At 74.8% G+C, this 919,544-nt stretch carries 829 protein-coding genes, 15 tRNA genes, 3 rRNA genes, 1 other RNA gene, 3 pseudogenes and 6 riboswitches (2 of these 857 running past the window's edge); of the genes and pseudogenes, 293 read left to right on the top strand and 558 right to left on the bottom strand.

Going from position 1 to position 919,544, the window contains the following annotated elements:
• The 7 genes from hisG to rpe all read right to left on the bottom strand — a co-directional run.
• Positions 1-152, bottom strand: the 5' end (the start) of a protein-coding gene (gene hisG, locus RSE42_RS09420) for an ATP phosphoribosyltransferase (RefSeq protein ID WP_009865157.1). 703 nt of this gene lie to the left of the window's left edge; the window shows 152 of its 855 coding nt (coding positions 1-152); its start codon is at positions 150-152; its stop codon lies off the left edge, out of view.
• 109 nt (positions 153-261) lie between these two features.
• Entirely contained in the window at positions 262-525 is a 264-nt protein-coding gene (locus RSE42_RS09415; protein ID WP_043651626.1) for a phosphoribosyl-ATP diphosphatase, read from the bottom strand.
• Between the two features lie 73 nt (positions 526-598).
• Positions 599-1,066 (bottom strand): 6,7-dimethyl-8-ribityllumazine synthase, encoded by a 468-nt coding sequence (gene ribH, locus RSE42_RS09410; protein WP_043651624.1) that lies wholly within the window; start codon positions 1,064-1,066, stop codon positions 599-601.
• Complete coding sequence (ribB, locus tag RSE42_RS09405; RefSeq protein ID WP_415298742.1) at positions 1,063-2,493, bottom strand: 3,4-dihydroxy-2-butanone-4-phosphate synthase; 1,431 nt, start codon at positions 2,491-2,493, stop codon at positions 1,063-1,065. Before ribB ends, ribH begins: the two co-directional genes overlap by 4 nt.
• Positions 2,490-3,113 carry a riboflavin synthase gene (locus RSE42_RS09400; RefSeq protein ID WP_415298740.1) on the bottom strand — a complete coding sequence of 208 codons (624 nt, stop codon included), beginning with the start codon at positions 3,111-3,113 and terminating at the stop codon, positions 2,490-2,492. The genes ribB and RSE42_RS09400 overlap by 4 nt, the downstream gene beginning before the upstream one ends.
• Positions 3,113-4,234 carry a bifunctional diaminohydroxyphosphoribosylaminopyrimidine deaminase/5-amino-6-(5-phosphoribosylamino)uracil reductase RibD gene (gene ribD / locus RSE42_RS09395; RefSeq protein ID WP_415298739.1) on the bottom strand — a complete coding sequence of 374 codons (1,122 nt, stop codon included), beginning with the start codon at positions 4,232-4,234 and terminating at the stop codon, positions 3,113-3,115. Before ribD ends, RSE42_RS09400 begins: the two co-directional genes overlap by 1 nt.
• A gap of 158 nt (positions 4,235-4,392) precedes the next feature.
• A riboswitch (FMN riboswitch) is annotated at positions 4,393-4,518 on the bottom strand.
• A 357-nt stretch (positions 4,519-4,875) separates the two neighbouring features.
• Entirely contained in the window at positions 4,876-5,544 is a 669-nt protein-coding gene (rpe, locus tag RSE42_RS09390; RefSeq protein ID WP_009863278.1) for a ribulose-phosphate 3-epimerase, read from the bottom strand.
• 51 nt (positions 5,545-5,595) lie between these two features.
• Between rpe and RSE42_RS09385 the strand changes: the two genes are divergently transcribed.
• Entirely contained in the window at positions 5,596-6,216 is a 621-nt protein-coding gene (locus RSE42_RS09385; protein WP_415298736.1) for a GNAT family N-acetyltransferase, read from the top strand.
• Positions 6,217-6,318: 102 nt separating this feature from the next.
• Here RSE42_RS09385 and RSE42_RS09380 read toward each other — a convergent pair whose 3' ends face one another.
• The 25 genes from RSE42_RS09380 to RSE42_RS09260 form a co-directional block, all read right to left on the bottom strand.
• A complete protein-coding gene (locus tag RSE42_RS09380) occupies positions 6,319-7,605 on the bottom strand; it encodes a type II toxin-antitoxin system HipA family toxin (RefSeq protein WP_043651614.1) in 1,287 nt (428 codons plus the stop codon).
• Positions 7,602-7,829, bottom strand: a complete 228-nt coding sequence (locus tag RSE42_RS09375; protein ID WP_031316417.1) for a helix-turn-helix domain-containing protein — start codon at positions 7,827-7,829, stop codon at positions 7,602-7,604. The genes RSE42_RS09380 and RSE42_RS09375 overlap by 4 nt, the downstream gene beginning before the upstream one ends.
• Before the next feature lie 131 nt (positions 7,830-7,960).
• Positions 7,961-9,643, bottom strand: coding sequence for an RsmB/NOP family class I SAM-dependent RNA methyltransferase (locus tag RSE42_RS09370; RefSeq protein ID WP_415298734.1), 1,683 nt, complete (start codon positions 9,641-9,643; stop codon positions 7,961-7,963).
• A complete protein-coding gene (gene fmt / locus RSE42_RS09365) occupies positions 9,640-10,593 on the bottom strand; it encodes a methionyl-tRNA formyltransferase (RefSeq protein WP_415298732.1) in 954 nt (317 codons plus the stop codon). Before fmt ends, RSE42_RS09370 begins: the two co-directional genes overlap by 4 nt.
• A 102-nt stretch (positions 10,594-10,695) precedes the next feature.
• Positions 10,696-11,070 carry a hypothetical protein gene (locus RSE42_RS09360; RefSeq protein ID WP_391515735.1) on the bottom strand — a complete coding sequence of 125 codons (375 nt, stop codon included), beginning with the start codon at positions 11,068-11,070 and terminating at the stop codon, positions 10,696-10,698.
• Between the two features lie 30 nt (positions 11,071-11,100).
• Positions 11,101-11,835 (bottom strand): HAD family hydrolase, encoded by a 735-nt coding sequence (locus RSE42_RS09355; RefSeq protein WP_415298730.1) that lies wholly within the window; start codon positions 11,833-11,835, stop codon positions 11,101-11,103.
• On the bottom strand, positions 11,832-14,195 hold the full coding sequence (locus RSE42_RS09350) for a primosomal protein N' (RefSeq protein ID WP_415298728.1): 2,364 nt from the start codon (positions 14,193-14,195) through the stop codon (positions 11,832-11,834). The genes RSE42_RS09355 and RSE42_RS09350 overlap by 4 nt, the downstream gene beginning before the upstream one ends.
• Before the next feature lie 145 nt (positions 14,196-14,340).
• Positions 14,341-15,537 carry a methionine adenosyltransferase gene (metK, locus tag RSE42_RS09345; RefSeq protein ID WP_034653075.1) on the bottom strand — a complete coding sequence of 399 codons (1,197 nt, stop codon included), beginning with the start codon at positions 15,535-15,537 and terminating at the stop codon, positions 14,341-14,343.
• A gap of 63 nt (positions 15,538-15,600) precedes the next feature.
• Positions 15,601-16,914, bottom strand: coding sequence for a bifunctional phosphopantothenoylcysteine decarboxylase/phosphopantothenate synthase (locus RSE42_RS09340; RefSeq protein ID WP_415298726.1), 1,314 nt, complete (start codon positions 16,912-16,914; stop codon positions 15,601-15,603).
• A gap of 121 nt (positions 16,915-17,035) precedes the next feature.
• Positions 17,036-17,314 (bottom strand): DNA-directed RNA polymerase subunit omega, encoded by a 279-nt coding sequence (rpoZ, locus tag RSE42_RS09335; RefSeq protein ID WP_031316460.1) that lies wholly within the window; start codon positions 17,312-17,314, stop codon positions 17,036-17,038.
• Between the two features lie 175 nt (positions 17,315-17,489).
• Positions 17,490-18,101 carry a guanylate kinase gene (gmk, locus tag RSE42_RS09330; RefSeq protein ID WP_198163233.1) on the bottom strand — a complete coding sequence of 204 codons (612 nt, stop codon included), beginning with the start codon at positions 18,099-18,101 and terminating at the stop codon, positions 17,490-17,492.
• 103 nt (positions 18,102-18,204) lie between these two features.
• Positions 18,205-18,516 (bottom strand): integration host factor, actinobacterial type, encoded by a 312-nt coding sequence (gene mihF / locus RSE42_RS09325; protein WP_021482878.1) that lies wholly within the window; start codon positions 18,514-18,516, stop codon positions 18,205-18,207.
• Between the two features lie 266 nt (positions 18,517-18,782).
• Complete coding sequence (locus RSE42_RS09320; protein WP_137280467.1) at positions 18,783-19,658, bottom strand: tyrosine-protein phosphatase; 876 nt, start codon at positions 19,656-19,658, stop codon at positions 18,783-18,785.
• An 89-nt stretch (positions 19,659-19,747) separates the two neighbouring features.
• The gene (gene pyrF / locus RSE42_RS09315) at positions 19,748-20,617 is read right to left on the bottom strand and encodes an orotidine-5'-phosphate decarboxylase (RefSeq protein WP_085387981.1); all 870 of its coding nucleotides are present in this window, start codon (positions 20,615-20,617) and stop codon (positions 19,748-19,750) included.
• The gene (carB, locus tag RSE42_RS09310) at positions 20,614-23,985 is read right to left on the bottom strand and encodes a carbamoyl-phosphate synthase large subunit (protein ID WP_034656344.1); all 3,372 of its coding nucleotides are present in this window, start codon (positions 23,983-23,985) and stop codon (positions 20,614-20,616) included. The genes pyrF and carB overlap by 4 nt, the downstream gene beginning before the upstream one ends.
• 2 nt (positions 23,986-23,987) lie before the next feature.
• Complete coding sequence (gene carA, locus RSE42_RS09305) at positions 23,988-25,226, bottom strand: glutamine-hydrolyzing carbamoyl-phosphate synthase small subunit (protein WP_076404893.1); 1,239 nt, start codon at positions 25,224-25,226, stop codon at positions 23,988-23,990.
• A gap of 44 nt (positions 25,227-25,270) precedes the next feature.
• Positions 25,271-25,969: a hypothetical protein gene (locus tag RSE42_RS09300; protein WP_051028380.1), complete on the bottom strand. Its 699-nt coding sequence runs from the start codon at positions 25,967-25,969 to the stop codon at positions 25,271-25,273.
• Entirely contained in the window at positions 25,966-27,327 is a 1,362-nt protein-coding gene (locus tag RSE42_RS09295) for a dihydroorotase (RefSeq protein WP_051028381.1), read from the bottom strand. Before RSE42_RS09295 ends, RSE42_RS09300 begins: the two co-directional genes overlap by 4 nt.
• A complete protein-coding gene (locus RSE42_RS09290) occupies positions 27,324-28,415 on the bottom strand; it encodes an aspartate carbamoyltransferase catalytic subunit (RefSeq protein WP_061267283.1) in 1,092 nt (363 codons plus the stop codon). Before RSE42_RS09290 ends, RSE42_RS09295 begins: the two co-directional genes overlap by 4 nt.
• Positions 28,412-29,095 carry a bifunctional pyr operon transcriptional regulator/uracil phosphoribosyltransferase PyrR gene (gene pyrR / locus RSE42_RS09285; protein WP_085387982.1) on the bottom strand — a complete coding sequence of 228 codons (684 nt, stop codon included), beginning with the start codon at positions 29,093-29,095 and terminating at the stop codon, positions 28,412-28,414. The genes RSE42_RS09290 and pyrR overlap by 4 nt, the downstream gene beginning before the upstream one ends.
• Positions 29,096-29,274: 179 nt before the next feature.
• Positions 29,275-29,694 (bottom strand): transcription antitermination factor NusB, encoded by a 420-nt coding sequence (gene nusB, locus RSE42_RS09280; protein WP_021482611.1) that lies wholly within the window; start codon positions 29,692-29,694, stop codon positions 29,275-29,277.
• 33 nt (positions 29,695-29,727) lie between these two features.
• The gene (gene efp / locus RSE42_RS09275; RefSeq protein ID WP_021482610.1) at positions 29,728-30,291 is read right to left on the bottom strand and encodes an elongation factor P; all 564 of its coding nucleotides are present in this window, start codon (positions 30,289-30,291) and stop codon (positions 29,728-29,730) included.
• Positions 30,292-30,398: 107 nt separating this feature from the next.
• On the bottom strand, positions 30,399-30,881 hold the full coding sequence (locus RSE42_RS09270) for a hypothetical protein (protein WP_206153989.1): 483 nt from the start codon (positions 30,879-30,881) through the stop codon (positions 30,399-30,401).
• Positions 30,878-31,516, bottom strand: coding sequence for a hypothetical protein (locus tag RSE42_RS09265; RefSeq protein ID WP_415298720.1), 639 nt, complete (start codon positions 31,514-31,516; stop codon positions 30,878-30,880). The genes RSE42_RS09270 and RSE42_RS09265 overlap by 4 nt, the downstream gene beginning before the upstream one ends.
• Before the next feature lie 60 nt (positions 31,517-31,576).
• Entirely contained in the window at positions 31,577-32,032 is a 456-nt protein-coding gene (locus RSE42_RS09260) for a type II 3-dehydroquinate dehydratase (protein WP_144682696.1), read from the bottom strand.
• Between the two features lie 197 nt (positions 32,033-32,229).
• Here RSE42_RS09260 and RSE42_RS09255 point away from each other — a divergent pair, with 197 nt between their 5' ends.
• Positions 32,230-32,997, top strand: a complete 768-nt coding sequence (locus RSE42_RS09255; RefSeq protein WP_061267279.1) for a glycerophosphodiester phosphodiesterase family protein — start codon at positions 32,230-32,232, stop codon at positions 32,995-32,997.
• A 16-nt stretch (positions 32,998-33,013) separates the two neighbouring features.
• Here RSE42_RS09255 and aroB read toward each other — a convergent pair whose 3' ends face one another.
• From aroB to aroC, 3 genes are read right to left on the bottom strand one after another with little or no spacing between them, the layout of a single operon-like run.
• Positions 33,014-34,189 (bottom strand): 3-dehydroquinate synthase, encoded by a 1,176-nt coding sequence (aroB, locus tag RSE42_RS09250; protein ID WP_415298717.1) that lies wholly within the window; start codon positions 34,187-34,189, stop codon positions 33,014-33,016.
• Positions 34,186-34,812 carry a shikimate kinase gene (locus tag RSE42_RS09245; protein ID WP_415298715.1) on the bottom strand — a complete coding sequence of 209 codons (627 nt, stop codon included), beginning with the start codon at positions 34,810-34,812 and terminating at the stop codon, positions 34,186-34,188. The genes aroB and RSE42_RS09245 overlap by 4 nt, the downstream gene beginning before the upstream one ends.
• Positions 34,812-36,029, bottom strand: coding sequence for a chorismate synthase (gene aroC / locus RSE42_RS09240; RefSeq protein ID WP_043658430.1), 1,218 nt, complete (start codon positions 36,027-36,029; stop codon positions 34,812-34,814). The genes RSE42_RS09245 and aroC overlap by 1 nt, the downstream gene beginning before the upstream one ends.
• Before the next feature lie 168 nt (positions 36,030-36,197).
• On the opposite strand from aroC, the gene RSE42_RS09235 reads away from it, so the two are divergent.
• A complete protein-coding gene (locus RSE42_RS09235) occupies positions 36,198-36,908 on the top strand; it encodes a prepilin peptidase (protein ID WP_415298713.1) in 711 nt (236 codons plus the stop codon).
• Positions 36,909-36,922: 14 nt separating this feature from the next.
• Here RSE42_RS09235 and RSE42_RS09230 read toward each other — a convergent pair whose 3' ends face one another.
• From RSE42_RS09230 to RSE42_RS09195, 8 genes are all read right to left on the bottom strand, one after another.
• Positions 36,923-37,801: a shikimate dehydrogenase gene (locus RSE42_RS09230; RefSeq protein ID WP_034654987.1), complete on the bottom strand. Its 879-nt coding sequence runs from the start codon at positions 37,799-37,801 to the stop codon at positions 36,923-36,925.
• Complete coding sequence (gene mltG / locus RSE42_RS09225) at positions 37,798-38,952, bottom strand: endolytic transglycosylase MltG (RefSeq protein WP_034654989.1); 1,155 nt, start codon at positions 38,950-38,952, stop codon at positions 37,798-37,800. Before mltG ends, RSE42_RS09230 begins: the two co-directional genes overlap by 4 nt.
• Positions 38,949-39,485, bottom strand: a complete 537-nt coding sequence (gene ruvX, locus RSE42_RS09220; RefSeq protein ID WP_232322572.1) for a Holliday junction resolvase RuvX — start codon at positions 39,483-39,485, stop codon at positions 38,949-38,951. The genes mltG and ruvX overlap by 4 nt, the downstream gene beginning before the upstream one ends.
• Complete coding sequence (gene alaS, locus RSE42_RS09215) at positions 39,482-42,169, bottom strand: alanine--tRNA ligase (protein WP_415298711.1); 2,688 nt, start codon at positions 42,167-42,169, stop codon at positions 39,482-39,484. The genes ruvX and alaS overlap by 4 nt, the downstream gene beginning before the upstream one ends.
• 66 nt (positions 42,170-42,235) lie before the next feature.
• Positions 42,236-42,595 (bottom strand): hypothetical protein, encoded by a 360-nt coding sequence (locus tag RSE42_RS09210; protein WP_061267271.1) that lies wholly within the window; start codon positions 42,593-42,595, stop codon positions 42,236-42,238.
• Positions 42,595-42,993 carry a DUF948 domain-containing protein gene (locus RSE42_RS09205; protein ID WP_034650677.1) on the bottom strand — a complete coding sequence of 133 codons (399 nt, stop codon included), beginning with the start codon at positions 42,991-42,993 and terminating at the stop codon, positions 42,595-42,597. Before RSE42_RS09205 ends, RSE42_RS09210 begins: the two co-directional genes overlap by 1 nt.
• A 247-nt stretch (positions 42,994-43,240) precedes the next feature.
• Positions 43,241-43,867, bottom strand: a complete 627-nt coding sequence (gene rpsD / locus RSE42_RS09200) for a 30S ribosomal protein S4 (RefSeq protein ID WP_021483439.1) — start codon at positions 43,865-43,867, stop codon at positions 43,241-43,243.
• Positions 43,868-44,065: 198 nt separating this feature from the next.
• A complete protein-coding gene (locus RSE42_RS09195; RefSeq protein ID WP_415298708.1) occupies positions 44,066-45,559 on the bottom strand; it encodes a replication-associated recombination protein A in 1,494 nt (497 codons plus the stop codon).
• Between the two features lie 121 nt (positions 45,560-45,680).
• Here RSE42_RS09195 and RSE42_RS09190 point away from each other — a divergent pair, with 121 nt between their 5' ends.
• Complete coding sequence (locus tag RSE42_RS09190; RefSeq protein ID WP_415298706.1) at positions 45,681-47,927, top strand: MMPL family transporter; 2,247 nt, start codon at positions 45,681-45,683, stop codon at positions 47,925-47,927.
• Positions 47,928-48,017: 90 nt separating this feature from the next.
• Complete coding sequence (locus RSE42_RS09185; RefSeq protein ID WP_085387987.1) at positions 48,018-48,776, top strand: response regulator transcription factor; 759 nt, start codon at positions 48,018-48,020, stop codon at positions 48,774-48,776.
• Here the strand turns inward: RSE42_RS09185 and RSE42_RS09180 are convergent.
• The 3 genes from RSE42_RS09180 to aspS all read right to left on the bottom strand — a co-directional run bounded on the left by RSE42_RS09180 (position 48,752) and on the right by aspS (position 51,311).
• The gene (locus tag RSE42_RS09180; RefSeq protein ID WP_415298703.1) at positions 48,752-49,144 is read right to left on the bottom strand and encodes a hypothetical protein; all 393 of its coding nucleotides are present in this window, start codon (positions 49,142-49,144) and stop codon (positions 48,752-48,754) included. The two genes, RSE42_RS09185 and RSE42_RS09180, sit on opposite strands and share 25 nt — an antisense overlap.
• Positions 49,141-49,278 (bottom strand): hypothetical protein, encoded by a 138-nt coding sequence (locus RSE42_RS09175; RefSeq protein WP_157837886.1) that lies wholly within the window; start codon positions 49,276-49,278, stop codon positions 49,141-49,143. The genes RSE42_RS09180 and RSE42_RS09175 overlap by 4 nt, the downstream gene beginning before the upstream one ends.
• A 197-nt stretch (positions 49,279-49,475) precedes the next feature.
• The gene (aspS, locus tag RSE42_RS09170; protein ID WP_415298701.1) at positions 49,476-51,311 is read right to left on the bottom strand and encodes an aspartate--tRNA ligase; all 1,836 of its coding nucleotides are present in this window, start codon (positions 51,309-51,311) and stop codon (positions 49,476-49,478) included.
• A gap of 284 nt (positions 51,312-51,595) precedes the next feature.
• On the opposite strand from aspS, the gene RSE42_RS09165 reads away from it, so the two are divergent.
• The gene (locus tag RSE42_RS09165; RefSeq protein ID WP_034650692.1) at positions 51,596-52,063 is read left to right on the top strand and encodes a PPOX class F420-dependent oxidoreductase; all 468 of its coding nucleotides are present in this window, start codon (positions 51,596-51,598) and stop codon (positions 52,061-52,063) included.
• A gap of 6 nt (positions 52,064-52,069) precedes the next feature.
• Here the strand turns inward: RSE42_RS09165 and RSE42_RS09160 are convergent, their stop codons facing one another.
• Positions 52,070-53,725, bottom strand: coding sequence for an Rv2578c family radical SAM protein (locus RSE42_RS09160; protein WP_415298699.1), 1,656 nt, complete (start codon positions 53,723-53,725; stop codon positions 52,070-52,072).
• 43 nt (positions 53,726-53,768) lie between these two features.
• Entirely contained in the window at positions 53,769-54,206 is a 438-nt protein-coding gene (locus RSE42_RS09155) for a hypothetical protein (protein ID WP_034650696.1), read from the bottom strand.
• A 144-nt stretch (positions 54,207-54,350) separates the two neighbouring features.
• Positions 54,351-54,470: riboswitch (TPP riboswitch) on the top strand.
• A 103-nt stretch (positions 54,471-54,573) separates the two neighbouring features.
• On the opposite strand from RSE42_RS09155, the gene RSE42_RS09150 reads away from it, so the two are divergent.
• Genes RSE42_RS09150 through RSE42_RS09140 form a run of 3 tightly spaced genes read left to right on the top strand, consistent with a single transcriptional unit; the run spans position 54,574 to position 57,903 of the window.
• Positions 54,574-55,278, top strand: coding sequence for an ECF transporter S component (locus RSE42_RS09150; RefSeq protein WP_081600204.1), 705 nt, complete (start codon positions 54,574-54,576; stop codon positions 55,276-55,278).
• Positions 55,271-57,118 (top strand): ABC transporter ATP-binding protein, encoded by a 1,848-nt coding sequence (locus tag RSE42_RS09145; protein ID WP_415298697.1) that lies wholly within the window; start codon positions 55,271-55,273, stop codon positions 57,116-57,118. Before RSE42_RS09150 ends, RSE42_RS09145 begins: the two co-directional genes overlap by 8 nt.
• Positions 57,115-57,903 (top strand): energy-coupling factor transporter transmembrane component T family protein, encoded by a 789-nt coding sequence (locus RSE42_RS09140; RefSeq protein ID WP_415298695.1) that lies wholly within the window; start codon positions 57,115-57,117, stop codon positions 57,901-57,903. Before RSE42_RS09145 ends, RSE42_RS09140 begins: the two co-directional genes overlap by 4 nt.
• 17 nt (positions 57,904-57,920) lie before the next feature.
• On the opposite strand, the gene RSE42_RS09135 is transcribed toward RSE42_RS09140, so the two are convergent.
• From RSE42_RS09135 to RSE42_RS09125, 3 genes are all read right to left on the bottom strand, one after another.
• The gene (locus tag RSE42_RS09135; protein WP_415298693.1) at positions 57,921-58,589 is read right to left on the bottom strand and encodes a M23 family metallopeptidase; all 669 of its coding nucleotides are present in this window, start codon (positions 58,587-58,589) and stop codon (positions 57,921-57,923) included.
• Positions 58,590-58,617: 28 nt separating this feature from the next.
• A complete protein-coding gene (hisS, locus tag RSE42_RS09130; RefSeq protein WP_415298692.1) occupies positions 58,618-60,015 on the bottom strand; it encodes a histidine--tRNA ligase in 1,398 nt (465 codons plus the stop codon).
• A 61-nt stretch (positions 60,016-60,076) separates the two neighbouring features.
• Entirely contained in the window at positions 60,077-60,859 is a 783-nt protein-coding gene (locus RSE42_RS09125; RefSeq protein WP_415298691.1) for an MBL fold metallo-hydrolase, read from the bottom strand.
• A 212-nt stretch (positions 60,860-61,071) separates the two neighbouring features.
• Between RSE42_RS09125 and RSE42_RS09120 the strand changes: the two genes are divergently transcribed.
• From RSE42_RS09120 to ligD, 4 genes are all read left to right on the top strand, one after another.
• Positions 61,072-61,821 (top strand): peptidylprolyl isomerase, encoded by a 750-nt coding sequence (locus RSE42_RS09120; protein ID WP_144682666.1) that lies wholly within the window; start codon positions 61,072-61,074, stop codon positions 61,819-61,821.
• Positions 61,818-63,668 (top strand): DUF349 domain-containing protein, encoded by a 1,851-nt coding sequence (locus RSE42_RS09115; protein ID WP_415298690.1) that lies wholly within the window; start codon positions 61,818-61,820, stop codon positions 63,666-63,668. Before RSE42_RS09120 ends, RSE42_RS09115 begins: the two co-directional genes overlap by 4 nt.
• 90 nt (positions 63,669-63,758) lie before the next feature.
• Positions 63,759-64,412, top strand: a complete 654-nt coding sequence (locus RSE42_RS09110; RefSeq protein WP_415298688.1) for a hypothetical protein — start codon at positions 63,759-63,761, stop codon at positions 64,410-64,412.
• A gap of 10 nt (positions 64,413-64,422) precedes the next feature.
• The gene (gene ligD / locus RSE42_RS09105; RefSeq protein ID WP_415298687.1) at positions 64,423-65,499 is read left to right on the top strand and encodes a non-homologous end-joining DNA ligase; all 1,077 of its coding nucleotides are present in this window, start codon (positions 64,423-64,425) and stop codon (positions 65,497-65,499) included.
• A 30-nt stretch (positions 65,500-65,529) separates the two neighbouring features.
• Here the strand turns inward: ligD and RSE42_RS09100 are convergent, their stop codons facing one another.
• The 11 genes from RSE42_RS09100 to pdxT all read right to left on the bottom strand — a co-directional run bounded on the left by RSE42_RS09100 (position 65,530) and on the right by pdxT (position 77,684).
• Complete coding sequence (locus RSE42_RS09100; RefSeq protein WP_415298685.1) at positions 65,530-66,636, bottom strand: ATP-dependent DNA ligase; 1,107 nt, start codon at positions 66,634-66,636, stop codon at positions 65,530-65,532.
• Positions 66,637-66,706: 70 nt separating this feature from the next.
• Positions 66,707-69,049: a RelA/SpoT family protein gene (locus RSE42_RS09095; RefSeq protein WP_415298683.1), complete on the bottom strand. Its 2,343-nt coding sequence runs from the start codon at positions 69,047-69,049 to the stop codon at positions 66,707-66,709.
• Positions 69,050-69,123: 74 nt separating this feature from the next.
• Positions 69,124-69,729: an adenine phosphoribosyltransferase gene (locus RSE42_RS09090; protein ID WP_081895974.1), complete on the bottom strand. Its 606-nt coding sequence runs from the start codon at positions 69,727-69,729 to the stop codon at positions 69,124-69,126.
• The gene (gene secF / locus RSE42_RS09085; RefSeq protein WP_043651870.1) at positions 69,726-70,844 is read right to left on the bottom strand and encodes a protein translocase subunit SecF; all 1,119 of its coding nucleotides are present in this window, start codon (positions 70,842-70,844) and stop codon (positions 69,726-69,728) included. Before secF ends, RSE42_RS09090 begins: the two co-directional genes overlap by 4 nt.
• Positions 70,844-72,841: a protein translocase subunit SecD gene (gene secD / locus RSE42_RS09080; RefSeq protein WP_415298682.1), complete on the bottom strand. Its 1,998-nt coding sequence runs from the start codon at positions 72,839-72,841 to the stop codon at positions 70,844-70,846. The genes secF and secD overlap by 1 nt, the downstream gene beginning before the upstream one ends.
• An 81-nt stretch (positions 72,842-72,922) precedes the next feature.
• Entirely contained in the window at positions 72,923-73,381 is a 459-nt protein-coding gene (gene yajC, locus RSE42_RS09075) for a preprotein translocase subunit YajC (protein WP_021483634.1), read from the bottom strand.
• Between the two features lie 188 nt (positions 73,382-73,569).
• Positions 73,570-74,646, bottom strand: a complete 1,077-nt coding sequence (gene ruvB / locus RSE42_RS09070) for a Holliday junction branch migration DNA helicase RuvB (protein WP_061267253.1) — start codon at positions 74,644-74,646, stop codon at positions 73,570-73,572.
• Between the two features lie 2 nt (positions 74,647-74,648).
• Positions 74,649-75,278, bottom strand: coding sequence for a Holliday junction branch migration protein RuvA (gene ruvA / locus RSE42_RS09065; protein ID WP_415298680.1), 630 nt, complete (start codon positions 75,276-75,278; stop codon positions 74,649-74,651).
• Between the two features lie 198 nt (positions 75,279-75,476).
• Positions 75,477-76,046 carry a crossover junction endodeoxyribonuclease RuvC gene (ruvC, locus tag RSE42_RS09060; protein ID WP_034654762.1) on the bottom strand — a complete coding sequence of 190 codons (570 nt, stop codon included), beginning with the start codon at positions 76,044-76,046 and terminating at the stop codon, positions 75,477-75,479.
• Positions 76,047-76,253: 207 nt separating this feature from the next.
• Positions 76,254-77,015 (bottom strand): YebC/PmpR family DNA-binding transcriptional regulator, encoded by a 762-nt coding sequence (locus RSE42_RS09055; RefSeq protein WP_171467843.1) that lies wholly within the window; start codon positions 77,013-77,015, stop codon positions 76,254-76,256.
• A gap of 6 nt (positions 77,016-77,021) precedes the next feature.
• Positions 77,022-77,684: a pyridoxal 5'-phosphate synthase glutaminase subunit PdxT gene (gene pdxT / locus RSE42_RS09050; RefSeq protein WP_415298679.1), complete on the bottom strand. Its 663-nt coding sequence runs from the start codon at positions 77,682-77,684 to the stop codon at positions 77,022-77,024.
• A gap of 84 nt (positions 77,685-77,768) precedes the next feature.
• On the opposite strand from pdxT, the gene RSE42_RS09045 reads away from it, so the two are divergent.
• On the top strand, positions 77,769-78,440 hold the full coding sequence (locus RSE42_RS09045; protein ID WP_076404918.1) for a hypothetical protein: 672 nt from the start codon (positions 77,769-77,771) through the stop codon (positions 78,438-78,440).
• Positions 78,441-78,446: 6 nt separating this feature from the next.
• On the opposite strand, the gene RSE42_RS09040 is transcribed toward RSE42_RS09045, so the two are convergent.
• The 9 genes from RSE42_RS09040 to RSE42_RS09000 form a co-directional block, all read right to left on the bottom strand.
• Positions 78,447-79,010, bottom strand: coding sequence for an NUDIX hydrolase (locus RSE42_RS09040; RefSeq protein ID WP_085388003.1), 564 nt, complete (start codon positions 79,008-79,010; stop codon positions 78,447-78,449).
• Positions 79,011-79,069: 59 nt separating this feature from the next.
• Complete coding sequence (pdxS, locus tag RSE42_RS09035; RefSeq protein WP_034652135.1) at positions 79,070-80,011, bottom strand: pyridoxal 5'-phosphate synthase lyase subunit PdxS; 942 nt, start codon at positions 80,009-80,011, stop codon at positions 79,070-79,072.
• Between the two features lie 190 nt (positions 80,012-80,201).
• Entirely contained in the window at positions 80,202-80,852 is a 651-nt protein-coding gene (locus tag RSE42_RS09030) for a hypothetical protein (RefSeq protein ID WP_415298678.1), read from the bottom strand.
• The gene (locus tag RSE42_RS09025) at positions 80,849-82,054 is read right to left on the bottom strand and encodes a glycosyltransferase family 4 protein (protein WP_415298871.1); all 1,206 of its coding nucleotides are present in this window, start codon (positions 82,052-82,054) and stop codon (positions 80,849-80,851) included. The genes RSE42_RS09030 and RSE42_RS09025 overlap by 4 nt, the downstream gene beginning before the upstream one ends.
• Before the next feature lie 2 nt (positions 82,055-82,056).
• Positions 82,057-83,037 carry a phosphatidylinositol mannoside acyltransferase gene (locus RSE42_RS09020; RefSeq protein ID WP_144723147.1) on the bottom strand — a complete coding sequence of 327 codons (981 nt, stop codon included), beginning with the start codon at positions 83,035-83,037 and terminating at the stop codon, positions 82,057-82,059.
• Entirely contained in the window at positions 83,037-83,705 is a 669-nt protein-coding gene (pgsA, locus tag RSE42_RS09015; RefSeq protein ID WP_034652127.1) for a phosphatidylinositol phosphate synthase, read from the bottom strand. Before pgsA (RSE42_RS09015) ends, RSE42_RS09020 begins: the two co-directional genes overlap by 1 nt.
• Positions 83,705-84,343, bottom strand: a complete 639-nt coding sequence (locus RSE42_RS09010; RefSeq protein WP_409141742.1) for an HIT family protein — start codon at positions 84,341-84,343, stop codon at positions 83,705-83,707. The genes pgsA (RSE42_RS09015) and RSE42_RS09010 overlap by 1 nt, the downstream gene beginning before the upstream one ends.
• 6 nt (positions 84,344-84,349) lie before the next feature.
• On the bottom strand, positions 84,350-86,380 hold the full coding sequence (gene thrS / locus RSE42_RS09005) for a threonine--tRNA ligase (RefSeq protein ID WP_081599789.1): 2,031 nt from the start codon (positions 86,378-86,380) through the stop codon (positions 84,350-84,352).
• Positions 86,381-86,507: 127 nt separating this feature from the next.
• Positions 86,508-86,723 carry a hypothetical protein gene (locus tag RSE42_RS09000; protein ID WP_415298677.1) on the bottom strand — a complete coding sequence of 72 codons (216 nt, stop codon included), beginning with the start codon at positions 86,721-86,723 and terminating at the stop codon, positions 86,508-86,510.
• A gap of 182 nt (positions 86,724-86,905) precedes the next feature.
• Here RSE42_RS09000 and RSE42_RS08995 point away from each other — a divergent pair, with 182 nt between their 5' ends.
• From RSE42_RS08995 to RSE42_RS08965, 7 genes are all read left to right on the top strand, one after another.
• Positions 86,906-87,373: an XRE family transcriptional regulator gene (locus RSE42_RS08995; protein WP_171467838.1), complete on the top strand. Its 468-nt coding sequence runs from the start codon at positions 86,906-86,908 to the stop codon at positions 87,371-87,373.
• A complete protein-coding gene (locus RSE42_RS08990) occupies positions 87,366-87,776 on the top strand; it encodes a hypothetical protein (protein WP_085388009.1) in 411 nt (136 codons plus the stop codon). The genes RSE42_RS08995 and RSE42_RS08990 overlap by 8 nt, the downstream gene beginning before the upstream one ends.
• A complete protein-coding gene (locus RSE42_RS08985) occupies positions 87,773-88,861 on the top strand; it encodes a hypothetical protein (protein ID WP_415298676.1) in 1,089 nt (362 codons plus the stop codon). Before RSE42_RS08990 ends, RSE42_RS08985 begins: the two co-directional genes overlap by 4 nt.
• A 599-nt stretch (positions 88,862-89,460) precedes the next feature.
• Positions 89,461-89,712 carry a hypothetical protein gene (locus tag RSE42_RS08980; RefSeq protein ID WP_043651836.1) on the top strand — a complete coding sequence of 84 codons (252 nt, stop codon included), beginning with the start codon at positions 89,461-89,463 and terminating at the stop codon, positions 89,710-89,712.
• Positions 89,709-89,930: a hypothetical protein gene (locus RSE42_RS08975; RefSeq protein ID WP_051027583.1), complete on the top strand. Its 222-nt coding sequence runs from the start codon at positions 89,709-89,711 to the stop codon at positions 89,928-89,930. Before RSE42_RS08980 ends, RSE42_RS08975 begins: the two co-directional genes overlap by 4 nt.
• Positions 89,931-89,945: 15 nt before the next feature.
• The gene (locus tag RSE42_RS08970; protein ID WP_415298870.1) at positions 89,946-90,683 is read left to right on the top strand and encodes a glycosyltransferase; all 738 of its coding nucleotides are present in this window, start codon (positions 89,946-89,948) and stop codon (positions 90,681-90,683) included.
• 27 nt (positions 90,684-90,710) lie between these two features.
• The gene (locus RSE42_RS08965) at positions 90,711-91,199 is read left to right on the top strand and encodes a hypothetical protein (RefSeq protein WP_415298673.1); all 489 of its coding nucleotides are present in this window, start codon (positions 90,711-90,713) and stop codon (positions 91,197-91,199) included.
• A gap of 99 nt (positions 91,200-91,298) precedes the next feature.
• On the opposite strand, the gene RSE42_RS08960 is transcribed toward RSE42_RS08965, so the two are convergent.
• The 3 genes from RSE42_RS08960 to RSE42_RS08950 all read right to left on the bottom strand — a co-directional run bounded on the left by RSE42_RS08960 (position 91,299) and on the right by RSE42_RS08950 (position 93,385).
• Positions 91,299-91,370, bottom strand: a tRNA-Val gene (locus RSE42_RS08960).
• Positions 91,371-91,424: 54 nt separating this feature from the next.
• Entirely contained in the window at positions 91,425-92,345 is a 921-nt protein-coding gene (locus tag RSE42_RS08955; protein ID WP_051027579.1) for an aminotransferase class IV, read from the bottom strand.
• On the bottom strand, positions 92,342-93,385 hold the full coding sequence (locus RSE42_RS08950) for a chorismate-binding protein (RefSeq protein ID WP_415298671.1): 1,044 nt from the start codon (positions 93,383-93,385) through the stop codon (positions 92,342-92,344). Before RSE42_RS08950 ends, RSE42_RS08955 begins: the two co-directional genes overlap by 4 nt.
• A 239-nt stretch (positions 93,386-93,624) precedes the next feature.
• On the opposite strand from RSE42_RS08950, the gene RSE42_RS08945 reads away from it, so the two are divergent.
• The 9 genes from RSE42_RS08945 (at position 93,625) to RSE42_RS08905 (ending at position 96,034) form a co-directional block, all read left to right on the top strand.
• A tRNA-Gly gene (locus RSE42_RS08945) sits at positions 93,625-93,697 on the top strand.
• Positions 93,698-93,745: 48 nt separating this feature from the next.
• Positions 93,746-93,816: transfer RNA gene (locus tag RSE42_RS08940), tRNA-Cys, on the top strand.
• A 21-nt stretch (positions 93,817-93,837) separates the two neighbouring features.
• Positions 93,838-93,909 (top strand) — tRNA-Val (locus RSE42_RS08935).
• A 159-nt stretch (positions 93,910-94,068) separates the two neighbouring features.
• Positions 94,069-94,141, top strand: a tRNA-Gly gene (locus RSE42_RS08930).
• 55 nt (positions 94,142-94,196) lie between these two features.
• Positions 94,197-94,267 (top strand) — tRNA-Cys (locus tag RSE42_RS08925).
• Positions 94,268-94,281: 14 nt separating this feature from the next.
• Positions 94,282-94,356, top strand: a tRNA-Val gene (locus tag RSE42_RS08920).
• 51 nt (positions 94,357-94,407) lie between these two features.
• Positions 94,408-95,292, top strand: coding sequence for a hypothetical protein (locus tag RSE42_RS08915; RefSeq protein ID WP_415298669.1), 885 nt, complete (start codon positions 94,408-94,410; stop codon positions 95,290-95,292).
• Between the two features lie 47 nt (positions 95,293-95,339).
• Entirely contained in the window at positions 95,340-95,663 is a 324-nt protein-coding gene (locus RSE42_RS08910) for a DUF2277 domain-containing protein (protein WP_085388015.1), read from the top strand.
• Positions 95,664-95,719: 56 nt separating this feature from the next.
• Positions 95,720-96,034 carry a hypothetical protein gene (locus tag RSE42_RS08905; protein WP_306303318.1) on the top strand — a complete coding sequence of 105 codons (315 nt, stop codon included), beginning with the start codon at positions 95,720-95,722 and terminating at the stop codon, positions 96,032-96,034.
• A gap of 19 nt (positions 96,035-96,053) precedes the next feature.
• Here RSE42_RS08905 and RSE42_RS08900 read toward each other — a convergent pair whose 3' ends face one another.
• Positions 96,054-96,269 (bottom strand): hypothetical protein, encoded by a 216-nt coding sequence (locus tag RSE42_RS08900; protein ID WP_021482368.1) that lies wholly within the window; start codon positions 96,267-96,269, stop codon positions 96,054-96,056.
• Positions 96,270-96,483: 214 nt separating this feature from the next.
• On the opposite strand from RSE42_RS08900, the gene glgX reads away from it, so the two are divergent.
• Genes glgX through RSE42_RS08880 form a run of 4 tightly spaced genes read left to right on the top strand, consistent with a single transcriptional unit; the run spans position 96,484 to position 104,157 of the window.
• Positions 96,484-98,691: a glycogen debranching protein GlgX gene (gene glgX, locus RSE42_RS08895; protein ID WP_415298666.1), complete on the top strand. Its 2,208-nt coding sequence runs from the start codon at positions 96,484-96,486 to the stop codon at positions 98,689-98,691.
• Positions 98,688-101,360: a malto-oligosyltrehalose synthase gene (gene treY / locus RSE42_RS08890; RefSeq protein WP_415298664.1), complete on the top strand. Its 2,673-nt coding sequence runs from the start codon at positions 98,688-98,690 to the stop codon at positions 101,358-101,360. Before glgX ends, treY begins: the two co-directional genes overlap by 4 nt.
• On the top strand, positions 101,357-103,252 hold the full coding sequence (gene treZ, locus RSE42_RS08885) for a malto-oligosyltrehalose trehalohydrolase (RefSeq protein WP_415298662.1): 1,896 nt from the start codon (positions 101,357-101,359) through the stop codon (positions 103,250-103,252). Before treY ends, treZ begins: the two co-directional genes overlap by 4 nt.
• Positions 103,253-103,266: 14 nt before the next feature.
• Entirely contained in the window at positions 103,267-104,157 is an 891-nt protein-coding gene (locus RSE42_RS08880) for a polyphosphate kinase 2 family protein (RefSeq protein WP_415298661.1), read from the top strand.
• 3 nt (positions 104,158-104,160) lie between these two features.
• Here RSE42_RS08880 and zapE read toward each other — a convergent pair whose 3' ends face one another.
• The gene (zapE, locus tag RSE42_RS08875) at positions 104,161-105,282 is read right to left on the bottom strand and encodes a cell division protein ZapE (protein ID WP_415298659.1); all 1,122 of its coding nucleotides are present in this window, start codon (positions 105,280-105,282) and stop codon (positions 104,161-104,163) included.
• A gap of 37 nt (positions 105,283-105,319) precedes the next feature.
• Here zapE and RSE42_RS08870 point away from each other — a divergent pair, with 37 nt between their 5' ends.
• Together RSE42_RS08870 and RSE42_RS08865 are read left to right on the top strand one after the other, a co-directional pair.
• Positions 105,320-106,171 carry a dihydrofolate reductase family protein gene (locus RSE42_RS08870; protein ID WP_415298657.1) on the top strand — a complete coding sequence of 284 codons (852 nt, stop codon included), beginning with the start codon at positions 105,320-105,322 and terminating at the stop codon, positions 106,169-106,171.
• Positions 106,172-106,176: 5 nt separating this feature from the next.
• Positions 106,177-106,662 (top strand): hypothetical protein, encoded by a 486-nt coding sequence (locus RSE42_RS08865; RefSeq protein WP_061268189.1) that lies wholly within the window; start codon positions 106,177-106,179, stop codon positions 106,660-106,662.
• Between the two features lie 61 nt (positions 106,663-106,723).
• Here the strand turns inward: RSE42_RS08865 and RSE42_RS08860 are convergent, their stop codons facing one another.
• Positions 106,724-107,464, bottom strand: coding sequence for an aspartate/glutamate racemase family protein (locus RSE42_RS08860; RefSeq protein WP_051876965.1), 741 nt, complete (start codon positions 107,462-107,464; stop codon positions 106,724-106,726).
• 100 nt (positions 107,465-107,564) lie between these two features.
• On the opposite strand from RSE42_RS08860, the gene RSE42_RS08855 reads away from it, so the two are divergent.
• Complete coding sequence (locus RSE42_RS08855) at positions 107,565-108,797, top strand: ATP-grasp domain-containing protein (protein ID WP_137280438.1); 1,233 nt, start codon at positions 107,565-107,567, stop codon at positions 108,795-108,797.
• Between the two features lie 102 nt (positions 108,798-108,899).
• Here the strand turns inward: RSE42_RS08855 and RSE42_RS08850 are convergent, their stop codons facing one another.
• On the bottom strand, positions 108,900-110,069 hold the full coding sequence (locus RSE42_RS08850) for a DegT/DnrJ/EryC1/StrS family aminotransferase (protein ID WP_415298655.1): 1,170 nt from the start codon (positions 110,067-110,069) through the stop codon (positions 108,900-108,902).
• Between the two features lie 220 nt (positions 110,070-110,289).
• On the bottom strand, positions 110,290-111,726 hold the full coding sequence (gene gndA, locus RSE42_RS08845; RefSeq protein ID WP_340697279.1) for an NADP-dependent phosphogluconate dehydrogenase: 1,437 nt from the start codon (positions 111,724-111,726) through the stop codon (positions 110,290-110,292).
• 258 nt (positions 111,727-111,984) lie between these two features.
• Here gndA and RSE42_RS08840 point away from each other — a divergent pair, with 258 nt between their 5' ends.
• From RSE42_RS08840 to RSE42_RS08820, 5 genes are all read left to right on the top strand, one after another.
• Positions 111,985-112,605, top strand: coding sequence for a DUF3000 domain-containing protein (locus RSE42_RS08840; protein WP_034655857.1), 621 nt, complete (start codon positions 111,985-111,987; stop codon positions 112,603-112,605).
• Positions 112,602-113,876, top strand: coding sequence for a ribonuclease D (locus RSE42_RS08835; RefSeq protein WP_194522572.1), 1,275 nt, complete (start codon positions 112,602-112,604; stop codon positions 113,874-113,876). The genes RSE42_RS08840 and RSE42_RS08835 overlap by 4 nt, the downstream gene beginning before the upstream one ends.
• A gap of 21 nt (positions 113,877-113,897) precedes the next feature.
• On the top strand, positions 113,898-114,941 hold the full coding sequence (locus tag RSE42_RS08830) for a lipid II:glycine glycyltransferase FemX (RefSeq protein ID WP_228485323.1): 1,044 nt from the start codon (positions 113,898-113,900) through the stop codon (positions 114,939-114,941).
• Between the two features lie 190 nt (positions 114,942-115,131).
• On the top strand, positions 115,132-116,427 hold the full coding sequence (locus RSE42_RS08825; RefSeq protein WP_415298651.1) for a thiolase family protein: 1,296 nt from the start codon (positions 115,132-115,134) through the stop codon (positions 116,425-116,427).
• Between the two features lie 2 nt (positions 116,428-116,429).
• Positions 116,430-118,592 (top strand): 3-hydroxyacyl-CoA dehydrogenase NAD-binding domain-containing protein, encoded by a 2,163-nt coding sequence (locus tag RSE42_RS08820; protein ID WP_391515818.1) that lies wholly within the window; start codon positions 116,430-116,432, stop codon positions 118,590-118,592.
• 97 nt (positions 118,593-118,689) lie between these two features.
• On the opposite strand, the gene RSE42_RS08815 is transcribed toward RSE42_RS08820, so the two are convergent.
• From RSE42_RS08815 to pflB, 7 genes are all read right to left on the bottom strand, one after another.
• The gene (locus RSE42_RS08815; protein ID WP_137280433.1) at positions 118,690-119,445 is read right to left on the bottom strand and encodes a PIG-L deacetylase family protein; all 756 of its coding nucleotides are present in this window, start codon (positions 119,443-119,445) and stop codon (positions 118,690-118,692) included.
• A gap of 60 nt (positions 119,446-119,505) precedes the next feature.
• A complete protein-coding gene (locus tag RSE42_RS08810; protein WP_415298649.1) occupies positions 119,506-121,788 on the bottom strand; it encodes a DEAD/DEAH box helicase in 2,283 nt (760 codons plus the stop codon).
• The gene (locus RSE42_RS08805) at positions 121,785-122,171 is read right to left on the bottom strand and encodes a type II toxin-antitoxin system death-on-curing family toxin (RefSeq protein WP_034652365.1); all 387 of its coding nucleotides are present in this window, start codon (positions 122,169-122,171) and stop codon (positions 121,785-121,787) included. The genes RSE42_RS08810 and RSE42_RS08805 overlap by 4 nt, the downstream gene beginning before the upstream one ends.
• 2 nt (positions 122,172-122,173) lie before the next feature.
• Positions 122,174-122,371, bottom strand: a complete 198-nt coding sequence (locus RSE42_RS08800; RefSeq protein ID WP_108047630.1) for a CopG family transcriptional regulator — start codon at positions 122,369-122,371, stop codon at positions 122,174-122,176.
• Between the two features lie 60 nt (positions 122,372-122,431).
• Positions 122,432-123,055 carry a GrpB family protein gene (locus RSE42_RS08795; protein WP_415298646.1) on the bottom strand — a complete coding sequence of 208 codons (624 nt, stop codon included), beginning with the start codon at positions 123,053-123,055 and terminating at the stop codon, positions 122,432-122,434.
• A gap of 132 nt (positions 123,056-123,187) precedes the next feature.
• Positions 123,188-124,180, bottom strand: coding sequence for a pyruvate formate-lyase-activating protein (gene pflA, locus RSE42_RS08790; protein ID WP_081895823.1), 993 nt, complete (start codon positions 124,178-124,180; stop codon positions 123,188-123,190).
• A 20-nt stretch (positions 124,181-124,200) separates the two neighbouring features.
• Positions 124,201-126,516: a formate C-acetyltransferase gene (pflB, locus tag RSE42_RS08785; protein ID WP_391515827.1), complete on the bottom strand. Its 2,316-nt coding sequence runs from the start codon at positions 126,514-126,516 to the stop codon at positions 124,201-124,203.
• A gap of 378 nt (positions 126,517-126,894) precedes the next feature.
• On the opposite strand from pflB, the gene RSE42_RS08780 reads away from it, so the two are divergent.
• Positions 126,895-127,992, top strand: a complete 1,098-nt coding sequence (locus RSE42_RS08780) for a glutamate--cysteine ligase (RefSeq protein WP_228485322.1) — start codon at positions 126,895-126,897, stop codon at positions 127,990-127,992.
• Positions 127,993-128,082: 90 nt separating this feature from the next.
• Here RSE42_RS08780 and dxs read toward each other — a convergent pair whose 3' ends face one another.
• The gene (gene dxs, locus RSE42_RS08775) at positions 128,083-130,005 is read right to left on the bottom strand and encodes a 1-deoxy-D-xylulose-5-phosphate synthase (protein ID WP_085388033.1); all 1,923 of its coding nucleotides are present in this window, start codon (positions 130,003-130,005) and stop codon (positions 128,083-128,085) included.
• 203 nt (positions 130,006-130,208) lie between these two features.
• On the opposite strand from dxs, the gene RSE42_RS08770 reads away from it, so the two are divergent.
• Both RSE42_RS08770 and RSE42_RS08765 read left to right on the top strand, forming a co-directional pair.
• The gene (locus RSE42_RS08770; RefSeq protein ID WP_043654636.1) at positions 130,209-131,660 is read left to right on the top strand and encodes a GuaB1 family IMP dehydrogenase-related protein; all 1,452 of its coding nucleotides are present in this window, start codon (positions 130,209-130,211) and stop codon (positions 131,658-131,660) included.
• Complete coding sequence (locus tag RSE42_RS08765; protein ID WP_396051452.1) at positions 131,657-132,364, top strand: NUDIX hydrolase; 708 nt, start codon at positions 131,657-131,659, stop codon at positions 132,362-132,364. The genes RSE42_RS08770 and RSE42_RS08765 overlap by 4 nt, the downstream gene beginning before the upstream one ends.
• A gap of 34 nt (positions 132,365-132,398) precedes the next feature.
• Here the strand turns inward: RSE42_RS08765 and RSE42_RS08760 are convergent, their stop codons facing one another.
• The 5 genes from RSE42_RS08760 to RSE42_RS08740 form a co-directional block, all read right to left on the bottom strand.
• On the bottom strand, positions 132,399-133,283 hold the full coding sequence (locus tag RSE42_RS08760; protein ID WP_043654633.1) for an arginase family protein: 885 nt from the start codon (positions 133,281-133,283) through the stop codon (positions 132,399-132,401).
• A gap of 110 nt (positions 133,284-133,393) precedes the next feature.
• Positions 133,394-136,213 (bottom strand): aconitate hydratase, encoded by a 2,820-nt coding sequence (locus RSE42_RS08755; protein WP_378226228.1) that lies wholly within the window; start codon positions 136,211-136,213, stop codon positions 133,394-133,396.
• A gap of 209 nt (positions 136,214-136,422) precedes the next feature.
• Entirely contained in the window at positions 136,423-136,656 is a 234-nt protein-coding gene (locus RSE42_RS08750) for a hypothetical protein (RefSeq protein ID WP_034652372.1), read from the bottom strand.
• A gap of 78 nt (positions 136,657-136,734) precedes the next feature.
• Complete coding sequence (locus RSE42_RS08745; RefSeq protein WP_415298642.1) at positions 136,735-137,988, bottom strand: class I SAM-dependent RNA methyltransferase; 1,254 nt, start codon at positions 137,986-137,988, stop codon at positions 136,735-136,737.
• 265 nt (positions 137,989-138,253) lie between these two features.
• Complete coding sequence (locus RSE42_RS08740) at positions 138,254-140,257, bottom strand: APC family permease (protein ID WP_034652378.1); 2,004 nt, start codon at positions 140,255-140,257, stop codon at positions 138,254-138,256.
• 94 nt (positions 140,258-140,351) lie between these two features.
• Between RSE42_RS08740 and RSE42_RS08735 the strand changes: the two genes are divergently transcribed.
• Together RSE42_RS08735 and RSE42_RS08730 are read left to right on the top strand one after the other, a co-directional pair.
• On the top strand, positions 140,352-141,005 hold the full coding sequence (locus RSE42_RS08735; RefSeq protein ID WP_031316042.1) for a potassium channel family protein: 654 nt from the start codon (positions 140,352-140,354) through the stop codon (positions 141,003-141,005).
• Positions 141,005-141,733 carry a potassium channel family protein gene (locus RSE42_RS08730; RefSeq protein WP_085388779.1) on the top strand — a complete coding sequence of 243 codons (729 nt, stop codon included), beginning with the start codon at positions 141,005-141,007 and terminating at the stop codon, positions 141,731-141,733. The genes RSE42_RS08735 and RSE42_RS08730 overlap by 1 nt, the downstream gene beginning before the upstream one ends.
• Positions 141,734-141,775: 42 nt before the next feature.
• Here RSE42_RS08730 and RSE42_RS08725 read toward each other — a convergent pair whose 3' ends face one another.
• From RSE42_RS08725 to dut, 4 genes are all read right to left on the bottom strand, one after another.
• Positions 141,776-142,687 carry a DUF3159 domain-containing protein gene (locus RSE42_RS08725; protein ID WP_144682607.1) on the bottom strand — a complete coding sequence of 304 codons (912 nt, stop codon included), beginning with the start codon at positions 142,685-142,687 and terminating at the stop codon, positions 141,776-141,778.
• A gap of 108 nt (positions 142,688-142,795) precedes the next feature.
• The gene (locus RSE42_RS08720) at positions 142,796-143,170 is read right to left on the bottom strand and encodes an OB-fold nucleic acid binding domain-containing protein (RefSeq protein WP_034652381.1); all 375 of its coding nucleotides are present in this window, start codon (positions 143,168-143,170) and stop codon (positions 142,796-142,798) included.
• A gap of 1 nt (position 143,171) precedes the next feature.
• On the bottom strand, positions 143,172-143,915 hold the full coding sequence (locus RSE42_RS08715) for a DUF3710 domain-containing protein (protein WP_061268206.1): 744 nt from the start codon (positions 143,913-143,915) through the stop codon (positions 143,172-143,174).
• A gap of 106 nt (positions 143,916-144,021) precedes the next feature.
• Positions 144,022-144,498, bottom strand: a complete 477-nt coding sequence (dut, locus tag RSE42_RS08710; RefSeq protein ID WP_415298639.1) for a dUTP diphosphatase — start codon at positions 144,496-144,498, stop codon at positions 144,022-144,024.
• A gap of 72 nt (positions 144,499-144,570) precedes the next feature.
• Here dut and RSE42_RS08705 point away from each other — a divergent pair, with 72 nt between their 5' ends.
• Positions 144,571-145,086 (top strand): DUF3093 domain-containing protein, encoded by a 516-nt coding sequence (locus RSE42_RS08705; RefSeq protein ID WP_074806057.1) that lies wholly within the window; start codon positions 144,571-144,573, stop codon positions 145,084-145,086.
• Between the two features lie 74 nt (positions 145,087-145,160).
• Here the strand turns inward: RSE42_RS08705 and RSE42_RS08700 are convergent, their stop codons facing one another.
• From RSE42_RS08700 to RSE42_RS08690, 3 genes are all read right to left on the bottom strand, one after another.
• Positions 145,161-145,460, bottom strand: coding sequence for a DUF4193 domain-containing protein (locus tag RSE42_RS08700; protein ID WP_021483601.1), 300 nt, complete (start codon positions 145,458-145,460; stop codon positions 145,161-145,163).
• A gap of 277 nt (positions 145,461-145,737) precedes the next feature.
• On the bottom strand, positions 145,738-146,589 hold the full coding sequence (locus RSE42_RS08695; protein WP_255434779.1) for an inositol monophosphatase family protein: 852 nt from the start codon (positions 146,587-146,589) through the stop codon (positions 145,738-145,740).
• A 3-nt stretch (positions 146,590-146,592) separates the two neighbouring features.
• A complete protein-coding gene (locus tag RSE42_RS08690; RefSeq protein ID WP_074806054.1) occupies positions 146,593-147,246 on the bottom strand; it encodes a trimeric intracellular cation channel family protein in 654 nt (217 codons plus the stop codon).
• 271 nt (positions 147,247-147,517) lie between these two features.
• Here RSE42_RS08690 and sepH point away from each other — a divergent pair, with 271 nt between their 5' ends.
• Complete coding sequence (gene sepH / locus RSE42_RS08685) at positions 147,518-148,636, top strand: septation protein SepH (RefSeq protein WP_354050587.1); 1,119 nt, start codon at positions 147,518-147,520, stop codon at positions 148,634-148,636.
• 13 nt (positions 148,637-148,649) lie between these two features.
• Here the strand turns inward: sepH and RSE42_RS08680 are convergent, their stop codons facing one another.
• The 4 genes from RSE42_RS08680 to RSE42_RS08665 form a co-directional block, all read right to left on the bottom strand.
• A complete protein-coding gene (locus tag RSE42_RS08680; RefSeq protein ID WP_175008649.1) occupies positions 148,650-149,291 on the bottom strand; it encodes a thymidine kinase in 642 nt (213 codons plus the stop codon).
• A gap of 69 nt (positions 149,292-149,360) precedes the next feature.
• Positions 149,361-150,563: an alkaline phosphatase family protein gene (locus tag RSE42_RS08675; protein ID WP_415298636.1), complete on the bottom strand. Its 1,203-nt coding sequence runs from the start codon at positions 150,561-150,563 to the stop codon at positions 149,361-149,363.
• On the bottom strand, positions 150,560-151,153 hold the full coding sequence (locus tag RSE42_RS08670; protein ID WP_074806042.1) for a DUF5998 family protein: 594 nt from the start codon (positions 151,151-151,153) through the stop codon (positions 150,560-150,562). The genes RSE42_RS08675 and RSE42_RS08670 overlap by 4 nt, the downstream gene beginning before the upstream one ends.
• Before the next feature lie 73 nt (positions 151,154-151,226).
• Positions 151,227-153,980 (bottom strand): GNAT family N-acetyltransferase, encoded by a 2,754-nt coding sequence (locus RSE42_RS08665; protein WP_415298633.1) that lies wholly within the window; start codon positions 153,978-153,980, stop codon positions 151,227-151,229.
• A gap of 246 nt (positions 153,981-154,226) precedes the next feature.
• On the opposite strand from RSE42_RS08665, the gene RSE42_RS08660 reads away from it, so the two are divergent.
• From RSE42_RS08660 to RSE42_RS08640, 5 genes are all read left to right on the top strand, one after another.
• A complete protein-coding gene (locus tag RSE42_RS08660) occupies positions 154,227-156,677 on the top strand; it encodes a DNA gyrase/topoisomerase IV subunit A (protein WP_415298631.1) in 2,451 nt (816 codons plus the stop codon).
• A 92-nt stretch (positions 156,678-156,769) separates the two neighbouring features.
• Positions 156,770-158,086: a PP2C family protein-serine/threonine phosphatase gene (locus tag RSE42_RS08655; protein ID WP_415298630.1), complete on the top strand. Its 1,317-nt coding sequence runs from the start codon at positions 156,770-156,772 to the stop codon at positions 158,084-158,086.
• A 94-nt stretch (positions 158,087-158,180) separates the two neighbouring features.
• Positions 158,181-159,224: a zinc-binding dehydrogenase gene (locus tag RSE42_RS08650; protein ID WP_415298628.1), complete on the top strand. Its 1,044-nt coding sequence runs from the start codon at positions 158,181-158,183 to the stop codon at positions 159,222-159,224.
• Positions 159,225-159,322: 98 nt separating this feature from the next.
• Positions 159,323-160,198: a helix-turn-helix transcriptional regulator gene (locus tag RSE42_RS08645; RefSeq protein WP_085388044.1), complete on the top strand. Its 876-nt coding sequence runs from the start codon at positions 159,323-159,325 to the stop codon at positions 160,196-160,198.
• Positions 160,199-160,207: 9 nt separating this feature from the next.
• Positions 160,208-160,777, top strand: coding sequence for a DapH/DapD/GlmU-related protein (locus RSE42_RS08640; protein ID WP_085388045.1), 570 nt, complete (start codon positions 160,208-160,210; stop codon positions 160,775-160,777).
• A 4-nt stretch (positions 160,778-160,781) separates the two neighbouring features.
• On the opposite strand, the gene RSE42_RS08635 is transcribed toward RSE42_RS08640, so the two are convergent.
• Positions 160,782-161,030: a hypothetical protein gene (locus RSE42_RS08635; RefSeq protein ID WP_415298625.1), complete on the bottom strand. Its 249-nt coding sequence runs from the start codon at positions 161,028-161,030 to the stop codon at positions 160,782-160,784.
• Between the two features lie 62 nt (positions 161,031-161,092).
• Entirely contained in the window at positions 161,093-161,800 is a 708-nt protein-coding gene (locus RSE42_RS08630) for a lysoplasmalogenase (RefSeq protein WP_415298623.1), read from the bottom strand.
• A 118-nt stretch (positions 161,801-161,918) separates the two neighbouring features.
• Here RSE42_RS08630 and RSE42_RS08625 point away from each other — a divergent pair, with 118 nt between their 5' ends.
• Positions 161,919-162,476, top strand: coding sequence for a DinB family protein (locus RSE42_RS08625; RefSeq protein WP_415298621.1), 558 nt, complete (start codon positions 161,919-161,921; stop codon positions 162,474-162,476).
• Positions 162,477-162,503: 27 nt separating this feature from the next.
• On the opposite strand, the gene RSE42_RS08620 is transcribed toward RSE42_RS08625, so the two are convergent.
• The 11 genes from RSE42_RS08620 to RSE42_RS08570 form a co-directional block, all read right to left on the bottom strand.
• On the bottom strand, positions 162,504-162,905 hold the full coding sequence (locus RSE42_RS08620) for a nitrite reductase (NAD(P)H) small subunit (RefSeq protein ID WP_415298619.1): 402 nt from the start codon (positions 162,903-162,905) through the stop codon (positions 162,504-162,506).
• Entirely contained in the window at positions 162,902-165,457 is a 2,556-nt protein-coding gene (nirB, locus tag RSE42_RS08615; RefSeq protein WP_415298868.1) for a nitrite reductase large subunit NirB, read from the bottom strand. The genes RSE42_RS08620 and nirB overlap by 4 nt, the downstream gene beginning before the upstream one ends.
• Before the next feature lie 302 nt (positions 165,458-165,759).
• Positions 165,760-167,229, bottom strand: a complete 1,470-nt coding sequence (locus RSE42_RS08610; protein ID WP_415298617.1) for a helix-turn-helix domain-containing protein — start codon at positions 167,227-167,229, stop codon at positions 165,760-165,762.
• Between the two features lie 174 nt (positions 167,230-167,403).
• Positions 167,404-167,757, bottom strand: a complete 354-nt coding sequence (locus tag RSE42_RS08605; protein WP_021480871.1) for a metal-sulfur cluster assembly factor — start codon at positions 167,755-167,757, stop codon at positions 167,404-167,406.
• Positions 167,754-168,290 carry a Fe-S cluster assembly sulfur transfer protein SufU gene (gene sufU, locus RSE42_RS08600; RefSeq protein WP_415298616.1) on the bottom strand — a complete coding sequence of 179 codons (537 nt, stop codon included), beginning with the start codon at positions 168,288-168,290 and terminating at the stop codon, positions 167,754-167,756. Before sufU ends, RSE42_RS08605 begins: the two co-directional genes overlap by 4 nt.
• Before the next feature lie 11 nt (positions 168,291-168,301).
• A complete protein-coding gene (locus RSE42_RS08595; RefSeq protein ID WP_415298614.1) occupies positions 168,302-169,618 on the bottom strand; it encodes a cysteine desulfurase in 1,317 nt (438 codons plus the stop codon).
• A gap of 27 nt (positions 169,619-169,645) precedes the next feature.
• Entirely contained in the window at positions 169,646-170,428 is a 783-nt protein-coding gene (gene sufC, locus RSE42_RS08590; RefSeq protein WP_137280410.1) for a Fe-S cluster assembly ATPase SufC, read from the bottom strand.
• A gap of 66 nt (positions 170,429-170,494) precedes the next feature.
• Positions 170,495-170,839 (bottom strand): non-heme iron oxygenase ferredoxin subunit, encoded by a 345-nt coding sequence (locus RSE42_RS08585; RefSeq protein ID WP_021480875.1) that lies wholly within the window; start codon positions 170,837-170,839, stop codon positions 170,495-170,497.
• Positions 170,836-172,092 (bottom strand): Fe-S cluster assembly protein SufD, encoded by a 1,257-nt coding sequence (sufD, locus tag RSE42_RS08580; RefSeq protein ID WP_114552665.1) that lies wholly within the window; start codon positions 172,090-172,092, stop codon positions 170,836-170,838. Before sufD ends, RSE42_RS08585 begins: the two co-directional genes overlap by 4 nt.
• Before the next feature lies 1 nt (position 172,093).
• Entirely contained in the window at positions 172,094-173,554 is a 1,461-nt protein-coding gene (gene sufB / locus RSE42_RS08575) for a Fe-S cluster assembly protein SufB (RefSeq protein ID WP_021480877.1), read from the bottom strand.
• Between the two features lie 94 nt (positions 173,555-173,648).
• Positions 173,649-174,437 (bottom strand): helix-turn-helix transcriptional regulator, encoded by a 789-nt coding sequence (locus RSE42_RS08570; RefSeq protein WP_076404969.1) that lies wholly within the window; start codon positions 174,435-174,437, stop codon positions 173,649-173,651.
• A gap of 204 nt (positions 174,438-174,641) precedes the next feature.
• On the opposite strand from RSE42_RS08570, the gene RSE42_RS08565 reads away from it, so the two are divergent.
• The 3 genes from RSE42_RS08565 (at position 174,642) to RSE42_RS08555 (ending at position 177,420) form a co-directional block, all read left to right on the top strand.
• Complete coding sequence (locus RSE42_RS08565) at positions 174,642-175,598, top strand: ABC transporter ATP-binding protein (RefSeq protein WP_085388053.1); 957 nt, start codon at positions 174,642-174,644, stop codon at positions 175,596-175,598.
• Complete coding sequence (locus RSE42_RS08560; protein WP_415298611.1) at positions 175,595-176,398, top strand: ABC transporter permease; 804 nt, start codon at positions 175,595-175,597, stop codon at positions 176,396-176,398. Before RSE42_RS08565 ends, RSE42_RS08560 begins: the two co-directional genes overlap by 4 nt.
• A gap of 68 nt (positions 176,399-176,466) precedes the next feature.
• Positions 176,467-177,420 (top strand): COX15/CtaA family protein, encoded by a 954-nt coding sequence (locus RSE42_RS08555; protein WP_415298609.1) that lies wholly within the window; start codon positions 176,467-176,469, stop codon positions 177,418-177,420.
• 49 nt (positions 177,421-177,469) lie between these two features.
• On the opposite strand, the gene RSE42_RS08550 is transcribed toward RSE42_RS08555, so the two are convergent.
• The 28 genes from RSE42_RS08550 to RSE42_RS08415 all read right to left on the bottom strand — a co-directional run bounded on the left by RSE42_RS08550 (position 177,470) and on the right by RSE42_RS08415 (position 213,208).
• Positions 177,470-178,471, bottom strand: a complete 1,002-nt coding sequence (locus RSE42_RS08550) for a patatin-like phospholipase family protein (RefSeq protein WP_415298607.1) — start codon at positions 178,469-178,471, stop codon at positions 177,470-177,472.
• Positions 178,472-178,777: 306 nt separating this feature from the next.
• Positions 178,778-179,413, bottom strand: coding sequence for an NUDIX domain-containing protein (locus tag RSE42_RS08545; protein ID WP_085388056.1), 636 nt, complete (start codon positions 179,411-179,413; stop codon positions 178,778-178,780).
• Positions 179,414-181,099, bottom strand: a complete 1,686-nt coding sequence (locus tag RSE42_RS08540) for a CTP synthase (protein WP_085388057.1) — start codon at positions 181,097-181,099, stop codon at positions 179,414-179,416.
• A gap of 137 nt (positions 181,100-181,236) precedes the next feature.
• On the bottom strand, positions 181,237-182,982 hold the full coding sequence (gene murJ / locus RSE42_RS08535; RefSeq protein WP_285678891.1) for a murein biosynthesis integral membrane protein MurJ: 1,746 nt from the start codon (positions 182,980-182,982) through the stop codon (positions 181,237-181,239).
• The gene (locus RSE42_RS08530) at positions 182,961-183,800 is read right to left on the bottom strand and encodes a hypothetical protein (protein WP_085388058.1); all 840 of its coding nucleotides are present in this window, start codon (positions 183,798-183,800) and stop codon (positions 182,961-182,963) included. Before RSE42_RS08530 ends, murJ begins: the two co-directional genes overlap by 22 nt.
• Before the next feature lies 1 nt (position 183,801).
• The gene (locus RSE42_RS08525; protein ID WP_085388059.1) at positions 183,802-184,896 is read right to left on the bottom strand and encodes a copper transporter; all 1,095 of its coding nucleotides are present in this window, start codon (positions 184,894-184,896) and stop codon (positions 183,802-183,804) included.
• A 124-nt stretch (positions 184,897-185,020) separates the two neighbouring features.
• Positions 185,021-186,208 carry a putative cytokinetic ring protein SteA gene (steA, locus tag RSE42_RS08520; protein WP_021482582.1) on the bottom strand — a complete coding sequence of 396 codons (1,188 nt, stop codon included), beginning with the start codon at positions 186,206-186,208 and terminating at the stop codon, positions 185,021-185,023.
• A gap of 6 nt (positions 186,209-186,214) precedes the next feature.
• Positions 186,215-187,945 (bottom strand): DNA repair protein RecN, encoded by a 1,731-nt coding sequence (gene recN / locus RSE42_RS08515; RefSeq protein WP_043658037.1) that lies wholly within the window; start codon positions 187,943-187,945, stop codon positions 186,215-186,217.
• 2 nt (positions 187,946-187,947) lie between these two features.
• Complete coding sequence (locus RSE42_RS08510) at positions 187,948-188,949, bottom strand: NAD kinase (RefSeq protein ID WP_034650767.1); 1,002 nt, start codon at positions 188,947-188,949, stop codon at positions 187,948-187,950.
• Complete coding sequence (locus RSE42_RS08505) at positions 188,946-190,025, bottom strand: TlyA family RNA methyltransferase (RefSeq protein ID WP_415298603.1); 1,080 nt, start codon at positions 190,023-190,025, stop codon at positions 188,946-188,948. Before RSE42_RS08505 ends, RSE42_RS08510 begins: the two co-directional genes overlap by 4 nt.
• 2 nt (positions 190,026-190,027) lie before the next feature.
• Entirely contained in the window at positions 190,028-190,231 is a 204-nt protein-coding gene (locus RSE42_RS08500; protein ID WP_085388060.1) for a hypothetical protein, read from the bottom strand.
• A 149-nt stretch (positions 190,232-190,380) separates the two neighbouring features.
• The gene (locus RSE42_RS08495) at positions 190,381-191,403 is read right to left on the bottom strand and encodes an HAD-IIA family hydrolase (RefSeq protein ID WP_415298602.1); all 1,023 of its coding nucleotides are present in this window, start codon (positions 191,401-191,403) and stop codon (positions 190,381-190,383) included.
• Entirely contained in the window at positions 191,400-192,188 is a 789-nt protein-coding gene (locus tag RSE42_RS08490) for a hypothetical protein (RefSeq protein ID WP_415298600.1), read from the bottom strand. Before RSE42_RS08490 ends, RSE42_RS08495 begins: the two co-directional genes overlap by 4 nt.
• 960 nt (positions 192,189-193,148) lie before the next feature.
• Positions 193,149-193,265, bottom strand: a 5S ribosomal RNA gene (gene rrf / locus RSE42_RS08485).
• Positions 193,266-193,360: 95 nt separating this feature from the next.
• Positions 193,361-196,468: ribosomal RNA gene (locus tag RSE42_RS08480) — 23S ribosomal RNA — on the bottom strand.
• Positions 196,469-196,936: 468 nt separating this feature from the next.
• Positions 196,937-198,458: ribosomal RNA gene (locus tag RSE42_RS08475) — 16S ribosomal RNA — on the bottom strand.
• The 16S, 23S and 5S rRNA genes sit together here, the layout of an rRNA operon.
• 613 nt (positions 198,459-199,071) lie before the next feature.
• Positions 199,072-200,331 carry a tyrosine--tRNA ligase gene (tyrS, locus tag RSE42_RS08470; RefSeq protein WP_415298598.1) on the bottom strand — a complete coding sequence of 420 codons (1,260 nt, stop codon included), beginning with the start codon at positions 200,329-200,331 and terminating at the stop codon, positions 199,072-199,074.
• Between the two features lie 155 nt (positions 200,332-200,486).
• Positions 200,487-201,242 (bottom strand): DNA-3-methyladenine glycosylase, encoded by a 756-nt coding sequence (locus RSE42_RS08465; protein WP_415298597.1) that lies wholly within the window; start codon positions 201,240-201,242, stop codon positions 200,487-200,489.
• A 25-nt stretch (positions 201,243-201,267) separates the two neighbouring features.
• The gene (locus RSE42_RS08460; RefSeq protein ID WP_415298595.1) at positions 201,268-201,942 is read right to left on the bottom strand and encodes a uridine kinase family protein; all 675 of its coding nucleotides are present in this window, start codon (positions 201,940-201,942) and stop codon (positions 201,268-201,270) included.
• 46 nt (positions 201,943-201,988) lie between these two features.
• Positions 201,989-203,443 carry an argininosuccinate lyase gene (gene argH / locus RSE42_RS08455; protein ID WP_415298594.1) on the bottom strand — a complete coding sequence of 485 codons (1,455 nt, stop codon included), beginning with the start codon at positions 203,441-203,443 and terminating at the stop codon, positions 201,989-201,991.
• A complete protein-coding gene (locus RSE42_RS08450; RefSeq protein ID WP_043655541.1) occupies positions 203,440-204,669 on the bottom strand; it encodes an argininosuccinate synthase in 1,230 nt (409 codons plus the stop codon). The genes argH and RSE42_RS08450 overlap by 4 nt, the downstream gene beginning before the upstream one ends.
• 86 nt (positions 204,670-204,755) lie before the next feature.
• Positions 204,756-205,292 carry an arginine repressor gene (locus RSE42_RS08445; protein WP_171467809.1) on the bottom strand — a complete coding sequence of 179 codons (537 nt, stop codon included), beginning with the start codon at positions 205,290-205,292 and terminating at the stop codon, positions 204,756-204,758.
• Positions 205,289-206,224: an ornithine carbamoyltransferase gene (gene argF, locus RSE42_RS08440; protein ID WP_043655535.1), complete on the bottom strand. Its 936-nt coding sequence runs from the start codon at positions 206,222-206,224 to the stop codon at positions 205,289-205,291. Before argF ends, RSE42_RS08445 begins: the two co-directional genes overlap by 4 nt.
• Positions 206,224-207,516 carry an acetylornithine transaminase gene (locus RSE42_RS08435; protein ID WP_415298867.1) on the bottom strand — a complete coding sequence of 431 codons (1,293 nt, stop codon included), beginning with the start codon at positions 207,514-207,516 and terminating at the stop codon, positions 206,224-206,226. Before RSE42_RS08435 ends, argF begins: the two co-directional genes overlap by 1 nt.
• A 110-nt stretch (positions 207,517-207,626) precedes the next feature.
• Entirely contained in the window at positions 207,627-208,613 is a 987-nt protein-coding gene (argB, locus tag RSE42_RS08430) for an acetylglutamate kinase (RefSeq protein ID WP_415298591.1), read from the bottom strand.
• Positions 208,610-209,821, bottom strand: a complete 1,212-nt coding sequence (gene argJ, locus RSE42_RS08425; protein WP_194216585.1) for a bifunctional glutamate N-acetyltransferase/amino-acid acetyltransferase ArgJ — start codon at positions 209,819-209,821, stop codon at positions 208,610-208,612. Before argJ ends, argB begins: the two co-directional genes overlap by 4 nt.
• On the bottom strand, positions 209,818-210,912 hold the full coding sequence (argC, locus tag RSE42_RS08420; RefSeq protein WP_114553400.1) for an N-acetyl-gamma-glutamyl-phosphate reductase: 1,095 nt from the start codon (positions 210,910-210,912) through the stop codon (positions 209,818-209,820). The genes argJ and argC overlap by 4 nt, the downstream gene beginning before the upstream one ends.
• 541 nt (positions 210,913-211,453) lie before the next feature.
• Positions 211,454-213,208, bottom strand: coding sequence for a 2-isopropylmalate synthase (locus RSE42_RS08415; RefSeq protein ID WP_415298589.1), 1,755 nt, complete (start codon positions 213,206-213,208; stop codon positions 211,454-211,456).
• Between the two features lie 179 nt (positions 213,209-213,387).
• Here RSE42_RS08415 and RSE42_RS08410 point away from each other — a divergent pair, with 179 nt between their 5' ends.
• The 4 genes from RSE42_RS08410 to RSE42_RS08395 are packed head-to-tail and all read left to right on the top strand — an operon-like array spanning position 213,388 to position 216,493.
• Complete coding sequence (locus RSE42_RS08410; RefSeq protein ID WP_415298587.1) at positions 213,388-214,080, top strand: FadR/GntR family transcriptional regulator; 693 nt, start codon at positions 213,388-213,390, stop codon at positions 214,078-214,080.
• A 26-nt stretch (positions 214,081-214,106) separates the two neighbouring features.
• Entirely contained in the window at positions 214,107-215,168 is a 1,062-nt protein-coding gene (locus RSE42_RS08405) for a quinone oxidoreductase family protein (RefSeq protein ID WP_415298585.1), read from the top strand.
• Positions 215,165-215,446 carry a hypothetical protein gene (locus RSE42_RS08400; RefSeq protein WP_076406572.1) on the top strand — a complete coding sequence of 94 codons (282 nt, stop codon included), beginning with the start codon at positions 215,165-215,167 and terminating at the stop codon, positions 215,444-215,446. Before RSE42_RS08405 ends, RSE42_RS08400 begins: the two co-directional genes overlap by 4 nt.
• 36 nt (positions 215,447-215,482) lie before the next feature.
• Complete coding sequence (locus tag RSE42_RS08395) at positions 215,483-216,493, top strand: DUF4862 family protein (RefSeq protein ID WP_415298582.1); 1,011 nt, start codon at positions 215,483-215,485, stop codon at positions 216,491-216,493.
• A 63-nt stretch (positions 216,494-216,556) separates the two neighbouring features.
• Here RSE42_RS08395 and thiD read toward each other — a convergent pair whose 3' ends face one another.
• Positions 216,557-217,528, bottom strand: coding sequence for a bifunctional hydroxymethylpyrimidine kinase/phosphomethylpyrimidine kinase (gene thiD, locus RSE42_RS08390; protein WP_415298581.1), 972 nt, complete (start codon positions 217,526-217,528; stop codon positions 216,557-216,559).
• Positions 217,522-217,616: riboswitch (TPP riboswitch) on the bottom strand. Its footprint overlaps the gene before it by 7 nt.
• 77 nt (positions 217,617-217,693) lie before the next feature.
• On the opposite strand from thiD, the gene RSE42_RS08385 reads away from it, so the two are divergent.
• A complete protein-coding gene (locus tag RSE42_RS08385) occupies positions 217,694-217,918 on the top strand; it encodes a hypothetical protein (RefSeq protein ID WP_415298579.1) in 225 nt (74 codons plus the stop codon).
• 74 nt (positions 217,919-217,992) lie between these two features.
• Here the strand turns inward: RSE42_RS08385 and RSE42_RS08380 are convergent, their stop codons facing one another.
• From RSE42_RS08380 to infC, 8 genes are all read right to left on the bottom strand, one after another.
• Positions 217,993-218,877 (bottom strand): SDR family oxidoreductase, encoded by an 885-nt coding sequence (locus RSE42_RS08380; protein WP_415298577.1) that lies wholly within the window; start codon positions 218,875-218,877, stop codon positions 217,993-217,995.
• Positions 218,874-221,495 (bottom strand): phenylalanine--tRNA ligase subunit beta, encoded by a 2,622-nt coding sequence (gene pheT, locus RSE42_RS08375; protein ID WP_415298575.1) that lies wholly within the window; start codon positions 221,493-221,495, stop codon positions 218,874-218,876. Before pheT ends, RSE42_RS08380 begins: the two co-directional genes overlap by 4 nt.
• Complete coding sequence (gene pheS, locus RSE42_RS08370) at positions 221,495-222,616, bottom strand: phenylalanine--tRNA ligase subunit alpha (protein WP_043659018.1); 1,122 nt, start codon at positions 222,614-222,616, stop codon at positions 221,495-221,497. Before pheS ends, pheT begins: the two co-directional genes overlap by 1 nt.
• Before the next feature lie 285 nt (positions 222,617-222,901).
• On the bottom strand, positions 222,902-223,546 hold the full coding sequence (gene thpR / locus RSE42_RS08365; protein WP_186381350.1) for an RNA 2',3'-cyclic phosphodiesterase: 645 nt from the start codon (positions 223,544-223,546) through the stop codon (positions 222,902-222,904).
• Positions 223,543-224,421, bottom strand: coding sequence for a TrmH family RNA methyltransferase (locus RSE42_RS08360; protein ID WP_415298865.1), 879 nt, complete (start codon positions 224,419-224,421; stop codon positions 223,543-223,545). Before RSE42_RS08360 ends, thpR begins: the two co-directional genes overlap by 4 nt.
• A 68-nt stretch (positions 224,422-224,489) precedes the next feature.
• Positions 224,490-224,876, bottom strand: coding sequence for a 50S ribosomal protein L20 (rplT, locus tag RSE42_RS08355; protein ID WP_024840664.1), 387 nt, complete (start codon positions 224,874-224,876; stop codon positions 224,490-224,492).
• Positions 224,877-224,943: 67 nt separating this feature from the next.
• A complete protein-coding gene (gene rpmI, locus RSE42_RS08350; RefSeq protein WP_034653792.1) occupies positions 224,944-225,138 on the bottom strand; it encodes a 50S ribosomal protein L35 in 195 nt (64 codons plus the stop codon).
• A gap of 108 nt (positions 225,139-225,246) precedes the next feature.
• A complete protein-coding gene (infC, locus tag RSE42_RS08345) occupies positions 225,247-226,236 on the bottom strand; it encodes a translation initiation factor IF-3 (RefSeq protein WP_415298863.1) in 990 nt (329 codons plus the stop codon).
• A 432-nt stretch (positions 226,237-226,668) separates the two neighbouring features.
• Between infC and RSE42_RS08340 the strand changes: the two genes are divergently transcribed.
• The 6 genes from RSE42_RS08340 (at position 226,669) to RSE42_RS08315 (ending at position 231,411) form a co-directional block, all read left to right on the top strand.
• On the top strand, positions 226,669-227,133 hold the full coding sequence (locus RSE42_RS08340) for a Fur family transcriptional regulator (protein WP_081600341.1): 465 nt from the start codon (positions 226,669-226,671) through the stop codon (positions 227,131-227,133).
• A 113-nt stretch (positions 227,134-227,246) separates the two neighbouring features.
• The gene (locus RSE42_RS08335; protein ID WP_415298571.1) at positions 227,247-228,761 is read left to right on the top strand and encodes a catalase; all 1,515 of its coding nucleotides are present in this window, start codon (positions 227,247-227,249) and stop codon (positions 228,759-228,761) included.
• A gap of 152 nt (positions 228,762-228,913) precedes the next feature.
• Complete coding sequence (locus tag RSE42_RS08330; RefSeq protein ID WP_415298569.1) at positions 228,914-229,276, top strand: DUF1844 domain-containing protein; 363 nt, start codon at positions 228,914-228,916, stop codon at positions 229,274-229,276.
• Complete coding sequence (locus RSE42_RS08325) at positions 229,273-230,031, top strand: hypothetical protein (protein WP_415298567.1); 759 nt, start codon at positions 229,273-229,275, stop codon at positions 230,029-230,031. Before RSE42_RS08330 ends, RSE42_RS08325 begins: the two co-directional genes overlap by 4 nt.
• Positions 230,028-230,789, top strand: a complete 762-nt coding sequence (locus tag RSE42_RS08320; RefSeq protein ID WP_114554266.1) for a S1 family peptidase — start codon at positions 230,028-230,030, stop codon at positions 230,787-230,789. Before RSE42_RS08325 ends, RSE42_RS08320 begins: the two co-directional genes overlap by 4 nt.
• A gap of 94 nt (positions 230,790-230,883) precedes the next feature.
• Complete coding sequence (locus RSE42_RS08315; protein ID WP_415298565.1) at positions 230,884-231,411, top strand: hypothetical protein; 528 nt, start codon at positions 230,884-230,886, stop codon at positions 231,409-231,411.
• A 73-nt stretch (positions 231,412-231,484) separates the two neighbouring features.
• Here the strand turns inward: RSE42_RS08315 and RSE42_RS08310 are convergent, their stop codons facing one another.
• The 6 genes from RSE42_RS08310 to RSE42_RS08285 form a co-directional block, all read right to left on the bottom strand.
• Complete coding sequence (locus tag RSE42_RS08310) at positions 231,485-232,231, bottom strand: SseB family protein (protein WP_415298563.1); 747 nt, start codon at positions 232,229-232,231, stop codon at positions 231,485-231,487.
• Positions 232,228-232,959 (bottom strand): bifunctional 1-(5-phosphoribosyl)-5-((5-phosphoribosylamino)methylideneamino)imidazole-4-carboxamide isomerase/phosphoribosylanthranilate isomerase PriA, encoded by a 732-nt coding sequence (gene priA, locus RSE42_RS08305; RefSeq protein ID WP_024840654.1) that lies wholly within the window; start codon positions 232,957-232,959, stop codon positions 232,228-232,230. The genes RSE42_RS08310 and priA overlap by 4 nt, the downstream gene beginning before the upstream one ends.
• Before the next feature lie 83 nt (positions 232,960-233,042).
• Positions 233,043-233,717 (bottom strand): imidazole glycerol phosphate synthase subunit HisH, encoded by a 675-nt coding sequence (gene hisH, locus RSE42_RS08300; protein ID WP_086151276.1) that lies wholly within the window; start codon positions 233,715-233,717, stop codon positions 233,043-233,045.
• Positions 233,714-234,226 carry a hypothetical protein gene (locus RSE42_RS08295; RefSeq protein ID WP_415298560.1) on the bottom strand — a complete coding sequence of 171 codons (513 nt, stop codon included), beginning with the start codon at positions 234,224-234,226 and terminating at the stop codon, positions 233,714-233,716. Before RSE42_RS08295 ends, hisH begins: the two co-directional genes overlap by 4 nt.
• On the bottom strand, positions 234,223-234,822 hold the full coding sequence (gene hisB / locus RSE42_RS08290) for an imidazoleglycerol-phosphate dehydratase HisB (RefSeq protein ID WP_021482124.1): 600 nt from the start codon (positions 234,820-234,822) through the stop codon (positions 234,223-234,225). The genes RSE42_RS08295 and hisB overlap by 4 nt, the downstream gene beginning before the upstream one ends.
• A complete protein-coding gene (locus tag RSE42_RS08285) occupies positions 234,819-235,982 on the bottom strand; it encodes a histidinol-phosphate transaminase (RefSeq protein ID WP_085388080.1) in 1,164 nt (387 codons plus the stop codon). Before RSE42_RS08285 ends, hisB begins: the two co-directional genes overlap by 4 nt.
• Positions 235,983-236,284: 302 nt before the next feature.
• Between RSE42_RS08285 and adhP the strand changes: the two genes are divergently transcribed.
• Entirely contained in the window at positions 236,285-237,307 is a 1,023-nt protein-coding gene (gene adhP / locus RSE42_RS08280) for an alcohol dehydrogenase AdhP (protein ID WP_415298861.1), read from the top strand.
• A gap of 360 nt (positions 237,308-237,667) precedes the next feature.
• A complete protein-coding gene (locus RSE42_RS08275; RefSeq protein WP_415298859.1) occupies positions 237,668-239,935 on the top strand; it encodes a RecQ family ATP-dependent DNA helicase in 2,268 nt (755 codons plus the stop codon).
• A gap of 27 nt (positions 239,936-239,962) precedes the next feature.
• Here the strand turns inward: RSE42_RS08275 and RSE42_RS08270 are convergent, their stop codons facing one another.
• Together RSE42_RS08270 and hisD are read right to left on the bottom strand one after the other, a co-directional pair.
• Positions 239,963-240,472, bottom strand: a complete 510-nt coding sequence (locus RSE42_RS08270) for a GNAT family N-acetyltransferase (protein ID WP_415298559.1) — start codon at positions 240,470-240,472, stop codon at positions 239,963-239,965.
• Positions 240,469-241,794 (bottom strand): histidinol dehydrogenase, encoded by a 1,326-nt coding sequence (hisD, locus tag RSE42_RS08265; RefSeq protein WP_034652906.1) that lies wholly within the window; start codon positions 241,792-241,794, stop codon positions 240,469-240,471. Before hisD ends, RSE42_RS08270 begins: the two co-directional genes overlap by 4 nt.
• A gap of 136 nt (positions 241,795-241,930) precedes the next feature.
• Here hisD and RSE42_RS08260 point away from each other — a divergent pair, with 136 nt between their 5' ends.
• Complete coding sequence (locus tag RSE42_RS08260) at positions 241,931-242,167, top strand: RNA-binding S4 domain-containing protein (protein WP_034652908.1); 237 nt, start codon at positions 241,931-241,933, stop codon at positions 242,165-242,167.
• Positions 242,168-242,195: 28 nt separating this feature from the next.
• Here the strand turns inward: RSE42_RS08260 and RSE42_RS08255 are convergent, their stop codons facing one another.
• From RSE42_RS08255 to mraZ, 23 genes are all read right to left on the bottom strand, one after another.
• A complete protein-coding gene (locus RSE42_RS08255) occupies positions 242,196-242,600 on the bottom strand; it encodes a pyridoxamine 5'-phosphate oxidase family protein (protein ID WP_074810060.1) in 405 nt (134 codons plus the stop codon).
• Between the two features lie 197 nt (positions 242,601-242,797).
• The gene (gene dnaE / locus RSE42_RS08250; protein ID WP_144722847.1) at positions 242,798-246,334 is read right to left on the bottom strand and encodes a DNA polymerase III subunit alpha; all 3,537 of its coding nucleotides are present in this window, start codon (positions 246,332-246,334) and stop codon (positions 242,798-242,800) included.
• Between the two features lie 98 nt (positions 246,335-246,432).
• Positions 246,433-246,954, bottom strand: a complete 522-nt coding sequence (locus tag RSE42_RS08245; RefSeq protein ID WP_144722846.1) for a GNAT family N-acetyltransferase — start codon at positions 246,952-246,954, stop codon at positions 246,433-246,435.
• A complete protein-coding gene (locus tag RSE42_RS08240) occupies positions 246,951-247,880 on the bottom strand; it encodes an RluA family pseudouridine synthase (RefSeq protein WP_043655591.1) in 930 nt (309 codons plus the stop codon). Before RSE42_RS08240 ends, RSE42_RS08245 begins: the two co-directional genes overlap by 4 nt.
• Positions 247,877-248,563 (bottom strand): signal peptidase II, encoded by a 687-nt coding sequence (locus RSE42_RS08235; protein WP_415298555.1) that lies wholly within the window; start codon positions 248,561-248,563, stop codon positions 247,877-247,879. The genes RSE42_RS08240 and RSE42_RS08235 overlap by 4 nt, the downstream gene beginning before the upstream one ends.
• Before the next feature lie 59 nt (positions 248,564-248,622).
• The gene (locus tag RSE42_RS08230) at positions 248,623-249,084 is read right to left on the bottom strand and encodes a TraR/DksA family transcriptional regulator (protein ID WP_021482712.1); all 462 of its coding nucleotides are present in this window, start codon (positions 249,082-249,084) and stop codon (positions 248,623-248,625) included.
• A 138-nt stretch (positions 249,085-249,222) separates the two neighbouring features.
• Positions 249,223-249,897 (bottom strand): DivIVA domain-containing protein, encoded by a 675-nt coding sequence (locus RSE42_RS08225; protein ID WP_034652912.1) that lies wholly within the window; start codon positions 249,895-249,897, stop codon positions 249,223-249,225.
• Between the two features lie 226 nt (positions 249,898-250,123).
• Positions 250,124-250,414 carry a YggT family protein gene (locus RSE42_RS08220; RefSeq protein ID WP_021482710.1) on the bottom strand — a complete coding sequence of 97 codons (291 nt, stop codon included), beginning with the start codon at positions 250,412-250,414 and terminating at the stop codon, positions 250,124-250,126.
• 151 nt (positions 250,415-250,565) lie between these two features.
• Entirely contained in the window at positions 250,566-251,051 is a 486-nt protein-coding gene (locus RSE42_RS08215; RefSeq protein WP_034652914.1) for a cell division protein SepF, read from the bottom strand.
• A 139-nt stretch (positions 251,052-251,190) separates the two neighbouring features.
• Complete coding sequence (locus RSE42_RS08210; RefSeq protein WP_415298551.1) at positions 251,191-251,997, bottom strand: polyphenol oxidase family protein; 807 nt, start codon at positions 251,995-251,997, stop codon at positions 251,191-251,193.
• A gap of 34 nt (positions 251,998-252,031) precedes the next feature.
• Entirely contained in the window at positions 252,032-253,369 is a 1,338-nt protein-coding gene (gene ftsZ, locus RSE42_RS08205; protein ID WP_076406550.1) for a cell division protein FtsZ, read from the bottom strand.
• A 149-nt stretch (positions 253,370-253,518) separates the two neighbouring features.
• The gene (locus tag RSE42_RS08200) at positions 253,519-254,589 is read right to left on the bottom strand and encodes a cell division protein FtsQ/DivIB (protein ID WP_415298549.1); all 1,071 of its coding nucleotides are present in this window, start codon (positions 254,587-254,589) and stop codon (positions 253,519-253,521) included.
• Positions 254,589-256,067, bottom strand: coding sequence for a UDP-N-acetylmuramate--L-alanine ligase (gene murC / locus RSE42_RS08195; RefSeq protein WP_371810605.1), 1,479 nt, complete (start codon positions 256,065-256,067; stop codon positions 254,589-254,591). The genes RSE42_RS08200 and murC overlap by 1 nt, the downstream gene beginning before the upstream one ends.
• Entirely contained in the window at positions 256,064-257,212 is a 1,149-nt protein-coding gene (murG, locus tag RSE42_RS08190) for an undecaprenyldiphospho-muramoylpentapeptide beta-N-acetylglucosaminyltransferase (RefSeq protein ID WP_144682984.1), read from the bottom strand. Before murG ends, murC begins: the two co-directional genes overlap by 4 nt.
• Positions 257,213-257,339: 127 nt before the next feature.
• Positions 257,340-258,686 (bottom strand): putative lipid II flippase FtsW, encoded by a 1,347-nt coding sequence (ftsW, locus tag RSE42_RS08185; protein WP_415298547.1) that lies wholly within the window; start codon positions 258,684-258,686, stop codon positions 257,340-257,342.
• A gap of 12 nt (positions 258,687-258,698) precedes the next feature.
• Positions 258,699-260,147 (bottom strand): UDP-N-acetylmuramoyl-L-alanine--D-glutamate ligase, encoded by a 1,449-nt coding sequence (gene murD, locus RSE42_RS08180; RefSeq protein WP_415298545.1) that lies wholly within the window; start codon positions 260,145-260,147, stop codon positions 258,699-258,701.
• On the bottom strand, positions 260,147-261,229 hold the full coding sequence (mraY, locus tag RSE42_RS08175; protein ID WP_021483305.1) for a phospho-N-acetylmuramoyl-pentapeptide-transferase: 1,083 nt from the start codon (positions 261,227-261,229) through the stop codon (positions 260,147-260,149). Before mraY ends, murD begins: the two co-directional genes overlap by 1 nt.
• The gene (locus RSE42_RS08170; protein ID WP_415298542.1) at positions 261,226-262,674 is read right to left on the bottom strand and encodes a UDP-N-acetylmuramoyl-tripeptide--D-alanyl-D-alanine ligase; all 1,449 of its coding nucleotides are present in this window, start codon (positions 262,672-262,674) and stop codon (positions 261,226-261,228) included. The genes mraY and RSE42_RS08170 overlap by 4 nt, the downstream gene beginning before the upstream one ends.
• Positions 262,671-264,323 (bottom strand): UDP-N-acetylmuramoyl-L-alanyl-D-glutamate--2,6-diaminopimelate ligase, encoded by a 1,653-nt coding sequence (locus RSE42_RS08165; RefSeq protein ID WP_415298541.1) that lies wholly within the window; start codon positions 264,321-264,323, stop codon positions 262,671-262,673. Before RSE42_RS08165 ends, RSE42_RS08170 begins: the two co-directional genes overlap by 4 nt.
• Positions 264,324-264,438: 115 nt before the next feature.
• The gene (locus RSE42_RS08160) at positions 264,439-266,148 is read right to left on the bottom strand and encodes a peptidoglycan D,D-transpeptidase FtsI family protein (RefSeq protein ID WP_415298539.1); all 1,710 of its coding nucleotides are present in this window, start codon (positions 266,146-266,148) and stop codon (positions 264,439-264,441) included.
• A gap of 380 nt (positions 266,149-266,528) precedes the next feature.
• Positions 266,529-266,978 (bottom strand): hypothetical protein, encoded by a 450-nt coding sequence (locus RSE42_RS08155; protein WP_061267582.1) that lies wholly within the window; start codon positions 266,976-266,978, stop codon positions 266,529-266,531.
• Positions 266,975-268,036, bottom strand: coding sequence for a 16S rRNA (cytosine(1402)-N(4))-methyltransferase RsmH (gene rsmH, locus RSE42_RS08150; protein WP_076406540.1), 1,062 nt, complete (start codon positions 268,034-268,036; stop codon positions 266,975-266,977). Before rsmH ends, RSE42_RS08155 begins: the two co-directional genes overlap by 4 nt.
• 171 nt (positions 268,037-268,207) lie before the next feature.
• A complete protein-coding gene (gene mraZ / locus RSE42_RS08145; RefSeq protein WP_031316739.1) occupies positions 268,208-268,642 on the bottom strand; it encodes a division/cell wall cluster transcriptional repressor MraZ in 435 nt (144 codons plus the stop codon).
• A 443-nt stretch (positions 268,643-269,085) separates the two neighbouring features.
• Between mraZ and RSE42_RS08140 the strand changes: the two genes are divergently transcribed.
• From RSE42_RS08140 to RSE42_RS08130, 3 genes are read left to right on the top strand one after another with little or no spacing between them, the layout of a single operon-like run.
• Positions 269,086-270,093 (top strand): AAA family ATPase, encoded by a 1,008-nt coding sequence (locus RSE42_RS08140; protein ID WP_415298856.1) that lies wholly within the window; start codon positions 269,086-269,088, stop codon positions 270,091-270,093.
• A gap of 1 nt (position 270,094) precedes the next feature.
• Positions 270,095-271,435 (top strand): DUF58 domain-containing protein, encoded by a 1,341-nt coding sequence (locus RSE42_RS08135; protein ID WP_043655568.1) that lies wholly within the window; start codon positions 270,095-270,097, stop codon positions 271,433-271,435.
• The gene (locus RSE42_RS08130) at positions 271,432-273,732 is read left to right on the top strand and encodes a transglutaminaseTgpA domain-containing protein (protein ID WP_415298536.1); all 2,301 of its coding nucleotides are present in this window, start codon (positions 271,432-271,434) and stop codon (positions 273,730-273,732) included. Before RSE42_RS08135 ends, RSE42_RS08130 begins: the two co-directional genes overlap by 4 nt.
• On the opposite strand, the gene RSE42_RS08125 is transcribed toward RSE42_RS08130, so the two are convergent.
• Genes RSE42_RS08125 through RSE42_RS08115 form a run of 3 tightly spaced genes read right to left on the bottom strand, consistent with a single transcriptional unit; the run spans position 273,680 to position 275,852 of the window.
• Positions 273,680-274,075 carry a DUF3040 domain-containing protein gene (locus RSE42_RS08125; RefSeq protein WP_031316425.1) on the bottom strand — a complete coding sequence of 132 codons (396 nt, stop codon included), beginning with the start codon at positions 274,073-274,075 and terminating at the stop codon, positions 273,680-273,682. The genes RSE42_RS08130 and RSE42_RS08125 overlap by 53 nt on opposite strands.
• Before the next feature lie 37 nt (positions 274,076-274,112).
• The gene (locus tag RSE42_RS08120) at positions 274,113-275,369 is read right to left on the bottom strand and encodes a DNA polymerase IV (protein ID WP_415298534.1); all 1,257 of its coding nucleotides are present in this window, start codon (positions 275,367-275,369) and stop codon (positions 274,113-274,115) included.
• Positions 275,370-275,408: 39 nt separating this feature from the next.
• The gene (locus RSE42_RS08115) at positions 275,409-275,852 is read right to left on the bottom strand and encodes an SAV_6107 family HEPN domain-containing protein (protein ID WP_034655077.1); all 444 of its coding nucleotides are present in this window, start codon (positions 275,850-275,852) and stop codon (positions 275,409-275,411) included.
• Positions 275,853-275,933: 81 nt separating this feature from the next.
• Between RSE42_RS08115 and RSE42_RS08110 the strand changes: the two genes are divergently transcribed.
• Positions 275,934-276,974, top strand: coding sequence for a spermidine synthase (locus RSE42_RS08110; RefSeq protein WP_415298532.1), 1,041 nt, complete (start codon positions 275,934-275,936; stop codon positions 276,972-276,974).
• An 87-nt stretch (positions 276,975-277,061) separates the two neighbouring features.
• Here the strand turns inward: RSE42_RS08110 and RSE42_RS08105 are convergent, their stop codons facing one another.
• The 5 genes from RSE42_RS08105 to RSE42_RS08085 form a co-directional block, all read right to left on the bottom strand.
• Positions 277,062-277,265, bottom strand: coding sequence for a cold-shock protein (locus RSE42_RS08105; RefSeq protein WP_034655075.1), 204 nt, complete (start codon positions 277,263-277,265; stop codon positions 277,062-277,064).
• A gap of 303 nt (positions 277,266-277,568) precedes the next feature.
• Positions 277,569-278,495, bottom strand: a complete 927-nt coding sequence (locus RSE42_RS08100; protein WP_034655073.1) for a proteasome assembly chaperone family protein — start codon at positions 278,493-278,495, stop codon at positions 277,569-277,571.
• A gap of 111 nt (positions 278,496-278,606) precedes the next feature.
• On the bottom strand, positions 278,607-279,047 hold the full coding sequence (locus tag RSE42_RS08095) for a response regulator (protein ID WP_021482350.1): 441 nt from the start codon (positions 279,045-279,047) through the stop codon (positions 278,607-278,609).
• On the bottom strand, positions 279,044-280,714 hold the full coding sequence (locus tag RSE42_RS08090) for a sensor histidine kinase (RefSeq protein ID WP_415298529.1): 1,671 nt from the start codon (positions 280,712-280,714) through the stop codon (positions 279,044-279,046). The genes RSE42_RS08095 and RSE42_RS08090 overlap by 4 nt, the downstream gene beginning before the upstream one ends.
• Positions 280,711-282,039, bottom strand: a complete 1,329-nt coding sequence (locus RSE42_RS08085) for a PP2C family protein-serine/threonine phosphatase (protein WP_371810604.1) — start codon at positions 282,037-282,039, stop codon at positions 280,711-280,713. The genes RSE42_RS08090 and RSE42_RS08085 overlap by 4 nt, the downstream gene beginning before the upstream one ends.
• Before the next feature lie 167 nt (positions 282,040-282,206).
• On the opposite strand from RSE42_RS08085, the gene RSE42_RS08080 reads away from it, so the two are divergent.
• From RSE42_RS08080 to RSE42_RS08070, 3 genes are all read left to right on the top strand, one after another.
• Positions 282,207-284,447: a HelD family protein gene (locus RSE42_RS08080; protein ID WP_415298527.1), complete on the top strand. Its 2,241-nt coding sequence runs from the start codon at positions 282,207-282,209 to the stop codon at positions 284,445-284,447.
• An 88-nt stretch (positions 284,448-284,535) separates the two neighbouring features.
• Positions 284,536-285,735, top strand: coding sequence for a phosphoglycerate dehydrogenase (serA, locus tag RSE42_RS08075; RefSeq protein ID WP_021482809.1), 1,200 nt, complete (start codon positions 284,536-284,538; stop codon positions 285,733-285,735).
• 111 nt (positions 285,736-285,846) lie between these two features.
• On the top strand, positions 285,847-286,266 hold the full coding sequence (locus RSE42_RS08070) for a pyridoxamine 5'-phosphate oxidase family protein (protein ID WP_034655066.1): 420 nt from the start codon (positions 285,847-285,849) through the stop codon (positions 286,264-286,266).
• 61 nt (positions 286,267-286,327) lie between these two features.
• Here the strand turns inward: RSE42_RS08070 and RSE42_RS08065 are convergent, their stop codons facing one another.
• Positions 286,328-286,522, bottom strand: a complete 195-nt coding sequence (locus RSE42_RS08065; protein ID WP_031316400.1) for a DUF5302 domain-containing protein — start codon at positions 286,520-286,522, stop codon at positions 286,328-286,330.
• Positions 286,523-286,732: 210 nt separating this feature from the next.
• Here RSE42_RS08065 and RSE42_RS08060 point away from each other — a divergent pair, with 210 nt between their 5' ends.
• A complete protein-coding gene (locus tag RSE42_RS08060; protein WP_415298525.1) occupies positions 286,733-287,830 on the top strand; it encodes an aldo/keto reductase in 1,098 nt (365 codons plus the stop codon).
• A gap of 84 nt (positions 287,831-287,914) precedes the next feature.
• Here the strand turns inward: RSE42_RS08060 and nrdR are convergent, their stop codons facing one another.
• Together nrdR and RSE42_RS08050 are read right to left on the bottom strand one after the other, a co-directional pair.
• Positions 287,915-288,445 carry a transcriptional regulator NrdR gene (gene nrdR, locus RSE42_RS08055; protein WP_415298523.1) on the bottom strand — a complete coding sequence of 177 codons (531 nt, stop codon included), beginning with the start codon at positions 288,443-288,445 and terminating at the stop codon, positions 287,915-287,917.
• 363 nt (positions 288,446-288,808) lie between these two features.
• On the bottom strand, positions 288,809-289,183 hold the full coding sequence (locus RSE42_RS08050; protein ID WP_415298521.1) for a LysM peptidoglycan-binding domain-containing protein: 375 nt from the start codon (positions 289,181-289,183) through the stop codon (positions 288,809-288,811).
• A gap of 336 nt (positions 289,184-289,519) precedes the next feature.
• Here RSE42_RS08050 and lexA point away from each other — a divergent pair, with 336 nt between their 5' ends.
• Positions 289,520-290,254 carry a transcriptional repressor LexA gene (gene lexA / locus RSE42_RS08045; RefSeq protein ID WP_031315073.1) on the top strand — a complete coding sequence of 245 codons (735 nt, stop codon included), beginning with the start codon at positions 289,520-289,522 and terminating at the stop codon, positions 290,252-290,254.
• Between the two features lie 114 nt (positions 290,255-290,368).
• Here lexA and RSE42_RS08040 read toward each other — a convergent pair whose 3' ends face one another.
• From RSE42_RS08040 to hflX, 3 genes are all read right to left on the bottom strand, one after another.
• Complete coding sequence (locus RSE42_RS08040; RefSeq protein WP_021479748.1) at positions 290,369-291,376, bottom strand: L-lactate dehydrogenase; 1,008 nt, start codon at positions 291,374-291,376, stop codon at positions 290,369-290,371.
• 29 nt (positions 291,377-291,405) lie between these two features.
• Complete coding sequence (locus tag RSE42_RS08035; RefSeq protein ID WP_415298854.1) at positions 291,406-293,499, bottom strand: ATP-dependent DNA helicase; 2,094 nt, start codon at positions 293,497-293,499, stop codon at positions 291,406-291,408.
• Positions 293,500-293,690: 191 nt separating this feature from the next.
• Positions 293,691-295,247, bottom strand: a complete 1,557-nt coding sequence (hflX, locus tag RSE42_RS08030) for a GTPase HflX (RefSeq protein ID WP_085388090.1) — start codon at positions 295,245-295,247, stop codon at positions 293,691-293,693.
• 160 nt (positions 295,248-295,407) lie between these two features.
• Here hflX and RSE42_RS08025 point away from each other — a divergent pair, with 160 nt between their 5' ends.
• Positions 295,408-296,097 (top strand): class I SAM-dependent methyltransferase, encoded by a 690-nt coding sequence (locus RSE42_RS08025; protein WP_171467784.1) that lies wholly within the window; start codon positions 295,408-295,410, stop codon positions 296,095-296,097.
• Positions 296,098-296,105: 8 nt separating this feature from the next.
• Here the strand turns inward: RSE42_RS08025 and dapF are convergent, their stop codons facing one another.
• A complete protein-coding gene (dapF, locus tag RSE42_RS08020) occupies positions 296,106-297,134 on the bottom strand; it encodes a diaminopimelate epimerase (RefSeq protein ID WP_081599983.1) in 1,029 nt (342 codons plus the stop codon).
• Positions 297,131-298,186: a tRNA (adenosine(37)-N6)-dimethylallyltransferase MiaA gene (gene miaA, locus RSE42_RS08015; RefSeq protein ID WP_415298518.1), complete on the bottom strand. Its 1,056-nt coding sequence runs from the start codon at positions 298,184-298,186 to the stop codon at positions 297,131-297,133. Before miaA ends, dapF begins: the two co-directional genes overlap by 4 nt.
• A gap of 154 nt (positions 298,187-298,340) precedes the next feature.
• Between miaA and RSE42_RS08010 the strand changes: the two genes are divergently transcribed.
• The 3 genes from RSE42_RS08010 to RSE42_RS08000 are packed head-to-tail and all read left to right on the top strand — an operon-like array spanning position 298,341 to position 302,814.
• Positions 298,341-298,838, top strand: coding sequence for a YbjN domain-containing protein (locus tag RSE42_RS08010; RefSeq protein WP_021483506.1), 498 nt, complete (start codon positions 298,341-298,343; stop codon positions 298,836-298,838).
• Positions 298,835-300,820, top strand: a complete 1,986-nt coding sequence (locus tag RSE42_RS08005) for an HSP90 family protein (RefSeq protein ID WP_415298516.1) — start codon at positions 298,835-298,837, stop codon at positions 300,818-300,820. The genes RSE42_RS08010 and RSE42_RS08005 overlap by 4 nt, the downstream gene beginning before the upstream one ends.
• Positions 300,817-302,814, top strand: coding sequence for a hypothetical protein (locus RSE42_RS08000; protein WP_415298514.1), 1,998 nt, complete (start codon positions 300,817-300,819; stop codon positions 302,812-302,814). Before RSE42_RS08005 ends, RSE42_RS08000 begins: the two co-directional genes overlap by 4 nt.
• Here RSE42_RS08000 and RSE42_RS07995 read toward each other — a convergent pair.
• Positions 302,804-303,523 carry a hypothetical protein gene (locus RSE42_RS07995; protein ID WP_415298512.1) on the bottom strand — a complete coding sequence of 240 codons (720 nt, stop codon included), beginning with the start codon at positions 303,521-303,523 and terminating at the stop codon, positions 302,804-302,806. The genes RSE42_RS08000 and RSE42_RS07995 overlap by 11 nt on opposite strands.
• A 98-nt stretch (positions 303,524-303,621) precedes the next feature.
• On the opposite strand from RSE42_RS07995, the gene RSE42_RS07990 reads away from it, so the two are divergent.
• Positions 303,622-304,221: a YbjN domain-containing protein gene (locus RSE42_RS07990; protein ID WP_081599986.1), complete on the top strand. Its 600-nt coding sequence runs from the start codon at positions 303,622-303,624 to the stop codon at positions 304,219-304,221.
• Positions 304,218-304,730 carry a YbjN domain-containing protein gene (locus tag RSE42_RS07985; RefSeq protein ID WP_021483660.1) on the top strand — a complete coding sequence of 171 codons (513 nt, stop codon included), beginning with the start codon at positions 304,218-304,220 and terminating at the stop codon, positions 304,728-304,730. Before RSE42_RS07990 ends, RSE42_RS07985 begins: the two co-directional genes overlap by 4 nt.
• Positions 304,731-304,780: 50 nt before the next feature.
• Here RSE42_RS07985 and miaB read toward each other — a convergent pair whose 3' ends face one another.
• A complete protein-coding gene (gene miaB / locus RSE42_RS07980; RefSeq protein ID WP_415298510.1) occupies positions 304,781-306,448 on the bottom strand; it encodes a tRNA (N6-isopentenyl adenosine(37)-C2)-methylthiotransferase MiaB in 1,668 nt (555 codons plus the stop codon).
• A 102-nt stretch (positions 306,449-306,550) separates the two neighbouring features.
• Here miaB and RSE42_RS07975 point away from each other — a divergent pair, with 102 nt between their 5' ends.
• From RSE42_RS07975 to RSE42_RS07960, 4 genes are all read left to right on the top strand, one after another.
• On the top strand, positions 306,551-307,369 hold the full coding sequence (locus RSE42_RS07975) for an amino acid ABC transporter ATP-binding protein (protein WP_034655661.1): 819 nt from the start codon (positions 306,551-306,553) through the stop codon (positions 307,367-307,369).
• 119 nt (positions 307,370-307,488) lie between these two features.
• Positions 307,489-308,364 (top strand): glutamate ABC transporter substrate-binding protein, encoded by an 876-nt coding sequence (locus tag RSE42_RS07970; RefSeq protein WP_021482423.1) that lies wholly within the window; start codon positions 307,489-307,491, stop codon positions 308,362-308,364.
• A gap of 96 nt (positions 308,365-308,460) precedes the next feature.
• Positions 308,461-309,150 carry an amino acid ABC transporter permease gene (locus RSE42_RS07965; RefSeq protein WP_021482422.1) on the top strand — a complete coding sequence of 230 codons (690 nt, stop codon included), beginning with the start codon at positions 308,461-308,463 and terminating at the stop codon, positions 309,148-309,150.
• Entirely contained in the window at positions 309,147-310,052 is a 906-nt protein-coding gene (locus tag RSE42_RS07960) for an amino acid ABC transporter permease (protein WP_021482421.1), read from the top strand. Before RSE42_RS07965 ends, RSE42_RS07960 begins: the two co-directional genes overlap by 4 nt.
• 88 nt (positions 310,053-310,140) lie before the next feature.
• Here RSE42_RS07960 and RSE42_RS07955 read toward each other — a convergent pair whose 3' ends face one another.
• The 5 genes from RSE42_RS07955 to RSE42_RS07935 form a co-directional block, all read right to left on the bottom strand.
• Positions 310,141-310,632, bottom strand: a complete 492-nt coding sequence (locus RSE42_RS07955; protein WP_228485303.1) for a regulatory protein RecX — start codon at positions 310,630-310,632, stop codon at positions 310,141-310,143.
• Positions 310,633-310,748: 116 nt separating this feature from the next.
• Positions 310,749-311,861: a recombinase RecA gene (gene recA, locus RSE42_RS07950; protein WP_034655657.1), complete on the bottom strand. Its 1,113-nt coding sequence runs from the start codon at positions 311,859-311,861 to the stop codon at positions 310,749-310,751.
• Between the two features lie 209 nt (positions 311,862-312,070).
• A complete protein-coding gene (locus RSE42_RS07945) occupies positions 312,071-312,871 on the bottom strand; it encodes an MBL fold metallo-hydrolase (protein ID WP_415298507.1) in 801 nt (266 codons plus the stop codon).
• Positions 312,868-315,054, bottom strand: coding sequence for an alkaline phosphatase family protein (locus RSE42_RS07940; RefSeq protein WP_415298505.1), 2,187 nt, complete (start codon positions 315,052-315,054; stop codon positions 312,868-312,870). Before RSE42_RS07940 ends, RSE42_RS07945 begins: the two co-directional genes overlap by 4 nt.
• A gap of 117 nt (positions 315,055-315,171) precedes the next feature.
• Positions 315,172-315,405, bottom strand: a complete 234-nt coding sequence (locus tag RSE42_RS07935) for a DUF3046 domain-containing protein (RefSeq protein ID WP_085388098.1) — start codon at positions 315,403-315,405, stop codon at positions 315,172-315,174.
• Positions 315,406-315,597: 192 nt separating this feature from the next.
• Between RSE42_RS07935 and RSE42_RS07930 the strand changes: the two genes are divergently transcribed.
• Together RSE42_RS07930 and RSE42_RS07925 are read left to right on the top strand one after the other, a co-directional pair.
• Positions 315,598-320,571, top strand: a complete 4,974-nt coding sequence (locus RSE42_RS07930) for a DEAD/DEAH box helicase (RefSeq protein WP_415298503.1) — start codon at positions 315,598-315,600, stop codon at positions 320,569-320,571.
• Positions 320,572-320,615: 44 nt separating this feature from the next.
• On the top strand, positions 320,616-321,455 hold the full coding sequence (locus tag RSE42_RS07925; RefSeq protein WP_061267560.1) for a DNA-formamidopyrimidine glycosylase family protein: 840 nt from the start codon (positions 320,616-320,618) through the stop codon (positions 321,453-321,455).
• A 51-nt stretch (positions 321,456-321,506) separates the two neighbouring features.
• Here RSE42_RS07925 and RSE42_RS07920 read toward each other — a convergent pair whose 3' ends face one another.
• From RSE42_RS07920 to RSE42_RS07905, 4 genes are all read right to left on the bottom strand, one after another.
• On the bottom strand, positions 321,507-321,848 hold the full coding sequence (locus RSE42_RS07920) for a helix-turn-helix domain-containing protein (RefSeq protein ID WP_021483863.1): 342 nt from the start codon (positions 321,846-321,848) through the stop codon (positions 321,507-321,509).
• Between the two features lie 390 nt (positions 321,849-322,238).
• Positions 322,239-322,775: a CinA family protein gene (locus RSE42_RS07915; protein ID WP_369824900.1), complete on the bottom strand. Its 537-nt coding sequence runs from the start codon at positions 322,773-322,775 to the stop codon at positions 322,239-322,241.
• Positions 322,772-323,401 (bottom strand): CDP-diacylglycerol--glycerol-3-phosphate 3-phosphatidyltransferase, encoded by a 630-nt coding sequence (pgsA, locus tag RSE42_RS07910; protein WP_021483781.1) that lies wholly within the window; start codon positions 323,399-323,401, stop codon positions 322,772-322,774. The genes RSE42_RS07915 and pgsA (RSE42_RS07910) overlap by 4 nt, the downstream gene beginning before the upstream one ends.
• Positions 323,402-323,464: 63 nt before the next feature.
• Positions 323,465-326,299 (bottom strand): DNA translocase FtsK 4TM domain-containing protein, encoded by a 2,835-nt coding sequence (locus RSE42_RS07905; protein WP_415298500.1) that lies wholly within the window; start codon positions 326,297-326,299, stop codon positions 323,465-323,467.
• Positions 326,300-326,420: 121 nt separating this feature from the next.
• Between RSE42_RS07905 and RSE42_RS07900 the strand changes: the two genes are divergently transcribed.
• Complete coding sequence (locus RSE42_RS07900; RefSeq protein ID WP_085388101.1) at positions 326,421-327,326, top strand: MBL fold metallo-hydrolase; 906 nt, start codon at positions 326,421-326,423, stop codon at positions 327,324-327,326.
• A gap of 80 nt (positions 327,327-327,406) precedes the next feature.
• On the opposite strand, the gene RSE42_RS07895 is transcribed toward RSE42_RS07900, so the two are convergent.
• Both RSE42_RS07895 and RSE42_RS07890 read right to left on the bottom strand, forming a co-directional pair.
• Positions 327,407-327,772 (bottom strand): Imm51 family immunity protein, encoded by a 366-nt coding sequence (locus tag RSE42_RS07895; RefSeq protein WP_061267556.1) that lies wholly within the window; start codon positions 327,770-327,772, stop codon positions 327,407-327,409.
• A 42-nt stretch (positions 327,773-327,814) separates the two neighbouring features.
• Positions 327,815-328,225: a hypothetical protein gene (locus tag RSE42_RS07890; protein ID WP_061267555.1), complete on the bottom strand. Its 411-nt coding sequence runs from the start codon at positions 328,223-328,225 to the stop codon at positions 327,815-327,817.
• Between the two features lie 102 nt (positions 328,226-328,327).
• Here RSE42_RS07890 and RSE42_RS07885 point away from each other — a divergent pair, with 102 nt between their 5' ends.
• Entirely contained in the window at positions 328,328-328,918 is a 591-nt protein-coding gene (locus tag RSE42_RS07885; RefSeq protein ID WP_415298497.1) for a TetR/AcrR family transcriptional regulator, read from the top strand.
• Between the two features lie 49 nt (positions 328,919-328,967).
• Here RSE42_RS07885 and RSE42_RS07880 read toward each other — a convergent pair whose 3' ends face one another.
• The 3 genes from RSE42_RS07880 to dapA form a co-directional block, all read right to left on the bottom strand.
• Complete coding sequence (locus tag RSE42_RS07880) at positions 328,968-329,828, bottom strand: DUF4328 domain-containing protein (protein WP_415298495.1); 861 nt, start codon at positions 329,826-329,828, stop codon at positions 328,968-328,970.
• Between the two features lie 83 nt (positions 329,829-329,911).
• Complete coding sequence (locus tag RSE42_RS07875) at positions 329,912-331,597, bottom strand: ribonuclease J (RefSeq protein ID WP_034655491.1); 1,686 nt, start codon at positions 331,595-331,597, stop codon at positions 329,912-329,914.
• A gap of 50 nt (positions 331,598-331,647) precedes the next feature.
• Positions 331,648-332,592, bottom strand: a complete 945-nt coding sequence (dapA, locus tag RSE42_RS07870; protein ID WP_415298493.1) for a 4-hydroxy-tetrahydrodipicolinate synthase — start codon at positions 332,590-332,592, stop codon at positions 331,648-331,650.
• A gap of 137 nt (positions 332,593-332,729) precedes the next feature.
• Here dapA and RSE42_RS07865 point away from each other — a divergent pair, with 137 nt between their 5' ends.
• From RSE42_RS07865 to RSE42_RS07840, 6 genes are all read left to right on the top strand, one after another.
• Positions 332,730-334,214: an NAD-dependent succinate-semialdehyde dehydrogenase gene (locus RSE42_RS07865; protein WP_363372654.1), complete on the top strand. Its 1,485-nt coding sequence runs from the start codon at positions 332,730-332,732 to the stop codon at positions 334,212-334,214.
• A gap of 265 nt (positions 334,215-334,479) precedes the next feature.
• A complete protein-coding gene (locus tag RSE42_RS07860) occupies positions 334,480-335,121 on the top strand; it encodes a TIGR00645 family protein (protein WP_021483162.1) in 642 nt (213 codons plus the stop codon).
• Positions 335,118-335,987 (top strand): AzlC family ABC transporter permease, encoded by an 870-nt coding sequence (locus RSE42_RS07855; protein ID WP_415298490.1) that lies wholly within the window; start codon positions 335,118-335,120, stop codon positions 335,985-335,987. The genes RSE42_RS07860 and RSE42_RS07855 overlap by 4 nt, the downstream gene beginning before the upstream one ends.
• A complete protein-coding gene (locus tag RSE42_RS07850) occupies positions 335,984-336,304 on the top strand; it encodes an AzlD domain-containing protein (RefSeq protein WP_043658086.1) in 321 nt (106 codons plus the stop codon). The genes RSE42_RS07855 and RSE42_RS07850 overlap by 4 nt, the downstream gene beginning before the upstream one ends.
• A gap of 40 nt (positions 336,305-336,344) precedes the next feature.
• Complete coding sequence (locus RSE42_RS07845; RefSeq protein WP_043658083.1) at positions 336,345-336,854, top strand: GNAT family N-acetyltransferase; 510 nt, start codon at positions 336,345-336,347, stop codon at positions 336,852-336,854.
• A gap of 79 nt (positions 336,855-336,933) precedes the next feature.
• On the top strand, positions 336,934-337,392 hold the full coding sequence (locus tag RSE42_RS07840) for a hypothetical protein (RefSeq protein ID WP_415298488.1): 459 nt from the start codon (positions 336,934-336,936) through the stop codon (positions 337,390-337,392).
• A 19-nt stretch (positions 337,393-337,411) separates the two neighbouring features.
• On the opposite strand, the gene RSE42_RS07835 is transcribed toward RSE42_RS07840, so the two are convergent.
• The 8 genes from RSE42_RS07835 to RSE42_RS07800 form a co-directional block, all read right to left on the bottom strand.
• Positions 337,412-337,942 (bottom strand): hypothetical protein, encoded by a 531-nt coding sequence (locus tag RSE42_RS07835; protein ID WP_415298853.1) that lies wholly within the window; start codon positions 337,940-337,942, stop codon positions 337,412-337,414.
• 2 nt (positions 337,943-337,944) lie between these two features.
• Entirely contained in the window at positions 337,945-338,700 is a 756-nt protein-coding gene (dapB, locus tag RSE42_RS07830; protein ID WP_415298851.1) for a 4-hydroxy-tetrahydrodipicolinate reductase, read from the bottom strand.
• A 204-nt stretch (positions 338,701-338,904) separates the two neighbouring features.
• The gene (locus tag RSE42_RS07825) at positions 338,905-340,236 is read right to left on the bottom strand and encodes a M16 family metallopeptidase (RefSeq protein ID WP_076406481.1); all 1,332 of its coding nucleotides are present in this window, start codon (positions 340,234-340,236) and stop codon (positions 338,905-338,907) included.
• Position 340,237: 1 nt separating this feature from the next.
• Positions 340,238-342,463, bottom strand: a complete 2,226-nt coding sequence (locus tag RSE42_RS07820; RefSeq protein ID WP_114553551.1) for a polyribonucleotide nucleotidyltransferase — start codon at positions 342,461-342,463, stop codon at positions 340,238-340,240.
• A gap of 311 nt (positions 342,464-342,774) precedes the next feature.
• Positions 342,775-343,044, bottom strand: coding sequence for a 30S ribosomal protein S15 (rpsO, locus tag RSE42_RS07815; RefSeq protein ID WP_021479897.1), 270 nt, complete (start codon positions 343,042-343,044; stop codon positions 342,775-342,777).
• Positions 343,045-343,196: 152 nt separating this feature from the next.
• The gene (locus RSE42_RS07810) at positions 343,197-345,143 is read right to left on the bottom strand and encodes a peroxidase family protein (RefSeq protein WP_415298485.1); all 1,947 of its coding nucleotides are present in this window, start codon (positions 345,141-345,143) and stop codon (positions 343,197-343,199) included.
• Positions 345,144-345,450: 307 nt separating this feature from the next.
• Positions 345,451-346,089, bottom strand: coding sequence for a response regulator (locus RSE42_RS07805; protein WP_415298483.1), 639 nt, complete (start codon positions 346,087-346,089; stop codon positions 345,451-345,453).
• The gene (locus RSE42_RS07800; protein WP_415298481.1) at positions 346,086-347,573 is read right to left on the bottom strand and encodes a sensor histidine kinase; all 1,488 of its coding nucleotides are present in this window, start codon (positions 347,571-347,573) and stop codon (positions 346,086-346,088) included. The genes RSE42_RS07805 and RSE42_RS07800 overlap by 4 nt, the downstream gene beginning before the upstream one ends.
• 237 nt (positions 347,574-347,810) lie before the next feature.
• Here RSE42_RS07800 and RSE42_RS07795 point away from each other — a divergent pair, with 237 nt between their 5' ends.
• Positions 347,811-348,977: an FtsX-like permease family protein gene (locus RSE42_RS07795; RefSeq protein ID WP_171467761.1), complete on the top strand. Its 1,167-nt coding sequence runs from the start codon at positions 347,811-347,813 to the stop codon at positions 348,975-348,977.
• 40 nt (positions 348,978-349,017) lie between these two features.
• Positions 349,018-349,764 (top strand): ABC transporter ATP-binding protein, encoded by a 747-nt coding sequence (locus RSE42_RS07790; protein ID WP_415298480.1) that lies wholly within the window; start codon positions 349,018-349,020, stop codon positions 349,762-349,764.
• Between the two features lie 31 nt (positions 349,765-349,795).
• Here RSE42_RS07790 and RSE42_RS07785 read toward each other — a convergent pair whose 3' ends face one another.
• The 9 genes from RSE42_RS07785 to rimP all read right to left on the bottom strand — a co-directional run bounded on the left by RSE42_RS07785 (position 349,796) and on the right by rimP (position 359,934).
• Positions 349,796-351,337 carry a DUF6297 family protein gene (locus RSE42_RS07785; RefSeq protein WP_415298478.1) on the bottom strand — a complete coding sequence of 514 codons (1,542 nt, stop codon included), beginning with the start codon at positions 351,335-351,337 and terminating at the stop codon, positions 349,796-349,798.
• Between the two features lie 2 nt (positions 351,338-351,339).
• Complete coding sequence (locus RSE42_RS07780; RefSeq protein ID WP_137280308.1) at positions 351,340-352,032, bottom strand: ABC transporter ATP-binding protein; 693 nt, start codon at positions 352,030-352,032, stop codon at positions 351,340-351,342.
• A 2-nt stretch (positions 352,033-352,034) separates the two neighbouring features.
• Positions 352,035-353,069 carry a bifunctional riboflavin kinase/FAD synthetase gene (locus RSE42_RS07775; RefSeq protein WP_137280307.1) on the bottom strand — a complete coding sequence of 345 codons (1,035 nt, stop codon included), beginning with the start codon at positions 353,067-353,069 and terminating at the stop codon, positions 352,035-352,037.
• Positions 353,070-353,218: 149 nt separating this feature from the next.
• Entirely contained in the window at positions 353,219-354,199 is a 981-nt protein-coding gene (gene truB / locus RSE42_RS07770) for a tRNA pseudouridine(55) synthase TruB (protein ID WP_415298475.1), read from the bottom strand.
• Between the two features lie 4 nt (positions 354,200-354,203).
• Positions 354,204-354,656, bottom strand: a complete 453-nt coding sequence (gene rbfA / locus RSE42_RS07765) for a 30S ribosome-binding factor RbfA (protein ID WP_043659091.1) — start codon at positions 354,654-354,656, stop codon at positions 354,204-354,206.
• Positions 354,657-354,843: 187 nt separating this feature from the next.
• Positions 354,844-357,702: a translation initiation factor IF-2 gene (gene infB, locus RSE42_RS07760; protein ID WP_415298473.1), complete on the bottom strand. Its 2,859-nt coding sequence runs from the start codon at positions 357,700-357,702 to the stop codon at positions 354,844-354,846.
• 157 nt (positions 357,703-357,859) lie between these two features.
• Positions 357,860-358,183 (bottom strand): YlxR family protein, encoded by a 324-nt coding sequence (locus RSE42_RS07755; protein ID WP_232322583.1) that lies wholly within the window; start codon positions 358,181-358,183, stop codon positions 357,860-357,862.
• An 81-nt stretch (positions 358,184-358,264) separates the two neighbouring features.
• Positions 358,265-359,326, bottom strand: a complete 1,062-nt coding sequence (gene nusA, locus RSE42_RS07750; RefSeq protein ID WP_021482697.1) for a transcription termination factor NusA — start codon at positions 359,324-359,326, stop codon at positions 358,265-358,267.
• Positions 359,327-359,328: 2 nt separating this feature from the next.
• Positions 359,329-359,934 (bottom strand): ribosome maturation factor RimP, encoded by a 606-nt coding sequence (rimP, locus tag RSE42_RS07745; RefSeq protein ID WP_043660152.1) that lies wholly within the window; start codon positions 359,932-359,934, stop codon positions 359,329-359,331.
• Between the two features lie 147 nt (positions 359,935-360,081).
• Here rimP and RSE42_RS07740 point away from each other — a divergent pair, with 147 nt between their 5' ends.
• On the top strand, positions 360,082-361,203 hold the full coding sequence (locus tag RSE42_RS07740) for a DUF4439 domain-containing protein (RefSeq protein WP_170982094.1): 1,122 nt from the start codon (positions 360,082-360,084) through the stop codon (positions 361,201-361,203).
• Between the two features lie 168 nt (positions 361,204-361,371).
• On the opposite strand, the gene RSE42_RS07735 is transcribed toward RSE42_RS07740, so the two are convergent.
• Positions 361,372-363,255 (bottom strand): proline--tRNA ligase, encoded by a 1,884-nt coding sequence (locus RSE42_RS07735; RefSeq protein WP_051876593.1) that lies wholly within the window; start codon positions 363,253-363,255, stop codon positions 361,372-361,374.
• Between the two features lie 33 nt (positions 363,256-363,288).
• Between RSE42_RS07735 and RSE42_RS07730 the strand changes: the two genes are divergently transcribed.
• Positions 363,289-364,212, top strand: a complete 924-nt coding sequence (locus RSE42_RS07730) for an Fpg/Nei family DNA glycosylase (RefSeq protein ID WP_034652473.1) — start codon at positions 363,289-363,291, stop codon at positions 364,210-364,212.
• Between the two features lie 39 nt (positions 364,213-364,251).
• On the opposite strand, the gene RSE42_RS07725 is transcribed toward RSE42_RS07730, so the two are convergent.
• The 12 genes from RSE42_RS07725 to rpsB all read right to left on the bottom strand — a co-directional run bounded on the left by RSE42_RS07725 (position 364,252) and on the right by rpsB (position 376,126).
• Complete coding sequence (locus tag RSE42_RS07725) at positions 364,252-365,217, bottom strand: DUF4081 domain-containing GNAT family N-acetyltransferase (RefSeq protein ID WP_083712006.1); 966 nt, start codon at positions 365,215-365,217, stop codon at positions 364,252-364,254.
• Between the two features lie 7 nt (positions 365,218-365,224).
• Complete coding sequence (gene ispG / locus RSE42_RS07720) at positions 365,225-366,364, bottom strand: flavodoxin-dependent (E)-4-hydroxy-3-methylbut-2-enyl-diphosphate synthase (RefSeq protein WP_021482273.1); 1,140 nt, start codon at positions 366,362-366,364, stop codon at positions 365,225-365,227.
• A 165-nt stretch (positions 366,365-366,529) separates the two neighbouring features.
• A complete protein-coding gene (locus tag RSE42_RS07715; RefSeq protein ID WP_415298469.1) occupies positions 366,530-367,840 on the bottom strand; it encodes a M50 family metallopeptidase in 1,311 nt (436 codons plus the stop codon).
• Between the two features lie 58 nt (positions 367,841-367,898).
• On the bottom strand, positions 367,899-369,098 hold the full coding sequence (gene dxr / locus RSE42_RS07710; protein ID WP_086151338.1) for a 1-deoxy-D-xylulose-5-phosphate reductoisomerase: 1,200 nt from the start codon (positions 369,096-369,098) through the stop codon (positions 367,899-367,901).
• 58 nt (positions 369,099-369,156) lie between these two features.
• A complete protein-coding gene (locus RSE42_RS07705; protein ID WP_415298467.1) occupies positions 369,157-369,960 on the bottom strand; it encodes a class I SAM-dependent methyltransferase in 804 nt (267 codons plus the stop codon).
• A gap of 14 nt (positions 369,961-369,974) precedes the next feature.
• The gene (locus RSE42_RS07700) at positions 369,975-370,526 is read right to left on the bottom strand and encodes a DivIVA domain-containing protein (protein WP_021482018.1); all 552 of its coding nucleotides are present in this window, start codon (positions 370,524-370,526) and stop codon (positions 369,975-369,977) included.
• Positions 370,523-371,614: a 23S rRNA (adenine(2503)-C(2))-methyltransferase RlmN gene (gene rlmN, locus RSE42_RS07695; protein ID WP_043653265.1), complete on the bottom strand. Its 1,092-nt coding sequence runs from the start codon at positions 371,612-371,614 to the stop codon at positions 370,523-370,525. The genes RSE42_RS07700 and rlmN overlap by 4 nt, the downstream gene beginning before the upstream one ends.
• Positions 371,615-371,727: 113 nt before the next feature.
• Positions 371,728-372,585 (bottom strand): phosphatidate cytidylyltransferase, encoded by an 858-nt coding sequence (locus RSE42_RS07690; RefSeq protein WP_415298465.1) that lies wholly within the window; start codon positions 372,583-372,585, stop codon positions 371,728-371,730.
• A gap of 32 nt (positions 372,586-372,617) precedes the next feature.
• Positions 372,618-373,175, bottom strand: a complete 558-nt coding sequence (frr, locus tag RSE42_RS07685; protein ID WP_021482015.1) for a ribosome recycling factor — start codon at positions 373,173-373,175, stop codon at positions 372,618-372,620.
• 75 nt (positions 373,176-373,250) lie between these two features.
• Positions 373,251-374,006, bottom strand: a complete 756-nt coding sequence (gene pyrH, locus RSE42_RS07680) for a UMP kinase (protein ID WP_031315725.1) — start codon at positions 374,004-374,006, stop codon at positions 373,251-373,253.
• A 163-nt stretch (positions 374,007-374,169) separates the two neighbouring features.
• Positions 374,170-375,009, bottom strand: coding sequence for a translation elongation factor Ts (tsf, locus tag RSE42_RS07675; protein ID WP_034652463.1), 840 nt, complete (start codon positions 375,007-375,009; stop codon positions 374,170-374,172).
• A gap of 133 nt (positions 375,010-375,142) precedes the next feature.
• Positions 375,143-376,126, bottom strand: coding sequence for a 30S ribosomal protein S2 (rpsB, locus tag RSE42_RS07670; protein ID WP_034652460.1), 984 nt, complete (start codon positions 376,124-376,126; stop codon positions 375,143-375,145).
• Positions 376,127-376,557: 431 nt separating this feature from the next.
• On the opposite strand from rpsB, the gene RSE42_RS07665 reads away from it, so the two are divergent.
• Positions 376,558-377,247 (top strand): murein hydrolase activator EnvC family protein, encoded by a 690-nt coding sequence (locus tag RSE42_RS07665; RefSeq protein ID WP_255438105.1) that lies wholly within the window; start codon positions 376,558-376,560, stop codon positions 377,245-377,247.
• Positions 377,248-377,308: 61 nt separating this feature from the next.
• Here the strand turns inward: RSE42_RS07665 and RSE42_RS07660 are convergent, their stop codons facing one another.
• From RSE42_RS07660 to RSE42_RS07510, 31 genes are all read right to left on the bottom strand, one after another.
• Positions 377,309-378,205 (bottom strand): tyrosine recombinase XerC, encoded by an 897-nt coding sequence (locus RSE42_RS07660; RefSeq protein WP_415298848.1) that lies wholly within the window; start codon positions 378,203-378,205, stop codon positions 377,309-377,311.
• 181 nt (positions 378,206-378,386) lie between these two features.
• On the bottom strand, positions 378,387-379,766 hold the full coding sequence (dprA, locus tag RSE42_RS07655) for a DNA-processing protein DprA (RefSeq protein WP_144722808.1): 1,380 nt from the start codon (positions 379,764-379,766) through the stop codon (positions 378,387-378,389).
• 25 nt (positions 379,767-379,791) lie between these two features.
• A complete protein-coding gene (locus RSE42_RS07650) occupies positions 379,792-381,330 on the bottom strand; it encodes a YifB family Mg chelatase-like AAA ATPase (protein ID WP_137280300.1) in 1,539 nt (512 codons plus the stop codon).
• Complete coding sequence (locus tag RSE42_RS07645) at positions 381,330-381,689, bottom strand: YraN family protein (RefSeq protein ID WP_021483325.1); 360 nt, start codon at positions 381,687-381,689, stop codon at positions 381,330-381,332. Before RSE42_RS07645 ends, RSE42_RS07650 begins: the two co-directional genes overlap by 1 nt.
• Before the next feature lie 113 nt (positions 381,690-381,802).
• Complete coding sequence (locus tag RSE42_RS07640; RefSeq protein WP_024840525.1) at positions 381,803-382,102, bottom strand: DUF2469 domain-containing protein; 300 nt, start codon at positions 382,100-382,102, stop codon at positions 381,803-381,805.
• A 50-nt stretch (positions 382,103-382,152) separates the two neighbouring features.
• Complete coding sequence (locus RSE42_RS07635; protein WP_369824901.1) at positions 382,153-382,983, bottom strand: ribonuclease HII; 831 nt, start codon at positions 382,981-382,983, stop codon at positions 382,153-382,155.
• Complete coding sequence (gene lepB / locus RSE42_RS07630) at positions 382,980-383,795, bottom strand: signal peptidase I (RefSeq protein ID WP_170982093.1); 816 nt, start codon at positions 383,793-383,795, stop codon at positions 382,980-382,982. The genes RSE42_RS07635 and lepB overlap by 4 nt, the downstream gene beginning before the upstream one ends.
• Positions 383,796-383,938: 143 nt before the next feature.
• A complete protein-coding gene (gene rplS, locus RSE42_RS07625) occupies positions 383,939-384,298 on the bottom strand; it encodes a 50S ribosomal protein L19 (RefSeq protein ID WP_021483307.1) in 360 nt (119 codons plus the stop codon).
• Positions 384,299-384,571: 273 nt separating this feature from the next.
• Positions 384,572-385,390, bottom strand: coding sequence for a tRNA (guanosine(37)-N1)-methyltransferase TrmD (gene trmD / locus RSE42_RS07620; RefSeq protein WP_415298460.1), 819 nt, complete (start codon positions 385,388-385,390; stop codon positions 384,572-384,574).
• Between the two features lies 1 nt (position 385,391).
• Complete coding sequence (gene rimM / locus RSE42_RS07615; protein WP_043653251.1) at positions 385,392-385,982, bottom strand: ribosome maturation factor RimM; 591 nt, start codon at positions 385,980-385,982, stop codon at positions 385,392-385,394.
• Positions 385,983-386,118: 136 nt separating this feature from the next.
• On the bottom strand, positions 386,119-386,358 hold the full coding sequence (locus RSE42_RS07610; protein ID WP_021482889.1) for an RNA-binding protein: 240 nt from the start codon (positions 386,356-386,358) through the stop codon (positions 386,119-386,121).
• Positions 386,358-386,795 carry a 30S ribosomal protein S16 gene (gene rpsP / locus RSE42_RS07605; RefSeq protein ID WP_021482888.1) on the bottom strand — a complete coding sequence of 146 codons (438 nt, stop codon included), beginning with the start codon at positions 386,793-386,795 and terminating at the stop codon, positions 386,358-386,360. The genes RSE42_RS07610 and rpsP overlap by 1 nt, the downstream gene beginning before the upstream one ends.
• A 179-nt stretch (positions 386,796-386,974) precedes the next feature.
• Positions 386,975-388,096 (bottom strand): amidohydrolase family protein, encoded by a 1,122-nt coding sequence (locus RSE42_RS07600; protein WP_043653254.1) that lies wholly within the window; start codon positions 388,094-388,096, stop codon positions 386,975-386,977.
• 149 nt (positions 388,097-388,245) lie between these two features.
• Positions 388,246-389,859, bottom strand: coding sequence for a signal recognition particle protein (gene ffh / locus RSE42_RS07595; protein WP_034652454.1), 1,614 nt, complete (start codon positions 389,857-389,859; stop codon positions 388,246-388,248).
• A gap of 111 nt (positions 389,860-389,970) precedes the next feature.
• Complete coding sequence (locus tag RSE42_RS07590; RefSeq protein WP_415298457.1) at positions 389,971-391,818, bottom strand: [protein-PII] uridylyltransferase; 1,848 nt, start codon at positions 391,816-391,818, stop codon at positions 389,971-389,973.
• Between the two features lie 16 nt (positions 391,819-391,834).
• Positions 391,835-392,173, bottom strand: a complete 339-nt coding sequence (locus RSE42_RS07585) for a P-II family nitrogen regulator (RefSeq protein ID WP_021483028.1) — start codon at positions 392,171-392,173, stop codon at positions 391,835-391,837.
• Positions 392,170-393,483: an ammonium transporter gene (locus RSE42_RS07580; RefSeq protein ID WP_043653257.1), complete on the bottom strand. Its 1,314-nt coding sequence runs from the start codon at positions 393,481-393,483 to the stop codon at positions 392,170-392,172. The genes RSE42_RS07585 and RSE42_RS07580 overlap by 4 nt, the downstream gene beginning before the upstream one ends.
• A gap of 270 nt (positions 393,484-393,753) precedes the next feature.
• Positions 393,754-394,935: a signal recognition particle-docking protein FtsY gene (gene ftsY / locus RSE42_RS07575; protein ID WP_144722805.1), complete on the bottom strand. Its 1,182-nt coding sequence runs from the start codon at positions 394,933-394,935 to the stop codon at positions 393,754-393,756.
• Positions 394,936-394,964: 29 nt separating this feature from the next.
• On the bottom strand, positions 394,965-395,348 hold the full coding sequence (locus RSE42_RS07570; protein ID WP_043660617.1) for a hypothetical protein: 384 nt from the start codon (positions 395,346-395,348) through the stop codon (positions 394,965-394,967).
• 151 nt (positions 395,349-395,499) lie between these two features.
• Positions 395,500-399,054: a chromosome segregation protein SMC gene (gene smc / locus RSE42_RS07565; RefSeq protein ID WP_415298454.1), complete on the bottom strand. Its 3,555-nt coding sequence runs from the start codon at positions 399,052-399,054 to the stop codon at positions 395,500-395,502.
• Positions 399,055-399,189: 135 nt separating this feature from the next.
• Positions 399,190-399,642 (bottom strand): nucleoside-diphosphate kinase, encoded by a 453-nt coding sequence (gene ndk / locus RSE42_RS07560; RefSeq protein ID WP_031317103.1) that lies wholly within the window; start codon positions 399,640-399,642, stop codon positions 399,190-399,192.
• 77 nt (positions 399,643-399,719) lie between these two features.
• Positions 399,720-400,214 (bottom strand): DUF4233 domain-containing protein, encoded by a 495-nt coding sequence (locus RSE42_RS07555; protein ID WP_415298452.1) that lies wholly within the window; start codon positions 400,212-400,214, stop codon positions 399,720-399,722.
• A 4-nt stretch (positions 400,215-400,218) separates the two neighbouring features.
• Positions 400,219-401,940 carry an MDR family MFS transporter gene (locus tag RSE42_RS07550; RefSeq protein ID WP_085388130.1) on the bottom strand — a complete coding sequence of 574 codons (1,722 nt, stop codon included), beginning with the start codon at positions 401,938-401,940 and terminating at the stop codon, positions 400,219-400,221.
• 134 nt (positions 401,941-402,074) lie between these two features.
• The gene (locus tag RSE42_RS07545) at positions 402,075-402,764 is read right to left on the bottom strand and encodes a TetR/AcrR family transcriptional regulator (RefSeq protein WP_415298450.1); all 690 of its coding nucleotides are present in this window, start codon (positions 402,762-402,764) and stop codon (positions 402,075-402,077) included.
• Between the two features lie 75 nt (positions 402,765-402,839).
• Positions 402,840-403,577 carry a dihydroxyacetone kinase phosphoryl donor subunit DhaM gene (gene dhaM, locus RSE42_RS07540; RefSeq protein ID WP_194522464.1) on the bottom strand — a complete coding sequence of 246 codons (738 nt, stop codon included), beginning with the start codon at positions 403,575-403,577 and terminating at the stop codon, positions 402,840-402,842.
• Entirely contained in the window at positions 403,574-404,218 is a 645-nt protein-coding gene (gene dhaL / locus RSE42_RS07535) for a dihydroxyacetone kinase subunit DhaL (protein WP_061269007.1), read from the bottom strand. The genes dhaM and dhaL overlap by 4 nt, the downstream gene beginning before the upstream one ends.
• A gap of 69 nt (positions 404,219-404,287) precedes the next feature.
• Positions 404,288-405,283 carry a dihydroxyacetone kinase subunit DhaK gene (dhaK, locus tag RSE42_RS07530; RefSeq protein WP_043658407.1) on the bottom strand — a complete coding sequence of 332 codons (996 nt, stop codon included), beginning with the start codon at positions 405,281-405,283 and terminating at the stop codon, positions 404,288-404,290.
• Between the two features lie 144 nt (positions 405,284-405,427).
• On the bottom strand, positions 405,428-406,849 hold the full coding sequence (locus RSE42_RS07525) for a bifunctional folylpolyglutamate synthase/dihydrofolate synthase (RefSeq protein WP_144722803.1): 1,422 nt from the start codon (positions 406,847-406,849) through the stop codon (positions 405,428-405,430).
• The gene (ileS, locus tag RSE42_RS07520) at positions 406,846-410,295 is read right to left on the bottom strand and encodes an isoleucine--tRNA ligase (protein WP_085388803.1); all 3,450 of its coding nucleotides are present in this window, start codon (positions 410,293-410,295) and stop codon (positions 406,846-406,848) included. Before ileS ends, RSE42_RS07525 begins: the two co-directional genes overlap by 4 nt.
• Positions 410,296-411,151: 856 nt before the next feature.
• Entirely contained in the window at positions 411,152-412,720 is a 1,569-nt protein-coding gene (locus RSE42_RS07515) for a molybdopterin-dependent oxidoreductase (RefSeq protein WP_415298447.1), read from the bottom strand.
• An 88-nt stretch (positions 412,721-412,808) separates the two neighbouring features.
• Positions 412,809-413,648, bottom strand: coding sequence for an SDR family oxidoreductase (locus tag RSE42_RS07510; protein ID WP_051876495.1), 840 nt, complete (start codon positions 413,646-413,648; stop codon positions 412,809-412,811).
• A gap of 196 nt (positions 413,649-413,844) precedes the next feature.
• On the opposite strand from RSE42_RS07510, the gene RSE42_RS07505 reads away from it, so the two are divergent.
• Genes RSE42_RS07505 through RSE42_RS07495 form a run of 3 tightly spaced genes read left to right on the top strand, consistent with a single transcriptional unit; the run spans position 413,845 to position 416,809 of the window.
• Positions 413,845-414,900 (top strand): putative F420-0 ABC transporter substrate-binding protein, encoded by a 1,056-nt coding sequence (locus tag RSE42_RS07505; RefSeq protein WP_144722800.1) that lies wholly within the window; start codon positions 413,845-413,847, stop codon positions 414,898-414,900.
• Positions 414,897-415,991 (top strand): putative F420-0 ABC transporter permease subunit, encoded by a 1,095-nt coding sequence (locus RSE42_RS07500; protein WP_415298444.1) that lies wholly within the window; start codon positions 414,897-414,899, stop codon positions 415,989-415,991. The genes RSE42_RS07505 and RSE42_RS07500 overlap by 4 nt, the downstream gene beginning before the upstream one ends.
• Positions 415,988-416,809 (top strand): putative F420-0 ABC transporter ATP-binding protein, encoded by an 822-nt coding sequence (locus RSE42_RS07495; protein WP_061269014.1) that lies wholly within the window; start codon positions 415,988-415,990, stop codon positions 416,807-416,809. The genes RSE42_RS07500 and RSE42_RS07495 overlap by 4 nt, the downstream gene beginning before the upstream one ends.
• A 7-nt stretch (positions 416,810-416,816) precedes the next feature.
• Here RSE42_RS07495 and RSE42_RS07490 read toward each other — a convergent pair whose 3' ends face one another.
• The 4 genes from RSE42_RS07490 to RSE42_RS07475 form a co-directional block, all read right to left on the bottom strand.
• Entirely contained in the window at positions 416,817-417,242 is a 426-nt protein-coding gene (locus RSE42_RS07490; protein ID WP_085388137.1) for a TIGR03667 family PPOX class F420-dependent oxidoreductase, read from the bottom strand.
• Positions 417,242-417,685, bottom strand: coding sequence for a CoA-binding protein (locus RSE42_RS07485; protein ID WP_021483339.1), 444 nt, complete (start codon positions 417,683-417,685; stop codon positions 417,242-417,244). The genes RSE42_RS07490 and RSE42_RS07485 overlap by 1 nt, the downstream gene beginning before the upstream one ends.
• 67 nt (positions 417,686-417,752) lie before the next feature.
• Entirely contained in the window at positions 417,753-418,220 is a 468-nt protein-coding gene (locus RSE42_RS07480; protein WP_034655933.1) for a DUF1772 domain-containing protein, read from the bottom strand.
• Positions 418,217-419,155, bottom strand: a complete 939-nt coding sequence (locus tag RSE42_RS07475) for an NmrA family transcriptional regulator (RefSeq protein ID WP_415298441.1) — start codon at positions 419,153-419,155, stop codon at positions 418,217-418,219. Before RSE42_RS07475 ends, RSE42_RS07480 begins: the two co-directional genes overlap by 4 nt.
• A 130-nt stretch (positions 419,156-419,285) precedes the next feature.
• Between RSE42_RS07475 and RSE42_RS07470 the strand changes: the two genes are divergently transcribed.
• Positions 419,286-420,236 carry an AraC family transcriptional regulator gene (locus tag RSE42_RS07470; RefSeq protein ID WP_043654777.1) on the top strand — a complete coding sequence of 317 codons (951 nt, stop codon included), beginning with the start codon at positions 419,286-419,288 and terminating at the stop codon, positions 420,234-420,236.
• A 4-nt stretch (positions 420,237-420,240) separates the two neighbouring features.
• Here the strand turns inward: RSE42_RS07470 and RSE42_RS07465 are convergent, their stop codons facing one another.
• A complete protein-coding gene (locus RSE42_RS07465) occupies positions 420,241-420,744 on the bottom strand; it encodes a metallophosphoesterase family protein (RefSeq protein WP_043654774.1) in 504 nt (167 codons plus the stop codon).
• Positions 420,745-420,794: 50 nt separating this feature from the next.
• Between RSE42_RS07465 and RSE42_RS07460 the strand changes: the two genes are divergently transcribed.
• The 4 genes from RSE42_RS07460 (at position 420,795) to RSE42_RS07445 (ending at position 423,559) form a co-directional block, all read left to right on the top strand.
• Positions 420,795-421,229 carry a hypothetical protein gene (locus tag RSE42_RS07460; RefSeq protein ID WP_043654772.1) on the top strand — a complete coding sequence of 145 codons (435 nt, stop codon included), beginning with the start codon at positions 420,795-420,797 and terminating at the stop codon, positions 421,227-421,229.
• Positions 421,226-421,819, top strand: a complete 594-nt coding sequence (locus tag RSE42_RS07455; protein ID WP_137280287.1) for an HhH-GPD-type base excision DNA repair protein — start codon at positions 421,226-421,228, stop codon at positions 421,817-421,819. The genes RSE42_RS07460 and RSE42_RS07455 overlap by 4 nt, the downstream gene beginning before the upstream one ends.
• A 60-nt stretch (positions 421,820-421,879) precedes the next feature.
• On the top strand, positions 421,880-423,091 hold the full coding sequence (locus RSE42_RS07450; protein ID WP_415298438.1) for an AI-2E family transporter: 1,212 nt from the start codon (positions 421,880-421,882) through the stop codon (positions 423,089-423,091).
• Between the two features lie 102 nt (positions 423,092-423,193).
• A complete protein-coding gene (locus tag RSE42_RS07445) occupies positions 423,194-423,559 on the top strand; it encodes a VOC family protein (RefSeq protein WP_085388142.1) in 366 nt (121 codons plus the stop codon).
• Positions 423,560-423,587: 28 nt separating this feature from the next.
• On the opposite strand, the gene RSE42_RS07440 is transcribed toward RSE42_RS07445, so the two are convergent.
• From RSE42_RS07440 to RSE42_RS07425, 4 genes are all read right to left on the bottom strand, one after another.
• Positions 423,588-423,977 carry a hypothetical protein gene (locus RSE42_RS07440; RefSeq protein WP_085388143.1) on the bottom strand — a complete coding sequence of 130 codons (390 nt, stop codon included), beginning with the start codon at positions 423,975-423,977 and terminating at the stop codon, positions 423,588-423,590.
• A 66-nt stretch (positions 423,978-424,043) separates the two neighbouring features.
• Entirely contained in the window at positions 424,044-424,967 is a 924-nt protein-coding gene (cofE, locus tag RSE42_RS07435; RefSeq protein ID WP_211933770.1) for a coenzyme F420-0:L-glutamate ligase, read from the bottom strand.
• Positions 424,964-425,962, bottom strand: coding sequence for a TIGR03557 family F420-dependent LLM class oxidoreductase (locus RSE42_RS07430; RefSeq protein WP_085388145.1), 999 nt, complete (start codon positions 425,960-425,962; stop codon positions 424,964-424,966). The genes cofE and RSE42_RS07430 overlap by 4 nt, the downstream gene beginning before the upstream one ends.
• A 101-nt stretch (positions 425,963-426,063) precedes the next feature.
• Positions 426,064-427,992 carry a DUF4914 family protein gene (locus RSE42_RS07425; RefSeq protein ID WP_415298436.1) on the bottom strand — a complete coding sequence of 643 codons (1,929 nt, stop codon included), beginning with the start codon at positions 427,990-427,992 and terminating at the stop codon, positions 426,064-426,066.
• Between the two features lie 206 nt (positions 427,993-428,198).
• Here RSE42_RS07425 and valS point away from each other — a divergent pair, with 206 nt between their 5' ends.
• A complete protein-coding gene (gene valS, locus RSE42_RS07420; RefSeq protein WP_415298434.1) occupies positions 428,199-431,006 on the top strand; it encodes a valine--tRNA ligase in 2,808 nt (935 codons plus the stop codon).
• 74 nt (positions 431,007-431,080) lie between these two features.
• Here valS and RSE42_RS07415 read toward each other — a convergent pair whose 3' ends face one another.
• Both RSE42_RS07415 and RSE42_RS07410 read right to left on the bottom strand, forming a co-directional pair.
• A complete protein-coding gene (locus RSE42_RS07415) occupies positions 431,081-432,280 on the bottom strand; it encodes a Vms1/Ankzf1 family peptidyl-tRNA hydrolase (RefSeq protein ID WP_415298432.1) in 1,200 nt (399 codons plus the stop codon).
• A 185-nt stretch (positions 432,281-432,465) separates the two neighbouring features.
• Complete coding sequence (locus tag RSE42_RS07410) at positions 432,466-432,813, bottom strand: chorismate mutase (protein ID WP_114553102.1); 348 nt, start codon at positions 432,811-432,813, stop codon at positions 432,466-432,468.
• A gap of 107 nt (positions 432,814-432,920) precedes the next feature.
• On the opposite strand from RSE42_RS07410, the gene RSE42_RS07405 reads away from it, so the two are divergent.
• Complete coding sequence (locus tag RSE42_RS07405; protein WP_415298431.1) at positions 432,921-434,738, top strand: AMP-dependent synthetase/ligase; 1,818 nt, start codon at positions 432,921-432,923, stop codon at positions 434,736-434,738.
• A 173-nt stretch (positions 434,739-434,911) separates the two neighbouring features.
• Here RSE42_RS07405 and clpX read toward each other — a convergent pair whose 3' ends face one another.
• From clpX to RSE42_RS07375, 6 genes are all read right to left on the bottom strand, one after another.
• A complete protein-coding gene (gene clpX, locus RSE42_RS07400; RefSeq protein ID WP_085388150.1) occupies positions 434,912-436,198 on the bottom strand; it encodes an ATP-dependent Clp protease ATP-binding subunit ClpX in 1,287 nt (428 codons plus the stop codon).
• A 202-nt stretch (positions 436,199-436,400) separates the two neighbouring features.
• Positions 436,401-437,117, bottom strand: coding sequence for an ATP-dependent Clp protease proteolytic subunit (locus RSE42_RS07395; RefSeq protein WP_021482022.1), 717 nt, complete (start codon positions 437,115-437,117; stop codon positions 436,401-436,403).
• Between the two features lie 37 nt (positions 437,118-437,154).
• Complete coding sequence (locus RSE42_RS07390; RefSeq protein ID WP_044144211.1) at positions 437,155-437,802, bottom strand: ATP-dependent Clp protease proteolytic subunit; 648 nt, start codon at positions 437,800-437,802, stop codon at positions 437,155-437,157.
• A 242-nt stretch (positions 437,803-438,044) separates the two neighbouring features.
• Positions 438,045-439,454: a trigger factor gene (gene tig / locus RSE42_RS07385; RefSeq protein WP_085388151.1), complete on the bottom strand. Its 1,410-nt coding sequence runs from the start codon at positions 439,452-439,454 to the stop codon at positions 438,045-438,047.
• Positions 439,455-439,549: 95 nt separating this feature from the next.
• A complete protein-coding gene (locus RSE42_RS07380) occupies positions 439,550-440,518 on the bottom strand; it encodes a DMT family transporter (RefSeq protein ID WP_415298429.1) in 969 nt (322 codons plus the stop codon).
• 85 nt (positions 440,519-440,603) lie between these two features.
• A tRNA-Pro gene (locus RSE42_RS07375) sits at positions 440,604-440,677 on the bottom strand.
• Positions 440,678-440,865: 188 nt separating this feature from the next.
• Between RSE42_RS07375 and RSE42_RS07370 the strand changes: the two genes are divergently transcribed.
• From RSE42_RS07370 to RSE42_RS07355, 4 genes are all read left to right on the top strand, one after another.
• Positions 440,866-440,936, top strand: a tRNA-Gly gene (locus RSE42_RS07370).
• A gap of 454 nt (positions 440,937-441,390) precedes the next feature.
• On the top strand, positions 441,391-442,326 hold the full coding sequence (gene cysK, locus RSE42_RS07365; RefSeq protein ID WP_021482934.1) for a cysteine synthase A: 936 nt from the start codon (positions 441,391-441,393) through the stop codon (positions 442,324-442,326).
• A gap of 1 nt (position 442,327) precedes the next feature.
• Positions 442,328-442,957, top strand: coding sequence for a serine O-acetyltransferase EpsC (gene epsC / locus RSE42_RS07360; protein WP_051028395.1), 630 nt, complete (start codon positions 442,328-442,330; stop codon positions 442,955-442,957).
• A 180-nt stretch (positions 442,958-443,137) separates the two neighbouring features.
• Positions 443,138-444,187, top strand: a complete 1,050-nt coding sequence (locus RSE42_RS07355) for an LLM class F420-dependent oxidoreductase (protein WP_085388153.1) — start codon at positions 443,138-443,140, stop codon at positions 444,185-444,187.
• Positions 444,188-444,206: 19 nt separating this feature from the next.
• Here the strand turns inward: RSE42_RS07355 and RSE42_RS07350 are convergent, their stop codons facing one another.
• A complete protein-coding gene (locus RSE42_RS07350) occupies positions 444,207-444,599 on the bottom strand; it encodes an MGMT family protein (RefSeq protein ID WP_415298426.1) in 393 nt (130 codons plus the stop codon).
• Between the two features lie 67 nt (positions 444,600-444,666).
• Here RSE42_RS07350 and eis point away from each other — a divergent pair, with 67 nt between their 5' ends.
• Positions 444,667-446,007: an enhanced intracellular survival protein Eis gene (eis, locus tag RSE42_RS07345; protein ID WP_415298424.1), complete on the top strand. Its 1,341-nt coding sequence runs from the start codon at positions 444,667-444,669 to the stop codon at positions 446,005-446,007.
• Between the two features lie 37 nt (positions 446,008-446,044).
• Here the strand turns inward: eis and RSE42_RS07340 are convergent, their stop codons facing one another.
• Entirely contained in the window at positions 446,045-447,052 is a 1,008-nt protein-coding gene (locus RSE42_RS07340; protein WP_415298422.1) for an Fpg/Nei family DNA glycosylase, read from the bottom strand.
• A gap of 1 nt (position 447,053) precedes the next feature.
• Positions 447,054-447,515 carry a ribose-5-phosphate isomerase gene (locus RSE42_RS07335; protein ID WP_021482425.1) on the bottom strand — a complete coding sequence of 154 codons (462 nt, stop codon included), beginning with the start codon at positions 447,513-447,515 and terminating at the stop codon, positions 447,054-447,056.
• A gap of 60 nt (positions 447,516-447,575) precedes the next feature.
• Between RSE42_RS07335 and RSE42_RS07330 the strand changes: the two genes are divergently transcribed.
• Complete coding sequence (locus tag RSE42_RS07330; protein ID WP_415298421.1) at positions 447,576-449,630, top strand: M13 family metallopeptidase; 2,055 nt, start codon at positions 447,576-447,578, stop codon at positions 449,628-449,630.
• A 69-nt stretch (positions 449,631-449,699) separates the two neighbouring features.
• Here the strand turns inward: RSE42_RS07330 and RSE42_RS07325 are convergent, their stop codons facing one another.
• Positions 449,700-450,641: a hypothetical protein gene (locus RSE42_RS07325; protein WP_415298420.1), complete on the bottom strand. Its 942-nt coding sequence runs from the start codon at positions 450,639-450,641 to the stop codon at positions 449,700-449,702.
• On the opposite strand from RSE42_RS07325, the gene RSE42_RS07320 reads away from it, so the two are divergent.
• Positions 450,628-450,972: a hypothetical protein gene (locus RSE42_RS07320; protein ID WP_415298419.1), complete on the top strand. Its 345-nt coding sequence runs from the start codon at positions 450,628-450,630 to the stop codon at positions 450,970-450,972. The two genes, RSE42_RS07325 and RSE42_RS07320, sit on opposite strands and share 14 nt — an antisense overlap.
• A 119-nt stretch (positions 450,973-451,091) precedes the next feature.
• On the opposite strand, the gene RSE42_RS07315 is transcribed toward RSE42_RS07320, so the two are convergent.
• Positions 451,092-451,736 (bottom strand): DsbA family protein, encoded by a 645-nt coding sequence (locus RSE42_RS07315; protein WP_396051144.1) that lies wholly within the window; start codon positions 451,734-451,736, stop codon positions 451,092-451,094.
• A gap of 207 nt (positions 451,737-451,943) precedes the next feature.
• Between RSE42_RS07315 and pepN the strand changes: the two genes are divergently transcribed.
• A complete protein-coding gene (gene pepN / locus RSE42_RS07310; protein ID WP_415298418.1) occupies positions 451,944-454,523 on the top strand; it encodes an aminopeptidase N in 2,580 nt (859 codons plus the stop codon).
• A 177-nt stretch (positions 454,524-454,700) separates the two neighbouring features.
• On the opposite strand, the gene malQ is transcribed toward pepN, so the two are convergent.
• On the bottom strand, positions 454,701-456,878 hold the full coding sequence (gene malQ / locus RSE42_RS07305; RefSeq protein WP_043658677.1) for a 4-alpha-glucanotransferase: 2,178 nt from the start codon (positions 456,876-456,878) through the stop codon (positions 454,701-454,703).
• 90 nt (positions 456,879-456,968) lie between these two features.
• On the opposite strand from malQ, the gene RSE42_RS07300 reads away from it, so the two are divergent.
• Entirely contained in the window at positions 456,969-458,087 is a 1,119-nt protein-coding gene (locus RSE42_RS07300) for a mechanosensitive ion channel family protein (RefSeq protein WP_415298417.1), read from the top strand.
• A 68-nt stretch (positions 458,088-458,155) separates the two neighbouring features.
• Here the strand turns inward: RSE42_RS07300 and RSE42_RS07295 are convergent, their stop codons facing one another.
• Positions 458,156-458,437 (bottom strand): glucose PTS transporter subunit EIIB, encoded by a 282-nt coding sequence (locus RSE42_RS07295; RefSeq protein ID WP_255181276.1) that lies wholly within the window; start codon positions 458,435-458,437, stop codon positions 458,156-458,158.
• Between the two features lie 208 nt (positions 458,438-458,645).
• On the opposite strand from RSE42_RS07295, the gene ptsP reads away from it, so the two are divergent.
• The 5 genes from ptsP to RSE42_RS07270 all read left to right on the top strand — a co-directional run bounded on the left by ptsP (position 458,646) and on the right by RSE42_RS07270 (position 464,489).
• Positions 458,646-460,349: a phosphoenolpyruvate--protein phosphotransferase gene (gene ptsP / locus RSE42_RS07290; RefSeq protein ID WP_415298416.1), complete on the top strand. Its 1,704-nt coding sequence runs from the start codon at positions 458,646-458,648 to the stop codon at positions 460,347-460,349.
• A gap of 117 nt (positions 460,350-460,466) precedes the next feature.
• On the top strand, positions 460,467-460,898 hold the full coding sequence (locus tag RSE42_RS07285) for a globin (RefSeq protein ID WP_086151515.1): 432 nt from the start codon (positions 460,467-460,469) through the stop codon (positions 460,896-460,898).
• A 142-nt stretch (positions 460,899-461,040) separates the two neighbouring features.
• Positions 461,041-461,889 carry an acyl-CoA thioesterase gene (locus tag RSE42_RS07280; protein WP_415298846.1) on the top strand — a complete coding sequence of 283 codons (849 nt, stop codon included), beginning with the start codon at positions 461,041-461,043 and terminating at the stop codon, positions 461,887-461,889.
• 33 nt (positions 461,890-461,922) lie between these two features.
• Positions 461,923-462,912, top strand: a complete 990-nt coding sequence (locus RSE42_RS07275; RefSeq protein ID WP_043658689.1) for a DNA topoisomerase IB — start codon at positions 461,923-461,925, stop codon at positions 462,910-462,912.
• Positions 462,909-464,489 (top strand): SDR family oxidoreductase, encoded by a 1,581-nt coding sequence (locus tag RSE42_RS07270; RefSeq protein WP_415298415.1) that lies wholly within the window; start codon positions 462,909-462,911, stop codon positions 464,487-464,489. The genes RSE42_RS07275 and RSE42_RS07270 overlap by 4 nt, the downstream gene beginning before the upstream one ends.
• Before the next feature lie 34 nt (positions 464,490-464,523).
• Here RSE42_RS07270 and RSE42_RS07265 read toward each other — a convergent pair whose 3' ends face one another.
• From RSE42_RS07265 to RSE42_RS07230, 8 genes are all read right to left on the bottom strand, one after another.
• Positions 464,524-465,021 (bottom strand): acyl-CoA thioesterase, encoded by a 498-nt coding sequence (locus RSE42_RS07265; protein WP_043658693.1) that lies wholly within the window; start codon positions 465,019-465,021, stop codon positions 464,524-464,526.
• Between the two features lie 187 nt (positions 465,022-465,208).
• Complete coding sequence (locus tag RSE42_RS07260; RefSeq protein ID WP_415298413.1) at positions 465,209-466,963, bottom strand: GTPase; 1,755 nt, start codon at positions 466,961-466,963, stop codon at positions 465,209-465,211.
• The gene (locus RSE42_RS07255) at positions 466,960-469,038 is read right to left on the bottom strand and encodes a dynamin family protein (protein WP_415298411.1); all 2,079 of its coding nucleotides are present in this window, start codon (positions 469,036-469,038) and stop codon (positions 466,960-466,962) included. The genes RSE42_RS07260 and RSE42_RS07255 overlap by 4 nt, the downstream gene beginning before the upstream one ends.
• Before the next feature lie 144 nt (positions 469,039-469,182).
• Positions 469,183-469,329 (bottom strand): hypothetical protein, encoded by a 147-nt coding sequence (locus tag RSE42_RS07250; RefSeq protein WP_157446645.1) that lies wholly within the window; start codon positions 469,327-469,329, stop codon positions 469,183-469,185.
• Positions 469,330-469,471: 142 nt separating this feature from the next.
• Positions 469,472-471,154 carry an energy-dependent translational throttle protein EttA gene (gene ettA, locus RSE42_RS07245; protein ID WP_021483138.1) on the bottom strand — a complete coding sequence of 561 codons (1,683 nt, stop codon included), beginning with the start codon at positions 471,152-471,154 and terminating at the stop codon, positions 469,472-469,474.
• A 135-nt stretch (positions 471,155-471,289) separates the two neighbouring features.
• Positions 471,290-471,970 carry a single-stranded DNA-binding protein gene (locus RSE42_RS07240; RefSeq protein WP_415298409.1) on the bottom strand — a complete coding sequence of 227 codons (681 nt, stop codon included), beginning with the start codon at positions 471,968-471,970 and terminating at the stop codon, positions 471,290-471,292.
• Between the two features lie 44 nt (positions 471,971-472,014).
• On the bottom strand, positions 472,015-473,601 hold the full coding sequence (locus RSE42_RS07235) for an ABC transporter (RefSeq protein ID WP_076406691.1): 1,587 nt from the start codon (positions 473,599-473,601) through the stop codon (positions 472,015-472,017).
• Positions 473,598-475,280 (bottom strand): GTPase, encoded by a 1,683-nt coding sequence (locus tag RSE42_RS07230; RefSeq protein WP_415298407.1) that lies wholly within the window; start codon positions 475,278-475,280, stop codon positions 473,598-473,600. The genes RSE42_RS07235 and RSE42_RS07230 overlap by 4 nt, the downstream gene beginning before the upstream one ends.
• A 132-nt stretch (positions 475,281-475,412) precedes the next feature.
• Between RSE42_RS07230 and RSE42_RS07225 the strand changes: the two genes are divergently transcribed.
• The 12 genes from RSE42_RS07225 to RSE42_RS07170 all read left to right on the top strand — a co-directional run bounded on the left by RSE42_RS07225 (position 475,413) and on the right by RSE42_RS07170 (position 489,676).
• Positions 475,413-475,488, top strand: a tRNA-Arg gene (locus tag RSE42_RS07225).
• Between the two features lie 307 nt (positions 475,489-475,795).
• Positions 475,796-476,365, top strand: a complete 570-nt coding sequence (locus RSE42_RS07220; RefSeq protein ID WP_415298405.1) for a hypothetical protein — start codon at positions 475,796-475,798, stop codon at positions 476,363-476,365.
• Between the two features lie 328 nt (positions 476,366-476,693).
• On the top strand, positions 476,694-477,911 hold the full coding sequence (locus RSE42_RS07215) for a toxic anion resistance protein (RefSeq protein WP_021482025.1): 1,218 nt from the start codon (positions 476,694-476,696) through the stop codon (positions 477,909-477,911).
• Between the two features lie 53 nt (positions 477,912-477,964).
• Entirely contained in the window at positions 477,965-478,531 is a 567-nt protein-coding gene (locus tag RSE42_RS07210) for a hypothetical protein (RefSeq protein WP_061268560.1), read from the top strand.
• On the top strand, positions 478,528-480,207 hold the full coding sequence (locus RSE42_RS07205; RefSeq protein ID WP_415298402.1) for an AAA family ATPase: 1,680 nt from the start codon (positions 478,528-478,530) through the stop codon (positions 480,205-480,207). Before RSE42_RS07210 ends, RSE42_RS07205 begins: the two co-directional genes overlap by 4 nt.
• Positions 480,204-481,562: a hypothetical protein gene (locus RSE42_RS07200; RefSeq protein WP_415298401.1), complete on the top strand. Its 1,359-nt coding sequence runs from the start codon at positions 480,204-480,206 to the stop codon at positions 481,560-481,562. Before RSE42_RS07205 ends, RSE42_RS07200 begins: the two co-directional genes overlap by 4 nt.
• A complete protein-coding gene (locus RSE42_RS07195) occupies positions 481,559-482,599 on the top strand; it encodes a glutamate ABC transporter substrate-binding protein (RefSeq protein WP_255438103.1) in 1,041 nt (346 codons plus the stop codon). The genes RSE42_RS07200 and RSE42_RS07195 overlap by 4 nt, the downstream gene beginning before the upstream one ends.
• Positions 482,596-483,702 carry a hypothetical protein gene (locus RSE42_RS07190; protein ID WP_255438102.1) on the top strand — a complete coding sequence of 369 codons (1,107 nt, stop codon included), beginning with the start codon at positions 482,596-482,598 and terminating at the stop codon, positions 483,700-483,702. Before RSE42_RS07195 ends, RSE42_RS07190 begins: the two co-directional genes overlap by 4 nt.
• Complete coding sequence (locus RSE42_RS07185) at positions 483,699-486,050, top strand: serine/threonine-protein kinase (protein WP_085388173.1); 2,352 nt, start codon at positions 483,699-483,701, stop codon at positions 486,048-486,050. The genes RSE42_RS07190 and RSE42_RS07185 overlap by 4 nt, the downstream gene beginning before the upstream one ends.
• Entirely contained in the window at positions 486,047-487,342 is a 1,296-nt protein-coding gene (locus tag RSE42_RS07180) for a PP2C family serine/threonine-protein phosphatase (RefSeq protein WP_415298398.1), read from the top strand. The genes RSE42_RS07185 and RSE42_RS07180 overlap by 4 nt, the downstream gene beginning before the upstream one ends.
• A gap of 70 nt (positions 487,343-487,412) precedes the next feature.
• Positions 487,413-488,696, top strand: a complete 1,284-nt coding sequence (locus RSE42_RS07175; RefSeq protein WP_021483252.1) for a VWA domain-containing protein — start codon at positions 487,413-487,415, stop codon at positions 488,694-488,696.
• Positions 488,693-489,676, top strand: a complete 984-nt coding sequence (locus tag RSE42_RS07170) for an FHA domain-containing protein (RefSeq protein ID WP_415298396.1) — start codon at positions 488,693-488,695, stop codon at positions 489,674-489,676. Before RSE42_RS07175 ends, RSE42_RS07170 begins: the two co-directional genes overlap by 4 nt.
• Before the next feature lie 7 nt (positions 489,677-489,683).
• On the opposite strand, the gene RSE42_RS07165 is transcribed toward RSE42_RS07170, so the two are convergent.
• Positions 489,684-490,169 (bottom strand): Hsp20/alpha crystallin family protein, encoded by a 486-nt coding sequence (locus RSE42_RS07165; protein ID WP_369824872.1) that lies wholly within the window; start codon positions 490,167-490,169, stop codon positions 489,684-489,686.
• A 338-nt stretch (positions 490,170-490,507) separates the two neighbouring features.
• On the opposite strand from RSE42_RS07165, the gene RSE42_RS07160 reads away from it, so the two are divergent.
• The 5 genes from RSE42_RS07160 to RSE42_RS07140 all read left to right on the top strand — a co-directional run bounded on the left by RSE42_RS07160 (position 490,508) and on the right by RSE42_RS07140 (position 495,228).
• Positions 490,508-491,221, top strand: coding sequence for a biotin transporter BioY (locus RSE42_RS07160; protein WP_415298394.1), 714 nt, complete (start codon positions 490,508-490,510; stop codon positions 491,219-491,221).
• 20 nt (positions 491,222-491,241) lie between these two features.
• Positions 491,242-492,639 carry a class I adenylate-forming enzyme family protein gene (locus tag RSE42_RS07155; protein WP_415298392.1) on the top strand — a complete coding sequence of 466 codons (1,398 nt, stop codon included), beginning with the start codon at positions 491,242-491,244 and terminating at the stop codon, positions 492,637-492,639.
• Positions 492,636-493,847 (top strand): thiolase family protein, encoded by a 1,212-nt coding sequence (locus tag RSE42_RS07150; protein WP_415298390.1) that lies wholly within the window; start codon positions 492,636-492,638, stop codon positions 493,845-493,847. The genes RSE42_RS07155 and RSE42_RS07150 overlap by 4 nt, the downstream gene beginning before the upstream one ends.
• Before the next feature lie 104 nt (positions 493,848-493,951).
• A complete protein-coding gene (locus RSE42_RS07145; RefSeq protein ID WP_144722865.1) occupies positions 493,952-494,632 on the top strand; it encodes an energy-coupling factor ABC transporter ATP-binding protein in 681 nt (226 codons plus the stop codon).
• The gene (locus tag RSE42_RS07140; protein ID WP_415298388.1) at positions 494,629-495,228 is read left to right on the top strand and encodes a CbiQ family ECF transporter T component; all 600 of its coding nucleotides are present in this window, start codon (positions 494,629-494,631) and stop codon (positions 495,226-495,228) included. Before RSE42_RS07145 ends, RSE42_RS07140 begins: the two co-directional genes overlap by 4 nt.
• A 98-nt stretch (positions 495,229-495,326) precedes the next feature.
• On the opposite strand, the gene RSE42_RS07135 is transcribed toward RSE42_RS07140, so the two are convergent.
• The 3 genes from RSE42_RS07135 to RSE42_RS07125 are packed head-to-tail and all read right to left on the bottom strand — an operon-like array spanning position 495,327 to position 498,054.
• Positions 495,327-496,649 (bottom strand): MFS transporter, encoded by a 1,323-nt coding sequence (locus RSE42_RS07135; protein WP_415298386.1) that lies wholly within the window; start codon positions 496,647-496,649, stop codon positions 495,327-495,329.
• A complete protein-coding gene (locus RSE42_RS07130; RefSeq protein WP_211933861.1) occupies positions 496,646-497,269 on the bottom strand; it encodes an ArsR/SmtB family transcription factor in 624 nt (207 codons plus the stop codon). The genes RSE42_RS07135 and RSE42_RS07130 overlap by 4 nt, the downstream gene beginning before the upstream one ends.
• Positions 497,270-497,316: 47 nt before the next feature.
• Entirely contained in the window at positions 497,317-498,054 is a 738-nt protein-coding gene (locus tag RSE42_RS07125) for a phosphatase PAP2 family protein (RefSeq protein ID WP_415298384.1), read from the bottom strand.
• 234 nt (positions 498,055-498,288) lie between these two features.
• Between RSE42_RS07125 and RSE42_RS07120 the strand changes: the two genes are divergently transcribed.
• The 3 genes from RSE42_RS07120 (at position 498,289) to RSE42_RS07110 (ending at position 499,433) form a co-directional block, all read left to right on the top strand.
• Complete coding sequence (locus RSE42_RS07120) at positions 498,289-498,429, top strand: hypothetical protein (protein WP_157446647.1); 141 nt, start codon at positions 498,289-498,291, stop codon at positions 498,427-498,429.
• 182 nt (positions 498,430-498,611) lie between these two features.
• Positions 498,612-499,265 (top strand): oligoribonuclease, encoded by a 654-nt coding sequence (orn, locus tag RSE42_RS07115; protein WP_415298843.1) that lies wholly within the window; start codon positions 498,612-498,614, stop codon positions 499,263-499,265.
• 92 nt (positions 499,266-499,357) lie between these two features.
• Positions 499,358-499,433: transfer RNA gene (locus tag RSE42_RS07110), tRNA-His, on the top strand.
• A gap of 86 nt (positions 499,434-499,519) precedes the next feature.
• Here RSE42_RS07110 and RSE42_RS07105 read toward each other — a convergent pair.
• A complete protein-coding gene (locus RSE42_RS07105) occupies positions 499,520-500,161 on the bottom strand; it encodes a LysE family translocator (protein WP_076406664.1) in 642 nt (213 codons plus the stop codon).
• A gap of 228 nt (positions 500,162-500,389) precedes the next feature.
• Between RSE42_RS07105 and RSE42_RS07100 the strand changes: the two genes are divergently transcribed.
• The 4 genes from RSE42_RS07100 (at position 500,390) to RSE42_RS07085 (ending at position 503,591) form a co-directional block, all read left to right on the top strand.
• Positions 500,390-501,223 carry an ABC transporter ATP-binding protein gene (locus tag RSE42_RS07100; RefSeq protein ID WP_034654058.1) on the top strand — a complete coding sequence of 278 codons (834 nt, stop codon included), beginning with the start codon at positions 500,390-500,392 and terminating at the stop codon, positions 501,221-501,223.
• Positions 501,220-501,861 carry an ABC transporter permease gene (locus RSE42_RS07095; protein ID WP_021482821.1) on the top strand — a complete coding sequence of 214 codons (642 nt, stop codon included), beginning with the start codon at positions 501,220-501,222 and terminating at the stop codon, positions 501,859-501,861. Before RSE42_RS07100 ends, RSE42_RS07095 begins: the two co-directional genes overlap by 4 nt.
• A complete protein-coding gene (locus RSE42_RS07090; RefSeq protein ID WP_415298381.1) occupies positions 501,858-502,589 on the top strand; it encodes an ABC transporter permease in 732 nt (243 codons plus the stop codon). The genes RSE42_RS07095 and RSE42_RS07090 overlap by 4 nt, the downstream gene beginning before the upstream one ends.
• A gap of 78 nt (positions 502,590-502,667) precedes the next feature.
• The gene (locus tag RSE42_RS07085; protein WP_061268544.1) at positions 502,668-503,591 is read left to right on the top strand and encodes an ABC transporter substrate-binding protein; all 924 of its coding nucleotides are present in this window, start codon (positions 502,668-502,670) and stop codon (positions 503,589-503,591) included.
• Positions 503,592-503,660: 69 nt separating this feature from the next.
• Here the strand turns inward: RSE42_RS07085 and RSE42_RS07080 are convergent, their stop codons facing one another.
• The 7 genes from RSE42_RS07080 to RSE42_RS07050 form a co-directional block, all read right to left on the bottom strand.
• Positions 503,661-504,587, bottom strand: a complete 927-nt coding sequence (locus RSE42_RS07080) for an ATP-grasp domain-containing protein (protein WP_415298378.1) — start codon at positions 504,585-504,587, stop codon at positions 503,661-503,663.
• Positions 504,588-504,646: 59 nt separating this feature from the next.
• The gene (locus RSE42_RS07075) at positions 504,647-506,206 is read right to left on the bottom strand and encodes a dihydrolipoyl dehydrogenase family protein (protein WP_415298376.1); all 1,560 of its coding nucleotides are present in this window, start codon (positions 506,204-506,206) and stop codon (positions 504,647-504,649) included.
• A gap of 52 nt (positions 506,207-506,258) precedes the next feature.
• A complete protein-coding gene (locus RSE42_RS07070) occupies positions 506,259-506,819 on the bottom strand; it encodes an AAA family ATPase (RefSeq protein ID WP_253705834.1) in 561 nt (186 codons plus the stop codon).
• A 112-nt stretch (positions 506,820-506,931) separates the two neighbouring features.
• On the bottom strand, positions 506,932-508,578 hold the full coding sequence (locus tag RSE42_RS07065; RefSeq protein ID WP_021482756.1) for a cation acetate symporter: 1,647 nt from the start codon (positions 508,576-508,578) through the stop codon (positions 506,932-506,934).
• Positions 508,575-508,925 carry a DUF485 domain-containing protein gene (locus RSE42_RS07060; RefSeq protein WP_170982087.1) on the bottom strand — a complete coding sequence of 117 codons (351 nt, stop codon included), beginning with the start codon at positions 508,923-508,925 and terminating at the stop codon, positions 508,575-508,577. Before RSE42_RS07060 ends, RSE42_RS07065 begins: the two co-directional genes overlap by 4 nt.
• A gap of 184 nt (positions 508,926-509,109) precedes the next feature.
• Positions 509,110-509,925 (bottom strand): tRNA (guanosine(46)-N7)-methyltransferase TrmB, encoded by an 816-nt coding sequence (trmB, locus tag RSE42_RS07055; RefSeq protein WP_415298373.1) that lies wholly within the window; start codon positions 509,923-509,925, stop codon positions 509,110-509,112.
• Between the two features lie 57 nt (positions 509,926-509,982).
• A complete protein-coding gene (locus tag RSE42_RS07050) occupies positions 509,983-511,302 on the bottom strand; it encodes a TrpB-like pyridoxal phosphate-dependent enzyme (protein ID WP_085388190.1) in 1,320 nt (439 codons plus the stop codon).
• Positions 511,303-511,596: 294 nt separating this feature from the next.
• Here RSE42_RS07050 and RSE42_RS07045 point away from each other — a divergent pair, with 294 nt between their 5' ends.
• Positions 511,597-512,358, top strand: a complete 762-nt coding sequence (locus RSE42_RS07045; RefSeq protein WP_024842147.1) for an SDR family NAD(P)-dependent oxidoreductase — start codon at positions 511,597-511,599, stop codon at positions 512,356-512,358.
• A gap of 117 nt (positions 512,359-512,475) precedes the next feature.
• Here RSE42_RS07045 and RSE42_RS07040 read toward each other — a convergent pair whose 3' ends face one another.
• The 4 genes from RSE42_RS07040 to RSE42_RS07025 form a co-directional block, all read right to left on the bottom strand.
• Complete coding sequence (locus RSE42_RS07040; RefSeq protein ID WP_415298371.1) at positions 512,476-516,216, bottom strand: hypothetical protein; 3,741 nt, start codon at positions 516,214-516,216, stop codon at positions 512,476-512,478.
• Between the two features lie 363 nt (positions 516,217-516,579).
• A tRNA-Lys gene (locus tag RSE42_RS07035) sits at positions 516,580-516,652 on the bottom strand.
• Positions 516,653-516,776: 124 nt separating this feature from the next.
• Positions 516,777-516,852 (bottom strand) — tRNA-Lys (locus RSE42_RS07030).
• Between the two features lie 105 nt (positions 516,853-516,957).
• Positions 516,958-517,338 (bottom strand): GroES family chaperonin, encoded by a 381-nt coding sequence (locus tag RSE42_RS07025; protein ID WP_031316090.1) that lies wholly within the window; start codon positions 517,336-517,338, stop codon positions 516,958-516,960.
• A gap of 73 nt (positions 517,339-517,411) precedes the next feature.
• Here RSE42_RS07025 and bcp point away from each other — a divergent pair, with 73 nt between their 5' ends.
• Positions 517,412-517,888, top strand: coding sequence for a thioredoxin-dependent thiol peroxidase (bcp, locus tag RSE42_RS07020; protein WP_021482400.1), 477 nt, complete (start codon positions 517,412-517,414; stop codon positions 517,886-517,888).
• 92 nt (positions 517,889-517,980) lie between these two features.
• Positions 517,981-518,062 (top strand) — tRNA-Leu (locus RSE42_RS07015).
• 254 nt (positions 518,063-518,316) lie between these two features.
• Here the strand turns inward: RSE42_RS07015 and trxA are convergent.
• Complete coding sequence (trxA, locus tag RSE42_RS07010) at positions 518,317-518,700, bottom strand: thioredoxin (protein ID WP_021482401.1); 384 nt, start codon at positions 518,698-518,700, stop codon at positions 518,317-518,319.
• A gap of 113 nt (positions 518,701-518,813) precedes the next feature.
• Between trxA and RSE42_RS07005 the strand changes: the two genes are divergently transcribed.
• From RSE42_RS07005 to RSE42_RS06985, 5 genes are all read left to right on the top strand, one after another.
• On the top strand, positions 518,814-520,298 hold the full coding sequence (locus tag RSE42_RS07005; RefSeq protein ID WP_415298368.1) for an MFS transporter: 1,485 nt from the start codon (positions 518,814-518,816) through the stop codon (positions 520,296-520,298).
• Positions 520,291-521,892, top strand: coding sequence for a pyridoxal phosphate-dependent decarboxylase family protein (locus tag RSE42_RS07000; protein WP_415298366.1), 1,602 nt, complete (start codon positions 520,291-520,293; stop codon positions 521,890-521,892). The genes RSE42_RS07005 and RSE42_RS07000 overlap by 8 nt, the downstream gene beginning before the upstream one ends.
• 71 nt (positions 521,893-521,963) lie before the next feature.
• The gene (locus RSE42_RS06995; RefSeq protein ID WP_009863909.1) at positions 521,964-522,533 is read left to right on the top strand and encodes an NUDIX hydrolase family protein; all 570 of its coding nucleotides are present in this window, start codon (positions 521,964-521,966) and stop codon (positions 522,531-522,533) included.
• Positions 522,530-523,192 (top strand): Pr6Pr family membrane protein, encoded by a 663-nt coding sequence (locus RSE42_RS06990; RefSeq protein WP_415298363.1) that lies wholly within the window; start codon positions 522,530-522,532, stop codon positions 523,190-523,192. Before RSE42_RS06995 ends, RSE42_RS06990 begins: the two co-directional genes overlap by 4 nt.
• A gap of 142 nt (positions 523,193-523,334) precedes the next feature.
• Positions 523,335-523,877, top strand: a complete 543-nt coding sequence (locus RSE42_RS06985) for a flavodoxin domain-containing protein (RefSeq protein ID WP_086151454.1) — start codon at positions 523,335-523,337, stop codon at positions 523,875-523,877.
• A gap of 56 nt (positions 523,878-523,933) precedes the next feature.
• Here the strand turns inward: RSE42_RS06985 and RSE42_RS06980 are convergent, their stop codons facing one another.
• The gene (locus tag RSE42_RS06980) at positions 523,934-525,565 is read right to left on the bottom strand and encodes an ABC-F family ATP-binding cassette domain-containing protein (RefSeq protein WP_415298361.1); all 1,632 of its coding nucleotides are present in this window, start codon (positions 525,563-525,565) and stop codon (positions 523,934-523,936) included.
• A gap of 111 nt (positions 525,566-525,676) precedes the next feature.
• On the opposite strand from RSE42_RS06980, the gene RSE42_RS06975 reads away from it, so the two are divergent.
• Positions 525,677-526,126, top strand: coding sequence for a DUF3054 domain-containing protein (locus RSE42_RS06975; RefSeq protein WP_081896078.1), 450 nt, complete (start codon positions 525,677-525,679; stop codon positions 526,124-526,126).
• Here the strand turns inward: RSE42_RS06975 and rdgB are convergent.
• From rdgB to clpS, 6 genes are all read right to left on the bottom strand, one after another.
• A complete protein-coding gene (gene rdgB / locus RSE42_RS06970) occupies positions 526,115-526,801 on the bottom strand; it encodes an RdgB/HAM1 family non-canonical purine NTP pyrophosphatase (protein ID WP_415298358.1) in 687 nt (228 codons plus the stop codon). The two genes, RSE42_RS06975 and rdgB, sit on opposite strands and share 12 nt — an antisense overlap.
• Entirely contained in the window at positions 526,798-527,568 is a 771-nt protein-coding gene (gene rph / locus RSE42_RS06965) for a ribonuclease PH (RefSeq protein ID WP_043652567.1), read from the bottom strand. Before rph ends, rdgB begins: the two co-directional genes overlap by 4 nt.
• Before the next feature lie 92 nt (positions 527,569-527,660).
• Positions 527,661-528,491 (bottom strand): MBL fold metallo-hydrolase, encoded by an 831-nt coding sequence (locus tag RSE42_RS06960; RefSeq protein WP_034655785.1) that lies wholly within the window; start codon positions 528,489-528,491, stop codon positions 527,661-527,663.
• Positions 528,491-529,294 carry a glutamate racemase gene (murI, locus tag RSE42_RS06955; RefSeq protein WP_031316087.1) on the bottom strand — a complete coding sequence of 268 codons (804 nt, stop codon included), beginning with the start codon at positions 529,292-529,294 and terminating at the stop codon, positions 528,491-528,493. Before murI ends, RSE42_RS06960 begins: the two co-directional genes overlap by 1 nt.
• A gap of 88 nt (positions 529,295-529,382) precedes the next feature.
• A complete protein-coding gene (locus tag RSE42_RS06950; protein WP_144723539.1) occupies positions 529,383-530,066 on the bottom strand; it encodes a DUF2017 family protein in 684 nt (227 codons plus the stop codon).
• Positions 530,063-530,350 carry an ATP-dependent Clp protease adapter ClpS gene (clpS, locus tag RSE42_RS06945; RefSeq protein ID WP_051027713.1) on the bottom strand — a complete coding sequence of 96 codons (288 nt, stop codon included), beginning with the start codon at positions 530,348-530,350 and terminating at the stop codon, positions 530,063-530,065. Before clpS ends, RSE42_RS06950 begins: the two co-directional genes overlap by 4 nt.
• A 113-nt stretch (positions 530,351-530,463) precedes the next feature.
• Between clpS and RSE42_RS06940 the strand changes: the two genes are divergently transcribed.
• Positions 530,464-531,894, top strand: a complete 1,431-nt coding sequence (locus RSE42_RS06940) for a nicotinate phosphoribosyltransferase (RefSeq protein WP_415298356.1) — start codon at positions 530,464-530,466, stop codon at positions 531,892-531,894.
• 55 nt (positions 531,895-531,949) lie between these two features.
• Here the strand turns inward: RSE42_RS06940 and RSE42_RS06935 are convergent, their stop codons facing one another.
• The 9 genes from RSE42_RS06935 to RSE42_RS06895 form a co-directional block, all read right to left on the bottom strand.
• Positions 531,950-533,803 carry a DEAD/DEAH box helicase gene (locus tag RSE42_RS06935; RefSeq protein ID WP_137280244.1) on the bottom strand — a complete coding sequence of 618 codons (1,854 nt, stop codon included), beginning with the start codon at positions 533,801-533,803 and terminating at the stop codon, positions 531,950-531,952.
• Positions 533,800-534,135: a DUF3039 domain-containing protein gene (locus tag RSE42_RS06930; RefSeq protein WP_021482851.1), complete on the bottom strand. Its 336-nt coding sequence runs from the start codon at positions 534,133-534,135 to the stop codon at positions 533,800-533,802. The genes RSE42_RS06935 and RSE42_RS06930 overlap by 4 nt, the downstream gene beginning before the upstream one ends.
• Before the next feature lie 178 nt (positions 534,136-534,313).
• The gene (gene nagB / locus RSE42_RS06925; RefSeq protein WP_415298353.1) at positions 534,314-535,096 is read right to left on the bottom strand and encodes a glucosamine-6-phosphate deaminase; all 783 of its coding nucleotides are present in this window, start codon (positions 535,094-535,096) and stop codon (positions 534,314-534,316) included.
• Positions 535,096-536,124 carry an ROK family protein gene (locus RSE42_RS06920; protein ID WP_415298351.1) on the bottom strand — a complete coding sequence of 343 codons (1,029 nt, stop codon included), beginning with the start codon at positions 536,122-536,124 and terminating at the stop codon, positions 535,096-535,098. The genes nagB and RSE42_RS06920 overlap by 1 nt, the downstream gene beginning before the upstream one ends.
• 1 nt (position 536,125) lies before the next feature.
• Entirely contained in the window at positions 536,126-537,058 is a 933-nt protein-coding gene (locus tag RSE42_RS06915) for a carbohydrate ABC transporter permease (RefSeq protein WP_034652152.1), read from the bottom strand.
• The gene (locus RSE42_RS06910) at positions 537,055-538,011 is read right to left on the bottom strand and encodes a carbohydrate ABC transporter permease (protein WP_034652155.1); all 957 of its coding nucleotides are present in this window, start codon (positions 538,009-538,011) and stop codon (positions 537,055-537,057) included. Before RSE42_RS06910 ends, RSE42_RS06915 begins: the two co-directional genes overlap by 4 nt.
• Positions 538,012-538,158: 147 nt before the next feature.
• The gene (locus tag RSE42_RS06905; protein ID WP_085388198.1) at positions 538,159-539,451 is read right to left on the bottom strand and encodes an extracellular solute-binding protein; all 1,293 of its coding nucleotides are present in this window, start codon (positions 539,449-539,451) and stop codon (positions 538,159-538,161) included.
• A 210-nt stretch (positions 539,452-539,661) separates the two neighbouring features.
• Positions 539,662-540,822 carry an ROK family transcriptional regulator gene (locus tag RSE42_RS06900; protein ID WP_051027709.1) on the bottom strand — a complete coding sequence of 387 codons (1,161 nt, stop codon included), beginning with the start codon at positions 540,820-540,822 and terminating at the stop codon, positions 539,662-539,664.
• A gap of 112 nt (positions 540,823-540,934) precedes the next feature.
• The gene (locus RSE42_RS06895) at positions 540,935-541,885 is read right to left on the bottom strand and encodes a PfkB family carbohydrate kinase (protein WP_415298349.1); all 951 of its coding nucleotides are present in this window, start codon (positions 541,883-541,885) and stop codon (positions 540,935-540,937) included.
• Positions 541,886-541,958: 73 nt separating this feature from the next.
• Here RSE42_RS06895 and RSE42_RS06890 point away from each other — a divergent pair, with 73 nt between their 5' ends.
• Positions 541,959-542,936 carry a DUF4349 domain-containing protein gene (locus tag RSE42_RS06890; RefSeq protein ID WP_415298348.1) on the top strand — a complete coding sequence of 326 codons (978 nt, stop codon included), beginning with the start codon at positions 541,959-541,961 and terminating at the stop codon, positions 542,934-542,936.
• The gene (locus tag RSE42_RS06885; protein ID WP_085388201.1) at positions 542,929-543,276 is read left to right on the top strand and encodes a hypothetical protein; all 348 of its coding nucleotides are present in this window, start codon (positions 542,929-542,931) and stop codon (positions 543,274-543,276) included. The genes RSE42_RS06890 and RSE42_RS06885 overlap by 8 nt, the downstream gene beginning before the upstream one ends.
• Before the next feature lie 63 nt (positions 543,277-543,339).
• Here the strand turns inward: RSE42_RS06885 and ssrA are convergent.
• The 16 genes and pseudogenes from ssrA to RSE42_RS06805 form a co-directional block, all read right to left on the bottom strand.
• Positions 543,340-543,706: a transfer-messenger RNA gene (gene ssrA / locus RSE42_RS06880) on the bottom strand.
• 147 nt (positions 543,707-543,853) lie between these two features.
• Positions 543,854-544,267, bottom strand: coding sequence for a hypothetical protein (locus RSE42_RS06875; RefSeq protein ID WP_021482408.1), 414 nt, complete (start codon positions 544,265-544,267; stop codon positions 543,854-543,856).
• A 119-nt stretch (positions 544,268-544,386) separates the two neighbouring features.
• Positions 544,387-544,857, bottom strand: coding sequence for an SsrA-binding protein SmpB (gene smpB, locus RSE42_RS06870; protein WP_021482407.1), 471 nt, complete (start codon positions 544,855-544,857; stop codon positions 544,387-544,389).
• A gap of 202 nt (positions 544,858-545,059) precedes the next feature.
• Positions 545,060-546,466, bottom strand: a complete 1,407-nt coding sequence (locus tag RSE42_RS06865) for a peptidoglycan DD-metalloendopeptidase family protein (RefSeq protein ID WP_415298345.1) — start codon at positions 546,464-546,466, stop codon at positions 545,060-545,062.
• A gap of 1 nt (position 546,467) precedes the next feature.
• Complete coding sequence (gene ftsX, locus RSE42_RS06860) at positions 546,468-547,379, bottom strand: permease-like cell division protein FtsX (RefSeq protein WP_021483124.1); 912 nt, start codon at positions 547,377-547,379, stop codon at positions 546,468-546,470.
• Positions 547,380-547,633: 254 nt separating this feature from the next.
• Positions 547,634-548,314 (bottom strand): annotated as a pseudogene (gene ftsE / locus RSE42_RS06855) (cell division ATP-binding protein FtsE); the annotation flags it as partial.
• A 162-nt stretch (positions 548,315-548,476) separates the two neighbouring features.
• On the bottom strand, positions 548,477-549,589 hold the full coding sequence (gene prfB, locus RSE42_RS06850; RefSeq protein ID WP_031316541.1) for a peptide chain release factor 2: 1,113 nt from the start codon (positions 549,587-549,589) through the stop codon (positions 548,477-548,479).
• Positions 549,590-549,766: 177 nt separating this feature from the next.
• Positions 549,767-550,990, bottom strand: coding sequence for a hypothetical protein (locus tag RSE42_RS06845; protein WP_415298343.1), 1,224 nt, complete (start codon positions 550,988-550,990; stop codon positions 549,767-549,769).
• A 132-nt stretch (positions 550,991-551,122) separates the two neighbouring features.
• Positions 551,123-551,758, bottom strand: coding sequence for a hypothetical protein (locus tag RSE42_RS06840; RefSeq protein ID WP_415298341.1), 636 nt, complete (start codon positions 551,756-551,758; stop codon positions 551,123-551,125).
• Between the two features lie 189 nt (positions 551,759-551,947).
• On the bottom strand, positions 551,948-552,523 hold the full coding sequence (locus tag RSE42_RS06835) for a hypothetical protein (RefSeq protein ID WP_415298339.1): 576 nt from the start codon (positions 552,521-552,523) through the stop codon (positions 551,948-551,950).
• Complete coding sequence (locus RSE42_RS06830; RefSeq protein WP_415298337.1) at positions 552,520-552,993, bottom strand: TadE/TadG family type IV pilus assembly protein; 474 nt, start codon at positions 552,991-552,993, stop codon at positions 552,520-552,522. The genes RSE42_RS06835 and RSE42_RS06830 overlap by 4 nt, the downstream gene beginning before the upstream one ends.
• On the bottom strand, positions 552,990-553,394 hold the full coding sequence (locus RSE42_RS06825; protein WP_034653964.1) for a TadE/TadG family type IV pilus assembly protein: 405 nt from the start codon (positions 553,392-553,394) through the stop codon (positions 552,990-552,992). The genes RSE42_RS06830 and RSE42_RS06825 overlap by 4 nt, the downstream gene beginning before the upstream one ends.
• A 4-nt stretch (positions 553,395-553,398) precedes the next feature.
• Complete coding sequence (locus tag RSE42_RS06820) at positions 553,399-553,614, bottom strand: hypothetical protein (protein WP_021483743.1); 216 nt, start codon at positions 553,612-553,614, stop codon at positions 553,399-553,401.
• Between the two features lie 68 nt (positions 553,615-553,682).
• A complete protein-coding gene (locus RSE42_RS06815) occupies positions 553,683-554,624 on the bottom strand; it encodes a type II secretion system F family protein (protein ID WP_415298335.1) in 942 nt (313 codons plus the stop codon).
• Positions 554,621-555,481 carry a type II secretion system F family protein gene (locus tag RSE42_RS06810; protein WP_043651331.1) on the bottom strand — a complete coding sequence of 287 codons (861 nt, stop codon included), beginning with the start codon at positions 555,479-555,481 and terminating at the stop codon, positions 554,621-554,623. The genes RSE42_RS06815 and RSE42_RS06810 overlap by 4 nt, the downstream gene beginning before the upstream one ends.
• Before the next feature lie 2 nt (positions 555,482-555,483).
• Entirely contained in the window at positions 555,484-556,767 is a 1,284-nt protein-coding gene (locus RSE42_RS06805) for a CpaF family protein (RefSeq protein ID WP_085951276.1), read from the bottom strand.
• Positions 556,768-556,966: 199 nt separating this feature from the next.
• Between RSE42_RS06805 and RSE42_RS06800 the strand changes: the two genes are divergently transcribed.
• Positions 556,967-558,190: a pyridoxal phosphate-dependent aminotransferase gene (locus RSE42_RS06800; RefSeq protein WP_415298333.1), complete on the top strand. Its 1,224-nt coding sequence runs from the start codon at positions 556,967-556,969 to the stop codon at positions 558,188-558,190.
• 6 nt (positions 558,191-558,196) lie between these two features.
• Here the strand turns inward: RSE42_RS06800 and RSE42_RS06795 are convergent, their stop codons facing one another.
• Together RSE42_RS06795 and RSE42_RS06790 are read right to left on the bottom strand one after the other, a co-directional pair.
• Complete coding sequence (locus tag RSE42_RS06795; protein ID WP_415298331.1) at positions 558,197-559,564, bottom strand: LCP family protein; 1,368 nt, start codon at positions 559,562-559,564, stop codon at positions 558,197-558,199.
• Between the two features lie 79 nt (positions 559,565-559,643).
• Positions 559,644-560,879: a multidrug effflux MFS transporter gene (locus RSE42_RS06790; protein ID WP_085388240.1), complete on the bottom strand. Its 1,236-nt coding sequence runs from the start codon at positions 560,877-560,879 to the stop codon at positions 559,644-559,646.
• Positions 560,880-561,043: 164 nt separating this feature from the next.
• Here RSE42_RS06790 and RSE42_RS06785 point away from each other — a divergent pair, with 164 nt between their 5' ends.
• Positions 561,044-561,811, top strand: coding sequence for an SOS response-associated peptidase (locus RSE42_RS06785; RefSeq protein WP_043651325.1), 768 nt, complete (start codon positions 561,044-561,046; stop codon positions 561,809-561,811).
• A 54-nt stretch (positions 561,812-561,865) separates the two neighbouring features.
• On the opposite strand, the gene RSE42_RS06780 is transcribed toward RSE42_RS06785, so the two are convergent.
• Both RSE42_RS06780 and RSE42_RS06775 read right to left on the bottom strand, forming a co-directional pair.
• Positions 561,866-562,948, bottom strand: coding sequence for an adenylate/guanylate cyclase domain-containing protein (locus RSE42_RS06780; protein WP_369824877.1), 1,083 nt, complete (start codon positions 562,946-562,948; stop codon positions 561,866-561,868).
• 133 nt (positions 562,949-563,081) lie between these two features.
• Positions 563,082-563,957: a biotin--[acetyl-CoA-carboxylase] ligase gene (locus RSE42_RS06775; protein WP_051027487.1), complete on the bottom strand. Its 876-nt coding sequence runs from the start codon at positions 563,955-563,957 to the stop codon at positions 563,082-563,084.
• 154 nt (positions 563,958-564,111) lie between these two features.
• On the opposite strand from RSE42_RS06775, the gene RSE42_RS06770 reads away from it, so the two are divergent.
• From RSE42_RS06770 to RSE42_RS06735, 8 genes are all read left to right on the top strand, one after another.
• Positions 564,112-565,743, top strand: a complete 1,632-nt coding sequence (locus RSE42_RS06770; RefSeq protein ID WP_043651320.1) for an acyl-CoA carboxylase subunit beta — start codon at positions 564,112-564,114, stop codon at positions 565,741-565,743.
• 61 nt (positions 565,744-565,804) lie between these two features.
• Complete coding sequence (locus RSE42_RS06765) at positions 565,805-566,314, top strand: hypothetical protein (protein ID WP_409141075.1); 510 nt, start codon at positions 565,805-565,807, stop codon at positions 566,312-566,314.
• Positions 566,311-566,577 carry an acyl-CoA carboxylase epsilon subunit gene (locus RSE42_RS06760; protein WP_409141074.1) on the top strand — a complete coding sequence of 89 codons (267 nt, stop codon included), beginning with the start codon at positions 566,311-566,313 and terminating at the stop codon, positions 566,575-566,577. The genes RSE42_RS06765 and RSE42_RS06760 overlap by 4 nt, the downstream gene beginning before the upstream one ends.
• On the top strand, positions 566,574-567,287 hold the full coding sequence (locus tag RSE42_RS06755) for a hypothetical protein (protein WP_415298328.1): 714 nt from the start codon (positions 566,574-566,576) through the stop codon (positions 567,285-567,287). Before RSE42_RS06760 ends, RSE42_RS06755 begins: the two co-directional genes overlap by 4 nt.
• Positions 567,288-567,297: 10 nt before the next feature.
• A complete protein-coding gene (locus RSE42_RS06750; RefSeq protein ID WP_354806093.1) occupies positions 567,298-569,040 on the top strand; it encodes a DUF885 domain-containing protein in 1,743 nt (580 codons plus the stop codon).
• Between the two features lie 71 nt (positions 569,041-569,111).
• Positions 569,112-570,032, top strand: a complete 921-nt coding sequence (locus tag RSE42_RS06745) for an AEC family transporter (RefSeq protein ID WP_043651312.1) — start codon at positions 569,112-569,114, stop codon at positions 570,030-570,032.
• A 35-nt stretch (positions 570,033-570,067) separates the two neighbouring features.
• Positions 570,068-570,727, top strand: a complete 660-nt coding sequence (locus RSE42_RS06740) for a Maf family protein (RefSeq protein ID WP_415298326.1) — start codon at positions 570,068-570,070, stop codon at positions 570,725-570,727.
• Between the two features lie 205 nt (positions 570,728-570,932).
• Positions 570,933-572,708, top strand: coding sequence for an acetyl/propionyl/methylcrotonyl-CoA carboxylase subunit alpha (locus tag RSE42_RS06735; protein ID WP_043651366.1), 1,776 nt, complete (start codon positions 570,933-570,935; stop codon positions 572,706-572,708).
• A gap of 148 nt (positions 572,709-572,856) precedes the next feature.
• On the opposite strand, the gene RSE42_RS06730 is transcribed toward RSE42_RS06735, so the two are convergent.
• Positions 572,857-574,155 (bottom strand): MFS transporter, encoded by a 1,299-nt coding sequence (locus RSE42_RS06730; protein ID WP_415298325.1) that lies wholly within the window; start codon positions 574,153-574,155, stop codon positions 572,857-572,859.
• A gap of 108 nt (positions 574,156-574,263) precedes the next feature.
• Between RSE42_RS06730 and RSE42_RS06725 the strand changes: the two genes are divergently transcribed.
• From RSE42_RS06725 to RSE42_RS06710, 4 genes are all read left to right on the top strand, one after another.
• On the top strand, positions 574,264-574,800 hold the full coding sequence (locus RSE42_RS06725; protein WP_043651364.1) for an NUDIX hydrolase: 537 nt from the start codon (positions 574,264-574,266) through the stop codon (positions 574,798-574,800).
• Positions 574,801-574,891: 91 nt separating this feature from the next.
• Positions 574,892-576,907, top strand: coding sequence for an endonuclease/exonuclease/phosphatase family protein (locus RSE42_RS06720; RefSeq protein ID WP_415298323.1), 2,016 nt, complete (start codon positions 574,892-574,894; stop codon positions 576,905-576,907).
• A gap of 81 nt (positions 576,908-576,988) precedes the next feature.
• Positions 576,989-577,462, top strand: coding sequence for a hypothetical protein (locus RSE42_RS06715; RefSeq protein ID WP_034653947.1), 474 nt, complete (start codon positions 576,989-576,991; stop codon positions 577,460-577,462).
• 1 nt (position 577,463) lies between these two features.
• On the top strand, positions 577,464-578,045 hold the full coding sequence (locus RSE42_RS06710; RefSeq protein ID WP_409141072.1) for a shikimate kinase: 582 nt from the start codon (positions 577,464-577,466) through the stop codon (positions 578,043-578,045).
• A 33-nt stretch (positions 578,046-578,078) separates the two neighbouring features.
• On the opposite strand, the gene RSE42_RS06705 is transcribed toward RSE42_RS06710, so the two are convergent.
• The gene (locus tag RSE42_RS06705; RefSeq protein WP_061267658.1) at positions 578,079-579,542 is read right to left on the bottom strand and encodes an NAD(P)H-quinone dehydrogenase; all 1,464 of its coding nucleotides are present in this window, start codon (positions 579,540-579,542) and stop codon (positions 578,079-578,081) included.
• A gap of 121 nt (positions 579,543-579,663) precedes the next feature.
• On the opposite strand from RSE42_RS06705, the gene RSE42_RS06700 reads away from it, so the two are divergent.
• Together RSE42_RS06700 and RSE42_RS06695 are read left to right on the top strand one after the other, a co-directional pair.
• Positions 579,664-580,515, top strand: a complete 852-nt coding sequence (locus tag RSE42_RS06700; protein WP_031316850.1) for a purine-nucleoside phosphorylase — start codon at positions 579,664-579,666, stop codon at positions 580,513-580,515.
• Between the two features lies 1 nt (position 580,516).
• Positions 580,517-582,361: a phospho-sugar mutase gene (locus RSE42_RS06695; RefSeq protein WP_415298320.1), complete on the top strand. Its 1,845-nt coding sequence runs from the start codon at positions 580,517-580,519 to the stop codon at positions 582,359-582,361.
• A gap of 102 nt (positions 582,362-582,463) precedes the next feature.
• Here the strand turns inward: RSE42_RS06695 and deoC are convergent, their stop codons facing one another.
• The 14 genes from deoC to RSE42_RS06625 all read right to left on the bottom strand — a co-directional run bounded on the left by deoC (position 582,464) and on the right by RSE42_RS06625 (position 596,342).
• Positions 582,464-583,189 carry a deoxyribose-phosphate aldolase gene (gene deoC, locus RSE42_RS06690; protein WP_409141070.1) on the bottom strand — a complete coding sequence of 242 codons (726 nt, stop codon included), beginning with the start codon at positions 583,187-583,189 and terminating at the stop codon, positions 582,464-582,466.
• Positions 583,186-584,316 (bottom strand): adenosine deaminase, encoded by a 1,131-nt coding sequence (locus RSE42_RS06685; protein WP_415298318.1) that lies wholly within the window; start codon positions 584,314-584,316, stop codon positions 583,186-583,188. The genes deoC and RSE42_RS06685 overlap by 4 nt, the downstream gene beginning before the upstream one ends.
• A gap of 63 nt (positions 584,317-584,379) precedes the next feature.
• Entirely contained in the window at positions 584,380-584,619 is a 240-nt protein-coding gene (locus RSE42_RS06680; RefSeq protein WP_009863298.1) for a hypothetical protein, read from the bottom strand.
• A gap of 28 nt (positions 584,620-584,647) precedes the next feature.
• On the bottom strand, positions 584,648-585,607 hold the full coding sequence (locus RSE42_RS06675) for a hypothetical protein (protein ID WP_415298316.1): 960 nt from the start codon (positions 585,605-585,607) through the stop codon (positions 584,648-584,650).
• Positions 585,604-585,948: a DUF202 domain-containing protein gene (locus RSE42_RS06670; RefSeq protein ID WP_396050938.1), complete on the bottom strand. Its 345-nt coding sequence runs from the start codon at positions 585,946-585,948 to the stop codon at positions 585,604-585,606. The genes RSE42_RS06675 and RSE42_RS06670 overlap by 4 nt, the downstream gene beginning before the upstream one ends.
• 2 nt (positions 585,949-585,950) lie before the next feature.
• Positions 585,951-586,358, bottom strand: a complete 408-nt coding sequence (locus RSE42_RS06665) for a YidH family protein (protein WP_043651290.1) — start codon at positions 586,356-586,358, stop codon at positions 585,951-585,953.
• A 2-nt stretch (positions 586,359-586,360) separates the two neighbouring features.
• A complete protein-coding gene (locus tag RSE42_RS06660; RefSeq protein ID WP_085388819.1) occupies positions 586,361-587,695 on the bottom strand; it encodes a thymidine phosphorylase in 1,335 nt (444 codons plus the stop codon).
• A 29-nt stretch (positions 587,696-587,724) separates the two neighbouring features.
• Entirely contained in the window at positions 587,725-588,189 is a 465-nt protein-coding gene (locus RSE42_RS06655) for a cytidine deaminase (protein ID WP_415298314.1), read from the bottom strand.
• Between the two features lie 7 nt (positions 588,190-588,196).
• On the bottom strand, positions 588,197-589,492 hold the full coding sequence (locus tag RSE42_RS06650; RefSeq protein ID WP_034651148.1) for an ABC transporter permease: 1,296 nt from the start codon (positions 589,490-589,492) through the stop codon (positions 588,197-588,199).
• Positions 589,489-590,805: an ABC transporter permease gene (locus RSE42_RS06645; RefSeq protein WP_076405246.1), complete on the bottom strand. Its 1,317-nt coding sequence runs from the start codon at positions 590,803-590,805 to the stop codon at positions 589,489-589,491. The genes RSE42_RS06650 and RSE42_RS06645 overlap by 4 nt, the downstream gene beginning before the upstream one ends.
• The gene (locus tag RSE42_RS06640; protein WP_354806079.1) at positions 590,802-592,424 is read right to left on the bottom strand and encodes an ABC transporter ATP-binding protein; all 1,623 of its coding nucleotides are present in this window, start codon (positions 592,422-592,424) and stop codon (positions 590,802-590,804) included. The genes RSE42_RS06645 and RSE42_RS06640 overlap by 4 nt, the downstream gene beginning before the upstream one ends.
• Before the next feature lie 204 nt (positions 592,425-592,628).
• Positions 592,629-593,741, bottom strand: a complete 1,113-nt coding sequence (locus tag RSE42_RS06635; RefSeq protein WP_396050935.1) for a BMP family protein — start codon at positions 593,739-593,741, stop codon at positions 592,629-592,631.
• Positions 593,742-593,967: 226 nt separating this feature from the next.
• Complete coding sequence (locus RSE42_RS06630; protein ID WP_076405241.1) at positions 593,968-595,197, bottom strand: amidohydrolase; 1,230 nt, start codon at positions 595,195-595,197, stop codon at positions 593,968-593,970.
• Positions 595,194-596,342 carry a mannose-1-phosphate guanylyltransferase gene (locus tag RSE42_RS06625; RefSeq protein ID WP_114552702.1) on the bottom strand — a complete coding sequence of 383 codons (1,149 nt, stop codon included), beginning with the start codon at positions 596,340-596,342 and terminating at the stop codon, positions 595,194-595,196. The genes RSE42_RS06630 and RSE42_RS06625 overlap by 4 nt, the downstream gene beginning before the upstream one ends.
• 234 nt (positions 596,343-596,576) lie before the next feature.
• On the opposite strand from RSE42_RS06625, the gene sdhC reads away from it, so the two are divergent.
• The 4 genes from sdhC (at position 596,577) to RSE42_RS06605 (ending at position 600,089) form a co-directional block, all read left to right on the top strand.
• Positions 596,577-596,960: a succinate dehydrogenase, cytochrome b556 subunit gene (gene sdhC, locus RSE42_RS06620; protein WP_021481379.1), complete on the top strand. Its 384-nt coding sequence runs from the start codon at positions 596,577-596,579 to the stop codon at positions 596,958-596,960.
• On the top strand, positions 596,960-597,418 hold the full coding sequence (locus RSE42_RS06615; protein WP_021481378.1) for a succinate dehydrogenase hydrophobic membrane anchor subunit: 459 nt from the start codon (positions 596,960-596,962) through the stop codon (positions 597,416-597,418). The genes sdhC and RSE42_RS06615 overlap by 1 nt, the downstream gene beginning before the upstream one ends.
• Positions 597,419-597,489: 71 nt before the next feature.
• Complete coding sequence (sdhA, locus tag RSE42_RS06610; protein ID WP_415298310.1) at positions 597,490-599,322, top strand: succinate dehydrogenase flavoprotein subunit; 1,833 nt, start codon at positions 597,490-597,492, stop codon at positions 599,320-599,322.
• Positions 599,322-600,089 carry a succinate dehydrogenase iron-sulfur subunit gene (locus RSE42_RS06605; protein WP_034651163.1) on the top strand — a complete coding sequence of 256 codons (768 nt, stop codon included), beginning with the start codon at positions 599,322-599,324 and terminating at the stop codon, positions 600,087-600,089. Before sdhA ends, RSE42_RS06605 begins: the two co-directional genes overlap by 1 nt.
• Before the next feature lie 214 nt (positions 600,090-600,303).
• Here RSE42_RS06605 and RSE42_RS06600 read toward each other — a convergent pair whose 3' ends face one another.
• The 7 genes from RSE42_RS06600 to sigE all read right to left on the bottom strand — a co-directional run bounded on the left by RSE42_RS06600 (position 600,304) and on the right by sigE (position 606,608).
• The gene (locus RSE42_RS06600; RefSeq protein ID WP_415298308.1) at positions 600,304-601,491 is read right to left on the bottom strand and encodes a YihY/virulence factor BrkB family protein; all 1,188 of its coding nucleotides are present in this window, start codon (positions 601,489-601,491) and stop codon (positions 600,304-600,306) included.
• Positions 601,492-601,501: 10 nt separating this feature from the next.
• The gene (locus RSE42_RS06595; RefSeq protein ID WP_085388256.1) at positions 601,502-602,065 is read right to left on the bottom strand and encodes a 2'-5' RNA ligase family protein; all 564 of its coding nucleotides are present in this window, start codon (positions 602,063-602,065) and stop codon (positions 601,502-601,504) included.
• Positions 602,062-603,153: a tryptophan--tRNA ligase gene (gene trpS / locus RSE42_RS06590; protein ID WP_081599752.1), complete on the bottom strand. Its 1,092-nt coding sequence runs from the start codon at positions 603,151-603,153 to the stop codon at positions 602,062-602,064. Before trpS ends, RSE42_RS06595 begins: the two co-directional genes overlap by 4 nt.
• Positions 603,154-603,220: 67 nt before the next feature.
• Positions 603,221-603,562: a twin-arginine translocase TatA/TatE family subunit gene (locus tag RSE42_RS06585; protein WP_034651176.1), complete on the bottom strand. Its 342-nt coding sequence runs from the start codon at positions 603,560-603,562 to the stop codon at positions 603,221-603,223.
• Positions 603,563-603,571: 9 nt separating this feature from the next.
• Positions 603,572-605,029 carry a S1C family serine protease gene (locus tag RSE42_RS06580; protein ID WP_137280224.1) on the bottom strand — a complete coding sequence of 486 codons (1,458 nt, stop codon included), beginning with the start codon at positions 605,027-605,029 and terminating at the stop codon, positions 603,572-603,574.
• Positions 605,026-605,994 (bottom strand): zf-HC2 domain-containing protein, encoded by a 969-nt coding sequence (locus RSE42_RS06575; protein ID WP_043659881.1) that lies wholly within the window; start codon positions 605,992-605,994, stop codon positions 605,026-605,028. Before RSE42_RS06575 ends, RSE42_RS06580 begins: the two co-directional genes overlap by 4 nt.
• Entirely contained in the window at positions 605,991-606,608 is a 618-nt protein-coding gene (sigE, locus tag RSE42_RS06570; RefSeq protein WP_051028660.1) for an RNA polymerase sigma factor SigE, read from the bottom strand. Before sigE ends, RSE42_RS06575 begins: the two co-directional genes overlap by 4 nt.
• 243 nt (positions 606,609-606,851) lie before the next feature.
• On the opposite strand from sigE, the gene RSE42_RS06565 reads away from it, so the two are divergent.
• Entirely contained in the window at positions 606,852-607,457 is a 606-nt protein-coding gene (locus RSE42_RS06565) for an O-methyltransferase (protein WP_043659884.1), read from the top strand.
• A 9-nt stretch (positions 607,458-607,466) separates the two neighbouring features.
• Here RSE42_RS06565 and RSE42_RS06560 read toward each other — a convergent pair whose 3' ends face one another.
• The 6 genes from RSE42_RS06560 to dapE form a co-directional block, all read right to left on the bottom strand.
• Positions 607,467-609,032, bottom strand: a complete 1,566-nt coding sequence (locus tag RSE42_RS06560) for a leucyl aminopeptidase family protein (RefSeq protein WP_233140237.1) — start codon at positions 609,030-609,032, stop codon at positions 607,467-607,469.
• A 60-nt stretch (positions 609,033-609,092) separates the two neighbouring features.
• Positions 609,093-609,260, bottom strand: coding sequence for a DUF3117 domain-containing protein (locus tag RSE42_RS06555; RefSeq protein WP_064506638.1), 168 nt, complete (start codon positions 609,258-609,260; stop codon positions 609,093-609,095).
• A gap of 122 nt (positions 609,261-609,382) precedes the next feature.
• Positions 609,383-610,600: a hypothetical protein gene (locus tag RSE42_RS06550; protein WP_415298303.1), complete on the bottom strand. Its 1,218-nt coding sequence runs from the start codon at positions 610,598-610,600 to the stop codon at positions 609,383-609,385.
• Complete coding sequence (folP, locus tag RSE42_RS06545; RefSeq protein WP_396050924.1) at positions 610,597-611,592, bottom strand: dihydropteroate synthase; 996 nt, start codon at positions 611,590-611,592, stop codon at positions 610,597-610,599. Before folP ends, RSE42_RS06550 begins: the two co-directional genes overlap by 4 nt.
• Before the next feature lie 13 nt (positions 611,593-611,605).
• On the bottom strand, positions 611,606-612,445 hold the full coding sequence (locus tag RSE42_RS06540) for a TIGR00730 family Rossman fold protein (RefSeq protein WP_137280218.1): 840 nt from the start codon (positions 612,443-612,445) through the stop codon (positions 611,606-611,608).
• Positions 612,446-612,455: 10 nt separating this feature from the next.
• Positions 612,456-613,583 (bottom strand): succinyl-diaminopimelate desuccinylase, encoded by a 1,128-nt coding sequence (dapE, locus tag RSE42_RS06535; RefSeq protein ID WP_249355854.1) that lies wholly within the window; start codon positions 613,581-613,583, stop codon positions 612,456-612,458.
• 35 nt (positions 613,584-613,618) lie between these two features.
• Between dapE and dapD the strand changes: the two genes are divergently transcribed.
• Entirely contained in the window at positions 613,619-614,611 is a 993-nt protein-coding gene (dapD, locus tag RSE42_RS06530; protein WP_415298300.1) for a 2,3,4,5-tetrahydropyridine-2,6-dicarboxylate N-succinyltransferase, read from the top strand.
• 32 nt (positions 614,612-614,643) lie between these two features.
• Complete coding sequence (locus tag RSE42_RS06525; protein WP_415298298.1) at positions 614,644-615,621, top strand: hypothetical protein; 978 nt, start codon at positions 614,644-614,646, stop codon at positions 615,619-615,621.
• A gap of 191 nt (positions 615,622-615,812) precedes the next feature.
• Here RSE42_RS06525 and RSE42_RS06520 read toward each other — a convergent pair whose 3' ends face one another.
• From RSE42_RS06520 to fdxA, 3 genes are all read right to left on the bottom strand, one after another.
• Complete coding sequence (locus RSE42_RS06520) at positions 615,813-617,111, bottom strand: citrate synthase (RefSeq protein WP_021482791.1); 1,299 nt, start codon at positions 617,109-617,111, stop codon at positions 615,813-615,815.
• A 115-nt stretch (positions 617,112-617,226) separates the two neighbouring features.
• Positions 617,227-618,369, bottom strand: a complete 1,143-nt coding sequence (dapC, locus tag RSE42_RS06515; RefSeq protein ID WP_415298296.1) for a succinyldiaminopimelate transaminase — start codon at positions 618,367-618,369, stop codon at positions 617,227-617,229.
• A gap of 19 nt (positions 618,370-618,388) precedes the next feature.
• A complete protein-coding gene (gene fdxA, locus RSE42_RS06510) occupies positions 618,389-618,706 on the bottom strand; it encodes a ferredoxin (protein WP_024841122.1) in 318 nt (105 codons plus the stop codon).
• Positions 618,707-618,860: 154 nt separating this feature from the next.
• On the opposite strand from fdxA, the gene RSE42_RS06505 reads away from it, so the two are divergent.
• Positions 618,861-619,163 carry a hypothetical protein gene (locus RSE42_RS06505; protein ID WP_034651460.1) on the top strand — a complete coding sequence of 101 codons (303 nt, stop codon included), beginning with the start codon at positions 618,861-618,863 and terminating at the stop codon, positions 619,161-619,163.
• Positions 619,164-619,260: 97 nt separating this feature from the next.
• Here the strand turns inward: RSE42_RS06505 and RSE42_RS06500 are convergent, their stop codons facing one another.
• The 9 genes from RSE42_RS06500 to RSE42_RS06460 form a co-directional block, all read right to left on the bottom strand.
• A complete protein-coding gene (locus RSE42_RS06500; RefSeq protein ID WP_415298294.1) occupies positions 619,261-620,262 on the bottom strand; it encodes a prephenate dehydrogenase in 1,002 nt (333 codons plus the stop codon).
• Positions 620,259-621,206: a prephenate dehydratase gene (locus RSE42_RS06495; RefSeq protein ID WP_415298293.1), complete on the bottom strand. Its 948-nt coding sequence runs from the start codon at positions 621,204-621,206 to the stop codon at positions 620,259-620,261. Before RSE42_RS06495 ends, RSE42_RS06500 begins: the two co-directional genes overlap by 4 nt.
• The gene (locus tag RSE42_RS06490; RefSeq protein ID WP_086151501.1) at positions 621,203-622,102 is read right to left on the bottom strand and encodes a hypothetical protein; all 900 of its coding nucleotides are present in this window, start codon (positions 622,100-622,102) and stop codon (positions 621,203-621,205) included. Before RSE42_RS06490 ends, RSE42_RS06495 begins: the two co-directional genes overlap by 4 nt.
• Before the next feature lie 31 nt (positions 622,103-622,133).
• Positions 622,134-625,010, bottom strand: a complete 2,877-nt coding sequence (locus tag RSE42_RS06485) for a VanW family protein (protein ID WP_415298291.1) — start codon at positions 625,008-625,010, stop codon at positions 622,134-622,136.
• Between the two features lie 565 nt (positions 625,011-625,575).
• Positions 625,576-626,025, bottom strand: a complete 450-nt coding sequence (locus RSE42_RS06480; RefSeq protein ID WP_185981318.1) for a hypothetical protein — start codon at positions 626,023-626,025, stop codon at positions 625,576-625,578.
• Between the two features lie 10 nt (positions 626,026-626,035).
• Complete coding sequence (locus RSE42_RS06475) at positions 626,036-627,046, bottom strand: PIG-L family deacetylase (RefSeq protein ID WP_415298289.1); 1,011 nt, start codon at positions 627,044-627,046, stop codon at positions 626,036-626,038.
• Positions 627,047-627,059: 13 nt separating this feature from the next.
• Positions 627,060-628,970, bottom strand: coding sequence for a translational GTPase TypA (gene typA / locus RSE42_RS06470; protein WP_021479795.1), 1,911 nt, complete (start codon positions 628,968-628,970; stop codon positions 627,060-627,062).
• A 182-nt stretch (positions 628,971-629,152) separates the two neighbouring features.
• Positions 629,153-631,030 carry a BCCT family transporter gene (locus RSE42_RS06465; RefSeq protein WP_415298287.1) on the bottom strand — a complete coding sequence of 626 codons (1,878 nt, stop codon included), beginning with the start codon at positions 631,028-631,030 and terminating at the stop codon, positions 629,153-629,155.
• A 157-nt stretch (positions 631,031-631,187) separates the two neighbouring features.
• A complete protein-coding gene (locus RSE42_RS06460; protein WP_228485270.1) occupies positions 631,188-633,020 on the bottom strand; it encodes an ABC transporter ATP-binding protein in 1,833 nt (610 codons plus the stop codon).
• Positions 633,021-633,085: 65 nt separating this feature from the next.
• On the opposite strand from RSE42_RS06460, the gene RSE42_RS06455 reads away from it, so the two are divergent.
• Positions 633,086-633,664, top strand: coding sequence for a PH domain-containing protein (locus RSE42_RS06455; RefSeq protein ID WP_081599989.1), 579 nt, complete (start codon positions 633,086-633,088; stop codon positions 633,662-633,664).
• A 65-nt stretch (positions 633,665-633,729) separates the two neighbouring features.
• Here RSE42_RS06455 and RSE42_RS06450 read toward each other — a convergent pair whose 3' ends face one another.
• The 6 genes from RSE42_RS06450 to RSE42_RS06425 form a co-directional block, all read right to left on the bottom strand.
• Positions 633,730-634,767 carry an ABC transporter permease gene (locus RSE42_RS06450; RefSeq protein WP_085388268.1) on the bottom strand — a complete coding sequence of 346 codons (1,038 nt, stop codon included), beginning with the start codon at positions 634,765-634,767 and terminating at the stop codon, positions 633,730-633,732.
• On the bottom strand, positions 634,764-636,293 hold the full coding sequence (locus RSE42_RS06445; protein ID WP_021482266.1) for an ABC transporter permease: 1,530 nt from the start codon (positions 636,291-636,293) through the stop codon (positions 634,764-634,766). Before RSE42_RS06445 ends, RSE42_RS06450 begins: the two co-directional genes overlap by 4 nt.
• Before the next feature lie 238 nt (positions 636,294-636,531).
• The gene (locus tag RSE42_RS06440) at positions 636,532-638,388 is read right to left on the bottom strand and encodes an ABC transporter family substrate-binding protein (protein ID WP_415298283.1); all 1,857 of its coding nucleotides are present in this window, start codon (positions 638,386-638,388) and stop codon (positions 636,532-636,534) included.
• Positions 638,389-638,714: 326 nt separating this feature from the next.
• Positions 638,715-639,800, bottom strand: coding sequence for a redox-regulated ATPase YchF (gene ychF, locus RSE42_RS06435; RefSeq protein ID WP_034651448.1), 1,086 nt, complete (start codon positions 639,798-639,800; stop codon positions 638,715-638,717).
• Positions 639,801-639,851: 51 nt separating this feature from the next.
• Complete coding sequence (locus RSE42_RS06430; protein WP_085388270.1) at positions 639,852-641,438, bottom strand: hypothetical protein; 1,587 nt, start codon at positions 641,436-641,438, stop codon at positions 639,852-639,854.
• Entirely contained in the window at positions 641,420-642,286 is an 867-nt protein-coding gene (locus tag RSE42_RS06425) for an ABC transporter ATP-binding protein (RefSeq protein ID WP_085388271.1), read from the bottom strand. Before RSE42_RS06425 ends, RSE42_RS06430 begins: the two co-directional genes overlap by 19 nt.
• Positions 642,287-642,405: 119 nt before the next feature.
• Between RSE42_RS06425 and rmuC the strand changes: the two genes are divergently transcribed.
• The gene (gene rmuC, locus RSE42_RS06420; RefSeq protein ID WP_081600197.1) at positions 642,406-643,914 is read left to right on the top strand and encodes a DNA recombination protein RmuC; all 1,509 of its coding nucleotides are present in this window, start codon (positions 642,406-642,408) and stop codon (positions 643,912-643,914) included.
• A gap of 45 nt (positions 643,915-643,959) precedes the next feature.
• On the opposite strand, the gene RSE42_RS06415 is transcribed toward rmuC, so the two are convergent.
• A complete protein-coding gene (locus RSE42_RS06415; RefSeq protein ID WP_051028399.1) occupies positions 643,960-645,039 on the bottom strand; it encodes a 4-hydroxy-3-methylbut-2-enyl diphosphate reductase in 1,080 nt (359 codons plus the stop codon).
• Between the two features lie 197 nt (positions 645,040-645,236).
• On the opposite strand from RSE42_RS06415, the gene RSE42_RS06410 reads away from it, so the two are divergent.
• The 4 genes from RSE42_RS06410 to RSE42_RS06395 all read left to right on the top strand — a co-directional run bounded on the left by RSE42_RS06410 (position 645,237) and on the right by RSE42_RS06395 (position 649,374).
• Positions 645,237-646,643, top strand: coding sequence for a polysaccharide deacetylase family protein (locus RSE42_RS06410; protein ID WP_415298280.1), 1,407 nt, complete (start codon positions 645,237-645,239; stop codon positions 646,641-646,643).
• A 94-nt stretch (positions 646,644-646,737) separates the two neighbouring features.
• On the top strand, positions 646,738-648,066 hold the full coding sequence (gene xseA / locus RSE42_RS06405; RefSeq protein WP_415298278.1) for an exodeoxyribonuclease VII large subunit: 1,329 nt from the start codon (positions 646,738-646,740) through the stop codon (positions 648,064-648,066).
• A 58-nt stretch (positions 648,067-648,124) separates the two neighbouring features.
• Positions 648,125-648,418, top strand: coding sequence for an exodeoxyribonuclease VII small subunit (locus RSE42_RS06400; protein WP_415298276.1), 294 nt, complete (start codon positions 648,125-648,127; stop codon positions 648,416-648,418).
• Positions 648,415-649,374 (top strand): carbohydrate kinase family protein, encoded by a 960-nt coding sequence (locus RSE42_RS06395; RefSeq protein ID WP_415298274.1) that lies wholly within the window; start codon positions 648,415-648,417, stop codon positions 649,372-649,374. Before RSE42_RS06400 ends, RSE42_RS06395 begins: the two co-directional genes overlap by 4 nt.
• 120 nt (positions 649,375-649,494) lie before the next feature.
• On the opposite strand, the gene RSE42_RS06390 is transcribed toward RSE42_RS06395, so the two are convergent.
• The 4 genes from RSE42_RS06390 to RSE42_RS06375 form a co-directional block, all read right to left on the bottom strand.
• Positions 649,495-650,748 (bottom strand): ABC transporter ATP-binding protein, encoded by a 1,254-nt coding sequence (locus RSE42_RS06390; protein WP_021482413.1) that lies wholly within the window; start codon positions 650,746-650,748, stop codon positions 649,495-649,497.
• A 91-nt stretch (positions 650,749-650,839) separates the two neighbouring features.
• Positions 650,840-651,691 carry a carbohydrate ABC transporter permease gene (locus tag RSE42_RS06385; RefSeq protein ID WP_034651432.1) on the bottom strand — a complete coding sequence of 284 codons (852 nt, stop codon included), beginning with the start codon at positions 651,689-651,691 and terminating at the stop codon, positions 650,840-650,842.
• Positions 651,691-652,737, bottom strand: a complete 1,047-nt coding sequence (locus RSE42_RS06380) for a carbohydrate ABC transporter permease (protein WP_144680393.1) — start codon at positions 652,735-652,737, stop codon at positions 651,691-651,693. The genes RSE42_RS06385 and RSE42_RS06380 overlap by 1 nt, the downstream gene beginning before the upstream one ends.
• Positions 652,734-654,026, bottom strand: a complete 1,293-nt coding sequence (locus RSE42_RS06375; RefSeq protein WP_043659768.1) for an extracellular solute-binding protein — start codon at positions 654,024-654,026, stop codon at positions 652,734-652,736. Before RSE42_RS06375 ends, RSE42_RS06380 begins: the two co-directional genes overlap by 4 nt.
• A 129-nt stretch (positions 654,027-654,155) precedes the next feature.
• On the opposite strand from RSE42_RS06375, the gene RSE42_RS06370 reads away from it, so the two are divergent.
• Together RSE42_RS06370 and RSE42_RS06365 are read left to right on the top strand one after the other, a co-directional pair.
• A complete protein-coding gene (locus RSE42_RS06370) occupies positions 654,156-654,833 on the top strand; it encodes a carbonic anhydrase (RefSeq protein ID WP_043659766.1) in 678 nt (225 codons plus the stop codon).
• Between the two features lie 145 nt (positions 654,834-654,978).
• On the top strand, positions 654,979-656,424 hold the full coding sequence (locus RSE42_RS06365) for a class II fumarate hydratase (protein WP_061267619.1): 1,446 nt from the start codon (positions 654,979-654,981) through the stop codon (positions 656,422-656,424).
• Positions 656,425-656,514: 90 nt separating this feature from the next.
• Here RSE42_RS06365 and RSE42_RS06360 read toward each other — a convergent pair whose 3' ends face one another.
• Positions 656,515-657,003, bottom strand: a complete 489-nt coding sequence (locus tag RSE42_RS06360; protein WP_085388279.1) for a MarR family winged helix-turn-helix transcriptional regulator — start codon at positions 657,001-657,003, stop codon at positions 656,515-656,517.
• A gap of 75 nt (positions 657,004-657,078) precedes the next feature.
• Between RSE42_RS06360 and RSE42_RS06355 the strand changes: the two genes are divergently transcribed.
• The gene (locus tag RSE42_RS06355) at positions 657,079-658,422 is read left to right on the top strand and encodes an FUSC family protein (protein WP_415298270.1); all 1,344 of its coding nucleotides are present in this window, start codon (positions 657,079-657,081) and stop codon (positions 658,420-658,422) included.
• Positions 658,423-658,481: 59 nt separating this feature from the next.
• Here RSE42_RS06355 and RSE42_RS06350 read toward each other — a convergent pair whose 3' ends face one another.
• The 3 genes from RSE42_RS06350 to RSE42_RS06340 all read right to left on the bottom strand — a co-directional run bounded on the left by RSE42_RS06350 (position 658,482) and on the right by RSE42_RS06340 (position 662,458).
• Positions 658,482-659,858: a PhoH family protein gene (locus RSE42_RS06350; RefSeq protein ID WP_061266974.1), complete on the bottom strand. Its 1,377-nt coding sequence runs from the start codon at positions 659,856-659,858 to the stop codon at positions 658,482-658,484.
• A gap of 342 nt (positions 659,859-660,200) precedes the next feature.
• Entirely contained in the window at positions 660,201-661,841 is a 1,641-nt protein-coding gene (locus RSE42_RS06345; protein WP_415298268.1) for a DHA2 family efflux MFS transporter permease subunit, read from the bottom strand.
• On the bottom strand, positions 661,838-662,458 hold the full coding sequence (locus RSE42_RS06340; RefSeq protein ID WP_051028208.1) for a PadR family transcriptional regulator: 621 nt from the start codon (positions 662,456-662,458) through the stop codon (positions 661,838-661,840). The genes RSE42_RS06345 and RSE42_RS06340 overlap by 4 nt, the downstream gene beginning before the upstream one ends.
• Positions 662,459-662,670: 212 nt before the next feature.
• Between RSE42_RS06340 and RSE42_RS06335 the strand changes: the two genes are divergently transcribed.
• The 3 genes from RSE42_RS06335 (at position 662,671) to nhaA (RSE42_RS06325) (ending at position 666,154) form a co-directional block, all read left to right on the top strand.
• Positions 662,671-664,125: an amidase gene (locus RSE42_RS06335; RefSeq protein ID WP_415298266.1), complete on the top strand. Its 1,455-nt coding sequence runs from the start codon at positions 662,671-662,673 to the stop codon at positions 664,123-664,125.
• Positions 664,122-664,676, top strand: a complete 555-nt coding sequence (locus RSE42_RS06330) for a DUF1697 domain-containing protein (RefSeq protein ID WP_415298264.1) — start codon at positions 664,122-664,124, stop codon at positions 664,674-664,676. Before RSE42_RS06335 ends, RSE42_RS06330 begins: the two co-directional genes overlap by 4 nt.
• Positions 664,677-664,837: 161 nt before the next feature.
• A complete protein-coding gene (gene nhaA / locus RSE42_RS06325) occupies positions 664,838-666,154 on the top strand; it encodes a Na+/H+ antiporter NhaA (protein WP_415298262.1) in 1,317 nt (438 codons plus the stop codon).
• A gap of 20 nt (positions 666,155-666,174) precedes the next feature.
• Here the strand turns inward: nhaA (RSE42_RS06325) and RSE42_RS06320 are convergent, their stop codons facing one another.
• The gene (locus RSE42_RS06320; protein WP_415298260.1) at positions 666,175-667,662 is read right to left on the bottom strand and encodes a PHB depolymerase family esterase; all 1,488 of its coding nucleotides are present in this window, start codon (positions 667,660-667,662) and stop codon (positions 666,175-666,177) included.
• Between the two features lie 281 nt (positions 667,663-667,943).
• Between RSE42_RS06320 and RSE42_RS06315 the strand changes: the two genes are divergently transcribed.
• The 14 genes from RSE42_RS06315 (at position 667,944) to RSE42_RS06250 (ending at position 682,654) form a co-directional block, all read left to right on the top strand.
• Positions 667,944-669,158: a substrate-binding domain-containing protein gene (locus RSE42_RS06315; protein ID WP_415298258.1), complete on the top strand. Its 1,215-nt coding sequence runs from the start codon at positions 667,944-667,946 to the stop codon at positions 669,156-669,158.
• A 1-nt stretch (position 669,159) separates the two neighbouring features.
• A complete protein-coding gene (locus RSE42_RS06310) occupies positions 669,160-669,936 on the top strand; it encodes an ABC transporter ATP-binding protein (protein ID WP_085388287.1) in 777 nt (258 codons plus the stop codon).
• The gene (locus tag RSE42_RS06305; RefSeq protein WP_076405208.1) at positions 669,933-670,712 is read left to right on the top strand and encodes an ABC transporter ATP-binding protein; all 780 of its coding nucleotides are present in this window, start codon (positions 669,933-669,935) and stop codon (positions 670,710-670,712) included. Before RSE42_RS06310 ends, RSE42_RS06305 begins: the two co-directional genes overlap by 4 nt.
• On the top strand, positions 670,709-671,584 hold the full coding sequence (locus tag RSE42_RS06300; RefSeq protein WP_076405207.1) for a branched-chain amino acid ABC transporter permease: 876 nt from the start codon (positions 670,709-670,711) through the stop codon (positions 671,582-671,584). The genes RSE42_RS06305 and RSE42_RS06300 overlap by 4 nt, the downstream gene beginning before the upstream one ends.
• Positions 671,581-672,738, top strand: a complete 1,158-nt coding sequence (locus tag RSE42_RS06295) for a branched-chain amino acid ABC transporter permease (RefSeq protein WP_363371609.1) — start codon at positions 671,581-671,583, stop codon at positions 672,736-672,738. The genes RSE42_RS06300 and RSE42_RS06295 overlap by 4 nt, the downstream gene beginning before the upstream one ends.
• Entirely contained in the window at positions 672,735-674,324 is a 1,590-nt protein-coding gene (locus tag RSE42_RS06290; protein ID WP_415298254.1) for a class I adenylate-forming enzyme family protein, read from the top strand. Before RSE42_RS06295 ends, RSE42_RS06290 begins: the two co-directional genes overlap by 4 nt.
• Positions 674,321-675,019, top strand: a complete 699-nt coding sequence (locus RSE42_RS06285; protein WP_415298252.1) for a TetR/AcrR family transcriptional regulator — start codon at positions 674,321-674,323, stop codon at positions 675,017-675,019. The genes RSE42_RS06290 and RSE42_RS06285 overlap by 4 nt, the downstream gene beginning before the upstream one ends.
• Positions 675,016-675,810 (top strand): 3-hydroxybutyrate dehydrogenase, encoded by a 795-nt coding sequence (locus RSE42_RS06280; protein WP_137280200.1) that lies wholly within the window; start codon positions 675,016-675,018, stop codon positions 675,808-675,810. Before RSE42_RS06285 ends, RSE42_RS06280 begins: the two co-directional genes overlap by 4 nt.
• Positions 675,777-676,868 (top strand): alpha/beta hydrolase, encoded by a 1,092-nt coding sequence (locus RSE42_RS06275; protein ID WP_415298250.1) that lies wholly within the window; start codon positions 675,777-675,779, stop codon positions 676,866-676,868. The genes RSE42_RS06280 and RSE42_RS06275 overlap by 34 nt, the downstream gene beginning before the upstream one ends.
• Complete coding sequence (locus RSE42_RS06270; RefSeq protein ID WP_409141052.1) at positions 676,865-677,749, top strand: CoA transferase subunit A; 885 nt, start codon at positions 676,865-676,867, stop codon at positions 677,747-677,749. The genes RSE42_RS06275 and RSE42_RS06270 overlap by 4 nt, the downstream gene beginning before the upstream one ends.
• 3 nt (positions 677,750-677,752) lie before the next feature.
• On the top strand, positions 677,753-678,457 hold the full coding sequence (locus tag RSE42_RS06265) for a CoA transferase subunit B (RefSeq protein ID WP_051028158.1): 705 nt from the start codon (positions 677,753-677,755) through the stop codon (positions 678,455-678,457).
• Positions 678,454-679,611, top strand: coding sequence for an alpha/beta fold hydrolase (locus tag RSE42_RS06260; RefSeq protein WP_415298247.1), 1,158 nt, complete (start codon positions 678,454-678,456; stop codon positions 679,609-679,611). Before RSE42_RS06265 ends, RSE42_RS06260 begins: the two co-directional genes overlap by 4 nt.
• Positions 679,608-680,813, top strand: coding sequence for an acetyl-CoA C-acetyltransferase (locus tag RSE42_RS06255; RefSeq protein WP_415298246.1), 1,206 nt, complete (start codon positions 679,608-679,610; stop codon positions 680,811-680,813). Before RSE42_RS06260 ends, RSE42_RS06255 begins: the two co-directional genes overlap by 4 nt.
• 80 nt (positions 680,814-680,893) lie before the next feature.
• Positions 680,894-682,654, top strand: a complete 1,761-nt coding sequence (locus tag RSE42_RS06250; RefSeq protein ID WP_415298244.1) for an alpha/beta hydrolase — start codon at positions 680,894-680,896, stop codon at positions 682,652-682,654.
• A gap of 75 nt (positions 682,655-682,729) precedes the next feature.
• Here the strand turns inward: RSE42_RS06250 and RSE42_RS06245 are convergent, their stop codons facing one another.
• Positions 682,730-684,223 (bottom strand): helix-turn-helix transcriptional regulator, encoded by a 1,494-nt coding sequence (locus tag RSE42_RS06245; protein ID WP_061266961.1) that lies wholly within the window; start codon positions 684,221-684,223, stop codon positions 682,730-682,732.
• A gap of 180 nt (positions 684,224-684,403) precedes the next feature.
• Between RSE42_RS06245 and aceA the strand changes: the two genes are divergently transcribed.
• The 3 genes from aceA to RSE42_RS06230 all read left to right on the top strand — a co-directional run bounded on the left by aceA (position 684,404) and on the right by RSE42_RS06230 (position 688,736).
• Positions 684,404-685,846 (top strand): isocitrate lyase, encoded by a 1,443-nt coding sequence (aceA, locus tag RSE42_RS06240; RefSeq protein WP_232322602.1) that lies wholly within the window; start codon positions 684,404-684,406, stop codon positions 685,844-685,846.
• 133 nt (positions 685,847-685,979) lie between these two features.
• Entirely contained in the window at positions 685,980-687,695 is a 1,716-nt protein-coding gene (aceB, locus tag RSE42_RS06235) for a malate synthase A (RefSeq protein ID WP_415298242.1), read from the top strand.
• Positions 687,696-687,872: 177 nt separating this feature from the next.
• Positions 687,873-688,736: a hypothetical protein gene (locus RSE42_RS06230; RefSeq protein ID WP_396050870.1), complete on the top strand. Its 864-nt coding sequence runs from the start codon at positions 687,873-687,875 to the stop codon at positions 688,734-688,736.
• Between the two features lie 45 nt (positions 688,737-688,781).
• Here the strand turns inward: RSE42_RS06230 and RSE42_RS06225 are convergent, their stop codons facing one another.
• Positions 688,782-689,219, bottom strand: coding sequence for a winged helix-turn-helix transcriptional regulator (locus RSE42_RS06225; RefSeq protein ID WP_354050884.1), 438 nt, complete (start codon positions 689,217-689,219; stop codon positions 688,782-688,784).
• Between the two features lie 154 nt (positions 689,220-689,373).
• On the opposite strand from RSE42_RS06225, the gene RSE42_RS06220 reads away from it, so the two are divergent.
• Entirely contained in the window at positions 689,374-689,739 is a 366-nt protein-coding gene (locus RSE42_RS06220) for a DoxX family protein (RefSeq protein WP_415298239.1), read from the top strand.
• Positions 689,740-689,882: 143 nt separating this feature from the next.
• Here the strand turns inward: RSE42_RS06220 and RSE42_RS06215 are convergent, their stop codons facing one another.
• The 6 genes from RSE42_RS06215 to RSE42_RS06190 form a co-directional block, all read right to left on the bottom strand.
• Positions 689,883-690,674: a YidC/Oxa1 family membrane protein insertase gene (locus tag RSE42_RS06215; RefSeq protein WP_415298237.1), complete on the bottom strand. Its 792-nt coding sequence runs from the start codon at positions 690,672-690,674 to the stop codon at positions 689,883-689,885.
• Between the two features lie 114 nt (positions 690,675-690,788).
• Positions 690,789-691,073, bottom strand: a complete 285-nt coding sequence (locus RSE42_RS06210) for a DUF6412 domain-containing protein (RefSeq protein WP_034653680.1) — start codon at positions 691,071-691,073, stop codon at positions 690,789-690,791.
• An 81-nt stretch (positions 691,074-691,154) separates the two neighbouring features.
• Positions 691,155-691,589, bottom strand: coding sequence for a DUF779 domain-containing protein (locus RSE42_RS06205; protein WP_415298840.1), 435 nt, complete (start codon positions 691,587-691,589; stop codon positions 691,155-691,157).
• A 195-nt stretch (positions 691,590-691,784) separates the two neighbouring features.
• Entirely contained in the window at positions 691,785-693,308 is a 1,524-nt protein-coding gene (locus tag RSE42_RS06200) for an aldehyde dehydrogenase family protein (protein ID WP_034653685.1), read from the bottom strand.
• A gap of 181 nt (positions 693,309-693,489) precedes the next feature.
• Complete coding sequence (locus RSE42_RS06195) at positions 693,490-694,803, bottom strand: GAF domain-containing protein (protein WP_082774259.1); 1,314 nt, start codon at positions 694,801-694,803, stop codon at positions 693,490-693,492.
• A gap of 68 nt (positions 694,804-694,871) precedes the next feature.
• Positions 694,872-695,792, bottom strand: coding sequence for a LysR family transcriptional regulator (locus tag RSE42_RS06190; RefSeq protein WP_415298234.1), 921 nt, complete (start codon positions 695,790-695,792; stop codon positions 694,872-694,874).
• A gap of 89 nt (positions 695,793-695,881) precedes the next feature.
• Here RSE42_RS06190 and RSE42_RS06185 point away from each other — a divergent pair, with 89 nt between their 5' ends.
• Positions 695,882-697,276: an aspartate aminotransferase family protein gene (locus RSE42_RS06185; protein ID WP_415298232.1), complete on the top strand. Its 1,395-nt coding sequence runs from the start codon at positions 695,882-695,884 to the stop codon at positions 697,274-697,276.
• A 7-nt stretch (positions 697,277-697,283) separates the two neighbouring features.
• Here RSE42_RS06185 and RSE42_RS06180 read toward each other — a convergent pair whose 3' ends face one another.
• Positions 697,284-697,814: an SAM-dependent methyltransferase gene (locus tag RSE42_RS06180; protein ID WP_251177101.1), complete on the bottom strand. Its 531-nt coding sequence runs from the start codon at positions 697,812-697,814 to the stop codon at positions 697,284-697,286.
• A gap of 136 nt (positions 697,815-697,950) precedes the next feature.
• On the opposite strand from RSE42_RS06180, the gene RSE42_RS06175 reads away from it, so the two are divergent.
• On the top strand, positions 697,951-698,862 hold the full coding sequence (locus tag RSE42_RS06175) for a sulfurtransferase (RefSeq protein WP_021483735.1): 912 nt from the start codon (positions 697,951-697,953) through the stop codon (positions 698,860-698,862).
• A 159-nt stretch (positions 698,863-699,021) separates the two neighbouring features.
• On the top strand, positions 699,022-699,483 hold the full coding sequence (locus RSE42_RS06170) for a SufE family protein (protein ID WP_415298230.1): 462 nt from the start codon (positions 699,022-699,024) through the stop codon (positions 699,481-699,483).
• 98 nt (positions 699,484-699,581) lie between these two features.
• Here RSE42_RS06170 and RSE42_RS06165 read toward each other — a convergent pair whose 3' ends face one another.
• The 6 genes from RSE42_RS06165 to eda form a co-directional block, all read right to left on the bottom strand.
• The gene (locus RSE42_RS06165; RefSeq protein WP_389299055.1) at positions 699,582-700,559 is read right to left on the bottom strand and encodes a bile acid:sodium symporter family protein; all 978 of its coding nucleotides are present in this window, start codon (positions 700,557-700,559) and stop codon (positions 699,582-699,584) included.
• A gap of 48 nt (positions 700,560-700,607) precedes the next feature.
• Positions 700,608-701,378, bottom strand: a complete 771-nt coding sequence (locus RSE42_RS06160; RefSeq protein ID WP_085388304.1) for an SDR family NAD(P)-dependent oxidoreductase — start codon at positions 701,376-701,378, stop codon at positions 700,608-700,610.
• 25 nt (positions 701,379-701,403) lie between these two features.
• Positions 701,404-701,868: a zf-TFIIB domain-containing protein gene (locus RSE42_RS06155; protein WP_137280189.1), complete on the bottom strand. Its 465-nt coding sequence runs from the start codon at positions 701,866-701,868 to the stop codon at positions 701,404-701,406.
• 112 nt (positions 701,869-701,980) lie between these two features.
• Entirely contained in the window at positions 701,981-702,376 is a 396-nt protein-coding gene (locus RSE42_RS06150) for a hypothetical protein (RefSeq protein WP_143031191.1), read from the bottom strand.
• An 88-nt stretch (positions 702,377-702,464) separates the two neighbouring features.
• Entirely contained in the window at positions 702,465-703,586 is a 1,122-nt protein-coding gene (locus RSE42_RS06145; RefSeq protein WP_137280187.1) for a sugar kinase, read from the bottom strand.
• Positions 703,587-703,589: 3 nt separating this feature from the next.
• Positions 703,590-704,249 (bottom strand): bifunctional 4-hydroxy-2-oxoglutarate aldolase/2-dehydro-3-deoxy-phosphogluconate aldolase, encoded by a 660-nt coding sequence (gene eda / locus RSE42_RS06140; protein WP_043658443.1) that lies wholly within the window; start codon positions 704,247-704,249, stop codon positions 703,590-703,592.
• Between the two features lie 70 nt (positions 704,250-704,319).
• Here eda and RSE42_RS06135 point away from each other — a divergent pair, with 70 nt between their 5' ends.
• Positions 704,320-705,177: an IclR family transcriptional regulator gene (locus RSE42_RS06135; protein WP_415298228.1), complete on the top strand. Its 858-nt coding sequence runs from the start codon at positions 704,320-704,322 to the stop codon at positions 705,175-705,177.
• A 45-nt stretch (positions 705,178-705,222) separates the two neighbouring features.
• The gene (locus RSE42_RS06130) at positions 705,223-705,606 is read left to right on the top strand and encodes a universal stress protein (protein WP_034653722.1); all 384 of its coding nucleotides are present in this window, start codon (positions 705,223-705,225) and stop codon (positions 705,604-705,606) included.
• A 51-nt stretch (positions 705,607-705,657) separates the two neighbouring features.
• Here the strand turns inward: RSE42_RS06130 and RSE42_RS06125 are convergent, their stop codons facing one another.
• Positions 705,658-706,536, bottom strand: a complete 879-nt coding sequence (locus tag RSE42_RS06125; protein WP_171467641.1) for an NAD(P)H-binding protein — start codon at positions 706,534-706,536, stop codon at positions 705,658-705,660.
• Between the two features lie 143 nt (positions 706,537-706,679).
• On the opposite strand from RSE42_RS06125, the gene RSE42_RS06120 reads away from it, so the two are divergent.
• Positions 706,680-707,087, top strand: coding sequence for a winged helix-turn-helix transcriptional regulator (locus RSE42_RS06120; RefSeq protein WP_415298225.1), 408 nt, complete (start codon positions 706,680-706,682; stop codon positions 707,085-707,087).
• 5 nt (positions 707,088-707,092) lie between these two features.
• Here the strand turns inward: RSE42_RS06120 and RSE42_RS06115 are convergent, their stop codons facing one another.
• Together RSE42_RS06115 and RSE42_RS06110 are read right to left on the bottom strand one after the other, a co-directional pair.
• Positions 707,093-708,169, bottom strand: coding sequence for a hypothetical protein (locus RSE42_RS06115; protein WP_415298224.1), 1,077 nt, complete (start codon positions 708,167-708,169; stop codon positions 707,093-707,095).
• Between the two features lie 2 nt (positions 708,170-708,171).
• On the bottom strand, positions 708,172-709,323 hold the full coding sequence (locus RSE42_RS06110) for an SPFH domain-containing protein (protein ID WP_171467639.1): 1,152 nt from the start codon (positions 709,321-709,323) through the stop codon (positions 708,172-708,174).
• A gap of 246 nt (positions 709,324-709,569) precedes the next feature.
• On the opposite strand from RSE42_RS06110, the gene RSE42_RS06105 reads away from it, so the two are divergent.
• Positions 709,570-710,235: a nucleotidyltransferase family protein gene (locus RSE42_RS06105; protein WP_415298222.1), complete on the top strand. Its 666-nt coding sequence runs from the start codon at positions 709,570-709,572 to the stop codon at positions 710,233-710,235.
• 51 nt (positions 710,236-710,286) lie between these two features.
• On the opposite strand, the gene RSE42_RS06100 is transcribed toward RSE42_RS06105, so the two are convergent.
• Genes RSE42_RS06100 through RSE42_RS06090 form a run of 3 tightly spaced genes read right to left on the bottom strand, consistent with a single transcriptional unit; the run spans position 710,287 to position 715,438 of the window.
• Positions 710,287-713,307, bottom strand: a complete 3,021-nt coding sequence (locus RSE42_RS06100; RefSeq protein ID WP_415298220.1) for a molybdopterin-dependent oxidoreductase — start codon at positions 713,305-713,307, stop codon at positions 710,287-710,289.
• Positions 713,304-714,173, bottom strand: a complete 870-nt coding sequence (locus RSE42_RS06095) for an FAD binding domain-containing protein (RefSeq protein WP_114553787.1) — start codon at positions 714,171-714,173, stop codon at positions 713,304-713,306. Before RSE42_RS06095 ends, RSE42_RS06100 begins: the two co-directional genes overlap by 4 nt.
• Positions 714,173-715,438 carry an XdhC family protein gene (locus RSE42_RS06090; RefSeq protein WP_415298218.1) on the bottom strand — a complete coding sequence of 422 codons (1,266 nt, stop codon included), beginning with the start codon at positions 715,436-715,438 and terminating at the stop codon, positions 714,173-714,175. The genes RSE42_RS06095 and RSE42_RS06090 overlap by 1 nt, the downstream gene beginning before the upstream one ends.
• 257 nt (positions 715,439-715,695) lie before the next feature.
• On the opposite strand from RSE42_RS06090, the gene moaA reads away from it, so the two are divergent.
• Positions 715,696-716,802 carry a GTP 3',8-cyclase MoaA gene (gene moaA / locus RSE42_RS06085; RefSeq protein WP_415298216.1) on the top strand — a complete coding sequence of 369 codons (1,107 nt, stop codon included), beginning with the start codon at positions 715,696-715,698 and terminating at the stop codon, positions 716,800-716,802.
• Between the two features lie 5 nt (positions 716,803-716,807).
• Here the strand turns inward: moaA and RSE42_RS06080 are convergent, their stop codons facing one another.
• Complete coding sequence (locus RSE42_RS06080) at positions 716,808-717,314, bottom strand: hypothetical protein (protein WP_255180758.1); 507 nt, start codon at positions 717,312-717,314, stop codon at positions 716,808-716,810.
• Between the two features lie 145 nt (positions 717,315-717,459).
• Between RSE42_RS06080 and RSE42_RS06075 the strand changes: the two genes are divergently transcribed.
• A complete protein-coding gene (locus RSE42_RS06075; RefSeq protein ID WP_415298214.1) occupies positions 717,460-717,732 on the top strand; it encodes a hypothetical protein in 273 nt (90 codons plus the stop codon).
• 167 nt (positions 717,733-717,899) lie between these two features.
• Here the strand turns inward: RSE42_RS06075 and RSE42_RS06070 are convergent, their stop codons facing one another.
• From RSE42_RS06070 to RSE42_RS06055, 4 genes are all read right to left on the bottom strand, one after another.
• Positions 717,900-718,349: a molybdenum cofactor biosynthesis protein MoaE gene (locus RSE42_RS06070; RefSeq protein ID WP_415298212.1), complete on the bottom strand. Its 450-nt coding sequence runs from the start codon at positions 718,347-718,349 to the stop codon at positions 717,900-717,902.
• The gene (glp, locus tag RSE42_RS06065; RefSeq protein WP_415298210.1) at positions 718,346-719,647 is read right to left on the bottom strand and encodes a gephyrin-like molybdotransferase Glp; all 1,302 of its coding nucleotides are present in this window, start codon (positions 719,645-719,647) and stop codon (positions 718,346-718,348) included. The genes RSE42_RS06070 and glp overlap by 4 nt, the downstream gene beginning before the upstream one ends.
• A 102-nt stretch (positions 719,648-719,749) precedes the next feature.
• Positions 719,750-721,225 (bottom strand): NCS2 family permease, encoded by a 1,476-nt coding sequence (locus tag RSE42_RS06060; RefSeq protein WP_415298208.1) that lies wholly within the window; start codon positions 721,223-721,225, stop codon positions 719,750-719,752.
• A gap of 59 nt (positions 721,226-721,284) precedes the next feature.
• On the bottom strand, positions 721,285-721,764 hold the full coding sequence (locus RSE42_RS06055; RefSeq protein WP_043658278.1) for a nucleoside deaminase: 480 nt from the start codon (positions 721,762-721,764) through the stop codon (positions 721,285-721,287).
• Positions 721,765-722,157: 393 nt separating this feature from the next.
• Between RSE42_RS06055 and nhaA (RSE42_RS06050) the strand changes: the two genes are divergently transcribed.
• On the top strand, positions 722,158-723,573 hold the full coding sequence (gene nhaA, locus RSE42_RS06050; RefSeq protein WP_076405167.1) for a Na+/H+ antiporter NhaA: 1,416 nt from the start codon (positions 722,158-722,160) through the stop codon (positions 723,571-723,573).
• A 103-nt stretch (positions 723,574-723,676) separates the two neighbouring features.
• On the opposite strand, the gene RSE42_RS06045 is transcribed toward nhaA (RSE42_RS06050), so the two are convergent.
• Together RSE42_RS06045 and RSE42_RS06040 are read right to left on the bottom strand one after the other, a co-directional pair.
• A complete protein-coding gene (locus RSE42_RS06045) occupies positions 723,677-724,219 on the bottom strand; it encodes a DsbA family protein (protein WP_415298206.1) in 543 nt (180 codons plus the stop codon).
• A gap of 33 nt (positions 724,220-724,252) precedes the next feature.
• Complete coding sequence (locus RSE42_RS06040) at positions 724,253-725,383, bottom strand: DUF2235 domain-containing protein (RefSeq protein ID WP_415298204.1); 1,131 nt, start codon at positions 725,381-725,383, stop codon at positions 724,253-724,255.
• A 193-nt stretch (positions 725,384-725,576) separates the two neighbouring features.
• On the opposite strand from RSE42_RS06040, the gene RSE42_RS06035 reads away from it, so the two are divergent.
• Positions 725,577-726,698 (top strand): M15 family metallopeptidase, encoded by a 1,122-nt coding sequence (locus tag RSE42_RS06035; protein WP_415298202.1) that lies wholly within the window; start codon positions 725,577-725,579, stop codon positions 726,696-726,698.
• 47 nt (positions 726,699-726,745) lie between these two features.
• Here RSE42_RS06035 and RSE42_RS06030 read toward each other — a convergent pair whose 3' ends face one another.
• The 3 genes from RSE42_RS06030 to RSE42_RS06020 all read right to left on the bottom strand — a co-directional run bounded on the left by RSE42_RS06030 (position 726,746) and on the right by RSE42_RS06020 (position 729,570).
• Positions 726,746-727,027 (bottom strand): acylphosphatase, encoded by a 282-nt coding sequence (locus tag RSE42_RS06030; protein WP_354806002.1) that lies wholly within the window; start codon positions 727,025-727,027, stop codon positions 726,746-726,748.
• On the bottom strand, positions 727,024-727,500 hold the full coding sequence (locus tag RSE42_RS06025) for a dsRBD fold-containing protein (RefSeq protein WP_194228702.1): 477 nt from the start codon (positions 727,498-727,500) through the stop codon (positions 727,024-727,026). Before RSE42_RS06025 ends, RSE42_RS06030 begins: the two co-directional genes overlap by 4 nt.
• A 66-nt stretch (positions 727,501-727,566) precedes the next feature.
• On the bottom strand, positions 727,567-729,570 hold the full coding sequence (locus RSE42_RS06020; protein ID WP_415298200.1) for a thioredoxin domain-containing protein: 2,004 nt from the start codon (positions 729,568-729,570) through the stop codon (positions 727,567-727,569).
• A gap of 95 nt (positions 729,571-729,665) precedes the next feature.
• Here RSE42_RS06020 and RSE42_RS06015 point away from each other — a divergent pair, with 95 nt between their 5' ends.
• Entirely contained in the window at positions 729,666-731,867 is a 2,202-nt protein-coding gene (locus RSE42_RS06015) for a protein kinase domain-containing protein (protein WP_415298198.1), read from the top strand.
• A gap of 51 nt (positions 731,868-731,918) precedes the next feature.
• Here the strand turns inward: RSE42_RS06015 and RSE42_RS06010 are convergent, their stop codons facing one another.
• The 6 genes from RSE42_RS06010 to RSE42_RS05985 form a co-directional block, all read right to left on the bottom strand.
• Positions 731,919-732,713: an amino acid ABC transporter ATP-binding protein gene (locus RSE42_RS06010; RefSeq protein ID WP_415298196.1), complete on the bottom strand. Its 795-nt coding sequence runs from the start codon at positions 732,711-732,713 to the stop codon at positions 731,919-731,921.
• Positions 732,710-733,639, bottom strand: coding sequence for an amino acid ABC transporter permease (locus tag RSE42_RS06005; RefSeq protein ID WP_085388326.1), 930 nt, complete (start codon positions 733,637-733,639; stop codon positions 732,710-732,712). The genes RSE42_RS06010 and RSE42_RS06005 overlap by 4 nt, the downstream gene beginning before the upstream one ends.
• Before the next feature lie 7 nt (positions 733,640-733,646).
• Positions 733,647-734,525, bottom strand: coding sequence for an ABC transporter substrate-binding protein (locus tag RSE42_RS06000; protein WP_076405159.1), 879 nt, complete (start codon positions 734,523-734,525; stop codon positions 733,647-733,649).
• A gap of 199 nt (positions 734,526-734,724) precedes the next feature.
• Positions 734,725-734,798 (bottom strand) — tRNA-Met (locus RSE42_RS05995).
• Between the two features lie 62 nt (positions 734,799-734,860).
• Positions 734,861-735,913: an aldose 1-epimerase gene (locus tag RSE42_RS05990; RefSeq protein WP_415298193.1), complete on the bottom strand. Its 1,053-nt coding sequence runs from the start codon at positions 735,911-735,913 to the stop codon at positions 734,861-734,863.
• 132 nt (positions 735,914-736,045) lie between these two features.
• Positions 736,046-739,105, bottom strand: coding sequence for a UPF0182 family protein (locus tag RSE42_RS05985; protein WP_415298191.1), 3,060 nt, complete (start codon positions 739,103-739,105; stop codon positions 736,046-736,048).
• Positions 739,106-739,257: 152 nt separating this feature from the next.
• Between RSE42_RS05985 and RSE42_RS05980 the strand changes: the two genes are divergently transcribed.
• The gene (locus RSE42_RS05980) at positions 739,258-739,887 is read left to right on the top strand and encodes a PPA1309 family protein (protein WP_255438048.1); all 630 of its coding nucleotides are present in this window, start codon (positions 739,258-739,260) and stop codon (positions 739,885-739,887) included.
• A gap of 15 nt (positions 739,888-739,902) precedes the next feature.
• Here the strand turns inward: RSE42_RS05980 and RSE42_RS05975 are convergent, their stop codons facing one another.
• Both RSE42_RS05975 and RSE42_RS05970 read right to left on the bottom strand, forming a co-directional pair.
• On the bottom strand, positions 739,903-741,012 hold the full coding sequence (locus RSE42_RS05975) for a PDZ domain-containing protein (RefSeq protein ID WP_114553670.1): 1,110 nt from the start codon (positions 741,010-741,012) through the stop codon (positions 739,903-739,905).
• Positions 741,013-741,080: 68 nt separating this feature from the next.
• Entirely contained in the window at positions 741,081-742,097 is a 1,017-nt protein-coding gene (locus tag RSE42_RS05970) for an NAD-dependent epimerase/dehydratase family protein (RefSeq protein ID WP_415298188.1), read from the bottom strand.
• Positions 742,098-742,262: 165 nt separating this feature from the next.
• Here RSE42_RS05970 and RSE42_RS05965 point away from each other — a divergent pair, with 165 nt between their 5' ends.
• On the top strand, positions 742,263-743,852 hold the full coding sequence (locus RSE42_RS05965; protein ID WP_396050818.1) for a zinc-dependent metalloprotease: 1,590 nt from the start codon (positions 742,263-742,265) through the stop codon (positions 743,850-743,852).
• Between the two features lie 10 nt (positions 743,853-743,862).
• Here RSE42_RS05965 and RSE42_RS05960 read toward each other — a convergent pair whose 3' ends face one another.
• Positions 743,863-744,462, bottom strand: a complete 600-nt coding sequence (locus tag RSE42_RS05960) for a YgjP-like metallopeptidase domain-containing protein (RefSeq protein ID WP_319946832.1) — start codon at positions 744,460-744,462, stop codon at positions 743,863-743,865.
• A 235-nt stretch (positions 744,463-744,697) separates the two neighbouring features.
• Here RSE42_RS05960 and RSE42_RS05955 point away from each other — a divergent pair, with 235 nt between their 5' ends.
• Entirely contained in the window at positions 744,698-745,798 is a 1,101-nt protein-coding gene (locus RSE42_RS05955) for a ThiF family adenylyltransferase (protein ID WP_396050816.1), read from the top strand.
• 45 nt (positions 745,799-745,843) lie between these two features.
• Here RSE42_RS05955 and RSE42_RS05950 read toward each other — a convergent pair.
• The 3 genes and pseudogenes from RSE42_RS05950 to RSE42_RS05940 all read right to left on the bottom strand — a co-directional run.
• Positions 745,844-746,131 (bottom strand): annotated as a pseudogene (locus RSE42_RS05950) (WhiB family transcriptional regulator); the annotation flags it as partial.
• A gap of 250 nt (positions 746,132-746,381) precedes the next feature.
• Positions 746,382-746,537 (bottom strand): hypothetical protein, encoded by a 156-nt coding sequence (locus RSE42_RS05945; RefSeq protein ID WP_157464294.1) that lies wholly within the window; start codon positions 746,535-746,537, stop codon positions 746,382-746,384.
• Positions 746,538-746,703: 166 nt separating this feature from the next.
• A complete protein-coding gene (locus RSE42_RS05940) occupies positions 746,704-748,758 on the bottom strand; it encodes an ATP-dependent helicase (protein ID WP_415298185.1) in 2,055 nt (684 codons plus the stop codon).
• Between the two features lie 126 nt (positions 748,759-748,884).
• Between RSE42_RS05940 and RSE42_RS05935 the strand changes: the two genes are divergently transcribed.
• The gene (locus tag RSE42_RS05935) at positions 748,885-749,151 is read left to right on the top strand and encodes a mycoredoxin (protein ID WP_354805991.1); all 267 of its coding nucleotides are present in this window, start codon (positions 748,885-748,887) and stop codon (positions 749,149-749,151) included.
• A 127-nt stretch (positions 749,152-749,278) separates the two neighbouring features.
• Here RSE42_RS05935 and nudC read toward each other — a convergent pair whose 3' ends face one another.
• Complete coding sequence (gene nudC / locus RSE42_RS05930; protein ID WP_415298183.1) at positions 749,279-750,394, bottom strand: NAD(+) diphosphatase; 1,116 nt, start codon at positions 750,392-750,394, stop codon at positions 749,279-749,281.
• A 121-nt stretch (positions 750,395-750,515) separates the two neighbouring features.
• On the opposite strand from nudC, the gene RSE42_RS05925 reads away from it, so the two are divergent.
• Positions 750,516-751,436: a phosphotransferase gene (locus RSE42_RS05925; protein ID WP_415298181.1), complete on the top strand. Its 921-nt coding sequence runs from the start codon at positions 750,516-750,518 to the stop codon at positions 751,434-751,436.
• A gap of 12 nt (positions 751,437-751,448) precedes the next feature.
• Here the strand turns inward: RSE42_RS05925 and RSE42_RS05920 are convergent, their stop codons facing one another.
• From RSE42_RS05920 to RSE42_RS05910, 3 genes are all read right to left on the bottom strand, one after another.
• A complete protein-coding gene (locus tag RSE42_RS05920) occupies positions 751,449-755,036 on the bottom strand; it encodes a UvrD-helicase domain-containing protein (RefSeq protein WP_415298179.1) in 3,588 nt (1,195 codons plus the stop codon).
• The gene (locus RSE42_RS05915) at positions 755,033-758,401 is read right to left on the bottom strand and encodes a PD-(D/E)XK nuclease family protein (protein ID WP_415298177.1); all 3,369 of its coding nucleotides are present in this window, start codon (positions 758,399-758,401) and stop codon (positions 755,033-755,035) included. The genes RSE42_RS05920 and RSE42_RS05915 overlap by 4 nt, the downstream gene beginning before the upstream one ends.
• Positions 758,402-758,463: 62 nt before the next feature.
• A complete protein-coding gene (locus RSE42_RS05910) occupies positions 758,464-759,435 on the bottom strand; it encodes a DUF3152 domain-containing protein (protein WP_415298175.1) in 972 nt (323 codons plus the stop codon).
• Between the two features lie 66 nt (positions 759,436-759,501).
• Between RSE42_RS05910 and RSE42_RS05905 the strand changes: the two genes are divergently transcribed.
• Both RSE42_RS05905 and RSE42_RS05900 read left to right on the top strand, forming a co-directional pair.
• The gene (locus tag RSE42_RS05905; protein ID WP_086148870.1) at positions 759,502-760,239 is read left to right on the top strand and encodes a TetR/AcrR family transcriptional regulator; all 738 of its coding nucleotides are present in this window, start codon (positions 759,502-759,504) and stop codon (positions 760,237-760,239) included.
• 94 nt (positions 760,240-760,333) lie between these two features.
• Positions 760,334-760,558: a DUF3107 domain-containing protein gene (locus tag RSE42_RS05900; RefSeq protein ID WP_034654117.1), complete on the top strand. Its 225-nt coding sequence runs from the start codon at positions 760,334-760,336 to the stop codon at positions 760,556-760,558.
• An 87-nt stretch (positions 760,559-760,645) separates the two neighbouring features.
• On the opposite strand, the gene RSE42_RS05895 is transcribed toward RSE42_RS05900, so the two are convergent.
• Complete coding sequence (locus RSE42_RS05895; RefSeq protein ID WP_051028611.1) at positions 760,646-761,359, bottom strand: ferritin-like fold-containing protein; 714 nt, start codon at positions 761,357-761,359, stop codon at positions 760,646-760,648.
• A gap of 242 nt (positions 761,360-761,601) precedes the next feature.
• On the opposite strand from RSE42_RS05895, the gene RSE42_RS05890 reads away from it, so the two are divergent.
• Positions 761,602-763,269 carry a DEAD/DEAH box helicase gene (locus RSE42_RS05890; RefSeq protein ID WP_085388338.1) on the top strand — a complete coding sequence of 556 codons (1,668 nt, stop codon included), beginning with the start codon at positions 761,602-761,604 and terminating at the stop codon, positions 763,267-763,269.
• Between the two features lie 97 nt (positions 763,270-763,366).
• Here RSE42_RS05890 and RSE42_RS05885 read toward each other — a convergent pair whose 3' ends face one another.
• Both RSE42_RS05885 and RSE42_RS05880 read right to left on the bottom strand, forming a co-directional pair.
• Complete coding sequence (locus tag RSE42_RS05885; protein WP_137280158.1) at positions 763,367-764,557, bottom strand: CynX/NimT family MFS transporter; 1,191 nt, start codon at positions 764,555-764,557, stop codon at positions 763,367-763,369.
• Positions 764,554-765,279, bottom strand: coding sequence for a FadR/GntR family transcriptional regulator (locus RSE42_RS05880; protein WP_085388340.1), 726 nt, complete (start codon positions 765,277-765,279; stop codon positions 764,554-764,556). Before RSE42_RS05880 ends, RSE42_RS05885 begins: the two co-directional genes overlap by 4 nt.
• 138 nt (positions 765,280-765,417) lie before the next feature.
• Here RSE42_RS05880 and RSE42_RS05875 point away from each other — a divergent pair, with 138 nt between their 5' ends.
• Positions 765,418-767,247, top strand: coding sequence for a chitinase (locus tag RSE42_RS05875; protein ID WP_415298171.1), 1,830 nt, complete (start codon positions 765,418-765,420; stop codon positions 767,245-767,247).
• 81 nt (positions 767,248-767,328) lie between these two features.
• On the opposite strand, the gene RSE42_RS05870 is transcribed toward RSE42_RS05875, so the two are convergent.
• Positions 767,329-767,961, bottom strand: coding sequence for a MarC family protein (locus RSE42_RS05870; protein WP_021482981.1), 633 nt, complete (start codon positions 767,959-767,961; stop codon positions 767,329-767,331).
• 7 nt (positions 767,962-767,968) lie between these two features.
• Complete coding sequence (locus tag RSE42_RS05865; protein ID WP_085388342.1) at positions 767,969-768,808, bottom strand: PHP domain-containing protein; 840 nt, start codon at positions 768,806-768,808, stop codon at positions 767,969-767,971.
• 118 nt (positions 768,809-768,926) lie between these two features.
• Here RSE42_RS05865 and RSE42_RS05860 point away from each other — a divergent pair, with 118 nt between their 5' ends.
• Together RSE42_RS05860 and RSE42_RS05855 are read left to right on the top strand one after the other, a co-directional pair.
• On the top strand, positions 768,927-769,823 hold the full coding sequence (locus RSE42_RS05860) for an alpha/beta fold hydrolase (protein ID WP_415298169.1): 897 nt from the start codon (positions 768,927-768,929) through the stop codon (positions 769,821-769,823).
• A complete protein-coding gene (locus tag RSE42_RS05855; protein WP_415298167.1) occupies positions 769,820-771,457 on the top strand; it encodes an aminopeptidase P family protein in 1,638 nt (545 codons plus the stop codon). The genes RSE42_RS05860 and RSE42_RS05855 overlap by 4 nt, the downstream gene beginning before the upstream one ends.
• A gap of 267 nt (positions 771,458-771,724) precedes the next feature.
• On the opposite strand, the gene RSE42_RS05850 is transcribed toward RSE42_RS05855, so the two are convergent.
• Complete coding sequence (locus tag RSE42_RS05850) at positions 771,725-772,495, bottom strand: general stress protein (protein WP_415298165.1); 771 nt, start codon at positions 772,493-772,495, stop codon at positions 771,725-771,727.
• Positions 772,496-772,650: 155 nt separating this feature from the next.
• On the opposite strand from RSE42_RS05850, the gene RSE42_RS05845 reads away from it, so the two are divergent.
• On the top strand, positions 772,651-773,991 hold the full coding sequence (locus tag RSE42_RS05845) for a magnesium transporter MgtE N-terminal domain-containing protein (protein ID WP_085388346.1): 1,341 nt from the start codon (positions 772,651-772,653) through the stop codon (positions 773,989-773,991).
• Positions 773,984-774,493: a DUF1003 domain-containing protein gene (locus RSE42_RS05840; protein ID WP_085388831.1), complete on the top strand. Its 510-nt coding sequence runs from the start codon at positions 773,984-773,986 to the stop codon at positions 774,491-774,493. The genes RSE42_RS05845 and RSE42_RS05840 overlap by 8 nt, the downstream gene beginning before the upstream one ends.
• A 10-nt stretch (positions 774,494-774,503) precedes the next feature.
• Here the strand turns inward: RSE42_RS05840 and RSE42_RS05835 are convergent, their stop codons facing one another.
• Entirely contained in the window at positions 774,504-775,301 is a 798-nt protein-coding gene (locus RSE42_RS05835) for a maleylpyruvate isomerase N-terminal domain-containing protein (RefSeq protein WP_085388347.1), read from the bottom strand.
• Positions 775,302-775,410: 109 nt separating this feature from the next.
• Here RSE42_RS05835 and RSE42_RS05830 point away from each other — a divergent pair, with 109 nt between their 5' ends.
• The 7 genes and pseudogenes from RSE42_RS05830 to galK all read left to right on the top strand — a co-directional run bounded on the left by RSE42_RS05830 (position 775,411) and on the right by galK (position 783,530).
• Positions 775,411-776,559 carry an Mrp/NBP35 family ATP-binding protein gene (locus tag RSE42_RS05830; protein WP_085388348.1) on the top strand — a complete coding sequence of 383 codons (1,149 nt, stop codon included), beginning with the start codon at positions 775,411-775,413 and terminating at the stop codon, positions 776,557-776,559.
• Between the two features lie 423 nt (positions 776,560-776,982).
• Positions 776,983-778,011 carry an efflux RND transporter periplasmic adaptor subunit gene (locus RSE42_RS05825; protein WP_415298163.1) on the top strand — a complete coding sequence of 343 codons (1,029 nt, stop codon included), beginning with the start codon at positions 776,983-776,985 and terminating at the stop codon, positions 778,009-778,011.
• Complete coding sequence (locus RSE42_RS05820) at positions 778,011-778,904, top strand: ABC transporter ATP-binding protein (protein ID WP_081599852.1); 894 nt, start codon at positions 778,011-778,013, stop codon at positions 778,902-778,904. Before RSE42_RS05825 ends, RSE42_RS05820 begins: the two co-directional genes overlap by 1 nt.
• Positions 778,901-780,112, top strand: a complete 1,212-nt coding sequence (locus RSE42_RS05815; RefSeq protein WP_415298160.1) for an ABC transporter permease — start codon at positions 778,901-778,903, stop codon at positions 780,110-780,112. The genes RSE42_RS05820 and RSE42_RS05815 overlap by 4 nt, the downstream gene beginning before the upstream one ends.
• Positions 780,113-780,204: 92 nt before the next feature.
• A complete protein-coding gene (locus tag RSE42_RS05810; RefSeq protein ID WP_031315539.1) occupies positions 780,205-780,978 on the top strand; it encodes a DeoR/GlpR family DNA-binding transcription regulator in 774 nt (257 codons plus the stop codon).
• Positions 780,979-781,040: 62 nt separating this feature from the next.
• Positions 781,041-782,243, top strand: a pseudogene (gene galT / locus RSE42_RS05805) (galactose-1-phosphate uridylyltransferase); the annotation flags it as partial.
• A gap of 24 nt (positions 782,244-782,267) precedes the next feature.
• Positions 782,268-783,530 (top strand): galactokinase, encoded by a 1,263-nt coding sequence (gene galK / locus RSE42_RS05800; RefSeq protein ID WP_415298838.1) that lies wholly within the window; start codon positions 782,268-782,270, stop codon positions 783,528-783,530.
• A gap of 10 nt (positions 783,531-783,540) precedes the next feature.
• Here galK and RSE42_RS05795 read toward each other — a convergent pair whose 3' ends face one another.
• The 5 genes from RSE42_RS05795 to RSE42_RS05775 form a co-directional block, all read right to left on the bottom strand.
• Positions 783,541-784,344, bottom strand: a complete 804-nt coding sequence (locus RSE42_RS05795) for an exodeoxyribonuclease III (RefSeq protein WP_083385320.1) — start codon at positions 784,342-784,344, stop codon at positions 783,541-783,543.
• A 45-nt stretch (positions 784,345-784,389) separates the two neighbouring features.
• A complete protein-coding gene (locus RSE42_RS05790) occupies positions 784,390-785,715 on the bottom strand; it encodes an MFS transporter (RefSeq protein WP_415298158.1) in 1,326 nt (441 codons plus the stop codon).
• An 85-nt stretch (positions 785,716-785,800) separates the two neighbouring features.
• Positions 785,801-786,682 carry a bifunctional methylenetetrahydrofolate dehydrogenase/methenyltetrahydrofolate cyclohydrolase gene (locus RSE42_RS05785; RefSeq protein ID WP_076405135.1) on the bottom strand — a complete coding sequence of 294 codons (882 nt, stop codon included), beginning with the start codon at positions 786,680-786,682 and terminating at the stop codon, positions 785,801-785,803.
• Complete coding sequence (gene glyA, locus RSE42_RS05780; RefSeq protein ID WP_085388352.1) at positions 786,679-787,968, bottom strand: serine hydroxymethyltransferase; 1,290 nt, start codon at positions 787,966-787,968, stop codon at positions 786,679-786,681. The genes RSE42_RS05785 and glyA overlap by 4 nt, the downstream gene beginning before the upstream one ends.
• A gap of 81 nt (positions 787,969-788,049) precedes the next feature.
• Positions 788,050-788,160, bottom strand: a riboswitch (ZMP/ZTP riboswitch).
• Between the two features lie 31 nt (positions 788,161-788,191).
• Positions 788,192-788,710 carry a GNAT family N-acetyltransferase gene (locus RSE42_RS05775; RefSeq protein WP_043652776.1) on the bottom strand — a complete coding sequence of 173 codons (519 nt, stop codon included), beginning with the start codon at positions 788,708-788,710 and terminating at the stop codon, positions 788,192-788,194.
• A 231-nt stretch (positions 788,711-788,941) separates the two neighbouring features.
• Between RSE42_RS05775 and purU the strand changes: the two genes are divergently transcribed.
• A complete protein-coding gene (gene purU / locus RSE42_RS05770) occupies positions 788,942-789,739 on the top strand; it encodes a formyltetrahydrofolate deformylase (protein WP_241770101.1) in 798 nt (265 codons plus the stop codon).
• A gap of 153 nt (positions 789,740-789,892) precedes the next feature.
• On the opposite strand, the gene RSE42_RS05765 is transcribed toward purU, so the two are convergent.
• From RSE42_RS05765 to RSE42_RS05730, 8 genes are all read right to left on the bottom strand, one after another.
• Entirely contained in the window at positions 789,893-791,005 is a 1,113-nt protein-coding gene (locus tag RSE42_RS05765) for a sugar-binding protein (RefSeq protein WP_034655403.1), read from the bottom strand.
• A gap of 71 nt (positions 791,006-791,076) precedes the next feature.
• Complete coding sequence (gene mmsB, locus RSE42_RS05760) at positions 791,077-792,366, bottom strand: multiple monosaccharide ABC transporter permease (protein ID WP_051027756.1); 1,290 nt, start codon at positions 792,364-792,366, stop codon at positions 791,077-791,079.
• A gap of 57 nt (positions 792,367-792,423) precedes the next feature.
• Positions 792,424-793,980: a multiple monosaccharide ABC transporter ATP-binding protein gene (mmsA, locus tag RSE42_RS05755; RefSeq protein ID WP_194216105.1), complete on the bottom strand. Its 1,557-nt coding sequence runs from the start codon at positions 793,978-793,980 to the stop codon at positions 792,424-792,426.
• 328 nt (positions 793,981-794,308) lie between these two features.
• Entirely contained in the window at positions 794,309-794,800 is a 492-nt protein-coding gene (locus tag RSE42_RS05750; protein ID WP_137280146.1) for a GNAT family N-acetyltransferase, read from the bottom strand.
• A gap of 160 nt (positions 794,801-794,960) precedes the next feature.
• Positions 794,961-801,152, bottom strand: a complete 6,192-nt coding sequence (gene pulA, locus RSE42_RS05745; RefSeq protein WP_415298153.1) for a pullulanase-type alpha-1,6-glucosidase — start codon at positions 801,150-801,152, stop codon at positions 794,961-794,963.
• Positions 801,153-801,430: 278 nt separating this feature from the next.
• A complete protein-coding gene (locus RSE42_RS05740) occupies positions 801,431-805,087 on the bottom strand; it encodes an ATP-binding cassette domain-containing protein (RefSeq protein ID WP_415298151.1) in 3,657 nt (1,218 codons plus the stop codon).
• A gap of 174 nt (positions 805,088-805,261) precedes the next feature.
• Entirely contained in the window at positions 805,262-806,248 is a 987-nt protein-coding gene (locus RSE42_RS05735) for a malate dehydrogenase (RefSeq protein WP_415298149.1), read from the bottom strand.
• A gap of 149 nt (positions 806,249-806,397) precedes the next feature.
• Complete coding sequence (locus tag RSE42_RS05730; protein ID WP_021482263.1) at positions 806,398-807,615, bottom strand: NADP-dependent isocitrate dehydrogenase; 1,218 nt, start codon at positions 807,613-807,615, stop codon at positions 806,398-806,400.
• A 373-nt stretch (positions 807,616-807,988) separates the two neighbouring features.
• Here RSE42_RS05730 and RSE42_RS05725 point away from each other — a divergent pair, with 373 nt between their 5' ends.
• Positions 807,989-809,047 (top strand): aquaporin, encoded by a 1,059-nt coding sequence (locus RSE42_RS05725; RefSeq protein WP_415298147.1) that lies wholly within the window; start codon positions 807,989-807,991, stop codon positions 809,045-809,047.
• Between the two features lie 142 nt (positions 809,048-809,189).
• Here RSE42_RS05725 and RSE42_RS05720 read toward each other — a convergent pair whose 3' ends face one another.
• On the bottom strand, positions 809,190-809,621 hold the full coding sequence (locus tag RSE42_RS05720; protein WP_061266885.1) for a DUF3017 domain-containing protein: 432 nt from the start codon (positions 809,619-809,621) through the stop codon (positions 809,190-809,192).
• A gap of 54 nt (positions 809,622-809,675) precedes the next feature.
• Between RSE42_RS05720 and RSE42_RS05715 the strand changes: the two genes are divergently transcribed.
• Positions 809,676-811,064 (top strand): FAD-dependent oxidoreductase, encoded by a 1,389-nt coding sequence (locus tag RSE42_RS05715; protein ID WP_415298145.1) that lies wholly within the window; start codon positions 809,676-809,678, stop codon positions 811,062-811,064.
• 84 nt (positions 811,065-811,148) lie between these two features.
• Here the strand turns inward: RSE42_RS05715 and purH are convergent, their stop codons facing one another.
• Together purH and RSE42_RS05705 are read right to left on the bottom strand one after the other, a co-directional pair.
• Complete coding sequence (gene purH, locus RSE42_RS05710; RefSeq protein ID WP_415298143.1) at positions 811,149-812,843, bottom strand: bifunctional phosphoribosylaminoimidazolecarboxamide formyltransferase/IMP cyclohydrolase; 1,695 nt, start codon at positions 812,841-812,843, stop codon at positions 811,149-811,151.
• 60 nt (positions 812,844-812,903) lie between these two features.
• Positions 812,904-812,992: riboswitch (ZMP/ZTP riboswitch) on the bottom strand.
• Positions 812,993-812,996: 4 nt separating this feature from the next.
• Positions 812,997-814,391 carry an MFS transporter gene (locus RSE42_RS05705; protein WP_415298141.1) on the bottom strand — a complete coding sequence of 465 codons (1,395 nt, stop codon included), beginning with the start codon at positions 814,389-814,391 and terminating at the stop codon, positions 812,997-812,999.
• A gap of 104 nt (positions 814,392-814,495) precedes the next feature.
• On the opposite strand from RSE42_RS05705, the gene RSE42_RS05700 reads away from it, so the two are divergent.
• Complete coding sequence (locus tag RSE42_RS05700) at positions 814,496-815,116, top strand: ArsR/SmtB family transcription factor (protein WP_415298139.1); 621 nt, start codon at positions 814,496-814,498, stop codon at positions 815,114-815,116.
• On the opposite strand, the gene purN is transcribed toward RSE42_RS05700, so the two are convergent.
• The gene (gene purN / locus RSE42_RS05695) at positions 815,113-815,754 is read right to left on the bottom strand and encodes a phosphoribosylglycinamide formyltransferase (protein WP_415298137.1); all 642 of its coding nucleotides are present in this window, start codon (positions 815,752-815,754) and stop codon (positions 815,113-815,115) included. The two genes, RSE42_RS05700 and purN, sit on opposite strands and share 4 nt — an antisense overlap.
• Before the next feature lie 138 nt (positions 815,755-815,892).
• Between purN and RSE42_RS05690 the strand changes: the two genes are divergently transcribed.
• Positions 815,893-816,504: a hypothetical protein gene (locus RSE42_RS05690; protein WP_137280138.1), complete on the top strand. Its 612-nt coding sequence runs from the start codon at positions 815,893-815,895 to the stop codon at positions 816,502-816,504.
• 52 nt (positions 816,505-816,556) lie between these two features.
• Positions 816,557-817,147, top strand: a complete 591-nt coding sequence (locus RSE42_RS05685; RefSeq protein WP_415298135.1) for a hypothetical protein — start codon at positions 816,557-816,559, stop codon at positions 817,145-817,147.
• A gap of 65 nt (positions 817,148-817,212) precedes the next feature.
• Here RSE42_RS05685 and RSE42_RS05680 read toward each other — a convergent pair whose 3' ends face one another.
• From RSE42_RS05680 to sucC, 3 genes are all read right to left on the bottom strand, one after another.
• Entirely contained in the window at positions 817,213-818,463 is a 1,251-nt protein-coding gene (locus tag RSE42_RS05680) for a DUF6350 family protein (RefSeq protein ID WP_415298133.1), read from the bottom strand.
• A 166-nt stretch (positions 818,464-818,629) separates the two neighbouring features.
• Positions 818,630-819,520, bottom strand: coding sequence for a succinate--CoA ligase subunit alpha (sucD, locus tag RSE42_RS05675; protein ID WP_021482340.1), 891 nt, complete (start codon positions 819,518-819,520; stop codon positions 818,630-818,632).
• Positions 819,521-819,557: 37 nt separating this feature from the next.
• A complete protein-coding gene (sucC, locus tag RSE42_RS05670) occupies positions 819,558-820,727 on the bottom strand; it encodes an ADP-forming succinate--CoA ligase subunit beta (protein ID WP_021482339.1) in 1,170 nt (389 codons plus the stop codon).
• Positions 820,728-820,936: 209 nt separating this feature from the next.
• Between sucC and RSE42_RS05665 the strand changes: the two genes are divergently transcribed.
• The 3 genes from RSE42_RS05665 (at position 820,937) to RSE42_RS05655 (ending at position 822,621) form a co-directional block, all read left to right on the top strand.
• On the top strand, positions 820,937-821,158 hold the full coding sequence (locus tag RSE42_RS05665) for a helix-turn-helix domain-containing protein (protein WP_031316040.1): 222 nt from the start codon (positions 820,937-820,939) through the stop codon (positions 821,156-821,158).
• Position 821,159: 1 nt separating this feature from the next.
• Positions 821,160-821,735 carry a Clp protease N-terminal domain-containing protein gene (locus tag RSE42_RS05660; protein ID WP_396050768.1) on the top strand — a complete coding sequence of 192 codons (576 nt, stop codon included), beginning with the start codon at positions 821,160-821,162 and terminating at the stop codon, positions 821,733-821,735.
• 172 nt (positions 821,736-821,907) lie between these two features.
• Positions 821,908-822,621 (top strand): DUF6518 family protein, encoded by a 714-nt coding sequence (locus tag RSE42_RS05655; protein ID WP_415298130.1) that lies wholly within the window; start codon positions 821,908-821,910, stop codon positions 822,619-822,621.
• A gap of 90 nt (positions 822,622-822,711) precedes the next feature.
• Here RSE42_RS05655 and pcrA read toward each other — a convergent pair whose 3' ends face one another.
• The 5 genes from pcrA to RSE42_RS05630 form a co-directional block, all read right to left on the bottom strand.
• A complete protein-coding gene (gene pcrA / locus RSE42_RS05650) occupies positions 822,712-825,465 on the bottom strand; it encodes a DNA helicase PcrA (protein WP_415298128.1) in 2,754 nt (917 codons plus the stop codon).
• A 68-nt stretch (positions 825,466-825,533) separates the two neighbouring features.
• Positions 825,534-826,016, bottom strand: a complete 483-nt coding sequence (locus tag RSE42_RS05645; protein WP_114554412.1) for a DUF456 domain-containing protein — start codon at positions 826,014-826,016, stop codon at positions 825,534-825,536.
• 27 nt (positions 826,017-826,043) lie between these two features.
• A complete protein-coding gene (locus RSE42_RS05640) occupies positions 826,044-826,802 on the bottom strand; it encodes an alpha/beta fold hydrolase (protein WP_415298126.1) in 759 nt (252 codons plus the stop codon).
• Positions 826,799-827,359 carry a PadR family transcriptional regulator gene (locus RSE42_RS05635; protein ID WP_034653349.1) on the bottom strand — a complete coding sequence of 187 codons (561 nt, stop codon included), beginning with the start codon at positions 827,357-827,359 and terminating at the stop codon, positions 826,799-826,801. The genes RSE42_RS05640 and RSE42_RS05635 overlap by 4 nt, the downstream gene beginning before the upstream one ends.
• Positions 827,360-827,459: 100 nt before the next feature.
• Complete coding sequence (locus RSE42_RS05630) at positions 827,460-827,825, bottom strand: hypothetical protein (RefSeq protein WP_137280135.1); 366 nt, start codon at positions 827,823-827,825, stop codon at positions 827,460-827,462.
• Positions 827,826-828,236: 411 nt separating this feature from the next.
• Here RSE42_RS05630 and RSE42_RS05625 point away from each other — a divergent pair, with 411 nt between their 5' ends.
• The 5 genes from RSE42_RS05625 to cobA are packed head-to-tail and all read left to right on the top strand — an operon-like array spanning position 828,237 to position 834,700.
• Entirely contained in the window at positions 828,237-830,006 is a 1,770-nt protein-coding gene (locus RSE42_RS05625; protein WP_043655373.1) for a nitrite/sulfite reductase, read from the top strand.
• Positions 830,003-830,890: a phosphoadenylyl-sulfate reductase gene (locus RSE42_RS05620; RefSeq protein WP_415298123.1), complete on the top strand. Its 888-nt coding sequence runs from the start codon at positions 830,003-830,005 to the stop codon at positions 830,888-830,890. The genes RSE42_RS05625 and RSE42_RS05620 overlap by 4 nt, the downstream gene beginning before the upstream one ends.
• Positions 830,891-830,898: 8 nt before the next feature.
• Positions 830,899-831,894 (top strand): sulfate adenylyltransferase subunit CysD, encoded by a 996-nt coding sequence (gene cysD / locus RSE42_RS05615; protein WP_137280133.1) that lies wholly within the window; start codon positions 830,899-830,901, stop codon positions 831,892-831,894.
• On the top strand, positions 831,894-833,282 hold the full coding sequence (locus tag RSE42_RS05610) for a sulfate adenylyltransferase subunit 1 (protein ID WP_137280132.1): 1,389 nt from the start codon (positions 831,894-831,896) through the stop codon (positions 833,280-833,282). Before cysD ends, RSE42_RS05610 begins: the two co-directional genes overlap by 1 nt.
• Before the next feature lie 20 nt (positions 833,283-833,302).
• Positions 833,303-834,700 (top strand): uroporphyrinogen-III C-methyltransferase, encoded by a 1,398-nt coding sequence (cobA, locus tag RSE42_RS05605; protein WP_409141032.1) that lies wholly within the window; start codon positions 833,303-833,305, stop codon positions 834,698-834,700.
• Positions 834,701-834,717: 17 nt separating this feature from the next.
• On the opposite strand, the gene RSE42_RS05600 is transcribed toward cobA, so the two are convergent.
• Positions 834,718-835,416: a LuxR C-terminal-related transcriptional regulator gene (locus tag RSE42_RS05600; RefSeq protein WP_021483838.1), complete on the bottom strand. Its 699-nt coding sequence runs from the start codon at positions 835,414-835,416 to the stop codon at positions 834,718-834,720.
• Positions 835,413-836,774, bottom strand: coding sequence for an ATP-binding protein (locus RSE42_RS05595; protein ID WP_085388371.1), 1,362 nt, complete (start codon positions 836,772-836,774; stop codon positions 835,413-835,415). The genes RSE42_RS05600 and RSE42_RS05595 overlap by 4 nt, the downstream gene beginning before the upstream one ends.
• 136 nt (positions 836,775-836,910) lie before the next feature.
• Between RSE42_RS05595 and RSE42_RS05590 the strand changes: the two genes are divergently transcribed.
• Both RSE42_RS05590 and RSE42_RS05585 read left to right on the top strand, forming a co-directional pair.
• Complete coding sequence (locus RSE42_RS05590; RefSeq protein ID WP_415298120.1) at positions 836,911-838,674, top strand: PspC domain-containing protein; 1,764 nt, start codon at positions 836,911-836,913, stop codon at positions 838,672-838,674.
• Positions 838,674-839,282 (top strand): hypothetical protein, encoded by a 609-nt coding sequence (locus RSE42_RS05585; RefSeq protein ID WP_137280130.1) that lies wholly within the window; start codon positions 838,674-838,676, stop codon positions 839,280-839,282. Before RSE42_RS05590 ends, RSE42_RS05585 begins: the two co-directional genes overlap by 1 nt.
• A 147-nt stretch (positions 839,283-839,429) precedes the next feature.
• Here the strand turns inward: RSE42_RS05585 and RSE42_RS05580 are convergent, their stop codons facing one another.
• Complete coding sequence (locus RSE42_RS05580) at positions 839,430-840,236, bottom strand: hypothetical protein (protein ID WP_370512490.1); 807 nt, start codon at positions 840,234-840,236, stop codon at positions 839,430-839,432.
• A 207-nt stretch (positions 840,237-840,443) separates the two neighbouring features.
• Between RSE42_RS05580 and RSE42_RS05575 the strand changes: the two genes are divergently transcribed.
• Positions 840,444-841,604, top strand: a complete 1,161-nt coding sequence (locus RSE42_RS05575) for a glycosyltransferase family 4 protein (RefSeq protein WP_409141029.1) — start codon at positions 840,444-840,446, stop codon at positions 841,602-841,604.
• 4 nt (positions 841,605-841,608) lie between these two features.
• Here RSE42_RS05575 and guaA read toward each other — a convergent pair whose 3' ends face one another.
• Positions 841,609-843,222: a glutamine-hydrolyzing GMP synthase gene (gene guaA, locus RSE42_RS05570; protein ID WP_415298117.1), complete on the bottom strand. Its 1,614-nt coding sequence runs from the start codon at positions 843,220-843,222 to the stop codon at positions 841,609-841,611.
• A 42-nt stretch (positions 843,223-843,264) separates the two neighbouring features.
• Complete coding sequence (thiE, locus tag RSE42_RS05565; RefSeq protein ID WP_415298115.1) at positions 843,265-843,975, bottom strand: thiamine phosphate synthase; 711 nt, start codon at positions 843,973-843,975, stop codon at positions 843,265-843,267.
• A gap of 44 nt (positions 843,976-844,019) precedes the next feature.
• Positions 844,020-844,122, top strand: a riboswitch (TPP riboswitch).
• Between thiE and thiO the strand changes: the two genes are divergently transcribed.
• The 3 genes from thiO (at position 844,112) to RSE42_RS05550 (ending at position 846,477) form a co-directional block, all read left to right on the top strand.
• On the top strand, positions 844,112-845,386 hold the full coding sequence (gene thiO / locus RSE42_RS05560; protein WP_415298113.1) for a glycine oxidase ThiO: 1,275 nt from the start codon (positions 844,112-844,114) through the stop codon (positions 845,384-845,386). Its footprint overlaps the riboswitch before it by 11 nt.
• Before the next feature lie 5 nt (positions 845,387-845,391).
• Positions 845,392-845,625, top strand: a complete 234-nt coding sequence (thiS, locus tag RSE42_RS05555; protein ID WP_076405108.1) for a sulfur carrier protein ThiS — start codon at positions 845,392-845,394, stop codon at positions 845,623-845,625.
• A 9-nt stretch (positions 845,626-845,634) separates the two neighbouring features.
• A complete protein-coding gene (locus tag RSE42_RS05550; RefSeq protein WP_144722370.1) occupies positions 845,635-846,477 on the top strand; it encodes a thiazole synthase in 843 nt (280 codons plus the stop codon).
• Between the two features lie 96 nt (positions 846,478-846,573).
• Here the strand turns inward: RSE42_RS05550 and RSE42_RS05545 are convergent, their stop codons facing one another.
• Positions 846,574-847,887, bottom strand: coding sequence for a ThiF family adenylyltransferase (locus tag RSE42_RS05545; RefSeq protein WP_415298110.1), 1,314 nt, complete (start codon positions 847,885-847,887; stop codon positions 846,574-846,576).
• Positions 847,884-848,330: a DUF3817 domain-containing protein gene (locus RSE42_RS05540; protein WP_081600117.1), complete on the bottom strand. Its 447-nt coding sequence runs from the start codon at positions 848,328-848,330 to the stop codon at positions 847,884-847,886. The genes RSE42_RS05545 and RSE42_RS05540 overlap by 4 nt, the downstream gene beginning before the upstream one ends.
• Before the next feature lie 121 nt (positions 848,331-848,451).
• Here RSE42_RS05540 and RSE42_RS05535 point away from each other — a divergent pair, with 121 nt between their 5' ends.
• Genes RSE42_RS05535 through RSE42_RS05525 form a run of 3 tightly spaced genes read left to right on the top strand, consistent with a single transcriptional unit; the run spans position 848,452 to position 853,042 of the window.
• Entirely contained in the window at positions 848,452-850,248 is a 1,797-nt protein-coding gene (locus RSE42_RS05535; protein WP_415298108.1) for an ABC transporter ATP-binding protein, read from the top strand.
• The gene (locus RSE42_RS05530; RefSeq protein ID WP_144722367.1) at positions 850,245-851,978 is read left to right on the top strand and encodes an ABC transporter ATP-binding protein; all 1,734 of its coding nucleotides are present in this window, start codon (positions 850,245-850,247) and stop codon (positions 851,976-851,978) included. Before RSE42_RS05535 ends, RSE42_RS05530 begins: the two co-directional genes overlap by 4 nt.
• A 26-nt stretch (positions 851,979-852,004) precedes the next feature.
• Positions 852,005-853,042, top strand: coding sequence for a GNAT family N-acetyltransferase (locus RSE42_RS05525; RefSeq protein ID WP_198285639.1), 1,038 nt, complete (start codon positions 852,005-852,007; stop codon positions 853,040-853,042).
• Positions 853,043-853,179: 137 nt separating this feature from the next.
• Here RSE42_RS05525 and RSE42_RS05520 read toward each other — a convergent pair whose 3' ends face one another.
• Both RSE42_RS05520 and RSE42_RS05515 read right to left on the bottom strand, forming a co-directional pair.
• On the bottom strand, positions 853,180-853,473 hold the full coding sequence (locus RSE42_RS05520; RefSeq protein ID WP_034654148.1) for a hypothetical protein: 294 nt from the start codon (positions 853,471-853,473) through the stop codon (positions 853,180-853,182).
• Between the two features lie 207 nt (positions 853,474-853,680).
• On the bottom strand, positions 853,681-854,574 hold the full coding sequence (locus RSE42_RS05515; protein ID WP_051028280.1) for an SURF1 family protein: 894 nt from the start codon (positions 854,572-854,574) through the stop codon (positions 853,681-853,683).
• A gap of 260 nt (positions 854,575-854,834) precedes the next feature.
• Here RSE42_RS05515 and RSE42_RS05510 point away from each other — a divergent pair, with 260 nt between their 5' ends.
• The 5 genes from RSE42_RS05510 to RSE42_RS05490 all read left to right on the top strand — a co-directional run bounded on the left by RSE42_RS05510 (position 854,835) and on the right by RSE42_RS05490 (position 862,765).
• Entirely contained in the window at positions 854,835-857,336 is a 2,502-nt protein-coding gene (locus RSE42_RS05510; protein ID WP_415298104.1) for a phosphoketolase, read from the top strand.
• Positions 857,333-859,522, top strand: coding sequence for a phosphate acetyltransferase (gene pta, locus RSE42_RS05505; RefSeq protein WP_415298102.1), 2,190 nt, complete (start codon positions 857,333-857,335; stop codon positions 859,520-859,522). Before RSE42_RS05510 ends, pta begins: the two co-directional genes overlap by 4 nt.
• Positions 859,519-860,778 carry an acetate/propionate family kinase gene (locus tag RSE42_RS05500; RefSeq protein ID WP_043656335.1) on the top strand — a complete coding sequence of 420 codons (1,260 nt, stop codon included), beginning with the start codon at positions 859,519-859,521 and terminating at the stop codon, positions 860,776-860,778. The genes pta and RSE42_RS05500 overlap by 4 nt, the downstream gene beginning before the upstream one ends.
• 110 nt (positions 860,779-860,888) lie before the next feature.
• Complete coding sequence (locus RSE42_RS05495) at positions 860,889-861,944, top strand: DUF4031 domain-containing protein (protein ID WP_415298101.1); 1,056 nt, start codon at positions 860,889-860,891, stop codon at positions 861,942-861,944.
• Positions 861,945-862,078: 134 nt separating this feature from the next.
• Positions 862,079-862,765 carry a SanA/YdcF family protein gene (locus RSE42_RS05490; RefSeq protein WP_415298099.1) on the top strand — a complete coding sequence of 229 codons (687 nt, stop codon included), beginning with the start codon at positions 862,079-862,081 and terminating at the stop codon, positions 862,763-862,765.
• Positions 862,766-862,775: 10 nt separating this feature from the next.
• Here the strand turns inward: RSE42_RS05490 and RSE42_RS05485 are convergent, their stop codons facing one another.
• Genes RSE42_RS05485 through RSE42_RS05470 form a run of 4 tightly spaced genes read right to left on the bottom strand, consistent with a single transcriptional unit; the run spans position 862,776 to position 867,238 of the window.
• Positions 862,776-864,419: a succinic semialdehyde dehydrogenase gene (locus RSE42_RS05485; RefSeq protein WP_415298097.1), complete on the bottom strand. Its 1,644-nt coding sequence runs from the start codon at positions 864,417-864,419 to the stop codon at positions 862,776-862,778.
• A complete protein-coding gene (locus tag RSE42_RS05480) occupies positions 864,416-865,471 on the bottom strand; it encodes a GNAT family N-acetyltransferase (protein WP_415298095.1) in 1,056 nt (351 codons plus the stop codon). The genes RSE42_RS05485 and RSE42_RS05480 overlap by 4 nt, the downstream gene beginning before the upstream one ends.
• Entirely contained in the window at positions 865,468-866,106 is a 639-nt protein-coding gene (locus RSE42_RS05475) for a GNAT family N-acetyltransferase (RefSeq protein ID WP_415298094.1), read from the bottom strand. The genes RSE42_RS05480 and RSE42_RS05475 overlap by 4 nt, the downstream gene beginning before the upstream one ends.
• Positions 866,107-866,113: 7 nt before the next feature.
• Complete coding sequence (locus RSE42_RS05470; protein ID WP_043655795.1) at positions 866,114-867,238, bottom strand: GuaB3 family IMP dehydrogenase-related protein; 1,125 nt, start codon at positions 867,236-867,238, stop codon at positions 866,114-866,116.
• A gap of 148 nt (positions 867,239-867,386) precedes the next feature.
• On the opposite strand from RSE42_RS05470, the gene RSE42_RS05465 reads away from it, so the two are divergent.
• The gene (locus RSE42_RS05465; RefSeq protein WP_415298092.1) at positions 867,387-868,088 is read left to right on the top strand and encodes an exonuclease domain-containing protein; all 702 of its coding nucleotides are present in this window, start codon (positions 867,387-867,389) and stop codon (positions 868,086-868,088) included.
• 137 nt (positions 868,089-868,225) lie between these two features.
• A complete protein-coding gene (locus RSE42_RS05460) occupies positions 868,226-869,761 on the top strand; it encodes a helix-turn-helix domain-containing protein (RefSeq protein ID WP_198163091.1) in 1,536 nt (511 codons plus the stop codon).
• Positions 869,762-869,853: 92 nt separating this feature from the next.
• Here RSE42_RS05460 and RSE42_RS05455 read toward each other — a convergent pair whose 3' ends face one another.
• The gene (locus RSE42_RS05455; RefSeq protein ID WP_034653981.1) at positions 869,854-870,492 is read right to left on the bottom strand and encodes a Rid family hydrolase; all 639 of its coding nucleotides are present in this window, start codon (positions 870,490-870,492) and stop codon (positions 869,854-869,856) included.
• A 359-nt stretch (positions 870,493-870,851) separates the two neighbouring features.
• Here RSE42_RS05455 and RSE42_RS05450 point away from each other — a divergent pair, with 359 nt between their 5' ends.
• Positions 870,852-872,465: a flavin monoamine oxidase family protein gene (locus RSE42_RS05450; protein WP_085388386.1), complete on the top strand. Its 1,614-nt coding sequence runs from the start codon at positions 870,852-870,854 to the stop codon at positions 872,463-872,465.
• 90 nt (positions 872,466-872,555) lie between these two features.
• Here RSE42_RS05450 and guaB read toward each other — a convergent pair whose 3' ends face one another.
• Both guaB and RSE42_RS05440 read right to left on the bottom strand, forming a co-directional pair.
• Positions 872,556-874,085 (bottom strand): IMP dehydrogenase, encoded by a 1,530-nt coding sequence (gene guaB / locus RSE42_RS05445; protein ID WP_021479849.1) that lies wholly within the window; start codon positions 874,083-874,085, stop codon positions 872,556-872,558.
• A gap of 127 nt (positions 874,086-874,212) precedes the next feature.
• Positions 874,213-875,298, bottom strand: coding sequence for a MerR family transcriptional regulator (locus RSE42_RS05440; protein ID WP_228485251.1), 1,086 nt, complete (start codon positions 875,296-875,298; stop codon positions 874,213-874,215).
• Between the two features lie 305 nt (positions 875,299-875,603).
• Between RSE42_RS05440 and RSE42_RS05435 the strand changes: the two genes are divergently transcribed.
• Entirely contained in the window at positions 875,604-875,894 is a 291-nt protein-coding gene (locus RSE42_RS05435) for a WhiB family transcriptional regulator (protein WP_031316449.1), read from the top strand.
• 189 nt (positions 875,895-876,083) lie between these two features.
• Here RSE42_RS05435 and groES read toward each other — a convergent pair whose 3' ends face one another.
• Positions 876,084-876,380, bottom strand: a complete 297-nt coding sequence (gene groES, locus RSE42_RS05430) for a co-chaperone GroES (RefSeq protein WP_021482870.1) — start codon at positions 876,378-876,380, stop codon at positions 876,084-876,086.
• A gap of 238 nt (positions 876,381-876,618) precedes the next feature.
• On the opposite strand from groES, the gene RSE42_RS05425 reads away from it, so the two are divergent.
• Both RSE42_RS05425 and RSE42_RS05420 read left to right on the top strand, forming a co-directional pair.
• The gene (locus RSE42_RS05425) at positions 876,619-877,896 is read left to right on the top strand and encodes a THUMP-like domain-containing protein (protein WP_137280114.1); all 1,278 of its coding nucleotides are present in this window, start codon (positions 876,619-876,621) and stop codon (positions 877,894-877,896) included.
• Positions 877,893-879,050, top strand: coding sequence for a glutamate--cysteine ligase (locus RSE42_RS05420; protein ID WP_021482303.1), 1,158 nt, complete (start codon positions 877,893-877,895; stop codon positions 879,048-879,050). The genes RSE42_RS05425 and RSE42_RS05420 overlap by 4 nt, the downstream gene beginning before the upstream one ends.
• A gap of 13 nt (positions 879,051-879,063) precedes the next feature.
• Here RSE42_RS05420 and tsaD read toward each other — a convergent pair whose 3' ends face one another.
• Positions 879,064-880,131: a tRNA (adenosine(37)-N6)-threonylcarbamoyltransferase complex transferase subunit TsaD gene (gene tsaD / locus RSE42_RS05415; RefSeq protein ID WP_415298087.1), complete on the bottom strand. Its 1,068-nt coding sequence runs from the start codon at positions 880,129-880,131 to the stop codon at positions 879,064-879,066.
• 101 nt (positions 880,132-880,232) lie between these two features.
• Here tsaD and RSE42_RS05410 point away from each other — a divergent pair, with 101 nt between their 5' ends.
• Positions 880,233-880,880, top strand: a complete 648-nt coding sequence (locus RSE42_RS05410) for a malonic semialdehyde reductase (RefSeq protein WP_021482305.1) — start codon at positions 880,233-880,235, stop codon at positions 880,878-880,880.
• 102 nt (positions 880,881-880,982) lie between these two features.
• On the opposite strand, the gene RSE42_RS05405 is transcribed toward RSE42_RS05410, so the two are convergent.
• From RSE42_RS05405 to RSE42_RS05375, 7 genes are all read right to left on the bottom strand, one after another.
• Positions 880,983-881,876, bottom strand: coding sequence for a sulfurtransferase (locus RSE42_RS05405; RefSeq protein WP_415298086.1), 894 nt, complete (start codon positions 881,874-881,876; stop codon positions 880,983-880,985).
• Entirely contained in the window at positions 881,873-882,412 is a 540-nt protein-coding gene (gene rimI / locus RSE42_RS05400; protein ID WP_051028740.1) for a ribosomal protein S18-alanine N-acetyltransferase, read from the bottom strand. Before rimI ends, RSE42_RS05405 begins: the two co-directional genes overlap by 4 nt.
• Complete coding sequence (tsaB, locus tag RSE42_RS05395; RefSeq protein ID WP_043660420.1) at positions 882,409-883,128, bottom strand: tRNA (adenosine(37)-N6)-threonylcarbamoyltransferase complex dimerization subunit type 1 TsaB; 720 nt, start codon at positions 883,126-883,128, stop codon at positions 882,409-882,411. The genes rimI and tsaB overlap by 4 nt, the downstream gene beginning before the upstream one ends.
• Before the next feature lie 46 nt (positions 883,129-883,174).
• Positions 883,175-883,672, bottom strand: coding sequence for a tRNA (adenosine(37)-N6)-threonylcarbamoyltransferase complex ATPase subunit type 1 TsaE (tsaE, locus tag RSE42_RS05390; RefSeq protein ID WP_061268667.1), 498 nt, complete (start codon positions 883,670-883,672; stop codon positions 883,175-883,177).
• A gap of 77 nt (positions 883,673-883,749) precedes the next feature.
• On the bottom strand, positions 883,750-884,994 hold the full coding sequence (alr, locus tag RSE42_RS05385) for an alanine racemase (protein ID WP_415298835.1): 1,245 nt from the start codon (positions 884,992-884,994) through the stop codon (positions 883,750-883,752).
• 205 nt (positions 884,995-885,199) lie between these two features.
• Entirely contained in the window at positions 885,200-886,108 is a 909-nt protein-coding gene (locus RSE42_RS05380; protein ID WP_415298083.1) for a pseudouridine synthase, read from the bottom strand.
• 136 nt (positions 886,109-886,244) lie between these two features.
• The gene (locus RSE42_RS05375) at positions 886,245-888,083 is read right to left on the bottom strand and encodes a bifunctional ADP-dependent NAD(P)H-hydrate dehydratase/NAD(P)H-hydrate epimerase (protein ID WP_415298081.1); all 1,839 of its coding nucleotides are present in this window, start codon (positions 888,081-888,083) and stop codon (positions 886,245-886,247) included.
• 147 nt (positions 888,084-888,230) lie between these two features.
• On the opposite strand from RSE42_RS05375, the gene RSE42_RS05370 reads away from it, so the two are divergent.
• Positions 888,231-889,280, top strand: coding sequence for a TIGR03560 family F420-dependent LLM class oxidoreductase (locus RSE42_RS05370; RefSeq protein ID WP_415298079.1), 1,050 nt, complete (start codon positions 888,231-888,233; stop codon positions 889,278-889,280).
• A 196-nt stretch (positions 889,281-889,476) separates the two neighbouring features.
• On the top strand, positions 889,477-890,403 hold the full coding sequence (locus RSE42_RS05365; protein WP_415298077.1) for a hypothetical protein: 927 nt from the start codon (positions 889,477-889,479) through the stop codon (positions 890,401-890,403).
• A 186-nt stretch (positions 890,404-890,589) separates the two neighbouring features.
• On the opposite strand, the gene RSE42_RS05360 is transcribed toward RSE42_RS05365, so the two are convergent.
• Together RSE42_RS05360 and glmS are read right to left on the bottom strand one after the other, a co-directional pair.
• Entirely contained in the window at positions 890,590-890,940 is a 351-nt protein-coding gene (locus RSE42_RS05360; RefSeq protein ID WP_021482029.1) for a holo-ACP synthase, read from the bottom strand.
• 125 nt (positions 890,941-891,065) lie between these two features.
• Positions 891,066-892,943, bottom strand: coding sequence for a glutamine--fructose-6-phosphate transaminase (isomerizing) (glmS, locus tag RSE42_RS05355; protein ID WP_061268657.1), 1,878 nt, complete (start codon positions 892,941-892,943; stop codon positions 891,066-891,068).
• A 189-nt stretch (positions 892,944-893,132) separates the two neighbouring features.
• Here glmS and RSE42_RS05350 point away from each other — a divergent pair, with 189 nt between their 5' ends.
• Positions 893,133-894,029: a DUF72 domain-containing protein gene (locus tag RSE42_RS05350; RefSeq protein ID WP_415298074.1), complete on the top strand. Its 897-nt coding sequence runs from the start codon at positions 893,133-893,135 to the stop codon at positions 894,027-894,029.
• A gap of 94 nt (positions 894,030-894,123) precedes the next feature.
• A complete protein-coding gene (gene coaA / locus RSE42_RS05345) occupies positions 894,124-895,113 on the top strand; it encodes a type I pantothenate kinase (protein WP_044144243.1) in 990 nt (329 codons plus the stop codon).
• A gap of 29 nt (positions 895,114-895,142) precedes the next feature.
• Here coaA and RSE42_RS05340 read toward each other — a convergent pair whose 3' ends face one another.
• From RSE42_RS05340 to RSE42_RS05305, 8 genes are all read right to left on the bottom strand, one after another.
• Complete coding sequence (locus tag RSE42_RS05340) at positions 895,143-896,012, bottom strand: VTT domain-containing protein (protein ID WP_415298072.1); 870 nt, start codon at positions 896,010-896,012, stop codon at positions 895,143-895,145.
• Between the two features lie 265 nt (positions 896,013-896,277).
• Positions 896,278-896,922: a peptide deformylase gene (locus RSE42_RS05335; RefSeq protein WP_415298070.1), complete on the bottom strand. Its 645-nt coding sequence runs from the start codon at positions 896,920-896,922 to the stop codon at positions 896,278-896,280.
• Positions 896,919-898,280 (bottom strand): phosphoglucosamine mutase, encoded by a 1,362-nt coding sequence (glmM, locus tag RSE42_RS05330; protein ID WP_043658749.1) that lies wholly within the window; start codon positions 898,278-898,280, stop codon positions 896,919-896,921. The genes RSE42_RS05335 and glmM overlap by 4 nt, the downstream gene beginning before the upstream one ends.
• A 149-nt stretch (positions 898,281-898,429) precedes the next feature.
• Positions 898,430-898,918, bottom strand: a complete 489-nt coding sequence (gene rpsI, locus RSE42_RS05325; protein WP_021479846.1) for a 30S ribosomal protein S9 — start codon at positions 898,916-898,918, stop codon at positions 898,430-898,432.
• 45 nt (positions 898,919-898,963) lie between these two features.
• The gene (gene rplM / locus RSE42_RS05320; protein WP_021479847.1) at positions 898,964-899,407 is read right to left on the bottom strand and encodes a 50S ribosomal protein L13; all 444 of its coding nucleotides are present in this window, start codon (positions 899,405-899,407) and stop codon (positions 898,964-898,966) included.
• A 170-nt stretch (positions 899,408-899,577) separates the two neighbouring features.
• On the bottom strand, positions 899,578-900,498 hold the full coding sequence (locus tag RSE42_RS05315; RefSeq protein ID WP_082774673.1) for a rhodanese-related sulfurtransferase: 921 nt from the start codon (positions 900,496-900,498) through the stop codon (positions 899,578-899,580).
• A gap of 20 nt (positions 900,499-900,518) precedes the next feature.
• Positions 900,519-902,213: an ABC-F family ATP-binding cassette domain-containing protein gene (locus RSE42_RS05310; RefSeq protein WP_043658747.1), complete on the bottom strand. Its 1,695-nt coding sequence runs from the start codon at positions 902,211-902,213 to the stop codon at positions 900,519-900,521.
• Positions 902,214-902,362: 149 nt separating this feature from the next.
• The gene (locus RSE42_RS05305; protein WP_415298068.1) at positions 902,363-902,992 is read right to left on the bottom strand and encodes a DUF937 domain-containing protein; all 630 of its coding nucleotides are present in this window, start codon (positions 902,990-902,992) and stop codon (positions 902,363-902,365) included.
• Positions 902,993-903,134: 142 nt separating this feature from the next.
• On the opposite strand from RSE42_RS05305, the gene RSE42_RS05300 reads away from it, so the two are divergent.
• Positions 903,135-903,536 carry a DUF5709 domain-containing protein gene (locus RSE42_RS05300; protein WP_034654904.1) on the top strand — a complete coding sequence of 134 codons (402 nt, stop codon included), beginning with the start codon at positions 903,135-903,137 and terminating at the stop codon, positions 903,534-903,536.
• A 46-nt stretch (positions 903,537-903,582) separates the two neighbouring features.
• Here the strand turns inward: RSE42_RS05300 and truA are convergent, their stop codons facing one another.
• Positions 903,583-904,476: a tRNA pseudouridine(38-40) synthase TruA gene (gene truA / locus RSE42_RS05295; RefSeq protein ID WP_415298833.1), complete on the bottom strand. Its 894-nt coding sequence runs from the start codon at positions 904,474-904,476 to the stop codon at positions 903,583-903,585.
• A gap of 116 nt (positions 904,477-904,592) precedes the next feature.
• Here truA and RSE42_RS05290 point away from each other — a divergent pair, with 116 nt between their 5' ends.
• The gene (locus RSE42_RS05290) at positions 904,593-905,363 is read left to right on the top strand and encodes an ROK family protein (protein WP_415298067.1); all 771 of its coding nucleotides are present in this window, start codon (positions 904,593-904,595) and stop codon (positions 905,361-905,363) included.
• 4 nt (positions 905,364-905,367) lie between these two features.
• Here RSE42_RS05290 and RSE42_RS05285 read toward each other — a convergent pair whose 3' ends face one another.
• The 24 genes from RSE42_RS05285 to rpsC all read right to left on the bottom strand — a co-directional run.
• On the bottom strand, positions 905,368-906,255 hold the full coding sequence (locus RSE42_RS05285) for an alpha/beta fold hydrolase (protein ID WP_415298066.1): 888 nt from the start codon (positions 906,253-906,255) through the stop codon (positions 905,368-905,370).
• A gap of 154 nt (positions 906,256-906,409) precedes the next feature.
• The gene (rplQ, locus tag RSE42_RS05280) at positions 906,410-906,967 is read right to left on the bottom strand and encodes a 50S ribosomal protein L17 (protein WP_021479761.1); all 558 of its coding nucleotides are present in this window, start codon (positions 906,965-906,967) and stop codon (positions 906,410-906,412) included.
• Positions 906,968-907,041: 74 nt separating this feature from the next.
• Entirely contained in the window at positions 907,042-908,061 is a 1,020-nt protein-coding gene (locus RSE42_RS05275) for a DNA-directed RNA polymerase subunit alpha (protein ID WP_021479760.1), read from the bottom strand.
• A gap of 217 nt (positions 908,062-908,278) precedes the next feature.
• Positions 908,279-908,683, bottom strand: coding sequence for a 30S ribosomal protein S11 (rpsK, locus tag RSE42_RS05270; RefSeq protein ID WP_021479759.1), 405 nt, complete (start codon positions 908,681-908,683; stop codon positions 908,279-908,281).
• Between the two features lie 113 nt (positions 908,684-908,796).
• Positions 908,797-909,171 (bottom strand): 30S ribosomal protein S13, encoded by a 375-nt coding sequence (gene rpsM, locus RSE42_RS05265; protein ID WP_021479758.1) that lies wholly within the window; start codon positions 909,169-909,171, stop codon positions 908,797-908,799.
• A 237-nt stretch (positions 909,172-909,408) separates the two neighbouring features.
• Entirely contained in the window at positions 909,409-909,522 is a 114-nt protein-coding gene (rpmJ, locus tag RSE42_RS05260; RefSeq protein WP_009740505.1) for a 50S ribosomal protein L36, read from the bottom strand.
• Between the two features lie 96 nt (positions 909,523-909,618).
• Positions 909,619-909,840 carry a translation initiation factor IF-1 gene (gene infA, locus RSE42_RS05255; protein WP_012867920.1) on the bottom strand — a complete coding sequence of 74 codons (222 nt, stop codon included), beginning with the start codon at positions 909,838-909,840 and terminating at the stop codon, positions 909,619-909,621.
• 303 nt (positions 909,841-910,143) lie between these two features.
• On the bottom strand, positions 910,144-910,980 hold the full coding sequence (gene map / locus RSE42_RS05250) for a type I methionyl aminopeptidase (protein WP_396050700.1): 837 nt from the start codon (positions 910,978-910,980) through the stop codon (positions 910,144-910,146).
• A 40-nt stretch (positions 910,981-911,020) separates the two neighbouring features.
• Positions 911,021-911,578 carry an adenylate kinase gene (locus RSE42_RS05245; protein WP_114552598.1) on the bottom strand — a complete coding sequence of 186 codons (558 nt, stop codon included), beginning with the start codon at positions 911,576-911,578 and terminating at the stop codon, positions 911,021-911,023.
• Between the two features lie 50 nt (positions 911,579-911,628).
• On the bottom strand, positions 911,629-912,927 hold the full coding sequence (gene secY, locus RSE42_RS05240; protein ID WP_021480441.1) for a preprotein translocase subunit SecY: 1,299 nt from the start codon (positions 912,925-912,927) through the stop codon (positions 911,629-911,631).
• Between the two features lie 310 nt (positions 912,928-913,237).
• A complete protein-coding gene (gene rplO / locus RSE42_RS05235) occupies positions 913,238-913,792 on the bottom strand; it encodes a 50S ribosomal protein L15 (RefSeq protein ID WP_074808895.1) in 555 nt (184 codons plus the stop codon).
• A gap of 2 nt (positions 913,793-913,794) precedes the next feature.
• On the bottom strand, positions 913,795-913,977 hold the full coding sequence (gene rpmD / locus RSE42_RS05230; RefSeq protein ID WP_021480439.1) for a 50S ribosomal protein L30: 183 nt from the start codon (positions 913,975-913,977) through the stop codon (positions 913,795-913,797).
• Positions 913,977-914,633, bottom strand: coding sequence for a 30S ribosomal protein S5 (rpsE, locus tag RSE42_RS05225; RefSeq protein WP_021480438.1), 657 nt, complete (start codon positions 914,631-914,633; stop codon positions 913,977-913,979). Before rpsE ends, rpmD begins: the two co-directional genes overlap by 1 nt.
• A 40-nt stretch (positions 914,634-914,673) precedes the next feature.
• The gene (gene rplR, locus RSE42_RS05220; RefSeq protein WP_021480437.1) at positions 914,674-915,045 is read right to left on the bottom strand and encodes a 50S ribosomal protein L18; all 372 of its coding nucleotides are present in this window, start codon (positions 915,043-915,045) and stop codon (positions 914,674-914,676) included.
• 2 nt (positions 915,046-915,047) lie between these two features.
• Positions 915,048-915,584, bottom strand: a complete 537-nt coding sequence (gene rplF, locus RSE42_RS05215; protein ID WP_021480436.1) for a 50S ribosomal protein L6 — start codon at positions 915,582-915,584, stop codon at positions 915,048-915,050.
• Positions 915,585-915,603: 19 nt separating this feature from the next.
• Positions 915,604-916,002, bottom strand: coding sequence for a 30S ribosomal protein S8 (rpsH, locus tag RSE42_RS05210; protein ID WP_021480435.1), 399 nt, complete (start codon positions 916,000-916,002; stop codon positions 915,604-915,606).
• 81 nt (positions 916,003-916,083) lie between these two features.
• The gene (locus RSE42_RS05205; protein WP_021480434.1) at positions 916,084-916,269 is read right to left on the bottom strand and encodes a type Z 30S ribosomal protein S14; all 186 of its coding nucleotides are present in this window, start codon (positions 916,267-916,269) and stop codon (positions 916,084-916,086) included.
• Position 916,270: 1 nt separating this feature from the next.
• Positions 916,271-916,840 carry a 50S ribosomal protein L5 gene (gene rplE / locus RSE42_RS05200; protein ID WP_021480433.1) on the bottom strand — a complete coding sequence of 190 codons (570 nt, stop codon included), beginning with the start codon at positions 916,838-916,840 and terminating at the stop codon, positions 916,271-916,273.
• Positions 916,840-917,181 (bottom strand): 50S ribosomal protein L24, encoded by a 342-nt coding sequence (rplX, locus tag RSE42_RS05195; RefSeq protein ID WP_021480432.1) that lies wholly within the window; start codon positions 917,179-917,181, stop codon positions 916,840-916,842. Before rplX ends, rplE begins: the two co-directional genes overlap by 1 nt.
• Positions 917,182-917,183: 2 nt before the next feature.
• Positions 917,184-917,552: a 50S ribosomal protein L14 gene (gene rplN, locus RSE42_RS05190; protein WP_021480431.1), complete on the bottom strand. Its 369-nt coding sequence runs from the start codon at positions 917,550-917,552 to the stop codon at positions 917,184-917,186.
• Positions 917,553-917,758: 206 nt separating this feature from the next.
• A complete protein-coding gene (gene rpsQ, locus RSE42_RS05185) occupies positions 917,759-918,049 on the bottom strand; it encodes a 30S ribosomal protein S17 (protein WP_021480430.1) in 291 nt (96 codons plus the stop codon).
• An 11-nt stretch (positions 918,050-918,060) separates the two neighbouring features.
• Entirely contained in the window at positions 918,061-918,297 is a 237-nt protein-coding gene (rpmC, locus tag RSE42_RS05180) for a 50S ribosomal protein L29 (protein WP_021480429.1), read from the bottom strand.
• The gene (rplP, locus tag RSE42_RS05175; RefSeq protein ID WP_021480428.1) at positions 918,297-918,716 is read right to left on the bottom strand and encodes a 50S ribosomal protein L16; all 420 of its coding nucleotides are present in this window, start codon (positions 918,714-918,716) and stop codon (positions 918,297-918,299) included. Before rplP ends, rpmC begins: the two co-directional genes overlap by 1 nt.
• Before the next feature lie 3 nt (positions 918,717-918,719).
• Positions 918,720-919,544: the 3' portion of a 30S ribosomal protein S3 gene (rpsC, locus tag RSE42_RS05170; protein WP_034654910.1), read on the bottom strand. Its footprint extends 21 nt past the window's final position; only the last 825 of its 846 coding nucleotides appear in the window; its start codon lies beyond the right edge, outside the window — the gene reads right to left on this strand; its stop codon occupies positions 918,720-918,722.

The raw sequence follows: 919,544 nt of genomic DNA, 5'->3' as shown, positions 1-919,544 counted from the left end.
CGCGGGCGCAGGAAGAAGAACTCGGCGTCGTTGTCCGGGTCCGCCAGCACCAGCTCGCGCGGGTCACGACGCTGGCGGTACCCCGCCTCGCGCAGCATCTCGACGGCGGGCTCGGACAGGGACCCCTTGTTGGGGACGGCGATACGCAGCATGACAGGACCTTCGTTCAGGGGATCGGGCAGGGAGTGGGGAACAGCAGGGACGAGCGAGGGGCGAGCGGCGCTCGCGGCCGGGAGCGGGGACGCTCACCGGCGCGGCCGCTCACAGATGCTCGTACACGTCCTGCAGGCTCAGACCCTTCGCCAGCATGAGGACCTGCAGGTGGTAGAGGAGCTGGGAGATCTCCTCCGCCGTCTTCACGTCGCCCTCGTACTCGGCAGCCATCCACACCTCGGCGGCCTCCTCGACCACCTTCTTCCCGATCGCGTGCACGCCGGCGTCCAGCTCCGCGACCGTGCCGGAACCGGCAGGTCGCGTCATGGCCTTCTCGGACAGCTCCGCGAACAGGGACTCGAACGTCTTCACGGGCTCCAGGGTATCCGCCGCCCGGACTCGGCCGGGGCGTGTCCGCCCAGCGGGCACGCCCCGACCGCCCCCGTCACAGGTCGCGCAGCGCCACGACCGTCGCGACCGCCGCCTCCGCGGCCTCCGCACCCTTGTCCTCGCGCGACCCCTCCAGGCCCGCCCGGTCCAGGGCCTGCTGCTCGTCGTCGCACGTCAGCACACCGAACCCCACCGGCACCCCCGTGCGCACGCTCACGTCCGTCAGACCCGACGTCGCCGCCTGGCACACGTACTCGAAGTGCGGCGTCCCCCCACGGATCACCACCCCCAGCGCCACCACCGCGTCCGCGCCGTGCTCCACCGCACGCGCCGCCGCCACCGGCAGCTCGAACGACCCCGGCACCCGCACCACGCTCACGTGCGACACGTTCGCCGCCGCCAACGCCCGCCGCGCGCCCGCCAGCAACCCGTCCATCACCTCCGTGTGCCAGCTCGCCGCGACCACCGTCACCCGCAGCCCCGACCCGTCCACGCGCACCGTCGGCGCACCCGCCCCGCTCATCCCTCGTCCTCCTTCGTCTCCTCGGCACCGGGCCCGTCGCCCGGCCCTCCCAGCACGACCCCGTCCGGGACCGCCACCGTGTCCAGCAGATGACCCATCGCCACCTTCTTCGTCACCAGGTACGCCCGGTTGTGCTCCCCGTGACCCACCTCGATCCGCTCCGCACCCACCACGTCGATGCCCGACGCCACCAGACCCGTCACCTTCGCCGGGTTGTTCGTCAGCAACCGCACCCGCGACAACCCCAGGTCCGCCAGGATCGCCGCCGCCGCCCCGTACTCCCGACGGTCCACCGGCCACCCCAGCTCCAGGTTCGCCTGCACCGTGTCCAGACCCGCGTCCTGCAGCTCGTACGCCCCGATCTTCGCCAGCAGCCCGATCCCCCGACCCTCGTGCCCCCGCAGGTACACCACCGCACCCCCCTCCGCCGCGACCCGCCCCAACGCCGCCTCCAGCTGCGGACCGCAGTCGCACCGCAACGACCCGAACGCGTCCCCCGTCAAGCACTCCGAGTGCACCCGCACCACCGGCACCACCTCCGTCCCGACGGCGCTCGCGGCCTCCGCACGAGCCTCGCCCCGACCCGAGGCACCAGCAGGGGCGACCGCAGGGACCAGGGCCACGTGCTCCGCCCCCGTACGCAGGTCCCGGTACCCCACCACCCGGAACCGGCCGTGCACCGTGGGGAGCTCCGCCGACGACGTGCGGTGCACCCGCCGCGCCAAAGCCTCCCGACCCGGCACCTCCGTGGCCACCGCAGGCGCAGGGTCGTGCACCCGCCGCCACGCCACCAGGTCCGCGATCGTGATCAGCACCAGCCCGTCACGCTCCGCCAACGCCGCCGCGTCCCCCAGACGCATCATCGACCCGTCGTCGTGCACCAGCTCCGCGATACCCCCGACCTCACCCCTCCCCGCCAGACGCACCAGGTCCACCGCGGCCTCCGTGTGCCCCGCACGATGCAGCACACCCCCCGGCACCGCCCGCAACGGCAGCACGTGACCCGGCCGGATCAGGTCCCCCGCACCCGACCCCGGGTCCGCCAGCACCCGCAACGTCCGCGCCCGGTCCTCCGCCGAGATCCCCGTCGACACCCCCGTCGCCGCGTCCACCGTCACCGTGTACGCCGTCCGCCGCGGATCCTGGCTGTGCGGCACCATCAACGGCAGCTCCAACGCGTCCGCCCGCGCCGCCGGCATCGGCGCGCACAGGTACCCCGACGAGTGCCGGATCGTCCACGCCACCCACTCCGCCGACACCCCCTGCGCCGCGAACACCACGTCCGCCTCGTTCTCCCGGTCCGGCGAGTCCGCCACCAGCACCGGACGCCCCGCCCGGATCGCCGCCAACGCCTCCTCGACCGACCCCAGCCGCACGCCCCCCGACCCCTCCGGCACCGCGGCGCTCGCGCACCCCGCGCCCGTCACGACGCGCTCCCGGGGACCACGCCGGACACCAGCAGGCGTTCGACGTACTTCGCGAGCACGTCCACCTCGAGGTTCACCCGGTCGCCCGGCACCAGTCGCCCGAGGATCGTCGCCTCGAGCGTCGTCGGGATCAGCGAGACGCCGAACGTCTCGTCGTCCACGTGCGTCACCGTCAACGACACCCCGCTCACCGCGATCGAGCCCTTCTCCGCCACGTAGCGCGTCAGACCCCCAGGCGCGGAGAGCACCAGGTCGTCCCACCGCTCCCCCGGCGCGCGGCTCACGAGCGTGCCGACGCCGTCCACGTGGCCCTGCACGACATGACCGCCCAGCCGCGCGTCCGCCCGGACGGCCCGCTCCAGGTTCACCGGCGACCCCGCCACGAGGTCACCCAGCGCAGTCCGACGCAACGACTCCGGCATCACGTCCGCCGTGAACGACCCGTCGCCCCCGAGGCTCGTGACCGTCAGGCACACCCCGTTCACCGCGATCGAGTCACCGAGCGCCGCGTCCGACGCCGCGAGCGGCCCCTCGACCGTGAGCACCGCGTCCTCCCCCACGCCACCCGGGAACGCGATCCCCCGGACCCTGCCGATCTCCTCCACGATCCCCGTGAACATCAACCCACCCGTCCTTCCGTGCTCTTCCTGGACACCACCAGCGCGTCGTCCCCGACACGCCTCACCTCCACCGTGCGGAACCGGTGCGCGTCGGCGATCGTCGCCACACCCAACCCGTCCACCGCGCGTCGCCCGCTCCCCAGCAGCACCGGGGCCACGTACGCGTGCAGCTCGTCCACCGCACCCGCGGCCAAGAACGCCGTCGCCAGCGTCGGACCGCCCTCCACCAGCACGTGCCGCACCTCGCGCTCCGCGAGCCGCTCCAGCACCTCACCGACGTCCCGCGTCAGCACGTGCACCAGCTCGCCACCCTCCCCGCGGACCCGCGCCGTCGGCGGGACACCCCGCAACCCCACGACCACCCGCAACGGCTGGTGCTCCGCCCGACGCACGGCGCTCGCGGAGCCGTGGGTGCGCACCCGTGCGGTGAGCTCGGGGTCGTCGGCCAGGAGCGTGCCCGTGCCGACGACGATCGCGTCCACCTCCGCCCGCACGCGGTGCGCGTGCTCGCGCGCCGCGGGCCCGGTGATCCACCGGCTCGTCCCGTCCGCGGCGGCGACGTAGCCGTCGAGCGTCGTGGCCGTCTTGAGCGTCACGTACGGCGTGCCGCGCCGGACGGCCGTGAGCCACACCCGCAGGAGCTCCTCGCCCTCGGCGGCGCGCAGGCCGCGCACGACGCGGACCCCCGCGGCCCGCAGCCGGTGCGTGCCGCCCGTGGCGACGGGGTTCGGGTCGTCGACGGCGAGCACGACCTCTGCCACGCCCGCGGCGACGAGGGCGTCGGCGCACGGGCCGGTGCGACCGGTGTGGGCGCACGGCTCGAGCGTCACGACCGCCGTCGCGCCGGCCACGTCGACGCCGCGCGCCCGAGCGTCCGCGAGGGCCGCCGCCTCGGCGTGCGGCGTCCCCGCGCCACGGTGCCACCCCTCGGCGAGCACGGGCCGCGGGTGCGGGTCGAGCGAGTCCGGCGCCGCGCCGTCGGGCACGGGTGCGTCGGGCGGAGGGCCCAGCAGGACGCACCCGACGCGCGGGTTCGGCCCGTGTGCCGGCCCTCGGGCCGCCAGCTCGAGCGCGCGCGTCATCGCGGCGTCGACCGTCAGGGTGCGGGGGTGCTCGCCCATCGTCCTCCTCCCGGGCACGGGTGCTCCGGGGTGAGGGCGGGCGTCGGGTCGAGCCACGAGGGCCCGACGGCGTCGCTCACCACGGCGAGGCCGTCACCGTCCCGGACGGGTGCGCCGGCGGGTCGCCGGAGCACCACGCGCCGAGGCGTGGCCACGCCGCACGTGCTTCCTCCCATCCGGACTTTCACCGTCGGTCCTGGAGTTCCACCAGGTCAACCGCGCGTGGGCGCGGGTCGCGGACTGTCACCGCCGGCTCGGAATTGCACCGACCCCGGAGCACGTTCGTGCGTACTGCGTTCTGCAACCGCCGATGTTACTCCGGGTGCGCCCCGCGCGGGTGCGACCGGCGCGGGTGCGACCGGCGCGGGTGCGACCGGCGCGGGTGCGACCGGCGCGGGTGCGACCGGCGCGGGTGCGACCGCCGGTCAGGCGCGGCCTCGCCCGCCCCGTCGAGGTCGCCGCTCGCGAGCACCGCCTCCCCCTGAGCCGTCGAGCTTCGCCGCCCGACGGCTGGCTCCACCCTCTCCCCCCTGCTGGGTGGTGAGGTTTTCGCGGTCTCGTGGACGGAAGATGCGTGCTTGGCACACTATTTTATGTGGAACGAAGAATGGGCCCGAAGAGGGCCCCTTCTCGTCCTGGCGTCAGTGAGCGTGCGCCGACGCCTCCGCCAGCTCGCGCAGCGCCTGGATCTCCTCGGGCACGTTCTCCGCCCCGTAGACCGCCGACCCGGCGACGAAGACGTTCGCCCCCGCGTCCGCGGCCCGCTCGATCGTCGACCGCGACACTCCCCCGTCGACCTGGATCCACACGTCGAGACCCGACTCGCTCACGGCCTCGCGCGCCCGCCGGATCTTCGGCAGCGTCCCCTCGATGAAGGACTGTCCGCCGAAGCCCGGCTCGACTGTCATGACGAGGATCATGTCCACCTCGGTCAGCAGGTCCAGGAAGGGCTCCACAGGCGTCGCAGGGCGCAGCGCGACGCCTGCGCGGGCTCCCAGGCGGCGGAGCTCGCGAGCGAGCCGCACAGGGGCAGCAGCGGCCTCGGCGTGGAACGTGACCGACGCCGCGCCCGCCTCCGCGTAGGCCGGCGCCCAGCGGTCAGGGTCCTCGATCATGAGGTGGGCGTCGATCGGGACGGGCGACACCTGCGCCAGGCGCTCGAACACCGGCAGCCCGAGCGTGAGGTTCGGCACGAAGTGGTTGTCCATGACGTCGACGTGCGCGTAGTCCGCCGTGGCGATCGCGTTCAGGTCGCGCTCGAGGTTCGCGAAGTCGGCGGACAGGATGCTCGGTGCGATGAGGGCTGCCATGGGCCCAGCCTAGGGGCGCGTGCCGGAGCCCGGTGCTCGTACCCTCGTCGCGTGAGCGACCTCTCCTCCCCCTCCCTCGGCCCGGCCCCTGCCTCCGTCCGCGGCACGCCGCACCGCCCCGGGGACCCGCGCGCCTCCGCGCCCGCCGTGACGGTGCGCCCGGCCACGGTGCACGACCTGCCGCGGGTCGCGGAGATCGCCGCCCCGTTCGTGCGCGACACGTGCGTGACGTTCGAGGAGGAGGTCTGGGACGTCCCGGCGTGGCACCGCAAGCTCGACGACGTCGCCGCGCGCGGCCTGCCGTTCCTCGTCGCCGAGGTCGACGCCCCGGGCGGGCCGGGCTCCCCGACCGGCGTTGTCGTCGCGGGCTACGCGTACGCGTCGGCCTGGCGCCCCAAGCCCGCCTACCGGCACACCGCCGAGGACACGATCTACCTCGACCCGGAGCACGCCGGGCGCGGGGTGGGCACCGCGCTGCTCGCCGCGCTCCTGGAGGCGCTCGCCGCCGCGGGGGTCCGCCAGGTCGTCTCCGTCGTCGCCGACGTCCCCGAGGCCGCCGGGTCGCTCCCGCTGCACCGCCGCTTCGGCTTCGTCGAGGCCGGCCGCCTCACCGCCGTCGGGTTCAAGCACGGCCGCTGGGTCGACACGATCCTGCTCCAGCGCACCCTCTGACCACCCTGGGGCGCCCCGACCCACTCGGTCGAGCAGGCGGTCCTGGTGGGTGGGGCCGCCCGGACCCGCCACGACCACCTGCTCGGCGGGAGAAGGGGACCGTTAGACGACCAGGGGTCGGCGGAGGTCGGTGGTGCGGCGCTCGACCGTGCGCCAGGCGTGACGGCTCACGCCGGGGTGGGCGTCGCGGTCGATGTCCGCGAGCGCCGCGAGGAGTCCGTCGAGGGTCTGGGCGACGGCGCGCTGGGCGCGTCGGCGGGGCAGTCCCCAGGTGGTGCCCTCGGTCACGAGGTGGTCGGCGGTGAGGCGGTCCATGTCGCGTTCGCCGGCGACGTCCATGGCGAAGACGCGGGAGGCGTGGTCGTGGTGGAGGTGCATGGCGATGTCGTAGGCGGGGGCGAGGCGGACGGTGCCGTCGGCGTGGCGCAGGACGGAGATGTTCTTGGCGTGGGCGTCGGTGTTGCCGAGGGCGAGGTTGAGGGTGGTGAGGGCGAGGAGGGGGTCGGGGCGGGTGCCGTCGTCGCGCAGGGTGCGGGCGATGGCGGCGAGGGAGGGGAAGCGGCGGCCGTGCTGGAACTTGCGTTCGGGGTCGCGGGTGTTGATGCCGAGGGCCTGGGCGGCGTCCTCCTGGTGGAGGCGTGCGGTGCCGGTGGGGTCGGTGGGGTCGGGGACACGGTCGTAACGAGTGACGACGATGGCGCGTTCGCCGTCGAGCTCGGTGACGTGGGCGTCGACGGTGGTCAGGCCGATGCGGCGGGCGAGGTCGAGGGCCGCGGCCTCGGTGTTGACGAGGTCGGCGGTGGGTGAGTCGGAGGGGCGGGCGACCTTGAGGATGTGGGTGGTCGGTGCGGAACCGTGGGGCCGGGCCCAGCCGTGCTCGTCGTGAAGGAGGGTGATCTTGGGTTCCATGCCGGGCAGGGAGCTGGTGAGGTGGTCGGTGCGGCCTTCTCCCCCGCTGCGTGCGACGGCGGCGCGCAGGAGTCGTGCGACGGCGGCGTCGTCGAGGCGTTCGGGGGTGCCGGGGGTGGGGAGGGGTCGTCCTTCGGGTGCGAGGAGGACGGCGCCGGCGGTGTCGTGGCCGTAGTGGACGAGGAAGGCGAGGGCGTCGTCGGGATCGATGCCGGCGTCGATGGCCATGGCGTCGCGGGTGCGGCCCTCGGGGAGGAGTCCGTCGAGCCAGGCGGCGACGCGCGCGGGGTGGGGCGGGGGTTCGTCGGGTGGGGTGATGGGGAGCAGGTGAGACAGGACGCGGGCGTCGTGCCCCCAGCGGTCGAGGGCGTCGGTGGTCCAGGTGAGGGTGACGCGGGGTGTGCCGTCGGTGGTGCGCAGGCCGGTGGGTGCGAGGGTGGCGACGGGGGTGCCGTAGAGCCAGGCGGTGAGGGTGGTCATCGGCGTTCCTGGAGTCGGAGGTCGACGTCGAGGGTGTCGAGGAGCTCGAAGAGGCGTTGGACCCAGAGGTTCTCGACGCCGTTCTCGAGCTCGGAGAGGTACTGGCGGGTGATGCCGAGCTCGTCGGCGACCTGGGCCTGGGTGAGTCCGCGGGTCCGGCGGACGCGGCTGAGGTAGGCGCCGAGGTCGCGGGGGCTGCGGGGGGTGGTCCAGGTGTCGGCCATGCTGGCTCTCCTGCCGTGGGGTGCGCTGACGTGCTGCCGTGTCGGGATTCCCTGACACGAGACGTTGTCAGGTTACTCTGACACTCCAGCGTTGTCGAGATATGACGACATCGCGACGCGTGGCGCGGCGCTCACACCGTGCGGCGCAGGAGCGTGAGGTGCATGGCGTCGGTGCCGTGGACGTGCGGCCAGAGCTGGACGTCCTGACGGTCGCCGAGCTCGACGGTGTCGCGCACCTCGGGGCGCACGACGTCGCGCACGACGGCCGGGGCGTCGAGGACCTCGACGTCGTCGCGGCGGCGCAGCACGTCGGCGACGACGACCTGGGTCTCGGCGAGGTGGGGCGAGCACGTGACGTACCCGACCACTCCCCCGGGCCGGACGGCGTCGAGCGCGGAGTCGAGGAGCTCGCGCTGGAGCCCGGTGAGGGTCGCGAGGTCCGCCGGGGTGCGGCGCCACCGGGACTCGGGCCGGCGGCGCAGGGCCCCGAGGCCCGTGCAGGGGGCGTCGAGGAGCACGCGGTCGTACGCGCCCGGCTCGTCCTGCCCGGCGGCGCGCCCGTCACCCGTGCGCACGGCCTCCACGGCGTCCGCGGGCACGGCGGCGAGCGCCTTCTCCACGAGGCGTGCGCGGTGCGGCTGGACCTCGTTGGCGACGAGGCGCGCCCCTCGCTCGGCCGCGAGCGCCGCGAGGAGCGCGGCCTTGCCGCCGGGGCCGGCGCACAGGTCGAGCCAGCGCGCGTCGTCGCCGGTGGAGCCGGGCTGCGGTCCGGTGAGCGGTGCGGCGGCGAGCGCGAGGGCCACGAGCTGGCTGCCCTCGTCCTGGACGCCGGCGCGGCCGTCGCGCACGGCGCCGAACGCGGCGGGGTCGCCGCCGTCGAGGGTGAGCGCGGTGGGCGCCCAGTGGGCGGGGGTGACGCGGCCGTCGCCGTCGGCGAGCTCGTGGGGGTCGGCGAGGCCGGGACGCGCGACGAGCGTGACGCGGGGGGCGTCGTTGTCGGCGGCGAGGAGGGCGTCGAGCTCGTCGACGGGGCGTCCGTTGCCGGCGAGGGCGTCGCGCAGGGCGCGGGCGATCCACACGGGGTGGCTCTGGGTGGCCGCGAGCGCCGCGAGGGGGTCGGGGGCGTCGTCGGCGAGGGTCGTGAGCCAGTCGTCGAGGGGGGTGCGCGCGACGCGGCGCAGGACGGCGTTGGCGAGCTGGGCGCTGCCGGCGCCGGTGCGTTCGCGGGCGAGGCCGACGGTCTCGGAGACGGCGGCGTGCTGCGGGACGCGCATGGCGAGGAGCTGGTGGGTGCCGAGGCGCAGGACGTCGAGCACGGGCGGATCGAGGCGGTCGAGGGGGCGGTCGAGGCAGTGCGCGAGGATCGCGTCGTAGCGGCCGCGCAGGCGCAGCGTGCCGTAGGCGAGCTCGGTCGCGAAGCCGGCGTCCCGTCCGCGGATGCCGCGCTCACGCAGCAGGGGCGGCAGGACGAGGTTGGCATAGGCGTCGGAGCCGTCGACCTGGCGCAGGACGTCGTACGCGACGGCCCGTGCGGGGTCGGTGCCCTTGCGGCGCTGGGAGGGTGCCGCGGAGCCGCGGTGCACCTCTCCGCGGGAGCGGGCGGCGCCGCGCTGGCGCCCCCGGGCGTCGCGGCGCCCGTCTCCCCCGCCAGCTGGCCCCGCACCAGGATTCGAACGTGCGCTCGAGTCACCGCCCCCACCCGGGCCGCCACCGCTCGAACGCTTGTTCGACGCGGGGTCCTCCCGACGATGCGATCGCCCGCCACCGTTCGAACGCGCGTTCGAATCATCGCGGTCGCGGCGCTCGGCGCTCATCGGGCGGCCTCCGCACCGAGGACCGCGGCGTCGTCGAGCCGGGCACCGCGCGCCCAGTCCGCGGCGGCCATGTGCTTCTTGCCCACGGGCGCCACCTCCCCCAGCTGGACGGCGTGGGTCGCGGTCCCGACGAGCACCTCCTTCTTCCCGGCGCGCACGCGCCCGGGGGCGAGGTCGACGACGTCGGGCCGCAGGGTGACCGGGCCGAGCCCCAGGCGCGCGGGCGTGCCGTCGGCGCCGGGCAGGGTCGTCCACGCCCCGGGTGCCGGGGTGCAGCCGCGCACGAGACGGTCGACCGCGAGCGCCGGGTGGTCCCAGCGGACCTCCGCGTCGGCGGTCGTGAGCTTGGCGGCGTGCGAGACGCCGTCGGCGGGCTGGGGCTGCGGGCGCAGGGTGCCGTCTTCGAGGGCGTCGAGGGTGGCGACGAGGAGGCCGGCACCGGAGACAGCGAGGCGGCCCAGGAGGTCGCCCGCGGTGTCCCGGGGGCGGATGGTCTCGGTCGTGGTGCCGAGCGTGGGGCCGGAGTCCAGCCCTTCCTCGATGAGGAACGTCGTCGCCCCGGTCACCTCGTCGCCCGCGATGATCGCGCGCTGCACGGGCGCCGCGCCGCGCCAGGCGGGCAGGACGGAGAAGTGCAGGTTGACCCACCCGTGCCGGGGCACGGCGAGCACGTCGGGGCGCAGGATCTCCCCGTACGCGACGACGGGTGCCGCGTCGACGTCGAGCGCGGCGAGGCGCGCGACGAACTCCTCGCCGCGGGGCCGATCCGTGAGGACCGGGATCCCGGCCTCCTCGGCACGCACGCGGACGGGGCTGGGGGTCAGGCGCCGTCCGCGGCCCGACGGCGCGTCGGCGCGCGTGAGCACGGCGACCACCTCGTGGCGGGAGTCGAGGAGGGCGTCGAGGGACGGGACCGCGGTATCCGGGGTCCCCGCGAACAGCAGGCGCATGGGCCCGATTCTAGGTGGCCGGGCAGGGCGGCAGACCCGGGAGCGGCCCCGTGCACGGGTCGGGCGCCCGGAATGCGCAGGCGCCCGGTACGGGCCCGGAGGTCAGGTCGCCAGCGTGGCGACCGGCGGGAAGGCGGGGAACGCCTCGTCGTCCACGGGAGCGAGCTCGAGGCAGCTCAGCCGGTCGTCGTCGACGAACAGCAGCAGGAGGAAGCGGTCCGTGCCCGCCTCCAGCACGACGCGCGGGCCCTGCGCGGAGACGGGACCGTCGTCGTCCCCCAGGTCGATCGTCGGGCAGGCCCCGCACGCGCACGTGCCGTGCACGCGCACCGCGTCGACCTGGGCGAGCCAGCGCCCACGGTCGGCCGCGTCCCGATCCGGCGCGACCGCCTCGCCGCGGCACCCGTGGCGGAGCATCCAGACGAGCACGTCGCGCTCACGGGCCGTGAGCGCGCGCGGCACCCCGGCACCCGTCACGACGCGGCGCCCATCACGACCCAGCGCCCATCACGACCCAGCGCCCTCGGGGCCGACCGGCACGCCCAGGTCGCGCAGCGCCGCGCGCAGGCCCGCCGTGCCGACGAACAGGTGGGTGCGCAGCCCGAGGCGCGCCGCGGCCTCGACGTTGGCGGCGCTGTCGTCGGTGAACAGCGTCCGGGCCGGGTCGAGACCGAACCGCTCGACCGCGAGCGCGAAGATCGCCGGGTCGGGCTTGGCCAGGCCCTCGCGCCCGGAGACCAGCACGTCCTCCATGAGGGCCGTGGCGGGAGCGGCCGGCGCGGCGTGCGCAAAGAGCTCCGCGGACCAGTTCGTCAGCCCGTACAGCCGCAGACCCAGGTCGCGCAGCTCGCGCACGAGCTCCTCGGAGCCCTCGACCGGGCCGGTGAGCGTCGCGGGGAACCGCTCGACGTACCGGTCGAGGAGGGCGACGTGCTGCGGGTGGGTCGCCGCCACGCGGTCGCGCGCGTCCTGCCACGTCGCACCCGCGTCCCGCTCGTGGTTGAGCACGCGGAAGTCCACGTCGGCGAAGAACGCGTCCACGTCCCGCCGGTCGACGCCGTCGTACGCGCCGTACGGGTCCCAGCCCACCAGGACGTTGCCGAAGTCGTACAGCACGGCGTCGATCTCGCGGGCGGCGGGTGCCGGATCCCGGTCGGGGGTCGCGTCGGCTGACGCCTCGGTGACGGGGGCGACGGTCGGGGCGGCGGGCACGGGGTGGTGCGTCACAGGGCGGTGCGTCACAGGATCTCCTTCGGGTCGAGCTCCACCCGCACGCTACCCGGCTCGCGGCGCGCGGACCGGACCGCGACGGACGCGCCGAGCTCGCGCGCCAGCCGGCGGCCGTCGCGCACCGGGACGCGCACCACCGCCCGCACGGGCGGGGCGTCCACCAGCCCGGGCGCCGCGCCGTCCACCCCGTCGGCACCCCGCCCGCGGGGCGACGCCGCCACCTCCACCGGGCCCAGCACCGTCTCCGGGCCCGCGAGCGCCACCCGGCCCAGCACCGCCGCGACCGCGGGACGGTCGCCCGTCACCGCCGCCACCCGGACCGCCGGCGGCAGCGACAGCTCGACCCGCTCGTCCAGCTCGCGGTCCGCGAGGAGCGCCGGGTCCCAGCGCACGAGCGCGTTCGTCGGCGCGGGCGCGGCGTCGCCCACGAGCAGCACCTGCCCGCCCGCCGTCGCGGGCCGCACGAGCGCCGCCGCGGCGAGCCAGCGCGCGAGCGCGTCCTGCGCGACGTCGAGCCCGACGTGCGCCGTGCTCACCGCCGCGTCCAGCAGCAGCGCCGCCGCGTACCCGCCCTCGGCGACCGGCTCGGCACCCGGCGTCGCGACCACGAGCGCAGGCCGCGCGGACACCGCTCCCAGCACCCCGCCCGCCGCCGCGGCACCGGACACCTGCACCGGGACCCCCGCGAACGCGCGCCCGAGCTCCTCCGCGGTGCGCTGGGACCCCACGCGCACCGACCGCAGCCCCGTCCAGTGGCACTCCGCGCACGACCACCCGCCCGCGAGCGCCCCGCACCACGCGCACTGGGGCGTCGCCTGCGGGCCGGACAGCGCGAGCGGCCCGTGGCACACCGTGCAGCGCGCGGGCGTGCGGCACCGGCCGCACGCCACGACCGGCACGTACCCCGACCGCGGCACCTGCACCAGCACCGGCCCCTGCTCCAGCGCCGCACGCGCCGTACGCCACGCGGCCGTCGGGATGCGCGCCGCGGCGCCCGGTCCCTCCGCCGCCAGCTCGACCGAGGTCAGCGCCCGCACGCGCGGCGCCCGGGCCCGCACGACGTCGCGCGGCGCCGCGAGCTCGTGCGCCCAGCCCCGTACGACGAGCGCGTGCGCCGCAACCGTACGCCCGTGCGACCCCAGCAGGAACGCCGCGCCCTCCTGGTCGCTGCGCAGCGCGAGCACCTCGCGCGCGTGCGGGTACGGGGCGCGCGGCTCCGCGAGCGTGTCCTCGCCGTCGTTCCAGCACACCACCAGCCCGAGGTCGACCACGGGCGCGAACGCCGCTGCGCGGGTCCCCACGACGACGCGCGCGTCACCGTGCAGGACGGCGAGGAACGCGCGGTAGCGCGGCGCGGGCCCCTCGTCGGCCGTCAGCCGCACCACCTCGCCCCCGGTCGCCGCGTCCCACGCAGGCAGCCCGGCGGCCGCGAGCGCCGCGCAGACCTGGTCGACGTCGCGCGCGTCCGGCACGACGACGAGCGCGCCCCGCCCGCCCGAGCGGGCCGCGCGCACCGCCTCGGCGACCGCAGCCGCCCAGTGCGTGACGGGCAGCGCGTCGGGCTCCTTGCGCGAGCGGCCCGCGCCGCGCCGACCCTCGGACGCCGCCTCGGGCGCCGCGGGCGCGAGCCCGGGGAGCGCGGTCCACACGGCCCGGGGCGCCCCGCCGCCCGCGACGTGCGCGAGGAACGCGGCACCAGCCCGGTACGGGGCCCACACGGACTCCTGGTGCGGCGCCCGCGCCGCAGCAGGCACCGACCCGGGAACGGGCTCGGCAGGCGCGGGACCTGGTTCGTCGACGGGAGGACCCGCAGGAGCCGCCTCGACGGCGACGGCGTCCTCGCTCGTGGTGACCGGGGCGTCCCCGGCCGGGGCAGTTCGCGGCGCGGGCACCGGGCCGGGGGCCGTCCGTGCCGCGAAGGACTGCTCGGCGCGCGCGTGCCGCGGGGGCACGGCGAGGCGCAGCACGTCCGAGAGCGTGCCGGCGTAGTGGTCGGCGACCGCGCGCGCGAGCCGGGCGACGGCCGGTGCCAGCACGGGCTCGGCCGACACGACGCGCCGCAGCGGCAGCAGGCGCCCGTCGTGGTCCGAGCGGTCGAGGCGCTCCAGGACGTACCCGTCGACGTCCCGGCCCGCGAACCGTACCTTGACCCGCACCCCCGGGCGCGCGTCGTCGGACATCGTGGCGGGCACGAGGTAGTCGAAGGGGCGGTCCAGGTGCGGGGGCGCGAGGTCGAGCGCGAGGCGCGCCACCGGCAGGTGCGCGGCGATCTGGTGCGACGCCGGCGGCGCGGGCCCCCGACGGGGCGCGGCGGGCGCGACGGTGAGCAGGGTGTCCTGCACCGCCCGCGACGTGTCCTCCGGCTCGCTCACGACGCCATCGAACCACGCGCCGCCGTCACGACCGGCGCGCTCACGACCTCGCTCACGACGATGCACCGGGCAGTGCGCCCGGCACCCGCGGTGCCGTGCCGCCCGGGTACGAGGCCGTCGCCCGCGACCGGCGCGACGACGCTCCTCACACCTGGGACTGCAGGTCCGCGACGCGGTCCGTGCGCTCCCACGTGAACTGCTCGAGCTCGCGCCCGAAGTGCCCGTAGGCCGCCGTCGGGGCGTAGATGGGACGCAGCAGGTCCAGGTCGCGGATGATCGCCGCCGGGCGCAGGTCGAACACCTCGCGGATCGCGGCCGTGATGCGCTCGACCGGGACCTTCTCCGTGCCGAACGTCTCCACGTACAGCCCGACGGGGTGCGCCTTGCCGATCGCGTACGCGACCTGCACCTCGCAGCGCCGCGCCAGACCAGCCGCGACGACGTTCTTCGCGACCCAGCGCGTCGCGTACGCGGCCGAGCGGTCCACCTTCGAAGGGTCCTTGCCGGAGAACGCGCCCCCGCCGTGGCGGGCCATGCCGCCGTACGTGTCGACGATGATCTTGCGGCCCGTCAGGCCCGCGTCACCCTGCGGGCCGCCCACGACGAACGTGCCGGTGGGGTTGACGAACAGGCGCGTCGCGCGCACGTCGAGGTCGAGGCCCGCGGCGTCGAGCACGGGGGCCACGACCTGCGCCGCGACCTGCCGGTGCAGCTCGTCCTGACGAACGTCCGGGTCGTGCTGCGTCGAGAGGACCACCGTGTCGAGGCTGACCGCGCGGTCGCCGTCGTACCCGACGGTGACCTGCGTCTTGCCGTCCGGGCGCAGTCCCGGCACCGTGCCGTCCCGGCGCACCGCCGCCAGGCGCTCCGCGAGACGGTGCGCGAGCCACACCGGCAGGGGCATGAGGCTCGGCGTGTCGTCGCTCGCGTACCCGAACATCAGGCCCTGGTCGCCCGCGCCCTGCGCGTCGAGGGGGTCGTGGTCGCCCTGGTCGTCGCGCTCCTCGAGGCTCTTGTCGACGCCCTGCGCGATGTCCGGCGACTGCTGGCCGATCGACACCGAGATGCCGCACGAGTCCGCGTCGAAGCCGATCACCGACGACGTGTACCCGATCCGGCGCACGACGTCGCGCACGATCTGCGGGATCTCGACGTACGCGTCGGTCGTCACCTCGCCGGCGACGTGCACCAGGCCCGTGGTGACCATCGTCTCCACCGCCACGCGGGACGTCGGGTCCTGCGCGAGGAGCGCGTCGAGGATCGCGTCGGAGATCTGGTCGCAGACCTTGTCCGGGTGCCCCTCGGTGACGGACTCGGACGTGAAGAGACGCAGCTCAGCCATGGCGCACAGCCTACTGTCCCGAAAGGTGAGCGAGCGTATCCGGCAGGCGAGACGAGACGCGGGTCACTCGCCCGCCCCGGCCCGCTCGACCGGCGGCGCCACGCGCGGCACGACGACGTCCCACACCGCGTCCGCGACCTCGCCCTTCGACCCGCTCGCCGTCGCGACGACGTCCCCCGCGCCGTCGACCACGGTCACGTCGTTCGCGTCGACCGCGAACCCGCGCCCCTCGCCCACGGCGTTGACCACGAGCAGGTCCGCGCCCTTGCGCCGCGCCTTGGCCCGGCCGTGGTCGAGCACGGACCCGTGCGCGTCACCGGTCTCCGCCGCGAAGCCGACCACCACCTGGCCGGGGCGCAGCCGGTCGCGGGCGAGCTCGGCGAGCACGTCCGGGTTCTCCACGAGCGCGATCGGCTCGGGCCCCTGGCCCGGCACCTTCTTGATCTTCGCGTCGGGCGCGTGGGCCGGGCGGAAGTCCGCGACGGCCGCCGCCATGACGACGACGTCCGCCCCGGCCGCCGCCGACCGCACCGCGTCGCGCAGCTGCGCCGTCGTCTCGACCTCCACCACGGCGTCGGGCACGCCCCCGGGCGCGCGCACGAGCGCGGCCACGTCCGGGGACAGGTTCGCGGCCACGAGCGTGACGTGCGCGCCGCGCGCCGCCGCGGCCCGCGCGAGCTCGACGCCCTGGCGCCCGCTCGACCGGTTGCCGATGAACCGCACCGGGTCGATCGGCTCGCGCGTCCCGCCCGCCGACACCACGACGCGCCGGCCCGCGAGATCCTGCGCGAGCCCGTGGTCCGGCCCGTGGCCCGGCTCCGCGCCCGCGTCGGCGGCGGTCGCGCGGGACGCGTCCTCCACGACGGCGAGCGCGACGCGCGCGATCTCGTCCGGCTCGGGCAGGCGCCCCGGCCCGGTGTCCGCCCCCGTGAGGCGGCCGGACGCCGGCTCGATCACGTGCACGCCCCGCGCCCGCAGCGTCGCCACGTTCGCGGCCGTCGCCGGGTGCTCCCACATCTCCGTGTGCATCGCGGGCGCCATGACCACCGGGCAGCGCGCGGTGAGCAGCGTCGAGGTCAGCAGGTCGTCCGCGCGCCCGGCCGCCGCGCGCGCCAGCAGGTCCGCCGTGGCAGGCGCCACGACCACGAGGTCGGCACCCTGGCCCAGCGCGACGTGCGGCACGTGCTCGACGTCCTCGAACACCTGGTCCGTGGCCGGCTCGCCCGACAGCGCCTCCCACGTGGGCGCGCCCACGAAGCGCAGGGCCGACGCCGTCGGCACCACCCGCACCCGATGGCCCTGCTCCCGCAGCAGCCGCAGCAGCAGCACGGCCTTGTACGCCGCGACCCCGCCGCTCACACCGAGCACGATCCGCATGTCGTTCCTCCTGGAGGTCCGGCTCAGACCCGCCGCCGACCGCGGCGGGGAAGGGGCCCGCGCACCCGGGCGCGGACGCACGAACGCCGCGCCCTCCGGTGGAGGTGCGCGGCGTGCGGGCTCAGGCCTCGGGGGCCTCGTCGGGCTCGGCCTCGATCGTCAGCAGGCCCGCGTTGATCTCGCGCATCGCGATCGAGAGCGGCTTCTCCTGGTTGCGCGTCTCGAGCAGCGGCCCGACGTTCTCCAGGAGGCCCTCGCTGAGCTGCGAGTAGTACGCGTTGATCTGGCGCGCGCGCTTGGCCGAGTAGATGACCAGCGCGTACTTCGAGTCGACGTGCTCGAGCAGGTCGTCGATGGGCGGGTCGGTGATGCCCTCGGGGGCGGCGACGGTTCCGGACACAGTTCGCTCCGTGGGTTCAAGGGTCTGCAGCGGGCGCTGCAGCTGGTCGATGGCGGCGGCGCGCACGGCGCCCCCGTCCGGGACCGGGCGGCCGCGGCACCACGTCGCAGGACGGGCCGCCGACCGGGCCTCGGGCCCACGGGGGAACGCCCGCGCACGGGCACCGCAGGACAGTCTACTCGCTGTGCCCCTCGCCGTGCCCGGACGGCACGGGGGACGACGCCGGGGACGAGCCCTCCGCCGGGACGGGACGGGGCTCGAGCCCCATGACGCGCACCAGCTCGTCCGTCGCGCGGTGCACCTCGTCGTTGACGATGACGTGGTCGAACTCCGACTCCGCCGCGAGCTCGACCCGGGCCGTCGTCAGACGGCGCTCCCGCTCCTCCGCGTCCTCCGTGCCGCGGCCGACCAGGCGACGCACGAGCTCGTCCCAGCTCGGCGGCGCCAGGAACACGAACCGGGCCTCGGGCATCGACGCGCGGACCTGGCGCGCACCCTGGAGGTCGATCTCCAGGAGCGCCGGCACGCCCGCGGCGAGCTTCTCCTCGACCGCGCGCCGGGGCGTGCCGTAGCTGTTGCGCCCGTGCACGACGGCCCACTCCAGCAGCTCACGGTCCGCGACCATGCGCGCGAACTCGTCCGGGCCGACGAACAGGTAGTGCACGCCGTCCACCTCGCCCGGCCGCGGGTCGCGCGTCGTCGCCGACACGGACAACCACACCTCCGGGTAGCGGGCCCGGATGTCGGCCGACACCGTGCCCTTCCCGACGGCGGTCGGGCCGGCCAGGACGGTCAGGCGGGCGGGGCCGGGGACGACGGGCGGCGACGCCGGCCCCGTGGTCTCCCCGCCGGGGACGGACGGCGTCGGCTCGGACGGGTGCGCGGAAATGTCAGCCAAACCTCTCGATGAGGGCCGCGGACTGGTGGGGGCCGAGGCCGCGGACACGACGTGTCTCGGCGATCCCGATCTCCTCCATGATCGCCCGAGCCTTCACCTTACCCACGCCGGGCAGGGACTCCAGCAACGAGACGACCTTGAGCTTGCCGATCATGTCGTCCGTCTGGCCGCGCTCGATGACCTCCTTCAGGGAGCCCTGGGAGTACTTGAGCCGGTTCTTCACCTCGGCGCGCACGCGTCGTGCCTCCGCGGCCTTCTCGAGCGCCGCCGCGCGCTGTTCTGGGGTCAGGGGTGGAAGTGCCACGCAAGTCACCTACTCGTCGTCAGGCGGATGGGCCCACTCAGTCGTCCCGGCGTGCCCGCAGGTGGAGCCCCGACCGGGTGGATCACCCGGGCGACCTGCGCCGACGCACGGAGCCGACCCCTCGAAAGTAGCGAGCCTCGGGCGATCGGGCAACGACTGGGCATGGCGCGTCGTCCGCGGCCGTACGCGGGACGGTCTCCGCAACGGCCCCGGCGGCGGGCCCGGAACGACGGCGGAACGAGGGCGGGACGCGGATCGAGGGCGGCTCAGGACGCCACGAGGCGCGCCACGAGCGCGTCGCGCACCGCCGTCGTCACGCCGCACGCCACGAGGTAGTCGTCGATGCTCCCGTGCTCGCGCACCGCGAGCTCCCACGCGCCCTCCAGGTACGCGGGCTCGACGGTGAGGACCGGCGCCAGCGCCTCGGGCGACAGCCCGGGCAGCGGGGGCACGAGCGCGGCGAGCCCCTCGGCCGCCGCTGCGCTCGCGAGGTACTCGACCATGCGCTCCTCCTCCGGGACCCCCGCGACGTACTGCACGAGGGCCACGACCCAGCCCGTGCGGTCCTTGCCCGCCGAGCAGTGCACGACGCTCGCGCCGTCGGCCGCGGCGACGTCCGCCAAGACTCGGCCGACCGTCTCCCGGATGCCCGGGTCCGTGACGAACGTCGCGTACACGCCGTGCATGAGGCGCCGCGCGACCGCGGCCGGGTCGTCGGCCGCGAGCAGGCCCGCGACGAGCGCCGCCGGGTCCGCCGAGGCGCCCGCGCCCGCTCCCCCGTCGACCAGGCCCGGCGTCGGGTCCATGCCCCGGCGCAGCACGCGTACGCCGCCCGGGACGGCGTCCGCGCCGTCGCGCGCGAGCTCGTCCCCGCCGCGCAGGTCCACGACCGTCCGCACGTCCAGGTCGACGATCGCGGCCTGGCCCGCGGGGGTGAGCCGGGACAGGCTCGCCGTGCGCAGCAGCACGCCCGTCCGCAGCGGCTCGTCGTGACCGGCCGGCACCGCCCGACCGCCCACGTCGCGCGCGTTCCACGTGCCCGGCACGTCCAGGGCGCCCGGCACGGCTCCCGGCGGGGGCAGCTCCGGAGGCGTACCGGCAGCGGTCGGGGCGGGGTCGGTCGTCTCGTCGCGGGAGGTCATGGGCGCAGTCTGGCACGCGACCGCGGGGCACGACGGCGACCGGGCCGGCACCCGCGAGGGTGCCGGCCCGGTCCCGGGAGGTGCGGGGCTCAGCCGCGCAGGGCCTGCGCCGCCTCGTCCGTGGCGGCGCGGGCCGCCGCGCGCAGCGCGTCCGCGTCCGGCCCGGCGCGCAGCACCCCGCGCGACGACGACGCGAGCACCTGGCGCCGCGCGTCGCCGAACACGGCGGCGAGCTCGGCCGCGCCCGCGCCCTGCGCGCCCACGCCGGGCGCCAGGAGCGGCCCGCGCACGGCCGCGAGGTCCGTGCCGGTGCGCGCCGCGGCGTCCGCGATCGTCGCGCCGACCACGAGCCCGACCGGCCCGAGCGCGTCGCCCGCGGCGACGACCGGGGCGTTCACCTGGGCCGCCTCGCGCGCGACGTGCGCCGCGACGGACTCCACGCCCGCCCCGGCGCCCCGGCGCGCGTGCTGCACCTCGGCGCCCTCGGGGTTCGACGTCAGGCACAGCACGAACAGGCCGCGCCCCGTCTCCAGCGCCGCGTCGACCGCGGGCTGCAGCGACCCGAACCCCAGGTACGGCGACACGGTCAGCGCGTCCGCCGCGAGCGGCGAGCCGTCGCGCAGGTACGCGTCGGCGTACGCGGCCATGGTCGAGCCGATGTCGCCGCGCTTGGCGTCCATGATCGTCAGCGTCCCGGCGGCGCGGGCCGCCGCGAGGACCTCCTCCAGCGCTGCGACGCCGCGCGACCCGTGGCGCTCGAAGAACGCCGACTGCGGCTTGACCGCGGCCACGCGGCCCCCGACCGCCTCGACGACCCGCAGGCCGAACTCGCGCAGCCCGGAGGCGTCGTCGGGCAGGCCCCAGTCCGCGAGCAGGCCCGGGTGCGGGTCGATGCCCACGCACAGCGGCCCGTGGTCCGCCGTCGCCGCCGCGAGGCGCGCGCCGAAGCCCGCGCTCACGCGCCCACCCGCTCCGCGGCGGGCGCGGGCAGCTCGACGCCGTCGGTCAGCCCCTCGCCCGCCATGTGCTCCTGGAGGCTCGCGACCGCGAACGGCCCGGCGAGGACGGCCTCGATGCCCTGCACCGCGGCGGCGAGCTGGTCGACCGTCGTGGCGATCGGCTTGTCGGCCGCCGTCGTGGCCGCGCGGATCTCGTAGCCGTCGGCGCGCGCGCCCTGCCCGGACGGCGTGTTGATGACCATGTCCACCTCGCCGGCCGTGATGAGGTCGACGATCGTCGGCTCGCCGTCCGCCCCGCGACCCGCGGAGAACTTGCGCACCACGCGCGACGCGATGCCGTTGCGGCGCAGCACGCTCGACGTGCCGTCCGTCGCGAGGATCTCGAACCCGAGCTCCGCGAGCCGCTTGACCGGGAAGACGATCGAGCGCTTGTCGCGGTCGGCGACGGAGACGAACACGCGGCCCGACGTCGGCAGCCCGCCGAACGCGGCGGCCTGCGACTTGGCGAACGCGTGCGGGAAGTCGCGGTCGAAGCCCATGACCTCGCCCGTCGAGCGCATCTCCGGACCGAGCACCGTGTCGACCACGACGCCGTCCGCGGTGCGGAAGCGCTTGAACGGCAGGACCGCCTCCTTGACCGCGATCGGCGCGTCGAGCGGGAGCGTGCCGCCGTCGCCCTCGGCGGGCAGCACGCCCGCGGCGCGCAGCTCGGCGATCGACTCGCCCGCCATGACGCGCGCCGCAGCCTTCGCGAGCGACGTGCCCGTCGCCTTCGAGACGAACGGCACCGTGCGCGACGCACGGGGGTTGGCCTCCAGGACGTAGAGCACGTCGGAGACGAGCGCGTACTGGACGTTGAGCAGGCCGCGCACGCCGACGCCCTTCGCGATGGCCTCGGTCGAGCGGCGGATGCGCTCGATCTCCTGCTCCGAGAGCGACACGGGCGGCAGGACGCACGCCGAGTCGCCCGAGTGGATGCCCGCCTCCTCGATGTGCTCCATCACGCCGCCGAGGAAGAGCTCGGTGCCGTCGTAGAGCGCGTCGACGTCGATCTCCATGGCGTCGTCGAGGAACCGGTCGATGAGCAGCGGCGCGGGCAACGTCCCGGCCGTGCGGTCCTCCGCCGCGGCCGCCACGAGGGCGCGCTCGACGTAGCCCGTGAGTTGCTCGGCCGAGTACACGATCTCCATGCCGCGACCGCCGAGCACGTAGGACGGGCGCACGAGCACCGGGTAGCCGATGCCGGCCGCGACGTCCTTCGCCTCGTCCAGCGAGCGCGCCGTGCCGAACGCCGGGGCGGGCAGGCCCGCCTCGACGAGCACGCGGCCGAACTCGCCGCGGTCCTCCGCGGCGTCGATCGCCTCGGGGCTCGTGCCGAGGATCGGCAGGCCGGCGTCCGCGAGGCGCTGCGCGAGCGCGAGCGGCGTCTGACCGCCGAGCTGGACGATGATGCCCTTGACCGGTCCCGCGGCGAGCTCCGCCTGGTAGACCTCGAGCACGTCCTCGAACGTCAGCGGCTCGAAGTAGAGGCGGTCGGACGTGTCGTAGTCGGTCGAGACCGTCTCCGGGTTGCAGTTGACCATGACCGTCTCGTAGCGCTCGCGCAGCGTGAGGGCCGCGTGCACGCACGAGTAGTCGAACTCGATGCCCTGGCCGATGCGGTTCGGGCCCGAGCCGAGAATGATCACGGCCTCGCGCTCGCGCGGGGCGACCTCGGTCTCCAGGTCGTACGACGAGTAGTGGTACGGCGTGCGGGCGGCGAACTCGGCCGCGCACGTGTCGACCGTCTTGTAGACGGGCCGGACGCCGAGCGCGTAGCGGACCTCGCGCACGGTCGCCTCGCCCGCCGGGCCCATGCCGCGCAGGCGCGCGACCTGCGCGTCGGACAGGCCGTGCTTCTTCGCCTCGCGCAGCACGTCCTCCGTGAGCGCGGGCGCGTCGGCGACGGCCGCCGCGACCTCGTTGACCAGCTGGATCTGGTCGAGGTACCACGGGTCGATCTTCGTGGCCTCGAACACCTGCTCCACGCTCGCCCCGGCGCGCAGCGCCTGCTGGACGCCGATGATCCGGTTCTCCGTGGGGCGCGCGATGCGCACGAGCAGCTCGTCGAGCTCCGCGCCGGAGACGGGCTCGCCGTCCCAGTGGAAGACCGAGCCGCCCTTGTCGATCGAGCGCAGCGCCTTGCCGAGCGCCTCGGTGAAGTTGCGCCCGAGCGCCATCGCCTCGCCGACCGACTTCATGGTCGTCGTGAGCGTCGGGTCCGCGGCCGGGAACTTCTCGAACGCGAACCGCGGCACCTTGACGACCACGTAGTCGAGCGTCGGCTCGAACGAGGCCGGCGTGACCTGCGTGATGTCGTTGGGGATCTCGTCGAGCGTGTAGCCGACGGCGAGCTTCGCCGCGATCTTCGCGATGGGGAACCCGGTCGCCTTGGACGCGAGCGCGGACGACCGCGAGACGCGCGGGTTCATCTCGATGACGATGACGCGGCCCGTGTCCGGGTCGACGGCGAACTGGATGTTGCAGCCGCCCGTGTCGACGCCGACCTCGCGGATGACGGCGATGCCGATGTCGCGCAGCTTCTGGTACTCGCGGTCGGTGAGCGTGAGCGCGGGCGCGACCGTGATCGAGTCGCCCGTGTGCACGCCGACGGGGTCGACGTTCTCGATCGAGCACACGACCACGACGTTGTCGTTCTTGTCGCGCATGAGCTCGAGCTCGTACTCCTTCCAGCCGAGGATCGACTCCTCGAGGAGCACCTCCGTCACCGGGGAGTAGTGCAGGCCCTGGCCGACGATGCGGCGCAGCTCGTCCTCGTCGTACGCGAAGCCCGAGCCGAGGCCGCCCATCGTGAACGACGGGCGCACGACCATCGGGTAGCCGAGGTCGCCCGCGGCCGCGATCGCCTCGTCGACCGTGTGGACGATGACCGAGCGCGCGGACTCGCCGCCGCACGTCTCGACGACGTCCTTGAACTGCTGACGGTCCTCGCCCTTCTGGATCGCCGCGATGTTCGCGCCGATGAGCTCGACACCGTACTCGGCGAGGACGCCCGCCTCGTCGAGCGCGATCGCCGCGTTGAGCGCCGTCTGACCGCCGAGCGTCGGCAGCAGCGCGTCGGGGCGTTCCTTGGCGATGATCGACGTGAGGACCTCGGTCGTGATCGGCTCGACGTAGGTCGCGTCGGCGAACTCGGGGTCGGTCATGATCGTCGCCGGGTTCGAGTTCACGAGGACGACCCGCAGGCCCTCCTCCTGGAGCACGCGACACGCCTGGGTGCCGGAGTAGTCGAACTCGCACGCCTGGCCGATGACGATCGGGCCGGACCCGATGACCAGGACGCTGGAGATGTCGGTTCTGCGAGGCACGGTCAGCTCTCCTTGGTGGTCTGCTCGACGGCGTCGGAGCCCGCGCCCGCCGCGCCGGCGGCGCGACGCGACGTCATGAGCTCGACGAAGCGGTCGAAGAGGTACGCGGCGTCGTGGGGGCCGGCCGCGGCCTCGGGGTGGTACTGGACGGAGAAGGCGGGCAGGTCGAGGCACTCGAGCCCCTCGACCACCTGGTCGTTGAGCCCGACGTGGGACACGACGACGCGCCCGTAGCGGCCGCCGTCGTGCGGGGCAACGGACTCGCCGTCGAGCGGCGCGTCGACCGCGAACCCGTGGTTGTGCGCCGTGACCTCCACCTTGCCGGTGCGGCGGTCCATGACGGGCTGGTTGATGCCGCGGTGGCCGTAGGCGAGCTTGTACGTGCCGTAGCCGAGCGCGCGCCCGAGGATCTGGTTGCCGAAGCAGATGCCGAAGAACGGCGTGCCGCGGTCCAGGACGTCGCGCAGCAGCTCGACCTCGTGGGTCGCGGCGCTCGGGTCGCCCGGGCCGTTGGAGAAGAAGACGCCGTCGGGCGCGTACGCCTCGATGTCCGCGATCGTCGAGGCCGCGGGCACCACGTGCACGCGCACGCCGCGCTGGGCGAGACGCTGGGGCGTCATCGACTTGATGCCGAGGTCCACGGCGACGACGGTAGCGACGGGCTCGCCGTCCGGCGTCGTGCCCTCGAAGGGCTCGACGACGTACGCCGTGTCGGTGCTCACCTCGCGGGCGAGGTCGGCGCCGGCCATCGCGGGCGCCGCCTTCACCTCGGCCACGAGGTCCTCCACGGTGCGCGGGTAGCCGTCGCGCACGAGCGCGTCGCCGGAAAAGATGCCCGCGCGCATCACGCCGAGCTCGCGCAGGTGGCGCGTGAGGGCGCGCGTGTCGACGTCGCTGATGCCGACGACGCCCTGGGCCGCGAGCTCCTCGTCGAGGGTGCGCTGCGCGCGCCAGCTCGACGCGCGACGGGCCGCGTCGCGCACGACGTACCCGGCGACCCAGATCTTGCCGGACTCCGGGTCCTCGTCGTTGACGCCCGTGTTCCCGATGTGGGGGGCCGTCATGACGACGATCTGCCGGTGGTAGGAGGGGTCGGTGAGGGTCTCCTGGTAGCCGGTCATGCCGGTGTTGAAGACGATCTCGCCGACGGTCGTGCCGCGCGCGCCGTACGCGCGGCCGGGCTGCACGGTGCCGTCCTCGAGGACGATCAGGGCCCGGTCGGGGGCGGGTGCGCCGGTCACCGAGGTGACTGCGGTCGGTGAGCTCACTGCGTTCGCTGAGGCGGTCAAGGTGCTTCCTCGTCGTTCTCGTCGGTGCCGGGTGCCGCGCTCTCGCGCGTCGGCGCCGGGCCGTCCTGGTCGGTGGGTGCGTCGGTGGCGCTGCTCGGCGCCCCGGTTCGTCGTTCGCGGGTGCCGTCGCCGCCCGCGTCCCGGGGGCGGCCGGCGAGGTCGCGCACGGCCTCCAGGAGACGCGGGACGTCGTGGTCGTGGCGCGGCATGAGGCCGGTGTCGAGCCGCACCTCGGGGTGCGGCGGGGCCTCGGGGGCGTCGGCCGGGACCGGCTCGGCGGGGACGGACCACGTCACCACGACGATGGCTTCCTTCCCGACGAACTTCCCCGCCATGCCCGGGGTGAGCGCCACGTCCTCGACGGCCGCGGCGGGGACCCACACGTCGTCGGCGCCGCGGCGCGCGACGTGCAGGCCGGCGTCGTGCACGGTGACCTGGGCCTGCGCCCGGTCGCCGAGGCCGTGGGCGCCGACGCGCGCGAGCCAGTCGCCCGCGAGCGTGCTCGACACGTACAGCGCGTCGAGCGGGCCGAGCACGACGCCGCCGCGCGCGGCCTCCGCCGGCACGGCGGGCGGCGTCGGGACGAAGCCCGCGGAGCGGCGCACGAGCCGGCGACGGCCGACGAGCACGAGCGTCAGCAGGACGACGCCGAGCACGATCCAGATCCCGGCCGCGACGGGCTGCGGCAGGTTCACGCCCCCACCCCCCGACCGGCCGCGACCGCCTCGACGGGCGCGCCGTCGAGCACGGTGGCCCGGCCCCGCAGGAACGTCGCGACGACCGCACCGGGCAGCTCGCGGCCCTGGAAGGGCGTGTTGGTGCTCGCGGTGGCCTGCCCGGCCCCGTCGACCACGCGCCGCGCGGCCGGGTCGACGAGCGTGACGTTGGCAGGCTCGCCGACCTCGAGCGGGCGGCCCTGGGCGCGCTCCCCCGTGTCGATGCGGCCGATGCGCGCGGGCGCGCTCGACAGCACGCGAGCGACGTCGGCCCACGTCATGCGGCCCGTGTCGACCATGGTCTGCTGCACGACGCTCAGCGCCGTCTCGAGGCCCGTCATGCCGAACGCGGCCGCGGCCCACTCGCAGTCCTTGTCCTCGCGCGCGTGCGGCGCGTGGTCGGTCGCGACGATGTCGATCGTGCCGTCGGCGAGGCCCTCGCGCACCGCCTCGACGTCCGCGGCCGTGCGCAGCGGCGGGTTGACCTTGAACGTCGGGTCGTAGCCGCGCGCCAGGTCGTCCGTGAGCACGAGGTGGTGCGGCGTGACCTCGGCCGTGACGTCGATCCCGCGGCCCTTGGCCCAGCGGACGATCTCGACCGAGCCGGCGGTCGAGAGGTGGCACACGTGCAGGCGCGAGCCCACGTGCTCCGCGAGGAGCACGTCGCGCGCGATGATCGCCTCCTCGGCGACCGCGGGCCAGCCCGCCAGGCCGAGCTCCGCCGACACGACGCCCTCGTTCATCTGGGCGCCCTCGGTGAGGCGAGGCTCCTGCGCGTGCTGGGCGACGACGCCGTCGAACGCCTTGACGTACTCGAGGGCGCGGCGCATGAGGATCGGGTCGTCGACGCACTTCCCGTCGTCCGAGAACACCCGCACGCGGGCCGCGGAGTCGGCCATCGCGCCGAGCTCGGCGAGCTGCTCGCCCGCGAGCCCGACGGAGACGGCGCCCACGGGGTGCACGTCGACCCAGCCCGCGTCGCGCCCGAGACGCCACACCTGCTCGACGACGCCCGCGGTGTCCGCGACCGGGGTCGTGTTCGCCATCGCGTGCACGGCCGTGAAGCCGCCCGCCGCCGCGGCGCGGGTGCCGGACGCGATCGTCTCGGCGTCCTCGCGCCCCGGCTCGCGCAGGTGGGTGTGCAGGTCGACCAGCCCGGGCAAGGCGACGAGGCCCGTCGCGTCGACGACGACGGTGCCGTCGTCGTCCGCGGCGCGCGCGGCGCCGACCGGGGCGAGCTCGGCGACCACGCCGTCCGCGAGGACGAGGTCGACGGGGTCGCCGCCCAGCGGGCGCGCGCCGCGCAGGACGTACGTGGTGGTTGCGGCGCTGCTCACGAGGCGGAGACCCTTTCGACGGCGGGGACGGGCTGGGCGGAGGGCAGGGGCGCGGCCGACGCCGCGGCGTCGGCCTCGTCGCTGCCCGCGAGGAGGAGGTAGAGCACGGCCATGCGCACGGCGACGCCGTTCGCGACCTGCTCGACGATCACCGCGCGCGGCGAGTCCGCCGCCTGCGCGGAGATCTCGAGGCCGCGGTTCATGGGGCCGGGGTGCAGGACGACGGCGTGCTCGGCGAGGAGCCCGAGGCGCCGAGCGTCGAGCCCGTACTTGCGGCTGTACTCGAGCGGGTTCGGGAAGAAGGCCCCGCCCCCCGCGCCGGCGCCGCTCATGCGCTCGCGCTGCACGCGCAGCATCATCACGGCGTCGGGGCCGCCGTGCGCCGTGTCTCCCGCGAGGGCCGCGTCCAGGTCGTAGGAGACCTCGCACGGCCACGTCTGGACGCCGACCGGCAGGAGCGTGGGCGGCGCGACGAGCGTCACGCGGGCCCCGAGCGTGTGCAGCAGGTGGACGTTCGAGCGCGCGACCCGCGAGTGCAGCACGTCGCCGACGATCGCGACGTGGCGCCCGTCGAGGCCCGCGCCGCGCGCCGCGGCGTCGTCGGGACCGCTCGCGCCCGGCGACGTCAGGCCCGTCCCGGTGAGGTGGCGGCGCAGCGTGTACGCGTCGAGGAGCGCCTGCGTCGGGTGCTGGTGCATGCCGTCGCCCGCGTTGACCACGGCCGCGTCGAGCCAGCCCGCGTGCGCGAGCAGGTGCGGGGCGCCCGACGCCTGGTGCCGCACGACGACCGCGTCCGCACCCATCGCCTGGAGCGTCAGCGCGGTGTCCTTGAGCGACTCGCCCTTGGACACGCTCGACCCCTTGGCCGAGAAGTTGATGACGTCCGCGGACAGCCGCTTCGCGGCGGTCTCGAAGGAGATGCGCGTGCGCGTGGAGTCCTCGTAGAAGAGATTGACGACCGTGCGACCGCGCAGCGTCGGGAGCTTCTTGATCTCGCGGGACTGCGTCGCGGCCATCTGGGCGGACGTGTCGAGGATGCGGATCGCGTCGGCACGCCCGAGGTCCTGGGTCGAGAGCAGGTGCCTCATGCGCGGGCCTCCCCGTCCTCGGAGGAGCCCGGCTGCGCAGCAGCGGGCCGGATGACCACCGCGTCGGCGGACGCGTCGCCCGCCGCGGGAGCGCCGTCGATCTCGGCGAGGCGCACGCTCACGCGCTCGGACGTCGACGTGGGCAGGTTCTTGCCCACGAAGTCGGGGCGGATCGGCAGCTCCCGGTGGCCGCGGTCGACGAGCGCCGCGAGCTGCACCGCGCGCGGGCGGCCGAGGTCGCTGATCGCGTCGAGCGCGGCCCGGATCGTGCGGCCGGAGTACAGGACGTCGTCGACGAGGACCACGACCTTGCCGTCGATCCCCGACGCGGGCAGGCGCGTCGCGCCGATCGTGCGCGTCGGGTGACGGTGCAGGTCGTCGCGGTACATCGTCACGTCGAGCTCGCCGACGATCGCGTGCGGGTCGGGCGCGCCGTCTGCCTCGATCGCGGCGAGACGCTCGGCGAGCCGGGCCGCGAGCGGGACGCCGCGCGTCGGGATGCCGAGGAGGACGAGGTCGTGGGCTCCCTTGTTGCGCTCCACGATCTCGTGGGCGATGCGCGTCAGCGCGCGGGAGATGTCCGCCGCCGTGAGGACGACGGTCCCGGCGGTCGGACCCGTCTCGGGGTCGGACCCCGGCCGGGGTGCGGATGGTGTGGGCACAGCAGCGCCAGAGCTCATGTCCGGCGACCTCCTTCCCCGCCTCACAGGACGGGCCTTAAAGGATGTCTGACGGTCACCCACCCTACCGCCGGTGGTCCGGCGGCCGGGTGCGCGTCCCGCCCGGTGGGACGCGGCGTCGGTCACACCCGTGACCGACGCCGCGCGAGGCGGCGCCCGGCCGCGGCCGGGCGCCGCGGTCAGGCCGTGATCGTCGGCTTCATCTCGACGATGCGCGCGAGCAGCCCGTTGACGAACGACGGCGAGTCGTCGGTCGACAGGGAGCGCGCGAGGTCGACGGCCTCGTCGATCGCGACGACGTCCGGGACGTCGTCGTTGAAGAGGATCTCCCAGCCGCCGATGCGCAGCAGCGCCCGGTCGACGGCGGGCATGCGCTCGAGCGTCCACCCGTGGGAGTACGTCTCGAGCAGCTCGTCGATGCGCTCGCGGTGGGCGAGCACGCCCTCGACGATGTCGACCGCGTACTGCGGCAGCGCGGTCTGCGCCGTCCCGGGGTCGGCGACGCGCTCCGCGAGGAGGGTCGTCGGGTCCACGTGACGCTGCTCCGCCTCGAAGAGGACGTCGAGCGCGCGCTTGCGCGCCTTGGTGCGTGCGGCCATGTCAGTCCGTCGTCTGTCCGTCGGTGCCGGCGGTCAGTCGTTCACGCGGCCGAGGTACGACCCGTCACGCGTGTCGACCTTGACCTTGGTGCCCTGCTCGAGGAAGAGCGGGACCTGGATCTGCGCGCCCGTCTCGAGCGTCGCGGGCTTGGTGCCGCCCGTCGAGCGGTCGCCCTGCAGGCCCGGCTCGGTGTACGTGATCTCGAGGACGACCGAGGCGGGCAGCTCGATGTAGAGCGGCTGGCCGTCGTTCGACGCGATGAGCACGTTCTGGTTCTCGAGCATGTAGTCCTTGGCGTCGCCGACGATCTCGGCGCCGACCGTGATCTGGTCGTACGTCGAGGTGTCCATGAACACGTAGTCCGCGCCGTCCTGGTACAGGTACTGGAAGTCACGGCGGTCGACGTTGGCGGTCTCGATCTTGAGGCCGGCGTTGAACGTCTTGTCGATCGTCTTGCCCGTCATGACGTTCTTGATCTTGGTGCGGACGAACGCGCCACCCTTGCCGGGCTTGACGTGCTGGAACTCGATCACGGTCCACAGCTGGCCGTCGAGTCGCAGCACGGTGCCGTTCTTGATGTCGTTGGTGGTCGCCACGTTCGTCTTCCTGTCGGAGGGTCAGCGGTCCCGTCGACGCGCTGCCGCGTGCCGGGACGGCACGACGGGGCCACGAGAGCGGGATGCGGAAATGGGCCTTGACGATCTTACCGGAGCGCGGCGAGGACCGCGTTCGCCACGACGCCCAGGGTCGCCGCCCAGCACATCGAGGCGAGCGTCCCGATGACGAAGCGCTCCGACGCGACGGGGTGCTCGCGCAGCTCGGGGTAGCGGCCCAGGCCCTTGATCGCGACGACGAAGGCGATGCCGCCCGGCTCGCCCGCGAGGAGGCAGCCCGTGATCGCGAACCGCTCGAGGATCCCGATCCACGTCCCACCGCGCAGGGCCTTGACGGCCTCCGTGCCGATCGGTCCCGTCGTCGGAGGGGGCGGCGGGGGCACCGGGACGGCCGCCGGGTCTGCCGGGGCACCGCGCCGCGGCCGGCCGGCGCGGCCCGGGGCGGCAGAGCCGCCCGCGCGCGCCGCCGCGCGCAGGACCCCCTGGGTCACGGGGCCGCCGCCGAGGACGCTCGCGGCGAGCGCGACCACCCAGACGAGCACCACGAGCACGACCGTCACCGGGTCCGTCACGCCTTCTCCTCCTGCCGATCCGCCGGCGGCCCCTCGTGGAGCTCGCCCAGCAGCCTCGCGACCACGGGCCGCGCCGCCGCCTCCTCGGGCCACAGCGCGGTGCGCAGCCGCTGGCTGACCGCTTGCTCGGACACGCCGAGCGCGCGAGCCACATCCTTCTGGGTCCCACCCACACGCGCCAGCGCGTCGACAGCCTCCCACCCGGGCGCGGTGCGCCGGTCCACGACCGCCGCGAGGAGGCGCAGGAGCGCCTCGACCTCCGCGGCGCGCGTCGCGGGCTCCCCGCGGACGGCGACGGGCGCCGTGGCCGCGCGCGACTTCGCCTGCTCGACCGCCTCGCGGGCCCGCACGAACGCCGTGCCCGACGCCTCGCGCGAGACCGCGGGCAGCGGCTCGTCGACCGGCCCGACGCCGAGGCCGACGCTCCAGCCGCCGTCGCGCAGGAGGTCGAGCACGACCTCGACGACGACCTCCGGGTCGTCGAGGACGCCCTGGACCTCGTCGCCGACCGTCCGCGCGAACGGGACGACGACGCCGCCGCGGCCTGCCAGCATCTCGTCGAGGCGCGCGAGCACCTGGGGGACGCGGTCGGGGCGACCGGTGCTCCCCCGCTGGTCGACGGTCAGCACGTACATGACATCAAGGCTAGACCCTTGTTCGTCGACCATCAAGCCCGGAGGCTTGATCGGAGCAGATCAAGCCTGGGTGGACCGAAGGCGAGCCGCGACGGCCTCCAGCGCGAGCCGGTAGGAGTCGAACCCGAAGCCCGCGACCGTGCCGGTCGCGACCGCCCCCACGACGGAGTGGCTGCGGAACGCCTCGCGCGCCGCCGGGTTGCTGAGGTGGACCTCGACCAGCAGCAGGCCGGACGTCGTGACCTGCGCGGCGGCGTCGCGCACCGCGTAGGAGTAGTGCGTGAACGCGGCCGGGTTGAGCACGACGTGGGCCCGCGCGTCGACGGCCTCGTGCAGCCAGCCGACGAGCTCGGACTCGTCGTCGGTCTGCCGCACGTCGACGGCGAGGTCCAGCGCGCTCCCCCACGTCGTCGCCGACTCGCGGAGGTCCGCCATCGAGGCCGAGCCGTAGATCTCCGGCTCGCGCACGCCGAGCCGGCCGAGGTTGGGTCCGTTGAGGACGAGCACGCGTTCCATGGCGCCCGAGCCTAGCCGTGCCGGAGCGAGCGACGGCGACACGTCCGGGGCCGCTCCCGACGGGCGACGGACCACGGCCTCGGGCAGGCTGGCGGGGTGACCTTCAGCGCTGCCCGTCCCCGACCTCCGGCACGGCACCCGCACCTGCGCTCCGCGCCCGTCCCCGCATCGTCCGGCGGGCGTCCGCGGACAGCAGCATGAGCGCGACGCGCTACCTCGACGCCCCGTTCGCGGCGCTCGCGCACCGCGGCTTCTCGCGCGACGGCCTGGAGAACTCGATGGCGGCGTTCGCGGCGGCCCGCGAGCTGGGGCTCCGGTACGTCGAGACGGACGCGCACGCGACGTCGGACGGCGTCGCGGTGGCGCTCCACGACGCCTCGCTGGACCGGACGACCGACGCGCGCGGCCTGGTCGCCGACCTGCCGTGGCGCACGGTGCGCACCGCCCGGATCGGCGGCCGGGAGCCGGTGCCGTCGCTGGAGGACGTCCTCGGGACGTGGCCGGACCTGCGGGTGAACGTCGACGTCAAGTCGGCCGCGGCGGCCGAGCCCGTCGCGCGCGCGATCGAGCGCACGCGCGCGCACGACCGCGTGTGCGTCGCGTCGTTCGCCGCGTCGCGGCGGGAGGCGACCGTGGCGCGGCTCTCGCGCCCCGTGACCGTGTCCGGCGCGCGAGGCGCGGTGGTGGGCATGCTGCTCGCAGGGCGGGCGCGCGCGGACGCGCTCGCCCGCCTCGCGGCCCGCTCGGTCGACTGCCTCCAGGTCCCGGTGCGCGAGGGCTGGGTCCGGGTCGTGGACTCGGCGTTCGTGCGGGCCGCGCACCGGGCCGGCGTCGCGGTGCACGCCTGGACGGTCAACGACGCGCCGACGATGCACCGGCTGCTCGACCTCGGGGTCGACGGCATCGTCACCGACCGCTCGGACGTGCTGCGCGACGTGCTCCGCGGACGAGGGCTCTGGGCCTGACCCTGCCGGGGATCCGTCAGAGGGCGATCGGCCCGCGGCCCACCGGGGCGTCCGCCGCGATCTCGGCGTAGGCCGCGGCGAGGAGCGTCGGGTCCGGGCCCTCGAGGCGCGTCGGGCGGGCGACGTCGTCGAGCACCACGAAGCGCAGGAGGTCGCCGCGCGACTTCTTGTCGCGGCGCATGGCGGACAGCAGCTGCTCCCACCGGTCGCCCCGGTAGGTGAGGGGCAGCCCGAGCGAGCCGAGGATCGCGCGGTGGCGGTCGACGACGGCGTCGTCCAGCTTCCCGGCGAGGCGCGAGAGCTCGGCGGCGAACACCATGCCGACGGAGACGGCCGCTCCGTGGCGCCACTGGTAGCGCTCGGTGAGCTCGACGGCGTGGCCCAGCGTGTGGCCGTAGTTGAGGATCTCGCGCAGCCCGGCCTCCTTGAGGTCCTCCCCCACGACGCGCGCCTTGACCGCGACCGAGCGCTCGACGAGCTCGGCGACGACGGCCCAGGTCTCGTCCGTCGTCGGCCGGGTGCCCCACGCGGCGAGCGCGTCGGCGTGCGCCTCGACGAGCTCGAGGATGCGCTCGTCCGCGATGAACCCCGTCTTGACGACCTCCGCGAGCCCCGCGACGAAGTCCCAGCGCCCGAGCGACTCCAGGGCCGCGAGGTCGCACAGGACGCCCGCCGGCGGGTGGAACGCGCCGACGAGGTTCTTGCCCTCGGCGGTGTTGATGCCGGTCTTGCCCCCGACCGCGGCGTCGACCATCGCGAGGAGCGTCGTCGGCACGTGCACCACGCGGATGCCGCGCAGCCACGTCGCGGCGACGAAGCCGCCGAGGTCCGTGGTCGCACCGCCGCCGACCGTGACGACCGCGTCCGTGCGCGTGAAGTCCAGCTGCCCGAGCACGCCCCAGAGGAACGCGGCGACCTGAGCGGTCTTGGCCTCCTCGGCGTCCGGCACCTCCGCGACGTATGCCTCGTAGCCCGACGCCTTGAGGTCCTCGTGGACGACCTCGGCGGTCGCGGCGAGGGCCGCGGGGTGCACGACGAGCACCCGGCGCACCGAGTCGCCGAGCATCGCGGGCAGCTCGCCGAGCAGGTGGCGCCCCACGACGACGTCGTACGGCTGCTCGCCCGCGACCCGCACGCGCGTCGGCGCGGCGGCGGCCGGGTCCTGGGCGGGGGTGGTGGCGTCGGGGGTCACGCGTTCTCCTGTTCGACCGGGGTGCCGGCGGGGTCGGCCGGCGCGGGTGCGGGCGTCGTGCGCCCCGGGGTGCCGGGCGCGACGTCGCCCGCGAGGTGCCCGCGGATCTCGCGCGCGACCTGGGCGGGCGTGCGCGCGTCGGTGACGACGTGCAGCGTCGAGACCCGCTCGTAGACGGGCCGACGCGCCTCCATGAGGGCGGCCCAGCGCGCCCGCGGGTTGCCGAGCAGGAGCGGGCGCGCCTGGTTGAGGCCGACGCGCGGCGCGGCGTGCGCGAGGCTCACGTCGAGGAACACGACCGTCCCGCCCGCGGCGACGTACGCCGCGAGCGCGGTCTGCGTGTGCTCGTCGAGCACCGCGCCGCCGCCCAGGGCGAGGACGCCGTCGTGCGTCGCGAGCGCGGTCGTCACCGCCTCGCGCTCGAGCTCGCGGAAGTGGGGCTCGCCGTGGTCGACGAAGATGTCCGCGACCGGCTTCCCGGCCGTGGTCTCGACGTCGACGTCCGTGTCGCGCTGCGCGAGGCGGAGCAGCTCGGCCAGGTGGCGTGCGACGGTCGACTTCCCGCTGCCGGGCGGGCCGACCAGCACGACGACCGGGCGGGTCCCCGGGGCGACGGGCGTCATCAGCGCTGCAGCTCGGGGATCGCGGCGAGGTACGCCTCGGCGTTCCGGCGGACCTCCGCGACGGAGTCGCCGCCGAACTTCTCGAGCGCCTGCTCGGCGAGCACGAGCGCGACCATCGCCTCGGCGACGACCGCCGCGGGCGGGACCGCGCACACGTCGGAGCGCTGGTGCTGGGCCTTGGCGACGTCGCCGGTGACGACGTCGACCGTCGCGAGCGCGCGCGGCACCGTCGAGATCGGCTTCATGGCGGCGCGCACGCGCACCACCTCGCCGTTCGACATGCCACCCTCGACGCCGCCGGCGCGGTTGCTGCGACGGTGGATGCGGCCGTCGGCGCCGCGCTCGATCTCGTCGTGCGCGGCGGACCCGCGGCGGCGCGCGGTGCGGAAGCCGTCGCCGACCTCGACGCCCTTGATCGCCTGGATCCCCATGAGGACGGCGGCGAGGCGCGCGTCGAGGCGACGGTCGCTCTGCGCGTAGGTGCCCAGGCCCGAGGGGACCCCGTACGCGAGCACCTCGACGACGCCGCCGAGGGTGTCGCCCGCCTTCTGGCACTCGTCGATCTCCGCGACCATGGCCGCGGCGGCGTCGGGGTCGAAGCAGCGGACCGGGTCCGCGTCGAGCGCCGTGACGTCGTCGGGGCCGGGCACCGGCGCGTCCTCGGGGACCTCGACCGGCCCGATGGCGACGACGTGCGACACGAGCCGGACGCCGAGCGCCTGCTCGAGGAACTTCGCCGCGGCCGTGCCGAGCGCGACGCGCGTCGCCGTCTCGCGCGCCGAGGCGCGCTCGAGCACGGGGCGCGCGTCCTCGAAGCCGTACTTGCGCATGCCGACAAGGTCGGCGTGCCCCGGGCGGGGCCGGGTGAGCGGGCGGTTGCGCGCGATCTCCCGGACGTCGCCCGTCCCGGCGTCGACGAGCAGGGCCTCGGGCGGCACCGGGTCGGACGACATGACGTCGACCCACTTGGGCCACTCGGAGTTCGCGATCTCGATGGCCAGCGGCCCGCCCTGGGTCACGCCGTGGCGCAGGCCGCCGAGGACGCGCAGCTCGTCCTGCTCGAACTTCTGCCGCGAACCGCGGCCGTACCCGAGGCGGCGGCGCGCGAGCGCGGCGCGCACGTCGTCCGTCGTGAGCTCGACGCCCGCGGGCAGCCCGTCGAGGATCCCGACCAGGGCCTCACCGTGCGACTCACCCGATGTCAACCAACGCAGCATGATCGCCATCCTCCCACGTCGGCGCGCCCGTCCCGGCGGGCGCCCGCAGTACGGACCGACGGCGGTCGAGGGCTGCTGAGCTGACGCCGCGGCCCGCGCCGTGCCCGCCGACGCGGCGGTCTGTGGACGACGACGTCCCACGTCGCCGCGCGCGCTACGGTGCCGCGCATGGTCCAGCAGGGGGACGGGACGAGGCACGCCGCGGCATCGCTCCGCGGGTCGGGTGACGACGAACCGGACGAGGCGCGGGCGGCCGTCGTGACCGCGGACGCGCCGAGGTCGTGGGGACGACGCCGTCGCGCCGACCTCGCCCGCGAGCTCCGGGTCGCGGGCCGGGCGGGTGGAGCGCTCGCGCTGCTCGCGGCGCTGGCCGCGGCGTGGTGGTCGGGCCCGTCGTGGGCGACGCCCGCCCTCGTGGTCGTCGCCGCGGCCGGTGCGCTGCTCGCCGTGGTCGACGCACGCACCTATCGCCTGCCGGACGTGATCGTGCTCCCGACGGGGGTCGCGGTCGTCGTGCTGCTCGCGGTCGCGTCGCTCGCGGCGGGCGACGGGGAGCCGCTCGTCCGCGCGCTCGCCGGGGGCGTCGTGGGCTTCTGCGCCTACGCCGCGCTGCGGCTCGCGCACCCGCCCGGGCTGGGGTTCGGCGACGTGAAGCTCGCCGGCACGCTCGGCACCCCGCTCGCGTGGCTGGGGTGGGCCGAGCTCGTCGCCGGGCTCCTCCTGCCGTTCCTGCTCGGCGGGGCGTGGGCGCTCGGGCTGGTGATCTCGCGGCGCGCTCGCCGCGACACCGCGGTGGCCTTCGGCCCCTTCATGGTGCTCGGCGCGGGCGTCGCTGCCGGCTGGGGGCAGACGACGACCGGCGCGGTCCTCGGCGGCTGAGCGCCCCGGCGGGCTCAGACCGGGGCGCCGAGCGCGGAGCCGAGCGCGCGGTCCATCGTCGCCAGCGGCGCCGTCCTGCCCGTCATGAGCCGCACCTGCTCGGCCGCCTGGTGCAGGAGCATGCGCTCGCCGCCGACGACGGTGCCGCCGCCCGCGGTCCAGGCGACGGACAGCGCGGTGGGCCGGGGGTCGTAGACGACGTCGAGGAGGACCCCGCCGGGCGTCGCCCCGGCCCGGGACAGCGCGTCCGCCACCGGGTCGGCGGCACGCGACGGCAGGGTCGCAACGACGGCGTCCGTGCCGGCGAGGCGGTCGAGGAGCGCGGGCGACGCCGGGTCCAGCACCTCGAACCGCGGCTCGACGCCCATCCGGTGCGCGGCGCGCTGGAGACTGCCCGTGCGCCCGAGCGAGCGCACGAGGACGGTCGGCGCCGCGCAGCCCAGCTGCGCGAGCGCGGCGAGCGTCGAGGCGGCGGTCGCCCCGGCGCCCAGCACGACGGCGGAGCGCACCTCCCGCTCACCCAGTCCTTCGCGCAGCGCCGCCACGAGGCCGTGCACGTCGGTGTTCGTCCCGACGAACGTCGGTCGCGTCCCGCCCGTGGGCTGCACCACGAGCGTGTTGACCGCCCCGACGACGTTCGCGAGCGGGTCGACGTGGTCCAGCAGCGGGATCACGGCGTGCTTGAGCGGCATGGTGAGGCTCAGACCCGCCCACGAGGCGTCGAGGCCGTTGACGAAGGCCGGGAGCTGCTCCTCGGTCGTGTCGATCGCCTCGTACGACCACCCGTCCAGCCCGAGCGCGTCGTACGCGGCACGGTGCAGCACCGGGGACAGCGAGTGCGCGACGGGGTGACCGAGGACGGCCGCCCGTCGCGGCGGGCGCGTCGCGCTCACCCCTCGTTCTCCTCCAACCACTGCCGGTACTCCTGCTTGAACTGCTCGAACTCCGCGTACTTGTCGGTGAACTTCGTCTCTCCGGTGTCCAGGTTCACGGTGACGTACCAGAGCCACGGACCCTCCGGCGCGTTGAGGACGGCCTCGACGCTCTCCCGGCTCGGGCTCCCGATCGGGGTCGGGGGCAGCCCCTTGTGGACGCGCGACGCGTACGGGAGGTCGGGATTCTGGAACTCCTCGGTCGTGATCTGGCCGGCCGGCTTGCCCAGCCCGTAGACGTCGATCGCGTCCATGCCGAGCGGCATGCCGTCCTCGATGCGGTTGTAGATCACTCGAGCGACCTTCTGCCGCTGCTCCGCGTTCTTGCCCTCCCACTCGACGATCGACGCCATCGTGAGCACTTCTTGGAAGCGCTCGGGCGCGACGCCGAGCTCGGCGAGCTCGCTCGTGGTCTGGCTCACCATGCCCTGGATGATCCCCGTGGCGGTGACGTCGCCCGGCTCGAGGACGTACGTCGTCGGGTAGAGCCAGCCCTCGTAGTTGCCGTTCGCCTCGGCGGGCAGCCCCGTGGCGGCGGTGTCGGCCATGGCCGCCTCGAACTCCGCGACGGAGATTCCCGTGACGGAGGACGACCGCTCGAGGATCTGCTTGACGGTGTAGCCCTCGGGGATCGTGATCTTCGTCTCGACGCGCGAGTCGTTCGCCACGAGACGCGCGACGGCGTCCTTCGCGGACATCCCGAGGAGCAGCGTGTGCGTGCCCGGCTGGATCTTGCCGGCGTTCGGGTTCTCCTCGAACGCGCTGGCGAACGCCGCGGAGCTCGCGACGACGCCCGCCTCGGTGAGCACGGCCCCCATGTCGCGGCCCGTGGACCCGGGCTCGATCACGACGTCGACGGGCTCGGTCCCCGGGCCGTCGAAGTCCTTCGCCTCGAGCGGGTTCGCGAACCCGAAGAGGTCGGAGGCGTTGTTGAGCAGGAGGTAGCCCGCTCCGCCCACCACGAGGAGCGAGACGAGCAGGACCACGAGGGCCCGGCGGCGCCGGCGCTGGCGTCGCTTCTTCGCGGCCCGGCGCGCGCGCTGCTCGGCGCGCGAGGAGCGCGCGGGCTGCTGCTCGCCCTGGACTGCGGGCCGTTCGAACAGGTCGGTCACGGTCGGTGGTCTCCTGTCGGGTCTACAGGTTCTCCGGCGCGCACCCCCGCGCCCCGCTCGGCCTCGAGAGCGGATTGCAGAATGATAACGGCGGCGGCCTGGTCGACGACGCTCCGGTGCTTGCGCCCGGCGCGTCCCGACGCGTGCAGCGCCTGGTGGGCGCTGACGGTCGTCATCCGCTCGTCGACGAGGTGCACCGGCACCGGTGCGACGACGCGAGCCACCGCACCAGCGTACGCCCGCGCGCCCTGGGCGGCGGCGCCCTCCCCGCCCGAGAGGTGCCGCGGCAGGCCCACGTACACGACCTGGGCGTTGCGCTCGTCGACCTCGGCCGCGATGCGGGCGACGTCGGCGGGGACCGCCGCGCCGCCGCGGGTGTCGCGCGCGAGGGTCTCGACGGGGGTCGCGACGAGCCCGTCGGGGTCGCTCGCAGCCAGGCCGACGCGGACGCTGCCCACGTCGACGCCGAGGCGCGCCCCCCGCGGGAGGGGGGCGCGCCCGTCGTCGGCGGGCTGCACGGGCAGGCCGGTCACGCGCCGGCCGCGGCGCCGTCGCGCACGCCCCGGAGGGCGGCGGGCAGCGCGGACACGTCCGTGCCGCCGCCCTGGGCCATGTCGTCCTTGCCGCCGCCCCCGCCGCCGAGCGTCTGGGCCGCGGCCTTGGCGAGCACGCCGGCGCGCAGCCCGGCCGCGCGCGCGGAGGCGTTCGTCACGACGACGACCTGCGGGCGGCCCTTGGCGACGCCGCCGACGGCGACGACCGCAGGCTCCGCCTCGCCGAGCCGGCCGCGCACGTCGAGCGCGAGCGCGCGCAGGTCGTCCGCGGACGCGACCTCGCCGGCGTCGTGCACGACGACGCGCGTGCTGCCCACGAGCTCCGCCCCGGCGGCGAGCGCGCCGGCCGCCGCGAGGAGCTGGGCCTGCCGGAGCTGGGCGAGCTCCTTCTCTGCGTCGCGCAGGCGCGACACGAGCGTGCTCACGCGGTCGGGCAGCTCCTCGGTCCGCACGTTGAGCAGGCCCGTGAGCTGGCCCACGAGCGCGTGCTCCTTCGCCTGGAAGCCGTACGCGCCGTCCCCGACGAGCGCGTCGACGCGCCGCACGCCCGAGCCGATCGACGACTCGCCGAGCAGCGTGACGAGACCGAGCTGGCCCGTGCGCTGCACGTGCGTGCCCGCGCAGAGCTCGCGCGACCAGTCGCCGCCGATGGAGACGACACGCACCGTGTCGCCGTACTTCTCGCCGAACAGCGCCATCGCCCCCAGGGCGCGCGCCTCGGTGATCGGCATGAGCTGGTCGGTGACCTCGAGGTTCTCCTGGAGCTGGGTGTTGACCCGCTCCTCGATCTCCGAGAGCGCGCCCGAGGGCACGGCGGACGAGCGGCGGAAGTCGAAGCGGATGCGGCTGGGCGCGTTCTCCGACCCGGCCTGCGTCGCGTCCTTGCCGAGCGACTCCTGGAGCGCCTTGTGGATCATGTGCGTCGCCGAGTGGGCGCGGCTGATCGCCTTGCGGCGGTCGCGGTCGATCGTCGCGGTTCCGGGGTCGCCGAGCGCCGCGGTGCCCTCGACCAGGCGGCCGCGGTGCACCGACAGGCCCTTGATGGGGCGCTGCACGTCGTCGACCTCGATGGTCGCGCCGCCGTCGAGCACGATCGTGCCGTGGTCGGCGAGCTGGCCACCGGCCTCCGCGTAGAACGGGGTGCGGTCGAGCACGACCTCGACGTCCGCCGGGGCCGTCGCGGCCGGGGCGGGGACGCCGTCGACCAGCAGGCCGGCGACGCGCACCGCCGCGGACGACTCGGTGTACCCGAGGAACTCCACGGGCGCCGCGAGCTCGGACGCGAGCGACTCGTACGCGGCCGTGTCGACGCCGCCGGAGCGCTTCGCGAGCGCGTCGGCGCGCGCCCGCTGGCGCTGCTCGGTCATGAGCGCGCGGAACGCCTTCTCGTCGACCTGGACGCCCTGCTCGGCGGCCATCTCGAGCGTGAGGTCGATCGGGAAGCCGTAGGTGTCGTGCAGCGCGAACGCCTGGTCGCCGCCGAGCAGCGGCGTCCCGCCCGAGCCGGCCGCGGCCTTCGCCCGCGACACGGCGGTGTCGAGGATCGTCGTCCCGGCCGTGAGCGTGCGACGGAACGCGTCCTCCTCGGTGTAGGCGACGTCGGAGATGCGCGCGAAGTCCGTCGCGACCTCCGGGTACGACGGCGCCATCGCGTCGCGGCTCACCGGGAGCAGCGCGGGCATGGCGCGGTCCTCGACGCCGAGCAGGCGCATCGCGCGCACCGAGCGGCGCAGCAGACGGCGCAGCACGTAGCCGCGGCCCTCGTTGGACGGGCGCACGCCGTCGCTCATGATCATGAGCGCCGAGCGGACGTGGTCGGCCACGACGCGCATGCGGACGTCGTCCTCGTGGTTCGCGCCGTAGCGCTTGCCCGAGAGCGCCTCGGCCGCGGTGATGACGGGGAACACCTCGTCGATCTCGTAGAGGTTGTCCTTGCCCTGGAGCAGGTAGGCGACGCGCTCCAGGCCCATGCCCGTGTCGATGTTCTTGCGCGCGAGCTCCGAGACGATCCGGAACTCCTCCTTGGACTTCACGTCGTCGATCGCGTACTGCATGAAGACGAGGTTCCAGATCTCCAGGTAGCGGTCCTCGTCGACGACGGGGCCACCCTCCTGGCCGAACTCGGGACCGCGGTCGATGTAGATCTCCGAGCACGGGCCCGCGGGGCCGTGCTGGCCCGTGGACCAGTAGTTGTCCTTCTTGCCGCGGGCCTGGATGCGCTCGTCCGGCAGGCCGGCGATGCGCTTCCAGAGCTGCCGCGCCTCGTCGTCGTCGTGGTAGACGGTGACCCACACGCTCTCGGGGTCGAAGCCGTACTTCCCCTCCTCGCGCGCGCCCGTGACGAGGTCCCAGGCGTAGGTGATCGCGCCTTCCTTGAAGTAGTCCCCGAACGAGAAGTTGCCGTTCATCTGGAAGAACGTGCCGTGACGCGTCGTCTTGCCGACCTCGTCGATGTCGAGGGTGCGCACGCACTTCTGGACGCTCGTCGCGCGGTCCCACGGCGGGGTCTGCTCCCCCGTCATGTACGGGATGAACGGGACCATGCCCGCGATGGTGAACAGCGTGGACGGGTCCGGGGAGACGAGCGACGCCGACGGCACGACGGTGTGGTCGCGGTCGGCGAAGTAGTCGAGCCAGCGCTTGCGGATCTCGGCGGTGCGCATGATGTCCTTCGGAAAGAGGTCGGTGGTCGTGCGGGGTGGTGCGGTGGGCGCCGCGGGCTCGGCGTCCTAGAAGGAGTAACCGAGCAGGTCCTCGACGTCGTCCGTGTCGTCGAAGGCGTCCCGGTCGGCGCCGGCGGGGCGCGCGTGGCGTCCGGCCGCGCGACGCGCGCGGACGGCGTCCGGGTCCTCCTGGCCCTCGGCGAGCAGCGCCGCCATGAGCTCCTGCTCGCGGGCGTCGCGCGCGAGCGCAAACTCCGTGCGGAAGTCGCGGGCGATCTCGACGACCTTCTCGCCGAGGCCGTTCACCTGCTCCGTCGCCTGGTCCACGAGCGACGCCGGCGCGTAGCGCGCGAGGACCTTCTTGCCACGCACGACGACCACGACCGTGATCGCGACCCCGACGCCGATCCAGAAGACCCGGCGCATCAGCGCGACCCCTCGGCGCGGCTCGCGGAGCTGCCCGACGACCGCCGGCCGCCGAACGAGCGCGCGGCAGCCTGGCGCACGCCGTACGTGAACGCCGCGACCTTGACCAGCGGCGCACCGAACGTGGCGGCGTACAGGCCCGTGAGCGCGGAGACGTTCTCGCTCACCTGGGCGGCCGACGTGGTGATGGTGTCGACCTTGACGAGCTGGCTGTTCGTCGTGGCGACGGTCGTCGCGGCCTCGTCGAGGATCGGCACCGAGTGGTCGGTGACCTCCTTGATGCTCGCGCGCGCCTCGTCGAGCACGCGGCCGAGCTTGAGGAGCGGCACCGCGAGCAGGCCGACGAGCAGCACGAACGCGACGGCTGCGATGAGGCCGGCCACATCTCCCAGGGACATTCTTCCTCCAGTGCCAGTCACGGTGCCGCGGGCGCGGCACCCGCGCGCCGTGCGCGCGGGACGGTCGTCGCCGCGGGCTCCTCGCGGACGTACCCACGGCTCCGCGAAACACTACCCGCACCAGGGCGGGGACCGTCGTCGGGCACGGCGCGACGGCGCCCTCGCGGGGACGGGCCGGCGCACCGGCCCGGACGCACGAACGCCCCGCTCGCCGACGAAGCGGTGAGCGAGGCGTCCGGAGCGGGACTCAGCGAGCGTAGTACTCGACGACGAGCTGGACCTCGCACTGCACGGGGACCTCGGCGCGCTTCGGGCGACGCGTGAGCACCGCGCTGAGCTTCTCGAGCTGGACGTCCAGGTAGCCCGGGACGGCCGGCAGCACGTCGCGGTGCGCGCCCGCGGCCGCGACCTGGAACGGCGTCGTCGCCTGGCTCTTCGGCTTGACCTGGAGGGTCTGGCCGGGCTTCACGCGGAACGACGGGCGGTCCACGATCTTGCCGTCGACGAGGATGTGGCGGTGCGTGACCGCCTGGCGCGCCTGCAGGATGGTGCGGGCGAAGCCGGCGCGGAGCACGAGGGCGTCGAGACGCATCTCGAGGTTCTCGACGAGCGCCTCACCGGTCAGGCCCTTGTCCTTGCGGGCGTCCTCGTACGCACGCGCGAGCTGCTTCTCGCGGAGCATGTACTGGGCGCGCAGACGCTGCTTCTCGCGGAGACGGACCGCGTAGTCCGACTCGGTGCGGCGGCGGGCGCGGCCGTGCTCACCCGGGGGGTACGGGCGCTTCTCGAAGTGCTTGACGGCCTTCGGGGTGAGGGCGATGCCCAGGGCGCGGCTCAGGCGGACCTGGCGGCGCGAGCGCTTGACAGACGTCACAGCGGTATCTCATTCCTGTCGTTCGGGTTCTGACGTCACACCTGGTCCCGAGAACCGGGTCCGGGTGCGGGACCAGCCGATGGACCGCGCGCTCCACCGTGAGGAGGGGCGAGGGGTCGGGGCCGAGGTCCCAGGTGGTCGCCGCGAAGGCAACCTGAGAAGTCTACCGCACGTGGGGCGCCGTGGTCCCCGCCCTCGTCAGCGCGCGGGGCCGTCCTGGTCGAGGATGTCGCGGATGCGCCCGAGGCGCTCCGTGACCTGCCGCTCGTACCCGCGGTCCGTGGGCGTGTAGTACCGCGATCCGACGAGGGAGTCCGGCAGGTACTGCTGCGCCGCGACGCCGTGCGGCGCGTCGTGCGCGTACCGGTAGCCCGCGCCGTGCCCCAGCTGCTTGGCGCCCGGGTAGTGCGCGTCGCGCAGGTGCGGCGGGACGGACCCCGCCCTCCCGGCCCGCACGTCCGCGAGCGCTGCGTCGATCCCGAGGTAGGCGGCGTTCGACTTGGGCGCGGTCGCGAGGTGCACGACCGCCTCGGCGAGGACGATGCGTCCCTCGGGCATGCCGATGAGCTGGACGGCCTGGGCGGCGGCGACGGCGGTCTGCAGCGCCGAGGGGTCGGCCATGCCGACGTCCTCCGCGGCGGCGATGACGATGCGGCGGGCGATGAAGCGCGGGTCCTCCCCGGCCGCGATCATGCGGGCGAGGTAGTGCAGCGAGGCGTCGACGTCGGAGCCGCGCATCGACTTGATGAACGCGGACACGACGTCGTAGTGCTGGTCGCCGTCGCGGTCGTACCGCACGGCGGCGACGTCGACGGCGCGCTCGACCGCGTCGAGGTCGACGGGCACCGGCGGGGGGCCGGCGTGGGACGTGCCGACCGCCGCGCCCTCGGGGAGCGCGGCGTCGTCGTCGGCCGGGACGGCCGTCGCGGGCACGGGCGCCGGGGCGTCGGACAGCGCGGCGCCCGCGGCGGCCTCGAGCACGGTGAGCGCCTTGCGCGCGTCGCCGCCCGCGAGGCGCACGAGGTGGTCCTCGGCCTCGTCGGTGAGCGCGACGAGGCCGCCCAACCCTCGCTCGTCGGCGACGGCGCGCCGCACGAGGGCGCGGACGTCGTCGTCCCCGAGGGGCTGGAGCGTGAGCAGGAGCGAGCGGGAGAGCAGGGGCGAGTTCACGGAGAAGCTCGGGTTCTCCGTGGTGGCCGCGACGAGCGTGACCCAGCGGTTCTCGACGCTGGGCAGGAGCGCGTCCTGCTGGGACTTGGAGAAGCGGTGCACCTCGTCGATGAACAGGACGGTCTCCTCGCCGCCGGTGGCGAGGCGGCGCCGGGCGTCCTCGACGACGGTGCGCACGTCCTTGACGCCCGCGGTGACGGCGGAGAGCTCGACGAAGCGGCGGCCGGAGGCGGTCGCGATGAGGTAGGCGAGCGTCGTCTTCCCGGTGCCGGGCGGGCCCCAGAGGATGACGGAGCCGGGTGCGGCGCGGCCGCCGGACGCGTCGCTCTCGCTGCCGGACCGGATGAGCCGCCGCAGGGGCGAGCCGGGCACGAGGAGGTGGGACTGGCCCGCGACCTCGTCGAGGGTGGCGGGGCGCATGCGCACGGCGAGCGGGGCCCCCGGTCCGGGTCGCGGCGTGCCCTGCGCGCCGGACGTGGCGGCACCGAAGAGGTCGCCGCCGAAGAGATCACCGGTGGACATGGCTCGAGCCTACGCACCGCCGCCCACGCGGCGGTGCCGGGTCGAGGAGGTCGGGTGAACGTCCGGCCCCGGGGCGTGGGGGATCTGACACGCGGCGCGGGCGGGTGGGATGCTGGCGCTCGTGTTCTCGAGCCTCGGTCGTCGTGTCGCCCGCCACCCGCGTCTCACCGTCGTCGTGTGGGTCCTGCTGACAGCGCTCGGCTTCGCGCTGGCGCTGTTCGGCGTCCACGGGGAGAGCGTGTTCGACCGTGTGACGACGGGCGCGCCGACGATCCCGGGCTCGGACAGCGAGCGGGCGTCGCAGGTCCTCGCGGAGAACGACGAGGGCGGGACGGAGATCACGCTCCTGGTGTCCGGCGTCGACCCGGCGGACCCGCAGGTCGTGGAGGCGATGACGGGGGTCGACGCCGACCTCGTCGCCATCGAGGGCGTGGACACGGTCATCGACCCGTACGTGATCCCGGGCGGCGTGGAGGACCCTGCGGCGCAGTCGCTCGTCGCGCAGGACGGTCGCGGCTTCCTCTCGGTCGTGACGCTGCGCACCGACCTCGACGCCGAGCGCACCGACGCGGTCGCGGACCGCGTCGTGGAGCAGCTCGAGGCCGTGCCGGACGTGCTCGCGGACGCCGCCCCGGAGGCGGCGGGGGACGCGACGGGCCTCGTGGGGTCGAACGGGCTCATCGTCGAGGCGATCACGAGCCAGGTGAAGGAGGACCTCACGACGGGTGAGGCCGTCGCCCTCCCGGTGGCGCTGCTCATCATGGTGCTCGTCTTCGGCGGGTTCCTCGCCGCGGCGATGCCGATGGCCGGGGCCGTCGCGTCGATCGGTGCCGGTCTCGGGGTGCTGCTGGGCCTGACGTACGTGCTCGACGTCGACGCCTCCATCGTCAACGTCGTCACCCTGCTCGGCCTGGGCCTGTCCATCGACTACGGGCTGCTCGTGGTGTCGCGGTTCCGGGAGGAGCTGCACCGGCTGATCGAGGCGGGCGACGACCCGTCGCTGCGCCGGCGGCGCGGCGACGGCGTGGTGCACGCGGCGCTCGTGCGCACCATGGAGACCGCGGGCCGCACGGTCGCGTTCTCGGCGCTGACGGTCGCGATCTCCATCGCGGGGCTCATGGTGTTCCGCCCCGACATCCTGCGCGCGGTCGGCGCGGCCGGGCTCGGCGTCGTCCTCGTGGCCGTCGCGACGGCGCTCACCCTCGTCCCGGCGCTGCTCGCGTACTCGGGCCGTCGCCTCGCCCGCCCCGGGCTGCTCGGCCGGGTCCCGGGCCTGCGCCGCGTGCTCGCCCGGACCGCGGACGTGCAGTCGGACGAGGGCGCGTTCTCCCGCCTCGCGGGGCGCGTCCAGCGGCACCCGCTGTGGGTGCTGCTCACCACGGCGGCGCTCCTCGTGGTCCTCGCGCTGCCGGTGCTCGGGCTGCAGCTGCGGAACTCCGGGATCGAGCTGCTCCCCCAGGGCTCTCCCCAGCGCGAGTTCGTGGACGAGCTCGCCGCGCAGTACCCGTCCAGTGCGGGCGCCCAGGTCGTCGCCGTCGTGGACGCGAGCGTCAAGGACGCCCAGGCGTGGGCCGACGACGTGGCGGCGCTCGACGGGGTCGAGAGCGTCGACCCGGCGGCGCCGCTGGGGTCGTACGCCGTCGTGGGCGTGCACGTCGACGCGGACGACGCCGGCGGGCCGGAGGCCGTGTCGGTCGTGCGGGAGGTCCGTGCGACGGACCCGGGCTTCGACGTGTGGGTCACCGGTCAGGCGGCGGGGCAGGTCGACTTCCTCGAGGCGCTCGGCGAGCGCGTGTGGTGGGCCGTGGGGATCGTCGTCGGCGCGACGCTCGTGCTGCTGTTCCTCATGACCGGCTCGGTCGTGGTGCCGGTGAAGGCGCTCCTGACGAACGCGCTGTCGCTCGCCGCCTCGCTCGGGGTCCTCGTGTGGGTCTTCCAGGACGGCCACCTCGAAGGGCTGCTGAACTTCTCGTCCGTGGGCGGGATCGAGACGTACGTCGTCGCGCTGGTCGTCGCGTTCGCGTTCGGCCTCGCCATGGACTACGAGGTGTTCCTGCTCGCGCGCATCAAGGAGCTGTACGACGCCGGGCTCTCCAACGACGAGGCGGTCCGCCTCGGCCTGCAGCGCTCCGGGCGGATCATCACGTCGGCGGCGGCGATCATCGTCGTCGTGTTCGCGGGCTTCGTCTTCGGCGACCTGCTCGTCATCAAGGAGGTCGGGTTCGCGCTCGCCGTCGCCGTCCTCATCGACGCGACGATCGTGCGCCTCCTGCTGGTCCCCGCGACGATGACGCTGCTCGGGCGGTACAACTGGTGGGCACCCGGGCCGCTGCGCCGGGTGCACCGCCGGCTCGCGATCACCCACTGAGACGCCCCGACCGGCGGGGACGGTTCGTGCGCGGGCACTCCCGCGGGCGGCTACGGTAGGCGGCAGACTCAGTCGCACGGGGGGAGACGGATGGCGGACAACACGCGCACCGCAGTCATCGTCGAGGACGACGCGGAGATCCGTGATCTCCTGCGGACGGTGCTCGGTCAGGCAGGCTTCATCACGGAGGCGGCCGCGACCGGCGTCGAGGGCGTGGAGCTCGTCCGGCGGACCGACCCGGTCGTGACGACCCTCGACGTGAGCCTGCCCGACATCGACGGGTTCGAGGTGTGCCGGCGCATCCGTCAGATCTCCGACACCTACATCGTGATGCTCACCGCGCGCACCGACGAGATCGACACCCTCATGGGCCTGGACGCCGGTGCCGACGACTACCAGACGAAGCCGTTCCGCCCGCGCGAGCTGCGCGCACGGATCGAGGCCCTCCTGCGGCGCCCGCGACGCGGCCTGCCGTCGGACGGCGCCGACGCCGCACGGCCCGCCCCGACGGACCACGAGCCGACCCTCGTGGGGTCGGACGGGCTCCTGCTGGACGTCCCGCGACGCACCGCCACGGTCGACGGCGAGGCCGTCCACCTCACGCGCAGCGAGTACGACCTCCTGGGAGCGCTCGTCGAGGCGGCGGGTCGCGTCGTCAGCCGCAACGAGCTCGTCCGCGTCCTGTGGGGCGAGGAGTACGACGCCGGCACGTACGTCACGGACGCGGACCGGCGCAGCGTGGAGGTGCACATCGCGAACCTGCGCCGCAAGCTCGGCGACGGTCCGTCGTCGCCCCGGTGGATCCGCACCGTGCGCGGCGTCGGCTACCGGTTCGACCCCACGGGCTGACCGACGGCGGGCGGCGGTTCGCCGAGCAGCAGCGCCACCTCGTCGCACGCGCTGCGCGCGGCGGCCCGCAGCGTCGCGAGCGCGCGCGCCTCGTCCGCGGTCGTGCGGTGCCCGGCGCGGTGCCGGTCGAGCACCGCGGAGGCGGCGTCCCCGACCTCCGCGGCCCCGACCATGAGCGACGTCGACCGCACCGTGAGCAGCGTGCTGCGCGCCTCCTCGTCGTCGCCCCGGGCGAGCGCGACCGCCGCCGCGTCGACCCGTGGGACGACGAGGTCCCGGTACGCGACGAAGAAGCGCCGGACCGCCTGCACGTCGCCGTCCAGGTCGTCCGTGAGCGCCGTCCACGCCTGGCGCAGGTCCTCCCTCACGTGCGGGGGCCGTGGTGGCGGCCCGGGACGTCCCGGGTCTCGTCGGGCGTGCACCGATCACGGTCGAGCCGGGCGCCGTGGGGCGCAGGCTCGACGACGTCGACCGCGTCGCGGTCGGTGAGCAGGGCGGTCATGAGTGCCTCGTTCTCGTGGTGTCCGACGGGATCGATCCTGCGCGCCCTGGCGCGAGGGACCCGCCGCGTCGGCGCAGCGAAACCTCAGGATCTGCTCAAGATCCTGAGGTCGCGGCAGCGGGATCAACAGCTTCCGGACGCGCGGAGGGCGCGCCACCCGGCGGGGTGGCGCGCCCTCGGCGTCAAGCGTGCTGGGGTCAGGCGTCCGTGCGCCCGCTCTCGCCGGCTGCGCCGCCCTCAGCACCGCCCTCGCTGCCGCCGTCGTGCGACGGGGCGGCGGGCTTCGCGTCGACGCCCGCCTCCTTGCGCTGCTCGGGCGTGATCGGGGCGGGTGCCTGCGTCAGCGGGTCGTACCCGCCGCCCGACTTGGGGAACGCGATGACGTCGCGGATGGAGTCCGACTTCGTCAGCAGCGCGACGATGCGGTCCCAGCCGAACGCGATCCCGCCGTGCGGGGGCGCACCGAACTTGAAGGCGTCGAGCAGGAAGCCGAACTTCTCCTGCGCCTCCTCGGGCCCGATCCCCATGACGTCGAAGACGCGCTCCTGCACGTCCCGACGGTGGATACGGATGGACCCGCCGCCGATCTCGTTGCCGTTGCACACGATGTCGTAGGCGTAGGCGAGCGCCTCGCCCGGGTTCTGCTCGAACGTGTCGACCCAGTCCGGCGTGGGCGACGTGAACGCGTGGTGCACGGCGGTCCAGGCGGAGTGGCCCAGATCGACGTCGTCGTCCTCGCCGGTCGGCTTGAACAGCGGCGCGTCGACGATCCAGACGAACGCCCACGCGTCGTCGTCGATCTGACCCGTCCGCTTCGCGATCTCCTGGCGCGCGGCGCCGAGCAGGGCGCGCGAGTCCGACGTCTTGCCCGCGGCGAAGAACACGGCGTCCCCCGGCTGCGCGCCGGTCGCGTCGCGCAGGCCCTCGCGCTCGGCGTCGGACAGGTTCTTCGCGACGGGGCCGCCGAGCGTGCCGTCCTCGCCGAACGTCACGTACGCGAGGCCGCGAGCGCCGCGCTGCTTGGCCCACTCCTGCCACGCGTCGAACTGGCGGCGCGGCTGCGAGGCCCCGCCCGCCATGACGACGGCGCCGACGTACTCGGCCTGGAACACGCGGAACGGGGTGTCCTGGAAGTAGTCCGTGAGCTCGACGAGGGGGTTGCCGAACCGGAGGTCGGGCTTGTCGGACCCGTACAGCCGCATGGCGTCGTGGAAGGTCATGCGCGGGATGGGCGTCGGGATCGTGTACCCGATGAGCTCCCACAGCGCGACGAGGATCTTCTCGGCGAGCGCGATGACGTCGTCCTGCTCGACGAAGCTCATCTCGACGTCGAGCTGCGTGAACTCCGGCTGGCGGTCCGCACGGAAGTCCTCGTCGCGGTAGCAGCGCGCGATCTGGTAGTAGCGCTCCATGCCCGCGACCATGAGGAGCTGCTTGAACAGCTGGGGCGACTGCGGCAGCGCGTACCAGGAGCCGGGCGCGAGGCGCGCGGGCACGAGGAAGTCGCGCGCGCCCTCGGGCGTCGAGCGGGTGAGCGTCGGCGTCTCGATCTCGACGAACTCCTCGGCGTCGAGCACGCGGCGTGCGGCCTGGTTCGCCTTGGCGCGCAGGCGCAGGGCGTGCGCGGGGGCGGGCCGGCGCAGGTCGAGGTAGCGGTGCTTGAGGCGCGCCTCCTCGCCGATCGTCTCGGTGTCCGCGAGCGCCGTCGAGACCTGGAACGGCAGGGCCTCGGAGGTGTTGAGCACGACGACGTCGGTCGCGACGACCTCGATCTCGCCCGTGGGCAGGGACGGGTTCTCGTTCCCGTCGGGGCGGCGCGAGACCTCGCCCGTGACCTGGAGGACGAACTCGTTGCGCAGCGGGTGCGCGACGGCCTCGTCGCGGATGACGACCTGGGCGATGCCGGAGGCGTCGCGCAGGTCGATGAAGGCGACGCCGCCGTGATCGCGCCGACGGTCGACCCAGCCCGTGAGGGTGACGGTCTGACCGGTGTGCTCGGCCCGCAGTGAGCCGGCCGTTCGGGTGCGCAGCACGGAGGGTTCCTTCCAGGTGGGCGGTGGGGGGGTCGCGCTCCCGGAGCGGGGGCGCGTCCGCTGAAGTCTAGTGCGGGCGGGCGGGCGGCTCGACCGGATACCTCCGACCGGAGGCGGCCGACGGTCGGCTCTCGACCGGCGGGGGCGACCGGATACCGTGGCGGTGCCGCCGCGACGTCCCGTGGCGGCACCGCCGGGACCGGCGCGGCGCCTGCGGGCGCGCACGGGCCGACCGGCCGCGGCAGGGCCGTCCGGCCCGCCGCCCGCACGAAGGAGGGTGACCCGTGGCACGCACCATCGCGACGAACCGGCGCGTCGAGCGCGACGAGCTCGAGGGGTTCCTGCGCTCCCGGCACGACGGCGTCCTCGTCACCACCCGCGCCGACGGCCGCCCCCAGCTCAGCCCGGTCACGTACGGCGTCGACGACGCGGGTCGGGTCGTCGTGTCGACGTACCCGGAGCGCGCCAAGGCGGTCAACGTGCGCCGCGACCCGCGCGCGTCGCTGCTGTCCCTGGGCGAGCGGTTCTCCGACCCGTGGGTGCAGGTCGACGGCGAGGCGGAGGTGATCGACCTGCCCGAGTCGGTCGAGCCGCTCGTCGACTACTACCGCGCCGTCGGCGGCGAGCACCCGGACTGGGACGAGTACCGCGCCGCCATGGTCACCCAGGGCAAGTCGCTCGTGCGGCTGACGATCACGCGCTGGGGACCGGTGGCGACGGGCGGCTTCCCGGCGCGCCTCGCCGACGCCTGACACAGGTCAGAACAGGACCTGCTCCACTCCCCCGCCGACGACGTCGAGCCCGCCGCCGTCCACGGGCATGCCCGCGAGCGCCCCGCCGTGGCCGTCGCGCGCGTCCTGCGGCGCCGGGTCGACGGCGAGGCTGCCGGCCGGGTAGGCACCGTCCGTCGGCGGTCCTGACCGGCGGTGCCGGTCGCCGGGCTCGCCGCGGCGGAACCGGCCCTCGACGCCCGCGGGGCCGCGGTGCCCCGCGACCCCGAACCCGCGCGCCTCGAGCATCGGCCGCACCCGGTCCCACAGCCAGGACCGGTACGCCGTCGAGGCGTACGTGCCGCGGGCGTACACGCGCTCGTACCCGGGGACGAGGCGCGGGTGCTCGCGCGCGAGCCAGCCCATGTACCACTCGCGTGTGCCGGGCTTGAGGTGCAGCGGCAGCACCGTGACGCCCGTCGCGCCCGCATCCTTGACGGCGTCGAGCAGCTCGGTGAGCGCGCGGGTCGAGTCGGTGAGCCACGGCAGCACGGGAGCGACCATGACGCCGCACGGCAGACCGGCCTCCCGGACCGTGCGGACGAGGTCGAGCCGCGCGCGCGGCGAGGGCGTGCCCGGCTCGACGCTCGCCTGGAGCTCGGGGTCCAGGAGCGCGAGGGACACGCCGATCCCGACCTCGACGCGCGAGGCGGCGTCGACGAGCAGGGGCAGGTCCCGGCGCAGGAGCGTGCCCTTGGTCAGCACGGACAGCGGCGTGCCCGACCCGGCGAGCGCGTCGATGATGCCGGGCATGAGGCGGTAGCGCCCCTCGGCGCGCTGGTACGGGTCGGTGTTGGTGCCGAGCGCGACGGCCTCGCGCGCCCAGGACGGGCGGGCGAGCTCGGCCCGCAGCACGTCGTCGACGTTGACCTTGACCACGACCTCCCGGTCGAAGTCCTCCCCCGCGTCGAGGTCGAGGTACTGGTGCGTGGGGCGGGCGAAGCAGTTGTGGCTCACGACCCCCGCGGCGACGAAGTCGCGCGTGCCGGTCGTGATGTCGACCAGCTCCGTCGTCTCCCCCGGCCCGTCGAGCGCTTCCAGGGAGTCGACGCGCAGCGCCTCGCCGCCGGTGACGTCCTGGCCGTCGAGGACGGGCCGCCCCTCCGCGAGCGCCGCGGCGCCCGGCCCGACGAGTACGTCGCCGAGCGCCAGGCGGGCACGGTGCCCGGCACCGCCGACGACGTGGCGCCACCCGCGCTCGGTGAGGAACCGGTGGTCGCCGCTCGCGACGAGGCGCGTGCCGTCGGCGAGGGTCACGCGGTAGGCGCGCTTGCGGGTGGCCCAGCGGTCGAGCACGCGGGTACGCACGTAGCGCCGGTACGCGCCGTGCGGGACGGTGCCGACGATCTCGTCGCCGACACGCAGCTCGCCGATCGGCCGTTGCGCGCCGTCGGCCAGCAGCACCGGGGTGGCGGGCGCGAGGCAGTAGGAGCACGCGTGGCTGCACCCGCGGTACGGGTTGACGGTCCACCGGAACGGCATGCGCGACATCGCCGGCACCTTGGACAGCGCGCTCTTGGCGGTGACCTCGTGGAACGTGATGCCCGCGAACTCGGGCGTGCGCACGCTGCGGACGAGGCCGACCCGCTCCAGCCCGGGGAGCGCGCCGTCGTCCGCGCCGAGCACCTGTCCGTCCCACCGCATCGCGCCATTCGAACAAACGTTCGAACGCGCTGTCAAGAGCGGGTCAGCCGTCGGCGGACCACGCCTTGAGCAGCGCCAGGTTCCCGAGGGGGATGTGGTGGCCGATGCGCGGGTGGTCCAGCGCGACACCGACGACCCCGGCCGCGCCGAAGGACGCGACGTAGTCGATCGCCGCCGGCACAGGTACCCCGAGCAGCGGCACGGAGCCTGTCTCGTCGTCCGCCAGACCGAGCGCCCGGGCCGCCTCGTCCGCGCGCGCGGCGCTGCTGTAGAGGCAGATCATGGGCCCCTGGTCCGCAGCGACGGCGTACGGACGGGGCTGGTCCTCGGACCCCCGCGCGATGAAGAACCACGTGCCGAGGCGCACCGTCTGCCGCCACAGCGCGATCTGCGCCGACGTGTCGCCCGCGGGCGCGCTCCGCACGGCCTCGTCGAGGCGGTCCAGCTCTGCGACCGCGGCGGAATCGTTGTCTCGGGTCATGCGCGCTGCCTCGTCCCTCGTGGTCGGAGCCCGTCCCCGGTCCGCGCGGGCTCCTCGTCGCCGTCACCTTCTCACGGCGGCCGGGCGTCCCGGTGGGTGAGACGCCGGGATTGTCCGGCGGGCGTCCAGGCCCTAGGGTCGGGCCGAACGCCCCCGGGGAGCGCATGAGCGCTGAGAGTGCAGGCCGGACACCCGTCCCCCCTGCAGACCCGTGGAACCTGATCTGGTTCGTACCAGCGAAGGGAGCAGGGCGGACGTCACCGTCCCCTGCGCGCTCGTGCCCGCGCCCCGCGCGTGCCGTCCGCGCGGGGCGCGGTGGCGCGCCGTCGTGCACCCCTCGCCCCGGGGGCCCGACGGAGGGAACCGCATGACCGAGCCCCGCACCACGCCGCCCCGGGCGACCCCGCCCACCGCCACGCCCGACGACCGACCCGACGGCGTGGGTCCCACGCCCGCCCCCCGGGACCGCGCCGTCGCCGCTCCCCCGAGCCGTGCCCGACGCCGCGGCCTCACCCTCCACGAGACGGTCCTCGTCGCCGTGCTGGGGGTCGTGTTCGGGTTCGTCTACTGGGCGTTCGTGCAGCTCTGGGCCCCGCTCCAGCTCGCGATGGGACCGCTCGCGGACCTCGCCGCCAACGTGCTCGCCGGCGCGTGGATCGTCGTCGGCCCGCTCGCGACGTACATCGTGCGCAAGCCGGGCGTCGGCATCCTCACCGAGACGCTCGCGGCGCTCGTCGAGGTGGTCTTCCTCGCGTCGCCCGCCGGCCCGCTGCTCGTCCTCGTGGGGCTCGTCCAGGGCGTGGGTGCCGAGATCCCCTTCGCCCTCACCCGGTACCGCCGCTACGGCTGGTGGGTCTTCGTCGCGTCGGGCGTCAGCGCGGCGCTCGTCACGTACGCGTTCAACGCGGTCCGCTTCGGCTGGCTCGGGCAGGACTACGCGATGCTCCGGCTCGGCGTGCAGGTCGTCTCGTGCGTCGTGCTGTGCGGGATCGCGGCGCGCCTCCTCGGCGACGCCCTCGCCCGCACCGGCGCGCTCGACGCCTTCGCGATCGGGGCTGACCGCCGTGGCTGAGGCACCGACCGCCGCACCGGACGTCACGCCGGACGCCGTGCCCGGCGACCTGCCCGACGCCGTCGCCGCCGCCGGCCTGACCGTCACCGTGGGCCACGACGGCACGCGCGTGCTCGACGACCTCACCCTCACCGTCCCCGCGGGCACCGGGCTGCTCGTGCTCGGCCCCTCGGGCTGCGGGAAGTCCACGCTGCTGCGTGCGCTCGTCGGCGTCGTGCCCCACACGCTGCCGGGCTCCGTCGCGGGGGACCTGCGCGTGACGGGCGTCGACCCGCGCGACACGACCCCGGCGGCGCTCGCCGCGCGCGTCGGCCTCGTCCAGCAGCGGCCGGGCGACCAGCTCTGCCTCGCCCGCGTCGACGACGAGCTGCGGTTCGCGCTCGAGAACCGGGCCGCGGACCCGCGCACGATGGACGCCCGCGCCGCCACCGCGCTCGCCGCCGTCGGTGCGGACCACCTGCACGACCGGCCGACCCACGCGCTGTCGGGGGGCGAGGCGCAGCGCGTCGCCCTCGCGGCGGCGCTCGTCGCCGACCCCGAGCTCGTGGTCCTCGACGAGGCGACGGCGTTCCTCGACCCGGCGGCGGCGCACGAGGTCGGGACGCTCGTGGGCGGGCTCGTCCGGGCGCCCGGACGGGACGCGCCCGACACCCCCGGCCGGTCGGTCGTGCTCGTCGAGCACCGCCTCGACGACGTCGGGACACTCCCGGCCGCGACGCTCGTGCTCGGCGACACCGGTCGCGTCGTCGCGCACGGCCCCACGACCGCCGTCCTGCGCGCGCACGCCGCCACGCTCGCCGCGCTCGGGTGCTGGCTGCCGCTCGACATCCGGCTGGAGCACGCCGGAGCCCCGGGCCCGCTCGGCGCACCCGCGACCGACGCCTGGCTCGTCAACCTCGCGCGCTCCGCCGACCCCCGCACCGCCGACCCCCGCGCCGCGGACCCCCGTGACGCAGACACCGGCCCGGCGGCGCTCGCCCCTGACCGCCCGGTCGCCCTGCGTGCCCGTCGCCTCGCGGTGCACCGCGCCGCGACAGGCCGCCGACGGCGCGGGCGGGACGAGACGCCGGTGGTGCGCGACGTCGACCTCGACGTGCACGCGGGCGAGGTGCTCGCAGTGGTGGGGCCGAACGGCGGCGGCAAGTCGACCCTCCTGCGCGGGCTGGCGGGACTCGAACGGACCACGGGCGAGGTCACGACGGCGCCCGGCGCGCCCGTCGCGATGGTGTTCCAGGACCCGGAGCACCAGCTCCTCGCGCGCACGGTCCGCGACGAGGTCGCCTGGTCGGCCCGGCTCGCGCGGCTCGACGACGTCGACGGACGCGTCGCGCGCACCCTCGACGCGTTCGCCCTCACGCACCTCGCCGACGCGAACCCGTACCGGCTCTCCGGCGGCGAGCAGCGGCGACTGTCCCTCGCGACGGCGACGGTGCTCGACCCGCCCGTCCTCCTCGCCGACGAGCCCACGTCGGGGCTCGACCGCGCCCAGGCGGACGCCGTCGCCAACGCGCTGCGCGAGCGCGCCGACGCGGACGGCGCGGTGGTCGTCGTCACGCACGACCTCGCGCTCGTCGCGGCCCTCGCCGACCGTGTCGCCGTCGTCGTCGGCGGCCGGCTCGTGGCGCTCGGGCCGCCCGCCACCGTGCTGGCCGACGACGCGCTGTGCCGGCGCGCCCGCCTGCGCCGTCCTCCCCTGCTCGCGTGGTGGGCCCGCACGGGCCACCGCCACGGCGTGGACCCGGGCGCGCTCGTCCGGGCGCTCGACGCCGCCGTCGGCACCGCCGTCGCGGCCGAACCCGCAGAGACCGCGCCCGCAGCCCTCGCGGAGGTCGCCCGGTGAGCGCGCCGCACAGCACGCCCCTCGGGCGCTGGAACCCGACGGTCAAGCTGGCGACCGTCCTCGTCGTGTCGACGGGTGCGCTGCTCGTCACCGACCCGTACACCCCCGCGATCGGGTGGGTGCTCACGGTCGTGGCGCTGCTGATCGCAGGACGCGTCCCCGTGCGCACGCTCGCCCTGGCGCACGTGCCCTTCCTCGTGTTCGCGACGAGCCTGCTGGTCGTCAACGTCGCCACCCGGCCCGGCGGCGACCCGGTCGACCTGGGCCCGGTCACCGTCGGCTCCGACGGCCTGACGATCGGCGCCGGGCTCGCGGTGCGCACGCTGCTCGTCGGCGCCCTCTCGCTCACGGTCGCGGTGACGACCGACCCGGTGCGCCTCATGACGAGCCTCCACCAGCACGGGCGGCTGCCCCTGACGTGGACGTACGCGGTGCTCGCGGCCCACCGGCTGCTCGTCGAGCTGCCCGACGCCTGGCACACCATCCGCTGTGCCCAGGCCGTGCGCGACCCGCGGCGGCGCCCCGGCACGCTCCCCCGGTCCCCCCGCGCGCTCGGCACCGCCGCGTTCGCCCTCCTCGTCGGCGCCGTGCGCCGGTCCGAGCGCCTGACCGTGGCGCTCGAGTCGCGGGGCCTGGGGTCCGGTCCGCGCACCACGGCGCGGCCCGTCCCGCTCGGTGTGCCCGACGTCGTCGCCGCGGTCGCCGTGCTGGCCGTCGCCGCGGCGGTGGTCGTCGTCGGGGTCCGCGGGGGGTGGGTCACGGGGCTGGGCGCGCTCACGGCGTGAGGCCTGCCGGACCGCGGTCACGCGGGCTCGACGACCGCACCCTCCGCCGGGACGCCGAGGTCCACGACGCGCGACGAGCCGTCGCGGGACCGCTCGCGGAAGCCCCGGAAGACGAGCGGCAGCCCGCGGGCGGCGAGCGCGTCCGGCGCGTCCATGGCCTGCACGTGCACGTGCGGCTGCGTCGAGTTCCCCGAGCTCCCGCACCGGCCCAGCTCCTCGCCCGCCTCGACCCGTCGGCCGGGCACGACGGCCACGGACCCGGCGCGCAGGTGCGCGAGGACGACGTACGTGCCGGGCGGGTCGAGGGCGAGCACCACGTGGTTGCCCGCGAGCGCCGCGGCGCCACCGCGCGCCCGCGCCGCCTGCGTGAGCGCGTAGCCGAGCAGCGCGGTGGGCGACCGGCGGGCCTCGTGGTCGGGCTCGCCGTCGTGCACCGCGACGACGGTGCCCGCCGCCGGGGCGAGCACGGGCAGCCCGAACGCGACGAACCGCTCGGGCGGCTCGGTGCCCAGCACGGTGCGCCAGTCGCGTACGGCGGCGGTGCGCCGCCCTCGGACGGCGACGAAGTCGATCGCGTACGTCGTCGCGAAGAGGTCGGTGCCGTGGCTCGGCACGCGGCGCGCCGGGCTGTTGCGGACGAGCCACGTCCCCTGGAAGGGCAGGGCGAGCTCGACGGGTCGCGTCACGTCGCCCTCCCCTCCCCGGTGCGGCGGGTCAGCCGTCCGCGGGCACGACGCGCGGGAAGCGGTCCTCGGCGGGCGGCTCCCACGTCGCCGCGTCGGCGTCGACCTGCTCCCCCGAGCGGATGTCCTTCACCTGGTCGGACGAGCGCGTGCCGTCGTCCTCGACGCGCGCGGGGAACCAGACGAACGGGATGCCGCGCCGGTCGGCGTAGCGGATCTGCTTGCCGAACTTCGCGGCGGCGGGCGCGACCTCGACCGGGACCCCGCGGGCGCGCAGCGCGTGCGCGACCGCGTCGGAGGCGTCGCGCGTCTCCTCGCTCGTGACGGCCACGACGACGGCGCTCGGCACGGACCGCGTCGCGCGCACCAGGCCCGCGGACAGCAAGCGCGACACGAGCCGGGACACGCCGATCGACAGACCGACGCCGGGGTAGGTGTTCGCACCGTCGGACGCGAGCGTGTCGTAGCGCCCGCCCGAGCAGATCGAGCCGAGCTGCTCGTGGCCCACGAGCACGGTCTCGTAGACGGACCCGGTGTAGTAGTCGAGGCCGCGCGCGATCTTGAGGTCGGCGACGACGACGCCCGGGGCGCGCACGCTCGCGGCCTCGATCAGCGCGCCGAGCTCGCCCAGCCCGGTCTCCAGCAGCTCGCTCTCCACGCCGTGCTCGGCGGCGAGCGCTCGCACGCGGTCGACCACGCCGGAGTCGCTCCCGCTGATGCCCGCGAGCGCGAGGCACGCCTGCGCCTGCTCGGGCGTCGTGCCGGCCTCGGACTCGAGCAGCGCGGCGACCGTCCCGGGGCCGACCTTGTCGAGCTTGTCGATCTGGCGCAGGACGTCGTCGACCGCGTCGATGCCGAGCCCGCGGTAGAACCCCTCGGCGACCCGGCGGTTGTTCACGAGGACGCGGACCTCGGGCACGCCGATGTCGCGCAGCGCGCCGAGGGCCTCGGCCATGACGAGCGGCAGCTCGACCTCGTAGTGGTAGGGCAGCTCGCCCGCGCCGACGACGTCGACGTCGGCCTGGGTGAACTCGCGGAAGCGCCCGTCCTGGGGGCGCTCGCCGCGCCACACCTTCTGGATCTGGTAGCGCTTGAAGGGGAACGCGAGGTGCCCGGCGTTCTCGAGCACGTAGCGCGCGAACGGGACGGTGAGGTCGAAGTGCAGGCCGAGCTGCTTGTCACCCTTCGCGGCCGACCCGGCCGCGGCGTCGTCCTGCGGCTCCTCCTGGAGCCTGCGCAGGACGTAGACCTCCTTCGACGTCTCCCCCTTGCGCAGGAGCTGGTCGAGCGGCTCGACCGCGCGCGTCTCGATGCCGGCGAACCCGTGCAGCTCGAACACCCGGCGCAGGGTGTCGAGGACGTGCTGCTCGACGATCCGACCGTCGGGGAGCCATTCGGGGAAACCGGAGAGGGGTGTGGGCCTGGCCATGGGTCAGATCTTCCCAGACGCCGGGACGGGCGACCGCATCGTCCGGCCCCCGGTCCTTCGCTCAGCGGGCAAGAAAGGGGTTCGTCGCCAGCTCGCGTGCGACCGTCGTCGCCGGGCCGTGCCCCGGGAGCACGTCCCAGGCCGGGTCCAGGTGCGCGACGACGTCGCGCAGGGTCCGGGCCATCGTCGCGCCGTCCCCGCCCGGCAGGTCGGTGCGGCCGACGGAGCCCGCGAAGAGGACGTCGCCGCTGAGCACGAGACCCGCTCCCGGCTCGCCCACGAGGTAGAGCGTGGAGCCCTCGGTGTGCCCGGGCGCGCCCACCGCGCGCAGCGCGACGCCGCCCCAGCGCAGCTCCTGCTCGCCGCCCGCAGGCACGTCGAACGTCTCGACGCGGCTCGGCTCGCGGTAGTCCTGCGGCCCGGCGCCGGCCGCCGCGAGCGCCGCGCCGAGCGGGCCGGACACGACGGCGCCCGGCCGGCTCGCGGCGGGCCCGCCGTGCTCCAGGCTCCCGAACGGGTCCGCGAGCCGGTACGCGTCGGCCGCGTGCAGCACGACGGGAACCCCGAAGCGGTCGGCGAGCGCCGCGGCGTCCCACGTGTGGTCGACGTGGCCGTGCGTCGCGAGGACGGCGCGGGGCACGAGGCCGGCGGAGCGGACGTGCGCGACGACGGCGTCCGCGACCCCGGCCCCCGCGTCGACCACCACGCAGTCGCCGCCCGGGGCGCTCACCACCGTGCAGTTCGTGCCAAAGACGGGCGCCACCACCACGTGCACGGCCGGTCCGGGCGGGGTCGCGCCGTGCTCGGCAGAGGGAGTCGGCGTCGTGCCACGAGGTCGGTCCACGAGGGCGAGGGTAGCCCGCGGCACGGGCGGCGGGGCGGCTCCGGGCGGGCGCAGCGCGGGTTGCGGGCGGCGCCGTCGATACCGGACCGTGACCTGCGCGCAGCAAATCCACCCGCCACCAGGGTTCTCGGTGCCTAGACTGTCCCGTACCGACCACGGCCGCACCGGGGTCGACCGTGCGCGCCGTCGCGGCGCCGGACGAAGGAGCTGGGGTGTCGACGAAGAGTCGCGAGCGCGAGCAGGCGCGTCGTCGTGAGGAGAAGTGGGACCGTCACGTGGCCCAGCTCCGGGCGAAGCGCCAGCGCACGTGGTCGATCGTGGGCGTCGTCGTCGCGCTCGTCGTGATCGGCGTCGCCGTCTGGTGGGCGCTCGCCGCCACCCAGGATCCCGGCACCGACCCGGGCGGCGACACGGGCGCGGCGCCCTCGGGCGAGCACACCCTGCCGCCCGCGTCCGCCGCCGAGGGCCGTGACTGGACCACGACGCTCACCACGAGCGCGGGCGACCTCACGCTCACGCTCGACGGCGCGGCCGCCCCGCAGGCGGTCGCGAGCTTCGTGTCCCTCGCCGAGTCCGGGTACTTCGACGGCACGTCGTGCCACCGCCTCACGACGTCGGGCATCTACGTGCTCCAGTGCGGCGACCCGACGGGCACCGGCACGGGCGACCCGGGCTACAAGTTCGGCCCCGTCGAGAACGCCCCCACCGACGACGTCTACCCCGCGGGGACCGTCGCCATGGCCCGCCAGGGCGGGGACGCCGACTCGATGGGCTCGCAGTTCTTCCTCGTCTACGAGGACTCGACCATCCCGTCCGACGCAGCGGGTGGTTACACGGTGTTCGGCACCATCACGTCCGGCCTGGACGTCGTCCAGGCAGTCGCTGACGCGGGGACGCAGGACGGATCCGGCGACGGGTCCCCCGCCACCCCGGTCACCATCGAAGGAGTTGAGACCCAGTGAGCGATCCCGCCCAGAACCAGGCGAGCGCACCGGCACCGGAGCCCGCGGAGGCGAGCGAGACCGGACGGGTCGACGCGACAGACGTGGAGCCGACGCCCGAGGCCACCGAGGCCACCGAGGCCACCGAGGCCACCGAGGCCACCGAGGCCACCGACGAGGGTCCCGCCTCCGCCGCGGCCGAGGAGGCCGCCCCGGCCGAGCAGGCGGAGGCCACGCCCGCCGCCGAGGCCGAGGGGGCCGCCGCACCGGCGGCGGAGGCCGAGACCGCCCCCGCGGCCGAGCAGACCGAGGCCCCCGCGGCCGACGACGCTCCCGTCGCCGAGGCCGAGACCGACGCGCCCGCTGACGCGGCACCGGAGGCGCCTGCCGCCGACGCAGCTGACGCAGCCGACAACGCTCCCGCCGACGCAGCTCCCACCGCCGAGGCGGCACCCCGGCCCGCCGCCCCGCGTCCCGGGCCGCGACCCAAGCCGTCGGCGCTCCCGCACCCGCCGCGCAAGCCGGCCGCCCCGGCCGCGGGCGCTCCCGCCGCAGCGGCCGTCGTGCCGGAGGTGCCCGCCGTCCCGGCGCTTGCCGACGACTCGGCCGCCGCCAAGGCCGCGGCCGCGTTCGGTCGGGTCGACGAGGACGGCACGGTGTACGTCCGCGAGAGCGCGGGCGAGCGCTCCGTCGGGCAGTTCCCGGGCGTCGGCGCCGACGAGGCGCTCACGCTGTACGTGCGCCGCTACCTCGACCTCCAGGCGAAGGTCGCGCTGTTCGAGGCGCGGCTGACGAGCACGGACCTGTCGGTCAAGGAGATCGACCAGACGATCGCCCGGCTCACCGAGGAGACCGCGGAGCCCTCCGCGGTCGGCGACCTGGACGGGCTCCGGGCGCAGGTCGAGTCGCTGCGCGGCGCCGCTGCCGAGCGTCGCGCGCAGCTCGAGGCGGAGCGCGCCGCGGCGAAGGCCGCGGCTCTCGAGGCCCGCACGGAGATCATCGAGGCCGCCGAGAAGATCGCCGCGACCGATCCGAGCCGCATGCAGTGGCGGCCCGCGGGCGAGGAGCTGCGCGGGCTGCTGGAGCGCTGGAAGGAGGCCCAGCGCTCGGGCCCGCGCATCGACCGCGCGAGCGAGGAGGCGCTGTGGAAGCGGTTCAGCCACGCGCGCACCGCGTTCGACCGCGAGCGCCGGCACTACTTCGCCGAGCTCGAGCAGCGCAACGCCTCCGCGAAGGCCGCGAAGGAGAAGCTGGTCGAGGAGGCCGAGGCGCTGTCGTCGAGCACCGACTGGGGCCCGACGGCGGGCGCGTACCGCGACCTCATGGCGCGCTGGAAGGCCGCGGGCCGGGCGAGCCGCAAGGACGACGACGCGCTGTGGGCCCGCTTCCGCGCCGCCCAGGACACGTTCTTCCAGGCGCGCGACGCGGTGAACTCCGCGACGGACGCCGAGTACGCGGCGAACCTCGAGGTCAAGGAGGCGCTGCTCACCGAGGCTGAGGCGCTCGTGCCCGTCAAGGACCTCGCCGCGGCCAAGGCGGCGCTGCGCGACCTCCAGGAGCGCTGGGAGGAGGCCGGCCGCGTGCCGCGCGGCGACCTGCAGCGCGTCGAGGGCCGTCTGCGCGCCGTCGAGAACGCGGTCCGCGACGCCGAGCAGGCGCAGTGGACGCGGAGCAACCCCGAGACGCGCGCCCGCGCGGAGGGTGCGGCGGCGCAGCTCGAGGCCGCGATCGAGGCGCTCGAGGCCGACCTCGCCGCCGCGCAGAGCCGCGGGGACGCGCGCGCGGTCAAGGAGGCCGAGACGGCGCTCGCCGCGAGGCGCTCCTGGCTCGAGCAGGTCGTCCGCGCGGCGGAGGACTCGCGCGGCTGACGCACTCCCGCTCGGTCGCAGGGCCGGCGCTCGTCCATAGACGCGCGCCGGCCCTTCCGTGTCCCCACCGCCGTGCGGCACGGTAGGGGCGTGCCCGCAGCCACGACCGCGCCCGACCACGCCGCACCCGCCCGCGCCACGGGGCACGTCCGCGCCGCCGCGCTCGCGCACCTGCTCGCGCCGCCGGGACCGGAGTTCGGCCTGCTCGTCGTCCCGGAGGACGTCGGCGGGCCGGCGGCCTTCCAGGAGCTCGTCCGCGCGGGCGCCCTGCGTCGGCTGTGGGGCGACGTCGCCGCTCCGGCGAGCGTCCCCGTCACCCCCACGCTGCGCGCGCTCGCCGTCCGCGACCAGGTCCCGCGCGGCACGGTGCTCGCGGGCGCGGCCGCCGCGTGGGTGCTGTGCGGCTCCGCGCCGCCCCGCGTGCTCGACGTCGTCCACCCGCCCGGGCGTCACCGTCCGCCGCCGCGGCAGGGCCGGGCCGCGCGGCAGGCGCACGTGCTGCGCGACGAGACGAGCCTCGTCGCAGGCGTGCTCGTCACGTCGGTGCTGCGGACCGCGCTCGACGTCGCCACCCGGTGCGAGCCGGTGCAGGCGCTGAGCACCCTGCGCCGGCTGGAGGTGGTGTGCGGGCTCGACGCCCGTGCGGCGGCGCGATCGCTCGAGCTGCGCCACCGATGGGTCGGCCGGGCGCAGGCGCGGCGCGCCCTCGCGCTCCTGCTCGCCGGGACCGACGACCCGGTCTAGGTTGGTCGGCATGGCCGCAGCCACGACTCCCCCCGTGGAGCTCGACGTCCGAGGACGGACCGTGCGCGTCACGAGCCCGGACCGCGTCGTCTTCCCCGCGCGCGGGCTCACCAAGCTCGACGTCGTGCAGTACTTCCTCGACGTGGGCGACGGCATCCTCGGCGCCCTGGTCGACCGCCCGACGACGCTCGAGCGCTGGCCCAAGGGCGTGTTCGAGGGCGCCCGCATGAGCACGCGCACGGACAACACCGGCGACGCGTTCTACCAGAAGCGCATCCCGAAGGGCGCGCCCGAGTGGGTGCAGACCGCGCGCATCGCGTTCCCGAGCGGGCGCACGGCCGACGAGGTGTGCCCCACGAAGCTCGCCGTCGTCGCCTGGGCGGCCAACCTCGGCACGCTGACGTTCCACCCGTGGCCCGTGCGCGGCGGGGACGTCGAGGCGGTGGACCAGCTCCGCATCGACCTCGACCCCCAGCCGGGCACCGACTTCGACGACGCCGTGCGCGTCGCACCGCACCTGCGCGAGATCCTCGACGAGCTCGGCCTCCCCGGCTACCCCAAGACGTCGGGCGGTCGCGGGATCCACGTGTTCGTCCCGGTCGCGCCCGAGTGGGACTTCGTGGCCGCGCGCCGCGCGACGATCGCGATCGGTCGTGAGCTCGAACGGCGCCTGCCGGACCAGGTCACCACGAAGTGGTGGAAGGAGGAGCGCGGCGCCAAGATCTTCGTCGACTACAACCAGATGGCGCGCGACCGCACGATCGCGTCGGCCTACTCGATCCGCTCCAACCAGCGCGCGACGGTGTCCGCTCCCCTGCGCTGGGAGGAGCTCGGCGACGTCCACCCGGACGACTTCGACGTGCTGTCGATGCCCGCGCGCTTCGCCGCGGTGGGCGACCTCTTCGCACCCCTGCGCGCCGACCGGGAGGACCCGGGCGCGTCGCTCGAGCCCGCCCTGGAGCTGTCCCGCCGCGACGAGGCCGAGCACGGGCTCGGGGACCTCCCCTACCCGCCCGAGTACCCGAAGATGCCCGGCGAGCCCAAGCGCGTCCAGCCGAGCAAGGACCGGGACCGCGCCCGGGACTGACGTGCCGCGACCACGCGGGTGCGGGCGGCGTCAGTCGACGCCGGGCGCCCCGGGGAGGATGCCCGTGAGGTCGTAGCGCACCGGCTCCTCGAGCTGCTCGTAGGTGCACGACTCCGGGTCCCGGTCGTCGCGCCAGCGCCGGAACTGCGCGGTGTGCCGGAACCGGGAGCCTTCCATGTGGTCGTAGGCGACCTCGACCACGCGCTCCGGACGCAGCGGCGTGAACGACAGGTCCTTGCCCGAGCTCCAGCGCGACACCGCACCCGGCATCCGCTCGCCGGCGGGGTTCTCCCATCCGGACCACGGGTGCGCGTCCGCGTCCGGCGTGCCCGGCTCGACGACGAGCGGCGCGAGCTCCTCGACCAGCGCGGCGCGCCGCGCCGTCGGGAACGACGCGGCCACGCCCACGAACTGGAGCTGGCCCGCGTCGTCGTACAGGCCGAGCAGGAGCGAGCCGAGCAGCGGCTTCGCGAAGGTCGACGTCTTGTGCAGGCGGTACCCCGCGAGCACGACGTCCGCCTCGCGACCGTGCTTGATCTTGAGCATCGCGCGCTTGTTCGGCTGGTACGTGCCGTCGAGCTGCTTGGCGACGACGCCGTCCAGGCCCGCGCCCTCGAACGTGTCGAACCACTCCCGCGCCACGGCGACGTCGCGCGTGCGGGGCGTGGCGTGCACCGCCGGGCCGTCGAGGCCCAGGGAGTCGAGCACCTCCTGCCGCCGCGCGAGCGGCGCGCGCGTGAGGTCCTCGTCCCCCAGCGCGAGCACGTCGAACACGACGAGGGCCGCGGGGGTCTGCTCCGCGAGCAGGCGCACGCGCGAGGCCGCCGGGTGGATACGCTGCTGGAGCACCTCGAACTCGAGGCGACCGTCCCGCGCGACGACGATCTCGCCGTCGACCACGCACCGGGGCGGGAGCGCGGCCCGGACCGCTTCGACGACCTCGGGGAAGTAGCGGTCCATGGGCCGCGCGTTCCTGCTGTCGAGCCGCACCTCGTCGCCGTCGCGGTACACGATCGCGCGGAAGCCGTCCCACTTCGGCTCGTACACGTACCCCCCGTCGACGGCGTCGGGCTCGGGCACGGCGGGCACGGACTTCGCGAGCATGGGCAGCACGGGGGGCATGACGGGCAGGTCCATGTGCCGATGCTGCCACCGGGCCTGCCGCCCTGCGCGGCGTGGTGCCGCCGAGCCGCCTCCCGGCCCCGGCTCAGGCGGGGAGCTGCGCCGTCTCGGCGGCCTTCGTCCCCGTGATGCGGTAGACGTCGAACACGCCGTCGACCTTGCGGACCGCGCTGAGGACCTGCGCGAGGTGCGCGGGCTCCGCCATCTCGAAGACGAAGCGGGACATCGCCACGCGGTCGTTCGAGGTCGAGACGGTCGCCGAGAGGATGTTCACGTGGTTGTCCGACAGGACGCGCGTCACGTCGGAGAGCAGGCGCGCGCGGTCGAGCGCCTCGACCTGGATCTGCACGAGGAACATGGCGTTGCTGCCCGTGGTCCACGAGACGTCGACGATCCGCTCGGGCTGGTTTCGCAGCCCGACGACGTTCGCGCAGTCCGCGCGGTGCACGCTCACGCCCTGCCCGCGCGTGACGAACCCGATGATCTCGTCGCCCGGGACCGGGGTGCAGCACTTCGCGAGCTTGACCCAGATGTCGTCGACGCCCTTGACCATGACGCCCGGGTCGCCCGTGCGCACGCGGCGCGCGGTGTTCCCGGGGCGCGCGGTCTCGGCGACGTCCTCGACCGTGCCCTCCTCGCCGCCCATCGCCTGGACGAGCTTGGAGACGACGTTCGCCGCCGACACCTGGCCCTCGCCGATCGCCGCGTACAGCGCGGTGACGTCCGCGAAGCGGAGCTCGTTGGCGAGCGCGACGAGCGACTCGTGCGACAGCAGGCGCTGGATCGGCAGGTTCTGCTTGCGCATCGCCTTGGCGATCGCGTCCTTGCCGTGCTCGACGGCCTCCTCGCGGCGCTCCTTGGAGAACCACTGCCGGATCTTGTTGCGCGCCCGCGGGCTCTTGACGAAGGCGAGCCAGTCGCGGCTCGGACCCGCGTTCTCCGACTTCGAGGTGAGGACGTCGACCGAGTCGCCGTTCTCGAGCGTCGAGTCGAGCGGGACGAGCCGCCCGTTGACGCGCGCGCCCATGGTCCGGTGCCCGACCTCGGTGTGCACCGCGTAGGCGAAGTCGACCGGCGTCGCGCCCGCCGGCAGCGCCATGACGTCGCCCTTGGGGGTGAAGACGTAGACCTCCGCGCCGCCGATCTCGAAGCGCAGCGAGTCGAGGAACTCGGCCGGGTCGGCCGTCTCCCGCTGCCAGTCCACGAGCTGGCGCAGCCACCGCATGTCGTTGGCCGCGGCGTCGTCCTTCGCCGTCTTGCCGCCCGACTTCGCGGTCTCCTTGTACTTCCAGTGCGCCGCGACGCCGTACTCCGCGCGCCGGTGCATCTCGTGCGTGCGGATCTGGATCTCGACCGGCTTCCCGCCCGGCCCGATGACCGTCGTGTGCAGCGACTGGTACATGTTGAACTTCGGCATCGCGATGTAGTCCTTGAACCGCCCCGGCACGGGGTTCCACCGCGCGTGCAGCGCACCGAGCGCCGCGTAGCAGTCCCGGACGCTGTCCACCAGGACGCGCGCGCCGACGAGGTCGTAGATCTCCGCGAAGTCGTGGCCGCGCACGATCATCTTCTGGTAGATCGAGTAGTAGTGCTTCGGCCGGCCGGTGACGGTCGCCTTGATCTTCGCGCTGCGCAGGTCGGCCGTGACCTGCTCGCGCACGACGGCCAGGTACTCCTCGCGCGCCGGCGCGCGCTCGGCGACGAGGTGGACGATCTCGTCGTACACCTTGGGGTACAGGGCCTGGAACGACAGGTCCTCGAGCTCCCACTTGATCGTGTTCATGCCGAGGCGGTGGGCGAGCGGCGCGTAGATCTCGAGCGTCTCGCGCGCCTTGCGCCCCGCCGACGACGACGACACGTACTTCCAGGTGCGCGCGTTGTGCAGGCGGTCGGCGAGCTTGATGACGAGCACACGGATGTCCCGTGCCATGGCGACGACCATCTTGCGCACCGTCTCGGCCTGCGCCGCGTCGCCGTACGTGACCTTGTCGAGCTTGGTCACGCCGTCGACGAGCATGGCGATCTCCTCGCCGTACTCCTCGGTGAGCTGCGCGAGCGAGTAGTCGGTGTCCTCGACCGTGTCGTGCAGCAGCGCGGCGGCGAGCGTCGACCCGTCGAACCCGAGCTCGGCGAGGATCGTCGCGACCGCGACGGGGTGCGTGATGTACGGGTCGCCGCTCTTGCGCAGCTGGCCGCGGTGGGCGCGCTCTGCGGTCTCGTACGCGCGCTCGATGACGCTCAGGTCCGTGCGCGGGTGGTTGGTGCGGACGGCCTGGAGCACCGGCTCGAGCGCCGGGCTGCCCGCGTTGGGGCGCGCGCCGAAGCGGACGAGGCGCGAGCGCACACCGCGCCCGCCCGACCCGCCGGTGCCGGAGGTCGGGGCGCCCGCGCGCTCAGGAGCGCGCGACGTCCGGGTGTTCTCGCTCATGCGCGCCTCCTTCCGCAGGGCGGCCGCCACCGGCACGATGCCGGCGACCAGCCGAGACGACCGGAGTGGCAATCCTACGACTCGACGTGGACCAGCGTGGCCACCTCGCGGCCCGCGAGCCGCTCGCGGCCGCCCAGACCCTCGAGCTCGAGGAGGAACGCCAGGCCCACCACGACGCCTCCCCCGCGCTCGACGAGCTCGGCGCCCGCGGCCGCCGTGCCCCCGGTCGCGAGCACGTCGTCCACCACGAGAACACGCGCACCCGGGGGCAGTGTTCCCGACCGGAGCTCGATGGTCGCGGTGCCGTACTCGAGGTCGTACGTGACGGTGTCCGTGGGCGGCGGGAGCTTGCCCGCCTTGCGCAGCGGCACGAACCCGACGCCGAGGTGCGTCGCGAGCGGCGCCCCGATGAGGAAGCCCCGCGCCTCCATGCCCGCGACGAGGTCGACCCCGCCCGCGGCGCGCGCGACGTCGCCGAGCGCCTCGACCACGTGGCCGAAGGCGTCGCCGTCTGCCAGCAGGCCGGTGATGTCCCGGAAGACGATCCCTGGTCCCGGGTAGTCCGGGACGGCACGGACGAGCTCGAGCACGCGCGAGGCGCGCTCCGGGCCGAGCCCGGCGAGGTGGACGGCGCGCAGGCCGCCCGCCTCGCCGGCCGGCACGTGACCGGGTGCCGTCATCGGGGACGACGGCGGCGCGGCTGCGCCTTGTTGCCCTGGTGCGCGCCCGGCTGGAGCTGGCGGTGCCCCGCCCCGACGCCGGCCGCCGCGAGCGCGGCGTCCTCCTCGTCGCCCGCGACCTCGGCCCGCTCCGCGCGCAGCGCGAGGACCTTGGCCGTGTGCTCCTGGATCGGCTTCTCGCGCTCGCGCAGCGCGACCTCGAGCGGCGTCGCGAGGTACACCGACGAGTACGCGCCGACGGCCATGCCGACGAAGAGCGCGAGCGCGATGTCGCGCAGCGTGCCCGCGCCCAGCAGGAACGCCCCGATGAAGAGGATGCCCGCGACGGGGAGCAGCGCGACGACGGACGTGTTGATCGAGCGCACGAGCGTCTGGTTGATCGCGAGGTTGGCCCGCTCGGCGTAGGTGCTGCGCGTCTGGTCGAGGACGCCCGCGGTGTTCTCGCGGACCTTGTCGAAGACCACGACCGTGTCGTAGATCGAGTACGCGAGGATCGTCAGGAGGCCGATCACCGTCGCCGGCGTGATCTCCCAGCCGATCGCCGCGTAGATGCCCACCGTGACGATGAGGTCGTGGAACAGCGCGATGACCGCGGCGAGCGCCATGCGCCAGTTCCGGAAGTAGATCGTCATGACCAGGCTCACGAGGAGCAGGAAGACGACGAGGCCGACGATCGCCTTCTGGGAGACGTCCTTGCCCCAGGTGGGGCCGATGTACGAGCTCGTCACCTCCCCCTCGGACACGTCGTACGCGCTCGCGAGCTCGACGGCGACCTGCTCGACCTGCGCGTTGCTGAGCTCCGCCGTCTGCACCCGCACGGTGCTGGAGCCCACCGAGGTGACGCGCGGCACCTCCTCGGGGGCGACCGCCGCGACGGCGTCGAGCGCCGGCTGCTGCGAGGTGTCCGAGACGCCCGAGACGGTGAACTCCGACCCGCCGCGGAACTCGATGCCGAGGTTGAGCCCGTCACCGGCGATCCGGACCCCGATGATGCCGAGGGACAGGACGACCAGGACGAGCGCCACCACGAAGTAGGCGCGCCGCTTGGCGACGATGGCGTAGGACCGGCGGCCCGTGTACAGGTCGTTGCCCCACTGGGCGAAACCGCTGGCCATCAGTGCTTCTCCTCGTTCTCGTCGCCCGCCGCGTCAGCGGCCGGGGACCCCTCGTCGCCGTCCGCGGAGGCGGCGGCCCGCCGCTCGGCGGCACGGCGCTCGGCGATGGTCATGCGCGGGCCGTCGGACCGGCCGACGCCGGCACCGACCGTCTCCCGGACGGGCGCCGTGCGCTCGCGCGCCGGGGCGTCCTGCACCGGCGCGTCCTCGACGACGTCGCCGCCGTCCGCGGGTGCCGTCGAGGTCGCCCCGACGACGCGGCCGCGACCTGCGTACCGCGTGCCGCGCACCCCGAGGCGCCGCGGGTCGAGGCCCGACGCCGGGTGGCCGTTCGCGAAGAACTTGGTCCGGGCGAGGAGCTGCATGAGCGGGTGCGTGAAGAGGAACACCACGATCAGGTCGACCAGGGTGGTCAGGCCCAGCGTGAACGCGAAGCCGCGCACGCCGCCGACCGCCAGGTAGTACAGGACCACCGCGGCGACGAAGTTCACCGCGTCCGAGGCGAGGATCGTGCGGCGGGCGCGCTGCCAGCCCTTCTCCACCGCGGAGTCCAGCGTCCGGCCGTCGCGCAGCTCGTCGCGGATGCGCTCGAAGTACACGATGAACGAGTCCGCGGTGATACCGATCGCGACGATGAGCCCCGCGACGCCGGCGAGCGACAGGCGGTACCCGATCGTCCACGAGAGCACCGAGATCACGCCGAACGTCACGACGGCCGCGATGCCGAGCGACGCGACGGTGACCAGGCCGAGCACGCGGTACTGGAAGAGCGAGTAGATGACGACCAGCAGCAGGCCGATCGCGCCCGCGAGCAGACCCTTCTCGAGCTGCTCGGAGCCGAGCGTCGCGGAGATCTGCTCCTGGCTCTGCACCTCGAACGTCAGGGGCAGCGAGCCGAAGTTGAGCTGGTTCGCGAGCGTCGCCGCGCTGTCGCGCGTGAAGCTGCCCGAGATCTCGGCCTTGCCGTCGGGGATCGCGACCTGCGAGACGGGTGCCGAGATGACGAGGCCGTCGAGGACCATCGCGAACTGGTTCTGCGGCGACGGGAGCGTCGTGAGACGCGTCGTGACGTCACGGAAGGCCTTGGTGCCCTCGGAGTCGAACTCGATGTTGACGACCCACTCGTTGGTGACGACGCCGTTCTGCCCGACGCGCAGGCCGGAGCTCGCGTTCGAGATGTCGGTGCCCTCGATCTCGACCGGGCCGAGGATGTACTTGGCCGTGCCGTCGTCGGCGCACGAGACGAACGCGCTGTCGGTCGGGCCGCTGTCGCCGCCCACGAGGTTCTCGGGGAGCGTGCAGTCGAGCGCGTCGAACTGCGCCTGCAGTTCCGGCGTGATCTGCGCGAGGTCGCTCGGGTTCTCCGGGCGGGTCGTCTCCGGCGCCGGGTCCGTCGTGGCGTCGTCCGCCGGGGCGTCCGTCGCTGCGTCGGCCGCCGGGTCCGTGCCGTCCTCGGCCGCGGGGTCCGTCGCGCCGTCGGTGGCCGCGTCCGCGGACTCCGTCGCGTCCGGGGCGTCCTCGGCCGCGGCGTCGTCGCCCGCAGCCGGGTCGGTGGACTCGTCGGCGGGCGTCGCCGTCGGCATGCCCACGGAGAGCACGGGGCGGAAGCGCATCTGGGCCGAGGTGCTGACGAGGTCGATGGTCTCCTGGGACGGCTGCCCCGGGATGCCGACGACGATGTTGTTGCGGCCCTGGCTTGTGATCTCGGCCTCGGAGACACCCTGCGCGTCGATGCGCTGGCGGATGACGTTGATCGCCTGGTTGATGTCCTCGGCCGTCGGCTGCGAGCCGTCGGTGGTGACGGGCTCCAGGATGATCTGCGTGCCACCCTCGAGATCGAGCGCGAGGCCCGGGGTGAGGCTCGCCCCGCCCGGGTTGTCCTCGGTCTTCGGGTCGAGCTTCGTGCCCGCGAAGAGGGACCCGAAGAGGACGACGATGAGGATTCCCAGGGTGACGAGGGTCCGTACGGGCCTCGCTCGTGTGCTGCTGGTGGCCAACTGTCCGTCTCTTCTCGTGCGTGTGCGGTGGGCCTCGCGGCCCACCGCGTCAGGCCGGTCGCGGCAGCGACCGGCATAGGGTCACTTGATGTCGGTGCCGTCGTCCCGGCGTCCGCGGTCCTTCTCCGACCGGTCGTCGGTCAGACCGGAGAGGTCGTCGGGCACGACGAGGTCGTCGACGTCGCCCTTCGTGGTGGTCCCGGCGTCGGCACCGGCGGTGCCGTACTCGGCCGCGTCCTCGGACGCGTCGTCCGCCGTCGTCTCCTCGGTCTCCTCGACCGGGGGCTCGACGAGCTTGGCGATCGCGGCGCGCAGCCACCGGGACTGGTTGCCCGGCGTCGACTCGATGGTGATGACGTCGGCCTCGTCGTCGACGTCGACGACCGTGCCGAACATGCCCGAGCCCGTCATCACCTCCTGCCCGGGGGCGAGGGTCGCCCGGAAGTTCTGGGCCTCGCGCTGCTGCTTGCGGGTGCGGCTGGTCATGAGGAACATCGCACCCGCCGCGAGGGCGAGGATGAGGATGAAGCTGATATCCATGACGGAGTCTCGTGTCCTGTTCTGTGCGGGATCTGCGCGCAGTCTAGGCGTGCGCGCACGGTTCACCAACGAGCCGTCTCGCCGCGGAGTTCCGCCCGCCCGGGTCCGACCATTCTAGGACCACCCGCGGAGCGCCTGTGACCGCCGTCACGGAGCGTCCTCGCGAGCCCGTGACCGCCGGCGTCGCCTCAGGCGTCGAAGAGCGTGCCGCCCTCGCGCGGCGGGGTGAGCCCGAGGTGTGCCCAGGCGGCCGGGGTCGCGACGCGGCCCCGCGGCGTCCGCCCGATCAGCCCCTCGCGCACGAGGTACGGCTCGGCCACGGTCTCGACCGTCTCCGCCTCCTCGCCCACCGTCACCGCGAGCGTCGTCAAGCCCACGGGACCGCCGTTGAAGCGGGTGCACAGCGCGGTGAGCACCGCGCGGTCGAGCCGGTCGAGGCCGATCGGGTCCACCTCGTAGACCTCGAGGGCCGCGCGCGCGGCCGCGAGGTCCATGGTCCCGTCGCCGCGCACCTGCGCCCAGTCGCGCACGCGCCGCAGCAGGCGGTTCGCGATGCGGGGCGTCCCGCGCGAGCGCCCCGCGATCTCGCGGGCGGCCTGGGGGTCGAGCGCGACGCCCAGCAGGCCGGCCGAGCGCGTCAGCACGCGCTCGAGCTCGTCGCCCGAGTAGAAGTCCAGGTGCCCGGTGAAGCCGAACCGGTCGCGCAGCGGCGCGGGCAGGAGCCCGGCGCGCGTCGTCGCGCCGACCGCCGTGAACGGCGGCAGCGAGAGCGGGATGGCGCTCGCCCCGGCCCCCTTGCCCACGACGACGTCGACGCGGAAGTCCTCCATCGCCATGTAGAGGAGCTCCTCGGCCGGTCGCGCGAGCCGGTGGATCTCATCGATGAACAGGACCTCGCCCTCCTCGAGCGAGGACAGCACCGCCGCGAGGTCGCCGGCGTGCTGGATCGCGGGCCCCGACGTCACGCGCAGCGACGTGCCGAGCTCCGCGGCGATGATCATGGCGAGCGTCGTCTTGCCGAGCCCGGGTGGCCCCGACAGGAGGACGTGGTCGGGTGCGCTCCCCCGCGCGAGCGCGGCCTGGAGCACGAGCGACAGCTGGTCGCGCACGACGGCCTGGCCGACGAACTCCTCCAGCCGTCGTGGCCGGAGCGCGGCCTCGGCCGCACGCTCGAGGTCGTCCGCGCCCGCCGCGACGATGCGCTCGGACGAGAACGTGCCGTCCCCGCCGAGGTCGTCGAGTCCCACCTGGTCGAAGGTCGCCATCGTCAGCTCCTCGGCCCGCCGAGCACCCGCAGCGCGGCACGCAGCGCGCCCGCCACGTCGGGTGCCTCGACGACGTCGACGCCCGCCTCGGCGAGCACGGTGGACACCGCGTCGTCCGCGGCCTTGAGGTTCCAGCCGAGCCCGACGAGCGCCTCGACCACCTGGTCGCGTCGGTCCTCCGGACGCGGCGCCGACGCAGTCGATCCCGCCTCGGGAGCGTCGGCACCCGTGGGCGGGCCGAGCTTGTCGCCGAGCTCGAGCGCGATCCGCTGCGCGCCCTTGTTGCCGATGCCCGGGACGCGCACGAGCGCGGCGATGTCGGCGCCCGCGACCGCACGGCGCAGGCCGTCGGGCGTGTGCACGGCGAGCATCGCGAGCGCGAGGCGCGGTCCGACGCCGCTCACGGTCTGGACGGTCTCGAAGACGGCGCGCTCGTCGTCGTCGGCGAAGCCGTAGAGCGTGAACGAGTCCTCGCGCACGACGAGGCTCGTCGCGAGGCGCGCCGTCTCCCCGACGCGCAGGCCGGCGAGCGTGGCGGGCGTGGCGTGGACGAGGTAGCCCACTCCTCCGACCTCGAGCACGGCGCGGTCGAGCTGGACGCTCGCCACGACACCGCTCAGGGACGCGATCACGCAGGCTCCTCTCCCGGCCGGCACCGCCGACCTGGTCCGATGGTCCGCCGGCCCCGAGGACCGCCGTCGGGCCGCGCGCCGAGGGGCGCGTCGAACACCCGTACGACCGCGGTCACTCTAGCAAGGGCCGCCCACCCGCCGACCGACCGACACGGACCGCCGGCACCCCCACCGGCACGACCGGCGGCAGCGTCGCCGCTAGCGCGGCGCGCGCCGTCCCTTCGCCGCGTGCTCGGCGGCCGCCCAGGCGCGCTGCGCGGCGGTGAGCTCGTGCCGCTCGCCGCCCTGAAGGGCGCCCGCGGGGCGCCAGAGGTGGCAGATCGCGAGCGCGAGCGCGTCGGCCGCGTCCGCGGGCTTCGGCGGCTCCGCGAGGCCGAGGATCCCCGCGACCATGCGCTGGACCTGCTCCTTGCCGGCGCGCCCGCTCCCGGTGACCGCGGCCTTGACCTCCGACGGCGTGTGCAGCGCGACGGGGACGCCCCGCTTCGCGGCCCCGACCATCGCGATGCCCGCGGCCTGCGCGGTGCCCATGACCGTCCCGACGTTGTGCTGCGCGAACACGCGCTCGACCGCCACGACGTCGGGCACGTGCTCGTCGAACCACGCGTCCAGCCGCTCCGCGATCCGCAGCAGCCGCAGGTCCACGCTCAGCTCCGGGTCCGTCCGGATCACCCCGACCGCGACGAGCTCGGCCCGCCGCCCCCGCGCGGAGTCCACCACCCCGACACCGCACCGGGTCAGCCCAGGATCCACTCCGAGAACGCGCACCCCTCGACCCTTTCACGTGAACGGCACGGACCGGCCGTGCCACGCGGTCCGGCGACGGACCAGCCAGCGGTGGGGCCGGGAGGTCGGTGCGCGGTCGTGGCGGGCCTGGCGGGAGCGGCGCGAGGCACGAGCGCCGCGGATGGTAGACCGCGCACCGACCTCCCGGCCGCGCCGCGACCCGACCATCAGGACGCGAGCTCCGCCGGATCAGTCGTCGTTATCGAGCTCCGCCATGACCTCGTCCGACGCGTCGAAGTTGGCGTAGACGTTCTGCACGTCGTCGCTGTCCTCGAGCGCGTCGATGAGGCGCAGGATCTTGCGCGCGCCCTCGGCGTCGACCTCGACCTCCATCGACGGGTGCCAGATCGAGTCGGCGGAGTCGTACTCGATCCCCGCCTCCTGGATCGCGCTGCGCACGGCGACGAGGTCGCTCGCCTCGGACAGCACCTCGATGACGTCGCCGGAGTCGGTGACCTCCTCGGCCCCCGCCTCGAGCGCGGCGAGCATGACGTCGTCCTCGGTCACGCCCTCGGCCTTCGGCACGACGACGAGGCCCTTGCGCGCGAAGAGGTAGGACACGGAGCCCGGGTCGGCGAGGTTGCCGCCGTTGCGGCTGAACGCGAGGCGGACCTCGGAGGCCGCGCGGTTCTTGTTGTCGGTGAGGCACTCGACCAGGACGGCGATGCCGTTGGGGCCGTAGCCCTCGTACATGATCGTCTGGTAGTCGACGGCGTCGGCGCCGGTGCCCGAGCCGCGCTTGACGGCGCGGTCGATGTTGTCGTTGGGGACCGACGACTTCTTCGCCTTCTGGATGGCGTCGAACAGCGTCGGGTTGCCCGCGGGGTCACCGCCGCCCGTGCGCGCCGCGACCTCGATGTTCTTGATGAGCTTCGCGAAGAGCTTGCCGCGCTTGGCGTCGATGGCCGCCTTCTTGTGCTTGGTCGTGGCCCACTTGGAGTGCCCTGACATGCGTTCCTACCCCTTCGCGATTCTGACGAACAGCTCGTGCACGCGCGTGTCCCCGGAGATCTCCGGGTGGAACGAGGTGGCGAGCAGCGATCCCTGCTGGACTGCGACGATCCTACCGGCGGCGGCCGCGGGGATGCCGGGCGCGCCGTGCTCGGGGATCCGAGCGAGCACCTCGACCCCGGGCCCGGCCTCCTCGACCCAGGGCGCACGGATGAACACGGCGTGCACCGCGTCCCCGTCCTGGCCCGGTCTCGGTGCGCCGTCGCGCCCGTCGTCCGCCGGCGCCAGGCCGGCGAACGCGAGGTCGGTCTCGAACGAGTCGACCTGGCGGCCGAACGCGTTGCGGCGGACCGTCACGTCGAGCCCGCCGATGGTGCGCTGGTCGGAGGTGCCGCCCAGGATGCGGTCGGCGAGCAGGATCATGCCGGCGCACGAGCCGTAGACGGGCAGGCCCTCGGCGATGCGCGCGCGCAGCGGCTCGTCGAGCTCGAAGATGCGCAGGAGCTTGTCGATGGTCGTCGACTCGCCGCCCGGGAGCACGAGCCCGACGACCGCGGCGAGCTCCTCGGGGCGGCGGACGCCGACCGTGCGGGCGCCCGCGGCCTCGAGCGCTGCGCGGTGCTCGCGCACGTCGCCCTGGAGGGCCAGGACACCGATCGTGATCGTCACGAAGGGGAATGATACGTCGGCGGCCCCCGCCGCCCGTCCCGCGGCGGGCCTCCGGCCGCGCCCACGGTTGCTAGCCTCGCCGTCGTGACGTACCCGCCCGCCCCTGGCCAGCCCTATCCCGCGCCCGGTCCGGCGCCGTACCCCGGGGCGGCGCCGCGGCCCCCGCGCAGCACGCGCGGCGCCACGACGATGATCGTGGTCGGCGCCGTCGTGCTCGTGCTCGCGCTCGTGGCGGGGGTCCTCGGCGTCACGACGTTCGTCCGGGCGCTGCCGACCGGCGTGATCGACGGCGCGGGCCGGCCCGGGTCGGCGGCGCTCGCGTCGGGCGACGTGCCGGGCGAGGCGGAGCTCGAGGTCACGGGCGGCCAGCCGTACAGCATCTGGGCGGTGGGCCGCGCGGGGTCCTCGGACGGCGCGGGCCTCGACGTCGAGGACGTGACCGTGACCTGCGCCGACGGCGACCTCACGGTGAGCGCCCCGTCGGTGTCCGGCAGCTCCGGCCTGGGCTCCTCCCAGGCGACGACGGTGGCCGAGGCGACGCCGCCCGCGTCCGGGACGTGCACGGTGACCGTCGCGCAGGGCGCAGCGCCCGCGGGCACGACGTTCGTCGTCACCGAGGGCTGGCGCTTCGGCACGTTCTTCGCCACGCTCGGCGGCACGATCGTGCTGTGGTTCGTCGCGATCGGCGGCGGGCTGCTGGGCGCGGGACTGCTCGTCGGCGGGATCGTGTGGCGGGTGATCGCCCGCCGGGCGTAGCGCCGGTCAGTCCGCGCGCGCCGTGCCGAGGTGCCGCGTCACGCCGTCCCACCCGCGCAGCAGCGGTGCGACGAGGTCGGGCAGCCCCTCGGGGAACACCTCGATCTGGACGCCGCGCAGGTCGTCGAGCGTCCACCAGCGCATCTCGTCGACGACGTCGAGCTCGACGTCGGTCCACCCGGCGCGGCTGAGCCCGCCGTCGCGGTCCGCCCCGGTGACGCGCGCGAGGAACAGCACCTCGTCCTGGCGGCAGTGCTGCCGGTAGAAGTCGAAGATCGCGCTGCGCGTGTACACCGGGCCGACGAGCGCGCCCGGGTCGAGGCGCAGGCCCGTCTCCTCGTGGACCTCGCGCAGCGCGGCGTCGACGTCGCTCTCGCCCGGGTCCACTCCCCCGCCGATCGTGAACCACCACGAACGCTCGGGCTGGTCGACGTCGTGCCCGCGCGCCAGGAGGATGCGATCGGCGTCGTCGAGGAGCAGCACGCGCGCGCCGCGACGGAAGTACAGGCCGTCGTCCCCGAGCACCCAGTCGGGGCCCAGGGACGACGGCGCTCCGGCGGCCTCGGCCACGACGGCTCAGCCGTCCGTCGTCGGCACGACGACGGACGGCTGCGACGCGCGGCGGTCGGTCACCAGCCGCGCTCGGCCAGACGGTGCGGGACGGGGATGTCGTCGACGTTGATGCCGACCATCGCCTCGCCGAGACCGCGCGAGACCTTGGCGATCACGTCGGGGTCGTCGTAGAACGTCGTCGCCTTGACGATGGCGGCCGCGCGCTGGGCGGGGTTGCCGGACTTGAAGATGCCCGATCCCACGAACACGCCCTCGGCGCCGAGCTGCATCATCATCGCGGCGTCGGCCGGGGTCGCGATCCCGCCGGCCGTGAACATGACGACCGGGAGCTTGCCGGTCGCGGCGACCTCCTTGACGAGCTCGTACGGCGCCTGGAGCTCCTTCGCGGCGACGAACAGCTCGTCCTCGGGGAGCGACGTGAGGCGGCGGATCTCCCCGCGGATGGTGCGCATGTGCGTGGTCGCGTTGGAGACGTCGCCCGTGCCGGCCTCGCCCTTGGAGCGGATCATCGCTGCGCCCTCGGTGATGCGGCGCAGCGCCTCGCCGAGGTTGGTCGCCCCGCACACGAACGGGACGGTGAACTGCCACTTGTCGATGTGGTTGGCGTAGTCCGCGGGCGTGAGGACCTCGGACTCGTCGACGTAGTCCACGCCGAGCGACTGGAGCACCTGCGCCTCGACGAAGTGGCCGATGCGCGCCTTGGCCATCACGGGGATGGAGACGGCCTCGATGATCCCGTCGATCATGTCCGGGTCGGACATGCGCGAGACGCCGCCCTGCGCGCGGATGTCGGCGGGCACGCGCTCGAGGGCCATGACCGCCACGGCCCCGGCGTCCTCGGCGATCTTCGCCTGCTCGGGCGTGACGACGTCCATGATGACGCCGCCCTTGAGCATCTCCGCCATCCCCCGCTTGACCTTCGCGGTGCCGACCGCGCCGGCACCCTCCGTGGTCGCGGCGCCCGGGGCGCTCTCGGCAGGGACGTTCTGGTCGGCCACGTTGGTCACCGGTACCTCACACCTTCAGGTCAGGGGAACGTCGCGCGCTCGCGCGCGGACGCCGTCGAACAGGCTCGACGGCACATGCTCCCACGCGCTCCCATCCTATCGCCGGGACGTCCACGGCCTCGCCGCCCGGACCGGCCGGGAGGGGGCCGCCGAGCCCGGTACCGCACGCGAGAGCCGACCCTCAGTCGGCCGTGGCCGCGGAGGCGACCGGCCGCACGAGGACGTCCGGCGCGGCGTCGTCGAGCTCGACCGTGACGGGCATCGGCGCGTGGCCCGCCAGGTGGAACAGGCGCACCCACCACTTGCTGCGCACGCGCAGCGCCTGCGCGACGGCCTCGTTGTGGAAGCGGCGCGCGAGCTGGGCGCGGTACCACGCGGCAGACAGCGTGGCGAGCAGCTCGTCGCCCGCCGGGACCGACCGCACCTCGGCGAGGTCGTCGGCGTCCTCCAGCGCGGAGCGCAGGGTCGCGGTGAGGTCGCTCTCGGCGAGCGCGCGCGACTCCGCCATGCCGCCCAGGAGACGCCGGGGCCGGGGGCCGTCCGGCGGCACGAGGCCGGGCACCTGCTCGCCGAGCCGGCGCGCGTCGGCGTCGTCGTCGAGGACGGCGTGCGCGGCCTCGGCGACGAGGACGGAGCTCGCGGGGTCGAGCTCGCCGGACGCCGCGAGGTCCACGGCGGCCGACGCGCGGCGCACGAGCTGGGCGTCCAGCGCGAGCCGCGACGCCATGACCTTGCGGTGGAGGCGGTCGAGCCGCGACGCGGCGACCCACAGTAGCCATGCGGCGAGGGCCGCGACGACGAGGACGAGGACGGCGGTCTCGGACCAGGTCACGGGTGACCCACCTCCTCCTCGCGGACGCGGCCCAGCAGCCGCCCGCCGCGGCGCGAGCGCGGGTCCTCGTGCACGGGGATGACCGCCTCGGACGCCGCGAGCACCATGTCGTACACCGCGGAAACCTGGTCGGTCACCGCGGACCAGTCGAACCGCCGCACGAACTCGGCCGCGCGCGCCCGGTGCGCGGCCCGGGCGTCGGGGTCCGCGAGGACGTCGACCACCGCGCGGGCCAGCGCCTCCGGGTCGCCGACGGGGAACAGCACGCCCGCGGCGCCGTCGTCGAGCACGCGGCGGAACGCGCCGAGGTCGCTCGCGACGACGCACGCCCCGGCGCTCATGGCCTCCACGAGGACGATCCCGAAGCTCTCGCCCCCGGTCTGCGGGGCGATGTAGAGGTCCACCGACGCGAGCAGGCTCGCCTTGTCCTCGTCGCTCACGCCCCCGAGGAACTCGACGGAGGACGCGTGCGCGCCGAGCGCCTCGATCGCGGCGTCCCGGCCGTCGTCGCCGCGCCCGGCGACGAGGAACCGGGCGCCGGGGAGCTGCTCGAGGATCCGCGGGATCGCGGCCGTCAGGACGGGCAGGCCCTTGCGCGGCTCGTCGAGGCGCCCGAGGAACGCGATCGTCGGCGCCTCGGGCGTGCCCTGCCAGGCCGGGCTGGGCACGGCGTCGGCGAACGTGTCGACGTACACGCCGTTGGGGATGACGACGGCGTCGCCGCCCAGGTGGTCCACCAGCGTGCGCCGCGCGTCCTCCGAGACCGCGATGCGCGCGTCGATCTTCTCCAGGCTCTGCCGCACGAGGGGGTAGGCGACCTGGAGCGCGCGCGAGCGCACGAGCGACGTGTGGAACGTCGCGACGATCGGGCCCTGCGCGATCCAGAGCGCGAGCATGCTCAGCGAGGGCGTGACGGGCTCGTGCAGGTGCAGCACGTCGAACCGTCCGGCGTCGAGCCACCGGCGCACGCGGCCCGCCGTGCGCGGGCCGAACGTGAGCCGCGCGACGGAGCCGTTGTAGCGCACCGGGACCGCGCCGCCCGCGGAGGTGAGGTAGTCCGGGACGGGCGTGTCGTCGTCGGCCGGGGCGAGCACCGAGACCTCGTGGCCCCGCGCCATGAGCGCCTCGGCGAGGTCGCGGACGTGGAACTGCACGCCGCCGGGGGCGTCGAACGAGTAGGGGCACACGATGCCCACGCGCAGGCTCATGCGGCACGCTCCGCGTCCGGGGCCGGCTCGCCCGCCGCGGCGCGCGTGCGCGCGTAGCGCTCGGGGTCGAGGTCGTCGACGAACACCTTCTGGAGCATGTGCCAGTCCTGCGGGTGCTCCCGGATCGCGACGCTCAGCGCGTCGACCCAGGACTGCGTCGCCGCGGCCACCCGCTGGGCGCGCGGGAGGTCCGTCGCGATCTCGACGCGCGGGAAGAAGCGGATGACCAGGCCCCAGGGCGAGCCCGCGGCCCGCCGCCGCGCCCCGCGCAGCCGCTCGTAGAAGATGCCGGCCGGCACGAGCGGCGCGCCCGTGCTCACGGCGAGCGCCGCGGGCCCCGCCGCGACCCGCGCCCGCCGGCCGAAGAGGTCGACCTCGACGCCGCGGTGGGTGAGGTCGCGGTCGGCGAGCAACGGGATGATCTTCCCCGGCCGGCTCGCGCCGCGCACGAGGTCGCGGAAGACGTCGCCGTCGCCGAGCGCGAGGATCTCGAGCCCGAGCCCGGTGCGGAACGCGAGGAACTCCTCGAACAGCTCGTCGGGCTTCAGCCGCTCCGCGACCGTGAGCACGGGCGCGATGTGCGGGGTCGCGTACGCGCCCGCGAGGTCCCAGTTGCCCTGGTGGGACAGCGCGAGCACCGGGCTCCGGTCGCCTCCGAGGTGCTCGGCCAGGTTCTCGTACCCGACGAGCCGCACGCGCGCCTCGACCTGCTCCGGCGTCCAGGCGGGGAGCGTGAAGGCCTCCCGGTAGTACCGCATGTACGACCGCATGCCCGCGCGCGAGAGCCGGCGCAGGGCGCGCGGCGAGAGCCCGGGCCGGACGCGCGCGAGGTTGCGCTCGAGCTGGCGCACTCCCCCGCCGTGCAGGAGCCACGTCACGTCGGCGATCGCGTCGAACAGCCCGCGCAGCAGCGGGTCGGGCACCTTGCGCGCGTTGCGCCAGGCGAACGTGAACGCCTTGCCGGCGTCGAGGGCCATCAGCGACCGTCCTCCGTGTCGTCGGTCCGGGAGGCGCTCGCGGAGAGGGCGAGCGCCTGGCGGCGCACCGTCGCGACGCGCTGCACGACCGTGACCGCGCTCGCGAGCGCGAGCAGGCCGAGGACCGCGACGAGCACGACGGGTGGCAGGCCGAGGCCGACGAGCCCGGCGGCGACGAGGGCCGCGACGAGGCGGTCGGCACGCTCGGCGATCCCGACCTGCGCGGTCATGCCGACGCTCTCGGCGCGGGCCCGCGCGTACGGCACGACGGCGCCGAGCGCGAGGCACGCGAGCGCGACGACGGTCCCCCACGCGGCGAGGTCGGGCGTGAGGCGCGGGTCGTCGGCGCGGACGAACCACAGCGTGAGCCCGACGAACACGGCGGCGTCGGCGAGCCGGTCGAGCGTCGAGTCGAGGAACGCGCCCCAGGGGCCCGACCGGCCGGCGCGGCGCGCCATGACGCCGTCGAGCACGTCGGCGAAGGCGCAGACCATGACGACCATGACCCCGGCGAAGAGGTGGCCCGTGGGGAAGAGCCACAGCGCGCCGACGACGACGCCGAGCGTCCCGGTGACGGTCACCGCGTCCGGGCTCACCCCGACGCGCAGGAGGAACGCGGCGAGCGGCGTGAACAGGCGCGTGGTGAGCGCGCGCAGACGACCGAACATCAGGCGTCGTCCCCCTCGCCGGTGGTCGGCCACGCGTCCGCGAGCCGCGCCCGCGTGTCGGAGAGCAGCTCCGGCACGGCCTTCGTCTGCGCGACGATCGGCAGGAAGTTCGCGTCCCCCGCCCAGCGCGGCACGACGTGCTGGTGCAGGTGCGCGGCGATGCCCGCGCCCGCGACCGCGCCCTGGTTCATGCCGAGGTTGAAGCCGTCGGGCGCGGACACCGCGCGCACGACCCGCATGGCCGTCTGCGTGAGGTGCGCGACCTCGACCGTCTCGGCCTCCGTGAGGTCCGTGTAGTCGGAGACGTGCCGGTACGGCACGACCATGAGGTGGCCCGGGTTGTACGGGTAGAGGTTGAGCACGACGTACGCCGTCCGGCCGCGCGCGACGATCAGCCCGTCCTCGTCCGTGCGGTCCGGCACGCGGCAGAACGGGCACTCGCCGCGCGAGTCGTCAGCGGGCTTGTCCTGCCCGCCGATGTACACCATGCGGTGCGGCGTCCAGAGCCGGTCCAGGCCGTCGTCGAACCGGGGGTGCGCGTCCGGCGTCTCGACCGTCGCACCGGTCGCGGGGTCGGGTGCGGCGCCCGGCGCGGCCTCGTCGGCCGCGCCGGGCGTCCCCGTGCGCTCGTCGCTCACGCGCCGTCAGACCTGGACGCGGTCGCGCACGGCGGAGACGATCCGCTCGACGGCCTCGGCGACGGGCACGCCGTTGTCCTGGCGGCCGTCCCGGTAGCGGAACGACACGGCGCCCGCCTCGGCGTCCTCGCCGCCCGCGATGAGGACGAACGGGACCTTGCGCGTGCTGGCGTTGCGGATCTTCTTGCCGAACCGGTCGTCCGAGTAGTCGACCTCCGCGCGGATCCCCTGCGCCCTGAGCTGCGCGACGACGTCGGCCACGTAGTCGTTGAACGGCTCCGCGACGGGGACCGCCACGACCTGGACGGGCGCGAGCCACGCGGGGAACGCGCCGGCGTAGTGCTCGACGAGGATGCCGAAGAACCGCTCGATCGAGCCGAACAGCGCGCGGTGGATCATCACGGGACGCTGGCGCGTGCCGTCGGACGCCGTGTACTCGAGCTCGAACAGCTCCGGCTCGAAGAAGTCGAGCTGGATCGTCGAGAGCTGCCACGTGCGGCCGATCGCGTCCTTCGCCTGGACCGAGATCTTGGGGCCGTAGAACGCCGCGCCGCCCGGGTCGGCGACGAGCTCGAGGCCCGACTCCGTCGCGACCTGGCGCAGGACCTCGGTCGCCTCCTCCCACGTGGCGTCGTCGCCCACCGACTTCTCGGGGTCGCGCGTCGACAGCTCGAGGTAGAAGTCGTCGAGCCCGTAGTCGCGCAGGAGGTCCAGCACGAAGGAGAGCAGCGAGCCCAGCTCGTCGCGCATCTGCTCGCGCGTGGTGTAGATGTGCGCGTCGTCCTGCGTGAAGCCGCGCGCCCGCGTGAGCCCGTGCACGACGCCCGACTTCTCGTAGCGGTACACCGTGCCGAACTCGAACAGCCGCAGCGGCAGCTCGCGGTACGACCGCCCGCGCGAGCGGTACACGAGGTTGTGCATCGGGCAGTTCATCGGCTTGAGGTAGTAGTCCTGGCCCGCCCGCTTGACGTTGCCGTCGTCGTCGAGCTCCTCGTCCAGGTGCATCGGCGGGTACATGCCGTCGGCGTACCAGTCGAGGTGGCGCGACGTCTGGAACAGGTTCGCCTTGGTGATGTGCGGCGTGCTGACGAACGAGTAGCCGGCCTCGACGTGCCGCTTGCGCGAGTACTCCTCCATCTCCATGCGGATCGTCGCGCCGTTGGGGTGGAACACGGGCAGGCCCGAGCCGATCTCCTCCGGGAAGGAGAACAGGTCGAGCTCGTTGCCGAGCCGACGGTGGTCGCGCCGCTCCGCCTCCGCGAGCCGCTCGAGGTACGCCTTGAGCTCGTCCTTCGTCGGCCACGCCGTGCCGTAGATGCGCTGGAGCTGCGGGTTCTTCTCGCTGCCGCGCCAGTAGGCCGCGGCCGAGCGCATGAGCTGGTAGCCGTTGCCGATCAGGCGCGTGCTCGGCAGGTGCGGGCCACGGCACAGGTCCTTCCAGACCACCGTCTCGCTCTCGCGCCCGGCGCCGCGCACGTTGTCGTAGATCGTCAGCTCGCCGCCGCCGACCTCGACGTTCGCGCCCTCGGTGTCGTCCGCGGTGCCGGAGCCCTTGAGCCCGATGAGCTCGAGCTTGTACGGCTCGTGCGCGAGCTCGGCGCGCGCCTCGTCCTCGGTGACCACGCGGCGGCGGAAGGTCTGGCCCTCCTTGATGATGCGCGACATCGCCTTGTCGAGCGCCTTGAGGTCCTCGGGGGTGAACGGCGTCTCGACGTCGAAGTCGTAGTAGAACCCGTCCGTGATCGGCGGGCCGATGCCCAGCTTCGCGTCCGGGTTGACCTGCTGGACGGCCTGCGCGAGCACGTGCGCGGCCGAGTGCCGCAGCACCGCGAGGCCGTCGGGCGAGTCGATCGTCACGCCCTCGACCACGTCGCCGTCCGCGACGGGCGTGTCGAGGTCCTTGAGCTCCCCGTTCACGCGGATCACGACGACGTCGCGACGCGACGCGAACAGGTCCGTGCCCGTCGTGCCCGTCGTCACCGTGGTCTCCTCCGCGTCGAGGGTGATGGTGAGTGGTGACGAGACGACGTCAGACACGTCCGTGCTCCGTTCTGTGGCGGGAGGCGCGCGCAGCGCCCGGTCAGGTCCCCCGGCGCCGGGGCGTCCCCGACAGCACGAAGGGCGCCGTCGTGGACGGCGCCCCTCGATCGTACCGACCCGCAGGTCAGTCGTTGGCCTTCTTCGCCTTCTCGGCGAGGGTGTCGACGTGCCGGTCGACGGAGTCCGGGGCGACCGACTTGATCTTTCCCGCGACCTCGTCGATGCGCTCGTCGGTCACGAACTCCTTGGCCTTGTCGATGCGCTCCTCGGTCATGAACTCCTTGGCCTTGCCGAGGAGGTCGCCGAGTCCGCCCCGGTCCTTCGGTGTCTGCTCGCTCATACCGGCTCCCTCGGGGGTCGTGGTGCGCGCGTCCCGCGCCGGGCGGCGGCCGTCCCGCGCCCGCACGAAACGCTACCCGGCGGCACCACGCCGCGCGACGGGGCACGGGCAGCGGCCACGACCCGCGTGACCCGCCGGCCCGGACCGGCGCACGCACGGTCCGGGCCTGCCAGAATCGGCCCATGGACGACGACGTGGCACCCGGGGAGCGCACCGCGCGCGTCTTCCGGCACCGGCTCAACGAGCTCTTCGCGCGCGGCCGCGGCGGGCGTCCCGTGACCAACAGGGAGGCCGCCCACTGGATGACGGAGCGCGGCTACTCGATCAACGAGGCGTACCTCAGCGCCCTGCGCGGCGGGCACCGCTCGTCGCCCAGCCTGCGCGTCGTCGAGGGCATCGCCGCCTTCTTCAACGTGAGCACGGGCAGCCTCGTCGACCCCGAGGAGAGCCCCGACGACCGCCTGCGCGCCGCGCTCGCCGACGAGGGCGTGGAGCAGTTCGCGCTGCGCGCCCAGGGGCTGTCCCCCGAGAACGTCCGCGCCATCATCGAGATCGTCGACCGCGTACGGAGCCTCGAGCACCTCCCACCCGTGGCACCGCCCGGCACGCCCCACGGGCACCCTCCTGCCCCGGAGGCCGACCATGGATGACCTCCTGCGCGCCGCAGGGCTCGACCGCGCCCGCAGCATCGAGGAGGCGTGCCGCCTCGTCGCCGCGGCCCGCGGCAAGCCGCTCGAGGTCGTCGAGGGCGACCTCGGCCCCGGCGTCACCGGCCTGTGGCTCGCGTTCCCCGAGCGCGACCTCGTCCTCGTCGACGCCCGCCAGACGCTCCCCGGACCCCACCGCGACCACGTCGTCGCGCACGAGCTCGTGCACGTGCTCGACGCGATCCGCCCCGGCCCCGCTCCGGGCCCGGTCCCCACCGGGTGCCGCGACGTGCACGACGACCCCGCCGAGCAGCGCGTCGAGCGCCTCGCGAGCGAGCTGATGATCTCCATCGCGTCGCACGGGAGCTCGGCCGCACGCCTCACGTCCCTCGAGCTCTACCGATGAGCCACGTGCTCGACCTCCTCGCCACGACCCTGTTCGTCACCGCCGCCACATGGACGGCGCTGCGCGCCCGCACAGGCACCGACGCGGCTCTCCCGCTCGGCCTCGCGTTCGTCGCGGTGGCGTCAGCGCTGCGGGTCCCGGCCGTCGCCGAGCTCCTCAAGACGCACGCCCCCGGCGGCACGCACGAGGTCGCCAAGCACGTCGCGCTCGTCGCCGGGTGCCTCTTCGTCGGCGTGTGGGCGTACAGCACGACGACCGGGCACGCGCCACGGACGCGGCACGTGGCGCTCGCGGCCGGTCTCGTCGGCGGGGCGATGGTCGCTCTCGCGGTCGCGAGCGGGCCGTGGACGACCCTCGACCTCGACGCCCAGAGCTCCGGCCGCCCGCTCATGTGGGTGTACCGCGCGCTGTACTACGGCGCGTTCGTGGCGGCGACCGCGACGTTCGCCGTGTCGTGCGTCCGCACGCGCTCGCGGCGCCCCGTGCGGCTGCGGTGGGGCATGGACGTCGCGGCGGCCGGGGCGGTCGTCGCCATGGTGTGGGCCGTCCTCAGCTTCGTGGCCGCGCTGCTCCACGAGCCCGGCAGCGCCGAGCCGTACCTCGTCCTCGGCGTGCGCACCCGGTACCTCGTGCTCGCGGCGAGCGTCCTGCTGACGGTCGGGATCGTGGGCCAGCTCGCGTCGTCGGCGGCGTTCGCCCGCGAGCGCCGGCGCGATCTCGGGCACCTGCACGCCTTCGTCGTGGCGACCGTGGGCGGCGGGGGCCTGCCCGGGTCCAGCGCGGCGGTGGACGAGTACCACCGCACCATCGAGATCTTCGACGGCCTCGCCGCGCTCGCGCTGCACTCGCGTCGGGACGACGTCGACCACGTGCGCGTCGCCGTCCCCGGCAGCCCGCGCGAGGTGATCCTCGCCTACCAGCTCCAGCTCGCGGCGGCGCGGCGGGCCCGGGGTGACGCCCCGAGCGTCGACCCGGACGACTGGTCGGACCTGCTCGCGGACGACGACGCGCTGCGCCGGCTGGGCCGTGCGCTGCGCGACCGGACGAGCACCGAGGGGACGGCCCGCGTCCTCGCGGGCGTCTGAGCCCGCCGGGCCCGACGCCAAGCTCCCCCTGCGCGCTTGCCCCCGCGCCGGGCCTCGGCGGGCGCGCTCAACCTACAGACAGACGCACGGGGGCGCAACGTGCCTCACAGTTGAAATCTCAACGGTCCTGGGGTGTCGCGGAGGGCGGCTCGGGGCGCCGACCGCTCCCGACCAGACCGCCGGCGCGACGACGCCCGGGGCGGCATTCACGGCGACCGGCGACCCCTCCGTGCCCCCTGCGCACGGAGGAGGAGCGGCGTCCGCACGACCCCTCGAGGACCGGGAGGACGACCACCGGGACCGTCACGTCAACGCTGCGGCGGGTGTGCGCGGTGTGCACCGACCGCCTTCACCGGTCCTGGGAGCACTGTGCCCGGCGGCGGGGCACCGTGCAGGCTGGGCGCCCGTCCAGGACCTGTCGTGCGCCGCCCCCGGCGCCGCGGCGGAGGCGTCCGAGGGAGCGCTTCGCCCCGTTTCGTCACGGACGAGCGCCCTGCGTCGGGGTGCTCGCCCGTCCGGAGCGGCCACAGATTTCACCCGCTCGGTGTGCGCAGCTCTTCGGGGTGTGATGTGCACCACGGTTCACTACCGTTCTTCCCATGTCGCGTACGGAACCGACCGCGCGCAAGGCGGTGCTCGCCCAGGTCCTCGGGGGCCTCGCGCTCGCGGTCCAGGCGGTGCTGCTCGCGCTCACCCTGCTCGACGAGCGCGCACGGACGATCGCGCTCCGGGTCGCCGGGGACGGGATCCTCCTCGTCCTGGCCGGGTGCGCCGTGTTCCTCGCCCTGGTCGCCGTGCTGCTGCTCGCCCGGGCGGTGCTGGTCCGCCCTCGGGCCCGGAGCGTCCGATGATCGGGCTGCTCGGCACCGCGCGGCTCGACCTGGCGGAGGGGCTCGTCCTGCTCGTCGTGGGCTACGGGCTCGTCTACTTCCTGGGGGTCCAGATCGCCGGAGCCGCGCTCACCCGACGCGAGCGCGCGCACGTCCGCGCGACCCACGACGACCCCGACCGGCCGCGGCACGACCTCTTCGTCCTGGTGCCCTGCCGCGACGAGGAGCTCGTGGTCTAGGCCACCACGCGCGCGCTGCTGGCCCAGGACGACAGCTCGGTGGTCGTCGTGATCGACGACGCGTCCACCGACCGCACCGCCGAGATCGCCGACGCCGTCGCGCGCGAGTCGGACCGCGTCGTCGTGCTGCGCCGTCGGCTGCCAGACGCCCGCGTCGGCAAGGGAGCGGCGCTCAACGCCGCCCTCGACGTCGTGCGGAGAGAGGTCGCGCGCCGGGGGCTCGACCCGCACCGGGTGATCGTCGGCGTGATGGACGCGGACGGTCAGCTCTCCCCCGGCACCACCGACCTGGTCGGCCGCCTGTTCGACGACGACGCCGTCGGCGGCGTCCAGCTCCAGGTCCGCATCCGCAACCGCCAGCACTTCCTCACCCGGGTCCAGGACATCGGCTTCTGGGGGACGTCGGCCGTCGCGCAGATGGGTCGCAACCAGTCCCGGTCGGTGAGCCTCGGCGGGAACGGCCAGTTCGCCCGCCTCGCCGCGCTCGACTCCGTCGACGGGCCGGCCTGGTCCGACTCGCTCACCGAGGACCTCGACCTCATGATCTCCCTCACCGTGCGCGGGTGGGACATGCGGATGACGTCGCTCGCCCACGTCGAGCAGGAAGGCCCCGAGACCGTCCGCGCGCTGGTGCGGCAACGCACCCGCTGGGCGCAGGGCCACATGCTGTGCACGGGCCGCAGCGGCGAGGTGTTCCGGTCGCGGCAGGTCCGGCAGAGCACCGCGCTCGAGCTCCTGCTGTACCTGTGGTAGCCGTGGCTGCTCGCCCTGCCGTGGTCCGTGCTCGCCCCCGCGCTCCTCGTGCTCGCCGGCTACGCCGTCGTCGAGGTCGGCGTGCAGCACGGCCCGCTCGCCGCCGTCGGCGCGGTGATCGCGGCCTACACCCTCGCGTTCGTCCCCTTCCTCTGGGGCGCGTGGGTCTACTCCCGGCGGTCCGACAACTACGGGCTCCTGCGCTCGTACTGGGCCCACCAGGGCGCCTACGTCCTCAACCTCGTCACCTACGTCGCCACGTGGCGCGCGCTCTTCCGCATCGCGCTCGGCCGGGACACGTGGGCCAAGACGGCGCGTGTCGGACGCGGACGACGGGCAACCTCGGTCCCCCGGGGGACGCCGCCGCTGGGTGGCACGACGAACCCGTCCGGCACGGAGGAGCAGCCCGGACGCGCGGTGAACCGCCCGGCGGGCGGGCAGGACGTCGGCACGCGCACAGGGACCGACGCCGTCGGGCCGGCGTCGGGGAGACGACCGCACCGCCACGACCGGTGACCCCGGACGCCGGGTATCGGACGCGCGTCCCCGCGCCGCCAGTGCCCCCGGGACACGAAAGAGGCCGCCTCCGCGGGTGCGGGGACGGCCTCTGCTCGGTGGGCGATACTGGGTTCGAACCAGTGACCTCTTCGGTGTGAACGAAGCGCGCTACCACTGCGCCAATCGCCCGAGTGCGTGGTCGATACTAGCCTGAAACGGACCGGATCGAAAAACCGGCCGCCCTCACGGGTCGAGACGCTCGCGACGACGCCGCTCGAACAGGTCCCGCGCCGCCACGGAGAGCTCCCCCGCGGCCACGTCCGCGCCGTCGAGCCAGGTCACCGGCTGGACGTTGCGCACGGAGCCGGTGAGCAGCAGCGCCGACTCCCCCGCGGTCACCTCGTCGAGCACGGCGAACGGGAGCTCGCCGGGACGCGCCTCGCGCGCGGGCAGGCCGTCCTCCGCCGCCCACTCGAGCAGCAGCTCGCGCGTGATGCCCGCGAGGCAGCCGGAGGACAGGGGCGGGGTGACGAGCTCGCCCCCGCGCTCGACGAAGACGTTCGCCCCGGTGCCCTCGCACAGGTCGCCGGCCGTGTTCGCGAGGAGCGCCTCGTCGCCGCCCTTGGCCACGGCGTCGGCGAGCGCCACGACGTTCTCCGCGTACGACGTCGTCTTGAGCCCGGCGACGGCGGAGCGCTCGTTCCGGGTCCAGGGCGACCGCACCGCACGGCCGGAGGGACGGATGACCGCCGGGCCGACCGCGACGACGACGGTCTGCTCGCCGGGGGTGCGCCCGGACCCGAGCGGTCCGACGCCGGCCGTCACCGTGATGCGCAGCCGGCCCACCGGCCCGGCGCCGGCACGCGTGCGCGCGTCCGCCTCGGCGAGCACCGCCTCGACGCCGTCGAGCACGCGGCGCTCGTCCGGCGCGTCGAGACCGAGCCCGGCGGCGGACCGCGCGAGCCGGCGCAGGTGGCGCGTGAGCGCGAAGGCGCGGCCGTCGAACACGGCGCACGTCTCGAACACGCCGTCCCCGACGGTCAGGCCGTGGTCGACCGCGCTGAGCGCGACCTCGCTAGGCGACACGAGGCGCCCGTCGGCCCAGATCACGAGGTTCTCGGTCGTGCTCGCGGACGTCGGTGTCGTGGCGGCAGGGGTGCTCATGGCTCCAGTGTGCCCGAGGCGAGGCCGACGAGGCGGCGCGCCTTGAGCTCGGTCTCCTCCCACTCGCGCGCGGGGTCGCTCCCCCAGGTGATCCCGGCGCCCGTGCCGAAGCGCAGGACGCCGTCGGACCACCAGAAGGTGCGGATCCCGACGGCGAGCACGGCCTCGTCGCCGTCGACCCAGCCGATCGCGCCGCAGTAGGGGCCGCGCGGCACGGGCTCCAGCGCGTCGATGATCCGCAGCGCGGACGACTTGGGCGCCCCGGACACCGATGCCGGCGGGAAGGTGGCCTCGAGCAGCGTGGGCCACAGCGCGGCAGACCCCGCGAGCCCGGCACGCAGGCGTCCTGTCACCGTGCTCACGAGATGCACGAGGCCCGGGTGCTGCTCGACCGCGAGCAGGTCCGTGACCTCGACGGTCCCCGGCTCGCACACGCGCTGGAGGTCGTTGCGCACGAGGTCGGTGATCATGACGTTCTCGGCCCGGTCCTTGGCCGTGAGCCCCGCGGGGGTGGGCGCGGTGCCCTTGATGGGTCCGGACGTCACCGTGCCCCCCGCGACCCGGAGGTACAGCTCGGGCGAGGCGCTGACGACCCACACCGGGTCGACGCCGGACCCCGCCGGCACGTGGAGCACGCCCCCGTAGGGAGCGGGGTTGCCCCGGGCGAGACGACGCGCGAGGGCCCGGGCGTCGGGCTCGCCGCCACCCGGGCCGACGAGCGGGGCCGCGAGCACGCGGCACACGTTCGCCTGGTAGACCTCGCCCTCCCGGACCTCGTCGCGCACGTGCGCGACGGCGGCCTCGTAGCCGGCCCGGTCCAGGGAGCTGCGCCACGCGGACGGGTCGGGCCCGCGCCACGGGTCGGCCTCTGCTCCCGCGGGCGTGGCGCCGTCCAGGTCCGACGGGGCGAGCCGCTCGGCGAACCGCCACGCGCGCGCCCGGCCGCCGCGGGCAGGGCCGTCGAAGTCGGCGACCACGAACCACGGCCCGTCGTCGGCCAGACGCTCCGGCTCGCGCCGGAGGTCGACGCACTCGAGCACGCCGCTCGCGGCGCGCCCGGCGAAGCGAGCGAACCCCGGCGCGGGTGTTCTCCCAGGTCCTGGCACGGGACCACGCTACCCAGGGCGCACCTCCGCCCGGACCCCCGGCCCCCGAGCACCGACCGCGGGCTCGGCGGGGCCGGTTGGACGCCGGACGCGAACGTGGACTAATGTCTGGGACGCGCCGGAACGCCGGAGGGCCGGGGGAAACGCTCCCCGAAGCTCCAAGGTCCGGCCGCGCGGATGTGGCTCAGTTGGTAGAGCATCACCTTGCCAAGGTGAGGGTCGCGGGTTCGAGTCCCGTCATCCGCTCGGAGGCCCACCCTCTCGCCGCCCTCGTGGTGGCGGAGGGCAGGTCGCGGTGGAGTGGCCGAGAGGCGAGGCAGCGGCCTGCAAAGCCGTATACGTGGGTTCGAATCCCATCTCCACCTCGCAACAGCACCACCCCTCTGGGGCGATTGGCGCAGCGGTAGCGCGCTTCCCTGACACGGAAGAGGTCACTGGTTCGATCCCAGTATCGCCCACGAGCACGACGAGAGAGGCCGCCCCGGCACCGTCCGGAGCGGCCTCTCTCGCGCCGACCATCACCTGGACCGGATGCACGGGTCCGGGCGGAAGTCGGCTAGTATGTGCTTCGCGCCGATCACCACGGGGTTCGTGAGAGCCCCCGACGGACCGGCCGCGCGGATGTGGCTCAGTTGGTAGAGCATCACCTTGCCAAGGTGAGGGTCGCGGGTTCGAGTCCCGTCATCCGCTCGGAGGCCCACTCTCTGGCCCGCTCCCCCCGGGAGCATGAGAGGACGCGTCTCAAGGTGGAGTGGCCGAGAGGCGAGGCAGCGGCCTGCAAAGCCGTATACGTGGGTTCGAATCCCATCTCCACCTCGTATGCAGCACCCGGGCGATTGGCGCAGCGGTAGCGCGCTTCCCTGACACGGAAGAGGTCACTGGTTCGATCCCAGTATCGCCCACCACTCGAAGGCCGTCCCGACGCCGGGGCGGCCTTCGTCGTCTACTCTCGGCGCATGCCCGACCAGCGCCCCGCCCACGACGTCCTGCCGCTCGGCGCGGCCCCGCGTCCCACGACCGCCCCCGAGCTGCTCGCACGCCTGCGGCCGGCCGCCCTCGACGCCCTGGGCCCCGAGGTCGAGGGCACGGCAGCCGTCCGGCTCGACGCCGACCTCGAGGGCGCGGACGTCTCTCGCCTCGACGTCGACCTCACGGGCGTCCGGGTCCGGGTGGGGGCGGACCGCCCCGCCTCCTCGTCCGGGCGCAGCACCTCCCCGACGGCCGACGTCGAGCACGTCCGCTCGCGCGAGGACGCGGTGGTGCGCCGGCTCCGGGTCGACGCGCACCCGCTCCTGGTCGACGACGTCCCCGTGGACGTCACGGCCGAGATCGAGGGGCTGCGCTTCCGCTGGGTCGAGGGCGCCGACGGGTCGCTCGCCGTCGAGGGCGTCGAGCCCGACGACGCCGCGCCCCTCGGCGGGCACGTCCGCGTCTCGGCCCCGCGCGAGGCGGTCCTCGCCACCGCCCGGAGGATCGTCGCCACCGAGCTGCAGAACATCGGCCTCACGCTGGCCTCGCTCGACGTCGACCTCGTCGCGACGGGGCCACGCACGGTGTCGCTCCAGGCGTTCGCCCGCGTGCGCAAGGGATTGCTCTCGGCGAGCGTGCGCGCGACCGGTACCGCCGAGGTCGACGCGCGCATGGTGCTCACCGTCCGCGACCTCGAGCTGTCGAGCCGCAACCCCGTCGTCGCGGCGCTGCTCGTGGTGGCGCGCGGCGAGCTGGCGAAGGTCGAGGGGCGCCACGTCGACCTCGCGGCCGACCTGCCGCCGGGGGTGCGGGTGGCGGACGTGCGGGTCGAGGCGGGCGAGCACCTCGCGGTGACGGCCCGGCTCGCCTGACCCCGGTCACTCTTGTGGCGCTCCTCACACGCACGTAGCGTCGAGGCATGTGCCGGAACATCACGACCCTGCGCGGCCTCGAGCCGCCCGCGACCGACGAGGAGATCGAGGCGGCCGCGCGCCAGTTCGTCCGGAAGGTCACGGGCATCCAGCGCACGAGCGCCGCGACCGAGGAGCCGTTCGAGCGTGCGGTCGACGAGGTGACCGCGATCGTCGCGCGCCTGCTCGACGAGCTGCCCGAACGCCGGAACCCGCCGACGACGGTCCCGCCCCTGCGGCGCGAGGAGGTCCGGGCGCGCATCGCCGCCCGCGAGGCCGCCGAGCGCGAGCACGAGAGGGCGCACGAGCTCGGGATCGCGCACACCCACTGAGACGGGCCGCGACGACGGGTGCGGCGAGGTCCCGGCGGCGTCTAGGCTCGGAACCCGTGACCGACGCACCCGCCTCGCCCCCGCCCCAGGCCCACCGGCCCGAGCCCGTGAGCGCGACCATGCGCCGCGCCAAGGCGGACGCGCGGTCGGAGCACGTGACGATCGGGCAGGTCCGCGAGGACGCCGCCGGGCGCGTCACCATCGACTGCTCGTGCGGCATGCCGCTCACCAACGGTCCCGACTGGACCGTCGACGAGCACATCCGCCTACACCGGGCCGAGGCGCGCTACCTCGCCCTCAGCGCCGTCGCCCCCGCGGGGATGCCACGGCTCATCGCGGTCGACGCCGACCGCCTGCCGCGCGTCGACTGAGGGGCCGAGCGCGAAGTTCCTAGAGCTCGTCCGGGTCGTCCCAGGACGTGCCCGACGACGCGCCGTCGATGGGCCGGCGCTCGTTCTCCGAGAGCGACTGCGGGGCCTTCGTCGCGTCTCCCCCGGTGAGCACGTCGCCGGACCCCTCTCCCTCGTCCTCACGGCGCGGGGACAGCCGGGCGGACGCGATGTCGGACTGGTTGAGGTCGTCGCGGTGGTGTGCGTGGGTGCTCATGGCACGGGTCTACCAGGTCCGCCCGCGCGATGCACGACCGTCCGCCTCCGGGCGGGTCGCCGCGCCGCACGGCCGGGGCGACCACCAGCGTGATCGCCGCTTGGCACACTATTACTGCTCTGATCGCGGCGGGAGAGCCCGGTCGAGATCGATCGCGTCACCGAGGGGTCTCCTGCGACGACAGCGAACAGGACCCCGTGACATCCTCAGGGACATGCAGACCTGGCCAGGCCACCCCTACCCCCTCGGCGCCACGTACGACGGCACGGGGACCAACTTCGCGCTCTTCTCCGAGATCGCCGAGCGCGTCGAGCTCTGCCTCTTCGACGACGACGGGAACGAGACCCGCGTCGACGTCGAGGAGATCGATGCGCACGTCTGGCACGTCTACCTCCCGGGCAAGGGCCCCGGCACGCGCTACGGCTACCGCGTGCACGGTCCCTACGACCCCGCGAACGGCCACCGCTGCAACCCGGCGAAGCTTCTGCTCGACCCGTACGCGAAGGCGATCGAGGGGCAGATCGACGGCGACGAGTCGCTGTTCTCCTACCGTTTCGCCGACGCGGACGAGGTCGCGCAGGCGGTCGAGCCCGCCGAGGGCGAGGAGGACGACGCGCCCCCGCCCGCTCCCCCGCTCAACGACGACGACTCGGCCGGGCACACGATGATGTCGGTCGTCATCAACCCGTTCTTCGACTGGGGCCACGACCGCCCGCCGAACCGGGACTACCACGACAGCGTCATCTACGAGGCGCACGTCAAGGGCATGACGATGCTCCACCCGGACGTCCCCGACGAGCTGCGCGGCACCTACGCGGGCATGGCGCACCCGGCCGTCGTCGAGCACCTCGTGACCCTGGGCGTCACGGCGGTCGAGCTCATGCCCGTGCACCAGTTCGTCAACGACCCCACGCTCGTCGAGAAGGGGCTGTCGAACTACTGGGGCTACAACACCATCGGGTTCTTCGCGCCCCACAACGGCTACGCGGCCCACGGGACGCGCGGGCAGCAGGTCATGGAGTTCAAGACCATGGTCAAGGCGCTGCACGAGGCCGGCATCGAGGTCATCCTCGACGTGGTCTACAACCACACCGCGGAGGGCAACCACCTCGGCCCGACGCTGAGCTTCCGCGGCATCGACAACAAGGCCTACTACCGGCTCGTGGACGGCGACGAGGCGCACTACTTCGACACGACCGGCACGGGCAACTCGCTGCTCATGCGCTCGCCGCACGTGCTCCAGCTCATCATGGACTCGCTGCGGTACTGGGTGACCGAGATGCACGTGGACGGGTTCCGCTTCGACCTCGCGGCCACGCTCGCGCGCCAGTTCCACGAGGTCGACCGCCTCTCGGCGTTCTTCGACATCGTGCAGCAGGACCCGGTCATCTCCCAGGTCAAGCTCATCGCCGAGCCGTGGGACCTCGGCGACGGCGGCTACCAGGTGGGCGGCTTCCCGCCCCTGTGGACCGAGTGGAACGGGCGCTACCGCGACACGGTGCGCGACTTCTGGCGCGGCGAGCCCTCGACGCTGCCCGAGCTCGCGAGCCGCCTCACGGGCTCGTCCGACCTCTACGAGCACGGCGGGCGCAAGCCCATCGCCTCGATCAACTTCGTCACCGCGCACGACGGCTTCACGCTCAACGACCTCGTGTCCTACAACGAGAAGCACAACGAGGCGAACGGCGAGGACAACAACGACGGCGAGAGCCACAACCGGTCCTGGAACTGCGGGGCCGAGGGCCCGACGGACGACCCCGACGTGCGGTCGCTGCGCGCGCGCCAGCGCCGGAACTTCTTCGCCACGCTGCTGCTGTCGCAGGGCGTGCCCATGCTCGCGCACGGCGACGAGATCGCGCGCACCCAGCGCGGCAACAACAACGGCTACTGCCAGGACAACGAGATCACCTGGATGGACTGGGGCGGCGAGGAGGGCCTCGACGACGAGCGGGCCGCGCTCCTCGACTTCGCGCGCCGGGTCGTCTGGCTGCGCCGCGACCACCCCGTGCTGCACCGGCGGCGCTTCTTCGTGGGCCGGCAGGACGGCGCGGAGCCGGGCACGCCCGAGGGTCCGGACGACCTCCCGGACATCGAGTGGCTCGACATCACCGGCTCGCGCATGGACCAGCAGGACTGGGACCACGCCTACGCGCGCACCGTCATGGTGTTCCTCAACGGCGACGCGATCCCCGAGCAGGACCGGCGCGGCGAGCCGATCGTCGACGACTCGTTCCTGCTGCTGCTCAACGCGCACTCCGAGGATCTGGACTTCACGGTGCCGCCGGCGGCGTACGGGGAGAGCTGGGACGTCGTGCTGGACACCGACGGCACGGTCGACGTCGGCGACGTGCTGCAGCCCGGGGAGACCGTGTCCGTGACGGGCCGCAGCGTCATCGTCCTGACCCGCCCGCCGCTGCGATGACCGCCGTCTCCCCCGCCGGCGCGCCGGCCGCGCGGCCCCGCGTCCCGGTCTCGACGTACCGGCTCCAGCTCGGTCCCGACCTCACGTTCGACGACGCCGCGCGCCAGGTGCCGTACCTCGCGACCCTCGGCGTCACGCACCTCTACCTCTCGCCGGTGCTCCAGGCGGCGCCCGGGTCGACCCACGGGTACGACGTCGTCGACCACACGCGGATCAGCGACGAGCTCGGCGGGCGCGAGGGCCTCGGACGGCTCGCGGCCGCGGCCCGCGACGCGGGCCTGGGCATGGTGCTCGACGTCGTCCCGAACCACATGGCGGTCCCCACGCCCGCGTGGCACAACCGTGCGCTGTGGTCGGTCCTGGAGGAGGGCTCCGACTCCCCGTACGCCCGGTGGTTCGACGTCGACTGGTCGGCGGGCGAGGGCGCGGTCCTCATGCCCGTCCTCGGCGCGCGCCTCGGCGACGTGCTCGCGGCGGGCGAGCTCGTGCTGGACGAGGTCGAGGTGCCGGGCACGCCCGGGCCCCGGCGCGTGCTGCGCTACTACGACCACGTGTTCCCGGTGCGCGCCGGGACGGAGGACCTGCCGCTCGCGGAGCTCGTCGAGCGCCAGCACTACCGGCTGGCCTACTGGCGCGTGGGCGACGAGGAGCTCAACTACCGCCGGTTCTTCGACGTCGGGTCGCTCGTCGCGGTCCGGGTCGAGGACGAGGAGGTCTTCGACGCGACGCACGCGCTCGTGCTCGACCTGGTCACGTCCGGGGTCGTCGACGGCCTGCGCATCGACCACCCCGACGGCCTCGCGGACCCGGCGCAGTACCTCCAGCGCCTCGCGGACCGCACCGACGGCGCGTGGGTCGTCGTCGAGAAGATCCTCGCGGGCGAGGAGCAGGTGCCGCCCGACTGGGCGACGGTCGGGACGACCGGCTACGACGTCGCGTGGCGCCTGCAGCAGCTCTTCGTCGACCCGGGCGGCCGGTCGGGCCTCGACGCGGTGATGACGCGCCTCACGGGCGCGCCGCCCGGCGGCCTCGGCGCGCTCGTCGAGGAGGCGAAGCGCGAGGTCGTCGCCGGGCCGCTCTACGCGGAGGTGCACCGGCTCACGGACCTCGCGGCCGCCGTCTGCCACGACGACCCGCGCCTGCGCGACCACACGTGGCGCGGCCTGCACCAGTGCCTGCGCGAGCTGCTCGTCGCGTTCGACCGCTACCGGGCGTACGTGGTGCCGGGCACCCCGCCGCGGCACGAGGCGGTCCGGGCCGTCGAGGAGGCGGCCGAGCGCGCCCGCGCGCACCTCGACCCGCAGCGCGCGGAGACGCTCGCCGTCGTCGTGGACCTCGTGCTCGGCCGCGAGGTCGGCAGCGCGGGGCGACGGCGCGAGGCGCGCCGCGACGAGCTCGTCGTGCGCTTCCAGCAGGTGTGCGGTGCCGTGACGGCGAAGGGCGTCGAGGACACGGCGTTCTACCGCTGGACCGAGCTCGTGAGCCTGTGCGAGGTCGGGGGCGAGCCGGACCGGTTCAGCCTCGGCGTGCACGACTGGCACGCGTTCGCGCAGCGGTTCGCCGCGCTCACCCCGCACGCCCTCACGGCCGGGTCGACGCACGACACCAAGCGCGGCGAGGACACGCGCGCGGCCCTCGGCGTGCTGTCCGAGGACGCGGGCGCGTGGTCGCGGCTCGTCGACGAGGTGCGCGCGGCGACCGCCCCCTACCGCGGGGTCCTCGTCGACGGTCTCGCCGAGAACCTGCTGTGGCAGACCGTGGCCGGGACCTGGCTCCCCGACGCGACCACGCCGGACGACGCGACCGACGGCACGTCCGAGGCCGCGATCGCTCCCGACCGGCTCGTCGACTACCTGCGCAAGGCGCTGCGCGAGGCGAAGGTCGCGACGTCGTGGACGAGCCCGGACGAGGCGTACGAGGAGGCCGTGGCCGAGCTCGCCCGCCGCGCGCTCGCCGACCCCGCCGTGACCGGGGCGTTCGCCCGGTGGGCGCGCGAGCACCGCGAGGAGCTGCGCGCCGCGAGCCTCGGGATCACGCTCACGCGGCTCACGGCCCCGGGCGTCGCGGACGTCTACCAGGGCGCCGAGTCGTACGCGCCCACGCTCGTCGACCCGGACAACCGCCGTCCCGTGGACGTCGACGACCTCACCGAGCGCCTCGCGCGGCTCGACGGCGGGGCACCCCCGCGGACGCTCGCGGACGAGAAGCTGCTCGTCACGGCGCGCGCCCTGCGCGTGCGCCGCGCCCTCGACGCCGCGTTCGTCGGCGACGGCGCCGGGTACGCGCCCGTCGCGTCGTCGACGCCGTGCGCGCTCGCGTTCGCGCGCACGGCCCCGGCCGGCACCCCCACGGGCGACCCCGCGACCGCCGACGCGTCCGGTGGCGACCGCACGGACGACGCGGCCGTCGCGCACGTCGTCACGGTGGCGACCCGGCTCGCCGGGACGGTCGACCGCCTCGGTGGGTGGCGCGACCACGTCGTCGCGCTCCCCGCGGGCACGGGCACGTGGGTCGACGTGCTCACCGGGCGCGAGCACCCGGCCGGGAGCGTCCGCGTCGCGGACCTGCTCGCCGACCTGCCGGTCGCGCTGCTCGTCGCGCCGGGCTCCGCCGCGAGCGCCGCGGCGACGGGCGAGGTCGCCGCCGCGACCGGCGAGGGCGCACCATGACGGCGGGCACACCGGTCCCGCCCCCGCGCGTCCCCGCACCCCAGGCCACGCCCCTGCTCGCCGTGCCGGGGCCGCGGCCCGTGGTGTGGGCGCCGACGGCGCGCAGCGTCGAGCTCCTGCTGCCGGAGCAGGGCTCGGGCACGTTCGAGGGCGCCGAGCGCCTCCCGCTGCGCCTCGTGGGGGCGCACGTGCCGGGCTGGTGGGGGTACGACCACGAGCTGGCGTGGGGCACGGACTACGGTTACTCCGTCGACGGCGGTCCGGGCCGTCCGGACCCGCGCAGCCCGTGGCAGCCGTACGGGGTGCACGGGCCGAGCCGCACGTTCGACCCGGCGTTCGCCTGGACGGACGCCGCGTGGCCGGGCCGCGACGTGCGCGGCGAGGTGCTCTACGAGCTGCACCTCGGGACGTTCACGCCGCAGGGCACCCTCGACGCGGCGATCGACCGGCTCGACCACCTGGTCGCGCTGGGCGTCGGCGCCGTCGAGCTCCTGCCGGTCGCGGCGTTCGGGGGCGAGCGCGGCTGGGGCTACGACGGCGTGCACCTGTACGCGGTGCACGAGCCGTACGGCGGCCCGCGAGCGCTCCAGCGGTTCGTGGACGCCGCGCACGCCCGGGGGCTCGCGGTGGTGCTCGACGTCGTCTACAACCACCTCGGCCCGTCGGGGAACTACCTGCCGGAGTTCGGCCCGTACTTCACGGACGCGCACACGACCCCCTGGGGCTCGGCCGTGAACCTCGACCGCCCGGGCAGCCGGGAGGTGCGCGAGTGGGTGATCGACAACGCCGAGCGGTGGTTCGTCGAGTTCCACGTGGACGCGCTGCGGCTCGACGCGGTGCACGCCCTCGTCGACGACTCCCCGACGCACCTCCTCGCGGAGCTCGCGCGGCGCGTGGACCGCGTGGAGCAGGAGCTCGGGCGACCGCTGACGCTCGTGGCCGAGTCGGACGAGAACGACCCGGCGACCGTGACGGGCGTGGAGCAGGGCGGGCGCGGGATGCGCGCGCAGTGGGCGGACGACGTCCACCACGCCGTGCACGCGCTGCTCACCGGGGAGCGCCAGGGCTACTACGTCGACTTCGGCTCGGTCGCGGTGCTGCGCAAGGCCCTCACGGGCGTGTTCGTGCACGACGGCACGTTCTCGACGTTCCGGGGGCGCGACTGGGGTCACCCGGTCCCCGCCGGGACCGACGGCCACGCGTTCGTCGTGAGCTCGCAGAACCACGACCAGGTCGGCAACCGCGCGCACGGCGACCGGACGTCGGCGACGCTCGACGGCGGCGGTCTCGCGACGGCCGCGGCGCTCGTGCTCGTGTCGCCGTTCACGCCGATGCTGTTCATGGGCGAGGAGTGGGGGGCGTCCACGCCGTGGCAGTTCTTCACGGACCACGCGGAGCCGGAGCTCGCGGAGGCCGTCCGCGCGGGCCGGGCGGCCGAGTTCGCCGACCACGGGTGGGGCGGCGGCGACCCCGTGCCCGACCCGCAGGCCCGCTCGACGCGGGACGCGAGCGTCCTCGACTGGTCCGAGCGGGAGCGCGGCGAGCACGCGCGCCTGCTCGCCTGGTACCGGGACCTGGTGGCGCTGCGGTCGCGGCCCGACGTGCGCTCGGGCGACCTCTCGCTCGTGCGCGTCCACGGCCCGGGCGGCCCGGAGGACGACGCGGCGGGCGAGGAGCAGACGACGGGCGCCGCCCCGCACGGCGGGCCCGCGTTCGTCGTGGACCGGCGCACCGTCGCGGTCGCGGTGAACCTCGGGGACGCCCCGCGGCGCCTGCGGCTCGCGCTCGGCGGCACGCCGCGCGTGCTCGCCGCCTGGGACCCGGCGACCCGGGCAGGCCGGCACCACGTCGACCTGCCCGCGCGTTCGGTCGCCGTCCTGGCGCGCGGGTGACTACGCTCGCGCCCATGGCGACGACGACGAAGACGAAGGCCACGCACGGGGGCGGCGCGGAGGGCGCCTGGGAGGTCCCGCCGGAGCAGGCGCTGCGGGTGCCGGAGGGCTTCGACCTGGCAGCGTTCGACCGCGCGTCGACCCCGGGGTTCACGGGCGACAAGGCCGCCGGGAAGGCCCTCGTCGCGCAGCACGCGGACGAGCTGTCCGAGCTGCAGGAGCGCCTGTTCGCCGAGGGCCGCTCGGGCGGGTCCCGGTCGGTGCTCCTCGTCCTGCAGGGCATGGACACCGCCGGCAAGGGCGGGATCGTGCGGCACGTCGTCGGGCTCGTCGACCCGCAGGGCGTCGCGCACCGGTCGTTCGGGGTGCCCACGCCCGAGGAGCGGCGGCACGACTACCTGTGGCGGATCCGCCGCGCCCTGCCCGAGCCGGGGTACATCGGCGTCTTCGACCGGTCGCACTACGAGGACGTGCTCGTCGCGCGCGTCGACGCGCTCGTGCCGCCCGCGGTGTGGGAGGCGCGCTACGACGAGATCAACCGCTTCGAGGCCGAGGTCGCCGCGGCGGGGACCACGATCGTCAAGGTCGCCCTGCTCGTCTCCTACGAGGAGCAGCGCGCGCGGCTCATGGAGCGGCTCGAGCGCCCGGACAAGTTCTGGAAGTACAACCCGAACGACGTCGACTCGCGCCAGAAGTGGCCTGCGTACCAGGAGGCGTACCAGGCCATCCTCGACCGGACGAGCACCGACGTCGCGCCGTGGCACGTGGTCCCGGCCGACCGGAAGTGGTTCGCGCGCCTCGCGGTGAGCGAGCTCCTGCTCGACGCGCTGCGCGGCCTCGACCTCGGGTGGCCCCCGGCCGACTTCGACGTCGCGGTCGAGAAGGCGCGCCTCGCCGCGACGTGACGCTCAGGCCGCGCCGCGCGCGACCGTGCGGCCGTCCTCCGCGAGCGCGCCGAGGCGCGACAGCGCGCGGTAGTACTTCTTGCGGTACCCGCCGCGCAGCATCTCCTCGGTGAACAGGCTCCGCTCCCCCGTGTACGCGCCGGTCCCGGCGAGGAGCACGGGCACGTCGCGGTCGTAGAGGCGGTCGACGAGCACGACGAGGCGCAGCGCCGCGGACTGCTCGGTGACGGGGTGCACGCCCGTGAGCGCGACGACCTCGACGCCGTCGAGCAGCGCCCGGTACCGGCTGGGGTGGACCTGCGACAGGTGCGCGAGCAGGTCGTCGAACACGTCGAGGGTCGCGCCGGGCCGGCCGGTGACGGCCGCCCGCACGTCGGCCTCGGGCAGCGGCGCGGAGTCCGTGACGACCGCGCGGTGCCGGTAGTCCTCGCCGTCGACGCGCAGCACCTCGAACCGGGCCGCGAGCGCCTGGATCTCGCGCAGGAAGTCCTCGGCGGCGAAGCGGCCCTCGCCGAGCGCCTCGGGGAGCGTGTTCGACGTCGCGGCCAGCGCCACGCCGCGGTCCGCGAGCTCGCGCAGGAGCCGGGACATGAGGACGGTGTCGCCCGGGTCGTCGAGCTCGAACTCGTCGATGCACACGAGCTTCTTCGTGGCGAGCGCGTCCACCGTCGCCCGGAACCCGAGCGCGCCCACGAGATTCGTGTACTCCACGAACGTGCCGTACGCGCTGACGTCGAGGCCCACCGTGTGCGCGAGGGACGTGAGCAGGTGCGTCTTGCCGACCCCGAACCCGCCGTCCATGTACACCGCGGGCGCCGTCTGCTTCCGGGCGCCGAACAGCCCCTTGCGCGCGGGCTTCACGACGGCGGCCGCGACCTCCTCGAGCCGCGCGACGGTGCGCGCCTGGCTGGGGTAGGCGGCGTTGGCGCGGTAGGTCGAGAACCGCGCGTCGGCGAAGTGCCGCGGCGGCACGAGGTCGGCGAGGAGCCGGGCGGGAGGCACGGAGGGCCGGACGTCGGCGAGGGCGCGGACGGGCCCGCCGGGGGTCGGCAAGGAGGCCGACGCGCGGGCGGTGCCGGGGAGGGCTGCCGGGGCCGAGGGACCACCGGAGGCGGGCGCAGTCACGAGGATCCAGCCTACGCCTGCGGCTAGCCTGGCCGCTGTGACCTCGACCACCACCCCGCCCGACGGGCCCGTCGCGCCCGGCGGGCGCACCGACCTCCCCGCGCTCGACGTGCTCCTGCCCGCCGCGGAGCACCTCCCGCCCGACCCGCGCGAGGACCGGCTCGCCGCGCTCTATGCCTACGGGCCCCCGGTGCGCGGGGCGAGCGTCGTGCGCGCGAACATGGTCGCGAGCGTCGACGGGGCGGCGTGGGGCCCCGACGAGCGCTCGGGGTCGATCAACGACGACGCGGACTGGCGCGTGTTCCGCGTCCTGCGGGCGCTGGCGGACGTGGTGCTCGTCGGGGCGGGCACGGCGCGCGCCGAGGGCTACACCCCGCTCGGCCGGCCGCGCGGGCTGCGGCACCTGCGCGACGCCCCGGTCGAGCTCGCCGTCGTCAGCCGCAGCGGCCGCGTGCCCCCGGCGCTCGCCGGGACGGAGCGCCCGCCGTTCGTGCTGACCGGCCGCGCCGGTGCCGCCACCGCCCGGGGCGACGTGCCCGCGGACCGGGTGCTCGTCGTCGGGCAGGACGCGGGGGACGACGCGCTCGACCTCGCCGCGGGACTCGCCGCGCTCGCCGGGCGCGGCCTCACGCGCGTGCTCACCGAGGGCGGCCCGTCGCTGCTGGCGGACCTCCTCGCCGCGGACCTCGTCGACGAGCTGTGCGTGACGACCACCCCGACGCTCGTGGGGTCCGGACCGGGACGGATCGTGGGCGGCGCCCCGGCTCCGGGGACGACCACGGCCCTCCCCCGCGGGGCACGCCTCGCCCACCTGCTGCACGCCCCCGAGGACCGGCCCGGGTCGCCCGCCGGTACGACCGCCGCGCGCTGGCTCCTCCCGCTAGGCTGACCTGCGTGACCGACACGATCCTCGTCCTGACCGAAGACACGCTCAACCCGGCCGACGTGCAGCACATCCTGTCGCTGCACGAGGACGAGCAGCTCGCCTACCGGGTGCTGGTCCCGGCGGACACGGAGCGCAACGTCATCTCGGGGATCATCGACCACCTCAGCGTGGGCGAGCTCAAGGAGGCGTGGGACGAGGTCCTGGGCCGCGAGCCCTCGCCCACGACGGCGAAGGCGGAGGCGAGCGAGCAGCTCGAGCGCAGCGTGGCCGAGCTCCGCGCGGCGGGCCGCGAGGCGGACGGCGTCGTCGTCGACGACGACCCGCTGCCGGCGCTGCGCACGGCCGTCGCGTCCGGCGGGGCGCGCGAGATCGTCGTCGTGACGTACCCGCACGCGGTCGAGGACACGTTCCACACCGACTGGGCCTCCCGCGCGCGCGAGGAGCTGCACGTCCCCGTGCTGCACCTCTACTCGGGCACGAGCGAGCTGGGCTGACCCTCCCGGCGTCCGGCCGGCGAGGACGCCTGCCGGTCCGGCGGTCGGCGGACCCGCGGGGTCACGCCCCGCGGACGCGGTGCCCGGCGCGGCGGATCGTCGCGCGGGCGAGCTGGTCGGTCGAGTCCAGGTAGAGCGGGTCGGCGAGCAGGTCGTGGTCGACGGCGACCACGGACAGCTCCGTGCAGCCCAGCACGATCACCTGGGCCCCGCGCTCGACGAGCCGCCCCGCGACGGCGCGGAACGTCTCGATGTCGACCGGCCGCCCCGCCTTCACCTGCTCGTAGATGATCTGCGACACGAGCGCCTGGTCGCCGTCGTCGGGCACGAGCGCCTCGACCCCGTGGCGCGCGAACGCGTCCTGGTACACGCCCGACGCCGCGGTCCCCGCCGTCGCGAGCAGGCCCACCGCCCGCAGGTCGTCGACCCGCGCCCGCGCCGCGTCGACCGTCGTGTCGATGATGGACACGAACGGGACGCTGATCGCGTCGAGCACCTGCTGCGTGAAGTAGTGTGCGGTGTTGCACGGCATGACGAGGAAGTCCGCGCCGAAGCGCTCGAGCCGCTCCGCGTCCCGCGCGAGCACCGGGCCCGGGTCCGCGTCCGAACGCCCGAGGATGAAGTCCGTGCGGTCGGGGATCGTCGCGTGGTTGAGCACGACGGCGTCCACGTGGTCCTGGTCGCGCTCGGCCTCCGTGAGCGCGACGAGGAGCTGCAGGAAGTAGGCCGTGGCGAGCGGCCCGACACCTCCGAGCACTCCGACGAGGGGCTGGGCGTGGTCCTGGTCCGGTCGCGACGTCACCCGTGGATCCTACGGCGCCCGCGTCCCGGGGAGCGGGCGGCGCGGACCGTAGGATGGCGGACGCCCGCCGACCCGACAGAGAAACGGACGACCCTCCGCGATGACGTACGGCAACGCCGAGTTCCTCCCCATCGTCCTGGGGACCAACCTCAACACCTACAACATCGCGAGGTCGTTGCACGAGGCGTACGGCGTCCGCACGCTGGCCCTGGGCCGCTTCCCCCTGCGCGAGACGGCGGACTCCCGCATCGTCGACGTGCGCACCTACCGCGACTTCGACGACCCCGAGCGCATCGTCGCCGTCCTGCGCGAGCTCGCCGAGGAGTTCCCGGGCCGCAAGCGCCTGCTCATCGCGAACATCGAGTTCTACACGAACGTCGTCATCGCCCACCGGGCCGAGCTCGAGCACCTCTACGTCATCCCGCTCGTCGGCGAGGACCTGGCCGCGCGCCTCATGAACAAGACGGACTTCGCGCGCACGTGCGCGGAGCTCGGCGTGCCGCACCCGGAGACGGTGATCGCCACGGCGGCCGACGTCGACGACCCCGGCTTCGGCGAGGACCTGCCTTTCCCGTACCCGCTCATCCTCAAGCCGGCCGACACCGACACCTACCCGCGCCTGCGGTTCGAGGGCAAGAAGAAGGTGTACCTCGTCCAGGACGCGGCCGAGCTGCGCGACGTCGGCCGCCGCATCTACGCCGCCGGCTACACCGACGACCTCATCGTCCAGGAGTACCTCGCGGGCGACGAGTCGGTCATGCGCGTGGTCAACACGTACTCCGACCGCCACGGCCGCCTGCGGTTCCTGTCCGCGGCCCAGATCGTGCTCGGCGAGTACGACCCGAAGCTCGTCGGGAACTACAACGCCGTCGTGACGATGAAGGACGACCGGCTCACGGAGTCCGTCCGGCACCTGCTCGACAGCCTCGGCTACGTCGGCGCCGCGAACCTGGACGTCATGTACGACCGCCGCACCGGCACGAGCAAGATCCTCGAGGTCAACCTGCGCCAGGGCGCGGCGAGCTTCTACACGATGGCCGCGGGCGGCAACCTCGCGCGCTGCTACGTCGAGGACCTCGTGTACGGGCGCGAGCTGCCCGAGCAGGTGACGTCGGACGCGCGCCTGTGGGTCAACGTGCCCTACCCCGTCGTCCGGGCGCTCGTCCCGGTGTCGCTGCGCCACCGCGTGAAGAAGGCCCGCAAGCACGGCGTGTGGCACACCCTGCGCTACGCGCCCGACCGCAGCCTGCGCCGCCGCCTCGACGTGTGGCGCGTGGACCTGCGCCACACGCTCGACTACGTGAAGTTCGCGCGCTCGCGCCCGTCGGCGTAACCGCGGGAGTCGCGGCGCCGACCAGGTGGTCGTGGCCCGTCCGGTGTCGCGGACGCGCCGGGATCACCTGGTCGGCCGGCACGGACCGCCTGGTCGTGGGGCTCAGGCGCCCAGGGCGGACCGGACGGCCTCGACGAGGCGGCGCGCCGTCGCGACCCCGACCGTGGTCGGCAGGTTGACGACGCGCGCGACGAGGTCCTCCGTCGTCGCGAGCGCGGGATCGCCCGGGGTGTACCCGTAGACCGCGGGGTCGTCCGGACCGGGGAACAGCGCCGGTCGGTACCACTTGCCGACGTAGAACCCGGCGGCCGTGAGCTCGGCGACCAGGCGGTCGGCGGTCGCGGCGTCGGGCGCGAAGAACGGGAACCGCACGAGCGGCGCGCGCTCCCCGATCCCGGCCGGGACCTCGACGACGCCCGACAGCCCGCGCACGTACTCCGCGACCGTGTCGGCCCGCCGCGCCTCGGTGTCGCCGCTGGACCGCAGCGCGTCGACCATGCGGTCCACGACCCACGCGGACGGGCGCTGCGGCGGGTGCGCGAGGCCGCCCCGGTTCTCCACGGGAGCGATCGCCGGCTCGTACGCCCCGACGGCCGTGAGCGCGCCGCGCACCTTGCCCGCCGCCGCACCGGGGAGGCGGTTGAGCACGCGCACCTGGGTGCGGAAGCTGCGCGCAGCGAGGTCGAGCCGCGGCCCGACGACGGGCAGCGCGTCGAGCGCCGCCACCGTCGCGGCGCGCAGCGCCGGGTCGAGCGCGGGGCTCACCCACACCGCCCCGCCGAACCGCGTGGGCAGCAGCTTCTCGACGCCGAACGAGTGGAACGAGACGTCGGCGACGGGCGTGCCGTCGGCGTCGCGCGCGAGGCGCCCCACGCAGTGCGCGCTGTCCTCGACGAGCAGCGCCCCGACGGAGCGCGCGGCGTCGCGCAGACGTCGCGCGGCCGGCTCGTCGACGATCCCGAACGTGTTCTGCAGCACGACCGCCCGCGTGTCCGGGCCGACGGCGAGCCGGTCGGGGTCGATCGCGACCGTCGCCGGGGACACCTCGGCGTAGACCGGCCGCAGGCCGGCCACGAGCACCGGGTCGACCGCCGTCGAGCACGTGAACACCTGCGTGACCACGTCGCCCCGACCCCGGGCCTCGGCGAGCGCGCGGAACACGACCTCCATCCCGTAGCGGGCCTTGAAGACGAGGAACCAGTCGGCCGGGTCGGTGCCCGTCCGGTCGGCGAGCATCCTCGTCGCGGTCGCGTCCTGCGGGTGGCGGCTCATCGTTCTCCGTGTCGTCCGGCGTCAGGGGTCGGGGCCGACGCAGCGGCCCGCGCGCCTAGCCTGCCACGTCGGCGGGCCGACCGGGCCGAGCCGCTCGTCACGCACGGGGGACCGGCCGCGCGACAGGACGTGCGGGCGACACGACATGCGGGCCGGGACGCGCGACGGCGGCCGCCGCGCCGGAGCGCGACGACCGCCGTCGGGACGTCGGGGAGGGACGTCAGGCGTCGGACTCGGTCCGGTCGCCCGACCACTCGGTGTGGAACACGCCCGGCTTGTCGACGCGGCGGTAGGTGTGCGCGCCGAAGAAGTCGCGCTGCGCCTGGATGAGCGCGGCGGGCAGGCGCTCGGCCCGCACGCCGTCGTAGTAGGCGAGCGACGACGAGAACGCGGGCGTCGGCACGCCGTTGAGGGCGGCCTGCGCCACGACGCGACGCCACGCCGCGAGACCGTTGCCGACCGCGCCGGTGAAGTACTCGTCGGCGAGGAGCAGCGGGAGCTGCGCGTCGCGCTCGTACGCCTCGGTGATGCGGTTGAGGAAGCGCGCGCGGATGATGCAGCCGCCGCGCCAGATGCGGGCCATCGCGCCGCGGTCGATGTCCCAGCCGTACTCGGCCGACGCGGCCGCGATCTGGTCGAACCCTTGGGAGTACGCGACGACCTTCGACGCGTAGAGCGCGAGGCGCACGTCCTCGACGAACGCGTCGCGGTCCTGCACGTCCCACGCCGCGGCGTCGGCGGGCAGCGCGGCGCGACCGGCCTCGCGCTGCGGGACCGAGCCGGACAGCGCGCGCGCGAACGTCGCCTCGGCGATGCCCGTGATCGGCACGCCGAGGTCGAGGCCGTTCTGCACCGTCCAGCGGCCGGTGCCCTTCTGCTCCGCCTGGTCGAGCACGACGTCGACGAACGCCTTGCCGGTCTCCGCGTCGACGTGCTGGAGCACGTCCGCGGTGATCTCGATGAGGAACGACTCGAGGTCGCCCGTGTTCCACTGCGCGAAGATCTCGCCGATCTCCCGCGCGGACGCGCCGAGCCCCTGCTTGAGCAGGTCGTACGCCTCGGCGATGAGCTGCATGTCGGCGTACTCGATGCCGTTGTGCACCATCTTGACGAAGTGGCCGGCGCCGTCGGGCCCGACGTAGGTGCAGCAGGGCACGCCGTCGACCTTCGCCGAGATGTCCTCGAGGATCGGGCCGAGGCTCTGGTACGACTCGCGCGTGCCGCCCGGCATGATCGACGGACCGTTGAGCGCGCCCTCCTCGCCGCCCGAGACGCCCGTGCCGACGAAGTGCAGGCCCAGCGCCGCGAGGGCCTTCTCCCGGCGGATCGTGTCGGGGAAGTGCGCGTTGCCGGCGTCGACGACGATGTCGCCCTCCTCCAGCAGCGGCACGAGCTCGTCGATGACGGCGTCGGTCGCCGCGCCCGCCTTGACCATGATGACGACCTTGCGCGGGCGCTCGAGCGAGGCCACGAAGTCCGCCATCGACTCCGACGGCACGAAGTCGCCCTCGGTGCCCGCCTCGGCGATCAGGGACTCGGTCTTGGCGTACGAGCGGTTGTGCACCGCGACCGTGTAGCCGTGCCGGGCGAAGTTGCGGGCCAGGTTGCGACCCATGACGGCGAGTCCGGTCACACCGATCTGTGCGCGTGCTGACATCTGCTTCCCTGCTCCTCGAGGGTCGGTCCCGGCGCACGACGGCTGCGCGCGGGAGGGCGCGGAACCGGGCCGGGCGCGGGCGCGCGGCCGGGTGCACCGGGGATGGATACGCTGCCAGCCTAGTCCTCGGGCGCCGTCGAGCCCCGGGGGTGCCACGATCCGGTCACCCGCAGGGATCGTGACGAAGTCGGGATCACGATTCGATGACACCCGCGCGGCGTGCGTCCGTCCCGCCCCTCGCGCTCGTACTGTGCCGGGGTGACCACCCCTCACGGGACCGACGCTCCCCCGGAGTTCCGTGCCGTCCTCGACGCCCTGGGCGCGCGCCGGCTGCGGCCCGAGGTGACGCTGCGCGAAGTCCCCGCCCCGCGCCGGATCGCGCCGTGGTCGGTCGCGCTCACGGGCGAGGTCGAGGCGGCGCGCTCCGACGACCCCGAGCTCGCGTCGGGGCGCTTCATCGTCCTCTACGACCCGGCAGGCCAGGAGGCGTGGGAGGGCCGGTTCCGCGTCGTCACGCTCGTGCGCGCGACTCTGGAGCCGGAGATGGCGGCGGAGGACGTGCTCGCCGAGGTCGCGTGGACGTGGCTCGAGGACGCCCTGCACGACACGGGCGCCGTCGTGCGCGCGGAGGGCGGCACGGTCACGCGCGTGCTGTCCCAGAGCTTCGGGGCGCTGGCCGGCAAGCACAACGACGTCGAGCTCGAGATGCGCGCGTCGTGGACGCCCGTCGCGCCGGGCCCGGGCACGGCCGACCTCGGGGACCACCTCGCCGCGTGGGCGCAGCTCCTGTGCACGGCCGCCGGGCTGCCGCCGCTGCCCGAGGGCGTGACCCCCCTCGGTGCTCGGCCCCCCGCGCGACGCAATACCGTGGGCTCATGAGCTCGACCGCAGCACCCGCTCCCCCTCCGCTCGACCCCGCACCCGGGGCAGAGCGCGCCCCGACCGTCGTGACCCCGCTGACGGAGCCGTCCGACGGCGTCGGCCCCGTCGTCGACACGCCCGCCGCGTTCGCGCGCGTCGTCGAGGCGTTCGCCGCCGCGAGCGGCCCCGTGGCCGCCGACGCCGAGCGCGCCTCCGGCTACCGGTACGGCCAGCGCACCTACCTCGTGCAGGTGCGCCGCGAGGGCGCGGGCACCGCGCTCGTCGACCCCGTCGCCGTGCCCGACCTGTCGCCGCTGCGCGAGGCGGTCGGGGACGCCGAGTGGGTCCTGCACGCGGCGTCCCAGGACCTGCCCGGGCTCGCGGAGCACGGGATCGTCCCGGCCCGCGTGTTCGACACCGAGCTCGCCGCCCGCCTGCTGGGGATGGAGCGCGTCGGCCTCGCGGCGGTGGTCGCCGAGGTGCTCGGGCTCGGCCTCGCCAAGGAGCACTCGGCGGTGGACTGGTCGACGCGGCCCCTGCCCGAGGACTGGCTGCGGTACGCGGCGCTCGACGTCGAGGTGCTCGTCCCGCTGCGCCGCGCGCTCGGGGAGCGGCTCGACGAGGCGGGCAAGGCGGACTGGGCGGCACAGGAGTTCGAGGCCGTCCGCACCGCGGGGCCGCCGGCCCCGCGACCCGAGCCGTGGCGTCGGACGTCCGGCACGCACACGCTGCGCGACCCGCGGCGCCTGGCCGTGGTCCGCAGCCTGTGGGAGGCCCGCGACGCGACGGCCCGGGCCCGCGACATCGCCCCGGGGCGGGTCCTGCCCGACCGCGCGATCGTCGCCGCGGCGGAGGCGCTGCCGCGCACGGCCGGCCAGCTCGTGGAGCTGCCGCCGTTCGCGGGCAAGGGCACGCGCCGTCGCGCGGCGTACTGGCAGCGGGCCGTCGACGCGGCGCTCGCGCTGCCCGCGAGCGCGCTGCCGACCACGCGCGGGCCGCGCACGGACGCCCCGCCCCCGCCGCGCGCGTGGGCGGACCGCGACCCGGGCGCCGCGGCACGGCTCGACGCGGCGCGCGGCGTCGTGCAGGAGCTCGCCGAGCGGTACGCGCTGCCCGTCGAGAACGTGCTCCAGCCCGACGCCCTGCGGCGCCTGTGCTGGACGCCGCCAGAGCCCGCCGACGCGGCGGGGATCGCCGCGTTCCTGCGCGGCCGCGGGGCGCGCGAGTGGCAGGTGGGGCTCGTCGCGGAGCCCCTCGCGGACGCGTTCGAGCGCGCCGGCGAGCGGTAGCGGGAGGGTAGGGTCGTCCGCGTGCACGACGCGAACCTGACGATCCGGACAGTCACCGACCGAGCCTCCTGGGACGCCCGGGTGAACGAGCTCGGCGGCCACCCCCTGCAGCTGTGGGGCTGGGGCGAGGTCAAGGCCACGGGCGCCTGGACCCCGCACCGCGTGGAGGCGGTGGACGGCGACGGCCGCGTCCGCGGCCTGGCGCAGGTTCTCGTGCGCTCCCTCCCGGCGCAGTTCAAGGCGCTGTGCCACGTGCCCCGTGGGCCCGTGATCGCGCCGGCGGGAGACGGCTGGGGCGCCGGCCCGGGCGTGGGCGACGACGCGACGCGCGACGCCGTGACCCGTGCGGTCGTCGCGTGGTGCAAGACGACGGTGGGCGGCGTCGGCGTCACGATCGAGCCCGACTGGCCGGTCGGGACGCACCTCGCGCTGCCCGACGCCCGCCCCGCGGCGAACCCGATCCTCTACCCGGTGACGCTGATCCTCGACCTCACGAAGTCCGAGGACGAGCTGACGAAGGCCATGGGCAAGTCGACGCGGTACGACATCCGCAAGGCGGCGCGCACCGGGCTCGAGGTGCGGCGCGTGACGGACGAGGCCGAAGTGCGCCAGGTGCTCGACGTGTACCACGAGACCGCCGAGCGCGCGGGCTTCGCGCTGCACGACGACGAGTACTACCTCGCGATCCACCGCGAGCTCGGGGAGCACTCGGTGCTCGTCGCCGCGTTCTCCGAGGGCGCCCCGGTGTCGTTCGTGTGGTGCGTGTCGTCGGCGACGACGTCGTTCGAGCTCTACGGCGGCATCAACGACGCGGGCCGCAAGCTCCGCGCGAACGCGCCGGTGAAGTGGCACGCGATCACGCTCGCGCAGCAGGCCGGCCTGGTCCGGTACGACATGAACGGGCTGCTCAACGACGGGATCAGCGAGTTCAAGCGCAGCTTCGCCCAGCACGACGACGAGCTCGTGCACAGCGTCGACGTGCCGTTCTCGATGTGGTACTCCGCGTGGAACAAGGGCCTGCCGACCGCGAAGAAGGTCGTGCGCAAGCTCCGCGGGAGCCGCTGACGCGGGCTCCCGAGCACCCCGAACCCCGGAGAGACCCGGTATCGCGCGATGCGATACCGGGTCTCTTCATGTCGTAGCATCGGTCTCGTGCTTTCCCGATACCCGCGGTAGCGTGTATCGCACGTACGACCCCCGAGCGGTGCCGCTCCGGACACCGCCGTCCCGACCATCTGCATCGGATGGAGATGCCATGACCGTGGCCAACGAGGCCCCCTCTCCCACCTCGGCACCCACCCAGGCGGCTACCCAGCGCTCGCGCCGACGCCCCGTGCGCAACGTCGTCTTCGTCGAGGGCGTCCGCAGCCCGTTCGGCAAGGCACGCCCCGACGGGATCTACGCCGAGACCCGCGCGGACGACCTCGCCGTGAAGACGGTCCGCGAGCTCCTGCGCCGCCGCCCCGAGCTGCCCGTGGAGCGGATCGACGAGCTCGCGCTCGCCGCGACGACGCAGACCGGCGACCAGGGCCTCACCCTCGGCCGCAGCGTCGCCGTGCTGGCCGGGCTGCCCAAGTCGGTGCCCGGCTTCGCGATCGACCGCATGTGCGCGGGCGCGATGACCGCGGTCACGACCACCGCGGCGAACGTCGCCGTGGGCGCGCAGGACGTCGTCGTCGCGGGCGGCGTCGAGCACATGGGCCACCACCCCATGGGCGAGGGGTCGGACCCGAACCCGCGGTTCGTCGCCGAGCGCCTCGTCGACTCCTCCGCGCTCGTCATGGGCGCGACGGCCGAGAACCTGCACGACCGGTACCCGCACCTCACCAAGGAGCGTGCCGACGCGTACGCCGTCGCGAGCCAGGCCAAGTACGCCAAGGCGCTGGCGAACGGCGACATCTCCCCCGACCTCGTGCCGGTCGCGACCCGGTCGACCGAGCTCGGGTGGGGCCTGGCCACGGCCGACGAGCTCCCCCGCCCCGGCACCACGGTCGACTCGATCCGCGACCTCAAGACCCCGTTCCGCCCCGGCGGGAAGGTCACCGCGGGCAACGCCTCGCCGCTGACCGACGGCGCGACGGCGTGCCTGCTCGCCGCGGGCGACGTCGCCGACGAGCTCGGGCTCCCGGCGCGCATGCGCCTCGTCGCGTACGCGTACGCGGGCGTCGACCCGGAGGTCATGGGCATCGGGCCGGTCCCCGCGACCGAGCGCGCGCTCGCGTCCGCGGGCCTGACGATCGACGACATCGGCCTGTTCGAGATCAACGAGGCGTTCGCGGTCCAGGTGCTCGCGTTCCTCGACCACTTCGGCATCGCGGACGACGACGAGCGCGTCAACCAGTACGGCGGCGCCATCGCCATGGGCCACCCGCTCGCGTCGTCGGGCGTGCGCCTCATGACGCAGCTCGCGCGCCAGTTCGAGCAGCACCCCGAGGTGCGCTACGGCCTGACGACCATGTGCGTCGGCCTCGGCATGGGCGGGACCGTCATCTGGGAGAACCCGCACCACGCCGACTACTCCGGCCACACCTTCGAGACCGCGGAGAACTGACGATGAGCGCACCGACCGACACCACGCCCACCACCTCCGCGGACGCGACGAAGGACGCCGCGCGCGGGGAGCGCGTCACGCACTCGCTCGTGCGCGACGTCGCGCTCCCCGGCGGGACGGGCACGCTCGCCCTCGTCACGCTCGACAACGGGCTCGACCACACCAAGCCGACGACGCTCGGCCCAGAGGGCCTCGCGGAGCTGCACGCGGCCCTCGAGACGCTGCGGCGCCGGGCCGCGGACGGCGAGATCGTCGCCGTCGCGATCACGGGCAAGCCGTACTTCCTCGCCGCCGGCGCGGACCTCACGCAGGCCGCGGCCGTCCAGGTGCGCGACGACGCGCTCGCCCTCGGGCGTGCCGGGCACGCCGCGTACACGCTGCTCCAGGACATGGGCGTGCCGACGTTCGCGTTCGTCAACGGCGTCGCGCTCGGCGGCGGCCTCGAGGTCGCGCTGAACTGCACGTACCGCACCGTCGCGTCCGACGCCGGTGCGCTCGCGCTCCCCGAGGTCGGCCTGGGCCTGGTCCCCGGCTGGGGCGGCGCCTACCTCGTGCCGCGCCTGCTCGGCGTCGAGAAGGCGATGGACGTCATCCTCGCCCGCCCGGCCGCGAACAAGCCGTTCAAGGCGAAGGAGGCGTACGAGATCGGGCTCGTCGACGCGCTCTTCGAGGCGCCCGACTTCCTCGAGTCGTCGCTGCGCTGGGCCGAGGCCGTGCTGCGCGGCGAGATCGTCGTCGAGCGGCGCGAGCTCGACCCGCAGCCCGTGTGGGACGCCGTCGTCGCCGGGACGCGTCAGCGCCTCGACGCCGTGGTCGCGGGCTCGCGCCCCGCCCCCTACCGCGCGCTCGACCTCGTCGCCGCCGCGCGCACCGCGTCGCGCGAGGAGGCGTTCGCCGCCGAGGACGAGGCCCTCGCGGACCTCATCATGAGCGACGAGATGCGCGCGAGCGTCTACGCGTTCCAGCTCGTCTCGAAGGGCAAGCGGCCCCAGGGCGCGCCCGACGCGAAGCTCGCCCGCCCCGTCACCCGCGTCGGGATCGTGGGCGCGGGGCTCATGGCCGCGCAGATCGCGCTGCTGTTCGCGCAGCGCCTCCAGGTGCCGGTCGTCATGCGCGACCTCGACCAGGAGCGCGTCGACAAGGGCCTCGGCTACGTCCGCTCCACCGTCGAGAAGCTCGTACGCTCGGGCCGCATGTCCGCGGACACCGGCGCGCGCATCGTCGGCTCCGTGCACGGCACGACCGAGCTCGGCGACTTCGCGGGCTGCGACGTCGTGATCGAGGCAGTCACGGAGATCCTCGGGCTCAAGAAGAAGGTCTTCGCCGAGCTCGAGGGCGTCCTGTCGCCCGAGGCCGTGCTGCTGACCAACACGTCCGCGCTGTCGATCACCGAGATGGCGGCCGACCTGCAGCACCCCGAGCGCGTCGTCGGGATGCACTTCTTCAACCCCGTCGCCCAGATGCCGCTCGTCGAGATCATCCAGGCGGCGAAGACCGACGACGCGGCCCTCGCGACGGCGTTCGCCATGACGAAGAAGCTCCGCAAGACGGCCGTGCTCGTCGCCGACCGCCCCGGGTTCGTCGTCAACCGCCTGCTCATCCTGCTCATGGGCAAGATCGTCGAGGCGGTCGAGAACGGCACGTCGGTCGAGGTCGCGGACCGCGCCGTCGCACCGCTCGGCCTGCCGATGCCGCCGTTCGCGCTGTTCGACCTCGTCGGCCCGGCCGTCGGCCTGCACGTCCTCACGTCGCTGCGCGAGGACCTGGGCGACCGGTTCCCCGAGTCCCCCGGCCTGCAGCGCATCGTGGACGAGCAGATCCCCGTCGTCCTCGACGCGCCGAAGGGCCTGCCCAAGCCCGTCGACCCGGCGATCCAGCGGGTCTTCGGCACGGGTGCGGCGGGCGGCGACGGAGCACTGGACGAGGCGGGCGTCCTCGACTCCGTGCTCACGGCGCTCACGCAGGAGATCGGGCTCATGCTCGACGAGGGCGTGGTCGCGAGCCCGTCGCAGATCGACCTGTGCATGATCCTCGGCGCGGGGTGGGGCTTCCACCTGGGCGGCATCACGCCGTACCTCGACCGCACGGGCTACAGCGAGAAGGTCCTGGGCCGCCGCTTCCTGCCCGACGGCGTCGCCAACGTCCCGGCGACATCGCGCGTCTGACGAAACCCCTCCCCCTCCGCCGAGCAGGTGGTTGTGGCCCGTCCTGAGTACAGGACGGGCCACGACCGCCTGCTCGGCGGCCGCCGGAGGGGGTGGGTCAGTCCTCTCCGTTCATGAGCAGGAGCTCGAACGCCACGGCGTGCTCCACGCCCATCCGCTCGCCCGTCGGGGCGCTCATCGACGCGAGGAACGCCGCCGGGTCGAAGTCCTCCCAGCCGAGGCCGTCGAGGTAGGCGGCGTGCGCGCGCAGGGACGCCACGCCCGCGTCGAAGGTCGCGCTGACGTCCACGCCGTGCCGGGCGTCGGGCGACGCGGCGACCCACACCTGGCGCACGCCGCCCCACGGCTCGATCCCGTCCGACTCGACCTGCTCGCGGAACACCCACCGGTTCCCCGCGTCGCGCACGGCGTCCACGACGGCCCGCCCCGTCGCGACGTGGTCCGCCTGGTTGAGCATCCCGCCCGGGAACGTCTCGCGGTAGTTCCCGGTGATCACGACGTCGGGCCGGTGACGGCGGATCGCCCCCGCGATCGCGCGCCGCAGCGTGAGGCCGTACTCGAGCACGCCGTCGGGCAGCCCGAGGAACTCGACCTCGTCGACGCCGACGATGCGTGCGGACTCGACCTCCTCCGCCTCCCGCACGCGGCGCGCCTCGTCCGGGTCCATGCCGTCGATCCCCGCCTCGCCGCTCGTGACCATGCAGTACACGACCCGCTTGCCCTGCGCGGTCCACCGCGCGACGGCGGCGGCCGCGCCGAACTCCATGTCGTCCGGGTGCGCGACGACCGCGAGCGCCGTCGACCAGTCCTCTCGCAGCGGGGTGAGCGCGGGCAAGGTGTCGATCTCGGTCATGACGCCACGCTATGCCCCGTCCCGGTGCCGAGCGCGACGACGGCGCAGGCCCGGGCCGCGTCAGTGCTCGGCGGACGCGTCCTCGGTCGCGTGACCGAGCGCGCCGGCGGGAGGGACCTCGTCGGTGGGCGCTCCCGCGACGGGCGCGTCCTCGACCGACGTCACGGCCGGGTCGACGAACAGCCGGGCGCGCTCGGCGTCGACCACCGCGCGCGCGAGCGACGCCTCGGACACGTCGACCGCGCCCGCGACCTCCTCGGCGAGCGCGCTGCGGCGCGCATAGGCGTCGAACAGCCGGGCCTTGGTGCCGAGAAGGCGCACGAGGTGCTCGTCGACGCTGTCGACGGTGAGCAGGCGGTGCACCTGGACGGTCTCGACCTGCCCCATGCGGTGGGCGCGCGCGACGGCCTGCGCCTCGGTCGTGGGCTTGGTCTGCGGCTCGCACAGGACCACGACGGACGCCGCCTGGAGGTTGAGACCCACTCCCCCGACGTCGATCTGGCTGACGAGCACGCGCGGGTCCTCGGCCGCGGTGAAGTCGTCGACGATCGTCTGTCGCGTGCGGGCGGGCACGGAGCCGGTGAGGGGCGGGAGCGCGAGGTCGCCGAGGGCGCGCACGACCACGTCCACGACGTCCCGGAAGTACGAGAACACCACGACCTTGCGCCCGTTCTCGGCCGCCTCGCGCGCGATCTCGACGAGCCGGCGCAGCTTCGCCGAGTCCTCGGGGTGCTCGACGGCGAACGCCGCCCGCCGCATGGCCATGAACGACCCCGCCGCGACCGCCTCCCGGTACGCGGCGCCGTCGACCGGGCCGAGCCGCTCCCACTCGTCGACCTGCACGAGCTCGGGCAGCTCCTCGAGCACGTCTTCGGCGTTGCGGCGCAGGTACGCGGGCGCGACAGCGTGCCGGAACGCGTCGGGGCCCGCGGCGCCGTGCGCGGCGTCGAGGCGTGCCGCGAGCTCGGGCTGGAGGTAGCCCAGCAGGGTGCGGAACTCCTCGACCCGGTTCTCCATGGGCGTGCCCGTGAGCAGCAGCACGTGCTCGGTCGTCCGCGCGAGGGCCGCGACGGCCACGGACCGCTTCGCGAGCGGGTTCTTCACGTAGTGCGCCTCGTCCACGACGAGCACGGCCGGCGCCGCCGCCGCGAACGCCTCGGTCCCCGCGCGCCGCAGGCCCGCGAAGGTCACGACGGCGACGCCGCCCGCAGCGCGCCACGCGGCGGCTGCCTCCTCCCGGTCCTCGCCATGGACGGCGTGCACCGGGAGGCTCGCGTGCGCGCGCAGCTCGCGCACCCAGTTCTCCAGCACGCTCGCCGGGCACACGACGAGCGCGTGGGTCGCGCCGCGGGCGACCAGGTGCGCGACGACCGCGACGGCCTGCACCGTCTTGCCCAGGCCCATCTCGTCGCCCAGGACGACGCGGCGCTGGGCGAGCGCGAAGCGGGCCCCGAACGCCTGGTACCCGCGAAGCGAGACGGTCAGCAGCGACTCGTCGAGCGCCTGCGTCTGCACGCGGTCGACCAGCTCGGCAGGCAGGTGCCCGGCCGCGGCGGCGACGTCGCGGCCCGTGGGGGCGACGCCGTCGAGCAGCGCGTAGTACGCCGCGGACCGGCGGCGGAAGTCTTCCCAGACGTCGTACGGGCGCGCGGGCTCGGCGAGCAGCCCGACGACGCGCCACGCCTCCTCGGCGAGCCCGGTGGCCCGCGCCCGCTCGGCGACCGCGGCGAGCACCGTGATTGCGGCTGAGGCCCGACGCCGCCGCTCGCCCCACGCGAGCAGGCGGCGCGGCCCGCTCGCGGCGACCAGCGCGTCGGCGCGCACGCGCTCGTGCTCAGCGAGCGCGGCCCGCACCTGGTCGCCGTACCGCGCGACGGCGGCGTCGGCCTGGTCGAGCGTGTGCAGCGCCTGGACGAGCGCGGTCGCGACCGGGTCCGTCGGCGTGAGGTCGATCCGGAAGCGCAGGCTCTCGCGCACGGCGCGTGCCACCTGCTCGGCGGCGGCGAGCAGGTGCGTCGCCGTCTGCGGGCCGATCTCGGGGAGCTTCTCCAGCCCGTCGTGCCCGAGCCGCGTGACCTCGCCCACCGTCCGCACGCCCGCGTCCGCGAGCGCCCCGAGCCGTAAGCGCTCGCGCGTGACGTCGCGCAGCGACGCGACGTCGACGGTGTCGAGGCGCGCCAGGACCTTCTCCTCGCGGCTGTCGCCGAACGCGGCGCGCACCTGCTCGCGGGCCGTCCCGGGCGCGGCGGAGAGGGTCGCGAGCAGCGCGGCGAGGGCGTCCGCGTCCGCGACGACCGCCCGAGCGGTGGCGACGTCGGGCAGCGCGCCGCTCGCGGCGGTCACGACTCGCGGCGCACGACGTGCTCCGCGAGCTTCCCCGCCACGGTCTCGACGTCGTCGATCTCGCCGGCTGCGACACCGACGACGAGCGCGTACGCAGTATCCTGCGGCATGGCGAGCCGCACCCCGTTGAGCGCGTAGAAGAGCCTCACCGCGACCCAGCCCAGTCGCTTGTTCCCGTCGATCAGCGCGTGGTTCTTCGTGACGGAGAGAAGCAGCGCCGCTGCCTTCTCGTCGAGGGCGGGGTAGGCCTCGACGCCGTACATCGACGCGGCCGGACGCGCCAGTGCGGACGACAGAAGCCCGTAGTCGCGGACGGCGGGCGGGTGCCCGAGGAACGCCGTGGCGGCGGCGACGAGGTCGTCCTCGTCGAGGTAGACGACCACGGCTACTGCGCGAGCCGGTCGAGCAGCTCCTGGTCCTCCGCCACGATGTCGGCGAGCAGCCGGTCACGCATCTCGCGCCGCTTCGCGTCGTACTCCACGACGGCGCGTGCGACGGCGGTGTTCGCGGAGACGCCCTCGCGGCGGGCGATACGCTCCAGCGCCGCCTGCGCGTCGTCGTCGAGCCGCAAGGTCATAGCCACGTGAGCTCCTCTCGTTTGGTACCACCACGGTATCAGTGCTCGGGCGGCACCGTGCAGGGATCAGGCAGGAGCGTTCGCGCGCTCGGCGAGCCAGCGCTCCATCCGGGACTGCGCCGCGTCGAGGAACGCCGTCTTGTCGCGCGTGTAGTCGTCGTAGTCGTCGGCGTCCGCGTGGCGCGCGGCGAGGTCGCGCTTCGTCGCCTCGTACGCCGCGGCCTCGGCGGGGACGGCACGCAGCCAGTCGCGGAACGCGACGACGTACGCCGCGAACGGCGAGTCGAGGCGCCGGACGTGCAGGATCACGGGCGGCTCGTCCCCGTCGCCGGGGCGGGCGAGCAGTCGCTTGGCGTAGAGCTCGGGGGCGGGGTCGGCGCCCGGACGCGGGACGTCCCGGTACACGCCGGGCGAGTCCGGACGCGCGCCGCGCTCGATCGAGAACCCGAGCGGCCCGAGCGCGGCGTCGAGCTCCGCCTCGGAGGGCAGCGGCGCGACGCGCACCTGGAGGTCGATGATCGGCTTCGCCGCGAGCCCGGGGACCGCCGTCGACCCGATGTGCTCGACCACGACCGGGCTCGTGCCGTCGGGGCTCGCGAGGTCGGCGAGCGCGCCGGCGGCGCGCTCGGTCCACCGCCTCCCGCATTCGGTCCATCGGGGGTCGTGGGCGTCGACGGTCGCTGCAGGCACCCGCGCACCCTACGGCCCGACCCCGACCCGGGGAGCGCGCACCCGCCGAGACGGGAGAAGTGGCCCCTGGAGCACGGCGGTCCGGGGCCACCTCTCCCGTCTCGGCGAGCGGGCGCTCGTCGGCGGGTCGGGTCAGTACGTCGTCAGGCCGTGGGCGCGGAACTGGTCGCGCACGCGCTCGGTGAGCTCGGCCGACGGCGCGGGCGTGTCGTCGAGCTCGTAGGTGCGCCCGAGCGCGTCCCACTTGTCGCGGCCCATCTGGTGGAAGGGCAGCACCTCGACGCGCGTCACCGTGCCGGGGCGGATCGCGTTGAGCGACGCCGCGTACGCGGCGACCTTCTCGACGTTGTCCGGGTCGTCGGTGAGGCCCGGGACGAGCACGAAGCGCACCCAGACCTCGGGCGCGTGGCCGGTGAGCCCGCGCTCGGCGATCCGTCGCCCGAACCGCAGGGTCGGCTCGAGGTCGCGGCTCGTGACCTTCGTGTAGGTCTCCGGGTCGCCGGACTTCACGTCGAGCAGCACGAGGTCGGTGTCGTCGAGCATCGCGTCGGTCGCGTTCGCGCCGAGGAAGCCGGACGTGTCGAGCGCGGTGTGCACGCCCATCGCCTTCGCACCGCGCAGGACGCGCGCCGCGAACGCGGGCTGCATGAGCACCTCGCCGCCCGAGAGCGTGAGCCCCCCGTGGGTGGCCCGGAAGACGGGCAGGTAGCGCCGGACGCGCCCGAGGAGCTCGTCCGCCGTGACGGGCCTGCCGTCCTTCATCGCGAACGTGTCGGGGTTGTGGCAGTACAGGCACCGCAGCGGGCACCCGTTGAGGAACACGGTGAGCCGGGTCCCCGGCCCGTCCACGGCGGTGACGAGCTCCCAGGAGTGGACCGAGCCGAGCTCGCCCGCGCGCATCGCCGCGAGCTTGTCGGCCCGGTCCACGTCCGCGACCGTCAGCCCGTCCAGGCCCGCGCCGGCCCGGCGCGCGTGGCCCACGGGCGTGCCCGACGCCGCGGGCTCGGCCGCGGAGGTCGGGACGCCCGGGACGTCGAGGCGCGTGGCGTCGTCGGGCAGGGTGCCCCCGGCGACGCCGCACCCGCGCGACGGGCGGACGGCGGGGCCGGGAAGGGTGACGGTCATGGCTGGCTCCTCAGCGCTCGTCAGAGCGCGCCGTGGAAGGTGCGCGACAGCACGTCCAGCTGCTGCTCGCGCGTGAGGCGGACGAAGTTCACCGCGTACCCGGACACGCGGATCGTCAGCTGCGGGTAGTTCTCCGGGTGGTCCATGGCGTCCAGGAGCGTCTCGCGGTTCAGCACGTTGACGTTCATGTGGTACCCCTCGGACCCGATGTAGGCGTCCAGGAGGCCGGCGAGGTTGGTGACCTGCTCCTCCTTGGTGCGCCCGAGGCCGCTCGGCACGACCGTGTTGGTCAGCGAGATGCCGTCCTGCGCCTCGTCGTACGGCAGCTTGGCCACCGACAGCGCCGAGGCGAGCATGCCGTGCGTGTCGCGCCCGTTCATCGGGTTGGCACCCGGGGCGAACGGCTCGCCGGCGCGGCGGCCGTCAGGCGTGTTGCCCGTCGCCTTCCCGTACACGACGTTCGACGTGATCGTCAGGACCGACTGCGTGGGCACCGCGTCACGGTACGTCGGGTGCGTGCGGACCTTCGCCATGAACCGCTCGACGAGGTCGACGGCGATCGCGTCGGCCCGGTCGTCGTCGTTGCCGAACGTCGGGTACTCGCCCTCGGTGACGTAGTCGACGACGAGGCCGCGCTCGTCGCGGACGACGGAGACCTTCGCGTGCTTGATCGCCGACAGCGAGTCCGCCGCGACGGACAGGCCCGCGATGCCGCACGCCATGGTCCGCAGCACGTCCTTGTCGTGCAGCGCCATCTCGATGCGCTCGTACGCGTACTTGTCGTGCGACCAGTGGATGCAGTTGAGCGCCTCGACGTACGTCGCGGCCAGCCAGTCCATCGTCGCGTCGAACTTCGCCATGACGTCGTCGAAGTCGAGCACGTCGCCCTCGACGGGCGCCGCCACGGGCGAGACCTGCTTGCCGGAGATCTCGTCGCGGCCGCCGTTGATCGCGTAGAGCAGCGTCTTGGCGAGGTTCACGCGAGCGCCGAAGAACTGCATCTGCTTGCCGACCCGCATCGGGGACACGCAGCACGCGATCGCCGCGTCGTCGCCCCAGTGCTGGCGGATGAGCTCGTCCGACTCGTACTGCACGGCCGAGGTGTCGATCGAGACCTGCGCGCAGTAGTCCTTGAAGCCCTGCGGCAGGTCCGGGCTCCAGAAGACCGTCATGTTCGGCTCGGGGGCCGGCCCGAGGTTGTAGAGCGTCTGGAGGAACCGGAACGAGTTCTTCGTGACGAGCGGGCGCCCGTCCTCGCCCATGCCGCCGATCGTCTCGGTGACCCACGTCGGGTCGCCGGAGAACAGGGCGTCGTACTCGGGCGTGCGCAGGAACCGCACGATGCGGAGCTTGATGACGAAGTCGTCGATGATCTCCTGCGCCTCGGACTCCGTGATGCGGCCGGCCTCGAGGTCGCGGTCGATGAACACGTCGAGGAACGTCGACGTGCGGCCGAGGGACATCGCGGCGCCGTTCTGCTCCTTCACCGCGGCGAGGTAGGCGAAGTAGAGCCACTGCACGGCCTCGCGGGCCGTCGTCGCCGGGCCGGAGATGTCGTAGCCGTACGAGGCCGCCATCTCCTTGAGCTCGCCCAGCGCGCGGATCTGCTCCGCGTGCTCCTCGCGCTCGCGCACGACCTTCTCGCTGAAGGGCTGCGTGTCGAGCCCGAGCTTGTCGAGCTTCTTCGCGGCGATCAGCGCGTCGACGCCGTAGAGCGCGACGCGGCGGTAGTCGCCGATGATCCGGCCGCGGCCGTAGGCGTCGGGCAGGCCCGTGATGATGTGCGAGCTGCGGGCCGCGCGCACGTTCGGCGGGTAGACGTCGAACACGCCCTGGTTGTGCGTCTTGCGGTACTCGGTGAAGACCTTCCGCAGGGTCTCGTCGACCTCGTAGCCGTACGTCTCCAGCGCGCCCTCGACCATGCGCCAGCCGCCGTTCGGCATGATCGCGCGCTTGAGCGGGGCGTCGGTCTGCAGACCGACGATCACCTCGTGCGCCTTGTCGATGTAGCCCGGCGCGTGCGCCGTGATGCCGGCGGGCGTGCGGGTGTCCACGTCGTAGATCCCCATCTCCCGCTCCTCCGGGAACATGGCGGACAGCGTGCTCCAGATGCCCGTCGTGCGCTCCGTGGGGCCGGCGAGGAACGACGCGTCGCCCGTGTACGGGCGGTAGTTGCGCTGGATAAAGTCGCGCACGTCGACCGTGTCGCGCCACGGGCCGTCGGTGAAGCCCTCCCACGCAGGGACGTGCGCGGTGTCGCGCTGCGGGTCGACGGCGCCCGCCCCCGTCGCGCGGCCGCCGCTCGTCGTGCCGGTTGCCTCGGAAACGCTGGTCATCTGGACCTCCCTCGTGCCTGACGCGCGGGTCCGCGCGCCGGCCGGACCCGCCGGCCTCGCGAGGTCCCGGGTGGGGCCCTCGGCCGAGGTTCCGACGGGCTCCTTCGCCACCTCCAGGCTAGGTTCCCGGAGCCCGCCGCGGAGGCGTTCGGGACCGCCCGGGGACCTAGGTCCCGAGGCGGGCGGGACCCGGCAGGAACGGCCGGATTCCGCGGTTCCTCGCCCCCGCGGCACCCTTTCCGAGGGGGTCTTGTGATGACCTTCACAAGCCCTCCGGCCCTCCCCCTGGGGACCCCGCGCCGCCGTCGTGACGCACGACACGGGCGCGCGTCACACGCTCGCCGGACGTGCCGCGCGCATCCGTGTGAGACTGCCCGGGTGAAACGCACCGTAGGGGTCGAGGAAGAGTTCCTGCTCGTCGGCGACGACGGGCAGCCCGTCGCCCGCGCGGCCGAGGCCCTCGAGGCCTCCGGCACCGACGACAAGGGCGGGGGCACCGGCTCGCTGGAGTCGGAGTTCATGGAGGAGCAGCTCGAGACGGCGACGCACCCGCGCCGCGAGATCGACGAGCTCGCGACCGAGATCCGCGAGGGCCGGCGTCGCGCCCAGGAGGCCGCGGACCGCGTCGGGGCCCGCGTCGCCGCGCTCTCGACGTCTCCCCTGCCGTTCGAGGGCACGACCGTGTCGCGCCTGCGCTACCTCGAGGCGCGCGCCGCGTTCGGCCTCACGGCGCGCGAGCAGCTGACGAGCGGCTGTCACGTGCACGTCGCCGTCGCGGACGACACCGAGGGCGTCGCTGTGCTCGACCGGATCGGGCCGTGGCTCGCGACGCTCCTCGCGCTGAGCACGAACTCGCCCTTCTGGCAGGGCCAGGACAGCGGGTACGCGAGCTTCCGGTCGCAGGTCTGGTCGCGCTGGCCCACCTCCGGCCCGACGCGCGCGTTCGGCTCGCCCGAGGCGTACCGCGCGGCGGTCGACGGCCTCGTCGCGACCGGGACGATCCTCGACGAGAACATGGTCTACTTCGACGCCCGCCTGTCGTCGCGCTACCCCACGGTCGAGATCCGCGTCGCGGACGTGTGCCTCGACCCGGACACCGCGACGCTGCTCGCGGCGCTCGCCCGCGGTCTCGTCGAGACGGCGGCCCGGGAGTCCGCCGACGGCGCGCCCGCGCCCGAGCTGCGGCCCGAGATCCTGCGCACCGCGTCCTGGCGCGCCGGCCGCTCGGGCCTCGAGGAGGACCTCGTCTCGCCCCTCACCTGGCGCCCGGCCCCCGCGCACGACGTCGTGGGCCAGCTCGTCGCGCACGTGCGCGACGCGCTCGTCGACGCCGGGGACCTGGACGCGGTGACCGAGCTGCTCGGGCGCCTGTGGTCCGGGGGCAACGGCGCCGCCCGGCAGCGCGCGTGGCACGCGGCGTCCGGCGGCGACCTGCGCGCCGTCGTCGAGCACGCGGTCGAGGTCACCCACTCCTGACCGACGCGACGGCCCGCGGCGCACCTGCGCCGCGGGCCGTCCGCGTGTCCGGAGCCGCGCACCCGGGAGCCGGGTGCGCGGCAGGGGTCGTCAGCCGCGTGCGAGCGCCGCGAGCGCGTCCAGCACGTCGCGCGCGACGTCTGCCCCGGTGAGGCGGTACGCGGACACGACCTGATCGCGCGTGGCGTGGTCGAGGAACTGCGCCGGGAGGCCGATCGGGTGCACGGGCGTGCGCACGCCCGACTCCAGCGCCCGCTGGGCCAGCAGCGCGCCGACCCCGCCGTCCGCGACGCCGTCCTCCACCGTCACGACGAGGTCGTGCTCCCCGGCGAGCTTGACGAGCGCGCTCGGCATCGGGAGCACCCACGTGGGCGACGCGACCGTGACGTCGACGCCGTGCGCGGTGAGCGACTCCCCGGCGTCGAGCGCGACGCGGGCCATCGAGCCCAGGCCGACGAGCAGGACGCGGCGCGGACCACCCGGCGCCGCCGCGGCGGGAGCGGCCTCGTCGCCCGCGCCCGCAGGCACCGCGAGCAGGTCCACGCCGTCGACGGACTCGACGGCGGGCAGGGCGTCCGAGAGCGCGCCCTTCGGGTACCGCACGACCGTCGGGGCGTCGTCGACGTCCACGGCCTCGCGCAGCGCGGTCCGCAGGGTCTCCTCGTCGCGCGGCGCGGCCAGGCGCAGGCCCGGCACGATGCGCAGCATCGCCATGTCCCACATGCCGTTGTGGCTCGCGCCGTCGTCGCCCGTGATGCCCGCGCGGTCGAGCACGAACGTCACGCCGGCCTTGTGCAGCGCGACGTCCATGAGCACCTGGTCGAACGCGCGGTTGAGGAACGTCGCGTACACCGCGACCACCGGGTGCAGCCCGGCGAACGCCATGCCGGCCGCGGACGTCGCGGCGTGCTGCTCCGCGATCCCGACGTCGAACGTGCGCTCGGGGAACGCCTGCGAGAACGGCTTGAGACCGACCGGCTCGAGCATCGCCGCGGTGATCGCGACGACGTCGGACCGCCGCCGCCCGATCTGGACGATCTCGTCGGCGAAGACGCTCGTCCAGCCGAAGCGCGAGGGTGCGACCGGGAGCCCGGTCTCCGGGTGGATCTTGCCCACGGCGTGGAAGCGGTCGGCGACGTCCTGCTCGGCGGGCGTGTAGCCGCGGCCCTTCTCGGTGAGCGCGTGCACGATCACGGGCGCGCCGTACGCCTTCGCACGGCGCAGCGCGTGCTCCATGGCCTCGACGTCGTGGCCGTCGACCGGCCCGACGTACTTGATGCCGAGGTCCTCGAACATGCCCTGCGGCGCGACGACGTCCTTGAGGCCCTTCTTCAGGCCGTGCAGCCACTCGTAGGCGAACCGCCCGGGCGCGCCGGACCGGTTGAGGGTGCGCTTGCCCCACTGCAGGAAGCTCTCGTAGCCGTGCGTGGTGCGCAGCGTCGACAGGTGGTGCGCGAGGCCGCCGATCGTGGGCGAGTACGAGCGCCCGTTGTCGTTGACGACGACCACGAGCCGCCGGTCCTGGCTCTCCGCGATGTTGTTGAGCGCCTCCCAGGCCATGCCGCCGGTGAGCGCGCCGTCGCCGATGACCGCCACGACGTGCCGGTCGGTGAGACCGCGCACGACGTTCGCCTTGGCGATGCCGTCGCCCCACGAGAGCGCGGTGGACGCGTGCGAGTTCTCGACGACGTCGTGCTCGGACTCGGCGCGCGACGGGTACCCGGACAGCCCGCCCTGCTTGCGCAGCGCGGAGAAGTCCTGGCGCCCCGTGAGGAGCTTGTGCACGTAGGACTGGTGGCCCGTGTCGAACACGAAGGTGTCCGTGGGCGAGGAGAACACGCGGTGCATCGCGATGGTCAGCTCCACGACCCCGAGGTTCGGGCCGAGGTGGCCGCCCGTGCGGGAGACGGAGTCGACGAGGAACGCCCGGATCTCCGCGGCGAGCTCGCGCGCCTGCCCCGGGGTCAGCCGTTGCACGTCCTCGGGCGAGGTGATCGTGCCAAGCAGGCTCATGCAGATGCTCCGTTCCGTTCCCGTGCGACCAGCCCGACAACTCTAGGCCGTCCGGGCCGATGACCTGCGCCGCGGTGCGCCGGGCGACGGGACCTTCACGTCATTGACGCACACTCGCGCCGCGGACGCACGGACGCGACGTTCGTGGAATTCTCCTTCCGCACTGCGGACAACGGCGGGGTGCGACCTCGTAGGATGGAACCATGCGCTTCCTGCCCGGACAGTCCCCCGCGACCGACCTCACCTACGGCGACGTGTTCCTCGTCCCGTCGCGCTCCGAGGTCGCGTCGCGCTTCGACGTCGACCTCTCCTCCGCCGACGGCACGGGCACGACGATCCCCGTCGTCGTCGCCAACATGACGGCCGTCGCGGGGCGCCGCATGGCGGAGACCGTGTCGCGGCGCGGCGGCATCGCGATCATCCCGCAGGACGTCCCGACCGACGTCGTGGCGGACGTCGTCGCGGACGTGAAGTCCAAGGACCCCGTCATCGAGACGCCCGTCGTCGTCGGCCCGCACGACACCGTCCACACCGCCCTCACGCTCATCGGCAAGCGCGCGCACGGCGCCGCGGTCGTCGTGGACGGCGGGCGTCCGGTCGGCGTGGTCACGGAGGCCGACTGCGCCGACGTCGACCGCTTCACCCAGGTCCACCAGGTGATGACCGACCACCCCCTCGTCCTCGACGCCTCCGTGCTCGACGGCGGTCGTGCCGGGCTCGAGGCGGCCTACGAGCAGCTCCACACCGCTCGCCTCAAGGTCGCGCCCGTGACGCGCGACGGTGCGCTCGTCGGTGTCCTCACGCGCAAGGGCGCGCTGCGCTCGTCGGTCTACGCGCCCGCGCTGGACGACGCCGGGCGCCTGCGCGTCGGCGCCGCCGTCGGGATCAACGGCGACGTCGCGGCGAAGGCGAAGGAGCTCCTCGCGGCCGGGGTGGACGTGCTCGTCGTGGACACGGCGCACGGCCACCAGGCCAAGATGCTCCAGGCGCTCGACGCCGTGCGCTCGGTGGGCCCGGACGTCCCCGTGGTGGCGGGCAACGTCGTCACGGCCGACGGCGTGCGCGACCTCGTCGCCGCGGGCGCGGACATCGTCAAGGTGGGCGTCGGGCCGGGGGCCATGTGCACCACGCGCATGATGACGGCCGTCGGCCGCCCGCAGTTCTCCGCGGTGCTGGAGTGCGCCGCTGCGGCGCGCGAGCTCGGCAAGCACGTCTGGGCCGACGGCGGCGTGCGCCACCCGCGCGACGTCGCCCTCGCGCTCGCCGCGGGCGCCTCGCAGGTGATGATCGGCTCGTGGTTCGCGGGCACCTACGAGTCCCCGGGCGACCTGCACGACGACGGCACGGGCCGCCTCTACAAGGAAAGCTTCGGCATGGCGTCGGCGCGCGCCGTCGCCGCCCGCACCGCGGGGGGCTCGCCGTTCGACCGCGCGCGCAAGGCGCTGTACGAGGAGGGCATCAGCTCGAGCCGCATGTTCCTCGACCCGCAGCGGCCCGGCGTCGAGGACCTGCTCGACCAGATCACGTCCGGGCTGCGCAGCTCCGCGACCTACGCCGGGGCGTCGAGCCTCGCCGAGTTCGCGGACCGCGCCGTCGTGGGCGTGCAGTCGGCCGCGGGCTACGAGGAGGGCCGCCCGCTCCCGGTGAGCTGGTGACGACCCCGCCCGAGGCTGCGCGCGCGTCGGCGCGCGCGCAGCTCGCGACCCTCGCCCGGGACGGCGGTGCCTGGCCCGAGCCGTGGCGCCACGCCGTCGGCACGCTGCGCCCGGACGCGCGCGACGCCGCCGTGCTGCTGCTCTTCGGCGTCCTCGACGGGGTGCCCGCGGTGCACCCGGCCGCGGCCGTCCCCGCCGACCTCGACGTGCTCCTGCTCGCGCGCGCGACGACGCTCGGCCACCACCCGGGCCAGGTCGCGTTCCCGGGCGGCCGGCTCGAGCCCGACGACGACGGCCCCGTGGGCGGCGCGCTGCGCGAGGCCGAGGAGGAGACGGGCCTCGACCCGGACGGCGTCGAGGTGCTCGGCACGCTCGGTCGGCTGCCCGTGCCGGTGAGCAACCACGTCGTCACGCCCGTGCTCGGGTGGTGGGCCCGGCCCACCCCGGTCCGCGCCGTCGACGCCGCCGAGTCGGCCCACGTGTTCCGGGTCCCCGTGGCCGACCTGCTCGACCCCGGCCGGCGCCGCACGGTGACGGTCCGCCGCGACCGCCGGGTGCACAAGAGCCCCGGCTTCCTCGTGGAGGCCGACGGGCGCGAGCACCTCGTCTGGGGCTTCACCGGCGGCATCCTCGACGCGCTGTTCGACCGGCTCGGCTGGACCGAGCCGTGGGACCGGACGCGCACGCTCGACGCCCCGCTCTGACGGCCCGCCCGTCCCTCGGTGCCCGTACCCCGCGTCAGCCGGGCGCGAGCGCGCGGGCGAGCAGGTCGACCAGCGCGCGGGCCGTCGTCGACCCGCCGTGGTCCGGGTTGAACTCGACCAGCGTGACCGCGACGAGGTCCGGGTCGGAGACGACCTCGCGCACGACGCGCTCCAGCTCGGCGGGGACGAGCCCGCGCCCGAAGACGGGCACGTCGGCGGCGGGCAGCGCGAAGAAGTCGAGGACGTCCACGTCCACGTGGAGCACGAACGGCCCGCCGCCCACGCCGTCCACGGCACGACGGGCCGCCGCCTCGGGACCTGCGGAGACCTCCGCGGCGGGGACCCGGGTCGCGGCGACGCGGCCGTCCTCGTCCTCCTCGGCGTCGGAGAAGCCGAGGAACGCGAGCCGTCGCGCGTCCAGGAGCGGTCGTCGCGCCCCGACGGCGCTCAGCTCCGGGCTCGCGCCCGGGAGGTCGAGGAGGTGCGCGACGCCCGTCGCGTCGGCGATGGGCTCCTCGGGGTGCGACGCGACCGTGAAGAGGTCCTGCCCGCCGTCGACGTAGACCAGGCCGCAGTCGTCGTGCACGTCCACGGCCGCGGCGACGACCCCGAGCGTCACGGTGCACTCGCCGCCGAGCACGAGCGGCACACGACCCGCTCGGAGCTCGCGCCCCACCGCCTCGCGGACGCGACCGACGCCCACGGCGACACGCTCGACATCGTTCAGGCGCCCAGGCACGTGGTGCGCGCGCCAGCGGGCCGGCTCGACGTCGCCCTGGTCGGTGACCACGAGCCCGCGCGCCCGGAGCGCGTCCACGAGCCCGGCCGCACGCAGCGCCGCGGGCGCCTTCTCGAGACCGGGGCCGTGGGCGGCCGCGCTCGACGGGACGCCCAGGACCGACCACGACCGCTGTGTCATGCGACCGACGCTACGCCGGACTCCCGACACCCGCGCAGGGGCTGGTGGAGAACGGCGACGGCGCGCCCGCCCCGGCCGGGGTGGACGCGCCGTCGGGACGCGCGTGCGTGTCAGGCGACGAGGGAGCGCAGCACGTACTGCAGGATGCCGCCGTTGCGGTAGTAGTCCGCCTCGCCCGGGGTGTCGATGCGCACGACGGCGTCGAACTCGACGCTCGTGCCGTCGGGCTTGGTGGCCGTGACCTTGACGGTCGACGGCGTGGTGCCGTCGTTGAGCGCGGTGATGCCCTCGATGTCGAAGGTCTCCGTGCCCGCGAGGCCGAGCGACTCGGCGCTCTCCCCCGCCGGGAACTGCAGCGGCAGGACGCCCATGCCGATGAGGTTCGAGCGGTGGATGCGCTCAAAGCTCTCCGTGATGACGGCCTTGACGCCCAGGAGCGCCGTGCCCTTGGCCGCCCAGTCGCGCGACGAGCCGGAGCCGTACTCCTTGCCGCCCAGGATGACGAGCGGGGTGCCCTGCGCGGCGTAGTCCTGCGCGGCGTCGTAGATCGTGTCCTGCGCGTCCTTCACGAAGTTGAAGGTGTAGCCGCCCTCGACGTTGTCGAGGAGCTGGTTGCGCAGGCGGATGTTCGCGAACGTGCCGCGGATCATGACCTCGTGGTTCCCGCGGCGGGAGCCGTAGGAGTTGAAGTCGCGGCGGGCGACGCCGTGCTCCGCGAGGTACTTGCCGGCCGGCGAGTCCACCTTGATGGCACCGGCTGGGCTGATGTGGTCGGTCGTCACCGAGTCGCCAAGCTTCGCGAGCACGCGCGCGCCCGAGATGTCGGTGACGGGCGACGGCTCCATGCCCATGCCGTCGAAGTACGGGGGCTTGCGCACGTAGGTCGACTCGGTGTCCCACGCGAACGTGTCGCCCTCGGGCGTCTCCAGCGCGCGCCAGCGGTCGTCACCCGTGAAGACGTCCGCGTAGTCCTTCGTGAACATGTCGCGGTCGATCGACGCGTCGATCGTCGCCTGGACCTCTTCCGGGGAGGGCCAGATGTCCTTGAGGAAGACCGGCTCGCCGTGCGGGTCGGTGCCCAGGGGCTCGCCGTCGAAGTCGAAGTCCATCGTGCCGGCCAGCGCGTAGGCGATGACGAGAGGCGGCGACGCGAGGTAGTTCATCTTCACGTCGGGGTTGATGCGGCCCTCGAAGTTGCGGTTGCCCGAGAGGACCGAGACGACCGAGAGGTCGTGCTCGTTGACCGTCGCCGAGATCTCGTCGGCGAGCGGGCCCGAGTTGCCGATGCACGTGGCGCAGCCGTAGCCGACCAGGTGGAAGCCGAGCTTCTCGAGGTACGGCCACAGGCCGGCCTTCTCGTAGTAGTTCGTCACGACCTGCGAGCCGGGCGCCATCGACGTCTTGACCCACGGCTTCGACGCGAGACCGCGGTCGACCGCCTTCTTCGCGAGCAGGGCCGCCGCGAGCATGACCGACGGGTTCGACGTGTTGGTGCACGACGTGATCGACGCGATGACGACGTGCCCGTGGTCGAGCTCGGTCGTCGTGCCGTCCTCGAGCGTGACCGGGACGACCTTGTGCGGGCGCTTCGCGCTGTCGGCGTGGCTCGGCGCGACCGGCTGGTCGGACGGGTCGTCGTGCGCGGCGGCGGCGATGGGGTCGGACGCCGGGAACGTCTCCTCGACGGACTCGTCGAGGCCCGTGAACGGCGCCGCCTCCTGGGCGTCGACGTAGTCGAGGATCGCGGACGCGAACGACTCCTTCGCCTCGCCGAGCTCGATGCGGTCCTGCGGGCGCTTCGGGCCGGCGATCGACGGGACGACCGTCGAGAGGTCCAGCTCGAGGTACTCCGAGAAGACGGGCTCGACGTAGCCGTCGGCCTCGGGGTCGAGCCACAGGCCCTGCTCCTTAGCGTACGCCTCGACGAGCGCGAGCTGCTCGTCGCTGCGGCCCGTGAGGCGCAGGTAGTCGATCGTCACGCCGTCGATCGGGAAGATCGCGGCGGTCGAGCCGAACTCGGGGCTCATGTTGCCGATGGTCGCGCGGTTCGCGAGCGGCACCTGGGCCACGCCCGCGCCGTAGAACTCGACGAACTTCCCGACGACGCCGTGCTGGCGCAGCATCTGCGTGATGGTGAGCACGACGTCCGTCGCGGTCACGCCCGCCGGGATGGAGCCGTTGAGCTTGAAGCCCACGACGCGCGGGATGAGCATCGAGACGGGCTGGCCGAGCATGGCCGCCTCGGCCTCGATGCCGCCGACGCCCCAGCCGAGCACGCCGAGGCCGTTAACCATCGTCGTGTGCGAGTCGGTGCCGACGCACGTGTCCGGGTAGGCGCGGAGCACGCCGCCGACCTCACGGGTCATGACGGTGCGCGCGAGGTACTCGATGTTGACCTGGTGCACGATGCCGGTGCCCGGGGGGACGACCTTGAAGTCGTCGAAGGCCGTCTGGCCCCAGCGCAGGAACTGGTAGCGCTCGTGGTTGCGCTGGTACTCGAACTCGACGTTGCGCTCGAACGCGTCCGAGCGGCCCGCGACGTCGATCTGGACCGAGTGGTCGATGACCATCTCGGCCGGCGCCAGCGGGTTGATGCGCGACGGGTCACCGCCGAGCTCCGCGACGGCCTCGCGCATCGTCGCGAGGTCCACGACGCACGGCACACCGGTGAAGTCCTGCATGATCACGCGCGCCGGCGTGAACTGGATCTCGGTGTCCGGCTGCGCGTCCGGGTCCCAGGACGCGAGCGCGCGGACGTGGTCCGCGGTGATGTTGGCGCCGTCCTCCGTGCGCAGGAGGTTCTCGGCGAGGATCTTCAGGCTGTACGGGAGGCGCTCGACACCCTCGACGGCGGAGAGGCGGAAGATCTCGTACGAGTTCTCACCGACCTCCAGCGTTCCCTTCGACCCGAACGTGTCGACGCTGCTCACTCGTAGCTCCTTCGTGGCGAGACGGTGGCACGGATGCCATGGTTCAGGGGGCTTCGCCCAGACTACGCCGGGCCGGTGCGCCGCTCCGGCCGCGTCCCGGAGGACGGGCGGGGCGGTGGCCGGCGGCTCGTCCACGACCCGCTGCGACCTGCACCGCGACCAGCATACCCCATATATCTTGACGTCAAGATATATGGGTCGGCGACGGCTCAGAGGTCGCAGTCGCACAGGACGTTGAGCTCGACGACCTGCTCCCCCTCCTCGGGCCGCGCCCACGCCTCCGCCTCGGCGCGCGACGCGAAGCTCCGGCCCGCGAGCCGCCCGTTCGGCATCAGGACGCCCACGCCGACGACGTCCCGGACGTCGTCCGGACCGTCGCCGGGCCCGTCCTGGCTCGCCGCCCGGACGACCGTTCGGGTCCCCGTCGCCGCCGTGCTCGTCATGCGCGCCTCACCGTCCGTGCTCGTAGGGGTCTCCCCCTCATCATGCGCCCGTAGCGGCGCGCCCGCGCCGCCACGCGGTCAGCGCGTGAGGACCGCCACCGCCTCCAGGTGGTGGGTCATGGGGAAGAGGTCGAACGCGCGCAGCGAGGTGAGCCCGTAGCCGTGCTCCGCGAGGTACGACACGTCGCGCGCGAGGGCGGCCGGGTCGCACGCGACGTAGACGACGCGTGACGGCTCGCGGCCCGCGACGGCCTCGACGACGGCGCGCCCGGCACCGACGCGGGGCGGGTCGAGCACGACGACGTCCGCGCCGCTCCCGTCCTGGGCGAGCACCTGCTCGACCGGCCCGTGCCGCAGCTCGACCCGGTCGAGCCCGTGCGCGTTGCGCCGAGCGTCGCGCACGGCCCGCTCGTCGCCCTCGACCGCGAGCACGGTGCCCGCGTCCCCGACGGCGGCCGCGAGCGGCGACGTGAACAGCCCGGCCCCCGAGTAGAGGTCGAGCACGCGCGCGCCGTCGACGTCACCGACGCCGTCGAGCACCGCGCGCGTCAGGGCGGCGGGCGCCTCGCGGTGGACCTGCCAGAACCCGTCCGCGGCGACCCGGTACGTGTGCTCGCGGTCGCCGAGCACCACGCGCTCGGTGACGCTGCGCCGCGCGTTGGGCCGGTGGTCGGGCGACCCCCCGCGCCAGGGCTCGCCGTCGACGAGCAGGACCGGCGCGGACCCGACGGGCGCGACGAGCTCGATCCGGGTGCCCGGGCGCCACGAGCGGGTGAAGACCTTCTCGTGGGCCGCGAGGTCGGCGACGTCCTCGCTCGCGAGCGGCATCGCGTCGAGCGGGACGACGGTGTGCGAGCGGAAGCGGTGCATCCCGGCGCGGCCGCCGCCGTCGGCCACGAGGTCCACGCGCGTGCGGTAGGCGAGGCCGCCGCGCTCGTCGTCCCCCGGCAGACCCTCGACCTCTACCTGAGGGTGAAGATCGTCCAGGTCCACGTGCGCGAGGCGGCGCAGCTGCTCGGCCAGGACGTCGCGCTTCCACCGCCGCTGCGCGCCGAGCGCGACGTGCGCGAGCTCCCCGCCGCCCACGCCGCCCGGACCGGCCTCCGGCCACGCGGACGGCACGCGGTCGGGCGACGCCTCGAGGACCTCGACCGCGTCGGCGCGCCAGAACGTCGCGGCGTCGCCGCCCTCGGTGACGCGGGCGCGCACGCGCTCGCCCGGCAGGGCGTGCCGCACGAAGACGACCCGGCCCTCGTGCCGTGCCACGCAGTGACCGCCGTGCGCCACCGGGCCGACCTCGAGCTCGACCTCGACCTCAGGTCGAGGGAGCACGCGCGGCGACTGCCGGGTCTGCCGGCCGGGTCGTCGGCCGGACCGGCGCGGCGCGCGCTCGGGACGACCCGCGCCGGGGTCGGACGGTCGGTCGGAGGGCACGGCAGGACCACGCGAGGAGGACGGCATGCCCCCAGTATCCCGGACTCTCCCGCGCGCTCCCCCCGCACTCTCCCCCGGCTTCCCGCCGGCCCCCGCCGCGGACGCACGAAGGCCCGGCCCCGACGTCGGGACCGGGCCTCCTCCGGGGGTCGCGCCGGCGCGATCAGTACCCGGTGAAGCGCTGGCGGAAGCCCTCGCCCTCGAGCCCGGTCTGCCCCTCCGTCGAGGAGAGCTGCCACGGCACGGACGCCACGACGACGCCCGGCGTGAAGAGGAGCCGGCCCTTGAGGCGCAGCGCGCTCTGGTTGTGCAGGAGCTGCTCCCACCAGTGCCCGACGACGTACTCGGGGATGTAGACGACCACCAGGTCGCGCGGGGACTCGCGGCGGACCGACCGCACGTACGACAGCACGGGGCGCGTGATCTCGCGGAACGGCGAGTCCAGCACGCGCAGCGGCACCGGGAGGTCGAGAGCCTCCCACTGCCGCATGAGGTCCTCGACGTCCTCGGCGTCGACGCCGACGGTGACGGCCTCGAGCACCGACGGCCGTGACGCCCGCGCGTACGCGAGCGCCCGCATCGTCGGGCGGTGGATCTTCGAGACGAGCACGATCGCGTGCACGCGGCTCGGCAGCGCGCGGGCGGCCGCGGCGTCGTCGCCGAGCGCGAGCTCGTCACGCACCGTGTCGTAGTGCTTGCGGATCGACTTCATGAGCACGAAGACGATCGCCATCGCGAGGATCGCGATCCACGCGCCGTGCGTGAACTTCGTGAGGAGCACGATGACGAGCACCGTGCCCGTCATGCCGAGGCCCACGGTGTTCACGACGCGCGAGCGGCGCATGCGGGACCGCTCGCGCGGCTGGTGCTCGGTGCGCAGCGCGCGGGTCCAGTGCCGCACCATGCCCAGCTGGGACAGCGTGAAGGACACGAACACGCCCACGATGTAGAGCTGGATCAGGCGCGTCACCTCGGCGTCGAAGGCCCAGATGAGCACGATCGCCGCGACCGCGAGCGTGATGATCCCGTTCGAGAACGCGAGGCGGTCGCCGCGCGTGTGGAGCTGGCGCGGGAGGTAGCCGTCCTTGGCGAGGATCGAGCCGAGCACCGGGAACCCGTTGAACGCGGTGTTGGCCGCGAGCACGAGGATGAGCCCCGTCACGGCCGACACGACGTAGAACAGGATCGGGGCGCCGCTGAACACCGTCTCCGCGAGCTGCCCGATCACGGGGTGCTGCACGTAGTCGACCGGGAGCGGCTCGCCGTTGAGCGAGAGCTGCGCGTGCGGGTCCTCCGCGTAGTGCACGCCCGTCGCCCGGGCGAGGAAGAGGATGGAGAGCATCATCGCCGCCGAGATGCCGCCCAGCAGGGCGAGCGTCGTGGCCGCGTTGCGCGACTTGGGCTTGCGGAACGCGGGCACGCCGTTGCTGATGGCCTCGACGCCCGTGAGGGCGGCGCAGCCGGACGCGAACGCGCGCGCCACCAGGAACGCGCCCGCGATGCCCATGAGCCCCTGGTCGAACCCGCTCTCCGCCGTGAGCTCGAACTCCGCGCTCTCCGCCGGGCCGAGGTTGCCGGTGACGTACTGGAAGAAGCCGACGACCGCCGTCGTGCCGATCGCGAGCATGAAGAGGTAGACGGGGATCGCGAAGAAGGTGCCCGACTCCTTCACCCCGCGCAGGTTGACGAGCGTGAGCAGCACGACGAGCCCGATCGCGAACGCCGCCTCGTGGTCGCGCAGCGCGGGGATCGCGCTCGCGGCGTACTGCGCGCCCGAGGAGATCGAGACCGCGACCGTGAGCACGTAGTCGACCATGAGGGCCGAGGCGACGCCGACGCCCGCCGTCGGGCCGAGGTTGACCGTCGCGACCTCGTAGTCGCCGCCGCCCGACGGGTACGCCCGCACGTTCTGGCGGTACGACGCGACGACCGTGAGCAGCACGACCACGACCGCGAGACCGACCCACGGCGAGATCATCGTCGCGCTGAGGCCCGCGAGCGCGAGCGTCAGGAGGATCTCGTCCGGGGCGTACGCGACGGACGAGAGCGCGTCGGACGCGAACACGGGCAGCGCGACGCGCTTGGGGAGCAGCGTGTGCCCCAGGTGCTCGGAACGGACAGGCCGTCCGAGCAGCAGCCGCTTCGCGGCATCAGCGATCTCCGACACGAGGCCACATGCTATGCCCGACGGCGCCCGGTCGCGCTGGTGCGCGCTCGCGGGCCCTGCGGGCGGTAGCGTTCGGTGCGTGCACTTCGTGATCATGGGCTGCGGGCGCGTCGGTGCGACGCTCGCCCAGTCCCTCGAGTCGAGCGGCCACTCGGTCGCCGTCGTCGACCAGAACCCCGACGCGTTCCGGCGCCTGCCCGCGGAGTTCACGGGCAAGAAGGTGACCGGCGTCGGCTTCGACCGCGACACGCTCGTGCAGGCCGGGATCGAGGACGCGTACGCGTTCGCCGCCGTCTCCGACGGCGACAACTCGAACATCCTGTCCGCGCGCGTGGTCCGCGAGACGTTCGGCGTCGAGAAGGTCGTCGCGCGCATCTACGACCCGCAGCGCGCCGAGATCTACCAGCGGCTCGGCATCCCGACCGTGGCGACCGTGCGCTGGACCTCCGACCAGGTGCTGCGCCGCATGCTCCCGTTCGGCGCGACCGACGAGTACCGCGACCCGTCCGGGCGCGTGCGGCTCGCCCAGGTCGACTTCCACCCCGGCTGGATCGGCCGCACCGTGCGCGCCATCGAGGACGCGACCGAGGCGCGCGTCGCGTTCGTCAGCCGCTTCGGCGACGGCGTCCTCGTCACCGACCGCACCGTCCTGCAGGAGAACGACGTGCTGCACGTGCTCATGGACGACGAGCGGGCCGCCGTCGTCGAACGCAAGCTCACCCACGCACCGAAGGTCGAGGCCGAGTGATGCGCGTCGTCATCGCCGGGGCGGGCTCCGTCGGCCGCTCGATCGCCCGCGAGCTCCTCAGCCACGACCACGAGGTCATGCTCGTCGACAAGCAGCCCGCGGCGATGCGCGTCGCGCAGGTCGCGGACGCCGACTGGCTCCTCGCCGACGCGTGCGAGCTGTCGTCGCTCGCCGAGGCGAAGGTCGACGAGTGCGACGTCATCGTCGCCGCGACGGGCGACGACAAGGTGAACCTCGTCGTGTCGCTCCTCGCCAAGACCGAGTTCGGCGTGCCGCGCACGGTCGCGCGCGTCAACAACCCGAAGAACGAGTGGATGTTCGACGAGTCGTGGGGCGTCGACGTCGCCGTGTCCACGCCGCGCATCATGACGGCGATGGTCGAGGAGGCCGTCGCCGTGGGCGACCTCGTGCGCATCTTCACGTTCCACCAGTCCGGCGCGGACATCCTCGAGGTGACGCTGCCGCCGTCGTCGCCGCTCCTCGGTCGCCGCGTGGGCGAGGTGCGCTGGCCGGCGGACACCGTGCTCGCGGCGATCGTGCGTGGCACGCGCCCCATCGCGCCGAGCGCGGACGACACGCTCGAGGTCGGGGACGAGCTCCTGCTCGTCACGGGGAACGAGGCGGACGAGGGCGCGCTCGCGCGGCTGCTCGCCGGCGAGGACGAGGACGGCCCGACGGCGCCGGACGCGCCCGTCGAGGCTCCCGAGCTCGGCGGCGACCTGCTCTGACGGCGCGGACCGCGCGACGGTGCGGCCTGGGCGACGGGGCGGCTACGCCGCGGGGCGCGGGCCGGCGGTCGCGGGGCGGCGCACCAGGATCCACGTGAGCCACAGCACGAGGGCCCACAGCGGGATCCCCATGACGAGGCGCGCGGTGCCGAGCCAGCCGACGTCGCCGTCGAGGTAGAGCGGCACCTGGACCGCGAGACGCGCTCCGAAGAGCCCGATCCACAGCCACGTCGCGGCGGTGTAGCGGCGCACGAGCGCGCGGTCCGACCGCCACGCCCGCGCCCAGCGGGCGAACGCGCCGGGCTCCCCCGCGCTCCCGGCCGCCGGCTCGGCGGGCTGCGGCGTGGGCACGTCCGCGCCCTCGCGGTGCTCGCCGTCGGTCGCGTCCGCCGTCGTGCCGGCGGACGCCGTCCCCACGCCGAAGCCGCTGCGGAAGCCCTCCACGACGAGCCCGACGAGCGGCCAGCGGACCACCACGGACACGAGGAGCGCGACGAGGTACGCGGCGTTGGTCCACAGGCCCCACGCGAAGTAGTCCTGCGCCTCCCCCGAGCGCCACGCCCACAGGACGCCGATGCCGACGCCCAGCAGGCCGCCGAACGCCTGCGTCACGGGCGTGCGCTGGACGAGGCGCGCGACGACGGCCACGAGGGCGGCCGCGACGGACGTGACGAGCGCCCAGCGCAGGTTGGTCGTCGCGACGTAGACGACGACGAACACGAGCCCGGGCGCGACGGACTCCACGAGCCCGCGCACGCCGCCGATCGCGTCGGCCACCGAGAAGTCCTCGCCTGCGAGGGCGCGCACGCCGCGGGCGCGGCCGTCCTCGGGCGCCGCGACGTCGTCGACGACCGTCTCGACCACCTCGGCGTCGTGCGCGACGGGCTCGGGCACGCGTCCCGGGTCGCGGCGCCCGCCCACGGGGCCGCCGGTCGCGTCGCTGCTGCTCGTCATGTCGTGGCGTCCTCGGGGCTCGGGTGGGTGGCGCCGGCGGGAGGGCCGGTGCGGCCGGGTCGGGTGCGCAGGATCGTACGGCACGGCCGTCCACGACGGCCGCCGGGCTCACTCCCCCGGCTTGGCCAGCAGCTCGTAGCGCGGGTTGAAGATGGTGCGGCGGCCGTCGACGTCGCACACCAGCCCTTCGACAAGCGCGCGGCGCCCGGGCTCGATGCCCGCGATCCGGCGGCGCCCGAGCCAGACGAGGTCGACGACGCCGGACCCGTCGAAGAGCTCGACCTCGACCGTCGGCACGCCCTCGCGCGGGCGGAGCACGACGGACCGCAGGACGCCGGAGATCTTCGCGCGGCGGCGGTTGGGCAGCTCGGCGACGGCACGGCAGCCCTTCTGCCGGGCCGCCTCGGTGCGCTCCTCGTCGGCCGCGAGCTCCTCCTGGGAGGCGAGCGCGGTGCGCCAGGCGTCACGCAGGGTGGGGACCATGTCAGCGGATCTCCGTGATCTCCGGCCCACGGGTCAGCGGGTCGAACGACGGCGTCTCGGGGGCACCGGCCGGGGTCGGTGCCGGGGCGGCCTCCGGGCCCTTGCCCGGCAGGTGCAGGGTGAGCAGGTCGCGCGGCGGGCGCGGGTTCTGGTCGCGCACGACGACGATGTTCGCGAACACGGTCTCGAGCAGGCGCGCCTCGGCCGGGTCGACCGCGGCCTTGCCGGTGAGCACGCCGCGCAGGAACCAGCGGGGGCCGTCGACGCCCACGAAGCGCGCGGGCCGCACGCCCGGGCGGCCGTCCGGCGTCTGCGCGGGGATGCGCGCGAGCAGCTCGCGCCCGAACGGGCCCGGCAGGTCGTCGACCGTGCCGCCCTGCTTGGTGACGGACGCCGCGATCTCGCCGCGGATCTCGTCCCAGATGCCCTCGGTGCGCGGCGCGGCGAACGCCTGCACCTGGAGCCCGGAGCCGCCGACCGCGCACGCCACGCCCGTGATGCGCTGGGTCTTCTTGTCGACCTCCATGCGCAGCTCCATGCCCGGCACGCCGGGGAGCCACACCGCGCCGAGGTCGAGGCGCGGGCCGCGCTCGGGCACCTGGGCGGAGTCGTACGGGCCGCGCGCGGGGGCCTCGGCGGCCGCCTCCGGGGCGGGCGCGCCGTCGCCGACCTGCTCGGACGTCGTGCCCGACGGCTCGGGCGACTCGGCCGGCTCGGACGACCTGGAGCGACGGAACAGACCCACGGACGAACTCCTTCACCTGCCCGGCACTCGGCCGGGTCTCCTCACGGGGCGCTCGCCCCGCACTGATTCCACACTAGCCCGCGCAGCGGCGGCCCGGGTGCGCCGGTCAGGGTGCGGGCGTCCAGCCGCCGCTCGACCCGAACCCGCCCTCGCCGCGGTGCGAGCCGGGCAGGCGCTCGGCCTGCACGAACCGCGCCCGCTCGACCTTCTGGACGACGAGCTGCGCGACCCGGTCGCCGCGCCGCAGGAAGACGGGCTCGCGCGCGTCGGTGTTGAGCAGCGTCACCTTGATCTCGCCGCGGTACCCGGCGTCCACGGTCCCCGGCGCGTTGACGACCGTGAGGCCGTGCTTCGCCGCGAGACCCGAGCGCGGGTGCACGAACGCCGCGTAGCCGTCGGGCAGCGCGATCGACACGCCCGTCGGGACCACGGCGCGCTCCCCCGGCGCCAGCTCGACGTCGACGGTCGTCACGAGGTCCGCACCCGCGTCGCCCGGGTGGGCGTAGGCGGGCAGGGGGACGTCGTCGAGGAGCGTGATGAGGACGTCGACGTCGCCGGTCGAGGGCTGCTGGTGGTTCGGCACCCGCAGAGCCTAGTGCGCGCGGAGCGCCGCGAGCACGTCGGCGACGGTACGAGGTGCTGGGATGATGGACCCATGACCGACGCCGCCGACCGCAGCACCCCGTCCCCGACCCGCGGACCCGCCGGGACCTCCGGCGCCGCGAGCACGGCCTCGTACCGCGAGCGCCTCGTCCCGGGCGTGGGCGGCTGGGCCGCGGCGCTCGGCTTCGCCCTCGTCCTCGGGATCGCCCTGTGGCCGGCGAGCCACGCCATCGCGCTCGGCGTCGGCGGCCTGGCCGCCGTCGCGGGCGTCGTCGCGCTGTGGTGGACGTCGCCGGTCGTCGAGGTCGCCGACGGCGAGCTCCGGGCGGGGCGGGCCCACGTCCCGGCGTCCCTGCTCGGCCAGGTGACGACCCTCGACGCCGACGCGATGCGCGTCCAGCTCGGCCCCCGCCTCGACGCGCGCGCGTACGTGTGCCTGCGCGCCTGGGCGCGCACCGGGGTCCACGTGGTGCTCGAGGACCCGCAGGACCCGACGCCGTACTGGCTCGTCTCGACCCGGCACCCGCAGCGCCTGGCCGACGCGGTCCGCGCCGCGCACGCCGCCTGAGCCCAGGCCCGCGAACGCCGACGGCCGCCGCCCCGGGGAGGGGGCGGCGGCCGTCGGCCGTGGTGCGCGGCGGGTCAGGCAGCGCACTCCGAGCAGATCTGCTGGCCGTTCTTCTCGTAGGCGAGCTGGCTGCGGTGGTGCACGAGGAAACAGCTCGCGCACGTGAACTCGTCCGCCTGACGAGGAAGGACCCGGACGGAGAGCTCCTCGCCGGACAGGTCGGCACCGGGCAGCTCGAAGCCTTCGGCCGCCTCGGTCTCGTCCTCGTCAACGACGCCCGAGCTCTTGTCGGAGCGACGAGCCTGGAGCTCCTGGAGCGAGTCCTCGCTGAGCTCCTCTTCACTCTTGCGGGGGGCGTCGTAGTCTGTTGCCATCTGTGGGGTCACTCTCCGGAATATCGTCGATCGCGACTGTGCGCGTCCGGACCACCGGCGACGGCCGGTCGTGCCGGGCGGCACGGGTGCTGGGTGCGGGGGCACCCCCTGACGTGTCGTGCCCCGAGGGGGTTCGTGGCACTGCACGCTCATCAATGCGCGGCGCACCGGAATTGTTCCCGGTGGGCCCCCGGATTCTGCACCATTTCCCTGAGTGATGCACCCTGTGGCCGGGCACCCGCCCGGGTGTCGTTGGTCACGGGTGCACGGCACCCCGTCAGGAGTCGGAGTCCGCTCCCGCGTCCTCGAGGATCCGGACGAGCCGGGCGGCCGCCTCGGGCGGTCCCGCGACCGTCATCTCACGGTCCGCGGCGCGGCCCCGCAGGCCCGTCACGAGCGCCCCGGCCTCGTGCGCGACGAGCGCTCCCGCGGCCATGTCCCACGGGTTGAGACCGCGCTCGTAGTAGAGGTCGAGCTCGCCCGTGGCGACGAGGCACAGGTCGATCGCGGCCGAGCCGAGGCGGCGGATGTCGCGCACCTGCGGCAGCACGTCGAGCAGCACGCGGGCCTGCGCGCGGCGACGGTCGGCGTCGTACCCGAAGCCCGTGCCCACGAGGCACTGGCCGAGGTCGGTCTCGGCGTTGACATGCACGGGCCGGCCGTCGAGGGTCGCCCCCGCCCCCAGCCCCGCCGTCCACGTGCGGTCGTCGACGACGGAGTGCACCGCGCCGGCGAGCACCGTCCACTCCAGCGGGTCCGGCGGGCCGACCACCGCGGCGACCGACACCGCGTACGACGCGACGCCGTAGAGGTAGTTCACCGTGCCGTCGACCGGGTCGATGACCCAGGTGACGCCCGACGTCCCGGCCGACGAGCCCTCCTCCTCGCCGAGGATCGCGTCGTCGGGGCGGGCGGCCGCGATGCCGCGGCGCAGCAGCGCCTCGGAGTCGGCGTCCATCCGCGTCACGACGTCGGTCGCGGTCGACTTCGTCGCGGCCACCTCGACGCGGTCGGGGCGTCCGGAGCGGACCAGCTCGCCGGCCTCGCGCGCGAGGCGCTCGGCCAGGTCGCGCAGGTCGGCCACGGTGACGTCGTCGGGCTGCCGGGGGTCGTCGATGAAGAGGCGCACGGCTCACATCCTGCCCGACCCGCGGCGTGCCCGGCGACCCTCCCACGGGCCGGGCGCGGACCAGCCGAGGCGGAGCGAGACGAGGCGGAAGCCGAACACGAGCGCGAGCACCGCCGCCTGCGAGAACGGGCCGAGCATGCCCGCCTCGGCGAGCGCCGCCGTGAGCGCGGCGCCCGCGAGCGCCGGGATGGCGTACAGCTGCTTGTCCTGGAACAGCAGCGGCACCTCGTTGGTCAGCAGGTCCCGCAGGATGCCGCCCCCCACCCCGGTCAGCACCCCGGCGAAGACCGCCGCGAGCGGGCCGACGCCGTACTCGAGCGCCTTCATGGTGCCGGACAGCACGAAGAGGGCGAGGGCGCCGGCGTCGAGCACGATGATGCTGCGCCGCAGCTGCTCGAGCCGCGGGTGCCAGAAGAACGTGACGACGCCGGCGAGGGCTGCGACCGCCACGAGCCGCCAGTCGGAGATCCCGACGGGCGGGATCGCCCCGATGAGGACGTCGCGCAGGAGCCCGCCGCCCAGGCCGGCGGCCCAGGCGAGCACGAGGACGCCGACGAGGTCGAACCGCTTGCGCACCGCGGCGAGCCCGCCGGAGAGCGCCGCGAAGAACACGCCGGCGAGCTCGAGGGCGTCGCCGGGGACGAGGTCGAGGATCACCTCCGCATCATCCCAGCCGCGGCCCGCAGGGGCCGGGCCGGGGCCGGGTGGGACCGGTGCGAATGGGCGGCGCACCGCGCGTGCTGCGCGGCTCGGGGATGGGACGATGGCACCCTCGAGGGAGCGGTGGCGCGGGTGTCGCGGTCCACGGCGCACGGCGGTCCGGCACGCGGCCGGGCCCCGGGCGACCGGGACGGCACCACAAGCGGCACACGGGCGGCACACGAGCAGCACCGCGAGCGCCACCGGGCGCGGCGACACGGGAGGGTCCATGGACGAGCTGGAGCTGGTGAGACTGCACGAGGACGGGGAGCACCTCGTCCTGCGCGCGACGGGTGGCGCGCAGTTCGTGCTGCCCATCACCGAGGCGCTGCGCGCGGCCGTACGGCGCGACCGCCCGCACCTGGAGCACCTGCGCGCGGAGGGCGAGCGCAACCTCGCCCCGCGGGAGATCCAGGCCCGCCTGCGCGCCGGGGACTCCGTGGAGGCGGTCGCCGAGGCCGCGGGGCTCGGCGTCGAGCACGTGCGCCGGTTCGCCGGTCCGGTCGTCGCCGAGCAGGAGTACGTCGTCGAGCGCGTGCGCGGGCTGCGCCCGGGGCACGACGAGGACTCCCCGACGGTGGGCGAGCTCGTCGCGCAGCGGCTCGCCGCGCGCGACGTCGACCCCGCCGCGGTCGCGTGGAGCGCCGCGCGCGAGCACGGCTCGCCGTGGGTCGTGACGGCGACGTTCGAGGCCGGGACCGGGGAGCGCACCGCCCGCTGGACCTACGACCCGGCGACGCGCGCGCTGCAGGCGCTCGACGACGAGGCGCGCTGGCTCTCCGGGACGGACGCCCCGCGCGACCCGGCCCCCGGGGCCGTCGCGGTGTTCGACGTGGACGCGACCGCGCGCAGCGCCCGCGGACTGCGGTCCGCGCCGCCCGCCGACGACGGGACGGCCGAGCTGCTCGACGACCTGAGCCAGCGGCGCGGCGTGCGCCCGCGCAAGGACCCGACGCCCGCGGGCGACACCGTGGGGCAGGAGCCGTTCGAGGGATTCGGGCCGCTCGCCCCGGGGAGCCGTGCGCAGGACGAGCCCGAGGGCGGCTTCTCCGGCGGTCTGCCCGCGGGTGCGACCGTGGTGCACCTGCCGACGATCCGACCCCAGCAGAGCCCCGTCGTCGCCGACGCGTCCGCGGACGGTCACGACGAGCCCGCGCGCCCGGAGACCGACGCGCCCGGACAGGCGGGCACGGCCGACGACGGGCCCTCGCCGGCCGACGCCGACGCCGACGGCTCCGCGAGCGTCGCGCGGCCCCAGGCCGCGCGCGAGGCCCGCAAGGGGAAGAACCGGTCGCGCGCGAAGGTCCCGAGCTGGGACGAGATCGTCTTCGGGGCCCGCCCCGAGTGACGACCGCGTCGCGTCAGCGCGGCAGGTCGAGCGGCAGCCCGTCCTCCGTCGCGTGCCGGCGCGCGACCGCCGTCGTCATGCGCCGCATGTGGTGGCGGCGGCACAGCACCTCGTAGCCGATCTCCCCCGAGCCGGCCCGGACGTCCCCGACGACGACCTGGTCGCCCTCCACCACCATGCGTCCGTCCACCGTGCGCGCGTTGTGCGTGGCGCGCCGACCGCACCAGCACAGCGACTCGACCTGCAGGACCTCGACACGGTCCGCGAGCTCGATGAGGCGCGCGGACCCCGGGAACAGGCGCGTGCGGAAGTCGGCCGTGATGCCGAACGCGAAGACGTCGATCTCCGTCTCGTCGACGAGGCGCGCGAGCTGCTCGACCTGCGCCGGGGAGTAGAACTGCGCCTCGTCGCACACGAGGTAGTCCACGGGCTCCGGCTCGGCGGTGACGAGCGACCAGAAGTCGGTGTGGTCGTGGACCTCGCGCGCGACGACCTCGAGACCGAGGCGCGAGGAGAGCCGGTCGGTCCCGGCGCGGTCGTCGCGCGAGAAGATCAGCCCGCGCCGGCCCCGCGCGGCATGGTTGTGGTCGAGCTGGAGCGCCAGGGTGGACTTGCCGCAGTCCATGGTCCCGGAGAAGAAGACGAGCTCTGCCATCGGCGGTCCTCCGCGAGGTCGGTCGGTGCGGTCGCGCCGGTGGCTCCGGGACGACGGGGCGCGGTCGGGTCAGGTGGCCGCGACGAGCAGCGGCACGCGCATCTCGCGCTCGGTGAGCGAGCCGTGCACGCCCAGGAGCGTGAGCGACGCGGGCGTCTGGGTGCGCGAGTCGACGACGGTCGCCCGCCCTCGCAGCGCGACCATGACGTCGCCGGCGGCGGCGACGGCCTCGGGGCGGGGGGCGGGCCCGAGGAAGCCCCGCGCCAGCACCTCTTCCCGCTCCAGCACGAGCGCGTCGTCGCCCAGGACGTCGCGCCAGCGCGCGGCGACGGCCGCCGTCTGGCCGGGCTCGGTGTACACGTGGACGGCGCGCGGCTCGCCGCCGACGAGCTCGACGCCGCGTGAGAGCGCTGGGTCGGTCGCGACGTCGCGGCGCAGCGCCGGGTCGACGTCGACCATGCCGTGGTCCGCGGTGACGAGGACGAGGGTGCCCCGCGGCACGGACCGCACGAGGCGCGCGAGCTCGCGGTCGAGCGCCTCGAGCTCGTCGCCCCACTGCCACGACGCGCTGCCGTGGTGGTGGCCCGCCTTGTCCACCTCGCCCCAGTAGAGGTAGACGAGCCCGGGCCGGGACAGCGCGCGGACGGCCGCGTCGACACGCCCCGACAGCGGCTCGGCAGGCGCGTACGTGCCACCGCGCAGCGCGGCGACCGTCATGCCCGACCCGGCGAACCGGGCCGGGCCGGTCGACGTCACCGCCACACCCGCCCCGGCCAGGCGCGCGAGCACCGGCTCCTCGCGCTGGAGCTCGGCGGGCGCGGGAGCGCCCTCCCACGACACCATGTTGGCGAGGCCGCGCGTCACCGGGTTGCGCTGCGTGTACCCGAGCATGCCCGTGCGGCCCGGCGCGGTGCCCGTGCCGAACGCGCCGATCGCGGCGGCGGTCGTGCTGGGGAACGTCGAGGTGAGGGGCCGCGCGTCGGGCAGGAGCGAGCGCAGGAACGGCGCGTGACCCGCGCGCTCGGCGAGGTTGAGGTGGCCGAGACCGTCGACGAGCACGACGCACACGCGCTCGGCGCGCGGGAGGTCGAGGGCGCTGCGCGCGGCCCCGCTCGCGAGCCCCGTGGCCGTCGTCAGGCTCACGCCCAGCGCGCCCGCGGCGGCGGGCAGGACCGCCGCGAGGCCGCCCGTCCCGTACTCGGGCGCGAGCAGACCAGGAGGGAGCGCCGGGGCGGCGACCGGGGCCGGCGCGTCCGCGGGTGCCTCGCTCACCGGGCGCTGTGCCGCGTCGTCGAGCGCGACAGGGCCCGCGCGAAGTCCACCGCGGCCCGCACGGCGTCCCGGCCCTCCGCCTCGGCGCTCACCCGGACGACGACGTCGTCAGGCGTGATCTGGCCGGTGAGCCCGTGGTCGGCGTCGCACGCGGGGTCGGGGCAGCCGGCGGGCTCGAGGTCGACGCGCGAGACCGCGCCCCAGCCGAGCGCGAGCGTGACCTCGAGGGGCGCGGTGCCCGCACGGTGCTCGTGCGGCTCCGCCACGACGTGCGTGAGCGAGACCGACCGCACCTCGGACAGGGGCACCGCCTCGGTCGTGGCGGCGGCGGAGGCCGACGGGTTCTCGCTGTCCGCCGGGTGGTCGTCGACGTGCGCCGTGACGAGCCGCGTGGGGGTGAGGACGAGCACCGTGAGGTGGCGGCGCACCTCGGTCGCGTCGAACGTCGTCTCGGGGAGCACGAGGTGCGAGACGATCTCCTCCCCCGCGACCGCGAGGTCGAGGACGTCCGCGACGAGCTCCGGGTAGTAGCCGGCGCGGTGGAGCTGGGTCGTCAGGTCGGTCCAGGCGTTGGAGGTAGCAGAGGGCACCCGCGCATTGTCCCATCCGGCGCCGGGCCGGGGCCACCCGCCGTCGGGTCCTGGGCGGGCAGGGATCGGCCCGTCAGCCCGGCAGGGCCCGCCGGAGCGCGTCGGCGCGCTGCGCGTCGGCGAGCGTGACGCGCGCGCTGAGGACCGCGGCCCCGTGCTCCGAGACGACGACGGGGTACAGCTCGAGGCTGCGGACCTCGGGCAGGTCGTCCGCGAGCACGGACACGCGCGCCAGGACGTCCTCGAGCGCGGCCGTGGCCACCACGTGCGTGCCCATGTAGCCGAACAGGCGCGGCGCGGCCCGCACCGAGCGGACCATCGCCGCGACGTCGACGTCGGTCAGGGGCGGCACGCCGTACGCGACGTCGCCGAGGAGGTCGACGGCGTCGCCCGCGAGCCCGAACGAGACGACGGGCCCGAAGAGCTGGTCCTCGGTCGAGCGGACCACGCACGCGACCCCGGCGTCGGCCATCGCCTGGACCTCGAACGGCTCGTCGGCGGCGCCCGGCAGCACGGCCGCGAGCGCCTCGCGCATCTGCGCGAAGTCCGTGCGCAGCTCGGTCTCGTCCGCGATGTCCAGCCGCACGCCCCCGAGGTCGGCCCGGTGCCGCAGGCCTGCCGCGGTGCTCTTGAGCACCACGGGCCAGCCGACCTCGCGCGCCGCCTCGACCGCCTCGTCGGCGGTGCGGACCCGGCGCGCGGGCCAGACCCGCACGCCGTAGCACGCGAGCAGCTCCGCCGTCGTCGTCGGGTCGAGGTCGACGGCGTCCTGACCGGCCAGCGCCTCCTCGACGAGCGCACGCGCACGCACCGGGTCGACGCCGGCCGGCCGCACGGGCGTGCCGTGGTCGGCCTCGCGCCAGCGCGCGTAGCGCACGACCGCGCCGAGCGCGGCGACGGCGTCCTCCGGCGTCGAGTAGGCGGGGACGCGCACGGGAGCCGCCCCGCTCTCCGCCCCCGGGGCTTGGGCCGAGAGCTCGTCGGTGAGGCCGTGCAGGCCGAGCATGCTCGCCACGGTCGTGCGGCCCGTGCGGGCGGCCGCGTCCGCGACGGCGCGCGAGACGTCCGCGCGCCGGGGCCCGACGACCGGGACCTGCACCACGACGACGACGTCGCACGCGTCGGGCGCGTAGAGCGCGTCGACCGTGGCGGCGAGCTCGTCGGCGGACGCGTCCTCGGGCAGGAAGTCCGAGCGCGCCACGACGAGGCCCGCCGAGGACGACGCCTCGGCGACGAGCGCGGCGAGCGACGCGGAGCTCGCGAGGATGCCGACGCGGCGCCCGGCCGGGAGCGGCTGGTGCGCGAGGAGCTGGGCGATGTCGATCATGTGGTGCGTGTTCTCGGCGCGGATGACGCCGGACTGCCGCAGCATCTCCTCGAGCGTCCGCCGCGGCGCGCGCGTCGAGCGGACCGCGTGCCCGGGCGGCACGACGTGCCCCGAGCGCCCGGCCGTCACCACAACGACGGGCTTGACCGACGCGAGGCGACGCGCGATGCGCGAGAACTTGCGCGGGTTGCCGATGGACTCGAGGTAGAGGCACACGACCTGCGTCGTGGCGTCGTCCTGCCAGTACTGCATGAGGTCGTTGCCCGAGACGTCGGCGCGGTGCCCGGCGGACAGGAACGACGACACGCCCAGGCCGCGCCGCGCCGTCGTCGCGAGGAGCGTCACGGCCATGGGCGCGGACTGGCTGAACAGACCCACCACGCCGGGGGCCGGCAGGTCGTGGGCGAGGGTCGCGGCGAGCGCGGGGCGGTCGGGCGCGTCGCTTGTGCGCAGCAGCCCGTAGCTCGCGGGCCCGACGACGCGCAGGCCCGCCGTGTGCGCGACGCGCAGGAGCTCGCGCTGCAGCGCGAGCCCGTCCGGACCCGTCTCGGCGAAGCCGGCCGACAGCACGACGACCCCGCGCACCTCGAGGCGCGCGAGCCGGCGGACGGCGTCGATCGCCGCGGGCGGGGGCAGCGCGACGACGGCGAGGTCGACGGGACCGGGCACGTCGGCGAGGGTCGCGGACCACCGCTCCTCCTCCGGCCCGCGCGCGGCCCCCACGACGTGGACCGTCACGTCGCTGCGCTCGAGCGCGGCGAGCGCGCGCTGCGCGAGCAGGCGGTCGAGGGCCTCGCCGTCGTGCTCCGCGCGCGCGTCGGCCGGGCCGTCGGGGCCGACGAGCACGACGCTCGTGGCGCCCAGCAGTCCCTGCATGCTCCGGGCCTCCGCGCGGTGCTCGCGGTCGGCCATGACGGCTCGGGACCGCTCCGTGGGGTCGAGGTCGACGCTGACCTGGACGAAGCCGTCGTCCATCTGCTGGCGCACGTCGTACCCCGCCTCCCGGAACACCGCGAGCATCTTGCCGTTCTGGGGCAGCACCTCGGCCGTGAAGCGGCGCACGCCGCGCTCGCGCGCCGCCGCGGCGACGTGCTCCAGCAGCACGGAGCCCAGGCCCCGGCCCTGCGCGGAGTCGGCGATGTTGAAGGCGACCTCCGCCTCGGCGGGGCCGGTGCGGTCGAACCGCGCGACGCCGATGATGTCCTCGCCGCCGTCCCCGGGGGCGCCGTCGCGCGGGCGCACCGCGACGAGCGCGACGCGGTCCACGTGGTCGACGCGCGTGAAGCGCTCGAGGTCGCGCTCGGACAGCCGTTCCATGGGCGCGAAGAACCGCAGGTAGGTGGAGCGCTCGGACTGGCCGACGTGAAAGCGCTGGAGCGCGTCGGCGTCCTCGGGGCGGATGGGCCGCACGTGCGTGGTGGTCCCGTCGCGCAGCACGACGTCGGCCTCCCACTCCACCGGGTACCGGTCCGGGTCCCGCCCCGGCGCGCCGTCGTCCACGACCCCAGGCTATGCGGTCGCGCGCGCGGTGCGCCTGCGCCACCCCGGCCCGCGCCGGGAGGACAATGGTCCCGGCAGGCAGTCCCGGCACGTGCCACGGCAGGCGCCGTGGCACGGCGTGTCGGACGCGTGGCGTACCCTCGCGTGCGGCACGCAACCGCAGCACCCCGGCCGGCCCAGCACCGGCCACGACGGCACAGACCCCGCGCCACCGCGGCGCACCGAACGGCAGGAGCCCGCAGGCCCATGGCGCGCAAGTCCTCGACCCCCTCGATCGACCCGGCCGAGGTGAACGAGAAGATCGTCGACGTCGACGTCCAGGCGGAGATGGAGACGTCGTTCCTCGAGTACGCCTACTCCGTCATCTACTCGCGCGCCCTGCCCGACGCGCGGGACGGCCTCAAGCCCGTCCAGCGCCGCATCCTCTACATGATGGCCGACATGGGGCTGCGCCCCGACCGCGCCCACGTGAAGTCGGCGCGCGTCGTCGGCGAGGTCATGGGCAAGCTGCACCCGCACGGCGACGCCGCGATCTACGACGCACTGGTGCGCCTCTCCCAGGACTTCTCGCTCCGGCTGCCGCTGGTCGACGGGCACGGCAACTTCGGAACGCTCGACGACGGCCCCGCGGCCTCCCGGTACACCGAGGCCCGTCTCGCGCCGCCGTCGCTCGCGATGACGGCGGGGCTCGACGAGGACGTCGTCGACTTCGTGCCGAACTACGACAACAAGCTCCAGCAGCCCGAGGTCCTGCCCGCCGCGATCCCCAACCTGCTGGTCAACGGCGCGTCGGGCATCGCGGTCGGCATGGCGACCAACATGGCGCCGCACAACCTCGTCGAGGTCGTCGCCGCGGCACGCCACCTCGTCGCGCACCCGGACGCCGACCTCGAGGCGCTCATGCGGTTCGTGCCCGGCCCGGACCTGCCGACGGGCGGCAAGATCGTCGGCCTCGACGGCGTCCGGGACGCCTACCGCACGGGCCGCGGGACGTTCCGCACGCGCGCCACGGCACGCGTCGAGAGCCTCACGCCGCGCCGCAAGGGCATCGTCATCACCGAGCTGCCCTACCTCGTCGGCCCGGAGAAGGTGATCGAGAAGATCGCCGAGGGCGTCAAGACGAAGAAGATCCAGGGGATCACGGCCGCGACCGACCTCACCGACCGCGAGCACGGGCTGCGCATCGTCGTCGAGGTGAAGACGGGCTTCAACCCCGAGGCGGTGCTCGAGCAGCTCTACAAGTTCACGCCGCTCGAGGACTCGTTCGGCATGAACAACGTCGCGCTCGTCGACGGCCAGCCGCGCACGCTCGGCCTGCGGGAGATGCTGTCGGTGTGGGTCGACCACCGGATCGACGTGGTCCGCCGTCGCTCGGCCTACCGCCTGCGCAAGCGGTCCGAGCGACTGCACCTCGTGGACGGCCTCCTCGTCGCGATCGTCGACATCGACGAGGTGATCCAGGTGATCCGCTCGTCCGACGACACCGCGACCGCCCGCGGGCGCCTCCAGACGGTGTTCGACCTGTCCGAGCCGCAGGCGGAGTACATCCTCGAGCTCCAGCTGCGCCGCCTCACCAAGTTCTCCCGCATCGAGCTCGAGAAGGAGCAGGAGACCCTGCGCCGCGAGATCGAGGAGCTCCAGGAGATCCTCGGCAGCGACGCACGGCTGCGCGCCGTGGTGTCGGGCGAGATGGCCGACGTCGCCAAGACGTACGGCACCCCGCGCCGCACCATCCTGCTGGAGTCCGCTGGCGCGGCGCCGACGACGACCGCGGCCGTCCCGCTCGAGGTCGCCGACACCACGTGCTGGGCGCTGTTCTCCGCGACCGGGCTCCTCGCGCGCACGAGCGACGAGACGGAGCCCGCGCGCTCGGGTCCGCGCGCCGCGCACGACGTGCTGCGCGCCGCCGTCCGCACGACCGCGCGCGGCGAGGTCGGCCTCGTCACGAGCCGGGGCCGCATGCTGCGCGTGTCCGTGCTCGACCTGCCCGCCCTCCCGCCGACGGACAACGCGCCGAGCCTGTCGGGCGGCGTCCCGCTCAGCGAGGTCGTCGCGCTCGAGCCGGGCGAGGAGGCGGTGACCATCGCGTCGCTCGACCCCGACGCTCCCCCGCTCGCGCTCGGCACCGCGCAGGGCGTCGTCAAGCGCGTCACGCCGGGCGACGTCCCGGGCAACCGCGACGAGTGGGAGGTCATCGGGCTCAAGGACGGCGACACCGTCGTGGGCGCGGCGCCCGCGACGGACGCCGACGAGCTCGTGTTCGTCTCCAGCGACGCGTCCCTGCTGCACTTCGACGCGTCCGCGGTGCGCCCCCAGGGCCGCCCGGCGGGCGGCATGGCCGGCATCCGGCTCGCCGACGGCCAGCGGGTCGCGTTCTTCGGCGTCGTCCCGGCCGACGTGCGCGACCTCGGCGTCGTCGTCACCGTCGCCGGGTCGTCCGACGCGCTCCCCGGGACCCAGACCGGCGCCGGCAAGGTGACCCCGTACGAGCTCTACCCCGGCAAGGGCCGCGGGACCGGCGGCGTCCGCGCGCACCGGTTCCTCAAGGGCGAGGACGCGCTCATCCTCGCGTGGGTCGGGCAGGGCCCGGCACGGGCCACGGGGTCCGGCGGGCAGTCGGTCGACCTGCCGCCGGTCGACCAGCGCCGCGACGGGTCGGGCACGCCGCTCGCGTCGCCGGTCACCGCCGTCGGCTAGCGCGGCCGCGCCGGCACCTCCGGCCGTCCGTCGGGAGACTTCGGGACCTTCGCTCGACCTGCGAGCCCCCGGGATTGGGTCATTCTCGGAGTGTGGCAGGAAACCAGGGGGGTGCCGTCCGCACGCCGCCGGAGCCGGACGGGACCGCCGGCCCCGTCGACTACCACGCCGTCTTCTCGGTCCTCACGGCCCCCAAGGCGGTCCTCGCGCCGGACCTCACGATCCTCGACGCGAACGAGTCGCTCCTGCGGACGATCGACGCGCCCGCGAGCGCCGTCGTCGGGCGCCACTACCTCGACGTCTTCCCGGCCCAGGGACCGGACCAGGGCGCCGTCGACCGGGTCGTGCTGTCGCTCGAGCGGGTCGCGCGCACGGGGCAGATCGAGATGATCGGCCCCCACCGGTACGACCTGCGCGGGACTGCCGGCGGGTGGGTCGAACGCTGGTGGCTCACGACGAACCTCCCGGTGCTCGACGCCGCGGGCCGGGTCACGGCCGTCGTGCACCGCGCGGAGGACGTGACGTCGGTCGTGCTGGCCGGCGGGGTCGCTATCCCGGACGTGGGGCGCACCACCGGCCCCGCCGACGCCACCGCGCTCTCGGTCGTCGACCAGGCTCTGCTGCTCGGGTCGTCCGTCGACCGGTACGCGGACGTCATCACGCGCGAGCGCAGCGCGTCGCTCGCTCTCCAGGACTCCGTGCTCACGCCTCCCCCGCGCATCCCCGGTCTGACGATCGACGTGCGGTACCGCCCGGCGGTGCCGGAGGTCCACGTCGGCGGGGACTGGTACGACGCGTTCGTGCACCCCGACGGCGAGACGACGGTCGTGGTCGGCGACGTCACCGGGCACGACGTCGCCGCCGCGGCTCACATGGGGCACCTGCGCGGGGTGCTGCGCTCGGTCGCGTTCGCGACGGACGCCGGTCCTGCCGAGGCGCTCGACGCCGCCGAGCGCACCGCGGAGGGTCTCGGGCTGCAGGCGCTGTCGACCGTCGCCGTCGCGCGCGTCGGCATCCCCGGCCCGGCAGGGAGGCGCGCGGTGTGCTGGGCGAGCGCCGGGCACGTGCCGCCCGTCGTGCGTCGCGCGGACGGGACCGCCCACCTGCTCACGGCACGCCCGTCACCGATGCTCGGCGTCGGGCTCGGGGGCCCGCGCGCCGAGCACGCGATGTCACTCGGCCCGGGTGACACGCTCCTGCTCTACACCGACGGGCTCGTCGAGCGGCGGGACCGGTCGCTGCGGGACGTGCTCGACGAGCTGCCGTCCCGCGTCGAGGCGCTCGGCGACGTCGCGCCGGACCAGCTGCTCGACGCGCTCCTCGCGGAGCTCGTGCCGCTCGGCTCCCAGGACGACGTCGCTCTCGTCATGTTGCACGTCGACGGCGAGGGCACGGCCGCGGGCGCCTAGCCAGGTACTGCCAGAACCCTGCTGGAGCGGGACTCCCACGCGGCCCCGGGGCAGGTGTCGAATGGTGCGCGTACCCCACAGCGAGGAGAGCTCCATGAAGGCCACCGTCATCTACGGCGCGGGCGACGTCTGCGTCGAGACCCGTCCCGACCCGACGATCCTCGAGCCGACCGACGCGATCGTCCGCGCGGTGCGCGCGTGCGTCTGCAGCTCGGACCTGCACCCGTACCGGTCGATGGGTCGCACCGACGAGGGCGTCCCGATCGGCCACGAGCTCCTCGGCGTCGTCGAGGAGGCCGGGTCTGCCGTCACGACGGTCCGCCCCGGCGACCTCGTGATCGCGCCGTTCGCCTGGTCGGACAACACGTGCGACGTGTGCCGCGACGGGTTCCAGACCGCGTGCCCCCACGGGGGCTTCTACGGCAACCCCGGCGACGTCGGCGGCCAGCAGGCCGAGCTCGCGCGCATCCCGCTCGCGGACGGCAGCCTCGTCGCCGTGCCCGACGTCGACGAGTCGAGCCCGCTCCTGCCCTCACTGCTCACGCTCTCGGACGTGTACCTCACGGGGTACCACACCGCGCACATGGCGCGCGTGTCCCCGGGCCAGACCGTGGCGGTCGTCGGCGACGGCGCGGTCGGGCTGTCCGCCGTGCTCGCCGCACGCCAGATGGGCGCCGAGCGCATCATCCTCATGGGCCGTCACGAGGCCCGGACCGACCTGGGGCGCGAGTGGGGCGCGACCGACGTCGTCTCCGAGCGCGGCGCCGAGGGCGTGCAGCGGGTCCTCGACCTCACGGACGGCCTGGGCAGCCACGTCGTCGTGGAGGCCGTCGGGCACCTGCCCGCCTACGAGCAGTCCTACGGCGTCGTGCGCGCCGGAGGCGTGATCAGCCGCGTGGGCGTCCCGCAGTACGACGACGCCCCTGTCGGCTTCGCCTCGCTGTTCGGCCGCAACATCACGCTCACCGGCGGGCCTGCCCCCGTCCGCGCCTACCTTGAGGACGCGATCCCGCAGGTGCTGAGCGGCGCGATCGACCCCGGCCGCGTTTTCGACAAGGCCGTCGCGCTCGACGACATCGCCGACGGCTACGCCGCGATGGACCGCCGCGAGTCCCTCAAGACGATCGTCACGTTCTGACCGGCGGGGACGCTCGGACCGGGCGGGCGCGGCGTGGGGGTGCCGCCCGCCCGCGCCGCGCGCCGTCGTCCCGCACTACCGTGAAGGACGTGGAGGCCATGGACAACCGTTCCGAGGTGCGGGAGTTCCTCATGAGCCGTCGAGCGCGGGTGACGCCCGAGCAGGCGGGCATCGAGACGTACGGCGGCCGTCGACGCGTCGACGGGCTGCGCCGCGACGAGGTCGCCCGTCTCGCCGGGGTGAGCGTCGACTACCACACGCGACTCGAGCGCGGGAACCTGCGGGGCGTGTCCGACGCCGTGCTCGAGTCCGTCGCGCGGGCGCTCCTCCTCGACGCGGCCGAGCGGGAGCACCTGCTCGACCTCGCGCGCACCGCCAACCCCGTCGGCGCGCGCCCGCCGCGCGGCCACGGCGACACGCCGGTGCGCCCGGAGCTGCAGTACCTGCTCGACGCGATCACCACCGCGCCGGCGTTCATCCAGAACAACCGCATGGACCTCGTCGCCGCCAACGCGCTCGGGTCCGCGATGTACGCGCCCATGATCGCGGGCTCCGCGGGACCGGCGAACTTCTCGCGCCACATCTTCCTCGACCCCGCGTCCCACGACTTCTACCCCGACTGGGACCGGGCGGCCTGGACGAACGTCACGATCCTGCGCCGCGAGGCGGGCCGCAGCCCGCACGACAAGCGGCTCCAGGCCCTCGTCGGCGAGCTGTCGACGCGCAGCGAGCGGTTCCGCGAGTTGTGGGCGTCCCACGACGTGCGGCGGCACTACGCCGGGCAGAAGACGTTCCGGCACCCCGTCGTGGGGGACCTCGAGCTGCACTACCAGACGCTCGAGCTCCACGGCGACCCCGGGCTCGGCATGACCGTGTACACCGCGACGCCGGGCTCCCCGACGGAGGAGTCGCTGCGCCTGCTCGCGTCATGGGCGGCCACCGCGGCCTCGACCACCGCGACCTTCACCGACTGAGAGGAACCCATGGACCTGGACGACCTGCTGGCCGAGCTCGACGCCGGGCGGACGATCCCTGGCGGCTCGCCGCTGCACGCCGTCATGCACCGCACGAGCCAGGAGGCGCTGCGCATCGCCGGTGAGCTCAACGGCGCATACCGCTCGCCCGAACGGGTCCGCGAGCTCCTCGCGGAGCTGACGGGCAAGCCCGTGCACGAGTCCGTGAACCTCTTCCCGCCCTTCACCGCCGACTTCGGCAAGAACATCACCCTGGGGCGTGACGTGTTCGTCAACTCCGGCTGCCGGTTCCAGGACCAGGGCGGCATCGTCGTCGGGGACGGGTGCCTCATCGGGCACAACGCCGTCCTCACGACCCTCAACCACGACCTCGACCCGGCCCGCCGCGCCGACATGCACCCGGCGCGCGTCGTCCTCGGCCGCAACGTCTGGCTCGGGGCGAACGTGACCGTCCTCCCGGGCGTGACGATCGGGGACGACGCCGTCGTGGGGGCCGGTTCCGTCGTCACCCGGGACGTGCCGCCGCGCACGGTCGTCGTCGGCTCACCCGCTCGCGTCGTCCGCTCGCTCGACGCCTGAGGCCTCAGTCGCCCTCGAACCGCAGCTCTGACCCGAGCTCCCGACGACACCGTTCGGCGAGCACGACGACCGCGCCCAGGACGACGGCGTCAGGAGGGGGCGAGCGGTCCATGAGGATGTGCAGCTCGTCGAGGAGCTGTTCCATCTCGGAGCCGCTGAGCACGACGTCACCGTACGGATCGACCCGCGCGAGCATCGGCAAGCCGCTCGCCGGGAGCAGCCGGGCCAGCACGTCACCGTCGTCGGGCACCACGTCGACAGACGTCGTGGAACGACGCCGGGGACTCGTCCCCTGCTGAACGACCCTCGCGAGCGTCACGTCGACGCCCATGCGGCTCCTCCCTTCTCCGCGACGGGGACCACCGCCGCACGCTCTCGACGGAGCACACCGAGCACGAGCAGCACCTGGCCGACGACGTAGGTGAGCATGACCCAGAAGCCGTGCCCGGGCAGGTCGTACCACGGGGCGAAGGCGTTCAGCGCGATGAGCGCGTCGGACAGGAGGAAGACCGCACCACCGACCGCGGCGAGCCGGTCGACGCCCGTCGCGACCACGGCCATCGTCACGAGGCACACGCCGTAGACGACGACGGGGACGAGCAGCGACCCGGCGTCCGGCGCGCACGCGACGACGAGGGCGAGCAACGCGAGGCCGTACGGCACGAGCGCGAGCGGGCGGCGCAGGACGGAGCCCGCGCGGTAGGGCCAGAACGCGATCGTGTACGTGATCTGGGCGCAGAGGAAGAACCCGACCATGACCAGGAAGGCGGTGTCGCCGTCGGCGAGGTCGGGCGCGGTGTCGCCGAGCCACGAGAAGCCCAGCGCCACGAGCGTGAGCCGGACGAGCCGCGAGCGCCGACCCGGGCCGGCGGCGGCGTGGCGCTGCGTGGCGAGCCACAGGCAGCCCGCCAGGACCGGCATGAGGAACCACTGCGACGTGTCGGCGAGGGTCTCGGCACCGAGGAGGTGGGCGGCGAGATGGACGAGGGTGAGCAGGGCGAGCGCGCCCCACGCGACGATCATGGGCGAGGAGACTCCTTCGGTCGTGCACCGGCGTCCTTGCCGGCGGTGGCCGATCCTAGCGCGTGGGACCGAGGCGAATGATCTTGTGGGGCACCCCGGTGCGCGCGACCATGGGGTGATGACCGAGCCCGTGCGGTGGACCCGCGCAGCCGTCTACCCGGACATGTGGGTGGACCCGGACGAGGACCCGCGCAACACCGACGCCGTGAGCCCGGACGGCGAGCTCGCGACGCTGCTCGACTACACGGCGAGCTACCGGACGACACTGCTCATGAAGTGCGAGGGACTCGACCCCGAGCAGCTCGCACGGCGCTCCGTGCCGCCGTCGACGATGTCGTTGCTCGGCCTTGTCCGCCATCTCGCGGAGGTCGAGCGGGAGTGGCGCGGGTGGGTCTCCGACGACGACGGCGAGCCGGCGCTGTACGGGGGGCACGACGCGGACTTCGACGGCGCGGTCGCCGACCAGCGCGTGGTCGACGAGGCGTACGCGAACCTGGCGCGCGAGCAGGCCGCGACCGACGCGGTGCTGGCCCGGCACCCGGACCTCGGGGAGCGGCTCGGCGCGGACCGGGTCGCGGTCCGCGAGGTCCTGGTCCACCGGATCGAGGAGTACGCCCGGCACTGCGGGCACGCCGACCTCCTGCGCGAGCGGATCGACGGCAGGACCGGACAGTAGGGCCTCAGCCGACGACGGCCCTGCCGCTCACGTCGTCGCGCCTCCCGCCGTCCCCGGTGTCGAGGTCGCGGCGTCCGCGACGAGGACGCGCCCGTCGCGCACCTCGGCCGCGAAGACCGCCAGCGGCCTGCGGTCCTTGCCGCCGGCGTCGAGCACCTCGCCGGTGTCGACGTCCCAGACCTGCTTGAGCATCGGGGTGGTCACGGTGTCGACGTCGCGCTCCGTGCCGTCGTCGAGCGTGACGCGGTGAGTGCCGACGAGGCCGCGCGACATGACGTTGGCACCGGAGTAGGGGTCCCGCTGCTGGACGGCGCGCACGGTGCCGTCGGCGAGCCGGAAGACGGCGATCTGGGTCCCGCCCAGGAGGGCCCCGACCCCGCGCTCGGGCTCGAGGTCGTCGAGCGCGCAGATGTCGACGAACGTGCTCATCGGGCGTCCTCCAGCTCGGCGCGGGCGGCGACGAGCGCGACGTCGCGCGCCGCGCGGGGGTCGGGGTAGGCGACGGCGTCGGTCTCGTCGGCGGGACGGACCTGCCCGCGCTCGGGGACGAACGCGAGGTCGCCGTCGACCGCCTCCGGCGCGTTGACGAACGGAGTGAACTTGCGCAGCTTCGCCGGGTCCGCGAGCGTCGCGCTCCACTCGTCCTCGTAGTCGCGCACGTGCTCGGCCATCGCCGCCTCGAGCTCGTCGGCGATCCCGAGCGAGTCCTCGACGACGACGCGGCGCAGCTCCTCGAGCCCGCCCGCGCGCTCCGCGACCCAGGGCGCCGTGCGCTGGAGACGGTCGGCCTCCTGGACGTAGAGCATGAGGAACCGGTCGACGTAGCGGACCAGGGTCTCGTCGTCGAGGTCCTCGGCGAGGAGCTGGGCGTGGGCCGGCTGGGCTCCGCCGTTCCCGCCGACGTAGAGGTTCCACCCCTTGTGGGTCGCGATGATGCCGACGTCCTTGCCACGAGCCTCGGCGCACTCGCGCGCGCACCCGGAGACGCCGAACTTGATCTTGTGCGGCGAGCGCAGGCCGCGGTAGCGCAGCTCGAGCCGCACCGCCATGGCCGACGAGTCCTGCACGCCGAACCGGCACCACGTACGCCCGACGCACGTCTTCACGGTGCGCAGCGACTTCCCGTACGCGTGCCCGGACTCGAACCCCACGGCCGTCAGGCGCCGCCAGATCTCCGGGAGCTGGTCGAGGCGCGCGCCGAACATCGCGAGCCGCTGGCCGCCGGTGACGCGCACGTAGAGCCCGAAGTCGTCGGCGACCTTCGCGAACTCCAGGAGCTGGTCCGCACGCACCTCGCCCCCGGGCATCCGCGGGATCACCGAGTAGGTGCCGTTCTTCTGCAGGTTCGCCATGACGTGGTCGTTGGTGTCCTGGAGCGCGGCCTGCTCGCCCTCGAGGACGTGCCCGCGGCGCAGCGTCGAGAGGATCGACGCGACCGTCGGGCGGCAGACGGCGCAGCCGCGGCCCGTCCCGTGCGCCGCGACGATCTCGGAGAACGTGCGCAGCCCTTCCTCCCGCACGATGCGGTACAGGGTCGCCCGGGACATCGCGAAGTGCTCGCACAGCGCGTCCGAGACGGTGACGCCCGCCCGGGACAGCTCGCCGTTCAGCAGCTTGGTGAGCGCCGGGACGCACGACCCGCACACCGTGCCCGCCGTCGTGCAGTCCTTGACCTGCCCGATCGTCCGGCAGCCGTGCTCGGTCACCGCGGCCCGGACCGTCCCCGCGTCGACGTTGTTGCACGAGCACACGACGGCCTCGTCGGGCAGCTCGGTCTCGGCCAGGCCCTCGCCGTCGGGCGCGATCACGGCCGCGGGGTCGGCGCCGAGCGGGCGGCCCAGGAGCGGACGCAGCGCCGAGTAGAGCTCGATGTCGCCGACGAACACGCCGCCCAGCAGCGTCGTCGCGTCGTCCGAGAGCACGAGCTTGCGGTACCGGCGGTGGATCGGGTCGACGAACGAGACCTCGAGCGCGCCCGCGCTCACCGCGTTGACGTCGCCGAACGACGCCGCCTCGACGCCCACGCCCTTGAGCTTGGTGCCGTCGTCGGTGCGCCGGTGCACGCGCTCGCCGCCGAGGAAGCGGTCGACGACGACGTCGGCCATGTCGTTCCCGGGCGCGACCAGGCCCGCGCACGCGCCGTCGACCGACGCGCACTCGCCGATCGCCCACACGCCCGGGTCGGAGGTCTGGCACGCCTCGCCGACGACGACGCCGCCGCGTTCGCCGATCGCCAGGCCCGCCTCGCGCGCCACCCTGTCGCGCGGACGGATGCCCACGGAGAAGACGACGACGTCCGTCGCCAGCTCGGAGCCGTCCGTGAGCTCGACCGAGCCCACGGACCCGTCGCCCGCAGGCAGGAACCGGTGCGCGCCCGCACCCGTGCGGACCGTGACGCCGAGGTCCTCGATGAGCAGGCGCAGCATCTCGCCGCCGCCCTGGTCGAGTTGGACGCTCATGAGCCGGTCGGCGAACTCCACGACCGTGGCCTCCGCGCCGAGCCGCTGGAGCGCCGCCGCCGCCTCGAGGCCTAGCACGCCACCGCCGACGACGACGCCGCGCACCGCCCGCCCCAGCGCCCGCTCGCGCAGGCGCACCCACTCGGCGAGCCGCTCGACGTCGTCCAGCGTGCGGTAGGTGAACAGTCCCGGCAGGTCCGTGCCCTCCGCGCGCGGCGTCCACGCCCACGAGCCGGTCGCGAGCACCGCGCGGTCGTAGTGGACCTGGCGCCCCGACCGTGTCGTCACGACGCTCGCCGTGCGGTCGAGCGACGCGACCGCGTCCCCGGTGACGAGCGTGACGCGCGGGTCGTCCCACACCGCGCGGTCCAGGGTGAGGGCGTCCACGTCGCGGGCGTCGAACCACTCGGACAGGTGCACGCGGTCGTACGGCTCGTGCGGCTCGTCGCCGATCACGGTGACGGACCAGGTGCCCTCGGGGTCGCGCGTGCGCAGGCCCGCGACGAGGCGGTGGGCCGTCATGCCGGCGCCGACGACGACGATCCGGTCGCCGTCCAGGGGGCCGTCGGGGGACGGGGGCTGAGAGGGGGAGGGCACGGGGAGCACTTTCGAGAGGCGGGGGCTGTGTCGAGGCCCCGACCCGGGTGCGACCGGTGCCTGCCCCGACCCTAGGCGACGCGGTCCGACCACAGCCGCCCTCGGGGACCAAGGTCCTCGGTTCCCACGGCGAAAGCCACCCGCCCGGCCATGCGTGCGGTGGCGACGGCACGACGCCGCGTCCCCTCCGGGGCGCGGCGTCGTGCCGCCGAGCGCTCGGCGGCGCGTCAGGCGTTCGCGAGCTCGCGGGCCTCGTCGGCCAGCTGGTCCTCGTAGCGACGCACGACGCGGCTCACGGTCGACCGCGACGCCGAGACCCGCTGGGCGATCTCGCGCTGGTTGAGGCCCTCGCGCGCGAGCTCGACGATGCGGCGGTCGCGCTCGGCCATCGGGTCCTCACCGAGCGTCGTCCCGGCGTCGTCCGCCGGCGTCGGCTCCACGTCCTGGGGCCGCGGGAGGTCGAAGACCTCGACGCGGCGCGTGTGCCCCGTCACGGCCGGCGGCTCGGGGGCCGACGGCGTCTCCGCCTCCTCGGGGGCGGGCTGCTCCCACGGGAGCGGCCGCGTGCGACCGAAGATCTCCTTGACTCGTGCCTCGAGGTCCGGCAGGGCCTCGAACGCGGGCTCGGCGGCGGGCGCGTCCTCCGCAGTCTCCGCGTCGGTCGCCTCGGCCGTCGCCTCGGCGGCGGGCAGGTCGCGGGTCACCTCGCGCACCGGGAGGTCGGCCGACGGCGCACCGTCCGTCGGGACCTCGTCGCGCAGCGCGGCGTCGGTCGTCACGGCGTCGGTCGTCACGACGTCGACCGGTTCGGGAGTCGGGGAAGTCTCGACCGCGCCGGTGTCGTCGTGGCGCGCGGGCTCCGGCGCGAGCAGCGCCGGGCCGCTCGCCCCGGCCGCCACGGCGGCCACGCCCATGGGCGCCTCGGCGGGCGCGGGAGCCTCGGACACCGCGGCCCCCGCCTTGCCACGCGCGGTGCCGCGCTTCGCGGAGCTCGCCCCGATGAGGTCGAGCCGGTTGCCGTGCCGCTCGGCGGCCTCCAGGCGGTCGACCCAGACCTGCATGCGACGCTCGAAGTCCTCGACCGTCAGCAGCTTGAGCGCGGCGTCCCGGGCGGCGCGTTGCCGCTCGTGCGCGGCGCGGACCTTGCGCAGGTCCGCGGGCGAGCCAGCGCTGTCGGCGCGCGCGTCGCGCCACTGCTCCAGCGCGGACACGTACCCGTGGACGCGCAGCTCACGACGGCGCTCCTCGAGCGTGTGGCCCGTGACCATGTGCCGCTCCCCCACGAGGGCGAGGTGCCACATGAGCGCGGCGACCAGCGGCGGCACGAACCGGAACACCACCATGTACGGGGTGCTCGCCGTCGGGACGGCGATCTCGTGGAGAGCGGCGAACAGGCCCGACGTCCCCGAGAGCACCCACGTGAGCGCGAGGAGCACACCGTAGGGCCGCCCCTCGAGCGCCGCGTTGCGCGCCATGAGCGCCACGGCGACGAGGCTGATCTCGAGGAAGCCCGCCAGCCCGTACGCCTCGAGCGGCGACATGTGCGCCACCTCGAGACCGAACAGGACCATGCCGCTGTACGCCAGGGCGGTGGCGATCGTCGCCGCGATGACCACCGCCACCATCGGGAGGTGCCGGCCGCGATAGCGCACCTCCCGCGGGGAACCGCCCGCGTCGGTCTGGTCCTGCTGTGTCACGTCGTCCTCCGAAAAGTGGTGTGGGCGCACATATCCCAACACTCAGGACGATCCGCGTCAACGTACCGGAAGGGGCGAACCGCGACCGGGCCCGGACGACACCGCACGACCTGCCCGGAACGGCACGACGCCGCGCCCCCGGACAGGGACGCGGCGTCGGTCGGAGCGGTGACCTCAGACGTTGAAGCCGAGCGCGCGGAGCTGCTCCTTGCCGTCGTCGGTGATCTTCTCCGGACCCCACGGCGGCATCCAGACCCAGTTCACGCGGAAGCCGTCGACGAGGCCCTCGAGCGCCTGCGCGGACTGGTCCTCGATGACGTCGGTCAGCGGGCACGCCGCGGACGTGAGCGTCATGTCGATGACGGCGTGGTTGTTCTGGTCGATCTGGATGCCGTAGACGAGGCCGAGGTCGACGACGTTGATGCCGAGCTCCGGGTCGATGACGTCGCGCATCGCCTCCTCGACGTCCGCGACGTTCGGCGGGCTCGGCGTGGCGCCCTCGGCGGGCGCGCCGGTCTCGGTGGTCATCGGTTCTCCTCCGTCGTTCCCCGCGCGGCGAGCGCCGCGTCGGAAGCCATTGCGGTTGATGCGTCGCCCAGCGTGCTCAGGGCGCCCGAGGTGACGAGCGAGTCGCGCAGCGCGGCCCAGCCGAGCAGGGCGCACTTGATCCGTGCCGGGTAGCGCGAGACGCCCGTGAATACCGTGGCGTCACCGAGCTCGTCCTGCGCGGCCTCGTCGAGGCCCTTGCCGCGCGAGCCCATGAGCTCGCGGAACACGTCGCCGAGGTGCTCGGCCTCGGCGGCCGGCCGCCCCGTCACGAGGTCGGTGAGGACGGACAGGGACGCCTGCGAGATGCTGCACCCCTGCCCCTCCCAGCTCACGCGGTCGATCGTGTCGCCGGCGAGCTCGACGCGCAGCGTCACCTCGTCGCCGCACGTGGGGTTCACCTGGTGCGACTGGCCGCTGGCCGCGCCGTCGGCCACCTCGACCAGGCCCCGGCCGTGCGGGGTCTTCGCGTGGTCCAGGATGACCTGCTGGTACATCTGCTCGATCGAGCTCATCGGGTCCTCTCTCAGTCCACCGAGAAGAACGCGCGCACACCGGCCAATGCTTCCCGGAACGCGTCGACGTCCTCGCGCGTGGTGTACACCGACGCGGACGCGCGCGCGGTCGCGGCGACCCCGAAGCGGCGGTGCAGGGGCTGGGCGCAGTGGTGACCGACGCGCACGGCGATGCCCGCGTCGTCGAGCACCTGGCCGACGTCGTGCGCGTGCACGCCGTCCACGACGAACGACACGACGGCGAGCCGGTCCTCGGGCTCGCGCGGGCCGATGATGCGCACGCCGGGGATCTCCCCGATGCGCAGCAGCTCCGCGGCGAGCTCGAGCTCGTGCGCGGCGACGCCGTCCATCCCGAGCTCGTGCAGGTACTTCGCGGCGGCGCCGAACCCGACGACCTGCGCGACGGGCTGCGTGCCGGCCTCGAACCGCTGCGGCGGCGCCATGTACGACGACTCGGTCATCGTGACGACCTCGATCATCGACCCGCCGGTGGTCACGGGCGGCAGCGCCTCGAGCAGCTCGCGCCGCCCGTACAGCACGCCCACGCCCGTGGGCCCGAGCATCTTGTGCGCCGAGAACGCGGCGAAGTCGACGCCGAGCGCAGGCAGGTCGACCGGCAGGTGCGGCACGGACTGGCACGCGTCGAGCACCGTGAGCGCCCCGACCTCGCGCGCCCGGGCCACGATCGGCTCGACCGGCGTGACCGCGCCCGTCACGTTCGACACGTGCGTGAAGGCCACCACGCGGGTGCGCTCGGTGACGACGGTCGCCGCGTCCTCGACGCGCACGCGGCCGTCGTCGTCCACCTCGAACCAGCGCAGGACGGCCCCGGTGCGGGCCGCGAGCTCCTGCCACGGGACGATGTTCGCGTGGTGCTCCGCCTCGGTGATGACGATCTCGTCGCCCGGCGCGAGCGCGAAGCGGCGGGCCGCCTCTCCCCCGCGGCCGAGCGTCGCGTTCGAGATCCCGTACGCGACGAGGTTGATCGCGGCCGTCGCGCCGGACGTCCAGACGATCTCGCCCGGACGCGCGCCGACGAACGCCGCGACGTCGTCCCGGGCGTCCTCGAACGCCTCGGTCGCCTCCTCGGCGAGCTGGTGCGCGCCGCGGTGCACGGCCGCGTTGCGCTCCTCGTAGAAGTCGACCTCGGTGTCGAGGACGACCTGCGGCTTCTGCGACGTCGCCGCGGAGTCGAGGTAGACGAGCGGACGACCACCGCGCACGGTGCGCTCGAGCAGCGGGAAGTCCGCCCGCACGGCGGCGAGCTCGACGTCGGTCAGGCGCGCCGGACCGGCCTGCTGCCCTGCGGGGTGCGCGGTGGTCGTCATGGTCGTCTCCTCAGGTGGTGCGAGCGCTCAGGCCGAGGCGGCCGAGGCGGACTCGACGGCGCCACCGAGGTAGCGGTCGTAGCCCTCCTCCTCCAGGCGCTCGGCGAGCTCGGGGCCGCCCTCCTCCGCGACCTTGCCGTCGACGAAGACGTGGACGAAGTCCGGCTTGATGTAGCGCAGGATGCGCGTGTAGTGCGTGATGAGGAGGATGCCCGCGTCGGTCTCGCCGTGGACGCGGTTCACGCCCTCGGAGACGATGCGCAGCGCGTCGACGTCGAGGCCCGAGTCGGTCTCGTCGAGGACGGCGAACTTCGGCTGGAGGAGCTCCATCTGGAGGATCTCGTGGCGCTTCTTCTCGCCGCCGGAGAAGCCCTCGTTGACCGAGCGCTCGGCGAAGGAGTCGTCCATGCGCAGGCGCTCCATGGCGCCCTTGACGTCCTTGACCCAGTGGCGCAGCGCGGGGGCCTCGCCGTCGATCGCGGTCTTCGCGGTGCGCAGGAAGTTGGACACGGACACGCCGGGGACCTCGACCGGGTACTGCATGGCGAGGAACAGGCCGGCACGGGCGCGCTCGTCGACGCTCATGGCGAGGACGTCCTCGCCGTCGAGCGTCACGGTGCCGCCGGTGACCTGGTACTTGGGGTGGCCGGCGATCGAGTAGGCGAGCGTGGACTTGCCCGAGCCGTTCGGGCCCATGATGGCGTGGACCTCGCCGCTGGCGATCGTCAGGTCGACGCCGCGCAGGATCGGCTTCGGCCCTTCCTTGGTCTCGACGCTGACGTGCAGGTCGCGGATCTCGAGAGTGGACATCAGTGGTTCTCCAAGAGGTTCTTGAGCTGGGGGCGCGCGCGGCGCGCCGGGTCAGAGGAGGTCGGGTCAGGTGGGAGCGACGACGCGGTCGACGTCGACGAGCACCTGCTCGCCGTCGACCGTCACCGGGTAGACCGGCACGGGCCGCATCGCGGGCAGCGCGGTCGGCATGCCGGTCCGCAGGTCGAACTGCGAGCCGTGCAGCCAGCACTCGACGAAGCAGCCCTCGACCTCCCCGTCGGACAGGGACACGGCCCCGTGCGAGCAGATGTCGGAGATCGCGTGCCACCCGCCGTCGCCGTCGCGCACGACCGCGACCTCGACGACGCGCCCGTCCTCGGCCGGGAGCTCGACGCGGAGCGCCTCCTCCGGGCCGAGGTCGGACGTCGTGCAGGCGGGCTGTGCGGTCACGCCGTCGCCTCGGCGGGCTCGGCGCTCCCGTCGATGATCGACATGGACTTGCTCAGCTCGCGCTCGATCGCCTCGAGCAGGCGCTCCTCGACCGACGCGACGCCGATCTCCTGGATGAGCTCGGCGAAGAAGCCGCGGACGACGAGACGGCGCGCCTCGACCTCCGGGATGCCGCGAGCCTGCAGGTAGAAGAGCTGCTCGTCGTCGAAGCGGCCGGTCGCGGACGCGTGCCCCGCGCCCTCGATCTCGCCCGTCTCGATCTCGAGGTTCGGCACCGAGTCCGCGCGCGCGCCGTCCGTGAGGACGAGGTTGCGGTTGAGCTCGTAGGTGTCGGTGCCCTCGGCCTCGGCCCGGATGAGCACGTCCCCGACCCACACGGCGTGCGCGCCCTCGCCCTGCAGCGCGCCCTTGTACGTCACGCGGGACTTGCAGCGCGGGACGGCGTGGTCGACGAACAGGCGGTGCTCCTGGTGCTGGTCCGCGTCCGCGAAGTAGAGGCCCACCATCTCGACCTCGCCGCCCTCGGCGGTGAACTCCGCGTCCGGGGTGACGCGCACGACGTCGCCGCCGAGCGTGACGACCACGTGCTTGAGGCGCGCGTCGCGCCCGATCCGCGCGCGGTGCGACGACGCGTGCACGGCGCCGTCGGCCCAGTCCTGGACGGACACGACGGTGAGGTGCGCGCCGTCCTCGACGACGATCTCGACCGTCTCGTTGAGCGTCGCGGCGCCCACGTGGTCGAGCACGACGACGGCCTCGGAGTGCCGCTCGGCGCGCACGAGGACGTGGCTCGCCGTCGGCGTGGAGCCGTGGCCCTCGATGCGGACCGAGGTGACGTCGGAGGCGACGGCCTCCTTCGGCACCGTGACGACCGTGGCCTGCTCGAAGGCGTTCCACGCCGTCACGGCCGTGCGGTCGCCGGGCTTGCCGGCGGTGCCGAGACGCTCGTCGTCGCGGCCGACGATCGTGACCTCGACCTCGGGCGCCTCGACGACCGTGACGCGCACGTCGCCGCCGCCGCTCTGCCCGACGATCTTGTCGTCGAACAGGGGCGCGAGGCGCGCCACGGGCGAGAAGCGCCACTCCTCCTCGCGCCCGGAGGGCACGGGGATGTCGGCGAGGTCGAACGACGTGAGCCGCTCGGCGCGCGAGCCCTGGGGCACGACGACGCCGTGGGAGTGCGCCCCGTCGGCCTGCGCGCGCGAGTGGTCGGTGGTCAGACCGGCCTCTTCGGGAACGGTGGTGGTGGTCATATCAGCCGACGGACCCTTCCATCTGCAGCTCGATGAGGCGGTTGAGCTCGAGCGCGTACTCCATGGGCAGCTCGCGCGCGATGGGCTCGACGAACCCGCGCACGATCATGGCCATCGCCTCGGTCTCCTCCATGCCTCGGGACATGAGGTAGAACAGCTGGTCCTCGCTCACCCGCGAGACCGTCGCCTCGTGCCCCATGGACACGTCGTCCTCGCGGACGTCGACGTACGGGTAGGTGTCGGACCGGGAGATCTGGTCGACGAGCAGCGCGTCGCACAGCACGGTCGAGGCCGAGTGCGAGGCGCCCTCGAGCACCTGGACCAGGCCGCGGTAGGACGTGCGGCCACCGCCGCGAGCGACCGACTTCGAGACGATCGACGACGACGTGTGGGGCGCCGCGTGGACCATCTTGGCCCCGGCGTCCTGGTGCTGGCCCTCGCCCGCGAACGCGATCGACAGCGTCTCGCCGCGGGCATGCTCGCCGAGCAGGTAGATCGCCGGGTACTTCATGGTGACCTTGGAGCCGATGTTGCCGTCGACCCACTCCATCGTCGCGCCCTCGGCCGCGGTCGCCCGCTTGGTCACGAGGTTGTAGACGTTGTTCGACCAGTTCTGGATCGTCGTGTAGCGCACGCGGGCGTTCTTCTTCACGACGATCTCGACGACCGCGGAGTGCAGCGAGTCCGACGAGTAGATCGGCGCGGTGCAGCCCTCGACGTAGTGCACGTACGAGCCCTCGTCCGCGATGATCAGCGTCCGCTCGAACTGGCCCATGTTCTCCGTGTTGATGCGGAAGTAGGCCTGCAGCGGGATCTCGACGTGCACGCCCGGCGGCACGTAGACGAACGACCCGCCCGACCACACGGCCGAGTTGAGCGCGGCGAACTTGTTGTCGCCCGACGGGATGACGGTGCCGAAGTACTCCTGGAAGATCTCCGGGTGCTCGCGCAGCGCGGTGTCCGTGTCGAGGAAGATGACGCCCTGGCGCTCGAGCTCCTCGTTGATCTGGTGGTAGACCACCTCGGACTCGTACTGCGCGGCGACGCCCGCGACGAGGCGCTGCTTCTCCGCCTCGGGGATGCCGAGCTTGTCGTACGTCTCCTTGATGTCCTCGGGCAGGTCGTCCCACGTGGCGGCCTGCTTCTCCGTGGACCGCACGAAGTACTTGATGTTGTCGAAGTCGATGCCGGTGAGGTCGGAGCCCCAGCTCGGCATGGGCTTCTTGCCGAACAGGCGCAGCGCCTTGAGGCGCTGGTTCAGCATCCACTCGGGCTCGTTCTTGAGCCGGGAGATGTTGCGCACGACGTCCTCGTCGAGGCCGCGCTGCGCGATCTGGCCCGCCTCGTCGGAGTCGTGCCAGCCGTACTCGTAGGCGCCGATCGAGGCGATGATCTCGTCGTCGGTCTGCTTCTCACCGGTCGGCAGGGCCGTGCCGGCGGCGTCCTGGGTGGGAGCGCTCATGGTCGTCCTTCCACTGTCCGTCGTTGCGGGCGGGGGCAGTCGGTACAGGTTGTTCGGGGGAGGTCGTGCGGGCGGGGCGGGGTGCCCCTCGGGGTCAGGTCTCGCCCGACGACGGGCGCCCCCGCGCCCGGACGTCGTGGGCCAGGGCGGCTCGCGCCACCCGCGGTGCGGGGGCCGGGACGGAGATCCCGACCGGCACGTTCGTGGTGCACGCGTGCGCGCCCGTGGCGAGGGTCGCGAGGCGCTGCACGTGCGAGCCGAGGAGCTTGGCGAAGACCTGGGCCTCCGCCTCGCACAGCTGCGGGAACTCCTCGGCGACGTGCTGCACCGGGCAGTGCCCCTGGCACAGCTGGACGGCGGAGGTGCCCGGCACGGGGCGCACGCTCGCGGCGTAGCCGTCGTCCGCCAGCGCGGCGGCGAGCTGGGCCGCGCGGCCCTCGACGTCCGGCGCGTCGAGCCGGTCCGCGTAGCGGTCGGCGAGCTCGGACAGCCGGTCCTGGGCGAAGCGCTCGACGGCGCCCGGTCCCGCGACGTCGCGCAGGTAGCGCAGCGCCTGCGCGGCGAGGTCGGCGTAGGTGCCGCTGAGCTCGCCCTGACCGGCCGACGTCGTCACGTACCGCCGCGCGGGGCGGCCGCGCATCCCGGTGGGGTGCCCGGCGTCGTGCACGGCGACGAGGTCGTCCTCCTCGAGGAGGGCGAGGTGGCGGCGCACCGCGGCGGGCGTGAGGCCCAGCGTCGCGGCGAGGTCGGCCGCGCTGACGGGGCCCGCGCTCGCGACGAGCTCGAGCACGCGCTCGCGCGTGCGCCGGTCGACGTCGGCAGCGGGCGCGCCGGAGGGGGCGACGGTACGCAGCGCGTCCGGTCGGACCGCTCCTGCTCCCATGCTCACCTCCGTGGTCGGTCGGGGCACGCCTGCGCGCGCAGCGCCCTCGATATAGACAACATGGTTGTTCCCTAATTGTTCCGGCGCAAGCAAGGCGACCCTCAGACGGGGCCCTGACGCGGCGGATGTGGCGTACGCGACACCCCGCGCGACCTGGGCGGGCGCGGGTCGGCGGGCGCGCGCGCTCCGCCTAGAATCGGCCGGGTGCCCGCCCCCGCCGTGCTCGTGCACGACCTCGTCAAGCGCTACGACGGTCGTGCCGTCGTCGACGGCGTGTCCCTCACCGCCGAGCGCGGCGCGATCACCGCGGTGCTCGGCCCCAACGGCGCCGGCAAGACGACGACCGTCGAGTGCTGCGAGGGCCTGCGCTCCCCCGACGCCGGGCGCGTCGAGGTGCTCGGGCTGCACCCGCTGACCGACGCGCGCGAGCTGCGTCCCCGCGTGGGCGTCATGCTCCAGGACGGCGGGCTGCCGACGGGCGTGCGCGCGCTGGAGATGCTGCGGCACGTCGCGTCGATGTACGCCCGGCCGCGCGACGTCGGCGAGCTCACCGAGCGCCTCGGGCTGGAGAGCTTCGCCCGCACCACCGTCCGGCGCCTGTCCGGCGGCCAGCGGCAGCGCCTCGCGCTCGCCGCGGCGATCGTCGGGCGGCCCGAGGTCGTCTTCCTCGACGAGCCGAGCGCGGGCATGGACCCGCAGAGCCGCCACGCGGTGTGGGAGCTCGTGCGCGAGCTGCGCGCCGAGGGCGTGGGGATCGTCCTCACGACGCACCTCATGGACGAGGCGGAGGACCTCGCGGACCAGGTGTGCGTCGTCGACCACGGGAAGGTCATCGCGGCGGGCGCGACGCGCGAGCTTCTCGAGTCCGGGGACGACGGGGAGACCGACCGCACGGTCCGCGTCGAGGCGACGGCCGGCCTGGACCTCGGCGGCCTGCGCGACGCGCTCGCCGCGCCCGACGGCGCCCCCGGCCCCGGGTCGTGGACCGTCGCCGAGCCGCAGCCCGGCTCGTACACCCTCACCGGCCCCGCCGACCCGGCGACGCTCGTCGCGCTGACGACGTGGCTCGCCGCACGCGGCGTCCTCGCGTCGCGCGTCACGGTGGGCCGCCGCACGCTCGAGGACGTGTTCCTCGACCTCACGGGACGGCACCTGCGATGACCGCGAACGAGACGCCGTCGGCCACCCCCGCGGCCCGAGGGCCGGCCGGGACCGAGCTCGCCGCGCCCGCGTGGCGCCGCGTCGCCGCCCAGACGGCGTTCGAGACCCGGATGATCCTGCGCAACGGCGAGCAGCTGCTCGTGACGATCATCCTGCCCGTCATGCTCCTGCTCGGCCTCTTGCTCACGTCCTTCGTCGACCTCGACACGGGCGGTGCGTCGCGCGTCGACTTCGTGACGCCGGGCGTGCTCGCGCTCGCCGTGATGTCGACGGCGTTCACCTCGCAGGCCATCGCGACCGCGTTCGACCGCCGCAACGGCGTGCTGCGCCTCATGTCGACGACCCCCCTCGGCCGGGGCGGCCTGCTCGCGGGCAAGGTGCTGGGCGTGCTCGCGGTCGAGGTCGTGCAGGTCGTCGTCATCACCGCCGTCGCGCTCGCGCTCGGCTGGCAGCCCGACGTCGCGGGGATCCCGGCCGCGCTCCTCGCGGTCCTGCTCGGCACGGCGGCGTTCACGTCGCTCGCGATGCTGCTCGCCGGCACGCTGCGCGCCGAGGGCGTGCTCGCGGTCGCGAACCTCGTGCTCGTGCTCCTCACGGTCGGCGGCGGCGTGCTCGTCCCGGCGGACCAGCTGCCCGGACCGCTCGCGCCCGTCGCCCTGCTGCTGCCGTCGGGCGCGCTCGGCGAGGCGATGCGCGGCGCCCTGCTCGACGGCTCGGTCCCGCCGTTCTCGGTCGTCGTGCTGCTGGGCTGGACCGCCGCGCTCGGTTGGGGCGCGGGCAAGCTCTTCCGCTGGACCTGACCCGCCCCGGGCACATCTCACACCCGCAGGATTCCGGGGCTGCCCGCGCGTCCCGATACCGTGGGACCGTGAGCACCCCGCCCCCCGCGCTCGACCCCGGCACGACCGCCCGCCCCGCCCGCGACGGCGTCGCCCGTCCGGACCGGCTCGCGCCGCTGCGCCGCTGGACCCGGCCGGTGCTCGTCGCGAACCTCGTGGCGCAGATCGGCATCATCGTCACCGGCGGCGCCGTCCGGCTGACCGGCTCGGGCCTCGGGTGCTCCACGTGGCCGCAGTGCGAGCCCGGGCAGTTCGCGGCGCGCTTCCACCCGGAGACGACGTACCACCAGTTCGTCGAGTACGGGAACCGCACGCTCACCGGGGTGCTGAGCGTCATCGCGATCGCGGCCCTCGTGCTCGTGTGGACCGACCGCTCGCGCGTCCTGTCCTACCGGCTCCTGGGCGCCGTGCCGCTCCTCGGCGTCGCCGCGCAGGCGATCATCGGCGGCGTCATCGTGCTGCTGCACCTGCACCCGGGCTGGGTGTCGCTCCACTTCGTGGTCTCGGCGGCGCTCGTGTCCGTCTCGCTGCTGCTGCTGCACCGCTCCGGGGAGGGCGACGGCCCGCCCGTCCCGACGGTCGCGCCGCGCTCGCGCGCGCTCGCGTGGGCGCTGTACGGGCTCACCGCGGTCGTCGTGGTCCTCGGCGTGATCGTCACGGGCGCGGGCCCGCACAGCGGTGACGAGGAGGTCGGGTACCGGTTCGCCGTCGACCCGGCGCTCATGAGCAAGGTCCACGCGTGGGCCGTGTGGGTCTTCGTCGCCGTCCTCGTCGCCTACCTCGTGAGCGTCCGCCGCGGGCCGCAGGAGGTGCGTCGCGCCGGGTGGATCCTGCTCGCCATCACGCTCGCCCAGGGCGCGATCGGCTACGTCCAGTACTTCACGGGCCTGCCCGCGCTGCTCGTGGGCCTGCACATGCTCGGCTCGGCGCTGCTCGTCGCCGGGTCCACGCGCGTCGTCCTCACGACCCGCACGCGCGCCTGACACCGGGGTCCGGCGCGTCGACGGACGACGCGCCGGACCGGGCCCGCGCTCAGCGCCAGAGGCGCGCGACGCGGTCGGCGGTCTCCACGCCCTGGGCGTGGCCCGCGCGGGCGGCGGACGGGCGCAGCGTCAGGTCCATCGCCCGCGGTCCCACGAGCCCCTCGGCGGACCCGTCGGGGACGAGCGTCTCGACCGCGCTGCCCTGAGCGCGCAGCTCCGCGACCTGCACGTCGAGCTGCATGCCCCACTCCCGCGGCGTGCGCGTCCTGCCGCCCAGCGGCGACAGCACGAGCACGCGGCGGCAGCCCGCCGCGAGATCGGCGTTCTCGTTGCGGCGGTACCCGCCGTCGATGAACCGGTCCGGCCCGACGCCGTACGCGAACCCGCCCGCGCAGCTCGCCGCGACCGCGTCCACCAGGCCGACCCCGCTGTGCGCGCCGAGGACGACCGGCGCGCCGGTCCGCGCGTCGACCGCGGTGAGGAGCAGCGCGCGGCGCGGCCACGACGTGCTCGGCAGGCGTGCCGCGACCGTCGCCCGCCAGCGCGCCTGCGCGGACGTGTCCGAGGCCGCCGGGAGGTCGAGCGCCGCGGCGCCGAGCCGGCGCCGCATGTCCGCAGCGTCGCGCGACGCGGCGATGAGCGCGGCCGTGCGGGCCATCTGGTCCGCCGCCTGGCGCGTGCGCTCGCGGCGGTCGTCCCGCCCGGGATCCGGTGCGCGCCGCGGCGGGGCTCCGGCGACGACGGCGGCGTAGAGCTCGGCGGGCGTCGCGCCGGCGAGCTGGGCCGCGGTGGTGGCGCCCGCCGACGTCCCCACGGTGAGGTCCGCCGTCGTGACGTCGACCCCGGCGTCGGCGAGACCGGCGACGACGCCGATCAGCCACGCGTTGCCGGTGGACCCGCCGCCCCCGAGCACGAGGGCGCGCTCGCCCGTCGTCAGGGCCGGGGTCTGGACCGGGACCGGGACCGGGACCGGGACCGACGCTGCCGCCGGGCCGGGGACCGCGGCGCCTGCTGAGGAGCCCGGTGCAGACGAAGGTGTGGTGGTGCTCATGGGAGTCGCCTCTCGCGATGGTGCGGCGAGCGCTCCCGGGACGGCTACGGCCGTCGCGCGATCGTGGGCAGCGAGGGAGCGCCCGGTACGGACACAGCGTTCACGGGGCTCACCTCCTCGGCTCGGTGCACGACCGACTCGACGCTAGCACGCCCGCCTCGGCGGACCCGGGGCGGGACGGCAAGGGACCGCGGCTGTGGCCGGCCGCCGGCGTCGGGCCACGCCGGGGACGAGAAGCCCGCGGCATGGCTCACGACGCCGCCCGCGGTCGGACCGTCACGGACCGCGGACCGGCCCCCGTCGCCGTCAGCCCCCGCGGCGCTCGGGCCACGGCGCGTCGGCAGGGCGCAGGGAGGCCCAGCCGCCCGCGCGCGACGTGGCGGCCGCGAGGATCCCGACGACCGCCGACGGGTTGTGCAGCGCGCCCCCGAGGACGGCGGGCACCGCCTCGTCGAGCGGGACCCAGCGCAGCTCGATGTCGAGCTCCTCGGCCTCGCGCGCGAACCGCTCGTCGTCCGGCACGGGCGACAGGTCGCGCGCCAGGAACACGCGCAGCGCCTCGTTGGACCCGCCGGGCGTCGTGAAGTAGTCCACGAGCACGTCCCACCGGGCCGCCCGAAGGTCCGCCTCCTCGGCGAGCTCGCGGGCCGCGGCGACACGCCCGTCCTCGCCCACGACGTCGAGCAGGCCCGCGGGCACCTCCCACAGCTCGCGCCGCACCGGGTGGCGGTACTGGCGCAGCAGCAGGACACGCTCGTCCGCGTCGAGGGCGACGATCGCGACCGCACCGGGGTGGTCGAGGTACTCGCGCGTGACGCGGCCGCCGTCGCCGAGGTCGACGACGTCGGACCGCAGGTCGAACACGCGCCCCTCGTGCACGACCGTCGTCTCGACGACCGGCCGGGGCGCGAGCGCGTCCACGACCGGGTGCTCGCCGGCCACTCAGTCCGCCTGGTTCTCGAGCGCGGCGCGGACGAGGCCGCTGAACAGCGGGTGCGAACGCGTGGGGCGCGACTTGAACTCCGGGTGCGCCTGCGTGCTCACGTAGTACGGGTGGACGTCCGCGGGGAGCTCGACGAACTCGACGAGCGACGAGTCGGGCGACGTCCCGCTGATGACGAGCCCCGCCTCCTCGAGCTGCTTGCGGTAGGTGTTGTTCACCTCGTAGCGGTGGCGGTGGCGCTCCGTGACGCGCTCCGCGCCGTAGGTCTTCGCGACGACCGAGCCCGGGGTGAGCGCAGCCTCGTAGGAGCCGAGGCGCATCGTGCCGCCGAGGTCGCCGTCGCCGCCGACGATCGCGAGCTGCTCCTCCATGGTCGCGATGACGGGGTGGGACGTGCCCGGGTCGAACTCGGTCGAGGACGCGTCGTCGATGCCGAGCACGTTGCGCGCGTACTCGATGACCATCGACTGCAGGCCGAGGCAGATGCCGAGGGTCGGCACCCTGTTCTCGCGCGCCCAGCGCAGCGCGCCGAGCTTGCCCTCGATGCCCCGCACGCCGAACCCGCCGGGCACGAGGACGGCGTCCACGCCGTGCAGCGCGTCGTCCGCGCCCTCGGGCGTCTGGCACTCGTCGGACGCGACCCAGCGGATCGTGACCTTGGCGTCGTTCGCGAAACCGCCGGCGCGCAGCGCCTCCGTGACGGAGAGGTAGGCGTCCGGGAGGTCGATGTACTTGCCGACGAGCGCGACCTCGACGCGGTGGGCGGGCTGGTGCACGCGCTCGAGGAGCTGGCTCCAGCCGTCCCAGTCGACGTCGTGGAACGGCAGGCCTAGGCGGCGCACGACGTAGGCGTCGAGGCCCTCCGCGTGCAGCACGCGCGGGATGTCGTAGATGCTCGGCGCGTCGATCGCGTTGACGACGGCCTCGTTGTCGACGTCGCACATGAGGGCGATCTTGCGCTTCACCGGCTCGGGCACCACGCGGTCCGCGCGCAGCACGATCGCGTCGGGCTGGATGCCGATGGACCGCAGCGCCGCGACGGAGTGCTGCGTGGGCTTCGTCTTGAGCTCGCCCGACGGGCCGATGTACGGCACGAGCGACACGTGGAGGAAGAAGACGTCGTCCCGGCCCAGCTCGTGGCGGACCTGGCGGGCCGCCTCGAGGAAGGGCTGCGACTCGATGTCGCCGACGGTGCCGCCGATCTCGGTGATGATGACGTCGACGTCCTCACCGGCCTGGGCGCGCATGCGCGTCTTGATCTCGTCGGTGATGTGCGGGATGACCTGGACCGTGTCGCCCAGGTACTCGCCGCGCCGCTCGCGCGCGATGACCTGGGAGTACACCTGGCCGGTCGTGACGTTCGCCGACGCCTCGAGGTCGACGTCGAGGAAGCGCTCGTAGTGGCCGATGTCGAGGTCCGTCTCGGCGCCGTCCTCGGTGACGAACACCTCGCCGTGCTGGAACGGGTTCATCGTCCCGGGATCGACGTTGAGGTACGGGTCGAGCTTCTGCATGGTGACGCGCAGGCCGCGCGAGCGGAGCAGACGACCGAGGCTGGACGCCGTGAGGCCCTTGCCGAGCGAGGAGGCGACGCCGCCGGTGACGAAGACGTGCGCGGTGCGGTGCTCGGTACGAGCGCCCGAGGCGTTGAGGCGGGAGGAGGGCCGGTTCAGGTGATCTGCCACGGAACTCCATCCTAACAGCGTGCCCGACGACGGCACGCGGACCCGAGGGTCGGTCCGCTCACACCGGGCGGCACGGCGAGGTTCCCCTCGCCTCGACGCGCGACCCGGCGCGCGTCCGGGCGCGCGTCACGGGCGCGTCACCTCGGCGACGTGTCGCCGGGTACCTCCGTCGTGGGTTCGTCCCCCGCAGGCGCGTCCGTCGTGGGCCCGACGGCGTCGCCCGCCCCGGGAGCGGCCGGGTCGCCGGTGCTCGGCGTCCCGCGCCGCAGGACGCCCAGGAGGGCCGCGCGGTCGCCGACGAGCGAGACGCCGACCACGACCACGCCCGCGACCAGGGCCGCGAGGGCGCCGACGCCGACGGCGGGCAGCCAGCCCGCGTCGTCGGGCAGCAGGACGCTCGACAGCGCCGAGCCCGCGAGCGCGCCCAGCGCCACGCCGACCGCGACGACGACGAGCGTGCGCGGGACGCCGCGCGTCGCGTCCGGGCCGGCGTGGCGCCGCGTCGCGAGGAGCAGCCCCGCGCCCGCGACCGACATCCCGACCGCGGTCGCGAGGCCGAGCTGCAGGAGCACCCCGGCCTGGTCGCGGGCGCCCGTGAGGGCGGGGAGCACGTAGGCGGCCGCCGCGACGACGAGCCAGCCCGCGGCGGTCACGACGACCGCGATCCGCTGGCGGTCGATCGTGTACAGCGCGCGCGACAGGTGCAGGATCAGCGAGAACCCGACGATGCCCACCGCCATCGCGGCGACCGCTCCACCGAGCCCGTCGACCGAGCCCGTCGCGATGCGGGCGAAGACCGCCTCGACGGCCGCCGACGCGGCGATCAGGGCCGCGACGCCGAGCCCCGCCACGACGAGCAGCGTGCGCGTCGTGGTCGCGAGCAGGCGCCGGTAGGCGTCGTGCCGGGCGTGCGCGACGTGCTCCGCGAGGCGCGGGAACGTGCTCGTCGCGAGCGGGAACGCCAGCACCGCGTACGGGAGCAGGTAGACCTGCTGGGCGTACCAGTACGTTGGGAAGGTCTGCTCCGGTCCGAACCGGTAGGCGGCGCCCATGATCGCGAGCACCGAGAGCTGCTGCGCGACGAGCGCCCCCACGCCCGCGAACGCGAGGTTGCGCGCCCGGACCGCCTCGCCGCCCGGGAAGCGCAGCGTGGGCCGCAGGCGGACGCCCAGCCGGTGCACGGGGAGCACGAGGGGCAGCGCGAGGACGGCGACACCCGCCGTCGTGCCCCAGCCGAGCCACGCGATGGCCTGGCCCGACAACGCGGCGACGTCCTTCTGGTCGCCCCCCGCCAGACCCGCGAACACGAGGAAGACGACGATGACCGCGAGGCTCGACAGGAGCGGCGAGAACGCCTGCCAGAAGAACCGCTTGTGCGCCTGGAGGATGCTCCCGAGCACGACCGCGAGCCCGTAGAGCGGCACCTGGAGGGCGAACACACGCACGAAGGTCGCCGTGACGTCGACGAGCTCGGGATGCTTCGGCAGCATGAGGAGGGACGCGATCGGCTCCGCGAGGAGCGCGAGCAGCGCCCCGAGCGGGACGAGCACGACGAGCGTCCACCCGAGCAGCGCCGAGGCGATGCGCGAGACCTCGGTGCCCGCGCGCCGGGCGATGGGCCCGGCGAGGAGCGGGACCACCGAACCGGCGAGCGCACCGCCCGCGGCGACCTCGAACAGCACGTTCGGCAGGAGGTTCGCCGCCGTGAACGCCGACCCGACGCCCTCGGTGCCGACGGCGAAGGACTGCACGAGCGACCGTGCGAACCCGACGAGGCGGCTCGCGATCGTCACGAGCGTGATCATCGCGGCGGCGCCCGCCAGGGTGCCCGTGGCGGCGCGCAGCCGCCCCGCCCCCGCGCTCACGCCGGGCGCCGGCCCCACGCGTCCACGCGCCGCAGCGCGTCGTTGCCCTCGATGACCTTCGAGAAGCTCACCTTCTCGCTCGCGAGGGTGAGCCCCACGACGCCCGCCAGAGCGAGCCAGCGCACCGGGCGAGGCGCGGTGAACGCGACCTGGGAGCCCAGCGCGGCACCGAGCGCGTTCGCGCCGCAGTCGCCGAGCATGTCGCGCTCGCCGAGGTCCCCCGGGGCCGCGGCGACGGCGGCACCCAGGACGGCCCCCGTCGTCGGCGCGGCGGCGGTGCCGAGGTACGGGAGCGACGCCGCGCCGGCGGCCTTGAGGGCGCGCCCCGGCCGCAGGTCGAGGAGGTTGAGCAGGTTCGCGGTGCCGGCCATGAGCGCGCCGTTCACGCCCACGTCCACGAGGTGCCCGAAGGCACCGCCCGTGCGTCGCGTGCCGATCGCCGCCGCGACGAGCGAGACGCCGCTGATCCCGAGGATCTTCAGCGCACCCGTCGTGACCCGACCCTGCGCGAGCGCGCCGAGGTGGCCGCGCAGACCCTTGGTGCGGCTCGTCGTGTCCTCCGCGAGGTCGTCGACGAGGCCGAACGTGCCCGCGCTCGCCGTCGCGAGGGCGACCGCCGCGCGCGTGCGGGCGTCGCCTCCCGCCGCGAGCGTGCCGGCGACGAGGCCGGCGGCCACGGCCGGACCCTCGAGCAGGCTGATCGGCTCGCCCCGGTGGTTGGTCCGGGTCCATCGCTCCGCGCCCCCGGGCGCACGCGACCCGGCCGTGCGGCGTGCCGCGGCCGTCACCGTCGCGGCGACGCCGGCGGCCGCGAGCGTGCGCAGCGCGCGCCCCACGTCAGCCCTCCCCCGCGCCGTCGCCGGCCTGCTCGACGTCGGCCCCGTCACCGGCCGGTTCGCCCGTGGTGTCGCCCGCCGCGGCGTCCTGCGCGCCGGCGGGGGACGCCGTCGTGCGCGTCACCGGCGGGAGCTCGACCGCGGGCGGGAGGACGGCCGTCGCGCTCTCCTCGAACCCGAACTGCCCCACCTGGTCCGCGAGCCGCGCGGCGAGCGCGAGCGGGACGTTGATCCGGCCCGGCTCGGCCTCGATGCCGCTGACGGTCGAGACGGTCGAGGAAAGGTCCTCGTTCGCGCGGATCGTCGAGACGACGTCGCCCGAGACCGCCGTCGGGCCGGCGACCAGCGCGGCTCCGGCGACCTCCTGCGCGGCGACGGCCACCTGGACCTCGATGTCGACCGCGTAGGTGTCGGGTGCGGGCGGCTCCTCACCCTCCGCGGCGGGGGTGGCCGGCGAGGGCGCGGAGCCCCCGAGCAGCAGGACCACGTCCGCGGGCAGCGTCTGCTCGGAGACCACGTCGACGAGCGCGAAGCGCTCGAGCAGCGCCTCGAGCTCGAGCGCCTCGGGGCTGCGCTCCTCCGTGCTCGACGGCGCCGCCCCCGTGAGCGACAGCGCGAGCGCGCGCGACAGCCGCTGCTCGGGGGTCGCGTCCTGCGGGACGTCGCCCAGCTTGTCGCCGAGACCCTCGGCCACCGTCTGCCGCGCGCTCTCCTCGTCCTGGCTCGTCCACGAGTCCGTGAGGCGCACGTGCCCGACGACGGACGCACCCGCCGTCTCGAGCTGCGCGGTCACCGCGTCGTCGCGCTCGTCGTCCGCCCCGTCCAGGTCGACGACGGCCACGCGACGGTCCTGGAGGGAGCCCGCGACGAGCTGCGGGCCCGCGGCCTCGATGTACCGTGCGTCGTCGCCGAGCGTCACGTTCGCCTGGTCGAGCTGGTCGCGCAGCTCGTTGCGCTCGGTGCGCAGCTGCTCCACCTGCCCGGTGAGCTGGTCGCCGATCGCGCCCTGGAGCGGGCCCGCGCCGAGGATGATCCCTACGGCGAGCGCCAGGAAGACCGAGATCAACGAGACGATGTGGTACCTGAAGTCGATCACTGTGCGGTGGTGTCCTTCGGTTCGAGCTGCTGCGTGCTGGCAAGGGTCAGGGTCGGCGCTGGCCGCCGGAGGGCACGGGCCGCAGGCACGTGCGCGGGCCGTCGACCACGACGGCCCGGCGGGATCAGCCGCCGCCCGAGAAGAGCGTCCCGATCCACGACCAGAGGTCGTCGAACCGGGCGCCCACGATCCCGAAGAACGTCTGGCCCGCCGCCGTCGACCACAGCGCCGCGACGACGGCGAGGAGCCCGGCGATCGACAGGAGCCAGAGCTGGAGGTTGGAGATCCGGTGCCGGTACAGGCGCGAGACGCCCTTGGCGTCGACGAGCTTGCCGCCGACCCGGAGCCGGGTGAGGAACGTGCTCGCCATGCCCGCACGTCCCTTGTCGAGGAACTCGACGAGCGTCGCGTGCGTGCCGACGGCCACGATCACCTCGGCGCCCTTGTCGTCGGCGAGGAGCATCGCGATGTCCTCGCTCGTGCCGGTCGCCGGGAAGACGACGGGCTCGACGCCGAGCTCCTGCACGCGCTCGAGGCCGGGCGCCTTGCCGTCGCGGTAGGCGTGCACGACGATCTCCGCGCCGCTGCTCAGCGCGCGGTCGGAGACCGAGTCCATGTCGCCGACGATCATGTCGGGCTTCCACCCCGCGTCGAGGATCGCGTCCGCGCCGCCGTCCACGCCGATGAGCACCGGGCGGTACTCGGTGATGTAGGGGCGCAGCGTCGCGAGGTCCTCGCGGTAGTGGTAGCCGCGCACGACGATGAGGACCTGACGCCCCTCGATGGACGTGCGGATGTCCGGGACGCCGACGCCGTCGAGCAGGAGGTCCCGCTCGCGGCGCAGGTAGTTCATCGTGTTCTCGGCGAACGACTCGATCTCGACCGAGAGGTTGGCGCGCGCCTCCTCGAGGCTGCGCGCGACCGTCTCCTCGCTCTGCAGCACGCCCTCGGCGACGAGGTCGTCGCCCAGGTAGACCTTGCCGCCGTCGAGCCGCACCACGCGGCCCTCGGGGATCGCCATGATCGCGGGGCCGAGGTCGTCGACGAGCACGATGCCGGCCTCGACGAGGACGTCGGGGCCGAGGTTCGGGTAACGGCCCGAGACCGACTTGGCCGCGTTGAGCACGGCGGACGGCTTCGCGGCGACGAGCGCGTCGGCGGCGACCCGGTCGATGTCGACGTGGTCGATCACCGCGACGTCGCCCGGGTTGAGCCGCTTCGTGAGCGCCTTCGTGCGCGCGTCGACCTTGGCCGGGCCGAGCGTGCCGGACCCGGCCTCCGGCAGGGAGGCTTTGCGCAGAGTGAGTCTCATCGTGCCCTATCGTCCCACGACCGACGACTCCAGAAGCTCCACCGCGTGGCGGCGGGCCGCGTCGGAGTCCTCCTGGCCCGAGAGCATCCGCGCGAGCTCGCGGACGCGCTCCTCCCCCGTGACCTCGCGCACACCGGTGACCGTGACCGCGGTCGACGGGTCGCCCTCGCCCGACGCCTTCGTGACGACGAGCTGCACGTCCGCGAACGCCGCGACCTGCGCGAGGTGGGTGACGACGACGACCTGGGTGCGCCGCGCGAGCGACGCGAGCCGGCGCCCCACCTCCACGGCCGCCTTGCCCCCGACCCCGGCGTCGACCTCGTCGAACACGAACGTGGGCAGCACCTGGCCGGTGCCGTCGACGGCGGCCGTCGCGAGCGCGACCTCGATCGCGAGCATGACGCGCGACAGCTCGCCGCCCGACGCCCCCTTGCCCAGCGGGCGGGCGGGAGCGCCCGCGTGCGCGACGAGCGAGAACGTCACCGCGTCGACGCCCCACGGGCCGGGCTCCTCTGCCCGCTCGACGTCCACGACGAGGCTCGCCCCGCCCATCGCGAGCCCGCGCAGCTCGTCGGTCACGGCCGCGGCGAGCTCGGCGGCGGCCCGCTCGCGCGAGGCCGTGATCGCCGTGCCGAGCCGGTCCAGCTCCGCGTCGAGCTCGTCGCGGCGCGCCGTCGCGGCCTGGAGCCGCTCCCCGCCGTCGTCCAGGTCCAGGAGCCGCAGCCCCGCGTCGCTCGCCCAGGCGAGGACGTCGTCGACCGTCTCCCCGTAGCTGCGCGTGAGCGTCCCCAGCTCGGCGAGGCGCGCGTGCGCCGACTCGAGACCCGCCGGGTCCGCCGCCAGGTCCTCGACGTAGCCCGAGATCTCCGTGGCCACGTCGGCCAGCACGTACCCCACCTCGGCGAGCCGCTCGGCGAGGCGGGCGAGCGCGGGGTCCGTCCCGGCCACCGACTCGAGCGCGCGGCGCGCGCGGTCGACCGACACGACGGCGTTCTCCTGCGGCTCCGCGGCCTCGTCCCCCGCGACGGCGTCGTGCGCGAGCTGCGCGGCGACCCGGAGCTCCTCGACGTTCCCGAGCCGCGCGACGAGCGCGGTGAGCTCGACGTCCTCGCCCGGCTGGGGCGCGACCCGCTCGACCTCGGCGAGCCCGAGGCGCAGCAGCTCCGCCTCGCGGGCGCGCTCGCCCGCGCGCGTCTCGATGTCGTCGATCTGCGCCTGCAGCGCCGACCGCTCGGCCCACGCCTCGCGGTACTGCCCGAGGAGCTCGGCGTGCTGCGGCCCGGCGAACGCGTCGAGCGCCGTGCGCTGTCGGCTCGCGGTCCGCAGCCGGAGCTGGTCCGACTGGCCGTGCACCGTGACGAGGTCGTCGGCGATCTCGGCGAGGACGCCTTGCGGGACGCTGCGCCCGCCGAGGTGCGCGCGCGAGCGGCCCTCCGCGGCGACCGTGCGCAGGATGACGACCGAGCCGTCGTCGTCGACCTGCCCGCCCGCGTCGTCGACGCGCTGCGCGACCGCCGGGCGGTCCGCGACGCGCACCCGGCCCTCCACGACGGCGCTCGCCGCGCCCGGTCGCACCGTCGCCGGGTCCGCCTTGCCGCCCATGAGCAGGCCGAGGCCGGTGAGGACCATCGTCTTGCCGGCACCCGTCTCGCCCGTGATCACCGTCAGCCCGGCGCCGACCGGGACGCGCGCCGACCGGATGACCCCGAGGTTCTCGATCGCGATCTCCTCGAGCACGCTCACTCCTCCTCGTCCGTGGTGCCCCCGTCGCCCGGGAGCCTGGCCGTCTCGCCCGCGCCGCCCGGAGCGGCGGCGGCGCGCTCCGCGGTGGTGCCCGCCGTCGCGGCGACGCTCGCCGCGCGCTCGCGCCACCCGACCACCGGCAGCGAGAACTTCGACACCAGCCGGTCCGTGAACGGCGCCGTGCTCAGGCGCGCGAGACGCAGCGGCGTGTCCGAGCGCCGCACCTCGACGCGCGAGCCGTTCGGCAGGTCGATGCGGCGGCGGCCGTCGCACGTGAGGACGCCCGATGACGCCGAGTCCGGCAGCACGTCGACCGTGATCGTCGAGCGAGGACCGACGACGAGCGGGCGCGCGAACAGCGCGTGCGCCGCGAGCGGCACGACGAGCACCGCGTCGACCTCGGGCCACATCACGGGTCCGCCGGCCGAGAAGGCGTGCGCCGTCGACCCCGTCGCGGTGGCCGTGATGACGCCGTCGCACCCGAACGACGAGAGCGGGCGGCCGTCGACGCCGAGCACGACCTCGATCATGCGCTCGCGCTGCGCCTTCTCCACCGTCGCCTCGTTGAGGGCCCAGCCGACGAGCGGCTCCGGCTCTCCCGGCAGGTAGGCACGGACCTCGACGATCGTGCGCTCCTCGACCGTGTAGTCGAACGCCGCGAGGCGGCCGACCGCCGCGCGCAGGTCCTCGCGCTCGCTCTCCGCCAGGAACCCGACGTGGCCCAGGTTCACGCCCAGCAGCGGCACGCCCGTGCCGTGGGTGAGCTCCGCGGCCCGCAGGATCGTGCCGTCACCGCCGAGCACGATGACGACCTCGGACTCCGCGACGCCCTCGCGCGCCCGCGTGCGCGCCATGTGGTCGCCGAACGACTCCGCGAGGTCGTCGTCGTGCAGCGTCACCTCGAACCCGGCGCGCTCGAGCTCGCTCACCGCCTCGTGCAGCGCGACGACCGCCTCGGGGCGGCCGCCGTGGGTGACGATCAGGACGCGTCGCGTCACGCTGCTCCTCCGGTCAGGGGTCGGTCGGTGGTCTCGGTCGCACCCGGTGCGGCGTGCGGTGCCGATGGCGGGACGGCCCCGGCGGAAGGTCGGGCGGACGTCTCGGCGGGCGGTTCGGCGGGCGGTTCGACGGACAGCTCGGCGGACGCAGCCGCGGCGCGGGCGACCGCGACGACCGGGGGCGGGCCGCCGTCGGGCCCCGGCTGCCACGCGACGGCCTGCGCCGCGGCGGCCTCGAGCGCCTCGTCCTCGAACGCCGCGCCGTCGGCCCGGCCCGGGTCGCCCGCGCGCAGCCACCAGAAGTACTCGCGGTTGCCGCTCGGACCGGGGAGCGGGCTCGGCACGACGGCGAGCGGCCGCAGGCCGACCAGCGCGGCGTGCCGCGCGACCGCGGCGACGACCTCGACGTGCAGCGCGGGGTCGCGGACGACCCCGCCGCTGCCGAGCCGCTCGCGGCCGACCTCGAACTGGGGCTTCACCAGCAGCAGGAGGTCCGTCCCGGGCCCGACGACGCCGGCCACGGCGGGCAGGACCATCGCCAGCGAGATGAACGAGAGGTCGCCGACCACGACGTCGGGCACGACGCCCACGTGCTCGGGCGACAGGTCGCGCACGTTGAGCCCCTCGTGCACGACGACGCGCGGGTCGGCCCGCAGCGCGGGCACCAGCTGGTCGTGGCCCACGTCGACCGCGACGACCTCGCGCGCGCCGCGCCGCAGCAGCACGTCGGTGAAACCACCCGTGGACGCGCCGAGGTCGAGGCATCGCGCACCGTCGACGACCGGGGCACGGGGCAGCCCCCCGGCCTCCGCCGAGCCTGCACGACCGGCCGCGTCCAGCGCGTCGAGCACGCCCGCGAGCTTGAACGCGGCCCGGGACGCATAGCCCGGGTCGTGCGGGTCGGGCGTCACCTCCACGAGGTCCTCGGGGCCGACGGCGGTCGACGGCTTGGTCAGCACCGTCCCGGCGCGCGTCACCCGGCCCGCCGCGACGAGCTCGGCCGCGTGCCGCCGTGACCGTGCGAGCCCGCGCCGGACGAGCTCGCCGTCCAGCCGGGCGCCGTCCCGCTCCCCCACGCTCAGTCCTCCGCGCGGGCCAGCTCGGCGACCAGCGCGTCGTGCACGGCCTCCAGCACCCCCACGTGGTCAGCCGTCGCGAGGCCGTCCAGCTCGGCGAGCCGAGCGAGGACCGGTTCGAGCGACACCTCGGCGTCGCCGACGCGCGCGTCGGCCGCACGGCCAGGGGGCGGACCGGGCACGGGTCGCTGCGGACCGTCCGTCATGTCCTGCCTCCTGTCTGGTCGCGCGTCACCCGGAGCGTCGCCCCGGGACCGCGGACCACGCTACCGGTAGCGTCCCACGGACGAGGGCGCGCGGTGCCGGAAGCACGCCGCGCGCCGTGCGCCGCCGCGGTGATCCGCCCCGCGTGCCGTCAGTGCGTCCCCACCGGGAGGTCGGGGACGCCCGCCGGGTCGACGGGCAGCCCGTCGTCGACCGCCGCCCAGGCGGCCGACGCCGCGGCTCGCACCGTGTCGATCGTCGCCGCGCCACGCACGTCCAGCCGGAGCACGCCGTCGTCGACGCGCGCCGCGGTGTCACCGCACGTCCACCAGCCCTCGGCGCCGCGCTCGGGCGCGGGGTGCGGCTCCAGGAGGCTGCGCAGGTCCGCGCCCAGGTAGTGCGGCCGCAGCCCGGGCTCCGCGAGGATCGCGTCCCGCGCGGTGCTCACGCCCGTGAGCACGTGCAGACCGGGGTAGCCCCCGGCACGCGCTCCGGCGAGGTCGGTGTCCAGGCGGTCGCCGACGACCAGCGGCGCCCGCGCGCCCGCCCGGTCGATCGCGAGGCCGTACATCGTGGGCGACGGCTTGCCGGCGCTGTCGGGCGTCACGCCCGTGGCGGCCCGCACCGCCCCGACGAGCGACCCGTTGCCCGGTGCGAACCCGCGGGCCGTCGGGAGGGACAGGTCGAGGTTGCTCGCCACGTGCCAGGCACCGCGCTGGACGGCGTAGGCGGCCTCGGCGAGCTGGGTCCAGCCGAGCTCGGGCGCGAACCCCTGCGCGACGGCGTCCGGCTCGTCGTCCGCGCTCGCCACGACGACGAAGCCCGCCTCGCGCACCGCCGTCAGCAGACCCGCGCCACCGACGACGAGGACGCGCGCACCCGGCTCGAGCCGGGTCCGCAGGAGGGCCGCGGCGGCCTGCGCCGCGGTCATCACCTCGTCCGGCGTCGTCGGGATGTCGAGACCGGTGAGCTGCTCCGCGACCGACTCGGGCTCGCGGGACGCGTTGTTCGTCACGAAGACGAGCCGCATCCCGCGCCCCCGCGCGGCCGTGAGGCCCTCGGACGCGTGCTCGATCGGCTCGTGCCCGCGGTACGCGACCCCGTCGAGGTCGACGAGCGCGAGGTCGTAGCGGTCTGCGAGCGCGACGTCGCTCGCGAGCAGGCCCGCGCTCACCGGTCGTCCCCGTCCGTCTCGCGCACGTCCGAGCCGGACGACGCCGACCCAGGCTCGACCGCCTCGGGCGCGCCGCCGCGCTCGTCGGTCGCGGCGTCGGGCTCTTCCGAGCCGTCCGCGTCCTCGTCCGCCTCCTCGAGCTCCTCGCTCAGGTCGTAGACGACGACGTCCTCGTCCTCCTCGCCGAGCGCGGCCGCCAGCAGGCGCGCGTCGATGCCGGCGAGGATCTCGGCGGCCTCCTCCGTGCGGCCGGCGAGCTCCAGGACGGACGCGCGCGCCTGGAGCACGCGGGCGCCGAGCTCGCCGCCGCGGCCGACCGGCGGCACGTTGTCGAGCGCCGCGAGCGCGGCGTCGAGCTCGCCGAGATCGACGCGCGCGCCGCTCACGACGATCGCCAGCTCGGTCCGGCCGACGTCGTCCAAGGTCGCGGCCTCGTCCGACGACGCGAGGGCGAGCGCGCGCTCCGGCCGCCCCAGGCCGCGCTCGCAGTCGGCCATGATCGGCAGGTGCTCCGAGGACCCGTTGAGACGGCGCACCGTGCGCAGCTCACGCAGCGCTTCGGCGTACCGTCCGGTCCGGTAGGCGGTCAGGCCCGCGGCCTCGCGCGCCACGTCGACGCGACCCGCACGACGCACCGCGGCCTGCGCGTGCTCGTACGCGAGCTCCGGGTCGGTGTCGATGAGGCGGCCCGCCATGACGAGGTGACGCCCGACGACCTCCGCGGTGTCCTTGCTCAGCGTCCGGAGCCTGCCGCGCGCCGCGCGGTCGAGCTGGGAGATCTGCACGTCCTCGGGCAGGTCCGGGCCGGCAGGGTGCCGGGGCTCGGGACGGCGGTCGAAGCCCTCGCGGTCGCGACCCGCCCCGGCGCGCGGGGCGTGACCCCGGCGCTCACCGCCGGGACGGTCACCGCCGCGGCGATCGTCGCGCGGTCCCCCCGGTCCCCGGCGCCCGCCCGCGGAGTCGCGGTCGAAGCGACCCCGACCCTCGTCGCCACCCCGTGCCGGACGGTCCGCACCGTCACGCCACGGGCGCGACCCGCTGTCACCGTCGCGAGGACGAGAGCGGTCGTCACGGCCTGCGCCGTACTCCCGCCGGGGACCACGCGACGCGTCGCCACGCTCGCCCCAGGCACCCCGACGCTCGGAGCGGTCGCCGCTCCGGGCGTCACCGGTGCCGCGAGGCCCGTCGCGACGGTCGCGGTCCGGGCGTCCGCCGGTACCGCGGCTCGCCCCGTCCCGCGCGGGCCGGTCACCGCCCGGGCGGCCACGGTCGTCGTCGCGCCGACCGCGGTATCCGCCCTCGCCCCGGCCCCGCTGGTCCCCGGCGCCTCGGCCCGCTCCCCGGGCGGGCCCGCCACGGCGGTCGCCCTGCCGGCCACGTCCCTCACGGGGAGGATCCTGCCGGCCGTCACGGTCGCGGCGACCGCCGCGGTCGTCGCCCGCGGACGGACGATCCGGCTCGGGCTCACGGGGGGTGTCGTTCACCGGGGTTCCCTCTCGTTCTGAAGTTTGCGCAGGCCATCCTCCCACGACGGGACGACGAGGCTCCTGCCGTGCCACCGGCGACCCGCTGACGATGCGGCAACCCGGCGTCCCTCAGGGCAGCGGATGCGCGGTGGCGTCCGGTCCGGTCGGCGGCTCTCGCACGCGCTCTGCACGGCGTGCTGCGGCACCAGCGAGTCGGCGTGCTGGGCGCGGAAATGCCGAAGGCCCACCCCGTGTGGGGTGGGCCTTCGGTGAAGGGTTGTCCGGCGGCGTCCTACTCTCCCACCCCGTCTCCAGGGCAGTACCATCGGCGCTGAAGGGCTTAGCTTCCGGGTTCGGTATGGGACCGGGCGTTTCCCCTTCGCTGTGACCGCCGTAACTCTGTTGAACCTCCTCGACACCGGGGCACCCCGTGTGGGGTGTGGTGTTGGTGGTTCGGGAACCGCACAGTGGACGCGTAGCAAAGTGTGTTGGTGTTGAAGTTGTCGGCTGATTAGTACCGGTCAGCTGCACGGGTCTTTCGTCCCCGCTTCCACGTCCGGCCTATCGACCCAGTGTTCTGCTGGGTGCCTCTCACCCCGTAGGGTATGGAAACCTCATCTTGAAGCAGGCTTCCCGCTTAGATGCTTTCAGCGGTTATCCCTTCCGAACGTAGCCAACCAGCGGTGCTCCTGGCGGAACAACTGGCACACCAGAGGTTCGTCCGTCCCGGTCCTCTCGTACTAGGGACAGCCCTTCTCAAGTTTCCTGCGCGCGCAGCGGATAGGGACCGAACTGTCTCACGACGTTCTAAACCCAGCTCGCGTACCGCTTTAATGGGCGAACAGCCCAACCCTTGGGACCTACTCCAGCCCCAGGATGCGACGAGCCGACATCGAGGTGCCAAACCATGCCGTCGATATGGACTCTTGGGCAAGATCAGCCTGTTATCCCCGGGGTACCTTTTATCCGTTGAGCGACGGCGCTTCCACAAGCCACCGCCGGATCACTAGTTCCGACTTTCGTCCCTGCTCGACCTGTCAGTCTCACAGTCAAGCTCCCTTGTGCACTTGCACTCGACACCTGATTGCCAACCAGGCTGAGGGAACCTTTGAGCGCCTCCGTTACATTTTAGGAGGCAACCGCCCCAGTTAAACTACCCACCAGGCACTGTCCCTGGTCCGGATCACGGACCGAGGTTAGACATCCGAAGCGGCCAGAGTGGTATTTCAACGTTGACTCCACCCGCACTGGCGTACGGGCTTCACAGTCTCCCACCTATCCTACACAAGCCGCACCGAACACCAATACCAAGCTATAGTAAAGGTCCCGGGGTCTTTCCGTCCTGCTGCGCGTAACGAGCATCTTTACTCGTAGTGCAATTTCGCCGAGTTCGCGGTTGAGACAGCGGAGAAGTCGTTACGCCATTCGTGCAGGTCGGAACTTACCCGACAAGGAATTTCGCTACCTTAGGATGGTTATAGTTACCACCGCCGTTTACTGGGGCTTAAATTCTGAGCTTCACCCCGAAGGGTTGACCCGTCCTCTTAACCTTCCAGCACCGGGCAGGCGTCAGTCCGTATACATCGTCTTGCGACTTCGCACGGACCTGTGTTTTTAGTAAACAGTCGCTTCTCCCTGGTCTCTGCGGCCGTCCACGCTCCCACCGCGAGGGTGTTCACGCTTCGGGCCCCCCTTCTCCCGAAGTTACGGGGGCATTTTGCCGAGTTCCTTAACCACGATTCTCTCGATCGCCTTAGTATTCTCTACCTGACCACCTGAGTCGGTTTGGGGTACGGGCGGCTAGAACCTCGCGTCGAGGCTTTTCTTGGCAGCATAGGATCACCCAGTTCGCGCTTGTGCGCTCACCGTCAGCTCTCAGCCTTGATGTCGGGCGGATTTGCCTACCCGACGGCCTACAGCCTTGGACGTGGTCTACCATCGCCACGCCGGGCTACCTTCCTGCGTCACCCCTGTTAATACGCTTACCTACTACCGGATTGGGTCCCGCGCGCCCCTGCCCGGTGACCCCGAAGGGTCGATGGGCAGGTTTGGGCGGTCAGCATCACCGGGCTCGGTATGGGCGGTTCTTCGCCGGTAGGAGAATATCAACTCCTTGTCCATCGACTACGCCTGTCGGCCTCGCCTTAGGTCCCGACTTACCCAGGGCGGATTAACCTGGCCCTGGAACCCTTGGTCATTCGGCGGACGGGTTTCTCACCCGTCTTTCGCTACTCATGCCTGCATTCTCACTCGTGTGGGCTCCACCGCTGGGTTCCCCCGCGGCTTCACCGCCCACACGACGCTCCCCTACCCACCTGCGCCTCTGGACCACGAAGGCCTGAGTTGAGCGCAGATGCCACGGCTTCGGCGGTGTACTTGAGCCCCGCTACATTGTCGGCGCGGAATCACTTGACCAGTGAGCTATTACGCACTCTTTCAAGGGTGGCTGCTTCTAAGCCAACCTCCTGGTTGTCTGTGCAACTCCACATCCTTTCCCACTTAGCACACGCTTAGGGGCCTTAGCCGGTGGTCTGGGCTGTTTCCCTCTCGACTACGGAGCTTATCCCCCGCAGTCTCACTGCCACGCTTTCACTTACCGGCATTCGGAGTTTGGCTGACGTCAGTAACCTTGTAGGGCCCATCGGCCATCCAGTAGCTCTACCTCCGGCAAGAAACACGTGACGCTGCACCTAAATGCATTTCGGGGAGAACCAGCTATCACGAAGTTTGATTGGCCTTTCACCCCTAACCACAGGTCATCCCCCAGGTTTTCAACCCTGGTGGGTTCGGTCCTCCACGCGGTCTTACCCGCGCTTCAACCTGCCCATGGCTAGATCACTTCGCTTCGGGTCTAGACCCAGCGACTATGGGCGCCCTGTTCGGACTCGCTTTCGCTACGGCTTCCCCACACGGGTTAACCTCGCCACTGAGCACTAACTCGCAGGCTCATTCTTCAAAAGGCACGCTGTCACCCCAGCCAAGGAGGCTCCAACGGATTGTAGGCACACGGTTTCAGGTACTATTTCACTCCCCTCCCGGGGTACTTTTCACCTTTCCCTCACGGTACTGGTCCGCTATCGGTCACTAGGTAGTATTTAGGCTTAGCAAGTGGTCTTGCCAGATTCACACGAGATTTCTCGGGCCCCGTGCTACTTGGGATCCCCTTCGGGAGGCCGCACCATTTCGTCTACCGGACTCGCACCGTCTGTGGTCCGCCTTTCAATGCGGTTCGACTATGACACGGCTTTCTTACTCCCCGGTGGACTGTCAGATCCACCAGAAGGGTCCCACAACCCCGAACACGCAACGCCTGACAGCTTGAACACGCGCCCGGTTTGGCCTCATCCGCTTTCGCTCGCCACTACTCACGGAATATCTCTTCCTGTCGGTACTGAGATGTTTCACTTCCCGACGTTCCCTCCACACACCCTATATATTCAGGTGCGGGTCACACGACATGACTCGTGCGGGGTTCCCCCATTCGGAAACCCTCGGATCACAGCTCGTTTGCCAGCTCCCCGAGGCTTATCGCAGGCTACCACGTCCTTCTTCGGCTCCTAGTGCCAAGGCATCCACCCTGTGCCCTTAAAAACTTCAACAAAAACAACAAAACTGCAGAGAACCAAGAACCACACCCCAAAGGGTGCGTCTTGATCTTTACAAAGATGCTCGCGTCCACTGTGCAGTTCTCAAACAACCAACGACCCCGACCCCACCAGACCCGCCTACCCCACCCACACCCTCATACAAGAGCGCAGACGAAGCGGTTCGTGGTCCAAGGACCGGCCCGTACCAGGCACCCCACCAACCGGTGGCCGGTGACCTGAGGACCCAACAGTGTGCTCGACAAGCCCCCCAGTCTCACCCGTGATGTTCCACCACCACCCGCACGAACCCCGAGAGGATCGTGCGAGCCGGCAGGTACTGACACCAGCAAGACCGAAGAAGCTCTTTCGTCAATGTTCCACCCATGAGCAACCACCCACCACACGGACGGCGATGGCGTGGCACCTGAACCACCCACCCACCGGCGAACACCGGCAAGGCGAGGGTTGGTAGCTCCTTAGAAAGGAGGTGATCCAGCCGCACCTTCCGGTACGGCTACCTTGTTACGACTTAGTCCCAATCGCCAGTCCCACCTTCGACCACTCCCCCCGCGAACGGTTGGGCCATGGGCTTCGGGTGTTACCGACTTTCGTGACTTGACGGGCGGTGTGTACAAGGCCCGGGAACGTATTCACCGCAGCGTTGCTGATCTGCGATTACTAGCGACTCCGACTTCATGGGGTCGAGTTGCAGACCCCAATCCGAACTGAGACCGGCTTTTTGGGATTCGCTCCACCTTACGGTATCGCAGCCCTTTGTACCGGCCATTGTAGCATGCGTGAAGCCCAAGACATAAGGGGCATGATGATTTGACGTCATCCCCACCTTCCTCCGAGTTGACCCCGGCAGTCTCCCATGAGTCCCCGGCATAACCCGCTGGCAACATGGGACGAGGGTTGCGCTCGTTGCGGGACTTAACCCAACATCTCACGACACGAGCTGACGACAACCATGCACCACCTGTGCACGAGTGTCCAAAGAGACCACCATCTCTGGTGGCTTCTCGTGCATGTCAAGCCTTGGTAAGGTTCTTCGCGTTGCATCGAATTAATCCGCATGCTCCGCCGCTTGTGCGGGCCCCCGTCAATTCCTTTGAGTTTTAGCCTTGCGGCCGTACTCCCCAGGCGGGGCACTTAATGCGTTTGCTGCGGCACGGAACTCGTGGAATGAGCCCCACACCTAGTGCCCAACGTTTACGGCATGGACTACCAGGGTATCTAATCCTGTTCGCTCCCCATGCTTTCGCTCCTCAGCGTCAGTTGCGGCCCAGAGACCTGCCTTCGCCATCGGTGTTCCTCCTGATATCTGCGCATTCCACCGCTACACCAGGAATTCCAGTCTCCCCTACCGCACTCTAGTCTGCCCGTACCCGATGCAAGCTCGAGGTTGAGCCTCGAGTTTTCACACCAGACGCGACAAACCGCCTACGAGCTCTTTACGCCCAATAATTCCGGACAACGCTTGCGCCCTACGTATTACCGCGGCTGCTGGCACGTAGTTAGCCGGCGCTTCTTCTGCAGGTACCGTCACTTGCGCTTCTTCCCTGCTGAAAGAGGTTTACAACCCGAAGGCCTTCATCCCTCACGCGGCGTCGCTGCATCAGGCTTTCGCCCATTGTGCAATATTCCCCACTGCTGCCTCCCGTAGGAGTCTGGGCCGTGTCTCAGTCCCAGTGTGGCCGGTCGCCCTCTCAGGCCGGCTACCCGTCGTCGCCTTGGTAGGCCATCACCCCACCAACAAGCTGATAGGCCGCGAGCCCATCCCTGACCGAAAAACTTTCCAACCACCCCCATGCGAGGACGGCTCATATCCGGTATTAGCCCCGGTTTCCCGGAGTTATCCCGAAGTCAAGGGCAGGTTACTCACGTGTTACTCACCCGTTCGCCACTAATCCGCCCAGCAAGCTGGGCATCATCGTTCGACTTGCATGTGTTAAGCACGCCGCCAGCGTTCGTCCTGAGCCAGGATCAAACTCTCCGTAAATGAACAACGCCCACCACCAGGACAAACCCGGCAGTGAACAATCCATACGAAGCGAACCCCAACAGGGTTCACAAAGCTGGCATCAACACGAAAGATGACATCATCTTCCGAAATCAACCAAAGGAATCCCAGACACAACCAACCCAACCACCCGGACGGGCAACCAGGCCAGCCATGCCACAGGGACAAAAATTTGGCATTGACTAACAAGCACACTGTTGAGTTCTCAAACAACCGACGCACACCAACTCAGCACCACCCGACCGGGCAGAACCTCGCTTGGGGCAACTTCTCTAATCTACCAGATCCTCGGTGTCCCTTCCAACTCGGTGTTCCGAGCTCGGAGGGCCGGCCGTGGAGCCAGCAGCCTCGAATATCCTCAGGGCGCGCGAAGCACCCTGTCGATCTTCGAGGGGACCGCCCGGGGGACCAGCCACCGTCTCGGATGATCGAGACCCGGTGTCCGTTCCTCCCTGCCGGGCGAACGTCGAGAACACTACACGCGCTCCGCGGGAGTGCCAAATCCGCTCCGTGCCGCCCTCGCGGGACCCGACGCAGGAGGGGCCGGCACCGCTCGACGCGGCCCGGCCCCTCCTGTCCCTCGCCCTCCGGATCAGCCGGCGACGGCGACCCCGAGGGTCTTCTTGCCCCGGCGCAGCAGCGCGAACCGTCCGTGCAGCAGGTCGTCGGCCCCGAGCGTCGTGTCCTCACCGGTGACCTTGACGTTGTTGACGTACGCGCCGCCCTCCGCGACCGCCCGGCGCGCCGCCCCCTTCGACGCGACGAGGCCCGACGCCACCAGGAGGTCGACGACCGGGTCGCCGACCTGCGCCGTCGCGCGCGGCAGCTCGGCGACCGCCGCCTCGAGCGTGCGCTCGTCGAGGGCGTCGAGCTCGCCACGCCCGAAGAGCGCCTGGCTCGCCGCGATGACCGCGTCGGTCGCCGCCGCCCCGTGCACGAGGGTCGTCACGTCGGCGGCGAGCGTGCGCTGCGCCTCCCGTGCCCCCGGCCGCTCCCGGACCGCGGCCTCGAGCTCCGCGATCTCCTCGCGCGAGCGGAAGGTGAAGATCTTCAGGAACCGCACGACGTCGTCGTCCGCCGCGTTGAGCCAGAACTGGTAGAACGCGTACGGGCTCATCATGTCGGCGTCGAGCCAGACCGCGCCGCCCTCGGTCTTGCCGAACTTCGTGCCGTCGGCCTTCGTGATGAGCGGCGTCGTCATGACGTGCACCGACGCGCCCTCCGTCCGACGGATGAGGTCGACGCCCGAGAGCAGGTTGCCCCACTGGTCGTTCCCGCCCGTCTGCAGCGTGACCCCGTGGCGCAGGTAGAGCTCGTGGAAGTCGATGCCCTGGAGGATCTGGTAGCTGAACTCCGTGAAGCTGATGCCCTCGTCCGAGCTCAGGCGGCGCGCCACCGTGTCCTTGGCGAGCATCGTGCCGAGGCGGTAGTGCTTGCCCACGTCGCGCAGGAAGTCGATCGCCGACATCTCCGAGATCCAGTCGAGGTTGTTGACGACGCGCGCCGCGTTCTCCCCCTCGAAGTCCAGGAAGCGCGAGACCTGGCCGCGCAGGCGCTCGGTCCAGTCGGCGACCGTCTCCTTCGAGTTGAGCACCCGCTCCCCCGACTGGCGCGGGTCGCCGATCATGCCCGTCGCGCCGCCCACGAGCGCGATCGGCCGGTGGCCGGCGAGCTGGAGGTGGCGCAGCAGGAGGAGCTGGACCAGGTGGCCGTGGTGCAGGCTCGGCGCCGTCGGGTCGAAGCCGCAGTAATAGGTGATCGGGCCCTCGGCCAGCGCGGCGCGCAGCGCGGCCTCGTCGGTGGACTGCGCCACCAGGCCCCGCCATTGCAGCTCGTCGAGAACGTCGCTCACTTCTGCTCCTTCGTCGAGTGCCCGCCGTGCGGGCACGAGGGTGCGGCCCCGTCCGGGCCGCGGGTCCTAGTCTGCCGTGCCGGACGCCGTCGCCCGGCCACCGCCCACCTCGCGGGCGGCGCCGGACCGTGACGCCGCGGGTCGACGGCCCCGGCTCAGCGGGAGCGCGCGCTCACGCGGCGGTAGGCGGACACCGTCGGGTCCCCCGCGAGCCAGTACCGCCAGGGGTACAGCTCGCCGTCCCCGCCGTCGCCCGACACGCCGACGCGCGGTCCCGTGGCGATCGGCGGCCGGTGCGGCCCGTCCGTCGCCCGGTGCAGCACGAGCTCGCCGTCCGGGTCCGTCAGCTCCGCGCCGTAGTGGCGCAGGTCGAGGTCGAGCGCGACCGCGAGACGCGCCGGGCCGCGCGCGATCTGGCGGTCGGAGTCGCACCGGCCCGCGGCGGCCCGGCGGGACCGGGCGAGCCCGACGCCGTCGGTCACCTCCCCGGCCCTCAGCAGGACGGCGGACGCGCGGCCCACCGGCCCGCACACGACGTTGACGCAGTGGTGCAGACCCAGGTGGCGGTAGACGTAGAGGCGGCCCGGCTCGCCGAACATGGCGCGGTTGCGCTCCGTGCGCCCGCGGAAGGCGTGGGAGCCCGGGTCGCGCTCGCCGTCGTACGCCTCGACCTCGGTGATCCGCAGCGTGACGTCGCCCTCGGCGCTGCGCCGCGTGAGCAGGGCGCCCAGGAGGTCGCGCGCGACCTCGTGCACGTCGCGCGCGTACCAGCCGCGCGCCGGGGCGTCCCACGGCCCGACGACGCGCGCGCCCCCGGCCTCGCTCGTCCCGGTCGCGGCACCCGCCGCGATGCCCGTCGCCGCGTTCCCCGCAGTGTCCGTCGCCGTGTCCGTCCAGGCCTCCGCCGGCATGCCACCACCTCCCGTCCCGGGCAATCTACGCCTCGCCGCCCACGTCCGGGTCGAGCGCGGTCGGGCCCGGGCCGGGCGCCGTCCGCCCGGTGCGCACGAGCCGACCCCACCCGTCGAGGACGACGTCCGCGCGCTCGCGCGTGGCGTTGCGGCGGTAGTGCTCGCGCTCCGCGGCCATCCAGGCGAGCCAGTGGTCGCGCTGGTCCTCGCCGTCCCGGTCGAGGCCGCGCCGGAGCCGGACGTCGTCCGGCGCCTCGACCCACACGCGCAGCGCCGCGACCTCGTCGGCCTCGCGCCGCCCCGCCCCGCAGCCCTCGACCACGAGGTACGGAGCGGGAGGGACGTCGTGCCACTCGGCGAAGCGGTCGAGGTTCCAGTCGTACCGGCGGTACCGCCCGGCCCGGCCCGCGGCGAGCGGCGTCAGCACCCACGCGTCGAGCCGCGCCCAGGCGGGCTCGAGCCCGCGCCAGCCCTCGTAGAGGTCGTCCATGTGGAGCACCTGGGTGGGCAGCGCGTCCCCGAGCTGGGCGGCGAGGGTCGTCTTGCCCGAGCCCGCGGGCCCGTCCACCACGACGAGGCGCGTGCCCGACGTCGTCCCCTCCCCCGCGGCGACCGCGTCCGGGCCGGGCGGACCGAGGCGCGGGACGGCGTCGCGCACCCGGCGGACGAGCTCGGCGAGGACGTCCGGACCGACGCTCACGCCCGCGCCGCCGGGCACGCGTGCCGCACCGCGAGCCGGGGCACCGTCAGTCCTGGGCCCAGAAGCGGTACTCGGCCGAGCGCTCCTTCGCGGCCTCGAGCTGCTCGGCGACCCGCACCGGGGCGGTGCCGCCCACGGCGTCGCGCGACGCGAGGGAGCCCTCGACGCTCAGCACGTCGCGCACGCCCGGCGTGAGGTGCTCGGAGATCGACGCGAGGTCGTCGTCCGAGAGGTCCCACAGCTCGATGCCGCGCTCCTCGCACGTGCGCACGCACGCGCCAGCGACCTCGTGCGCGACGCGGAACGGCACGCCCTCGCGCACGAGCCACTCGGCGACGTCCGTCGCGAGCGAGAACCCCTGCGGCGCGAGCGACGCCATGCGGTCGGTGTCGAACTCGAGGGTCGCGACCATGCCGGAGAACGCGGGCAGGAGCACCTCGAGCGTGTCGACCTGGTCGAACACCGGCTCCTTGTCCTCCTGGAGGTCGCGGTTGTACGCGAGCGGCAGGCCCTTGAGCGTCGCGAGCAGGCCCGCCAGGTCGCCGATGAGGCGGCCCGCCTTGCCGCGCGCGAGCTCGGCGACGTCCGGGTTCTTCTTCTGGGGCATGATGCTCGACCCCGTGGAGTAGGAGTCGTGCAGGCGCACGAAGCCGAACTCCTTCGTCGCCCAGAGGATGACCTCCTCCGCGAGGCGCGAGAGGTCGACCCCGAGCATCGCGGCGACGAACGCGAACTCCGCGACGACGTCGCGCGACGCGGTGCCGTCGATCGAGTTCTCGACCGGGCCGTCGAACCCGAGCTCGGCGGCGACCGCCGCCGGGTCCAGGCCCAGCGACGAGCCCGCGAGCGCCCCCGACCCGTACGGCGAGCGCGCGGCGCGCACGTCCCAGTCGATGAACCGGTCGACGTCGCGCAGCAGCGGCCACGCGTGGGCGAGCAGGTGGTGCGCGAGGAGGACCGGCTGGGCGTGCTGGAGGTGCGTGCGGCCGGGCATGGCCGCGCCCGGGTGCGCGGCGGCCTGCTCGATGAGCGCGTCGACGACGTCGAGCACGAGTCGCGCGATCGTGCGCGCCTCGTCGCGCAGGTACATGCGCGTGAGCGTCGCGATCTGGTCGTTGCGCGACCGGCCCGCGCGCAGCTTGCCGCCGAGCTCGGGCCCGGCCCGCTCGATGAGCCCGCGCTCCAGCGCGGTGTGCACGTCCTCGTCGTCGTCGGCCGCGACGAACGCGCCCGACGCGACGTCCTCGCGCAGGCGCTCGAGCGCGGCGAGCATGCCGTCGAGCTCGTCGTCGTCGAGCAGGCCGGCCGCGTGCAGGACCTTCGCGTGGGCCTTCGAGCCCGCGACGTCCTGGCCCGCGAGGCGCCAGTCGAAGTGCGTGGACTTGCTCAGCGCGGCCAGCGCGTCGGCGGGGCCGCCCGCGAACCGGCCGCCCCACAGGCTGACGCGCGCCGTCTCGGTCGGCTCGACGGCGGTGCCGTCCTGGTCGTCGTGCGTGCTCACAGCGCTCCCGTCCCGAGGTCCACACCGTTGCCGAACTTCTCGTCGCGCGCGGCGGCGAGCTTCGCGGTGAGACCGTAGATCTCGATGAATCCCTTGGCCTGCGACTGGTCGAACGAGTCGCCCTCGTCGTACGTCGCGAGGTTGAAGTCGTAGAGGCTCGCGTCCGAGCGCCGGCCCGTGACGGTCGCGCGCCCGCCGTGCAGCACGAGGCGCACGTCGCCGGACACGTAGCGCTGGGTGTCGTCGACGAACACGTCGAGCGAGCGCTTGAGCGGGCTGAACCACATGCCGTCGTAGACGAGCTCGGTCCAGCGCTGCTCGACGCCGCGCTTGAAGCGGGCCTGCTCGCGCTCGAGGGTGACGTTCTCGAGCTCCTGGTGCGCGGCGATGAGGGCGATCGCGCCCGGCGCCTCGTAGACCTCGCGCGACTTGATGCCCACCAGCCGGTCCTCGACGATGTCGATCCGCCCGACGCCCTGGGCGCCCGCGCGGCGGTTCATCTCCTGGATCGCCTGCAGCGGGGTCACCGCGACGCCGTCGAGCGCGACCGGCACGCCCTGCTCGAACGTGACGACGACCTCGTCCGCGACGGGCGGGAACGTGGGGTCGTCGGTGTAGTTGTAGACGTCCTTGGTCGGCGCGTTCCAGATGTCCTCGAGGAAGCCGGTCTCGACCGCGCGCCCCCACACGTTCTGGTCGATCGAGAACGGGTTGTGCTTCGTCGTGGCGATGGGCAGCGCGTGCTTCTCCGCGTACTCGATGGCCTTCTCGCGCGTCAGCGCGAGGTCGCGCACGGGCGCGATCGTCTTGAGCTCGGGCGCGAGGGACGTCGTCGCGACCTCGAAGCGCACCTGGTCGTTGCCCTTGCCCGTGCAGCCGTGCGCGACGGTCGTCGCGCCGAACTGGCGCGCCGCGCGCACGAGGTGCTTGACGATGACCGGGCGCGACAGCGCCGAGACGAGCGGGTACCGGTCGAGGTACAGGGCGTTCGCGCGCAGCGCGGGCATGCAGTACTCCGCCGCGAACTCGTCGCGCGCGTCGGCGACGTACGCCTCGACGGCGCCGCAGTCCAGGGCACGCTGCCGGATGACCTCGAGGTCCTCCCCGCCCTGGCCGACGTCGACCGCGACGGCGACGACCTCGGCGCCCGTGGCCTCGGCGATCCAGCCGATGGCCACCGACGTGTCCAGGCCGCCCGAGTAGGCGAGCACGACGCGTTCAGTCATGACGGTCTCTTTCTGTGACGTGCGGGTGGGGTCGGGGTCCAGTCTCGCAGGGCGCTGCGGCCGCGCGGGGCGTGGTCCGACGGCGGTCAGTCCGGCGTGCCGGGGACGGTCCCGCCGTGGGGTCCGGAGAGCTCGAGGAAGCGCCGCGCGAGGTCCGCGCCGCCGTCGGGGTCGCGCGCGATGACGAGGATCGTGTCGTCGCCCGCGATGCAGCCGAGCACGTGCGGGAGCACGGAGTGGTCGATCGCCGACGCGAGGTAGTTCGCAGCACCGGGGGGCGTGCGCAGCACGACGAGGTTCGCGGACGCCTCGGCGGACACGAGCATCTCCGAGCACAGGCGCGCGAGCCGGGCCGCGAGGTACTCGGGCGACTCCGCCGTCTGCACGCTGCGGTCCCCGCCCTCCCCCGGCACCGCGTACACGAGCGCGCCCGAGGCGCCGCGCACCTTCTCCGCGCGCAGCTCGATGAGGTCGCGCGACAGCGTCGCCTGGGTCACCGACAGGCCCTCGCGCTCGAGCTCGCGCGCCAGCTCCGCCTGGGAGTGGATCTCGGTGCGGCGCACGATCTCGGCGATGCGCGCGTGGCGCGCCGTCTTCGTCGTCGCCGTGCGGGCCTCGGTCACGACCGCTCCAGGAGGAACGTGAGCAGCGCCTTCTGCGCGTGCAGCCGGTTCTCCGCCTCGTCCCACACCGCCGAGCGGGGGCCGTCGATCACCTCGGCGGTGATCTCCTTGCCGCGGTAGGCGGGCAGGCAGTGCAGCACGATCGCGTCGGGCTGCGCGTGCGCGAGGAGCTCGTCGTTCACCTGGTACGGCACGAACGGCAGGGCGCGGTCCTCGGCCTCCGCCTCGTCGCCCATGGACACCCACGTGTCGGTCGCGACGACGTCCGCCCCCGCGACGGCCTCGACCGGGTCGGACGTGACGAGCACCGAGCCGCCGGTCTCGGCCGCGATCCGCTCGGCGTCGGCCACGAAGACGGGGTGCGGCGGGTACCCGTCCGGCGTCCCGACCCGCACGTGCAGGCCCGCGGTCGCGCCGCCGAGCAGGTAGGAGTGCGCCATGTTGTTCGCGCCGTCGCCGACGTACGCGAGCGTCTGGCCCGCGAGCGCCCCCGTCCCGCCGCGGAGCTGGGCGATCGTCAGGAGGTCCGCGAGGATCTGGCACGGGTGGAAGTCGTCGGTGAGCGCGTTGACGACGGGGACCCGGCTGATCGCCGCCATCTCCTCGATCCGGTCCTGGCCGAACGTGCGCCACACGATCGCGGACGCCTGCCGGTCGAGGACGCGCGTGACGTCCGCGACGGACTCGCGCACCCCGACCTGGGCGAGCCGGCCGTCCACGACGACCGGGAAGCCGCCGAGCTCGGCGATGCCCGTCGCGAACGAGAGCTGCGTGCGCAGCGTCGGCTTGTCGAACAGGACGGCGACGCCCTGCGGTCCGGCGAGCGGCTGGCGGAACGTGCGGTCGTCGCGGAACGCGAGGCCGATCTCGAGGACCTGACGCTGCTCGGCGGGCGTGAGGTCGTCGTCGCGCAGGAAGTGCCGGGGGGCCATCAGGAGCTCCTCGTCGTGGGGTCGGTCGTGGGGGCTGACGTGGTGTCCGTCGTGGGGGCGTTCGTGGTGCCCGTCGTGGGGGCGGTGGGTGCGCCCGCTGGGGCGGCATTGTCCTCGGGGACCGCGACCGCGGCGAAGAACGCGACGACGTCGCGCGCCTGGTCGGCCGTGAGGACGAGCGGCGGCGCGAGCCGGATCGCGTCGGGCGCGACGGCGTTGACGACGAAGCCCGCGTCGAGCGCCGCGCGCGCGACGTCGGCCGCGACGGGCCGCGTGAGCTGCACGGCGAGCAGGAGGCCGCGGCCCCGAACGCCCGCGACGAGCGGGTTCCCGGCCGCGGCGATGCCGTCGCGCAGGAGCGCCCCGACGGCCCGCACGTTCTCGAGGAGCCCGTCGCGCTCGATCACCCCGAGCGTCGCGAGCGCCGCCGCGGCCGCCACGGGGTTGCCGCCGAACGTCGTCCCGTGCTGGCCGCGGCCCAGCAGCGTCGCCGCGCGCTCGCCGTACGCGACCACCGCGCCGACGGGGAACCCACCGCCGAGGCCCTTGGCGAGCGTGACGACGTCGGGCACGACGCCGCCGCCCACCTCCCGCTGCTGGTAGGCGAACCACGAGCCGGTGCGCCCGACGCCGGTCTGGACCTCGTCGAGGACGAGCAGCGCGCCGTGGCGCGCGGTGAGCTCGCGCGCGGCGACGAGGTAGCCCGGCGAGAGCGCGCGCACGCCGGCCTCGCCCTGCACGGGCTCGACGACGAGCGCGGCGACCTCGCCGCGGGCCGCCACCGCCGCGGGCGAGAAGGCTTCCTCGAGCGCGGCGACGTCGTCGAACGCGACGAACTCGACGCCGCCCGGGAGCGGCTCGAACGGCTCGCGGTACGCGGCCTTCGACGTCAGCGCGAGCGCGCCCATCGTCCGCCCGTGGAAGCCGCCCTGGAGCGCGAGGACCCGCGTACGACGCCCCGTGTCATTGTTCCGGCGCGCCATCTTGAACGCCGCCTCGTTCGCCTCGGTGCCCGAGTTCGTGAAGAACACGCGCGACCCCTCGGGCGCCTCCGCGAGCGCGAGCAGGCGCTCGGCGAGCGCGATCTGCGTCGGGGTGCCGAAGAAGTTCGAGACGTGCCCGAGCGTGCCGAGCTGGGCCGAGACGGCGGCCGTGAGCGTCGGGTGGGCGTGGCCGAGCGCGTTGACCGCGATGCCCGCGAGCAGGTCGAGGTACCGCTTCCCGTCGGCGTCCCACACGTACGCGCCCTCGCCGCGCACGAGGACGCGCTGCGGCGGGCCGAACGTGTCCATGACCGCGTGGGTGTAGCGGTCGGTCCACTGCGCGACGGAGCCGTCGGCCGGGGCCGTCACGGTGGTCGTCGGTGCGGGCGCGGGCGCGCCCGTCGGGTGGTCGAGCGCGTTCACGCGGCCCCTCCGGCGGTCGTGGTGAGCACGGGCGCCGGCGCGCCCGCGGCGTCGGGGACGACCATCGTCCCGTTGCCCTGGGTGGTGAAGACCTCGAGCAGCGTCGAGTGCGGCACGCGGCCGTCGATGACCGTCGCCGCGGGGACCCCGCCCTCGACGGCGCGCAAGCACGCCTCCATCTTGGGGACCATGCCCGCCGAGAGCGACGGCAGGAGCGCCGCGAGCTCCGAGCGCGTGATCTGCGCGACGAGCGAGCCGCGGTCCGGCCACGACGTGTACAGGCCCTCGACGTCGGTCAGGACGACGAGCTTCTTCGCGCCGAGCGCGACCGCGAGCGCCGCGGCGGCGGTGTCCGCGTTGACGTTGAGCACCTGGGTCGGGTCCTCGAGGTCGGGGGCGATGGTCGACACGACGGGGATGCGGCCGGCGTCGAGCAGGTCCTGGACCGCGGACGGGTGCACCTCGACGACGTCGCCGACGAGCCCGACGTCGACCGGCTCGCCGTCGACGGTCGCGTGCCGGCGCTGGGCCTGCAGCAGGCCGCCGTCCTCGCCCGAGAGCCCGACGGCGTACGGGCCGTGCGCGTTGATGAGGCCGACGAGCTCGCGCGAGACCTGGCCGGTGAGGACCATGCGCACGACGTCCATCGCCTCCGGCGTCGTCACGCGCAGGCCCCCGCGGAACTCGGACTCGATGCCGAGCCGGTCGAGCATCGCGGAGATCTGCGGGCCCCCGCCGTGCACGACGACCGGGCGCAGCCCGACGCGGCGCAGGAACACCATGTCCTCGGCGAACGCGGCCTTGAGCGTGTCGTCGACCATGGCGTTGCCGCCGTACTTGACGACGACGAGCGCGCCGGCGAACTCCTCGAGCCACGGCAGGGCCTCGACGAGCACCTCGGCCTTCTGCTCGGGGCGCAGGTCGGTGCGGGTGTCGAACGCGGCGTCGTCCGGGTGGGGCGTGGGCGTGGTGGAGTCGCTCATGAGGAGTACGCACTGTTCTCGTGGACGTAGTCGTGCGTGAGGTCGTTGGTCCAGACGGTCGCGCTCGCGGAGCCGGCGTGCAGGTCGATCTCGACGCGCACCTCGCGCTCGGCCGCGAGGTCGACGAGCTCGCGGGGCTCGCCCACGCCCCCGGCCCGGCAGACCTGGACGCCGTTGACCGTCACGTCGAGCAGGAGCGCGTCGAACGGCGCGACGTCCTCGGGGACGGTCCCGACGGCAGACACGATGCGGCCCCAGTTCGGGTCGTTGCCGAAGATCGCGGCCTTGAACAGGTTGGACCGCGTCACGGCGCGCGCGACGGCGACCGCGGCGTCCTCGCTGGACGCGTTGACAACCGTGACGGCGACGTCGTGGCTCGCGCCCTCGGCGTCGGCGACGAGCTGGCGCGCGAGCGACCCGCACGCCTCGGTGACGGCGTCGGTGAGCGCGTCGAGACCGACCTCGACCCCGGACGCGCCCGAGGCGAGCAGGATCACGGTGTCGTTCGTCGACATGCAGCCGTCGGAGTCGACGCGGTCGAACGTCGTGCGGGTCGCGGCCCGCAGCGCGGCGTCGGCCGTCGCGGCGTCGACGACGGCGTCCGTCGTCAGGACGCACAGCATGGTCGCGAGGCCCGGCGCGAGCATGCCCGCACCCTTCGCCATGCCGCCCACGGACCACGTCGCGGCACCGTCCGTCGCGGTGGCGTCCGTGACCTCGCGGACCACCGCGACCGTCTTCGGCACGGTGTCCGTCGTCATGATCGCGAGCGCGGCGTCGCCGCCGCCGTCGACCGCGGCGACCGGGTCCGCGAGCGCCGCCGCGGCCGCGTCGACGCCCGCGAGGAGCGCGTCCATGGGCAGCCGCACGCCGATGAGGCCCGTCGAGCAGACGAGCACGTCGCCCGCCGACGTCGCGAGCACGTCGGCGACGTGCTCCGCCGTGCGGTGCGTGTCGGCGAAGCCCTCCGGCCCGGTGCACGCGTTCGCGCCGCCCGAGTTGAGCACGACGGCCGTCGCACGCCCGTCGCGCACGGCCTGGCGCGTCCAGGCGACCGGCGCCGCGAACACGCGGTTCGTCGTGAGGACGGCCGCGGCGACGTCGAGCGGCCCGTCGTTGACGACGAGCGCGACGTCGCGCGCGCCCGTGGACTTGAGCCCGGCGGCGACGCCTGCGGCCCGGAAGCCCTGCGGGGTGGTGACGGTCACGGGGCGACCCCCTCGGTCGTGAGGCCCGCCGTCTGCGGCAGGCCGAGCGCGATGTTCATGGACTGCACCGCGGCGCCCGCGGTGCCCTTGACGAGGTTGTCGATCGCCGTGACGGTGACGACGCGGCCCGCCGCGTGGTCGACGGCGACCTGGACGAGCGCGGTGTTCGCGCCGAGGGTCATCGCCGTCGTCGGCCACTGCCCCGCGGGCAGCACGCGGACGAACGGCTCGCCGACGTACGCGTCCTCCCAGGCCTGGCGGACGCGCGCGTCGAGCGCCGCGGGGTCGAGGCGCGCGGCGTCGTCGGACAGGCGCGCCGTCACCGTGGCGAGGATGCCGCGCGACATGGGCACGAGCGTGGGCGTGAACGAGATGCTCACGGCCGGGGCCCCCGCGGCCCGCAGGTTCTGCGCGATCTCCGGGATGTGCCGGTGCGACCCGCCGACGGCGTACGGCTGGGCCGACCCGAGCGCCTCGGACGCGAGCAGGTGCGTCTTGAGCGACCTGCCGGCGCCCGAGTACCCGTTGGCGAGCACCGCGACGAGGTCCGTGCCCTCGACGAGCCCGGTGGCGACGCCCGGCTGGATGCCGAGCGTGACGGCCGTGACGTTGCACCCGGGGACGGCCACGCGCCGCGCACCGGCGAGCCGCTCACGCTGCCGGGTCTCGGTCGCCGCGGCACCCGGCGCGTGCGTCAGCAGGAGCTCCGGCAGCCCGTACGGCCACGTGCCTGCGTGCTCGGAGCCGTAGAACGCCGACCAGTCCGCCGCGGACTCGAGCCGGTGGTCCGCGCCGAGGTCGAGCACGAGCACGTCGTCGGGGAGCTGCGCCGCGATCTCGCCCGAGGCACCGTGCGGCAGCGCGAGGACGACGACGTCGTGCCCCACGAGGTGCTCGACCGCCGTCGGCAGGAGCACGCGGTCGGCCAGGGATCGCAGGTGCGGCTGGTGCTCGCCGAGGAGCGTGCCCGCGTTGCTGTGCGCCGTCACGGCGCCGATCTCCACCTCGGGGTGCCCGGCGAGCAGGCGGAGCGTCTCCCCGCCCGCGTACCCGGACGCACCCGCGACCGCGACTCTGATCGTCATATGCATCACTATACATACTTATGCAACGGTCGGGCCGGAGGTCCCGCCCCACGGTACGCGGGGTCGAGCTGGTGGGGTCAACGGTCCGCGGGTCACGTCCGCGGATCGGCATCGGCCTCCAGCCCCGCGGCCGGTCCGCCGGACTCGTCCGAGCCGACATGCGGTGACGACAAGCGAGAAGCAGCCCCACGAGCGGGGCTCGGAGGGGCCACTTCTCGCTTCTCAGCGGAACGTCCGGGACCGAGGGGACGGGACGGCCGGACCGGATCGCCCGACCTGATCCCGGTCGTGCGGTGCGGGACAGGACGAGCGGTGGGGTCGGACCGTGCGCGAAGGACGTCAAGGCGCACTCCTTCGACCTCCGCCCGGAAGACCAGGGCGACGGTGCGCCAGTCCGAGCGCACGGTCCGACCCCACCGCGGACCCGACCGTGCGGGCCGTAGATCCCTGCAGACCCGCGGACCCGACCCCGCGGGCCGTAGACCGATGCAGACCCGCGAACCCGACCCCGCGGGCCGTAGACCGATGCAGACCCGCGAACCCGGCCTCAGTCCGCCGCCGCGCAGACCGCGCGGACGGCCGCTCCCAGGACGGACGCGTCACGACCCACGGTCCAGCGCGGGCCGCCGTCGGGGCCGCGGTGCTCGAGGTAGGTCACCGCGGTCGCGTCGCTCCCGCTGCTGACGGACTGCTGGGTGAGCGAGAGGACCTCGACCGGGCGGCCGAGGCGCGCCAGCGCGTCGACGAGGGCGTCGACCGCGCCGGTGCCCGTGCCGGACGCGGCGTCGCGCTCGCCGTCGACCGTGATTTCGAGGTCGAGGTGCTCCGTCCCGCCGTCAGCGCGCCGGCTCGTCCATGCGACGGGCGCGACGGCGCCCGGGCGCGCGTAGGCCGCGTCGAACAGCGCGAGGAGGACGTCGGGCGTCACCTCGGCACCGGTGGCGTCGGCGTGCTCCTGGACGCGGCGCGCGAGGTCCACCTGGAGGCCCCGGGGCAGGTCCAGGCCGTGGACGGACTGCAGCACGTACGCGACGCCGCCCTTCCCGGACTGGCTGTTCACGCGCACGAGGGCCTCGTACGACCTTCCGAGGTCCGCGGGGTCGACCGGCAGGTACGGCACGCGCCACGGCGCGGCCGCGGGGTCGAGGCCGGCCGCCGCGGCGTCGGCCCGGTGCCGCGCCATCCCCTTGCGGATCGCGTCCTGGTGGGTGCCGGAGTAGGCGGTGTGCACCAGGTCGCCCACGTACGGGTGGCGCGGGTGGACGTCGATCCGGTTGCACGCCACGACGACGTCGCGGATCGCGTCGAGGTCGGAGAAGTCGACCATCGGGTCGACGCCCTGCGCGTGCAGGTTGAGGCCCAGCGTCACGAGGTCGACGTTCCCGGTGCGCTCGCCGTTGCCGAACAGGCACCCCTCGACGCGCTGCGCACCCGCGAGGACCGCGAGCTCGGCGCACGCGACGCCGGTGCCCCGGTCGTTGTGCGGGTGGACCGAGAGGATCACGCCCTCGCGCCGCGCGAGGTTCCGGTCCATGTACTCGATCTGGTCGGCGTAGACGTTGGGCGTCGCGACCTCGACCGTGGCGGGGAGGTTGAGGACGACGGGCCGCTCGGGCGTCGCGTCCCAGAGCGTCGTCATGCGGTCGCACACGTCGAGCACGTAGTCGGGCTCGGTGAGGTTGAACACCTCGGGCGAGAACTCGAACCGGACGCGCGGGTCGTCGCCGGCGTGGCGCAGCACCTCGGTCCCGGCGTCGGTGATCAGCCGGGCGAGCTCCTCGCGGTCGCGGCCGAGCACCACGTCGCGCCAGACGGGCGCCGTCGCGGCGTACACGTGGACGACGACCGGGTTGCGCAGCCCGCGCACGGACTCGACCGTGCGCGCGATGAGGTCGGCGCGCGCGGCGGTGAACACGACGACGGTCACGTGCTCGGGCGCGAGGTCGGTCTCGGCGAGCAGGCGCACGAAGTCGAAGTCGGTCTGCGACGCCGACGGGTAGCCCACCTCGATCTCGGTGTACCCCATCGCGACGAGCAGCTCGAAGAAGCGGCGCTTGCGCGCCGGGTCCATCGGTTCCGCGAGCGCCTGGTTGCCGTCGCGCAGGTCGACGGGGACCCACAGCGGCGCCTGGGTGAGCCGGCGGTTCGGCCAGCGGCGGTCGGGCAGGTCGGGCACGTCGACACGGGCGTGGACGTCGGCGTAGCGGGACGACGGCATGGGCGACGGGCGCTGCCGGTTCCACGGCGGCGTGGTCCTGGCGGCGGGGCGGTCCGTGCGGGCGGGCGTGGCGGAGACGGTCATGGCGGTCCTTCGGCTGGAGCCCCGGGGTGGCGGGGCGCGGGACGACCGGCGCACGACGGACCCCCACGGCGGGGGGCCGGTCCGGTCAGACCCGCCGTGGCGCCGAAGGAGGAGCGCCGTCCAGGACATGCGGGGTACGCTAGCGCCGATCAAGTCCTCAGACAACCTGAGAGGTTTCCATGACCGCGCTGCAGCGACGCCCCCTGGCCGACCAGGCCGCCGAGCTCCTGCTCGAACGCGTGCGCTCCGGTGCCTGGCCCCTCGACCACCGGCTGCCCGGGGAGCAGGCGCTCGCCGCCGAGCTCGGCGTGGGCCGATCGACCGTCCGCGAGGCGATCCGCCAGCTCGCGGGCCGCGGCGTCCTCGACAGCAGGCAGGGCTCGGGCGTGTACGTGGTCTCGACGGACACCACCGACGACTGGGACGAGGTGCTGCGCCGCGGCGAGATCGCCGACGTGCTCGAGGTGCGCGCCGCGCTGGAGGCGGAGGCCGCGGGGCTCGCCGCCGCGCGCCGCACGCCCGCGGACCTGCGCACCATGACGACGGCGCTCGCCCGCCGCGGGCAGGTCGCGGCGACGGCGTCGCCCGCCGAGTACGTGGACGCGGACCTCGCGTTCCACCGGGCGGTCGTCGACGCCGCGCACAACGCGGTGCTCGCCGAGCTCTTCGCGACCTTCGTCCCGCGCCTGCGTCGCGCGATGGTCGCCATGGTCGACCTCGACCGGACGGGCACGACGCACCGGGACGACCAGGACGCGCACGAGGCGATCCTCGACGCCGTCCGCGACCGGGACACCGGCCGCGCCGCGGCGGCGGCGCGCGAGCACCTCGCGTCCGTGCACGCGAAGGTCGCCGACCGAGGGCGACCGTGACCGCCGCGCGACCCTAGGCTGAGGCCATGCACGCGATCGTGGCCCGCGCGGCGGGCGGTCCCGAGGTCCTCGACCACACCGAGCTGCCCGACCCGTCGCCGGGCCCGGGGCAGCTCCTCGTCCGCTCCGCGGTGGCGGGCGTGAACTTCATCGACACGTACAAGCGCTCCGGCGTGTACGCGATGGAGTACCCGCACGTCGTCGGGAGCGAGGGGGCCGGGGTCGTCGCCGAGGTGGGCGAGGGGGTAGAGGGGTTCGCCGTCGGCGACCGCGTCGTGTGGACCGAGGCGCCGGGGTCGTACGCGGAGCTCGTCGTGGTGGACGCCGGGCAGGCGCTGCACGTGCCGGACGCCGTCTCGCTCGAGGACGCGACCGCCGTCGCGCTCCAGGGGCTCACGGCGCACTACCTGTGCACGTCGTCGTACCCCGTGCGTCCGGGCGACCGTGTGCTCGTGCACGCGGGCGCGGGCGGCGTCGGGCTGCTCCTGACGCAGATGCTCGTGGCGCGGGGCGCGCACGTGATCTCCACGGTCTCGACCCCCGAGAAGGCGGAGCTGTCCCGCGGCGCGGGCGCCGAGCACGCGATCCAGTACACGGCGTTCGCCGACCTCACCGCCGAGCTGCCGGAGGTCGTGCGCGGGCTCACGGGCGGCGAGGGCGTCGCGGCGGTGTACGACTCGGTCGGCAAGGACACGTTCGACGCGTCGCTCGCGTCGCTGCGCCGCCGCGGCACGCTCGTCCTCTACGGCGGCTCGTCGGGGCAGGTCCCGCCGTTCGACCCGCAGCGCCTCAACGCGGGCGGCTCGCTCTTCCTCACGCGGCCCAAGCTCGCCGACCACACGGCGACGCGCGCCGAGCTCGTCGAGCGCGCGACCGAGGTGCTCGGTGCCGTCGCGGGCGGCACGCTGCACGTGCGCGTCGGCGCGACGTTCCCGCTCGCCGACGCCGCCGACGCCCACCGCGCGCTCGAGGGACGGGCGACCACCGGCAAGGTGCTGCTCCGTCCCGCCGGGGCGGACGACGCTCACGCCACCACGACCGGGACCACGACCGGGACCACGACCGGCACGACGACCGGGACCGCGTGAGCTGGGACTGGGTGCCCCCGCGCCCGGGCGAGGAGGACGGCTCCGACGGCGGCCCCTCCCCCGCGCTGCGCCGCACCGTGACCGTGCTCGCCGTGCTGCTCACCGCGGTGTTCGTCGTCTACTACGTGACCGTGGCGGTGCGCCAGCAGGCGGACGCGTGCGTCGCCGACCGGCCCGCGGGCGTCGCGGTGCAGGACGTCGAGGCACGGTGGCGCTGGGTCCCGCCGGGCTACGCGTGCGAGTACGCCACCGCCGACCAGGACGTCGCCCGCGCCTGACGCGTCCGGCACCCCCACCACGACCGACGAGGACCGATGACCGACCTGCACGACCGCCCCCTGACCCTGCTCGGTGCCTACGCCCTCGCGGGCGTCCCCGACCCGGGCGGCTGGTACGCCGCCCTCGACGAGGACGGCCTCGACGGCCTCGAGCACCCCGTCGACCCGGACGACACGGACGCGCTCGCGACGACCGCGGCCGCGCTCCCGGCGCACTGGGCGCTGCTGCCGACGACGGTCGCCGCGACGGCCCGCCGCGCCACGGCCGACCGCTCCTACGGCCTCGCGTCCGACGACGAGGAGGGTCGGCGCGAGGCGGTCGACGGCGTCGCGCGCGTCCTCGCGGCCGTGACGCGGCTCGCCGAGGCGGAGGGTCGACGACGCGTGGTCGCGGTCGAGCTCCAGTCCGCGCCCGGTCCCGGCCGCGGCTCCGGCGCGGCGCTCGCGCGCAGCCTCACCGAGCTGGCCGCCGTCGCGCCCGCCGGGCTGCCGCTCGTGGTGGAGCACTGCGACGCGCCCCGCCCGTGGGGCGTCGCGGAGAAGGGCTTCCTCGCGCTCGACGACGAGATCGCCGCCGTCGCGCGCGCGGCCCGGGACACCGGCCACCCCCTGCACGTCGGGCTCAACTGGGGCCGGTCCGCCATCGAGGGGCGCAGCGCCGCGACGCCCGTCGAGCACGCGCGGGCGGCCGCCGGCGCCGGCCTCCTCGCGAGCGCGATGCTCTCCGGTGCCGCCGGCCGGCCCGGCCGGTGGGGCGCGCCGTGGGCGGACGCGCACGTGCCGCCCCACGGCCCGGATCCCGCGCTCCCCGGCCCGGACGAGTCGATGCTCGGCCCGGCCGAGGTGCGCGAGTTCCTCGCCGCGGCCGGGCCGGTCCCGCTCGTCGGCGCCAAGGTGACGACGCGGCCCGCGGACGCCCCGCCCGCGCAGCGCCTCGCCGTCGCGCGCGCGACGCTCGCCGTGCTCCGCGACGCGCTGGCCGACCTCGACACCGACCGCGGAGCCGACCGCAGGGCCGACCACGCAGCGAGCGGCCCCACGGCCTGAGTGCGTCCCGCGGCCCGGGCTCGGCACGTCGCAGCAGCCCGGGCTCGCCCGGTCGGCCCGGGCTCAGCCCGGCCGCACGGGCGCCGAGCGGTGCAGGTGGTCCACGGGCCCCCGGCCCGTCCCCACCCGCAGCGCGGCGCCGGCACGCAGCGCGCCCGTGAGCCACTCCTTCGCCTCGCGCGCCGCCTCCTCCCAGCTCGCGCGCTGCGGTCGCAGCGCCGCGAGCGCCGCCGAGAGCGAGCACCCCGTGCCGTGGGTGTGGGGCGTGTCGACGCGCTCGGCGTCGAACGTCGTGACGGTGGCCGCCCCCGGCGCGCGGCCCGTCGTCGGCCCGGGCGCGGGGAGGACGAGCGCGTCGGGCGACGTGCGTCCGGTGAGGTGACCGCCCTTGAGCAGCACGACGGCGTCGCTCGCGGTCGCGTACTGCGTCGCCTGGCGCAGGGCGTCGTCCCACGTCGTCGCGGGCTCCTGCCCGCCGAGGACGCCGAGCTCGGGCAGGTTCGGCGTGACGACGTCGGCGCGCGCCGCGAGGTCGCGCACGGCCTGCTCGGCGCCCGCGTCGAGCAGGCGGTGGCCGGAGGTGGCGACCATCACCGGGTCCAGGACGACCCAGGGCCGCGGAGCACCCGCGGCGGCGCGCGCCGCGGCGAGGTCGTCGAGCCACTCCCCGACGGCGCGGGCGTTCGCCTCGTCCGCGACCATGCCGATCTTCACGGCGTCGACCTCGACGTCGTCGGACACGGCGTCGAGCTGCGCGCGCAGGAACGCCGGCCCGGGGACGTGCACCGACCGCACGCCGTGGGTGTTCTGCGCGACGAGCGCCGTGGTGACGGCCATGCCGTAGGCGCCGTGCGCGCAGAACGCCTTGAGGTCGGCCTGGATCCCGGCGCCGCCGGTCGGGTCGGTCCCCGCGACGGAGAGGACGCGGGGGCGGGACGGTGCCGGGTCGGGCCGACGGCCCGGGTCGGGCCGGCGGTCACGGTCCGCGAGAGCGGAGGCCGGGTCGGAGGTGTGCCGAGGCAGGGCGAGCGTCATCGCGCGGACATCCCTTCGCTGGTACGAGCCAGATCAGGTTCGACGGGTCTCATCTCAGCCCCGGTGCGGGGCACCCCGTGTCGCGGGCCATGCTACGCGGCGACCCGTGCGCTTTTCACCCGCCCCGACGCGTGAGACGACGCGCGTGCGCGCGTCTTTCCGGGTATGACGCAGCACGTCGCCCCCGCGACCCGCCCCTTCCTGCCGGACGCGCCCGTCCCGGTCCAGGTGCCCGCCCTCTGCACGACGTACGACCGAGACGGTCGGCGGGTCGTGCTCACGGGCGTCGTCACGCACGACGCAGGCGGGCTCGTGGCGTTCGAGTACGAGCACCCCGAGCGGGGCCTGTGGCACGTGTGGGTCGACCGGGACACGTGCGTCCCGCTGTGACCCGGTGCCCGGACGCACGGACGCCGCCCGACCGGGGGGGGTCGGGCGGCGTCGGCCGTGCGGGGTGCGTGCGCTCAGCGGGCGGGGAGCTCTCCCGGCATCGGGTCGTCGGAGCCCCAGCGCGTGACGCGCAGCCGACGGCCGTCGGGACCGGGCAGCGCGACGCCCGCGCGGGCGGCCTCCTGGGCGGCCGCGCGGAGCGACCCGGGCGAGTCGTGCGTCACGCGCACGAACGACCCCGAGAACGCGTCGAGCTCGCCGCGGGCGATCGCGACGACCATCTCGACCGTGCGCTCGACGGGCGTCCACTCCGTGCGGCCCTCGTGCATGACCATGGACGCCGTCATGTCGGTCTGCACGACGCCCGGCGACACCTCGAAGGTCCGCAGGCCGAGCGCGTGGCCCGAGCGGTGGAGGTTCGCCCCGAGGCGCAGGAGCGCCGTCTTGCTCGCGTTGTACGCGCTCGCTCCGTCCATGTCGTGGGAGCCCGCGCCGCTGTTGAGGTCGACGACGCGGCCGCCGCCGCGCGCGAGCATCCCGGGGACGACGGCGCGCGCGAGCAGGAACGGCCCGCGCACGTTGGTCTCCAGGACGGCCCACCACTCGTCGGGGTCCGCCTCCCAGAGCGGCACCTCGGCGTCGACCCGGCCCGCGTTGTTGACGAGCAGGTCCACGCTCCCGAGCGTGGCCTCGGCCTCGCGGACGGCCGCGGCCACCGCCGCGGCGTCGGTCACGTCCGCCGTGACGACGACGGCACGGCCCGCGCCGTCGAGCGCGGCGATCTCGTCGGCCACCCCGGCGAGCCGGCCCGCGTCGCGCGCGAGGAGCGTGACGTCGAGACCGGACGCGGCGAGCCCGACGGCGACCGCGCGGCCGATGCCGCGCGACGCCCCGGTGACGAGCGCGGTGCGCGCGGGCGCCACGTCCGGCGTCGTGCCCTCCCCCGGTGCGCCGCTCATGCGCGCAGCTCCGCCCCGACGCGCTCCCGCGCGGCGGCCACGGCGCCCTCCCGGACCCGCGCGACGTCGTCGGCGGTGAGGGTGCGGTCCGCGGCGCGCAGCCGCAGCGAGAACGCGAGCGACTTGCGCCCGGCGCCCACCTGCTCGCCCGTGAAGACGTCGAACAGCGCGACCTCCTCGGCGAGCTCGCCGGCGCCCTCGACGAGCGCGGCCCGCAGCGCCTCGGCCGGCACGTCGGCGGCGACGACGAACGCGAGGTCCTCCTTCGCCGCCGGGAACCCGGAGACCGGGGTCGCCTGGACGGGCTCGTCGGACGCGCCCGCGACGAGCGCCGACAGGTCGAGCTCGAACGCCACGGAGCGGGCGGGCAGGCCGACGTTCTCGAGCACCTTGGGGTGCAGCTCGCCCGCGTGCCCGACGACCGTCCCGTCGGCGAGCTCGAGGCGCGCGCAGCGGCCCGGGTGGAAGGGTGCCCGCGCGGTGTCCGCGACCACGCGCACGGCGTCGTCCCCCCGCAGGCCGGCGCGGTCCGCGACCAGGCGCGCCGCGTCGAGCGCGTCCGTCCAGTCCGCCGGCCGGCCGGAGCCCCACCAGCCCGCCCGCTCGCGACGACCGACCAGGACGCCCGCGACGTGGCGCGGCTGCGCCGGGAGCGCGGCCTCGATCGCGGCGAGGTCGTCGTCGGAGGGACGCACCCCGCCGGGCAGCGACGGCGCGGCCGGGGCGCCCGGGCGCGGGTGCGTCACGAGCCCGACCTCGAACACGGCGACGTCCCCGAGCCCGCGGCCCACGTTGCGGCGCGTGGTCTCCAGGAGCGTGCTCAGCACGTCCGTGCGCATCAGGGGACGGTCGTCGGCCAGCGGGTTGAGCAGGCGCAGCGCCCGGCGGCGCTCGTCGTCCGCGGGGATCCGCAGCGCGTCGAGCTCGCCCTCGCCGACGAACGGGTAGCTCAGCGTCTCGACGAAGCCGTGCTCGGCGAGCGCGCGAGCGACCGAGCGGCGCACGCGCTGCTCGCGCGTGAGCCCGCGGCCGCCGGGCGCCGCGGGGAGCACCGACGGGATCTCGTCGTACCCGACGAGGCGCGCGACCTCCTCGACCAGCTCGGCCGGCTCGGTGAGGTCGGGGCGCCACGACGGCGGGGTCACGACGACGACGCCCGTCGCGGCGGCGTCGTCCGCGTCGACCGTGCACCCGATCGCCCCGAGCGTCCCGACGACCTGCTCGAGCGTGTAGGGCACGCCGACGAGGCGCTCGGCCTCGCCGACGGGCAGGTGGATCGGGGCGGGCGCGGTCACGCGGTCGAGGTCGCTGACGGCCGGGTCGGCGGTCCCGCCGCCCAGCTCGACGAGCAGGTCGACGACGCGCTGCGCCGCGACCGCGGGCAGCAGCGGGTCCACGCCGCGCTCGAACCGCTTCGCGGCCTCGCTCGACAGCTTGTGGCGGCGCGACGTGCGCGCGACCGTCACGGGGTCGAAGTGGGCGGCCTCGACGAGCACCGCCGTCGTCTCCGGCCCGACCTCCGACGAGGCACCGCCCATGACGCCGGCGAGACCCAGCACGCGCGCGCCGCGCGCACCGTCGGGGCTGTCGGTGATGAGCAGGTCCTCCGGGTCGAGCGCGCGGTCCACGTCGTCGAGCGTCGTGAGCCGCTCGCCCGGGGCGGCGCGCCGCACCACGACGGGGGCCGCGACCTTCTCGAGGTCGTACGCGTGCAGCGGCTGCCCGAGGTCGAGCATGACGTAGTTCGTCACGTCGACCGCGAGCGAGATGGGCCGCATGCCCGACGCCGTGAGGCGGCGCTGCATCCACGCGGGCGTCTGCGCCGCGGGGTCGAGCCCGCGCACGACGCGCGTGACGAATCGGTCGCACCCGACGACGCCGTGGACCGGCGCCGCGTCGTCGACCTCGACGGGGAAGCCGTCGGGCGTCGCCGCGGGCGGGGGCGTGGGCAGGGAGCCGGGCAGGCCCGGGTCCGTGAAGCGCGCGCCCGTCGAGTGCGAGAACTCGCGCGCGACGCCGCGGTAGGAGAACGCGTACCCGCGGTCGGGCGTCACGTTGATCTCGAGCACCTCGTCGCCGAGCCCGAGCAGCGCGACCGCGTTCTGCCCCGGGGTGAGGTCCTCGGCTGCGTACCCGAGCCGCGGCAGCACGATGATGCCGTCGTGGTCCTCGCCGAGGCCGAGCTCGCGCTGCGAGCAGATCATGCCGTCGGACACGTGCCCGTACGTCTTGCGGCTCGCGATGGGGAACGGACCGGGCAGGACGGAGCCCGGCAGCGCGACCACGACGAGGTCGCCCGGCGCGAAGTTGTGCGCGCCGCACACGATGCCGCGCGCACCGCCCGCCGGCATGTCGGCCGGCTCGACGCCCTTGATCTCGGCGGCGTTGTGCTCCGGCCCGACGTCGACCAGGCACCAGTTGATCGTCTTGCCGTTCTTCTGCGGCTCGGGCGTCATCTCCAGGACGCGCCCGACGACGAGGGGACCCGTCACGGCCGCGCCGTGGATCGCCTCCTCCTCCAGGCCGACGCGGACGAGGTCGGCGGCGAGCCGCTCGGCGGTGAGCCCCGCGGGCAGCTCGACGTGGTCGCCCAGCCAGTCGATGGCGACGTACGGCATCAGATCTCCGTTCCGAACTGGGCGGAGAAGCGCACGTCGCCCTCCACCATGTCGTGCATGTCCGCGATCCCGTGGCGCAGCATGAGCGTCCGCTCGATGCCCATCCCGAACGCGAAGCCCGAGTACTCGTCGGGGTCCACTCCGACGGACCGCAGCACGTTCGGGTTGACCATGCCGCAGCCACCCCACTCGATCCAGCCCGGTCCGCCCTTCTTCTGGGGGAACCACAGGTCCATCTCGGCGCTCGGCTCGGTGAACGGGAAGTACGCGGGCCGCAGGCGCGTGCGCGCGTCCGGGCCGAACATCGCGCGCGCGAACGCGTCGAGCGTGCCGAGCAGGTGCGCCATGGTGAGGCCCTTGTCGATCGCCAGGCCCTCGACCTGGTGGAAGACGGGCGTGTGCGTCGCGTCGAGCGCGTCCGTGCGGAACGTCTTGCCCGGGCACGCCACGTACAGCGGCACGCCGCGCTCGAGCAGCGAGCGGGCCTGGACCGGCGACGTGTGGGTGCGCAGCACGAGGTTCGACGGCTCCGCGCCGTCCTCGCCGTCCGGGCCGGCGACGTAGAACGTGTCCTGCATCTGGCGCGCGGGGTGGTCCACGCCGAAGTTCAGGGCGTCGAAGTTGAACCACTCCGCCTCGACCTCGGGGCCCTCCGCGATCTCCCAGCCCATGCCGACGAAGAAGTCCGCGACGCGCTCCTGCAGCGTCTCGAGCGGGTGCCGCGCGCCCGCGGGGACGCGGTCCACGGGCAGCGTGACGTCCACGGCCTCCTCGACGAGGACGCGCTCGTCACGCTCGGCCTCGAGCTCGGCCTGGCGCGCGGCGAGGGCCTGGTTGAGCCGGCCGCGCAGCGGGCCGAGGAGCTTGCCCGCGGTCTTCTTGTCCGCGGGGGCGAGCGACCCGATCTGGCGGTTCGCGAGCGCGAGCGGGCTGCGGTCGCCCGCGTGCTCGGTGCGCACGCGCTTGAGCGCGTCGAGGTCGCCGGCCGCGGCGACGGCGGCGAGCGCGGCGTCGAGCGCGCGCTGCAGCGCGTCGGCGTCGAGCGGGGAGGGGGCGGAGGGGGTGTCCGGTCCGCCGTCGCCCGCGTGGGGGGTGACGACGTCGGCGTCAGGGCTGGACATGCGTGCCTTCCTGGCGAGGGCGGGACTGCGGGGAGCGGACGACGGCCGGCGTCGACCCGCGGCACGCGCCGCTCGGGGCGGGGCGTGCGGGGCGCGCACGTGCGCGCGTCGCCGTCATTCTAGGGCGCCCGTCCGGGCCAGGACCGTCCCGCCACGAGGCGGGCGGGGAGCACGCGTCAGTCGCGCGGGCCCGTGACGGGCCCGGGAAATCGACGACCACCGCGCAGGCTCATGCGCCCCATCCTCGCACAGGCCGGTCCGGGCGGACCTGGACGACGGCGGCGCTCACCGCGCGGCGGGCCCGAGCGGCAGGGTCCGCAGCGTCCGGTGCACCGGGTGCCCGGACGCGTCGCCGAGGTCGGACTCGACGAGGTGCAGGGCGTCGGCCGTCCACCCCGGGCCGGCGTACACGGCGAGGGCCGCGGCGGGCGCGGCGAGCGGGTCGCCCGCGGTGCGGTCGGGCCGGGTCGCACCGCGACCGCGCGCCCGGCGGTTCGCCTGGCGCGCCCCGGCCGCGGCCCGCGCGACGGTGAGGTGCGCGCGCTGCCGGGGACGGCGGTCCACCCGGACGCCGGCGTCGCCCGCCGCCTCGGCGACCGCGGCGCTCAGCGCGCGCAGGGCGTCGGCACCGTCCCCGCCGACGCCGACCCACAGGACGCGGCGGTCGAACACGCCCGCGCCCCGGAGCCGGAGGTCGAGCGGCACGGCCTCGTGCGCGACCGGCTCGAGCGCCGCCGCGAGGTCGGGGACCGCCCCCTCGGGCACGTCGCCGAAGAACGACACCGTGAGGTGCCACAGCTCGGGGGACGTCCAGCGGACGAGCGGTGCGCCGTCGGGCCGGCGCGCCTCCTGGGCGTGCGCGTCCGCGAGGGCGAGCGCGAGGTGGTCGAGCGCCGCGGCGCTCGGGTAGAGCGCGGCGAACAGTCTCACGCGCCGCCCTCCGGGTCGGCGCCCGGGCCTCGGGCGGGCCGGTGCGCGCGGCTGGAGGCGTAGAGGCAGACCGTCGCCGCCGTCGCGAGGTTCAGGGACTCGGCCCGGCCGCGGATCGGCACTCGCACGACGGCGTCGGCCAGCGCGCGGTCCTCCGGGGGCAGCCCCCACGCCTCGTTCCCGAAGACCCATGCGGTCGGCGCGGCGAGGTCGACCGGGCGCTCCGTACCGGCGCCCGCGGCGCCGGCCACGTCGAGCAGGTCGTCGAGGTCGAGGTCCCCCGCGCCGTCGGCGGCGAGGACCGCGAGCCCCGCGCCGCGCAGCGCGGCGACGGCCTCGGCCAGGCTCACGCCCGTGACGACCGGGAGGTGGAAGAGCGACCCGGCCGTCGAGCGCACGACCTTCGGGTTGTGCACGTCGACGCTCTCGTCGGCGAGCACGACGGCGTCGGCCCCGGCGGCGTCCGCCGCGCGGACCACGGTCCCCGCGTTGCCCGGGTCCCGGACCGTCGCGAGCACCGCGACGAGCGCCGGGCGGTCGCGCCGCGCGAGCGTCGCGACGACGTCCTGCAGCCGCGGCGCGTCCGCACGCACGACGGCGAGCACGCCCTGCGCGTCGGCGCTCATCGCCGCCAGCACCTCGGGCGTCGCGCCGTGCACGTGCAGCCCGGTCGCGCGCGCGTCGGCGACGATCTCCGGGTGCCGGTCCGCCGCGGCGGGCGTGACGTAGACGTCACGGACCCGGTCGGGGGCGTGCCGGACCGCCTCGCGGACGCCCTGCGGGCCCTCCACGAGGAGCTGTCCGTGCCGTGAACGCGCCGGACGCCCGGCCAGCGCACGGACCGCCTTGACCCGGTCGCTGCGAGGGTTCGTCAGCGTAGGGTCGAGCGGGCCGGGCGCCGGACGGGCGTCCGTGGCCGACGGGCGGCCGGGCGAGGCGCTGGTCAGGCTGCGGCCTTGGGCGCGTTGACGTCCTCGGGGAGCGCGTCCTTCGCGACCTGGACGAGCGCGTTGAACGCCGCCACGTCGTTGACCGCGAGCTCCGCGAGCAGGCGACGGTCGACCTCGACACCCGCGGCCTTGAGGCCCTGGATGAGGCGGTTGTACGTCAGGCCCTGGGCGCGCGACGCAGCGTTGATGCGCTGGATCCACAGCTTGCGGAAGTCGCCCTTGCGCGCCTTGCGGTCACGGTAGGAGTAGACGAGGGAGTGGGTGACCTGCTCCTTCGCCTTGCGGTAGAGGCGCGAGCGCTGGCCGCGGTAGCCGCTGGCGCGCTCGAGGGTCGTACGGCGCTTCTTCTGGGCGTTGACCGCCCGCTTCACGCGTGCCACGTGATGCTCCTTGCAGTTCGGGGCTCAGGGGTGAGCCGGTCGGTGGCGGGTCCCGCCACCTGCCGGGTCACTTGCCGAGCAGCTTCTTGATGGACTTGACGTCGGCGGGCGAGACCACCTGGTCGGCAGCGAGGCGGCGCTTGCGCTTGGTCGCCTTGTGCTCGAGGTAGTGACGGGCGTTGGTCTGCTCGCGCATGACCTTCCCGGAACCCGTGATGCGGAAGCGCTTCTTGGCACCCGAGTGCGTCTTGTTCTTCGGCATGACTGCCGTCTCTCCTTGTGTCCGGTCAGCCACCTCGCGGTGGCCGACGTGTTCGGGTCCGGGCCGGTGGGCCCGGACCCCGAGCAGGGTCCGTCCGTGGTGCCGGTGTCAGCCGGCCTTGCCGCGCGGCGTCGGCTTGGGTGCCGGCTTGGGAGCGGGGCGCGGGGCGCCCGGCTTCGGCGCGGCGGGCCGGGGTGCTGCGGGCTTCGCGCCGTCCGACGACGCGGGCGAGGCCGCGGGCGTCGGGCGCGGCGCCGCCGGCTTCGAGTCCGCGGCCGGTCGAGCCGCCGGACGCGGGGCAGGCGCCGAGCGCGGAGCCGGAGCCGACCGCGGGGCCGGAGCCGACCGCGGGGCCGGAGCGGAGCGCGGGGCCGGAGCGGAGCGCGGGGCCGGAGCGGCCTGCGCCGGAGCCTCGGCCGGGGCGGGCTCCTCGGCCGGGGCGGGGGCCGAGGCGGCAGCCTCGACCGCGTCCGTGGTCTCCGTCGCCTCGACCGCGTCGGTGGCCTCGACGGTCTGCGTCTCGACCGCCTCGGTCTCGTCCGCGTCGTCGCCCGAGCGCGCCGCGGCGCGCTGGGCGGACTTGGTGAGACGCGGCTCGGCCTCCTGCGCGCGCTTGCGCTGCTCGCTCTTGGCGTCGGCCTTCTTCTTCACCGGACCGAGCACCATGGTCATGTTGCGCCCGTCCTGCTTCGGCATGGACTCCACGAAGCCGAGCTCCGCGACGTCGTCCGCGAGGCGCTGGAGCAGGCGGACACCCATCTCGGGGCGCGACTGCTCACGGCCGCGGAACATGATCATGACCTTGACCTTGTCGCCCGCCGCGAGGAAGCGCTCGACGTGGCCCTTCTTGGTGCCGTAGTCGTGCGGGTCGATCTTCAGGCGGAAACGGATCTCCTTGAGGACCGTGTTCGCCTGGTTGCGCCGCGCCTCACGCGCCTTCATGTCGGACTCGTACTTGAACTTGCCGAAGTCCATGAGCTTGGCGACGGGGGGCCGGGCGTCCGGGGCGACCTCGACGAGGTCGAGGTCCGCGTCCTGGGCAAGGCTCAGGGCAACCTCGGTGCGGACGACGCCGACCTGCTCCCCGCCGGGACCGATGAGTCGGACCTCGGGGACGCGGATCCGATCGTTGATGCGAGGCTCGCTGATGTGATGCTCCTAGGAAGTCGTCGGTAGACCGCCCGGACACGAAGAAGGCCTCCGTCCCTGGCGCAGGGCGGAGGCCATCAGGTCGGGACGTCACGCGAACGCGACGACCACGGCGGAACGGTCCCCGAGGGGCTCGCTCCGGACCAGGACCCGGCCTCTGTCGCGACGTGAGTCGGCGGTCGAAGCCCGGGTGGGATGTCATCCACTTGCGCACCCGCACGTCTTCCGCACCACCCGGAACCGGGAGGTGCGGACACGAACGGGTCGGTCAGCTGTCAAGGATAGCAGAGCGGGCGTGCAGGGCGAGCCGACCGCACGCGCAGACATCTGATCCGATCCATCAATGGAACTCTTCCAGAATAGGGGGGTACAGTGGGAGCCATGACCACAGGAGCGACGTCGACCGCAGGCACCGGCCTCGAGGACGGGCCCCGCCGCGCACGCCACGAGAGCGAGCTGCGCGACCACGGCCTGCGCGTCACCGCCGCACGCCTCGCCGTGCTCGACGCCGTCGAGGTGCAGCAGCACGCGGACGCCGACGACGTGCTGCGCGCCGCGCGCACGGCGCTCGGCTCCGTCTCCGTCCAGGCCGTCTACGACGTCCTGCACACGCTCACCGACAAGGGGCTCGTGCGCCGCATCGAGCCGGCCGGGCACCCGGCCCGCTACGAGCGCCGGCTCGGTGACAACCACCACCACGTGGTGTGCCGGGGCTGCGGCGCCGTCGCCGACGTGGACTGCACCGTGGGCCACGCCCCGTGCCTCACCCCCAGCAGCACCGCGGGGTTCCGGATCGACACCGCCGAGGTGACGTTCTGGGGACTCTGCCCGGACTGCGCCGACTGACCCCGCACCACCCGCTCCGGGGCCTCGTGCCCCCGGAGCGCGTCCGTTTTATCACGGATGCACTGTTTGAGAACGCCAGACGAGCCGTACCCGCGGCTCACGGAAGGAGACCCATGACCGCCCCCTTCACCACCACGAACGCCGGCGCCCCCGTCGCCTCGGACGCCCACTCGCAGTCCGTCGGCGCCGACGGCCCGATCGTCCTGCACGACCACTACCTCGTCGAGAAGCTCGCCCAGTTCAACCGCGAGCGCGTCCCGGAGCGCGTCGTGCACGCCAAGGGCGGCGGTGCGTTCGGCACGTTCACCGTGACCCAGGACGTCAGCGCGTACACCCGCGCGGCGCTGTTCCAGCCCGGCACGACGACCGAGATGCTCGCGCGCTTCTCCTCCGTCGCCGGCGAGCAGGGCTCGCCCGACACCTGGCGCGACCCCCGCGGCTTCGCGCTGAAGTTCTACACGACCGAGGGCAACTACGACCTCGTCGGCAACAACACGCCCGTGTTCTTCCTGCGCGACGGCATCAAGTTCCCCGACTTCATCCGGTCGCAGAAGCGCCTGCCGGGCTCGAACCTGCGCGACAACGACATGCAGTGGGACTTCTGGTCGCTCTCCCCCGAGTCGGCGCACCAGGTGACCTGGCTCATGGGCGACCGCGGCCTCCCGTCGAGCTGGCGCCACATGGACGGGTTCGGCTCGCACACCTACCAGTGGATCAACGCGGCGGGCGAGCGGTTCTGGGTCAAGTACCACTTCAAGACCCAGCAGGGCATCAAGAACCTCACGGCGGACGAGGCCTCGCAGCTCGCCGGGTCGGACTCGGACCACCACATCCGCGACCTGTACGAGCACATCGAGGGGGGCGACTTCCCGCGCTGGACGCTCTCGGTCCAGGTCATGCCGTACGAGGACGCCAAGACCTACCGGTTCAACCCGTTCGACCTCACGAAGGTGTGGCCGCACGCCGACTACCCGCTGATCGAGGTGGGCGTCATGGAGCTGAACCGCAACCCGGAGAACTACTTCGCGCAGATCGAGCAGGCGACGTTCGCGCCGAGCAACTTCGTCCCGGGCATCGCGACGAGCCCGGACAAGATGCTCCTCGCGCGCATCTTCTCCTACGCCGACGCCCACCGGTACCGCGTGGGCACGAACCACGCCCAGCTCCCGGTGAACGCGCCGCACGCCGCGGCCGAGGCCGGTCACTCGTACGCGAAGGACGGGTCGATGCGCTACTCGTTCTCGTCGGCGACCACGCCGGTGTACGCGCCGAACAGCCGGGGCGGCGCGCACGCCGACCCGACCCGCGCGGCGGAGTCCGCCGGCTGGGAGGCCGACGGCGAGCTGACGCGCAGCGCCGCGACGCTGCACCCGGAGGACGACGACTACGGCCAGGCGGGCACGCTCTACCGCGAGGTCTTCGACGACGCGGCCCGCGCGCGCTTCCTCGAGACGATCACGGGCCACGTCGGCGCCGTGCGCAGCGAGGACATCCGCGAGCGCGCCGTGCAGTACTGGACGTACGTCGACGCGAACCTGGGTCGCGAGCTGCGTGCGGCCCTCGCCGCCGCGGACGCCCCGCTCGAGGGCGGCCAGCCCGGGACGGCCGCGGAGCCGGTCCGCGTCTGAGCCGTCGTGGCCGCCCTGCGGGGCGGTCGCACCCCGTCGGCCGTCGCCCCTCGCCGGGGGCGGCGGCCGACGTCGTCCCCGGCCCGGGGCGTCGGCCGTCCTTCCCGCGCACCGGGCCACCGCTCCCCCCGCCGGATGGAAAGATGGTCGCCATGAGTACCGAGAACGCCGCCGTGCCCGACCCCACCACCGACGCGGTGCGCGACATCGCCGACGTGGCCGCCGTGGAGGTCATCACGTCCGCGGCCGTCCACCTCATGAGCGCCGCCGCCGTCAAGTGCGGTCTCGCCGAGGACGCGCAGGAGCAGGGCCACCTCGACCTGGACGAGGCGCGCAAGCTCATCAACGCGCTCGCCGCGCTCGTCACGGCGAGCGCCCCCGACATCGGCAACCAGCACGCCCGCTCGCTCCGCGACGGGCTGCGCTCGCTCCAGCTGGCCTTCCGCGAGGCGTCGGTCTACCCGGACGCCCCGGGCGACGGGCCGGGCGAGAAGTACACGGGCGCCGTGAGTTGAGCACGCCCCCGGTCCCGCCCCCGCACGGCGGTCCCGCGGGCCCGCCGCACCCGCCCGAGAGCGTGCCGCGGGGCACCCCGGCCGACGCGGTCCCGACGGCCCGACCGGGCGCCGTCGGGGCGCCGTCGTTCGCGCCCGCGGCGGCCGGCCCCGGGGGTGCCGCACCCGCGGCAGCGTCCGCCACGGCGACCGCGCCGCACGACGACACGCCGGCGGCCGGCGATGGCGCGGCGGCCCGGCCGCGACGACGTCGCGGGGCCGTGGTCGCGATCGTCGTGCTCGCGCTGGCCCTCGCCGCGGCGCTGGGCGTCGGCGCGTACCTGTGGCTCACCACGACGCGCTGGCAGGAGACGAGCGCCGGGTGGGAGGCGCAGGCGCGCGAGCTCGGGCAGGACGTCGCGCAGCTGCGCACCGAGCTCGACGGCGCGAACGCGGAGCTCGAGTCCGCGCGCACCCAGCTCACCGCCGCCCAGGACCGCATCAGCGACCTCGCCAACGAGAAGGCCCAGCTGGGCGACGAGAACGAGGCGTCCCAGCAGTACCTGGACTACCAGAGCCGGGTCTCGGACGCCGCGGGCAAGGTCGCGGCCGCGCTCGGGCAGTGCACGACGGCGCAGACGCAGCTCATCGGGTACCTCAACAACCGGGACGCCTACGACCCCGCGGACATCGACCGGTTCGCGGACCAGGTCGGGGTGCTCTGCCAGGAGGCCACCGACGCGAACGCCCAGCTCCAGCAGGAGCTCGCCGGATGACGCGCCGCCCGTCCCGGCGCGCGGCGGTGCGCGTCCTCGGCTCGCTGCTCGGGCTGTCGCTCGCGGGCGGCTCGCTCGGCGCGTGCGGCGTCCTGCCGGAGCTCCCCGAGCCGGTGCCGGGCTCGGTCGTGCCGTCGCTCGTGGCGCCCGACGACCCGGCCGGCTCGGAGAACCTCTCCCCCGACGGGTTCGACGCCGTCCAGCGCATGGCCGTGAGAATCCGCAACGTGCGGTGCGACGGCCTGTCCACCGGGTCGGGGTTCGCCGTCGACTCCCGGACCCTCATCACCAACAAGCACGTGGTCGACTCGTCGCGCTCGCTCCAGCTCCTCACCTACGACGGGCGCGACATCGCCGCCCAGACGGCGAGCGTGGCCGGCCTGGCGGACCTCGCGATCGTCCGGACCGCGGAGGACCTCCCGTCCGCCCCGACCCTCGCCGCCGCCGACCCGGCGCCCGGCGACGCGGTGACGGTCGTCGGGTACCCCGAGGGCGGGCGGCTCACCGTGACGCAGGGGTCGGTCATCGGCACGACGACGGACCCGCTGCACGAGAACCTCGGCGAGGTGCTCGTCACCGACGCCCCCGTCGAGCCCGGCAGCTCCGGGTCCGCCGCGCTCAACGAGGCGGGCGAGGTGATCGGCGTGGTCTACGCGAAGACGTCGACGGAGAAGTCGCTCCTCGTGCCCGTGAGCACCCTCCAGACGATGCTCGGCGACGAGTCCGCGTTCACGGCCCTCCCGGAGTGCGACGCCTGACCCGTCCCGGCGTCCACGCACCGACGGCCTCGACGGCGAGGCGGTGCGCGCGGTTCCCGCGCGCACCGGGGGCCCCAGGTCTACCCTTCGTGCCATGAGCACACACGCGAGCTCGGACACGCCCCCCGTCGACCCGGCGCACATCACCCACGCGGCACGCGACACGCTCACCGTGCGTCGCGTCTTCGGGGAGTCGTACGAGCGGGACGGCACGCTCGTCATCCCCGTCGCGACGGTCTGGGGCGGCACGGGTTCGGGCTGGGGGTCCGGCACGGGCGAGCTCTCCGGAAAGGGAGCCGCGGACTGGCGGCGTCGCGTCGGCGCGGCGGCCGCGCGCGGGGCGGACGCCGGTCCGGACGACGCCACCGCGGACGGCGGCTCGACGTCCGACCCGGGCTCCGGCAACGCCGGGGGCGAGGCGGGCGGCGAGGGCTCGGGCGGTGGCGGCGGGTTCGGGGTGCGCGTCGTCGCGAAGGGCGTCTACGTCGTCGACGACGCGGGCGTGCGCTGGCAGCCCGCCCTCGACCTCAACCGCGTGATCCTCGGCGGGCAGGCCCTGGGCGCGGTCGTGGCGTTCTCGGCCGCGCTCGCGTGGGGCCTCAGCCGCCTGCGCCGGCGCTGAGCCCGGGCAGCGCTGCCCGCCGATCCGTTTCGGCCGGCGCGTCCGCGCGGGCGGTCCGGGTCGGAGGGCCGCCTCAGTCGGCCCGGCCGACGCGGAGCTCGAGCCCGTCGACGCGCTCGGACACCACCGCGTCCGTCGCGAGCGCGGCGTTGACCTGCCCGAGCACGGCGTCGAGACCGGCGCGGTCGAGGCCGGCGTCGATGCGCAGGACCACCGCGACCTCGGCCCGGCGGCCCGGCTCGGCCCAGACGCGCGCGACGTGCGGCACGCCCGCGAGCGACCCCTGCACGGCGGCGAGCACCTCCGGCACGACGACTCCGTCGACGACCGCGGGCGACCAGTCCTTGCCCTGCGCGAGCGCCCACACGGCCGGGCGCGGCACGAGCGCCGTGACCGGTCCAGCCGGGTCGAGCACGAGCAGCGACCAGTCCTCGCTCACGGCGGACAGCGCCGCGCGGCGCGCGTCCACCGGCACCGGCCGCGCGCTCGCGCGCCACGCCGCCATCGCCGCGACGGACGTGAACACGGGCAGCGCGCGGCGCCCGTCCGGCGCCTCGATGGCGACGACCCCGGCCGACGCCTCCTTGTCGACCGTGTGCCCGTGCTCGCCCTCGCCCGCGCTCTCGAGCTCGGCGAGGATCGGCACGAGCACGCGCGTCTCGCCGAGGCGCGCGACGACGTCGGACAGCGAGGCCGAGCCCGCGGCGTACGCGTCGAGGAGCGCGGCGAGCGCGGGGTCGGCCGATCCGTCGTCGCCCGCGAAGCCGGAGGACGGCGGGAGCGCCTTGCCCGGGCCTGCGGCCTCGTGGTCGGTCGTCACGGCCGACCCGCGACGTCGAGCGCCTGCGGGAGCGTGAACGCGCCCGCGTAGAGGGCCTTGCCCACGATCGCGCCCTCGACACCGGCCGGCACGAGCGAGCGCAGCGCCTCGAGGTCCTCGAGGCTGGAGATGCCGCCGGACGCGACGACGGGCGCCTCGGTGCGCGCCGCGACGTCGCGCAGCAGGTCGAGGTTCGGGCCGCGCAGCGTCCCGTCCTTGGTCACGTCGGTGACGACGTACCGGGCGCACCCGGCGGCCTCCAGGCGGTCGAGGACCTCCCACAGGTCGCCGCCCTCCTGCGTCCACCCGCGCGCGGCGAGCGTGGTGCCGCGCACGTCGAGCCCGACGGCGATCGCGTCGCCGTGCTCCGCGATGACCTTCGCCGTCCACTCGGGGTTCTCGAGCGCCGCGGTGCCGAGGTTGACGCGGCGCGCGCCGGTGGCGAGCGCGCGCTCGAGCGACGCGTCGTCGCGGATGCCCCCGGACAGCTCGACCTGCACGTCGAGGCGCGCGACGACGTCGGCGAGCAGCTCCGCGTTGGAGCCGCGGCCGAACGCGGCGTCGAGGTCGACGAGGTGGATCCACTCCGCGCCGCCGGACTGCCAGTCGAGCGCGGCGGCGAGCGGGTCGCCGTACGAGGTCTCGGAGCCCGCCTCGCCCTGGACGAGGCGGACGGCCTGGCCGTCGGCGACGTCGACGGCGGGGAGCAGCACGAGGCGGTCGGTCACGAGGGTCTCCATCGGTGTAGGCGGTGGCGCGTCGCTCGCGCCGGGTGGTGCGCGCCGGGCGGTCTGCCTCGGCGCGCGGACGGTCAGAGCGAGCGGACCCAGTTCTCCAGCAGGGTCGCGCCGGCGTCGCCCGACTTCTCGGGGTGGAACTGCGTCGCGGACAGCGGGCCGTTCTCGACGGCCGCGACGAAGCGGCCACCGTGCTCGGACCACGTGACGAGCGGTCGCCGGACGGGCGAGTCCGCCGGGAGGTCCTGGCCGGTCGTGAACGACCGGGCCGCGTAGGAGTGCACGAAGTAGAAGCGCTCGTGCTCGACCCCGCGGAACAGCACGCTGCCCTCGGGCACGTCGACGGTGTCCCAGCCCATGTGCGGCACGACGTCGGCCTCGAGACGGTCGACGAGGCCCGCCCACTCCCCGAGCCCGTCGGTGAGCGTCCCGTGCTCGTCGCCCTGCTCGAACATGACCTGCATGCCCACGCAGATCCCGAGGACGGGCCGCCCGCCGGCGAGCCGCCGGCCGACGATCTCGTCGCCCCGCACGCCGCGCAGACCGGTCATGACCGCGGCGAACGCGCCGACGCCCGGGACGACGAGCCCGTCCGCGTCCTGCGCGCGCGCCCGGTCCGCCGTCAGCTCGACGTCCGCGCCGACGCGCTCGAGCGCGCGCACGGCCGAGCGGACGTTGCCGAACCCGTAGTCGAGCACGACGACGGACGGGCGGCGGGCGGTAGACGCCGCCGCGGTGGGCTCGGTCATGCGCCGTCCTTCCGTGCGCGCCGCGCCGCCGACGTGAGCAGGCGCATCGCCTTCCAGCGGGAGATCGACGAGCTCGCCACGACGCCGTCCTGGTCGGCGAGCGTCGTCGTGCCGGTGAGCAGGTCCTCGAGCGACTCGGGCGCACCGCCGAGCACGAGGCCCGGCGCGAGGGTGTCGCCCTGCACGCCGTCCGCCCAGCGCGTCATCGTGAGCTGCTCGCCGCTGCGCTCGACGAGCACGAGCGGCACGCCCTTGACGAGGGTCGTCAGGGCGGCGGCCGCGTGCGCGGGCGCGTCGCCCGCGGGGTCGCGCAGCACCGCCACGGCACCGGCGTCGGTCGGCACGACGTCCGCCTCGACCTGCGCGAGCGAGCACGCCGCCGCGAGCGGCTCCGCGCCCGCGATCTGCGTGATGAGCGCCACGAGGTCGGGGACCGCCGAGGCCGTCAGCGACGAGAGGTCGTCGGGGATCTCGACGCCGTCCAGCGCGTCGTCGTCGTGCGTGCTCACAGGGCTCCCTTCGTGGACGGGACGCCCTCGACGCGCGGGTCCGGCGCGACGGCGGCGCGCAGCGCCCGGGCGAGCGCCTTGAACTGCGCCTCGACGATGTGGTGCGGGTCGCGGCCCGCGAGGACGCGCACGTGGATGCAGATGCCCGCGTGGTGGGCGATCGACTCGAGCACGTGCCGCGTGAGCGACCCCGTGAAGTGCCCGCCGATGAGGTGGTACTCCTGCCCCTCCGGCTCGCCCGAGTGCACGAGGTACGGCCGCCCGGACACGTCGACGACGGCGAGCGCGAGGGCCTCGTCCAGCGGGACCGTCGCGTCGCCGAAGCGCCCGATGCCCACCTTGTCGCCGAGCGCGACGCGCAGCGCCTCGCCGATCGTGATCGCGACGTCCTCCACCGTGTGGTGCGCGTCGATGTGGGTGTCCCCCGTCGCGACGACCTTGAGGTCGATGAGCGAGTGCTTGCCCAGCGCCGTGAGCATGTGGTCGTAGAACGGGACGGTCGTCGAGATCTCGGTCCGTCCGGTCCCGTCGAGGTCGAGCTCGACGAGCACGCTCGACTCGGACGTCGCGCGCTCGATGCGCGCGGTGCGCTTCACAGTCCTGCCACCTCCACGAGGGCCTGACGGAAGGCCCTCATCTCGTCGCCGGTGCCGATCGACACCCGCAGCCAGCCGTCGGGACCAGTCTCCCGGATGAGCACGCCCCGCTCCAACAACGCCGCCCAGACCGCGTGCCGGTCCGCGAACGTGCCGAACAGGACGAAGTTGGCGTCGGACTCCGCGACCTCGACCGGACGACCGTCCGGGTGCCGCAGCGAGCGCAGCCACGCGACGGTCTCGTCGCGGCGCTCGCGCAGCGCGGAGACCTGCGCGAGCAGCTCGCCCGAGTGCGCGAGCGCCGCGCGCGCGACCGCCTGCGTCACGGCCGACAGGTGGTACGGCAGGCGCACGACGCGCAGCGCGTCGACGAGCTCGCGCGACGCCGCGAGGTACCCGACGCGGGCGCCCGCGAGCGCGAACGCCTTGGACATCGTGCGCGTCACCGCGAGGTTCGGGTAGCGCTCGAGCAGCTCGAGCGCCGACGGCGTCCCGGCGCGCCGGAACTCGCCGTACGCCTCGTCGACGACGACGACGGCGGGCGCCTCCTGCCCGCCGGGGAGCGGGACGCGCACCGCGAGCGCCGCCTCGCACACCGCCTCGACGGTCGCGGCAGGCAGCGCCGTGCCGGTCGGGTTGTTCGGGCTCGCGAGCAGGACGACGGACGGCTGCTCGCGCGCGATCACCTCGCGGGCGTGCTCCGGGTCGAGCGTGAAGTCCTCCGCGCGGCGCCCGACGACCCAGGCCGTGTGCGTGTCGCGCGCGTACTCCGGGTACATCGAGTACGTCGGCGCGAAGGAGACGGCCGTGCGCCCCGGGCCGCCGAAGGCCTGCAGAACGTGGAGCATGATCTCGTTCGAGCCGTTCGCCGCCCAGAGCTGCTCCGCCCCCAGCACGACGCCCGCCTCCGTCCCGAGGTAGGCGGCGAGGTCGGTGCGCAGGCCGAGGAAGTCGCGGTCGGGGTAGCGGTTCAGCCCGGTGGCGGCGTCGTGCACCGCGCGCGTGATGGTCGCGACGACGGCCTCGCTCGGCGCGTGCGGGTTCTCGTTGACGTTGAGCAGGACCGGGACGTCGAGCTGCGGCGCACCGTACGGCTCGACGCCGGCGAGCTCGGGGCGCAGCGGGAGCAGGGGTCGTCCCGCGACGGAGGGTGGGGTCACCCCGACAGTCTACGAAGCGTGGGCGCGCGGCCGCCCGTGACGTCCGGCACGCGGGCACCCGGGGCGACCTTCTGACGGCGGCCGCCCGGGACGGTCGGCGCGGTCGGCGCGCGGTCGACCAGGACGGTCGGCCTCGCCGACGAGAGGCGGAGGTCCCGACCTGGACGGACGTCGGTCGCCGGTCCGGCCGTCCGGGGCGCCGGAGCGGCGGCGCACGCGTAGCGTCGAGAGGGAAGGGAGGACCGTCGGCACGGTCCCCCGGCCCCTCTCCCCGAGAAAACGAGGTGATCTCCGTGCCCGCCATGCGTGCCGCCGTCGTCCGCTCGTTCACCGACCCGCTGGTCGTCGAGGAGCTCGACGTCCCGTCGCCCGGGCCCCACGAGGCCCTGGTCAAGGTCGACTACACCGGCGTGTGCCACACGGACCTGCACGCCGCGCACGGCGACTGGCCGGTCAAGCCCGCTCCCCCGTTCGTGCCGGGCCACGAGGGCGTCGGCACGGTCGTCGCGGTCGGTGACCAGGTCACGCGCGTGCGCGTGGGCGACACGGTCGGCAACGCCTGGCTCTGGAGCGCGTGCGGCGAGTGCGAGTACTGCGAGACGGGCTGGGAGACGCTGTGCCCGCAGCAGAAGAACGGCGGCTACTCGGTCGACGGCTCGTTCGGCCAGTACATGCTCGTCGACTCGAGGTACTGCCCGGTGATCCCGGACGGGGTCGACCTCTCCGCCGTCGGGCCGATCCTGTGCGCCGGCGTCACCGTCTACAAGGGGCTCAAGGTCACGGACACCCAGCCCGGCGAGTGGGTGCTGGTCTCGGGGATCGGCGGGCTCGGGCACATCGCGGTGCAGTACGCGGTCGCGATGGGCCGCCGCGTCGCCGCGGTGGACGTCGACGACGAGAAGCTCGCGCTCGCGCGCAAGCACGGCGCGGAGGTGACGGTGAACGCGGCGACGTCGCCCGACGCGGCGGCCGAGATCCGCGAGCAGACGGGCGGCGGCGTCCACGGCGCGCTCGTCACCGCCGTCAACGCGCACGCGTTCCCGCAGGCCGTGGAGGCGCTGCGCCGCGGTGGCACGGTCTCGCTCGTCGGCCTGCCGCCGGAGAAGTTCCCGCTCGACATCTTCACGACCGTCCTCTTCGGCCTGACCGTGCGCGGGTCGATCGTCGGCACGCGCAAGGACATGGCCGAGGCGCTCGACTTCTTCGCGCGCGGCAAGATCACCCCGACGTACACCGTGCGTCCGCTCGACGACATCAACGCGATCTTCGCCGAGATGGAGGAGGGCCGGATCGACGGGCGCGTCGTCATGGACATGCGCTCCTGACGTCGCGCCGCTGCCGCTCGCGTCGTCCCGGCCCGTGACCCCCGACCGGGTCGCGGGCCGGGGCTGTGCACGACGGCCCGAGGGTCGGCGGGTGCGCCTACGATCGTGCGGGTGAGCCCCACCGACCCGTACGCCGACCTGCCCTTCGACCCGGCCGACGAGCCGCCGCTCGACGAGCCCGCCGACCCGTTCGGCGACCCGTGGGCGGGGACGGCGCCGGAGGCACCGGCGACCGCGGCTCCCGCCGCGCGCACGGCCGGCGGCGCGGGCGCGGACGCTCGCGGCGGCGACCCCGCGCCCGACCCCGCGCCCGTTCCGGCGGCCGGCGGCGGCGAGGCCGCCAAGCGCGCCAAGCTCGCCATGCTGCGCGGCCTCCTCGACGGGCAGTCGCTGCGCGAGGACGCCGAGACCGCGCTGCGCGCCCTCGTGGGGCGCGACGACGCGAAGCTGCGCGAGGACCAGTGGCGCGCGATCGAGGCGCTCGTGGCGTTCCGCCGTCGTGCGCTCGTCGTGCAGCGCACCGGGTGGGGCAAGTCGGCCGTGTACTTCGTCGCGACCCGGCTGCTGCGCGACCGCGGCGCCGGTCCGACGGTGATCGTGTCCCCGCTCCTCGCGCTCATGCGGGACCAGATCTCGGCCGCCGCGCGCGCCGGGATCAAGGCGGTGACGATCAACTCCGCGAACGTCACCGAGTGGGACGACGTCCACCGCGCGATCGCGGACGGCGAGGTCGACGTGCTCCTGTGCTCGCCGGAGCGGCTCAACAACCCCGGCTTCCGCGACGAGGTCCTCCCCCGGCTCGCGGCGGACGCGGGCCTCGTCGTCATCGACGAGGCGCACTGCATCTCGGACTGGGGCCACGACTTCCGGCCGGACTACCGGCGCATCCGCACCCTGCTCGCCGACCTGCCGCCCGGCATCCCGGTGCTCGCGACGACCGCGACGGCGAACGAGCGCGTGACCGCCGACGTCGCGGAGCAGCTCGGTGTCACGGCGGCGCACGCCGCGGGCCGGGCCGCGGGCGATGTCGCGGGCGGGACGGCCCACGAGGACGTGCTCGTCCTGCGCGGCGGCCTCGACCGCGAGTCGCTGCACCTCGCCGTGCTGCGCCTGCCCGACCAGCCGACGCGCGTCGCGTGGCTCGTCGAGGCGCTCCAGGACGTCGACGGCTCGGGGATCGTGTACTGCCTCACCGTCTCCGCCGCCGAGCAGGTCGCGAGCCAGCTCCGCGCCGCCGGTCTCGCCGTGGCGTCGTACACGGGCCAGACGGACCCCGCCGAGCGCGAGCGGCTCGAAGAGGACCTCAAGGAGAACCGCGTCAAGGCGCTCGTCGCGACCTCCGCGCTCGGGATGGGCTTCGACAAGCCGGACCTGGCCTTCGTCGTCCACCTCGGGGCGCCGAGCTCGCCGATCGCGTACTACCAGCAGGTCGGGCGCGCGGGCCGTGGCGTGGACTCGGCCGTCGTGGTGCTCCTGCCGGGCGAGGAGGACCGCCGCATCTGGGAGTGGTTCGCGTCCACCGCGTTCCCGCCGCAGGACCAGGTGCGGGCGACCCTCGACGCCCTCGGCGCGGGCGGCACGCAGTCCGTCGCGCAGCTCGAGACGCAGGTCGACCTCAAGCGGTCACGCCTCGAGGGGATGCTCAAGGTGCTCGACGTCGACGGCGCGGTCCGGCGCGTCAAGGGCGGCTGGGAGGCCACGGGCGAGCCCTGGACGTACGACGCCGAGCGCTATGCGCGCGTCGACGCCACGCGCTCGGCCGAGCAGCAGGCGATGCTCGACTACGAGGCCACCGACGGGTGCCGCATGGCGTTCCTGCGCGCCGCGCTCGACGACCCGGAGCTCGAGGACGGGTGGCGGTGCGGCCGCTGCGACACGTGCGGCGGCGTGACGCTGCCCGCACTCCCCGACGCGGAGGCCGTCGCCGCCGCGCGCGCCGACATGGACCGCCCCGGCGTCGAGGTCGTGGCCCGTCGGCAGTGGCCGAGCGGCATGGACCGTCTGGGGCTCGACCTGCGCGGGCGCCTGGGTGCGGACGAGCTCACCGAGACCGGGCGCGCGGTCGCGCGCCTCGACGGGCTCGGCTGGTCCGCGCCGCTGCGCGAGCTCTTCGCGGCCACGACGCCCGACGGCGACACCCCCGTCGCGCTCCGGCGCGCCGCCGCGCGCGTCCTCGACGACTGGGCGGAGCTCTACGAGTCCGCCCCGCAGCCGGACCCGGAGACCGGGGTCGATGACAACTCTCCTGACGGCACAGCCCCGGCCGAACGGTGGCTCCTCGTGGACGGCGTCGTCGCGGTCCGCTCCGCGACGCGCCCGCGGCTCACGTTCCACCTGGCGAACGGGCTCGCGAGCTATCTCGGCAAGCCGCTCATCGGCGCGGTCGGCCCGGTCCCGGGCCGCGAGGAGCCGGGCCGGCACGACGTGAACTCCGCGACGCGCCTCGCGGGCGTCGCGAGCCGCCTCCAGCTCGAGCTGTCGGACGCCGCGCGCGCGGGGCTCGCCGGCCGCCGCGTGCTGCTCGTCGACGACTACACCGAGTCGGGCTGGACCCTCACGGTCGCGGCACGCCTGCTGCGCCGCGCCGGGGCGGCGGCGGTGCACCCGTTCGTGCTCGGGGTGCGCTGACGCGGACGCGCCAGACACCGGGCCGCGTCACCAGCGCAGGCGCAGCTCGGTGTACGTCGTGTCCACGAAGCCGAGCGAGCGGTAGAGCGGCTCGCCCTCCGGCGTCGCGTGCAGGGACACGGAGTCCGCGCCCGCCGTGCGGGCCCAGTCGAGCGCCGCTCCGACGCACGCGCGCCCGAACCCCCGGCCGCGGTCGGCCGGGTGCGTGCAGACGTTCGACAGGTGCGCCGTCGTGCCGCGCGGGTTGCGCGCCGACGGCGCGGACCGGTGCAGCTCGACGAGCGCGCACGCCGCGAGGCGTCCCGGTGCGTCGACGACGAACGCGACGACGTCGGGAGTCCCCAGACCCGCGGCGAACCACGCGCGCGCCCGGCCCTGCCACGTCGGGTCCTCCGCGCCGGGCTCGCCCATCGCGCGCATGAGGTGCACGCGCAACGACACGAGGTCGGCCGCGTCGCGCGGGACGGCACGCCGCACCCGCACGACGGCGTCCCGCGCGGAGACCCCGTGCGGCGCGCCGGACCGACCGGCGGTCACAGGAACCGCGCCCGCACCGCCTCGCCGTGCGCCGGGAGGTCCTCGTCGTTCGCCACGGCGACGATCCGGTCCGCGAGGTCCTCGAGGGCGTCGCGGTCGTACTCGACCACCTGGACGGCCTTGACGTAGCTGTGCACGCCGAGCCCGCTGGAGAAGTGCGCGCAGCCGCCCGTCGGCAGGACGTGGTTCGAGCCGGCCATGTAGTCGCCGAGCGAGACCGGCGACCAGGGCCCGACGAAGATCGCCCCCGCGCTCGTGACGCGCTCGGCGAGCTCGGCCGCCCCCGCGGCCTGGATCTCCAGGTGCTCCGCGCCGTAGGCGTCCACCACCTGCAGCCCGTGCTCGAGGTCGTCGACGAGCACGATCGCGGACTGCGGGCCCGCGAGCGACTGCGCGACGCGCTGCGCGTGCTTCGTCGCGGTCACGAGGTCCGCGAGGCGCGCCTCGACCGCGGCGGCGAGCTCGACCGACGGGGTGACGAGCACCGCGGCGGCCAGCGGGTCGTGCTCCGCCTGGCTGATGAGGTCGGCCGCGACGTGCCCCGGGTCCGCCGAGGCGTCGGCGAGGACTGCGATCTCGGTGGGGCCCGCCTCCGCGTCGATACCCACGACGCCTCGCACGAGCCGCTTGGCCGCCGCGACGAAGACGTTGCCGGGGCCCGTCACCACGTCGACCGGCTCGCACAGCACGTCGCCGTCCTGCGGCTCGCTGCCGGCCGCGCCGTACGCGAACATCGCGACCGCCTGCGCCCCGCCGACGGCGTACACCTCGTCGACGCCGAGCAGCGCGCACGCGGCGAGGATCGTCGGGTGCGGCAGGCCGCCGCTGTCCCGCTGCGGCGGCGACGCGACGGCGAGGCTCGGCACGCCCGCCTCCTGCGCCGCGACGACGTTCATCACGACGGACGACGGGTAGACGGCCAGGCCACCGGGGGCATAGAGCCCGACGCGGCGCACGGGCACCCACCGCTGGCGGACCTGGGCGCCCGGCGCGACCTGGACCGTGAAGTCCTGCGGGCGCTGCGCCGCGTGCACGAGCCGGACCCGGCGGATCGACTCCTCGAGCCCTGCCCGGACCTGCGGGTCGAGCGCCGCGAGCGCCGCGGCGATCTCGTCGGCCGGGACCCGCAGGTGCTCCGGCCGCACACCGTCGAAGCGCTCGGCGTACTCGCGCAGGGCCTCGGCCCCGCGCGTCCGCACCGCCTCGAGGATCGGCGCGACCCGATGCGCCGCGTCCTCCACGCCGACCTCTGCGCGCGGCAGGGCCTCGGCGAGCTCGCGTGCGGACAGGGAACGCCCTCGGAGATCGATGCGGGAGATCATGCGACGAGTCTAGGAGCCCGGGAGGTCCGCGACGAGCGCGTTTCGCCCACCGGTCGTCCCGGCGGCCGCCCTGCGCCGGCGCGTTCTCGTCGGGAGTCGTGTCGTCGCGGCACGCGGCGCCGGGGAGAATGGCGTCATGAACGCCTCCGACGACGCCCGCCCGGTCGAGATCTCCGACGACGTCATCCGCCTCGGCCAGTTCCTCAAGCTCGCCGGGCTCGCCGAGTCCGGCGCGGAGGCGCGCGAGCTCGTCACCGAGGGCGAGGTGCGCGTGAACGGCGAGGTGGACACGCGCCGAGGCCGCCAGCTGCACCGCGGCGACGTCGTCACGGTGGACCGGCCGCAGGGCGGGGAGAGCGCGACCGTCGCCTGAGCGGCGGGTACGAACTCGTCGGGCGAGGTCAGGCCATGTACGTCGAGGCCATCACCTTGTCCGGCGTGAGGCGCAGCACCACGCGCTCCGGCTTGGGCGTCAGCGGGCGGTAGCGGCGGGCGTATCGCGCGACGGCGTCCGCCACCTCGTCCGCGTCCTCGACGACCTCGATCGTCCCCTCGAGCGTGAGCCACCGCCCGCCGTCGACCTGGCACACCGCGGCGCGCGGGTGCGCCCCGTCCGGGCCGGTCCGGCGGGCGTTGCGCGCCTTCACCGACCCGCGGTTCGTCGTGATCCGCACGACGCCCGCGTCCGGGTCCCAGGTGAACGCCACCGGGACGACGTGCGGGCTCCCGTCCTCGCGCAGGGTCGTGAGCGTGGCCAGGTGCCGCTCGGTGACGAAGACGCGCTGCTCGGGGTTGAGTCGGATCACGCTCGCGAGTCTAGGCGCGGCCCGCCCGGCACCGGCCGGAGCCGTCTCGTGCCGGTGGTCACACGGCGCCGCCGACGAGCCGCCGCGGGTGCGCCGTCCTGGGTGCGTCGCAGCGCGGGCAGGACGGCACCGCCCGGGCGGTGGCACCGTCTGCGCGGCGGGACCGTGCGCAGTGCCGGACCGACGGCGTCGGCGTGTCAGAGCAGGCAGGACGGCCCGAGCAGCGCCTTGAGGTCGCCGAACAGCGCCGGCGACTTCTCGACCCGCAACCCGTCGCCCGCGCGGACGACCGTGGTCTTGCCGGGCTCGAGGACCTGGACGTGCACCTCGGCCGAGCCGGGGTGCGTCGCGAGGACCTCGCGCAGACGCAGGATGATCGGCTCGACGCAGCGCGTGTGCGAGACCTTCACGGCGAGCGGCGACTCCGCGCCCACGGTGATGTCCGGGAGCGAGACCTCCATCGCCTGGAGCTGCATCGTGTCGTCGCGCCGACGCACGCGCCCGCGCAGGACCACGACCTGGTCCTCGGCGAGGACGGTCGAGTACGCGAGGTACGTCTCGCCGAAGAACATGACCTCGACGGCGCCCTCGAGGTCCTCGATGGTCACCGCCGCCCACGGGTTGCCGTTCTTGCTCATCTTGCGCTGGAGCGACGTCACGAGGCCGGCGATCGTCACGGTGGAGCCGTCGGGCCGGCCCTCGTCGGCGAGGAGGTTCGCGATCCCGGTGTCCGCCGCGCGCGTCAGCACGTGCTCGAGACCGGACAGCGGGTGGTCGGACACGTACAGGCCGAGCATCTCGCGCTCGAACGCGAGGCGCTGCTTCTTGTCCCAGTCCGGGAGGTCCGGCACGTCGACGGAGAACGACATGCCGTCCTCGGCGTCGGCGCCCCCGAAGTCGGCGAAGAGGTCGAACTGCCCCTCGGCCTCCTTGCGCTTGACGCTGATGACCGAGTCGACGGCCTGCTCGTGCACGACGAGCAGGGCGCGCCGCGCGTGGCCGAGCGAGTCGAACGCGCCTGCCTTGATGAGCGACTCGATGGTGCGCTTGTTGCACACCACGGCCGGCACCTTGTCGAGGAAGTCGGTGAACGACGTGAACGCACCCTTCTCCTCGCGCGTGCGGATGATCGCGTCGACGACGTTCGCGCCGACGTTGCGCACGCCCGTGAGACCGAAGCGGATGTCGCCGCCCACCGCGGTGAACTTCGCCGCCGAGTCGTTCACGTCCGGCGGGAGCACGGTGATGTGCATGCGCCGGCACTCGTTGAGGTAGAGGGCCAGCTTGTCCTTGTCGTCGCGCACGCTCTGCAGGAGCGCCGCCATGTACTCCGTCGGGTAGTTCGCCTTGAGGAACGCCGTCCAGTACGCCACGAGGCCGTACCCGGCGGAGTGCGCCTTGTTGAAGGCGTAGCCCGCGAACGGGACCAGCGTGTCCCAGACCGCCTGGATCGCGGCGTCGGAGTACCCGCGCTCCCGGCAGCCCGCCTGGAACGGCACGAACTCCTTGTCGAGGATCTCCTTCTTCTTCTTGCCCATCGCGCGCCGCAGCAGGTCGGCCTGTCCGAGCGAGTACCCGGCGAGGATCTGCGCGGCCCTCTGGACCTGCTCCTGGTAGACGATGAGGCCGTAGGTCTCGTCGAGGATCTCCGCGAGGGGCTGCTCGAGCTCCGGGTGGATGGGCTCGATCTTCTGCAGCCCGTTCTTGCGCAGCGCGTAGTTCGTGTGCGAGTTCATGCCCATCGGGCCCGGGCGGTACAGCGCGATGACGGCCGAGAGGTCGTCGAACTTGTCCGGCTTCATCTGGCGCAGGAGCGCGCGCATGGGGCCGCCGTCGAGCTGGAACACGCCGAGCGTGTCACCGCGCGCGAGCAGCTCGTACGACGCCTTGTCGTCGAGCGTGAGCGACTCGATCTCGATCGGGTCCTTGCCGTTCATCTCGATGTTCTCGAGCGCGTCGTCGAGGATCGTGAGGTTCCGCAGCCCGAGGAAGTCCATCTTGATGAGGCCGAGGCCCTCGGACGTCGGGTAGTCGAACTGGGTGATGACCGCGCCGTCCTGAGGACGGCGCATGATCGGGATGATGTCGATGAGCGGGTCGCTCGACATGATGACGCCCGCCGCGTGCACGCCCCACTGCCGCTTCAGCCCCTCGATACCCCGCGCGAGCTCGACGACGCGCTGCGCCTCCGGGTCGGTGTCGTGGAGCTGACGGAACTCCGCCGCCTCGGAGTACCGCTCGTGCTTGGGGTCGAAGATCCCCGACAGGGGGATGTCCTTGCCCATCACGGCCGGCGGCATCGCCTTGGTGAGCTTCTCCCCCATCGCGAAGGGGAAGCCGAGGAGCCGCGCCGAGTCCTTGAGCGCCTGCTTGGCCTTGATGGTGCCGTAGGTGACGATCTGGGCGACGCGGTCGTCGCCGTACTTCTCCGTGACGTACCGGATGACCTCCCCGCGCCGACGCTCGTCGAAGTCGACGTCGACGTCGGGCATCGACACACGCTCGGGGTTGAGGAACCGCTCGAAGATCAGCCCGTGCTCCAGCGGGTCGAGCTCGGTGATGCCCATGAGGTAGGAGGCCATGGAGCCCGCGGCCGAGCCACGGCCCGGGCCGACGCGGATGCCCTGGTCCTTGGCCCAGTTGATGAAGTCGGCGACCACGAGGAAGTACCCCGGGAAGCCCATCTGGATGATGACCTCGGTCTCGTACTGCGCCTGCTTGCGCGCCGCGTCCGGGATGCCGTTGGGGTACCGGCGGTGCAGCCCGCGCTCCACCTCCTTGACGAACCAGCTCGTCTCGTCCTCGCCCTCGGGGACGGGGAACCGCGGCATGTAGTTCGCCTTCGTGTTGAACGACACCTCGCACTGCTCGGCGATGAGCAGCGTGTTGTCGCACGCCTCGGGGAGCTCCGCGAAGACCCGGCGCATCTCGGCCGCCGACTTCACGTAATAGCCGGTGCCGTCGAACTTGAACCGGTCCGGGTCGTCGAGCGTCGAGCCGGAGTTGATCGCGAGCAGCGCCTCCTGGCTGGAGGCGTCCTCCTCGCGCACGTAGTGGAGGTCGTTCGTCGCGACGAGGCGCGCGCCGATGGTCTCCGCGAGGCGCAGGAGGTCCTTCGTGACCCGCGTCTCGATGTCGATCCCGTGGTCCATGAGCTCGACGAAGAAGTTCTCGCGGCCGAAGATGTCCTGGAGCTCGCCCGCCGTCCGCACCGCCTCGTCCCACTGGCCGAGGCGCAGGCGCGTCTGGATCTCGCCCGACGGGCACCCGCTCGTCGCGACGAGGCCCTTGCCGTAGCGCTGGAGGAGGTCGCGGTCCATGCGCGGCCACTTGCCCATCTGCCCCTCGAGCGACGCGAGCGACGACGCCCGGAACAGGTTGTGCAGACCCTCGTTGTCCTTCGCGAGCAGCGTCATGTGCGTGTACGCACCGCGCGCCGAGACGTCGTCGGACTCCTGCCCCTGCTGCCCGAACCGCACGCGGGTCTGGTCGAACCGGCTCGTGCCCGGCGTGACGTACGCCTCGACGCCGATGATCGGCTTGATGCCCTTCGCCTGCGCCCGCGACCAGAACTCGAACGCCCCGAACACGTAGCCGTGGTCCGTCGTCGCGATGGCCTTCTGCCCCAGGCGCTCGACCTCGTCGAACAGGTCCCCGATCCGGGCCGCGCCGTCCAGCATCGAGTACTCGGTGTGGACGTGGAGGTGGACGAAGTCCTCAGTCGCGGTGGGCATGCACCGATCTTAGGCGTGCCCCACCGACACTCCCGCGAGGTCGCGGCGGGTCGTGCGGCACGTCACGTGGACGACCCGCGGCGCCCCGCCGAGACCGATCAGACGTCGGTCGTGAGGGTCTTGGCGGCGTCGCGGTGGTCGATGCCCGCGTCGAGGTAGACAGGCCCGGACACGGCGTACCCGAGCCGCTCGTAGAAGCCGATCGCCTGGACCTGGGCGGAGAGGAGCACGCGCACGGCGCGGCGTCCGTCCGGTCCGGGGACCGCGTGCTCGGCGAGCGCGACCCCCTCCAGCGCGCGCATCACCGCGGCGCCCGCGCCGGTGCCCCGCGCGACCGCGGCGACCGCGACCCGGCCGACGTGCACCTCTCCCGGGTGCGCGGGGTCCGTGAGGAGCCGGCCCGTGCCGACGACCTCCCCGCCCCGCTCGCGGTCCCGGACGAGCACGTGCGTGGTCGTCCCCGCGGTGTCCAGGTCGTCGATCTCCTCCTCGACCGGGACGCCCTGCTCGTCGACGAACACCGCGAGCCGCAGCGCGTGCGCGGCGGCCAGCCCGGCGTCGTCGACCACGCGCTCCACGGCGAGGCGGGCGTCGCCCGGTCCCGAGGCGGTGACGGTCATGCGTACGCCCCGCGCAGCACCTCGAGCGCGTGCGCGAGGTCGTCCGGGTACTCGCTCGTCAGCTCGAGCCACTGCCCGGTCGTGGGGTGCTCGAACCCGAGGCGCATCGCGTGCAGCCACTGGCGCGTCAGGGACACGCGCGAGGCCAGCACCGGGTCGGCGCCGTACGTGAGGTCGCCGACGCACGGGTGCCGCAGCGCGGAGAAGTGCACCCGGATCTGGTGCGTGCGACCCGTCTCGAGGTGCACCTCGACGAGGGACGCGGCGGGCAGCATCTCGAGCACCTCGTAGTGCGTGACCGAGGGCTTGCCCTCCGCCGTGACGGCGAACTTCCAGTCCGCGCTGGGGTGCCGCCCGATCGGCGCGTCGATCGTCCCGGTGGTGGGCTCGGGGTGACCCTGGACGAGCGCGTGGTAGACCTTCTCGACCGTGCGCTCCTTGAAGGCGCGCTTGAGCGCGGTGTACGCGACCTCGCTCTTCGCGACGACCATGAGCCCCGAGGTCCCGGCGTCGAGGCGGTGCACGATGCCCTGGCGCTCCGCGGCGCCCGACGTCGAGATCCGGTACCCCGCGGCCGCGAGGGCGCCGACGACGGTCGGGCCCGTCCAGCCCGGCGACGGGTGGGCCGCGACGCCGACGGGCTTGTCGACGACCACCAGGTCGTCGTCGTCGTGCACGATGCCCATGCCCGGCACGGGTTCCGCGACGACCTCGACGGCGGGCGCGGCGTCGGGCACGTCGACCTCGAGCCACCCGCCCGGGACGAGCCGGTCGGACTTGCCGACCTCGCGTCCGTCGAGGCGGACGGCGCCGCCCGCGGCGAGCTCGGCGGCCCGCGTCCGCGAGAGGCCGAGGAGCCGGGACAGCCCGGCGTCGACCCGCTCGCCGGCGAGGCCGTCGGGCACCGGGAGCGACCGGAGGCTCACCGCGCCCCCTCGTCGTCGGTCCGCGTGGCGGTCGGCTCGGGTGCGGGCCCGGACGTCGGCTCGACGGCGTCGTCGGCGCTCGTCCCGGGGTCCGCGTCGTCGCCGCCGTGGCGCGTCCCGTCCAGCCCGATGCCGAGCACCGACAGGACGGCGATCATCACGGCCGCGGCCACGATCGCGATGTCCGCGACGTTGCCCACGAACCAGTTCGCGTAGGCGATGAAGTCGACGACGTGCCCGCGCGCGAAGCCGGGCTCGCGGAAGAAGCGGTCGACGAGGTTGCCGAGCGCGCCGCCCAGCAGGAGGCCCAGCGCGACGGCCCACGCGCGCGAGCCGATGCGGCTCACCATGCGCACGATGACGACCACGACCGCGACCACGACGATGGTCAGGAGCCACGTCATGCCCGTCGCGATGGAGAGCGCCGCGCCCGGGTTGTAGATGAGCCGCAGGCCGAGCAGGGACCCCACGAGCGGGATCGTGTCGTCGCCCAGCATGAGGCTCGACTCTGCCCACCACTTGGTGAGCTGGTCGAGCACGAGGACGAGGACGGCGAGGACGACGGTCCACACGACCAGGACGCGTCGCGGACCGCGCCGGACGGCTCCTGCGGAGGGGTCGGCGGGCGCCTGCGGGGAGGCGTCGGCGGGGTCGGTGGGCTCGGGGCGCGCAGAGGTGGACATCGGCGGCAAGTCTGCCACGTCGTCGCCCCGGTCGACGCGGCCCCGCGACGGCCCGGTGCTCAGCGCCGCTCGGCGCGCTGCTTGGCCTCGACGGAGAGGTTCGCGCGCGGGAACGCCTGCAGGCGCGCCTTGCCGATCGGCAGCCCGGTCTCCTCGCACGTCGCGTACGTGCCGGCCGCGATGCGGTCGAGCGCGTGCGACGTCTGCGCGAGGAGGTCGCGCACGTTGTTGACGAGCGTCAGCTCCTGCTCGCGCTCGAGGGCGCTGGACCCGGAGTCTGCCTGGTCGTCGCCGGCACCGTCACCGGAGTGTCGCAGGAGGTTCGACAGCTCCTCGTCCGCGACGGCGAGCTCCCCCTCCAGCCGCTCCTTCTCGGCCAGCAGCTCCGCGGCGAGCTCCTCGGCCTCCCGCAGGGTCCAGGGCTCCTCCCCGTCGCGCACGGGGAAGGACTTGACGTCCTTCGCGAGGTTCGGGAAACGGTCGCGCACGGCCGAACGGGCCGCGGTGGTGAGCTTGGTCATGTCGCCCCTCCAAGTTCGAGTCACGCGAGAGTAGACGCAGCGGCCGGTACGCACAACACACCACGCCGGTCCGCCGAGGCGGGAGAGAAGGCGCAGGTGCGTGGCGTACCGGCCGCTGCCGGACGGTCGACGCAGGTGCTAGATGCCGGGAGCCAGGTCGCTCGTGCGGCTCGCCCCGCCGACGTTGCTGCGCGGCGGGAGGGCGCTGCCCCGGTTGTCCAGGTCGCCCAGCAGGTTCTGCAGGTAGCTCTTGAGACGCGTGCGGTAGTCGCGCTCGAAGATCCGCAGCTCGTCGATCTTGCGCTCGAGGAGCGAACGCTCCTGCTCGAGCTGCGAGAGCGTACGGTGCGAGGTCTCCTCGGCCTCGCGCACGATGCGCGAGCCCTCCTCCTTGGCCTCCGCGATGAGGCGGTCGCCCTCCTCCTGGCCGGAGCGCACGTAGTCGTCGTGCAGCTTCTGGGCCAGCTGGAGCATGCCCGTCGCCGACTCGGGCTCCGCCGCGTTCTTCGTGACGACGGCCTGCGAGATCGGGGCGGGGCGCACGGGCTCCGGCTCCGGCTCGGGCGCCTTCGGCGTCTCGACGACGGGGGGCTGCACCGCAGCGCTGGACGCGTCGGCCCGGCTGAGCTCGGCGAGACGACGCTCCGCCGCAGCGAGCTTCGACTTGAGGTCCTCGTTCTCCTCCTGCACGGAGTTGAGGGTCCTCACCACCTCGTCCAAGAAGTCGTCGACCTCTTCGACGTCGTAGCCCTCGCGGAACTTCGTCGCCGAGAACTTCTTGTTCAGGATGTCCTCTGCAGTGAGCAGTGCCATCGGTTCACCTCATAGCGTTTGCGTGTCGGTCCGGGCGACCTCGCGATCACCAGACTCCAAAGTAGCGGACATTGCCCTCAGGGGCGGGTGCAGCCGCGCCGTCGCGCGCCGTCGGAACCGTGCCGACGGCGTGCAGCGTGCGCGGGCGTGCGGTGGGGGTCGGGGCGAACCGGACGTAGCGGCCCGGTACGGGCCGTCCGGACACCCTGGTCGGGTGACGTGCGTCTCAGAGCGAGGACACGATCTGCGCCGCGATCGTCACCGCGAAGAACAGGATGATGAACGCGAGGTCGAGGCGCACCTGACCCAGCGAGAGCGGCGGGATGAGCCGGCGCAGCGCGCGCAGGGGCGGGTCCGTCGCCGAGTAGATCACCTCGGCGAGCACCAGCAGGACCCCCCGGGGCCTCCAGTCGCGCGCGAAGAACTGCACCCAGTCGAACACGAGCCGACCGATGAGCAGCAGCAGGTAGAGCCAGAGCAGGAATCCGACGATGCCTGTGATGAGGTCCCAGATCACGGGTCAACTGTGCCAGACGCACCGCCCCCGGCCCCGCCGGGGACACGCGCTACGCCCAGGGCGGACGCGCAGGAGGGACGGGCGCGTCACCGCGCCCGTCCCTCCGTGCGTGCGGCGCGTGCTCGGCGGGTGCACCGCGCCGCGCGCACGCTCAGCTCTGGTTGTAGAAGCCCGCGCGACCGGGGGCCGGCGCGGCGGCCTGCTCCTCGCCGGTGATCTCGACGTGCTCGGGCGAGAGCAGGAACACCTTGTTGGTGACGCGCTCGATGGCCCCGTGCAGCCCGAAGATGAGGCCCGCGGAGAAGTCGACGAGGCGCTTCGCGTCCGCGTCGTCCATGTCCGAGAGGTTCATGATCACGGGGGTGCCGCCGCGGAACGCCTCGCCGATCACGCGCGCGTCGTTGTACGACCGCGGGTGCACCGTCGTGATCCGCCGCAGCTCGGCCGCCGACATGCTCGTCTGCGGCACCTCGCGCGGCCCGAGCGCGCGGTGCAGCGGCGTCACCGGTGCCTGGTAGTCGTGCGCCACGTCAGCCCCCGTCTCGTCGAGCTCGTCGACGTACTCGTCCTGCTCGTCCTCGCCGCGATCATCAGCGAGGCCCAGATACAGCATGGTCTTGCGCAGCGCTCCCGCCATGGGCCTTGCTCCGTCCTCGATCGATCCTCGGTCCACCGGCCGTCGGACCGGTGCGTTCACGCTAACCGAGGGTGCGCGGCGAGCCCCGGACGACACGCCCGGCGTGCGCAACCTCGTGCGGAGGTCGGACCGGGCCGTCTCACGCGCCGGTGAGCGCCACGAGCCCCGCGAACCGGCCGGTCGTCGTGCCACGACGCGCCGCCCGACGGTGCGAGAAGAACCGCTCGTCCTCGATCGTGCACGCCGGGACGCGCACGACGTCCGCCACGCCCGCCGCGACGAGGTCGGCGACGACCCCGGCGGGCAGGTCGAGCGCCGGCGTCCCCCAGGACGTCGTCGACCACGTGGCCGGACGCGCGAGCGCGACGTCGTCGCGCATCCACGCGGGCACCTCGTAGCACCGCCCGCACGCGCTCGGCCCGACGGCGGCCCGCACCCGGTCGACCCGCGCACCGGCGGCGACCAGGGCGCCCAGCGCCGCGTCGACCACCCCGTGCGCGAGGCCGCGGCGCCCGGCGTGCGCGACGCCGACGACGCCCGCCTCGGCGTCTGCGAGGAGGACGGGCACGCAGTCGGCCACGAGAACGCCGAGGCCCGCGCCGCGGGACGCGGCGACGAGGGCGTCCGCCTCCCCCACCGTGTCGACGGGGTCCGCACCGCGCGGGACCGGCTCCACCGTCGCGACGCGGGTGCCGTGCACCTGCGTCGCGAACGACGCCGGGACGCCGAGCCACGCGGCCGTGCGTGCACGGTTGGCGCGCACCCGGTCGGCGTCGTCGGTCACGTTCAGGCCGAGGTTGAGCGTGTCCCACGGCGCCGGCGAGAGCCCGCCGTCGCGCGTCGTGAAGCCGGCGCGCACGCCCGGCCCGAGGTCCACCTCGAGCACGACGGGAGGGGCGGCGCCGTCGGCACCGCCCCTCCCGTCCTGCACGGCCCCGGCGCTCACGCGGCCCCGCACCGCGCCACGCGGTCGCGCACCGTCACTTGAGGAAGTCGGGCACGTCGAGCTCCTCGACCTTGCGGCGCGGGGGCTCCTCGTCGAAGATCCGCGGGGGCACGTCGACGCCCTCGTTCTGCCCGCCCGGCACGGCCTCCGCGTTGTGGTTCCCGGCGTCGCCGGAACCGACCACGGTGAACGGGGCGGGGGCGACCGGCTGCACCGGCACCGGGCCGTGACCGCCGTCGAGCGTGACGGGCACGTCGTCGGCCTCCGGCTGGATCGGCACGACCGGCCGCGGCAGCGTGTGCGCACCCGTCGTCGGTGCCGGCGGCACGGCCCGCGCGGCGGGCACGACCGGGATCGCACTCGTCGCGGGGCGCTGGGCACCTGCCACCTGGCCGAGCGCCCGCGCGTCGCCCCGCACCTGCGGGGCACCGCCGTCGAAGCCGGCCGCGATGACGGTGACACGGACCTCGTCGCCCAGCGCGTCGTCGATCACGGCGCCGAAGATGATGTTCGCCTCGGTGTGCGCGGCCTCGTGGACCAGACGCGCCGCCTCGTTGATCTCGAACAGGCCGAGGTCGGAACCACCCTGGATGGAGAGCAGCACGCCGTGGGCGCCGTCGATGCTCGCCTCGAGGAGCGGCGACGAGATCGCCATCTCGGCGGCCTGCACCGCGCGGTCGTCGCCCCGCGCGTTGCCGATGCCCATGAGGGCGCTGCCCGCACCCTGCATGACGGACTTGACGTCCGCGAAGTCGAGGTTGATGAGACCGGGGGTCGTGATGAGGTCGGTGATGCCCTGGACACCGGAAAGCAGCACCTGGTCGGCCTGGTGGAACGCCTGCAGCGCGCTGACGTTGCGGTCCGACATCGACAGGAGGCGGTCGTTCGGGATGACGATGAGGGTGTCGACCTCGTTGCGCAGGTTCTCGATGCCCTGGTCCGCCTGGACCGAGCGGCGGCGGCCCTCGAACGTGAAGGGCCGCGTCACGACGCCGACGGTCAGCGCGCCGAGCGAGCGCGCGATGCGGGCGACGACCGGTGCGCCGCCCGTGCCGGTGCCGCCGCCCTCGCCCGCCGTGACGAAGACCATGTCCGCGCCGCGCAGCACGTCCTCGATCTCCTCGGCGTGGTCCTCGGCCGCCTTCTTGCCGACCTCCGGGTCGGCGCCGGCGCCGAGACCGCGCGTGAGCTCGCGGCCGACGTCGAGCTTGACGTCCGCGTCGGACATGAGGAGCGCCTGCGCGTCCGTGTTGATGGCGATGAACTCGACACCCTTGAGGCCGACCTCGATCATCCGGTTGACGGCGTTCACGCCCCCACCGCCGATGCCGACCACCTTGATCACTGCTAGGTAGTTCTGCGGAGTTGCCACGTCAATGCCTCTCGATCGGTCAGCCCTGAACCTTCACCCTCAAGTAGAGGGTTATAGTTATGTCAGGTCGTTCATGGGTCGACCGTAGGTGTCGACGTGCCCATCATCAACGACCGTCTCGCGCGTGTCGGGGATCGCCACGCGCGCATTCACCGCGTCACCGGGAGCCGCGGGGCCGAGACGTCGTACACGGTGACCCCCGCGTTCTCCGGGACGGCCCGAAGCGTCTGCAGGACGCGCACCTTCAGCGCCGCCTCCTCGGAGCTCCCCCACTCGACGACGACCCCGTCCCGCAGCATCATGCGGACCGCGTCTCGCGTCGGCGCCGAGACCTCCGCGACCTGCGCGTGGAGGTCCGCCGGGAGCGCGTTGAGCAGCACGAGCGCGGCGTCGAGCGCCCGCGCTCCCTGGTCGTCGAGCGGCGCGTCGATCTCCGGCAGCCCCTCGGGCACCACCGGGTCGGTACGCACGCGGACACCGTCGGCGTCGAGCAGCGCGAAGCCGTCGTCCACGGGCACCGCCACGACGGGCTCGCGCGACTCGAGGAGCACGGAGAGCCCCGAGGGCCACGCACGCCGGATCTCGACGTCGCGCACGCCGTTGAGGTCGAGCACCTGCTCGCGCAGCGCGACCGTGTCGAGCCGCGGCAGCGGCACGCCGTCCGCGGCGGCGACGACGTCGCGCACCTGCTGCGGGTCGATCACCGTGCCCTCGCCGGAGACCGTGACCTCGTCGAGGTCGAGGCCGAGCACGGGCGAGAAGAACGCCACCCACGCGAGACCGGCGACGACGAGGAGCCCCGCGACCCAGCCGAGGACGCGCGTGCGCACGCGGTGGCGGCGCATCGCGTCGCGCTCGGCGAGCCGCTCGGCCATGCCGTGCGAGACGACCCCGATCGGGGCGGCCGACGCGCCGCGCGCGACCGACGTCGTCGGGCCCGCGCCCCGGCTGCCGCCACCGCGCGCGGCCGGAGGACGACCGGTGCCGGGTCGGCCGCCCGACGAGCGCACGAGCTCGGAGCCCGGCGCCGCGACGCGGCGCACCGGTCGCGTCGGCGTGTCCTCGACCGGCGCCCGGCGCGCGCCCGGGGGCGGGGCCGGCTTCGCGGAGCTCGGGGCCTGCTTTGCGGGGCCCGGGGCCGCGGACCGTCCGGCCCGCTCGCCCGCGCCCGACCGGCCCGGCCGCGGCGCGGCGGGACGAGGCTGGGGCGGCGGACGCATCAGGCCTCGCCTCCTCCGGGCGCCGGGGCACCGTCGCGACGCGCGCGGAGGCGCTCGAGGACGACGGCGCCCAGCTCCGTGACGTCGCCCGCCCCGACGGTGAGCACGAGGTCTCCCGGGCGGGCGGCGTCCGCGACGCGGTGGGCCGCCTCGACGCGGTCCTCGACCGCGTCGACGACCACGCCGGGAGCGTCGACCAGGTCGGTGATCGTGCGCGCGCTCACGGCCGGGTCCGGCTCCTCGCGCGCCGCGTAGACGCCCGTGACCACGACCTCGTCCGCTCCGGCGAGCGCCTGCGCGAACTCGCGCGCGAACGTCGCGGTGCGCGAGAACAGGTGCGGCTGGAACAGCACGAGCACCCGGCCACCGGCCGCGACGGGCCGGGCGGCGGCGAGCAGCGCGGCCACCTCGGTCGGGTGGTGCGCGTAGTCGTCGACGACGCGCACGCCGCCCGCCTCGCCGCGGGCCTCGAAACGGCGGCCGGTGCCGAGGAAGCCGTGCGCGGCCGCGACCGCCGCCGCCGGGTCGACGCCGAGCACGACCGCCGTCACGACGGCCGCGGTCGCGTTGAGCGCGTTGTGGTGCCCCGGCACGCGCAGCAGCAGCTCGAGCCCGTCGAGGCGCGCCGCACCGACCGTTCCGGTGAGCGACGCCCGCACCCCGGGTCGGCCCACCTCGTCGGTGGGGGCCACGTCCGCGACGCGCACGTCGGCGTCCGCGGACGTGCCGTACGTGACCACCGCTCCCCCGGCCCGGGCGTGGGACGACGCGAGAGCGCGCGCCCCCGCGTCGTCGGCGCACGCGACGAGCGTCCCGCCCGGGACGATCCGCGCGGCGAAGTCGACGAACGCCTGCTCGAACGCGGCACGCGACCCGTAGTGGTCGAGGTGGTCCGGCTCCACGTTGGTGACGACGGCGACGTCGGGCGCGTAGTTGAGGAACGACCCGTCCGACTCGTCGGCCTCGGCGACGAGGACGTCCGACCCGAGGTGGCCGCCCGCGACGGGGCCGTCCTCGGTGAGCACCGTGCCGCCGATCGCGAACGACGGGTCGAGGCCCGCGCCGCGCAGGACGGTCGCGATCATCGCGGACGTCGTGGTCTTGCCGTGCGCGCCCGCCACGGCGACGGACCGGCCGCGCGCCATGAGCGAGGCCAGCGCCTGCGAGCGGTGCAGCACGCGCAGCCCGGCCGCGCGCGCCGCCGCGAGCTCGGGGTTCGTCTCGCGCACCGCGCTCGACACCACGACGGTGTCCGCGCCGGCGACGTGCGCGGCGTCGTGCCCCACCCACACCCGGACGCCGTCGGAGCGCAGCGCGGCGAGCGCGTCGCCCTCGCGCGCGTCCGAGCCCTGGACGGGGACGCCGTGCGCGGCGAGGAGACGGGCGACGACGGACATGCCCGCCCCGCCGACGCCGACGAGGTGGACCGTGCCGAGCGCCTCGAGCGCGAGCGGGCCCTCGCCCGACGCCGCCGTCACGCCCGTGCCCCCGACGCACCGGCGACGGCCTCGGCGACGAGGTCCGCGACGCGGGCGGCGCCGTCGCGCACGCCCGCTCCCGCGGCGGCCGCTGCCATCGCGTCGAGCCGGCCCGGGTCACCGAGCAGCGCCGGGACCTCGCGCGCGACCCACGCCGCGTCGAGCTGTGCGTCGTCGACGAGCAGGCCGCCACCCGCCGCGACGACGGGGCCGGCGTTGAGCCGCTGCTCCCCGTTGCCGATGGGCAGCGGCACGTAGACGGCCGGGATGCCCAGCGCCGCGAGCTCGCCCACCGTGCCCGCGCCCGCGCGGCACACGACGAGGTCCGCGACCGCGAGCGCGAGCTGCATCTCGGCGAGGTACTCGCGCACGTCGTAGCGCGCGCCGGGGTGGCCCGCGACGGCACCGGCCGCCGCCTCGCGCACCGCGCCGTCCTTGCCCTTGCCCGTCAGGTGGAGGATCTGCGTGCCCGCCCCCAGGAGCGCGCCGGCGGCACCGGAGACCGCCTCGTTGAGGCTCTGCGCCCCCAGCGAGCCGCCGGTGACCACGAGCGTGCGCGCGCGGGGGTCGAGGCCGAGGCGCGCCGCGGCGTCCGCGCGCACCCCGGCGGCGTCCGCCGCCCGCGCGGCCACGAGGTCCTGGATCTCGCGGCGCAGCGGCAGCCCGGTGACGACGCCGCCCTTGAGCGGCGTGCCCTCGAACGTCACGCCGACGCGCGCGGCCCACCGGGCACCGAGGCGGTTCGCCAGGCCGGGGCGCGCGTTCTGCTCGTGGATCACGACCGGAACGTCGCGACGGCGCGCGGCGAGGTACGCGGGCGTGGAGACGTAGCCCCCGAAGCCGACGACGACGCGCGCGCCGGTCTCGTCGATGACGGCGCCCGCCGCGTCCACGGCGGACTTGAGGCGTCCCGGAAGGTTGACCCACTCCGCGCTGGGGCGGCGCGGGAGCGGGACGCGCGGCACGTGCCGCAGCGGGTAGCCCCGGGCGGGGACCAGGTCGTCCTCCAGGCCGCCCGCGACCCCGAGCGCGGTCACCACCACGCCGGGCTCACGCGCCCGGAGCTCGTCCGCCACCGCGAGGAGCGGGTTCACGTGCCCCGCCGTCCCGCCGCCTGCGAGCACCACCGAACCGATCGTCGTCACGTACCTCGTCGTCCTTCCCTGCGGCAGGTGCCGCGTCCTGTCCGTCGTGCGGAGGTCTGTCGTGCGGGGCGCGGGGCGTCCCACGGGTCCGGCGTCGCGGCCGGAGCGGCCGCGACCGTCGGGGAGGTCATCGCGCGGTCCGGCGCCGGGGGCGCGCCGCCCGGCCGACGACGGCGAGCGAGCGCCGCACGACACTCCCCCGCGCGGCGAGCGCCTCGGCCGCGCCCGGTTCCGAGCGCGCGAACGAGATGAGCACGCCGAGCGCGGCCATCGTCATGATGAGCGCGGAGCCGCCCGCCGAGACGAGCGGCAGCGGGACGCCGATCACGGGCAGGAGCCCGATGACGACCCCGATGTTGATGAACGCCTGGCCGACGATCCAGCACGCGATCCCGGCCGTCGTGATCTTCACGAAGGGGTCGGGGTGGCGGCGCACGATCCGGCTCGTGGCGACGCCGACGATGACGAACAGCCCCAGCACGAGGAGCGTGCCGAGCAGCCCCAGCTCCTCGCCGATCACGGCGAAGATGAAGTCGTTGTGCGCCTCCGGCAGGTACGACCACTTCTCGCGGCTCGCCCCGAGACCGACGCCCGTGAGCCCGCCCGTGCCGAGCGCGTACAGACCGTGCATCGACTGGTAGCACTCGCCGAGGGTGTCCGTGCACTCGCGGTACGTCGCCATGATGCGCGAGAGTCGGTCGCCGCCCGACTGGTTGAGGATGAACACGTACCCGACGACGAACGCGGCACCGCCCGCCCCGAGGGCGAGCAGGCGCCCGTCGGCCCCCGAGACGAAGAACGCACCCGCGATGATCGCCATGACGACGAGCGCCGTGCCGAGGTCGTGACCCGCGAGCACGAGACCCACGACCGCGACCGCGACGGGGACCGCGGGGATCAGCACGTGCCGCCACTGACCGAGCATCCGCTGCTTGCGCCCGAGCACGACACCGAGCCACAGCGCGAGCGCGAGCTTCGCGACCTCGGCCGGCTGGAACGTGAAGAGCTTCAGGTCGATCCAGCCCGTGTTGCCGTTGACGTTCTTCGCGAGCGACGTGAACACGAGCATCTGCAGCCCGAGCGCCACGAGGAGCGCGGGCCATGCGAGCCGCTTGTACCAGTCGACCGGCACGCGCGTGGCGACGAGCAGGACGGGCAGGCCCATGAGGGCGAACTTCGCCTGCTCGAGGAACGCCCCGAAGGGTGACTTGCCCGCGGCGATCTGCGTGACCGCCGAGCTGGAGAACACCATGACGAGACCGATGATCGCGAGCAGCGCCGTCGCGCCGACGAGCAGGTAGTAGCTCGTCACCGTGCTGTTCCACTGGCCGAGCCACGGGCGCTCGGCGGGCTCGGGCCGCGGGCGTCGCGGCTCGCGGGTCGTCGCCCGGCCCCGCGGCACCGTCCGGCTCGTGCCGGCCCGGGGGACGGTGCGCGTCGAGGGCGCGCCTCGCCCGTTCGCGGTCTGGGTCATGGGCTGCCCGGCCTACCCGTGGTCGGGGCGCAGGGCGCGCGCCGCCTCGGCGAACGCGTCGCCGCGCGCGGCGTACGAGCGGAACTGGTCCATGGACGCGCCGGCGGGCGCGAGCAGCACCGTGTCGCCGGCCTGCGCGAGGCGGCGGGCGGAGTCGACGGCGCGGGGCATCACCGTCCCAGTGTCGCCAGGATCCACGCGCACGACGGGGATATCGGGCGCGTGTCGGGCGAGCGCACCGGCGAACGGCTCGGCGTCGACGCCGATGAGCACGACGGCACGCAGCCGGTCGGCGCGCGCGGCGACGAGCTCGTCGAACGACGCTCCCTTCGCGAGGCCGCCCGCGACCCACACGACGGTCCCGGGCGCGAACGCGGCGAGGGACGCGGACGCGGCGTGCGCGTTGGTCGCCTTGGAGTCGTCGACGTAGGCGACGCCGTCGACCGAGGCGACCTGCTCGATGCGGTGCGACCCCGTGCGGAACGCGCGCAGCCCGTCGCGGACCGCGACGGCCGGGACGCCGTGCGCCCGTGCCAGGGCGGCCGCCGCGAGCGCGTTCGCCACGACGTGGGCGGGCACGACGCCGTCGGCGCCCGCGAGGTGCGACAGGTCGCCGAGCGTCGCGAGCTCGGCGGCGTGCGTGTGCCGGTCCGGAGCGTCCGCGGGCGCGTGGAACGCGCGGTCGACGAGCACGTCCTCGATGACGCCGAGCTGCCCGCGCGCCGGGGCGCCGAGCGTGAAGCCGACGGCCCGGGCCCCCTCGACGACGTCCGCCTCGCGCACGAGCGCCTCGGTGCGAGGGTCCGCGACGTTGTAGACGCACGCGACCCGGGCATCCTCGAAGACGCGGCCCTTGTCGGCCGCGTAGGCGTCGATCCCGCCGTGCCAGTCGAGGTGGTCGGGGGCGACGTTGAGGACGGCGCCCGCCTCGGGGGACGTGGTGTGCGTGAAGTGGAGCTGGAAGCTCGACAGCTCGACCGCGAGCACCTCGAGCGTCGGGTCGAGCGCGGCCTCGACGACGGGCGTCCCGACGTTGCCGACCGCCGCCGTCCGCAGGCCCGCGGTCCGCAGGATCGTCTCGAGCATCTCGACCGTCGTCGTCTTGCCGTTCGTCCCGGTGACGGCGAGCCAGGGCGCGGGCCGCCCCGACGGGCCGGCGACGCGCAGGCGCCACGCGAGCTCGACCTCGCTCCATACCGGCACGCCGCGCTCCGCGGCGGCCACGAGCAGCGGGTGGCTCGGGCGCCAGCCCGGCGAGACGACGACGAGCTCGGTCGCCGCGAGGTCCACGTCCGCCGCGTCGTGCAGGTCGGCGTCGGCGGCGCCGTCGTCGAGCGTGACGACCGACGCCGCGCGCGGGCGGAGCGCCGCCGCGGCGGCGCGCCCGGACACCCCGAGGCCGGCGACGACGACGCGCGCACGCTCGAGCGGGACGGCGAGGTCGTGGGGGTCGCGTGCCACTAGCCGACCACCCACTCGGCGTAGAAGATCCCGATGCCCAGCGCCGCGAACAGCCCGGCGATGAGCCAGAAGCGGATGACGATCGTGACCTCGCCCCACCCGGAGAGCTCGAAGTGGTGGTGCAGCGGCGCCATCTTGAACACGCGCCGACCGGTCATCTTGAAGAACCCGATCTGGATGACGTCGGAGAGCACGATGATGACGAAGAGGCCGCCGATGATGAGCGCGAGGAACTCGGTGCGCGTGAGGATCGACAGGCCGGCGAGCGCGCCGCCGAGCGCGAGCGAGCCCGTGTCGCCCATGAAGATCTTCGCGGGGCTCGCGTTCCACCACAGGAACCCGAAGCACGCGCCGACGATCGCGGCGGCCACGATCGCGAGGTCCTGCGGGTCGCGCGTCTCGTAGCAGCTCGGCCCGGCCGACGCGAGGCGCTGGCAGGTCTGGTTGAGCTGCCAGATGCCCACGAGAACGTACGAGCCGAACACGATGAGCGAGACGCCCGTCGCGAGCCCGTCGAGACCGTCGGTGAGGTTGACCGCGTTCGACCACGCGGTGATGAGGAAGTTGGCCCAGAGCACGAAGAGGATCAGCCCGACCGTGACGCCCGCGAACGCGAGGTCGAGGTTCGTGTCGCGCAGGAAGGAGATGCGCGTCGACGCCGGCGTGCGGCCGTGCTCGTTGGGGAACTGCAGCGCGAGCACCGCGAACGCGATGCCGACCGCGCCCTGGCCGATGATCTTCGCGCGGGCCGTGAGCCCGAGGCTGCGCTGCTTGCGGATCTTCGTGAAGTCGTCGAGGAAGCCGACGATCCCGAGCCCCGTCATGAGGAACAGGACGAGCAGGGCGGAGACGCTCGGGAACCGCCCCGAGACGACGTACGACATCGCCCAGCCGAGCAGCGTCGCGCCGATGATGACGACCCCGCCCATCGTGGGCGTCCCGCGCTTGGTGAAGTGCGCCGTCGGGCCGTCCTGGCGGACGAACTGCCCGTAGTTGCGGTGCACGAGGAACCGGATGAACAGCGGCGTCCCGAAGAGCGCGACGAGCAGGGAGACGCCCGCCGCGACGATGATCGCGATCACGCGCGTTCACCTCCTGCCGCACCGGCACCTGCGGCCGCCAGCTCGTCGCCGAGCCGCCACAGCCCGGACCCGTTCGAGGCCTTCACGAGCACGACGTCCCCCTCCTGCAGCTCGTCGCGCAGCAGCGCGGACGCCGCCTCGACGTCGGGGACGAAGCGCGTCTCGTCGCCCCACGACCCCTCCTGGGTCGCGCCGTCGTGGATCCCGCCGGCGCCCTCGCCGACCACGACGAGCAGCTTGACGTTCAATCGCACCACGAGCCGACCGATGTCGTCGTGCGCGACGCGCGAGTCCTCGCCGAGCTCCAGCATCTCGCCGAGCACGGCGACGGACCGCCGGTCGCGCCCCGCCATGACGGCGAGCGCCTTGAGCGCGGCGCGCATCGAGTCCGGGTTGGCGTTGTAGGAGTCGTCGATCACCGTGATGCCGTCGGGACGCTCGGTGACCTGCATCCGGTGCGGGCTCAGGGCACGCGCGTCGGACAGCCGGGCCACGACGTCGGGCAGCGTGACGCCGAGGCGCAGCGCGGCCGTCGCGGCCGCGAGCGCGTTCGTCACGTGGTGCTCGCCGACGAGGCCGAGGGTCACGCGCGCGCTCGTGCCATCGCCGCGCGTCGCGTCGCCCGACGCGCCGGGGCGCACGCGCAGCGTGAAGGAGGCCCGGCCCGTGCGGTCGATGCCCAGGTCCTCCGCGCGCACGTCCGCCGCGGGGATCGTCCCGAAGGTGACGACCTCCCCCGGCGCGACGTCGGCCATCGCCGCGACCCGCAGGTCGTCGGCGTTGAGCACGGCGACGCCGCCGGGCGCGAGGCCCGTGACGATCTCGGACTTGGCGCGCGCCACGGCCTCGATCCCGCCGAACTCGCCCAGGTGGGCGCTGCCCACGACGAGCACGACCGAGACGTCCGGGGGCGCGATGCGCGTGAGGTAGGTGAGGTGCCCCACGCCGCTCGCGCCCATCTCGAGCACGAGGAAGCGCGTGGACTCGTCGGCCTCCAGCACCGTGAGCGGCAGGCCGATCTCGTTGTTGAACGACCCGCGCGGGACCACGGTGGGGCCCTCGGGGCGCAGGAGCTGGCCGAGCAGGTCCTTCGTCGTGGTCTTGCCCACGGAGCCCGTGACGCCGACCACGCGCAGGTCGCCGCGCTCGCGCAGCGTCGCGAGCACGTGGCGGGCCAGCTCGCCGAGCGCGGCCTGGACGTCGTCCACGACGACGCACGGCACGTCGAGCTCGCGCGCGGCGAGGACGAGCGTCGCGCCCGCCTCGACGGCACCCGCGGCGTAGTCGTGACCGTCGACGTGCTCGCCCGGCAGCGCCACGAAGAGCGACCCCGGCGCGACCCGGCGCGAGTCGACGACGACGGGCCCCCCGACCCGGACCTCCGGGTCGGCGGACAGGCGTCCGCCGGTCGCTGCGGCCACCTGCGCCGCAGTGAGCTCGATCATGCGTGGTGCTCCTTCAGGTCGGGGGTGTCGTGGGGCGGCGTCGTCGCGGGGCGCTCCTCGAGCGCGGCCCGCGCCTCGACGCGGTCGTCCAGGGGGTGGTCGACGCCGGCGATCTCCTGCCACACCTCGTGGCCGCGGCCCGCGACGAGCACCGTGTCGTCCGGGCCCGCGGCGAGGATCGCCTCGCGGATCGCCCGGGCGCGGGGCGCGACCTCGAGCACGACGACGTCGCGCGGCTCGGGTGCGGCGGCCGCGGCCTCGCGCGCCGCGTGGGCGCCGGGCAGCACCTCCGCGCGGATCGCGGCCGGGTCCTCGCCGTGCGGGTCGTCGTCGGTCACGACCACGACGTCGGCGCCCTCGACCGCGACGCCGCCCATCGTGGGCCGCTTGCCGCGGTCCCGGTCGCCGGTCGCGCCGAACACGACGACGAGCCGGCCCGGCGTGGTGGGCCGCAGCGCGTCGAGCGCGAGGGCGAGTGCGTCCGGGTTGTGGGCGAAGTCGACGACGACGCGCGGGCGGTGGGGCGGCTCCGAGACGACCTCCATGCGGCCCGGGACCGCCGGGTCGAGCCCACCGGCCGCCGCGAGCGCCGTCTCGAGGTCGCGCGCGTCCGTGCCCGCCTCGAGCACGAGGGCCAGGGCGAGGGCGGCGTTGGCGACGTTGAAGTGCCCGGGCAGCGACGTCGTCGTGCGCACGCTGCGGCCGTCGCGGTGCCGCAGCGTGAACGCCGAGCCGCCCGCCTCCGACGGCTCGACGTCGTGCACGGTCCAGTCCGCCGCGGGCTGCTCGTCGCCTGCCGTGGTCGGGCTCACGCGCAGCGTGGCGACCGGGACGCGCGCGGCCGAGACCATGCGCTCGCCCCACGCGTCGTCGACCACGACGACGCCGCGGCGCGCGTGCTCGGGCGTGAACAGCAGCGCCTTGGCCTCGAAGTACTCCTGGAGGTCGCCGTGGAAGTCGAGGTGGTCCTGGCTGAGGTTCGTGAAGCCCACGACGTCGTAGACGAGCCCGTCGACGCGGTGGAGCGCGAGCGCGTGCGACGAGACCTCCATCGCGAGCGTGCGCACGCCGTCCTCGCGCATCGCCGCGAGCAGCGCCTGGAGGTCGGCCGCCTCCGGGGTCGTCAGGCGGCTCGGCAGCACCCGGTCGCCGGAGCGCATCTCCACGGTGCCGATGAGGCCGCCCACCCAGCCGAGCGCGCGCAGCGCGTGGTCGACGAGGTACGTCGTCGTGGTCTTGCCGTTCGTGCCCGTCACGCCGAACGTCGTGAGGTCCTGCGCGGGGGCGCCGTACACCCAGGCCGCGACGGGGCCGAGGAGCGCGCGGGGGTCCGGGGCGACGAGCAGCGGCACGTCGAGGCCGGCGTCGGCGAGCAGGTCGGCGCCCTCTGAGTCCGTGAGGACGGCACGGGCGCCGCGGCCCACGGCGGCGGGCGCGAACCGCGCCCCGTGCGCCCGGGCGCCGGGCAGCGCCACGAAGAGGTCGCCCGCGTCGGCCGTGCGGTCGTCCGACGCCACCGACCACACCTCGGCGGAGCCCGGTGCGGCGGCGCCACCCGCACGGACGTCGAGCCCGAACCGTGCTGCCAGGTCCGCCACCGACCGACGGGTGGTCGTGGCAGGGCGAAGACGGTCGATCGGGGATGTCACGTGTAGAACCTACCGTGCCGGGACGGGCCGCCCCGCAAGCCCGCGGGCGGCTGCACCCGGGCCGGGGCGCGCTTCACGGGACCTTCACCGGCGACCGGGAGAGGGGCGGTGAGGTTCACCACGTCGTCGGGAGCGGCACGTAGGGCTCGGTGCTCGGCTGGACGCCCTCGTGCTCGAGGGTGAAGCCCATGATCTCGCTGAACACCGGCGCCGCGACGACGCCGCCGAAGATCGACGAGTGCGGGTTCTTGAGGAAGACCGACACGGTGTACCGGGGGTCGTCCGCGGGCGCGACGCCGATGAACGACGCCATGATCCCGGACAGCCGCCCGTCCTCGCCCGCCGCCTCCGCGGTGCCGGTCTTGCCCGCGACGCGGTAGCCGGGCACCGAGGCGCTCGAGCCGGTGCCCTCCTCCACGACGGACTCCATCATGTGCAGCACCGTGTCCGCCGTCTCCTGGGACACGACGCGCTCCGGCGCCGGACGCTCCGCGGGCACGAGCTCGCCGCGCTCGTCCGTCGTCCCGGCGACGATGCTCGGCGTCGCGCGGACCCCACCGTTCGCGATCGTCGAGAAGACGCTCGTCGCCTGGATCGCGTTGACCGACACGCTCTGGCCGAAGAGGACCGCGTACTCGGTGCGGCCGTCCCACGAGTCCGCCGGGTGCAGGATGCCCGCCGACTCGCCCGGCAGCCCGAGGCCGGACTTCTGACCGAAGCCGAACTTGCGCAGGTAGTCGTAGCGGACCTGCTTGGGGATCTTCTCGCCGACCTGGACCGTGCCCGTGTTCGACGACTCCGCGAGGATGCCCGCGAGCGTCAGGCGCTCGACGGGGTGGTCGTGCGAGTCCTTGAACGTCTGACCGTTCGGTGTCGTGTAGCGGTCCGGCACCTCGAACCGCGACCCGGCGTCCGCGTGGCCACCTTCGATGGCCGCCGCCATCGTGATGACCTTGCCCGTCGACCCGGGGTCGAACACGTTCGCCACGGCACGGCTCGGGCGGGCGACGGCGTCCGTCGAGCGGTCGTTCGGGTTCACCGTGCCCGAGTCCGCGAGCGCGAGCACCTCGCCCGTGCGGACGTCCTGCACGACGGCGATCGCGTACTCCGCGCCGGTCTCGCTCACCGCCCGGTCGATCGCGTCCTGCGCCTTCCACTGCACGTCGCGCACGGTCGTGAGGCGCACGTTCAGGCCGGGCACCGCCTCGACGACGTCGCACCGACCGGTCGGGATGAGCTGTCCGCCGAGCCCTGCCTCGCACCGGCGCGAGCCCGGCGTCCCGGCCAGGACGTCGTCGTACGACGCCTCGATGCCGCCCCCGCCCGTCTGCTCGTCGTTGACGAAGCCCACGAGGTTGCCGGCGACCGTGCCCGCCGGATACGTGCGCTCGCTCGTCATCGTCGTGCTGACGAACGCGGACAGGCGCAGGTCGGCGATCTGGCGCTGCACCTCGGGCGTGACGTCCTTCTCCAGGACGAGGTACCGCGACGTGCCGACGAGGTCGGCCGCCAGCTCGACCGCGGACCGGTCGAGGATCGGGGCGAGCAGCTTCGCGACGCCGACCGCGCCGCCCTCCTCGAGCGGCTCGCCGTTGACGAGGTCCCCGGAACGGGGCTCGAAGCTCGCGATCGCCTGGAGGTCGGCCGCGACGGTGTACCGGTCCACCGAGGTCGCGAGCACCACGCCGTCGGCGTCCGTGATGTCGCCGCGGTGCGCGATCGTCGTCGAGCTGCGCGTGCGGTCGTTCTGGGCCTCGGCCGCGAGCGCGGGCCCGCGGAGCACCTGGACGTTGACGAGCTGCGCGATGAACACCGCGGTGATCACGCCCGCCACGACGATGAGCCAGCGCTGCCGACGCTCGGGCCGGCCCGGCTCGCGGGTCCCCCGGGCCGGACGGGCCGGCGGGCGGCCCGCGCCGCGCGGCGCGCGCGACACCGGGGCGCGCCCCGACGTGCTGCGCGTGGTCGACGTGCGACCGGACGTGGTGCGCGCCGTCGAGGCACGACCGGACGTGGCGCGCGCCGCGGCGGTGCCCGTCGAGGCGGCGCGCGCGGGCGCGGGACCGGAGCGAGCGCCCGCGGCCCGACCGGCGGACGCAGCACGGCCCCCCGAGGAGGCCCGGGAGGCCGCGGTGGCGGGACGGGGACGCGGGGTGCCCGCCGCCGGTCGTGACCGGCCGGTGCGCCCGGCGCCCGTGCCCTGCGTCACTCCCCCGCCCCCTCCTGCGCCACGCCGAGCACCGTGCCGTCGGACAGGCGGACCATCGCCGGGTCCTGCGCCTCGACCATGCCGAGCCCGCGCGCGGTCTCCGGCAGCGCCGTCCTCTGCTCGGCGACCTGCAGCTGCAGGCTCTGCGTGTCCTGGGCCACGCGGCTCACCTCCCGGCGCAGCTCCGACATCTCGTAGGAGTTGCGCGCCATCGTCGTGTTCACCAGGAGAGCACACAGGAGCGCGGCGCCGAGGATCGACATGCAGACGACGAGGAACGGGACCTTGGACCGCGCCTGCAGCGGCGCCCGGACGAGCTCGAGACGCGAGCGCAGCGCCCGCTCGGACGCGCCGCCCGGCAGGGCGGTCAGCGACGGGCGCGGTGCGGGCGCCGGCCGGGCCGGGCGCGGGAGCGGGCGGGCGGCGGTCGACCTCTGTGCGCTCATCGTGTCGTCTCCCCCGGGTCGTGCGGTCGGTCGGTCGGTCGGTGGCCGGGCGCCGGCGAGCGGCGAACGGCGGACGGGCGGCGGTGCGGCGGTGTCGGGCGGGTGCGCTCGGCGGCTCGCAGGCGCACGGACGCGGACCGCGGGTTCGTCTCGCGCTCCCCGGCCGGCGCCTCCTCGGCCCCCCGGGTCAGCAGGCGCAGGTACGGCTCGTCCTGCTCGGGCACGACCGGCAGGCCGGCGGGCGCGCTGATCGTCGCGCCGGCGGCGAGCACGCGCTTGACGATGCGGTCCTCGAGCGAGTGGTACGACTCGACGACGATGCGCCCGCCCACGGCGAGCACGTCCACCGCGGCGGGGACCGCGCGCTCGAGGACCTCGAGCTCGCCGTTCACCTCGATGCGCAGCGCCTGGAACGTGCGCTTGGCGGGGTTGCCGCCCGTCGTGCGGGTGGCCGCCGGGATCGACGCGCGGACGAGGTCGACGAGGTCCGCGCTGCGCTCCCACGGCTGCTGCTCGCGCCGGCGCACCACGGCCCGCGCGATCCGCTGCGCGAACCGCTCCTCGCCGTAGTCGCGCAGGATCCGGGTGAGCGCGCGCTCGTCGTACGTGTTGAGCACGTCCGCGGCCGTGAGGCCCACGGTCGGGTCCATGCGCATGTCGAGCGGTGCGTCGTGCGCGTAGGAGAACCCGCGCTCCGTCTCGTCGATCTGGAGCGAGGAGACGCCGAGGTCCATGAGCACGCCCTGGACCGGTGCGCCGACCACGTCCGCGACGACGTCCTCGATCTCGTCGTACACGGCGTGCACGGCGCGGAAGCGGTCGCCGAACCGGGCGAGCCGGCGCGACGCGCGGTCGATCGCCTCGGGGTCGCGGTCGATGCCGACCACGCGCGCCGTCGGCACCTGCTCCAGGACGGCCTCCGTGTGGCCGCCCATGCCGAGCGTGCAGTCGACGAGCACGGAGCCCGGCTCGCCGAGCGCGGGCGCGAGCAGGTCGACGCAGCGCTGGAGGAGGACCGGGACGTGCCGCTCGGCGGCGTCGTCGGGGGTGCTCGTCACGTCCTCCTCCTCCTCTCCGTGCTGGTCGTCGTGCTCCGGTGCTGCTGCTGGTCGTGCTGTGCTGCGGGCCCCGTACGGTCAGGTCTCCCTCCGCGTCCTTTCTGGCGCCGGGGAAGTGCGCCAGACCGGGCGGGAGGAGGCCTCACCGTGCGGGGCCGGGGGTGCTCGGCCCTAGAAGCGCAGGTCCGGGAACACCTCCTCCGCGGTGTCGGAGTACGCCGACTCCTGCTCCGCGAGGTACGTCTCCCACGCCTGCGCGTCCCAGATCTCGACGCGCGTGCCGGCGCCGATCACGGCGACGTCGCGGTCGAGCCCCGCGTACGCCCGCAGGGGCGCGGGGATCGAGACACGTCCCTGCTTGTCCGGGATCTCGTCGCTCGCCCCCGAGAGGAAGACGCGCAGGTAGTCCCGGGCCTGCTTGCTCGTCACCGGCGCCTGCCGGATCTGGTCGTACATGCGCCGGAACTCGTCCATCGGCAGCAGGAACAGACAGCGCTCCTGCCCCCGCGTCATGACGAGACCCGGTGCGAGCCGCGACCGGAACTTCGCGGGGAGGATGAGCCTCCCCTTGTCGTCCAGACGCGGCGTGAAGGTGCCCAGGAGCAGGCCGGAGGAACCGCCGAGCACGTCGTCCACGAAGCCGGACATGCACCTGGCACCTCCCCTCCTGCTCCCTTCTGCTCCACGGTACTCCACTTCCCTCCACCGCTCTCGGCGAAACTCACGGGTTTCACCCGTCTTCGCAGGATCTCCGCAGGTCAGACGGGTTGGAGCGCGGTGGAGGGGAGGACTCCCCAGGGCGCGTCGCGGCCGCGTCCGGCGGGGCCGCCGTCGGGCGGCGACCGCTTCCGGGAGCCGTTCGGCGGGTCCTAGGCGGCGGCGCCCGGTGCCCGTGGAGGGAGAGGGAGGGGCACGGGCCGGTCGGGACGGCCCGCGCCACCGGGCCGGGGTCGGCGGACCTCCCACCGTCTACTAGGCTCTTCCCACCCGCGGTCTCGCCGGTCCGCGGCCCTGCGCCACCGACGACGGAGGTCCCCGTGCTCCCCGACATCGCCCCTGTCGCGCCCTCCGACGAGCCCGGGTCAGGTCGCCTCGCCGGTCTCGACGAGCTGGTCGAGACCACCGGACGGATCCGCTCCGGCATCGAGTCCGTGGTCACCGGGCGGCCGGACCTCGTGACCGTCACCGTCGCCGTCCTCCTGGCGCAGGGTCACCTCCTCGTCGAGGACGTCCCCGGCGTCGGCAAGACGACGCTCGCCAAGGCGCTGGCCCGCACGATCGACTGCAAGGTCGGCCGCATCCAGTTCACGCCCGACCTCCTGCCGAGCGACCTCACCGGCGTCAACATCTACCGCGCCGCGAACCACGAGTTCGAGTTCCGACCCGGCCCCGTCTTCTCCAACATCGTCATCGGCGACGAGATCAACCGCGCCTCCCCCAAGACGCAGTCGGCGCTCCTGGAGTGCATGGAGGAGGGCCAGACGACGGTCGACGGCACGACCCACATGCTCCCGAGCCCGTTCCTCGTCGTCGCGACCCAGAACCCGGTCGAGATGGAAGGCACCTACCCGCTCCCCGAGGCCCAGCGCGACCGCTTCATGGCACGGCTGACCGTGGGGTACCCCGACGTCGACGCCGAGCTGCGGATGCTCGACCGCCAGGAGTCGAACAACCCGCTCGCGCACCTGCGGCCGGTGACCACCGGGGCGGACGTGCTGCGGTTCGCCGAGGTCGCGCGCTCGGTCCACGCGTCCACGGCCGTCAAGCGCTACGTCCTCGCGCTCGTCACCGGGACGCGCGAGCACCCGGGCCTGCGCCTCGGCGCCTCCCCCCGCACGACGCTCCAGCTCCTGCGCGCGGCGAAGGCCCTGGCCGCGATGGCGGGGCGCGACCACGTCCTCCCCGACGACGTGCAGTACCTCGCGGTGCCCGTGCTCGCGCACCGGCTCGTCGTCACCACCGAGGCACGGCTCTCGGGCCAGGACGCCGAGGCCGTCGTCGCGTCCCTCGTGGCGCAGACGCCGATCCCCGCGCTGGACGCGACCGAGCGACGCTGACGTGCGCGGCCCGTCGTTCCTCGCGCGGCTCCGACGCAGGACCAGGAGCCTCGCCAGCGCGCGCCCGACCCGCCGCGGCACCGTGGTCCTCGGTGCGGGCGCCGCGCTCGTGGTGCTCGGCGTCACGCTCGGCCTGCCGGACCTCGTCGGGCTCGGCGCGGCGGGGCTCCTCGCCGTGGGGGCCGCGTGGTGCTGGATGGCGGCTCGGCGCATCGACCGGGGGCGCGGCGCGCTGCACGTGACGCGCCGGGTGCAGCCCAACCCCGCCGTGCGCGGCCAGCTCACGACCGCGCGCCTGACCGTCGCGGCGGCGCGCACGACGTCGTCGACGGCCTCCACGCTCGCGCGCCTGCGCATCAGCGAGCAGGCCGCGCACGAGCTGTCCGACCAGGGCTCGTTGCGCGCGCAGGTCGCGACGGTCGGCGACCACATCGCCGTGCGGTACCGCCTGCGGCCGCTGCGCCGCGGCCGGTGGCCGCTCGGCCCGCTCCTCACGACGCGGACCGACCTGTTCGGCCTCGTCAGCGCGACGCAGGAGCTCGGCGACCCGACGGCCGTGGCCGTCTGGCCGCGCACCGTCGAGCTGCCCGTGCGCGGGAGCCGCGCGTTCGGCGAGCACGAGCGCTCGGCCTCCGGCGCCCGGCTCGCGTCGAGCGACGACTCGGTCCTGCGCGACTACGTCGCCGGTGACGACCCCCGCCGCGTGCACTGGGTCAGCGCCGCGCGCCGCGGCCAGCTCATGGTGCGCTCCGACGAGAGCGCGGGCCTGCCGCCCGTGACGGTGCTCCTCGACCGCGGCCTCCTGCCCCACCCGGAGCTCGCCGCGTCGAGCCCGCGCGCGCTGGCCGACGGCGAGTGGGCCGTCGAGTGCGCGGCGTCGATCGGGGTGTCCCTGCTCCAGGCGGGGCACCCCGTCCGCCTCGTCCCCACCTCGCTCGCCGCGGTGGTCCCCGGCACCGGCTTCCGGGTCAACCGGTCCGGCGAGGGCCCGGCCGACCTGCTCGACGCCACGGTCGACCTGCACGGGCACCAGGTCGTGGCGGACGCCGACCGCTCCGTCGTCACGACCTCCGAGGCGCTGCGCCGCGACCGCCGCCCGGGCGAGGTCACCGTCGCCGTGCTCGGCCCGCTCGGCTCCGTGGCCCGGCACACCGTCGCCGCGATGGCCGGGGACGGCGTCCACCGCGCGCTCGTGGTGAGCACCCGGCCCTGGGCGCCCGAGCACGCCGACGCCGTCGAGACGGTCGCCGCGCTCCGCTCGACGGGGTGGCACGCCGCGCTCGTCGACCCGTCCGTGTCGCTCGAGCACGCCTGGACCCTGCTCGCGGAAGGCTCACGATGACCGCACCCGCCCCGGGAACCTCGGACTCCGCGGGCCTGCGCGTGCTCGCGACGAGCGCGCTCGTCGCCACCGCGGTCGTCGCGTCGGCGTACGCGCTGGGGAGCGTCGTCGGGCCGGGCGGCTGGACGGGCACGGTCGTGCGCGTCGTCGTCGTCCTCGCGCTCGTCACCGGCCTCAGCCGCTGGGCGCTCGAGCGGAGCCACGCGGCGCGCGGCGAGGTGCTCGCCCCGCCGGCGGCGCTCCTGCCGTCGCTCGCCGGGCTCGTCGTCGGGCTGTGGGCCCTGCTCGGGCTGTACGGCGGGCCGACGGACCGGTTCTCGCTCCTCATCGGCCTGTCCAACGTCGACCGCGTCCTGTCCCGCCTGGGCACCGCGCGCGACCTCACGCTCGCGGAGGTCGCCCCGATCGACCCCAGCCTGCCCATCGCGCTCCTGGCGGTCGGCGGCGCGGTCGCGGTGTTCGTCGTCGCCGACCTCATGGCCGGCGGGCTGCGGCTCGGCGCGGGGGTCGCGCTGCCGCTCCTCGCCCTGTGGGTGCCCGGGCTCGTCATCGTCGGCGAGGTCCCGCCGCTCGCGTTCGTCGTGACCGTCACCGCGCTCGTGCTGCTCCTCGCCGTGGACAACCCGCACCGCGCCGTCCGCCGCGGGGCGTCCGCGCGACGCCCGGAGGACCGCGCCGCCGGAGGCCTGCGTGCCGCGGGCGCGCTCGTCGTGGCCGTCGCCGTCGCGGTCACCGCCCTCGGGCTCGGGTCGGCGAGCGCCTCGCTCCCCGAGGTGGCGTCGGCGTCGTGGTCGCGCCTGTTCTCCTCGACCGGCCAGACGGTCCGGCTCTCCGACGACCTGGACATGCGGCGCGACCTCGCCGAGCGGTCCGCCGAGGTCGTCCTGCGCTACCGGACCGACGGCGAGAACGTCGGTCCCCTGCGCGTCTTCACGCTCACGGGGTTCGACGGCACCAACTGGCGCCGCGGCGCCGACCGCGACGGCACCCCCATCGACGGCGGCGAGCAGGTCCTGTGGCCCGACGACCCGGGCGCCACCGGGGACCCGACGTCGCTGCGCGTCACGCTCGAGTCACTGCGCGACACCAAGCTGCCGCTCCCGACCGAGCCGCGCGCCGTCGGCATCGACGGCGACTGGGCGTACGACGACGTGCGCGACGAGGTGCTCGGCGAGCAGCCGACGGGCGCGGGCACGTCCTACGAGGTCACGGTCTTCCCGCGGCCGCTCGACGCCGACGCGTTGCGCGGCGCCAGCGGCGCGGACCCCGACGACCCCAACTACCTCGACGTGCCCGCGACGGAGCACGAGCAGGACATCCGCGACCTCGCGACGTCCGTCGTCGACGGCGCGACGACGCGCTACGACCAGGCGCTCGCGCTGCAGACCTACTTCCGCGACATCTCGCAGTTCACGTACTCCACCGAGGTGCCGCCGGGCGCCTCGGGCGACGCCGTCTGGGACTTCCTCCAGGACCGGACGGGCTACTGCGTCCAGTTCGCGACGTCGATGACGATGATGGCCCGCACGCTCGGCATCCCCGCACGGCTGGGCGTCGGGTTCCTCCCGGGCGAGCGCGTCGACGACTCCAGCTACAAGGTCACGGGCCGCGACTCCCACGCGTGGCCCGAGCTGTACTTCCCGGGGCAGGGCTGGGTCCGGTTCGAGCCGACGCCCGCGCAGCAGACCGGCCCGACGCCGCGGTGGGCGACCCCGGTCGCCGTCACGCCCGGCGGCCCGGCGGACCCGGGGAACGTCCCGACGCCGGACGCCACCACGGCCGCGCCGTCGGCGCCGGCGACGCCGGCACCCACCGCCCCGGGGGCCGGCGGCACGACGGGCGGCACGCAGGAGGACTCCACCTCGTGGCCGCTCCTCGTGGGCGTGGCGCTGCTCGTCGCGGCGGCGCTCGCCGCAGGGCTGTGGTTCGTGCTGCGCCGACGCACCGAAACGGAGAGCCTGCGGGACGCCGAGGACGCGTGGGCCGAGCTCGTGGCACGGCTCGGTGCGCTGGAGGTGCGGTGGCCGTCGTCCACGACGCCACGCCGCGTGCCCGCCGTCGTCGTCGCGACCCTGCAGGCGCGACGCGGGACCGATGCCGGGGACGAGGACCTGGCCGAGACGCTCACGGCCCTCGCGTCGGCGCTCGAGGCGGAGCGCTACGCCCCGCGTCCGCGCGAGACGGTCACCCCGGAGCGCCTCCAGGCGCTCGTCGACGCCGCCGTCGAGGGGATCGAGAGGTCGCTCAGCGACCGTCCTGCTCGCGCCGACGGTCCCAGCGCTCTTCGAGCCGGCTGAGGAACGGCTTCCGCGACGTCCTGCTCGCTGCGGCCGGCCGGACGGTGCCGTCGGCCTCGACGGTGCCGACCGGTCCCTTGCGGGAGGCGCGCGGTGCCTGGAAGACCAGCACGACGCCGGCGAACATGAGGACGAAGCCGATGACGCCGAGCCAGGTCTGCGAGAGCGCGGCGCCCAGCACCAGCAGGAGCAGCCCTCCCACGACGCCGACACCGGCCAGGACGTAGCGCAGCGCAGAGCGACGTCGAGGGGCCTGGAGCGTGTTCGCCAACCGCGGATCGTCCGAGGTGAGCGCGCGCTCCATCTGCTCCAAGACCCGCTGCTCGTACTCAGACAGAGGCATGAGCACCCCGATTCTCCACGGTGGTCGTGTGACACCCTCAGGATAGATCGACATCCGCGGGGGTGGTAGTCGAGCGGGCCCGGGCAGGCCCCATCGCGATGGATCTCACCCCGAAACGGCCGCGGACGGCGTCGACGGCCTCCTCCGCGCGCCGTCGGACGGCGTTCGTCTCCACCACGGCCTCCTCGAGCGTGGGCTGGACGACGGCCTCCGCGCGCGGCTCGAGACCTTCCGCACGCACCCCCACGAGCCGGACCGCGAGCCCTCGCAGGTCCACCCCCGCGACGAGCTCACGTGCGACGAGGTAGATCTCGCGCGCGACGTCCGTCGGGGCGCCGAGCGTGCGGGCGCGCGTGACGGTCCGGAAGTCGCTCGTGCGGACCTTCACGCTCACCGTGCGGGCGACGAGGCCCTGGTGCCGGAGCCGCCCGGCGCACCGGTCGGCGAGCTCGAGCACGCGCGCCTGCACGGCGGCGAGGTCGCGCAGGTCGTGCTCGAACGTCGTCTCCGCGCCGATGCTCCGCTCCGAGCGCTCCGGCTGGACGGGGCGTGGGTCACGACCCCACGCGAGGTCGTGCAGGTGCGCCCCGGACACCTTGCCGACCGCCGTCTGCAGGGACGCCACGTCGGTGTCGGCGAGCTCGGCGACCGTCCGGATGCCCCACTGCGCGAGGACGGCCTCCGTGCGCTCGCCCACGCCCCACAGCGCCCCCACCGGCAGGGTGCGCAGGAACGGCACCGTCGCCGCGGCGGGCACGAGCAGCATGCCGTCGGGCTTGGCGTGCGTGGACGCGAGCTTCGCGACGAACTTCGTGGTCGCGATCCCGACCGAGCACGTGATCCCGTGGTCCGCCTGGACCCGACGCCGCAGCGCGGCCGCGATCCGTGTGGGCGGCCCGAGACGGCGCCGCGCGCCGCTCACGTCGAGGAACGCCTCGTCGACGCTCACCTGCTCCACGAGCGCGGTGATCTCCCCGAGCGCGGCCATGACCGAGCGCGAGACCTCGTGGTACCGCGCGTGGTCCGGCGGCACGACGACCGCCTGCGGGCACAGCCGGCGGGCGGTCGTCATGGGCATCGCCGAGTGGACGCCGAACGCGCGCGCCTCGTAGGTGGCCGCCAGGACGACGCCCCGCTCGGCACCGCCGACGATGACCGGTCGCCCGACGAACTGGGGACGCCGCGCGAGCTCGACCGAGGCGAAGAACGCGTCCATGTCGACGTGCAGGATCGAGCAGCCGCTCTCGTCGTCCCCCCAGTCCCGGCGGACGACGGCACGAGGACCCCGGCTCATCGGGTGCTCACCGTGCCCGCGGGCCGACCGGCCGGGTCGTCACGACGCCACCGTCCGCAGCCCGGGCAGCCGGACGAAGCCGGCGTCCGGGTCGACGAGCATCGCGACCTCGTCGCGGAAGTCCTCGGCGCACGCGACGAGCTCGTCGGCGCGACGCGGGTCGACCTCGTCGAACCGCCCGGCGTCCACGGCCGCACGGACGCGCGCGCCGCTCGCGAAGTACACCGACCACGCGGCGAGCGCGGGCTCGGCGTCCGCGAGCTGCTCCCACACCGAGCGGGCGCGCCCGCGCCGCACGGGGCGCGCACGGAGCGCGACGACCGCGGCGGCTGCCCGCAGCGCGCCGAGGTGGGCGTGGACGAACCGCTCCCCCGCGTCCTGCGCGAGCGCCGCAGCGACGAGCTCCGCGTCCGCGCGGGCGAGCAGCCGCCGGACCTCGGCGGGAACCACGACCTGCGCCCTCGCGCCTGCTTCGTTCGACATCGCGCACCTCCTGCTCCACTATCGAACACCTGTTCGATCCTGTCAACGTGCCGGACGCCGACAGCCCGTACCGTGGGGCACATGGCTCGCCGTACCTCCCGACGCCCTCCAGGGTCCCCCGCACCACCCACACCGCCCCGGCGTCGGGGCCCCGCGCGCGGCGGGCCCGCGGCGTCCGACCTCCCGGACGAGCCCGTCGCGACCACGACGGGCACCGCGCGCGTCGAGCGCGACCCCGACCGCCCGTCCGCGGTCACCCTCTACGTCAACGGGGTGCCGAGCTCGTACCTCGACCTGGACGACCCCGGGATGCTCGCGTTCGAGTACATGCAGCAGATGGCCGCGGTGGTCGACGAGCTGCACCCCGGGCCCGTGCGTGCGCTGCACCTCGGCGCCGCCGGGTGCAGCCTGCCGCGCTGGGTCGAGCACACCCGGCCCGGCTCGACGCAGCTCGGGGTCGACCTCGACGCACGCCTCCTGGAGCTCGTGCGCACCTGGTTCGACCTGCCGCGCTCCCCGCGGCTGCGGCTGCGGCCCGACGACGCCCGGCACGCGGTGGAGGGGCTCGCCGACGCGTCGTTCGACGTCGTGGTCCGGGACGTCTTCCACGGCGACCGCACGCCCGACCACCTCGTGACCCTCGGCATGGCCGAGGAGGTGCGGCGCGTCCTGCGACCGGGGGGCGTCTACCTGGTCAACTGCGCGGACCGGCCGCCCCTCGCGTCGGTGCGGCGCGAGCTGACGACGCTCGCGGCCGCGTTCGGGGAGGGCACGGGCGCCGGCGCCCTGGAGGAGGGGCGCGTCGCGGCGATCGCCGAGCCCGCACAGCTCAAGGGCCGCCGGTACGGGAACGTGGTGCTCGCCGCGGTCGCGCCGGGCGGTGCCGAGCCTGCCCTGACCGGCCCGGGCCTCGCGCGCACCGTGCGCTCGCTTGCCGTGCCGGCGCGCGTCCTCGTGGGGAGCGAGCTGCGGACCTTCGTCGGCCCGGCGGCGCCCCTCCTGGACCCCACGCCCGCGGACCCCGGGTCCGCCGACCCCACGTTCGAGGGACCCGCTCCCGGGGACGCCACGACCGCGCGGCCGGCGACCGACGAGCACGCGCGGGCGCCGCGCGAGGGCTGACACGCCAGGAGCCGCGCCCCCGGGAGGGGACGCGGCTCCTGCGCTGCTGCTACGACCGGGCGACCCGACCGCAGGACGTCGTGGACGTCAGAGCGGGCGGACCTTCTCCGCCTGCGGGCCCTTCGGCCCCTGGGTGATCTCGAACTCGACCCGCTGCGCCTCGTCGAGCGTGCGGTACCCGTTCGACTCGATCGCCGAGTAGTGCACGAAGACGTCGGCACCGCCGCCGTCCTGCGCGATGAAGCCGTAGCCCTTCTCGGCGTTGAACCACTTCACAGAACCCTGCGCCATGCTGTTCCTCTGACCTTCTGTCCATCCGGGGACATCAGCAGGCGGACCCTTCGTCCACCCCCGTGCGCCGCAATGCCATGTCCCACGTCCTTCGCCGGCGTCCCGGCCGTGTGCGGCCGGCAGGCCCGACGCCGGACCGCCCCGCCGGGCGGACCCACGTACCGGCCCTGCACCGGGTCGTGCGCAAGTACGTCACTGCAACGGGTCACAGTGTGGCATGGACCACGTCAGGTCCGCCATGGAGAACGGGCCCTCTCGTGCTGATTTTTCGGCACATACTCCCCGGCGGGGCCGAGCGCGCCGTCACTCCCCCGACTGCTGCGCGAGGAAGCGCTCGAACTCCGCGCCGAGCTCGTCGGCCGTGGGGATCGGGGCCGACTCGGCGAGCAGGCTCGTGCGCCCGACCGAGCGGGCGAAGGCGTCGTACTGCTCCTCGAGCGCCCGGACCACCGCCGCGACCTCCTCGGAGTCGCGCACCTGGCGCTCGACCTCGGTCTTCGCGTCCTGGACCGCCTCCGCGAGGCCGCCCGTGGCGAGGTCGAGACCCGTCACGCGCTGGACGTGCTCGAGCGCGACGACCGCCGCGGGCGGGTACGACGACTGAGCGAGGTAGTGCGGCACGTGCACGGTGTAGCCGACGGCGTCGTGGCCGGCGCGCCCGAGCCGCAGCTCGAGCAGCGCGGCGAGGCTGGCCGGGACCTTGACCGTCCCGAACCACGACGTGTGCTCGCCGAGCAGCTCGGGGCGCGTGGCGTGCGCCGTCACCGAGAGCGGCCGCGTGTGCGGGATGCCCATCGGGATGCCGTGGAAGCCCACGACGAGCGAGACGCCCAGGCGCTCGACGACGTCGCGCACCGCGGCGACCACGCGCTCCCACTGGACGTCCGGCTCGGCGCCGTGCAGCAGCAGGAAGCCGGTGCCCTCGGCGTCGCGCACGTGGTCGACGACGAGGTACGGCTCGTCGTAGTCGGACCAGCGGTCCGTGCTGAAGGTCATCGTGGCCCGCTTCGAGCGGTAGTCGATGAGCTGGTCGGCGTCGAACGTCACCAGGCGGGTGACCTCACCGATCTCCAGCAGGTGGTCGACGGCCACCTCTCCCGCGCTGCCCGCGTCGACGAACCCCGCGACCGCGTGCAGCAGCACCGGCCCGGAGCCCGCCTCGGGCGGCGTGGGCCACAGGCGCGCCACGGCCTGCTCGTCGAGCTCGTAGATCCCGCGAGGGTCCAGCATGCATCCTCCTCGTCACGTCCTTCGCCCGTGCGCCGCCGGTGGCGCGCCGCGGGCCTGACGAGGTAACGCGACCCGGGCCGGGGATCATTCCCGGCCGGGCGGTGGCGGCGGTCAGCGACCGGGGAGCCGCACCACGGAGACGAAGAAGTCGTCGATCTGCCGGACGACGTCGATGAAGCGGTCGAAGTCGACGGGCTTGGTCACGTAGGCGTTGGCGTGCAGCGAGTAGCTGCGCACCACGTCCTCCTCGGCCTCCGACGTCGTGAGCACGACGACGGGGATCTTGCGCAGCGCGTCGTCGGCCTTGAGCTCGGCCAGGACCTCGCGCCCGTCCATCCGGGGCAGGTTGAGGTCGAGGAGGATGAGGTCGGGCGTCGGGGCGCCCGCGTGCTCGCCCTCCTTGCGCAGGAACTGCAGCGCGCTCACGCCGTCGGACACCACCGAGAGACGGTTGGTGACCTTGTGGTCCTCGAACGCCTCGCGGGTCATGAGCACGTCGCCCGGGTCGTCCTCCACCAGGAGGACGTCGATCGGCTTGCTGCCGTGGCTCATGCGGGGCTCTCCTCGTCGTCGGGGCGCGCGGGGGCCGGAGCGTCCGGACCGGCGCCGCCGGGGTCGGAGCGAGCGTAGCCGACCTGCGCCTGCACGTAGGCGTGGGCGAGCGTGAAGCGGATGGTCGTCCCGCCCTCGCGCGGCTCGATCCAGATGCGTCCGCCGTGGTACTCGACGATGCGCTTGCACAACGCGAGGCCGATGCCCGTGCCCTCGTACACGTCCTTGGCGTGCAGGCGCTGGAAGATGACGAACACGCGGTCGGCGTACTGCGCGTCGATGCCGATCCCGTTGTCCTCGACCGACAGCTCCCAGTGGGTGTCGCGCGCGAGCACGCCCACGTGCACGGCGGGCGCTCGGTCGGGGTGGCGGAACTTCAGCGCGTTGCCGACGAGGTTCGCGAGGAGCTGGTGCAGGAGCGCCTGCTCCCCCACGACGACGGGGAGCGGGTCGTGAGTGACGCGCGCCCCGGACTCCGCGATCTTCTCGGAGAAGTCCTCGAGCACGCCCCGGAGCTCGTCCTCGAGGTCGACGTCGACGCGCTCGGTGCCCGTCCGGCCGACGCGGGAGAACCCGAGCAGGTCCTGGATGAGGCGCTGCATCCGCTTCGCGCCGTCGACCGCGAAGTCGATGTACTGGTCGGCGCGGTCGTCGAGCTCGCCCCCGTAGCGCTTCTTGAGGAGCTGCGTGAAGCTCGCGACCTTGCGCAGCGGCTCCTGGAGGTCGTGCGAGGCGACGTACGCGAACTGCTCCAGGTCGCGGTTCGAGCGTTCCAGCTCGCGCGCCTGCTCGGCGAGCAGCTCGTGCGAGCGCGCCGCGTCCTCGTGCGACGCCTTGATCTCCGCGACCTGGCTGACGAGCTCGACGCGCATGTGCTCGACGTCCTGCGCGAGGTCCGCGATCTCGGCGGGCCCGGACGTGACGACCGGCTCGTCGAGGCTCCCGGAGCTCACGCGCCGCACGCGGTGCGCGAGCTCGGCCATGGGTTCGGTGACCCAGCGCTTGAGGCAGACCCACAGGATGATGCCGACCGCGAGCGCCGAGCCGACGAGGACGAGGACGCTCCCGAACAGGGCGCGGCTCCACCGGTCGAGCGCGTCGAGGCGTTCGACGCGCTCGTCGCGCAGCTGGTCGACGTACTGCGCGGTGTCGGCGCGCGCCGCCGCGAAGAGCTCGGCGCCGCGCGCCTGGTCGACGGCGCGCACGCGCCCGGGGCCCTGGGCCTCGGTGGTCGCGATGGCGGGCTCGGCCGCGTCGGAGACCCAGGCGCGCACCGAGGACTCGGCCTGGGCGAGCGTCCCGGCGAGCTCGTCGTCGAGGCCGAGGCGGTCGACGAGCGCGGCGTCGGGGACGACGCCCTCGGCGTCGACGCCCACCGCGCGCGTGTAGGCCTCGAGCGCCGTCGCGTCGCCCGTGGCGACGTAGGCGCGCACCGCGACCTCGGCGTCGAGCAGGCCGACGTACGCGCCGTCCGCCTCGCTCACCGCGTCGAAGAACGGCCCGGTCACGTCGGTCTGAAGGGTGAGGACGCGCGACAGCGCGATCGCGGAGGTCGCGAGCACGCCGAGGAGGATCACCCCGGCGACGACGAGCGCCCAGCCGAGGCGCCGACGCAGCGTCGGGGCGCGACGCTCGCCCGCGCGCCTGCGGTCGCCGGCGGCGCTCACCGGGCCCACTCGTCCGAGTCCGCGAGGGTGGCCGACCGCTCGCCCGGCGAGGTGCCGTCGCCGTCCCACCCGAGCACGAGGAGGGCCGCGTCGTCCGCGAGGGGGCCGCCGTGGAGGTCGCGCACGCGACGGAAGACCCGCTCGACGACGCCCTCGACGCCCTGCTCCAGCGCGCTGTCGACGGCGCGGCGCAGGCCGTCGACCCCGACGCGCTCGGGGCGGGTCCGTGCGTCGCCCGCCCCGGCTCCCGCGACGGTCGCCTCGACGAGGCCGTCGGTGTAGAGCATGAGGGCCCAGCGCTCGCCGAGCTCGACCGGCTGCGACGTCCAGCCGCCCGCGACCGGGATGCCCAGGGCGCGGCCGCGCGACGTCGGCGTGATCTCCGACGCCGTGTCGCGCAGCAGCAGCGGCGCGAGGTGGCCCGCGAGGTAGACCTCGGCGCTGCGTCGGTCCGCGGAGACGACGACCTGGCACAGCGTGACGAAGACCTCCGGGCGCGCGCGCTCGGGCACGAGCACACGCTCGAGCAGCGGCAGGATCGCCTCCGGCTGGGTCTCGCTGAGGACGATGGTGCGCCAGGCCGTGCGCAGCGTCGCGCCGAGCGCGGCCTCGTCCGGGCCGTGCCCCGCGACGTCCCCGATGACGCACAGGACCGTCCCGTCCGGGCGCTCGACCGCGTCGAAGAAGTCGCCGCCGAGCAGGCCGTTGCCGCCCGGCACGTAGCCGACCATGACGTCGAGGCGGTCGTCCTGCACGAGCGGGGTCGGCAGGAGCGCACGCTCGAGGCGCGCCGTCTCTGCCGCGCGGACCTCGCTGCGGTACAGCGCGCGCTGCTGCTCGACGGACATGCGGCGCTGGACCGCGTAGCGCACGGACCGCCCGAGCAGGTCGCCGTCGACCTCCCCCTTGACGAGGTAGTCGTCGGCGCCCGCGGCGACCGCCTGCACGCCGAGGTCGATGCCCGAGTGGCCGGTCAGGACGACGAGCGCCGGCGGCCGCGACCCCGCGCGCACGCGCTCGACGGCGGACAGGCCCACGGAGTCGGGCAGGCCCAGGTCCAGCAGCACGCAGTCGACGTCGTGGGAGACGACCATCTCGAGGGCACCGTCCAGGGTCGTCGCACGGTGCAGCTCGACCTTGAGGTTGCCGTCGGCCAGCAGCTCCTCGACGAGGATCGCGTCCCCGTCGTCGTCCTCCACGAGCAGGATCCGGAGCTCGTCCGTCGGGGCCAGCACGGCGCGCCCCGGGCGCGCCTGGTCCGGTCCGGCGGCGTCGTCGCCGCGCGCGGAGGGTCGGCCCGGGGCTCGACGCTCGCTCCCGGTCACGACGCCCGCTCCCCTCTGGTCGCCATGGGCCACGATCCTAGCCGCAGGCGCGCGTCCGGCCCGGTCACGGCGCCGGGACGCGCCGGTCGTCGGTCCCCGGGACGGTCGTCGTACGCCATAATGGACGGCCGCGCGGGCGGCGCGGCGCCGGTCGAGGAAGGGACAGCGTGGGACGCAACGACGAGCTCCGGCTCGAGCAGGAGGTCGTGGACACCCTCTACGCGCGCCTCGACGAGCTGCGGGCGGCCGCCCGGGCACGCCTCGACGAGGTCCGGCGGTCCGGCCCGTCGGGCTCGCCGCAGAACCGCAGCGAGCGCGACGCGTTCGCGACGCTGTACGAGGACCGTGTCGCGCAGCTCGACGCGGTCGAGGACCGCCTCGCGTTCGGCCGCCTCGACCTCGACGACGGCACCCTGCGCTACGTCGGGCGCATCGGCCTCACCGACGAAGAGCACTCGAGCCTCCTCACGGACTGGCGTGCGCCCGCCGCCCAGGCGTTCTACCGCGCGACGGCGGCCCACCCGGACGGCGTCGTGCGCCGTCGGCACCTCGTGACGCGCGGTCGTGCCGTGACGGGACTCGAGGACGAGCTCCTCGACCTCGACGCCCCCGAGGCCGTGACGGGCACGACGCTCTCGGGCGAGGGCGCGCTGCTCGCCGCGATGGCCGCGGGCCGCACGGGACGCATGGGCGACATCGTCGCCACGATCCAGTCGGAGCAGGACGCGATCATCCGCTCCGAGCTCGCGGGGGCGCTCGTCGTCCAGGGCGGGCCCGGCACGGGGAAGACGGCGGTCGCGCTGCACCGCGCGGCCTACCTGCTGTACGCGCACCGGCGGCTGCTGGAGCGCTCGGGCGTGCTGCTCGTCGGCCCCAGCCTCTCCTTCCTGCGCTACATCGACCAGGTGCTGCCGTCGCTCGGCGAGACCGGCGTCGTGAGCACGACCATCGCCGACCTCCTGCCCGGCGTCGTCGCCGACGGCGAGGAGGACCCGCGCGTCGCGCGCGTCAAGGGTCGGGCGGTCATGGCCCGTGCGGTGCGCCGGGCCGTGCGCGCACGCGAGCGCGTGCCCGCGGCCGACGTGCCGGTCCGGCTCGACGGCCACGACCTCGTCATCCGCCGCCGCGACGTGCGCGACGCCATCGCGAAGGCGCGGCGCACCCACAAGCCGCACAACCTCGCGCGGGTCACGTTCGTCCGCGAGATGCTCTCGCGCCTCGTCGAGCAGTACGGGCGCCAGCTCGGCGAGCCGCTCGTCGGCGAGGACCGCGCGCTCGCGCTGGAGGACCTGCGCTCCCACCGCGACGTGCGCGTCGCGCTCAACCTGGCCTGGCTGCCGCTCACGCCCGAGCGCCTCGTCGAGGACCTGTGGACCAAGCCGCACCGGCTCGCCGAGGCCGCGCCCGAGCTCTCGCCCGAGGACCGGCGGCTGCTCGAGCGGCCCAAGGGTGCGCCGTGGACCCCCGCGGACGTGCCGCTCCTCGACGAGGCGGCGGAGCTGCTCGGCGAGGACGACCAGGCGGAGCGGGCCGAGGCCGCCGCGCGCGCGGCGCAGCGCGCGCAGGACCTCGAGTACGCGCGGCAGGTGCTCGAGTCGTCCGGTGCGGGCGGCGGGATCGTCGGGGCCGACGTCCTCGCCGAGCGGTTCGCCGCGAGCGGCCCGCGCCTGACCACCGCCGAGCGCGCCGCGCAGGACCGCACGTGGACCTACGGCCACGTCGTGGTCGACGAGGCGCAGGAGCTGTCCGCCATGGCGTGGCGCATGCTCGTGCGCCGGTGCCCGACGCGGTCGTTCACGGTGGTGGGCGACGTCGCCCAGACGTCCTCGCTCGCGGGCGCCCGGTCGTGGAAGGGCATGCTCGACCCGGTCTTCCGCGACGCGTGGCGGCTCGCCGAGCTCACGGTCAACTACCGCACGCCGGCCTCCGTCGCGGACGCGGCCCGACGCGCGGCCGTCGCGGCCGGCCTCCCGGTCTCGCCGCTCACGTCCGCGCGCGACGTCGAGGACGCCCTGCGCGTGGTCGAGGTGGCACCGGGCGCGCTGGAGGCACGCGTCCGGGCCGAGGCCGAGGCCGCGCGCGCCGAGTTCGTCGCCGCGGAGTCCGGCCGCGTCGCCGTCGTCGCGGCCGCGCCCGCGGTCCCCGCGCTACGGGCCGCGCTCGGGCTCGCCGACGCGGGCGGCGAGGACCCGGTCGTCGTGCTCGACCCGGTTCAGGTCAAGGGGCTGGAGTTCGACGCCGTCGTGCTGGTCGAGCCCGCCGACGTCGCGACCGGGCCCTCGGGCCCGTCCGACCTGTACGTCGCCATGACGCGGCCGACCCAGCGCCTCGTCGTCGTGCACGCGCGCCCGCTGCCCGCAGGCGTCGCCCCCGCGCCGTCGGACGACGCACGGGGCGCCCGAGCCTGACAGCGGTCGCGTCCGGGCGCGGGGTCACCTCGTCCCGAGGGTCAAGACCCGTTTGGTCCGGACCGCGGGACGGGCGCACCATGGGGGCGTGCTACGCGCCCTCCTCCTCGAAAACCTGCACCCCCTCGCCGCCTCGAACCTCGAGGCCGCGGGCATCGACGTCACCGTCCGCACCGGGGCCCTCGACGAGTCCGAGCTGATCGAGGCGCTCGACGGCGTCCACCTGCTCGGCATCCGGTCCAAGACGAACGTCACGGCGAACGTGCTCGAGAACGCCCCCGACCTGGTGGCGCTCGGCGCGTTCTGCATCGGCACGAACCAGATCGACCTACGCTCGGCCGCGACGCAGGGCGTCGCCGTGTTCAACGCGCCGTTCCAGAACACGCGCTCCGTCGTCGAGCTCGCGCTCGCCGAGATCATCGCGCTCACGCGCCGCCTCACCGAGCGCGACCGCGCGCTGCACGAGGGCCGCTGGGACAAGTCGGCGGAGGGCGCGCACGAGGTCCGTGGCCGCACGCTCGGCATCGTCGGCTACGGCAACATCGGCACGCAGCTCTCGGTGGTCGCCGAGAACCTCGGCATGTCGGTCGTGTTCTACGACACGGCGGAGAAGCTCGCGCTCGGCAACGCGCGCCGCATGGACACGCTCGACGAGCTGCTCGAGCAGGCCGACGTCGTCACGCTCCACGTCGACGGGCGCCAGGGCAACGCCGGGCTCTTCGGCGCCAAGCAGTTCGCCCGCATGCGCCCGGGCTCGATCTTCCTCAACCTGTCGCGCGGCTTCGTGGTGGACTACGGCGCGCTGCGCGAGGCGATCGTCGAGGGCCGCGTGGCCGGCGCCGCGGTCGACGTCTTCCCGCACGAGCCCAAGCGCAAGGGCGACGCGTTCGACTCCGAGCTGCGCGGCCTGCCGAACGTCATCCTCACGCCGCACATCGGCGGCTCGACGGAGGAGGCGCAGGAGGCGATCGGGCAGTTCGTGTCCGCCAAGCTGCGCGACTACCTCACCACCGGCTCCACGACGCTCAGCGTCAACGTGCCGAACCTCGCGCTCGAGCAGACGACGGGCATCACGCGCATCACGCACCTGCACCGCAACACCCCCGGTGTCCTCGCCGCCGTCAACGCGACCCTCGCCGAGCACGGGACGAACATCGAGGGCCAGCTCCTCGCCACCCGCGGCGAGATCGGCTACGTCGTCACCGACGTCGGCTCGCGCGTGGAGCCCGCCGTCATCGAGGCGCTGGCCGCGATGGAGCAGACGATCGCCCTGCGCATCCTCGACTGACGCAGCCCGGGAACCTTCGCCGCGCGCGGCCCGTCCGCACGCGGCGAAGGTCCTCGGCGGCCATGACCTTCGCCGCTGAGCGCCTCTCGCGCGCCGGTGCCACGATGAGGCATGACCGGATACACGCACGACGCGCCGCAGATCCTCGACGCCGACGCGTCGTGGGACCTCGTGGAGGGGACCCACGTCGCACGCCTCGCCGTGAGCGTGCGGGGCGAGCCGGACATCTACCCCGTGACCGTGCGGGCGCACGAGCGCACGCTCGCGTTCCGCACGGTCCCCGGCACGAAGCTCGCGACGCTCGCCATCAACGAGCGGGTCGCCCTGGAGTGGGACCACGTCGACGACGACGGGGCGTGGAGCGTCGTCGCGCGCGGCACCGCTCACCGTCTGCGCACCGAGCACGAGGTGGATCCCGTCCGGGAGGGTGCGGACCCGCTCGTCCCCACCGTCGACGTCCCGACCGAGGAGTGGGTCGTGGTCGAGGCCCACGAGCTCACCGGACGACGCTTCGCGCGCGCGGAGCCCTAGTCCCCCGGACGCACGACGTCCGGCCGCCCCGCAGGGGACGACCGGACGTCGGGGGTGCTGCTCAGCCGGACTTGCGGCGGAAGGTGCGCTGGACCGGTCCGACGGTCTCCGAGCCGTGCACGGAGCCCGTGTTCGACTCGCCGTCCGCCGTGCGGTGGCGCGCGGCGTTCTTCCGGTCGAGCGCCTCCCGGAACTTCGCCTTGGCCTCCTCGGTCGGTGCGGTCTCTGCAGCGGGTCGCTGCTGGTCGGACGCCATGGCGGTCTCCTCGTCGACGGGGAACTCGGTGGGGGCACTGCGGTCGGCCCGACGCTGCGGGCACCCCGCCAGCCTCCCCCACCGGGCGGCCCGACGCCACCTGATTTGTCCGCTCGGACCGGCCGTCCCGGCCTTGCGGGCGCCGGCGCTGGCGACCGCGCCGCGAGCGCCGACGACCGCGTGGCGAACGCCGTCGGGTAGCGTCGGGACGTGTCGCCCGATCCCACGCCGCAGGTCTCCCCCGCTCCTCCCCACGCCACAGGCGGTCCCGCGCCGGCGCGTGCCGAGCTCCCGCACCGCGCGCTCGGCCGGAGCGGCCTGCGCCTGCCGGAGGTCGCGCTCGGGCTCTGGCAGAACTTCGGCGTCGCCGACCGCTTCTCGACGCAGCGCGAGATCGTGCTGCGCGCCGTGGACCGCGGCGTGACGCACCTCGACCTCGCGAACAACTACGGGCCGCCCGGCGGTGCCGCGGAGGAGTCGCTGGGCCGGCTGCTCGCGCGCGAGCTCCGGCCCGTGCGCGACGAGCTCGTCGTGACCACCAAGGCGGGCTACCGCATGGGACCCGGCCCCTACGGCGAGGGCGGGTCCCGGAAGTACCTGCTCTCGTCCCTCGACGCGTCGCTGCGCCGGCTCGGGCTCGACCACGTCGACATCTTCTACTCGCACCGCTACGACCCCTCCACCCCGCTCGGGGAGACCATCGGTGCGCTGGCGACGGCGGTCCGGTCGGGGCGCGCCCGCTACGCCGGCATCTCGTCGTACTCGGCGCGGCGCACGCGCGAGGCCCTGCGGGTCGCGGCCGACGTCGGGGTCGAGCTCGTCGTCACCCAGGTCTCCTACTCCATGCTCAACCGGTGGATCGAGGCGCCCGACCCGCACGACGAGGCGGGGGCCACCGTGCTCGACGTCGCGGGCGACGAAGGGCTCGGCGTCGTCGCGTTCTCCCCGCTCGCCCAGGGCATGCTCACGGACCGCTACCTCCACGGGGTCCCGGACGGGTCGCGCGCGGCGCGCGGCGGGCCGCTGCGCCCGGCGTTCCTCTCGGAGGAGAACCTCGACCGCGTGCGCCATCTGGACGGGCTCGCGCGCGCCCACGGGCGGACGCTCGCGTCCACGGCGATCCGCTGGGCGCTGCGCGACCAGCGCGTCACGTCGGTCCTGCTCGGCGCGAGCTCGACGCGCCAGCTCGACGACAACCTCGCGGCCCTCGAGGCCCCCGACCTCTCCCCCGAGGAGCTCGCGGCCGTCGACGACCTCCCCGTGGACACGGGCATCAACATCTGGGCGACGCGGTCCAGCGACCTGTAGCGCCGCGGCCGCGCGCAGCCGTGTCCGGCTGTGCGGACCGAACCTCGGACCGGAGGCGCGAGGCGCGGGACCGTCGCGTGACCGTCAGGCCTGGGGTGCCGTCTCGCGGTCGGTCGCGACGTCGTCGGTGGCCTCGGCCGCCGCACGGCCCGCCGCCGCCTCGCGCTCCTCCCGGTCGACGCGCAGCGACGTGATGGCGCTCTCGAAGTCCTCGAGCGAGTCGAACGCCTGGTAGACGCTCGCGAAGCGCAGGTAGGCGACCTCGTCGAGCTCGCGCAGCGGCCCGAGGATCGCGAGACCGATCTCGTAGGCGTCGAGCTCGGCGCTCCCGCTCGCGCGGATGGTCTCCTCGACGCGCTGCGCGAGGACGGCGAGGTCGTCCTCGTTCACCGGGCGCCCCTGGCAGGCCTTGCGGACGCCGTTGACGATCTTCTCGCGCGAGAAGGGCTCGGTCACGCCGGACCGCTTGACCACGGACAGGCTGGCGGTCTCGATCGTGGTGAAGCGACGGTTGCACTCCGGGCACTGGCGTCGCCGGCGGATGGAGGCACCGTCGTCGGACGTGCGGGAGTCGACGACGCGGGAGTCCGCGTGACGGCAGAACGGGCAGTGCATGGCGGGCTCCTCCGCGGGTCGCGCCGACAGGTCGGCGCGACGAACGTATGTCGTCGCGGGCGCGCGGTGCAACACGCCGACGACGCGCCGGGCCGCGGACAGCAGAACGGGGGCGGTCGAAGTCGACCGCCCCCGTCGGGACGCCCCCGTCCCCATCTCGCGCGCGACTCGCCTCGCGCGCGGCGACGTGCACAGGAGTCGCGGTGGTCCGCACACTCCTCGCCTCGTCCGCCCAGCCCCCAGCCGGCGTGTGAGGTGACACTAACTTAGGCGGACCTAAGGCGCCGGCGCAACCCTCGGCCGCCACCTGTCGCGCGTCGGCGCCGTGTGCTGCGTCACAGGATCTGGACCGCGCGCGTCGCGTCACCGCTCGGCGACCGGGAGCAGGATGGTCTGGCCGGCCCGCACGCCGGACGACGACAGGCCGTTCAGCTCCACGAGCCCGCTGACCACCTCACGGAGGTCCTCCCCCGGGGTCGCGACGCCCTGGGCGAGCTCCCACAGCGTCTCCCCCGCGCTCACGACGTGGACGCGGACCTCGACCGGCTCCCCGGGCCCGCTCGCGACGGCCAGCCCGACCCGCGCCGCGAGGACGAGCACGACGGCCACGAGGAGCACGAGGACCGCACGGCCGCGTCGCGTGAGCCGCAGCCGCGCCTCCGGGCGCGCACCTCGCTCCGCTGCGCCGCCCCGCCCGAGCGCGGACGGCGCTGCCGTCGCCATCGCCACCGTGTCCATGTCCCCTCCGTCCCGGCCCGCGAGCCCGATCGCCTTCCCCGGTCGATCGGACCCGCGCGCCCGCCTCATCTCCGCGCCGACCCGTTGCGGTCGAACACCTGTACGTAGAACATCTGTACGAATGTCTATCACGAGCGACCGACAGAGTCGAGACATGCTCGAACAGGTGTTTGATTCGTGTCGCATCCTCCCCTAGCCTGGGGTGAGGTCGGTTCGCCGGACATGTCCGCTCGGACCCGGAGGGGCGACCGAGGTCCCGGGGCGCACGCCCCGGGGAGGGGAGGCCGCAGGCCCGGTTGGCGCCGGCGGCACGCGACGGACGAGGGCGGAGCGACCATGGCGGGACGAGGCACGGACAGGGCACGGGGGCTCGCCGAGGTGCGCGAGCTGCCGGACGGGTCGGCAGGGGGTGACGGGCTCACCCCGCGCCAGCGGCTCGTGCTCGAGACCATCCGCGCGTGCGTCGAGCAGCGCGGCTACCCGCCGAGCATGCGCGAGATCGGCGAGGCCGTCGGGCTCACGAGCCCGTCCTCCGTCAAGCACCAGCTCACCACGCTCGAGCGCAAGGGGTTCCTGCGGCGCGACCCGAACCGTCCGCGCGCCATCGAGGTGGTCCAGCCCGACGACGCCCGCCGCGCCACCCCGCTCGCGCCGGCCGGGACGGCCCCCGAGCCCGCGTACGACGAGGCCCACCCCGCGCCGTCGTACGTCCCCGTCGTCGGCCGCATCGCCGCCGGTGGCCCCATCCTCGCGGAGCAGGTCGTGGAGGACGTCTTCCCGCTGCCGCGCCAGCTCGTCGGCGAGGGAGAGCTCTTCCTCCTGCGCGTCCAGGGCGACTCGATGATCGACGCCGCGATCTGCGACGGCGACTGGGTCGTCGTGCGGCGCCAGCCGGTCGCGGAGAACGGCGAGATCGTGGCCGCCATGATCGACGGCGAGGCCACCGTGAAGAGCCTGCGGCGCGCCGACGGCCACGTGTGGCTCATGCCGCACAACGCCGCGTACGACCCGATCCCCGGCGACGACGCCCAGGTGCTGGGGCGCGTCGTCTCCGTCCTGCGCAGCCTCTGAACGGTCTCCGAGCGGCTCCGGGCGCCCCTCCTGGCAGGCTCGGGACACCACGAGAGCCGGGCGGTCCCTCGACCGCCCGGCTCTCGTCGTGCCGGGCCCGACGGGCCCGTGGGCTCAGAGCCCGAAGCGTCGCGCGACCGCGCGCAGCGACTCCGCGGACGAGCGCAGGCCCGCGAGCTCGTCGTCCGCGAGCGGGACCTCGACGCGCTCCGTCGCGCCCCGGCGGTCGACGAGCGTCGGGAGCGACAGGCAGACGTCCTCGAGCCCGTAGATGCCGTCGAGGAGCGTCGACACGGGCAGCACCCGGTGCTCGTCGGCGAGCACCGCCTCGATGATCCGGGTGCCCGCGAGCCCGACCGCGTAGTTGGTCGCGCCCTTGCCCTCGATGATCCGGTAGGCCGACTGCACGACCTCGCGCGCGATCTCGTCGCGCACGTCGCCCGTGAGCGGTCCCCGACCGCCGATGCCCTGCCACTCGAGCAGCGGCGCACCGCCGATCGTCGCGGAGCTCCAGAGCGGGATCTCGCTGTCGCCGTGCTCCCCCGCGATGTACGCATGCACGTTCTGCACCGCGACGCCGCAGTGCTGCGCCACGAGGAACCGCAGCCGCGAGGAGTCGAGCACGGTGCCGCTGCCGAAGAGCTGGGTCGGGGGCAGCCCCGAGAACTTGAGCGCCGCGTACGTGACGATGTCGACCGGGTTGGTCACCATGACGTAGACGGCATCCGGGGCGACCTCCACGAGGCCCGGGAGGATCGTCCGCATGAGCCCGATCGTGCCCTCGGCGAGGTCGAGACGCGTCTGGCCCGGCTTCTGCTTGGCGCCGGCCGTGACCACGACGACGTCGGCGCCCGCGCACACCGCGACGTCGTCGGACCCCTCGACGCGCGCCATGGGCATGAACTGGATGCCGTGCTGGAGGTCGAGGACCTCGGCCTCGACCTTCGCGCGGTTGACGTCGAGGAGCGCCACCGTGCGCGCCGCGCCGCGCATGAGCGCGGCGTAGGCCAGCGTCGAGCCGACGGCACCGGCGCCGACGATCGCGAGCTTCGTGGTCCGCGCTCCCCCTCCCGGACCGCCCGTGGTCGCGTCGCCGGTGCCCTGCGGTGACGTGCTCGTCATGTCGCCTCCGTGAAGTCGCTGGAAAGGGCTCAGCCTAGGGCGGCGAGGCGGCGGAGCGCAGCGGTAACCACGTCGCGGTCGGTCGTCTGCCAGAACCCCGGCATGGACCGCGTGAGGAACGACCCGTAGCGCGCCGTCACGAGCCGCGGGTCCAGGACCGCGACGACCCCGCGGTCGGCCGTGGACCGCACGAGCCGCCCGGCACCCTGGGCGAGCAGGAGGGCCGCGTGCGTCGCGGAGACCTGCATGAACCCGTTGCCGCCCGCGGCCTCGACGGCGCGAGCCCGCGCCGACCTCACCGGGTCGTCCGGGCGCGGGAACGGGATGCGGTCGATGAGCACGAGCTGGCACGACGGCCCGGGCACGTCCACGCCCTGCCACAGCGACAGCGTGCCGAACAGGCACGTCGCCGGGTCCTCGGCGAACTCCCGCACGAGCGTCGGCAGCTGGTCGTCGCCCTGGCACAGGACCGGCACGTCCAGCCGCTCGCGCATCGCCTCCGCCGCGGCCACCGCGGCGCGCCGCGAGGAGAACAGGCCGAGGGTCCGACCACCGGCGGCCTCGACGAGCGCCGCGATCTCGTCGAGCTGGTGCTCGGTCGACGCCTCGCGGCCGGGCGTCGGCAGGCGCTTCGCGACGTAGAGGATGCCCTGGCGCGGGTAGTCGAACGGGCTCCCGACGTCGAGCCCGCGCCAGCGCGGCGCGTCGCCGTCGCCCGCGTCCGCGGCTCCGCCCGTCGCCGCGGGGCCGAGCCCGAAGGTGCGCGCGACGGCGTCGAAGCTCCCGCCGAGCGCGAGCGTCGCGGACGTGAAGACGCCGGTGCGCTCCGCCAGCAGGTGGGTGCGGATGAGGCCCGCCACACCGAGCGGGGCGGCGTGCAGGCGGCTCGCGCCGTCGCCGAAGCGGTCGCCGGACCAGCCGCCCTCCCCCGGCCGCGAGCACCACAGCACGTCGTGGCCCGTGGGGTCGGCCGCCATGCGCTCGGCGACCTCGAAGAGCTGCAGCATCGTCGACTGCGCCATCTTCAGGCCCGTGTCCGGCTGGGCCGGCTTGGTCACGCCGGTCTCGGGCTTGAGCGTGGAGAGCACCTCGCGCGCGGCGTCCCGCACCGCCGCGACGGCGGAGCGCGCGGCGTCGGGCAGGCCGTCGGGGAAGCGCTCGGCGGGCAGCGACCCGACGACCGTGCCGAACACGGCGGACGCGGCGTCGAGCGCGTCCGTCGTGACCCCGCCGTGGCGGCGGGCGAGGCGCGCCGCGCTCTCGATCGCCGGGACCGAGAGGTCCACCGTCGCGGCGGCCGTGACGCGGTCGGCGAGCTCGTGCGCCTCGTCGACGACGAGGACGTCGTGCTCGGGCAGCACCCCGGGCGACCCCATGGCCGCGATGCCGAGCATCGCGTGGTTCGTCACGACGACGTCGGCCTCGCGCGCCGCGGCGCGCGCCCGCTCGGGGAAGCACTCGGCGAGCAGCGGGCAGCGCTGGCCCAGGCACTCGAGCGCCGTGACGGAGACCTGCCGCCACGCCTTGTCGCTCACGCCGGGGACGAGGTCGTCCCGGTCGCCCGTGGGCGTCTCGTCGGCCCACTCCCGCAGGCGCACGACCTGCTCGCCGAGGGCCGCCATGCTCGTCCCCCCGCGCGCGGCAGGGTGGTCGGCGGCGCCCGCCGCCTCGCCGGGGAGGTCGAAGAGCGTGGGCTCGTCCGCGGGGTAGCCGCCCGCGATCTTGTGCACGCACAGGTAGTTGTGCCAGCCCTTGAGGAGCGCGATCGACGCGGGCCGCGGGAGGCGGTCGGCGACGGCGTCGGCCACGAGCGGGAGGTCCCGCGTGATGACCTGGCGCTGGAGGGCGAGGGTCGCCGTCGAGACGACGACGCGCTCGTCGGTCGCGACCGCGTGACGCACGGCCGGCACGAGGTACCCGAGCGACTTCCCCGTCCCGGTCCCGGCCTGGACCACGAGGTGCTCGGAGCCCTCGATGGCGTCCGTGACGGCACGCGCCATGGTCCGCTGGCCGTCGCGCCGCGCGCCGCCCAGGCGCGTGACCGCGAGGTCGAGGAGCTCCTCGACGGCGGGCACGTCACCGGCCGCCTGCCCGGGCGCCTCCGTGTCCGGACGGTCGGGCACGGGAGCGGTACGGGTGGAGGGGGGCACCTGCCGATTCTACGGTCGGGCACCCACGCGGCGGGGGCCCTGTGGACCGGCCCCGGGACGCACGCGACCCCGCGCAGCCGTGGCCGCGCGGGGTCGTGCGTGGGGCCGACGCCGGGTCCAGCGGGCGGGCCCGCCGCGCCGCCGGGAGGCCCGGGGGGGGCGGCTCAGCTCCCGGCGGAGGCGCCCACGAGCTCCGTCGCGAGGGCCTGGGCGACACGGCCGCGCAGGAGCGTGCCCTCGGGCGTGTGCTCCTCGTGGTCGATCTCGCCCTCGGTGTGCACGCGGTGCACGAGGTCGCCCCGGTGGTACGGCACGACGACGTCGATCTCGACGTCCGGGCGCGGGAGCTCGTGCGCGATGAGCTCGCGCAGGTGCTCGATCCCCTCGCCCGTGTGCGCCGACACGACGACCGTGCGGCGCTCGCGCAGCCGGATGCGCGCGATCGTCTCCGGGTCGGCGAGGTCCGCCTTGTTGAGCACGATCACCTCGGGCACGTCCTCCACGCCCGGGATGTCGGCCAGGACGTGGCGCACCGCCGCGATCTGGCCCTCCGGGTCGGGGTGCGACGCGTCCACCACGTGCAGCAGCAGGTCGGCGTCGCCGACCTCCTCGAGCGTCGAGCGGAACGCCTCGACGAGCTGGTGCGGCAGCGCGCGCACGAACCCGACGGTGTCGGCGAGCGTGTAGACCCGGCCGTCCTCGGTGCGCGTGCGGCGCACCGTGGGGTCGAGCGTCGCGAACAGCGCGTTCTCGACGAGCACGCCCGCGCCGGTGATGGCGTTGAGCAGGCTCGACTTGCCCGCGTTCGTGTAGCCCGCGATCGCGACGGACGGCACGGCGTGCCGCTTGCGCGACGCGCGCTTCGTCTCGCGCCCCGGGGCCATCGCCTGGATCTCGCGGCGCAGCTTGGCCATGCGGTTGCGGATGCGCCGGCGGTCCAGCTCGATCTTCGTCTCACCGGGACCGCGCGACCCCATGCCCGCGCCGGCGCCGCCGACCTGGCCACCGGCCTGGCGGGACATCGACTCGCCCCAGCCGCGCAGGCGCGGGAGGAGGTACTCGAGCTGGGCGAGCTCGACCTGCGCCTTGCCCTCCCGCGACTTGGCGTGCTGGGCGAAGATGTCGAGGATCAGCGCGGTCCGGTCGATGACCTTGACCTTGACGATGTCCTCGAGCGCGCGCCGCTGGGAGGGCGCGAGCTCGCCGTCGATCACGACCGTGTCCGCGCCGCTGGCGGCGACGACGTCGGCGAGCTGCGCGGCCTTGCCGGAGCCCAGGTACGTGCCCGGGTCGGGCTTCGCGCGGCGCTGGATCACGCCGTCGAGCACCTGCGAGCCCGCGGTCTCCGCGAGGGCGGCGAGCTCGCGCAGCGAGATCTCGGCCTCCTCGGCGGACGTGGGCGCGCCGTCCTCGCGCGGGTCGGAGCCGGGGCTCCAGAGCCCGACGAGCACGACCTTCTCGAGGCGCAGCTGCCGGTACTCGACCTCGGTGACGTCCTCGAGCTCGGTCGACAGGCCGACGACACGGCGCAGCGCGCTGCGCTCCTCGAGCTCGAGCTGCTCGCCGTCGTGCTCCGTGTGGACCGTGCCGCCCTCGGCGCGTGCCGTCCCGGCCCGAGCGAGCACCCGCGCCACGACGTCGCTCGCGATGTCCCGCGTCGCGCCGGTCGGCTCGTCCTGAGCCGAGGTGGGGTTCGGAGTGTTCGCAGGGGTTGGGCTCATGTGCCGCCTTCCGTCGGTGGTGGGCGCTCGTGCGTCCCGGGTGTGACAACAAGCGTGGCACGCGAAATCGTCCCGAGGCCAGCGGTTAAGCGCACGACGAGCGGCCCGGACGCGCCGCGCCGCCTCCTGACGTGGGCGCGCCCGCGTAGGATCGGCCGACGTGACCGAGGACCAGGACCCCGCCGTCGACGCCGCGCCCGACGGCGCGGCGGACCACTACTTCACCGCCCGGCCCGCGTCCGCCGCCGAGCGCCGCACGATCTCCGTGCGGCTCGCGGGCCGCGACGTCGAGGTCGAGGTCGCCTCGGGCGTCTTCTCCCCCGGCCGCCTGGACCTCGGCACGCAGGTGCTCCTGCGCACCACCCCGCCGCTCGACGACGTCCTCGCGGCCCGGCCCGACGACGGCCCCGCCCATGTCCTCGACCTCGGCTGCGGCTGGGGCCCGGTCGCCCTGACGATGGCCCTGGAGGCGCCGGAGGCGACCGTGTGGGCCGTCGACGTCAACGAGCGCGCGCTCGACCTCGTGCGCCGCAACGCGCAGCGTCTCGGGCTGGACAACGTCCAGGCCGTGCTCCCGGACGACGTGCCCGACGACGTCGCGCTCGCCGCGCTGTGGTCGAACCCGCCGATCCGGGTCGGCAAGGACGTCCTGCACGGGATGCTCCTGCACTGGCTGCCCCGGCTCGCGCCGGGCGCGAGCGCGCACCTCGTGGTGCAGCGCAACCTGGGCTCGGACTCGCTCCAGCGCTGGCTCGCCGAGGCGCTGCCCCCGCTCCTGCCGGGCGCGGTCGTCGAGCGCGCCGCGAGCGCGAAGGGGTTCCGCGTCCTCGAGGTCGTCGCGCCCCGCTGAGCCGGCGGTCAGACCGGCGCGCGGTCGCCCTCGGACGCCGCCGCGACCGGCTCGGCGGGCTGGGCGGTCACGAGGCCGTCCGCGCCCTGGTGCGCGTCGTCCTCCGGCGGGACCGGCGTCCCCGGGACGAGCGCGGCGAGGTCGATCTCCCCCGCGTGGACGAGCACCGCGGGACCGGCGAGCTCGACGCGGCCGCCCGGGAGCGCCCGCACGCGCACCGTGCCGCCCGGGACGTCGACGAGGTAGGTGTCCGGCGCGTCGGGGCCGCCCCACACGCGGACCGCGAGCGCCGCCGCGCACGCGCCCGTGCCGCACGACGGCGTCTCCCCGACGCCGCGCTCGTGCACGCGCATGCGAACGTGCCCGACGACGGTGCCGTCGTCCGCGGTCGTCTCGCCGAGGGGCACCACGAGCTCGACGTTCGTCCCGTGGGACGGGTGCGGCTCGACGACGGGCGCCTCGGTGAGGTCGGCGCGCTCGAGCACGTCCTCGCGCGCGACGGCGAGGACGGTGTGAGGGTTGCCGAGGTCGACGCTGAGCGCCGGGCGCGGGACCTCCCAGCCCCGCACGACGACTGTCGCGTCGTAGCCGTCCTGGAGCGCGGGGCGCCCGCCGGGGAGGAACCACGGGCCCATGTCGACGGCGAACCAGCCGTCGTCCTCCTTGCGCACGCGCTTGACGCCCGCGCGCGTGCCGACCGGGACCTCGGTGCCGCCCGCGAAGCTCACGAGCCCGAGGCGCTCGGCGAAGGCCGCGAAGACGCGGACCCCGTTGCCGCACATCTCGGCGACCGAGCCGTCGGCGTTGCGGTAGTCCATGAACCAGATGGCGTGCGGGTCCTCCGCGAGCACGTCGCGCGACTCCGGGACGAGCGCGGTCGGCACGAGGCGGATGACGCCGTCCCCCCCGACGCCGCCGCGGCGGTCGGCGAGCGCACGCACGAGCTCGGGCGTGAGGTCGAGCTCGCCCTTCGTGTCGGCGAGGAGCACGAAGTCGTTGCGGGTCCCGTGGCCCTTGGTGAAGCGGGTGCGCGTCATGAGCCCAGACTACGGCGCACGGGCGCGCCGCTGTCCGCCTCGTCCGGCCCGACGGCGGTGCCCGGCACGGTCGCGGGGTCGTGCCCGTCCGTGCCCTGCGCGGCAGCGCGCTCGTCCGCCGCGGCGACGAGCGCGAGAGCGTCCTCGACGCGCGTCGGCGACTGCGCGTCGAGCCACCCGACGCGCGGGTCCCGGCCGAACCAGCCCATCTGCTTGCGCGCGAGGCGCCGCGTGTTCGCGGTGACGGCCTCGCGCGCGGCGTCCTGCGTGGTCTCGCCGTGGAGCGCGGCGAGCACCTCCGCATAGCCGACGGCGCGCTGGGCCGTGCGGCCCATGCCGTGCGCCTCGACGCGGCGCACCTCGGCCACGAGGCCCTGCTCCCACATCCGCTCGACGCGGCCGGCGACCCGCGCGTCGAGCACGGCCCGGTCGCAGTCGAGGCCGATCTGCACGGTCGGGCGGACGTAGACCTGGCGCGGGAGGTTCGCCGTGAACGGCTCGCCGGTGAGCTCCATGACCTCGAGCGCCCGGACGAGCCGGCGGGTGTTGGCCGGGCCGATGCTCGCGGCGGCCGCGGGGTCGCGCCGGAGGAGCTCGTCGTGCAGCGCGCGCGGGCCCTGCTCCTCGGCGCGCGCCTCGAGCGCCGCCCGCACGGCGGGGTCCGTGCCCGGGAACCGCATGTCGTCGAGGAGGGCGCGGACGTACAGCCCGCTGCCGCCCACGACGACGGCGCGCGCCCCCCGGGCGGCGATCTCGTCGAGCACGCGGCGGGCCTCGGTCTGGTACCGGGCCACGGACGCGTCCTCGGCGGGGTCGAGCACGTCGAGGAGATGGTGGCGCACACCGCGGCGCTCGGCGACGGGGACCTTCGCGGTCCCGACGTCCATGCCGCGGTAGAGCTGGTAGGCGTCGGCGTTGACGATCTCCGCGGGCGCCCCGGGGACGGACAGGCGCTCGGCGAGGTCGAGGGCGAGGTCGGACTTCCCCGTGGCCGTCGGGCCGACGACGGCGACGACGACGCCTGGGCCTGCGGGGTCGTGCTCGGTCTTCACCCGCGCAACGGTACCGTCCGGGCGGCCGGCGGCCCGAGGCGTGTGGGCGAGGATGCGTAGGGTGTCCGGTGGTCGGTCCGCCAGCGCGCACCGACGCGTACGACCTCAGCACGACGACCTCGCACGACCTCTCAGACGACAAGGACTCGAGAACATGGGTTTCTTCACCAAGCCGGACGCCGCACCGACGAGCCAGAACGCGCCGCTGACGCGCGAGCGCGTCGAGGCGTTCCTCACGAGCCGCGAGTGGCGGTACTTCGTCGACTCGGACGGGGACCTGGGCGGCAACTGGGACGGCAAGGTGTTCTTCTTCTTCCTCATGGGTGAGAAGCAGGAGATCCTGCAGGTCCGCGGCCGGTGGAACCGGACGCTCCCGGCGTCGGCCGAGGCGCAGGTCGCGCTCGTCGCCAACGAGTTCAACCGCGACAAGATCTGGCCGAAGGTCTACGCGCGCGTCGAGGACGACCAGCTCGCGGTCTACACCGAGGTCGCGACGGACCTGGAGTTCGGCGTCGCGGACGACCAGCTCGGCCAGCTCATCGAGTGCGGCCTGTTCACGGGACTGCAGTTCTTCGACGCGCTCGACGCCCGCTTCCCCGACACGGCCGCGCAGACCGTGGCCGAGGGCGGCGCCGACGTCGACGCGCGGTGACCGGCACGCACGAGACCACCGCGGGCCGCACCGCTCCGGACGGCGCCCCGGGCGAGGAGGCGACGACGGCCTTCCAGGTCGACCTGCGGGGCGTCGTCGACCTCCTGGCCCGGCACCTGTACTCGAGCCCGCGCGTCTACCTGCGTGAGCTGCTGCAGAACGGCGTCGACGCGATCACCGCGCGCGCCGGGCTCGAGGGACCGCAGGCGCCGGCGCGGATCCTGCTCCGTCCGCTGCCCGACGGCGGCCTGGAGGTGCACGACTCGGGTGTCGGCCTCACGCGGGACGAGGCGCAGGAGCTGCTCGCGACCATCGGGCGCAGCTCCAAGCGCGACGTCGAGCTCGGGACGGGTCGCGAGGAGTTCCTCGGTCAGTTCGGCATCGGGCTCCTGTCCGCGTTCATGGTCGCCGACGAGATCGAGCTCGTCTCGCGCTCCGCACGCCGCACGACGGCGGGCGACGCGCCCGTCCCCGTGCGCTGGCGCGGCCGCGCCGACGGCCGGTACGAGCTCGTCGAGCTCGCGCCGGACGACCCGGCGGCGCCCGTCGAGCCCGGGAGCGTCGTCCGGCTGCACCCGCGGCGGGACACCGAGCACTGGCTGGCCCCGGAGTCCGTGGTCGCGCTCGCCCAGGACTTCGGCTCGCTCCTGCCGGTCGAGCTGCTCGTCGAGACGCGTCTCGACGGCGGCCCCGGCGAGGACCGTGACGGTGGTGCGGGCGCCGACTCTCCGGTCGCGGTGCGCCGGCTCAGCGGGGAGGACCTGCCGTGGCGCGCTGCGCACCCGACGCCCGCGGCCCGCGACGCCGCGCTCGCCGGCTACGCCGAGCGCACGCTCGGCTTCACCCCGCTCGCACGGATCGACCTCGACCTGCCGCTCGCCGGCCTGACGGGCGTCGCGTACGTGCTCCCGGCCGCAGTCGCGCCGACCACGACGTCGCGGCACCGGGTCTACCTCAAGCGGATGCTCCTGGGCAGCGCGGTCGACGACCTGCTGCCCCCGTGGGCGTTCTTCGTGCGGTGCGTCCTCGACGCGTCCGTGCTGCGCCCGACGGCGTCGCGCGAGGGGCTGTACGAGGACGAGGTGCTGCTCGCGACCCGCGACGCGCTCGGGGCGCAGGTGCGCCGGTGGCTGCTGGAGACGCTCGCGACGGACTCGGTCCTCGCGCGGCGCTTCCTCGAGACCCACCACCTCGCCGTGCGCGCGCTCGCGCTCACCGACGACGAGATGCTCGACGTCGCCGCGCGCGTGCTGCCCTTCGAGACGACGGCCGGGTCCACGACCCTGGCGGACCTCGCGACGGACCACCCCGACGGGCGCCTGCTGTACACGGCGAGCGTCGAGGAGTTCCGGCGCATCGCGCCCGTCGCGGCGGCGCAGGGGCTCGCGGTCGTCAACGGGGGCTACGTCTACGACGCCGACCTGCTCGAGCGCGTCGCGGCGCGGTTCCCGCAGTGGCGGCTGTCGCCCGTCTCGGCCGCAGACGTCGCGCACGTCCTCACGGAGGTCGAGCCGCTGCGCGAGCTCGAGGTCGCCGACGCGCTCGCGTCGCTCGACGCCGCGCTCGCCGAGCAGGACTGCGACGTCGTGCTGCGCCGGTACGAGCCGGACGCCCTCCCGGCCATGCTCCTGCACGACCGCGAGGGCGACCACGCGCGCGAGGCCGCACGCGTCGCGGAGACGGACGACCTCTGGGGCGAGATCCTCGCGGGCCTCAGCGCCCCGGCCCGCCCCCGCCGCCTGGTCCTCAACGACGCCAACGCCACGGTGCGCGACCTGCTCGCGAGCCCCGACGCGCAGGTGCGCGCCGCGGGTGCCCGCTCCCTCTACGTCACGGCGGTGCTCGCGTCCGGCAAGGCGCTCCAGCCCGTCGAGGCGACTCTCATGAACGACTCCCTGTCGCTCCTGCTCGCCCGCGCCCTCGCGGCCGGGCAGGACCCCGCCACGGAACCCGACCCCCCTGCCGACGAGGAGAACCGATGACCCGGTCCGTGGACCAGGTGAACGCCGCCCTGTACGACGTCCGCCGCATGCCCTACGGCCTCGCGCGCTCCACGGCCGCCGCGGCCGAGCTCGAGCGCGTCGAGGCCGAGGGCCCCGACGCCGCGCGCGCCTACGCGCAGTTCGTCCTCGTCGAGTCGTACGTGTGGGGCGGCGAGGTGACCAAGGCGTACCTGCCGTTCACCAAGATGCTGCGCTGGTGGGACGAGCACCCCGAGCACTTCGACGCCGAGGACACGCACTCGCTGTTCTGGTCGTTCAAGTGGATGGTCGGGCACCTCATGGAGTTCCCCGACGTCCCCGCCGCGCAGATCGAGCGCACGCTCGACGACATGGCGCGCCGGTACGCGCTCGCGGGCAACGGCACGAACGCGGTCGCCCTGGAGCGCTTCGAGTGGGCGCGCGAACGTGGCGGCGCGGACGTCGAGGACGCGTACCGCGCGTGGGTCGCGACCCCGCGCGACGACTACTCGCAGTGCGAGGCGTGCGAGCCGGGCGACCGCGCGGCGTACCTCTTCGAGACGGGCCGGCACGACGAGGGCATCCGCCTGCTCGAGGGCGTGCTCCAGGGATCGCCGTCGTGCGCCACCGAGCCCGGCGACATGCTGTCCCACCTCCAGCTCGCGTACGTGGAGGTCGGCGACGCCGAGGCGGCGGCTCGGACGCACCGCCGCGGGCTGCGCCACCTCGACACCGGGGTGACGATGACGGGCCCGAAGGGTCGTCACGTGGAGTTCCTCGCCCGGACGGGCAACGCGTCGCGCGCGCTGCGCCTGCTCGTGGAGCACCAGGCGTTCCTCACGGAGGCGGACTCGCCGGGCGACCGGCTCGGCTTCCTCACGAGCGTGAGCGTCGCGACGGGCGTCCTGCGGGCCGACCACGGCGACACCGCGCTCGCGCTGCGCGACGTGCCCGCCACGACGCTCGCCGAGCTCGACGCGTGGGTGCGCGGCGAGGCGGCCGCCCTCGCGCAGTCCTTCGACGCGCGCAACGGCACGACGGCGGCGTCCGAACGGCTGCGCGCGGCGTGGGAGCGGGACGCGCGCACACTCCCCGTCGACCTGGCGGTGCTCTCCCTGGACGCCCCGCCTGCGTCGCCACGGCCCGTCGCCGTGGCCGAGGGCGCGACGAGCGGTCCGTCGGACCTCCCCGCCGGGCTCGCGCCGGAGGAGTCCGCGGTCACCGGCGGAGCCCCGGCGGAGGGCACCGACGAGCCCACCGACGCAGACGGCCTGCTCGCGCTCGCCGACGACGTCGCGGGTGACGACCCGGTCCGGGCGGCACGCCTCCTGCGTCGCGCGTCGTCGCACCTGGAGAGCTCCGGCCACCTCGACCGCGCCGGCTTCGCGCTCGCCGAGGCGGCGCAGCTCGCCGCGCTCGAGGGCGACGACGAGGGCGCCGCGCCCGCGTTCCTGCACGCGCTCGCGCTCCTGCGGGCCGGTGGCGTCGCGCCCCGGTTCGTCGGGCAGGTCGTGCGCGCCTACGCGCGGCTCGAGGCCGGGCGGGGCGACGTGACCGCCGCCCTGGCCCAGGTCGAGCGCACGCTCGACGACCTGGCCGCAGCGGGCGAGGGCACCGACGTCGCACCGGCGCCGCGGGCCGCCGAGCTCGTCGAGCGGGACGCGGCGGCCGACGCTCGCGAGCGCCGCGACCTCGACGACACGCGCGCCCGTCTGCTCGCCACCGCGGGCGAGCTCGACGCGGCGGCGACGCTCGCGGAGTCCGTCGCCGAGGAGTTCGCCCGCGCCGGGGACGTCCGCGACGCGGCGCACGCCTTCTGGCTCGCCGGGCGCTCGCGCTGCGCGGCGGGGAAGGACACGGACGCGGTGGAGCTGCTCGAGTCGGCCATGGAGGGCTTCGCGATCGTCCACGACGCGGAGTCGCGCGCGATGGTGGGCAACGAGATGGTCGCGGCGCTGCGCCGGCTCGGGCGCGACGACGAGGCGGCCGCCGTCGGGACGGGCCTCAGCGGCTGACGACGGGCCCCGCCGGGCGGGCGGCGGCTGCGGGGGCGCGGACCTCGTACCGCCGGACCGCCACGGCGGGGTCCGGCTCGTCGGCCGTCGCGACCGGCGCGGCCTCGGCGCCCGCCGCAGCGACGAACCCGTCGAGCACGGCCTGCGGCAGGGGTGCACGCGGGTCGTGCACGACGACGAGCCGCGCCCCCTCCCGGGCGAGCTCCGCACCGAGCTCTCGGGCTGCGTCCAGGACGGTCTCCGTCGCCGCACCCGCCTCCGAGCTCGTCCCCGAGCTCGTCCCCGAGCTCGTCCCCAAGCTTGTTTCCGCGCTCATTCCTGCTGCCGTCCGCGTCGTCGCGCCACCGAGCTCGACGACGTCGACGGGACCGGTCCAGCCCGCACCGGCGAGCGCGAGGAGCGCCACCGAGGCGGCCGTCCCGGCGACCGGCCGGTCGAACGGTCGCGTGGCGGCGGCCCATGCGGGGTCGATCCACCGGTCGGCGACGCCCGCCGCGGCGAGCGAGGCCCGGGCGGCGCCGCGGGCGCGCGCGGCCCCCGGGGCGACCACGACCACGGCCGACGCACCCGCCTCACCGGGCGGGCCCGACACGAGGTCGGCTAGCGCCGCGAGCGCGGCGTCGCGCACCGGCCCGAGGACCGAGGCGGCACCGGCCGCTCCCGGGACGAGCAGGGCGGTTCCGGGGAGCACGACGGCGCGGACGGTCACCGTCCCACCGTAGTGGTGCCCGCTCCACCACCCTCGCCGCGCCTCCCCGGACGGCCCGCGATGCGGCGTCCGCGGGCGCGCGCGAGTACGGTAGGGAGGTGAGGTTCTTCGGGGCGCGGGACGACGACGACCGGCGGGACGGGAATCCCGGCGGAGCGCAGGACGGGGGCCGGTCCGGCGCGGCCCGGCCGGCGGACGACCTGCAGTCGCAGGTCGAGGACCTGCTGGCACGCGAGCTGGGTCAGGTCGCGACCGACGTCCTGCGGCCTCCCACACCGCTCACGCTCTCGCGGGTCGTCGAGTGGATCACCGACAGCGGGTACAGCTACTTCGTCGACTCCGACGGCGACGTCGGCGGGCTGTGGCACGGCCGCCTGTTCTACTTCCTGCTCTTCGGCAACGACGACGAGATCCTCCAGGTGCGCGGCCAGTGGAACCGCGACCTCGCGCTCGAGCGCCTCGAGGAGATCCTCGAGTTCTGCAACGAGTGGAACGCCGACCGGATCTGGCCCAAGACCTACACGCGCGTCCGCGACAACGGGATGATCCAGGTCTTCACCGAGGTCACGGTCGACCTCGAGCACGGCGTGACGGACGACCAGCTCGACCAGCTCCTCCAGTGCGGCCTGAGCACGGGATCGATGTTCTTCGACGCGCTCGACGAGTTCTACCCCGACCCCGCGAGGCAGGCGCCATGACGCAGGCCCGCACCAACTGGTTCACGCGCCTGTTCGGCAACCGCCGGCCCAAGGCGCCGGACTCGCTCCCGCGCGAGGAGGAGCTGCCGCGCGCGCTGTCGATGGCGCGCATCGGCGACCACCTGACGCGCCGCGGCTACCACTTCCGCGTCGACGACGACGGCGACATCACGGGCACCTGGGACGGGCACCGCTTCTGGTTCCTGCTGCTCGGCGACCGGTCGGAGATCCTGCAGGTCCGCGGCCGCTGGTCGACGACGCTCCCCGTCGAGTCGCGCCTCGTCACGCTCCAGACCGTCAACGACTGGAACCGCGAGCGCATCTGGCCCAAGGTCTACGTGCGCGAGGAGGGCGGACGGCTCGCGCTCTACGCCGAGGTCTCCGTCGACCTCGAGCACGGCGCGACCGACGACCAGCTCGCCCAGACCGTCTCGTGCGGGCTCGGCACGGCCGTGCAGCTCTTCCACGCCATCGGCGCCCAGCTCCCGCCGGGGACCCTGGACGACTGACGTCCTGGCGCCGTCGTGCGCGCCCGCCGTCGGGTCCTGGACCCCGCCGTTCAGGCGCGGAGCGTGGGGAGCCCCAGAACGACCGGGCCCGACGGCGCGCCGCCGCCGTGGCCGTGGTCGTCGTCGCCACCGCCCAGGCGGGCGCGCTCGCGCTTCGCCCACGCGTCACCCGAGCGGGTCCGGCGCACGGCGAACGTGCCGCCCGCGAGCGCCGAGTCCGCGATGAGGTGGTGCGGCGCCGAGCGGGTGACCTCGACGGTGACGACGTCGCCGGGACGCGGCAGGCGGACGTCGAGGTCGTCCGCGAGGCGCGGGTCGACGGACCCGGGCGTGCCGGTCCCGTCGGAGGGGGCGTCGTCGGGCGCCCCGGCCACGACGGCCGCGGGGAGCGCGAGGTGCACGAGGCGGTTGTCGGGGGCGCGGCCCGTCACGCGGTGCGTCGCGCCGTCCTTGCGCCCTGCGCCCTCGCCGACGAGGACATCGATCGTCCGGCCCACCTGGCGTGCGGACTCCTCGCCGGCGATGCGCTCCTGGAGCGCCTGGAGTCGCTCGAAGCGCTCCTGGACGACCTCCTTGGGGAGCTGGCCGTCCATCGTCGCGGCGGGCGTCCCGGGGCGCGGCGAGTACTGGAAGATGAACGCGGAGGAGAACCGCGACGCCTCGACGACCCGCATCGTCTCCGCGAAGTCCTCCTCGGTCTCGCCCGGGAAGCCCACGATGATGTCGGTGGTGATCGCGGCGTCGGGCATGACGGCCCGGACGCGGTCGAGGATCCCGAGGAACCGCTCGGAGCGGTAGGAGCGGCGCATCGCACGCAGCACGCGGTCGGAGCCCGACTGGAGCGGCATGTGGAGCTGGGGCATGACGTTCGGCGTCTCGGCCATGGCCGCGATGACGTCGTCGGTGAACGCGGCCGGGTGCGGCGACGTGAACCGCACGCGCTCGAGCCCGTCGATCGTCCCGCACGCGCGCAGGAGCTTGGCGAACGCGCCCCGGTCGCCGAACTCGACGCCGTAGCTGTTGACGTTCTGACCGAGCAGCGTCACCTCGATGGCACCGGCCTCGACGAGCGCGCCCACCTCGGCGAGGACCTCGCCCGGACGGCGGTCGCGCTCCTTGCCGCGCAGGTGCGGCACGATGCAGAACGTGCACGTGTTGTTGCAGCCGACGCTGATGGACACCCACCCCGCGTAGACCGACTCGCGCTTCGTCGGCAGCGTCGAGGGGAACACCTGCAGAGACTCGGCGATCTCGACCTGCGCCGCCTCGTTGTGGCGCGCACGCTCGAGCAGGACGGGCAGGGCGTCGAGGTTGTGGGTGCCGAACACGACGTCGACCCAGGGGGCCTTCTCGACGATGGTGCCGCGGTCCTTCTGCGCGAGGCAGCCGCCGACGGCGATCTGCATGCCGGGTCGCGCGGCCTTCACCGAGGCGAGCTGGCCGAGGTTGCCGTACAGGCGCGTCGCGGCGTTCTCGCGCACGGCGCACGTGTTGATGACGACGACGTCGGCGCGGTTCGCGGCCTCGTCCTGCGCGCTCGCACGCGTGTAGCCCGCCTGCTCGAGCATCCCCGCCATGTGCTCGGAGTCGTGGACGTTCATCTGGCACCCGAGGGTGCGCACGACGTAGGTGCGGGGGTGCGCGCCGTCGGCCGGCGCAGCGGCGGTGGCGTGCGGTGCGGGGGCGGCCGGGACGGGGGCGGGGGCGATCGTGGACATCACCGTCCAGGGTACGGCTCCGGGTGCCGTGTTACTGAACTGTTGCCCGGTTGTTGCCGGGTGAGGTGGCACCGTGCAACAGAAGGGACATAGTGTCCAGGAATGGCCGACGAAACCCCTTCGCCGTCCGACGCGCAGCGCAGCGCTCAGGACGCTCAGCCCCTCCCCGCCGAGCAGGTCCTCGGTGAGCCGCTCGTCGAGCTGCGCGACGTGAACAAGCACTTCGGCGAGCTCCACGTGCTGCGCGACATCAACCTCACGGTCCGGCGCGGCGAGGTGCTCGTCGTCATCGGGCCCTCCGGCTCGGGCAAGTCGACCCTGTGCCGGGCGATCAACCGGCTCGAGACGATCGACTCGGGCGAGATCCTCGTCGACGGCGAACCGCTCCCCCAGGAGGGCAAGGCGCTCGCGCGGCTGCGCTCCGACGTCGGCATGGTCTTCCAGTCCTTCAACCTCTTCGCGCACAAGACGATCCTCGACAACGTGACGCTCGGGCCCGTCAAGGTGCGGCGCGAGCGGAGCAAGGACGCGAAGGAGCGCGCCCTCGCCCTCCTCGACCGGGTCGGCGTGAAGAACCAGGCGCAGAAGATGCCGGCCCAGCTCTCGGGCGGCCAGCAGCAGCGCGTCGCCATCGCCCGGGCCCTCGCGATGAAGCCCAAGGTCATGCTGTTCGACGAGCCCACGTCGGCGCTCGACCCCGAGATGATCAACGAGGTCCTGGACGTCATGGTCTCGCTCGCCAAGGAGGGCATGACCATGATCGTCGTCACCCACGAGATGGGCTTCGCCCGGAAGGCCGCGAACCGCGTGGTCTTCATGGCGGACGGCCAGATCGTCGAGGAGGCGCACCCCGAGGAGTTCTTCACCGCGCCGAAGAGCGAGCGTGCCAAGGACTTCCTCTCCAAGATCCTCACGCACTGAGGTCCCCCGCCCTCACCACGCACCGACCACCACGGACCGGGCCGCCAGGCCCCCCACACCCGGCCGACCGACGAGGCACACCGTCGTCGGACGACCACCACTCACGAAGGGTAGGAACGATGCGCACACGACACGCAGGTGCTGCCGTGCTGGCCGCTCTCACCGCGCTCACGCTCGCAGCGTGCAGCAGCGGCGACGTCGGCGACGACAGCACGACCACGGACCCCGAGCAGTCCGCCGGAGGCAGCGGCGACGGCGGCGGCGAGACGGTCAAGATCGGCATCAAGTTCGACCAGCCCGGCCTGGGGTTCCAGGACGGGTCGTCGTACACGGGGTTCGACGTCGACGTCGCCACCTACGTGGCGGGCGAGCTCGGCTTCTCCGAGGACCAGATCGAGTGGGTCGAGGCGCCGTCCGCGCAGCGCGAGACGATGCTGCAGACCGGGCAGGTCGACATGATCTTCGCGACGTACTCCATCACGGACACGCGCAAGGAGACCGTCGCGTTCGCCGGGCCGTACTTCGTCGCCGGGCAGGACCTGCTCGTCGCCGAGGACAACACCGACATCACCGGCCCGGAGTCGCTCGAGGGCAAGAACCTCTGCTCCGTCACGGGCTCGACGTCGGCGCAGCGCATCAAGGACGAGTACGCCGCGGGCGTGCAGCTCCTCGAGCGCCCCGGGTACGCCGAGTGCGTGACCGCGCTCACGGCCGGCCAGGTCGACGCCGTCACGACCGACGACATCATCCTCGCGGGCCTCGCGGCGCAGCCGCAGAACCAGGGCAAGGTGAAGGTGGTCGGGGCGCCGTTCTCGACCGAGCGCTACGGCGTCGGCCTGCCCCAGGACAACGACGTCTGCGAGGACGTCAACGCCGCGATCGAGAAGATGATCGAGGACGGTTCCTGGGAGGAGTTCGTCAGCAAGAACACCGAGGGCACCGGGTACACGCCGAACGCGAGCGAGAACCCGCCGACGGTCGACCCCTGCGCCTGACCTCTCTGCCGGGGAGCGGAGCGCGGCGTGCCGCGCTCCGCTCCCCGGCCTCGTCCGGTCGGTCCACGACCACGCCCTCCCGGAGGATGACCAACCGTGGGTGACTACCTCTCCCAGTTCACCGAGCTCCTCAGCACCTACGACGTGCTCGGCGCGTTCTGGGTGAACATCCAGCTGACGTTCTGGGCTGCGATCTTCTCCCTGATCCTCGGCACGGCGCTCGCGCTCATGCGGATCTCCCCCGTCTCGAGCCTGCGGTGGGCCGGCTCGACCTACGTGAACCTCCTGCGCAACACGCCGCTGACGATCATCATGACGTTCATGGTCCTCGCGGTGTGGACCCAGCTGCAGATCAGCCTGTCCCCCGACTTCCCGACGAACTTCTTCCGGTTCGCGGTCATCGGCCTGACCGTCTACCACGCCGCCTTCGTGTGCGAGGCGATCCGCTCGGGCGTCAACACGGTGCCGATCGGCCAGGCCGAGGCGGCGCGGGCGATCGGCCTCTCCTTCGCTCCCGCCGCGCGCCTCGTCATCCTCCCGCAGGCGTTCCGCGGCGCCATCGCCCCCCTCGGCAACACCCTCATCGCGCTGCTGAAGAACTCCACCGTCGCGGCCGCCGCGAGCGTCACGACGGAGACGTCGAGCCTCATGCGCACGATGATCGAGTTCAACTCGAACTACATCTACGCGATCTTCCTCACCTTCGCGATCGGCTACGTGATCCTCGTCATCCCGATCGGCCTGCTCACCACCTCGCTCTCGACCCGATTGGCGGTCCGCCGATGAGCGCCCCGCGTCAGTCCGTCCTCTTCGACGCCCCCGGGCCCCGGGCCCGGCGCGCGATCGCCGTCGGCAACGTGATCGGCGCCGTGATCGTGATCGGGATCGCCGTGCTCGTGCTGCTGGAGCTCGGACGCAAGGGCCAGCTCTCGTGGGAGCAGTGGGGTCCCGTCTTCACCGCCAACGCGTGGGAGAACTTCTTCCTGCCGGGCCTCCAGAACACGCTGCGCGCCGCCGGTTTCGCGATCGTCGGTGCCGTGATCTTCGGGCTGGTCTTCGGCTCCGGCCGGCTCTCGCACGTGCGCGCGCTGCGCTGGGCGTGCGGTGTCGTCGTCGAGTTCTTCCGCGCCGTGCCGGTGCTCCTCATGATGATCTTCTTCTGGCTCCTGCTGGGGCTGCAGAAGGTCCCGGACGCCCCGTTCCTCGCGGTCGTGATCTCCCTCGTGCTCTACAACGGCTCGGTGATCGCCGAGCTCGTCCGGTCCGGCGTCGGCAACCTGCCGAAGGGCCAGGGAGAGGCCGGCGTGGCGATCGGCCTGACGCGCGGGCAGACCCTGCGGTCGATCCAGCTCCCGCAGGCGCTCATCGCGATGCTGCCCGCGCTCGTGTCGCAGCTCGTCGTCGTGCTCAAGGACACCGCGCTCGGGCAGATCATCACGTACCCCGAGCTGCTGCGGGCCGCGCAGATCCTCGGCACGGCCTTCGGCAACACCCTGCAGACCCTCACGGTCGCCGCGGTCATCTTCATCGTCATCAACTACGCCCTGACCGCCCTGGCCCAGTGGCTCTCACGCTTCCTCAGCGGGCGCACCGCGGGCGCCACGGCTGCGGGACCGGGCATCGGCAACCCGACGGCGGTCGCGGGCGGCCCCACGGAGGACGCCCCGGCCACCTCCACCGTGCGCTGACGCACCCGTCGCCCGCCCGTGCTCGGGCGGGCGACGGGCCGCTCTGCCGTGGGGTGGGCCGCCCGTGCTCGTCCTGGCCGGTCGAGCGTCACTCCTCCGCGTCGAGCTCGCGCTGCACGATCTCGAAGGCCAGCCCGGGGCTGTACCCCTTGCGGGCGAGCGCGCCGACCGTCCGACGCACGCGCACGTCGCGGTCGAGACCGCGGGTCCTGGCGAGACGTGCTCGCGCGAGGGCCAGGGCGGCGTCCGCCTCGGAGTCGTCGTCCACCTGCTCGAGCGCGGCCGCACCGACCTCGCCGTCGATCCCCCGCCGGCGCAGCTCGGTCGAGATCGCGCGGCGGGACAGCCCGCGCTCGGCGTGCCGCGTGCGGACGATCATCTCCGCGTACTGCGCGTCGTCGACGAGCCCGACCTCCTCGAAGCGGTCGAGGATGGGCAGCACGACGTGCTCGGGGTATCCCTTGCGCGCGAGCGACTGCGTGAGCTCCGCGCGGCTCTTCGGTGCCGCGGTGAGGATGCGCAGGACGGTCTCGCGGGCGCGCTCGGCGAGGTCGGCGTCGCTGATCTCGCCGCGCTCCACGAGCTCGTGCAGCGACGGGCGCGGGCGCCGCCCGGCCTTGCGGCCGGTGCGGCGCCCGTCATCCTCCGCGGACGGGTCGACGGGCTCAGCGCCCTCGACCCCGTCCTGCTCGCCGATCAGAACGGCGACTTCTTCCCCTTGCCGGCCGCGGCGGTCGCCTTAGCCGGAGCGGCCACGGCGGCGTCGGCCGCGACGGTCACGCCGGCGGCCGGGTCGGCCGGTGCGTCGACCTTGGCCCCGACGCCGAGCTTCTCCTTGATCTTCTTCTCGAGCTCGTTCGCGAGGTCGGGGTTGTCGCGCAGGAACGAGCGCGCGTTCTCCTTGCCCTGCCCGAGCTGGTCGCCGCCGTAGGTGAACCACGACCCGGACTTGCGCACGAACCCGTGCTCCACGCCCATGTCGATGAGACCACCCTCGCGAGAGATGCCGACCCCGTAGAGGATGTCGAACTCGGCCTGCTTGAACGGCGGCGCCATCTTGTTCTTGACGACCTTCACGCGGGTCCGGTTGCCGACCGCGTCGGTGCCCTCCTTGAGGGTCTCGATGCGGCGGATGTCGAGACGGACCGAGGCGTAGAACTTCAGCGCCTTGCCACCGGTCGTCGTCTCGGGAGAGCCGAAGAACACGCCGATCTTCTCGCGGAGCTGGTTGATGAAGATCGCGGTCGTGCCGGACGCGCTGAGCGCACCGGTGATCTTGCGCAGCGCCTGCGACATGAGGCGGGCCTGGAGACCGACGTGGCTGTCGCCCATCTCGCCCTCGATCTCCGCCTTCGGCACGAGGGCCGCGACGGAGTCGATGACGATGATGTCGAGCGCGCCCGAGCGGATCAGCATGTCCGTGATCTCGAGCGCCTGCTCCCCCGTGTCCGGCTGGGAGACGAGCAGGGCGTCGGTGTCGACGCCGAGCTTCTTGGCGTACTCCGGGTCGAGGGCGTGCTCGGCGTCGATGAACGCCGCGATGCCGCCGGCGCGCTGGGCGCTGGCCACGGCGTGCAGCGCCACGGTCGTCTTTCCGGAGGACTCCGGGCCGTACACCTCGATGACGCGCCCGCGGGGCAGACCGCCGATGCCGAGCGCGATGTCCAGCGCGATGGAGCCCGTGGGGATGACCTCGACGGGGGCACGGCCCTCCTCGCCGAGGCGCATGACGGAGCCCTTGCCGAAACTCCGGTCGATCTGGGCGAGGGCTGCCTCGAGCGCCTTCTCGCGGTCTGCGGGTGCGGGCATGTCAGTCCACCTTCGGTTCGACGTCCATCTGTTCGTTGTGGCCCGACGTTACGGGCAGCCACCGACACGCGGTGCCGACGAGCCCCAGACCTGGGGACCGTCGTGCCGGACCGGCGTCCCGGGCCCGCCGGAGCGCGCCCTGTGCACAACTCTAGCCGAACACGTGTTCGATCACGGAACCCGCCCCGGCGTGTCCGCGACTCGCGGGCTCACCCGTCGTCGTCCGCGGACCACGACTCCCCGGGCCGCAGCACGACGACCCGCGTCCCGGGCGCCTCGCGCTGCGCGGCCACCTCGAACGCCGCGCCCGCGTGGTCCATCCAGCCGCGCGGCAGGTGCTGGCCGCCCGGCGCGTGCAGCGTCCCCCAGTGCACCGGCACCGCGACCCGCACCCCGACCTCGGCGCACACCCGCGCGGCCTGCACCGGGCCCAGGTGCCCGCCCGAGAGCCGCGGCCCCCACCCGCCGACCGGCACGAGGGCCACGTCCACCGGGCCGCCCGCGAGCGCCGGGAGGTGCGCCATGCCGGGGTGGTGCTCGGTGTCGCCCGCCACCCACACGCGCAGATCGTCGGGACCGGTGGTCCGCACGAGGTGACCGTTCGCGGCGTTGGGCCGGTGCGGCATCGGCCGGTGCCCGTGCACCGCGGTGACGAGCCGCGTCTCGACCCCGGCCCCCGGCGGGCCCACCGCGTGCCACTCGTCGCCCAGCCCGACGCCGCGCAGCCCCTTGCCGCGCAGCCACCGCGCGTTGGCGGGTGCCGTGAGGACCGGCACGTCGCCGAGGAGCCGCAGCGACCGCAGCTCGGCGTGGTCGTGGTGGAGGTGGGACAGCAGGACGGCGTCGCCGCCCCGCCACACCGGGGCCGGCTGCTCTCCGCGCCGGCGGAGCATCCCCGCGTGCCGGTGCAGGAGCGGGTCGGTCACGAGCCGCGCCGTCGGCCCGCCGGGGGTCGCGGCGAGGTCGAGGACCGCGCTCGAGTGGCCGAGCCACGTCACGGTGACGCTCACGCGCCGCTCCCCCGGCCCGGCGCGTCCTCGGCCACCGGCGGCCGTACCCCCAGGTCGGTGAGCCACGCGACGAGCCGGCGGTGCACCGCCTCCGCCCCGACGAGCATCGGCGTGCCGTCGACGTCCTCGAGCTCGTCGTCGGGCACCGCGAGGTGCGCGGGGTGCACCAGCACCGCCTGGTTCTGCGCCCCGCCGAGGCCGCCGTGCGACCCGACCAGGCCCTCGAACGCGTGCACCATCCCGACCTCGTCGACGCTGGACACGAGCACGAGGTCCCCGGCGTCCTCCAGCCCGGCGACGCGCACGAGGTCCGCCGCCGCGCGCGACCCGAACGACGCGAGCGGGTCGGCGCCCACGACCTCGCCCGTCAGCAGGTCGCGCGAGCCGCCCCGGCCGTGCGCCCGGACCTCCCCGTGCGGACCGCGCTCGACGACGACGCCGACCGCGGGGTTCGCGACGAGACCCGGGAGCAGCGCGGGCCACCGGGCGCGGACCTCGTCACCCGTGAGGCGCCGCGGCTCGCGCGGGAACCACACCATCCCGAGGTTGCCCGACCCGACGACCGCGACCTCGGGCAGCTCGGGCAGGGCGGGTGCGGCGTCGGCGCGGCGCTCGGAGCGGTCCGGGCCCACGAGCATGCGGCCCGCCTGCGCGTCCGGCTGCCCGGGACGCAGCGCGTTGAGGGCCGTGTTGGCAGGGCCCCACGCCTCGCTGTCCGGGGCCGTCGCCCGACGCCGCCCCTCGCCCCGGGCGGACCCGGTGCCGTCCCGGGCGCGGCCGTCGTCGTCCGCACGAGCCCCGTCACCGGGCGGGTCGAGCGCCATGAGGCGTCGCACCTCGTCGAGGAAGGACCGCCCGGCGACCTGCTCGAACGTCGGGCCGAGCGACTGCCCGTGGTCCGAGAGCACGACGACGTCGTAGCGCCGAGGCGCGACGGCTGCGACCTGCTCCCAGAGCCCGACGACGCGGTCCAGGCCCTCGAGCGCGCGCAGCGACTCCGGCCGCAGCGGCCCGGCGTGGTGCGCGATCTCGTCGTAGTCCACGAGGTCGACGCACACGACGGGCGCCCCGCGCACGAGCTGCTCCGCGACGAGCGTCGTGTTGAGGTCGCGGAGCACGACGTTCGTCACGGCGCGCAGCACCGGGTACCAGCCGAGGCGCGAGACGCGCGGCTCGACGCCGCGCACGGCCTGCTGCCAGCCCTGGTAGAGCTCCTTGAGCAGCTCGCCGAGCGCGACGACCACGGCGCGCACGAGGACGAACGGGCTCGCGAAGAAGTGCACGAACATCTGCCCGGGCCCCAGGCCCTCGCGCGCCCGGCTCATGACGAGCAGGCTCGTCGCCGCGTCCCCGGAGAACATCGTCGAGACGGCCACGCCGCCCCCCACTAGCAGACCCGCGCCGTCGCTCGTGCGCGCCTCGACCGCCGCCGCGTCCGCGGGCCGGTTCGTCACGACGAGCCTCCCCAGCGCGCGCGACCACCACCGAAAGGCGGGGACGTGCTCGGTCGACCCGTGCAGGAGCCCGACGGTCGAGGCCGGCGTCGTCGCGGGCACGCGGGCCCACCACGTCGTGAGGTGGTGGCTGCCGTCGCCGAGCCACCGCGCGAGCGTCGGGGCCAGGCCGGCCTGGAGGGCGTAGTCGAGCGTGGGGCGCGCGACGCCGTCGAGCAGGACGACGAGCAGGCCCGCCGGGCGCTCCGCGGCGGCGCCCGCGGCGGCTCCCCGGGGCACGCCCGCCTGGCGTCGCGCGCGCCGGAGCAGGTCCCCGATCACGTACTCGTTGTCGCTCGCCCCGACGACCCAGCGCCCGAGCGCCATGAGCACGGCCGCGATGACGAGGACGGCGAGGACGGCGGTCCACGTCCCGCTGCGGAACCCCGGGAGGTAGGTGAGCGCCGCCCACGCGACCGCGACCTGGGCGACCACGCCCGACACGAGCGCGCCGACGACGCCGGACCGGCGCGCGACCCCGCGCAGCACCGGGCGCAGCAGCGCGTCGCCCACCGCCACCGCGAGCGCCGCGAGGACGAGCGACCAGGGGTTGGTCACCTCGACCCCGGGGACGACCCAGATCGCGAGCCCCAGCCCGGCCGCCGTCGAGACGAGCGACCAGGCCGCGCCGCGCACGTCGGCGGCGGTGAGGCGCAGCGTGGCGAGGCGGCCGCGGGCGGGAACGCTCATGCCGCCATCATCGCGGGGCACGGCGGGGTGCGCCCCTCGGGCGTCCCCGGGTTGCGGGCAGGTCGGGGCCGGTCAGGTCGGGGCCGGGCAGGTGGGGGCCGGGCAGGTCGGGGCCGGTCAGCGGCGCGGCGGCGCCTGGCGGTGGTCGTCGTTCCCCCAGCGCCGCGCGTCGGGCACGTCGAGCGCGTCGCACAGCGCGTGCCAGACGACGCGCGGCTCGACCCCGTCCTCGAGCGCCTGGGCGGCGGTCCGGTCGTCGAGCACGGACAGCACCTGCTCGCGCACGTAGGCGCGGCCCAGGGCCGCACCGAACACCTCGTCGACCAGCTCGGAGAACTCGCGGTAGCGCACGGACCAAGCCTTGCACGGATCCGCGGCCGCCCGGTCGCGCGCCGGGACGCGCGGGGCCGCACCGCGTCGCCCAAGGTCGCACCGAAGTCGCCCGGGGTCGCACCAGGTCGCGCCGAGGGCGCACGGGCAGGCCGCCGGGGCGCCGGCACGCTGCGGCGGGCGCGTGTGGGTGGGCAGCCCCAGAATGGGCGCGTGACCTCGGACCCGCTCGCCCGCTTCGCCGCGCCCACGCGCGCGTGGTTCTCGGGCGCGTTCGACGCGCCGACCGCCGCCCAGGCCGGTGCGTGGGAGGCCGTGTCGAGCGACCGGCACGCCCTCGTGGTCGCCCCGACGGGCTCGGGCAAGACGCTCGCCGCGTTCCTCTGGTCGCTCGACCGGATCCTCGCCGCGCCCCCGGACGAGGCCCCGGCTCGCGAGGCGCGCTGTCGCGTCCTCTACGTCTCCCCGCTCAAGGCGCTCGCCGCGGACGTCGAGCGGAACCTGCGCTCGCCGCTCGCGGGCATCCGCCAGGCCGCGGTGCGGCTCGGGCTCGACGTGCCGGACGTCGTCGTCGGCACCCGCACCGGGGACACCCCCACGAGCGAGCGCCGCCGGCTCGCGACCCACCCGCCCGACATCCTCATCACGACGCCCGAGTCGCTGTTCCTCGTGCTGACGTCGCAGGCGCGCGCGGGGCTCGTGGGCGTCGAGACGGTGATCGTCGACGAGATCCACGCGGTGGCGGGCACCAAGCGGGGCGCTCACCTGGCCGTGTCGCTCGAGCGCCTGGACGCGCTGCTCGAGGCGCACGAGCGGCCCCCGGCGCAGCGCGTCGGGCTCTCGGCCACGGTCCGCCCCGTCGAGGCGGTCGCGACCTTCCTCGGCGGGCACCGGCCCGAGGCCGAGGGCGGGCGCGAGGTCGTCGTCGTGCAGCCACCGTCGAGCAAGCGCATCGAGGTCGACGTCGTCGTGCCCGTCCCGGACCTCTCGGACCTCGGGACGGCGGCACTCGTGCCGGACGCCGGGTCGCGGTCGGACGGCGGCCTGCCACCTCTGCCCCCCGGCGAGCGCGACCTCACGGGCCCTGCGACGTCGCGCCCGACGGGCGCGCCCGACGTCCGGCCACCGCGCCCGTCGGTCTGGCCGCACGTCGAGGAGCGGGTCGTCGACCTCGTCACCGACCACCGCTCCACGCTGGTCTTCACGAACTCGCGCCGCGGGGCGGAGCGCCTCACGGCGCGCATGAACGAGCTGTGGGCCGAGCGCCAGGGCGAGGACGTGCTCGACCCGGGCACGGTCACCGCGGCGCAGGTGCAGGCGCAGTCGGGCGCGAGCTCGGGCGTCGAGCCCGTCATCGCCCGCGCGCACCACGGGTCGATGAGCCGGGCCGAGCGCACGCGCACGGAGACCGAACTCAAGGACGGCCGGCTGCCCGCGGTGGTCGCGACGTCGAGCCTCGAGCTCGGCATCGACATGGGCGCGGTGGACCTCGTGGTCCAGGTCGGGGCGCCGCCCTCGGTCGCGTCGGGCCTGCAGCGGATCGGGCGCGCGGGCCACCAGGTGGGGGCCGTGTCGCACGGCGTGGTGTTCCCCACGCACCGGGGCGACCTCGTGCCGTCGGCGGTCGTCGCCGAGCGCATGCGCTCCGGAGGTATCGAGGAGCTCCACGTGCTCGCCAACCCGCTCGACGTCCTCGCCCAGCAGGTCGTCGCGATGGTCGCGGTCGACGAGTGGACGGTCGCGGAGCTCGCGACGCTCGTGCGGCGCAGCGAGCCCTACGCGCACCTCGGCGACGCGTCGCTGCACGCCGTCCTCGACATGCTCGCAGGCCGCTACCCGAGCGAGGACTTCGGCGAGCTGCGCGCGCGGATCGTGTGGGACCGCGCGTCGGGCCGGCTGACCGGGCGGCCGGGCGCGCTGCGGCTCGCCGCGACGAGCGGCGGCACGATCCCCGACCGCGGGATGTACGGCGTGTTCCTCGCGACGGACGCCGGCACCGGGACCGTCGCGGGCGACCCGGACATCGCGGGCGGCCGCGCCCCGCGCGGCGGCAAGCGCGTCGGCGAGCTCGACGAGGAGATGGTCTACGAGTCGCGCGTCGGCGACACGTTCACGCTCGGTTCGAGCACGTGGCGCATCGAGGACATCACGCCCGACCGCGTGCTCGTCACGCCCGCGCCGGGCATCCCCGGGCGGCTGCCGTTCTGGAAGGGTGACTCCCCCGGCCGACCCGCCGAGCTCGGCCGTGCGCTCGGCGCGTGGGTGCGCGAGACGGACGCGCTCGCCGCCACCGACCCCGACGCGGCGGCCGACCGGCTCCGCACGGCAGGCCTCGACGCGTGGGCGAGCGACAACCTGCTGGCCTACCTGCGCGAGCAGCGCGACGCGACCGGACGCGTCCCCGACGACCGCACGGTCGTCGTCGAGCGCTTCCGCGACGAGCTCGGCGACTGGCGCGTCGTCGTGCACTCGCCGTACGGCGCGAAGGTGCACGCGCCGTGGGCGCTCGTGCTCGCCGCGCGCCTGCGCGAGCGCTACGGGGTCGACGCCGCCGCGATGCACGCCGACGACGGCATCGTCCTGCGGCTCCCGGACACCGGGGACTCGTGGCTCGAGGGAGCGACCGACGGCTCGGGCGGCCTCGGCGGGGACGCGCCCGTCGTCGGCGTCGAGGACCTGCTCCTCGACCCGGACGACGTGCTCGACGCGGTGCGCGACGAGCTCGGCGGGTCGGTGATGTTCGCGTCGCGGTTCCGCGAGGCCGCCGCCCGCGCGCTCCTGCTGCCCCGGCGTCGTCCGGACCGGCGCCAGCCGCTGTGGCAGCAGCGGCAGCGCTCGGCGCAGCTCCTGTCGGTGGCGTCGGAGTACCCGGAGTTCCCGATCGTCCTCGAGGCGGCGCGCGAGTGCCTGCAGGACGACTTCGACGTCGCGGCGCTCACCGACCTCATGCGCGACCTCGCCGCCGGGCGCGTGCGCCTCGTCGAGGTGACGACCCCGACGCCGTCGCCCTTCGCGCAGTCCCTCCTCTTCGGGTACACGGCGCAGTTCCTCTACGACGGCGACGCCCCGCTCGCGGAGCGCCGCGCCGCCGCGCTGTCGCTGGACCCCACCCTCCTCGCCGAGCTGCTGGGCGGCGACGGCGTCGCGGCCCAGCTCGCCGACCTGCTCGACCCCGCCCAGATCGAGCGGACCGAGGCCGAGCTCGGCGCGCTCGCGCCCGAGCGGCAGGCGCGCCACGCCGAGGACGTGTGGGACGTCCTGCGCCGGCTGGGCCCGCTCACCGAGGCCGAGGTCGCGGCGCGGACCCGCGAGGACGTGCGCGCCGACGTCGCGGCCTGGCTGCGCGAGCTCGAGGCCGCGCGCCGCATCATGCCCGTGCGGCTCGCGGGGGTCGCGCCCGAGCGCGCGCAGCAGTGGGCGGTCGTGGAGGACGCCGGCCGCCTGCGCGACGCGCTCGGCGTCGCGCTGCCCGTCGGCATCCCCGAGGTGTTCACCGAGCCCGTCCCCGACCCGCTCGGCGACCTCGTGCGCCGCCACGCCCGCACGCACGGCCCGTTCACCGCCGCCGACCTCGCCGCACGCCTCGGGCTTGGCGTCGCCGTCGTCGTGCAGACGCTCGAGCGGCTCGAGGCGGCCCGGCTCGTCGTGCGCGGGCGGCTGCGGCCGGAGGCGATCGGCGGCACGGGCGACGACTGGTGCGACGCCGAGGTGCTGCGCGTCCTGCGCCGGCGCTCGCTCGCCGCGCTGCGCGCCGAGGTGGAGCCCGTCCCCGCCGAGACGCTGGGCGTCTTCCTCCCGCGCTGGCAGGGGCTCGGCGCGCTGCGCGGCGTCGACGGGCTGCTGCGCGTCGTCGAGCAGCTCTCCGGCGCGGCCGTCCCCGCCTCGGCGCTCGAGACCCTCGTGCTCCCGGCGCGCGTCAGCGACTACACCCCGACGATGCTCGACGAGCTGACGACGACCGGCGAGGTCGTGTGGTGCGGGCACGCCCCGCTGCCCGGTTCCGGCGGCGGCGACGGTCTCGTCAGCCTCCACCTCGCGGAGTGGGCGCCGCTCACGCTGCCCGACCCGGGCCCGGCGCCCGAGACCGGCCTCCATGCCACGCTGCTCGACCTGCTGGAGGGCTCGGGCGGGTACTTCCTCCCGCGGCTGGCCCAGCGCGCCGGCGCGGAGACCGTCCCGACGCTCGAGGCGCTGTGGGACCTCGTGTGGTCGGGCCACGTGACGAACGACGGCCTCGGGTCCCTGCGCGCACGGCTCGGCGCCGCCGGGGGGACCCACCGCGCGCCGCGCGCCCCGGCGCGGGCCCGGCCGCTCGCACGCGGCCGGTTCGCGGGCCTGCGGCCGCCGACGTCGCCCGAGACGGCCCTGCGCGGCGGCGCCGGGCGGTGGTCGGCGCTGCCCCCGCGCGAGCCCGACCCCACCCGCCGGGCGCACGCGCTCGCCCGCGTCCTGCTCGACCGCCACGGCGTGCTCACGCGCGCCGTCGCGCCCGCCGAGGGCGTCGCCGGGTCCTTCCGCGCGGTGTACCGCGTGCTGAGCGAGCTGGAGGCCACGGGCGCCGCGCGGCGCGGGTACTTCGTCGAGCACCTCGGCGGCTCGCAGTTCGCGCTCCCCGGCGCGGTCGACCAGCTCCGGACCGACGCGCAGGACCGTGAGCGCGCGCTCGAGGCCGACGCCGCGGCGGCCGCGACCGACCCGTTCGCCCCGCTCCCCGACGCGCGGACGTCGCGCGGCGGTCCGCGTCCCGGCGCCGTGCTGCTCGCCGCGACGGACCCGGCGAACCCCTACGGCGCGGCGCTGCCGTGGCCCACCCGCCCGACGACCGGACCCGGCGCGCCCGGCGCGCCCGGCACGGACGGCACGACCGGGGAGGGCTCGCGCGGTCACCGCCCGGGCCGCAAGGCGGGCGCCGTCGTCGTGCTGAGCGACGGCGACCTCGCGCTCTACGTCGAGCGCGGCGGGCGGTCCGTGCTGTCCTTCGTGGACGGCCCGCGGCTCGCCGAGGCGAGCGCGGCGCTGGTCCGCGCGGTGCGGGCGGGCACGCTCGGGAAGATCGTGGTGCAGCGCGTCGACGGCGTCGAGGCCCTGGCGGGTGCCGGCACGGCACGGACCCCGGCGGACGACGCGGTGCGCGCGCTGCTCGACGCCGGCTTCCGCGCGACGCCGCGCGGCCTGCGGGCGGCCTGACGTGCGGCGGTCGTCGCGCGCCCCCGGCCACGGGGGGCGGTCGCGTGCCCGAGGGTGACATCCTGCGTCTCGTGTCGGCCCGCCTCGACGAGGCGCTCAAGGACCGGGTGCTGGTCCGCTCGGACCTGCGGTGGCCGAGCGCCGCGGAGATCGACCTGGTCGGGCGGACGGTCGTCGGGAACCAGGCCTACGGGAAGCACCTGTTCACGCGGTTCGACGACGGCCGGTCCCTGCACACGCACCTGCGCATGGAGGGGTCGTGGCGGCTCGCCCGGACGGGCACGCACGACGCTCGAGGGGCGGAGCCGAACGTGCGCGTCGTCCTCGCGAACGAGTGGTGGACGGCGGTCGGGAACCGGATCGGGATGCTGCACGTGCTGCGCACCGCGGACGAGCGCGTGATCGTCGGTCCGCTCGGTCCCGACGTGCTCGGCGACGACTTCCCGGAGACCGGGCTGCCCGAGGCGGCCGCGCGGATGCGGGCCGACGACGCGGCGGGCGGGAGCGGCCCCCGGTACCGGCCGGAGCGGGCCGCAACGGGTGTGCCCGTCGCGGAGGCCCTGCTCGACCAGCACCTCGTCGCCGGCATCGGCACGATCTACACGGCCGAGTCGCTCTTCGCCGAGCACGTCTACCCGTGGACGCCCGTCCGCGACGTCGAGGACCTCGAGGGCCTCCTGCTCACGGCACGCACGCTCATGCAGCGCACGGTGCGGCACGGGTTCGACCCGCGCGCCGGCGTCGTGCGGCACGTGCACGGGCGCACACGAAAGGCGTGCCACGTGTGCGGCACGCCTGTCGCGGAAGGTACGGCGAACGAGCCCCCGTACGACCGTCCGATCTTCTGGTGTCCGACCTGCCAGGCACCGCCCGCAGCAGGATGACGGCCGGCGTCGCTGCCCCCGCTCCCGGTGCGGCCGGTGCCGGCCCGACCGTCAGCCGACGGGCTGCAGGTCCTCGCGGCGTGCCGTGCCCTCGGGATGCTGGCGACCCAGCACGGCCGTCGCGAAGTCGGCCGGGATGGTGTCGGGGATCAGCAGACCCTCGGCGACGGCGACCCGGTCGCTGACCTCGCGCAGCACCAACGACATCGGGATGTCGAGCGCCTCGCAGATCGAGCCGAGGAGCTCCGACGACGCTTCCTTCTGACCGCGCTCGACCTCGCTGAGGTAGCCCAGCGAGACCCGTGCGGCGGAGGACACCTCTCGCAGGGTGCGCCCCTGTCGCTGGCGAGCGTCTCGCAGCACGTCCCCGATCTCTCGTCGAAGAACAATCATCTGGCGACCCCCTTCCGTGTCCCGTGCGCCCCCGGGAGCCGGAGAGGCCCCCACCTGGGTGCGCGAACTGCTCGTGCCGGTCTTCCTGTTCACTGCCCCGCGTGACGGGGTCGTCCTACCGTACCCCGCCCGCGGTCCGCTCACGTCGCCGGTGCCCCGTGCGGGACGGGGCGCGGGCGCGTTGCCCGTGCGTCCCACCGGTCGGTTGACGGTCCTGTTGGCGATCACGTGCTGTGCAACGTCGCGACGTGGGGTGTTGTTCCCGCGCCGGGCCTCCCGGCCGCTCCCCCGCGGCACGTTCACGACGTCTCCACGACGCCTCCGGCCCGGTCCACGCCCGGCCGGGCGGCCGACGCGCCCGCCGACGATTTCACCCAGCACGGGGCATCGTCACGCCGTCGGTGGCCGGGGCCCGACCGTCGCGCGCGCGAGCGCCACCGCGGCGGCCACGGTGGCGGCGCGGACGGCCGTACGGTCGCCCGCCAGGTGCAGCTCTCGCACCTCCGTGCCCCCCGGTCCGCTCGCGGCGACAAAGACGGTCCCCGGGGCCCGGCCGTCCTGCGGGTCGGGGCCCGCGACGCCCGTGGTCGCGACCCCGACGTCTGCCCTCAGCACGTCGCGCACGCGCTCGGCCATCTGGCGTGCGACCTCCGGGTGCACGGCCCCGTGCGCGGCGAGCAGGCCGCAGTCGACGCCGAGGACCGACTTTTTGACGTCGGTCGCGTACGCGACGACGGCGCCCCGGAGCACGCGCGAGGCGCCGGGCACGTCGACGATCGTCGCGCTGAGCAGGCCGCCCGTGAGCGACTCGGCCGTCGCGAGGGTCCACCCGCGGGCCTCCAGAGCGCCGAGCAGCTCGACGACGTCGGGCCGCACGTCCGGGCCGGTGACCGACGAGCTCCCCGGCGGGACCGGAGCGTCGGTCACGAGACGGGCGCGCCGTCCGTGCTCGGACCCCGCTCGACGACCCGGGCTGCGCGCACCGCGTCGCGGCGCAGGCGCCAGCCCTGATACGCGTACTCCAGGCCGGTCACGACGGTGACGAGGATGGCCGCGGCGAGCACGATCCAGGCGACGACGCCGACGAACGCCGGCAGGTGCGCGAGCGGCAGCACGAAGAGCGTGATCGCGACGGTCTGCAGCACGGTCTTGAGCTTCCCGCCGCGGGACGCAGGCATGACCGCGTACTTGAGGACGGCGAACCGCAGGAGCGTGACGCCCAGCTCGCGCGCGAGCACGACGACGGGGACCCACCAGGGCAGCTCGCCGAGCGGCCACGCGAGCAGCACGAGGGCGGTGCCCACGAGCAGCTTGTCCGCGATGGGGTCGAGGAGCTTGCCCAGGTCCGTGACGAGGTCGTAGCGCCGCGCGAGGTAGCCGTCGAGGCGGTCCGACGTGGCGGCGAGGACGAAGATGCCCGTCGCGACGAGGCGCCACGTGACGGACTCCCCGCCGTCGACGAGGAGCGCCCACGCGAAGAACGGGACGAGCAGGATCCTCGCCATGGTGACGAGGTTCGCGGAGTTCCACGGCGAGGGGACGGCGTTGACCACGTCACCAGCCTAGGGGGTCGTCCGGGGTGCGCCGACCGTCGGCAGCACCACCGGCCGCTCGGGTCACCGCCAGCCCGACTCCACGTCGGCGTCGTCGTGGTACTCCGTCGCGACCGGGGGCATGTGCCCGTCGGTGCCCTCGCCGTAGTCGTGGCCGCCCCCTGCGCCCTGGGGCGCGAGGGCCGCGGCGGGCGCCTGGCCGTCGAAGACGTCCTGCGCGGGCTCGCCCCGGATGAGGGCGAGCGCCGACGGCAGCTCCTCGGGCGTCACGAGCACCTCGCGGGCCTTGGACCCCTCGGACGGCCCGACGATCTCGCGCGACTCCAGGAGGTCCATGAGGCGACCCGCCTTGGCGAACCCGACGCGCAGCTTGCGCTGGAGCATCGACGTCGAGCCGAACTGCGACGTCACGACGAGCTCGGCCGCCTGGAGCAGCAGGTCGAGGTCGTCACCGATGTCCTCGTCGATCTGCTTCTTCGTGGCCGCCTGCGTGACGTCCTCGCGATAGACGGGCTTGAGCTGGCTCTTCACGTGCTCGACGACGGCGTGCACCTCGGACTCCGAGACCCACGCGCCCTGCACGCGCATGGGCTTGGCCGCACCCATGGGCAGGAACAGGGCGTCGCCCTGGCCGATGAGCTTCTCCGCGCCGGGCTGGTCGAGCACGACGCGCGAGTCCGCGAGGGACGACGTCGCGAACGCGAGCCGCGACGGCACGTTCGCCTTGATGAGGCCCGTCACGACGTCGACCGACGGGCGTTGCGTCGCGAGCACCAGGTGGATGCCCGCCGCGCGCGCGAGCTGCGTGATGCGCTGGATCGAGGCCTCGACGTCGCGCGGGGCGACCATCATGAGGTCGGCGAGCTCGTCGACGACGACCAGCAGGTACGGGTACGTCGCGATCTTGCGCTCGGAGCCGGGCAGCGGCTTGACCTTGCCGGCGCGGACGGCGGCGTTGAAGTCGTCGATGTGCTTGAACCCGAACGCGGCGAGGTCGTCGTAGCGGGCGTCCATCTCGCGGACGACCCAGTCGAGGGCCTCCGCGGCCTTCTTCGGGTTCGTGATGATGGGCGTGATGAGGTGCGGGATGCCCTCGTAGATCGTCAGCTCGACGCGCTTGGGGTCCACGAGCACGAGCCGCACCTGCTCGGGCGTCGAGCGCATGAGGATCGACGTGATCATGGAGTTGATGAAGCTCGACTTGCCCGCGCCCGTCGCGCCCGCGACGAGGATGTGCGGCATCTTCGCGAGGTTCGCGACGACGTAGCCGCCCTCGACGTCCTTGCCCACGCCCATGACCATGGGGTGCTCGGTGCGCCGCGCGGCCGACGACCGCAGGACGTCGCCGAGCACGACCGTCTCGCGGTCCGTGTTGGGGATCTCGATGCCGATGGCCGACTTGCCGGGGATCGGCGCGAGGATGCGCACGTCGGCGCTGGCCACCGCGTACGCGATGTTGTTGGACAGCGACGTGATGCGCTCGACCTTGACCTTGGGCCCGACCTCGACCTCGTAGCGCGTGACCGTCGGGCCGCGCGTGAACCCGGTGACCTTCGCGTCGACCTCGAACTGCTCGAACGTCTGCGTGAGCGCCTCGACCACGCGGTCGTTCGCGGCTGAGCGCACCTTGTGCGGCGCGCCCTTGACGAGCGCGTCCTCGTCCGGGAGCAGGTAGACCGTGTCGCCCTCGAGCATGGGCTGCACGCCCCGGGGCATCGGGCCGGGCGGGGGCGGCGGCACGCTGCCGACGCCGTCCTCCGGGGAGGGCGCGACCGCGCCCATCGCGGCCGCCGCCGTGTCCTGCGCGGCCCCCTGCCCGACGGCGGGGACCACCTCCGTGGCGGCCGTGCCGGCGGCCGGCTCCTCCGCGCGACGCTTCTTCCCCCGGCCGCGCGGCGCGTCGTCCTCGTAGTCGAGGAACGCGGCCGTCTCGAAGGCCTCGTCGCCCGAGAAGCCGCCCTCGGGCTTCTCGATCTCGGCCGCCTCCGCCGCGCGCTGCGCCTTGGTGCGCCGCGGCTTGCGCGGTCGGCGACCCGTCGGCGGCTCGCTGCCGTCGTGGCGCGAGACGCCCTCCGCGAGCGGGAGCCCGTCGGCGTCGAGCGCGTCGTCCTCGGTGCGGTGGTTGCCGGTGAGCACGTCGTAGAGGCCACGCAGCCGGCTCGGGATGCGGTGCACGGGCGTCGCGGTGACGACGAGCAGCCCGAAGAACCCGAGGAGCAGGAAGATGGGGACGGCGAACCACGGCGTCAGCCCGGCGGTCATGGGCGTGGCCGCCAGATAGCCGACGATGCCCCCCGCGTCCTGCACCGCCGCGAAGCCGTCGCGCGGCGCGGGCAGGTCCTCCGAGATGTGCACGAGGGAGCACACGGACACGACGATGAGCGTGAGCCCGATCGCGACGCGCGAGTTCGCCTGGGCGCGCTCGGGGTGCCGCATGATGCGCACCGCGAGCCAGAGCAGCAGGACCGGGACCGCGACGCCGGCGAGACCGAACGTCCCCGCGACGACGCCGTGGACGACCTTGCCGAACGTGCCCTGGATGCCCCACCACTCGCGGGCCGCGACGACGACCGCGAGGGCGATGAGGGTGAACGCGAAGCCGTCGCGCCGGTGTGCCGGGTCCAGCTCTCTTGCTCCTCTTCCGATGGTGCGCACGAGCGATCCCACGCCGTGCGCGGCGCCGAGCCAGACCCCCCGCACCGCCCGGACGGGCCACGGCGGCCCTGCCGCCGGGCGACGCGCCGGGCGGCGCGCGCTGGACGAGGAGGACCGTCCGCGACCGGTTCCGGCGCGCGACGTGCCGCGGGCCGTGGACGAACCGCCGCGCGCCGCGGTGCGGGGCGCTGGTGTGCGGTTGCTCGCGGTCCGACGTGCCTGCGGGGACGTGCGGGTCGCCATAGTGGTCCTAACCTACCTGCGAGGGACGACGGCGCCCGGGACCCCGGGGCGCGTGTCCCCCGCGGACCGGGGTTCGGGCACGTGCCCGCGACCCGGTCCCGCGAGGACGAGCGGAGGACCGATGGACGATCACGCGGGCGTGCGGCGCAGCACCGCCGACGCGACCACGGACGGCGAGCAGGCGCACGCGCGCGACCTCGTGGAGGTCCGCCCGGGGGTCTGGGTGGCGACCGCGACGATCTGGGCGACGACGTCGACGGTCGTGGTCGCGCCCGACGGCGAGGCGCTCGTCGTCGACCCCGCGGTCACGGTCGAGGAGGTCGAGGCGCTGGCCGCCGCCGTCCACGGTCGCGGCTGGCGCGTGACGGCCGGGTTCGCGACCCACCCGCACTGGGACCACGTGCTGTGGTCCCGCTCCTTGGGCGACGCCCCGCGCTACGCCACGGCCCGCGGCGCCGACGCCGTCCGGTCGCGGGGGGCGGACCTGGTCGCCGCGACCGACGCCGCAGCGCCCGGCCACGACCCGACGCTCGTCGGCGCGCTCACGCCGCTCCCCCGCGGCGCACGACGCCTGCCGTGGCCGACCGCACCGACCCCCGGTCAGGCCGAGGAGCGGCCCGGCGCGCAGGCCGACGGGAAGACCGACGTCGTCGTGGTCGAGCACGACGCCCACGCGCCGGGCCACGCGGCGCTCGTCGTGCGGGGCGTGCTGCTCGCGGGCGACATGCTCTCGGACGTGGAGGTGCCGCTCGTCGACACCGGGTCGCGCGACCCGGTGCGCACGTACCGCGGGGCGCTCGACGCGCTCGAGCTCGCGGCGCGCGACGTCGACGCGCTCGTCCCGGGCCACGGGAGCCCGGCCGTCGGCCGTGCCGCCGTCGCCGCGCGCTTCGCGGCCGACCGCGCCTACCTCGACGCGCTGGAGCACGCGGTCGTGCACACGGACGCCGTGGTGGCCGACGACCGGCTCACCGGCTACGTCGCGACGTGGCACGACGAGCAGCTCGCCGCGCTGCGCGCGCGCTGAGGCCGCCCGAGCGGTCGTGCCCGGATCGCGGAGCCGCGGTCCGACGACACGAGGCCTCCTGGGCCCGCCGCGCTCCGCGCTCAGTCGTCGAGCCCGAGCTCGACCGACCGGGCGAGCGCCGCGTCGAGGGCCCGCTCGTCGGTGACGAGGCGGTGCAGGTGCCGCGCCGCGACGTGCAGGGCGTCGAGGTCGGAGCCGTAGACGCTCACCATGCCGCCCTCGGGGTCGAACCCGACGGCCCCCAGCACGTCCGGCTCGTGGTCGGTCAGCGTGGCCTGGAGCGCGCCGGAGAAGTCGTAGCCCGAGCCCTCGACGCCGTGCCGCTCGAGCGCACCCTGGTGGTGGTGCCACTCCGGCCCGCCGGGCGAGTAGATGATGCTCCACCCCTGGGCCAGCGTGACGAGACGGACGGGGTCGAGCGGGACGAAGTCCTCGGCGGTGGTCATGCCGGAACCGTAGCGGGCAGCACCCACGGCGCAGTCCCGCGGTCAGCCGAGGAAGAGGCCGACGGCGAGCGTCACGACGCCCGCCGCGAGGACGACGGCCCCCGCGGGCAGCAGCGCGACGGCCCGGTTCGGCGTCTCGCGACCGGGGCCGACGGCCGACAGGAAGAAGCCGGCCGGGAGCAGGATCGCCGCGACGAGCACGCCGGTCGCCGCGAGCCAGCGCCAGGGGCCGGCGAGGCCCGTGGCCTCCGTGAGGAGTAGGCACACCAGACCGAGGATGACGAGAACCCCCGCGTGCGCGTGCCCGGCGCGAAAGAACGACGTCTGGAACGCGGTGGCCGGGACCCGCCGTGTCACGACCCGGACGAGGAAGGCCCCGCCGGACTCGATGCCGACGACGGTGAGAAGGACGATGCCGGCGGTGAGGCGGGCGGCGTCGGTGAGCTCGAGCACGGGGACCTCCGAGGGAGCGGCGCGAGAGCTCGCGCACTGGTTTGCGAACACTGTTATAGAACATCGTTCGCGAACGCTCGTCAAGGCCCCTAGACTCGGCGCGTGGCACGACCCCGACTGCACGACGACGCCCTGCGCGACCGCCTCCTCGACGTGGCGTCGCGCGCCGTCTCCACACACGGGGAGGCCGCGGTGACGGTCCGGTCGGTCGCGACCGAGGCCGGGACGAGCGCGTCGGCCGTCTACGCGCTCTTCGGCAGCCGCGACGAGCTCGTCGCCGCCGTCTCCGCGGAGGGCTTCCGGCGCTTCGCCGCACACCTCGCCACGGTCCCCCGCACCGACGACCCCGGTGCCGACCTGGCGGCCCTCGGTCGCGCGTACCGCGACTTCGCGCTGGCCGACCCGCACTTCTACGCCGTGATGTTCGCGCGCGGCGTCCGGCCGGGGCCGGACCGGCCCGAGGCGGTCGAGGAGCCCACGTTCCGCGTGCTGCGCGACGCCGTCGCGCGCCTCGTCCCGGCGGACGCGGGTGCCGCCGACGTCGCGCTCGGCCTCTGGGGGCTCGTGCACGGCCTGGTCTCGCTCGAGCTCGCGGGCCTCGTGCCCGGCGGGGACGACGCCCGGGCGGCGCGCTACGCCGCGACGCTCGCCGCCGTCGGTCCGGGGCTCGTGCGACGCGACGCCGACACCTAGGCCGGGAGCAGCAGGCCCGTCCGCCTGCCCACGGCGAGCGGACGCGCGGTCACCGGGCGTCGACTCCCGTGGCGGCACGCTGGCCCGCGGTGATCTCGCGGACGGTGCGCACCCACAGGACGAGCGCGAGGACGACGCCCGCGGTGCCCACCGTCTCCGCGACGGGCAGCAGCGCGAAGGTCCCGGCCGCACCGGCCGAGGAGAGCGTCGTCAGCTGCGTGGCGACGTTCGTCGCGACGCTCCACAGGAGCCACCCGGCCCACCACCACCCGAGGCCGCGGCGCGGGGCGACGACGGTCGCGGCGCGCACGTCGCGCACGACCTGGTACGGGAACCACAAAGCGACGACCGGCACGATCCACCCGAGCCAGACCCACACCCGGCTGCGCGCGTGCCCGTGCGCGGGCGACACGGCCTCGGCGAGCACGCGGCTCTGCCACAGCCACAGGCACGTCACGATCGCTGCGGCGAGCTGGACGGGAAGGAGCAGCAGGCCCACGGCGTCGTACCCGGTGAGGACCTCGGCGCTCGGGGTGCCGGCGCGGGCGGCGCGCTCGAACTCCTCGGCCGCGCGGAACGACGTGACCCAGGCCAGCACCTGCACGGCGGTGACCGCGACCGCGAGCGCGATCGTCCCCGTCGCGAGGCCCCCGGGGACGGGCGGTCGCGGGACGTAGCCGTACCCGCCGCCGTACGCCGGGGCCGTCGGCTGCCCGTACACGGGTGCCGAGGGCGGCGTCAGCGCGGAGGGACCCGCGGGCGAGGGAGCCGCCTGCCCGTACGCGGGGACGGGCGCGGTGCCGTACGCGCCGTACTGCGGTACCGGCCGGCCGGGCGCAGAAGGCTGACCGGGGACGGGGCCGCCGGGCTGTCCGTAGGGCGGGACCCCGGAGGGGTCGTGGTGCGTCAAGGGGTGCCTCCTGCGCTGGTCGGGGCGCCAGCATACTGGCGCCCCGACCTGGGCGGAGACCGGTCCGACGCCGGTCGCGGAGGCTACGCCTCGACGACGACCGGGACGATCATCGGACGACGGCGCAGGCGGTTGGAGACCCACCGGCCGATGACGCGGCGCATGACCTGCTGGAGCTGGTGCGTGTCCGTCGCGCCGCCGGCGATCGCGTCCTCGAGCGCCTTGACGACCTCGGGCTGGATGTCCTGGAACACCTTGTCGTCCTCGGCGAACCCGCGCGCGAGGATCTGCGGCCCCGCGAGGACCTTGCCCGTCGCGGAGTCGACGACGGCGAACACGGAGACGAAGCCCTCCTCGCCGAGGATGCGGCGGTCCTTGAGCTCGGCGTCCGTGATCTCGCCGACGCTCGACCCGTCGACGTACACGTACCCACACGGCACGGCACCCACGACGGACGCGCGTCCGTCGACGAGGTCGACGACGACGCCGTCCTCGGCGAGCACGACGCGGTCGGCCGGCACGCCCGTGCGGACCGCGAGCGCCCCGTTGGCGACGAGGTGGCGGACCTCGCCGTGCACCGGCATGACGTTCTTGGGCTTGAGCACGTTGTAGCAGTAGAGGAGCTCGCCCGCGCTCGCGTGGCCGGACACGTGCACCTTGGCGTTGCCGCCGTGCACGACGCGCGCGCCGAGGCGCGTGAGGCCGTTGATGATGCGGAAGACGGCGTTCTCGTTGCCCGGGATGAGCGACGACGCGAGGATGACGGTGTCGCCGTGGCCGACCTGGACCTTGTGGTCGCCGTTCGCCATGCGCGACAGGGCGGCCATCGGCTCGCCCTGCGACCCCGTGCACATGAGCACGATCTCGTCGTCGCGCAGCGAGTCGACCTTCTTGAGGTCGATGAGCACGCCCTCGGGCACGTGGAGGTACCCGAGCTCGGACGCGATCGTCATGTTGCGGACCATCGAGCGCCCGACGAGCGCGACGCGGCGGCCGTGGTGGTGCGCGGCGTTGAGGACCTGCTGCACGCGGTGCACGTGCGACGAGAACGACGCGACGATGATGCGCTTCTCGGAGGCGGCGAAGACGTTGTCGAGCACCGGGCCGATCTCGACCTCGGGCGTGACGAACCCGGGCACCTCGGCGTTGGTCGAGTCGACCATGAACAGGTCGACGCCCTGCTCGCCCAGGCGCGCGAACGCGCGCAGGTCGGTGATGCGCCCGTCGAGCGGGAGCTGGTCCATCTTGAAGTCGCCCGTGTGCAGCACGGTCCCGGCGCCGGTCGTCACCGCGACCGCGAGCGCGTCGGGGATCGAGTGGTTCACGGCGACGAACTCGCAGCGGAACACGCCGAGCTGCTCGACCTGCCCCTCCTTGACCGCGAGGGTCACGGGCGAGATGCGGTGCTCCTTGAGCTTCGCCTCGACGAACGCGAGCGTGAGCTGCGACCCGACGAGCGGGATGTCGCGACGCAGGCGCAGGAGGTAGGGCACGGCGCCGATGTGGTCCTCGTGGCCGTGCGTGAGGACGATCGCCTCGATGTCGTCCAGCCGGTCCGCGATGTAGTCGAAGTCCGGGAGGATGAGGTCGACGCCGGGCTGGTTGTCCTCGGGGAAGAGGACGCCGCAGTCGATGACGAGCAGGCGCCCGTCGTACTCGAGGACGGCCATGTTGCGGCCGACCTCACCGAGACCGCCGAGGGCGACGATGCGCAGCCCTCCGGCGGGGAGCTCGGGAGGCAGGGAGAGTTCGGGGTGGGGATGGCTCACGGGGCCTCCTGTCGTGGCTGAGCCGGGGGTTTCGAGGGCTCCTGCCCTCGCTAGTTCGTGGGTGCGGCAGCGTCTGCCGCGGTGGTCGCGCCCGCGAGCACGCCCGCGGCGGCGAGGGCGTCGCGCACGAGCGCGACGTCGTCCTCGGTCGCCGCGACGTTCGGCAGGCGCAGGAAACGGTTGTCGGTGACGCCGAGCAGCTCGACGGCGGCCTTGGCCATGACGGCCTGGAAGCCGGCACCGTTGAGCGCGTCGATGACGGGCGTCGTGGTGAGGAAGACCTCGAGCGCGCCCGCCGGGTCGCCGGCGTCGAAGCGGCGCACGACCTCCGCGAACTGCGGCGCGACGGCGTGCGCCGACACCGAGACGATACCCGCGGCGCCGTGCGCGAGGAACGGGAGCAGCAGCCCGTCGTCGCCGCTGTAGAAGGCGAGGCCCGTCGATGCCGCGAGCTTCGCGGCGGCGTAGACGTCGCCCGTCGCGTCCTTGGTCGCCATGACCCGCTCGTGCGCCGCGAGGCGCGCGTACGTGTCGGGGGCGATGCGCACCCCGGTGCGGCCGGGGACGTCGTACAGCATGACGGGGAGGTCGGCCGCCTCGGCGATCGCGACGACGTGGCGGTAGACGCCCTCCTGGCCGGGGCGCGAGTAGTACGGGGTGACGACGAGGAGCCCGTCCGCCCCCGCCTCGGCGGCCTGCTCGGCCATGCGCAGCGCGTGGTCGGTGTCGTTGGACCCGGCGCCCGCGAGGACCGCCGCGCGGTCGCCGACCGCCTCGACGACGGCGCGCACGAGGTCCTGCTTCTCGGGGGCGTGGGTCGTGGGCGACTCGCCCGTCGTGCCGCTCAGCACGAGGCCGTCGTTCCCGTCGTCCACCAGGCGCTTCGCGAGCCGGGCCGCCGCCTCGAGGTCGACGGCGCCGTCGGGCGTCATCGGGGTGACCATGGCCGTGAGGACGGCACCGAACGGGCGCGCGGGGGTGGCGGGAAGGACCATGTGCACAAACTACCGTGCGGCGGGTCGTCGCACCGCGCCCGTCCGGCAGCGACAGGGCGGCGCCCGGGGCACGGGCACGGCGCCCCGCACCGCTCGCCCGGGTGCGTCCCCGCGACCCCCAGGGCGATACTCGGAGCATGTCCCGCCCCGCCTCGACGTCGAACCTCTCCCCCGCCCTCGTCGCCCACGTGCCCACCGGGCTGCTCGTGGACGGCCACTGGGGTCCTGCCGAGGGCGGGCGGACCTTCGAGGTCGAGGACCCGGCGACCGAGGAGTCGCTGTTCGACGTCGCGGACGCGAGCCCGGCGGACGCGCTGCGCGCGCTCGACGCCGCGCACCGTGCGGCGCCCGCGTGGCGCGCGACGCCCCCGCGCGAGCGGGGCGAGGTGCTGCGCGCCGTCTACGACCGGGTCGTCGCGCGGGCCGACGACGTGGCCGCGCTCATCACGGCCGAGTGCGGCAAGCCGCTCGCCGAGGCGCGCGCCGAGGTGCTCTACGGCGCCGACTTCCTGCGCTGGTACGCGGAGCAGGCGGTCCGCGCCGACGGGCTCGCGCGGACCGCGCCCGCGGGCGGCAACCGCCAGCTCGTCTTCCGCCGGCCCGTGGGGCCCGCGCTGCTCGTCACGCCGTGGAACTTCCCGATCGCCATGGCGACGCGCAAGATCGGCCCGGCGCTGGCCGCCGGGTGCACGGTCGTCGTCAAGCCGGCGCGGCTCACCCCTCTGACGACGGCGCTCGTGGCCGAGGTGATCCGCTCCGAGCTCGCCGACCGCGGCCTGCCGACGGGCGTCGTCAACGTCGTCCCGTCGTCGCGCGCCGCTGACGTCACCGAGCCGCTCCTCGCGGACGAGCGCCTGCGCAAGCTGTCGTTCACCGGCTCGACGCCCGTCGGGCGCACGCTGCTCGAGAAGGCGTCCGCCCAGGTGCTGCGCACCTCGATGGAGCTCGGCGGCAACGCCCCGTTCCTCGTGTTCGCGGACGCCGACCTCGACGCGGCGGTCGAGGGCGCCGTGATCGCGAAGCTCCGCAACGCCGGGCAGTCGTGCGTGGCGGCGAACCGCTTCCTCGTGCACGACGCCGTCGCGCGCGAGTTCTCCCAGCGCCTCGCCGCCGCGTTCGCGGACCTGCGGGTCGGGCCGGGCGCCCAGGACGGGACGCAGGTCGGGCCGCTCATCGAGGCGAAGGCCGTCGACAAGGTCGCCGAGCTCGTCGACGCGGCCGTCGACGGCGGGGCCCAGGTGCTCACCGGCGCGGAGCGGCCCCGCTCCCCCGGGTACTTCTACTCCCCCACCGTCCTGTCGGGCGTCGACCCGGACGCGCGCGTCGTCACCGAGGAGATCTTCGGCCCGGTGGCCCCCGTCGTCGCGTTCGGCGACGACGACGAGGGCATCGCTCTCGCGAACGCGACCGAGTACGGGCTCGCCGCCTACGCGTACACGACGTCGCTCGACCGGGCCGTGCGCGTCTCCGAGGAGGTCGAGGCCGGCATGATCGGCGTCAACCGCGGCCTCGTGTCCGACGCGAGCGCCCCGTTCGGCGGGCTCAAGCAGTCCGGCCTCGGCCGCGAGGGCGGCGAGGCCGGCCTCGAGGAGTACCTGGAGACGGTCTACGTCGCCCTCTGACGTCGCCCCCCTTCTCTCTCTTCCCCCCGGCGGCCCCCGCCGCCGCCGAGCACGGGGTCACGGACCGGGATCCGACGATCCCGGTCGCGGTCTCCGTGCTCGACGGGCGGCCGGGCCGTCCTCGTCTCCGGCAGCGCGGGCGGGCCTGCGGGGCCCTCACGCCGCGTTGGTACCCTGACGCCCCGGTGACGACCGGTGACCGGTGCCCCGCGCGCCGGACGGTCGTCGCCGTCCGCCGCCACCGACTCCCGGAGAGCCCACGCCCGTGCCCTCGACGCCCGCGTTGACCACCAGCCCGAACGTCCCCTCGCCCAGCGCCCGCGTCACCACCGTCGGGTACATGATCTTCGCGTCGCGCTGGCTCCAGGCGCCGCTGTACTTCGGCCTCATCGTGGCCCAGGTGGTCTACGTGTGGCAGTTCCTCAAGGAGCTGTGGCTGCTCGTCGTAGGCGGCTTCACGGGCCGCGCGACGGACCACGCGACGCACGAGGTGGTCAGCTTCGGCGCCGAGGAGATCATGCTCGCGGTGCTCGGGCTCGTGGACGTCGTCATGATCTCCAACCTGCTCATCATGGTCATCGTGGGCGGCTACGAGACGTTCGTCTCGCGCATCCGGCTCGAGGGCCACCCCGACCAGCCCGAGTGGCTGAGCCACGTCAACGCGAACGTGCTCAAGACAAAGCTCGCGATGTCCATCGTCGGCATCTCGTCGATCCACCTGCTGCGCACGTTCATCGACAGCAGCCGCTACACGCCGACGCAGCTCATGTGGCAGACGCTCATCCACCTCGCGTTCGTCCTCTCGGCGCTCGCCCTCGCGCTCATCGACCGCATGTCCCTCACCGCGCACCAGCGCGCGGCGAACGCCGCCGCCGCGGGCGAGGGCCCGGCCGACCCGCACGCATGAGCCGGCCCGACGACGTCCCCCGCCCCCGCGCCGACCCCGCGCCCGACGTGGCGCGGGCGGCCGCCGCGGACGTGCCGGACGTCGTCGGCGTGCCGGACGCCGAAGAGGTTCCGGACGTCGTCGAGCACGTGGCCGAGCGGGCCGTCGAGGACGAGGTCCGCGCCGCGGTCCGCCAGGCCGTGTCCGTCTCCGTCGCGACGGGCCTGTACGGCATCTCCTTCGGCGCGCTGTCGGTCGTCGCGGGCCTCGACGTCGCGCAGACCATGGCTCTGAGCCTGCTCATGTTCTCGGGCGGCTCGCAGTTCGCGCTCATCGGCGTGGTGGGCGCCGGGGGCGCGCCTGTCGCCGCGATCACCACGGCGGGCTTCCTCGGCGTCCGCAACGCGCTCTACGGCGCGCAGCTCGGCCCGCTGCTCGCGCTGCGCTCGTGGCACAAGGTCGTCGCGGCGCAGTTCACGATCGACGAGTCGACCGCCGTCGCGACCGCGCAACGGTCCCGGCGCGCCGTCCGGGCCGGGTTCTGGTGGACGGGCGTCGGCATCTTCGTCCTCTGGAACGCGATGACGCTCGTCGGGGCGCTCGCGGGCGACGCGCTGGGCGACCCCCGCGCGTGGGGGCTCGACGCCGCCGCGGCGGCCGCGTTCCTCGGCCTGCTGTGGCCGCGGCTCGCGACGCGCGCGATGCAGCTCACCGCTGCCGCGGCGGTGGTCGTCGCGTCGGCGCTCGTCCCGGTCGCACCGGGCGGCGTGCCGGTGCTCGCGGCGGCCGCGGTCGCCGTCGTCATCGGTCAGGTCGACGCGCGGCGCCGCCGGGCCGCCGACCGTGCGGGGACCGCGGCCGGTCCCCGCGGAGAGGAGCCCTCGTGACCTCAGCGACCGTCTGGGTCGTCGTGCTCACCGCGTCCGCGGTGTGCTTCGCGCTCAAGCTCGCCGGCCACCTCGTGCCCGAGCACTGGCTCGCCGACGAGCGCGTCGCGCGCACCGCCGCGCTCGTCACCGCCGCGCTCCTCGCGGCGCTCGTCACGGTGCAGACCGTCGGCGACGGGCAGGCCCTCGTCGTCGACGCGCGCCTGCCCGCGCTGGGCGTCGCGGCCGTCGCGCTCGCGCTGCGCGCGCCGTTCATCGTCGTCGTGGTCCTCGCCGCGGTCACGGCCGCGGGCCTGCGCGCTCTCGGCTGGGGCTGAGTCCGTCCCGGCGCCCGGCCGGGTCTCGTAGGGTGAACCCGTGAGCCTCTTCCGCGAGACCGCCGACGTCTCCGTCCGCCCTGCCGTGCCCGGCGACGACGTCGCGATGACCGCGATCCAGGTCGGGGCGTGGCGCTCCTCGCACGCCGACGTGCTCGGCGACGACGTGCTCGACGCGCTCGACACCGTGCGGATGCGCGAGCAGTGGGCCGCCGCGATCTCCTCGCCGCCCGGTCCCGGCTTCGCGGTGCTCGTCGCGTGCGCGGGAGCCGACGTCGTGGGGTTCGCCGCGGTCGCGCCCGGCCAGGTCCTCGCGCTCGAGGTGGAGCCGCGCCACCAGCGCGGCGGGCACGGGTCGCGCCTGCTGGCGGCGGCGGTCGACCGGCTGCGGCGCGACGGCGCGGACGAGGTCGTCACGTGGGTCCTCGACGGCGACGCCGCGCGCGAGGCCTTCCTCGCCGGGTCCGGGCTCGGTCCCGACGGGCGCACCCGGACGCTCGCGACCGGGCTGCGGGACGTCGTCGAGCGGCGCTGGACGGCCGAGATCTGACGACCGCGGGACCCCGCGTCACGCAGCCGTGACACGCCCGTGACCCGCCCGTCCCCGTGACCTGCGAGGATCGTCCGCCATGGGCATCCTCACCGACTACTTCGCCGCACCGGACGACGCCCGGGCCGCGCTCGCCGCGCAGGCAGGACCGGCCTCCCCCGACCCGCTGACCACGCAGCCGGGCTTCGCGACCGTGGAGCTCCGGGGCATCGACCCGTTCGTCGTCCTCGGCACGCTGGCGAGCCTGCTCACCGACCGCCCGTACGCCGAGGTCACGGCTGACGCCCGCCACGGCTCGCTCGTCGCGACCGGGGGTGACGAGGGGCCGTGGGTGGTCTCCGTGACGGACGTGCTCGTCGGGGCGCTCGCCTCCGCGAGGCCCGCCGCGCTCGACGAGGTCGCCGTGCGGTGGGCGGCGACGGAGGAGCTCGAGGGGTCGGACCCCGCGGGCCTCGCCGACGCGCTGCACCGGCTCGCGGCGCTGTGCGTCCGCGCCGACGACGCGGGGCACCGGCTCTACTGCTGGACGAGCCTGTGACGCGCGTGCCCGGGCGCCGTCAGGCCCGACGACGCGCGCGGTAGAGCGCCGCGGCCTTGCGCAGCGCCTCCCGGGCCCGACGGCGGTCGCGCGCCGCGTCGTAGGCGAACGCGAGGTGGTACCAGGCCTCCCAGCTCGTCGGGTCGGCGTCGACCGCGTCCCGGTACGGACCGAAGGCCGCGTCAGCGGCGTCCCGGTCGATCCGGCCGCCCGGCGAGCGCGGCAGGTCGTCGACGGGCAGGCGGCCGCGGTCCGCGAGGTCGTCGGCCATGCGCTGCACGGTGCCGGCGAGCAGGAACTCGCGCCCGACGAGGCCGACGACGAGCAGCGGCAGCACGAGCACGCCGGCCCCGATCGCCATGGCCACGGGCTCGCCCGTGCGGATGAGGGCCGCGGACCGTCCCGCGACCTGCCACACGTAGAGCGCGAGCAGGAGCGTGACGAGGACCGCCCCGACGATCGCCTTCCACGGGCGCCCGACGCGCGACCGCGCGCGCGAGCCGCCGTCCCCGGGTCCGGAGGTGTCCGGGCCGGTGGACCCGCCGGACACGCTCACGCCAGGTCCAGCACGTTCTCGAGGCCGACGGTCAGCCCGGGCCGGCTGACGACCTCGCGCACCGCGAGCAGGACGCCCGGCATGAACGAGACCCGGTCGAACGAGTCCTGCCGGATGACGAGCTGCTCGCCCGTGTTGCCGAACAGGATCTCCTCGTGCGCGACGAGGCCGCGCAGACGGACGGCGTGCACGCGCACGCCGTCGACGTCGGCCCCGCGCGCCTCCCAGCCCGTCTCGGTCGCGTCCGGGCCCGTCCCGAGACCGGCGTCGGCGCGCGCGGCGGCGATCGCCGCGGCGGTGTGCCGCGCGGTGCCGGACGGCGCGTCGACCTTGTCCGGGTGGTGGAGCTCGATCACCTCGGCCGACTCGAAGTACCGCGCGGCCTTGGCGGCGAACGTCATCGCGAGGACGGCGGACAGCCCGAAGTTGGGTGCGATGAGCACGCCGAGCCCCGGCGCGCCCGCCGCGGCAGCACGACCGAGGTGCGCGACGACGCGACCGCGGCTCTCCTCCGTCCAGCCCGTGGTCCCGACGACGGCGTGCACGCCCGCGTCGATCAGCGCGTGGACGTTCGCCTCGGTCGCGGCCGGGACCGTGAAGTCGACGGCGACGTCCGCGCCGCCGAGCGTCGCGGCGGCGACCTCGTCGCCCGCGTCGAGGCGCGCGACGAGCTCGAGGTCCGCCGCGCCCTCGACGGCGGCGCAGACGGTCGCGCCCATGCGTCCGGCGGCGCCCAGGACGGCGACCCGCAGCGGGCGACCGGGCTCCCTGCCGGGGGCGGTCGGTGCGGGATCGGGCGCGGGGGTGCTCTGCTCGCTCACGCCCGTCACCCTATCGCCGCAGCGCGCGTCGACCGGTGCCTCGTCCGCCGCACCGGGCAGTGGGTCTGCCCACAGCACGACGGCGGCCGCCCTCCGCGAGGAGGACGGCCGCCGCGAGACGCCGTGGAGGCGGGGTCAGTCGCCGAACGGCCCGACGCGCACCACGGAGCGCGGGCGCGACGCGAGGTCGTCGGCGAGCTTCTGCACGTCGTCGGCCGTGACGGATCGGATCGCGTCGAGCGACTCCTCGACGCTCAGGAGCTCGCCGTAGACGAGCTCGGCCTTGCCGAGCCGGCTCATGCGCGAGCCGGAGTCCTCGAGGCCGAGGACCATGCCGCCCGAGAGCTGGCCGATGCTGCGGTCGAGCTCCGCGCCGGTGATGCCGTCGGCCGCGAGGCGGTCGAGCTCGCTGTGCAGCAGCGCGGTCACCTCGTCCACCTTCGACGGCGCGCACCCGGCGTAGAGGCCGAACGTGCCGATGCCGCCGTGGCCGGACGCGAACGAGTAGGTCGAGTACGCGAGGCCGCGCCGCTCGCGGATCTCCTGGAAGAGCCGCGAGCTCATGCCGCCGCCGAGGACGGCGCTGAGCACGGAGAGCGTGAAGCGGCGGTCGTCCGTCGCGGCGAGTCCGGTGCCGCCGATGACGACGTTCGCCTGCTCGACCGCACGGTGGACCGACAGCTCGACGCTCGCGGCCCCGACGCCCACCAGGGCGGGGTCCGCGGGGTCGCGCCGCGCGCGGGGTGCGCCGGACGCGTCGAGCGTCCAGCCGCCGTCGCGCAGCGCCGTGCCCACCTGGTCGACCAGCGTGTCGTGGTCGACGCCGCCCGCCGCCGCGACGACGAGCGTCTCGGGGCGGTAGTGCCAGCGGTAGTGCTCCCACACGGCGTCCCGGGGCACGGCGTTGATCGTGTCCGGGGTGCCGCCGATGGGCCGCCCGAGCGGATGTCCGCCGAGGACCGCCGCGGCGAACTCCTCGTGCACGACGTCCGAGGGGTCGTCGTCGTTCATCGCGAGCTCTTCGAGGATCACGCCGCGCTCGGTCTCGAGCTCGTCGGGGTCCAGGCGCGCTGAGGTCACCATGTCGGTGATGACGTCGACCGCCATGGGGAGGTCGGCGTCGAGCACGCGCGCGTAGTAGCACGTGTGCTCCTTGCCGGTCGCCGCGTTGGCCTCGCCGCCGACGGCGTCGAACGCCTCGGCGATGTCCATCGCGGAGCGGCGGGCCGTGCCCTTGAACAGCAGGTGCTCGAGGAAGTGCGTCGACCCGAAGTGGCCGTCGGTCTCGTCGCGCGAGCCGACGCCGACCCACGCGCCCACCGTCGCCGAGCGCAGGCCCGGCATCGACTCGGTGAGCACGCGGACCCCGCCGGGCAGGACGGAGCGACGGATCGTCGCGCCGTCCTGCCCGGCGGTCAGCTCGGCCCCGGCGTCACCCGCCGGGACGAGCGGAAGGTCCCACGGCACGTCAGGCGTCCGCGTCCTCGGTCGCGGGAGCGTCGGCCGGAGCCTCGTCCTCGACCACGGCGTGCAGCGAGAGCTTGCCGCGCGGGTCGATCTCGCCGATCTCGACCTGGACCTTCTGGCCGATGGACAGCACGTCCTCGACGTTCTCGACGCGCTTGCCGCCCACGAGCTTGCGGATCTGGCTGATGTGCAGCAGACCGTCCTTGCCCGGGGAGAGCGAGATGAATGCGCCGAACGACGTCGTCTTGACGACCGTGCCGACGAAGCGCTCGCCGATCTCCGGGACGTGCGGGTTGGCGATCGCGTTGATCGCCGCGCGGGCGGCCTCGGCCGACGGGCCGTCGACGGCGCCGATGTACACGGTGCCGTCGTCCTCGATGGAGATGTCCGCGCCCGTCTCCTCCTGGATCTGGTTGATCATCTTGCCCTTGGGGCCGATGACCTCGCCGATCTTGTCGACCGGCACCTTCACGGAGATGACGCGCGGGGCGTTCGGGGACATCTCGTCGGGCACGTCGATGGCCTCGGCGAGCACGTCGAGGATCGTCAGGCGCGCGTCGCGCGCCTGGGTCAGCGCACCGGCGAGGACCGACGCGGGGATGCCGTCGAGCTTGGTGTCGAGCTGGATGGCCGTGACGAACTCGCGCGTGCCGGCGACCTTGAAGTCCATGTCGCCGAACGCGTCCTCGGCACCGAGGATGTCGGTGAGCGCCGCGTAGCGGGTCTCACCGTCCACCGTGTCGGAGATGAGGCCCATCGCGATGCCCGCGACAGGGGCGCGCAGCGGCACGCCCGCGTTGAGGAGCGAGAGCGTCGAGGCGCACACGGAGCCCATGGACGTCGAGCCGTTGGAGCCGAGGGCCTCGGACACCTGGCGGATCGCGTAGGGGAACTCCTCGCGGCTCGGCAGCACCGGCACGAGCGCACGCTCGGCGAGCGCGCCGTGGCCGATCTCGCGGCGCTTCGGGCTGCCCACGCGGCCGGTCTCGCCGGTCGAGTAGGGCGGGAAGTTGTAGTTGTGCATGTAGCGCTTGCGCGTCTCCGGACCGAGCGAGTCGATCTGCTGCTCCATGCGGAGCATGTTCAGCGTGGTGACGCCCATGATCTGGGTCTCGCCACGCTCGAAGAGCGCGGAGCCGTGCACGCGCGGCAGCACCTCGACCTCGGCCGACAGAGTGCGGATGTCCGCGAGCCCACGACCGTCGATGCGCACGCCGTCGGTGAGCACGCGCTGGCGCACGAGCTTCTTCTGGAGCGCGCGGTACGCGGCGGAGAGCTCCTTCTCGCGGCCGTCGAACCCGGCCTGGAGCTTGCCCACCATCTCGTTCTTGATCTCGTCGAGACGGTTCTCGCGGTCCTGCTTGTCCGCGACGGCGAGCGCCTCGCGCAGGTCCGTCGCGACCTCGGCCTCGACCGCGGCGAACGCGTCGTCCTGGTAGTCCAGGAAGACCGGGTACTCCTTGACGGGCTTCGCGGCCTGCGCGGCGAGCGCCGACTGCGCGTCGCACAGCGCCTTGATGAACGGCTTGGCCGCCTCGATGCCCTCGGCGACGACCTCCTCGGTCGGCGCCGCCACGCCCTCGTCCTTGACGAGGCCCCAGGCGCCGTCGGTCGCCTCGGCCTCGATCATCGCGATCGCGACGTCGTCGCCGACGACGCGGCCGGCCACGACCATGTCGAAGACCGCGCGCTCCTTGTCGGAGTACTTGGGGAACGCGACCCACTGGCCGTCGACCAGCGCGATGCGGACCGCGCCGACCGGGCCGGAGAACGGCAGGCCGGAGATCTGGGTCGACGCCGACGCGGCGTTGATCGCGAGCGTGTCGTACGCGTCGTCCGGGTGGAGCGCGAGGACCGTGATGACGACCTGGACCTCGTTGCGCAGGCCCTTGACGAAGAGCGGGCGCAGCGGGCGGTCGATGAGGCGGCACGCGAGGATCGCGTCCGTCGAGGGGCGACCCTCGCGGCGGAAGAACGAGCCGGGGATGCGGCCCGCGGCGTACATGCGCTCCTCGACGTCCACCGTCAGCGGGAAGAAGTCGAACTGCTCCTTGGGGTGCTTGCCGGCCGTCGTGGCCGACAGGAGCATGGTCTCGTCGTCGAGGTACGCGGCGACGGAGCCGGCGGCCTGACGAGCGAGGCGCCCGGTCTCGAACCGGACGGTGCGGGTGCCGAAGCGACCGTTGTCGATCGTGGCCTCGGCGAACTGGATCTCGGGACCCTCCACGGGTGCCCTCCCTTTCTCGAAGCGCCGCCCGGGTAGCCCTGTCGAGGGTTCCGGTCCGCGCCCCGGCGCGTGGCGCAGGGGCTCCGGTCGCACTCGACGCTCGGCGGTCTTCGATCGAGGTCCACGGCGGTTCCCGCACCGGTCCGTCCGAGGACGGTGCCGTGGGGGTCCGTGAGCCACTACCGAGGACCGAACGAGAGGCCGGCGGCGCGGTGGGTGGTGTGCGGCTGGGTGGTGCTCAGCCGGGGTGTGACGGGTACATCACACCAGACCAGCCCGGTCCCCGCAGGGACCGGGCTGGCGGTGTCGTGTCAGCGACGCAGACCGAGGCGCTCGATGAGGCTCCGGTAGCGGTTGATGTCGACCTTCTGCAGGTAGCCGAGCAGGCGACGGCGCTGGCCGACGAGGAGGAGCAGACCACGACGGCTGTGGTGGTCGTGCTTGTGCTCCTTGAGGTGCTCGGTGAGGTCCTTGATGCGCTGCGTGAGGAGCGCGACCTGGACCTCGGGCGAACCGGTGTCGCCCTCGCTCGTCGCGTACTCGGTCATGATGCGCTGCTTCGTGGCAGTGTCGAGCGGCACGGTTCTCCTTCGGGTTCGTTGCGCGGTGCGCCGGGACGGATCTCCCGGGCTCTCTCTGTCCGCGGCCGGTCAGACGGCGCATCCATCTTACCAGGTGGACGCGCCGTCGCCCGCCGCGGCCCCGTCGTCCCGGCCGGACCGCGCGTCGTGCCTCAGGGGGCGCCGTCGTGCCCGGCCGTGCCGTCACCGCGGAACCGGCCCGCGGCGTCGGGCAGCACCCCGGCGAACCGGAGCAGGTCCGGCAGTGTGAGGACGAGCGACCCGTCCTCGAAGTGCACGCCCTGCGCGGGCGTCCAGTGGTTGCTCGTGCGCACGTACGACGTGTCGTCCTGCCGCAGCAGGTACACGAACGTCTCCGCGAGCACGCGGCTGCCGACCTCGCCGAGGAAGCTGCCGTCGCCCTGGAGCTCGGCCTCCTTGAGGACGTAGTACCACAGCGGGGTGCCGCCGTGATCGCCGTCCCGCAGGGCCGCGAGCGCCTGCTTCACGTCGTCGCTCGCCCGGTCCTCGAGCTGGGCCGGGGTGAGCGGGACGACCCCGAAGGCCGCCGCGACGGCCTCGCCCGTGGGCAGCGCGAGCATGTAGCCACGCAGCAGGTTGCGCTGCGCGAGCTGCTTCTGGAGCGCGCTGGCGACGAGCTGGGCCGGCGTGTGCGCGGGCGGCTCGGGCGGCAGGTTCCCCTCCTTGACCATCGTGCCCAGGCTCGGCGCGAGGAACGTGTCGATCTTCTCCGCCGCGCGGAACGTCCGCGGGTCGCCCTTGTCGACGAACCGCGCCCACTCGATCGGCCAGTTGGACGGCAGGACCGGGGTGCCCTGCGGTCCCGGACGCAGGCTGCCGCCGTTCCCCGTGAACTGGAAGAGCTGCGTCAGGCTCGCGTTCGCGGGCGGCGGGCCCGTGAAGTTGACGTTGAAGTCGTAGGAGTCGCGGATCATCGAGTGCCCGAACCGGAACGCCGCGACCGCGAACTCGAGCGGCATGGAGATCGGGTACCGGGGCCGGAAGAACGACGTGTCGCGCAGGAGCGTCGCGTCGAGCACGCCCGGCTTGGTGAGGGTGCGCAGGTAGTCGTTGACCACGAGCCACTGGTAGTGCCACCGCACGAGCTGGCTCGCGCGCTCGAACACGCCGCGCTCCCCGCCCGTGAGCCGGGTCCAGGGCTCGGCGTCGTCCACCCAGTCCACGACGGCGTTGTGGAACCGGATCATCGCGAGGTGGAGCTGGGCGACCACGAGGTTCTCGTCGTTGCGCCCGTCCGGGATCAGCGGCGCGCCGCCGTCGTCGCGCGGCAGGTCGCGCTGCGCGTCGTCGCCGGGCGCCACGAGCGAGAACGAGGGCCCGCCGGGGACGACGAGCGGCTCGGTGGAGATGCGGCCGAGCCGCAGCTTCGCCGAGCCCGGCACGTACGACGCCTCGCTGCGCGTCGTGCGGTACCCGCGCTCGCCCTCGAACCGCGGCCCGCTGCCGTACAGGGAGTCGAGGTTGAGCGCCGGGTGGCGCCCGTTGTGGAGCGAGCGCACCACGACCCACGGCGCGAAGACCTGGAAGGGCACGGCGTCGACGTCGCCGAGCGCCTGGTCCCCGTCCCGGCCCGTCGTCGTGTCGGGGCCGTTGGTGTTGAGCGTGATGTCGTGGTCGATGAACTGGCCCCAGTACGTGTACACGGCCGGCACGTGCGAGTCGAGGCTGCGCGGCGGCTGCCCGGGCGGGGAGACGGGCCGGGCGACCATCGCCGCCCCGAGCGTCTTCAGCGCGGCGACGGTCGCGGCCGTCGCGCCGTTCCCGACCGGGAGGTGGAACCGCGGGAAGCGCTCCGCGAGCTGCGGGAACAGGTAGTCGAACGCGGTCGTGGAGTCGTACCGGTGGTGCTCGAGGTCCCGCGCCACCGCGGCCTCGGCCGCGGGCAGGAGCGGTGCGTCCGACTCCGCCGGGTCCACGTCCGCATCGGTCGCGACCTCGTCGGGGACGACGGCCGACCCGTGCCCGACGCTGCGGACGGTCCGGCCGACCGGGGTGGACGCCTGGTCGACGGCGTCGGGTGCGACGTCGTCGACGACGGTCTCGGCGACGGGAGCCGCCGGTTGCTGCTGAGCCTCCATGGCTCTGCCCTCTCTGTCGGAGGTCTTCGTGCGGCCCGCGCGGCGGGCCGCCGGCGCCCCCGCGGGCGTGCGCGCGCGGGGACGGGTGCGACCGCCCCCGGGCCGCAGCCCGAGGACCGCGCGGCCGCCTGGGCGCCGTGCACGACGGCGCCGCTCACCCGGAGGGAGGGCCCGGCGCCGGTGTCGTGACACGACCGGGCAGCGCCCGCAGGACGGTGCGGTGACGGTCTCGAGGACGGTCCCGACGACGCCCGCACGACGTCTCGGGCGAGGACCCCGCGGACACGCCGCGACGGCCCGGCCGGGCTCAGCCCCGCAGGAGGCCGCGGCGCCGGGCCTCGGCGACGGCGGCCGTGCGCGACGGCGCGCCGAGCTTGTCGTAGACGTGCACGAGGTGCGTCTTCACGGTCGCGCGCGAGAGGAACAGCTCGTGCGCGATCTCGTCGTTCGTGCGCCCCTCGGCGACGAGCGCGAGCACCTCGAGCTCGCGCGCCGTGAGCGCCGTGCCCGGGCTGCGCAGCCGGCCGAGCAGCCGCCGCTGCACCGCCGGGCCGAGGGCGACCTCGCCCGCCGCGGCCGCGCGCACGGCGGCGACGAGCTCGTGGGTCGGCGCGTCCTTGAGCAGGTAGCCGCGAGCGCCCGCCTCGACCGCGGCGAGGATGTCGGCGTCCGCGTCGTAGGTCGTGACGACGAGCACGGGCGGACCGTCCGTCGCGACGATCTCGCGGACCGCGTCCACGCCCCCGAGTCGGCCGGGGCCGAACTGCAGGTCGAGCAGCACGACGTCGGCCCGCAGCCCGCCGCGCAGCCGCGCGATCAGCTCCTCGGCGGAGCCGACCTCGGCGACGACCCGCACGTCCGGCTCGGCCTCCAGCACGGCGCGCAGGCCGGTCCGCACGACGGGGTGGTCGTCCGCGAGGACGACGTCCACGGCGGTCCCGGTCATCGCTCCTCCTCGGTGCAGGCGTCGGTCTCGGTCCGGGTGTCGGCCGGGCGGTCGGCGGGGCGGTCGGCCGGGTCGTCGGCCGGGTCGTCGGCCCGGTGGTCGGCAGCCGCGCCCGACCGGGTCCCGGTCGTCGCCGCGAGCGGCACCCAGGCGGCCACCGCCGTGCCCGCCCCCGGCGCGGACTCCACCGACAGCGTGCCCCCGAGGTCCGCGACCCGCGCGCGCATGGCGCCGAGGCCGAAGCCGCCGGGCCGGTCCGCCGCCGGCGCGGGGAGGGCGTCCGGGTCGAAGCCGCGCCCGTCGTCGACCACGTCGAGCGCGACCGCGTCGTCCCCCGGCCCGGTGCCCGCGAGGAAGCTCACGGTGACGGCGGCCCGCGTCGCACCGGCGTGCCGTTCGACGTTGGCGAGCGCGGACTGCGCCACGCGCAGCAGGGCGGCCTCGACCTCGGTCGGCAGCGGGACGGGCTCGCCGCTCACCCGCACGACGACGCGCGGCCCGCCCTCGGCGGCGCGTCCGGACGCCCGGTCCGCGACGCGGCGCAGGGCCCCGACGAGGTTCGACGACGCGAGGTCGGCCGGCGCCAGCGCGCGCACGACGCGGCGCGCCTCGGCGAGGTTGTGCCGGGCGACCTCGCGCGTCTGCTCGACGTACCCGCGCGCGGTCCCCGCGTCGCCGGCGTCGAGCGCGGTCCGGGCCGCGCGCAGGAGCAGCTCGGCGGACGAGAAACCCTGGGCGAGCGTGTCGTGGATCTCGCGCGCCAGGCGCTCGCGCTCGGCCGCCACCGCCCGCTCCCGCTCCGACGCCGCGAGCTCGTCCCGGGTGCGCACGAGCTCGTCGAGCGTGCGCTGACGCTCCTGGGACTCCCGCACGACCGCCTCCAGGGCGAGGACGACGACGACCGCGACGGCCCCGCCGATGGCCGGCCCGAGCACGAACGGCAGCGCGACGCGCGCGGTCCACGCGGCCATGACGCCCACGACGAGCACGACGACCACCGCGACCGCGACCGGGCCCCGGCGCGGGCCGAGGACGTGCATCGCGACGAACATCAGGGGGAACGCGACCCAGACGGCGGTCGTCGTGACGAGCGACAGCCCGACCCAGAGGGCCACGAGACCGGTCACCCACGCCCCCGCGGGCCACCACGCACCGCGCGGCGCGCGCACGTCGACGGGCACGGGGACCCGACGACGGCCCACCACGTACAGCGCGAGCAGGGCCGCGCCGAGCAGCACGGCGCCCGCGCCCCGCGCCGTCGACGTGACGAGCGCGCCCGCCACCGCGAGCGCGACCAGCCCGACGAGCAGCACGTCCAGGCCGCGCCGCAGCCACCGCGTCGCGGCCGGCACGACCGGCGCGACGCGACCCGCCGCCGACGTCGCACGGTCGACCGATGCATGGCCCGACGACGCACGGCCCGACGGCGCAGCACGGCCCGCGAGCGCGGCAGGCTCGGCGGGCTCGGGTCCGGGCGGGATCACGCCGTCACCCTAGCCACGGCGCCGCGACCCGGCATCGTCCGAACGGTCGATCCCGGGCTCGTCCCTGCGGCGCCCCAGGACCGATCGGGCCGGTGATCCGGGGCGCGCGCGGACGCGGGACGGTGGACGGGACGTCGGGACGGGTCCTGCGACGCACGACCGCTCGTGCTCGCCGGAGCGCGTCCCCGCCCCCGCACTCTGTCCCACTCGCTGCCCTCGAACCCCGGAGGTCTCCCCGTGTTCCTCGCCCTGCGCGACCTGCGTCACGCGCGCGGTCGCTTCGCGCTCATGACGGTCGTCGTCGCGCTCATCACGTTCCTCGTCGCCTTCCTCGCGGCGCTCACCGCGGGCCTCGGCCGCGCGAGCACCTCCGCGGTGACCGACCTGCCGGTCGATCGCGTCGCCTTCGCGCCCCCGGCCGAGGGCGCGTCCCCCACCTTCACGGAGTCCGAGGTGACAGCGGCACAGACGGACGCCTGGGCCGCCGTCCCCGGGGTCGACGCCGCGGAGCCGCTCGGCGTCGCGACCGTGCGCGCGTCCGGCGACGCGACGGCCGCCGTCACCGCGTTCGGGGTGCGGCCCGGCTCGGGGCTCGTGCCCGGCACCGACGACGGCGGTGCCGACGTCTCTCCCGGCACCGCCGTGCTCTCCCGCGGCGCGGCCGACGCGCTCGGCGCCGACGTGGGCGACCAGGTGGACGCCGGGCCGCTCGACCTGACGGTCTCCGCCGTCGCGGACGGCGAGGCGGACTACGCGCACACGCCGGTCGTCTGGGTGGCCCTCGACGACTGGCAGGCCGTCGGCGCCCGGGGCGGCGCCTCGCCCGTCGGCACCACGTCCGACGGCACGCCTGCCGACAGCGCCTCGACCGACGACGCGGCAGCCGGGCAGGTGGCCACCGTCGTCACCCTGCGGTTCGGCGACGACCCCCCGACCGCGGACGTGCTCGCCGCCACGGACGCCCGCGTCGGCACCGTGACCGCGACGCCGCGCGAGGCGCGCTCGGCCATCTCGTCGTTCACCGCCGAGAACCTCTCCCTGACCCTCATGCAGGTCTTCCTCCTCGCGATCTCCGCGCTCGTCGTCGGTGCGTTCTTCACCGTCTGGACCATCCAGCGCGCGGGCGACGTCGCGGTGCTGCGCGCGCTCGGCGCCTCGACGCGCTACCTGCTGCGCGACGCGATCGGCCAGGCCGGCGTCGTGCTGGGCGTGGGCGTCGGCGTCGGCACGGCCCTCGCGGCCGGCGCGGGACTGCTCGCGTCCCAGGTCATGCCGGTCGTCGTCGACCTCTCGACGACCCTCGTGCCCGCCGTCGTGCTCGTCGTGCTCGGCGGCCTCGGCGCGGTCCTCGCCGTGACGCGGGTCGCGCGCGTCGACCCGCACGCGGCGCTCGCGGCCCGCTGACCTACTCCCTCTCGTCCGTACCGACCCTCAGGAGCTCCTGGTGGACCTCGTCCTCGACCGTGTCCGACTCACCTACCCCGACGGCGACGGCGTCCTCGTCGCCGTCGACGACGTCTCCCTCACCGTGCCCTCGGGCACCACGACGGCGCTGCTCGGCCCGTCCGGCGCCGGCAAGTCCAGCCTGCTCGCCGTCGCGGCGACGCTCACGCCGCCGACGTCGGGCGTCGTGCGGGTGGGGCCCGACGTCGTCAGCGCACCGCTCGACCCCGGCACCGAGCCCGGGGACGCGGCCGGACGGCGCAGCCGGCGGCGCGCGCGGCGCGCGGCCGACCGGGCGGCGGCGCTGCGCCGCGAGCGCATCGGGCTCGTGTTCCAGCAGCCGCAGCTCGTCGCGTCGCTCACCGTGCTCGAGCAGCTCGAGCTCATGAGCCACCTGCGCGGCCGCTCCCCCGCGTCGCGCCGCGCGCACGCCCTCGCGCTGCTCGACGCCGTCGGGGTCGCCGACCGCGCGGACCGCCGGCCCGAGCACCTCTCGGGCGGGCAGCGCCAGCGCGTCGCGATCGCCCGCGCGCTCATGAACGACCCCGAGGTGCTCCTCGTGGACGAGCCGACGTCGGCGCTCGACCACGAGCGCGGCGTGCAGGTGGTGGAGCTGGTCGTGCGGCTCGCGCGCGAGCTCGACGCGGCGACGCTGCTCGTCTCGCACGACGAGGCGACGCTCGACCCGGTCGACGCGCGGGTCCACCTCGCGGACGGCCGCCTCGTCCCGGCGCCCGCGGCGGCCTGACGACGCACCGCGCGCTCCGGCCGCGGTCGGGTCAGCGGACCGCGCGCACGCGGGTCGCGACCGCGACCGCCACGACGGCGGCCAGCGCCTGGGCCACCACGACGCCCCACCCGGGCGTACCGACGAGCAGGGCGACCCCGAGCGGGACCGTGCCGAGCACCGCGACGTCGGGCCCCTTGCGCAGCACGGCCGCGGCGCCCGTCGGCAGACCGCCCGAGGGTGTCGCGAGCAGCGGCCCGCCCCAGTCCGGCGGCTCGCGGTACGCGCTGCGCACGGCGGCGGCGCCCTGGACGACCGCCGCGAGCACCGCGACCCCGAGCCAGCGCGCGTCCCCCGTCCCGAGCGCGAGCGGGGCCGCGCCGGCGACGAGGCAGGCCGTCGCCGTGAGCGTCGGGACGACGCCGCGCGCGAGCCGCACCCAGCGCGCGCGGAGGGGCACGAGCGCGTCGACGACCGGGGCCATCTCGGCCGTGCGCGCCCCCTCCGCGCCGAGCACCGCCGCGCCGAGGCCCGCCGCGACGAGCAGGGCGAAGAGACCGAAGCCGGAGCCCAGGCCGGGCACCTGCTGCGCGACGACCGTGAGGGCGGCGAGACCGACGAGCTGCGCGAGCGCCGACGGGCTGCGGCCCAGCAGCACGAGGTCGGCCGCGACCACCGCGCCGACGGGACCGCGCACCGCGGCGAACCGGTGCGGCCGACGCACCCGGACCCGGGCGGCGCCGGCCCGGCGCAGAGCCCGGCCGAGGTCGCGCGTGTCGAAGGACAGCACGGCGCCACCCACCTGGTCCGCGACCGCGCTCTGCGCGCGCAGCACCGTCGCGCCGAGGGACTCCAGCCCGCGCCACCACCGCAGCACGAGCAGCGCCGCGACGGCGAGCAGACCGAGCACGACGACGAGCGGCGCACCGAGCGGCGGGAGACCCGGTCGTCGGGCGACGACGAGCGCGAGACCCACGACCGGCACGGCCGCGACCGCGACGTCGCTCGCCCGCGCGAGCAGCCCGGCGGCGCGGGCCGACGGCTGGGCGAGTCCCGCGACCGCGACGAGGAGCAGGCCGAGGGCGCCGCCGGTCGCACCGGCCCGCAGCGCGGGCACCGCGTCCAGGCCGGCCGCGACCGCGACGACGGCGCTCCCCAGCGCTCCGAGCCCGGCACCCAGCACGACGGCGCGCGCGAACGACGGCGACACGAGACCCCGCCGGTCGGCGGGCGTCGGCACCCACCACCGCACCCCGCCCCCGCCGGCGCCGACCGGGCCCAGGCGCACGGCGGTGCCTGTGAGGAACGCGAGCAGCGCCGTCGTGCCGAGCGCCTGGACGGCCCCCGGTCCTAGCACGGGCGGCCCGCCCGCCGGCGCGGCGGTCGCGAGCGTCGAGCGCAGCATCGAGGCGAACCCGACGACCCAGCCCGTCGCGAGCGCGACGGACACCACGGCGTAGGCGACGTCGACGACGATCTCGCCCGGCCCGGCGTCGGCCCGCGCGGCCGCGGCACGGGCGGTGAGACGGCGCAGCTCGCGACCGGTCAGCAGCTCGTCCGGGTCGGAGCGCAGCGCGCTCGCTCCGTGCGGCACGGTCAGCGCACCGCCAGGAGCGCCGCGTGGACGTCGGCCGGGGCGAGCGGGACGCACCGGTCGTCGTCGACCAGCAGGCCGCGCGCGCCCGTGCGTTCGACGAGCTCGGGGTCGTGCGTGGCGAGGACCACGGCCACGCCGCTGCGCGCGTCCTCGACGAGCAGCGCCGCGAGGCGCTCCCGCATCCCCGGGTCGAGCCGCTGCTCGGGCTCGTCGAGGACGAGCAGCTCACGGGGCCGCACGAAGCCCGAGGCGAGCAGGAAGCGTCGCCGCTGGCCGGAGGAGAGCGCCGACGGGAGCGACCGACCCTGCTCCGCGATCCCGAACCGGTCGAGCAGCTCGTCCACGACGGCCCCGGCCCCCGGCACGCCGTGCCCTCGCGCGACGAGGACGAGGTGCTCGCGGACCGTGAGCGCCGGGAAGAACGCGTCGTCGTCGAGCACGCCCGCGACGCGCGCCCGGAAGTCGCGCTCGCGCTCGTCCACGTCGCGCCCGAACGCGCGCACCGCACCGCCGAGCGGCGCCTGGAGACCGAGCAGCGTGCGCAGGAGCGTCGACTTGCCGCTCCCGTTGGCGCCGATCACCACGACCAGCTCGCCCGGCACCACGGCGAGGTCGACGGGCGCGCACACCGCGACGTCCGCGTAGCCGACGCGCAGCGCGCGCGCCTCGAGCACGGGTGCCGGGGCGGCCACGGTCAGGCGCCCGGCGTCGTCGCGACCGGCTCCCCGCCCGGGGCGGCGAGGATCTCCCGGGCGCGCGCGACGTCGTCGTGCATCTGCGCCACGAGCGGCTCGATGCCGTCGAAGCGCAGCGTCGGGCGCAGCCGCTCGACGAGCTCCAGGACCACGTCCTCGTCGTACAGGTCAAGGTCCGCACGGTCGAGGACGTACGCCTCGACCCGGCGCTCGACGCCGTCGAACGTCGGGTTGGTGCCGATCGAGATCGCCGCCGGCAGGCGCACGTCCGCGTGGCGGGGATCGGCGCCCGCGAGCTGCGGTCGCTCGAGCCAGCCCGCGTAGACGCCGTCGGCCGGGACCATGCCGCTGATCGAGCCGAGGTTGGCCGTCGGGAAACCCAGTTCGCGCCCCCGCGCGTCGCCGTGCACGACGGTGCCGCGCACGCGGTGGGACCGGCCGAGGATGCGGGCCGCCTCGCGCACGTCGCCCGCCGCGAGCAGCGCGCGCACGCCCGTCGAGGACCAACGCACCTGCGAGTCGCCCGGCGTCTCCTCGTCGGTGACCGGCACGCCCTGGTGCTGGCCGACGTCGTCGATCGCGACCACGTCGAAGCCGTACCGCGCGCCGAGCGCGACCATCGTCTCCATGGTGCCCGCGTTGTCGCGGCCGAAGCGGACGTCGTGCCCGACGACGACGGCGCCCGCGTGCAGGCCGTCGACGAGGTAGGCGCGCACGAACTCCTCCGGCGTCTGCCGCGCGAACTCGAGCGTGTACTCCACGAGCAGGACCGCGTCCAGGCCCGTCGCGGCGAGCAGCTCGACCCGGTCCGCGATGCCCGTGATGAGCTCGGGCGCGCTCTGGGGGCGGTGCACGGCCGACGGGTGCGGGTGGAACGTCACGGCCACGGCGCGGGCGTCGCGCTCGCGCGCCAGGTCGACGATGCGCCCGAGCACCTGGGCGTGCCCGCGGTGGACGCCGTCGAAGTTGCCGATCGTCACGACCGACGGGCCGAAACCCGGGGGAACCTGGCTCAGGTCCGTCCACAGGTGCACGCGAGAACTCCTCAGGTGAGCAGGAAGGCCGCGGGTGCCGCCCGGGGCGGCCGCCCGTGCCGACGGGGGGCGGCGGACCGGACGGGGAGGCACCGGGACCGCGCTGGACAAGACTGCCACGCCCCGGGCACGACGCCGAACCGGACGCGTCAGGCGGGAGCGAGCACGAGGACCGGCCGGGCGAGGTCCTTGCCGCGGCGGCGGGTGTCCTCCACGAGCGCCACGAGCTCGCCCGTCGGGGACATCGCCGCCGTCGTGCCGGGCGTCCCGGTCGCGTCGACCCACTGCCCGTACGACAGCGCGGTCGCCTGCTCCGGGGTCAGCTCGCGCACGGGGAACGTCGCACGGGCCGCCTGCGCGAGCGGCAGGGTCGCGAGCACGCCGTCGCGGTCCGCCTGGGCCTCGAGCTCCTCGAGCGTCGAGGCGACGTCGAGCCCGTACCCGCCCACCCGCGTGCGCCGCAGCGCCGTGAGGTGGCCGCCGACGCCGAGCGCCGACCCGAGGTCGCGCGCGAGCGCGCGCACGTACGTCCCCGACGACACGGTCACGGTGACGTCGACGTCGAGCGCGGGCGGCGCGTCGTCGGGGACGCCCTGCTCCCCCGGCGCCACGGGCCGCACCGCGAGCACGTCGAAGCGCGAGACGACGACGGGCCGCGCCGCCAGCGCGACCTCCTCGCCCGCGCGGGCCCGCGCGTACGCGCGCTGCCCGTCGACCTTGATCGCGCTCACCGTGCTCGGCACCTGGAGGATCTCGCCGGTGAGGCCGGCGATCCCCGCCTCGAGGTCGGCCCGCACGACGGCGGACGCGTCCGCCCGCGAGAGCACCTCGCCCTCCGCGTCGTCGGTCGTGGTCGCCGCACCGAGGCGGATCGTCGCGTCGTAGTCCTTGTCGGCGCCGACGACGTACGTCAGCAGCTTCGTCGCGCGCCCGACGCCGAGCACGAGCACGCCCGTGGCCATGGGGTCGAGCGTGCCCGCGTGGCCGACCTTGCGCGTGCCGGCGAGGCGTCGGCCACGGCCGACGACGTCGTGGCTCGTCCAGCCGGCGGGCTTGTCGACGACGACGAGACCGTCGGGAGCGACGGGGCGTCGCTCCCGACGGTCGGTCGCGGACGGGCGTGCGCCCACGCGGTCAGGCCCGGTCGTCGTCGGCGACGGCGTCCGCGTCCTCCGACGTGCGGTACGGGTCGGCGTCCCCGGCGAACGGCTTGCCCTCGCGCAGGGCGGCGAGCTCGGCGTCGCGCCGGCGGGCCTCCACGAGCGCGGCGTCGAGGTGCGCCGCCGTCTCGGGCACCGCGTCGAGGTGGAACTCGATCGCCGGAGTGAGGCGGATGCCGGTCTGCTTGCCGACCTCCGACCGGATGAGGCCCTTCGCGCTCTCCAGCGCGGCGGCCGTCCCGGCCCGCTCCTCGTCCGTCCCGTAGACGGTGTAGAACACCGAGGCGTTCTGCAGGTCACCGGTGACACGGACGTCCGTGACCGTGACGAACCCGAGGCGCGGGTCCTTGATCCGCGTGTCGAGCATCTGCGCGACGATCTCCTTGATGCGGTCGGCGAGCTTCCTCGCCCGGGGGTGGTCGACCATGTCTTCTTCCTTTCGTGCCGAGCCTTCCGGCGACGGTCCCGACGACCGTACGTCGAACGGCGCCCACCGGCCGGGTGGGTGACCGCGGTGGGGTGCTGACTGACGACTGCGGGTGATGACGACCGCGGGGTGACGAACGCCCGGGGGCGGCCACGATGACCGTGACCGCCCCCGGGCGTGACGAGCGTCAGGAGCGCGGCTTCTCGCGCATCTCGAACGTCTCGATGGTGTCGCCGACCTGGAGGTCGTTGAACGAGCCCAGACCGATACCGCACTCGAAGCCCTCGCGGACCTCGGTGGCGTCGTCCTTGAACCGCTTGAGCGACTCGACCGTGAGGTTGTCCCCCACGACCTTGCCGTCGCGCAGGACGCGCGCCTTGGCGTTGCGGCGGATCTCGCCCGACCGGACGATCGAGCCGGCGATGTTGCCGAACTTGGAGGAGCGGAAGATCTCGCGGATCTCCGCCGTGCCCAGCTGGGCCTCCTCGTACTCCGGCTTGAGCATGCCCTTGAGCGCGGCCTCCACGTCCTCGATCGCCTGGTAGATGATCGAGTAGAAGCGGACGTCGACGCCCTCGCGCTCGGCCAGGTCCTCGACGCGCTCGCCGTACTTCACGTTGAAGCCGATGATGATCGCGTTGTCGACCGTCGCGAGGTTGACGTCGTTCTGCGTGATCGCACCGACACCGCGGTGGATGACGCGCAGCTCGACCTCGTCGCCCACGTCGATCTTGAGCAGCGCGTCCTCGAGGGCCTCGACGGCACCGGACACGTCGCCCTTGAGGACGAGGTTGAGGGTCTCGACCTTGCCCTGCTGGAGAGCCTGCGTGAAGTCCTCGAGGCTGATGCGCTTGCGGCGCTTGGCCAGGAGGGCGGCGCGCTCGGCAGCCTCGCGCTTCTCGGCGATCTGGCGGGCCGTGCGCTCGTCGGGCGCCACGAGGAACGTGTCGCCCGCGCTCGGCACGGACGCGAGACCCAGCACGAGGACCGGACGGGCGGGGCCCGCCTCGGTCACGGCGTTGCCGTGCTCGTCGAACATCGCCCGGACACGGCCGTGGGCCGTGCCGGCGACGATCGCATCACCGACGTGCAGCGTGCCGGACTGGACGAGGACGGTCGCGACGGCGCCGCGGCCCTTGTCCAGGTTCGCCTCGATGGCGACGCCGCGCGCGTCCTTGTCGGGGTTCGCACGCAGGTCGAGCGAGGCGTCGGCCGTGAGCAGGACGGCCTCGAGGAGGTCGTCGATGCCCATGTTCTGCTTCGCGGACACGTCGACGAACATCGTGTCGCCGCCGTACTCCTCGGCCACCAGGTTGTACTCGGTGAGCTGCTGGCGGATCTTGGCCGGGTTCGCCGACTCCTTGTCCACCTTGTTCACCGCGACCACGATCGGCACGTTCGCCGCCTGGGCGTGGTTGAGCGCCTCGATGGTCTGCGGCATCACGCCGTCGTCCGCGGCCACGACGAGGATCGCGATGTCCGTCACCTGGGCACCACGGGCACGCATGGCGGTGAACGCCTCGTGACCCGGGGTGTCGATGAAGGTGATGGCGCGGTCGACGCCCTCGTGCTCGTGGCGCACCTGGTACGCACCGATGTGCTGGGTGATGCCGCCGGCCTCGCCCGCGACGACGTCCGTCTGGCGGATGGCGTCGAGGAGCTTGGTCTTTCCGTGGTCGACGTGACCCATGACGGTGACGACCGGCGGGCGGGCGGCGAGCTCGTCGTCGCCCTCGGCCTCGAGCTCCGCGTCCAGGTCGATGTCGAACGACCCGAGCAGCTCGCGGTCCTCCTCCTCGGCCGAGACCATCTCGATGACGTAGCCGAGCTCGGACGCGAGGGCACCGAACGTGTCCTCGTCGAGCGACTGCGTCGCCGTGGCCATCTCACCGAGGTGGAACAGCACGGTCACGAGGCTCGCGGGGTTCGCGTCGATCTTGTCGGCGAAGTCGTTGAGCGACGAGCCGTGACGCAGCCGCACGACGGTCGAGCCGTTCCCGCGGGGAACCTGCACGCCGCCGAGCGACGGCGCCTGCATCTGCTCGAACTCCTGGCGCTTCGCGCGCTTCGACTTCCGCCCACGGACCGGGCGACCGCCGGCGCGCCCGAAGGCGCCCTGCGTCGAGCCACGACCGGCGCCACCGCGGCCACCGCCACCGGGACGGCCGGCGAAGCCGCCGCCACCGCCGGGAGCGCCGCCACCACCGGGACGACCGCCGAAGCCGCCGCCACGACCGCCGCCACCGCCACCGGGACGACCACCGGGAGCAGGACGCTCACCGGGACGGCCGATCGAGGTGCGGCCGGGCATCATGCCCGGGTTGGGGCGCGGGCCGCCCGGACGCGGTGCGGGACGCGGGCCGCCCGGGCGAGGACCGCCCGAGCGCTCGCCGGACGCCGCCGCCGCACCCTCGGTGCGCTCGGGACGCGACCCGGGCCGGGGCATGCCCTGGCTCGGGGCGAACGGGTTGTTGCCCGGGCGCGGGGCGCCCGGACGCGGGCCACCCTGCCGGGGCATGCCCTGGCTGGTCGCGAACGGGTTGTTCCCCGGACGCGGTGCGCCGGGACGTCCGCCCGAGCCACCGGGGCGCGGGGCGGGCGCGTTCGTGCCGCCGCCCGGCTTGGGCGAGGCGGTGGGCTTCTGCGCGGGCGCGGGCGTCGGACGCTGCGCCGCGGGAGCCTGGGGTGCCGGAGCCTTCGGGGCCGGCGCCGCGGGCGCGGCGGGTGCCGGAGCCTTCGGGGCCAGCGCGGCCGGCTCGGCGGGGGCCGCGGCCTGCGGGGCCTGCGGAGCCGGCGCGGCCGGCTCGGCCTTGACCTCCGGCTTCGGGGCCGGCTTCGGCGCGGCCGGACGCGCGGCGGGTGCCGCGGGCTTGCTCGCGCCGCCACCCCCGGCGGGGAAGGCGTCGCGCAGCTTGCGGACCACCGGTGGCTCGATGGTCGAGGATGCCGAGCGGACGAACTCACCGAGCTCCGTCAGCTTGGTCATGATGGTCTTGCTTTCCACCCCGAGCTCCTTCGCGAGCTCGTAGACGCGGACCTTTGCCACAACTCTCCTGTCTCGGCCCGCCCCGGACAGGGAGGACCGTCGTTAGTGCTGGGTGCTCATCGCTGGGTACTCATCGGGTGCCCATCGGCTTCTAACCCGCTTCCTTGTCGACGTGTCGTGCTGGCGGCCCCGTACGGACGGGGCCGTGACGCATGGCTCAGAGGTGCTCTCCCGGACGGGCCTCGATCACGGCGCGGACCGCGGCGAGGTCGAGGGGCCCGGCGACACGCAGGGCCCGCGGGACGGCCCGCCGGCGTTCCGCCGTCTCGAGGCACCGGGTCGACGCGTGGAGCCACGCACCGCGACCCGGCAGCGACCGCCCGGCGTCCACCACGAGCCGTGGCTCGTCGGTGCCCGCGCCGGACCGGTCGAGGACCAGACGGAGAAGAGCTGACCGCAGGTCGCGCTGCCTGCACCCGACGCACGTGCGGACCGGACCCGATCCCGTCGGAACGGGAAGGGTCGTGGAGTCCGGGGGCATGGTCGAGGTGCGGGCTCGCGGCCCGGTCGATGACAGTCTACCGCGCCGGTCCGTCATCCGTGACCGTCCCACGCTCCGCGGCTACCGGTCGGCAGCGCGAGGACCTGCGGGAGCGGCACCGTCCGACCCCTCGGCCGGGGCGCCGCCCTCGTCCGAGCGGATGTCGATGCGCCACCCCGTGAGCTTCGCGGCCAGGCGGGCGTTCTGCCCCTCCTTGCCGATCGCGAGGGAGAGCTGGAAGTCCGGGACGACGACGCGCGCGGCGCGCGCCACCTCGTCGACCACCGTGACCGACGACACACGCGCCGGGGACAGCGCGTTGGCCACGAACTGGGCCGGGTCGTCGCTGTGGTCGACGATGTCGATCTTCTCGCCGTGGAGCTCCGCCATGACCGCGCGCACGCGCGAGCCCATGGGCCCGATGCACGCGCCCTTGGCTCCGAGCCCCGGGACGCGCGAGCGGACGGCGACCTTGGTGCGGTGCCCCGCCTCGCGCGCGATGGCGGTGATCTCCACCGAGCCGTCGGCGACCTCGGGGACCTCGAGCTCGAAGAGCTTGCGGACGAGGTTCGGGTGCGTGCGGCTCAACGTGATCTGCGCGCCCTTCATTCCCCGGGCGACCTCGAGCACGTAGGCGCGCAGGCGCTCGCCGTGCACGTACTCCTCCGTGGGGACCTGCTCGTGCGGCGGGAGCACGGCCTCCGTGCCGCCCACGTCCACGAGCACGACGCGCGGGTCGCGGCCCTGCTGGATGACGCCCGCGAGGACCTCGCCCTCCTTCCCGCGGAACGTGCCGAGGATCTGGTCGTCCTCCGCGTCGCGCAGGCGCTGGACGATGACCTGGCGTGCGGTCGAGGTCGCGATGCGCCCGAAGTCGGCGGGCGTGTGGTCGAACTCGGGACCGTACTCGACGGGGCCGCGCGGGGCGTCCTCGTCGTCGGTCTCGGGAGCCGGCAGCTCCTCGCGCGCCCACACCGTCACGTGGCCCGTCTTGCGGTCGAGCTCGACGCGCGCACGGGTGTACGCGTCGGGGGTGCGGTGGTACGCCGAGAGCAGGGCCTGCTCGATCGCCGCGACGAGCACGTCGAGGCTGATGTCCCGCTCGCGCTCCAGCAGGCGCAGCGCGCTCATGTCCACGTCCATCGTCAGGCCTCCTCGTCGTGGTCGGTCGTCTCGTCGGCGGAGCCGTCGAGCTCGGGCAGGTCCGCCTCGAGGGCGCGCTTGAGCTCGACCTGCACCTCGCCGCGCACGACGTCGGCGAGCGGCACCACGCGCTCGGTCACCGCGCCGCGCGCGCCGGGGACGTCGAGGACCAGCTCGGTCTCGACCGCCGAACCGGAGCGCAGCCGGCCCTCGAGCGTGCCGCCGTCGGCCAGGACGAGCCGCACGAGACGGCCGCGGGCGCGCCGGAAGTGGCGCGGCTCGGTGAGCGGACGGTCCGTGCCCGGCGTCGAGACCTCGAGCGTGTACGCGCCGTGGAGCGGGTCCACCGTGTCCAGCGCCGCGGAGATCGGGCGCGTGGCCTCGGCCACCGCGTCCAGGTCGAGGCTGCCCTCGACGTCGTCGGGGAGGTCCAGCACGACGCGCACCACCGAACGGGCACCCGCGCGCGACACCGTGACGTCCTCGAGGTGGAGCCCGGCGTCGCGGACCGCGGGCTCGACCGCCTCGCGGACGCTCTCCCGGAGCGCGTGCGCCGCCGCGTCGCCTCCGGACCCTCTGCCGGACTGACCGCCCGCCTGCCCTGCCATGACTCAGCTCCTGTCCGTGTCCCACGCCGGGTACGCCAGACGACCGGTGTGTTGTTGTCTCGGGTGCTCCGAGCCCCGCTCGCGGGACGTCGGAACGGGGACCAGCCTAACGACTCGCGGGCCCCGGACGTGACATCATCGCCCCCGATGACTCCCCACGCGACCGCGGCCGACGCCGCCCCCCGAGCCCGGCGGACCCGTCCCGCGGCCCGTGCCGGCCGTCTGCTCGCGGTCGTCACGGTGCTCGCGACGGGCGTCCTGGCGGCCGGGTGCGGCGTCCGGCTGGACACGCCGCCGCCCACGGAGCCCTCCCCCGACACGGTCGAGGTGCTCCGCTCCGGGGCGGTCGACGACGCGCTCGCGGTCGCCGCGCTGGTGGCGGACGTCACGCCGCGCGTGACCGACCCGGCCGCGCTCGCGGTGCTCGGCGAGGCCGCCGCGTTCGCCGAGCAGCACGTCGACGCGCTCGGCGGGGTCTACGACTCGGGCCTCGAGGACCCCGCGGAGCCCGAGGGCGACGTCGCGGGCGAGGCCGGAACCGACGCCCCGGGGACCGGTACCGCCGCCCCGGGCGCGGACGGGACGACGTCCGACCCCGGGACCACGGGGACGAGCACGGACGCGGCGGGCACGCCCGCCCCCGGCACCGCGACGACGGACGACGTCGTCACCGCGCTCGTGGGCGCGGCCGGGCGCACGGGCGCGGCGGCCGACGCCTCGCCGGACGCCCGGCTCGCGCGGCTCCTCGCGTCGGTCGCCGCCTCGGAGCACGTCTCGGCTCAGCGGCTCGCCGCGGCCACGGGCTCGACGGCCGCGGCAGGCCTCGCCGATCCGCCGCCCGTCGACGAGGCGCCCGGCGGGGTCGGCGCCGCGGACCTCGCGACGCTCGTCGAGGCGGAGGACGCGGCCGGGTACGGCTACGAGGTGCGCGCCGCGCAGTCGGAGGGCGACGTGCGCACCGCCGCGGTCGCGCGCGCCGCACAGCACCGCGCCCGCGCGCAAGGCTGGGCCCTCGCCGCGGGCACCGACGGGACGCCGCAGGACCCGCGTCGCGTCGCCTACGCGCTGCCCGACGGCACGGACACGGCCGCGCTCGCGCGCCAGGTCGAGTCGGGGCTCGCGCAGACGTACGCGAGCCTCGTCGCCGCGGCGGCCCCGACGTCCCGGACCGAGGCCGTCGCGCTCCTCGCGGACGCGTGGGCGAGCGCCGTCGCGTGGGGCGAGGCGCCCGTCGCGTTCCCGGGCCTGCCGGAGCAGACGGCAGGCTGAACGCGCCCGGCTCGCACGCACGGGCGCGACGCCGGCTCCCGCGGGCGCCCTGGTGCACCGACGACCCCGCGCAGCGCGCACCGGAGCGCCACACCGCACGGCCGTGAGCGCAGCAGAGCGCCCCGGCCCGGAGGTCCGGACCGGGGCGCCCCGAGGCTGCGCGGACGGTCAGCCGAGGAGCTCGGCGACCCGGCCCGCGACGTGCTCGACGGCGTCCTCGACGGCGACCTGCGCCGCCTCGCCCGCGCGCGGGCGGACCTCGACGACGCCGTCGGCCAGGCCGCGGCCCACGACGAGCAGGAGCGGCACGCCGAGGAGCTCGGCGTCCTTGAACTTCACGCCGGGCGAGACCTTGGGCCGGTCGTCGTAGATCACCTCGACGCCCCGGCCGGCGAGCTCGGTCGCGAGGCGCTCGGCCTCCTCGAACACGCTCGCGTCCTTGCCCGTGGCGACGACGTGCACCTGCGCGGGCGCGACGTGCGCGGGCCACGCGAGCCCGGCGTCGTCGTGGTTCGCCTCCGCGAGCGCCGCGAGGACGCGCGTGACGCCGATCCCGTAGGAGCCCATCGTCACGACGACCTGCTTGCCGTTCTCGTCGAGCACCGTGAGGCCGAGGGCCTGGGCGTACTTGCGGCCGAGCGCGAAGATGTGGCCGATCTCGATGCCGCGCGCGAGCTCGAGCGGGCCCGAGCCGTCGGGCGCGAGGTCGCCCGCGCGCACCTCCGCGGCCTCGACCGTGCCGTCGGCGGCGAAGTCGCGCTCGGCGACGAGGTCGAACACGTGGCGGCCGGGCGCGTTCGCGCCGGTGATCCAGCGCGTGCCGGCGACGACGCGCGGGTCGAGCAAGTAGCGCACCGAGTGCCGCTCGGGGGTCTCCCCCGCCGACGCGTCGGACGCGTCGCCGTCCGCGGGTGCCTCGCGGCGCGCGTTCGGGCCGAGCACCTGCGGGCCGATGTAGCCCTTGACGAGCTCGGGGTGGGCGGCGAAGTCGGCGTCCGTGGCCGGCTCGACCTCGGCGGGCTCGAACGCCGCGCCCACGCGCTTGAGGTCGACCTCGCGGTCGCCCGGCAGCCCGACGACGACGACCTCGCGGCGGCCGTCCGGGTGCGTCAGGGCGAGCACGACGTTCTTCAGCGTGTCGGCCGCCGTCCACGCGCGGTCCTCGCGGGGGTAGCGCGCGTTCGCGAGCTCGACCAGCGAGGCGATGGTGGGGGTGTCGGGCGTGTCCTCGACGTGCGCGGCCGGGGCGTCGGCGTAGTCGACCGCCTCGGGCACCGGCGTGACGACAGCCTCGACGTTCGCGGCGTAGCCCCCGGGCGAGCGCACGAACGTGTCCTCGCCGATCGCGGTCGGGGTGAGGAACTCCTCGGAGCGCGACCCGCCCATCGCGCCGGACGTGGCCGCGACGATGACGTACTCGAGCCCGAGCCGGTCGAAGATGCGCCGGTAGGCCGCGCGCTGCGCCTCGTACGAGCGCTCGAGGCCCTCGTCCGTCGTGTCGAACGAGTACGCGTCCTTCATGACGAACTCGCGCCCGCGGATGAGGCCCGCGCGGGGACGCGCCTCGTCGCGGTACTTCGTCTGGATCTGGTAGATCGTCAGCGGCAGGTCCTTGTACGACGAGTACAGGTCCTTGACGAGGAGCGTGAACATCTCCTCGTGGGTGGGCGCGAGGAGGTAGTCCCCGTCCTTGCGGTCCTTGAGACGGAAGATGTTCGGCCCGTACTCCGTCCAGCGGCCCGTCGCCTCGTACGGCTCCTTGGGCAGCAGCGCCGGGAAGTGCACCTCCTGCGCGCCCGCGGCCGCCATCTCCTCGCGGACCACGTCCTCGACCTTGCGCAGCACGCGCAGGCCGAGCGGGAGCCAGGTGTAGATGCCGGGGGCGGCGCGACGGATGTAGCCCGCCCGCACGAGGAGCCGGTGGCTCGCGACCTCGGCGTCGGCCGGGTCCTCGCGCAGCGTCCGGACGAACAGGGTGGACAGGCGCAGGAGGTCGGCGCCCCGGACGCGGGTGGAGGCCGCGGCGGGCGCGCCGGACGTGACGGAAGACATGCGCCCCACCCTACCGGCGGGGAGGATGTCCCCATGCCCGAGCTGCCCGAGGTCGAGGCCCTCGCCCGGTTCCTCGACGACCGCGCGACCGGTCGCACCGTCGTGGCCGCGGACGTCGCGCAGATCGCCGCGCTCAAGACGTTCGACCCGCCGGTCTCGGCCCTGGTGGGGCGGGTCGTCACGGGCGCCCGACGGCACGGCAAGTGGCTCGACCTCGTGCTCGCCGAGACCGGCGTCGGGACCGGCGTGCCCGGGCCCGACGCCGAGGTCCACCTCGTGTTCCACCTCGCCCGGGGCGGGTGGCTGCGCTGGTCCGAGAAGGCCCCGACGACGCCCGTCCGCCCGCGCCTCGGCGGCAGCGGTGGCGGGAAGGCCGCGGTGCTCGCGCTGCGCGTGCGGTTCGACGACGGCTCCGGGTTCGACCTCACGGAGGCCGGGACGCGCAAGCGGCTCGCGGTGCACGTCGTGCGGCACCCGGAGGAGGTCCGGGCGATCGAGACGCTGGGCGTGGAGCCGCTCGACCCGGCCTTCACGCCCGAGGCGCTCGGGGCGCTCATGGCGGCGCGCAACCAGCAGGTGAAGGGGCTGCTGCGCGACCAGTCGTCGATCGCCGGGATCGGGAACGCCTACTCCGACGACATCCTGCACGCGGCGCGCACGAGCCCGTTCAAGCTCACGCGCTCGTTCACGCCCGACGAGGTCGCGCGCGTGCACGCCGCCGTGGGCGAGGTGCTCGCCGAGGCCGTGGCGGCGGCGTCGGGCAAGCCGGCCGCCGAGCTCAAGGACGCGAAGCGCGCGGGGATGCGCGTGCACGGGCGCACGGGTCTGCCCTGTCCCGTGTGCGGCGACACCGTGCGCGAGGTCAGCTTCGCCGACCGCAGCCTCCAGTACTGCCCGACGTGCCAGACCGGGGGCCAGGTCCTCGCCGACCGGCGGATGTCGCGCCTGCTCAAGTGAGGACCCGCCGGGCGGGGCGCGCCCTGCGGGGCGGCGCCGTCAGAACAGCACGGTCGCGTAGGTCCCGACCTGCTCGAACCCGACCCGGCGGTACGTCGCGAGCGCGGCCGCGTTGTAGTCATTGACGTACAGCGAGACCACGGGAGGCGCCGCACCGCGCGCCGCGTCCGCGGGCCCGGGCTCGCGCGCGAGACGCACGACGGCGGCCATCCCCGGAGCGGCGATCCCCTGCCCGCGGTACCGCGGGTCGACCCACACGCCCTGCACCTGCGCGACGCGCGGCGTCACCGCACCGAGCTCCGCCTTGAAGACCACGTGCGGCGAGCGGCCGGGCTCCGCGGCCATGCGGACGAAGGACCGGCCCGCGAGCACGAGCGAGCGGACGCGCTCCTCGTACGCGCGGCCCCCGCCCTCGACCGGCGAGTAGCCGACCTCCTCGGTGAACATGCGCACGCACGCGGGCAGCACCACGGGGACCTCCGCCGGGACGGAGCGGCGCACGTGCGGGTCGGGCTCGACGTCCGGGTCGCGGTCGATCGCGAGCGACGGCTGGTTCGCCCGGATCTCGCGCGGCGCCGGCCAGTGCGGGGCGAGCAGGTCCCACAGCGCCAGGACGGCGTCGCGCTCGCCCACGACCGACGACGACCGCCGCCCCGCGTGCCGCGCGAGCGCGGCGAACGCCGCGACCGCCGTGCGGGCGCGGTCGGCGTCGAGCGACGCCGGGACGACCGGCACGAGGTTCGCCCCGGCCCAGCACACCGCCTCGAGCGGACCGACGGCGGGGAAGCCCCACGCCTGGCCGCCCGCGGCGTGCAGGCCGGCGTGCTGCGCGACGGCGAGCCGCGCCGCCGCGAGCGTCGACGCGACCGGGTCGCCCGCGCACACCGCGAGCGCCTCGGGGACGTCCGCGTCGGAGAGCACGCGGGCCCGCTCGGCCGCGTCGTCGCCCGACCCGGCGCGCGCCCGTGGCCGCAGTGCCGGGACGGACGGGCGCCAGCGGCTCACGAGGGCGTCAGCCGACCGTGACGACCGGCGGGCCGGCCTGCGCGTCGTTCTCCGGCGTCATGGTCTCCGCGATGCGCAGCGCCTCCTCGATGAGGGTCTCGACGATGAGCGACTCGGGGACCGTCTTGACGACCTCGCCCTTGACGAAGATCTGCCCCTTGCCGTTGCCCGACGCGACGCCGAGGTCCGCCTCGCGCGCCTCGCCCGGGCCGTTGACGACGCAGCCCATGACGGCGACGCGCAGGGGCACCTCCATGCCCTCGAGCCCGGCCGTGACCTTCTCCGCGAGCGTGTACACGTCCACCTGGGCGCGGCCGCACGACGGGCAGGAGACGATCTCGAGCTTGCGGGGGCGCAGGTTGAGCGCCTGGAGGATCTGGTTGCCGACCTTGACCTCCTCGACCGGGGGCGCGGACAGCGAGACGCGGATCGTGTCGCCGATGCCCTTGCTCAGCAGCGCGCCGAACGCCGTGGCCGACTTGATCGTGCCCTGGAACGCGGGGCCGGCCTCGGTCACGCCGAGGTGCAGCGGCCAGTCCCCCGCCTCCGCGAGCAGCTCGTACGCGCGCACCATGACGACCGGGTCGTTGTGCTTCACCGAGATCTTGAAGTCGTGGAAGCCGTGCTCCTCGAACAGCGACGCCTCCCACACGGCCGACTCGACCAGCGCCTCGGGCGTCGCCTTGCCGTACTTCGCGAGCAGGCGGGGGTCGAGGGAGCCGGCGTTCACGCCGATGCGCAGGGACACGCCCGCGTCGGACGCCGCCTTCGCGATCTCCTTGACCTGGTCGTCGAACTTGCGGATGTTGCCCGGGTTCACGCGCACCGCGGCGCACCCCGCGTCGATCGCGGCGAACACGTACTTGGGCTGGAAGTGGATGTCGGCGATCACCGGGATCTGCGACTTCTTCGCGATCGCCGGCAGCGCGAGCGCGTCGTCCGCGCTCGGCACCGCGACGCGCACGATGTCGCAGCCCGACGCCGTGAGCTCCGCGATCTGCTGGAGGGTGGCGTTGATGTCCGTCGTCGGCGTCGTCGTCATGGACTGGACGCTGATCGGCGCGTCGCCGCCGACGTCCACCTTGCCGACCTTGATCTTGCGGCTCTTGCGGCGCGGCGCGAGGACCGGCGGCGGCGCGGCAGGCATTCCGAGACTGATGGGTACGCTCACGCCCCTAGTATCCCCCGGCGAGCGTCGAACGGGGCACCGCCGGGTGTCCGGGACGTCACCTTTCCGCGCGGTCCCGCACATCTTCGCGGCACCTCCACGCACGCCTCCCGGTGGCGCAGCGGCCTCGGGCGACGCGCCGGGCTACGTGAGGCGGACGGGGTCGATGATGTCGGCGAGGATCAGCAGGGCGCCGACGCCGACGAGGACCACGAACATCACGTACGCGACCGGCATCATGCGCGCCAGGTCGGCCGGTCCCGGGCGCGGGCGACCGCGGACGCGCGCGACGGTGCGCTTGGCCCCCTCGTAGAGCGCGTTGACCACGTGCCCGCCGTCGAGCGGCAGGAGCGGGATGAGGTTGAAGACGAACAGCGCGACGTTCAGCGCGGCGAGCAGCAGGAGCATGGTCACCACGCGGTCGAGCACCGGGCTCTCCGCGCCCGCGACGTCCACCGCGACCCGGCCGACCCCGACGACGCTCATCACGGAGTCCTGCCCGCGGGGCGCGTCGGTGAACGCGGCCTGGGCGGCCTCGTAGACCTTGACCGGCAGGGTGACGATGATGCCCGCCGTGCCGCTCACCTGCTGCCACGTGGCCTCCGCGGCCACGCCGATCCCGGCGGGCGTGCGCTCGACGGTCGGCGCGAACCCGACGAACCCGGCGGGCTTCGTGACGGGCTCGCCGTCGTCGTCGACGACAGGCGTGCCGTCCTCGGCGACGACCTGGCGCTCCACGTCGACCGGCGTGATGGTGAGGTCGACCTGCTCGCCGTCGCGCTCGACGACGACCGGCGTGGCCTGCCCGGCGGCGCCCCGGATCATGCCGGAGAGCTGGTCCCACGAGGTGACGTCCTCGCCGTCGAACGCCACGATCGTGTCGCCCGGCTGGAGCCCCGCGGCGGCGGCCGGCGAGGGGTCGGCGTCGGCGGCGCACTCCTGCTCCTCGCCCGTCACGGCGGACGGGACGCACGCGTTCACCGAGCCGACCGTGGTGGTGACCGCGGGCAGGCCGATGCCGACGCACACGATCGCCATGAGGACGAACGCGATGAGGAGGTTCATGAAGGGGCCGCCGAGCATGACGACGACCTTCTTGGGCGCGGAGAGGTTGTAGAACGCGCGGTGCTCCTCGCCCGGCCGGATCTCCTCCGTGCTGGCGTCCCGCGCGTCGGCCACGACCTGGGAGAAGAACCCGCTGCCGCGGGGGCGGGCGCCCGCGGGTGCGGGCGGGTACATGCCCACGAGGCGCACGTAGCCGCCGAGCGGGATCGCCTTGAGGCCGTACTCGGTCTCGCCCTTGGTGCGCGACCACAGGGTCGGGCCGAAGCCGACCATGTACTGGCTCACGCGGACGCCGAACTTCTTCGCGGGCACCATGTGCCCGACCTCGTGCAGCGCGATCGAGACGACGATCCCGACCACGATCACCAGGATGCCGATCAGCGTGGCCATCGTTCCCTCTGCTCCCTCTCGACGTCCAGGGCGGTCGTCCCGCCCCGACGGTTGCTCGTCACCGGCGGTCCAGCAGCTCGTGGGCTCGCGCGCGCGCCCAGGTCTCCGCCTCCGCCACGTGCTCCAACGTCAGCGCGTCCGCGGGGGTTCCGTCGTGCGCCGCGAGCACGCGCTCGACCGTCGCCACGATGTCACCGAAACCTGCGCGTCCGCTGAGGAACGCCGCGACGGCCTCCTCGTTCGCCGCGTTGTACACCGCCGGGTGCGTGGCGCTCGCCGCCACGGCCGCACGCGCGAGGTTCACCGCGGGGAACGCCGCGTCGTCGAGCGGCTCGAACGTCCACGACGTCGCGGCGGACCAGTCGCACGGCGGCGTCACGGGGTCGAGCCGGTCGGGCCACGACAGCCCGAGCGCGATGGGCAGGCGCATGTCCGGCGGCGACGCCTGCGCGATCGTCGAGCCGTCGACGAACTCGACCATGGAGTGCACGACGGACTGCGGGTGCACGACGACCGTGATGTCGTCGGCCGGGACGTCGAAGAGCAGGTGCGCCTCGATGAGCTCGAGGCCCTTGTTCATGAGGCTCGCGGAGTTCACGGTGACGACCGGACCCATGGCCCAGGTGGGGTGCGCGAGCGCCTGGTCGACGGTCGCGGCCTTGACCGCGTCGGCCTCCCAGCCGCGGAACGGGCCGCCCGAGGCGGTGAGGATCAGCCGGCGCACCTCCGGTCGCGTCCCCGACCGCAGGCACTGGGCGATGGCCGAGTGCTCGGAGTCCACCGGGACGATCTGGTCCGGGCGCTGCTGGGCCGCGCGGACGAGCGCTCCCCCGGCGACGAGCGACTCCTTGTTCGCGAGGGCGAGCGTCGACCCGGCGCGCAGCGCGGCGAGCGTCGGGCCGAGGCCCACCGACCCCGTGACCCCGTTGAGGACGACGTCGCTCCCCCGCGCCGCGAGCTCGGCCGCGGCATCGGGTCCGGCGAGCACCTCGGGGACCTCCTCGCGACCGGCGCAGGCCGCCGACAGCGCCTCGGCCAGGGCCGCCGCACGGGTCGCGTCCGCCACGCCGACCGCGCGCACGCCCAGGTCGGCGGCCTGGCGCGCCAGCAGGTCCACGTCGCCCCCGCCCGCCGAGAGCGCCTCGACCCGGAACCGGTCGGGGTGGGACCGGACGACGTCGATCGCCTGCGTGCCGATCGACCCGGTCGAGCCGAGGATCGTCACGGTGCGCGGGGTGGGTGCAGGTCCGTCGGGCATGGTTCCCATCCTTCCAGGCCGCGGGCGGTGCGTGGCACCGCACCGGGTCGTCGTCCGGTCAGCGCGGTGCCGTCCACTCGAGCGTGTACCGGAAGAACAGCCGACGGCGCACGCGCGCTCCCGGCAGCAGCGCCCGGGCCGCGCGGGCGACCTCGTCCACGGTGTGCCGCGGGTCCCGGACGGGCATGCCCGGGGCGTCGGGGCCAGAGTCCTCGGGCCGGGCGCGGCGGGGGTGCTTCACGAGGCCCACGAGCGGGTTGAGCAGCGCGGACGCGACGTCGACGGCGAGGTCCCGGGGCGTGGCGACCCGGGCGAGCCCCACGACCAGCAGACGGCCGCCCGGTGCGAGGAGGCCCCGCGCGTGCCGGAGCGCCTCGTCGAGCTCGAGGTGGTGCAGCACCGCGACCATCGTCACCGCGTCGTACCCGCGGTGCCACAGGGAACCGGCCCCCGGCCCGGGCGTCCCGCCCGGCGAGCGGACGTCGTCGGGCGAGCGGACGTCGTCGGGCGAGCGGACGTCGTCGGGCGAGCGGACGTCGTCGGGCGAGCGGACGTCGTCGAACCGGAGCCGGCACACCGTCACGGCGGGGTCCGCAGCGTGCCGTGCCCGGGCCTGGGCGACCATGCCCGCGTCGGCGTCGATCCCGTGCACCTCGGCGACCCGGGCCCGCAGCCGGCCCAGGAGCACGCCGGCGCCGCAGCCGACGTCCAGCACGACGCGGGCGTCGTGCGGCACGCGCCGCACGACCCAGCCGTGGAAGTGCTCGTTGTGGTTCCAGGGGTGGCGGGCGTTGAACGCCGCGAGCGACGCGACCGCGCGGCGCAGCGGACGGATCGACGTCGCCCGGGGATCGAGGCTCACGCGGTGGGGCGTCGTCACTCGACGCCGAGCAGCACCTCGATGGCGCGCGCGAAGAACGCGTCGACCGGACCCTCCGCGTAGCCGTCGCGCCCGCGCGCCCGGCCGAACGTCGCGGACCGGATCTCGGCCGCCGTGATCGGGACCTGGCGGTCGAAGTAGGCGACGAGCCGGTCGCACAGGTCGTCGACGTCGTCGATGTCGTAGGCCGGCTTGCCGCGCTCCGCGAGCGCGAACTTCTCGCCGTCGGGGCGACCGAGGCGCCCGTAGAGCGTCCGCGCGCGCTCGGCGAGCGCGTTCATCCACGCCTGCTGCCCGTGCGCCGCGACGTACTCGGCCCGCTGGCGCGCGATGAACGCGCCCTCGAGCCTGTCGAGGGCGGCGTCGACCTCGTGCGTGTCGTAGCCGCCACGGACCAGGTCGAAGACCGACGCCTGGATCTCCGTGCTCGTGAGCCGCTCCGACACCCGGCCCTCGTAGACGTCACGAGCGTGCTCGAAGAAGTCGTCGACCTCCTCGGGGTCGTACCCGTTCCGGGTCTTCGACACCGTGGTGAACAGCGAACTCACTCGTCCTCCTCTGCAGCGAGCTGCCCGCAGGCGCCGTCGATGTCGCTGCCGCGGGTGTCACGGATCGTCGTCGGGATCCCGTGACCGCGCAATCGTGCCACGAACTCCGCCTCGACGGCAGGGTCGCTGGCCGTCCAGATCGATCCGGGCGTCGGGTTGAGCGGGATCGGGTTGACGTGGACCCAGCCGCGGCCGCGCGCGTTGAGCTTCTCGCCCAGGAGGTCGGCGCGCCACGCGTGGTCGTTCATGTCCTTGATGAGCGCGTACTCGATGCTCACGCGGCGGCCCGTGACCTCGAAGTAGTGCCGGGCCGCGTCGAGCGTCTCGTCGACGCTCCACCGGGTGTTGATCGGCACGAGCTCGCTGCGCAGGTCGTCGTCCGGGGCGTGCAGCGACAGCGCGAGGGTCACCGGGATCCCCTCGTCGGCGAGCTTGCGCATCGCAGGCACGAGCCCGACCGTCGACACCGTGATGTTGCGGGCGGACATCCCGAGCCCGTCGGGCGCGGGGGCGACCAGACGGCGCACCGTGCCCATGACGGCCTTGTAGTTCGCGAGCGGCTCGCCCATGCCCATGAACACGAGGTTGTTGAGGCGCGTCGGGCCGCCGGGGATCTCGCCGTCCGCGAGCGACCGGGCCGCGGAGCGCACCTGCTCGACGATCTCCGCGACCGAGAGGTTGCGCGTCAGGCCGAGCTGCCCCGTCGCGCAGAACGGGCACGCCATGCCGCAGCCCGCCTGGCTCGACACGCACAGGGTCGAGCGCTGCGGGTAGCGCATGAGGACCGACTCGACCTTGGCGCCGTCGAAGAGGTGCCACAGCGTCTTCACGGTCGTGCCGCCGTCGGCCTCCATGCGCCGCGCCGCCGTGAGGAGCGGCGGGAAGAGCGCCTCGGCGAGCACGTCGCGCGTCGCCTTCGGCAGGTCCGTCATCGCCTCGGGGTCGCGCGTGAGGTGCGCGTAGTAGTGCGTCGCGAGCTGCTTGGCGCGGAACGGCTTCTCGCCGAGCTCGACGACGACTTCCCGCACCTCCTCGGGCGCGAGGTCGGCGAAGTGGCGCGGCGGCTTGCCGCGGCGCGGGGCCGACATGACGAGCGGCAGCGGCTTCGACTCCGCGGACGGGCGGACGGAACGGACGGTCATGAGGAGGTCCAAGCGTGGGGGGCGGTGCGGACGGGTGCGCCGCGCCGTGAGCCGGGCCGTCAGACGGCCAGGGCGAGCAGCACGTACACGAACGGGGCGGTGAGGAGCATGGAGTCGAGCCGGTCGAGGATGCCTCCGTGGCCGGGCAGGACCGACCCCATGTCCTTCAATTCTAGGTCCCGCTTGATCATGGACTCGGCGAGGTCGCCGATCGTCGCCGTGAGCGGGGCCAGGACGCCCAGCGCGACGCCGAGCAGCGGGCTCGCGCCGAGGCCCACCACCGCGCCGACGACCCCGACGGCGGTCGCCAGGACGAACGACCCGGCGAGCCCCTCCCACGACTTCTTGGGGCTGACGGACGGGGCGAGCGGGTGCCGCCCGAACAGGACGCCCGCGACGTACCCGCCGACGTCGTTCGCCACCGCGAGCAGGATGAAGAGCAGGACCCGCACCCGACCGTCCGGCGCGGCGAGCATGAGCATGACGAAGCCCGCCATGAACGGCAGGTACGCCGCCGCGAAGGTCGCTGCGGCGGCGTCGCGCACGGCGGCCGTGCCCGACCCGTCGATCACGCGCCACACCACCGCCCCCGCCACGGTGAGCATGAAGGAGACCAGCAACGCCTCGGGCCCCGAGTAGTACGAGGAGACGAGGATGCCGACCGTGCCCACGAGGAGCGGGAGCAGCGGGAGGTGCAGGTCGCGGCGCCGGAACGCCTGGGCGAGCTCCCACAGCGCCGCGCCCACTGCAACGGTTGCGAGCAGCACGAAGAGCTCGGGCCGGAAGGCGAGGCTGACCGCGACGAGCGCGAGCAGGCCGAGGCCCACCGCGATCGCCACGGGGAGGTTGCGGCCCGCCTTGGGTGCGCGCGCCGCGGTCGTGCCTTCGCCTGCGGCCGTCGAGGAGGTGTCGGTCATCGGTGCGGGGAGGAGCTCGCCGGACGAGGTGCTCAGACCTCGAGCAGCTCGCTCTCCTTGCCCGCGAGCAGCGCGTCGACCTGGTCGACGTGCGCCTTCGTGAGGACCTCGAGCTCCTTCTCGGCGCGCGCGACCTCGTCCTCGCCGGCCTCGCCGTCGCGCGCGATGCGGTCCAGCTCCTCCTTCGCCCGACGGCGGACGTTGCGGATCGCGACGCGCGAGTCCTCCGCCTTCGACTTCGCGAGCTTCACGAAGTCACGACGGCGCTCTTCCGTGAGGGCGGGCAGCACGACCCGGACGACGTTGCCGTCGTTCGAGGGGTTCACCCCGAGGTCGGAGTCGCGCAGCGCCTTCTCCACCGCGGTCATCGAGCTCTTGTCGAACGGGGAGACGAGGATCGTGCGCGCCTCGGTCACCGTGAAGGACGCGAGCTGCTGCAGCGGGGTCGGGGCGCCGTAGTAGTCGACCGTGATCTTGTTGAACATCGCGGCGTTCGCACGGCCCGTGCGGATCGCGGCGAAGTCCTCCTTGGCCACCTCGACGGCCTTGTCCATCTTCTCCTCGGCCTCGAGGAGGGTCTCGTCGATCACCAGTGCTCCTTCGTCGTTCGTCGTGGGTCGGTCCGTGCGGTCGTGGCCGGGATCACCGGCCTGGTCGCACCGGTGTCAGTCGGTCGTGACCAGTGTGCCAATATTCTCGCCGACCAGGGCGCGTGTGACGTTCCCCGGCTCGCTCATGCCGAACACGCGCATGCGCACGTCGTTGTCCCGGCACAGGCTCAGCGCCGTCGCGTCCATGACCCCGAGGTCGTTGACGAGCGCGTCGGTGTACGTGAGGTGGTCGAGCTTGGTGGCCGACGGGTCCGTGCGCGGGTCCGCCGTGTAGACGCCGTCCACGCCGTTCTTGCCCATGAGGACCTCCTGGCAGTGCGTCTCGAGGGCGCGCTGCACGGAGACCGTGTCGGTCGAGAAGTACGGCATCCCGGCGCCGGCGCCGAAGATGACGACGCGGCCCTTCTCGAGGTGCCGGATCGCGCGCAGCGGGATGTACGGCTCGGCGACCTGGCCCATCGCGATGGCGGTCTGCACGCGCGTCTTCACCCCCGCCTGCTCGAGGAAGTCCTGGAGCGCGAGGCAGTTCATGACCGTGCCCAGCATGCCCATGTAGTCGGCACGTGCGCGGTCGAGCCCGCGCTGGGAGAGCTCCGCCCCGCGGAAGAAGTTGCCGCCACCGACCACGATGGCGACCTGGACGCCCTGCTCGACCGCGGCCGCGATCTCCTGGGCGACGCGCTGGACGACGTCGGGCGCGAGGCCGATCTGCCCGCCGCCGAACGTCTCGCCCGACAGCTTGAGGAGCACCCGCCGGTGCTCGGTCCCCGTCCGGGGCTCGGTCTGCTCGCCTGCCGTCACTGTCGACACCTGTCCTTCGTCCTGGCCCGGTGGGGCGGGGTGGTCCTGCTCCGCCGTCGTCCACCTGATGGTGCGGCACGTCGGCGGTCGTCGCGCGCCCGGGCCGGGCCCGGGTGCGCGGTCGGCCCGGACCCGCCGTCCACGAGACGACGGGTCCGGGCCGACGGGGGCGTCAGGCGCCGACGCGGTAGCGCACGAACTCCGTGATGGTGCCGCCGGCCTCGGAGACGACCTGGCCGACCGTCTTCTTCGGGTCCTTCGCGAGCGGCTGGTCGACGAGGACGACGTCCTTGAAGAAGCCGTTGAGGCGACCCTCGACGATCTTCGGCAGCGCGGCCTCGGGCTTGCCCTCGTTGCGCGAGGTCTCCTCGGCGATGCGGCGCTCGTTCTCGACCGTCTCGGCCGGGACCTCGTCGCGCGAGAGGTACGTCGGGGACATCGCGGCGACGTGCTGCGCGACGTCCTTCGCGACGGCCTCGCCCGCGGCGTCCGTGGCGACGACGACGCCGATCGACGGCGGCAGGTCGCGCGCGGTGCGGTGGAGGTACGCGGTGACGCGCTCGCCCGCGACGCGGGTCACGCGGCGCAGGACGATCTTCTCGCCGAGCGTCGCGGCCTGGTTGTCGATGACCTGCTGGACGGTCTCGCCGTCCGCGTCCGCGGCGAGCGCCGCGTCCGCGTCGCGCGCGCCGGCCTCGGCCGCGGCCTTGAGCACGCGGTCCGCGAGGGAGATGAACGTGTCGTTCTTCGCGACGAAGTCCGTCTCGGAGTTGAGCTCGATGAGCGTCGCGACCTGGCCACCCTCGGTGTCGCGGATGTCGACGGCGACGAGGCCCTCGGAGGTCGAGCGGCCCTCGCGCTTGGCGACGCCCTTCAGACCCTTCACACGGATGATCTCGAGCGCCTTGTCCGCGTCGCCGCCCGCCTCGTCGAGAGCCTTCTTGACGTCGAGCATGCCGGCGCCGGTGCGCTCGCGCAGGGCCTTGATGTCAGCGGCGGTGTAGTTCGCCATGGTGGTTCCTCACTCGTGGTTCGTCACGGGTACTTCGTCACAAGCGACGTGCTGGCGGCACCGCGTGGGTGCCCGGTACGCCGGTGGTACGGCACGGGGTGCGCGACGGTCGCCCGTCGCGCACCCCGGGACGTCACTTGGTCTCGTCGGCCTCGGCGTCGGCGACCACGGCCTCGGCGTCCGCGACGACGGCAGCCTCGGCGGCGGCCTCCTCGACGACCTCGGCGGTGGCGTCACCCGGCTCCTCGGCGGCGACCTCGGCGGCAGCCTCGGCCACGCCCTCGGCCGCGGCGGCCTCGACGTTCGCCTCGGCGGCCTTCTCGTCCGCCTCGAGCTGCTGCTCGGCGCCGGCGAGGAGCTCGCGCTCCCACTCGGCCAGCGGCTCGGCGGAGGCGCCCGCCTCGGCCTCGGCGCCCGAACGGCCCGAGTGACGCTGGAGCAGACCCTCGGCGACGGCGTCCGCGATGACCCGCGTGAGCAGCGTCACGGAGCGGATCGCGTCGTCGTTGCCCGGGATCTTGTAGTCCACGACGTCCGGGTCGCAGTTCGTGTCGAGGATCGCGACGATCGGGATGTGGAGCTTGCGCGCCTCGTCGACCGCGAGGTGCTCCTTGTTCGTGTCGACGATCCACACGGCGGAGGGGACCTTCGCCATGTCGCGGATGCCGCCGAGCGTGCGGGCGAGCTTGTCCTTCTCGCGACGCAGGACGAGGAGCTCCTTCTTCGTGAGCGCCGAGCCGGCGACGTCGTCGAAGTCGATCTCCTCGAGCTCCTTGAGGCGCTGGAGACGCTTGTGCACCGTGGTGAAGTTGGTGAGCATGCCGCCGAGCCAGCGGTGGTTCACGTAGGGCATCCCGACGCGCGCGGCCTGCTCGGCCACGGGCTCCTGGGCCTGCTTCTTGGTGCCGACGAAGAGGATGGAGCCGCCGTGCGCGACGGTCTCCTTGACGAACTCGTACGCGCGGTCGATGTACGACAGCGACTGCTGGAGGTCGACGATGTAGATGCCGTTGCGCTCGGTGAAGATGAAACGCTTCATCTTCGGGTTCCAACGGCGGGTCTGGTGCCCGAAGTGGACACCGCTCTCGAGGAGCTGGCGCATGGTCACGACGGCCATGACACGTCCTTTCGCCGTGCGGCCCGGGATCCACCCGGTGCGCGCACGCTTCTGGCGGCCCCTCCCGTGGGACGGACCGCGGTGCGGTTGTCGGTGACGACCCTGGTGGTCGCACCCCTGGCGCCACCCGTGCCGACGCCTGCGACGCACCGTGGGCGGTGCGAGCAGGACCGACGCCGGACGCGGCCCCACCCCGACCCGGACGGACCGGGAGTCGAGGGCGAGGACGTGACGCGCGAAGTCGACCGGCTCCGTCCTCGGCCGAGGTGGTCCCTCGGGCCGGGCACGGCGAACGCGCCGGTCGCAGCGGCAAGTCTACCCGACGGCAGGGCCGACCACAGCCGCCGCCGTGCGCCGTCGTGCGCACCGCTCGTCCACAGCCGAGCCCGCCGCGTCCGCGCCCGTCGGCGTGACTCCGGCACCCTGAGCCCGTGACCCTCGACCGCGCTCGTCTCCCGTCCGCTCACCCGCCCGCCCGCCGTGCGGTCCGTCTCGCCGACCGGCCGTCCGGCCGCACGACCGATCACCTGCCCGGGCACCCGGCCGTCGGGCGGTCCGGCGGCACGACCACGCGTCCTGCCCGGGTCCGCGGCGCCGCCCTCGTGCTCGGCGCGCTCGTGGTCCTCGCCGCACCCGTGACAGGAGCGGCGTCGACTCCCGGGCCCGGGCAGGGAGCCGCGTCGCGCGGGTGGGTTCCCCCGCTCGACCGGGACGTCGCCGACCTGGGCGTGCTCGCGCCGTTCGACCCGCCCGAGCACGACTGGCTCCCGGGGCACCGCGGCGTCGACCTCGCGGCCGCCCCCGCGGAGACCGTCCGCTCCCCCGCCCCCGGCGTGGTCTCGTTCACCGGGCCCGTCGCGGGGCGCGACGTGGTCGTCGTCCTGCACGACGACGGGCTGCGCACCTCCCTCGAGCCCGTGACGGCGTCGGTCGGGCGCGGCGAGCGCGTGACGTCCGGGTCCGTGCTCGGCACGGTGCAGGCCGCGGAGAGCGCCGCGGGGAGCCACTGCGCCGCCACGTGCGTGCACTGGGGCGTGCGGCGCGGCGAGCGCTACCTCGACCCGCTGGCTCTCCTCGGCGACCGGCCGCCGATCGTGCTGCTGCCGCTCGGGGAGGGCTGACCGCGCGGGCTGCGGCGGTTCACGGCGGATCGCGCCAGATCAGGGCGGATCGCGCGTCCCGTCAGGCGCGCGGGAACGCCTGCTCGAACGAGGTGCGCAGCCGCTCCGCGGTCACGTGCGTGTAGCGCTGCGTCGTCGCGAGCGAGGAGTGCCCGAGGATCTCCTGCACGCTGCGCAGGTCCGAGCCCCCGGCGAGGAGGTGCGTCGCGGCGCTGTGCCGCAGGTCGTGAGGGGCGACGTCGTCGACGCCCGCCGCCGCGGCGAGGCGGTGCACCGCCTCGCGGACCTGCCGCTGCCCCCAGCGTCCCCCGCGGTCGCCCAGCAGGAGCGCGGGGCCCGAGCGCGCGGTGACGAGGGCGGGCCGGCCCACGTCGAGCCAGCGGGTCACCGCGCGCGCCGCCGGCACGCCGAACGGCACGACGCGCTCCTTGTCGCCCTTCCCGAGCACGCGCACCACGCGCTGCGCGAGGTCCACGTCGTCGACGTCGACCCCCGCGAGCTCGCCGACTCGGATCCCTGCCCCGTAGAGGAGCTCGACGGCGGCCCACTCGCGCAACCGGGCCGGCTCACCCTCGACGGCGGCCTCGCGCGCGTCGTCGAGCAGGCGCGCCGCCGCGTCGACCGCGAGGACGGTCGGCAGGGTGCGGGGCACGCGCGGGCTCGCGAGCCGCGCCCCCGGGTCGGAGTCGACACGCCCCGTACGCCGCGCCCAGTCGAAGAACGCCCGCGCCGCCGCGCCGCGCCGGGCGAGGGTCGCCCGGGCCAGCCCGCGCTCCGACTGCGTCGTGAGCCACGCACGCAGCGCGGCGAGGTCGACGTCGCGCGGTGCCGCCGCGCCGTGGCGGACGGCGTGCCGCAGCAACGACTCGACGTCGCCGGTGTAGGCGCGGACCGTGTGCGCCGACGTCCCCTGCGCCACCTCGAGGTGCACCGCGAAGTCCGCGAGCGCCGCACGCATCGCCTCGGGCAGCGCGACGGCGGGTTCCGCGACGCGCTCGTCCGCGGGGTGCTCCTCGGAGGTGTCTGCTCGTGTCACGCCCCCAGTCTCGCGCGCGGCGAGCCCTGGCCCGGGGAGGCGCTCCGCTCTGCTCGCCGCTCAGGGCCCACGCACGCTCAGCGCACCTCGCACGGCCCATGACTCATGGCTCACGCACGCGCCGCCAGCCGACGGGCGACCGCTCGGCGAGCCCCCGGGCCTCGAGCCTCCCTAGCGCACCGACCACGTCCGCCACGGCAAGACCCGCGGCGCGGGCCATCGCCTCGGTCGAGGCTCCCGCACGCAGCGGGAGCGCGTCCCACGTGCGCGTCTCGACGGGGTCCAGGTCGTCGTACGGGGCGTCGTGGGGTGCTCGCCACGAGGTCGCGGCGGGCGCGGCGGGTGCCGCGTCGCGCGCGAGGTCGCCCGCGAGCTCGACGACCTCGTCCGCGTCGGTGACGCACACCGCCACGCCGTCGCGCAGGAGCCGGTGGCACCCGGTCGACGCCATCGACGTCACGGGGCCCGGCACGGCACCGACCGGACGGGAGAGCTCCGCGGCGCGCGACGCCGTGCTCAGCGAGCCCGAGCGCCAGGCCGCCTCCACGACGACCGTCGCCCGCGCGAACGCCGCGATGAGCCGGTTGCGCAGCAGGAACCGCACCCGGCTCGGGACGGACCCGGGCGGGACCTCCGAGACGACCGCGCCGCCCGACTCGACGACCGAGCGGAGCAGCTCGACGTTCCCGGCCGGGTAGAACCGGTCCACGCCCCCCGCGAGGAACGCGACCGTCGGTCCACCCGAGAGGATCGCCGCCCGGTGCGCCGCCGCGTCGATCCCGTACGCGCCCCCGGACACGACGGTGAACCCTCGCGCCGCGAGGCCTGCTGCGATCTCGCCCGTCACGTGGCGGCCGTAGTCGGTGCAGGCGCGGGCGCCGACCACCGCGACCGAGCGCGCCGCGAGGTCCTGCACCGCGGCGCTCCCCCGCACCCACAGCGCGAGCGGGCGGACGGGCCCGAGGTCGTCGAGGCCGGACGGCCACCGGTCGTCGCCCGGCACGACGAGCGTGCCGCCGAGGCGCTCGAGCACGCGCAGCTCACGGCGCGGGTCCAGCCCGTCGAGGCGGGGAGCCCAGCGCCCGACGGCCCGCAGGAGCCGCGCCACCGACCGGGCGCGCGGGTCGTGGTCCGTCACGCGTGCGTCGGTCGACCGTCCCACCGCGTCGCGCTCCGCCACGCGCCGGCCGGCCGACCGTGCCGCCGGGTCGGGCGCGTCCTCGCGGGCGCCGGGAGCGGGACCGAGCACGGGGACGCCCGTCGGCCCTTCGCATGCCGGAGAGGTACCGCCCGGCGCGCCGTCGTCGGCGAGCCGGACCAGCGCGCGGCGCGCGCCGGCCGGGTCACGAGCCGCCTCGTGGAGCCACTCGAGCGCCGGACCGGCGCCGAGCTGGTCGACGAGCGCGACCGCGACCTGGTCCCCCGGTTCCGCGACGCGCGACCACGCCGCGCGCGCGAGGCGCTCGTCGAGGACGTCGAACACCGGTCGTCCGTCCCCGGCCCCGCGGTCAGGCACGGTAGCCCCGAGTGCGCAGCGCGAGCCCGGTCCCGACGTCCGCCCGGGTGGGCGCGGCGCGCCCGGCGAGGTCCGCGACGGTCCAGGCGAGGCGCAGGACGCGGTCCGCGCCGCGCAGGCTGAGCGTGCCGCGGTCGAGCGCGCGGTCCACGTCGGCCAGGAGGCCCGCGTCGGGGCCGAGCTGCTCGCGCAGCCACGTGCCGGGCACCTCGCCGTTCGTGCGCCACGGCGTGCCGGCGAGCCGGGACGCGGCCGCCTCCCGGGCCGCGGCGACCCTGGCCGCGACGACCGCGCTCGGCTCGGGGGCGGCGGCTCGCGCGCGCTCGACCCGCGTCACCGGCCGGACCTCGACCTGCACGTCCACGCGGTCGAGGAGCGGGCCGGAGAGCCGACCGAAGTACCGTCGCTGTGCCACCGACGAGCACGTGCACTCGAGCCCCTTGCCGACGCCCTGGCCGCACGGGCACGGGTTGGCGGCGAGCACGAGCTGGAAGCGGGCGGGGTAGCGCGCCGTCCCGCCCGCCCGGTGGATGACGAGCTCGCCGTGCTCGAGCGGCTGGCGCAGCGTCTGGAGCACGCGCGCACCGAACTCGGGCGCCTCGTCGAGGAAGAGCACCCCCCGGTGCGCCCGCGACGCGGCCCCGGGTCGGGGCAGGCCGCTGCCCCCGCCGACGATGGCGGCGGGCGTCGCGGTGTGGTGCGGGTCCTCGTAGGGCGGGCGGTGGACAAGCCCCGCGCCCGGGTCGAACACCCCGGCCACCGAGTGGACGGCGGTGACCTCGACCGCCTCGCTCTCCGTGAGGTCCGGCAGGATCCCGGGAAGCCGTGACGCGAGCATCGTCTTGCCCGCGCCCGGCGCCCCGACGAGGAGCAGGTGGTGGCCGCCCGCGGCCGCCACCTCGAGCGCGTGCCGCGCCTCGTCCTGGCCGACGACCTCCGAGAGGTCCCCCGGACGGGCCACCGGCACGACGGGGCGCGGGACCACGACCGGCGCGGCCGACTCGTCCGCGCCCTCGAGCGACGCGCCGTGGAGCCGCGCGACGTCCGCGAGGCTCGCCGCCCCGACCACCCGCGCCCCGGGCACGAGGCGCGCCTCCGCCACGTCGGCCGCCGGCACCACGACGTCCGGGAACCCGGCCGCGACCGCGGCCGCCACGGCGGGCAGGACGCCGCGCACGGGCTGGAGCCGGCCGTCGAGGCCCAGCTCGCCGAGGTGCACGACGCCGTCCGCCGCACCCGCGGGCAGCACCTGGGCACCGGCGAGCAGTGCGACGGCGATCGCGACGTCGAAGCCCGTCCCGGACTTGGGCAACGCCGCCGGCGACAGGTTGATCGTGACCTTGCGCTGGGGCCACGCGATGCCCGACGACGTCACGGCCGCGCGCACGCGGTCGCGCGACTCGCTCAGCGCGGTGTCCGGCAGCCCGACGAGGACGAAGCCGGGGACGGACGCCGCGAGGTGGGCCTGCACCTCGACGACGTGGCCGGAGAGCCCGACGAGCGCGACCGCGCGCGTGGTCCCGAGCCCCATCAGGCGCTCACCCCGACGAGGTGCTCGACCCGTGCCGCGCCGGCGCGCGCCACGAGGACCGCGACGACGTCGATCCGGACCGACCGGGCGCGGACGTCGTGCGTCGCGAGCCACTCCCCCGTGAGCCGGCGCAGACGGCCGAGCTTCGCGGGCGTGACGGCCTGCGCCGGGTGCCCGAACCCCGTGCCGCGCCGGGTCTTGACCTCGACGGCCACGAGCACGTCGCCGTCGAGCGCGACGACGTCGAGCTCGCCGCGCGTCCCGCGCCAGTTGCGGTCGAGGAGCGTCCAGCCCGCCTCGACCAGGTGGGCCGCGGCCACCTTCTCCCCGTACCGCCCGACGGCGTCGTTCGCTCCCATGGGCTCACCTCCGCGGCCCACCATGGGGCACGGCGCGGGAGCGGCGCCAGGGGCGCCGGGCGGCCTGTGGGACCGCCGTCAGCCAGTGGTCCTGTGCACGGCCACAAACGGCGTCAGAGCTGGAGCTCGGCCTTCGCGAGCTCCTCGACGTTGACGTCCTTGAACGTCACGACGCGCACGGACTTCACGAACCGCGCGGAGCGGTACACGTCCCAGACCCACGCGTCGGCGAGCCGCAGCTCGAAGTAGACCTCACCGGCGGCGGAACGCACCTGCAGGTCGACCTGGTTCGCCAGGTAGAAGCGGCGTTCGGTCTCCACCACGTACGAGAACAGGCCCACCACGTCGCGGTACTCGCGGTACAGCGCGAGCTCCATCTCGGTCTCGTAGTTCTCCAGGTCTTCGGCGCTCACGGCTCCATCATGGACCATCGGCGGCCACCGGACCGGACGGAGGACACCGGTCAGCTCGTCGGCAGACCGGCCTCGGGGTCGAGCTCGAGCACGTCGACCGGGTCGCCGTACGCCGGGACGCCGATGCCCTCGTCACCGCGCTCGGGCAGGCGCCAGGACCGCCGGTGCTGCGGCGTCGGGCCGTGCTCGCGCAGGGCCTCGACGTGCGCCGCCGCCCCGTAGCCCTTGTTCTGGTCCCACCCGAAGGCGGGGTACTGGCGCGCCAGGCTCGTCATGAGGCCGTCGCGCTCGGTCTTCGCGAGCACGCTCGCGGCGGCGACCGACGCGCACTGCAGGTCCGCCTTGACGAGCGTGCGCACGCGCGGGTCGACGAGCCGGACGTCGTCGTGCGGGTCGAGGTCGAACGCCTCGAAGAGGTCCACCGCCGAGGGGCGGCTCAGCCAGTCGTGCTTGCCGTCGAGCAGGACCGCGTCGACGTCGCCGACCGTCCGGCGCACCTGGGCGAGCGCACGGCGGCCCGCGAGCCGCAGCGCGCCCACGATCCCGTGCGCGTCGATCTCGGCCGGACCCGCGTGGCCCACCGCCCACGCGACGCACCACGACCGCGCGAGGGGCACGAGCGCCTCGCGCGCCGCCGCGGTGAGGAGCTTCGAGTCCGTGAGCCCGGGCGGGCACGGCTTCGTCGCGAGGTCGACGACCACGACCCCGACCGACACCGGCCCGGCGAGCGCGCCGCGACCGACCTCGTCCATCCCGGCGACGAGCCGCGCGCCGTCGCGCAGCATGGCGCGCTCCTGGCGCAGGTCCGGCCGACGACGCGCGGGTGCCCGGCGCGCCGGTGCCCGCGCGGGCTCCGGACGCGCGACGGCGTCGAGCGTCACGGCTCCACCTCGGGGACGTCGGCGAACACGTCGCCGGGGTTACGCAGCAGACCGACGTGCGACAGCGGCCACACCTTGACGAACGCCGTCCCCACGACGTTGCTCATCGGCACGAACCCGCCTCCGGGCTTGCCCGTGTTGTAGCGCGAGTCCAGGGAGTTCTGCCGGTTGTCGCCCATGACGAACAGCATGTCGGCGGGGACCGTGCGGTCGAACGCGTCCTGGCTGGGGATCGACCCCGGCTTGATGTACGTCTCGTCGATCGGCACGTCGTTGACGCTCACGCGGCCCTCGGCGTCGCAGCACACGACGTGGTCGCCCGGCACGCCGATGACGCGCTTGATGAGGTGCTCCCCCGTGTCCTGCGGCAGGAGGCCGACGAACGTCAGCGCCGCACGGACCGCCTCGGACACCGCGCTCTGGTCCTGGGGCTCCTGCGGCGGCAGCCAGCCGCCCGGGTCCTTGAACACGACGACGTCGCCCCGGTGCACGTCGAACGCGCCGGGCACGAGGCGGGACACCATCACGCGGTCGCCCTCGACGAGCGTGTCCTCCATCGAGGCGCTCGGGATGAAGAACGCCTGGACGAGGAACGTCTTGATGAGCAGGGACAGCACCAGCGCGCTGACCACGATGATCGCGGTCTCGCGCAGCAGCGAGGACCTGCGCGGGCGCTCGCGCGGGGCGACCTCGTCCCCTTCGGCCGCGAGGTGCTGGCCGTGCGGGGGGCGCCCGTCGTCCTCGGGGCCGAGCGCCGCGCGCTCGGTGCCGGCGTCGGGGTGCGGGCCGCGGGGCGGGGCGCTGTCGGTCACGCGTTCACAATGCCACCTCGGGGGGCGATCCGGGAAACGGAACCGGCCCGCGGACAGCGCCCCCCGGGTACGCCGACGGCGGCCGTCCCGGGAGGGACGGCCGCCGTCGGGACGAGCGGAGCGGCGGTGTCGCCGACAGCCGATCAGCGGTTGGGCGCGGTCTCGCGCTTCTCCTTGATCTTCGCCTTCTTGCCGCGCAGCGCGCGCAGGTAGTACAGCTTGGCGCGACGCACGTCACCGCGCGTCACGACCTCGACGGACTCGATGGACGGCGAGTGCACGGGGAACGTGCGCTCGACACCCACGCCGAAGCTGATCTTGCGGACCGTGAACGTCTCGCGGACGCCGCTGCCCTGACGGGCGATGACGACACCCTGGAACGCCTGGACGCGGGAGCGGGTGCCCTCGACGACCTTGACGTTGACCTTGAGCGTGTCACCGGGGCGGAACTCCGGGACGTCGCTGCGCAGCGATGCTGCGTCGACGCTGTCCAGCGTGTGCATGGTGCTTCTCCTCGCCCGCCACAGGTCGGACGCGTGCTCGTGGCCCGGGCAGACCGGGCCGTCGTCGTATCGGTGGGGTGTGCCGTGCTGCGCGTGGACGGTCGTCGACCTCGCGGTCGTCGGGTCCGTCGTGCCAGTCCGCCCGAGGATCGGGCGCGGGCTCCCCTGTGGCAGAGGTCCGGGGCGGCACACACCGATCGACCATTCTGCCACACCCGTCGGCCGGGGCGGCAGTCCTCGCGGGCCACGGGCGCGCGCCGGGAGGGTCCCCGCTCAGCCGTCGGCAGGGGCGGTGCGCTCCAGGTGGCCGTCGACGACGCCCCAGCCGGCCCCCGCGAGGACCTCCAGGTCGTGCCGGTCGAGGGCCGCGACGTCGAGCGCACGCACCATGTCCGGGCGGCGGCGGGCGGTGCGACGCAGGGCCTGGTCCCGGCGCCAGCGCCGGATCCGGGCGTGGTGCCCGGACAGCAGGACCTCGGGCACCTCGAGGTCGCCCCACACGGGCGGCTTCGTGTAGACCGGGTACTCCAGGAGCCCCGCGGCCCCGTGCGACTCCTCGACGAGCGACTCCGGGTTGCCCACGACGCCCGGCAGCAGGCGCCCGACGGCCTCGATCATCACGAGCGCCGCGACCTCGCCGCCGTTGAGCACGTAGTCGCCGATCGAGAGCTCGCTGACGCGCATCCCGGCGGCACGGTAGTGCTCCGCCACGCGCGCGTCGATGCCCTCGTAGCGTCCGCACGCGACGACGAGGTGCTCCTCCGTCGCGAGCTCCTCGGCGGTGCGCTGGGTGAAGGTCGTGCCCGACGGCGTCGGCACGACCAGGTGCACCGCGCTCGCCTCTCCCGCGACCGCGCCGGTCGACAGGCCGGACACGTCGTCGATCGCCCGCCCCCAGACGTCGGGGCGCATGACCATGCCCGCGCCGCCGCCGAACGGCGTGTCGTCGACCGTGCGGTGCCGGTCCGTCGTCCAGTCGCGCAGGTCGTGGACGCGCAGGTCGAGGATCCCGGCAGTGCGGGCCTTGCCGACGAGCGACAGGTCCAGCGCGGCGAGGTAGTCGGGGAAGATCGTGACGACGTCGATCCGCACGTCAGGCCTCGCCGTCGGCGGAGGCGCCCTGCGGCCCGGGCTCGCCCGCCGCGTCGCCGGCGCTCGGCGCCGCGACCTCCAGGTGCTCCGCGTCCGACGCGAGCAGGCCGCCCGGCGGGTCGAGCACGACCCGGCCGCCGGCCACGTCGACGACCGGCACGATCTGCCGGACGAAGGGCACGAGCGTGCGGGCGCCGTCCGGCTCGCGCAGCACGAGGACGTCGTGCGCGGGCAGGTGCTCGAGGCCCTCGACGCGGCCCAGCACGCGGCCGTCCGTCCCCTCGGCGCGCAGCCCGGCGAGCTCGTGCGGGTACCACGCGTCCTCCTCGTCGGACGCCTCGGCCTCGACGACGAGCTCGACGCCGCGCAGCGCCTCGGCGCCCGTGCGGTCGCGCACGCCCTCGAACCCGACGAGCCAGCGGCCCTGGTGGACGCGCACGGTGGCGACGGTCAGGGGGCCGGCGTCGGCGGGCCGCGTCTCCAGACGCTCACCCACCGCGAGGCGTTCCTCGGGGTCGTCGGTGCGCAGGTCGAGGGCTACCTCGCCCCGCAGCCCGTGCGCCTTGCCGACGCGCGCGACGGTCAGCTCCATCGTCGTGACTCCTCGTGTGGTGCTGGATGGGACGGTGCACGCCGGTCCTCCGGCGACGGACGCAGGAAGGCCCGGCCCGCCGGTGGCGGGCCGGGCCTTGCCCGTCGCCCCTCGCGGGGCGTCGTCGGTGCGGGCCTCAGCGGCGGTCGACGTCCACGACGTCGACACGGACCGGCCCGTCGGTCGCGAGCGCGCCGACGACCGTGCGCAGGGCACGGGCGGTGCGCCCGCCGCGACCGATGACGCGGCCGAGGTCCTCCGGGTGCACCCGGACCTCGAGCAGGTCACCGCGACGCAGCGTCTTCGTGGCCACGCGGACGTCGTCCGGGTTGTCCACGATGCCGCGCACGAGGTGCTCGAGGGCCTCGGCGATCATCAGGCCTGCTCGTCGGCAGCGGCCTCGTCGGCCGCGTCGGCGGTCTCCTCGGCCGGAGCCTCGGTCTTCTTCTCGGCAGCCTTGGCCTTGACCTTCTCGGCGTCCGCGGCGGCGGCCTCGATGGCGGCGGTCGGGTCGACCTTCTCGCCCTTGACCTTGAGCGTGCCCTCGGCGCCGGGCAGGCCCTTGAACTTCTGCCAGTCGCCGGTGACCTTGAGGAGCGCGAGCACCTGCTCCGTCGGCTGCGCGCCGACGCCGAGCCAGTACTGGGCGCGGTCCGAGGTGATCTCGATGAACGAGGGCTCCTCGGTGGGGTGGTACTTGCCGATCTCCTCGATCACACGACCGTCGCGCTTGGTGCGCGAGTCGGCGACGACGACACGGTAGTACGGCGCACGGATCTTGCCGAGACGCTTCAGACGAATCTTGACGGCCACAGTGGTGGTCTCTCCTGGTTCTGGTTCGGGCGAACCCGCGATCGTCCCGTGGGGACAGGACGAGGAAGGGGTTCAGGACACGGCACGCGCCGGAGAGAGGGGCCGGGGCACGCCGAGTACCGGGACATTGTGCCAGACGGCGAGGGCATCGACCAACCTGCGGGCGGCGCCGGACCGCGTCAGGCGGCGGGCGCGACGATCTCGCCGCGCAGCACGACGGCGGTGGGGGCGCGCAGGACGCCGACATCCTTGCGCGGGTCCTGCGGGTAGACGACGAAGTCGGCCGACGCGCCCTCGACGAGCGACGTGTAGCCGAGGTACTCGCGGCCCTGCCAGCTCGCGGCCGCGACGACGGCGGCGTCGGGGATGCCCGCGGCGACGAGCTCGGCGCACTCGTCGGCGAGGCGGCCGTGCCCGATCGTCCCGCCCGCGTCGGTGCCGACGAGGATCTGGATGCCGGACTCGTACAGCGCCCGGGCCTGCTCGTACCGGCGCTCGTGCAGGCGCCGCATGCGCGCCGCGAACACCGGGTACCGGGCGTCCGCCTGGCGCGCGATGTTCTCGAACTGCCCGATCTGGAGCAGCGTCGGGGTGACCGCGACGCCGCGCTCGGAGATCTCGTACATGAGGTCGGGGTGGATCCCCGTCCCGTGCTCGATGCCGTCGACGCCCGCGGCGAGGAGCGACGGGATCACCTCGTCGGAGAACGCGTGAACGGTCACACGGGCGGCCTCGGCGTGCGCGGCCGCGACCGCCTCGGCGAGGACGTCGTCGGGCCACAGCGGCCGCAGGTCGCCCTGCGCACCGAGGTCGCGGTCGATCCAGTCCCCCACGATCTTGACCCACCCGTCGCCCTGGCGTGCCTCGCGGCGCACGGCCTCGGGGAGCTGGGCGACGTCGTCGAGCTCGAGCCCGTAGTGGCGCAGGTAGCGCTTGGGCCGGGCGAGGTGGCGCCCCGCCCGCACGAGGCGCGGCAGGTCGCGACGGCCGTGCACCCACCGGGTGTCGAGCGGCGAGCCGGCGTCGCGCACCAGGAGCACCCCGCTGTCCCGGTCCGTCAGCGCCTGCTCCTGCGCGGTCGTCGCGTCGACGGCGCCCTGGGCGCCCAGCCCGACGTGGCAGTGCACGTCGACGAGGCCGGGCAGGGCCCAGCCCTCGAGCTCGACCATGTTGGTGCCCTGCGCCGACGGCCGGGTGAGGCTGATCCGCCCGTCCTTGACCCACAGGTCGCCCACCTCGCGGTCGTCGCCGACGATGACGTGGCCGCGGACGTGCAGCGTGGGGCCTTCCAGCGCGGACATGCGGCTCCTGGGTGAGGACGGACGGGACGGGGAGACGGCCCGGTCGGGGGCGCGGTGCGGCACCGGGCGGTGCCACGGACATAACCTAGCGCCCGGGCGGCTGCGGGTCGCACCCGGGCTCGAGGACGGCCGTCCGGGACGGCCGCGGCTCAGCGGCCGCCGAGCAGCTTCTCGAAGCCGGGCGGGAGCTGGAGGTCGTCCGGCGTCGGAGTGGACGGCGCGTCCGTGCCCCCCACGCCGAACGCGGAGCCCGACGGCGCCGCGGGACCGGTGAGCTCCCCCGCCGCGCGCGCGGCGGCCGCGCGCTCCTGCGCGGCCCGCTTCGCCGGGTTGCCCGACTTGCCCTTGACCTTGCGCTGCGGCGCCTGGCGGCCCCGCGCCTTCTTGCCGCCCATGCCCGGGAGGCTGCCCATGCCCGGCATCCCCGGCATGCCGCCGCCACGGCTCATCTGCCGCATCATCTTCTGCGCGCCCGCGAAGCGCTCGAGGAGCTGGTTCACGTCGCTCGTCGTCACGCCGGAGCCGCGGGCGATGCGCGCGCGCCGCGAGCCGTTGATGATCTTCGGGTTGTCCCGCTCCGCGGGGGTCATCGACCGGATGATGGCCTCGATGCGGTCGACCTCGCGCTCGTCGAAGTTCTCGATGGCCTCGCGCATCTGGCCCATGCCCGGCAGCATGCCGAGCATCTTCTTCATCGAGCCCATGTTCTTCATCTGCTGCATCTGCACCAGGAAGTCCGCGAGCGTGAAGTCCTGACCCGTGGCGACCTTCTCGGCCATCTTCGCGGCCTGCTCGGCGTCGAACGCCTTCTCGGCCTGCTCGATGAGCGTGAGGACGTCGCCCATGTCGAGGATGCGCGACGCCATGCGGTCCGGGTGGAACGCCTCGAAGTCGGTGAGCTTCTCGCCCGTGGACGCGAACAGGATCGGGCGACCGGTGACCCCGCGGACCGAGAGCGCGGCACCGCCGCGCGCGTCGCCGTCGAGCTTGGTGAGCACGACGCCCGTGAAGTCGACGCCCTCCTCGAAGGCCTTCGCGGTCGCGACGGCGTCCTGACCGATCATCGCGTCGATGACGAACAGGACCTCGTCGGGCTGCACGGCGTCGCGGATGTCCGACGCCTGCTGCATGAGGACGGCGTCCAGGCCGAGGCGGCCCGCGGTGTCGACGATGACGACGTCGTGCTGGCGCTGCCGCGCCGTCTCGACGCCCTCGCGCGCGACGGCGACCGGGTCGCCGATCACGTCGTCGACCTCGACGCCGCTCTGGTTGCCGGGGTGCGGCGCGAACACGGGGACGCCGGCGCGCTCGGCGACGACGGAGAGCTGGGTGACGGCGTTCGGGCGCTGCAGGTCGGCGGCGACGAGGAGCGGCGTGTGCCCCTGCTCGCGCAGGTGCAGGGCGAGCTTGCCCGCGAGCGTCGTCTTGCCCGCACCCTGGAGGCCCGCGAGCATGATGACGGTCGGGGGCGTCTTGGAGAAGCGCAGCCCGCGGCTCTCGCCGCCGAGGATGCCGACGAGCTCCTCGTTGACGATCTTGACGACCTGCTGCGCGGGGTTGAGCGCCCCCGAGACCTCAGCCGAGAGCGCGCGCTCGCGCACGGTCGCGCTGAACTCGCGCACGACGGGCACCGCGACGTCGGCGTCGAGCAGCGCGCGCCGGATCTCCCGGATCGTCGCGTCGATGTCCGCCTCGGACAGCCGGCCCTTCGCACGCAGGTTCTTGAAGGTCGAAGTCAGTCGGTCCGACAGCGTGTTGAACACCGCGTCATCCTCACCAGTCGTCGGAAGTCTCGTGCGCGTCGGCCCTCCGTCGCCCCCGCTCCCCGGCAGACGTGGAGCGGGCACGGGACGGGCCGTCCGCGAGGGTCCAGCCTACCCGGCGGCGCCCGGTCCCCCCGGCACGGCGCCCAGCGCACGGAGCGTCTCGCCCACGAGGTCGTCCACGAGGCGCGCACGCCACGCCGTCCACGCGCTCGGGCCGAGCGACGACGCGTCCGCCTCCGTGAGCGCGCGCAGCACCACGAGCAGGTCGGCGCGGTGGTCGACGGCTTCCGCGAGCTCCGCGACCGTCGCCGGGTCGTCGGGGTCCTCGCTCACGGCGAGGCGCGAGAGGGTGAGGTGGTGGCGCACGAGGCGCTCGACGTCCGCCACGACGTCCGGCTCGAAGCCCATGCGGCCGAGGATCGCGGGCACGAGCCGCGCGCCCTCGACGGAGTGGTCGGCGGCGCCGGCGCGCTTGCCGATGTCGTGCAGGACCGCGGAGAGCAGCAGCAGGTCGCTGCGCTCGACCTCCTTGCGGGCGCGCGCGGCGCGCGCCACGACCTCGACGAGGTGCCGGTCGACGGTGTGCCGGTGCACGGCCGCGCGCTGCGGCCGGTTGCGCACGCCCGCCCACTCGGGGATCCACGTCGTGACGACGCCCGCGAGGTCGAGCGCCTCCCAGACCGCGACCTGGGCCTGGCCGGACCCGAGCAGGGCGAGGAACGCGGACCGCGCGGCGCGCGGCCACGGCTCCGGCAGGGCGGGGCAGCGCGCGAGGCTGGCGACGGACACGGGCGAGAGCGTCAGGCCCGTGCGCGCCGCGGTCGCCGCGGCGCGCAGCGACAGGAGCGGGTCCGACTCCGGGTGGGCGTCCACGGCGAGCACGAGCTCGCCGTCGTGCTCGACGAGGCCGTCGCCCACCGGCCGCAGCCGCGGCGCCGTGCGGCGTCCCCGCACGAGCACCGGGCGGCGGGCGACCGACGGCCGCTGGAGCGCCTGGCGGGCCCGGCGGACCGTCGTGTCGAGCGCGTAGGAGATCTCGCGGCCCGCCGCGGCGAGGCTCGCGAGCAGCTCGTCGGGGTCGTCGTACCCGGACAGCGCGGCGACCTCGTCGAGGTCGGCGAGCAGGAGGCGGCTCGTGTGCCGGCCCGTGACGACCTGGAGCGTGTCGCGGACGTCGAGCAGGTGGGCGTGCGCGCGGTCGACCGACCCGTGCGGCCGGTCGGTGAGCCACGTCGCCGCGAGCGCCGAGAGCACGACCGCGTCCCGGATGCCGCCGCGCGACTCCTTGAGGTCGGGCTCGATGAGATAGGCGAGCTCGCCGGACCGCTCGGCGCGCTCGCGCGTCGAGGAGAGCAGGTCGGGCAGGCGGCGGCGCGACGCGGAGCGCCAGTCGGTGAGCACCGCGGAGGAGGCGCGGTGCACGACGAGCGCGTCCCCCGCGACCGCGCGCACGTCGAGCCACCCGACGGCGGCGGGGACGTCCTTCGACGCGACCTGGCGGCACTGCGAGAGGGAGCGCACCGCGTGGTCGAGGTCGACGCCCGCGTCCCACAGCGGGTACCAGAGCCGCTCGGCGACGCGCGCGACGTCGTCGGCGGTGTGGGTGCGGCCGTCGTGGACGAGGACGAGGTCGAGGTCGCTCGCCGGGCCCATGTCGCCCCGCCCGAGGCTGCCGACCGCGGCGAGCGCGAGCCCCTCCGGTGCGACGCCGTCGGTCGCCTCGAGCCAGAGGCCCGCGAGCGAGGACGTGACGAGGTCGACGACGGCGGCGCGGCGCGCGACCCCGCTGCGGCCCGGTCCGCTCATGGACCGCGCGACGTCGAGCATCCGCGCACGCAGGTCCCGCACCCCGTCGGGGTGCGGGACCTGCGTGCCGTGCTCTCCCGGCCCTGCCGGGCGCCCCGCCGATCCCCCTGCGACCCCGCCCGTGGTCGGGGTGTCGGCGTGGTGGGTCATCCGAGGGTCCGTCTCCTCACAGGGCGCCGGGGCCGTGCTCGCCCGTGCGCACCCGGGCGACGTCGTCCACGGTCACCGTCCAGACCTTGCCGTCGCCGATCTTGCCGGTCTGCGCCGCCTTGACGATCACCTCGGTGACCGCGGTGGCGTCGGCGTCGTCGACGAGGACCTCGATGCGGACCTTGGGGACCAGGTCCACCGTGTACTCGGCGCCCCGGTAGACCTCGGTGTGGCCCTTCTGGCGGCCGTACCCGCTGGCCTCGCTGACCGTCATGCCCCGCACGCCCGCGGCCTCGAGCGCCGACTTCACGTCGTCGAGCCGGTGCGGCTGGATGATTCCCGTGACGAGCTTCATGCCCGCACCTCCCTGATGACGCTGCCCTGCTGGATGGACTCGTACGCCGTCTCGCCGTGGACCGCGAGGTCGATGCCGCCGACCTCCGCGTCCTCGCTCACGCGCCAGCCCATCGTGACCTTGAGGATCAGGCCGATGACCGTCGTCGTGATCGCGGTGAAGACGATCGCGACGAGCGCGATGAGCACCTGGACGACGAGCTGCTGCGCGCCGCCCCCGAAGAAGAGGCCCGTGTCGGTCGCGAGGAAGCCGATCGCGACGGTACCCCAGAGGCCGGAGACGAGGTGGACGCCGACGACGTCGAGCGAGTCGTCGTAGCCGAAGCGGTACTTCAGGCCGACCGCGAGCGCGGAGAGCGCGCCGGCGACGAGGCCCAGGACGATCGACGTGACGGGGTTGAGCGCGCCGGCGGCGGGCGTGATCGCCACGAGGCCCGCGACGACGCCGGACGCGGCACCGAGCGACGTGGCGTGACCGTCGCGGATCTTCTCCGTGACGAGCCAGCCGATGATGCCGGCCGCCGTGGCGCTCGTGGTGTTGATCCAGGCGAGGCCGGCCGTCTCGTTCGCGCCGAACGCGGAGCCCGCGTTGAAGCCGAACCAGCCGAACCACAGCAGGGCCGCGCCCAGCATGACGAACGGCAGGTTGTGCGGGCGCATCGGCTCGGTGCCGAAGCCCTTGCGCTTGCCGATGAGGAGCGCGAGCACGAGCGCCGCGACACCGGCGTTGATGTGGACGACGGTGCCGCCCGCGAAGTCGATCGGCGCGACCGTGGCGGCGCCGTCGGTCACCCCGAACACCTTCGCGGCGAGACCGTTCTCGTTGGCCGAGAGGAAGCCGCCGCCCCACACCATGTGGGCGAGCGGGAAGTACGTGACCGTGACCCAGATCGCCGTGAACGTCAGCCACGTGCCGAACTTGACGCGGTCGGCGAGCGCACCCGAGATGAGCGCGACCGTGATGATCGCGAACGTCACCTGGAACGCGACGTCGACCACGTTCGGGTAGTTGCCGAGCGTGCTCGCGACGGCACTGCCGTCGGCGTCCGTGATCGCCCCCGAGAGACCGAACTGCGCGAACGGGTTGGCGAACAGGCCACCCGTGCCGGCCTCGCCGTAGGACATGGACCAGCCCCACAGCACGTAGACGACGCCCACGACGGCCATCGCGCCGAAGGACATCATCATCATGTTCAGCACGGACTTGGCGCGGACCATGCCGCCGTAGAAGAACGCCAGTCCGGGCGTCATCAGGAGCACGAGGGATGCTGAGGTCAGCATCCACGCGGTCGCCCCGGTGTCCCACTCCATCGGATCATCTCCCCTCGCCGGCCGGGCGGCCGGTCGGGGACTACGGTGGTGCGGGCGGGTTTCCCCGGCGGTGTCGCCGCGTTACGCCGGCGTGACAAGGGCAGGCTGGACGTAAACGTTCGGTTTCGTCGCACCGCGCGGGCGCCCGGAGCGCGGCGCCGCGACCGTGCCGTGATCGCGCCGTGACACGACCGTGACCCGGCGGGGCGACCCGGACCGGCACCCGGCCGGGCACTGCGGCCGGGCGTCGCGCCCGGCCGCGCCCGTGCCTCAGGCGCCGAGGAGCCCGTCGACGAACTGCTCCGGGTCGAACGGGGCGAGGTCGTCGGGCCCCTCCCCCAGGCCGACGAGCTTGACGGGCACGCCCAGCTCGCGCTGGACCGCGACGACGATGCCGCCGCGCGCGGTGCCGTCGAGCTTCGTCAGGACGATGCCCGTGACGCCCGCGACCTCGCCGAAGACGCGTGCCTGGTTGAGGCCGTTCTGCCCCGTCGTCGCGTCGAGCACGAGGAGCACCTCCGACAGCGGGGCCTCCTTGGTGATGACGCGCCGGATCTTGCCCAGCTCGTCCATGAGGCCCTGCTTGTTCTGCAGGCGCCCGGCCGTGTCGACGAGCACGACGTCCGCACCCTCGGTGCGGCCGCGGCGCACCGCGTCGAACGCGACCGCCGCCGGGTCGGCGCCGTCACGGTCGGACCGCACGGTCGGGACGCCGACGCGCGAGCCCCAGGTCTCGAGCTGGTCGGCGGCCGCGGCGCGGAACGTGTCGGCCGCGCCCAGCACGACGCTGCGGTCCTCGGCGACGAGCACGCGCGCGAGCTTGCCGACGGTCGTCGTCTTGCCGGTGCCGTTCACGCCCACGACCAGCACCACGGCGGGCACGGTGGACCCGTCCTCGGCGGTGCGCGGGGACGTCGCGAGCGAGCGGTCGAGCGTCGGGTCGACGAGCGCGACGAGCTCGGTGCGCAGGAGGTCGCGCACGCTCGCGGCGTCGCGCACCCCGAGGACGCGGACCTTGGTGCGCAGCGCGTCGATGAGCTCGCCGGCCGGCCCGGCGCCGACGTCCGCGAGGAGGAGGGTCTCCTCGAGCTCGTCCCAGTCGTCCTCGGTGAGGTGGTCCCGCGAGAGGACGGACAGCAGGCGGGCGCCGAGCGGCGACCCGGAGCGCGCGAGGCGCTCGCGCAGCCGGACGAGCCGACCACCGACCGGCTCCGGGCGCTCGAGCGCGGGCGGGGCGGCGACGTCGGGCTCCGGCGGCGCCTCCACGGTCGCCGTGCCGGGCGGCGCCTCCACGGCGTCCGGCGCCGTCGCGGGGGGCGCGGCAGGGGCCGTGGGCGGGGGTTCGACGAGGTCGCGGCGACCGCGGCGACGGACCGACACGGTCCCGGCGGTGACGAGGCCGACGACCAGGAGGACGCCGAGGACGATCCAGAGCGGGAGGAGGTCGTTCACCCCGGAAGTCTCTCAGACCGACGCGGTGCTCACGCCTCGGGAGGACGCTCCCCCGGGTGCAGCGGGCGCACGCGCTCGCGCGCACGGTGCAGGACGTCGGTGAGCTCCTCCGCGTCGACGTACGCGTTGGACGACACCTGCGTGGCCGTGAAGAAGTCGTCGATGCTCGTGTCCACCGGCCGCGGCATGCGCACGGTCGCGACGTGCTGGCCCGGGTTGTCACCGCGGCGGCGACGCCGCCGCAGCCCCGAGCGGAAGTCGCGCCAGAAGGCGCGCATCCCCTGCTCGCCGTCCCGTCGGTCACCCGTCGCACCGGTCGACTGCGCCTCGGCGCGCGCGACGACGCTCGCGAACAGGAACACGACGGCGGCGACGCCGAGCGTGAGCCCCAGCCACACGAACATCCAGACCATGCCCTCCAGTATCCGGGCGCCGGAACGCGTCGCGACCGCAGCCACGCCGGGGCTCGGCGATCAGCACCACATCTTCACAAGGCCCGGAATTGCAACGATCCTGGAGGTTCCGCCCAGGTGCGGACGAGGCGGACGGACCGCCCCGCGCCGGTCAGGCGGAGACCTCCTCGCGCGCCTCGGACATGCGCTGGCTGATGACCGTCGTGACGCCGTCGCCACGCATCGTCACGCCGTAGAGCGCGTCGGCGATCTCCATGGTGCGCTTCTGGTGCGTGATGACGATGAGCTGCGAGTCCTCCTGGAGCTCGCGGAAGATCTCGAGCAGGCGGCCGAGGTTCACGTCGTCCAGGGCGGCCTCGACCTCGTCCATGACGTAGAACGGCGAGGGCCGCGCCTTGAAGATCGCGACGAGGAGCGCGACCGCCGTGAGCGAGCGCTCGCCGCCGGACAGCAGGGACAGGCGCTTGACCTTCTTGCCCGCGGGACGGGCCTCGACCTCGATGCCCGTGGTCAGCATGTCGTCCGGGTCGGTGAGGACCAGGCGCCCCTCGCCGCCCGGGAACATGCGGGCGAACACGCGCTCGAACTGCTCGGCGGTGTCGCGGTACGCGTCCGAGAACACCCGCTCGACGCGCTCGTCGATCTCCTTGACGATCTCCAGCAGGTCGGCGCGCGACTTCTTGAGGTCGGCCAGCTGGTCGGCGAGGAACTTGTGCCGCTCCTCGATCGCGGCGAACTCCTCGAGCGCGAGCGGGTTCACCTTGCCGAGGCGGCCGAGGTCGCGCTCCGCGGCGCGCAGGCGCTTCTCCTGCTGGGCGCGGTCGTACGGGACCGTGCGGGGCTCGTCGTCGTCGGAGGGGACGGGGACCTCGCGGTGCGGGCCGAGCTCCTCGACCAGGACGGCCGGGTCGAGCCCGAGCTCGTCGACGCTGCGTGCCTGGAGCTGCTCGATGCGCAGCTGCTGCTGGGCGCGCGCCACCTCGTCGCGGTGCGCGACGTCGGTCAGCTCGCGCAGGCGCGCCGCCAGGTCGTCGACCTCGCGGCGCGCGGCGGTCACCGCGGTGTCGCGCTCGGCCCGTGCCGCCTCCGCGGCGTCCCGCTCCGCGCCCGCCCGGGCCAGCGACCGGTCGATCGCGGCGAGGGCGAGCGTCGCGCCGTCGCGCACCGCGGACGCGCGGCCCGCCTGCCGCACCCGCGCCGCCTCGCGCCGCGCGGCCCGCTCGCGCGCGTCGCGCTCTGCGGCGGCCGCCCGGGCCAGCGACTGGGCCCGGCCCGCGACCGCCCGCGAGCGCTCCTCGCTCGTGCGCAGGGCGAGCCGTGCCTCGGTCTCGGCCGTGCGCGCCGCCGAGGCGCGTGCGAGGAGGCGGTCGCGCTCGGCGCTCGCCTCCGCCACCGCGTCCTCAGACTGCTCCGGCGCCGCCTCCGCGACCTCGAGCCGCTCGACGAGCCCCGCGAGCGTCTCGCGCGCGTCGTCGAGACCCTGGGACGCCCGCTCCAGCGACGCGCGCACCCGCTCGGCCTCCGCGGCGGCCGAGCGCGCGGTCGCGCCCAGGTGCCCGAGCTGCTCCGCGACCGCGGCGAGCTGCGCGTCGGACTCGTTGAGCCGGTCGAGCGTGTCCTCGTACCGGGCCCGCGCCTCCTGCGCCGCCTCGCGCGCGCCCACGAGCGCGAACCGGGCACGCTCGGCGCGGGCCGTCGCGTCGGCGTGCGCGGTGCGCGCCTCGTCGAGCGCCGACTGCAGGTGCAGCACGCTCGGTGCCGACGCCGACCCGCCCCACGCGCGCGTCGCCGCGAGGAGGTCCCCGCCCCGCGTCACGACGGCGATGCCCGGGTGCCGCGCCACGAGCGCGCGCGCCTGGCCCAGGTCGTCGACGACGGCCACGCCCGCCAGCAGGGACCGCACCGCCTGGCCGACGCCCCCGGCCGCGGTGACGACGTCGACGGCCCAGCGTGCGCCGTCGGGCAGGTCGACGGCGGCGGGGCCGGGGCCGGGCTCCGCGGTCGCCACGACGAGGCCCGCGCGCCCGGCGTCCTCCGTGCGCAGGTACCGCAGCGCGTCGACCGCGGCGTCGACCGACTCGACCGCGACCGCGTCGGCGGCCGGGCCCAGCGCCGCGGCCACCGCGTCCTCGTATCCCGCCTCGACGCCGAGCAGGGCCGCGAGCGACCCCACGACGCCGACGCCGTCCGCCGCGAGCAGCGCGCCCGCGCCGTCCTTGCGGTCGAGGCTCAGCTCGAGGGCCTCGATGCGTGCGCTCCACGTCGCGCGCTCCTGGTCCGCGGCGGACGCGTCCGCCTCCAGGCCCGTCACGGCGGCGGTCGTGCGCTCGACCGCGTCTGCCGCGGCCTCGTGCTCGGCGTCGAGGCCCTCCTCGCCCTCCTCGGCGCCGACCACCTGGGTCTCGAGCACCGCGAACTCGGTGCGCGCCTGCGTGCCCCGGTGCTCGGCCTCCGCGAGCGACTCGCGCAGCCGCCCGATCTCGGCCTCCGCCGCCTCGACGCGCGTGCGCTGCGCCGCGACCTGCCCGGCGAGCCGCGCGAGACCCTCGCGGCGGTCCGCGGCACCGCGGAGCAGCGTCGCGACGGCGCGCTCCGCCTCCCCCGCGGCCTGCTCGGCGTCCTCCCGGTCGGTGACCGCGGCGGCGAGCGCGTCGCGCGCGCGGGCGACCTCCGCCTCGAGCTCCGCCTCGGTCGCGCGCACGCGCTCGGCCTGCGCCTCGAGCTCGTCCGGGTCCTGCCCGCGGGGCGCCGCCTCGGGGCGCCCGAGGAGACGCACGCGCTCCTCGGCGAGCGTGCGCGTGCCGCGCAGCCGCTCGCGCAGTGACGAGAGCCGGAACCAGACGTCCGTCGCGGCCCCGAGGGCGGGCGCGGCCTCCGCGGCCTCGCGCTCGAGCCGGCCGAGCGTGTCGCGCGCCGTCGCGAGCGCGCGCTCGACCTCCGCCTGCTGCGTGCGCAGGGCCGCCTCGTCGGCCATCTCCTGCTCGAGCGTCGCGGTGAGCTGGGCCAGGTCGTCGGCGAGGAGCCGGGCCCGCGCGTCGCGCAGGTCGGCCTGGATCGTCGCGGCCTTGCGCGCGATCTCCGCCTGCCGCCCCAGCGGGCCGAGCTGGCGCCGGATCTCCGTCGTGAGGTCCGCGAGCCGCGTGAGGTTGGCCTGCATCGCGTCGAGCTTGCGGAGCGCCTTCTCCTTGCGCTTGCGGTGCTTGAGGACGCCCGCGGCCTCCTCGACGAAGCCGCGGCGGTCCTCGGGCGTCGCGCGCAGGACGGCGTCGAGCTGCCCCTGGCCGACGATGACGTGCATCTCCCGGCCGAGGCCCGAGTCGGAGAGGAGGTCCTGGATGTCGAGCAGGCGGCACGCGCTGCCGTTGATCGCGTACTCGGACCCGCCGCTGCGGAACAGCGTGCGGGAGATCGTCACCTCGGTGTAGTCGATCGGCAGGGCGCCGTCGGTGTTGTCGATCGTCAGGGACACCTCGGCGCGCCCGAGCGGGGGCCGGCCCGACGTGCCGGCGAAGATGACGTCCTCCATCTTGCCGCCGCGCAGGGTCTTGGCGCCCTGCTCCCCCATCACCCACGCGAGCGCGTCGACGACGTTCGACTTGCCCGAGCCGTTCGGCCCGACGACGCACGTCACGCCGGGCTCGAAGCTCAGCGTCGTCGCGGACGCGAACGACTTGAAGCCGCGCAGCGTCAGGGTCTTGAGGTGCACGAACCCGAGCCTAGTGCGGCGCTCCCACGATCCTGCGGACGTCCGCGACCGGCCGTGGCGGACCGCGGACACCGCGGCGGGCACGCGAACGCCCCGCCCCGGAGGCCCGGGACGGGGCGGACGTGCGTGTGCGGGTCAGCCGAGCTCGGGGAACCAGAGCGCGATCTCGCGCGCGGCGGACTCGGGCGAGTCCGACCCGTGCACGAGGTTCTGCTGGACCTTGAGGCCCCAGTCGCGGCCGAGGTCTCCGCGGATCGTGCCGGGCAGCGCCTCGGTCGGGTTTGTCGCGCCGGCGAGCGAGCGGAAGCCGGGGACGACGCCCTGGCCCTCGGCCACGACCGCGAGGATCTTGCCCGAGAGCATGAAGTCGACGAGCGGCTGGAAGAACGGCTTGCCCTCGTGCTCGGCGTAGTGGGCGGCGAGCAGCTCGGGCGTCGCGTCGAGCAGGCGCACGGCGGCGAGCGTGTAGCCCTTGGCCTCGACGCGCCGGAGGATCTCGCCGGACAGGCCGCGGCGGACGCCGTCGGGCTTGACGAGGATGAGGGTGCGCTCGATGGTCTCGGTCAGTGCGGGTGCGACGTCGGTCATGGTCGCCGAGCCTACCGGCCGCGGGCCCGTGCGCCGCGCCCGGCGGGCGGCCGCCCGGCCGCGTGCGCGCCGCGCCGTCAGGCGGCGTTGGGCGCGGTCTCGGGGTGCTCGGCGTCGTAGGCCGCGCGCTCGCGGTCGATGCGCCCGCCGAGGCGGATCGAGACGATCCACAGGACGACGAAGAGGCCGCCCACGAGGAACATCATGGGCACCACCAGCCCGAGCGCGAGCACGGGCACCTGGACCACGGACCCGGCGACGTACCCGCCGGGCGTGCCCACCATGCGCGACAGCACGACGAGCACGACGGCGAGCACCCCGCCCACGACCCAGATCGACGTCGCGGAGGGCAGCTCAAGCGGGCCGCGCGAGTACGGCACGTCGCGCAGGCCGTAGGCCACGAGCGTCGCGAACACGACGAGGAACGCCTCGAGCAGGAGCGTGGTCGACGCGAACTGGACCTTCGCGGGCTTCTTGGGCTTGATGCGGTCGCCCGGGGACGGGCGCACCGGGCCCGCCGCGTGGCCGTGGCGGGACGGCTGCGCGGCGGGCTGCGACGGCGAGGTGCTCACCCGGTCAGGATACCGGCGCGCCGTCGCGGTCCCGGCTCCCGGGGCGCTCGTCGTCCGGTCCCCGGCCGCCCGCGGGCACGACGACCGCGGCGCCCTCAGCCTCGCCCGTCGCGGGGGCGTCCTCGCGCAGGTCGCCGTGGTCGGCGACTGCCTCGCCGCGCGCGACCATCCCGGCGACGTCGGAGAGCTTGACCTCGCGCAGGAACAGCGCGAGCACGAACCCGACGAGGACGAGCGGGACCAGGTACCAGAACGCGGGGGCGAGCGCGTCGGTGAACGCGTCGACGACGCCCGTGTGGATCGGCTCCGGGAGCTGCTGCACCATCTCGGGCGTGAGCGAGGAGCCCTCCGCGCCGGCGGGGGCCGCACCTCCGGGCACGCCCGCGAAGACGCCCTCGAGGTTGTCGGCGAGCCGCGACGTGAAGATGGTGCTGAACAGCGCCGTCCCGACGGCCGCGCCGATCTCGCGGAAGAAGTTGTTCGCGCTCGTGGCGGTCCCGATCTCGTGCGGGTCGACCGAGTTCTGCACGGCGAGCACGATGGTCTGCATGACGAGGCCCATCCCGGCGCCCATGACGAAGATCATCGCGCCGAAGAGCCACATCGACATGTCGCCCGTGATGCGCGTGAGCCAGACCATCCCCGCCGCGGTGATCGCGAGACCCACCACCGGGTAGATCTTGTACCGCCCGGTCTTGGTGATGGCGATACCGGACCCGATGGCCGTGATCATGACGCCGACCATCATCGGGAGCATGAGGAACCCGGACTCGGTGACCCCGGCACCCGTGGACATCTGCAGGAACGTCGGCAGGAACGCGAGCGCCGAGAACATGCCCATGCCGAGCACGAGACCGATCAGCGTCGCGATGGTGAAGGTCCGGTTCTTGAACAGGTGCAGCGGGAGCAGCGGCTCCTCGGCGCGGTTCTCGACGAGGACGAACGCGACGACCGACACCACGACGGCCGCGACGAGGCCGAGCAGCCACGGGTCGGACCAGTCGTAGCCGGACGACGTCGTCAGCGACTCCCAGCTCGTGACCAGGACGATGCCGGACGTCGCGACGACGAGGAAGAAGATGCCCGCGACGTCGATCTTGCGGCCCGCGCGGTGCGAGGGGAGCTTGAGCGCGACCCACGCCACGACGAACGCGGCGACGCCGATGGGCACGTTGATCCAGAACGCCCAGCGCCAGCCCGGGCCCTCGGTGAACCAGCCGCCGAGGAGCGGCCCGATGACCGCGGCGATGCCGAAGAGCGCGCCCATGGGGCCCATGTACTTGCCGCGGTCCTTGGCGGGGACGATGTCGGCGATGATCGCCTGCGACAGGATCATCAGGCCGCCGCCGCCGAGGCCCTGCACGCCGCGCCAGGCGACGAGCTCGGGGAACGACTGCGCGAACCCGGCGCCGGCCGACGCGACCGTGAAGAGGCCGATCGCGACGAGGAACGGCCAGCGGCGGCCCCAGAGGTCGCCGAACTTGCCGTAGAGCGGCATGACGATGGCGATCGCCAGGATGTAGGCCGTGATGACCCAGCCCTGGTGCTCGACGCCGTGGAGCTCGCCGACGATCGTCGGCATCGCGGTGCCGACGATCGACTGGTCGAGCGAGGACAGGAACATCGACGCCATGAGCGCGCCGAAGATCACCCACACGGTGCGCGGGGTGAGCACGACGAGCGGCTTGCCGCCGTCGACGGGCGGTGCTGCGGTGGAGGAGGCCATGAGGATCCGGTTCGGTCGGGACGGGCGGGCGCGCGCCGACGGGCGCGGCCCGTCGTCGGGTGGAGGCTGGAGGTGCGGCCGGTCGGGTGGGAGGCCCGAGCCGGTGGAGTCCTCGCGCGGGGCGAGGGGTGCGGTCAGGGGGCCGCGGGATCGGGGGCGCGCGTGTCGCGGAGCAGCGCGCGGAGCTGGTCGACGACGCCCGGCAGGTGGTCCACCGGCTCGCCCTCGCGGCCCCGCTGCTGCCACTCGACCGTGCTCGCCCGCAGGAGGCTCATGACGACGAGCGCCAGGAGCTCGGGGTCCGGGACGAACGGCCGGACCGCGCGGCGTGCGACGAGCATCTCGACGAGCTCCGCACGGTGGCCCTCGACCCACGCGACGTGACGCGCGACGAGGTGCGGCTCGCGCTGCACGAGCTCGAGCGTGCGCGCCATGCGCTCGGGGGTGACGACCTCGTGCGCGAGCACGTCGGCCACGACGACCTCGAGGTCGTCGAGGAGCGCGCCCGTCGGGCCGCCGGCGACGAAGGCGGCGACGACGTCGGCTCGGACCGAGAAGTCCTCGAGGCCGAGCACGGCGTCGTCCTTCGCGGGGAAGTAGTTGAAGAACGTGCGGGGCGAGACGCCGACGGCCGCGCAGATGTCCTCGACCGTCACGGCGTCGAGGCCGCGGTCGAGGACGAGGGTCTGCGCGGCGTCGACGAGGGCCTCGCGGCGCGCGCGCTTCTTGCGCTCCCGCAGCCCGCCGGGCGACGGCACGAGGCATGCCGCGGCCCGCTCGGCCACGGAGGGGCGAGCGGGCACGTCAGGCGGAGTCGTCGGCACGAGGAGCATTCTTGCATCCTCTGCAATTTTGCACCAACTGCAACATCGGGTGACAGAGGTCACACCGTCGCGGCGTCAGACCTCGCCGAACCCGCCCTCCACCGCCTCGACCACCGCGCGCACGGCGTCCGCGGCCTGCGGGCCCTCCCCCGTGACCGTGAGCTCCTGCCCGCCGGTCGCGCCGAGCTTCATGAGCTCGAGGACGCTCGCCCCGTTGACGCCGTCGATCGCGACGCTCGCGTCGAACCCGGCGACCAGGCGGGCGAGCACGGCGGCGGGCCGGGCGTGCAGGCCGAGCGGGTTGCGCAACGTCACGACGGCGCGGGCCTCCCCCGCCGGCGGGGCGCCGTCCGCAGGGTTCTCCTCCCCCGCCTCCGGTGCCGCGGCGGGGACGGCGAACGTGCCGCCCGCGTGCTCCGCGGACGCGAGGACCTCGGCCACGTCGCCGCCGCCGTGCGCGGTGACGGCCGCCGCGACGGCGCCCTCGACGAACGGCGCGTCCGCGAGCAGCACGCGCCCGTCGAAGCCGTCCTCCAGGTCCAGCACCGACTCGACCGTCATCACGGCCGAGCCCAGGTCCGCGAGCACGACGACGCCGTCCGCGACGCGCAGCGCCTCCTCGATCGCCCCGGAGACGCGGTCGTAGCTCGTGCCGAGACCGCCGTCGTCCGTGCCGCCCGCCGCGAGCAGCAGGACGCCGGGCGCCATCTGCGCGGACAGCTCGACGGCCCCCTGCGCGAGGCGCTGCGAGTGCGAGACGAGGACGAGCGCGACCCGGGCCCGCGTGCCGACCGGTCCGGCCACGCCGCTCACGCCGCCGCCGCGTCGCGCGCGGCCTCGAGCAGGATCGCGGTCGACGTCGCGCCCGGGTCCTGGTGGCCCGCGCTGCGCTCGCCGAGGTAGCTCGCCCGGCCCTTCGTCGCCACGAGCGGCACGGTCGCCTCGGCGCCCTCGCGCGCGGCCCGGGCGGCGGCCGCGAGGACGTCGGCCGTCGAGCCGCCCGCGTCGGCCGCGGCCTCCGCCGCGTCGACCGCGGGCTGCCAGGCGTCGACCATGGTCTTCTCGCCGACCTGCGCCTTGCCGCGCGCGGAGATGCCCTCGAGCGCGCCCTCGAGCAGCGCCACGACGCCGTGCGCGTCGAGCTCCGCGAGACCGGTCACCTTCGCGGCACGGAGGTACGCGGTCCCGTAGAGCGGGCCCGAGGCGCCGCCGACGGACGACATGAGCGTCGTGGCCACGAGCTTGAGCACGTCGCCGATCTGACCGGGCGGCTGCTCCCCGGCGGCCGCCCCGTCGAGCTTGGCGACCACAGCGCGGAAACCCCGGTCGAGGTTCTCGCCGTGGTCGCCGTCACCGATCTGGCGGTCCAGCTCCGTCAGCTCGTCCCGTGCCGCCGCGATCCGCTCCGCGCTCAGCCGGGTCCATCGCTCGGCCCAGGCCACGTCCAGCGTCATGCCCCACCTCTCCTCGCCGTCGAGCCGGCGGTGCGCCGGCTCCCGGAGACTGCACGAAAGGGCACCCGCTCACCAGCGCAGCGCGGCCGTGTGGACGGGAGCGTCCCACAGGGCGGTGAGCTCGTCGTCCAGGCGCAGCACGGTGACCGACGCACCCTGCATCTCCAGCGACGTGACGTAGTTGCCGACGAGCGAGCGCGTCACGCGTACGCCGCGCCCTTCGAGCAGCCTCCTCGCCTGACGATAGACGACGTACAGCTCGGACAGCGGGGTACCGCCCATTCCGTTAACGAACAGCAACACGTCCTCGCCGTCGGCGAGGCCCAGGTCGTCGGCCACGGGATCGACCAGCCGCTGCGTGATCTCGTCCGCCGACGCGAGCGGGATCCGGTGCCGCCCGGGCTCGCCGTGGATCCCGATGCCGATCTCGACCTCGTCGTCGCCGAGGTCGAAGCTCGGCCGGCCCACGTGCGGCACGGTGCACGCCGTGAGGGCGACGCCCATCGAGCGCACGTTCGCCACGACGCGCCCGGCGATCTCCGTCACGGTCCCGAGGTCGTCACCGCGCTCGGCCGCCGCGCCCGCGATCTTCTCGACCGCGACCGTCCCCGCCACGCCGCGCCGGCCCGCGGTGTAGAGCGAGTCCTCGACCGCGACGTCGTCGTTGACGAGGATGCTCGTGACCTGGGTGCCCTCGGCCTCGACGAGCTCGACCGCCGTCTCGAAGTTCAGCACGTCGCCCGTGTAGTTCTTGACGATCGCGAGCACGCCGGCGCCCGAGTCGGCGCCGAGGATCGCCGGGACGATCTGGTCGGGCGTCGGCGAGGTGAACACGGCGCCCGGCACCGCGGCGTCGAGCATCCCCGGCCCGACAAAGCCGGCGTGCAGCGGCTCGTGGCCCGAGCCGCCGCCCGAGACCAGCCCGACCTTGCCGGCCACCGCGCCGCCGGCACGCGACACGTACGGGGGCGCGAGGTGCACCTGCACGAGGTCGGCGTGCGCCTGGCCGAAGCCCTCGAGGGACTCCGTCACCGCGTCCTGGGGATCGTTGAGCAGCTTCTTCACCGGTCATCCCTCCATCGGTCCGTGCGCCCGGTGCTCCGGGCGCCGACAGCCCCCGCGACGTCGGCAGGCCGCGCCCGGCGCGCCCGCCGCCGTCGTCGCCTCCATCAAACACCCGGCCGCCGCGCGCCGCGCGGCGTCCGGGCGTCAGCCGCGACCGAGCAGGACGCGCGCGTCGGCCACCGTCACGACCGAGCCCGTGACCAGGACGCCCGTGCCCGTGCCGACGCCCACGGCGTCGTCGCGCTCGACGAGGTCGACCGCCACCTGGAGCGCCTCGTCGAGGCGCTCGGTGCTGTGCACGCGGTCCTCGCCGAAGACGTCGGCGGCGAGCTCGGCGAGCTCCGTCGGGTCGGCCGAGCGCTCCGAGCTGTTGCGCGTCACGACGATCTCCGCGAGCACCGGCTCGAGCGCCGCGAAGAGCGGCTCGGCGTCCTTGTCGGCCATGATCGCGACGACGCCGACGAGGTGGCGCAGGTCGAACGCCTCGCCGAGCGCCGTCGCGAGCGCCTCGGCCCCCGCGGCGTTGTGCGCCGCGTCGACGAGGACGGTCGGGCTGGACCGCACGACCTCGAGCCGGCCCGGCGACGTGACGTCCGCGAACGCCGCCTCGACGAGCGTGCCGTCGAGCGCCCGGCCGCCGAGGAACGCCTCCACCGCGCCGAGCGCGAGCAGCGCGTTGTGCGCCTGGTGCTCGCCGTGCAGCGGGAGGAACACCTCGGTGTAGAGCGCCGCGGGCGTGCGCAGGTCGAGGAGCTGTCCGCCGACCGCGACCTGGCGCGCGGCGACGTCGAGGTCGACGCCCTCGCGCAGCAGGCGCGCGCCGACGCGCTCCGCCCGCGCCCGCAGCACCTCCTCGACCTCGGGGCGCTGCGCCGCCGAGACGACAGTCGCGCCCTCCTTGACGATGCCCGACTTGACCGTCGCGATCTCCTCGAGCGTGCTCCCGAGCCACCGCTCGTGGTCGAGCGCGACGGGCGTCACGACGGCGACCTCCGCGTCGACCACGTTGGTCGAGTCCCACTCGCCGCCCATGCCGACCTCGACGATCGCGACGTCGACGGGCGTGTCCGCGAACGCGGCGAACGCCACGCCCGTGAGGACCTCGAAGAAGCTCAGCTGCGACTGCCCGGTCTCCGCGAGCTCGGCGTCGACGACCTGCACGTAGGGGTAGACGTCCTCCCACACCTCGACGAACCGGCGCGGCGAGAGCGGCTCGCCGTCGACGACGATCCGCTCGGTGACGCTCGTCAGGTGCGGGCTCGTGAACAGGCCGGTGCGCAGGCCGTGCTCGCGCACGAGCCGCTCGGCGACGCGCGCGGTGCTCGTCTTGCCGTTGGTCCCGGTGAGGTGGATCGTCCGGAACGCGTGCTGCGGGTCGCCCAGCAGCTCGAACAGGCGCCGCACCCGGTCGATCGTCGGGTCGAAGTCGTGCTCGGGAGCACGGGACACGATGTGCTGGTAGACGCGCTCGAGGTCCGCCTGCGCGGCGGCGTCCTCCGCCGCCGCGCGGGCGTCCTTCGCGCTCTGCCGGCGTGCGGCGCCGGGGTCCTTGCGCGGGGCGCTCACAGGATCACCGCCGTGTCCGGGACGGTGCCGTCGGCCTTCTCGACGCGCACGGAGCGCACGTCGGTCGGCGACGTCTCGACGACGACCTCGACCGCGAGCGTCTCGCGCGCGACGAGGTCGCGGTGCTCCTCGACGGCCGCGAGCCACTCGCCCGGCACGTCGAGCGAGAGCCGGATGCGGTCGGCGACGTCGAGCCCGGCGGCCTTGCGCGCGTCCTGCACGTCGCGGATCACGTCGCGTGCGTAGCCCTCGGCGAGCAGCGCGTCGTCGAGCGCGAGGTCGAGGACGGCGAACCCGCCGCTCGCGAGCACCGCGGCGGCGACGCTCGGCGCCTCGCCCTCGGCGACGCCGCGGTCGGCGACCACCGTCGTCAGCTCGTACTCCGCGGGCAGGAGCGCGACGTCGCCGTCGTCCGTCGTCACGACGACCTCCCCGGCCTCGTCCACGCGCCACGCACCGGCCTTCGCCGCCTTGATGACGGCCTGGACCCCGCGGCCCAGGCGCGGGCCCGCGGCGCGGGCGTTGACCGCGAGGCGCTGCGTGATGCCGAAGCGCTCCGCGGCGTCCGAGTCGGTCGGCTCGAGCTCGACGGCCTTGACGTTGAGCTCGCGCGCCAGCAGGTCCGTGTACGGCGCGAGCGCCCCCGGGTCGTCCACGACGACCGTGAGCCGCGCGAGCGGCTGGCGCACCCGGAGCTGGTGCGCCTTGCGCAGGCCGAGCGCGGCCGACGCGACGGCGCGGACCTCGTCCATCGCGGCGACGAGCGCCGGGTCGGCGACGAGGGACGCGTCCGGGACGTGACGCACGGCCACGGCGGACGAGCCGTCCTCGCCGACGAACCGCTCGCCGACCTCCTCGGTGGACGCCGGCCAGTCCGTGAGGTGGACCGAGCGCCCGCCGGTCAGGCCGCGCCACACCTCCTCCGCGAGCAGCGGGGCGAGCGGCGCCATGACGCGCGTGAGCGTCTCGAGCGCCGTGTACAGCGTGTCGAACGCGTCGGCGTCCTCCGCCCAGAACCGGTCGCGCTGGGTGCGCACGTACCAGTTGGTCAGGACGTCGAGGTGCTCGCGCACGGTCTCGCACGCGCCGGCGATGTCGTACGCGTCGAGCTGCCCCGTGACGCGCACGACGAGGTCGTGGGTCCGGGCGAGCAGGTAGCGGTCGAGGGCCGGGAGCCCGGCCACGCGCTCGGGGGCCACCTTCTGCGCGACGTACCCGGCGGGCTCGACGGGCTCGCCCGCCCGCGCCTGAGCCTTCGACGTGTTCGCGTACAGGGTGAAGAAGTAGTACGTGCTCCACAGCGGCAGCAGCACCTGGCGCACCGCGTCGCGGATCCCGTCCTCGGTGACGACGAGGTTGCCGCCGCGCAGGATGGGCGAGCTCATGAGGAACCAGCGCATCGCGTCGGAGCCGTCGCGGTCGAAGACCTCGTTGACGTCCGGGTAGTTGCGCAGCGACTTGCTCATCTTGCGGCCGTCGGAGCCCAGCACGATGCCGTGCGAGACGGCCGAGCGGAACGCCGGGCGGTCGAACAGCGCGGTCGCGAGCACGTGCAGCGTGTAGAACCAGCCGCGCGTCTGGCCGATGTACTCGACGATGAAGTCGCCGGGGTTGTGGTGCTCGAACCAGTCGGTGTTCTCGAACGGGTAGTGCACCTGCGCGTAGGGCATGGACCCCGAGTCGAACCAGACGTCCATGACGTCCTCGACGCGGCGCATGGTCGAGCGGCCCGTCGGGTCGTCCGGGTTGGGGCGCGTGAGGCGGTCGACGAACGGCCGGTGCAGGTCCGGCTCGCCCTTCTCGTTGCGCGGGAGGGTGCCGAAGTCCCGCTCGATCTCGGCGAACGAGCCGTACACGTCGACGCGCGGGTGCTGCGGGTCGTCCGAGCGCCACACGGGCACCGGGCTGCCCCAGAACCGGTTGCGCGTGATCGACCAGTCGCGCGCGTTCTCCAGCCACTTGCCGAACTGGCCGTGCTGGATGTGGTCGGGCGTCCACGAGATCTGCTCGTTGAGCTCGACCATGCGGTCCTTGAACTTCGACACCGCGACGAACCACGACGACACGCCCATGTAGATGAGCGGCTTGCGGCAGCGCCAGCAGTGCGGGTAGGAGTGCGCGTACGACTCACGGCGCAGCAGCACCGTGCCGGGGCTCGTCGCGCCGAGCGGGAGGTCCGGCGTCTCCTCCCCCTGCGCGGCCGCGGCGTCGTGGCGCGTGCGGCCCTTGAGGTGGTCGATGATGAGCGCGTTCGCGTCGAAGACCTGGAGGCTCTCGTAGTCGACGACGGGGAAGACGAACTTGCCGTCGGACGCGACCGGCAGCACCGGCTCGACGCCCTCGCGGTCGGAGACGACCTTGTCCTCCTCGCCGAACGCGCCGGCGTTGTGCACGAGCCCGGTGCCGTCCGTGGTCGTGACGAAGTCGGCCTCGACGACCCGGTGCGCGCCGGCGTGCCCGGCGAAGTACGAGAACGGCGGCGTGTACGACCGCCCGACGAGGTCGGCGCCCGTGAGCCGCTCGACGACCTGCGTCGTCACGTCCTCGACGCCCTCGTCGGCGAGCTCGCGCGCGTACGCCTCGAGGCGCTCCGCGGCGATCACGTAGCGCTCCTTGACGCCCGTGAACGACGACTCCACGACGACGTACTCGACGTCGGGGCCGACCATGACGAACAGGTTGGACGGCAGCGTCCAGGGCGTCGTCGTCCAGATGAGCGCGAGCTCGCCCGTCTCGAGCCGGAAGCCGACGGTGACCGCCGGGTCCTGGCGGACCTGGTACACGTCCTCGTCCATGCGCAGCTCGTGGTTGGACAGCGGCGTCTGGTCGTTCCAGCAGTAGGGCAGCACGCGGAAGCCCTCGTAGACGAGGCCCTTGTCGTAGAGCTGCTTGAACGCCCACAGGACCGACTCCATGAACGTCGGGTCGAGCGTCTTGTAGTCGTGCTCGAAGTCGACCCAGCGCGCCTGGCGGGTCACGTAGTCCTGCCACTCGCTCGTGTACTTGAGCACCGACGCGCGGCACGCGTCGTTGAACCGCTCGATCCCCAGCTCGAGGATCTCCTCCTTGGTCTTGATCCCGAGCTGGTCCATCGCCTCGAGCTCGGCGGGCAGGCCGTGCGTGTCCCAGCCGAAGCGACGCTCGACGTGCTTGCCGCGCATCGTCTGGTAGCGCGGCACGACGTCCTTCGCGTAGCCCGTGAGCAGGTGCCCGTAGTGGGGCAGGCCGTTGGCGAACGGCGGGCCGTCGTAGAAGACGAACTCGTTGCTGCCGTTCTCCCCGGCGGGGTTGCGCTCGACCGAGGCGCGGAACGTGTCGTCCGCCTCCCAGTAGGCGAGGACCTCGCGCTCGATCGCGGGCAGGTCCGGGGAGGCGGGGACGCCGAACGCGGCTCCGGGGTGCGCGTCGGCGGCGGACGAGGGTGCGCGGTGCAGCGGGTAGGCCATGGTCTCGAGGACTCCGGTGAGGTAGCGGTCGGCGGGGTGTCCGCCGTGGTGGTACGGGTCGGTCGTGCTCTCCTGCGAGGACGACTCCCCCACCTGGGGCGGGCTCGCCGCGGTACCACCTCGCTTGCCGGCGCCGTCCCCGCAGGTGCCCGACGGCGTCGGGCACCACGGGCGGTCGCCGACCGCTCGTCGCAGGCTGTGACGGGCCCACCCGTCCGGGTCTAGTGAGGACCCGCCGCGGGCCTTCAGGCCTGCCCCGCGGCGGGGTTCCCGTTCTTCCGGAGGCTCGCCGGTGATGGCCGGGTCGACGCCTGTGCCTCCATGGTAGCCGCCGCCCGGCGGCGCGCGGTGTAGGCGTCGATGTCGCGCGCGACGAGCCACTCGAGCGTGAGCGGCGGCCCGGCGGCGGCCGACGGGGCGGGAGCGGCGGGGAGGGCGGGTGCCGACGACGGCACCGTGGTCGGGCGGTAGCGGGGGAAGTGCGGGGGAACGTACATGGCGGTCTCGCGTCCTGTGCTCGGCTGGCGTCCGTGGGTGCAGACCCGGTCGTGGCGTCGGACTCATCGCTGAGCCGTGGCGCGGGACCGGCGACCGTCACGCCCCGTCGCAGGGAGGGAGGGGCGGGAGGCTGCTCGCGGACACCAGGTCGAGGCTGCGCAGGGCGCCGCGAGCCCTCAACAACAGGTGGCGGTGCGGACCAGCGGGCGCGCGAGGACGACCGTGCTGCTCGTGGGGCGCGCGGAGGTCACCCGCACATGGTGCCAGCACGCCCGTCGCGGGACAACCTCCGGTCCACCCGGGACCCGGGACCCGGGCCCCTCGCCTGCCCCCCGGTCTCAGGCACGGGCCGGGCCGGTCACCGGACGCGGACGGCGACCTCGTGCCAGCCCGACGCTCCGTCGGGCGCGGGCGGGGCGACGTCGGCCGTCTGGGTGCGCCCGTGGGCGTCGGTCGCCCGGACCGTCAGCCGGTGCTCCCCCGGCGTCGCGTCCCACGCGTACGACCACTGCCGCCACGTGTCCGGGCCGACCGTGGCGGCGAGCGTCGCGGCGCGCCACGGGCCGTCGTCCACGCGCACCTCGACGCCCTCGACGCCCGTGTGCTGGGCCCAGGCCACGCCCGCGACGACGACGTCCCCCGCGTCCACGGCCGCGCCGTCGCGCGGGGTGTCGACGCGCGACGCGAGCTTGATCGGTCCCCGCTCCGACCACCCGCGCGTGGACCAGTAGGCGACGTCGTCGGCGAAGGTCGTGACCTTGAGCTCGGTGACCCACTTCGTCGCGGACACGTAGCCGTACAGCCCGGGCACGACGAGCCGGGCGGGGAACCCGTGCTCGGCCGGCAGCGCCTCGCCGTTCATCCCGACGGCGAGCAGGCTCGCCCGGTCGGGGTCGGTGAGGGCGTCGAGCGGCGTGCTCGCCGTCCACCCGTCGGCGCTCGTGGAGAGCACCATGTCGGCGCCGTCCTGCACGCCCGCGCGCGCGAGCAGCTCGCGCACCGGGTACCCGAGCCACCGCGCGTTGCCCACGAGGTCCCCGCCGACCTCGTTGGACACGCACGTGAGCGTGAGGTCGTGCTCGACGAGCGGGAGCGCGAGCAGCTCGTCGAGCGTGATCTCGAACGGGTCGTCGACGAGCCCCGAGACGCGCAGCGTCCACGACGCCGGGTCGACCTGCGGCACGCGCAGCGCCGTGTCGATGCGGTAGAAGTCCGCGTTCGGGGTGACGTACGGCGCGAGCCCGGGGACGCGCAGGTCCGCCCCGGCGGGGACGGCGGGGGCCGGGGTCGCGGGGGCGGGGAGCCGCAACGCGTCGCGCGCTGCCGTCACGGCGCGCGAGCCGGCGGACACCGCGCGCGACGTCGCGAGCGCGACGACGCCCGCCGCCGCGGCGAGTCCCGTGACGAGGAGGAACCGGCGGCGGTCGAGGCCGCCGGGCGTCGTCGTCGCGTCGTCGGAGCCGGAGGGCGCGGCCGGGCCGCGCAGCGTCCGGAGCGTCGCGCGCAGCAGCAGCACGGCGACCCCCACGCCGACCAGGCTCGGCAGCGCCCAGGCCACGTTCCCGCCCGGCCGGGAGGCGGCGACGACCGCGCCGACCGCCCCGACGGCGGCGAGGAGCAGCGCGCCGGACGGCGGGCGGCGGAGCTCGAGCCAGCCGCTGACGGCCGCGCCCGCGGCGAGCGCGACGCCCATGACCCCGAGCAGCACGGCCTTGTCCGCGGTGCCGAAGGTCGCGACGGCCCAGTCCTTGAGGGGCCCGGGCACCGCGTCGACGACGCCCGCACCGGCGGCGAACAGCGGGCTCGACCCGGGCGCGACGACGGCCGCGACGAGCTCGGCGACGGCGAACCCGACGGCCGCCGCGACGACGCCCGCGAGCGCCGCCCGTGCACCCGCGTGCCCGGCTGCCTGCCGCTGCCCCGTCATGCGCGTCCTCCCGTGGTCCAGTAGACGCCGGGCGTGCCCCGGGCGCCATCCTCGGTTCGGAGCGGCGCCGCTCCCGGACGGGTCGGGGTCAGCGGGCGGACGCGTCGGCGTCGGGAGCGGGCTCCACGCCCTTCGGGACGAGCGGCGCGCGCCACAGGGAGTACGTCGAGGCCTGCGCGACGGGCCGCAGGATCAGCGAGTCGATGTTCACGTGGTGCGGGCGCGTCACGGCGAACGTCACGACGTCGGCGACGTCGTCGGCGGTGAGCGGGTCCACGACGCCCTCGTAGACGGCGTCGGCCCCCGCCTGGTCCCCGTGGTAGCGGTTGAGCGAGAACTCGGGCGTGTGCACGAGGCCCGGCGCGATCTCGATGACGCGGATCGGCTCGCCCACGAGCTCGAGGCGGAGCGTCTTCGCGACGCCGAGCAGCGCGTGCTTGGACGCGACGTAGCCGGAGCCGCCGACGTAGGTGTCGTGGCCCGCGGTCGACGTCATGAGCACGATGTCGCCGCGACGCGACGCGCGCAGGAGCGGCAGGAACTCCCGGGTCACGCGCACGGTGCCGAGCACGTTCGTCTCGTACATCGCGCGCCACTCGTCGATCTTCGCCTCGTCGACCGGGTCGACGCCGAGGCCGAAGCCCGCGATGTTGAGCAGCGCGTGCACGGGCCCGCGAGCACCTGCCTCGGCGACGAGGCGCGCGACGTCGTCGTCGGAGGTCACGTCGCCCACCACGGGGTGCGCACCCGTGCGCTCCGCGACCTCGGCGAGCCGGTCCGCGCGGCGCGCGAACGCCACGACGTCCCAGCCCCGGGCGCGCAGGAACCGCACGCACGCCTCCCCGATGCCCGACGACGCGCCGGTCACCACGGCGCGCAGGGGCGAGGTCGCAGGGGCGGGGGCGGGCGGGTACGACGTCTCGGTCACGACGCACACTCTGTCACGGTCGCGTGTGTAGGCTGGACGACGGACCGCGAACCCCTCGATCGTTCGCCGGAGCGACCTCGTCCTTGGGTCGCGGGTCCGCCCGACGCGAGATGGCGCGTCCGACCCTGGAGAGCCCGCGTCCCCGCCCGGGGGCCGCCGTCCGGCTCTCTCCCCGCCTCGCACCCGGAGCAGCTCCGTGCCCTCGCGCCTCACGCCGTCCCTCGTCTCCCGCCGACCCGTCCGCGCCGCCGTCGGCGCGTCGGCCGTCGCCCTCGTGCTCGCCGCCTGCTCGTCCGGCACGACGCCCGGGGGCGACCCGACCTCTGCGGGCGGCGCGACGTCGTCGAGCACGCCCGGGAGCACCGCGTACCCGCTCACGCTCGACGACTGCGGGTTCGAGGTGACGTTCGACGCCGCGCCCGAGCGCGTCGTGACGATCAAGTCGAGCACCACGGAGATGCTCCTGGCCCTCGGGCTCGGCGACCGGATCGTCGCGAGCGCGTTCGCCGACGGGCCGGTGCCCGACTCGCTGGCCGACGCCGCCGCGGACGTCCCCGCCGTCGTGGAGCCGCTCTCGGACCAGGTCCCGGGTGCCGAGGCGGTCCTGGAGACCGAGCCCGACCTCGTCTACGCGGGCTGGGAGTCCAATCTCACGGCCGACGGCGCCGGCGACCGCGAGACCCTCGCGCAGCTCGGCGTCGCGACCTACGTCTCCCCCGCCGCGTGCAAGGCGCCGGAGTACATGCCGGATCCGCTGACGTTCGACGACGTGTTCGCCGAGATCACCGAGGTCGGCACGATCTTCGACGCGCAGGACGCCGCGGCGGACCTCGTCGCGGAGCAGCGCGCGACGCTCGACGGCGTCGTCCGCGACGACCGCGGCCTGACCGCCCTGTGGTACTCGTCGGGCGACGACATCCCGTACGTCGGGGCGGGCATCGGCGCGCCGCAGATGATCATGGACGCCGTCGGGCTCGAGAACGTCGCGGGCGACGTGCACGACACCTGGACGTCGTACGCGTGGGAGGAGGCGGTCGCCGCCGACCCGGACGTGCTCGTCCTCGTCGACGCCGCCTGGAACACCGCCGAGGCGAAGATCGAGCGGCTCGAGTCCAACCCGGCCACGGCCGAGATGACGGCCGTCCGCGAGGGCCGCTACCTGACGATCCCGTTCCCGGCGACCGAGGCGGGCGTGCGCAACGTCGACGCCGTCGTGGACCTCGCCGCGCAGCTGGAGGCGCTCGACCTGTGACGACCCTGCGCACCCGGCCCGCGCCCGCCGCGGCCGACCGTCGCCCGGACGGCACCGGCCCGGCCGGTCGCGCGCGGCGCGGCGCGGCCTGGTGGGTGCCGGCCGGCGTCGTCGCGCTCGTCGCGACGGTGCTCGTCACGGTGACGATCGGGCCGGCGGACCTCGCCGTGGGCGAGGTGTGGCGCTCGGTCGCGACGCACCTCGGGCTCGGCGGGCCGCTGGGCCTGGAGCCGCTCGGCGCCCTGCAGGACGGCATGGTGTGGCAGCTGCGGCTCCCCCGCGTGCTCACGGCGGCGGCCGTGGGCGCCGGGCTCGCGGTGTGCGGCGTCGTCATGCAGTCGCTCACGCGCAACCCGCTCGCCGACCCCTACCTGCTCGGGCTGTCGTCCGGCGCGTCGCTCGGCGCGGTGCTCGTGCTGGTCGCGGGCTGGACGGTCCTGCTCCCCGTCGCGGCGTTCGGCGGCGCGGTGCTCGCGCTCGTCGCCGCGCTCGGGCTCGCGGGCGCGCTCGGCGCGCTCACGCCCACGCGGACCGTGCTCGCCGGGCTCGCGGTGAGCCAGCTCGCGGCGGCCGCGACGAGCTTCGTCATCTTCTGGTCCGCGACCGGCGACTCCTACCGCGAGATCCTGTCGTGGCTCATGGGCTCCGTCGCGGGCGCGACGTGGACCTCGGTCGCGGTCGCGGGCGGCGCGACGCTCGTGCTCGGGACGCTGCTCGCGTCGACCGGCTCGGTGCTCGACGCCTTCACCTTCGGCGACACGGCGGCCTCCGCGCTCGGGGTCGACGTCGCGCGCGTGCGCTGGACGCTCCTCGTGGGCGTCGCGCTGCTCACCGGCGCGCTCGTGTCCCAGTCGGGGTCCATCGGGTTCGTCGGCCTGATCCTGCCGCACGCGGTCCGGCTCCTCACCGGCGCGCGGCACTGGCTGCTCCTGCCGCTCTCCGCGCTGTTCGGCGCGACGTTCCTCGTCTGGGCCGACACGCTCGCGCGCACGGTGTTCGCGCCGCGCGAGCTGCCCGTCGGCATCGTCACCGCCGCGATCGGCGCCCCGGTGTTCGCCCTGCTGCTGTGGCGCGGACGGAGGACCGCGTGAGCGCCCCCGCCGTCGTGGGCACGACCGGGCTCGACGCGGAGCGCGTGTCGTGGTCGGTCGACGGTCGCCTCGTCCTCGACGGCGTCGACTGCACCGCCCCTCCGGGTGCGGTGAGCGGGCTGCTCGGCCCGAACGGCTCCGGGAAGTCCACGCTCCTGCGCGTGCTCGCGGGCGTCCGGGCGCCGGCGGCGGACCCGGGCCGGGACGGCGCCCGCGTGCGGTTCGACGGCGCCGACCTGCTCGCGCTGCCGCGCCGGCAGCGGGCGCGGGTGCTCGCGCTCGTCGAGCAGGACGCGACGACCGACCTCCCGCTCTCCGTGCTGGACGCCGTGCTGCTCGGCCGCATCCCGCACCGCTCGCTCCTCGCGGGCGACTCCGCGACCGACCGCGACCTCGCCCGGGCGGCGCTCGCCCGCGTCGGGATGGCGGGGTTCGCGGACCGTGAGGTCGCGACGCTCTCCGGCGGCGAGCGCCAGCGCGTGCACCTCGCGCGCGCCCTCGCGCAGGAGCCCGCGCTCCTGCTGCTCGACGAGCCGACCAACCACCTCGACATCGCCGCGCAGCTCGACACGATGCGCGTCCTGCGCGACCTCGCGGACGACGGCGTCACCGTGCTCGCCGCGCTCCACGACCTCAACCTCGCGGCCCAGACGTGCGACCACGTCGTCGTGCTGGCGGACGGCCGCGTCGTCGCGGCGGGCGACGTCCACGACGTGCTCGTGCCCGACGTGCTGGACCCGGTCTACGGCGTGCGGTGCGAGGTCCTCACGCACCCGCGCACCGGCAGGCCGGTGCTGACGTTCGAGCCCCCGGCCTGAGGAAGCCTCAGAAGCCGCGCAGCCGTTCGAGGCGCACGCGCAGCGTCACGGCGTAGTCGTCGTGGAAGCCGTCGGGCGTCGTGCCGAGGCCGCGGATGCCGTCGTCGTACTTCGCGTCGTACGCCGCGCGCTCCGCGGCCGAGAGACCGTCGTCGTCGACCGACGCCGTGCCGGTGAGCACGACGACGTCCCCGCCCGACGGGGTGCTGTTGAGGTGCACCGCGACGCGGGCGTTCGCACGGACGTTGCGCAGCTTGGCCGTGCGCGGCTGGGACTTCACGACGATCTCGTCGGCACCGTCCCAGCGGAACCAGACCGGCGTCGGCTGCGGCGTGCCGTGCGGGTCCACGGTGACGAGCCACACGACCTGCTCGTCGGCGAGCCGCGCCGCAGCGCGTGAGCCGAGGCGCGTCGTGGTGTCGACCGCCGGCATCAGGCCTCCTCGGCCGCCGCGAGGCGCGGCAGCTCGATCGCGGGGCAGCGGTCCATCACCATGTCGAGGCCCGCGTCGCGCACGCGCCGCGCGGCGTCCTCGTCGATCACGTCGAGCTGGAACCACACCGCCTTCGCGCCGATCGCGATCGCCTGGTCGGCCACGTCGCCCGCGAGCTCGGACCGCACGAACACGTCGACGACGTCGACGGGGAACGGGACGTCCGCGAGGCTCGCGTACCCCTGCTCGCCGTGGACGGTCTCCGCCGACGGGTGCACGGGCACGACCCGCTTGCCGTGCTGCTGCAGCACGCGCGCGACCCCGTACGCGGCGCGCGCGGTGTTGTTCGACAGGCCGACGACGGCCCAGGTCTCGGTGCCCTCCAGGACCCGACGGACGGTGTCCTGCTCGTCGGCCGGCACGGCCGCTGTGACGTCGCTCATGTCGTGCGCAACCGGGTCCCGGCCGCGGCTATTCCGCGGCCGGACCCGGCGCGGGCAACCGCGCACCTCAGAGCAGCGCGAGGGCGAGCAGCGCGCTCGACGCCGCACCGGCCACCGTCCGCACGTGGTTCCACGCGAGCCAGCGCGGGAGGAACGCCGTCCACGCCGCCGCCAGGTCGCCCTCGCGGGCCGCGGCGTCGAGCCGCTCGTTGAGCGGGACGTTGCCCACGGCCGTCACGCCGAGGATCCCGACGACCGCGACAACCGCGCCCGCGAGCGCCCGTCCCGCCCCGGAGTCCCCGCCGACGAGTCCGACGACGGCCGCCGCCGCGGGGAGCAGGACGCTCGCGGCGAGCAGGAGCATCAGCGGCGGCCGGAGCGCGTCGCGGTTGATCGCGACCATCGCGGCGCCGCCCTCGCCCGGCGGGAGGCGGCGCAGCCCACCCATCACGAACGTCGAGAACGCGAAGAGCACGCCGCCCGCGAGCCCCGTCGCGACGGCGGCCGCCACGACGAGGGTCGCGAAGGCAGTCACGGCGTGGTCTCCACCGTGCGCGTGCCGGCGACGGTGCCCGCGACCCACGCGCCCGCCTCGCGCGCCGCGTACTCGCGGAAGTCCCGCGGCTCGCGGCCGAGCGCGACGCGGACGCCGTCGGTCACGGGGGTCCCGCGCCCGTCGAGCACCTCGGTGAAGAGGTACCGCATGAGGTCGACGACGTCGTCGGGCAGCCCGGCCGCAGCGAGGCCCGCGACGAACGCCTCCATGGCGACGGGCTCGTAGCGGACGTCGCGCCCGCTCGCGGCGGCGATCTCCGCGACCGCTTCGTGGAACGTCAGCGCGCGCGGCCCGGTGAGCTCGAGGACGCGCCCCGCGAGGGCGTCGTCCGTGAGGGCCGCGACCGCGACGTCGGCCACGTCCTCGAGGTCGACGAACGGCTCCGCGACGTCGTCGACCGGGAGCGCGAGGACGCCGTCGAGCACGGGCTCGAGGAGGAAGCTCTCGCTGAAGTTCTGGTCGAAGAACGCGCATCGCACGACCGTGCGCGCCGGGAACGCCGCGCCGACGAGCCCCTCCGCGCGCTGCGCCTCGTCCTCGCCGCGCCCGGAGAGCAGCACGAGGCGGCGGACGACGGCGTCGTGCGCGCGGGCCGCGAGCCGGGCCACGGTCTCCGGTGCCCCGGGGACCGCGAGGTCGGGCGCGTACGCGACGTACACGGCCGCGGCCCCCGCGAGCGCGGGCTCCCACGTCGTGTCGTCGTCCCAGTCGAAGCGCACGTCGCCGGAGCGCGACGCCCGGCGCACGGGGACGCCGGCCGCGTCGAGCCGGTCCGCGACGCGGCGGCCGGTCTTGCCGGTCGCGCCGAGCACGAGGACGGTGCCGGGCGCAGGTGCCGGTGCGGCGGTCGGCGCCGACGTGCGGACGGGTGCCGCCGACGGGGCGGCGGCGGTGGGCGGGGTCGAGGCAGGCATGGTGTCTCCCGAGGTGCGGCGGGTGGAGCGGTACGGGTCCCACCCAACCCCGGCGCCGCGAGACGTTCCATGGCCGACCGGCTCGCGCGCATACGCGATCGTCTCGCCGCGCGCGGCGTACGCTGACGCGATGGACGTCGTCGCCGGGCTGCTCGACGGGCCGCGCGCCCGCGGCGCCTTCCTCCTGCGGAGCCACCTGCGCGCGCCGTGGGGCATGCGCATCGAGGACGAGGCGCCGCTGACGATCGTGCCCGTCCTGCGCGGGTCCGGGTGGGTCGGCCCCGGGGCCGGCGGCACGTCGTCCGACCCGGGCGAGCGCGTCGCCGCGGGCGACGTCGTGCTCCTGCGCGGCCCGGACCACTACGTCGTCGCCGACGCGCCGACCACGGCGCCCCAGGTCGTCGTCGGCCCGGCGTCCGACATGTGCCGGGCGGTCGACGGCGGCCCCTCCCCCATGACCGTGCTCGGCGTGCGGTCGTGGGGGAACGACCCGGACGGCGAGACCGTCATCGTCACGGGCACGTACCCGCTCGACGGCGAGGTCGGGCGCCGGGTGCTGCGCGTGCTGCCCCAGCGCGTGGTCCTGCGCCGCGGGGACGTGGACGGGACGCTCGTCGAGATGCTCGCCCGGGAGGTCGTGCAGGACCTCCCGGGGCAGGAGGCGGTGCTCGACCGCCTCCTCGACCTCCTCCTCATCTCGTGCCTGCGCACGTGGCTCTCGCGCGACGACGCGCCGGGCTGGTACCGCGCCGATGCCGACCCCGTCGTCGGGGCCGCGCTGCGGCTCATCCACCACGACCCGGCGCGTGCCTGGACCCTCGACGCGCTCGCGCGGGAGGTGGGACTGTCGCGCGCGGCGTTCTCGCGCCGCTTCACGGTGCTCGTCGGCGAGCCGCCGATGGGCTACCTCACCGGCTGGCGGCTCGACCTGGCCGCCGACCTCCTCCTCGAGCCGGACGCGACGCTCTCCGCGGTCGCGCGCGCCGTCGGGTACGCGACGCCGTTCGCGCTGAGCGCCGCGTTCAAGCGCGTGCGCGGCGTGAGCCCGGCGGAGCACCGGGCGCGCGCCGGTGCGGCGTGAGCACTCAGCGCGCGACGGGCACGAGCTCGAGGTCCCGCAGCGCGCCGTCGTCGACGACGGCCGTGAGGAACGTCCCGACCGGCTGCCGACGGCGGTCCGTCGGCGATCCGGGGTTGAGCAGGCGCAGGCCGCCCGGCGACGTCGTGTCCCAGGGGATGTGGCTGTGCCCGAACACGAGCACGTCCACGTCGGGGAACGCGGCGTCGGCGCGACGCTCACGCCCGTCCTTCCCGCCCGTCTCGTGCACGACGGCGAGCCGCAGCCCCTCGACCGTGGTGCGCGCCACCTCGGGCAGGCGCGCGTGCAGGTCGGGGCCGTCGTTGTTCCCCGCGACCCCGACGAGGCGCGCCGCGCGCGCCTCCAGCGCGTCGAGCAGGTCGGCGCTCACCCAGTCGCCCGCGTGCACGACGACGTCCGCGTCGTCGACCGCGCGCCACACCTGGTCCGGGAGCGCCCGGGCGCGGACCGGGACGTGCGTGTCGCTGAGCAGGAGGAGTCGGGTGGGCACGCCGCCACGATAGGTCGCGGTCCCGGGGCACGCCGGGTGACGATGGGCCCATGCCGATCCCGCGCTGGGTAGCCCGCAGCAACAGGCGCTTCCTCAACCCCGTCATGCTTCGCGTCGCGACGGGCGTCGGGCCGATGGCCGTCGTCCGCCACGTCGGGCGGCGCAGCGGGCGCGAGTACCGCACCCCGGTCTTCGCGTTCGCCTACCGCGACGGCCCGACCGGTCCGGTCCGCGTCGCGTTCGCCCTCACGTACGGCCCCGACGTGGACTGGGTCCGCAACGTCGAGGCGGCCGGGGAGTTCGTCCTCGAGCGCCGCGGCGTGGAGTACGTCGTCGACGACGTGCGTCGCGTGACCGGCGCGGACGGCCTGCGGCTCCTGCCCGGCTGGACGAGCGCGATCCTGCGGCGCGCGGGCGTCGACGAGTTCCGGACCGGACGGCTGCGCCGGGCACCCGGCCAGCCGGCTGCCATGATGGGGGCATGACCGACCAGCTCTGGATCACCGGCGACCCCGACGCGGACGCGCTGCTCAGCGACGACGCGTTCGCGCTCCTCGTGGGGATGCTGCTCGACCAGCAGTACCCGATGGAGCACGCGTTCGCCGGGCCCCGCAAGATCCGCGACCGCCTCGGCTCGATCGACCCGCGCACCGTGGCGGACACCGACCCCGACGCGTTCGTCACGCTCGCCACGACGCCGCCCGCCATCCATCGCTACGGGCGCTCGATGGCGGGCCGGGTGCAGGAGCTCGCGCGCGTCGTCGTCGACGAGTACGACGGCGACGCGACCCGGATCTGGACCGCGCCGGGCGCGGACGGCGAGCCGACGGGCGCGGAGGTGCTCGCGCGCCTGCGGGCGCTGCCCGGGTTCGGCGACCAGAAGGCGCGCATCTTCCTCGCGCTCCTGGGCAAGCAGCGGGGCGTGCGGCCCGCGGGGTGGCGCGAGGCCGCCGGCCACTACGGGGACGAGGGCTCGCGCCGGTCCATCGCCGACGTCACGAGCCCCGAGTCGCTCGCCGAGGTCCGCACGTTCAAGAAGGCCCAGAAGGCCGCGGCCAAGGCCGCGAAGGGCTGACCGCCGCGCCGCGCGCGGACGCCCGGGTGCGCGACGCACCCCGGCGGCTATCGTCGGCGCGTGACCACGACGACGCCTCCCGCCCCGGGGCTCCCTCCCGCCACGCGCACGCTCCTGGCCCTCGCCGCCGGCGTCGTGGTTCTCGCCGGGGTCCACGCCGCCCGCGAGGTCCTCGCCCCGATGTTCCTCGCGGCGGTCATCGTCATCATCTGCCACCCCGTGCGCTTCCCCCTGGAGCGCCGGGGCTGGCCGCGGTGGGCCGCGACGTCCGCCGTCGTCACGGTCGCGTACCTCATCCTCGCGGCGCTCGTCGCGATGCTCGCGTTCGCGGGCGTCCGGTTCGTGGACCTCGTCCGCGAGTACCTCCCGGCCCTCGTGCGCGCGGTCGACGACGTCGTGGACCAGCTCGCCGCGGTCGGCATCGACACGGACATCGCCGAGGCGGCCACGTCGTGGCTCGACCCGGGACGCGTCGTCAGCCTCGCGGGCAACGTGTCCGGCATGGCGCTGGGCATCGCGACCGCGTTCTTCTTCGTGCTCGCCTACGCGATCTTCATGGCCGCCGACGCCGCGCGGTACTCCACCGCCGGCTCGGTGTTCGGCGCCGAGCGCGCCGCGACGGTCGACCGGGCGACGCGGTTCAGCGGCGGGGTGCGCCGCTACTTCGTGGTCAACGCGTCGTTCGGCGCCGTCGTCGCCGTGATCGACGGCGTCGCCCTGTGGCTCCTGTCGGTCCCGGCCCCGACCGTGTGGGCGATCCTCGCGTTCGTCACGAACTTCATCCCGAACATCGGCTTCGTCCTGGGGCTCGTGCCGCCCGTCGTCATGGCGTTCGTCGTCGGGGGCTGGCAGCTCGCGCTCGCCGTCGTCGCGGTCTACTGCGTGGTGAACGTCGTGCTCCAGGTGCTCGTCCAGCCGAAGTTCGTCGCCGACGCGGTGAACCTCAGCCTCACGTTGAGCTTCGTCTCCGTCGTCTTCTGGACGTTCGTCATCGGGCCGCTCGGCGCGATCCTCGCCATCCCGCTCACGCTGCTCGTCCGGGCCCTCGTGCTGGAGCCCGACCCGGGCTCGGGCTGGCTGCGCTGGCTCTCCGGGGACGACGCGCCGCGGCCCGCCGAGGACCCGCGGGGCACGGGCTCCCCTCCCGCCGCCGACGCCGTGCCGGACGAGGACGACGCCGCCCCGGCGGAGCCCGCGGGCCCCGAGGCCGACCCTCAGGTGGAGCCTGAGGGTTCCGCCGTCGAGCGCTCCCCCGCGCCGGACGAGCGCTGATCCCCGCCGCACGGTCCGCCCCGGGCCCTGGTGCGCGCGCCACCGCCCTCCCTAGGCTGGTGCTCGGCGGGTGTCCGCCCGTCACCGGCACGGGGAGGAACCATGGCGCACGGAGACATCACGCACATCGACATCCCGGTGAGCGACAACGGCAGGGCCACGCAGTTCTACGGCGAGCTCTTCGGCTGGGAGATCGCGGAGGTGCCCGGCTTCGAGGGCTACCCCATGTGGCAGGCCCCGAACAAGATCAGCGGCGGCGGCCTCGCCCCGCGGTCCGAGGGGTTCACGAGCCCGCGCAGTTACGTCGAGGTCGACTCCATCGAGGAGACGCTCGCCAAGGTCCGTGAGCTCGGCGGGCGGGTCGTGCTGGAGAAGTCGGAGATCAGCCCCACCTCGTGGTGGGCCGCGTTCGAGGACGCCGACGGGAACCAGATCGGTCTCTACGAGGGCACGACGGACGCGGGCTGACCGCGCGCGGCGCGCAGCCGCACGGCCGTCAGGGTCGGGGCGACAGCACGCGGCCGTCCGGGTCGTCGGGCCGGCGCGGCCGCAGCGTGGGCGGGGGCGGCCACGGGAGGTCGTAGCGCTCGACGGGGACGTCGATCGCCCCGAAGTCGTCCGTCTGCACGACGACGCCGTCCGGCGTGACCTCGACGAGCCGGACCCGCAGCGGCGGCGCGTCGTCCTGCTCGAGCACCCAGACGTCGGCGAGCCACGCGAGGCTGCTCGCGTCGAGGGCCTCCTCGGCCTCGAGCCAGTCGACCGGGCCGGTGAGCTCGTGCCCGAGCAGCGACACGGCCACCCAGGCGTCGCCCTCGGGGCGGATCCAGCCCACGTGCTCGCGGTCGTCGGGGCGGCGGTGCGCGATCCAGTCGGAGGGGAGCATCCGGGCAGGCTAGCGGCGACGACGGGGCGCACGCCAGGGGTTTCGCCGCCGCGGGCGCGCCCCGCCTCAGTCCGCGACCGGCTCGTTCCCGGAGCCCTCGCGGTACCCCTCGGCGAACCCGGCGCGGTAGCCGTCGGCGTACGCGGCCTCCCGGGCGGCGTCGCCCTCCTGCTCGCGGCGCGCGTCGGCCTGCCCGCGGGCGTACGCCTCGGCGCTGCCCTCGCGGAACAGGTCGTCGCCGGAGCCGCGCACGAGCACGCGGGCGCCCGGACCGTCCTCGCTCCCGACGTACCGGCCGAGCCCGCGCACCACGGCGACGGGCCGGCCCGCCGCCTTGCCGCGCACGAGCTCGCTCGCGGCCGCCACCTCGTCGACGACGGCGGTCACGGTCACCGACAGCGGCCGCCCGTGGGAGTCCACGCCCCCGCGCAGGTCCTCCGCGACGACGACGCCCGCGGCCCCGATGCCGATGTCGACGAGGCCGTCGCGCCACGCCCGGCCGGAGGTGTCCGTCACGACGACGCCTAGCCGGTCGAGGCCGAACCGCTCGCGGAGCGCGCCGCGCAGCGCCCGCGCGGAGGCGTCGGGGTCGAGCGGGAGCAGCAGGACCGTGCCCTCCGGGGTGTTCGACGCGTCGACGCCCGCCGCGGCCATGACGAGGCCGAGCCGGTTCTCGACGATGCGCAGCGGCGGCTGGCCGGGACGCTCGCGCGTCGCGACGACGCGCACCGTCTCGTCCGTGATCGCCTGCTCGCGGTCCGCCGCGGCGACGACGCGGGCCTCGGCCTTCGAGACGATCTTGCTCGTCACGACGACGACGTCGCCGTCCGCGAGCGCCTCCCCCGCCAGCAGGTCGCCCACGAGCGCCGCGAGGTCGTCGCCCGGCCGGACCTCGCCGAGGCCCTCGGGCGCCCACACCGTGAGGCGCGCGGACCGGCTGGGGCCCGCGCCGCCGTCGGGCCCGCCAGGTGCGGCGTCGTGCTCGCTCATCGCGCGAGCTTCGGGAGCACCTCGCGGCCGAAGACCTCGATCCACTCGCGCTGGTTGCGGCCGACGTTGTGCAGGTAGATGCGGTCGAACCCGAGGTCGACGAACTTCTGGATGTACGCGCGGTGCTCGTCCGGGTCGGCGGAGATCACCATGCGGCCCTCGAAGTCCTCCGGGCGCACGAGCTTGGCCATCTGCTCGAAGTCGTGCGGCGAGCGGATGTCCGCCTTGGGGAACTTCATGCCGCCGTTGGGCCACTCGGTCATCGCGTTCGCGAGCGCCTCCTCGTCGGTCGCGGCCCAGGAGAGGTGGAGCTGGAGCACCTTGGGCATCGCCTCGGGGTCGCGGCCGGACTCGCGCACGCCGTCGTCGAACTTGCCGAACAGCATGGAGATCTTCTCGAGCGGCGCCCCGACGGTGATGAGGCCGTCGGCGTGGCGCCCCGCGCGCTTCGCGGTCACCGGACCGGCGGTCGCGACGAGGATCTCCGGCGCGACCTCGGGCATGGTCCACAGGCGCGTGGACTCCATCTTGTAGAACTGCCCGGAGTGCTTGACGTCCTTGTTGTCGAGCCCGGACTGGAACAGCTTCTTGATGACGTCGATCGCCTCGAACATGCGGTTGATGCGCTCGGGCGCCTCGGGCCAGTAGCCCGCGACGACGTGCTCGTTGAGCGCCTCGCCCGAGCCGAGCCCGAGCCAGTGCCGGCCGGGGTACATCGCGGCGAGCGTCGCGGACGCCTGGGCGACCATCGCGGGGTGCCAGCGGAACGTCGGCGCGGTGACCCCGGGGCCCAGGTCGCCCCGGGTCCGCTCGCCGAGCGCCGTGAGCACGTTCCACACGAACGACGACTCGCCCTGCGCCGGGACCCACGGCTGGAAGTGGTCGGCCGCCATGGTCCCGGAGAAGCCGTGCTCCTCCGCGTAGGCCGAGAGCGCGACGGCCTCGGTCGGGTGGAACTGCTCGAGCATGGCGGCGTAGCCGATCGTCAGACCCATGGGCCGACCTTAACCCTCCGCGGACCGTCCTGGGCGAGCGGGCGCCGGCGCCCGTCCCGCACCGATCCGGTCCTCGCCGGGCGAGGACCGGACGGGGCGCGTCAGAGGTACAGCGGCGTCAGGTCCGCGTACTCCTCGACCGAGCCGCCGCGCAGGCAGACCTCGATGATCCGGCGACCCAGCGGGTCGAGGTCGTCGGTGAGGAACTGCCGGAGCTCGCTCGCGAAGAAGTCGGTGATGATCCGCGCCCCGGCGTCGTAGGCCTCGACCCCCACCTGGGACTGCAGCTCGGGCCGCAGGAAGGTCGGGCGCACGAGCTGGCCGTCGATCTTCATCTCCGTGAGCGTGTAGCCGAACAGGGGGCAGCGGGCGGGCGTCAGCTCGTCCGGCCGCAGCCGGCCCCCGCCGCGGCGCGCGAGGTACTCGCGCGTGAGCCACTCGGCCGCGAAGTCCACCCGGTAGGCGCCGATGTGCTGGTTGGGGGTGAGCACGTAGCGCGTCCGGCGAGTCTCCACGAGCTGGCGCAGCAGGAGGTTCGCCGCCGCGACCTTCGTTCCCGTCGCGAACGGCCAGTACGACCCGACGCCCTCGGCGACCATGCCGCCGTGGGCGAGCGCCTCCGTCGCCGTGCGGGACTCGCCGATCGACGGGTTCTTGTCGCCGCGCGGCGCGACGAGCCGCCAGATCCAGGCCAGCGCCGCGGGCACCACGTGGGTCATGCCCATGATCCCGTAGGTGGGTTGGTCGCGCGTGCAGGCAGGCATCCGGGCGCCGAACGTGCGCACGTCGACCTCGGCCGGCCCGGCGACGTCGGTGAGCAGGTGCCGCGGCACGACGACGCGCGGGTTGGGGCACCGCCGGCCGTCGGCGTCGAGCGAGTGCTCCCAGGGCAGCACGGTCGCGTCGGGGACGCCGTCGATGTTGAAGAACACGAGCGGCACGTCGGGGTGGATGCACGCGCGCTCGAGGTGCGCGTCCTGCCCGTACCCGGTGAGGTTGTCGACGCGCACGAACCAGCCCTCCTCGGCGTCGGTCACCACGAGGCGGCCGTCGCCGGTCTGGAGCGCGGCGTGGCACAGGGTCATGTCGTCGGTGACCGGGGCGAGCGCGCTCGTCTCCCCCAGCGTGATGACGTACGGCTCGCGCGTGACGACGTTCGTGCCGAGCAGGATCCTGCCGTCCTCCTGACGGCGCAGGTCCTGGCACATCTCCGACTTGCCGCCGCCCGAGGCGCCCTCGTGCATGATCACGGTCTCGTTCTCGTACGGCGTGGTGACGCGGACCGACGACGCGTGCGCCGTGACCCAGCCCTCCTGCTCGCCGACGTCGAGCAGGACCGAGAACACGCCCTTCTTGGCGCTCGGCCCGGGGTAGAGGTTGTAGGCGAACACCTCGTGGAGCGTCTCGGAGCGGTCGTGCACGACGACCTGGCGCCCGCCGAACCGGGTGTGGCGCAGCGGCGGCGCGACGTAGAGGATCGAGCGCGGCGCGAACGGGCCGATCCCGTCGAACGTGGCCCAGCCCTGGAGGTCGACGAGGGCGAGCGCGAAGAACGCCGCGTTGACGGGGCAGACGGCGAGCGACGGGTAGCCGTGCGTGCGCCCCCCGGCGCGGAACGGCACGACGACGAGCTCCTGCGCGGCGAGCCACGCGAGCGTCTCGTCCTTGACCGGGCCGAACTCCGCACCGAAGACGTCCCGGTAGCGCGGTTTGTCGGTCGGCAGGTCGTCGGCGATCCGCATGCAGTCCGGGTCCCGGCGGCGCATGTAGTCCTCGGGGTAGTTCACCGCGATCCCGTTGCGGCACCGCACGACCTCCGCCTCGACGACGCGCTCGCCCCCGGCGTCGTACTCGACGGCGAACCGCGGTCCGCCGTCGGGCCCGAGCGCGAGGCGGTAGAGCTCGTCGCGCGACGCCGGGACGACGAGGCGCGGGCACGCCGCGAGGGCGGCGGCGAGGGCGGGCGGCAGGACGACGCCGGGCGGGATCGCCCCGTCGGCGCGCGTGCGGTCGGTGGTCGTGGCGGTCATGGGTGCTCCAGGGGTCGGCGCGGGGATCGGGTCGAGGTGCGCCCACGAGCACCTGTCGCTTTGCGTGCAGATTACGACTCGATGACCATTCGACCCAGGGACCTTCGACCCGTCTCGGTCCGCACGCCGCGGACGGCCGCGGCGACGCCCGCCGGACGCCGAGACGGCGTCCGGCACGGCCCCGGGATCTGGGAGAATGGGCGACCATGAGCGACTTCCCGACGAACGCGCCGACGGGCGCGGCCGAACCCGCTGCAGCAACGACCTCCTCCGCCGGGCACGTAGCCGGTGACGTCGTCCGCGCGGTGGTCGCGGGAGTACCCGACCGGGTGAGCCTCGACGGGCTCGAGCACACCTACGACGCGCGCTGGTCCGAGCAGGGGACGTACGCGTTCGACCGCTCGAAGACCCGCGAGCAGGTCTTCTCCATCGACACCCCGCCGCCGACCGTCTCGGGCTCGCTGCACGTGGGCCACGTGTTCTCCTACACGCACACCGACGTCGTCGCGCGGTTCCAGCGCATGCGCGGCCTCGAGGTGTTCTACCCGATGGGCTGGGACGACAACGGCCTGCCCACCGAGCGGCGCGTCCAGAACTACTACGGCGTCCGCTGCGACCCCACGCTCCCCTACGTCGAGGGCTTCGAGCCCCCGCACGAGGGCGGCGAGGGCAAGTCCGTCAAGGCCGCCGACCAGGTACCGGTGAGCCGTCGCAACTTCATCGAGCTGTGCGAGCGGCTCACGGCCGAGGACGAGAAGCAGTTCGAGGCGCTGTGGCGCCGGCTCGGGCTCTCGGTCGACTGGGCGCAGCACTACCAGACGATCGACGCACGGTCCCGCACCGCGGCGCAGCGCGCGTTCCTGCGCAACCTCGCGCGCGGCGAGGCGTACCAGGCCGAGGCCCCCGGGCTGTGGGACGTGACGTTCCAGACCGCCGTCGCGCAGGCCGAGCTCGAGGCGCGCGACTACCCGGGCCACTTCCACAAGGTCGCGTTCCACCGGGTCGCGCCGGGCACCCCGGACGACGGCGCACCCGTCCTCATCGAGACCACGCGCCCCGAGCTGCTCGCGGCGTGCGTGGCGCTCGTCGCGCACCCCGACGACGAGCGGTACCAGCACCTGTTCGGCACCTCGGTGCGCTCGCCGCTGTTCGACGTCGAGCTGCCCGTCCTCGCCCACCCCGCCGCCGAGCGCGACAAGGGCGCGGGCATCGCGATGTGCTGCACGTTCGGCGACCTCACCGACGTGCAGTGGTGGCGCGAGCTGCAGCTCCCGACGCGCTCGATCATCACGCGCGACGGCCGGATCGTGCGCGAGACGCCGGACTGGATCACCTCGCACGCCGGCCAGGGCGTGTTCGCCGAGCTCGCGGGCAAGACGACGTTCTCGGCACGCCAGGTCGTCGTCGACGCGCTGCGCGACGCGGGCGACCTCGACGGCGAGCCCGTGCCGACCCAACGCAAGGCGAACTTCTTCGAGAAGGGCGACAAGCCCCTCGAGATCGTCACGTCGCGCCAGTGGTACATCCGCAACGGCGGCCGCGACTGGACGACGGCCGACGGCACGACACGCGACCTGCGCCAGGAGCTGCTGAACCGCGGCAAGGAGCTCGCGTTCCACCCCGACTTCATGCGCGTGCGCTACGAGAACTGGGTCGGCGGCCTCAACGGCGACTGGCTCATCTCGCGCCAGCGCTTCTTCGGCGTCGCGATCCCGCTGTGGTACCCCGTGCTCGAGTCGGGCGAGGTCGACCACGACCACCCGATCGTGCCGTCCGAGGACGCGCTGCCCGTCGACCCGTCGTCCGACGTGCCGGCCGGGTACACCGAGGACCAGCGCGGCGTGCCGGGCGGGTTCGTCGGCGAGAACGACATCATGGACACGTGGGCGACGTCGTCGCTCACGCCGCAGATCGCGGGCGGCTGGGAGGTCGACCCCGACCTGTTCGAGCGCGTCTTCCCCATGGACCTGCGCCCGCAGGGCCAGGACATCATCCGCACGTGGCTCTTCTCCACGGTCGTGCGCTCGCACCTCGAGTTCGGCTCGCTGCCGTGGAAGAACGCCGCGATCTCCGGCTGGATCCTCGACCCCGACCGCAAGAAGATGTCGAAGTCCAAGGGCAACGTCGTCACGCCCATGGGCCTGCTCGAGGAGCACGGGTCGGACGCCGTGCGGTACTGGGCGGCGTCGGCCCGCCTCGGCACGGACGCGGCGTTCGAGGTCGGGCAGATGAAGATCGGCCGTCGCCTCGCGATCAAGATCCTCAACGCGTCCAAGTTCGCGCTGTCGTTCGGGGTCGACGCCGAGACCGGGACGGGCGAGATCGTCCTCGACCCGGCGCTCGTCACCGAGACGCTCGACCGCGCGATGCTCGCGGGCCTCGCGACCGTCGTCGAGAAGGCGACCGAGGCGTTCGAGGCGTACGACCACACGCGCGCGCTCGAGGTCACCGAGACGTTCTTCTGGACGTTCTGCGACGACTACCTCGAGCTCGTCAAGGACCGCGCGTACGGCGCCGGGGCCGCGGCCTCCGACGTCTCCGCCGAGACCCGGTCCGCGCGCGTCGCGCTCGCCATCGCGCTCGACACGCTCCTGCGCCTGTTCGCGCCGTTCGTGCCGTTCGCGACGGAAGAGGTGTGGTCGTGGTGGCGCGCGTCGGAGGGCTCGATCCACCGCGCACCGTGGCCCACGCCCGACGTCGCGCGTTCAGCCGCGGGCGACGCCGACCCGGTCGTCCTCACCGCGGCGGGCCACGCGCTCGCGGCGCTGCGCAAGATCAAGTCCGAGGCGAAGGTGTCGATGCGCACCCCCATCCTCGCGGCGCAGGTCGCGGTGCCGGCGGCGTCGCTCCCCGGCGTCGAGGCGTCCGTCGTCGACGTCCGCAACGGTGGGCGCGTCACCGGCACGCTCGACCTCGTCGCGGCGGCCGAGGGCCAGGGCGACCCGGCCGTGCAGGGCGGGATCGTCGTCGTCTCCTCCGAGCTCGGCGAGCCCGAGGCCCGCAAGAAGGGCTGACCCCGCACGACGACAGCACCACGACGCCCTCCCCGGCCGCGGCCGGGGAGGGCGTCGTCGTCGGTGGCCGGGGCCTAGATGATCTCGCCGCGCAGCCGCGAGTCGTCGCCGGACATCGTCGCCGCGACCTCGCGCGGCGTCCCCTCGTCCGCCCAGCGGAGCGTGGCGCCCACGCCCTCGATGAGCTCGACGCTGCCCTCGGGCGCGAACGTCAGCCCGGCGTCCTGCCCGACGGCGGCCCGCACGAGCGCGACCGTGGCGGGCAGCTTCTCCAGGCCGTCCGTCATGCCGAGGGACTCGATCTCCTCGCGGGTCGCCGCGATGTGCAGCGGGCTGGGCCCGATCCACAGCGAGCGGTCGTCGAGCGCGCCGTCCTGCCCGTACTCGTCGGCCAGCACGAGCTCCTTGACCTGGCCGCGCGCGAGCACCGCGACGACGTCCTCCACGGACGTCACCGCGCCGGACTCACGGCCCTGCTCCTGGCGGAACTCCGCGAGGACCTTCTCGCGGCGACGCTCCCGGTAGCTGTCGAGCGCGTCGGCCACGTTCGCCTCGAACGAGGCCTCGTTGATGCCCGCGCCCCGGCCGCCGCCCGGGACCTCGACCACGAGCTCGGAGATCGCGTGCCCGAGCGCGCCCCGCACGAGCGGCACGGCGCGCACGTCACCGGTGAGCAGCACGAGCTCGGGCCGGTACTCGGCCGCCTGGCGCTCCAGCTCCGCGGCGACCGCCTCGGCGTTGCGCTCCCAGGAGTCCTCCGCGCGGGACTCGATGCGCTTGTGCGAGAGCCCGCCCGTGCGGACCTTGTTGATGACGTCGTGGCCGCCCTCGACCGTCTCCGGCTCCGAGTAGGGCAGGTGGCCGCCCGCGACGGACCACGTGAGGTCCGCGCCCTGCCGGTCGACGACGACGCGCACGTAGTCGACCGACTCGTCCGCCGCGCGGGCCGCCTGCAGCAGCGCGGGCACAGGCCCCCAGGAGCCCTTCGTGAGCGCCGGCGGGTCCTTGACGACCCGGTCGACGAGCACGCCCGTGTCGTCGGCGATCAGCACGCGCCCGTGGGTGCCCCCGACCCGCGTCGGCCGCAGCACCACCTCCTCGAGGTCGTCGAGGACCGCGTCCGGCGCGCCCTCCTGGTGCAGCTGGCGCCGCACTCCCTTCCAGCGGTTCTCGACCTCGCGGTCCCCGGCCTCGTTGGCGCGCGTCGCGTCGATGTACACCGTCGCGAAGGGGCCAGGATGGCCGAGGAGGGGCTTGAGCCAATCGATCTTCATGCGAACACCTCATGACGTCCGTCGGCGTGGCGGGAGGGCCGCCCGACGCGGCGGTGCCGACGCCGGGGGCCCGCCCTGGGTCCCCACCAGGGTCCGTCAGATCGACGGGGGTCGCCACCGCGCGTCGGGCCCAAGAGGCGCCTCGCGCCGGCCTCCGGGCCGTCGCCCGGCCCGCTGCCGGGCCGTCAGGAGTAGGTGTCGAGGACCGGGGTCCCCTCGCCCGAGGCGGCGTGCTCGGCGGCGATGCGCTCGTGGTGGCGGATGACCTCGTGGACGATGAACGCGCGGAACTGCTCGGCGAACTCCGGGTCGAGACCGGCGGAGCTCGCGATGCCCGTGAGCCGGGCGATCTGCTGGCGGTCCCGGTCCGGGTCCGCGGGCGGCAGCCCGCCCTGCGCCTTGAGCTCGCCCACGCGGCGCGTGAACTTGAACCGCTCCGCGAGCAGGTGCATGAGCGCCGCGTCGATGTTGTCGATGCTGTCGCGCAGGCGGAGGATCTCGTCGGGGACGGCGGGCCCGGGGTCGTTCGTCACCCACCGATCCTAGGGGTGCCCGTCGGGCGTCGAGGAACTCGATACTCGGAGTACGGAGTAAAGTGGCTCGCCGTCCCTCCCTACCGTCCCACTCAGCGGAGAGTTTCATGACGGAACACACGTCGCCGAGCCTCGTCGAGGTCTCCCCCACGGCGACCATCAGCACCCTCCTCACCGACCGTGTCGCGCGCGACCCCCGGGCGACGCTCGTCGAGCGCCGCACCACCGCCGACGGTCCGTGGGAGCGCGTCACCGCGCAGGAGTTCGAGGACGACGTCGTCGCGGTCGCCCGCGGCCTGCTCGCACGCGGCATCGAGCCCGGCGACCACGTCGCGATCATGTCGCGCACCCGCTACGAGTGGACCCTCCTCGATTTCGCCGCCTGGGCCGTGGGTGCCGTGCCCGTCCCCGTCTACGAGACGTCGTCCGCCGAGCAGGTGCACTGGATCCTGTCGGACGCGGGCGTCCGGCTCGCCGTCGTCGAGACGGCCGCCCACGCGGCCGAGGTCGCGACCGTGCGCGACCGCCTGCCCGGCCTGGAGGACGTCCTCGTCGTCGAGGACGGCGCCGTCGACGCCCTGCGCGCCGCCGGGGCCGACGTCCCGGCCGCGGAGGTCGAGCGCCGTCGGGCCGCGCAGCGCGTCGACGACCTCGCGACGGTCATCTACACGTCCGGGTCGACCGGGCGCCCCAAGGGCGTCGAGCTCACCCACCGCAACTTCGTGCACCTCGCGCTCAACGGCCGGGCCGGCCTCGCCGAGATCCTCGACGCCGACGGCGCACGCACCCTGCTGTTCCTGCCGCTCGCGCACGTGTTCGCCCGGTTCATCCAGGTCGTCGTCGTCGCGTCGAACGCGGTCCTCGCGCACTCCTGGGACACGAGGAACCTCGTCGCGGACCTCGGCTCGTTCCACCCGACGTTCCTGCTCGCCGTGCCGCGCGTGTTCGAGAAGGTCTACAACACCGCCGAGCAGAAGACCGGGACCGGCGCCAAGCGCAAGATCTTCCACTGGGCGGCCAAGGTCGCCATCACCTGGTCCCGGGCGCTCGACGCCCCGGGCGGCCCCGCGCTCGGGCTGCGCCTCCAGCACGCCGTCGCGGACCGGCTCGTCTACTCCACGCTGCGCGCCGCCATGGGCGGCCGGCTCACGTACTCCATCTCCGGCGGCGCGCCGCTCGGCGAGCGGCTGGGCCACTTCTACCGCGGGGTCGGGCTGCGCATCCTCGAGGGCTACGGCCTGACCGAGACCACGGCCCCCACGGCCGTGAACCTGCCCGGCCTGACGAAGATCGGGACGGTCGGGCCCGCGTTCCCCGGCACGTCGCTGCGCATCGACGCGGACGGCGAGCTCCTGGTCAAGGGCGACCACATCTTCCGTGGCTACCGCAACCAGCCCGAGCTCACCGCCGAGGCGCTCCAGGATGGCTGGTTCCGCACCGGCGACCTCGGCGCGTTCGACGACGACGGCTACCTGCGCATCACCGGCCGCAAGAAGGAGATCATCGTGACCGCGGGCGGCAAGAACGTCGCGCCGGCCGTGCTCGAGGACCGGCTGCGCGCGCACCCGCTCGTGAGCCAGGTCGTCGTCGTGGGCGACCAGCGCCCCTTCATCGGCGCCCTCGTCACGCTCGACGCCGAGATGCTGCCGGGCTGGCTCGCGACGCACGGCCTGCGTCCGATGGACGTCGAGACGGCCGCGCACGACGCCGACGTGCTCGCCGCGCTCGACCGCGCCGTCGCGCACGCCAACGAGGCCGTCTCGCGGGCCGAGTCGATCCGCAAGATCACCGTGCTCACGACGGACTTCACCGAGCAGAACGGCTACCTCACGCCGTCGCTCAAGGTGAAGCGGCGCCTGGTCATCGACGACTTCGCCGACACGATCGACACGCTGTACGGCTCGAAGGTCGGCGCCGACGCCTGAAGCCCCACCCCCGGCCCCGGGGCCCGGGGCCCCGGCCCCGGGGCCCGGGGCCCCGGCCCCCACCCCCGCCCCGCGGCACGGGCTGAGCAGGTGGTCCTGGTGCGTCCGGGTGACGGGACGGACCAGGACCACCTGCTCGGCCGCGCTACATCACCTGGTCGGGGTCGTCGGGGTCAGGCGGACTTCTCGCGCGGGGTGCGTGCGCGCGCGGTCGTGGTGCGCGGCACGATCGTGGGATTGACGTTGTCCAGCACGACCTCACGCGTGATCACGACCCGCTCCACGTCATCACGCGACGGCACGTCGAACATCACCTGCTGCAACACCTCCTCCATGATCGCGCGCAACCCCCGCGCCCCCGTCCCACGCAACAACGCCTGCTCCGCGACCGCCTCGACCGCACCCTCGGTGAACTCCAGCTCCACCCCGTCGATCGCGAACATCCGCTGATACTGCTTCACCAACGCATTCCGCGGCTGGGTCAGGATCCGCACCAACGCCTCCCGGTCCAACGCCGCCACCGACGCGATCACCGGAAGGCGCCCGATGAACTCCGGGATCAACCCGAACCGGTGCAGATCCTCCGGGCGCACCTGCGCGAACAGGTCCTCCCCCGCACCCGTCTCGATCGGCGCACCAAAACCCACACCCCGCTTGCGCGCGCGCGCCGCCACGATGTCGTCCAACCCCGCAAAAGCCCCCGCCACGATGAACAGCACGTTCGAGGTGTCCACCTGGATGAACTCCTGGTGCGGGTGCTTACGACCACCCTGCGGCGGCACCGACGCCGACGTGCCCTCGATGATCTTCAACAACGCCTGCTGCACACCCTCACCCGACACGTCCCGCGTGATCGAGGGGTTCTCCGCCTTCCGCGCCACCTTGTCGATCTCATCGATGTAGATGATGCCCGTCTCAGCCTTCTTCACGTCGAAGTCCGCCGCCTGCACCAGCTTCAGCAGAATGTTCTCCACGTCCTCACCGACATACCCCGCCTCGGTGAGCGCCGTCGCGTCCGCGATCGCAAAAGGCACGTTCAACATCCGCGCCAACGTCTGCGCCAGATACGTCTTGCCCGTCCCCGTCGGACCGATCAACAAGATGTTCGACTTCGCCAGCTCCACGTAGTCCGCGTCGTCCGGGTTCGAGGGCTTGGCCTGCTCGCCCGCCTGCACGCGCTTGTAGTGGTTGTAGACGGCGACGGCCAGGGCCCGCTTCGCGGCGTCCTGGCCGATGACGTACTGCTCGAGGAACTCGAAGATCTCCTTGGGCTTGGGCAGCTCCGTGAGACCGAGCTCCGTCGCCTCGGCGAGCTCCTCCTCGATGATCTCGTTGCAGAGGTCGATGCACTCGTCGCAGATGTACACGCCGGGGCCCGCGATGAGCTTCTTGACCTGCTTCTGCGACTTGCCGCAGAACGAGCACTTCAGCAGGTCGGCACCGTCTGAGATACGAGCCACTACGCGTCTCCTTGTCCCGGTGACCGGTCCTCCGCCCGTCGGGTTCGACGGCGCGGGGCCCGGGCACGGCCGAGCGGGTCCTGCTCCCCATTCCACACCACGGGGCCCCCGTTGTCAGGTGGGCTCTCCGCACGGGGTGCAACGTGTCGCGCCGCCGACCCCGGCGGGGGCGGCGGCGCGGCGCGTGGTCAGGCGGACCGGGTCACGGCTTGTTGACCGCGACGGCCTTGCGGCTCTCGAGGACCTGGTCCACGAGGCCGTACTCCTTCGCCTGCTCGGCGGTGAGGATCTTGTCGCGCTCGATGTCCTGGCGGACCTGCTCGACCGACTTGCCCGAGTGCAGCGCGAGGGTGTCCTCGAGCCACTCGCGCATGCGGATGAGCTCGTTCGCGTGGATCTCGATGTCGGACGCCTGCGCGTAGCCGCCACCCTCCATCGCGGGCTGGTGGATGAGCACGCGCGCGTTGGGGAGCGCGAGCCGCTTGCCCGGCTGGCCCGCGGCGAGCAGCACGGCCGCGGCGGAGGCCGCCTGGCCGAGGCAGACCGTCTGGATCTGGGGCTTGATGTACTGCATCGTGTCGTAGAGCGCGGTCATCGCGGTGAACGACCCGCCCGGCGAGTTGATGTAGAGGATGACGTCGCGGTCCGGGTCCTGGCTCTCGAGCACGAGGAGCTGGGCCATGACGTCGTCCGCGGACGCGTCGTCGACCTGGACGCCCAGGAAGATGATGCGGTCCTCGAACAGCTTGGTGTAGGGGTCCTGGCGCTTGAAGCCGTAGGCGGTGCGCTCCTCGAACTGCGGGAGCACGTAGCGGGCGGACGGCGCACCGCCCGGCAGGGCGATGCCGCCGGGGCGGGCCGCGGGGCCGGCGAGGCGCTGGGCGGTGGACAGGTACTGGGACTCGGCGCTGAAGCTCACGGGTTCTCCTCGGTGAAGTCTGGTGTCCGGTGCGGGGTCAGGAACCCGTGGTGCCGCCGCCGCCGGTCACGGACGACGCGTTGGTGACGACGTGGTCGATGAAGCCGTACTCCAGCGCCTCCTGCGCGGTGAACCAGCTGTCCCGGTCGTTGTCCTTGAGGATCTGCTCGAGCGGCTTGCCGGTCTGCTCGGCCGTGAGCTCGGAGAGCACCTGCTTCATGTGCATGATCAGCTGCGCGTTGATGCGCACGTCGGTCGCCGTGCCGCCGATGCCGCCGGACGGCTGGTGCATCATGACGCGCGCGTGCGGCGTCGCGTACCGCTTGCCCTTGGTGCCGGACGAGAGCAGGAACTGCCCCATCGACGCCGCCATGCCCATGGCGATCGTCGCGACGTCGGGCTGGATGTACTGCATCGTGTCGTAGATCGCCATGCCGGCCGTGATCGAGCCGCCGGGCGAGTTGATGTACAGCCAGATGTCCTTGTCCGGGTCCTCCGCGGCGAGCAGCATCATCTGGGCGCAGATGGCGTTCGCGTTCTCGTCGCGCACCTCCGAGCCGAGCCAGATGATGCGCTCCTTGAGGAGCCGGTTGTAGATGGAGTCGTTGAGTCCGAGGCCCGGACCCTCGGCGCGGTTCACCGGGGCCGTCGCGTCGGACGGCAGGTACAGCTCGTTCACATCCATCTCCTTCGTCGCTCCCGCGGGTCGCCCCCGCCTGCGCTGCCCTGGCCGGCCGGGACGGCGTCCCGGTCCAGCCGTGCTGCAGTGACCCTAACGCGGTCCGTGCCCGCCGTTCGTCCCGGCGGGCCGCGTTTTCGCTGACGGCGCACCAGGCACCACGCCCCTCGCCGACGACGACGGCCCGCACCCTCGCGCGGAGGGTGCGGGCCGTCCTGGGGACCGTCCGGCCGGGGGCCGGCGACGCGTCAGGCCTTCGTCGCGTCCTTCTCGTCGTCCTCGACCGGGGCGTCGGCGGCGGGGGCGGCCGAGTCGTCCACGAGCGCCTCCTCGACCGGCTCGCCCGCGACGTCCTCGACGGGCTCGTCCGCGGCGGCGTCCTCGTCGTCCGAGCCGATGAACTCGGTCAGGTCGACGACGTTGCCGGCGGTGTCCTTGACCTCGATCTGGCGCAGCGCGACGGCGAGCGACTTGGAGCGCGCGACCTCGCCGACCATCGCGGGGATCTGCCCGCCCTGGTCGAGCGACTGGATGAACTGGTTCGGGTCCATCCCGTACTGGCGCGAGGCGCTCACGAGGTACTCGAGGAGCTCGTTCTGCGCGACCTTGATCTCGAGCTGCTCGGCGAGGGTGTCGAGCAGGATCTGGTTGCGCAGGGCGTCGGTCGCCTCGACCGTGACCTCGGCGCGGTGCGTGTCGTCCTCCAGGCGGCCCTCGGACTCGAGGTGGCGGTGCACCTCGGCCTCGACGGCGCCCGCGGGGACGGGGATCTCGACGGCGTCGTTGAGCGCCTTGAGCAGCTCGTCGCGCGCGGCGACGGCCTGGTTCGACGTCTTGATGCTCGCGACCTGCTCGCGCAGGTCCGCCGTGAGCTCCTCGAGCGTGTCGAACTCGGAGGCGAGCTGCGCGAAGTCGTCGTCGGCCTCGGGGAGGTCGCGCTGCTTCACGGACGTGGCGGTGACGGTGACCGCGGCCTCCTTGCCCTCGTGCTCGCCGCCGGCCAGCGGCGCGTTGAACGTGGTCGTCTCCTCGGCCGAGAGACCGGTGAGCGCCTCGTCGAGGCCCTCGAGCATGTTGCCCGAGCCGATCTGGTAGCTCACGCCGGAGACGGAGTCGACCTCCTCGCCGTCGATCTCGGCCTTCAGGTCGAGCACGACGAAGTCGCCCTCGGCCGCGGGGCGGTCGACGCCGACGAGGGTGCCGAAGCGCTCGCGCAGCGCGTCGAGGCGCTCGGTGACGTCCTCGTCCGTGACCTCGGCGGGCTCGACGGTGATCGCGAGCGAGTCGAGCGCGGGCAGCGTGATCTCGGGGCGGACCTCGACCTCGGCGGTGAAGACCAGCTGGCCCTCGCCGGCCTTCGCCGGGATCTCGGTGACCTCGACCTCGGGCTGGCCGAGGGGGCGCAGGTTCTCCTCGCTCGCGGCCTGGCGGTAGAAGCCGGAGAGCGCGTCGTTGACGGCGTGCTCGATCACGGCGCCCCAGCCGACGCGCTGGTCGATGACGCGGGGCGGGACCTTGCCCTTGCGGAAGCCGGGGATGTTTACCTGCTCCGCGATGTGCTTGTAGGCGTGGTCGATGCTCGGCTTGAGCTCGTCGTACTCCACCTCGACGGTCAGCTTGACCTTGGTGGGGTCCAGGGTCTCGACGGCGCTCTTCACTTCGATGATCTCCAACTGATCGGGGCGGGCCGCGGGCGGCCGGGGACGGCACCGCACGCGGGCGTACGGGCAACCGTCCCATCGTACGCGAGCGGTCAAGCGCGCCCGACGCGGCGGCGCGCCCGTGGCCCCCGTCGCGGCACGGCGAGCAGCACCGCGAGCGCCACGACCGCCGTCGCCGCGACGGTCGGCCACCGCAGGCCGACCGCGCCGACCGCGTCCAGGAGCACCGCCATGACCATCTGCCCCCCGACGACGGTCAGCGTGAGGACGAACGTGCCGAGGTGGCGCACGGCGAACGCGGCCGCGACGGTGACGACCGTCCCGAGCGGCCCGCCCAGGTAGAGCCACCACTGCGGGGGCAGCACGACGCCGTCGAGCACGCCGAACGGGACGCCGAGCGCGCACACGAGCGTGATCCCGGCGAGCCCGCCCGTGACCGACGTGAGGGTCGCCACGACCGGGTCGCCCGTGAGCTGCGTGACGCGGCCGTTGCCCGCCTGCTGCCCGCACAGCACCGCGCCGCCCACGAAGAGCGCCGCACCGGCCGCGACGACCGCCCACCCGGGACCGCCCGCGCTGCTCCCGAGCACCACGATGCCCAGACCGGCGAGCGCCGCGAGGCCGGCGCCCGCACGACGCGGCGTGAGCCGCAGCGGCGCGGGCAGCCCGACGCCCCGCGCGTCGAGCGCGAGCCCGGCGACGGTCTGGCCGGCCACGGAGCAGACGGACGCGACCGCGACCCCGACGAGGGGGATCCCGGCGGCCATCGCGACGACGATCGGCACGCTGCACAACCCGACGGCGAACCACCACCACGAGGCGGACGAGCGCACGACGGCGAGCGTGGACCGGACGCGGCGGCGGGCGACCACCACGAGCACGGTCGCGAGGAGGGTGCCCACGTAGGAGAGCCATGCGGCGAGGACGGGCCCCGTGCCCGCGGCCCCGAGGTCGCCGTTGAGGCGTCCCTGGAGCGAGAGGACCGCACCGCTGCCCGCGGCGACGAGCGCGGCGAGGGTCACGCGGGCCGCCGGACCGGCGGTCGCGGAGGACGGGGTCAACGGGCACCTCCCCGGGGACGGGACCGCCAGGGCGGCCCGGACGTCGACGACGTCCCGCGGCGCCCCGCAGGGCGCCGCGCGAAGGTCGGGGTGACAGGATTTGAACCTGCGACCTTCCGCTCCCAAAGCGGACGCGCTACCAACCTGCGCCACACCCCGTCGTCCGCCACGGCGGGCGGACCAGGGGCAAGTGTACTGGCGGGACGGGGCGCGACCGACGGGCCGCCGCGCGGGGAACGCCGCGGCACGGGCGGCCCGCCGACGTTTGCTAGGGTGGCGGCCGCAGGTCGGTGGCACGCCGTCCCGGGCGGCCGCACAGGCCGGCCGCCGGGCGAGCCGAGGCCCGCGCGGGCGTAGCTCAATGGTAGAGCCCCAGTCTTCCAAACTGGCTACGCGGGTTCGATTCCCGTCGCCCGCTCCGTTCGTCCCACGACCCCACGGGCGCCCCGCCTCCCCGGCGCGGCGCCCGTCGTCGTTCCCGGGCGCCGCGGACGGCGTTGCAGGGCCGCGCCGCGGACCGATAGCCTCGGGGCACGCGCGCCGTCGGCCCGCCCGGAGCTCCGGGCGACTCCCCCGGCGCGACCGACCAGGAGGAGCGAGGAATGACCGCGACGACCGCGCGTCCTGCATCGCTGCACCGCGCCGCGCCGCGCACCTCCTGTTGTCGCTGTCTCGGCTGCCGCTGACGACGGCCGTCCCCGCGTGCCCCGGCACGCTCGCGCACGCCCCTCGTCCCGCCCGAGCCCGTCCCGTCGCCCGCGCGCGCCCGCGCCGCCCCCGCGAGACGCTGGACCCCGGCCACCGGGCGCGTCCCGCCCCCCATCGGTACCCCCCACCCGGCTCACCCCGAGCCGTCGACAGAAGAGGAAGACATGGCACGCATCTACGACGACGTCACGCAGCTCGTCGGCAACACCCCGCTGGTCCGGCTCAACAAGCTCACCGAGGGCCTCGGCGCCACCGTGGTGGGCAAGCTCGAGTTCTACAACCCCGCCAACTCGGTCAAGGACCGCATCGGCGTCGCGATCATCGACGCCGCCGAGGCGTCCGGCGAGCTGAAGCCGGGCGGGACGATCGTCGAGGCGACGTCCGGCAACACCGGCATCGCGCTCGCGATGGTGGGTGCGGCGCGCGGGTACGACGTCGTGCTCACGATGCCGGAGACGATGTCGAAGGAGCGCCGCGCGCTGCTGCGCGCGTTCGGCGCCGAGCTCATCCTCACGCCGGGCTCCGAGGGCATGAAGGGCGCGGTCAGCCGCGCGGACGAGATCGTCGCCGAGCGCGAGGGCGCGATCCTCGCCCGCCAGTTCGCGAACGAGGCGAACCCGGAGATCCACCGCCGCACGACGGCCGAGGAGATCTGGGCCGACACCGACGGCGCGGTCGACATCGTCGTCGCGGGTATCGGCACGGGCGGCACCATCACGGGCGTCGGCCAGGTGCTCAAGGAGCGCAAGCCCGGCGTGCAGATCGTCGCCGTCGAGCCGGAGGAGTCGGCCATCCTCAACGGCGGCCAGCCCGGCCCGCACAAGATCCAGGGCATCGGCGCGAACTTCGTGCCCGAGATCCTCGACACCTCGGTCTACGACGAGGTCATCGACGTCAACGCCGAGACCGCCGTCGAGTACGCGCGCCGCGCCGCCAAGGAGGAGGGCCTGCTCGTCGGGATCTCCTCGGGCGCCGCGATCGCCGCCGCGCTGCAGCTCGCCGCGCGTCCCGAGAACGCGGGCAAGCTCATCGTGACGATCATCCCGTCGTTCGGCGAGCGCTACCTGTCCTCCGTCCTCTACGCCGACCTGCTGGACTGACGTGACCGACCCCCACCCCCGCGCACGGACGGCCGGCCACCGGCTGCGCCGGTTCGTGCGCGTGCTCGGCGAGGACCTCGAGGCGGCCCGACGGCGGGACCCCGCCGCGCGCAGCCGCCTCGAGGTCGCTCTCGCGTACCCCGGCGTGCACGCCGTGTGGGCCTATCGGCTCGCGCACCGCATGTGGCGCGAGCCGCTGCTGCGCCTGCCGGCGCGGCTCGTGTCGCAGGCGGCGCGCGCGCTCACCGGCGTGGAGATCCATCCCGGCGCGCGCATCGGCCGACGGCTGTTCATCGACCACGGGATGGGCGTCGTCGTGGGCGAGACGGCCGTGGTCGGCGACGACGTCGTGCTGTTCCACACGTCGACGCTCGGCGGGCGCTCGATGAAGCGGGGCAAGCGGCACCCCACGCTCGGCGACCGGGTCGTCGTCGGCGCCGGGGCGAAGATCCTCGGGCCGGTGTGGGTCGGCGACGACGTCCAGGTCGGGGCCAACGCCGTCGTCGTCAAGGACGTGCCCGCGGGCGCGGTCGCCGTCGGCGTGCCGGCCACCGTCCGGATGCCGGCGGGCGCGCCCGCCGCGCGGGAGGCCGTCGAGGACCCCTCGCTCCTCATCGAGTACGTCATCTGAGGAGGACGCCGAGTGCGACCCCGGATCGGCTAGTGTGGTCGTGGGCGGTACCTGAGACCGCGCGTACCGGATACCCCCTGCCCGGTGCGCCCTCGGGTACCGCCCGCTCACCGCCGGCCGCAGCCGCCCGTCCGTGGCAGCCGGTCCCGGCACCACGACCCTCGACGAGGAGGAGCGCGCATGCGCCTCGGCATCCACACCGGCTACTGGTCCGCCGGTCCCCCCGACGGCATCCAGGACGCGGTCGTCGCGGCCGACCGCCTCGGCGTCGACTCGGTCTGGACGGCGGAAGCCTACGGCTCCGACGCGTTCACGCCACTGGCGTGGTGGGGCTCGCGCACGACCCGCATCCGCCTCGGGACCGCCGTCGCGCAGGTCTCCGCACGCACCCCGACCGCGACGGCGATGGCCGCGCTGACGATGGACCACCTCTCGGGAGGCCGGTTCGTCCTCGGCCTCGGCGTCTCCGGGCCCCAGGTGGTCGAGGGCTGGTACGGCCAGCCGTACGCGAGGCCGCTCGCACGGACCCGCGAGTACGTGCAGGTGGTGCGCGACGTCCTGCGCCGGGAGGCGCCCGTGACGTCGTCCGGCCCGCACTACCCCCTCCCCCTGCCCGACGGCGTCGGGACGGGGCTGGGCAAGCCGCTGCGCTCGACCGTCCACCCGCTGCGCGCCGACCTCCCGATCCACCTGGCGGCCGAGGGGCCGAAGAACATCGCGCTCGCCGCCGAGATCGCGGACGGGTGGCTCCCGCTGTTCTACTCGCCGCGCATGGACGCGACGTTCCGCGAGCTCCTCGCGGACGGCTTCGCGCGCCGCGCGCCGGAGCGCTCGCCCGAGTCCGCGTTCGAGGTGAGCGCGACCGTCCCCGTCGTCGTGCGCGAGCACGTCGAGCAGGCCGCGGACCAGGTGCGCCCGTTCCTCGCGCTGTACGTCGGCGGGATGGGCGCCAAGGGGGCGAACTTCCACCGCGACGCGCTCGACCGCCTCGGGTATGCCGAGGCGTGCGACGAGATCCAGGCGCACTACCTCGCGGGACGCAAGGACCTCGCGGCCGCCGCCGTCCCGACGGCGATGGTCGAGGACGTCGCGCTCGTCGGCCCGCCCGAGAAGATCGCGCGCGACCTCGCGGCGTGGCGCGAGACGGCGGTGACGACGCTCCTCGTCCAGGGCGACGCGACGGCCGTGCAGACGCTCGCCCCGCTCCTCGCGGCACCGACCCCGGGCTGACCGGCCCGGCGCCGCGCGGTCAGTCGTCGGCGCCGGGGAACCACACGGCCCGGCGCAGGTCCACGCGACGCCCGTCGCGCGACAGCGGGCACCCCTCGGCGCGGAGCTCCGCGAGCGCCGCGTCGAGGTGGTGCGCGGGCGGCGACCCCGCCGCGTTGACGATCCGCCACCACGGCACCGGGGCGCCGTCGTCGTCCACCCCGGACGACCCGGCGAGCACCTGCCCGACCTGGCGCGGGCCGCCCCGCCCCAGCGACTCCGCGACGATCTCCGCGACGAGCCCGTAGGTCATGGCCCGTGCGGGCGGGACGCGCCGCACGAGGTCGAGCACCGCGGTCGCGTACTCCTGCGCGAGCGCGCGCGGGTCGGCGCGGTCGTCGTCGCCGCCGCCTCCGGGGGTGCGTCGTGCCATGGCGCCCGACCCTATCCGTCGCGAATGTCCTGGCGCGAGCACGGCCCGGGACAGGAGGATCGGGGGCATGAGCGACCACCGACCCGCACGCCTCCCCGACGGCTACGAGCTCGTCCCCCTCACGTCCGCCGACCTGCGCGACGTGCTCGACCTCGACACCACCACGTTCCCCTCGCCCGTCGAGGTCGACGAGCTCGTCGACCTCCCGTTCCCGCTGACCTGGGAGCGCGCGCTCGGCGTGACGGTCGAGCGCGAGGACGCGGACAGGCCGCCCGTCGACGGCGCGCGCCCCGTGCGGCGCGAGCTCGTGGGGATGCACGCGTCGTACCCGTTCGCGCGCTTCCCGGTCCCCGGCGCGACCGCGCCGGTCGCGGGCCTCACCTGGGTGGGCGTCCACCCCGCGCACCGGCGGCGCGGCATCCTCAGCGCGATGATCGACACGCACCTCGCCCGGTGCCGCGAGCGGGGCGAGCCGGTCTCGGCGCTCTTCGCGGCGGAGGCCGCGATCTACGGCCGGTTCGGGTACGGCAAGGCGGCCGACGACGTGCGCCTCACCGTCCCGCGCGGCGTCGCGCTGCGCGACGTCCCGGGCGCGGAGCGGCACACCGTCCGGATCGAGCGCGCGGACCGCGCGCGGCACGGCGAGCTCGTCGCGTCGATCCACGAGCGCGCGGGCGCGGACCCGACGGGCCAGGGCGCCGGTCTCAACCGTCCGGGGTGGGCGACGCGCGAGACCCCCGAGCTCCAGGCGACGTTCTGGGACGACGCCAAGGTCTGGCGCAAGGACCGCGAGCCCACGCGCATCGCGATCGTCGAGCTCGACGGCGAGCCGCGCGGGTACGCGCGCTTCCACCGCAAGCTCTCGTGGGAGGCCACGGGCCCGCGCGGCCCGGTGAGCACGGGCGAGGTCGTCGCGCTCGACGCCGCAGCCGCCCGCGCGCTGTGGGGCGTGCTCACCGACCTCGACCTCACGCACGAGGTGACGCCCTTCATGCTGCCGGTGGACGACGTCGTCACGAGCCTGCTCGTGGACCCGCGCTCCGCGTCGCCGCGCCTCGCGGACAACCTCTGGGTGCGGGTCGTGGACGTGCCCGGCGCGCTCGCCGCGCGCCGGTACGCGGCGGACGTCGACGTCGTGCTGCACGTGACCGACGAGCGCCTGCCCGACAACGCGGGACGCTGGCGGCTGCGGGCGGAGGCCTTCGGCGCGGCGACGGCCGAGCGGACCGACGACGCGGCGGACGTCTCCCTCGACGTGCGCGAGCTCGGCGCGACCTACCTGGGCGGGACGTCGCTCGCGGCCCTCGGCGCGGCAGGTCTCGTCACCGAGCACTCCCCCGGCGCGCTCGCGCGCACGAGCGCGGCGCTCGGCTGGCCCGTCGCCCCGGTGTGCAGCTGGGTGTTCTGACCGGGCGGGCGCACCCGGGTCCCGGGTGCGCCCGCCGTCACGTCTGGCAGACGCCGCACCAGAAGAGGTTGCGCCCCGCGAGCTCCTTGAGGAGCACCGGCGTGCCGCACACCCGGCACGGCAGCCCGTCGCGGTGGTACACGTAGAACGCCTCGTCCGCGGGCACGGCGTCGGGAGCGACGTCCGTGTTCTGCCGCACGCGCCGCCGGCCGGTCGCCGCCTCGTCGGGGCCCTCGCCCGCGCCGTCGTCGCGGTGCTCGGGGCGCGTCGTGACGATCGCGCCCGTGCGCGCGCCGTCGTGCATGAGCACGACGAGGTCGTCCCACAGGGCCCGCAGGTCCTCCGCGGGCACGTCGCGACCGGGACGCATCGGGTCGAGCCCGGCCCGGAACAGCGCCTCCGCGCGGTAGATGTTCCCCACGCCCGCGACGACGTCCTGGTTCATGAGGAGCAGCCCGACGGGGCTGCGCGAGCGCCGCACCGCGGCGACGAACGCGTCGCGCGGGTCGGGCTCGTCCGGGCCCGGGTCGCGGATCGGGTCCGGCCCGAGCCGGTCCTCGACCGCACGCTTCTCGTCGTCCGTGACGACCTCGCACGCCGTCGGGCCGGTGAGGTCCGCGACCGCGTGCGCGCCGACGAGCCGGACGCGCACGGCGCCGCGCGGCGGCGGGGGCGACCAGGCGTCGTCGGGCGCGCCGGGCACCTCCCCCGGGCCCGCCGGGACGGTCTCGCGCTCGCCGATCCGGCGCCGGGGCGCGCCGATCGCGTGCACGACGGCGGTGCTGCCGTCGCCCGCGAACGTCCACGCCCCGTAGAGGCCGAGGTGCACGCGGAGCCAGCGGACGTCGTCGGACGCGCCGCCCGGCCCGGCGAAGCCGAGGAACATCTGCTTGCCCCACGCCTCGCTCGCGACGAGCACGCGGCCGTCGAGCAGGGCGGCTCCCGCGGCGAACCGGCCCTGCGGGCTGCTCACCGCGAGCGGCTCGCCCGTGAACAGCTCGCCGAAGGCGCGCGCGAGACGGTGGACGGTGTGGCCCTCGGGCACGTCAGGCCGAGGTGCCGCGCGCCGCCTCGTACGCCGCGAGCTGGTCGATGCGGCGCTGGTGGCGCGGGTCGCCGCTGAACGGCTCCGCGAGGAACGCGTCGACGAGGGCGACCGCCTCGTCCACCGAGTGCTGGCGCGCGCCCACCGCGACGACGTTCGCGTCGTTGTGCTGGCGCCCGAGGCGCGCGGTCTCCAGGTTCCAGGCGAGCGCCGCGCGCACGCCGACGACCTTGTTCGCCGCGATCTGCTCGCCGTTGCCCGAGCCGCCGATGACGACGCCCAGCGAGCCGGGCTCCGCCGCCACCGCCTCGCCCGCCGCGAAGCAGAACGACGGGTAGTCGTCCTGCGCGTCGTAGGTGTGGGCACCGTGGTCGACGACGTCGTGACCCGCCGCCCCCAGGTGCTCGACGAGATGGGTCTTGAGCTCGTAGCCGGCGTGGTCCGCGGCGATGTGAACGCGCATGGGCTCATCATGCCCCAGCGGGCCCCCTCGCCGCCGGGGTGAGGCCGTAGCCTGAGACGCATGACACAGACCTCCCCGACGTCCACGCCTCCGTCCTCGTCCGGCCCGGCCGACGCGGCGCGCTCCGGCATCGACCTCGACGCGCTGGACCCCGCGGTCCGCCCGCAGGACGACCTGTACCGCCACGTCAACGGCCGCTGGCTCGCGACGCACGAGATCCCCGCCGACCGCGCGATGGACGGCGCGTTCCGGGCGCTCTACGACCAGGCCGAGGTGCACGTCCGCGAGATCATCACGGACCTCGGGGAGCAGGTCGCGGCGGGCGGCGCGGACGTCGGGCCGGACGCGGCGAAGGTCGGGGCCCTCTACGCGAGCTTCATGGACACCGAGCGGATCGAGGCGCTCGGCACCACGCCCCTGCAGCCCGACCTCGCGCTCATCGCGTCCGCCACGACGCAGGCCGAGCTCACCGGGGCGCTCGGCGCCCTCCAGCGCACGGGCGGCGCGGGCGCCGTCGGCTTCTGGGTCGACAACGACGCGAAGGACCCCGAGCGCTACGTCGCCTACCTCTACCAGTCCGGGCTCGGCCTGCCGGACGAGGCGTACTACCGCGAGGACCAGTACGCCCCCGTCCGTGAGAAGTACGTGCCGCACGTCGCGCGCATGCTCGCGCTCGCGGGCGTCACGTCCGAGACGTGGGGCGCGACGCCCGAGGACGCCGCCGAGCGGATCATGGCGCTCGAGACGAGGCTCGCCGCGAAGCACTGGGACGTCGTGCGCGACCGCGACGCCGACCTCACCTACAACCCGCGGACGCTCGCCGCGCTCGTCCAGGAGGCCCCCGGGTTCGACTGGCGCGCGTGGGTGCTCGCGCTCGGCGCGCCGCAGGGCTCGCTCGACGACGTCGTGGTCCGCGAGCCGGACTTCGCGGCCGGGTTCGCCGAGCTCTGGGCGAGCGAGCCGCTCGAGGACTGGAAGCTGTGGATGGTGTACCACCTCGTCACCGCCCGGGCGCCCTACCTCTCCGAGGACCTCGTCGAGGCGAACTTCGACTTCTACGGGCGCACGCTGTCGGGCGCGCAGGAGGTGCGCGAGCGCTGGAAGCGCGCCGTCTCCGTCGTCGAGGGCGCGCTCGGCGAGGCCGTCGGCGCGCAGTACGTCGCGCGGCACTTCCCGCCCGCGCACAAGGCGCGCATGGAGGAGCTCGTCGCCTCCCTCGTGGCCGCCTACCGCGAGTCGATCACCACGCTCGACTGGATGACGGACGAGACGAAGGAGAAGGCGCTCGCCAAGCTCGAGGCCTTCACGCCGAAGATCGGCTACCCCGTCCGGTGGCGCGACTACTCGGCGCTCGTCGTCGACGCGCACGACCTCGTGGGCAACGTGCGCCGCGCCCACGCGTTCGAGCAGGACCGCGAGCTCGGCAAGATCGGGCGCCCGCTCGACCGCGACGAGTGGTTCATGACGCCCCAGACGGTCAACGCCTACTACAACCCGGGCATGAACGAGATCGTCTTCCCCGCCGCGATCCTGCAGCCCCCGTTCTTCGACCCCGAGGCCGACGACGCCGTGAACTACGGCGGCATCGGCGCGGTCATCGGCCACGAGATCGGTCACGGCTTCGACGACCAGGGCTCCAAGTACGACGGCGCGGGCCGCCTCGAGGACTGGTGGACGGCGCGCGACCGCGAGGAGTTCGAGAAGCGCACGACGGCGCTCGTCGCCCAGTACGACGCGTACCGCCCCGCCCAGCTCGGCGAGGACGGCCCGCACGTCAACGGCGCGCTGACCATCGGCGAGAACATCGGCGACCTCGGCGGCCTGTCGATCGCGCTCAAGGCGTACCGCATCGCGCTCGGCCGTCCCCTCGAGGACGCGCCCGTCGTCGACGGGCTCACGGGCATCGAGCGCGTGTTCCTCGGCTGGGCCCAGGTGTGGCAGTCGAAGGGCCGGGACGAGGAGGTCGTGCGCCGCATCGCGACGGACCCGCACTCGCCCAACGAGTTCCGCTGCAACGGGGTCGTGCGCAACGTGGACGAGTTCTACGACGCCTACGACGTGCAGCCGGGCGACGCGCTCTACCTCGCCCCCGAGGAGCGCGTGCGCATCTGGTGACCCCGGACGCACGAAGGGCCCGCGGCGGGTCGTCCCGCCGCGGGCCCTCCTGCGTGGTGGTCGGGCCGGTCAGAGCGTCCGGATGCCCGCGCGCGCGATCGTGAAGCCCTTGCCCGTGGCGTCGTCGCGGCACGTCATGCCGGTCTCGGCGCTGTCGCACGTGAAGGGGCCGACCGTCTTGGAGGTGCCGTAGTCGAGGATCGCGGTGTCCCCCGGCGCGGGCTGCGGCTGCTCGGCCGCGGGCACGCACGGCTGGTCGACGCTGCCGTCGGCGTCCAGGACGACCTTGTAGCCGACCGTGCCGTCGCACCCGTCGACCGGGGCGGGCTGCGTGCCGAGCTGGGCGATCACGCACGTCGCGCTGACGTCGGTCACCTCGCACGTGATGTTCCGCGACTCCGACGCGAACGTCTCGGACACCGTGGGCTCGGCCGGCGCCGGCTCCTCAGCACCGTCCGTGGAGGTCGCCGCCGGGGACGTCGACGCCCCGCCGAGCGGTTCCTCGTCGCCCCCGCCGAGCAGCGAGATCGCGAAGACGATCGCCCCGAGGACGAGCAGCGCGTCGACGACGATGAACGCGATCCACCCCGCGCCCAGCCGGTTCGAGCCGCGACCGCCGCCGTCCCCGCCGCGCCGGTCGCGCCGGCCGGTCGACGGGCCGGACGGGGCGCCCGTCCCTCCCGACGTGGCGCGCGGGGCGGCGGCGGCCGGGGCTGCCGAGGCCGGCGGGTGGTAGGCGGGCTGCTGCGCGGGCGGCGTGGCGGCCGCGTAGGCGGGCTGGGCGGTCGGCTCGTACGCCGCGGTACCGCCCGCGTACGGACCGGCCGCAGCGTGACCGGCCGCCGTGTCGCCCGGCGCGTAGCCGGGACGGCCCGCGGCGGTCCCGACCGGGGCCGCGACGCCGAACCCGTTCTGCTCGGTCGCGTAGCGCACGCGCTGCGGCGGCACCAGTGGCGAGGGCGCCGGGACCGCGGGCTGCGCCGCCGTCGGGAGCTGGGTGATCGGCGTCACGTGCTGGACCGTCGTCGCCTGGAAGGACGCCGCCGACGCGACGACGGTCGGCTGGCCGTCCGCGGGCGTCGCGCGCGGCGCCTGGGCCGTCGGGCCGCTCGTCGGGGCGAAGGAGGGCGGCCCCGAGGTCGCGTGCGCGGGCACGGGGGCGAACGCCGTGGTCGGCCGGGCGTCGTCACGACCGACCGCGGCCCCCGGGACGCCGCCGGGGGGCGGCGGCGGCGGTGGCACGGGTGCGTTCGGGGACATGCTCGGCTCCTCGCGGGCTTCCTCGGCGGTCTCGCCCGGCGCGACCGGGCGGCGGGCGCTCCTGGAACCGCCCGCGAACTGACGAAGCATGGCACGAGCCACCCGCACCGGTCGAACCCCGGGAGCCCCACGACGCCCACGCCCCCGCGGTCTGCACGACGTCCGCACGGCGTCCGCACGACGGCGGCGCCGTGCCGGACGTCAGTCGAAGACCGGGCCCTGCGTGCGCGTGCGCTTGAGCTCGAAGAAGCCCGGCGTGCTCGCGACCAGGACGCACCCGTCCCACAGCCGCCCGGCGGCCTCGCCCTTCGGCGCGGGCGTCACCACGGGGCCGAAGAACGCCGTCCCCCCGAACGCGACGACGGGCGTCCCGACGTCCTCGCCGACGCGGCCGATGCCCTCGGCGTGCGACGCGCGCAGTTGCTCGTCGTAGGCGTCGGAGCCCGCGGCGTCGGCGAGCGACGCGGGCAGGCCCACCTCCGCGAGCGCCTCGAGCAGCACGGCGTCGTAGTCGTTCCGCCCGTCCGGGTGCAGGCGCGTCCCGATCGCGTCGTAGAGGGGCTTGACGACGTCCTCGCCGTGCTCGACGCGCGCGGCGGTGACCACGCGCACCGGGCCCCACGCCTTCGCCATGAGCTCGCGGTACTCCTTGGGCAGGTCCCGGCCCTCGTTGAGCACCGCGAGGCTCATCACGTGCCAGCGGACGGTGACGTCGCGCACCTGCTCGACCTCGCCCATCCAGCGGCTCGTCATCCACGCCCACGGGCACACGGGGTCGAACCAGAAGTCGGCGACGCGCAGGTCGTCCTCGGTCGCGGTGGGGTCGGTCGTCGCGGTGAGCGTCACGGGGCGGTCTCCTTCGTCGTCGGGCGCGCCCGGGGTCCGGGTCGCCGGGGCGCGGCGGCCGGGCCGACGGCGTCCCCACCCCGTTCCGACACCGCGCGACCGCAGCGTATTCCCGGGAGCGGGCGCGGGCACGCGTGGGATGATCGTCCGTGGCCCACAGGCCGCCGTCGAGGCCGACCGGCCCGACCACGAGACCGAGGAGATGCAGTGCCCGGAGAGAACCTCACCCGCGCCGAGGCGAGCGAGCGCGCGGCGATCGTCGACGTCCAGTCCTACGAGGTCGACCTCGACCTCACGACGGGGGCGACGACGTTCGCGTCGACGACCGTGGTGCGGTTCACCGCGACCGAGGGCGCGAGCACGTTCGTCGACCTCGTCGCGCCGACCGTGCGCGAGGTCGTGCTCAACGGCCGTGCGCTCGACCCGGCGCAGGTGTTCGCCGACTCGCGCATCGCGCTCGACGGCCTCGCGGCCGACAACGAGCTGCGCGTCGTCGCCGACTGCGCGTACACCAACACGGGCGAGGGCCTGCACCGGTTCGTCGACCCGGTCGACGGCGAGGTCTACCTCTACACGCAGTTCGAGGTCCCGGACTCGCGGCGCGTGTTCGCCGTCTTCGAGCAGCCCGACCTCAAGGCGACGTTCGCGTTCACGGTCACCGCGCCCGCGGCGTGGGAGGTCGTGAGCAACCAGCCGACGCCCGCGCCCGAGGCGCTCGGCACGAAGGCCGACCCGACCGGCACCGGCGCCGGCGACGTCGAGGTCGCGCGCTGGGCGTTCGACCCGACGCCGCGCATCTCGTCGTACATCACCGCGCTCGTCGCAGGCCCGTACGTCGTGGAGCGCAGCGAGCTCACGTCGTCCGACGGCCGCACGATCCCGCTCGGGGTCTTCTGCCGCGCGTCGCTCGCCGACCACATGGACGCCGACTACGTGTTCGACAAGACGCGCGAGGGCTTCGCGTTCTTCGAGTCCGCGTTCGAGCACCCGTACCCGTTCGACAAGTACGACCAGCTCTTCGTGCCCGAGTACAACATGGGCGCGATGGAGAACGCCGGGTGCGTGACGTTCACCGAGACGTACGTCTTCCGGTCCAAGGTCACCGACGCCGTCAAGGAGCGTCGCGTCGTGACGATCCTCCACGAGCTCGCGCACATGTGGTTCGGCGACCTCGTGACCATGAAGTGGTGGAACGACCTGTGGCTCAACGAGTCGTTCGCGGAGTACGCGTCGACGCTCGCGACCGCCGAGGCGACGGAGTGGCGCGAGGCGTGGACGACGTTCGCCGCGATGGAGAAGTCCTGGGCCTACCGCCAGGACCAGCTGCCCTCGACGCACCCCATCGTCGCGACGATCAACGACCTCGAGGACGTGTTCGTCAACTTCGACGGCATCACCTACGCCAAGGGCGCGTCGGTGCTCAAGCAGCTCGTCGCGTGGGTCGGCAAGGAGCAGTTCCTCGCCGGCGTCGCGGCGTACTTCCGCAAGCACGCGTGGGGCAACACCGAGCTGCGCGACCTGCTCGTCGAGCTCGAGGCCACAAGCGGCCGCGACCTCACCGAGTGGTCCGCGCTGTGGCTCGAGACCGCGGGCGTGAACACCCTGCGGCCCGAGTTCGACCTCGACGCCCACGGCCGCTTCACCACGTTCTCCGTGGTGCAGACGGCGGCGGCCGACCACCCGACGCTGCGTCCGCACCGGCTCGGGATCGGCTTCTACGACCTCGTTGACGGCGTGCTCACGCGCGTGCACCGCACCGAGGTCGACGTGGCCGGGCCGCGCACCGAGATCCCCGAGCTGCTCGGCCTCGACCGCCCGCAGCTCGTCCTGCTCAACGACGACGACCTCGCGTACGCGAAGATCCGCCTCGACCCCGTGTCCCTCCAGGTCGCGACCGAGCACCTCGCGGACCTCGCCGACCCGCTGGCCCGCTCGCTCGTCTGGGGCTCCGCGTGGGACGCGACGCGCGACGGCGAGACGCCGGCGAGCGACTACGTGCGCCTCGTGCTGGGCAACATCGCCCGCGAGACCGAGTCGACGACGATCCGCACCACCCTCAACCAGCTCGCGCTCGCCGCGAAGACGTACGTGGCCCCGGAGCGCCGCGAGGAGACGCTCGCGCACGTCGGCGACGTGCTCTGGTCGCTCGCGCAGGACGCGGCCCCCGGCTCGGACCTGCAGTTCCAGCTCGTGAAGTTCTTCGCGCACCTCGCGTCGACGCCCGCGCACGGCGAGGCGCTGCGGTCGCTGCTCGACGGCTCCGCTGCCCTCGACGGGCTCGAGATCGATACCGACCTGCGCTGGGAGATCCTCGAGGGGCTCGTCCTGCTCGACCTCGCGGACGACGCCGAGATCGAGGCGACGCTCGACGCCGACTCGACCGCGACGGGCCAGCAGTCCGCCGCGCGGGCCCGCGCGACGGTGCCCACCGCCGCGGCGAAGCGCGCCGCGTTCGACCGCCTCGTCGGCTCGGACGACGCCCCCAACGCGATCGTCCGCGCCACCACGCTCGGGTTCCAGCACGTCAACGACCCCGAGTCGCTCGCCCCGCTCGTCGGCGCGTACTTCGACGCGCTGCTCCCCCTGTGGGACCAGCGGTCGTACCACATCGCCGAGGCGCTCGTCACGGGCCTCTACCCGGCCCCGCTCGCGAGCACGGTCCTGCGCGACGCGACGCAGGAGTGGCTCGACGCCAACGCCGACGCCGCTCCCGCGCTGCGCCGGCTCGTGGTGGAGAACCTCGCCGGCGTCGAGCGCGCCCTCGCGGCCCAGGCCGCCGACGCCTGACCCCTCGGGTCAGCACCCCTCACGACCGCGCCGGGTCGCTCCGTCCGACGGAGCGGCCCGGAGCTCGTCGTCCCGCGCGGGTCCGCGACCAGGCGGAACCGGCGCCGCGAGCAGGCGATCCCGACGCGTGCGGCGGCCAGGACGGGCCAGGACGGCCTGCTCGGCCGGCTCCGCCGGTCAGAGAGAGTCGTTCATCGCCTTGGCGAGCGAGCGCAGGCGGGCGGAGTCGAAGAGGTCCTCGAGCAGGACGAGGTTGCCCGACGAGTCGCCGAGGGGCACCTTCCAGTTCGGGTACTCCTGGTCCGTGCCCGGCTGGTTCTGCGAGCGGCGCTCCCCCACGGCGTCGGCCAGCGAGACGCCGAGCAGCACCGCCGGGGTGCTGCGGACGAGGCGGTGCAGGGCCTCGACGAGCTCGCGCTCGGACGGGTCCTCGCCCACGAGCGAGCGCTCGCGCAGGAACGCGATCATCGCGTCCCGCTCGGCGCGCGCGGCCCGCCGCACGTCGGCGACGTCCTCCGTGAGCACGCCCAGACGGTCCCGCAGCTCGACGTGCTCGCCCGCGAGGTACCCGGCCGTGGGCGGCAGGTCGTGCGTCGTGACGGTCGCGAGCGCGAGGCGCCGGTAGTCCTCCGGGGGCAGCGGGCGGCCGTCGTCGGTCTTCTCGAACCACAGGACGGACGTGCCGAGGACGCCGCGGTCCGCGAGGTAGTCACGCACCCAGGGCTCGAACACGCCGAGGTCCTCGCCGATGACCATCGCGCCCGCGCGGTGCGCCTCGAGGCACAGGATGCCGACGAGGGCCTCGTGGTCGTAGCGGACGTACGCGCCCGCGTCGGCGCGCGCACCGCCCGGGATCCACCACAGCCGGAACAGGCCGATGACGTGGTCGATCCGGATCGCCCCCGCGTGCCGCAGGACGGTGCGCAGCATGTCGCGGTACGGGGCGTACCCGGCCCGCGCGAGCGCCCGCGGGTGCCACGGCGGCTGGGACCAGTTCTGGCCCTGCTGGTTGTACATGTCCGGCGGCGCCCCGACGGACACCCCGGTGGCGAGCACACCACGGTGCGACCAGACGTCGGCGCCCTCGGGGTGCACGCCGACCGCGAGGTCGTGCATGATCCCCACCGACATCCCCGCCTCGCGCGCGGTGCGCTGCGCGACGCGGAGCTGCTCGTCGGCGACCCACTGGAGCCAGCAGTAGAACTCGACGCGGTCGGCGAGCTGCTCGCGCAGCGCCGCGACGGTCGGGCCGTTCGGGTCGGACGCGCCGGGCGGCCAGTCCCGGTCGCCGTAGTGGTCGGCGAGCGCGCACCACGTGGCGAAGTCCTCGAGCCCCTTGCCCTGCTCGGCGCGGAACGCGTCGAGCGACGCCTGCCGGGCGGTGGACCGGGGCGCGGTGAACACGACCTCCAGCGCCGCCTTCTTGGCCTCCCACGCGGCGTCGCGGTCGATGGGCCCGGGGTCGGTGTCGAGGTCGCGCACCGGGTCGAACGCCCACTCGACGAGCGAGCGGTCGGCCGCGGACAAGTACCCCGTCTCGCGGATGTCCTCGACCCTGATGTACAGCGGGTTGACGAAGCGCCGGCTCGTCGGGAGGTAGGGCGAGGGCGTCATCGGCGTGCGCGGCTCTGCGGCGTGCAGCGGGTTGACGAGGACGAAGTCCGCGCCGGCCTCGTGCGCGGCGAGCCAGGCGAGGTCGGCGAGGTCGGCCAGGTCGCCGACGCCCCACGACGCGCGCGAGCGCACCGAGTACAGCTGGGCCATGAAGCCCCACGCGCGCCGTTCCGCGACGGCGGCGGGCAGCTCGAGCCGCTGCGGCGTCACGACGAGCGTCGCGCGCGCGTGGGCGCCGTCGCTCTCGGCGTGCAGGTCGTGCCACCCGAGGGGCAGGTCGGCCGGGATCTCGAACGTCGCGCGGCCGACGCGCCGGCCGTCGACGGTGCGCGGCTCGACGAACACGTCGAGCTGGCCGAGGTCGCGGCGCTCCCGGGGGGCGCGCGCGGCGTGGTGCCCGGCGACGCCGGAGCGGCCCTGCTCGGCCTCGAGCTCGACCCAGACGTCGACGGCGGCGCCGTCCTGCACGTGCACGGGGACCGGCACGGCGTCACCCTGCCGGACGACGACGGTCGGGGGCAGCATCTGCCGCCACGCGTCGTCGCGCGAGTGCTCGAGGCTGACGGCGACCTTCTCCGGGGACGACGCGGGGACGCCGAGGGCCTCCAGCACGGCGACGAGGGTCGAGGCCCGGACCTGGCGGCGCGTCCCGTCGAAGTCCCAGAAGTCGGACGCGACGCCGTGGGCGTCGGCCAGCTGCACCAACGGCTCGGGCAGGTCCGTCTGCGGGGGTTCGCTCACGCCTGCATCCTGCCAGACCAGGGCCTTGCGAGCAGGACGATCGCCCGGCGTGCCCGGGGCGCTCTCATGCGCCACGGGTACCCTGCCCGCATGTCCCTCCCCCTTCTCGCTCCTGCCGTGCGCGCGCCCGCGACGGTCACCGACGAGCTCAAGAACGGGTTCGACCCGAGCAACCCCGACGACTGGTTCGAGTGGTTCGTCGGCCTCCCGTTGCGCGTGCTGCTCATCGTCGTGATCGGCGCGCTCGTCCTCGCGGTCGTGCGCCGGCTCATCCGCCGCGTCTCCGAGCACATCGCCGAGGGCACGCCCACGCTCCGCGGCAAGCGGCTCAAGGGCCTCGGCGGGTCCGAGGTCGGCACGGTGCTGCTGCGCGCGAACCCGCTCGCGAGCGCCCGCCGGGCCCAGCGGGCGCGGACCGTGGGCTCGGTGCTGCGCTCGACCGCGAACATCGTCATCGGCGCGACGATCGTGCTCATGGTCCTCACCGAGCTCGGCGTGAACATCGCGCCGTTCCTCGCGTCGGCCGGCATCGCGGGCGTCGCGCTGGGCTTCGGCGCGCAGAGCCTCGTGAAGGACTTCCTCTCGGGCACGTTCATGCTCCTCGAGGACCAGTACGGCGTGGGCGACACGGTCGACTTCGGCGAGGTCACGGGCACCGTCGAGGAGGTCGCGCTGCGCGTGACGAAGGTCCGCGACGGCAACGGCACGCTGTGGTTCGTCCGCAACGGCGAGATCCTGCGGACGGGCAACAAGACCCAGGAGTGGGGTCGCGCGGTGGTGGACGTGCGCGTCGCGTACTGGGCCGACGTCGAGGCCGTGCGCGCGGCGCTGCTCGCGGCCGCGGAGGAGGTCGGGAGCGACCCGGTGCTCGGCACGTACTTCCTCGAGCCGCCCGAGGTCACGGGCATCGAGGCCATGACGGCCGAGGCGCTGCAGCTCAAGGTGCAGGTGAAGACGCAGGCCGCGATGCAGTGGGAGGTGGCGCGCGCGCTGCGCTCGCGCGTCCGGCAGGCGCTGTCCGACGCCCGCATCCCGCTGGCCGGGGCGCAGCAGGTGGTCGTCCTCGACCACTCGCCGTCGCTGCCCGACGACCGAACCGACGCGCGGCCCGACGACACGGGCGACCGGTCCGCGCAGGCGGCCCGCGAGAGGCGCGGCGCCGCCGCGGCGACCGTGGTGCAGGACGCGGCGGGCGGCCCGGCGTCCTGAGCCGCGCGGCGCCGTCGGGCACGACCACGACGGCGCCGGTCCCTCCGTGCGGAGGGACCCGGGGGGACTCAGCGCAGGCCGTCGAGCTCCGCGGCGAGGTTGTCGGCCTCCGGGCCGACGATGACCTGGACGACGCGGCCCGAGCGCACGACGCCGAACGCGCCCGTCGCCTTGAGGCGCGCCTCGTCGACGAGCTGGGGGTCCGTGACCTCGACGCGCAGGCGCGTGATGCACGGCTCGAGGTCGACCACGTTGCCCTGACCCCCGAGGGCGTCGAGGATGTTCTGTGCCTTCTGGTCCGAGGGGGTGCTCATCGAAAGTGTCTCCTGAGGCGAGTCGCGGGTGGGGATCCGCGCGGGGGATCCGGGGTGTCGGGGTGCCGAGCACCTGGGAACAGCCTAGTCTCCTGGCGAGGTTGTCACCGGATCGACGCGGCCCCGCAACGCCCCCGCAACAGGGACGTGCACGGCGGCCTGGCGGTCGGACCGTGACGGGCACGCGTGCGCACCGGCCCGGGCACCCGGGTCGCACGCCCGAGGCGGACGAGGAGCGAGGGTCGTGACGGGCGGAACCGAGGACGAGGCACGGCAGGTCATCACGGGCATCGGCGTGTGCCCCGGCACGGTCGTCGGGCCGGTGGTGCTCATGCCGGAGGCGATCGACGAGCCGGCACCGGGGCTGCGCATGGGCCCGCGCGAGGACCACGAGGCGCAGGCGCGGCGCGTCGACGCCGCGGCGGAGCAGGTCGCGGGCGACCTCCAGCGCGCCGCCGACGCCGCCGACGGGGACGCGCGCGACGTCCTCGAGGCGACGGCGGCGATGGCGGCCGACCCCACGCTCGCGGCCGACGCGCGGCGCCGCGTGCTCGACGAGCACCTCGTCCCCGAGCGCGCGGTGTGGGAGGCCGCGGAGGAGGTCGTGCGGCAGTTCACCGAGCTCGGCGGGTACTTCGCCGAGCGCGCCCGCGACGTCGCGGACGTCCGCGACCGGCTCGTCGCGGCCCTCACCGACCGTCCCGCGCCCGGGGTGCCCGAGCACACCGAGCCGTTCGTCCTCGTCGCGTACGACCTCGCGCCGTCGGCCACGGCCGCGCTCGACCCCGCGCGCGTGCTGGCGATCGTCACCGACGGCGCCGGGCCGACGTCGCACACCGCGATCGTCGCGAACGCCAAGGGCATCCCCGCGGTCGTCGCGGCCACGGGAGCGAGTGCCGCGCTCGCCCCGGAGGACGTCGTGCTGGTCGACGGTGCGGCCGGGACGGTCGTCGTGCACCCGTCGCCCGAGCAGGTGGCCGCGGCGCGGGCCCGCTCGCAGCAGGTGCGCACGTTCGACGGCACGGGCCGCACGCGCGACGGGCACCGGGTGCAGCTCCTCGCGAACGTCGGCGACCCGGCGGGCGCCGCGGCGGCGGCCGCGTCCGGCGCCGAGGGCGTCGGGCTGTTCCGCTCCGAGTTCTGCTTCCTCGACCGCGAGCAGCCGCCGACCGTCGAGGAGCAGGTCGCCGCCTACCGCACCGTCTTCCGCGAGTTCGGCGGGCGCAAGGTCGTGATCCGCACCCTCGACTCCGGCGCGGACAAGCCGCTGCACTTCCTCACCGTCGACGACGAGGAGAACCCGGCGCTCGGCGTGCGCGGGCTGCGCACCGCCGCGCGCTGGCCGGAGCTGCTCGAGCAGCAGCTCGACGCGATCGCGCAGGCGGCCGCGGCCGAGGAGGCCGAGGTGTGGGTCATGGCGCCCATGGTCTCGACCGTCGGGGAGACCGAGTGGTTCGTCGAGCGCTGCCGCGCGCACGGCCTCGAGGTGGCGGGCGTCATGGTCGAGGTCCCGAGCGCCGCCCTGCTCTCCGGGCCGATCCTCGCGCGCGCGGCGTTCGCGTCGATCGGCACCAACGACCTCACGCAGTACACGATGGCCGCGGACCGCCTCCTCGGGTCGCTCGCGGAGCTGAGCGACCCGTGGCAGCCCGCCGTGCTCCGGCTCGTCGAGGCGACGTGCGCGGGCGGGGCCCAGCAGGGCCGGCCCGTGGGCGTGTGCGGCGAGGCGGCGTCGCAGCCGGTGCTCGCCGTCGTGCTCGTCGGGCTCGGGGTGTCGTCGCTGTCCATGACGGCGCGCGCCATCCCCGACGTCGCGGCGCTCCTGCGCGAGGTCGACGTCGACGAGTGCCGACGGCTCGCGCGCCTCGCGGTCGACGCGGAGAGCGCGGCCCAGGCGCGCGCCGTCGTGCGCGAGAACCTGCCGGTGCTCGCCGAGCTCGGGCTGTGACGTGCGCCCGGACCGCCCCGGGCGGCGGCTCCGGGCTCGGGAGCGCGCCGCCGCCGGTGCGATGATGGGCCGGTGACGACCGAGCCCACCCCCCGCCCGACGCTGCCCGTCGCCGGACTGTCGAACGGCGCGCCGGCCGACCCCGCGGGTGCGACCGCGCCGGTCCGCCCGAGCCGCACGTTCTACGACGAGGTCGGCGGGCACGAGACGTTCGTGCGCCTCGTCGACGCGTTCTACGAGGGCGTCGCGGACGACCCGGTCATGCGGCCCATGTACCCCGAGGAGGACCTCGGCCCGGCGCGCTGGCGGCTCACCGCGTTCCTCGAGCAGTACTGGGGCGGCCCGACGACGTACAGCGAGCAGCGCGGCCACCCGCGCCTGCGCATGCGGCACGCGCCCTTCAAGGTCAACCCCGACGCGCGCGACCGCTGGCTCGCGCACATGCGCGCCGCCGTCGACACCCTGGACCTGCCGCCGATCCAGGAGGCGACGCTGTGGGACTATCTGGAGCGCGCGGCGCACTCCCTCCTCAACACCTTCGAGGACTGACCGACCCGCCGCCCGAGCGAAGGAGCCCCCACCCGTGACCCCCGAGCCCACCCCGCCGTCGACCTCCTCGGCCTCCCCCGGCCCGACGTCGGACGCCGCCCCGCGCGAGCAGGTCCCGAACCCGCTGAGCCACCTCCTCGACGTGCTGCGCCTCGAGCGGGTCGGCGACGGCGACGGGTCGGCCGCCGACCCGGAGCACTTCCGCGGGGTCTCCGTGCACCAGCCGACGGGCCGCGTCTACGGCGGGCAGGTGCTCGCGCAGGCGGTCCTCGCCGCGGGCCGCACCGTCCCCGAGGGCCGGCTCCCCCACTCGCTGCACGGGTACTTCCTGCGCCCCGGCGGCCTCGACGTGCCGATCGACTTCGCGGTCGAGCGGCTGCGCGACGGGCGTTCGTTCAGCGCCCGGCGGACGCACGCGATCCAGCACGGCAAGCCGATCCTGTCGATGATCTCCTCGTTCCAGGAGGAGCAGGGCGGCATCGAGCACGCGTCCGAGATGCCCGCCGCCCCGGCCCCCGAGGACGTGCCGTCCGCGCTCGACGTGCTCGGCGGCATCGACCACCCCATCGCGCGGTTCTGGTCGCACCACTCGGCGTTCGAGCTGCGGCACGTGGGCGGGTCGCTCTACCTGCACCCGGACCACGAGCCCAAGGACCACCAGATGGTGTGGATGCGCGCGCGGGGCGACGTCGGCGACGACCAGCTGCTGCACCGTGCGCTCATGGCGTACGCGTGCGACCAGGTCATGCTCGAGCCGATCCTGCGCCAGGCGGGCACGAGCTGGGTCACGCCCGACATGTCGATCGCGAGCCTCGACCACGCGATGTGGTGGCACCGCGACGTGCGCGTGGACGAGTGGCTGCTCTACGCGCAGTCGGCCCCGAGCGCCCAGGGCGGCCGAGGGCTCGGCGCCGCGCGGGTGTTCGCGCAGGACGGCACGCTCGTCGCGTCGATCGCCCAGGAGGGCATGGTCCGCCTCCCCGCGCTCTGACGGGCGACGGACGCGCGTCGGCCCGACACTGTCCTGGTGCGACTGCGCCGCGTGACCGTGACCTCGCCGGGGTACACCCGCCGCCCGAAGGGCGACGCGTGGGTGTTCCTCGACGTCGAGGGCCTGCCCCTGGCCGACGAGGAGGAGGTCGCGCGCTGCGAGCGCCTCGCCGTCCCGCCCGCGTGGTCCGACGTCTGGATCTGCCGGTACCCCAACGGCCACATCCAGGCGTTCGGCCGGGACGTCGCCGGGCGCGGCCAGTACCTCTACCACGAGCAGTGGCAGGTGCGGCGGGCCCGACGCAAGCACGACCACGTGCTCGACGTCGGCCGTCGCCTGCCCGCCGCCCGGCGCCGGGTCGCGCGCGAGCTCGAGCTCCCCGGCATGCCGCGCGAGAAGGTGCTGGCGCTCGCGTTCCGGCTGCTCGACCTCGCGTACTTCCGGGCGGGCGGCGAGATCTACGCGAAGCAGAACAACAGCTACGGCCTCGCCACGATCCGCAAGGAGCACGCGCGCGTCCGCCGCGACGGGAGCGTGCACTTCCACTACCCGGCGAAGTCGGGCCAGGTGCGTGACGTCGTCGTCGAGGACCCGGTGGTCGCCGAGCTCGTGACGACGCTCAAGCGACGCCGGGGCGGCGTCGAGCTGCTCGCGTGGCGCGACGCGGACGCGACCGGCAGCGCGGTGTGGCACGACGTCACGAGCGCCGACGTCCAGGCCGGCATCAAGGAGCGCCTGGGCGACGACGCGACGCCCAAGGACTTCCGCACGTGGCACGCGACGGTGCTCGCGGCGCGCGCCCTCGCCGACGCCGGCACGGCGCCCGCGTCCGAGCGCGCCCGGCGCCGCGTCGTCACGGGGATCGTCAAGGACGTCGCGGAGGAGCTCGGGAACACGCCCGCCGTGGCGAGGTCGTCGTACATCGACCCGCGGCTGTTCGACCTGTGGGAGCGGGGCGAGACCATCGGGTCGACGCGCTCGCAGACGCGCGCCGAGCGCGAGGTCCTGGAGCTCCTCGGATGAGGGCCGCGGTCACCGGGGTCACCGGGTACGTCGGCGGGCGGCTCGTGCCCGAGCTGCTCCGCGCCGGCTTCGAGGTCCGCGCGCTCGCCCGGCACCCCGAGCGGCTCGCGGGCCGCGAGTGGGTGGACGACGTCGAGCTCGTCGAGGCCGACGCGAGCGACCTGGACCAGATCCGGGCGGCGCTCCAGGGCGCCGACGTGGCGTACTACCTCGTGCACTCGCTCGGCACCGGGCGCACGTTCGAGGTCCGCGACAGGCGCACCGCGCTGACGTTCGCGCGCGCGGCGCGCGAGGCCGGCGTGCGGCGCATCGTCTACCTCGGCGGGCTGTTCCCCGACGTGCCGGAGGGCGAGCTGTCGCCGCACCTCGCGTCGCGCAAGGAGGTCGGGGAGATCCTGCTCGCGTCGGGCGTCCCGACGACCGTCCTGCGCGCCGCGGTCATCCTCGGCTCGGGCTCCGCGTCGTTCGAGATGATGCGCTACCTCACCGAGCGGCTCCCGGCCATGACGACCCCGAAGTGGGTCGACAACCGCATCCAGCCGATCGCGGTCCGCGACGTGCTGCGCTACCTCGTCGGCTCGGCCTCGATGCCCGACGACGTGTCGCGCGGCTTCGACATCGGCGGCCCCGACGTGCTCACCTACCGCGACATGATGCAGCGGTACGCGCGCGTGGCGAACCTCCCCCGACGGCGCATCGTCAGCGTGCCGGTGCTCACGCCCCGGCTGTCGTCGCACTGGGTCGGGCTCGTCACGCCCGTGCCGAGCGGCATCGCCCGACCCCTCGTCGAGTCGCTCCAGCACGAGGTCGTGTGCCACGAGCACGACATCGCGCAGTACGTGCCCGACCCGCCCGAGGGGCTCATCGGGTTCGACCGGGCCGTCGAGCTCGCGCTGGAGCGCATCCACGACGGCGAGGTCACGACGCGCTGGTCGTCCGCGTCGGTGCCCGGGGCGCCGTCGGACCCGCTGCCGAGCGACCCCGACTGGGCGGGCGGCTCGCTCTACGTGGACGAGCGCCGCACCGTCGTGGACGCGCCGCGCGAGGTGCTCTGGCGCGTGATCGAGGAGATCGGCGGGCAGGGCGGCTGGTACTCGTGGTCGCTCGCGTGGCGCGTGCGCGGCCTCATGGACCGGGTCGTCGGCGGGCCGGGCCTGCGCCGCGGCCGGCGCGACGAGCGCTACCTCCGCGTCGACGACGAGCTCGACTGGTGGCGCGTCGAGGCGATCGAGCCCGGGCGTCGGCTCCTGCTGCGCGCCGAGATGCGGCTCCCGGGCCTCGCGTGGCTCGAGCTGCGCGTCGACGAGGCGGCGGCCGAGCTCCCCGACGCGACGGACCCCGACGCCCCGGGGCCCTCGCCGGAGGACGCCAGCGGGCCGGGCCGGACCTACTTCGCGCAGCGCGCGCTGTTCCACCCGCACGGGCTCGCGGGCCAGCTCTACTGGTGGGCCGTCAAGCCGTTCCACGGCGTGGTGTTCGGCGGGATGCAGCGCAACGTCGCCGAGGCCGCCGAGCGCGCCGCGCGCAGCGGTCGCCCCTCCGCGGACCGGCCGCGGGACGGCCGAGAGGCGGGCTGACCGGAGCGGCGACGCACGCCGCCGCTCCGAGGGCTCAGCGGCGCCGGCGGAACGTCAGCGGCTCCTCGACGAACGGCTCCCACGCCGCGCGCTCGGCCTCGCTGATGCGTCGGGGCGAGCCCGTCGCGGCGTCGACCACGACGATCGTCGTCGCGGCCTTCGCGTACGGGGCGCCGCCCGAGGTGGGGCCGGTGCGCTCGAAGCGCGCGGCGCCGTCGTGCACCTCGTAGCAGACCTCCAGGCTGGCCCCGCCGAGGTGCCCGATCCACAGCTCGACGCGGACGGGCGTGCGCGTGAACCCGAGCGGGCGCAGGTACTCGATCTCCTGCCGGGCGACGAGCGTGTGGCTCGTCGCGTGCGGGCCGGTCTCCAGGACGGCCGTCGGCCAGGCGTCCTCCCCCGCGTCCGGGTGGGTCCAGAACGCGGTGATGCGGGCGTCCTCCAGCAGGCGGAACATCTCGACGTTGTTGACGTGCGCGTACGCGTCGAGGTCCGACCACCGCAGGGAGACGGGGACGTGCAGACGGGTCATGGAGGGTCCTCTCGCTCGACGGTGCGGCCCGGCGCGACCGGCGGGACAGGTGCCCCGGTCACCGGACCGGGTCCATTCTCCACCGGCCCGCCGACCACGAGGCTCCTCCGCGCCGAGCACGAGGTTGCCGTCGTCCTGGCGCCCAGGACGACAGCAACCTCGTGCTCGGCGACTGGAGGTCGGACGGTCAGGACGCGGCGACGAGAGCCGCGGCGCGGCAGCTCGCGAGCGCGGAGAGCTCCTCGCCCACGGGGAGCCGCACGAGTCGGTCGGCCACCTGGCCGACGGCGTCGCGCAGCCGCCGTCGGGCGCGCGCCGCCCGCCGTCGTCCGCCCACCGCGGCCGCGGCGCGGGACACGAGCGCGACGAGCACGCCCACGACGATCCCCCCGAGCGCGAGCAACGTCGGCCACGGCAGCTCCGGGGCTCCGGGACCGCCGAGCGTGAGGACCGGCGTCGGCGGCTCGGGCAGGCGCAGGTAGGTGAACCCCCACAGCGCGGCGAGCCACAGCAGGCCCACGACGAGCGCCGCGAGCACGAGCCACTGGAACGCGCCGACGACGCGCCACCACACCGGACGGCGGGCCGCCTCGAGCTCCGTCCCCGCGACGGCCTGGTCGAGCGCGTCGGCGAGGTCCGCCGCACCCTCGGACGCCCGACGGCGCACGGCGAGCGCCCAGTCGTCCGGCACGGCCGCGGTGGCCTCGGCCGCGTAGTCGCGCACCGCCGTCTGGGCACCGGCCCGCAGCGCGGCACCGACCGCCGGGAGCGAGGTCCGCGCGAGCTCGGGCCGGCTCGCGGTCTCGGCCGTGCCCAGCTCCTTCGCCGCCCGCGCGCGGGCCGAGCCCGGCGCGGGGCCAGTGCGCAGCCCGATGCGGCGCAGCGGGTCGGGCCGGAACCGGCCGACCCAGCGCGTCACGGGCCAGCCCGTCGCGGCGCGCGCGTCCCGCACGGCCGAGCCGCGCACGGCGGCGACGACCGTCGGGACGCCCGCCGCGGCCTCCAGGGCGTCGACGAGGCCGTCACGTGCCCGTCGCGCCGCGCGCTCCGGGACGGGCTCCCCGCACGCCGCCGCGACGCGGCGCGCGACCGCGCGCACGTCGGCCGCGAGCCGGTCGTTCGACGCACGCCGCCGGGCCGCGGCGTCCGCGAGCAGCCCCCGTAGCTCGTCCAGCCCTTGGCCGGTGCGGGCCGAGACGCCGAGCACGCGCGCGTCGGCGAGCCCGTCCTCGGCCGCGAGCCGGCGCAGGTCGGCGAGGCACGCGTCGGCGTCGGCGGGCGTGAGCCGGTCCACCTGGTTGAGCACGAGGACGACGACCGAGCCGTGCCCCGCGAGCGGGCGCAGGTAGCGCTCGTGCAGCGCGGCGTCCGCGTACTTCTGCGGGTCGACGACCCACACGAGCAGGTCGGCGCGCTCGACGAGGCGTTCCGCGCGCACGCGGTGCTCGACGACGACCGAGTCGTGGTCGGGCAGGTCGAGCAGCACGAGGCCGCTCGTCAGCTCGCCCGCGCGGCGACCGCGCAGGAGCGCGCGCAGGCCGCCGCCCGCGCGCGCGTCGCCCGGGTCCCCGGAGGTGAGCGGGGTGCCCATCTCGTGCCGTCGCCGCACCTCGAGCCAGTCGAGGAGGGCGGCCGGTCCCGCCGGGCCGGCGGCGGGTCCCGACGCGCCCCACACCGCGGCGAGCGGGTGGGACGTCGTGGGCCGCTGCACCCCGACCGTCGCGAGCTCGGTGCCCGCGAGCGCGTTGAACACCGACGACTTGCCGGAGCCGGTCGCACCCGCGAGCGCGACGACGGTGTGGTCGGCCGACAGCCCGGCCCGCTCGCGCGCGCGGGCGACGACGGTCCGCGCGTCGGCGAGCAGGTCGGCGTCGACGCGCCCCTCCCCCGCGCGCACGGCGGTCTCCAGCGCGGTCGTGCGCGCCGCGAGGTCGATCGTCATGCCTGCTCACCCCCCAGCAGGCGGCGCCAGAACCCCGGCCGCCGGGCCGGCTCTGCCGCCTCGTCCCCCGGCGCGACCGCGGACTCGTCCGGAGGCGGCGGGGTCCACCCCGCGCCGCGCAGGAGACGCGCGGCGTGCCGACCCACGGCGGTCCGGCCGCCGTCCGCACCGGCCGCGACGGCGGGGCGTGCGGACCGCTCGACCCGGGCCGCGGCCTCGACCGCGCGCGCCGCCTCGAGGACCGAGCGGGCGGTCTCGTCGGCGTCGGCCGTCCCGAGGGCGTCGAGCTGCGCGGTGTAGCGCAGCGCCTCGTCGTCGAGCACCACGCGCACCCGCACCGCGAGCCGCTCGCGCGCGGTCCGCGTGAGGCGCCGCACCGCGTCGTCGCCGAACACGGCCTCCAGGAGCTTCTGCGCGAGGATCGCCGTCCCGCCCGCGATCCCGACCTCGGCGCCCGTCAGCCCGCCGGTCGAGGCGAACACCACGACCATGAGGCTCAGCCCCAGCCCGTTGATGCCGAAGGACAACGCCCGCGCGGCGCCGCGCTTGCCCGCTCCCTGCTCGCGCACGAGGTCGAGGACGTCGGACTGCCAGCCCCGGATCTCCTCCGCGACGCGCACCCGCACGCCCGCGGACGACCGCGCCAGGTCGAGCCCGTCGAGCAGGGCCGACCCCGCGGGGTCCGCGCGCCACCCGCCGTAGGCGCGCTCGGCCGCGACGTCCGTCGCGTCCAGGACCACCGCCTCCAGGCCGTGCGCGATCGCCTGCTCGACCTGCGGCGCCTGCGCCGGCCGCCCGCGGAAGAACGCCGCGAGCGCGTCGCGGACCCGACCGACGCCCTGCTCGACGGAGCGGAACAGCTCGCTCGTGCCCACGAAGTCCTGCCAGCGCGCGAGCACCTCGCCGCGCAGCAGCGCCCCGTCGCTCGTCGCGGCGTCCACGGTCGTCGCCGCCTCGTCGTACGCGCGCTCGACGACGGCGCGCAGGCGCGCGTCCGACGCCGCCTGCGCGTCGGCCGCACCCGCCACGAGGACCGCCCGGCGCACGAGGTCGTCCACGACCCCGTCGCGCGTCGCGGTCGCGACCCGGTCCCGCTCGTCGCCGTCCGCCCCGAGCGCGGACAGCCACGACGCCACCGCGGCGACCGCCCGCTCGGGGAGGAAGCCGTCGACGAGCTCGGACTCTCCCACGACGAAGAGCGTCGCGGCGTCGAGGCCGTTCTCGTCCATCATCCGGCGCAGGTCGTCCGCCACGGCCTCGGTGCCCGGGTCGACCCGGTCGAGGACCATCGCGACCTGCGCACGGCGCTCGGCGGCACGGTGCAGGAGGTCCCACGGGACGGCGTCGGCGTAGCGGGCGGCCGTCGTGACGAACAGCCACAGGTCGGCCGCGGCGAGGAGCTGCGCGGCGAGCTCGCGGTTCGCCGTCTCCACGGAGTCGACGTCGGGCGCGTCCACGAGCGCGAGGCCCTGCGGCAGCGCGTCGCTCGCGACGAGGCGCAGCGTGCGCGTCGGGTCGGGCGGCGTGGCGGGCTCGCCGGGCCTGGTCCCGGGACCGGTCGGGGTGCCGGTCGGCGTGCCGGGGGCCGCCGACCGCGCGCCGTGCTCGCTCACGCGCGCGAGACCGGGCAGCACGCGGTCGGTCGAGAACCAGCGCTCGTCGAGCGGGTGGTGGACGAGGACGGGAGCCCGCGTCGTCGGGCGCAGCACGCCGGGCGCCGAGACGTGCTCGCCGAGGAGGGAGTTCACGAGCGTCGACTTCCCCGCTCCGGTCGACCCGCCGACGACGACGAGCAGCGGAGCCGCGTGCGAGCGCAGCCGGGGTAGCAGGTAGTCGTCGAGCTGGTGGACCGCGAGGCCGAGGTCCTCGCGCGCGAGCGCCGCGCCGGGCAGGTCGAGCGGGAGCCGCGTGGCGGCGAGCCGCCCCCGCAGGATCTCCAGCGCCTCGACGAGCCCCGTGGTCGCCGAGGCGCTCGCCGCGACCCCGCCGGCGCGCGGTCCGTCGGGGCGCGTGCCGTCGGGGGTCGGCGCGTCCGGACGGACCGCGTCGTCTCCGGAGTCACCGCTGGCCGTCATCCCGTCAGTCTGCCGGAATGCCGCTGGCCAGGCCCGATGGGACACGGCACGGCCGTCCCCCGCACCCGGCGAGATCGACGCGCACGGGTCGAGACCGCCCCTGCGAGGGGCGACCGCGACCGCACGAGCCGGTCTCGCGGAGGGTCACTCCCCCAGGCGGTGCCGGAGCCACGCGACCCCGACCTCGGCCTGCGCCCGCTGGAACGCGCGCAGGTGCGGGATGCCCGGCGGCGCCGGGTCGAGCGAGGACTTGAGGAAGTAGCCGGTCAGCGCGGCGAGGTAGGAGGTCACGGCGTCGGGCTCGGCGTCGCGCGGCAGAGGGTGACGCCGCAGCACCTCCTCGGGCGGCGGCCAGGACGGGCCCGGACGCGCCGACGCCGGGCGGGAACGGGTCCCGCCCGGCGTCGTAGCCGATCCGTACGACGACGGTCGCTCAGTCGCGCGTGAGCTTGCGGTACGTCACGCGGTGCGGGCGGGCCGCCTCCGCGCCGAGACGCTCCACCTTGTTCTCCTCGTAGGAGGCGAAGTTGCCCTCGAACCAGTACCAGCTCGCCGGGTTCTCCTCGGTGCCCTCGTACGCGAGGATGTGGGTCGCCACGCGGTCGAGGAACCACCGGTCGTGGGACACCACGACGGCGCAGCCCGGGAACTCGAGCAGCGCATTCTCGAGCGAGCCCAGCGTCTCGACGTCGAGGTCGTTCGTCGGCTCGTCGAGCAGCAGGAGGTTGCCGCCCTGCTTGAGCGTCAGCGCGAGGTTGAGGCGGTTGCGCTCACCACCCGACAGGACGCCCGCAGGCTTCTGCTGGTCCGGGCCCTTGAACCCGAACGACGCGACGTACGCGCGCGACGGGATCTCGACGTTGCCGACCTTGATGAAGTCGAGGCCGTCGGACACGACCTCCCACAGCGTCTTCTTCGGGTCGATACCGCCGCGCGACTGGTCGACGTACGAGATCGACACGGTCTCGCCGACCTTGAGCTCGCCGCCGTCCAGCGGCTCGAGCCCGACGATCGTCTTGAACAGCGTCGTCTTACCGACGCCGTTCGGGCCGATGACACCGACGATGCCGTTGCGCGGCAGCGTGAAGCTCAGGCCGTCGATGAGCTGGCGGCCGTCGAAGCCCTTCTGGAGGTTCGACGCCTCGAGGACCAGGTTGCCCAGGCGCGGGCCCGGCGGGATCTGGATCTCCTCGAAGTCGAGCTTCCTCGTGCGCTCGGCCTCAGCAGCCATCTCCTCGTAGCGGGCGAGACGCGCCTTCGACTTGGTCTGGCGGCCCTTCGCGTTCGAGCGGACCCACTCGAGCTCGTCCTTCAGGCGCTTGGCGAGCTTCGCGTCCTTCTTGCCCTGGACCTGGAGACGCTCCTGCTTCTTCTCCAGGTACGTCGAGTAGTTGCCCTCGTACGGGTAGAGGCGCCCACGGTCGACCTCGCAGATCCACTCCGCGACGTGGTCGAGGAAGTAGCGGTCGTGCGTGACGGCGAGGATTGCGCCCGGGTACGTCGCGAGGTGCTGCTCGAGCCAGAGCACGGACTCGGCGTCCAGGTGGTTCGTGGGCTCGTCGAGCAGCAGCAGGTCCGGCTTCTCGAGCAGGAGCTTGCACAGCGCGACGCGGCGTCGCTCACCACCGGAGAGCACCGACACGTCGGCGTCCGGCGGCGGGCAGCGCAGCGCGTCCATCGCCTGCTCGAGCTGCGAGTCGAGGTCCCACGCGTCGGCGGCGTCGATCGCCTCCTGGAGCGTGCCCATCTCGGCGAGGAGCGCGTCGAAGTCCGCGTCGGGCTCCGCCATGAGCGCGGAGATCTCGTCGAAGCGCTGCTTCTTGGCGAGGATGTCGGCAACGGCCTCCTGGACGTTGCCGAGCACCGTCTTCTCCTCGTTGAGCGGCGGCTCCTGCAGCAGGATGCCGACGCTGTACCCCGGGGAGAGGCGCGCCTCACCGTTCGAGGGCGTGTCCAGGCCGGCCATGATCTTGAGGATCGTGGACTTCCCGGCGCCGTTGGGGCCCACGACGCCGATCTTGGCGCCGGGCAGGAAGTTCAGGGAGACGTCGTCGAGGATGACCTTGTCTCCGTGCGCCTTGCGCGCCTTGTACATGGAGTAGATGAACTCAGCCACAGCCTGTCGTTCCACCGTTTCGGTCGGGAGAGGTACGGGATTCGTCGACCACTCAGCCTACGCGGTCGGGCCGCCGGGACGCGCCCGACGGCGCCGCGACCGGTCGAAGGTCACGACGCCGTCCCGTCCCACGGCTCAGGCGGCCGCCGTCGCGCTCCCCTTCCGGGCGGTGCGGGCACGCGGCGCACGGGCGCCCGACGCGTCGGGCTCCCCGCCCAGCGCCGCCGCGACGTCCGCCGTCGCCCAGGGGTCGTCGGCGGGAGGCTCGTCGAGAGCGGGCTCGCCGGGGGCGGACTCACCGCCGCGGTCGCCCGGCCCCGCGCCCGCCTCGCCCCCACCCGCGGCGTCAGGCACGCCGGTCGGGTCGAGCGTGCCGGCCGCAGCGGGCGGGACGCCGTCGACCGCGTCGGCGGGGCCGCCCTCGGTGCGGCGCGTGGCGTCGTCGTCGCGGCGGTGCACCGTGCGCGTGAACCGCGCCTCGCCGAGCGTGAGGTCCGGGCCGAGCGCCGTCGCCTCGACGACGAGGCTCGTGCGCGGGCCGTCCGGGCCGTCCCACTCGTCGAGCGAGAGCCGGCCCGTGACGACGACCGGGTCGCCCTTGTGGAGCGAGAGCGCGACGTTGCGCGCGGTGTTCTTCCACGCCTTGACCGTGAACCACAGCGTGCGCCCGTCGACCCACTCACCGCGCTCGCGGTCGAGGTAGCGCCGGGTCTGGGCGATCCGGAAGCTCGTGAAGTCGTTGCCCGACTGCGAGCGGAACAGCGTGGGCGTGGTCGCGACGAAGCCGGACAGCGTGACCGTGACGTCACCGGGCATGGTTCCTCCTGAGGTCGACGGCCAGGCTGGTCCCGGCCACCGCCTCAGGGTGCGGTGGGAGCGGCGGGGGCGTCCGGCGTCGGGCCCTCGCCTGTGGACGAGCCTGCGCCGTCCATGCCTGGGGGTAGCCGTAGGGCCCCGGTGAGCGGTGCGGCGGGGGTCTTGTCCCGCGCGGACTGCGCCAGCTCGCGCACCTGCCGGTGCAGGTCGAGGAGCTCCTGGGTGGGCCGGCCCATCGCGTCCTGCACGACGCGCTCGATCGCGCCCCGCCCGGAGGCGAGGACCTGCTGCTCCCGGCGTCGGGCGAGCGTGCGCCGCACCTGGAGCGCGACGAGGAACGCGACCACGGCGCCCAGGACGGCGACCGCCGCCACGACCGCGCACACCGTGACGAGCGTGCGCCCGAGGTCGAGCACGCGCAGCGACCCGAGCACCGCCAGGACCCCCGCCACGACCCCGACCGCGAGCGCCGACCAGGCCGCGCGCCGCGTGGGGCGCGAGGACGACGGCCCGCGCGTGTCGAGGGGGATCTTCGCGAGCGCGGACCGCGTCGCCTCGGCGACGCGCGGAGACGGCGCGACGGCCTCGTCGAGGGCCTTCTGCCAGCCGGACCGCAGCGAGCGCCCCGCGCGCGCGAGCCAGCGCGAGCGCGACAGGGCGACGGCGTCGGGCTGCGGCGGCGAGAACTCGGGCCGCCCGTACCCGTTGCGCACGGCCGCGCCGACCTGGCCCGCGACCGCGGCGAGGCCCGTCGCGTCGGCGAGCGCGTCGACCTCCTCCTCGACGGCCGTGCTCATCGTCCACGGGACGTCGCCCGGGAGCTGCTCCAGGAGGAGCGCCCCGGCGCGGTCGAGCTCGCCCGCGACGCGGCTCGCGGCGACGCTGCGTCGCGCGACCGCCTGCTCGAGCAGCGACCGCAGCTCGTCCAGGCCCTCGCCGGTGCGCGCGGAGACGGTGGTGACGTAGACGCCGTCGAGCCCGTCCTCCTGCAGGAGGCGGCCCATGTCCTCGACGAGCGACGCGCGGCGTGCCTCGGGGACGGTGTCGATCTGGTTGAGCGCGACGACCATGGAGCCCTCGAGCCCCGTCGACTTCTGCAGGTAGCCCGAGTGCAGCGCGTCGTCGGCGTACTTCTGCGGGTCGACGACCCACACGAGCAGGTCGACGAGCGGCAGCACCCGGTCCACGACGGCGCGGTGGGCGGGCTCGATCGAGTCGTGGTCCGGGAGGTCGAGCAGGACGAGGCCGCCGAGCGCCGACTCGTCCTCGGCGTCGAGCTCGCCGTCGCGCGTGATACGACGCTCGGGGTCGACGTCGAGCCAGTCGAGCAGCGCCGTCGCGGCGTCGCTCCACGAGCACGCCGTGACCCGGGCCGTCGTGGGCCGCTTGACGCCGACGTCCGCGAAGTCGAGGCGCGACACCCGGTTGAAGAGGCTGGACTTGCCCGACCCGGTGCCGCCCGCGAGCGCGACGACGGTGTGGTCGACGCCGAGCGCGAGCCGTTCGCGCACGCCGCCGATCGCGTCGCGCACCTGGGCCGCGACGGCGGGGTCGAGGCGGTCGCCCGCGAGGTCCACCGCGCGCGCGAGGTCGTCGACCCGGGCGCGCAGCTGGGCGTCGTGGGACGTCACATGAGCCTCCTCAGCTCGGCGAGTCGTAGGCGCAGGCCGACGGCGGCGTCCGCGGCGAGCGCAGGGTCGGCGAGCGTCGTGAGGACCGGCTCGGCCTCCCGCTCGACCATGGTCGCGGCCCGGTCGGCGAGGTCGTCGCGCAGCGCGGCGACCGCCTCGTCGCCCTCGTCCGCGAGCACGGTGCGCACGAGCCGGGCGGCGTCGTCGTTCCCTGCCGCGCCGGCGAGGAGCAGCGCCGCGACGCCCGTCTCCCCGAACGCCTTCACCGCGGCACGGCCCGCCTCCGACGCCGACGGCGCGCCGAACGCGGCCACCACGTGCTCGGCGCGCGTCGCCCACTGCTGCACCTGGGTCGTCGCGGACGCCTCCCGGCGCGCGGCGGCGGCGTCCTCGGCGGGCAGGACGGCGGCCCCGCCGGGCAGCGGGCGGTCGCCGTCGAGCGCCGCCCGCAGCGCCTCGTACGCGAGGACGCCGTCCGCGGCGAGCGTGCGCCGCGCCGCGTCGCGGGTCTCGTCGAGCAGCGGGGCGAGCACCAGGTCGCGCGCGCGGCCCCGGCGGCGGGACGACCGCACGACGCCGCCCCGCACCTTGACGCGGTCGACGCGCGCGGCACCCGTCACCTGGGCCCAGCGCGCCTCGAGCGACCCGTGCGCGACGGCGCCGTCCAGCGCGGTGCGGCGCGCGGTCTCCTGCACGGGCGGCAGCGCCCGCTCGACGGCGGAGCGCAGGTCCGCCGCGGCCTCGACCTGCTCCTCCACCGCGTCCGAGACGCCGGTGACCCAGTCGGGCAGGGCCGCGAGCGACCCCTTGAGCGTGCGCACGATCACCGCGCGGGAGCGGTCCGGGCCCGCGAGCATCGTCAGCCAGCGCGCGACCGGCGCGACGACCGAGCGGTCGAGCAAGCCCTCGTGCGGGCCGACGTCGGGCACGACGAACAGCGGCACGCCGTCCATGCCGTGGTCGCGCAGCCGCTGGAGCAGGTCGCCGCGGATCGTCGTGAGCGTCTCGCGCGGGACGCGGTTGAGGACCATCGCGACGCTCGCGCCGCGCTCCTTCGCGCGCGACAGCGCCTGCCACGGCAGCGCGTCGCCGTAGCGCGACGCGGTCGTGACGAACAGCCACAGGTCCGCCGCCTCGAGGAGCAGGCTGGCCGTGTCGCGGTTCTCCGACAGCAGCGAGTCGAGGTCCGGGGCGTCGAGCAGGCCCGTGCCGCGCGGCACGCCGTCGTGGTCGATCACGCGCGCCACGCGCGTCACCGGGCCCTCGACGATGACGTCCGCGTCGAGCGGGTTGAACGCGAGCACCGGCTCGCGCGTCGTGGGCCGCAGCACGCCTGCCTGCGACACCTCCTCGCCGAGCAGCGAGTTGTACAGCGTCGACTTGCCCGCCCCCGTCGACCCCGCGATGACCACGATCGCGGGCGAGGACAGCTCCCGCAGCCGCGGCAGCAGGTGCTCGTCGAGCTGGGTGAGCAGACGACGGCGCGAGGCGTCGGCCTCGGTCGCACCGTCGATCGCGAGCGGGAGGCGCACGTCCGCCACGTCGCGGCGCAGGTCGCGCGCGACGTCGAAGACCGTGACACCGAGCTCCTCGGTCGCCTGAGCGGGGCGCCACGAGCCCGGCGACCGGCCGGCCGAGGTGGCGCTCGCGTCGCTCGTGGCGGCGTCTGGGGTTCTCACTGGTTCATAGTGACCGCTGTCGAGGGCCCCGCCAAACGCACGCGCCGGACGACGCACGACCACCCGACCTGCGGCTCCACCACCGCGGCCCCACCTCCCGAGCACGCCCGGCTCCCACTACGATGGGCGCGCGCCTCGATAGCTCAATGGATAGAGCAACGGCCTTCTAATCCGTAGGTTGCAGGTTCGAGTCCTGCTCGGGGCACCACGCGCGACCCCCGCGCGACGCACATCACGCCCGGGCGAGCCTGGAAGGGCCTGCGGCGCGACGGTCCCCACACGCTCGTGCCGGCAGAGGCAGCGCTCTTCCTCACCCGGGTATCTGGAACGGCGCACGTCCCTCTCTCCGGTACGTGAGTCGCTGGGGGCACGCTCGCCGTGGCGCGCTCTGCGCTGCCCTCCTCCTGGCCGTCCCGGCCACGCTCGTCGGCTCGACCGCGAGCGCCGACCTGCCCGCGACCGCCCCGTCCCCACGTTTCGCCGCCTACTCCCCCGTGACGCCCGGGACGTCGTGCGTGCCCGACGACGTCGCGGGAGTCGTCAACGCGATCGCATGGGAGGAGATCGAGCGGCTCGGGGCGCGCGGGCTACCGGTGTGCGACGTGCGGTGGCGGTTCGTCCCGGGCGGCGTCGGGTGGTGGGGCTTCGCCGACGCGGTCGTGCGGCCCGGGGAGGCGCCGCGGGTCTGGATCGTCGAGGACGTCGCCGCCTACGGTGACGACGGCGACGCGGTCGACGGAGAGCTGCTCGAGCAGCACGTCCGCACCACGGTGCGGCACGAGCTCGGGCACGTGCTCGACGCGCTGCTGGGTCTCTCGGAGGACGACCTCCGGGACCTGGTCGTGGTCGTGGTCGAGCTCGACCGCGAGCGGCCGACCCTCCGTCCCGCGCGGGAGGCGTTCGCGGAAGCGGTGACCGTCGCGCTCACCCCCGACGGCGAGGAGCGCACCTGGTTCTACGACGAGCACGTGCCCGAGGAGAACGTGCGAGCGGCGGAGCTCGTGATGGAGGCCTTCACGTCCGGTCGGCAGGAGCGGGAGCCTCGTGCCGTCGACGGAGCGCAAGGACCAGATCGCCGACCCTGAGCGACCGACGGTCGCAGGTGGGCCGCGACCAGGGCTCGTCAGCCGTCCGGGTCCCGCTCACGTCCGGCACAGCCGGGCGTCCCCGGAACGTGCCCGCGCGAGCCGACGGCGGAACTCGCCGACCGCCCGAACGTTGGTCTGACATGGGGAGTTCTCACCCTCCCGATCCCCGGAAAGGGTAAAGATCCGGCCACCGGTCGTAGATATACTCGCCCGACCGGCGCAGGCCGGTTCCACCCGGTTCGCCCGGGTCGAGGGGGGAGCCCGCGAGGGCGTCCTCCACCCGCCACCGACGGCGTCCGACGGCACGCACGAGCGAAGGACCGACATGACCGAGGCAGCACCGCTCCAGCCCCCCGCCCCGACGGAGACGCTCACGCTCAGCGCCCCGGAGCCCGTCAAGCCGGTCGCGGCCACCCAGGCCCCGGCGCTCGCGCCGCGCATCGACGAGGCGGCCATCCCGGGTCTCGAGTCGAAGGTGTCGTCCTACCTCGACCAGCTCCTGACCACGGACACCCGCTCCCCCGAGTTCGGCGCGAAGGCGGACGACGTCCGCAAGATGGGCGACAAGGACATCCGCGCCGCGGCCGACGTCTCCAACCGCATGCTGGAGATGCCGGTCAAGGAGCTGCGCGAGGGCGGCGTGTCCGACAGCTCGAAGGTGAGCAAGTCGCTGCTCGAGCTGCGCCGCACCGTGGAGGACCTCGACCCGAGCGAGGCGAGCGTCGGCAAGAAGTTCCTGGGCCTCATCCCGTTCGGCGGGAAGCTCCAGGACTACTTCCGCCGCTACGAGAGCTCGCAGAAGCAGCTCAACGCGATCGTCCAGTCGCTGTACAACGGCCAGGACGAGCTCCGCAAGGACAACGCGGCGCTCAACCTGGAGAAGCAGAACCTCTGGGACACGATGGCGCGGCTCAACCAGTACATCTTCATCGCTGAGCGCCTCGACACCGAGCTGTCCACGAAGATCGCGGAGATCGAGGCGAGCGACCCGGAGCGGGCCCAGGCGCTGCGCGAGGACGTGCTGTTCTACGTGCGCCAGAAGCACCAGGACCTGCTCACGCAGCTCGCGGTGTCCATCCAGGGCTACCTCGCGATGGACATCATCATGAAGAACAACCTCGAGCTGATCAAGGGCGTCGACCGCGCGACGACCACGACGATCTCGGCGCTGCGCACCGCCGTCATCGTGGCGCAGGCGCTCGCGAACCAGAAGCTCGTGCTCGACCAGATCACGGCGCTCAACACGACGACGTCGAACATGATCGCGTCGACCTCGAAGATGCTGGCGGACCAGTCGGCGAGCATCCAGCAGCAGGCGGCGAGCGCGACCGTCGGGCTCCCGCAGCTCCAGCAGGCGTTCGCGAACATCTACGCGACGCTCGACTCGATCTCGACGTTCAAGACGCAGGCGCTCGACTCCATGGCGCAGACCATCGGCGTCCTGGAGACGGAGACGACGAAGGCGAACGAGTACCTGGACCGTGCGCGCCGCTCCGACCAGTCGCAGGCGGGCAGCGGCTCGCTCGACATCGGCCGGCTGTGACGCGCCGTCCCCCGACCACCCCTCCCCGCACCACAGATCGGACCCCGAGCTAGATGGGCTGGTTCTCCGACGTGATCGGCCGCCTCGGCGGCCGGTCCTCCGCGCCCGAGCCCGAGCACGAGCTGCCGGCCCCGCCCACGTCGACCGACATCCTCGCGTCGGTCGAGCGGGTCGAGCAGCAGATCGAGGGGCGCGTGCCGCCCGCCGTGACGGCGCGCGTGCACCGCATCACCGGCACGGTCGAGGAGATGGTCCCGCGCCTCGACCGTCTCGGCGGCGGGTCGCAGCAGGCGCACACGGTCGTCGCGACGGCGACGAGCTACCTGCCCGAGGCCGTCGGCGCCTACCTGCGCCTGCCGCGCGACTTCGCCGACCGACGGGTCGTCGCGCAGGGCAAGACGTCGCTCATGCTGCTGTGCGACCAGCTCGACCTGCTCGGCGTGACGCTCGACAAGATCTCCGACGCCGTGTCGCGGGCCGACGCTGCGGCCCTCGTCGCGCACGGCGCGTTCCTCGCGGAGAAGTTCCGCGACTCGTCGATCGCGCTCGACCCCGGCGCGGGCCGGGGCACGCCGCAGCCGGGTCCGCCGTCGGAGCCCGGACGACTGGAGGCACCGTGACCACCCCGGACACCCCGACCCTCGCGGCGGCGCTCGACGCGCTGGACGCCGCCGCGCGTGCCGCGGGCGTCGACGAGGAGGCCGCCCGCGACGAGGGCGCGCGCCTCGCCGCGGCCGTCGCCGAGTCCTCCCCGGGCGCCCCGGCGGCGTGGCTCGCCGCGCTGGGCCACGACCCGGCGGCGACTGGCGCGTTCTTCACCGCGGCGTCGAGCGCCCGGCGCTGGCGCACGTCCCCGACCGACGTCCTCGCCGCTCTCGGGGCGGCGCGCTCGAAGCACGCGACGGCGTACGGGCAGGCGCTCGCCGACGTCGCCCGCGCGGCTGCGCGCCTCGGCTCCCCCGGCCCGCACGTCGCCGGGGCCGCCGCCTCGACCGCCGCGGTCCAGCAGGCCGGAGCCGGCCCGGTGGCCGCCCCTGCTGCGACCCACGCGCCAGCAGGCCCGACGTCCGCCGCGGGCGGCCCGCTCGCCGCACCCCGCACGACGGGCAGCGCGGACCCGTTCGACCTCGGCGACCTGCTCGCCGCGCAGGGCTCGCTCGACGCGCTGCGCCGCCCGGCCCCCGAGGTCCCGTCCGTCGCGTCGATCCTCGACGCGCTCGGTGCGCGCGGGACCGGGGGCGGGACCGCGCCGTCCGGCACGACGCCCGCCCCGCCGTCGGGCACGACGGCGGACGCGACCGCCGGGAGCGCGGAGACGGCCACGGAGACCGCCGCGGAGGCGACGGTCGAGGAGGAGCCCGCGCGCTCGATCGAGGAGCTGCTCGCCGAGCTCGACGCGCTCACGGGCCTCACGCGCGTCAAGGACGAGATCCACCGCCAGACGGAGCTCCTGCGCGTCGAGAAGCTGCGCACCGACGCGGGCCTGACCCGCCCCACGCTCACACGGCACCTCGTGTTCCTCGGCAACCCGGGCACGGGCAAGACGACGGTCGCGCGGCTCGTCGCGGGCATCTACCGCGCGCTCGGTCTGCTCGAGAAGGGCCACCTCGTCGAGGTCGACCGCTCGGAGCTCGTCGCGGGCTACCTCGGGCAGACGGCCGTGAAGACGTCGGAGGTGGTCGCGACCGCGCTCGGCGGCGTCCTGTTCGTCGACGAGGCGTACGGGCTCGCGGAGGACCAGTACGGCGCCGAGGCGATCAACACGCTCGTCAAGGACATGGAGGACCACCGCGACGAGCTCGTCGTCATCGTGGCGGGCTACCCCGGCCCGATGGCCGACTTCCTCGCGACGAACCCCGGCCTCGAGTCGCGGTTCTCCACGACCATCACGTTCGAGGACTACGCCGACGCCGAGCTGCGCGACATCTTCGCGAGCATGGCCTCCCGGGCGGACTTCGAGCCGACCCCCGAGGCGCTCGACGTCTTCGCCCGGCTCGCCGCGGCGCAGCCGCGCACCGAGGGGTTCGGCAACGCGCGCTGGGCCCGCAACGTGCTCGACGCCGCGATCGCGCGCCACGCGTGGCGGCTCAAGGACGTCGACGCCCCGACGATCGACGAGCTGCGCCTGCTCCTGCCCGTCGACCTCGTGGACGGCGAGGGCGCTCCCGCGCTCCTCGCGACGCTCGACCCGCCGGCACCCGAGGACGCGCCGGCCGAGTCCCCTGCCCCCGAGACCGCCGACGGCACCGACGACGCACCCGACACCGCACCCTCCAGCGCCGAGGAGAACGCATGACGACCACCCCGGTCCGCCCGGCGGGCCAGCAGATCGTCCCGGCCGGCGGACCCGCGCCGGGCGGTGCCCTGACCGCCCCGGGCGGGGGCGCCGTCGTCCCGCAGGGGTCGCATGGCGCCGCCGTGTCCCGCGCGCGCGGCGCGCTGCGACGGACGCCCGGCAAGCTGCGCCTCGTCATGGCGCTGTGCGTGCTCGCCGCGCTCGCGCTCGGCGTCCTCGGGTTCCAGGCCGGCAGCCTCCAGTCGCGCGCCCTCGCCGCGGCGAGCGAGGACGCGGCCCAGCTCGTCGGGGTCCAGGAGGTCCGCAACGCGCTCGTCGCCGCGGACGCGACCGCGACCGGGGCGTTCCTCGTCGGGGGCCTCGAGCCCGCCGACCAGCGCGCGCGGTACGACGAGCTCGTCGACCAGGCCGCGAACCGCCTCGCCACGCTCTCGGGCAGCAACGAGGCGGACGCCGCGCTGCTGGGTCAGGTGGCCGCCGACCTCACGGTCTACACGGGCCTCGTCGAGCAGGCGCGCGCCACCAACCGGCAGGGCTTCCCCGTCGGGTCCGCGTACCTCGACCAGGCCTCGACGATCCTGCGCGAGCAGATGCTCCCCGCGCTCGACGAGGTCGTGCTCGACGACGCCGACCGCGTCGCCGCGGACTTCTCGGGCGTGCGCAACGCGCTGTGGGTGCTCGCGGCCGGCCTGCTGGCCCTCGCCGTGCTCCTCGCGAGCCAGGTCTGGCTCGCGCGGCGCACGCACCGCGTGCTCAACGTGGGGCTCGCCGTCGCCACGGCCGTGCTGCTCGTCGTGGGCGTCGTCTCGACGGTCCTGCTCTCCCAGGCGAGCGCCCGCGCGCACGACGTGCGGACCGGCCCGTACGCAGCGACGCTCGCCGCGTCGCAGGCGTACTCGCTCGCGAACGACGCGAAGTCCATGGAGGCGTTCACGCTCATCAAGCGCGGCTCGGGGCAGACGTACGAGGAGTCGTTCGTCGCCGCGACGGACGACGCGGCGGCACGCCTCGACACCGCGGCGGCCGAGGGCAACCTCGACGGGACGACGGCGCAGGCGCTCGACGCCTGGGTCGCGCGGCACGCCGAGATCCGCGCGCTCGACGACGCGGGCCAGTGGGACGACGCGGTCGCCCTCGCGACCGCGACCGACCCCGAGAGCCCCAACGCCGCGTTCGACGCGTTCTCGGCCGCGGCGCGCGACGACATCGAGACCCACGCCGCCGCGACGAGCGACCGCCTCGACGGCGCGGCGACGACGGCCACCGTCGCGGGCTGGCTGCTGCTCGCGGCAGGGCTCGTCGCGGCGCTGCTCGCCTGGCGCGGCGTGACGGCACGACTGGAGGAGTACCGGTGACCACGACGCCCGCCCCCCACGCCCGGCCCGCCGGGACCCGCCGCACCGGCACGCGCGCGCGCCGCACCGGCGTCGTCACGACCGGGCTGGCCTCGGCGCTCGTCGCGCTGCTGACGCTCGGCGCGTGCTCCGGGCCGTCCGGCGCGGAGGACCTGCGCCTGACGACCACCCCGCAGGACGAGTCGGCCACGGAGTCCCCCGCGGCACCCGCCGCACCCGCCGAGTGCGCCGAACCGCTCGCCTCGTACGCGCCCGAGGGCGCGCTGCCCGGCCCGGACGCCCTGCCCGGCGGCAGCACCATGGCCGCGATCCGCGACCGCGGCGCGCTCGTCGTCGGCGTCTCGGCGGACACGCTGCTCATGGGCGCGCGGAACCCGCTGTCCGGCCAGATCGAGGGCTTCGACATCGACGTGCTGCACGAGGTGTCGCGCGCGATCTTCGGCGACCCCGACCGGCTGCAGTTCCGCGTCATCACGTCGGGGCAGCGGCTCGAGGTGCTCGAGAACGGCGAGGTCGACCTCGTGGCGCGCGCGTTCACCATCAACTGCGAGCGCTGGGAGTCCATCGCGTTCTCCGCGGAGTACTACCACGCGGGGCAGAAGGTGCTCGTCACGCGCGACTCGACCGCGAACGGGATCGCGGACCTCGAGGGTCAGCGCGTGTGCGCGCCCGAGGGCACGACGACGCTCACGCGCCTCGAGCAGTTCTCCGGCATCGAGCCCGTCCCGGCGACCACGCACACGCAGTGCCTCGTGCTGTTCCAGCAGGGCAAGGTCGATGCCATCACGGGTGACGACACGATCCTCGCGGGCTTCGCGGCCCAGGACCCGTACGCGAAGGTCGTCGGCGAGGCGATCAGCGACGAGCCCTACGGCATCGGCGTCCCGGCGCAGAACGTCGACATGGTGCGGTTCGTCAACGGCGTGCTGGAGCAGATGAAGGCCGACGGGCGCTGGGCCGCGATCTACGGCGAGTGGCTCGGCGGCCTCGGCCCGGCCCCGACCCCGCCGGCCGCGGTGTACGGCCGCACGCCGTGACGCGCATCCCCGCACCCGAGGCGCCGGGACGGCTCGGCGAGGCGATCCCCGCCGCCGACCTCCTGGCGTACCTCGGCGCGCTCGAGACCTGGCTCGACGAGCGCCGCACCGAGCTCGACCGGCTCGACGCCGCCGCGCAGGCCGCCGCGACGCCCGACGCCTACACCGCCGACCTCGTGCTCGCGCTGTCGCTGTGGCAGGCGATCCGCTCGCGCGCCGACGAGATCCGGCCCGTGTGGGACTCGGGCCGGGCCGACGCCGTCGCGCGCGAGAAGATCTCCCAGCTCCTGTGGGGCCGGCTCGACTCGGGCTCGGGCGCCGCGCTCGTCTCGCTCGTCGAGGCGGTCAAGCTGTGCGACGCGCTCGTCGTGCAGCTGCGCACGCGCCTGTCCTTCGACCCGCACACGGCCGACCAGGTCGCACGGCTGCGCGGCGTGCGCGCCGAGCTCGTGCGCTGCGAGGACCTCGCGGGCTCGGACGCCGACGCGCGCGGGCGCGTCGAGACCCTCCGCGGGCGCCTCGACCACCTCGTCGCGCAGGCTGCGCGCGGCGCCGACGTGTCGGGCCCGCTCGCGGAGCTCGAGACCGAGGTCGCGCGCGCCGAGCGCGACCTCATCGTCGCGTCCGCGCAGCGCCGCGAGCTGCGCCGCGACCGCGCCCGCACCGAGGAGCAGCGCGCCGCGCTCGAGGCGCGCGAGCCCGCCCTGCGCGAGCTCGTCGCGCGCTGCCGCCGCGAGATCGCGCACCCGCCGCGGCTCGCCGTCCCCGACGTCTCGCGCCTCGGCCCCGTGCCCGACTCGCGGTTCGAGCTCGACGCCTACGCGGCCCGGCTCGCGACCGTGGCCCGCGCCGTCGAGACCGTCGAGGACGCCTACACCCGTCCCCTGCGCGCCCGCGCCGAGCTGCGGTACAGCCTGGAGCGGCTCGCCGCGCGGGCCGACGCGAACGGCCGCTCGGCGTCCCCCACGGTGCGCTCGGGCCTCGCCGAGGCGCGCGAGGCCGTCGAGACGACGCCGTGCGACGTGACGCTCGCGCGGTTCCTCGTCGAGCAGTACCAGTTCCTCACCCGCGACCTGCCCACCCCGGAAGGAGCGTCGTCGTGACGACCACCGCGACCGTCCCGTGCTCGGAGCCCGGCTGCCCGGGCACCATCGAGGACGGCTACTGCAACGTCTGCGGCGCGCCCGCGGGCGGCTCCGGCACCACGCCGACTCCCGCCGCGAGCGGCACCACCGGCGTGCCCGCGCCCGGGAGCGCGGCCGCCGCCTCGCCGTCCGCCATGCTCGGCACCGGGTTCGTGCAGGGCCGCCCGGGCACCGCCGGGGCGGGCGACCCCGACGCCGAGCGCTCCACGCGCACCGGCCGCACGAGCTCGAGCCGCCTCGCGTCGACCGCGCTCGGCTCCGCGCGCACCGCCGCGACCGGCTCCAAGGCGACCCGCCGCGTCGGAACGTCCTCGACGCGCCTGCGCGGGCGTGGCCTCGGCGCGGGCCTCACGACGGTCCCGTCGGTGCCCGTCCGGGACCCGCTGCAGTCCGTCATGGCCGTGCCCGAGGTCGCCGAGCGCAAGCGCTTCTGCCCCGCGTGCGGCGAGAAGGTGGGCCGCGGGCGCGACGGGCAGCCCGGCCGCACCTCCGGGTTCTGCCCCCACTGCGGCAACCGGTTCGACTTCACGCCGCAGCTGAAGCCGGGCGACCTCGTGGGCGGCCAGTACGAGGTCGTGGGCTGCCTCGCGCACGGCGGCCTCGGCTGGATCTACCTCGCGCGCGACCAGAACGTGTCCGGCCGGTGGGTCGTGCTCAAGGGCCTGCTCAACTCCGGCGACCCCGACGCGTACGCGGCGGCGATCTCGGAGCGCCAGTTCCTCGCGGAGGTCGAGCACCCGCTCATCGTCGAGATCTACAACTTCGCGATGCACGACGGCGCCGGCTACACCGTCATGGAGTACGTCGGCGGCGAGTCGCTCAAGGAGATCCTCCAGCAGCGCCGGGAGGACAACAACGGCGTCATCGACCCGATGCCCGTGGACCAGGCCCTCGCCTACGTACTCGCGATCCTGCCCGCGTTCGCGTACCTGCACGACCACAACCTGCTGTTCTGCGACTTCAAGCCGGAGAACGTCATCCAGCAGGGCGACGGCGTGAAGCTCATCGACCTCGGCGGCGTGCGCCGCACCGACGACCTCACGTCCGCGATCTTCGGCACGGTCGGCTACCAGGCGCCCGAGGTCGCGGAGGTCGGGCCGTCGGTCGCGTCCGACATCTACACGATCGGCCGCACCCTCGCGACGCTCGTCCTCGACTTCCGCGGGAACACGACGACGTACGTCGCGTCGCTCCCGCCCGTCGCGGACACCCCGGTGTTCCAGCAGTACGACTCGTTCTACCGCCTGCTCGCCAAGGCGTGCGCGCTCGACCCGGCGGACCGGTTCGCGACCGCGGACGAGATGCGCACCCAGCTCCTCGGCGTCCTGCGGGAGGTCGTGGCGGCCGACGCCGGCCCGGGCAACCCCGCGCTGCACTCCGCGGCCTCGGTCCTGTTCGAGGCGCCGGTCGCGGACGTCGCGTCCCGCCCGCTCGCCTGGGACGAGCTGCCGACGCTGCGGCGCGACGACCACGACCCCATGGCGAGCTGGCTCGCCGGGGTCAACGTCGTGGACCCGGACGCGCGCCTCGCGGCGCTCGCCGACGCGCCCGAGGACACGGTCGAGGTGCGCCTCGCCCGTGCGCGCGCCGCGATCGAGGCGGAGCGGTTCGACGTGCTGCGCGACACGATCGCGACCATCCTCGCGGACGACCCCTGGGAGTGGCGCGCCGCGTGGATCGGCGGCCTCGGCGAGCTCGCGCAGGGCGACCCGGTCGCGGCGCGCGCGTCCTTCAACGCCGTCTACGGGCAGGTGCCGGGCGAGCTCGCGCCCAAGCTCGCTCTCGCCGCGGCCTGCGAGCTGAGCGGCGAGCCCGACATCGCCGAGTCGCTCTACGTGATCTGCGCGCGCACCGACGCGAACTACACCGCGCCGGCCGCGTTCGGGCTCATGCGCGTGCGCGAGGCGCGCGGCGACCTCGACGGCGCGCTGCACGCGCTCGACCTCGTCGGCCCGACGCGCGGGTCGTACGTCGAGTCCCGCACCCTCCGCGCGCACCTGCTCGCCGCCTCGGGCCGCGGGCTGCCCGCGCTCGCCGACGCCATGGCGAGCGTCTCGACCGTCGCGATCGCGCCGCGCGAGCGGGCCGAGCTCGCGGTGGGCGTCCTGCGCTCCGCGCTCGACACCGTGACGGCCTCCGGCCCGGAGCCGACCACGCGCATCGCGGGCGTGCCCGCCGACGAGCCCGCGCTGCGCGACGCGCTCGAGGGCGCGTACCGCGAGCTCGCGTCGCTCACCGACTCGCGGGACGAGCGCATCACGCTCGTGGACCGCGCGAACGAGGTGCGCCGGTGGACGATCCGATGAGCGACTCCCCGGCGCCCGTGCCCGCACCACCGGTGCCCGGCGGCACGGTGGCGGAGCCGAGCGGCGTGCTCGCGTGCCCGGCGTGCGGGGAGCCGTCGCCCGAGGGCGCCCGGTTCTGCGAGGCGTGCGGAACCCCGCTCGCCCCGCTCCCGACGGCGACGGACCTGGCCGCCGGGACCGGAGCTGCCGCGGACCTCGCGACCGACGCCGCGACGGACCCCGCAGCAGCCGGGACCGGCGACGGCGGGCCCGGTCCCGACGCCGGGACCGACACCGGGACCGCCGTGCCGTCCGGCGAGGCCTCCGCCGAGACCGACGGCACCGAGAGCGGCACGCGCCCCTGCGTGCGCTGCGGCGGCCGGGTCGCCGAGGACGGGTACTGCACCGAGTGCGGCGAGCCCGCGGCGTCGGAGCGCGACCACTGGGCCGAGCGGCCCGCGAGCTGGGTCGCGGGCGTGTGCGACCGCGGCGTGCGGCACTCGCGCAACGAGGACGCGATGGCCCTGGCGGCGAGCCCGTCCGCGACCGCCGAGCGGTCGTTCGCGGCGCTCGTCGTGTGCGACGGCGTGTCCTCCGCGCCCGACTCCGACGTCGCGAGCCTCGCCGCGGCGCGCGCCGCGCGCGACGTGCTCGCGGCGCGCGGCCCCGACGGGCCCGACCCCGTGACCGGCGAGGCCTCGGCGCGCATGGGCGCGTGGTCCGCGCTCCTCGGCGACGCGTCGCGCGCGGCGCAGGACGCGATCCTCGCGACCGTGGGCACGATGGCCGACCGCGAGAACCCGCCGTCGTGCACGTTCGTCGCGGCCGTCCTCGACGGGCCGCTCGTCGTGGCGGGCTGGGTGGGCGACTCGCGCGCCTACTGGGTCCCGGACGACGGCGACGCGCACCAGCTCAGCGTGGACGACTCGTGGGCGCAGGAGATGATCGCGCAGGGCGTGCCGCGCGCCCAGGCGGAGACGTCGCCGCAGGCGCACGCCATCACGCGCTGGCTCGGCCCCGACGCCCCCGACCCGGTGGCCCGCACGGCCGCGACCCTGCCCGACCGCGACGGCTGGCTGCTCGTGTGCTCGGACGGCCTGTGGAACTACTGCTCCCCCGCGGCCGACCTGGCGGCCCTCGTGCGCAGCACGCAGGACCGCGTCGGCGACGACCCGCAGATGCTCGCGGGCGCGCTCGTCGACTGGGCGAACGCCCAGGGCGGCCGGGACAACATCACGGCGACGCTCGCCCGGTTCTCCCGGGCGTCGTCCGCGACCCCGCCACCGCCCCCGGCGGACCCCGCCACCGCCTGACGCGCACCGCGCGTCGGGCCCCGACGACCCGATAGCCTGCACGAACACCCGCACCACCGAAGGAGCCCCCATGGCCGAGTTCGCCGCCGAGGTCTACCAGAACGAGTTCCTGTCCGAGGGCGCGACGGACGTCCACGCGATCGTCACCGTGACGTGCCGCGGCGCCGGGAGCGCGGGGAGCGCCGGCGGCGCGGGCGGGGTGGCCGAGATCATCATGGTCGACACGTCGGGGTCGATGTCGGGGCGCAACATCGAGGCCGCGAAGCACGCCGCCCAGGTCGCGGTCGACCAGATCCTCGACGGCACGTGGTTCGCGATCGTCGGCGGCAGCCACGTCGCGAACCGTGCGTTCCCCTACCCGAACGCCCGCATGGCCATGGTGCAGATGGAGCCGGGCGCGCGCGCCGAGGCGAAGCGCGCGATCTCGATGCTCACGCCCGGCGGCGGCACGGCGATGAGCACGTGGCTGCGCCTCGCGGACCAGCTCTTCGCGACGGTGCCGCAGGCGACGCAGCGGCACGCGATCCTGCTCACCGACGGCAAGAACGAGTCCGAGCCCCGCGCCAACCTCTCGGCCGCGGTGCGGGACGTCACGGGCCACTTCCAGTGCGACGCGCGCGGCGTCGGCTCGCGCTGGCAGGTCGACGAGCTGCGCGAGATCTCCACCGCGCTGCTCGGCACGGTGGACCTCATCGCGGACCCGAACGAGATCGCCGCCGACTTCGAGAAGCTCATGCAGGCCTCCATGGCGCGCGGCGTCGCTTCCGCGGACCTGCGCGTGTGGGCCCCGCAGGGCTCGCAGGTGCTGTTCGTCCGCCAGGTCGCCCCGACGGTCGAGGACCTCACGCACCGCCGGGCCGAGGTCAACCCGCTCACGGGCGCGTACCCGACCGGGTCGTGGGGCGACGAGTCGCGCGACTACCACGTCGCGGTCCGCGTGGCCTCGAAGCCCGTCGGCTCCGAGCAGCTCGCGGCGCGCGTCCAGCTCGCCGTGAACGGCGAGGTCGTGTCCTCGGGCCTGGTCAAGGCGAAGTGGTCCGACGACGAGTCGCTCACCACGCGCATCAACCCCGAGGTCGCGCACTACACCGGCCAGACCGAGCTCGCCGCGGCGATCCAGGAGGGCCTCGCGGCCAAGGCCTCGGGCGACGAGGCGACGGCGACCGTCAAGCTCGGGCGCGCCGTCCAGCTCGCGCAGCAGACCGGGAACGAGGAGGCGACGTCGCGCCTGCGCAAGGTCGTCGAGATCGACGACGAGGAGCACGGCACCGTACGGCTCAAGCGCAACACGTCGACGCTCGACGAGATGGCGCTCGACACCGCCTCGACGAAGACGACGCGGGTGCGTCGGTGAGCGCCGTCGTCTGCCCCAACGGGCACCCCTCGGAGTCGACCGACTACTGCGACGTGTGCGGCGAGCCCATCGCCGCGGCGTCCGCACCCGCGGCGCCCCCGGCGGGCGCGTCGTCCCCGGCACCGGGCGCGCCGTCCGGCACCCCGGCGCAGCCCCTCGAGTGCCCGAACTGCGGCTCGCCCGCCCCGGCCGGTGCGCTGTTCTGCGAGAACTGCGGCTACGACTTCACCACGGGCGCCCTGCCCGACCCGGTGGAGCCCGCGTCGGCGCTCTCGCTCGACCCGCCGTCGCGCCCCACGCCGGCGACCCCGGCCGCACCCGCCGCCGCACCGGCCGCACCCGCCGCACCGGAGGCAGGCGTCGCGTCGGGCGCGACGCCGCCCCCGCTCCCGGCCCCGGCCGCGACGCCCGCGTCCGCGGCCACCCCGCCGCCCGGCGCCTCCGCACCGCTCGAGGCTCCGGCGTCGACCCCGGCCCCCGGGACCGCCGCGGGTGCGCAGCCCGGCGGTGAGCCCGCCGACCCGGCCTCTCCCGCGCCGTCGGGCGCGCACCTCCCGACGCCGCCCGTGCCCGGGCCGGACCAGTGGGTCGTCGAGATCTGGATCGACCCCGACTGGTACGCGGCCCAGCAGCCCGAGGACCCCATGCCGTCGGCGGGCCTGCCGGGGCTCGTGGTGCTGCGCGAGCGCAGCGTGCTCGTGGGGCGCCCGTCGGTCTCGCGCGGCATCCACCCGCAGGTCGACTGCGGCGCGGACACCGGGGTCTCGCGACGGCACTGCCAGCTCAGCACGGACGGGCAGCGCTGGTGGGTCGAGGACCTGCAGTCCTCGAACGGCACCTACGTGAGCCCCGCGGGCGAACCGCTCCCGACGGACCCGATCCCCGCCGGCCAGCGACGCGAGCTGGCCGACGGGGACCGCGTGTACCTCGGGGCGTGGACGCGCCTCGTCGTCCGCAAGGCGCTCCCGGGCGAGGCGTGAGCCCGGCTCAGCCCTCCGACGTCTGAGGCTCGGCCTCGGCCGTGATCTGGGTCGCCGCGCCGCCCGCGCGGTGCGCGACCTCGATCCGGCGGGGCCGGGCCTCCTCGGCCACCGGGATCGTCAGCGTCAGCACGCCGTCCTCGTACGACGCCGTGATCTTGTCGAGCGCCAGGCCGCGCCCCACCGTGAGCTGGCGTGCGTACGTGCCGGACGGCCGCTCGCGGGCGAGCCACTGGACGTCCGGGTCGGTCCGGGGGCTGCGCTCGGCGCGGATGGTCAGCGTGCGGTCCTCGACGGACACGTCGATCGTGCCGGGATCGACGCCCGGGAGGTCCATCGTCAGCACGTAGTGGTCCCCGGCGCGGAACAGGTCGAGCGGCATGCCGCCCGAGGCCGCCGAGGCCGCGGTCGCGCGGGCGCCGGACGCGAGCTGGCCGACCAGACGGTCCATCGCGTCGAAGGTGCTCGTGAAGGGGTCGGTCATCGCAGCCACACCTCTCACCTCCTCGTCGCACGGTCCCGGACGGTCCGGGACCGGTCGGTGCTCCCGCGAGGCAGGCACCCCGCGGGCGGCTACAGCTCCTGTTTTAGCACTCTCCCCCCGCGAGTGCCAAGAGGTGCGACGCGCCGTGTCGCCCGGCCGGACAGGCCGGGTTGTGCGGCTCCCACACCGACCCCGCGCCCGCGCCCCGGCGCGGTTGGAGGATCCCTCCAACGCCTTGTGCGATCCGTGCACGGCGGGCCGCGGAGGTGGTCGCGAGCGCCGTCGCCCGACGACCGCCGTCCCGGCCAGAGTGGACACGCCCGACCACCGACAGCAGGGAGCCCGCGATGACCGACGCCCGCACGGAGACGCCCGCCGCCACCCCGTCCGCCACGGCGCCCACCGCCCCGGAGGTGCTGCGCGACGCACCGCGGGACGTGCCCGACCGTCGCCGCGGCCGGTTCGCGCTCGACGCCGGCGACGCCGCGCGGGTCGCGACGTTCGCCGCGCTCCTGGCCGCGCTCGGCCTGCCCGGCTCGATCGCGCTGTTCGGCAACGCGGTGCCCGTGACGCTCCAGACGCTGGGCGTCATGCTCGCGGGGGCGATCCTCGGCGCGTGGCGCGGCTCGCTCGCCGTCGCGACGTTCCTCGCGCTCGCCGCGGCCGGGCTCCCCGTCCTCGCGGGCGGGCGCGGCGGGCTCGGGGCGTTCGTCGGGCCGTCCGCGGGCTACCTCGTCGGGTTCCTCGCCGGCGCGGCCGTCGTCGGCCTGCTCGTCGACCGGCTCCGGCGCGTCACGTTCGCGCCCGTGCTCGTCGCGTGCGTCGTCGGCGGGATCGCGGTCGTCTACGCCGTCGGCATCCCGGTGCAGGCGCTCGTCACGGGCGTGCCGCTGCCCACGACCGCGCAGCTCTCGCTCGCGTTCCTGCCCGGTGACCTGCTCAAGGCGCTCGCCGCCGCCGCGATCACGGTGGGCGTCGTGCGGGCCTACCCCGCGGCCCGTCCCGTCGGGCGCACCGGCCGCGGCGACCGTGCCGCGGCCGACGGCCGCCCCGCCTCCTGAACACCTGCGAGAGTGTCCGCGTGCCCGTCGCCCACCAGGTCCTGACGCACGCCGCCGACCCGGCGGTGCGCGACCGTCCCGCCCTGCGCACGCCCGAGCGGTCGCGCACCTACGCGGCGCTCGCCGCGGACGCGCGCGCGGGCGCGACGCACCTGCGCGCGTCGGGCACGCGACCGGGCGACCTCGTCGCCGTGTCGCTGCCGGACCCGCTCGACCTGCTCACGGCGGTGCTGGCCGTCGACCACCTGGGTGCGACGCCGCTCGTGTGCGACGCCGCCTGGCCGCGCGCCCACCGCGCCGAGGTGCTGCGCACGCTCGCGCCGCGCACGTTCGTCGAGGTGCCGCTGCCGCGCGGGACCGGCACCGCCGACGGCGCGGAGCCGACGCCACCGCACGTCCCCGGTCCCGACGACCTCGCGTGGGCCGGGTTCTCGTCCGGGAGCACCGGCCGCCCGCGCGCGGTCGTGCGCACACGCGCGTCGTGGGCGGGGTCGTTCGACGCGGTCACGCGGCTCCTCGGGCTGCGAGCCACGGACACCGTCCTCGTCCCCGGCCCGCTCGCGTCGTCGCTGTACTGCTTCGCCGCCGTGCACACGCTCGCCGTCGGGGCGTGCGCCGTGCTCACCCGCACGCCGGCCGCGACGACGGCGGCGCTCGCGACGAGCGACGTCGTGCACCTCGTGCCGCAGGTCCTCGACGACGTGCTCGACGCCGTCGCCGCGGGCGCGCCGTCCCGGCTGCGGCACGCGGTCGTCGGCGGGGCGTCGCTCGCGCCCGAGGCGCGGGAGCGGGCCCGGGGCCTCGGCGTCGACGTGCTCGCGTACTACGGCGCCGTCGAGCTGTCGTTCGTCGCCTACGACCCCGACGGGTCCGGGATGCGCGCGTTCCCCGGCGTGGACCTGGCGGTCCGTCCGCTGCCGTCGGCGAGCGTCGGCGAGGTGTGGGTCCGCTCGCCGTGGGTGTCGCGCGGCTACCTCGCACGCGCCACGGGGCCGCTGCGGCGCGACGGCGCGTGGCACACCGTCGGGGACCTCGCCGACCCGGGGCCGGAGCCGCTCGTGCTGCGCGGCCGGGGCGACGGCGCGATCCTCTCGGGCGGCTCGACGGTCGTGCCCGAGGACGTCGAGGTCGTGCTGCGGGCCGTGCCCGGGGTGCGCGACGTCGTCGTGCTCGGCACGGCGCACCGGCGCCTCGGGGCGGTCGTGACCGCCGTCGTGGAGTGCGACGACCGGTCGGGGCTGCGTGCGCACCTCGAGCGGGTCGCCCGTGCGGCGCTCGCGCCGGCCCAGCGACCGCGGCGCTGGTACGGCACGCGCGCGCTGCCGCGGACGCCGTCGGGCAAGCCCGCGCGCGGCGCGGTGAGCGAGGCCCTCGGCGGGACGGACCTCGCGCGGTCGGGCCTGGAGCCGCTGCGGTGACCCGGCACCCGAGCACGTCGACGCGCGGCACGACGGACGCGACGCCCGTGGTGGTCGCCGCGCGCCGCACGTGGATCGGCACCGCGGGCCACGGGCACCGGGCGCTCACCGAGGTGGACCTCGCGGCCGCTGTGCTGCGCGCGACCCTCGACGACGCACGGGCGCACGGCGTCGCTGCCGACGTCGCGGACGTCGTGCTCGGGTGCTGCACGGGCCCCGGCGGGGACGTCGCGCGCGTCGCGGCGCTCGCCGCCGGAGCGGGCGTCGGCGTGCCGGGGCTCACCGTCGACCGGCAGTGCGCGTCGGGCCTCGCGGCCGTGCTCGTCGCGGCGCAACAGGTCCGCGCGGGCGAGGCGGCGCTCGTCCTCGCGGGCGGCACCGAGAGCGCGACGCGCTCGCCCGCGCGGGCCCACCGCACGCCGTGGGGTGACGTCCCGTACGCGCGCGCGGCGTTCGCGCCCGTGCCGTGGGCGGACCCGGGGATGGGCGCCGCCGCCGACGAGCTCGCGCGGCGTCACGGCGTGACCCGCGAGCGCCAGGAGGCGTACGCGGTGCGCAGCCACGCGCGCGCCCGCGCGGCGCACGACGCCGGGCGGTTCGCCGCGGAGACCGTGCGCGTCGGCCGGCCGGGCCGTGCCCTGGAGTGCGACGAGCGCGCGCGCCGCCTCGACCCGGCCGTCGTCGCACGGCTCTCCGCCGCGTTCACCCCCGGCGGGACGGTCACGGCGGCGACGTCGAGCCCGGTGAGCGACGGCGCCGCGGTCGTCGCGGTGGTTCCCGAGGCGGTGCGCCGCGACCGGGGCCTCGCGGGCCTGCGGGTCGTCGCGTCGGCCACCGTGGGCTGCGACCCGGCGCTGCCCGGGTGGGGCCCGGTGCCCGCGGTGCGCGCCGTGCTCGACCGCGCCGGCGCGCGGCTCGACGACGTGGCCGCGGTCGAGGTCGTCGAGGCGTTCGCGGCCCAGGTACTCGCGGTCACTGACGCGCTCGGCCTCGACCCGCTGGGCGACCCGGCGGACGACGCCCGCCTGTGCGCCGACGGCGGCGCGCTCGCGCTGGGCCACCCGTGGGGCGCGAGCGGCGCGGTGTCCGTGGTCCGGCTGTTCTCCCGGCTCGTGCGCGGGGGCGCGCGGGCCGGGACGCTCGGGCTCGCGACGGCGGCGGTCGGCGGCGGCCAGGGCGTCGCGGTGCTCGTGGAGGTGGCGCGGTGATCGCGTGGGCGGCGCGCGCCGTGCGGGGGCGACGCCGGGACCGCCCGGCCGAGGCCGCGGCACCCGCGCCCGAGCTCCCGCCGCAGGACGGTGCGGCGGGCTGCGTGGTGCGGCTCGAGGACGTGCACGTGCGGCTCGGCGAGCGCGACGTCCTGCGCGGCGTGAGCCTCGAGCTGCGCGAGCGCCGGGTCGGCGTGGTCGGGGCGAACGGCTCGGGCAAGAGCACCCTGGCCCGCCTGCTCAACGGGCTCGTCGTGCCCACTGCAGGGCGCGTGCTCGTCGACGGTCTCGACACGCGCCGCCAGGGCGCGGCGGTGCGGCGGCGGGTGGGGTTCGTCTTCACCGACCCGGACGCGCAGATCGTCATGCCGACCGTGGCGGAGGACGTCGCGTACTCGTTGCGCGGCGTCCCCGCGGACGAGCGCGCCGCGGTCGTGCGGCGCGCCCTCGCCGCACGCGGCCTGGCCGAGCACGCGGACCATCCCGCGCACCTGCTCTCGGGCGGCCAGAAGCAGCTCCTCGCGCTCACCTCCGTGCTCGCGGCGGGACCGCGCCTCGTCGTGGCCGACGAGCCGACCACGCTCCTCGACCTGCGCAACACGCGCCGCGTCGCCGCCGAGCTCGCGTCCCTCCCCCAGCAGGTCGTGCTCGTCTCGCACGACCTCGCGCTCATGGACGCGATGGACCGCGTGCTCGTGGTCGACGGCGGGCGCGTCGTCGCGGACGACGCGCCGGGCCCGGCCGTCGCGCACTACCGGCGCATGGTCGACGCGGGGCCGGGATGACGCCGGGCGGCTACCGGCCGGGCACCTCGGTGCTGCACCGCCTCCCGGCCGGGGCGAAGCTCGTCGGCCTCGCGACGGCGTCGGGCGCGGTGCTGCTCGTGTCGTCACCGGTCGCGGTGGGGGTCGTGGTCGTCGTGGTCGCGACGCTCTACACGCTCGCGGGGGTGGGGGCCCGCGCGGCGTGGGAGCAGGTCCGACCGCTGCGGCTCGTCGTGCCGGTGCTCCTCGCGGTGCAGTGGTTCGCGCTCGGTCCCGCCGCCGCGGTGGTCCTCACGACCCGCCTCGTGGCGCTCGTCGCGCTCGCGGGCCTCGTGCTGCTCACGACCCGCACGGCCGCGGCGCTCGCGGCGATCGAGCGCGGGCTGCGCCCGCTCGGCCGCGCGGGAGTCGACGTCGGCCGGGTCGCGCTCGTCCTCTCGCTCGCCGTGCGCTCCGTCCCGGTGGTCGCGGCGCTCGCGCAGCGCGTGCGGGACGCGTGCCGCGCGCGCGGCCGGGAGCACGACGTCCGGGCCTTCGCCGTCCCGCTCGTCGTGGGCGTCCTGCGCCAGGCGGACGCGCTCGGCGACGCGCTGCGCGCCCGCGGCCTCGACGACTGAGGCCGCCCCGGCGTCGTCTCGCCGGTGGTCCCGGTGCTGCGCCTCGCTGCTGTTCCCCGCCGTTGCGCTCCCGCCGCTGTGCCCGCCGGTCCGTCCCGCTAGCGTGCGCCGACGACGGCGCGGCGGCCGCGCAGGGCGAGCGCCGCGGCGACGGCGATGCCCGCCACGGTCACGACGAGCAGCGCCCGGTAGTCCACGACCCCGACGAGCGCGGCCCCCACCACGGTGAGCAGGAGCTGGGGCACGTTGAGCAGCATGGTGCTCGCCGCGGCCACCCGGCCCTGGAGCGCGGGTGGCGTGCGGAGCTGGCGCTCGGTGACGAACCCGACGATCGCCCACGTGACGCCGAGGCCGACGCCGCCGAGCCCGACGACGACCGCCACCACGCTCGTGCCGGTCGCCGGGACGATGCCGAGCGCGAGCACGACCAGCCCCAGCGCGACGAGGCGCTGCGCGCCCCACCGGGCCGCGAGCCGGGCGGCGGTGAGGCCGGCCACGATCGCGGTCACGGCCTGGACGGACGAGACCGGGCCGAGCAGCGCGGCGGGCAGGCCGAGGCCGTCCTCGACGATCGCGAGGCTCACGGCGTTGAGCAGGCCCACCGCCCCGAACGCGACGACGAGCGCGACGGTGAGCACGCCGAGCGGGGCCGTCCGCGCGAGGTGCCGGAAGCCCGCCGTCACCTCGGCGAGGTACGGCTCGCGCTCGTCGGCCGGCGGTGTCTCGCGCACCCGCACGCGCGCCACCACCGCGGCCGCGACGACGAACGCGCCCGACGCGGCCAGGACGAGCGGCCACACGCCCGCCATCGCGTAGGCACCCGCGCCGACGACGGGCATGAGCAGGCGGAACACCTGGTCGATCGTCGTGAGACGGCCGTTCGCGGCAGCGAGCGCGTCGTCGGGCAGCATGTCGCGCACGAGCCCGGACTGCGCCGCGGACGTCGCGAACCCGACCCCCGAGTACACGACCGTCACGAGGAGCACGAGCCACACCTGTCCCGGGCCGCGGACGAGGAGGAGCGCGAGCAGCACGGCCGCGCCGACGAGGTACGTCGCGACGAGCATCCGGCGGCGGGACACCCGGTCGGCGAGCTGGCCGAGGAACGGCGACGCGAGCGCGGGCAGGCCCAGCGCGGCGAACACGAGCCCGGCCGCACCGTTCGATCCCGTGAGGTCCTTGACCCACACGGCGAGGATGATCGCGAGCACCGAGTCGGCGAAGTTGGTGAAGCCCCACGCGACGGAGAGCAGCCGGAAGGGGCGCCCGCGGAGCGCCGCCCGTTCGTCCGGTCCCGGCGTCGTGCTCTCGCGCTGCGGCGCGGACGCCCCGGTCGCCCTCTCCCCGGTCGCCGTCGGCGCGGCGGTCGACGTCGGCGCCGCGGCCTGGTCCGTGGCCGCCGGCTCGGACGGCGCGGTCACCGGGGGTCCGCGGGCGGGTCGGCGTTGACGACGGCGAACAGCCGCGCCGGTCGCGCGCCCTCGGGGCGCAGCGCCGGGTCCTCCCAGCGCCCGGCGAAGCGGTCGGTCAGGGCCTCGACCTCGCGCGCGAGCGCGTCGAGCTCCTCGCGCGTCGCGTAGAACGACGACGAGCTGAGCGTGGAGGCGAGCAGCCACCCCGGGTCGTCCGCCGCGGCGCGGGCGAGCCACGCCCGCACGCGTGCCACCTCCTGGCCGAGCACGAGGTCCGCCACGGCGCTCGCCGCGGGCAGCGACTCGGGCACGTCGGGGTCGAAGCGGGTCTGGCGCCCGCGCCCGACCGTCCGCCACGGGCGCTCCTTGCCGCGCCGCTCGGCGGCCTCGACGTAGCCGTACTTCGCGAGCATGCGCAGGTGGAACGAGCAGCTCGCGACCGACTCGCCCGTGACCTCGGCGCAGCGCGTCGCCGTGACCTCGCCCTCGTCGTCGAGCAGCGCGAGGATCCGCAGGCGCAGGGGGTGCGCGAGGGCGCGGATGCTCGCCGGGTCGGTCGCGACGACCGGCTCCGGCGGGGTCGTGCTCGCGGGGGTGCCCGGCGCGGGGCGGTCGGCAGCGGTCGTCATGGCGACGACGCTACGTCACGAAAGTTATCTTGCGCAAGGGTTCTTTCTTAAGCGTCGCCGGGCTCCGCCTCGACGGGCCGCGAGGATGCCTCCGGTCGAGCCAGCAGGTCGTGCACCCGGCTGACCGCGACCACGACGCCGAGCACCGCCACCGCCAGGCAGAGCCCGGCGAGGACGTCCGTGAGGAAGTGGTACCCGAGGTAGAGGCGGCTCAGCGCCACGGTCCCGACGACGAGCACCGACGCCACGACCCAGACCGTGAGCACGCGCGCGTCGCGGTGGCGGTGCCACACGAGGTAGCCCCCGACGAGCACGAGCGTCGCCGCGCCGATCGTGTGGCCCGACGGGAACGAGAACGACCGCTCCACCCCGGCCACGACCATCGAGACGTCCGGGGGGCGCGGTCGCGCGATCACGGCCTTGAGCACGCTCGAGACGAGGGTCGCGAGCAGCATCGCCCCGGCGAGCAGGCCTGGCTCCCACCACGTCCCCGAGCGGCGGGCCCACACGATGCACCCCACCGCCACGAGGACGGGCAGCACGAACGGGCCGAACACGTTCGTCACGACCGTCAGCACCCCTGTCGCGACCGGCGTCCGGTGCGCGACCATCCAGGCCAGCAGCGGCTCGTCGAACCGCCAGAGGTCGTCCCGCTCCCGGACCGAGTCCAACAGTCCGGCGAAGCCCAGGACGCCGACCAGGACCAGGAGCACCCCCGGCCAGACGCTCACGAGCACCGCCCGCGGCGACGTGCCCTCCTTCGACCCGCTCGTCGTCGCACCCATCCCCGGAGGCTACGGAACGCGGGCCGACGACGCAGCGCGGCACGGTCCCGGGCCGACCCTCCGACGGACCGGACGGGCCCGCGGGCGGTCCTGGCGAAAATCCCGTGCGCCCCCGGCGCCCGGCGTGGTCGTATGAGCACACACCGCGGTGGCGTCCGTCCGGTCCGTACCGGGCGGTGGAGGGTCCGGCCAGACCCACGAACCCAGCGTCACGAGAGCAGCACCATGCATCCCTTGATCACGTACGACGTGGCGGCCCTCAGCCGTCGCGAGCAGCTGCAGGAGCAGACCCTGCGCCGGTCGCAGCTGCGCCGCACCACGACCCGCGTCCCGGCGCACACCCGGCAGGCCCGCCTGTCGCGCCGCACCGCATGACGCGCACCGAGCGCTCGTCGCACCGGGGGCACACCCCGCCGGGCGAGAGCGCGACCCGTCGAAGGCCTCGGCCGTCCGGACCCCCCGTGGACCGGACCGCCGGGGCCTTCCTCGTGCGCGACTAGGCTGTGGGCGTGAGCCCTGTGAACGCGAACGAACGCATCGTCTGGATCGACTGCGAGATGACCGGGCTCGACCTGGGCGCCGACGCCCTCGTCGAGGTCGCCGCGGTCGTCACCGACTCCGAGCTCAACGTGCTCGGCGACGGGGTCGACGTCCTGGTCCGCCCCCCGGCCGAGGCGCTCGAGCAGATGGGCGACTTCGTGCGCCAGATGCACACGACGTCCGGCCTCCTGGACGAGCTCGACGCGGGCCTGACGCTGGCCGAGGCCGAGCAGCGCGTCCTGGACTACGTCCGCACCTGGGTGCCGGAGCCCGGGAAGGCGCCCCTCGCGGGGAACTCCGTCGGGACCGACAAGGCGTTCCTCGACCGCGACATGCCGGCCCTCATGAGCCACCTGCACTACCGGATCATCGACGTCTCCTCCGTCAAGGAGCTGTCCCGCCGCTGGTACCCGCGCGCCTACTTCTCCTCTCCCGAGAAGCACGGCGGGCACCGCGCGCTCGCCGACATCCTCGAGAGCATCGACGAGCTGCGCTACTACCGCGCCGCCGTCTTCGTGCCCGCGCCGGGCCCGGACTCGGCGACCGCCCGCAAGATCGCGGAGCAGGTCGTCACGACGAGCGTGACCCGGGGACGCACGCGTCCCGCCGAGGGCGCCGACGCCACCGACGGCCCGGCCGTGGCGACCGTCACAGGAGCCGGCGAGGCCTGACGCGAGAAAGGCGTCCAGGAGCACCTCCCGGACCGGGTACACTTTTCGACGGCCGGTGCTCCAGGCGCCGGTCCGTGAGCACGGCTCACATGGTGGGTATAGCTCAGCTGGTAGAGCACCTGGTTGTGGTCCAGGGGGTCGCGGGTTCAAGTCCCGTTACTCACCCCAGACGGCGAGGGCCGGCCTCCGTACGGAGGCCGGCCCTCGTCGCGTCCCGGGCCCGACGAGCCCTGCGTCGACGCGCTCGGGGCCGCTCAGGGCGCGCGGTGCGACGCGACGGCGAGGACGCCGCCGAGGCCGATCATCATCCCGCCGCCCGCGGCCCGCACCGCGCCGAGCCGTCGGGGCGAGGACGCGAACCACGAGCGGGCCGCGCCCGCCGCCAGCGCCCAGACGCTGTCGCACACGAACGCGATGACGGTGAAGACGAGCCCGAGCACCATCATCTGCCCGGGCACGCGGCCCGCGTGGAAGTCGGTGAACTGCGGCAGCACCGCGACGAAGAACACGATCGTCTTGGGGTTGGTCACCCCGACGACGTAGCCCTGCCGCACCACGCGCCACCAGGGCTCACGTACGGGGGCGGCGTCGACGGCGACGGTCCCGTCGCGCCGGTGACGGATCGCCTGGACGCCGAGCCACACGAGGTAGGCGGCCCCGACGAGCTTGACGACCGTGAAGATCGCGACCGACGTCGCGACGACCGTCCCGACCCCGAGCGCCACCGCGACCACGAGCGTGAGCGCGCCCAGCTCGTTGCCGAGCACGCTGAGCACGCCGCCGCGGTGGCCCAGCGTGAGCGAGCGGCCGACGACGAAGAGCACGCTCGGGCCCGGGATCGCGACGAGCACGAGGGACGCGAGCGCGAAGGCGAGGAGGGCGTCGAGGTGGGGCACAGCGCCACGATAGGCCGCAGCGTGACGCACGTCACGGGCGAATCCGCGCGGCAGGCCGGACGCACGGCGGCGACCGCCGCCCGTGCGGAGGCCGCCCGCGCGGTCCGGGTGCGGCGTGTCGGTGGTTCGTCGTACGGTCTGGGGGACGCGCGGCATTGCGCTTGACGAGCCGAACCGCGGTCGTGGTTGGGTGGAGGCCGTTCACCGACTGTCGGGAGGCAGCGCCCCATGATCGAGTTCCGATCGGTCACGAAGACGTACCCCGACGGCACGGCCGCGGTCGCCGACTTCGACCTCGTCATCCCACCCCACCGCACCACGGTGCTCGTCGGCTCCTCCGGGAGCGGCAAGACGACGCTCCTGCGCATGATCAACCGGATGGTCGAGCCCACGTCCGGCACGATCGAGATCGACGGCAGCTCCGTCCTCGACCGCGACCCGGTGAAGCTGCGGCGCAGCATCGGGTACGTCCTGCAGAACGGGGGGCTGCTCCCCCACTACAAGGTCGTCGACAACGTGACGACGGTCCTGCGCCTGGAGGGCACGCCCCGGAGGCAGGCGCGCGAGCGCGCCCTCGAGCTCCTCGACACGGTCGGCCTCGACCGGGCGCTCGCCGACCGCTACCCGAGCCAGCTCTCGGGGGGCCAGCAACAACGCGTGGGCGTCGCCCGCGCGCTCGCCGCGGACCCGAACATCCTGCTCATGGACGAGCCGTTCGGCGCGGTGGACCCCATCGTGCGGGCCGAGCTCCAGACCGAGACCATCCGGCTGCAGCGGGAGCTGGAGAAGACGGTCGTCTTCGTCACGCACGACGTCGACGAGGCCTTCCTGCTCGGCGACCAGGTCGTGATCCTCGAGAAGGGGGCGCAGATCGCGCAGATCGGGTCCCCGAGCGAGATCCTCGAGAACCCCGCGAGCGAGTTCGTCGCGAGCTTCATCGGTGCCGAGCGCGGCCGTCGTGCGCTGCGCACGAAGCGGACGGACCACGGCACGGTCCTCGTCGACGGCGCGGGACGGACCCAGGGCGTGCTCGTCGGCGACGCCCCCGAGGACGGCGCATGACCTGGGTCCTGGACAACCTCGACCTCATCGGCCGACTGACCGTCGAGCACCTGCGCCAGTGCGTCGTGCCGATCGTGCTGGGGTTCGTCGTCTCGATCCCGCTGGGCTGGCTCGCGTTCCGGTTCCGCCTCACGCGGGGCCTCGTGCTCACGCTCGTCGGCCTGCTCTACACGATCCCGTCGCTCGCGCTCTTCGCGCTGCTCCCGCCGCTCCTCGGCATCAGCTTCCTGTCCGAGGTCAACCTGGTCGTCGCGCTGACGATCTACGCGGTGGCGATCATGACGCGGTTCGTCGCCGACGCCCTGGCGTCGGTCGACCCGACGGTCCGGCAGGCGGCCCTCGCGGTCGGGTACGGGCCGTGGCGGCGCTTCTGGCAGGTGGACCTCCCGCTCGCCGGCCCGGTCGTGCTCGCCGGGCTGCGCGTCACGGCCGTCTCGACCATCTCGCTCGCGACGGTCGGCATCCTCATCGGGATCGACAACCTCGGCTATCTCTTCACCAACGGCTACCAGCGACAGATCGTCCCCGAGATCCTTGCCGGCGTCGTCGCGGTCGTCGTCATCGCCCTGCTCGTCGACCTGCTGCTCGTGCTCGCCGGACGAGCGGTCATGCCCTGGTCCCGGAAGGTGCGCGCATGAACGTCTTCTCCGACGCGGTCGCCTGGATCTTCTCCCCCGACCGGCTCACGGGCGCGCTCCCGCTGCCCGAGGCGATCTGGACCCACCTCGCGTTCACGTTCGTGGCGGTCCTGATCGCCGCGGCGATCGCGATCCCCGCGGGCTGGGCGATCGGCCACACCGGGCGCGGGCGGGAGGTCGCGGTCGCCCTCTCGGGCGCGGCGCGCGCCGTGCCCTCGTTCGGGCTCGTCCTGCTGCTCGTGCTCGTGCTCGGGGTAACGCACAAGGTCGCCGCGTCGGTCACGGCGTTCGTGCTCCTCGCGGTCCCGCCCATCCTCGCGGGGGCGTACGCCGGTATCGAGGCCGTCGAGCGGCGCGTGGTCGACGGCGCCCGGTCCGTCGGTATGACCGGTCGCCAGGTGCTGTTCCAGGCCGAGGTGCCGCTCGGGCTCCCGCTGCTCATCGGCGGGCTGCGGTCCGCGACGCTCCAGGTCGTCGCCACCGTGACGCTCGCCGGCTACGTCGGCAACTGGGGACTCGGCTTCTACATCGTGCAGGGCATCCAGATCCGCGACTTCTCCCAGATCCTCGGTGCGGCCCTCGTCATCGTGGTGCTGGCCGTCGTGCTCGACGCGCTGTTCGCGATCCTCCAACGGCTCGTCGTGCCGCGCGGCGTCACGGCGGGCCGGTCCGCGGAGGACTCCCCGTCCCGGCGGCGCCGCCGCGCCCCCGAACCCACCACCGCCTGACGCGGACGGCGCTCCCCCGCCGCACGCGTCGAACCGATCCCTCCCGGTCCTCGGGACGGCCCTCAGAAAGGCAGACACATGCGCACCACCCGACGCACCGCCGCCCTCGTCGCCACCGCGGCGACTGCCGTCCTCGCCCTCACCGCCTGCGGCGGCGGGTCCGACCCGCTCGCCGAGGACACCACGAGCTCCGACGGCGGCGGCAGCGCCTCGTCCGACACGATCGTCGTCGGCTCGCAGGCCTACTACTCGAACGAGATCATCGCGGAGATCTATGCGCAGGCGCTCGAAGCGGAGGGCTTCACGGTCGAGCGCAACTTCTCGATCGGCCAGCGCGACGCGTACATGCCGGCGCTGGAGAGCGGCGAGGTGCAGCTCTTCCCGGAGTACACGGGCAACCTGCTGCAGTTCTTCGACCCGGAGACCACGGCGACGTCGCCCGACGACGTGTACGCGGCGCTCCAGGAGGCCCTGCCCGACGGCCTCACGGTCCTCGACCAGTCGACCGCCACGGACCAGGACTCCTACAACGTCACCGAGGCGTTCGCCACGGAGAACGACCTCACGAGCCTGTCCGACCTCGCCGGCCTCGACGTGCCGCTCACGCTCGGCGGCCCTGCGGAGCTCGAGCAGCGCCCCTACGGCCCGCAGGGGCTCAAGGACGTCTACGGGGTCGACGTGTCGTTCGTCGCGACGGGCGACACGACCGTCCAGGACCTCGTCGCCGGGACCGTGAACATCGCCAACGTGTTCAGCGCGGACCCGCGCATCCAGACGGAGAAGCTCGTCACGCTCGAGGACCCGGAGGGCCTGTTCCTCGCCTCGAACGTCGTGCCGCTGGTCAACGCGGACATCGCCGACGAGATCGCGGACGTCATCAACCCGGTGAGCGAGGCGCTCACCCCCGAGGGCCTCGTCGCCCTCAACGTGGAGTCCACGGTCGACCAGCGTTCGCCCGAGGACATCGCCGCGGACTGGCTGTCGGAGAACGGCCTCGCCTGACCGCACGACAACGGCGGCCCGTCCCGGGATCGGGACGGGCCGCCGTCGTCGTGGGCGAGCCCGCTCGGGTCAGCGCGCGACGCGCGCCGCGATCGCGTCCGCGAACCGGTCGAGCGACCCCGGGGCGAGCGCGAGGAACAGCGACGGCTCGGTGAGCTCGAGCTCGATGACGACGACGCCGCCGTCGTCGTTGCCCGTCACGACGTCCACGCGCGCGTAGAGGAAGCTCGCCGGGTCCCCGCCGCCGACGGCGTCGGCCGCCACGGCCAGGGCGCGGCGTGCGACGTCGAGCTGCTCGTCCGACGCGGTGAACGGGCTCATCTCCTCCTGCTGGTAGAGGCCGCGCGTCGGGCGGTGCGGGCCGGTGAGCAGGGCGTTCTTGCGCACGGCGTGCGAGAACTCGCCGTTGACGAAGACGAGGCCCGTCTCCCCCGCGGTGTCGACGCTCGTCACGTAGGGCTGCACCATGACCTCGCGCCCGGAGACGAGCAGGTTCTTGGCGTGCTGGATCGCGAGCCCGCGCGAGTGCGCCTCGCCCGCCTGGTACCGGCCCGTGTCCTTCGCGCCCGCGCTGACCACGGGCTTGATGACGAAGTCGCCCTGGGCGGGCAGGCGCGTGTGGATCGCGCGCGAGGAGAGGTTGCGCGCCGGGTCGAGCCACAGCGTCGGGATGACGGGGATGCCCGCGCCCTCGAGCTCGCGCAGGTAGCCCTTGTCGGTGTTCCAGCGCAGCACCTGCTCCGCGTTGAGGATGCGGGGGACCCGGTTCGCCCACGCGACGAACTCGTCGCGCCGGGCCGAGTAGTCCCACGTGGAGCGCACGACGACGGCGTCGAACGCGGCCCAGTCCACGTCGGGGTCGTCCCAGACGGCGGGCTGCGCCGCGACGCCCCGGGCGTCGAGCGCCCGCACGAGCGGCGCGTCGTCGGGGTCGAGCTGCGGGAGGACGGAGCACGTCGCGAGGGCGACGCGCGGGGCGGTGGTCTCGGTCGTCACGTCCCCGAGCCTAGGCGACCGGGCCGCGGCGCGGGCGCCGGGCCCGCGCCGGACGGTCCCTACAGCCCGTACTCCTCGAGCAGGCGCAGCCAGACCTCGCTCACGGTCGGGTACGACGGCACGGCGTGCCACAGCCTGCGCATCGGGACCTCCCCCACGACGGCGATCGTCGCGGCGTGCAGCATCTCCGCCGCGTCGGGGCCCACGAACGTGGCGCCGACGACGACCTCGCGCGCGGCGTCGACCACGAGCTGCGCGCTGCCCGCGTAGTCGGTGGAACGCACCGAGGAGCCGGCGACGTTCGCGAGGTCGTAGCGCACGACGCGCACGTCGAGGCCCGCGTCGCGAGCGGACGCCTCGGTGTGCCCGACGGCCGCCACCTCGGGACGGGTGAACACCACCTGGGGGGAGGCCACGGCGTCGGCCGTCGCGGCGAACCGCGACCACGGCTCGGGGTCGGCGCCGACGGCGGGCGGTCGCTCGCCCGCGGTCGGGGCGTCCTCAGCGTCGGGGTCGCCGAAGCGCGCGGCGACGACGTCGCCCGCGACGCGGCCCTGGTACTTGCCCTGGTGGGTGGTCGCGACGCGACCGGTGACGTCGCCCGCCGCGTACAGCCACCCGGTGCCGGCCTGCGACCCGAGCCCTTGGACGAGCATCGTGTCGTCGACCTCCAGCGCGCGGCCGAGCGCGAGCCCGACGGAGTCGACCCCGAGGTCCTGGGTGCGCGGCACGCGGCCCGTCGCGACGAGCACGCGCTCGGCCGTGACGGGCGCCAGCTCGGGCGCGTCCCCGCCGTCCGCGGGACCGGCGGCCGCGAGGACGAGCCGCACGCCGCCGTCGGGCAGGGGCTCGACGGCCTCCGTCGACACGCCGAGCCGCACGTCGACCCCCAGCTCCCGCAGCGACGCGGCGACCGCCTGGCCCGCCCAGGGCTCGGTGCGCCCGAGCAGGCCGCCGCGCGAGAGCACGGTCACGTGCGCCCCGAGGTCGGCGAACGCGACCGCCATCTCGGTGGCGACCACTCCCCCGCCGACGATCGCGAGCGACTCGGGCACGTCCTCGACCGCGGTCGCCTCGCGGCTCGTCCACGGGTTCGCGTCAGCCAGCCCGGGGACGTCGGGCAGGACGGGCACGCTGCCCGTCGCCACGATCACCGCGTGGCGGGCCGCGAGCCGGCGGGTGCGCGGCAGGTCGTCCGGGTCGGCGTCGGGCTCCTCGGCGACGACCTTCACGAGCCGCGGGCCGACGATCCGCCCGAGCCCGCGCACGAGCGTGAGGCCCGCACCCTCGACCCAGGAGACCTGGCCGGAGTCGTCCCAGTCGGAGACCATCTGGTCGCGGCGCGCGAGGACGGCGGCGACGTCGAGGTCGTCCCCGACGGCGACGCCCGGGACACCTCGGGCTTCCGCCCGCACGGCCCCCGGTCGGAGGAGCGTCTTGGACGGCATGCACGCCCAGTACGAGCACTCGCCGCCCACGAGCTCGGCCTCGACGAGCGCCACGCTCAGGCCGGTGCGCGACGCGCGGTCGGCGGCGTTCTCGCCGACGGGCCCGCCGCCGATCACGATCACGTCGTACGTCTCGTCAGGGGTGGTCTCGGGCTGCGCGTCGGACGTCATGGGCCCATCCTCGCGCGACGGCCCGGTCGCCGCCCGGCGGTGCGGCGGCGGGTCAGGCGACGCGGGCCTCGTCGAGCCGGTCGAGCACGCGCCGGACGGTCTGCGCGACCGTCCACCCGGTCGTGTCGACGTGCAGGCCGCCGGGCGTCGCGCGGGCCGCGGCGGCGAACTCCTCCGGGGTCCAGGCGCCGTACGCCTGCTTGTGGCGGCCGGCGTCGCGCGCGGCGAGCGTGGCGGCGTCCGGCGTCAGCACGACGGCGTAGCAGGGCCGGGTGCGCACGCGCGCCGTGAACCGCGCGAGGTCGGGGCCGAGCAGGATGTCCTGGACCACGGCCGTGACGCCTGCGGCCGCGTACGTGTCGGCCGCCTGCGCCGCGAGCGCCTGCCGCAGGTCGAGCTGGGCCCGGGCTGCGGCGGACAGGGGCGGCGCCGTCGACGCCTGGCCGCTGACCACGAACCGCCGGAACTGGTCCCCGCGCACGTGCGCGGCGAGCGGGAACGTGCGGGCGAGCGCGTCGGCGACCGTGGACTTCCCCGAGGCCATCGCCCCGGTGACGACGAGGACCGGCGTCTCCTCGCCCGGGACGACGGGGGCCGGGGTAGCGGAGGTCACGGCGCGACCGTACGGCGTCGTCGGCGTGCCGCGCGACGGAATTGCCGCGCGCGCGGACGCCCCCGGTCGGGACCGGGGGCGTCCTGCACGGGCCGCGGGGGTCGCCGTCGGGCTAGTGCACCGTCGCCTTCTCGGCGCCCGCCCCGGTGAGCGAGCGCACCTCCATCTCGGCGAACTTCTCGGGGTGCGGCTTCTCCCTGCTGAGGAGCGTCCCGACGATCCCGAGGAGGAACGCGAGCGGGATCGACACGATCCCGGGGTTGCTCAGGGGGAAGATCGCGAAGTCGATGTCCGTGTTCTTGATCATCGACAGGCTCGCGCCCGTCACCGGGTCGACCTTCCCGGACACGACGGGAGAGAACGCGATGAGCACGACGCACGAGATCAGGCCGCCGTACATGCTCCACAGCGCGCCCGCGGTGTTGAACCGCTTCCAGAACAGCGAGTAGAGGATCGTCGGGAGGTTCGCGCTCGCCGCGACGGCGAACGCGAGCGCCACGAGGAACGCGACGTTCTGGCCCTGCGCGAAGATGCCGCCGAGGATCGCGAGGATCCCGATGACGACGACGGTGATGCGCGCGACCTTGACCTCGCCGTCGGGCTTGACCTCGCCGCGCTTGATGACGTTGGCGTAGATGTCGTGCGCGAAGCTCGCCGCCGCGGTGATGGTGAGTCCGGCGACGACGGCGAGGATGGTCGCGAACGCGACGGCGGAGATGAAGCCGAGGAGGATCTCGCCGCCGAGCGCGAACGCGAGCAGGGGTGCCGCGGAGTTCACGCCCCCTGGAGCGGAGCTGATCGTCTCCGGCCCCACGAGCGCGCCCGCCCCGTACCCGAGCACGAGGGTGAACAGGTAGAAGATGCCGATGAGCCAGATCGCCCACACGACCGACCGGCGGGCCTCCTTGGCGGAGGGCACGGTGTAGAAGCGCATGAGGACGTGCGGCAGGCCGGCGGTGCCGAGCACGAGCGCGAGGGCGAGCGACAGGAAGTCGAGCTTCGTGGTGCCGGTGGCGCCGTACTGCTTGCCGGGCTCGATGAGCGCCTCGCCGCCCGGGCCCGCCTTGTCGATCGCACCCTGGAGCAGGTCGGACAGGTTGAAGCCGAACTTCGCGAGGACCCACACGGTCATGACGGCGGCGCCCGCGATGAGCAGGACGGCCTTGATGATCTGGACCCAGGTGGTGCCCTTCATCCCGCCGACCAGCACGTAGAGGATCATCAGCGCGCCGACGACCGCGACGACGACGCTCTGGCCCGCCGTGGAGTCCACGCCGAGCAGCAGCGCCACGAGGCCGCCGGCCCCCGCCATCTGCGCGAGCAGGTAGAAGAACACGACGGCGAGGGTCGCGAGCGCGGCCGCCATGCGCACGGGCCGCTGCTTGAGCCGAAAGGACAGCACGTCGGCCATCGTGAACTTGCCGGTGTTGCGCAGGAGCTCGGCGACGAGCAGCAGCGCGACCAGCCACGCGACGAGGAAGCCGATCGAGTAGAGGAACCCGTCGTAGCCGTTGATCGCGATGGCGCCGCAGATCCCGAGGAAGCTCGCGGCGGACAGGTAGTCGCCCGCGATGGCGGTCCCGTTCTGCGGCCCGGTGAACGACCGTCCGCCCGCGTAGTAGTCCGCGGCGGACTTGTTCTGCCGGGACGCGCGCAGCACGATGACGAGGGTCACCGCGACGAACACGGCGAAGATCGCGACGTTGACGACGGGGTTCCCGACGTCCGTGGCCTCGGCGGCCAGGAGGTGCGCGCTCACAGCTCGTCCTCCTCGATCTCCCGGCGGAGCTCGTCCGCCTGGGCGTCGAAGCGCTTGTTGGCCCAGCGCGCGTAGATCATGGTGATCGCGAACGTGGACACGAACTGGCCGAGCCCGAGGAGCAGCCCGACGGTGACGTTCCCCCACACCCGGACGCTCATGAGGTCGTGCGCGTAGTTCGCCAGCAGCACGTAGACGAAGTACCACACGAGGAACAGCGCGGTCATCGGGAACACGAAGCTCCGGAAGCGTCGGCGCAGGTCCTGGAACTCGGGCGAGCGTTGCACCCGCTGGTAGTCGGTCTCTTCGGCGGGCCCCGGTCCGGGGGCGGCCGTCACGTCGGTCATGACGCCTCCGTTGGCTCATTCCGTGGACAGACAGAGAGCCCGCACCCCGCGGACGGTCGCCTGTCGACGCGACCGCACGCGACGCTGCGTGCCCGGGGCGACCTTCCACCCCCGGCACAATGTGCCGTAGATCACTGTTGTCCGCAAGGACCGCGCGCGGCCGGTCGCGAGGCCGTGCCGCGGGTCAGACGCGCACGTACTCCAGGTCCGTGATGACGCGGCCCGCGGCCTCGCCCTTGCGCTCGAACCCGGTGAGCACCCGGCCCTCGAAGCGCGGCGCGGCGTTCCCCGGCCCGTGCACGTTGCGCAGCCCCGGCGCGGCGTCCAGCACCTCGAGCATCTGCTCCGCGTACTCGGCCCAGTCGGTCGCGAGCCGCAGCGTCCCGCCGGTGCGGCCGTCGTCGCCCTCCCCCGGCGCGCGCAGGACGCGCTCGGCGAGCACCGCGAACGACGGCGTCACGAGACGGCGCTTGTGGTGGCGGGACTTGTGCCAGGGGTCGGGGAAGAACACCCACAGCTCGTCGACGCTCCCCGCGGGCAGCGTGGTGGCGAGGACCTCGGCCGCGTTCGCCTGGACGAGCCGCACGTTCGTCAGGTCGCGCTGCGACGCGCGCAGGACCGTCTGGGCCAGCCCGGGCGCGTAGACCTCGACGGCGAGGAAGTCCGTGCCCGGCTCGCGCTCGGCGGCGGCGACGACGGCCTCGCCCTGGCCCGAGCCGATCTCGACGACGAGGCGCGCGTCGCGCCCGAAGGTCGCCGCGACGTCGAGCACGTGGTCCGGGTCCACCGAGGTCCGCGCGACGTCGCGCGGGACGTCGACGACGTAGCGGTCGCGGTACGCGTCCCACGCGCGCTGCTGGCGCGGGGCGAGGCGGCCGCTGCGCCGTACGAACGACACGGGCTGGGTGCGGTAGCGCGGTCGGGCGTCGCCGGTCCCCGGGGTCGCGGAGGGGGCGCCGGTCACGGGCTCGTCGAGGGTCTCGGGGGTCGGTTCGGGCACCGCACCAGGGTACGGGCGCCTCGCGCGGGGGTCGTGCCGCGCGAGGCGCCCGGCCCGTCAGACGTACGCCGCGTACGCGGGCAGGTCGAGCACCCCGTTGCCCGACAGCCCGAGGACGATCACCTCGGGCTCCGTCGCCGCGCGCGCGTGCGCGACCGCCGCCGCCACGGCGTGCGTCGACTCCGGCGCGGGGATGATGCCCTCGCTGCGCGCGAACAGCGTCCCGGCCGTGAACGCCTCGTCCTGGTCGACGGCGACGGCGTCCATCAGCCCGAGGTGCACCGCGTGCGACACCATCGGCGACATGCCGTGGTACCGCAGGCCGCCCGCGTGGATCGCGGGCGGGACGAAGTCCTTGCCGAGCGTGTGCATCTTGAGCAGCGGCGTGAGGCCCGCGACGTCCCCGAAGTCGTAGCGGTACTCGCCCTGCGTGAGCGAGGGGCACGCAGCCGGCTCGCACGCGACGAGCCGCGTCGTCGTGCCCTCGCGCAGGTTGCGGCCGAGGAACGGGAACGTCAGGCCCGCGAGGTTCGACCCGCCGCCCGCGCAGCCGAACACGACGTCCGGCGCGCCCTCGCCCGCCTCGTCGAGCTGGACGAGCGCCTCCTGGCCGATGACGCTCTGGTGCAGCATGACGTGGTTGAGCACGCTGCCCAGCGCGTAGTGCGCCGCGGGGTCCTTCGCGGCCGTCTCGACGGCCTCGCTGATCGCCATGCCGAGCGAGCCGGTCGTCTCCGGGTCCGCGGCGAGCATCGCGCGCCCTGCCTCCGTGAGGTCCGACGGCGACGGGTGGCAGATCCCGCCGTAGACCTCCATCTGCGCGCGCCGGTACGGCTTGGCGTCGTACGACGCGCGCACCTGCCACACCTCGACGTCGAGCCCGAGCAGCGCGCCCGCGAACGACAGCGACGCGCCCCACTGGCCCGCGCCCGTCTCGGTCGTCAGCCTCGTGGTCCCCTCGAGCGCGTTGTAGTACGCCTGCGCGACGGCGGTGTTCGGCTTGTGCGAGCCGACCGGGCTCACGCCCTCGTACTTGTAGTAGATCCGGGCCGGCGTGCCCAGCGCCCGCTCGAGGCGTCGGGCGCGCACGAGCGGCGACGGCCGCCACAGCGCGTAGATCTCGCGGATCGTCTGCGGGATCTCGACGTAGCGCTCCGTCGTCACCTCCTGCTGGACGAGCGCGAGCGGGAACAGCGGCGCGAGGTCGTCGGGCGTGAGGGGCTCGCGCGTGCCCGGGTGCAGGTGCGGGGGCACGGGCTCGGGGAGGTCGGCCGCGAGGTTGTACCAGTGCGTCGGGACGGTCGAGGGCACCTCGGCGCCCGTCGGCTCGAGGGACCGGACGGGCAGGGCCGTCGGCGGGGTCTGCGGTGTCGTCATGCTCGGCTCCAGCTCAGGGGGACGGCCGCTGGGCCGACGACGCGTGCACCGGGTTCGCCGAGGCCGCCCACGTCGTCGGGGCACGGCCGGATGAGGTCACCGGCCGTCAGGCGGCCGGCCACCAGGGGGTCACGGACGGGTGCGTCACGACGCCGACCCTACCCCCGTCCGCACGCTCGGGACCACCGGCGCCCAGGTGAGGACGATCGGCTCTCGCGCGCGCGGGCGCGCGGGCGCTGGGATGGGAGCAGACGCCGGTCGACGGCAGTGCCGGCGCGGACGGAAGGAGCCGTCATGGTCAGCAACCACGTCCCGGGCAGGTTCGAGGGCCGCACGGCGATCGTCACCGGCGCGGGCGCCGGCATCGGCCGCGCGACGGTCGAGCGGCTGCTCGCGGAGGGCGCACGCGTCGTCGCCACCGACGTCCGGGAGGACCGCCTCGACAAGCTCGTCGCCGACGTCGGCACGGACGCTCTCGTCACCGTGGCGGGCGACGTGAGCGCGCAGACCACGGTCGACGCGGTGGTCGCCGCCGCGGGCGGCCGGGTGGACGCCCTCGCCAACGTCGCCGGGATCATGGACGGCTTCCTGCCGACCGCCGAGCTCGACGACGCGACGTGGGACCTCGTCATGACCGTCAATGTCACCGCGGTCATGCGCCTCACGCGCGCGGTCCTGCCCCTCATGCTCGAGGCGGGGAAGGGCTCGATCGTCAACGTCGGGTCGGAGGCGGGCTCGCGCGCGTCGGCGTCGGGCACCGCGTACGCGACGTCGAAGCACGCGATCGTCGGCTTCACGAAGAGCACGGCGTTCTTCTACACGCCCCGGGGCGTGCGGGCGAACGTCGTCGCCCCCGGGGCCGTCGCGACGAGCATCGAGGCGCCCTTCCGCTCGCAGTACGCGGGCGAGCGGCTCGGCCCGGTCATGGCGACGACCGTCCCGCCGGCCGCGAGCGCCGAGGAGCTGGCCGCGGCGATCACGTGGCTCCTGTCGGACGACTCGGCCAACGTCTCGGGCGCCGTCCTGCACAGCGACGGCGGGTGGGCCGCCGTCTGACCGTCCCGCTCCCCGACCGGGCGGGCGACGCAGCGGCCCCCGGACCGTCCGGTCCGGGGGCCGCCGTCGTGCCGTCGGCACCGCGTCAGGGGCGCGACGCCGGCCGGTCAGCGCACGTCAGCCGCACGCCAGCGCGTCGTACGCGACGTCGGCGGCGAACGACCGGCCGTCCCCGCTCGCGGCGACGTGCGCGGTGCCCGCCGCGACGTCGGCCGCCCGGACGGAGAACGCCTGGTACGCCGACGCGCCAGGGCGCACGCCCGTGACGGTGCGCTCGCCGAACGGCGTGCTGAGCGTGACGTCGACCGGGACGGTGTCCGCGTTGCGGGCCCGGACGGCGACGTAGGCCGTGCCGCCGAGGCACTGCGTGCGCGCCGTCGTCTCGACGACGAGGCCGTCCTCGGCGGGCGCGGTGGTGAACGTGCTCACCGGCGAGACGGCGGTGCCGCCGCCCGCGCTGGTGACCGTGACGGTCCACGCGTGCGCGGCGCCCGGCTCGAGCCCGTCCCACGTGACGGTCGCGACCTCGCCCGACGGCACCGTGACGCTGCCGACCTCCTCGCCCGGCGCGTAGAGCGACACGGCGTCGGTCGCCAGGCTAGTGACGCGCGAGGTGAGGTCGACGGGCACGGTGAAGTCGTCCTCGCGGCCGTCGTAGCGCTGCTCGTCGTCGTACTCGGTGGCGCCGAAGTTCTCGAGCCAGGGCGAGTAGGTGTCGACGATCATCTCGGAGCGGTCGACGTCGAACTGGAGCAGGCGCAGGAAGCTCGCGCCGAGCCGCAGGCCCTCGTCGGGCGCGTAGCCGCCGATCTCGGTAAGGCCCGCCTCCTCGGCCGTGACCTCGTAGAACTGGTAGTCGGCGAGCAGCTCGACGACGCCGCTGCCCGGCGTGCCGACGTCCTGGCGCACGTTGATGCCCACGCCGTGCCGGTGCCCCGCGAGGACGAGGAAGACGTTCGGGTTGGGCTCGACGACCTTGGCGTGCACGAGGCGGCCGTCGGGCGTCGAGATCTCGGAGTCCCGGCCGTCGGGGTTCGTGCTCGGCACGAGGTAGTCGTGCGTGAGCACGACCGCGTTGCGGTCGGGGAACTGCTTGAGGACGCCGTCCGCCCACGCGGCCTCCTCGTCCGTCACGCCGTACGACAGGTAGACGGCGACGAAGTCGAGCCCGCCCGCGCTGAACAGGTCGTAGTGGTTCTGGTTGTCGCCCTCGCGCCACGGGCCGCCGTAGGAGGCGTTCTCCCACCCCGCGGACAGGGCCTCGTAGCGCTCGGGGCCGTAGAACTCGTTGAACAGCGCTCCGGGCCCGTTGTCCTGGCCCGTGAGGTTGTCGTGGTTGCCGGCGAGGACCCCGTTCGGGATGTTCGCGTCGTCGAGGATCTGCTGCGCGGACGAGGAGAACGCGTACTCGCCCCGGATCTGGGCGGCCATCGCGTCGTCGGCCGGCAGGCGCGTGTAGTTCTCGTTCACGTCGCCCGTGTGGCCCACGTACGCGATCCCGCGCGCCTCGGCGTTGTCCACGACCCACTGCGTGAGGTCCGTGTAGGCCTGCGCCCACACCGCGCGCTCCTCGGCCGTCTCCTGCTCGACCGCGCCCTCGGTGAGGTACTGCGTGTCGGTGAGGTGGACCAGGGAGAAGTCGTAGTCCTCGCGGGGCGCGAAGTCGGTCTCGTCGCGCGACCCACCCGCCGCGATGTCGTCCGCGAAGGGGTCGGTGCCCGTCACGAGGACGTGCACGGTCCCGTCGGTGGCGGCGCCGTCGCGGAGCACGGTGCTCAGCGACGTCGTGCCCTCGACCGCGCCGCGCGCGGACGCGAGCGGCTCCCACCGCTCCCCGTCCCACACGTGCAGCGTGGCGAGCCGCTGCGGGTCGACGACGCCCTCCCAGCGCACGACCTGGCCGGCGGTCGAGCCCTCGGCGGGCAGCTCGAAGCGCTGGTAGGTGACGTCGCGGCTCTGGGGCGAGTCGAGCGTCAGGTCGTCGCCCGGGGCGAGCGCGTCCGCCGCGGCGGGCTGCTCGCCCTCGACCGGGAGCGTCGTCGGGACCTCGGCCGACTCGCCCTGCGCGACGAGCGCGGGGGCGGTGACGTCGGCGCGGGAGAACGTCGCGGTGACGTCGCCGCCGCCGGGCGCCGCGACGCGCGCGGACAGGTCGACGCTCCCCGCGACGTCGCGCGTGCCGTGCGCGGGCGCGAGGTCGGTCGGGACGTCGGGCACGCCGAGGCTCGTGAACGCGATCTCGTGCGTGCTCACGTTCCCGAGCACGTCGGTCGCGGTGACGACGAGCGTGTGCGCACCCGGGGCGAGCCCCGGGCCGACGGGCGCGCCGAGCTCGAGCGGCTCGCCGTCGAGCGTGACGTCGGGGCCGGACAGGACGCCGGACGCGTCCGCGAGCTCGACCGCGAGGCTCGTCGCGCTCGCGAGCTCCGCCCCCGCCGCCGGCGTGCTGGACACGATCGCCGGACCGGTGTTGTCGGTGGTCACCGTCCGGCGCGCGGCCGCACCCGCGGCGGTCGCCGACGTGATCGTGTGCTCGCCGTCGGCGAGCGTCGTCGTGTCGACGTCGGCCCGCAGGCCGGTCGCGGGCGCGTCGGCGTCGCGCGTCACGTCGAACGCGAGGTCGACCTCGCGCGGCTTCGTCGTGCTCGTGCCGCAGTCGCCGTCGCCCATCGAGTACGACGGCGCGATGCCCACGCCGGTCGCCGTGCCGTCGGTCACGTCGAGCGCGATCCCGGAGATCGCGAAGTCGTCGCGGTTGTCGCCGCACGCCGTCGGGTACGTGCCCGTGACGAACCGCACGACGTTGCGGCCCGGGGACAGGAAGGCGTTCGGGACGTCGATCCGCACCGTCTCGCTCACGTAGTCGCGGTCCACGAGGTCGATGCGCTGCCCGTTGACGAGCAGGTGGTTGGTGTAGCGGGCCTCGATCGAGTTCGAGCCCACGGTGAAGACGAACCGGGAGGAGCCGGTGCCGAGCGTCGCGACGGTGGTCAGCGGGGCGCCGTCCAGCTCGATGCCGGCGGGAGCGTCGCCCCCGGCGGGCGGCGTGGCGAGCACGGTCTGCGGGCCGTGCAGCAGCGCGCCGTCCGCAGGGAGGATCACGGGCGCCCCCGGGGCGCCGTTGTTCACGGTGACCGCGCTCGTCGCGGTCGCGCCCGACGCGGTCGTCGCGGTGAGCGTGTGGGCGCCGTTCTCGAGCGTCGTGGTGTCGAGCTCCGCGGCGAGGCCGGTCGTGGCGGCCGGGTCCTGGTCGAGGTCGAACGTGAGGTCCGCCGAGAGGACGCGCGACGTGTTCGTGCCGCACGAGCCGTCGCCGAACGCGTAGGAGAAGCTGTTGGCGGAGCCGTCGGCCGTCTCGCCCAGGAGCTCGAGCGAGACGTCCGTGAGGTCGTAGTCGTCGTAGTTCGTCCCGCACGACGTCGTGACCGCCCCGACGACGAACCGCACCCGGTTCTCGCCCGGCACGAGCCACTGCGCGGGCACGTCGAGCGCGACGCGCTCGGACACCATGTCCCGGTCGAGCTCGAGGCGCTCGCCGTTGACGAGCACGTGGCTGCCGTACCGCTTCTCGATCGAGTTGCTGCCGACGTCGAACAGCAGGCGCGCCGTCGCGGGCGTCGCGGAGGCGTCGAGGGCGGTGCCGTCGACCGCGAGCGCCGTGACGGCGTCGCCCGCGCGGACGGGGTCGGCCGCGACGCGCACCGTGCCGTCGAGGAACGTGCCGGTCGTCGGGCTCAGCACCGGCCGCGTCTCCGGGGCGGCCCCGGTGGACCGGGCGGTCGTCCGGTCGAGGGTCGGGGAGGCTCCCGGGGCGGTCGCGGCGGCGGCGCCGGGCGCGAGCAGGCCGGCGACCAGCACCGCCCCGAGCGCCCCGGCGACCGCGGCGCGGCGCCGCGCCCCGCCGTCGGTCCGTCTCTGGGTGCGTCTCTCGGTGCGTCTCTCGGTGCGTCCCGAAGTCCTGTGCGTGGGCACGGACGTGTCCATCGTGGTTCCCTTCCGTGGCGAACGGGTCGACGGGCGACGCTGCCGAGCGGCGACGACGCCCGCACCGGACCCTTCCCGGCGGGGGTGAACGCGAGGTCGGTGCCGGGCGAACTCCGGCGAAACGGACGGCGACGGTTGCGGCGGGCGACCGGCACGGGTGGAGCGGAAGGGCGGATCGCCCGGGCGGCGGACGACGAAGGCCGCCCACCCGGAGGTGGACGGCCTGGTCAGGAAGGGTGCGCCATCAGGGACTCGAACCCCGAACCCGCTGATTAAGAGTCAGCTGCTCTGCCAATTGAGCTAATGGCGCGCGAGAGGGAACACTACCAGCGGCCAGGACCGCCGATCTCCGCGAGGAGACCGGGCCCGCCCGCCGCGCCGGCTCTCGACCGGCACGGCTCGGGCCGCCCGCATGCGGACGGCCCGATCGGTGGTGGTGCGCCATCAGGGACTCGAACCCCGAACCCGCTGATTAAGAGTCAGCTGCTCTGCCAATTGAGCTAATGGCGCGCGAGAGAAAACACTAGCAGCCGCGGGCGCGCCGGGAAAATCCGTTCCGCCCGCCCTCGTGTGACGTCGGCGACACGGCCCGGCGAGCCCGCGCGGCGGCCTCGGCTAGAGGTACAGCCCCGTCGGGCCGTCCTCCTCGACCTCCTGCGAGACGGCGTGCACGTCACGCTCGCGCAGCAGCACGAGGTCCTTGCCGCCGAGCTCGACCTCGGCGCGCTCGTCCGGGTCGAACAGCACGCGGTCCCCCACCGCGACCTGTCGCACGTGCTCACCGGCCGCGACGACGACGGCCCACGCCAGCCGCTTCGGGCCCACGGCCGTCGCGGGGATGACGAGCCCCGCCGAGCTCTGCCGCTCGCTCGCGTCGACCTCCGGGTCCACGAGCAGGCGGTCGTGCAGCATCCGGATCGGGAGGTCGCGGGCGGCCGACCGGGACGGCGACGGGCGGGACGAGGCGGTGGCGGGGGCGGACGTCGTCTTGCTCACAGCGACAACGCTACCGGTGCCGCCCACCCTCACCTACGCTCGAACCACACCTTGGCCGGACCGAAGGAGATCCATGTCCACGCGCCTCACCGTCGGCGACACCGCTCCCGACTTCTCCCTGCCCGCCGCCGACGGCAGCACCGTCACGCTCTCCGACCTGCGCGGCAAGCACGTCGTCGTCTACTTCTACCCCGCCGCCGGCACGCCCGGCTGCACGACGGAGGCGTGCGACTTCCGCGACAACCTCGCCTCGCTCCAGGGCGCGGGGTACTCGGTCGTCGGCGTCTCCCCCGACCCGGTCGACAAGATCGCCGCGTTCGTCGAGGCCGAGCACCTGACCTTCCCGCTCGTGTCGGACGAGGACAGGTCCGTCCTCGAGGCGTACGGCGCGTGGGGCGAGAAGAAGCTCTACGGCAAGACGGTCGTGGGCGTCATCCGCTCGACGGTCGTCGTCGACCCGGAGGGCAAGGTCGAGCTCGCGCAGTACAACGTCAAGGCCACGGGCCACGTCGCGAAGCTCCGCCGCGACCTCGGCATCGACCCCAAGTAGCGCACCCGGGCGGTGCGGTCCGGGCCCGGTGCGCGTCGAGCGACGCGCACCGGCCGCCGGGGCCGCACCGCCCGCCGTAGACTGACCACCGCGCGCGAGTGGCGTAACTGGCAGCCGCGCCAGGTTTAGGTCCTGGTGTCCTCGGACGTGCGGGTTCGAGTCCCGCCTCGCGCACCCTCCCCGACCCTGCCGGAGTCCCCGTCGTGACGGCACGGCAGCACTTCCCGGATTCACCCGCACCCGACCTGGACGACCGTCCAGTTCGGTGTCTACCGTGGTGGCAGAGCCGGTGCCCGCACCACTTGCCCCCTGCCGGTACGGGCACCGGCTCCACACCTGCTACGCAGCGCCCGCGCGCGAGACGGCCCACGACACGACGACGGCCCGGCACCCTCCGAGGTGCCGGGCCGTCGTGGTGTCGTGCAGGCTCAGGCGTCCTGCGCTGGGGAGCCGTCGCTCGCCGCGGCGATCTGACGACGCACGTCCTCCATGTCGAGGCCCTTCACGGCGTCGACGACCTGCTTGAGCGCCGGGGCCGGGAGCGCGCCGGGCTGGGAGAACACGAGGATGCCCTCGCGGAACGCCATGAGCGTCGGGATCGACGTGATGTTGGCGGCGGCGGCCAGGCCGCGCTCGGCCTCCGTGTCGATCTTGCCGTGCACGACGTCCGGGTTCTCCTCCGACGACGCCTCGAAGACGGGCGCGAACATCTTGCACGGTCCGCACCAGTCGGCCCAGAAGTCGACCAGGACGATGTCGTTCTCCTTGATCGTCTGCTCGAACGTGGACTCGGTGAGCGTCTGCGTGGCCATGGATGTTCCTCCTGGGGGCTTGGGGGTCTGCTACGTAGAGCACACACCTTGCCCGGAGTATTCCCCGCGCACGACCGCGCAGGCCCGGCCCGCGCACCCTCTACGCTGCCCCTGTGACGCACGACACCACCGCGCACCGGCTCTCGCGCACCACGATCGCGGGCTACGCCGCCGGGTCCGTCGGCACCGGCGGGTTCGGCACCCTGCCCGGCCTGGTCCTGCTCGTGTACCTCACCGACGCGCTCGCGGTACCTGCGGCGGTCGCCGGGCTCATCGTCACGGGCGCCAAGGTGTGGGACGTCGTCGTCGACCCGTTCATCGGCTACGGGTCGGACCGCGACCTGGCCCGCACCGGGTCGCGCCGTCGCTTCATGACCCTGGGCGCCCTCACGCTGCCCGTCCTCTTCGCGCTGACGTTCGCCGTCCCCGCGGCCGCCGGGCCGACCGCCGCCGCGATCTGGGTGCTCGTCGCGTTCCTGCTCGCCGCGACGGCGTTCTCGCTGTTCCAGGTGCCGTACATCGCGCTGCCCGCGGAGCTCGACCCCACGTACGACGGCCGCACCCGACTGCTCGCGTGGCGCGTCGCGACGCTCGCGTTCGCGATCCTCCTGTTCGGGGCGGGCGGACCGGCGCTGCGCGGAGGCGGGGACTCGACGACGGGGTACCTCGTCATGGGCGTCGTGTCGGGCGTCGTCATCGGTGCCGGGATGCTCGTCGCCGCGCGGGTCGCGCCGCGTGCACCCCGCGGCGCCGGCACGCCCGCTCCCCCGGCCGGCACGACCACGGCCTCGGCCGGAGCGACCACCGCCTCACCCGGCACCGCCACGGGCTCGACGGCGCCGGCCTCGGCGTCGCGCGCCTGGACCCTCGCCGTGCGCGAGGCGGTCGACGCCCTGCGCCGCTCGCGCCCGTTCCGCACGCTGCTCGCCGCGTTCGTGCTCCAGGCCGTCGCGACGGGACTCATGCTCGCCGGGGCGGCGTACGTCGCGCGGTACGTGCTGCGCGACGAGGCGGCCGTCAGCTACCTCTTCGCGGCGCTCGTCGCGCCCGCGCTGCTCTGCATGCCGCTGTGGACCCGGCTCGCGCGCCGCGACGGCAAGGAGCGCGGGTTCGTCGTCGCGACCGTGCTCTTCGCGGTCGCCGCGCTCGGGATGGTCCCGCTCGTGTGGGCACCCGGTGCGTGGGTCTACGTCCCCACCGCGCTCGCCGGCGTCGCGTACGCGGGCATGCAGGCGCTGCCGCTCGCGATGCTCCCCGACGCCATCGCGCACGACGCGCGGACGCACGGCGAGGGCCGCGGCGGCGCCTTCGGCGGCGTGTGGACGGCGGGCGAGACGACGGGCATGGCGCTCGGTGCCGCGGTGCTCTCGCTCGTCCTCGGGATCACCGGGTACGTGTCCACGCGGGCGGGCGAGACGGTCGCCCAGCCGCCCGCCGCGGTGGACGGGATCGCGCTCTCCTTCTCGGTCGTGCCCGCCGCGCTCGTCCTGCTGAGCCTCGTCCCGCTCGTGCGATACGGTCTGCGCAGGGGGGACATCGACGACACAGCACCGGAGCTGCCGCGTGACCACGCCCCGACCGACCGAGCCCGTGACTGACACGGGATCGACCGCCCCCGGCGCCCTGCCGCGGCCCGCCGACGCGGTGCCGCTGCGCACCGACGGGATCCTCGACCGGCTCGCCGCGCTCCGCGCGGCCGACGCCCCGACGCACGGCGGACGCGTCCTGTCCTACGTCTACGACCCCGGTCTCGCCGAGCTCGACGAGCTCGCCGCCGCCGCCGCGCGCGCCGTCCAGCCGGTCAACGGGCTCGACCCCACGACGTTCACGTCGGTCGCCGTCATGGAGGGCGAGCTCCTCGGGTTCGCACGCACGATGCTGCACGGGCCGGCCGACGGGCCCGACGCCGTCGTGGGCTCGGTGACGTCCGGCGGGACGGAGAGCTGCCTGCTCGCGGTGAAGATCGCGCGCGAGGCGTTCCGCGCCGCGCACCCGGACGTGCGCCCCCGCGTCGTGGCCCCCGTGAGCGTGCACGCCGCGTTCCGCAAGGCCGCGCAGCACCTCGACGTGAACCTCACGCTCGTCCCCGTCGACCCGGCGACGGGGACGCCCGCCGCCGCCGACCTCGTCGCGGCGCTCGACGCCGACGACGCCGCGCTCGTCGTCGTGTCCGCGCCGTCGTACCCGCACGGCGTCGTCGACCCGGTCGCCGAGGTCGCCGAGGCCGCCGCGGCGCGCGGCGTGCCCGTGCACGTGGACGCGTGCGTCGGCGGCTGGGTGCTGCCGTTCTGGGCCGCGGCGGGGGGCGAGGAGGTGCCGCCGTTCGACTTCTCCGTACCGGGGGTGACGAGCATCTCCGCGGACGTGCACAAGTACGGCTACGCGCCCAAGGGCGCGTCCGTCCTGCTCGTGCGCGGGCGCGACCGCCAGCGCCGGCAGTTCTTCGCGACGACGGGCTGGCCGGGCTACCCGGTCGTCAACCCCACCTTGTCCGGGTCGCGCTCCGCCGCGCCGCTCGCCGCCGCGTGGGCCGTGAGCCAGGCCCTCGGCACCGCGGGGTACACGGCCCTCACCGCGCGGTGCGTGCGCGCGACCCACGCCCTGCGCGCGGCGGTGGACGCGATCGACGGGCTCCGCGTCGTCGGTCGCCCCACCGGACCGCTCGTCGCCGTGGCGACCGACGAGTCCGTGCCGCCCGAGCGGCGCGTCGACCCGCACCTGTGGGCCGACGCCGTCCGGTCCCTCGGGTGGGTGCTCCAGCCGCAGCCGGGGCTCGTGCAGGACGAGGGCACGCGCCTCCCGCACACGACCCACCTCACGGTCACGCCCGTCACCGAGGCCGGTATCGACGGCCTCGTCGCCGCGCTCGGCGCGGGCGCCGACGCCGTCCGCGGCGCCGGGCGCCCCGACGTGAGCGGGGTGCTCGCCGCGCTCGCCGGGGCGTTCGCACCGGGGGCCGGCGCCCCCACCGCCGACGAGATGTGGGGCGCGCTCGTCGGGGTGCTCGCCGCGGACGACGGCGGGCCCGAGGGCGACGACGACCCGAGCCCGCGCACGTCGGTCCTGCCGGACCGCCTCGCCCCGCTCATGGCCCTCATGGAAGTGCTGCCCGCACCGGTCGCGGAGCAGGCGCTCGTCGAGATCGTGGCGCGCGTCTCCGAGCCGCACGCCGAGGCGCCCGGCACGGCGTGACGGCCGTACGCCCGGGCCGCGGCGCCCGGGGCGGACTCGCCCCGCCGCACCGCTCGGGGTAGAACAGTCGCGTGACCGACACCGCCGACTTCCCGCCCGACGACTTCTCCCACGACAACCCGCGCCCCGCGGGCTGGCTCAGCGCCGAGGAGATCGCGGTCGCACGCGCCCAGCTCCCGCTCGTCTACGTCGACGCCGTCCCCGTCCGGGTCGACGACTCGGGCGACGTCGTCGCGGTCGGCCTCCTGCTGCGCGTGACGCCCGAGGGCATGATGACGCGGGCCCTCGTCTCCGGGCGGGTCATGTTCCACGAGCGCATCCGCGACGCGCTGCTGCGCCACATCGAGAAGGACCTCGGCCCGGTCGCGCTGCCGCAGGTGCCCGCGTCCCCGCAGCCCTTCACGGTCGCCGAGTACTTCCCGACGCCGGGCATCACGTCCTACCACGACCCCCGCCAGCACGCGGTCTCGCTCGCGTACGTCGTGCCGGTGACGGGCGACTGCCGGCCGCAGCAGAACGCCCTCGAGCTCGCGTGGCTCACGCCCGAGCAGGCGTGCAGCGACGAGGTCCAGCTCGAGATGCGCGGCGGCCAGGGGGTGCTGCTGCGCCAGGCGATGGCGTACGTCGGCCGCCTGCCGTGACCGACGCGCCGCGCGTCCGGGCCGACGCGGGCCGGCACGTCGTGGCCCGCACCCTGCACGCGCTCGTCGCCGTCGCGACGCTCACGGGCGTCGTCCTGGAGGTCGCGATCGCGCTCGTCGACGGTCCCGGCACGGCCCCGAGCCAGGCCGAGCGCCTCGTGCGCCTGTTCTCCTACTTCACGATCCAGTCGAACCTGCTCGTCGGGGTCGTCTCCGTCCTGCTCGCGGCGCGACCCGCGCGCGACGGGACCGTCTTCCGCGTCGCGCGCCTCGACGCGCTGCTGTGCATCGCGGTGACCGGGATCGTCTACAACACGGTGCTGCGCGGTCTGCAGGACCTGACGAGCGCCGGCCAGGTCTCGAACCTCCTGCTGCACCTCGTCGCACCGCTGCTCGCGGTGGCCGCGTGGGGACTCGTGGGCCCGCGCCCGCGGGTCGACACCGCGACGGTCTGGTGGTCCGTCGCGTATCCGCTCGCGTGGATCGCGTACACGTTCGTCCGGGGCGCCGTCGTGGGCTGGTACCCCTACCCGTTCCTCGACGTGGGCGAGCTCGGCCTCGGCCGGGCGCTCGTCAACACGGGCGTCGTGGCGGTCGTCTTCCTCGCCCTCGCGTGGCTCGTGCGCGTCGTCGACTCCCGCCTGCGCCCCGCGCCCTGACCCTCGCCCCGGCCGGGCACCCCGGGACCAAGGGCCCGCACGCTCGTTCCCGTCGGCCCTGGGCGCCGCGCCCTCGGAGCCGGACGCTGGAGGGAGGGGACCCGTCCGGTCCGGACGGGCGGTCGACGAAGGGGTGAGCGCGATGGACGCCGCAGTGGTCTACGAGTCGATGTACGGCAACAGCGAGCGCGTCGCGCAGGCCATCGCGGAAGGGCTGTGCGAGACGGTGCGCGTCGAGGTCGTCGACGTGACCGACCCGGCTGCCCACCCGGACGCCCTGCGCCACGTGCAGCTGGTGGTCGCCGGCGGCCCGACGCACGCCCTGGGCATGACCCGCCCCGCGACCCGCGCCGAGGCGGTGCAGCGCGCGACGGGCCCGGTCTCCGACCGGGCGACCGGGCTGCGCGAGTGGGTGGAGTCCCTCCCGCCGCAGGACGAGGAGCGGCTCGCCGCGACGTTCGACACGCGCGCGACGAAGGTCCGCTCGCTCCCGGGCTCGGCGGCCCGCGGCGCCGCCAGGGCGATGCGTCGCGCGGGGTTCCGGCTCGTCGTCCCGTCCGCGTCGTTCTACGTCGGCGACGTCGAGGGACCCCTGGACGACGGCGAGCTCGACCGGGCGCGCGCGTGGGGTCGCGCGCTGGGCAAGGTGCTCGTCCCCGCGGGGAGCCCGGCCGAGGGCCGCTGAGCCTCCGGTCGCCCACGCCCACGCCTCCGCCGTCGGCGACGGCGCGGCGCGGCGCGTCAGCCGAGCTCGAGCCGGGGCCAGTCGTCGAGGTCCTCGCGCATGCGGCGGTCGTGCGTCGCCACGACGACCGCCGCGGGCGTGACGCGCAGCGCCTGGGTGAGCTCGTCGACGAGGTCGATCGACAGGTGGTTGGTCGGCTCGTCGAGCACCAGCACGTGCGGCGCCGCGAGGAGCGCGCGAGCGAGGTCGAACCGTCGCCGCTGCCCCGCGGACAGCTCGCGCAGCGGCCGCTCCAGGTCCTCCTCCGTGAGCAGGCCCAGGAACGCGACGGGGACGAGGTGCTCCGGGTCGAGGCGGCCCGCGTCGAGCAGGTCGAGCGCCTCGCGCGCGTACTCGTCGAACCCGGTGCGGTCCTCCGCCTCCGGGGGCAGCGCCGGGCCCTCCTGCGCGACGACGCCCAGCCGCGCGCCGTCGACCACGGACCGCGTGCCCCGGTCCAGGGCGACGAGGCCCGCGAGCGCCGCGAGGAACGTCGACTTGCCGCTCCCGTTCGGGCCGGTGACGAGGAGCCGCCCGCTGGGCGGGAGCGCGACCCGCGTCCCGGGCAGGTCGAGGCGCGCGCCGCCGTCGGGCCCGACGCGCGGGCTGCGCAGCTCGAGCACCGGGTCGCCCGGCTCCCAACCGGGCGACATCGCGGGGAGCTCGGGGAACACGAGCTGGAGCGGCGGCACGGGCACCTCGACGGCCTCGGCCTCGAGCTGCTGGAGGCGCCGGTCCGCGGCCTTGACGTGGATCCGGGCGCGCGTCGCGCGGCGGTGCTTCTGGCTGCCCTTGGGCGGGCGCCACTCGTCGGACAGCCCTTCGTACGACGCGTCGAGCACCGCGGCGAGCTTCTCCGCACGCTTCTGCTCCGCCCGGAACCGCTGCCGCCACCGGTGCAGCGCCTGGTTCTTCGCGAACCGGTAGGAGAGGTACCCCGGCTGCCCGTAGAGCACCGGCTTCCCGTCCATCGCCGGGTCGAGGTCGAGGATCTCGGTCGCGACGTCGTCGAGCAGCTGCCGGTCGTGCGTGACCATCACCACGCCGCCCCGCCACGCGACGAGCTCGCCGGTGAGGAAGTCGATCCCGCCGGTGTCGAGGTGGTTCGTCGGCTCGTCGAGGAGGAGCAGGTCGGCGCGCTCGGCGAGCCGGCACGCGAGCCGCACGCGGTAGCGCTCGCCGACGGACAGGGTCGCGAGCTCGCGGTCCCGGTCGCGGCACGCACCGAGGCGCGAGAGCGCGACGTCGACCCGGCGGTCCGCGTCCCACACGGCGAGGTGCTCGGCGCGGGCGAGGATCTCCGTGAGCTCGGCGAGGTCGCCCGCCTCGTGGTCGAAGTCCCGGGCCGCCGCCTCGAGCTCGGCGGCGACCGCCCGCAGCCCGCTCAGCGTCGCGGCGACGAGCGTGCCGACCGTCTGGCCCTGCGCGATGGCGAGCTCCTGCTCGACGAGCGCGAGCGAGCCCGCGCGGCGCACCTCCCCGCGGGCGGGTGCGAGGTCGCCGGAGAGCACGTGCAGGAGCGTCGACTTGCCCGTGCCGTTCTCCCCCACGACCCCGAGCCGCGTCCCCGCGGCGACGCGCAGCCCGACCCCGTCGAGGACGGGGCGTCCGGGGTAGGCGAAGGCGAGGTCGTCGGCGGCGAGGTGCACGGGGACCACCCTATGTTCCAGGGGATCGACCCTCCGCGTCCCGGGATCGACCCGCCGGGGCCGGTCCGGGCCGTGCGGGGACGGTCCCGCGGGCGGGGTACCGTCGGGAGCATGACCGACCTCGCGCCCACCGGACCGCGTCCTCGTCGCCCCGGGCTCGTCGTGCTCGCCGCGCTGGCCGACGTCGCGTGCGTCCTCGCGCTCGCGACCGGCGGCCTCGCGACGCACTCCGCCGACGAGGGTCTGACCCGGCTGCTCGTCGTGGCGTGGCCGTTCGCCGCGGGCGCCGCGCTGGGCTGGCTCGTCACGCGCGCGTGGCGCCGCCCGTGGGCCCTGTGGCCGACGGGCGTCGTGGTCTGGGGCTGCACCTGGGCGCTGGGCGTCCTGCTGCGCGTGCTCACCGACCAAGGCGTGGCCCCGGCGTTCCAGCTCGTGTCGTTCGGGTTTCTCGCGGTGACGATGCTCGGCTGGCGCGGCGTGGTCGCGCTCGTCGGCGTGCTGCGGCCGGGCGACCGCCGACGCCGCGAGCGCGAGCTCGCCGGCCGCCCCCTACCGCGCTGAGAGCGCCGCGACGACGTCCGGCGCGAGTGCGCGGAACGCCTTGCCGCGGTGGCTGATCGCGTTCTTCTCCGCCGGGCTCAGCTCGGCCGCCGAGCGGGCCGTCCCCGCACCGGGCTGCTCGTCCGGCAGGAGGATCGGGTCGTAGCCGAACCCGTTCGCGCCGCGCGGCGCGGTGAGCAGGGTCCCGCGCATCTCCCCCGTCCGCACGACCTCGGTGCCGTCGGGCGTGACGAGCGCCGCCGCGCACACGAAACCGGCCGCGCGGTGCTCGGCACGCACGTCGCCGAGCTGCGCGAGCAGGAGCTCGAGGTTCGCGACGTCGTCGCCGTGCCGCCCCGCCCAGCGCGCCGAGAAGATGCCCGGCGCGCCGCCCAGCACGTCGACGGCGAGGCCGGAGTCGTCCGCGACGGCCGGCAGCCCGGTGGCCGCGACGAGGGCGCGCGCCTTGATGAGCGCGTTCTCGGCGAACGTCACGCCGTCCTCGACCGGCTCGGGCGCGCCGACGTCGCCCGCGCCGACGATCGCCTCCGGCGCGAGCTCGAGCCCCGGGTGCGCGTCGAGCTCGGCCGCGAGGATCGCGCGCAGCTCGGCGATCTTGCCCGGGTTGTGCGACGCGAGGACGAGGCGTGCGCCGTCGGGCACGACGACGCCTGCCGTCTCGGACGTGCCGCTCATCGAGGGTCCGCCGCGAGCGCCGCGCGCTGGATCGCGGTGAGGTCGGCGGTGCCGGCCACCGCGAGGTCGAGCAGCGCGTCGAGCTCGGCGCGGTCGAACGGGGCGTGCTCCGCGGTGCCCTGCACCTCGACGAACGTCCCGGAGCCCGTGACGACGACGTTCATGTCCGTCTCGGCGCGGACGTCCTCGACGTACGGGAGGTCGAGCATGGGCGTGCCGTCGATGATCCCGACGCTCACGGCCGCGACGGAGTCGGTCAGCACGGGCTTGCCGCCCTTGATGTGGCCGTGCCGCTGGCCCCACGCGACGGCGTCGGCGAGCGCGACGTAGGCGCCGGTGATCGCGGCGGTGCGCGTGCCGCCGTCGGCCTGGAGGACGTCGCAGTCGAGCACGATCGTGTTCTCGCCGAGCGCGGAGACGTCGATGATCGCGCGCAGGGACCGGCCGATGAGGCGCGAGATCTCGTGCGTGCGCCCGCCGATCTTGCCCTTGACCGACTCGCGCTGGCTGCGCTCGTTCGTCGCGCGCGGCAGCATCGCGTACTCGGCGGTGACCCAGCCCTCGCCCGACCCCTTGCGCCAGCGCGGCACGCCCTCGGTGAACGACGCCGCGCACAGCACGCGCGTGCGGCCGAACTCGACGAGCACGCTGCCCTCGGCCTGGTCGAGCCAGTGGCGGGTGATGGTCACGGGGCGGAGCTGGTCGGGCGTGCGGCCGTCGGCGCGGAGGGGCGCGGCCGTGCCCGGAGACGAGGAGGGGATGGTCATGCCGCCACCCTACCGACCCCCGGCCCACCGCTGAGCGCGGTGGATGGTCACGTCTTCCGGAGCCGACGGCGGCTCGTCCCCGCGCTCAGCGGTCAGAGGTCGAAGACCGCGCCCGTCGTGGCGACGTCGACCGGGCCGGTGTACGTCTCGCGCGCCTCGGCGCGCGAGCGCTCGGGGTCGTTCCACGCGGGCAGGTGCGTGAGCACGAGCCGGCGCGCGCGGGCCGCGGTGGCAACCTCGCCCGCGCGTCGCCCCGTGAGGTGGATGCCCCGCTCGACGCCGTCGTCGCGGCCCTCGTGGAACGCCGCCTCCGAAAGGAGCAGGTCGGCGTCGCGCGCGAGCTCGACCACGCCGTCGCACGCGTCCGTGTCCCCCGTGTACGCGAGGACGGCGCTCTCCCCCGGGCGCAGCGTCGACGGCCCGGTGACGCGCACCCCGTACGCCTCGACGGGGTGGAACACGCGGTACGGCTCGAGGACGAGCGGGCCGACCCGGACCGGCGCGCCCGGCTCCCACGCGCGCACGTCGAGCTCCTCCGTCACGCCGTCGCCCGGCTCCGCGCCGTACGCCGCCTCGATGCGGGCGGCCGTGCCCGCCGGGCCCAGCACGGTGAGCCGGCTCGGCACGCCCGTGCGGGTCGAGCCGCGGACCGGGTGGTAGCGCAGGTACACGTACAGGCCGCACACGTCGACGAAGTGGTCGGGGTGCAGGTGGGACAGGCCGACGGCGTCGACGTCGAGCGGGTCGACGAACCGCTGCAGCGCGCCCAGCGACCCGTTGCCCAGGTCCAGCACGACGTTCCAGTCGCGCGCCTCGAGCCCCGCGGCCGCGGCCTCCGCGGCCGGCACCTGGACCAGGTACGACGACGCGGGCGACGCCGGGCCGGCGAACGACCCCGAGCACCCGACCGTGACGAGACGCATCAGGCCGCCTCCACGCTCAGCACCTCGGGACCGAGGAACCGGCGCGCGAGGTGCTCGAACGGCTCCGCGCTCCCCGTCGCGAGGAACCGGTGCCGCGGCGGCCCGGCGTCGCGCGAGCGCTCGAGGTCGTGCGCGACGAGCGTGCGGTACACGTCCTTCGCGGTCTCCTCCGCGCTCGACACGAGCGTGACCTCGTCGCCCATCACGTACGAGATCGCGCCCGTCAGCAGCGGGTAGTGCGTGCACCCGAGCACGAGCGTGTCCACGCCCGCGGCCTTCACCGGGTCCAGGTAGCGGTGCGCGACCTCCAGCACCTCGGGGCCCGACGTCACGCCCTGCTCGACCAGCGGCACGAACTCGGGGCACGCCTGCGTCGTCAGGGTCAGGCCCGGGGTCACGGCGAACGCGTCCTCGTACGAGCGCGACGTGATCGTGGCCCGCGTCCCGATGACGCCGATGCGGCCCGACCGCGTCGCGGCCACAGCCCGACGTGCCGCCGGGAGGATCACCTCGACGACCGGGAGCCCGTGGCGCTGCGTGTACCGCTCGCGCGCGTCGCGCAGCACCGCGGACGACGCGGAGTTGCACGCGATGACGAGCATCTTCACGCCGTCGTCGACGAGCTGGTCCATGATCGCCAGCGCCATCGCCCGGACCGCCGCGAGCGGCTTCGGCCCGTACGGGCTGTTCGCGGTGTCCCCGATGTAGAGGAGGGCCTCGTTCGGGAGCTGGTCGAGGATCGAGCGTGCCACGGTCAGGCCACCCACGCCCGAGTCGAAGATCCCGATGGGAGCGTCGTTCACCCGGCCGAGCCTACTGTCGCCGCCCCGCGCGAGGCGCCTCGAACCACGCGCACGCCGCTGTGGCAGCGCCCACAGGTCCCCGGCACGCTCAGCCTCGCGGCTCGGGGCGCGGACCGCCCCGCCCCGCCCGCAGGTCCGCGAGCATGCCGTCGACGAGCGACTCCTGGAGCAGCCCCGTGAGGAGGAACACGCTCACGAGGAAGCGGCGCGGCGCACCCCCCACCTCGCCGTCGTCCGGGCCGTCGTCGCCCTCCCGGTCCAGCTCGTCGTACAGCCCCTCGACCTGCTCGTCGGTGCGCAGGTCCAGGCGCTCGGCCAGGACGAGGCGCACGTCGGTCAGGGCGCCCGCCACGTCCTGCGCCTCCTGGCGCCCGACGACGAACGGCGCCGCCTCGGCCGGCTCGGAGTCCACGAGCATCCGGCCGAGCAGCACCAGCCGGCCCACCTTGCGCGCCGCGAGGTCGTCCTGCGTGAAGCGCCGGAACTCGTGCGCCACCTCGACGTCGTCCGACGCGTCCGGGAGCAGACGGCGCACGGCCGGGTCCGGGGGCGGCGTCGCGTCCGAACCGCCCCCACCGGGCGTCGGGCCCGTCCAGCCCGGGGGCGACCACGCGTCGTCGGGCCCGGACCGGCCCGGCGCGTCCGACGCCCGCCCGGGGACGCCCTCCTGGAGCATCTGCGCGACGTCGCCCGCGAGCTGCGCCAGCACGATCCGCTCCGACGGCTCGAGCTCGGCGACGTACCCGTGCGCCTCCGCGCGGAACGGCCTCACTGCTCGCCGTCCTTCTGGAGCGTCGCCCACAGCCCGAACGAGTGCATCGCCTGCACGTCGACCTCCATCCGCTCGCGGTCGCCCGTCGACACGACGGCCCGGCCCTCCTGGTGCACCTGCATCATCAGCTCGTGGGCGCGCGCGGTGGAGTACCCGAAGTACGACTCGAACACGTACGCGACGTAGCTCATGAGGTTGACCGGGTCGTTCCACACGAGGGTGACCCACGGGCTGTCGAGCCGGGTCCCCTCCTCGGTGCGGACCGCCTCCTCGGGCACGGTCAGGGACGCCCGCGCGACTGCGGGGCGGGTGAAGATCGGGTGGGGTCTCACGTCACCACTCTATTCGCGGGCCTGTCGGCGCCCACCGCGGCGGTCGCTGCCCTACGGTATTCCGCATGAGCCTCGCCGACCCGGGCAGCGTCGCCCTCCCCGCGACCGACAGCGCTGCCCCCTCCGCCTCGCCGACGCAGCGGCCGTCGTACCAGCCGACGTACCAGCCCGGTGCGTCGACCGCGCTCCTCACCGACCGCTACGAGCTGACGATGCTCCAGGCGGCGCTCGCCGACGGCACCGCGGGCCGGCACTGCCTCTTCGAGGTCTTCACGCGCCGCCTCCCGCCGGGTCGGCGGTACGGGGTCCTCGCCGGGACCGGGCGGGTCCTGGAGGCGCTGTCGTCGTTCCGCTTCTCCGCGGCCGAGCTCGACTGGCTGCACGCGCAGTCCGTCGTCGACGACCGCACCCTCGAGTTCCTCGCCGGCTACCGCTTCACCGGCACGATCACCGGGTACCCCGAGGGCGAGGTCTTCTTCCCCCAGTCGCCGGTGATGACGGTCGAGGGCACGTTCGCCGAGGCGGTGCTGCTCGAGACCCTCGTCCTGTCGATCCTCAACTACGACTCGGCCGTCGCGTCCGCCGCGTCCCGCATGACGAGCGCCGCCGTCGAGCGCCCGTGCCTCGAGATGGGCGCGCGGCGCGCGCACGAGCAGGCGGCCGTCGCCGCGGCGCGGGCCGCCGTCGTCGGCGGCTTCGCCGGGACGTCGAACCTCGAGGCGGGCCGCCGGTACGGCCTCGAGACCATCGGCACCGCCGCGCACGCGTTCACGCTCCTGCACGACGACGAGAGGTCCGCCTTCGCGTCGCAGGTCGCGTCCCTCGGCCCCGGCACCACGCTGCTCGTCGACACCTACGACGTGCGCCGCGGCGTCGAGAACGCCGTCGAGGCGGCCGGCGGCCGTCTCGGAGCCGTACGCCTCGACTCCGGCGACCTCGGCGTCCTCGCCGTCGAGGTGCGCCGCCAGCTCGACGCCCTCGGCGCGCACGACACGAAGATCACCGTGACCTCCGACCTCGACGAGTACGCCATCGCGTCGCTCGCCGCCGCGCCCGTCGACTCCTACGGCGTCGGCACCTCCCTGGTCACCGGCTCCGGCGCCCCCACGTGCGGCATGGTCTACAAGCTCGTCGCCCGCGCCGACTCCAGCGGCGTGCTCCAGCCCGTCGCGAAGGCGTCGACCGCCAAGACGAGCACGGGTGGCCGCAAGTGCGCCGCCCGCCGCTACGACGCCGACGGGCGCGCGGTCGAGGAGGTCGTCGTCACGGGCGCCGACCTCGCCGTGCAGGAGTGGGAGCCCGACGACGTCGACCTGCGCCGGCTCCAGGTGCCCCTCGTCGTCGACGGCGCCGTCGACTCGCGCTGGGTCGGGTCGTACGGCGTGGAGAACGCCGCGCACCGCCACCGCGAGGCCCGCGCCGAGCTGCCCCGCGGCGCGCGCCGCCTCTCCGCCGGCGACCCGGCGATCCCGACGGTCGTGCACACGCTGTCCTGACTCTCCCCGGGCCGCGACCCGGTCGCGGCCGGGCGGGCGCGTCCGGCCGCCGGGGCTACCGCTTCCCGACGAACCAGCCGCGCACCGTCGCGACCCGGGCGTCGAGCTGCTCGACCGTCGCGAGCGGGACCTCGGGCCCGCCGCAGCGGCGCCGGAGCTCGGTGTGCACCGACCCGTGCGGCTGCCCGCTGCGGCGCGCCCACGCGGAGACGAGCTGCTGGAGCTCCTTGCGGAGCTCCGCGGCGCGCCGGTGGTCCATCTCGGCGCGCTCGCGCTCCGCGGACTGGGTGGTGCGCGAACGCGCGCTCATCTGGTCGGCCTGCCGCTGGCGCAGGAGGGTCGTGACCTGGTCCGCGTCGAGCAGCCCGGGCAGCCCGAGGAAGTCGAGCTCCTCGTCCGAGCCGACGTCCGCGCCCGTGCCGAACTCGCCGCCGTCGAACAGCACGCGGTCGAACGACGCCTGGGCCTCGAGCGCCTCGAACGAGCCCTGGACGAGCTCGCCCGACGCCTTGTCCTCGCGGTTCGCCTCGGCGAGCAGCGCGTCCTCGGGGTTGAACCCCTCCCCCTGCTCCTCCGCCGTGAGCGGCCGGTCCAGCGCGTGGTCGCGCTCGATCTCGAGCCCGTTCGCGAGCTCGAGCAGGTGCGGCACGCTGGGCAGGAACACCGACGCCGTCTCGCCGCGCTTGCGGGCACGCACGAACCGTCCGACGGCCTGCGCGAAGAACAGCGGCGTCGCGGTCGAGGTCGCGTACACGCCGACCGCGAGCCGCGGGACGTCGACGCCCTCCGACACCATGCGGACGGCGACCATCCAGCGCGCGTCGCCGTCGGAGAACTCCTCGATGCGGCTGCTCGCGCCGTCGTCGTCCGAGAGGACGACCGTCGGCGACTTCCCGGTGATGCGCGCGAGGTGCCCCGCGTACGCGCGCGCGTCCGTCTGGTCGGTCGCGATGACGAGGCCGCCCGCGTCGGGGATCGCCCGCCGGACCTCGGTCAGCCGCTTGTCCGCGGCCGCGAGGACCGAGGGGATCCACTCGCCGTTCGGATCCAGCGCGGTGCGCCACGCCTGGCCCGTCATGTCCTTGGTGAGCGCCTCGCCGAGACGCGCGCTCACCTCGTCGCCGGCCTTCGTGCGCCAGCGCATGTTGCCCGAGTAGGACAGGAACAGCACCGGACGCACGACGTGGTCGCGCAGCGCGTCGCCGTACCCGTACGTGTAGTCGGCGCGCGACCGTCGGATGCCGTCGGGGCCTCGCTCGTACTCGACGAACGGGATGGCCGCGGTGTCCGAGCGGAAGGGGGTGCCCGTGAGCGCGAGGCGCCGGGTCGCGTCCTCGAACGCCTCGCGCACCGCGTCGCCCCACGACAGCGCGTCGCCGCCGTGGTGCACCTCGTCGAGGATGACGAGCGTGCGGTCGGCCGTCGTGCGCGCCGCGTGCAGCGCCGGCTTGGCGGCGATCTGCGCGTAGGTGAGCGCGACGCCGTCGTAGTGCGCGCCGTGCCGGCCCTGGCTGTTGCGGAAGTTCGGGTCGATCCGGATGCCGACGCGCGCCGCGGCGTCGGCCCACTGGTGCTTGAGGTGCTCGGTCGGGGCGACGACCGTCACGCGCCGCACCACGCCCTGCTCCAGGAGCTCGGTCGCGACACGCAGCGCGAACGTCGTCTTGCCCGCGCCGGGCGTCGCGACGGCGAGGAAGTCGCGCGGTGCGCGCGTGCGGTACAGCTCGAGCGCCTCGGCCTGCCAGGCGCGCAGCTTGGACGCCGAGCCCCACGGGGCGCGCCGCGGGAACGCGGGCGAGAGGTGCGACGCCGCCGCGGAGGACGGGCTCTGGGGCGCCGGCGGGGAGGTCCTGCTACGGGAGTCGGGGGCGGAGTGACCGGTGGACGTCGTGTGGTGCTCCGCGCTCACTTGCCGGAGTCACCCTCGCCGTCCTGCGGGTCTCGCAGTCCCTCGTAGATCTCCTTGCACGTGGGGCACACGGGGAACTTGTTCGGGTCACGGCCGGGCACCCAGACCTTGCCGCACAGCGCGATCACCGGCTTGCCGGAGAGCGCCGACTGCATGATCTTCTCCTTGCGCACGTAGTGCGCGAAGCGTTCGTGGTCGCCGGGCTCGGTCTGCTCGCGCGTCTCCTCGCGCTCGAGCACCCCGGTCGACGTGCCGGTCGTCGGCTCGGTCGCAGGAGTCCGGAACGGGTCCTCGGGACCCCCGGGTGGCGTGCTCGCGCGGAGTTCGATCATGGAGTGAAGTCTACGTCGCGACGCCCACACGTCGGGCGGCCGTCGACGCGCCGGTCCGCGTGCCGTGGGGACGGGAGACGACGAAGCCCGCCGACGCACGGTCCAGGGGCGTGGACCGCGCGCCGACGGGCGGCTCGGTGTCGCGGGAGCTCCCGCGAGGTGTCGTCGACCCGTCGGGTCAGAGGCCCTGCCAGTCGGGCTTGGACGCGTACGTCTGGCGGTAGTAGTCGCCCAGCTGCAGGCGCGAGGCCGCCGCGTCGTCGACCAGGACCGTGGCGTGCGGGTGCATCTGCATGATCGTCGCCGGCCACATCGCGCTGACCGGGCCCTCCACCAGCTGGTGCACCGCCTCCGCCTTGCCCTTGCCCGTGGCCAGCAGCACCAGGTGCCGCGCCGACATGATCGTCGCCAGACCCTGCGTCAGACAGTGCCGAGGCACCCGCTCCACGTCGTCACCGAAGAACCGCGCGTTGTCCTCGCGCGTCTGCGCCGTCAACGTCTTGATCCGCGTCCGCGACGCCAGGCTCGACCCCGGCTCGTTGAACGCGATGTGCCCGTCCGTCCCGATCCCCAGGATCTGCAGGTCCACACCCCCCGCCCCCACGATCGACTCCTCGTACGCCGCGCACGCCGCCACCAGGTCCTGCGCGTTGCCGTCCGGACCCTGCACCGCACCCGGAGCGAAGTCGACCCGCGACGCGATCTCCGTCTCGATCACGTTGCGGTACCGCTGCGGATGATCGACCGGCAACCCCACGTACTCGTCCAGCATGAACGCCCGCACCCCCGCGAACGACAACCCCTCCTGCACATGACGACGCACCAGCTCGTCGTACACCTTCAACGGCGACGAACCCGTCGCCAACCCCAGCACCGCCCCCGGCCCCGACCGCACCACCGCCTCCACGGCATCCGCAGCCAGCACCGCCAACCGCTCCGCCGGAGCGATCACGACCTCCATCACAACACCTTTCGACGGCCGACGAGAGCAGCGCCCACGGCGGCGACCGGGACGTCCGGCGGCGCGAGGGAGACCCGCTCCGACAGACGCAACGAGGACAGGAAGGGGGACGTGCTCGACTGCGCGTCGAGCGCGTCGCGGACCGCGTCCAGCAGCGGCTGGCCCAGCGCGGACACGCCGCCGCCGAGCACCACGTGGCGCACGTCCACCGTCAGCTCGAGGATCCGCACGGCGGAGGCGACGGCGGACGCGAACTCGTCCTTGATCCGGATCGCGTCCGGGTCGCCCGCGGCCGCGGCCTCGAAGAGCTCGGCAGGGGCCGGCCGACCGTGGCGCGACGGCCAGCGCGCCGACACGGCGGAGCCCGACGCGTAGACCTCCACGCACCCGCGCTGCCCGCACGCGCACTCGGGCCCGCGCGGGTCGATCGGGATGTGCCCGATCTCCCCCGCCGCGCCGCTCACGCCCCGGCGGAGCTCGCCGCCGAGCACGATGCCGGCCGCGAGCCCGGTGCCGAGCGCGAGGAACGCGAGGTCCTCCCCCTCCGCGCCCCGCAGGTGCGAGGCACCGAGGGCGGCCACGTTGAGGTCGTTGTCGACCTGGACCGGGACGCCGCCGAGCTCCGCGGACAGCGCCTCGGCGAGGGCGAAGCGTCCGCCCTCGATGCCGAGGTTCACCGCGTGCACGACGGAACCGTCGGCGGGGTCCACCAGCCCGGGGACCCCGACGCCGACGCCGTCGACGTCCGCGAGGTCACCGCAGGCGCGCCGGACCACCTCGCGGACCGCGCGCGCCGCGCTGGACACGACGCCCTCCGGTCCGCGCACCGTCGGCAGGCGCAGGGTCTCGCGCGCGACCCCGTCGGGGCCGAGGAAGGCCGCGAGCACCTTGGTGCCGCCGATGTCGAGGCCCACCGCGCTGCCCGGGCCCCCGGGACCGCGTCGTGACGCGGTCCCGGGGCCGGGGCGTCCGGCCAGGGCTGCGGCCGCCTCGCCGTCGAGCGAGGCAGCCGTGCTCAGGTCGCTCACGTCAGCCCTTCACCGCACCCGAGACGAGGCCACCGGTCATCCTGCCCTGGACGATGACGAAGAAGATGACCACCGGGATCGCCACGATGACCGAGCCGGCCATCAGCGCTCCCCAGTTCGTCGCCATCGTCGCCTGCTGGAACGTGCGCAACCAGACCGGCAGCGTCATGGACTCCGGCCGGGACATGATGATCAGCGCCATGAGGAACTCGTTCCACGCCTGGATGAACGCGAAGACACCGGTGGCGACGAGGCCGGGCGCGAGCAGCGGGAACGTCACCTTCCAGAACGCCTTCGGTCGCGAGCACCCGTCGATCATGGCCGCTTCCTCCAGCTCCGCGGGCACGCCTTGGACGAAGCCTCGCAGGGTCCAGATCGTGAACGGCAGCACCGCGGAGATGTAGACGAACGCCAGCCCGGTGATCGTGTTGAGCATCTGCCAGCCGTCGATGATCCGGAAGATCGAGATCATCATGGCCTCGCCCGGGATCATCTGGATCACGAGGAGCGCGACGATGAACGACTTGCGGCCCTTGAACGAGAAGCGCGTGATCGCGAGCGAGGCGAGGAAGCCCAGGATCATCGAGACGACCAGCGTGATGAGCGTGACGGTGATCGAGTTGACCATCGCGGGCGGCAGCGGCGCACGACGGTCGTCGGTCCACACGTTCACGTAGTTGTTCAGCGTGAAGACGTCGGGGGTCGGGAAGAAGTGCAGGTCCGTCCCACGGATGAGGTTCGTCGGCAGGAACGACGTGTTGATCATCCAGTAGACGGGGAACGCCGACGCGACGAAGACGACGATCGCGATGATCGAGTAGACGACGTTCGCCGCGCGCTTCTTGCTCTGTCCCTCGCGCCGCGTCTTCCGGCCACCGCGGTCGGGGACCGCGGCGCGGGAGACGGGGATCGTCGGGGTGGAGATGGTGCTCACAGTTCTTCCTCCCGGACGGTCCGGCGCACGTAGTAGAACGAGATGCCGAGCATGATGAAGACGAAGATGACGGCGATCGCGCCGGCGACACCGTAGTGCCCCTGGGCCATGCCCATCTGGTAGATGTACACGCCGATCGTGTTCGTCTTCTCACGGTCGCCGCCGATGCCCTGGAGGGCGTAGACCTGCGTGAAGACGCGCAGGTCCCAGATGATCGACAGCACGATCAGCACCGTGTAGATGCTCCGCACGTAGGGGACCATGATGAGCCGGAACCGCTGGAACGGCGTCGCGCCGTCGAGCTGCGCGGCCTCGAGGACCTCGCCCGGCACCTGCGTCAGGCCCGCGTAGAGCGTGAACGCCACGAACGGGATCGCGCCCCACACGATGATGAGCGTCAGGATGAGGAAGAACTGCATCGGGTCGAGGAGCCACGAGTGGCCCATCCAGTTGTCCCCGGTGATCTTCGTGAGGAAGTTGTTGACGACGCCGTACTCGGTGTCGAAGAGCCAGCCCCAGACGATGGTGCCGGCGAGGGGCGGCATCGCCCACGCGAGCAGCAGCCCGATGGACACGAGGAGGCGGAAGCCCTTGTTGAGACGCATCATGAGCAGCGCCACGAGCGTGCCGAACAGCATCGTCAGCGCGACCCAGACGACCATCAGGACGAAGCTGCGGAGCAGGACCGTCCAGAACCCGTCGACGTCGGTGAGGACCTGTACGTAGTTGTCGAAGCCCACCCACTCGGCCGGCACGCCCATGAGCTGGGCGCGCTCGTACTCCTGGAAGGACATGACGAACAGCTGGACCAGCGGGTAGCCGACCATGATGCCCAGCAGGATGAGCGTGGGGACCAGCAGCGACCACGGCAGGACCGGTGGACGCCGCTTCTTGGGGGGCCGCACGGACGCGCGCGGGGGCGCTGTCCGGGGCTCGAGAGTGGTAGAGCTCATTTCCTCACTCCGTCGGATGGTGCGCGGTGGTGCGCAGTGATGACGTGCGGGACGCGTCGTGCGAAGGGTGGGGACCCCGGAGAGATCCCCACCCCTGACGAGCGTCCGGTGCCGTCCCGGGCGGACCCGGGGCGGCACCGGGCCGGCTCAGCTGTTGAGGATCTGCTCGATCTTCGCGTCGAGCTCCTCGGCGACGGTCTTCACGTCGTCGCCGTTGGCGATGCGCGTGAAGGCCGTCTGGAGGACGTTCTGCGCCTCGACGTCAGCCCACTTCGGCGACACCGGCGTGACCTGCGTGTTCATCGCGGCGTCCACACCGGCCTGGGCGATCGGGTTGTCCGTCGGCACCTTCTCGGCGAGCGAGGTCTTGGCCGGGATGAGGCCGTTCTCGGCGAGGATCGTCTGGTACTCGTCGCTCATCATGATGGCGTAGGCCTTCACGGCGAGCTCGGGGTTGTTCGACTTCGACGCGACCGCGAGGTTCGAGCCACCGCCGAAGACCGTCGCGGTGCCGCCGTCCTTGCCGGGCAGCGGGAGCGCGGTGAGGTCGGAGCCGTAGGTCGACTCGCAGCCCGGCGTCTCCGCGTCCTCCGGAGCCTTGATGGACCACTGGATCCACGTCGGGGCGGAGAGGTACGCGACCTTGCCCTCGCAGAACGGCACCTGGAGGTCGGTCTCCTGGCCGTCCTTCGGGGCGTGCGAGGCGTTGGCCATCAGGTCGGCGACCTGCTCCATGCCCTTGAGGCCACCCTCCGAGGAGAAGCCCGCCTCCCAGGTGCCGTCCTCGCCCTGCTCGGCGATGAAGCCGCCGTTCTCCCAGATGAAGGGGAGAGCGTTGTACCAGTCCTGGCCAGGCCAGTAGAGGCCGGACACGTCCGGGGTCGTGAGGGCCTTGGCGCTCGCGACGTACTCGTCGAGCGTGGTCGGCACCGCGGCGCCGCCCGTGACCTGGGGCGAGTAGAACACCACGCGGGAGCCCGCGTAGTACGGCAGCGCGTAGTGCTTGTCCTCCCACGTGCCGGCCTCGACGAAGGCGGGCAGGAGGTCGTCGCCACCGTAGGACTCGAACTCGTCGGCGGTGATCTCGCGGAAGTAGCCCGCGGAGGTGAACGCGGCGGACTGCGTGTTGCCGACCTCGACGACGTCAGGGCTGTCGGAGCCCGAGAGCGAGGTCGTCAGCTTGTCGACGAGGCCCGTCCAGGACTGCTCCTCGATCGTGAGGGTGCTGCCCGGGTTCTCCTCCTCGAACGTCGTCTTGAGGTAGTCGCGGGCCGCGTCGGGGGTGTCGGAGCCCACGAGCCAGACGCGGATGTCGCCGGAGGCGGCCTCGCCGTCGCCGGAGCCGTTGTTCTCGTTCCCGCCGGTGCTGCAGGCGGTCAGCGCGAGCGCCAGGGTGATCGTCGACGCCACAGAGGCGGCGACGAGACGGTTCCTCTTCACTGGGTGCTTCCTCTCGGTGATTCTTGGTGGTGGCGGCGATGCCCCCACCGGAGGTGTGGCAGGAGTCCTGCGTAATCGAGCGTGTGCAGGGGTGCTGCGGTGTTACTACGTTCCTGGGGGTGCTGCACTGGGGGTCCCAGGAGGTCGTGAGGGGCGGGTCGTGGCCCGCGCCCCGGTCGGGCAGGGCGGGTCAGGCGGAGCGTCGTCGGCTCACGAGACCCCCAGCTGTCCGGAGAGGACGAGGACGGCGGCCCCAGCGAGGACGACGTCTTCGTCGAGCGTGGCCATCCGCACCTGCAGCCCGCTGCCGATGACCGGCATGGTGCGGGAGCGGATGGTCTCGAACGCCGACTCGCGCAGGGGGCCGTCGAGCAGGTCCGCAGGACCGCTCACGAGCACCTCCGCGAGGTTGAGCGCACTGACGACAGGGGCCAGGGCGATGCCCAGCGTCCTGCCCACCGACGCCAGCACGGCGTCGGAAGCCTCGGTGTCGAGCCCGTCCACCGCGCGGCGCAGCGCCGGCACGGACAGGACGGTCTCGAGGCAGCCGCGGCGCCCGCAGGCGCACGGCTCGCCGTCCTCGACCACGGTCACGTGGCCGAGCTCGCCGGCGGCGTCGGCGTGCCCGTGCACGCGCGCACCGTCGACCATGATGCCGGCGCCCACGCCCTCGCCCACCGTGAGGACGAGCAGGCCGTCCCCGGCCGCTCCCCCGAACGTGAACTCCCCGAGCGCGGCGATGTTGGCGTCGTTGGCGACGTGGACCGCGAGCCCGAGCCGCTCCGTGAGCTGGGCGGCGAGCGGGACGTCGTACCAGCGGCGGTTCGGCGCCTCGATGACGCGGCCCTCGGCGTCGACGACGCCGGGCGACCCGATCCCCACGCCGATGACCGGCTGGGTCGCGGACGCGATGAGGCCGCGGCAGAAGCGCATGAGGAGGTCGACGAGCTCGGTGCCGGTGCGGCCGTCCACCGCGAGGCTCTGCCGGACGACGAAGTCGCCCGTGAGCGTGACGACGGCGCCGCGCAGGACCTCGTCGTCGGTGAGGTCGACGGAGACGATCTGGTACGCGCTCGTGCGCATGCCGACGAGGATCGCGGGCTTGCCCACGCGCTGGCCCGGGCGGACGCCGAGCTCCTCGACCAAGCCCTCGGCGATGAGCACGGAGACGAGGTCGGAGATGGTCACGCGGGTGAGGGACGTGGCGCGCGCGAGGTCGGCGCGCGACGTGGGCCCCTCGTGGAACAGGTGCTGCAGCACGAGCGACCGGTTGTGGGCCCGAGCGTGCTCGGGGAGCACCTTCGAGGTCGGCCTGAGCCCTGTGCTCAGTCGCCTCCTCGGTGCGCCGGTGCCGGTGACTGCCGTTGTCATGTTTGTTAGTAGACTGCCTTTACTAAGTGACTGTCAACTCTCTCCCGGCTTCGTGACCGAAATGTAGCCGAGGAGGCCGCGACCCGGGACCTTGGTCCCACGGACCCGCACGTCACGACGTCGCGGCGATCCAGCCCCGCGCTCCGGCGTGCTCGACCGAGCGGGACGCGACCACCACGGCGTCCGCCAGCGCCGCGCGCCACGACGACCCACGCGCCGCCGCCGCGGCGAACGCGCCGTGGACCACGTCGCCCGCACCCAGGGTGTCGACCACGCGGCCCGGCCGCGGGACCGCGGCCTCGTACCTCTCCCCCTTGTCGAGCACCTCGACGGGCCGCGGACCGCGGGTCCGCGCGACGAACCGCGGTCCGAGCGCGGCGACGGCGTCGAGCACGTCGCCCGTCGCGACGCCGGGCGGCCGGAAGTCCGCCGACACGACGACGGCGTCGCACAGCCCGATCATCGCGGGCGCGTCGCGCTTCCAGGAGCCCCCGTCCAGCACGACGGCGCACCCGCGCTCCCGCGCGCGGCGCGCGACCCGGAGCGCGAGCCCCGGGTGGTGACCGTCGAGCAGCAGCACGTCCCCGGGGCCGAGCTCGTCCAGCAGGTCCGCCGTGCGACCCGGCGCCGCGAGACGCGCATCGGTGAGGTCGCCGAAGCCGGAGGCGTTGGTGCTCACGACCGCGCGCTCGCCGGTCGCACGCGTGACCAGCACCGTCGAGACCGCGGGCTGCACCGCCCCGGCGACGCCGTCCGCCGCGTCGACGAGCGCGACGCCGGAGGACTCGAGCTCGGACCGCACGACCGCGGCGAGGGGCCCGTGGCCCACGGCGGTCACGAGGGTCGGCGGGACGCCGAGCGCGACGGCGGTGGCCGCGGCGTTCGCGGCCGGGCCGCCGAACGTCGCGGCGAGGGACCGCGCGACGACCTTCTCGTCGGGTCCGGGCAGGGCGTCGACGACCTGGACGACGTCGAGGGTCACGAGTCCGCAGCACACGAGCACGCGCCCATCCTCGCGCGCGGACCGGCACGTCCGCAGCGCGCCGGGCGACGGTCGGATCACGGACAGTTCACAAGACGGTCACGATGTGGGTGCGGCTGTCCGGTTCGCGCGGTTGGCCCCCTACCCTCGCAGCATGCGGACCACTCGCCCTCTCGCCGTCGTCGCCGCGCTGGTGCTCGGCGGCGCGCTCCTGGCCGGCTGCTCCGCGACGCCGGGCGCCGGCGACGCCGCCCTCGACTCCGGCGCGGGGTCCGAGGCGGCGGTGGTCGACGGCACCGACACCTCGTCCGGCGCCCCGGCCGGGATCACGACCGGCGACGAGGACGCCGTGGTCGAGGCGGACCGCGAGATCGTCACGACCGGCTCGGTGACCGTCGTCGCGAAGGACCCGTCGGCTGCCGCCGAGCAGGTCGCCGATCTCGCGGAGAGCGCGGGCGGGCGGGTCGAGAGCCGGCGGCAGTCCGAGCCCGAGGGCGACGCGCGGCCCACGGCCGAGCTGACGGTGCGCGTGCCGGCGGCCCAGACGACCGCGACCGTGGACGCGCTCGGTCAGGTCGGCGAGGTGCGCGACCTCGCGATCGAGGCGGTCGACGTGACCGGCACCGCGCGCGACCTCGACGCCCGCGTCGCGGCGCTCACCACGTCGGTCGAGCGCCTGCGGACACTCATGGGCGACGCGGCGACGACCGCGGACCTGCTCGCCGCCGAGCAGGAGCTCACGACGCGCCAGGCGGAGCTCGAGTCGCTCCAGTCGCAGCGCGCCGCGCTCACGGACCAGGTCTCGATGTCCACGCTGCACGTCACCGTCGTGCAGGTGGTGCCGACGGAGCAGCTCGCCCCCGGCGGATTTCTCGGCGGGCTGCAGAACGGCTGGAACGCTCTGCTGACCACGCTCAACGGCCTGGTCGTCGTCCTCGGCGCGCTGCTCCCGTGGCTCGTCGTGGTCGGCCTCGTCCTGCTCGTCGTGCGCTGGGTGCTGCGCCGGGTGCGCCGTCGCGCGCAGGACGGCGGTGCTCCCCCGGCCGACGACGGCGGCACGGGGCCGGACGACGACCCGCAGGCGCCGTCGTCGGGACGGGCTCCGCTCGTCGGGGCGTCCGCCCGTGACTGAGCCCGTCACCCCCGAGGGCACCGGTCGCGTCGCGCGCCTGTGGGCCGACGACGAGGGCACGGCCCGGCTCGCCGGTCACCTCGTGACGCGCGTGTGCACGCACTGGGACACGGTCGGGCCGCAGACGTTCCCCCGGCACGTCAACCCGGAGCCGCGCGTGCAGTGGCGGGCCCACCTCGACGGCGCGGGCGACGACGAGGACCTGTACAGCGACGACCCCGGCGCGCCCCCGCTCCCCCGTGACGACGACGACCGGCTCGAGGTGCGGGGGCGGCGGCTGCGCCTCGAGTGGCTCGACGGCGACGAGGCGGCGGCAGCCTGGGAGCGCCACGGCTGGTGACCGCACAGAGCGCCGATACGGCGACGGCCCGCACCCCGAGAGGGGTGCGGGCCGTCGCCGCAGGGGTGGAGGTGCGGGGAATCGAACCCCGGTCCGGTGACGCCGATCGAGGACTTCTCCGGGCGCAGTCTGCGGTCGTTTTTCTCGGCCCCCGCACTCACGCAGACAAGATGCGGACGGGCTCAGTCACCTGAAAGTCCCCGCAGCCCCGGTGACGAGGACTGCGAGCAGTGGCTCTCTAGATGACGCCAGGATCCGAGTCGAGAGCTAGCTCGGGCTGACGGACTTCGGGGCTCGCTCAGGCGGCGAGGGCGAAGTCGGTGCGCTTGTTATCGGCACCTGTGTTTTGCAGACATCGTTTACGAGATAAGCCTGCATCCTCGGCCCGCTTCTCCTCGAAGCACGACCACCGTCGAAACCGATCACCCCCTGTGCAGTTGTCAAGCACTGCGCGGCGCCCGGGCGGACCCGGACCTCGTGCAGCAGGTCCAGCCTACGCGATCAACGCCGTGCCCCGCACGGATATTTCCGCGGGCCGGGTACCGGCGGTCGCGCACCGCCGGTACCCGCGTCGCGGCTACTTCTTCCGGCTCAGCGAGTCGACGAGCAGCCCGCCGGCGATCCCGAGGAGGAACACGTCCTTCGCGAGCCCGGTCCCCTGCTCGGTGGGTCGCACCCCGTCCTCGCGCGTCATGCCCGGCGTCTTGAGGTACATGCCGACGAGGCCGGCCGAGAAGACGCCGAGCCCGACGGCGACGAGCCCGGTCGGGACGAAGGGCGCCACGAGGGCCGCGCCGAGCGCGATCTCGGCGGTCGACAGGGTCTTGGTGAACTGCTTCGGCTCGACGTCCCCGAGGAACGAGTACGTGCCGGCGGCCATCCCGTGCAGTCCCTGCGCGGTCTCCTCGTCGGCACCGCGCTTGCTCAGGCCGGAGTTGAGGATGTACGCCCCCGCCGCGAGGCGCGGGATGTACTGGCGGAGCTTGACCATGGGGCCTCCTGGTTCGCGGTCGTCGTCTCGCCCTCGACCGTACGTCGAGGGCGACGGCGTCACCAGCGGGTGGGGCCGGCGTCGGGCACAGGACCGCGTGCGGGACGCCCCGCGCGGCGTCAGCGCAGCTCGCGCTGCCGCATGGCGCGCTGCGCCTCGCGGTTGTCCTGCTTCTCGCGGAGCGCCTGGCGCTTGTCGTACTCCTTCTTGCCCCGCGCGAGCGCGATCTCGACCTTGGCGCGGCCGTCGAGGAAGTACAGCGCGAGGGGCACGATCGTGTGCCCCTTCTCGCGCGTCTTGGACTCCAGGCGCAGGATCTCCTCCTTGTGCAGGAGCAGCTTGCGCTTGCGGCGCGGGGCGTGGTTGTTCCACGTGCCCTCGGTGTACTCGGGGATGTGGACGTTCTCGAGCCAGGCCTCGCCGCGGTCGACCGCGACGTAGCCGTCGACGAGCGACGCCCTGCCCATCCGCAGCGCCTTGACCTCGGTCCCGGACAGGACGATCCCCGCCTCGTACACGTCCTCGATCACGTAGTCGTGGCGTGCCTTGCGGTTGCTGGCGACGACCTTGCGGCCGCTGTCCTTCGCCATCCGTGTCCTACCGTCCTTCTCTGCTGTCGGTGCTGTCGCCCGGGGTGCTCGTCTGGGGCACCGTCCGTGCGCCGGCCCCGAGCCGTGCGGGCGCCCCAGCGTACGGGTGCCCGACGGCGCCCGGTACCGATTATCCCTCGGGTGCGGTCGCGCGGGGGCCGGGGCGGGTCGGGCGCGACGCCCGGAGCGCGACCCGGCCCGGTCAGCGCAGCACGGACATCGGGTCGATCGTCGACCCGTTGACGTACACCTCGAAGTGCAGGTGGCACGCCCCCGAGAGGCCGGTGTTGCCCGAGTAGCCGATGACGTCACCCTTGTTGACGGTCCGGCCGGACGACACCGCGAAGCGCGTGAGGTGGTTGTAGCTCGTCATGAGGTTCTTGCCGCCCACCGTGCCGTGGTTGACGAGCACCTGGTTGCCGAAACCGTTGCGCCACTGGGCGTGGACGACCGTCCCGGGCCCGGCCGCCATGATCGGCGTGCCGCAGTAGGCGCGCAGGTCCGTCCCCGCGTGCAGGCGGTAGTAACCGAGGATGGGGTGCAGGCGCATCCCGTAGCTCGAGGTCACGTAGGGCACCGCCGTCGGGTACGACAGGAAGCTCGAGATGCTGCCGCGGTCGCCGCCGGAGGACGAACCGCCACCTCCGCCGCCGCCCCCGCCGGAGGACGACCCGCCACCGCCACCGCCTCCACCACCGCCGCCTCCACCACCGGACTGCTGGCTCTGCTGCTGGCGGCGTGCCTCCTCCTCGGCGGCCTTGCGGTCACGCTCGGCCTGCTCGGCGATGATGCCCTTGATCTCGCTCTGCAGGGACTGCTGCGCGGCCTCGTTCTCGGCGACCTTGGCCTCGGCCGCGGACTTGCGCTCCTCGATCGTCGCCTTCTTGGCCTGCTGGTCGACGATCAGCTGCTCGACCTCGGCCTTGCGGTCGGCCGCGGCCGCGCGCGCCGCCTCGGCGGCGACGAGGTTCTCGTCCGCCTGCTGCTTGAGGTCGGTGACCGTCTCGCGCACCGCCTGGAGGCGCGCCTCGCGGTTGCGCGACACCGACTCGGCCTCGAGCAGCTCCTGGAGCGAGCGGGACTGGCTGCGCGCCGCCGTCGAGGAGACGGCGTACTCCGCGATGAACTCCTCGGTGCTCTGCGCACCCGTGACGATGCCGAGGCTCGAGACGTCGCCCTGGCCGCGGTACGCCTGGCGCGCCATCTCGGCGATGCTCGACTTGGCGTCGGCCACCTCGGTCGCGCCGCGCTCGATCTCGGCGCTGATCGCGGCCTCCTGGCCCAGCGCGTCCTCGAGCCGCTGCGCGAGCAGCTCCGCCTCGCGCTGCGTCCGCTCGACCTCGGCCTGGGCCGCGTCGAGCTCGGCCTGCGCGACGGGCAGCCGTGCCTCGATGGCCTGGAGGTCGACGACGGCCTGCGCGAGCGCCGCGTCCGTGTCCTCGAGCTCGGACTGGAGCTGCTCGCGGTTGCCGAGGATCTCGGACTGGCGACGCTCCGCCGCCGCCCGGCGGTCGTCGATGTCGTCGGCGGACGCCGAGGCGACACCGCCCACGAGGAGCAGGGTCGTGGCGATCAGAGCCGCTGTCGCGCGGCGGAGGTCCCGGGTCATCTCACACCCTCGTGTGGCGGTTGAGCGTGACGACCGAGGACACGGCCGCCAGCAGGAAAGCGATCCCGACGAGCACGGGTGCGATGCGCAGCACGTCCGCCTCGTCGACGTAGGCCACCCACGTCACGGACTGGGACAGCCAGTCCGTGACGAGGTACTTCACGCCGACCCAGAGCCCGCCGACCGCCAGGACCGCGCCGAGCACGGCGGCGATCGCGCCCTCGAGGAGGAACGGGAGCTGGATAAACAGGTTCGACGCCCCGACGAGCCGCATGATGCCCGTCTCGCGCCGTCGGCTCAGCGCGGAGAGGCGGATCGTCGTCGTGATGAGCAGCACGGCCGCGAGCAGCATGACCGCCGCGAGACCGGCCGCGAGCAGGGACGCGCGGTTGAGCGCGAGGAACAGCGAGTCGAAGATGCGGCGCTGGTCCTCGACCACCTCGACGCCCGGCCGCCCCGTCACGACGTCGTTGACGACCTCGTAGTTCTCCGGGTTGGTGAGCTTGAGGCGGAAGGACGCCTGCATGTCGTCCACCGTGAGCTGCGTGCCCAGGTACCCGTCGGGGTAGCGCTCGGTGAACGCCGCGAACGCGTCGTCCTTGGACTCGAAGTAGACCGTCTGGATCTCGTCGCCGAGCTCGGTGTCGAACAGGTCCTCGATCGCCGCGATCTGGTCGGGCGTGGCCTCGCCGGCCGCGCACGTGGGCGACGGCGACCCGGCCGGGCAGAGGAAGACGGACACCTCGACCTTGTCGTACCAGTCGTCCTTGAGCTTGCCGATCTGCGCCTGGAGCAGCAGCGAGGACCCGACGAACGTCAGCGAGACGAAGGTGACCAGCACGACGGAGACGGCCATGGAGACGTTGCGCCGCAGGCCCTGGCCGAGCTCCGCGAGGATGAACTGGAGTCGCACGCCGCTCACTCCCCCGCCGTCGCCTCGACGTGGCGACGCGTCGAGCGTCGCCGGGGCAGCGGGGGCCGGCTCGACGCGTCGACCGCGGGCGTCGCGCCGGTCGCCGGCGTCCGGTCCGGCGCCTCGGCCGGGTCCTGCGTCGAGGACGGCGCCGGGTCGGGCGCCGCGGACGGGCGCGCGGTCCGGCGCACGACGGCGGTCGGCGCCGACTCGGGCGCCGGGCCGGTCGTCGGGTCGGGGATGACCTGGCCGCGCGCGCCGTACGAGCCGTGCGCCTGGTCGCGCACGAGCGTGCCGGTGTCGAGCTCGACGACGCGGCGGCGCATCTGGTTGACGATCTCCTCGTCGTGCGTCGCCATGACGACGGTCGTGCCGGTGCGGTTGATGCGGTCGAGCAGGCGCATGATCCCGAGGGACGTCGTGGGGTCGAGGTTCCCGGTCGGCTCGTCGGCGAGCAGGATCGGCGGGCGGTTGACCATGGCGCGCGCGATGGCGACGCGCTGCTGCTCACCGCCGGAGAGCTCGTGCGGGCGACGCTTCTCCTTGCCCGCGAGGCCCACCATCTCGAGCGTCTCGGGCACGGTGATCGCGATGGTGTGACGCGGCTTGCCGATCACCTGGAGCGCGAACGCGACGTTCTCGAACACGGTCTTGTTGGGCAGCAGGCGGAAGTCCTGGAAGACCACCCCGATCTGGCGGCGCAGCTTGGGGACGTTCCAGCTCGACATCGACCCGAGGTCGCGGCCCGCGACGAAGACCTTGCCCTTCGTCGGGCGCTCCTCGCGCAGGACGAGGTGCAGGCACGTCGACTTGCCGGAGCCGGACGCACCGACGAGGAAGACGAACTCGCCGCGCCGGACCTCCAACGACACGTCGTCGACGGCCGGCCTCGCGCCGCGCGCGTAGACCTTGGTGACGTTCTCGAAGCGGATCACAGCGGCACGTTCCTCGGGTCGGGGGTCGATCCGTGGACGAACAGGGTTCGTCGCACGATCCCGAGGGTAGGCATGCGTCTGCGGCCCGGCGGGGCGGACACGCCGCGCCCGGGTGCATCGATCCGTTGCTCGGATCAATCGGCCCGGGGCGGCCGCGGAGGGTCAGGCCTCCTTCTGCACCCCGCGGCGCCAGCGGATCCCGGCCTCGATGAAGTCGTCGATGTCGCCGTCGAACACCGCCGAGGGGTTGCCCACCTCGTGCTCGGTGCGCAGGTCCTTGACCATCTGGTACGGCTGCAGCACGTAGGAGCGCATCTGGTCGCCCCAGCTCGCCTTGATGTCGCCCGCGAGCTCCTTCTTCTTCGCGTTCTCCTCCTCCTGGCGCACGAGCAGCAGGCGGGACTGGAGCACGCGGAGAGCGGCGGCACGGTTCTGGATCTGTGACTTCTCGTTCTGCATCGAGACGACGATGCCCGTCGGGATGTGCGTCATGCGCACCGCGGAGTCCGTCGTGTTGACCGACTGCCCGCCCGGGCCCGAGGACCGGAACACGTCGACCTTGATCTCCGACTCCGGGATCTCGATCGAGTCCGTCTGCTCGATGAGCGGGATCACCTCGACCGCCGCGAACGACGTCTGGCGGCGGCCCTGGTTGTCGAACGGTGAGATTCGCACGAGGCGGTGGGTGCCCGCCTCGACCGACAGGTGGCCGAACGCGTACGGCGCCTTCACCTCGAACGTCGCGGACTTGAGCCCCGCCTCCTCGGCGTACGACGTGTCGAGGACCGTCGTCGGGTAGCCGTGGCGCTCCGCCCAGCGCAGGTACATGCGCAGCAGCATCTCGGCGAAGTCGGCCGCGTCCACGCCACCGGCGCCCGCGCGGATCGTCACGACGGCCTCGCGCGCGTCGTACTCGCCTGCGAGGAGGGTGCGAACCTCGAGCTGGTCGAGGTCCTTGCGGATGGCGGCGACCTCGTTCTCGGCCTCGACGAGGGTGTCCTCGTCCTCCATCTCCTGGCCCATCTCGACCAGGGTCTCGACGTCGGCGATGCGCTGCCCGAGCTTCTTCACCCGGTCCAGCTCCGACTGCGCGGCGGAGAGCGCCGACGTCACCTTCTGCGCCGCGTCGGGGTCGTCCCACAGGTCGGGCGCCGACGCCTTCTCCGAGAGGTTCGCGATCGTCGCGCGCAGCTCCTCCGGGTCGCTCACGCTCTCGATGGACTCGAGCGTGCTCCGCAGCGCCTTGATCTCGGACGGGAAGTCGATGGTGGCCACGAGGTTCAAGGTTACGCGACCCCGCGCGCGGTCGGCGCCGTCGCGCGAGGTCACCGCGAGGGATCAGCGCGGGGTCTCCTCGCGGGGTCCGCGCGCGGGCCGCCGCGGGCGACGGCGCGGGGGTCGGCGCGGGGGTTCGGCGCCGCCGGGCGAGGGCCGCCCGACGGCGCGTCGCCGTCAGTCCTTCGTGCCGCCCTGCGGGGCGGAGCCGCCCGCGGTCGACGGCGCCGGCTCGGCGGTCGTCGCCTGCTGGCGGCCCTCGTCGCGCGCCTTCGCGAGCATCGCCTCGAGGCGCTGGCGCCGGCGTCGGCGGTCGTCCCGGACGCCCACGATCACGACCACGACGATCGCGAGGAGCAGGAGCTGCGGCCACGGGACCGCCCACGTGGTGACGGTGACCGTGACCGGCTCGAGCGGCGCGTCCACCTGGTCGTCGCCGACGACGGTCGGCGTCACGGTGATCGTCGTGCTGACCGGCCCGAGCGGCCAGACGTCGGCGAACGCGACCTTGCTCCGCAGGGATCCGCCCGGCAGGACCTCCCCGAGCGGCTCCGCCGTCGCCTCGTCCGTCACGGCGCCGAAGAGGGCGGACGTCGCGACCCGGCCCTCGGCGCCGAGGCGCACGTTGCCGTCGTTGGCGACGTCGTAGGAGACGGTGAGGTCGCCCGCGGCGAACGGGTTCCACGACGGCGCGTAGGACGCCTTGACGTCCTCGACGGCGAGCGCGGGCTGGATCTCGCCGGTGACGCGCGTCGTGACGCGGAACCCGACACGGCTCTCGACGCCGACGCTCGTACCGCCCTCGCCGCCGCCCGTGCTCGTGACCGACGCGGCGATGCCCGCCGGGTGGTCGCCCGGGGTCGCGTTCTCGGGGACCGTGATCGTGTACGGGACGACCACCGTCTCCTTCGGTCCCACCTCGACGCTCTCCTGGACGGTGAACCACGTCCCCGCGTCGGTGGACTCCTGGTCCGAGGAGAGCATGTTGAAGCGCCCATTGGCGGTGAGGTAGCCGTCCGCGGCCTTGAGCGCGAACGTGGCCGGCACGTCGCTGAAGTTCGAGACGGCGATGTGCTCCTCGACCGTCGTGCCCGGGTCGGCGACGAGGTCGACGCCGCGACGCCCGTCGGGACCGTTCGCGTCCGCGGGCTTGGCGCCCCACGTGATGCGGTCCTCGGTGTCGAGGGGCAGCGCCGTCGGCAGAGCGCTCACGACCTCGGCCTGCGCGCTCGCGACGCCGGCGTGCGCGCTCGTGGCGACGGTCGTCGCGGACGCGGCGACGGCGAGCGGGGTCGCGGGCAGGAGGCCGAGGGCGAGGGCGGTCGCGGCGAGGACGAGACGACGCCCGCGACCGCGGGACGGGGACCCGGTGCGGGCGGGGTGCGTTGGTGCGGGGATCACGCAGGGGCTTCTCTCCGTACGACGACGGGTCGCCCGCCCGGCACGACCGTGGTCGTGCGGGACGGTGCGACCCGTCGTGTGACTACTCGGTCGGTGCCCGGTCGGAACCGGTCACCGGGACGTCGGGACGGCTCAGTCCTCGAACAGGGACAGCGTGATGGTCGAGTTGTACGCGCCTGGCGCGACGTCTTCGCCCGTGCGCAGCGTGAGGTTCGCGCCGGCGGTCCAGGAACCCTCGGGGTTGACCTCGGCCGAGTCGAACGTCGAGAGCAGCAGCTCCTGATCGACGAGGCCGACGTTGTCGGGCTCGCCCGACTCGTCGAGAACAGGGAAGACCTCCTCGCCCTCGGACACAAGCCCGGTGTCGCCACCGTCGACGAGGGTCGGGGCCCACCCGAGGTTGGCGGCCGAGATGGGCTCCTGGCCAGCATCACCCGCGAAGGCTGACGCCTTGCCGAGGACGTACCAGCTCGAGCCCGCCTCGACCTCGGTGCGCGTGTCCGTGACGGTGACCTCGGGGAGGTCACCCGTGAACTCGCGCGTGCCCTCGATCGACGACTCGTCAGCCTCGGTCAGCGAGGTCGAGTTCGCGGCGACGGTGAGGGCGAGGTTGCCAGGCTCCACGTTGGACTCGATCTCCACGGAGACGTCGACGTCGGTGCCGTCCACCGGGTCGGCGGAGGCGGCGGACGCGAGGGCGACCGTGCCGATGAGCATCGCACCGAGGGCACCCCCGGCGACGAGCTTCTTCGTTGCTCGTGCGTTCATGTTGTAGCTCTCCATCGTTGGAGTTGTTGTCGGACCGGATCACCATAGCGGCGAACCTGGGGTTTTGACAGGGCCGAACCAGAAGTGGCCATCCAAAGTTAAGAAAGTGAACAAAGGCGCGCGAGCGCGCTCACGCGACGTTGCGGTATTCCTTTCCCTGGACGTTCTTCGTCGAACAGCAACAGGTGCTCACCACGCTCTGGCACGTGACTCTGCACGCACGATGATGCCATCACTCCACGCCCCGGTCACCCAGCTGATCATCGCGGGTCGCGCCCGCGCGGCAAGGCCGACCGACGCCGTGCGCCCGTCGCCGGTCGACGCGTCGGTCACCACGACCTCGCTCAGACCGGCGAGCGCCGCGGGGTTCCGGGCGAGATAGTCGTCGACGTCCGCGCGGATCCCGGCGTCGGTCAGCGTGAGGACGGCGCCCTCGACCGGCGGCGCGGCGCCGCCGGAGTAGAACGTCTCAGGGGTCGTCGAGTCGGCCGCCGTGAGAGCGAGCGCATCCGCGAGCGCGTAGAGCCGCTTGCGTTCGAGGTGCACCTCCGTGGCGCTCACCACGACCGTCACGAGGAGCAGCGCGAACGCGACGAACGCGCTCGTGAGCAGCAGGATGCGGCCGTCCTCCTCCCGCTCGCCCGAGCCCCGGAGCCGCGCGACGAGCGCCGTCGAGCCGCGGACGACCGCCCCGGACCGTCGCCCGGCGCCGGGTCCGGGCGCATCACCCGGCGCCGGGGCGCCCAGGGGTGTCGGGGCGCTCACGGCCGCCGCGCCGCGTACGCGTCGACGGACGCGACGTGCCGCGCCTCCACGGGGACCGCGAGGGGGACGACCCCCCGCACGAGCTCGGGCACGAGCGGGAGCGGCACGTCGAGCCGGACGTGCGCCGTCACCTCGCCGCCCGGCTCCAGGCAGGCCTGTGACGAGCAGGCGATCGTCAGACCGCCCGCGCTGGGGGCGAACCCCTGGTCGCCGAGCGCCAGGGCCACGGCCGCCGAGGCGAGCCGGGCGCCGTCGTCGCTCGACGGTGCCGTGACGAACGCGCGCGCCGCCTCGCGGGAGGCGCCCTCCACGGCGAACGTCGCGGCCTGCACCCGACCCACCGTGAGCACGAGGTAGAGGACCGATAGGAGGAGGACGAGCGCGACGCCGAGGAACTCGACGACCGCGCTCCCCCGGTCCGAGCGCCGCCCCGTCAGCCTCGCGCAGAGCCGAGCGAGCAGGCGCGTCACGGGGCCTCCTCCAGCGCGTGACCGCGGACGGTGAGTGCTCCGGCCGGGCCGAGCAGCCCGACGACCGGGAGCGGCGCGGTCACCGTGACCTCGACGACGGGCAGACCGTCCACGACGGTCTGGCGCGCGACGACGTCCTGCGCGTACCGCGCCGAGAGCGCGGACACGACGAGGTCGCGCGTGCGGGCCACGCCGTCGTGGGGGCCGCGGTCGGCACGACCTGCGACGCGGGCGCCCTCCGCCGCGCAGTCCACCAGCGTCGCGCGCACGTGGACGGCGAGCGCGACCTGGACGACCCCGAGGAACAGCACGAGGACGAGGACGGAGACGAGGGTGAACTCGACGACGGCGGAGCCCCGCTCCGGGTCCTCGACGCCGACTTCCGCGCCACCGCGACGCACCACCTCAGGGGGCGCCGACGCTCGAGATGGCGTTGCTGAAGGCCTGCGTCAGCGCCGGCCCGGCGACGGCCCACAGGGCGATCACCAGCCCCGCCGTCATCAAGGTGATGAGCACCCATCCCGGTACGTCACCGCGTTCCGGGTCCTGACCGGTCAGCCGCCCGAGCGCGCCGCGCGCTGCGGCGCGCACGGCCTGGTTCCCTCGACTCCACCCCTGCATGCTTCTCCTTCGTCGTCGTTTCGATCGGTCGTGCCGGACGGTCGTGCCGGACGTCTTGTGGCTGCTGCTCAGAAGCCGAGCCGCAGGGTCGCGAGCGACGGGAAGACGGCGTAGACCACCGTCACGGGAAGGATGAGGAAGACGACGGGGACCATCATCACGACCTCTTTCCTCCCGCCCGCCTCCATGAGCGCGCGGCGTCCCGACTCGCGCACGTCCTGCGCCTGCGCCCGCAGCACGTCGGCGAGCGGGGTCCCCCGTTCGACGGCCACCGCGACCCCCTCCGCGAATCGGGTGAGGCTCGGCAGCCCGGTGCGGTCGGCGAGCTGCTCGAGCGCCCGGGCGAGCGGGGTCCCGGCACGCACGGTCGCGAGGGTCGTGCGCAGCTCGCCGGAGAGCTCGCCGTGCGCGGTGGTCGCGACGCGCTCGAGCGCGGCGACCGGCCCCTCGCCCGCGTTCACCGCGAGCGCGAGGAGCTCGGCGACCGTGGGGAACTCGGCGAGCATGCGCTCCTCCCGACGTCGCACGGCGCGGGTCAGCGCGTGGTCGCACGCGAGCACCCCGCCGGCGCCGCACAGCAGCACGAGGATCACCAGGGCGGCGACGGACGACCCCCGCGTCGCCGCGAGCAGCACGGCGAGCGCCGTCCCGCCGCCGAGCCCGACGACGCCCCACACGAGCTGCCGTGCGCGGAACTGCTCGACGCTGCGTCCGCGGCCGGCACGGTCGAGGCGGCGCCGGACGTCGGACGCCGTCGAGCCGAACCGTTCCAGCGCACGGCCGGCGTCGGCGAGCAGCGGCGCGAGGAGTCGTTCGAGGGTCGGGAAGGGCGATCGCACGGGGTGGTCGCGCAGCAGGACGGACGTGCGGTCGTGGGTGCGCAGGTAGGGCGCGAGCCGCTCGTCGAGGCGGATCGACCGCCCCCGGAGCCCGGCGACCACGAGGAGGACACCGAGCCCGCCGAGCGCGCCGAGCGCGGCACCGGTCCAGGACACGTCGACGGCGCTCATCGCAGCACCCGCTCTTCCTCGGGCAGCCGCCCGATCCGCAGCATGAGCTGGTACGCCGCCGCGGAGCAGGCCGCGCCGGCGGCCAGGACGACCGCCCCCGTCATCGAGTTGTACGCGGCCGCCGTCTCCGGGCGCGTCGCGAGGAAGCCGAGCACGACCCACGGGCCGGCGACCGCGAGCCGTGCCCCGTTCACGGTCCACGACTGGCGGGCCTCGAGCTCACCGCGCGTGCGGGCGTCCTCGCGCAGGAAGGTCGACAGGGTGCGCAGGAGGCGCCCCAGGTCGGTGCCGCCGACGTCCCGCGTGATCCGGAGCGCCTCGACGATGCGGTCGGCGACCGGGTCCGCGAGCCGGTCCTTGAGCAGGTCGAGGCACTCCCCGAACCGGCCGGACGCGCGGTGGTCCCGCGCGAACTGGGTGAACGGCTCGCGCAGCTCGACCGGACCGCGCTCGCCGAGCTGGCCGACGGCCTCGGGCAGCGACAGCCCCGCGCGCACGCCCGAGGACAGGTGGTCCAGCACCTCGGGCCAGACCTCCCGCAGCCGTGCACGCCGCCGCCGGGCGCGGGACCGCACGAGGAGGGAGGGCGCACCCGCGGCGATCACGGCGAAGCAGGCCGCGATGGTCCACGAGCGCGCGAGGACCGTCCCGACCACGAGGACGACGAGCCCGACGCCGACGCTCGCGACCACCAGGGCACCGGGCGTCACCGCCGGTGCACCGGCCTGGACGAGCAGGTCCTGCGTACGCGCCGCCCACCCGTCGGCACGGCGCACGCGCGGCGGCCCGGGCGCCCAGAACGACCACCAGACGCAGAACAGCCCCGCGCCGAGGAGGAGGCCCACCGCCACGCCCACGGTCAGCCCACCCTCGTCGGCGCGGCGCCGTCGAGCACGTCGGCACTGGCCGGGCCCGCCCGCAGGACCGCTGCCAGGTCGATGCCCGCGCGCGCGAAGCGCTCCGCGCGCGGCGGGAAGCCTCCCGCCCGCACCAGCCGGTCGCCCGAACGCACGAAGATCTCCGCGGCTTCCACGACGCCCTGCTCGACGCGGCCCGTCACACCGAGGATCTCGCGCACGCCGCGACGCCCGTCGGCGTCGACGCCCAGGTGCACGACGAGATCGATCGCGGACGCGACCGTCGGCACCACGAAGCGGTCCGAGACGTTCTCGCCCGCGAGCAGGGGCAGCGTGCACATCTTGGTGATCGCCTCCCGGGCGGAGTTCGCGTGGATCGTGCACATGCCCGGGACCCCGGCGTTCAACGCGACGAGCAGGTCAAGGCTCTCCGCCTCGCGGACCTCGCCGATGACGATGCGGTCCGGGCGCATGCGCAGCGCTTCCTTCACCAGGCGCCGCAAGGGGATCTCCCCCGTGCCCTCGAGGCTCGGCTGCCGGCACTGGAGGGACACGACGTCACGCACGGCGAAGCGCAGCTCGAACACCTCCTCGCACGTGACGACGCGCTGCGCGGGCGGGACCGACCCGGCGAGGGCGTTGAGCATCGTCGTCTTGCCCGCCTGCGTGGCTCCTGCGACGAGGATGTTCAGCCCGGCCCGCACGGACGCGTCGAGGAAGGCGGCGGCTTGGGGCGGGAGCGCGCCGAGCCGGACCAGGTCGTCCAGGTGCGACGCCCGGACGACGTGCTTGCGGATGTTCACCGCCCACTCGCTGCGCGTGACGTCGGGGATGACGACGTGCAGCCGCTCCCCTCCCGGGAGGCACGCGTCGACGAACGGGCTCGACAGGTCGAGCCGACGCCCGGACGACCGCAGCATCTGCTCCACGAGGTCGCGCACCTGCTGCGCCGTGAGGATCGTCGTCGTCAGCTCCGACGAGCCGCCGCGCGCCACGAACACCTGGGAGGGCGCGTTGATCCAGATCTCCTCGATCTCCGGGTCGTCGAGGTAGGGCTGGAGCGGGCCCAGCCCGGCGACGGCGTCGACGACCGCGCGACCGGCGGCGGCGGGATCGGCGAGCGGCGCGACGGCCCCGAGCGCGCTGCGCGTCTCGTAGTCCGCGACGACGTCGCGCACGAGCTGGGCGACGGCCGCGCGGTCGCGCGCGGGGTCCACCCCGCGCCGTCGGACGAGCTCGCGCACCTCACCCTCGAGCACGCCGACGGCGTGCGTGTCCGTAGACATGTCGAGCATTCCCCCTGCTCCGTCGGCCGGCTGCCCCGCCGGTCGTCAACGATCTGCGCCAGAGAGTAGGGCATGGACGCGCCCCCGTGAACCGCCCCTGTGGACGAGGTCGCGGGCGCCCCGGAATCCCGCGCCGTCGAGGCAAGACCTCCCTCCCGGCGTCCCACATCGTGGTCGTCGCGACGGCTAGGGTCGGGCCATGACGGACCTCCCGCCCGGCCGCTGGCAGGCCGCCGCGCGCGCCACGGGCCTCCTGGGCGCCGACGGCGCGGTCGCGGCGACGATCTTCGCCGAGATGACGGCGCTCGCGCAGCGCACCGGGGCGATCAACCTCGGGCAGGGCTTCCCGGACGTCGACGGCCCGGCCGCGGTGAAGCACGCCGCGGTGCGCGCGATCGAGGACGGCCACAACCAGTACCCGCCGGGCCCGGGCATCCTCGAGCTGCGCAACGCCGTCGCGAGCCACCAGCTCCGCCACTACGGCCTGGACCCGGACCCGGAGACCGAGGTGCTCGTGACGACGGGCGCCACCGAGGCCCTCGCGGCGACGATCCTCGCGCTCGCCGGGCCGGGCGACGACGTCGTGACGCTGGAGCCGTTCTACGACTCCCACGCCGCGTGCATCGCGCTCGCGGGCGCGCGGCACGTCACGGTCCCCCTGCTCCCCGGCCCCGACCGCTTCCGGCTCGACGTGGACGCGCTGCGCGCCGCCGTCACCGACCGGACGCGCCTGATCGTCGTGAACTCGCCGCACAACCCGACGGGCACGGTCCTCGACCTCGACGAGCTCGACGCGATCGCCGCCGTCGCGCGCCGGCACGACGTCGTGGTCGTCACGGACGAGGTGTACGAGCACCTGACGTTCGACGACGCCCGGCACGTGCCGATCGCGACCCTGCCGGGGATGCGGCAGCGGACGATCACGATCTCCTCGGCCGGCAAGACGTTCTCGTTCACGGGGTGGAAGGTGGGGTGGCTGCACGGCCCCGAGCCGCTCGTGACGGCGGTCCGCACGGTGAAGCAGTTCCTCACCTACACGTCGGGCGCGCCGTTCCAGCCCGCGATCGCCGACGCGCTCGCGGACGACGAGACCCCGCGCGCGCTCGCGGACTCGCTCGCCGCACGCCGCGACCTGCTGTGCGAGGGCCTGGTCCGCGCGGGGTTCGACGTCGTCGTGCCGCAGGGCACGTACTTCGTCATCGCCGACGGCGCCGCGCTCGGATTCGAGGACGGCACCGCGCTGTGCCGCGAGCTGCCCGCCCTCGCGGGCGTCGTGGCCGTCCCCGTGAGCGCGTTCTGCACCCCGGGGTCGACGACGGCGCGCGCGCTCGCGTCCCGCGTCCGGTTCACGTTCGTCAAGCGCGAGGACGTCCTGCACGAGGCGGTGCGGCGCCTGGCCGCGCTCGGCGCGTCGCGGCCCTGAGCGAGGTCAGGCGCACACGCCGTCGCGTGGCTCCTCCGTCGCGCCGGCTCCCGGGTCGGTCCCGGCACCGGGGTCCGTCGCGCCCGTGCCGGGGTCGACGGCTCCGGTCCCGGGGTCGGTGGTGCCCGGGTCCGTCCCCGCTCCGGGGTCGGTCGCACCGTCCGCGGGGGCCGTGGCGTCGTCGCGCGGGTCCGTGACGGGCTCGTGGCCGGGCGGGGGCGCGTCGTCGATCAGCCGCTGCCAGATCGCGTCGGCCTCCGCCGTCCACTCGACGCGGTTGCGGTCGCTCGCCGCGTCCACGACCGGGACCTGGGTGAAGACGACCTCGGAAGGCTTGATGGCCCGCAGGCTGAACGCCAGCCCGGCGAGCGCCGTCGGGTCCGCGATCGTGGGGTCCGCGCTGATGGAGCCGAGCACGGCCTCGATGACCCCGTAGAGCTGGGGCGAGTTGGTGATGATGTTCTGCGAGAGCAGCTCGCGCACCGCCGAGTCGATGAACGCCTGCTGCCGGGCGATGCGCGTGAGGTCGGAGCCCATCTCGAGGCCCATCCCCGTGCCGTGACGCGCACGCAGGAAGCCGATCGCCTCGTGCCCGTCGAGCGTGTGCTCGCCGGCGGGCAGGTCGAGGGTGCCGTACCGGGGATCCTCCTTGATCGGCTCCGGGAAGCACATCGTCACGCCGTCGATCGCGTCGACCACGCCGATGACCCCGGTCATCTTGACCACGACGTGGTTGGTGATGGGCACGCCCGTGAGGCTGTAGACCGACGAGATCGTGCAGCCGGCGGCCGCGTCCATGTCGTCGACGCCGCCCGACCCGATCTGGAACGCCTCGTTGAACATGGTGTTGCGCCGCGGCGAGGACATCGACCCGTCGGGAAGCTTGCACGCGGGCAGGTCGACGAGCGAGTCGCGCGGGATCGACACGACCTCCATGCGCGTGCGGTCGCCGGACACGTGCACGATGAACGTGGTGTCGGACCGCATGCCCTCCTCCTCGCCCGCGAGCGCGGCGTTCTCGGCGTCGCGGTAGTCCGTGCCCATGACGAGGATGTTGAGCGCCTTGCCCGCGAACGGGTCGGAGGGGTCCTTGGGCGGCGCCTCGGTCGGCATGCCGACCACGTACTCGGACACGTCGCTCACGGTGATCTTCGACTTGAGGTCGAGGTACACGGCTCCCGCGCCGACGGCGACGAAGACGAGCGCGCCGGTGAGGACGAGCCCGATCGCCCTCGCGACGCGGTGCGAACGGAGCGCGCGGGCGTGGTGCGGGCCCCCGGTGGGCTTGTCCGTCCCGCCCTCCCGGGAACGCGTCTCCTGCGTCGCGCGGGACCTCGCGCGTGCGGGCGGCGAGGCGGGGGCGGACTTCGGCACGGTCCGAGAGTAGAGGGTCGCGCGCGGAAACGTGCGCCGGACCGGCAGGAGGACGTGTGAAAGGGCGGCGAAGAACGGGTCAGACGGGCGTGTGCCAGCCTCCGCGGCGGAACGCGGGCGTGGCGAGCCCGAGCACGAGGATCGACGCGACGACCGCCCCGAGCATGACGGTGGACATCGCGACGGCGTCGCCGCCGAGGACGCCGACGAGCGGGCTCACGAGCCCGGCGACGCCGGCCTGGAACGCGCCGATGACCGCGGCGGCGGTGCCGGCGATCTCGCCGTGCCGGGTGAGCGCGAGCGCGGAGGCGTTCGCGGGAATGAGGCCCTGCATGGACAGGACGAGGAACAGCGCGGCGACGATCCCGACGATGCCGCCCGCCCCCGTCAGGGCGACCACGAGGAGGCCGACGGCGAACACGCCCTGCACCACGAGCGCCGTCCGGAGCAGCCGCACGGGCGCGACGCGGCGGACGAGCGCGGCGTTCGCCTGCGCCGACAGCACGAGCCCGATGCCGTTCACGGCGAACAGGAGCGCGAACTGCCCGTGGCTGAGCCCGTACCCCTCCTGCAGGACGAAGGGTGAGCCGACGACGTAGCTCATGAGCACGGCCTGCCCGAGACCGGGGAGCACGGCGAGCGCGACGAAGTGCCGGTCGCGCAGGAGGCCCGCGTACCCGCGCAGGACGGTGCGCGCTCCGGCGGGGCGACGACGCTCGAGCGGCAGGGACTCGGGCATGAAGAACAGGACGATCGCGCCGAGCACGACGCCGCCGAGCGCGAGGACCCAGAAGACCGCCCGCCAGGTGGCGTGCGCGCCGATGAACGAGCCGATGGAGGGCGCGAGGAGCGGCGCGAGCCCGATGACGAGCATGAGGCGCGACAGGACGCGCGCGGCCTCGGACCCGGTGAACCGGTCGCGGATGGCGGCGATCGCGACGACGGACGCGGACGCGTTGAAGAACCCCTGGAGCACGCGCAGGCCGACGAGGATGCCGATGTTGGGCGCGAACGCGCACAGGATCGACGTGACGACGTGCAGCGAGAGCCCGACGAGCACGGGCAGACGACGGCCGTAGCGGTCGGAGAGCGGCCCGATGACGAGCTGCCCGACGGCGCCGCCGAGAAGCATGCCGGACAGCGTGAGCTGCGCGAGGGAGTCGGGCGCACCGAGCTCGGCGCCCACCTCGGGCAGGAGCGGGAGGTACATGTCCACCGTGAGCGCGGGCAGCGTGGCGAGCGCGCCGAGGAGCAGGACCCAGCGGGCGGACGATCTCGGTCGGGGCACGGCGGGGTCGACCGAGGAGGGTGGCATGACTCCCATCGTAACGATTCGATCGCGTGCGGACCGGGCTCACGGGCGTGACCCTGCTCTCCCCCGGCGCAGGCCCGGCGTCACGCGCACAGCCCGGCGGCCCTCCCCGGGCGCCCGCCTACCGGCCCGACGCGAGCGTGGGTGGCGTGCGGCACCCTGGAGGCATGTGCGGACGCTATGCCTCCTTCCGGGACGCCCAGGACCTCGCGGACGAGTTCGCGATCGCCGACGTGGCCGACGACGCGCGCCTCCTCCCGCCGTCGTGGAACCTCGCGCCGACGGACCCGGTGCGGATCGTCGTCGAGCGCGCCGCGAAGGACACAGGCGAGGTGCGCCGCTCGCTGCGGCTCGCACGCTGGGGCCTCGTCCCGTCGTGGTCGAAGGACCCGAAGGGCGGCGCGCGCATGATCAACGCGCGCGCGGAGTCGATCCTCGACAAGCCGGCGTTCGCCAAGCCATTCGGCGTGCGCCGGTGCCTCGTGCCCGCCGACGGCTACTACGAGTGGCGCGTCCTGCCCGACGGCGCGTCCCCCGCCGGGTCGGCGGGCGCGCCGGCGCGCCGGGGCAAGGTCCTCAAGCAGCCGTACTGGATCGCGCCCGGCGACGGGCGCAGCGCCGCGTTCGCGGGGCTCTACGAGTTCTGGCGCGACCGCACCAAGGCGGACGACGACCCGGACCGCTGGCTCGTCTCGACGACCATCATCACGACCGACGCGGCGCCCTACCTCGCCGAGATCCACGACCGCATGCCGCTCGCCCTGCCGTCCGACGCCTGGGACGCGTGGCTCGACCCGGCGGTCGACGCGCGGGGCGCCGCCGACCTCCTCGGGCTCGGCGGCCCGCACGACGACGTCCCCATGGTCGCGCGCGAGATCTCGACCCTGGTCAACTCGGTGACGAACGACGGCCCGGGGCTCCTCGAGGCCGTCTGACCGGCACGGGTCCTGCCGCGCGGACGTCGGCGGCCGCGCGCCCGGCGCAGCCGGTCAGCCGCGGTAGGCCCACTGGAGGCGCACGGGCTCGATCGTCCCGAGGCCCTGCACCTCCGTCTCGGGCTGCGCCGTGAGCGCGAACCGCTGGTCGCCGGCGAGCAGGCCCGCGGTCTCGCGGTCGACGAGCACCGTCGTCGGGTCGGCGATGTCGACGAGGCGCGCCGCGAGGTTGACGCTCGGGCCGAACACGTCGCCGAACCGCGACAGCACGCGGCCCCACACGAGGCTCACGCGTACGGGCGGCACGTCGACGTCCTCCTCGCGGCCGCCCGCCGCGGCCAGGCCGAGCGCGACGCGCGCACCGGTCGCGACGTCGTCGGCCACGTAGAGCACCGCGTCGCCGATCGTCTTGACGACGCGCCCGCCCGCCGCGGTGATGACGTCGCGCGCGCTCGTCTCGAAGAGCTGCACGAACTCGGCGAGCTCGCTCGAGCCGAGCCCGCGCGTGCGCTGCGTGAAGGACACGATGTCCGCGAACCCGACCGCGCGCGGCAGCGGGAGCTCGTGCTCGTCGACCGCGGTCGCGCGGGCGTCGGAGAACTCGACCGCGAACCTCCCGGCGACGGCCGCGAGCTGGCGCCGCCACGCGTGCAGGAGCTGTTCCTCGAGGACGGGCGCGAGCTCGGGCAGCCGGTCGAGCACGAGCAGGCGCGCGCTCGTGTCGTCGAGGTCGAACCGCCGCGTGAGGTGCTCGACGAGCGCTTCGACCTGCCACAGCACGAGGCGCTCGGTCGTGTGCCCCGTCGAGCGGATGAGCGTCGTGAGCGCGCGCTGGTCGAGCTGCTCCTGCTCGGCGAACGCGAACACGTCCGCGAGCGCCTGCGCGTCGCGCTCGGTGAAGGCGTGCTCCTCGCCCTCGGTGAGCGGGAGGCCGAGCGCCTGCCAGTAGGCGCGGACGCGGTCCTCGTCGACGCCGGCCCGCTCGGCGAGCCGTTCGACGGTCAGGGTGCGGGGTCCGCCGAGGAGCGCCTCGTCGAGCACCGCCTCGGTCGCCTCGGCCTCGGTGGTCGGCGCGCCATCCTCCGCGGTCGTCGCGGACGGTGCGGGGGCGAGCTCGTTCTCCGGGTCCACTGGCACCCGGCGATCCTATTCCTCGGCCGGGCTCGTCGACGTCGGCGGGCGCACGCGAGATCGGCACGCACGACCGCCGATCCGGCCGCGGACCGCCGATCTCGAGGGGCCGTCCGGGGGCGGGTCAGGCGTGGGCCGGTCAGTCGTGGGGGCGCAGGTGGTGCACGTCGCCGCTGTGGTGGACGGTCGTCGTGCCGTCGTCGAGGCGGACCTCGAGGCCGCCGTCGGGGGCGAGCCCGATCGCGAGCCCGACGACGTCCCCGCCCGCGACGCGCTCGACGCGCACGCGCGTGCCGAGCGTGGCGCTGACCTCGGCGCAGTCGGCGTCGAGCCCGGCGGCGTGCGCGTCGCCCCCGGCGTCCTGCCAGCGCGCGAGAACCTCGCCGAAGGCCTCGTGCAGCGCGACGAGCACGACCTCCCGGTCGGTGGTCGCGGCTCCGGCGAGGGCGAGCGACGTGGCGGTCGGGACGGGCAGCTCGTCGCGCCGCTGTGCGACGTTGAGGCCGACGCCGACGACGACCCCGCCGTCGGGCAGCACCTCGGCGAGGATGCCGGCGACCTTGCGCAGCGGTGCGGGCTCGCCCGCGCCGGGGTCGGGGACGAGGACGTCGTTGGGCCACTTGACGACGGCCTCGACGCCGGCGGTGGCGCGCAGCGCGCGGGCGGTCGCGAGCCCGGCGAGCAGCGGGAGCCAGCTGAGGGCCTCGCGCGGCACGTCGGGCCGCAGCAGGAGGGAGCCGAGCAGGGCGGTGCGGGGCGGCGTCGTCCACGAGCGGCCGAGCCGGCCGCGGCCCCCGGGCTGGTGCTCGGCGACGAGGAGCGCGGGAGCGGGCCACGCCGCCGGGTCGCGGACGACGGCGGCCGCCAGCTCCGCGTTGGTGGACGCCGACTCGGGGACGACCTCGAGCCGGGCGAGCGGACCGGCGGGCGCCACGAGCAGCTCGCGCAGGAAGTCGGCCCGCAGCGGGGGTCGCTCGTCGCCGGACGGGGTCTCGGGGTCGTGCGCGGTCGCCATGCCCGCCATCCTCGCGCACGGCGCGGGCGCCGCACGAGGCGGGGACCGGCCGACCTGCGAGCGGCCGAGTTGTGGGGACCCACCAACCCGGGCCCCGGCGGTGCTGGCGGCGGCCGCATCGAGTGGGTGCGATCCTCCAACTAGGCTCGGGTGCGTGACGGACTCTGCGACGACCTCGCCCGCGACGACCGAGAGCGCCGACGCGCCCCGCCTCACCGGGACCGCGGCGAAGCTCGCCGACCTCGACCGCCGTCGCGCGGAGGCGGTCGCGCTGCCCGAGGAGGCGGCGCGGACCAAGCAGCACGCGCGCGGCAAGAAGACGGCCCGCGAGCGCATCGACGCGCTCCTCGACGAGGGGAGCTTCGTCGAGCTCGACGCGTTCGCGAAGCACCGCTCCCACAACTTCGGCCTGGAGAAGAAGCGGCTGGCGGGCGACGGCGTCGTCGTCGGGCACGGCACGATCGACGGCCGCCAGGTGTGCGTGTACTCGCAGGACTTCACGGTGTTCGGCGGCAGCCTCGGCGAGGTCCACGGGCAGAAGATCACCAAGGTGCAGGACCTCGCGCTGCGCACCGGGGTGCCGCTCATCGGCATCTCCGACGGCGGCGGGGCGCGCATCCAGGAGGGCGTCGCTGCGCTCACGCAGTTCGCGGAGATCTTCCGCCGCAACGTCGCGTCGTCGGGCGTGATCCCGCAGATCTCGCTCATCCTCGGCCCGAGCGCGGGCGGCGCGGTGTACTCCCCCGCCCTCACGGACTTCATCGTCATGGCCGACAAGACGTCGAACATGTTCATCACCGGGCCCGACGTGATCCGCGCCGTGACGGGCGAGGACGTGGGCTTCGAGGAGCTCGGCGGCGGCCTGACGCACAACGAGAAGTCCGGGGTCGCGCACTACCTGGGCAGCGACGAGGACGACGCGATCGACTACGTCCGCCACCTCGTGTCGTACCTGCCGCAGAACAACCTGTCGGACGCGCCGTCGTTCCTGCCCGACGACGTCGAGCTCGCGGTCACGGAGGAGGACGAGGAGCTGGACGCGCTCGTCCCGGACTCGGACTCGCAGCCGTACGACATGCGCACGGTGATCGAGCACGTGCTCGACGAGGGCGCGTTCCTCGAGGTGCAGCCGCTGTTCGCGAAGAACGTGCTGGTCGGGTTCGGGCACGTGGAGGGCCAGTCGGTCGGCGTCGTCGCGAACCAGCCGCTCGCGATGGCGGGCACGCTCGACATCGACGCGGCCGAGAAGGCGGCGCGGTTCGTGCGCACGTGCGACGCGTTCAACATCCCCGTGCTCACGCTCGTGGACGTCCCGGGCTTCCTGCCGGGCGTCGACCAGGAGCACCAGGGCATCATCCGCCGCGGCGCGAAGCTCATCTACGCCTACGCGGAGGCCACGGTCCCGCTCGTCACGGTGATCACGCGCAAGGCGTACGGCGGCGCCTACATCGTCATGGGATCGAAGCAGCTCGGCGCGGACGTCAACCTCGCGTGGCCGACGGCGCAGGTCGCGGTCATGGGCGCGGGCGGCGCGGTGAACATCCTGCAGCGCGCGGCGCTCAAGCGGACGGCCGACGCGGGCGACGACGTCGAGGCGGAGCGCGCTCGCCTCGTCGCCGAGTACGAGGACGCGATCGTCAACCCGTGGGACGCCGCGGAGCGCGGCTACGTGGACGCGGTGATCCGCCCGTCCGAGACGCGCGTGCAGGTGGTGCGCGCGCTGCGGGCCCTGCGGACCAAGCGCGCGAGCCTGCCGCCCAAGAAGCACGGCAACATCCCCCTGTGAGCGCCGCGGACCGCACGCACCCGACGACCCGCCGCACGAGCGGCCCGAGAGAAGGACGGTCATGAGCCACGAGGACGCCACGCACGGCCCTGCGCCGCTCGGCGCGGTCGACCCGGCACCGATGCACGCCGCGGTCGACGCGCTCGCCGCGGCGCTGCACGAGTACGTCGGCACCGCCGTGGGGGTGCGCGCCGAGTTCGGGGCGTCGGAGGCGGACGAGGACCCGCGCGTCCTCGCGCTCGAGGCGCGCGTCGGCGCGCTCAACGCCCAGCTCTTCGACGTGCTGCACGAGGCGCTCGGCATCCACCCCGACCTCACGTCGTCCGTGTGGGAGCCGACGGAGGGCGAGGAGGCCGACGACGCGGACGCCGCCCCGGCGGACCTGGAGGACGACACGTTCACCCTGGAGTACGTCGTCGTCTCGCACCCCGGCGGCCCGGACCTGGACGACGTCGTCGGGCTGCTGGACTCGTGGGGCCACGAGGCGCACGCGCGCCTCACCGAGGCGGGCTACGACGTCCCCGAGTGGGGCGTCGGCCGCGGCACGGACGAGCCCGAGGACGACGCGTGAGCGAGCAGCAGCCGGTGCCCGGCGCCCCGAGCGTGCGCGTCGTGCGCGGCGCCCCGGACGATCTCGAGGTCGCCGCGCTCGTGGCCGGGCTCGCCGCGGCGGCCGCGGCCGGCGACGTGCCCGACGACGTCGCGCCCGTGGACGAGTGGACCAACCGCGCGCGCGTGCTGCGCGGGACGGGCGACGGCGCGACGGCGAAGAGCTTCGGCGGGCGCGCGGGCCGGCACAACGCCGACTCCTGGCGCTGGAGCCTGCGCTCGTGACGACGGCCGGCCCCTCCCCGCGCGTGCGGCGGCTGCCCGAGCGGGCGGTGCTCGTGGAGCATGCTCCGACGGCCGACGCCGTCGAGGCCGACCCGACGGCGCTGCCGCCCGTCGTGCCCGTCGCCGCGTGGCGACGCTGGGCCTGGGCGGTCGCCTTCGTGCCGACGGTCGCGCTCCTCGTCTACCAGCGCGCGGGCGCGTCGCGCGGCTGGCCCGTGCCGGAGGCGCTCGTCGTCGTCGCGACCCTCGGCCTGCTCCTGACGGCCGTGCTCGCGCTCGTCCGCTACCAGGACGACCGCGCCGCGGCGCGCCTCGCGCGCGGTCGCGACGCGCTGCTCGCCGCCCCCGTCCGGGCCACGGGCACGCTCACCGTGCCCGCACCGGCCACCGACGACCCGCAGCCCGGTGCGCGCGACGTGCGCGGGACGCTCGTCGTCACGACGGGATCGGGCGTGGCGACGGCACGGCCGGTGCGCGTCGTCGTGCCCGCGGGCACGACGGCCCCGCGCCCGGGCGACCCGGTCGCCGTCTGGCACGCGGCCGACGACGAGGACGCGACCGGCGTGCTGCTCGTCCGCTACCAGCGCGACTGGGCCGACGACCTGCTCGCCGCGCTGCGCGGGGGCGGCCCGGCCGCGGACGACGGGGCAGACGTGGACGGGCCGGACGAGCCCGAAATTCGCACGGAGCGCTCGCCCCGCGCCGAGTAGTCTCGTCCGGGTGAGCGACACCACCACCACCCCCGCCGGCGCCTCCGCCGGGACCCCCGACCGCACCCCCACGCCGATCGACGCCGTCGCCGAGGCGTACGTCACGCGGGTCGCCGAGCTCGACCCGCTGGCCGCCACCTCGATGGGCCTGTCCGGCTACGACCACCTCGTCACCGACCTGTCCCCCGCCGGGCACGAGGCGCGCGCCGAGGCCGACCGCGCGGTGCTGCGCGAGCTCGACGGCCTCGAGCCGGTCGACGACGTCGACCGCGTCACCCTCGCGGCGATGCGCGAGCGCATCGGCCTGCAGCTCGAGCTGCACGAGGCCGGCGAGCCGCTCGCGAGCCTCAACAACATCGCGTCGCCCGTGCAGGAGCTGCGCGACGTCTTCGACATCATGCCGACGGGCACCGTCGAGGCGTGGGAGAACATCGCGGCCCGCCTCAACGGCCTTCCCGGTGCGATCGACGGCTACATGGCGTCGCTCGCGGAGGCGGCGTCGCGCGGCAACGTCGCCGCGATCCGCCAGGTGCGGATCGGCGTGGCGCAGTCGCGCGAGCTCGCCGACCCGCAGGGCTCCTTCTTCACGACCTTCGTCTCGGGCCCCGAGGCCGACGCCGTCCTCGACGACTCCGCCGCGTGCTCGCTCGTGCGCAAGGAGCTCGAGCACGGCGCCGCCGCCGCGCGCGAGGCGTACGGCCGGCTCGCGGACTTCCTCGAGACGACCCTCGCCCCGCAGGCCCGCGCCGAGGACGCCGTCGGCCGCGAGCGCTACGCCCTCTTCTCGCGCACGTTCCTCGGTGCCGAGGTCGACCTCGACGAGACGTACGCGTGGGGTCTGGAGGAGCTCGCGCGCGTCGTCGCGGAGCAGGAGGAGATCGCGCGCCGCATCGCCGGTCCCGGCGCGAGCGTCGAGGACGCGGTCGCGGCGCTGGACGCCGACCCGAGCCGCAAGCTGCTCGGCAAGGACGCTCTCAAGGCCTGGATGCAGGAGACGTCGGACGCCGCGGTCACCGCGCTGAACGGCGTCCACTTCGACATCCCCGCGCCGGTGCTCGACCTCGAGTGCATGATCGCGCCGACGCAGACCGGCGGGATCTACTACACCCCGCCGAGCGACGACTTCTCCCGCCCGGGCCGCATGTGGTGGTCCGTCCCCGCGGACGTCACCGAGTTCAACACGTGGCGCGAGAAGACGACCGTTTACCACGAGGGCGTCCCCGGCCACCACCTGCAGTGCGGCCAGGCCGTGTACGCGCGCGCGACGCTCAACACGTGGCGCCGCCTCGCGTGCTGGGTCTCGGGCCACGGCGAGGGCTGGGCCCTGTACGCGGAGCGCCTCATGGCGGACCTCGGGTTCCTCGACGACGACGGCGACCGCCTCGGCATGCTCGACGCGCAGCGCATGCGTGCCGCGCGCGTCGTGCTCGACATCGGCGTGCACCTCGGGCTCCCGGCCCCGCAGGAGTGGGGCGGCGGCACGTGGGACGCCGACAAGGCGCTCGCGTTCCTGCGCGCCAACGTCAACATGCCCGACTCGTTCGTGCGGTTCGAGCTCGACCGCTACCTCGGCTGGCCGGGGCAGGCGCCGTCGTACAAGGTCGGGCAGCGCCTGTGGGAGGCCACGCGCGACGACGCGCGCGCCGCGGCGCAGTCGCGCGGCGAGCAGTTCGACGCGAAGGCGTTCCACGAGCGTGCGCTCAACCTCGGCTCGGTGGGCCTCGACGTGCTGCGCGACGCGCTCTCGTCGTGACCCCAGCGCCCGACCGGCCCGGGACGGCGGCGCGCCGTCCCGGGCCGGCCGGCGTCCGGGCGTCCTGACCCGTGGGCGCCGTCCTCACCGGCTTCGCCGTCATCGCCGTCGTCGTGGCCGCCGGGTACGTCACCGCGCGCCTGGGCATCGGGGGCCCCGACGCGCGGACGGCGCTCAACCGTGTCGGGTTCTTCGTCGCGAGCCCGGCGCTGCTGTTCACCGTCCTCGCCCGGGCCGACGTCGGCGCGCTGTTCCAGGCGCCCCTCGCGGTGGCCGCGACGTCCGCCGTCGTCACGGCCGGCGTGTTCGTCGTCGTCGACCGGCTCTGGCTGCGGCTGCCCGCCCCCGAGGCGACGGTCGGCGCCGTCGGCTCCGGCTACGTGAACGCGAACAACATCGGCCTGCCCGTCGCGGTCTACGTGCTGGGCGACGCGACGGCCGTCGTGCCGGTGATCCTGCTCCAGCTCCTCGTGCTCGCGCCCGTCACGCTGCTCGTGCTCGACGTGACGACGAGCGGACGGGCGTCGTGGCGGCTCGTCCTCGCCCAGCCCGTGCGCAACCCGATCATCCTCGGGTCGCTCGCGGGCGCCGTCGTCTCCGTGAGCGGCTGGACGCCGCCGGTCGCGGTCATGGCCCCGCTCGACATCCTCGGCGGGGCCGCGATCCCCATGATCCTGCTCGCGTTCGGCATGTCGCTGCACGGCACGCGCCCGCTGCGGCGCGGAGAGCCGCGCGCGGCCGTGGGCGTCGCGAGCGCCGCCAAGCTCGTCGTCATGCCGGTGGTCGCGTTCGTCGTCGCCCGGCTCGTGCTCGGGCTCGACGACGCGGCCGTCGCCTCGGCGGTGACGCTCGCCGCGCTGCCCACCGCGCAGAACGTCTACAACTACGCGGCGCGGTTCGGGCGCGGCGAGATCCTCGCGCGCGACACGATCCTCGTCACGACGGTCGGCTCGCCCGTCGTGCTCCTCGTCGCCGCGCTGCTCCTCGCGTAGCCGGGGCAGCGAGGCGCGCCGGGTAGTCTGCGCGGGTGCTCCGACTGCTCCTCGCCTCCCGCTCCCCCGCCCGCCTCGCGACGCTCCGCGCGGCCGGCGTCGACCCGCTCGTGCGCGTGTCCGGGGTCGACGAGGACGCCGTGCTGCGCGACGCCGCCGCGGAGCGCGGCGGGCTCGCGCCCGTCGAGGCCGTGCTGGTGCTCGCGCGCGCCAAGGCGGAGGAGGTCGTGCGCACGCTCGACCCGGCCGCCGCAGGGACGCCGGAGGACGACGCCGCGCTGCTCGTCGGGTGCGACTCGATGCTCGAGCTCGACGGCGAGGTGCTCGGCAAGCCCGCCGACGCGGACGACGCGCGCGCCCGCTGGCGCGCCATGCGCGGCCGCGCCGGCGTCCTGCACACCGGGCACTGGCTCGTGGACCTGCGCCCGGCCGACGCCGGGGGGACGGGTGCGGCGGTGGGCGCGACGAGCTCGACCGTCGTGCACTTCGCCGACCTCACCGACGACGAGATCGACGCGTACGTCGCCACCGGCGAGCCGCTTCACGTGGCCGGCGCCTTCACGGTCGACGGCCTCGGCGGCCCGTACGTCGAGCGGATCGAGGGCGACCACCACGGCGTCGTCGGGATCAGCCTGCCGCTCGTGCGGTCGCTCCTGCGCGAGGTCGGCGTGGCCTGGCACGCGCTGCGCGCCTGACGCGCTGCGCGGCGCCCGTTGTCGAGGCCGGACAACGCCGCGCACCTCTCGGAGCCCAGGGACGGGCCGCTATGGAGGTTTCCGACAACCGCCCTCGGCGCGGCTTGGTTTGTTCTCCAATCTTGTCCGGTACCGCGCGCAGGAGCGTGAACCGCGCCGTGCGCACGCGTTACCGTGAGCCGTGCCCGCGAACCCCACCCGCCCCCTGAGCAAGGTCCTCGTCGCCAACCGTGGCGAGATCGCCGTCCGGATCGTGCGCGCGTGCGCCGACGCCGGCATCGCGTCCGTCGCGGTCTACGCCGACCCCGACCGCCAGGCCCTGCACGTGCACCTCGCCGACGAGGCGTTCGCGCTCGGCGGCACGCGCGCGGCCGAGACCTACCTCGACATCGCGAAGCTCCTCGACGTCGCGCGCCGCTCCGGCGCCGACGCCGTGCACCCCGGGTACGGCTTCCTCGCCGAGAACGCCGAGTTCGCGCAGGCCGTGCTCGACGCCGGGCTCGTCTGGATCGGCCCGCCGCCCGCCGCGATCGACGCGCTCGGCGACAAGGTCAGCGCCCGCCACATCGCGCACCGTGCGGGCGCCCCCCTCGTGCCCGGCACGCCCGACCCGGTCGCCGACGCGAGCGAGGTCCACGCGTTCGCGGCCGAGCACGGGCTGCCCATCGCGATCAAGGCGGCGTTCGGCGGCGGCGGCCGCGGCCTCAAGGTCGCACGCACCACCGACGAGATCGACGAGCTCTACGAGTCCGCCGTCCGCGAGGCGACCGCGGCGTTCGGGCGCGGCGAGTGCTTCGTCGAGCGGTACCTCGACACCCCCCGGCACGTCGAGACCCAGTGCCTGGCCGACGAGCACGGCACGGTCGTCGTCGTGTCCACGCGCGACTGCTCGCTCCAGCGTCGCCACCAGAAGCTCGTCGAGGAGGCGCCCGCGCCGTTCCTCAGCGCCGCGCAGGAGGCCGAGCTGTACAAGGCGTCCGAGTCCATCCTCCGGGAGGCCGGGTACGTGGGCGCCGGGACGTGCGAGTTCCTCGTCGGCGCCGACGGCACCATCTCCTTCCTCGAGGTCAACACCCGCCTGCAGGTCGAGCACCCCGTCTCCGAGGAGGTCACCGGCATCGACCTCGTGCGCGAGCAGCTGCGCATCGCCGCCGGGGAGCCGCTCGGGTACACCTCCACGCAGGTGCGCGGCCACTCGATCGAGTTCCGCATCAACGGCGAGGACCCGGCGGCCAACTTCCTCCCCGCCCCGGGGCGCATCACGCGCCTGCGCTTCCCGTCCGGACCGGGCGTGCGCGTCGACTCCGGCGTCGTCGAGGGCGACACCATCTCCGGCGCGTTCGACTCGATGATCGCCAAGCTCGTCGTCACCGGCGCCACGCGCGAGCAGGCCGTCCAGCGCGCCCGCCGCGCCCTGCGCGAGCTCGAGGTCGAGGGCATCCCGACCGTCGTCCCGTTCCACCGGGCCGTGCTCGACGCCGAGGCGTTCGTCCCCACCGACGACGAGCCGTTCCGCGTGCACACCCGGTGGATCGAGACCGAGTTCGCCGACCGGCTCGCCACGCTCGCGCCCGCTCCCGCGGCGCCCGCGGACGAGGACGACGAGCCGCTCGCGACCGAGCGCGTCGTCGTCGAGGTCGGCGGCAAGCGGCTCGAGGTCGTGCTGCCCGCCGGGCTCGGCATGGCCGCCGGGCGTGCCCGCACCGCCAACGCCGCCCGACGCCCCGCGCGTCGCAGCGCCGCGAAGTCCAACGGCGGCGGCTCGGGCACGACGCTCGCCTCGCCCATGCAGGGCACCATCGTCAAGGTCGCCGTGGCCGACGGCACCCAGGTCGCCGAGGGCGACCTCGTCGTCGTGCTCGAGGCGATGAAGATGGAGCAGCCCCTCCTCGCCCACCGCGCCGGCACCGTCCGTTCGCTCTCGGCGACCGCGGGCGCGAGCGTCAGCTCGGGCACCGCCATCTGCGAGATCGTCGACTGACCTGCGCGTCCCACCCCGGCGACCGGCCGGGGTCGGCACGAGCGTCCCGAGATCGGCACCTCCGACCGAGCTCGGCACCCGAGGTCGAGGTCGGTAGCACCGACTGCCGTTCCCGACCGCGGGTGCCGAGCTCGCCGTCTGCCTGCCGTCAGCCGGGCTGGGCGGCGGCGCGCATCGCCCGCCGTCCCGAGGGCAGCGCGACGGCGACGGTCACGACGACGAACATGAGGACGCCGGAGACCACGAGCAGCGACTCGACGGAGAAGCGGTCCGCGAGCGGGCCGAACACGACCATGCCGAGCGGCATCGAGACGGCCATGACGATGCCGACGAACCCGAACACCCGGCCCTGGCGCTCCGGCTCGACGGTCTCCTGGAGCACGGTCATCGACGTCGTGGAGAAGGGCGGCACGGAGAGCCCGAGCAGGAACATCAAGGCGAAGAACACCCACATGTTCGTCGAGACGCCCATCGCGACCGACAGCAGGCCGAAGACGAACGTCGAGCCGACGATCATCGCGATCCGGTTCTTGAGGCCGCCCCACGTCGCGAGCAGCACGCCCCCGAGGAGCATCCCGACGGAGAACGCGACCTCGTTGACAGTGAGCTTCCAGACCTCCTCGCCGAAGGTGCGCGCGACCATGAGCGGCGTGAGGTACGACGGCGCGACGATGAGCAGGAACACGACGGCGTAGAGGCCCAGCACCCACCGGACGAACGGGTGCGACCCGAGGTAGCGGAACCCTTCGACGAGGTCGTCGAAGTACCCCGCACGCTCGCCCGCGGCGGCGCGCGCGAGGGTCGGGACGGGCACGAGCAGGAGGAGCCCGATCCCGACCACGGCGGTGACGACGTCGACGAAGAACACGGCGACCAGGGACAGGCTCGCGTACAGGGCGGCGGCGACCGCGGGCGCGAGGAGCATCATCGCGGACTGGATCGACTGGTTGATGCCGTTGACCCGCAGGAGCCTGCTCGTGGGCACGATCTGCGGGAGCAGCGCCGCGACGGCCGGGGTCTGGACGCCGGCGCCCGTCGAGCGGACCGCGAGCGCGGCGTAGATGAGCCAGAGGTCGTCGGCCCCGCCGAGCATGAGGAGCGCGAGCGCCAGCGTCGTCACGGCGATCGTGGCGTCGGCGGCGATGACGAGCACCTTGCGGTTCACCCGGTCCGCCCACACGCCTCCGAAGATCGAGACGACGGCCTGCGGCAGGAACCCGAACAGCGTGCTCAGCGCGAGCACCGAGCCGGACTTGGTCTCGATCGTCAGGTGCCACATGACGGCGTACTGGACAAGCATCGAGCCGAACAGGGACACCGTCTGCCCCGACAGGAACACCGCCGTGTCCCGGCGCCACCGGGGCCGGGCGAGCGCGTCGTCCTCGACGGGACGGTCGACAGCGTCCGCGGGCGCGGCGTCGGTGTTCTCGTACGGCGTATGGCTCACCCGGACATCGTGCCGGGCGCCACCCACACGGTCCACGGAATTCGCCGACGGCGCACCGCCGCGCGCGGCGGGGCACGGCACCGGGCTGGCAGCATGGGGCTCGTGACGATCCCGACCGCCCCCCGCGACCCCGACGAGCCGCCGACCCGGCTCCCCCGCCACCTCCAGCCCGGCGACGGCTGGGTCGAGTGCGCGTGCGGACGCCGGCACTGGGGGCTGTTCGGGGCGGCCGGGCTGCTGCTCGCCCGGCGCGACGGCGCCGGGCGGCCGACCGACGTCGTGCTCCAGCACCGGGCCCCGTGGTCCGACCAGGGCGGGACGTGGGGCGTGCCGGGGGGCGCCGTCGGGCCGGACGAGACCGCCGCGCAGGGAGCCCTGCGCGAGGCGGAGGAGGAGGCGGGGATCGACCCCGCGGCCGTGCGCGTCGTGGGCGAGCGCGTGCTCGACCACGGCCCGTGGCGGTACACGACGGTCCTCGCGGAGGTCGTGGACGGCACACCGGTCGAGCCGCGTGCGACCGACGCCGAGAGCATCGAGGTCCGGTGGGTCCCGGTCGACGACGTCGCGGGCCTCGACCTCCTCCCGGCCTTCGCGGACGCCTGGCCGGGGCTGCGTGCCCTGCTGGAGGGCCCGCCCGAGGATTGAGGGCCCGGGCGCCGTCCCGAGCACCGACCCCGCCCGCCCGGACACCGGCCGCCCTGTGCCGCGCGGGCCCGGGGCGGTAGCGTCACACCTCGTGAACCCCGCGCCGGCCCCCGTCGTCCCGCGCGACCGCGCCGACCTCGCCCTCCTGCTCCTCGTCGTCACCGTCACGGCGACGGTGGTCGAGCTCGTGCGGTCGAGCGGCCCGCTGCTCGACCACGCGTTCTCCGCGGGGGTCGTCACCGTGGCCCTGACGGCCCTCGCGACGTACGCGGCGCCGGGGCTGCTCGTCGCGATGATCGCCGCGCGGCTCGAGCTCACCGGCCGCGTCGTGCTGCTCGCCGTCTCCGCGCTCGTCGTGGCGCGGCTCGTGCTCCAGGGGCTCGGCACGGCGATCGCCTCGGGCGCGGACCTCGGGCTCGTCCGGTACGGCGTGGGCCTGGCGACCGTCGCGCTCGGGATCGGCGTGCTCGTCCTCGTGGCGGGGTTCGCGAGCGGCGTCCGCGCGGGCGCTGCCGACGGCCTCGCACGGGGCCGCCTCGTGGCCCTGGGCGTCGTGCTCGGCGCCCTCCTCGCCGCGGCGCTGAGCGCGGTCCTGGGCACGTGGGACGCCTACTGGCGGGCCGACGTCGGCGCGTGGGTCGTGACGGTCGTCGTCACGGGGGCGGCGCTCGCCTGCGCGTGGGTGCTGCGCGGGCGCGACGCCCTGCCGGGGTCGCGCGGGCTGTGGGTGCTCGGCCCGTTCGTCGCGCTCGCCGTGCAGGTGCTGGTCAACCCGGCGTTCGCGTCGGCGCAGACGGGCGTCGCGCTCCCGTTCGCGGTCGCCGGGCTCGCCGTCGCCGCGCTGCTCACGGCCTGGGCCGTCCCGCGTCCCGCACGGTCCGGTCCCGGTGCGGTGTGGCTCCCGCCCGCGGTGCTCGTGGTGGGCGTCGCCGTCGTCCTGCTCGCGGTCCCCCGCCTCGACGGGCCGGGCGCGTGGGGCTGGGTGCTGCTCGCCCTGCTCGTGCTGCTGGTCCCGGTCGCGGGGCGCTCGCTCGCCCTCGCGCTGACCCGCCCGGCCCTGCCGCTCACGTGGCTCCGGCTCGCCGGCGCCGCGAGCGCCGCGGGTCTCGGCGTCGCGGTCCCGCTGCTGGGCTACCAGCTCGAGTACGACGTGCCGCTGCCGTTCCCCCACACCCTGCTGCCCGTCGCGGCCGCGCTCGCCGTGGCCGTCCCCGCCGTGGTCGCGGGAAGGCGTGCGCACCGCGCCGCACCGACCCCGGACGACGAGCGGCCCGCCCGTCGGGAGCGCGGGCCGCTCGCGCTCGCTCTCGGGGGCGCGGTCGCGCTGCTCGCGCTCGTCGGCGTCACCCAGGTCCACGTGCCGACGACGACGTCCGCCGTCGCCGACTACCCGGTGGGCGACCTCCGGCTGCTGGACTGGAACCTGCACTACGGCGTGAGCGCCGACCCGTCGGTCCGGCTCGACGAGATGGCGGCGACGATCACGGAGTCCGGGGCCGACGTCGTGACGCTCCAGGAGGTGTCCCGCGGCTGGGTGCTCGGCGGCGGCGCCGACATGGCGACGTACCTCGCGCGCGCCACGGGCATGCGGGTCGTCTTCGCGCCCGCGGCCGACCGCCAGTTCGGCAACGCGATCCTCTGGGACCCGCTGCGGGGCGAGCTCACCGACGTCGTGCGCCACTCACTCCCCTACGGCGCCGGTCCCCAGGAGCGCTCGGCCGTCTCCGCCACGGTCGACGCCGCGGGCGTCCCGGTGCGCGTCACGTCGGTGCACGTGCAGCACCGGGAGGAGAACACCCCGACCCGCCTCGACCAGCTCGACGCTCTCCTCGCCGCCGAGCCGGCCGAGGACGCGTACGTCCTGGCGGGCGACCTCAACGCGGAGCCCGGCTGGGACGAGATCGCCCTCCTCGAGGACGCCGGTCTCGAGAGCGGGCAGGACGTCGCGGGCGATCCCGCGGCGCTCACGTCGCCCGCCGAGGCTCCGGCGCACCGCATCGACTGGGTCCTCGGCTCCCCCGCGGTGACGTTCCGGTCGGTCGAGGTCCTCGACGTCACGACGTCCGACCACCGCCCGCTGCTCGCCGAGCTCCGCGCGCAGGACTGAGACCCGTCCCGGCCACCTCGGCCCGGGATCCCGGCGCCCGCGGCCCGACCCGAGCGCGGGGCGGCGGGTTAGGGTCGACGGGTGCGCATCGAGCTGACCGTGACCGAAGCCGTCGAGATCGCCCGTGCGACGGGCGGCCTGCCGCCGTACGTGCGGTCGGTCGCGAGCGAGGGCGACGACGTGCGGGTCGTCGTCGACCTGCGCGAGGTGCCCGACCCGCCGTCGGCCCTCCGGCTCGCGGCCCGGCTCGTCCCGGTCGTCCGCGCGACGCTGCGCGTGGAGTCCGTCGTCGCGGGCACCGCGGTGCTCGCGGTCGAGGCGAGCGCGGCCGGCCTGCCCGCCCACAAGCTTCTCGGCTTCGTCGAGGCGCCGCTGCAGGGCGCGCTGCGCTCGCACGGCCTGCCGCCGGAGGCCGTGCGCGTGCTGCCCGAGGCGCGCGTCGCGGTCGACGTGCAGGCGCTCCTGGGCGGCGTGCTCGAGCACACGTTCCCCGGCTTCCAGCTCACCGAGCTCGCCTGGTCGGACGGGAGCCTGCGTCTCGACGGACGGCTCTGACGTGCCGGGTGCTCGTCCCCCGGCGCCCGTCCTCGTCCTGCTCGGTCCCGCGGCGACCGGCAAGTCGACGCTCGGCGCGCTCGTCGCGCAGCGGCTCGGGGTGCCGTTCGTCGACCTCGACGCCGTGGCCGACCGGTACTACCCCGAGGTCGGCTGGAGCGTCGAGCGCCTCGTCGAGCGCGTCGGAGTGGTGGGCCGCGTGGCGGCCGAGCGCGAGTGGGAGCCGGCCCGCGCGCACGCGACGGAGCGCGCGGTCGCGGAGCACCCGGGCTCGGTGCTGGCGCTCGGCGCGGGGCACGCGTCGTACACCGACCCCGCGCAGCTCGCCCGCGTCCGCGCCGCGCTCGCGTCCGTCCCGCACGTCGTCCTCGTGCTGCCGAGCACCGACCGCGAGCACGCGCTCGGCGTGCTGCGTGCCCGTTCCCTCGCCGCCAAGGGCACCGACTGGCGACCCGCGGGGCACGACTTCCTCGCCGAGTGGTTCGACGACCCGGGGACGCGGAGCCTCGCGCACCGCACGCTCGTCACGGGTACCGAGGACCCCGCCGCGAGCGCCCGCCGGCTGGCCGCCGCGCTCGGCTGAGGCGTCGCGCCCGCCGGGACCGCCTGCGGGTGCTCAGTCCTCCCGGTGGTGCAGCATGCGCGCCACCTCGGCGATCGAGCCGCTGAGCGACGGGTAGACGGTGAAGGCCGACGCGACGTCGTCGACCGTGAGGCGGTGCGAGACCGCGAGCGTGATGGGGAACACGAGCTCGCTCGCGCGCGGCGCGACGACCACGCCGCCCAGCACGACCCCCGCCTCCGGGTGGGCGAACAGCTTGACGAAGCCGTCGCGCATCCCGAGCATCTTGGCGCGCGGGTTGCGCGCGAGCGGCAGGACGGTCGTGACGTACTTGCTGCTCTGCGCCTTGAGCTGCTCCTCGCTGTACCCGACGGTCGCGATCTCGGGCGCCGTGAAGATGTTCGCCGCGACGGTGCGCAGCTTGATCGGCACGACGGCGTCGCCGAGCGCGTGCGACATGGCGACGCGGCCCTGCATCGCCGCGACGGACGCGAGGGGCAGCACGCCGGTGCAGTCGCCCGCGGCGTAGATCCCGCGCACCGACGTGCGCGACACCTTGTCGACCTCGACGTGCCCGCTGGGCGTGAGCCGGACCCCGGCCTCCTCGAGGCCGATGCCGCTCGTCGAGGGGATCGCGCCGACGGCGATGAGCACGTGCGAGCCCTCGACGACGCGGCCGTCGGAGAGCGTGACGCGCACGCCGTCCTCGGTGCGCTCGGCGGACTCGGCGCGCGAGCGGGACATGACCGTCATGCCGCGCGAGCGGAACACGCCCTCGAGCAGCTCGGCGGCGTCGGCGTCCTCGCCGGGGAGCACGCGGTCGCGGCTCGACACGAGCACGACGTCCGAGCCCAGCGCGTTGTACGCGCCCGCGAACTCGGCGCCGGTGACGCCCGACCCCACGACGACGAGCCGTTCCGGGAGCTCGGAGAGGTTGTAGAGCTGCGTCCACGTGAGGATGCGCTCGCCGTCGGGCTGCGCGGTCGGGAGCACGCGCGGCGTCGCGCCGAGCGCGAGCAGGATGACGTCGGCGTCGAGCACGAGCGGGCCGTCGGTGCCGTCGGGCGCGTCGACCACGACGCGCTCGGGGCCGTCGAGCCGGCCCTCCCCGATGACGACGCGCACGCCCTCGCGCTCGAGCCGCGCGTGGATGTCGGCGGACTGCGCCGCCGCGAGCGCCATGACGCGCGTGTTCACGGCCTCGAGGTCGACGATGTGCCGCCGCATCGCGGGGTGCTGCGCCTTGGCCGTGTCGACGGGGAGGCGGATGCCGAGCTCGGCGGCGCGCTCGGCGATCGTCATCCAGTCGGCGGTGGCGATGAGCGTCTTCGAGGGGACGACGTCCGTCAGGACGGCCGCGCCGCCGAGCCCGTGGCGCTCGACGACGGTGACGTCGGCGCCGAGGCGACGGGCGACGAGGGCGGCCTCGTAGCCGCCGGGCCCACCCCCCACCACGACGATGCGGGTGCTGTCCGGGGCGGTCGAGGAGTCCATGCTCACGTGCGTCACGCCGGACATTCTGTCAGGCCGTCGCGTCCCTCGGTGTCAGCATGCGAGACGTCGCGGCAGGTCCGGCGCGCCGCACGGGACGGCGGTGCTCGTCAGGTCGCGGGCCCGGGGACGGACTAGCCTTGCGACCATGACGACGACGCCTCCGAGCACACCCCCGCTCGACGATCCCGCGACCGACCCCTTCCTCGTGGCCCGGGCCGCGGCCGACCACATCGCGCAGGCCACCGGGGTCGAGGGCCACGACATGGCCCTCGTGCTCGGGTCGGGCTGGGGCGGCGCCGCGGAGCTGCTCGGCGAGGTCGTCGCGGAGGTCCCGACGCACGAGATCCCCGGCTTCTCCGCACCCGCGGTCGCGGGACACCTCTCGGTGACGCGGTCCATCCGGGTCGAGCGCGCCGACGGCTCGGTGCGGCACGCCCTCGTGCTCGGCTCGCGCACGCACCTGTACGAGGGCAAGGGGGTGCGCGCCGTCGTGCACGGCGTGCGCACGGCCGCCGCGACGGGCGCGGAGACGCTCATCCTCACGAACGGCTGCGGCGGACTCAACCAGGAGTGGGGCGCGGGCACGCCCGTCCTCCTCTCCGACCACATCAACCTCACGGCACGCAGCCCTCTGGAGGGGCCGACGTTCGTCGACCTGACCGACGTGTACTCGCCGCGCCTGCGCGAGCTCGCGCACCGCGTCGACCCGACGCTCCCCGAGGGCGTGTACGCCCAGTTCCCCGGGCCGCACTACGAGACGCCCGCCGAGGTCCGGATGGCCGGGATCCTCGGCGCCGACCTCGTGGGCATGTCCACGACGCTCGAGGCCATCGCGGCCCGGCACTGCGGCCTGGAGGTGCTCGGCGTCTCGCTCGTGACGAACCTCGCCGCCGGGATCAGCCCGACGCCGCTCTCCCACGCCGAGGTCATCGAGGCCGGCCAGGCCGCGGGACCCCGGATCAGCGCCCTCCTGGCCGACATCGCGAAGCTGGTGTGACATGACGGACCGCACTGCGGGGCACCGGGCCGACCCGGCCGACGACCCGACCTTCGACCCGGGGACCGACCACGCGGCGTTCCTCGCGCGCGTCACGGCGTGGATCGACGACGACGTCGACGCGAGCGACCAGGACGAGCTGCGCCGTCTGCTCGAGCTCGTCGACTCCCCCGACCCGCGCAAGCACGACGTGCGCGTGCGGGCGCTCGCCGACCTGCAGGACCGGTTCTCCGGCCCGCTCGAGTTCGGCACGGCGGGCCTGCGCGGGCGCATGGAGGCGGGGCCGCACCGCATGAACCGCGCGGTCGTGATCCGCGCGGCCGCGGGCCTGGGCGCCTACCTGCTCGACACCCTCGGCCCGGCGGGCGCGGGCGGCGCGGCGCGCCCGCGCGTCGTCGTCGGGTTCGACGCGCGGCACCGCTCCCGCACGTTCGCGGTGGACAGCGCGGCCGTGCTCACCGCGGCGGGCCTCGACGTGCTCGTGCTGCCGTCGGCCCTGCCGACGCCCGTCCTCGCCTTCGCGGTGCGCCACCTCGGCGCCGACGCGGGCGTCATGGTGACCGCGAGCCACAACCCGCCTGCCGACAACGGGTACAAGGTCTACCTCGGCGGCCGCGTCGTCACCGACTCCGGCCAGGGCGCACAGATCGTCCCGCCGTACGACGCGCACATCGCCGCCGCGATCGCGGCCGTCGGGCCGGCGCGGTCCGTCCCGCGCGCGTCGTCCGGGTGGACCGTGCTGGACCGCGAGGTCGTCGTCGCCTACGAGCGGTCGGTCCTCGCGCTGTCCGACGGCGCACGGCGCGACCTCAAGGTCGTCACCACGGCGCTGCACGGCGTGGGCGGCGAGACGGTCGCGCACGTCCTGCGCGACGCGGGCTTCACGACGGTCGTGCCGGTCGAGGAGCAGCTCGACCCGAACCCCGACTTCCCGTCCGTCGCGTTCCCCAACCCCGAGGAGCCGGGCGCGATGGACCTCGCGCTCGCCGTCGCGCAGGACGCGGCGGCCGACGTCGTGCTCGCCAACGACCCCGACGCCGACCGGTGCGCCGTCGCGGTGCTCGACCCGCGCGTCGGGACCTACCAGGGCGCGGAGACGGCCCGGTCGAACGGCTGGCGCATGCTGCACGGCGACGAGGTCGGCGCGCTCCTGGGCGACGACGTCGCGCGTCGCGTCGCCGCGTCGGGCGCGCCGGGGGGCGTGCTCGCCTGCTCGATCGTGTCGTCGCGGCTGCTGGGGAAGATCGCGGCCGCGCACGGGCTCGGCTTCGCGACGACGCTCACCGGGTTCAAGTGGATCTCGCGCGTCGACGGCCTCGTGTTCGGCTACGAGGAGGCGCTCGGCTACTGCGTCGACCCGGCCCACGTCCGGGACAAGGACGGCATCAGCGCGGCGCTGCTCGTCGCGCAGCTCGCGAACCGCCTCAAGGCCGAGGGACGCTCGATCGTCGACGCGCTCGACGACCTGGCGCGCGCCCACGGCCTGCACGTGAGCGACCAGCTCTCCGCCCGGTTCGAGGACCTCGACCGCATCGGCGAGACGATGGCCCACCTGCGGGCCGCTCCCCCGCGCACCCTCGCGGGGGCCGGCGTCTCCGACGTCACCGACCTCTCCGCGGGCCTGGACGGGCTCCCGCCGACGGACGGCGTGCGGATCCTCACCGCGGACGGCACGCGCGTCATCGTGCGCCCGAGCGGCACCGAGCCGAAGGTCAAGTGCTACCTGGAGGTCGTGGTCCCGGTCACCCCGGACGCCTCGCACGACGACCTCACCGCGGCCCGGGCCTTCGCCCGCGACCGCCTCGACCGCGTCAAGGCCGACATGACGCGCGCGCTCGGCCTCTGAGCCACCACGAGCCGGGGTCCCCGGTCGCCGGAACGTTCCGGCGACCGGGGACCCCGGCTCGTCACACCTGCGCGACGACGGTCACCGCCGCCGTCACGACGCTCAGTAGCCCGCGTCCCCGGCGGAGGGGGCGTCCGCGCCGTCGAACCCCGCGAGGACGGCGGCGGTGCCGGACAGCCCGAGCCGCGTGGCGCCGTGCTCGATCATCGCGAGGGCGTCGGCGAGCGTGCGGACGCCGCCGGACGCCTTGACGCCCAGGCGACCGCCGACGGTCTCGGCCATGATCGAGACGGCGTGCGTGGAGGCACCACCCGCGGGGTGGAACCCGGTCGAGGTCTTGACGAAGTCCGCGCCCGCCGCCTCGGACGCGCGGCACGCCTCGACGATCTCGTGGTCCGTGAGCGCGGCGGACTCGATGATGACCTTGAGGACCCTGTCCACAGGGACGGCGGCGCGGACGGCCGCGACGTCGTCGCGTACCGCGTCCCACGCGCCGGCCTTGGCCGCGCCGACGTCGATGACCATGTCGACCTCGTCGGCGCCGTCGCGGACGGACCGGGCGGCCTCGAACGCCTTGACGTCGCTGTGGTGCTTGCCCGACGGGAAGCCGCACACCGTCGCGACGAGCAGCCCGCGCTCGCGCGTGGTCGCCGGGTCCAGGGGCAGCATCGACGGGGAGACGCACACGGAGTAGACGCCCAGGCGGACGCCCTCCTCGACGAGCGCCGCGACGTCCGCGGGGGTGGCCTCGGGCTTGAGCAGCGTGTGGTCGACGAAGCGGGCCAGGCCCGCCGCGTCCAGGGGCTGCGTGCCGGTCGTGTCGCTCACAGCTGCGCTCCTTCGATCTGCTGGTAGCCGGGGAGGATCACGTCGTCGACGAGCGCACGACGCTCGTCGTGGTGCACGAACGCGCTCCACGCGGCGGTCATCGTGACGTCCGCGAGGTCGTCGATGGTCCAGCCCGCGTGCTCGACGAGGAGCGCCATCTCCTGGGTCATCGTCGTGCGCGACATGAGCCGGTTGTCGGTGTTGAGCGTGACCGCGAAGTCGAGCTCCTTGAGGCGCGTGATCGGGTGGTCGGCGATCGACGTCGCCGCCCCGGTCTGCACGTTCGACGACGGGCACAGCTCGAGCGGGACCTGGTGGTCGCGCACCCAGTGCGCGAGGAGGCCGAGCGCGGCCGTCCCGGGCTCGCACTCGGCGCTGTGCGGGAACTCCGGGTCGAACGCGATGTCCTCGACGATGCGCACGCCGTGGCCGATGCGGCTCGCCTGGCCGAGGTGCACGGCCTCGGCGATCGACTGCGGGCCCGCCGCCTCGCCCGCGTGGATCGTCACGGGGAAGTTCTGCTCGGCCAGGTAGCGCCAGATCTCGACGTGGCGCGAGGGCGGGAAGCCGTCCTCCGCGCCCGCGATGTCGAACCCGACGACGCCGTTCCCGCGGTTCGCGACCGCGAGCTCCGCGATCTCCGACCAGCGGTCGGCGTGGCGCATCGCGGTGACGAGCTGCCCGACGCGGATGGTCCGCCCCTCCGCGGCCGCCTCGGCGACGCCCTGCTCGATGCCGGACTGCACGGCGTCGACCGTCTCCTGGAGGGTGAGGCCGCGCTGGAGGTGCTGCTCGGGCGCCCAGCGCTGCTCGGCGTACACGACGCCGTCGCGCGCGAGGTCGAGCACCGCCTCGCGCGCCACGCGGGCGAGGGCGTCGCGCGTCTGCATGACGGCGATCGTGTGGTCGAACGTCTCGAGGTAGCGCACGAGCGACCCGGAGTCCGCGGACTCCGCGAACCAGGCGCCGAGGGCCTCGGCGTCGTCCGCGGGGAGCTGGTGCCCCACGTCGGCGGCGAGCTCGAGGATCGTGGCGGGGCGGAGCCCGCCGTCGAGATGGTCGTGCAGCACGACCTTGGGCAGCGCGCGGATGACGTCGACCGTCAGCGGGGCGTTCTCGGTGGTCATGCGCTCACGGTACCGGCCGGTACGCCCCGCCTCGCGCCGAGCGCACCGGCCGGGTGCGGACGGTCAGGCGTAGTCGTCGTCGCTGCCGGGCACGGCGGACGCCTGCTCGACGACGTCGGCCTCGGCGGCCTCGCCCTCCAGGTCGGGGCGCGGGGTGCGCGGCTGGTACTCGTCGACCTCGTGCACGGGGTCCTCGACCCCGGGGTCGTCGTCCTCGACCTCTTCCACCAGGCTGACGGCGTCCTCGCCCTGCTCGTCCAGACCGGCGTCCCGCCATGCGTCGTTCCCGGGCACGGTGCTCATCGCGACTCCTCCTCGACGATCGGCGTGCTCACCACGGCTGTGGCGGCTGCGCCCATCCTGCCGCCGGGCGCGTGGCCTCGCCAGCGCGGCCGTCGGGCAGGAGCGCCCAGCACACGTGCGGCCAGCCCCCGAGCGCGCGGCGCACGGCGGGCACCCGGGCACCGTCGAGGAGCGCGCCCGCCGCGACGGTGCGGAGCGTGCCCGACGACGGCTCGTAGACCCGGCACCACCTCGCCCCGGCGTCGGCGTCGGTGAGGAGCACGACGTGGCGCGGGACGGCGGTCGCGAGCCCGAGCGCGAGGTCTCCCCCGGTGAAGAGCGGCACGGGCACGCCGCGCGCCGCCGCGGCGAGCGCGGCGCGCGCGACGCGCTCCGCGCCCGGCCCCGCGACGACCCGGTCCACGAACCGCACGTCCGCGTGGCGTGCGGTCCGGGCGGCGCCCCACGGCGGCGTCCCGAGCGCCGCGGGCCACGGCAGCGGCCCGAGCGCGCGCCGGTTCGTGCGGCGTTTGAGCGCCTGCTGGAGCGTCCGGAACCGCTCGACGCCGCCCCGTGCGCGAGCGTCCTCCGGGTCGTGGCGCGCGGCGTCCCCCGGACGCAGCCCGGTGGCGAGCCACAGGGCGAGCACCGGGTCGCCCGCCGCGGCGAGGAGGCCCAGCACGGCCGAGCCGCACGTCGTGCCGTCGGTCTGGCGCGCGGGCGCGCCCGCGATCTCGAGCGGCCGGACCGCGGGCCCCTCGTCGGGCCGGTCGAGCCGGCGCAGCGGGTCGACGACGGCACGCCGGTCCGTGGGCCGCAGCCCGTCGAGGGTCGTCGCGAGCGCACGCACGCGGTGCTCCGGGTGCCCCGCGCGGCGCGCGAGGTCGAGCACGTGGGAGGTCGCGGCGTCGGGCGCGTAGGCGCCGGGCGGCGGGGACGGCGGCAGGGTGCGCGCCGGGAGGAGGCGCGCGACGTCGGTCGCCCGCAGCGCCTCCGGCCCGCGCCTCACGCGGCACCGCCGAGAACCCGGCCGAACGCCCAGGCCGCGCCCACGAGGGCGAGCACGACGACGAGACCGCCGACGCGCACGAGGAACGACCACGAGTGCAGCCGCCCGTCGCGCGGGAGCCCGCCGGTCGGCGGGCGCAGCACCGCGGGGACGAGCGCGAGCACCGCCACCGCGACCGCCGCGCACACCGTGACCACGGAGCCGGAGCGCAGCCCGGCGGCGGCGAGCACGAGCGCCCCCACCACGACGCCGAGCACCGTGCGCTGCCACGCGAGCGCCGTGCGCTCGGGCTGCAGGCCCTCGTCCCGCGGCGGCACGGCGCCCAGCTCTCCCGACGGCACGCTCACCCTCCGGTCGCCGCCCCGACGGCGTAGCCCGCGAGCAGCAGGGCCAGCACGACGACGCCGACGACGAGCACCGGCAGGCCGCTCGGCGCCGGGAGGCGCCACCGCAGCCGTAGGGCCCGCTCGTTGCGGCGCCACGACACGAGCGCGTAGCCCGCGAACCCGGCGCCGGCGAGGCACGCGACGCCCGCGACGACGTCGAGCAGGCCCGCCATGCCCGCGAACGTCGCGAACGACGTCAGCGCGACGCCGCCCGCGACCAGGCCCAGCCCGGTGCGCACCCACGCGAGCGCGGTGCGCTCGTTGGCGAGGCTGAACCGCGCGTCGGGCTCGGTCCCCACGCCGTAGACCGACCGCGGCCGGCGCGTGTCGGCCGGCTCGGGCGGGTCCTGCTGGTCGGCCGACACGCTCAGTCGACGCGGTCCAGGACGACCGAGCCGCGCTCGACCACGGTGCCGGGCTCCGCGACGGACCACGCGCCGTCGAGAGCCTGCACCGCGCGCTCGAAGCGCTCCGGGGTGTCGGTGTGCAGGGTCATGAGGTGCTGACCCTTGCGGACGGTGTCGCCGGGCTTGGCGAAGAGCTCGACGCCCGCGCCCGCCTGCACCGGGTCCTCCTTGCGGGCCCGGCCCGCCCCGAGGCGCCACGCGGCGACCCCGACGGCGTACGCGTCGAGCCGTTCGAGCACCCCGTCGCGGTCGGCCACGACGTGCTCGCGCTCGCGCGCGACGGGCAGCGGGGCGCGCGAGTCGCCGCCCTGCTCCGCGATCATCTCGCGCCACTTGTCGAGCGCGCGCCCGCCCAGGAGCGCGTGGCGCACGTCGTCCTCGTCCTGCGGGCGGCCCGCCCCGGCGAGCATCTCGAGCGCGAGCGCGACCGTGAGGTCGACGACGTCCTGCGGCCCCTCGCCCTTCATCACCTCGACGGACTCGCGCACCTCGAGCGCGTTGCCCGCGGTGAGGCCGAGCGGGGTCGACATGTCGGTGAGCAGCGCGACCGTGCGCACGCCGGCGTCGGTCCCGAGGTCGACCATCGTGCGCGCGAGCTCGCGCGCCGAGCCGAGCTCCTTCATGAACGCGCCCGAGCCGACCTTGACGTCGAGCACGAGCGCGCCCGTGCCCTCCGCGATCTTCTTGCTCATGATCGAGCTCGCGATGAGCGGGATCGACTCGACCGTCCCCGTGACGTCGCGCAGCGCGTACAGGAGGCGGTCGGCGGGCGCGAGGCCCGAGCCCGCCTGGCAGATCACGGCGCCGACGTGCTCGAGCGCGTTCATCATCTGCGCGTTGGTCAGCGCCGCGCGCCACCCCGGGATCGCCTCGAGCTTGTCGAGCGTGCCGCCCGTGTGGCCCAGGCCGCGGCCGGAGAGCTGCGGCACCGCGACGCCGTACACCGCGACGAGCGGCGCGAGGGGCAGCGTGATCTTGTCGCCGACTCCCCCGGTCGAGTGCTTGTCCGCCGTCGGGCGCGAGAGCCCCGAGAAGTCCATGCGCTCGCCCGACGCGATCATCGCCTGCGTCCAGCGGCCGATCTCGGCGCGGTCCATGCCGTTGAGGTAGATCGCCATCGCGAGGGCGGCCATCTGCTCCTCGGCCACGACGCCGCGCGTGTACGCGTCGATCACCCAGTCGATCTGCTCGGGCGCGAGCCGCGCCCCGTCGCGCTTGGTCCGGATGACGTCGACCGCGTCGAACGCCTCCGGGGCCGGCCCCTCGGTGGCGCGGTCCTCGCCGTCGTCCTCGATGCCGTCCTGCGTGGCCACGTCGTCGCTGGTCACGAGCGCTCCTCCAGATCCTCGGGCCCGAAGGCGTCGGGCAGCACGTCCCTCATCGTCTTGATACCACGCACCGTCTCGACCAGCAGGTCGGGCCCTCCGTGCTCCCACAGGAGCTGGCGGCACCGGCCGCACGGCATGAGCGGCGCGCCGTGCCGGTCGACGCACGCGAACGCCACGAGGCGGCCGCCGCCCGAGCCGACGAGCGAGCTCACGAGCGAGCACTCCGCGCACAGCGTCACGCCGTAGGCGGCGTTCTCCACGTTGCAGCCGACGACGACGCGGCCGTCGTCCACGAGCGCGGCCGCACCCACGGGGAAGCCCGAGTACGGCGCGTAGGCGCGGGTCATGATGTCGCGCGCCGCGGTGCGCAGCGCGTCCCAGTCGACGGCCGGCCCGGCGGCGGACCCGTGCGGGTCCGTCCCCCCGCCCGGCCGGGTACCGCCGTCGTGCACGTCCGTCATGCCGTCCTCACTTGACGTAGGGGATGCCCTCGGCGGCCGGCGGGCGCACGCGCCCGACGAGGCCGGCGACGGCGAAGATCGTCACGACGTACGGCGTCATGAGCATGATCTGGCTCGGGATCGGCGTCCCGACGATGCCGAGCACCGTCTGGAGGTTGTCCGAGAACCCGAACAGGAGCGCCGCGACGAGCGCGCCGACCGGGTTCCAGCGCCCGAGGATCATCGCGGCGAGCGCGATGAAGCCCTTGCCGCCCGTCATCTCCTTGCCGAAGGCGAGCCCCGCGGCGACGGTGAAGAACGCGCCGCCGAGGCCGGCGACCGCGCCGCCGAGGATCGTGTTGCGCACGCGCGTCGCGTTGACCTTGATTCCGACGGTGTCGGCGGCCTTCGGGTGCTCGCCGACCGCGCGCAGGCGCAGGCCCCAGCGGCTGCGGAACAGGAAGACCTGCAGCAGGATCACGACCACGTACATGAGGTACACGAGGAGGGTCTGGCGGAACAGCACCGGCCCGACGACCGGGATCTGCGACAGCACCGGGATCTCGATGACGGGCAGCGGGTTGCGCGAGTTCCACGTCGCCGGGTCCGCGCTGAGGACCGTCGAGTAGAGGTAGCTCGTCACGCCGACGACCAGCACGTTGAGCACGACGCCGACGATGATCTGGTTCACCCAGTACTTCACGGAGAAGATCACGAGCAGCACGCCCACGAGCGCGCCCGCGATCGGCGCGGCGATGAGGCCGGCGTACGCCGACGACGTGAGCGAGGCGACGACCGCGGCGAGGAAGGCCCCCGCGAGGAGCTGGCCCTCGATCGCGATGTTGATGATGCCGACGCGCTCGCACAGCACGCCGGAGAGCGCGCCGAACACGAGCGGGACCGCGAGGAAGAGCGAGCCCTGGAGCAGGCCCGTCAGCGGGATCGCCGACTTCCCGGCCCCGGCCCAGGAGAGGAACGCGAAGACGACCGCGACGCCGTACACGATCGGCAGCCACACGCCGACCTTGCGCCGGTCGCGCGCGGCCCAGAACGACAGGCCCGCGAGCAGCAGCGCGAGGATCGACAGGAACAGCGCCGCCCCGGTGGAGCTCACCGTGATCGGCTCGATCTGGAAGAAGTCCTTCGCCGTCGAGAGGCGGAACGTCGTCTGCTGGCCGCCCGCGGGGAGCAGCGCGAAGAAGACGAGGGCCAGCAGCCCGATGACCCCGTACGCGACCGGGGCCTTCCAGCTGATGGGCGGCAGCGGCTTGGCCGCGCGCTCCGGCGCGGCGGCCGGTGCCGGGGTGGTGGTCGCGGTGCTCATGCTCCGGCCTCCTGGGTGGTCGTCGTGGTCGGGACGGCCTTCGCGCGGCGGCGGGCTGCCTGCCGTTCGGCGCGCGTCGGGCCGCCCGGGGTCGGGAGGCGGAAGATCGCCCGCACGAGCGGCGGCGCGGCGATGAAGAGCACGATCAGCGACTGCACGACGAGGACGATGTCGATCGGCGTGCCCGTGCGGGCCTGCATGACGAACCCGCCCGCGCGCAGCGCGCCGAACAGCAGGCCGGCGAGCACCGTCCCGAGCGGACGGGACCGCCCGAGCAGCGCCACCGTGATCGCGTCGAACCCGAAGCTCGCCGCGACGCCCGCGGTGAGCACGTGCTCCGTGCCGAGCACCTGCGCGCTGCCCGCGAGACCCGCGAGCGCGCCCGCGATGGCCATGACCCACACCGTCGTCCACGGGACCGACATGCCCGCGGTCCGGGCCGCGTGCGGGTTCTCGCCGACGGCGCGGAAGCGGAAGCCGAGCGTCGAGCGCTCCATGAGCCACCACACGCCGACCGCGACGAGCAGCGCGAGGACGAACCCCGCGTGGAGGCGGAAGCCCTCGCCCAGCAGCAGCGGGAACTGCGCGTTCCCCGGGATGCGCGGGCTGATCGGGTTGGAGCTGCCCGGCGCCTGGAACGGCTTCGTCGTGAGCAGGTACGCGACGAGGTAGATCGCGATGTTGTTGAGCATGATCGTGACGATCACCTCGTGGGCGCCCGTGCGGGCCTTGAGCACGCCCGCGATGCTCGCCCACAGCGCCCCGCCGAGCGCGGCGCCCAGCACGGCGAGCAGGAGGTGCAGCCCCGGCGGGAGCGCGAACGTCCAGCCGACGAACCCGGCGAAGATGCCGCCGAGGATGATCTGGCCCTGCGCACCGATGTTGAACAGGCCCGCGCGGAAGCCGATGCCGAGCCCGAGGCCCGCGAGGATGAGCGGCGTCGCGACCGTCATCGTCTCGGTGAGGGGGCGCAGCGCCCGCGAGACGTCGGGCGCGTCGACGTTGAGGACCGCGCCCTGGAAGAGCGCGGCGTACGCGCCGAACACCGCGTCCCAGACGGCCTGGAAGAAGTCCGACGGGCGCGCGAAGAAGTAGGACGCCGCCTCCTGGACCGCGGGGTCGGCCGCCGCGATGAGGACGCCGCCCAGGATCAGCGCGGCGACGATCGCGAGCAGCGAGACGAGCCAGCTGCTCTCGAGCATCTCGCGCAGGACGCCCTGCCCGGCGGGCGCCTCCGGCTTCTGCGGGTCGCTCGGCGGTGCGGCCGTCGGCGGGAGCGCCGACGCGTCGTCGGGCGTGGCCTGCTGGGTCACTGGATCTCCTCCTCGCGGGCGGCGGCCGCGTCCTGCGCGGCGCCCGACGGCGCGTCCTCGGCGACGGCGTCCGCCTCGCCGAGGGTCGTGTGGTGCTCGGCGGCCTGCACGACGGCCTCCTCGAGCGGGACCCCGGCCATCATGAGGCCGAGGACGTCGCGATCGGTGTCGCCGGGCACGACCCCGACGACGCGGCCGCGGTACATCACGGCGATCCGGTCGGCCAGCGCGAGCACCTCGTCGAGCTCGGTCGAGACGATGATCACGGGCGTGCCGTTGTCGCGCTCCTGCACGATGCGCCGGTGCACGAACTCGATCGAGCCGACGTCGAGGCCGCGCGTCGGCTGCGACGCGATGAACAGGCGCAGCGGGCGCGACATCTCGCGCGCGAGGACGACCTTCTGCTGGTTGCCGCCGGAGAGCGTGCCCGCCGGGGTCTCGACCGACTGGGTGCGCACGTCGAACTCGCCGATGCGCTGCTCGGCGTTCGCGCGGATCGTGCCGCGCGCGAGCGCGCCGCCGCGCGAGTAGGGCGCGGACGTCACGAGGTCGAGCACGAGGTTCTCCTCGACGGAGAACGTCCCGATGATCCCGTCGGTGCTGCGGTCCTCGGGCACGTAGCCCACGCCCGCCTCGAGCACCTGGGACACGCTGCGCCCCACGAGCTCCTTGCCGTCGAGCAGGATCGAGCCCGCGACCGGCTTGCGCAGCCCGACGATCGTCTCCGTGAGCTCGGTCTGGCCGTTGCCCTGGACCCCCGCGACGACGAGGATCTCGCCGCGCGCGACCTCCAGGCTCACGCGGTCGACGACGGCCGTGCCGGCGTCGTCCATGACCGTGAGCTCGTCGACCTGGAACGTGGTGTCACCGTTCTCCGCGGGCGCCTTGTCGACCCCGAGGGAGACGGAGCGCCCGACCATGAGGGACGCGAGCTCGGTCTCGCTCGCGCTCGGGTCGGCGGTGCCGACGACCTTGCCGCGGCGGATGACCGTGATGCGGTCGGCGACGGCGCGCACCTCGCGCAGCTTGTGCGTGATGAAGACGATCGACGTCCCCGCGGCCTTGAGCTCGCGCATGATCGCGATGAGCTCGTCCGTCTCCTGCGGTGTGAGGACCGCGGTCGGCTCGTCGAGGATGAGGACGCGCGCGTCGCGCGACAGGGCCTTGATGATCTCGACGCGCTGCTGCACGCCGACGGGGATGTCCTCGACCATCGCGTCCGGGTTCACCTCGAACCCGAACCGGTCCGAGATCTCCTGGACGAGGCGGCGCGCGCGCCGCGCGTCGATGAGACCCGCGCCCTTCACGGGCTCGTGCCCCAGCGCGACGTTCTCGGCGACCGTGAACACCGGGACCAGCATGAAGTGCTGGTGCACCATGCCGATGCCGGCGGCCATCGCGTCGCCCGGGCCGGCGAACTGCACGGGCACGTCGTCGACGAGGATCTGCCCGTCGTCCGGGTCGTACAGCCCGTACAGCACGTTCATGAGCGTGCTCTTGCCCGCCCCGTTCTCCCCGAGCAGGGCATGGATCTCGCCGGGCTCGATGACCAGGTCGATGTGGTCGTTGGCGACCAGGGACCCGAAGACCTTCGTGATCCCTCGCAGCTCCAGCTTCACCGGTCTGCCTCTCCTCGTGCTTCGCAGTCGTACCGCGGTGTCGACCTCGATCCCGTCGAGGTACTCCATCGAACCGCACCCGCGGGAGCGCGGCGCGTCGTCGCGGCCCCGACGACACCGTCGTCGTCATGACGGTGGCCCGGGCGCTGGGCCCGGGCCACCGGTGCCGGTCGCCCGTGGGCGGCCGGCGGGTTCAGCGTCGCGTCACGGCGCGTTCGGCGACTCGACGACGAGGTCGCCCGCGATGATCTGCTCCTGGTACTGGGCGAGCTGGTCCTGCAGCTCGGCCGGGACCGCGTCCTCGAAGTCGTGGAACGGCGCCAGGCCGACGCCCTCGTTCTCGAGCGTGCCGACGTACGGCTCGCTCGTGAAGTTGCCGTCCGCCGACTCGCTCACGGTGTCGAAGACCGCCGGGCCGATCTGCTTCATCACGGACGTGAGGATGATGCTCCCGTAGTCCGTCGTGAGGAAGCCGTCCGAGTCGACCCAGATGATCTTCGCGCCGCCGCTCTCGGCCGCCGCGGCGGCACCGAGGCCGACCGGGCCGGCGACGGGCATGATGATGTCCGCGCCCTGGTCGATGAAGCCCTGCGTGACGTTCTGGCCGTTCGCCTGGTTGTCGAAGTCGCCCGTGAACGTGCCGGTCTGCGCTTCCTTGTCCCAGCCGAGGACCTTGACGTCGGTGCCGTTGTCCTCGTTGTACTGCGCGACGCCGTCGACGTAGCCGTCCATGAAGATGGCGACCGACGGGATCTGGATGCCGCCGAACGTGGCGACCGTGCCCGTCTCCGTCATGCCCGCCGCGAGGTAGCCGGCGAGGAACGCCGCCTCCGCGGTGTTGAACAGGATCGGCTTCGCGTTGTCGATCTCGACCGGCTCCGGCGGGTCGTCCGCCGTGGCGCCCGGGTTGCTGAACGCCGAGTCGATGAGGGCGAAGTGCACGTCCGTGTTGGCCTCGGCCGCCGACTGGATCGGGTCCTCGAGGAGGAAGCCGACGCCGATGATGAGGTTGCAGCCCTGCTGGACGAGGCTGTCGATGTTCGGGCCGTAGTCGGTGTCCGCCTGGGACTCGACCTCGTGCGTCGTGATGCCGAGCTCCGTCTTGGCCTTCTCGAGACCCTCGTAGCCCGACTGGTTGAAGGACTGGTCGTCGAACCCGCCGGCGTCGGAGACCATGCACGCGGAGAAGTCGGAGTTGCCGCCCGCGGTGCTGTCGCCGCCGCCGGTGGTCTCGTCGTCCTCGGGCGCGGCGCCGCACGCGGCCAGCGCGAGCGCGGCGACCGCCGCGAGGGCGGTGACCTGAGTCGCTCTCTTCACCTGATAGCTCCTGTCGTTCTCGTAGCAGTGCCGCGCAGGGAAGGACCCCTGGGCCCTCCCGAGCACCGTTGCACGGGAGGACCGGTCCGTCGGCCTCTATAGGACCGAAGACTAATCAGCCCGAGGGGTCCAGCACGTTACTTGCCGGTAACGCGGGCGCTTCGTTATGCAAGCGTCACTTTGCGTCTGAGGCGTGACACACCCCTGTCCACGGGTCGGGACCGGTTCACCCGTCCTGGCCCGCGGCGACGCGCGCGAGGAGCCGCATGCCCAGGCCGATCGCGCGCTCGTCCACCTGGAGGTCGCCCTGGTGGATGTCGTAGCTGCGCCCGCCCGGCGTCCGCGTGCCGAGGCGGGCCATCGCCCCGGGCACCTTCGTCAGGTACCAGGCGAAGTCCTCGCCCCCGAGCGACTGCTCGGTGAGCACCACGCTGTCCGGGCCCAGGACGTCGCGCGCGGCAGCCTCGAGCAGGCCGGTGCAGCGCTCGTCGTTCTCGACGGGCGGGACGCCCCGCGTGTGGTGCACGGTCACCTCGACCTCGTACGGCGCGACGACCTGCTCCACCGCGTCGTGCAGCACCTGCCCCGCGAACTCCCACGCGCGCACGTCCAGGCAGCGCAGGGTGCCGCGGACCGTCCCGGTGCTCGGGATGGCGTTGTGCGCGGAGCCCGCGTGGACGGCGCCCCACGTGAGGTTCACGCCCGAGCGCGGGTCCAGCCGACGGCCGAGCACCGCGGGGACCTGCGTGATGACCTGGCCCAGCGCGTACACCACGTCGCCGGTCAGGTGCGGTCGCGACGTGTGGCCGCCCGGGGAGGCGATCGTCACGGAGACCTCGTCGGACGCCGACGTGATCGGGCCGATCCGCGTGCCGATGCGACCCACGTCGACCTTCGGGTCGCAGTGCACGGCGTAGATCTCGTCGACCCCGTCCATCGCCCCGGCCGCGAGGACGTCGAGCGACCCTCCCGGCTGGACCTCCTCGGCGGGCTGGAGCACGAGCCGCACGCCGCGGCGCAGCTCGCCCTGCGCGTGCAGGTCCGCGAGCACGAGCCCGGCACCGAGCACGACGGCCGTGTGCACGTCGTGGCCGCACGCGTGCGCGACCCCCGGCACGGTCGACGCCCACGGGAGGCCGCAGCGGTCCTGCAGCGGCAGCGCGTCGATGTCCGCACGCAGGGCGACGCGGCCTTCCGGGACGGCCGCGCCGTCGGGCACGCCCGCGGCGGTCGTGCCAGGCTCCGGGCCGACGTCGCACACGAGCCCCGTGCCCGGCAGGAGCCGCGGCTCGAGTCCCGCCGCGCGCAGGCGGTCGGCGAGCAGCGCCGTGGTGCGCGTCTCGGCGCGCGAGACCTCGGGGTGGGCGTGGATGTCGCGGCGGATCGCCACGACCTCGTCCACGTGGCGCGCGACGGCGGCCCCGATGCGGGCGGCGAGGGTCACGTCGGCGCTCACAGGAGCTCGTCCATCCCGAGCTCGCGCACCGTGTCGACCATCGACTTCACCTGCTGCGCGCGCGCCCGCGTCGTGACCAGGAGCGCGTCGGGGGTGTCGACCACGACGACGTCGTCGAGACCGAGGACCGTCACGACCCGGTCGCTCGCGGGCACGACGACCGAGCCCGCGCTCTCGCGGCGCACGACGCGCCCCGTGTCGCCGAGCACCTTGGACCCCGCCCCGTCGACGGACGGGAGGAGGGCGGCGAGGGAGTTGAAGTCGCCCACGTCGTCCCACCCGAACGTGCCGGGGACGACGGCGACGCCCCCGACCGCGGCGACCGGCTCGGCCACCGCGTGGTCGATCGCGATCCGCTCGAGCGCGGGCCACCGCTCCGCGAGCACGCGGTCGCGGTCGGGGCCGTCCCACGCGGCCGCGATCGCGCGCAGGCCGTCGTGCAGCTCGGGGCGCTGGTCCGCGAGGTGCCCGAGGAGCACGGACGAGCGCACGATGAACATGCCGGCGTTCCACCGGTACTCCCCGGACGCGAGGTAGCGCTGCGCGGTCGCGGCGTCCGGCTTCTCCGTGAAGCCGCGCACGTGCTGCGCGGTCGGCGCCCCCGCGACGCCGAGCGGGGCGCCGCTGTGCACGTACCCGAACGCCGTCGACGGCCGCGACGCCGCGATGCCGATCGTCACGACGTACCCGGCGCGCGCCGCCTCCACCGCCTCGCGCACCGAGGATTCGAAGGCGGCACGACCCGTGATCACCTGGTCCGCGGCGAACGACCCGACGACGACGTCGCCGTGCCGCGCCTCGAGCACCGCCGCGGCGAGCCCGATGGCCGCCATCGAGTCCCGGGGCGACGGCTCCGCGAGCACGTTCTCGGCCGGCAGGCCCGGGAGCTGCGTGCGCGCCGCCGCGACGTGCCGGTCGCCCGTGACGAGCACGACGCCCTGCTCCCCCGCGAGCGGCACGAGCCGGTCGACCGTCGCCTGGAGCAGGGAGCGCCCCGAGCCGGTGAGGTCGAGCAGGAACTTCGGGGAGCCCGCCCGCGAGAGCGGCCACAGCCGGGTGCCGGCGCCTCCCGCGGGGACGACGGCGAAGAAGCCGGGGATCGGCGACCCGGACGGGCCGGAGGAGTCGTGCGGCGAAGAGGCCATGAGGGCCAGCATAGTGAGGGCCGCAGTTCCCCCGCGGGCTGTGGGATCAGTCACAAACCCACGGCAGGGGGCCGATCCGCCGCCCCCGGCGGTCCGCATCATGACGTCGATGTCACTATGGTGGAAGCCCTGAGACCGATGCCGACGACGGTCCCGGGGTCCGGACTGAGGGAGTTCCGGACCACGGCCGGAACGTGACATCTCCCCCTGATCTCGCCACAGGAGGCCCCCAAAGTGCCCAGTGCACCAGCCGGCACGCTCTACCGCGGCCGCGAAGGCATGTGGTCGTGGGTCGCGCACCGCGTGACCGGCGTGCTCATCTTCTTCTTCCTGCTCGTGCACGTGCTCGACACGGCGCTCGTGCGGGTCTCGCCCGAGGCGTACAACGCCGTCATCGGGACGTACCAGACGCCGATCATGGGCATCGGTGAGGCGGGCCTGGTCGCGGCCATCGTCTTCCACGCCTTCAACGGCATCCGCATCATCCTGGTCGACTTCTGGTCCAAGGGCCCGCGGTACCAGCGCACGATGCTCTGGGTCGTCGTCGGCCTGTTCGTCGTGACGATGGCCGGGTTCCTGCCGCGCCACCTGATGAACGTCTTCGGAGGGGGGCACTGATGGCCGCCGCACCCACGGTCGAGGTCGCGAGCCCGCGCGACCCGTACAAGCGCCGCAAGGCCACGCGCAGCAACTACGAGCTGTACAGCTGGATCTTCATGCGCGCCTCCGGCGTCGTGCTGATCGTCCTCATCTTCGGGCACCTGTTCGTCAACCTCATGGTCGGCGAGGGCGTGCACGCGATCGACTTCGGCTTCGTCGCCGGCAAGTGGGCCTCGCCGTTCTGGCAGATCTGGGACCTGCTCATGCTGTGGCTCGCCATGTTCCACGGCACCAACGGCGTCCGCACGATCATCAACGACTACGCCGAGCGTGACGGCACTCGCCTCGTCCTCAAGCTCGCGCTGTACCTCGCCTTCACGATCGTCACGGTCCTCGGCACGCTCGTGATCTTCACGTTCGAGCCCTGCCCCGCGAACGCCCCGGCCGAGCTGCTCGCGTCGTTCTGCACGGCCTGAGCACCGCACCACCGCACGCCCCCGTCTTCCTCTCGCTCCACCCGGCTCTCTCCCAGGAGGCATCGACCCCGATGCAAACCCATCAGTACGACGTCGTCATCGTCGGCGCAGGCGGCGCCGGGATGCGCGCGGCGCTGGAGTCGTCCGGCAAGGTCCGGACGGCCGTCATCTCCAAGCTCTACCCCACGCGCTCGCACACGGGCGCCGCGCAGGGCGGCATGTGCGCCGCGCTCGCGAACGTGGAGGAGGACAACTGGGAGTGGCACACGTTCGACACGGTCAAGGGCGGCGACTACCTCGTCGACCAGGACGCCGCGGAGATCATGGCCAAGGAGGCCATCGACGCCGTCCTCGACCTCGAGCGCATGGGCCTGCCGTTCAACCGCACGCCTGAGGGCCGCATCGACCAGCGCCGGTTCGGCGGGCACACCCGCAACCACGGCGAGGCCGCGGTGCGCCGCTCGTGCTACGCCGCGGACCGCACCGGTCACATGATCCTCCAGACGCTCTACCAGCAGTGCGTCAAGCAGGACGTCGAGTTCTTCAACGAGTTCTACGTCCTCGACCTCATCACCGACCACGACCTCTCCGCGGGCGAGATCCCCGACGACGAGACGGTCACCGCGACCGGCGTCGTCGCCTACGACCTCGCGTCCGGCGAGATCCACGTCCTCCAGGCGAAGGCGATCATCTTCGCCACCGGTGGCGCGGGCAAGATCTTCAAGACGACGTCCAACGCGCACACGCTCACGGGCGACGGCATGGCCCTGGCCTACCGCCGCGGCCTGCCGCTCGAGGACATGGAGTTCTTCCAGTTCCACCCGACCGGCCTCGCGGGCCTCGGCATCCTCCTGTCGGAGGCCGCCCGCGGCGAGGGCGGCATCCTGCGCAACGCGGACGGCGAGCGCTTCATGGAGCGCTACGCCCCCACCATCAAGGACCTCGCGCCGCGCGACATCGTCGCCCGGTCCATGGCGAACGAGGTCCGCGAGGGCCGCGGCGCCGGGCCGAACAAGGACTACGTCCTGCTCGACCTCACGCACCTCGAGCCGGCGCACATCGACGCCAAGCTCCCCGACATCACCGAGTTCGCCCGGACCTACCTCGGGATCGAGCCGTACACCGAGCCCGTGCCCGTGTACCCCACGGCGCACTACGCGATGGGCGGCATCCCGACGAACGTCGACGCCGAGGTGCTGCGCGACAGCCACAACGTCGTCAAGGGCCTCTACGCCGCCGGTGAGGTCGCGTGCGTCAGCGTGCACGGCTCCAACCGTCTCGGCACCAACTCGCTGCTCGACATCAACGTCTTCGGCAAGCGCGCCGGCCGCACGGCCGCCGCCTACGCCGCGACCGCGTCGTACAGCGAGCTCCCGGAGAACCCCGCCGCGGCCGTCGTCGCGCAGCTCGAGGAGATGCGCAACCGTCCCGACGGCGAGCGCGTCGCCGACGTCCGCAAGGCGCTCCAGGACACCATGGACGCCAACGCCCAGGTGTTCCGCACGGGCGAGTCGCTCAACCAGGCCCTCGCGGACATCCGCGACCTGCAGAAGCGCTACAAGAACGTGTCCGTGCAGGACAAGGGCCGCCTCTTCAACACCGACCTCCTCGAGGCGATCGAGCTCGGGTTCCTCCTCGACATCGCCGAGGTCACCGTGGTCGCGGCGATCAACCGCAAGGAGTCCCGCGGCGGCCACTACCGCGAGGACTTCCCGGACCGCGACGACGCCAACTACATGCTGCACACGATGGCCTACCGCCGTCCGACGTCCGCCAGCGACGTCGCCGACGGGCACGTCGCGGGCTACTTCGACCACGTCGAGCAGTTCGACGGCTACAAGGTCGCCCTGGGCTCCAAGCCCGTCACCCAGACCCGGTACGAGCCCATGGAGCGGAAGTACTGATGACTGCCACACTCGAGAGCCCGGCCGCCGAGCCCAAGGCCGGGGAGATCCCCTCGTTCGAGGTCACGCTCCGCGTCCGCCGCTACTCCCCCGAGTCGGAGCACGGCGAGGAGGCGTACTGGGACGAGTTCACCGTCCAGGCGCACGGCACCGACCGCGTGCTCGACGCCCTGCACAAGATCAAGTGGGAGCACGACGGCTCCCTGACGTTCCGCCGCTCGTGCGCGCACGGCGTGTGCGGCTCGGACGCGATGCGCATCAACGGCCGCAACCGGCTCGCGTGCAAGACGCTCCTCAAGGACGTCAACCCCGACAAGCCGATCACGGTCGAGCCCATCAAGGGCCTGCCCGTGGTCAAGGACCTCGTCGTGGACATGGAGCCGTTCTTCGCGTCCTACCGCGAGATCATGCCGTTCCTCATCACGTCCGGGAACGAGCCGAGCAAGGAGCGCCTCCAGTCCGCCGCGCAGCGCGAGCGCTTCGACGACACGACCAAGTGCATCCTGTGCGCCGCGTGCACGTCGTCCTGCCCGGTGTTCTGGACCGACGGCCAGTACTTCGGCCCCGCCGCCATCGTCAACGCGCACCGCTTCATCTTCGACAGCCGCGACGAGGGCGCCACGCAGCGCCTGGAGATCCTCAACGACAAGGAGGGCGTGTGGCGCTGCCGCACGACCTTCAACTGCACCGAGGCCTGCCCGCGCGGCATCGAGGTCACGAAGGCGATCCAGGAGGTCAAGCGCGCGATGATCACCCGCGCGTTCTGACACCCCCGCACCGCCCCGAAGGGCGCCGACCGGACGGTCGGCGCCCTTCGTCGTCCCCGGGTGACGCCGCGCCCACGCGGCCCCGCACCGATCGGCACCCACGGCCGGGATCGGCAGTCTCGACCGAGATCGGCATCTGCGGCCCAGATCGGCAGCCGCACGTGCAGATCTCGGCAGCGCGTGCCGATCTCGTCCCGCCGCCCGAGCGCGGCGGTCACGTCCCGCGCGGCAGGCGGCCCCGGCGGATTCCGCGGACCAGGGGGCTCCACGGGCGGTGCGACCCGTGACCAGCGCGGAGGTGCTCCTCGGGCGACGGGACGACGGCGTCGCGCGTGCCCTCGACGGCGTCGCGCCTCTTCTGGACGTCGTCGCGCGCGCTCTCGACGGCGTGGCGGGGCGCCCGGAGGTGGCGGCCGTCGGCCGGGGGGTCGCCGTCGAGCACGGGCAGCTCGGGACGGCCGTCGCGCGCGTGCCGGGCGCCGTCGGGCACCGGGTCGGGCGGGCGCGGCGGGTTCGCCATCCACGCGCACACGGCCAGGAGGATGCGCGCGGTGAAGTTGACGAGGAGCAGCAGCGTCACGAGGACGGCGAACGACGCCAGGAGGGCGTTCCGCGTGGCGCTGCTCTCGACGAACGACGACCCGAGGTAGCGGAGCACGCCGAACCCGACGGCGGCGGTTAGCGATCCGACGAGGAGGTCGCGGCGTCGGACCTGCACCCCGGCGAGGAGCCGCACGACGACGACCACGACGAGCGCGTCGAGCAGGACGCTCACGACGAGGCCCGCACCGGTGACGAGGACGGCGGGCCCGCCGGAGAGGCCGATCGCTTCGAGGATCTGGTTGCCGAGGGACGTGACGGCGATGCCGGCGACGGCGGAGACGAGGAGGAACAGCGCGAGCAGGAAAAACCCGAGGAGGGCGCGCGCCCGGGCGAGCACGGGGCTCTGGCCGACGTCGCTCACGCCGAACATGGTCCGCACGGCGCCGCGCAGGTGGTACATGAACGACACGACGGAGAAGAGCAGCACCACGCCCGCGACGACGCTCGTGACGCTGAGCCCGGAGTCGAGCAGGAGCTGGTCAGGCCGGATCTCGCCGGGCTCGCCGTCGAGGGCGATGAGCCCGGGGACGAGCTCGTTGATCTCGCCGAAGACGACGTCCATGAGCTCCTCGCGCCCGCCCAGGACCCGCATGAAGACGGTGTAGCCGATCGTCAGCGCGGCGAACAGCGAGAACAGCGCGGAGTACGCGATGCCGCCGCACAGGAGCGCACCGCGCGCGTACAGGTAGCGGTAGGTCGCGCGGCCGGGCCGGCTGTCCTTCCAGCGCTCGACGAGCGCGTCCACCCGCGCGCGCGTGGGCGTGACGACGCGCGGGGCGGCAGGGCGGGGCGACGTCACGCCCCGAACCCTACGAGGCGGTCGCTCCCGCGGCATCCGCGCCGAGGGGGAACACCTGCTCGGGGCGCCAGACGCCGTCGTCCCCGTGCTCGTAGAGCGAGAAGCCGGCGACGTCGAACTGCGCGTCGTAGGTCGCCATCTGGTCGAACGCCGCGTCGAGCGCGGCCTCGGGCACCTCGTGCGCGACGGTCACGTGCGGGTGGTAGTTGAACCGCAGGTCCTGGGCGAGCGGGCCGGTGCGGATCGCGCTCTCGAGGTGCTCGCACTCCGCGATGCCCTCGACCACCTGGACGAACACCACGGGCGAGACGGGCCGGAACGTCGCGCTCCCCCGCAGGTGGAGGCGGAACGGCGCCGCGGTCGACGCGACCTCCGCCAGGTGCGCGCGCGCCGTGTCGAGCGCGGTGCGGTCCAGGACCGTCGGGCCGAGGAGCGTCACGTGCGGCGGGATCGACCGCGCGAGCGGGTCGCCGAACCGTGCGCGCGCGTCCTGGAGCTGCGTCGCGAACGGCTCGGGCACCTCGATCGCGATGCCGATCCGCACCTGGTGGGGCTCGCGCTCCGGGAGGTTCACGCGGTCGTCCCGCCCACGGGCAGCAGGCCGACGCGGTCGTAGATGCGGGCGAGCGTGCCGGCCGCGATCTCGCGGGCCTTCTGCGCGCCGCGCGCGAGCACCGCGTCGAGCTCGGCCGGGTCCGCCAGGTAGGTGTTCGCGCGCTCCTGGAACGGCACGAGGAAGTCGACGACGACGTCCGCCAGGTCCACCTTGAGGCGCCCGTAGCCCTGGCCGTCGTACTCGGCGGCGATCGCCTCGACGTCCCGCCCCGTGAGCGCCGAGTAGATGGTCAGCAGGTTCGACACGCCGGGCTTGGCGACCGGGTCGTAGCGGATCTCCGTGCCGGAGTCGGTCGCAGCCGACCGGATCCGCTTGGCGGCGACCTTCGGGTCGTCGAGCAGCCAGATGACGCCCTTGCCGTTGGACGAGGACTTGCTCATCTTCGCCGTCGGCTCCTGGAGGTCGTAGATCTTCGCGACCGACCGGACGATGTGGGCCTCCGGCACGACGGCGGTCCCGTCGCCGAAGCGGGCGTTGAGCCGCTCCGCGAGGTCACGGGTGAGCTCGAGGTGCTGGCGCTGGTCCTCGCCGACCGGCACGAGCGCCGCGTCGTAGAGCAGGATGTCGGCCGCCATGAGCACGGGGTACGTGAACAGCCCGACGGTCGTTCCGTCGGCGCCCTGCTTCGCGGACTTGTCCTTGAACTGGGTCATGCGGCCCGCCTCGCCGAAGCCCGTCTGGCACGACAGCACCCACGACAGCTCGGCGTGCTGCGGCACGTGCGACTGGACGAACAGCGCCGAGCGGTCCGGGTCCACGCCGCCGGCGAGGTACTGGGCGGCCGTGCGGCGGGTGCGCTCGCGGAGCCGCTCCGGGTCCGGGTTGACCGTCAGCGCGTGGAGGTCGACGACGCAGTACAGGGCGTCGTACGCGTCCTGGAGGGAGACCCACTGGCGCAGCGCACCGATGTAGTTCCCGAGCTGCAGCGAGTCCTCGGTGGGCTGCATGCCCGAGAGGATCCGTGGCCGGGTGCCCGTCGGGCTCCCGGGCTCCTGCGTGGTCTCCGGGACCGGTGCCGGACCGATGTGCGTCGCCTCGATGGACATTGCCCCATTCTGACAGGTGCTCGGGCGCCGGAACGAATCGCCGTCGTACCGCGGTCGGACGACGGGGTCAGGTGGCCTCGTCGTCGAACGGGGCGGGCCCCGTCGGCGCGACGGGAGCGGCCGGGCGGGGCGGGGAGACGCGCTCGGGCAGGGGGTCGTCGTCCAGGAGTGCCTCGCGGACGATCCGGCGCGGGTCGTACTGGCGCGGGTCGAGCTTGGCCCAGTCGACGTCCGACAGCTCCTCGCCGAGCTCCGCGTCCACGCGCGACTTCGCGTCGCGCAGGTAGCCCCGCGCCGACCGCACGAACGCCCCGAGCTGCTCCGCGTAGCGCGGCAGGCGCTCGGGACCGATGACGACGACCGCCACGATGAGGAGCACGACGAACTCGGCTCCGTTGATCCCGAACACGCCGACAGACTACTCGCTCGTGGCCTCGTCGAGGACGACGCGCACGTCGCGCTCCTGGTCGCCGGTCCGCACGCGCAGGGTCACCGCGTCCCCCGGCGCCTTCGCCCGGATCGCGACGATGAGCTCGTCCGACTCGGTGACGGGCCGGCCGTCGATGGACAGGATCACGTCTCCCGGCCGGATCCCGGCGGCGTCCGCCGGGCCGTCGGGCGTCACGGCGGGCGTCCCGGACTGCGCGTCGGTCGAGACCTGCACGCCCTCGCCCTGGTAGCGCTGGTCGAGGAGCACGCCGATCACGGGGTACGTCGCGACGCCGTCGGCGATGAGCTGCTCGGCGGTCCGGCGGGCCTGGTTCGACGGGATGGCGAACCCGAGCCCGATGCTGCCCGTGGCCTCGCCGCTCCCCGGCGGCTGCGCGATGGCCGAGTTGATGCCCACCACCTGGCCCCGGCCGTCGACGAGCGGGCCGCCGGAGTTGCCGGGGTTGATCGCGGCGTCCGTCTGGATCGCGTTGATGAACGCCGTCTCCGCCGCGGCACCCGCCTGGACCGGGCGGTTGAGCGCGCTGATGATCCCCGTGGTCACGGTCCCGTTGAGCCCGAGCGGCGCACCGATGGCCACCACCGGGTCCCCGACGACCACCTCGTCGGAGTCACCGAGAGCGAGCGGCGTGAGGCCCGAGTCCTCGACCTTGACGACCGCGAGGTCGTAGTCGACCGTGCGCCCGACGAGCTCGGCCGGGCTCTCGTGCCCGTCGGAGAAGAGCACGACGATGTCGCCGCCGTCGGCGGCCGACGCGACGACGTGGTTGTTCGTGAGGATGAAGCCGTCCTCCCGCAGCACGAAGCCCGATCCGGTCGCGACGCCGTCGGCCCCGCGGACCTGGAGCGAGACGACGCTGGGCAGCACGGTCGCCGCGATGTCCGCCACCGAGCCGTCGGGGCGGTCCGCGCCGGGCTCGACGCTCGCGGGCGGCAGCGCCGAGACGGACGAGCCGGAGGGCTGCGGGTCGGCGAGGCGGTCGGCCGCGACGCCGCCGACGGCGCCCGCGACGAGCGCGAGCACCGCGACGCCCGCGACGGCGGCCGGGCGCAGGCCGCGTCGCGGGGCGGTGCCGACCGCTCCGCGGGGCACGCCCACGAGGGTCGGGTCGACGGACCCGCCCGGGCGCGTCGGCGCCTCGGGCTGGCCGAACGCGCTCAGCCGCTCCCAGGGGTCCGTGGGCCCCGCGCTCGAGGGTTGCGCAGGCGCGGGCACCGCGGGCGGCGGCGGGACCGGTCCCGGACCGTACGCGGGCACGGCGTGGCCCGACGCAGCGCCCTCAGCGGGCCGTGGGGCCTCGGCGGGCCGTGGGGCCTCGGCGGACGGCGGGACGGGCACGCTGCGGTAGGCCGACGGCGGCGCGAACGGGTTCGGCGCGGCGTCGCGCGGACCGGGCTGCTCCGGTCCGGTCTGGGGGTCGGTCATGAGGTGCCGAGCGCTCCTGTCATGGTCGTCCAGCCCCGGGAGATGCGCGCCGGGACCCCGGCATCGTAGTCACGGGCCGGGAACGCCGCCACGAGGGCGGCGACCGTCTCCTGCTCGGTGTCGGCGACGACGTCGATCACCGTGTCGCCCGACTGCCACACGACGTGCCACGGCGCCTCGGACAGCACGTGCACGCGGCGACCGTCGACGTCCCACGTCTCGCCGCCCGCGAGCGCCGACGTGTCCAGCAGGCCGGTCTGCTCACGCACGACCGCCTCCCCGCCCGGCGCCTCGAGGTCGATCTCCAGCACGCCGCGCCGCGCGTCGTCGCGCACGTCGGTCACGCGGAAGCCCTCGGGGAGCGGCGTCGGGCAGGTCCAGCCCTGCGCGGCGAGCGCCGCGAGGGCGGACGCGCTGCCGTCGGCGACCGTCCCCCCGCCCGACCCGCCGTCCGGACCGTCGGTCCGCGCGCCGCCGACGACGAGCGCGCCCGTGGCCCGGGGTGCGGCCTGCGCGAGCACGGTGAGCGGGTCGCTGCGGTGCAGGTCCGGCGTGACGAGCGGGCTCTCCCCCAGCGCGAAGAGGCCCACCGCCGCGACGCCGACGCCGCTGACGACGAGGCCGACGACCCGCCGCCGGAGCGAGACGCGGCGCACCTCGCCGCTCCACGCGCCGCGCGGGAGCGTCGCGGTCTCTGCCCAGGGGTCGCTCGGCGCGGGCGCCGCGCGCAGCGGGTCGCCGTCCGTCGGCGGGATCTGGGCGGACAGCGCGAGCAGGCGTGCGGCGAGGTCCGGCGCCGGCTCCACCGGCCCGGCCGTGCTCAGCGCGCGCCGGGCCGCCCGGGCCGCGGAGAGCTCTGCCGCGCACCGCGGGCAGCAGGCCACGTGCTCCAGGGCGCGCTCCGCCTCCGCGGGCGACAGCTGCCCGTCGACGAGCGCGGAGAGCCGCGAGCCGAGATGGGTCACGCCGCCCCCCGGGCGCCAACGGCCGTCGGTGCGTCGTCCGACGCCGGACGCTCCGCGGGGTCGCGGTGCGGCAGTGCGGCGCGCAGCTGGGAGCGCGCGCGGTGGATCCGCGAGCGGACCGTGCCGAGCTTGATGCCGAGCGTGACGGCGATCTCCTCGTAGGAGAGGCCCTCGATGTCGCACAGCACGACGGCGGCCCGGTACTCCGGCGAGAGCGCGTCGAGCGCGCGCTGCACGTCGTGGTCGAGGTTCGCGTGCTCGAACCCGCGCTCCGGCTGGGCCTCGGCGCGCGCCGGGTAGTGCCCGTCGTCGTCGCCCATGGCCTCCATCCGGATGCGCTGCTTGCGCCGGACCTGGTCGAGGAAGAGGTTCGTCGTGATCCGGTGGAGCCAGCCCTCGAACGTGCCCGGGGTGTAGCTCGACAGCGAGCGGAACACCCGGACGAACGTCTCCTGCGTGAGGTCCTCCGCGTCCTGGCGGTTGCCGGTGAGGCGGTAGGCGAGCCGGTAGACCCGCGCCGAGTGCTCGCGCACGATCGCGTCCCACGACGGCGGCACCCACGTGCCCGCGTCCTGCTGGCCGTGCGTGCTGGTCCTCGGTCGTGCGTCGTCCACGTGGTCCATCGTCCCAGAAGAACGTCCCGCCCCCGGCGCGTGTTCCCCGGCTCACGCGGGACGTGCGCGCGACGTCCACGGCCCGTGCACACGCGCGCGGCGCGGGAACGGGCCGGCGTGGGAGGGGGCGGGTACGATCCGAGACAGTGCCGGCCCGGCCCCCGGGGCCGGACGACGGACCACCAGGAGGACCTGATCACCAGCGACGTCGGCACCCACCGCAGCGCCAAGGCGGCGAGCTGGGTGTACAGCGAGGAGTTCGTCTCCGAGGACGAGGTCCTCCTGCGGGCGCGCGACCGCGCGGCCGAGCTCGGCTGCCCCGCGGTCCTCCCGGGCGTCGGGGCCGTGCTCCAGGTCCTGGCCGCGTCCCTCGCGGCCCGCGCGGTCGTCGAGATCGGCACCGGCACGGGCGTCGCCTCGATCTGGCTCCTGCGCGGTATGCCCGCCGACGGCGTGCTGACGACGATCGACGTCGAGGTCGAGCACCAGCGCGCGGCGAAGGCGGCGTTCGCGGAGGAGGGCGTGCCCGCGTCCCGCACGCGCACGATCCCGGGCCGCGCGAGCGACGTGCTCCCCCGCCTCACCGACGGCGCGTACGACCTCGTCCTCGTCGGGGCCGACAAGCACAGCTACCCCGAGTACGTCGAGCAGGGGCTGCGCCTCCTGCGGCCGGGAGGCGTGCTGGCGGTCGACGGCGCGCTGTCGCACGACCGCGTCGCCGACCCCGCGCGGCGCGACGAGGTGACGACGATCGTGCGCGAGGTCGGCCGGTCGCTCCGGTCCGACGAGCGCGTGCTGCCGGCACTGCTGCCCAGCGGCGACGGCCTTCTGCTCGCCGTCCGCCGCTGACCGGCCAGGTCAGAGCCGGTCGAGCGCCTCGAGCAGCAGCCGGGCGCCGAAGCCCGTCGCCCCGGCCACGACCTCGTGCCGGTCGGCCGTCGCGCGCGCCGGTCCCGCGACGTCGAGGTGGGCCCAGGGCACGTCGCCCACGAACTCCCGGAGGAACAGGGCGGCCGTGATGGCCCCGCCGCCGGGGCTCTCGACCGGGACGTGCCGCAGGTCGGCGACGTCGGAGCGCAGGGCACCCGCGTAGTCCTCGACGAGCGGCATGCGCCACACCCGCTCGCCCGTCGTGCGGGCGGCGTCCTCGAGCGCGTCGGCGACAGCGTCGTCGGTCGCGAACAACGCGCCGTGACCACGACCCAGGCCCACGCTGGCCGCGCCGGTGAGCGTCGCGACGTCGACGAGCACGTCCGGGGCGAGCTCCTGCACGGCGTACCCGACGGCGTCGGCGAGGACGAGGCGGCCCTCGGCGTCCGTGTTCGCGACCTCGACCGTGCGCCCCGACCACGTGCGCAGCACGTCACCGGGACGGTACGACGCCGCGCCGACGTGGTTCTCCGCGAGCGGCAGCACGGCGGTGACGCGCCGGTCCGAGCGCGCGCGGGCGGCCCCGAGCACGACGGCGAGCGCGACGGCGGCGCCCGCCATGTCGGTCTTCATGGGCACCATCGCCTCGCGCGGCTTGATGGACAGGCCGCCCGTGTCGTAGGTGATGCCCTTGCCGACGACGACCACGTGCCGCGGCGCGGAACGGTCCGTCGCCGGGGTCACGCCGTGGTCCGCGGGGTCGTACGTGACGGTGACGAGCCGGGGCCCGCGGGCCGAACCGGCGCCCACGGCGAGGAGCGCGCCGAAGCCGTCGGCGGCGAGCTCGGCGGGGCCGCGGACGGTGGTGTCGAGGCCGAGCGCGTCGGCCAGCCCGAGCGCGCGGTCGGCGAACCAGGCCGGGTCCTTGACGTCGGACGGCGTGTTCGCGAGGTCGCGCACGAGCCACGTCGCGGCGGCCGCGCGGGTCGCCGCCTCGATCGGTGCCGCCACGTCGGGACGGTCGGGCGGCGTGAGCAGCACGAGCTGCGCGGCGGCGTCCTGCGCGCCGGCGGGCGCGTCGCCGCGGCGCGGCTGGGCGTACGCGGCGAGCAGGTAGCCCTCGACGTAGGCGCGGACCTCGGCCGCCCCGGCGTCCGCGGTCACTGCGCTCACGACCCGCTCGAGGCCGCGGGACGCACGGGCCAGCGCGGCCCCGGCGCGGCGCAGGTCCGTCGCGGTGCCGGCGCCCACGCCGAGCAGCAGGAGGCGGGGCGGCAGGCCCGCCCACGGCAGCCGGGTCGTGGACCCGACGTGCGCGCGCGGCAGGTCCACGCGCACGACCTCGCCGGCCGCGCCGCGGAAGCCCGGGCCGCCCGCGCGCTCGGCCAGCTCGGCGAGGTCGACCCCGTACCGCAGGGTCGCGTCGACCGTGCCGGCGCGCGGCTGCAGCCCGTCCTCCGCCTCGCGCGGCGGCGCGACGGCGACCACGACCGCGTCGGCCTGTGCCTCGTCGACGAGCGGGGCGTCGCTCAGCGCGCCCCGTGCACCGACCACCTCCGGCAGCGCGCGCGGGATCTCCGAGGTTCCGGAGACCCGGCGCTCACGTGCGGGCAATCAGCCCACCACGGCCTGGAGCGCCTCACCCAGCTCGCTGGCCTCGGTCGCGTTGAGCTCGACCACCAGACGCCCGCCACCCTCGAGCGGGACCCGCATGACGATGCCTCGCCCTTCCTTGGTGACCTCCAGCGGTCCGTCACCCGTCCGCGGCTTCATCGCAGCCATCGATGGCACTCCATTTCCGTTTGTCCCGAGTCCACCCCGCACGCGCGAGGAGGGGCGTCCGACCTCGGACGACGCCCGGGGGACAGTCTAGTTCACGCGTGCCGACATCCCGGGCGTCCCGGTCACGGCGGCCAGCCCGACGGCGGGACCAGCCGCCACAGCGACCAGACCCACCACACCTGGCCCACGACGCACGCGACGGTCACCGCCGCGAGCCACGCCCGCGACCGCGTCCACCCGACCGTCACCGCGCCGAGCGGGAACGCGAGCAGGAGGAAGCGCACGAGCGACGTACCCGGCTGGACCGTCGCCACGAGGTACGCCAGGTACGCCCCGGACCACGCGTGCATCTCCGGGCCGAGACGCGCCGCCACCGGGTTGAGCACGAGCGCGGCGGCCACCACGAGGACGAGCGCGAGGAGCCACGGGCCGGCGTCGCCCGCGAGCCACCGCGAGACGTCCACCCACGGCACGAACGGCACGACCTCGGCGCCCCCGCGCCAGGCCTCCTGGGTGCGGAAGTACGCCTGGTGCACGCCCGTCACCGCGCCGCACAGCCAGGGCCACACGAGCCCGCTCCCGAGGGCGACGACCAGCAGCCCGCCCAGCCGGGCGGCGTCGGGCCCGCGCAGGTCCCCCCGGCGCCACCGCGCGAACCCGTGCCACAGCACGACCGCCGTCATCGGCAGCGCGACCGCGCGGCAGAAGCCGAGGAGCACGACGAGGAGCGCCGCCCCGGCGTAGCGGCGCCGCGCGAGCAGGAGCAGCGCACCGGCCACGAGGAGCAGGGCGAGCGACTCGGTGTAGGCGACCTGGAGGACCGGGCTGGAGGGGAAGACGCTGACGAGCAGCACCGTCGCGAGCGGGAGGCCCGGGCGGCGCTCGACGGCGGCCGCCCCGGCCGTCGCGACGAGCCGATGGACGACGAGCGCCGCGCCTGCCCCGCACGCGAGCGCGACGGTCGGTGCGAGCACCTCCCAGCCGAGCCCCGTGACCGCGTCGAGCGCGCGGACGAGCGCGGGGAAGAGCGGGAAGAAGGCCCACACGTTCTGCTGCACGGCGCCGTCGGGGCCCACGGGGAGCGTGTCCGGGTAGCCGGAGGCGTAGACCTGCTCGTACCAGCTCGCGTCCCACATCCGGCCGACGTAGGCGAGGTACGAGGGCGCGGCGTCGGTCCACAGGTTCTGCTCCTGGGACCGCGCGGCCACGAGCAGGACGACGGCGCTCACCGCCCGGGCCAGGGCGTACACCACGAGCACCTGGACCCACCACCGCCAGGTGGCGGGCCGCAGCAGCCGCGCCCGCGCCGCGGGGAGGACGGCCGTGCGCGGCGTCGTCACGCCAGGCCCCGCAGGGCCGCTGCCGGGGCCGTCTCGTCGCGGACGGCGGAGACCAGGTCGAGGACGCGGCGCGTCGCCGCGACGTCGTGCGCGCGGAAGACGCGCGCGCCGAGCCACGCGGCGACGGCCGTCGCCGCGAGCGTGCCCTCGAGGCGCTCGTCGGCCGGGAGGTCGAGCGTCTCCCCCACGAAGTCCTTGCGCGACAGGGCCATGAGGAGCGGGAAGCCGAGCCCCGCGAGCACCTCGGTGCGGCGGAGCAGGTGCAGCGAGTGCCACGTGTTCTTGCCGAAGTCGTGGGTCGGGTCGACGAGCACCGACGCGCGCGGGACGCCGCACGACACCGCCCGCTCGGCCGCGGCCCGGAGCGTCGTCACGACGTCCTGCACGACGCCGTCGCGCGGATCGGCCGCTCCGGGACGGGCCGGGTAGTCGACGCGGACGGGGTCCGTGCGCGGCCGCGCTCCCCCGGTGTGCGAGCACACCACCCCGATCCCGTGCTGCCCGGCCACCTCGACGAGCCGCGGGTCGTGCCCGGCCCACGTGTCGTTGACGAGGTCCGCGCCCGCGAGCGCCGCCTCGTGCGCGACGTCGGCCCGCCACGTGTCCACGCTGACGAGGAGCTCCGGGAACTCCGACCGCACGCGGGCGACGAACGGGACGACGCGGCGGATCTCCTCCGCCGGGGTGACCTCCGGGCCGACCCCGGCGCGCACGCCGCCCACGTCGAGGATCTCGGCGCCCTCGCGGACCGCGCGCTCGACGGCGGCGAGCGCCTGGCGGTCGTCGAGCTGGCGCGCGCCGGCGTAGAACGAGTCGTCGGTGCGGTTGACGATGGCCATCACGGCGGGCCGGTCGAGCTCGCGCCCGCGCAGCACGAGCGACGTGCCGCGCGGCGGCACCCCGAGCGGCGGCAGCGGGACGGGCGCGCCCTCGGACGGGCGCGCCCCCGGCTCGCCCCCGCCGGAGCCGGGCGCGCCGGGACCTGCGGTCATCGTGCCGCGCCCGTCAGCTCGCGTCGCCGGCCTGCGCCCGGGCGAGCTCCTCGGTCGCCTCGCGCTCCTCCGCGCGCAGCTCGGCGCCGCGGTCGCACACGTACTCGACGGCCTCGGCCGGGTCGTCGCACAGGTGGACGAGGTCGAGGTCGTGCTCGCTGATCATGCCGCGCCCCACGACGGCGGTCCGCGCCCAGTCGAGCAGGCCGGTCCAGTAGTCCGTCCCGACGAGCGCGACGGGGAACTCGGTGATCTTGTGCGTCTGGACGAGCGTGAGCGCCTCGAACAGCTCGTCGAACGTGCCGAACCCGCCCGGCAGCACGACGAAGCCCTGGGCATACTTGACGAACATCGTCTTGCGGGCGAAGAAGTAGCGGAAGTTCACGCCGAGGTTGACGTAGCGGTTCATCCCCTGCTCGAACGGCAGCTCGATGCCGAGCCCGATCGACAGGCCGCCGGCGTCGGACGCGCCCTTGTTGGCCGCCTCCATGATGCCGGGGCCGCCACCGGTGATGACGGCGAAGCCCTCGTCGACGAGGAGGCGCCCGACCTCCTCGGCGAGCGCGTAGTCCGGGTGGTCCGGCTTGGTGCGCGCCGAGCCGAACACGGAGACGGCCGGGCCGACCTCCGCGAGCGCCCCGAAGCCCTCGACGAACTCGCTCTGGATCCGCATCACGCGCCACGGGTCGGAGTGCACCCAGTCCGCGCTCCCCCGCGAGTCGAGGAGGCGCTGGTCCGTCGTCTGGCCCGGGATCTGGTCCCCGCGCAGCAGCACCGGACCCTTGCGGTACCCGCTGCCCGTCTGGGGCACGCCGTCGTCGGAACCTGGCTGGTCACGCACCGTGTCGCTCATGGTCACGAGCCTATGCCGCAGGGGCGGCCGTCAGCCACGCACGGAGCGCGTCGCGGCACAGCGCGAGCTGCCCGACGGGGCACCGCTCGTCGTCCTTGTGCGCGAGCAGCGGGTCCCCGGGGCCGAAGTTCACCGCCGGGACGCCGAGCTCGGCGAAGCGCGCGACGTCGGTCCAGCCGTACTTCGGGGCCGGCGCCCCTCCGGTCACGCCGAGGACGGCCGCCGCGAAGTCCGCCGCGAGCGGGTCGTCGAGGCCGGGCCGCGCGCCGGGCGCCGCGTCGGTGAGCGTGACCGCGAACCCGGTGAAGAGGTCGCGGACGTGCTGCTCGGCCTCGGCCACGCTGCGGGAGGGGGCGAACCGGAAGTTCACCGTGACGACGCACTCGTCGGGCACGACGTTGCCCGCGATGCCCCCCGTGATGCCGACGGCGTTCATGCCCTCCCGGTACACGAGGCCGTCGACCTCGATCTCCTGGGGGACGTACGCGGCCAGGCGGTCCAGCACCTCGTGCGCGGCGTGGATCGCGTTGGTCCCCGTCCAGGAGCGCGCGGAGTGGGCCGCGACGCCCGGCACGCGCACCTCGGCGCGCAGCGTCCCGTTGCACCCGCCCTCGAGGCCGGCGGACGTGGGCTCCCCGAGCACCGCGAAGTCCGCCTCCAGCAGGTCCGGGCGGTTGCGCGCGAGGCGCCCGAGCCCGTTGAGGTCCGCCGCGACCTCCTCGTTGTCGTAGAAGACCCACGTGACGTCCTGCGCCGGGGCGTCGAGCTCCGCGGCGAGCGCGAGCGCGACGGCGACGCCGCCCTTCATGTCGACCGTGCCGCGGCCCCAGACCTCGGCGTGCGCGCCCTCGCCGACGACGCGCGTCGGCAGGTTCGGCGGGACCGTGAGCGGCACCGTGTCGAGGTGGCCCGCGACGACGACGCGCCGCTCCCGGCCGAGCGCCGTGCGCGCGACGACCGTGTCGCCGTCGCGGACGACCTCCAGGTGCGCGACCGTGCTCAGCGCGGCCTCGACCGCGTCCGCGAGCGCGCGCTCGTCCCCGCTCACGGACGGCACGTCGCACACCGCGCGGAACAGGGCGACGAGGTCGCCGCGGAGGTCGAGCACGGGTCCGGTACCAGGGGTGGGAGACGTCACGCCAGCACCCTACCGGTGCCGGATAGGGTGGGCGCATGACTTCTGCGACCCCCGCGCCCGCCCCCTCGGCGGGCGCGTCCGAGCCGCGTACGGCGTGGGGCTACGGCCTGGCGACCGTCACCGACGACGGCACGACCCTCGACGTCTGGTACCCCGCGCCGGAGCTCGGCGCCGCCCCGGCGGACGCCGCCGTCCCCGCGTCCCTCGACGCGCTCGCCGAGCGCGACGAGCTGCGCGGCGTGGACGTCGTCGTGGTGCGGACCGAGATCGACCTCGACGCCGCCCCCGCCGACACCGCCGACGCCTACCTGCGCCTGCACCTGCTCTCCCACCGTCTCGTCGTGCCGCACGGCCTGAACCTCGACGGCCTCTTCGGCGTGCTGACGAACGTCGTGTGGACGAACCACGGCCCGTGCGCCGTCGACGGCTTCGAGGAGACGCGCCTGCGCCTGCGCGCGACCGGCCAGCCCGTGACCGTGCTCGGCGTCGACAAGTTCCCCCGCATGGTGGACTACGTCGTCCCGTCGGGCGTCCGCATCGCCGACGCGGACCGCGTGCGCCTCGGGGCCCACCTCGCGGCCGGCACGACCGTGATGCACGAGGGCTTCGTGAACTTCAACGCGGGCACGCTCGGCACGTCGATGGTCGAGGGTCGCATCTCGGCGGGCGTCGTCGTGGGCGACGGCTCCGACGTGGGCGGCGGCGCGTCGATCATGGGCACGCTGTCCGGCGGCGGCCGCGAGGTCATCTCGGTCGGGCAGCGTTCCCTGCTCGGCGCGAACGCGGGCCTCGGCATCCCGCTCGGCGACGACTGCGTCGTGGAGTCCGGCCTGTACGTCACCGCCGGGACCAAGGTGACGGTCCTCGGGCAGCAGGACGCCTCGGGCGAGCCGCTCGTCGTCAAGGCGCGCGACCTCGCCGGCCGGTCCGGCATCCTCTTCCGGCGCAACTCGCTGACCGGCGGGGTCGAGGCGGTCTCGCGGACCGGCGCGGGCGTCGAGCTCAACGCCGCGCTGCACGCGAACTGACCGGCCCCTGCCGAGCACGCCCCGCCTCGACGATGACGACGACGCAGCCCCCGCGCTCCCCGAACGCCCCGGCGCCGGGGCGCGTCCGTTCGCGCCGACGCCCCCTGCGCACCGCGGTCACCCTCGTCACGGTGGCCGCGGTGGGGGTCGGCGCGGTCGTGGTCGCGCTCAACCGGCTCGACGACGCGACGCCCGTCGCGGAGCGCTGCGCCGCGACCGCCGACGGCCGCACGTGGTACCTCTCCGTGACGCAGGCCGACAACGCGGCGCTGATCACCGGGGCCACCGTGCGGCGCGGGCTGCCCGCCCGCGCCGCCACCATCGGGCTCGCGACCGCGCTGCAGGAGTCGCGGCTCGTCAACATCGACTACGGCGACCGCGACTCCGTCGGCCTGTTCCAGCAGCGCCCCTCGCAGGGGTGGGGCACCGTCGCGGAGATCATGGACCCGGTCTACTCGACCAACACGTTCTACGACGCGCTCGAGACGGTCGAGGGCTACGAGGGCATGGAGGTCACCGTCGCCGCGCAGACCGTCCAGCGGTCCGCGTTCCCCGACGCGTACGCGCAGCACGAGCCCCGCTCGCGCGCGTGGGCCTCCGCGCTGACCGGCTGGTCGCCCGCGTCGCTCACGTGCGACCTCGCGGCGGTCCCGGCGGAGGAGGTCCCGGCCGACGGCGACCCGGCCGAGCCGTTCCGGGAGCGCGTCGCGCGCGACCTCGGGGACGCCGTCCGCGTCGCCCCGTCGGACGGCGGGGACGGGGGCCTGGTCGTGGTCGACGCGTCCGCGCTCCCCGGCGCCGCGGAGGACGGCGGCGTCGAGCGGTCGGCGTGGGCCGTCGCCCAGTGGGCCGTGGCGACGGCGGACGCCACGAACGTCGTCGCCGTCGAGGTCGGCGACCGCCGCTGGTCGCGCGACGGCGCGACGTGGACGACCCCCGACCCGGCCGACCTCGCCCCGCTCGACCCGGGCGTCCTGCGCGTCCACGTCGCCGTCCCCGACGCGTCCTGACCGACCGCCGTCGGCCCGCGCCGGCGCGGTGTCGCGGACGGTGCCTCGCCGAGACGGGAGAAGTGGCCCCTCACGCACCCCGCGTCGGGGCCACGTCTCGCGTCTCGTCCCGGGGGTAGCCGCCGGGCGGACGACGAGACGCCGCGTCGCTCACCGTGGGGTGAGCGGCGCGGCGTCTCGGTGGACGGGCGTCAGCGGTCGGAGACGGCGACGTAGTCGCGCTCGGTCTCGCCGACGTAGACCTGGCGCGGGCGGCCGATCTTGGTCTGCGGGTCCTTCATCATCTCGCGCCACTGCGCGATCCAGCCGGGCATGCGGCCCAGCGCGAAGAGCGGCGTGAACATGGCGGGCGAGAAGCCCATGGCCTTGTAGATGAGGCCCGTGTAGAAGTCCACGTTGGGGTAGAGCTTGCGCTCGATGAAGTAGTCGTCGTTGAGCGCGATCTCCTCGAGGCCCATGGCGATGTCGAGGAGCTGGTCCTTCTTGCCGAGGGTGGAGAGCACGGCGTCGGCCGACTTCTTGACGATCGCCGCGCGCGGGTCGTAGTTCTTGTAGACCCGGTGGCCGAAGCCCATGAGGCGGACGCCGTCCTCCTTGTTCTTCACCTTCTTCATGAAGGTGTCGACGTCGTACTCCGCGCCCGCGATCTTGTCGAGCATGGTGAGCACCGACTCGTTCGCGCCGCCGTGCAGCGGGCCCGAGAGCGCGTTGACCCCGGCCGCGACGGACGCGTAGAGGTTCGCGTGCGAGGACCCGACGACGCGGACCGTCGAGGTCGAGCAGTTCTGCTCGTGGTCGGCGTGCAGGATGAGCAGCTTGTCGAGCGCGTCGACCACGACCGGGTCGGCCTCGTACTGCTGGTACGGCGTCGCGAACGTCATGCGCAGGAAGTCGTCGACGTACCCGCGCGAGTAGTCCGGGTAGAGCAGCGGCTCGCCGACGCGGCGGCGGTGCAGGTACGACGTGATGGTGCGCGACTTCGCGAGGAGCAGGACCGTCGCGAGCTCGACCGTCTCGTCGTCGAACGGGTCGAGCGACTCGGGGTAGAACGTGGACAGCGCGTTGATCGCGGACGACAGCACCGCCATGGGGTGCGCGTTGCGCGGGAACGTGCCCATGAACGTGCGGAAGTCCTCGTGCACGAGCGTGTGCCGGTTGACGCGCTCGACGAAGGCGTCGAGCGTCGCGGCGTCGGGAAGCTCGCCGTGGATGAGGAGGTAGGCGACCTCGAGGAAGCTCGACCGCTCGGCGAGCTGCTCGATCGGGTAGCCGCGGTACCGGAGGATGCCGGCCTCGCCGTCGATGTACGTGATGCTCGACTCGCACGACGCGGTGTTCATGAAGCCGGGGTCGACGGTCACGAGGCCGGTCGACTTGAGCAAGGAGGACACGACGATGCCGTCGTTGCCCTCGGTCGCCGCGACCACGGGCAGGTCCTGCGCCTGGTCGTCGACGAGGAGGCGGACCTTCGCCTGCTGAGTGGTGGTCATGGTTCCCTTCCTGCTGCTGCTCGCGCCGTTGCCGCGCGGTCGACCGTACCCCGCCTCACCCGCACGTGACCAATCAGGAACCGTCACGAGAACACCACACCCGCTGTGATCCAGGTCACGCCAGCGGGAGGCCTCCGGAGAGTCGAGCCGCGGCCTCGTGGACCCGCTCGTCGGTCGCGGTGAGGGCGACGCGCACGTGCCCCGCACCCTCGGTCCCGTAGAACGCCCCGGGCCCGACGAGGACGCCCCGGTCCGCGAGGGCGGAGACCGTCAGCCAGCAGTCGCCGGCCGCCTCGTCGGCGGGCCGCGTCCACAGGTACAGGCCCGCCTCGGAGTGGTCGATCACGAGGCCCGCGCCGGTGAGGGCCTCGACGAGCACCTCGCGGCGGCGTGCGTAGACGTCCCGCTGCGCGGCGACGTGCGCGTCGTCGGACAGGGCCGCGACCATCGCGGCCTGGACCGGTGCGGGGACGATCATGCCGAGGTGCTTGCGGGTCGCGAGCAGGTCCGCGACGAGCGCCGCGTCCCCGGCCACGAACGCCGCGCGGTAGCCCGCCATGCTCGACTGCTTGGAGAGCGAGTAGGTGACGAGCAGGCCGTCGTGCGACCCGCCGCACACCGCCGGGTCGAGCAGGCTCGGGACACCGGTCGTCGTGAAGGGCTCGGTCCACGCGAGCTCCGCGTAGCACTCGTCGCTCGCGACGACCGCGCCGATCTCGCGGGCTGCGGCGACGACGCGCGCGAGGTGCGCGGCATCGAGCACCCGGCCCGTCGGGTTGCTCGGCGAGTTGACCCAGACCAGCCGCACGTCGTCGCGCCCGGCCCACGCGTCGACGTCGTCCGTCGCGAGGGACGTCGCGCCCGCGAGGCGCGCGCCGACGTCGTAGGTGGGGTACGCCGTCCGCGGGTGCACGACGACGTCGCCGGGCCCGAGCCGCAGGAGCGAGGGCAGCAGCCCGACGAGCTCCTTGCTCCCGACGGTGGGGAGCACGGCGTCGGGGTCGAGGCCGGGGACGCCGCGACGGCGGGCGAACCACGCGGAGACCGCCTCGCGCAGTGCGGGCGTCCCGTGCGTCGTCGGGTAGCCGTGCGCGTCGGACCCGGCGGCGAGCGCGTCGCGCACCACGGCGGGGGTCGGGTCCACCGGCGTGCCGATGGAGAGGTCGACCACGCCGCGGGGGTGCGCTCGCGCGCGCTCCGCGTACGGGGTCAGCGTGTCCCAGGGATAGGCGAGACCGGAGAGGTCGGCGAGTCCCACGAGCGCCGGCGCCGGAGGCTCAGGCCTGCGGCGGCAGGGCGGCGATCATCGGGTCGTCCTTCTCGATGAGACCCATCTTCGCGGCGCCGCCGGGCGAGCCGAGGTCGTCGAAGAACTCGACGTTGGCGCGGTAGTAGTCGCTCCACTCCGTCGGCACGTCGTCCTCGTAGTAGATCGCCTCGACGGGGCAGACCGGCTCGCACGCGCCGCAGTCGACGCACTCGTCCGGGTGGATGTAGAGCGACCGCTTGCCCTCGTAGATGCAGTCGACAGGACATTCCTCGATGCACGCCTTGTCCTTGACGTCCACGCACGGCTGGGCGATCACGTAAGTCACGACCGAGTACCTTTCTGGGTTCGTCCGGACCCGGCCCGGCGAGGGGCGAGGTCATGACAGGGACATGCACGACTAGTATCGCTCAGGTCGGGCGGTGCCCGACCCTCTCTGACCAGCCCGTGGACGAACGTCACACGACCCGAGGAGCCGCCGCGTGCCCGACTCGCCCTGGACGACGTGGGCGCCGGGGACGCGGGTCGTCGTCCGCCGCAGGCTCTCGCCCGACGACGCGGCCGCCGCGGGCAAGCCCCTCACCGACGTGATCGGGGTGGTCGTGGAGACCACCGCGACCACGCTCGTGCTGCGCGAGGACGCGGGCGGCAGCGCCCCGCCGCACCGCGGCCACGGCCCGCGCGACGACGCCCCTCCCCTGGTCTCCGTGCCGCTCGACGCGATCGTGGCCGGCAAGCCGGTCCCGCCGCGGCCACCGCGACGGCCCGCGTCGCGCCCGGACTGACGACCGGGCCCGACGGACGACCGGTCGACGGGGCCTCGCGACGGGGCCCGGCGACGACGTGACCCGCCCCGGGCGACGCCGGGACCGCGGTCGCACCTCAGGCGACGACGACCGCCCGGTCCTCGACGTCCACGACGACGGCGCCGCGCGCCCCCGCCGCGGTGAGCGTCTCGCGCCAGGTGCCCGCGTCGTCGAGGTCGACGCGCACGGGCTCGCCGGTGCCGCCCGTCGCGGCGCGCACGGGGTCGGGCCGGTCGAAGAACTCCCCCACGGGCGCGTTGGTCTCCAGCGCGCGCACGAGCTGCTCGAGGTCGCGCACGACGACGCGCAGCGCGGACGCGACCCACACGGCGTTGTCCGTGACCATGGCCTCCGTCCGGCGCGGGTCGGTGCGCCCCACGCGCGTCGCGTCGCGGAAGCTGCCCGCGGCGAGACCCAGCGCGACGTCGCGCACGGGCGCGTCGGCGACGACGCCCAGGAGCTCGGTGGCCAGGACGTGCGGGACGTGGCTGACCAGCGCGGTGGACTCGTCGTGGACGTCGTCGGTGAGCACGTGCACCGTGCCGCCGAGCGGGCCCGTGACGAGCCGCAGCACGCTCGTGAACGCGTCCGGTCGCGTGGTCGCGTCCACCGTCACGGCCCAGCGCGCGCCCGCGAGCATCGCGGGGTCCGACGCCTCGAAGCCCGAGTGCTCCGTCCCGGCCATGGGGTGCGCCCCGACGTACCGGGCGTCGAGCCCGGCGGACCGGACGGCGTCGCGCACCGCGCCCTTGACGCTCCCGACGTCCGTCACGACCGTCGCGCCCCGCACGTGCCGGGCGACGTCGGCCGCCACCGCCCGCATGGCGCGCAGCGGCACGGCGAGCACGAGGACGTCCGGCTCGTCGGCGCAGACCTCCGCGACGTCGCCGACCACGCGCAGGCCGGCGGCGCGCGCCGCCGCGCGCGTGGTCGCCGTGGCGTCGTAGCCGGTCACCTCGACGCCCCGCTCGTGCAGGAGCCGGGCGACCGAGCCGCCGACGAGACCGAGGCCGACGACGCCGACCCGGACCACCGCGCGGGACGTGCCCGGCTCCGGCGCGGCGCCCGCGGCGGTCACCACAGCAGCCCCGTCGCGAGGCCCGCCGCGCCGGTCGACGCGTCGACGCTCCCGACCGGGACGTGCGCGGCGTCGACGTCGGCGCGCACCGCCCCGTCGAGCTCGCCGCGCGCCGGGACGACCCCGAGCGTCTTGAGCGCGTCCCCGGCCCGGACGAGGTCCTCCAGGACCGCACGCACCGGCACGTCCCAGGGCGCGCCGTCGACCACGAGGACGAACGCGTAGGTGCCCGCGACGGCCTTGAGCGGCCGGGTGATGAGGCTCGACAGGTTGACGCGCCGTGCGCCGAAGGATTGCGTGATGCGGGCGAGCACCCCGGGGCCCGTGACGACGGGCGTGACCGCGAGCATCGTGCGCCACGTCGTCTCGCCGCTGCTGCGCGCCCGGCCGAGCGCCGCGGCGGCCTCCGCACGCGGCGCCAGCACGAGGAACCGCGTGCGCGCGCCCGCGAAGTCCTCGACCGCGCGCTCGACCGTCTCCAGGCCGTAGAGCTCACCGCAGATCGTCGGGCCGAGGGCGACCTGGTGCGGCCCGGCGTCGCGGCACGCCGCGGCGTTCGACGACGCCGCGACCGGGACGAGGCCCGTCCGGCGCACGAAGCCCTGGCACTGCGCGAGGCCGTGCGGGTGCGCCGTGACCTCGGTGAGGTCGCCGTGGCCCGGGCGCGCGAACGCGTCGAACGAGATGTCGAGCACGACCTCGTCGACCGCGACGACGCTCGCGCTCCCCACGATCGCGTCGAGCGAGGGCACGACGTACCCCTCGACCGTGTTCTCGATCGCGACGACGCCCCGCTCGTGCTCGCCCGCGGCCACGCCCGCGAAGACGTCCGCGACGGTCTCGCGGGCCGCGAGCCCGGCACCCACCGGGCCGTGCTCGGCCGACCACGCGGCCGCCGCCTGGTGGGTGAACGACCCCTCGGGGCCGAGGTACCCGACGCTCACGCGTGGACGGGGTCGGGGGCGGTCGCCCAGCGCGGCTCGAGCGCGTCCGGGCCGGGCACGAACTCCTGCCCGGGCAGGACCGCGAGCACCCGGTGCGCGACGCCCCGCTCCCCGAACCCCGTGACGAGGGCGTCGAGCGTCGTCGCGTCGGGGCACGAGAACGCGCAGAAGAAGATGTGCGGGCCCGCCTGCGAGCGGTGGCTGCGCAGGTGCTGCAGGTCGATCCCGGCCGCGGCGACGAGCGCGAGCGTCTCCTGGAGCGAGCCGCGGTGGTCGTCCCGGGGCCCGAACGCGAGCCACACCTGGGCGACGCCCTCCGCCCGCGGCGCCGCGTCGCGGCTCTCCAGCAGCCCGTACCAGACGGGCGCGCCCTCGCCGAGGAGCTCGCTCCCCGGGAGCTCGGCATAGCCGAGCGCGGCGAGCGGCCCGTGGGCCACCGAGCGCTCCACGACGAGGCTGCCGTCGGCGCCGGCGAGCGCGACCCGCTCCTCCAGCGTGGTGCGGGTCGGGACGAGCGACGGGCTGACGCCCATCGTGCGCAGCACGTGGCGCCGGTCGCGCATGCCCGCCTCGTCGACCACCACGTGCCCCGTCAGGTCGCGGGCCGCCGTCGACCGGCCGACCCAGACCCACTGCGACGGCACCGCCGACGCGCCGGTCAGCACGAGCGACGGCGGCGCCGCGAGCAGCGCGCGCTCGAGCTCGTGCGACGGCTGTGCCGGGTGGCCCAGGTGCACGACGGCGGCCAGCGCGTCGATGCTCGCGACGGTCGACAGCGTCGCCGTCGTCGACCCGAGGTCGAGCAGCGCCTCCGTCGGGTCGCCGTCGACCCATCCCGCCGCCGTGGCCGCGAGCAGCGCCTGCGCTCCCGACTCCCGTTCGCTGCGTCCGAGCATGGGACCTCCGTGGTGTGTGGGTGGACCGGGTCTACTCGCAGACGACCGCGTTGTCCGGCTTGTAGGTCCACCGGTAGGACTCGTCCTTGACGAGCTCGCCCTCGCGGTAGACCTTGCGGTAGTTCGTGATGGAGAAGCCGGGGCTGCCCGCGGGCGTCGGGGCGCAGTCGGCGCCCGAGTGCGTGACGGTCGTCGGCTGGACCACGTTCGACTTGCCGCTCGACGACGTCTCGACGTCGTAGTACTTGGTGCTCCAGACCGCGACGTGCAGCTGTCCGCCGCCGACCCAGGACTGCATGAGGACGCCGTACGGGGTGTCGTTCTTGAACTTCATGTCGATCGAGCCCACGAAGATCGTCGCCTCGCGGCCCGCGGGGTAGCGCTCGAACCAGTAGCTGTGCGGGCGGTGCTCGACGTCCTCGAGCCCTGCGAAGAAGCCCGCGTTGTACGTGGTCGTGGCCATCTGCGACAGGCCGCCGCCGACGCCCTCGGTGTGGCGCCCGCTCTCGACGATGCCGGCCGCGTAGTAGCCGCCCTCGAGCGTGATGGGCGAGAGCGTGTCGACGAGCGAGAAGGTCTCCCCCGGCTTGACGAGCGTCCCGTTCACCTTCTCCGCCCCGCGCTTCAGGTTCGCGGTGCGGACGGGGACGTTGGGGACGGGCGTCGAGAACTCCGACACCTTCTCCTTGATCCCCAGCGCCTCGAGCGCCGCGACCGACTGCTCCGGGTCCGACTCGACGAGCTCGACCGTCGCCGTGCGCTCGTCGCCCGAGGCGGCCGTCGTGACGGCCGTCGCGATGGCCGCCGGGTCGATCGTCGTGCCGGGCTGGCCGCCCTCGATCACCGGCGCGCCGTCCCGGAACACGAAGTGCGCGTCGTCGGCCGCGGTGAGCAGGTCGTTCGTCCGGTCGACCACGGACTGCACGAGCGCCGGGCCGTCGAAGGTCAGCGTGAGGACGCCGTCCGTCGCCGCGAAGGAGGCGGCCGCGGCGAGCGCCTCGGGGGGCAGCTCCGGCGACTGGCCGCCGACGGAGACGACGACGGGCGCGGACACGACCTTCTCCGCCAGGGCGAGCGCGGCGTCCGTCTCGTCCTGCGTGATCGTGGGCTCGACGGGCTCGGTGGGCAGCTCGACCGGCCCGTCGGTGACGAGCCAGCTCTCCGCGATGGTCGCGGGCACCTCGTCCGTGACGAGCGCCGAGCCGTCCGCGGCCGGCGTGCTCGTGGGCGCGCCGTCGACGAACTGCACGGCCCCGTCCACGGGCTCGATCTCCAGGCTGCCGCGCAGCGCCTCGACCTGGGCGTCGAGGGCCGCGTCGTCGACCGTGACCAGGGGCTCCGCGTCCTTGCCGCCGAACAGGTGCTGCCACAGGCGCGCCGGGTTCATCGAGAACGACGTGAGCTCCTCGGCCGTCCCCGCGGCGTCGAAGGTCAGGCCCGCCGTCGCCGGGTCGAGCGTCGTGCTCGCTTCGCCCGCCGCGAGCGTGATCGGCTCGGCCGCGCGCGGCCCGAGCTCCGACTCGAGCCGGTCCTCGGCCGCCGTCCGGGACAGGCCACCGACGTCGACGCCGGCGACGCTCGTCCCGCTCGGGACCTTGTCGGAGTAGAACCACTGGGCGCCGGTGTACAGGCCGCCCAGGACCAGGACGGCGATCCCCGTCCACAGCAGCCCGCGGGCCCAGCCGCGCCGCGGCCCGTCCTCGTCGAAGCCCTCGAAGGGCGAGGCCTCGCGCGAGTCGTCGGGCGGGACCGGCGTGAACGCGCTGGGTGCGGCGGTCCCCGCGGCAGTCGCCGGGGCCGTCGCACCGGAGCTCTCGGCCGGGGCCCCTGCGGTGGCCTCCGTCGGAGCGGTCGCGCCGGCGGCGTCCGGCGCCGGGCTCGCCGGCTCGTCGGGGGACGCGGGCGACAGGATCGACGTGCGCACGACGGGCGCGGGCCGCGACCACGGGTCGACGGGTGGGATCACCTGCGTCGCGTCGGGTGCGGCGTCGCTCCCCTCGCCCGCGGGACGAGCCGGGCCGTCCGCCGGCGTCGGCACCACGGGCACGACGGCGGTCCGCTCGGCCGCGCGCTCGTCGGCCGGGTCTCCCCCGGTCGCGGCGGCCGACCGGTCGGCCGACGTCGCGTCGTCCGGTGTCGCGCTGCTCGCGGACGAGGCGTCCGCGGCCGTCGCGACGGAGGCCGTGTCGTCCGAGGCCGTGTCGTCCGAGGGCGTGGTGTCCGGGGCGACCGAGGTGTGGGCGACGGGTGCCGGGGCCTCCCGGTCGGCGGTGCCCGCGGCCGGGGCGGCCGGGGAGTCGGCCTGTGCGCCCGGTGCGGGGACGAGAACCGCCGGGACGTCCGGGTCGAACGCGAACACGCGCGGGACGTACGGCTCCTCGTCGGCCTCGTCCGCACCGCTGCCGCCGGGAGCGCCCACCGTCCGCGGGCTGCTCTCGGCCGTGGTGCCGCCGTCCGCGTGGCCGACAGTGGCCGGGCTCTCGGCAGCGCCGGCGACCGGCGCGTGGGGGGTGGTCGACGTCGGCTCGCCGCTCGCCTCGGTCGGGTCGGCCGTCGACCCGCCCGGCGCGGACGCGTCCGCGCCGGGCGACTCCGCGACGGACGCGTCGGGACCGCGCTCGACCCGGGTGCCCTGGGCGTCGGGCTCCACGGCGGCGCTCACCGGAGCGCCGGCGTGCGCGTCCGTGCCGGTCGTCACCTGGGTCTCGGTGGGCGCCTCGTCCGCCGCGGCTGCGGGCGCCGCGTGGGTGGCCGGGCTCGCATCCACAGCGTCTGACGACGCGGCGGGTGCCGGGCTCGCGTCGTCCGGCACCGCGGAGCCCTGCTCCGAGACGGCGGTGGGCTGCGCGGCCGTCTGCTCGGGGGCGGCGGCCGTCTGCTCGGGGACCGCGACAGACTCCGAGGTCACGAGCGGCTCCGCAGCGGCGACCGGCCCCGAGGAGGCGACCTCCGGGCGGCTCTCCGCGGCGGGAGAGCCAGCCGCGGACGCGTCGGCGGTGGCTGCGCCGGTGGCCGGCGCGTCGTCCGCCGACGGCTCCACGGACGTCGGCGCGTCGTCCGCCGGGGTCGCTCCGGGTGCGGGGCCAGGCTCGGCCGGGCCGGCACCCGCGGGACCGGGGTCCGCAGGCGCGGCGGGGGCGGTGTCCGCAGGCGCGGCGGGGGCGGGGTCCGCTGGCGCGGCGGGGGCGGGACCGTCCGGGGCGGTGTCCGTCGACGCGCTCGTGGGCTCGTCCGTCGGCGTGGGAGCGCCCGGGGCGACGTCGCCGGTAGCGTCGGTACGCTGCGCGTCGAGGCCGGACGCCGTCTCGGGAGCCGCGGGCTCGACCGTCTCGGCGGGCTCCGGCACGGCGTCCTGAGGGGAGTCGAGATCGGCGTCTCGGTCGGTCGGCTGACCCATCCACTGTCTCCGTGACGAAAGGCGCGCGGCGGTCCGCGCGACGACGAGGGGTGTGCGGGGATCCGCACGGCGAATACTAGCGGGACGCGAGGGGGTTCTCGGGTCCGTCGTGCCTGGTGGGACGCCCGTGCTGGGCCGTGCGGACCGGGCGGTCGCTGAACCACGACCGGGGCAGGAAGGCCGCCGCGGCGACCACGAGCATGCCGCCGTAGATCCAGACGTACCCGACGGGCTCGCTCGGGACGAGCACGTCGCCTCCCGGCCCCTCGAGCGAGAGGAGCTGCACGACGACGACCCACCCGATGCCGAAGCCCAGGAGACCCGCCATCCCGCCCCAGGCGCGGGCCAGGGTGGCCGCCGCGAGGACGGTGAGCAGGGCGAGCACGATGCCGAGCCCGGCCCCGCCCGGGAGGTCGACGCCCAGGAGGTGCGCCCGGTGCGCGACCGTGCCGACGAGCCCGACGAGCGCGCCCACGAGCGCGCACGCCACCCCGCGGCCCACGAGCCGCCCCGTACCGGTCTCCACGGGCCCCAGGCTAACGCGTGGGTCCGGGCGGGACCTGGTCGCCCGGGAGAGCAGGGCCGGAGGGAGCGTAGAACTCGTGTGAAGGGACGGGCGCCAGCACGTCGTTGCTCAGGGCGTACCACCCGAGCAGCACCGGCTCGCCCCCCGCGGCGGCCGTCACGTGCTGGACCTGTGTCGCGTGCGCGCGCATCGCGCCGAGCACGTCGTCGAGCACGGGCCCCACCGGCACGCTCACGAGCGCGGGCAGCGACGCGTCGGGACGCGCGAGCGGGGGCAGCGCCTCGTCCGGATCCGGGAGCGTGAGCCGCGCGTCGGCCGCGAGCAGCTCGAGCGCGCCGGGGTGCTCGGCGAGGGCGCGGCGTGCCGCGCGCACCGTGGTCTCGGGGGCGACGACCTGCCACAGCGCGGGCAGCGGCTCGCCGTCCGCGGCGAGGAGCTCGAGCGCGCGGACCGTGACATCGTGGGCCCGGACGTGGTCGGGGTGGCCGTAGCCGCCGCCCGCCTCGTACGTCGCCACGACGGCGGGACGCCGGTCCCGGACCACCGCCGCCAGGCGGGCGGCGGCCTCGTCGAGCGGGACGCCGACGAACGCGCGCGGCGGGAGCTGCTCGGTCGCGACCCCGCCGGCCACGCCCGGCGCGACCCAGGCCATGCCCGAGTCCTCGAACCGCACGGTCGCGCCGCCGTCGGACGGCTCGACCGGGCTCGTGACGGTGTCGAGGAAGACGTGGTCCCGCACACCCAGCGCGGCGAGCGCGCGGGCGAGCTCGGTCTCGCGGAACGCCGCGAGCGCGGGCCCGTCGCCCTCGAGGTGCCCGACGCCCGTCGGGTGCGCAGGGGTGTCGATCACCTCGCCCCGCTCGCCCCGCGTGCACGTCACGACGGTGACCGGCTCGCCCGCGCGGGCCCAGGTCGCGAGCAGCGCGCCCGTCGCCAGGGTCTCGTCGTCGGGATGGGCATGGACGGCCAGCAGGCCGCCGTCGGGCACGACGGCGGCCTGCGGGCTCTGCGGGACGGTCACCCCGGGGGTGGCGTCAGGCGCGCTTCGCGCGCGAGACCGCGCGGGCGCGCTCGGTCTGGTCGAGGACGACCTTGCGGATGCGGACGACCTCGGGCGTGACCTCGACGCACTCGTCCTCGCGCGCGAACTCCAGCGACTCCTCGAGCGTGAGGTGGCGCGGCGGGACGAGGTTCTCGAAGTTGTCGGCCGTCGAGGACCGCATGTTCGTGAGCTTCTTCTCCTTGGTGATGTTCACGTCCATGTCCTCGTTGCGCGAGTTCTCGCCGACGATCATGCCCTCGTACACCTCCTGCGTGGGATCGACGAAGAACGAGCCGCGCTCCTGGAGGTTGATCATCGCGAACGGCGTCACCTTGCCCGCGCGGTCGGCGACGAGCGAGCCCGTGGTGCGGGTCTCGATCGCGCCGGCCCACGGCTCGTAGCCCTCGGAGATCGACGACGCGATGCCGGTGCCGCGCGTCTCGGTGAGGAACCGCGTGCGGAACCCGATGAGGCCACGCGCCGGGACCATGAACTCCATGCGGATCCAGCCCGTGCCGTGGTTCGACATGGTCTCCATGCGGCCCTTGCGCTGGGCGAGGAGCTGGGTGACCGCGCCGAGGTACTCCTCGGGGACGTCGATGGTCATGCGCTCCATCGGCTCGTGCGTCTTGCCGTCGATCGTGCGCGTGACGACCTGCGGCTTGCCGACCGTGAGCTCGAAGCCCTCGCGGCGCATCTGCTCGACGAGGATCGCCAGCGCGAGCTCGCCGCGGCCCTGGACCTCCCACGCGTCGGGGCGGTCGGTCGGGAGCACGCGCAGCGACACGTTGCCCACGAGCTCGGCGTCGAGGCGGTCCTTGACCTGGCGGGCCGTGACCTTGTGGCCCTTGCCGCCCTTGCCCGCGAGCGGCGAGGTGTTGATGCCGATGGTCATCGAGATGGCCGGGTCGTCGACGGTGATGAGCGGCAGCGGGCGCGGGTCGTCGGGGTCGGTGAGCGTCTCGCCGATCGTGATGTCGGCGATGCCCGCGACCGCGACGATGTCGCCGGGCCGGGCCTTGTCCGTGGGGACGCGGTCGAGCGCCTTCGTCTCCAGCAGCTCGGTGATCTTCACGCTCTGGAGCGTGCCGTCGTGGCGCGCCCACGCGACGACCTGGCCCTTGCGCAGCTCGCCGTTGAAGATGCGCAGGAGCGCGAGGCGACCGAGGAACGGCGACGCGTCGAGGTTCGTCACGTGCGCCTGGAGCGGCGCGCCCTCGTCGTACGTCGGGGCGGGGATCTTCTCGAGGATCGTCGTGAAGAGCGGCTCGAGGTCCTCGTTCGAGGGGAGCTGACCGTCCAGCGGCTGGTCGAGCGACGCGCGGCCGGCCTTCGCGGACGCGTAGACGACCGGGACGTCGAGGATCGCGTCGAGGTCGAGGTCCGGCACGTCGTCCGCGAGGTCGGACGCGAGGCCCAGCAGCAGGTCCGTCGCCTCGGCGACGACCTCGGTGATGCGCGAGTCGGGCCGGTCGACCTTGTTGACGACGATGATCACCGGGAGCTTCGCCGCGAGCGCCTTGCGGAGCACGAACCGGGTCTGCGGGAGCGGGCCCTCGCTCGCGTCCACGAGCAGCACGACGCCGTCGACCATGGACAGGCCGCGCTCGACCTCGCCGCCGAAGTCGGCGTGGCCCGGGGTGTCGATGACGTTGATCGTGATGCCGTCGGGCTCGCCCACCGCGGCGGCCGCCGGGCCGGCGTACCGCACCGCGGTGTTCTTCGCGAGGATGGTGATGCCCTTCTCGCGCTCGAGGTCACCGGAGTCCATGACGCGCTCGTCCACGTGCTGGTGCGCGGAGAAGGCGCCGGACTGGCGCAGCATCGCGTCGACGAGCGTGGTCTTGCCGTGGTCGACGTGGGCGACGATCGCCACGTTGCGCAGGTCGGAGCGCACAGACATCTACGGTTCTCATTTCGTGGGGTACGAGGGGCGACGACGGCCGGCCACCTCAGCGCGCACGACGGCGGGCTCGGCCCGCCGCAGCATCACGGAGCACGGGCCGTCACCCGGGCCCGGCTATCCTACCGGGTCCGCGCTCGGGACACCATGCCCGCCGTCGTGCGCCGTTCGGAGGTGCCTCCTCAGGAGGGCGTCTTGCGCCGCGGTCGGCGCACGAGCGCGCGCCACCGGTCGGGGCGGTCGGGGTACAGCTCCTCCCACTGCTCGGAGATCGACTCCGACACGCGCGTCGTCACGTGCTCCGTGAGCGCGGCGCGCGCCGCGCGGCGCTCCGCCCGCAGGATCGCGGCGTGCTCGACCCGCAGCGCGCGCACCGTGGACACGGCCATCCCGATCATCACCACGGAGAACGGCAGCGCGATGAGGATCGCCGCCGTCTGCAACGCCTGGAGGCCGCCCGCGAGCAGGAGCGCGATGGCCAGCAGCCCCGAGGTGCCCGCCCAGAAGATGCGGCTCCAGGTGGGCGGGTTCGGGTTCCCCCCGCTCGCGAGCATGTCGACGACGAGCGAGCCGGAGTCGGACGACGTCACGAAGAAGATGACGATGAGCACGATCCCCACCACCGCGAGGACGTTCCCGAGAGGCAGGCCGTCGAACAGCTGGAAGAGCGCGGTGTCCGTGTCGACCTCGCCGTCGACGAGCATGCTGCCGGGCTCCATGAGCTCGCGGTACAGCGCCGACCCGCCGAACACGGAGAACCAGAGCGTCGTGACGATCGTCGGGACGAGGAGGGTGCCGAGGACGAACTCGCGGACCGTGCGACCGCGCGAGATCCGGGCGATGAACACCCCGACGAAGGGGGCCCAGGAGATCCACCAGCCCCAGTAGAAGATCGTCCACTGCGACTGCCACTCGAGGCCGGCCTGGCCCTGGAAGGCGGTGGTGTCGAACGTGAGGCGCACGACGTTCTGCAGGTAGTAGCCGAGCGACTGGACCCACTCGCGCAGGAGGAACAGCGTCGGGCCGAGAACCAGCACGAGCGCCAGCACGACGCCGGCGAGGACCATGTTGCCGTTCGACAGCCACTTGATGCCCTTGCCCAGGCCCGAGACGACGGAGAGCGTGGCGAGGGCCGTGATCGCGGCGATGAGCCCGATCTCGAGCGCGGTGCTCGGCTCGACCACGTCGAGGTAGCCGAGCCCGGCGGAGATCTGGAGCACGCCGAACCCGAGCGACGTCGCGACCCCGAAGACGGTGCCGATGATCGCGACGATGTCGATGACGTCGCCGAGGCGTCCCTTCACGCGCTCGCCGAACAACGGCTCGAGCGCCCAGCGGATCGAGACGGGGCGGCCCTTGCGGTGGATCGCGTACGCGAGCGCGAGGCCCGCGACGACGTAGATCGCCCACGCGTGGATGCCCCAGTGCAGGTAGCTCTGCCCCATCGCGGCCTGCGCGAGCGACGCGTCGCTCCCCTCGACGCCGGGCTTCGGGTTCACGTAGTGCGAGAGCGGCTCGGCGACGCCCCAGTAGACGAGGCCGATACCCATCCCGGTGGCGAACAGCATCGCGAACCACACGGGCAGGCGGAAGAGCGGGGTCTCCTCGTCCTTGCCGAGCACGATGTCGCCGAACCGGCTCAGACCCATCCACAGCGAGAAGACCACGAAGCCGGCGACGACGATGACGTAGTACCACCCGAAGGCGCCGATCACGTCCGACTGCAGGGTCTCCATGACGGACGTGACGGTGTCCGTGAACAGCACCGTGAGCAGGACGAAGACCAGGATGATGCCCGCCGCCGGGTAGAAGACGCGCGGGTCCGGCCGACCCGTCCGCGGGGCGTCGGGATCGTGCGAGGACACGACCGGCGCGGAGCCGGTGCCCGGCCCGACGGCGTCCGTCGCCACGGCATCGGCCGTCGCGGCGTCGGTCGTCGCGGCGCCGGTCGTCGCGGCGCCCTCGTCGCGGGGCGCGTCGGCCCCTCCCCCGTCGGGCGCTGGCGCGGCCTCCTCGTCACGTGCTGGCTCGCGGGGCGTCTCGTGGTGCGGGGCGTTCATGGTCTCAAGGCTTGTCGGACGCGCGGGCCCCGGCAACCGGAACGCCCGCCCCGGCAGCAGCAGCGCCGGTCCTGGCAGCGGGAACGCCCCGGGGGCGGCCGCGTGCGCGGCCGCCCCCGGGGCGTCGTGAGGGCTCAGCGAGCCGTGGAGCGTGCGGTCAGAAGCCGGCGCCCGCGGTGGGCGGGGCGCTGCGCTCGTGGTCCACGTCCTCGCGCGCCGCTGCGAGCGCGCGCTCCTCGTCCGCCAGCGAGGACACCTCGTCGTTCGCGATGTCGCGGGCGGCGGCCTCGAGGAGGGCGTCGCGCGCGGCGCGGCGCTCGCGCTGCGCGGCCGGGTCCGGGACGGGGACGGCGGCGAGCAGGCGCTGCGTGTACGCGTGCTTCGGCTCGTGCACGATCTGCGACGTGTCGCCCACCTCGACGAGCTTGCCCTTGTGCATCACGGCGATGCGGTCGGACAGCAGCTCCACGACCGCGAGGTCGTGCGAGATGAACAGGCACGCGAACCCGTGCTCGCGCTGCAGGTCGGTGAACAGGTCGAGGACCCTCGCCTGGACCGACACGTCGAGGGCCGACGTCGGCTCGTCCGCGACGAGCAGCTTCGGCTCGAGCGAGAGCGCCCGCGCGATGCCGACGCGCTGGCGCTGACCGCCCGAGAGCTCGTGCGGGTAGCGGTTGCGCATCGCCCGGGGAAGCTCGACCTGGTCGAGCAGGCGCTCGACCTCACGACTGAGCTCCTTGCCCTTGACGCCCTTGTGCAGCATGAGCGGCTCACCGATCGACTCGCCGATGGGCAGGCGCGGGTTGAGCGACGACCCCGGGTCCTGGAACACGATGCCGACCTCGGTGCGCAGCGGCCTGAGGTCCTTGGGCCGGGCGCCCACCATGTCCGTCCCGACGATCTTCAGCGAGCCGCCCGTGACGGGCAGCAGACCCACGGCCGCGCGGCCGATCGTCGTCTTGCCGGAGCCGGACTCGCCGACCAGGCCGACGACCTCGCCCTGGTGGATCTGGAGCGAGACCTCGTCGACCGCCCGGAACGCCGCCTGCCGGCCGCGGCCCGGGTACTCGATGACCATGTCCTGCGCGTCGAGCACGAGCGGCCGCTCCGGGACCGGGGCGCCCGCGGGCACGCGGTCCGTGGCGGTCGTCGTGCCGCGCTTGGAGCCGAGGTGCGGCACGGCCTCGAGGAGGCGCACCGTGTACGGGTGCTGCGGGTTGCCGAAGATCTCGGCCGACGTGCCGCGCTCGACGACCTGGCCGTCCTTCATGACCATGATCGAGTCCGCCATGTCGGCGACCACGCCCATGTCGTGCGTGATGAGGATGATCGCCGCGTCGACGCGGTAGCGCAGGTCGCGCAGGAGCTTGAGGATCTCCGCCTGGACCGTGACGTCGAGCGCCGTGGTGGGCTCGTCGGCGACGAGGAGCTTCGGGTCGCACGCGAGGGCCTGCGCGATCATCGCGCGCTGGCGCTGACCGCCGGAGAGCTGGTGCGGGTACGCGTCGAACCGGCGCTCGGGCTCGGGGATCTCGACGAGCCGCAGGAGCTCGATCGCGCGCTTCTTCGCGTCCGCGGGACCGACGTTGAAGTGCGTCCGGATGGTCTCGACGATCTGGAAGCCCACCGTGTAGACGGGGTTCAGCGCCGTCATCGGCTCCTGGAAGATCATGGAGATCTCCTTGCCGCGGACGTGCCGCAGCGAGCCGTGCGACATGCCGATGAGCTCGCGGTCGCCGAGCTTGGCCGAGCCGCTGGCGCGGCCGTTCGGCGGGAGCAGGCCCAGCAGCGCGAGCGACGACTGGGACTTGCCCGAGCCGGACTCGCCGACGATCGCGAGGACCTCACCGGAGTGGAGGTCGTAGCTCACGTCCGCGGCCGCGGGGTACCAGGCCTTGTCGACGTAGAAGTCCACGCCGAGGTTGCGCACGGTCAGCACGGGGCTGCCCTGGCGCGCGGCCGGGGCCGCGGGAGACGTCTCGATGGCCACGCTGATCAGTGTCCTTCCTGCCGGAGCCGGCGCTCGTGGCGCCGCGACTCTGCGAGCATGGGCGCATGGGTCCCACGCTGGTCTTCCGTTCGACGTACGGCCGAGTTCTCACGGTGGCGACGGGCGTCGTCGCCGTCGCCCTGGGCGTGAGCACGGCCCTGACGGGGGACGTCGGCGCGGTCGTCGGCGCACTGGTGCCCGCCGCGCTCGTGACGTACCTCGTCTGGATGCTGTTCTGGCGTCCCGCCGTCGAGGTGTCCGACGGCGGGGTCGAGGTCCGCAACGTCACGCGCACCGTGCACGTGCCGTGGACGGCGTACGAGGGCGTCGACACCCGCTACTCGCTCGAGGTGCGCTACGCCGGCGGACGCGTGACCGCGTGGTCCGCGCCCCGCTCGAGCGGCACGGCCCGCTGGCTGCGCAGCTCGCGACGGCGCGCCGTCGGCCAGGAGCAGGTGGTCACCGGCGCGAGCGCCGAGGCCGTGGCCGACGCCGTGACGCAGCGCCACGCGATGCTCACGGCGGCCGGCCACCTCGACCGGGCGGTCCAGGGCGCCCCCGGCGCCCGCACGACGTGGCACGTCGTGCAGCTCGCCGTGCTGGGCGCGCTCGCGGTGGGGACGGTCGTGGCGCTCACCGCCTGACCGCGGCGCGCCGCGCCGCCCGAGAGGTCCACGACCTCCCGGGCGGGCGGCGACGACGGCGGTCATCAGCTGGCCCCGGCCTCGCCGGTCGCGCTCGGCGCCGTGGCGGCCGTCGGGCGGGCGACGCGCTTCGCACGGGCCATCTTGCGCTCCGAGGGGATGCGCTTCTGACGGGGGTCGAACGCGTCGCGCAGGCCGTCACCGATGAAGTTGACGCACAGCGCGATGGCGACGATGAACAGACCCGGCCACCAGAACAGCCACGGACGCGTCGCGAACGCCTCCTGGTAGTCGCTGATGAGCTTGCCGAGCGAGGTCGCCGGCGCCTGGATGCCGACGCCGAGGTAGCTCAGCGCGGTCTCCAGCAGGATCGCCGAGCTCATGAGCAGCGTGACGTTGACGATGATCACGCCGACCGCGTTCGGCAGCATGTGCTTGAAGATGATCCGCCGGTCGCTCGCGCCCGCGACCCGGGCGGCGTCGACGAACTCGCGCTCGCGCAGCGAGAGGAACTCGCCGCGCACGAGGCGCGCGAGCGGCGGCCACAGCACGAGCCCGAGGAACGCCCCGAGGATGAGCGCGTTGCTGCCGCCCGAGAGCAGGGCCAGCACCGCACCGATGACGATGACCGGCATCGTGATGATGAGGTCCGTGAACCGCATCAGCCACGAGTCGGTACGACCGCGGTAGTACCCGGAGAGCGCCCCGACGAGGACGCCCGCGATCGTCGCGATGACGCCGACGGAGAGCACGACGAGCAACGAGGTCTGGGTGCCCTGCATGACGCGGGCGAACACGTCACGACCTGCCTCGTCCTGGCCGAAGATGTGCGCCTCGGACGGTGCACCGCCGTTGACCAGGGGGTACGTGGACCCCTGCCCGGAGGGCTTGTAGGCGTACCAGCCCTGCCAGCCGCCGATGCCGATCGAGGTGATCGCGAGCGCGACGATGCCGATCAGCACGACGAGCGCGACCACGGCGCCCTTGTGGTGGAAGAAGCGACGGCGGACGATCTGGCCCTGGGACAGGCCCTCGACCTCGCGCAGCTCGATCTGGTTCTCGACCGCGCCGCTCTGCGACGCGTCGTTCGGTGTGTTGGTCATGCGTTCACCCGGATCCGCGGGTCGAGGGCTGCGTAGATGAGGTCAGCCACGATGTTGGCGATGATGGCGAGGGCCGCGACGATGACGAGGTACGCCATGACGGGGTCGATCTCGCCGCGTTGCAGCGCGTTGAGGAAGAGCAGGCCCATGCCGGGCCGGGCGAACACCTTCTCGGTGATGATCGCGCCGCCCAGGAGCGTGATGACGTCGATCGGGACGATCGTCGCGAGCGGGATCAGCGTGTTGCGGAACCCATGGCGCATGACGACGGTCCGCTCCGGCAGACCCTTCGCCCGCGCCGTGCGGATGTAGTCCTGGCTCATCACCTCGAGCATGCTCGCGCGCGAGTAGCGGGTGTACCCGGCGAACTGGATGAGCACGAGCGCGATCGTCGGGAGCAGCAGGTGGGTGTACTGGTCGAGGACCTGCACCCAGAAGTTGCCGCCGAGGTTCGGCGTGCTGTTGCCGATCGTCGGGATGGGCCGGCCGTTGATCGCCGGTGCGCCGAAGTACGCGGGCCAGACCGACATCACCTTGTCGACGAAGACCATGGACCCGACGAGGAACGCGGTGATGGCCGCAGCACGCGCGGACACGCCCTTGTCGGGACCGCCCCACGCGTACCCGACCCCGATGCCGACGCCGACGGTGACCACGGCGAGCACCAGCACGATCCACCAGTTGTCGACCTGCTTGAGGACCGACTGGATCGGGAAGTAGACGACGACCCCGATCAGGACCGTGGTGAGCGACGCGTACAGGGCGCGGCGGTTCTTCAGGCCCGAGACGAGCGCGGTGATGGCGAAGGCCAGCGCGGCGCCCGTAACGACGATGATGACCGGCCCGAGGTTCGGCTTCTCCCACCAGCCGGAGAGCTGCAGGTAGAGCAGCGCGAGCGCGCTCGCCGCGAAGCCCAGGCCGAAGACCGTGAGCCGCCGCCGCGCGGTCCCGCCGAAGGCGAGGGACCACAGCAGGCCGGAGATCGCGCCGATGCCCACGATCACGAGGATCGAGAGGTTCGGGTCGCGGAGGAAGTCGTTGAAGCCGATCGCGCCCCACTGCTTGAGCAGGACGGCGACCCAGAAGGCCGGGAGCGAGTAGAGCACGAACGAGACGAAGATCGTCAGGTAGTCGAAGGTGCTGTACTGCCGCAGCGCGCTGACGATGCCGACCATGACGCCGAAGACCACGGCAAGGACGGTCGCGGCGGCGACGAGCTGGATCGTCGAGATGACCGCGCCCTGGAGCAGGGTCGAGACGGACTGGCCACTCTGCCAGGCCGTGCCGAGGTCACCGGTCACGAAGTCGCCGAGCCACTTGAAGTAGCGGATCACCGACGGGGTGTCGAGATCGAGGTCGGCGGTGCGCTGGGCGATCAGCTGGGCCTTGTTGGGCTTCGTGCTCGACTCGAGATCCGCGAAGATGTACGGCCGGATCGCGGCGTCGACGAGCAGGTACATCGCGAACGTGGACACGAGGAGGGTCGCCAACCCTGCCAGCACACGCCGCGAGATGAAGGAGAACATCGGAGGTCTTACCTCGCTGGTCGGTAGGGACCCCGGGTCAGGGGCCGGTCGATTCTACGCGCGGGTCTCGCGTGGTCGTGAACCGAGGGCCCGGGACGCCGCGGGTCTGGGCGTCGGGGCGGGTGCACGCGAGGACCGGGGGCCCCGGGCGGAAAGCCGCCGGGACCCCCGGTCTCACACCTGGACGACCCTGCCGCCGCACGGGGCGGCGGCAGGGCGCGTCACGGACTCAGGGCACTCAGCCCTCGAACGTCCAGTTCCAGAACCCGTGGAAGATCGTCGGGCTGATCGTGATCGACTCGACGCCCTTCAGGTTCTCGTCCCAGCCCTGGATGGCGGGGAACTGGAAGATCGTCACGCCGAAGCCGTCGGCCCAGAGGTTCTTCTCGACCTCGAGCTGGAGCTGGAACTGCTCCTCCGGGTCCGTCGAGACCTGGAGCTTGTCGAGCGCGGCGTCCACGGCAGGGTTGTTGTACTTGCCGTAGTTGTTGACGCCCGGGTTCGGCGCCCAGCGGAAGTTCGCGTCCGACTCGGTGACCGCGGTCGAGGTCGACTGCCAGCCGAAGAGCGACGCGTCGTACTGGTCCTGGCCGGTGGCGAGGAGCGTGCCCCACTCGGCGGCCGGGCGGCCCGTGTCGACGATCTCGAAGCCGGCCTGCGCCGCGGTGTCGGTGATGAGCGCGAGCTCGTTCACGCGACGCGTGTTCTCGTTGTTGTACGCGAAGCGCACCTTGACCGGGGTGGCGACGCCGGCGTCGGCGAGCAGCTGCTTCGCCTTCTCGATGTCACCCGCCGGCGGGTAGAAGTCGGAGCCGTTCTCGGCGACCATCTGGTCGTAGTTCGGCGACCCCGGGAGCAGGATGTTCGAGTTGCGCACCTCGGCGTCCGGGTTCAGCGGCTTGATGAGGTTGTCGACGATCGTCTGGCGCGGGATCGTCAGCAGGAACGCCTGGCGCACGGCCTTGGCCTTCTCGGCGTCGCCACCGTAGGTGTTGGCGTCGAACGGACCACCGTTCTGGAAGACCAGGTCGACGTGCTCGTACGTGCCCTCGATGCCCGAGTGGGTCTCGACGCCGTCGAGGCCCTCGAGCGCCGTGCGGACGTCCGCGGAGGCCTGCGGGCCGATCAGGTCGACCTCACCGTTCTCGAGCGCCTGGACCTGGGCCATCGGGTCGTCGATGTACCGGACCGTGATCGTCTCGACCGAGCCCTTGTTCTTGCCCTTGAAGTCCGGGTTCGCCTTGAGCGTGAGGTACTGGTTCTCCTTGTACTCCTCCAGCGTGTAGGCGCCGTTGGAGACGTAGAGCGACGGGTCGTCCGGCAGCGAGGTAAACTCGAAGCCCTCGTTCCAGAACTTCGAGATCTTCGCCAGCGCCGCGGTGTCGTTGTTGAGGATCGCGTCGCGGACGGCGGCCTTGGCCTCCTCCGGGTCCTCGATCTCGAGCGCCTTCTGGCCCACGACGTGCGCCGGGACGAACTCGTTCGTCCAGCTGAGCTCCCAGTCACCGAACGGCTTGTCGTACACGACGGTGATCGACTTGTTGTTGTCCGAGATCTCGGGGTTCTGCGAGATGAGCGCGACGCCCGGGTCCGAGCCGTCGAAGTAGACACCGGCGTCCACCTCGGCCTGGTTCGTGACGTTGCCCTCTTCGTCCGTCTGGGCCTCGACCGTGTTGAACTTGCCGGACTGACCGGCCCAGTCCAGCAGGATCTCCGTCGCGTCGACCGGCGTGCCGTCCGACCACTTGGTGTCGTCACCGAACGTGTACTTCACCGTCAGCGGGTCGTCCGAGAGCTTCTCGTACGTGCCGAACGACTCGTCCTTGACGATGTTCAGGTCGGCGTCGTAGTAGCTGAAGCCCGAGTTGAGCATGTAGTTGATGACGGCGTTCTGCGTCGCGTTGCCGTTCTGGGAGCTCAGGTTGAGCTCGTTGAGCGGAGCCTCCCACGCGACGGTGACGGCGGTCGCGGTGTTGATGCCCGCGTCGTCGCCGCCGTCGGTCTCGCCCTCACCCGACGTGCCGCTGCACGCCGAGAACAGCAGCGCCCCCGTGACCGTCACGGCCAGGGCGGCACTCGTGCGCCTGATCTTCAATGTTCCTCCTCCAAGGGATGGTGGGCGCGGACGAGCGGGCGTCGATCGCCCCTCGGCCGCCCCGTCGCTCGCGCGCTCGCCCGGGGGTCGGCGCGCGTGGACGGGCATGCCCACCACGGTTTGAGGCCACGCTACCCAGCAAGTTGCGAAGGATCTCCCCCTTGCCCGGTTGCGGCAGGTGATCGTTACCGAGTTGATACTGGCCGGTACGGGCGCGTTTCCGGGCCGCGACGGCCGGGAAACACGCGCGAAACCTCCGGCCCCGGACGCGTGGACGCCCGCCGCGTCTCACGATGCGGCGGGCGTCCAGGGCTGTGACCTGCGTCTCAGACGTTGAAGCGGAACTCCACCACGTCGCCGTCGGCCATGACGTAGTCCTTGCCCTCGACGCGCGCCTTGCCCGCGGCGCGCGCCGCAGCGACGGAGCCGGTCTCGACGAGGTCCTCGAACGAGACGACCTCCGCCTTGATGAAGCCGCGCTCGAAGTCGGTGTGGATGACCCCGGCCGCCTGGGGCGCCGTCCACCCCTTGCGGATGGTCCACGCGCGGGCCTCCTTGGGCCCGGCGGTGAGGTACGTCTGCAGGCCGAGCGTGTCGAAGCCGACGCGCGCGAGCTGGTCGAGGCCGGCCTCGGTCTGGCCCGACTCCGCGAGCATCTCCTTCGCCTCGTCGGGCTCGAGCTCGACGAGCTCGGACTCGAACTTGGCGTCGAGGAAGATCGCCTGGGCGGGCGCGACGAGCGCGCGCAGGCGCGCCTGGAGGTCCTCGTCGGCGAGGCCCGCGTCGTCGGTGTTGAAGACGTAGATGAACGGCTTCGCCGTGAGGAGCTGCAGGCTCGCGACGTCCGCGAGGTCGAGACCCGCGGCGGCCGCGCCCTGGAAGAGGGTCGTGCCGGCCTCGAGGACCGCCTGGGCCTTCTGGGCCGCGTCGAGGAGGGCGGCGTCGCCCTTCTTGATCCGGACCTCCTTCTCGAGGCGCGGGACCGTCTTCTCGAGCGTCTGGAGGTCGGCGAGGATCAGCTCGGTGCTGATGGTCTCGATGTCGCCCTCGGCGTCCGTCGAGCCCTCGACGCGGACCACGTCCGGGTCGGAGAACGCGCGCGTCACCTGGCAGATGGCGTCGGCCTCGCGGATGTTCGCGAGGAACTTGTTGCCGAGCCCCTCCCCCTCGCTCGCGCCCTTGACGATGCCCGCGATGTCGACGAACGACACCGTGGCGGGCAGGACGCGCTGGCTGCCGAAGATCTCGGCGAGCTTGTCGAGGCGCGGGTCCGGGAGGGACACGACGCCGACGTTCGGGTCGATCGTCGCGAACGGGTAGTTCGCGGCGAGGACCTGGTTGCGCGTCAGGGCGTTGAAGAGGGTGGACTTGCCGACGTTGGGCAGGCCGACGATGCCGATAGTGAGTGCCACGTCGGCCGAGTCTACGGGCCGGGACCGCGGCGCGCGGTCCCGGCCCGCGCGTCAGGCGTACGACAGCACGCGCTGGAGCAGCTCGGGTGCCCGGCGGTCGTACGTGCGGGCACCCCACCGCACCCCGAGCACGAGCACCACGGCACCCACGACCACGCCCACCGCGAGGGTGACCCACCCGAGCACGGGCAGGTCGGCGACGATCGCGATGACGCCCGGGACGAGGAACGGGAGGGACAGCGCCAGGACGAGGAGCATCGCGACCGTCTGGGCGACGAGGGTCGCCATCGCGGCGCCCTGCGGCTGCTTGAACGGGCTGTCGCCCGGCTTGGGCACCGGGTAGAGCAGGCGCGCCGACGTCGCGCTGGAGATGCCGGTCGAGGTGAGCAGCACGCCCGCGGTGAGGCCGAGCAGCGCGGGCAGCGCGTCCCAGCGCCCGGCCACCGCGACGGAGACCACCGCGAACAGGAAGGACACGGCGCCGCCGGCGACGAGCACGGGGAGCGCCCGGCCCCAGCGGTCCGCCCGTCCCGGGACGCCCGACGACACGTGGAGCGCGAACGCGGTGTGGTCGTAGGCGATGTCCGCCGAGATGGAGAACCCGAGGATCCACGCCGTGAAGGGCGCGAGCGCGAGGAAGATCTCCGAGCCGGTGCCGCCGCCGACGACGAGCAGCACGACGGGGATGAGCGGCACGACCGCGATCGACCCGGAGTAGCGCGGGTCGCGCAGCCAGTAGGTGGCCGTGCGTGCGGCGACGGCGCCCGTGGGCGTCGCCGGGAAGCGCGAGAAGAAGCCGAGACCCTTCGCGCGGCCGCCCCCGCCGGAGGTGGGCGGCGTGACGAGGGCGCGCGCGAGCGCCTTGTCCCACACGACCCACGCGACCGCGAGGGTCGCCAGCGCGACGACGAGCCGCGCGAGCGCGAGGCCCCACGCGCCGTCGTGCACCGCGGCGCCGAGCCCCCACGGCGCGCCGAACGGCGTCCAGGCCGCGACGTCGGCGAGGCGCGTCACCATGCCGCGCACCGCGTCGCCGTCGACCGGGCCCCCGCCCAGCTGGGACCCCAGCCACGCGAACGCGGGCCCGATGAGGACGAGCGGCACGAACGCGGCGATCGTCACGACCTCGCGGTAGCGCCGCGACTCGAGCAGGGGCGCGAGCGCCGTCGTCGTCGCGCGCGAGCCGACGACGCACAGCGCGACCGCGACGACGGCGCCCACGAGCGCGGCGAGGACCGCGAGGGGCGTGCGCCACCACGCGAACGACGCGCCGAGCGCCGCGAGGGCCGTGACGATGCCCGGGATCGAGACGACGCCCGCCACGGCGAGGCCGGCGAGCAGCCGGCGCTGCGGGATGCCGAACAGCACGAAGCGCTGCGGGTCGAGGGTCGCGTCCACACCGAACGCGAAGAGCGGGATCACCCACCACCCGAGGACGGCGAGCGCCCCGGCGAGGATCGTGATCGAGCCCGCGAGCGCGGCGTCCTCGGTGCCGAGGACGACCATCCCGACGACGAGCATCCCGACGACGAACAGCCCGTAGAGGACCCCGACGACGAAGCCGATGGTCTGCCACACGCTCCGGCGGAACGAGTTCCCCATGAGCGTGAGCTTGAGCCTTACGAACTGCGCAACCACGCGAGGCCCTCCGTGCTCTGCCGACCGCCCACGAGCTCGACGAACCGGTCTTCCAGGCTCTGGTCGCCGCGCACCGCGTCCACGGTGCCGGCCGCGAGGACGTGCCCGCCCGCGACGACCGCCACGTGGTCGCACATGCGCTGGACGAGGTCCATGACGTGCGACGACACCACGACCGTCCCGCCGCTGGCGACGTAGCCGGCGAGAATGTCGCGGATGTTGGCCGCGGAGACCGGGTCGACGGCCTCGAACGGCTCGTCGAGCACGAGCGTGCGCGGCGCGTGGATGAGCGCGGTCGCGAGCGCGATCTTCTTCGTCATGCCCGCGGAGTAGTCGACGACGAACGTGTTGGCGTCCTTCGCGAGGTCGAGGGCCGCGAGCAGCTCCGTGGTGCGCTCCGCCACCGTGTCGCGGTCCATGCCGCGCAGCAGGCCCGCGTAGGTCACGAGCTGGGCGCCGGTGAGGCGGTCGAAGAGCCGGACGCCGTCGGGCAGGACGCCGAGCTGGCGCTTGCCCGCGACCGGGTCGGCCCACAGGTCCGTCCCGTGGACGTGCGCGGAGCCGGCGTCGGGCCGCAGGAGGCCCGTCGCCATGGAGAGCGTCGTCGTCTTGCCGGCGCCGTTGGGGCCCACGAGCCCGTAGAACGAGCCCGCCGGCACGTCCAGGTCGATGCCGGCGACCGCGATCTTCTCCCCGAAGCGCTTCCACAGGGCGCGCAGGGACAGCGCGGCGGTGGGGTCCGGGGGCGCGGGCTGTCCCGGCGGAGCCGTGGGCCGGGGGTCGGGCGCGGCGCCCGGCACGCTGCCGGGGACGGGCGCGACAGGTGGGGCGGGGTGGGGATCGACCATGGCGCCAAGGTAGCCGAGCCCTCGGCCGCGGGGCGGTGCCTTTTGTCACGACCTGCGCGACGGCGCCCGCCCGCGCGCCGACCGGCCGTGCTGTCGGTGCCCCGTGGGAGGGTGCGGCCATGGACTCCTCGGGATGGTTGCTCTTCGCCGTCGGACTCGTGCTGGGGCTGGTGGTCGGCGCCGCGCTCGTGCTCGCGGTGCGGCGCGCCTCGCCCGACGCCGCGGGCGCGGAGGTCCGCCGTCTCACCCAGCTCCTGGGCCAGGCGCAGCAGGACGCCGCGCGCGGCGCGGGCCTCGCCGAACGGCTCGAGGCGGAGCGCGAGGGCTTCGCGCGCCAGCTCGGCGCGGCCCAGCGCAGCGCGGACGAGCGGCTCGACCTCGCCCGGGCCACCCACGAGCAGCAGCTCGCGGAGCTGCGGGCCGCGGCCGAGCGCCGCGTCGCGGAGATCCAGGGCGACCACCGGCGGCTCGAGGCCCAGTTCGAGGCGCTCTCGCGCAAGGTGCTCGCCGCGGGCACGGAGCAGTTCCTCGTGCAGGCGGAGGAGCGCATGCGGCGCAGCCAGGAGCAGGGGGCGGCCGAGCTCGCGCGCCGCGAGGAGGCCGTGCGCCACCTGGTCGAGCCGCTCGCCGGGGCGCTGGAGAAGGTGCGCGCGGAGGTCGCCGAGGCCGAGCGGGCCCGCCTCGCCGCGCACGGGAGCCTCGCGGAGCAGGTGCGCGGGGTGCGCGACGCGTCCGAGCTGCTGCGCGCCGAGACGTCGCAGCTCGTGACGGCCCTGCGCTCGTCGCAGGTGCGGGGCGCGTGGGGCGAGCTCCAGCTCCGCCGCGTCGTCGAGGCGGCGGGCATGCTTCCCCACGTCGACTTCGTCGAGCAGGACCAGGTCGCGACCGACGACGGCGCGCTGCGCCCGGACATGGTCGTGCGGCTCGCGGGCGGCAAGCAGGTCGTGGTCGACGCGAAGGTCGCGTTCCTCGGCTACCTCGACGCGCAGGGCGCCACCGATCCGGCCGTGCGCGCGGACCGCCTGGCCGCCCACGCCCGCCACATGCGCAAGCACGTCGACGACCTCGGCGCGAAGCGCTACTGGGACCAGTTCGGCCCGGCACCGGAGTTCGTCGTCATGTTCGTCCCGGCGGAGTCGTTCCTCTCGGCCGCGGTCGAGCAGGACCCGTCGCTCCTCGAGCACGCGGTGTCCAAGAACGTCGTCATCGCGACGCCCATGACGATGGTCGCGATGCTGCGGACGATCGCCTACGCGTGGCGGCAGGACGCCCTGGCCACGAACGCGCAGCAGGTCCTCACGCTCGGCAAGGAGCTCCACGGGCGGCTCGCGGTCATGGGGTCGCACCTGGCGAAGCTCGGGCGCCAGCTCCAGAGCGCCGCGGACTCCTACAACCGGACGGTCGGCTCGCTCGAGACGCGCGTGCTCGTCAGCGCGCGCCGGTTCGCGGACCTGCACGTGGTCGACGACGAGCTGACGACGCCCCCGACGGTGAACCCGCAGCTCAGCGCGGTGAGTGCGCCCGAGCTGCTCGCGTCCGTCAACGAGTCCGTGGTCGCGATCGACGAGCGCCCCGACGACCGCGACGAGCCTCGGCGGGAGCCGTCGGCCGGCGGGGCGAGCGCCTGAACGCTCCCCCGGGGCCGACGGCCGCGGAAGGCTCCGGCGCGGGCGTCAGACGGGCTGGACGGAGAGCGAGGTGCGGCCGCCGCGGGTGGGGCGCCCGCCGTCGGCCGTCGAGCCCTTGAGGTCGGCGCGCAGCTCGCGCGGCAGCGAGAACATGAGGTCCTCCGTCGCCGTGCGGACCTCCTCGACCGCGCCGAACCCGCGCTCCGCGAGGTAGGCGAGCACGTCGTCCACGAGGATCTCCGGCACGGACGCGCCCGAGGTCACGCCCACGGTCGTCGCGCCGTCGAGCCAGGCCGGGTCGATCTCCTTCGCGTGGTCGACGCGGTACGACGCCCCGGCCCCCGCCTGGAGCGCGACCTCGACGAGGCGCACGGAGTTGGACGAGTTCGCCGAGCCGACCACGATGACCACGTCCGCGTCGGGAGCAAGCTTCTTGACCGCGACCTGGCGGTTCTGCGTCGCGTAGCAGATGTCGTCGCTCGGCGGGTCCTGGAGGGTCGGGAACTTCTCCCGCAGCCTGCGGACCGTCTCCATCGTCTCGTCGACGGAGAGCGTCGTCTGGGAGATCCACACGACCTTGTCCGGGTCGCGGACCACGACGTCGTCCACGTGGTCGGGCGAGTCGACGACCTGCACGTGGTCGGGGGCCTCCCCCGCGGTGCCCTCGACCTCCTCGTGGCCCGTGTGGCCGATGAGCAGGATGTCGTAGTCGTCCTTCGCGAAGCGCACGGCCTCCTTGTGCACCTTCGTCACGAGCGGGCACGTGGCGTCGATCGTGTCGAGGTTGCGCGCGGCCGCGGCCGCCTTCACGGCGGGTGACACGCCGTGGGCGGAGAACACGACGCGCGCGCCCTCGGGCACCTCGTCGGTCTCGTCGACGAAGATCGCGCCGCGCTCGCTGAGCGTCTCGACGACGAACTTGTTGTGCACGATCTCCTTGCGCACGTAGACCGGCGCGCCGTAGTGCTCGAGCGCCTTCTCGACCGCGACGACGGCGCGGTCGACGCCCGCGCAGTAGCCGCGCGGCGCCGCCAGCAGGACGCGCTTGCGGGTCCCGTCGACGGCAGGGGTCGCGACGGGGCGGTCGGTCGGGGACGCGGACGAGCCGGCGGGGAGGACGCTCACGCTCCCGAGTCTAGGCGAGCGGCGGTCGCCCGACCCCGGTGAGCCCGCTCACCCACGGCCCGGCCCCGACGTCGTCACGTCCCGCGCGCGAGGCGCACACAGACCCTCCGCAGGCGCGGCGTGCGGCACGCGTGTCGCACCCGCCCGCCGGGCGCGCCGGGTCGACGTCCGTCCCGCCGCCCCCCAAGATCGAGGGCATGAGCGACGACCCGGGCGGCACGACGTCACCCGTGCCCGACGCGCACCGACGACGCCGCCGCGTGTGGTGGTGGCTCGTCCCGCTGCTGCTCGTCGTCGTCGCGGCGGCGGTCGTGGTCGTCGGGACGCTGGAGCACCGCGCGTGGGTCGCCGCCGTCGAGCGCTACGACGCCGAGGTCGCGCGCGTGACGCAGGACGCGACGGACGGGCGCGCGCGGGCCGAGGCGGCGTACCTCACGCGGCTCGTCCCGACGACCGCGGCGGAGGTCGCGAGCGCGGCGCTGCTCGCCGCGAGCGAGGGCCAGGTGGACGACCCGGCGGTCCGCGAGCCCCTGGCCGCCGCGCTCCAGGAGGCCACCACGCTCCGCACGACCCCGGTGACCTACCCGGAGGAGGACCGCACCGTGGACGCCCTGTCCCGCCCGAACCCGCTGCACCCGGGCTCGCGCCCCGCCGTCCACGTCGAGGTCGTGACCGGCTCCGAGCCCGCGGCGGACGCCCTGGACGAGGCCGCCACCGCCGTCGTCGAGGCGGCGGAGCCCGTCGCGACCGCGCAGCGGCAGTGGGCGTACGACGGTCTCGAGGCGGCGGCGACCGAGGGCCGGCCCGTCCTCACGGAGTCGGCCGGCCTCGTCACGGACGAGGGCACGCGCACGACGCTCGACGGGCTGCTGACGCAGGCGACGACGACGCTGGACGCCGGCCCGGGCGGCGCCCCGGTCGCCGAGACCGTGGCGCTGCGCGACGCGGTGCTCGCGGCGACGGAGGCCGTCTGGTCGGACCGGCTGGCGCTCCAGCTCGCCCAGCGGCGCGACCAGGCGCGGGCGACGGGCGTGGACTGCGCGGTCGAGCGGTGCGTGGCGCTCACGTTCGACGACGGGCCCGGGCCCGACACCGAGCGGCTCCTGCAGGTGCTCGCGGAGAAGCACGTCTCGGCCACGTTCTTCCTCGTCGGGAGCAACGTGGAGAAGCGGCCCGACGTCGTGCGCGACACGGCGGCCGCCGGCCACCTGCTCGCGAACCACACCTGGGACCACCCGCAGCTCACGACGCTCGACGACGACGCCGTCCGCGACGAGCTCGCGCGCACCCAGGCGGCGATCGAGAGCGCCGCGGGGGTCACCCCGACGCTCCTGCGGCCCCCGTACGGGAACGTCGACGACCGCGTGCGGTCGGTCGCGCTCCGCTCCGGGCTCCAGGTGGTGCTGTGGAACCTCGACACGCTCGACTGGAAGACGCGCGACGCCGCGGAGACGCGTCGCCGCGCGGTGGAGGGCGCGCGACCGGGCAGCGTGGTGCTCATGCACGACATCCACGCCTCGACCGTCGACGCCGTGCCCGGGATCGTCGACGACCTGCGCGCGCAGGGCTACCGCCTCGTCACCGTCGACCTGCTCGCGCCCTGAGCGCTCGGCCGGCGCGCCGGTCGATGCGCTGGTCGGCGCACTCGGTACCGCGGCGCGTTGGGTGGGCGTGGGTGGGGTGCGGCAGGCTGGTCCCGTGACCGCCTCCCTCCCGCTGCCCGACGACGCCCCGCGTCCGGGTGCCGCGCCCGCCGGTCCGGCGCCCCGCGGCCCCCTGCCGGCGCGCGCGCTCGAGACGAGCGCGGAGCACCCGTGGCCGGTCCGGCTCCTGTCCCGCAAGATCGAGCAGTACGTCGAGCGGATGGCGCCGGTCTGGGTCGAGGGCCAGGTCGTCCAGCTCAACCGGCGCCCGGGCACGTCGACGGCGTTCCTCACGCTGCGCGACACGGACCTCGACATGTCGCTCCCGGTGTCGGCGGCGTCCCGCGTGCTCCAGGGCACGCTGGTGGAGGAGGGCGCCCACGTCGTCGTGCACGCGAAGCCGGTGTTCTGGACGCGGCGCGGCACGCTCCAGCTCCAGGCGCGCGAGATCCGTCCCATCGGTGTCGGCGAGCTGCTCGCACGGATCGAGCACCTCAAGCGCGTGCTCGCGGCGGAGGGCCTGTTCGACGCCGACCGCAAGCGGCCGCTGCCGTTCCTCCCGGCCGTCGTCGGGCTGGTGTGCGGGCGCGAGTCCAAGGCGGAGCACGACGTCGTGGTCAACGCGCGCGCCCGCTGGCCCCAGGTCCGGTTCGAGATCCGCGAGGTGGCCGTCCAGGGCGCCCACGCGGTGCAGCAGGTGGGTGACGCGATCCGTGCGCTCGACGCCGACCCGGAGGTGGAGGTCATCGTCGTCGCGCGCGGCGGGGGCGCCGTCGAGGACCTCCTGCCCTTCTCGAACGAGGCGCTGGTGCGCGTCGCGGCGGCATGCCGCACGCCGCTCGTGAGCGCGATCGGCCACGAGACCGACTGCCCGCTGCTCGACCTGGTCGCGGACTACCGCGCCTCGACCCCGACGGCGGCGGCCAAGCGGGTGGTGCCCGACGTGACGGAGGAGCGCGCCCGCGTCGCGCAGGGCCGTCAGCGCCTGCGCAGCGCGATCGCGGGGCGCGTGTCCCGCGAGCAGGCAGGGCTCGACGCGCTGCGGTCCCGGCCCGTGCTCGCCGACCCCGGGCGGATGCTCACCGACCGGCAGGAGCGGGTCGGGGCGCTGCGGGACCGGGCACGCCGGGCGCTCGACGCGCGGCTCGTGCGCGCGGCGGGCGAGGTCGGCCGGCTCGAGGCTCAGGTGCGGGCCCTGTCCCCGGCCTCGACGCTCGAGCGGGGGTACGCCGTCGTGCAGCGGGCCGACGGGCACGTGGTCCGCTCCCCCGCCGACGTCGCGACGGGCGACGCGGTGCGCGTGCGTCTCGCGCGCGGCGCGCTGGACGTGGCGGTCACCGGCACGCACGACGACGGACCCGCTCCCGGCCGGGAGGCGTCGTGACGCGCCCGCGCCGGTTCTGGACCGCCCGCCGGACGACCGGTCGGGCCACGACGCACAGATGGGGTTGAATACTGCCGTGACTTCCTTTGACAACGCTGTCACGTCCGACGTGTCGACGCTCTCCTACGAGCAGGCGCGCGACGAGCTCGTGCAGGTCGTCGCCCGGCTGGAGGCCGGGGGCGAGCCGCTCGAGGACTCGCTCGCGCTCTGGGAGCGCGGCGAGGCGCTCGCCGCGCGCTGCCAGGAGTGGCTCGACGGCGCGCGCGCCCGCCTCGACGCGGCACGCTCGAAGGACGACGCGACGGCACGCGGCACGACCGACCCCGACGACCCGACCGGAGACGACGCATGAGCACGAGCACGGACCCCGCCCAGCCCGCCGCCGCGCCCACCGGGCACGTCCTCGTCGTCGGCGAGGCGCTCGTCGACGTCGTGCACCGCGCGGACGGCAGCGTCGCGGAGCACCCCGGGGGCAGCCTCGCGAACGTCGCGCTCACGCTCGGCCGCCTCGGGCGGGACGCCCGGCTCGCGACGTGGCTCGGGCAGGACGCGCACGGCGAGGCGGTGCGGGCGTGGCTCGACGACTCCGCCGTGACCCTCACGCCCGGCAGCACCGACGCCCCCACGACGAGCGTCGCCACCGCGCACCTTGACGCGCACGGGGCGGCCACGTACGAGTTCGACCTGGAGTGGCGCGTCCCCGCGGGCACGGCTCCCGACGCCGGCACGCTCGCCGTGCACACGGGCTCCATCGCCGCGGTGCTGGAGCCCGGCGCGTCCGACGTCCGCGCGCTCGTCGCCGCGGCGCGCGACACCGCGACGATCACGTACGACCCGAACGCCCGGCCCGCCCTCATGGGCGACCCCGCCGACGCGCGCACCCGCATCGAGGCGCTCGTCGCGCTCGCCGACGTGGTCAAGGTGAGCGACGAGGACGTGGCGTGGCTCGTGCCGGGCGCGGACCCGGTCACGGTCGCGCGCGAGTGGCTCGCCCTCGGGCCGGCGCTCGTCGTCGTGACGTTCGGGGGCGAGGGCGCTGTCGCCGTCACCGCGGCGGGCGAGCAGCGCGTCACGGCCCCACGCGTCGAGGTCGTCGACACCGTCGGCGCGGGCGACTCGTTCATGGGCGCGCTCCTCGACGGGCTGTGGGAGGCTGGCCTGCTCGGCGCGGACCGGCGCGAGGCGCTGCGTGCGATCGACGCCACCGTGCTCGGCGACGTGCTGCGCCGCTGCGTCGCGGTCGCCGCCGTCACCGTCTCGCGCGCCGGGGCCAACCCGCCGCGACGCGCGGAGCTCGCCCTCGGCTGAGCCCGACCACGGCTCCGAGGCCGCGCCCACGAGCCCGGGCACGAGCCCGCCCAGAGCCCGGCCACGGGCCTGAGCACAAGTCGGCCGCCCGGGCACGAGCCCGGGCGGCCGAGACCTGCGTCAGACCTGCGCGTCCTGCTTCTGCGCCCGCTCCAGGGAGCGCTTGCGGTCCTCGACGTTCTCCTGCTCGATGCGCTCGGCCTCCGCGGTGTCGCGCGTGAGGTTCTCGCTCGTCTCCGGGTCGAAGATCATCATCTTCGTCGGGTCGAACCACAGGTCGGTCACGTCCCCGTCGCGCGCACGCGACGCCGAGTCGAGCGCCACGACGAACTGCGTGCGCACGCCCTCGCCGTCGAGCTCGCGGTCCAGCTCGTCGAGCTGCCCCTTCACGGACTCGTGCATCTCGAACGGGACGTAGGCGTAGAGCTCCGCGCCGAGCCACTCGGTGACGTCGATCTGCGCCTCGAACGTGTGGCCCCGGTCCTTCTTCGCCGGGTCGACGAGCCGCGCGTCCTCGAAGTGCTCGGGCCGCAGGCCGACGATCACCAGGCCCCGGTCGCCGACGGCCGTCGCGATGCTCTCCGGCATGTCGAACTCGCCGAACGGCAGCGTGATCTTCCCGCCCGAGACCTCGCCGGGCAGGAAGTTCATGGGCGGCGTGCCGATGAAGCCCGCGACGAACAGGTTGACCGGCTGCTCGTAGAGGCCGCGCGGGCTCGCGACCTGCTGGAGCACGCCGCGGCGCAGGACGGCGACGCGGTCACCGAGCGTCATGGCCTCGGTCTGGTCGTGGGTGACGTAGACGGTCGTCGTGCCGAGCCGGCGCTGCAGGCGCGCGATCTCGGTGCGGGTCTGCCCGCGCAGCTTGGCGTCGAGGTTCGACAGCGGCTCGTCGAACAGGAACGCCTTCGCGTCGCGCACGATCGCCCGGCCCATCGCGACGCGCTGCCGCTGACCGCCCGAGAGGTTCGCGGGCTTGCGGTCGAGGTGCTCGCGCAGGTCGAGCATGTCGGCCGCGCGCTCGACCTTCTCCCGGATCTCCTCCTCGCTGTGCTTGCCCTTCGCGAGGCGCAGCGGGAACGCGATGTTCTCCGCGACCGTGAGGTGCGGGTAGAGCGCGTAGTTCTGGAACACCATCGCGAGGTCGCGCTCGCGCGGCGCCTTCTCGTTGACGCGCACGCCGTCGATCTCGAGCTCGCCCGCCGTGATGTCCTCGAGCCCCACGATCATGCGCAGGACCGTCGACTTCCCCGAGCCGGACGGCCCGACGAGGATGACGAACTCGCCGTCCGCGATGTCGAGGTTGACGTTGTCCACGGCGAGGAAGCCGTCGCCGTAGCGCTTGACGATGTCCTTGAGGGTGATCGACGCCATCAGCTCTCTCCTCGGGTTCGGCGTGCGGCACGGTGCCCGGCGGACCGGGAGGGCGTGCGGTGGTGGACGGGGCGGGCCGGGGACGCGGTGCTCATCCCTTCACCGCCCCCTGGGTCAGGCCCGAGACGATCTGGCGCTGGAACAGCACGACGAGGATGACCACGGGGATGGTCACGACGACCGCGGCCGCGGAGATCGCGCCCGTCGGCTCCTCGAAGTACGACGCCCCGGTGAAGAACGCGAGCGCCGCCGGGACCGGTCGGGCCGCGCTCGTCGACGTGAGCGAGATGCCGTAGACGAAGTCGTTCCACGCGATGAAGAACGCGATGAGCGCGGTGGTGAACACGCCCGGCGCGGCGAGCGGGACGATCGCCTTGCGGAACGCCTGCCACGGCGTCGCGCCGTCGACCTGCGCGGCCTGCTCGAGCTCCCACGGGATCTGGCGGAAGAACGCCGCGAGCGTCCAGATGGAGATCGGGAGGGTGAGCGACAGGTACGGGATGATCAGGCCGAGCCAGGTGTCGTAGAGGCCGATGTTGCGCCAGAGGTTGAACAGCGGCGTGACGATCGACACGACGGGGAAGATCGACACGCCGAGCGCCGTGGTGAGGATGAGGCGCTTGCCCGGGAAGTCGAGGCGCGCGATCGCGTAGGCGCAGAGCGTGGCGAGCACGACGGCGATGACCGTCGCGATGAGCGAGATGCCGATCGAGTTGCGCAGCGCGGACAGGAACAGCTCCTGCGCGGACCCGCCGGACGCGAGGATCTGCTCGTAGTTGGCGGTGCTCCACTGCGGCGGCAGGAACGTCCCGGAGTTGATGTCGCTAGGCCCCTTGAAGCTCGTCATGAAGATCGACAGCACGGGGAACAGCGCCCCGACGAGCACGACGACCGTGATGACGGCCCACCAGATCTTGGCCTTGGTGCTGAGGACGCTGCCCATCACTTCTCCCCCCTCGCGCCGGCGAGATCCACCTTGAAGAGCTTGATCGCGATGAAGCAGATGAGCACGACGCACAGGAAGAGCAGCACCGAGATCGCCGAGCCCATGCCGATCTGGAGCTGGCCGATCGACGTGCGGTAGGCCAGCAGCGACAGCACCTCGGTGCCGTTCGCGCCGTTCGTCATGATGAAGACGTTGTCGAAGATGCGGAACGCGTCGAGCGCGCGGAACAGGACGGCCACCATGATCGCGGCCTTCATGTTCGGCACGATGACGCGGGTGAACCGCTGCCACGCGGTCGCGCCGTCGACCTTCGCGGCCTCCTCCAGGTCGCCCGGCACCTGCGCGAGGCCGGCGAGGAGCAGGAGCGAGATGAACGGCGTCGTCTTCCAGACCTCGGACGCGATGATGACGAACAGGCTCGTGCCCTGCTGCGCGAACCAGTTGAGGTCGGGCCCGACGCCCGGCACCCAGTCGAACCAGTGGTTGACGTACCCGGACGTGATGTCGAACGCGTAGAACCACGCGAACGCCGAGACGACCGTGATGATGCCGTAGGGCACGAGGATCGCGGTGCGCAGGAGCCCGCGCAGGCGCTTGATCGCGCGGTGCATGACGAGCGCGAGGGCGAAGCCCAGGATCAGCTCGATCACGACCGTGACGACCGTGATGAAGAGCGTGACCCCGAGGTCCCGCCACCACACGGAGTCCGTGAGGATCACGACGTAGTTGTTGAGCCCGACGAACGACCGGTCGTCCGGCGCGGTGAGCTTGTAGTTGAAGAGCGAGTCGTAGACGGCCTGGAGGATCGGGTACAGCGTCACGGCGAGCATGACGACGAACGCCGGCCCGGCGAGGTACCAGCCGAGGCGGGCCTCGGCCCGGGAGCGGTCGCTGCGTGCGGCCTTGGCGGCGGCGTCCGGCGCGCCGCGCGACCCCGACCGGGGAGCGGCCCCGCCGCGCGGCGGGGCGTCGTCGGTCGCCGTCGACGGCGTGGTGGCGTGCCGGCCGCGAGGTGCGGGCTCGGTCGGGGGTCCGGCGTTCACAGGAGTCGCTCCCCTCGCAGGACGGCGGTGATGAACTCGGTGGACTCCTGCGGCGTCGTGTCGGGGTCGACCGACGCGGGCGGGTACCACGTCTGTTGGAGGCCCGTGGAGACCTCGTTGTAGAACGGCGTCTGGGGCCGCGGCGCCGCCTGGTCGAGCGAGTCGCGGATGACGTCGTACATGGGGAACGCCTTCTGGACGTCGGGGTCGTCGTAGGCCTTGATGCTCGCGGCCGGGTTGCCGTTGGTGACGAAGTACTCGGCCTGGTTCTCGGGGCTCACGATGCACTGGGCCGCCTCGTACGCGAGGTCGGTGTGCTTGCCGAACGCGCCGATGCCGAGCGAGATGCCGCCGTAGGGCGGCCGGGCGTCCTCGCCCTCCGTCGTGCGCGGGTACAGCGCCCAGCCGATGTCGTCGAGGAGCGCCTGGTCGAGCGACCCGGCCTCGACGGCGCTCTGGGTGGACGACCACACGAACGGCCAGTTCACCATGAACGACCCGCGGTCACCCTGGAACTTGGTGAGCGACGCGGGCTCGTCCTCGCTCGGCAGGCCCGGCCCGCCGACGCCCGAGGTGCCGATGCCGCCGATGATCTCCGCGGCGGCCTTGCCCGCGTCCGTGTCCAGACCGAGCTTCACCTCGTCGGCCGGGGCCTCGGGGTTGTCGATGATGTGGCCGCCCGCGCCCTCGACGAGCGCGTTGATCCACACCGTGAGCGACTCGGCCTTGGCGCCCTGGACGGCCAGGAGCTTGTCCTGGTCCTGGGCCGCCTGCATGATCTGCTCCCACGTGACGGGCTGCGACATGTCGAGCCCGGCGGCCTCGGCCACGGACTTGCGGTACCAGAGGAGCTGCGTGTTCGCCCAGAACGGGATGGCGACCAGCTCGTCCTTCCACGTCGAGGCGTCGATCGCGCCCTGCACCACGTCCTGCGTCGTCGCCTGCGCGACGTCGTCGGGCACGGGCGCCAGGAAGTCCGCCTCGGCGAACTCGGCGATGAACACCGGGTCGAGGCTCATGATGTCGATCGACGAGTCCTTCGCCGCGAGGCGGCGGGCGAGCTGCTCGCGCTGCGACGCGGCGTCGCGCGGCAGCAGCTCGGTCGTGATGCGGTACGCGCCCCCGGCGGCCTCGGTGCAGGCCGCCGCGATGTCGGCCTGGCCCCCGTTGTCCGGGTTGATGTACCACGTGAGCTCCGGCGTCCCGTCGTCGCCCGGGCCGCACGCGGCGAGCGGCGCCACGAGCCCCGCGGCGACCAGGACGGCGAGCGCTCGGGTGCGTCGGCGCACGTCAGCTCCCCTCGGTCGCGCTTCCCCGAGTACCGGGGGTGTCACCCTCCATGGATACCGCCCCCCGGCGCGGCCCGCCATGCGAACGGGCTCGCGGGGCACGCCCCGACCTGCGCGATGATGGGAGCCATGACCTCTCCCGCCCCCGCACAGCCGGTCCGTTCGCTCACCCCCGCCGAGGCGTGGGCGACGCTGCGGACCGGGAACGACCGCTTCGTCGCCGACGCCCCGCTGCACCCGTCGCAGGGCGCGGACCGACGGCGCGAGACGTCGGCCGCGCAGCACCCGCACACGGTCCTGTTCGGCTGCTCCGACTCCCGCGTCGCGGCGGAGATCATCTTCGACCAGGGCCTGGGCGACATGTTCGTCGTCCGCACGGCGGGGCACGTGGTGGACACCACGGTGCTCGGCTCGATCGAGTACGGCGTCGAGGTGCTGTCCGCGCCGCTCGTCGTGGTGCTCGGGCACGACTCGTGCGGCGCCGTGGGCGCGGCGGTCGAGACCCTGCGGACGGGCGCCCAGGCGAACGGGTTCGTCCGGGCCGTCGTCGACCGCGTCATCCCCTCCGTGGCGAAGATCACCGGCGCCGGGAACGGCACGCTGGAGAACCTCGACCCCGCGGTGCTGCGCCGCGAGCACGTGCGCAACACGGTCGACATGCTGCACTCCTACTCGGCGGGCCTCGCGGCCGCCGTCGCCGAGGGCCGCTGCGCGATCGTCGGCGTCGAGTACGACTTCGCCGAGGGGCGCGCGCACCTGGTCGACGTCGTGGGCGACGTCGGCGAGCAGCCCCGCGCCGACGCCTGACCCCACGGCCCGGGCTGCGCGGCTGCCCCGGCGCGCTCGTCGCCGGGGCAGCGCCCGCCGACCCGCGCACGACCCTCCCCGCAGCCCGCGTGACCTCGCTCACGCGGGTTGCGGGGGCCGGCGCGCGGTGCGGCAGGATGGCCCCATGACTGCATCTCCCGAGGCTCCCGGCGCCGCCGCCGGGACGGCCGCACCGACGACCGAGTACCGCATCGAGCACGACACCATGGGCGAGGTGCGCGTGCCCGCGCAGGCCCTCTACCGCGCGCAGACGCAGCGCGCGGTGGAGAACTTCCCCATCTCCGGCACCCCGCTCGAGCGCGGCCACATCGAGGCGCTCGCCCGCGTGAAGAAGGCCGCGGCCCGCGCGAACGCGGAGCTCGGCGTGCTCGACGAGGACGTCGCCGCCGCCATCGTCGCCGCGGCCGACGAGGTCGCGTCGGGCGCGCACGACGCGCACTTCCCGGTGGACGTCTACCAGACGGGGTCCGGGACGTCGTCGAACATGAACACGAACGAGGTCCTCGCGACGCTCGCGACGCGCTCGCTCGGGCGCGACGTGCACCCGAACGACCACGTCAACGCGTCGCAGTCCTCGAACGACGTGTTCCCCACGTCGGTCCACGTCGCCGCGACGGCCGGGGTCGTGCGCGACCTGGTCCCCGCGCTGGGCCACCTCGCCGAGGCGCTCGAGGCGAAGTCCGCCGAGTTCGCGACGGTCGTGAAGTCGGGCCGCACGCACCTCATGGACGCCACGCCCGTGACGCTCGGCCAGGAGTTCGGCGGGTACGCCGCCGCGATCCGCTACGGCGTCGAGCGCCTGGAGTCGGCGCTCCCCCGCGCCGCCGAGGTCCCGCTCGGCGGCACCGCCGTCGGCACCGGCATCAACACGCCCGCCGGGTTCCCCCAGCGCGTCATCGCGCTGCTGGTCGAGGACACGGGCCTGCCCCTCACGGAGGCGCGCGACCACTTCGAGGCGCAGTCCTCGCGCGACGGCCTCGTCGAGCTCTCGGGCGCGCTGCGCACGATCGCCGTCTCGCTCACCAAGATCTGCAACGACCTGCGCTGGATGGGCTCGGGCCCGAACACGGGTCTCGGCGAGATCTTCATCCCGGACCTGCAGCCGGGCAGCTCGATCATGCCGGGCAAGGTCAACCCCGTCGTGCCCGAGGCCGTGCTCATGGTCGCCGCGCGCGTGGTCGGCAACGACGCGACCGTCGCGTGGGCCGGCGCGTCGGGCTCGTTCGAGCTCAACGTGCAGATCCCCGTCATCGCGCAGGGCGTCCTCGAGTCGATCCGCCTCCTCGCGAACGCGTCGCGCGTCCTCGCGGACAAGACCGTCGCGGGCATCACGGCGAACGTCGAGCGCGCCCTCGCGCTGGCCGAGTCGTCGCCGTCGATCGTCACGCCGCTCAACCGCGTCATCGGCTACGAGGCGGCGGCGAAGGTCGCGAAGCACTCCGTCAAGGAGGGCCTCACCGTCCGCCAGGCCGTGATCGACCTGGGCTTCGTCGAGCGCGGCGAGGTCACCGAGGCGCAGCTCGACGAGGCGCTCGACGTCCTGTCGATGACGCGCCCGCCGCAGGCCTGAGCGTCCGCGACCCGGGTCCACGGAGGCCGGGCGGAGCGGGTCGTCCCGCTCCGCCCGGCCTCCGTCGTCCCCGGGTCGTGCGGGAGGACGTCAGTAGTCGACGGGGTCGAGGCGGCGCAGCACGACGGCGAGCAGGCGCGCGAGCTCGGCGCGCTCGGCCTCGTCGAGATCGACGAGCGCCGCGCGCTCCCGGTCGAGCTGCTGCGGGAAGACCTCGTCGACGAGCGTCGTCCCGGCGTCGGTGAGCGCGACGAGGACGCCGCGCCGGTCGCGCTCGGCGACGGTGCGCTCGACGAGACCGGCGCGCTCGAGCCGGTCGAGGCGCTTGGTGATCGACGCGCCGGGGGCGCCGGTCATCGTCGTGACCTCGCCCGCGCGCAGCGGCCGCCCGGCGCGGCGCAGCGCCGCGAGCACGTCGAACTCCGCGCGCGAGACGTCGTGCCGCGCCGCGGAGCGCTCCAGCGCCGCCTCGAGCAGCGCCGCGACGCGACGCAGCCGCGCCCCGACCGCCGACGTCGCGGTGTCGAGGTCCGGGCGCTGCTCAGCCCACTCCGCGCGCACGCGGTCGACGTAGTCCACGGACCCAGGATAGGGCGCGTCTCACACTCTTTCACTGGTGAAACATATGGGAATCATCGCTAGGCTGGTCCGTCGATGCCCCTCTCCTCCCCCGCCCGCCCGGCGCTCGCGCCCGTGCGCGCCGCCGCCCAGGACGTCCTCGACCCCGCCCACCTCCGCGCCGCCCTGCGCGTGAGCCCCGCCGACGCGACGCTCGCCGCCGCGCTGCGCTGCGGCGCCGCGGTCGCGCTCGCGATCGCCGTCCCGGGCCTGCTCGGGCGCCCCGGCCTCGCGGCGTTCGCGTCCCTCGGCGCGCTCACGTCGCTCTACGGCCGGTACGACCCGTACCGGCGTCGGGCCACGCTCCTCGCGACCGTCGGCGCGCTCATGACCGGCACGATCGCGGCCTTCACGCTCCTCGCCGCAGCGGGCACGCCCGCGCTCGTCACGACCGCCGCCGTCGCGCTCCTCGCCGCCGGGGCCACGGCCTTCTGCCTCCTCGTCCGCACGGGCCCGCCCGGCGCGACGATCGTCGTCTTCGCCGCGGGCGCGGGCCTCGCGGGCGCACCGACGCTCGCCGACGTCGCCCCGCGCGCGCTCGCGGCCGCGTTCGGCGCGCTCCTCGCGGGGCTCGTGTGCACGGCCGGCGTGCTCGTCCGCCCGACGGCGCCCGCGCGCCTCGCCGTCCGCCGTGCCGCCGACGCCGTGCGCGCCGCCGAACGACCCGGGGCCGCGCGGCACGCCGCGCATGCTGCCCGCGGTGCCGTCGCCCGGGCGCGCGACGTCCTCGCGGACGACGCCTCCTGGTGGCGGACCCGGGACGCGGTCCCCGCGCTCGCCCCGGAGCTCGACGCCGTCGAGGAGGCGCTCGACGCGACCGGCGTGCCGCGCGATGACACCGGCCCGGCGGTCCGCACGACACTGCGCGCCCAGGCACGGTCCCGGGTCGCAGGACCCTGGCGGCTCCCGACCGTGCGCGTCGGCGTCGCCGGGCTCGTCGCCGGTGCGGTCGCCGCCGTCGCCGGCCTCGGGCACGCGGCGTGGGCGACCATGGGCTCGACCGCGGTGCTCCAGGGCGAGTCGGCGCGCCACGCCGTCGTGCGGGCGCTGCAGCGCGGGGCCGGCACGGTCGCGGGCGCGCTCCTCGCCTGGCCGCTGCTCGCCGCGCCGCTCGGGTTCTGGGGGACGGCCGCCGTCGTCGTCGTGCTCCAGACCGTCACCGAGACGATCGTGGGGCGCCACTACGGGCTCGCGATGCTCACCATCACGCCCATGGCGCTGCTCATGACCTCGCTCGCGCACCCCGCCGACCCGTCGGCGCTCGCGCTCGACCGCGCGCTCGACACGGTCCTGGGCGCCGTCGTCGGCGTCCTCGCGGTGGTCCTCGTCCACCCGCGGACCCGCCTCCGCGCGAGCGAGACCCCCGGTCCGCCGAGGTAGAGGCCTGGCACCGGGCGGTAGAGGCCTGGTCTTGACCAGGCCTCTACCTCGGCGGCGGGTCAGACCTCGATCGACTCCAGCATCTCCGTGACGAGCGCCGCCACGGGCGAGCGCTCGGAGCGCGTGAGCGTGACGTGCGCGAACAGCGGGTGGCCCTTGAGCGCCTCGATGACCGCGGCGACGCCGTCGTGCCGGCCCACGCGCAGGTTGTCGCGCTGGGCGACGTCGTGCGTGAGGACGACGCGCGACGACTGCCCGATGCGCGACAGCACCGTGAGCAGGACGTTGCGCTCGAGCGACTGCGCCTCGTCGACGATGACGAACGCGTCGTGCAGCGAGCGCCCGCGGATGTGCGTGAGCGGGAGCACCTCGAGCATCTCGCGGTCGATGACCTCGTCGAGCACCTGCGGCGAGACGAGCGCCCCGAGAGTGTCGTAGACGGCCTGCGCCCACGGGTTCATCTTCTCGGCCTCGGAGCCGGGCAGGTAGCCGAGCTCCTGGCCCCCGACGGCGTAGAGCGGCCGGAACACCATGACCTTGCGGTGCTGCCGGCGCTCCATGACGGCCTCCAGCCCGGCGCACAGCGCGAGGGCCGACTTGCCGGTCCCGGCCCGCCCGCCGAGCGAGACGATCCCCACGCTCTCGTCGAGCAGCAGGTCGATCGCGACGCGCTGCTCCGCGGAGCGCCCGTGCAGCCCGAACACCTCGCGGTCGCCGCGCACGAGCTGCACGTGCTTGTCCGCGGTGACGCGCCCGAGGGCGGACCCGCGCGGCGAGTGCACGACGAGACCCGTGTGGCAGTGCAGCGGGCCGGCCGCCTCGACGACCGCCGGGTCCAGACTGGTGAGCTCGACCGACTCGTGCTCCCAGAGCGCCGCCGCCTCCGCGTCGGTGAACGAGATCTCGCCCATGCCGGTCCAGCCCGAGTCGACGGCGAGCTCGTGCCGGTACTCCTCAGCCCGCAGGCCCACGGCCGACGCCTTGACCCGCATCGGCAGGTCCTTCGACACGACCGTGACGTCGTGGCCCTCGGCCGCGAGGTTCGCCGCGACGGAGAGGATCCGGGTGTCGTTGTCCCCCAGCCGGAACCCGGCCGGCAGCACGCCCGGGTCGGTGTGGTTGAGCTCCACGCGCAGCGTCCCGCCGACGTCGCCGACGGGGATCGGGGCGTCGAGCCGGCCGTGCTTGACCCGCAGGTCGTCGAGCATGCGCAGCGCGCTGCGCGCGAAGTACCCGAGCTCGGCGTGGTGGCGCTTGGCCTCCAGCTCGGTGATGACGACGACCGGGAGGACCACGTCGTGCTCGGCGAACCGCCCGATGGCGCGCGGGTCGCTCAGCAGGACCGACGTGTCGACGACGAACGTGCGGCGCGCGCCGTCCGGTGCGTCGTCCTGCGGTGTGGGTGAGGTACCGGGGGTGGGTGAGGAATGGACCACGAGGGCTCCCCTCCGGCGCACGCGCGCCGTTCTCTCTCTGGGCGAGGCGGGCGACCGGCCGTCGGGCCGTGGGTGCCACGGCTCAGCAGCGCCGGTGCCGGCCCTCCTGAGCGGAGCGTGAACCCCATCGGCTGGCCTCCCGGAGGACGGCGAAGGTGCCGCCCGTCTCCTCGAAACTACGCCCGTGTGATTCGGGTCACCACCCCCGACACGCCTCCGCGCGAGGTTTAACCCCCCGTTCACGCGGAGGCCGCACCCGCGGGCCGCGCGAGATCGACCCGAGCGTCCGAGACCGGCCCTCCGGGGGCCGACGTCGTGACGGTCGGGTCGATCCCGGACAGGTCAGTGCTCGACGTGCTTCGGCGCCATCGCGATCGCGGCGACGAACCCGAGCACGAGCACCACGGCCGTGACCGCGAGCGTCTGCCCGACGGCGGTCGCGAAGCCCTGGTGGAACGCGGTGGTCGCGGCGTCCGTGACCTGGCGCGCGACGTCGTCGGGCACGCCCGGCGGGAGGTCGAACGACCCGCCCTGGCCGCCCTGGAGCGACCCCGCGTTCGCGAACCCGTCGACGAACTGCTGGCGGAACTGCTCGGGCAGGGACGCGGCCGCGTCCCGCGCGGCCGCGGGGAGGGTCACCGCGAGGCGCGCGGTGAGCGTCGCGACGATCGCCGCCGACCCGATCACGCCGCCCACCTGGCGCGTCGTGTTGAAGGCGCCCGCGCCTGCCCCGGCGGTGCGGTGGTCGAGGCCCGACGTCGCGAGGTTCGCGAGCGGCGAGAAGACGCACCCGGTGCCGATGCCGAACAGCGTCATGGGGAGCACGATCGTCACGACCGACACGCCCGGCCCGACGACCGCCGCGAGCCAGCCGATCGCGACCGCGAGGACGCCGAACCCCGTCGCGACGACCCACTTCGCGGGCACGCGGTCGGACAGGCGCCCGGCGAGCGGCGCGACGATCCCCGACACGAGCGAGCCCGGCAGGTTGACCAGCGCGGCGTGCAGCGGCGACAGGCCGAGGATCGACTGGAGGAAGATCGTCAGCGGGAAGAAGATGCCGATCATCGCGAACGACACGGACATGCCCGCGACGTTCGCGAGCGAGAAGTTGCGCGAGCGGAAGAGCCGCAGCGGCAGCAGGGCGTCGTCGCCGAGCCGGCGCTGCCACAGCACGAACGCGGCCAGCACGAGCAGGCCGACGCCGATCACGCCCCACACCGTGACCGGCCCGGTGATCGTGCCCCAGTCGTACGTCTCGCCCTCCTGGAGCCCGAAGACGACCGCGAAGAGCCCGACGACGGACAGCACGACGCCGACCACGTCGAACGAGCGCTTGTTCGTCGCGAGCCGCGGGAGCCGCACCAGGGCGAGCCAGAGCGCGACGACCCCGACCGGGACGTTGACGAAGAAGATCCACTCCCAGCCCCACGACTCGACGAACAGCCCGCCGAGCAGCGGGCCGGCGATCGTCGCGACGCCCGCCGTCGCGCCCCACAGGCCCATCGCCGCGCCGCGCTGCCGCGGCGGGAACACGCGCGTGATCATGGCCATCGTCTGCGGCGTCATGAGCGCCGCGCCGACGCCCTGGACGACGCGGGCGGCGATGAGCATCCCGATCGAGCCCGACAGCCCGCACCACGCGGACGCGAGCGTGAACACCGCCAGGCCGACGACGAACACCGGCTTGGGCCCGTACCGGTCGCCCAGGCGACCCGCGAGCAGGAGCAGCACCGCGTACGAGAGCAGGTAGGCGCTGTTGACCCAGCCGACCGCGACCAGCGACGCGTCGAGCTCGCGCTGGAGCGTGGGGACCGCGATGTTCACGATCGTGGTGTCCACCATGATCATGAAGAAGCCGAGGATGAGCGGCGGCAGGATGCTCCAGGCGCTGCGGCCGTGGAGGTCGACGAGGGGCACGACGCGCGCGCCGGCCTCGACGGGTGCCGGGGCCGGGCCGGTGCCCGGGGCGGGAGTGGTCACGAGGACTCCTGAGGTGAGGTCGTGCGGGAGTGGCGGAACGCGGGCCCGGGCTCCTCGGTCCAGCTCAGCGCGCCGGACGTGACGTCCGCGACGGTCGCGTCGAGCCAGGCGATCTCGGCCCGGGTCTGGTGGAGCTCGAAGTGGGCGTCGAGCAGGTAGCGGCGGGGCAGGCCGCGCGCGACCACGTCGTCGAGGCGCTCGCGCACCCCGTCGATCGCGGCCGCGAGCGCCGCGCGACGCTCGCGGAGCAGCGCGAGGGCGTCCTCGCGCGGGAGGTCGTGCACGAGCGCGAGCCCGACGGGGAAGGCGGGGTACTCGCGCGGCGTCTCGCGGACGAGGTCGCGCGTGCGGGCGTCGTGCGCGGCCACGCCGGCCGGGGTGATGGCGTAGAGCGTCCGCTCGGGCCGGTTGCCGTCCCGGTCGACGCCCGCGCGCTCGACGAGGCCGTCCCGCTCGAGGCGGTCCACCGCGTGGTAGACGGCGCCGGGGTTGAGCCGCACGAGGCGGTCGTCGCGCCGCTTGCGCAGGCGCACGAGCATCTCGTACGGGTGCATGGGCTGCTCGAGCAGCACGGCGAGCACGAGGGTCGCCGTGGGGCTGAGGCGCGGGGAGGTCACGGTGGTCTCCGGGACGGGGTGGAGGGTGGCCGGCCGGGGGGGGGGTGGGGAGCTCACGCCCGGCTGGAATATTCCGGTTGGAATATACGCCCGCGCCCGGCCGGTGTCGACCGCCGAGGCCGGCACGCGCGGCGTCGCGGAGGTCGCGCGCGCGGGGGGGTCGCGGGGGGCGGGGTCGCGCGGGTGCGACGGCGCGCGTAGGTTCACGAGCCATGAGCGCCCCCGAGCTCCTGGACCTGGACGCGACCGCGCTCGCCGGCGCCCTGCGCGCCGGCGACGTCTCCCCCGTCGAGGTCCTCGACGCGACGCTCGACGCCGCCGCCGGGGTCGGTGCCGCCGTCGGCGCCTTCACCGTGCTCACCCCGGACCTCGCGCGCACGCAGGCACTCGCCGCGCAGGACGCGCTCGTGGCGGCGCGGCGCGACGGCCGGGCCGGTCCCCGCGACGGCCTCCCGCCGTTCCTCGGCGTCCCCTGCCCCGTCAAGGACCTCACGATGGTCGAGGGCGTGCCGATGCGCGCGGGCTCGGCCGCGATCGACCCGTTCCCCGCCCCGTACGACGACGGCGTCGTGACGCTCCTGCGGCGCGCCGGCACGGTGATGGTCGGCAAGACCTCGACCCCGGAGCTCGGCCTCCCCTGCTACACGGAGCCCGACGTCGGCCCGACCGCCCGCACCCCGTGGGACCTCGCGCGGTCCGCGGGCGGGTCGAGCGGGGGTGCGGCCGCCGCGGTCGCGGCGCGCGTCGTCCCCGTCGCGCACGGGAGCGACGGCGGCGGCTCGCTGCGCATCCCCGCGAGCGCGTGCGGGCTCGTCGGGCTCAAGCCGTCGCGCGGGCTCGTGAGCCCGGGCCCGTACGGGGTCGACGGCGCGGGGCTCGCGACGCACGGCGTCCTCACCCGGTCGGTCCGCGACACCGCCGCGTTCCTCGACGTGCTCGCGCGCCCCTGGCCCGGCGACACCTTCACCGCGCGGCTCGGCGCCCCGCCGGACGGGCGGCGGCTCCGCGTCGGGCTGCTGCTGGAGCCGGTGATCGCCGCCGACGCCCCCGTGCACCCGGCGTGCGCCGACGCCGCCCGCGCGGCGGCGGAGCTCCTCGTCCGGCTCGGGCACGACGTCGTCGAGATCCCGCCCCCGTTCGGGGCCGAGCGCTGGGACGCGTTCGCGGCGCTGTGGTCCGTCGGGGCGCTCCAGGCGCCCGTCCCGCCGGAGCGCGAGCACCTGCTCGTGCCGCTCACGCGGTGGCTGCGCGAGCGCGGGCGCGCGGTGAGCGGGCTCGCGTACGCGACGGCGCTCGCGGGCGTGCAGCAGCTCACGCGCGAGGTCGCCGCCGCGTGGTCGGGCGTCGACGTCGTGCTCTCCCCCACGCTCGCGCAGCCGCCCGCGCTCGTCGGCAGCCAGCGCGTCGACGACGACCCGGCCGCCGACTTCGCGGCGCAGACGGCGTTCACGCCCTGGACGAGCGTCTGGAACCTCACGGGGCGGCCCGCCGTCTCCCTCCCGCTCGGCGAGGCGCACGTCACCGACCCCGACGGGTCGGCGGCGACCGTCCCCGTCGGGGTCATGCTCGGCGCGGACCACGGCGACGACGCCCTGCTGCTGACCCTCGCGGCGCGGCTCGAGGAGGCCGCGCCGTGGTCCCACCGTCGCCCGGGGACGTCGTCGTGACGGCGTACGCCTGCCTGCTGTTCGCCGTGAACGTGGGCGGGCGAAAGGTCCCGTCGACCGCGCTGCGGGACCTCGCGGGCGAGCTCGGGCTCACGCGGGCCCGCACGGTCGTCAACAGCGGGAACCTCGTCGTCGGGCCGGGGTCGTCCGGTGCGTCGTCGCCCGCGGACGTCGCACGCCTCCTGCACGACGGCGTCGCCGAGCGGTTCGGCGTCGACGCCGCCGTGGCCGTGCTCACGACCGAGCGCCTCCGGAAGATCGTGCGCGGCAACCCGCTGCCCGACGACGCCGCCGAGCGCCCGGCCGGGCTGCTGGTCCACGTGGGCGAGGAGCCCGTCGACCCGGACGCCGCCGCCACGCTCGGGCCGCGCCTGACGACCGAGCGCGCCGTCGTCGCGAACGGCGTCCTCTACGTCGCCTACCCCGACGGCGTCGGTCGGTCGAGGCTGACGGCGGCCGTCCTCGCGAAGGCGGCCGGGACCCCGGTGACCGGCCGGAACTGGAGAACGACGACGCGCCTCCTCGCGCTCGCCGAGGACACCCCGCCCTGACGCGCGCGGCGGGACGAGCGCCAGGAGACTGGACCGCGAGCCGGACACGTCGACCGCGAGGGGTGCGCCGCCCCGTAGAATCGTGGGCGGTGTGCCGGGAAGTCTGGTCGGCCACGGTCCGCGACGCGGCCGTGCGACACGACAGCGACCCCGGGAGCACGATGACCCACGCCGCCCTGCCCTCCGGCCCCTCGGCCACCCCGCCGACCGACCGCCCCTCCCCCGGTGCACGCCTGCGCCGCTGGGTCGGGCGCGAGACGACGGGCGGCGCCCTGCTCATCGGCGCGGCGCTGCTCGCGCTGGTCTGGGCCAACTCGCCCTGGCGCGAGTCCTACCTCGCCCTGTCGAGCACCGTCGTCGGCCCGTCCTCCCCGCTGCACCTCGACCTGACGCTGTCGACGTGGGCGGCCGACGGCCTGCTCGCGATCTTCTTCTTCGTGGTCGGCGTCGAGCTCAAGCAGGAGTTCGTCGCGGGCAGCCTGCGCAACCCGAGGCAGGCGGGCGTCCCCGTGCTCGCGGCGATGGGCGGCATGACGGTGCCGGCCCTGATCTTCGTCGCCGTCCTGCTGACCACGGGCGACCCGGGCGCGCTGCACGGGTGGGCGATCCCCACGGCGACGGACATCGCGTTCGCGCTCGGCGTGCTCGCCGTCTTCGGCCGCGGGCTCCCCGTCGCGATCCGCACGTTCCTGCTCACGCTCGCGGTCGTCGACGACCTGCTCGCGATCGTCGTCATCGCGATCTTCTACACGGCGGAGCTGCAGTGGGGCTACCTCGGGCTCGCGCTGCTCGCCGTCGCGCTCTACGCCGTCCTCGTGCGCGCTCGCCGCACCCGCTGGTGGCTCCTGCTGCCCGTCGCGGTGGTCGCCTGGGCGTTCATGCACGAGTCGGGCGTCCACGCCACGATCGCCGGCGTCCTGCTCGGCTTCACCGTCCCGGCGCTCGCGGTGCACGGGGAGCGCGAGTCGCGCACGCAGCGCTTCGAGCACACGGTGCGCCCGCTCTCGCAGGGTGTCGCGCTGCCGGTGTTCGCGTTCTTCGCGGCCGGCGTCTCGATCGTGGGCGGCGAGACGCCCGTCGGGGAGGTGCTGACGCAGCCCGTCGTGCTCGCCATCGTCCTCGGCCTCGTCGTCGGCAAGCTCGTGGGCGTGCTCGGGGTCACGGCGCTCGTCACGCGCTTCACGCCGCTGCGGCTCGCGGCCGGCATCGGGGTGCGCGACCTCCTGCCCGTCGGGTTCCTCGCGGGCATCGGCTTCACCGTCTCGCTCCTCATCGCGGAGCTGTCGTTCCCCGACGCCGAGCACACCGACGGCGCCAAGATCGCGATCCTCGCGGCGTCCACGATCGCGGCGGTGCTGGCCGCGCTCGCGCTGCGCTGGGACGCCCGCCGGGCCCGCTCGAACGACATGAACCGCGACGACCTCCCGGACGACGTCACCGACTTCATCGGTGACCCGAAGGACCGCCTGGAGCACTAGCCCGAGCGGGCCCGCCCTGCTCAGCAGGCGGCGGCGACCTCGAACCGGCCGGGCGCGGCCTCGCGCAGCGTCGTGACCGTCGCGTCGCCCTGCCCGAGGTACGCGAGCGAGCCGACCGCGTAGTACGGGTTGTAGGGGTTCACGCCGTAGGAGATCGCGCGCCCCGCGGCCCGGTGCTGCGCGTTCGTCGCGGTGCCGCACCACGGCCCGGTCGGCGCCTGCACCGTCACCGTGACCTGCGCGGTCGACGCGTTCCCCGCCGTGTCGACCGCGCGGGCCGTGAGCACGTGGGAGCCGGCCGCGAGCGCCGTCGTGTCCCAGTCGAACCCGTACGGGGCGGTGCGCAGCGTCGCGAGCGCCGCGCCGTCGACGCTCAGCTCGACGCGGTCGACCGCGCGGTCGTCGGACGCCGCGACCTCCACGCGGACCGTCCCCGAGACGGCGGCGCCCGCGGAGGGCGCGGTGATCGCGACCGTCGGCGCCGTGACATCCGGGTCGGGGCCCGGGTCGCGGTCGACGCGCCGGTTGTTCGCGAACAGGAAGTCGGTGAGGTAGGCCGGGTAGTCGACGCTGTTCGTCGACACGTAGGACCCGCCGGGGCCGCCGCCCGCGGGCCACGCGTGCGCGAGCCCGGTGTTCTGGACCAGCGAGACGCGCGGGCCGGCGGCGTCGGACCAGAGCGTCCCGGTGCCCGCGCGGTTCGTGCCCGCGAGCCCGGCGAGCGAGAACGACGACGTGGTCCCGGCCCCGTAGAGGTCGGCCATGACCTGGGCGTTGAGCGTCCCGTACCCGGTCGCGACCGTCGTGTCGGCGCTGCCGAAGACGACGGACGTCACCTGCGAGCCGAAGTCCGCCGCGTGCGTCACCGCGAAGGTCCGGCACGTCGAGCGCGCCTGCGCGAGCGTCGTCGCGACGCTCCCGATCTGGCCCGACGTCGTCCCGACCGTCGGCCCTGCCGCGATCCCCACGCCCGCGAACACGTCGGGCGCGAGGCAGCCCATGACCATCGCCTGGCCGCCGCCGGACGACAGGCCGCTGACGTAGACCTGGTCCGGGTCGATGCCGAGCGACGTGTCCGCGAGCAGGGTCGAGACGAGGTCGAGCAGGTTGTCGTCGTGCCGCGCGGGGTTCGTGCGGCTGTGGTTGGTGTCGTAGTAGTCCCAGCAGCCGAGCAGGACGCCGCCGTTCGGCGCGGCGGGGATCGCGACGACCATGCCGTGCTCGTCGGCGGTCGCGGTCCAGTTGCCGCCGTTCTTGAGCACCTGCGACGTCTGGACGCACCCGTGCAGGGAGATCATGAGCGCCCGACCGCCGGGGAGCGCGGGCGCCGTCGACGGCCGGTAGAGCTCGACCGTCATCCCGCCGGCGGTGCGCTGGGACCACGACCCGGCGGCCGTGGCCGGTGCGGTGACGAGCGGGGCGAGCATGACCGCGAGCGCCGCGCCGAGGGCGAGCGCGACGGCGCTCCGGCGGGCGCGGGCGAACTGTCTGAGGGAGTGCCTGACCATCTGAACCTCCACGTCGAGGTCGGGTCGCCGTCGGCGCTTCGCGCACCGTGGCGCGCGCCGTCGCGCGCCGGACCCGGGCGAGCCGGACGTTACGTGTGACCTGAATCACCTGTCAATATCTTAGCCACCCCGCCCGACGGGCTCGCAGCACCGCGCGCGACTGTCCCGCCCGACGCGGGTTGACACCGCGCCGCCCGGGGATCCCTGATTCCCGCAACCTGAATCGCCTCTCATGTTCGAGCGGCGCTCCCCCTCAGGACCACCCAACGAAGGGCGAAGTCATGCGGACGAAGAAGTCCCAGCGGTCGGCGCTCGCCGTCGCCGCGCTCGCGGCCGCGAGCCTCGCGCTCGCCGCCTGCGCGCCGACCGACGCGAGCGGCGGCAGCCGCACCGGAGGCGAGACCAGCACGAGCGCCGACCCGGTCGACGTCGGCATCATCTACTCCAAGACCGGGCCGCTCGCGGCCTACGGCGAGGCCTACTACGAGGGTTTCCAGGCCGGTCTCGACTACGCGACCGACGGCACGGGCGAGGTCGACGGCCGCCCCGTCAACGTGACGTTCCACGACGACGGCGGCGACCCCGACAAGGCGGTCGGGCAGGCCAAGGACCTCATCGGCAAGGGCTACCAGATCCTCGGCGGCACGGTCGTGTCCGGCGTGGCGCTCAAGCTCGCCGAGCAGGCCGAGCAGAACAAGGTGCTCTACATCTCCGGGCCCGCCGCGGTCGACGCGCTCACGGGCATCAACGACTACACGTTCCGCTCGGGGCGCCAGTCGCTCCAGGACGTCGCGACCGCCGGCACGTTCGTCGACCCGGACGGTGCGAAGGTCGTCGTGTTCGCCCAGGACAACGCGTTCGGCCAGGGCAACCTCGCCGCGGTCGAGGCCGTCCTCGGCGCGCAGGGCGCCGAGGTGACGAGCGTGCTCGTGCCGGAGGACGCGACGGAGTTCACGCCGTTCGCGCACCAGATCGTCGACGCCGCGCCCGACCTCGTGTTCGTCGCGTGGGCCGGGGCGACGTCGGGCGCGATGTGGCAGGGCCTCGACCAGCAGGGCGTCCTCGACGCGACCACGGTCGTCACCGGGCTCGGCGACGTCGCGACCTACGGCGCGTACGGCGCCGCGGCGAGCAAGGTCGACTTCCTCAACCACTACTTCCCCGGCGCCGCGGGCACCGAGGTCGAGGCCGCGATGCTCGCGTCCGTCGAGGAGGCGGGGAAGCAGGCCGACCTCTTCACGCCCGACGGCTTCGTCGCCGCGCAGATGATCGTCCACGCGATCGCCGATGGCGGCGACGACGTCGACGCCATGGTCGACGCGCTCGAGGGCTGGAGCTTCGACGGCCCCAAGGGCACGACGACGGTCCGCGCGTCGGACCACGCGCTCGTCCAGCCGATGTACCAGGTGAAGCTCGTGGCCGAGGGCGACGGCTGGGTCCCCGAGCTCGTCGCCGAGGTGCCGGGCGACGACGTCGCGCCGGCCGAGGCGGGCTGACGTGGGCGAGCCGCACACCCTCCCCGCGCTCGAGGTCCGCGACCTCGGGCTCCAGATCGGCGGCGCGCGGATCCTGCGGGGCGTGAGCCTCGCCGTCGGGCAGGGCGAGATGCTCGGCGTGATCGGGCCGAACGGCGCGGGCAAGACGACGCTCTTCAACCTGGTCTCGGGGATCCACCGCCCGACGAGCGGGGCGGTGCTCCTCGAGGGCGCGGACGTGACGACCACCTCGGTGGCCGCGCGCGCCCGCGCGGGCCTGGGCCGCACGTTCCAGACGTCGAGCCTGTTCCCGCGCCTGAGCGTCCGGGAGAACGTGCGGCTCGCCGCGCAGGGGCGCCTCGGCGGCGCCCTGTCGGTACTGCGCTTCCCGCGTCGCGGCGACGCCGCGACGCGGGAGGCGGACCGGCACCTGGAGACCGTCGGGCTCGTGCGCCGCGCCGAGGTCGCCGCGGGCGACCTGTCGCACGGCGACAAGCGCAAGCTCGAGATCGCGGTGCTCCTCGCGACCGAGCCGCGCGTCGTGCTGCTCGACGAGCCCATGGCGGGCGTGTCGTCGGCCGACGTGCCCGGCCTCGTCGAGGTCATCCGCGACCTGCACGCGACCGGCTGCACGGTGCTCATGGTCGAGCACCACATGGACGTCGTGCTGGGGCTCGTGGACCGCGTCGCCGTCATGCACCACGGCGAGCTGCTCGCGTGCGACACCCCCGACGCCGTCATGGCGGACCCGACGGTGCAGAGCGCCTACCTCGGCGTCACGGCAGGAGAGGCAGCATGAGCGGCAGCAGCAGGAGCACCGCCCAGCCCGCGGTCAGGAGCGACGTGCCCGTCCTCGAGGTGCGCGGGCTCTCCGCGCGCATCGCGGGCCAGCAGGTCGTCGAGGACGTGACGTTCTCCGTCCCGGCCACGGGCGTCACCGCGGTGCTGGGCCGCAACGGCGTCGGCAAGACGTCGACCCTCAAGGCCGTGCTCGGCCTGATCGAGCGCCGGGGCGAGGTGCTGCTCGCGGGCGAGCGCGTCGACGGCGAGCGCACGGACCGGATCGTGCGGCGCGGCGTCGGGTACGTGCCCGAGGACCGGGAGGTGTTCGCCGGGCTCACGGTCGCGGAGAACCTGCGGCTCGCGGAGCGCGACGCCCACCCGCGACGCGAGCTCGTCGCGGAGCTGTTCCCGGACCTGGTGCAGCGCGCCGCCCAGCGCGCGGGCACCCTCTCGGGCGGTCAGCAGCAGATGGTGTCGCTCGCGCGCGCCCTGCTCAACGCCAACCGCCTGCTCCTCGTCGACGAGCCCACCAAGGGCCTCGCGCCCCGGATCGTCGGCGAGGTGTCGGACGCGCTCGCGGAGGCGGCCCGCACGGTCCCGATCCTGCTCGTCGAGCAGAACCTCGAGGTCATCGAGCGGCTCGCCGAGCGCGTCGTCGTGATCGACGCGGGCCGCGTCGTGCACACCGGTCCCGCGCGCGAGCTCCTCGACGACCCCGACCGCGTCCAGCAGCTCCTCGGCGTGCACGCCGAGGTCGACCACCACGGAACCGAAGGGGCGGTGGCCCGGTGAGCACGATCGTCCTCCTCCTCGTCACGGGGCTCGGCCTCGGGGCGCTGTACTTCCTCGTCGCGTCGGGCCTGTCGCTCATCTACGGGCTCATGGGCGTCCTCAACTTCGCGCACGGGTCGTTCCTCACGCTCGGCGCGTTCGGCGGCTGGTTCGTCGCACGCTCCCTCGGCGCGGACTCGTGGGGCGTCTTCGCGCTCTCGCTGCTCGCCGGGGCCGTCGTCGGGGCGGGGGCCGCGGCGCTCACCGAGCTCCTGCTCATCCGCCCGCTCTACGAGCGGCACATCGAGCAGGTGCTCGTCACCGTCGGGCTCTCGCTCGCGTCCGTCGCGCTGTTCGAGGGCATGTGGGGGTCGGACCCCGAGTTCATCTCCGGCCCGGCGTGGCTCAAGGGCACGACCGACCTGGCCGGCGCGCCGGTGCCCAACGACCGGTTCGTCGCGATCGGCGCCGCGGCGCTCGTGCTCGGCGCGATCGTGCTGTTCCTCCAGCGCACCCGCTACGGGCTCATCATCCGCGCGGGCGTCGAGAACCGGTCCATGGTCACCGCGCTCGGCATCGACGTGCGCAAGGCGTTCACGCTCGTCTTCGCGGTCGGCGGCGCCGCCGCGGGGCTCGGCGGGGTCCTCGCCTCGCAGTACTTCGGGTACGTCTCCCCGCACCTCGGCGGGTCGCTGCTCATCTTCGCGTTCATCGTCACCGTCATCGGGGGGCTCGGCTCCCTGACCGGCGCGGCAGTCGCGTCCGTGCTCGTCGCGGTCCTGCAGCAGTTCGCGAACTACTACCTCGGCTACGGCGACCTGCTCGTCGTGCTCCTGCTCGCGCTCGTGCTCCTCGTCCGTCCCACCGGCCTCCTCGGGAGGGCAGCCGCATGACCACCCAGACCGCTCCCCCGGCCCCGGCCACCCCCGCCGACGACGCACCGCGCGCCGACCGACCCGCCCGCCGGGCGCCGTCGGGCACGCTGGTCCGCACGCTCGCGGGCGTCGCGCTCGTCGCGGTGCTCGCGTGCCTCCCGCTGCTCGCGCTCCACGTGCCGGGCGTCCTGCCCGGCCCGACGTACACGCCCGGCGCGCTCCAGATGATGGCGATGTGCTGGCTCATCGGCGCTCTCGCGCTGAGCTACCACCTGCTGTTCGGGGTCGCGGGGCTGCTGAGCTTCGGCCACGCGCTGTACTTCGCGGCCGGGCTGTACGGGCTCGCGATCGTGCTCGACACGACCGAGATCCCGCTCCTGCCGGCCGCGGCGCTCGTGCTCGTCGGCGGGATCGTCCTCGCGCACGTCGTCGGGGCCGTCTCGCTGCGTGTCACGGGCATCTCGTTCGCCATGGTCACCCTCGCGTTCGCCCAGGCGGGCAACGTGCTCGTGCGCCGCAACCCCGGCGGCACGACCGGCGGCGAGGAGGGCCTCGCGCTCGCGACCCGGAACGTGCCCGACGCGTTCGTGGGCGTGCTCAACACGCGCAACCTCTACTGGCTCGCCCTCGCCGTGCTCGTCGTCGTCTACCTCGTGGTGCTGTGGGTCGAGCGGTCGCGCGCGGGGCACGTCGCGGCGGCGACGCGCGAGAACGAGATGCGCGTGCGCGTCATCGGCGGGCGCCCCTACCTCGTCAAGCTCCTCGTGTTCGTCCTCGCGGCGACGCTCGCGACCGTCGTCGGCATGGCGTACCTGCTGCTCCAGTCCGGCGCGGTGCCGCGCGCGACGTCCGCCGACTTCACGCTCACGCTGCTCGTCATGGTCGTGCTCGGCGGCGTCGGGTCCCGGTGGGGCGCGATCGTCGGCGGCGTGCTCTACACGATCCTCGACCAGCGGCTCGGCACGCTCGCGAGCTCCGCGGCCGTCGCGGACCTCCCGGCCGTGCTGCGCGTGCCGCTCAGCGAGCCGCTGTTCCTGCTCGGGACCCTCTTCATCCTCGTCGTGATGTTCCTGCCCGGCGGCATCGCGGGCGCCGCGTCGCGCCTCGCCGCGCGCCGCCGCCCGCGGGAGGATCGGGAGGAGGCCCGCGAGCGCCTGGAGGAGGTGGCATGACGACGCAGCACCAGGACGCCCAGGACGGCCTGCACACCCTCGGGCGCTGGACGCGCGACCGCGCGCTCGCGACGCCCGACCGCGTCGCCGTCGACGACCGCGGCGTGACCCTGCGCTACCGCGACCTGCACGAGCGCGCGAGCGGCCTGGCGGCAGCGTTCCGGGAGGCGGGCTACGGCGTCGGGGACCGCGTCGCGACCGTCACGGGCAACAGCGCCGACCAGGTCGTGCTGTTCTTCGCATGCGCGCAGGCCGGGCTGGTCCTCGCGCCGCTGTCGTGGCGGCTGTCGCCCGGCGAGCTCGCCGCCCAGGTCGAGCAGGCCGACCCCGCGCTGGTGCTCGTGGAGCAGGAGTTCTCCGGCCTCGCGGACTCGGCGTTCGACCGGCTCGACCCGCTGCGTCGGCTCGACGGGGAGCGGCCCGGCCGCCCGCCCCGGCGGGCGGAGCTCGGGCGCAGCGGTGTCGAGGCGCACGTCCCGCCGCCGTCACGGCGGGGTCCCGCGCCGGAGCGCCGGCCCGTGCGCGACGACGACCCGCTCCTCCTCGTGTTCACGTCCGGCACGCAGGGCACGCCCAAGGGCGCGCTGCTCACGCACGCGAACTGCTTCTGGACGAACCTGTCGCTCTCGCGCACGGTCGAGCTGACGAGCCACGACGTCGTGCTGAGCGTGCTGCCGCAGTTCCACGCGGGCGGGTGGAACATCCAGCCGCTGCTCGCGTGGTGGACCGGCGCGACCGTCGTCCTGGAGCGCACGTTCGAGCCCGAGCGCGTGCTCCAGCTCGTCGCCGAGCGGCGCGTCACGACGATGATGGGCGTCCCGACGAACTACCTGCTCCTCGCGGAGCACCCCGGCTTCGCGGACGCCGACCTGTCGTCGCTGCGGCACGCCGTCGTGGGCGGCGCGCCCATGCCGGAGCCGCTGCTGCGCACGTGGCACCGCCGCGGCGTCGCGCTCTCGCAGGGCTACGGGCTCACGGAGGCGGGCCCCAACGTGCTGTGCCTGCCCGACGACCAGGCCCGCGAGCGCAGCGGCTCGGCCGGAACGCCGTACCCGCACGTCGAGGTCGCCGTCGCCGACCCGGTGACGGGCCGTCACCTCGACGGGCCCGCGGCGGGCGAGCTGCTGGTCCGCGGACCGGGGGTGTTCGCCGGGTACTTCCGCGACGAGGCCGCCACGGCCGCCGTCCTGCGCGACGGCTGGCTGCGCACCGGTGACCTCGTCGAGCGCGACGCCGACGGGTGCTACCGCGTGGTCGACCGCCTCAAGGACGTCTTCATCGTCGGCGGCGAGAACGTCACGCCGTCCGAGGTGGAGGCCGTGCTCCGCCGCCACCCCGCGGTGGCGGACGTGGCGGTGGTGGGCGTCCCCGACGACCGGTGGGGCGAGGTCGGGGCCGCGTTCGTCGTCCCGCGCGCCGGCCACCCCACCGACGCCGAGGAGCTGGAGGCGTTCTGCCGCCGCGAGCTCGCGCACTTCAAGGTCCCGCGCCGCTTCGACCTCGTCCCGTCCCTGCCCCGCACGTCGTTGCACAAGGTGTCGCGCCGCTCGCTCGCCGAGCGCGTGACCGTCCCGGAGGACTCATGAGCACCCAGCCCCGCACCGCCCGCGGCAACCGCACCCGGGCGAAGATCCTCGCCGCGGCCGAGCAGGTGTTCGCCGAGGTCGGGTACCACGACGCGTCGATCGTGAAGATCACCGAGTCCGCGGGCGTCGGGCAGGGCACGTTCTACCTGTACTTCGAGTCGAAGATCGACGTGTTCGACGAGCTCGTCGACGACCTCAACCGCCGCGTGCGGCACGCGATGATCGAGGCGAGCTCGCAGGCGACGACGCGCCTGGCCGCCGAGCGCGCGGGCTTCGAGGCGTTCTTCCGCTTCACCGCCGAGCACCCGGCGCTCTACCGGATCGTGCGGCAGGCCGAGTTCGTCTCGCCCGGGGCGCTGCGCCGCCACTACGCGCGCATCGTCGAGGGCTACATGACCGGGCTCGACAAGGCGCGCGCGAACGGCGAGGTCGGCCACGACGTCGACCCGGAGGTCGCCGCGTGGGCGCTCATGGGCATCGGCGAGATCGTCGGCATGCGCTGGGTCCTGTGGGGCGGGCGCTGGGACGAGAGCGCCGAGCCGCCGTCGTACGACACCGCGGCCGCCGAGGTCCCCCCGCACGTCTTCGAGCAGACCATGCAGTTCATCGAGCGCGCGCTCGCCGCGCCGCGGGCCACTCCACCGACCGGGACCGGGCCCGCCACCTCGACCGACACCGAAGGAGACGCGCGATGACCGTCGCCGCCACCGTCCCCGCAGGCATCCCCGCCGGACCCGGCGCCCCGACGCTCGCCGGGCGCCGCGCGCTCGTCACGGGCGGCGCGAGCGGCATCGGCGCCGCGTGCGCGCGCGAGCTCTCCGCGCGCGGCGCGCACGTGACCGTCGCCGACGTCGACCCCGACGGCGCGCAGCGCCTCGCGGACGAGCTCGGCGGCGAGGCGTGGGTCGTCGACCTCGCCGACACGCGCGCGCTTGACGACCTCACGCTCGACGTCGACGTCCTCGTCAACAACGCGGGCGTCCAGCGCGTGAGCCCCATCGAGGACTTCCGCCCGGACGACTTCCGCCTGCTGCACGCGATCATGCTCGAGGCGCCGTTCCTGCTGGTCCGGGCAGCGCTCCCGAGGATGTACGCGCGCGGGTTCGGGCGCGTCGTCAACGTGTCGTCCGTGCACGGCCTCGTGGCGTCGCCGTTCAAGTCGGCGTACGTGTCCGCGAAGCACGGGCTCGAGGGCCTGTCCAAGGTGACCGCGCTCGAGGGCGGCCCGCACGGCGTGACGAGCGTGTGCGTCAACCCCGGGTACGTCCGCACGCCGCTCGTCGAGAAGCAGATCGCGGACCAGGCGCGCGTGCACGGCGTCCCCGAGTCCGAGGTGCTCGCGACCGTGCTCCTCGCGGAGTCCGCGGTGAAGCGGCTCGTGGAGCCGGAGGAGGTCGCGTCGCTCGTCGGCTGGCTGACCGGCCCGGACGCGTCGATGGTCTCGGGCGCGTCGTGGACGATCGACGGCGGCTGGAGCGCCCGGTGACCGCGGCGACGACCGCGCCGGACGACGTCACCGCCGCGACCCACACCTACGCGACGCTCGACGTCCCCGTCGCGGGCGGGCGCCTGCGCGTCGGCGTGTGGGACCCGGTCGGCCCGCCCGCACCCGAGCCGGGCGCCCGGCCCGACGGCGGCGCGCCCCCCGCGCACGACGCCGTCCCGACCGTCCTCGCCGTGCACGGCATCACGGCGTCGCACCGCGCGTGGCCGGCCGTCGTCGCGGCGCTGCCGGGCGTGCGCGTCGTCGCGCCCGACCTGCGGGGGCGCGGACGCAGCAACGGCCTGCCGGGCCCGTACGGCATGGGGGCGCACGCGGACGACCTTGCGACGGTCCTCGACGCGCTGGGGATCGACCGCGTCGTCGCGCTCGGGCACTCCATGGGCGCGTTCGTGTCCGTCGTGCTCGCGCACCGCCACCCCGGCCGCGTCTCCCGGCTCGTGCTCGTCGACGGCGGCATCCCGCTCCCGCCGCCGACCGGGCTCGCGCCCGACGCGACGCACGACGAGGTCCTGCGCGCCCTGCTCGGCCCGGCCGTCGAGCGCCTCGAGCGCACGTTCGCCGACCACGAGGAGTACCGCGGCTTCTGGCGCGCGCACCCCGCCTTCGCGAGCGCGTGGGACGAGCCGTGGGCCGACGTCGTCGCGGGGTACGTCGACTACGACCTCGTCGGCGAGGCGCCCGCGCTGCGTCCGGCGTCGTCGGGCGCGGCGGTCTCCGCCGACTCGCTCGAGCTCTACGAGGGCGGGCCGCTCGCGGACGCGCTCGCGGGCGACCACCCGCTCGACGTGCCCCTCGTGCTGCTGCGCGCGCCCCGCGGCCTGCTCGACGAGCCCGAGGCCCTCTACTCCCCCGAGCACCTCGCCGTGTGGCGCGTGCGGCTGCCGGGGCTGCGCACCCGCGACGTAGCGGGTATCAATCACTACACGATCATCATGAGCCCGCCCGGCGTCGAGGCCGTCGCGGGCGAGACCCTGCGGGCCCTGGCCGCCGTCACGAGCGACGGACCCGGACCGGCGAGTGACGAGGAGGTCACGGCATGAGCCCCACGATCGCGTCCCCACGAGGGACCGGGCTGGACAAGGTGGTCGCGTCCGCGGCCGAGGCCGTCGCGGACGTGCCCGACGGCGCGTCGCTCGCCGTCGGCGGGTTCGGCCTGTGCGGCAACCCCATCGCGCTCATCGAGGCGCTGCTCGCCCAGGGCACGCGCGACCTGTGGGTCGTGAGCAACAACTGCGGCGTCGACGACTGGGGCCTCGGAGTCCTGCTCGGCGCCGGCCGCATCCGGAAGATGACGAGCTCGTACGTCGGGGAGAACAAGGAGTTCGAGCGCCAGTTCCTCTCGGGCGAGCTTGAGCTCGAGCTCACCCCGCAGGGCACGCTCGCCGAGAAGCTGCGCGCCGGCGGCGCGGGCATCGCCGGGTTCTGGACGCGCACGGGCGTCGGCACGCAGGTCGCCGAGGGCGGCCTCCCCCAGCGGTACGACGGCGCGGGCGGCGTCGCGCAGGCCAGCGCGCCCAAGGAGGTGCGCACGTTCGGCGTCGGGCCGCGCGGTCGCGACGGTGCGTTCGCCGACGAGGCAGAGTTCGTGCTCGAGGACGCGATCACCACGGACTTCGCGCTCGTGCACGCGCTGCGCGGCGACCGGCACGGCAACCTCGTGTTCCACCGGTCGGCCCGCAACTTCTCCCCGCTGGCCGCGATGGCGGGCCGCGTGTGCGTCGCGCAGGTCGAGGAGCTCGTCGAGCCCGGCGAGATCGACCCCGACGCCGTGCACCTGCCCGGCGTGTTCGTGCACCGCGTCGTCGAGGTGGGCCCGGACGTGCCCAAGCGCATCGAGCGCCGCACCGTGCGCTCGGCCGCCCCGACCGACCAGCCCGCGCCCGCGCCGTCGGGCACCGCGACCAGCACGAAGGAGGGCTGAGCCGTGCCGCTCACCCGCGACGAGATGGCCGCGCGCGCCGCGCGCGAGCTCCAGGACGGCTGGTACGTCAACCTCGGCATCGGCCTGCCGACGCTCGTGCCCAACTACGTGCCCGCGGACAAGCACCTCGTGCTCCAGTCGGAGAACGGGATCCTCGGCGTCGGGCCGTACCCGACCGAGGACGCCGTCGACCCCGACCTCATCAACGCCGGCAAGGAGACCGTCACCGTCCTGCCGGGCGCCGCGTTCTTCGACTCCGCGCTGAGCTTCGGCATGATCCGCGGCGGCAAGATCGACGCCGCGATCCTCGGCGGCATGCAGGTCTCCGAGACGGGCGACCTCGCCAACTGGATGATCCCCGGCAAGATGGTCAAGGGCCCCGGCGGCGCGATGGACCTCGTGCACGGGGCGGGCCGCGTGATCGTGCTCATGGAGCACGTGGCGCGCGACGGGTCGCCCAAGATCCTGCGCTCGTGCTCGCTGCCCCTCACGGGACGCGGGGTCGTGCACCGGGTCATCACCGACCTCGCGGTGATCGACGTGACGCCCGACGGCCTCGTGCTGCGCGAGACCGCGCCCGGCGTGAGCGTCGACGACGTGCGGGCCGCGACCGAGCCCGACCTCGCCGTCGCGCTCGACGACGCCCCGCTCGACGTCGCCGACGCCGGCCCGGGACCGTCCACGCAGGCCGCGGGGACGCCGTCGTGACGCGCGACGTGCTGCGCCGCGACGTCCCGACCCCGCGCGGTCGCGAGCACGTGCGCGAGGTCGTGGCCGACGGCGACGTGCGGGCCACGGTCCTGCTCGTGCACGGCAACTGCTCGTCGTCGGCGTTCTTCGACCCGCTGCTGCGCGCGCTCCCCGCCGACGTGCGCGGCGTCGCCGTCGACCTGCGGGGGTACGGCGACGCCGAGCCCCGGCCCGTCGACGCGACGCGCGGCGTGCGGGACTTCGCCGACGACGTCGCGGCCGTCCTCGACGCGCTCGACCTCGCGCGCCCGCTCGTCGCCGTCGCGCACTCGGCGGGGGCGGGCGTCGTGCTGCAGCTCGCGACCGACCGGCCCGACCTGTTCGACGGCATCCTCCTCGAGGCTCCCATGTCGCCGTACGGGTTCGGCGGCACGCGCGACGTCGACGGGACGCCGCTCTCCCCCGACTTCGCGGGATCGGGCGGCGGGACGGCGAACCCCGCGTTCGTCGCGGCGCTCGCCGCCGGCGACCGCAGCGAGGACGCCGGGTCGCCCCGCGACGTGCTGCGCCGGTTCTACGTCGCCGACCCGGCGGCGCTCGCCGAGCCGCTCGGCGCGCTCGAGGAGCTCCTGCTCGACTCCGTGCTCTCCACGCGCACGGGCGACGACAGCTACCCGGGCGACCGGACGGCGTCGCGCACGTGGCCCGGCGTGGCGCCCGGGACGCGCGGCATGAACAACGCGATCAGCGCGAAGTACTGCGACCTGTCCGGCTTCGCGACGTCCGGCGCCACCGCGCCCGTCCTGTGGGTGCGCGGCGACGCCGACGCGATCGTCTCGGACACGTCGCTGTTCGACCTCGCGCAGCTCGGCGCGCTCGGCGCCGTCCCCGGCTGGCCCGGGGCCGAGACGCACCCGCCGCAGCCGATGGTCGCCCAGACCCGGGCCGTCCTCGACGCCTACGCGGCCGCGGGCGGGCGGTACCGTGAGGAGGTGCGGCCCGGCGTCGGGCACAGCCCCCACCTCGAGGAGCCGGACGTGTTCCTCGGGCTCCTGCTCGGGCTGGTCGACACTGCCGTTGCCGACGTCGACGCCGCCGCCGCACGAGCGGGCGCCACACCCCCGGCGCCCGCGCAGACACCGCCGTCCGCACCCCTGGAGGTTCAGCCGTGAGCACCACCACCCCGCACTCCCCCCACGACGTCGTGGTCGTCGCCGCCGCCCGCACGCCCCAGGGCCGTCTCAAGGGCTCGCTCGCCGCGCTGACGGCGGTCGAGCTCGGCGCCGTCGCCGCGCGCGCCGCGATCGAGCGCTCGGGCCTTGGCGCGGACGCCGTCGACGCCGTCGTGCTCGGCCAGGTGCTCCAGGCCGGGGCGGGCCAGAACCCCGCGCGCCAGACGGCCGCCGCCGCGGGCGTCGGCTTGGACGTGCCCGCCGTGACGGTGAACAAGGTGTGCCTCTCGGGGCTCACCGCCGTCATCGACGGCACGCGGATGATCCGCTCCGGCGAGGCGGAGGTCGTGCTCGTCGGCGGTCAGGAGTCCATGACCAACGCGCCGCACCTGCTCCCCGGGTCGCGCGCCGGGTTCGCGTTCGGGGACGCGACGCTCGTCGACGCCGTCGCGCGCGACGGGCTCACCGACGCGTTCGACCACGCCTCCATGGGCGTCTCGACCGAGCGCACCAACGTGGGCGACGTGTTCGTCTCCCGCGAGGAGCAGGACGCCGTCGCGGCGGCCTCGCACCAGCGCGCCGCGGCCGCGGCGAAGGACGGCCTGTTCGACGCCGAGCTCGCCCCCGTGAGCGTCCCGCAGCGCCGGGGCGAGCCGGTCGAGGTGCGCGACGACGAGGGCGTGCGCCCCGACACGACCGTCGAAGGCCTCGCGCGCCTGCGGCCCGCGTTCGACCCCGAGGGCACCATCACCGCGGGCAACGCGTCGCAGATCTCCGACGGCGCTGCCGCGCTCGTGCTGACCACCCGCGCCCGGGCCGAATCCGCGGGTGCGCCGGTGCTGGCGACCGTGCGGACGTGGGGCCAGGTCGCCGGCCCGGACACGTCCCTGCACTCCCAGCCTGCCCGCGCGATCCGGCAGGCCCTCGACCGGGCCGGGTGGACGGTCGACGACCTCGACCTCGTCGAGATCAACGAGGCCTTCGCGACCGTCGTCGCGGTCTCCACGCGCGTGCTCGGCGTCTCGCCCGACGTCGTCAACGTGCACGGTGGCGGCATCTCGCTCGGGCACCCGATCGGCGCGTCCGGCGCCCGCCTCGCCGTGCACGCGGCGCACGAGCTCGCGCGCCGCGGGGGCGGGCGCGTCGCCGTCGGGCTGTGCGGCGGCGGGGGCCAGGGCGAGGCGCTGCTGCTCGAGGCGTAGGGCTCGCCCGGGTCCGGTGGACCGACGGCGCCCCGGCCGTTCGAGGGGACGGCTCGGGGCGCCGCGCCTACGATCGCGGGGTGCAGCCCACCGCGACGGAGACCCGCGCCCCCGAGCCCGTCGACGAGGAGCGCCCCCGGCACGGCGCGTGGGGGCGGTGGCTCCGGCGGTTCTCCGCGACCGGGCTCGTGGTTGCGCTCGCCTGGTTCTGCCTGTCGTTCACGCCGTCGCTCATCCCGCGCGCCTGGTACTACCAGGCCGTGATCTCGGGCGTGAGCGCCGTCGGCGGGTACGCCGTCGGCGCGCTCGTCGAGTGGTTCGCTGTGAAGGTCGGGCTGCGGATCCGGTGGACCGCGCGCGCGAGCCGGATCGCGTGGTGGGTGCTCGCCGGGGCGACCGTCGTGCTCGTGCCGCTGGCGCTGATCCTCGGGGCGCGGCGCCAGATCGAGCTGCGGCACCTGTTCGGCATGTCGGAGGATGTCCCCGGACGCGAGGTCGTCACGCTGCTCGCGGCGCTCGCCGTCGCGCTGCTCGTGCTCCAGGCGGGCCGCGGCCTGCGCCGCGTCGCCCGATGGCTGAGCGTCCTCGTCGGCAAGGTCGTGCCTGCCCCCGTGGCGCGGTTCGTCAGCGGCGTCGCGGTCGCCGTCGTCGTGGTCCTGCTGTTCAACGGCGTCATCTGGTCAGGCACGCTCAGCGCGCTGAACTCGGTCTACGCGGCGGCGAACGCCGAGATCAGCCCTCGGCTCACGCCCCCGACGCTCCCCGAGCGGTCCGGCTCCCCCGACTCCCTCGAGCCCTGGGACTCGCTCGGCGCGGAGGGGCGCAAGTTCGTCGTCTCCGGCCCGACCCTCGACGAGCTGCGCGCGTTCGCCGCGGCGGGCGACGTCGTCGACCCCGCGGACGTGCGCGAGCCGATCCACGCGTACGCGGGCCTCGACCCCGAGGGCGACCTCGACGCCACGGCGGCCCGCGTCGTCGACGAGCTCGACCGGACGGACGCGTGGGACCGGTCCGTCCTCGTCGTCGCGACCACGACCGGGACCGGCTGGGTGGACCCCGCCATGGTCGAGGCGCTCGAGCTCATGCACGGCGGCGACACCGCGATCGCCAGCATGCAGTACTCCTACCTGCCGAGCTGGATCAGCTTCGTCGGCGACCGCTCGACCCCGCCCGCCGCGGGCAAGGCGCTGTTCGAGGCGGTGTGGGCGCGGTGGTCGGACCTGCCCGAGGACGACCGCCCGCGCCTGCTCGCGTTCGGCATCTCGCTCGGGTCGTTCGGGATGCAGGGCGCGTTCAGCGGCGTGCAGGACGTCGAGGCGCGCTCCGACGGCGCGATGTTCACCGGGACGCCCGGGTTCACGCCGATGTGGCGCGAGCTCACCGACGCGCGCGACCCCGGGTCGCTCGAGTACGCCCCCGTGGTGGACGAGGGCCGCCAGGTCCGCTGGGGCGACCCGGTCGCGACCGGCGTCGCGGACCTCTGGGGCCCCGGCCCGCGCTGGGACGAGCCGCGCGTCGTGTACCTCCAGCACGCGTCCGACGGCGTCACCTGGTGGGGCCCGGAGACGCTGTGGTCCGAGCCCGACTGGCTCCGCGAGCCGCGCGGGCCCGACGTGCTCGGCGACGTGCGCTGGTACCCGTTCGTCACGTTCTGGCAGCTCACGGGCGACCTCTTCGTCGCGGCCGCGTCCGACATCCCGCCCGGCCACGGGCACGTCTACCAGCTCGAGTACGCCGACGGCTTCGCCGCGCTGCACGCGCCCGACGGCTGGACCGACGCCGACACCGCGCGCCTCAAGGACGCGATGGTCGCTCCCGTCGAGGGCGGCTCGATCGGCTGACGGCCGACCGGCGTCCGCCGACCCGGCTCGCACGGACGGCGCGCACCGGGCGGAGCGCGCGCAGGCACGGGCCGGCTAACCCGGCGCGTGGGCCTCGAGGAACGAGAAGACCTCGGTCTGGTCGACGCCGGGGAACGCGCCGGTCGGCATCGCCGCGAGCATCGACGCGTGCGGGCGGGCGCTCGGCCAGGCGTGGCCGGCCCAGCGGTCGGCGAGGTCGTCGGGCGGGCGGCGGCAGCACGCGCCGTCGGGGCAGCGGGACACGAGCCGCTCGGTCGTGTCGCGCCCGAGGAACCACTTGACGTGCGCGAACGGGACGCCGACGCTCACGGAGAACTCGCCGTCGGCCGACGCCTGCACGCGCGACGTGCACCAGTAGGTGCCGCTCGGGGTGTCCGTGTACTGGCTGAACGGGCTGAGCCGGTCCTCGACGGCGAACACGGTGCGCGCGGTCCAGCTCCGGCACACGTACTGCCCCTCGACCGCGCCGAGCGGGTCGGCAGGGAAGCGCACGCCGTCGTTCTCGTAGGCCTTGTGGATCACCCCGGACTCGTGCACCTTCATGAAGTGCACCGGGATGCCGAGGTGCTTCGTCGCGAGGTTGGTGAACCGGTGCGCGGCGGTCTCGTACGACACCGCGAACGCGTCCCGGAGGTCCTCGATGGAGATCTCGCGCGCGTCCTTCGCGGCGCGCAGTGCCTTGACCGCGTGCCGCTCCGGGAGCAGGAGCGCCGCGGCGAGGTAGTTGGCCTCGACGCGCTGGCGGAGGAACTCGCGGTAGTCGCGCGGCTCCGCGTGCCCGAGCACGTGCGGCGCGAGCGCCTGGAGCAGCGCCGACGTCGCGTTGGACCGCCCGCGCATCCCGTTGCTCGGCAGGTACACGCGGCGGTGGCGCAGGTCGAGCACGGACCGGGTGGAGTGCGGCAGGTCGCCGACGTAGTGCAGCGTGAAGCCGAGGTGGGCGGCGAGGTCGGCCGCGACGCGCTGGGGCATCGGCCCGCCCGCGTGCCCGACGCCGTCGAGCAGCCCGGCCGCCGCGTCCTCGAGCTCGGGGAAGTAGTTGTCCTGCGCGCGCATGGTCGCGCGCAGCTCCGCGTTCGCGCGGCGCGCCTCCTCGGGCGTGGCGGCGCGCTCGGTGTGCAGGCGCTGGAGCTCGCGCTCGAGGGCGACGATGGTCTCGAGCGCGTCGGTGGGCAGCGACTTGCCCACCCGCACGGGCCGCAGCCCGAGCGCGTCGAAGAGCGGGCCGCGCTGCGCGCGCTCCAGCTCGATCTCGAGCGCGTCCCGGCGCGAGGGCGCCTCCGGCGAGAGCAGGTCGTCGAGGCTCGCGCCGAGCGCGCGCGCCACCGCCTGGAGCTGGCCGAACTTCGGCTCGCGCTTGCCGTTCTCGAGGAGCGACACCTGCGACGGCGCGCGGCCGATCGCGGCGCCGAGCTCGTCGAGGGTCATGCCGCGCGCGGTGCGCAGGTGCCGGATCCTGCGGCCGATCGTCAGGGCGTCGGGCTCGCTCTCGAGCGGGATTTCCGCATGTTCCGCGATTCCGGCCGGTCGCGTCGTCGGGATAGCCATGACTGAGAGTGACACGCGCCACTCCTTGCGCACAAGAGAAGAACCGCGTTTCTTTCGTCCGATCTGGCTTGAGAAGGGCTTGCAGGCGGGAGGAAGGTCGAAGCACGGACCTCGCCGAGGTCCACCGACCGGCCCGGCCGGCCCGCACCACGCGGGCCGGCGCACCACCAGGAGGCACCCGTGAACAGGCCCACCATCGTCAGCCGCCGCTCCCCGTCCGAGTACGCGGGCGGCGCCCGCCCGCTCGGCGCCGTCGCGACGACGGCGACGGTCACCGGCCCCGGCTCCGCCCCGACCCCGGGCGACGCCTCGCGCCCGTCCGCCCGTCCGGGCGACCAGACGCAGAGCGCCGCCGAGCTCGCCGAGCAGTGGGCGACCGACCCGCGCTGGGCCGGCCTGCAGCGCGACTACACCGCCGAGGACGTGGTCGCGCTGCGTGGCTCCGTGCGCGAGGAGCACACGCTCGCCCGCCGCGGCGCCGAGACGCTGTGGGACCTCATCCACACCGAGGAGTGGGTCGCCGCGCTCGGCGCGTTCACCGGCAACCAGGCCGTGCAGCAGGTGCGGGCGGGCCTCAAGGCGATCTACCTGTCCGGGTGGCAGGTCGCGGCCGACGCCAACCTGTCCGGACAGACGTACCCCGACCAGTCGCTCTACCCCGCCAACTCCGTGCCCGCCGTCGTGCGCCGCATCAACAACGCGCTCCTGCGCGCCGACCAGATCGAGACGGCGGAGCGCGCGGCGTCGGACGGGCAGGCGCCCGACCGCGACTGGCTCGCCCCGATCGTCGCCGACGCCGAGGCCGGGTTCGGCGGCCCGCTCAACGCCTACGAGCTCATGCACTCGATGATCGCCGCGGGCGCGGCGGGCGTGCACTGGGAGGACCAGCTCGCGTCCGAGAAGAAGTGCGGCCACCTCGGCGGCAAGGTGCTCGTGCCCACGAGCCAGCACATCCGCACGCTCAACGCCGCGCGTCTCGCGGCCGACGTCGCGGGCGTGCCGTCGATCGTCATCGCCCGCACGGACGCGCTCGCCGCGGACCTCCTCACGTCCGACGTCGACGAGCGCGACCAGCCGTTCCTCACCGGCGAGCGCACGTCCGAGGGCTTCTACCGGGTGCGCCCCGGCTTCGACGCGGTCGTCGCGCGCGGCCTCGCGTACGCGCCGTACTCCGACCTCATCTGGGTCGAGACGGGCGAGCCCGACCTCGAGCTCGCGCGGACGTTCGCCGAGGCGGTCCACGCGCAGCACCCGGGCAAGAAGCTCGCCTACAACTGCTCGCCGTCGTTCAACTGGAAGAAGCACCTCGACGACGCCCAGATCGCGAGCTTCCAGAAGGAGCTCGCCGCGATGGGCTACGCGTTCCAGTTCATCACGCTGGCCGGCTTCCACGCCGTCTCGCACTCCATGTTCGAGCTCGCGCGCGGCTACAACGAGCGCGCGATGTCCGCCTACGTCGAGCTGCAGGAGGCCGAGTTCGCCTCCGAGGCCGACGGCTACACCGCCACCCGCCACCAGCGGGAGGTCGGCACCGGCTACTTCGACCGGGTCGCCACGGCTCTCAACCCCGACGCCGCCACCCTCGCGCTCGCCGGGTCCACCGAGACCGCCCAGTTCCACTAAGCCCTTCGCGAGGTAGAGGAGCGGTCCCGCGAGGTAGAGGCCTGGTCATGACCACGCCTCTACCTCGCGGGACCCAGGCCCTACCTCGGCCTGCCAGAGCTCTACCTCGCGACATCGACCTTCGGAGCACGCCATGACCACGCTGACCACGACCACCTCTCCCCCGTCGTCCCCTGCCCCCGCGAGCAGCCCGCGGGTCACCGGGACCCTGCGCGTCACCGGCACGCTGGGCGAGCGCTACCGCGAGATCCTCACGCCCGAGGCGCTCGACTTCCTCACGCTGCTGCACGACCGGTTCGTGGCGCGCCGCCACGAGCTGCTCATGGACCGCCAGCAGCGCCGCCAGGACGTCGCGGACGGCATCGACCCCGACTTCCGCGCCTCGACGCGGCCCGTGCGCGACGACCCGTCGTGGCGCGTCGCGGGCTCGGCCGGCGCGCCGGGACTCGAGGACCGCCGCGTCGAGATCACCGGCCCGACCGACCCCAAGATGACGATCAACGCCCTCAACTCCGGCGCCAAGGTCTGGCTCGCAGACGCCGAGGACGCGTCGAGCCCCACGTGGCGCAACGTGATCGAGGGCCAGCTCGCGCTGCACGACGCGATCCGCGGGACGCTGACGCACACGACCGGCTCGGGCGAGCACCGCAAGGAGTACCGCCTGCGCTCGACGACGCTCACCGACCTCCCGACGATCGTGTTCCGCCCGCGCGGGTGGCACCTCATCGAGAAGCACATGCGGTACGTCGACCGGGCGGGCGTGAGCGTCTCGGCGTCGGCGTCGCTCGTCGACTTCGGGCTGTACCTGTTCCACAACGCGCACGAGCTCGTGGCGCGCGGGCGAGGCCCGTACTTCTACCTGCCCAAGCTCGAGGGGCACCGCGAGGCCCGGCTGTGGAACGACGTGTTCGTGCTCGCCCAGGACTACCTCGGCCTGCCGCAGGGCACGATCCGCGCCACGGCGCTCATCGAGACGCTGCCCGCGGCGTTCGAGATGGAGGAGATCCTCCACGAGCTGCGCGACCACTGCGCCGGGCTGAACGCCGGGCGCTGGGACTACCTGTTCTCCGTGATCAAGGCGTTCCGCACGCGCGGCGACTCGTACGTGCTGCCCGACCGCGCGCAGGTCACCATGACCGCGCCCTTCATGCGCGCGTACACCGAGCTGCTCGTGCAGACGTGCCACCGGCGCGGCGCGCACGCGATCGGCGGCATGAGCGCGTTCATCCCGGACCGCCGTCGGCCGGACGTCACCGAGCGCGCGTTCGAGCAGGTGCGCGCGGACAAGCGCCGGGAGGCGACGGACGGGTTCGACGGCACGTGGGTCGCGCACCCCGACCTCATCGAGGTCGCGCGCACCGAGTTCGATGCGGTGCTGGGGGACGCGCCGAACCAGGTCTCGCGGCAGCGCGACGACGTCCGGGTGGGCCAGCACGAGCTGCTCGACATCGGGTCGGCCCGCCGGGCCGGGGCCACCGTCACCGCTGCGGGGCTGCGCTCGAACGTCTCCGTCGGGGTGCGGTACCTCGAGTCGTGGCTGCGCGGCGTCGGGGCCGCCGCGATCGACCACCTCATGGAGGACGCCGCGACGGCCGAGATCTCGCGGTCGCAGGTGTGGCAGTGGATCGCGTCCGGCACGCGCACCGAGAACGGCGTGCCGATCACGCGCGAGCGCGTCGAGGCGCTGCTCGCGGAGATCGTCGACGACCTGCCGCGCACCCCGGGGAACCGGATCGACGACGCCGCGCACGTGTTCCGCGCCGTCGCGCTCGCCGAGGACTTCCCGACGTTCCTCACCATCGGGGCGTACTCGCAGTTCCTCGTGGGTTCCGAGGTGGACCAGCCGTAGCGCGGTCTCCCGCCCTCCACGGCCCCGGTGCCGTCGCCCCACCCGGCGGCGGCACCGAGGCCGTGCTCACGGGCGCGTGCCATCGCCCTCGACGGCGGAGACCGCAGTGTGGGAGCATCCGGCCACGCACGGTGGCACCTGTCGTCCGGGCGCCCGCCCGCACGACACCGGAGCACCATGAGCACCCCTGTGACGCCGCCGTCCTCGCCGACGCCCCCTCCCGGCCCGCCGCCCTCCTCCCCCGGCCCGGCCGCGCACCCGAACCCGTACGCGGCGCCGCCGTCCGCAGCGCACCCCGGCCCTCCGTACGCGGGCGCCCCGCAGCCCCTCGCACCGCACCCGGGACCGCCGCACCCCCACGTCCCGCAGCCGGCCCCGCCGCGCGCGGCACCGGGGCGTGGCGGTCTGTCTCGGACGGCCGTCGGGCTGCTCGTCGGGGTCGTGTGCCTCGTGGTCGGGGGCGGGACGGGGTACGCCGCGGGCGTCGCGACCGACGCCGGCGCCCGGATCGCCGCGTGGGTCACGGCCCCGACCGACGACGCGTACGGCGACGAGTGGCCGGGCGACGGCTGGTCGGACGAGGACTGGCCCGAGGGCGACTGGGAGGGCACGGGCACCCGCGACGACCCGTGGCTGTTCGACGGGTACACGATCGGCGGCGAGGAGTGGGAGGTCCTCCTCGAGGAGCCGTACGAGGCGACCGCGGACGTGCTCGCGCACGACGACGTCAACGCCCCGCCGCCCGACGGCGTCGAGTACTGGATCGTGCCCGTCACCGCCACCTACACCGGGTCCAGCTCGCAGGTGACCGCGTGGGGCGCGGTCGACGTCGGGTTCGTCGGCGACGACGGCGTCCACGCCGAGGGCGGGTGCGGCGCGGTGCCGCACGCGCTCGTGAGCACGGGCCTCATCGGCTCGGGCGACACCGTGACCGGCAACGTGTGCCTCGCGGTGCCGGCAGGCGCCCCCGGCCTCTGGACGCTCTCGCTGGAACGGTACGAGCCCTGGTACCTGCGCGCGGCCGACCCGCTCGCGGGCTGACCGCCCTTCCGACCTGGTCGACGCCCCGCGGGCCGGACGGCCCGGTCAGCCCACGGGGCGGCGCGCGTCGAACACGTCGCGGTTCTCGCGGATGGTGCGCGTGTGGGCGAGCGCCCACTCGACGAGCGCGAGCACGGGCGGCAGCAGCGTCTCGCCGAGCCCTGTGAGCGCGTAGTCGACGCGCGGCGGCACGACGGCGTGCACCGTGCGGCTCACGAGGCCGTCCCGCTCGAGCTGGCGCAGGTTGAGGGTGAGCATGCGCTGCGAGATCCCGTCGATCCCGTGGAGCAGCTCGGTGAAGCGCTGCGGGCCGGCGGAGAGCATCCCCAGGATGAGGACGCTCCACTTGTCGCCCACCCGGTCGAGGACCGAGCGCACCTCGCTCGTCGCCTCCGCCGCGGCGCAGCCGCGGTCGACCGGGATGCCGTGGCGCTCGGCGAGCTCGCGCACCACCGGCACGTCCGTGCTGGGCGTCGTCGTCATGGGGGTCTCCGTCTTCTCCGGGTGCTGCTCCGTGTGCCTCACGCACACCGGTGTGCCTTGTGTACCGGTGCTCATGGTTACCCATCATGTGCCCAGGCACAAAGAGTGACCGGCCAGCCTGGGCCGTCGCCGCCTCGTCTCGAAGGACTCACGCATGAACGTCGCCCTGTGGATCGCCTCCGGTCTGCTCGCCCTCGCCTTCCTCGGCGCGGGGCTCATGAAGGCCCTGCGCCCGATCCCGGTGCTCCAGGAGCAGATGCGGTGGGTCACGCCCGAGCGCGCGGCGGGCGTGCGCGCCATCGGGTGGCTCGAGGTGGCCGGCGCCGTCGGAGTGATCCTCCCCTGGGCGCTCGGCGTCGCGCCGGTGCTCACCCCCGTCGCCGCGGTCGGGCTCGCGCTCACGCAGGTCGGCGCGATCCCCCTGCACCTGCGCCTCGGCGAGGCGAAGGCCGTCCCGGTGAACGTGGTCCTGCTCGCCCTCGCGGTGTTCGTCGCCGTCGGCCGGTTCGCAGGGCTGTGACCCGCGGGCGGGCCGCGGCCCGCCCCCAGGCCGCCGCGTGGCTGCGGGGACCGCGCGGACGGCCTCGCGACAGGGCGACAGATCGGCCCTACCCCGACACTCTCGCGCGGCCGGCGGTCCGCTGGACAGCCCCGCGGCCTCCGCTACGCCGTCGCGACGAGCGGGTACCGGCGGCGCAGGACGAGGCGCTGCCCGAGCGTCCACGTCACCGTCACGAGCAGATACAGGGCAGCGGCGAGCGGCACGAAGCAGGCGATCACGGCGGAGACGAACTGCAGGGCACCGAGCGCGTTCTGCAGGCCCGGGCCGGAGAGCACCGCCGCACCGGACATGCTCGGCCCGGTGTCGGCGCCGGGCGTCGTCCGGGGCAGCGCGAGCCGACCGCCGGGCAGGGAGGCGCGGCGCGTGAGCTCGCCGACGAGCGCGATCGCGAGCACGACCACGCCGGCCACGACGACGGTCGGCACGGCACCCGCCCCGAGCGCGCCGACGAGGCTCGAGCCCAGGGGCGCGCCGAACAGGGTGTGGCCGAGCAGCGCGTTGCCGTGGCCGGCGATCTCCGCGTGCAGGAACAGCGCGTAGACCACCCCGACCACGGGCGCCTGGGCCAGCATCGGGAGGCACCCCGCGAGCGGCGTCGTGCCCTCGCGGGTGTAGAGCTCCGCGGTCGCGCGCCGCAGCCGCTCGGGGTCGTTCCGGTGCCGACGCTGGAGCTCGGCGAGCCGCGGTGCGAGGCGTGCGCGGTCGCGCTCCGCCTTCGCCTGCGACACGCCGACGGGGACGAGCAGGGCGCGCACGGCGAGCGTCAGCAGGACGACGGCCGCCGCGGCCGCGGCGCCGCCCGCGAGGGGTTCGAGCAGGTCGGACAGGCCCATCAGCGAGCGGTACGCGGCGTCGAGCACGGTGGAGACGAGCGGGAGGTCGAGCAGGTTCATGGTGGTGTCCTCGGTCGAACGTGCGGGGTACGCGTTCGCCGATCACCCTGCGGTGGGCAGGCAGCAGCACGCCGCGCAGCGACGCGGGTGCGGTGGGGTCCCTCGGCCGGGTGATCAGCCGAGGAGTCGGCCGGGAGCACGGGGCCGGGCACGACCCGGGGCGTCCGGGTCGCTCTGCGTCACGGCGGGACCGACGTCGACCGTGTCGCGCAGGCGGCCCGCGGGGCGAGCCGCCACACCGAGCGCGAGGGGTGCGCCCCAGCGCGCGGCCACGGCGGCCACGGCCGCGACGAGGGCGGTGGCGCCGAGGAGGAAGAGCGTGGCCGTGAGGGTCGACGTGCCGAGCAGGAGCGTGAGCGCGGAGGCGAGGTCGCGCGCCACGACGAGCAGGTCGTTCATCGCGCTGCCTCCTCTCCGGGCCGTCGGGGCCCCGTGGGGCCCGCCGTCGGGCCCGTCGTGGAGCCCGTCGGTGAGGTCAGCCTAGGCTATGTCGAGCGCCGCCCACTCGTCGTCGGTGAGCAGGCGCGACCGGATGATGAAACGCACGCCCTCGGGCGCCTCGACGCTGAACCCCGCGCCGCGACCGGGCACGACGTCGATCGTCAGGTGGGTGTGCTTCCAGTACTCGAACTGCGCGCGGCTCATCCACACGGGCACGACGAACCGGCCCGCCGCGCCGTCCGCCCCGGCGGGGCCGTCCGCGCCGGGACCGTCCGTGCGACCGGGCGCGTCGACGACGAGGTCACCGAGGTGCACGTCGGCGTCGCCGAGCAGGAATTCGCCCTGCGGGTAGCACATGGGCGACGACCCGTCGCAGCACCCGCCGGACTGGTGGAACATGAGCTCGCCGTGGACCGTCCGCAGCCGCGCGAGCAGCGCCGCGGCGTCGTCGGTGAGCGCGACGCGCGCGGGCATCGCGCCCACCGGGCGGACCGAGGAAACGTCGTCGACCACGAAACTCTCCAAGTGTCGGCCGACCAGGCGATCCCGGCGCCGCGAGCAGGTGGTCGTGGTCCGTCCGGACGGCCGGACGAGCCAAGACCACCTGCTCGGCGGCCGGGGGGAGCCGAGCCCGTGGTCGGTGGGGCGGGCAGGGCGGGTGGGGTTGGTCTAGAAGAAGCCCAGCTTCTGGGCCGAGTAGGAGACGAGGAGGTTCTTCGTCTGCTGGTAGTGGTCGAGCATCATCTTGTGGTTCTCGCGCCCGACGCCGGAGCCCTTGTACCCGCCGAACGCGGCGGCGGCGGGGTACGCGTGGTAGCAGTTCGTCCACACGCGCCCGGCCTCGATGGTGCGGCCCGCGCGGTAGGCGGTGTTGCCCGACCGCGACCAGACGCCGGCCCCGAGCCCGTACAGGGTGTCGTTGGCGATCGTCATGGCGTCGTCGAAGTCGGAGAAGTCGGTCACCGCGACGACGGGCCCGAAGATCTCCTCCTGGAAGATCCGCATCGAGTTCTTGCCCTCGAAGATCGTGGGCGTCACGTAGTACCCGCCCGCGAGGTCGCCGCCGAGCTCGGCGCGCGACCCGCCCGTGAGCACCTTCGCGCCCTCGGCCTTGCCGATCTCGATGTACGACAGGATCTTCTCGAGCTGGTCGTTCGACGCCTGCGCGCCGATCATCGTCTCGGTGTCGAGCGGGTTGCCCTGCCGCACCGCCTTCGTGCGCTCGATCGCGTCGCCGAGGAACGTGTCGTAGATGGACGACTGGATGAGGGCGCGCGACGGGCACGTGCACACCTCGCCCTGGTTGAGGGCGAACATCGTGAACCCCTCGAGGGCCTTGTCGTAGAAGTCGTCGCGCGCGTCGGCGACGTCGGAGAAGAAGATGTTCGGCGACTTGCCGCCGAGCTCGAGCGTGACCGGGATGATGTTCTGGCTCGCGTACTGCATGATCAGGCGGCCGGTCGTCGTCTCGCCGGTGAACGCGATCTTGCGGATGCGCGGGCTGGACGCGAGCGGCTTGCCCGCCTCGACGCCGAACCCGTTGACGACGTTCACCACCCCGGGCGGCAGCAGGTCCCCGATGATGTCCATGAGGAAGAGGATCGACGCGGGCGTCTGCTCGGCGGGCTTGAGCACGACGCAGTTGCCCGCCGCGAGCGCCGGGGCGAGCTTCCACACGGCCATGAGGATCGGGAAGTTCCACGGGATGATCTGGCCGACGACGCCGAGCGGCTCGTGGAAGTGGTACGCGATGGTGTCCTCGTCGATCTCGGAGATCGACCCCTCCTGCGCGCGGATCGCGCCCGCGAAGTAGCGGAAGTGGTCGATCGCGAGCGGGATGTCGGCGGCGAGCGTCTCGCGGACGGGCTTGCCGTTCTCCCACGACTCGGCGACGGCGATCCGCTCGAGGTTCTCCTCCATGCGGTCGGCGATCTTGTTGAGGACGTTGGCGCGCTCGGTCGCGCTCGTGCGGCCCCACGACCGGGCTGCGCCGTGCGCGGCGTCGAGCGCGCGCTCGATGTCGTCGGCGGTGCCGCGCGCGACCTCGGTGAAGGTCCGGCCCGTCACGGGGCTCGGGTTCTCGAAGTACTGCCCGCCGGCCGGCGCGACGTACTCGCCGCCGATCCAGTGGTCGTACCGGGCCTTGTACTCGGCGATCGCCCCGTCCGTGCCGGGGGCTGCGTAGACCGTCATCGTCTGCCTCCTCGCAGTGCTGACTCGCAGTGCTGGTCCTCGCCGCGCCCTGGGGGAGGTCGCCGTCGGGCGGGGAGCGTCCGACGGCGGTGCGCGGCCCGGCGCCTCGTCGCGCCGTGCGGCCGACGCTAGGCGGCGCAGGGTTGCAGGACCGTTGCAGCGGGCGGCTCCCCGCCGGACCTCAGGCGAGCTCGTCGTCGAGCAGGTCGAGGTGGGCGCGGGCGCGCAGCCACAGCGGGCTGCCGTGGTCCGCGACGCGCTGCAGCCGCGTCCACGCGGCGTGGTCCTCGGCGCCGTCGTCGGTGCGCGTCCACGCGTCGAGCACGTCGGCGCCGCCCGCGGCTACGACGGCGGTGCGCAGCTCGGCCGCGAGCTCGGCGCGCAGGTGCTCGACGGCAGGCGCGCCCGAGCGCGGCAGGAGCGGCGCGCGGTAGGCGGCGACGGCGCCGCGGACGTCGCCCACCGCGAGGTGGTCCCGCACGACGTCGGCGTCGGTCCGCAGGGGTCGCGCGAGCCGGTAGGGGCGCGACCCCGCGAGGAGCGCGCCCGCGACGCGCCGCAGGCGCGACACCTCGGCGCGGACGGTCACGTCGGAGAGCTCGCCGGGGTGCAGCAGGACGGCGAGCTCGTCGGCGGACAGCCCGCGGGGGTGCGTCGCGAGGAGCACGAGGATCTCGGCGTGCCGCAGCGAGAGGCGGTGGTCGAGACCGTCCGGCGAGCGCAGCACGGGCGCCGTGCCGAGCACGAGCAGCTCGGGCGCGCCGTCGCGGGGAGGTCCCGGGAGCCGGCCCGGGCCGTCGTCGGGACCCGTCGCCGCAGCGCGCTGGGCGAGCTCGCGCTCGAGGCTCAGCACCGTCGCGCGCACGAGCGACAGCACGACGCCCGACGCGGCGGACTGGCGCCCGGTGACGTCGAGGACCCCGAGGACGCGCCCGCTCGCGGGATCGTGGACGGGCACGGCCGTGCAGCTGAACGCCTGCACGGGCCGGGAGAAGTGCTCGGCGCCGAGGACCTGGACGGGGCTGCGCGTCGCGAGCGCGGTGCCGGGCGCGTTCGTCCCGACCCGTTCCTCGCGCCAGACCGACCCCTCGACGAACCCGACGCGGTCGACGGCGTCGCGCAGCGCCCGGTCGCCCTCGACCCACAGGAGGCGGCCCGCGTCGTCGGACACGGCGACGACGAGGCCGTCGTCGGCGGCGGCGTCCACGACGAGCTCGCGCACGACCGGCATGACGCCCGCGAGCGGGTGCGCCTCGCGGTAGGCGACGAGGTCGTCGTGGGCGAGGCCCGAGTCGGTGCGGGGCGCCTCCGGGTCGACGCCGCTGTGCACGGACCGGCGCCACGAGTCGGCGACGAGCGGGTGGACGCCGCGCGGGAGGACGCCGTGGTCGAGGAACGAGCGGTAGGCGGCGCGGACGGAGCGCGGGTCGCGGCGCGCGTCGGGGCGGCGCGGGTGCTCCTCGGAGCGGGGCGGCGGTGCGGGAGTGCGCGGCACGGGACCTCCACGTCGTCGTGCGGTGCTGGGGCCAGTGTAGGTCGGGCGGGGTCCGGCGCGAGCGCGCGTCAGCCGGTGCCGGGCGGCGCGTGACCGGCGACCTCGCGCGCGACGCGGCGCAGGGCGCCGAGCACGACGGTCGTCGCGGCGGTCGGCGGGGCCCCGCGGCGCACGGCCGCGTACACCGGGCGGGTCCGGGGCGCGCGGAGCGGGCGGGCGTCCACGGCGTACCGCGGGTCGACGGCGAGGCCCGGCAGCAGCGCGACGGACAGCCCGGCCTCGACGTGCGCGAGCAGCAGCTCGTAGCTGGGCAGCCGGGCGACGACGCGCGGCTCGAAGCCGGCCTCGCGGCACGCGCTCTCGACGAGCGTGGACAGGTAGCGCCCGGGAAGGTCGGCCGCCCACGGCGCGTCGGCGAGGCGCGCGAGGTCGGCCGGCTCGCCGGGGGCCTGGTCGCCGCGCGCCGTGACGAGCACGACCGGGTCCTCGAGCAGCGGGACGGTCGCGACGTCGGGCCCGGCGAGCAGCGCGCCGTCGAGCAGGTCAGCGGTCACCGCGACGTCGACGTCCCCACGCCGGAGCGTGGGCCCGCTCTCGCGCGGGTCGAGCTCGTCGACCTCCACCTCGACGCGCGGGTGCTCGACGGCGAGCCGCGCCGCGAGCGGGATGACGAGCGCGCGCACCGCGCTCGAGAACGCGGCGACGCGCACGACGCCGGCCGGCTCGCCGTCGGGATGGGCGAGCTCGGCCTCGGCGAGCGCCATCTGGTCGAGGATGACGCGCGCGTGCCGCGCGAGCGTGCGGCCCGCGGGCGTGAGGCGGACGCGTCGGCCCGTGCGCTCCAGGAGGCGTGCGCCGGTCTCTGCCTCGAGCGCGGCGAGCTGCGCGGAGACGGCGGACGGGCTCAGGTGGAGCGAGGCCCCGACGGCGCGCACGGTCCCGAGGCTCTCGAGCCGCGCGAGGATCTGCAGGCGTCCCGCGTTGAGCACGTGCGCGTCCTTTCTGTACGGCTTCTCCGCACAGACTGTACGCAGACTCGCGCTGTACGCGCACAGCGGCGCGTCCCTACGCTCCGAGCATGACGTTCCCGCCCTCCCCCGCGCCCGCACCGCCGTCCGCCCCGTCCCCCGGTGGGGGCCGAGCCGCCGCGGACGACGCCGCGCGGTTCTGGGCCGACGCCGACCGTCACCTCGTGCGGTACGGCGGGCCGTTCACGCCGGAGATCGTCGAGAGCGCGGCGGGCAGCTTCGTCACGACGGCGGACGGGCGCTGGGTCCTCGACTTCACGTCGGGGCAGATGAGCGCGATCCTCGGGCACAGCCACCCCGCGATCGTCGAGACGGTGCGCCGCCAGGTCGGGACGCTCGACCACCTGTTCTCCGGGATGCTGTCGCGCCCGGTCGTCGACCTCGCGCGCCGGCTCGCGGGCACGCTGCCCGACCCGCTCGAGAAGGTGCTCCTGCTCACGACCGGGGCCGAGTCGAACGAGGCCGCGATCCGGATGGCGAAGCTCGTCACGGGGCGGCACGAGGTCGTCTCGCTCGCCGGGTCGTGGCACGGCATGACGCACGCCGCGGCCGCCGCGACGTACAGCGCGGGCCGCCGCGGCTACGGCCCGACGGCGCCCGGCAACCTCGTCATCCCCGTCCCCAACGCGTACCGGCCCGACCACGTCGCGCCCGACGGCACGCACGACTGGCGCCGCCAGCTCGACCTCGCGTTCGACCTCGTCGACGTGCAGTCGACGGGCAGCCTCGCGGCGTGCCTCGTCGAGCCGATCCTCAGCTCGGGCGGGATCGTCGAGCTCCCACCGGGCTACCTCGCGGCGCTGCGCGACAAGTGCCACGAGCGTGGGATGCTCCTGATCCTCGACGAGGCGCAGACGGCGCTGTGCCGCACGGGTTCCTGGTACGCGTTCGAGGGGCGCGACGGCGAGGAGCCCGTGGTGCCGGACATCCTCACCCTCTCCAAGACCCTCGGCGCCGGGCTCCCGCTCGCCGCCGTCGTCACGAGCGCCGAGATCGAGGCCCGCGCGCACGAGCGCGGCTTCCTCTTCTTCACGACGCACGTCTCGGACCCGCTCGTCGCGGCGGTCGGCACCACCGTGCTCGACGTGCTCCAGGCCGAGCGGATGGACGCGCGCGTCCGGGTGCTCGGCGACCGCCTGCGCGCCGGGCTGCTCGACCTCCAGGACCGCCACGCGACGATCGGCGACGTCCGCGGGCGCGGGCTGCTCCAGGGCATCGAGCTCGTGCTCGACCGCGAGACGAAGGAGGGCGCCGACGCCCTCGGCGCGCTCGTCACCCGGCGGGCGCTCGAGCTCGGGCTTCACATGAACGTCGTGCAGCTCCGCGGCATGGGCGGCGTGTTCCGCATCGCCCCGCCGCTCACCGTGAGCGAGGACGAGCTCGACCTCGGCCTCGAGCTGCTCGACCAGGCCCTCGGCGACGCGACGCGCGAGCTCCTGGGCTGACCGCCGGTCACCCGGGCGGGTCGGCCACCCGTCGCGCGCCGACGGCGAGCACCCCGTCGCGCACGACCGTCACCGGGCCCAGCGCGGGGACGTCGAGCGACGCGCGGACGCCGTCGAGGACCCGGTCGTCTGCGCCGTCGGGCGTCTGATGGACGAGCCAGAGCGCTCCGCCCGGGACGAGCAGCGCGGCGAGGGCGCTCGCCTCGGCGTGGGCCACGCGCGTCCAGAAGACGTTGACGTCCACCGCGAACGCGACGTCGAACGGGCCGCCGGGGACGTCCGGACCGCCGGTCGCCGCGAGCTCCCCGCGCCGCACGACGAGGCGGCCGTCGTCGACAGCGACCCGGTTGCGGGCGGTCGTGCGGGCGACCGCCGTGGCGGACCGGTCGAGCGCGACGTACCGCACGCCGGGGTGGGTGGCGAGCACGAGCTCGGCAGCCGCCCCGGGACCGGGGCCGATCTCGAGCACGGCCTCGTCGCCGCGGAGGTCGAGCAGCGCCACGGCCCGCCGCACGCGCTCCGGGACGGCGGCGGTCACGCATCCAGTGTGGCCACCGGAGCGAGCGTCCGCAGCGTGCGTTTACACCGTCTCAGCATGCGTCACGAGCCTTCCGTGATGCGGACGGCCGACCTAGCCTGACGAGCGAACGCCCACCACGCGCCCGGAGGACACCATGCCCGCACCGCTCGACACCAGCGAGAAGATCACGCAGTACGCCCACCCCGACCGCCTCGTGAGCACCGACTGGCTCGCCGAGCACCTGGGCGAGCCGGGCGTCGTCGTCGTCGAGTCCGACGAGGACGTGCTGCTCTACGAGACCGGGCACATCCCCGGCGCGGTGAAGATCGACTGGCACACCGACCTCAACGACCCGGACACGCGCGACTACATCGACGGCAAGGGCTTCGCCCAGCTCCTCGGCAGCAAGGGCATCGCGCGCGACACGACGATCGTCGTCTACGGCGACAAGAACAACTGGTGGGCGGCCTACGCGGCGTGGGTCTTCACGCTGTTCGGCCACGAGGACGTGCGCCTGCTCGACGGCGGCCGTGGTAAGTGGATCGCCGAGGGCCGCGAGGTCACGACGGACGTCCCCGAGCCGGTCGCGGTCGAGTACCCGGTCGTCGAGCGCGACGACGTGACGATCCGCGCGTTCAAGGAGGACGTCCTCGCCCACATCGGCAACGGGCCGCTCGTCGACATCCGCTCCCCGCAGGAGTACACGGGTGAGCGCCTGCACATCCCGGACTACCCGGAGGAGGGCGTGCTGCGCGGCGGCCACATCCCGACGGCGCGCAACGTGCCGTGGGCGACGGCGGTCGCGGAGGACGGCACCTACAAGTCGCGCGAGCAGCTCGAGGCGATCTACCAGGAGGGCGGCCTCGGCCTCGCGACGGACGACGAGGTCGTCACGTACTGCCGCATCGGCGAGCGGTCGAGCCACACGTGGTTCGCGCTCACGTACCTGCTCGGCTTCGACAAGGTCCGCAACTACGACGGCTCGTGGACCGAGTGGGGCAACGCCGTGCGCGTGCCGATCGTCAAGGGCGAGGAGCCCGGCGAGGCCCCGGCGTCGCTCAACTGACCCGCGTCCCCGCGCGAGCGTGCCCGACGGCGCGCGGCCCGTCCTCCACGACGGGCCGCGCGCCGTCGTCGTGCCGCGGGCATACGACGCGTCCGCGGAACGTTCCGCACGGTGGGACTGCCGTCCCGCCGCCCCGGCCCCGATGCGAGGATCGTCCCCATGAGCTCCCCCTCCGACGCTTCGCCCGACCTGCCCGCGACGCTCGCGGAGATCCGTGAGGACTTCCTCGCGATGCCGGAGCGCGAGCGCCTCCAGCTGCTGCTCGAGTTCGCGAACGAGCTGCCCGACCTCCCCGAGCGCTACGCGAGCGCGCCCGGTCTGCTGGAGCGGATCGAGGAGTGCCAGTCGCCGGTGCGGGCCTTCGCGGAGGTCGACGACGCGGGCGTCGTGCACTTCTACGCGACCGCCCCGGCCGAGGCCCCGACGACGCGCGGCTTCGCGTCGATCCTCGCGCAGGGCCTCTCGGGCCTGACGGCGCAGGAGGTGCTCGACGTGCCCGACGACTTCCCGATGTCGATCGGCCTGACGCGCGCGGTGAGCCCGCTGCGCATCGGCGGCATGAACGGCATGCTCACGCGCGCCAAGCGCCAGGTCCGCGAGCAGGTCGCGGCCCGCGGCTGACGGGAGTCCCACCCGGACCCGCCGAAATGCGGTTGCCGCCCGCCCGGCCGCCGCGACGGTACGCCTCCGCATGGTCGGCGTCGGTCGGTTCGGGCGCGTCAGTCTCGGAGGGCCAGGCGGCGCGCCAGGACGGCGCAGACGACGAGCTGGAGCTGGTGGAAGACGATCACCGGCACCGCCACGACGCCGGCGACCGCGACGGGGAACAGCACGCTCGCCATGGGCAGGCCCGTCGCGAGCGACTTCTTCGACCCGCACATGAGCAGCGCGACCCGGTCCTCGGTCGAGAGCCCCAGCGCCGCGCCGCCCCACCACGTGGCCGCGAGCATCACGGCGAGGACGATCGCGCTGACCACGAGCAGCGCGACGATCGACCACCCGGACACGCTCGACCACACGCCCGCCGACGACGCCGCCGCGACCGCGCCGAACACCACGACGAGGATCGTGCCGCGGTCGACGCCGAGCGTCAGCCAGCGCCGCGCCCGGACCCAGTCCCCCGCCCACGGCTGGAGGAGCTGCCCGACGACGAACGGCAGCAGCAGCTGGAGCAGCACGGTGCGCAGGCCGCCGAGCCCGCCCGTGGGACCGTCGGCTCCCCCGCCCGCCCCCGTCATGAGCCACAGCACGAGCAGCGGGGTGATCACCATGCCCGCGACGTTCGACACCGTCGCGCCGCAGATCGCCCCGGCGACGTTGCCGCGCGCGACGGACGTGAATGCCACGGACGACTGCACGGTCGACGGGAGCAGGGAGAGGTAGAGCATGCCGGCGGCGAGCGGCGCCCCGACGAGCGGCTCGATCGCCCACGCCGTGACGAGCCCGAGCACCGGGAAGACGACGTACGTCGCGGCGAGGATCCCGCCCTGCAGGCGCCAGTTGCGCAGCCCGGCCCAGACCTCCCGCGTGGACAGGCGCATGCCGTAGACGAGGAAGAGGACGGTGACCGCGACGTCCGCCGCGGCGTCGACCACGCGCTGCGCGCCCGGCCCCACGGGCACGACGAGCCCGAGCACGAGCACCACGAGCAGCGTCACGACGAAGGGGTCGACCCACCTGCTCAGGACTGCGCGCACGGGGACCGAGCCTAGCCCGGCGCACGACCCGGGACGGCACCCGCCCGGTCAGAAGAGCGTGTAGCCGCCGTCGACCGTGACGACGGCGCCCGTCATGAAGCTCGACGCCGCGCTCGCGAGGAAGACGACGGGCGGCCCGATCTCCTCCGGCTCCGCCCAGCGCTGCATCGCGGCGGGCGCGACGCAGTCGTCGTGGTACTCCGGCCGGTCCACCGGCGACGCCTCGGTGCGCACGTACCCGGGCGCCACCGCGTTCACGCGGATGCCGTGCGGCGCCCACTCGGCGGCGAGGCCCTTGGTGAGCTGGTGCACCGCCGCCTTGGACGCGAGGTACGCGGGCTGCCAGCGGGGCCGGTTGACGATCGACGCGGACATGGAGCCGACGTTGACGATCGTCCCTGGCCGACCCTGCGCGACGAGCTCCCGGGCGACGGCGCGCGAGCAGTACCAGACGCCGTCGAGGTTGGTGGCGAGCGTGCGATGCCACACGTCGTCGCCGATCTCGAGGGCCGCGCCGCCGATCGACACGCCCGCGTTGTTGACGAGCAGGTCGACCGTGCCGAGGTCGGCGGCGGCACGCGCGACGACGTCGTCCACCTGCTCGCGGTCGGTGACGTCGAGCACGTAGCCGCGGGCGTCGGTCCCGGCGTCCCGGAGCGCGGCGGCGGCCTCGTCGGCCGCCGCCGCGGTGGTCGCCGTGACCGCGACGCGGGCCCCCGCCTCGCCGAGCGCGCGGGCGACGGCGCGCCCGATGCCGCGGCTGCCGCCGGTGAGCAGGGCCGTGCGGCCGACGAGCGAGAACGAGTCGAGGACGGTCACGCGGGACAGTCGACCACGGGGCGTGTCAGAAGTCGAAGAGGTCCTCGAGCCAGGACTCCTTCTTCTTGCGCTTGCGGTAGCGGGGGTCGTAGCCGTCGCGGCCGTCGTACCGGCGGTCCCGGTCGTCGCGGTACCGGTCGTCGCGGGAGCGCTCGTCGTAGCGGTCGTCGCGGTACCGGTCGTCGCGGTAGCGGTCGCGGTCGTCGTCGCGGCGGTCGCCGTACCGCTCCCCGGAGCGCGGGGCGGGGCTGCCGTAGTCCACGGCGGCGGCCGGCGGGTACGACGTCGGGGCGGGCGCGGCAGGGGCGGGCGGCGCGGCGGCGGCCGGGCCCGCGGCCTCGGCGGCGATCTCGCTCTCCACCGAGCGGTCGATGATCTTGTCCAGCTCGCCGCGGTCGAGCCACACGCCGCGGCACGTGGGGCAGTAGTCGATCTCCACGCCCTTGCGCTCGGTCATGACGAGCACGGTCTGGTCGGTGGGGCACAGCATGTCTGCCTCCTCGCGGGATGGGCCGGGCGCGGTCGGCGCCCGCACCGGTACTGCGCAGTCCAACGCGGCTCCCACGCGAGCGGTTCCCGGCCGGGCACGCTGCCGGTGCGGCTCAGCCCGTGCGGCGCTCGCTCGCGAGGCGGTCGCGCAGCTCGTCGGCGAGGTGCACCTCGTCGTCGAGGGCGGCGAGCGCATCGGCCACGCGCGGGAGGAAGTCGGCCCCGGCGCGGAACCACTCCACGCCCTCGAGGAACCGTGCGGCGGCCGCGTCGTCGTGCAGGGCGAGCGCGAGGTCGGCACGGAGCACCAGGGCGCGGAACCGGACGCGCTCGGCGACGGTGCGCGTCCGCACGCCCTCGGCGGCGAAGGCCCGGTCCAGGACCTGGGCGGCACCGGCCGGGTCTCCCGCCGCGCGGAGGATGCGCGCGTGCTCCAGGGCTCGGCCCAGGTCCGGCGGTTCCTCGGCGCCGCGGCGGGGCAGCCCGGGCACGAAGGCCCCACCAGCCACGCCGTACCTCCCGCCTCCCGCCGACAGCGCGCCCACACTAACCCTGGACGTGCGGCCCGGCACGGCGGGAGACGGGGAGGTCGACGGTTCAGCGCTGCACGCGCGCGCTGCCGCCCGACGCGAGCTTGCGGACCTCGGCGAGCGACGCCGTCGACGTGTCGCCGGGGGTCGTCATCGCGAGCGCCCCGTGCGCCGCGCCGTACTCGACGGCCTCCTGGATCGACCCGAGCTCCATGAGCCCGTACGCGAGGCCCGACGCGAACGAGTCGCCGCCGCCCACGCGGTCGAGGATCTCCAGGCCGGGGCGGTGCGTCGCCTCCGCGAAGCCCTGCACGCGCGACCACGCGATCGCGCCCCAGTCGTTGACCGTCGCGGTCCGCACCCCGCGCAGCGTCGTCGCGACGACCTGGAAGTTGGGGTACTCCTCGGCCGCGCGCGTGATCATCGCGCGGAACGCGGACGTGTCGAGGTCGGTGAGGTTCTCGTCGACGCCCTCGACCTCGAACCCGAGCGACGCGGTGAAGTCCTCCTCGTTGCCGATCATCACGTCGACGTACCGCGCGAGGCGGCGGTTCACCTCCTGCGCGCGCTCGACGCCGCCGATGCCCTTCCACAGCGAGGGGCGGTAGTTGAGGTCGTAGGAGACGACCGTGCCGTGACGGCGGGCGGCTGCCATCGCCGCCTCCGCGACGTCGGCGGACGACTCCGACAGCGCGGCGAAGATCCCGCCGGTGTGGAACCACCGGACGCCGCTGCCGAACACGGCGTCCCAGTCGACGTCGTCGGGCCGGAGCTGGGCGATCGCGGTGTTGCCGCGGTCGGAGACGCCGACCGCGCCGCGCACCCCGAAGCCGCGCTCGGTGAAGTTGAGCCCGTTGCGCACCGTGCGGCCGATGCCGTCGTCCTCGCGCCACCGGACCCAGCGCGTGTCGAGGCCGCCCGTGAGCATGAGGTCCTCGACGAGGCGCCCGACCTCGTTGTCCGCGAGCGCGGTGATGATCGCGCCGCGCAGTCCGAACGCACGACGCAGGCCGCGCGCGACGTTGTACTCGCCGCCGCCCTCCCACACGTCGAAGCTGCGCGCCGTCTTGATGCGGCGCTCCCCCGGGTCGAGGCGCAGCATGACCTCGCCGAGCGCGACGACGTCGTAGGCACAGTCGGCCGCGGGGCGGACGGCGAGCGGGGCGCGGGCGGTGGTCGTGTCGGTCATGGGTCAGGCTCCTTCGGCGGGGTGGGGGGCGGTCGCGGCGAGCGCGACGGCCTCGCGCGTGCGTCGGGTGATCTCGGCGGTGTCGCCCGCGCGCACGAGCGCGGCGTCGACCATCCAGGAGCCGCCGCCGGCGAGCACGGCGGGCAGGGCGAGGTAGTCGAGCAGGTTGGCGGCGCTCACGCCGCCGGTCGGCACGAACCGCAGGCCGGGGAACGGCGCGGAGAACGCCTTGACCGCGGCCGGCCCGCCGACGACGTTCGCGGGGAACAGCTTGACGACGTCGAGACCGAGGTCGAGCGCGGCGATGACGTCCGACGGCGTCGCGACGCCCGGGACGACGGGCACGCCGAGCTCCTGGGCGCGACGCACGACCGCGGCGGAGAGGCCGGGCGAGACGAGGAACCGCGCCCCGGCGTCGACGGCCTCGTCGACCTGGGCGGCCGTGACGACGGTGCCCGCCCCGACCAGCACGTCGGGCACCTCGCGCGCGATCGCCTCGATCGCCGCGCGCGCCCCGGCGGTCCGGAACGTGACCTCGGCGACGGGCAGGCCGCCGTCGCGCAGCGCGCTCGCGACGAGGACGCCCTGCGCCGCGTCGTCGACCACGACGACCGGCACGACGCGGGCACGGGCGATCCCCTCCAGGGGTCCCAGGGGTGACATCCAGGCTCCGTTTCGCTATGGTGAACACCTGTTGTTCACTACGGAACGCACTCTAGGCGAAGGAGTCACCATGGCGGAAGCCGGCCGTGCGCCGTCGGGCACCCCGGGGTCGGCCGAGAGCCCGCTCGGCAGCGTCGACAAGGCCCTCGTCGCGCTCGAGGCGCTCGCCGCGGCCGGCCCCGACGGCGTCGCGCTCGGGGACCTCGCGCGCTCGCTCGGGCTGCACAAGGCGTCGCTGCACCGCACGCTCGCGGCCCTGCGGTTCCGCGGGTACGCCGAGCAGGACGCGACGACCGGCGACTACCGCCTCGGCCCCGCGGCGACGGCGCTCGCGACGGTCTACCTCGGCGAGGAGAACCTCCCCGCGCTCCTGCACCCGGTGCTCGTCGCGGTGTGCCGCGCCACCGACGAGCTCGTGCACCTCGGCACCCTCGCCGGGACCGAGATCGTCTACCTCGACAAGGTCGAGCCTGCGCGCGCCGTCCGCGTCTGGTCGGCCGTCGGGCGGCGCCGCCCGGCGGCGACCACCGCGCTCGGGCGCGCGCTGCTCTCCCAGCGGACCCTCGACGACGGCGCGCTCGCCTGGTACGCCGCCGCTGCGCCCGAGGACCACCCCGTCACGCCCGCCGCGCTGCGCGCGACGTGCGAGGCCACGCGCGCGACGGGGTTCGCCACGGAGACGGAGGAGAACGAGCCGGGCATCAGCTGCGTCGCCGTCCCGGTCCTGCGCGCCGGGCAGCCGGTGGCCGCCGTGAGCGTCACGGCGCCCGCCGAGCGGCTCGGCCCGCGACGACGGCGGGAGATCGAGGCGGTCCTGCGGGAGGTCGTGCCGCCCCTCCTGCCCCCGACCCTGGCGGTGCCCGACGCCGCGCTCCGCGGCTCCGCCGACGGGGCGACCCGCCGACCGGCGACGGACGCCGCGCTGTGAGAGAGTTCAACCGCAGCACGACGGAATGACGGAAGGGCCCGCGCGATGACCGTCCTCGTGGCGTACAACGACTCCCCGCAGGGCGAGACCGCATTCCGGGCGGCCGTCGCCGAGGCGGTCCACCGCTCGACCGCGCTCGCGGTCCTCGTGCTCACGCCGCAGGACGCCGACGCGGGCGTCCCCGCGAGCCTCGCGCACCTGCTCGACACGCTCCCCGCCCAGGTCGCGCGCCCCGAGGTGTCGTACCGCCCCGAGCACCGCGACCCGGCCGAGGCGATCATCGACGAGGCCGAGCGCACGACCCCCGACCTCGTCGTCGTGGGGGCGCGCAAGCGCTCACCCGTCGGCAAGTTCCTGCTCGGCAGCACCACGCAGCGCGTCCTGCTGGACTCGCCCGTCCCCGTGCTCGTCGTCAAGGCGTCCCACTGACGGACGCCGTCGCGCGGCCGCCCGGTCGCCCGGACGACCGCGCCGCCCGGCTCAGCCCTGCGCGACGGCGGCCCGCAGGCCGTCGACGAGCGGCGTCGTCGAGCGGCCCAGGAGCCGGCGCAGGTCCTCGGTGACCTCGGCGAGGAGGCCGTCGCGGGTGTTGCCGTCCAGCGCGACGACGAACCCCGCCGTCCCCTCGTCCAGGCCTGCGCCCAGCAGGAGCGCGCGGTGCTCGTCGGGCGACACGCGCCGGTAGACGACGGGGCGCCCGAGCACCTCGGCCGCCGCGGCAGCCAGGTCGTCGTACGTCCACGCGACGTCGCCGCTCAGCTCGTACACGGCGCCCGCGTGCGCGGACGCGTCCTCGTGCGCGGCGAGCGCGACGACGGCCGCCGCCTCGGCGAAGTCCGCGCGGCTCGCGCTCGCGACGCGGCCGTCGCCCACGCTCGCGACGATCTCGCCGGACTCGCGCGCGCCGAGCACGTCGCCGACGTAGTTCTCGGTGTACCAGTTGTTGCGCAGGACCGTCGTGGCGAGGCCCGAGGCGGCGAGGAGCTCCTCGGTCGCCTTGTGCTCGGGCGCGAGCACGAGCGCGGACGTCGTCGCGTGCGGCGCGCTCGTGTAGACGACGCGCGCGACCCCGGCGGCCCGCGCGGCGTCGACGACGTTGCGGTGCTGCTCGACGCGCTGCCCCACCTCGGAGCCGGAGACGAGCACGAGGACGTCCACCCCGGCGAGCGCCGGGCCGAGCGTCTCGGGCCGTGCGTAGTCGGCCTCGCGGACCTCGACGCCGCGGTCGGCGAGGTCCGCGACCTTGGCGGCCGTGCGCGCGAGCGCGACGACCTGGGACGCGTCGGCCCCGCGGGCGAGGAGGGACTCGACGACGAGGCGGCCGAGGTGGCCGCTGGCTCCGGTGACGGCGATGGACATGCGCGGGCTCCTTCGAGTGCGGGGTACGCGGCCGGTCGGCCGCACGACCACCAGCATGCGCTTACTTTTCGTAAGTGCATACCAGTAGAGAGTGCGTTCTATCTCACAGCGCTTTCCGCGCGAGCGCGCCGTATCCTGGGGCGATGACGACCGACGCCCGCCCCGCGGAGGACACCGGACCCACCGACGCGATGGTGGCCGACGTCTTCCAGCGCGGCTGCACCTCGCGCCACGTGCTCGAGGCGGTGACCGGGCGCTGGGGCGTGCTCACGGTCGCCGGCCTGCGCGACGGCGCGGTGCGCTTCAACGCGCTCCGCCGCCGCATCGACGGGGTCAGCGAGAAGATGCTCGCGCAGACCCTCCAGACCCTCGAGCGCGACGGCATCGTCGTGCGCGAGGTGCGGGCGAGCATCCCGCCCCACGTCGAGTACTCCCTCACCGACCTCGGGCGCCGCGTCGCGGACAGCCTCTCGGGTCTCATCGACGTCCTCGAGGGCGCGGTCGACGAGGTGTCGGCGTCCCAGCGCGCGTACGACGCGCGCCGGGACTGACCAGCTCACGTCTGCGAGCGCAGGTACCACCAGACGAGCGCGGCGACCACGAGCAGGCCCGCGACGACCGCGAGCACGATCTTGCCGACGCTGTAGGGGCGCCGCCCGACCACCTGTCCCGTGTTCGCGTTGACCATCACCTGCCACTGCCTGCCCGCGTAGACGTACGTCGCGACCCACAGCGGCAGGAGCACGAGCTTGAACATCACGTCGGCGTACGCGGTGCGGACCGACGCCACCCGCTGCTCGTCGCCACCGATGTCGCGCTCGACGTCCCGCCGGATCACCGGCGCCATCTGCTGCTGCGCCCGCTCGAGCCCGACGGGCGGCTCGACCTCGTAGCGGGCCGCCGCGAAGCCCGCGAGGTACTCGGCGCGGAAGGGCACGGCCTGCGCGAGCGGCCACGGCCCGAGCCGCGCGAGGTCGCGCTCGGCAACCTGGGAGGACGCGGGCACGAGCACGTCGTCGAAGTCGCGCTCGACGTGCCCCGCGACGTACGTCCAGCTCACGCGCCGCTCCTGGCGCTCCTCGTCCCCCTGCTTCACGGTGACGTAGTACGCGTCGCCGCGCTGGCCCGTGTACGCGGACGACGTGCGCGCGTCGAACGTCCAGTGCGGCACGTACGAGCCGTGCAGCGACTCGGTGTCGCCCACCTTCTTCAGCTCGCCGGGCGCGAACCAGCGCGAGCGCACCCACCGCCGGAACGCCTCGCGCGCCTGCGCCTGCTCGACGCCGAACGGCACGACCGCCTCCGGCTGCACGAGCCCGTCGGCCTCCGCCGCGACGACGAGGTGGCCCCCGCAGAAGCGGCACGCGCCGGACAGGTCCGTGCCCTGCGTCGTCGCGCCGCAGCCGTCGCACACGAGCGTGCGCGCGTCGAGGAGACCGGCACGCACGCCGCCCTGGGCCGCGGCCCACGCGTCGAACGAGTGCTCGTCGACGGCGTCGCCCGCGGCGTGCACGATGTCGACCGTGCCACCGCACGCGACGCAGCGCAGGTGCTGCGTGCCCGGCGCGTACGCGAGCTGCGACCCGCACGCGTCGCAGCGCGTGCGGACCAGCTCGCCGGGGATGTCGCTCACCGTCAGCCCGCCGCCGGGTCGCCGGAGGTGCCCGTCGGGGGCAGCGGCGGCGGGGTCGCGGCGAACAGCGGCGCGAGCGCCGGGACCTGCCCGGCGGGCGTCCACGCGTCCATGCCCTGCTGCCAGACGAGCGAACCGCGCGTCAGGGCCCCGGACCGGACGTGGCCCGCGAGGTCCGCCGTCGTGCCGGGACCGGCCTGCGCGCCGTCCACGGCCCAGTACCAGGGCGACTCCGCGGCGGGCAGCGGCGGCGGGCCGGCGGGCGCCGCCGGAGTCTGCGGGGCCGACGGCGTCCCGAGGGACTGCGCGAGCTGCTGCCCCATGGCAGCCCCGAGGCCCATGCCCGCACCGAGGCCCAGGCCGTCGCCCGCTCCGCCGGGGTTCCCCGCCGCGGTCTCGATCGCGTTCGCCGCCTGGAACCTCGTGTACTGGTCGAGGTTCCCGACGACCGCCATCTGGGTGCGCTTGTCGAGCGCCGCCTCGACCTCGGGCGGGAAAGAGACGTTCTCGAGGACGAAGCGCCGGACGGCGATGCCGTACTCCGACAGGTCCTCCGAGAGCTGGCCCGCGAGGCGCGTGGCGATCTGGCCCTGGTTCGCGGCGAGGTCGACCGCCGCGACGCCGGCCTCCGCGAGCGCCGGCCCGAGCTGGCCGACCACGAGGCGGCGGAAGTAGTCGCCGATCTCGTCGGTGCGGAACTGCGGGTCGGTGCCCACGAGCTGGCGCAGCAGCGCCGCCGGGTCGACGACCTGCAGGGCGTACGTGCCGAACGCGCGCAGCCGGACCGCGCCGAGCTCCGGGTCGCGCAGGATCACCGGGTTCTGCGTGCCCCACGTGAGGTCGGTGAGCTGGCGCGTCGTGACGAAGTAGACCTCCGCCTTGAACGGGGAGTTGAACCCGTGCTTCCAGCCCTGCAGCGTCGACAGGATCGGCAGGTTCTTGGTCTCGAGCGTGTACGTGCCCGGCCCGAACACGTCGGCGAGCCGGCCCTCGCTGACGAAGACGGCGCTCTGCCCCTCGCGCACGACGAGCTTCGCCTGGTTCTTGATCTCGTTGCCCTGGCGCGGGAAGCGCCAGACGATCGTGTCCCGGCTCTCGTCGAGGAACTCGACGATGTCGATCAGCTGGCCGCGCAGCTTCTCCATGAAGCTCATCCGGACTCCTTCGCTCGTCGTGCGGGACGGCCGCGGGCGGCCTGGTCGACGGGCGCGCGGCCCGCCGCGGTCGCCCCCGGCGCGCCGAGCATAGCGGCATCCCAGCCTGCCGATGAAACCGCCAAGGGTTGGTAAAACCGACGGGTCGCCGCGCGGTCGCGTGCGGCCCGACGGACCGCGGTGGCTCCCCACGCACGAGGCCGCCCGAGGAGCGACCCCGGGCTCGGCGGCACCTATCCTGGCCGGGTGCCGACCCCGCCGACGACCGCGCCCGCGACGCCCACCGTCGCCGTCCTCCTCGCGGCCGGGGCCGGGACGCGCCTCGGCCACGGGCCCAAGGCGCTGCTCCCCCACCGTGGCGGCACGCTCGTCGAGCACGCGACGGCGACCCTGCTCGCGGGCGGGTGCGACGCCGTCGTCGTGGTGCTCGGTGCCGAGGCCGCGCGCGTGCGGGCCGGGTCGTCGCTCGACGGGCCCGGGGTGCGCGTCGTCGACAACCCCGACTGGGCCACCGGGATGGCGTCGTCCCTGCGCGTCGGCGTCGCCGCCGCTCTCGGCCGCGCCCCCGCCCGGGTCGTCGTCGCGCACGTGGACCAGCCCGGCGTCGGGCCCGACGACGTCGCGCGCCTCCTCGCCGCGCACCGCCCCGGGCGCGTGACCGCGTCGCGGTGGCTCGCCGGGGGCGCCGCGGAGGACGCTGCGGGGGCGGACCGCCCTCGGTGGGCGCACCCGCTCGTCCTCGACGCCACGCTCGCGGCGCCCGCCGCCGCGAGCGCCCGCGGCGACCACGGAGCACGTGACTTCCTGCGCACCCACGCCGACCTGGTCGACGTCGTCGACCACCCCGGCGACGGCCGCGACCTCGACACCGCGGCCGACCTCGACCTCCTGGACGACCCCACGCCCCGCTGAGTGCGGGAAGCAGTCGCGCCGACCGGCGTCGGACGGGACTGCTTCCCGCACTCAGCGGGTGGAGGCGGCGGCCTTGATGCCCAGGTAGACGCGGTCGCGCGCGAGCGGGAGCTCGGTGAACCGCACGCCCGTCGCGGCGCGGATCGCGTTGGCGAGCGCGGGTGCGACGGGGTTGAACGGGCTCTCGCTCATCGACTTCGCGCCCATCGGGCCGACCGTGTCCGACGTCCGCGCGAAGTAGACCTCGCTGCGCGGGGTGTCCGCGAACGTGGGCAGGTGGTACTGGCGGAAGATGTCGGTCGTCACGCGGCCCGTCTCGTCGACCACCACGTTCTCGTAGAGCGCCGCGCCGAGGGCCTGCGCGATGCCGCCCTCGACCTGGCCGCGGCACTGGCGCGGGTTGACGACCTCCCCGGCGTCGGCGGCCTGGACGGACTGGAGGATGCGGATCTCCCCCGTCCCGCGGTGCACCGCGACGCGGAAGCCGTGGACGTTGAACGCGACCGAGCGCGGGGTGCCACCCCAGCGACCCTCGGCGACGAGCGCGATCCCGGCGTCGTCGGCGGCGCGCGCGACGTCGGCCAGCGGCAGCACCGTCCCGGCGCAGTCGACGCCGCCGGGCACGAGCCGGCAGTCGCCGGGCGCCGCGCCCGCGACCCCGGCCGCGACCTTGAGCACCGCCTCGGCCAGGTCCTGCGCGGCGGCGAGCGACGCCTTGCCCGCGACGACCGTGCCGGTGGAGCCGAACGCCCCGGTGTCGTGCTCGACGAGGTCGGTGTCGGACTGCCGCACGACGACGTCGGCGGCGTCCTGCCCGAGCGCGCTCGCGACGAGCTGGGCGTGGACGGTCGTCGTGCCGTTGCCGAACTCGGCGGTCCCGACCTCGGCCTCGACGACCCCGTCCGGCCGCAGCCGCACGCGCGCGTGGGAGTAGTGCCCGCGGGGCGGGACGGTGTCGATCATGGACAGCGCCGTCCCCTCCCCGACGCCCCACTCCGGGCCGAGGTCCGGGAGCGCGTCCGGCCCCGACCCGGCGCCCGCGCCGTACGCAACGACGTCGCGCGCCCGGCCGCGCGCGAGCGCGTCGGCGGCCAGGTCGAGGCACTGGTCGAGCCCGTAGCTGCCGTAGAGCACGTCCTCCTCGGGCGTCGGGTGCGTGGAGAGCATGGGGTCGCCGTCGCGCACGACGTTGCGGCGCCGCAGCTCGACCGGGTCCATGCCGAGCTGCCGCGCGAGCTCGTCGACCGCGGACTCGACCGCGAAGATCATCTGCGACAGCCCGTACCCGCGGAACGCGCCCGCGGGCACGGTGTTCGTGTAGACGCAGTGGGCGTCGACCTTCTTGTTGCCGCACCGATAGACGGCGAGGGACTCGCCGCACCCGTGGAACATGACGCCCGGGCCGTGGTTCCCGTACGCCCCGGTGTTGCTGAGGACGTCGAGGTGCAGCGCCGTGAGAGTGCCGTCGCGGCGCGCGCCCGCGCGCACGCGGATGCGGAACGGGTGGCGCGTCGTCGTGCCGACGAACTGCTCGCGGCGCGTGAGCTCGAGCTGCACGGGCCGGCCGAGCCGCAGCGTCGCGAGCGCGACGACGTCCTCCGTGAGCACCTCCTGCTTGCCGCCGAACCCGCCGCCGACGCGCTCGCAGTGCACGCGCACGCGCTCCGGGTCGAGGTCGAGGACGCGCGCCAGGTGGCGGCGCGCGAGGAACGGGACCTGCGTGGACGACCGCACGACGAGGCGCCCGTCGTCGTCGAGGGACGCGACGGCGCAGTGCGTCTCGAGCGCGGCGTGCTGCACGCGGTGCGTGCGGTACGTGGCCTCGTGCACGACGTCGGCCTCCGCGAGCCCGCGCTCGACGTCGCCGAGCTCGCTGTGCACCTCGGCGACGACGTTCGCCTCCGGCCGCGAGACGCGCGCGGCGGCGGCGTCGAGCTCGGGGTGCACGAGCGGCGCCCCCGGGGCCATGGCCTCCTCCGGGTCGACGACGGCGGGCAGCGGCGCGTACTCGACGCGGACCCGGCGCACCCCCTCCTCGGCGGCGGCGACGGTCTCGGCGACGACGGCCGCGACCCGCTGGCCGACGTGCCGCACGACGTCGTCGAGGATCCGCGTGTCGTCGGGGTCGTCGGTGAACAGCTCGTGCTGCGCCGTCGAGAACCGCGTCGCGGGCGCGTCCTCGTGCGTGAGGACGGCGTGCACGCCGGGCACCGCGAGCGCGTCCGTCGTGTCGATCGCGACCACGCGCGCGTGCGCGTGCGGCGACCGCACGAGCTTGAGGTGGAGAGGGCCCGGGTAGTCGGCCGGGTCCACGTCGAGCGTGTACCGCACCGTCCCGGTGACGATCCCCCGGCCCGCGGGCGCGGGCACGTCGCGCCCGAACGCCCGGCCCGCCGAGGTAGAGCCCTGGTCCCCCGAGGTAGAGCCGTGGTCCGGCGAGGTAGACCCCCGGTCCCCCGAGGTAGAACCCTGGTCCGGCGAGGTAGAGGCCCGGTCGCCGCCCGACGGCGCACGCTCGCCCGTGCCCGGCGCGGTCCCGGTCGTGTCGCCGCGCCCCAGGACCGCGTCCTCGATCGCGCGGTACCCCGTGCAGCGGCACAGGTTGCCCTTGAGGTTGCGCGGCAGGTTCTCGCGCTGCGCGTCGTCGAACGTCGCGGCGGTCATGATCATCCCGGCGGTGCAGAACCCGCACTGGAAGCCCTGCGCGTCGAGGAACTGCTGCTGCACCGGGTGCAGCGCGTCCTGCGGGCCGTGGGGGTCGTGGTCGCACGCGCCCGCCGGCTCGTCCCCGGCGGCACCGCCCGGGCACGACGTCGCCGCGAGCCCCTCGATGGTCGTCACCTCGTGGCCCACCGCGCGCCGCGCGGGGTAGACGCACGAGTGCACCGGGACGCCGTCGACGTGCACGGTGCAGGCGCCGCAGTCGCCGCCGTCGCACCCCTTCTTCACGCCGAGCGCGCCCTGCTCGCGCAGGTACGTGCGCAGGCACTGACCCGCGCGGGGCTCGGTGCGGGCGGTGCGGCCGTCGATCGTCACCGGCGGGGCCGGGAGCGGGGCGGGCGTCGTCGTCATCGGAGGCCTCCGTCCGAGGTCGTGCCGTCGACGAGCTCCGCGCGGATCTGCTCGCCGAGGCGGTAGGTCATGTCCCGGCGCCACTCGGGCAGCCCGTGGATGTCGTCGTGGTAGAGGTCGGCGGGGATCGCGGCGTCGAGCGTGGCGACGAGGTCGGCGGCGGTGGGCAGCGCGTCCGCCGCGAAACGGAGCTGCACGGGCCGGAGCGTCGAGGCGGTGACCGTGAGGACGAAGGCGCCCCCGGCGTCGGGCGGGTCGACCCGACCCACGAGCAGCACGCCGGAGCGCCCGAGGTTCGACAGCGACAGGCGGCGGAACGCCGTGCGCGACCGCAGCGCGTGGTCCGGCAGACGGATCGCGCGCAGGAGCTCCCCGGGCGCGAGCGTGTTGCGCAGCTCGCCCGTGACGAGGTCGACGACGGGCTGCTCCCGCCGGGTGCCGCCCGGCCCCCAGACCTCCGCGACGCCGTCGAGCGCCGCGGTGAGCGAGATCATCGGCCCGGCCGGCAGGGACGTGCAGACGTTGCCTCCGACCGTCGACGTGTTCCAGATCTTGAACGACGCGACGAAGCTGTCGCAGCACGGCCGCACGAGGTCCAGCGCGCGCCACCGGTCGCGCACGGGCACGGCCTGCGCGCTCTCCTCGAACGCCCACAGCTCGGCGACGGTGCACGTCGCGGCGATCTCGAGGCCCTCGTCGGTGACGGTCAGCGCGGGCCACCCCGCGCTCGTCAGGTCGAGCAGGCGCCGGAGCGTCTCGCTGCCGTAGGAGAACAGGACGGTCCCGCCCGCGAGCCACGCGTCGCCCTCGCGCCAGTCGGCGGGGTCGGCGGTCGGGACGAGGTCGGTGACGGTGCCCAGGTCCATCAGGGGGCCTCCTCGGGGTGGGGGCGGTGCGTCGGTGCACCGTCCGGTCGTGCGGCGGGCTCCGCGTGGAGCGGGCCCGAGCTGCTGCTGAGCGGGACGACGGCGGAGCGCCCGTGCCGGGCGGCGACGAGCTCCGCGGTGATGGAGACGGCGACCTCCTCCGGCGTGACGGCGCCGAGGTCGAGCCCGATGGGCGACCGCAGGCGCGCGAGCGCGGCCTCGCCCACGCCCTCGGCACGCAGCGCGGCGACGCGCTGGACGTGCGAGCGGCGCGAGCCCATCGCGCCGACGTACGCGAGCGGCAGGTCCAGCGCGAGCCGCAGGAGCGGCACGTCGAACTTCGCGTCGTGCGTGAGGACGGCGACGGCGGTCCGCGCGTCGAGCCGGCCCGCGGCGGCCTCGGCGGCGAGGTAGCGGTCGGGCCACTCGACGACGACCTCCGCCTCGGGGAAGCGGCGCGGGTCGGCGAACACCTCGCGCGCGTCGACGAGCGTCACGCGGTAGCCGAGGAGCCGGACGTGCCGCACGAGCGCGCCCGCGAAGTCGTTGGCCCCGCACACGAGGAACCGCGGCGCGGGCAGCCGCGTCTCGACGAGCAGCGTGACGGGCTCGGCCGCGTCGCACGCGTCGCCGGCTCCTGTTCCTGCCGGAGCCGGTGCGGCGGCGCGCCCCGCCGACGGCGACGCGCCCGGGCCGCCGTGCGCCGCGTGCACGGTCGCCGTGCCGCCCGCGCGCAGCACCGCCACGACCTGCGCCGCGGCGGCGGCCAGGCTGTCGGCCCCGACGAGGCCGCGCAGCGCCCGGGCGACCGCTGCCTCGTCGGTGGCGCCCGGGTCGTTCACGACGACGGCCGTGCGCGCGCCGCCGTCGATGCGGCGGACGAGCGCCACGGGCGGGGCGGGCTCGGCTCGCGCAGCGAGCGCGTGCAGGGCGCGCGTCGCGTCGTCGTCCGGGAGCACGGGCTGGACGTGGACGTCGAGCGTCCCGCCGCAGCTCAGCCCGACGGCGAACGCGTCGTCGTCGCTGTACCCGAACGTCTCGCGGTGGCTCGTGCCGGACGCGATCGCGTCGAGCGCCGCGGCGTGGACGGCACCCTCGACGCACCCGCCGGAGAGGCTGCCGAGCACGGCGCCGTCGGCGCGGACCGCCATCGCGGTGCCGACCGGGCGCGGCACGGACCCCGACGCGGCGACCACGGTCGCCACGGCGAAGGGCGGCTGCCCCGGACCGAGCCAGGGGGCGAGCCGGTCGACGATGTGGAGCATCGTGGCCTCGCTTCCGCCAGGGTGCCGGCGTACCGGCGTCCTTCCAGTGAACCCTTGCGGTGAGTCCCCTGCGCACCCGGGCCGGCGTCGGCTGTGACGCTCCCGGTCGCAGGGCTTGAATCCGCCCGTCGACGCCCCTCGCACGTCGAGGGGACATTCCGTCCAGCGGAACCCGTCTTCCGCTCGACGGACTCCACGCTAGCACGCGGTGAGGCGCAGGTCACCGTCCTGGCGGGAGGGACGACTACGATCGGCCCATGACCGCCGTCTCGCTCGGGATGCCCAGGGTGCGGCCCGCCGTGCCCTCCGGCGCCCCGGACGACCTGGACCCGGCCCGCCCGGCGACCGACGCGCTCGTCGACCGGTACGGCCGCGTGGCGCGCGACCTGCGCATCTCCATCACCGAGAAGTGCTCGCTGCGGTGCACGTACTGCATGCCCGCCGGAGGGCTGCCCGCGATCCCCCGCGAGGACCTGCTCACGCCCGACGAGATCGGCCGGGTCGTGCGGGTCGCGGTGGAGCGGCTCGGCATCACCGACGTCCGGTTCACCGGCGGCGAGCCGCTCCTGCGGAACGACCTCGCCGACATCCTGCGCGCCGCGCGCGCCGCCGCGCCGGACGTGTCCCTCTCGCTGACGACCAACGCGATCGGCCTCGACAAGCGCGTCCGCGGGCTCGTCGACGCCGGGCTCGACCGCGTGAACATCTCCCTCGACTCGGTCGACCGCGCGCACTTCGCGCGCCTCACCCGGCGCGACCGCCTCCCCGACGTGCTCGCCGGGATCCGCGCCGCGCTCGACGCCGGCCTCGCCCCGGTGAAGCTCAACGCCGTCCTCATGCCCGAGACGCTGGCGGGCGCTGCCGACCTCCTCGCGTGGGCGGTCGAGCACGGCTGCCACCTGCGGTTCATCGAGCAGATGCCGCTCGACGCCGACGGCCGCTGGACGCGCGACGACCTCGTCTCCGCGACGGACCTCCTGGGCGTGCTGGGCACCCGCTTCGACCTGCTCGAGGTCGGGCGCGACGACCCGTCGGCGCCCGCCGAGGAGTGGCTCGTGGACGGCGGACCCCAGACGGTCGGCGTCATCGCCTCCGTCACGCGTTCGTTCTGCGGCGCGTGCGACCGCACCCGGCTCACCGCCGAGGGCACCGTGCGCTCGTGCCTGTTCGGCGACGACGAGACCGACCTGCGCGCGATCCTGCGCTCGGACGACCTCGACGAGGACGAGCGCGACGACGCCCTCGCCCGCGCGTGGCAGGGCGCGATGTGGCGCAAGCCGCTCGCGCACGGCAGCGACGCCCCGACGCTCGCCGCCGACGCCTTCGCGGCGACGACCCGCAGCATGGGGGCGATCGGCGGCTGAGGTTCTCAGCGCCCTACGTCGCGACGGCGCAGCGCGATCATCCGCTCGCGTGCCAGTCCACGGATCCGCCTCGTCGCGCCCGACGCTTCGAGCACCGACAGCACCTCCTGAGACTCCGACGACCCTGCGACCTCACGCTGGAGCCAGCGTGTCCATCCCGTGACGTCGTCGACCGCGAGGTCGTGCCCTGCGAGCACTCGGTCGCGAAGCACGACGTCCCGCAGGCGCGCCCGCGGAAGGCCCTGGTGCTCCGCCGGCAGGAGGTCGACCCACTCCGTCGCAGCCGTCGGGTCGACACGTTCGACCATCAGGAGGACGACGGACTCCGCCACGTGAGGATCGGGCTCCTCGGAGACCAGCCGGAAGAGGGCGCTCCACGTGGTCGGGTCCTCGACCGCGCTCGAGTACACCCACCAGCGCCAGTGCTCGTCCTCGTCCGGCCCGGGCGGGCCGACGCCTGTTCGTGCGGCGAGCGCCGCGAGCTCGGGAGACGTCTCCCGCGAGCTGCCCACGGCACCCTCCTCCTGACCAGCCCTCGCTCCACGCGCGCAGGCACCGTCGCCCACCGGCAGCGGTGGCGCAGATCATAGGGTGAAGCCGGTCACCTCGGTGCATCAGCCCAGGTCAGAGCCGCCGTCTCTTCCTACCATGGATCTCGTGACGACGATCTCTCCCGCACCCACCAACCGCCCCTCCTCCTCGATCTCCGGCCCGTCCTCGACGACCCCGGACAACAGCGCGTCCGCGCTCCCGATCTACCGCACCGACGAGCGGTCCGGCTCCTGGAAGGCCGGCACCAAGAGCGTCCTGGGCGCGGCCGTCGGCGCCGTCGTCGGGGTCGTCGTGCTCAGCTGGTTCGGTCTCGTCCTCGGCACCGCCGTCGGCCTCGGCATCGGCATGCTGCTCGACAACCGCCCCGCCGAGCGCTGACCCGACCCTCCCCCCTCCCGGCCCGCACGGCCGGGTCCCCGCCCGACATCGTCGTCGCCCGGCGGATCAGAAGGAACTCACGAGAGGCGAGAAGTGGCCCCTCCCCGGCTCCGGCCGGGGGCCACTTCTCGCCTCTCGTCGTCCGGCCGGCGGTCCGGTGCGTGGTCCTACAGCCCGACCCACTCCGAGACGCCGTCGTCGAAGTGCTGGCGCTTCCAGATCGGCACCTCGGCCTTGATGCGCTCGACGAGCAGCGAGCAGGCCTCGAACGCCTCCCGGCGGTGGCCCGCGGCGGCCGCCGCGACGAGCGCGACGTCGCCGATCCCCAGGCTGCCGTACCGGTGGACCGCGGCGACCCGCAGCCCCGTCTCGGTCGCCACGTCCGCGACGCAGCGCCGGATCACGGCCGTGGCGTCGGGGTGCGCCTCGTAGTCGAGCCGCGTCACGCCCCGACCGCCGTCGACGTCGCGCACCACGCCGCGGAACGTCACGACCGCCCCGCACTCGGGCCCCCCGACGGCCTCCTCGACGGCGCGCGACACGGCGTCGTCGAGCACGTCCGTCGTCACACGGCTGGGGTCCGTGGGCGGCGCGCCGCCGTCCGAGTCCTGCGTCACAGCTCCCGCACCTCCACCTCGGTCCCGGCGTCCCACTCTGTCACGTCGGCAGGGACGTCCACGAGCACGTCCGCGCGCGCCATCGACGCGACGAGGTGGGAGCCCGCTCCCCCGACGACGCGCACCGTGCCCCCCGGACCCGTCGCGCCCCGCAGGAGCTGCCGCTTGCCCGCGGGCGACGTCAGCGGCTCGGCGAGGACCGCCGTGCGCACGCGCTCAGCGCCGGGCAGCCCGGCGGCCCTCTCGAGCGGCTCGCGCAGGAACATCGCGAACGACACCTGCGCGCTCACCGGGTTGCCCGGGAAGGTGAGCACGGGCGTTCCGTCCACGGCGCCGAACCCCTGCGGCCCGCCCGGCTGCATCGCGACGGAGCGAAACGTCACGTCCGACGACGCACCGCCGCCGAGGACGTCCTTGACCACCTCGTACGCGCCCTGCGACACGCCTCCCGACGTCACGACGAGGTCCGCGACCGCAGCAGCCTCGGCGAGCACGGCGACGAACCGCTCGGCGTCGTCGCCGCACCGGGCCGTGAGCACCACGTCGCCCCCCGCGCGCCGCACGGCGGCGCCGAGCGCGTCGGCGTTGGCGTCGAAGACCTGCCCGGGCCCCGGGGCCTCCTCCGGGCCGACGAGCTCCGACCCCGTCGACAGGACCGCGACCCGCGGCCGCGCGACGACCCGGACGCGCCCGACCCCGCACGCCGCGGCGGCCGCGAGGTGGTGCGGCGCGAGGACGGTCCCGTCGGTCAGCAGGACGTCGCCCGGGCGGACGTCGGAGCCCGCCTCGCGCACGAAGTCGCCCGCCGCCCGCGGCACCCGGACCTCGACGGGCTCCGGGTCGGTCGGCGTCGTGGAGGCCTGTCCGGCCGCCGGGTCGGTGACGCCCGCGCGCGCCGTGCCCGCGGGCGTGCGGGCGAACGTCCCGGTGGCGGTGTCCTCGACGGGCACGACGGCGTCCGCCCCCTCGGGCACGGGCGCGCCCGTCATGATGCGGGCAGCCGTGCCCGGCGCGAGCCGGGGCGGGGCGCCCGGCGCCGCCGCGATCTCGGCGACCACGACCAGCCGGACGGGCGCGTCCGCCCGCGCGTCGGCGACGTCCGCGGCGCGGACGGCGTACCCGTCCATCTGCGCGTTGCGGAACAGCGGGACGGCGACGGGCGCGACGAGGTCGCCCGCGAGGACCCGGCCCAGCGCGTCGGCGAGGTCGACGTCCTCGGTGCGGGTGCGGCGTCGGGCCGCGTCCACGAGGGGTGCGAGGAGGGCCGCGACGTCCGCGCGGTGCTCGTCGACGCTCACCCGTGCTGTTCTTGCCATGCCTCGCCCTTCCCGCTCCCCGCACGCCGACGGGCCACCCCCCAGGAGCGGGCGACCCGTCGGCCGTGCGGTCGATGTCGAGGCTCAGCCTCCCACGGCCGCGGTGAGCGGACCGCGCACGAAGTACACGACGAACCCGGCCGCGACCACCCACAGCAGCGGGTGGACGTCGCGCGCCCTCCCGCACGCGGTCCGCAGCAGGACCCACGTGACGAACCCGATGCCGATGCCGTTCGCGATCGAGTACGTGAGCGGCATCGTCACGATCGTGAGGAACACCGGCAGCGTCACCGTGAAGTCGGTGAGGTCGATCTCCTTGATCTGGCCCATCATCATCGCGCCCACGACGACGAGCACCGCGCTCGCGACCTCGATCGGCACCACCGCCGTGAGCGGCGTGAGGAACATCGCGACGAGGAAGAGGCCGCCCGTGACGACCGAGGCGAGGCCCGTCCGCGCCCCCTCGCCCACGCCCGCCGCGGAGTCGACGAACACCGTGTTCGACGACGACGACGTCGCGCCGCCCACGACCGCCCCCACGCCCTCGACGACGAGCGCCGACTTGATGCGCGGGAAGTTGCCGTCCGCGTCGGCGAGGCCGCCCTGCTTGGCGAGCCCCGTCATCGTGCCCATCGCATCGAAGAAGTTCGTGAAGAACAGCGTGAACACGAGCATCGTCGCCGCGAGCGCCCCGATCCGGTCGAACGCGCCGAACGAGAGCTGCCCGAACAGGCTGAGGTCGGGCACCGAGACGAGCGAGCTCGGCATCGCCGGCACGGTGAGGTGCCAGCCGCCGGGGTTCGTCTCCGACGCCGGGCCGAGGTGCAGCACGGACTCGGCGACGATCGCGACGACGGTCGTCACGACGAGCCCGATGAGCAGCCCGCCCTTGACCTTGCGCGCCACGAGGACGCCCATGGTGAGCAGCCCGACGACGAACACGAGCGTCGGGACCGAGGTGATCGACCCGCCGTCGCCGAGCTGGACCGGCGGCCCGCCCGGGGTGCGCGTGACGAACCCCGCGTCGACGAACCCGATGAACGCGATGAACAGGCCGATGCCGACCGTGATCGCGGCCTTGAGCTGGCGCGGGACGGCGTTGAAGATCGCCGACCGCGCGCCCGTCACGGCGAGCAGCACGATGAGCAGGCCGTTGACGAGCACGAGCCCCATCGCCTCGGGCCACGTCACGTCGCCGATCACGGCGACCGCGAGGAACGAGTTGATGCCCAGCCCGGCAGCGAGCGCGAACGGGAGGTTCGCGACGAGCCCGAACAGGATGGTCAGGCCGCCGGCGGCGAGGCCGGTCATCGCGCCGACCTGCGCCGTCTGGAGCCACCCGCCCGCGACGTCGACGGGCGCGTTCTCGGCGCTCGTCCCGCCGAGGATGAGGGGGTTGAGGATGACGATGTACGCCATCGCGAAGAAGGTCACCAGCCCGCCGCGGAGCTCGCGCCCGGCGGTCGAGCCGCGCTCGGTGATCCGGAAGAAGCGGTCGAGCCGGCCGGGGGCCGGTCCGGTGCCGCGTGCGTCGTCGTTCCCGGCGGTCTCCCGCCGCATGCCGAGGAGAGTCACGTCCTTGTGCCCTTTCCTGAGGTACTGACCGGCCGCGCGGCCGGTCAGTACTCGACCCGGGACTCGAGGGCGCGCCAGGCGTCGAACGGCGCGGTGGCGGTGGCCGTGCGCTCGTGCACGACCTGCATGACCCGGTCGGCCGGGTCGGCGTCGAAGAAGTCGTAGAAGGCGGCGTCGTCGAAGCCGGCGCGCGCGGCGTCGTACCGGTCGGCGGCGTAGTGGACGGCGTGCACGCGCGCCCAGAGGGCGGACGCGAGGCACATGGGGCACGGCTCGCAGCTCGAGTAGAGCGTCGCGCCCGTGAGATCGAAGGTGCCGAGCGCGGCGCACGCGCGCCGGATCGCGGTGACCTCGGCGTGCGCGGTGGGGTCGTTGTCCTGCGTGACCCGGTTGTTGCCCTCGAACACCCGCCCGTCGGCGGTGACGAGGACGGCGCCGAAGGGTCCTCCGGCGTGCGCGACGCTGTCGACCGCGAGGGCGACGGCTCGGTCCAGGTGTGCGGTGTCCACGACAAGAGTGTCCATGGTGAGTCTCCACGGTTCGGGCAGCGACGCCGGGTGCTCCGCCTCCGGCGTCCGGGCTCGTCGGTGAGCCGGGAGGAGGCGGCCGGCGGGCCGCTGCAGGCGAGTTGTCACGTCCGCCGGGTAGGTAGCTGCCGGTGTCGGATCGAACGTGTCGACCACCGAGCGTGTCGCTCGGCCCGGGCCCGCCGTTGGCACGCACGACGCTAGCAGCGCGTGACCGACGCCACAAGAGTTTCGGAAGAACTTTTCCACGATATGGACGAAGCCACCGGGGGTCCGCGCCCGGAGCCCCCCGCGAGGACTGTTGCGGAAGGATCTGCCGCCCGGAAGAGTTGTCCCAGCGCAGGTCCGACGCCCGGGGCGTCGCCCCGTCCCGACCCACCCGGAGGCCCAGTGACCGAGCCCGCTCCGCCGTCGTCCCTCCCCGTCGTCCGCGTCCCCGCCCGGCCGGGCCCGCCGCTGCGCTTCCAGCTCCGCCCCGTGGCGCCCTCGCTGCGCTCGTTCCTCGCGACCGAGGCGGGCGGCGCCGTCCTGCTCCTCGCCGCGACGGTCGTCGCGCTCGTGTGGGCGAACTCCGCGTGGTCGGGCGCCTACGACGCGCTCTGGTCCACGGAGGCGGGCTGGCGCGTCGGGCCGTGGGCGTTCGAGATGGACCTGCACCACTGGGTCAACGACGCCGCGATGGCCGTGTTCTTCCTCGTCATCGGCCTCGAGATCAACCGCGAGGTCACGAGCGGCGAGCTCCGCAACCGCCGCACCGTCGCCGTCCCCGCGCTGGGTGCGCTGGGCGGCCTCGCGGTCCCCGCGCTCATCTACGTCGCGTTCAACGCGGGGTCTCCCGCGGAGCACGGGTGGGGCATCGTCATGTCGACGGACACCGCGTTCCTCGTGGGCATCCTCGCCCTGTTCGGGCCGCGCTGCCCCGACCAGCTCCGGCTCTTCCTCCTCACGCTCGCCGTCGTCGACGACATCGGCGCCATCACCGTCATGGCGCTCTTCTACACCGACGACCTCTGGCTCCCGGGCCTCCTCGTCGCCGCCGCGCTCGTCGTCGTGATCCTCGTGCTGCGCTGGCTCGGCGTCTGGCGCCTCGCGCCGTACGCGCTCGCCGGGATCGCGCTGTGGGGCGCGGTCTACGCGTCGGGCGTGCACGCGACGCTCGCGGGCGTGCTCGTGGGCCTGCTCGTGCCGTCGCGCTCGTCGCGGCCCGTGGACGTCGCCGTCGTGCCGAAGTACGCCAAGCGGCTCGCGCAGGAGACGACGGCGGAGCGTGAGCACCTCACCGAGCTCGCGGCGCGCGCGGCCGTGCCCACGAGCGAGCGCCTCCAGCGCGTGCTGCACCCGTGGAGCGCGTACGTCGTCGTGCCCGTCTTCGGCCTCGCGAACGCGGGGGTGCAGCTCGACGGCGAGTCGCTGCGCGCGGCGGCCACGTCGCCCGTGACGATCGGCGTCGCCGTCGCGCTCGTCGTGGGCAACGCCGTCGGCATCTTCGGGGCCGCGACCTTGGCCCTGCGCCTCGGCCTCGGCGACCTGCCGGGGCGCGTGCGGTACTCCCACCTGCTCGGCGGGGCGATCCTCGCCGGCATCGGGTTCACCATCTCGCTCTTCATCGCCGAGCTGGCGTTCGACGACGAGGCGCTCGTCGAGCAGGCCAAGATCGGCATCCTCGCGGGCTCGCTCGTCGCCGCCGTGCTCGGGTCCGTGGCGCTCCGGCTCTTCGGCGAGCGCTGGCCCCTGTGCTCGCCCGGCGCGGACGGCCCGCCGCCCGAGCTCCCGCCGCTCCCCTGGCACCCGCCCGCGACCACGTGACCGCGCGCCCGAGCGCACGGCACGGCACGGCGCGGCGCGGCGCGGCACGGCACGGCGCGGGCCGGGGTCCGGCCGGCCGGGCGCTCGGGCCCTGCGCGGTGACCTACGACCGCGCGGCGGCGATCGCGGCCCGCAGGCCCTCGGCGGTGACGCGGCCGCGGTAGCGGACGCCGTCGACGAAGAGCGTCGGGGTGCCCTGCACGCCGACCGCGAGCGCGTCGGCGTAGTCGCGCTGCACCGGGGCGGCGTGCTGCTGGGCCGCGTCCCCGACGACCGACGCGCCGTCGAGCCCGAGCTCCTCGGCCCGCTCGGCGAGCCCGGCCTCGCCGAGCTGGTCCTGGTGCGCGAACAGCGCGGCCTGCATCTCCCAGAACCTGCCCTGCGCGGCGGCCGCCTCGACGGCGAGCGCGGCCGACAGCGCGTGCGGGTGGATCTCGAACAGCGGGAAGTGGCGGAACACGAGGCGCACCCGGCCGCCGGAGGACTCGACGACCTGCCGCAGCACCGGGGCGGCGGCGGCGCAGTACGGGCACTCCAGGTCGCCGAACTCGACGATGGTGACGGGCGCGGCGGGGTCCCCGAGGACGTGCGCGTCGGCGGGGACGAGCTGCGCGGCCGGGACGCGGTCGGGGGTCTGCTCGCTCACGCTGCCCAGCATGGCACGGGGCGGCGCGCGTGGTCAGGCGAGGGCGAGGGGCCGGGTCTCCTGGGCGGCGCCCGGCACCGGCTCGACGACGCGTGCGAGGTCCGGGCCCGCGCTGTCGCGCCACCAGCCGAGGTTCCGCGCGTGGCGCGCGTAGACCGACGCGGGGTCGGCGCTGAGCGTCACGGCCGTCTCGGCGAGGAAGACGGCGTCGACGGTCTCGGGCGGGGTCGGGACGCCCGCGAGGACCCGCAGCGCGCCGCGGAAGCGCGGGCGGTGGTGCAGGCGCTTGACGAGGTTGAGCGCGCCGAAGAGCAGCCCGGGGCGGACGCGGCAGACGAGCTCGTCGTCGCGGTGGAGCTGCGCGCGCAGCCGCTCCTCGTCGACGACGAGACCGCGCGCGACGGCCTCGCCGAGCATCCACAGCAGCGCGGTGTCCGAGAGGGCGCGCGCCCGCGCGCCGCCCCCGACGTCGCTGTGCCCGCCGGGGAACCAGACCTGCTTGACCCGGGACGCCATGACCACGGGCACGTCCCAGAGGCACGGCTCGAACGTGATGCGGCGGTCGTCGATGGCGAGCGCCTGGCGGGCGCACCGGACGTCGGTCGACAGACGCAGGTCGTGGAACCGGCTGCGGCGGCGCGACAGCCCGGGGACGCCGAGCGCACCTACCGTGTCGAACACCCCGAGGAACGCGACGGGCACGTGGTCGTGGCAGTACGCGGCGCGGAACGTGCGGGCACGCTCGGCCCGGCGAGCGGCGTCGCGGTCGCGGTAGACGTCCTCGGCCTCGCACAGGTGGTCGCGCGCGAGCGCGTCCTGGGTGAGCAGCCCGACGGTCGCGACCATGCCGACGACGCTGCGCGCCGTGTACGCGCCGCGGCTGAACCCGAAGACGTAGATCTCGTCGCCGGGCTCGTAGTTGAGCGCGAGGTGCCGGTACCCCGCGACGACGTTGCGCGTCAGGCCGTACCCGAACGCCCCGCCGAGGAGCCGGTCGACGAGGTAGCCCTGCGCCCCGACCCCCTCGACGGAGAACACCATCTGCTGGACGCCGTCCGGTCCGATGCCGGTGCGGACCGAGCGCGCGATCTTCTCGATGTTCGACACGCTCGCGTTCACCGGCGAGTTCCACGTGCCGTCGCAGCACAGCACCAGCCGCTTCATGGCCCCTCCTCGATCCGCCCCCGGCGGCGCGTCGGGGACACCATCTGGGGAGGGTCGTCGCGCTCCGGCTGATGCACGACGGCGCCCGCCGACGCACGGACCGGTCGGGGTTCGTGAGCAAGCCGTGAGCGTGTCCGTGCGCACCCCCGGATCCGTCCGGGGCGGTCGTCGTCGTGCCGTAGGTTCTGGCGGTGTGACCGCCACGAGCACCGCCCCGCCCGCCGACCCCGCGGACCACCCGCCGGGTGGCCGGGAGCGTCGGCACGCGCGCGAGCCGCACCGGCACCGGGCCGCGTGGATCGCGGCCGTCGTGGCGCTCGCCCTCGTCCTCGGCGGGGGCGGCGGGGCGTTCGCCTGGTACCGGGACACGGAGTACGACGCGCTGGCCGACCGGACCGCGACCGCCGAGGACCTGCTCGCGGCGTCGGACGGGAAGGTCGCCGACCCGGCGGTACGGGCCGCGCTGACGACCGAGGTGGACGACGCCCGCGCCCTGCTCACGGCACCGTTCCTCGACCGGATGACCACGGGTACGGACGCGGCGGACCGGTCGCTCGTCTCGGCGTCGGACGCCGTGCACGCCTCGATGCTCGACCACGCGCGCGGCGAGGTGAGCGCGGCGCGCGCGAGCCTCGCGACCGCCCGCGAGCTCGGCGAGAAGATCTACGCCGCGACGGAGGGCCTCGGCGCCGACGAGGCGGTCCGGGCCCGGCTGCGCGACGCGCTGGACACCGCGGCCGCGGCCGACGACGCCGCGGAGGCGGGGCTCGCGGGCGACGACCTCGCGGCGCTCGAGCAGGCGGTGCTCGACCTGGGGGCAGGCCTGGGGGTCGTGAGCACGTCGACGGAGGAGACGTCGGTCGCGCAGGACGCCGTCTCGTGCCCGGCGCCGGACCAGGTGTGGGACCCCGACGGCGGCCGGGTGCCCGACTTCGCCCTCGCGCCGATCCCGTGGTCGCCCGGCGACCGGGTGCGCGCCGACGTGCTGGACGGGCTCGTCGCCCTCGACGCCGCGTACGTCGAGCGGTTCGGCGTGCACCTGACGATCAACTCCTCGTACCGCACGTTCGAGGAGCAGCAGGGCCTGTACGACCCGTCGTCGCCCATCGCGGCGCCGCCCGGGTGCTCGAACCACGGGCTGGGGTTCGCCGTCGACCTGGGCGGCGGCGTCCAGGCGTTCGGCACCCCCCAGTACGAGTGGCTCAAGCAGAACGCCGAGACCTACGGGTGGACGCACCCCGACTTCGCCGAGCCCGACGGGCGCGTCCCCGAGCCGTGGCACTGGGAGTCCGTGCTGGCCCGCGCGGACGGCTGAGCCCGCCGCCGGTCGTGCCGGGACCGCGGGAGCGCCGGGGCGGGTCCTCAGGAGGCGTGCGCCCGCTCGACGTCGACGTGCGTGACGTCGCCCGGCGTGGGGCCGTCGCGCAGCCAGGCGACGAGGCGGTCGACGGCGTCCGGCGCCCCGGACGCGACGACCTCGACGGTGCCGTCGGGCCGGTTGGTCGCGGTGCCGTCGAGGCCGAGTGCGGCGAGCCGCTCGCGCGTCGCCCAGCGGAAGCCGACGCCCTGCACGCGCCCGTGCACGCGCGCTCGCACGGCGGCGTCCGCGGCACCGGGTGCCGCGCCCTCGCCCGGCCGCGTCACTGGTGCACGTGCGCCGGGGCGCCCGTCGACGACGCGATGTCCGACTCGGCGTCGTCCAGCAGCCGGTCCGCGAGCCGGCGCAGCGCCCGCCCGACGGCGATCTCGTCGCCGATGAGCGGGACGTCGCGGTCGTGCGGGTCGCGCCGCGCCCGACCGACGGTCCGCACGTGCTCGGGCGTCTCCGCGACGAGGACCGCCTCCGCCGTCGTCCGGCCCTCCGACTCGACGACGCTCACCTGCACGCGCCACACCTTCGTGGTGTCCGTGCCGTCGCCCGTCTCCGCTCCCGGGACGTGCTCGACGTAGCTGTCCGACCCCGGGTAGACGAGCGTCCGCTCGCCCGTGTCCGTCCACTCGACGAGGTACGGCGGCGAGCCGTCCTCGTGCCGCAGCTCGACCACGACCCCGTCGCGCACCGCCCCGCCGACGACGCCCGAGGCGGTCACGATCCTGTCCCCGACCGATGCCCTCATGGCTCCTCCTCGTGCCGCACCGTCCTCCCATCATGCGACCGCCGGGAGTGCGCTGCACCCCCGGTCTCAGGGTGTCCGGGCGCCGAGCTGGTCCCGCAGCGCCGCGGGGTCGTGCACCGGGAGCCGGCACACGAAGTCCGCGCAGAGGTAGGCACCCGGCCCGCGGTCGGCGAGCAGGGCGACGCCGTCGGCGGCGAGGGTCGTGGCGTCGTCGGGCGTCGCGGCGAGCAGCAGCGCGCCCGGGTGGTACCAGTCGCGCGCGGCGGCGAGGAACCCCTCCCGCCGGTCGGCGTCGGCGACGACCACGAGCTGGTGGGGCGGCTCCGCGAGCCCGACGGCGACGCGCAGCACCCCCGCCGCGCCGAGCGGGTGCTCGCTCGCCGCGGCGGACGCGCCGACGTGCGCGAGCGCCGCGTCCCGGTACCGCGGCTCGCCCGTCGCGAGGTGGGCGAGCAGCGTGGCCCGGGCGGCCGCCGTCGTGCCCGACGGCACCGCGCCCTCCGACGGGTCGGCCGCCGCACCGGCGGCCAACCCCAGGTCGGTCAGCACCGGGTCCGTGCCCTGCGGGGGCGTGAGGTCGCCGTCCGGGCCGACCGTCGCGTCGACGAGGCGCAGGCCCTCGCGCACGTACCTAGCCTCCCCGGTCAGGCCTCCGAGCACGAGGAGCGCCGCGGCGAGCGCGCCGTGGTCCTCCAGCGTCGCGACGGCGGCCGAGGCGACCCCGCCCTCCGACGCGCGCACGAGCGACCCGTCGGCCCGGACGTGGGTCGCGAGCAGCCGGTCGGCGGCCGCTCGCGCGGCGTCCGTGAGGTCGGGCAGGGCCAGGTGGTGCCCGGCGCGGGCGAGCGCCTCGATCGCGAGCCCGTTCCACCCGGTGAGCACCTTCGTGTCCAGCGGCGGCGGCTCGTGGTGCGCGCGCTCGCCCGGCGGGAGCAGGTAGTACCCGCCCTCGACGCGCTCGCCGTCCACGACGGACTCCGAGTCCTGCGCGCTCGCGAACGCGCCGTCGGCCAGGCGCAGCACGCGCAGGAGGAAGCGCCCGACGTCGCCCGCCACCTCGGCGGTGACCTCGCCCGGGTCGGGCGTGCCGGGCGCCTCGGCGGGCGTGCGCAGCGGTCCGTCCACGGGCCCGGTCCGGCGCAGCACGGCGAGCGTCGTCGCGGCCGAGAGCAGCTGCGCGTTGTCGTAGAGCATCCGCTCGTAGTGCGGCTCCGACCACTCCGGCCGGGTCGCGTACCGGAAGAAGCCGCCGTCGACGTCGCGCAGCGGGCTCGCCGCCATCGCGTCGACCGTGCGTCCCACGAGGACGAGCGCGCGCCGCGCGACCTCCGGGTCGACGACGGACGACGCCGCGACGTCGAGCAGGAGCTCGAGCGTCGGGGCGACGGGGAACTTGGGGGCGCCCCCGAAGCCGCCGTGCACGCGGTCCTCCGCCGCCTCCAGCCGCTCGACGACCCGGCGGGCGTGCTCGGCCAGGTCGGCCACCGGCCCGGCGTCCGCGCCGCCGGACGCCCCCGAGCCGTCGACCGCCGTCGCGGCCGCGCGCGGCACGCCCGTCCGGCGGCCCGCCGCCGCGTCGCGCAGCGCCGCGCGGATCGCGTCCCCCGTCTCGACCGCCTGGTCGCGCCGCTGCTCCCAGGCCTGCGCGACGGCGTCGAGCACGTCCCGGAACGCGGGTCGCCCGGCCACGGGCACGGGCGGCCAGTACGTGCCCGCGTAGAAGGGGGCACCGTCGGGCGTGGTGAACACCGTGAGCGGCCACCCCAGGTCCGGGGTGAACGCGCTCGCCGCGGCGAGGAGGCTCGCGTCGACGTCGGGGTGCTCCTCGCGGTCGACCTTCACCGCGACGAACCCGCGCGCGAGGAGCGCGCCGATGTCCGGGTCGGAGAAGCTCTCGCGCGCCATGACGTGGCACCAGTGGCACGTGGCGTACCCGACCGAGACCATGACCGGCACGTCCCGGCGGCGCGCCTCCGCGAACGCCTCGGCGCCCCACGGGTACCAGTCGACCGGGTTGCCGGCGTGCTGGCGCAGGTACGGGCTCACGGCGGCGGCGAGACGGTTGACCATGACGTCCAGCCTCCCAGGTCGACGCGCCGCTCGCGGCCCGGGCCGTCGGAGTTGTCTGCTCCGTCCCGGAGCGGCGCGCTTGTAACGTTGCGCCCATGCCCGGCCCCGAGCAGCCCGCCCTCGCGGTGGCGACCGACGTCCCCGTCCGACCTGCCGCCGATCCGGACGCCGGGCCGGGCCCCGCGCCGCTGCCCCGCCGGCCCGTCCGCCAGGTGCCGGCGAGCGGTGACCGCAAGGGCCCGTTCACCCTCGGCGACGTGCTCGGGCACGGCGGGTTCGCGCACGTCTACCGCGCGACGGACGCGGACGGCGCGGAGGTCGCCGTGAAGGTGCTCACGGGTCTCCAGGAGGGTTCCCGCGAGCGCTTCGCGCAGGAGGCGAGGCTGCTGGAGGCCGTGGGCGGGCGCGGCTTCCCCGCGTTCGTGCGCTCGGGCCTGGACGACGACCAGCCGTGGTTCGCCATGGAGCTGGTCCCCGGCACCACGCTGCGCGAGCAGGTCCGCGCGTCGGGCCCGCTGGACGGACGCCAGGCGCTGCGGCTGGCCTCGCACGTCGCGGAGGCCCTGCTCGTGCTGCAGGAGCAGCACTGCGTGCACCGCGACCTGAAGCCCGCCAACATCATGGTCGACGGCGACCGGGCGGTCCTCATCGACCTTGGCATCGCCAAGCTGTTCGACACGGCGACGTCCACCCAACCCGTCGGGACGCTCGCGTACATGGCGCCGGAGCTGTTCGCCCGCCGCGTGCACCCCCGCTCGGACGTGTACGCGCTCGGCCTGCTCCTGATCTTCGCCACCACGGGGGTCGTGCCGGCGGACCTCAACTTCCTCGGCCGCGACCTCGAGGCCGCCGACCTCGTGCGGGAGGTCCCGGACGACCTGGTCGGGGTGCCGGCCGGGACGGAACCGGCCCCGTCCCCGGCCGAGCTGCCCGAGATCGACCCCCACCTGCAGGACCTCATCCTGTCGGCGACCCGCTACCAGCCGAACCACCGCCCCGCGCTCGAGAGCGTCGTCGCGGTGCTGCGCGCCCGGCTCGCCGGGGATTCCCCCGACGACACCCTGCTCCTCACGTCACGGATCGTGGCCGACGGCGCCACCGCGGCCGAGCGCGCGCTGGGCCCCGTCGCCGGGCTGGCCGCCGCCACCGGCGCACCCGTCCGGGCCGAGCGGGCGACGGAGGTCTCGCCGGTCGGCAGGGCGGCCGACGCGGCCCGCGTCCGGGAGCCGTGGCACGCCCTGGTCTACGACGCGACGCTGATGAGCGTGCTGGCCGAGGTGCACGGCGACGGGTTCGACGGCGCGGCCGCCGAGGTCATCGCGGACCACGTCGCGAGCATCGGCGCGCACGTGGCCGACGGCCGGACCCCGGCGGAGCTCAAGGACTGGCTCTGGCAGGCGATGCGGTGGCAGGCCGCGGCACCGCCCGCGGGCCACGCCGACACCCTGCGCGGGTGGCGCGAGTACCGTCGCCCGACGCACCCGATGCTCCCCGTGCCGGGCTCCGGCGCCGAGCCCGTGGCCCGGGGCTCGCGGTCGCGGACCGACGGCCCCGTCCCGGTGCCGGCGTCCGGCTCCCCGGACCCGCGTCCCTGGCCGGTGCCCGTGCAGCGGGTCTCCACGCTGGGCCGCGGTCCGTCGGCGCGACCCCGGCCGGAGCCGGTCCCGCCTGCGGTCGGACGGACCCGCGTCGTGGACTCCCCCGACCTCGTCGCCACGCAGGTCGGCCGGCCGGTCCCGCCGTCGGTCCCGCCGCGTCGGAGCCCCGTCCGGCACCTCGGCCCGACGCCGCCGTCGCCCGCCGTGCGTCGGGAGTCCGTCCGGCCGCGGATCACCGGTGCGGCGGTTGCGAGCACCCCGGGCCCGCGCGCCGCCGGCACGCCCGCGGCCACGTCGGCGCCGCGCCAGGAGGCGGCCCCGGCGTCCGCCGCACGGTCCGCACGGCCCGTCCGACCTGCCGCGTCGTCGTCCTGGGACCGCGCCCGGGTCGGGGGCGCGCTCCTGCGCGCCCTGCCGCGCGTCCTCGCGGTCCTGGCGGTGCTGCGCACGCTGTGGCTCGTGCCCGACGGCGCAGCCCGCCAGAGCCAGCCGTTCGTCCCCCTGCCGCCACAGCTCCTGGAGACCCTGCGCGTCTCGGTCGACCTGGCCCCGCTCGTCGACGGTCCCGTGCTCGCCCTGGCCGCGCTCGCGGTGGCCGTGGTGCTGCGTGTCGCCGGGCAGCGCACGTGGACGTGGCCGTACGTCCTCGTCGCCTGCGCGTCGGTCGCTGCGACGGTCGTGCTCGTGCTGCGCGGCTGACCGGGGTTCGGGCCGGGTCGGCGGTGCTGGGCGCGGTCCCGAGGGGCGGGGTCAGGCGTGGAGGCGGCGGAGGAACGCCCGCGTCCGTTCGCGCTGCGGGTCGCCGAGCACCTGCTCGGGCGTGCCGCGCTCGTGGACGCGGCCCTCGTGGAGGAAGCACACCTCGTCGGCGACGCGGCGCGCGAACCCCATCTCGTGCGTCGCGACGAGCATCGTGCGGCCCTCCGCGCGCAGCTCGGCGAGCAGGTCGAGCACCTCGCCCACGAGCTCGGGGTCGAGCGCGGACGTCACCTCGTCGAGCAGGAGCAGCTCGGGGCCTTTGACGAGGGCGCGCGCGATCGCCGCCCGCTGCTGCTCGCCGCCCGAAAGCTGGTCGGGATAGGACGTCACCTTGTGCCCGAGCCCGACGCGACCCAGCATCTCGACCGCTGCCGCCTCGGCCTCGTCGCGCGAGCGCCGGTGCACGAGCCGGGGTGCGAGGGTCACGTTGTCGAGCACCGTGAGGTGCGGGAAGAGGTTGTACGCCTGGAAGACCATGCCCATGCGCGCCCGCACGCGGTTCGCGTCGAGGCGCGGGTCGGCGACGTCCTCGCCGTCGAGCAGGATCTGGCCGTCGTCGACCTCGTCGAGCAGGTTGACGACGCGCAGCAGCGTCGACTTGCCCGAGCCGGACGACCCGACGAGCACGACGCACCGGTGGGCGTCGACGTCGAGGTCGATGCCGTCGAGCACGACCCGCCGCCCGCCCGGGGCGCCCGCAGCCGGGTACGTCTTGCGCACGCCCCGCAGGGACAGCAGGTGACGCGCGTCCTGGGGGATCGCGCCGGACGTCGCGGACGCGCTCATCGGATGTCCCCCGCTCCGCTCACCGTCGCGAGCGACCGGCCCCAGCCGCGGCGCGCCTGGTACGCGTCGACCGCGCGCGTCAGCGGGAACGACACGAGGAAGAACAGGATCCCCGCGACGACGTAGGGCGTGAAGTTGTAGCTGCCCGTCGTCGCGATCTGCGCGGCGCGGATCGCGTCGACGGCGCCGAGGACGGAGATGAGGCCCGAGTCCTTCTGCAGCGAGACGAGGTTGTTCGCGAGCGGCGCGGTGACGTTGCGCACCGCCTGCGGCAGCACGACGCGCCGCGTCGTCTGCGCGCGCGTGAGGCCGAGCGAGCGCGCCGCCGCGACCTGCGACGGGTGCACCGACTCGATGCCCGCGCGGAACACCTCCGCGAGGTACGCGGTGTACGTGAGGACGATCGCGAGCGCGCCGAGGAACGCGCCCGACGTCGGCAGCCACTCCAGCCGCAACGCCGGCAGCCCGAACCCGACGAGCAGCAGCACGAGCAGGAGCGGCACGCCGCGGAACAGGTCGACGTACACCGTCGCGAACGCGCGCAGCGGGAACAGCGCCGGGATACGGCTCGTGCGCGCGACCGCGAGGCCGAGCCCGAGCACCGTGCCGACGACGCCCGCGACGACCCACACGCGCAGGTTGAGCCACAGGCCCTCGAGGATCGCGGGCAGCGACTCCCACGCCATCGCCGGATCGAAGAACGCGGTCCGCGCGCGCTCCCAGCCCGGTGCGTTCACGACGACGAGCACGACCGCCGCGACGACGAGCACCGTGCTCACGAGCGCGACCAGGAGCGAGCGCCGCCGCTGCGCACGCCGGAACGCAGCCCGGTCGAGCGCGAGCGGCGACGGCGACCACGCGGCGGCCGGAACGGCGTCGGGCGACCCGACGCCTCCGGGCGGGCGCGCGTCGTCGGGCACGGTCATGGCCGGGTCACTGGAGGACGGGGATGTCGTCCGACTTGAGCCACGTCGTGCGCAGCTCGGCGAGCGTGCCGTCCGCCTCCAGGTCGTCGACGGCCTGCGACACGCAGTCCGTGAGCTCCGAGCCGAGGTCCAGCACGAGGCCGTACTGCTCGACGACGCCCTCGTCCGGCAGGGTGCCGATGACGACGGAGTCCGGGAAGTACTCGGTCGAGGCGGCGACCCCCTGGTCGACGTCCATGACCATCGCGTCGATCGTTCCGGACTGCAGCGCCTGCATGCCGTCGCCCGCAGCGCTGTACGGCGAGATGTCGGCGTCCTCGCCCCACGCGGCCTCCGCGAGCGTGAGGCTGGTCTGGGCGGCGGTGACCCCGATGCGCGCGCCGTCGAGCTCGGCCAGCGTCGTCGCGCCCGCGTACGGGCCGTCCTCCATGACGATGACGCCCTGGCGCGTCGTGAGGTACGGGCTCGAGAAGTCGACGGCCTGCTTGCGCTCGTCCGTGATCGACGTCTGGTACGCCGCCACGTCGAACGGCTTCACGGCCGGGCTGATGATCTGCTCGAACGTCACCGTCTCCCACACCACGTCGTCGGCCGCGTAGCCCAGGCGGTCCGCGACGGCGTAGATCAGGGCCGACTCGAAGCCCTCGCCCGAGTCCTGCTCCCCCACGTACCACGGGGAGTACGGCTCGCCCGCACCGACGGTCAGCACGCCGTCGGTGAGCGTCGGGAGCGCACCGGGCTCGCACTGCGCGTCGCCCGACGCGCTCTCGCTCGGGCTCGCGGCGTCGCCGCCGTCGTCGGCACCCGACGAACAGGCCGCCAGCGTGAGCGCGGCGACCGCCGTGACGGCGGTGAGGACGGCGGGACGGGGACGCAGACGGCGCATGGTGACCTTCCGGGTGTCGGGCGCCCGCGGGAGTGGTGGGCGCCGGCCACTGACGATAACGCCGGGCCGTGGGCCGTGGCTTCCCCCGCCCGCGCCTCGGCCGGGTGGGGCGCGTCACAGCACGAGGACACCGCCCGCGCACGGGACAAAGCGAGAGGCCCTCGGTCAGCATTTCTGCTGACCGAGGGCCTCTCAGGAGTAGCGGGGGCAGGATTTGAACCTGCGACCTCTGGGTTATGAGCCCAGCGAGCTACCGAGCTGCTCCACCCCGCGTCGGTGATCACTACTCTACGTGAGGTTCCGGACCAGGCCAAATCGGGTGGACGAGACGTGGGTCACGCCAGGACCTCGACCCCGAAGGTGAACTCCCGGACGGCCCCCGGCTCAAGCCGCACGTCGGCGGCGCAGTCGGGACGGTTGAACGCGTCGGTCAGCGTCTCCACCGGCTCGACGGCGATCGCCGCGCGGCCGCGCCGCGCCAGACCGTCGCCCGTGTAGACGTGCACGAGGCCGCGCTCCTGCCAGACGGCGAGCCCCTGCCCCGTGGCGGGGTCGCGCACGACCGTGCGCGCGCGGCCGTCCGTGTCGACCCGAAGGTCGGCGAACGCGTGGTCGAGGCGCACGCCCGCGAGCGGCAGCGGGCCGACGCCGTCGATCGCCCCGAACGCGGCCTCCCCCGCGAGCGGGAGCATCCCTGCGTCGGTGACGACGGCGCGGTGGGCCGGCACCGTGAGCTCCAGCGCGTCGACCGTGCCGTGCCCGGGGACCCGGAGGTAGGGGTGCCAGCCGAGCGAGACGGGGGCCGCGGTCGTCCCGACGTTGCGGGCGCGCAGCATGACGTCGACGGAGCCGGCGCCGAGGACGTACCGGACCTCCAGGACGAGCGCGAACGGGTAACCGGCGTGCGCGTCGGCGTGGACGACCGTCCGGAGCGTCACGGACTCCCGCTCGACCCCGTCGACGGCCACCGTGCCGCGCGCGGCGACCCCGTCCTCCCCCGCGCCCTCGACGACCGCCCAGTCGAGCGTGCGCGCGAACCCGTGCATGGTGAGCGGCTCCCAGGGGAGCACCGGGGGGACGCGGTGCCGGACGCCGTCGAACACGTACTCGCCGCCCGCGAGGCGGTTGACGAACGGCGCCATGAGCGCCGACCGCGCGGCGTCGTGCGCGGCGACCTCCGCCTCGTCGGCGTACCCGTCGACGAGGTCCTCGACGCGCTCGACGCCGTCGGCGCCGCGCCAGGGGGCGCGCCACGCGAGGACGGCGGCGCCACGCAGCGCGACCACGAGCTCGGCGCCAGACCTGTGGTGCAGCCGCACCGCCGGCACGGTCGTGGTGTCGTCGCCCGCCGCGCTGAAAGCGTTGCTGCAAACCGTTGCAGAAGTCACGAGGAGCGATCCTCCCGCCCGGGGCGGGAAATGACAACTCCGTCCCGGACGGCCGCAGACGACGGACGGGCGGGGACACCCGCTGGTGTCCCCGCCCGTCCGTGGCGCTGCGTCGCTCGCGCGACCGGTGCGTCAGCCCGCCGACGACTCGGTGTCGAGCGCCTGCTCGGCCGCGAGGGCCGACTCGAGCGCCTGCTGCAAGCGGTCCTGCGCCTCGCCGTAGGCCGCGAAGTCGCCCTCGGCGAGCGCCGCCTGGCCGTCCTCGATGGCCTGCTGCGCCTGGCGCAGCGCCTGGTCGAGCTCGGCGCGCGCGCCGCCGTCGACCGTGCCGCCGTCGGCCGGCGGGGCCGGCTCCTCGGTCGCCGGGGGCTCGGTGCCGGGGTCGGTCGTGCCCGGGTCGGTCGTGCCCGCGTCCGGCGACTCGCCGTCGGCCGGCTGGTCCGGGACCTCGGTCTCGACGCCGCCGTCCGCGTCACCGGCGTTCGCGCCGGAGTCGCCGCCGAACACCTGGTCCAGCGCCTCGTCGAGCGTGTCGGCGAAGCCGATCTCGTCACCGAAGGAGACGAGCACCTTGCGCAGCAGCGGGAACCGCGTGCCCTCGGTCGACTGCACGTACACCGGCTGGACGTAGAGCAGGCCGCCACCGACCGGCAGCGTCAGCAGGTTGCCGTTGATGACCGTCGAGTCACCGCGGCGCAGTGCCAGCAGGCCGTCGGCCGCCGTGGGGTCGGTGTTGAAGTTGTTCTGCACCTGGCCCGGTCCGGGCACCGTCGCGTTGCGCGGCAGCTCGAGGAGCCGCAGCGTGCCGTAGTCCTCCGACCGCACGCCGGCCTCGCTGCCCGGTTCCGCGTCCACCGCGAGGAAGCCGGTGAGGATGTTGCGGTCCGAGCCACCGCCCGGGATGTACGTCGACATGAGCGAGAAGGTCGGCGCCTCCTGGCTCGGCATCTGCAGCGTGAGGTAGTACGGCGGCTGGAGCGGCTTGTTGTTCCCGCTCGCCGTCGGGTCCTCCGGGCTGCGCCAGAAGTCCTGGCCCGAGAAGAACTCGTTCGCGTCGTCCACGTGGTAGCTCGCGAGGAGCGTGCGCTGCACCTTGAACAGGTCCTCGGGGTAGCGCAGGTGGCTCATGAGGTCGCCCGAGATCTCGGACAGCGGCTGCACGGAGCTCGGGAAGACGTTCGACCACGCCTGGAGGACCGGGTCCTCCGTGTCCCACGCGTAGAGGTCGACGGAGCCGTCGTACGCGTCGACCGTCGCCTTCACCGAGTTGCGGATGTAGTTCACCTGCTGCGGGGCGAGCGCCTCGACCGAGTTGGCCGCGACGAGCGAGTCGCGCGTCGAGTCCTCGAGCGACTCCGACGTGGAGTACGGGTAGGCGTTCGACGTCGTGTAGCCGTCCACGATCCACTTCACGCGGCCGTCGACGACCGCCGGGTACACGCGCCCGTCGAGCGTGAGGTACGGCGCGACCTTCGCGACGCGGTCGCGCGGGCTGCGGTCGTAGAGGATCTGCGACTCGTCCGTGACACGGTCGGAGAACAGGATCTGCTCGGACCCGAACTTCAGGGCGTAGAGCACCTTGTTGACGAACGACCCGACGCTCGGCCCGGCCTCGATCTCGTCCGTGGGGAACGTGTTGTTGACCTGGCCGCCCGCGTCGTCCACCGGGTAGTCGAGCTCCCAGGGCTCACGACCCTCGGGCGCGCCGACGATCGAGTACTCGGGCGCCTCGGGCGAGAAGTAGATGCGCGGCTCGTAGCCGCCCGCGTCCGTGAACGCGCCCGTCGACGGGATCGAGCCCTCGTAGAACGCGGGCCGGCCGTCGGGGCCGATCTGGTTGCCGTACGCCGCCACGACGCCGAAGCCGTGCGTGTAGACCGTGTGGTCGTTGACCCAGTTGCGCTGGTCGGCACCGAGGCCGTCCTGGTTGAGCTCGCGCACGGCGATGACGGTGTCGCGGCTCTCGTCGTCGATCGTGTAGCGGTCCACCGACAGCGAGCTCGAGAACTGGTAGTACTGCTTGTTCTGCTGGAGCTGGCTGAACGACGGGCTGACGATCTCCGGGTCCAGGAGGCGGATCGACGCCGTCGTGTCCGCGTCCTCGCGCAGCGCGCCGGCCTCGGCCTCGGTCTTGGCGTTGTACTGCTCGGTCTCGACGTTGTCGATGCCGTAGGCAGCCTTCGTCGCGTCGATGTTGCGCTGGATGTACTCCTCCTCGAAGTCCTGCGCGTTCGGCGTGACCTGGAAGCGCTGGACGACGGCCGGGTAGATCCCGCCGATCGCGATGGCGGAGACCACCATGAGGCCCACCCCGATGGCGGGCAGGCGCCAGTTGCCGCGCACCGCGGTCACCACGAACAGGGCCGCGACGAAGAGCGCGACGACCGTGAGGATCGCCTTGGACGGGATCACCGCGTGCACGTCCGCGTACGACGCGCCGTCGAACTTCGCGCCGCCCGACGTGAGGATCGAGTACCGGTCGAGCCAGTAGTTCGCGCCGATGAGGACGAGCAGCAGCGCCGAGATCACCGAGAGCTGGACGCGTGCGGCGGTCGTCGTGCGCGGGCCCGCGTCGGAGCCGCCGCCGATCCGCAGGCCGCCGTAGAGGTAGTGCGTCGCGACCGCGGCGATGCCCGCGATGATGACGACCGCCATGAGGAAGCTCACGACGAACCGGAGGGCGGGCAGCGTGAAGACGTAGAAGGACAGGTCGATGCCCCACTGCGGGTCCGTCGTGCCGAACGGGACCGAGTTCAGCGCGAGGAGGACCGTCTGCCACTGCGAGGACGCCGCCGCGCCGGCGAAGAAGCCGACGAGCGCCGGGGCCACGATCATGACGACCTTGCGCAGCGGCTCGATCGCCTCGCGGTACTGGTCGAGGGTCGCCTGCTCGGGGGTGGACGGCGCGTAGATGGGCCGCGACCGGTACGCGAGCGAGAACGACAGGAAGACGAGCCCGCCCATGACGAGGAAGCCCGCGACGAACAGCGCGATGCGCGTGCCCCACTGGGTCCACAGGACGTTCGCGAAGTCGAGCTGCTGGAACCACAGCACCTCGGTCCAGAACTGGGCGAGCAGGAGCAGGAGGACGACGAGGGCGCCGACGACGGCGATCGCGATCCCGATCGGGCTCCGGCGCCGGGCGGGCCGCCCCCCGGAGGACGGCCGGCGGGGCGCTGCGGCGAATGACACGGTGGGTATACCTCTTCGGTCGTGGCTCGGGCGTGCACCGGGGTCAACGCCCGGTCCTCCCCCAAGGTTCCCACGGTCCGGCGCCTCGTGGGGGACGGCCGGCACCCGGCCCGCGGCGGCGCGGGGCGGCGCCGATGAGGGACGATGGGGTCATGCCCCAGCCTGACGACGCCGCCCCCGGTCCCGACGCCACCACCCCCGTGCCCGGACGCGACGCCGGTCCCGACCCGGTCGCGCCCGGCGGCCCCACCCCGCAGCACGCGCTCGCGCTCGCGGTGCACGAGATCGAGTCGCACGCGGCCGACGCGGGCTGGGACGTCCCGCCCCGGCTCTTCGCGCTCGTCGGGACGGCAGGCGCCCTCGGCGCCGACCCGACGCTCGCCGACCGGCTCCCGCCCGACGTCGTGGCCGCCGCCGAGGCGGACCCGCACCACCTGCTGTCGATCGAGCAGGAGGGCTTCGCCGTGGACGGCGACCTCGAGGACGGGCTCGCCCGCGTCGCGTGGCCGGCGGCGGTCGACGGCGCCGCGCTCGTCGTCGAGCGGATCGTGCTGCCGCCGGCCGCCGAGGAGGGCGTCCCCGACGACCCGGACGCCGCGCTCGACTACCTCACGAACCACCCTGACCGGCAGGACGTGCGCCTCGCCGTCGGCGTGCTGCGCGACGGCACCACGTGGTGCGCCGTCCGGTCGCGCGCCCACGACTCGGCGACGGACGTCGCGGGCGGACCGGACCTCGTGCCGGGGCTGGTCGAGGCGCTGCGCGCGACGCTCGAGGACTGACGGCCCGGGGCGTCGTCAGCCGCGCGCCTCGCACGTGGGCAGCGAGTCGCCCTCGCCCGCGCCGATCGCCTCCATCGCCGCGCGCGCGTCGGCGAGCGTGGCGACCGCCGCCACGTGCAGGCCGTCGGGCACGTTCCCCACGACCTCGGGGCAGTTGGCCTGCGGGGCGAGGAACCACGTCGCGCCGTCGCGCAGCGCGCCGTAGAGCTTCTGCTGGATGCCGCCGATCGGCCCCACGTCGCCCTCGACGCTCATGGTGCCCGTGCCCGCGATGACGACGCCGTTCGCCTCGTCCTCGGGCGTGAGCTGGTCGACGATCCCGAGCGCGAACATCGTGCCCGCGCTCGGGCCGCCGATGTCCTCGATCTGGATCTCGACGTCGACCGGGAAGTCGAACGCGGGGTCGATGAACACGCCGAGCAGCGCGGTGTCGCCGCCGTCGGTCGTCGCGACCGTGAGGTCCGTCTCCGCGCCGTCGCGCTGCACGCGCAGCGTCACGTCGTCGCCCGGGGCGACCGCCGCCAGACCGTCGATGAGGTCCTGGTACGTCCGCACGGGCGCGCCGTCGAGCGCGACGATGACGTCCCCCGGCTCGACGACGCCGTCGGACCCGCTGTCCGGCACCGTCCCCTCGACCGTGAGCGTCGCGGGCACGTCGTACCCCAGCTCGGTGAGGGCGGCGACCGTCGCGTTCTCCTGCGAGCTGATCATCTCCGCCTGGCCCTGCTGCTCGGTCTCCTCCTTGGTGCGGCCCGTCGGGAAGACCTCCTCGACCGGGCGCACGCTGCGCGACCGGTCGAACCAGCCCTGCACCACCTGGCCGAGGTTCACCGGGTAGCCCGGGCCGCCGGCGACGGACACGGTCGTCAGGAGCAGCTCGCCCGTCGAGTCGTACGTCTCGGCGCCCGTGATCGAGATGAGGGGCGTGCCGTCCTGCTGGCCGAGCGTGTCCTCCGTCGGGCCCGGCGACCGCACCGCGTACGGCGCGGGCAGGATCGCGAGGCCCGCGACGAGCAACGTCGTCGCGAGCAGGGAGATGCCGAACGTCAGCGACCGCCGGGTCACGGGCGGCGGGTCGTGCTCGTCCTCGGTGAGGAGGGCGTCGAAGGAGGGGGCGTCGCTCACCGGGACATCATCCCCGAGGTTGCTGGGATCTCCCTGCCGACGGCGTGGACGCCGCCCGGGAGCCGCCCCTAAGGGCGGCGCGAGCGGGCCTGCCGCCAGACGGCGGCCGTGCCCAGGACTGCGACGGCCGCCCCGGCTGCGCCGAGCGCCGCGGCGTCCCGGCCGCCGAACCGACGGCCCCCGACGCCCGTGCGGCCGCGCACCTCGGCCAGGAGCACCTCGAGCGCCGCGGCGCCCGACCACTCCGGGCGCCACCCGGCGTCGTACAGGCGCCGCGCCGAGACCGACCACGGGTGCACGACGAACGCGAGGTCGTTCGCCGGGGACGGGAGCGCGCCGACCCGGTGCAGCCGCTCGGCGGTGCCGAACGCCGTCGCGGGCGGGAGCTGCACCGTGCGCATCCCGGCCGCCGCGGCCACCGTCTCCGAGTCGAGCGCGTCGGGCTCGCCGTCGCGCACCGGCCCGGCCGTCAGACCGCCGACGAGACCCTGGTCCAGCGCGACGCGCACCGCGCCCACCACGTCGTCGACGTGCACGAGCTGCCACGTGCGGCCGCCGCCGCGCACCGTGAGCAGGCGCGGGGCCTCGAAGTGCCGCGTGAGCACGGTGTCCACGCCCGGCCCGACGACGACCGCCGGCCGCACGAGCGCGAGCGGCACCCCGTCGAGCGCGTCGCGCAGCGCGTCCTCGAACGCGACGAGGTCGCCCGCGAAGCCGGGCCCGTCGTCGGCGGCCACGGGGTCGTCGTCGTCGATGACGCCCCGCTCGGGCGACGCGCCGTGCACCGCGGCCGACGACACGGCGACGACGTGCTCGATCCCCGCCGCGACCGCCGCCTCCCCCGCGCGCCGGCCCAGGAGCGCGAGGCGCGCGCGCTGCTCGGCGTCCGTCCGGGCGCGCGGCGTCCCGAACTCCCCCGCGGGCGCGACCACGACGAGCCGTCGCGCCCCGGCGGGCCAGACGAGCGCGTCCACGGGCGACGCCTCGGCGGCGCCCAGGCCCGCGCGCACCGCGTCCGCGACCTGCCCGACGCCGACGACCACCACCGGGTGAGGGTCGGCGACCTCGTCCGCCGGGGCGGTCACCCCGCTCGCCGTGGGGTCCTCCCCCGGACCGGCCGGGGGCTCGCCCGCCGCGGGGAGCGCCTCGCTGCGCCGTGAGCGAACCCGGCCCTCGGACATGGCCCAGCCCCCGTTCTCGGCGCTCGATCGTGGTTACGGTGATCACCGACGCTACCGTGAGGAGTCGCCATGAGCAGCCTTCCCCCCGACCGCACGCCCGGACCGGACGACGACACGCCCTTCGACCCGCGGTTCGAGGAGCTGCTCCGCTCGATGCTCGGGCCCGACGCCGACGAGGCGCTGCGCGAGCTGCGTGCCCGCGGGCTCGACCCGCAGGCGCTCGCCGCGGGCGGCGCGGCCGACCCGCAGCTCTTCCAGCACGTCCTCGCGCAGGTGCAGCGCATGCTGTCGACGCCGAGCGACGGCCCGGTCAACACGGACGTCTCGCACGACGTCGCGCGCCAGGTCGCCGTCGCCGAGGGCGACCCGTCGATCTCGCCGGCGCAGCAGCGCGCCGTCACCGAGGCGCTGTCGGTCGCCGAGCTCTGGCTCGACGCCGTCACAGACCTGCCGCCGTCGGGCGGGAAGAGCCAGGCGTGGAGCCGGTCCGAGTGGGTCGAGCACACGCTCCCCGCGTGGAACGAGCTCGTCGCCCCGGTCGCCGCGTCCGTCGCGGACGCGCTCGCCACGGTCCTGCGCGACCAGCTCCCCGAAGGCATGGGGGACGACACCTCCGCCCTGCCGGGCGTGGGGTTCACGCTGCCCGGCCTGCCGGCCGGTGCGCTCGGGCTGCCCGCGGGCGACCCGGCCGCGCTCATGCGACGCCTCGGCTCCGCGGTGTTCGGCATGCAGGTGGGCCAGGCAGCCGGGACGCTCTCGCGCGAGGTCTTCGGCGCGACCGACGTCGGGCTGCCGCTGCTCGACCGGCCCGCGACGGTCCTCCTGCCCACGAACGTCGCGGCGTTCGCCGAGGGCCTCGACGCCCCCGCGGAGGAGGTCCGCCTCTTCCTCGCCCTGCGCGAAGCCGCCCACGCCCGCCTGTTCACGCACGTCTCGTGGCTGCGCGGGCACCTGCGCGGGCTCGTCGACGCCTACGCGCGCGGCATCACCATCGACCTCTCCGCGCTCGAGTCCCAGCTCGCCGACGTCGACCTCGCGGACACGGACGCGCTCCAGCGCGCGCTGTCGGGCGGCGTCTTCGGCCTGCAGAACACGCCCGAGCAGCAGGCGACCCTGGCGCGCCTCGAGACGACGCTCGCGCTCGTCGAGGGCTGGGTCGACGAGGTGACCGCCGTCGCGGCGCTCCCCCACCTGCCCCACGCCGTCCCGCTGCGCGAGATGCTGCGCCGTCGTCGTGCGGCGGGCGGGCCCGCGGAGCACACGTTCGCGACGCTCGTCGGGCTCGAGCTGCGCCCCCGGCGCTCGCGCGACGCGGCCGCCCTGTGGGCGCTCATCGCGGCGCAGTCTGGCGCGGGTGCGCGCGACGCGGTGTGGGACCACCCCGACCTGCTCCCCGACGGGACCGACCTCGACGACCCGTCCGGCTACGAGGGCCGGCGCGCCGCGACGCGCGCGGAGGAGGCCGACGTCGACCGCGCGCTCGAGGAGATCTTCCGCGCCGCGGAGGGATCACCCGCCGCCGACCCGGCGGCGGAGACGGCCGACGGCTCGCACGACGACACCCCGGACGACGCGCCCGCGGACGACCCGGACGCGGCCGGGCCGACGGACGACGGCGGGACGGGCGACGCGACCGGCCAGGGCGGCGCGCCGCGCTGACCTGACCGGGTCAGTCCTCGGCGCCCGCGGGCGGTGCCGCGGTTCCCGCGGCGCCGTCCCCCGCCTCGACGTCGTCCGGCTCGACGTCCGCGTCGTCCGGCTCGAGGTCCGCGTCGCGCGAGAACGACACGCCCTCCAGGAACCCCCGTGCCCGCTCGGTACGCGGGTAGGCCTCGAGGAGCTTCCAGAACCCCGGGCCGTGGCCGGCGTGGAGCAGGTGCGCGAGCTCGTGCAGGAGCACGTAGTCGAGCACCCAGGACGGCATCCCCCGGACGCGCGTCGAGATGCGGATCGTGCCGTCGATGAGCGTGCACGACCCCCAGCGGCGGTCCTGGTTCCCCGCCCACCGCACGCTCGTGGGGCGGGCGCGGCCGTCCAGGTACTTGTCGGACAGCTCGACGGCGCGGCGCGCCAGCTCGGCGTCCGACGGCCGCCGCCGACGCTCGGAGTCGGCGAGGCGGTCGAGCATGCGCTGGACCCACTCGCGCTCCTGCGCGCGCGTGAACCGCGCCGGGATCGCGACGATCGTGCGCTCGCCGTCGCGGTAGGCGCTCACCGTGCTCTTGCGTCGGCGGCTGCGCCGAACCTCCACGATCGTCTCCCGGACCACGCCTCAGACCGTAGTGGTTCTCGCCACGAAATGGCAGGGGCGCGCCCGGAGCGGCGCGCTCTTCCGCGACGTTCGGTCGAGCGGACGACGTGGAGACCTGTGGCGACGGCAAAGAAACCCTCCCCGCGGGACCATCGCGTAGAGCCTGTGGACAACCGTCGGCGCGCCTCGGGGCCGTGCCAGGCTGACGGCGGGCGGCCGGCCGGGCGCCCGGACGACGACGGACGGAGGAGCCGTGCAGCGACGACGCGTGCTGCGACCGGAGGCGCCGCTCCTGCGGCGGGGACCCGGCGAGGTGCAGGTCGGCTCCGACCCCCGGTGGTCGGTGCGGCTCACCGGGCTCGACGCCGACGAGGAGCGCTGGCTGCGGGCGCTCGCCGGGCCCGCGCGGCGCGGCGACACGCCCGACGTCCCGGGCTCCCCCGCGCAGCGCACGCGCCGCGCCGCGCTCGTCCGCCTGCTCGACGAGGCGCACCTCCTCGTGGCGGCGCGCCGGCGCCGGCCGGCGTCGCCCGCCCCGGGCCACGGCGCGGCGGACCTCGCGGTGCTGTCGGCCCTGCTGCCCGACGGCGCGGGGCACCGCGTCCTCGCGGCGCGCGCCCGGGCGACGGTGGGGATCGTCGGGCTCGGCCGGGTGGGTGCCGCGCTCGCCGTCCACCTCGCGACCGCGGGGGTGGGCGTGCTCGTGCTCGACGACCCGGGCACGGTGCTCGCGACGGACGTCGGCGGCGGGGCGTACCGGCTGCGGGACGTCGGGTCACCGCGCGAGGGCGCGGTGCGGCGGATCGTCGAGGAGGTCGCTCCGGGCGTCGTGACGGCCTCGACCCCGGTCGCGCCGGAGGAGGCACGGGCACCCGCGCCCGACGTCGTCGTCGTGGTCGAGCACGGAGCCGCGGACCCGGTCCGGGTCCGGAGGTTGGTGGGTGCGGGAGTCGCGCACCTGTCGGTCGTGGTGCGCGAGGCCGACGTCGTGGTCGGGCCCTTCGTCCGGCCGGGGCTCGACCCGTGCCTGACGTGCGCGGACCTGCACCGCGCGGACGTGGACCCCTGCTGGCCGCAGGTCGCGCGACAGCTGCGCGAGGCGTCGGTGCACCGGGGCGAGGAGACGCTCCTCGCGGCGTCGGCGGCGGCCGTCGCGCTCGGTCAGGTCCTGGCAGCCCTGGACGGGCTGGTGCCCCGCGCAGCCACGGCCGGCATCGAGATTCCTGCTCCCGATGCCGTGCCGCGGCTGCGCGGGTCGAGCCGCCACCCGCGCTGCGGGTGCGACGAGCTGGCGCGCACGCCCCCGGACGGGGCGCCGCTGCCCATGTCAGGCCGCCGTCGAGGCGCCGACTGACGCCTCGGTCCGTGCGGCCTCGTGGGCCTGGCGCTCGGCCTCGCGGGCGAGCACCTCGGCCTTGCTCGGCCGGCCGCGGCCGCGCTTGCGCGCAACCACGACGCCGTCCACGAAGACCTCGCCGCCCCAGACGCCCCAGGGCTCGCGGCGCTCGACCGCACCGGCGAGGCAGCCCTCGACGAGCGGGCAGGTGCGGCACAGGGCCTTGGCCTCCTCGACCTCGGCGGTGCGCTCGGCGAACCAGAGCTCCGGGTCGTTGGTGCGGCAGGGCAGCAGGCCCGCGAGGAGGCGGTCGAACTCCGCGGAGTCGTTCTCGCCGAGCGGGGTGGCCAGCGGTTGGTGGGGGACCCAGGGGCCGGATCCCCCCTGAGCGGTGATGTTGTCGAGCAGCGCGGTGAGCCGCACGATGTCCTCCAGTGATGTCCTGTCGTGGGTGTGAACGTCGTCGTCACAGGACCCTGAGGACAGCGGCCCCGTCTCGTGGAGACGGGTGGTACCGGTGATCCTCATCGGCAGACGTGCTCGGAGAACACGAAGGCCGCGGGTCCTAGAGGGACTCCGCGGCCTGGAAGGTTCCGGTCGGTCAGACCGGGTTCGTCCTGGGGGCGGAGTCGGGAGCGGGGCGGGCGATGAAGGTGCCGCCGCGGTGCGCGATGGCACGCGGACGGAGCTCTCCTGGCGTGCCCGTGTACACGGACGCGTGATCCAGCAGGTTCGCCATGGCGATCTGGTTGTTCATCAGCTCTCCCACCCCCTCTCTCCATCAGGCGCCCGCCTCTCGGCGCGCCCCTTCCCAACAGGACTCGTCGACCATATGCCGCCCTTCACAGGAGGCACAACTTATTTACGGGAATTTCTTCGACGAGTTCACCCGGCCCTCGTCGACGGCCGCGCAGAGCGCCTCGTCAGCCCTCCGCGCGGCGCACGATCTCGAGGATCGTGGCCCCGTACCGCTCGATCTTCGCAGGCCCTAGACCGTTGATGCGCGCCAGCCCGGCCGGGCTCGTGGGGCGCGTCTCGGCGATGGCGGCGAGCGCCGAGTCCACGAGCACGGTGAACGCCGGCTTGTCCGTCTCCTGCGCGACCTGGCGACGCCACTCGCGCAGCTCCTCGAACAGCACCTGGTCGTACTCCCCCGTGAGCCGGACCTTCGCCTGCCCGGCGCGAGCCCGCCGCGTCCCGCGCGCGCCGGGCTCGTCGGGCCAGAGCCCGTCGAGGAAGCGCGTGCGCCGGCGCGTCGCCCGGCCGCCCGGGTTGCGCGAGCGCGCGAACGAGAGCTCGAGGTGCTCGCGCGCCCGCGTGATGCCGACGTAGAGCAGCCGGCGCTCCTCCGCGACCGCCTCGTCCGTCTCGGCGAGGGAGATCGGCATGAGCCCCTCGCTCATCCCCGCGAGGAAGACGGCGTCCCACTCGAGCCCCTTGGCCGCGTGCAGCGACGCCAGGGTGACGCCCTCGACCGTCGGGGCGTGCTGCGCGGCGGCGCGCTCGTCGAGCTCGGCGACGAAGGCCGCGACGGTCGGGGCCAGGGCGTCGGACGCGGCGGCGAGCCCCGCCACGTCGTCGGCGAGCGCGACGAGCGCCTGCGTGGACTCCCAGCGCTCGCGCGCCGCGCCGCGCGCCGCCGGCGGCGCCGGGGCCCAGCCCGCGGCGGCCAGGACGTCGCGCACCGTCTCGGGCATGGGGACGTCCGGGTCGGCGGAGCGCGCCGCGCCGCGCAGGAGGACGATCGCGTCGCGCACCTCCTTGCGCTGGAAGAAGCGCTCCCCTCCCCGTACCAGGTAGCCGATGCCCGCGTCGGCGAGCGCCGACTCGAAGGCCTCGGACTGCGCGTTGGTCCGGTAGAGCACGGCGATCTCGCTCGCGCGCGTGCCCGCGGCGAGGAGCCGCCCGATGCGCTGCGCGATCCCGCTCGCCTCGGCCTCGTCGTCGTCGTACGCGGTGAAGGCGACGGGCGGCCCGGCCGGCCGCTGGGCGACGAGCTCGAGCGCCTGGTGGGCGCCGCCCGCGCGGCCCGCGCGCGCGAGGAGCTGGTTCGCGAGGTTCACCACCTGCGGCGTCGAGCGGTAGTCGCGCACCAGGCGGATCACCTGGGCCTTGGGGTGCGTGCGCGAGAACGTGAGCAGGTGGTGCGGCGTCGCGCCGGTGAACGAGTAGATCGTCTGCGACGGGTCCCCGACGACGCACAGCTCGTCGCGCCCCCCGAGCCACTGGTCGAGCACGAACTGCTGCAGGGGCGACACGTCCTGGTACTCGTCGACGACGAAGTGGCGGTACTGGCGCCGCACCTCGTCGGCCACCGTGCCCTGCGTCGCGAGCATGTCGCCGAGCATGAGGAGCACGTCCTCGAAGTCGATGACCGACCGCTCGGTCTTCACGTCCTCGTAGGCCGTGAGGAGGCGCGCGACGGTCTGGTGGTCGTAGCCGGCGGGGGGCTCGCGGTCGATCGCCTCGCACGCCCGGACGTAGTCGTCGGCGGTGACGAGCGAGACCTTGGCCCACTCGATCTCGGACGACAGGTCCCGCACCGCGACGCGGTCCACCCCGACGCCGAGCCGCCGCGCCGACTCCGCGACGACGGGCGCCTTGTGCTCGAGGATGCGCGGCGGCGCCCCGCCGACGACCTTGGGCCAGAAGTAGCCGAGCTGGCGCAGCGCGGCCGCGTGGAACGTGCGCGCCTGGACGCCCGTCGCGCCGAGCTCGCGCAGCCGCGTGCGCATCTCGCCCGCCGCGCGCGCCGTGAACGTCACGGCGAGCACGCTCGTCGGCACGTACACGCCCGTGCGGACCCCGTACGCGATGCGGTGCGTGATCGCGCGCGTCTTGCCCGTCCCCGCGCCGGCGAGCACGCACACGGGCCCGCGCAGCGCGACCGCGACGTCGCGCTGGTCGGGGTCGAGCGCGTCGAGGATCTCGTCGGCGGAGCGGTGGGCGAGCGGGCGTGAGACCGGTGGCGTGGACATCACCCGCGATTCTCGCAGCCCCCGGTGACACGCGGGCGGGGAACAGCCCGCGCTCCCCCGGTGTTACCGTCACGACCCGACCGCCCGCGGCACACGCCGCCCGGAACCGCAGCAGGAGAGCCCTCGATGAGCACCGCCCCGACCCTTCCCGACGCCGGCTCGATCGTCATGTACTCGACGACCTGGTGCGGGTACTGCCGCCGCCTCAAGACGCAGCTCGACTCCGCGGGCATCGGCTACACCGAGGTCAACATCGAGGAGACGCCCGGCACCGCCGAGTTCGTGGAGTCCGTCAACGACGGCAACCGCACCGTGCCGACCGTCGTCTTCCCGGACGGCTCCGCCGCGACGAACCCGTCCCTCGCGGAGGTCAAGAAGCGCCTCGCCGCCTGACGCGGCCGCAGGAGGGCCCGGTCCGGACGTCCGGACCGGGCCCTTCCGCGTCCCCGAGCAGCGGTCGCGACGGCGTGCGTCGCGCCGCTCCTCGCCACCCGCCTCCCTGAGCGGCCCTGAGCCGCCCTCAGTCGTCGGCGAGGCGCGCGCCGAACCACTCCTCGACGAGCGCCCGCGCGATCGACGACCGGCCCGGCAGCAGCACCTCGCCCGACCGGACCGCGTGGGCGAGCTCGGCCCGCGTGAACCAGCGCGCGTCGGTGAGCTCGACGCCGTCCACGTGCAGCTCGGTCGTCAGCGCGCGCGCCGAGAACCCGAGCATGAGCGAGGCCGGGAACGGCCAGGGCTGGCTCCCCCGGTAGGCCACGTCGCCGACGACGACTCCCGCCTCCTCCGCGACCTCCCGCCGCACCGCGTTCTCGAGCGACTCCCCGGGCTCGACGTAGCCCGCGAGGGTCGAGAACCGCCGCTCCGGCCAGTGCGCCGCGTGCCCCAGCAGCAGGCGCTCGTCGGCCCCCTCGCCGTGCACGACCGTCATGATGACCGCCGGGTCCGTGCGCGGGTACAGCTCGACGCCCTGGGCCACGCAGCGGCGCGTCCAGCCGCCCTTCTCGACGGTCGTCCGACCGCCGCAGCGCGGGCACCGGGGGTGGTTCGCGTGCCACGCCGCGAGCGCGACCGCCTCCGTCGCGAGCCCCGCGACGGGCGCCCCGACCTCGCCGACGAGGTCCCGCAGCCCCGACCACGTCCGCTCGCGCGCGAGCACGGCGAACGGCTCGGAGGCGTCCACGCCCTCGATGTCGACCTCCTCGGCGTCGGCGTCGTCGGGCAGGACGAGCGCGAGGTACGCCGTGCCGTCGCCCTCGCCGAGGAAGAGCCAGCGGCCCTGGTCGTCGTCGGTCGCCGGGTCGACGTCGCGCAGCTCGGCCGGGTCCAGGAGGGCGACGCCGTCCGCCGCGCCCGGGCCGCCGAGCGCGAGCCGGCCGCGGTGGACCAGCAGGACGCGCGTCGTCGGCTGCGACCGCAGCGTGCGCACGAGGTCCGGCTCCGCGCGGCGGTGCTCCGCGCGGTCGACGAACGCGCCGTCGAGCGGCAGCGGGAGGTGGTCCAGCGGGGTGCGCGGCAGGGCGCCCGGCCCGGGGGCCGTGCCGGTCCGGGTGCCGGGCGGCGCGGTCGTGGGTCGGTCCGGGGCCGCGGCGGGGTCGCTCGTGCCCGACGACGGCCGGGCGGCAGGGGTGCTCACCCCCCGACCGTAGGCCACCCCCGAGCGTGCCACCCGCCTGCCCATGGCGCCGTCGCGCGGGGTGCGGCGTCGGACGGCGTGGGTCGACCGGGCGCGTGCGGGGACCGACTACCGTGGTCGCGTGCCTCGCTCTCCGTTGACCCTCGCCGCGCTCGCGACCGCCGCCGTGCCCGGCCTGGACGCCCGCAGCGCGCGGCCCGTCGAGGACCCGGGCGACTACGACACCGCCGTCGTCACCGACGCCGACGGCGCCCGCTGGACCGTGCGCGCACCCCGCAGCCTCCAGGCCGGCGCCGCGCTCGAGGCCGAGGCGGAGCTGCTGGGCTCGTTGCAGCACTACGCCGAGTCGGGGGTGCTGTCGTTCGCCGTGCCGCGCGTCAGCGGCACCGCGCTCCTGCCCGAGGGCGGGCGGGCCGTCGTGCACCCGGCGCTCGAGGGCGAGCCGCTCGACGTCGACAGCCTGCGGCCCGGACCGGGCCTCGCGGCCGACCTGGGCCGCGTGCTCGCGTCGGTCCACGAGCTGCCGCGCACGATCGTCGACGACGCCGGCCTGCCGGGCTACGAGGTCGAGGAGTACCGCGCGCGCCGCATGGCGGAGCTCGACGAGGCCGCGGCCACGGGCAAGGTCCCGCCGACGCTCCTGCGCCGCTGGGAGACCGCGCTCGAGGACGTCTCGCTGTGGCGGTTCCAGCCGGTCGTCGTGCACGGCGACCTGGGCCCGGAGCAGGTGCTCGTCGCCCGCGGACGCGTCGTCGCGGTGACGGACTGGGCGAGCGCGCGCGTCGCGGACCCCGCCGACGACCTCGCGTGGCTGCTCGTCTCGGCACCGCCCGAGGCCGTCGACTCGATCATGGAGGCGTACCAGCTGCGCCGCACCGAGCTCACCGACAAGCACCTGCTGGACCGTGCGCTCCTCGTCGGCGAGCTCGCGCTCGCACGCTGGCTCCTGCACGGCGTGCGCAACGGGCTCGCCGACGTGGTCGCCGACGCCCTCGACATGCTGGCCGACCTCGACGAGGCGACGCAGGACGCCGACGACTGAGGCGTCGCCGGCTCAGTCGGCGACCAGCAGCGCCTCGATCTCGGCCTCGCCCAGCAGGCGGCGCGGACGCACGGTCTCGTCGGACGCGACGTAGTAGAACGCGGCGTTCACCTTCTCCAGCGGCACCCCCGTCCAGCGCGACCACGCGAGCCGGTAGACCGCGAGCTGCACCTCGCGCACGCTGCGCGCCTCCGGGTCGGACGGCGCACGCCCCGTCTTCCAGTCGACGACCACGACGGCGTCGCGCGCCCCGCCCGCGTGCTCCGGGAGCTCGGGGAACACCGCGTCGATGCGCGACCGCAGGACCGTCGACCCGACGGGCGTCTCGACATCGACCTCGACCGCGACCGGCGTGCGCGTAGCCCACTCCGAGGCCAGGAACGTCCGCTGGAGCGTCTCGAGGTCGGCGTCGGGGTCGAGGTCGTCGTCGTCCGCCCCGGGGAGGTCCTCGACGTCGAGCAGGGACGACGTCGTGAAGTAGCGCTCGGCCCACAGGTGGAACCGGGTGCCCCGGCGCGCGTGGACCGTGGGCTCGACCGGGACCGGGCGGCGCAGGTGGAGCGCGTACTCGTCGCGGTCCGCCGCGAGCCGCACGAGGCTCGACGCCGAGACGTGCGCCGGCAGCTCGACCTCCCGGCCCGAGCGCTCGGCGCGCTCCGCGAGCAGGACGCGCGCGAGCGCGACGAGGTCACGCCCCTCGGCGTCGACGAGGACTCCCGAGGGCGCCGTGAGCCCGGCGGGGCCGCCCGTGCCGTCCACGCCCCCCTGCCCTGGCAGGGCGTCGACCGTCCCGGCCCCGGCGGGCGCGACACGGTCCGCCGCGCCGCGTCCCGCCGCGTCACGCTCGGCTGCCGCACGCTCGGCCGCCGCACGCTCGACGGCCGCCGCGGTGTCCCGCAGGACGGACCGCGCAGACCCGCCGGGAGCGTCGTCGGGCACAGGCCACGTCCCGGTCACCTCGACGTCCTCGAGCGGGTTGGAGTCGTCGGGGCCGGGAGGTGCCGACCACCCGTCGGCCGTCACGACCCCCGCCTCGACGAGCTCGACGAGGAACGGCGACAGCGCGCGCGGGCGGGAGCCCGTCTGCCACCAGGACGCCGTGAGGTACAGCTCGCGCCGCGCCCGCGTGAAGGCCACGTAGGCGAGCCGCCGCTCCTCGGCGAGCTGGTGCTCCCCGCTCGCCGCGCGGAACTCGTCGCGCCGCGCCACGAGCTCCTTCGTGTCCGCCGCGAGGTCGAAGCGGAACTCCGGCAGGTCGGCGGCGTCGCCGCGCAGCGGGTACGGGAGCTGGCTCACGTCGGTGAGCCAGCCGCTGTCCGCGCGCACGCCCGACGACGACTGGGCCGTCGTGGGGAACACGCCGTCGACGAGCCCGGGCACGACCACGACGTCCCACTCCAGTCCCTTCGCGGCGTGCGCGGTGATGACCTGCACGGCGTCCGGGTCGGGCTCGCGCACGGGCAGGTCGAGCCCGTTCTCCCGGGTCGAGGCGACCCCGAGCCAGGCGAGGAACGCCCCGAGCGTCACGACGTCCGCCGTCTGCGTGAACGTCGCGGCGACGTCGCGGAACGCGTCGAGGTGCTCGCGGGCCCGGTCGCTCACGGCCTCCGGGTCGACGAGCCGCCGCGACGCGAGCAGCGCCTCGTTCGTCACGGCCTCGACGTCGAGGCCCAGGGCGCGCTCCGCCTCGACGACGAGCTCCGGGAGCGACAGGTAGGTGAGACCGCGCAGCGCGCGCAGGGTCCGGGAGAGCGCCGAGAGCCGCGCGTGGCCCTCGGCGGAGAGCGTGCGCCCGTCCGCCGCGGGCTCGCCCGGGTCCGGCAGGTCGTCGAGCGCGTCGACGATCGAGCGGTGGTCGGCCACGTCGCCCTCGACGACCACGAGCCCCGACTCGGCGTCCTCCGCGGCGGGCGCACGACGGCGCAAGCCGAGCGCGCCCTCCAGCCGCGCGAGGTCTGCCGCGCGGCTCCCGAGCGCGTGCAGGTCGGCGGCGCCGAGGTTGAGCCGGGGCCCGGTGAGGAGACGCACGAGCGCGTCGCCGCGGGAGGGGTCGTGCACGGCCTCGAGCAGCGCGACGACGTCGACGACCTCGGGCGTCGTGAGCAGCCCGCCGAGGCCGACGACCTCCACGGGCAGCCCGCGCCGCCGCAGCGCGACCTCGACCGCCGCGAACTGGCTGCGCTTGCGGCACAGCACGGCCGCGGTGACGCGCCCCCCGGGCGCGCTCGCCGGGCGCCAGCGCGCGGCGACGCGCTCGGCCACGGCCGCGGCCTCCTCCTCGGCGGTCGCCGCCACGTGCGCGGCCACCGCGCCCGGACCCGCGCCGGGGCGCAGCGCGAGCGGCGGCACCTCGACCCGGTCGCCCCGGCCACCGGCGACGGCACCGCGCAGCGGACCGGCCGTGACGTTCGCCGCCGCGAGGACGGCGGCGTCGTTGCGCCACGACGTCGAGAGGAAGCGCACGGCCGAGCGGTCGCCGCCCGCGCGCGGGAAGCGGTCGGGGAACCGCGCGAGGCCGCCCGCGCTCGCGCCGCGCCACCCGTAGATCGACTGGTGCGGGTCGCCCACGGCCGTCACGGGGTGCCCGCCGCCGAACAGCCCCGCGAGGAGCTCGACCTGCGCGTGCGACGTGTCCTGGTACTCGTCCAGGAGGACGACGCGGAAGCGGGCGCGCTCGGTCTCCCCCACCACGGGCACCTCGCGCGCGAGCCGCGCCGCGAGCGCCACCTGGTCGCCGAAGTCGAGGGAGTCGGTGGCGCGCTTGCGGCGGCGGTACTCCGCGACGACGTCGAGCAGCCGGACCCGTTCCGCGACGTCGCCGACGAGCTTCTCGACCTCCTTGGTCCGGGCCTTCTGCCGCGGCCCGAGCGGGAGCGCGTCGAGCTGCTCGACGATCTCGGCCAGGCGGTCCCGCGCCTCGGCGGGGTCGAGGAGGTGCTCGCCGAGCGCGCCGGAGAGGCCGAGCACCGCCGCGACGACCGTGCTCAGCGCGCGGTCGGTGCCCAGGTCGTCGTCCCAGGACTCCACGACCTCGGACGCGAGCTGCCACTGCTGCGCCTCGCCGAGGAGGCGGGCGCCCGGCTCGACGCCGACGCGCAGCCCGTGGTCGCCGACGAGCGACGCGGCGTACGCGTTGTACGTCGCGACGGTCGGCCGGTCGAGCAGCGAGAGCGCCGACGCCGCCCCGCCCCGGGCGCGCGCGAGCTGGGCGAGCCGCACCTGGACGCGCTCCGCGAGCTCGCCCGCCGCCTTGCGCGTGAACGTGAGGCCCAGCACCGCGTCCGGCGGGACGAGCTCGTTCGCGATGAGCCAGACGACGCGCGCCGCCATCGTCTCCGTCTTGCCCGAGCCGGCCCCGGCGACGACGAGCGTCGGCTCGAGCGGCGCCTCGATCACCTCGACCTGCTCCGGGGTCGGGCGAGGACGTCCGAGGAGGTCGGCGATCCGCGTCGCGGAGAGCGTCGGCTTCGGCGGCTCCGCCGCCCGGTGCCCGTCGCCCGGGGCGTCGGCGCTCTCGACCGGGAGGCCGTCGGCCGCGACGAGGCGCACCGTCGGCCCGCTCGCGCCCGCCTCCGGGAGCTCGAACAGCTCGCTGCTCACGCCACCACCCTCCTGCCCTCGGGCTGCACCGGGCACGCCCGGCGCACGGGGCACATCTCGCACAGCCCGTTCTGGCGGGCCGTGAACGTCGCCGCCGACATGGTGCCGGCGGCCTCCTCCACGAGGTCGCGCGCCCAGCTCGACCCGTCGGGCTCCGGCTCCAGCGCGGGCTGGGCCACGACGGCCGCGCCCACGTGGGTGCTCCCGACGTAGACGAGCTGCGCGCCCGCGCTGCGCGTGCCCTCCGGCACGTCGAGCGCGCCCGCCTCGACCGCGAGCTGGTAGGCACCGAGCTGGGGATGCTCTGCCCCCTCCGCCTTCGTCGCGGTGCGCCGACCGGTCTTGAGGTCGACGACGCGGACCGCGCCCTCCCCCGCCGCCTCGACCCGGTCGATCGTGCCGCGCAGCCGGGCGCGGCCGACGGTGACGTCGAACGACGGCTCGACGACGAGCGGCTCGCCCGCCTGCGCGACGTAGGCCGCGAGCTTCTCGACCATGCGCTCGGCCCGGCGCCGGAGCTGGCGCGCGGGCCAGCCGTCGGGCAGCGCGAGCTCCGCCCACCGGCGGTCGAGCTCCGCGCGCAGCTCGGCGAGCGACCCGGTCGGGTGGGTCTCGGCGATCGAGTGGACGAGCGTGCCGAGGCTCTGGTGCGTCGCGTCGGGCGCCGTCCCGCCGGCCGCCTCGAGCGACCACCGCAGCGGGCACGTCGAGACCGTCTCGACCTTCGAGGGCGACACCGTGACGGTCTGCTCCGCACCGCGCAGCGGCGCCGTGCTCGACACGCCCGCCACCCCGTACCACGTCTCCGGGCGGGCCTCCGCGACGCCGAGCGCACCGAGGTCCGCCAGGAGGGTCGCCGCCGCGACGGCGCGCTCGTCCGGCCCGGACGCTCCGGCGCCGTCGGCCTCGCGCGCCGCCGCCTCGACGAGGATGCCGCGGGCCGCGGCGACCAACCCGCGCAGGTCGAGCGGCGCCCCGACGCGCACGTGCCTCCGCTCGGCGGGCTCGACCGGCCCGTCCTGCGGACCACCACGCCCGCCGGGACCGTCGGCGCCGTCCGGGCCTCCCGGGCCGTCCGTGCCCCCGGGACCCTCGGGTGCCGACGGCGGCACGACGAGGTCGCAGAACACCGACGGCGCCTCCTCCGCGTCCTGCACGGCCGTCACGACGAGGCGACGCGTCGCGCGCGACGTCGCGACGACGAACGCCCGCAGCTCGTCCGCGAGCACCTGGGCGCGCGCCTGCGAGCCGACCCCGTGCGCGTCCTGCGCGCGGCCGGCGAGGAGCTCGACGAGCGCCTGCGAGCCGAGCAGCGAGTCGCGCAGCCGGAGGTCGGGCCACACGCCGTCCTGGACGCCCGCCACCACGACGACGTCCCACTCGCGCCCGGCAGCACCGGCGGGGGTGAGCGCCGCCACGGCGTCGGCCCCGCTCGCGCTCGCCGCGAGCGAGTCGGCGGGCAGGTCCTGCGAGGCGAGGTACTCGACGAACGCTCCGGCGGGGGCGCCCGGCATGCGGTCGACGAACGTCTCCGCGGCGCGGAACAGCGCGAGCACCGCGTCGAGGTCACGGTCCGCGCGCGCCCCGGCGGGACCGCCGTCGAGCGCCGCCGAGCGCCAGCGCTCCGCGAGACCGGTCGCGGCCCACACCGCCCACAGGACCGTCTGCGCCGTCGCGCCGGGCTCCGCCGCCGCAGCCCGCCCCGCCGCGAGCGCCCGGGCGACCGCGACCGGCCCGCGACGCACCGTGGGCGGGAGCGTCGCGGCGCGCGCCGGGTCGAGGAGCAGCTCGACGAGCAGCGCGTCGGACGAGCGCCCGCCCCCGCCCTCGAGCTCCTCGGCCCGCAGCGCGCGGCGCAGACGGCGCAGCGCGACGACGTCGAGCGCGCCCACGGGCGACGTGAGCAGCGCCGCCGCGGTGAACGGGTCGAGGGCCTCGGGGTCCTCCGCGTCGGCGACGCACACGCGCACGGCCGCGAGGAGCGGCGCGACCGCCGGCTCGTCGCGCAGCGGGACGTCGGAGCCGAGCAGCGTCACGGGGACCGAGGCGGCGACGAGCTCGCGGCGCAGCGCCGCGAGCCGCGTCCCCGTGCGCGCGACGACGGCCATCCGGTGCCAGGGGGTGCCGTGCAGCAGGTGCTCCGCGCGCAGCTCCCGGGCGACGAACGCGGCCTCCTGCGCGACGGCCGAGAGCACCGCGACCTGCACGGGCGGGGCGCCGGGGCCGACGTCGGCAGCCTCGCCCGGGCGCCCGTCGGCGTCCCGCGGCGCGGCGCCACGGTGCACCGCCCCGGCGACGGTGCCGACCTGCGCGGTCACGCGGCGGGTCACCTCGCGCAGCGGCGCGCTCTGGCGCCAGGCGGTGCCCAGCACCGCGACGCGCGCGCCCAGCTCGCCCCGGCGCGCGCCGTCCCGCCGGGCCGGGGCGGACGCCCGGCCCACGAGCCCCGGGCTCGCGCCGCGGAACGTCTGCACCGCGGCGTCGGGGTCGCCGAGCAGCACGAGGCGCGCGCCGTCGTCGTGCAGCACGTGCAGGAGGCGCGCGGTCGCGACCGTCGCCTCCTGGTAGTCGTCGACGACCACGAGGTCCCAGCGCGGCCGGGCGGCGTCGGGCACCTCGTCGTCCCAGGCGAGCAGGGCCTCCGCGGCCTCGTCGACGACGATCGCCGGGTCGAACCGCGACCCGGCGTCGGGCGTGCCCGTGCGCAGGGCGGTGACGTCGAGGTACTCCGCGAAGAGCTGGGCGCCGAGCGACCACTCCGGGCGGTCGTAGCGCTCGCCGAGGGCGGCGAGGTCGGCCGGGGTCAGGCCGCGCTCCGCCGCGCGCATGAGGAGGTCGCGGAGCTCCTGGCGCAGCCCCCGGAGGCCGAGCGCCTCCTCGGGCAGGCCCGCGGGCAGGGCGAGCGGGGTACCGAGGTGCGCGAGGCCGCCGTCGAGGTGGCCCTCCAGGAGCTCGGCGAGCACGAGGTCCTGCTCCGGGCCGGAGATCAGCGTGGGGACGGGCTCGCCCAGCGCGGCCGCGCGCTCCCGCAGGACGGCGAAGGCCGCGGACGCGGCGGTGCGCACCAGGGGCGCGCCGACCGTGCGGCGCGCACGGGCCGACAGGCGGTCACGGAGCGCGGCGGCGGCGCGGCGCGACGCGGCGAGGAGGAGCACGCGCTCGGGCGCGACGCCGTCGCGCAGGGCCGCGAGCACGACCTCCTGCGCGACGAGGGTCTTGCCCGTGCCCGGCGCGCCCACGACGAGGGTGGCCCCGGGGCCGGCCGCGGCGGCGAGCGCCGCCCGCTGGGAGTCGTCGAGCACCGCGTCGGCCTCGAGCTCGCGAGGCCGCGCGACGAGGCGGGGGGCGGTCGTCGTCCGGGGCACGGACCCGATCCCATCACGCGCCACCCACACCGCCGCGCGGGCGCGCGCCGTGGGGCCGGGGGTTACGGGACGGGCCAGCCGTTGGTCAGGCAGCCCTGGGCCGAGATGGACTGCTGGACCATCACCGGGGCGACGGCGCCCGGCGCGGGGCAGTCCTCGTGGCCGTGGCCGAGCACGTGCCCGACCTCGTGGTTGACGAGGTACTGCCGGTACGTGGCGAGGTCGTCGCCGAAGTCGGGCGCCCCGAGGACCCACCGCTCGAAGTTCAGCACGGCGGCACCCGTCACCGAGTTGCCGCACGAGTAGCGGCTCTCGGTCGCCAGCGGGGCGCACAGGCGGTCGGTCGTCGCGGGGCTCGCGAGCACGACCCGGATCGACGCGTCGTCGGCCGCCGTCCGCGAGAACGTCACGCCGTCGGGGACCGACCAGCCGCGCGGGTCGTTGAGCGTCGCGAGCACCGCGGCGGCGAACACCTCGCCGTCGACGGGGAGCCCGGCCTCGACCTCGACCCGGACGGAGCGGACGGTGCCCGTCCCGGGCGCGGGGCTCTCCCCCGGCACGACGACGAGCTTGCCGCCGAGGTCCGGCGCGACGACGACCGTCCCGACCAGACCGGAGCCGGGCTCCGCGACCGGGGCCTCGGGCGCCTCGACCGGTGCCGGTTCCACGACGGGCTCCGGCGTGGTCGTCGGGGCGGGCGCGGGCTCGGGCGCGGTGATCGCGTCCGGGCGCGGCGCGATCGGGCCGAGGAGGCCCGGGCCCTGCTCGACGGCGCCCGCGCGCTCGACGGACGACCGGCTCACGGCCGCCGACTCGTCGCGCTCCGGGGCCGGCGGCTCCGCGCGGACGTCTGCGGCGGGAACGGCCGCGGTGCCCGCCGCCCGGCCCAGGTCCCAGACCTCCGCCGTCGCCGCACCGCCGCCGAGGCCGACGACGAGGCACGCGGCGACCGCGGCCCCGTGCCGCAGACCCGTCGCACGACCCCCGGCACGGGCGGTCGAGAGGCGGTTCGGGGGGGTATGTCTGTCGGGCACCCGCCCATCGTCCCACTCCTCGCGACGCGAGGTCGACACGAACCGCGGATTCCGTATCCTCCCCCCATGGGAGCCACCGAGGGACGCACGCGCGGCGCGGCCGCCGCTCCCCCGGGCCTGCGCACCCGGATGCCGCGCGACGAGCGCCGCGCGCAGCTCCTCACGATCGCCGAGGAGCTCTTCGCCTCTCACGGCTACCACCACATCTCGATGGACGACATCGCCGACCGCGCCGGGGTCGGCAAGCCCGTGCTGTACCGGCACTTCCCGTCGAAGCTCGACCTCTACCTCGCGATCGTCGACGACCAGGGCGAACGCCTCGTGGGAGCCGTGCACGCGACGCTGGACCCGTTCCGCGAGCCCGCGCCGGGGAACCGCGCGGGCGACCTCGACGCCCTCGCGGTCGACGGCCTCGCCGTGATCGAGGGCATCGTGCGGGCCTACGTCGCGTACGCGCGCGCGGCGGGCCGCTCGGCCGCGCTGCTCTTCGAGTCCGACGTCATGCGGGACCCGGTCGTCCGGGCGCGCGTGCTCGCGCCCGACACGACGATCGCCGGCGCGTTCGCCGACGTGCTCGTGCGCATCACGGACCTCGACGCCGACGAGGCGCTCGTCGTCGCCCGGACGTGCACCGCCGTCGGGCGGGCCGCCGCGACGGAGGTCGTGCGCCCGGACGGCGGCGCGACGGCCGACGACGTCACCCGGCTCGTGCCGCGCCTCGTGTGGCGCGGGGTGCGCGGCATGCTGCGACGGCCGCTGTCGGGCGCCCCCAGCGCGCCCGGCGGGTCGGCGACGGGAATCTGACTACTATCGATCGCGTTGTCGCCGGTGGGACGCCCGTCGGCGGCCCGAGGCCCGTCGTCGCTGCGCCTGGCGCAGCCGCTGTGAGGAGAGCTGAGTGGAAGTCACGATCGGTGTGCAGAACCTGGCCCGTGAGATCGTCGTCGACACGGATCTGACCGCCGAGGCCGTGGCCACCGCGGTCGCCGACGCGCTCGGCGGCGCCCCCGCCCTCGAGCTCACCGACTCGCGCGGTCGCCGCGTGATCGTCCCGACGGCGTCGCTCGGCTACGTCGAGATCGGCACCGAGGAGCAGCGCCGGGTCGGTTTCGGCTCCCTCTGAGCCTGAAGGTCTGAACGTCGGGCCCCGAGCGTCGGGACCCAAGCGTCACGTGCCGCCGTCGCGCCCCCGGGCGCGGCGGCGGCTTCGTCATGCCGCGAGACCCAGGCGGTCCATCCGTCGGGAGTGCTCCGCCGTGAGGCGCGCGAACACCCAGGACTGCGTCGCGGGCGCGGGCCCGCTGCCGCCGCCCGCGGCGACCGGCTCGGCCCCCGCCGCCACGAGCCGGGCGAGCGCTGGACGCCGCGACAGCACGTCGCCGACGACGCCGAGCGCCTCGCCGACGAGACGCCGCCCCCACAGCGCGAGGCGCGACGCGAGCACCGGGTCCTCGGCGGCGACCTCGGCGATGACCGGGGCGTAGCGCTGCGAGGGGGTGTCGTGCGTGAGCGCCTCCACGACGACGTCGCGCGAGCGCTCGTCGAGACCCTGGGCAGCGAGGAGGCAGAAGTCGTCCGCGACGCCCTGGCCCACGTAGCCCTTGAGGATGCCCTCCCACCACGTGCTGGGCTTGGTGCGCGCGTCGAAGTCGTCGAACAGGCCGTCGAACGGGGTCATGCAGTCCGCCGGGTCACCGCCCAGCTCCTCGACGCGCACGAGCACGCGCTCCTGCCGGTCGAGCATCGCGGCCGCGAGACGGGACAGGGCCTGGCGCTGGCGCAGCGTGGGGGCGTGCGCGGCGTCGCCCGCGAGGCGCCCGAAGCTCGCGAGCTCGGTGTACGCGACGAGGCCGAGCAGCTCCACCGCGTCGGTGTGGTCCGCCGGGGGCAGGGTCGTGGGGCTCGCGTGCTCGGCGTCGCTCATCGGGCCAGGATAGTTCTCCGATATCATGGCCGACGTACATCGGTTGCCCGGTCGTCCAGACCTCACGCTCGTCACGCGTACGACGACGGCACGGCACGGTCCGCAGCGCGGGCCTGGCCACGACATCCCACGATCGGCTGCCGGCCACGAGGTGCGCACGACCGCGACCGGGAACCTCCCCGGCTCCGGGCCCCGACGGGCCCGCCGACGGTCGCGCGTGCCCGAACGAGACAGAGGCACCAGTGACCACCACAGACGCCACCACCACCGACGCGACGCCGGACGTGAGCGCGGACGCGACGTCCGTCGCCGCCAGCGTGCACGCGGACAACACGACCTTCGCGGACTTCGGCGTCCGCCAGGAGATCGTCGACGCGCTCTCCGACGCGGGCATCGTCCAGCCCTTCCCCATCCAGGCGATGACGCTCCCGGTCGCCATGTCCGGCCACGACATCATCGGCCAGGCCAAGACCGGTACCGGCAAGACCCTCGGCTTCGGCGTGCCGCTGCTGCACCGCGTCGTCGCCCCGGGCGAGCCCGGCTTCGACGAGCTGCCCTCCCCCGGCAAGCCGCAGGCGCTCGTCGTCGTCCCGACGCGCGAGCTCGCCGTCCAGGTCGCGAACGACCTCACCACGGCCTCGAAGCGCCGCTCGGTGCGCATCGTCCAGCTCTACGGCGGTCGCGCCTACGAGCCGCAGGTCGAGGCGCTGACGCGCGGCGTCGAGGTCGTCGTCGGCACGCCCGGCCGCATGATCGACCTGATGAACCAGGGCCACCTCAACCTCACGCGCGCCGCGACCGTGGTCCTCGACGAGGCGGACGAGATGCTCGACCTCGGGTTCCTCCCGGACGTCGAGAAGATCTTGGCTCGCACGCCCGCGCAGCGCCACACGATGCTCTTCTCGGCGACCATGCCGGGCGCCGTCGTCTCGATGGCGCGCCGCTACATGAAGCAGCCGACGCACATCCGCGCGAACGACCCCGACGACGGCGGCCAGACGGTCAAGAACATCGAGCAGGTCGTCTACCGCGCGCACGCGCTGGACAAGGTCGAGATGCTGGCACGCATCCTCCAGGCCGAGGGCCGCGGGCGCACCATCGTGTTCGCCCGGACCAAGCGGACCGCCGCGAAGGTTGCGGACGAGCTCGTCGACCGCGGGTTCGCCGCCGGCTCGATCCACGGCGACCTCGGGCAGGGCGCGCGCGAGCAGGCGCTGCGCGCGTTCCGCAACGGCAAGATCGACGTGCTCGTCGCGACCGACGTCGCGGCACGCGGCATCGACGTCGAGGACGTCACGCACGTCGTGAACTACCAGTGCCCCGAGGACGAGAAGACGTATCTGCACCGCACCGGCCGCACCGGCCGCGCGGGCAACAAGGGCACCGCCGTGACGTTCGTCGACTGGGACGACATCCCCCGCTGGTCGCTCATCGACAAGGCCCTCGACCTCGGCATCCCCGAGCCGGTCGAGACGTACTCGAGCTCGCCGCACCTGTACACCGACCTGCACATCCCCGAGGGCACGAAGGGCCGCCTCCCCAAGGAGCGGCGCACGCTCGCCGGGCTCGAGGCGGAGGAGATCGAGGACCTCGGCGAGACCGGCAAGCGGCACACGCCCGCGGGCGGGTCGCGCGGGCGCCAGGGCGGCCGGTCCGACGGCGGCCGCGGCCGTCCCGAGGGCGACCGGGGCCGGTCCGGCGGCCAGGGCCGCTCCGGCGGGCGTCGCGGCGAGACCGAGCGCACGGGCGCGCGTGCCGAGGGTGAGCGCACCGAGGCGACCGAGGGCGCCCCGGCGACCGAGGGCGGCGAGCGCCGCCGTCGGTCCCGCAGCCGCCGCCGCACGCGCGGCGGCCGCCCCGTCGAGCAGCAGGGCGGTGCCGCCGAGGCGACCGCCCAGCCCGCGGAGTAGCCGCTCCCGGCGGTTCCCGAGCCCGACGACGAACCCCGGGTCGCGTCCCACGGTCACCAGGCCGCGGGGACGCGGCCCGGGGTTCGTCGCGTCCGGGTCAGTGCACGTGCGCGTCGCGCCCGGCGAACCACACCGCGACGCCCTGGACGGCCGCCGCGGCGACGAGGAGCAGGAGCGGGACCGTCCATGTGCCCGTGACGTCGTGCGCGAGCCCGAGGCCGAGCGGGCCGGTCGCGGCGAGCAGGTAGCCGGCGCTCTGCGCCATGCCGGAGAGCTCGGACGTGTGCGCGGCGTCGCGCGCCCGCAGCGCCATGAGGGTGAGCGCGAGGCTGATCCCGCCGCCCTGCCCGAGGCCGACGAGCACGACCCAGAGCGCCGCGCCGCCGGGGGCGGCGGCGAGCCCGAGCAGCCCCGAGCCGACGAGCACCACGAGCACGAGGCCGATGCCGCGCTGGCGCGGCATGCGCCCGGCGAGGACCGGGGTGACGAACGAGCCGACGATCCCCGCGAGGTTGCACAGCGCCAGGAGCCAGCCGCCCACCTCCGGCGTCCGGCCGAGCGCGACCATGATCTCGGGCAGCCAGGCGTTGACCGCGTAGAACGACAGCGACTGCATGCCCATGACGACGGTGACAGCCCAGGCGAGCGGGCTGCGCCACACCGCCGACCGCGCGGCGGCCGGCCCCGCGCCGGGTCCGAACGCCACCGTGCCGGCGGGGTCGGGCCGCAGCGCGCGCGGCACCCACACGAGCGCCCCGAGCACGGCGAGGACGCCCCAGGTCGCGAGCGCGCCGCGCCAGTCGAGACCGGCCGCCGACGCGACCGGCAGGGTCAGGCCCGCCGCGAGCGCCGCCCCGCCGGAGAGCGCCATGGAGTACAGGCCGGTCATGAGACCGATGCGGTCGGCGAAGTCGCGCTTGATGAGCGCGGGCAGCAGCACGTTCCCGAGCCCGATCGCGCACCCGGCGACGACCGTCCCGGCGAACAGCCCGGCGGTCGAGGGCACGAGGCGCAGCGCGAAGCCGACGCACAGCAGGACGAGGCTCACGAAGAGCGCGCGCTCGAGCCCCCAGCGCCGCGCGAGCACGGGCGCGAGCGGCGCGAGGAGCCCGAAGCAGAGGACAGGAAGCGTCGTGAGCACGCCCGCCGCCGTCGCGCTGAGGCCCAGGTCCGTGCGGATCTCGCCGAGCACGGGCGAGATCGCGACGACGGCCGGCCGGAGGTTGAGCGCCGCGAGGACGATCGCGACGACGGCGGCCAGCCCCAGCGGACGGCGCAGCCCGCTCACGCCTCGACCTCGTCGGCGTCGGCGTCGGCGCGACCAGGACGGTCCGCGGCGGCCTCGACGAGCTGCGCCCGCACGGCGTCGATCGTCGCGACGACGGCGGCCTCGGCCGCGTCGGCGTCGGCCGCCCGGATCGCCGCGACGACCTCCTCGTGACCGGGGACGTCGCGGTGGTGCCGACGCTGCCCGCCGGACGGGAGCGTACGGACGAGCGCGTGGTCGAGGCCTCCGTAGAGGTCGGCGAGCAGGGGGTTGCCCCCGGCGCGCACGACCTCGCCGTGGAAGGCGACGTCGGCGGCCTGGAAGGCCTGCTCGTCCCCGTCGCGTGCCGCGACCTGGGCGGCGAGGGCCGCGTCGAGGCGGCGGAGGGCGACGGCGTCGGCCCGCCCGGCAGCGGCGCGCGCCGCACCGCGCTCGAGGATCTCGCGCACCTCGAGCACGTGGAGCGCGTCCGTGGTCCGGGCCCGCCGGGTCAGTGCGGCGTCGAGCCCGTCGGCCGCGCGCACGTAGGTGCCGTCGCCGCGGCGCGGCTCGAGGATCCCGGCGTGCTCGAGCGCGCGCACGGCCTCGCGCACCGTGTTGCGCCCGACGCCGAGCTCGGCGACGAGCTCGGGCTCGGGCGGGATGCGGGTGCCGACGGGCCACTCCCCGCGCTCGACGCGCTGCATGAGCCGTTCGACGACGAGCTCCGACACCTTGCGGGGAGGACTGATCGGCTGGTTCACCGAAAGAACCTAACATCCCCTGTTTGGCTCGGTGGTGAGACGGGCGTACGGGGTCCCGCGTACGGGGGTTGACCAGCGCGCGCAACCGCGAGGACCTTGCGACAGGACCGCTCCTTCGACGACGAAAGCGAGACCACCATGGACCCCACCCCGTCACGACGCCGACGACGACTGCGCAGCCTCCTCGCCCTGGTCGCCTCCGCCACGCTCGTCGGGACACTCCTCACCGGCACGACGACCGCCGCGGCCGCGGACACCGAGCTCGCCGTCAACGGCGGGTTCGAGTCCGGACTGTCCGGGTGGACGTGCTCCGGCTCCACGGGGCAGCAGGTCACGAGCCCGGTCCGCACCGGCAGCGGGGCGCTCCGGGGCACGCCCGCCGGGACCGACACCGCGCGCTGCTCGCAGACCGTCGCCGTTCGACCCTCGTCGACCTACACGCTCAGCGCGTGGGTCCAGGGCTCCTACGCGTACCTCGGGGCGAGCGGCGCGACGGCGCAGGACGTCACCACCTGGACGCCCTCGGCCGCGACCTGGCAGCGGCTCAGCGTGACCTTCACGACGACCGCGACGGCGACGTCCGCGACCGTCTTCGTGCACGGCTGGTACGGCCAGCCGGCCTACGTCGTCGACGACGTCAGTCTCGTGGGCCCGGGCGGCGGCACGGCGCAGCCGCCCGCGACCCCCACCGGCCTCACCGCCGGGACGCCCACCGCCACCAGCGTGCCCCTCACCTGGGGCGCCGTCGCCGGCGCCACCGGCTACGCCGTCTACCGCGACGGCACCCGCGTCGCCACGACCACGGCCCCGTCCACCACCGTCTCCGGGCTCACCGCCGCCACCGCCTACTCCTTCCAGGTCACCGCGACCAACGGCGCGGGCGAGTCGCCCCGCTCCGCCGCCGGCGCCGTCACCACGGCGACCGGCGGCACCGGGGGCGGACCCGGCGCCGGGCTGCCGGCGCACGCGCTCGTCGGCTACCTGCACACGTCGTTCGCCAACGGCTCGGGCTACGTCCGGATGGCGGACGTCCCGGACTCGTGGGACGTCATCAACCTCGCGTTCGGCGAGCCGACGAGCGTCACGTCCGGCGACATCCGGTTCAGCCTCTGCCCGCGGGCAGAGTGCCCGAACGTGGAGTCGGTCGCGGAGTTCAAGGCCGCCGTCGCCGCCAACCGCGCGGCCGGGAAGAAGGTGCTCCTGTCGATCGGCGGGCAGAACGGTCAGGTCCAGCTCACGACGACCGCCGCGCGGGACGCGTTCGTCGCCTCCGTGAGCTCGATCATCGACACCTACGGGCTGGACGGGGTCGACATCGACTTCGAGGGGCACTCGCTGTACCTGAACCCGGGAGACACGGACTTCCGCTCCCCGACCACCCCCGTGATCGTCAACCTCGTCTCCGCGCTCAAGACGCTCACGGCGCGGTACGGCGACGACTTCGTGCTGACGATGGCGCCGGAGACCTTCTTCGTCCAGAACGGCTACCAGTTCTACGGCTCCGGCCCGTGGGGCGGCCAGGACCCGCGCTGCGGCGCCTACCTGCCGGTGATCCACGCCCTGCGCGACGACCTGACGCTGCTCCACGTCCAGCACTACAACTCGGGGCCGATCATGGGGCTCGACGACCAGTACCACTCGATGGGCGGCGCGGACTTCCACGTCGCGCTGACGGACATGCTGCTCACCGGCTTCCCGGTCGCGCGCGACACGACGCGGATGTTCCCCCCGCTGCGCCCCGAGCAGGTCGCGATCGGCCTCCCGGCCAGCACGCAGGCGGGCAACGGCCACACCCCGCCCGCGCAGGTCGCCCAGGCCCTGGACTGCCTCACGAAGGGCACGGGCTGCGGGTCGTACCGGACCCACGGGCGCTGGCCGGGGCTGCGCGGCCTCATGACGTGGTCGATCAACTGGGACCGCTTCAACGGCGGGGAGTTCTCCCGGAGCTTCGACGCGTACTGGCCCTGACGAGCGGGTCACGGTCGCGCACGCGACCGGCGTCCGGGAACCCGCCCCCGGACGCCGGTCGCCTCCGACGGCGGGACGCGGTCAGGCGGTCTGGACGAACTCGATCACGGCGTCGGCGACGAGCTGCACGGCGATCGCCGCGAGCAGCAGACCGGCGATCCGGGTCACGAGGATCGTGCCCGAGTCGCCGAGGACGCGGTTGATGACGTTCGCGAAGCGCATCGAGAGCCACAGGCACACGTGCACCGCGACGACGCCCGCCGCGATGGCGACCCACTCGGCGACGCCCCCGCCGCGCTCCCCCGCGCGCTGCACGAAGACCATCGTCGCGACGATCGCGCCCGGGCCGGCGAGCAGCGGCGTCCCGAGCGGCACGAGCGCGACGTTGACGCCCTTGTTGCCCGACGGCTGCGGCTCCTCCATCTTCCCGGTGAGCAGCTCCATCGCCACGAGGAGCAGCAGCAGGCCGCCCGCCGTCTGGAGCGCGGGCAGCGAGATGTGCATGTAGCTGAGGATCTGCTGGCCGAACACCGCGAACGCGACGATCACGCCGAACGCCACGAGGATCGCGGTGCGCGCCGCCTGGTTGCGCTGCTTGGCGCCCATCGCGCTCGTCAGGCCCAGGAACACCGGCACCGTGCCGGGCGGGTCCATGATGACGAACAGGGTGACGAAGACCTCCGTGAAGAGCCGGACGTCGAAGAACTCGCTCATCGTCCGATCATCGGATCACGTCCAACTGTCCCAGCTCCTCGATCTGCTCCAGCACGGTCGGTGCTGTCGTGTTCTCCCCGAGCCGGTTCGGTTTGCCGGCCCCGTGGTAGTCGCTCGACCCGGTGACGAACAGGCCCAGGGTCCGGGCCAGGTCCTCGAGCCGTGCACGCTGACGCTCGTCGTGGTCGCGGTGGAACACCTCGAGCCCGGCGAGCCCCGCCTCGGCCATCTCCTCGATCACGGCGTCGGCCACGACGCGGCCGCGACCGTCCGCGCCCGGGTGGGCGAAGACGGGCACGCCGCCCGCGGCGCGGATCCCGCGCACGGCCACGACGGCGTCGGGCGCGTAGTGGGGCACGTAGTACGGGGTGTCCGTGGCGAGGATGGTCGCGAACGCGGCGGAGCGGTCGGGCGCGAGCCCGGCCGCGACGAGCGCGTCGGCGATGTGCGGTCGCCCGATCGTCGTCCCCGCGACGGTCTGGGCGAGCACATCCTCCCACGTGATCGGGTAGTCCTCGGCGATGAGGTCGACCATCCGCCGGGCCCGGCTCGTGCGCGCGTCGCGCGTGCGGTCCAGCTCGGCGAGGAGGGCGGCGTGCGCCGGGTCGTGCAGGTAGGACAGCACGTGCACGCTGATGCCGCCGGAGCGGGCCGAGATCTCCGCGCCGCGCACGAGCGCGACCCCGTGCGCGAGCGCCGCGTCCGTCGCCTGCGCCCAGCCCGCCGTCGTGTCGTGGTCGGTCAGCGCGACGACGTCGAGCCCGGCCGCGGCGGCCGCCTCGACGACCTCCCCCGGGGCGTCCGTGCCGTCGGACGCGGTCGAGTGGGTGTGGAGGTCGATGCGCACGGGGACCAGGATAGTGACGACGCACCGAGGCGGCGGCACGGGACCCCCACACGATGTCCACACGGGGCGCGGCCCCTCCCCACGGTCGTCCCAGGCTGGGGTGCCAGAGTCGGGAGCGATGACCCTCACGACGCCCCCCACGGCAGCCCTCGCGACGACCGCTTCTCCGACCCCCTCGACGCCGGCGTCCCCCGACCCCGCGCAGGCCCCGCCCGCGGTGGTCTTCGTCCACGGCATGCGCACCTCGGGCGCGATCTGGGACCACCAGGTCGAGCACGTGCGCGCCCTCGGCCACGACGCCGTCGCGGTCGACCTGCCCGCGCACGGCGCCCGAGCGCACGAGCGCTTCACGCTCGACCGCTCCTTCGAGGTGCTCGACGAGGCGGCCGCGTCGTTCGGCCCCGACCGCCGGGTCGCGCTCGTCGGCCTCTCGCTCGGCGGCTACACGTCGCTCGCCTGGGCGGCCCGACGCCCCGCGAACCTCGCGGGCGTGGTCGCTGCGGCGTGCACGTCCGACCCCAAGGGCAAGCCCGTCGCGCTGTACCGCGACGTCGCGCGCCTCGTCGTCGCCGGGGGCGGCGCCGTCGGTCGCGGCGCGCGCTGGGCCGCGCGCACGACCGCGACCGCGTGGGGCACGATCGCCCGCGGCGGCCGCGGCCTGCCGGGCGGTGCCGCGTCGTCGTACGCGCTGGCCGGGCCGGCCGACGCCGGGCCGCCGACGCCGGTCGCGCCCGGCTGGCACGTCGTCACCGACGCGCTCACCCAGCTCGCGGGCCGGTCGTGGCTCGCCCACGTGCGCGACGTCGACGTCCCCGTGTGGCTCGTCAACGGCGCGCGCGACCACATGCGCCTCGACGAGCAGCGCTACCTCGCGGCGGCCGCGGACGCGGCGCTCGTCGTCGTGCCGCGCGCCGGCCACGACGTCAACAGCGAGGCCCCCGAGGCCTTCAACCGCGTGCTCGGGCGCGCGCTCGCGGACTTCGGCCGCGTGCGCGGTGCGAGACTGGGGGCATGACCGACGCCACCCCCGTCACGCCCGCGCCCCCGTCCGAGACGCCCGACCAGACCACCGAGCACGCCGGTCCCGGCGAGGCCCAGGACCTGGCCGCGCGCGGGAGCAACCGCTCCCAGCGCCCGGACTCCGACGCGTTCAAGGCCTTCATCACGAGCGGCTGGGTGCCGCGCGCCGCGCTCGACGTCGAGCCGCTGCCGGCCGCCCCGTTCACCGTCGCGCGCCGCGCAGCGCTGTCGGCCCGGTTCCCGGGCGCGCGCCTCGTCGTGCCCGCCGGCCCCCTCAAGACGCGGTCGAACGACACGGACTACCGCTTCCGCCCGCACTCGGCGTTCGCGCACCTCACCGGCTACGGCACGGACCAGGAGCCCGACGCGGTGCTCGTGCTGCACCCCGTGGAGCCGGGCACCGGGGACGCCGGGTCCGACCACCACGCCGTGCTCTACGTCCGCCCGCTCGCGGCGCGCGACACCGAGGAGTTCTACGCGGACGCGCGGTACGGCGAGTTCTGGGTCGGCGCGCGTCCGTCCCTCGACGACGTCACGACCGCGACCGGCGTGGAGGCGCGGCACGTCGACGAGCTGCGTGACGCGCTCGCGAAGGACGTCGGCGCCGGCGGGGTGACGCTCCTCGTCGTCGCGGGCGCGGACGAGGCCGTCGAGGCGCTCGTCGAGGCGATCCGCGCGGAGGCGGGCGTCGACGAGGCCGCCGAGGACCAGCAGCTCAGCGAGGCCGAGTGGCTCGCGCGCGCCGAGGCCGCGTACCGCCGCACGGACGCCGCGCTCGTCGAGGCGGTCTCCGAGCTGCGCCTGGTCAAGGACGCGCACGAGGTCGAGCAGATGCGCGAGGCCGTCGCGGCGACGATCGCGGGCTTCGAGGAGGTCGTGCGGAGCCTGCCGCGCGCCCTCGGGCACCGTCGCGGCGAGCGCGTCATCGAGACGACGTTCGACGCCCACGCGCGCCTCGAGGGCAACACGGTCGGCTACGAGACGATCGCCGCAGCCGGCGAGCACGCGACGACGCTGCACTGGATCCGCAACGACGGCGTCGTGCGGACCGGCGAGCTCGTGCTGCTCGACGCGGGCGTCGAGGTCGACTCGCTCTACACGGCCGACGTGACGCGCACGCTGCCCGTCGACGGCGAGTTCACCGACGTCCAGCGCCGCGTGTACCAGGCCGTGCTCGACGCCGCGGACGCCGCGTTCGCCGTCGCGGTGCCGGGCGCGCGCTTCCGCGACGTGCACGCCGCCGCGATGGAGGTCATCGCCGCGCGCCTCGAGGAGTGGGGTCTGCTCCCGGTGAGCGCCGCCGAGTCGCTCTCGCCCGAGGGGCAGCAGCACCGCCGCTGGATGGTGCACGGCACGAGCCACCACCTCGGCCTCGACGTGCACGACTGCGCGCAGGCGCGGCGCGAGCTCTACCTCGACGGGGTGCTCGAGCCGGGCATGGTCTTCACGATCGAGCCGGGCCTGTACTTCAAGGCGGACGACCTGGCCGTCCCGGCGGAGTACCGCGGCATCGGCGTCCGCATCGAGGACGACGTCCTCGTCACCGCCGACGGCAACGAGAACCTGTCGGCCGCGCTGCCCCGTCGGCCCGAGGACGTCGAGGCCTGGATGGCGCGGCTGCGCGGCTGAGCGGGCCCGGCTCACCGGCGGAGGAACTGGGCTATGGTGGCCCGTTCATCCACCGGTGAGGGGAGGTGAACTCACGTGGCGAAGAGCATCAAGAAGGAAGCGTCGATGTCCATCAAGGAGAAGCGCGCCCAGAAGCGCGAGAGGGCTGCCGAGACCGCGGTGAAGTCGCGGAAGCGCTAGCGGCGCTTCCGCCGAGGGCCGGCCGACGGACGACGACGTCCGACGGCCGGCCTTCGTCGTCCCACCGGTCCGGGGACGCCTGCTCGGTCAGGCAGGGCGCTCGGGCTGGTCCGGGTGCGTGCCGGGGGCGGGCGCCGACCCGGGGCCCGCGTCGGGTGCCGGCGCGTCGGTCGGCTGGTCCGACGTCGGGCGCATGGCGCCGTAGCGCGGCTCGCCGGTCGGCGTCGTCCAGCGCGGGTCGGGCGTGCGGGCCGGGGGCGCGGCCGGAGGGGCCGCGGCGGGGACGCCCGCCGAGGGCTCCGGGGCCGGGGCGGGGGGCGTGGTGCCGGGGGTGCCCCAGCCGGGGTTGGCCGGCGCGGCGGGCGCGCGGACGCCGCCCGCGCCCTCGGGCATGCGGCCCAGGAGCTGGCGTGCCTCGCCCGCGCGCTCGGGCGCGCAGAGGATGCCGTAGGACGAGGCGACGATCTGGCTCTGCGACGTGAAGTCGCGCTTGCCCTGCGTCAGCGCGTACGACAGCACCGAGAAGAGCAGGCCGAACCCGGCGCCGATCCCGACGGCGGTGAGCACGAACCCGCCCTGGCCGGAGAACATGAAGAGCAGCAGGCCGACGAAGAGGCCGAACCACGCGCCGGACGCGGCGCCCGCGATCGCGACGCGACCGTAGGTGAGGCGGCCCGTCACGCGCTCGACCATCTTGAGGTCGGTGCCGACGATCGTCACGAGCTCGACCGCGAACTTGTTGTCCGAGAGGAAGTCGACCGCCTTCTGCGCCTCGAGGTAGGTCGCGTACGACGCCACCTCCTCGCCGCGCGGCGGGGTGGGGACACGGGGGACGGCACCCGGGCGTGACATGCTCATTCGCCCAGTCTGTCCTACCCGGGCGGAGCGCGCGAGGGCCGCTCCCCGCCCCGACCGGCCGACGACGGCGGGGAGGCGGCCGGGAGACGGCTCGGGACGCCCGCCACCTGCCGGGACGGAGCGCGGCGACCGGGGCGCGTGCGTAGGCTGGCGGCGTGAGTGCAGCCACCACCGTCTTCGTCGCGCGCCTGGCCGGGACCAGCGTGTTCGACCCCATCGGCGACCAGGTCGGGCGGGTGCGGGACGTCGTCGTGCTCATCAGGCCGAAGGGGGCGCCGCGCGCGGTGGGCCTCGTGGTCGAGGTGCCCGGCCGGCGCCGTGTCTTCCTGCCCCTGACGCGCGTGACGAGCATCGACGCGGGCCAGGTCATCTCCACCGGGCTCGTCAACATGCGGCGGTTCGAGCAGCGCGCCATGGAGACGCTGGCCGTGAGCGAGCTCCTGGAGCGCACGGTGCAGTTCGTCGACGGGTCGGGCTCGGCGACGGTCGAGGACCTCGCGATCGAGCGCCAGCGGACCGGCGACTGGCTCGTCACCAAGCTGTACGTGCGCCGGCAGGCGCAGCACAAGGGCACGCTCGGGCTGCGCCGGCGGGGCGACGCGCTCGTCGTCGACGTCGACGCCGTGACCGGGCTCGCCGGGAGCACGGAGGCGCAGGGCGCCGCGATGCTCCTCGCCGCGTACGACGACCTCAAGCCCGCCGACCTCGCCGACGTCATCCACGACCTCGGCGACACGCGCCGGCTCGAGGTCGCGGGCGCGCTCGACAACGAGCGGCTCGCCGACGTCCTGGAGGAGCTGCCCGAGGACGACCAGGTCGCGATCCTCTCCGGGCTCGACACCGACCGCGCCGCCGACGTCCTGGAGGCGATGCAGCCCGACGACGCGGCCGACCTCCTGCACGAGCTCCCCGAGGCCCAGGCCGCCCAGCTCCTCGAGCTCATGGAGCCCGACGAGGCGCGCGACGTGCGCCGCCTCCTCTCCTACGCGGAGGACACCGCGGGCGGCCTCATGACGTCCGACCCGGTCGTGCTCGGCCCGGAGACCACCATCGCGACCGCGCTCGCGCAGATCCGCCGCAAGGACCTCGCGCCCGCGCTCGCGTCGATGGTGTTCGTCGCGCGCCCGCCGCTCGAGACGCCCACGGGCCGGTTCCTCGGCGTCGCGCACTTCCAGCGCCTGCTGCGCGAGCCCCCGCACGCGGCCGTCGGCTCGGTGCTCGACTCCGACGTCGAGGGCGTGACGCCCGACGCGCCGCTCGGGCGCGTGACGCGCATCCTCGCGACCTACGACCTGCTGTGCGTGCCCGTGCTCGACGCGGAGAAACGCCTGCTCGGCGCGATCAGCGTGGACGACGTGCTCGACCACATGCTGCCCGACGACTGGCGCGAGACCGACGACGAGGACACCGAGGCCGCGCGCCGTGCCGTCGCGAGCGGGCGCGCGCGCACCGCCGCGCCCGGACGGCCGGGCACCGCGGGGGTGGCCCGTGGCTGACCGCCTCGACACGCCGAAGACCGCGCGCCGCAGCTTCTTCCCGCGCGTCAAGGTCGACCAGGACGCCGTCGGCCGCTCGACGGAGGGCATCGCACGCTTCCTCGGCACGCCGCGGTTCCTCGTCTACCTCACCGTGTTCTGCGCGCTGTGGATCGCGTGGAACTCGTGGGGCCCGGAGGGGTTGCGGTTCGACTCCGCCGAGTTCGGGTTCACCGCGCTCACGCTCATGCTCTCGCTCCAGGCGTCGTACGCCGCGCCGCTCATCCTGCTCGCCCAGAACCGTCAGGACGACCGCGACCGCGTCACCGCGGAGCAGGACCGTCAGCGCGCGGAGCGCAACCTCGCGGACACCGAGTACCTCGCGCGCGAGATGGCCGCGCTGCGCATCGCGCTGAGCGAGGTCGCCACGCGCGACTTCGTGCGGTCCGAGATCCGCAACCTGCTCGAGGAGCTGGAGGAGAAGACGGCCCGTCAGCCCGACGACGAGGTCGCCGACCGCTGACCCTGGGGCCCTACTGCGTGCCCTCCGCCGCGACCCGGCGCAGGCGCGCGGCGAGGGCGGGGTCGCCCGTGACGACGAGCCCGTCCGCCGGGCCGCGGCCCCAGAGCCACAGGTCGAGCGCCCAGGCCGGGCCGGACACCTGCGTGGTCGTCGAGCCGGGCAGGTCGACGAGCTGGGCGACGTCGAGGTCGTACGCCGTCCCCGACTCCGGACCGGTCCCCGTGAAGCGGCCGAACGCGAGCTCCCAGCTCCGCGGCCGCTCCCCCGGCCCGTCGACGACGACGGAGACCGTCGCGCCGTCGGGCGTGAAGACGCCCCACCCGGGCACCCCGTCCACCATGACGGACAGCACCTCGTCGACGCCGTCCGCCGCGACGCCCGGGTCGGCGGGCGTGACCTGACGCCCGGCCGTGAGCTCCGCGTCGGCGCGGTGGACGAGCGCCTCGTGCGCCTGGCGTCGCAGCACCCAGCCGACGTGCCGGCCGTCGTCGTGCCACGACCAGCACGGCTCGTCGGGGTCGCGACCGGTGAGCGCCGCGACGAGCCGGCTCGTCGAGCGCTGGAGCAGCGCGGGCAGCTCGGCGTCGGACGCCGGCCGCGCGAGCGGCTCGACCTCGTCGCCGTCCATCCCCTCCCCGGGAGCCGGGCCGACGACGCGCGCCCAGAAGTCCTGCACCTCGGCGAGGTGGTAGAGCAGGTCGGCGCCCGTCCACTCGGGGCACGCGGGCACGCGCGCGTCGGGCGGGGCGCTGCGCACGGCGTCGCCGAACAGCTCGCTGTCCCGCGCGAGGGAGGCCAGGGCGTCCATCCGTGCACGGTAGCGCCGTTCCGCGGCGCTCGTCGTGCGACGGGGCTCACGTCCGGTCCGGGACCTCCGACCCGGCCGACCGGGCTCCGGCCGCGCCTACGATGGGGGCATGCCCGACCCCGCCGCAGACCCGCTCGAGCACGCCGTCCGGCAGGCCCTCACCACGGTCCTGGACCCCGAGATCCGCCGCCCCGTCACGGACCTCGGCATGATCCGCTCGGTCGCCGTCGAGCCCGGCGCGCCGGGCGCCGTCGTGACGGTGGGGGTCGACCTCACGGTCGCCACGTGCCCGATGCGCGACACGCTCGCGCGCGACGTCGACGCCGCGGTGCGCGCGGTCGAGGGCGTGGCGGACGTCCGGGTCGACCTCGGCGTCATGACCGCGGAGCAGCGCGCCGAGCTGCGCACGATGCTGCGCGGCGGCGTGGGCGAGCCCGAGATCCCCTTCGCCAAGCCCGGGTCGCTGACGAAGGTGTACGCGATCGCGTCGGGCAAGGGCGGGGTGGGCAAGTCGTCGGTCACGGCGAACCTCGCGGTCGCGCTCGCCGCGCAGGGCCTCGAGGTCGGGGTCGTCGACGCCGACATCTACGGGTTCTCCATCCCGCGCATGCTCGGCGTCGACCGGCAGCCCACGCGCGTGGACAACATGCTCCTGCCGCCGATCGCGCACGGCGTGAAGGTCGTCTCGATCGGCATGTTCGTGCCCCCGGGCCAGCCCGTCGTGTGGCGCGGACCGATGCTGCACCGCGCGCTCCAGCAGTTCCTCGCGGACGTGTTCTGGGGCGACCTCGACGTGCTGCTCCTCGACCTCCCGCCCGGCACGGGCGACATCGCGATCTCGGTCGCGCAGCTCCTGCCCGGCAGCGAGATCGTCGTCGTCACGACGCCGCAGGTCGCCGCCGCGGAGGTCGCCGAGCGGGCCGGGTCGGTCGCGACGCAGACCCAGCAGGGCGTCGTCGGCGTGGTCGAGAACATGTCGTGGCTCGAGCAGCCCGACGGGTCGCGCCTCGAGGTGTTCGGCGCGGGCGGCGGCGAGCGCGTCGCGGCGAACCTGTCGCGCGCCACGGGGACCTCCGTCCCCCTCCTCGGCCAGGTGCCGCTCGACGTGTCGCTGCGCGAGGCGGGCGACGGCGGCACCCCGGTCGTGCTCTCCGACCCGGGCTCCCCCGCCGCCGCCGCGCTGCGCGACGTCGCCGCGGGTCTCGCGCGCCGGCCCCGCGGGCTCGCGGGGCGGTCGCTCGGGGTCACGGTCGTCTGACGCGACGGCCTCCGGACGTCGGGCAGTCTTTCACCGTCCTTTTCCTGTCTTTTCCGCGAGCCACGGTATAGTCTCGCCCGCATCTCGTCCGGGGGGACGGCCGTCGGGCCGGTGAGGGGGATCGTGTCGTGGCATCGCCGCCGCTCCGCCCTGCCCTCGTCCCGCCCACCATTCCCCTGACCTGCGACGCCGCCCCGGCTGCCCGGGCAGGGCGCTGCGGTCCGCCAGGCGCGCACGCACGCCCCACGCGGTCATGTGGACCTGACCGGTCGGTGACCCGCTGGTGACGAAGCCGCGACAGAACTCCTCCCCAGGGATGACGACGCCGTCCGTGTCGCCGCCCTAGCCTCGGGCCGGGCCGTCGTCGGCCCCGCCAGCAGCGCCCGCCCGCCGTCCCGCCACCGTCGTCCCAGGAGCCCGCACGTGGGTATCACCCGCCGGATCGTCTTCCCCGCTCTCCGCATCGTCATCTGGGCGGCGATCGCCGCCCTGCTCGCCGTGATCGCGTTCCGCTCGGCACCCGAGCCCGCGACCGACCCCGCGTTCCCCACGGCCGAGCTCGTGGAACCCCGCGTGGCCGTCTCCACGGGAGACGTCACCAACACCGTGAAGCTGACCGGGCAGGTCGTCGCCGACCCGGCCGCTCCGCAGAAGGTGACGCAGCGCGGGGTGGTCACGGCGGTGCTCGCCAAGCCCGGCGACGTGGTCGAGGCAGGCGCGCCCCTCCTCGAGGTGACCCTCGAGGAGCCCCGCGAGCCCCTCACCGAGACCGACCCGGAGACGGGCGAGGTCACGGTCACCGAGCGCCGACCGAAGGTCACGCGGGAGACCGTCAAGGCCACCATCGGCGGGACGGTCGCCACGTTCACCGCGCTCGAGGACCAGGAGGTGGCGGTCGGCGAGGACTTCGCGACCGTCTCGCCCGGCACGCTCTCGGTCACGGCCAGCATGGTCGCCGAGCAGCAGTTCCGGCTCCTCCAGATTCCCGGCGAGGCGACCGTCACGGTCACCGGCGGCCCCGCGCCGTTCGTGTGCACGAACCTGCGCATGGGCGCCGCCGCCGCCCCCGAGAACGCGCCCGAGGAGGGCGCCCCCGACCCGGCCGGCGGAGCGTCGTCCGCGAGCGTGACGTGCGCCGTCCCGGGCGACGTCACCGTCTTCGCCGGGCTCGCCGCCGAGCTCGAGATCACCGCGGGATCCGTCGAGGGCGCCCTCGTGGTGCCCGTGACGGCGGTCCTCGGCCGCGTGGAGCAGGGCAAGGTGTGGGTCGTCGGCGCGGAGGGCGAGCCCGAGGAGCGCGCCGTGACGCTCGGTCTCACCGACGGCTCGGTCGTCCAGGTGACCGAGGGCCTCGCCGAGGGCGACGAGGTCCTCGAGTTCGTGCCGGGCCAGGACGTCATGCCGGTCATGGACGACATGATGGTGACGGACGACAGCGAGGCCTCGTACTGATGAGCCTCCTGGAGCTCAGCGGGGTCACCCGCTCGGTGCTGCTCCCCGACGACCGCGAGCTCGAGATCCTGCGCGGCATCGACCTCACGGTCGGCGCGGGCGAGCACGTCTCGATCGTGGGCCGCTCGGGGACGGGCAAGTCGACCCTGCTCAACATCCTCGGCCTGCTCGACAGCCCGACGAGCGGGGACTACCTGCTCGACGGCGTCCCGATCGGCCGGCTCTCCGGCCGCGCCCGGGCGCGACGCCGCGGCACGGACTTCGGGTTCGTCTTCCAGCAGTTCAACCTGCTGCAGGGCCGTACCGCGCTCGAGAACGTCGTCGCCCCGCTGCTGTACGCGCGCGGACGGCAGTTCTGGCAGCGGCGCACGCTGGCCGCCCAGATGCTCGAGCGGGTCGGCCTCGGCGACCGGCTCGACACGACCCCGGAGAAGCTCTCGGGCGGCGAGCAGCAGCGCGTCGCGATCGCCCGCGCCCTGGTGCGCGTCCCGCGCGTCATCCTCGCGGACGAGCCCACGGGGGCGCTCGACGTCGACACGGGCAGCGAGGTCATGGACCTGCTCGACACCATCGCCGGCGAGAACGGGTCCGCGCTCATCGCGATCACGCACGACCTCGCCGTCGCGTCGCGCGCCGCCCGCCAGTTCCGCCTCGCCGACGGCGTGCTCACCCCGATCTCCATCAGCGCGCGCAGCGCCGGTTCCCTCGGGGCGCTCGGCGCCCCAGGCACCGACCACGATCCCGGGACCGACCCCGGGACGAGCCACGACCACCAGGCCGAGCACGTGGCCCGGCCGCTCGTCGGGGTCGCTCACGCACTCTCCGCTCGCGCGTCCGCCGCCACCGCGGCCGGGACCCCGGACACCGCACGCGACGCGGGGGCCACGGCATGACCGGCGTCGTCGGCGCCCTCCTCGAGGCCTGGGACGAGCTGCGCGTCCACAAGGTCCGGGTACTGCTCGCGCTCGTCGGCGTCGCGGTCGCGGTCTGCGCGATCACCACGATCTCGGCGGCCGGGGAGATGCTGCGCCAGGTGTCGTCTGAGCAGAACGACCGGTGGAACGGGCGCGCCGCGACCCTCCAGGTGTCGGCATGGCCCACGGGCGAGGGCGGGAGCGTCATGCCCGCGGCGGAGGAGTACGAGCGGGTCTTCGACGAGATCGTCGACCGCTACGGGATCGGCTACTCCTCGATGCTGCGCGACGCTCCCGCACCGGTGCGCTTCCCCGACGGCACGCAGGAGATCACCACGACGGGCGTGGAGCCCGACTGGGCCACGATGCACCGCTTCCAGGTGACGTCGGGTCGCTGGTTCACCGAGGCGGACGCGGACCGCCTCGCGCCCGCGCTCGTCGTCAACCAGGCGTTCCTCGACGCGCTCGGCGGGACGACCGTGGCCGAGCACCCGACGGTGACGATCGGCGGGGACAACCCGGTCGTCGCGACCGTCGTCGGGGCCTTCCCCGACGACTGGCCCGACATGGACCCGGTCGCGTACGCGCTGGTCGACGCCCAGTCGACGTGGGTCACGCCCGAGTCGATGGAGATGATGGGGCCGCCCCGGCTCGAGCTGTGGGTGCCCGACGACCTGTCGGACGCGCTCGTCGAGACGGTGCGCCGTGACGTCGCGGGCGCGCTCGAGGGCGTCCAGGCCGACGTCTACCGGTCCGACTCGCCGTCGGCGTCGGTCGTCGACGGCGCCATCCGGTGGGTCGTGCTCGGCGTGAGCGCGATCGCGCTGCTGCTCGGCGGGCTCGGCCTCGTGAACATCGCGCTCGTCACGGTGCGGTACCGGATCCGCGAGATCGGGATCCGCCGCAGCTTCGGCGCGAGCTCCGGGCGCGTGTTCTTCTCCGTGATGATGGAGAGCGTCGTGGCGACCACCGTCGCGGGGCTGCTGGGCGTGACCGTCGCGATCGTCGTCCTGCACAACGTCCCGCTCGACGTGCTCATGGGGTCGGCCGTCCAGGACGCGCCCGGGTTCCCGTTCTCCGCCGCGGTGACCGGCATGCTCGCCGCCGTCGGGATCGGCGCGCTCGCCGGGCTCCTCCCGGCGCTCGTCGCCGTGCGCGTCAAGGTGATCGACGCGATCCGCTACTGACCCGCTCGGCCCGGCCTCGTCGCCGGGCCGAGCGATGTTCGGTCGTGTTTGATCATGTTGGATTTCTCGACGATGTGGACAATACTGTCCGCATGCTCGCCTCACAGCGCCAGGAGCGCATCCTCGCCGAGATCCGGGACCACGGCGCGGTCCGCATCGGTGACCTGACCCGGGAGCTCGGGGTGTCGGACATGACGATCCGGCGCGACCTCGTCGAGCTCGCCGACCAGGGCCTGGTCCGCAAGGTGCACGGCGGCGCCGTCGCGCCGCACACGACCGCGCACGAGCCGGGGTTCGCCGCGAAGAGCTCGCGCGAGGCCGCGGAGAAGGAGGCCATCGCGACGGCCGCCGCCCGCCTCATCACCGCGAACGCGTCGGTCGCGCTGAGCGCCGGCACGACGACCCACCTGCTCGCCGCCCGCATCGCCGCGGACCCCGCGCTGCGCCCCCTGACGGTCGTGACGAACTCCCTCCCGGTCGCCGAGATCCTGCACCGGGCCAACGACCCGCGCCTGGAGACGATCCTCACCGGTGGCAGCCGCACGCCGTCGGACGCGCTCGTCGGCCCGCTCGCCGAGGCCGCGCTGTCGGGGCTGCGCGTCGACCTCGCGTTCGTCGGGGCGCACGGCGTCGACCCGGAGATCGGGCTCACGACGCCGAACCTCGACGAGGCCGCGACGAACCGCGCGCTCATCGAGTCCGCCGGGCGCACCGTCGTCCTCGCGGACCACACGAAGTGGCACACGACGGGCCTGCGCGTCTTCGCGACGTTCGCCGACGTGGACGTCCTCGTCACCGACGCCGGGCTCGCCGAGGACGAGCGCGCGCGCGTCCAGGACCTCGTCGAGCAGCTCGTCGTCGCCTGACCGGCGACCGCCGCGCCGGCTCCCCGCCTCCCCCACCGCACCGCGATCGGAACACCGCACGCATGAACCCGCACCTGCGCCGCACCTCGACCCGGCTCGCCGACGGCCGCGAGCTCGTCTACTTCGACGACTCCCCCGCGTACGTCTCGGGCGAGCGCACGCGACGGCTCGACGACCCGCGCCCGCTGCCCGACCGCTTCGCCCCGGTGCCGGGCCCCGACGGGACCCCGCACCCGTACGTGGGCCCGGAGATGCGCCGGGACCCGCTCACCGGCGACTGGGTCCCGCTCGCCGCGCACCGGATGAACCGCACGTTCCTGCCCGCCGCGGACTCGTGCCCGCTGTGCCCCGCACGGCCCGGCAGCGCGTACTCGGACGGAGAGGTGCCCGACACGGACTACGACGTCGTCGTCTTCGAGAACCGCTTCCCGTCGCTCCAGCGCGTGCCGGGCGTCCCGGACGCGGTGGTCACGGACGCGCCGCTCCAGCAGCACGCCCCGGCGGCGGGCCGGTGCGAGGTCGTGTGCTTCTCGAGCGACCACCGCGCGTCCTTCGGCGCGCTCCCGCCGCAGCGGGTGCGCACGATCATCGACGCGTGGGCGGACCGCACCGCCGCTCTCTGCGCCGAGCCCGGGGTCGAGCAGGTCTTCTGCTTCGAGAACCGCGGCCAGGAGATCGGCGTCACCCTGCACCACCCGCACGGCCAGATCTACGGCTACCCGTACGTGACGCCGCGCACGCGCACGCTGCTCGACCAGGCGCGCGAGCACCACCGCCGCACCGGCCGCAGCCTGCTGCGCGACGTGCTCGAGTCCGAGCTCGCGGACGGCCGCCGCGTGGTCCTCGAGACGGAGCACTGGGTCGCGTACGTGCCCTACGCGGCGCGCTGGCCCGTCGAGGTCCACCTCGCGCCGCGGCGCGACGTCCCCGACCTGCCCGCGCTCACGGACGCCGAGCGCGACGACCTGGCCACCGCCTACCTCGAGCTGCTGCGCCGCCTGGACCGGTTCTTCGAGACGGCCGACGGCGAGCCCATCCCCCTGCCGTACATCGCCGCATGGCACCAGGCCCCGGCCCGCGAGGGCCGCGCGGTCGCCGACGGCGGCACCGACGACGTCTCCCTCGCACGGCTGCACCTGCAGGTGTTCTCCGTCCTCCGCGCGCCGGGCAAGCTCAAGTACCTCGCGGGCTCGGAGTCCGGCATGGGGGCGTGGATCAGCGACACGACGCCCGAGCGCATCGCCGCACGCCTCCAGGAGCTCGCCCCGACGAGCGCCGCCCGGGGCTGGGTGCCCGCGCTGGCGGACGACGACGGCGCCGCGCGCGCCCGTGCCGTGCTCGCCGAGGCGTTCGGCGCGGACGAGCCCGGCGAGGAGGTCCGCGTGTGGGCCGCGCCCGGGCGCGTCAACCTCATCGGGGAGCACACCGACTACAACGCGGGCCTGTGCCTGCCGGTCGCGCTGCCCCACCGCACCTACGTGGCGCTGCGGCCGCGCACCGACTCGCTCGTCCGCCTCGCGTCCGCGCAGGCGCCCGGCGAGACGTGGACGGCCCGCCTCGAGGACGTCGGCCCGGGCGAGGTCGCGGGCTGGGGCTCGTACGTCGCGGGCGTCGCGTGGGCGCTGCGCGAGCACCTCGTCGCCCAGGGCGCGGACCCCGCCGCCGTCCCCGGGTTCGACGCGGCCGTCGACTCGAGCGTCCCGTTCGGCGCCGGGCTCTCGTCGTCCGCGGCCCTCGAGTGCGCGGTCGCCGTCGCGCTCGACGACGTCGCCGGGCTCGGCCTCGCGGCGACCGACGCGGGCCGCGCCGTCCTCGCCACCGCGAGCGTCCGCGCCGAGAACGAGATCGCGGGCGCACCCACGGGCGGCATGGACCAGTCGGCGGCGCTGCGCGCGCAGGCCGGTCACGCGCTCCTCCTCGACTGCCGCCCCGGGCTCGACCCGGTCGAGTCCGCCACGCAGGTGCCGTTCGACCTCGACGCCGCGGGCCTCGCCCTGCTCGTCGTGGACACCCGTGCGGAGCACCAGCTCGTCGACGGCCAGTACGCGCAGCGCCGCGCCACGTGCGAGGACGCCGCCCGCACGCTCGGGATCGGCTCGCTGCGCGAGCTCGCCGACGCGGTGGACGCGAGCGGCGACCCGGCGGCCGCGCTCGCCCGCGCGCTCGACGCTCTGCCCGACGACGTCGCGCGCCGCCGCGTGCGCCACGTCGTCACCGAGATCGGCCGCGTCCGCGCGCTCGTGGCGCTCCTGCGCGAGGGCCGGCCGGACGCCGTCGGGCCGCTGATGAACGCGTCGCACGCGTCGCTGCGCGACGACTACGAGGTCTCGAGCGTCGAGCTCGACGTCGCGGTCGACGCGGCGCGCGTCGCGGGCGCCCTCGGTGCGCGGATGACCGGCGGCGGGTTCGGCGGCTCCGCCATCGCGCTCGTGCGCGCGGACCAGGTCGAGACCGTCGCCGACGCCGTGCGCGCCGCGTTCGAGCGCGAAGGGCTCGGCGCCCCGGGCTTCCTGCTCGCGACGCCGTCCGCGCCCGCCGAGCGCGTCGCCTGACCGTTCCCGCTCAGACGTCGTAGGTGACGACGAGGGGCGCGTGGTCGCTCCAGCGCTCCTCGTGCGACGGCGCGCGGTCGACCTCGACCTTGACCGCGCGCTCCGCGAGGGAAGGCGTCGCGAGCTGGTAGTCGATGCGCCAGCCCGAGTCGTTGTCGAACGCGCGCCCGCGCCACGACCACCAGGTGAACGGGCCCGGGCCCTCGCCGCCGTGGACGCGGCCCAGGTCCACGAGCCCGACCTGGTCCAGCCACACGTCGACGTAGGCGCGCTCCTCGGGGAGGAACCCCGCGCTCTTGAGGTTGCCCTTCCAGTTCTTGATGTCGACGTTGCGGTGCGCGATGTTGAGGTCGCCCGCCAGGACGACCTTCTCGCCCGTGGCCGCGAGCTCGCGCAGCCGCGCGGTCACCTTCTCCAGGTAGGCGTACTTCGCGACCATCGTCTCCGGCTGGCTCACGGTGCCCGAGTGGATGTACGCCGAGACCACGGTGAGACGGCCGCCGTCGGGCAGCTCCAGGTCGGCCTCGACCCAGCGACCGGTGTCGACCGGCGGCTCGGGCTCGCCGGCCCCGAGGCCGACGCGGACCGCGGACACCGGCAGGCGTGACGCGACCGCGACCCCGGCGCGGCCCTTGATGTCGCACGCCTGGTGGGCGACGTGCCAGCCCTCCAGCAGGTCGTTGACGACCGAGTCGGGGGCGCGCACCTCCTGGAGCAGCAGGACGTCGGGCGTCCGGGACGCGATCCAGGCGTCCATCCCCCGGCGGTAGGCGGCGCGGATTCCGTTGACGTTGGCGGTGGCGAGGGTCAGCACGCGGGCCATCCCATCACACGCCACCGACAACGACGGGCCCCGGCGTCAGGCGGGCGGCGTGGCCTCGCTCACGGGCGCCGCGACGACGCGGGCCGGCCGGAATGCGCTCGCGAGGACCGCCGAGACGGCGGCGAGCACAGCCAGCACCACGAAGCCGACCCGGAGGTGGTGGGCGGTCGCGAAGACGCCGGTGAGGACGCCGCCGAGCACGGCGCCCGCGTAGGTGAAGACGTTGAGCCGCGCGACCGCCCGGTCGGTGACCGTCGCCACGACCCCGGCGGCGGGCTCCCCCGCCGCTCCCGCCCGGCCCGACGCGACCGCCTCCCGGGCGCGGTCCCCGACCGCCGAGAACGCGAGCGGCGCGACGACGCCGAGCCCGAGGCCGGTCACGGCGAGGCCGAGCACGGCGACGGGCCAGGCCGGGGCGGCCGCCACCGCGACGAACCCCAGGGCGCCGAGCGTGCCGCCCAGCCGCACGACCCGGACCCGGCCGAGGCGCTCGACGAGACCGTCCCCGACGAGCCGCGACACGATGAGCGCCGCCTGGTACGCCGCGTACCCGAGCGGGGCGGCGGCCGCGCTCGCCGCGAGGACGTCGCGCAGGAACGTCGCGCTCCAGCTCGACACCGCGGAGTCGGCGACGGGGAACGCGAGCATCCCTGCACCGAGCAGCGCGATCGTGCCCGCCGCGACCCACGTCACCGGGGCGTCCCGCACGCCGGCATCCCCGACCACGGCATCCCTGACCTGGGCATCCTTGACCTGGGCATCCCTGGCCTGGGCGTCCCTGACCACGGCGTCCGGGGCGACGGCCTCCGGGACCGGGCGACCGCCGTCGGGCAGGCGCAGGGCGAGCCAGGCCGCGCCCACGGCGACGAGCAGCGCCACGAGCGGGAGCGCGAGCGGCTGGCCGAGACCGGCCAGCGCGCCGCCCGAGACCGCGAGCGCACCGAGCACTCCCCCGGCCGCGTTCGCGGCGTAGAACGACGCGAGCAGGCTGCGTCCGTGCGCGCGCTCGACGTCGATCCCGAGCATGTTCATCGCGGCGTCCACGGCGCCGAGCGCGAGCCCGTAGAGGCCGATCGCCCCGAAGAAGAGGGGCCACGACGGCGCGAGACCGATCCCCGCCACCGCCGTCGCGGCGAGCAGCAGGCCCCCGACGACCACGGTGCGCGCGCCGCGGACGGCCGCCACGACGCCCGACAGCGCGCTGCCCAGGCCGGCGAGGACGCACACGCCCAGCACGACGAGCGTCACGACGTCGTCGCCCATGCCGAGCCGGTCCTTGTAGCCGGGGATGCTCGTGAGCACCACCGCGAACCCGAAGCCCTGCACGGCGTACGCCGCCGTCGTCGCGATGCGCTCCGTCACCCGCGCAGACTAGCGCTCGCGCGCCGTCCCGGGAACGCCGCAGGGCGCGGCCGCGGGTGACCCGCGACCGCGCCCTGCGTCGGGCTCAGGCGGAGGCACGCTCCGCCGCGTCGACGACGTTCGCGAGGAGCATCGCGCGCGTCATCGGGCCGACCCCGCCGGGGTTCGGCGAGATCCAGCCCGCCACCTCGGCGACGTCGGGCGCGGCGTCCCCGACGACGCGGCTCTTGCCGGTCTCCGGGTCGACCTCGCGCGAGACGCCGACGTCGATCACGACGGCGCCGGGCTTGACCATGTCGCGCGTGACGATCCCGCGGACGCCCGCGGCCGCGACGACGACGTCGGCGCGGCGCACGAGCGCGGGGAGGTCCGTCGTGCCGGTGTGCGTCAGCGTCACGGTCGCGTTGACCGCGCGCCGCGTGAGCAGCAGGCCGATCGAGCGGCCGACGGTGACGCCGCGCCCCACGACCACGACCTCCTTGCCCGCGAGGGAGATGCCGTGCCGCTCGACGAGCTCGATGATCCCGCGCGGCGTGCACGGGAGCGGCGACGTGACCTCCTCGTTGACGCGCAGCACGAGCCGGCCGAGGTTGGTCGGGTGCAGCCCGTCCGCGTCCTTGGCCGGGTCGATGAGTTCGAGCACGCGGTTCGTGTCGATGCCCCGCGGGAGCGGGAGCTGCACGATGTACCCCGTGCAGGCCGGGTCCTCGTTGAGGCGTCGGACGGCGGCCTCGATGTCCTCCTGCGTCGCGTCGCCCGGCAGGTCCTCCCGGATCGACGCGAGCCCGACCTCCGCACAGTCGCGGTGCTTGCCCGCGACGTACCACTGCGACCCCGGGTCGTCTCCGACGAGGAGCGTCCCCAGGCCGGGCACGACGCCCTTCTCCGCGAGGACCGCGAGGCGGTCCTTGAGCTCCGCCTTGATCGCGGCGGCGGTGGCCTTGCCGTCGAGGATCCGCGCGGTCACTGCTGGAGGCCCGGGTACAGCGGGAAGTCGGCCGTGAGCTTCTGCACGCGGGCGCGCAGCGCCTCGGCGTCGGTCGCGGCACCCTCGCGCAGCGCGGTCGCGATGATCTCGGCGACCTCGGTGAACTCGGCGTCGCCGAAGCCGCGGGTCGCGAGCGCCGGCGTGCCGATGCGCAGGCCGGACGTGACGCGCGGCGGGCGCGGGTCGAACGGCACGGCGTTGCGGTTCACGGTGATGCCGACCTCGTGCAGGAGGTCCTCGGCCTGCTGGCCGTCGAGGGCCGAGTGGCGCAGGTCGACGAGGACGAGGTGGACGTCGGTGCCGCCCGTGAGGACCGAGACGCCGGCCTCGGCGACGTCGGCCTGGGTCAGGCGGTCCGCGATGATGCTCGCACCGCGCAGGGTGCGCTCCTGGCGGTCGCGGAAGCCGTCCGTGGCCGCGACCTTGAACGACACGGCCTTGGCCGCGACGACGTGCATGAGCGGGCCGCCCTGCTGGCCCGGGAACACGGCCGAGTCGATCTTCTTGGCGTACTCCTCCTTGCTGAGGATGAAGCCGGAACGGGGGCCGCCGATCGTCTTGTGGACCGTGGAGGACACGACGTCCGCGTACGGCACCGGGGACGGGTGCAGGCCCGCGGCCACGAGGCCCGCGAAGTGCGCCATGTCCACCCACAGCTTCGCGCCGGCCTCGTCCGCGATCTCGCGAAACGCCGCGAAGTCGAGGTGGCGCGGGTACGCGGACCAGCCGGCGATGATGACGTCGGGGCGGGTCTCGAGGGCCTGCTTGCGGACCTCGTCCATCTCGACGCGGTACGACTGCGGGTCCACGCCGTAGGCGGAGACGTCGTAGAGCTTGCCGGAGAAGTTGATCTTCATGCCGTGCGTGAGGTGGCCGCCGTGCGCCAGCTCGAGGCCGAGGATCCGGTCGCCCTTGTTGATGAGCGCGTGCAGGACGGCGGCGTTCGCCTGGGCGCCCGAGTGCGGCTGGACGTTGACGTGCTCCGCGCCGAACAGCGACTTGGCGCGGGCGATCGCGAGGTTCTCCGCGATGTCGACCTGCTCGCAGCCGCCGTAGTAGCGGCGGCCCGGGTAGCCCTCGGCGTACTTGTTGGTGAGCACGGAGCCCTGCGCCTGCAGGACGGCGCGCGGGACGAAGTTCTCGGACGCGATCATCTCGAGGGTGTCGCGCTGGCGCGCGAGCTCCCCGTCGAGGACGGCCGCGATCTCGGGGTCGAGCTCGGCGAGCGGGGTGTCGAGGACGTTGTCGGCTGGCTGGGCGCTCATGGCGTCTCCTCCGCGGGTGTCTGGCAGTTCGTCGTCGATGGTCACGTTCCCGGCTCGCCGGGTACGCCCCACCAGGGGGTGACCCGGGGCCCAGGCGAACGACCCGTCGTCTGCACAGCGTGCCGCTCCCCGGTGGTGATCCACCCTGCCCGGGCGGAGTTCCACCGGGCGGCGCCAGTCGCGACGCGTCGATCCTAGCGCACGGCCCGTGGGCGGTCCCGGGCTACTCCTGCCCGACGGCGCCCGACTCGTTGCGCGCCTCGGCCTCGCCGAGGATGCGGCGGAGGTAGGTGTAGGTGAGGTCGCCCGCCGCCTTGTCGTACTGCTCCTCGTAGCCGTGCTTGGTGTACATGGCGAGGTTCTGCTTCGAGTCCTTGCCCGTGAACACCCAGATCTCCGTCGTCTGCTCGGGCAGGTACGGCAGCACCTCGAAGAGCATCTGGGTCCCGATGCCGCGGCCCTGCATGTCCGGCGCGACGGCGAGGCGGCCGAGCGTCGCCTTGCTGTCCTCGATCTCCACCCGCACGGAGCCGACCAGGCGCGGGCCGAGCCACGCGCCGATCGTCACGACGTCCTCGCGCGCGAGGTCCTCGCGCAGCTCGTGCAGCGTCTGGGTCAGCGGCGGGATGTTCGGGTCCTGGTAGAGCTGCGCCTCGGTGACGAACGCCGCCCGGCGCAGGGTCAGGAGCTCACCGGCCTCGGCGTCGGTGACGAGGCGGGTCGTGATCTGCGCGTCGTTCATGAGGACATCGTGTCAGACATCGCGCGCCGCGACCGTGCACGTCCGGGTCGGTGTCCGCGGGCGGGACCCGTGCGTCCTCCCGCCCGGCGCGCGGCTACCCTCTGAGGGGTGTCCACGACAGATCCCCGCGGCGCCGACGTCACCGACGTCACGGCGACCCGCACCGCGCAGTCCCCCACCGGCGAACCCACGCACTGGGTCCTCACGCTCTCGTGCCCGGACGGGCCGGGGATCGTGCACGCCGTGGCCGGGGCGCTCGCGCGGCTGGGCGGCAACATCACCGAGTCGCAGCAGTTCGGCGACCCGCTCTCGGGGCTCTTCTTCATGCGCGTCCAGGTCGAGGCCGCGGCGGAGCGCGCCGAGCTCGAGCGGGCCGTCGAGCAGGTCGCAGCACGGTTCGCCATGACGTGGCGGCTCGACGTGGTCGGGCGGCGCGTGCGCACCCTGCTCATGGTCTCGAAGGCCCCGCACTGCCTCGTCGACCTCCTGTACCGCGAGCGCTCGCAGGGCATGCCGATCGAGGTCGTCGGCGTCGTCGGCAACCACCGCGACCTCGAGGACATCGCGTCGTTCTACGGCAAGCCCTTCCACCACGTGCCCGTCACGCGGGACACGAAGGCCGCCGCCGAGGCGCGCCTGCGCGAGCTCGTCGAGGAGCTCGACGTCGAGCTCGTCGTGCTCGCCCGGTACATGCAGATCCTCTCGGACGAGCTGTGCCGCGAGATGCCCGGGCGCATCATCAACATCCACCACTCGTTCCTGCCGAGCTTCAAGGGCGCGCGCCCGTACGCCCAGGCGCACGACCGCGGCGTCAAGCTCATCGGCGCGACGTCCCACTACGTGACCGGCGACCTCGACGAGGGCCCGATCATCGAGCAGGACGTCGAGCGCGTCGACCACTCGCGCCGCGTCGAGGACCTCGTGGCGATCGGCGAGGACGTCGAGCGCCAGACGCTCGCGCGCGCCGTCCGCTGGCACGCGGAGCACCGCGTGCTCCTGGACGGGCACCGCACCGTCGTCTTCCGCTGAGCAGCCGCCGGGCGCGCTCCCGGCAGCCCGGGCGCGCACCCGCCGCTCTCCCCGGCACGACGACGGCCCCCGCCACGTCTCGGACGTGACGGGGGCCGTCGTGCGGCGGCGTGCCGGTTCGCCGCCGCCTCCCGGTCGCTCAGCGCGAACGGGTCACTTGGTGAGCTCCTCCAGGGTGGGGTCGCCCGCGTAGACCTCGGCGGCGTTCTCCTGCGTGACGATGACGGGCTCGAGCAGGAAGGCCGGGACGACCTTCACGCCGTTGTCGTACGACTCGGTGTCGTTGATCTCCGGCTCGTCGCCCGCCTGGAGCGCCGTGACCGCGTTGATCGACTCCTCGACGAGCTTGCGCGTGTCCTTGTAGATCGTCGAGTACTGCTCGCCCGCGACGATCGACTTCACGGACTCGACCTCGGAGTCCTGGCCGGTGATGACCGGGGTCTCCTTGCCGGCCTGCTTCGCCGACGTCAGGGCGGCGCGCGCCAGGGTGTCGTTCGGCGACAGGACGCCGTCGATCTCCTTGTCGGAGTAGCTGCCCGAGAGCACGGTGTCCATGCGCTTCTGGGCGTTCTCGGCCTTCCAGCCCTGCGTCGCGACCTGCTCGAACGACGTCTGGCCGGACGGGATGACGAGCGTGCCGTCGTCGATCTTCGGCTGGAGGACGCTCATGGCGCCCTCGAAGAACGGCGTCGAGTTCGCGTCGTCGGGCGAGCCGGCGATGAGCTCGATGTTGTACGGCGCCTCGCCCTTGCGCTCCTCGAGGCCCTGGAGCAGGGCCTGGCCCTGGAGCTCGCCGACCTTGAAGTTGTCGAACGCGATGTACTCGTCCACGGCGTCCGTGTTCTTCACGAGACGGTCGTACGCGATGACGGTCGCGCCGTTGTCCTTCGCGTTCTTCAGCTGGGTGCCGAGCTGCGACCCGTCGATGGCGCCGACGATGATCACCTTCGCGCCCTGCTCGACCATCGCGTCGATCTGGCTCTGCTGCTCGGAGACGCCGCCGTTGGCGAACTGGACGATCGGCTTGAAACCGGCCTCCTCGAGACCGTCGTTGAACAGGCTCTCGGCGAGGACCCAGTTCTCCGACGTCTTCTGCGGGAGCGCGACGCCGATCGTCGCGCCCTCCTCGAAGCCGGCCGCCGCGGACTCGCCGCCGCCGGACGTCTCGCCGCCACCGCTGTCGCCCCCGCGCTCGGAGGAGCAGCCGCTGAGCACGAGCGCGCTCGCGGCGGTGAGCGCCAGGAGCGTCGTGGTGAGCTTCTTCATGGGTACCACTTTCTGTCGGGCATCCGTCGTCGGATGCGGTCCGGGGGTCGTGCGGGAAGGTTCGGGAGGGTTCAGCCCTTGGCGGCCGTGGCGCCGGCCTCGACCGGGACCTCGGGCTGCGGGTCGTCGGCGCCGGTGACGGCACCGGTGCCCTTGTCGCGTCGCGACGGGAAGATCAGCCCGATGATCGACGGGCGGCCCTGCACCTTGTTGTAGACGTCGAACGCGACGGCGATGAGGAGCACGAGGCCCTTGATGATCTGGGTGCGGTCCGAGCCGATGCCCATGAGCTGCAGGCCGTTGTTGAGCACGGCCATGACGAGCCCGCCGATGACGGAGCCGACGACCGTGCCGACACCGCCCGAGACGGCGGCGCCGCCGATGAAGACGGCCGCGATCGCGTCGAGCTCCCACATGTTGCCGTCGAAGGGGCCGGACGCGGTCGAGCGGCCGATGAAGATCATGCCCGCGAGCGCCGCGAGGACCGACATGTTCATCATGACGAAGAAGTTCGTGCGCTTGATGTCGACGCCGGACAGCGCCGCGGCGGCCCGGTTGCCGCCGACGGCGTACACGTGGCGGCCGCCGACGGTCCGCTGCGCGACGAACTGGTAGACGATGACGAGCAGGATCAGGATGACCGCGGGCACGGGGATCGAGGTCCCGACGCGGCCCGAGCCGTAGAGGTACGTGAGGTAGGCGATGACGGCGCTGAAGAGGACGACGCGCGTCACGGCGACCGATGTCGGGACCGGGTCGGCGCCGAGCTTGCGGGCGCTGGCCCGGCGGCGGAGCTCCGACCACACGACCGCCGCGATCGCGAGGACGCCGAGCAGGAGCGTCGAGTTGTTGAGGCCGGTGCCCGGTCCCCACTCGGGCAGGTAGCCGCCGCCGATCCACTGGATCTCGGTCGGGACGGGGACGGTGTTGGACTTGCCGATGTACTGGTTGAGGCCGCGGAAGATCATCATCCCGGCGAGGGTCGTGATGAAGCCCGGGATGCCGACGTACGCGACCCAGAAGCCCTGCCACGCGCCGATGACCGCGCCGACGCACAGCCCCAGGAGGATGCCGAGCCACCACGGGATCCCCCAGTCCCGGATCGCGAGGGCGACGATGATGCCGGTCACCGCCGCGACAGACCCGACGGACAGGTCGATGTGGCCCGCGATGATCACGAGCACCATGCCGATCGCGAGGATGAGGATGTAGGAGTTGCCGTTGAGCAGGTTCTGCGCGTTGCTCGGGGTGAGGACGCGCCCCCCGGTCGCGATCTGGAAGAAGATGATCAGGGCGAGGAGCGCGAAGAGCATGCCGAACTGGCGCGCTCCGCCGCTCAGCAGCTGCTTGATGGACGACATCGTCGGTGGTTCCTTCTCGGTCGAGACGGGGTGGCTGGGGGTGGAGGGGCGGCCGGGTCAGGCCGCGTCGGCGGGCGCGTCGCTCTGCGCGCCGGTCATGAGCCGCATGAGACCCTCCTGGGTCGCGTCGGCCCGGGACACCTCACCGGTGATGCGCCCCTCGAACACGGTGTAGATGCGGTCGCACAGCCCGAGGAGCTCGGGCAGCTCCGACGAGATGACGACGACGCCGCGGCCCGCGTCCGCGAGCTTCTGGACGAGCCCGTAGATCTCGTACTTGGCGCCGACGTCGATCCCGCGCGTCGGCTCGTCGAGGATGAGGAGCTCCGGCTCGGTGTACATCCACTTGGCGAGCAGCACCTTCTGCTGGTTGCCGCCGGAGAGCTTCGCGACACCCTCGTGCACGCTCGGCGCCTTGATGGAGAACGCCTTGCGGTAGCCCTCCGCCGCGACGAACGCCGCGTCGCGGTCGATGACGCCGGCCTTCGCGATGCGCGGCAGGTTCGCCGACTGGATCGTGCCCAGGATCGTGTCGAGCAGGTTGAGGCCGAGCGACTTGCGGTCCTCGGGGACGTACGCGATCCGGTTCTCGATCGCCGAGAGCACCGTGGGCATGGAGACCTCGCGCCCGTCGATGCGGACGACGCCGGACAGGTAGCGGCCGTAGGTGCGCCCGAAGATCGAGCGCGCGAGCTCGGTGCGCCCCGCGCCCATGATCCCGGCGAAACCGACGATCTCTCCCCTCCGCACGTGGAAGGTCGAGCCCTTGCACACGAGGCGGCCGGGCACCTCGGGGTGCTCGACGGTCCACCCCTCGACCTCGAAGAAGGTCTCGCCGATCGACGGGGTGTGGTCGGGGAAGCGCGACTCGAGCGAACGGCCGACCATGCCGCGGATGATGCGGTCCTCGTCGACGGCGTCGTCCTTCACGTCGAGCGTCTCGATCGAGCGGCCGTCGCGGATGATCGTGATCGAGTCGGCGATCGCCTCGATCTCGTTGAGCTTGTGCGAGATGATGATGCTCGTCATGCCCTTGGCGCGCAGGCCGCGCAGCAGGTCCAGCAGGTGCTCCGAGTCCTCCTCGTTGAGCGCGGACGTCGGCTCGTCGAGGATGAGCAGCCGCACGTCCTTCGCCAGCGCGCGGGCGATCTCCACGAGCTGCTGCTTGCCGACGCCGATGTTCTTGATCTGCGCGTCCGGCGACTCCTGGAGCCCGACGCGCGCCATGAGCTCCTCCGCCCGGCGCCGCGCCACGCCCCAGTCGATCCCGAACGACCCCTTGACCTCGTTGCCGAGGAAGATGTTCTCGGTGATCGAGAGCTCCGGGATGAGCGCGAGCTCCTGGTGGATGATGACGATGCCTGCCTGCTCGCTCGAGCGGATGTCCTTGAACCGGACCTCGGCGGCCTCGTAGTAGATGTCGCCCGTGTACGTGCCGTGCGGGTACACGCCCGAGAGCACCTTCATGAGCGTCGACTTGCCGGCGCCGTTCTCCCCGCAGATCGCGTGGATCTCCCCCGCGCGGACGCGCAGGTTGACGTCGTCGAGGGCGCGCACGCCCGGGAACTCCTTGGTGATGCCCCGCATCTCGAGGATCACGCGCTCGTCCGTCATCGGACCTCCTCCTGCCGAGGACAGCGCGCGGGGCACCTGTGCCCCGCGGACCCGGACACCCTCAGCGCCGTCCGAGCGGGCCCGACGCTATGCCCGTCGTGATCTTGGCGTCAACTCCTGAACGCAAGGCCAGGGCGAACTGTGATCGAATAGCGACCTTGGTCCTATGACAGCGCAGACATATGCCCCGGATGTGAGCGCGAACACGCGCGATCTCACCTAAGCGATCAGGACATGAATGCTTGAGAGCGCTTTCAGGCGAGGCTCACGCTGCGCTGCCGACATGCGGGTGCACCGAGGTGGCCGCGGCGGTGCCGGCGGTCCGGGCCTAGCGAGGTGGGAGCGGGCGCTTGAAGCCCTCGTGCGACTGCTCGTAGCCGAGCGACCGGTAGAACCGGTGGGCGTCCGTGCGTCGCTTGTCGGACGTGAGCTGGGCGAGCGCGCAGCCTCGCGCGACGCCCCACGCGTGCGCCCACGCCATCATCGCGCGACCGACGCCCTGGCCCCGCAGCCGCCGGTCGACGCGGACGGCCTCGACCAGCAGCCGCGACGCGCCGCCGCGGGAGATCCCGGGGACCACGGTGAGCTGCATGGTGCCCACGACCTCGCCGTCGCGCTCCACGACCACCAGGGCGTTGTTCGGGTCCGCGTCGATCGCGGCGAACGCCGCCTCGTGCTCCGGGCCGACCTCGCCGGTGCGGGCGCGCGCGATCGCGTCGTCGGCGATGAGCTCGACCACCCGGGGCAGGTCGGCGGCGACGGCCGGACGGAAGACGAGACCCGCCGTCGGGCGGACGGCGGACGAGGGCGAGGTGGTCACGGCTCGCGACGCTAGCACCAGCCCCGGAGAGAACGACGCCGACCGGGGTGCGCCGAGGTAGAGCCCTGGTGAGCCGAGGGAGAACCGGGGTAGGCCGAGGTAGAGCCCCGGCGATGACCAGGGCTCTACCTCGGCGGGTCGTCCTACCTCGGCGGTCGGCTCAGGAGCAGGTGGCTCCCTCGTGCTCGACGGTGAAGGTCGAGGTGACCTCCTCGCCGTCGACCACCGCGGTGGCGGTCACCGTGGCCTCGCCGGCCGCGACCGCCTTCTGGCGCGTCGCGAACGACTGGTAGGCGTTCTTGCCGGGCGCGACGTCCGCGACCTGCTTCTCGCCGAACGGCGTGGCGAGCCGGACGTCCACCGGCACGGCGCCGTCGTTCGTCGCCCGGACCGCGACGTACACCTTGCCCGCGAGGCAGCGCGTCTGCACGTCGACGGACACGGGCAGCTCCGCCCCGGCCTGCGGCTGCACCAGGACGGCGACGGACCGTCCCGGGACGGTCACCGTGCCGGTGGCCGCGTCCCACGTGGTGCCGCGCACGACGTCGTCGCTCCCCTCCTGCTGCACGGGCGAGAGCACGTACTCGCGGCCCGCGAGCGCGGACAGCGGGACGGTGACCTCGTCCGGAGAGGCGTTGAAGACGGCGAGGAGCCCGTCGAGCGCGGGGTCGACGTCGGTGCCGACGGTGTCGTCCACCGCCATCGCCACGACGCCCGGGACCTGGTCCGGCCCGGCACCCGGGAAGGTGACCTTCTCCCGGATGAGCTCCGGGTCGCCGAGCCGGAACAGCTCGGTCGAGTGCCGCAGCCGCAGGAGGTCCTGCGCCTGCGCCGACGCGGTGGCGATGTCGTCGGGCGACGGCTTGAGCGCCGGGTCCGCGAGGAGCGGGGCCATGAGCGGCCACTTGTCCTCGTTGTCGGCCGCCATCGGCAGGCCCTTGCCGAACCCGTTGTCCTGACCGGTCCAGTCGATCGCGTTGAACCAGTCGCCCGAGTCGTAGCTGTTGCGGTCGAGCGACTTCGACCGCAGCAGGTCCGTGCCCGCGTGCCAGAACGACGGCGTCTGGGAGAGCGCCGCGGTCGCGAGCGAGACCGTGTTCATGCGCACGCGCTCGTCCATCGGCGTGTCGGCCGGGAGCTTGAGCGCGAGCAGGTCGAACAGCGTCTCGTTGTCGTGCGCGTCGACGTAGGTCACGACCTCCTCGGGCGAGTCGGCGTAGCCGGCCGGCGCCCCGCGGTAGTCGATCTCGTCGCCGCGCTTCTCCTCGCCCGTCGACGTGACGAGCGTGTAGTCGCGCAGGTTGCCCGCGAGGCCGAGACGCACGAGGTCGGTCTGGTGACCGAGGTCGGCGAGCTCGTCCGCGGACCCGTCGTTCACGGTCCCCGGCTCCCCCGCCCGGGCGGGCTGCCCGTTCGGGTCGGTCGCGAGGCCCGTGCCGAAGCCCTGCGTGAACGTCGTGGCGCCGTCGACGGGCGAGCCGCCGTGCACGGCGTCGCGCAGCCGGTCGGAGAAGGTCCCGATGCCCGTGCCGCCGAGCTGGCCCTGCGTGGCCTGCTCGAACAGCGCGTTGCCCGCGACCTCGCCGAAGTCCCAGCCCTCGCCGTACAGGTAGACGGACTTCCCGTCGACGCCGTCCTCGGCGAGCGTGAGCTCGTCGAGCGCGGCCCGGACGTCGAGCATGTTCTGCTTCGAGTGGTGGCCCATGAGGTCGAACCGGAACCCGTCGACGCGGTAGTCCTTCGCCCACGTGACGACCGAGTCGACCATGAGCTTGCCCGCCATCGCGTGCTCGGTCGCGACGTTCTGGCAGCACGTGCTCGTCTCGACGGAGCCGGTGGTCGGATTCTGCCGGTGGTAGTAGCCCGGCACGACCTTGTCGAGGACGGACTTCGCGTCCTGCCCGCTCGCGGCGGTGTGGTTGAACACCTGGTCGAGCACGACCTGCAGCCCGGCGCCGTGGAGCGAGCCGACCATGGTGCGGAACTCGGCCACGCGCGCGCCGCCGTCCGCGTCGACCGCGTACGACCCCTCCGGCGTGCTGAAGTGCCACGGGTCGTAGCCCCAGTTGAAGCCGTCCTGCGCCTGCACCGCCGCGACGGCGGCCTGCTGCTCGGGCGAGTCGGGCGCGAACCCGGTGAGGTCACCGGTCGTGGCCTGGGCCGCGCGGTCCTCGGGGATCGACGCGATGTCGAACGTCGGGAGCAGGTGCACCGTGGTGACGCCCGCGTCCGCGAGCTCGCGCAGGTGCGTCATGCCGGCCGAGTCCTTCTCCGCGAACGCGAGGTACGTGCCGCGCCGCTCCGCCGGGACCGTCTCGTCGGCGATCGAGAAGTCCCGGACGTGGAGCTCGTAGATCGTCTGGTCGACCGACCGCTCGACGACCGGGGCGGGCGTGCCCTCCCAGGCGCTCGGGCGGAACGCGGGGTCGTCGAGGTCGACGGCCACCGAGTGCGTGGAGTCGAGCGTGAGACCCACCGAGTACGGGTCGGTGACGACGTTCGTCTCGACCTTCCCCGTGCTCGGGACGTAGACCTGCACCTCGTAGAGGTAGCGCGCGCCCTTCCAGCCGACGGCCGCGCCGCCGAGCTTCTTGTCGGCCGCCTTGCCGTCGAGGGTCCACGTGCCGTCGGCCTGGCGGGCGGCCTCGAACCGACGCGGGTCGTCGTCGAGCGACGCCCCCGCGGGCCACGCGAGCACCGAGACGGCCTTCGCCGTCGGCGCCCACAGCGCGAACGACGCCCACTTGCCGTTGGCGTGCCACGAGACGCCGAGCTCGCGCTCGGCCGCGTCCTCGGCGAACAGGTCGTCGACGACGCCCGGCACCTGGACACCGGTCGCGGCCGTGACCACGCCGCCGTCCGCCCGGGTGACGAGGAGCTGGCCCGTGAGCGCTGCCTCGACCTCCGCGCGGTCGAGCGGCTCGCCGTCGTCGAGCACGCGCAGCGCGGTGTGCCCGGCGAGCGCCGGGAACTCGGCGGCGACGTCGTCGGGCAGGCCCGACGGGTCGACCTGGAGCGTGTACGACGCCGTGCCCTCCGGGGCCTGCACCTCGCCGTCGGCGCCGCCCGGGGTGACCGAGAGCCCGCCCTCGGGGGCGGACCACAGGGTCCACTCGTCGCCCGTGCCGAGGTCGCCCGGCCAGGCGACGACGCCCTCGCGCACCCAGTGCGCGGCCTGCTGGCCGGTGCCGGGGAGCGGCGGGTTCGCGACGTCGATCGTCAGGACGTGGGACGCGAGGTCGTAGGAGAACGTGACCAGCTCGCCGTCGCCGACGGAGAACTGGTAGTTCGCCCCGTCGCGCGCGCCGCCGACGCCGTAGTTCTCGGCCCAGCTCAGGCCGTGCGCGACCTTGCCCTCGTACGCGCCGGCCGCGAGGCGGTCGGTCGACCAGGTGTAGACGCCGTCGCCGTCCGGGTCCTTGAGCCAGGACGCCAGGCAGTCGGGCGCCCACGAGCCGGGGCAGCCGACCTGGTCCTGGAACGAGCCCGCGAGCGTGACGATCGGTCCCTGCGCGGTGCTCGAGAAGTCCTTGCTCACCGGGTCCCAGTAGAACGTCACCGGGCCGCCGGCCGTCGTGTACGTCGCGTTGGTGCCGTCCTGCACACCGCCGACGCCGTAGTTCACGGTCCACGACCCGTTGATCGCGACCTTGTACTCGTACGTCCCGGCGGGGACGTCGAACGTGCCCGCGTAGACGCCGTCCGCGCGCTTCGTGAGCTTCGCGGCCTCGCAGCCCGGGGCCCAGTCGCCCGCGCAGCCCATGGCCGCGTTGTGGCTGCCGGGCACGGTCACGAGGTCGATCTCGGGCTCGGGCTCCTCGCCCACGACCCCGCTGACGTCGACCCCGACGCTCGCGAACGTGGACGCGGCGGCGCGGTCGCCGTCGGCGTCGGTCGTCACGGCGCGGTACTCGACGAGCGTGCCGTCGGCGAGGCCCACGACGTCGTGGAAGACGCGCGGCGCCGTGTCCTCCGCGGTGCCGAGCGGGTGCCACTCGGCGCTCCCGACCTCGCGCCACGCGAACGACGTCTCGGCCCACGCGTCCGCGTCGACCGTGGCCGTCACGGGCGCGACGCCCGTGACCGCTCCCCCGGCCTGCGGCACGGTGAGGGCGATGTCGCCCGACGAGTCCGCGCCGACCTCGCGGTCGGCCCGGAGCACGACGGTGCCCGTCGCCGGGACGGTCAGCGTGACGACGCCGTCGGCATCGGCGGTGACGGGGGCGGCCTGCTCGCCGTAGAGCACCTCGTACGAGGCGCCGGGGGTGAGGGTCGTGAACGTCGCCGTCCGCTCCTGCGCCGCGTTGTTCAGCGCGACCAGGTGCTCGACCTTCTCCGTGCGGTCGACGCGGCTGAAGGCGTACACGCCCGCGCCGTTCTCGACGTACCGCTCCACCTGGGCGCCGTCGGCCAGCGCCGGGTGCGCCTCGCGCAGCGCGGCGAGCTCGGCGATGTGCGCGTACAGCGGCGCGTCCGTGCCGAAGCGGTCGACGCTGCCCGCCTGCTCGCCCGTGACGAGCGGCTGGTCGGCGTACTCGTCGACCTGGGTCGCGAACAGGGTCTGGCGCGCGTCCTTGTCGCCGCCCTTCCCCGCGAAGCCCTGCTCGTCGCCGTAGTACACGACCGGCTGCCCGCGGGTCAGGTACATGAGGTCGTGCGCGAGCTCGTCGCGCGCGAGCGGGTCGTCGGTGCTCGCGAGCATGTACCCGACGCGGCCCATGTCGTGGTTGCCGAGGAACGTCGGCAGCGCCTGCGCGTTCGTCGTGGGCGTCGTGTACATGTCGTCGCTCGCGAAGAGCGACGCGAGGCCCTTGGCGCTGTTGCCGCTCGCGAAGCTCGTCGCGGCGGACTGGAACGTGAAGTCCAGCGTCGAGCTCATGTCCGTCTTGCGCACGTAGGGCGAGAGCTTCGCCGCGTCGGCGTCGTACACCTCGCCGAACATGAAGAAGTCGTCCTTGCCCTGCGCGTGCGCGTAGTCGAGGACCTCGGTGGTCCACGTCTCCCAGAACTCGAAGTTCACGTGCTTGACGGTGTCGATGCGGAAGCCGTCGATGCCGAGGTCGATCCAGTCCTGGTAGACGTCGACGAACCCGTCGACGACCGTCGGGTGCTCGGTCATGAGGTCGTCGAGGCCGTCGAAGTCCCCGTACGTCACGGACTCCCCGGTCCACGTCGAGTTGCCGCGGTTGTGGTAGAGCGTCGGGTCGTTGAGCCAGGCCGGGACCTTGAGGTCCTCCTTGCCCGCCGGGACGACCGGCGTGTACGGGAACGACGTCGCGGCGTCCAGCGCCGGGAAGTCGCCGGTGCCCGCGTGGTCCGCCGGGTCGAACACGGTTCCCTCGGCGTCGCGGTACGGCGACGTGGCCTGGTCGACGTACGAGTACTGCTTCTCCTCGTAGTCGATCACGTCGGCCGTGTGGTTCGTGATGATGTCGAAGTAGACCTTGATCCCGCGGTCGTGCGCCTCGTCGATGAGCGCCTCGAGCTCGGCGTTGGTGCCGAGGTGCGGGTCGATCTGCGTGAAGTCGGTGATCCAGTAGCCGTGGTAGCCCGCCGACGCGTCGGCGCCCGTCCCCTGGACCGGCTGGTTCTTGAACGACGGCGTGAGCCAGATCGCCGTCGTGCCGAGGCCCTCGACGTAGTCGAGGTTCTGCCGCAGGCCCGCGATGTCGCCGCCCTGGTAGAAGCCCTTGTTCGTCGGGTCGAACCCGGAGACGAGCGGGTCGTCGCCGAGCCCCGCCGTGTCGTTCGACGGGTCGCCGTTCGCGAACCGGTCGGTCATGACGAAGTAGAAGCGCTCGTCCGACCCGGGCTGGCGCACGGGGGGCACCACGAGGTCGGCGTCCTGCGCCTCGTCGTAGCCGCCCGCGAGCCCGAGCGGCGTGAGCGCGATGCGGTGGGTCGACTCGTCGAACGTGACGCGCACGGTCGCGTCGCCGCCGAGCACGAGGGGCGCGTTGTCCTGGCTGCCCTCGCGCCCGTACGCCTCGTCCCACGCGTCGTCGTAGGCGACCTTGTACTCGTAGGTGCCCGCGGGCACCTCGAAGTCGGCGGACCAGACGCCGGCGGCGTCGGTGGGCGCGAGCTCGGTCGCCGCGCACGCGGGGTCCCAGTCGGCGGCGCAGCCGAGCTCGGACTGGAGGTCGCCCACGAGGGCGAGCGTGCGCTCGTCGGCCCCCGCGGCGGGGGCGGCGAACGCGGCGAGCGTGACGCCCGCCAGGCCGGAGGTGGCGAGCGCGACGGCGGTGACCGACGCCGTCGTGCGGGCCCCGCGCGTGCGGCGGGGCGTGGTGTCGGATGGGTGGGGCGACGGTGTGCGCGGGACGCGGCGACGTCGCGGCGTGGAGGTCATGAGGACTCCCTCGTCCGGTGGCTGGTGCGGGACCGCAGGCGTGAGCAGGCAGGTGCCGGCAAGGACGCGGACGACGGGACCAGCAGCGGGCGACGTCGACCGCGGCTTTCTCAGCGTACGGCTGAGCCGAACTGTACTGGTTGCAGAAAGTTGCAGCAAGGTTCGGCAAAGGGCGGGCGCGCGTCGTGCCGCGCCGCTGCCCGGACACGACGAACCCGGGGTCGCCCCGCTCAGGAAGTCCTGACGGGGGCGGCCCCGGGTCCGGGAGGTCGCGGTGGTCAGCCCGCGAGATGGCCCCAGCGCGGGGCGAGCTCGGACCACGGCCCGACGGCGGCGACCCGGCCCTCGTCGAGCACGACCACGCGGTCGGCCCGGGCGAGCGCGGCGCGCTTGGACGTCGCGCCGACGACCGTGGTCCCCCGCTCGCGCAGCGACTCCCACAGCTCGATCTCCGTCGCCGCGTCGAGCGCGCTGGAGACGTCGTCGGCCAGCAGGAGCTCGGCGTCGGTCGCGAGCGCCCGCGCCAGGGCGAGCCGCTGGACCTGGCCGCCCGAGAGCCGGACGCCGCGGTGCCCGACGAGCGCCTCGTGCCCGCCCGCCTCGACGACGTCCCGCTCGAGACGCGCGGCCGCGACGGGCCCGTGGACGTCGCGCTCGTGGCCGAGCCGCACGTTGTCCGCGAACGTCCCCGACAGCACGCGCGGCACCTGCGCGACGTGCGCGACCTGGCCCGGCCGCAGGAACGTCTGGGCGTCGACGACGTCCGTGCCGTTCCAGCGGATGCGGCCCGTGTGCTCCATGAGGCCCGCGAGCGCCGAGAGCAGGCTCGACTTGCCCGCGCCGACCTGCCCGAGCAGCAGGACGAGCTCGCCGCGGCCGACGGACAGGTCGACGTCCTGGACACCGATAGTGCCGTCGTCGTGCAGCGCGGTCACGCCGTCCAGGTCGATCCGCTCGAGCGGCCGCCGAGGTCCCGGGTCGGGCGTGGGGGCGGCGCCCGTGAGCAGGTCGACGCCGGGCGGCAGGTCCATGAGGTCCGTCCCGGCGGCGAACCGGCTCGTCGCGCGCTGCCACGAGCGGGTGCCGGGCGCCTCGGTCACGACGGCGCCCGCGACGACCCCGAACCAGCCGAAGCCGGTCACGGCGTTGGCGACGAGGAGCGCCGTCGCGAGGTCCCACGTCCCGGTGAGCAGCCCGGCCCACGCCGCGACGACGCCGAGCTGGATCATGACGAGCGGGACGCCGTCGAGCGCGGCCTGCACGCGGTGCTCGAAGACGGCGGCGCGCACGCGCCCGGCGTCCACCTCGCGCAGGTGCGCGTGCACCTGCGGCGTGCGGGCGGCGAGCTTCACCGTCCGCGCGGAGTCGAGCGCCGAGACGAGCGCGCGGCCGAACCGGGCGCGCGCGGCCGACGAGCGGGTCGCCGACCGCCCGGCGATCGGCCGCCCGAGCGCCGACGCCGCCGCGGACACCACCATGACGGCGAGGAGCACCGCGCCGGCGAGCCACGACCGGCTGAGCAGCGCGGTGACGCCCGCGATGACGAGGCCGTTGACGAAGTCGACCCAGCGGTCGGCATACCGGACGAACCGGTCGGCGTCCATGGCACGGGCGACGACCTCGCCGGGCGGCGTGGCCGTGAGCCGGTGCTGACGGGTCTGGCCCGCCATGACCGCCATGCGCACGCGCAGCAGCACCTCGACCCACCAGCGCGGGTAGACGTACAGCGCCCACGCGAGGCACAGGGGCGCGACCACGAGCAGCACGGCGAGCGGCACGAGCTGACGCGCCGGGAAGCCGGAGCCGAGGTCCTGGACCGCCTGTCCCCAGAGGAAGCCGGTGACGGCACCCTGGGCCGAGACGAGGCTCGTGACGAGGAACAGGACCGCGCCCACGACGCCCCACGCCGGGCGGACGAACAGCGCGTGCGCGACGCCGCGCGCGAGGCTCGGCCCGTCGCCCGGGTCGTCGAGGACCGGCGGCTCGCCACGCCGCCGGCGTCCGCCGACCGCGTCGGAGGCGCGGGCCGCGGGCGTCTCGCCCTCGGCGCCCGCGTCGTCCTGCGCGACCGCGTGGTCCTGCACGGCCGCGGACGCCGCGGGCACGGCGGCGGGCGCCGGGTCGCCGGGGGCGAGGTCGTCGACGTCGTCGCCGCCCGGGCCGCCGTCCTGCGCGACGCTCGCGACGAGCAGGTCGCGGTAGGGACCGGGGGCGTGGGCGAGCGCGGCGCGCTCGCCCTGCTGCACGACCCGGCCGTGGTCGAGGACGGCCAGCAGCCCGGCCCGCTCGATCGTCGTGAGCCGGTGCGCCACGAGCACGCCCGTGCGCCCCGCGAGCAGCCGCTCCGACGCGGCGACGACGCGCGCCTCCGTGAGCGGGTCCATGCGCGCCGTCGCCTCGTCGAGCACGACGACCTGCACGTCGCGCACCAGCAGGCGCGCGAACGCGACGAGCTGCTCCTCCCCCGCCGAGAGCGACGTCCCGCCGGGACCGAGCAGCGTGTCCAGGCCGTCGGGCAGGCCCGCGACCCAGTCGTCGAGCCGCAGCTCGCGCACGGCGGCCTCGACGTCGGAGCGCGGGACGTCCGCGAACAGCGCGACGTTCTCCGCGAGCGTGCCCGCGAGGATCTCGGTGCGCTGCGTGACGACGCCGACCGCCGCGCGCAGCGCCTGGAGGTCGAGGTCGCGCACGTCCACGCCGCCGACGAGCACGGCGCCGCGCGGCGGCTCGACCGCGCGCGAGAGCAGCGACGCGAGGGTCGACTTGCCCGAGCCGGTGCGCCCGACGAGCGCGACCGTCTCCCCCGCGGGCACGTGCAGGTCCACCCCGTCGAGCGCGAACGTGCCCTCGGCGTAGGAGAAGTGCAGGTCGCGCACCTCGATCCCGACCGGCCCGGCGGGCAGCGTGCGGCCTCCCGTCGGCTCGGGCTCGACGGCGAGCATCTGCCGGATGCGCGTGAGCGCGCCCAGGCCCTCCTGGATGTCCGGGAGGTGGTGGACCAGGTTGTCCACCTGCCCGACGAAGAGCGCGGTCACGAGGAACAGGGTGACGAGCCGGTCGACGCCCAGGTCGCCGTCCGCGGCGAGCGCGGCACCCGCCACGGCCACGCCCGCGAGCAGCGAGGCGAGCACGAGACCGGCGCGGCGGAGCATGCGCGCCTCGACGACGAGCACGGCCTCGAACTTGCGGTGCACCTGGGCGGACCGCTCGGCGAGGCGCCGGATCGCGAACGACTGCCCGAGGCTCGTGCGCAGGTCGTCCCGCGCGGCGACGGACTCCTCGAACGCCGCGGCGTGGTCCGTCCACGCCATCTCCTCGATGACCTTGCGGCGCGCGATCTCGCCCAGCATCGGGCGCACGATGAACCACGCGACCGCCCCCAGCACCGGGAAGAGGACCCACGCCGGCCACCACGTGAGGCCGGCGACGACCCACATCGGCAGCACGCCGACGACGGTGCGTCCCGCGCCCCAGAGCTGACGGCGCACGAGCGTGCCGACGGCGTGCGTGTCGTCGTCGACGCGGTCGAGCACCTCGCCGACCGCCTGCTCCGTGAGCGTGGCGAGCGGCTGGTGCAGCGCCGCGGTGAGGAGGTCGCCGCGCAGGCGGCCCTCGGCGCGGTCGACCACGCCCGCCCACACGACCTGGCCGACGGTGTCGAGCAGCGCCGCGCCGACGACGCACGCGGCGAGGAGCTGGAGCGTCGCCGTCGTCGGCTCCTCGGCGAGCCACCCGGCGATGACGGTGCCCAGCGCGGCGCCGACCGCGCCCACGGTGAGCGCGAGCAGCGCGACGACGGCCTGCGGCCCGCGCAGGCGGCGCCAGTCCAGGCGTCGGGCCGGGTCGGACGAGCGCGGAGCGGCGGCCGACGGCGCGGCGTGCGGGTCGGACGGGGGGTTCGTGGGCTGCTCGGTCGGCAGGGAGGCGTCGATCATGGCCCCACGACCCTACGGCGACGCACCCCCGCCGACGCAGGGATTTTCGCTACCCGCAGCCCCTGCCCGGCCCGGTCGGCGCGGGGCCGAGCCGGGCCGGCTCGCGTCGGCTCGGGTCGACCCCGGACGCAGCGCGGCCCGGGCCCCGAAGGACCCGGGCCGCAGCGGTACGGCTCAGACCAGGCCGAGCTCCTGGACGGCCTGGCGCTCCTCCTGGAGCTCCGCGACCGACGCGTCGACCCGCCCGCGCGAGAAGTCCGAGAGCTCCAGGCCCTGCACGATCTCCCACGACCCGCCGCGCGAGACCACCGGGAACGACGAGATGAGGCCGGTCGGGACGCCGTACGACCCGTCCGACACGACGCCCGCGCTCGTCCAGTCGCCCTCGGGCGTGCCGAGGACCCAGTCGTGCACGTGGTCGATCGCGGCGTTCGCCGCCGACGCCGCCGACGACGCGCCGCGCGCGTCGATGATCGCCGCGCCGCGCTTCGCGACCGTCGGGATGAACGTGCTCTCCAGCCACTCGCGGTCCTCGGCGAGCCGCGCGCCCGGCGTGCCGGCGACGTCCGCGTGGAAGAGGTCGGGGTACTGCGTGGCCGAGTGGTTGCCCCAGATGGTCACCTTGCGCACCTCGGACACCGGGACGCCCGCACGCTTCGCGACCTGCGTGAGCGCGCGGTTGTGGTCCAGGCGCGTCATCGCGGTGAACCGGTCCTTCGGGACGTCGGGTGCGTTCGACGCCGCGATGAGCGCGTTCGTGTTCGCGGGGTTGCCGACGACGAGGACGCGGACGTCGTCCGCCGCACCCGCGTTGATCGCCTGGCCCTGCGGCTTGAAGATGCCGCCGTTCGCCTCGAGCAGGTCGCCGCGCTCCATGCCCGGGCCGCGCGGGCGGGCGCCCACGAGGAGCGCGACGTTCGTGCCCTCGAACGCGGGCGTCGGGTCGTCGAAGATGTCGATGCCGGCGAGCAGCGGGAACGCGCAGTCGTCCAGCTCCATGGCCGTGCCCTCGGCGGCCTTCACACCCTGCGGGATCTCGAGGAGGCGCAGGCGCACGGGGGTGTCGGGGCCGAGCATCTGGCCCGACGCGATGCGGAACAGCAGCGCGTAACCGATCTGACCGGCCGCGCCGGTCACCGTCACGTTCACGGGGGAAGTCATGCGCTCACTCTCCCACAACGCGACCCGCCCGGACGCGCGGGGCGGCGCGCCCGCCGGTGCCGACTCCCGCCTCTGCGGCCCCCGGGAACGACGACGGCGGCGCCCCCTGCGCAGGGGACGCCGCCGTCGGGCGTGCGGTGCGGGCCGGGTCAGCCCAGGCGCGCCTTGAGGTTCTCGTCGAGCGCGGCGAGGAACTCCTCCGTGGTCAGCCACTCCTGGTCCGGGCCGATGAGGAGCGCGAGGTCCTTCGTCATCTTGCCGGACTCGACCGTCTTGATGACGACGTCCTCGAGCGTCTGCGCGAACTCGGTGACCTCGGGCGTGCCGTCGAGCTTGCCGCGGTGCATGAGGCCACGCGTCCAGGCGAAGATCGACGCGATCGGGTTCGTCGACGTCGGCTTGCCCTGCTGGTGCTGGCGGTAGTGGCGCGTCACCGTGCCGTGCGCGGCCTCGGCCTCGACGGTCTGGCCGTCCGGGGTCATGAGGACCGACGTCATGAGGCCGAGCGAGCCGAAGCCCTGCGCGACGGTGTCGGACTGGACGTCGCCGTCGTAGTTCTTGCAGGCCCAGACGTAGCCGCCCTCCCACTTCATGGCCGAGGCGACCATGTCGTCGATGAGGCGGTGCTCGTAGGTGAGGCCCTTGGCGGCGAACGCCTCGGCGAACTCGGCGTCGAACACCTCCTGGAAGATGTCCTTGAAGGCGCCGTCGTAGGCCTTGAGGATCGTGTTCTTCGTCGAGAGGTACACGGGGTACTCGCGCTGGAGGCCGTACGCGAACGAGGCGCGCGCGAAGTCGCGGATCGACTCGTTGAAGTTGTACATGCCCATCGCGACGCCGCCCTCCTCGGGCATGGTCACGACCTCGAACTTCTGCGCCTCGGAACCGTCGGCCGGCTCGAACGTCATCGTGATCTTGCCCGGGCCGGGGACCTTGAAGTTCGTCGACTTGTACTGGTCGCCGTGGGCGTGACGGCCGATGATGATCGGCTTGTTCCAGCCCGGCACGAGGCGCGGGATGTTGGAGATGATGATCGGCTCGCGGAAGACGACGCCACCGAGGATGTTGCGGATCGTGCCGTTCGGCGAGACCCACATCTTCTTCAGGCCGAACTCCTCGACGCGCGCCTCGTCGGGCGTGATCGTCGCGCACTTGACGCCGACGTTGTACTGCTTGATCGCGTGCGCCGCGTCGATCGTGACCTGGTCGTCGGTCGCGTCGCGGTTCTGGATCGACAGGTCGTAGTACTTGAGGTCCACGTCGAGGTACGGGTGGATGAGGCGGTCCTTGATGAACTGCCAGATGATGCGCGTCATCTCGTCGCCGTCGAGCTCGACGACCGGGTTGACGACCTTGATCTTGCCCATGCGCAGATCGCTCCAACTGTCGGGGACTGGAGCCCCCGGGTGTCGGACGGCGACCGTGCGGCCCGTGGGCCCGGTCCGTCGCACACGAGGGCGTTGCTGACCGCGGTCCAGGGTACTCGACTTCTCGACGTCAAGATACTTTGGCGACGCCCGGGAGACCGTTCGGATCGTGAGACCCGGCGTCCGTTCTCAGGTGCGGCACCGCAGATTTCCACGCATCTCCCGGGTGGTGGTGGCAAGATGCCCCCAGATGCCGGAATGGCCGGGCACTCGGTCAGGCATCGTGCCGTCGTCCCGACGGCCCGCCGGTGCCGCACCGTGGCACACCGGGCCGGGACTGCCCGAAGTTCCCACCGAACCAGACAGGATCATCATGTCCCAGGACACCACCGCTCCCGGCGCACCGGAGGGCTACGTCGACGACGCGCGCCCCGCGCAGACCGAGGCCGTCGCTGTCGTCCAGCCCAGCCTCCTCGCGCGCCTCGGCGCCGAGGTCTTCGGCACGTTCTTCCTCGTCCTCGCGATCATCGGTGTGGCGCTGTACACCTTCGTCAGCCAGCAGAACGCCCTCGCGGTCGCTCTCGCGGGCGGCCTCGCGCTGCTCGCCGGCGCCGCCGCCGTCGGCAACGTCTCCGGCGGCCACTTCAACCCGGCGGTGACGCTCGGCGCCGCCATCGGCGGTCGCACCGCGTGGCGCGACGTGCTGCCCTACTGGGTCGCGCAGCTCGTCGGCGCGCTCCTCGCGGGCCTCGTCCTGCTCGCCACCGTCCCGAGCTCGCTGCCCGCGCTCGTCGGGCAGGAGGACCGCGGCGGCCTGTTCGTCTCGACCGCGAACGGCTACGGCGACTTCTCGTCCCTCTCCACGGCGTCGCAGGGCGGCACCGAGTTCGGGCTGCTCGCCGCGCTGCTCATCGAGACCATCGCGACCGCGGTGTTCGTCGGCGTGATCCTCGGCGTGACCGACAAGCGCGCGACCGTGCAGTACGCGCCGGTCGTCATCGGCCTCACCCTCACCGCGCTGATCCTCGTCGCGGTGCCCGTCACGAACGCGTCGCTCAACCCGGCCCGCTCCATGGCGTCGGCCGTCTTCGCGGGCGACGGGGCCCTGTGGAAGCAGCAGTGGGTCTTCTGGGTCGCGCCGCTCCTCGGCGCCGCGATCGCGGGCCTCTTCTACCGGGCGTTCGCGTTCGCTCCGAAGCAGGACGACCTGCTCGGCGAGGACCACGTCGTCACGCTGACCGAGGCCGAGGTCGCCGGTGGCGCCGCCGCCGGTGCGGGCGCGGCCGTCGTCGGCGCCGGTGCGGGCACCGTCGTCGAGGAGGCGGTCGTCGTCACGGACGAGAACGGTGACGTGGTCGCGGTCGAGGAGGTCGTCGAGACGGACGACCCCGACGCCCCGGCCCCCGGTGAGGGCACGGCCCCGCGGGCCTGACCCTTTCTCGCACGCCCGACGGGCCCGGACCGCGCACGCGGTCCGGGCCCGTCGTCGTGCAGGTCGCACCTCGTGCGGGTCGCCCGGCGTGCGGGGCGCTCGTCGCGCGGATCGCACGTCGGCCGCGCTCCGCGCGGGGACGTCAGAGCTCGCCCTGGTCCAGGCTCAGCGCGAGGAACGCCATGACCGCGGCGGGGGCGAGGAAGAAGAAGACGTCGAGCCCGCGCGACCGGACGGTGATGCCGACCGGACCGGGGCCCGGGATCGCCGCGCGGCACACGCCCGCGACGGCGAGCAGCCCGGAGAGCGCGAAGCAGCCCGCCCGCGCACCGGCGAGGACGGCCACGACCGTGGCGACGGCGACACCCGCGAGGACCAGCCACATCGCGGGCTGGCGGGACGGCGCGAGGCTCGCGGGCGGCTCGGGCACCGGGGGCGGGGTCGCGTCGTCGGGCACCGGAGCACCCTCGGGAGCCGTCCCGTCGCCGGTCTCGTCGTCCACGTGGTGCCACACCGGCACGAGCGTCGCGCGTGGCCGGTGCCGCGTCCCCCCGTCCGCGGTGACGTCGCTCACGCTGCTGCACCTTCCACGCCCGGAAGCCTACCGTCGTGCCCTAGCGTGACGTGCATGCCGTCCGTCGTGCCGCCGGTCCCGTCCGCTCCCCCCGCCACCTCGACCGACCCCGCGACCGGCCCTGCGGCCGCCCCCGCGACCACGGACGACGGCGGGCCGCCGTCGTCCGTGGTCGTCGTCGGCGCCGGGCTCGCGGGCGCCCAGACCCTCGCCGCGCTCCGCCGCCGCGGCTACACCGGGCGCGTCACGCTGCTCGGCGCGGAGGGCGTGCCGCCGTACGACCGCCCGCCCCTGTCGAAGGAGCTCCTCAGCCGGCCCTCCCCCGCGTGGCTCGCCGACGACCTCGGGGTGGACGTCGCCGCGCTCGCCGACGACGTCCGCCTCGCCGACCCGGCCGTGCGCCTCGAGCGGACCGGGGCAACCGACGCTCCGGGCTGGTCCGTCGAGACGCGGTCGGGCGACCGCCTCGCCGCCGACGCCGTCGTGCTCGCGGTCGGCTCCGTGCCCGTGCGGCCCCGCGGCTGGGAGCACGCGCGCGTGCTCCACACCGCGGCCGACGCCGACGCCCTGCGCGCGGCGCTCCGGCCGGGCCTGCGCCTCGACCTCGTCGGGGCCGGGTGGATCGGCGCGGAGCTCGCCGGGGTCGCGGCGGGCGCCGGTGCGCACGTCACCGTCGTCGAGGCCGCGGGCGCGCCGCTGCACCGCCAGCTCGGCCCGGACGTCGGGGCGCACCTCGCGCCCTGGTACGCGGCCGCGGGTGCCGAGCTCGTCACCGGCGCCACCGTCGCGGAGGTCCGGCCCGACGGCGTCCGGCTCGCCGACGGCCGCGAGCTGCCGGCCGACGTCGTGCTCGCCGCCGTGGGCGCCCGCCCCGCCACCGACTGGCTCGACGGCGTCGTGCCCCGCGACGCGCGCGGCAGCGTCCCCGTGGACGCGGACGGCGCCGTGCCGGGGCTGCCCGGCCTCTGGGCGGTCGGCGACTGCGCCAGCCGCGACCACCCCGTGCTCGGTCCCGTGCCTGGCGGGCACTGGTCGGCGGCGCTCCACGACCCGGACGCGACCGTCGCGGCGCTGCTCGGCGACGGCGGCGACCGGGCCGCGCACGCGCCGTACGTGTTCTCCCAGCAGCTCGGGCACGACCTCGCGCTGTTCGGCGCGCCCACCGAGGGCGACGAGGTCGTGCTGCGCGGCGACCCCGCGGGCGGCGCCACCGGCCACGAGGGCTGGGCCGCGTTCTACCTCGCGCCCGCGGCACGCTCCGGACCCGGCGGCCTCGCCGCCGACCCGGCCGCCCGGGTCACCGACGTCCGGGCCGTGCTCCTGGTCGACTCGCCGCGCGACGTCGGCCCCGTGCGCAAGGCGATGAACCGGACTGGCCGCCTGCGCGTCGACCTCGACGTCGCGCTCGACCCGGCCCGGCGCCTGCGCGACGCCCTCGCCTGACGCCCTCGCCTCGCCCCTTCGCCCGCGAGCGCGAGCGCGACGGCCCGCCGGTCCGAGGACCGGCGGGCCGTCGAGCGGGACGGGTCAGTGCGCGAAGTGGCGCGTCCCCGTGAAGTACATCGTCACGCCCGCGGCCCGGGCGGCCTCGATCACCTCGGCGTCGCGGATCGATCCACCCGGCGCGACGACGGCGCGCACGCCGGCGTCGAGCAGGATCTGCAGGCCGTCCGCGAACGGGAAGAACGCGTCGGACGCCGCGACGGCGCCCCGGGCCCGCTCCTCGCCGTCCGCGAGCGTGTTGGCACGCTCGACCGCGAGGCGGCACGAGTCGACGCGGTTGACCTGCCCCATCCCGACCCCGACGGCGGCCCCGTCGCGCGCGAGGAGGATCGCGTTCGACTTCGCCGCGCGGATCGCGCGCCACGCGAACGCGAGGTCGGCGAGCGTCGCGTCGTCGGCGGCGTCGCCCGTGACGAGCGTCCAGTGCTCGGGCGCGTCGCCGCCGGTGACGTTCCCCTCGGCGTCGGTCACGACGGCGTCGACCCGGTCCGTGCTCTGCACGAGCAGCCCGCCGCTGACCGGGCGGGTCTCGACGGTCGTCGTCGGCGGGGCGTCGACGACGAGGAGGCGCAGGTTCTTCTTCGCCCGCAGCACCTCGAGCGCGTCGGGCTCGAACCCGGGCGCGACGACCACCTCGGTGAAGACGGGCGCGATCTGCTCGGCGGCCGCCTTCGTCACGACGCGGTTCGCGGCGATGACGCCGCCGTAGGCGGAGACCGGGTCCGTCGCGTGGGCGCGCGCGTGCGCCTCGGCGACGTCCGTCCCGACCGCGATGCCGCACGGGTTCGCGTGCTTGATGATCGCGACGGCCGGCTCGTCGTGGTCGTGCGCGGCGCGCCACGCCGCGTCGGCGTCGACGTAGTTGTTGTAGCTCATCGCCTTGCCGTGGAGCTGCGTCGCCTGGGCCAGCCCCGTCGCGCCGTGGCCGACCGTGTAGAGCGCGGCGCGCTGGTGCGGGTTCTCGCCGTACCGCAGCACGTCGGCGCGGTCCCACGTGGCGCCGATCCACGCCGGGAAGCCCGTGCTCACCGTCTCGCCCTCGGCGCCGCCCTCGACCGGGACGGCGTCCGTCGGCGCGACGACGTTGCCCATCCAGGACGCGACGGCGACGTCGTAGGTCGCGGTGTGCACGAACGCCGCCGCGGCGAGCGCCTTGCGCTGCGCGTAGGTGAAGCCGCCCGCCTGCACGGCCGCGACGACGTCGTCGTACCGGGCCGGGTCCACGACGACCGCGACGCTCGGGTGGTTCTTCGCCGCCGCGCGGACCATCGACGGGCCGCCGATGTCGATCTGCTCGACGACCTCGTCCGGCCCCGCGCCCGACGCCACGGTCGCGGCGAACGGGTAGAGGTTGACGACGACGAGCTCGAACGGCGCGATGCCGAGCTCGTCGAGCTGCGCGAGGTGGTCGGCCTTGCGCGAGTCCGCGAGGATGCCGGCGTGCACGCGCGGGTGGAGCGTCTTGACGCGGCCCTCGAGGCACTCGGGGAACCCGGTGAGGTCCTCGACCTTCGTCACCGGGACGCCCGCGGCCGCGACGGTCGACGCCGTCGAGCCGGTGGAGACGAGCTCGACGCCCGCGGCGTGCAGCGCCGTGGCGAGCTCGACGAGGCCCGACTTGTCGTAGACGCTCAGGAGCGCGCGGCGCACGGGGCGCCGCGAGTCGTCGGTGAGCTGGACGTCGGGGGCGGAGGGCACGTGCGGGGCCGGGTGGGACATGACGAGGGGCTCCTCTGGGTCGCGGTCGCCGCGCCGACGGAGCCGACGCGAGTGGCAGAACCCAGGCGCCCAGGCGGTCGACGCTCCAGCAGGTAGATCCGGCCGCTCCCCGGTGGTCGTTCCCACCCTCGCCAGTCGCGGCCGTCGTCCAGTCTAGCGGCCCGACGGCGGCGTCCCCGGCTCGGCCGGGACCGCACCCGGCACCGCGCTCGGCACGACCCCCGACGCCGCGAGGGCGGCCGCGTCGTCGGCCCACGTGTCCGGGGTGCCGACCCGCCAGAGCGACCGGACCGTGCTGAGGACCGCGACCGTGACGACGAGCAGCCCCGCGAGCACCGCGAGCGCGGTCCCGAGCCCGAACCGCTCGAGGAGCCCGCTGCCGACGAGCGGGACGAGCGGGCCCGCCGCGAGGCCGGTGAGCCCGAGCACGGACGCGAGCCGGCCCTGGAGCTGCGGCGGGGTGACGGCCGCGGCGTACCCCGACAGGCCCGCGTTCACGGCCGGGACGAGCAGGAGGGCGAACGGCAGCACCGCCAGGTAGGCCGCGTACGACTCCAGCACGGCCATGACGACGGACCCCGCGGCGAGCACGCCGAGCGCCGCGACGACGAGCGCCCCCGCGCGGACCCGGGCGACGAGCCGGGGCGCGAGCACCGCGCCGACGAGCACGCCCACGCCGACCGCGAGGTCGACCAGGCCGATGAGGAGCGGCGCCGTGCCCGTGCGCACGAGCTCGAGGTTGATGCCGACCATGAGGCTGCCGAACGCGACGTTGATGACGACGAACAGGCCGAGCAGCGCGCGGAACAGCGGCACGGACCACACGAAGCGCAACCCGTCGCGCAGCGCCGCGACGGGCCGGGTCGCGCGCGCCGCCGCGACGTCGCCGTTGAGCGGCTCGCGCACGAGCCACGTGCACACCGCGGTCGCCGCGTGCCCGATCGCGGCCCCGGCGAGCGGCACGGCGTGCGCGACGGCGTAGAGCGCCCCGCCGAGCGGGCCGGCGAGCAGGCTCGCCACCGCGTCCCGGCCCTGGGCGGCCGCGAGCGCCGTCGGGAGCTGCGGCACCGGGACCACCGAGCGGAACGCGCCGCTCGTCGCCGGGTCCACGAGCGCGCCGACGACGGAGGCCCCGAACAGGACGGCGGCGAGGTGCCACGCGGAGAGCGAGCCGGTGCCGGCGGCCACCGCGACGGTCGTCCAGAGCAGCGCCCCGACGGTCGCCGCAGCGACGACGAGGCGGCGGCGGTCCACGCGGTCGGCGACGACGCCCGCGGGCAGCGTCGCCAGGAGCGCCCCCACCTGCCCGACGGCGGCCACCACCCCCGCCTGCACGACGGACCCGGTGAGCCCGTATGCCACGAGCGGCACCGCGAAGAGCGCCACCCCGGCGCCGAGCGACTCCGCGGTCAGCCCGGTCATGAGCAGCAGGTAGGACCGGTTGCGCAGGAGCGACGGCGGCGCGTCCGGCGCGAGGCCGACCGTGGCACCGGGGTCGGACGACGGAGCGGCGCGGGGCCCCGGGGGCGCGGGCGGTGGTTTCGACATGGCTGAGAACTTACGTGCGCAACGACAGTTGCGCAATAGTCATTGCGCACTTTGTGGTGAGCACTCCCCCGTGCGGACCACTCGGGCGTTGCTAGCCTCGGCCTGTGCTCGAGACCTTCCACGTCCAGGACCCCGCGGCGCTGCGCGCGATCGCGCACCCGCTGCGCCAGCGGATCCTCATGGAGCTCGCCGTCCTCGGGCACGCGCGCGCGGCGGACCTCGCCCGGGCCACCGGAGAGCCGGCCAACTCCGTGAGCTTCCACCTCCGGGTCCTCGCCCGGGCGGGCATGATCGTCGAGGCGCCCGAGCACGCCCGGGACCGCCGGGACCGCGTCTGGAAGAACGTCGCGGAGAGCTACGCGGTGGAGCCCGGGACGCCGGACGCGGTGCGCCACGTCGTCCGCCCGGCGCTCGCCTGGGCCGAGGAGACGTTCCGCCGCGGGAGCGCGATGGGCGCGCGGGAGGACCGGATCCTCGCGCTGAGCACGCTCGTGCTCAGCCCCGAGCAGGCGGCGACGATGTCGCGCGAGCTCCAAGAGCTCGTCGAGCGCTGGAACACGCGCGCGCTCGACGAGGGGCGCGCGGACCCCGAGGCGCGCCGCGAGACCTACCAGGTCCTCGCGGTGCTCGCCCCGCGCGATCTGCCCCCGGCGGACGACGACGACCCCGCGCCCCCGCCGGGAGAGGTCGCCTCCGGCCGACAGGCCGAGGCGCCCGCCGACTAGCCCAGCACGACCCGGCGACCGTCGATGCGCAGGCCCTCGCGCGCCACGCGCCCCACGGTCTCGACGAGCAGCGCCCGCTCGGCCACCTTGATGCGCTCGTGCAGCGACGACTCGTCGTCACCGTCCTCGACCGGCACCGCGACCTGGGCGACGATCGGGCCGGTGTCGACGCCGTCGTCGACCACGTGGACCGTGCAGCCCGTGACGCGGACGCCGTAGGCGAGCGCGTCGCGCACGCCGTGCGCGCCGGGGAAGGACGGCAGGAGCGCGGGGTGGGTGTTGAGCGTGCGGCCCGCGAAGCGGCCCACGAACGCGGGGCCGAGGATGCGCATGAACCCGGCGAGGACCACGAGGTCGGGCCGGAACACGTCGACCGCCTGCGCGACGGCCTCGTTCCACGCGGCCCGGTCCGCGAAGTCGCCGGGGGCCACGACGACGGCGGCGACGCCCGCCTCGCGGGCGAGGTCCAGGCCGCCGGCGTCCGCCTTGTCGGAGACGACGCCCACGACGCGCGCGCCGTACGCGGCGTCGTCGTGCGCGGCGAGGAGCGCCGCGAGGTTGCTGCCCGCCCCCGACACCAGCACGACGACGCGGGCGGCGGAGGTGGACTCGACGAGGTGGCCGGACGGCGTCTGCACGGTGCTCCTGCGGGGTTTCGAGGGGTCGCGGGTCACGGAGCGCGACCGCGGCGGCGGGCCGGTGGGACGCCCGTCGGGGCACGCAGCCTCCGATGGGAGAATGTACCGCGAGCCGCCCGACCGACCGAGGAGCTGCCCGTGGGCAACCCGTACGCACCGCCCCGTCCCGACGCGCCGCAGCAGCCTCGACCCGAGCCCGCGCAGCCGGAGGACGGAGCGCGTCCGGACGCGTCGGCGCCTGCACCGGGCCCCGCCCCCGCGCCGATCCCCCCGGCCCCCGCGCGCCCGGACCAGCAGGCCGGGCCGGGTCACCGGCGCCCCGCGCCGCCCGAGCCCGCGGAGCCCGACCCGGAGCTCGCCCGGCAGGCGACGCGACGCACCCTGCACTTCGGCCTGCTCCTGCTCGCCGTCATCGTCGTGAGCACCATGCCGTTCCCGTGGCAGGCCGTGAGCCTCGCGCTCGCGCTCGGCGCGATCGTCGTGGGCATCCGGGCGCTGCTGGCCGTCTGGCGGGCCCGCGTGCGCGGCGCGCTCGTTCCGGCCCTCGGGATCGGCGTCGGGCTCTCGGCCATGCTCGCGCTCCAGATGGTCTCGACGCTCGTCACGTGGGACGTCGCGCTCGCGCACCAGCAGTGCCTCGACGGCGCGATCACCGTCTCGGCCGAGAAGCGCTGCGACGTCGAGCGCACGCACGCGCTCGAGGAGAAGTTCGCCCGCTGGTTCCCGACCCCCGCCCCCGCGTCCTCCTGACGCGTCGAGGCTCCGTCACGGGTTCGTGACGTCGCGCCCCTAGGGTGAGCGCGTGACCGCGCCGACGACGCCGCCCGAGGCTCCCCCGCCGCTCCCGCCCGTGCCGCGGGAAGGGCTGCGTCGCGCGGGGTCGCGCTGGTGGTGGCTCGCCGTCCCCGTCGCGGTCGCCCTGGTGGCGGGCGTCGTCGCGGTGGTCGTGCCGTTCGCGGCGCACGACGCGCCCGAGCTCGTCGAGGACGACAAGGTCCTGACCGTGGCGGCGGATCCCTGCGCGCGCGTCCAGGAGGCCGGCGCGACGCTCGCCGCAGCGACGTCTCCCGAGGGACGCGCCGCCGCCGCGCTCGACGTCGCCCAGGGTGCCCGTGCGCTCGCCGCCGCCGTCGGCGCGCTGCCCGCGGACGTCCTCGACGCCGACCGGCCGGCACGGTCCTGGGCCGAGGACTGGTCGGCCCTCGCGGACGGGCTCGAGGCCTGGGCGGCGAGCACCGCGGCCGGCGAGGACGCCCCGTTCGAGCTCCCGCTCACCGAGGACGGCTGGTCGGCGGTGACGAGGATGGACCTCGCCGCGTCTCCCGGGTGCGCGGTCCCGGCGTCCGTCGTCGGCCTCGACGCGACCCCGCCGCGCACCCCGCCCACGGGCTGACCGCCGCGGACGACGACACCCGGCAGGACCGGGCCCGGCCCTACCCGCCGTGTCGCCTCCGCGGGTCAGCCGGCGTCGCGGTGGTGCCGGCCCAGGACCTCGAGCCGGGACCACAGGACGGCGAGCGCGGCGCCACCGCCGATCTCGGCCGCGGCGAGCGCGCCGACGACGAGCGCGTCCGCGCCCACGACCTCGAGCCGGCCGGGGCCCACCGCTCCCCCCGCGAGCCAGCTCACGAGCCCGACGAGCAGGCCGGACGCGAGCGCGACGCCGGCGAGCGCGAGGACGACGGCGGACCAGGGGACGACGTCGTCGGGGTGGGTGCCCGTCACGTCGCGCAGGCGCCGCCAGACGAACACGCCCGCGACGACGCCGAGCGCGACGACGCCGGCCGGCACCCAGGGCGTGAGGGCGTTGGTCCAGTCGTCGCCGGGCAGCGCCCCGAGGAGCGGGATCGCGGGCAGCGCACCCGGCTCCGACCCGGCGGGCGCGAACGTGCTCCCCTCGCCCACGGCGAACCCGGGGCCGACGAGCCACGCCCCGGCCCACGCCACGAGGTTGGGCAGCACGGCGAGCTGGCCGAGCGCGAGGACGATCCCCCCGACGGTCCCTGGCACGAGCCCGGCGACGATGTCGCCCGACGTCGCGCGGCCCGCGACGAGCCACGCGCCGACGACCACGGCGGACGCCCCGGCGAGCAGGCTCGTGCCGAGCAGACCGCCCCGCAGCCCGAGCCGCACCGTCGGCGGCACGACCCGGTCGAGGCGCCCGGCGAGGTCGGCGACGAACGGCGCGTCCGGGCGCGCGAGGATCCCGCCGCCGAGCCCGAGACCCCCGACGACGGCTCCCCCGACGACGGCGACCCCGAGCCCCCAGGGCGGCGTCGAGCCGGCGAGCAGCGCGACGCCGAGCGTCGCGAGCGCGTACGTGACGGTGCCGGCCACCCAGGCGGAGACCGCGGTGTGCGCCGAGCGGCGTGCCGACGCGAAGCAGCAGAAGAGCGCGAGGGCGGTGAGACCGAGCGGGACGAGCGTGACCGTCGTGCCGCTCGCGACGAGCGGGACGCCGTGGCCGAGGAGCCAGAAGCCGGCCGCGACGGTGACCGACTGCCCCCAGCCCGTCCCCTCGGACGCCCCGGTCGAGGACGCCAGGAACGCGACGACGCCCGGGAGCACGACGACGGCGAGCGACAGGGTGAGCGCCTGGAGCGCGGCGAGCACGCCGGACGGTGCACGGCGCACCCCGACGGGTGCGGGTGCCGGGCTGCCTTCCACGGTGCGCGTGCGCGCACCGCGAGTCGTGCTGGTGGTGCTCATGGTGCCCATCGTCGTCGATCGAGAGGTCGGTTCGGGGCATTCGCCCCGGCGCGCCAGACTACCGGCGCCACCGGCCCCGGGGACGACGACGCCCCGCGACCGGTGGACCGGTCGCGGGGCGTCGTACGGCGTGGCAGCGGACCGTGCGGCCCGACGGAGCCAGGGGTCAGGCGAGGACCTCGCGCAGGAGCGCGGCGGTCTCGGACGGCGTCTTGCCGACCTTGACGCCGACGGCCTCCAGGGCCTCCTTCTTCGCCTGGGCGGTGCCCGCGGAGCCGGAGACGATGGCGCCGGCGTGGCCCATCGTCTTGCCCTCGGGGGCGGTGAAGCCCGCGACGTAGCCGACGACCGGCTTCGTGACGTGCTCCTTGATGTACGCCGCGGCGCGCTCCTCGGCGTCGCCGCCGATCTCGCCGATCATGACGATCGCCTTGGTCTCGGGGTCGTTCTCGAACGCCTCGAGCGCGTCGATGTGCGTGGTGCCGACGATCGGGTCGCCGCCGATGCCGATGGCGGTCGAGAAGCCGAGGTCCTTGAGCTCGTACATCATCTGGTAGGTCAGCGTGCCCGACTTCGACACGAGACCGACCGGGCCCTTGCCCGTGATGGTGTGCGGGGTGATGCCGGCGAGCGACTCGCCCGGCGTGATGATGCCGGGGCAGTTGGGGCCGATCATGCGCGTGCCCTTGCCCTGCAGGTAGGCCCAGACCTCGGCCGTGTCCTGGACGGGCACGCCCTCGGTGATGACGACGATGAGCGGCATCTCGGCGTCGATCGCCTCGATCGCGGCGTCCTTGGTGAACGCCGGCGGGACGAACAGGACGGACACGTTCGCGCCCGTCTCGGCCATCGCCTCGGCGACGGTGCCGAACACCGGCAGCGTGACGTCGTTGCCCTCGTGGTCCTTGTGCGTGACGGTCGTGCCGGCCTTGCGGGCGTTGACGCCGCCGACGATCTGCGCGCCCGAGTCGAGCATGAGGGCGGTGTGCTTGGCACCCATCCCGCCGGTGATGCCCTGGACGATGATCTTGGAGTCGGAGTTCAGGTAGATCGACATGGTGTTCTCTGTCTCAGCTTTCCGCGTCTACGGGCGATCAGGCGTTGGCCAGCTCGGCCGCCTTGGCGGCACCGCCGTCCATGGTCTCGGCGAGGGTCACGAGCGGGTGGTTCGCCTCGCGCAGGATCGCGCGGCCGAGCTCCACGTTGTTGCCGTCGAGGCGCACGACGAGCGGCTTGGTCGCCTCGTCGCCGAGGATCTCGAGCGCGCCCACGATGCCCTTCGCGACCTCGTCGCACGCGGTGATGCCACCGAAGACGTTGACGAAGACCGACTTGACCTGCGGGTCGTTGAGGATGACGTCGAGACCGTTCGCCATGACCTGCGCGTTCGCGCCGCCGCCGATGTCGAGGAAGTTGGCCGGCTTGACGCCGCCGTGCTCCTCGCCCGCGTACGCGACGACGTCCAGCGTGCTCATGACGAGCCCGGCGCCGTTGCCGATGATGCCGACCTCGCCGTCGAGCTTGACGTAGTTGAGGCCGTTCTCCTTGGCCTTGGCCTCGAGCGGGTCGGTCGACTCCTTGTCCTCCAGCGCCTCGTGGTCCGGGTGACGGACCTCCGACGCGTTGTCGTCCAGCGTGACCTTGCCGTCGAGCGCGATGATCGAGCCGTCCTCGGTGCGGACGAGCGGGTTCACCTCGACGAGCGTCGCGTCCTCGGCCGTGAACACGGTCCACAGCGAGCGGATGACGTCGGCGACCGGAGCCTTGAGCTCCTCGGCGAAGCCCGCGGCGTCGACGATCTCGCGCGCCTTCGCCTCGTCGATGCCCACGATCGGGTCGACGGCGACCTTGGCGAGCGCCTCGGGGCGCTCGACGGCGAGCTGCTCGATCTCCATGCCGCCCTCGACGGAGCACATGGCGAGGTAGTTGCGGTTCGAGCGGTCCAGCAGCACCGAGAAGTAGAACTCCTCGGCGATCTTGGCACCCTGCGCCACCATCACGCGGTGGACGGTGTGGCCCTTGATGTCCATGCCGAGGATCTCGGACGCCTTCTCGGCGGCCTCCTCGGGCGAGTGGGCGAGCTTCACGCCGCCGGCCTTGCCGCGGCCGCCGGTCTTCACCTGGGCCTTGACGACCACGGTGCCCCCGCCGAGCTTCTCGGCTCCCGCGCGGGCCTCCTCGGGCGTCGTCGCGACGACCCCGCCCAGCACGGGCACGCCGTGCTTCTCGAAGATGTCACGCGCCTGGTATTCGAACAGGTCCACCCTGCTGCGTCCTTCCGTCTGATGCGCCGTGTGCGGCATGACCGATGTCTCGACATCAAGACATCCCCGTACAGGGTAGCCCCCGCTCCGGGGCGCGCCTATCCGGGGCCGCTGCGGCGGCTCGCGGACCGGTGTTCCCTTCGTCACCCCGTACGGCGGGCGTCAACCACTGTTGACATCACAGCGAGCGTCAACCTAGATTGACACGCATGGAACCCGTCGACATGGACGCCGCGAGCAGCACCGACCCGGACGTCGGGCTGCGGGCCGTGCGGTCGCTGCGCGTGCTGGCCGAGCGCCTCGAGGCGCTCCAGGTCGAGCACGCCCGGTCGCTCGGCTGGTCCTGGCAGGAGATCGCCGACCGGCTCGGCGTCACGCGTCAGGCCGTGCACAAGAAGTACGGCGCGTCCCGCACCACGAGGAGGTCGTGACATGTTCGAACGCTTCGCCGCCGACGCCCGGGAGACCGTGGTCGGCGCCCAGGAGGTCGCGCGGGAGCGCGGCGACGACACCATCGACGGGGTGCACCTGCTCCTGTCGCTCGCCCGGCAGGAGGGCGGCGCCGGGGCGGCCGCGCTCGGCGCGGTCGGCGTGAGTCCGGCCGACCTCGAGCGCGAGGTCGACGCCGCCGGCGGGCTCGACCCGCTCGACGGCCCCGCGCTCGCGGCGCTCGGGATCGACCTGGACCAGGTCCGGGCCCGCACGGACGCCGCGTTCGGCCCTGGCGCGCTCGACCGGGCAGCGGACGACGCGCGGGGCCGCGGGCGCCGCCGAGGCCGCGCGCACATCCCGTTCACCCCCGAGGCGAAGAAGGTGCTCGAGCTCTCGCTCCGCGAGGCCGTGCACGACGCTTCGCGCGTGATCGACTCGGGCCACGTCCTCGCGGCCGTCGCGCGCAGCACGGGCTCGACGGCGCACCGGGCGCTCACCGGCGCGCTCACGGCCGCCGGGTCGGACGACGCCGGCCTGCGCGTCGCGCTCTCGACCCGGCACCGCGCGGCGTCCTGACCGGCACGCCGCGCCGCACGTCGCGGTCGGGCCAGGGGCGGGCGAGCGGCCGACGGCAGCGTCACGGCAGGCTCCTCGGGCTCGGTCGTCGTGCTACGGGAGGACCGGGCGCGCGCCCGTGCCCGACGACGGGCTGACGCCCCGCGGCGCCCGGCGCACCTACCGTCGGGGTGTGCCCGACCAGACTGCGCTCCCCCACCGCTCGGACTCCCGCTCCGACGCCTCCGCCCTCCGCACGCGCTCCACGCCGGGCCGCCACGCCGGCGCCCCGGTGCCCGGTGGACAGCCGTGGGCGCGGGGCGCCGTCGTGCTCGCCGCGAGCTTCCTGCTCGGCGGCCTCACGTCCTTCGCCCAGGGCTTCCTGCCCGACGCCGCAGCCCCCTTCGCGAACTCGGCGAGCGGCTGGACCCTGCTCACCGCGCTCCTCGTCGCCTGGGCCGCGCGCGACGCGCGGACCCGGACCTGGCACGCCGCCGTGCTGGGCGCGGCGAGCTTCGTGCTGCTCACCCTCGGGTACACGGTCGCCGCCGACCTGCGCGGGTTCTTCTACGACCCGACGCTGTTCGGGGTGGTCGGTCTCGTCGTCGGCCCGTTCGTCGGGGTCGCGGCGGCGTGGCTGTGGCGGGCCGGGTTGCGTGCGGCTCTCGGCACGGCGGTGCTCGCGGGCATCGGCATCGGCGAGTCGGTGTACGGGCTCACCACGGTCGTCGAGACGACGGGCGCCACGTACTGGGTCGTGATCGGGCTCGCGTCGCTCGTCCTTCTCGCCGCGATGCTGACCCGGCGTCTGCGCGGCCCCGTCCCGGCGGCCGTCGCCGCGGGAGGCACCGCCGTCGTCGCGACGGCGTTCGTCCTCGCCTACCGCGCGCTCGGCACGATCGGCTGACGCGGCGGACGTCCCCCGCGCACGCAGGGCGCTCGACCGGCCGGTCGAGCGCCCTGTGTGTCGGCACGTGGTGCGTCGGAGCGTGGCGCGTCAGAGCTTGGTGACGGGCGAGTACCGCAGCAGCAGCCGCTTGGTGCCGTCCGCGCCGAAGTCGATCTTCGCGACGGCGTTCGGCCCCGCGCCCTCGAGCGAGACGACCGTCCCGAGCCCGTACGCGTCGTGCGTGACCTTGTCGCCGACGGCGAGGTTCGGCACCTCCCCGTCGGCCCGCGGCGTCGCCGAACCGAACTTCGCCCCGCCGGAAGGCGAGCCGAACGCGGCGCGGGCAGGGGCCGACGACGACGGGTCGTGGCGGGTCTGGCGGGAGCGGCCCGAGGAACGAGGGCCGCGGATGGTAGACCCGTCGTCGTCGGCGCCTGTCCGCGCCCCCGACCCGAATCCGGAACGCGAACCGGACCACGAGCCCGACCCGCGGCCCCAGACGGACCCGCCCGCGCGCAGCGTCGCCATCGACGACTCGCGCCGCCGCCAGTCCCACAGCTCCTCGGGGATCTCCTCGAGGAACCGGCTCGGTGGGAACTCGTTCGCCATGCCCCACGCGGAGCGCACCGCGGACCGCGACACGTAGAGCCGCTCGCGCGCGCGGGTGATGCCCACGTAGGCGAGGCGGCGCTCCTCGGCGAGCTCGGCGTCGTCGTGCAGGGACCGCATGTGCGGGAACGTGCCGTCCTCCATGCCGGTGAGGAAGACGACGGGGAACTCGAGGCCCTTCGCGGTGTGCAGGGTCATGAGCGTGACGACGCCCGGGTCCTCCTTCTCCTCGCCCTCGTCGTCCTCGTCGGCGCCGTCGTCCGCGGGGATCTGGTCCGCGTCGGCGACGAGCGAGACGCGCTCGAGAAAGTCGGACAGCGTGCCCTCGGGGTCGAGCTCGCTGAACTCCGTCGCGACGGCGTGCAGCTCGGCGAGGTTCTCGACGCGCGTCGCGTCCTGCGGGTCGTCGCTCGCGCGCAGCTCGGCGAGGTAGCCCGTGCGGTCGAGGACGGCGCCGAGGATCTCGGACGGGCTCGCGCCGGAGTCGGCGAGCTCGCGCAGCCCGGTCATCAGCTCCGCGAAGGCGCGCAGCGGGTTGAGCGTGCGGTTCGTCAGGCCGGGGATCTCGTCGATGCGGGCCAGCGCCGCGCCGAACGAGATGCGCTCGCGGTCCGCGAGCGCCGCGACGGCGCCCTCGGCGCGGTCGCCGAGACCGCGCTTGGGCACGTTGAGGACGCGGCGCAGGTTGACGTCGTCGTCGAGGTTGTCGATCGCGCGCAGGTACGCCACGGCGTCCTTGACCTCGCGCCGCTCGTAGAAGCGCGTGCCCCCGACGACCTTGTACGGCAGGCCGACGCGGATGAGCACCTCCTCCAGCGCGCGGGACTGCGCGTTCGTGCGGTAGAAGACCGCGACGTCGCCGGGGCGCACGCCCTCGGTGTCGCCGAGGCGGTCGATCTCCTCCGCGACGAACCGCGCCTCCTCGTGCTCGTTGTCCGCGACGTAGCCGATGACCTTCGCGCCCGCGCCGGAGTCCGTCCACAGGCGCTTGGGCTTGCGGTCGGGGTTGCGCGAGATGACGGCGTTGGCGGCCGAGAGGATGTTCTGGGTCGAGCGGTAGTTCTGCTCGAGCAGGATGGTCCGGGCGTCCGGGTAGTCGGCCTCGAACTCGAGGATGTTGCGGATCGTCGCGCCGCGGAACGCGTAGATCGACTGGTCGGCGTCGCCGACGACCGTGAGCTCGGCAGGGTCGAGCGCGGGGACCTGCGCCTCGCCCGTGCCGCTCGTCGCCGCGTCGGTCGCCGCGGAGTCCTCCCCCACGCCCGCGAGCTCGCGCACGAGCACGTACTGCGCGTGGTTGGTGTCCTGGTACTCGTCGACGAGCACGTGGCGGAACCGGCGGCGGTAGTGCTCGGCGACCGCGGGGAACGCCTGGAGCAGGTTCACCGTGGTCATGATGATGTCGTCGAAGTCGAGCGCGCTGGCCGCGACGAGACGGGCCTGGTAGCGCGTGTAGACGTCGGCGAGCACCTGGTCGAACTCGGGCACGTTCGCGCCGTGCTGGCCGGCCCGCGCCGCGAGGCCGTCGTCCGTCGCGTGGGCGCCGGAGTCGCGCGCGTAGGTCTCGGGGTCGATGAGCTCGTTCTTGAGGTCCGAGATCTTGTTGGCGAGCGACCGGGCCGGGTACTTCTTCGGGTCCAGGTCGAGCTCGCGCGTGACGAGGGTGATGAGCCGCTGGGAGTCCGCGGCGTCGTAGATCGAGAAGCTCGACCGCAGGCCGAGCGTCTTCGCCTCCCGCCGCAGGATGCGCACGCACGCCGAGTGGAACGTGGAGACCCACATGTTCCGCGCCGACGGCCCGACGAGCGCCTCGACGCGCTCGCGCATCTCGGCCGCGGCCTTGTTGGTGAACGTGATCGCGAGGATCTGGCCCGCGCGCGCCCGGCCCGTGGCGAGCAGGTGCGCGATGCGGTGCGTCAGCACGCGCGTCTTGCCCGACCCGGCGCCCGCGACGATGAGCAGCGGCCCGCCCGCGTGCACGACGGCCTCGCGCTGCTGCGGGTTGAGCCCGTCGAGCAGCGCGTCGGGGTCGAGGTGCGCGTACCGGCCGCGACGCTCGCCCGACGGCGCACCGCCGGTCGTGCCCGGTGCACCGTCCCCGGCGGGCGACCCCGCGCCGTCGGGCACGGCCGGGTCGTCGGTCCAGCGCGGGGCGGTCCGCGGGAGGCGGGACTCGCCGCCGTGGTCGACGCGCGGGCCGTCGAACAGCGTGTCGAGGCCGGGCAGCGGGAGGTTCTCGAAGAGCGAAGCCATAGCCCCTCCAGCCTAGGCGCCCGCGCCCACACCCGGCACCGCCCGGCCGCCGCGTCCACCGGCAGGCGTCAGGTGAACGTGAGCCCGATGCCCCACGTCGCGGCGGCGAGCAGCCCGCCGAGGAGCTGGACGAGGATCGTGATGCCGGTCGCCTGCATCGCGGCGACCGTCGCACGCCAGGCGGCGTGCCGGTCGCGGCGGCGCACGAGCTCGGCGAGGAACACGGCGAGCACGAACCCGATGAAGAGCCCGACCACCGGGATGACGAAGAAGCCGACGACGCCAGCGATCCCGCCCCACACGAGCGTCGACCACGGGACGTCCGCCCGGCGCATGTGCCGACCCGCGAGCACGTACTGGGAGACCTCGGCGGCGACGACGAGCACGGCCGCGACCGCGAAGACGACCCAGGCGGCCGTGCCGCCCGTGACGATCGCCCACACGAGGATCGCCCCGAGCACGAGCACGTTCCCGGGCAGGATCTGCACGACGATCCCGATCAGCCCGACCAGGATCGCCAGCCCGACGAGGACCTCTCCACCGACGCTCACGGGGGAAACCCTCGCACGTCCGGCGCGCTACGCACGCCCCGCGGGCGGGACCAGCCGGGGGTGCGCGACGCCGTCGACCACCCACGAGCGGATCATCGCGCTGAACAGGTCGGGGTCCTCCGCGCTCCACTGGTGGTGCATGCCGGGCGCCAGGCGGACGACGGCGTCCGGCACCCGGCGGGCGATCGTCGCGAGCGCGGAGCGCGCGGCGCGCACGTCGCGCGAGCCCGCGACGGCGAGGACGCGCGCGCCCGACGCCTCGAGGCCCGTCGGCCAGCAGCCGCCGTAGACGTCGCGCAGCGTGCGGGCCATGTTGTCGCGGCGGATCGCGAGGCCGGACCGGACGAAGAGGTCGCGCGCGTCGGCAGGGAGGCGGAAGGCTCGCGCCTGCGCCTCCCAGTACCAGCGCCGGTCCCACACCCTGAGCTGCGCGCGCCCGACGGCGCCGGCGAGCCCGGGCACGCCGTCGACCGCAGCGCCGGACGCGAGGACGGAGCGCACGAGCCCGGGGTGCCGCGCCGCGGCACGGAGGGCGACGATCCCGCCGTACGACAGCCCGACGAGGTGCACGGCCCGGCCCGCGGGCAGAGCCGCGACGAGCGCGGCCACGTCGTCGGCGGTGGCGTCCAGCGACACGACGTCCTCGGCCGCCCGGGACCCGAAGCCGGGCAGGTCCGGCGTCCGGACGTCGAGGTCGGCGAGGTGCTCGACCTGCGGCTCCCACATCCACGACGCGACGTTGCCGCCGTGCAGCAGGACGACGGTGACGGCGTCCGGCACGCTCACGCGAGCACCTCGCGCTCGGTCTCGTCGAGCCAGGCGAGCTCGGTCCGGGCGTGCGCGAGGCCGTGGCGGAGCGTGGCGAGGCGCAGGGCGAGCCCGCGGGTGCCGCGGACGCGGTCGGCGTCGGGACCGCCGTCGGCGAGGACGGCGGCGACGCGCTCCTGCTCGGCGGTGAGCGCCGCGACCGCCTCCTCCGCCTGCGCGCGGCGGGACGCGAGGAGCTCCCGGACGCCTGCGTCGTCGAGCTGGTCGGCGAAGAACAACCGCCCGAGGAAGGGCTCGCGCGCGTCCTCCGGCTCGAGCGGCGCGGCGAGCCAGTCGCGGAGCGCCGCGCGGCCCGCGGCGGTGATCGTGTGGACCTTGCGGTCGGGGTAGCTCTCCTGCGGCACGACCTCCACCTCGGCGAGGCCCGCGTCGACGAGGGCCGCGAGCGTGCGGTAGAGCTGCGAGCGGTCCGCAGCCCAGAAATGGTGCACGGAGGTGTCGAACGCGCGCTTGAGGTCGTAGCCGGTCATGGGCCGGACCGTGAGGAGCCCGAGCACGAGGTATCGAAGGACCATGCGACTAGTGGACCATGCACCTAGATCCCGGTCAACGCTTCCCGAGACGACGACGGCCCGCCGACGCGGAGCGTCGACGGGCCCGGTGCCGGTGGTGCGGTCAGTTCCAGAACACGGCGACGAGGATGTTGACGAGGGTCAGCCCGCCGATGGCGTGCTTGAGGCCCGGCGCCACGGCGCCGTCGGAGGACTTGGCCCCCTGGCGCTTGGCGACGAACGCGAGGACGGCGACGACGAGGGCAATGACCAGCTTGACGCCGATCTTGGCCATGTCCGGGCCACCGTCGCCCCAGACCGAGGCCTCACCGATCCCGACCATGGCGATCCCCGCGACGAGCGCGGTGAGCGCCCCGTGGAAGACGCCCTTGTACAGGCCCGGCGAGCGCAGGGACGCGAGGTAGCCACCGAGCACGATGGCCCACCCGATGAAGTGCAGCGCGACGAAGACGTTGTAGAGGAACTCCATGGGCCCATGGTATTTGCTGACGACCCTGTCGTGAAACTTTGCACAAGGTGAGATGCGCCCGGTGACCCACGACGCTCGACAAAGCAGACTGAATCGGTCTACTATTTCCGGTTTCCCACCATGCGGACCGGGGCTGTCCACGCGTCCGGACCGCGGCTACTGTTCTCGGCATGACCACGGCTGCCCGCACCCTCCTCGTGACCTCCGGTCACGGGACGCCGGCGTGCGCGCACACGTGTCTGAGCTGTTGTCGCTGAACCGCGCCCGACTCAGCGCGAGCCATCGCTCGCCTCTCTTCCCGAGAACCCCTGAGAACCGGCGCGCGCCGTCGGTCCTCAGCCACTCGCAGCACCCTCGCTGAGCGCTCGCCGTCGCGCGTCCCCGCCCCCCACGAGGACACGAGGAACCCCGATGACGCAGGCACCGACTGCGCCCGAGGCCACGGACGGCAGTACTCCTCCCGCCCGTCCGCCGCGCACCGCCGAGCGCCCGGCCCGGACGCCGGGAGACCGCCCCGCGCGCGCCGCACGACCGAACGGGCAGTGGAAGGTCGACGGCACCGAGCCGCTCAACGCGAACGAGAAGTGGAAGCAGGAGGACGGCGGCCTGTCCGTCCGCGAGCGCATCGAGACGATCTACGCGCGCGACGGCTTCGACTCCATCCCCGGCGACGACCTCCACGGACGCTTCCGCTGGTGGGGCCTGTACACGCAGCGCAAGCCCGGGATCGACGGCGGCCGGACCGCCACGCTCGAGCCGCACGAGCTCGAGGACCGGTACTTCATGCTCCGGGTCCGCATCGACGGCGGGGCGCTCACGACCGAGCAGCTCCGCGTCGTCGCGGGCATCTCGACGGAGTTCGCCCGCGACAGCGCGGACATCACCGACCGCCAGAACATCCAGCTCCACTGGGTCGAGGTCGAGGACGTCCCCGAGATCTGGCGCCGCCTGGAGTCCGTCGGGCTGCAGACGACCGAGGCGTGCGGGGACGTCCCGCGCGTCGTGCTCGGCAGCCCGGTCGCGGGCATCGCCGCCGACGAGCTCATCGACATCGGCCCGGCCGTCGCGGGAATCACTGAGAAGTACATCGGCGTCCCCGAGCTCGCGAACCTGCCCCGCAAGTTCAAGACGGCGCTCACCGGCCACCCGAGCCAGGACGTCGTCCACGAGATCAACGACGTCGCGTTCGTGGCGCACCGCCACCCCGAGCTGGGCGTCGGGTTCGACCTGTGGGTCGGCGGCGGGCTGTCCGCGAACCCGCGTCTCGGGGAGCGCCTGGGGGCGTTCGTCACCGAGGAGCAGGTGCCCGACGTGTGGCACGGCGTCGTGCAGATCTTCCGCGACTACGGCTACCGCCGGCTGCGCAACAAGGCACGCCTGAAGTTCCTGCTCGCCGACTGGGGTCCGGAGAGGTTCCGCGAGGTCCTCGAGACCGAGTACCTCGGGTACGCGCTGCCCGACGGCCCCCCGGCGCCCAAGCCGTCCGTCCCCGGCGACCACGTGGGCGTGCACAAGCAGAAGGACGGGCTCAACTACGTCGGGGCCGCGCCGTACGTCGGACGCGTGTCCGGCACGATCCTCGCGAACGTCGCCGACCTCGCGGAGTCGGTCGGGTCGCACCGCGTGCGCCTCACCCCGCACCAGAAGCTCCTCGTCCTCGACGTGCCGGACGAGCACGTCGAGCACGTCGTGTCGACGCTCAAGGAGAACGGCCTCGACGCCCGGCCGAGCCCGTTCCGGCGCAGCACGATCGCATGCACCGGCATCGAGTACTGCAAGCTCGCGATCGTCGACACGAAGGACACCGCGACCGCGACGATCGACGAGCTCGAGCAGCGGCTCGGGGACCTGTCCCAGATGAAGCCGCTCTCCCTGCACGTCAACGGCTGCCCCAACTCGTGCGCGCGCATCCAGACGGCGGACATCGGCCTCAAGGGCCAGCTCGTCATGGACGACGACGGCCAGCAGGTCCCCGGCTTCCAGGTCCACCTGGGCGGCGGGCTGGCCTCCGACGACCGCGAGGTCGCGGGCATGGGCCGGACCGTCCGCGGGCTGAAGGTGACCGCGGACGACCTCACCGACTACGTCGAGCGCGTCGTCCGGCGCTACGAGAGCGACAAGGACGGCTCCGAGACGTTCGCCGAGTGGGCGCACCGCGCGGACGAGGAGGCGCTCCGATGACCGCGGACCTGACCGGCGGGACCGCTGCACCCGCGGGCACCGACCCGCTCGCGGCGCTGCGCGCCGCGGCGCGAGCCCGGACGGAGCAGCGCGAGGAGGCGAAGGCCGCGCACCACGCGGAGCGTGCGCGGCAGGCCGCGCAGGGCCGGGAGAAGCGCTCGACCGACGAGCTGCGCGAGATCGCGCGGCGCGGCGCCGAGCTGCTGCACGGCGTGGGCACGCCCGGCGTCGAGGGCGCCACGCGCCCGGAGGCGACCGCCGACGAGGTCGTCGCCTGGGCCGCACGCGAGTTCGGGACGTCCGTCGCGGTCGCGTGCTCCATGGCCGACGCGGTGCTCCCCCACGTCGTCGCGGCGCAGATCCCCTGGGTCGACGTGCTGTTCCTCGACACGGGCTACCACTTCGCCGAGACCGTCGGGACGCGCGACGCCGTCGAGCAGCAGCTGGACGTGACGATCGTCGACGTCCGGCCCGAGCTCACGGTCGCCCAGCAGGACGCGGCGCACGACAAGGACCTGTTCGGCCGCGACCCGGCGCTGTGCTGCCAGCTGCGCAAGGTCGAGCCGCTGCACCGCACCCTCGCGGGCTACGAGGTGTGGGTCACGGGCGTGCGTCGCGACGAGGCGCCGACCCGGACGAGCACGCCGCTCGTCACGTTCGACGAGAAGAACGGGCTCGTGAAGATCAACCCGCTCGCGGCGTGGTCCTTCGACGACCTGCTCGCGTACGCGGCGCGGCACCAGGTGGTGCTCAACCCCCTGCTCCACGACGGCTACCCGTCGATCGGCTGCCAGCCGTGCACCCGGCGCGTCGCGCCGGGCGAGGACCCGAGGGCCGGCCGCTGGGCGGGGCTCGACAAGACAGAGTGCGGACTCCACGTATGAGGACGGGCATGACGACCATCGACCTGACGACCGACGCGCCGGGCTCCCCCGGCGCCTCCGCCGCCGCGGGCACGACCCCGGCCGCGGCGCTCCCCGGCGGGCGCCGCCTCGCCCAGCTCGACGCTCTCGAGAGCGAGGGCATCCACATCGTGCGGGAGGTCGTCGCCGAGTTCGAGCGACCGGTCCTGCTGTTCAGCGGCGGCAAGGACTCCGTGGTGATGCTGCACCTCGCGGTCAAGGCTTTCGCGCCCGGCCCGGTGCCGTTCCCCGTGCTGCACGTCGACACCGGGCACAACTTCCCCGAGGTCCTGGCCTACCGCGACGCCACGGCCGAGCGCCTCGGCCTGCGGCTCGAGGTGGCGCGCGTGCAGGACTACATCGACGACGGCCGGCTGCGCGAGCGCGCCGACGGCACGCGCAACCCGCTCCAGACGCAGCCGCTGCTCGACGCCATCTCGGGGCACCGGTTCGACGCCGTGTTCGGCGGGGGTCGTCGCGACGAGGAGAAGGCGCGCGCCAAGGAGCGCGTGTTCTCCCTGCGCGACGAGTTCGGCCAGTGGGACCCGCGCAACCAGCGCCCGGAGCTGTGGAACCTCTACAACGGGCGGCACCGCCCGGGCGAGCACGTGCGCGTGTTCCCGCTGTCGAACTGGACCGAGCTCGACGTGTGGCGCTACATCGCGCGCGAACGCATCGAGCTCCCCGAGCTCTACTACGCGCACGAGCGCGAGGTGTTCGACCGCGACGGGATGCTGCTCGCCGTCGGGCCGTACTCGGAGCCCCGCACGGACGCCGAGACCGCGTCGCTGCGGACGGAGACCGTGCGCTACCGGACGGTCGGCGACATGTCGTGCACCGGCGCCGTGCGCTCGGACGCGGCGGGCGTCGACGACGTCATCGCCGAGGTCGCCGCGACGCGCATCACCGAGCGCGGCGCGACCCGCGCCGACGACCGCCTCTCCGAGGCCGCCATGGAGGACCGCAAGAAGGAGGGGTACTTCTGATGGGCACCCAGACCACCACCGGCACCGTCGCCGCCGACGCGGCGCCCCCGCTCGACGACGCGCGCCGCGGCACGCTCCTGCGCCTCGCGACCGCGGGCTCCGTCGACGACGGCAAGTCCACGCTCGTGGGCCGCCTGCTGTTCGACTCGAAGTCCGTGCTCGCCGACCAGCTCGACGCGGTCGAGCGCGTCTCGCGCGACCGCGGGCTGGAGACTGCCGACCTCGCGCTGCTCACCGACGGCCTGCGGGCCGAGCGCGAGCAGGGCATCACGATCGACGTCGCGTACCGGTACTTCGCGACCGCGCGCCGGTCGTTCATCCTCGCCGACTGCCCCGGCCACGTGCAGTACACGCGCAACACGGTGACCGGGGCGTCGACGGCGGACGTCGTCGTGCTGCTCATCGACGCGCGCAAGGGCCTGCTGGAGCAGACGCGCCGCCACCTCGCGGTCGCGAGCCTGCTGCGCGTGCCGCACGTCGTCGTCGCGGTGAACAAGATCGACCTCGTCGACTACAGCGAGGCGCGCTACGAGGAGCTCGCGGCGGACATCCGCGCGGCCGCGACGTCGCTCGGCGTCGGCGACGTGCACACGATCCCCGTCTCGGCGCTCGTCGGCGACAACGTCGTGGACCGGGCGAGCGCGCGCACGCCCTGGTACGACGGCCCGAGCCTGCTCGAGCTGCTCGAGGAGCTCCCGACGGGCGACGACCCGGAGGCCGAGGCGTTCCGCTTCCCCGTCCAGGTCGTCATCCGCCCGCAGGCCGCGGCCGACGAGCGCTACCGCGACTACCGCGGGTACGCCGGGCAGGTCGCGTCGGGCGTCGTGACGGTCGGCGACGAGGTCGTGGTGCTGCCCTCCGGGCGCCGCACGACGGTCGTCGGGATCGACACCGCCGACTCCCTCGCGAGCGGCGCGGAGCTCACCGAGGCGTTCGCCCCGCAGTCGGTGACGATCCGCCTCGCCGACGACGTGGACGTCGCGCGCGGCGACCTCCTCGCGTCCGCGGCCGAAGCCCCCGACGTCACGCAGGACGTCGAGGGCACGGTGGCGTGGCTGGGCGACCGTCCGCTCCTGCCCGGCGCGCGCGTGCTGCTCAAGCACACGACCCGCACCGTGCAGGCCGTGGTGCGCGACGTCGTCGGGCGCCTCGACCTGGACACGGCCGAGCTCGAGCCCGCCGAGCGCCTGGAGCTCAACGACATCGGCCGCGTGACGCTGCGGCTCGCGTCGCCCGTCGCGGCGGAGGAGTACGTCGTGGCGCGCCGCACGGGCGCGTTCCTGCTCGTCGACGCGCAGGACGGCGGCACGCTCGCCGCCGGCATGGTCGGCGACGCGCTCGCCGCCGCCCGCCGCCCGGCGGAACGCCCCGGCTCCTACGCGATCTAGACGACACCTAGGCTGGCACCGTGACCGCACCCATCCACGAGACGTACCCCCTCGGCCTGCGCCTCGACGGCCGCCGCGTCGTCGTCGTCGGCGGCGGCCCCGTCGCCGCACGCCGCACGCGGGGCCTCCTCGACGCGGGCGCGGTCGTGACCGTCGTCGCGCCGTACGTGTGCGAGGACCTCGCCGAGCTGCTCGCGGCCCACGGCCCGGGGACCGCCGGTCACGCGGCGCACGCCCCGGCGGCCGTCCCGGCGCGGGACGCCCGGCTCTCCTGGGTGCGGCGCGACTACCTCACGGGCGACCTCGACGGCGCGTGGCTCGTCCACACCGCGACGGGCGACGCCCGCGTCGACGCCGAGGTCGCGGCCGACGCCGAGGCGGACCGCGTCTTCTGCGTCACCGCGGGCGACGCCGAGCGCGCGACCGCGTGGGTCCCGGCCGTCGCGCGCACGCTCGTGCCGGGCGCCGCGCCCGGGGCCGGGGAGGCCGAGGTCACGGTGGCCGTCAACGCCGGTCGGGACCCGCGGCGCGCCCAGCGCGTGCGCGACGCCGTCGCGGTGCTCCTCGAGACGGGCGAGCTGCCGCTGCGGGCGGTGCGGCCGGCCCGCGCCGTCGTCGCGGGGTCCGGCGACGACGGCCACGAGGCCGCTGCCGCGGGGGCCGTCACGGCCCCGCTCGTGCGGCCCGTGGGCTCCGTCGCCCTCGTCGGCGGGGGGCCGGGCGACGCGGGCCTGATCTCCGTGCGCGGGCGCCGGGTGCTCGCGGAGGCCGACGTCGTCGTGGTCGACCGGCTCGCGCCGCGCGCGCTGCTCGCCGAGCTCGGCGACGACGTCGTGGTGGTGGACGTCGGCAAGACGTCGGGCAACCACCCCGTGCCGCAGGACGAGATCAACCGGATCCTCGTGCACCACGCGCTCGTGGGGAAGCGGGTCGTCCGGCTCAAGGGCGGCGACCCGTACGTGTTCGGGCGGGGTGGCGAGGAGCTCGACGCGTGCCGCGCCCACGGCGTCCCGGTGGAGGTCGTGCCCGGCGTGACGAGCGCCGTCTCCGTGCCCGCCGCCGCGGGCATCCCGGTGACGCACCGGGGCCTGTCGCGCGGGTTCACCGTGCTCACGGGGCACGAGGACGTCGGGAAGGTCCCCGCCGCGAGCGACCACACGGTCGTCCTGCTCATGGGTGTCTCGCGTCTCGCGGAGACGGCCGCGGCGCTCGTCGCGCAGGGCCGCTCGCCCGAGACGCCGGTCGCGGTCGTCGAGGACGGCTACGGCCCGCGCCAGCGGACGACGGTCGGGACGCTCGCGACCATCGCCGAGCGGGCGCGCGAGGCCGGCGTCCGGCCCCCGGCCGTGACCGTCGTCGGCGACGTGGTGACCCTCTCCCCCGCCTGGCCGCCCCGCACCCCGCCCGCCCCGCGCTGAGCGCGGGGGGCGGGGGCTCAGAGGAGGCGGCGCTGGGCCGCCCAGCGGGTGAGCTCGTGACGGGACGACAGCTGGAGCTTGCGCAGGACCGCGGAGACGTGGGTCTCGACGGTCTTGATTGAGATGAACAGCTCCGACGCGACCTCGCGGTACGTGTACCCGCGCGCGATGAGGCGCATGACCTCCTGCTCGCGCGCGGAGAGCCGGTCGAGCTCGTCGTCGTGCACGGCGACGTCGCCCGCGCCCGTGCCGAAAGCGTCGAGCACGAAGCCCGCGAGCCGCGGCGAGAACACCGCGTCGCCGCCCGCGACCTGCCCGACGGCGGCCGACAGGTCCGGCCCCGAGATCGCCTTCGTCACGTACCCGCGCGCGCCGGCGCGGATGACCGCGACGACGTCCTCCGCGGCGTCGGACACGGACAGCGCGAGGAACCGCACGTCGCCCAGCACGTCGGCGCAGCGCTGGATGACCTCCGCGCCCCCGCCGCCGTTCCCGCCGGGCAGGTGCACGTCGAGCAGCACGACCGGGGGCCGCAGCTCGTGCACGCGCGCGACCGCCGACCCCACGTCGTCCGCCTCGCCCACGACCGTGACGAGCGCCGGGTCGAGGCTCGCGCGCACGCCGGCCCGGAACATGTGGTGGTCGTCGACGAGCACCACGGGCACCGGCCCGGTGGCGGGTGCGCCGTCGGGCGTCGCGCTGGGGATGGTCGTCACGGGGTCTCCTCGCTCGGTGCGGTCCGCGCCGGGCCGGGGTCCGTCGGCACGTCCGTCGACACGGCCCGCGGCACGCGCAACCGTACCTCGGTGCCCCACCCCGGCCGGCTGATGATCTCGGCCTTGCCCCCGCGGCGCTGCACGCGCCCGAGGATCGACTCGCGCACCCCGAACCGGTCGGGGGCGACGTCGTCCATGTCGAAGCCCTCGCCCCGGTCGCGGACGAACACCTCGACCGCGGCGTCGCTCACCTCGAGGTAGACGGAGTACGGCGGCCCGCCGTGCGCGACGGCGTTGACGAGCGCCTCGCGCGTCGCCTGGAGGAGCGCCGCCGTCTCCTGCGTCGGGGTGCAGTCCCCCACCACGACGACGTCCACGACGACCGGCCCCGGCTCGGGCGCACCGGGCGCCGCGCCGATCGGCTCGGCGCGGCGGCCCACGCGCCCGTCCTCGACCTCCGCGACGAGCGCGCGCAGCTCGGCGGCGAGCGACGTGCCGGGCGAGGGGCGGTCGTCGTAGAGCCACTCGCGCAGCTCGCGCTCCTGGGCCCGCGCGAGGCGCGCGACCGTGTCGGCGTCGGAGGACCGGGCGCGGATGAGGGCGAGCGTCTGGAGCACGGAGTCGTGCAGGTGCGCGGCGATGTCGGCCCGCTCGGCCTCGCGCGCCCGGGCGGCGCGCTCGTCGCCGAGCTCGCGCATCAGCCGCAGCCACCACGGGGCGAGGACGATCGCGACGCCCGCGAGCACCGCGACCGCGGCCACGGCGGCCCGGACGACCTGGGTGGGCCGCGCGTCCTGCCCCACCAGCAGCACGATGCCGACGAGCACGAGCACGACGCCGCCCGCGATGCGCACGACCCCGGCGGGCGTGCGCCCGCCCGCCCGCGTGAGCAGCCGGCCCCGCTCGACGGCGTCGAGCTGGCTCCACGCGAGCGCCGCGCCCGCGAGCGCGATGAGCACCGGGATCACCCAGGAGACCTCGACGTCGACACCCGTGCGCAGAGCCACGAGCAGCGCCGCGCCGCCCAGCAGGACGACGCCGATCGCGACGTCGCGCACGGGCAGGCGCCGCACGCTCCCCTGGAGACGCGGCGCGAGCCGGGACAGGGAGGCGGGGCGCTGCTCGTCGCGCGCGGCCAGCGGGTCGCCGGTCGGCACGGTGAGCCACCAGAACACGTACAGCGCGACGCCCGCGCCGCCCGCGAGCGCGAGGAGCGCCATGACGAGGCGCACGACCCCGACGCCGACGCCGAGGTGCGCCGCGAGGCCCGCGCACACGCCACCGACCCACCGGCCGCGCTCGGGGCGGCGCAGCGGCAGGTCGCGCGGTCGGGCGCCGGGCCGGGCTGCTGTCGTCACCCCCCGATCGTCACACGGCGCGGACGCCCCGAGCGCCCCCGGGCGGGGAAACCAGGGTCGGGCCCCGGGCGGTTCAGGGTCGGGTCAGGGTGGCACCCGATACCGGCGGCGCGCCCCGCGCACCAGCATGGTGGTCATGAGCACTCCCGACCTCCCCGGACCCGGCGCCCAGCCCGGGAGCTCCGGCGGCGACACCGAGACGCCCGGCGCGCAGCCGGGCACCGTCCCCCCGGGGCCGAGCGGCCCCGACCACGGCGGCGGACCGGGCTGGGCCGGCCCCGCCGGCCCGCCCCCGGGCGCACCGGGCGAGGCACCCCGGCGTCCGAGCGGCACCGACGGCTTCTTCGACGCGGTGCGCCGCGTCGGCATCTACCGCTCGGACGACCGCTGGATCGGCGGCGTCGCGTCCGGCGTGGCGGAGCGGTTCGGGATCGACCCGCTGGTCGTGCGCGGCCTGCTGTTCGTGACGTTCTTCCTCTCCGGCGCCGGGCTCGTCCTGTACGGCGCGGCGTGGGCGCTGCTGCCCGAGCGTCGCGACGGACGCATCCACCTCCAGGAGGCGTTCCGCGGCAACGTCGACGTCGCGCTGCTCGGCGCCGCGGCGTTCGTCGTGGTCGGGTTCTCGTGGGGCGGCGGCTGGTGGTCGTGGTGGGACGCGCTCCACCTGGGCTGGCTGACCGGCCTGTTCTGGGTCGCGGCCTTCGTCACCGTCGCGGTCGTCGCGGTCTCGGCGCTCACTCAGCGCGGCCCCCGCGGTGGCCAGGGCACGCCTCCGCAGGCTCCGCCGTGGCCGGGCGGTCCGGGTCACGGCCCGGGTGGTCCGGGTCACGGCCCGGGGGGTCCGGGTCACGGCCCGGGCGGCGCCGGTCCGGCGCAGGGCTCGTACGCCCCGGGCCCCGGCCCGACGGCGGCCCCCGGCGCCCCCGCGGGCGGCGCGCCCTCGGACGCCCCGTGGGGCAGCCCCGGCCCGGCGTACCCGAGCGGCCCCGCGTACCCGGGCGGCCCGACGACGTCCGGCACCCCCGGCGGGACGCCCGCGGGCGGCGCGCCGACGGGGACGCAGGACGACGCGGTCTGGTCGGCGGAGGCGAGCCCGTACGCTGCCTCCGCGCCCGGCGTGACCGCGCCTCTCCCCCCGCACGCGCCGTACGCACCGTCCCCGCAGGGCGCACCGCAGCCGCCGCTCCCGCCGCAGCCCGCGCGGGCCCCGCGCCCGCCGAAGCCCCCGCGCCCGCGCGGCCCGGGCGCGACGACGACCGGCATCGTCGTCGGGCTGAGCCTCCTGCTGGGGGCGCTGCTCCTCGTGGTCGACCGCCAGGGCGAGCTGCCCTGGCCGGTGTTCCTGACCTGGGCGGGCCTCAGCGGGATCCTCGCGGGCCTCGCCATCGTGGTGAGCGGGCTCCGCGGGCGGACGAGCGGCGGCCTCGGCTGGCTCGCGGTGGTCCTGCTCGTCGTCGCGCTCCCCGCCTCGGCGTGGCGCACGACCCCGTTCACCGTGTTCGTCGACGACTCCGTGCGGACCGTCACCGACGGCACGCACCGCATCACCGACCCCGACGTCGCCGAGCAGGGGTTCGGCGTGTCGTTCGGCGACCCGCGCATCGACCTGTCCGACCTGGACCTGTCGGAGGCGACCACCGGCTCGCCCGTCGAGGTCCCCGTCCGGCTCGGCGCGGGCGACGCGACGGTCGTCGTGCCGGACGGCGTCCCCGTCCGCGCCGAGGTCCAGGTGCTCGCGGGCAACGCGCGCTGGCACGTGGACGGCGACCGCCAGGAGATCGGCGGGGTCAGCACGCAGCCGGTGACGTTCGACAACGACGAGGTCCAGGCGGGCGACGACCCGCTGCTCGTGCTGCAGGTCGAGGTCGGCGCCGGCCAGGTCACGATCGAGGAGGACTGATGAACGACGAGAACCGCCGCGACGACGACACGCGGCCGCTCGGGGACGAGCTGTTCGACCCCGCCCCCGCGCAGGACCCCGAGCCGGCTCAGCAGCAGGGACGCCGGGAAGCGTCCGGGACGGACACGACGGTCCCGCTCCCCGCCGTGACGCCCGCGGCCGACGCCCGCGCGACGACCCCGCTCCCGGCCGCGACACCGCTGACCGACGTCGGCGCCACGACGCCGCTGCCCGCCATGCCGTCGACCGACCCGCTGTCGGTCGACGGACCGTCCGTCGACACGCCGCCCGTGGGTGCCCCGCCGGCCGGGACACCACCCGTCGGGGCGCCGTCCGTCGGTGCGCCGCGCTACGGCGCGGCCCCGACGACGTCGGGCGCCGACCCGTCGTCCACGGGCGGGGCGCCCGGCGCGCTCCCGCGGCGCGGCCCGCGCGTCGCGACGATCGTGTGGGGCTTCGTCATCGTCGCCTTCGCCGTCGTGGTGCTCGCGGCCGCGCTCGGCGCCCGCGTCGACCTGGGGCTCGCGACGATCGTCGTGCTCGCCGCGGCGGGCGTCACGCTCGTCGTCGGGTCGATCGTCTCCGGGGCACGACGCCGCCGGGGCTGAGCCGCACCGGGACCTCCGGGTACGCCGAGGGCCGTGGCACGTCGTGCCACGGCCCTCGGTGTGCCCGAGCGACGCCGCCCCGCACGCTCTCCCCGGTGCGACCCGGTGGGAGCGGGTCCTCGGCGCCCGGACGGGCTGCCGGGACGGTCAGGGGGTCGGCTCGTCGCCCCGCCGCGTCGGGCCGTCGGCCCGGTGCTCGGGCGTGGTCGGCCCGGTCGTCGTCGTGGGGGTGTCGGGCGAGGCCGCGGGCGAGGAGCCCGGTGCGCTCGGCGTGCCCGTGCCGGCGGCACCGGTCGGCTCGACGGGCGTCGCCGTCGTACCGGGAGCGGCCGCGCGGGCCTCGGCGCCGGGGGTCGAGAGCGCAGAGGGGCGGCCCGGGGAGGTCGGCTCGGGACGTACGGGAGGCGCCGTCGGCGACGGCTCGACGTGCCCCGGCGCGGCGTGCGCGGGCGCGGCGTGCCGACCGGCGTCCGACAGGTCGCCCGACGACGAGTAGCCGCCCGGGGTCTCGACGGCGACGCTCGGCCCACCCGCGAGCCGGCGCAGCGCGATCCCGACGAGGATGAACAGGATGCCCAGCCCGATGACGAGCGCGCACACCCCGAACGCGACGACGGAGGTGAACAACGACGCGCGCAGGAACGAGGCCGTCATGACGGTCTGGCGCGTCGGGTCGTCCTGACCGAGCTCGGCGTAGGTCTTGCCGCCGCTCGCCTCGAGCGCGTGCTTGTTGATGACCTCGGCCTGCGCGTACGCGGTGAGCGGCCCGTTGACGTGGCGCCCCGCGAGGAACGACGCGTCGTCCGAGACGGTGATCTCCTCGGCGGACAGCTGGTTCGACACGACGATCCATGTGCCGATGCCCGCGAGGAGAAGGATGATGCCCGCGAAGATCGACACGAGGCCGATGCCCCGTGCCCCCTTCGTCGGTGTGACGGTGACGGTGCTCGACATGGCGCGTTCTCCCCTTCGTCAGGACCCACCTGCAACCGCCCGCACGAGACCGCCCGCGGGTGCGGGCCGGTCACGGGACGGTCGAACCACCCATACGGGGCCCACGGTAGCGACGGGAGCGGAGCACCGCGCGGCGAACGCGCACCTCAGGGCGGGCGCGGCGGCGACCGCGCGGCCCGCCGGGGCCGGGATGGGAGGATGCGGTCCGTGCGCATCACCCACCTGACCGACTGCTACCTGCCGCTGCTCGGCGGCATCGAGACCCAGGTCGCGCGGCTCGCGCAGCAGCAGGCGGCCGCCGGTCACGACGTCGCGGTCGTCTGCACGACGCCGGCGCACCCCGGCGCGCACGGCGTGTCGACCGAGCGGGACGGTGACGTCACGGTGCACCGGCTCGCCGCGCGCGTCCCGGGCGGCTACCCCGTGCACCCGCGCGCGCCGCACCACGTGGCGCGGGTCCTGCGCGCCGACCGGCCCGACGTCGTGCACCTGCACATGGGCGTGCTGACGCCCTCCACCCAGGCGTCGCTGCGGACGGTCGTGCGCGCGGGGCTGCCCGCGGTGCTCACCGTGCACAGCGTCTGGGGCGGCGCGGAGCGCGCGTTCACCGGGCTCGACCGCGTGGTCCGCTGGTCCCGCTGGCCCGTGCTGTGGTCGGCCGTGAGCGAGCTGACCGCCGCTCCCCTGCGCCGCATCGTCGGCGACCACGGCGAGGTCGTGGTGCTGCACAACGGCCTCGACCTCGACGCGTGGCGCGTCCCGCGCACCGAGCGCGCCGACCGCATGGAGGGCTCGGCCGTCCACGTCGTGGCCGCGACGCGGTTCGCGCCCCGCAAGCGCGTGCTGCCGTTCCTCGAGGTCGTGCGCGACGCCGTCGCGCGCCTCCCCGAGGGGGCGCTGCACGTGACGCTCGCCGGGGACGGCCCCGAGCTGGCCGACGCGCGGCGCTTCGTCACCGAGCGCGGGCTGGGGTCGGTCGTGTCGCTCCCCGGCCGCCTGGACGCGACGGGCCTCCAGCGGCTCTACGCGCGCGCCGACGTGTTCGCCGCGCCCGCCGTCGAGGAGGCGTTCGGCATCGCCGCGCTCGAGGGCCAGGCCGCCGGGCTGGCGGTGCTCACGCGCTCGCAGTCGGGCGTCGCGGAGCGCCTCACCGACGGCGTCGACGCGCTCGTGGCGGACGACGACGCCGGCCTCGCCGACGCGCTCGTGCGCCTCGCGACCGAGGACGGCCTGCTCGACCGGATCGTCGCCCACAACCGGGACGTGCCGTCGTCGGCGGGCTGGCCGCGCGTGCTCGCCGACGTGGAGCGGGCATACGAACGGGCCGCGACGATCGCCGTGGATCGTCGGGCCCGCCCGTCCCGCTAGGGGGTCACTCCCACTCGATGGTGCCCGGGGGCTTGCTCGTCACGTCGAGCACGACGCGGTTGACCTCGGAGACCTCGTTGGTGATGCGCGTCGAGATGACGGACAGCACGTCGTAGGGCAGGCGCGTCCAGTCGGCCGTCATCGCGTCCTCGGACGAGACGGGGCGCAGCACGATCGGGTGGCCGTAGGTGCGGCCGTCGCCCTGGACGCCGACCGAGCGGACGTCGGCGAGCAGCACGACCGGGCACTGCCAGATCTCCTGGTCGAGGCCGGCCTTCGTGAGCTCCTCGCGCGCGATCGCGTCGGCGGCGCGCAGCGTCTCGAGGCGGTCCGCCGTGACCTCGCCGACGATGCGGATGCCGAGCCCGGGGCCCGGGAACGGCTGCCGCGCGACGATCTCCTCAGGCACGCCGAGCTCGCGACCGACCGCGCGGACCTCGTCCTTGAACAGGGTGCGCAGCGGCTCGACGAGCGAGAACTGCAGGTCGTCGGGCAGGCCGCCGACGTTGTGGTGGCTCTTGATGTTCGCCGCGCCCTCGCCGCCGCCGGACTCGACGACGTCCGGGTAGAGCGTGCCCTGCACGAGGAACTTCACCTCGGCGTCGTGCTCGCCCGCGTCCTCGACGATCTGGCGCGCCGCGTCCTCGAACACGCGGATGAACTCGCGGCCGATGATCTTGCGCTTGGTCTCCGGGTCGCTGTGCCCGGCGAGCGCGGTGAGGAACCGCTCCTTCTCGTCGCGGATCACGAGGTTGACGCCCGTCGCCGCGACGAAGTCGCGCTCGATCTGCTCGACCTCGCCCGCGCGCATCAGCCCGTGGTCGACGTGCACGCACGTGAGCTGGTCGCCCACCGCGCGCTGCACGAGCGCCGCGGCGACGGCGGAGTCCACGCCGCCCGAGAGCGCGCAGATGACCCGCGCGTCGCCGACCTGGGCGCGGATCGCCGCGACCTGGTCCGCGATGACGTTGCCGGGCGTCCAGTCCGGGGCGAGGCCCGCGCCGTCGTACAGGAAGTGCTCCAGCACCGTCTGGCCGTGCGCGGAGTGCTTGACCTCCGGGTGCCACTGCACGCCGTAGAGGCGACGCTCGCGGTCCTCGAACGCGGCGACCGGCGAGCCCGACGACGTCGCGAGGACCTCGAAGCCCTCGGGCGCGCGGTGCACGGCGTCGCCGTGGCTCATCCACGTGGTCTGGTTCTGCGGCGTGCCGTCGAGCAGCACGCCCGCGGCGCACACCTCGACCTCGGTGCCGCCGTACTCGCGCAGGCCCGTCTGGGCGACCTCGCCGCCGAGCGCCTTCGCCATGGCCTGGAAGCCGTAGCAGATGCCCATGACGGGCACGCCGGCCTCGAACAGCGCCGGGTCGACGAACGGGGCGCCCGTCGCGTACACGGACGAGGGGCCGCCCGAGAGGATGATCGCGGCCGGGTCCTTGGCGAGCATCTGCTCGACCGTGAAGGTGTGCGGCACGATCTCGGAGTAGACCTTGGCCTCGCGCACGCGGCGCGCGATGAGCTGCGCGTACTGGGCGCCGAAGTCGACGACGAGCACGGGCCGCGGGGTCGAGGCCACCTCGGCGGTGGTGGGAGTGTCGGGAGCGGTGGCGGGTGACGTCACCCGTCCAGGATAGTCGCCGTGCGGCGGGGCTCGTCCCGCGTCTCAGGCGTCGGTGCGCGCCTCGGCGCGCGCCGCGACGCGCTCGCGCAGGGCGCGGGCCGCCGCTTCCGGGTCGCTCGCCGCCGTGATCGCGCGCACCACCACGATCCGGGTCGCGCCCGCGTCGAGGACGGCGTCGAGCCGGTCCGCGTCGATCCCGCCGATCGCGAACCAGGGCGTCGCGGGCCGGGTCGCCGCGACGTCGCGCAGCAGGTCCAGGCCGACGGCGGCCCGCCCCGGCTTCGTCGGGGTCGCCCACAGCGGACCCACGCAGAAGTAGTCCACCGCCGGGTCGGCCTCTGCCGCGGCCGCCTGCGCGGCCGAGTGCGTGGACCGGCCGAGCGCGGGCCCCGCGCCGAGCAGCGCCCGCACGGCCGGGACCGGCAGGTCGCCCTGGCCCATGTGCACGACCGGCGCGCCCGTGACCGACGCCACGTCCGCCCGGTCGTTCACGGCCCACAGCGCGCCGTGCTCCGTCGCTACGCGCGCGACGAGCTCCTGGAGCTCGAGCTCGCGCGCGACGTCGAGCGTCTTGTCGCGGAGCTGCACGACGTCCACCCCGCCCGCGAGCGCCGCCCGCAGGAAGTCCTCGAGGTCGCCGCGCTCCTCGCGCGCGTCCGTGCAGAGGTAGAGCCGCGCGTCGGCGAGCCGGGCGCGTGCGGCGTCCGCCGACGGGGCGGGAGTGGCCGGGGTGGTGGAGGTCTCGGAGCTCACCCGCGGGAGCCTAGCCTCGGCGGCTCCTCGGCAGGAGGTACTGTGGCCGACAGCACGGGAGCCCCGCAGGGGGCTGAGAGGGCGTCGCCGCCGACCGTCGAACCTGATCTGGGTCATGCCAGCGAAGGGAGCGCACATGAGCCTGTCCGTCCACCCGTCCGCGGGTGGCTCCGTCGTGCCCGACGGCGCGCGCGACGTCGTCGTCGTGGGGGGCGGGATCGTGGGTCTCGCCGTCGCGTGGCGCGCGGCGCGCGCGGGGTTGACCGTCACGGTGCTCGACCCGGCGCCGGGCGCGGCCGCGACCCACGCCGCCGCGGGGATGCTCGCGCCGGTGACCGAGGCCGACTTCGGGGAGGAGGCCGCCCTGCGGCTCCACCTCGCGGCCGCCGCGGCGTGGCCGGCGTTCGCCGCGGACCTGCGCGCGGCGACGGGGGCGGACGTCGGGCTGCGGACCGCCGGGACGCTCACCCTCGCCTACGACGCCGACGACCTCGCGCTGCTCCGCCGCGTCCTCGCCCTGCACGCCGCGCACGGTCTCGCGTCGCACGAGCTCACCGTCGCCGACGCGCGCCGCCGCGAGCCGTACCTGGGCCCGCGCGTCGCCGGGGCGGCGTGGGCCCCCGCGGACCACGCGGTCGACCCGCGCGCGACGCACGCCGCGCTGCTCGCCGCGCTCGGCGGCCGCGACGCCGGGGGTGCGGGCTCGGCCACCGGGGCGCGCGTCGTCCGCGCGTCCGCGACCCGGCTCGCGCTCGATGCCGGGCGCGTGGTCGGCGTGCACGACGACGCGGGCCGGCTCCACCGCGCGGGTGCGGTCGTCGTCGCGGCGGGCTGGCAGTCGGGCGCCCTCCTCGCGGACGTGCCGGGCATCGTCGTGCCCACGCGGCCGGTGAAGGGTCAGACGCTGCGGCTCGACGCGGGCCCGGACCTCGCGCTGGAGCACGTCGTGCGCGGGCTCGTGCAGGGGCGGCCGGTGTACGTCGTGCCGCGCGACCCCGAGCCTGCGGGGCCGCGCGCCGGGCACCGGGAGGTCGTCGTCGGGGCCACCACCGAGGAGAACCCGGACGACCGCCGCGCCACCGCCGGCGGCGTCTTCGCGCTCCTGCGGGACGCCCGCGCCCTCCTGCCGGGGATCGACGAGGCCGCGCTGGTCGAGGTGACGCCGCGGGGGCGCCCCGCGACACCGGACAACCTCCCGCTCGTCGGGCCGACGGACGTCCCGGGGCTCCACCTCGCGACGGGCCACGGCCGCAACGGCATCCTGCTCGCCCCGCTCACGGCCGACGCCGTCGTCGCCGGGCTCGGCGGGCTCCCCGCGCTCGGCGGGACGGAGCCCGGCGACGACGTCGCGACCGCCCTCGCCACCGCCCGGACCGACCGCTTCGCCCGCACCGCCACGACACCGAGGTGAGACCCGTGACCGCACCCGCACCCACCGCGCTCGTCAACGGCGAGCCGTACCCGCTCGACGGCGACGTCGACCTGGAGCGGCTCGTCGCCGCGCTCGTCCCCGCCTACGTCGCCGACGGCACGCCGCAGGGCGTCGCGGTGGCCGTCGGGGACGCCGTCGTGCCGCGCGGCGCCTGGGCGACGACCGTCGTCGCGCCCGGGGACCGCATCGAGATCGTCACCGCCGTCCAGGGCGGCTGAGGAGGAGCCATGACCACGACCGACGTCTCCCCCGCCACCGCGAGCGGCCCGGCCGGCGCCGACGACCCGCTCGTCGTCGCCGGCACCCCGATCGGGTCGCGCCTCGTCATGGGCACCGGTGGGGCCGCGAACCTGCTCACGCTCGAGGACGCGCTCGTCGCGTCGGGCACCGCCCTCACGACCGTCGCGATGCGACGCGTCGCCGTCCGCGCCGGCGGGGACGCGAGCCCCGACGCGGGGATCTGGGCGCTGCTCGCCCGCCTCGGTATCCGCGCGCTGCCCAACACCGCCGGGTGCTTCTCGGTGCGAGAGGCCGTGCTCACCGCGCACCTCGCGCGCGAGGCGTGCGGTACCGAGTGGGTCAAGCTCGAGGTGATCGCCGACGACGTGACCCTCCTGCCCGACCCGGTCGGCCTCGTCGAGGCGGCCGAGCAGCTCGTGCGCGACGGGTTCGTCGTGCTGCCCTACACGAACGACGACCCGATCCTCGCGCGCCGGCTGGAGGACGTCGGCTGCGCCGCCGTCATGCCCCTCGGGGCGCCCATCGGCACGGGGCTCGGCATCCTCAACCCGCGCAACATCGAGGCGATCGCCGCCGCGGCCCGGGTGCCCGTGATCCTCGACGCGGGGATCGGCACGGCGTCCGACGCCGCGCTCGCCATGGAGCTCGGCTGCGACGGCGTGCTCCTCGCGACGGCCGTCACGCGCGCCGCCGACCCGGTCCGCATGGCCCGCGCGATGCGCCTCGCCGTCGAGTCGGGCCGGCTCGCCGCGGGCGCAGGGCGCATCCCCCGCCGCGAGGGCGCCCTCGCGAGCTCGTCCCCGCAGGGCCGCCTCGACCTGGCCCTCTGACCCCGTCGACCAGGCGGTCCCTGCGCGCCGAGCAGGCCATCCCGGCTCGTCCGTCGACCAGGACGCGCCGCGACCACCTGGTCGACGTGCAGGGGGCTAGAGGGTGGGGGTCTTCAGGGCGTCGAGGAGGGCCGGGACGCCGCCGACGACGGAGCGTGCGTCGAGGCCCGCGGCGCGGGCGGCGTCGGCGACGCGGGCGGAGCGGCCGCCGACCGCGCACACCACGAGCACCGGGCGGTCGGCGGGCAGGTCCGCGAGCGCCGCGGCGGCACCGGGGTCCTGCGTGCCGCCGAGGAACGCGCCGCTCGGGACGAGCGTCGACCCGGGGAGCGGGCGCACCTGCGCCTCCCAGTCCTCGCGGACGTCGAGCAGGAAGGGTGCGGCGTCGTCGGCCCGCAGCAGGGCGGCCGCATCAGAGGCGGACACGTCGCGCGGCGCGGGCCCCGCTGCCCCGGTCGGCCCCGCCCCGGCACCGGGCACCGCCACGGGCGGCGCCGCGGGCCGGAGCCCGCAGAACGCGGCGTAGGCGTCGTCGCCCGGCAGGAGCGCGGTGACGGGCTCGCGCGTCGGGTCGGCGCGCACGGTGAGCTGGCGCCACGAGAGGTCGAGGGCGTCGTAGACGGCGAGGCGGCCCAGCAGCGTCGTGCCGGCGCCGGTGACGAGCTTGATCGCCTCGGTCGCCATGACGGAGCCGACGGTGCCGCACATCGCGCCGAACACACCGCCGGTGGCGCAGTCGGGTGCCGCGCCCGGGGGCGGCGGGACGGGGAACACGTCGCGGTAGGTGACCCCGCGCGGACCTCGCTCTCCCGGCCCCGCGGGGTCGGGACCCGCGGCGCCCGGGTGCGCGGCGTCGTCGGGCACGGCGAACCGGGGCGCGGCCCAGAAGACGCTGACCTGTCCCTGGAAGCGGTAGATCGAGCCCCAGACGACGGGCAGGCCGAGGACCTCGGCCGCGTCGGAGACGAGGTAGCGGGTCGGGAAGTTGTCGGCGCCGTCGAGCACGACGTCGTAGCCGCGCAGCACGTCGAGCGCGTTGTCCGCGTCGAGCCGCAGCGCGTGCTCGACGACGTGGACGTGCGGGTTGACGTCCGCGATGCTCTCGCGCGCGGAGTCGACCTTGCGGCGCCCGACGTCCGACCCGCCATGGATGACCTGGCGCTGGAGGTTGGACGTGTCGACGGCGTCGTCGTCGACGATGCCGATCGTGCCGACGCCCGCGGCGGCGAGGTAGAGCAGCGCGGGGCTGCCGAGGCCGCCCGCGCCGACGACGAGCACGCGCGCGGCCGCGAGCCGCCGCTGGCCCTCGGTGCCGACGCCCGGCAGCGCGAGATGGCGCGCGTAGCGCTCGAGCTCCGGCGTCGAGAGCTCGTGACCGGGCGCGACGAGGGGCGCGAGCGGCGTCGTCATGCCGCGTACTGCTCCTCCAGCGCGACGAGCTTCGCGTCGGCCTCGGCGTGCACCTTCTTCTCGAGGATGAACGACATGACCGGCACGACGCCCGCGAACACCATCGTCGCGAGGCGGCCCCAGCCCCAGCGCATCTTGGTCCACAGGTCGAGCACGGTGACGAGGTACACGACGTAGATCCACCCGTGGGCGAAGGGGATCCAGGACACGTAGCGCATGATCCCGTCGACGTCGACGAACGCACCGACCCCGTACTTGACGAGCATCTCGACGCACAGGATCAGCAGCATCACACCGGTGATGATCGCGAGGACCCGGTAGCGCGCGAGCGCGCCGCGCGCCTTGCGGATCGCGGTGCGCGCGGCCTCCGCGCTGGGGGCCGCCGCGTCGGCGGGGGCGACGACGGGCGCGTCGGTGGGGGTGGCCGGGTCCTGCGTGGTCATGGGAGAGGTCCTCGTTCCGGGCGAGACGGCCGCGGCGGTCTCCGCCGCGTGCGGTGGCGTGACGCGGTCGCCGCGTTAAACCGTCGCCGCGTGTCGGACGCCGAACCTAGGGTAGAACACCGTGCGACCCCTCCCTCTCCCCGACCCGGGGACCCCCGACCTGCGCGGCCCGTCCCGCTACCTCCTCTGGATCGCCCGGCGCCAGTGGACGGTGCTCACGGTGTCCGTGCTGCTCGGCCTCGTGAACTTCGCGTGCCAGGCGTTCCAGCCGTACATGCTCGGCCGCGCGCTCGACGAGGGGCTCACCGCCGGGTTCGGTGCCGAGCTGTGGCGGTGGGCGGGCCTCCTGCTCGCGCTGGGCCTGGGCATCGTCGTCACGGGCGTGACGCAGCACCGGTTCGACATCGCGAACTGGCTGCGCTCGGCGCTCACGACGTCGCAGCTCGTGGGCGACGTCACCGCCCGCTCGGGCGACGCGATCACCGAGGAGCTCCCGACGGGCGAGGTCGTGTCCACCGTCGCGAGCGACGCGATGCGCGTCGGCCAGCTCTTCTCGATGATGGGCCAGTTCCTCGGCGCGCTCGGCGCGTACGTCGTCGTGGCGGTCATCATGCTCTCGACGTCGCTGCAGCTCGGTCTCGTCGTCGTGCTGGGCCTGCCGGTCGTCGCCGCGGTGCTCGCGCTGCTCGTCAAGCCGCTCCAGCAGCGCCAGGCCGCGCAGCGCGAGGCGCAGGGCCGCCTGACGACGCTCGGCGCGGACACGGTGTCGGGCCTGCGCATCCTGCGCGGGATCGGCGGCGAGGGCGTGTTCGTGGGCCGCTACGCGCAGCAGTCGCAGAAGGTCCGCGAGGCCGGCGTCAAGGTCGCGCACACCCAGGCCACGCTCGACGCGCTCCAGGTGCTCCTGCCCGGCCTGCTCGTCGTGCTCGTCGTCTACCTCGGCGCGACGGCGGCCCTGCGCGGCGAGATCACGCCCGGGCAGCTCGTCGCGTTCTACGGGTACGCAGCGTTCCTCGGCTGGCCGCTGCAGGTCGCGACGCAGATGCTCAACATCGCGACGCGCGCCCACGTCGCCGCGCGCAAGATCGTGCGCGTCCTCGCGGTCGAGCCAGCAGCGGGCGCGAGCCCGGCCACCGCGCCCATGCCGCCCGAGGGCAGCCCCCTCGTCGACGAGACGAGCGGCCTGGTGCTCGAGCCGGGACGCGTCGTCGCGCTCGTCTCGGCGGACCCGGAGGCGTCGGCGGCCGTCGCGACCCGGCTGGGCCGGTTCGACGACGCCGCGGAGGCGGCCACGCCCGTGCGGCTCGGCGGCACACCGCTCGCCGCGCTCGACAAGCACGCGCTCCGGCGCCGCGTCGTCGTCGCCGAGGCGACGCCGCAGCTCTTCTCGGGCGCGCTGCGCGACGAGCTCGACGCGCGCGGCACCGCGACGGAGGCCGAGGTGCTCGCCGCGGTGAGCACGGCCGACGCGCACGACGTGCTCGACTCCGTGCCCGACGGCCTCGCGGGCGAGCTGCCCGAGAAGGGGCGGTCGCTCTCGGGCGGCCAGCGCCAGCGCGTCGCGCTCGCCCGGGCGCTCCTCACGGACCCGGAGATCCTCGTCCTCGTCGAGCCGACGAGCGCCGTCGACGCGCACACCGAGGCGCGGATCGCCGCGAGCCTCGCGCAGGCCCGTCGCGGGCGCACGACCCTCGTCGTCACGGCGTCGCCGCTCGTGCTCGAGCACGTCGACGAGGTGCTGCTCCTCGAGGACGGCCGGGTCACGGCGCGCGGCACGCACCGCGACCTCGTCGACCGCGCCCACTCCCCCGCGACAGCACCGGACGACGACGCGGCCCGGTACCTGCGCGTCGTCGGGCGCTCGCTCGACGACACCCCCGCCCTCGCCCGCACCGCACCCGAAGGAGGCCAGGCATGAGGCTCCCCGTCGCCGACGGCCCCGCCGTCCGCGCCGCCGCCGGACGCCTGTTCGCCCGGCACCGCGGCACGTTCGTGCTCATCGCCGTCCTCCACACCCTGGCCGCGGTCGCGGGTCTCGTGGGGCCGTGGCTCCTCGGCCGGCTCGTCGACGCCGTCACCGAGGGCACCACGTCGTCGTACGTGACGACCGTCGTCGCCGTGGGCGCGGGCGCGGTCCTCGCGCAGGCCGTCCTGCGCCGGTACGCGCAGCGCCTGTCCATGGTCTTCGGCGAGACCGTGTTCGCCGAGCTCCGCGAGGACCTCGTCGAGACGGTGACGTCGCTGCCGCTGTCCACGGTCGAGCGCGCGGGGACGGGCGACCTCGTGGCGCGCACGACGAACGACGTCGACCGCATCCAGCACGCCGTGCGGTTCGGCGTGCCGCAGCTCCTCGTCGCGGTCGTCACGCTCGTGCTCACGGCGGTCGCGGCCGTCGTCGTCGCGCCGCTCGTGGCGCTCGCGCTGTTCGTGGGCGTGCCGCTGCTCGTCGTCGTGTCGCGGTGGTACCTCAAGCGCGCGTCGGCCGGCTACCAGCGCGAGGCCGCCGCCTACGCGACGCTCAACGGCACCATCACCGAGAGCGTCGAGGGCGCGCGCACGGTCGACGCGCTCTCGCTCACCGAGCGCCGCCAGGCGCGCGTGCGCGCCGACCTCACCGAGGCGTTCGAGGCGGAGCGGTACACCCTCGGGCTGCGCACCGTGCTGTTCCCGGGCATCGACCTCGCCATCGCGATCGCGCCCGTCGCCGCGCTCGTGTGGGGCGCGTGGCTGCTCTCGCAGGGCCAGACGACGCTCGGCGCCGTGGCCACGGTGACGACCTACGCGTTCCAGCTCGCCGGGCCGGTGTGGAACCTCATCTTCTGGCTCGACGAGATCCAGGTCGCCGCGGCGTCGTACGCGCGCATCGTCGGCGTCGCGCAGGTGCCCGGCGACCGCACCCCGACGGGCGACGTGCCCGACGGCGACCGCCTCGTCGCGCGCGACGTCGAGTACGCCTACCGCGAGGGTCACCCCGTGCTGCACGGCGTCTCGCTCGACCTCGAACCGGGCGAGCGGCTCGCCGTCGTCGGGCCGTCGGGCGCGGGCAAGTCGACCCTGGGCCGCATGCTCGCGGGCATCCACCCCCCGACGGCGGGGTCCGTCCGCTCCGGCGGCGTGCGGCTCGTCGACCTGCCGCTCGAGGACCTGCGGCGCGAGGTCGCGCTCGTCACGCAGGAGCACCACGTGTTCGTCGGCACGCTCGCGGACAACCTGCGCCTCGCGAAGGTCGACGCGGACGAGGCCGAGCTGCTCGACGCGCTCGACGCCGTCGACGCGCGCGGGTGGGCCGAGTCGCTGCCCGAGGGCCTCGCCACGGCCGTGGGGTCGGGCGGGCACGTGCTCACCCCGGCGCAGGCGCAGCAGCTCGCGCTCGCGCGCCTCGTGCTGCTCGACCCGCACACGCTCGTGCTCGACGAGGCGACGTCGCTCCTCGACCCCCGGGCGGCCCGCCACCTCGAGCGCTCGCTCGACGCCGTGCTGGCCGGCCGGACGGTCGTCGCGATCGCGCACCGCCTGCACACCGCGCACGACGCCGACCGCGTCGCCGTGGTCGACGGCGGCCGCATCAGCGAGATCGGCCCGCACGACGAGCTCGTCGCCGCGGGCGGCGACTACGCGCGGCTCTGGCACTCCTGGCAGCAGGAGTAGCGCCGGTCGGTGCCAAGATGGTGCCGATGCCTGGAACCACGAGCGCCACCCCGCACGACCTCCCGACCCTCCCGAGCCCCTGGCGGGCCCGGGTCCCCGGCTACGCCGACATCGACGCGCTCGTCCGGCTGCGGCGCCTGGACGAGCTCCAGGGCACGGGCTCGACGCACGTCGACCCCGCCGGGATCGAGTCCGAGGTCGCAGGGCTGGCCTCCTGGACGCGGCGCCAGCTGGTCGCCGTCGGGCCCGACGACGTCCCGCGCGCCTGGGTGACCGTGCACGACCGTGCCGCCGGGCGGGCCACCGTCTGGGGCTACTTCGACCGCGACGTGGCCGAGGTCGACGCGATCGCGGACGCGTTCTACCGCTGGGCGGAGCGCACCGCGGTCGCGATGGCGCGCCTGCGCGGCGTGACGGCGACGCGCCTCGACGAGAGCCCGTTCGCCGACGACACGCGCCAGGCGCAGTGGCTGACCCGGGCCGGGTACGCGCGGCGGCGCAGCTGGTTGCACATGACGCGCCCCGTCGTCCCGGACGAGGCCGCGCTCGCCCCGCGCGCCGGGGTCATGGTCCGCCCGGTCGAGCGGCACGAGAACGGGATGCCTGTCGCGGCCGACCTCCAGGTCGTGCACCAGATGCTGGAGACGTCCTTCCAGGACCACTTCAACTCCTACCGGGAGAGCTTCTCGGAGTTCGTGCAGCGGCTCCGCGAGGACCCGGGCCACAGCTGGGACCACTGGTGGCTCGCGTACGTGGAGACCGACGACGGCCACCGGGTCCCCGCGGGCACGGTCGTGTGCTCGTCGATCGCCGCGGGCGAGAGCGGCGCGCGGGGCACCTACGTCGAGTACATCGGGGTGACGCGCGCCGCCCGCGGCCGCGGCGTGGCGAAGTCGCTGCTCGCGACGGTGATCGCGGACGCCGCCCGGGACGGTCGCGACCGCGTGGCGCTCGAGGTCGACGCCGACTCCCCCACGAAGGCCGACCAGCTCTACCGCTCGCTCGGCTGGGAGACGGACTACGTCACCGAGTCGTGGTTCAAGGACCTCGACCTCGACGGCTGACCGCGGGCGGCCGGGACGCGCAGCCGGTCGCGGGCCCGGACGCGCCGGTGCCCGGCCGTCGCGGACGACGACCGGGCACCGGGTGACGCGGCCTCGGGTGGCCTGGCGGAGTCAGACGACCCGATGGGACGAGCGCGTCAGAAGCACGAGACGTGGATCGCCACCGACGCGTCGGTCGACGTCGCGTAGGCGGTGCCCTGGCCGTCGTAGTCGTACATCGTCACCGCCGCGCCCGCGCTGTTGCGCGCGCTGTTGGTCGTCCCGTTGACCCGGAGCGACACGTTCGTCGGCGCGCTCGCCGTGATCTTCGCGTCGCGCGTGCCGCAGTTGTACGGCGTGGTCCTGCTCGCCGCGCTCGCGCTCGCCGCCGGGGCGAGGACCAGACCGATCGTGACCGCTGCCACCGCGAACGGTGCAAGACGCTTCTTCATGGAGTACCCCCGTGTCTCTCCGACCGCCGGGCGACGTCGACCGGCGGACCGCCCGGACGCTCTGTCCGGGCGGGATAAGACTGAGGTCCGTACATATGTCCGGCAAGCGGTGTGTCACGTGGTGAGACGGTGGTCCGTCCGCTCCCGCCCCGGGACGCGGCGCGTGCGCTCCCGACCCGCTCTCAGGGGTCGTTCGCGGGCCCGTCCTCAGGGGGTCGTTCGCGGGCCCGTCGCGCCGGCGTCGGCCGGGCCGGGGAGGCCGGCGATCCCCGCGTCCTCCCCGCGCGCGCGGCGCTTGCCGCCCGCCGCCTCGTCACGCACGAGCCGGACCCACAGCAGCACGGCGAACCCGCCGAACACCCACCACTGGAGCGCGTAGAACAGGTTCTGCAGGTTGAGCCCCGTGCCGCCCTCGATCGTCGGGCGCGGGAGCTGGGCCGGGCCGCCGTCGGCCGCCGACGGCTGCGCCGGGTCCGAGGACAGCAGCACGAGGTAGCCCGAGTACATCGGCCCGCCCCACGCGTTGACCAGCTCGCCCGTGGAGATCGCGTCGGTGCGGCCGGGGGCGGAGCCGCCCTGCCCGGCGGCCTCGGAGGCCTGGAGGTAGCCGGTCAGACGCACGACGCCGTCCGGCGGGTCGAGCGCGGCGCTCTCCTCGGGCGACTCGACCCAGCCCCGCACGACGGGCAGGACCGGGGCGCCCGAGAGGTCGGCCCACGACGCGCCCTGGGTGCCGTCGTCGGTCACGTGGAGCGGGGTGAGCACGAGGTAGCCGGTGCGGCCGTCGAGCGCGCGGCCCTCGACGAGGAGCTGCCCCTCCGCGTCGTACTCGCCCTCGACCCAGGCCTGCCGCCCGACGAGCTCGCCGGGGAACGTGGACTGCGGCGGGAGCAGCACGCCGACGCCCTCGGGGCCGGCGGCCTCGAGCTCGGCGGCCTCGTGCTGCGCCGCGAGCTCGGCACGCTGCTGGGCGCGGTCGAGCTGCCAGACGCCGAGCCGCGCGCACACGGCCGCGGCGACGAGGAGGAGCACGAGCAGCCCGACGACCCGGGGCTGGCGGGCGACCGCCCAGAACGAGCGGGGCGCGGTGGGCTCGGGCACGACCCCACGGTATCCGGGGCGCGGGCGGGTCCCCGCATCCGGACCGCCTGGCGGGCGAACGTCACACGCCGCCCACCGGCCCTCGAGGCCGGGGACAACGTCCTCGGCCGTGGTTCCCGGGCGCGGGACCTTGGACCTTTTGTGCCGTCGCGGGCGCAGGTCACACCGCCGGGCGCCAGGAGGAATAGTGCAGGCCCCCGGTCGATGGGGTTGTATGAAGCCGTAGTCGTTCACGGACCCTTCCCCCGCAGGAGCGTGAGATGAGCACGACCACCGTCACCGAGTCCACCGCCTGGCAGCCCGCCGAGATCGCACCGCTCGACGACGACACCCTGCGTCGGGTCGACGCCTGGTGGCGCGCGGCGAACTACCTCTCGGTCGGCCAGATCTACCTGCTCGACAACCCGCTGCTGCGCACGCCGCTGGACCGCGAGGACGTCAAGCCGCGCCTCCTGGGCCACTGGGGCACCACGCCGGGCCTCAACTTCCTCTACGCGCACCTCAACCGCGCGATCGCGCAGCGCCGCCAGTCGACGATCTACGTCGCCGGCCCCGGCCACGGCGGCCCCGGCCTCGTCGCGAACGCGTACCTCGAGGGGACGTACTCCGAGACCTACTCGGACGTCACCCAGGACACCGAGGGCCTGCGCCGGCTGTTCCGCCAGTTCTCCTTCCCGGGCGGCATCCCGAGCCACGTCGCGCCGGAGACGCCCGGGTCGATCCACGAGGGCGGTGAGCTGGGCTACGCGCTCTCCCACGCGTACGGCGCCGCGTTCGACAACCCCGACCTGCTCGTCGCCGCGGTCGTCGGCGACGGCGAGGCGGAGACGGGCCCGCTCGCGACGAGCTGGCACTCGAACAAGTTCGTCAACGCGCGCAACGACGGCGTCGTCCTGCCGATCCTGCACCTCAACGGCTACAAGATCGCCAACCCGACGGTGCTCGCGCGCATCAGCGACGACGAGCTGCGCGACCTCATGATCGGCTACGGCCACACGCCCTACTTCTTCACGGGCGGGTTCGACGGCGAGGACCACTTCGAGGTGCACCGCCGCTTCGCGCAGCTCCTCGACGAGGTGCTCAACCACATCGCGCAGATCAAGGCCGACGCCGCGGCGGGGAACGACGAGCGTCCCGCGTGGCCGATGATCGTGTTCCGCACGCCGAAGGGCTGGACGTGCCCGCCGGTCATCGACGGCAAGAAGACCGAGGACTCGTGGCGCGCGCACCAGGTGCCGCTCGCGAGCGCCCGGGACACGCCGGAGCACCTCGAGGTGCTGCGCGGCTGGCTCGAGTCCTACCGGGCCGACGAGCTGTTCGACGAGGACGGCCGCCTGGTCGACGACGTCGCCGCGCTCGCCTCCGAGGGCACGCTCCGCATGAGCGACAACCCGCACGCGAACGGCGGCCTCCTGCTCAAGGACCTCCGCCTGCCGGACTTCCGCGACTACGCCGTGGACGTCACCGGGCCGGGCAGCAGCATCGCCGAGTCGACGCGCGTCCTCGGGCAGTGGCTCACCGACGTCGTGCGGAAGAACCCGGACAACTTCCGGATCTTCGGCCCCGACGAGACGGCGTCGAACCGCCTCCAGGCCGTGTACGAGGTCACGGACAAGCAGTGGAACGCCGACTTCTTCGGGCCCGACGTCGACGAGCACCTCGCGCGCGCCGGCCGCGTCATGGAGATGCTGTCGGAGCACCAGTGCCAGGGCTGGCTCGAGGGCTACCTGCTCACCGGGCGGCACGGCCTGTTCACGAGCTACGAGGCCTTCATCCACATCGTCGACTCGATGTTCAACCAGCACGCGAAGTGGCTCAAGGTCACGAACCACATCCCGTGGCGGCGCCCGGTCGCGAGCCTCAACTACCTGCTGTCGAGCCACGTGTGGCGCCAGGACCACAACGGCTTCAGCCACCAGGACCCGGGCTTCATCGACCACGTCGTGAACAAGAAGGCCGAGATCGTCCGCGTCTACCTGCCGCCGGACGCGAACACGCTGCTCTCGACGTACGACCACTGCCTGCGCTCGCGCCAGTACGTGAACGTCGTCGTGGCGGGCAAGCAGCCGGCGCCGCAGTTCCTGTCGATGGACCAGGCGATCGCGCACTGCTCGCGCGGCCTCGGCATCTGGGACTGGGCCGGCACCGAGGTCGAGGGCGAGGACCCGGACGTCGTGCTCGGCGCCGCGGGCGACGTGCCCACGCTCGAGGTGCTCGCCGCGGCGGACATCCTGCGCCGGCGCATCCCCGACCTCAAGGTCCGGGTCGTCAACGTCGTGGACCTCATGCGGCTCCAGGACGAGAAGGAGCACCCGCACGGCCTGTCGGACAAGGACTTCGACACGCTCTTCACGACGGACCGGCCGGTCATCTTCAACTACCACGGCTACCCGTGGCTCATCCACCGCCTCACGTACCGCCGCACGAACCACGCGAACATCCACGTGCGCGGCTACAAGGAGGAGGGCACCACCACCACCCCGTTCGACATGGCCATGCTCAACGACATCGACCGCTACCACCTGGTGATCGACGTCATCGACCGTGTGCCGTCCCTGCGCTCGACCTACGCGGGCCTGCGCCAGGAGATGGTCGACGCGCGGCTGGCGGCCCGCCAGTACACCCGCGAGCACGGGGAGGACATCCCCGAGGTGCGCGACTGGGTGTGGCCGGACGTCGGCGAGACGGCGACCGAGGAGGGTGGCCCGCAGTACAACGGCGCGAGCGCCGCCGTGCAGGACACCGGAGGAGACAACGAGTGAGCGACACCGCTCGCAGCATCTACATCACCTCGCCCGAGGGCGAGACGGGCAAGTCCACGATCGCGCTGGGGGTCCTCGACCTGCTGGTCCGCAAGGTCCAGCGGGTCGGGGTCTTCCGGCCGGTCACCCGGGCCGCCGGCCCGGACGTGCAGGACTACGTGCTCGAGCTCCTGCTCGCGCACGACGGCGTGGACGTCACCGCCGAGCAGGCGATCGGCGTCACGTACGAGGACGTCCACGCCGACCAGGAGGCCGCGCTCTCGCGGATCGTGGCCCGGTACCACGAGGTCGCGAGCCAGTGCGACTTCGTGGTCGTCGTGGGCACGGACTACACCGACGTCGCCGGGCCGACCGAGCTGTCGTTCAACGCGCGCGTCGCGGCGAACCTCGGCGCACCGGTCCTCCTCGTCGTCTCCGGCAAGGGCCGCACGCCCGACGCCGTGGGCAACCTCATCGAGGTGAGCGTCGCCGAGCTGCGCTCGCAGCACGCGCAGCCCATCGGCGTCGTCGCGAACCGCGTGCAGCCGGACGACCTCGACGCGGTGCGCGCGCTGCTCGGGTCGCTGGGCCCGGACGGCGAGCCGCTCGCGGGCGGGACGTCGTCGGGCCCGACGGCGCAGCCCACCCCGGGTACGCGGCTGCCGGGCTGGGCGGTGCCCGAGGACCCGTTCCTCGACGCGCCGACCGTGCGGATCCTCATGGAGGCCGTGGGCGGGACGCTCGCGTTCGGCGAGGAGGAGCTCCTCGCGCGCGAGGCGACCGACCTGCTCGTAGGTGCGATGTCGTTCGAGCACCTGCTCGACCGGCTCACCGACGGCGCCGTCGTCATCACGCCCGGCGACCGGGTGGACATCCTCATCGGGCTGCTCGCCGCCCACTCGGCGTCGGGCTTCCCGTCGCTCGCGGGCGTCATCCTCAACGGCGGTTTCTTCCCGCCCGAGTCGACGGCGCGCCTCGTGGCCGACCTGGACCCGAGCCTGCCGATCATCCGCACCGACCTCGGGACGTTCCGCTCGGCGAGCGCCGCCGCGAGCGCCCGGGGCCGCGTGACCAAGGAGTCGCAGCGCAAGGTCGACACGGCGCTGGCGCTGTTCGAGCAGAGCGTCGACGGCGCGGCGCTCCTCGCGGGGCTCGACGTGCCCCGGCCCGAGGTCGTCACGCCGCTGATGTTCGAGTACGAGCTGCTCTCGCGTGCCCGCGCGGACCGCAAGCACGTCGTGCTGCCCGAGGGCGACGACGACCGCATCCTGCGCGCCGCGTCCACGCTGCTCGGCCGTCAGGTCGCGGAGCTGACGATCCTCGGCGAGGAGCAGAAGGTCCGCGCCCGCGCGGCGGAGCTCGGCCTCGACATCGACGCCGCGCACGTCGTCAGCCCGCACGACCCGGAGCTCGTCGAGCGGTTCGCCGCGGAGTACCAACGGCTGCGCGCGCACAAGGGCATGACGCTCGAGGAGGCGCGCGAGCGCGTCCAGGACGTGTCCTACTTCGGCACGATGATGGTCCACCTCGGGCTCGCGGACGGCATGGTGTCGGGCGCGAAGCACACGACGGCGCACACCATCAAGCCGTCGTTCGAGATCATCAAGACCCAGCCGGGCGTGTCCGTCGTCTCGTCCGTGTTCCTCATGTGCCTGCAGGACCGCGTGCTCGTCTACGGCGACTGCGCAGTCATCCCCGACCCGACGGCCGAGCAGCTCGCGGACATCGCGATCTCCTCGGCGGCGACGGCGCAGCAGTTCGGCGTCGACCAGCGGGTCGCGATGCTGTCGTACTCGACCGGCGAGTCCGGCTCGGGGGCCGACGTGGACAAGGTGCGCCGGGGCACCGCGCTCGTGCGCGAGCGCCGGCCCGACCTGTTCGTCGAGGGCCCGATCCAGTACGACGCGGCCGTGGACGCGTCCGTCGCGGCGTCGAAGATGCCGGGCTCGGACGTCGCGGGGCGCGCGACCGTGTTCATCTTCCCGGACCTCAACACGGGCAACAACACCTACAAGGCGGTCCAGCGCTCGGCGGGCGCCGTCGCGGTGGGCCCGGTCCTCCAGGGCCTCAACAAGCCGGTGAACGACCTCTCGCGCGGCGCGCTCGTGCAGGACATCGTCAACACCGTCGCGATCACCGCGATCCAGGCGCAGGCCCCGGCCGACGCCGCCGACCCCACCTCTGACTCCCAGGGAGCCACGTCATGACGATCCTGCCCGAGGGCGAGCGCCCCAACCCCTACAGCGCGTACGGCGCGCACGGGTCCGTGCTCGTCATGAACTCGGGGTCGTCCTCGCTCAAGTACCAGCTCGTCAACCCCGTCGGCGGCGAGGCGATCGCCGCGGGCACGATCGAGCGCATCGGCGAGGAGTCCGGGATCATCAAGCACCGGTTCGCCGGGAACACGACGACGCGCGAGGAGCCCGTCGCGGACCACGGGCACGCGCTGCGCATCGCGCTGAGCATGTTCGACGAGGTCGGCCCGACGCTCTCGGACGCCGACGTGTACGCGGTGGGGCACCGCGTCGTGCAGGGCGGCTCGCTGTTCGCCGACCCGGTCCTCGTCGACGACGGCGTGCTCGAGCGGATCCGCTCGCTGTCCCCGCTCGCGCCGCTGCACAACCCGGCGAACGTCAAGGGCATCGAGGTCGCGCGGTCGCTGCTCGGCGACGTGCCGCACGTCGCGGTGTTCGACACCGCGTTCTTCCAGCGGCTGCCGCAGCACGTCGCGACGTACGCCCTGGACGCCGAGGTCGCCGAGAAGTACGCGATCCGCCGCTACGGCGCCCACGGCACGAGCCACCAGTACGTCTCGGGGAAGGTCGCGCGCGTCCTCGGGCGCCGGATCGAGGGGCTCAACACGATCGTCCTGCACCTCGGCAACGGCGCCTCCGCGTCGGCCGTCAAGGGCGGCGTGCCGGTCGAGACGTCGATGGGCCTGACCCCGCTCGAGGGCCTCGTCATGGGCACGCGCACGGGCGACATCGACCCCGCGGTCGTGTTCCACCTCGCGCGCAACGCGGGCATGAGCATCGACGAGATCGACGACCTGTTCAACAAGCGCTCGGGCGTCAAGGGCCTGTCCGGCGTGAACGACTTCCGCGAGCTGCACCGGCTCATGGAGGCCGGCCACGAGGGTGCCCGCCTCGCGTTCGACGTGTACATCCACCGGCTGCGCAAGTACGTCGGCGCGTACGCCGCCGTGCTCGGCCGCGTGGACGTCGTCGCCTTCACCGCAGGCGTCGGCGAGCACGACGCCGAGGTGCGCGCCGCCGTCGTCGAGGGGCTCGAGCCGCTCGGCCTCGCCGTCGACCCGGACCGCAACGCCGTCGACTCCGGCGAGCCGCGCGTCATCTCGCCGGACTGGACGAGCACGCTCGTCATGGTGGTCCCGACGATGGAGGAGCTCGCCATCGCGCGCCAGTCGGTCGAGGTCGTCGAGGCGGCCTCGCGCGCCGGCTGATCCCCGCACGCCCGGACTCGTCCGGGTGATACCTGCGCGGCTCAGGCCGCTCCCCGGCCGGTGAGCCGACGCCCGCGCGTCGGCTCGCCGGTCGGTGGCATGCTCGGGCGGTGACCGTTCTCATCGACCCGCCCACGTGGCCCGCGCACGGGACGCTGTTCAGCCATCTGGTGTCCGACGCGTCGCTCGCGGAGCTGCACGCGTTCGCGGCGTCGATCGGCGTGAGCCCGCGGGCGTTCGACCTCGACCACTACGACGTCGCCGCCGAGCGGTACGACGTCGCGGTCGCCGCGGGCGCGGTGCCCGTCGGGGGTCGCGAGCTCGCGCGGCGCCTCGGCGCCTCCGGCCTGCGCGTCCCCGGCCGGGCGCGGCGCGCGGCGAAGGCCGACGCGCTCCTCGCGCGCTGGGACGTGCTCCTCCCGGGCGCGCGCGACGTCGGCGTCGAGCTCGTCGAGCGCTGGCACGAGCCGCACCGCGTCTACCACGGACCCGAGCACCTCGTGCACGCGCTCGACTCGCTCGCGCTCCTGGAAGGACGCCCGCCCGGCGTGCCCGACGCCGCCCGGCCACCCGCCCGCGGAGGTGCCGCCGCGGCGTCGGGCGGCGCGGCGTCGGGCGGAGCGTCGTCGGGCGGAGCGGTATCGGGCGGAGCGGTATCGGGCGGAGCGGTGTCGGGCGGAGCGGTATCGGGCGGAGCGGCGTCGGGCACGGGCCCGATGCCGGCGGTGACGCAGCTCGCGCTGTGGTTCCACGACGCCGTGCACGACGGCGAGGCGGGCCGCGACGAGGAGCGGTCGGCCGAGCTCGCGGACGCCCGGCTGACGGGCCACCTCGGTGCCCGCGAGGTCGAGGAGGTCGTGCGGCTCGTGCTCGTGACGACCGACCACGCCCCGGCGCCCGGCGACGCACCCGGGGCGCTCGTCTCGGACGCCGACCTCGCCGTCCTCGGGTCCGCGCCGGACCGGTACGCCCGCTACGCCCGCCAGGTGCGCGCCGAGTACGCCCACGTGCCCGACGACGCCTTCCGGGCCGGGCGCGCCGCCGTCCTGCGCGCGCTGCTCGAGGGCGGCACGCTGTTCCGCACCCCGCAGGCCGCCGCGCTCTGGGAGGACCGCGCCCGCGCCAACCTCACCGCCGAGCTCACGACCCTCACCTCCCCCACCTGACCCTCTCCCCCTCCCCCACCCCCGCCCGCCGAACAGGCGGTCTTGGTCCGTCCCGGGCGGCGGACGGACCAGGACCACCTGCTCGGCCAGCCAGGAGCGCCTGGTCGACGCGGCGGCGAGGTTAGGGTCGGGACGTGACCGACGATCCGGCGTCGCCGCCCGCCACCACGCCGTCAGCAGCAGCCGCGACAGCACCGTCATCCGACAGGTCCTCGTCGGGGCGTCCGCGCCGGTCCCGACGGCGGCGCCTGACCCTCGGGACGGCCGCCGGGCTCGTGGTGCTCGTCCTGGCGCCGTTCGTCGTGGTGCAGGCCGTGGGGCGCTCGCACGTCGCCGACCCGGCGCACGTGCCGCCGAGCGACGCGATTGTCGTCCCGGGTGCGGGCCTGCGGCCGGACGGGACGCCGTCCACGTACCTGCGCCGTCGGCTCGACGCGGCGGCGGAGCTCTACGACCGGGGCGTCGCGCCCGTCGTCCTCGTGAGCGGCGACGCGCACGACGACTACGACGAGCCCGGCTCGATGCGCGCGTGGCTGCTGGGCCGCGGCGTGCCCGACGACGCGATCCTGCTCGACCGCGAGGGCTTCGACACCCACGCGACGTGCACGCGCGCGGCGTCGGAGTTCGGCGTCGGCACGGCGGTGGTCGTCACGCAGGGGTACCACCTGCCGCGCACGCTGTTCTCGTGCCGCGTCGCAGGTCTCGACGCCGTGGGGGTCGGCGTGAGCGCGGCGAGCGTGGAGCCGTGGAAGGCCGTGCTCTACCGCGCCCGCGAGGTTCCCGCGGCGACGAAGGCCGTGCTCGACGCCGTGCTCCGCTGAGCGGGCTCCGTCAGGGCAGCCGCAGGCGGCGCATGACGTCGAGCGCCGACGTGAGGACCTTGCTCGGCAGCTCCCCGCCGAGCTGGTAGAGCGTGTCGAGCGTGAGGCCCTGGTTCGCGCCGCGCTGCACGGAGATCGTCTGCGCCTCGGTGAGGGCCTCGATCCCCTCGCGCCCGTGGCGGCGCCCGAGGCCCGACGCTTTGAACCCGCCCATCGGCGCCCCGACGGAGCCCCACGTCGCGGAGTAGCCGTCGTTGACGTTGACCGTCCCGGCCTCGACGCGGGCCGCGATCCGGCGGCCCCGGGCGGCGTCGCGCGTCCACACGCTCGCGTTGAGCCCGTACTCGGTGTCGTTCATGACCTCGACGGCCTCGTCGTCGCTCGCGACCCGGCGCACGGAGACGACCGGGCCGAACGTCTCCTCGCGCGCGCACGCCGCGTCGTCAGGCACGTCGTCGAGGACGGTGGGCGCGTAGAACCACGGCCCGATGTCCGCCCGGTGCACGCCGCCCGCGAGGACGCGCGCGCCGCGCGCGATGGCGTCCTCGACGTGGGCGACCACGCGGTCGAGCTGCGCCTGCGACGTGAGCGACCCCATGTCCGCCGAGTAGTCGAGCCCGGCGCCGAGACGCATCTCACGCACGAGGGGCACGAACTCGTCGAGGAACGCGTCCGCCACGTCCTCGTGCAGCACGAGCCGCTCGATCGACACGCAGAGCTGGCCGGAGTTGGAGAAGCACGCGCGCACGGCGCCGCGCGCGGCGGCGCGCACGTCGGCGTCGGCCGCGACGTAGAGCGGGTTCTTGCCGCCCAGCTCGAGCGTCGCGCCGATGAGGCGCTCCCCCGCGCGCGCCGCGACCTTGCGGCCGGTGGCCGTCGAGCCCGTGAACGCGATGTGGTCCACGTGGTCGGTCACCGCGGCGCCGACGTCTCCCCCGCCCGCGACGACGAGGAACAGGTCGGCGGGCAGCCCCGCCTCCTCGAGCAGCTCCGCGCCCCACAGCGCGGTGAGCGTCGTCTGCGGGTCCGGCTTGAGCACGACGGCGTTCCCCGCCACGAGCGCGGGCACGGCCTCGGCGAACGCGAGCGTCAGCGGGTAGTTCCACGGCGCGATGACGCCGACCACGCCCACAGGACGACGGTGCACGCGCGTGCCGGTGAGCACGGGCAGCATCCCCGGCGCCCGCCGGTCGGCGAGGTAGCGCGGGCCGCGCTGGGCGTAGTGGCGCGTGAGGATCGCGACGTCCGCGACCTCCTCGAACGCGCTGCGCCGCGACTTGCCGGACTCCATCTGGATGAGGTCGAGGCCGTCCGACTGGCGCGCGAGCACGAGCTCGCCGAAGCGCCGCAGCACCGCCGCGCGCTCGCGCACGGAGCGGGCGGCCCAGGACGGCTGCGCGGCCCGGGCCCGCTCCACGGCACGGGCGACGTCCTCGACGGACGAGACGGGGACCGCGGCGAGCGGGGCTCCCGTGGACGGCAGGACGGAGCGGTGCATGCCCGCCTCGTTGCTCGTGACGACGCGCTGCGCGAGGGGGGCCACGACCTCCGGCTCGAGGACGTAGGTCGCGGCCGGGTTCTCGGGGTCGATCAGGCCGTCCAGCGCGGCGCCGTCGCCGCGCCCGGAGCCGGGTGTGCCGGATGAGCTCGTCATGGGGACAGGCTACGTCGTGGCGCTGACAGCGCGTCGACGGGCTGCTCCCACGTGGTGAGCACGGGCCGGAACCCCTGCCGCGCCCAGAAGGGCGCGGACAGCGGGTTGAGCACGCCGTGGTGCAGCACGACGACGGCGCCCGGCCCCGCCTGCTCGTGCACGCGGGCGAGCGCCGCGTCGACGAGGGTCCCGCCGACCCCGGTACCGCGCGCGCTGCCCGTCACGTGCAGCAGGACGAGGTAGGCGACCGGCCCCGCCGTGACGGTCCCGGCCACGGCCCCGGAGCGCTCCGGAGGCTCGACCGCGACGACGCCCACGACCTCGCCCGTCCGCTCCCCCGGCCCCTGGTGGCGCGCCACGAGGACCGTGGTGCGCGGGTTCTCGACGGCGGCGGCGACCTGGGCGGCGAGGTGCTCGGCCGCGAGCGGCCGGACGCGGGCCGCGCCCACGAGCTCGTCGTACGCGAGCTCGGCGCGCTGGTGCTCGACGACGGCGGCCACGTCGTCCGGGCCGGTGTCGGTCAGCACGATCCCGGGGAGGTCGGTGCGGGGCCGGGCCGGCGGGGCGCCGCGACGGGCAGCGAGGTGCACGGTCGGGCGCAGGCCGCTCGCCGCGAGGGCGCCCACGGCCTCGACGTCGCGGCTCGGCCACAGGAGCGCCAGACCGTGGTCGCGGGGTGCGGGGCCCCGCTCGGGCAGCCCGTCGCCCGCCGGTGCGCTGCCCGGGTCGCGCGCGACGCGCGCCGTCCAGGCCGCGACGAGCGCGCGGACCGCGCCGCCCACGTCCGGTCCCGCCGCGCGCGCCCGCAGCCGGTGCTCGCGCAGCGCGCGGAACCCTGCCGCCGCGGAGCCGGGTCCGACGTCCCCGACGCCGAGGAGCCCCGCGGCCCGGGAGCCGTCCGGGAGCCGCACGGCGAGGAGACGCTCGTCGCCCGCGGTGGCACCGAGAGCGGGGACCGCCACGAGCGGGTCGAGCGCGGCGACGCGCGCGCGGTGCTCGGTCTCGAGGGCGGCGAGCTCGTCGTCGTCCGGCCGCCACGCGGCGGGGGTCATCGTCCGGCGTCGCGGGCGTCCGGGGCGCCGAGCGGGCGGCCGAGCACGACGCACTCCTGGTCCGCGTACCCCAGGCGCTCGTAGAAGCCGCGCACCGCGTCGTTCGTGGCGCGCACCATGAGGCGCACGGCCCGCGCGCCCTGCGCGGCGAGCCACGCCTCCGCCGCCACGACCGTCGCACGGCCCGTGCCGCGCCCCTGGACGCGCGGGTCGACCGCTACGTAGTAGAGCCAGCCACGGTGCCCGTCCACGCCGGCCATCGCCGTCGCGACGAGCTCCCCGGCCGCGACCCCGGGCGCCTCGGGAGCACCGCCCGGGGCCACCGTGGGCAGGTCGCGCGTCGCGCGACCCACGAGCACCGTCGAGGTCTCGCCCAGGCGGGCGTCGGCGAGGTCGCGGTACGGGTCGTTCCAGGGCCGGGTGAGCCCGCACTCCCGCCACAGCGCGACGACCGCCTCGACGTCGGCGTCCTCGACCTCGGTGAAGACCAGGTCGGTGGAGGCCTCCGTCGAGACCGCGTCCGCGACGTCAGTCTCCGGGCGGCCCGCGCCCGCGGCGGGCACGGAGCCGTTGCCGCCCGGCGCGCCGTCGCCGGCGTGCGTCAGGCGCGGACCGTCGGCGATGCGTCCGGCCACGGCGGGCTCAGCGGGGCTGGTACGGAGAGACGACGACCTCGACGCGCTGGAACTCCTTGAGGTCCGAGTACCCGGTCGTCGCCATGGCCCGGCGGAGCGCGCCGACGAGGTTGAGCGTGCCGTCCGCCTGGCGGCCCGGCCCGAAGAGGATCTCCTCGAGGGTGCCGGCCGTGCCGACGCGCACGCGCTCGCCGCGCGGGAGCTGGGCGTGGTGGGCCTCCGAGCCCCAGTGCCAGCCCTTGCCCGGCGCCTCCTCGGCCCGCGCGAGCGCCGCGCCGAGCATCACCGCGTCGGCGCCGCACGCGACCGCCTTGACGAGGTCGCCCGAGCGGCCGACGCCGCCGTCCGCGATGACGTGCACGTAGCGGCCGCCCGACTCGTCGAGGTAGTCGCGGCGGGCCGCCGCGACGTCCGCGACCGCGGTCGCCATGGGCGCGTGGATGCCGAGCGAGACCCGCGTGGTGTGGGCGGCGCCGCCGCCGAAGCCGACGAGGACGCCCGCGGCGCCCGTGCGCATGAGGTGCAGCGCCGCGGTGTACGTGGACGCGCCGCCCACGACGACCGGGACGTCGAGCTCGTAGATGAAGCGCTTGAGGTTGAGCGGCTCCGCGACGCCGGACACGTGCTCGGCGGAGACCGTCGTGCCGCGGATGACGAACAGGTCGACGCCGGCGTCGACCACCGTCTGGTAGTGCTCCTGGGTGCGCTGCGGCGACAGGGCCGCGGCGACGGTGACCCCCGCCGCGCGGATCTCCTTGAGGCGCTGCGTGATGAGGTCGGCCTTGATGGGCTCGGCGTAGATCTCCTGCATGCGGCGCGTCGCCTCGAGCGGCTCGAGCGCGGCGATCTCCTCGAGGAGCGCGGTCGGGTCGTCGTAGCGCGTCCACAGGCCCTCGAGGTCGAGGACGCCGAGGCCGCCGTGATTGCCGAGCGCGACGGCGGTCGCCGGGCTCATGACCGAGTCCATGGGTGCCGCGAGGATCGGCAGGTCGAAGTGGTAGGCGTCGATCTGCCACCCGACCGACACCTCCTCCGGGTCGCGCGTGCGCCGCGAGGGCACGACGGCGACGTCGTCGAAGGAGAACGCGCGCCGACCGCGCTTGCCACGTCCGATCTCGATCTCGTTGCTCACCGGGTCAGCCTACCGGCGGGCCGTGCCCGTCACCTGCACCGACCACCGTGTGGGTGGGCGCTGGCAGGGTGACGCTCGTCGCCGGGACGTCCGGCGACGACGGGAGCGCCGGGCGCCCCGGGCCCCGACCGGACGGCAGAGGTGGACCATGACGACGACGCCCTGGACGGCGGGACCGCTGCTCGGTCTCGACACCGAGACCACGGGCCTCGACGTCGACGTCGACCGCGTCGTCACCGCCGCGCTCGTGCTCCGCGAGCCGGGCGCCACGCACGTCCGTACGTGGCTCCTCGACCCGGGCGTCGAGATCCCGGCGGAGGCCACGGGGATCCACGGCATCACGACCGCGCACGCCGCGGCGCACGGGTCGGTCCCCGCCGTCGCGCTCGACGAGATCGCGACGCTCGTCGTCGACGCCCAGCGCGACGGCGTCCCGCTCGTCGCCTACAACGCCGCGTTCGACCTCGCGATCCTCGACACCGAGCTCGTGCGGCACGGGCTGCCGACGCTCTCCGCGCGCCTGGGGCGGCCCGTGCGGCCGGTGCTCGACCCGCTCGTGCTCGACCGGGCGTGGGACCCGGCGCGCGAGGGCAAGCGCCGGCTCGTCGACCTGTGCGCGCGCTACGAGGTGCTCGACGTCGGGCCCCTGCACACGGCGGACGGGGACGTGCTCGCGACGCTCGACCTGCTCGACGCGCTCGCGCGCGCGTACCCGGACCTGGCCGGGCTCGGGCCAGTCACGCTGCACGACCTGCAGGTCGTCGCGCACCGGCGGTGGGTCGACTCCCTGGACCCGGACCGCGACCAGCCCTACGTCGGCGCCGGCGCGGACGGGCGCTGGCCGGGCTGACCCGGGCACACACACGCAGCGCCACCTGCAGGCATATCTCATGATGCGGGTGAAGGTCGTGTGATGAAGGCATGGGCGCGGGCCTGAGGGCGCCCGCCGCCGCGTCGATATCTCATCCATGAGTTATCGTCGCTCTCATGACAGCGATCGACGACGCACCTCTCACGCAGGTCGGCGCGCTCATCCGCGGCGCCCGCCAGAACCGGGGTCTCACCCAGACCCAGCTCGCGGAGCGGCTCGGGACGAGCCAGAGCGCCGTGCACCGCATCGAGCAGGGCTCGCAGAACCTCAGCCTGGAGATGCTCAACCGCATCGGGCTCGCGCTCGACTCCGAGATCATCAGCCTCGGCGGCCCCAAGCACGCGCACCTGCGCGTCCAGGGCGGCCACACCCTCTCCGGCCGCATCGAGGTGAACTCCTCCAAGAACGGCGCGGTCGCGCTGCTGTGCGCCTCGCTCCTCAACCGCGGCCGCACCACCCTGCGCGGCGTGGCCCGCATCGTCGAGGTCGACCGCATCGTCGACGTGCTGCGCTCCATCGGCGTGCGGGCCACGTGGACGACGGGCGGCCGCGACCTCGAGATCGTCGTGCCGGAGCGCCTCGACCTGGCCGCGATCGACGTGGACGCCGCGCGCCGCACGCGCTCGATCATCATGTTCCTCGGGCCGCTGCTCGGGCTGCGGGACACGTTCGAGCTCCCGTACGCGGGCGGCTGCGACCTCGGGACCCGCACCGTCGAGCCCCACATGATCGCCCTGCGGCCCTTCGGCCTGGCCGTCACCGCGACGGGCGGGAACTACCACGCGACCGTCGCCCCGGCGTCGGGCACGGACCTGTCGGTCGTCCTCACCGAGCGCGGCGACACCGTCACCGAGAACGCGCTCATGGCCGCGGCCCGCCGCGACGGCGTGACGACGATCCGCAACGCCAGCTCCAACTACATGGTGCAGGACCTGTGCTTCTACCTCGAGCTGCTCGGCGTGCAGGTCGAGGGCATCGGCACGACGACCCTGCGCGTGCACGGCCGCACCGACATCGACGTGGACGTGGAGTACGCCGTCTCGGAGGACCCGGTCGAGGCGATGAGCCTGCTCACCGCGGGCATCGTCACGGGCTCGGAGATCACCGTGGCCCGCGTCCCGATCGAGTTCATGGAGATCGAGCTCGCGACCCTCGCCGAGATGGGCCTGCGGTACACGCTGAGCGCCGAGTACGTGGCGCGCAACGGCCGTTCGCGCCTCGTCGACGTCACGGTGCACCCCAGCGAGCTGCACGCGCCGATCGACAAGATCCACCCCATGCCGTTCCCCGGCCTCAATATCGACAACCTGCCGTTCTTCGCGGTCATCGCCGCGAACGCGCAGGGCACGACGCTCATCCACGACTGGGTCTACGAGGGCCGCGCCATCCACCTCACCGACCTCACGCGGCTCGGCGCCGACGTGCGGCTCCTGGACGCCCACCGGCTCCAGGTGACGGGCCCGACGCGCTGGTCGGGCGCCGAGGTGAGCTGCCCGCCCGCCCTGCGCCCCGCCGTCGTCATCCTGCTCGCGATGCTCGCCGCGAAGGGCACCTCCGTCCTGCGCGGCGTCGACATCATCGCGCGCGGCTACGAGGGCCTCACCGAGCGCCTGCGCGAGCTCGGCGCGAACATCGAGACGTTCCGGGACTGACCCCTCGCCGCCCTCGGCGCCGTCAGCTCCCTCTGGACCGCGCGGCACGACCACGACGGGCCGCCCTCCTGCGGGAGGGCGGCCCGTCGCCGTCACTTCGGGTAGACGGCGTCGACCTCCACCTCGACGAGCCAGCCGTCGACCGGCAGGTTCTCGATCTCGAGCGCGAAGCGCGACGGCCGGGCCGCGTTGACCACCATGGGCGCCGTCCGGGCCGAGCCGAGCTGGACCTCGAGCGTCGCGCCGGTCGCGAGGTTCGTGTTCGCGAAGAACTGGCGGTAGGCGCGGTTCCAGCCGGCGAAGTCCATCTTCTCCTGGCCCGCGGGATTCTGGAGGAACACCCGCATGGAGACGACGTCGTCGTAGGAGAGCCCGGCCCGCTCGAGGTTCTCGCCGATCCGCATGAGGACGTTGATGCCCTGCGCCTCCGTGATCGTCACGCCGGCCGGCAGGACGCCGCCGGGGAAGACGTCGGTCGGGACGTAGCGCTGCTCGGCCGTCGCGCCGGGCGTCGTGTTCATCGCGGCAGGCCCGAGCCCGGACGACTTGTACCAAGCGACGTTCTTCCCGATCGCGACGCCGTCGGCGATGGACGGGGTGTCGCCGGTGACGAAGGAGTGGGCCTCGGTCGGCCTCGGCTCGAAGAGCCTCCCGGCGGCGACGGCGGTGCCGGGGACGGCGACGGCGGCGGTGAGGGCGACGGCGACGACGACCTTGGTGCGGTTCTTCATGCAGGCCTCCCAGGGGGACGACGGGCGCCACCCTGGCGCCCGGGCTCCGGCCGGTCGCGAGGACCGCCGGGGCCGCGACGCTAGCCAGCCTCCGTTTCCGCGCCGTGACGGCGACGTGTCGGGTCGTCGCCGGTACCAGCGCGCGCCCGGACGTCGCGGCGCGCCGCCCCGCGGGCGCCGCCGAGGGCCGCGACACGAGACGTTTACGAGAGCCGCGATCCGTTGACCGACGCGAAACGCGCCGGACCCGCGCTCGCGACGACGCGTCCCTAGCGTCGGCCCCGGTGCTGACGGCGGCACCCGGCATCGTGGGCCGGGCTCCCCGCCCGTCAGGCCGTGGACGAGAGGGCTCCAGCCACATGGTCACTGACGAGAAGACGACCGGCGTCTCGCGCCGCAACTTCCTCCAGGCCGTCGGGGTCGGCTCCAGCGCCGGCGTCATGTTCGCGACGATGGGCGCGGTGGGCCTCGCCCCGACGGCCGCCGCCCAGCCGCGGAACGAGTCGTGGACACCGCCGCGGGGCAGCGACTTCAGCCTCACGGGCCGCTCCGCGAAGAAGGTCGTCGTCGTCGGCGCCGGGCCGGCGGGCCTGGCCACGGCGTACGAGCTGCAGAAGGCCGGCTACCGCGTCACGGTGCTCGAGGCGCGGCACCGCGTCGGCGGCCGGACGCTGACGATACGCGGCGGCGACGCGGAGACGGACGTCAACGGCGTCACGCAGAAGGCGCGGTTCGCCGACGGCGTCTACATGAACGCGGGCGCGGGGCGCATCGCCCAGTGGATGGTCACCATGGACTACCTGCGCGAGCTCGGCGTCCCCTACGAGGTGTTCACCAACGCCAACGCGGACGCCTACCTCTACAACGAGCGCTCCGGCGCGACCCCCGGCAACCCGGTCCGGTACCGCACCGCGAAGGCCGACGTGTTCGGCTACACGTCCGAGCTGCTCGGCTACGCGACCGACCAGGGCGCGCTGGACCAGAAGCTCACCGCCGCGGACAAGGAGAACCTGCGCGCGTTCCTCCGGTCGTGGGGCTCGCTCCAGGCCGACGGGAGCTACAAGGGCGGCAGCAACCGCGGGTACGCGGTCTACCCGTCCGCGTGGAACGAGCACGGCACGCCCCTGCCCGGCCCGGGCTCGGTCTCGGAGGTGCTCGCCTCGAAGGTCGGGCAGTACTTCCCGTTCGAGATCAACTGGGAGCAGTCGATGCTCATGTTCCAGCCCAAGGGCGGGATGGACACGACCTACGACTACTTCGTCAGGGCGATCGGCAAGCAGAACGTCCAGCTCAGCTCGCCCGTCACCGCGGTGAAGAACACGCCGCGCGGCGTCTCGGTCACGTACACCGCCCACAACGGCAAGGCGCGGCAGATCGACGCCGACTTCGCCGTCGTCTCGGCACCCGCGGGGCTCATGCGCCGCTGGGACACCAACTGGGGGCCCGACGTCGACGCCGCGCTCGGCGAGTTCGCCGTCGGCTCGCCCGCGGGCAAGATCGGGCTCCAGTACCGGTCGCGGTTCTGGGAGGACGACCACCGGATCTACGGCGGCATCACCGAGACCGACATGGACCTCGCCCACGTCTGGTACCCGTCCTACGGGTACGGGGAGCGCCGAGGGCTCGTCGTGGGCTACTACAACACCGGCGCGAACGCGCGCGCCTACGCGGACATGACGCCGCGGCAGCGGGAGATGCGCGCCGTCGAGCAGGGCGTGAAGATCCACGGCGAGAAGTACCGGACGGAGCTCGAGAGCTCGTTCTCCATCGCGTGGCACAAGGTGCCCTACATCGAGGGCGCGTGGGCGTACCCGAACACGCAGTCGTCCCGGTTCAAGCTCCTGCAGCAGGGCGCCGGGAACGTGTACTTCGCGGGCGACTGGATGTCCGAGATCTCGGCCTGGCAGCACGGCGCGTTCTGGGCCGCGCGCTACGCCGTCCAGGCGCTGCACGCGCGCGTCATGGCGTCGTGACCGCCCACCGCACGCAGCGCTGACGGGACGACGACGGCCCGGCGCCACCCGCGAGGGCGGTGCCGGGCCGTCGGTCGTGGTGCTGCGCGCTCAGAAGCCCGTGTAGTTGGGGGCCTCGACCGTCATCTGCACGTCGTGCGGGTGGCTCTCCTTGAGCGACGCCGACGTGATGCGGATGAAGCGCCCCTTCTCCTGGAGCTCCGGCACGGTGCGGGCACCGACGTAGAACATCGTCTGGTGCAGGCCGCCGACGAGCTGGTGCGCCACGGTGCCGAGCGACCCCTTGTAGGGCACCTGGCCCTCGACGCCCTCGGGGACGATCATGTCGTCGCTCGTGACCTCGGCCTGGAAGTAGCGGTCCTTCGAGTACGACTTCTTGCCGCGCGAGGACATGGCGCCCATGGAACCCATGCCGCGGTACGCCTTGTACTGCTTGCCCTTGACGAGGATCGTCTCGCCCGGAGACTCCTCGGTGCCCGCGAGCATCGAGCCGAGCATCACCGTCTCCGCGCCCGCGACGATCGCCTTCCCGATCTCGCCCGAGTGGCGCATGCCGCCGTCGGCGATGACCGGGACCCCGGCCGGGCGCGCGGCGAGCGACGCCTCGTAGACGGCGGTCACCTGCGGGACGCCGACGCCCGTGACGATGCGCGTGGTGCAGATCGAGCCCGGCCCGACGCCGACCTTGACCGCGTCCGCGCCGGCGTCGACGAACGCCTGCGCGCCCTCGCGCGTCGCGACGTTGCCGCCGATCACCTGGACGTCGCGCGTCGCCGGGTCGGACTTGAGGCGCGCGACCATCTCGATGAGCATCCGGACGTTGCCGTGCGCCGTGTCCGCGACGAGCACGTCGACGCCCGCGTCGATGAGCGTCGTGGCGCGCTGCCACGCGTCGCCGAAGTAGCCGATCGCGGCACCGACGAGCAGGCGACCCTGACCGTCCTTCGACGCGTTCGGGAACTGCTCCGACTTGACGAAGTCCTTGACCGTGATGAGCCCGGTGAGGCGGCCGTCCGCGTCGACGAGCGGCAGGCGCTCGAGCTTGTGCTTGCGCAGGAGCGCGGTCGCCTCCTCGCGGGAGATGCCCGCCGGGCCCGTGATGAGCGGCTGGGGCGTCATGACCTCGTCGACCTTCGTCGTCGCCCACTCGGCGACGGGCGTGAAGCGCAGGTCGCGGTTGGTCACCATGCCGATGAGGCGGCGCTCGGCGTCGAGCACCGGGAAGCCGGAGATGCGGTACTCGCCCGCGGTCTTGTCGAGCTCCTCGAGCGTCGCGTCGGGCCCGATGGTCACCGGGTTGTCGATGATGCCCGTCTGCGTGCGCTTCACCAGGTCGACCTGGAGCGCCTGGTCCTCGATCGAGAGGTTGCGGTGCAGCACGCCGATGCCGCCCTGGCGCGCCATCGCGATGGCCATGCGCGACTCGGTGACGGTGTCCATGGCCGCCGAGACGAGCGGCACGCGGATCGAGATCTCGCGCGTCAGGCGCGTCGTGGTGTCGATGTCCGACGGCGCCAGGTCCGAGTAGCCGGGCTGCAGCAGGACGTCGTCGTAGGTGAGACCCAGGAATCCGAAGGGGTCACGGTCGGGGACGGCGGCGGGGACGGGCGAAGCGGTCACACCAGGATTCTACGCCGCGGGCCCTCGCCGTATTCCCGCCCGGTGCTCGCCGGCCGGGCCTGCGCGAGGGGCGGACGGCGGGGTGCACGAGCGCGCACCCCGCCCGACCGGCGGGCCCGCGGGCGGCTCAGCGCACGACGGCGAGCAGCTCGTGGAGGAGGCCCGTGAAGCTGCGCACCCGGTGGACGGTCGCGGCGAGCGGGAGCTCCTCCGCGGCCTGGTCGCTCGGGAGCCCGACGAAGAACGGCAGGCTCGGGTTCGCGTCGTGCGCGGCGTGCACGATGCCCAGGTCGGGACGCGCCTGCGTGGTCACCATCGCCACCGCGGACGGCCGCACCATCGTCACGATCTCCAGCGTGCGGTGCACGTTCGCGGGCCCGGTGACGATCCGCGCCATCGCGCCGTGCGAGGCGAGCGACGCGGCGAGCGCGTGCGCGGCCAGCGGGAGCGGCTCGTCGGGCGCCGCGAAGACGAGGACGATCCGCCGCATGCGGCTCGGGTGGTTCCGGGGCGGCCCCCCGGCGGCCACGATCGCGTCCTCGCTCGCCTGCGTGTACTCGCGCAGCGCGACGAGCGTCGCGTTGGCGAGCACGACCTCGGGCACCTCGCCCGGGCCGGCGAGCACGGTGCGCTCGGCCAGGCGCTCGAGCGCGGGCTCGACGAGGTCGGACCACCACGCGGCCGGGTCGCCGCCCGTCGGGATGCGTAGCAGCCGGTCGCACGCGCGCTGGTCGTAGGCGATCGCCGCGTCGACGACGTCGGAGACGCGCGTGGGCCGCGGTCCCTCACGGACGCCGACCGGACGGGGACCGGCGGCCCGTGCGGGCTCGCCCCCCGGGACGGCGCGCAGGAACGGGCGCGACGGCGGCGGCTCGGGCGCGTCGTCGTCGGCCTCGGGCTCGTCGGCGTCGAGGTCGCCCGCGCCGTCGGCGCCGCGGTCGTCGAAGGAGATCGCCCCACGGTTCGCGGCGAGCTCCTCCTCGTCGGCGGCGAGCGCGGCGCGGGCCGCGTCGGCGGGGGCGACGCCGTCGAGCGTGAGGCGGCGCATCACGACGAGGCGAGCGACGTCGTCGTCCGTGTAGCGCCGGTGGGAGCCGGCCCGGTGCTGCGAGGGGCCGAGGCCGTAGCGACGGTCCCAGGTGCGCAGGGTCGCGGGCGCGACGCCGAGCCGGCGCGCGACGGCGGCGACGGCGAGGCCGGGAGACGAGGTCATGCTCGGTCGGGCTCCCTCGGGGTCGGGGGCGGACCGGACTGAGGTCATGGATCGATTCTGCCGAGCGGGCACCCGTCTCGCCACCTCGTAGAGGTCACAGTCGTGCACCCTTCGCGCCACACCCGCGCCGTATTTGTTCGCTGCACGCGCAAACGCGCCGGTCGCTGCGGATCGCGTCAGCGCGCCCGGAGCGGTCGACGCGGTTGACCCCCCTCACACCGCTCCACGAGCGGTTCAACCTGCCCGTTCACTTTTTCCTCACAGGGGACTTGAACAAGTCTTGCAACGCTTGTAGGTTGTTCGGCATGGCAGAGATCTCGAGGCTCCCCGGGCCCGTCATGGAGCTGTGGGAATGGCAGTACCAGGGTTCGTGCCGCGACGCGGACGACACGTTGTTCTTCCACCCCGAGGGTGAGCGCGGCTCGACGCGACGACGGCGAGCGGAGGCCGCGAAGGCGATCTGCCACTCGTGCCCCGTGATGATGCAGTGCCGCGAGCAGTCGCTCCGCGTGCGCGAGCCGTACGGGGTGTGGGGCGGCCTGAGCGAGGACGAGCGCGCCGCCATCCTCGCGGGCGGCGCCCGCCGCACCGGCTGACGCTCCCTCTCCCCGGGCACCACCGCGGTGCCTCCGCGCCACCAGCAGACCTGCACGGCCCCGGTCCGACGTCGTACCGGGCGCACGTGCGCACGACCCGTGGGACCACCGGTGGGGCGACCGGCCACGGAACGCAGCAGGACCCCGCGACCGACGGTCGCGGGGCCCTGCTGCTGAACCGGGTCGGCGTCAGCCGACCACCACGGCGAGGATGTCGCGCGCGGACAGGACGAGGTAGTCCTCGCCGCCGTACTTGACCTCGGTGCCGCCGTACTTGCTGTAGATGACCTTGTCGCCGACGGTCACGTCGAGCGGGACGCGGTTGCCGTTGTCGTCGACACGGCCCGGACCGACGGCCAGGACCTCGCCCTCCTGGGGCTTCTCCTTGGCGGTGTCCGGGATGACCAGGCCGGATGCGGTCGTGGTCTCGGCCTCGAGGGCCTTCACGACGATCCGGTCCTCGAGCGGCTTGATGGGGACCGACACGTCGGACCTCCCCTTTCGCGGTGAGAACTGCAACGGATGGGTCGAGCGCACCGGCTGGCCGTCGTCGCGGGTGCCGGACAGCCTGGTCGCACGTGGTGCCGCCTCCGCGAGCGGTGGCGGCACGTCTCAAATCTAGGTCCCGGTTAGCACTCGGTCAAGGCGAGTGCCAACGTCCGTCCTGCGGACGACCGGGCCCCGGCTGCGCGTGGTCCCCGGCCCCCGTGGAAGGATCGACGCCATGGACGCCGCCACGCTCACCAAGCTGCTCAGCCCCGAGGGCTGGGCCCTGCTCGGCGCGCTCCCGCCGTACGACGAGCAGCAGTCGCTCGTGCTCGCGGCAGGGCTGCGCGCGAAGGGCGTCGACCCGGACCTGGCCGCCGCGGCCCTCACCCAGTCCCGGCTGCGCGCCGCGGCGCACGGCAAGCTCGGCGCGTTCGCCGACGGCATGCTCTTCACGCAGGCGGGGCTGGAGCAGGCGAGCCGGCTCGTCGTCGCGGGCCTGCACGCCCGGCGGTACCAGGAGGCGGGGATCCGGCGCGTCGCGGACCTCACGAGCGGGATCGGCGTCGACGCGCTCGCGTTCGCCGCCGCGGAGCTCGAGGTGCTCGCGACCGACGTCGACGAGCTCACCGCGGCGATCGCGACCGTCAACCTGCGCCACTTCCCCGAGGCCGAGGTGCGCCACGGCGACGGGCTCGCGCTCGACCTGGAGGGCGAGCGGATCGAGGGCGTGTACGCCGACCCCGCGCGCCGCACCCGCGCCGGCACGCGCGTGTTCGACCCGAAGGCCTACGCCCCGCCGCTCGACGCGGTGTGGGCGCTGCGCGAGCGTGTGCCCGCGGTCGGGATCAAGGTCGGCCCGGGCATCCCGCACGCCGGCCTGCCCGAGGACGCCGAGACCGAGTGGGTGTCGGTCGACGGGGACGTCGTGGAGGCCGGGCTCTGGTTCGGCCCGCTCGCGCCCGAGGGACCGGGCCGGTCGGCGCTCGTCCTGTCGTCGTGGACCGGGCCCGACGGGACCGCGCGCACCACGACCCGCCGGATCGCCCACCGCCCCGGCGACGAGGACGTGGTGCCCGAGGTGGGCGCCGTCGGGCAGTACCTCTACGAGCCCGACGGCGCCGTGATCCGGGCGGGGCTCGTCGCCCACGCGGCGCGCGGGCTGGGCGGCCGCCTGCTCGACCGGACCATCGCGTACGTGACCACCGACTCCCCCGCGCCGCTCGACGCGACGGGGCTCGCGGACGGGCTCGCGCGCGGCTACCGCGTGCTCGACACCATGCCGTTCGGCCTCAAGCGACTGCGCTCGTACCTCCGCGAGCGCGGCGTGGGTCGTCTGACGATCAAGAAGCGGGGCACCGCCGTCACGCCGGAGCAGCTCCGCCGGCAGCTCGCCCTCACGGGCGACGCGACGGCGACGATCGTCCTCACGCGCGTCGGCGGCTCCCAGCAGGTGCTCGTCGTCGAGCCGCTCTCCGCTCCCCCGGCCGGCGCCGGGCAGGACGGGCCCCGGTGAGCGCCCTCCCGCGCCGCACGGCGATCCCCTTCGCGCGCTCGGAGCGCTCGACCGTCGGGCTCGAGTGGGAGCTCGCGCTCGTCGACGCCGACTCCGGCGACCTGCGGCAGGTCGCGCAGACCGTGCTCGACGCCGTGCGCCCGGCCGACGGCGGCCCGCACCCGTCGATCAAGCAGGAGCTCCTGCTCAACACGGTCGAGGTCGTGAGCGGCGTGTGCCGCACGGTGGGCGAGGCCGGCCGCGACCTGCAGCGCTCGGTCGAGGAGCTGCGCGCCGTGACGGACCCGCTCCGCGTCGAGCTCATGAGCGCGGGCACGCACCCGTTCGCGCGCTGGGCGCAGCAGAAGGTCACCGACAAGCAGCGCTACACCACGCTCATCGACCGCACCCAGTGGTGGGGGCGGCAGATGCTCATCTACGGCGTGCACGTGCACGTCGGCATCGAGGACCGCGCCAAGGTGCTGCCGATCCAGCGCGCGATGCTCACGACGTTCGCCCACCTCCAGTCGCTCTCGGCGAGCTCGCCGTTCTGGGGCGGCAAGGACACCGGCTACGCGTCGAACCGCGCGCTGATGTTCCAGCAGCTGCCGACGGCGGGCCTGCCGTTCCAGTTCGGGACGTGGGAGGAGCTCGAGGGCTACGTCGCCGACATGCTGCACACCGGCGTCATCGACGCGTTCGACGAGGTGCGGTGGGACCTGCGGCCCGCGCCGCAGTTCGGCACGCTCGAGACGCGCATCTGCGACGGCGTCACGAACATCTCCGAGCTCCTGGCGCTGGCCGCGCTCACGCACTGCCTCGTCGAGCACTTCTCGACGATGCTCGACGAGGGGCGCGAGCTGCCGAGCATCCCGCCGTGGTACGCGCAGGAGAACAAGTGGCGCTCGGCGCGCTACGGCATGGACGCGATCATCATCCTCGACCGCGAGGGCAACGAGGAGCTCGTGACCGACGCCGTCGGGCGGCTGCTCGTCGAGCTCGAGCCCGTCGCGGCGCGCCTCGGGTGCCTCGACGAGCTCGATGGCGTGCGCACCATCGTGCGGCGCGGCGCGTCCTACCAGCGGCAGCGCGCGGTGGCGCGGCGCCACGGGGGCGAGCTGGACGCCGTCGTGCGCTCGCTCGTCGCCGAGATGCGGGCCGGCCGGCCCCTGTGACCCGGCCGGGCCGTCACACGTGCGTGACGGTGAGCGGCATCGACGAGTCGACGCCGATGTCGAGGCTCGACGGCGCGACGCCCGCCCGCACGACGGCCGAGCCGAGCGCCGCGATCATCGCCCCGTTGTCCGTGCAGTAGCGGATCGGCGGGATGCGCAGCTCGATGCCCGCCTCCGCGCAGCGCTTCGCGGCCATGTCGCGCAGCTGCGAGTTCGCGCTGAACCCGCCCCCGACGACGAGCGTCGAGACGCCGTGCCGCTCGCACGCGGCGATGGTCTTCGCGGTGAGCACGTCGGCGACGGACTCCGCGAAGGAGGCGGCGACGTCGTGCACGGGGATCTCCTCCCCCGCGTCCTGGCGGGCCTCGACCCAGCGCGCGACGGCCGTCTTGAGGCCGGAGAAGGAGAAGTCGTACGCGTGCTTCTCCTGGTCCTTGCGTGCGGTGAGGCCCCGCGGGAACCGGATCGCCGTGGGGTCGCCCTCGCGCGCGAGGCGGTCGATGTGCGGGCCGCCGGGGTACGGCAGGCCGAGCAGGCGCCCGACCTTGTCGAACGCCTCGCCCGCGGCGTCGTCGAGCGTCGAGCCGAGCTCGGTGACGGCCGTCGCGACGTCGTCCACGAGCAGGAGCGAGCTGTGCCCGCCGGACACGACGAGCGCCATGACGCGCTCGGGGAACGCGCCGTGCACGAGCTCGTCGACGGCGGCGTGGCCGATCACGTGGTTCACGCCGTAGAGCGGCTTGCCGAGCGCGAGCGCGAGGGCCTTCGCCGCCGAGGCGCCGATGGTCAGCGGGCCGACGAGCCCCGGCCCGGCGGTCACAGCGATCGCGTCGACCTCGGAGAGGTCGACGTCGGCCGTGCCGAGCGTGCGCTCGAGCGTGGGGATCATCGCCTCGAGGTGGGCGCGCGAGGCGACCTCGGGGATGATCCCGCCGTAGCGCGCGTGCTCGTCCATGGAGCTCGCGACCGTGTCGACGAGCAGCTCGCGGCCACGGACGAGCGCGACGCCCGTCTCGTCGCAGGACGTCTCGATGCCGAGCACCAGGGGCTCGCCGAAGCTCGCGGGAGCAGTGGGGACCATGGCCTCCAGGGTAGTCGCGCGCGGGGGCCGGACCGTCCGTGTCGCGCACGTCACACCGTCTGCTCGGAAGATGATCAAGGGTTCAACTGTTTGTGCCAGTCATGAGCACCGACACCCTCATCGAGTCCTCTGCCGCGCCGAGCGAGCAGGCCGACCAGCTCGCGATCGACGCGCAGGCCGCGGACCGCCTGTTCCGCGCGGCGCACACCACGCACGCGTTCTCGGACGAGCCCGTCACCGACGCGCAGATCCAGGCCGCCTGGGACCTCGTCCGCTGGGCGCCCACCGCGATGAACACCCTCCCGCTGCGGCTGCTCGTCGTCCGCACGCCCGAGGCGAAGCAGCGCCTCGGCGCGCACATGGCGGACTTCAACCGCGACAAGACGCTCGCCGCGCCGGTGACGATCGTCGCCGCCGCCGACCCGTCGTTCCACCAGCACCTCGGCACGCTCGCGCCGTTCCGCGAGGGCATCGCCGAGCAGCTCGACCCGCAGGCCGACCTGCGTGAGGGCATGGCCCGCACCAACGCCCTCATCCAGATCGGCTACCTCATCGTCGGGCTGCGCGCCGCCGGCCTGTCCGTGGGCCCCATGACGGGCTTCGACGCCGCCGGGATCGACGCTGAGTTCTTCGGCGAGTCGGGCTGGCGCACGCTCGTCGCGATCAACGTGGGCTACCCGGCCGACGAGGGCGCGCACTTCCCGCGCCAGGCGCGCCTCGACTTCCACCAGGTCGCCGAGGTCCTCTGAGTCCCGTCCCGCACCTCCGAGCCGAGGCGGCACCCCACCGGGGTGCCGCCTCGTCGCGTCCGGGGGCTGCGCGCGCGCCTCGGTCCGGGAGGGCGGCGTGCGTCAGGTCGCGACGGGCCGGTCGGGGTCGTTGGACCACTGCGACCACGACCCCGCGTAGAGCGCCGCGTCGACGCCGAGCGTCGCGAGCGCGGCGACCTCGTGCGCGGCGGTGACGCCCGAGCCGCAGTACACCCCGACGGGACGGGACGCCGCGTCCTCCCCGGCGGCGCCCTCGGTCGTGCTCCCGGTCCCCGCGGCCACCCCGAGCGCGACGAAGCGCGCGCGGAGCGCGTCCGGGTCGAGGAACGTCCCGTCGGCGGCGAGGTTGTCCGTCGTCGGGGCGCTCACCGCGCCCGGGACGTGGCCGGCCCGCGGGTCGACGGGCTCGACCTCCCCGCGGTACCGCTCGCCCGCGCGCGCGTCGAGCAGCACGCCCGACGCCGCGAGCCCGGCCGCGCCGTCCGCGTCGAGCACCGGCATCCCGCCCGGGGAGACGACGACGTCGCCCGGCTCGGGCCGCACGTCGCCCTCCTCGGTCGGGTACCCCGCCGCGCGCCACGCGGGCAGGCCGCCGTCGAGGAGGCGGACGTCGTCGTGGCCCGCCCAGCGCAGCAGCCACCACGCGCGCGCGGCCGACGTGCCGCCCACGGCGTCGTACACGACGACGCCCCGGTCGGCGCGGACGCCCCAGCGCCGGGCCGCCGCCTGCAGGTCGCCCGCCTCCGGCAGCGGGTGGCGGCCCGCGGCGGGCGACGGCGGCGCCGCGAGCTCGGTCTCCAGGTCCACGTACACCGCGCCCGGCACGTGCGCGGCGCGGTGCTGCTCGCGCCCGTCGGTGACGCCCAGCGCCCACCGCACGTCGAGCACGACGGGCGGGCGGTCGCCCGCGAGCGCCGCGGCGAGGCCGCGCGCGTCGACGAGCACGCGGTCGCGCCGCGCGAGGTCGCCCGTCACGCGACCACGTCGGCGGACGCCGTCCCGTAGTCCGGCTCGTCGCGCGGCGGCGGGGCGCCCAGCTCGAGCCGCATCGTGTACGCGTCCACGTCCTCGGGCTGGTAGTACCGCTTGCGGATGCCGAGCTGCTCGAACCCGTGCTTCGCGTAGAGCCCGAGCGCCGCGTCGTTGTCGACGCGCACCTCGAGCAGCACGGCGCTCGCCCCGAGCTCGCGCGACCGCTCGACCAGCGCCTCCAGGAGCACCGAGCCCACGCCCTGGTGCTGGAACGCCGGGTCGACGCCGATGGTCATGACCTGGGTGACGTCGCCGTCGAACCACAGGCCCGCGTACCCGACGAGCGGCTGGGGCCCCGCGGCGTAGAGCCGCACGGGCTCGGCGGCGACGTACCACCGCCCGAACCCGGCGAGCTCGTCGGCGAGCATCCCGTAGGTCCACGCGCCGCGCCCGAACAGCTCACGCTCGAGCTCGACGACCCGGTCGAGGTCCGCGGCCTTGAGGGGCCGCAGCCGGATCTCGTACGACCGCGTGCTCATCGCGACCGCTCCGGCGACGCGTCGCTCACGCGCTTGCGCGCCGCGGCCTCCTGGACGTCGGGGCGGCGCAGGTACAGCGGCTCGGTCGGCTGCTCGAGCCCGGCCGCCCGGCGCGCGATCGCCAGGCGCGCGAGCACGGCGGCGTCGGGGACCTGCGGCGCGTCCTGCGCGACGTCGAGCGCGTCGGGGTACAGCTCGGCGCCCTCCCCGACCACGACGGCGCCCGCCGCGTGCGTCGCGACGTCGGCGGCGGGGCCGACGTCGGGCCCCGCGACGGTCTCGAGCACGGGGACCGCGTGCGGCCCCTCGTGCGCGACGACGCGGTACCGCGCCCAGTAGACCTCGCGACGGCGGGCGTCGGTCGCGACGAGGAGCTCGTCGTCGGGCGCGAGGCCGAGGTCGCTCACGGCCTGCGCGGCGACGGCGTCGAGGCTCGGGACGCCCAGCACGGGGACGCCGAGCGCGAAGCCCAGGGCCCGGGCGGTGACGAGCCCGACCCGCAGGCCGGTGAACGGCGCCGGGCCCGTCCCGACGGCGACGGCCGTGAGGTCGCGGCGGTCGACGCCGGCCTCGGCGAGCGCCGCCTCGACGAGCGGGGCGAGCGCCTCGGCGTGCCGGCGACGCTCGGGCGCGTCGCGGCGGGCGAGACGAGCGCCGTCGTCGGAGACGACGGCGACGGTGACGGAGGCGGAGGTGTCGAGCGCGAGAACAGCCACGGCTCCAGCCTACGGCCGGGAGCGGGGCCGTCCTCGTCGCCGGGCGCTACCGGGTGAGCGCGGCGACGTCGAGGCCGGCCCAGCGCGCCCCCACGCCGCGCACGGTCACGCGCCGCTCCCCCGCCTCGGGGGCGTCGTCGTCCGGGCCCTGCTCCGCGCCGACCCCGCCGCGCGGGCGCTCGAGCACGATCTCCAGGCGGTCGCCCGCGAGCGCCTCGACGAGGCCGCTGCCCCACTCGACGACCGTCACCGACTCGTCCAGGCTCGAGTCGAGGTCGAGCGCGTCGACCTCGTCGAGCGACCCCAGGCGGTACGCGTCCACGTGCACGAGGGCCGGGCCCCCGACGACGGACGGGTGCTCGCGCGCGACGATGAACGTCGGGGACGCGACCTGGCCGCGCACGCCGAGCCCCGCCCCGATCCCCTGCGTGAGCGTCGTCTTCCCCGCCCCGAGGTCGCCCGTGAGGATCACCAGGTCCCCCGCGCGCAGCACCGCGGCGAGGGCGCGGCCGAACGCGCGGGTCGCCTCGGCGTCGGGCAGCACGACGACGCCGCCCGGGGCGTCGTCGGCCGCGGTCCCCCCGGCGGCGGGCGCCGGGGTCGAGTGGTTCGGGTCGTCGCTCACGCGCGGACCGTCCTTTCCGTGCTGTCGTGCGGGCTCGGGTCGCGCGCCAGGAGCGCCCGCGCGCCGTCGTCGAGCACGTGCGTCCCCACGTGCTCGCGCGGCACGCGCGCACCGAGGCGCGTCGTGATCTCGTAGCTGATGGTGCCCGCGGCCTGCGCCCAGTCCTCGGCCGTGGGGAACCCGGCGCGCGCCACGCCGTCGCCCGCGCCGAACAGCGTGACGACGTCGCCCGCGCGCTCGGTCGCGTCCGGGCCGAGGTCGAGCACGAGCTGGTCCATGCAGACCCGGCCCGCGACGCGCACGACGCGCCCGCCGGGCTCTCCCGGGCGGGCGCCGACGAGTACCGGCCCGCCCGGCGCGCCCGCGGGCCCGCCGCCCGACGCGTGGCGCGGGATCCCGTCGCCGTAGCCGAGCGGCACGACGCCGAGCGTCGTGTCCTGCGGCGTCGTGTAGTGGTGCGAGTAGGAGACGCCGTGACCGCCGGGCACGCGCTTGACCGTCGCGAGGCGCGCCTCGAGCGTCATCGCGGGGCGCAGGCCGAACCGCGACGGGGGCCCGAGCTGCGGCACGGGCGTCATCCCGTACGCGGCCAGGCCCGGGCGCACGAGGTCGTAGTGGGTGCGGGGGGCGGTGAGCGTCGCGGCGGAGTTCGCGAGGTGGCGCAGCTCCGGCACGACGCCCGCCCGCGCGGCCTCGCGCACGGCCTCGTCGAAGACGTCGGCCTGCGCGACGACGGTCGGGTGGCCGGGCTCGTCCGCGAACGCCAGGTGCGACCACATGCCGACGACGCGCACGGCACCCTCCGCCTCGGCGCGCGCCACGGCGTCGAGCACGTCCGGCAGGTCCGCCGGCATGATCCCGTTGCGGCCCAGGCCCGTGTCGACCGCGAGGTGCACCCGCGCGGTCCGGCCCGCGGCCCGCGCCGCGGCGACGACCTCGTCCACGGCCCAGCGCGCCGCGAGCGACACGTCGACGTCCGCCTCCACGAGGTCGCGCAGCGGCGCGCCCGGCGGGTACAGCCACGTGAGCACGCGCGCCCGGTCCGGGCCGACGCCCGCCGCCCGCAGCGCGAGCGCCTCGCCCGGCTGCGCCGTCCCGAGCCACGTCGCACCGCCCGCGAGCGCCCCGAGCGCGCTCGCGACGAGCCCGTGCCCGTACGCGTCCGCCTTGACCACGGCCATCACCTCGGACGCCGGCGCGAGGTCCGCGAGCGCGCGCACGTTGTCACGGACCGCCGCCAGGTCGACGACGGCGCGGGCCGGGTAGGCGCGGGGGTCCGGGCCGTCGGAGCCGCTCGCGCGGGACGTCGGGGCGGGGCCCGCGAGGGAGCCCGCCCGGGCGCCGGTGGGGACGGTGCCGGGGGCGCCGGCGGGTGTGCCGGGATGTGTGCCGGGAGAGGTCGTGCGCTGGGTGTCGCTCACGGTCGTCGATTCTCTCACCCGCGCGTCACCACGCGGAGAGCGCGCGGTCCGTCGCGAAGCGGCGCTCGCGGCCGGTGAACGGGTCCATGAACGCGAGCGACCGCGACACGAGCTGGAGAGGGCGCGAGTAGTCCTCGGGCGAGACGTCGTACGGCTCGGGGTAGAAGTTGTCGTGCACGATCGGCACGCCGAGCCGCGCCATGTGCAGGCGGAGCTGGTGCGTCCTGCCGCTGTGCGGCTCGAGCCGGTACCGCGCGAGCCCGCGTGCCGGGTCGGTCTCGACGACGTCGACGCGGCTCTCCGCGTTGGGCTCGCCGTCCACCTCCTCGGCCCGCATGACGCCGCGGCGCTTGACGATACGGCTGCGCACGGTCGCGGGGAGGTCGAGCGACGCGTCCCACGGCGCGACCGCCTCGTAGGTCTTGCGCACCTCGCGGCGCGCGAAGAGCTCCTGGTACGCCCCGCGCACCTGCGGGCGCAGCGTGAGCAGCAGGACCCCCGCGGTCACGCGGTCGAGGCGGTGCGCCGGGCTGAGCTCGGGCAGGTCGAGGTCGCGGCGCAGCCGCACCAGCACCGACCGCGCGACGTACGCCCCGCGCGGGATGGTCGCGAGGAAGTGCGGCTTGTCGACGACCAGCAGGTCCCGGTCGCGGTGCAGCACGCGGACCTCGAACGGCACGTCCGGCTCGACGGGCGGGTCGCGGTAGAGGAACACGAACCCGCGCGGCTCGTACGGCGTGCGCGCGTCGACCGGGCGCCCGCGGCCGTCGACGACCTCACCCGCCGCGACCTTCTCCGCGAGGCGCGCGGCGTCGTCGGGGAAGCGGTGGCGCACGTAGTCGAGGGTGCGCGGGTACCGCGCGACGCTCTCGGCGTCGTGCGGCAGCACGAGGCGCGTCGGGTTGAGGCCGTCGCGCACGGGGAGGGGGACCACGCCCTCCACGGTACCGGCGCCGTCCCCGCGGTCGGTGCGGGTCGCGCGTGGGCGCGGTGGGGTGCGCGGCGGCGCGGTTCGGCACGCGGGCGCAACCGGCGCGGTCGGCGCGTGGTGCGGCACGCCGTGGGCGCGGTCAGCGCGCGGCGAGCAGCTCCGCGACGACGCCCGGGACCGCGTCCGCGACGTCGAGCGCCGCGACGGGACCGCCCGGGTTCGCGCGCTCGGCGGCGAGACCGTGCACGACGGCGGCCGCCGCAGCAAGCCGCGCGGCGAGGCCCGGCTCCCGCACGACGCGCTCCGCGTGCGCCGCGAGCAGCGTGCCGAGGATCCCGGCGAGGACGTCGCCCGCGCCCGCGGTCGCGAGCCACGCGGGCGCGTCCGCCTGGGACCACGCGCCCTCCGGCCCGACGACGACCGTCGCCGACCCCTTGAGCAGCACCGTCGCACCGGTGGCCTCGTGCGCGCGGCGCGCCCAGCGCAGCGGCTCGGCCTCGACGTCGGTCCGCGTCACGTCGTCGCCGTGCGCCCGCAGGAGGGTCGCGAGCTCCCCGGCGTGCGGGGTGAGCACGACCGACGGCGGGCAGCGGTCGGGCAGCAGGGACAGAGCGCCCGCGTCGACGACCGCGGGCACGCGCTCCGGCGTCGCGTCGGTCGCCGTCGCGGCGGTCGCCGTCGCGGCGGCGAGCGCCGCCCGCGCGCGCTCGTGCTGCCCGCCGTCATCGACCGGGTCGTCGCCCGGGCCGGGGACCGCCGGGACGCCCGGGCCCAGCACCCAGGACTGGACGCGGCCCGCGGCGGGCACCACCTCGGGGCGGGCCGCGAGGACGGCGCGCGTGGCGTCGTCGGGCCCGCCGTAGCGCACCATGCCCGGACCCGTGCGGACGGCCGCGGTCGTGACGAGCACCGCCGCGCCCGGGAAGGTCGGCGTGCCCGCCACGACGCCGACGACGCCGCGCGTGTACTTGTGGTCGGTCGCGCCGGGCACGGACCAGAGGGCCGCGACGTCCGCCGGCTCGAGCCGACGCACGACCGGCGTCATGGTCCCCCGGTCCGGGGCGGGCGCGTCGGGGCCGGGTACGCCGGGGGCGGGCGCACCCGGGGCCGGTGCGCCAAGGCCGGGTGCGTCAGCGCCGGGTGCGCCAAGGCCGGGCGCGCCAAGGCCGGCTGCGTCAGCGCCGGGTGCATGGGGGCCGGGTGCGCCGAGGCGCAGCCCGATGTCGACGACCGCGCCGTGCCCCGCGAGGTGCGTCGCGGGCGGCAGGAGCAGCCCGGGCTTGGCGGCGCCGAACGTCACCGTGCGGTCGGCGCGCAGCACCGGGCCCGGCACCGTGCCGTCGTCGACGCCGATGCCGCTCGGCGCGTCCACCGCGACGACCCACGGCCGCCCGGGGCGTTCCGGACCGTGCGCGGGGCCGCCGTCGAGCACCGCGGTCAGCCGCTCCACGAGGTCGGCCGCGACCCCACGCAGCGCCCCGCGCGCGCCGATCCCGACGAGGCCGTCGAGCACGACGTCGGCGCGCGCCGCCTGGGCGGCGACCCGGTCCGCGACGTGCGGGTCGAGGTGGTCGCGCTGGCGGTCGCCGTGACCGTCGTCGTGCGCCGCGACGTCGGGGCTGCCGACGAGAACCTCGACGCGTCCGCCCGCGTCCCGGAGCGCCGCGAGACCGCCGGCGTGCGCGTGCTCGCCCGTGAGCACCGCCAGCACCTCGACGCCGCGGCGCGCGAGGTACGCGCCCGCGTGCAGCGTGTCCCCGCCGTTGTTGCCCGAGCCGACGAGCAGGACCGCCCGGGCGCCGGTGACGCGCCCGTCGCGGCGGCCGCCGTCGGGCAGGGCGACCGACCGGCGTCGGGCGAGGTCGCGCGCGACGACGGTGGCGAGCGCGAACGACGCCCGCTCCATGAGCGGGGCGCCCGCGGCGAGCAGGGGCTCCTCGGCGGCGCGGACGTCGGCGACGGACCAGGCTTCGATCATGACCTCATCCTGCCCACCGGGCGCCGGGGCCGCCTGCGCGGCGCCCGCGCCGGGCCGGCCGGGGCGACGACCGCCGGGACGGCCGAGGGCTGAGACGGTCCCCGCGGGCGCGCTGCGGGCCGCGCGTACCCGCATAGGGTGACGAGCATGCGATTCGGACTCTTCATCCCGCAGGGCTGGCGCTACGACCTCGTCGACGTCACGCCCGAGGACCACTGGAAGACCATGCTCTCCCTGCTCCACTACGCCGACAACGCGGCGGCGGGCGAGCCCCTGCCCGGCGGCGAGTTCGCGTGGGACGGCGTCTGGGTCTACGACCACTTCCACACGACCCCGACCCCGAGCACCGAGGCGACCCACGAGGCGTGGACGCTCATGGCGGCGTTCGCCGCGGCGTCGCAGCGCGTGCGCCTGGGCCAGATGTGCACGTGCATGGCGTACCGCGAGCCGACCTACCTCGCGAAGGTCGCCGCGACGGTCGACCACGTCTCGGGCGGCCGTCTCGAGATGGGCATCGGCGCGGGCTGGTACGAGCACGAGTGGCGCGCCTACGGGTACGGCTTCCCCAGCGCGGGCGAGCGCCTGCGCGCGCTCGACGAGGGCGTGCAGATCATGGCGCGCATGTGGCGCACGGGGTCGTCGGGCACGTTCGAGGGCCGGCGCTACCAGGTGGACGGCGCGCTGTGCTACCCGCAGCCGCTGCAGCGCGTGGCGGTCGACGGCGAGGGTGCCGTGCCGAGCATCCCCCTGTGGATCGCGGGCGGCGGCGAGAAGAAGACGCTGCGCATCGCCGCGCAGCACGCCCAGTACACGAACTTCGACGGCTCGCCGGAGGGCTTCGCCCACAAGTCCGCCGTGCTCGAGCAGCACTGCCGCGACCTGGGCCGCGACTTCGGCGAGATCACGCGGTCGGCCAACTACAACGTCGTCATCGGCGAGACCGAGCAGGACGTCGCGGACCGCCTCGCCCGGGTCGAGGAGCACGCGCGCCGGTACTTCCCCGAGAAGGCGGACGACAGCATCGCGTCGTGGCGCAACGGCCCGCTCGTGGGAACACCGGAGCAGATCGTCGAGACCCTCACGGCGCTGCGCGCCCAGGGCCTCGGCTACGCGATCGGCTACTTCCCCTTCGCCGCGACCGACCGCGACCAGCTCGAGCTCTTCCAGCGCCAGGTCATCCCGGCCCTCCAGCGCTGACTCCCTCTCCCCCTCCCCCTCCCCGCGCGAGCAGGTGGTCTTGGTTCGTCCCGTCGACGGGACGCACCAGGACCGCCTGTTCGTGCGTCGCGGATCGCCTGATGACGCCGACCACAGGGCGGGCGGCGTGGGGTGTCGTCCACAGGTCGCGACGACGATGCTGCGGTGGCAGCGCACGACCCGCTGAGATCGCGTCATGCACACAGGCACCGCCGTCCCCGCCGAGCTCCTGCGGATCGCGTCCCGGCAGGCGGGGCTGGTCACGACCGCGCAGGCCGGTGCCGCAGGACTGTCGCGAGGCGCGGTCCGCGGGCTCGTCGACCGGCGAGAGTGGGGCCGCGCCGCGATGAACGTCTACGAGGTCCGGTCGTCTGCCGTGACGAGCCTCGACGACCGACGACGCCGCGCAGCGCTCCTCGGACTGCTCGCCTACGGCGCGGACGCGGTCGCCGTGGGCGCCTGCGCCCTGGTGCTGCACGGCGTGGAGGGTCTACCGCACCGGCTCACCCCTCAGGTCGCCCTCGACGAGGCGTCGCGCCGGCGGCATCGCGACGGCGTCCGCCTGCGCCAGTTCGACGACGGGATGCGCACGACGACGATCGACGGGTTCCGGGTCGCGACGCTCGACTGGGCTCTCGCCCAGGCCGTCCCGGAGCTTCCCCGCCCTCACGGGCTCGCCGTCCTCGACGCGGTCCAGCGCCTCCGGCTCCTGGCGCCCGACGAGCTCGCCCGCGCGCACGACCTCGCTCGCGGACCGCGAGGCATCGCCACCCGGCACGACCTCTGGGAGCTGTCGGACGGCCGAGCGGAGTCCCCGCTGGAGTCGTTCGCCCGTCTGGAGTGCATCGAGGAGGAGGTGCCGCCGGACACCCTGCAGCTCCCCGTGCGCGACGAGACGGGCGCCGTGGTCGCTCGAGGTGACATGGGATGGCGGCGTCGCGGCGGTCGCTGGCTCGTCGCCGAGCTCGACGGCCGGGAGCACCACGACACCCCCGTCGCGGTCTTCGCGGACCGTCGTCGCCAGAACGTCCTCACCGGCTCGGGCACCGTGGACCTCCTGCGCTTCACGTCACGCGACCTCGGCCGGGTCGCCGCAACCGTGCGCCGGCACCTCGCCGCCTGACGGGCACCTCACCGCCCGACGGCGGCACGCCACGGTCGACCACAACCTCGCGCAGCACTTCTCGCGAGTCGAGCAGGCGATCCCCGTCGGCCGAACAGGTGGTCCTGGCGCGTCCACGTCGTAGGACGAGCCAGCACCACCTGCTCGGCGGCAGCGGGTGGGGGCGGGGCGGGCAGGGGGCGGGGGTCAGCCCTCTGCGACGACCATCGCCGAGGCGATGCCGGCGTCGTGGGAGATGCTCAGGTGCCAGGCCGTGATGCCGAGCGCGTCCGCGCGTGCCGCGACCGTGCCGGTGATCTCGACCTCCGGCGGGCCACCGACGACGCGGTGCACCGTCGCGTCGTGCCAGCGCATGCCCGCGGGGGCGCCCAGCGCCTTGGCGATGGCTTCCTTCGCCGCGAACCGCGCGGCGAGCGACGCGGGCGGCAGGTCCCGCTCGGCCTCGGTGAACAGCTTCTCGCGGAGCCGGGGCGTGCGCTCCAGGGTCTCCATGAACCGCGCGACGTCCACGACGTCGATCCCCACGCCCTTGATCATGCGTCCACCCTACGGTGGCGACCAGGCCTCCCCGCCTCCACGAGCAGGTGGTCCTGGTTCGTCCGGGAGACCGGACGAACCAGGACCACCTGGTCGGCGCGTGGGCGGGGCCGGGGCCGGGAGGGCTACTCGACCGTGACCGACTTCGCGAGGTTGCGGGGCTGGTCGACGTCGAGTCCCTTCGCCGTCGCGAGCGCCATCGCGAAGATCTGCAGCGGCACGACGGCCAGCAGCGGCGAGAGCAGCGTCGGGGACTCGGGGATCCAGAAGATCTCGTCCGCGTAGGGACGCACGGCGTCGTCCCCGTCCTCGGCGATGACGAGCGTGCGTGCGCCGCGCGCCCGGATCTCCTGGATGTTCGAGATGACCTTGGAGTGCAGGCCCTCACGGCCCTTCGGCGACGGCACGACGACGAACACCGGCTGGCCCTCGTCGATCAGCGCGATCGGGCCGTGCTTGAGCTCGCCGGCCGCGAAGCCCTCCGCGTGGATGTACGCGAGCTCCTTGAGCTTGAGCGCGCCCTCGAGCGCGACGGGGAACCCGACGTGGCGCCCGAGGAACAGCACGGACGAGGCGTCCTTCATCGACCGGGCGGTCGCGCGCACGTACTCGCCGCGCTCGATGACGGTCTGGATCTTGCGCGGCATCTCGCGCAGGTCCTCGAGGATCGCCGCGATCTCGTCGGGGAACTTGTTCCCGCGCAGCTGCGCGAGGTAGAGGCCCAGGAGGTACGCGGCGGTGATCTGCGACAGGAACGCCTTCGTCGAGGCGACCGCGATCTCCGGACCGGCGTGCGTGTAGAGCACGGCGTCGGACTCGCGCGGGATCGTCGAGCCGTGCGTGTTGACGATCGAGATGACCTTCGCACCCTGCTCGCGCGCGTGGCGCACGGCCATGAGCGTGTCCATGGTCTCGCCGGACTGGGTCACGGCGACGACGAGCGTTTTCTCGTCGACGATCGGGTCGCGGTAGCGGAACTCGTGCGCGAGCTCGACCTCGACCGGGATGCGGCACCAGTGCTCGATCGCGTACTTCGCGACGTGGCCCGAGTAGGCCGCCGTGCCGCACGCGACGACGATGATCTTGTCGACCGAGCGCAGCACGGCCTCGTCGATGCGCAAGTCGTCGAGCACGAGCTTGCCCGACGGGTCCGTGCGGCCGAGGAGCGTGTCGGCGACGGCGTGCGGCTGGTCGTGGATCTCCTTGTCCATGAAGGACGAGAAGCCGCCCTTCTCCGCGGCGGCCGCGTCCCAGTCGACCGTGTAGCGCTTCGCCTCGGCCGGGTTGCCGTCGAAGTCGGTCACCTCGACCGACGTCGGGGTGATCGTGACGATCTGGTCCTGCCCGAGCTCGAGCGCCTCCTTGGTGTGGGAGATGAACGCCGCGACGTCGGAGCCCAGGAAGTTCTCGCCCTCGCCCAGCCCGACGACGAGCGGCGAGTCGTGCCGCGCACCCACGACCGTGTCGGGGGCGTCGGCGTGCACGGCGAGGAGCGTGAAGGTGCCCTCGAGCCGCCGCGCCACCTGCCCCATCGCGAGCGTGAGGTCCTTCGTGTCGCGGTACGCCCGCGCGAGGAGCTGCGCCGCGACCTCGGTGTCGGTCTCGGACCGGAACGTCACGCCCTCGGCGAGGAGCTCGGCCTTGAGGGTCGCGAAGTTCTCGACGATGCCGTTGTGGATCACGGCGAGGCGGTCGTCGTCCGCGAGGTGGGGGTGCGCGTTGGTGTCCGTCGGGCCGCCGTGCGTCGCCCACCGCGTGTGCCCGATCGACGCGGTCGCCGCGGGCAGCGGGTGCGTCTCGATCTCCTGCACGAGGTTCGCGAGCTTGCCGGACTTCTTCGCGAACGCGACGGCGTCGACGCCGGGCGCGACGAGCGCGACCCCGGCCGAGTCGTAGCCGCGGTACTCGAGCCGTCCGAGTCCTTCGAGAGCGACGTCGAGGGGTCGCCCCGAGGCCTCTCCGACCATGGTTCCAGGGCCTACGTAGCCCACGATTCCGCACATGGTGATCGAGTCTAGCCACGGACCCGCGGCGCTTCGGGGCCGCGCGATCCCGCGGTTCTTCGTGAGGTCCGCTGCCTAATCGGGGCCCCCGCGGCGCGCGAGCCGTCCTCGCGCCCGCGGCCTCGTCGCGTCCCGGTCCGTGGCGCGTTCGCCGGGCGTGGGACGCGCGGCACCGCGAGGCTGGTGCTCGTGCCCACCGTCCGGATCGGTCTCTCGGGGTGGCGGTACGCCGACTGGCGCGGACCGTTCTACCCCGCGGGGCTCCCCCAGCGCCGCGAGCTCGAGCACGTCGCCTCGCTCGTCCCCGCCGTCGAGCTCAACGGGTCGTTCTACTCGTTGCAGCGGCCGTCGTCGTTCGTCGCGTGGCGCGACCAGACTCCCGAGGGCTTCACGTTCGCGGTCAAGGGACCGCGCTTCGTCACCCACATGAAGCGGCTGCGGGACGTGCGGACGCCGGTCGCCAACTTCCTCGCGAGCGGCGTCCTCGCGCTCGGCAGCAGGCTCGGGCCCGTCCTGTGGCAGCTCCCCGCGCGGACCGCCTTCGACCACGACCTGCTCGACGCGTTCCTCACGCTCCTGCCGCGCACCACCGGCGAGGCGGCGAGGCTCGCGCACGAGCACGACGACCGCCTGCGCGCGCCCGCCTGGACGGAGACCGACGCGGACCGCCCGATCGTGCACGCGCTCGAGCCGCGGCACGCGTCGTTCGCCGCGCCGGAGGCGCTCGACCTCCTGCGCCGGCACGGGGTGGCGTTCGCCGTGTCGGACGGCGCGGGCCGGTGGCCGCTCGTCGAGGCGGTCACGAGCCCGCTCGTGTACGTGCGCCTGCACGGGGACCAGGAGCTCTACCGCAGCGGCTACCGGCCGCACGTGCTCGACGCGTGGGCCGAGCGCGTGCGCGCCTGGCACGCCGCGGGCCACGACGTCGAGGTCTACTTCGACAACGACGTGGACGCCCACGCCCCGGCCGACGCGCTCGCCCTCATGGCCCGCCTGCCCGACCTCGCGCTCCCCGGCCCGGGGCCCGCCGTCGAGCCGGCACCGCGCCGTCGTCGGGCCGCGAGCGGGGCCGACGACGCCCGCTGAGGCGACCCGCGGAGGGCAGCCCCGTGGTGCCCTCGCCAGGGCGCGGGGCCGCCCCGTGCACCGGCACGGGCGTGCATCCGGCAGAATCGGGCGGGTGTCCTCCCCCGCCGACGACCCGTCCGACCTCCTGCGGGCCCACCTGGCCGCGCCGTCGTCCTCGCCGTACGTCGATCTCGACCGGGCCGTGTGGAGCCGGCTGTCGGAGTCGACGCCGCTGCCGCTGACCGACGACGACGTCGCGCGCCTGCGCGGCCTCGGTGACCCGATCGACCTCGCCGAGGTCGACGCCGTCTACCGGCCGCTCTCGCGCCTGCTCAACCTCTACGTCACCGCGACGTCCGGCCTGCACGAGGCGACGTCGACGTTCCTGCGCGAGGAGACCGGCAACACGCCGTACGTCATCGGCGTGGCCGGCTCCGTGGCCGTCGGGAAGTCGACGACGGCGCGCGTGCTGCGCGAGATGCTGGCCCGCTGGCCGGAGACGCCGCGCGTCGAGCTCATCACGACCGACGGCTTCCTCTACCCCAACGCGGAGCTCGCGCGCCGCGGCCTCATGGACCGCAAGGGCTTCCCCGAGTCCTACGACCGTCGCGCGCTCATCCGGTTCCTGTCCAAGGTCAAGGCGGGGCACGCCGAGGTGCGGGCCCCCGTCTACGACCACCTCACGTACGACATCGTGCCGGGGGCCGAGGCCGTCGTCCGCAAGCCCGACGTCCTCGTCGTCGAGGGCCTCAACGTGCTCCAGCCGGCGCGCCCGAGCGCGCACGACGAGTCGACCGTCGCCGTGTCGGACTTCTTCGACTTCTCGATCTACGTGGACGCCCGCACGCGCAACATCCGCCAGTGGTACGTCGACCGGTTCCTCGCGCTGCGCCGCACCGCGTTCGCGCGCCCCGAGTCGTACTTCCGCCGCTACGCAGACCTCACGGACGAGCAGGCGGTGGAGCGGGCGAAGTCGATCTGGGACGCGATCAACGCGCCGAACCTCGAGCAGAACATCCTGCCGACGCGCGGCCGCGCGACCCTCGTCCTCACGAAGGGCTCGGACCACTCGGTCCAGCGCGTCCGCCTGCGCAAGCTCTGAGGCGGCCCGCTCAGCCCACGGGCGGAAGGTCAGGTCGCGCGGGGCGGGGTGCCCGACGACGTCGCCCCCGACGACCCGGGCGGCACCGTCCCGGAGGCGTCCGCCGCGCGCGGACGGGGCGCGGGCGCGCCGGTCACCGGCCCGGTCGCGGGGTTCCCGCCGGCCGTCGCGCCCCCGCCGGGCGAGGTCGCGGCCGGCGTCCCGCCGGTCGTCGGCGCGGTCCCGGCGGGGTCGGTCGCACCCTCCGCGGCCGGCGCCTGCGGCGTCGGCGGCAGCTCGCCGCGCTGGCGCGCGCGCATCATGAGCACGCGGTCGATGACGAACCCGCTCCCGACGCCCAGCACGATGCCCACGACCATCGCGAGCAGCGGCTCGTGACCCAGCCACCGGGCGGCGACGAGCCCGATGAGCACCGAGTAGACGGCCCACGTCACCGCCGCGACGGCGGAGAACGCCATGAAGCGGCGCCGCGGGTACCCGACGGCGCCGGCCGTCATGTTCACCGCGACGCGGCCCACGGGGATGTAGCGCGCCGCGAGGATGAACGACGCGCCGCGGTGCGCGAGGGCGCGCTCGGCCCACCCCACGGCGCGACGCCCGCGGGGCGTGCGCAGGATGCGCAGGCGCTCCGTGCCGACGGCACGACCGATGGCGAACGCGATCTGGTCCCCGGTCCAGGCGCCCAGGGCCGCGACGAGGAGCACGAGGACGAGGTTGGGCTCGCCGGTCGCGTGCGCGGAGACCGCGAGCGTGATGACGACCGACTCGCTGGGGACCGGCGGGAAGAACCCGTCGATCGTCGCGAAGCCGAACAGGGCGGGATAGATCCACGCGGACGCCGCGAGGGCGAGAATCCAGTGCTCGAGATTCTCCAGGAAGATCGACACGGCGTCGGGCAACGGCGTCCTCGTTCGTCTGCTGGCGGGGAGGCCAGGCGGGCGGTGGCGGCAGGTCGGTCGTCCTGCACCAGGACAAGCCTACGGAGCGCGAGGACGACGACCATCAGGGAGACCCCCGGTTCACCCCTGAGGACCCCGGGCGCGACGGCGCCGCGCCCGTGACGATTCTGCCGTGCCCGCCGCGGCAGTTCGTCATCCCGGCGGACGACTTCCCGCGGCGGGCCCGTACGTCGTGAGGACCAGGGGCCCGCGGACGCCCGGTGGGCTAGCTCCCGGCGCCCGGGAGCCGCGCGACCCCGAGGGTCGAGGACAGCGTGCGCAGGTCGGCGGCGTCGAGGTAGAGCTCGCCCCGCAGGTGGTCCGTCTCGTGCTGGACGATGCGCGCGGGCCACCCGGTCAGCACGTCGTCGAACGGCTCGCCGGCCTCGTCCTGGCCCGTGAGCCGGACGGCGTGGGCGCGCGTCCGCTCGGCCTGCCAGCCGTGCACGGAGAGGCAGCCCTCGAAGAACGTGCGGGTCTCCTCGCCGACGACCTCGTAGCGCGGGTTCACGAGCACCCGGTACTCCAGGGAACTCCGCTCCCGGTCGTCGCCGACGTCCGGTGCACCCGGGTCCTCGACCACGGCCACCGCGAGGCCGATGCCGACCTGCGGCGCGGCGAGCCCCACGCCGGGCGCCGCGCGCATGGTCGTGCGCATCGCGTCGAGGAAGCGCGGCAGCGCGTCGCCGAGCTGGCCCGCGTACGGCACGGCCGGCGTGCGCAGCACGGGGTGGCCGGCCTGCACGATCGGCAGGACGCCGTCCGGGTATGCGGCGAGGAGCGCGAGCACGTGCTCGCGCAGCGCCTCGTCGACCCCCTGCCGCACGCTCGTGCCCGCCTCGCGTCCTGTCAGCCGCCCGGACGCGCTCACAGGGCGAGCCGCTCGCGCACGACGCCCGCGAGCTGCCCGGCGACCGCGTCGGCCTGCTGCTGCGTCGCCGCCTCGACCATGACCCGGACGAGCGGCTCGGTGCCCGACGGCCGCAGGAGCACCCGCCCCGTCTCGCCCAGCGAGCGCTCCGCACCGGCGACCGCGGCCAGCAGCGCCTCGTCGGTCGACGCGCGCGCCTTGTCCACGCCGGGGACGTTGAGGAGGGTCTGCGGGAGCCGCTGCACGACGCCCGCGAGGTCCGCGAGCTTCTGGCCGGTCGCGCGCACCCGCGCCGCGAGCTGGAGAGCCGTGAGCACGCCGTCGCCCGTCGTCGCGTAGCGCGACATGACGATGTGGCCTGACTGCTCGCCGCCCAGGCCGTAGCCGTGGGCGCGCATCTCCTCGAGCACGTACCGGTCGCCGACCGCCGTCTGGACGGTGCTGATCCCCGCCGCGCGCATCGCGAGCAGCAGCCCGAGGTTGCTCATGACCGTGACGACGAGCGTGTCGTGCGGGAGCGCGCCCTCGTCCTTGAGCGCGAGGGCGAGGACGCCCATGATCTGGTCGCCGTCGACGACGGTGCCGCCGTGGTCGACCGCGATGCAGCGGTCCGCGTCGCCGTCGAACGCGACGCCGAAGTCGGCCTCGGACGCGACGACGACGGCCTGGAGCTGCTCCGGGTGGTTCGAGCCGCACGCCGCGTTGATGTTGCGGCCGTCGGGGCTCGCGTTGATGACGACGACGTCCGCCCCGGCAGCACGCAGCGCCGCGGGCCCGACGTCGCTCGCCGCGCCGTTCGCGCAGTCGACCGCGATCCGCAGCCCGGCCAGCGGCTTGTGATCCTCGTCGGCGCCGATGCTCGACATGAGGTGCTCGACGTACGCGCCGCCCGCGCGGCCCGAGTCCGGGGAGATGCGGCCGACGACGCCGTGCGTCGGGCGCTCCCACTCCTGGCCCAGCAGGCTCTCGATACGGTCCTCGACCGCGTCGTCGAGCTTCACGCCGCCGCGCGCGAGGAACTTGATCCCGTTGTCCTGCATGGGGTTGTGCGACGCCGAGATGACGACGCCGAAGTCGACGTCCATGGTGCTCGTCAGGTAGGCGACGGCCGGGGTCGGCAGGACCCCGACGTCCTTCACGTCGACGCCCGCGCTCGCGAGCCCCGCGATGAGCGCCGCGCCGAGGAACTCCCCGGACACGCGCGTGTCGCGCCCGACGACCGCGCGCGGGCGGTGCCCTTCCTCCTGACCGCTCGCGAGCACGCGGGCCGCGGCGACGCCGAGGTCCAGCGCGAGCTCCGCCGTCACGTTGCCGTTCGCGAGACCGCGCACCCCGTCGGTGCCGAAAAGCCGTCCCATGGAAGTCCTTCCCCTCGTACCGGCCGTACGCCGACCGTACGACCGTCAGCCGCTGCCCGCCGTCGACGGGTCTTGGTCACCGCTCCTCACAAACGCCGTCGGCCCCGGTGGACGAGGTCCACCGGGGCCGACGAGCGCACAGCGCAGGATCAGCGCTTGGAGTACTGCGGTGCCTTGCGGGCCTTCTTGAGACCGGCCTTCTTGCGCTCGACGACGCGGGCGTCGCGAGTGAGGAAGCCGGCCTTCTTCAGCGCGGGGCGGTTGTGCTCGGCGTCGATCGCGTTGAGCGCGCGCGCGATCGCCAGGCGCAGCGCGCCGGCCTGGCCCGAGGAGCCGCCGCCCGTGATGCGGGCGACGACGTCGAAGCGACCCTCGACGTCGACCAGCTTCAGCGGGGAGTTGACGAGCTGCTGGTGGACCTTGTTCGGGAAGTAGTCCTCGAGCGTGCGCCCGTTGACCTTCCAGGTGCCGGTGCCGGGGACGAGGCGCACGCGCGCCACGGCCTCCTTGCGGCGGCCCAGGGCCTGGCCGGGGGCGGTGATGCTCTGGCCGCGGCCCGTGGGGGCGGCGGACTCGGAGGTGTAGGTGCTGGGCGTCTCGTCGCCCAGGGTGTCGGTGTCGACGGTGGTCTCGGCCACGGGTGGTGTCCTCGCGTCTCTCTGTGCGCTACGCCTGGGCGGCGATTACTGCGCGACCTGGGTGATCTCGAACGGCTTCGGCTGCTGAGCGGCGTGCGGGTGCTCGGCACCCGCGTAGACCTTCAGCTTGCCGAACTGGGCGCGACCGAGGGTCGTCTTGGGGAGCATGCCCCGGACGGCCTTCTCGACGGCACGCTCGGGGTGCTTGTCGAGCAGGTCGCCGTAGGCGACGGCACGCAGACCACCCGGGTAACCGGAGTGGTTGTAGGCCATCTTCTGCTCGCGCTTGTTGCCGCTCAGGGCGACCTTGCCGGCGTTGATGACGATGACGAAGTCACCGCCGTCGACGTGCGGAGCGAAGGTCGGCTTGTGCTTGCCGCGCAGCAGGGTGGCCACGTGGGTGGCCAGGCGGCCCAGGACGACGTCGGTCGCGTCGATGACGTACCAGTCGCGCTGGACGTCGCCGGGCTTCGGGGTGTACGTACGCACGGTCGTAGCCTTCGTTTCTGTCTCAGGATGTCTTCTTCGACCGCTGAAGCGTGCGGCCGAGAGGGCAGGTCGTTGCGCGGCGGGCTCGGTCGACACCCGCTCCTTGGCCGGCAGCGAGTGGGCGCGCTAGCGACACGGGTGTCGTGAGATGAGCACAACGACTCACCAGACTACCCGCGAGGCAGGCCGCCGGTCAAAGCGGCCGGGCGCTCCCGGACGCACGTCTCGCAGCGCGTCGAGCGGGCCTCGTGGACGCAGCCGGGGCAGTACAGGCGCAGGGTCCGGCAGCTCGGGTCGGCGCAGTTCTCGTACTTCGCCGTCGGCGCCCCGCACGCCGTGCACGCGCCGAGCGGCGTCGAGCCCGGGCCGAGCTCGACGTGCATGCGCTCGTCGAACACGTAGAGCGACCCCTCCCACAGCCCCTGCGAGCCGAACACCTCGCCGTAGCGCACGACGCCGCCGTCGAGCTGGTAGACCTCCTCGAACCCGCGGGCGCGCAGCAGCGCCGACAGCACCTCGCACCGCACGCCCCCCGTGCAGTACGTGACGACGGGTCGGCCCTTGAGGTCGTCGTAGCGGCCCGAGTCGATCTCGGCGACGAAGTCCCGCGTGGTCGCGACGTCGGGCACGACGGCCCCGCGGAAGCGGCCGATCGCCGCCTCGAACGCGTTGCGGCCGTCGAGCATCACGACGTCGTCGCCGCGCTCCTCGACGAGGTCGTGCAGGGCCTGCGGGCTCAGCCGCTCCCCGCCGCCGACGACGCCGTGCTCGTCGACCCGGACCTCGTCCGGCACGCCGAACGCGACGAGCTCGGGGCGCACCTTGACGGACAGGCGCGGGAAGTCGCGGCCCGTGCCGTCGGACCACTTGACGTCGACGCCCTCGAAGCCCGGGTACCGGCGGGTGGTCTTCACGTACTGCTTGAGGTCCTCGACCGTCCCGCCGAGGGTCGCGTTGATCCCGTGCTCCGACACGATCACGCGACCCGTGAGGTGCCACCGCTCCCCCAGCGCCTGCTGCCAGAGCTGCACGGCACGCGGGTCCGGCAGCGGCGTGAAGGCGTAGAAGAGCACGATCTTGTGGACGGCCATGCCCACCAGGATAGGGAGGGCTAGCGCGCCCGACGGACGCGCTCGACGTCCCAGACCGGCTCCGGCGCCTCGACGACCTCGCCGTCCTCGCGGAACACGAGGAACCGGTCGAATCCGCGCGCGAACCACCGGTCGTGCGTCACCGCGAGCACGGTGCCCTGGAAGGCCGCGAGCCCCGCCTCGAGCGCCTCCGCCGAGTGCAGGTCGAGGTTGTCCGTCGGCTCGTCGAGCAGGAGGAGCGTCGCGCCGTCGAGCTCGAGGAGCAGGATCTGGAAGCGCGCCTGCTGGCCACCGGAGAGCGTCTCGAAGCGCTGCTCGGCCTGGCCCACGAGCTCGTACCGGTCGAGCGCCCGGCTCGCGCCCTCGCGCCCCATGCCCGCCCGGTGCCCCTCGCCGCGGTGGAGGATCTCCAGCAGCGTGCGCCCGCGCAGCTCCGGGTGGTCGTGGTTCTGCGCGAACCAGCCCGGCCGCACCCGCGACCCGAGCACGGCCCGGCCCGTGTGCGCCACGGGAGCGGGTGCCGCCGGGCCGCCGGCCACGTCGTCGGGCACGGTGCCCGGCTCGGGGTCGCTCCCGCCCGCGGCGAGGAGGCGCAGGAAGTGCGACTTCCCGGAGCCGTTCGAGCCGAGCACCGCGACGCGCTCGCCGAAGAACACCTCGACGTCGAACGGCTTCATGAGCCCCGTGAGCTCGAGCCGCTCGCACGTCACCGCGCGCTTGGCCGTCCGCCCGCCCGTGAGCCGCACGGTCACGTTCTGGTCGCGAGCGACCACCTCGGGGCGCCCCGCCTCCTCGAACTTGCGCAGGCGCGTGCGCGCGGCCTGGTACCGGCTCGCGAGGCCGTCGTTGAACGCGGCCTTCGTCTTGAGCGTCCGCACGAGCTCCTGGAGCTTGGCGTGCTCCTCGTCCCAGCGGCGCGCGAGCTCGGCGAGCCGCTCGCGGCGGTCCGCGCGGGCCTGGGCGTACGTCGCGAAGCCGCCGCCGTGCACCCACACCGTGCCGCCGCCCGGCGTCGGCTCGAGCGTCGCCACCTGGGTCGCGGTGCGCGACAGCAGCTCGCGGTCGTGGGACACGAAGAGGACCGTCTTGGACGACGCGACGAGCCGCTCCTCGAGCCAGCGCTTCGTCGGCACGTCGAGGTGGTTGTCCGGCTCGTCGAGCAGCAGGACCTCCTCCGGCCCGCGCAGCAGCGCCGTGAGCGCGAGCCGCTTCTGCTCGCCCCCGGACAGCGACCGCACGTCGCGCCACTGCGCCTTCTCGAACGGGACCGACAGCACCTCGTCGGTCACCTCGTCCCACCCGGCCTCGGCGTCGTAGCCGCCCACGTCGGCCCAGTCCACGAGGGCCTGGGCGTAGCGGAGCTGGGCGGGCTCGTCGTCGACCGTCATGATGTCGTGCTCGGCGGCCGCGAGCTCGAGCGCCGCCTCGCGGACGGCGGTCGGCGCGAGCCCGACGAGCAGGTCGCGCACCGTGCGGTCGTCGTCGATGCGGCCGACGTCCTGGCGCATGACCCCGAGCCCGCCGCTGCGCACGACGGCGCCCCCGTGCGGCGCGACCTCGCCGGTGACGATGCGCAGCAGCGTCGACTTCCCGACGCCGTTGGGCCCCACGAGCGCGACGCGCGCGCCGTCCGCGACCCGCAGGTCGACGCCGTCGAGCAGGGTGCGCCCGTCGGGCAGGTGATACGTGACGTCGCTGAGGTCGAGGTGTCCCACCCCGTCATGGTCCCCGACGTCGGCCGCGCGGTCACGCGCTTTCCGGACCCCGGCGTCCGGCACCTCGGCCGGGCCGGCGCCACCCGCCGGGTGGCGGGATGGCGGATGGCGGGTGGCGGGACGGCGGGATGGCGGGACGGCGGGACGACTCAGCGCCGGCCGCCGCCGAGGAGGCCGCCCAGCCCGCCCAGGAGGTCGCCGAGACCGCCGCCGGAGCCCGACCCGCCGCCCAGGAGCCCGCCGAGGACGTCGCCCAGGCCGCCCCCGCCGGTCTGCGAGGTGCCCGGCCGCTCGCCCGCGCCCTTCCCCGCCGCGGTGCCGCCCGAAGTGCCGCCCGCCGTGCCGCCCGAGGTGCCGGTCGTGGCGCCGCCCGACGGCCCGGCGCCGCCGAGCTGCTTCGCGAGGAAGGCCAGCGCGATCGGCGCGAGCGCGGGAAGCACCTTCGCGAGCAGGTCCTTGCCGGTGCCCGTCGACCGGGCGAGCTGCGCGACGACCGCCTGCTCGTTCTGCCCGAACACGTGCCCGACGATCTTGCGGCCGTCGTCGGTGTCGACGTCGTCGAGGTCGACACCACCCTCCACGAGCGCCGGGTCGTGCTGCGCGAGGGCCTCGCCGAGCGACGCCGCGCCCGCCGGGTCCTGCGCGTTGGCGCGCAGCCCGCCCAGCAGCGCGGGCAGCGCCGCGCCCACCGCGCGCTGCGCCGTCGCCTCGTCGACGCCGAGCCGACCGGCGAGCTGGTCGAGCGGGACGGTGGACAGGATGTCGTCGATGCCGGCCATGGGGTCGTCCTCCGGTTCAGGGGTGCTCCAGCGGGTGCGCACCGGGGCGCGGTGCGGCCCCACCGTAGTCCCGGCCGGGCGTCCTCGCAGGCACTCGCGTCCGGGGCTGCGTCCGGCCCTGCGAGGTGCCAGGGTGGGACGCATGAGCGAAGACACCACCGCCACCAGCCCCGACCCGGAGACGGGCGCCGAGGGCGACACCGACCAGCTCCAGCCCGAGGAGACGCTCCTCGACCGCGGCGTGGACGACGTGCTCGACGAGGGCTACTCCCCGCCCGAGCGCCCCCGCTCGAACCACTTCGGCGAGACGCCGTGGGAAGAGGTGCACGGCGAGACGCTCGACCAGCGCCTGGCCGAGGAGGAGCCGGAGGAGTGGGAGCGCGACCCGTCCGAGCGGCCCGACGAGACCCGCGCGGGCCGCCTCGTCGCGGACCCCGACGCCCTCGACGGGCGCCAGAACGACACGTACGCCGACGACGAGGGGATCTCCGGGGGCGCCGCGGGCGCCGAGGAGGCCGCCGTCCACGTCGTCGAGGAGCCCTGAGAAGCCCTGAGGAAGCCCTGAGGACGAGCGCCCGCCCGCGGCCGGCTCAGGCCGGCTCGCGGGGCGGCGCGTCCTCCCAGACGTCCTCCTCGTTCCGCACGGCGCGGATGCGGTCGGCACGCGCCGCGAGCTCCGCGTCGGGCGGGTAGGTGACCTCCTCGAGCACGAGCCCGTGCGCCGGCACGACGCCCGCCCCCGCGTCTCGGCGCCGGCTCGCGAGGAGCCCCGCGGGCCACCCGACGTCGCGGCGCCCCTCCCCCACGGCGAGCGACGCGCCGACGAGCGCGCGCACCATGTTGTGGCAGAACGCGTCCGCGCGGACGTGCGCGACCACGAGCCCCGCGTCGGGCCCGTCCGCCGGGCGCGACCACGACAGGTGCTGCAGCTCCCGGATGGTCGTCGCGCCGGGTCGCGGCTTGCAGAACGCCGCGAAGTCCCGCACCCCGAGCAGGGGCCGCACGGCGGCGTCCATCGCCGCGACGTCGAGCGGCCGCCGGTTCCACAGCACCCACTCCCGGCGCAGCGGGTCGCGCTGCGCCGGGTCGTCCGCGACGCGGTAGGTGTACGCGCGGTGCAGCGCGGAGAAGCGGGCGTCGAACCCGGCCGGCGCCTGCGCCGCACGGTGCACGACGACGTCCCCCGGCAGCACGCCGCCCAGCCGCGCGACGAGCGCGTCCCCCGGCGCGCGGTCGGACCGGCCGGGCAGCGCCTCCCACTGCGCCCGCGCGAGGTCGACGTGCGCGACCTGCCCCCGCGCGTGCACGCCCGCGTCCGTGCGCCCCGCCACCGTGAGCCGCGGCGCCGCGCCCCGCAGGATCGTCGCGAGCCCGTCCTCGAGCGTGCCCTGCACCGTGCGCAGCGTCGGCTGCCGGGCCCAGCCGGCGAACGCCGTCCCCTGGTAGGCGAGGTCCAGGCGCACGCGCACGACGCCGTCCGGCACGTCGGGTCGCGGGGCGTCGGGGTCCGGGAGGGCGGGGGGCGGGACGGCGGTCACGGGAGTTCACCGTAGTCGCCCGCCCGTGCGCCGCGCGCGCCGCCGTGCCTACGCTGCCGCCCATGACCGGCGACCCGCACGACGTCCGCACCCTCGCCGTCGACTGCGGCGGGGGCGGCATCAAGGCGAACGTGCTCGACGCGTCGGGCACCGCGCACGCCGCGGCCGTGCGCGTCCCCACGCCCTACCCCCTCCCGCCCGACCTCCTCGTCGAGACGGTCGCGGGCATCGCGGCCTCGCTGCCTCCCGCCGACCGCGTCACGGTCGGCCTGCCCGGGATGATCCGGCGCGGCGTCGTCGTGCACACGCCCCACTACGTGACGCGCAGCGGGCCCCGGTCGCGCGTGGACCCCGCGCTCGTCGAGGCCTGGACGAGCTTCGACGTCCGCGCGGCCGTCGAGCGCCGGCTCGGCGTCCCGGCGCTCGTGCTCAACGACGCCGAGGTGCACGGCGCGGGCGTCGTCGCGGCGTCCGGGCTCGAGCTGGTGCTGACCCTGGGGACGGGGCTCGGCTCCGCGCTGTTCCACGGGGGCCGGCTCGCGCCGCACCTCGAGTGGTCGCGCGCCCCGGTGCGGCGCGGCACCACGTACGACGAGTACGTCGGCGAGCCCGAGCGCCGCCGCCTCGGAGACGGGCTCTGGTCGCGCCGCGTCCTCGCGGTCGTCGAGGGGCTGCGGCCCGTGTTCTGGTGGGACCGCCTCTACCTGGGCGGTGGCAACTCGCGGCGCATCACCCCGAGCGTCCTCGACCGGCTCGGCGACGACGTCGTCGTGGTGCCGAACTCGGCGGCCCTCGTCGGGGGCGCCCGCGCGTGGGACCTCCCGCCGGCCTGACGCCTCAGCGACCGGCCGTGCCGCGGTCCGGCTCCCCGTCCGCGGTGCGCTGCCTGGGCGCGGCCGCGGCGGGCTCGAGGAGGCCCGGCGTCGCGCCCTCGCCCCCGCCTCCCGGAGGCGCGCCCGCGGCGAGCGCGCCGTGCGCGTCGAGCAGGACGCGGTTGAACGCCACGGGCGCGTCCAGGCTCACCAGGTGTCGCGCGCCCGGGACGACGACGAGCCGGGCGGAGGCCCCGCCCGCGCGCGCCGCGGCGAGGAACCCGCGCTCCCCGAGCCGGAAGTGGTCCCAGCGCCCGTTGACGAGCCAGACCGGCGAGTCCGCCGCGCCGAGGGCCCGGACCGGGTCGACCGACCCCACCTCGCGCAGGATCGCGCTCATGACGTCGAGGGCGAACCCGCCGGCCGCGAGGTCGGCGGCGGCCTGCGCCGTCATCGCTCGGTCGACGAGCGCCTGGTTCAGCCCGGCTCCTCCGTCCGGGAGCCGCTCGATGCCGCGCGCGAGGACGAGCCAGCCGCCGCGCAGGCGCGTCGACGGCGGCGTCGAGCACGCGGCGGCGACGAGCCCCACGACGCGCTCCGGGTGCCGCGCACGCGTCTCGATCGCGACGTAGCCCCCGAGCGACAGCCCGACGACGAGCGCGCGTCCGCCGACCGCGTCGATCCCGGCCGCGACCGCCTTGACCGCGCCGTCGAGCGTGAACGCCTCGCCGCGCCGCACCCCGTGGCCCGGCAGGTCGATCGCGACGGCCCGCATGCCGGCGCGACCCAGCGCCGCGAGCTGGTCGCGCCACATCGAGCGCGAGGTGCGCGACCCGTGCACGAGGACGACGGGCGGCCACGTCCCGGCCCCGGTCCCGGTCCCGGTCCCGGGCGACGCGTCGGTGGAGGTCACGTCTCGACCGTAGGCCCTGCTCCACGCGAGATCGACCGGGGGAACACGACAGGGCCGGAGGCTCGCCAGAGCCGGGGACGCCGCAGGGCCCGGGACCGTACGGTCCCGGGCCCTGCGCGACGAGCCCCGGAGGGCTCTGGCGGGAAGAGGAGGCTCAGGCCTCCTTCTTCTCCTCCGTGGCGTCCTCGACGGGCGCGTCCTGGACGTCCTCGGCGGGAGCGTCCTCGACGGCGGCGTCCTCGACGGGCGCGTCCTCGACCTTGTCGGCCTTCTTGGACGGCTTGTCGGCCTTCTTCTTGCTCGCCTTCTCGGCAGCCTTCTCCGCCTCGCGGACGACGGCCTGCTTCGGGCTGACGGGCTCGGTCACGAGCTCGATCACCGCGAGGGGCGCGTTGTCGCCCTTGCGCGTGCCGACCTTCGTGATGCGCGTGTAGCCACCCTCACGCTCCGCCATCTGCGGGGCGATCTCGGTGAACAGCGTGTGCACCACGGACTTGTCGCGGACGACGCGCAGGACGCGACGGCGCGCGTGCAGGTCGCCGCGCTTGGCGAACGTGATGAGGCGCTCGGCCACCGGGCGCAGGCGCTTCGCCTTGGTCTCGGTGGTCGTGATGCGGCCGTGCTCGAAGAGCTGGGTGGACAGGTTCGCGAGCATCAGGCGCTCGTGAGCCGGTCCGCTGCCGAGCCGGGGGCCCTTGGCGGGGGTAGGCATGGGATGTGCTCCTTGGGAAGTGATCGCGCCGCAGGTGCGGACCCGGACGCGCTGAGGTGTCTAGAGCCGCAGGCTCAGTACTGCTGCTCGGTGTCCGAGAACGTCGCCTCGTCGTCGTCGCCGTCGTAGTACGCGGCGGCCGACGGGTCGAAGTCGAGCGGCGAGTCCTTGAGGGACAGGCCGAGCTCGGCGAGCTTCTCCTTCACCTCGTTGATGGACTTCGCACCGAAGTTGCGGATGTCCAGCAGGTCCGCCTCGCTGCGTGCGACGAGCTCGCCCACCTGGTGGATGCCCTCGCGCTTGAGGCAGTTGTACGAGCGGATCGTGAGGTTGAGCTCCTCGATCGGCAGCGCCAGGTCCGCGGCCAGGGCCGCGTCCGTCGGCGACGGACCGATCTCGATGCCCTCGGCCTCGACGTTGAGCTCGCGGGCGAGGCCGAAGAGCTCCACCAGCGTCTTGCCGGCCGACGCGAGCGCGTCGCGCGGCGAGATCGCCGGCTTCGTCTCGACGTCCACGACCAGCTTGTCGAAGTCCGTGCGCTGCTCGACACGCGTCGCCTCGACCTTGTAGGTCACCTTGAGGACCGGCGAGTAGATCGAGTCGACCGGGATCCGGCCGATCTCGGCGTCGAACGACTTGTTCTGCGAGGCCGAGACGTAGCCACGGCCGCGCTCGACGGTCAGCTCGATCTCGAGCTTGCCCTTGTCGTTGAGCGTGGCGATGTGCAGCTCGGGGTTGTGGACCTCCACACCCGCGGGCGGGACGATGTCCGCCGCGGTGACCGCACCAGCACCCTGCTTGCGCAGGTACATCACGACGGGCTCGTCGTTCTCCGAGGAGACGACGAGGTTCTTGATGTTGAGGATGACCTCGGTCACGTCCTCCTTCACACCCGGCACGGTGGTGAACTCGTGGAGCACACCGTCGATGCGGATGGAGGTGACCGCCGCGCCCGGGATGGACGACAGCAGCGTGCGACGCAGTGAGTTGCCGAGCGTGTAGCCGAAGCCGGGCTCCAGCGGCTCGATGGAGAAGCGCGAACGGTTCTCCGAGATGACCTCTTCGGTCAAGGTGGGGCGCTGTGCGATCAGCACTGGTGGTTTCCTTTCGGTGAGCGTCCGCCATATGACGCTGCACGGTTCAAGGCGAGGTGCGTGCCTGCGGCACGCGGCCCCGGCCGGGACTCTGTCCACCCGGCCGGGAAGGGTGCGTCGACCCCGTCAGGAGGCGGCTGCCCCGTGACGGGCGCCGTCGACGGGCTCGGCCGGTCGGTGACCGGGCGGCCCGTCGACGGCACGCCGACGACGAGGGTCAGACGCGACGACGCTTGGGCGGCCGGCACCCGTTGTGCGCCTGCGGCGTCACGTCCTGGATCGAGCCGACCTCGAGGCCGGCCGACTGCAGCGAGCGGATCGCCGTCTCGCGACCCGAGCCCGGGCCCTTGACGAAGACGTCGACCTTCTTCATGCCGTGCTCCTGCGCCTTGCGGGCAGCGGCCTCGGCCGCGAGGCCGGCGGCGAAGGGGGTCGACTTGCGGGAGCCCTTGAAGCCGACGTCGCCGCCGGAGGCCCACGCGATCACGGCGCCCGACGGGTCCGTGATCGACACGATCGTGTTGTTGAACGTGCTCTTGATGTGCGCCTGGCCGGCGGGGACGTTCTTCTTGTCCTTGCGACGAGGCTTGCGCCCAGCGGCGGCGCGAGTCTTGGGAGGCATGTCCTTCTTCTCTCCTGGTCTGAGGTGGTCTGACCGCGGGGATCTCCACCCGGCACGGGACGGACCGTGAGGTCCGCGTCAGTGCGCGAGCAGGGCCCGCCCTGCGGACTGGCTCAGCGGGCCTTCTTCTTGCCGGCCACGGTGCGCTTCGGTCCCTTGCGCGTACGCGCGTTGGTCTTCGTGCGCTGGCCGCGCACGGGCAGGCCGCGGCGGTGACGCAGGCCCTGGTAGGTGCCGATCTCGACCTTGCGGCGGATGTCGGCGGCCACCTCACGACGGAGGTCACCCTCGAGCTTGTAGTTGCCCTCGAGGTAGTCGCGAAGAGCGACGAGCTCGGCGTCGCCGAGGTCCTTCACGCGGGCGTCCGGGCTGATGCCGGTGGCGGCCAGCGTCTGCTGGGCGCGGGTACGGCCGACGCCGTAGATGTAGGTGAGCGCGACCTCGAGCCGCTTGTCGCGGGGGAGGTCGACGCCGATGAGACGTGCCATGTGCCTTTCGGCTCCTCGTGCTTCGTCGGAGGTCTGTCGCACCGCCCTCCCACGGGGAGCTCCGTGGGCCCCGGCCTCCGAGCCGGGGGTTCCCCTGCCTGTGGCGTTCTCCTCCCGGACTCGCGTCCGGGGTGCCGAGCAGGTTCGTGGTGGTGCGCTGGTGGCCGGCCGTCGTCGTGACGGGCGGCCTGGTGACCGCGGTCCCGGAGGACCGTCACCCGTGGCGCAGGTGAGGGCTCAGCCCTGGCGCTGCTTGTGCCGCAGGTTCTCGCAGATCACCATGACGCGACCGTGCCGGCGGATCACCTTGCACTTGTCGCAGATCTTCTTGACGCTGGGCTTGACCTTCATCTTCGTTCCCTCAGTGGTGCCCCGCTCCGGGCGCGACCGACGAGCGGCCCCGGTGGTCCCGGGTGCGAGGCGGGTGAGTGGGTGGACGCGTGACGACTACTTGTAGCGGTAGACGATCCGGCCGCGGGACAGGTCGTACGGGCTCAGCTCGACCACGACCCGGTCCTCGGGGAGGATCCGGATGTAGTGCTGGCGCATCTTGCCCGAGATGTGCGCGAGAACCTTGTGCCCGTTGGCCAGCTCCACGCGGAACATCGCGTTCGGCAGGGCCTCGACCACGCTGCCCTCGATCTCGATGACACCGTCCTTCTTTGCCATGTCCTCCGCTAACTCTCGTCTGAACTGCTAGGACTCCCGCGCACGCCCGACCCGAGGGTCGTCCGATCGTGGGAGGTGCGTGGAGCCGCGTGCGGTGGTCGGTCGCCCGGGTCCCGAGGGACGGGGGCCGGATGAACGACGTGCACGGACTACACCCGACGGACCATCCTACGGCATCCGGCAAGGGACGGGAAACCGTGGCGGGCCGTGCGCGCGGTGCGACGCGTCACTCCCCCGTCGTGCCGGGTGCCGTCGGGCGCTGCCGGACGGGAGCGAGGCGGCCCGCGACGGGCCGGTGCGCGGTCAGGCCGCGAGCGGCGCGACGCGCACGCCGAGCTCCGCGAGCTCCGCGGCGCCGCCGTCGGGCGCGGTGAGGACCCAGATGCCCTCGTCGAGGATCGCGACGCTGTGCTCCCAGTGTGCGGCACGGGTGCCGTCGTCGGTCACGACCGTCCAGTCGTCCTCGCACACCTCGGTGAACCGCTCGCCCCGCGTGAGCATCGGCTCGATCGCGAGGCACATGCCCGGGCGCAGCCGCGGGCCCTTCTCGCGCGTGCGGTAGTTCGGGACGTCCGGGGGCTGGTGCATCGCGGACCCGATCCCGTGGCCGACGTAGTCCTCGACGATGCCGTAGGTCACGCCGTCCGACTCCCCCGAGACACGCACCGAGTCCTCGATGGCGGCCCCGACGTCGCACAGCCGCTCGCTCGTCGCGAGGGCGGCGATCCCGGCCCACATGGCGCGGCGCGTGGCCTCGACGAGCGCCTCGTCGCGCGGGTCGCCCTCGCCGAGCACGAACGAGACCGCCGAGTCGCCGTGCCAGCCGTCGACGACGGCCCCGCAGTCGACGGAGACGACGTCCCCCGGGCGCAGCTCGCGCGGCCCGGGGATGCCGTGGACGACCTCGTCGTTCACCGACACGCAGAGCGACGCCGGGTAGCCCTCGTACCCGAGGAACGACGGCGTCGCCCCGGCGTCGGCGATGACCGCGGCGGCGAGCGCGTCGAGGTCGGCGGTCGTCATGCCCGGGCGGACGGCGTCGCGCACCGTCCCGAGCGCACGCGCCACGACGAGGCCGGCGCTGCGCATGGACCGGACCTGGTCGTGCGTCTTGTACTCGATGCGCTCGCGACCGAACACCCTGCTGCTCCTCAGAACCGACGGAAAGACGTGCGGGCGCTCAGCCGACGAGCGCGGTCAACGCCGACACGATGCGGCCCGTGACCTCGTCGATGTCGCCGATACCGTCGACGCGCACCAGCAGGCCGCGGTCCGCGTAGGCGGAGGTGAGCGGCGCCGTCTGCTCCGCGTAGATGTCGAGGCGGCGCGCGATGGCCTCCTCCGTGTCGTCCTCGCGACCCTCGATCTCCGCGCGCTTCGCGAGGCGCGCGAGCAGCTCGTCGCGGTCCGCGGTGAGCTCCACGACGCCGTCCAGCGCGACGCCCAGGTCGGCGAGGATCGCGTCGAGCTCGACGACCTGGGCCGCGTTGCGCGGGTAGCCGTCGAGGATGAACCCCTGCGCGGCGTCGTCCTGCGCGAGACGGTCGCGGACCATCGCGTTCGTCACCGTGTCGGGGACGAGGTCGCCCTTCGCGGTGTACTCCTGCGCGAGGCGGCCGAGCTCCGTGCCGCCCTTGATGTTCGCCCGGAAGATGTCGCCGGTCGAGATCGCCGGGATGGACAGCTGCTCGGCGAGCCGGGCGGCCTGCGTCCCCTTGCCCGCGCCCTGCGGGCCCATGATGACGAGGCGCGCGGGGCGCGCGGCGGACTGGCCGTCGGTGGCGTTGCTCAACGGAGGAACCCTTCGTAGTGGCGCTGCTGCAGCTGGGAGTTGATCTGCTTGACCGTCTCCAGGCCGACGCCGACGACGATGATGATCGAGGAGCCACCGAACGGGATGTTCGTGCTCACGCCGAGCCCGATGAGGACCAGCGTCGGCAGCAGTGCGACGAGCGCGAGGTAGATGGCACCCGCGGAGGTGATGCGGGTGATGACGTAGTCGAGGTACTCGGCGGTGGGCCGGCCGGCACGGATGCCCGGGATGAAGCCGCCGTACTTCTTCATGTTGTCCGCGACCTCGTCCGGGTTGAACGTGATCGACGTGTAGAAGAAGCAGAAGAACAGGATCATCAGCACGTACAGCAGGATGTGCAGCGGCGCGGACGGGTCGGCCAGGTTGGTGCTGATCCAGATCACCCAGTCGGCGCTCTGGTCGCCGAACTGCGCGATGAGGCCCGGGACCGCGAGCAGCGAGGCCGCGAAGATCACCGGGATGACGCCCGCCATGTTGATCTTGATCGGGATGTAGGTGCTCGAGCCGCCGTACATCCGGCGACCGACCATGCGCTTGGCGTACTGCACCGGCACGCGGCGCTGCGACTGCTCGACGAACACGACCAGCCCGATGACGAGCACGATGACCGCGATCATGATGATGAAGTTCGTCGCGCCGTTCGCGCCGCCGGCGATCGACCACAGGGCGGTCGGGAAGCTCGCGGCGATGGACGTGAAGATGAGCAGCGACATGCCGTTGCCGACGCCGCGCTCCGTGATGAGCTCGCCGAGCCACATGATGAGGCCGGTGCCCGCGGTCATCGTGATGACCATGAGGGCCATCGTGACGAAGCTGGCGTCCGGGATGACGTCGACGGAGCAGCCCTGGAAGAGCAGGCCGTTGCGCGCCGTCGTGATGACGGTCGTCGACTGGAGGATGGCGAGCGCGATCGTCAGGTAGCGCGTGTACTGCGTGAGCTTCGCCTGGCCCGACTGGCCCTCCTTGTGGAGCGCCTCGAAGCGAGGGATCACGACGCGCAGCAGCTGGACGATGATGCTCGCGGTGATGTACGGCATGATGCCGAGCGCGAAGATCGACAGCTGGAGCAGCGCGCCGCCGCTGAAGAGGTTGACCAGGCTGAGCAGGTCGTTGCCGTCGGCGGTCTCCGCGATGCACTGCTGCACGTTGGGGTAGTCCACGCCGGGCGTGGGGATGAACGACCCCACCCGGAAGATCGCCATGATCGCGATCGTGAACAGCAGCTTGCGCCGCAGGTCGGGCGTCCGGAAAGCCCGGGCGAATGCGCTGAGCACCTATCCTCCTGGCCCGCCGAGGCGGGATGTCGTGTCGCCGGGAGGCCCGGCGAGGTGTGACGCACGGCACGGGCGCCAAGAGGCACCCTAGCCGTAGCGCCGCGTCGAACGGCAAGTCGGTCCCGATCACCGGACGGGCCGGCCGTGGACCTGGGAGTGACGGCGGTCACCCCCGGGGTGCGGGGAGACAGCCGTCGGAGAGTCTAGACCGTGGTGCGCTGCCGGACGGACCACGGGTCGTGCAGGGAGGCACCCTCAGACGCGGACAGGGCCGACGGCGCGTACGCGCCACCGGCCCTGTCCAGGTGTGTCAGTCCTCCGAGACCGAACCGCCGGCCGCGAGGATCTTCTCGCGAGCCGCGCCCGAGAGGGCGTCGACCGCGACCTCGAGCTTGACGGTGATCTCACCCGTGCCGAGCACCTTCACGAGCTGGCCCTTGCGGACCGCGCCCTTCGCGACGAGGTCCTCGACGGTGACCTGGCCACCCTCGGGGTACAGCGCCGCGAGCTTGTCCAGGTTCACGACCTGGTACTCGGTGCGGAACGGGTTCTTGAAGCCGCGCAGCTTCGGGAGGCGCATGTGCAGAGGCATCTGCCCACCCTCGAAGCGCTCGGGAACCTGGTAACGAGCCTTCGTACCCTTGGTACCGCGGCCCGCCGTCTTACCCTTCGACGCCTCACCACGACCCACGCGGGTCTTGGCCTTCTTGGCGCCGGGAGCCGGACGCAGGTGGTGGACCTTGAGCGTGCCGCCGGCACCCTCGGTCTGCGCGGGGGTCTGCTCGGCCTTCGCCGGAGCCGACGCCTTCGCAGCGGTCTTCTTCTTCGGAGCCTCGGCGGTCTCCTTGGTGGCCTTCTCAGCCATGGTCACTCGACCTCCTCAACGGTGACGAGGTGCGCCACCGTCGCGACCATGCCGCGGATCTCCGGGCGGTCCTCCTTCACGGCGGTGTCGCCGATCCGCTTGAGGCCCAGAGTGCGCAGCGTGTCGCGCTGGTTCTGCTTGCCGCCGATGGCGGACTTCGTCTGGGTCACCTTGAGCCTGGCCATCAGGCGTTCACCCCCGCAGCACGGGCACGCAGGAGCGCGGCCGGGGCCACGTCCTCGAGCGGGAGACCACGGCGCGCGGCGACAGCCTCAGGCTGCTCCAGGTTGCGCAGGGCCTCGACGGTCGCGTGCACGATGTTGATCGCGTTGGACGAGCCGAGCGACTTGCTCAGCACGTCGTGGATGCCCGCGCACTCCAGCACGGCGCGCACCGGACCACCGGCGATCACACCGGTACCCGGAGCGGCCGGACGGAGGAACACGACGCCGGCGGCGGCCTCACCCTGGATGGGGTGCGGGATGGTGCCCTGGATGCGCGGGACCTTGAAGAAGTTCTTCTTGGCCTCCTCGACACCCTTGGCGATCGCCGCGGGCACCTCCTTCGCCTTGCCGTAGCCGACGCCGACGGTGCCGTCGCCGTCGCCCACCACGACGAGCGCGGTGAAGCTGAAGCGGCGGCCGCCCTTGACGACCTTGGAGACGCGGTTGATGGTGACGACGCGCTCGACGAAGGCGTTCTTCTCGGCTGCGTCGCCACGGCGACCGTCGCGACGGTCACCGCGACGGTCGTCGCGGCGCCCCCCGCGCGCGTTCTGGTCGCTCGACTCGTTGGCGGCACCCGTGGGGGCGCCGGTGTTGCTGCGCTGCCCTGCAGCCATCAGAGAATCCTTTGCTTCCGTGTGGGGATGGTCGGCGTCGTCACAGGGACAGACCGCCCTCGCGAGCGCCGTCGGCGACCGCAGCGACCCGACCGTGGTACTTGTTGCCACCACGGTCGAAGACGACGGAGTCGACGCCCTTGGCCTTCGCACGCTCGGCGACGAGCTCGCCGACCTTGCGGGCCTTGGCGCTCTTGTCGCCGTCGAGCGCACGCAGGTCCGCCTCGAGCGACGAGGCCGACGCGAGCGTCTGACCGATCGTGTCGTCCACGACCTGAGCCGTGATGTGACGCGTGGAACGCGTCACCACGAGGCGCGGACGACCGGCGGTCCCCTTGATCTTCTTGCGCAGGCGCAGGTGCCGGCGCTGACGCGCGACGGCCTTGCCCTTGCCGAGAACCTTCAGAGCCATCGTTACTTACCAGCCTTTCCAGCCTTGCGGCGGACGACCTCGCCGGCGTAACGCACACCCTTGCCCTTGTACGGCTCGGGCTTGCGGATCTTGCGGATGTTCGCTGCGATCTCGCCGACCTGCTGCTTGTCGATGCCGGAGACCGAGAACTTCGTCGGGCTCTCGACCGCGAACGTGATGCCCGCGGGCGGGGTCACGACGACCGGGTGGCTGAAGCCGAGGGCGAACTCGAGGTCCGAGCCCTTGGCCGTCACGCGGTAACCGGTGCCGACGATCTCGAGCTTCTTCTCGTAGCCCTGCGTCACGCCCTGGACGAGGTTCGCCAGGAGGGTGCGGGTCAGGCCGTGCAGCGCGCGGGACTCGCGCTCGTCGTTCGGGCGCGACACCACGAGGGTGCCGTCCTCCTGAGCGACCTGGATGGGGGCGGGCACGTGGTGCTCGAGCGAGCCCTTGGGGCCCTTCACGGTCACGAGCGCGCCGCTGATGGTGACGTCCACTCCGGCGGGAACCGGAACGGGGATCTTGCCGATTCGAGACATGGCGTATCTCCTTTCCGGGTTACCAGACGTAGGCGAGGACTTCGCCGCCCACGCCCTTCGTGGCGGCCTGCTTGTCGGTGAGCAGACCGGAGGACGTGGACAGGATCGCCACGCCCAGGCCGCCGAGAACCTTCGGCAGCTCGGTGGACTTGACGTACTTGCGCAGGCCGGGCTTCGACACGCGGCGCACGCCGGCGAGGCTGCGCTCACGGTTCGGGCCGAACTTGAGCTGGATGGTGAGGTTCTTGCCCACCGTCGCGTCCTCGACGCTCCAGCCGGAGATGTAGCCCTCGGCCTGGAGGATCTCGGCAATGTGCGACTTCAGCTTCGAGTACGGCATGGTCACCGTCTCGTGGTAAGCCGAGTTCGCGTTCCGCAGACGCGTCAGCATGTCTGCGATCGGGTCGGTCATCGTCATCGGGCTCTAGCCCTTCCTCGACGTGGTATCCGGGCGGGGCGCGTCGAGCGACGCGCTCCGCCAGGACCTACGACGTAGTTGTTACCAGCTGCTCTTGGTGACGCCCGGAAGCTCACCACGGTGGGCCATCTCGCGCACGCAGATGCGGCACAGGCCGAACTTGCGGTACACCGAGTGCGGGCGACCGCACTTCTGGCACCGGGTGTAGGCGCGGACCGCGAACTTCGGCTTGGCGGCCGCCTTGTTGATCAGGGCCTTCTTCGCCATGTCAGTTCTCCTTGAAGGGGAAGCCGAGACGGCGCAGCAGGGAGCGGCCCTCGTCATCGGTCGTCGCCGTGGTCACGATCGTGATGTCCATACCGCGGACACGGTCGATCTTGTCCTGGTCGATCTCGTGGAACATCGACTGCTCCGTGAGGCCGAACGTGTAGTTGCCGTTCCCGTCGAACTGCTTGGGCGACAGGCCGCGGAAGTCGCGGATGCGCGGCAGGGCGATCGACAGCAGGCGGTCCAGGAACTCCCACATGCGGTCGCCGCGCAGCGTGACGTGCGCGCCGATCGGCATGCCCTCGCGCAGCTTGAACTGCGCGATGGACTTGCGGGCCTTGGTCACCTGCGGCTTCTGGCCGGTGATCGCGGACAGGTCGCGGATGGCGCCCTCGATGAGCTTCGAGTCCTTGGCGGCGTCACCGACACCCATGTTCACGACGATCTTCGTGACGCGGGCGACCTGGTTGACGTTCTCGTGCCCGAACTCCTCGCGCAGACCGGCGACGATCTCCTCGCGGTAGCGCTGCTTCAGGCGGGGCACCTCGGGGGCGACGATCTCGGTGCTCATCAGATGTCCTTCCCGGAGCGCTTGGCGACACGCACGCGCACGGTGCGCTTGCGGCCGTCACGCTCGACCTCTTCGGTGCGGTACCCGACGCGGGTGCCCTTCTTGGTCTCCGGGTCGACGACCATCACGTTGCTGATGTGGATCGGGGCCTCGACGGTCTCGATCCCACCGGTCCGCGTGCCGCGCTGCGACTGGCCGACCTTGGTGTGCTTGGTGACGCGCTGGACGCCCTCGACGATGACGCGGTCACGGTCGGTGAGCACCTCGAGGACGCGCCCCTGCTTGCCCTTGTCCTTGCCCGCGATGACGACGACGAGGTCGCCCTTCTTGATCTTGGCCATGGTCAGAGCACCTCCGGAGCCAGCGAGATGATCTTCATGAACCGCTTGTCGCGCAGCTCGCGCCCGACCGGGCCGAAGATGCGCGTCCCGCGCGGCTCGCCGTCGTTCTTGAGGATCACGGCGGCGTTCTCGTCGAACTTGATGTAGGAACCGTCCGGACGACGGCGCTCCTTGGCGGTGCGGACGACGACGGCCTTGACCACGTCGCCCTTCTTCACGTTGCCGCCCGGGATCGCGTCCTTGACGGTTGCGACGATGACGTCGCCGATTCCGGCGTAGCGACGGCCCGAGCCACCGAGAACACGGATGCAGAGAATCTCCTTGGCACCCGTGTTGTCGGCGACACGAAGTCGCGACTCCTGCTGGATCATGTAATGAACTCCTGTCGTCGAGCCGGTTCTCGCCGTGGGCGAGCCTTGCCGAACGGATAGCTGTCAGTGCCGGGTCCCTCGCGGGTGAACCGGCCAGGACCGGGCGGTGGACCCGCCCGACCTGTCCTCACTGGTTGCCGCACCGCGGTGCGGCACGAGAGCGGTCGTGACGAGCGAGCCGGGGCCCGCCCGTCACGACCGGTGGATCACTTGGCCTTCTCGAGGATCTCCGCGAGGCGCCACCGCTTGGTCGCGGACAGCGGGCGGGTCTCCATGATGAGCACCAGGTCGCCCACGCCGGCAGAGTTCTGCTCGTCGTGCGCCTTGACCTTGCTCGTGCGGCGGATGACCTTGCCGTAGAGCGGGTGCTTGACCCGGTCCTCGACCTCGACCACCACGGTCTTGTCCATCTTGTCGCTCACGACGTAGCCGCGGCGCGTCTTGCGGTGCGCGCGCTCCTCGGCCGCCTCGGGCGCGTTCGTTGCGTTCTCGCTCATTCCAGCCTCACTCACTCGGCGCTCGGCGCGGTTCGGATGCCGAGCTCGCGCTCACGCAGGATCGTGTAGATCCGCGCGATGTCGCGGCGGACGGCCTTGAGGCGCCCGTGGCTCTCCAGCTGGCCGGTGGCCGACTGGAAGCGGAGGTTGAAGAGCTCCTCCTTGACCTTCTTGAGCTCGGCGACGAGCGTCTCGTCGTCCATGGCGTCGAGGTCGACGGGGGCGAGCCCCTTCGTTCCGATTGCCATCAGTTGCCACCACCCTCGCGCACCACGAAACGGCACTTCATCGGGAGCTTGTGGATCGCGCGGCGCATGGCCTCGCGAGCCAGGTCCTCCGGGACACCCGCCAGCTCGAAGACGATCCGGCCGGGCTTGACATTGGCGACCCACCACTCGGGCGAACCCTTACCGGAACCCATGCGGGTCTCGGCAGGCTTCTTGGTCAGGGGACGGTCCGGGTAGATGTTGATCCAGACCTTGCCGCCACGCTTGATGTGGCGGGTCATCGCGATACGAGCAGCCTCGATCTGGCGGTTCGTCACGTACGCCGGCTCGAGAGCCTGGATGCCGTACTCGCCGAACGAGATCTGGGTGCCACCCTTCGCCGCGCCGGAGCGCGACGGGTGGTGCTGCTTGCGGTGCTTGAGCCTGCGCGGGATCAGCATGACTCAGGCCTCCGTTCCGGTCTCAGGGGCCTTCGCCTCCGCGGCGGGAGCAGCCTGCTCGGGCGCCGCCGGCGACTCGGACGCGGGGGTCCGCTCGGCCGAACGCTCGGGACGACGGCCGCCACCACGACGGTCGCCGCCGCGCTCACCGCGCGGGCCGCCACGGCCCTGGCGCGGAGCGGCCGTGGCCTGCTGCGCGGCGAACTCCTTCTCGGTGACGTCGCCCTTGTAGATCCACACCTTCACGCCGATGCGGCCGAACGTGGTGCGGGCCTCGAAGAAGCCGTAGTCGATGTACGCGCGCAGCGTGTGCAGCGGCACACGACCCTCGCGGTAGAACTCCGACCGGCTCATCTCCGCGCCACCGAGGCGGCCGGAGACCTGCACGCGGATGCCCTTCGCGCCGGCGCGCTGCGCGGACTGGATGCCCTTGCGCATGGCACGACGGAACGAGACGCGGCTCGCGAGCTGCTCGGCGATGCCCTGCGCGACGAGCTGCGCGTCCGTCTCGGCGTTCTTCACCTCGAGGATGTTGAGCTGCACCTGCTTGCCGGTGAGCTTCTCGAGCTCGCCGCGGATGCGGTCGGCCTCGGCGCCGCGGCGGCCGATGACGATGCCCGGGCGCGCCGTGTGGATGTCCACGCGGACGCGGTCACGGGTGCGCTCGATCTCGACCTTGGAGATGCCGGCGCGCTCGAGACCCGTGCTCATGAGCTTGCGGATCTGGACGTCCTCGCGGACGTAGTCGCGGTACCGCTGGCCGGGCTTGGTGCTGTCGGCGAACCAGCGCGACCGGTGGTCGGTGGTGATGCCGAGGCGGTACCCGTG

The sequence above is a fragment of the Cellulosimicrobium sp. SJTW-1 genome, from assembly GCF_047716875.1.
In the GTDB taxonomy this organism is placed as follows: domain Bacteria; phylum Actinomycetota; class Actinomycetes; order Actinomycetales; family Cellulomonadaceae; genus Cellulosimicrobium; species Cellulosimicrobium funkei.
Note: the sequence above shows the minus strand (reverse complement) of the source record. Positions and strands in the feature narration are given on the sequence as shown.

Excerpts from the sequence above, each read along its gene's own strand:
- ribH (WP_043651624.1), bottom strand. The coding sequence starts at position 1,066 with ATGAGCGGGGCGGGTGCGCCGACGGTGCGCGTGGACGGGTCGGGGCTG.
- RSE42_RS09400 (WP_415298740.1), bottom strand. The coding sequence starts at position 3,113 with ATGTTCACGGGGATCGTGGAGGAGATCGGCAGGGTCCGGGGGATCGCG.
- ribD (WP_415298739.1), bottom strand. The coding sequence starts at position 4,234 with ATGGGCGAGCACCCCCGCACCCTGACGGTCGACGCCGCGATGACGCGC.
- rpe (WP_009863278.1), bottom strand. The coding sequence starts at position 5,544 with ATGGCAGCCCTCATCGCACCGAGCATCCTGTCCGCCGACTTCGCGAAC.
- RSE42_RS09380 (WP_043651614.1), bottom strand. The coding sequence starts at position 7,605 with ATGACCACCCTCACCGCCTGGCTCTACGGCACCCCCGTCGCCACCCTC.
- RSE42_RS09375 (WP_031316417.1), bottom strand. The coding sequence starts at position 7,829 with ATGGCCGACACCTGGACCACCCCCCGCAGCCCCCGCGACCTCGGCGCC.
- RSE42_RS09370 (WP_415298734.1), bottom strand. The coding sequence starts at position 9,643 with ATGAGCGCCGAGCGCCGCGACCGCGATGATTCGAACGCGCGTTCGAAC.
- fmt (WP_415298732.1), bottom strand. The coding sequence starts at position 10,593 with ATGCGCCTGCTGTTCGCGGGGACCCCGGATACCGCGGTCCCGTCCCTC.
- metK (WP_034653075.1), bottom strand. The coding sequence starts at position 15,537 with ATGGCTGAGCTGCGTCTCTTCACGTCCGAGTCCGTCACCGAGGGGCAC.
- RSE42_RS09340 (WP_415298726.1), bottom strand. The coding sequence starts at position 16,914 with ATGCGGATCGTGCTCGGTGTGAGCGGCGGGGTCGCGGCGTACAAGGCC.
- RSE42_RS09320 (WP_137280467.1), bottom strand. The coding sequence starts at position 19,658 with ATGACCTCCCGCGACGAGACGACCGACCCCGCCCCGACCGCTGCCGGT.
- RSE42_RS09290 (WP_061267283.1), bottom strand. The coding sequence starts at position 28,415 with ATGAGGCACCTGCTCTCGACCCAGGACCTCGGGCGTGCCGACGCGATC.
- pyrR (WP_085387982.1), bottom strand. The coding sequence starts at position 29,095 with ATGAGCTCTGGCGCTGCTGTGCCCACACCATCCGCACCCCGGCCGGGG.
- nusB (WP_021482611.1), bottom strand. The coding sequence starts at position 29,694 with ATGGCCGCACGCACCAAGGCGCGCAAGCGCGCGCTCGACGTCCTCTTC.
- RSE42_RS09265 (WP_415298720.1), bottom strand. The coding sequence starts at position 31,516 with ATGTACGTGCTGACCGTCGACCAGCGGGGGAGCACCGGTCGCCCCGAC.
- RSE42_RS09260 (WP_144682696.1), bottom strand. The coding sequence starts at position 32,032 with ATGGAACGCGTGCTCGTCCTCAACGGACCCAACCTCGGCCGGCTCGGC.
- RSE42_RS09255 (WP_061267279.1), top strand. The coding sequence starts at position 32,230 with ATGAGCGCGACGCGCTACCTCGACGCCCCGTTCGCGGCGCTCGCGCAC.
- RSE42_RS09245 (WP_415298715.1), bottom strand. The coding sequence starts at position 34,812 with ATGACGCCCGTCGCCCCGGGGACCCGCCCGGTCGTCGTGCTGGTCGGC.
- aroC (WP_043658430.1), bottom strand. The coding sequence starts at position 36,029 with ATGCTGCGTTGGTTGACATCGGGTGAGTCGCACGGTGAGGCCCTGGTC.
- RSE42_RS09235 (WP_415298713.1), top strand. The coding sequence starts at position 36,198 with ATGGTCCAGCAGGGGGACGGGACGAGGCACGCCGCGGCATCGCTCCGC.
- alaS (WP_415298711.1), bottom strand. The coding sequence starts at position 42,169 with ATGCGCACCGCCGAGATCCGCAAGCGCTGGCTCGACTACTTCGCCGAC.
- RSE42_RS09210 (WP_061267271.1), bottom strand. The coding sequence starts at position 42,595 with ATGCGCCGGGTCTTCTGGATCGGCGTCGGGGTCGCGATCACGGTCGTG.
- RSE42_RS09205 (WP_034650677.1), bottom strand. The coding sequence starts at position 42,993 with ATGTCCCTGGGAGATGTGGCCGGCCTCATCGCAGCCGTCGCGTTCGTG.
- RSE42_RS09195 (WP_415298708.1), bottom strand. The coding sequence starts at position 45,559 with ATGTCCACCGGTGATCTCTTCGGCGGCGACCTCTTCGGTGCCGCCACG.
- RSE42_RS09185 (WP_085387987.1), top strand. The coding sequence starts at position 48,018 with ATGGCGGACAACACGCGCACCGCAGTCATCGTCGAGGACGACGCGGAG.
- RSE42_RS09175 (WP_157837886.1), bottom strand. The coding sequence starts at position 49,278 with ATGACCGCCCTGCTCACCGACCGCGACGCGGTCGACGTCGTCGAGCCT.
- RSE42_RS09160 (WP_415298699.1), bottom strand. The coding sequence starts at position 53,725 with ATGCGGTGGGACGGACAGGTGCTCGGCGCGGACGACGGCGCGCTCCCC.
- RSE42_RS09155 (WP_034650696.1), bottom strand. The coding sequence starts at position 54,206 with ATGACCCGAGACAACGATTCCGCCGCGGTCGCAGAGCTGGACCGCCTC.
- RSE42_RS09150 (WP_081600204.1), top strand. The coding sequence starts at position 54,574 with ATGACCGAGCCCCGCACCACGCCGCCCCGGGCGACCCCGCCCACCGCC.
- hisS (WP_415298692.1), bottom strand. The coding sequence starts at position 60,015 with ATGGCCAGGCCCACACCCCTCTCCGGTTTCCCCGAATGGCTCCCCGAC.
- ligD (WP_415298687.1), top strand. The coding sequence starts at position 64,423 with ATGGCCGCAGCCACGACTCCCCCCGTGGAGCTCGACGTCCGAGGACGG.
- RSE42_RS09100 (WP_415298685.1), bottom strand. The coding sequence starts at position 66,636 with ATGGACCTGCCCGTCATGCCCCCCGTGCTGCCCATGCTCGCGAAGTCC.
- RSE42_RS09095 (WP_415298683.1), bottom strand. The coding sequence starts at position 69,049 with ATGAGCGAGAACACCCGGACGTCGCGCGCTCCTGAGCGCGCGGGCGCC.
- RSE42_RS09090 (WP_081895974.1), bottom strand. The coding sequence starts at position 69,729 with ATGACGGCACCCGGTCACGTGCCGGCCGGCGAGGCGGGCGGCCTGCGC.
- secF (WP_043651870.1), bottom strand. The coding sequence starts at position 70,844 with ATGGCCAGCGGTTTCGCCCAGTGGGGCAACGACCTGTACACGGGCCGC.
- yajC (WP_021483634.1), bottom strand. The coding sequence starts at position 73,381 with ATGGATATCAGCTTCATCCTCATCCTCGCCCTCGCGGCGGGTGCGATG.
- ruvB (WP_061267253.1), bottom strand. The coding sequence starts at position 74,646 with ATGGCGACCTTCGACCAGGTGGGACTCGACGACCTCGGCGGGGACGGC.
- RSE42_RS09055 (WP_171467843.1), bottom strand. The coding sequence starts at position 77,015 with ATGTCAGGGCACTCCAAGTGGGCCACGACCAAGCACAAGAAGGCGGCC.
- RSE42_RS09020 (WP_144723147.1), bottom strand. The coding sequence starts at position 83,037 with ATGGCCCTCGACGCCGGCAAGGCGTTCACGTTCGCCTGGCGCAACGCG.
- pgsA (WP_034652127.1), bottom strand. The coding sequence starts at position 83,705 with ATGTTCGGTCGTCTGCGCGCGCTCACCACGCGCCTGTTCACGCCGCTC.
- RSE42_RS09000 (WP_415298677.1), bottom strand. The coding sequence starts at position 86,723 with ATGAGCGAGCAGACACCGAAGGACCGGGGCGGACTCGGCGACCTCCTC.
- RSE42_RS08995 (WP_171467838.1), top strand. The coding sequence starts at position 86,906 with ATGGACGACGACGTGGCACCCGGGGAGCGCACCGCGCGCGTCTTCCGG.
- RSE42_RS08990 (WP_085388009.1), top strand. The coding sequence starts at position 87,366 with ATGGATGACCTCCTGCGCGCCGCAGGGCTCGACCGCGCCCGCAGCATC.
- RSE42_RS08985 (WP_415298676.1), top strand. The coding sequence starts at position 87,773 with ATGAGCCACGTGCTCGACCTCCTCGCCACGACCCTGTTCGTCACCGCC.
- RSE42_RS08980 (WP_043651836.1), top strand. The coding sequence starts at position 89,461 with ATGTCGCGTACGGAACCGACCGCGCGCAAGGCGGTGCTCGCCCAGGTC.
- RSE42_RS08975 (WP_051027583.1), top strand. The coding sequence starts at position 89,709 with ATGATCGGGCTGCTCGGCACCGCGCGGCTCGACCTGGCGGAGGGGCTC.
- RSE42_RS08955 (WP_051027579.1), bottom strand. The coding sequence starts at position 92,345 with ATGAGCACCCCTGCCGCCACGACACCGACGTCCGCGAGCACGACCGAG.
- RSE42_RS08915 (WP_415298669.1), top strand. The coding sequence starts at position 94,408 with ATGCCCGACCAGCGCCCCGCCCACGACGTCCTGCCGCTCGGCGCGGCC.
- RSE42_RS08910 (WP_085388015.1), top strand. The coding sequence starts at position 95,340 with ATGTGCCGGAACATCACGACCCTGCGCGGCCTCGAGCCGCCCGCGACC.
- RSE42_RS08900 (WP_021482368.1), bottom strand. The coding sequence starts at position 96,269 with ATGAGCACCCACGCACACCACCGCGACGACCTCAACCAGTCCGACATC.
- glgX (WP_415298666.1), top strand. The coding sequence starts at position 96,484 with ATGCAGACCTGGCCAGGCCACCCCTACCCCCTCGGCGCCACGTACGAC.
- treY (WP_415298664.1), top strand. The coding sequence starts at position 98,688 with ATGACCGCCGTCTCCCCCGCCGGCGCGCCGGCCGCGCGGCCCCGCGTC.
- treZ (WP_415298662.1), top strand. The coding sequence starts at position 101,357 with ATGACGGCGGGCACACCGGTCCCGCCCCCGCGCGTCCCCGCACCCCAG.
- RSE42_RS08880 (WP_415298661.1), top strand. The coding sequence starts at position 103,267 with ATGGCGACGACGACGAAGACGAAGGCCACGCACGGGGGCGGCGCGGAG.
- RSE42_RS08855 (WP_137280438.1), top strand. The coding sequence starts at position 107,565 with ATGACGTACGGCAACGCCGAGTTCCTCCCCATCGTCCTGGGGACCAAC.
- RSE42_RS08850 (WP_415298655.1), bottom strand. The coding sequence starts at position 110,069 with ATGAGCCGCCACCCGCAGGACGCGACCGCGACGAGGATGCTCGCCGAC.
- gndA (WP_340697279.1), bottom strand. The coding sequence starts at position 111,726 with ATGTCAGCACGCGCACAGATCGGTGTGACCGGACTCGCCGTCATGGGT.
- RSE42_RS08835 (WP_194522572.1), top strand. The coding sequence starts at position 112,602 with ATGAGCTCGACCGCAGCACCCGCTCCCCCTCCGCTCGACCCCGCACCC.
- RSE42_RS08825 (WP_415298651.1), top strand. The coding sequence starts at position 115,132 with ATGACCGTGGCCAACGAGGCCCCCTCTCCCACCTCGGCACCCACCCAG.
- RSE42_RS08820 (WP_391515818.1), top strand. The coding sequence starts at position 116,430 with ATGAGCGCACCGACCGACACCACGCCCACCACCTCCGCGGACGCGACG.
- RSE42_RS08815 (WP_137280433.1), bottom strand. The coding sequence starts at position 119,445 with ATGACCGAGATCGACACCTTGCCCGCGCTCACCCCGCTGCGAGAGGAC.
- pflA (WP_081895823.1), bottom strand. The coding sequence starts at position 124,180 with ATGACCGTCACCCTTCCCGGCCCCGCCGTCCGCCCGTCGCGCGGGTGC.
- pflB (WP_391515827.1), bottom strand. The coding sequence starts at position 126,516 with ATGACCAGCGTTTCCGAGGCAACCGGCACGACGAGCGGCGGCCGCGCG.
- dxs (WP_085388033.1), bottom strand. The coding sequence starts at position 130,005 with ATGAGCCTGCTTGGCACGATCACCTCGCCCGAGGACGTGCAACGGCTG.
- RSE42_RS08770 (WP_043654636.1), top strand. The coding sequence starts at position 130,209 with ATGCGCTTCCTGCCCGGACAGTCCCCCGCGACCGACCTCACCTACGGC.
- RSE42_RS08760 (WP_043654633.1), bottom strand. The coding sequence starts at position 133,283 with ATGACACAGCGGTCGTGGTCGGTCCTGGGCGTCCCGTCGAGCGCGGCC.
- RSE42_RS08750 (WP_034652372.1), bottom strand. The coding sequence starts at position 136,656 with ATGACGAGCACGGCGGCGACGGGGACCCGAACGGTCGTCCGGGCGGCG.
- RSE42_RS08735 (WP_031316042.1), top strand. The coding sequence starts at position 140,352 with ATGGGCTGCGGGCGCGTCGGTGCGACGCTCGCCCAGTCCCTCGAGTCG.
- RSE42_RS08730 (WP_085388779.1), top strand. The coding sequence starts at position 141,005 with ATGCGCGTCGTCATCGCCGGGGCGGGCTCCGTCGGCCGCTCGATCGCC.
- RSE42_RS08725 (WP_144682607.1), bottom strand. The coding sequence starts at position 142,687 with ATGACGAGCAGCAGCGACGCGACCGGCGGCCCCGTGGGCGGGCGCCGC.
- RSE42_RS08720 (WP_034652381.1), bottom strand. The coding sequence starts at position 143,170 with ATGGTCCCCACCCTGCGTGACGCCTGGCGCACCGCGCTCGCCTCCCAG.
- RSE42_RS08705 (WP_074806057.1), top strand. The coding sequence starts at position 144,571 with ATGACCGACGCCGCCGACCGCAGCACCCCGTCCCCGACCCGCGGACCC.
- RSE42_RS08700 (WP_021483601.1), bottom strand. The coding sequence starts at position 145,460 with ATGGCAACAGACTACGACGCCCCCCGCAAGAGTGAAGAGGAGCTCAGC.
- sepH (WP_354050587.1), top strand. The coding sequence starts at position 147,518 with ATGGACGAGCTGGAGCTGGTGAGACTGCACGAGGACGGGGAGCACCTC.
- RSE42_RS08680 (WP_175008649.1), bottom strand. The coding sequence starts at position 149,291 with ATGGCAGAGCTCGTCTTCTTCTCCGGGACCATGGACTGCGGCAAGTCC.
- RSE42_RS08660 (WP_415298631.1), top strand. The coding sequence starts at position 154,227 with ATGGCGCGCAAGTCCTCGACCCCCTCGATCGACCCGGCCGAGGTGAAC.
- RSE42_RS08650 (WP_415298628.1), top strand. The coding sequence starts at position 158,181 with ATGAAGGCCACCGTCATCTACGGCGCGGGCGACGTCTGCGTCGAGACC.
- RSE42_RS08645 (WP_085388044.1), top strand. The coding sequence starts at position 159,323 with ATGGACAACCGTTCCGAGGTGCGGGAGTTCCTCATGAGCCGTCGAGCG.
- RSE42_RS08640 (WP_085388045.1), top strand. The coding sequence starts at position 160,208 with ATGGACCTGGACGACCTGCTGGCCGAGCTCGACGCCGGGCGGACGATC.
- RSE42_RS08630 (WP_415298623.1), bottom strand. The coding sequence starts at position 161,800 with ATGATCGTCGCGTGGGGCGCGCTCGCCCTGCTCACCCTCGTCCATCTC.
- RSE42_RS08625 (WP_415298621.1), top strand. The coding sequence starts at position 161,919 with ATGACCGAGCCCGTGCGGTGGACCCGCGCAGCCGTCTACCCGGACATG.
- RSE42_RS08620 (WP_415298619.1), bottom strand. The coding sequence starts at position 162,905 with ATGAGCACGTTCGTCGACATCTGCGCGCTCGACGACCTCGAGCCCGAG.
- nirB (WP_415298868.1), bottom strand. The coding sequence starts at position 165,457 with ATGACGGCCCACCGCCTCGTCGCGGGCCTGCGCACGCGCGACCCCGAG.
- RSE42_RS08605 (WP_021480871.1), bottom strand. The coding sequence starts at position 167,757 with ATGACCACCGAGACCGGCGCGCCCGCCGAGGGCGCCACGCCGAGCCCG.
- sufU (WP_415298616.1), bottom strand. The coding sequence starts at position 168,290 with ATGAGCTCGATCGAGCAGATGTACCAGCAGGTCATCCTGGACCACGCG.
- RSE42_RS08595 (WP_415298614.1), bottom strand. The coding sequence starts at position 169,618 with ATGACGACCACCGCGCACCCCGCAGGGCAGCAGGCCGGTCCGGCGCGC.
- sufC (WP_137280410.1), bottom strand. The coding sequence starts at position 170,428 with ATGTCCACTCTCGAGATCCGCGACCTGCACGTCAGCGTCGAGACCAAG.
- sufD (WP_114552665.1), bottom strand. The coding sequence starts at position 172,092 with ATGACCACCACCACCGTTCCCGAAGAGGCCGGTCTGACCACCGACCAC.
- sufB (WP_021480877.1), bottom strand. The coding sequence starts at position 173,554 with ATGAGCGCTCCCACCCAGGACGCCGCCGGCACGGCCCTGCCGACCGGT.
- RSE42_RS08570 (WP_076404969.1), bottom strand. The coding sequence starts at position 174,437 with ATGGGAGCAGGAGCGGTCCGACCGGACGCGCTGCGTACCGTCGCCCCC.
- RSE42_RS08560 (WP_415298611.1), top strand. The coding sequence starts at position 175,595 with ATGACCGCGAACGAGACGCCGTCGGCCACCCCCGCGGCCCGAGGGCCG.
- RSE42_RS08550 (WP_415298607.1), bottom strand. The coding sequence starts at position 178,471 with ATGAGCACCACCACACCTTCGTCTGCACCGGGCTCCTCAGCAGGCGCC.
- steA (WP_021482582.1), bottom strand. The coding sequence starts at position 186,208 with ATGAGACTCACTCTGCGCAAAGCCTCCCTGCCGGAGGCCGGGTCCGGC.
- RSE42_RS08500 (WP_085388060.1), bottom strand. The coding sequence starts at position 190,231 with ATGACGGACGGTCCGCAGCGACCCGTGCCCGGTCCGCCCCCTGGCCGT.
- RSE42_RS08465 (WP_415298597.1), bottom strand. The coding sequence starts at position 201,242 with ATGCCGGCGGAGGCCTGGACGGACACGGCGACGGACACTGCGGGGAAC.
- RSE42_RS08450 (WP_043655541.1), bottom strand. The coding sequence starts at position 204,669 with ATGACTGAACGCGTCGTGCTCGCCTACTCGGGCGGCCTGGACACGTCG.
- argF (WP_043655535.1), bottom strand. The coding sequence starts at position 206,224 with ATGGCCCCCCGGCACTTCCTGCGCGACGACGACCTCACGCCCGCCGAG.
- RSE42_RS08435 (WP_415298867.1), bottom strand. The coding sequence starts at position 207,516 with ATGGACACGTTCGGCCCGCCGCAGCGCGTCCTCGTGCGCGGCGAGGGC.
- argB (WP_415298591.1), bottom strand. The coding sequence starts at position 208,613 with ATGAGCGACTCCACCACGCCCACGCCCCACCCGGACGACGCCGCGTTC.
- argC (WP_114553400.1), bottom strand. The coding sequence starts at position 210,912 with ATGCATATGACGATCAGAGTCGCGGTCGCGGGTGCGTCCGGGTACGCG.
- RSE42_RS08415 (WP_415298589.1), bottom strand. The coding sequence starts at position 213,208 with ATGACCGTCTCCGCCACGCCCGCCCGCACGGACCGCCCCGCCGCCAGG.
- RSE42_RS08410 (WP_415298587.1), top strand. The coding sequence starts at position 213,388 with ATGACCGCGCTGCAGCGACGCCCCCTGGCCGACCAGGCCGCCGAGCTC.
- RSE42_RS08405 (WP_415298585.1), top strand. The coding sequence starts at position 214,107 with ATGCACGCGATCGTGGCCCGCGCGGCGGGCGGTCCCGAGGTCCTCGAC.
- RSE42_RS08395 (WP_415298582.1), top strand. The coding sequence starts at position 215,483 with ATGACCGACCTGCACGACCGCCCCCTGACCCTGCTCGGTGCCTACGCC.
- thiD (WP_415298581.1), bottom strand. The coding sequence starts at position 217,528 with ATGACGCTCGCCCTGCCTCGGCACACCTCCGACCCGGCCTCCGCTCTC.
- RSE42_RS08385 (WP_415298579.1), top strand. The coding sequence starts at position 217,694 with ATGACGCAGCACGTCGCCCCCGCGACCCGCCCCTTCCTGCCGGACGCG.
- RSE42_RS08380 (WP_415298577.1), bottom strand. The coding sequence starts at position 218,877 with ATGAGCGGCGCACCGGGGGAGGGCACGACGCCGGACGTGGCGCCCGCG.
- pheT (WP_415298575.1), bottom strand. The coding sequence starts at position 221,495 with ATGCCGTACGTCGCCATCGACTGGCTGGGCGACCACGTCGAGCTGCCC.
- pheS (WP_043659018.1), bottom strand. The coding sequence starts at position 222,616 with ATGTCCAGCCCTGACGCCGACGTCGTCACCCCCCACGCGGGCGACGGC.
- rpmI (WP_034653792.1), bottom strand. The coding sequence starts at position 225,138 with ATGCCGAAGAACAAGACGCACTCGGGTGCCAAGAAGCGCTTCCGCATC.
- RSE42_RS08340 (WP_081600341.1), top strand. The coding sequence starts at position 226,669 with ATGACCACAGGAGCGACGTCGACCGCAGGCACCGGCCTCGAGGACGGG.
- RSE42_RS08335 (WP_415298571.1), top strand. The coding sequence starts at position 227,247 with ATGACCGCCCCCTTCACCACCACGAACGCCGGCGCCCCCGTCGCCTCG.
- RSE42_RS08330 (WP_415298569.1), top strand. The coding sequence starts at position 228,914 with ATGAGTACCGAGAACGCCGCCGTGCCCGACCCCACCACCGACGCGGTG.
- RSE42_RS08320 (WP_114554266.1), top strand. The coding sequence starts at position 230,028 with ATGACGCGCCGCCCGTCCCGGCGCGCGGCGGTGCGCGTCCTCGGCTCG.
- RSE42_RS08315 (WP_415298565.1), top strand. The coding sequence starts at position 230,884 with ATGAGCACACACGCGAGCTCGGACACGCCCCCCGTCGACCCGGCGCAC.
- hisH (WP_086151276.1), bottom strand. The coding sequence starts at position 233,717 with ATGACCGAGCCCACCGCGGCGGCGTCTACCGCCCGCCGCCCGTCCGTC.
- adhP (WP_415298861.1), top strand. The coding sequence starts at position 236,285 with ATGCGTGCCGCCGTCGTCCGCTCGTTCACCGACCCGCTGGTCGTCGAG.
- RSE42_RS08275 (WP_415298859.1), top strand. The coding sequence starts at position 237,668 with ATGCTGCGCGGCCTCCTCGACGGGCAGTCGCTGCGCGAGGACGCCGAG.
- hisD (WP_034652906.1), bottom strand. The coding sequence starts at position 241,794 with ATGATCTCCCGCATCGATCTCCGAGGGCGTTCCCTGTCCGCACGCGAG.
- RSE42_RS08260 (WP_034652908.1), top strand. The coding sequence starts at position 241,931 with ATGAACGCCTCCGACGACGCCCGCCCGGTCGAGATCTCCGACGACGTC.
- dnaE (WP_144722847.1), bottom strand. The coding sequence starts at position 246,334 with ATGCCCACCGCGACTGAGGACTTCGTCCACCTCCACGTCCACACCGAG.
- RSE42_RS08245 (WP_144722846.1), bottom strand. The coding sequence starts at position 246,954 with ATGACCGTCACCGCCTCGGGACCGGGCGACGCCCGCCTCGCCGTGGAG.
- RSE42_RS08235 (WP_415298555.1), bottom strand. The coding sequence starts at position 248,563 with ATGTCCACCTCTGCGCGCCCCGAGCCCACCGACCCCGCCGACGCCTCC.
- RSE42_RS08230 (WP_021482712.1), bottom strand. The coding sequence starts at position 249,084 with ATGACCAAGCTCACCACCGCGGCCCGTTCGGCCGTGCGCGACCGTTTC.
- RSE42_RS08225 (WP_034652912.1), bottom strand. The coding sequence starts at position 249,897 with ATGGCACTGCTCACTGCAGAGGACATCCTGAACAAGAAGTTCTCGGCG.
- RSE42_RS08215 (WP_034652914.1), bottom strand. The coding sequence starts at position 251,051 with ATGGCGGGAGCGCTGCGCAAGACCATGCTGTATCTGGGCCTCGCTGAT.
- RSE42_RS08200 (WP_415298549.1), bottom strand. The coding sequence starts at position 254,589 with ATGCGTCCGCCGCCCCAGCCTCGTCCCGCCGCGCCGCGGCCGGGCCGG.
- ftsW (WP_415298547.1), bottom strand. The coding sequence starts at position 258,686 with ATGACCCAGACCGCGAACGGGCGAGGCGCGCCCTCGACGCGCACCGTC.
- RSE42_RS08170 (WP_415298542.1), bottom strand. The coding sequence starts at position 262,674 with ATGATCGAGCTCACTGCGGCGCAGGTGGCCGCAGCGACCGGCGGACGC.
- RSE42_RS08155 (WP_061267582.1), bottom strand. The coding sequence starts at position 266,978 with ATGAGCGCACAGAGGTCGACCGCCGCCCGCCCGCTCCCGCGCCCGGCC.
- RSE42_RS08130 (WP_415298536.1), top strand. The coding sequence starts at position 271,432 with ATGACCGCACCCGCCCCGGGAACCTCGGACTCCGCGGGCCTGCGCGTG.
- RSE42_RS08125 (WP_031316425.1), bottom strand. The coding sequence starts at position 274,075 with ATGCCTCTGTCTGAGTACGAGCAGCGGGTCTTGGAGCAGATGGAGCGC.
- RSE42_RS08120 (WP_415298534.1), bottom strand. The coding sequence starts at position 275,369 with ATGAGCCGGGGTCCTCGTGCCGTCGTCCGCCGGGACTGGGGGGACGAC.
- RSE42_RS08115 (WP_034655077.1), bottom strand. The coding sequence starts at position 275,852 with ATGTCGAACGAAGCAGGCGCGAGGGCGCAGGTCGTGGTTCCCGCCGAG.
- RSE42_RS08110 (WP_415298532.1), top strand. The coding sequence starts at position 275,934 with ATGGCTCGCCGTACCTCCCGACGCCCTCCAGGGTCCCCCGCACCACCC.
- RSE42_RS08105 (WP_034655075.1), bottom strand. The coding sequence starts at position 277,265 with ATGGCGCAGGGTTCTGTGAAGTGGTTCAACGCCGAGAAGGGCTACGGC.
- RSE42_RS08100 (WP_034655073.1), bottom strand. The coding sequence starts at position 278,495 with ATGCTGGACCCTCGCGGGATCTACGAGCTCGACGAGCAGGCCGTGGCG.
- RSE42_RS08095 (WP_021482350.1), bottom strand. The coding sequence starts at position 279,047 with ATGAGCCACGGCAGCAAGCCGATCGACGTCCTCCTGGTGGAGGACGAC.
- RSE42_RS08070 (WP_034655066.1), top strand. The coding sequence starts at position 285,847 with ATGACCGGATACACGCACGACGCGCCGCAGATCCTCGACGCCGACGCG.
- RSE42_RS08065 (WP_031316400.1), bottom strand. The coding sequence starts at position 286,522 with ATGGCGTCCGACCAGCAGCGACCCGCTGCAGAGACCGCACCGACCGAG.
- nrdR (WP_415298523.1), bottom strand. The coding sequence starts at position 288,445 with ATGCACTGCCCGTTCTGCCGTCACGCGGACTCCCGCGTCGTCGACTCC.
- RSE42_RS08050 (WP_415298521.1), bottom strand. The coding sequence starts at position 289,183 with ATGGACACGGTGGCGATGGCGACGGCAGCGCCGTCCGCGCTCGGGCGG.
- lexA (WP_031315073.1), top strand. The coding sequence starts at position 289,520 with ATGGCGGGACGAGGCACGGACAGGGCACGGGGGCTCGCCGAGGTGCGC.
- RSE42_RS08040 (WP_021479748.1), bottom strand. The coding sequence starts at position 291,376 with ATGACGAGCACGTCACCGCAGGGCACCGGCGACGCGACCACGGGCGGT.
- hflX (WP_085388090.1), bottom strand. The coding sequence starts at position 295,247 with ATGAGCCCAACCCCTGCGAACACTCCGAACCCCACCTCGGCTCAGGAC.
- dapF (WP_081599983.1), bottom strand. The coding sequence starts at position 297,134 with ATGACGCGCACCCGCTTCACCAAGGGCCACGGGACCCGCAACGACTTC.
- RSE42_RS08010 (WP_021483506.1), top strand. The coding sequence starts at position 298,341 with ATGGGTTTCTTCACCAAGCCGGACGCCGCACCGACGAGCCAGAACGCG.
- RSE42_RS08000 (WP_415298514.1), top strand. The coding sequence starts at position 300,817 with ATGACCCGGTCCGTGGACCAGGTGAACGCCGCCCTGTACGACGTCCGC.
- RSE42_RS07985 (WP_021483660.1), top strand. The coding sequence starts at position 304,218 with ATGACGCAGGCCCGCACCAACTGGTTCACGCGCCTGTTCGGCAACCGC.
- miaB (WP_415298510.1), bottom strand. The coding sequence starts at position 306,448 with ATGTCCACGATCGCCCCCGCCCCCGTCCCGGCCGCCCCCGCACCGCAC.
- RSE42_RS07975 (WP_034655661.1), top strand. The coding sequence starts at position 306,551 with ATGGCCGACGAAACCCCTTCGCCGTCCGACGCGCAGCGCAGCGCTCAG.
- RSE42_RS07970 (WP_021482423.1), top strand. The coding sequence starts at position 307,489 with ATGCGCACACGACACGCAGGTGCTGCCGTGCTGGCCGCTCTCACCGCG.
- RSE42_RS07960 (WP_021482421.1), top strand. The coding sequence starts at position 309,147 with ATGAGCGCCCCGCGTCAGTCCGTCCTCTTCGACGCCCCCGGGCCCCGG.
- recA (WP_034655657.1), bottom strand. The coding sequence starts at position 311,861 with ATGCCCGCACCCGCAGACCGCGAGAAGGCGCTCGAGGCAGCCCTCGCC.
- RSE42_RS07940 (WP_415298505.1), bottom strand. The coding sequence starts at position 315,054 with ATGAGCGTTCCCGCCCGCGGCCGCCTCGCCACGCTGCGCCTCACCGCC.
- RSE42_RS07920 (WP_021483863.1), bottom strand. The coding sequence starts at position 321,848 with ATGATTGTTCTTCGACGAGAGATCGGGGACGTGCTGCGAGACGCTCGC.
- RSE42_RS07905 (WP_415298500.1), bottom strand. The coding sequence starts at position 326,299 with ATGGCGACCCGCACGTCCCCGCAGGCACGTCGGACCGCGAGCAACCGC.
- RSE42_RS07900 (WP_085388101.1), top strand. The coding sequence starts at position 326,421 with ATGGACGATCACGCGGGCGTGCGGCGCAGCACCGCCGACGCGACCACG.
- RSE42_RS07895 (WP_061267556.1), bottom strand. The coding sequence starts at position 327,772 with ATGACCACCGCCGAGGACTTCGTCCCGCTCGACCCCGTCCGTCTCGTC.
- dapA (WP_415298493.1), bottom strand. The coding sequence starts at position 332,592 with ATGGTCCTTCCCGCCACCCCCGCGCGCCCGTTCGGTGCCGTCCTCACG.
- RSE42_RS07865 (WP_363372654.1), top strand. The coding sequence starts at position 332,730 with ATGTCCCGCCCCGCCTCGACGTCGAACCTCTCCCCCGCCCTCGTCGCC.
- RSE42_RS07855 (WP_415298490.1), top strand. The coding sequence starts at position 335,118 with ATGAGCCGGCCCGACGACGTCCCCCGCCCCCGCGCCGACCCCGCGCCC.
- RSE42_RS07840 (WP_415298488.1), top strand. The coding sequence starts at position 336,934 with ATGGGCATCCTCACCGACTACTTCGCCGCACCGGACGACGCCCGGGCC.
- RSE42_RS07810 (WP_415298485.1), bottom strand. The coding sequence starts at position 345,143 with ATGGAGGCTCAGCAGCAACCGGCGGCTCCCGTCGCCGAGACCGTCGTC.
- RSE42_RS07805 (WP_415298483.1), bottom strand. The coding sequence starts at position 346,089 with ATGACCGGGACCGCCGTGGACGTCGTCCTCGCGGACGACCACCCCGTC.
- rbfA (WP_043659091.1), bottom strand. The coding sequence starts at position 354,656 with ATGGTCGACCACCCCCGGGCGAGGAAGCTCGCCGACCGCATCAAGGAG.
- RSE42_RS07755 (WP_232322583.1), bottom strand. The coding sequence starts at position 358,183 with ATGCCCCCGGACTCCACGACCCTTCCCGTTCCGACGGGATCGGGTCCG.
- nusA (WP_021482697.1), bottom strand. The coding sequence starts at position 359,326 with ATGGACGTGGACATGAGCGCGCTGCGCCTGCTGGAGCGCGAGCGGGAC.
- rimP (WP_043660152.1), bottom strand. The coding sequence starts at position 359,934 with ATGGCAGGGCAGGCGGGCGGTCAGTCCGGCAGAGGGTCCGGAGGCGAC.
- RSE42_RS07740 (WP_170982094.1), top strand. The coding sequence starts at position 360,082 with ATGACTCCCCACGCGACCGCGGCCGACGCCGCCCCCCGAGCCCGGCGG.
- RSE42_RS07735 (WP_051876593.1), bottom strand. The coding sequence starts at position 363,255 with ATGTCTTCCGTCACGTCCGGCGCGCCCGCCGCGGCCTCCACCCGCGTC.
- RSE42_RS07730 (WP_034652473.1), top strand. The coding sequence starts at position 363,289 with ATGCCCGAGCTGCCCGAGGTCGAGGCCCTCGCCCGGTTCCTCGACGAC.
- ispG (WP_021482273.1), bottom strand. The coding sequence starts at position 366,364 with ATGCCTGCCGCGCCGCCGCCGGTCCTCGCGCCGCGCCGCAAGAGCCGC.
- RSE42_RS07715 (WP_415298469.1), bottom strand. The coding sequence starts at position 367,840 with ATGGCCACGCTGATCGGCATCCTGGTGATCGTGGTCGGGATCGTCGTC.
- dxr (WP_086151338.1), bottom strand. The coding sequence starts at position 369,098 with ATGCCCGACGGACCTGCACCCACCCCGCGCACCGTGACGATCCTCGGC.
- rlmN (WP_043653265.1), bottom strand. The coding sequence starts at position 371,614 with ATGTCGGCCCCGCGCCGCGGCAAGCCGCCGCGCCACTTCGCCGACCTC.
- RSE42_RS07690 (WP_415298465.1), bottom strand. The coding sequence starts at position 372,585 with ATGACCGACACCTCCTCGACGGCCGCAGGCGAAGGCACGACCGCGGCG.
- tsf (WP_034652463.1), bottom strand. The coding sequence starts at position 375,009 with ATGGCGAACTACACCGCCGCTGACATCAAGGCCCTGCGCGAGCGCACC.
- rpsB (WP_034652460.1), bottom strand. The coding sequence starts at position 376,126 with ATGGCCGTCGTGACCATGCGCCAGCTCCTCGAGAGCGGTGTCCACTTC.
- RSE42_RS07660 (WP_415298848.1), bottom strand. The coding sequence starts at position 378,205 with ATGCGTGCGGCGCTCGCGGACTTCGCGGTGCACCTCGAGGTGGCGCAG.
- RSE42_RS07650 (WP_137280300.1), bottom strand. The coding sequence starts at position 381,330 with ATGGGGCTCGGGACCACGCGCGCGGTCGCGCTCGTCGGGCTCTCCGGC.
- RSE42_RS07645 (WP_021483325.1), bottom strand. The coding sequence starts at position 381,689 with ATGGGAGCGAACGACGCCGTCGGGCGGTACGGGGAGAAGGTGGCCGCG.
- rplS (WP_021483307.1), bottom strand. The coding sequence starts at position 384,298 with ATGCACACGCTGGACAGCGTCGACGCAGCATCGCTGCGCAGCGACGTC.
- rimM (WP_043653251.1), bottom strand. The coding sequence starts at position 385,982 with ATGGAGCTGACCGTCGCGCGCGTCGGCAAGGCGCACGGGCTGCGGGGC.
- RSE42_RS07610 (WP_021482889.1), bottom strand. The coding sequence starts at position 386,358 with ATGATCGCCGAGGCCCTCGAGCACCTCGTGCGCGGCATCGTGGACAAC.
- RSE42_RS07600 (WP_043653254.1), bottom strand. The coding sequence starts at position 388,096 with ATGTCCGCGCTGGAAGGCCCCACGCTGCACGTCCGCGGCCACGTCATC.
- RSE42_RS07590 (WP_415298457.1), bottom strand. The coding sequence starts at position 391,818 with ATGACCCACCACGCCGACACCCCGACCACGGGCGGGGTCGCAGGGGGA.
- RSE42_RS07585 (WP_021483028.1), bottom strand. The coding sequence starts at position 392,173 with ATGAAGCTCGTCACGGGAATCATCCAGCCGCACCGGCTCGACGACGTG.
- RSE42_RS07580 (WP_043653257.1), bottom strand. The coding sequence starts at position 393,483 with ATGGAGTGGGACACCGGGGCGACCGCGTGGATGCTGACCTCAGCATCC.
- RSE42_RS07570 (WP_043660617.1), bottom strand. The coding sequence starts at position 395,348 with ATGGTCTGGATGTTCGTGTGGCTGGGGCTCACGCTCGGCGTCGCCGCC.
- ndk (WP_031317103.1), bottom strand. The coding sequence starts at position 399,642 with ATGACCGACGTCGCACCCGCACTGACCGAGACCATCGAGCGCACCCTC.
- RSE42_RS07550 (WP_085388130.1), bottom strand. The coding sequence starts at position 401,940 with ATGGCCTCCTCCACCGCAGCACCGCCCGTCGACGGCGGCAAGCCGCTC.
- dhaL (WP_061269007.1), bottom strand. The coding sequence starts at position 404,218 with ATGACGCTGGACGTGGCCTGGGCCGAGCGATGGACCCGGCTGAGCGCG.
- ileS (WP_085388803.1), bottom strand. The coding sequence starts at position 410,295 with ATGGCCTACCCGCTGCACCGCGCACCCTCGTCCGCCGCCGACGCGCAC.
- RSE42_RS07515 (WP_415298447.1), bottom strand. The coding sequence starts at position 412,720 with ATGACGGGGCAGCGGCAGGCAGCCGGGCACGCGGGTGCACGGGCGGCG.
- RSE42_RS07490 (WP_085388137.1), bottom strand. The coding sequence starts at position 417,242 with ATGCCGGCGGTCGACACCACGACGCGCCTCGGCTCACGCGCTGCGGCG.
- RSE42_RS07485 (WP_021483339.1), bottom strand. The coding sequence starts at position 417,685 with ATGAGCGACGTCACAGCGGCCGTGCCGGCCGACGAGCAGGACACCGTC.
- RSE42_RS07475 (WP_415298441.1), bottom strand. The coding sequence starts at position 419,155 with ATGCCTGCCTCGACCCCGCCCACCGCCGCCGCCCCGTCGGCGGCACCC.
- RSE42_RS07470 (WP_043654777.1), top strand. The coding sequence starts at position 419,286 with ATGGACGTCGTCGCCGGGCTGCTCGACGGGCCGCGCGCCCGCGGCGCC.
- RSE42_RS07460 (WP_043654772.1), top strand. The coding sequence starts at position 420,795 with ATGCCGATCCCGCGCTGGGTAGCCCGCAGCAACAGGCGCTTCCTCAAC.
- RSE42_RS07455 (WP_137280287.1), top strand. The coding sequence starts at position 421,226 with ATGACCGACCAGCTCTGGATCACCGGCGACCCCGACGCGGACGCGCTG.
- RSE42_RS07445 (WP_085388142.1), top strand. The coding sequence starts at position 423,194 with ATGGCGCACGGAGACATCACGCACATCGACATCCCGGTGAGCGACAAC.
- RSE42_RS07440 (WP_085388143.1), bottom strand. The coding sequence starts at position 423,977 with ATGCTCCCCTCCGACTGGATCGCGCACCGCCGCCCCGACGACCGCGAG.
- cofE (WP_211933770.1), bottom strand. The coding sequence starts at position 424,967 with ATGAGCGAGCACGACGCCGCACCTGGCGGGCCCGACGGCGGCGCGGGC.
- RSE42_RS07430 (WP_085388145.1), bottom strand. The coding sequence starts at position 425,962 with ATGGGTCTGACGATCGGCTACGCCGCCATGCTCGAGCAGTTCCACCCG.
- RSE42_RS07425 (WP_415298436.1), bottom strand. The coding sequence starts at position 427,992 with ATGACCGCCACGACCACCGACCGCACGCGCGCCGACGGGGCGATCCCG.
- valS (WP_415298434.1), top strand. The coding sequence starts at position 428,199 with ATGAGCGACTTCCCGACGAACGCGCCGACGGGCGCGGCCGAACCCGCT.
- RSE42_RS07415 (WP_415298432.1), bottom strand. The coding sequence starts at position 432,280 with ATGAAGATCGATTGGCTCAAGCCCCTCCTCGGCCATCCTGGCCCCTTC.
- RSE42_RS07405 (WP_415298431.1), top strand. The coding sequence starts at position 432,921 with ATGACGGAACACACGTCGCCGAGCCTCGTCGAGGTCTCCCCCACGGCG.
- RSE42_RS07390 (WP_044144211.1), bottom strand. The coding sequence starts at position 437,802 with ATGGATGTGAACGAGCTGTACCTGCCGTCCGACGCGACGGCCCCGGTG.
- cysK (WP_021482934.1), top strand. The coding sequence starts at position 441,391 with ATGGCACGCATCTACGACGACGTCACGCAGCTCGTCGGCAACACCCCG.
- RSE42_RS07355 (WP_085388153.1), top strand. The coding sequence starts at position 443,138 with ATGCGCCTCGGCATCCACACCGGCTACTGGTCCGCCGGTCCCCCCGAC.
- RSE42_RS07350 (WP_415298426.1), bottom strand. The coding sequence starts at position 444,599 with ATGGCACGACGCACCCCCGGAGGCGGCGGCGACGACGACCGCGCCGAC.
- eis (WP_415298424.1), top strand. The coding sequence starts at position 444,667 with ATGAGCGACCACCGACCCGCACGCCTCCCCGACGGCTACGAGCTCGTC.
- RSE42_RS07335 (WP_021482425.1), bottom strand. The coding sequence starts at position 447,515 with ATGCGCGTTCACATCGCCGCGGACCACGCCGGCTACGAGCTCAAGACC.
- RSE42_RS07330 (WP_415298421.1), top strand. The coding sequence starts at position 447,576 with ATGACACAGACCTCCCCGACGTCCACGCCTCCGTCCTCGTCCGGCCCG.
- RSE42_RS07300 (WP_415298417.1), top strand. The coding sequence starts at position 456,969 with ATGTCCCTCCCCCTTCTCGCTCCTGCCGTGCGCGCGCCCGCGACGGTC.
- RSE42_RS07270 (WP_415298415.1), top strand. The coding sequence starts at position 462,909 with ATGAGGGCCGCGGTCACCGGGGTCACCGGGTACGTCGGCGGGCGGCTC.
- RSE42_RS07265 (WP_043658693.1), bottom strand. The coding sequence starts at position 465,021 with ATGACCCGTCTGCACGTCCCCGTCTCCCTGCGGTGGTCGGACCTCGAC.
- RSE42_RS07260 (WP_415298413.1), bottom strand. The coding sequence starts at position 466,963 with ATGACGATCGACCTCGCGGCGCGCACGACCGCGCTGGAGACCGCCGTG.
- RSE42_RS07255 (WP_415298411.1), bottom strand. The coding sequence starts at position 469,038 with ATGACGGCCAGCGGTGACTCCGGAGACGACGCGGTCCGTCCGGACGCG.
- RSE42_RS07240 (WP_415298409.1), bottom strand. The coding sequence starts at position 471,970 with ATGCCCGGTGACGTCACGGTCACGCTGTCCGGCTTCGTCGCGACCACG.
- RSE42_RS07215 (WP_021482025.1), top strand. The coding sequence starts at position 476,694 with ATGACCGAGGCAGCACCGCTCCAGCCCCCCGCCCCGACGGAGACGCTC.
- RSE42_RS07210 (WP_061268560.1), top strand. The coding sequence starts at position 477,965 with ATGGGCTGGTTCTCCGACGTGATCGGCCGCCTCGGCGGCCGGTCCTCC.
- RSE42_RS07200 (WP_415298401.1), top strand. The coding sequence starts at position 480,204 with ATGACGACCACCCCGGTCCGCCCGGCGGGCCAGCAGATCGTCCCGGCC.
- RSE42_RS07180 (WP_415298398.1), top strand. The coding sequence starts at position 486,047 with ATGAGCGACTCCCCGGCGCCCGTGCCCGCACCACCGGTGCCCGGCGGC.
- RSE42_RS07175 (WP_021483252.1), top strand. The coding sequence starts at position 487,413 with ATGGCCGAGTTCGCCGCCGAGGTCTACCAGAACGAGTTCCTGTCCGAG.
- RSE42_RS07160 (WP_415298394.1), top strand. The coding sequence starts at position 490,508 with ATGACCGACGCCCGCACGGAGACGCCCGCCGCCACCCCGTCCGCCACG.
- RSE42_RS07140 (WP_415298388.1), top strand. The coding sequence starts at position 494,629 with ATGACGCCGGGCGGCTACCGGCCGGGCACCTCGGTGCTGCACCGCCTC.
- RSE42_RS07130 (WP_211933861.1), bottom strand. The coding sequence starts at position 497,269 with ATGACGACCGCTGCCGACCGCCCCGCGCCGGGCACCCCCGCGAGCACG.
- RSE42_RS07125 (WP_415298384.1), bottom strand. The coding sequence starts at position 498,054 with ATGGGTGCGACGACGAGCGGGTCGAAGGAGGGCACGTCGCCGCGGGCG.
- orn (WP_415298843.1), top strand. The coding sequence starts at position 498,612 with ATGACCGGGCTCGACCTGGGCGCCGACGCCCTCGTCGAGGTCGCCGCG.
- RSE42_RS07100 (WP_034654058.1), top strand. The coding sequence starts at position 500,390 with ATGATCGAGTTCCGATCGGTCACGAAGACGTACCCCGACGGCACGGCC.
- RSE42_RS07095 (WP_021482821.1), top strand. The coding sequence starts at position 501,220 with ATGACCTGGGTCCTGGACAACCTCGACCTCATCGGCCGACTGACCGTC.
- RSE42_RS07090 (WP_415298381.1), top strand. The coding sequence starts at position 501,858 with ATGAACGTCTTCTCCGACGCGGTCGCCTGGATCTTCTCCCCCGACCGG.
- RSE42_RS07085 (WP_061268544.1), top strand. The coding sequence starts at position 502,668 with ATGCGCACCACCCGACGCACCGCCGCCCTCGTCGCCACCGCGGCGACT.
- RSE42_RS07075 (WP_415298376.1), bottom strand. The coding sequence starts at position 506,206 with ATGACGTCCGACGCGCAGCCCGAGACCACCCCTGACGAGACGTACGAC.
- RSE42_RS07060 (WP_170982087.1), bottom strand. The coding sequence starts at position 508,925 with ATGACCGACGTGACGGCCGCCCCCGGACCGGGGCCCGCCGAAGAGACC.
- RSE42_RS07050 (WP_085388190.1), bottom strand. The coding sequence starts at position 511,302 with ATGACGACACCGCAGACCCCGCCGACGGCCCTGCCCGTCCGGTCCCTC.
- RSE42_RS07045 (WP_024842147.1), top strand. The coding sequence starts at position 511,597 with ATGGTCAGCAACCACGTCCCGGGCAGGTTCGAGGGCCGCACGGCGATC.
- bcp (WP_021482400.1), top strand. The coding sequence starts at position 517,412 with ATGTCCACGCGCCTCACCGTCGGCGACACCGCTCCCGACTTCTCCCTG.
- trxA (WP_021482401.1), bottom strand. The coding sequence starts at position 518,700 with ATGGCCACGCAGACGCTCACCGAGTCCACGTTCGAGCAGACGATCAAG.
- RSE42_RS06985 (WP_086151454.1), top strand. The coding sequence starts at position 523,335 with ATGGACGCCGCAGTGGTCTACGAGTCGATGTACGGCAACAGCGAGCGC.
- RSE42_RS06975 (WP_081896078.1), top strand. The coding sequence starts at position 525,677 with ATGACCGACCTCGCGCCCACCGGACCGCGTCCTCGTCGCCCCGGGCTC.
- rdgB (WP_415298358.1), bottom strand. The coding sequence starts at position 526,801 with ATGAGCGGCACGTCCGAGACGGCAGGCGTCGTCGTGCCCGACGGCGCA.
- rph (WP_043652567.1), bottom strand. The coding sequence starts at position 527,568 with ATGACCATCCCCTCCTCGTCTCCGGGCACGGCCGCGCCCCTCCGCGCC.
- RSE42_RS06960 (WP_034655785.1), bottom strand. The coding sequence starts at position 528,491 with ATGCGTCTCGTCACGGTCGGGTGCTCGGGGTCGTTCGCCGGCCCGGCG.
- RSE42_RS06940 (WP_415298356.1), top strand. The coding sequence starts at position 530,464 with ATGAGCCTCGCCGACCCGGGCAGCGTCGCCCTCCCCGCGACCGACAGC.
- RSE42_RS06930 (WP_021482851.1), bottom strand. The coding sequence starts at position 534,135 with ATGATCGAACTCCGCGCGAGCACGCCACCCGGGGGTCCCGAGGACCCG.
- nagB (WP_415298353.1), bottom strand. The coding sequence starts at position 535,096 with ATGGAGGTCGTGATCGCTCCGGCGGAGCGGTTGGCGGTGCTGGCTGCG.
- RSE42_RS06910 (WP_034652155.1), bottom strand. The coding sequence starts at position 538,011 with ATGAGCTCTACCACTCTCGAGCCCCGGACAGCGCCCCCGCGCGCGTCC.
- RSE42_RS06900 (WP_051027709.1), bottom strand. The coding sequence starts at position 540,822 with ATGACAACGGCAGTCACCGGCACCGGCGCACCGAGGAGGCGACTGAGC.
- RSE42_RS06890 (WP_415298348.1), top strand. The coding sequence starts at position 541,959 with ATGCGGACCACTCGCCCTCTCGCCGTCGTCGCCGCGCTGGTGCTCGGC.
- RSE42_RS06875 (WP_021482408.1), bottom strand. The coding sequence starts at position 544,267 with ATGGTCAAGCTCCGCCAGTACATCCCGCGCCTCGCGGCGGGGGCGTAC.
- smpB (WP_021482407.1), bottom strand. The coding sequence starts at position 544,857 with ATGGCGAAGGACAGCGGCCGCAAGGTCGTCGCCAGCAACCGCAAGGCA.
- RSE42_RS06865 (WP_415298345.1), bottom strand. The coding sequence starts at position 546,466 with ATGACCCGGGACCTCCGCCGCGCGACAGCGGCTCTGATCGCCACGACC.
- RSE42_RS06840 (WP_415298341.1), bottom strand. The coding sequence starts at position 551,758 with ATGAACGCACGAGCAACGAAGAAGCTCGTCGCCGGGGGTGCCCTCGGT.
- RSE42_RS06820 (WP_021483743.1), bottom strand. The coding sequence starts at position 553,614 with ATGCAGGGGTGGAGTCGAGGGAACCAGGCCGTGCGCGCCGCAGCGCGC.
- RSE42_RS06815 (WP_415298335.1), bottom strand. The coding sequence starts at position 554,624 with ATGAGCGCCGTCGACGTGTCCTGGACCGGTGCCGCGCTCGGCGCGCTC.
- RSE42_RS06805 (WP_085951276.1), bottom strand. The coding sequence starts at position 556,767 with ATGTCTACGGACACGCACGCCGTCGGCGTGCTCGAGGGTGAGGTGCGC.
- RSE42_RS06800 (WP_415298333.1), top strand. The coding sequence starts at position 556,967 with ATGACGGACCTCCCGCCCGGCCGCTGGCAGGCCGCCGCGCGCGCCACG.
- RSE42_RS06790 (WP_085388240.1), bottom strand. The coding sequence starts at position 560,879 with ATGCCACCCTCCTCGGTCGACCCCGCCGTGCCCCGACCGAGATCGTCC.
- RSE42_RS06785 (WP_043651325.1), top strand. The coding sequence starts at position 561,044 with ATGTGCGGACGCTATGCCTCCTTCCGGGACGCCCAGGACCTCGCGGAC.
- RSE42_RS06775 (WP_051027487.1), bottom strand. The coding sequence starts at position 563,957 with ATGGCGACCGCGCACGACCCCGAGACCCCGTCCGGCGACGAGCGACCC.
- RSE42_RS06765 (WP_409141075.1), top strand. The coding sequence starts at position 565,805 with ATGAGCCACGAGGACGCCACGCACGGCCCTGCGCCGCTCGGCGCGGTC.
- RSE42_RS06705 (WP_061267658.1), bottom strand. The coding sequence starts at position 579,542 with ATGTCCGGCGTGACGCACGTGAGCATGGACTCCTCGACCGCCCCGGAC.
- RSE42_RS06700 (WP_031316850.1), top strand. The coding sequence starts at position 579,664 with ATGACGACGACGCCTCCGAGCACACCCCCGCTCGACGATCCCGCGACC.
- RSE42_RS06695 (WP_415298320.1), top strand. The coding sequence starts at position 580,517 with ATGACGGACCGCACTGCGGGGCACCGGGCCGACCCGGCCGACGACCCG.
- RSE42_RS06685 (WP_415298318.1), bottom strand. The coding sequence starts at position 584,316 with ATGACCACCGAGAACGCCCCGCTGACGGTCGACGTCATCCGCGCGCTG.
- RSE42_RS06680 (WP_009863298.1), bottom strand. The coding sequence starts at position 584,619 with ATGAGCACCGTGCCCGGGAACGACGCATGGCGGGACGCCGGTCTGGAC.
- RSE42_RS06655 (WP_415298314.1), bottom strand. The coding sequence starts at position 588,189 with ATGACGGACGTGCACGACGGCGGTACCCGGCCGGGCGGGGGGACGGAC.
- RSE42_RS06650 (WP_034651148.1), bottom strand. The coding sequence starts at position 589,492 with ATGAGCACCGCGACCACCACCCCGGCACCGGCCGCCGCGCCGGAGCGC.
- RSE42_RS06625 (WP_114552702.1), bottom strand. The coding sequence starts at position 596,342 with ATGGCCTCTTCGCCGCACGACTCCTCCGGCCCGTCCGGGTCGCCGATC.
- RSE42_RS06615 (WP_021481378.1), top strand. The coding sequence starts at position 596,960 with ATGGCCGCCGCACCCACGGTCGAGGTCGCGAGCCCGCGCGACCCGTAC.
- sdhA (WP_415298310.1), top strand. The coding sequence starts at position 597,490 with ATGCAAACCCATCAGTACGACGTCGTCATCGTCGGCGCAGGCGGCGCC.
- RSE42_RS06605 (WP_034651163.1), top strand. The coding sequence starts at position 599,322 with ATGACTGCCACACTCGAGAGCCCGGCCGCCGAGCCCAAGGCCGGGGAG.
- trpS (WP_081599752.1), bottom strand. The coding sequence starts at position 603,153 with ATGTCCATCGAGGCGACGCACATCGGTCCGGCACCGGTCCCGGAGACC.
- RSE42_RS06580 (WP_137280224.1), bottom strand. The coding sequence starts at position 605,029 with ATGACCGACCCCCAGACCGGACCGGAGCAGCCCGGTCCGCGCGACGCC.
- RSE42_RS06555 (WP_064506638.1), bottom strand. The coding sequence starts at position 609,260 with ATGGCTGCGATGAAGCCGCGGACGGGTGACGGACCGCTGGAGGTCACC.
- folP (WP_396050924.1), bottom strand. The coding sequence starts at position 611,592 with ATGACCGCAGGTCCCGGCGCGCCCGGCTCCGGCGGGGGCGAGCCGGGG.
- RSE42_RS06540 (WP_137280218.1), bottom strand. The coding sequence starts at position 612,445 with ATGAGCGACACGGTGCGTGACCAGCCAGGTTCCGACGACGGCGTGCCC.
- dapD (WP_415298300.1), top strand. The coding sequence starts at position 613,619 with ATGACTTCTGCGACCCCCGCGCCCGCCCCCTCGGCGGGCGCGTCCGAG.
- RSE42_RS06525 (WP_415298298.1), top strand. The coding sequence starts at position 614,644 with ATGACGACGACGCAGCCCCCGCGCTCCCCGAACGCCCCGGCGCCGGGG.
- RSE42_RS06520 (WP_021482791.1), bottom strand. The coding sequence starts at position 617,111 with ATGACCACCACTCAGCAGGCGAAGGTCCGCCTCCTCGTCGACGACCAG.
- RSE42_RS06490 (WP_086151501.1), bottom strand. The coding sequence starts at position 622,102 with ATGCTCGGACGCAGCGAACGGGAGTCGGGAGCGCAGGCGCTGCTCGCG.
- typA (WP_021479795.1), bottom strand. The coding sequence starts at position 628,970 with ATGTCTGTGCGCTCCGACCTGCGCAACGTGGCGATCGTCGCCCACGTC.
- RSE42_RS06465 (WP_415298287.1), bottom strand. The coding sequence starts at position 631,030 with ATGAACGCCCCGCACCACGAGACGCCCCGCGAGCCAGCACGTGACGAG.
- RSE42_RS06455 (WP_081599989.1), top strand. The coding sequence starts at position 633,086 with ATGGGTCCCACGCTGGTCTTCCGTTCGACGTACGGCCGAGTTCTCACG.
- RSE42_RS06450 (WP_085388268.1), bottom strand. The coding sequence starts at position 634,767 with ATGACCAACACACCGAACGACGCGTCGCAGAGCGGCGCGGTCGAGAAC.
- RSE42_RS06445 (WP_021482266.1), bottom strand. The coding sequence starts at position 636,293 with ATGTTCTCCTTCATCTCGCGGCGTGTGCTGGCAGGGTTGGCGACCCTC.
- RSE42_RS06425 (WP_085388271.1), bottom strand. The coding sequence starts at position 642,286 with ATGGTCGATCCCCACCCCGCCCCACCTGTCGCGCCCGTCCCCGGCAGC.
- rmuC (WP_081600197.1), top strand. The coding sequence starts at position 642,406 with ATGGACTCCTCGGGATGGTTGCTCTTCGCCGTCGGACTCGTGCTGGGG.
- RSE42_RS06410 (WP_415298280.1), top strand. The coding sequence starts at position 645,237 with ATGAGCGACGACCCGGGCGGCACGACGTCACCCGTGCCCGACGCGCAC.
- RSE42_RS06400 (WP_415298276.1), top strand. The coding sequence starts at position 648,125 with ATGGGGTTGAATACTGCCGTGACTTCCTTTGACAACGCTGTCACGTCC.
- RSE42_RS06395 (WP_415298274.1), top strand. The coding sequence starts at position 648,415 with ATGAGCACGAGCACGGACCCCGCCCAGCCCGCCGCCGCGCCCACCGGG.
- RSE42_RS06390 (WP_021482413.1), bottom strand. The coding sequence starts at position 650,748 with ATGGCGTCGATCACCCTCAAGGACATCGTCAAGCGCTACGGCGACGGC.
- RSE42_RS06385 (WP_034651432.1), bottom strand. The coding sequence starts at position 651,691 with ATGGGCAGCGTCCTCAGCACCAAGGCCAAGATCTGGTGGGCCGTCATC.
- RSE42_RS06370 (WP_043659766.1), top strand. The coding sequence starts at position 654,156 with ATGACCTCTCCCGCCCCCGCACAGCCGGTCCGTTCGCTCACCCCCGCC.
- RSE42_RS06365 (WP_061267619.1), top strand. The coding sequence starts at position 654,979 with ATGACTGCATCTCCCGAGGCTCCCGGCGCCGCCGCCGGGACGGCCGCA.
- RSE42_RS06355 (WP_415298270.1), top strand. The coding sequence starts at position 657,079 with ATGCCCCTCTCCTCCCCCGCCCGCCCGGCGCTCGCGCCCGTGCGCGCC.
- RSE42_RS06335 (WP_415298266.1), top strand. The coding sequence starts at position 662,671 with ATGAGCGCCCCCGAGCTCCTGGACCTGGACGCGACCGCGCTCGCCGGC.
- nhaA (WP_415298262.1), top strand. The coding sequence starts at position 664,838 with ATGACCCACGCCGCCCTGCCCTCCGGCCCCTCGGCCACCCCGCCGACC.
- RSE42_RS06320 (WP_415298260.1), bottom strand. The coding sequence starts at position 667,662 with ATGGTCAGGCACTCCCTCAGACAGTTCGCCCGCGCCCGCCGGAGCGCC.
- RSE42_RS06315 (WP_415298258.1), top strand. The coding sequence starts at position 667,944 with ATGCGGACGAAGAAGTCCCAGCGGTCGGCGCTCGCCGTCGCCGCGCTC.
- RSE42_RS06305 (WP_076405208.1), top strand. The coding sequence starts at position 669,933 with ATGAGCGGCAGCAGCAGGAGCACCGCCCAGCCCGCGGTCAGGAGCGAC.
- RSE42_RS06295 (WP_363371609.1), top strand. The coding sequence starts at position 671,581 with ATGACCACCCAGACCGCTCCCCCGGCCCCGGCCACCCCCGCCGACGAC.
- RSE42_RS06290 (WP_415298254.1), top strand. The coding sequence starts at position 672,735 with ATGACGACGCAGCACCAGGACGCCCAGGACGGCCTGCACACCCTCGGG.
- RSE42_RS06285 (WP_415298252.1), top strand. The coding sequence starts at position 674,321 with ATGAGCACCCAGCCCCGCACCGCCCGCGGCAACCGCACCCGGGCGAAG.
- RSE42_RS06280 (WP_137280200.1), top strand. The coding sequence starts at position 675,016 with ATGACCGTCGCCGCCACCGTCCCCGCAGGCATCCCCGCCGGACCCGGC.
- RSE42_RS06270 (WP_409141052.1), top strand. The coding sequence starts at position 676,865 with ATGAGCCCCACGATCGCGTCCCCACGAGGGACCGGGCTGGACAAGGTG.
- RSE42_RS06245 (WP_061266961.1), bottom strand. The coding sequence starts at position 684,223 with ATGGCTATCCCGACGACGCGACCGGCCGGAATCGCGGAACATGCGGAA.
- aceB (WP_415298242.1), top strand. The coding sequence starts at position 685,980 with ATGACCACGCTGACCACGACCACCTCTCCCCCGTCGTCCCCTGCCCCC.
- RSE42_RS06230 (WP_396050870.1), top strand. The coding sequence starts at position 687,873 with ATGAGCACCCCTGTGACGCCGCCGTCCTCGCCGACGCCCCCTCCCGGC.
- RSE42_RS06225 (WP_354050884.1), bottom strand. The coding sequence starts at position 689,219 with ATGACGACGACGCCCAGCACGGACGTGCCGGTGGTGCGCGAGCTCGCC.
- RSE42_RS06220 (WP_415298239.1), top strand. The coding sequence starts at position 689,374 with ATGAACGTCGCCCTGTGGATCGCCTCCGGTCTGCTCGCCCTCGCCTTC.
- RSE42_RS06215 (WP_415298237.1), bottom strand. The coding sequence starts at position 690,674 with ATGAACCTGCTCGACCTCCCGCTCGTCTCCACCGTGCTCGACGCCGCG.
- RSE42_RS06210 (WP_034653680.1), bottom strand. The coding sequence starts at position 691,073 with ATGAACGACCTGCTCGTCGTGGCGCGCGACCTCGCCTCCGCGCTCACG.
- RSE42_RS06205 (WP_415298840.1), bottom strand. The coding sequence starts at position 691,589 with ATGCCCGCGCGCGTCGCGCTCACCGACGACGCCGCGGCGCTGCTCGCG.
- RSE42_RS06200 (WP_034653685.1), bottom strand. The coding sequence starts at position 693,308 with ATGACGGTCTACGCAGCCCCCGGCACGGACGGGGCGATCGCCGAGTAC.
- RSE42_RS06185 (WP_415298232.1), top strand. The coding sequence starts at position 695,882 with ATGACGTTCCCGCCCTCCCCCGCGCCCGCACCGCCGTCCGCCCCGTCC.
- RSE42_RS06175 (WP_021483735.1), top strand. The coding sequence starts at position 697,951 with ATGCCCGCACCGCTCGACACCAGCGAGAAGATCACGCAGTACGCCCAC.
- RSE42_RS06170 (WP_415298230.1), top strand. The coding sequence starts at position 699,022 with ATGAGCTCCCCCTCCGACGCTTCGCCCGACCTGCCCGCGACGCTCGCG.
- RSE42_RS06155 (WP_137280189.1), bottom strand. The coding sequence starts at position 701,868 with ATGCTGTGCCCCACCGACCAGACCGTGCTCGTCATGACCGAGCGCAAG.
- RSE42_RS06145 (WP_137280187.1), bottom strand. The coding sequence starts at position 703,586 with ATGACCGACACGACCACCGCCCGCGCCCCGCTCGCCGTCCGCCCCGCG.
- eda (WP_043658443.1), bottom strand. The coding sequence starts at position 704,249 with ATGTCACCCCTGGGACCCCTGGAGGGGATCGCCCGTGCCCGCGTCGTG.
- RSE42_RS06135 (WP_415298228.1), top strand. The coding sequence starts at position 704,320 with ATGGCGGAAGCCGGCCGTGCGCCGTCGGGCACCCCGGGGTCGGCCGAG.
- RSE42_RS06130 (WP_034653722.1), top strand. The coding sequence starts at position 705,223 with ATGACCGTCCTCGTGGCGTACAACGACTCCCCGCAGGGCGAGACCGCA.
- RSE42_RS06125 (WP_171467641.1), bottom strand. The coding sequence starts at position 706,536 with ATGTCCATCGCCGTCACCGGAGCCAGCGGCCACCTCGGCCGCCTCGTC.
- RSE42_RS06120 (WP_415298225.1), top strand. The coding sequence starts at position 706,680 with ATGACGACCGACGCCCGCCCCGCGGAGGACACCGGACCCACCGACGCG.
- RSE42_RS06110 (WP_171467639.1), bottom strand. The coding sequence starts at position 709,323 with ATGAGCTTCATGGAGAAGCTGCGCGGCCAGCTGATCGACATCGTCGAG.
- RSE42_RS06100 (WP_415298220.1), bottom strand. The coding sequence starts at position 713,307 with ATGACGACGACGCCCGCCCCGCTCCCGGCCCCGCCGGTGACGATCGAC.
- RSE42_RS06095 (WP_114553787.1), bottom strand. The coding sequence starts at position 714,173 with ATGGACCTGGGCACCGTCACCGACCTCGTCCCGACCGCCGACCCCGCC.
- RSE42_RS06090 (WP_415298218.1), bottom strand. The coding sequence starts at position 715,438 with ATGCTCCACATCGTCGACCGGCTCGCCCCCTGGCTCGGTCCGGGGCAG.
- moaA (WP_415298216.1), top strand. The coding sequence starts at position 715,696 with ATGACCGCCGTCTCGCTCGGGATGCCCAGGGTGCGGCCCGCCGTGCCC.
- RSE42_RS06060 (WP_415298208.1), bottom strand. The coding sequence starts at position 721,225 with ATGCGGCGGGAGACCGCCGGGAACGACGACGCACGCGGCACCGGACCG.
- RSE42_RS06055 (WP_043658278.1), bottom strand. The coding sequence starts at position 721,764 with ATGGACACTCTTGTCGTGGACACCGCACACCTGGACCGAGCCGTCGCC.
- RSE42_RS06040 (WP_415298204.1), bottom strand. The coding sequence starts at position 725,383 with ATGAAGCGGCTGGTGCTGTGCTGCGACGGCACGTGGAACTCGCCGGTG.
- RSE42_RS06025 (WP_194228702.1), bottom strand. The coding sequence starts at position 727,500 with ATGAGGGCATCGGTCGGGGACAGGATCGTGACCGCCTCGGGCGTCGTC.
- RSE42_RS06020 (WP_415298200.1), bottom strand. The coding sequence starts at position 729,570 with ATGGTCAACCGTCTCGCCGCCGCCGTGAGCCCGTACCTGCGCCAGCAC.
- RSE42_RS06015 (WP_415298198.1), top strand. The coding sequence starts at position 729,666 with ATGCCCGGCCCCGAGCAGCCCGCCCTCGCGGTGGCGACCGACGTCCCC.
- RSE42_RS06010 (WP_415298196.1), bottom strand. The coding sequence starts at position 732,713 with ATGAGCGCGTCCGCGACGTCCGGCGCGATCCCCCAGGACGCGCGTCAC.
- RSE42_RS06005 (WP_085388326.1), bottom strand. The coding sequence starts at position 733,639 with ATGACCGTGCCCGACGACGCGCGCCCGCCCGGAGGCGTCGGGTCGCCC.
- RSE42_RS06000 (WP_076405159.1), bottom strand. The coding sequence starts at position 734,525 with ATGCGCCGTCTGCGTCCCCGTCCCGCCGTCCTCACCGCCGTCACGGCG.
- RSE42_RS05980 (WP_255438048.1), top strand. The coding sequence starts at position 739,258 with ATGCCCCAGCCTGACGACGCCGCCCCCGGTCCCGACGCCACCACCCCC.
- RSE42_RS05965 (WP_396050818.1), top strand. The coding sequence starts at position 742,263 with ATGAGCAGCCTTCCCCCCGACCGCACGCCCGGACCGGACGACGACACG.
- RSE42_RS05945 (WP_157464294.1), bottom strand. The coding sequence starts at position 746,537 with ATGAACAACCAGATCGCCATGGCGAACCTGCTGGATCACGCGTCCGTG.
- RSE42_RS05940 (WP_415298185.1), bottom strand. The coding sequence starts at position 748,758 with ATGTCCACGCCACCGGTCTCACGCCCGCTCGCCCACCGCTCCGCCGAC.
- RSE42_RS05935 (WP_354805991.1), top strand. The coding sequence starts at position 748,885 with ATGAGCACCGCCCCGACCCTTCCCGACGCCGGCTCGATCGTCATGTAC.
- RSE42_RS05905 (WP_086148870.1), top strand. The coding sequence starts at position 759,502 with ATGGGAGCCACCGAGGGACGCACGCGCGGCGCGGCCGCCGCTCCCCCG.
- RSE42_RS05895 (WP_051028611.1), bottom strand. The coding sequence starts at position 761,359 with ATGAGCGACGCCGAGCACGCGAGCCCCACGACCCTGCCCCCGGCGGAC.
- RSE42_RS05875 (WP_415298171.1), top strand. The coding sequence starts at position 765,418 with ATGGACCCCACCCCGTCACGACGCCGACGACGACTGCGCAGCCTCCTC.
- RSE42_RS05870 (WP_021482981.1), bottom strand. The coding sequence starts at position 767,961 with ATGAGCGAGTTCTTCGACGTCCGGCTCTTCACGGAGGTCTTCGTCACC.
- RSE42_RS05860 (WP_415298169.1), top strand. The coding sequence starts at position 768,927 with ATGACCCTCACGACGCCCCCCACGGCAGCCCTCGCGACGACCGCTTCT.
- RSE42_RS05855 (WP_415298167.1), top strand. The coding sequence starts at position 769,820 with ATGACCGACGCCACCCCCGTCACGCCCGCGCCCCCGTCCGAGACGCCC.
- RSE42_RS05850 (WP_415298165.1), bottom strand. The coding sequence starts at position 772,495 with ATGAGCATGTCACGCCCGGGTGCCGTCCCCCGTGTCCCCACCCCGCCG.
- RSE42_RS05835 (WP_085388347.1), bottom strand. The coding sequence starts at position 775,301 with ATGGACGCCCTGGCCTCCCTCGCGCGGGACAGCGAGCTGTTCGGCGAC.
- RSE42_RS05830 (WP_085388348.1), top strand. The coding sequence starts at position 775,411 with ATGCCCGACCCCGCCGCAGACCCGCTCGAGCACGCCGTCCGGCAGGCC.
- RSE42_RS05820 (WP_081599852.1), top strand. The coding sequence starts at position 778,011 with ATGAGCCTCCTGGAGCTCAGCGGGGTCACCCGCTCGGTGCTGCTCCCC.
- RSE42_RS05815 (WP_415298160.1), top strand. The coding sequence starts at position 778,901 with ATGACCGGCGTCGTCGGCGCCCTCCTCGAGGCCTGGGACGAGCTGCGC.
- RSE42_RS05810 (WP_031315539.1), top strand. The coding sequence starts at position 780,205 with ATGCTCGCCTCACAGCGCCAGGAGCGCATCCTCGCCGAGATCCGGGAC.
- glyA (WP_085388352.1), bottom strand. The coding sequence starts at position 787,968 with ATGAGCGCCCAGCCAGCCGACAACGTCCTCGACACCCCGCTCGCCGAG.
- RSE42_RS05775 (WP_043652776.1), bottom strand. The coding sequence starts at position 788,710 with ATGAACGACGCGCAGATCACGACCCGCCTCGTCACCGACGCCGAGGCC.
- RSE42_RS05765 (WP_034655403.1), bottom strand. The coding sequence starts at position 791,005 with ATGAAGAAGCTCACCACGACGCTCCTGGCGCTCACCGCCGCGAGCGCG.
- mmsB (WP_051027756.1), bottom strand. The coding sequence starts at position 792,366 with ATGTCGTCCATCAAGCAGCTGCTGAGCGGCGGAGCGCGCCAGTTCGGC.
- mmsA (WP_194216105.1), bottom strand. The coding sequence starts at position 793,980 with ATGACGGACGAGCGCGTGATCCTCGAGATGCGGGGCATCACCAAGGAG.
- pulA (WP_415298153.1), bottom strand. The coding sequence starts at position 801,152 with ATGACCTCCACGCCGCGACGTCGCCGCGTCCCGCGCACACCGTCGCCC.
- RSE42_RS05740 (WP_415298151.1), bottom strand. The coding sequence starts at position 805,087 with ATGATCGACGCCTCCCTGCCGACCGAGCAGCCCACGAACCCCCCGTCC.
- RSE42_RS05735 (WP_415298149.1), bottom strand. The coding sequence starts at position 806,248 with ATGACTTCCCCCGTGAACGTGACGGTGACCGGCGCGGCCGGTCAGATC.
- RSE42_RS05730 (WP_021482263.1), bottom strand. The coding sequence starts at position 807,615 with ATGGGCAAGATCAAGGTCGTCAACCCGGTCGTCGAGCTCGACGGCGAC.
- RSE42_RS05725 (WP_415298147.1), top strand. The coding sequence starts at position 807,989 with ATGTCCCAGGACACCACCGCTCCCGGCGCACCGGAGGGCTACGTCGAC.
- RSE42_RS05715 (WP_415298145.1), top strand. The coding sequence starts at position 809,676 with ATGCCGTCCGTCGTGCCGCCGGTCCCGTCCGCTCCCCCCGCCACCTCG.
- purH (WP_415298143.1), bottom strand. The coding sequence starts at position 812,843 with ATGTCCCACCCGGCCCCGCACGTGCCCTCCGCCCCCGACGTCCAGCTC.
- RSE42_RS05705 (WP_415298141.1), bottom strand. The coding sequence starts at position 814,391 with ATGTCGAAACCACCGCCCGCGCCCCCGGGGCCCCGCGCCGCTCCGTCG.
- RSE42_RS05680 (WP_415298133.1), bottom strand. The coding sequence starts at position 818,463 with ATGAGCACCACCAGCACGACTCGCGGTGCGCGCACGCGCACCGTGGAA.
- sucD (WP_021482340.1), bottom strand. The coding sequence starts at position 819,520 with ATGTCGATCTACCTGAACTCCGACTCCAAGATCATCGTCCAGGGCATC.
- RSE42_RS05665 (WP_031316040.1), top strand. The coding sequence starts at position 820,937 with ATGGAACCCGTCGACATGGACGCCGCGAGCAGCACCGACCCGGACGTC.
- RSE42_RS05660 (WP_396050768.1), top strand. The coding sequence starts at position 821,160 with ATGTTCGAACGCTTCGCCGCCGACGCCCGGGAGACCGTGGTCGGCGCC.
- pcrA (WP_415298128.1), bottom strand. The coding sequence starts at position 825,465 with ATGGCTTCGCTCTTCGAGAACCTCCCGCTGCCCGGCCTCGACACGCTG.
- RSE42_RS05635 (WP_034653349.1), bottom strand. The coding sequence starts at position 827,359 with ATGGTCCTTCGATACCTCGTGCTCGGGCTCCTCACGGTCCGGCCCATG.
- RSE42_RS05630 (WP_137280135.1), bottom strand. The coding sequence starts at position 827,825 with ATGGAGTTCCTCTACAACGTCTTCGTCGCGCTGCACTTCATCGGGTGG.
- RSE42_RS05625 (WP_043655373.1), top strand. The coding sequence starts at position 828,237 with ATGACGCAGGCACCGACTGCGCCCGAGGCCACGGACGGCAGTACTCCT.
- RSE42_RS05620 (WP_415298123.1), top strand. The coding sequence starts at position 830,003 with ATGACCGCGGACCTGACCGGCGGGACCGCTGCACCCGCGGGCACCGAC.
- cysD (WP_137280133.1), top strand. The coding sequence starts at position 830,899 with ATGACGACCATCGACCTGACGACCGACGCGCCGGGCTCCCCCGGCGCC.
- RSE42_RS05610 (WP_137280132.1), top strand. The coding sequence starts at position 831,894 with ATGGGCACCCAGACCACCACCGGCACCGTCGCCGCCGACGCGGCGCCC.
- RSE42_RS05590 (WP_415298120.1), top strand. The coding sequence starts at position 836,911 with ATGAGCACTCCCGACCTCCCCGGACCCGGCGCCCAGCCCGGGAGCTCC.
- RSE42_RS05585 (WP_137280130.1), top strand. The coding sequence starts at position 838,674 with ATGAACGACGAGAACCGCCGCGACGACGACACGCGGCCGCTCGGGGAC.
- RSE42_RS05580 (WP_370512490.1), bottom strand. The coding sequence starts at position 840,236 with ATGTCGAGCACCGTCACCGTCACACCGACGAAGGGGGCACGGGGCATC.
- thiO (WP_415298113.1), top strand. The coding sequence starts at position 844,112 with ATGAGCCTGTCCGTCCACCCGTCCGCGGGTGGCTCCGTCGTGCCCGAC.
- RSE42_RS05550 (WP_144722370.1), top strand. The coding sequence starts at position 845,635 with ATGACCACGACCGACGTCTCCCCCGCCACCGCGAGCGGCCCGGCCGGC.
- RSE42_RS05545 (WP_415298110.1), bottom strand. The coding sequence starts at position 847,887 with ATGACGACGCCGCTCGCGCCCCTCGTCGCGCCCGGTCACGAGCTCTCG.
- RSE42_RS05540 (WP_081600117.1), bottom strand. The coding sequence starts at position 848,330 with ATGACCACGCAGGACCCGGCCACCCCCACCGACGCGCCCGTCGTCGCC.
- RSE42_RS05530 (WP_144722367.1), top strand. The coding sequence starts at position 850,245 with ATGAGGCTCCCCGTCGCCGACGGCCCCGCCGTCCGCGCCGCCGCCGGA.
- RSE42_RS05525 (WP_198285639.1), top strand. The coding sequence starts at position 852,005 with ATGCCTGGAACCACGAGCGCCACCCCGCACGACCTCCCGACCCTCCCG.
- RSE42_RS05520 (WP_034654148.1), bottom strand. The coding sequence starts at position 853,473 with ATGAAGAAGCGTCTTGCACCGTTCGCGGTGGCAGCGGTCACGATCGGT.
- RSE42_RS05510 (WP_415298104.1), top strand. The coding sequence starts at position 854,835 with ATGAGCACGACCACCGTCACCGAGTCCACCGCCTGGCAGCCCGCCGAG.
- RSE42_RS05500 (WP_043656335.1), top strand. The coding sequence starts at position 859,519 with ATGACGATCCTGCCCGAGGGCGAGCGCCCCAACCCCTACAGCGCGTAC.
- RSE42_RS05485 (WP_415298097.1), bottom strand. The coding sequence starts at position 864,419 with ATGACGAGCTCATCCGGCACACCCGGCTCCGGGCGCGGCGACGGCGCC.
- RSE42_RS05480 (WP_415298095.1), bottom strand. The coding sequence starts at position 865,471 with ATGACCCCCGCCGCGTGGCGGCCGGACGACGACGAGCTCGCCGCCCTC.
- RSE42_RS05465 (WP_415298092.1), top strand. The coding sequence starts at position 867,387 with ATGACGACGACGCCCTGGACGGCGGGACCGCTGCTCGGTCTCGACACC.
- RSE42_RS05460 (WP_198163091.1), top strand. The coding sequence starts at position 868,226 with ATGACAGCGATCGACGACGCACCTCTCACGCAGGTCGGCGCGCTCATC.
- RSE42_RS05455 (WP_034653981.1), bottom strand. The coding sequence starts at position 870,492 with ATGAAGAACCGCACCAAGGTCGTCGTCGCCGTCGCCCTCACCGCCGCC.
- RSE42_RS05450 (WP_085388386.1), top strand. The coding sequence starts at position 870,852 with ATGGTCACTGACGAGAAGACGACCGGCGTCTCGCGCCGCAACTTCCTC.
- RSE42_RS05440 (WP_228485251.1), bottom strand. The coding sequence starts at position 875,298 with ATGACCTCGTCTCCCGGCCTCGCCGTCGCCGCCGTCGCGCGCCGGCTC.
- RSE42_RS05435 (WP_031316449.1), top strand. The coding sequence starts at position 875,604 with ATGGCAGAGATCTCGAGGCTCCCCGGGCCCGTCATGGAGCTGTGGGAA.
- RSE42_RS05425 (WP_137280114.1), top strand. The coding sequence starts at position 876,619 with ATGGACGCCGCCACGCTCACCAAGCTGCTCAGCCCCGAGGGCTGGGCC.
- tsaD (WP_415298087.1), bottom strand. The coding sequence starts at position 880,131 with ATGGTCCCCACTGCTCCCGCGAGCTTCGGCGAGCCCCTGGTGCTCGGC.
- RSE42_RS05410 (WP_021482305.1), top strand. The coding sequence starts at position 880,233 with ATGAGCACCGACACCCTCATCGAGTCCTCTGCCGCGCCGAGCGAGCAG.
- rimI (WP_051028740.1), bottom strand. The coding sequence starts at position 882,412 with ATGAGCACGCGGTCGTACGAGATCCGGCTGCGGCCCCTCAAGGCCGCG.
- RSE42_RS05375 (WP_415298081.1), bottom strand. The coding sequence starts at position 888,083 with ATGATCGAAGCCTGGTCCGTCGCCGACGTCCGCGCCGCCGAGGAGCCC.
- RSE42_RS05370 (WP_415298079.1), top strand. The coding sequence starts at position 888,231 with ATGCGATTCGGACTCTTCATCCCGCAGGGCTGGCGCTACGACCTCGTC.
- RSE42_RS05365 (WP_415298077.1), top strand. The coding sequence starts at position 889,477 with ATGCACACAGGCACCGCCGTCCCCGCCGAGCTCCTGCGGATCGCGTCC.
- RSE42_RS05360 (WP_021482029.1), bottom strand. The coding sequence starts at position 890,940 with ATGATCAAGGGCGTGGGGATCGACGTCGTGGACGTCGCGCGGTTCATG.
- glmS (WP_061268657.1), bottom strand. The coding sequence starts at position 892,943 with ATGTGCGGAATCGTGGGCTACGTAGGCCCTGGAACCATGGTCGGAGAG.
- glmM (WP_043658749.1), bottom strand. The coding sequence starts at position 898,280 with ATGGGACGGCTTTTCGGCACCGACGGGGTGCGCGGTCTCGCGAACGGC.
- RSE42_RS05315 (WP_082774673.1), bottom strand. The coding sequence starts at position 900,498 with ATGGCCGTCCACAAGATCGTGCTCTTCTACGCCTTCACGCCGCTGCCG.
- RSE42_RS05305 (WP_415298068.1), bottom strand. The coding sequence starts at position 902,992 with ATGGCCGGCATCGACGACATCCTGTCCACCGTCCCGCTCGACCAGCTC.
- RSE42_RS05300 (WP_034654904.1), top strand. The coding sequence starts at position 903,135 with ATGAGCGAAGACACCACCGCCACCAGCCCCGACCCGGAGACGGGCGCC.
- RSE42_RS05290 (WP_415298067.1), top strand. The coding sequence starts at position 904,593 with ATGACCGGCGACCCGCACGACGTCCGCACCCTCGCCGTCGACTGCGGC.
- rplQ (WP_021479761.1), bottom strand. The coding sequence starts at position 906,967 with ATGCCTACCCCCGCCAAGGGCCCCCGGCTCGGCAGCGGACCGGCTCAC.
- rpsK (WP_021479759.1), bottom strand. The coding sequence starts at position 908,683 with ATGCCTCCCAAGACTCGCGCCGCCGCTGGGCGCAAGCCTCGTCGCAAG.
- rpsM (WP_021479758.1), bottom strand. The coding sequence starts at position 909,171 with ATGGCACGTCTCATCGGCGTCGACCTCCCCCGCGACAAGCGGCTCGAG.
- rpmJ (WP_009740505.1), bottom strand. The coding sequence starts at position 909,522 with ATGAAGGTCAAGCCCAGCGTCAAGAAGATCTGCGACAAGTGCAAGGTG.
- infA (WP_012867920.1), bottom strand. The coding sequence starts at position 909,840 with ATGGCAAAGAAGGACGGTGTCATCGAGATCGAGGGCAGCGTGGTCGAG.
- RSE42_RS05245 (WP_114552598.1), bottom strand. The coding sequence starts at position 911,578 with ATGGGCCCGCAGGGCGCGGGCAAGGGGACGCAGGCCGCCCGGCTCGCC.
- rplO (WP_074808895.1), bottom strand. The coding sequence starts at position 913,792 with ATGGCTGAGAAGGCCACCAAGGAGACCGCCGAGGCTCCGAAGAAGAAG.
- rpmD (WP_021480439.1), bottom strand. The coding sequence starts at position 913,977 with ATGGCCAGGCTCAAGGTGACCCAGACGAAGTCCGCCATCGGCGGCAAG.
- rpsE (WP_021480438.1), bottom strand. The coding sequence starts at position 914,633 with ATGGCTGCAGGGCAGCGCAGCAACACCGGCGCCCCCACGGGTGCCGCC.
- rplR (WP_021480437.1), bottom strand. The coding sequence starts at position 915,045 with ATGGCTCTGAAGGTTCTCGGCAAGGGCAAGGCCGTCGCGCGTCAGCGC.
- rplF (WP_021480436.1), bottom strand. The coding sequence starts at position 915,584 with ATGTCTCGAATCGGCAAGATCCCCGTTCCGGTTCCCGCCGGAGTGGAC.
- rpsH (WP_021480435.1), bottom strand. The coding sequence starts at position 916,002 with ATGACGATGACCGACCCGATCGCAGACATGCTGACGCGTCTGCGGAAC.
- RSE42_RS05205 (WP_021480434.1), bottom strand. The coding sequence starts at position 916,269 with ATGGCGAAGAAGGCCCTGATCAACAAGGCGGCCGCCAAGCCGAAGTTC.
- rplE (WP_021480433.1), bottom strand. The coding sequence starts at position 916,840 with ATGAGCACCGAGATCGTCGCCCCCGAGGTGCCCCGCCTGAAGCAGCGC.
- rplX (WP_021480432.1), bottom strand. The coding sequence starts at position 917,181 with ATGGCCAAGATCAAGAAGGGCGACCTCGTCGTCGTCATCGCGGGCAAG.
- rplN (WP_021480431.1), bottom strand. The coding sequence starts at position 917,552 with ATGATCCAGCAGGAGTCGCGACTTCGTGTCGCCGACAACACGGGTGCC.
- rpsQ (WP_021480430.1), bottom strand. The coding sequence starts at position 918,049 with ATGAGCGAGAACGCAACGAACGCGCCCGAGGCGGCCGAGGAGCGCGCG.
- rpmC (WP_021480429.1), bottom strand. The coding sequence starts at position 918,297 with ATGGCAATCGGAACGAAGGGGCTCGCCCCCGTCGACCTCGACGCCATG.
- rplP (WP_021480428.1), bottom strand. The coding sequence starts at position 918,716 with ATGCTGATCCCGCGCAGGCTCAAGCACCGCAAGCAGCACCACCCGTCG.